Origin of the sequence: Serratia sp. CY29653 (assembly GCF_052169255.1) — a bacterium.
GTDB lineage: Bacteria > Pseudomonadota > Gammaproteobacteria > Enterobacterales > Enterobacteriaceae > Serratia > Serratia sarumanii.
This window is the reverse complement of record NZ_JBJNLC010000001.1, coordinates 673,249-1,577,029: the sequence shown is the minus strand read 5'-3', so window position 1 is coordinate 1,577,029 and position 903,781 is coordinate 673,249. Positions and strand designations below refer to the sequence as shown.

Here is a 903,781-nt window from a genome sequence, read left to right as displayed (position 1 = left end):
CACCAGCCCGCTGTATACTCTGCGCGAATGCCTGACGGCGGAGGAGGGCATCACCATGACGCCGGCCTCAATCTACGGCTTTTTGTCGCTGATTTTCTGGCTGCTGACGCTGGTGGTGTCCATTAAATACATTTGTTTCGTGATGCGCGCCGACAACGACGGTGAGGGAGGCATTCTGACGCTGATGTCGCTGGCGATCCGCAGGCTGGATGCGCGCTGGGTGCCGGCGGCGGTGCTGATCGGGCTGGTGGGCGGCAGCTTCTTTTACGGCGACGGGGTGATCACCCCGGCCATTTCGGTGCTTTCGGCCATCGAGGGGCTGCAGATTATCGCCCCCGAACTGGACAGCTTTATCGTGCCGCTGTCGCTGTTGGTGCTGACCGCGCTGTTTGCGATCCAAAAACGCGGCACCGGCAGCGTCGGCAAGCTGTTCGCCCCGGCGATGGTTATCTGGTTCCTGACGCTCGCGCTGCTGGGCATCGGCGGCATTCTGCAGCACCCTGGCGTGCTGCGGGCGCTGAACCCTTACTGGGCGGTGAATTTCTTCCTCGAATACAAGACGGTGTCGTTTTTTGCGCTGGGCATGGTGGTGCTGTCGGTCACCGGCGCCGAAGCGCTGTACGCCGATATGGGCCACTTCGGTAAAAAGCCGATCCGTCTGGCGTGGTTTACGCTGGTGGCGCCGGCGCTGGTGCTGAACTACTTCGGCCAGGGGGCGCTGCTGCTGACCAATCCGGCGGCGATCAACAACCCGTTCTTCCTGCTGGCGCCGACCTGGGCGCTGATCCCGCTGCTGGTGATCGCCACGCTGGCGACGGTGATCGCCTCGCAGGCGGTAATCTCCGGCGTGTTCTCGCTGACGCGTCAGGCGGTGCGGCTGGGCTACCTGCCGCCGATGCGCATCATCTATACCTCCGATCAGGAGTCCGGGCAGATCTACATTCCGGTGGTGAACTGGCTGCTGTTCGCAGCGGTGCTGATCGTGATTATCAGTTTCAAACACTCCAGCAACCTGGCCTCGGCTTACGGCATCGTGGTGACCGGCACCATGCTGCTGTCGTCGATTTTGCTGAGCATCGTGGCGGTGAAAAACTGGGGCTGGCCGCGCGCGCTGGGCGGGCTGATGCTGGTTGTCATGCTGTGCATCGACGTACCGCTGTTCGGCGCCAACCTGATCAAGCTGGCGACCGGCGGCTGGCTGCCGGTGGTGCTGGGGCTGATGATTCTGCTGATCATGCTGACCTGGAAGACCGAGCGCTCGCGCCTGATCCGCCGGCTGCGCGACAACCAGGAGGGGCTGAGCGCGCTGATCGAGTCGCTGGAGGAGGCGCCCCCGAAGCGGGTGCCGGGCACCGCGGTGTTTATGGAGCGCACGCCGCACGCGGTGCCGCTGGTGCTGTTGCATAACCTGAAGCACAACAAGGTGCTGCATGAGCGCGTGGTGCTGCTGACCATCGTCACCACCGACATGCCGTACGTGCATAACGTGCAGCGGGTGGCGATCGAACAGCTGTCGGCGAGTTTCTGGCGGGTGGTGGCGAGCTACGGCTGGCGCGAGACGCCCAACGTCACGGACATCCTTTACCGCTGTGGGTTGGAGGGGATGAGCTTCACCATGAACGAGACCTCGTTCTTTATGTCGCGCGATACGCTGGTGCTGGGCAAGCGGCCCTGGTATTTGCGCGTGCGCGGCAAGGTGTTCCAGCTGTTGCAGCGCAATGCGCTGCGCGCGCCGGATCTGTTCGAAATCCCGCCGAATCGGGTGATCGAACTGGGGGCGCAGGTGGAATTTTGAATAAAAAAACGCTGCGGTAAACGCAGCGTTTTTCTTTTGCCGGGCAGTTACGCCAGGCGCTGTTCGATGATGCCGCCGCCGAGGCAGATTTCGCCCTGGTAGAACACCGCCGACTGGCCGGGTGTGACGGCGGAGACCGGTTCGTCGAAACGCACTTCGATGCGTTCGCTGTCGAGCGGGGTCACGGTGCAAGGGATATCCTGCTGGCGATAGCGGGTCTTCACCGTGCAGCGGAACGGGCCGCTCAGCGGCAGGCGATCCACCCAGTGCAGCTGCTGCGCGATAAGGCCGGTAGACATCAGGCGCGGGTGATCGTGCCCCTGGGCGACCACCAGCACGTTGTTGGCCACGTCTTTATCCACCACGTACCACGGATCTTCGCTGCTGTCTTTCAGGCCGCCGATGCCCAGCCCTTTGCGCTGGCCCAGGGTGTGATACATCAGGCCCTGGTGTTCGCCGACGGTCTGGCCGTCAACGCTGACGATCGGGCCCGGCTGCGCCGGCAGGTAACGGCCGAGGAAGTCGCGGAACTTGCGCTCGCCGATAAAGCAGATGCCGGTAGAATCTTTCTTCTTGGCGGTGACCAGCTCCAACTGCTCGGCGATGCGGCGCACCTCCGGCTTCTCCAGCTCGCCGACCGGGAACAGGCTTTGCGCCACCTGCTCGTGGCTCAGGGTGTAGAGGAAGTAGCTCTGATCTTTGTTGCCGTCGACGCCGCGCAGCAGGCGGCTCTTGCCGTCCACGTCCTGGCGGCGCACGTAGTGGCCGGTGGCGATAAAATCGGCCCCCAGATCTTCGGCGGCGAACTCCAGGAAGGCTTTGAATTTGATCTCTTTATTGCACAGGATGTCCGGGTTCGGCGTGCGGCCGGCCTTGTACTCTTCCAGGAACAGCTCAAACACGTTGTCCCAGTATTCCGCCGCAAAGTTCACCGTGTGCAGTTCGATGCCCAGCTTGTCGCAGACCGCTTGCGCGTCGGCCAGATCGGTCGCGGCGGAGCAGTACTCTTCGTCGTCGTCTTCTTCCCAGTTCTTCATGAACAGCCCAGCGACCTGATAGCCCTGTTGCTGTAACAGATAGGCGGTAACGGAAGAGTCGACGCCGCCGGACATACCGACGATTACTTTTTTCTGGCTGTTGTCTGACATGGGGATCTCACGAACTTGAACACGAACCGTGCTGATAAAAACAAGCGCAGGATTTTACCACGTTGGCCGCGCCGGCGCACTGTTCATCTTGTGCTGCCCCGCGCCCTTAAAACGGCCAGGCGAAGCTGCCGACCAGCGACAGCGGGTAGCGCTCCGGCTGCTGGTAGCTGCGAATGCTCTCCGCCACCAGCGCGGAACGCAGGTTGGGCGCCTGCAAGATCTCGTCGGCGCTCAGCCACAGGCAGCGATCGATGTCGCTGTCGTGCGGCTCGGTCGGCAGCGGCTGTTCCAGCTCGATAACGAAGCAAAAACGCAGGAACGGCGTGCGATCCGGCGCGATCCACTGGTGCAGGCGCAGGAACGCCTGCGGCGCGGCGCGGATGCCGGTCTCTTCCCACAGCTCGCGCTCGGCGGCCTGCACCAGCGTCTCGTCGGCCTCCAGGTGGCCGGCCGGCTGGTTCCACAGCGCTTTGCCGTTGATGGTCTCTTCGACCACTAAAAATTTGCCGGCGGCGTGCACCACGCAGGCCACGGTGACGTGCGGTTTGAACATGCGCTCTCCTTACAGCGGTTTGTCGATGCGCCGGTAGATGTCGTCCAGCTCGGCGATGCGGGTGCGATAGCTTTTGAGCAGACAGGCGGTGTCGCCGCCGCACCGCTGGCGTTTTGCCAGCCAGTCCTGCTGGCTGTCCTGCATCGCGCCGCGCGCGCCCATGGCGAACAGGCCGCACAGGAATTGGTATTTTGTGGCCATTTGCACGTCCAGATCGTTCAGCGTGCGGTCGGCGCAGATGGCGCGTTCATCGCTGCCTGCCGCCTTGGCGCAGTCGAAGCTGGCGGCCTGGGCGGCGAGCGGGGCCGCCAGTGCGGTGAACAGCAGCGCGGTCAGTGTGTTCCTCATGGCGCCTCCATCAGTGATCGGTCTACAGGGAATCGATGCTTTTCCATTCACCAGGTTGCAGTGAACCCAGCGAAAGATTACCCATACTGTAGCGAATCAGGCGCAGGGTAGGGAACCCGATATGCGCCGTCATGCGACGCACCTGGCGGTTTCGCCCTTCATACAGGGTGATTTTCAGCCAGCAAGTGGGGATGGATTTACGTTCGCGGATCGGCGGGTTGCGTGGCCACAGCCACTGCGGCTCGGCCACCAACTCCACCCCGGCGGGCAGCGTGGGGCCGTCTTTCAGCGTGACGCCGCTGCGCAATGGCGCCAGATCGCTCTCCTGCGGCGCGCCCTCGACCTGCACATAATAGATTTTGCCGGTGCGCTTGCCCGGCTGGGTGAGCTGCGCCTGCAGCTGGCCGTCGTTGGTCAGCACCAGCAGCCCTTCGCTGTCGCGATCCAGACGCCCGGCGGCGTAAACGTCGGGGAAGGGGATGTACTCTTTCAGCGTGGCGCGGCCGGCTTCGTCGGTGAACTGCGGCAGCACGTCGAAGGGCTTGTTGAATAACACAATTCGGCGCGGCCCTTTCGGCGCGGCGGGTTTGGCGGTATTCGGCTTGCTGAATCGTTTAACTTTGTGATTTCTAACAGAGAATTTTTTCATAACGGTTGAGATTACGGATGATAAGCGCATTATAACCGAATCCGTTTCGGATTGGCGCGGACCGAATATTCAAGTAGTATCTACACGCATCTTACAAAGCATTAACAAAATTGCGCTTGAAGGAGAGGTTGATGGAAAGCAAAGTAGTTGTTCCGGCAGAAGGTAAAAAAATCACGGTTGACGCCCAGGGTAAACTGGTTGTTCCTCATAACCCGATCATCCCGTTCATCGAAGGCGACGGCATCGGCGTTGACGTGACTCCTGCCATGATCCACGTGGTTGATGCGGCCGTTAAAAAGGCTTACCACGGCGAACGTAAAATCTCCTGGATGGAAATCTACACCGGCGAAAAATCTACCCACGTTTACGGTAAAGACGTGTGGCTGCCGGACGAAACTCTGGACCTGATCCGCGACTACCGCGTCGCCATCAAAGGCCCCCTGACCACCCCGGTCGGTGGCGGCATCCGTTCTCTGAACGTGGCCCTGCGCCAGCAACTGGACCTGTACGTGTGCCTGCGCCCGGTGCGTTACTACCAGGGCACCCCAAGCCCGGTGAAACAGCCTGAGCTGACCGACATGGTGATCTTCCGTGAAAACGCCGAAGACATCTACGCCGGCATCGAGTGGAAAGCCGGCTCCGCCGAAGCGGACAAAGTGATCAAATTCCTGCGCGACGAAATGGGCGTGAAGAAAATCCGCTTCCCAGAGCAGTGCGGTATCGGCGTGAAGCCATGCTCCGAAGAAGGGACCAAGCGTCTGGTGCGTGCGGCGATCGAATACGCCATCACCAACGACCGTGACTCCGTGACCCTGGTTCACAAAGGCAACATCATGAAGTTCACCGAAGGTGCCTTCAAGGATTGGGGCTATGAGCTGGCGCGCGAAGAGTTCGGCGGTGAGCTGATCGACGGCGGCCCATGGCTGAAGATCAAGAACCCGAACACCGGCAAAGAGATCGTGGTTAAAGACGTGATCGCCGACGCCTTCCTGCAGCAGATCCTGCTGCGCCCGGCGGAATACGACGTGATCGCCTGTATGAACCTGAACGGTGACTACATCTCCGACGCCCTGGCTGCCCAGGTCGGCGGCATCGGCATCGCACCGGGCGCCAACATCGGCTCCGACTGCGCGCTGTTCGAAGCGACTCACGGCACCGCGCCGAAGTACGCCGGCCAGGACAAAGTGAACCCAGGCTCCATCATCCTGTCCGCAGAGATGATGCTGCGTCACATGGGCTGGTTCGAAGCGGCTGACCTGATCGTTAAAGGCATGGAAGGCGCCATCGCCGCCAAGACCGTGACCTATGACTTCGAACGCCTGATGGAAGGCGCTAAACTGCTGAAATGTTCAGAGTTTGGCGACGCTATCGTAGAGCACATGTAAGTGTGTTTGGCGTTTGAATAAGAGCGGGAGCCTTAGGGCTCCCGTTTTTTTATTGTTCGAATGGGCATGGGATATCAAGGATTGGCCGATTCACGCACCACCAGCACCGGGCAATTGGCGTGGCGCACGACGGCGGTGGCATTGGAGCCGAGGAGGTAAGTGATCGCAGAAGGGCGGTTGGAACCCATCACAATAATCTCCGCGTTAAGCGCATCAGCGAGTTCCAGGATCTGATCTTTAGGATCGCCGACGGCCACGTGCGTGGTCACTCTATCTTCAGGCACGCTGAATTCTTTGGCCGCTTTCGCCAACCCTTCGGTCGCTACCGCAATGATTTCGTCTTTGGTTTCTATCGCCGCGGTGGCGGCAAAGCCGAAAGCGGCGTAGGTGGCGCGTGACGGGATCACCGCCAGGAAATGGACGTGGGAGTCTTCGAGCTTGGCGAGCGCGTTGACATGTGGGATGACCTGCTGCGTTAATTCCGGCTCGGTAATATCGACTGGAACCAAGATAGTTTTATACATACTCCCTCCTTATCATTATCAAATAACTCCACTTCTTGGATTATAGCTGTTCGACGCAGGGAAAGGAGAGATCCGTATGGCAGAACTGAAGAAATTGGCCACCGAAAGGTTAGGTATGCGGAAATCGCAAGCATGGATAGAGTGTAGAAGCAGGGTGTACGGGGTATATCAGTTTGATACAGAAAACTAAGTTATCAACTTATTAAATTGGCTTTTTATTTAAATTGGTTATGCTTTTTATGGTTGCCAATGTCGATGGTTGAGCAATATTAATCATAGATTTTCTACTTGGCTACTACCTTAGTGTCGTGTCATATGAAGGACGTAGTGGCTGACTCGATAGCAAAAAGTATCTAGGCGACATTATTGCCACGACGGCGGCTTAGAGCTCCGAACACTTGAGGGATGTCATGATATCTTTGATATGGCATAGTAATGATAAGAAACTGAATGCTCATGGTTATCTATATAGTTAAAACAAGTGATTTTCTATAATTGATCAGTAAAGATAATAATTTAAAAAGACTGTCCTTTAAATAAAGTTAAGGTATATTAAGAAATATTTTTTCATTCCAGAAATGCCGAGGTACATTTCAGATGTTGACTCGGCTTTTGTATTTTTAAACTATTTTTCTGTAGGATCTGTCAGCTGCAATTCAAACGTTCCGCCTTTTCTTGGCATCACTTGGTCGACCATTTTAACAAATTTATTCCATCCGTATCCATTCGAAATGGCGAGCCTTTGCATCATGATAATTGAATGTAAGTGCTGAGCGAGCATAGGGTTACCTACATCATCAGTAAGCCATTGGTGTAATTTGTTTTTTCTGTTTCCTTTTTCATCCCTGGGTGATTTTTTCTCTAACTCCACCAAAATACTATCGCCCAAACGCTCGTATACTAAGTCTCTAGTATAATGAGCTACAACACTGAAACGGTTCTTACTCATTCCCGACCAGGGCCAGCCACGAAGTTTATAAATATTCTCATAGAACTCGTCCGGGAATTTTTTTGCCCAAGCAGCTAACTCTTTGCTAATAACCTTGTCTAAAAATGCCTGTAACGCATCTCGAGGCCTTAATTCTTGGTAACCTGTTGCTTCATCAACTAACGCGATTATCCCTACTTTAGCTAATGAGCGAACTAATATTTCTGCTTTTCTGGCGGTGTCCAACTGGTTACTGCGAGTAATGACACCTGCTTCACGGGCCTGTAAATATACATCACAAACTAAAGGCAATATTGAAGCATCATATCCTTCGAGGGGGACTCCCGAATGTGTTTGATATTTTACTCGGGTTATTGAATCCATTAACTCTTGATTTATAAAAGGTCTTAAGTTGATTGCGTCCATGAAAGCTGGCATAACAACCTCGCCATCTTGTGTTGACTTGACGCCTCGAGTCGGTCGCCCTAATGCTTTAAACACAGACGTTTGAGAAATAATTCTCTTTCCATCGTCAAGAACAGCTACATCTAACTCAGCATCTCCTATTCTGAGGATCCCTTCGTTTTTTGCTACAGGAAGCTTATTTTTTTCTTTTTCCCATCTAACTGAAGCTGCTTTTGAAGCAACGGCTTTACGTTCTTCTGAAGAGAGCTTCGTTGCCCTCGCTTTTCCACCTAGGGATTGTGGGGAACTTTCTTTCTTCATAGCACATCCTCCAGTAGTAGTGAACGTTGCTATTGTATACAAATGCCTACGTCTAGCAAGCATGTTTTCTTTTTTATGCTTGCTGGCGGAGGGCTGCTATAGTTATGAACTTGTGCAAGCCAGTTTTTCACTGACCTTGGCCCAAAATCAGTGCAGTGCTAAATCAGAGATCTTCACCGATACATCATTGCGCTCACGCGCTCGCTTTGATCTTTAAAACCGTTGCTGCGCATCGTGACCACGTAATAGCGGTAGTGGTGTTTCTGCGCGTACTCGCGCACCAGCTCTTCGGCAAACAGGCCGCTGAAGGTGACGGTGGTGACGAAGGTCAGCCCTTTCACTTCGTAGGTGCTAATCTCTTGCGGAGTGCCGATATACGGCGGCGGGAACACGGTTTTGTGGAACTGGCAGCCCGCCAGCAGCAGGGTAAACAGCAGGGCGGCGGAGATTTGCGGTATTTTCATCGGGAAATGTTTTCCTTCCTTGGCGTGTTTTTAGTAACTCTATAATAGGATTACAAAATTTGGCGGGGATGTAAAAATTATCCCGCTTCGGTTGCCGTTTCGTTGAAGTGGTTCCGCCGTCATCCATACGAATGAGGGGTTAAATATGCTTGTGCGCCTTGCTGCGGAAACCGATGCCGCAGCCCTGATCGCCCTGGACAGCGTTGCTCAGAATGCGCCGCAGCGCGCGGCGCAAATCCGCGCCTGGTGCGCGCAGGGCATCTGTTTTCTTGCCGAGGAACAGGGCATGGTGATGGGCTATGGGGTGCTGCACTATCACTTCTTCGGCTGCGGCTTTATCGAGATGTTGATGGTCGGCGAGCGCTATCGCCGCCGGGGCGTCGGGCAGGCGCTGATTGCGGCGTTGAAGTCCCATTGCCGGCACCCGAAGCTGTTCACCTCCACCAATCGCTCCAACCTGCCGATGCAGCGGCTGCTGCTGAACGCCGGATTTGTCGCCAGCGGCCAGATTGACAATCTCGATGACGGCGATCCGGAGCAGGTCTTTTTTATCCCGGCGCGCTGATACAAAACCACTGACAAAAAAGGGGCCCATTGGGCCCCTGCGTGATTCGCTGCGGGAGGTTTACTCCACCGCGTCGGGATGATTTTTGCCTTCCTCGATAAACGCTTCGTCGATCTCTTCGATGTTCTCCTCGCTGTCGCGGCCGGACAGAATGTTCCAGCAGGCGATGAAAAGCGCGGCGATCAAGGGGCCGATGACGAAGCCGTTGATGCCGTAGATCTCCATGCCGCCCAGGGTGGAAATCAGGATCAGGTAGTCCGGCATTTTGGTGTCTTTGCCCACCAGCAGCGGGCGCAGAATGTTGTCCACCAGGCCGATCACCACCACGAAGAACACTACCAGGAAAATGGCTTTCCATAGCATGCCGGTGGCGAAGAAGTAGATCACCGCCGGCACCCAGATGATGGCGGAGCCTACGGCCGGGATAATCGACAGGAACGCCATCAGCGCGCCCCACAGCAGGCTGCCGTCGATGCCGGTAAAGTAAAACGCCAGCCCGCCGAGCGCGCCTTGCACCACGGCGACCACCACCGTGCCCTTAACGGTGGCGCGGGAGACGGCGGCGAACTTCACGAACAGGTGGTGTTTTACGTGCTGGGAGAGCGGCAGCGCTTCGAGCGCCAGGTTCACCAGATAGGGGCCGTCTTTCAGCAGGAAGAACAGCAGGTAGAGCATCACGCCGAAGCCGACGACGAAGTTGAAGGTGCCCTTGCCGATCAGGAAGACGCTGCCCGCCAGATATTGCCCGCCCTTGAGCGCCACCTCGGAAAGCTGCTTTTGTATCTCGGCTGCGCTGTTGAGGTTATGTTCCGCCAGGAAGCGCTGCGCCCAACCGGGCAGGTGGCGCATAAAGTCCGCCAGCATGGTCGGCAACTGGCTGTTGTTGGTCTGCAGCTTGGTGTAGATCACGTTGAATTCCATCGCCAGCGACGAGGCGATGATCGCCAACGGCGTGAACACGATCAGGCAGATCAGCGCCACCGTCAGCAGCGACACCACGCCGTTGCGTTCGCCGACGTACTGCTTCAGTTTCTTTTTTACCGGATGGAAAATCACCGCCAGAATGACCGCCCACAGCACCGAGGAGTAGTAAGGCCCCAGCACGTCGAGAAAGGCGGCGGTAACGATGAACAGGATCAGAATAAAGAATCCCTTGGAAATGCCTTTAGACATCATAGTCGTCCCTCAAAAGATGAATTTTCAGCATAGATGAACTGAATGAAAACAACACTATCATCACCTTTACTTAACCGGTAGGGGATTTTTAGTGGCGTATTCCATAGGGTTATTAAGGGCAAGGCGGGCGCCCCAGGGTGAACAGGCGGCGGCGTGAGAAAAGAAAGAGGGCTAAATAATTAACAAAATTTATCGATTGTGTTTCATTTTGTGAGCCGCGCTTGCCGCCTGCGCCAGGCTTTCCTAGTGTTGATGAGGGCGGCCGTTCGCCCGATACCACGAAGGAGTATGCAAATGACTGAACACAAACGACTCGGCGTCATCGAGAAGGCGCTACTGATCGCCTTTGCTGGCCTGCTGGTGTATTTCGCGGCCACCGGCGCCTTGTCATTGTCAGGTCTCGATCATCATTGGCCTTATCCTTCGCGATAGGCAGGCACCTGCACCAGGGAAAATTCAGCACCGCTTATAACAAACAGAACCACCTTTCTGCTTATCACCCCGCCTTATGCCGCCGGCTGAGAAAAGCCAGCGCCAACAGCGCCCCTGACACGGCCGCCGCCAGCACCAGCCAGGCCGGGGCCGCCCAACCGGCCGCGGCCACGATGGCGCTCAGCGCAACCGGGCCGATCACCTGGCCGAGATAGTTCCCCTGCATCACCAGCCCCAGGCTCAGCGGCAGCAGCGTCGGTTCCGGCGTCGCCGCCGGCGTGGCGGCCAGAATGGTGGCGGGCAGCATGCCGGCGATGGCGCAGAACAGGAAACACAGCGGGATCAGCAGGGCGTTGGGCGTTATCGGCAAGAAAATGCCGATGCCGAAGACGCCGATGATCAGGCTGGTGGCCGCGAGCAGGCTACCGGCGCGCAGACCGCGCGACAGCAAGAGCCCGGCGGCGAGGTTGCCGATGATGTTCGCCGCCACCGCCGCCGCGCTGATACCGCCGGCGGCCGCCAGCGTCAGGCCTATGCGCTGCATCAGGAAAATCGGCAGGAAGGTCATCACCGAGAAAAATTGCAGGTTGTAGGTGGCGAACATCAGCGCCAGCAACAGCGGTCGGCGCGCCCGCAGCAGGGCGCCCAGCGCTCGCCGCAGCGGCAAGGACGGCGCGTGCGTCTCGGCGGTGCGGCGGGACGTGGTCAGCGGCAGCAGCAGGGCGGCCAGCAGCGTCAGCGCCGCACCGGCCTGCCAACTCTGCTGCCAGCCGGCGAGGTGGGGGCCGAAAAACAGCGAAATGGCGATGCCCGCCGGCATGAAGGTGCTCCAGATGCCGAACACCAGGCTGCGCTGCGCCGGGGCGACGATGCGGTTCAGCACCGCCGGCGAGGCGACCACCACGATCACGAAGCCGAGGCCTTCGACAAAGCGGCTGACGATCAACCCGCTGAAGTCGTGCAGCGCGGCGCCGGTAAAGCTGGCGGCGCTGATGATCAGCAGCCCGAGCGCCAGCAGCCGCCGGTCGCCCCAGCGGCGCACCAGCAGCCCGGCGGCGATGCCGCCGAACACCCCGACGAAGGGAAAGGCCGAAATAACCCAGCTCAGCGCTTCGAGCGAACGGCCGAACTCGGCCTCCAGCGCCGGCAGCGCGATGGTGGCCTTGCCCACGTGCAGCGCCGCGGCGATGCCGGCGAACAGCACGTTGATGACGGCTAGCCAGGGCGTGGCGGCGGGGAGAACGCGGTCGATGGCGTCCGGTTTAATCGCGGTCATAACACTCTCCAGTGGCGGTAACGCCATCACTATGTGCTCTTGCAACGGCTGAGGTCGTTCAAATGCTGCGCTATCACGTGGGGAAATTATTCATTTCGAGCTTTATTGAGCGCCTTCGTTGTTTGGTTCGCCAGCGTGCCGCCCGGCGTGGACGCTGATCCCCCTGCAGCGGTTTACTGTTCCGGCACGCAGCAGGCGTGTTGAATTCATTTTATAAGGAGCAGTGTATGTCAGAGATGATGAACGAGAGTGGGGCGCCGGCCATTGAATGGAGCTATGGCGGCCGGGGTGATGATATCAGCAGCAGCCTGAGCCTCGACACGGTTGAGGAGCAGCCGCTGGGTTTCTTGATGACGGTCGATCGGCCGGTGCAGATCTTTAAAGACGCGCTGTCGCCGATGATGGCCTTTGTCACGCTACTGCGCCCGCTGTACGCCAAAACGAGCGAGGGTTTCCAGTACGTGCCGGTTTCCAACCCCTGGACCGACGTGCAGCGCCTGCCGGCCAGCGCGGGCTATCTGGGCGTGCAGGTCAACGCCGGGCTGTTCTTCCACGGCGCCAAGCCGACGCACTATAAAGATCGCGACGGCCAGATGAAACCGATCGACGGCGGCACGCTTTTGCAGCACATCACCGTGCTGCATCAGGTGGCGCAGCCGCTCGGCCCGGGTGAAGGCGCCGTCTGAGCCGGCAGCGTTATTACGGGGGCCGGACGCGGCCCCTTATCGCGCCTTGAAACCGTGCGCAGGTTGGATAAAACTGACTGTCTATTCAAGGAGAAGAGTATGTACAGCGACAACGAGAAAAAGTTTTATATCATCCTCAACCGCAATCACGAACCGGCCACGCTGTTTAACGCCTCCTGCCATCTGACGGCGGGCATCACCGATCTGATCGAACAGCGCCAGTTTCACCACTATCCGAGCAGCCTCGACGGCGTCAGCGCCAATATGAGCCACTACCCGATGGTGATCCTGCAGGCTAAAAACAGCAGCCAACTCAGCAACCTGATCCTCAAATGCAAGGAGGAGGGCGTACTGTCCAACTTCTTCACCACCACCATGCTGTCGCACTCCGCCGAACAGCAGATCGCCGACACCGCCAACACCCCTTACGAACAGCTGGATTTCGTGGCGGTGGCGCTCTACGGCGACGCCGAACAGCTTAAGCCGTTGACCAAGAAGTTCTCCGTCTACCGCTGAAAACGCGGCATCTCAGACGCTGGCGCCGTCGTAGTTGTGGATCTGCAACGCATCCAGCGCGACGTCAGGCACGCAGCGCAGGTTGACGGCGCACATCGCGGCGCCGTCCGGCGCGGTGCCGTAGGCGAAGGGCTGAGCGCCGCACACTCGGCAGAACTGATGGCGGATCTTGTGCTGATTGAAGGTGTAGGCGCTGAGCTGGTCCTGGCCGCTGTTGAGCGTGAAAGCGCTGATGGGGAAGAACGACAGCAGCAGCCCTTTGCGGCGGCAGATCGAACAGTTGCAGCTGAGGGCCTCGGTGGGCAGTTCGGCGTCCACGGAGAAGGTGACGGCGCCGCAGTGGCAGCTTCCCTGGAATGGCATGGCGATGATCCTGTAGCAGGGGGCGTGTTTGCCCAGTATAGTGCAATTTATCGTCACTCGGCCGCGCAGGGCCTGGTTTCCTTAGTAAATGCGCGGTTTTCTGGTAGGTTAGAGGTTAACGTCATCAAAAGGAGATCGCGATGTTAGAACATTACTATCCGGCCAATATGGGCGCCAAACCGGTCACGGACGAACAGCATAAACGGCTGGTGGCGGTGCAGGCGGCGCTGGAACTGATCAAGGCCACGCTGTCGGATACCAACGACGGCAACGGCGTGGACTTCCAGCTGAAGGCGGCGGAGAAGCACATCGGCCCGATGGCCGACGCCATTCAGGAAGCCCTGAAGTAACGGTTCGCCGTCGCCTCAACCGCCCGCCCGGGCGGTTTTTTTTGCGCCGATTACTGCGATTTTTTTAGTAGCGCATTGCCTTTTTCCCGGCTGGTGCCGTGAGCGGCGCGATCCTACTCTAGCGATCCGAGTCCTCATCAGGATCATGCTTATGTTCCGCTTCTGCCTCTTTTCTTTCTTGTTGCCGCGGCGCCGACGCCTCACCCAGCTTGCCGGCGCCGCGCTGTTTCTCAGCGGCGTCATGCAGGCACAGGCCGCGCAGCGCATCGACTTCTCGCCGGATGCCGCCGGCGCCTACCCTGAAGGCATCGCCTGGAATGCGCGCGCCGGCGCGTTCCTGGTGTCGTCCCTGCGTGGCGGGCAGCTCGGCCTGGTCTACCCGGATGGCCGCTATCGGCGCTTTTCCACCGGCAGTGGGCTTATCACCACCTCCGGCATGCTGGTGGACGCCGAGCGCAACCGGGTGCTGGTGTGCAACGAAGACGTGGGCGTATCCCTCAACTCAGCCTCCGGCACGCGCAATCGCGTGGCGCAGGTGCTGGAGTTCAATCTCGATACCGGCGCGCTGCAGCAGACGTACGATCTTTCATCGTTAAGCCGTGGGCCGACGCTGGCCAACGATCTGGCGCTCGACGCACAGGGCAATATCTACGTGACCGACAGCTTCCAGCCGCAGATTTACAAGATTGACCGGGCAACGCGCCAGGTGTCGATTCTGGTGCGCTCGGCGCGTTTGATGCCCGCCGACGCCCCCGCCGCAGCGCAGGGCACGCAGCCTTATCTCAACGGCATCGTGTATCACCCGGATGGCTATCTGATTGCGGCGGACTACACCCGCGGGCTGCTGTGGAAGGTGACGCTGGATAACGCGCCTGCAATAAGTGAAATCAGGCTGCCGCAGCGGCTGAAAGGGCCGGACGGGCTGCGGCTCAAAAACGCCCATGAATTGGTGATCGTACAGTCTTTTCCGGGGAGAAAAGGGGGCATGTCCGGCGACGTAACGCTGCTCTCCTCGAACGACGGCTGGGCCAGCGCGCATATCACGGCGGTCGCCACGCCGCCGGAATTGGATGGGCCGACCGGCGCCGCGCTGCGCGATGGCGAAGTGTGGGTGGTCAACTCCCGTTACCCCCGTTTGTTTGCCGACGTCGCTCGGGCAGAGAGCGTCAGGACATTCAGCATCGTCAAGGTGGCGTTAGAGCGGAGGCCCGCCGATCGGCGACGGTTGCCAACCCTGCCGGAATAGGATTAAATGCCGCACTGGCTGTATAAATAAACAGGTGCGCTGCGATGAGTCTGATGTTGAAGGGTGAAAAGATTGACCGTAACCGCTTTACCGGCGAGAAGATTGAAAACGGCAGCTTTATGCTGTGTGATTTTTCGGGCGCCGATCTGACCGGCACCGAGTTTATCGGCTGCCAGTTTTACGATCGTGACAGCCGACAGGGCGGCAATTTCAGCCGCGCGATACTGAAAGACGCCAGCTTCAGAAGCTGCGATTTGTCGATGGCCGACTTCCGCTACGCCAGCGCCCTGGGGCTGGAGATCCGCGAATGCCGCGCGCAGGGCGCCGATTTTCGCGGCGCCAGTTTTATGAACATGATCACCAGCCGCATCGGGTTTTGCAGCGCCTATATCACCAAAAGCAACCTGAGCTACGCCAACTTCGCCAAGGTGGTGCTGGAGAAATGCGAGCTATGGGAAAACCGCTGGCACGGCGCACAGGTGCTCGGCGCCAGCTTCAGCGGCTCCGATCTGTCCGGCGGCGAGTTCTCCGGATTCGACTGGCGAGCCGCCGATGTCACCCAGTGCGATTTGAGCAACGCGGAACTGGGCGAGTTGGATTTGCGCACCACCGATCTGCAGGGCGTCAAAATGGACAGCCACCAGGCCGCGCAGCTGCTGGAGCGGCTGGGGATCGCGATCGTCGGCTGAGAGGGGTTAAGGCGATGATTGGGCAAATAAGCGATTGAAGGCTTTATCCGCGTCTACCGGAATGCGGCGTTGCATTACCGGGATAGTGAAGCGCGGATCCTGTGAGAGGTGGCGAGCTTGCTCGTTGAGCGGCACGACGGCGATGGCCAGATTGTCGTTGGCCTGCATAACGCCTTCCTGTTCGAACAAGGCGAACACCGGTGCGGTGTGCGCAGTACCCAACGAGCAAGCCGAAATCCAATAGTGCCCGTCTTGGGCAAATTTGCACTGTGCCGTTTGCAGGCTAATTGCGCTGATCTGTTTGGCGATCAAGGCATTCGCGTTTTCCACATAGCTTGGTGGTGCCGGCTGGCAGCCTGCCAAACTGAGTGTCAGCACAGCTAACGTCAGTGTTCTTTTGCCAATCATAGCCATCCTTGAGGTCATTTCCTGCGAATATAAATAATTATCGTAGCAACGATAATGTACCAGTGTCGAGAACAGATTGATTTATTAAGTTTTTATGGCTTTTTCATGACGATTAAGCGCTTATCCCTGTTTTTATAGCAGAGAGCGGTTTCGCGTGAAGGGAAGAACATAACGCGGAAGCGGCGGCTATTTGCGCTTTCATAGTCAGCCCCGGTGCTGTGAGCTTTGGCGATCAGCGCTGCGAGTCTAGCTGTTCGTTGTGTTTCACTCCGCCCGTAGCGACAGGCGTCAGCGGCCTTTTGCGATAATAAATTTATGAGCCATATGAATATAATTTAAAATATATCTTGCTTAAATAACTCAGCCGTGTGTAAATAGCGTCATCGGTTTGTAGTACAGACCTTATGAAAGCAGTTTTAGTAAAGCAGTTCTCAGTATTAGCGATATCCCTCAGATACCTCTTCTTCCGCGAATTTTCTTCTCTAGTGCCCCATAAGTTTCCAATAAAAACAGACCTCTATCGCCCTATGGCGTCGCAAAAATATAAAGGAAATATCTCTATGTCTACTAAAATGACTGGTTTGGTAAAATGGTTTGATGCAGGTAAAGGCTTCGGCTTTATCACCCCGGCAGACGGCAGCAAAGACGTGTTCGTACATTTCTCTGCTATCCAGAGCAACGATTTCAAAACGCTGGACGAAGGCCAACAGGTTGAGTTCACTATCGAAAATGGCATGAAGGGCCCTTCTGCCGGCAACGTGGTCGCGTTATAATTTTCGGCCGAGGTCCGATTTCTTACGACAGCGATGAGGGTTTAAGTCGGAGCAGTTAAGAAATAACGTCCTCAGCCTGAATAAACTCCGGGTTCGCCCGGAGTCTTTACCAATACGTCATTAGCTCAGCAGGAAGAGCGGCAACGAAATTATCCGTTGGCGGACTGGGGTTCGATTCCTCGATGACGTTCCAATAATTAATTATTATTGGCAACAGAAAAACAGATTGCCGCAGAATTAATAACGCCGCGTTTCAGTCTATTTTTCTGTTGTGAAAAAGTCGCGCTTAGGCTGCGTAATGTTGGAGTGTTGGATGGACGCTTACGCCATAACATGACAGCCGGGAAAGTCACCGGCACGCGATTAATAGCCCCGGCCTTGGCCGGGGTTTTTTATGCCCGCGATCTTAACGCTGGGAGTCCAGCAGTTCGTTGTTTTTCACCACGTCCTGCGCTTTGAGGTAGCTCTCGATCAGCAGTTGATAGGCCGGGAAGATTTTGGTGTAAACCTCGGCCCACTGCTGAGCGTCGGCGCGGTTCCAGCTGCCCTGCAGCTCCGAGGCCACGCCGGCGGTGTCGATCGGCACCACGCCGGCCTGCACCACGCGCGCCAGGGTGATTTCCTGCGCCATTTTCGAGTAGGTGCCGGAGGCGTCGATCACCGCGAACACTTTATAGCCTTCGGCCACCGCGCTGATGGACGGGAAGGCCATGCAGACGCTGGTGATGGTGCCGGCGATGATCAGCGTCTTGCGGCCGGTGGCTTTGACCGCTGCCACGAAGTCCGGGTTGTCCCAGGCGTTGATTTCCCCTTTGCGGGCGACGTATTGCGCGTGCGGCGCATTCTGATGGATTTCCGGGATCAGCGGGCCGTTCGGGCCCTGCGGCACTGAAGCGGTGGTGATCACCGGCAGTTTGCTGAGGGTGGCGATGCTGGCCAGGGCGGCGGCGCGGGCGCGCAGTTCGGTCATCGGCATGTCGGCGACGGTCTGGAACAGGCCGCTCTGATGGTCGATCAGGAGCATGACCGCGTCATTGGCATCAATAACAGGACGCTGGCCGTTGAAGTTGGCTGGAGTGTTCATGGTTTTTTCCTTCTCTTGTCGTGAGGTCAATGGGTATCTGCTTTGATTGATAAGGCTGAAACTCAGCGCTTGCCTACAGTGTAGGGAGGGGAGAAAAATCCGGTAGACCGCAAAGGCGGGATGCATCGTTCCACAGATGGAACGATTGCGAGACAGGCGAGCGAACCGGCGCTAGGCTAAACTTAAGGTGCATGAGAAACATGCGGCAAGGAGCGCCATCCTGTTTACGGAGTTGACGAGGAGGGCCGCCATCATGGCTTATCGGCATATCGTTGTCGCCACGGATCTCAGCGAAGACGCCGAGTTCCTGCTGGGCAAGGGCGCCAGGCTGGCCGCCGCGCTCAATGCCCAACTTTCCCTGATCTATATCGACATTCATCGCGCCGGTTATTACGTCGATCTGGGCGTGGGCGATTATAACTACACCGATCGCACCTTTTCAGAGCGGGTGAAGAATATGCTCAATGCGATCAAAGGGCAGTCGTCGTATCCGGTTGAAGAGGTGATCGTCAGCCGCGGCGCGTTGACGGAGGAACTGAACCGGGTGGCGAAGGAGAAAGGGTTCGATCTGGTGATCTTCGGCCACCATCACGATGTCTGGAGCCGACTGGTCTCTTCGGCGCGTCAGGCGATCAACGAGCTGAACGTCGATCTGCTGGTGATCCCCATCGAGAAAAAATAGTCGCGGCCGCCTGCGGGCGGCTGCCGTTTTTCATTCACATCGCTTATCTCTGAGCGGCCATAACCGCCTATCCGCAATAGTCCCGCTGGCTGACAATCCGCCTTGAAAATAGTGACAGGCCGGAATTTTATTCTATCCATCAATATGTTGGCCAAAATCCGATAAAGGTTAACCCAGCGCATTGAAATTACTGACATACCTCCTTTGGGTTAATAAACCGCACGTTTTGACTGGCGCTCAGGGGAGGGGCGTCTTATCCTCGGGGCAATGAGATTTGTATGACTTATATAAATACGTTCACATGGAGGAGGTCTCATGCGTTTTGACAATAAAGTCGTGGTTATCACCGGTGCGGGCAATGGCATGGGGGAAGCGGCGGCGCGGCGGTTCTCCGCCGAGGGCGCCATCGTGGTGCTGGCCGACTGGGCTAAAGAGGCGGTAGACAAGGTTGCCGCTTCGCTGCCGAAGGGCCGGGCGATGGCGGTGCATATCGACGTGTCCGATCACGTCGCGGTTGAAAAAATGATGAACGAGGTGGCGGAAAAACTGGGCCGCATCGACGTTCTGCTGAACAACGCCGGCGTACACGTGGCGGGCAGCGTGCTGGAAACCAGCGTCGATGACTGGCGGCGCATCGCCGGGGTCGATATCGACGGCGTGGTGTTCTGCTCCAAATTCGCCTTGCCGCATCTGCTGAAGACCAAGGGCTGCATCGTCAATACCGCGTCGGTGTCCGGCCTGGGCGGCGACTGGGGCGCGGCCTATTACTGCGCGGCGAAAGGCGCGGTGGTCAACCTGACGCGCGCCATGGCGCTGGATCACGGCGGTGACGGCGTGCGCATCAACTCGGTCTGCCCGAGCCTGGTGAAAACCAACATGACCAACGGTTGGCCGCAGGAAATCCGCGACAAGTTCAATGAGCGCATCGCGCTGGGGCGCGCGGCGGAGCCGGAAGAAGTGGCGGCGGTGATGGCGTTTCTGGCCAGCGACGACGCCAGCTTTATCAATGGCGCCAACATTCCGGTCGATGGCGGGGCGACCGCCTCGGACGGCCAACCGAAGATCGTTTAAGCGTTAACGCACAGGCCCGGCCAGGATGACCGGGCCTGCTGTTTTAGACGCCGATACGGTCGCGCAGCGTGTAGTAGGCCGCGCCGATGGCGGTGAACGGGATCTGCAGATTGCGCCCGCCGAAGAACGGCAGGTGCGGCAGCTTGGCGAAGGCGTCGAAGCGTTCGGCGTCGCCGCGCATCAGCTCGGCGATCAGCTTGCCCGCCAGATGGGTACAGGTCACGCCGTGGCCGCTGTAGCCCTGCATGTAGTACACGTTATTCTCCAGGCGGCCGAACTGCGGCATGCGCGACAGCGTCAGCAGGAAGTTGCCGGTCCAGCGATAGTCGATACGCACCCCTTTCAGCTGCGGGAAGGTCTTCAGCAATTTTGGCCGTATCAGGTTGTCGATGTCGTCCGGATCGCGCGCGCCGTACACCACGCCGCCGCCGTACAGCAGGCGATGATCGGCGGTGATGCGGTAGTAATCCAGCAGGTAGTTACAGTCTTCCACGCAGTAGTTCTGCGGGATTAGCGCCTGCGCGATCTCCGGCGCCAGCGGCTCGGTGGCCACCACCTGAGTGCCGCACGGCATGCTGCGCTTGGCCAGCCGCGGCTCCAGCTTGTCGCCCAGATAGGCGTTGCCGGCGACGATGACGAAACGCGCCTTCACCTGGCCGTTGGCGGTGCTGATCAGCGCCGGTTCGCCGTGGCGGATGTTCGTCACCGCCGATTGCTCGAAGATGCGCCCGCCCTGCAGGCGAATCGCCTCGGCCTCACCCAGTGCCAGGTTGAGCGGATGAATGTGGCCGCCGCTGTGATCGAGCAGCGCGCCGACGTAGCGATCGCTGGCAACCTCCTGGCGCACCCGGTCCGCATCGAGCAGCTCGAGCTGGGTATTGCCGTAACGTTCCCAGTTGCGTTTTTGCTCGATCAGCGCATGGAACTGCTTGTTGTTCAGCGCGGCGAAGATGCCGCCGGGGCGATAGTCGCAGTCGATGGCGTAGCGGCTGATGCGGCTGCGGATGATCTCCGCGCCTTCAAACATCATGCTGCCGAGCAGGCGGGCGCTTTCCGCGCCGTAGCGCTCTTCAATCACATCGATGTCGCGGCTGTAGGAGTTGACCAACTGGCCGCCGTTGCGGCCGCTGGCGCCGAAACCGATGCGCGCCGCTTCCAGTACGACCACGTTATAGCCGGCTTCCACCAGAAACAGCGCGGAGGAGAGGCCGGTATAGCCGCCGCCGATCACGCAGACGTCGCACTCGATCGATTCGTTCAGTTGCGGATAGGGCTGATGTGCGTTGGCCGTGGCCGCATAGTAGCTTTTTACGTGTTCAGTCATGAGATAAGCCCTTATTCCAGCGAGATCCAGGTGGTTTTCAATTCGGTGAACTTGTCCAGCGCGTGCAGCGATTTGTCGCGGCCGTTGCCGCTCTGCTTGTAGCCGCCGAACGGCACGGTCATGTCGCCGTCGTTGTAGTTGTTGACGAATACCGTGCCGGCTTTCAGCTGGCGCGCCATGCGGTGCGCACGGGCCAGATCGCGGGTCCAGACCGCGGCGCCGAGGCCGTAGTCGCTGTCGTTGGCCAGCTGCAGCGCCTGTTGCTCGTCGTCGAAGGTAGTCACCGCCAGCACCGGGCCGAAGATTTCATCGCGCGCCACGCTCATGGCGTTGTTCACCTGGGTGAGGATGGTCGGCCCCAGATAACCGGCGTGGTCGCCCTGCGGATGGTCGCGCCCGTCGAGGAACAGCGCGGCGCCCTGGCTCAGCCCTTGATCGATATAGCCGGCCACTTTCTCGCAGTGGCCGCTGTCGATCAGCGTGCCCATCACCGTGTCGGGATCGAGCGGATCGCCAGGAGCGAAGGCCGCCGCGTGTTTGCGCAGCGCCTGCAGGAATTCCTGCTGAATGCTCGCTTCGACCAGCAGGCGAGTGCCGGCGATGCACACCTGCCCCTGATTATAGAAGATGCCGGCGGCGGCGCTGCGGGCGGCCTGATCCAGATCCGGGCAGTCGGCGAAGACGATATTGGCGCTCTTGCCGCCGGCCTCCAGCCAGACGCGTTTCATGTTCGATTCGCCGGCGTAGATCATCAGCTGCTTCGCCACCGGCGTGGAGCCGGTAAAGGTGAGGGCGTTGACGTCGCGGTGCAGCGCCAGCGCCTTGCCGGCGTCGTGGCCATAGCCGGGCACCACGTTCAGCACGCCGTCCGGCAACCCGGCCTGCTGCGCCAGTTTGCCGAGTAGGATGGCGCTGAGCGGCGATTTTTCGGAGGGTTTGAGCACCACGCTGTTGCCGGCGGCCAGCGCCGGGCCGAGCTTCCAGCAGGCCAGCAGCAGCGGGAAGTTCCAGGGCACGATGGCGCCGACCACGCCGATCGGCTCGCGCTCGATCAGCGCCAGCGCATCGCGGCCGGTGGGGGCGATTTCGCCGTAGACCTTATCGATCGCTTCGGCGTACCAGCGGATGCAGCGAATGGCGCCCGGCACGTCGTCGCGCAGGCTGTGGCGAATCGGTTTGCCGGTGTCCAGCGTTTCCAGCAGCGCCAGCTCTTCGTGATGCTGCTCCATCAGATCGGCGAAGCGCAGCAGCGTGGCTTTGCGCTGCGCCGGGGCGGCCTGCGCCCAGTCGCCGCGTTCAAAGACGGCGCGCGCCGCGCTGACCGCCCGATCGATGTCGGCGGCTTCGCCGCGCGCAACCTGCGCCAGCTCACGGCGCCCGGCGGGATCTTCCACGGCGAAAAATTTCCCCGCGGCGGCCGGCTGGTAGCGGCCGTCGATAAACAACCGGTGCTCAATCTTCAGGGTCTGCGCCCGTTGTTGCCAATACTGCAAATGGTGAAAGTTCATGCCTGGCTCCGTTGATCAGAATGTCGTCGGCGTATGGGCGCTGATAATCCGGCAAATGCGCGCCGACGTGTTGCTGAAACTGTGGGGGATGCCGGTATTGATGGCGTAGCTCTGCCCGGCCAGCAGGTGATAGCTCTGGCCGTTGACCTGCAGCACCACTTCGCCCTCCAGCAGCGTGCCGATCTCTTCCCCCTGATGTTTGATGCGCTCGCCGGTGGTGGTGCCCGGTTCGTAGGTCTCGATCATCATCGCCAGCGTGCGGTTCGGGTCACCGTTGTGGATCAGCTTCATCGAAACGCCCTGGCTGCCGATTTCGATCAGATCGTCACTGCCGATCACGATCTGCGGCTCCGCCGGTTTTTCCGGCTCGGCGAAAAACGCCGACAGCGACAGACCGTATACCGTCAGCAGCTTTTGCAGCGTGCTGATGGCCGGGCTGACCTTATCTTGTTCGATAGTGCTGATGGCGCTGTGGGTTAACCCAGACAGTTCGGCGACCCGGCGCTGCGACAACCCTAATTGTTGACGGATCTGCGACAGACGTTTTCCCGGTGCCAAGCTGACGTCGCTCATGGGCGTTTTTCCTTTTGATAGTTCCGACAGGCGGTGATGAAACCATCAAACAACAGGCGCGACAGGGCGTACTCGTCGCTGTTCCACTCCGGGTGCCACTGCACGCCGAGCGCGAAGGGCTGATCGCGCACGCTGATCGCCTCCACCAGCCCGTCGGCGGCGTGCGCCTCGATGCGCACGCTTGCGCCCAGGGTTTTGGCGCCCTGGCCGTGCAGCGAGTTCACCCAGAATCTGTTGCAATCCGGTATCAGTTGCGAAAGCAGCCCCCCTTCCTGAACGATGACTTCGTGGGCGGGGGCGTATTGCTGTTCCAGCGGCAGGTCGTGGTCTTCACGATGCTCCAGCAGCTCGGGCAGTTCGTACAGGCGGCGATGCAGGGTGCCTTGGGTGGCGACCACCATCTCCTGCATGCCGCGGCAAATGGCGAAAAGGGGAATGCGCCTGTCGAACGCCTGGCGGATCAGCGCCAGGCTCAACGCGTCTCGGCCAGGATCGGCGTCAGGCTCATCGCCGTTTTCACCATAAAGGTGCGGCTGCACATTACTGGGGCTGCCCGGCAGCAAAATGCCGTCGAGGCGCGGCAGCAGTTCCGCCAGCATTTCCGGCTCCGCCAGCGCGTGCGGCAGGGCGATCGGCAGGCCGCCGGCGGCGATAACGGCATTCAGGTACTTTTCTTGCAAGGTCTGTGTGAGGTGCCCGTTTAACCTATACCTGCACATGACGACGCCGATGACTGGTCTGTTAAATATATTGTCCATGCTATCCCCTTGGTACGTTCGAAATTATGAACGATAAGCATCTCCACCGCCGATTTCGTTCAATATTCTATAAATCTAGCAGTCGATTGGGCAATATTCAAACCAAAAGTAACACTTGCAAAACAAATTTGTTTCATCTACGTTTCATTTGCGGGCATTATATTGAACAAGACGGTCAATAAACATCGACGACAGCAAAACACAAACGGCGGGTGAACCATGCAGACCAACATCGTAGAAGTGGAAAACTTTGTTCAGCACAGTGAAGAGAGACGAAGTAGCGCGTTCCAGCGCGAAGTGAAGAAGTATCTGGAACGTTATCCGTTAACCCAACATGTCGACGTACTGTTGACCGATCTGAACGGCAGCTTCCGCGGCAAACGCATCCCGGTCGGCGGCCTGAACAAACTTGAGAAGGGCTGTTACTTCCCGGCGTCGGTATTTGCGATGGATATTCTCGGCAACGTGGTGGAAGAGGCCGGGTTGGGGCAGGAGCTGGGCGAGCCGGATCACGTGTGCGTGCCGGTGCCGGGCACGCTGACGCCGTCGGCGGCGGACCCGCAATATATCGCGCAGGTGCTGCTCACCATGCTGGATGAAGATGGCACTCCCTTTGACGTTGAACCGCGCAATGTGCTGAACCGAGTATGGCAGCGTTTGCGTCAGCGCGGGCTTTCCCCCGTGGTAGCGGTAGAGTTGGAGTTCTATCTCATCGATCGTCAACGCGACGCGGAGGGCTATCTGCAGCCGCCGTGCGCGCCGGGCACGCAAGAGCGCAACACCCAAAGCCAGGTGTATTCCGTCGATAACCTCAACCATTTCGCCGACGTGCTGAGCGAGATCGACGAACTGGCGCGTTTGCAGGGCATTCCGGCGGACGGCGCGGTGGCGGAGGCGTCGCCGGGGCAGTTCGAGGTCAACCTGCACCATACCGACGACGTGCTGCAGGCCTGCGATCACGCGCTGGCGCTGAAGCGGCTGGTGCGCATGGTGGCCGAGAACCACAACATGCAGGCGACCTTTATGGCCAAGCCGTATGAGGAACACGCCGGCAGCGGCATGCACGTGCACATCAGCATGCTGAACGCGCAGGGCAACAACGTGTTCGCCGACGACGATGGCGAAGATTCGGCGCTGCTGAAACAGGCGCTGGCGGGCATGATCGCCCTGATGCCGTCTTCGATGGCGCTGCTGGCGCCGAACGTCAACGCCTACCGCCGCTTCCAGCCCGGCATGTATGTGCCGACCCAGGCTTCCTGGGGGCATAACAACCGCACCGTGGCGCTGCGCATTCCCTGCGGCGATCGCGACAACCACCGCGTGGAGTATCGCGTGGCGGGCGCCGACGCCAACCCTTATCTGGTGATGGCGGCCATTCTGGCCGGCATCGTCTACGGGCTGGAAACCGCGCTGCCGCTGCCTGAGCCGGTGACCGGCAACGGGCTGGAGCAGGACGGGCTGCCGTTCCCGATCCGCCAGAGCGACGCGCTGTACGAGTTCGAACATCAGCCGGTGCTCAATGCATTACTGGGCGAACGTTTCAGTCACGTCTATCTGGCCTGCAAAACCGATGAGCTGGTGCAGTTCGAGCGCCTGATCACCGAAACCGAAATCGAGTGGATGCTGAAAAACGCCTGATCCCGCTCACCCTGCGACTACCGCGCGCGTCCGGCGCATTTCATCGGCTCTCCTGTGGCCGGTGAGGCTGCGCGCTGCGGTACTGAATTTCTTCTATCACGGCGTACAGGACGCCGACGAGGAAATAACCATGACTCAGTCATTCCCATGCGCAGACGTTTGCCTGTGCCGCAGTGCCTACGGGCCGGTCGCCGGCTGCCCGACAGTGACCTCAACCCGTTTTTCCCGCCGCCTGAGCAGCAGTTTCCCCGCGGCCTCTCTGAATGACGTTGCACGGTTGACAGCAGAGGACCAAGAGGGGAAATGCCATGACGATTAAAGCCACCGACGGCGGCCCGGCGGGCAAACCGCAGCTGCGCAAATCCCTCAAGCTGTGGCAGGTGGTGATGATGGGCCTGGCCTATCTGACGCCGATGACGGTGTTCGATACCTTCGGCATCGTCTCCGGCCTCACCGACGGCCATGTGCCGACCTCCTATCTGCTGGCGCTGGCCGGCGTGCTGTTCACCGCCATCAGCTACGGCAAACTGGTGCGCCAGTTTCCTACCGCCGGCTCCGCCTACACCTATGCGCAGAAGGCGATCAACCCGCACGTCGGTTTTCTGGTGGGGTGGTCATCGCTGCTCGATTATCTGTTCCTGCCGATGATCAACACGCTGCTGGCGAAGATTTACCTGACCGCGCTGTTCCCGGAAGTGCCGCCCTGGGTGTGGGTGGTGGGCTTCGTTATCCTGATTACCGCCATCAATCTGAAAAGCGTCAATCTGGTGGCCAACTTCAATACCCTGTTCGTGCTGGCGCAGGTGGCGATCATTCTGGTGTTCATCTACCTGGTGGTGCGCGGCCTGCACAACGGCGAGGGGATGGGCACGGTGTGGAGCCTGCGGCCGTTCCTCAGTGAGAATGCGCACCTGCTGCCGATCATTACCGGCGCCACTATCCTGTGCTTCTCGTTCCTCGGCTTTGACGCGGTCACCACGCTGTGCGAAGAGACGCCCGACGCCGCCAAGGTGATCCCGCGCGCCATCTTCCTGACCGCGCTGTACGGCGGGGTGATCTTTATCAGCGTGTCGTTCTTCATCCAGCTGTTTTTCCCGACCATTCAGCGTTTCCACCAGCCCGATGCCGCGCTGCCGGAGATCGCGCTGTACGTCGGCGGCAAGCTGTTCCAGTCGATCTTCCTGTGCGTGACCTTTATCAACACGCTGGCCTCCGGTCTGGCGTCGCACGCCAGCGTGTCGCGCCTGCTGTACGTGATGGGGCGTGACAACGTGTTCCCGGAGAAATTCTTCGGCTACATTCACCCTAAATGGCGCACGCCAGCGCTGAACGTGCTGATGGTCGGGCTGGTGGCGCTGTCGGCGCTGTCGTTCGATCTGGTGACCGCCACGGCGCTGATCAACTTTGGCGCGCTGGTGGCCTTTACCTTCGTCAACCTGTCGGTGATCAGCCACTTCTTCATTCGCGAAGGGCGCAACAAAAGCTGGAAGGATCGCTTCAACTTCCTGTTCCTGCCGCTGGTGGGGGCGCTGACGGTGGGGGTGCTGTGGCTGAACCTGGAGAAGAGTTCGCTGACCATGGGGCTGATCTGGGCGACGCTGGGCTTCGGCTATTTGGCCTGGCTGACCCGGCGTTTTCGCCAGCCGCCGCCGCAGCTCGAGCGGCAGCCGCAGCAATAAAATCACAGGCGGGAATTTCCCGCCTTTCTTTTTGGCGCGTGCGGCAGTAGAGTGAAAAACCTGATAAAAAATAACCCATTGGACTCGCCTTATGCCCGCTTTGCCCTCGCGTACCCGCGCCACGCTGTTCGGTTTGTTGGCTATTGTGTTGTGGAGCAGCGTCGTCGGCCTGATCCGCAGCGTCAGCGAAGGGCTGGGGCCGATCGGCGGCGCGGCGATGATCTACAGCGTCAGCGCGGTGTTTTTGCTGGTGGCGCTCGGCGTGCCGAAATGGCGCAGCTTTCCGCGGCCTTATCTCATCGTCGGCAGCCTGCTGTTCGTCAGCTACGAGATCTGCCTGTCGCTGTCGCTCGGCTACGCCAATACCCGCCTGCAGGCGATAGAAGTGGGCATGATCAACTACCTGTGGCCCTGTTTCACCGTGCTGATGGCGCTGGCGCTCAACGGCCAAAAGGCGAAATGGTGGCTGCTGCCGGGGCTGCTGCTGTCGCTGTTCGGCATCGGCTGGATCATGAGCGGCGAGGGCGGCTGGTCACCGGCGCAGATGCTGGCCAACGTGCGCAGCAATCCGCTCAGCTACGGGCTGGCGTTCAGCGGCGCGGTGATCTGGGCGCTGTACTGCAACCTGACCAAGAAGATCGCCCAGGGCAGCAACGGCGTGGTGCTGTTCATTGTGCTGACCGCGCTGGCGCTGTGGCTTAAATATGCCTTCAGCGCGGAAAGCGGCATGCAGTTCAGCGCCGGCGTGATCGTGACGCTGCTGTGCGCCGGGGTGGCGATGGGGGCGGGGTATGCCGCCTGGAACGTCGGCATTCTGCACGGCAACATGACGCTGCTGGCGACCGTCTCTTATTTTACCCCGGTGTTGTCGGCGGTGTTCGCCGCGCTGGTGTTGCACACCTCGCTGACCGTCAATTTCTGGCAGGGCGTGGCGATGGTCACTCTCGGCTCGCTGATCTGTTGGCGGGCAACCCGTGGAAATTAACGGAAATTATCCGCCGTCGGCGCAATGTTGAACTAGAATTTAACTAGCCATGTTGCCTGAAGGAACGACGACGATGAGAAGCGACATTCAATTTATTCAACAACCCGAAATCGACGTGCATCACTACGAGCGCGGCGATACCGTGCGCCTGACCACGGCGAATTTGCGGCATGAATATCAGCTTGACGTTTATATTTTGCGCCGCGACGACAAGCTGATTTACGGCTCGGTCGTCGCGGCGGCGCCCAAGACCGATATCCCGGTCGCCAGCTGGGAGGTGAAAAACGGCGAAGAGGTGGCGTTCCGCCAGGAAAACATCGCCAAAGCGGTGCCGGCGGTGAACTGATTTCGCTTTGCGTATTTTTTACTGATTTTGATGAAGGCCGACGTTTATACGTCGGCTTTTTCTTTGCCGCGGCTCAATGGCGGGCAGGTGACGCCCTGATGACAGTTGGCTCAAAAACTGCGCTAAAAATCGATGTGCATGACAAAAATCACAGCGAATGTGAATTTGCATGAAACATAATTTGACAAATGTGAACGCAATCGATTACCTATTCGCGAAATGCGTAACTGGATCACAGATTCTTACAGTCAGTGGTTTCTATAATGCGCGCGTCATCCGAGTTTCTGTGTGAAGACAACGCCAGGTGTCGGCAGACTCATTGTCATCTTTTCTAAACGGGCAGGAAATGGCCCTTTAAGCATGTGGTAATAAAATGAAAAAAATAGCTCTCGCAGCAGGTGTACTGCTCGCAGCGTCTTACAGTGCATCATCAATGGCTGATAGCAAAGACAGTCAATATGTCTCCGACTGGTGGCACCAGAGCGTCAACGTGGTGGGCAGCTACCACACCCGCTTCGGGCCGCAGCTGAATAACGACGTGTATCTCGAATACGAAGCCTTCGCCAAGAAAGACTGGTTCGATTTCTACGGTTACGTTGACGTGCCGAAGTTCTTCGGCGTGGGCAATACCCCGGATCGCGGCATCTGGGACAAAGGTTCCCCGCTGTTTATGGAGATTGAACCGCGCTTCTCCATCGACAAGCTGACCGGCACCGATCTGAGCTTCGGTCCGTTCAAAGAGTGGTACTTCGCCAACAACTACATCTATGATCTGGGCCACAACGCCGACGGCCGTCAGAACACCTGGTACATGGGTCTGGGCACCGATATCGACACCGGCCTGCCGATGAGCCTGTCGATGAACATCTATGCCAAATACCAGTGGGAAAATTACCAGGCCGCCAACGAGAACAGCTGGGACGGTTACCGCTTCAAGGTGAAATACTTCGTGCCGCTGACCCAGGTGTGGGGCGGCAACCTGAGCTACATCGGCTTCACCAACTTCGACTTCGGTTCCGATCTGGGCAAGGACAGCCATTGGGTTGACGGCACCGGCAAACAGGTGCGCACCAGCAACTCGATCGCCTCCAGCCATATTTTGGCGCTGAACTACGATCACTGGCACTATTCTTTCGTGGCGCGTTACTTCCATAACGGCGGCCAGTGGCAGGATGGCGCGGATATCGGCACCCCGCAGGGCCCGATCAAGTCTACCGGCTGGGGTTATTACCTCGTGGTCGGCTATAACTTCTGATTTTCCGTGTTATCAGAAACAGAAAACCCCGCCTGGCGGGGTTTTTTTTGTCATCACTGGGCTTGTTCAACCGGGAGATGCTTCACCGGCATAAACAGCCTGCCTTTGATCACGTGACATTCATTATTTATCCAACTAATGATTTGTTCACGGCTGACGCCTTCAGACTGCGCGTAACGATGAAGATCGCCGTTAAAGTGGCGAGTGATGTATTCCATGAGGGTCATTTGCACGTCTTTTGCTCCTGAACGCCCACCCGTTGCCAGCCTGGCCACCGCGGGAGGTTGAGGTTTCTCAGACAGCGAATGTAAATTATTGGCAACCAAATCTCAACATAAAGCACCAGATTGGGGCGACAGCGGCGGGAAAAAGAATCCCGCACGGAGAGGCGGGAAGTGTTCGCTATTATCATTATGGATGATAAGAATAAGATTTGAGGTGCGACGAAAAAGAGCATGCTAACTCTTTTTTGTTACCCTCCCACGCTAGCGTAAGGCTTATTTTTCTTCAAGAAAAATCTGAGGTAAGCTTCGGAATTCTCGAGGCGTGTTGCGTTGAAACAAACTATTGGCGCGACTGCCGTCAAACCGCACCGTTATCTCGGAGTTTTCCTTATACTTCGTCCGGAAAAGACCCGCTATAGTCAACAGAGTCCCCCCAAGCAGGAATACACAACATGAACAAACGTCGTACGACCCTCACGGTGTTGGCGCTGATCGCGTCGCTGGGGTTGTCATCCGCCCCGGCCCTGGCTGACAAAGGCGGCAATGGTAACGGCAACGGTAATGGCCATGGCAACAGCGGCAATCACGGTAATAGCGGTAACCATGGCAACAACGGCAACAAAGGCAATAAAGATAAAGGCGGCTATAGAAACGACGATAATCTGGTTTCCGTCAGCCTCTCGCGCGACCGCGCCCGTTCGCTGGCGCGCAACTACGGCCTGACCGGCTACAGCTCGCTGCCACCGGGCATCGCCAAGAATCTGGCGCGCGGTAAACCGCTGCCGCCGGGCATCGCCAAAAAAGTGGTGCCTTACTCGATGCTGCGCGATCTGCCGCAGTACCCGGGTTATGAGTGGCGTATCGCCGGCGACGATCTGGTGCTGGTCGCACTCAGCACCGCGATTGTGGCTTCCGTCATCAACGGCGTGTTCGACTAAGGTTTGTCGAGCGTTATCGGGCCTCGCTGCGGCGGGGCCTTTTTATTTGCCAGCGCGGGGCGGACGTGGTGAACTTTGGGCCTTACGTTTTCACTGCATCATAAGGGAGGCGCCATGTTCAGGGCGTTATTGATAGCCTGCTGTTTGACCAGTTTTCCCGCGTTGGCAGAGGGCGCTGCCGCTATCGGCGAGCTGGTGAACCAACGGCTGTCGTTGATGAAGGACGTCGCCGGTTACAAGGCGCAGCGGCATTTGCCGATCGAAGACCTGGCGCAGGAGGCGAAGGTGTTGGCCAGCGCGCAGGCGGAGGCGGGGCGTTTGGGGTTGGAGCCGGCGTCGGTGCGGCCTTTTATCGCCGCGCAGATGGACGCCGCCAAGGCGATTCAGTACCGCTATCGCGCCGACTGGCTGGCGAGCCCGGAACCCGGCTGGCAGCCGCGGCCGTTGGCGCAGGTGCGCCCGCAGATCGCACAGCTGAGCAGCCAGATATTGCAACGGCTGGCGGAGCGGCTGCGCGCCGGCCCGCTCGGCGAGGCGGATCGGGCGGCGTTTATGGCGTCCGTGGATCAGGTGAATCTCAGCGCCGCCGACAAACGGCGGCTGGCGGATGCGCTGCTGGCGGTCAAAACCGGCAGCGCACGCTGAGCGTCAGTCGCGGCCGACGGTGCTGCGGCGGAAGGTCAGCATCCGGCTGCGGTTGGCGATGAGATCCACGTTGTAACCGCGGAAATAGAGGCAAAAGCGTTTTAACCACGGGCCGTCCTGGCACTCCACCAGCATGCGGCCCTGGCCGAGCGGGCTGAGCGTCCCGGTCTGCGCCGCCGGGCCGACGCCGATATGCACCCGATCGCCGCGAATTTCAAAGGCGGTGCGATAGTGCGGGTGATACCACAGCCCCTGCACATGCTTCAGGCAGTCGCCGTTGGCCGTGACCGGCAGAAAACGGCGTGCCACATGCCCGACTTCGCCCTCGACCGCTTCGCCGGTCCACTTCAATTTGATTGGCATATGGGCGGACAGCGACACCGCGTAGCCGTCCTCGCCCTGATACAGCGGTTCACCGCTGCCCAAATAGGCCAGGTTGCCATTTTTGACCTCCAGCCAGTGCGGCTCCGCCGGCGTGGCGTAAAGGCCGTCGGGGATCGCCATGCTGCGCTGCGGCAGCGGTTCGCCCAGCAGCGCCGCCATCACCTGCAAAGCCATACCGAAACTGTCGCAGTCTTCGCGGTTGGCCACCAGCGCGACGCCGGTCTGGCGATCGGGCGCCAGCAGGAAATAGGTTTTGTAACCGGCGTGGGAACCGCCGTGGCCGAGCAAGCGGCGGCGGCCCAGCGGGGTTTGCGCCAGCCCCAGGCCATAGGTGCTGAGCTGACCCTGATTGAGGCGGCGCGGGGCGCCGAGTTGCGCCAGCACGCCCCGGCCGGGGCCTTCGTCGGCCAGCAGCGTCTGCAGCCAGCGGGTGAGGGCGTTGAGGCTGCCGGTCAGGCTGCCGGAGGCGGAAAGGTGCAGGCCGGCGCTGGCGTGTTGCCAGCCCTGCGGCGCTCGCCAGTAACCCGGCACCAACCCCGGCACCACGTCGAACCAGCTTTCCGGCGCCCGCATCTGCACCTGCAGCGGCCGGGCGATGTGCTGTTGCACCAGTTGGTCGAAATCATACCCCTTGCTGCGCAGCGCGGCCTCCAGCAGCCGATAGCCGGTATTGCTGTAGGCGACCTCGCTGCCGGCTTCGTAGTTCAATCTTTCCAACCCCTCGACAAACTGCATCACCGGCTGCGCCTCGCTGACGACGTGCAGCGAGATGCCGAGCAGGCCGAGCGTCTCGCGCACGTCGGGCAGGCCGCCGGTCATGTCCAGCGCCTGGCCGACGGTGACGTCCGCCAGCGCGGGTTGCAGGGCGGGCAGCAGTTCGCCCAGGCGTTGCTCCAGCTGAATGGCGCGATCGGTGGCGTTCAGCGCCAGCGCGGCGAAGATATGTTTGGTCACGGAGGCGTAGCGCACCACGCTGTCGGCGGTGAAGGGGGTATTCTGCGCCAGATCGGCCAGGCCGGCGCAGGCGGTGGCGCGGAGTTGTTCGGCGTCAAACAGGGTGATAGCGCCGCCGGGTTCGCCATGCCGTTGCCAGCCGGCCAGCAATTGTTCGGCAACGGCGCCGGCAGCGCGCCAGTTTAACGGTGTTACAGACATAGGGCCTCCAGAGTGATGGTTCGAAACGGGCCAGCTCGGCCACACGCCGCCCGGCGCTGACGAGGAGCGCGGGCTTTTCGGCTGATTGTGGCGCAGTGCGTTTTTCGTCGGCCGCTGTTTTGTGCGCTGTTTAGACCAGTCGGTGGGGAATCACGCGAAACTTTGATATGGCGCGCAGAACGCGGCTGACGATGCGGTTAAAGGCAGGGGGAGAGACAGGCGCCCGGCGGCGCCTGCAAAGGGGATCAGTTCAGTCTGGCGGCGCCGTCCAACAGGCCTTCAATCATCTGCTTGAGCAGGCGCTGCAGCGAGGCGGCGCGCTGCGGTTCGAACGCGTAAGGATACTGTTCGGACATGTAGCTCACCTGCGCCAGCTCAAGCTGGATCGCATGCTGTTGCTGCTGCGGCTGGCCGTAGGCGCGGGTGATGTAACCGCCTTTGAAGCGGCCGTTCAGCACGTGGGTGTACTGCTGTTGCTGCTCGCAGCAGGCGACCAGCCGATCGCTCAGCGCCTGGGCGCAGCTTTCGCCGCCGTTGGTGCCGAGATTGAGATCCGGCAGCTTGCCCTCGAACAGCCGCGGGATCACCGAGGCGATGGAGTGCGCGTCGAACAGCAGCGCATAGCCGTGCCGCGCTTTGAGGCGCGCCAGTTCGTCTTGCAGTTGCTGATGATAAGGTTGCCAAATTTGCTGCAGATAGCCGGCGCGCTCTGCGTCCGTCGGCGCTTTGCCCGGCAGGAAGCTTGGGCGGCCGTCGAACAGCACGTCGGGATACAGACCGGTGGTGGCGGTGGTGTACAGCGGCTTGTCGTCCGCCGGGCGGTTCAGATCGATGACGAAGCGCGAATAGTTGCCGACCAGCACGCTGGCGCCCATCGCCCGGGCGAACTCGTACAGCTGTGGTATGTGCCAGTCGGTATCGGGCAGCGGGCGGGCGTCGTCGGTCAGCCCGGCCTCGACCGCCGGCGTCAGTTGCGTGCCGGCGTGCGGGATGCTGATCAGCAGCGGCAGGGTGCCGCTCTGGAAGCTAAAAGGATCGCGAATGGTCATTGACGTACTTCTCCTCGGAAAATCACCGTACAGGGCAGCTGACCGCCCAACCAATAAGCCAGTTCCGCCGGCCGCGACAGCGGCCAGTGAACGAAGTCCGCCACCTTGCCGGTTTCCAGCGTGCCGTGGCTGTGTTGCAGCCCCAGCGCTTTGGCGGCGTGGGTGGTGACGCCCGCCAACGCTTCTTCCGGCGTCAGGCGGAACAGCGTGCAGGCCATGTTGGTCATCAGGCGCAGCGACAGCGCCGGCGAGGTGCCGGGGTTGGCGTCGCTGGCGATCGCCATCGCCACCTGGTGCTTGCGGAACAGCTCTACCGGCGGGCACTGGGTTTCGCGCAGCAGGTAATAGGCGCCGGGCAGCAGCACCGCCACGGTGCCGGCGTCGCCCATGGCGCGGGCATCTTGTTCGGTGGCGTATTCGAGATGGTCGGCGGAAAGCGCGTGATGGCGCGCCGCCAGCGTGCTGCCGCCGAGGGCGGAGAGCTGCTCGGCGTGCAGCTTGACCGGCAAACCGGCGGCTTCGGCGGCGGCGAAGACCCGCTCCACCTGCGCCGGCGAGAACGCCAGATGTTCGCAGAAGGCGTCAACCGCATCCGCCAGGCCGGCTGCCGCCGCCTGCGGGATGATGGTGTCGCAGACCAGGTTGATGTAGTCGTCGGCGCGGTTGGCGTATTCCGGCGGCAGCGCATGGGCCGCCAGACAGGTGGTTTTCACCTCGACCGGCAACAGCTCGCCCAATTTGCGCGCCACCCGCAGCATCTTCAGTTCGCTTTCCGGGCTGAGGCCGTAACCGGATTTGATCTCCACGCAGGTGACGCCTTCCGCCAGCAGCGGCCGCAGGCGGAACAGCGCCTGCTCCAGCAGCAGCGCTTCGTCGGCCGCGCGGGTGGCTTTCACCGTGGAAATGATGCCGCCGCCCTGCGCGGCGATCTCGGCGTAGCTCACGCCGTTCAGCCGCTGTTCGAACTCGCCGCTGCGATTGCCGCCGAATACCAGGTGCGTGTGGCAGTCAACAAAGCCGGGGGTGATGATGCCGCCGTCGAATTTCACCGTTTCGTCCGCGATCAGGCCGGACGGCAGCGCCGCATGTTCGCCAATCCAGACGATCTTGCCGTCGCGCACGGCGATCGCGCCGTCGGTCAGGGTGTGATACTTGCCGTCGCGCATGGTGACGATATCGGCGCCGTGCCACAGGCTGTCACAGTGAATCTCAGACGTCATTGCTTTCCTCCGCCGGAGCCGCAGCTCCCACATGGTTGTATATACAATTAAAAACAACCTAACGCATTCATCGGGATGTCACAAGGGGCGGGCGAAATTTTGTTATCAGGATGTGATCGATAGCGGAGATGCGGGCGCAGGGCGCGCCCGCCGGGGATCAGACTTCGCTGGTGAAGCGGCCGAACAGTTGATAACGGCTGCCGGGGTACAGCAGCCGGGCCGAGGTCACCACGGTTTTGCCGGACCAGGTGCGGCGATGGATCAGCAGGCCGGGTTCGTGGTCCTCCAGCTGCAGCAGCTCGCGCTCGCGCCGGGTGGGGATCACCGCTTCGACGATGTGTTCGCCGGCGGTCAGCGGCGCGGCCTGCGTCAGGTAGGTGTAAGGCGTGACGCGATCGAAATCCTGCTTCAGGTAATCCGGCGCCACCAGCGGGTTGACGCAGCGGTCTTCCACCTGCACCGGCACATCGTTTTCGTAATGCACGATCTGCGAGTAGAACAGCCGTTGGCCGGGGTGAATGCCCAGTGCCGTCGCTTCTTCCTCGCTGGCCGCACGGGCCTTCAGCTCGAGGATTTTGCTGCTGTGGCGATGACCGCGCGCGGCGATCTCATCGGCGATGTTGTGCACTTCCAGCAGCGCGGTATGCGCCTTGGCTTCGGCGACGAAGGTGCCGACGCCCTGCATGCGGATCAAAAAGCCTTCGCTGGTCAGCTCGCGCAGCGCGCGGTTGATGGTCATGCGGCTGACGCCCAGTTCCGCCACCAGTTCACTTTCGGAGGGCACGCGCTGGTGCGGTTGCCAATGCCCCGCACGGATTTGATTCACGATCGCCTGTTTGACCCGTTGGTAGATCGGGGCGGGGGCATCGCTCATTGCAGCCGCCAGTTGTAACACGGTCTGTTGTTCAGCCACGACGTTAACCTCGTCAAATAAAAAAATAATAACACCAGTTTACTGTTGATGTCGGCGTATGTATATGTATATACAACTAGTGGCCGTCGCGCCAGAAACTTGCCGGCGGCCGCCAAAAATTCCCGAAGGCGCGCCATCGCCGCGCCTCATTCGCCGTTACACCAACAGTGGAATACTGCCATGCCTGCTTATTTTGCCCCACGCGCTTTGCTCCCTGAGGGCTGGGCGCATAACGTCCGGCTGGACGTCGATGCGCAAGGTTATCTGACTCAAGTTACCGCCGACGCTGAGCCGCAAGGCTGCACCCGGCTGCACGGCGACGCGGTGCCGGGCATGCCGAACCTGCACTCTCACGCTTTCCAGCGCGCGATGGCCGGGCTGGCGGAAGTGGCGGGCAACCCGCAGGACAGCTTCTGGACCTGGCGCGATCTGATGTACCGCCTGGTGCAGCGCCTGACGCCGGAGCAGGTGGAGGTAGTCGCCCGTCAACTGTATATCGAAATGCTCAAGGGCGGATACACCCAGGTGGCCGAATTCCACTACCTGCATCACGACGCCGACGGTAAGCCTTACGCCGATCGCGGTGAAATGACCGGCCGCCTCAGCGAGGCCGCGCATCAGGCCGGCATCGGCATGACGATGCTGCCGGTGCTGTACAGCTACGCCGGTTTCGGCGCGCAGCCGGCGCAGCCGGGGCAGAAGCGTTTTATTCAGGATACCGAAAGCTACCTGCACCAGCAGCAGGTGATTGCCCGTCAGCTGGCGGATCGTCCGTTGCAGAATCAGGGGCTGTGCTTCCACTCGCTGCGCGCGGTGGCGCTGGGCCAGATGCAGCAGATTTTGGCCGCGGCGGATCGCACCTTGCCGGTGCATATTCATATCGCCGAGCAGCAAAAAGAGGTGAACGACTGCCTGGCGTGGAGCGGGCAGCGCCCGGTGGCCTGGCTGTATGACCATCTGCCGGTCGATCAGCGCTGGTGCCTGGTGCACGCCACCCATCTGGATCGCGACGAGCTTGAAGCGCTGGCGCGCAGCCGCGCGGTGGCCGGGCTGTGCCTGACCACCGAAGCCAACCTCGGCGACGGCATCTTCCCCGGCTACGCTTACCTGCAGCAGCAGGGGCGCTGGGGCATCGGTTCCGACAGCCACGTTTCGCTCAACGTGGTGGAAGAGTTGCGCTGGTTCGAATACGGCCAGCGGCTGCGCGATCAGCGCCGCAACCGTCTGACGACGCCGGAACAGTCGGCGGTGGGCGATGTGCTGTACCTGCAGGCGCTGCAGGGTGGTGCGCAGGCGTGCGGCGCGCCGATCGGCCGGTTGCAGAGCGGCTATCGCGCCGACTGGCTGGTGCTGGACGGCGACGATCCGTATCTGGCGGCGGCGCCGGACGCCTCGATCCTCAACCGCTGGCTGTTCGCCGGCGGTAAAGAGCAAATTCGCGACGTGTTCGTCGGCGGCCGGCAGGTGATCGAGCAGGGGCGGCACGCGCTACAGCAGCAGAGCGGCGCCGAGTTCCTGCAGGTGCTGAAAACCTTTCAGCAGGAGGCGTAATGAGCCTGACCCGTTTTAGCTTCGCCGCGCTGCCGGTCAGCCCGTGGCGCAACGGCGGTGGGGAAACCCGTGAAATCGTCAGCTGGCCGCCGGGCGCGCAGGATTTTGACTGGCGCGCCAGCATCGCCACCATCGCACAGGACGGGCCGTTTTCCGCCTTTGCAGGCATCGACCGCTCGATCACTTTGCTGGAGGGCGACGGCGTGCGGCTGTTCAGCGCCGGGCATATCGACCATCAATTGGCGCGCGTCGGGGAGCCGTTCGCGTTCTCCGGCGACGTGGCGCTGGAAGCGACGCTGCTGGGCGGCGCCAGCCAGGATTTCAACATCATGACGCGCCGCGGCCGGCAGGCGGCCGAGGTGCGGCGCAGCACGGCGCCCGTCACCCTGCTGCCCAATCGGGCAGGCGTGCTGTATGTGCTGAGCGGGGTCTGGTCGCTGCCGGGGGGCGGCAAACTGCGGGCGCGCGAGGGCGTCTGGTGGGCGGCGCAGGCGGCGGGCGGTGAAGTGGCGCCGCTGACGGCCGACGGCGCTCTTCTGTGGGCGAACATCACAGCCTGCTAACACAGAGTAGAGTCCTGCGCCCGGTTATGGGATTATTCACTTTTCCCCATTAATCATAAAGAAGGGCGCATGGCTTCGCTGAAAGACGTCGCAAAACTTGCCGGAGTCTCGTTGATGACGGTGTCCCGCGCCATCAATGAACCCGGCAAGCTGCGGCCGGAAACCTACCGCCGCGTCAAACAGGCTATCGACCAGTTGGACTACGTGCCGGATCTGTCGGCGCGGCGTATTCGCGGTGACGGAAATCGCGTGCAGACGCTCGGCGTGCTGGCACTGGACACCGCCACGACGCCGTTCTCGGTGGAAATGATCCTGTCGATTGAGAAAACCGCGCGCGAGCGAGGCTGGAACAGCTTCGTCGTCAACCTGTTTGCCGACGACAACGCCGAACAGACCGTCGATCTGCTGCTGGCGCATCGTCCGGATGGGGTGATCTTCACCACGATGGGGCTGCGCGAGGTGACATTGCCGGCCAAACTGCTGGACAAAAAGCTGGTGCTGGCCAACTGCGTCAGCCCGGCGCATTCGATCGCCAGCTACATTCCTGATGACGAGCAAGGGCAGTATGACGCCATGCGCGCGCTGATCGCCAAAGGCTATCGCGCGCCACTGTGCATTCATTTACCGGCGGATACGCTGGCGGCGGGCCTGCGCCGTCGCGGTCTGGAACGCGCCTGGCGCGAAGCGGGGCGCGATGTTGAACAACTGCGGCAGTATCATCTCGATCTGAGCGGCGGCGACCAAAGCTATCGCGACTGCGTCGCGCTGCTGGAGCGGCATTTCTCTGCAGGCAGGCGCGATTGCGATGTCGTGGTGTGCGGGAACGATCGGATAGCCTTTCTGGTGTATCAGGTATTGCTGGCGCAAGGATGGCGGATACCGCAACAGGTAGCGGTGCTGGGTTACGACAATATGGTCGGCACCGGCGAGCTGTTCCTGCCGGCATTGACGACGGTGCAACTGCCGCATTACGAGCTGGGCCGCCTTGCGGCGCTGCATGTGATTGAGCAGCGGGAGCAGCGTGAGACGGTGAAAGTGCCTTGCCCGCTGTTGGAGCGTGGTTCGCTGTAAGCGCACCGGGTGCGTCGCTGCGCGCCCGGTGCTCATTCCCATTATCCCCAGAGGCTTGCCAACTGCCATCCCGTGATGGGCTCGAACTGTGCCCGGCCGCCTTCGGCGAACAGGCTGAGGTGGCGCTCGCCCGCCGTCGGATAGATGCGGCTGGTCAGGCAGGCCTGCCCCTGATTGACGAAGATCTCCAGCGATGAGCGGTCAATGAAGATCTGTAGTGACAGGGTGTCACCTTCTGGCAGCGGCACGCTGCGGCAGGTGCACAGGGCGGGGTTGTCATGAAAACGTTCCAGCACCAGTCGGTGCGCCTGATTGTCGACGAATAGGCGCGCCGCATTCCCGATGGCCAGCCCGTAACGCTCGGCGTCGCTGTCGGCCGGTCTCAACGTCAGGGTGAGTTCCTGCACGTCGTCCGCCAGCGGCAGATGCTGATTGGTCAGCGCCTGTGCCAAAAAGGTGTGCGATTCTCGCCGCAGCGCCGTCAGTTCACGCGCCGGGTTCATGAGGACGCTGCCGTCGGCGGCCAGCGTCAGCTCGCGCGGCAGGGTGAGGGCGCCGGCCCAACGGTGCGCTTTGCTGGGCATCGGGGATTCCCACATATCCATCCAGGCAAACAGCAGCCGACGGCCATCGGCGGCGGTGAAGGTTTGCGGCGCATAGAAATCGTGCCCGGCATCCAGCTCGCAGAAGGGCTGTGTCACCCTGAAGTCGCCGTCCGGCCGCCAGTGGCCGAGCAGATAACCGCTCTGGAAGCGATTGCGGTAGCGGTAGCCCTGTGCCGCCAGCCCCTGCGGCGAGAACAGCAACAGGTGCTGTTCACCCAGCGGGAAGAAATCCGGACATTCCCACATATACCCTTGATGCGCCGCCAGCGCGCCGGCCAGCACCCGATCGAAGCGCCAGGCGCGCAGGTCTGCAGAACGGTACAGGCGCACCTGGCCGAGACCGTTTTCTTTGGCGCCGACCACCAGCCACCATTCGCCGTTCTCGCGCCAGACTTTCGGATCGCGGAAATGCTGAATGCCGTCCGGCGGGGCCAGCACCGGCCCATGTTTAACGAAGCGTATGCCATCTTCGCTGGTGGCCAGACATTGCACTTCCCGCACCTGGCTGTCGTCGCCGGGCTCGCCCAGCCACACGTGGCCGGTGTAAATCAGCGTCAGCACGCCGTTGTCATCCACGGCGCAGCCGGAAAAACAACCGTCTTTGTCATAGGGCGCATCGGGCGCCAGGGCGATGGGCTGGTGCTGCCAGCGGATCAGATCGCGGCTGGTCGCGTGCCCCCAGTGCATGGGCCCCCAGTGTTCGCTGTAGGGGTGATGCTGGAAGAAGGCATGATAGACGCCGTCAATACAGATCAGGCCGTTGGGATCGTTGATCCAGCCGGCGGGCGGCGCGAGATGGAACTGCGGGTAGTATTCGTCTCGGCGCTCTGCGCGCAGGGCCTCGACCGCATGGTCGGCTTGAGCTAAGGCAGTGTTCATTGGATAGACTCGCTTGATTTAATGGCGGATTGAAAGGGGGTTGCGCCGGCGGAACGTTCGCCGCGCAGCAGGAAACAGGAGACAAGCGTCGTGGCGGCGACCGCGCACCCCATCAGCAGATAGGTGTCGGCAAAGCCGATGCGGTCATAACCGTAGCCCGCCAGCGGCGACAGGAAGCTGGCCATCACCTGGGTGATGAACTGAAAGCCCACCAGGTAAAGCGTTGAGGAGAGGCGACTGTCGAAGCGGCTGGCGATGTATTTGAAGATAGCGATCAGCAGGATCGGCAACTCTACGGCGTGCAGCAGTTTCATGGCGGAGATCATCAATGCGCCGCTGACCAAGCCGGAGCCGAACATGCGCAGCGCCATCACGCCACCGGCCAGCAACAACCCCTGTTTGGCGCCGATGCGGTTCACCAGCAGCGGCGCCAGGAACATACCGCCGGCTTCGAGGAAGACCTGCAGCGAGTTGAGGAAGCCGTACATCTCGTTGCCCTGTTCGCGTGAAGCGAACTGCGAAGCGAAGTAGACCGAAAATTGCTGATCGAAAACGTTGTACACGCTGATACCGAGCACAAACACCACCAGCGCCCAGAAGCCCGGCATACGCAGCAGCGCGAGCGCATCCTGCAGCCGCAGATTTTCCGGTTTGCCGAACGCCAGGCCGGCCATGGCGTTCGGCTTCAGCTCGCGCACCTGGCTGAGCAGCAACAGGAATACCACGGCGGCGGCGGAGGCCAGCCAGAAATTGATGTTCGGATCGATATTGAAGATAAAACCGGCCAAAAAGGTGGCGCTGGCCCAGCCGAGCGATCCCCACATGCGGGCGCGGCCGAATTCGAAACCGCTGATGCGGCTGACTCGCTCGGTATAAGATTCCAGCGCGCCGATGCCGGCGAAGAAGGTGGCGCCGATAAATACCCCGCCGACCAGCGCGCCGAGCGGCAGGCTGCTCGCCAGCAGCGGGGCGTAAACGTAGATAAAGAACGGGCCGGTCAGCAGCAGCATCACGCCGAGAAACTGCAGCAGGTGCTTGCGCAGCCCAAGTTTGTCCTGAATAAACCCGTACAGCGGCTGTGCGCACAGCGCCACCAACGAGATGGCGGAGAAGATCAGGCCGGTCTCGGCGCCTTTCAGGCCGATCTTCTGATTCAGCCACAGCGAGATCAGCGAAAAGCTGGCAGACCAGGTGAAGAAAAAGAAGAACAGCAGGCCGCTGAGCAGCACGTAATATTTTTTAGTTTCGCGGTTCATGGGTAAGGCCCCGGTGAGTGAAGTTAGCTCTATTGTTAACGTTAACTCGCAAGGGGATGAAGCTGGCAGATGTCACGCATGCGATGTTAATCACAAAAGTTAACGTTAACATTTGTGCCTTGTGATCGAGGTCACGGGTTGGCAAGGGGGCGATGCGCCCCCCGGAAGATTAACGTTCGTTCAGCGAGCGCAGATGGTCGTCGCGGCGCAGCGTCATCAGCGCAAACAGGCTGACCACCGAGGTGGCGACCACGTAGTAAGCGGGAATGTCGATATTACCGGTCTGTTTGATCAGGCCGGTGATAATCAGCCCGGCCGAACCGGAAAACACCGCATTGGACAGCGAGTAAGCCAGCCCCAAGCCGGTATAGCGCACCCGGGTCGGGAACATCTCAGCCAGCATCGCCGGGCCGGGACCGGCCAGCAGGCCAACCACGGCACCGGCGATCATGACCGCCAGCCCTTTGGCCCACAGTGAACTCTGCGCATCCTGCAACAGGTGCAGCAGTGGGAAAGTGAGCAGGATCACCGCCGCCACCGCCGTCAGCATCACCGTTTTACGCCCCAGTTTGTCGCTGATGATGCCCGCCGGCAGAATGGTCAGGGCGAAGCCGACGTTGGCCAGCACCGTCGCCACCAGCGCCTGCTGGAAGGTGGCGTACAATGAGGTTTGCAAATAGGAAGGCATCACCACCAGGAAGGTATAGCCGGCGGCCGACCAGCCCATCATGCGGCCGATGCCGATCAGTATGGTTTTCACCACGCCGCCCAGCTTCGCTTCCGGCGGCGCGGCGGCGTGTTCCGCATGTTGCTGCGCCTGGGTGAACGTGGGCGTCTCTTCGAGCTTGAGCCGCAGCCACAGCGCCACGGCGCCCATCGGCAGCGCCAGCAGGAAGGGAATACGCCAGCCCCAGTCATGCAGCTGTTGCACGCTGAGCAGCGCGGCCAGCAGCGCCACCAGTCCAGCCCCGGCCAACAGGCCGAGCGCGACGGTCAGCGACTGCCAGGCGCCGAACAGCCCACGCTTGCCCTTCGGGGCGAACTCGGTCATCAGCGACACGGCGCCGCCGAATTCGCCGCCGGCGAACAGCCCCTGAAACATGCGCAGCAGCGTCAGCAACAGCGGGGCGGCGACGCCGATCGAGGCATAGGTTGGCATGACGCCGATCAGCGCGGTGGCCAGCGTCATCAACAGCAGAACCGCAATCAGCGTTGGGCGACGGCCGATGCGATCGCCGATGCGGCCGAATATCACCGCGCCGATCGGCCGACAGAAAAACGCCAGCGCGAAGGCGGCGTAGGTGAGGATCAGGCTGGTGATTTCGTTTTCACCCTGCAGCGTGAAAAAATTGGCGGCGATAACGGTGGCCAGGAACCCGTACACCCCGAACTCATACCATTCGATAAAGTTGCCGACCGAGCCGGCCAGCAACGCCTGACGCGAGCGGCGCGCGTCGAGAGTCTGTTGATTCATCCCCGTTCCCATACTTTTGAATTATTGTTCGTCAGTTCTAAATTTATACGACAAAACAATCAATTGATTTCAGCGGGAACTGTGAGGCGCTCAGCGCATGCTGTCGATACGCCACCATTCGGGGCAAACATCGGCGAACGCAGTGGATGGCGGAAGAGTGAAAACAAAAAAGGGCCGACGAATCGGCCCTTGAGCGGGGGAATGCCGTTACCGTTTAGGCCCGGCGTTCACCAATTTTTCACCCGCCGGGGTGACGGTATATTTGGCGAAGTTATCGATAAAGCGCTGCGCCAAATCCTGCGCTTTCTCCTGCCACAGCGACTCGTCGGCGTAGGTTTTGCGCGGATCGAGGATCGACGGATCGACGCCCGGCAGCGCGGTCGGCACGTCCAGCCCGAAGATCGGCAGCGTGAACGTCTCGGCCTGCTCAATGTCGCCATTCAGAATGGCGTCGATAATGCCGCGCGTATCCTTGATCGAAATACGTTTGCCGCTGCCGTTCCAGCCGGTGTTAACGAGGTAAGCCTGGGCGCCGGCGGCCTCCATGCGTTTCACCAGCACTTCGGCGTACTGCGTCGGGTGCAGCGTCAGGAACGCGGCGCCGAAGCAGGCGGAGAAGGTCGGCGTCGGCGCGGTGATGCCGCGCTCGGTGCCGGCCAGCTTGGCGGTGAAGCCGGACAGGAAATGGTACTGGGTCTGCTCCGGCGTCAGGCGCGATACCGGCGGCAGTACGCCGAAGGCGTCGGCGGTCAGGAAGATGATCTTGCGCGCATGGCCGGCTTTGGACACCGGTTTGACGATGTTCTCGATGTGATAAATCGGATAGGAAACGCGGGTGTTCTCGGTCTTGCTGGCGTCGTCGAAGTCGATGCTGCCGTCGGCCAGCACGGTGACGTTTTCCAGCAGCGCATCGCGGCGGATCGCCTGATAGATTTCCGGCTCCGCCTGCGGCGACAGCTTGATGGTCTTGGCGTAGCAGCCGCCTTCGAAGTTGAACACGCCGTCGTCGTCCCAGCCGTGCTCGTCATCGCCGATCAGCTGGCGCTTCGGATCGGTGGAGAGGGTGGTTTTGCCTGTGCCGGATAGGCCGAAGAACACCGCCACGTCGCCTTGCTCGCCGACGTTGGCCGAGCAGTGCATCGAGGCGATGCCCTTCAGCGGCAGCAGGTAGTTCATGATCGAGAACAGGCCTTTCTTCATCTCGCCACCGTACCAGGTGCCGCCGATCAGCTGCATGCGTTCCGTCAGGTTGAAGGCGACGAAGTTCTCCGAATGCAGCCCTTGCTGCTGCCAGTCCGGGTTGGTGCATTTGGCGCCGTTCAGCACCACGAAGTCCGGCTCGAAGTCCGCCAGTTCGGCGTCGCTCGGGCGAATGAACATGTTTTTCACGAAGTGCGCCTGCCAGGCCACCTCGGTGATGAAGCGCACTTTCAGGCGCGTGTCGGCGTTGGCGCCGCAGAACGCGTCGACCACGAACAGACGCTTGCCGGAGAGCTGGTTGCCCACCAGCGTTTTCAGATGCTGCCAGACCTCCGGGGAGAGCGGCTGGTTGTCGTTCTTGCCGGTGCCGTTGTCCGACCACCAGACGGTATCGCGCGTGGTGTCGTCGCGCACGATGTATTTGTCCTTCGGCGAACGGCCGGTGAACTCACCGGTCGCGACGTTGACCGCGCCGAGTTGGGTGAGGGTGCCGCGTTCCAGCGGCGGCAGGTCGGCGCGGGTCTCTTCGGCGAACAGCAATTCATAGCTGGGGTTATAGACGATGTCGGCGGCCTGATGAATGCCGTAGCGAGCGAGGGTTTGTGGGGTAACAGTGCGTGAAGACATATTCTACTTCCTTATGAGTCATATTATGCCTCTTTCCCGTGCGGTGCCGCGCGCAGGATTAAGGTTCGGATCAAGCTGACCGGATTCAGCTAATGCGTTTCCGGTTCTTTATTAATAAAACAGGGGGCTTTTTCGCCCTCCTATAGCATAGCAGCGAATTTAAGCCTGCTTACTTTAATTACAAAATGCTGACGATAATTAATTAAAACCAACCTTGGCGGAGGGTCACAATATTGAATTTCGCCGGCGTAATTTAGTTTTGCATTTTTATTTTTTATCATATCGTCAGGGCTGTCCACTGTTTTATTTCTTATTAGAAAAAGCGAAATCCACAATAGGATTTTTCGTAATCATTTGTTTTTGCTTGGCTATGGTAGGACTGTTGCGCCAGGTGAATCTAACCGTACTGTACGCTTGTCAGCAGGGTGAATAATGAAACAGATAAATGCAGAACTGGCCTGTGATAAAAATGCGGCATCGTCCGAATCCTCAGGATTAATTAATCAACTTCGTCAAATAGATATCGGTGCGGTGCCGATCGCGTTGTTTATCACGATTTGCGCGATCGTGGCGATTTCCGCCTACGCCAACTTCCTGCCGAAGAATATGATCGGCGGCCTGGCGGTGATAATGACGCTGGGCTTTGCGCTGGCGCAGTTGGGAAAAAGCATTCCCGTGCTGCGCGATATCGGCGGGCCGGCCATTCTGTGTTTGATGGTGCCGTCGGTGTTGGTCTATTTCAATGTCTTCCAGCCTAACGTCATGGGCACCGTTCATCTGCTGATGAAAGACGCCAACCTGCTCTATTTCGTCATCGCCAGTCTGGTGGTCGGCAGCATTCTCGGCATGAACCGGGTGATCCTGATTCAGGGGATGATTCGCATGTTTGTGCCCTTGGTGGTTGGTACGGTGACGGCGGTGATCACCGGGCTGCTGGTGGGCAAGCTGTTCGGCTTTACCTTTTATCACACCTTCTTCTTCATCATCGTGCCGATCATCGGCGGCGGCATCGGCGAGGGGATTTTACCGCTGTCGCTGGCCTATTCGGCGATCCTGGGAGCGACGCCGGACGTCTACGTCGCGCAGCTGGCGCCGGCGGCGGTGCTGGGCAACATCTTCGCCATCGTGACCGCCGGGGTGCTGGCGCGCATCGGCATGCAGCGCAAGGCGCTGAGCGGCGACGGCATGCTGATCCGCTCGGCGCAGGAGAACGCGATGTTCGCCATCAAGGAGCAAAGCGGCAACGTCGATTTCCAACTGATGGGCGGCGGGTTGCTGGTGATCTGCGCCTTCTTTATCGTCGGCGGCCTGTTTGAACACATCGTGCATATTCCCGGCCCGGTGCTGATGATCCTGTTCGCGGTGCTGTGCAAATACTGCCGGGTGATCCCGGCCTCGATGGAGACCGGCGCGCACAGTTTCTACAAGTTCGTCTCCACCGCGCTGGTGTGGCCGCTGATGATCGGTCTGGGCATGCTGTACGTGCCGCTGGAAAGCGTGGTGGCGGTGTTCTCGGTCGGTTATGTGGTGGTCTGCGGTTCGGTGGTGCTGTCGATGGGGCTGGTCAGTTTCATGATTGCGCCTTACCTGAAGATGTTCCCGGTGGAAGCGGCGATCGTCACCTGTTGTCACAGCGGCCTGGGCGGCACCGGTGACGTGGCGATCCTGTCGGCATCGAACCGCATGGGGCTAATGCCGTTCGCCCAAATCGCCACGCGCATCGGCGGCGCTTCCACGGTCATTGGCGCGACGCTGCTGCTCGGTTGGTTAGTCTGAGTCCAGAATTTCTTATGGATAGCCGGGGTTGGATTGCCCCGGTTTTTTATTTCGAGGACAGCCGCACCCACAGCGTGATGAGCTATTTCAGCGAAAGCAACATCGGGCAGGACTTTAAAGGCGCGTACTCATCCGGGCCATTGCTCAACGACATCACGGCGATCCCGCATTTCTACGGCGCCAACATGCACACCCGCATCGGCGATACGATCTACGGTTTCAATTCCAATACCGATCGCGACTTCCTCACCGCCACCGGCGGATTGGATCCGCGACTTCGTGCGCGGTGAAGACAAGAACGATCTGACGCTGTTCAACACCGGCAGCGATTTCCTGGTGAAAGTGGTGGGGCAGCCGCTGGATGCGGGTGATTTCGTGTTGGCGTAATGCAGGCAACAAAAATAGGGCGTTTTGGGCAAAAACCCGACAATTCCTATTAATTCCGTCATATTAGCGTGACATAGTAGCGCGCAGAAGGCCGGGCTTGCATACCTCGGGCTTCTGTCGGATCGCCAACCTTTTCGGTTGGCGATTCATTTTCCGCCTTTCAGCATGTTGATGGCGGCGCCGAGCAGGATGCGCCGTTCGATATCGTTGCTGTCCGCCAACTGCCGCGCCAGATGTTTTTCCAGCGTTTCCACCGACAGCGCTTCGCCGCGATGGCGCAACTGCATCACGCCGTCGCCGATCAGGCGTGCGACCTCATCCCATACGGGTTTAATCTCCTGTTCCGAGAACGTCATGGCCTACCTCGGTTGGTTGATTTTTGCCCAATGTAGCAGCTGAACTGCGGCTTCGCTACCGGCTGCCTAAAACAGGAAGCATAAAAAGCAAGCCATCAGTATTTCTTCTGGTTTTTACGCTCAATACTTGCGGTGTCGAAAAGCAGGAGAAAACATCATGAACTGGGTCGAAACCTTTACGAAGTACTACCGCCTGAGCCGCACGGGTGAAACGCAGCATTGGCTGTGTCGCCGCTGGTTGCCGCAGGGAGAGGCGCGCTTGGCCTATTTGCGGGAGTTGCTGGAGCCGACCGCGCCGCGGCGGCGGTGAGCAGGGCGCCGGCGTTTGGCCGGCGTCGTTTCGCGGGATTAACCGAAGGCTATCGCCGCCCAACGCAACAGCAGCAACGCCAGGCAAATCAGCAGCAGCACCACCACCATTTTACTGAGCTTGGCGCCCATGCGTTTTGTTGCCACGCTGTTTCCCCTTTAGCTGAAATACCATCCACCGGCGAGGATGATGAGGAAAAGCGTCACTAACGCGACGCCGTTGAGTAAATCGCTGAAGGTATCGTCAGCATCGATGTCATTTTGCCGCATGTTGCCGCCTGGCGGTCGCCATTGGGTGAATAATGTTCACAGTATGCGCCCGACAGCGCGACAGGCACAGCGAAGAACGGTAAAAACGCGTAAAGGCGGCGGTGGCGGAACGCGCAGTCGCGCTTGCGACGGATGCAGACGGCCGGCAATACGTTGTACTATCCTGTCTGCATTGATGCATTTTTCCTAAAGGTATAATCATGGCGACGGCAATTCCACAGAAATACGAGCACCTTGAGCGCTGGGCGTTCGGCGATACCGAGCAGCAGGCCGATGAAGTGGTGCAATTGATCCTCAATGGCACCAAAACGGCCACCTGTTCCAACCTCGACGGCGAGGGGATCCCGCAGGCCGGCGATCGGTTCCTGGTGGTGGACGGCAAGGGTGAGCCGGTCTGCGCGGTCGAGCTGACCGCGGTGGAAATGAAAACTTACGATCAGGTTGATGAAGCGCACGCCTTTGCCGAAGGCGAGGGCGATCGCTCGCTGGCGCACTGGCGCAAAGAGCTGCAGCGCTTCTTTGAAGAGTACGATCTGTTCTCGCCGGACATGACGCTGGTGCTGATGAATTTCAAAGTCGTCGACAAATTCTAATCTTATGCGCGCCGTTCCCTACGAGTGCCAGTGGGCCAGCCCGGAACTGGCCGCCGATCTGATCGCCGGCCGCGCGACGCTGGCGCAAGACGAAAATTGGGCGCGCAGCGGCGCCCGCGATCGGGCGGAGTACGTCGAGTGGGCCAATCACGTGTGCGGCATGGCCTGTCTGAAAATGGTGCTGGGCCACCGCGACGGCGAAGCGCCGCCGCTGCTGGAGCTGGCGCGGCGCAGCCTGCCTTACGGCGCCTATGTGCGCGAAGGGGAGCGGATAAAGGGGCTGATTTACGCGCCGTTCGTCGAGTTCGTACGCGAGCAGTTCGCGCTGCAAGCGGAGGTGAAGGTGGGGCTGGAGGCCGCTGACGTGCCGGCGCTGCTTCAAGAATGCCGTTACTTTATCGCCTCGGTGCATCCCTCCATTCGCCGGCCGGAGAGCATACCGCCGCAGCGGGGCGGGCATCTGGTGCTGATCACCGCCGCCGATGCGCAAAGCGTGACCTTCCACAATCCTTCGGGCGACAGCCCGGCGACGCGCGAGCGGGTGCACCTGCCGCTCAGCCGCTTCACCCCTTTCTTTGCCGGCCGCGGCATCGCCATCGCGTAAAAAAACGCGCTGTTTCCGATGAAAACAGCGCGTCGTCAGCAGTTCTGATGCATTTTCATGCCAGCCGCATCACCCAGGCGTCCGCCTGCCGATCGTAGTGCTGCTTGTACAGCAGTGACTGTTTGCCGTCGAGGATCGCCGGAATGCTGGTGTGTTCATCCCAACCGTCCAGCTGCATGCACAGATCCGGATCGGACTTGCAGGGAATGCTCAGGGTGCCGGCGCGGTCGGCGCCGGCGTGAAGATGCGCGTCATCGACCTCGAAGCTGCCAATTTTTACGACGGTTTTGCTCATGGGAACTCCTTGCTCAATGGTGTGGTAGGAGGTTAGACCAGTGCGGCCATCGGTAAGAGCATAGCCAAATGAGCAAAAAATGCCACATAAAAATTACATTTTGGAAACAATTTCCACGGCGGCAAAGCACCGCGCCTAGTACTCCACCACAAAACTGAGATTGTCTTGATAGCTACCGACCGCCACTTCCGTCTGCGCCGCATTGACCGCCGCCTTATACGGGATGCTTTGCGCCAGCCCGGTGCCGGCGCCGCTCTGTTTGTTGGTGCTATCCCAAACGGTCGTCGTATTGGGCAAGTAAATCTGATACTGCATGAAATTGCTGGTGCCGCTTTTCATACGCCGCCAACCGGAGACCGGGTTATTGCCGTTGGTGAAATAGGTGTTGTATCCCTCGGTTTTGGTGCAGGTCAGGGTGATGCTCTGATTGACAGGATTGAACTGCCCGACCAACGCCATGCTGCCGAAGTTGACGTTGGGCGCGGTGCCGATCAGGCAGTCTTTGGTGATGGCGACGCTGACGCTGACCGTGCTGGCCTTGTTGACGCCGTCCCACCAGATGCACAGGCCGAGCACGCCGAGGCCGCAGATATGGTAGTTCCAGATCAGGTTGATGGTGTCGGTATAGGTGCCCGAACGCACGTTGGCGCCGGCGGTGGTTTTGATATACAGCGGAAAGTTGACGTTGGAAGAGATCAGGATCAGCGACAGCAGGTTCAGCGAGCTGTAGTCAATGGTCTGCCCGATGCTGTAGGGATATTGATAGTTGGCGTCGGGATAGATCAGGTAGGCGATTTTATCGCCGGAACCGTCGGTGTTGGCGACCGCCATGCCGTTGGTGGTTGACGCAACCTTGACCGTGACGGTGTTCTGCGACAGCAGCGATAGCCCGAGGCCGGTGCAGTTGAGGCCGGCGGTGCCCTGGGCGTTGATCTGCCCGTTGTAGACCACGAAAGAGCTGCTTCCCGGTAAGGTGACGGTGCCGTTGGTGGTGGCGCAGTCGGCGAATGCGCGCTGACAGAACAGCAGCGAGAGGGTTAACAATAAGAAGGCTTTCAATCCCCGAAACATAGTGACTCTCCGTCGTTGAATTAGCGGCAGACAACCGGGCCGACGCGCTGGATGCCCTGAGGCTTCGCCAGGCTGAATTCCGCCTGACACGGCGGGCCGCCGTCGGCCGGGATCACGCTCAGCCGATTGTGCTGTTGCACCGGGTCGATATAGGTCATGCCATCCCAACCGACATAGCTTTGCTGATTGCCGCCAACCACCGCCACCTGGCTGCCATTGGCCAACGGTTTGCCTTGCTCGTCAACCAGTTCGACGTCGGCGGCGGAGATGGGTTGGATGGGGAACTCAACCAGAAAACCGCTGTGATCGCGAATGGCGACGGTTTTCTCCACCGTCGGCAGCGCGACGTCGGCGGGCAGGTTGAGCGGATCAATCTGGAATTTCGCATGGTAGTAAGAGGTGACGGTCGGCACCAGTAAATAGCCCTGGGCGTCGGTCTTGCCGATCGGCTGGTTCTCATAGCTCACCGGAATGTCGGCGTATCCTTGCGTGGACACCAGCGCAAAGGCATCGTTGATGGTGTTGGTGGCGTACACGCCGCCGTTCATCGCCACCAGCGAACCGCTGATTTCTCCCCAGTGGTTGGTTTCATCGCGGGTGCCGTATACGCCCGCTCGGGCTTCGAGTCTGCGGGTGCGCCAGGTCAGATCGGCCTGGCGGTAATCGCCGCCGCTCGGGTTATTGGCGTAGGCCAGATTCCAGCCGAAACCGCCATCGGTCGGCGCGGCGCGGCTGTAGCTGACGCGTTCGCTCCAGCGGTTGTTGTTGTCGCGCGCGGCGCTGAAGCTGGCGGTACCCCAACTGTCGAACGGAATGGAGAGCTGCAGCTGGGCACTGTAACCGCTGCTGCCGATTTCCCGGTTCAGCGAGGCGTACAGGCTGCTGTTGCGCCAAAGCGATACGCTGTAGGACAGGTTCACCAGGCGGGTTCGCTGAGCGATGGCGTCGCGGACGTCAAAATAACCGGCGCCGAGGCTGCCGAGCCGGCCCAGGCTGACGCTGCCGGTCAACTGATCGGTGCGGCGGCTCAGGCGGTAGTCGTTTTTATACACGGAAATGTCGCCAAAATCGGCGCTGCGCAGGATGCGTTGGGCGTTGAGGCTGAAACGTTGGTTGCTGTAGGTGTAACCAAAGCTGCTCTGATCGCCGTGGTTGCCGGTGTAGCGATAGACGGGCTGGGGATCCGGCTGTTGCAACGGCCTGCCGGTCAGCGGATCGTAATAGGTGGGGGATTGTATCGCCCGTCCGCCGTTAAACGCTTCATCACCGGCCTGGCTGACGCTGTAGGACGCGTTGAGAACCCCCCATTGCCCGACGCGAAGGTCGGCGCCGGCGCCGCCAACCGCCAACTCGGCTGCGCCTTCGGCGCGTCCTTCCAGGGTTAACCAATCAGTGACGCCGTAACGTAAGCTGGCGCTGCCTACCCATTGCCCGTAATCGGCAGAATTCAACCCGTAGTTGCGCCGCAGCAAACCGGTGGAAATGCTGAAATCGCTCATGCCGGTCTGCAGCAGGTTGCTGGCCACGTAGAACGGCACCGTGGTGCTGACCTGGCGGCCGAGGGCGTCAGTGGTGACGACGGTGGCCTGACCCGCGCCGTTAATGTAGGGCACGCTGTTGAGGGTGAACGGCCCGGGATTGATGTTGGTGGTGCTGTTTTTATAGCTGTTGATGTATAAATCGACGCTGCTGGGCAATGCCGCCTGGCCGGAAAATTGCGGCAGCGGATAGGTGATAAGATCCGGGCGCACCGCGAAATTGCGCGCCAATTGCAAGCCGCCGATGCGCACGGCGCTGCTCCAGGGGAGCGAGCCGGTGGTAAGGTCACCGGCGATCACACTCAGCATCCGCTGGTCGTCGTTGAAACGCCAGTAGCTGTCGTATCGAATATAGCGCCCGCCATCGTCGTTCGGCCCGCCGTTAAACCCGCTGCGGTAGATGCCGGTGTTGGCGATGACGCCGAACCCGTCGAACAGCCGCTGTTCGCTCCACGCCGACAGGTAGCCCGGCCGGCCATTGCCGTTGCTTTGGCTGGCATAGATATCGTAGTTGAACAGCAAACCCAGGCTGCTTTGCGCCGGCAAGCGCTGCAACGGTGAATGGGCGCCGATGGTTTGCTGCGGCAACCAGTCGTTGGGCACGTTGATCAGCAACTGCTGGCTCTCGCCGCTGTAGCTGACATCCACCTTCTCCAGCCGATCGACGGCGATCTCTTTCGCCTGCTTATCCGCTACCGGCAGCCCGGCGTCGAGCAGTTGCTGGGGCGTCATGTAGTAATGGCCGCCGCGGTAGTTGACCGGCACGACGTTGCCGGTTTGGCGCCCGTTGACGACCGGCTCCAGATACAGCGTGGTGTCCGGCATGCTGACGGCGCTGGGCGGCGGCGGCAGATCGTCGCCGAGCGCAAACGGCAGCCAGCCGCCGGCCGCCATGCTCAGCATGGCAAACGCCAGCGGCTTAAGGCTGAAACGCCGCGTCGATAGCCTCCCTGTCGGCTGCACCTGGGCCTCAATAAGACGGAATGGCTACGGGCTGTTTGTTGTCATTGACCGTGGCCATCAGTTTGCCGCTGCTGAAACCGCCGGCGGGCGGCAAGGCGAAGCGCATTTGCGAACCGGGCAGCACGTATCCCATCAGGCCGGGATTCAGGCTGCGGCCTTGCAGCGTCACTTTCGACATGCGGGCATGCACTGCGCCTTGATTTCGCACCTCCAGCCAGCGTTCGCTGCTTTGCTGCTGTAGACGATAGCTGAGCTGAGGTTGGCTGGCGGTCGCGTAATCGCGCGGTTTTTCGCTGTCCTGTTTGGTCCAAATGCCCTTACCGCTGACGAACAGCGGCACCGAGTAGCGCATCTGGAATTTCAGCCCCATCTCCGCACCGCCGGGAGCGGCGCCCGACGACTGTTCTTTCACCGGCACTTCATCGACCAAAATGCGGTAGGCGCGCTCCTGTCCCGCCGCCGGGGCCGACTGTTTGATCAGGCGTATCAGCTGGCGTTTGCCTGGCGCGATCGACGCCACCGGCGGGCTGGCGATCACGTCGCTTTGGTTGCTGTAATCGTCTTTGCCGGCGGTTTGCCGCCAACCCAACACGCGAATTTGCATATAGACCGGTTTGCTGTCGCGATTTTCCAGCCACAGCGCGGTGGCCTGTTGTTGATCTTCAATCACCGGATCGATTGGCCAAATGAGAATGGAGGCCGCGGCCAGGGCGTGCTGCTGGCTTGCCAGGAGCAGGGCTGCCGTTAACGGCAGGCGGAAGGGTATGCGCATAACTCATCCTTATTGCAAAAAAACTTAATAAGTGACCGTCAACAAGACCGTATCGCTGTAAACGCCACTGGTGGGCAGGGTACTGGTCGAAAACAGACGGGCGTAAACCTTGATTTCTTGCGTGCTGCCGGTGGCGGCGACGGTCTGCGCCGCGCCGCCGTTGGCGCCATCCCCCCAAAGGGTGGCGTAGTTGCTGTCTTGATAAAGTTGATACAGCAGCGTTTCCGACGTGGCGGCGTTTTGTAATTTTCTGCCGCCGGCGATGGATCCGGTCACATGATTGCCGACGCCGAGGGCCAGCGTAACGCTCAGCCCCGGGTTGCAGCGAAACAGCACCGAACCGGCGCCGCTGCTGGAGACGACGCTGACCGCGTTGCTCAGTGAGGACAGTTGGCCGAAGTTCAGGGTGCCGAAGGTGGTCACGTCGCTGACGCCGCTGCCCAATACGCAGCCTTTTACCACGGTTGCATTGACGGTGAACGGCTGGCTTTTGGTCAAGTCGTTGACGCCGGTATCGCTTTGAGCCGGGGAAAGCGGCAGGCAGAACAGCAAACCGCAAATGGAAGCGCGCATCGTCATTACCAATTGATCGTGACCTGTACCGTGTCGGTGTAGCTGCCTGTCGGGGGCGTGGACTGCGCCGGAATCATGCCATAGACCGGCAGCCAGTTGTCCGAACCGTTGGCGGTTTGTGACACGCCCGTCAGATTGTCCCAAATGGTGCTGTGGGCGGCGTTGGTGTACAGGTTGTAATTCACCCGTTGGCCGGCCGCGCTTTGCAGGTAGCGGGCCGCGGTATTGCCGCTTTGCCCGCCGCCAAGCAGAACGCTGTAGCTGGTGCCGTTGGTGCATTTCACCCGAATGGCGCCGGCGTTTTGCTGCCCGGCGACGCTGGTGGCGGTGCTGAGAAAATACAGCGTGCCGAAATTCAGCGTGCCGAAGCTGACGTTGCCGCCTGAGCTGCTGCCGGCTTCACAGGCGCTGAGCAAGGTCGCGCTGACGCCGAGGGTCGCCGTTTTACTGTCGGCCTGCGCCAACAGGCTGCACGCCCATAATCCTCCGCAGCAAAGTGCGAGCCGCACCGTTACCAGGTAACCGTCATCGTGACGGTGTCGTTATAGGTGTCCGCCGCTGGGGTAGAACCGGCCGCCGGCACGCGGCCATACACGATCAGCGGAACGGCGGCGCCGGTGCCGGTGCCGGTCAGCGCGTTGGCGCCGCTGCCCCAGGCGGTGGTGCGCGCGGCATCCTGGTAAAGGTTATAGCTGATGAATGCGCCTGCCGTGCTGGCCATGCGGCGTTGGGTGCCTGACGTGACGTGGAGCCCGTTGTCCAGCGCCACCGTGTAGTCTGTGCCGGTGGTGCAGGTCAATGACAGCGTACCGGCCCCCCCTGCGCCGGTGGCGCTGGCGTCGATGATGTTGGCCAGTGAAGAGTAAGTGCCGAAGCTGATGGAGCCGAAGTCGTTGACGGAACCGCTGCTGTTGCCGCCACCCACGACGCAACCGGCGCCGATGGTCAGCGTCACGCCTAGCGTGCCTTGAATGGTGCCTGCTGCGTTAGCCGCGCCGTTGGCGCACAGCAGGGTTGCTACCGAGGTCAATGCCATCAGAGTTTTTTTCATCTTATATTCCTTGCCGTATGAGAGAAAGCCCGCAAAGACGCCACCCAGAGGTGGGTTGAACGTATTCATTTAGCTGCACTTTAATTAATAGAATAAGAATCGGGAATTGTCTTGATGAAAGCGAGAAACTTTTTTATTCCCATCCCCCGGCTGACGGGGCTTACAGGTGAGGTATACCGATAAATTGAAATGATTAGAATAATAACGAACGGTGATGGGAATATTATTAGCGTTATTTTATCGCCGGGGCGTTTAATTCCCCGGCGCGGTATCGTTTACAGGTGGAAATCCAGCGCGCCGTCGCGCACCAGCTCGCGCGGCAGGTTGTTCTTGATACGGCTGCCGATGCGCTTGGCGATGCCCAGCGGCTGCCCCTGGTAGGTGACGATGCATTCATCGCCCGCCGGCGGCAGTTCCGGGTAGAGATCGCGGCCGTGATACCACTCCTGCGCCAGCGCGGCGTCCAGCTCGAAATGCGCTTTGCCGCCGGTGCCGGCCAGCGCGATCGCCGCCTCGTGCTGCCAGCGGAAACCTTTAGGGAAACGCTCCGCCAGTTTGAGGCCGATGCGCGAGAAGCGAACCTTGCCGAACAGCGGTTCCAGCTCGGCCGGGAACAGCCAGATCTCTTTGTCGCGCTCCCACAGCCGGCCGTCATCGCCCCAGGTTAAGCCGGATGCGGCGGCGGCTTGGGCGACCTGCGCCGCTTCTTTGCCGGACAGCGGGCTGAACGGGAATTTACCGACTTTGTAGGTCGGCTTTGGCAACGGCGCCACGGCGCGCCGTTTGCGCAGGCGGGCGACGAAAAAGCCTTCGCTGTCGTAAATCTGCGGGAAGACGTGCAGGAAACCTTCGGCGGTCAGCGCCTTGTCGGCGCCGGGGAACAGCTCGCCCAGCGGCTCGATGCTGACCGCGTCGCCGTAGGTGTCCAGCAGCCAGCGCACCACCTGCTGATTTTCCTGCGCATTGAGGGTGCAGGTGGAGTAAACCATCACGCCGCCCGGCGCCAGCGCATGAAACGCGCTGTCGATCAGCTCGCGCTGGGTGGCGGCGATCTCGGCCACGCTCTGTGGCGACCAGTTGCTCATGGCGTCCGGATCCTTGCGCACCACGCCTTCGCCGGAGCAGGGGGCGTCGAGCAGAATGGCGTCGAAGCTCTCCGGCAGCGCGGCGCCGAACACCCGGCCGTCGAAGTGGGTCAGCGCGGTGTTCTTCACGCCGCAGCGGCTGATATTGGCGTGCAGCACTTTCACCCGGCTGGCGGAGTATTCGTTGGCGACGATCCCGCCCTGATTGCCCATCAGCGCGGCGATCTGGGTGGTTTTGGATCCCGGCGCCGCCGCCACGTCCAGCACCCGAGTCGGCGCCGCGCCGCCCGCGAACAGCGCGCTGACCGGCAGCATCGAACTGGCTTCCTGAATGTAGAACAGGCCGCTCAGGTGTTCGGCGGCGCTGCCCAGGCGCAGCTCTTCATCGTCGCGCTCGATCCAGAACCCTTCCGCGCACCAGGGAATGGGCTCCAGTCGCCAGTCGTAACCCTGCACCAGCGCCAGGAAGTCGGCGACGCTGATTTTCAGCGTATTGACGCGCAGGCTGCGGCGCAGCGGGCGCTGGCAGGCGGCGATAAAATCGTCCATCGCCAGCTCGGCGGGCATGATGGCGCGGGTGGCGTCAAGGAAAGCGGGGGGCAGAAAAACGGCGGTGGATTTGGCCACGGGGCGAACTCTCAGGGTGCAATAAAGATAAGGGCGAGAGTTTATCACAAAGCGGAAAAAAACAGGGCCTGGCGATGCCAGGCCCTGAGGAAAATGCGAAATTTAATCGCGCGGAATGGCGGTGCCCCAGGTTTTCCAGTCCTTAGGCTCTTCCGGATTCAGCAGGAAGTGTTTGTTCGGCGTGGCTTTCGGCGCCAGCGGAATGGTCGGCGGCGTGGCGAAGGCGATACCGCCGCGGATGAACTGCTGGAAGGTGCCGCTCTTGATCACGCCGCCGGTCAGGCCGAACTGCAGGTTGTAACCCGAAGCCAGCCAGAACACGCTGTTGTTGCGCACCAGATGCTGATATTTCTTGCTGATGCGCAGCGCGACGTGCACCCGATCGGACATGGCGCCAAGGTAGAAGCCGGTGATGGTGCCGACCTCTACGCCGCGGAACAGCACCGGCGTGCCGATCTGCAGCGAGCCGGTTTCGGCGGCGTCGAGCACTACGCTCAGGCCGTCGAGATAGCGCGAGTCGGTGATGCTGGCCTGCTGCAGCTCGAAGGTGCGCAGCTCGCGGCCGCGCCCCGGCTCCACGTTGATATAAGGCTGGAGCAGGGTATCGAGATTGCTGACGCCGGCGGCGGAGATCTCCGGCGAAACGATTGAGAAGCGGCTGCCCAGGCGCGCGAAAGTGTGCACATATTCCGGATACAGCACCGCTTTGGCCAACACTTCATTGCGCTCCGGCGCCAGCTGCAGCGACTCCACCTGGCCGACGTCGATACCGAGGTAGCGCAGCGGCATGCCCGCCGACAGCTTGCTGGCGTCGTAGGTTCGCAGCATGATTTGGCTGCCCACCGCGCGGGCGGCGGTTTCGCTGGCGTACAGCACGCGGTTGGCGCCCTTGTTGAGCGTCACGCCCTGCAGGTTGTCGAAGCTGATGGCGCCTTTCAGCGCGCGGTTAAGCGGCGAAGCCTGCACCGTCAGCCCGCTGCCGTTGAGCTGCACCTTGGCGCCGCCTTCGGCCCAAAAGATGCTTTCGCGGGTCAGCAGCTTGCGGTATTCCGGGCTGATGTAGACGTCAACCTCAAACTCGTTGGCCTTCGGCCGAACGTTGACGATCTCGCCCACCTGGAATTTGCGGTACAGCACCACCGAACCGGCCTGCACGTCCGGCAGGCTGGTGGCGCTGAGGGTCAGGGTGGTGGAAGGGGCGTTGCCGACGATGCCTTCCTCGGCTTTTTCGCTGTTGGCGTACAGCGGGTATTGGCCGCCCGGTTCCCCCTTGCTGCCGGGAATAATGCGCACGCCGCCGTCCACCCATTCCTGGGCGCTGGCGCCGAGCACTTCCATGCCGTCGATGCCCAGCCTGACGTCGAGCCGGCTGTTGACCACGAATTTGCTGTCTTTGTGCAGCAGGCCGCGATACTGCGCGTCGATGGCGGCGGTGAACACCACGCCGCCGGCGGTCAGGGTGCGGCTCAGGATCTGGCCGACTTTCACGCCGTGCACCACCAGCGGTTGCCCGACGTCGATGCCGTAGCTTTGCGGCGCATTCAGCGTGACGGTCAGCACGCCAGGCTGCTGCAACAGCGTTTCGCTGCTGTCCAGCACGTTGAAGCGCTGCTGCGGCTCACCTTCGCCCGGCACCAACTCCAGCGTGGTGCCGGTCAGCAGTTGGCTGAGCTTGGCGTCGTTGAGGCTGATGCGCGGGCTGCGCATCACGATGCGGGTGCCGCTGCGCATCAGATCGACCACCGAAGGATCGATGGTCAGTTCACCGACCACTTTGCTGTCCTGTTGCAACGTCAGCTTGGTCAGGGTGCCGACCTGCAGCCCCTGGTACATCAGCGGCGTGCGGTTTTCACTCAGGCTGTTGCCGTTCGGCAGATCCAGCAGGATATTGACGCCGCGCTGGCTGTGGGCCAGATCCGGATACAGGGTATAGCTCTGATCGCCCTTGGCCTGCTGGCCATCGGCCGGCGAATCGAAGGCGATGGCGCCGTTGACCAGCGCCGCCAGGCTCTCCATTTGCACCGTCGCGCCGGACAGGCTGAAATCGCCCTTGAAACCGGAGACATTCCAGAAGCGGCTGTTGCTCTTCACCAGGTTGGCGAAACGGCGGTCGATCAGTACGTCGATGGTCACGCCCTTGTTGCCTTCGCTGATGGTGTAGTCATACACCTTGCCGACCGGGATTTTACGGTAGTAGACCAGCGAGCCGCTGTTGAGCGAGCCGAGATCGTCGGCGTGCAGGTGGATCATCAGCTCGCCGGTGTTCAGGCGGTATTTCGGCTGGGTATCGAGCGCGGTGAAGTGAGTTTGCTCCTTGCCGCTGCCGGGCATCATGCCGATATAGTTGCCGCCGACCAGCGCATCGAGCCCGGAGACCCCGGCCAGCGAGGCTTTGGGCGTCACCAGCCAGAACTGAGTGCCTTCGCGCAGCGAGTCTTCCAGATCGCTTTTGATGCTGGCCTCCACCACGATGCTGCGCAAATCTTTGCTCAGGCTGATTTTCTGCACCGTGCCGACCTCTACGCCCTGATAGCGCACCGGCGTGCGGCCGGCGACGATGCCCGCCGCCGATTGGAAATCGATGGTGACGGTGGTGCCGCGCTCCTGGAAATTGTTATAGACCAGCCACCCGGCGATCAGCAGGGCGATGAACGGCAGTAACCAGAACGGTGAAATGCGGCGCTTGTTCTTGACCCGCGCTTCAGTCGGTGTAGTCGGCGTTTCCTGTTGCATGTGCATCCCAAATCAATCGGCTATCCAGCCACTCAACGGCAAGAATAGTCAAAATGACCGCCGAGCCAAAGTAAAACGCGGCCGGTCCCATAGTAAAAGATAACAGCTGGTCGCGGTTTACCAGCGACATCATCAAGGCGATAACGAACAGATCGAGCATCGACCAGCGGCCGATCCAGGCGACCAGACGCAGCAGACGAATGCGCGTCTTCAGGCTGTGCGAGGTTTTGAAGTGAATGCTGAACAACAGCGTGATCAGCACGATCACTTTGGTAAAGGGCACCAGCACGCTGGCGATGAACACAATGGCGGCGATCGGCACGTTGCCGGAGGTGGCCAGCGAGACCACGCCGGAGAATATGGTGTCTTCGAGGCGCACGCCGTTGGCGTAAATGATGGAAATCGGCAGCAGGTTGGCCGGTATCAACAGGATCATCGCCGCGATCAGCGCCGCCCAGGTTTTCTGCAGGCTGTAAGGCTGGCGGTGGCACATCGGCACGTGGCAGCGCGGGCAGCGGCCGCGCGCGTCGGGGTAGCCGGTATAGTGGCAGGACAGGCAAATGTGCAGCGCCGCCGGCGGGCCTTTCGGCTGTTCCTGCGGATAGTAACGCTCCCACAGCTGCTCCAGGTTGGCGTGGATCAGCGTCAGGATGCTGAGCAGGGTGAGCGACAGGTAGGCGATCAGCGCGCTGCCCGCCTGGATGTCGGCGTAATCCTGCACCTTGATCGCCGCCACCGCCATGCCGATCAGATAGATGTCCAGCATCACCCACTCTTTCAGCCGCTCCAGCATCAGCAGCACCGGCCGCAGGTTCATGCCGAGCGCGTGGCCGAAGCGCAGGTACAGCAACGACAGCGCCAGCGTCAGCGGGGCGCCGATGGTGCAGAACGCCACCATGCTGGCGGTAAGCGGGTCGCCCTGACGGCTCATCTGCCAGATGCCTTCCAGCAAACTGGCGTCGATGCGCGTGCCGAGCAGGCGGATGCTGATCAGCGGTTCGGTGAAGGCGAACGGCATCAGTAGCAGCATGGCGATCGCCATGGCGGTCAGGCGCGTCATCGACCAGTCGCGGCCGTTCACCACCTTGGCGTTGCAGCGCGGGCAATAGGCGGCCTGGTTGCCGCTGAGCGGCGGCAGCACGAACAGCAGATCGCACTCGCAGCAGCGCTGGTGGCGCCCTTTGGAAAGGGGGGCGGTGATCGCGTGTATTTTCATCTTTGACAAGTCGCTGCCCTTGAGCCCGCCGGAACTGTCAGCGTAGCTGAAAAATAAACCGGCCGCGTCACTGGCGATCGGGCGCCGGACGGTAAAACGAGGTAAACCGGGATTCTGAGCGGCAAACATACCCCGAGCGACAGGGTTTTGTGAAGCAGCAGATGATTAACCTTGTGGCTATACGCATTTAATGCTTATTTTATAGGGCCTAAGCTTTGGGCTTATGGCCATCTTCACTGTTTCAATGGTTATCACATGACAAAAGAACAATTCTACGCGGAATTAAAACGTGACCTGAGCGCGTTGCTCGGCGGGGAAACCAACTTTATCGCGGCGTTGTCCAACGCCAGCGCGTTGCTCAACGAGCGTCTGAATGACGTGAACTGGGTCGGTTTCTATCTGATGGATGGCGGCCAACTGGTGCTGGGGCCGTTCCAGGGCAAGATCGCCTGCGTGCGTATTCCGGTGGGCAAGGGCGTGTGCGGCACGGCGGTGGCGGAAAATCGCGTGCAGCGCGTCGGCGACGTGCATGCGTTCCCGGGCCATATCGCCTGCGATGCGGCCAGCAACGCGGAAATCGTGCTGCCGCTGGCGGTTGGCGGCCGAGCGATCGGCGTTTTGGATATCGACAGCACGGTTTATCAACGCTTCGACGAACAGGACGAAGCGGGCTTGAAAGCCGTGGTGGCGGGGCTTTGTGAGCAACTGGAACAGTGCGACAGTGCGAAATATGTGACTGTGGCGGCAAGTTGATCGACGGTTAACGTGGCAATTACCGATGGCGTCATTATAATGACGCCTGTTCATGCCTGTGGCTTGTTGGCAATACCGTTGTAATCAGGAAATTTCATGGAAAATCAACCTAAGTTGAACTCTAGTAAAGAAGTCATTGCTTTTCTTGCCGAGCGTTTTCCGCTCTGCTTTAGCGCCGAAGGCGAAGCTCGTCCGCTGAAAATCGGTATTTTTCAGGATTTGGTAGAGCGCGTGCAGGGGGAAGAGAATCTCAGCAAAACGCAATTGCGTTCTGCCCTGCGCCTGTACACCTCAAGCTGGCGTTACCTGTACGGCGTCAAAGTCGGCGCGCAGCGCGTCGATCTGGACGGCAATCCGTGCGGTGAACTGGAGCAGCAGCATGTCGATCATGCTCGCCAGCAGCTTGAAGAAGCCAAAGCGCGCGTTCAGGCACAGCGTGCCGAACAAAACGCCAAAAAACGTGAAGCCGCCGGTGAATCCGCCGATGCCGCGCCACGCCGTCCGCGCCCAGCCGGTAAAAAGCCCGCTGCACGTCGCGAAGGCGGAGCCGCGCCGGAGAACCGCAAGCCGCGCCCACAAACTCGCCCACAGCCAGCTCGTCAACCTCGTGCAGCAAAAGAGGAAAACCAGCCGCGTTATGCGCCAGTCACGGATATCTCTAAACTGCAAATTGGCCAGGAAATCAAAGTCAGAGCAGGCAAGAGCGCGATGGATGCTACCGTACTCGAAATCGCTAAAGATGGCGTACGTGTGCAGCTCTCTTCCGGTCTGGCGATGATTGTGCGCGCAGAACACTTGCAGTTCTGATACGGAGGCCAACCCAGGCATGAACAAATTCGTCAGATTAACAGCGATTGCAGGGCTGCTGTGGGCGGGTGTCAGTTACGGCGCGGAAACAGCCAACATCCGCATCGGCCAACTGCCTCAACTGCAACAGGAACCTCAGCACGCTACGGTGAGTGAGCGCGTCACCTCGCGCTTCACTCGCTCTCATTACCGCCAGTTCGCCCTCGACGCGGAGTTTTCAGGCAAGATCTTCGATCGCTACCTGAACATGCTGGACTACAGCCATAACGTGTTGCTGGCCTCCGACGTGGCGCAGTTCGCCGGCAAACGCAATCAGGTGGGCGAAGAGCTGAAAACCGGCAAGCTGGACACCTTCTACGCGCTGTTCAATCTGGCGCAGAAACGCCGCTTTGAGCGTTACACCTATGCGTTGTCGTTGCTGGACAAGCCGATGAACTTCACCGGCAACGGCACTATCGATCTCGACCGCAGCAAAGCGCCGTGGCCGAAAGACAAGGCCGAGCTGGATAGCCTGTGGGATGCGAAAGTCACCTATGACGAGCTGAACCTCAAGCTGACCGGCAAGACCGACAAAGAAATCCGCGACACGCTGACCAAGCGCTATCAGTTCGCCATCAAGCGCCTGACGCAAAGCAACAGCGAAGACGTCTTCCAGCTGGCGATGAATGCCTTTGCGCATGAAATCGACCCGCACACCAACTATCTGTCTCCGCGCAACACCGAGCAGTTCAACACCGAAATGAGCCTGTCGCTGGAAGGCATTGGCGCGGTGCTGCAGATGGATGACGACTACACCCTGATCAACTCGATGGTGCCGGGCGGCCCGGCGGCGAAGAGCAAGGCGATCACCGTGGGCGATCGCATCGTCGGCGTCGGCCAGGCCGGCAAACCGATGGTGGACGTGATCGGCTGGCGCCTGGACGACGTGGTGTCATTGATCAAAGGGCCGAAAGGCAGCAAGGTGCGCCTGGAGATCCTGCCGGCAGGCAAGGGCACCAAAACCCGCGTGGTCACCCTGACCCGCGAGCGCATCCGCCTGGAAGACCGCGCGGTGAAAATGACCATCAAGACCGTCGGCAAAGAGAAGGTGGCGGTGTTCGACATCCCCGGCTTCTACGTCGGCCTGACCGATGACGTGAAAGTGCAGCTGCAGAAGATGGCCAAGCAGAACGTCAAGAGCGTGATCATCGATCTGCGCACCAACGGCGGCGGCGCGCTGACCGAAGCGGTGTCGCTGTCCGGCCTGTTCATTCCGAGCGGCCCGGTGGTGCAGGTGCGCGACAACAACGGCAAAGTGCGTGAAGACGCCGACACCGACGGCGTGACCTACTACAAAGGCCCGCTGGTGGTGCTGGTCGATCGTTTCAGCGCCTCCGCCTCCGAGATCTTCGCGGCGGCGATGCAGGATTACGGCCGTGCGCTGATCGTCGGCGAGCCGACCTTCGGTAAAGGCACCGTGCAGCAGTACCGTTCGCTGAACCGCATCTACGATCAGATGCTGCGCCCTGAGTGGCCGGCGCTGGGGTCGGTGCAGTACACCATTCAGAAGTTCTACCGCGTCAACGGCGGCAGCACCCAGCGCAAAGGGGTGACCCCGGACATCCTGATGCCGACCGGCGTCGATCCGGCGGAAACCGGCGAAGCGTTTGAAGACAACGCCATGCCGTGGGACAGCATCAATGCGGCGACCTACAGCAAGACCGGCGATATGGCGCCGTTCGAGCCGGAGCTGCTGAAAGATCACCAGCAGCGCATCGCGCAGAATCCGGAGTTCCAGTACATCGCGCAGGATATCGCGCATTACAAGGCGCTGAAGGATAAACGCAACATCGTGTCCCTCAATCTGGCGGTGCGCGAGAAAGAGAACCACGACGACGATGCGACCCGTCTGAAACGCATCAACGAGCGCCTGGAACGTGCGGGCAAGAAGCCGCTGAAATCGCTCGACGATTTGCCGAAGGATTACCAGGAACCGGATCCGTACCTGGATGAAACCGTGCATATCGCGCTGGAGCTGGCTCATCTGGAAAAAGATCGGCCCGCTCAGCAGCCAACGCCGGCCAAATAAGGCCGCGTCCGGCAGGATGAAAAACGCACCCTCGGGTGCGTTTTTTTATAGTGACGCGAAGGCCTGCTTCCCTGCAGGGGAATGGGGGCGGGCTTATGCGTCGCCTGACAAATTTATGGTAAAAAACCCTCCGCCTTGCGCAACAATCGTTTACAATTTGCCAAATCCCGGTCGCGCGCCGTTTTTGTAAAGTTTCGTATTTTTAGTAGGTTAATGACGCGCGACTCTTGAAACTGTGACGAATGCCCATACGATCTAGGGTATCTTCGACAGCGTTTTGTTAACATTTATGAGGAAGTAAACATTTTATGATGCGTATAGCTCTGTTCCTGCTCACCAACCTGGCGGTGATGTTGGTTTTCGGGCTGGTGCTCAGCCTGACAGGAATCCAATCCAGTAGCGTTCAGGGCCTGATGATCATGGCCGGTCTGTTCGGCTTCGGCGGCGCTTTCGTGTCGTTGCTGATGTCCAAGTGGATGGCGCTGCGCTCCGTCGGCGGGGAAGTGATTGAACAACCGCGTAACGAAACCGAAAACTGGCTGCTGGAAACGGTGCGCCGTCAGTCGCAGCAGGCGGGCATCGCCATGCCGCAGGTTGCTATCTACCACGCGCCGGACATCAACGCCTTCGCCACCGGCGCGCGCCGCGACGCCTCGCTGGTCGCCGTCAGCACCGGCCTGCTGCAGAGCATGAGCCGCGACGAAGCGGAAGCGGTCATCGCGCACGAAATCAGCCACGTCGCCAACGGCGATATGGTGACCATGACCCTGATTCAGGGCATCGTGAACACCTTCGTCATCTTCATTTCGCGCCTGATCGCGCAGGTTGCCGCCGGCTTCCTGGGCAACCGCGACGGTGAAGGGGAAGGCAACGGCAGCCCGATGATTTACTTCGCGGTGTCGATGGTGCTGGAACTGGTGTTCGGCATCCTGGCAAGCATCATCACCATGTGGTTCTCGCGTCACCGCGAGTTCTACGCCGACGCCGGCTCCGCCAAGCTGGTGGGCCGCGAGAAGATGATCGCCGCCTTGCAGCGCCTGAAAACCAGCTACGAGCCGCAGGAAGCGGGCAGCATGATGGCGTTCTGCATCAACGGCAAATCCAAGTCGTTCAGCGAGCTGTTCATGTCGCACCCACCGCTCGACAAGCGCATCGAAGCGCTGCGTTCCGGCCAGTACCTGAAGTAATCGGCTGAATGAAAGGAAAAACCCCGGCTCGCCGGGGTTTTTTTATGTCCGCTATTTCACCTCGCGGCTTGGCTGCGCCGTTTGCGCCGTCGATTGGGTGATGCGCAGGCTGCTGACCGCCGCCGCCAGAGTGGCGAACACGCCGGCCAGGACCAGCGATGCGTGGGTGCCGGAGGTGGGGAACAGGTTGAACATCAGCGCCACCAGCGCGGCCCCCGAGGTTTGCCCCAGCAGGCGAGCGGTGCCCAGCATGCCGCTGGCGCCGCCGCTGCGGTTACGCGGCGCGGCGGAGATGATGGTGTGATTGTTGGGCGACTGGAACAGGCCGAAACCGGCGCCGCACAGCACCATGCGCCAGATGATGTCCCCATTCGACGGGTCCGCGGGCAGCAGCGCCAGCGAGAACAGCCCGAGCGCGAACACCGCCAGCCCAATGCAGCCCAGCAGGCCGGCGTGCACGCGCTCCACCAGCCGGCCGGCGATCGGCGCCATGACGACGATCGCCAGCGGCCACGGCGTCAGCAGCAGCCCGGTCGCCACCTCGTCGCGGCCCAACGCGCTTTGCAGGAAGAACGGCAGCGATACCATCGCCAGCATCTGCGCGGCGAACGAGCAGATTGAGGTGCCCATCGACAGGGCGAAGATCGGGATGCGCAGCAGGTCGACCGGCAGCAGCGGAAATTCCTGGCGCAGCTGGCGGCGCACGAACACCGCGCCAATCGCCAGCAGCGCGGCGATCTCGCTGAAGATCAGCGTCAGGCTCTGGCCCTGGGCGAAGCCGCTGATGGCGGTGATCAGCAGGCCGAAGGTCAGCGCGTTCAGCACGGCGCTGGTGGGATCGAAACGGCGGTTATCGCTTTTTTGGCCGTTGGCCGGCAGGAACTTCATGCCCAGCAGCAGCGCGACGAGGCCGATCGGCAGGTTGATGGCGAACAGCCACTGCCAGGAAGCGACCGACAGGATCGCCGCCGCCACCGTTGGCCCGGCCGCCGAGGAGCAGGCGACGATCAGCGAATTGATGCCCATGCCGCGGCCGAGAAAACGCTGCGGATAGATGATGCGGATCAGCGCGGTGTTGACGCTCATGATGGCGGCGGCGCCAAAGCCTTGCAGCACGCGGGCGATGGTCAGCGTGAGCAGCGAGTCGGACAGGGCGCAGAACAGCGAGGTGATGCTGAACACCAGCAGCCCGGCCTGATAGATGCGGCGATAACCGATCAGATCGCCGAGCGACGCCAGCGACAGCAGAGAGACGGTGATCGCCAGCTGATAGGCGTTAACCACCCAAATGGAGCTGGCCGGGCTGGCGTTGAGATCGCGCGCGATGGTGGGCAGCGCCACGTTGGCTATCGCGCCGTCGAGCACGGATACGGTAATGCCGAGGGCGATGGCGAGGATCGCCCCATAGCGTTGCGGGGCGGGGAGGCCGTCGGAACAAGGACGCATGTTGGTCTCAGCGGTATTTATTCAGGGGAGTATTATCATGCTAATCATATTCGCCCGTGATTGCATGCCCCTTGTCCGCTGAATTGTAAACGGCGGTGAGCGGGCCGGCGGTTATCCATTTGGCTTCAAGTGCTTAGCGTTCAACTGCGTTGCGCGTCGCGATCTGTTCCGATTATACTGAAACCCTTGTTTAAATTTCCTGAAACAGAACCGTTAAGTAGGGTATTTGCCATGGCTAACGCAGATTCAGACAAGCAACCGGATGCCGTCTCATCCGTAATGAAAGTGTTCGGTATTTTGCAGGCGCTCGGCGATGAACGCGAGATTGGCATTACCGAACTGTCCCAGCGGGTGATGATGTCCAAAAGCACCGTCTACCGTTTTCTGCAGACCATGAAAGCGCTGGGCTACGTTTCGCAGGAAGGCGAGACAGAAAAATATGCGCTGACGCTCAAGCTGTTCGAACTGGGCGCCAAATCGTTGCAGAACGTCGATCTGATCCGCAGCGCCGACGTGCAGATGCGCGAACTGTCGAACCGCACCCGCGAAACCATCCACCTTGGCGCCCTGGACGAGGACGGTATCGTCTATATCCACAAGATCGACGCGATGTACAACCTGCGCATGTATTCGCGCATCGGTCGCCGCAACCCGTTGCACAGCACCGCCATCGGTAAAGTGCTGCTGGCCTGGCGCGATCGGGATGAGGTGGCGCAGATCCTGTCGCAGATTGAATTTACCCGCAGCACCGAGCATACCCTGACCAGCGCCGCCGAACTGCTGCCGGTGCTGGAGCGGGTGCGTGAGCAGGGATACGGCGAAGATGCCGAAGAGCAGGAAGTGGGGATCCGTTGTATCGCGGTGCCGGTATTCGATCGGTTTGGGGTAGCGATCGCCGGGTTGAGTATCTCTTTCCCGACGCTGCGCTTTTCCGATGCGGCGCGGGAGGAGTATGTGGCGCTGTTGCACGTCGCCGCCCGGCGCATCAGTGAACAGCAGGGCTATCACGACTATCCGTTCTGACCCTTCGCTTCCATGAACAAGGCGCTGCCATGGCAGCGCCTTGTGGCTATTTCACGCCCGGCGTCAGCCGCTGCGAAATCCGTTCCAGCACTAACATCAGCAACAGCGTGGCCGCCACCAGGATCATGGTCAGCGTCGCGCCGTTGGCGATGCTGCCGCGATCGGTCAGGCTGAAGATAGTGACCGGCAGCGTCGCCCAGCTCGGCGGGTAGATCATCATGGTCGCGCCCAGCTCTCCCATCGACAGCGACAGGCTGAGGGCGAAGGCGGAGATCATATAGGGGGCGATCATCGGCAGGGTGACGTGGCGCAGGCGGAACAGCGGCGAAGCGCCCAGGCTGGCGGCGACGTTCTCGTAGTCGCCAGGCAGCCGGGCCAGCCCGGCCATCACGTTGCCGAAGGAGAAGGCGGAAATCAGCACGAAGTGCGCGACGGGCACGATCAGGAAGGTGCCGTTCATCTGCAGCGGCCCCTGGCTGAACGCCACCAGCATCCCGAGACCGATCGACACCGAAGGCACCGCGCTGGGAATGAAGAACAGCGTGCTCAGCAGGCGCTGGCCGCGCCCCTGATGGTGGCGCAGCGCCAACGCCGCCCAGGTGCCGCACAGCAGCGCGGACAGGCTGGCGCTGAAACCGATAGCCAGGCTGGCGACCAGCGCGTCCCAGGAGGTGCCGCCAAAGGCCTGGCGGAAGTGGCTGAAGGTGAAACCGCTCGGCAGCACGCCGTTCCACTGTTCGCTCAGGCTGGACATCAGGATCACCGCCAGCGGCAGGCAGAAGAACAGCGCGAACAGCGTGACCGCCAGCGTGCAGGTCAGGGTGCGGCCGGTGCGAGACCAAATCAACATCGTCAGTTCCTCAGCCCGGCGCGCGCCGCGGCGTAGCGGTAAAGGGAGAACAGCCCGAGCGACAGCGCGATATTCACGACGGCGATCGCGCAGGCGACGGCGTAATCCGACTCCAGAATCGCTTTGGAGTAGACCATCATCGGCAGCGTGGTGACGCCCTTGGCGCCAATAAACAGCACGATGCCGAACTCATTGGTGGTCAACAGCAAGCACAGGCTGCCGCCGGCCAGCAAGGCCGGCAGCGCGGCGGGCAAAATCACCTGGCGCACCACGCGCCCCGGCCGGGCGCCGAGGATGCTGGCGGCTTCGAGCTGGCTGCGATCGATCTGCGACAGCGCCGCCATCAGCGGACGCATTACCAGCGGCGTAAACACGGTGATTTCCGCCAGGATCACGCCCCAGATGGAGTAAAGAAAGTCTACCGGCGGCAGGGTAAAACCGAAGGTCGCCATCAGCGTACCGTTCAGCAGGCCGGCGGAGCCGTAGATAAAGGTGAAGGCCAAGGTGATCAGGAAGGTCGGCATGGCGATAAAGGTATCGATCACCCAGGCGATCAGCCGGCTGCCGGGGAACGGCGTGAACACCAGCAGCAGCGACAGCAGGGTGCCGAGCACCAGGCAGCCCAGCGTCGCCAGCAGCGCAATCTGCAGCGTGTTGAGCAGGGCGCTGACAAAGCGTCGGGATTCGAACACCTGCTGCAGCGCGCCGGCGCTGAACAGCCCCTGATCGTCGGTAAACGCCTGTTTGACGATCAGCGCCAGCGGATAGAAAAACAGCGTCGCCAGCACCAGCAGCGGCAGCAGGATCCATAAACGGCGCGGTGAACGCGGCCGCCGGGCCGGGCGAATAAGCGTAGAGTCGGTCATGTCAGTCCTCGATCAGTACCGCGTCGTCAGGGGCGAAATAGAGCGGCACGCGCTCGCCGATCTGCGGCATCCGGCTCTGATGGGTGGTGACCACGCGCAGCGGGTGGCCTTGTGCGTCGAACTGCAGGTGCGTCAACTCCCCCTGCCAGTGAATATCGCGCAGCGTGCCGACGATACAGTTGCTGCGCTGGGCATCGGCATCGAGCGCAATATGCTGCGGCCGAATGCACAGCAGTTTGTCGAAGCCGCGTTGTGCGCCGTAGGTGAAACAGCCGATCACTTTTCCGGCGCAGCTGACGGTGGTCATGCCTTGGCCGGCGGTGGTTTCCAGCGCGGTGGCCGGCAGCAGGTTGGCGCGGCCGAGGAACTCGGCGGCGAAGCGGTTTGTGGGATGACGGTACAGCGCGCGGGTCTCGCCGTGGGCGATCAGGTGTCCGTCGCGCATGATGCCAATCTTGTCCGCCAGCGTCAGCGCTTCGCCCTGATCGTGGGTGACGTACAGGATGGTCAGCTCCGGCAGCTCGCGGTGCAGGCGGGCGATCTCTTCCACCATGCTGTGGCGAATCTGCGCGTCCAGCGCCGACAGCGGTTCATCCAGCAGCAAGACTTTGGGGCGCACCGCGATGGCGCGGGCGATCGCCACGCGCTGCTGTTGGCCGCCGGAGAGCTGGCTGGGATAACGCCTGGCGTAGGCGGACATGCCGACGATGGCCAGCGCCTCCTCGACGCGCTCGGCGGTGAGGCCGCGCGGCTTGCCCTGGGCGCGCAGGCCGAACGCCACATTGTCCTCGACGCGCATATGCGGAAACAGCGCGTAGTTCTGTACCACCATGCCCAGACCGCGCTCATAGGGCGGCACGTCGGTGACATCGACGTCACCGATGGCAATACGCCCGGCGGAAGGCTGCACGAAACCGGCGATCGCCCGCAGCACGGTGGTTTTGCCCGAGCCGGAGGGGCCTATCAGCGCCAGCACTTCGCCGGGGGTGATGGTGAGCGTCAGGGGTTTCAGCACTTCGGTGCCGCGATACGACACGCTGACGCGGTCGAGTTGGATGCCCGACGGCCCGGCGATGTCGAGGCTGTTATCCCGCGCCTCGGCGCGGGAAGAGAGGGTAGAAGGCATTGTCAGCGTCATTCGGTCACCTTGTGCCAGCGTGAGATATCGGCGGACAGGCTGCTTACCACCTGATTCCAGTCCGGCGCCCAGATGTCCACGCCTTCCAGCGCCGCCTGCGACCGCTTGAAGTTATCGTCGGTCGGGATGACGTCCTTACGCACCGGCATGCCGTAGGACATGGCGCTAACGCTGCTCTGCGCTTCTTTGCTCAGCAGGAAGTCGATCAGCTTTTTGCCGTTGGCGCTTTGCGGCGCGCCTTGCACCAGGCCGACATAGTAAGGCAGCGCCAGCGTGCTGCGCTTGCCGTCCGGCCCGGCCGGCCAGAACACCTGCACGTTCGGGTTGCTGCGCATCTGCGCCAGGTTCATCTGCAGATCGCCGTTGGCCACCAACAGCTCACCTTTATTGACCAGCGCGGTCAGCTTGCCGGTGGAAGCGGAAGGGCCGACGTTGTTGCTTTGCAGCTTGCCGAGGTAGTCGAAACCGGCGTCTTTGCTACCGAAGCTGTGAAACGCCTGCAGCAATACTGCGGTGCCGTCACCGGCCTGGCCCGGCGTGGAGTACTGCAGCTTGTTGCGGAACTGCGCATCCAGCAGCTGTTGATAGCTGGCGGGCGCCTGCGGCAACAGTTTGGCGTTATAGATGAAGCTCAGGTAGTTGTTTACCAGCGGCACGAACTGCGGCTGAGCGTCGGCGATCTGCGCCGCATCCTGCGGGGTGAAATCCTGCAGCAGTTTTTCCGCGGCGGCGCGCTGGATGAACGGCGGCGGCGTCACCAGCACGTCGGCCTGCGGGTTGCTGCGCTCTTTCGACAGCCGCTCTACGATGGCGCCGGAACCGCCTTCGACGTACTGCACCTTGATGCCGGTTGCCTGAGTGAAGGCGTCGAACTGGGTTTGATACCAGCTGTGATCGCCGGCGTGCAGACCATCGGCGGAGTAGACGGTCACCACCGCGTCGGCGGCCCAGGCCGGCGCGGAGCCGAGTGCGATGGCGGTCATCACGACCAGACGAGAAAGTTTCATAGCTTCAGCCTCACTGTTGCGGATTTATGCGTAACTGGTATACACCAGATATGCGGCCACGCTAATCGGCGAATATGACAAACAAATGAAAGCGGCAAAATATATTTGCCGGCAACGGGGAATTGGGCGTGGGGGAGAAAGGCGGGGCGGCGGGCGCAGCCCCTGTCATGCGGGGTTAAAGCGTATCGACTTCGATGCGCAGGCTGTCGTGGCGCCAGTACTCGATATCGAAATCAAGAATGCGGCCGTGCTGGTCGTAATTCAACCGGCGCAGCAATAAGGCGGGCAGGCCGACCATGGCGCCGAGCGCGTTGGCGGCGCGGTAAGGCAGGGCCGTCGGGTAGAACGACAGGTGCATGTTGCTGTAAATCAACGCGTAATGCTGTTGATAGACTTCGGTCAGGCTGCCGTTGAGATCGTGGCTGAGCAGTTCCGGCACCCGCTGCGGCAGGCAGTGGTTTTCGCAATAACAGATGGCGCGGCCGTCGGCGTAGCGCACGCGGCGCAGCAGATACACCTGGTCGAAGGGTTCGAGCGCCAGCGGCTGCATCACGTCGAGCGGCACCGTGGTTTTTTCGCCGGACAGCAGCGCGGTGCGCGGCGCGCGCCCCTGCTCCTGGCACAGGCGGTGGAAGTTGGTGTTCTGCGTCGGATCCAGCCACAGCCGTTCCGGCGTGACGAACCAGCCGCGGCGATCGGCGCGATAGATGGCGCCGGTGGCCTCCAGCTGCGCCAGGCTCTCGCGAATGGTAACGCGGGTGGTGGAGAAGATGGCGCACAGCTCGCGCTCCGAAGGCAGCTTGTCGCCCGCCTGCAGCGCGCCGCGGGTGATGCGCGCCTGAAGCTGATCCTTGATCTGCAGGTAGTGGGGCATTTCGCCCTGATGTTCTTTCATTTCATCTCGCTATGGCATCGGCCCGTCATTCCGGCACGCGCTTATTATACATAGCCAGATGAATTTTTTGTTTCACCGCGCTTTGTCGTTTGACCAGGGAAGGAATTTGCCGCCACAATGCCTGCAATCTGGTGTAGACCAAATAGGTGAATGACATGTCCGATCGAAACTACCTGCTGTTAACCCCCGGCCCGTTGACCACGTCGAAAACGGTAAAAGAGGCGATGCTGTTTGACAGCTGCACCTGGGATGAAGATTACAACCTGGGCGTGGTGCAAAGCATCCGGCAGCAGTTGGTGGCGCTGGCGACGCCGTCCGCCGGTTACACCTCGGTGTTGCTGCAGGGCAGCGGCAGCTTTGCGGTGGAGGGCGTGCTGGGCACGGCCATCGGCCCGCAGGACAAGCTGCTGATCGTCAACAACGGCGCCTATGGGGCGCGGATGATCGAAATGGCGCGGCTGATGGATATCGACCACCACGCTTTCGACTGCGGCGAGGTCAATGAGCCGGACGTGACGGCGATGGAGGCGGTGCTGAAAAGCGATGCGCGCATCAGCCATATCGCCATGGTGCACTGCGAAACCACCACCGGCATGCTCAACCCGTTGCAGAAGGTCGCCGGCCTGGCGGCGCGCAACGGCAAGACCTTTATCGTCGACGCCATGAGCAGCTTCGGCGGCATCCCGCTGGATGTGGACGGGCTGGGCATCGATTTTCTGATCAGCTCCGCCAACAAATGCATTCAGGGCGTGCCGGGCTTCGCTTTCGTCATCGCCCGCCGCAGCGAACTGGAGAAATGCGCCGGCCGCTCGCGCTCGCTGTCGCTGGATCTGTATGCCCAGTGGCGCTGTATGGAAGACCAGGCCGGCAAATGGCGCTTTACGTCGCCGACCCACACCGTGCTGGCCTTCGCGCAGGCGCTGAAAGAGCTGGAACAAGAGGGCGGCATTGCCGCGCGCCACCGCCGCTATCAAACCAATCAGCGGCGGCTGGTGGCGGGCATGCGCGAGCTGGGCTTTGAGACTCTGCTCGATGATGCGTTGCATTCGCCGATCATCACCGCATTCTATTCGCCAAAGGCCGACACTTACCGCTTCGCCGAATTTTATCAGCGCCTGAAACAGCAAGGGTTTGTGATCTATCCCGGCAAAGTGTCGCAGAGCGACTGCTTCCGCATCGGCAACATCGGGGAAATTTATCCGCAAGATATCGAACGTTTGCTGGCGGCCGTCGGGCAGGCGATGTACTGGAATCAATAAGGATTGACCATGAAACAGATCAACGCAGTGATCCTCGACTGGGCCGGCACCACGGTGGACTTTGGCTCCTTTGCGCCAACGCAGATTTTCGTCGAGGCGTTCAAAAAAACCTTCGATATCGACATCAGCCTGGCGGAGGCGCGCATTCCGATGGGGCTGGGCAAATGGCAGCACATCGAGGCGCTGGGCAAGCTGCCGGCGGTCGACGCGCGCTGGCGGCAGAAGCTGGGCCGCTCGATGAGCCACCAGGACATCGACGCGCTGTATCAGGCGTTTATGCCGCTGCAAATCGCCAAAGTGATCGACTTCGCCGATCCCATCGAGGGTGTGCCACAGGTGATTGCCGGGCTGCGCGAACAGGGCATTAAAATCGGCTCCTGCTCCGGTTATCCGCGTGCGGTGATGGAGGTGCTGGTGCCTGCCGCCGCGCAGCGCGGCTACACGCCGGATTACTGGGTCGCCACTGACGATCTCGCGGCCGGTGGCCGGCCGGGGCCGTGGATGGCGCTGCAGAACGCCATCGCGCTGGGCATCGATGCGGTGGCGCACTGCGTGAAGGTGGACGACGCGGTGCCGGGCATTCATGAAGGGCTGAACGCCGGGATGTGGAGCGTCGGATTGGCGCTGTCCGGCAACGAGTTTGGCGCGACCTGGCAGGAGTACCGCCAAATGGCGGCGGCAGAGATCGAGCTGCGCCGTACGGCGGCCGCCGATAAGCTGTATGCGGCGGGCGCACATTATGTGATAGACACGCTGGCGCAATTGCCGGGCGTTATCGCCGACATCAACCGGCGGCTGGCGGACGGCGAGCGGCCGTAACGACCGGGCGCGGGGCATAAAAAAACCGGGGAGAATCCCCGGTTTTTTCGTTTTGAGACGGCGTTAACGGTGAGCCAATTCGACTTCGTCTTCGCTGTCCATCACGGTTTTGTCGGTTTGCTTCATCAGCTGGCTGGTGATGGTGCCCGCCGCCATGGAGCCGTTGACGTTCAGCGCGGTACGGCCCATGTCGATCAACGGTTCGACCGAGATCAGCAGCGCGACCAGCGTTACCGGCAGGCCCATCGCCGGCAGCACGATCAGCGCGGCGAAGGTGGCGCCGCCACCCACGCCCGCCACACCGGCGGAGCTGATGGTGACGATGCCGACCAGGGTGGCGATCCACACCGGATCCAGCGGGTTGATGCCGACGGTCGGCGCAACCATCACCGCCAGCATTGCCGGGTAGAGGCCTGCACAGCCGTTCTGGCCGATGGTGGCGCCGAACGACGCCGAGAAGCTGGCGATGGATTCCGGCACGCCCAGGCGACGGGTCTGCGCTTCCACGTTCAATGGAATGCTGGCGGCGCTGGAGCGGCTGGTGAAGGCGAAGGTGATCACCGGCCACACCTTGCGGAAGAATTTCAGCGGATTAACGCCGGTGAAGGCCAGCAGGGCGGCGTGAACCACGAACATGATGGCCAGGCCGATGTACGAGGCCACCACGAAGCTGCCGAGCTTGACGATGTCGTGAATGTTGGAACCGGCAACCACTTTGGTCATCAGCGCCAGCACGCCGTACGGCGTCAGTTTCATGACCAGACGCACCAGCTTCATCACCCAGGCTTGCAGGGTGTCGATAGCCACCAGCACGCGCTCGCCTTTCGGCTTGTCGTCTTTCAGCAGCTGCAGCGACGCCACGCCGAGGAAGGTGGCGAAAATCACCACGCTGATGATCGACGTCGGGCTGGCGCCGGTCAGATCGGCGAACGGGTTTTTCGGGATGAACGACAGCACCATCTGCGGCACGGTCAGATCGGCCAGTTTACCTACGTAGTTGGTCTGGATTGCCGTCAGGCGCGCGCTTTCCTGCGCGCCCTGCACCAGGCCTTCGGCGGTCAGGCCGAACAGGTTGGTGACCAGTACGCCCACCAGCGCCGAGATCAGCGTGGTGAATAGCAGCGTGCCGATAGTCAGGACGCTGATTTTGCCCAGAGAAGAGGCGTTATGCAGTTTGGCCACCGCGCTCAGGATCGAGGCGAACACCAGCGGCATGACGATCATTTGCAGCAGTTGCACATAGCCGTTGCCGACGATGTTGAACCAGCTGATGGATTCTTTCAGTACCGGGTTGTCGGAGCCGTACACCAGCTGCAGGCCCAGACCGAACACCACGCCGACCACCAGGCCGACCAGCACTTTTTTCGCCAGGCTCCATTGCTTGTGGCGGGTTTGCGCCAGCAGCAACAGGAGCGCGACAAACACCAGCACGTTAATCACGAGCGGAAAATTCATCCCCAATGTCTCCAATCATCTTTCTTATAAAAACGACTACGCATCACGTATGTCGCGATGTAAATATCGTAACAGTTTGCCGGGTGGCCTACTTATATCCAAATGGAATTTGATATAGCTTTTTGTGTGTTTTTGTTCGTTTTATATACATGAAGGTGATTGGTTGAGCGGATTTTTGTGATCAGGGTCTAATATTTATGATTTGCTCGACATAGGATTGCACCGGCAGGGTGAAATCACCTTGCCAGCAGATGGCAAACGCCACTAGGCATAGACACAACACACGCTCCAGCTGGTTGCCCTTTTGCGAGTTGAGCAGCGGCAGGCGAAAACGCCAGCGGCACGGCCACAGCAGCGGAACGCCGGCGGGGGTGAGCATATCGGCCAGCAGATGGCTGAAGTAACCGATGATCATGGCGTGCAGCGCGTCGGCCGGGATCGGCCAGCTGCGCGGCACGTCCAGCTGGAACAGCGCCATGCCGCCGGCGATCGCCAGCAGGCTGTGGGTGAAACCGCGGTGGCCGAATGCGCGGGCGATGGGAATGGCGAGCCAGCGCAGACGCTGGCCCAGCACCGACTTGGGGTGATCGATGTCCGGCAGCAGCGAGGTCAGCAGCGCGGCGGGTATGATGTGCCACCAGTCGCCGGTAGCCAGCTCTGGCGTCACTTCCGCCTTCTTGGCGAAGATCGCGCAAGCGACAGAGAATATAAGGTGTCCTTCCGCGGTCATGCTGTTGCGATTCCGGCTGGTAAACTGTTAATTTATCCAGTATATGGGAAAATTCCCAGTAGTGGAAGCAGTTACCCTGTAACCAATTGTTTATTTTCCCCTGTTTTACAACGGGTTGTTACGGCAATGCGTAACAAATCATCGATTTTGACCGGTGAGAATTAACGGCGGGCGATGGGCGGTGGGGAACGGAAAGAAACGAGGGCGGTTGTTTGGCGTGCGGCGGGAGGAAGCGGCGGCCTTGAACAGCGCTGCGTGGCAGTGACAACGCTCCGCGGGCCGTCGCTTTCCCTGCCGCCCAGCATAATAATAACAACATGCCAATTCAATAATAATGAAACACTGTTTCGTTTGTTTTGCGGCGCGGATCCCCTTTATGCGCAGAGCGGCAAAGCCAGGGCGCCGGTGGCCGGCGCCGCAGGTCAGGCAAAGTGGGCGGGGGTGAGCTGTTCCAGGGTCTCCAGCTGGTGGTCCGCCAGCGCCCAGCGCGGATCGTGGCGGTATTCGGCGGCGGGGATGACGATGGAACGCATGCGCGCGGCCTTGGTGGCGATCATGCCGTTAAAGGAGTCTTCCAGCGTGATGCAGCGCAGCGGATCGCTGCCCAGGCGCTCGGCGGCGATCAGGTAGACCTCCGGATGCGGTTTGCTGTACGGCAGGTATTCGGCGGAAACCAGCTGATCGAAGTAGCCCTCAAGATCGAACATCTTCAGCACCTGCCGTTGCATGTGCAGCGGCGAGGCGGAGGCGAGGCCGATGTTCAGCCCCTGCTCGCGGCACAGCTCCAGCGCCTGCCGGACGCCCGGCAGCAGCGGGCGCGTCTCGTGCACCAGCTCGATGGCGCGTTCGATAATCCGCGCCGACACCTCATCGAGCGATACGCCTTGCCACGGCATCGCCTGGTACCACATCTTCACCACCAGATCGATGCGCAGCCCCAGGGTGTCCGGCAGCTTGTGGCGATCGGACAGATCCAGACCCAGCGCGCCGAAGATATCCAGCTCGGCCTGCAGCCACAGCGGTTCCGAGTCGATCAACAAGCCGTCCATATCAAAAATTGCGGTTTCAATGCGTTGCGAATAAGCCATTAACGGTTAACTCCTGCCGGCGCGGGTGAATGTGCCGACACTCTATCATCGCCGGCGGCGAGACTAAAATCTTTGCCTGCGCGTTTGGCTTTTGCCAAAGCGAAGGATATTCCACACCTCGCGTAATTTTAACCACCAGCGTTGGTGTTGGCGCTCGGTGACCTGTTGCAACATGCGGGCATAGTCCAGCACCAGTCCCGGCGTCCAGGTCATGCTTTCGCCACGGCTGCGCAGCACCGCCAGCATCCACAGATTGGGATCCAGCACCAATAACAGAAAACGGCGCCACAGATGTTTATCGCCCAGCACGCCCTCCAGCGCGCTGTCGAGTGCGCCGATGACCGTGGTGGAGCAGTTGCGCCGAGTCAGGTTGTAAGTCGCGTCCTGCCGATACCGCCGCCAGAATGCGCGCAGCGCCGCCGGGTTATAGCGATAGAACTGAATTTTCTTGTCCGGCGGGCACCAGGCGGCGATCTCGCCCGGCAGGTCGGGCAGGAAACGCCCGTCGACGTTGTTCTGTTCGCCGGCATGCAGCAACTGGCGGAAATCCTGAACGGAATGGCTGATGTCGTTGAGCGGGTAGTGACTGATATACACATCCGGCGCGAGCGCCAGGGCGGCATGACCGGTGGAGATATTGCCGCCGCCGTCGACCGCCGCGATGTATCGGTCGACGATGTAACGCCGGCGTGGATCTTTAGCCGCACCAATCGGTGTCCAGACATACACCGTGAGCGGCGTAGCCTCGTCCGCCGGGGGCGGTGGCTGCCGCGCGGGGTGCTGATTCAGAGAGAAGCTTGCCAGCCTCCGGGCGATACGCAATAAAGCCCAGCCGGAAAGCACCATCATCACGCCGAGGCAAAAGGGCACCGTCATCCGGTGCGGCGCCGGCCAGCCGACAAAAATCATCAACGAAAGCAGGATCTCGCCGCCGCCCGCTAGCGCCACGGTTTTCCATCGACTGTGTTGAATCACCGTGGAGGAGGCGATGCGCACGGCGCCGTCAAGCAGCAGCGCGCTGCCAAACACCACGGTGGCGACGATGTTATCGTCTGCGGGCACGTCCAACATTAAAAAGGCCATAAACACGAAGCCCAGCCCCTTCAGCAGCACCGGTCTGCTGGCGGAAGAGCCAATCACCAGCGCGGCGGATATCGCCACCAGCCCCTCCAGCGCCAGGATGACCGCCAGCGCATCCAGCGCCAGCACGGATCGGCCATCCTGCAGTATGTCGAACAGCACCAGCGCCCCTGCGGCTATCCACAGCCAACCGAACAGCACCAGCAGGCGGCGCTGGCCGTGCAGCGCCTGCGCGCCCAGCAATAAGATAATCAGTCGAATCATGGCGGCCTCTGCCCGAATGGATAACTTTATCTCTTCAATGATAGTGCCCGGACGGCGTTAAGCAGTTGATTTCGGCGAATTCGGCTAAGCTTGTAGCACAGCGGGAATGAAGAAAACGGTGGGCGAGCTTTGCCAACTGCAGGTAGACTTAGCCGATTCGGTTACGTCGCTAACAAGGGGAACACATGACGTATCAACAGGCCGGGCGTATCGCCATTTTGAAACGCATTCTCGGATGGGTGGTTTTTATCCCGGCGTTGCTGTCTACGCTGATTTCCGTGCTGGGCTTTGTCTATCAGCACAGTGAAAAAACTAAGGGCATCAACGCGGTGATGCTGGATTTTGTCCACGTGATGGTGGACATGGTGCGTTTCAATACGCCGTTCCTGAACCTTTTCTGGTACAACTCCCCGGTGCCTGACGTGGATAAAAGCCTGTTCAGCGGCGCCAATCTGATGTTCATCATCATCTACATACTGATCTTCGTCGGGCTGGCGCTGCAGGCTTCCGGCGCGCGCATGTCGCGCCAGGTCAAGTTCATCCGCGAAGGGTTGGAAGACCAGATGATCCTGGAGCAGGCCAAGGGCAGCGAAGGGCACACGCGCCAGCAGCTGGAGGAGCGCATTACGCTGCCGCACCACACCATCTTCCTGCAATACTTCCCGCTGTACATCCTGCCGATCGTGATTGCGGTGATCGCCTGGTTCGTGATCCGCCTGTTGGGGCAGTTGGCCGGCGCGGCCTGAGGCATGAACGGGGCGCCGAGCGGCGCCCCGGAACGTTACGACGCCTCGGGCTGCAACAGCGCCTCCACCGCGCGTTGCGCAGCCACCAGATGCTGGCCGCCGAACAGGTTGCTGCGGTTGAGCAGGTAGTACAGCTGATACAGCGGCTGGCGCTCGATAAACCCGGCACCCAGCGGCCACACGCTCTGATAGCCGTCGTAGATCTGCGGCGGCAGCTCCGGATACAGCGGCAGCATCGCCAAATCGCACTCTCGGTCGCCCCAGTAGCTGGCCGGGTCGAACAGAATCGGCCCGTTGGCGGTCATCGCGCAGTTGCCCGGCCACAGGTTGCCGTGCAGCAGGGAAGGCTGCGGCTGGTGGTGCTGCAAGCGCAGATACACCCGATCGACGATGTCGTCGATATCGCCGAAGGTCATGCCTTTCTCCGCCGCCAGCTGTAGCTGCCAGCCGATGCGCTGCTCGGCGAAGAATTCCGACCAGCGGCGCTGCCAGGCGTTGGGTTGCGGGGTGGTGGTCAGATCGCTGTCGAAGTCGAGACCGAACTGCGGTTGCTCGCTCCACTGGTGCAGATGCGCCAGCTGCTGGCCCAGGCAATAGGCGCCGTGGGCGTCGAGGGGTTTCAACTGCTGATACTCCAGCAGCAGGAAGCTGTAGTCGCGATCGCTGCCGACGCCGTACACTTCCGGCACCCGCACGCTTTTGCTGCGTGCCAGCAACGCCAGCTGATCGGCCTCGGCGGTGAATATCGGCAGTTGTTCCCGGGCGTCGCATTTCACGAACACCTCGTTGTCACCGTAACTCACGCGCCACGCCGGGTGAATGTCGCCCCCGGGCAGTTCAATCCTTTCGCGTATCTCTGCGCTGCCAAGATGTTCACTTAACAGACGGCTAACGGCTTGCCACATGGTATCTCCCCCTCTGTGCTGCCTGATAATTCATTAGGTTAGCGTCTTTCCCGTGGTGAAAACACGACGCGGCGCACAGCCGGCGTCAAAGGTGGCGATTTTTTCAGCGTCTCGCCAGCTCAAAGTATATACCCTATTGATTAATTTAAGCGCAATACCGGTTGCAACTTGATGACAACAACGCAATGGGCGGGGGCAGGCGATGCGGCGAGCAGAGGGCATCGCCGCATCGGAGGGAATTAACCGCCGGTGAGGGCGTTTTGGTTACGCTGTAACGGACGCAGCTTGCTGTACAACAAGGCGATAACGAACAGCACGGCCTGTACGATGACGATGCATGGCCCGGTGGCGCCGTCGATGTGGAAGCTGATCAGGGTGCCAAGCACGCAGGAGAACACCGACACCACCGTCGCCACCACCAGCATGCGTTCGAAGCGGCGGCACAGCATAAAGGCGATGATGCCCGGGGCGATCAGCATGGCGATCACCAGGATCACCCCCACGGCCTGCAGCGAGGCGACGATGGTCATTGCCAGCAGGCACAGCAGCCCGTAGTGCAGCAGCTTGACCGGCAGGCCAATCACCCGCGCATGATGCGGATCGAAGCAGTACAGCATGAAGTCTTTGCGCTTGAGCAGCACCACCGCCAGAGTGATGCCGGCGATGAGCAGTGTTTGCTTCAGCTCGCCGTCGGTAATGCCCAGCATGTTGCCGAACAAAATGTGGCTCAGGTGCTGGTCGGTATCGATGCGCGAGAACAGCACCAGGCCGAAGGCGAACATGCCGGAGAAGACGATGCCCATCACCGTGTCTTCTTTCACCCGGCTGTTCTCTTTCAGGTAACCGGTGGCTACCGCACAGAAGATGCCGGAAAGGAAGGCGCCGATCGCCAGCGGAATGCCGACCACGAACGCCACCACGATGCCGGGCAGCACCGCGTGCGAGATGGCGTCGCCCATCAGCGACCAGCCTTTGAGCACCAGATAACAGGAGAGCACGGCGCACACTACGCCGGTGACGATGGCGGCGATGATCGCCCGCTGCATGAACGGGTAGGCGAAGGGTTCGCTGAGCAGTTGATACAGGGTGTCCATCAGCGGCCTCCGGTTTGCGAATGCGCCACGCGGCGCCGGGACGCCAGCAGGCCGTGTTTCGGCGCGAAGAAGAACGCCGCCAGGAACACCAGCGTTTGCAGGGTGACGATCACCCCCCCGGTGGCGCCGTCGAGGAAGAAGCTCAGGTAGGCGCCGATGCCGCTGGTCAATGCGCCGATGATGATGGCGATGATCACCAGCCGGCTGAAGCGATCGGTCAACAGATAGGCGGTAGCGCCCGGCGTGATCACCATGGCGATCACCAAAATGGCGCCGACGGTTTGCAGCGCGGCGACGGTACAGGCGCTGAGCAGGGTGAAGAACAGGATCTTCAGCCGCAGCGGCGACAGGCCGATCGACACCGCGTGGCTTTCGTCGAAGAACACCGCCAGCAGGTCTTTCCACACCAGGCACAGGATCAGCAGCGAAACGCCGATGATGATTTCCACCTGCAGCACGTCTTCGTCGGCGATGCCGAGGATGTTGCCGAAGATGATCGACTGCACGTTGACCGAGGTGGGGTTGAGCGACACGATCAGCAGGCCGACGGCGAAGAAGGTGGAGAAGATAAAGCCGATGATGGCGTCTTCGCGCAGCCGGGTGATGTGGCGCACCAGCGTCATCGCCAGCGCCGCCAGCATGCCGGTAAAGAAGGCGCCGGCGGCGTAGGGCAGGCCGAGGGCGTAGGCGCCGGCCACGCCGGGCACCACCGAGTGCGACAGCGCATCGCCCATCAGCGACCACCCTTTCAACATCAGGTAGGCGGAGAGGAACGCGCAGGCGGCGCCGACGATGGCGCTGACCCAGATGGCCTTCACCATGTAGTTGTAACTGAAAGGTTGCAGCAGAAGGTCCAGCATCAGGATTGTTTCTCCCTAGCCTGGCTGTTGGCCGGCGGATCGCTCTTGGTGTGGCCGTAGAACACCGCCGGGCGCTCATCGTCGGTCAATACCGTAACGGTGCGCGGATCGTTGTCGTCGTGCAGATCCGGGCCGGAGAGGTTGATATGGCGCAGCACGCCGCCGAACGCCTGCTCCAGATTGCTCTGGGTGAAGGTGGTTTCGGTCGGGCCGGCGGCCAGCACCGTGCGGTTGATGAGGATCACCCGATCGCAAAACTCCGGCACGCTGCCGAGGTTGTGGGTGGAGACCAGGATCAGGTGCCCCTCGTCGCGCAATGCGCGCAGCAGATCGATAATGGCATTCTCGGTTTTCACATCCACGCCGGTGAACGGTTCATCCAGCAGCAGCACGGTGCCCTGTTGCGCCAGCGCGCGCGCCAGAAACACGCGCTTCTTCTGGCCGCCCGACAGCTCGCCGATCTGCCGGCCGCGCAGCTCGCTCAGGCCGACGCGCTCCAGCGCCTTGTCGACCCGCAGCCGATCCTCGCGCGACGGAATGCGCAGGAAGTTCATCTTGCCGTAGCGGCCCATCATCACCACGTCTTCCACCAGCACCGGGAAATTCCAGTCGACGTCTTCGGTCTGCGGCACGTAGGCGATCAGATTCTTTTTCAGCGCCTCCGCCACCGGTTTGTCGCTCAGCGACACCCGGCCGGCGGTGGGCCTGACCAGGCCCATGATGCTTTTGAACAACGTCGACTTGCCGCTGCCGTTGACGCCGACCAGCGCGCAGATCGAACCGCCGCTCAGGGTAAAGCTGGCGTTGTGAATGGCGGTGTGTCCGTTGTTGTAGGTCACTGTGACGTCGTCCACGTTCAACTCAGGGCGGACAAACGGTTCATGGGTCATTGATCGAATCCTTTGGCGATGGTTTGCACGGTGGTGTTAAGCAGGTCGATGTAGGTCGGCACCGGACCGTCGCGGGTGGACAGCGAGTCTACGTACAGCACGCCGCCGTATTTGGCGCCGGTTTCTTTCGCCACCTGTTTGGCCGGTTTGTCGGAAATGGTGCTCTCGCTGAACACTACCGGAATATGGTGGGCGCGCACTGCGTCGATCACCCGGCGCACCTGCTGCGGCGAGCCTTGCTCATCGGCGTTGATCGGCCACAGATAGACTTCTTTCAGCTGATAGTCCTGCGCCAGGTAGCTGAAGGCGCCTTCGCTGGTCACCAGCCAGCGCTGTGCGGCCGGAATGCGCGCCAGGCGTTCGCGCAGCGGGGCGTCCAGCGCGCCGATTTTCTCTGCGTAGGCCTTGGCATTGCGGTTATAGGTTGCCGCGTTGGCCGGATCGTGCTCCACCAGCGCTTTGCGGATGTTCTCGATGTACACCAGCGCGTTGCTCGGCGACATCCAGGCGTGCGGATTAGGGTTGCCGTTATACGGCCCTTCGCGGATCGGCAGTGGGGTAATGCCTTCGGTGACTACCGCCGCCGGCACCTGCTTGATGTTTTCGAAGAAACGCTGGAACCAGCGTTCCAGGTTCATGCCGTTCCACAGGATCAGGTCGGCGTGCTGCGCTTTGACGATATCGCGCGGGGTCGGTTGATAGTCGTGGATCTCGGCGCCCGGCTTGGTGATGGATTCTACCACGGCGGCATCACCCGCCACGTTCTGGGCGATGTCCTGAATGATGGTAAAGGTCGTCACCACGCGCAGCTTTTTTTCCGCCAGCGCGTTTTGGCTGACCAAGGCGGCGCCGAGCAGCAGGCAGGCGAGCGTGAAAGGGCGTAACAGTGTGGCAGCGCGGAAAGGGCGACTGCGACGAAAAGCGCAACTTATCAATGGCATGATGACGTCTCCTGGTTCAAATGAAAATGATTATCAATATCAATTGAAGCGAAGTCAAGCGTCACTTGCCCACCGCCGGCGGGGTACATCTCCAACTGAAAAAATAATACCCTCCGGGAAGTTATAGCATTTTATGTATCAGTATGTAACCGCTGAAGGTAGTCCTTACAGGCGCATATCGCCACCTCCGGCTGTTTTCCCAATGCCAACTGCCCGAACCCCTGCGCCAGGCGCTGTACATCCTCTTGATCCAGCGCGGTTATGAACGCAAAACTGTTGCTGCCGAGCTCATGGTGCACGCCATTTTCGTCTGTCACCGACGTGACAAAACCTTCGCGCGTCAATTGCCCGGTCAGCTTCGCCAGGTCGGTTAATCCCTCTTCCTGATAGCGAAAAGTCACCACAAAGCAGTTTGTTGCAGATTGACTCATAAATCACCTCTTGGTATATGGATAGCTTGAGATTAGCCCAAAAAATTACTGCAGGTGTCCTTACAAGTTGTATATGCTACGCAACTCATTGAAAGGAGTGAGGGATTCTGTGAAAACAAAAATAGGTTGCCTTACGGCAATTTTGCTTTTGTCGGGGTGCGCCAAAGATCCGCAAACGGCAAGCAATATTTCAGGCAGTGGCACAACGCGCGGCGGTTGGTTAAAACCCCCTCCGCAGGCACCGGTAAACCGCACAGGCACGCCGGTTGCCTATAACGATTACATTCGTCAGGCCGCCAGCAACTACGGCGTTGACGAAACGCTGATTAAAGCGATTATTCAGGTGGAGTCCGGGTTTAACCCGAACGTGGTCAGCACCTCGAACGCAGTGGGATTGATGCAGCTTAAGGCTTCTACCGCCGGCCGCGACGCCTATCGCATGAAAGGACGAAGCGGGCAACCCAGCTCGCGTGAGCTGAAGGATCCGGCGGTCAATATTGATCTGGGAACGGCCTATATCAATATTCTTCAAAGCCAGCAGCTAGCCGGGATCAACAACCCACAGACTTTGCGTTATGCCACCATCGTTTCGTACGTGAATGGGGCGGGCGCCATGTTGCGCACCTTCTCATCGGACAAGCGTGTGGCGGTCAATCGCATCAATCAGATGAGCCCGGATGAGTTTTATCAGCACATCCAGAAAAAGCATCCGGCGCCACAGGCACCGCGCTATTTGTGGAAGGTGACCACCGCCTATCAGGCGATGTCGCAGTAACCCTCTCTCTTGTCGAATCGGCCGCTGAATGCGGCCGATTTTGTTTCCGGCACCGTTCCAGCGCGCGAGCTGCTTCTCATTTTTCGTTATTTCCTCACCGCTTATCGGAAAAACCGCACGAAAAGTTAAATTTACGTTAGCAGATAAATCTTTACGTTCATTCAATAAGTTACCGGTAACATTTTTGCGCTTGGATGTATTCTGACCTTCAATAAATATACAAATAAGTAACAAATTATTTTAAAAACCCGTATCGATCGCAAGGTTGCGGTTAAATAGTTGTGACTATCTTTGGATGGAATGTGACATGTCGAATCATAAAACCAACAATTCGCGGCGCGATTTCTTGTTGAAATCGATGACCTTAATTCCTGCGGCGGTAATTGGTGGCAGCGGCGTTGGCGCGCTGACGGCACCGACACCGGCGGTCGCGGCCTCGAACACCTCAACGCAGAACGATTACCAACCGACCTTTTTCACCCCGGAAGAGTGGGCCTTCATCAAGGCCGCCGTGGCGCGCCTGATCCCGGCCGACGAGCGCGGCCCCGGCGCACTGGAAGCCGGCGTGCCGGAGTTTATCGATCGCCAGATGAATACCCCGTACGCCACCGGCGCCATCTGGTACATGCAGGGGCCGTTCAACCCCGATGTGCCGAAGGAGATGGGCTATCAGCTGCCGCTGGTGCCCAAGCAAATCTACAACCTCGGCATCAGTGACGCCGACGCCTACAGCAAGAAAACCGCCGGCAAGCCCTTCGCCGAACTGGATGGCGCGCAGCAAGACGCCATGCTGCAAAAGTTCGAGTCCGGCGAGGCGGAGTTCCCGCAGCTGCCGTCGAAACTGTTCTTCTCCTATCTGCTGCAAAACACCCGCGAAGGTTTCTTCAGCGATCCCATCCATGGCGGCAACAAAGACATGGTGGGCTGGAAGCTGATTAATTTTCCGGGCGCGCGCGCCGATTTTATGGACTGGGTTGAGCGAGGGGAGCGTTATCCCTTCCCGCCGGTCTCGATTCGTGGGGAGAGGGGCTAAGCATGGCAACGGTAATGAAAAAAGTAGACGCGGTGATCGTCGGCTTCGGCTGGGTGGGCGCGATCATGGCCAAAGAGCTGACCGAGGCCGGCCTCAACGTGGTGGCGCTGGAGCGCGGCCCGATGCGCGATACCTATCCGGACGGGTCTTATCCGCAGGTGATCGACGAGCTGACCTATAACATCCGCCGCAAACTGTTCCAGGATCTGTCGAAAAGCACCGTCACCATTCGCCATAACAGCAGCCAGACCGCGGTGCCTTACCGCCAGCTGGCGGCGTTCCTGCCGGGCACCGGCGTCGGCGGCGCTGGTTTGCACTGGTCGGGCGTGCATTTCCGCGTCGATCCGATCGAACTGCGCATGCGCAGCCACTATGAAGAGCGCTACGGCAAAAACTTCATTCCGAAGGACATGACCATCCAGGACTTCGGCGTGACCTACGACGAGCTGGAACCGTTCTTCGACAAGGCGGAGAAAGTGTTCGGCACCTCCGGCACCGCCTGGACCATCAAAGGGCAGAAAGTGGCGCAGAAGGGCGGCAACCGCTTTGCGCCGGATCGCTCCGACGATTTCCCGCTGCCGGCGCAGAAAAATACCTACTCCGCCCAACTGTTCGAGAAGGCGGCGCTGGAGGTGGGTTACCACCCTTACAACCTGCCGTCCGCCAACACCTCGGACTCTTACACCAACCCGTACGGCGCGCAGATGGGCCCGTGCAACTTCTGCGGTTTCTGCAGCGGCTACGCCTGCTACATGTATTCCAAGGCCTCGCCGAACGTCAACATCTTGCCGGCGCTGCGCATGGAGAAACGCTTCGAGCTGCGCACCAACGCCAACGTGCTGAAGGTCAACCTGACCGACGACAAGTCCCGCGCCACCGGCGTGAACTACGTCGATGCGCAGGGGCGCGAGATTGAACAGCCGGCCGATCTGGTGATCCTGGGCGCGTTCCAGTTCCACAACGTGCACCTGATGCTGCTGTCCGGCATCGGCAAGCCTTACGATCCGGTGACCGGCGAGGGTGTGGTCGGGCGTAACTTCGCCTACCAGAACATGACCACCATCAAGGCGTTCTTCGATAAAGACGTGTTCACCAACCCGTTTATCGGCGCTGGCGGCAACGGCGTGGGCGTGGACGACTTCAACGCCGACAACTTCGACCACGCCAAAGAAGGCTTCGTCGGCGGTTCGCCGTTCTGGGTCAACCAGGCGGGCACCAAGCCGATCTCCGGTCTGCCGACGCCTCCGGGCACCCCGGCCTGGGGCAGCAAATGGAAAGCGGCGGTGGCGGATGCTTACACTCACCACGTTTCGATGGACGCCCACGGCGCGCACCAGTCGTACCGCAACAACTATCTGGATCTCGATCCCAACTACAAGAACGTCTTTGGCCAGCCGCTGCTGCGCATGACGTTCGACTGGCAGGAGAACGACATCAAGATGGCGCAGTTCATGTACGACAAGATGGCGCCGATCGCCAAGGCGATGAACCCGAAACTGATTGCCGGCAGCCCGAAAAACGCCAACAGCCACTTCGACACCACCAGCTACCAGACTACCCACATGAACGGCGGCGCGGTGATGGGGGAAGATCCGAAGACCAGCGCGGTCAACCGCTATCTGCAGAGCTGGGACGTGCACAACGTGTTCTCGATCGGCGCATCGGCCTTCCCGCAGGGGCTGGGCTACAACCCGACCGGCACCGTGGCGGCGCTGGCTTACTGGTCTGCCCGCGCCATTCGCGAGCAGTATCTGAAAAACCCAGGCCCATTGGTGCAGGCATAAGGACGGCGAACGATGAAAGCATTTGTACCGGCACTGGTTCTCAGTGCAGTGAGTTTTTCCGTTTGGGCGCAGGACGCCACCGTCAGCAGCGAGCTGATCAAGCGCGGTGAATACCTGGCGCGCGCCGGCGACTGCGTGGCCTGCCACACCGACGGCAAGAGCGGCAAAACCTTCGCCGGCGGCCTGGCGATGGAGACGCCGATTGGCACCATCTACTCCACCAACATCACGCCGGACAAAAAAACCGGCATCGGCGATTACAGCTTCGAGGATTTCGACAACGCGGTGCGTAAGGGCGTAGCCAAAAACGGCAGCACCCTGTATCCGGCGATGCCGTACCCGTCGTTCGCGCTGGTGAAAGAAGACGACATGCGCGCCATGTATGCCTATTTCATGCACGGCGTGCAGCCGGTGGAGCAGGCCAACAAGGATTCCGACATCCCGTGGCCGCTGTCGATGCGCTGGCCGCTGAGCATCTGGCGCGGCATGTTCGCGCCGTCGCCGGCGGACTTCGTCGCCGACGCCAAGGCCGATCCGATCATCGAGCGCGGCCGCTACCTGGTGGAAGGTCTGGGCCACTGCGGCGCCTGCCATACCCCGCGCAGCATCACCATGCAGGAAAAAGCGCTGAGCAACAGCGAAAGCGACGATTACCTGTCCGGCAGCAACGCGCCGATCGACGGCTGGGTGGCTTCCAGCCTGCGCGGTGATAACAAGGACGGCCTGGGCAGTTGGAGCGAAGCCGAGCTGACCGAGTTCCTGAAAACCGGCCGTAACGACAAGGCGATCGTATTCGGCGGCATGAGCGACGTGGTGGAGCACAGCCTGCAATATCTGAGCGATGACGATCTGACCGCTATCGCACGCTACCTGAAATCGCTGCCGCCGAAAGACGGCAAGCAGCAGGCGGCGCCGGTCGAAGACAGCGTGGCCAAGGATCTGTGGCGCGGCGACGACAGCAAGCCCGGCGCGGCGCTGTATGTCGATAACTGCGCGGCCTGCCACCGCACCGACGGGGTGGGCTACAAGCGCGCCTTCCCATCGCTGAAGGGCAATCCGGTGGTGCAGACCGAGGACGCGACCTCGCTGATCCACATCGTGCTGACCGGCAACACCACGCCGGCGGTGCAGGGGGCGGTGTCCAACATCACCATGCCGCCGTTCGGCTGGCGCCTGAACGATCAGCAGGTGGCGGACGTGGTGAACTTCATCCGCACCAGCTGGGGCAACAGCGCCAAACCGGTGAGCGCCTCCGACGTGGCCGACGTGCGTAAAGACCGCTCGATGATCCGCGACGAGAAGGAGATGGGCAGCGCCGAGGTGCCGGACCATCCGGACGCGAAGAAGTAAACCGTTTAAGGGCTCCGCAAGGGGCCCTTAGTTTTTACTGGGTGCGCCGGTTTTTTCAGCATTTCCTGTTCGTAAATCGTTCGTTCGGCCGATAAAACATAGACCCGCAACGGATTTTTCATTATCCTTTGCCGTCCTTTCATCAGGCGCAAGTATGAAATATCGCTTTAATTCACTGATTATTATTAAAAAATTCGCGGAGAAGGATATCCCGTTAGGCGCAATCGTTGGCGCCGCAGATTAAGGTAGACTGTCTCATGAGTACGATTTCTCCCGATTCAGGCACGCTGACGGCCGCTCAGCCCGCCAAATGGAACAAAACCGACACCGTCTGGATGTTCGGTCTCTATGCCACCGCGGTGGGCGCCGGCACGCTGTTCTTGCCGATCAACGCCGGCCTGAACGGCCCGCTGGTGCTGCTGTTGATGGCGCTGTTCGCTTTCCCGCTGACCTATTTGCCGCACCGCGCGCTCAGCCGCTTCGTGCTTTCCGGCTCCAGCCGCGACGGCAATATTCACGATGTGGTGGTCGAACACTTCGGCGTACTGGCCGGCAAAATCATCATGATGCTGTATCTGATGGCGTTTTTCCCGATCGTGCTGGTGTACAGCATTTCGATCACCAATGCGCTGGACAGCTTCCTGATCCACCAGTTCCACGTGGCGCCGCTGCCGCGCATCTGGCTGAGCCTGGCGGTGGTGGTGGTGCTCAATCTGGTGCTGCTGCGCGGCAAAGACAGCATCGTGGCGGCGATGGGCATGCTGGTGTTCCCACTGTTGGTGTTCCTGATGGGCATTTCGCTGTACCTGATGCCGAGCTGGAATACCGCCAATTTCGTTCACGGCCTGGCCGCCACCCGCTTCGACACGCCGGGGCTGTGGCATTCGCTGTGGTTGGCGGTGCCGGTGATGGTGTTTTCCTTCAGCCATGCGCCGATCATCTCTTCCTTCGCCTCGACCCAGAAGAGCCTGTATGGCGATAAGGCGGAACGCCGCTGCGCGCGCATCATGCGCTACAGCTATGTGCTGATCTGCGTCACCGTGCTGTTCTTCGTGTTCAGCTGCGTGCTGAGTTTGTCCCATGAAGACATGCAGCAGGCGAAAGATCAGAACATCACGGTGCTGACCACCCTGGCCAACAAGTTTTCCAACCCGCTGATCGCCTATCTCGGCCCGGTGATGGCGATGCTGGCAATGGCGAAATCCTATCTCGGCACCTCGCTGGGGGTCACGGAGGGGGCGACCAGCCTGATCGACGGCGTCACGCGCGCGGTCGGCAAACCGCTCAGCTCGCGCATGACGCACCGCATCTCGGCGGTTTCGCTGTTCCTGCTCACCTGGGCGGCGACGGTGTGGAACCCCAGCGCGCTGCACATCATCGAAACCATCAGCGGCCCGCTGATTGCGGCTATCCTGTTTATCCTGCCGATGTACGCGGTGCGCGCGGTGCCGGCGATGCGCAAATACCGCGCGGCGAGCAACGTCTTCGTGCTGGTGATGGGCCTGATCGCGCTGTCGGCGCTGATTTACGGCCTGGTGTGATCCCCTGGGCGCGCCGCCTTCGGCGCGCCTCTCAATCCTGCGTTACACATCCCTTTGCAATTAATCGTCGGGTTGCCGGGCGTTATCTTTGATAATGCAAGCCATTCTCATTAGTATTTCCTGATTGCGTTCATGACTAAGGAGTCTTTCGTGCACCGTCGAATCACTTTGCCGGCGCTGATTTGCGCCGCCTTACTCGCCTCTCCGGCGATGGCCACCACCTATCCGCTGACCCTGACCGACACCTCCGGCCAGACGCTCACCCTCCAGCAAGAACCGAAACGTATCGTGGTGCAGGACGGGCGCGACATTCTCACGCTGGCGCTGCTCGATCGCGCCAACCCGTTCGGCCGGCTGGTGGCCTGGAATAACCTGCTGAAGAAAAGCGACGCGGCGACCTGGGATATCTTGCAGAGCAAATGGCCGGCGGCGAAAAACATCATCGATATGGGATTCAGCGACAAAGGTGAAGTGAATCTGGAGAGCGTGATCGCCAAGCGGCCCGATCTGATGATCGCCCAGCTGCGTTCCAAACCTTCGCTGAGCCAAACCGGCGTGCTGGATAAGCTTAAGGCGCTGAATGTGCCGGTGCTGTTTATCGACACCATGCTCAAGCCGGTGGAAAACACGCCGAAAAGCGTGACGCTGCTGGGGGAAACCCTCAACCGGGAAAGTGAAGCCAAGCAATATACCGATTATTATCAGCAGCATTATCAGGCCATTCTGGCCAAGACGCAGGCGGTGGAACCCAAGCCGCTGGTGTTCTTTGAAGCCAAGGCCGGCCTGAATGGGCTGGAGTCCTGCTGCTTCACCCATGCGCACGTCGGCTGGGGCGCGTTGGTGGAAGCGGTCGGCGCGCGCAACATCGGCTCTGCGCTGTTGCCGGGCGCGACCGGCGACGTGGCGCTGGAAAAGGTGATCGCCATGAAACCGGATGCCTACATCGTTTCCGGCTCGCAGTGGGCCAGCAAGACCAACGCCGCGGTGCCGTTCGGCTATGGCGTCACGCAACAGCAGGTGGATGAGGCTTTCAATCGCATGAAACAGCGCCCGGGCTTCGCGCAGGTGTCGGCGGTGAAAGAAGGGCGGTTCTACGGCATCTACCATAACTTCTACAACCATCCGTACAACATTGTCGGGCTGGAGTATCTGGCGAAGTTTATCTATCCGGCGCAGTTCCCGGATCTGGATCCGGCCAAGACCTACAGTGAGATCCTCAGCCGCTTTACCGAAGTGCCGGAAGGCAAGGGCATTTTGGGCGCGCAGGCGCCGGCGGGGAAATAACGGCAACGGGCGCGATGACGCGCCCGTTTTTGATCTTTAAGCGGCGGCCGGCGTATAGGTGGAGATGATCTCCAGCACGCCGTTGATGATGAACTGCACGCCCATGCACACCAGCAGGAAGCCCATCAGGCGCGAGATCGCCTCGATGCCGCTTTTCCCCACCAAGCGCATGATGGCGCCGGAACTGAGCAGGCAGCCCCACAGGATCACCGCGACCGTCAGGAAGATGGCGACCGGCGCCACCGCCAGCACCCAGGGTTCAAAACCCAGCGTGTTATCTTTGACGCTCGACGCTGAGCTGATGATCATCGCGATGGTGCCCGGCCCGGCGGTGCTCGGCATGGCGAGCGGCACGAAGGCGATGTTGGCCGAGGTCTTATGGCGCAGCTCGTGCGACTTGCTCTCCACCTCCGGCGCCTCATCGGCGCTTTGTTGCGGGAACAACATGCGGAAACCGATGAAGGCGACGATCAGGCCGCCGGCGATGCGCAGGCCGGGGATCGAAATGCCGAAGGTGTTCATCACCACCTGGCCGGCGTAAAACGCCACCGTCATGATGCAGAACACATAAACCGAGGCCATCAGCGACTGCTGATTACGCTCTTCGCGCGTCATATTGCCGGACAACCCGAGCAGCAACGCCACCGTGGTCAGCGGGTTGGCCAGCGGCAACAGCAGCACCAAACCCAGTCCGATGGCCTGGAATAACTGCAAAATACCCGTCATAAAAGAGACTCCCTGTGCAACGTTCAAGCCGCCACGCGGCGGCCCATGAGCTGAACAGCCTAGCCTGCCGTGCGCCTGGCGGCAATGGGGATAGCTCGTAACGTTAATTAACCGTCGGCCGGCGTTTCATCACTGCCGTTGCACTCGCCGACGAGCTCCGGTTCATCCTCACACCCCAGCGGCGCTTTGTTGCCCGCAATCGCCCGCGGCGCTGAACGCGAGCCAAAATGCACCCGCCCATACAGCGTCGCTAATACTGGGCACATATTATTAATTATTTTTAACTGTTTTTACCGTTTAACCGCTTAAGAGATTAAACACTTCTATACTGGTAAGGCTTTGTGGCATTTCTTCATAATCGAAAAGCTTAAAAGGAGTTTTACTATGGAAGTGGCAAAAGAATGGGTAGCGGCGAAAAAAATCTCCTGGGGCAGCGTCATCGGTGGTGTGATCACCGTATTGGCTGTTTCACTGTTGCTGTCGACGTTGGGCACCAGTTTGGGATTTTCCATCGTGGATCCGACATCAGACGATCCGATCAACGGAGCCGGCACCACCGTAGTGATTTGGTCCGCTGTTTCAATCATCATTAGCTTGGCTGCCGGCGCTTTTATTGCCGGACGTTTGGCTGCTAATGACGGCCTTATTCATGGCTTCCTGGTATGGGCTACGTCACTGATTGTGGCGGCGGTGTTGGGTGGAATGCTGGTCGGGTCTGCAGTGAAGGCCACCGGTAATGCGCTGGGTGCTATCGCTTCGACCTCTGGCAGTTTGCTTTCCGGCGCCGGTTCCGCGATTGGCAAAGGGGCAACCGGGTTGGCAGACGTGGGCGGTAAGGTGTTTGACAAGTTGGGTATCGACACCACGTTGGAACCTGAACAGCTGCATGGTGATGTGGTTACGGCGCTCAAAAAAAGTGGTATTCCGTCATTGCAGCCTGAATTCATGCAGCAACAGTTGAATGCGGCCAAGACTGATTTGGCAGACGCAGTAAAAGCCCTGGCACTTCAGCCTGACAATAGCGATGCGATTATTAAGCAACTGGTCGACAAGCTTAAAAAACATGGTGAGGCCATCTCGCAAGATGTGGATCAAGACACACTGAAAAAAGCTCTGGTTGAAAATACCAATATGACGCCGCAGGAAGTGGACCAGACGGTGAAGAATTTGGTCGACGCCAAAAATAAAACTGCGCAGCTGGTTAATCAGCGCTTGGATGAAGCCGAAGCAAAAATCAATCAGGCAAAACAGGAGTATGCTGAGCTGAAACAGAAGGCGCGCGAACAGGCTGCCGCGGCTGCGGACGAATTGTCTCGGGCTGCCCTGTGGTCATTCTTTGCGTTGTTGATTGGCGCAGTGGTCAGTGCATTGGCAGGCTTGTGGGGCGTTAACACCAATGCCCGACGTGTAACCGTATCATCTCCGCAGGCGTAATCTCCAGGCTCGTTTGCGCGTCTCGATGATATAGGGATGAGAGCCTGAAATACCGACGACGATGAAATGACAGCCAGGAAAGACTGGCGCCTACCCCGGCCATGTGCCGGGGTTTTTATTGTTTGCGGCGTGATTAATGACCACCTTAATCGCTGTGTAGGGTATTAGGCATCAATTGCCACGATCCCTGGGGACAGGTGGATAACATAGATGCGCTGTAAATAATAATGAGTGTGATTATGAAACAAGAACTGCATATTTTGCTGGGGAAAGCCGTTACCTTTCTGCTCTACTGCGCTTTTTTGGCGGCCTTGGTCGGCCTGGTATTTATCGACGTACACTGGCTGCATAATTTCGTGCATGAAACCTCGCTGACCGAAGCGGCGCAGGAGCTGTTGCTGCTCGCCATCTCCGGCGGTTTCTTCGCCGCGGCTCGGCGGCAGTCTGAACGCCGCTCCGCCTGGATGCTGGTCGGCGGTTTCTTTCTCTGCATGCTGATCCGCGAGATGGATTTCGCCTTCGATGCGCTGTGGCACGGCGCCTGGGTGTGGTTCGCGCTGGCGGTAGCCTTGGCCTGCCTGGTGCATGCAGCGCGGCACATCGCGGCGGCGGTGCGCGGCCTGGCCTATTTCGTGACGCATCCCGCCTACGGCATGATGTGCGCCGGCCTGCTGTGCATTCTGGTGTTTTCACGCCTGTTCGGCATGAGCGCGCTGTGGCAAACGCTGATGCTGGACGGCTACAACCGGGTGGTGAAAAACATGGTGGAAGAGGGTTGCGAACTGCTGGGCTACGGCCTGTGCCTGCTGGCCACCCTCAGCTACATGAAAACCGTTTTTGCGCCGGCTGACGCGAAAGCGTGAGGGCGGCGCTTTATTTATCCGGAACAATTTTAGTGATACTATTCGCTTAGCCGAATGTGGCTGAGAAGGTATGCGTTCCATTCTGTATACCCAGTGAGGTTTCAATCTGGCAATTGTGGGCGAGATCTGAAACCTGGCTGACCAAACCCAAAATCCAATTTTCGTACTGCATGTGATCTGTCGTGTGGGTCACCACTGTAGATAAGGAATTATTAATGCCTGTTATTACCCTTCCTGACGGTAGTCAGCGTCATTTCGATCACCCCGTTTCCCCGATGGATGTCGCGCGCGATATCGGCCCTGGCCTGGCGAAAGCCTGTATCGCCGGCCGCGTCAACGGCGAGCTGGTCGACGCCGGCGATCTGATCGAATCGGATGCGCAGCTGGCCATCATCACCATCAAAGATGAGGACGGCCTGGAAATCATGCGCCACTCCTGTGCTCACCTGCTGGGTCATGCGATCAAGCAGCTGTGGCCGGATACCAAAATGGCGATCGGTCCGGTGATCGACAACGGTTTCTATTATGACGTGGATATCGACCGCACCCTGACGCAGGAAGACCTGGATCTGCTGGAAAAGCGGATGCACGAGTTGGCCGATAAGGATTACGACGTCATCAAGAAGAAGGTCAGCTGGCAAGAAGCCCGCGACACCTTCGCTGAGCGCGGCGAAATCTACAAAGTGGCGATCCTGGATGAGAACATCAGCCATGACGATCGTCCTGGCCTGTACCACCACGAAGAATACGTCGACATGTGCCGCGGCCCGCACGTGCCGAACATGCGTTTCTGCCACCATTTCAAGCTGCAGAAAACCTCCGGCGCTTACTGGCGCGGCGACAGCAAAAACAAAATGCTGCAGCGTATCTACGGCACCGCCTGGGCAGACAAGAAGCAGTTGAACGCCTACCTGCAACGCCTGGAAGAAGCGGCCAAGCGCGATCACCGCAAGATCGGCAAACAGCTCGACCTGTATCATATGCAGGAAGAAGCGCCGGGCATGGTGTTCTGGCACAACGACGGTTGGACCATCTTCCGCGAGCTGGAAGCCTTCGTGCGCATGAAGCTCAAAGAGTACCAGTACCAGGAAGTGAAAGGTCCGTTCATGATGGACCGCGTGCTGTGGGAAAAAACCGGCCACTGGGAAAACTACAAAGACGCCATGTTCACCACCGCGTCGGAAAACCGCGAATACTGCATCAAGCCGATGAACTGCCCGGGCCACGTACAGATCTTCAACCAGGGCCTGAAGTCGTACCGCGATTTGCCGCTGCGCATGGGCGAGTTCGGCAGCTGCCACCGCAACGAGCCATCGGGTTCCCTGCACGGCCTGATGCGCGTGCGCGGATTCACGCAGGATGACGCCCACATCTTCTGTACCGAAGAGCAGGTGCGCGCCGAAGTGAACGAATGCATCCGCATGGTGTATGACGTGTACGGCACTTTCGGCTTCGACAAGATCGCTGTCAAGCTGTCCACTCGCCCGGAAAAACGCATCGGCACCGACGACATGTGGACCCGTGCGGAAGAAGACCTGGCCGCCGCGCTGACCGAGAACGGCATTCCGTTTGAATATCAGCCGGGTGAGGGCGCCTTCTACGGACCGAAAATTGAATTTACCCTGCATGATTGTTTGGATCGCGCATGGCAATGTGGTACCGTGCAGCTCGATTTCTTCTTGCCGGGCCGTTTGGGCGCTTCGTATGTTGGCGAAAACAACGATCGCGTCGTGCCGGTAATGATTCACCGTGCCATTTTGGGCTCCATGGAACGTTTCATCGGTATCCTGACCGAAGAATACGCCGGGTTCTACCCGACCTGGATCGCTCCGGTGCAGGTGGTGGTGATGAATATCACCGACAGCCAGTCTGATTACGTCCAGCAATTGACCAAAAAACTGCAGGATGCAGGCATTCGCGTGAAAGCGGACTTGAGAAATGAGAAGATTGGCTTTAAAATTCGCGAACATACTTTACGTCGAGTCCCTTACATGTTGGTGTGCGGCGACAAAGAGGTCGAAGCAGGCAAAGTTGCCGTTCGTACCCGCCGTGGCAAAGACCTGGGAAGCCTGGACGTAAACGAAGTCGTAGACAAGCTGCTGAAAGAGATTCGCAGCCGTAGTCTTCATCAACTGGAGGAATAAAGTATTAAAGGCGGAAAACGAGTTCAACCGGCGCGTCCTAATCGCATTAACAGAGAAATTCGCGCGCAAGAAGTTCGCCTAACCGGCGTCGATGGCGAGCAGATTGGTATTGTCAGTCTGAATGAAGCTCTTGAAAAAGCTGAGGAAGCGGGCGTTGATTTAGTAGAAATCAGCCCAAATGCCGAACCGCCAGTTTGCCGAATCATGGATTACGGCAAATTCCTCTACGAGAAGAGCAAGTCGACGAAAGAACAGAAGAAGAAGCAAAAAGTTATTCAGGTCAAGGAAATCAAATTCCGTCCTGGCACCGATGATGGCGACTATCAGGTCAAACTACGCAACCTGATTCGCTTTCTGGAAGATGGCGATAAAGCCAAAATCACCCTGCGTTTCCGCGGGCGTGAGATGGCGCACCAGCAGATCGGTATGGAAGTGCTTAACCGCGTCCGTAAAGACCTGTGTGAAGATATGGATCTGGCAGTGGTCGAATCCTTCCCTACGAAGATCGAAGGCCGCCAGATGATTATGGTGCTCGCTCCTAAGAAGAAACAGTAAGGCTTACAAGTAATGGAACCCGCGCGGCGCTTGCGCTGTGTGGGTTTTATTCGCCCAACTGATTCGTTGTTTAACAATGCGAAGTGGATTTAATTAAAATGCCAAAGATTAAAACTGTACGTGGTGCAGCCAAGCGCTTCAAAAAAACCGGCAGCGGTGGTTTTAAGCGTAAACATGCCAACCTGCGTCATATTCTGACCAAAAAAGCAACCAAGCGTAAACGTCACCTGCGTCCGAAAGGCATGGTGTCTAAAAACGATCTGGTCCTGGTTACCGCGTGCCTGCCGTACGCATAAGCCATTTTTTTTGAATTTAGAATAAGACTTTAGGAGAGAGCATATGGCTCGCGTAAAACGTGGTGTAATTGCACGCGCACGTCACAAGAAAATTATGAAGCAGGCGAAAGGCTACTACGGTGCCCGTTCGCGCGTATATCGTGTTGCCTTCCAGGCAGTAATCAAAGCAGGCCAGTATGCTTACCGTGACCGTCGTCAACGTAAGCGTCAGTTCCGTCAGCTGTGGATTGCACGTATCAACGCAGCTGCTCGTCAGAACGGTCTGTCTTACAGCAAGTTCATCAACGGCTTGAAAAAAGCGTCGATCGAAATTGACCGTAAGATCCTGGCTGACATCGCAGTCTTCGACAAAGTGGCCTTCGGCGCACTGGTTGAGAAAGCGAAAGCAGCTCTGGCGTAAGTCAGTAGAAGAGGGAGCTTGCTCCCTCTTTTAATCTTTGTTTTCAGCGACAAATATTGACTTTCATTGTCCGCAGCTATATCACTGGTGGGCAATCATCGACAAGGTACCGCAATCATGCACGCAGCTATTTTTCGTTTCTTTTTTTACTTTAGCGCCTGATTTCAGGAGGCTTTGCGCGTAAGAAAAGAAACGAAAAGTAGCGCCTAAGCCTCCCTCGTGGAGGCTTTTTTGTTTTTGGCCATCGTCCCGCCTTGCAACGCGTTGCGGTGAGTACGGCTGGCGTTCAGCTCAGGTGAGCCGCCCGGCCGGCAACGCATTGAAAAGTCTTTGAAGATTGCTCAAAGGCGTGTTCGAATATAGATAACAATTACTTAGGGCCATCCCGGCCAGAGGAAGAGGAAAGCAATGCCACATCTCGCAGAGCTGGTTGCCAATGCCAAGGCAGCCGTAGAAGATGCCCAGGATGTTGCCGCGTTAGATTTGGTGCGCGTCGAATATTTTGGCAAGAAAGGTCATTTCACCTTGCAGATGCAGTCTCTGCGCGACGTCCCGGCGGAAGATCGTCCGGTGGCCGGCGCGGTGATCAACCAGGCCAAGCAGGAGGTGCAAGACGCCCTGAACGCGCGTAAGAACGCGCTGGAAAGCGCTGCGCTGAACGCGCGCCTGGCGGCTGAAACCATCGACGTCTCCCTGCCGGGCCGTCGCATGGAAAACGGCGGTCTGCATCCGGTAACCCGCACCATCGACCGTATCGAAACCTTTTTCGGCGAGCTGGGCTTCTCCGTTGCCACCGGCCCAGAGATTGAAGACGATTACCACAACTTCGACGCGCTGAACATTCCAGGGCATCACCCGGCGCGCGCCGACCACGATACTTTCTGGTTCGACGCCACGCGCCTGCTGCGCACCCAGACTTCCGGCGTGCAGATCCGCACCATGAAGAACCAGCAGCCGCCGATCCGCATCATTGCGCCGGGCCGCGTTTATCGTAACGACTACGATCAGACGCACACCCCGATGTTCCATCAGATGGAAGGGCTGATCGTCGATAAAGACATCAGTTTCACCAATCTGAAGGGCACGCTGCACGATTTCCTGAACAACTTCTTTGAAGAAGACCTGCAGGTTCGTTTCCGTCCGTCCTACTTCCCATTCACCGAGCCGTCCGCTGAAGTGGACGTGATGGGCAAGAACGGCAAATGGCTGGAAGTGCTGGGCTGCGGCATGGTGCATCCGAACGTGCTGCGCAACGTGGGCATCGATCCGGAAGTTTACTCCGGCTTCGCCTTCGGTATGGGCATGGAGCGCCTGACAATGCTGCGTTACGGCGTCACCGATCTGCGCGCATTCTTCGAAAACGATCTGCGTTTCCTCAAACAGTTTAAGTAAGGCGGGAATATCACATGAAATTCAGTGAACTCTGGTTGCGCGAGTGGGTAAACCCGGCCATCAGCAGCGAAGCATTATCCGATCAAATCACCATGGCCGGCCTGGAAGTGGACGGCGTGGATCCGGTTGCCGGCGCGTTTAACGGCGTCGTCGTGGGCGAGGTGGTCGAGTGCGGTCAGCATCCGAACGCCGACAAACTGCGCGTCACCAAGGTTAACGTAGGCGGCGATCGCCTGCTTGACATCGTCTGCGGCGCGCCGAACTGCCGTACCGGCCTGAAAGTGGCGGTCGCCACCGTGGGCGCGGTGCTGCCGGGCGACTTCAAAATCAAGGCCGCCAAGCTGCGCGGCGAACCTTCGGAAGGTATGCTGTGCTCGTTCTCCGAGCTGGGCATTTCCGACGATCATGACGGCATCATCGAGCTGCCGCTGGATGCGCCGATCGGCACCGACATCCGCGACTATCTGAAACTGAACGACAACACCATCGAGATCAGCGTCACGCCAAACCGCGCCGACTGCCTGGGCATCATCGGCGTCGCGCGCGACGTGGGCGTACTGAACCAGGTTGCGCTGACCGAGCCGGACATGAGCCCGGTGGCCGCCACCATCGACGCCACGCTGCCGATCCGCGTTGACGCGCCGCAGGCGTGCCCACGCTATCTGGGGCGCGTGGTGAAAGGTATCGACGTCAAGGCGCCAAGCCCGCTGTGGATGCGTGAAAAACTGCGTCGTTGCGGCATCCGTTCTATCGATGCCGTGGTAGACGTCACCAACTATGTGCTGCTGGAGCTTGGCCAGCCGATGCACGCTTTCGATCTGCGCCGCATCGACGGCGGCATCGTGGTGCGCATGGCGGAAGAAGGGGAAACCCTGACGCTGCTGGACGGCAACGAAGCCAAACTGAGCGCCGACACCTTAGTGATCGCCGATCATCAAAAAGCGTTGGCGATGGGCGGCATCTTCGGCGGCGAGCATTCCGGCGTCAACGGGGAAACTCAGGACGTGCTGCTGGAATGCGCCTTCTTCAGCCCGCTGTCGATCACCGGCCGTGCACGCCGTCACGGCCTGCACACCGATGCGTCTCACCGCTATGAGCGCGGCGTCGATCCGGCGCTGCAGTACAAAGCGATGGAGCGCGCCACGCGCCTGCTGCTCGACATCTGCGGCGGACAGGCCGGCCCGGTTATCGACGTGACCCACGAAAACGAACTGCCGAAGCGCGCTACCATCACGCTGCGCCGCGAGAAGCTGGATCGTCTGATCGGCCACGTGGTGCCGAGCGAGCAGGTCAGCGACATTCTGCGCCGCCTGGGCTGCCAGGTGACCGAGCAGGGCGACAGCTGGCAAGCGGTCGCGCCGAGCTGGCGTTTCGATATGGAAATCGAAGAGGATCTGGTGGAAGAAGTGGCGCGCGTTTACGGCTACGACAACATCCCGGATGTGCCGGTGCGCGCCGATCTGGTGATGACCCAGCATCGCGAAGCCGATCTGACGCTCAAGCGCGTGAAGACCATGCTGGTCGATCACGGCTACCAGGAAGCGATCACCTACAGCTTCGTCGATCCGAAAGTGCAGGCGCTGCTGCACCCGAATGAAGAAGCGCTGATCCTGCCGAGCCCGATTTCGGTCGAAATGTCGGCGATGCGCCTGTCGCTGTGGACCGGTTTGCTGTCTGCGGTGGTGTATAACCAGAACCGTCAGCAGACGCGTCTGCGCCTGTTCGAAAGCGGCCTGCGCTTTGTGCCTGATAGTGCGGCAGATCTGGGTATTCGTCAGGACGTCATGCTGGCAGGCGTGATCGCCGGCCATACGCACGATGAGCATTGGGATCTGGCGCGCAAGCCCGTCGACTTCTATGATTTAAAAGGGGATCTGGAGTCTGTCCTCGAACTGACCGGTAAATTATCCGAAATTCAGTTCCGGGCGGAAGCCAATCCGGCCCTGCATCCAGGGCAGAGTGCGGCGATTTATTTGCACGGCGAACGCGTAGGTTTCATCGGTGTGATTCACCCGGAACTTGAACGTAAACTGGATCTTAACGGCCGCACCGTGGTGTTTGAACTGGAGTGGAACAAGCTTGCGAGCCGCGCCGTGCCTCAGGCGCGGGAGATTTCGCGCTTCCCGGCAAACCGCCGTGATATCGCCGTTGTGGTGGCTGAAAACGTCCCCGCAGAAGATATTTTGGCCGAGTGTAAGAAAGTTGGCGCAAATCAGGTAGTTGGCGTAAACTTGTTTGACGTGTACCGTGGCAAGGGCGTGGCAGAAGGTGACAAGAGCCTGGCTATCAGTCTGGTATTGCAGGATACCGCTCGTACACTGGAAGAAGAGGAGATAGCCGCTACCGTTGCAAAATGCGTAGAGGCTCTAAAACAGCGATTCCAAGCATCCTTGAGGGATTGAACCTATGGCGCTTACTAAAGCTGAAATGTCAGAACACCTGTTTGAGAAGCTTGGGCTTAGCAAACGGGACGCCAAAGACCTGGTGGAACTGTTCTTTGAAGAGGTCCGTCGGGCCCTTGAGAATGGCGAACAGGTAAAACTGTCGGGTTTTGGCAACTTTGATCTGCGTGACAAGAACCAACGTCCGGGGCGTAACCCGAAGACCGGCGAAGACATTCCGATTACGGCGCGCCGCGTGGTGACCTTCCGTCCGGGGCAGAAGCTGAAAAGCCGGGTAGAAAACGCCAGCCCGAAAGGGTGAGTGACGTGTGATATCAAAAAAGGCCGCTTGCGCGGCCTTTTTCTTTTTTGGGATAAAATTCAGTTTATTCCTAATGGGCAATGTAAGAATTAAAATCCTGCGTTCAAACGCTACGGCGAAAGTTTATTTAAGCTCGATTTCGGAATATTCTTAACTCTTATTTGGTGAGTGGCATTGTTTTCGCTTCAATAACGGCCGTGATAATGGCCAGGGCCATCGCCACGGTGGCCGCCGCCCCAGTGCGGGCCCCAGCAGCAGGCGCTGAGGCTTGCTGTCAGGGCCACAACGGCCAGCAGGCTGCCTATACGTTTAATCATCTTATTCTCCTCCGATGGAAATTCGCTTAATTATAATTGCCACGCCGCTTGAGAGCCGTCAGTTATTCGTTAAGCCTTATCAGCGGTTATGATAATTAAAGGCGAGGGCAAACAGTGTAGGGATTGTGTAAGGCCGTCGAAAACAATCTGAAAATAGGCATCGGTGAGATAGTGGTTAAATAAACGCGCTGATATAACCACTGCAGCAAGAAAAATAGAGTGAGAAGGTAAAATGAAAAAGATCCTGTTGCTGATGTGTTTCCCGCTGTTGCTGCCGCTGGCGGCGCAGGCCGATGTCTCTGTCGATATCAATGTGCCGGGCGTTTCTCTGCATCTGGGGGATCAGGACCGTCGCGGCTACTACTGGGATGGTTACGACTGGCGTCCACCGCAGTGGTGGCATGCGCATCAGGGCCGCGGTCTGGGTGAGCGCAATGCGCGCGGCATGTACTGGGACGGCGGCCGCTGGCAGCCATCGCCGCCGCGTGGCAATGATCACCGTGAGCCGGCACGCAGCGGTAATCCGTTCCGCGGCGATCGCGATAATCGCGACCACGAGCGCAATCATGACGATCGCGGTGCCTCCGACCGCCGCGATGACGGCCGCGGCCAGCCTTATCCACCGGGCAACGCCGGCCCGCATCGTTAACCCTGAGTTTATCGGCGGCTGGTTTTGCCATCATCGTTGCGATGACGGGCAAGGCCAGCCGCTGCTTTCCTGCGCCATCATCCACGCAAGGCTTCCCCTTGCGGCGTTAACCCCCTAATATTCGACTCAAACGTCAATTATCCGGCCACGACAGCGGCCGGCAGGGAACCGCCGCGCCATGCCAACCAGTCGTACCTTCACCTTATTGTTGCAACATCAACGCTACCGCGATAAACGCCAGATCGGTCTGTTGGCGCTGGGCGTGGCGGTGGCGTTGCTGTTCAGCCTTTGCGCCGGCGACCAATGGATATGGCCGTCAGAGTGGTTCAGCGATCGGGCGCAACTGTTCGTCTGGCAACTGCGTTTGCCGCGCGCGCTGGCGGTGATGCTGGTCGGTGCCGCCCTGGCGGTGGCGGGCGCGGTAATGCAGGCGCTGTTTGAAAACCCGCTGGCGGAGCCTGGTCTGCTGGGCGTCGCTAACGGCGCCGGCGTAGCGCTGGTGCTGACGGTGTTGTTGGGGCAGGGGTTGTTGCCGGTGGCGCTGATGAGCGCCGCCGCGATAGCCGGTGCGCTGGCGATGACCTTCCTGTTGCTGGGCTTCGCTCGCCGCCGACGTCTGACCAATGCGCGGCTGTTGCTGGTCGGCGTAGCGCTGGGCATCGTGTGCAGCGCGCTGATGACCTGGGCGGTCTATTTCAGCACCAGCCTCGATCTGCGGCAGCTGATGTACTGGATGATGGGCGGTTTCGGCGGGGTCGACTGGCGCCAAAAGTGGCTGGTGCTGGCGCTGCTGCCGGTGCTGCTGTGGTTGTGTGGCCAGGGCAAAGCGCTCAACCTGATGGCGCTGGGCGAGGTACAGGCGCGGCAACTAGGGCTGTCGCTGCATCTGTGGCGTAACCTGCTGGTGCTGGCGATCGGCTGGCTGGTCGGCGTCAGCGTGGCGCTCGCCGGGGTGATTGGCTTCGTTGGGCTGGTGATCCCGCATATCTTGCGGCTTATCGGCCTGACCGACCAACGCTATCTGTTGCCGGCCTGCGCGCTGGCCGGGGCCGGGGTGTTGCTGGTGGCCGATGTGGTTGCCCGCATTGCGCTGCTGGCGGCCGAGCTGCCGATCGGCGTGGTGACCGCCACGCTGGGGGCGCCGCTATTTATCTGGTTACTGACCCGGGCAAAAGGCGTAAGGTAGTTCTCTTCATTCACCTGCCATTAAAAAACCAAAGGATGACAACCGATGAGCAAGCCAATCGACAACCTGCCGTTACAAACCATTGAAAATCAGCCGACCACGCTGGGCGCCTACCGGGGTAAGGTGTTGCTGGTGGTCAACGTGGCCTCGGAGTGCGGCCTGACCAAACAGTACGAAGGGCTGGAAGCGCTGTACGAAGCCTATCGCGATCAAGGGCTGGAAGTCCTCGGGTTCCCGTCCAATGAATTCCTGGGCCAGGAGCCGGGCAGCAACGAAGAGATCCTGGCGTTTTGCCGTGGCACCTTCGGCGTGCAATTCCCGATGTTCGCCAAGATTGAGGTGAACGGCGAACGCCGTCATCCGCTGTACCAGGCGCTGATTGCCGCACAGCCGGAGGCTGTCGCACCGCAGGGCAGCGAGTTTCTGGCGCGGATGACCAGCAAAGGGCGTGCGCCGAAGCACCCCGGCGATATTCTGTGGAACTTCGAGAAATTCCTGATCGCGCGCGACGGCACGGTGATCCAGCGCTTCTCGCCTGACACTACGCCGGAAGATCCGGCGCTGGTGGCGGCGGTGAAACAAGCGCTGGCAGGATAAGACAGATGCTGCAACTCGTTGAGGTTGGGGTGGCGGGGCGCCTGGCGCCTTTTTCGGCACAGATTGACGGCGGGTTGCAGGTTCACCTGATCGGCCCCAATGGCGCAGGGAAGAGCACCCTGTTGGCGCGGGTGGCGGGCATGCTGCCGGGGCTGGGCGAAGTCTGCCTGGACGGACGCGCGTTGGCCGATTATCCGGGGCACGCGCTGGCATGCCGGCGCGGCTATCTCAGCCAGCAACAGCCGCCGGTGTCGCTGATGCCGGTGTTTCAGTATTTGGCGTTGCACCGGCCTGCCGGCGCGGCGCAAACCGAGGTGGAGCACGCCATTCTCTATCTATGCCAGCGGTTGAAGCTGGTGGATAAGCTGTCACGCACGTTGACGCAGCTTTCCGGTGGCGAATGGCAGCGGGTGCGGCTGGCGGCGGTGTTGCTGCAGGTGTGGCCCAGCGTCAATCCGCACAGCCGATTGTTGTTGCTGGATGAACCGACCAATAGCCTGGATGTGGCGCAAAAGGTCGCGCTGGATCGCCTGCTGCGCGAATTCTGTCAAAGTGGGCGCAGCGCGCTGGTGTGCGCGCACGATCTGAATCATACCCTGCAGCAGGCCGATCGGGTTTGGTTGCTGCACGCTGGGCAGCTGGTGGCGCAGGGCATCACCCGTGAGGTGATGGCGCCCGACCTGTTGTCGCAGATCTATGAAGTGGATTTTCACCTGCAATGGGTGGGGAACCAGCGTTGGATCATGACGCGCACGGCTTAATTCGTCCCGGTAGCATAAATGTAAACGAAAACTAAACGTAGTGAATATAAATAGCCGGGTAATCATCGGCTATTATTGTTCCACCGCTCATTTTATCGTGGGTTTTATTGAAAAACGTCAATGACGTGCTAGGCTTGATTCGGCAAAAATAAAATAAGTAAATAATTATTAATATATATAATAAATTGATTTTCATAGTGAATTTAAATTAATGATGACGGCACCTATCCATCAGTTCTCCCACTGATGACACGTCTCGTCTTAAGGTTTAGTTAAGCTTGCGGCCTTACATTGTCAGTTAATCCACGGAAACGATTCTTCTCTGGCGTTTAATATTCGTTAAACGAAAGGGATTTACAGTGTCATCAAAAGCAGCTCGATACGTTTGGGGTTAACTATGGATCAATTTTTGCCTTTCTCTCGTCCGGCCATCGGCGATGAAGAAATCGCCGCGGTAGAGAAAGTGTTGCGTTCCGGTTGGATCACCACCGGGCCGCAAAACCAGCAACTGGAAAGCGACTTCTGCTCCACTTTCGGCTGTAAGCACGCCATCGCCGTCAGTTCCGCCACGGCGGGTATGCACATCACGCTGATGGCGCTGGGTATCGGCCCCGGCGACGAAGTCATCACCCCTTCGCAAACCTGGGTCTCCACCCTCAACATGATCGAGCTGCTGGGCGCCACGCCGGTGATGATCGACGTTGACCGTGATACGTTGATGGTCAGCGCCGCCGATGTCGAGGCTGCCATCACCCCGAACACCAAAGCGATTGTTCCGGTGCATTACGCCGGTGCTCCCCTGCAAATGGATGCGCTGCGCACCGTAGCCGCACGCCATCGCTTGCCGCTGATCGAAGACGCCGCCCACGCGGTCGGCACGCGCTACAACGGCGAATGGGTCGGCGCACGCGGCACGGCGATTTTCTCTTTCCACGCGATTAAAAACGTGACCTGCGCCGAAGGCGGCCTGATCGCCACCGACGACGATGCGCTGGCGGATCGCCTGCGTTGCCTGAAGTTCCACGGTCTGGCCGTCGATGCCTTCGATCGCCAGCAGCTTGGCCGCAAACCGCAGGCCGAAGTGGTGGAGCCGGGTTACAAATACAACCTGTCCGACATTCATGCGGCGATCGCCGTGGTGCAACTGTCGCGCTTTGCTGAGCTGAACGCGCGCCGTAAGGCGCTCGCACAGCGCTACCTGAGCGCGCTGGAAGGCTCGCCGTTCCAACCGTTGGGCGTGCCGGATTATCCGCATGATCACGCCTGGCACCTGTTTATGGTCCGCGTCGATCCCGCGCGTTGCGGCATCGATCGCGACCAACTGATGGAGCGCCTGAAAGAGGTTGGCGTCGGCACCGGGCTGCATTTCCGCGCCGCGCATACTCAGAAATTCTACCGTGAGCGTTATCCGCAGCTTTCTTTGCCGAATACCGAATGGAACTCGGCGCGGCTGTGCACCTTACCGCTATTCCCTGATATGACCGACGCCGACGTGGATCGCGTGGTCAATGCCTTGTCTTCTGTTGTGGAGTCTTTACGTGCCTCGCGTTGAACCGATTAAAAAAGTCTCGGTAGTCATCCCGGTATACAACGAGCAGGAAAGCCTGCCGGCGTTGCTGGAGCGGACTACTGCCGCCTGTAAGCAGTTATCTCAACCTTATGAAATCATCCTCGTCGACGATGGCAGCAGCGACAACTCCGCTGACATGCTGACTGCGGCGGCGGAAAAGCCGGATAGCCACGTGATCGCCGTCTTGCTGAACCGCAACTATGGCCAGCACTCGGCCATTATGGCCGGTTTCAATCAGGTGACCGGCGATCTGGTGATTACGCTGGACGCCGATCTGCAGAACCCGCCGGAGGAGATCCCACGGCTGGTCAGCGTGGCGGAAGAGGGCTATGACGTGGTGGGCACCGTGCGCGCCAACCGTCAGGACTCCTGGTTCCGCAAAAGCGCCTCGCGCGTGATCAACATGATGATTCAACGCGCCACCGGCAAGTCGATGGGGGACTACGGCTGCATGCTGCGCGCCTACCGTCGTCATATCGTTGAGGCGATGCTGCACTGCCATGAGCGCAGCACCTTTATCCCGATCCTGGCGAATACCTTCGCCCGCCGCACGACCGAGATCGACGTGCGTCACGCCGAACGCGAGTTTGGCGACTCCAAGTACAGCCTGATGAAGCTGATCAACCTGATGTATGACTTGATCACCTGCCTGACCACCACGCCGCTGCGTTTGCTCAGCGTGGTCGGCAGCATCGTGGCGCTGTCCGGGTTTGTGCTGGCGCTGGTGCTGATAGCGCTGCGTCTGCTGCTCGGCCCTGAATGGGCCGCCGGCGGCGTGTTCACCCTTTTCGCCGTCCTGTTCACCTTTATCGGCGCCCAGTTTGTCGGCATGGGGCTACTGGGTGAATACATCGGCCGCATCTATACCGACGTGCGCGCGCGTCCTCGCTATTTTGTTCAGAAAGTGGTCGGTGCACAGCAGGGCCACAATACTCAGGAAGAAGAATGATGAAAGCTATTGTATTTGCTTACCATGATATTGGCTGCGCCGGTCTGAAAGCGCTGACTGAGGCGGGTTATGACGTGCAGGCCGTGTTCACGCACACCGACGACCCTGGCGAGAACAACTTCTTCTCCTCCGTGGCCCGTTTGGGCGCCGAATTGGATCTGCCGGTCTATGCGCCAGAGGACGTAAACCACCCGCTGTGGGTTGACCGCATTCGCGCACTGCAGCCGGACGTGATCTTCTCGTTCTATTACCGCCACATGCTGAGCGACGAGATCCTGTCGCTGGCACCGCAGGGCGGTTTCAATCTGCACGGTTCGCTGCTGCCGCGTTACCGTGGCCGTGCGCCGGTGAACTGGGCGCTGGTGAACGGCGAAACCGAAACCGGCGCCACGCTGCACAAGATGGTGAAACGCCCGGACGCCGGCGACATCGTCGGGCAGCAAAAAGTGGCCATCGCCGACAGCGATACCGCGCTGACGCTGCACAAAAAAGTGCTGGAAGCCGCGCAGATCGTGTTGAAAGAGCAACTGCCGAAGCTGAAGAACGGCACCGCCACCTTCACCAGGCAGGATGAGTCCCAGGCCAGCTACTTCGGCCGCCGCAGCGCGGCGGACGGCGAGATCCTGTGGCACAAATCCGCCAAAGAGATCAACAACCTGGTGCGCGCCGTCACCGAGCCGTACCCGGGGGCGTTCAGCTACCTCGGCCAGCGCCAGCTGATCGTCTGGCGCTCTCGCGTGCTGGATACCCAACACGATAAGCAGCCGGGCACCGTGCTGAGCACCTCGCCGCTGGTCATCGCCTGTGGCGAAGGCGCGCTGGAGATCGTCGCCGGTCAAAACGACAGCGGTCTGTACGTGCAGGGCAGCCGCCTGGCGCAGGAAATGGGCATCGTCACCGACGTGCGTCTGGCCGCCAAGCCGAACGCCGCGATGAAACGCCGCACCCGCGTACTGATCCTCGGGGTCAACGGCTTCATCGGCAACCACCTGACCGAGCGCCTGCTGCGCGACGATCGCTACGACATCTACGGTCTGGATATCGGCTCTGACGCCATCAGCCGCTTCCTCGACAATCCGCGCTTCCACTTCGTGGAAGGCGACATCAGCATCCACTCCGAGTGGATCGAGTATCACATCAAGAAATGCGACGTGGTGCTGCCGCTGGTGGCGATCGCGACGCCGATCGAATACACCCGTAACCCGCTGCGCGTGTTCGAGCTGGACTTCGAAGAGAACCTGAAGATCGTTCGCGACTGCGTGAAATACAACAAGCGCATCATCTTCCCGTCCACCTCTGAAGTGTACGGCATGTGCGACGACAAAGAGTTCGACGAAGACCATTCGCGCCTGATCGTCGGGCCGATCAACAAGCAGCGCTGGATCTACTCGGTCTCCAAACAGCTGCTGGATCGGGTGATCTGGGCTTACGGCGCCAAAGAAGGTCTGAAGTTCACGCTGTTCCGTCCGTTCAACTGGATGGGGCCGCGCCTGGATAACCTGGACGCGGCGCGCATCGGTTCTTCCCGCGCCATCACCCAGCTGATCCTCAACCTGGTGGAAGGTTCGCCGATCAAACTGATGGACGGCGGCGCGCAGAAACGTTGCTTCACCGACATCAACGACGGCATCGAAGCGCTGTTCCGCATTATCGAGAACCGCGACGGCCTGTGTGACGGCCAGATCGTCAACATCGGCAACCCGACCAACGAGGCGAGCATTCGCGAGCTGGCGGAAATGCTGCTGGAAAGCTTCAACAACCACCCGTTGCGCGACCGCTTCCCGCCGTTTGCCGGCTTCAAGGACGTGGAGAGCAGCAGCTACTACGGTAAAGGGTATCAGGACGTCGAGCACCGCACGCCGAGCATCAAAAATGCTCACCGCCTGCTGGGCTGGCAGCCGACCATCGAGATGAAGCAAACCATCGCCGATACGCTGGACTACTTCCTGCGCACTACCGTTCAGGAAGGGAACGGTGCATGAAGAAAGTCGGTCTGCGGGTTGATGTAGATACCTTCAGCGGCACCCGTGAAGGGGTGCCGCAGTTGCTGGATCTGTTCGAAAAGTACGACATTCAGGCCAGCTTCTTCTTCAGCGTGGGACCGGACAACATGGGGCGCCATCTTTGGCGCCTTTTGCGTCCGAAATTTTTGTGGAAAATGCTGCGTTCGAACGCCGCCTCGCTGTACGGTCTGGACATTCTGCTGGCCGGCACCGCCTGGCCGGGGCGCAACATTTCACGCGCGCTGGGGCCGCTGATGAAGCGCACCGCCGAAGCCGGCCATGAGGTCGGGCTGCACGCCTGGGATCACCAGGGGTGGCAGGCCAGGGTCGGCAAGTGGAGCGAGGCGCAGCTGACCGAACAGGTACAGCTGGGCGTCGACGCCCTGAGCGCCAGCACCGGCCAGCCGGTGAAATGCTCCGCCGTGGCGGGCTGGCGCGCCGATACGCGCGTGCTGGAGGTCAAACAACGCTTCGGCTTCCATTACAACAGCGATTGCCGCGGCACCCATCCGTTCCGTCCGGTGCTGAGCGACGGGCGCCACGGTACGGTGCAGATCCCGGTGACGCTGCCGACCTTCGATGAAGTGATTGGCAGCGAAGTCAGCATGGCCGACTTCAACGACTATATTCTGCGCGCCATCGAGAACGATCGCGGCGTGCCGGTGTACACCATTCACACCGAAGTGGAAGGCATGTCGCAGGCGGCGATGTTCGAACAGTTATTGCAACGCGCACAGCGGCAGGGCATCGAATTCTGTCCGCTGAGCGCGCTGTTACCGCAAGATTTGGCGTCACTGCCGTTGGGCCGCATCAAGCGCGCTCCTTTCCCCGGCCGCGAAGGTTGGCTGGGCTGTCAAACCGATGTGAAGGACGTTACATGAAGGCGCTAAAAGGATCCTGGGCCATTGTGCTGGCCGTTTTTTTTGCTCTGGTTTACCTGATCCCGCTTAACGGCCGCCTGCTGTGGCAGCCGGATGAGACGCGTTATGCCGAGATCAGCCGTGAAATGCTGCAGCGCGGCGATTGGGTCGTGCCGCACCTGCTGGGGTTGCGCTATTTCGAAAAGCCGGTGGCGGGTTACTGGTTCAATAACATCAGCCAGTGGCTGTTTGGCGAAAACAACTTTGCGGTGCGTTTCGGCTCGGTGTTCAGCACCGGCATGACCGCGCTGCTGGTGTTCGCGCTGGCGATGCTGATGTGGCGCAATGCGCGCCGCGCCAGCCTGGCGGCGCTGATGTTCCTGTCGATGGTGCTGGTGTTCAGCATCGGCACCTACAGCGTGCTGGATCCGATGATCTCGCTGTGGCTGGCGGCGGCGATGGTCAGTTATTACCTGACGCTGAAAGCCACCTCGGTCAAAGGCAAGCTGGGCGCTTATGCGTTGCTGGGCCTGGCCTGCGGCATGGGCTTTATGACCAAGGGCTTCCTGGCGCTGGCGGTGCCGGTGATCGCGGTGATCCCGATCGTCATTCAGCAACGCCGCATCAAGGATCTGCTGTGCTATGGCCCGGTGGCGATCGTGACCGCTACGCTGTTCAGCCTGCCGTGGGCGCTGGCGATCGCGCAACGTGAACCCGATTTCTGGAATTACTTCTTCTGGGTCGAGCATATTCAGCGTTTCGCCGAAGATAACGCCCAGCACAAGGCGCCGTTCTGGTATTACCTGCCGGTCCTGCTGGCGGCGGTGCTGCCGTGGCTGGCGCTGCTGCCCGGTGCGCTGCTCAAGGGTTGGCGCGAGCGCGTACAGCGTCCGGAGCTGTTCTTCCTGCTGAGCTGGGCGCTGATGCCGCTGATCTTCTTCAGCATCGCCAAAGGCAAGCTGCCGACCTACATTCTGCCGTGCATGGCCCCGCTGGCGCTGCTGATGACCGCCTATGCGGAAGACTACGCCGCCACGCTGCGCGCCAGGCTGTTCAAGGCCAACGCCTGGCTGAACGGCCTGTTCGGCTTGATCGGCATCGTGGCGCTGGTGGTGTTGAGCTCCGGTCTGCTGCCGAAGGCACATCTGTTTACTCCGCAGGAGTGGCCGAAACTGGTGCTCGGCCTGATCGCTTTCGGCGGCTGGCTGCTGTTCGCGCTGGTTTCCGTACGCGACAACGGCCGCCAATGGCGCTGGGCGGCGGCTTGCCCGGTGCTGCTGTGCCTGGTGATCGGTTACGCCATCCCGCAACAGGTGACCGATTCCAAACTGCCGCAAAACTTTGCCCGCGCCACGATGGCCGAACTGAGCGACAGCCGCTATGTGTTGAGCGACAGCGTCGGGCTGGCAGCCGGCCTGGCCTGGGAGCTGAAGCGCAGCGACGTGCTGATGTACAGCCAGAAAGGCGAGGTGGCCTATGGTCTGGAGTACCCGGACGCCAAGGGGCATCTTATCAGCGATGCCGACTTCCCGCAGTGGCTGGCGCAGGCGCGCAAGCAGGGGAACGTGTCGCTGGTGCTGCAGCTGTCCCGTGGCGAAGCGCTGCCGCAGGAACTGCCCGCCGCAGACAAGGTGGATCGCATGAACCGCCTGGTGCTGATGTGGTATAAACAGCAACCATGATGGGTTTTCTGTTGGTGATTGTGGTCAGCCTGCTCACCTGTGGTGGGCAGCTGTGCCAGAAACAGGCGGCGCACTGTTGGGAACGGGCGGACGAGGCGCGGCTGAAGCTGACGCTGCGCTGGTTGGCGCTGGCGGTGCTGCTGCTGGGGCTGGGCATGGCGGTGTGGCTCAATGTGCTGCAACGCCTGCCGCTCAGCCTGGCTTACCCGATGCTCAGCCTGAACTTCGTGATGGTGACGCTGGCGGCGCGCTGGCTGTTTCATGAGCCGACGACCGCCCGCCACTGGTGCGGCGTAGCGTCGATTATGTTGGGGATCCTGCTGATGAGCGTGCATTCATGAGGGGCTATGCCTGGGGCGCCGCCAGCGTGTTGCTGGTGACGTTGGCGCAGTTGCTGATGAAGTGGGGCATGGTGCAAATCCCGCTGATGTCGTTCGCCGACGTCTCGTTGGCGCTGATCGGCGGCTACTGGCTGCCGCTGTTGGCGGTGGGCGGCGGCATCTGCGGTTATGCGCTGTCGATGCTGTGTTGGTTCTTTGCGCTGCGCCACCTGCCGTTAAACCGCGCTTATCCTCTGTTGAGCGTCAGTTATGCGCTGGTCTATCTGGCGGCGGTGATCCTGCCGTGGTTCAACGAGTCCGCTACGCTGCTGAAAACGCTGGGCACGCTGTTTATTCTGTTCGGCGTCTGGCTGATTAACAGCAAGTCCGAGACTCAATCGCCGGAATAGGGCCAAAACCGGCGATCCTGTCATTATCTCCCTTATGGCGCTTGCCTTTTTCCCCGTGCGGGAGATAAATTAACGCCAAATAGCGCTCTCCTTACGTGGTGCCGGCTTTGCCTCGCAGGCGGTGTGGTGGTGTACCGGATGGCATAATGCGGCAACGTGTTCAATGAAGGGATATTATGCGGATGCGTGTGTGGTTTTTATTAGCCAGTTTGATCCTCGCCGGGTGCAGCAGCCATGCGCCGCCGCCCAGCGGCCGCCTGGCGGACTCTATCGTGGTGGTGGCCCAGCTCAATGAGCAGTTGCGCCAGTGGTACGGCACGCCATACCGTTACGGCGGGCTGGATCGGGGCGGGGTAGATTGTTCCGGCTTTGTTTACCGCACGTTCCGCGATCGTTTTGACATGCAACTGCCGCGTTCGACCGAAGAACAGACCTCGCTGGGCACCAAGGTCTCACGCGATGAGCTGATGCCGGGCGATCTGGTGTTTTTCAAAACCGGCGGCGGTGAGAACGGCCTGCATGTCGGCATTTACGATACCAACGACCAATTTATCCACGCGTCGACCAGCCGCGGGGTGATCCGCTCCTCGCTCGATAACGTCTACTGGAAGCGGGTGTACTGGCAGGCGCGACGCATTTAGCCTTAACCCATTGATTTGGTGTATCATGGCGGCATCTCATGTTTTGGACGGTGCCTGCCATGAACAGCCTGCGTTTACTGATCTCCGACTCCTACGATCCCTGGTTCAACCTGGCGGTGGAAGAGTGCATCTTCCGCGAAATGACCACGCAAAAAGTTCTCTTCCTGTGGCGCAATGCCGAAACGGTGGTGATTGGCCAGTCGCAGAACCCCTGGAAAGAGTGCAACACCCGGCGCATGGAGCAGGACGGCATTCGGCTGGCGCGGCGCAGCAGCGGCGGCGGGGCGGTATTTCACGATCTGGGCAATACCTGCTTCACCTTTATGGCCGGCAAGCCGGGCTACGACAAGAGCGTCTCGACCGACATCATTCTGCAAGCGCTGCGGCAGCTGGGCGTCGCGGCTGGCGCGTCGGGGCGCAACGATCTGGTGATGGAAACCGCCGACGGGCCGCGTAAAATATCCGGCTCAGCCTATCGAGAAACCCAGGATCGCGGTTTCCACCACGGCACGCTGCTGCTGAACGCCGATCTGGAGCGGCTGGCGGACTACCTCAATCCCGATCCCAAAAAGCTGCAGGCCAAGGGCATCACCTCGGTGCGTTCACGCGTCGCCAATCTGGCGGAGTTTTTGCCGGGCATCAGCCATGAGCAGGTATGCGACGCCATCGTGCAGGCTTTCTTCGCCCACTATGGCGAAACGGCCGAGCCGGAGATCATTTCGCCGGACGTTTTCCCCGATCTGCCCGATTTTGCCGCGCAGTTCGCCAAACAAAGCAGCTGGGAATGGAATTTCGGCAAGGCGCCGGCGTTCAGCCACTTGCTTAACGAGCGCTTTGTCTGGGGCGGCGTAGACCTGTTCTTCGATGTGGAGAAGGGGGCTATCGTTCGCGCGCAGGTGTTCACCGACAGCCTTAATCCCGCCCCGCTGCAGCGGCTGGCGGATATGCTGGTGGGCTGCCCGTATCGAAGCGAGCCCGTTGCCGCCTGCTGTGATCGACTGATGGCGGACTATCCTCAGCAGGCGGCCGAATTAGCCGAACTGCGGCAATGGCTGAGTGAAACGATCCGTTAGCGGAGGCCAGGTGATGAAGGGATGAGCGTGCTCATCCCTTTTTTTATCGCTGAAATCGATGTTTTGCACGGCGGTAGCGCAGATTTTCTGAAAATCAAGGTGGGCATTTTTTTGCGTTTTCAATGCCGAGAATAACGGGCGGAATTGATGCGTTATTAAATTTAATCAGTCATCGTTAACGGCAGGAAAAATCGGCGTTAAGGCGGGAAGATTATTTTACTTTATTTAAGATTTTTCTTAAATAAAACAAAGGAGATAAGTCAAATTTGGCCGTCAATCCATTCTACTTAAGCCAAATACCTTTTCACATAACGCGTTTGGCGGGCGCCATGGCATAAGTTCGGCTGCTTTTCTTTGCGCCTTTCACGATTGTCGTATAGCTTTAATCTATCAATTAAATGATATTTCATGGGTATTTACATTGATATTTCCGATTAATCCCAGAGGGATTGATCGATAAAATATATTGATATACGATGATACGCTAGCCATTCATCCTGTGGCATTAAAATGAACATCCAACTCGAAGCTGACTTTATTAGTAGCTATGTTTTTCAACCTGTTTACTCAATGGAGGGCGGGCTGTTGGCGGTGGAAATGTTGAGCCGATTCAACAGTCTCGACGGTGATTTAGCCATGCCGGCCGAAATTGGGATTAATTTATTGGCGCCTGAACAAAGGATTGAGTTATTTAATGAGCAACTGAAACTTGCGGTGCAGCATGCGGCTTGGTTTACCGGTAACAACGTGCAGTTGACCATCAATATCGAAGAAACCATCGTTGAGCTTATTCTTTCCGATTCGGCGTTGTGCCAACGGATCGGGCAATATCCTTTTATTGCATTTGAAGTGAGTGAGAGTTTTCCGAATCTTTCGGCCGGGAAGAACAACCCGAGCGTGCGGCGATTAAGCGAAATGTTTACGCTGTGGCTCGATGATTTCGGTTCCGGTAAAGCCACGCTGACCGCGTTGTACGATGGTTTGTTTGACTACGTAAAGATAGACAAGCGTTTTTACTGGCAGCTGTTTACCCATCAGGGATATGACGTGGTCATCGACTCGTTGTTAAAGAATATCAACCTGTTATGTAAAGGCGTGATCGTCGGAGGAATAGAGAAAAAAGAGTATTTTAATAAACTCAGGTACGCCGGTGTTTTAGGTCTGCAAGGTTTTTTATGGCCCAGCGTTGGTGTGGATAATCTGCAAGCTTTGCTGGCGACGCCCAGCGAGTTCAATAATTAAGAAGTGATATAAAAAATTACACACAATGAGGTAAATCATGCGCGGAGTAAGGTTACCGTGATTCCGCTACCGTAATTGATCCTCGTTGTTGGGCTGATAACACCGTTTATCAGCCGGCATTAAACCGCGCTTCCTCAGCCAGGCGGAACGCCAAACTCCCCGCATCCGTCCTGACGACAGGCGGATGCGTTCTCCCTGCATTCCTTCGGTGTTAATCCGCTCGTTCAGGCTCTACACTACGCTGAAACGGAGGGCCTATGCCGCAGTTCGATAACGCTTACTACCAACAGTTACCCGGCTTCTACACCGCTCTGAACCCGACGCCGCTCAAGGATGCGCGCCTGCTGTACCACAGCGAGCCGCTGGCGCGCGAGCTGGGGCTGGATGAAAGCTGGTTTACTCAGGATAAAACCCCGATTTGGGCGGGAGAAACGCTGCTGCCGGGCATGCAGCCGCTGGCGCAGGTGTACAGTGGCCACCAGTTCGGCGTGTGGGCCGGGCAGTTGGGCGATGGCCGCGGCATTTTGCTTGGCGAACAGGTTCTGGCGGACGGCAGCCACCGCGACTGGCACCTGAAGGGCGCCGGGCTGACGCCGTATTCGCGCATGGGGGACGGCCGCGCGGTGCTGCGTTCGGTTATCCGCGAGTTTCTGGCCTCTGAGGCGCTGCACCATTTGGGGATCCCCACCACCCGAGCGTTGACCATCGTCACCAGCAGGCAGCCGGTATTCCGCGAGCAGCCGGAACGCGGTGCCATGCTGATGCGGGTGGCGGAAAGCCACGTGCGCTTCGGCCACTTCGAACACTTTTACTACCGTAAACAGCCGGAGCAGGTACGGCAGCTGGCGGATTTCGTCATTGCCCGTCACTGGCCGCAGCTGCAGGATCAGGCCGAGCGCTACCTGTTGTGGTTTACCGACGTGGTCGAACGCACGGCGCGCCTGATCGCCCATTGGCAAACCGTCGGTTTCGCGCACGGCGTGATGAACACCGACAACATGTCGATTCTCGGTATCACCATCGATTACGGCCCTTACGGTTTCCTTGACGACTACCAGCCCGGCTATATCTGCAACCATTCCGATCACCAGGGGCGTTACGCCTTCGACAATCAGCCGGCGGTGGCGTTGTGGAACCTGCATCGTCTGGCGCAGACCCTATCGGGGCTGATGACCACCGAACAGCTGCAGCAGGCGCTGGCGGCGTATGAGCCGGCGCTGATGCGCGCCTATGGCGAACAGATGCGCGCCAAACTCGGCTTCTTCACGCCGACGGCGCAGGACAACGACGTGCTCACCGGTCTGTTGAGCCTGATGGCGCAGGAAGGGCGGGACTATACCCGCACGTTCCGCCTGTTGAGCGAGACCGAACAGCAGCAGGCGCAGTCGCCGCTGCGCGACGAGTTTATCGATCGCGCGGCGTTCGACGCCTGGTATCAGCAGTATCGTCAGCGTTTGCAACAGGAGCAGGTGAGCGATGCGGAGCGGCAACGGGCGATGAAGGCGGTGAATCCGCGGCTGATCCTGCGCAACTACCTGGCGCAGCAGGCGATTGAGGACGCGGAGAACGACGACGTGGGCCGTTTGCAGCGATTGCATCAGGCCCTGCTGCGGCCGTTCGACGATGTGCCGGAGTATGACGATCTCGCCGCGCTGCCGCCGGACTGGGGCAAGCACCTGGAGATTTCCTGCTCCAGCTGAGATGAAGAAAGGGCGCTTGATAGCGCCCTTAAATTTTTTATTGGCGCAGGTAGACCTGCGGCAGCGACACTTCGGGATGATGCACCACGCCGAGATCGGCCTGATACCAGCGGGTGAGGATCTCCGTTTGCAACACTTCCTGCGGCGTGCCGCTCGCCACCAACCGCCCCTGATGCAACAGCAGGATCCGATCGGCGTACAGCGCGGCCAGATTGAGATCGTGCAGCACGCAGCAGACGCCCAGCGGCTGTTGGCGCGTCAGCGAGCGCAGCAGGCGCAGGGTGTGCTGCTGGTGATACAGATCCAGCGCCGAGGTCGGTTCGTCGAGGAACAGCCAGGCGGGGGACGGCTGTGGTTGCCACAGCTGCGCCAACACCCGCGCCAGCTGCACCCGCTGTTGTTCGCCGCCGGACAGCTGGCGGTAGTCGCGCTGCGCCAGCGCCAGGCAGTCGGTTTGCGCCATCACCTGTTGGATCGCCTGATGCTCGTCGCGTTTGCCGTGCGGCGAACGCCCCATGCTGACCACTTCTTCCACGCTGAACGGAAACGCCAAATCGCTGTACTGGCGCATCACGGCCCGGACTTTGGCCAACTGTTGCGGCGCCCAGTGTTCCAGCGGGCGGTCAAGCAGCCGACATTCGCCGCAGTCCGGCGTCAAATAGCCGGTCAGCAAGCGCAGCAGCGTCGACTTGCCGGCGCCGTTAGGGCCGATAATCGCCACCATTTCACCGCCGGCAAGGCTGAGCGAAACGTCGTTGATCAACCGGCGCGTACCGAGGCTGTAACGCAGCTCCCGGGCTGTCAGGCAGGCGGCGTTATCCACCGGCTCGCTCCCGCTGGCGCATCACCAGCCACAAGAAATAGGGACCGCCGATCAGGCTGGTCATCAGCCCCACCGGCATTTCGGCCGGCGCCACCAGCGTGCGCGCCAGCGTATCGCTGACCAGCAGCAGGCAGGCGCCGCCCAGCGCGGAGCAGGGCAGCAGCCAGCGGTGATCGCCGCCGAGGCGCATGCGCACCAGATGCGGCACCACCAGGCCGACAAAGCCGATCACGCCGCTCATCGCTACCGCCGCGCCGATCAGCAAGGCGCTCAACAACAGCAGCTGCAGCTTGGCGCGCTGGACGTTCACCCCGAGGTAGTGGGCCTCTTCGTCCCCCAACTGCAACAGGTTCAGTCGGCGCGCCTGCAGCAGCGTCAGCAGCGCCGCAGGCAGGATCAGCGAGGCGGAAACCGCCAGGGTCGGCCACTGCGACTGGCTGAGGCTGCCCATCATCCACAGCGAGAACTGGCGCAGCTGTTGATCGCTGCTGACGTAAGAGAGCACGCCGATGGCCGCCATGCACAGGGCGTTGATGGCGATGCCCGCCAGCAGCAGCCGCGACAGATTGCCGTGCCCGCTGCGGCTGATGCCGTAGATCAATAATGACACCAGCAGGCTGCCGAGGAACGCCGCCAGCATATGACCGTACAGCGCGATCGTCACCGGCAACGCCAGCGGCATCACGATGAACAGCGCGACAAACAGCGCGCCGCCGCTGCTGATGCCCAGCAGGCTCGGATCCGCCAGCGGGTTGCGGAACAGCCCTTGCATCACGGCGCCGGACACCGCCAGCGCGCAGCCGATCACCACCGCCAGCAGCACGCGCGGCAGGCGAATGTTCAACCAGATGTGCCAGGCTACGTCGCTGAAGGGCTCGCGCCATAGGGTGCGAAACGACAGCGTCAGCGCGCCCAGGTTGGCGGCGACCAGCGCAAGCAGCGTCAGCAGCACCAGCAGACCGATGATGGCCAGCTGAGGCGAGGTGCGACAGCGCATTACTTTTGCTCCGCCGCGTGGCGCAGCTTGGCCAGCGCCGCCGGCGTTTCCAGACCGAAGCCCAGCAGCGCCATGTCATCGACGATCAGCACGCGGCGCTGCTTGCCTGCCGGCGTCAACGCCAGGCCCGGCAGCGTCCACAGCTGCTGTTCGCCGCCGAGGGTGCGCACGCCGTCGGTGGTGACCAGCAACAGATCCGGCGCGCTGGCGATGACGCCTTCCTGCGACAGCGGCCGGTAGCGGTCAAAGCCCTGCATGGCGTTTTTCAGACCGGCGGCGGCAATCACCGCGTCGGCGGCGGTGTGTTGCCCGGCGGCCATCGGCGTAATGCCGCCGTGGCTCATCACGAACAGCACCTTGACCGGCAGCGGGGAGGTATCCACCGCCGCCAGCTGTTGTCGATAGCGCTCGCTCAGCTGTTTGCCTTGCTCAACGCGCTGCAGCGCGGCGGCGATCGTAGCGATTTTCTGCGGCACCGCCTGCAGGGTGGTGTCACCCGGCACGCTGACCACGTTGACACCGCTGTCCGCCAGCTGTTTGAGCACCAGCGCCGGCTGTGCCAGCTCGGTCGTCAGCACCAGAGTCGGCTTCAGCGCCAAAATGCCTTCGGCGTTCAGCTGGCGCATGTAGCCGACGTCCGGCAGCTTTTTCACCGCTTCCGGATGCAGACTGGTGCTGTCGCGGGCGATCACCTCGTCGCCGGCGCCGAGCGCGAAGGCGATTTCCGTCACGTCGCCGCCGATCGAGACGATGCGCTGCGCCGCTGCGGCGGTGAGCGGCAGCGCCAGCGACATCATCAACGCCAGGCGGCGGATCAAGGAAGATTTCATGCGGCGATGTCCTTGGCGGCGAGCGCGGCAACCTGCTCGCGCCACTGGGTTTGTTCCGGCTGGCCTTCGGTGCGCTGGCCATACAGCTGCGCAATCTGCGTGCCGTCGGCGGCGAACAGCTCCAGGCTGGTGACGATGCCGTCCTTGGTTGGTTTGCGGGTGATCCAGCTTTCGGCGATGGCGTCTTCAATCAGGTGCAGCGTGAAGCGGCGGTTGAACACGTTGATCCAGCCTTCCTGCGGCATCAAACGTTCGATCTGGCCGGTGAAGATCTGCACGCAGCCGCGGTTGCCGACGAAGATCATGATCTCGTTTTGCTGTTGCTGCGCCGCTTCGAGCAGCTGCGACAGCGCGCTGTTGTCCACCTGGTAGGCCAGATCGTCGCCGACGGCGCGGAAGGCCTGTTGGCGCGTCAGCTTGTTGCGGCTCAGCAGCTGGAAGAACTGGTGAACGTCGGTCATCGCGCGCCACTCACCGTCGATTTTGGCATGATCCTGCGTCGTTTCATCGGTGGTTGCCGCCTCGGCGGGCTGCAGCGCCAGCGCCGGGTTTTCTTCGCTCAGGTGGCGCTCCACCAGCGCCATCCAGGCCGGCAGATCGGTTTCCTCGGTGGTGTAGACCTTGTGCAGCGCATCGCCCTGTTGGTCGAAGAACTGAATGCTGTGGCGCACGCCGCGCTTGTTGGTTTCGCTCATGGCGAAGACGCTGGTCCAGTGGTTGAGGAACAGGCGCAGATCCAGCTCGCGTGGGTTGAGGATCAGCCCGGCGTGGCCGTTGAGGTGCTGGTTGCGGTAGCGGCCCATCTGCTCATGCACCGCATAGCTGTTGCGGGTGATGGACTTGGTGACGCCGACCTGCTCAAGCTCGGTCAGCAGGGTGCGCGCGTCGGCCTGCAGGCGGCGAGTGTCGTGGCCGACGCGGGCGTGCGTCAGCTCCGCTTCGCTGACGCCGAGGATCGCCGCCAGATCGCGGGCGTATTTGCCGGGGTGATCGATTTTAGCCTGTTGGTAGCGTTCGTATAGGGTGTTGCTCATGCGGGATTCTCCTGCGCTGTAATGCGAACGGCGGACAACCGGGTTGTCCGCCAGATAGTCAAATGATTACCACTGGTAGCTGACCAGCAGTTTGGCGTTGCGGCCATCCTGCGGGACGCCCTGCGGCGAGTAATATTCCTTGTCGAAGGCGTTGCCCAGCACCACGGTGGTGGTCATGCCCTGCAGACGATCGCGGCCCTTATAGCTCAGATAGAAGTCGTTGACGCCGTAGCCGGCTTGTTCGGCCGTGCCGGTCTCCACGCGCGTCGCGCGTTCGGCGAAGGTGGCGACCCAGCCGGCGGACAGGCCGGTTTCGCCCAGCGGCACGTCCAGCGAACTGGTGACGGTGTCTGGATTGATGCTGCTTAACCAGTCACCGGTTGCTTCATTTTTGCCACGGGTGCGGTTATAAGCCAAATCCCAGCCGAACCATGGTGTTTTATAGCTGAGCGTAGCGTCCCAACCCCATATTTTGGCGCGATCGATATTGGTCGAGAATGTGGTGCAACTGATGCAATAAGGACCTCGCGGACCGCGTCCCAGTTCCATCGTGACATCGGTGGTGATGTAGTCCTTGGCTTTGGTATCGAAATAGCTGACTTTGAACTGCAGACTGTCATCGGCCAGCATCAAATCATCGAAACGCAGACCAAACCCGTACTCTTGGGTTTCGTTGGTTTCCGGTTTCAAATTCGGGTTAGGCACCCAATAGTTGGTGATGGTGGTTGGTCCCATTGGAATTGAGAAGTGCTTGGAGTCGTTGTACATCTCACCCATCGTCGGCGCGCGGAACGCCTGAGAATAGGAGCCGAACAGCATCAGCCAGTCGGTAGGCGTAATACTGACAGCACCGCGAGAGGACCATTTGTCCGCATCCACATCGGCATAGCCGTCGCTTGAGCCCTTGTAATTGTCATAGCGGGTGCCGGCGAGCAGAGTGACAGGCAGATCGCGCAGCGTGATTTCATCCTGCAGCCAGCCTGAAGCGAAATTGATTTTTGCGTGTGGGAAACTTTCGGTAGCGCCGCCCGGTGTTTGTTCCTGTTTGTAGGCCTCGGTACCGTAGGTCAGCAGGTGCGAGGCGAAAGTATCCGCAAACAGGCGCGTTCGGTTTTCGAGTTTGGCGCCTTTCGTGGTTTGTTTGCGTGCTTCATCTTCGCTGCCATTGGCGTGAGCGTTAATTTTTACGTCTGAATAATACACTTTCGCTTCCGCATCCAGCCAATCCTGGCCGGCGGGTTTCAGTTTGTAACTCAGTGCCGCGTCGCGTTGAATCGTCGAACGATCGGTCATTAAGTTTCCACTGGAGCTGGCTGGCGTTTGCGGGTTTTTCGGCTCCTGCGCGCTGTTATTGTAGTAACGAAGATTGCCGCTCAGCGACTGATTGTCGTCGAGCTTCCAGGTGCCTTTGGCCAGCACGTTGCTGATGGTTTCGTCGTTAGGCGCATCGAAGCCGTTTCCCTGACGCAGATCGCCGACGTCGCGAGTGCCGAAAGACAGCAGGCCGTCGAGGTTATCGGTCTTGCCATAGGCGCTGGCGCCCATGCCCAGGCTGTGATCGCCGGTGCCGGCGGTGCCGTAGACGCGGAACCCGCTATCGTGGCCCGGCAGCAGCAGATCGGCGGCATCGACGGTCTCATAAGACACTACACCACCCAACGCGCCGCTACCGTACAGCAACGCGGAGGGGCCGCGCACGACTTCAATGCGTTTCACTAACGCAGGATCCAAAAATGTGCCGTTAATATGGCCGGTATCGGTCCCCTGGCGGATGCCGTCGACCAGCGTCAGCACGCCGCGTCGGTCGTAACCGCGCATCATGAGATCCTGCCCATTGCTGCGCCCGGAACCCGTGACGGTAATGCCCGGCACGCGGCGCAGCATATCGGCGGCGGTGCCTGCAGTTTGGCTTTCCGGCGAGTTGCCTTCGATGACCGTGACCATCATCGGCGCTTCAAAGCTGCTGCGCTGGTTGCCGGTGGCGACCACGGTCATGGTCTCGTCGGCGGCTTTGGCTTTTTTGGCCGGCGCCGCGTTGGAAGAGGATGTTGTGCTGGTGTTTTGTGCCAAGGCCACCGTAGGCAGAGCGCAGGCAATCGCCAGACTCAAAGCGGAAAAACGCAGCCGGGTGGAAAATGTCAGAGGCATGGTGCAACTCTCCGTATGTAATAAAACATATCAATAGATTTGCTGGCTGCCTGGATCAAAAGATCGGGGTGGCTGGCGTTTGAGGGTTCTGTGGTTATTTGGTCAGGATCAATTTCCCGGCTTTGGTCTGCCGCAGCTGATAGCGCTGGCCCTGATGGGTAATGAACGCGATGCCGTCGGCGCCGAGCAGCTGTGCGCTGTCGTAGCTGGGCGGCGCGTTTGCGCTGTGCTCGGTCGGGGCCGCGGCGGCGGGGGTAGGCGTGTTGGCAGTATCCATTATCATTGTGCTTATAAAACAGACCATTAAATGGTAATTAATATCAAACTGAGAATCATTATCATGTGAAGGAAAGGTTACATCAAGGAAAATTTTTTTACCGATGGAACCTTTTTGTCGAATGGACATCCGGCGGCGGGCCGGGCGTACCCGGCCCGTGTAAAAGGGGCGTTATTTCAGCAGGGTTTCGATGCGGTCAAACAGGCGTTCGGGCTTGGTGATCGGCGCAAAGCGCGTGACGCGCTGGCCGTCGGCGGTGAGCAGGAACTTGGTGAAATTCCATTTGATGCGGCGGCTGCCCAGAATGCCGGGCGCCAGGCGTTTCAGCTCATTGAACAGCGGGTGCGCGCTGGGGCCGTTAACGTCTATCTTGCTGAACAGCGGGAAACTGACGCCGTAGTTGAGGCTGCAAAAGTTGGCGATCTCCAGCGGGCTGCCCGGCTCCTGAGAACCAAACTGGTTGCAGGGGAAGCCGAGCACCACCAGGCCGCGTTCGCGATAGTATTGCCACAAATTTTCCAGCCCGCGGTACTGCGGGGTAAAGCCGCACTTGCTGGCGGTGTTGACCACCAGATAAGCGCGCGCCGGGTAATCGCCCAGCGTTTTTTGCTCGCCCTGCAGTGTGACGCAGGGGATGGATAACAGAGAGTGAATCATGCCGGGGCTCCAGGTGCGTTTCGGCGGGTGCAAATAGGTTGCAATCAGTATAGATGAGCGGTGCGGGAGGGATAAAGCCGGGGCGAAGCCCCGGCCTAGGTTGCGTCAGAAACGGCTATCGACCGCATCCGCCAGCATCGCCAGCAACTGTTCGCTGTCGGACCAGCTCAGGCAAGGATCGGTGATCGACTGGCCATAGGTCAGCGGCTGGCCGGCGACGATCTTCTGCGTGCCTTCCACCAGGAAGCTTTCCGCCATCACGCCGGTGATGGCGGCGGAGCCGGCGCGGATCTGTTGGCAGACGTTGTCGGCCACTTCCAGCTGGCGGCGGTGCATTTTCTGGCAGTTGCCGTGGCTGAAGTCGATCACCAGGTGTTCCGGCAGATCGAACTCGCGCAGGCTGTCGCAGGCGGCGGCGATGTCGCTGGCGTGATAGTTCGGCGTTTTGCCGCCGCGCATAATGATGTGGCCGTACGGGTTGCCGCTGGTCTGGTAGATGGTCATTTGGCCATGTTTGTCCGGCGACAGGAACATGTGCCCGGCGCGCGCCGCGCGAATGGCGTCGATGGCGATGCGGGTGTTGCCGTCGGTGCCGTTTTTGAAGCCGACCGGGCAGGAGAGCGCCGAGGCCATTTCACGGTGGATCTGGCTTTCGGTGGTGCGCGCGCCGATGGCGCCCCAGCTGATCAGATCGGCGATGTATTGGCCGACCACCATGTCCAGGAATTCGGTGGCGGTCGGCAGGCCGAGCTGGTTCACTTCCAGCAGCAGGCGGCGCGCCATTTCGATGCCACGGTTGACCTGGAAGGTGCCGTCCAGCGCCGGATCGGATATCAGGCCTTTCCAGCCGACGACGGTGCGCGGTTTTTCGAAATAGGTGCGCATCACGATCTCCAGGCGATCCTGGTAGCGTTCGCGCAGGGCGTTCAACCGGCCGGCGTAATCGACGGCGGCGTCGAGATCGTGGATGGAGCAGGGGCCGATCACCACCAGCAGGCGGCGGTCTTCACCGGTGAGGATTTTTTCAATGCGTTTTCGTGACGCGGTCACGTTGTCGGCGACGGCCGCCGAGATCGGCAGCTTGTCCGCCAACGCTTGCGGCGTGACGAGGCTGTCGATGCGCGCGGTCCGCAGTTCATCTGTTTTGTGCATGTTGTTCCCTGGAAACTGTTCTTCTCTGCGGCAGGAGTGCCGGGAAGTGATGGCGATCACAATAACGCAAAAAGCGCTGAATTCAACCGTAGAGATTGTGTTCTGTTGATCAAAGCCGCGAAAAAAAGCACAAAAAAATCAGCGGCTGCTGAAATAAACGGCAGGTGGCGGGGCGCGGCGGCCCCGCGAGGAAAAGGTCAGAACATGCGGCGGCTCATGCCGAGGATGTCGAGGATTTTGGTGGAGATCTCTTCGACCGAATAGTTGGTGGTATTGAGGTAGCGGATCTGATTTTTGCGGAACAGCGCCTCGACTTCGGCGATCTCCATACGGCACTGGCGCAATGAAGCGTAACGGCTGTTTTCACGCCGTTCCTCGCGGATCGCCGCCAGGCGTTCCGGATCGATGGTCAGGCCGAATAATTTATGCTGAAACGGTTTCAGCGAGGCCGGCAGGTGCAAATTGTCCATATCGTCGGCGATAAACGGGTAGTTGGCGGCGCGGATGCCGAACTGCATCGCCAGATAAAGGCTGGTGGGGGTTTTGCCGCAGCGCGACACGCCGAGCAGGATCACCTGCGCCTGATCGAGGTTGCGCAGCGAAATGCCGTCGTCGTGCGCCAGCGTATAGTCGATGGCGGCAATGCGCGCGTCGTACTTGCCGAGGTTGCTGGCGGTCAGACCGTGGGTGCGGTTCGGCACCGGCGTCGGCTCCACTTCCAGCTCGCCCTGCAGCGGGCCGACCAGCGCCTGCACGATATCCTGGCAGAAGCCCTGGCTCTGCACGATCACATCGCGCACTTCCGGCGAGATGATGGAGTAAAACACCAGTGGCCGCACGCCGGTTTCATTATAGATATCATCGATTTGTTGGCGAACTGCGCGAGCGCGCGCCTCGGTTTCGACAAACGGCAGGGTATAGGTGGTCGCCGTGACCGGGAACTGCGACAGCACCGCGTGTCCCAGCACTTCGGCGGTGATCGCCGTACCATCCGAAATATAAAAAACGCTTCTTTCCACCCGAGGCTCCTTACCTGAAAACGGTGTTACTGCTGTCATCACTGTCAATATCATGAGCCGCAGACGATCCGCCGGTAAAGGGGCGAGGGGAAAAATTGTGACGGCGGGGCGGTAAAGCGCCTTGCGGCGGCGCGTGAAGAAAAGCGCGCTTTGGCGGCGGTAAAAATCGCGGCGCAGCGACGCTTTTCGATCCGAAACGTAAATTTGCCGCTATTTTCACCAAAAACGGTAGCGTTTGCGTGGTCATTAAAACAGAAGTTTAAAAAGAGCGTAATTTGTTGAGAACTAAGCTTTTCGTGCGATTGGGAACGGTTCCCAGGCAAATCAGCCGGTTAGGACATTCTCTTAAAAACCACTTTCTTCAGTGGGTTGATCGATTCACCTTTCCATTTTCCCCGGATCAGTGTGCTAGTCTGATTCGGCTCCGTGTTAGCGGCGCCGTAAAGCAAGCGAATTAAATCCGTCTTTACCCTACTGATAGCAATAAGGATTGTCTCGATGTCCAACAATGGCCCAGACTTGCGTAATGTGCTTTGGTACAACCAGCTTGGCATGCACGACGTTGACCGTGTCGGCGGCAAAAACGCCTCCCTCGGTGAAATGATCACCAATCTTTCCGATTTGGGCGTGGCCGTGCCGAACGGTTTTGCCACCACCGCACAGGCGTTTAACGATTTCCTCGAACAAAGCGGTGTTAACCAGCGCATCTATCAGCTACTGGATCAGACCGACGTTGACGACGTTGCACAACTGGCCAAGGCCGGCGCCCAGATCCGCCAATGGGTGATCGACACGCCGTTCCACGCCGAGTTCGAACGCGAAATTCATCAGGCTTACCAACAGCTCGCCGACGGCGAACCGGAAGCTTCCTTCGCGGTGCGCTCCTCCGCCACGGCGGAAGACATGCCGGACGCGTCCTTCGCCGGCCAGCAGGAAACCTTCCTCAACGTGCAGGGCATCGACGCCGTAATGGTGGCGATCAAGCACGTGTTCGCGTCGCTGTTCAACGACCGTGCCATCTCTTATCGCGTGCATCAGGGCTATGACCACCGCGGCGTGGCGCTGTCGGCGGGCGTACAGCGCATGGTGCGCTCGGATTTGGCCTCTTCGGGCGTGATGTTCACCATCGATACCGAGTCCGGTTTTGATCAGGTGGTGTTTATCACCTCCGCCTTCGGCCTGGGTGAAATGGTGGTGCAGGGCGCAGTGAACCCGGATGAGTTCTATGTGCACAAACCGACGCTGCAAAACGGCAAGCCGGCGATCGTGCGCCGCAACCTGGGTTCGAAAAAGATCCGCATGGTGTACGCGCCGTCGCAGGATCACGGCAAGCAGGTGCGCATCGAAGACGTGCCGGAAGCGCAGCGCAGCCGTTTCTCGCTAACGGATGACGAAGTGCAGGCGCTGGCGCAGCAGGCGATCCTGATCGAAAAACATTACGGCCGCCCGATGGATATCGAGTGGGCGAAAGACGGCCATACCGGCAAGCTGTTGATCGTGCAGGCGCGCCCGGAAACCGTGCGCTCCAACGAACAGACCATGGAGCGCTACCAGCTGAACGGCTCCAGCCCGGTGCTGGTGGAAGGCCGCGCCATCGGCCACCGCATCGGCGCCGGTCCGGTGAAAGTGATCCACGACATCAGCGAAATGGATCGCATCCAGCCGGGCGACGTGCTGGTCACCGACATGACCGACCCGGACTGGGAACCGATCATGAAGAAGGCCGCCGCGATCGTCACCAACCGCGGCGGGCGTACCTGTCACGCGGCGATCATCGCCCGTGAGCTGGGGATCCCGGCGGTGGTGGGCTGCGGTCACGCCACCGACGTGCTGAAAGACGGCCAGAAAGTCACCGTGTCCTGCGCGGAAGGCGACACCGGCTTCGTTTACAGCGATATGCTGGATTTCAGCGTGCAGAGCTCCGAAGTGACCGAGCTGCCGGATCTGCCGCTGAAGATCATGATGAACGTCGGCAACCCGGATCGCGCCTTCGACTTTGCGCGTTTGCCGAACGAAGGCGTGGGCCTGGCGCGGCTGGAATTTATCATCAACCGCATGATCGGCGTGCACCCGCGTGCGCTGCTGGAGTTCGATCAGCAGACGCCGGCGCTGCAAAACGAGATTCGCGCGCTGATGCAGGGTTACGATCATCCGGTCGAATTCTACGTCGGCCGCCTGACCGAGGGCATCGCGACGCTGGGCGCCGCCTTCTGGCCGAAGCGCGTGATCGTGCGCCTGTCCGACTTCAAATCCAACGAGTACGCCAACCTGGTTGGTGGCGACAAGTATGAACCGCACGAAGAGAACCCGATGCTGGGCTTCCGCGGCGCCGGCCGCTACGTGGCCGACAGCTTCCGCGATTGCTTCGCGCTGGAGTGCGAGGCGGTGAAACGCGTGCGTAACGAAATGGGGCTGACCAACGTCGAAATCATGGTGCCGTTCGTGCGCACCGTGGCGCAGGCGGAAGCGGTGGTGGCCGAGCTGGCGCGTCAGGGGCTGAAGCGCGGCGAAAACGGGCTGAAAGTGATCATGATGTGCGAGATCCCGTCCAATGCGCTGTTGGCGGATCAGTTCCTCGAACACTTCGACGGCTTCTCCATCGGCTCCAACGATATGACCCAGTTGGCGCTGGGGCTGGATCGCGATTCCGGCGTGGTGTCGGAGCTGTTCGACGAACGCAACGACGCGGTGAAAGCGCTGCTGTCGATGGCGATTCAGGCGGCCAAGCGCCACGGCAAATACGTCGGCATCTGCGGCCAGGGCCCGTCCGACCACGAAGACTTCGCCGAGTGGCTGATGGAGCAGGGCATCGACAGCCTGTCGCTTAATCCGGACACCGTGGTGCAGACCTGGATCAATTTGTCGAAAAAGAAATAATGTCTCGGCATCGCTGAGGCATTAACGCCGGGCCGCAGTTAACGCTGCGGCCTTTTTATTTCTGAATGTAAATAACGGCGCGTAAAATAATCAATTCGACGAAAAAAGAATAAAAAAAGCCCACCGTAGGAGATGGGCAAAGACTACACACAGCAATTCACATGTATGGCATTACATTGTTCAGAAAGGTTGCTTTAAAATCAGTGATTTGAAGCAATAGATGGCCATAATACTAGATTTTTGAACGCGACTAGTCATTAAGAATCATCCTAATCGATAGCGGCATCACATTTTATTTGCGGGAGTTATCTCTTTTTGCCGTTTGCAACAAACAGGGATTTACATTGCACCTTTCATTCGCGGTGCCGTAATCAATATATGGCGGCATTATATTGGGTGGAGATATTACTCGAATGGGGTAGGAATAACGGCAGGAATGAAAAGTTCCGCCCGACGATGCGGGCGGAAGAGGGGAATCAGCGTTTTTCCAAATCTTCGATGACTTGCTCCGGCGCGGTGGTCGGCTCCGGCGCTTCATCCATCCAGGCGGTCAGCAGGCGATAAGATACCGCCAACACCACCGGGCCGATGAACAGGCCAATCATGCCGAAGGCCAGCAAGCCGCCGATAACGCCGGACAGGATCAGCAGCAGCGGCAGATCGGCGCCCATGCGGATCAGCACCGGGCGCAGCACGTTATCCAGCGTAGCCACCACGCAGCTCCAGACCAGCAGCACGGTGCCCCAGGTGGTATCGCCGTGCCAGTACAGCCAGATGATGGCCGGCACCAGCACCAGCAGCGGCCCCAATTGCGCCACGCAGCAGATGAAGATCAGCATCGTCAGCAGAGTGGCGGCCGGAATGCCGCTCACCGCCAGACCGATGCCGCCCAGCACCGACTGCACCAGCGCCGTCACCACCACACCCAGCGCGACGGCGCGGATCGCCTGGCCGCCCAGCAGCACCGCCGCATCGCCGCGCGCAGAGCCGAGGCGCACCGCAAAGTGGCGGATGCCCAACGCCACCTGCTCGCCGCGCGCATACAACAGGGCGCTGAACAGCAGCATCAGCGCGCAGTGCAGCAGCAGACGGCCGATATGCGCGGCCTGCGCCACGAACCAGGTGGCGGTTTGGCCGAAGTACGGCTGCACCTTCGCCAGCAGCGCGGCGCCGCCGGCGTTAACCAGCGTATGGTAGCTGGTATAGAGCCTGTCGCCGATCATCGGCACGGACTGCAGCCAGGCGAGATCGGGAATATGCAGCTTGCCCGGTGAGCTGGCCCAGGCGATCAGCGGCGCACTGTTATCCACCACGCTGCTGATCAGCAGAGAGATAGGCAAAATGAACAGCAGGATCAGCAGCAGGGTCATCACCAGCACCGCCAGCGAGCGGCGGCCCCACAGCAGCTTTTGCAGTTTGAGCAGCAGCGGCCAGGTGGCGATCACCACCATTCCCGCCCAAGCGAAGCCGAGAATGAACGGTTGGATCACCCAAAAACAGGCGACGATCATGATGGCGATAAACAGCACGCCGAAAATAATTCGCGGTAAGTCGTAACGCGATTGCGGGAGTGGCATCAGTGGCTTCTCATACTGGTCAATTAAATCCCTGGCACCGGCGAATCGGGTGCCTGTCGGTCGGTTTATTACCGCCGGGCGGCCGCCTGTGGCGGCGTTCGCAGGGCGGTAATAATGTGAATGCCTTCACTAAACGAGTATGTTAGTTTTTAGTGTCACTAAAAAATAGGGTGGGTCTGAATTAAAGGCCCGATTCAGCGTACATCAGCGCATAAAAAATAGACGGACAGGGTCAAAAAAGCGAATGATCCCACAGATTTCTCAGGCACCCGGCCTCGTTCAACGGGTGCTCGACTTTTTGGAAGCACTGAAGCAAAACGGATTCAACGGCGATACCGCCACCAGCTATGCCGACCGGCTGACGATGGCCACCGACAACAGCATCTATCAGCTGTTGCCCGATGCGGTGGTGTTCCCCCGTTCCACCGCCGACGTGGCGCTGATCGCCCGCCTGGCCGGGGAAGAGCGATTCAATGCGCTGACATTCAGCCCGCGCGGCGGCGGCACCGGCACCAACGGCCAGTCGCTCAATACCGGCATCGTGGTCGATATGTCGCGCCATATGAACCGCATACTGGAGATCAACGTTGAACAAGGCTGGGTAAAAGTCGAAGCCGGGGTGATCAAGGATCAACTGAATCAATATCTGCGGCCGTTCGGCTACTTCTTCTCGCCGGAACTGTCCACCAGCAACCGCGCCACCCTGGGTGGCATGATCAATACCGACGCCTCCGGCCAGGGTTCGCTGGTGTACGGCAAAACCTCCGATCACGTGTTGGGCCTGCGGGCGGTGCTGCTGGGCGGCGAGATGATCGATACCCGCGCCATGCCGACGGCGCTGGCGGAAACGATTGCTCTGGACGAGACCGCCGAAGGGCGTATCTACCGCACGGTGCTGAACCGCTGCCGCGAGCAGCGCGCGCTGATCCTGGAGAAATTCCCCAAGCTCAACCGCTTCCTCACCGGTTACGATCTGCGCCACGTGCTGAGCGACGATCTGCAAACCTTCGATCTGACGCGCATCCTGACCGGCGCCGAAGGCACGCTGGCGTTTATCACCGAGGCGCGGCTGGACATCACGCCGCTGCCGAAAGTGCGCCGTTTGGTTAACGTAAAATACGACTCCTTCGACTCGGCGCTGCGCAATGCGCCCTTTATGGTCGAAGCCAAGGCGCTGTCGGTGGAAACCATCGATTCCAAGGTGCTGAACCTGGCGCGTGAAGACATCGTTTGGCACTCGGTGAACGAACTGATCGCCGACGTGCCGGATAAAGAGATGCTCGGGCTGAACATCGTCGAGTTCGCCGGTGACGATCGCGCGCTGATCGACGGCCAGATGGAAACCCTGTGTCAACGGCTGGACGAATTGATCGCGCAGCGGCAGGGCGGCGTGATCGGTTACCAGATCTGTGGCGATCTGGCGGGCATCGAGCGCATTTACAACATGCGCAAGAAGGCGGTCGGGCTGCTGGGCAACGCCAAAGGGCGCGCCAAGCCGATTCCGTTCGCCGAGGACACCTGCGTGCCGCCGCAACACCTGGCGGACTATATCGTCGAATTCCGTCAACTGCTCGACGACCATAACCTGAGCTATGGCATGTTCGGCCACGTCGACGCTGGGGTGCTGCACGTGCGCCCGGCGCTTGATATGTGCGACCCGCAGCAGGAAGTGCTGATGAAGCAGATCTCCGATCGGGTGGTGGCGCTGACCGCCAAATACGGCGGCCTGCTGTGGGGTGAGCACGGCAAGGGCTTCCGCGCGGAATACAGCCCTGAATTCTTCGGGGAAACGCTGTATGAGGAGCTGCGCCGCATCAAAGCGGCGTTCGATCCGGATAACCGTCTGAACCCGGGCAAGATCTGTGCGCCGCTGGCGGTGGATGCGCCAATGATGCAGGTGGACGCGGTCAAACGCGGCACCTTCGATCGCCAGATCCCGGTCGAGGTGCGCACCTCGTTCCGCGGCGCGCTGGAGTGTAACGGCAACGGCCTGTGCTTCAACTTCGACGTGCGCAGCCCGATGTGCCCGTCGATGAAGATCAGCGGCAACCGCATTCATTCACCGAAAGGGCGGGCGACGCTGGTGCGCGAGTGGCTGCGTCTGCTGGCCGAGCAGGGCGTCGATCCGTTGGCGCTGGAGAAACAGCTGCCGCAGCAGCGCCTCAGCCTGTGCGGCCTGATCGAGAAGACCCGCAACAGCTGGCACGCCGGCAAGGGCGAGTACGACTTTTCGCACGAAGTGAAAGAGGCGATGTCCGGTTGCCTGGCCTGCAAGGCTTGCTCCACCCAGTGCCCAATCAAGATTGACGTGCCAGGATTCCGTTCGCGCTTCCTGCAGCTCTACCACACCCGCTATCTGCGCCCGGTAAGCGACTACATGGTCGCCGGCGTGGAGAGCTATACCCCATTGATGGCCCGCGTGCCGAAGGTGTTCAACTTCTTCTTCCGCCAGCCGTGGCTGCGGGAGATGAGCCGCAACGCCATCGGCATGGTCGATCTGCCGCTGCTGTCCAGCCCGACGCTGCGTCAGCAGCTGTCCGGCCACCGCGCGACCACGCTGACGCTGGAGCAGTTGGAAGGGCTGAGCGCCGAGCAGCGCGCAGATCACGTGCTGATCGTCCAGGATCCGTTCACCAGCTATTACGACGCCAAAGTGGTGGCGGACTTTGTCCGGCTGGTGGAGAAGCTCGGCTATAAACCGGTGCTGCTGCCGTTCTCGCCGAACGGCAAGGCGCAGCATGTGAAAGGTTTCCTGACGCGGTTCGCCCGCACCGCGCGCAAAACCGCCGATTTCCTCAACCGTGTGGCGCAGCTTGGCATGCCGCTGGTGGGTGTCGATCCGGCGCTGGTGCTGTGCTACCGCGACGAATACCGCGAGATCCTCGGCGCCGAGCGCGGCGATTTCCAGGTGCAGCTGGTGCACGAATGGCTGCAGCAGCGGATCGCGGATCGCGCCGAACAGCCAGCGACCGGCGAACCCTGGTATCTGTTCGGCCACTGTACCGAAACCACCGCGCTGCCGGCCAGCGGCCAACAGTGGGCGGCGATCTTCGCGCGCTTCGGCGCCAAACTGGAGAACGTCAGCGTCGGCTGCTGCGGCATGGCGGGCACTTACGGCCATGAAGCCAAGAACCTGCAAAACTCGCTCGGCATTTATGAGCTATCATGGCACCCGACACTGCAGCGTTTGCCGCGGCAGCGCTGTCTGGCGACCGGCTATTCCTGCCGCAGCCAGGTGAAACGCATCGAGGGCAATGGCGTGCGCCACCCCTTACAGGCACTTCTGGAGATGATTGAGTGAAATTGTGGAAACGTGAAACATCGCTGGAGCAGCTGAACCGCGCCGGCGACGGCTGCATGGTCAGCCATGTGGGCATCGAGTTTACCCAACTGGGCGAGGATTTCCTCGAGGCCACCATGCCGGTCGATGGCCGCACCCGGCAGCCGTTCGGGCTGTTGCACGGCGGGGCGTCGGTGGTGCTGGCGGAATCGATGGGATCGATGGCCGGTTACCTGTGCAGCGAGGGCGAGCAGAAAGTGGTGGGGCTGGAGATCAACGCCAACCACCTGCGCGCGGTGTTCGATGGCCAGGTGCGCGGGGTGTGCCGCGCACTGCACGTTGGCCGCCGTCATCAGGTGTGGCAAATCGAGATCTTCGACGCGCGCGATCGGCTGTGCTGCACTTCGCGTCTGACCACGGCGGTCATCGACTGATTCCCGCCGGTTTCCGCAGGCGATCGGCCTGCGGAGCCTTGCGCCTTACAGCTGAAACGGCACGCGTTTGACGAAGTCCTTCTGAAACGCGTTTGCCTTCTCCCAGGTGCCTTCCATTGCATATTTTTGGCAGATCAGCGTCAGCGTGTGGCGAGCGAAGTGGTAGCTTTGCACCCGAAAAAGCTGGCAGCGCTGTGGGTTGTTGATCTCGACGATCAGCCGGTTGTGCAGCTTGCTGAGCGCATGCAGGTAGCTGTCGTCGTCGCCGTTCTCCAGACACAGATTGGCCATGGTGAGGCTGACGCTGTTGTACCGCTTCAGGTGGTCGATATTGCATTCCGGGCGCCGCAGCGCCGCTTCGGCCATGTAAAAGTCCACCGTGGCGTCGCGCACGCTGAATTTGTAGTCATCAATCTTGCCCAGCAACCATGCGTTGATCGAAAGAGTCATTGGCTTCGCGCTCAAATTACAATTGAATGATAATCATTATCATATAAACTGCCGCGTTGGCGATCAATCCCCGGCGCGGCGTTTTTTCATCGCGCGGGGGTGTAAAAGGCCGTCGACGACCCAATTTAATCCTGAGCGACTAAACTTTAACCTGAGGGTGCGCGCTTGCGCCGCGCCACGAAATGCCGATAAACGCACATTTACGACAGACAGAATGCAGAAATAGGTATTTTCTATGAATGTTTAGATCGGCAACGCCCCGCGGCGCTGTAACGCTGACGGGCCACCGGGGAGTGCGGTACGGTGATGCAGGATAGAGAACAAATTCATAGGGATAGCATGCACGCCTTGCCGCCAGACGCCGCAAGCCGCCACGGGTGTCCCGTTGGCTTGCCGCGCGCCGCAGCGAAAAACCGCGCTCGCGGCGGATACCCCCGCAAAACAAACGGTTGAAGTGATAATCGTTATCACTAACATATAAGCAACCCAGATTGGCTGTGGCCAAACACGAGTGTGAGGTAGACCCTATGCAAACGGAAAATGTCGGCACTTTTTCTCTGGATGAAAATGTCTGGCAAGGCATTTCGCTCAGCGACAGCGCCGTACGACAAATAACCAAACTGATGCAGCAGGATCCGCAGGTGAAAGGGCTGCAGCTAGGGGTGAAACAATCCGGCTGCGCCGGCTTTGCCTATGTGCTGGATCTGACCCGCGAACCCGCCGATGACGATCTGCTGTTTGAGCGCGACGGCGCCAAACTCTATGTGCCGCTGAAGGCCATGCCGTTCATCGATGGCACCACGGTAGATTACGTCCGCGAAGGGCTGAATCAGATATTCAAATTTAACAACCCTAAAGCTCAGCATGCCTGCGGGTGCGGCGAGAGCTTTGGCGTTTGAGCGATGCAATCAACATGACACGAAGCAATGTAGAAATGCCTAATGAAGTGCAGGCTTGGGTCAGCGAAGGTCGCTACAAAGAAGGTTTCTTCACCCAGCTGGCAACCGATGAGTTGGCCAAAGGCATCAACGAAGAGGTGGTGCGCGCCATCTCGGCCAAGCGTAACGAACCCGAGTGGATGCTGGAATTCCGCCTCGAGGCCTACCGCGCCTGGCTGCAGATGGAAGAGCCGCACTGGTTGAAGGCCAATTACGATCGCCTGAACTACCAGGACTACAGTTACTATTCGGCGCCGTCCTGCGGTAGCTGCGACGACGCCTGCGGTTCGCAACCCGGCGCCGAGCAGCAACCGGGCGCGGCGACGGAAAAAGATTACCTGACCAGCGAAGTGGAGCTGGCGTTCAACCAGCTCGGCGTGCCGGTGCGCGAGGGCAGCGAGGTGGCGGTGGACGCCATCTTCGACTCGGTCTCTGTCGCCACCACCTACCGTGAAAAACTGGCGGAGAGCGGGGTGATCTTCTGCTCGTTCGGCGAAGCGATCCAGGAATACCCGGATCTGGTGCGTCAGTACCTGGGGCGCGTGGTGCCGTCCAACGATAACTTCTTCGCCGCGCTGAACGCCGCGGTGGCTTCCGACGGCACCTTCGTTTATGTGCCGAAGGGCGTACGCTGCCCGATGGAACTGTCGACCTACTTCCGCATCAACGCCGCCAAAACCGGCCAGTTCGAGCGCACCATCCTGATCGCCGACGAAGGCAGCTACGTCAGCTATATCGAGGGCTGTTCCGCCCCGGTGCGCGACAGCTATCAGCTGCACGCGGCGGTGGTGGAAGTGATCCTGCATAAAGACGCCGAAGTGAAATACTCGACGGTGCAGAACTGGTTCTCCGGCGGCGAGAGCAAGGGCGGTATCCTCAACTTCGTCACCAAGCGCGCGCTGTGCGAAGGCGCCGGCTCGAAAATGTCCTGGACCCAGTCGGAAACCGGCTCGGCCATCACCTGGAAATACCCGAGCGTGATTTTGCAGGGCGACAATTCGATCGGCGAATTCTTCTCGGTGGCGCTGACCAGCGGCCATCAGCAGGCCGATACCGGCACCAAGATGATCCACATCGGCAAAAACACCAAGTCGACCATCATCGCCAAAGGCATCTCCGCTGGCCACAGCGAGAACACCTATCGCGGCCTGGTGAAAATCCTGCCGGGGGCGGAAAACGCCCGTAACTTTACCCAGTGCGACTCGATGCTGATCGGGCCGGACAGCGGCGCCCACACGTTCCCTTACGTTGAAGCGCGCAACAACAGCGCTCAGCTGGAGCACGAAGCCACCACCTCGAAGATCGGCGACGACCAGCTGTTCTACTGCCTGCAGCGCGGCATCAGCGAGGATGACGCCATTTCGATGATCGTCAACGGCTTCTGCAAGGACGTTTTCTCCGAGCTGCCGCTGGAGTTCGCCGTCGAGGCGCAGAAACTTCTGGCCATCAGCCTGGAACACAGCGTGGGTTAATCGCCGCATTTTTAGCGCCGCCGGCGCTATCTGAGGACACAGCATGTTAAGCATCAAGAATTTGAAAGTCAGCGTGGAAGGCAACGAGATCCTCAAGGGATTGGATCTGGAGATCAAACCGGGCGAAGTGCACGCCATCATGGGGCCGAACGGCTCGGGCAAGAGCACGCTGTCCGCCACGCTGGCCGGGCGTGAAGAGTATGAAGTGACCGAAGGGGAAGTCACTTTCAAAGGCAAGGATTTGCTGGAGCTGGATCCGGAAGATCGCGCCGGCGAGGGCGTGTTCCTGGCCTTCCAGTACCCGGTGGAGATCCCCGGCGTCAGCAACCACTTCTTCCTGCAGACGTCGGTCAACGCGGTGCGCAAATACCGCGAGCAGGAGCCGCTGGATCGCTTTGACTTCGCCGATTTCATCGAAGAGAAAATCGCGCTGCTGGATATGCCGGCCGATCTGCTGACCCGTTCGGTCAACGTCGGCTTCTCCGGCGGCGAGAAAAAGCGCAACGACATTCTGCAGATGGCGGCGCTGGAGCCGGATCTGTGCATTCTCGATGAAACCGACTCCGGCCTGGACATCGACGCGCTGAAAATCGTCGCCAACGGCGTCAACTCGCTGCGGGACGGCAAGCGCGCGTTTATCATCGTGACCCACTATCAGCGCATTCTGGACTACATCCAGCCGGATTACGTACACGTGCTGTCCCAGGGGCGCATCGTCAAATCCGGCGATTTCTCGCTGGTGAAACAGTTGGAGGAGCAGGGCTATGGCTGGCTTACCGACCAACAGTAATTCAAACGCGCTGCAGCAGCTGTATCGCCTGTTCGAAGGCCGCGGCGGCGAGCGTTCGCCGCATGCGCTGGCGCACTGGCAGCAGGCGCTGCGCCTCGGCTGGCCAACGCGCAAGCATGAAAACTGGAAATACACGCCGCTGGAGAGCCTGCTGGAGCAGCAGTTCCTCGATCCGCAGCCCGCGCCGGTGAGCGCTGATCAGCTTGAGGCGCTGGCGCTCGGCATCGATGCCTGTCGGCTGGTGTTTATCGACGGCCGCTACAGCGCCGCGCTGAGCGATGGCGATTTGGGCGACTACCAGTTCGAATTGACCGCCTATGGCACGCCGCAGGCGCTGCCGGAGCCGATCCAACCGGAAATTTTTCTGCACCTGACCGAAAGCCTGGCGCAGGAAACCAGCCTGATTCGCTTGCCGGCCGGCAAGGCCCCGGCCCGCCCGCTGTACCTGCTGCATATCAGCAGCGGACGCGGCGCCACCGGGGAAGTGAACACCGTACATCATCGTCACCATCTGGAGATCGGGCGCGGGGCCGAGGCGGAAGTGATTGAACACTACGTCAGCCTGGGCGAGGCCGCGCACTTCACCGGCGCGCGCCTGACCGCCAACGTGGCGGACAACGCCGGGCTGTTGCACTGCAAGCTGGCGTTTGAAAGCCAGCCGAGCTACCACTTTGCCCACAACGATCTGGTTATCGGCCGCGACGCGCGGGTGAAAAGCGACAGTTTCCTGCTGGGCGCCGGCCTGACGCGCCACAACACCAGCGCGCAGCTGAACGGCGAAGGCGCAAATCTGGTGATCAACAGCCTGGTGCTGCCGGTGGGCAAAGAGATCTGCGATACCCGCACCTATCTGGAGCACAACAAGGGCTATTGCGAAAGCCGCCAGCTGCATAAAACCGTGGTCAGCGATCGCGGCAAGGCGGTGTTCAACGGCATGATCAAAGTGGCCAAGCACGCGATTAAAACCGACGGCCAGATGACCAACCATAACCTGCTGTTGGGCAAGGTGGCGGAGGTGGATACCAAGCCGCAGCTGGAGATCTACGCCGACGACGTCAAATGCAGCCACGGCGCCACCGTGGGGCGCATCGATGAAGAGCAGCTGTTCTATCTGCAGTCGCGCGGCATCGACAAACACGCGGCGCAGCAGATGATCATTTTCGCCTTCGCCGCCGAGCTCACCGAAGGCATCGCCAATGACACCATCCGGGAACGGGTGCTGGCGCGTATCGCCCAGCGCCTGCCGGGGGAGGCTGAATGAGTTATCCGATTGAACGCGTGCGCGGCGATTTCCCGCTGCTGGCGCGTGAGGTGAACGGCCAACCGTTGGCCTATCTCGACAGCGCCGCCAGCGCGCAGAAACCGCAGGCGGTGATCGACCGCGAGCTGGAGTTCTACCGCCACGGTTATGCGGCGGTGCATCGCGGCATCCACACCCTGAGCGCCGAGGCGACCCAGCAGATGGAAGCGGTGCGGGAACAGGCGGCACGCTTTATCAACGCCGCTTCAGCGGAAGAGATGGTGTTCGTCAAGGGCACCACCGAAGGCATCAATTTGGTGGCCAACAGCTTTGGCCGCCACCTGCTGCAACCGGGCGATGCGATTCTCATCACCGAGATGGAGCACCACGCCAATATCGTGCCGTGGCAGATGCTGGCGCAGGAGCGTGGGCTGCAGCTGCGGGTGTGGCCGCTGCAGCCGGACGGTACGTTGGATCTGGCGTTGCTGCCGGAGCTGGTCGACTCGTCCTGCAAACTGCTGGCGCTGACCGAGGTCTCCAACGTGCTGGGCACCGTCAACCCGGTACGCGACATCATCGCCCGCGCCAGAGCCCTGGCGCCGGAGCTGACGGTGCTGGTGGACGGCGCGCAGGCGGTAATGCACCAGCGCGTCGATGTGCAGGCGCTGGACTGCGATTTTTACGTATTTTCCGGCCATAAGCTGTACGGCCCTTCCGGCATCGGCATGCTGTACGGCCGCCAGGCGTTGTTGCAGCAGATGCCGCCGTGGGAAGGGGGCGGCTCGATGATCCGCCAGGTCAGCCTGACGGCGGGCACCACCTTCGCCGATCCGCCGTGGCGCTTCGAGGCCGGTTCGCCGAACACCGCCGGCATCATGGGGCTGGGGGCGGCGTTCGATTACGTCGAAGCCCTGGGCCTGAATGCGATCCACGATTATGAACAGTCGCTGATGCACTACGCGCTGGAGGCGCTCAGGCAGGTGCCGACGCTGAAAGTTTATGGTCCGGCCCATCGCGCCGGGGTGATCGCCTTCAACCTGGGGGAGCACCATGCCTATGATGTCGGCAGCTTCCTCGACCAGTACGGCATCGCCATTCGCACCGGCCATCACTGCGCAATGCCGCTGATGGCGTTTTATCAGGTGCCGAGCATGTGCCGCGCTTCGCTGGCGTTATATAATACCCGCGAAGAGGTGGACCGGCTGGTGGCCGGGCTGCAACGCATTCATCAGCTATTAGGCTAGGCCGGGGCGCGTCCCCGGCGGTACAAAAGGATCCCCATGGCGAATTTGCCGGACAAAGATAAATTGGTGCGTAATTTCTCCCGCTGTTTGAACTGGGAGGAGAAATACCTGTACGTGATTGAACTCGGCGCCAAATTGCCGCCGCTGGACGAGGCCGAGCGGCAGGCCGGCAACCTGATCTCCGGCTGTCAGAGCCAGGTATGGATCGTGATGCGCCGTGATGAGCAGGGGCAGGTCGAGTTTCACGGCGACAGCGAAGCGGCGATCGTCAAAGGGCTGCTGGCGGTGGTGTTTATTCTTTATCGTCAATTGACGCCACAGCAGATCGTCGATCTCGATGTGCGGCCGTTTTTCGGCGAGCTGGCGCTCAGCCAACATCTGACGCCTTCGCGTTCACAGGGGTTGGAAGCGATGATCCGCGCCATTCGCAGCAAAGCGGCGCAGCTGGCCTGACCCATAACGCCCGCATCCTCAAGGCTCATTGATACCTTCGCTTTGTCAATGAGTCTTTACAATCCGCAGTTTTCCTCCCGGCAATGCTCCCAATTCAGTGATATTTCAGCAGCTTACCTATTGACGTTTCGTTGACAATCAGTGGCGGCGATTACGTTATAACGTGTTGATTTTTAGAGGACTTATTGCCTTTGATACCAGCGTTGCTAGTATTAATCAGGTATTGTCTGATTTACCAACCGCCAGGCGCTCGTTAGCCTTGGGGGCGAACCGTCATAAAAAAATATAGGGATGATAATGAAACGTGCGTTGAGTTTAATGGGCATGGTCTTCGCCACCGTACTGGCCGGCACTCAGGCCGCCAGTGCGACCGAGTACCCGCTGCCGCCGCCGGACAGCCGTCTGATCGGTGAAAACACCACTTATACCGTGCCAAACGACGGCCGTCCGCTGGAGGCGATCGCCGCCGACTACAAGATCGGCCTGCTGGGCATGCTGGAAGCCAACCCCGGCACTGACCCGTTCCTGCCCAAGCCGGGTACGGTGCTGACCATTCCGACCCAAATGCTGCTGCCTGACACCAAGCGTGAAGGGATCATCGTCAACCTGGCCGAGCTGCGTCTTTACTACTACCCGAAAGGCGAGAACAAAGTGATCGTCTATCCGATCGGTATCGGCCAGACCGGGATGCACACGCCGCTGGAGGTGACCTCCGTCAGCCAGAAGATCCCTAACCCGACCTGGACGCCAACCGCCAATATCCGTAAACGCTATCAGTCCCAGGGCGTGACGCTGCCAGCGGTGGTGCCGGCCGGCCCTGAGAACCCGATGGGGTTGTTCGCCCTGCGTCTGGCGATGGGGCGCGGTGAATACCTGATCCACGGCACCAACGCCAACTTCGGTATCGGCATGCGCGTCAGCTCCGGCTGCATTCGTCTGCGTCCGACGGATATCGAAGCGCTGTTCAATCAGGTGCCGCGCGGTACGCGGGTGCAGGTGATCAACGATCCGGTGAAGATTTCGGTTGAGCCGGACGGCAAACGCTATGTGGAAGTGCATCAGCCGCTGTCGCGGGTAGAAAGCGACGATCCGCAGACCATGCCGATTGCGTTGTCTAAAGCGGAGAAAGCCTTCGCTGCGGATGCTCAGACCGATCGCGCCGTGTTCGATAGCGCGGTTGTACGCCGTTCTGGCATGCCGGTGCTGGTCAACGTAGGGGAGAGCCCGTCGGCGGTGAGTTTGACGCCTGCAGCGACGCCTGAGGCGAATAAGAGCCCATTCAAGGCAGCGCCAATCAGTTCCGTGAACTAAGTTTGCAGGATTGTGTGGTCGAAGAGGGGTTCAGCGTGCTGAGCCTCTTTTTTTGCCTGCGGTGCAGGAAAAACCAGTCCAAGGGACAGGCAAAAAAAAACGGCGCACAATGTGCGCCGTTTTCAATAACCAAAGCTATCTTACTTTTTGTAAGCGTGAGCTTGGTTGTCCAGACGCTGGTTAGCGCGTGCTGCGTCGTCTTTAGCAGCTTGAACGTCAGAACGCATTGCGTTCACGTCGTTGCTCAGCTGATCAACTTTAGCGTTCAGAGTCTGAACGTCAGAAGACAGTTGATCGATTTTAGCGTTGCTAGAGCAGCCAGCCAGCAGAGTGGAACCCAGGATTACCGCGCCCAGTACCAGTTTAGTACGATTCATTATAACACCCTCTAGATTGAGTTAATCTCCATGTAGCGTTACAAGTATTACACAAACTTTTTTCGAAAGAGAATAATTTTTTAGTGTTGAGGTGCTTTATTTTGATCGTTCGCTCAAACTTGCATCTGGTTTTACAAATTAGTTAAAAAAACGAGGGAAAACAGCCGGCTTCCATGGGACTACTCCGATTCTTTATTAGCTAAATAATGAGCGGATCGCGGTTGCGTTTTGAGAAAAATAGTTTACTGCCGATAAAAAAAACGCCGCAAAGCGGCGTTTTGATCAAGGCAATTATGTCACGTTTTATATTACAGCACGTGTACCGAGGCAGTGTTGGTGGTGCCGCTCGGCACCAGCGCGCCGGAAACCATCACCACGACGTCGCCTTTCTGTGCCAGGCCGCTGGCCAGGGCGGCTTCTTTACCGATGCGGTAGAAGTCGTCGGTAGAGGCGATTTCCTTGACCGTCTGCGGGATGACGCCCTTGCTCAGCACCAGCTGGTGCGCGGTGGTTTCATTGGTGGTCAGCGCCAGGATCACCGCGTTCGGGAAGTATTTACGCACGGATTTCGCTGACTTGCCGCCGCTGGTGGCGACCACGATCAGCGGCGCGTCCAGTTTCTCGGCGGTTTCAACCGCACCGCGGCACACCGCTTCGGTGATGCGCAGCTTGCGGCGATCGTTCAGGGCGTCGATGCGGCTTGGCATCACGCGATCGGTACGCTCGCAGATGGTCGCCATGATGTTGACCGCTTCCTGCGGGTATTTGCCCTTGGCGCTCTCGCCGGACAGCATGACGGCATCGGTGCCGTCCAGGATGGCGTTGGCAACGTCGCCGGCTTCCGCGCGGGTAGGGCGCGGGTTCTTGATCATGGAATCGAGCATCTGGGTGGCGGTGATCACCACTTTACGCGCGCGGTTGCATTTCTCGATCATCATCTTCTGGGCGAAGATCACTTCTTCGACCGGGATCTCCACGCCCAAGTCGCCACGGGCAACCATGATGCCGTCGGACGCTTCGAGGATCTCGTCGAAGTTGTTCAGGCCTTCCTGGTTTTCGATCTTGGAGATGATCTGGATTTGCTCGCCGCCGTGGGCTTTCAGGTGTTCGCGGATCTCCAGCACGTCTGAGCGTTTACGGATGAAGGACGCCGCCACGAAGTCGACGCCTTGCTCGCAGCCGAAGATCAGGTCGCGTTTGTCTTTTTCGGCCAGCGCAGGCAGCTGGATGGATACGCCCGGCAGGTTGACGCCCTTGTTCTCGCCCAGGTCGCCGTTGTTCAGCACTTTACAAACGACTTCGTTCTCGGTCACGTTGGTGACTTCCATGCCGATCAGGCCGTCGTCAACCAGCACGGTATTGCCGATCTTCAGGTCGGCGGCGAAGCCGGCGTAGGTGACCGCCACGCGTTCGCTGTTGCCGATCACGCTCTGGTCGGTGGTGAAAGTGAAGGTTTGGCCGGCGACCAGCGAGGCGTCTTTGCCGCCTTCCAGTTTCATGGTGCGAATTTCCGGGCCTTTGGTATCCAGCAGGATGCCGGCGTTGATGCCGGTTTTCGCCATCACGGCGCGCATGTTCTTGATGCGGTTGCCGTGCTCTTCATAGTCGCCGTGAGAGAAGTTGAGACGCATCACGTTCATGCCCGCATTGAGCAGGTTGGTCAGCATTTCTTCCGATTCGGTTTTTGGACCGATGGTACAAACAATTTTGGTCTTTTTCATGGCGGAGTTTTCTACAAGTTGTGATGGATAAAAAAACGAATTTGACCGGCGCGGTTTACGCCGGTAGGAAATTTGGGCCGTGCCTGGTGGTGAAAAACATAGTTAAGGATAGGTGACGACAGTTGAAGTGGGGCGGAAAAATTCAGCCCGCGCGGGGGCGCGGGGATGCTGCGCAACGGGGTAAGATCACATCGTGTTGTTATTGCGTTTTCGCAGATCAAGGGCTGAAACCATTCAACTGATAGACGTTGCGCATTATAAAGGCTAAGCGGCGGGAAACAAAATAAAAAACCGCGGCGGTGCGGTGGATATAGCAAAACGGGGCCAAATGTGGCGCAAATGCAACGCGTTGTGGGCCGCTTGTTGCGCAAATAATCTTTCTGTAAATATGGCTTACCGCGGTAGGGGGATTTCCAGCAGCACGCCGGCGCTCAGGCAGAAGCAGCCGCTGGCGACGTTGGCCGGCAATATCAGGCTCTCGCCGGCCCGCACCACTCGCGTATCGCCGCCGAGAGTGAACTCGAATTCACCGGATATCACTCGGGTTTGCAGCGCGTGCGGGGGCTTTTGCAACTGGCCGAAGGCGCCGGCTTCGAAACGCACTTCCGCCGCCGGCGAACCGTCGCTCATCACGCCTTCACGGCGGGCAAGGCCATTGTCGAGCGGCAAAAAGGCGGTTTTGGCGGTAAAAGTGGTCATGTGGCGTTCCTGATGACGGTAGCACGGCGCGATCGACATAACGAGCAGGCGGTCGGGCAGAGACGAAATAACGGGAAGTATAACGCGACAGGGGGAGGTGAATCAGCAATATGGTGCGTCCGAGTGGACTCGAACCACCGACCCCCACCATGTCAAGGTGGTGCTCTAACCAACTGAGCTACGGACGCACTGCGCTGCTTCTGAAATTTGGTGCGTCCGAGTGGACTCGAACCACCGACCCCCACCATGTCAAGGTGGTGCTCTAACCAACTGAGCTACGGACGCACTGTACTGCTTCAGGAATTTGGTGCGTCCGAGTGGACTCGAACCACCGACCCCCACCATGTCAAGGTGGTGCTCTAACCAACTGAGCTACGGACGCATCTTTTCCTGTCTGTCATGGCTGACAGCGGGGACGAATATTAACGAGCTACCCGCGTGCTGGCAAGGGGAAAAGCGCAATTTTATTTGGTATTTCACGCGATTGCTGAGGTTGTGCGCAGTCCGGCGTTTTTTTCCGCAAACCGCAGCCCGGCCGGGGATGAAACCGGCCGGGAGCGGATTCAGCGCGTGGATCGCTGCAGGATGACGGTGGTCGGCTGTTTCTGCAGCCAGCGCATGCGCAGCGCCATCATGATGGCGGCGAAGGTCAGGCCGATGATAAAGCCGATCCAGAAACCGCTCGGCCCCATCGCCGGCACCACCGCGTCGGTTAACGCCAGCAGATAGCCGCTCGGCAGGCCCAACACCCAATAAGCAATGAAGGTGATGAAGAAGATCGCGCGGGTATCTTTATAACCACGCAACACGCCGCTGCCGATCACCTGGACAGAATCCGAGATCTGGTACAGCGCGGCCAGCAGCATCAGCTGCGAGGCCATCGCCACCACCGCCGGGCTGTCGTTGTACAGTAGGGCGATCGGTTCGCGGAAGGCGGCGGTAAACAGCGCGGTGCAGACGGCCATGGTGATGCCGACGCCGATGGCGGAGTAGGCGGCAACGCGCGCGCCTTCGACCGAGCCTTCCCCCAGACGATAACCGACGCGGATGGTGGCGCCGACGCCCAGCGACAGCGGCAGTACGAACATCAGCGCGCTGAAGTTAAGCGCGATCTGGTGGCCGGCGACCGCGACGATCCCCAGTGGCGACACCAGCAGCGCCACCACGGCGAACAGCGTGACTTCGAAGAACAGCGCCAGCGCCACCGGCATGCCGATGCCGATCAGGCGTTTCAGCGCCGCCCAGTCCGGGCCGCCGAGATCGCCGGTTTGGCGTTTGATGTCGCGCTGCGACGGCGCGCGCTTCACGTAGCCGCGCATCATCAGGAACATGATCCAGTAGACGCTGCCGGTGGCGACGCCGCAGCCGACGCCGCCCAGCTCCGGCATGCCGAATTTGCCGTAGATGAAGATGTAGTTGATCGGGATATTCACCAGCAGGCCGAGGAAGCCGATCACCATGCCGGGCTTGGTTTTGGACAGCCCCTCGCACTGGTTGCGCATCACCTGGAAGAACAGGTAACCCGGCGCCCCCCACATGATGGCGTGCAGATAACCGACGGCTTTATCCGCCAGCTGCGGATCGATGTTGTGCATCATGTCGATGACGAACTTGCAGTTATACAGCACGACGATCAGCAGCACGGACACGCCGGAAGCCAGCCAAAAACCCTGGCGCACCTGGTGAGCGATGCGATCGCGACGCCCGGCGCCGTTGAGCTGGGCGATAACCGGGGTCAGTGCCAGCAGCAGGCCGTGGCCGAACAGGATGGCCGGCAGCCAGATTGAAGTGCCGACCGCAACCGCCGCCATGTCGGTGGCGCTGTAAGCGCCGGCCATGATGGTATCCACCACGCCCATGGCGGTTTGCGATATTTGCGCGATGATGACCGGGATAGCGAGAGCCAATAAACTACGCGCTTCAATTAAGTACTTCTGCACGCATACACCTTTTCTATTTATATATGTGGGAGGGAGGGCTGCCGCGAGAGGACAACAATTAAAATAGCGGAATTTTGTCAAAAAGATTGTACCTGCTCGGCGTCGTTAAGCAAACGCCGCAGATAAATAGTTATTAAATGCGCAGCCATTCGTTTTTTGCCGTCGCGGATTTGGTTTTCAGCGCCAACTGGGGCAAACTGCCGATAGCGTTTTAACCTATTTAGCAAGAAGAGGCACATATGTTCACCGGTATCGTACAAGGCACCGCGCCGCTGGTCGCCATTGATGAGAAACCCAATTTCCGCACCCACGTGATCGAAATGCCTGCCGAGCTGCTGCCGGGGCTGGAGCTGGGCGCGTCGGTGGCCCATAACGGCTGCTGCCTGACCGTCACCGCGGTGGAAGGCAACCGCGTCAGCTTCGATTTGATTAAGGAAACGCTGCGCCTGACCAACCTCGGCGATCTGGCGCTGGGCGACATCGTCAATATCGAGCGCGCGGCGAAGTTCAATGACGAAATTGGCGGCCATTTGATGTCCGGCCATATTATCTGCACGGCGGAAGTGGCCAAGATTTATACCTCGGAAAATAACCGGCAGGTATGGCTGCGCATGCCGAATGCCGAATTGATGAAATATGTGCTGCACAAAGGCTTCATCGGCATCGACGGCATTAGCCTGACCATCGGCGAAGTGGTGAATAACCGTTTCTGCGTGCACCTGATCCCGGAAACGCTGGATCGCACCACGCTGGGTAAGAAACGTCTGGGTGACAAGGTGAACATCGAGATCGATCCGCAAACGCAGGCGGTGGTGGACACCGTCGAGCGCGTGCTGGCCAATCGGGAAGCGGCGCTGGCGGCGGCGATGGCGCCGGCGCACAAAGACTGACAGCGATTCGGGCGTTGCCGCCGGAATCGAATCATAAGCAGAGAGGAGAAACGCGTGAAGTTTTATGGGAAAACGTTGTTGTTAACCGCGTTGCTGGCGCTGAGCGCCTGCAGCAGTTCGCCTGAGCAGGGCGCGGGCGCGCAAATGGCCGATGCGGATGATACCTGCGGCGCTTCGCAGTATCAAAACTTCGTCGGCAAACCGATGACCTCGCTGGAAGGCGTGCGGATCGACGCCAAGGTGCGCGCCATTCCGTACAACTCTGCCGTCACCATGGATTTCAACCTGCGCCGCCTGAACTTCCTTGGCGACAGCGACGATAAAATCATCCGCGTCTATTGCGGCTAAGCCGTACGCGTAGAACGAGCAAAAAAAGGCCCCGGCGATATTGCTGCCGGGGCCTTTTTTGTCGGGCAAACGCTTAGCGGGCGACGCGGATGCCGCCTTCAACGCCTTTCGGGCTGAACACCACCTGCCACAGCTGCAGATCGCGCGCCCGGAACGCGCCGGCGCAGGCGTTCAGGTAATAGCTGAACATCCGCTCGAAGCGTTCGGAATAGCGCGGGGCAAGCTGCGGCCACGCCTGTTTGAAGCGCTCGAACCAGGCCATCAGCGTGCGGTCGTAGTCGGCGCCGATGTTGTGCCAGTCTTCCATCACGAAATGGCCCTCGCTGGCTTCGGCGATATGGCTCACTGAAGGCAGGCAGCCGTTCGGGAAAATGTACTTGTTGATCCACGGATCGACGTTCATGTCGGTTTTGTTGGAGCCGATGGTGTGCAGCAGGAACAGACCGTGCGGCGCCAGATTGCGTTCTACCACATTGAAATAGGTGCGGTAGTTTTTCGGCCCGACGTGCTCGAACATGCCGACGGACACGATGCGATCGAACTGCTGATGCAGATCGCGGTAATCCTGCAGCAGGATCTGCACATCCAGCCCGGCGCAGCGCGCCTGAGCCAGCTTCTGCTGTTCTGCGGAGATGGTCACGCCGACCACCGATACGCCGTAATTTTTCGCCGCATAGGCGGAGAGGCCGCCCCAGCCGCAGCCGATGTCCAGCAAGCGCATGCCCGGTTGCAGCTGCAGTTTCTCGCAGATCATCCGCAGCTTGGCTTCCTGTGCCTCCTCCAGCGTGGTGGCGTCTTTCCAGTAGCCGCAGGAATATTGCATGTAAGGATCGAGCATCAGGGTAAACAGATCGTTGCCGAGATCGTAATGTTCTTTGCCGACGATCCAGGCGCGCTTTTTCGATTGCAGATTGGTCAGGCGCGCGGCGGCGATACGCAGGGTATCTTTCAGGTGGTGGGGGAGTTTCTTCTCCAGCCCGGCGCTGACCACGCGCTGGAAGAACATATCCAGCCGCTCGCATTCCCACCAGCCGTCCATATAGCTTTCGCCCAGGCCCAGCGAACCTTGCTGCAAGACGCGTTTAAAGAAATCGGGGTTTTTAACCTGAATATCGAAGGGGCGCGAACCGTTGATTTCAATGCCGGCCAGGCCGAGCATTTCGTGCGCGATACGGTACCACTGATTGTCCTGGATGCTCAGATCTTCTATACACGATGAACTCATAGCTTCTCCATCACCTTCTTCTGACTGATGACCCGTTAGGAAACAGCTTAGACAATTTCTGCGGGTGCATACGTTTACCGGCGGAAAATAGGCCCGCGGCGTCTGATATCCGACTATGAACAGAGGAAATTTAAAGAAGCGACCCGGCGCGAACGGCGCGGGATAAACGCATCCTTAAAAAAAAGAGTGTGACGCAAAGCGCGTACACAAGCGCTAATTGAGATATAGAGATTATAAGGTGTTACTTTACAAGGTTGTTTTTGAGTATAGGCGTGCCGAGGCGTTGACTCAACTGTAAATCGCACTCGGCACGCATATTCTTTAAGTGATTATTAAACTTGGCAATTATGACGCTGAGTTAGCATGTTCCCGCTGCGGCTTTTGCTGCGCATCGGCCGCTTTTCCCCGCTGCAGGAAATACCCCAGCGCGGCCAGGATTACCGTAGACACCATCACCGTCACCGTCGCCAACAGCGGCTGGGCAATAAATGCCGACACCAGCATGCTCGCCACAAAGCACAGCCCCAACTGCAGCGTATTTTGCAGCGCGGCGGCCTTGCCGCTGCTTTCCGGGAACGGCATCAGCGCATTCGCCACCATGATCGGGTAGCCGGCGCCGTTGACCAGCGCCATCACGCAGAATGGGATCAGCAGCGTGGTGAGCGTCGGATCGGTCAGGGTGGCCACCAGATACAGCGCCACCATGCTGACACCATAAGCTACCAGCAGCCAAGGCAGCAGGGTTTTGCCGTTGATGCGCTTAAGCGCGGCGCGGCAGCCGTAGCCACCCAGCAGGAAGGCCAGCGTTTGCGGCACATAGCTCAGGCCGATATCGCTCGGGCTGTAGCCCATGTCACCGAGGATGAACGGCGAGCCGGTCAGCCAGGCGAAGAAGCCGGCCGAGCAGGCGGCGTACATGGCGACGTTGCCGCTGAACACCGGGGATCTCAACAGTTGCCAAAAGCTGACGCCGTTTTTTGGCGCATCGGCGCTGGGTTGCGTTTTGGCGCGCTCTTTGAGCAGCAGCGTCGGCAGCAGCAGCAGCGCGGTGATGGCCAACAGTGCGGCGAAGATCGCGCGCCAGCTGGCGTGGTTCAGCAACCAGGCGCCGAGCAGCGGTGCCAGCGCCGGCGACAGCGCTACCAGCGGCATAATGGTGGCGAACACGCGGTTGGCCTGGCCTTCGCGGTAACGGTCAACCACCAGCGCTTGCCAGATGGCGGCGGCGGCGCAGACGCCGACGGCCTGAATAAAGCGCAGGATCCAGAGCTGCACGGCGTTTTCCACCCACAGCATGCCCAGGCAGCCGAGGGCGAACAGCGTCAGCCCGATCAATAATACCGGTTTGCGGCCCAGACGGTCGGAGAGCGGCCCCCACAACAGCTGCGCGAAGGCGAAGCCGGCCAGGAAGATGCTTAGGCTGGCGCTCACCGCGCCGGCGGAAATTTGCAGTTCCTCCCGCATGGCGCCGAAGGCGGGCAGGTACATATCGGTCGCCAGATAACCCAGCATGCTCAGGCCGGCGAGGTAGAACATAAAGCCAAAGGAATTTCGCATGGTATTTCTCGTTAATATTTTAATGTCGCAGGTTTTTAGCGCCGGCCAGTGTATCCGGCTGGATCTCTGCTTGTGAAACGGTAATATTTGCAAAGTGCTGTTAAAAAAATTGAAGGCAAGGCGATGTGGTCTGAATATTCTCTTGAAGTGGTCGATGCGGTGGCGCGCACCGGCAGTTTCAGCGCAGCGGCGCAGGAGCTGCACCGGGTGCCGTCGGCGGTCAGCTATACCGTACGGCAGCTGGAGCAATGGCTGGCGGTGCCGCTGTTTGAGCGGCGCCATCGCGATGTGGAGTTGACGCCCGCCGGCGCGCTGTTTATCAAAGATGCGCGAGTTGTTATCAAAAAAATGCTCGACACCCGCCGCCACTGTCAGCAGGTGGCCAACGGGTGGCGCGGCCAGCTGAATATTGCGGTCGACATCATCGTAAAACCGCAGCGCAGCCGCCAGCTGGTGCTGGATTTCTACCGTCATTTCCCCGACGTCGAATTGATGCTGCAACCCGAGGTGTTCAACGGCGTGTGGGATGCCTTGGTGGACGGCAGGGCGGACATGGCGATCGGCGCCACGCGCGCGGTGCCGGTCGGCGGCGGCTTCGCCTTCCGCGACATGGGTTATATGAACTGGCTGTGTGTGGCCAGCCCGCAACATCCTCTCGCGCAGTTGACGGGGCCGCTGAATGACGATCAGCTGCGGCCGTACCCTTCGCTTTGCCTGGAGGACACCTCGCGCAATCTGCCCAAGCGCGTCACCTGGACGCTGGATAACCAGCGGCGGCTGGTGGTGCCGGATTGGACTTCGGCGCTCGACTGTTTGTGCGCCGGGCTGTGCGTCGGCATGATGCCGGCGCATCGGGCGCTGCCGCGGGTGCAGCGCGGTGAGCTGACGGCGTTGCAGCTGCAGCAGCCGTTTCCCGCCAGCCCTTGCTGCCTGACCTGGCAGCAGGATAAACCGTCACCGGCGATGAGCTGGCTGCTGGCGTATCTGGGCGATGGGGAGACGCTGAATCAGGAGTGGCTGAGCGAGGTGGAACCGGAAGCCGCGCAGGCTTCCGGCGCGGGGGATTAGCGGCGGTAGTCGATGAATGGGCCGTCGGCGACCGAGCGGCGTTCGATCAGCTTCGGATGCACTTCGATCACCTGCGACTCTTCGCGTTTGCTGATAATGCGATCCAGCAGCATGGTGAAGGCCATTTCGCCCAGACGCTCTTTCGGCTGGTGAATGGTGGTCAGCGCCGGGGTGAAGTAGCGGGCGTTGCGCACGTTGTCGTAGCCGATCACGGAAATATCCTGCGGCACCCGCAGCCCCAGCTCGTCGGCCGCGCAGATGGCGCCCATCGCCATGATGTCGCCGCCGCAGAATACCGCGGTCGGCCGCTGTTTTTGCGACAGGATTTGGTGCATCGCCTTGTAGCCGGACTCCGGCTCGAAGTCACCCTGGACGATCCACTCTTCGCGAATGTCGATATGCGCTTCCTGCAGCGCCTTCATAAAGCCCTGGTGACGGCCGCCGCCGGTGTTGCGCGACAGCTGGCCCGGAATGGCGCCGATATCGCGGTGGCCGCGCTCGATCAGGTAACGGCCGGCCAGATAGCCGCCTTCGAACGCGTTATCGATGATGGTGTCGGTGAAGTCGCCGCGCGCGGCGCCCCAGTCCATTACCACCATCGGGATGTTGCGGTAATCTTCCAGCATGCCCAGCAGCTGATCCGGGTACTCGGAGCACATGACCAGCAGGCCGTCGACGCGCTTTTGCGCCAGCATCGCCAGGTAGGCGCGCTGCTTGTCCAGATTATTGTGCGAGTTGCACAGGATCAGGGTGTAGCCTTTGCTGTAGCAGCTGTTTTCCACCGCCTCGATCACTTCGGCAAAGTAGGGCGCTTCGCTCGAGGTGGCCAGCAGGCCGATCGACTTGGTGTGATTGACTTTCAGGCTGCGCGCCACGGCGCTCGGCGAGTAGTGCAGCTCTTTGATGGCGGCCCACACGGCCGCTTTGGTCTCTTCGGCGACGAAACGAGTCTTATTGATGACGTGCGAAACGGTGGTGGTGGAAACGCCCGCGCGTTTGGCCACATCTTTAATCGTTGCCATGTAAGGAATGACTCCTGAACTCACATGTTTACAGCATGTAAGTGTGATGTTAATCGTTTGCCTACGTAGATCCTTCTCCAGAGAAGCGAAAACTGAGTTTTTAGTGTGTTGAAGTCTTCAGCGCTTAATCAGGAGGGGCATGGATGCCGGTACGCAGTTGTGAACTGCGAATTTTGTCGCATATTGAACAAAAGTGGAAGAGGTAATCGAGATTATAAACCGGGAAATGATAACAAGATTTTATCGGCGAACTGTGGGAAAATGATTTGACGTACTAATTGTACGCCTTTTATCCTTAGGAAAGCCCATTTTAAAGGAGTTGTCATGGATACCGAATTGAAGATGTCGCTGTTCACCACCGTCTGCGCCTTGGCGGTCATTATCGCTTTCAGCTTCGTTGCCGCGTTGAACTGATTTACCCCCGGTTATAAAAAAGGCGCAGCCTGGCTGCGCCTCATCACCTCAGAACCTGCGCTTACGCCAGGTTTTCCGCTGCGAAGGTCCAGTTGACCAACGCCCAGAAGTTTTCCAGGTATTTTGGACGCGCATTGCGGTAATCGATGTAATACGCGTGTTCCCACACGTCAACGGTCAGCAGCGGTTTGTCTTCACCGGTCAGCGGGGTGGCCGCGTTGGAGGTGTTGACGATCGCCAGCGCGCCGTCCGGTTTTTTCACCAGCCAGGTCCAACCGGCACCGAAGTTTTTCACTGCGGCATCGGTAAACTGCTCTTTGAACGCAGCGAAAGAGCCGAAGGATTTGACGATCGCCGCCGCCAGTTCGCCCTGCGGTTCACCGCCGCCCTGTGGGGACAGGCAGTGCCAGTAGAAGGTGTGGTTCCACACCTGCGCGGCGTTGTTGAAGACGCCGCCGTTTGAGGTCTTGATGATCTCTTCGAGCGATTTGCCTTCGAACTCGCTGCCTTTCACCAGGTTGTTCAGGTTAACCACGTAGGTGTTGTGGTGTTTGCCGTAGTGGTATTCCAGGGTCTCGGCGGAGATGTGCGGCTCGAGCGCGTTTTTCTCATACGGTAATGCAGGTAATTCAAACGACATTGCTTCCTCCTTTACAGCGCCACTCTTTTTCCGCCGGAGCGGGAGCCGAATGGGCCGTTTTTTATTGTGGTCTTTTAATCTTAACAATTTTCATCATAAAAAACAGGAAGAAAAGCGAGAAATGCGCATGAGGCGGTGTGAGGGGTGATAGCTTGAGCAGGCGGTTGCGACCGGCGCCGCAACCGCGCAGAGCAGGGAATTAACGAATGGTTTTCGGCGTTACTACGCGGCGCGCGCCGATGTAGTGGTTTTGCCAATAGTCGTTGTCGAGCTGGCTGATGCGGATCTCTTCGCCGGTGCGCGGCGACTGGATGAATTTGCCGTTGCCGAGATAAACGCCGACATGATCCGCCACGCCGCGGTTGTTGATGCGGAAGAACACCAGATCGCCGCTTTCCAGTTCGCTTTTCTTGATCGGCGCCGCGTCGCGCAGGTGGTACATCTCGTTGGCGGTGCGCGGCATCTTGATTTTTACCACGTCTTTATAGGCGTAATAGATAAGGCCGCTGCAGTCGAAACCGGTGCGCGGCGAGCTGCCGCCCCAGCGGTAAGGTTTGCCCATCTGGCCCATCAGCTTGGCCATCGCGGTCTGCTTGGCATGCTGATAGCGTTTTTTGTGCGCCGGGCTGAGTTTCAACGGTTTTTCATCACGCGCCAGCTTGGCGGTGGCCATACCGGCTTCGCGGTGGCGGCCGTAGCCTTTTTTGTAGCCCTTTTTCGGCGGGGTGACTTTAATCTTGGCGGTTTTCTGCGCTTTGGCCTTGGGTTTGGCGCTGGCGATCTTTTTCGCGCTTTTCTCGCTTTTCGCCTTGGCGGTCTTGGTTTTTTTCGCGGGGGCCGTCACTTTGGCTTTTTTAGCGGTTTTGTCCGCTTTCTTTTTTCTGCGGTCATCGGGCCGCGCTTCATTAGCATGGCTTTTACGCTGCTCGGCGGCAACACGCGCCTGTGGCGCAGCGTGCGCCAAATTGAAGAAGAGCTGCGTAAACAGCAGCGCAAAGAGCGTAAGAATTAAACGCATGTCGACGTCACCAACCTTGGCCCCGAAACGGATATCGAAAGAGTTACAGTATTCCCGAATTTCGCCATATAAAACAGCGAAGAACTCATAAATAATAATCCATATTGTGAGAAAACGTTAATGACATTTTTTTTGGTTCAAAATCAGCCCGTTGGTGTATGAAAAAGCGCCGGCAGGGGGCTATGGATATAATTAATCCGCGCCGTCACCGCCGCGCAATATATTAGTGAAATGGTCGGATTAAAAATGTTATTCTCAACGTATGTTTTGACCGGAATGACGTGGCCGGTGAAACGCGATCGGCGGCGGGTGAATATCCTTGCAAAAGATGGCGTTTTCTTGCGACTGTTCCAGCCGCTACAATAGCCCGCGTGATGCATGTTGTAGCCATGAAATGTGGCTTGAGGAAGCAATAAATGACGACGACACTTGAAAAAATTCAGCACCAGATCGCTGAAAACCCGATTCTGCTGTACATGAAAGGTTCGCCAAAGCTGCCGAGCTGCGGCTTCTCCGCACAGGCTGTGCAAGCGCTGTCCGCCTGCGGCGAGCGTTTCGCTTACGTGGACATTCTGCAGAACCCGGACATCCGCGCCGAGCTGCCAAAATACGCCAACTGGCCGACGTTCCCGCAGCTGTGGGTAGACGGTGAGCTGGTCGGCGGTTGCGATATCATTATCGAAATGTATCAGCGCGGCGAACTGCAGCAGCTGATCAAAGAAACGGCAGAAAAGTATAAAGCGCAGGAAGACCAGCAGTCTTAATCGACGGGCTTGCGGTTATCGCGTAACGGGCGGCGCCAGTGCAAACTGGGCCGCCTTTTTCGTTGGGCTTATTCGGCGAGATCGCCGGCGGGCAGCGGCCAACCGCCGAGACGTTTCCAGCGGTTAACCAGCTCGCAAAACAGCAGGGCGGTTTGCTCGGTGTCGTACAGCGCAGAGTGCGCCTGGCTGCTGTCGAACGGCATTCCGGCCGCGATACAGGCCTTCGCCAACACCGTTTGGCCCAGCACCAGGCCGCTCAGCGCGGCGGTGTCGAAGGTAGCGAACGGATGGAACGGGTTGCGCTTCAGGCCGGCGCGTTCGGCCGCGGCCATCAGGAAGCTGTGATCGAAGTTGGCGTTGTGCGCCACGATAATGGCCCGGTTGCAACCGCGATCCTTGAGCCCTTTGCGCACCGCTTTGAAAATGGCGTGCAGCGCGTCATATTCGCTGACCGCGCCGCGCAGCGGGTTGTGCGGATCGATGCCGTTAAACGCCAGCGCTTCCGGCTGCAGGTTGGCGCCCTCGAAAGGCTCCACGTGGAAGTGCAGGGTCTCGTCCCGCTGCAGCCAGCCGTCCTCATCCATTTTCAGCGTGACGGCGGCGATCTCCAGCAACGCATCGGTATTGGCGTTAAAGCCGGCGGTTTCAACATCTATTACTACGGGATAAAACCCACGAAAACGACCACTCAGGGCGTTAAGATCACTTTTTTCGGCCATCAGTTTCTTATCTTCATCGAATGCAGCGCGCATTATGGCAAATTTTGCGCCCGGTTGCAGGCGCTATCGCGCGGAGAATCAGCAGGGCGCAGTGCGCCCTGAAGGGGAGGCTTAGTGGCCGAGGCCCTGGCCGGCGTGTTTGTTTTCGATCAGCTCGATTTTGTAGCCGTCCGGATCCTCGACGAAGGCGATGACCGTGGTGCCGCCTTTCACCGGGCCGGCTTCGCGGGTGACCTTGCCGCCTGCGCGGCGGATGCTGTCGCAGGTGGCGGCAACGTCGTCCACGCCCAGCGCCAGGTGGCCGAAGGCGGTGCCCATGTCGTAGCTGTCGGTGCCCCAGTTATAGGTCAGTTCGATAACTGCGCCTTCGCTCTCTTCCGTATAGCCGACGAAAGCCAGGGAGTACTTGTACTCGGGGTTTTCGCTGGTGCGCAGCAGGCGCATGCCTAATACCTTGGTGTAGAAGTCGATGGCGCGTTGCAGGTCACCGACGCGGATCATGGTATGGAGTAAGCGCATAATTCCTCTGAATTGGCTGTGCCGTGGCAGACGGCGGGTGGATTGAAGCACAAGCGAGTATAGCCTTGTCCCGCAAGGGAATTCAACGTGACGAGTGAGTGACGATGTCACGTATTAGTTTTCCGTCAACGGTGTCTAAATATTGATCGAGCGTACCGATCGATACAGAGTAATTGATCTGCACAATCAATTATCTATTCCAGCGGCAATCGTGTAAAAATTGAACGGCAATAGAGAACAACACCAGGGAACACCGGCCCGCCTCGTGCGGGCCTTTTTGCGCGCGGCGCACAAAAAAACGGCCATGCGATTGCGTGGCCGTTGGGGTCAGGAAGGGTTACTTCGCCAGAAACGGATAGTCGGTATAGCCTTCGGCGCCGCCGCCGTAGAAGGTTTCCGGCTTAGGTTCGTTCAGCGGAGCGTGCTGACGGAAACGCTCTACCAGATCCGGGTTGGCGATGTAGCTGCGGCCGAAGGCCACCGCGTCGATGAAGCCTTTTTCGATCAACGCTTCGGCTTTCTCGGCGGTGTAGGCACCGGCGCCGACGATCACCCCGTTAAAGTGGGCGCGCACCGAGTCGCGGAAGGCGTCGGAATACGGTTTGCCGCCGGCCCAGTCCGGTTCGGAGATGTGCAGGTAAGCGATGTTGCGCTTATTCAGCTCTTCCACCAGATACAGCGCCGCTTCTTCCTGATCTTCACCGTTGTCCAGCCCGTTGAACGGCCCCAGCGGCGAGATGCGGATGCCGATGTGTTCGGAACCCCATTCGGCGATGGTGGCGTCGACCACTTCCAGCGTCAGGCGAGTGCGATTCTCGATGCTGCCGCCGTATTGATCGGTACGTTGGTTGGAGGCCGGTGACATGAATTGATGCAGCAAATAGCCGTGCGCAGCATGCAATTCGATGAAGTCGAAGCCGGCTTCCCGCGCGTTGGCGGTCGCCTGGCGGAAATCGTTGACGATGCCCGGGATCTCGCTGGTTTCGAGCGCACGCGGCGTGGAGGTCGGCACGCGCACCCAGGCGCCGGTTTCATCACGCACGGTGGTGCGGGTTTCGGCGTTGATTGCCGAAGGGGCGACCGGTGCTTGCCCGCCCGGCTGCAGGCTGGCGTGGGAGATGCGGCCTACGTGCCACAGCTGCACGGCAATATGGCCGTTGTTGTCATGCACTGCCTGCGTGATGTTTTTCCATGCGGCGATCTGCTCCGGCGTATGCAACCCCGGCGCGCCGGCGTAGCCTTTCGCCTGGAAGGAAACCTGGGTCGCTTCGGTCACGATCAGGCCGGCGCTGGCGCGCTGTGCATAATATTCCGCCATCAGCGGCGTAGGAATGTCGCCCGGCTCGATGCTGCGCAAACGCGTCAGCGGAGCCATAAACACGCGGTTGGGCAGGGTGATGGCGCCAACCTTCAGCGGAGAGAGCAATTTTTCAGTCTTCATAGTGCATCCTGTATTTAATAGACCGGTCGTCTAGTAATGGGCGATAAAAAACCACGAACTGCATTTTCAATAAAAAGAAATTGTTACCGTTACGCTTGCGGCGGGCGCAGCAGCAACTCGATGCTTTCCAGCGCGCTGGTTAACGGCGCCAGCGAGTGGCGGATCTTGGCGCGCAGCGAGGCACCGAGCCACAGTGAATACAGCGTTTCTGCGGTCGCCGCGGGGCTCATGGCCACCGATAGCGAGCCCTCGGCGATACCGCGCTCGATGGCCTCCTGCAGGTGGCCGATCACGCGAGCGGTGCCCGTTTCCAGCGCATGACGCATCGGTTCCGACAGATCGCTCACCTCGGCGGAAAGCTTCACCGCCAGGCAGGCGTTGTGGCATTCGCTGCGGCAGTGGTAGCTGATGGCCTGAGCGTAATAGCCGAGCAGCTGGTGGCGGGCATCGCCGCGTCTGTCGGCAAACAGCGCCTGCATTTGTGCATCATAATGGGCGAAATAGCGTTGCAGCATCGCTTCGCCGAAGGCTTCCTTCGAGCGAAAATAGTGGTAGAACGAGCCTTTCGGCACGCCCGCAGTGGCCAGCAGTTCGCTCAGCCCCATGCCGGTAAAGCCCAGGCGCAGGCTGAGGGTTTCGCCGGTGGCGAGCAGATGTTCACGTGTGTCCACGTTGCAATGCGTTGATTTGGTCATCATGGTGCCGAGCATAATAGACCGATTGGTCTAGGTCAATGGGAATAAAAAAAACCGGCGCACAAAACGCCGGTTGTCTGCAAACTATTGTGCCCCAGCGGCACGCGGAAGTTAAGCCCTTACGCCGCGTTGCGGCAACGCTGCAGGATATCCAGCCGGGATTGATATTCGCGGGTCTGTACGTTCAGCATGCCCAGCAGGGTGTGGAACAGGTTGTCCTGCGACACGTCGCCCTTTTCCGCCAGCGCGTTCAGGCACTGGCGATCGATGCCGAAATTGCGCTGATAGTCGGCCGACATCCACATCAGGAAAGGCACGTGCGTCTGCTGGCTCGGCGCGAAGACATAGGGCGTGCCGTGCAGATACATGCCGTTTTCCCCCAGCGATTCGCCGTGATCGGACAAATAGACCAGCGCGGTATTGAACCGGTCGTCATACTGCCGCAGCAGCTTGATGGTGGCATCGAGCATCGCGTCGGTATACAGGATGGAGTTGTCGTAGGTGTTCACCAGCTGTTCATGGCTGCAGTCCTGGATCTGATTGCTGTTGCAGGTCGGCGAAAATGTCTGGAATTCTGGCGTGCTGCGGCGGTAGTAAGCCGGGCCGTGGCTGCCCATCTGGTGCAGCACGATCACGCCGTCGTCTTTCAGGCCATTGATATAGTCGTTCAGCTTGTACAGCAGCGCGTTGTCCATGCAAACCTCGCCGTCGCAGTCCTGCGGCAGTTTCAGCTTGGTCATGTCGATGTGCGGCACCCGGTCGCAGGCGCCTTTGCAGCCGCCGTCGTTATCGCGCCACAGCACGCTGACGCCGGCATGCGCCAGCACGTCGAGCATCCCCTCCTGGTGCGCCGCCTGAGTCGCGTCGTACTCCTTGCGCGGCATGTTGGAGAACATGCAGGGCACGGAGATCGCCGTTTCGGTGCCGCAGGAACTGGCGTTCTTGAAGTAGACCACGTTGTCCTGCTTCAGGCGCGGGTTGGTTTCGCGTTGATAGCCGCCGAGAGAGAAGTTTTCGGCGCGGGCGGTTTCGCCCACCACCAGGATCACCAGCGTTTTCTTGGCCTGCCCGGCGATCAGCGCCCCTTTGCGCGCGTCCTCGCCGATCTTGACCAGCGGCAGATTGCGGGTGAAGTAACGCTGTTCGGTAAACTTGATGGTGCCGGCGACGAAGTTGGAAGGGGTCAACATCTTCACCACGCTTTTATTGTTGCGGATCAGCGAAGCATAGTCTTTGTAGAACAGCGCGGCGACGATCAGGATCACCGCCAGCGACAGCATGACGTTGGCGGCGCGCAGTCCAACCATGTACCACCAGGGGCGAGTCTGGCGAATCTGGGTGAAGCAGACCGCTACCGCCGGCAGAATGCCGAGCAGCGCCAGCCACAATCCCATGCGCGGCGTCAGCAGCGCCGTCGCCTCCTGAGGGTTGGTTTCGAAGGCGTTTTGCATCATGTTGCCGTCGATCACCACACCATAGCTGAACATGAAATAGTTGGCTGCGGCGCTGCCGAGCAAGAAAAAGATGATCAGCGGCTTGCGCAGGTAGGGCACGGTCAACACGCTGAAGATGATATTCAGCGCACAGAAGATCACCACCGGCATGCTGGCAGCGAAAATCACGCTGTGGACGCTATCGAAGGTGATATACGACCAGGCGCGATGCAGGAATAACGCGTTCTGAAACAGAGTGAAGAACAGGGCGGTGGCGAGGGTAAAACCGAGGCTGTTGCACCGTAAGCGTTGACGTAACCACATTGCCGAATCGGGATCCTGAAAGTAGATAATGCTTTGAAATCTACCGGATGAAACTTAAGGAAACCTTAGAAACTCAGAATATTGGCGGCGGAGCCTGCGCGGAAAACGCCAGGCCGGGCGGCCTGGCGGTGGGGCGGTTTAGTAGGCGGCGGTGAATTGCGCGCGAATAAACTGAGGCTTTTCAATTTCATCAACGATAGCGACCGCCAGGTCTTCTACCGAAATGCTGGCCGGCGCTTCGCCGTTCATCAGCAGTTGCGTGGTGCCGAGGCGGAACTGGCCGGTGCGTTTGCCCGGCTCCAGCAGGGCGGCCGGCGAGAGATAGGTCCAGTCGAGCGCCGATTCATTGCGCAGTTTGTTGCGCAGATCGCGCACCGCCTGCGCGCCGGGGCGGATATTTTCCGGGAACTGCGGCGTATCCACCAGTTCAACGCCGGGCGCCACTTCCAGGCTGCCGGCGCCGCCGACCACCAGCAGGCGCTTGACGCCGGCCTGTTCGACCGCGGTGAGGATCTGTTGGGCGCCGCGGAGGGTTTTCTCATACAGGTTGTCTTCGCCCCAGCCGGGGTTGTAGGCGCTGATCGCCGCATCCTGACCGCGCAATTGCCCCGCCAGCCAGGCGGCATCGGCAACGTCGCCCAGCGCGACGGTCAGGTTGGCGTGCTCCGGCAAATCTTTTTTCTGGCGGGCGATTGCCGTCACCTGAATACCGCGAGCCAGCGCTTCATCCACCACGCGGCGGCCAACAAAACCGGTTGCTCCAATAATGGCTACTTTCATCTGCATGCTCCTTCGGGGATAGGTTCAGTATCGTGACGCAGGCCGATGTGCCTGCTGCGTGGTGTTTACTCTAGTCCTTAACAATAGCCGTGATTAGTGCCATATTCATGCTTTCTTGATTAAGTAAAACTTCATAATCGTGGATAAACTCAATCGAATGGCGGTATTCGCCACCGTGGTGGCGGAGGGATCGCTGGCCGGCGCGGCGCGGCGGCTGGGCATGACGCCGTCAGCGGTCAGCCAGCACATGCGCTCGCTGGAGAAGGCGCTTGGGGTGCCGTTGCTGCATCGCTCCACCCGTCGTCTGGCGCTGACCGAGGCCGGGGCGGCGTTCTACCCCGGCTGCGAGGCGATGCTGCAACAGGCGCAGCAGGCGGAGCAGCGGCTGGCGGAATTGCGGGATACGCTGGTGGGCGAGCTGCGCATCGCCACCCCGGTCGGCATCGGCGGCCGATCGCTTGCGGAGGCGCTGGCGCCGCTGTTGCAGGCGCACCCCAAGCTGACGCTGCGGGTGCTGGCGGACGATCGCATCGTCGATATGATAGAGCAGCGGGTCGACATCGCGCTGCGGGCCAACCGTCAACTGGCGGACGCCAATATGATCGCGCATCCGCTGACGGCGTGGCCGATGGTGCTGTGCGCCGCGCCGCGTTATCTCAGCCAGCATGGGGTGCCGGAAAAGCCGCAGGATTTGGTGCAGCACCGCTGGATCTCCAGCGGCTACAGCGGGGCCCATCTGGACTTGCTGCACCAGTCCGGCCAGCAGGTTAAGCTGCGGCTGGCGGAAGGGCAGATCGTCAGCGAGAGCATGAACGTGATGCGCGCCTTTACCCGCGCCGGGCTGGGCATTTCCGTTCAGCCGCTGTATGAAATTGGCGACGAGCTTCAGCGCGGCGAGCTGTTGCTGCTGTTGCCTGAGTGGCGGCCGGCGCCGCTGCGGCTGCATGCGCTGACGCTCGAGCGCAACGTGCCGGAGAAAAGCCGCCAGGCGCTGCGCTATTTGCGCGACTATTTTCGCCGCAATGGCGAAAAGGGACTTGCCAGCGGCGGCGATGGCGTCTTCAATTAGCAAGAGAACGCAGGAGGAGCCCCGTGGCGCAGCAGCTTGAGTTTTTCGACATTCCCAGCCCGTGTCGCGGCATTTGCCAGGCCGACGATCGCGGATTCTGCCGTGGCTGCCTGCGCAGCCGCGAGGAGCGTTTTGGCTGGATGAACATGAGCGACGCGCAAAAGCGCGAGGTGCTGCGCCTGTGTCGTCAACGCTTCCTGCGCCTGCAGCGCGCCAATAAAGCGCCCGACGAGCCGCTGCCGGAGCAGCCGTCGCTGTTTTAACCTTTCCTGATCTGCCGCACGTTCGTGTGGCTTACCGCTTCCCTGTGCCTCACCGGCTTGTGTATGCTGACTGACAACTAATGTCATGAGGTTTTCGCAATGGTAGAACGTATTCGTCTCGCGCCGCAGGGGCCTGAATTTTCCCGCATGATTTGCGGTTACTGGCGGTTGATGGAGTGGGGCATGTCGCCGCAGCAGCTGCTGACGTTCATCGAACAGCATGTCGAACTGGGCGTCACCACCGCCGATCACGCCGATATCTATGGCGGCTATGCCTGCGAACAGGCGTTCGGCGACGCGCTGCGCCTGAAGCCGGCGCTGCGCCAGTCGCTGGAGCTGGTGAGCAAATGCGGCATCGCCACCACCGCCAAGCCCGGTAACCCGATCGGCCACTACATCACCGACCGCGACCATATCGTACAGAGCGCGGAGCAGTCGCTCCGCCATCTGCATACCGACTACCTCGATCTGCTGCTGATCCACCGGCCGGATCCGTTGATGGACGCCGACGACGTGGCCGAAGCCTTTGTTGCGCTGCACAAAAGCGGCAAGGTGCGCCATTTCGGCGTCTCCAACTTTACGCCCGCGCAGTTCCAGCTGCTGCAGTCGCGCCTGCCGTTCTCGCTGGCGACCAATCAGGTGGAGATCTCGCCGATTCACCAACCGGCTATTCTCGACGGCACGCTCGACCAGTGCCAGCAACTGCGCATCAAGCCGATGGCCTGGTCCTGCCTGGGCGGCGGGCGCCTGTTCAACGACGCCGAGTTCCAGCCGTTGCGCGACGAGCTGCAGCGGGTGGCGCAAGAAATCGGCGCCGAGGCCATCGAGCAGGTGGTGTACGCCTGGGTGATGCGCTTGCCGTCGTCGCCGCTGCCGATTATCGGTTCCGGCAAGATTGAGCGGGTGCGTTCGGCGCTGAAGGCGCAGAAACTGGTGCTGAACCGCCAGCAGTGGTTCCGCATTCGCAAGGCGGCGCTGGGGTATGACGTGCCTTAAGGCGGAGTAAAAAAAGAGCAAAGCCGGGCGGCGAAAGCACCCGGCTTTTTTACGTCGATCTTTAGGCCAACACCACCTGATCGGTGTTGAAGTGATCGAGCGAGACGCCGATCAGCGTGACCTGGCTGTGGCCGAAGGCCAGCACCAGATCGTCGTTTTGCTGCGTGGCGTAGTCGCGGATATTCCCGCTGGCGCCTTCGGTGCCGACAAACACCAGCTTATCGGTGGCGTTGAAGCCATACAGCTGATCGCGGCCAAAGTCACCGCTGAACAGGAAGGTATTGCCGTTGCCGACGCCCTTCAGGATGTCATCGCCGCTGCCGCCGACGAAGGTCAGGTTGCCGCCGGCGTGGCCGTTAAGGGTGTCGTTGCCGGCGTTGCCGAACAGCCAGGCGTCGTGGCTGCGAGCCTGCAGGACGTCATCGCCGTCGCCGCCGGCGGTGGCGGCGGCATAGGCTTTGAGGCCAGAGTCCGATTTCAATCCGGCTGCGGTCACCTGATGGTCCACCTGTTTGTTGAAGATAAGCCACGAGGTTTCTTTGCTGCGCAGGGTGCTGATGTCGTCCGCCAGCGTAATGCCGCCTTTGGCGTCGCGCAGGTAAAGCGTGTTGCCGTCGTAGGCGACCTCGGTGTTTTTCAACGCCTGTTGGGTATCGAAGATATTGTGGCCTTTGCCGCCGGCGATCAGGTTATAGCCGCCTGCATCGCGGAAGACATCGTCGCCGTCGCGCCCCTCGAGATAGTCGTTGCCTTTGCCGCCCTTGATCAGATCATTGCCGTCGCTGCCGATGATAAACGTCGGCCCGCTGTGCGTTTCCGCGTTGCGGTTCAGGTCTTCCACCCAGGTATTGCCGCGCGTCACGTTCGACAGGTTGGAGACGATGATGGTCGAGTCTTTGTCGGTCAGCGAATAAAACTCGGAGTTCAGCACCCGCATCAGGCCGTCCTGATAGAAGAACGGCAGGTGCGACAGCCAGGTCGGAATGTTGAGAATGGAAAACGGCAGCAGGTTCCAGGCGTCCGACGCGTAGTGGTCGTTGAAGTTGACGATATTGTTGGTGGCGGAGGCATGGGGCGCATCGTGTACGCCTAACGACGCCCCGGTCAGCGTGGTGCCGTCGAGCGCGCGGAACACCGGATCGTTCTCGTAGCCGATGTTGATCACCTTGCCGCCGGCTTCGTACTGGGTCGGCGAGGCGAAGGCGACATAGTTGGACTGCGCGTAGAAGCCGCCCCAGTTGGCGTCGCTCTGCGCCGCCATGCTGTTGACCGCCAGCCCGCCGAGGCTGTGGCCGCTGACCACCACGTCTTCTCCGCTCAGCCCGTGCGCCTGCGCGAACTTCGCCACGTCGCCCAGCAACTGGCCGAAGGCCTTCAGCGTGTAGCCGTCGGCGTAGCCTTTCGGCCCGAAGCCGGCCAGCAGATCGTTAATCACATCGCCGATGGTATCGCCGATCAACGACTCGCGCGGGCCGCTGGTGCCGCGAAATGAGATGCCAATGGCGGTGAGATTGCCTTCGCTGTCATATTTGCCCAGCACCTCGGCCTGAGCGGTGGTGTAACCGGCGGTCTCGCCGTAGTAGGTGCCGCGCGCATCGGTTTTGCCGGCGTAACCCAGCTGCGCGGCGCTGATCACCGACCAGCCGGCGTTATTCACCGCCTGCTGCGCGGCCTGTTCGGAATCGGGATTCCAGGGAATGCCGGGCAGGCCGCCCTGCGATTGGGTGCTGCCGATGAGCGCAGTGACCAGCGTCAGCGGCAGGCCCAGCCCGAAACCGGTCTGGTGATAGCCTTCATCGAAGCCGTTATCGATATTGTGGTAAGCGTAGGTAGAGATGGCCAAGGCGTCGGAAAATAGCGCTTTCGACGCCTTTTCGTCCAGATCCTTATAGCTAAAGATGCCCATATCAGTTCCTTATGAAGTATGCCGCGGGCCTGTAAGTGGACTCACATGCGTCGGCGGTGGAAACAGGGAAACAACGTTAGCCGAACGACAGCTGGTCAGAGGACCAACATCGGTAGAATTATTATTAGTGTTAAATATTAGGCCCGCGAATCAAATTAGCGAGATTGTGCGTTGGTTAACAGTGCCGGCGCAGGCTCTCCTATACTGATAGCTCGATATAGTCATTAAGGAGACTGATTGATGAAACGTTATTGGTATGCAGCGCTCGGCCTGATGGCGTGTGGTGCGGCTCAGGCGGCGACAACCGACGTCGAGATGCACCTGGTGACCGGGCAGGGGATCGGTCAGGACATCGGCAAGGTGGCCATCAGCGAAACGCCGTACGGCCTGCTGTTCACGCCGAGCCTGAAAGCATTGCCGGCCGGGGTACACGGCTTCCACGTGCATGAGAAAGGCAGTTGCGAGCCGGGCATGAAGGACGGCAAAGCGGTGGCGGCGCTGGCGGCCGGCGGACATTTCGACCCGCAAAAGACCGGAAAACACCTCGGGCCGTATGCCGACGGGCACCTGGGTGACCTTCCGGCCATCTATGTGACCGCCGACGGCATGGCGAACTATCCGGTGTTGGCGCCGCGGCTGAAAAAAATCAGCGACATTGAGGGTAAAGCGCTGATGGTGCACGCCGGCGGCGACAACCATTCGGATCATCCACAACCGCTCGGCGGCGGCGGAGAACGCTTCGCCTGCGGTGTGATCAAGTGATTATCCGCCGCTAACGGCCGGTACGGCGGTGGGCTGGCCCATCGCCTGTTGCAACTGCTGCAGCGAGCAGTAGAGCCGCCAGATCAGGCCGGCCAGATCGCGTGCCGCCTGTTCCGGGTGGTGCGCCAGCGCGTTGCTCATGCGCAGCAACTCCTGCAGCGTGGCGTCCAGCGAACTGTGCTGCACGCCTTTCTCCGTCATGATGCCGCGCAGGCAGTGGATACAGACGTTGCGCACCGCCGAGAGCGGATCGGAACGGGTTTGCCAGTCGCGCAGTTGCCAGACGATATGGCTGCAGTTGAGCAGCACCACGCCCCAGCGCAGCAGCCAGGTGCGAGCGTCCTGATCCTGACTTTGATTGAGCTGGCTGATGCGATGGTAGATCAGCGATTCGAACTGGCTTTCGCTCTGCTGCGGCCGTTTGCTCAACTGATCGATAAAGTCGCGTCGCAGCGCGCGGATAATGCGGCGGCTTTTGCGTTTGTCCGAACTGGGGCGCAGGATCTGAAACGCCAGCCCGGCCAGCAGCACGCCGACGATTTTAGCGATGTTGTCATTGATAAAGGACTGGTAGTCATAGCTCGGCGGATTGCTGACGGTCAGGAACGAGCCCATAAAGACGATCAGCTGCCCCCAGAGCGCGGCATAAGGCGGATTCTGCAGCTTGAGCATCTGCATGGTCACCAGGATCGGGAACAGGAAGGCGCAGAACACCCAGAAGTCGTCAATCTGGATCATCAAACCGAATTTCACCACGAAGCAGGCGACCGAGAGCAGCAGCACCGCCTTGAGCAAGGTGCTGACGCTGTTGATCGGCGAAGGCGTGGAAGAGTAGAGCACGCAGCTGATGGCGGTGAGCGTCAGCGCCGCGCTGCCGGCGTCCCACTGCGTGTTGATCCAGTAGGCGCAGCCGATCACGATGCACAAAAAGGTGCGCAGGCCGTTGTAGGCGGCTTCGTAGCTGTCGGTATGGCGCGCCAGCGAAGTGACGCGCGGCGGTTGGAGATCGCTGACCGCCGTGGCGCTTTCCAACCGCCGCAGCCAGCGGTTGCAGCGCAGGTAAAGCCAACAGAAATCGCGCAGCCGCAGCCAGAAGGCGCGATGGCGGTAGTCCGTAGCCTCTTGCGGGGCGATCTGCTGAAGCAGGCGCGCCAAACGGTATTTGTCGGTGGCGGGATCGCGCAACTCGTCCAGCAGTTGTGTCAGCACCGGCATCAGATTGGCGGGGCGATCCGGCCAGTTCAGCAGCATGCGGCGCAGGCTGGAGATAACGCTGGTCATGCGCAGCTGTTGGTGCAGCAGATAGTTGAGCAGGTTATTTTGCCGCCGCAGCCGGTAGTGGCTCCAGAATGCCTGAATGCGCAGCAGGTTCATGGTCAGGATCTGGCCGATGACCCCTTCGTGCGAGGTGCGCATCTGCGCGGTGATCTCCGGCTGCCACAGCATGGCGGCATGCTCCAGCAGGCGCAGCTGCATGCGCCGCAGCGAGGTCAGCAGGGCTTCGCCGTCCGAGGTGCTGGGCAGGATCATCATCATCAACCCGCCGCATAGAATGCCGGTGATCACTTCGCAAACCCGCGCCTGTGCGATATCGAAGATTTGCTGGGTATCGGTGACGTTGACCGTGCCGAAGGCGATGATGGCGGCGGTATAGCCCGCCAGCGCGAAGGCGTAAGAGACGTTGTTTTGGTAATGGTTGGAGACGTAGGTGCACAGCCCGATCCAGGCGGCGATGAACAGCGTAAACAGCCAGGGATCGTTCAGGCAGTGGCCGGCGATCGCCACCGACGCGGCGGCGCCTACCAGGCTGCCGAAGATGCGGCCGATGCTTTTGCTGATCACGCCGCCGATGGTGGGGAAGCTCACCACCGCGGCGGAGGTAAGCGCCCAATAGGGTTCGTCGAGTTCGAGCACGAAGGCTACCCATAGCGCCAGACACATCGCCAGTGAGTTGCGCAGCGCATAGCGCCATTGGCCGCCGGTCGCCTTACCCCAGGGGGTGCGGTTCCACTCCAAAAAAGGCAGGTTCACACTTTAGTTCCGCTGATGAATCGAAATGGTGCAGGTGGTGCCGGCGACCAGCGTCAAATCGGCGGGCACGTTGAGCAATTTTATCCGTACCGGCACGCGCTGAGCCAAACGCACCCAAGGAACATTAGGCTTAACGTCCATTAATAGATCGTTGCTGCTGTCAACGCTCTGATCGTAAATGGCGCGGCCGATGCTCTCTACTTCCCCCTGTAGCGGCGTGTTGCCGTTATATAAAACGATGTCCGCTTTATTGCCTTCTTTTATATGCTTCAGCTTGGTTTCTTCGAAATAACCGAGCACATAAAACGAATGCACATCCACCAACGCCACCAGCGGCGTACCTGCGTTGGCGTAGTTCCCGACCCGCGCCTGCAGGTTGGTGATATAACCGTCGGTTGGCGCGTAAATTTTGGTTTTGCTCAAATTCCATTTGGCCTGTTCCAGATTGGCCAGGGCGGCTTTATAGGCGGCCTTCATTGCCTGCGCGGCTAAATTTGACTCGTCCAAATCTTCAGCGGAAATAACGTTACGCGCTAAACCGCGGCGGCGGGCAGCCTCGTGGTCCGCTTTGGCCAGATCGGATTGCGCTTTTGCCACCGCGGCCTCGGCATTGTCCAGCGCAATCTGGTAGGGCACCGGGTCGAGGGTAAAAATCAGACTTCCCGCAGGTACGAACTGATTGTCATTCGCGCTTATTTTCTCTAATCTTCCAGAGACTTCAGGGGTGATATTGACGAGTTCGGCGCGCACTTTTCCATCACGGGTCCATGGGGATTGCATATAATAATTCCAGAGCCACCAACCGGCGCAGACGGCAATGGCGCAGACGATCACCGTAGAGAAGTATTTTAATGTTTTATGCTGCATGGGTTACCAACTCGCTAAAATCCATAAGGAACCGCTGACGGTCAGAACGAAAATGGACAGGTCCATCAACATGGGATGCCAGATTTCACCGGAATACATCCAGTCTCTCAGCAGCTGATGAATCAGCAGCCATAAGAGCAGTCCTAGTAAAAAAGCTTTAAATATAGGTGGAAAATAAAGCGATGCTCCCAGGACCAAATCGGGCAAGGGAGATGAGGTGTGTAACCATGATGTATTCACATTAACAATCCCTAAGGGTGAATATGTTGAATATTTGCATAACGATTAAACAATAGCGGCTAAAAATAGTGGCTATTTCCACAATATACATTATATACATTTGTGTTTTTAATGTGAGTTACCCAAAATAGTCTAAGCTCTGGGAGGTAATGTTAGCATGCTAATTATAAGGAGGGGGAAGTGGAGTCAACATTAGGTTCAGATTTAGCACGATTAGTTCGTGTGTGGCGCGCGCTCATCGATCATCGGCTCAAGCCGTTGGAGCTGACCCAAACGCATTGGGTCACGTTGCACAATATCAATCGCTTGCCGCCGGAGCAGTCGCAAATCCAGCTGGCCAAGGCGATCGGTATCGAGCAACCGTCACTGGTCCGTACGCTGGACCAACTGGAGGAGAAAGGGCTGATCACGCGTCACACCTGTGCCAACGATCGCCGCGCGAAGCGCATCAAGCTGACCGAAGCGGCCGATCCGATCATCAGGGAAGTGGACAGTGTGATCACGTCTACGCGCAGTGAGATTTTAAGCGGCATTACCGCCGACGAAGTGCATCTGTTGGTAGGGCTGATTGGCAAGTTAGAACAAAATATCACCGAACTGCAGAACAAATAATAATATTCTTATTTTCTACGATTACAGTTTCACAGCATCAGAAATAAAACCGGAGGCGATTGCCTCCGGTTTGCCGCTTGTCGCCGGCTGGCTTACAGCGGGGAAACGGTGATGGTGTCGCCCATGCGCGCCATGCGCACGCGCTGGCCAGGGCTGAACTTGGTGTCGCCCGCTTTCTGCACCACCACGATGTTCTCTTTCTGGTCGGTTTTGATCTCCAGCTCGTAGCCGGAGGTACGGCCGGCCACTTCACCGATGCTGTTACCTGCCGCGCCGCCGGCGATAGCGCCCGCCGCGGTAGCCAGCGTACGACCGGTGCCGCCGCCAACGGTGTTGCCCAACAGCCCGCCAATCACCGCGCCGCCGATCATCCCCATGGCGTTGGAGCCTTCGCCGCCCTGAATTTTAACCGGACGCACGGAAACCAGCGTCCCGTAGGTGACGTTCTGCACCTGCTTGGCCTGCGAGGACGAGTAGACATCACCGGACATGGATTCATTGGCACAGCCGGCCAGCGTAACGGCGGCGACGGCAACGACGAGAAGACGCTTGATCATACAAAACTCCTGATGGTAGTAGTCCATAACCTGGTAATGCTCCCCAGGCAAGATTCAGTGAAAACGATAGACAAAGTATGGCTGAAAGTTGACACACCGCCATGCTTCATCGCTGCATGCAGCTTAACTTTTCTCTGTTCAACCAATAATAAACCGCGGTTTACCTTTATGACAGCCTTGGCGACATTCCGTCGCCTGTTATGGCACGGTTTAACACATAACCCGTGCCACAGCGGCGTCGGGGGTATCTGGCTCACGAACCGTAAAAAAAGCATCATAATTCATGGCGTTAATCCGGCAATTCTGGTTTATTTGTCAGGATGAATTTTGCTTACCGCGCGGGTTAGAGGATGTTGCTATGAAGTCAGGCCGCTATATAGGCGTCATGTCCGGCACCAGTCTGGACGGAATCGATGTGGTATTGGCCGCGATCGACGATCGCATGGTGGCGCAGCAGGCCAGCTATAGCCATCCGATGCCGATGGCGTTGAAAAAAGAGATCCTGGGCATGTGCCAAGGGCAGCAAACCACGTTGGCCGCCGTCGGCCGGCTGGACGCGCAGCTGGGCACGTTGTTCGGCGAGGCGGTGCTCGGCCTGCTGAAGCAAACCGGCATCGGCGCTGAGCAGATCACCGCCATCGGGTGCCACGGCCAGACGGTGTGGCACGAACCGGAGGGTGACGCGCGTTTCTCGATGCAGCTCGGTGATAACAACCGCATCGCCGCGCTGACCGATATCACTACCGTCGGCGATTTCCGCCGGCGCGACATGGCCTACGGCGGGCAGGGCGCGCCGCTGGTGCCGGCGTTTCATCAGGCGCTGCTGGGGCATCCCGTCGAGCGGCGCATGGTGCTGAACGTCGGCGGCATCGCCAACCTTTCTCTGCTGTTGCCCGGTACGCCGGTGCGCGGTTTCGATACCGGGCCGGGCAACATGCTGATGGACGCCTGGGTATGGCGCCACCGCGCGCAGCCTTACGATCAGGACGGCGGCTGGGCGATGCAGGGGCGAGTCTGCTTGCCGCTGTTGCAGCAGATGCTGGCGGATCCGTACTTCGCGCTGCCGGCGCCGAAAAGCACCGGCCGCGAGTATTTCAATATCGCCTGGCTGGAGCGGCAGCTGGCCGGATTGCCGGCGATTGCGCCGGTCGACGTGCAGGCCACGCTCACGGAGCTGACCGCGGTCAGCATCAGCGAGCAGGTATTGCTGGCCGGCGGGTGCGAGCGCCTGTTGGTCTGCGGCGGCGGGGCGCGCAACACGCTGCTGATGGCGCGCCTGTCGGCGCTGCTGCCGGGCACGGAGGTCGGGCTGACCGACGATTTTGGCGTCAGCGGCGACGACATGGAGGCGCTGGCCTTTGCCTGGCTGGCCTTCCGCACGCTGTCCGGCCAGGCCGGCAATCTGCCTTCGGTGACCGGCGCCAGCCGTGAAACGGTGTTGGGTGGGATTTATCCGGTTTTGCCATTGGGGGCCCGTTAGCTCTGTTAGGATAGCCTGTGAAGGATTTTTCTAAGGAGCAACAGCATGAAAAAAGTCATTTTCGTCGCCGGCGCGCTGGCGCTGTCCGGCTGCAGCTACATCCTGCCGCAAAGCAGCCAGACGATGCACTACCAGTGCGGCACCACGCCGCTGACGGTGGCGCTTGACGGCAAGGCGAGCGAAGTCAGCCTGCTGATGGACGGCGAACAGCTGCATCTCAAGCAGGTGCTGGCGTTGACCGGCGCCAAATACAGCGACGGCAAATACACTTTTTGGTCGAAAGACCGTAACGCCTATCTTGAGCGCAACGGCAAGGTAGTCATGAGCGACTGCGTGTTGACGGAGTGAAGGTCGACGGCGGCGTCGGAGCGATTGAGTTCCTGACGCCGCAGGCGCAGAATGTAACGACGGATTTTTTCAGTTGGTCGATAACCCAGATGATTGAAAAGAGTGAGTTTGATGTTGCGGACCTGCGCCGTGAATACACCCGAGGCGGCCTGCGCCGCAACGATCTTACCGCCAACCCGCTCGAACTGTTCGAGCGTTGGTTGAAACAGGCCTGCGACGCGCGCCTGGCCGATCCCACCGCCATGTGCGTCGCGACCGTCGACGAACACGGCCAGCCTTATCAACGCATCGTGCTGCTGAAGCACTTCGATGAGCAGGGGCTGGTGTTCTACACCAACCTCGGCAGCCGCAAGGCGCAGCAGCTGGCGCATAACCCGCATATCAGCCTGCTGTTCCCCTGGCACATGCTCGATCGCCAGGTGATTTTCCTCGGGCAGGCGGAGCGCCTGTCGACCCTAGAAGTGCTGAAGTATTTCAACAGCCGGCCGAAAGACAGCCAGATCGGCGCCTGGGTGTCGCAGCAGTCGTCACGCATTTCCGCGCGCGGCGTACTGGAAAGCAAATTCCTTGAGCTGAAGCAGAAGTTCCAGCAGGGCGAGGTGCCGTTGCCGAGTTTCTGGGGCGGATTCCGCGTGAAATTTGACTCCGTCGAGTTCTGGCAGGGCGGCGCCCATCGCCTGCATGACCGTTTCCTGTATCAGCGGGACGGGAATGACTGGAAAATTGACCGACTGGCACCCTGAAGACGGAAAATCCCCTCTAAGCGCTGGTGCTGACGCCGCCGGCGCTTTATTCTATGCGCTACCCTGAATTTTTATTTCGCCACTGGGCGAAAGGCCGTGTACCGGCAAAGGTGCATTCGTTTATACATGGAGTCATTGATGGCAAGCAGCAACTTGATTAAACAACTGCAAGAGCGGGGCCTCGTTGCCCAGGTTACGGATGAGGAAGCGTTAGCGGAGCGACTGGCGCAAGGGCCAATTGCACTGTATTGCGGTTTCGATCCGACCGCTGACAGCTTGCATTTGGGCCATCTGGTTCCTCTGTTGTGCCTGAAGCGCTTCCAGCTGGCCGGCCACAAGCCGGTAGCACTGGTGGGCGGCGCCACTGGCCTCATCGGCGATCCGAGCTTCAAAGCGGCGGAGCGCAAGCTGAACACCACCGATACGGTGAACGAGTGGGTCGAGAAGATCCGCAAGCAGGTTTCCCCGTTCCTCGATTTCGACTGCGGCAGCAACAGCGCTATCGCGGCCAACAACTACGACTGGTTCGGCGGCATGAACGTGCTGACCTTCCTGCGTGACATCGGCAAGCACTTTTCCGTCAACCAGATGATCAACAAGGAAGCGGTCAAGCAGCGCCTGAATCGCGACGACTCCGGCATCTCCTTCACCGAGTTCTCTTATAACCTGCTGCAGGGCTACGATTTCTCCGAGCTGTATAACCGCCACCAGGTGGAGCTGCAGATCGGCGGTTCCGATCAGTGGGGCAACATCACCTCAGGCATCGATCTGACGCGTCGTCAGCACCAGAAGCAGGTGTTCGGCCTGACCGTGCCGTTGATCACCAAAGCAGACGGCACCAAGTTCGGTAAAACCGAAGGCGGCGCGGTCTGGCTGGCGCCGGAAAAAACCAGCCCGTACAAGTTCTACCAGTTCTGGATCAACACCGCCGACGCCGACGTTTACCGTTTCCTGAAGTTCTTCACCTTCATGAGCCTGGAAGACATCAACGCGCTGGAGGAAGAAGACAAGAACAGCGGCAAGGCGCCGCGCGCCCAGTACGTGCTGGCGGAAGAAGTGACCGGCATGGTGCACGGTGCGGAAGGCCTGGCGGCCGCCAAGCGCATCACTCAGAGCCTGTTCTCCGGCGCGCTGCACGACATGACCGAAGCGGACTTCGCCCAACTGGCGCAGGACGGCATGCCGACCATTAAACTGGAGCGCGACGCCGATCTGCAGCAGGCGCTGGTGAATGCCGAACTGGTGCCGTCACGCGGCCAGGCGCGCACCATGATCGGCTCCAACGCGGTGACCATCAACGGCGAGAAACAATCGGATGCCGAATACCGCTTCAGCGATGCGGACCGTCTGTTCGGCCGCTACACGCTGCTGCGCCGCGGCAAGAAACACTACTGCCTGGTGGATTGGCAGTAACGAATAATGACGGTAAGGGGCCCTGGTGGCCCCTTTATTTTTGCGCAGCCGCCCGGCTGCGGTATTCCGAACGAGTTCTGTCGATGAAAAACATTCTTTCTATCCAGTCGCACGTGGTGTTTGGTCACGCCGGCAACAGTGCGGCTGAATTCCCGATGCGCCGCATGGGCGTCAATGTCTGGCCGCTGAACACGGTGCAGTTCTCCAACCATACGCAATACGGCCAGTGGACCGGCTGCGTCATGCCTGCCAGCCACCTGACCGAGATCGCGCAGGGTATTGCCAATATCGAGCAACTGCAACGCTGTGATGCGGTGCTGAGCGGTTATATCGGTTCGCCGGAGCAGGGCGACCATATTCTGGAGATCGTGCGTCAGGTTAAGCAGGCGAACCCGAACGCCTGGTATTTCTGCGATCCGGTGATGGGGCATCCGGAAAAGGGCTGCATCGTGGCGCCGGGCGTGGCCGAGTTTCACTGCCGCCAGGCGCTGCCGTGCAGCGACATGGTGGCGCCGAACCTGCTGGAGTTGGAGATGCTGAGCCAGATGGCCGTCGCCAACGTGGCCGATGCGGTGCAGGCCGCCCGCGTGCTGATCGCCAAGGGGCCGCGGCTGGTGCTGGTCAAGCACCTGGCCCGCGCCGGCTATCACGCCGACTGCTTCGAAATGCTGCTGGTGACGACGGACGAGGCCTGGCACATCAGCCGGCCGCTGGTGGACTTCGGCGCGCGTCAACCGGTCGGCGTCGGTGATTTGACCAGCGGTCTGCTGCTGGTGGATCTGCTGAAGGGCGAGGCGCTGGACAAAGCGCTGGAGCACGTGACCGCCGCCGTGTATGAGGTGATGCTGACCACGCAGGAGATGGGCGAATACGAACTGCAGGTGGTGGCGGCGCAGGATCGGATCGTGCAGCCGCTCAGCGAATTCAAAGCGGTAAAGCTGTAAGTGCATCGAGCCCCGGCGACAGCCGCCGGGGCTGAAACTTTACTTCAATCCTTCGGCGTTCAGCGCCGCATCTACCGCCGGGCGCGCCGCAACGCGATCGAACCAGGCCGCCAGATGGGCGTGCTTGCGCACGTCGAACTGCAGGGCGAACGCCCAACGCAACACGGTGAACAGGTAGGCGTCGGCTACGCTGAAACGGCTTCCCAACAGGAAGTGCTGCTTCGCCAGCACCGAATCCAGATAGCTGAACTGCTGCTCCAGCTTGGCGCGCGCGATGGTTTGGTATTCCTCGGGCGTTTTCGGGTTGAACAGCGGGCTGAACCCTTTGTGCAGTTCGGTGGCGATGTAGTTCAGCCATTCGATCGCGTGGTAGCGCGACAGGGTGCCCGCTGCCGGGATCAGGTTGCGATCGGGCACGCGGTCCGCCAGGTATTGCACGATCGCCACGCCTTCGGTCAGCAGGCTGCCGTCATCCAGCAGCAGCGCCGGTACCTGTCCCTTGGGGTTGATGGCGAGGTAATCGGCGCCGCTCTCGGTCTTCTTCTGCGCCAGATCGACCTTCTCCGCCGTAAAATCCAGCCCTGCCTCACGCAGCACGATATGCGGGGACAGCGAACAGGCGCCGGCTTTATAGAACAGTTTCATCGGAAGCTCCTTGTTGATGACGAATGACGGGCATGCTTAACCTCTCATCGTAGTCCCATAGCGCCAAAATTACAGCGGCTTAGCTAACAAATTTAACCGATGATCGCCTCGGCGGGCTGCAGCTGCGCCAGCGTTCCGGCGATCTGCTGTTGCAACGCCTGCGGCGCTACCTGCATCGGCGAGCGCAGCTCGTTGGCGATCAGCCCCTGCTGAGCCAGCACCGTCTTGACCGGCGCCGGATTCGGGAAGCTGAACATCTGGTGGATCATCGGCAGCAGCTCATAGAAGTTGCTGCGCGCCGCGGCCAAATCGCCGGCGGCGACCTGCTGCACCAGCTGCACGAAACGTTCCGGGTGAACATGCGCGGCGGCGGAGATGGCGCCGGTGCCGCCGAGGCACAGCGTGGTGAGGATCAGATTGTCTTCCCCGGTCATCACATCGATTTCGCCGTCGGCGATCAGCGCCATGGTGGCGTCAGGATTGCCGCCGCAGTCCTTGATGGCGGTGATGCGCGGATGGCGCGCGAGCCGGCGCAATGTGGCCAGCTCCATGGCGATGCCGGTGCGCTGCGGAATGTTGTACAGGATCACCGGCACGCTGGAGGCGTCGGCCAACTGGGTGAAATAATCGATCAGGCCGCATTGCGAAGGGCGAATGTAGTAAGGTGCCGGGATCAGCACGCCGGCGATGTCGCGCAGCTGAATGGCCTGCTGCATCTGCAGCGTGGCGGCCATGTTATTGCCGGAAAGGCCCATCACGACCTGGTGTGCGGGCGCCACTTCCAGCACGGCGTCGAGTACCGCCAGCTGTTCTTCTTTGCTCAGCGCGGCGGCTTCACCGGTGGAGCCGCAGACCACCAGGCCATTGATGCCGGCGTCGAGCAGGTGCCGCGCCAGGCGTTTCACCGCCGGCAAATCGACGGCATCGTGATTGAAAGGGGTAACCATCGCCACCCAAATACCCGAAAATGAGGCCATAAAATATTCCTTCTGTGTGACCGACAGAGAAGCCAGATGAGAAAATTGAAGGCGGGGCGTTGCGCGCCATCCAGTCAGCTCATCTGACGGGACAGCTCGCCCCGGTCAAATGAGCGTCTGTTTCTTCGATTTAACCGCCGCCAAACCGCCAACGGGCAACGCGGGCGTCATCAGCATGTCAGCGTTGCGTGGGTAGGCCATGGCGGTCTCGTGAAAAGGGAAAGTGGGGTGATAATGAATATTCTTCATCAGGCTGTCAATTTACAACAGATTGATAACATTGTTATTCATGATTCGGTAGCGAGGATGAGTTTGGCTAATAAATAAAAATCCCCGCAGCGGCGGGGAGAGTTTGGCCGGCTCAGCGCGGCGGGCGGGAGCCGATGGTGGCGGACCAACTGAAGGTGTCGCCGCTCGGCCGATAGCGGTTGGCCTTGCGTTCTGCACGCTCCGCCTTGGCGAGCTTCGCTCTGGCGGCCATGATGCGCGCCACCACTTCATCCTTGACCTTGTGCTGTTCGGCGTTGGTCAGCGGCCTGCCGTGGCTCTTGCGCGCCTTGTCCAGTTCGGTTTTCACTTCCCGCTGTTCGCTTTCCGTCATCTCTTTCAACGTCAACTTTTTCATCTTTGCCGCCCGTTCGGTGAAGTTGACCTACAGTTTAGCGGCGTTATGTGACCGAAAATGTTATGGGCATAACGAAAATGCCTGGTAAGCCGGCATTACACCTCTTCCAGCAGATCGTCGACAAAGCGCCGCATGCGTTCGGTGCGCTGCTCGGCCATGTGCCGCCCGGCAGCGGTCTGGAAGCCGTCTTGCAGTTTGAACAGCTTGGTTTCGAAGTGATCCAGGCTGAAACGCTTGTCGTCGTATTGGCGATGTTCGGCCCGCGGGTCGGCGGCGTCGTACAGCGCGCTGCGCATGCGGCCGCCGATATAGAAGCAGCGCGCCACGCCGATCAGGCCGATGGCGTCGAGGCGATCGGCATCCTGCAGGATCTTCGCCTCCAGCGTTTGCGGGGGGATGCCGGCGGAAAAACTGTGCGCTTCGATGGCGTGAGCAACCGCCGCGATATCCGCCGGCGCCCATTCCAGCCGGGTCAGCGTCAGCGTGGCTTGCTCCGCCGCCATGCGTGAGGCCAGATGGCGCTGCGGCGAATTCTTTTCCACCGCGACGGCGTCGTGCAGCAGCACCGCCGCACAGAGAATGCGCCGGTCGCCGCCTTCCAGCTTGCTGATCCGGCGGCAGTTCTTCCAGACCCGGTGCAGATGCGCCACGTCATGCGAACCGTCGTCCGACTCGAGGGTGAGCGGCAACAGCGTTTGCGCCAGCGCCTGGTAGGGGGAAAAAGGTTGTAACAGCTCTTGCGTCAGCGAGGGTAAAGACACGTTCAGCTCCTGTTGGGGGAAATCGGTCAATCAGCATAGCCGCGCCGGATGCCGGGAGAATGACAGCAAAACGGCTATTGTTTACTAAAGTGCAACCCACTATTGTCATAACTGCGGTTTTTGCAGCGAAACAAGCAACCTAGAATAGCCGCATTCCGCCGTCTCCGCTTGGTGAGAGCCTGTGTCCGCGGAGATGGCCGGAATATCCTCATCAGCCATGGGAGAAGAGATATGCCAACCCCTCTTGAAATAGTGCGCGCAACCTATGAAGGCAGCTCCGAAGAAAACGGCCGTAATCTGCTGGCGGCGCTGGCCCCCGATGCCGAGTGGACCGAAGCCGCCGGTTTCCCCTACGCCGGTACCTATATCGGCCCGGAAAATATCATCAAGAACGTGCATCAGCGCCTGGGCAGCGAATGGCAAGGTTACCGCGCCGACGTCGACCACTTTTACGACGCCGGCGACAATGTGATCGCGCAAGGTTTTTATCACGGTACCTATCGGGCCACCGGCAAATCTTTCAGCGCCTCCTTTGCGCATATTTATACGCTGCGCGGCGGCAAAATCGTGAAGTTCGTGCAGATCGTCGACAGCGCCAAAGTGCTGGAAGCGATGCAGCCTTAATCGCCGCTGCGCTTGCCGAATTTGCGGTCGAACTCGCGCCGGTAACCCCGGGCCTTGTTGCGATCGCGGATCCACAGATAGCCGCACACCAGCGCAACCGCTCCCGAGAAGGTGACGTTGCGCATATCCCGGTCATACCAAAACACCAACAGCGCATCCAGCGCCGCAATCAGCGCGATCCATTTATACATATGGGATTGACGCCGCGTGGCGGCGTTGAGTCGCTTTAACTGTCTGGCTTCGTCCAACACCGGTTTTTGCTGCATAGCGTTTCGTTATCATCAGGCTGTTCACGCTAAATTAGCAGAATTTCCCTAACCGCCGCAAAGATTAACGTGCGGTGCCATGCGGTTTTCCCCGCCGCTGGCGCGGGGCAGAAAATTTATGCCGGACGCTTGAATTGTCCATTGGGCGTGGTAGGTTATTTATTCGCTATTTTTGGGTTTTTATTCAACATTCGCCGTGTCATCAAGCTGCAGCACCGGGCGGTTAACGTGATGGGTTCGATACATGCGGCGGTTAACTTCGGCAGGAGGATGTGATGAACGATAAAACGGCACGCCCGCAGGATGTGGTTCAGCAACAGCTTGACGCCTATAACGCCCGCGACATCGACGCCTTCATGGCCTGCTGGGCGGACGACGCGCAGTATTACGAGCATCCCGACACGCTGCTGGCCAGCGGCAAGGCGGCGATCCGCGAACGGCATCTGGTGCGTTTCCAGGAGCCAAGTCTGTACGGTGAACGGATAAAACGCATGGCGGTGGGGAACATGGTGGTCGATCAGGAAGTGGTGACACGGAACTTCCCGCAGGGGCGTGGCAAAATGGATGTCATCGCCATTTACGAAGTGGAGCAGGGGCGGATCGCCAAAGCCTGGTTCAAGATCGGCCCCTGCGTGCCGGATGAGGGCGCGCTCTAGCCGCGCATTATTGCAACGCCATCACCGCTTCTATCTCTACGCACACCTGCGGTGAAAACAACGCGCTGACCGCCATCAGTGAACAGGCCGGCAGCGCGCCATCGAAATAGTCAAACAGCACCGGGCGCACGCCCGCCAGATCGGCGATGTCGGTCAGGAACACGCTGATTTTAATCAACGCTTTAAGATTAACGCCTTCGCTGGCGGCGATAGTGGCTAACTGCTCGAGGATCTCCTGCGTTTGCTCCGGCGCGCTCAAGCCTTGCGCGTCGGTGGCGAAGGCCGTCAATCCCGACACGTACAGGCGATCGCCGTGGCGCACCGCATGCACATAGGGGCCGCCCGGCGTAGGCAACTGCGGATAATTCGTGCGTTTTAATGATGTCATGATCAAACCCCGCGCAAGACCGGTTAATAAAATCGACAAACTTGGTTAGGATACTGAGGAAACGGCGGCCAGACGCCGCGCACCGATGATATTTGAGAGTATCATCCCTCTTTATTTTATACGCCCTCTCTCACCAGAATGTGACAGTGTGGCGCAGCTCGGCCACAAGGACGCATGAGACGATGAACCCGCTTTTTACTCCCTACCTGCAACGCTGGCAACTGGAACAGGACGGCAAAGCCTTCGAAACCCACAGCAGTCTGCTGATGCCGGTGCGTTACCGGGGCGAGGCGGCGATGCTGAAGATCGCCCGCGAGCAGGAGGAGCGCTTCGGTGGCCAACTGATGTGCTGGTGGCGTGGGAAAGGCGCCGCGCAGGTGCTGGCGTGGCATGACGACGGCATTCTGCTGGAGCGCGCGCAGGGTGAAGGCTCGTTGGCGCAGCTGGTGCGTGACGGCGACGATGAGCAGGCCACGCAAATCCTGTGCCGGGCGATCGCCGCCTTGCATGCGCCGCGAGCGGAACCGTTGCCCGAGCTGATCCCGCTGCAGGAGTGGTTCAGCTCACTGTGGCCGGCGGCGCAGGCGCACGGCGGCATGCTGCGTCTCTGTGCCACGGCGGCGGCAGAATTGCTGCACAGCCCGCGAGAAGAGAGCGTGCTGCACGGCGATATTCACCATGACAACGTGCTGGACTTCGGCGAACGCGGCTGGCTGGCGATCGATCCCAAGCGTTTGTATGGCGAACGGGGCTTCGACTACGCCAATATCTTCTGCAATCCCAACTATGGCATCGCCACCGATCCGGCCATTTTCCAGCGCCGCGTGGAACAGGTCTGTCGCTTGGCCGGGCTGGAGCGCCGGCGCTTGCTGCAATGGATCCTGGCCTGGTCGGGGCTGTCCGCCGCCTGGTTCATGGAAGACGGGCAGGCGGCGGACATCGACTTTCGCGTCGCCGAGCTGGCGGCGCGCGCGCTGGATCTCCCGCTGCCGGGCGGCGACTCAGGGTTCATCCTGCCAGTAATCGAGCGAGGTTGAAGGGCGCTGCAGGTAGCGCACCTGCTGGCCGTCTGCGCCGCGCGCCATCGCCTGGTATTTGCCGGAATCCGGGTACATCACCAGCTCCGGCTGCTCGCGCGTGCTGACGGACAGGTACTTCAGCGGCGCATCGGAGGTGTTGATGATCTGGTGCGGGTATTCCGGGCCCGGCGGAATGAAGATGACATCCCCGCTGACGATCGGCAGCATTTCTCCGGCCACCCGCAGCGTACCGCTGCCTTCCAGAATGATGAACATTTCCTCCTGAGCGTAGTGAAAATGGTAGGGGCAGGAGCGCATACCCGGCGCGACACAATCGAAAGAGGCGCCCAGCTTGTCGGCGGCGGTGCCGGTGCCGAGGCGAGCGCCGACGCTGTCATACAGCGGCGGCCGCCGATCGTGCCGCTTATCTACTCGTTCGACATTGCGTATCAGGCGCTGAGCCAACAGCGCAGCTTTCTCAGTCATAGGCTTCCTTGGTGACGGCGTCACTTATTTTGTGAATTGATCTCAAGACGACAGAGAAAGTGAAGGCGCCATGGCGGCACTTGTCAATGTAGACCGCCCGTTATGCTTGGCTTGTTCGCTGCGGCAGCGACAGCAGCAGATGGGCGATCGCGCCGCCGACGATGCCCCAGAAGGCCGAACCGATGCCCAGTAACGTGACGCCGGAGGCGGTGATGAGGAAGGCGATCAGCGCCGCGTCGCGCTGTTTCTCATCATGCAGCGCGCGCTGCAGGCTGCCGCCGATGGTGCCGAGCAGCGCCAGCCCGGCGATGGTGTGGATCAGGGCGACCGGCAGCGCGCTAAACAGCAGGCCGATGGCGCCGCCGAACAGCCCGGCCAACAGGTAGAAGCCGCCGGCGGCCACCGCGCCCATATAGCGGCGCTGCGGATCGGGATGCACGTCCGGGCCCATGCAGATGGCGGCGGTGATCGCGGCGATGCACACCGAGAATCCGCCGAACGGCGCCAGCAGCAGCGCGGTGAGCGCCGTCCAGGCGATCAGCGGTGAGGTGGGGACGCGGTAGCCCGCCGCCTGCAGCGTGGCGATGCCAGGCGCATTCTGCGAAGCCATGGTCACCACGAAGAACGGCACGCCGATGCCCAGCAGCGTCGGCCAGCTGAAGTGCGGCGCGATAAATTTCGGCATGGCAAACGCCGGCGCGTGTTGTGCCGGCTGGATATTGCCCTGCAGCGCGGCGATCGCCAGCCCGGCCGCCAGCGTCAGCACGATGGCGTAGCGCGGCAGATAACGGCGGCTGAGCAGATAGGCCAGCCCCATGCCGGCGCTCAGCGGGAAATTGAGCTGTAGCGAAGCGAAGGCGTCCAGCCCGAAACGCAGCAGGATCCCCGCCAGCATCGCGGCGGAAATCGCCTGCGGAATATAGTCCATCAGGCGGGCGAACAGCCCGGTGACGCCGCACAGCAGGATCAGGCCGGAAGCGAAGATAAACACCCCGATCGCCTCGTTGATCGGCGTGCCGGGCAGGCTGGTGACCAGCAGCGCCGCGCCGGGCGTCGACCAGGCGGTGAGGATCGGGGTACGGTAGTAAAGCGACAGTCCCAGCGAGGTGACGCCCATCGCGATCCCCAGCGCGCTCAGCCAGCCGCCGATCTGCGCCGGCGTGGCGCCCGCGGCGGCGGCGGCCTGGAAAATGATTGCGGCAGAGCTGGTGTAACCCACCAGAACGGCGACAAAGCCGGCCATGACGGCGGGCAGGGTCAGATAGCGCAGGGAGAGGGCTGGGCGCATGAGAAGCTCCAATCGGTGATTGTGCGTTATAACGCACGATGAGAAATCAGCATAGCACCGTGCGCTATAGCGCACAAGCGGGTATAATCGGGCTCGACACGCAGAGGAGAACTGGATGCAGGAACTTGCCGGCCATTTGGCACACACCCTTCGCACGCTGCGCGCACAGCGCGGTTGGAGCCTGACGCAGGCGGCGGAATACACCGGCGTCAGCAAGGCGATGCTCGGGCAGATCGAACGCGGCGAATCCAGCCCGACGGTGGCGACACTGTGGAAGATCGCCACCGGTTTCAACGTGGCGTTCTCCGCCTTTCTCGAGGCTTCTCCCGCGCAGCAGCAGGCGACGCTGCACCGCTACGGCGATCTGCCGGTCTACGATCAGGACAACGCCGACATGCGCGTGGTGCCGTTGTTTCCCTACGATCGCCAGCTGGGTTTCGATATGTTCGTCATCGATCTTGCGCCGGGCGCGCTCAGCGAGTCGTCGCCCCATGAGCCGGGCGTGATCGAGCATGTCATCGTGATCAGTGGCCGGTTGGAGTTGGCGATAGACGGCGAATGGCACAGCCTGGCCGCCGGCGAGGCGATGCGCTTTCAGGCCGATCGGCCGCACGCTTACCGCAACGCCAGTTCACAAACGGTGCGTATCCACGATCTGATCCACTATCCTCAATCCTGACTCAACGCGGCGGCCGTGGGCTTTGACTCCGCGCCGCCAAACGCCTACCTTGTTGAAAATGACTCTTATTTCACAGGCTGTCGCCCATGACGGGGCGGCGTTGCAGCCGACTCAAAAGGAGCTTGATTTTGCCGGTCACCAATCGACGTCAGTTTATTAAACTCAGTGCGCAAACCGCAGGAGCCGTATTCGCGATGACTTCATTACCCAACAGTATCCGCCTGGCGATGGCGGCGGAAGGCGGCGCGGCCGCCGGCGATGAATTCCTGTGGCTGGAGGAGCTGCAGGGTAAAAAAGCGCTGCAATGGGTGCAGCAGGAAAATCAGCGCACCGTGGCGCGTTTCGGCCAGGGCGAAGACTTTCAGCGCATTGAGCGCGAGGTGCTGGATATCCTCAATAAAGACACCCAGATCCCGTGGGTGAGCAAGCGCGGCGAGTACTATTACAACTTCTGGCAGGACCAGGCCAACCCGCGCGGCCTGCTGCGGCGCACCACGCTGGACGAGTACCGCAAGGCCAAACCGGCCTGGGAAACGGTGCTGGATATCGATGCGTTGGGCAAGGCGGAGGGCAAGGATTGGGTTTATCAGGGCTCGCAGCCGCTGGCGCCGGAATACCGCTATTGCCTGATGCAGCTGTCGCCGGACGGCGGCGACGCCACCGAAATCCGCGAATTCGATCTGGTGGCCAAACGCTTCGTCAAGGACGGCTTCAACGTGCCGGTGGCGAAAAGCCGGGTCTCCTGGGTCGATCGGGACACGCTGTTCATCGCCACCGATTTCGGCCCCGGATCGATGACCCAGTCCGGCTACGCGCGCATCGCCAAACGCTGGCGGCGCGGCACGCCGCTGAGCGCCGCCGAAACGCTGTACGAAGCGCAGCCCGAGGACATGGCGGTCTTCGCCTATCACGATCGCACGCCGGGCTTTGAGCGCGATTTCGTCGGCCGCAGCCTGGATTTCTATCGCCGCGACTACTTCTTGCTGGCTCAGGACGGCCGGCAGATCAAAATCGACATCCCGGCCGACGCCGAGCTGGATACGCACCGTGAATGGCTGCTGATTAAACCGAGCAGCGACTGGGAGGTGGGCGGCAAGCGCTATCCGTCCGGCGCGCTGCTGGCGGCCAACTTCGATGACTATCTGGCGGGCAAGCGTGAGCTGCAGCCGCTGTTTACCCCAACGGCGGAGCAGGCCCTGAGCGGCTACAGCGGCACCCGCGATCACCTGATCCTCAGCATCATGGATAACGTGGTCAACCGGCTGGAAGTGCTGACGCCGAAGGGCGGCAGTTGGCAACGTCGCCCGCTGGGCAACCCCGGCGCCATCAGCACCATTTCCGCCGGCGGCATCGACGAAGAGAGCAACGCCTATTTCCTGACCGTCAGCGGGTTCCTGCAGCCGACCTCGCTGTACATGGGCAATCTCGACGGCGGTGAGGCGACGCTGCTGAAACAGGCGCCGCAGGATTTTGACGCGTCAGGCTACCGGGTGAGCCAGCATTTTGCGCGCTCCAAGGATGGCACCCGCGTGCCGTACTTCCAGATTGCCGCCAAAGATCTCAAATCGGACGGCAGCACGCCGACGCTGCTGTATGGCTACGGCGGGTTTGAAGTGCCGCTGCTGCCGGGCTATCTCGGCGGCAAGGCGCCGGCCTGGCTGGAGCGCGGCGGGGTGTACGTGGTGGCCAACATCCGCGGCGGCGGCGAATACGGCCCGGCCTGGCACCAGGCGGCGCTCAAGCAGAATCGCCATCGCGCCTACGAGGATTTCGCCGCCGTGGCCGAAGATCTCATCGCACGCAAGGTGACCTCGGCGCCGCATCTGGGCGCGCGCGGCGGCAGCAACGGCGGCCTGTTGGTGGGCAATATGCTGACGCAGTATCCGCAGCTGTTCGGCTGCATCGTCTGCGAAGTGCCGCTGCTGGACATGCAGCGTTATACCCAGCTTTCCGCCGGCGCGTCGTGGATCGCCGAATACGGTGACCCGAGCAAGCCGGAGCAGTGGGCCTACATCAAGACCTTCTCGCCGTACCACAACATTCAGGCGCAGACGGCCTATCCGCCGGTGCTGTTCTATACCGCCACCAGCGACGATCGGGTCAACCCGGCTCACGCCCGTAAAATGGCGGCGCGCATGCAGGCGATGGGGTATCAGCAGGCTTATTTCTACGAGAATACCGAAGGCGGGCACAGCGCCGCCGCCGACAAGCAACAGGCGGCGTTCCACAGCGCATTGGTGAGCGAGTTCATGTGGGCCAACCTGAGCGGCAAACCCAAGTCAGCGTAAGCCTTTTTCTTGCAGGCATAAAAAAACACCGGGGCGTTAACTCCGGTGTTTTTATTTACGTCTCAATCTGCCGACGATCAGCGAGCCGCGGTGGCTTCCTGCGCTTTCTGATTGGCGTCTTCGGTGGTGTCCAGCGTCATGCGGTACAACTTCGGCGCGGTCAGCATCATCAGGATAGCGATGACGGCGGTGACGATACCGATCTGCATAAACACATGGCTGTAGATGGCCAGCGAAGCGTGCGCGTCGTTGATGTCGCTCGGGACGGCGGTCAGACCGGCAACCTTACCGGCGATCAGCGCGGCGGCGGCGGTAGTCAGGAACCAGGAGCCCATGATGAAGCCCATCAGACGCTGCGGCACCAGCTGCGCCACCATCGCCAGGCCCAGGCCGGAAATCATCAGCTCGCCGATGCTCTGCAGCGCGTAGCTCAGGATCAGCCAGTTGACCGACACGATGCCCTGTTCGTTGGCGAAGCTGGCGCCCCACGGCAGCACCAGGAAGGCGCAGGAGCAGAGGATCATGCCGAAAGCGAACTTGTGCGGCATCGGCAGGCGATCGCCCATTTTGTTATACAGCGCGGCCAGAATCGGGCTGGCGAGCATGATCCAGAACGGGTTCAACGCCTGATACTGCTCCGGCTCGAAGGCGACGCCGAAGATGCTGTGTTCCACGTTGTGGATGGCGAAGAAGTTCAGCGAGGTTGGCATCTGGCTGTACAGCACGAAGAACACCACCGCTTCCAGCATCAGCAGGAAGGCGACGATCATCTTGCGGCGAGCGGCGCCGTGCAGGGCGAAGGTTTCCTTGGCGAACACCAGAACGATGCCGGCGGAAACCAGGGCCAGCGCCCAGCGCGCGATCACCTGGTTGTGCAGCAGCCAGCTGGACACGGCGATCAACGCCACGATGCCGACCAGCACCATCAGCAGTTTCGGCAGATGCAGCGGCTTGAAGTCAGGCTTGGAACCGTTTTCCTTCACCCACTTGCGGCACATCATAAAGTTGACCAGGGTGATCAGCATGCCGACCACGCTCAGCGAGAACGCCACGCTCCAGCCGTATTTCGCCGCCAGCCACGGAGTGGCCAGCATAGAGAAGAAGGAACCGATGTTCACCGACATGTAATACATGGTGAAGGCACCGTCGAGACGCGGATCGTCTTTCTCATAGCAGGTGGACAACAGGGAGGACGGGTTGGCCTTGAACAGACCGCTGCCCACGGCGATGGTCGCCATGCCCATGTAGACCCAGAAGATGTCGTGGCCGGAGTAAGCCACCATGGCGTAACCGGCGGCCAGCACCAGCGCGCCGAGCACGATCACGCGTTTGGCGCCCAGCACTTTGTCGCCCAGCCAGCCGCCGATGGCGACGAAACCGTATACCAGGGCGCTGAAGGAAGAGAACAGGGTGATGGAGTCGGCTTCGCTCATGCCGAGCATCTTGACCAGATAAACCGCCATGATGCCCTGCAGGCCGTAGTAGCCGAAACGCTCCCACAGTTCGATCGAGAAGATCAGATAGAACGCTTTCGGTTGTTTGAACGCGTTAAGGCTAACGCTCTCCGGATGTTGGTTGTTTGCTGTTGACACTGGTACCTCTGTTTTTTCGCAGCCCGTCTTTGGAGGACGGGAAAGTACAAAAGTTGATGCGGAACGGCATCCTTTTGCGTTGTTATAGGATGGGGACGGCGGTTAATGTTCACTATCTTTGTCAACGAGGCAAGCAGTTTGTCATATTCGGTTACATTTAACGCCCACAGGATTATGCCGCGATGTTGCAAATGTTATGCAGTATTAACTTTCGGGTTTTAATGGTTTACCGATTTTTTGTTTTGATTAAAAGCTATACGAATTTTAAACAGGGATATATTCTGCTGAATTGCTATTTTTTAGCGCATCAGTGTAGGTGAGGTTATTAATCCGTTGGAATGTTGTGTACATGGCGCGTTTTGTAAAATTATAGAAATTTGGGAAAACGGTACTGGCATTTGTGAACGCCTTGTGATCCTGAAAGCGTGACGTTCACCGCAATTTTCGACTAATTTTTCGCTTGAAAATAACACGGCACTGAGTTTTTCACTGAAAACCTCGAAATTGCCGGGGTTACTGCTGCGCGATATCACATTTCCGATAAAAAAGAGGCGCTGGCGGGGGGAGAGGTGGCGACAGGTGCGGTTTGCCGCACCCAATAGACTCAGGATTCCGGATAAACCTTTTCTTTATACTCGCACAGGTCTTCGATAATGCAGGAGCCACAGCGCGGTTTGCGCGCGATGCAGGTATAGCGGCCGTGCAGGATCAGCCAGTGGTGGCAATCGACCTTGAATTCGGCGGGCACCACCTTCAACAGCTTCTCTTCCACCTGATCGACGTTCTTGCCTGGCGCGAAGTGAGTGCGGTTGCACACCCGGAAGATGTGGGTGTCCACGGCGATGGTCGCCCAGCCGAAGGCGGTATTGAGCACCACGTTGGCGGTCTTGCGGCCGACGCCCGGCAGCGCTTCCAGCGCGGCGCGATCTTCCGGCACTTCGCCGCCGTGCAGCTCCAGCAGCATGCGGCAGGTTTTGATCACGTTTTCGGCCTTGCTGTTGAACAGACCAATGGTCTTGATGTACTCCTTGACGCCATCAACCCCCAGCGCCAGCATGGCGGCGGGGGTGTTGGCGACCGGATAAAGCTTGGCGGTCGCCTTGTTGACGCTGACGTCGGTGGCCTGCGCGGACAGCAATACCGCGATCAGCAGTTCAAACGGCGTGGTGTACACCAGCTCGGTGGTCGGGTGCGGGTTGTTGTCGCGCAGCCGGGTCAGAATTTCCAGTCGCTTCTGCTTGTTCATCAGGCCTTCTCAGCACGTCCTTGTTCCAGCAGCGGTTCCACCGCCACGGCGCGGGCTTTGCGCGCCTTCATTTTTTCGTCGATCAGATACTTGACCGCCAGCAGCAACCCCAGGCCGATAAAGGCGCCCGGCGGCAACATGGCCAGCAGGAAGGGGCTGTCGAAATGCACCACTTCGATGCGCAGCGACTTGGCCCAGCCGCCCAGCAGCTGGTCGGCGCCATCGAACAGCGTGCCGTTGCCCAACAGTTCTCGCATCGAGCCCAGCGTCACCATCACGCCGGTGGCGCCGAGGCCGATCGCCAGACCGTCCAGCGCCGAGAGGCCGACCGGTTTTCGCGCCGCCACCGCTTCGGCACGGCCGACCACGATGCAGTTGGTCACGATCAACGGAATAAAGATCCCGAGCGACTGATACAAACCGAAGGCATAGGCGTTGATCAGCATCTGCACGATGCTCACCACCGCGGCGATGATCATCACGTAGATCGGAATACGCACTTCGCTCGGCACCCAGCGGCGCACCGCGGAAATCGAGGCGTTGGTCAAGACCAAAACCAGGGTGGTGGCCAACCCCAGGCCGAGCGCGTTGGTGACGGTGGAGGTCACCGCCAGCAGCGGGCACATGCCCAGCAGCTGCACCAGGGCGGAGTTGTTCTTCCACAACCCCTGGACGATCAATTCTTTGGCTTCACTCATTCGGCGGCTCCACACGCAGGTAAGCTTTCAAGTTTAGGCGGCAGCGTTTCCATATACAACGCCGTGCGGCGCACTGCATTGACCACCGCACGCGGGGTGATGGTAGCGCCGGTGAACTGATCGAACATACCGCCGTCTTTCTTCACCGCCCAGCGCTTATCGTCCGGGCCTTCGATTTTCTTGCCGCTGAAGAAGGAAATCCAGTCGGAAATGCGCAGTTCGATTTTGTCCCCCAGCCCCGGGGTTTCGTGGTGTTCAATCACGCGGGTGCCGAGCACCGTGCCGTTGAAATCGGCGCCGACCAGCAGCTTGATGGCGCCGGAGTAGCCGTCCGGCGCGGTGGTTTCCAGCGCGGCGGCGGTCGGTTGCCCGTTTTTGCGCGCCAGGTACAAGCGGTGCGGCGCGCCGTCGCCCAGCGCCGGATCGCTGACCAGGAGGCATTCGTTCTGCATAATGTTGTCGTAGTTTTCCGGCGGCACCACCTGATCGAGCAACGCTTTTTGCTGCAGCGCCGCCTGATGGGCGATGGTGCCTTTCGTCAAGGTATAGACCACGGCGGTCAGGCCGGTGGTGACCGCCGCGAACACCGCCAGCGTGGTGCCGTGCTTTCTCATGGAATTCAGCATGGCGGCTCCTCAGCGATGGCCGTACACGCGCGGCTGCGTGTAGTGGTCGATTAACGGGACGGTGATGTTGGCGAGCAGCACGGCGAAAGCCACGCCGTCGGGGTAGCCGCCATAGACGCGGATCAGCCAGACCAGCATGCCGATCAGCGCGCCGTAGATCAGGCGGCCCTTCGGCGTGGTGGAGGCGCTGACCGGATCGGTGGCGATAAAGAACGCGCCCAGCATGCTGGCGCCGGAGAACAGGTGGATCAGCGGCGAAGCCTGATGCGCCGGATCGATCCACCAGGCAAGGCCGGAGCAGAAGGCGATGGCGGCCAACATGCTGAAAGGGATTTGCCAATGGATTAGGCGGCGCGCCAGCATAAACAGGCCGCCGGCCAGGAAGCCGAGGTTGACCCATTGCCAGCCGATGCCGGCCAGCGCGCCGCCGAACAGCGGCTGCTGTAACACCTGTTCCACGCTGTGGCCGCTGCGCAGGCCGGTTTTGAAGCCGTCGAGCGGCGTGGCCTGGCTGATGCCGTCCACGCCCATCTGCAGTTCGTGCAGCGTCGCGCCTTGCGAGGTATGGCCGCTGAAAATGGCCAGCAGCGTGTCGTGGAGCGACAGCGCGGTGGCGCGCAGCTCATCCGGCGGCAGCCAGCTGGTCATCTGTACCGGGAAGGAGATCAGCAGCACCACGTAACCGACCATCGCCGGGTTGAACGGGTTCTGCCCGAGGCCGCCGTACAGCTGCTTGGCGATGACGATGGCGAAGAAGGTACCGATAACGATCATCCACCACGGGGCCAGCGGCGGCAGGCTGATGCCGAGCAGCAGCGCGGTCAGCAGGGCGGAGTTATCCGCCAGCCGGCTGCGCACCGGCAGCTTGCGCAGCCTGAGGATCGCGCCTTCTGCGGCCAGCGCGACGATCGCCGCCAGCGCCACCTGAATCAATACGCCGTAGCCGAAGAACCAAATCTGCGCCGCGATGCCGGGAATGCACGCCAACATCACCCACAGCATGATGCGGCTGGTGCTTTGCTGGTTGTGGGTGAAAGGCGAGCTGGCGATGTGTAAGCCTTTGGCGGCTGTGGGTGATACCGGCCTGAACTTCATAGAGTAACGATACCTTCTGCGCCGCGCCTGCGGCAGTTTCGATGCGCCGTTCTGAAGGCGCGGCAAAAATGATAGCCGAGCATTCTACCTGATTCGATGCGAGGGTAATACGCCTTAATAATAGGGGTATTCAGCTTTCCGCACATCTGGCGATCGGGACGGCGCGATTTGATTTTTTTTTCGCCGGAAAATGGGCTAACGTGAGGAATTGTCAGTGGAACTTGTGCCGCCATCGACCGCGAAAAATGGGGTAAGCGTCTGAATGAGATATCATTTTTCTCCAGATTTCCGCACAAAATAACAACTTTCACATAATCCGTGTAGGTTACTATCGCGAACATTATTGAGTCAGTGAACCCATAATAATGACAAATGAAGACATTTTTTTTATTGAAGAGCTAATTGAGTGGGTGGAGATACATCTGGAGAAACGGCCAAACCTGGATGAAGTCGCGCGTATTTCGGGCTATTCCAAGTGGCATCTGCAGCGTAAATTCAAGCGTATTACCGGCATTCAACTCGCCACCTACATCCGTTCGCGCATCCTGACGCGCGCCGCGGTGGCGCTGCGCATTACTCGTCGCTCCATCATCGACATTTCCGATGAGCTGGGCTTCGACTCTCAGCAGACCTTTACCCGCATGTTCAAGCAGCGCTTCGGCACCACGCCCAATCGCTACCGATCGATGACGCACTGGGACGTGAAAAACCTGATGCCGCGCTTTAACTTCGATGCCAGCTACGGCGCCGGTTATTACCCGGAAGTGAAGCGGCTGACGCTGCCCGAGATGCAGTTGGTCGGTTTCACGCGCCGGCTGGATTTCGCCTCCGAACAGGAGCTGGAGTACTCTTCCTGCATGGCGATGAAGGACGAGATTTTCAACGACTTCTTCAAGGGGCTGCACGTCGACTGTCGGCGGATTTACAGCATCTACTCCCCTCATGCCGGGGAGGGCGACGAGCTCTCATCCACGCTGGTGATGGCGGTCGATCCTGAACACAAAAAGGATATTCTTTCCAACTATCAAATCGACACTTTCCATCTGCCGAGCCGCGAGTTTATCTCCATCAACCATAAGGGTTCGGCGAAAGAGTGTTTGCAGTTTTTCGGCTACCTGATGTCGCATGTAATGCCGGGGCTGAAGGATGAAGTGCGCGGCAGTATGGAAATGGAGATCATTCAAACCAAAGAGTGGAATCCGGAATCCAAACTGCGCCAGATTGATGTGGATTACACCTACCTGATCTCTATCGATTAAACGGCGCCGGCGTCAGCCAGGCGCCGCTGTCATCATTTGTCTTCCGTTTCCGCCGCCAGCGATTCCCTGGCGGCTTTTTTGGCTTTGGCGCGGGCGATAGCCGCCGCGACCGCCGCCTTGCGCGGATCTTCCTCGGTGACTGCCGCCGCCGTTTCCGCCGCTGCAGGGGCATCCGCCTGCTGAGCCGCTTTCTTGGCTTTGACACGCGCCAGTGCCGCCGCGACCGCGGCCTTGCGCGGATCTTCCTCGGTGGCTGCCGCCGCCGTTTCCGCCGCTGCAGGGGCATCCGTCTGCTGCGCCGCTTTCTTGGCTTTGACACGCGCCAGAGCGGCAGCGACCGCGGCCTTGCGCGGATCTTCCTCGGCGGTTGCCGGCACCGTTTCCGCCGGTGCAGGGGCGTCCGCCTGCTGCTCTGCCTTTTTGGCTTTGGCGCGGGCGATGGCCGCCGCCACCGCTGCTTTACGCGGGTCTTCCTCGGCGGTTGTCGGCGTCGTTTCCGCCGGTGCAGGGGCGTCCGCCTGCTGCTCTGCCTTTTTGGCTTTGGCGCGGGCGATAGCCGCCGCCACCGCGGCCTTGCGCGGGTCTTCCTCGGCGGTTGTCGGCGTCGTTTCCGCCGGTGCAGGGGCATCCGCCTGCTGCTCTGCCTTTTTGGCTTTGACGCGCGCCAGGGCGGCAGCGACCGCCGCCTTACGTGGATCGTTCTCTGCTGCTGCCGGAGCAGTGCTGTCTGCGGCCGGCGCTTCCTTGCGCGCTTTCACGCGGGCCAGCGCCGCGGCCACGGCGGCTTTGCGCGCGTCGTCGCCGGAGGCCGCCGGTGGCGCCTCTTTTTCCGCCTCGGCCGCCAACTGGGCGCGGCGTTCACGCGCCTGCGCTTTACGCGCTTCGCGGGCGGCGATCATTTCGCTGTTATCCGGCTGCTGGCCGTCGACCGGCGTGACCGCCGCTTCGGCATTCTTGCTGCGCACGCGCGCCAGCGCGGCCTGCACCGCACCCTGATCGTCGTCGGTCAGTTTGACGGCGGCTTTTTTGTGCCGCTCTTCGCGCGCCAGCTTCTCGCGCTCCAGGCGGGCCAGCTTGGCTTCGTAACGCGCCTTGGCCTCGGCGGCGCGCGCCGCTTCCAGATCGATAGCCTTGATCTCGGCCTTTTCCTGACGGTAGTACTGCACCAGCGGGATGTTGCTGGGGCAGACGAACGCGCAGGCGCCGCATTCAATGCAGTCGAACAGGTTATGGTTGCGCGCCTTGTCGTGCTCCTGCCCACGGCTGAACCAGTACAGCTGCTGCGGCAGCAGCCCGGCAGGGCAAGCGTCTACGCACAGGCCGCAGCGGATGCAGGACTGCTCCGGCTCCTGCGGTGTCATTTCATCGACCGTCGGCGCCAGAATGCAGTTGCTGATCTTGACGATCGGCACGTTCAGCGCAGGCAGGGTGAAGCCCATCAGCGGGCCGCCCATGACCACCATCTGCTGCGCCTGCGGGCGGAAACCGGCGAAGTCAAGCAGGTGCTGCACCGGCGTGCCGATGCGCGCCCACAGGTTGCCCGGGCGCTCGATCGCGTCGCCGGTCAGGGTCACTACGCGCTCAATCAGCGGTTCACCGTCGACGATCGCTCGCTTGATGGCGAAGGCGGTGCCGACGTTTTGCATCAATACGCCGATGGCAGAGGAGTGCTTGCCGTGCGGCACTTCCTTGCCGGTCAGGATCTTGGTCAGCTGTTTGGCGCCGCCGGACGGGTATTTGGTGGGGATAACGCGCAGCGCAATGCCGGACTGGCCGCGCAACGCCTGCTTCAGCGCCGCGATCGCCTCCGGTTTGTTGTCTTCGATGCCGATCAGCGTGACCTTGGGTTGCAGAATATGTTGCAGGATCTGCGTGCCTTCAACGATCTGATCGGCATGTTCCTGCATCAGGCGATCGTCGGCGGTGATGTAAGGCTCGCACTCGGCGGCGTTGAGGATCAGCGTTTCCACGCCGCTCATGCCGCCCAGCAGCTTGCTGGCGGTTGGGAAACCGGCGCCGCCCAGACCGGCGATGCCGGCCTGATGAATACGTTGAATCAGATCCGCGGCGGGCGCCTGGCGGTAGTCAGCCACCGGAGCGCGCTCGCACCAGCGGTCTTCGCCGTCCGCCTCGATAATCACGCACAGCTCCGTCAGCCCGGAAGGGTGCGCGGTGATGTGCGGCGTGATGGCGCTGACGGTGCCCGACGTGGGGGCGTGAACCGGCACGGTGCGGCCGCGGCCGACGGTCAGCGGCTGGCCTTTCAACACCCGATCGCCGGCATTGACGCACAGCTCGCCTTCCGGCCCCAGATGCTGCTGCAGCGGAATGATAAAGGTCTTGGGCAGGGGAGCGACACGCAGCGGCGCACCGCTGGACTGCGTTTTCATTTCCGGCGGATGGATCCCGCCGTTGAAATCCCAGATCCGGTCTTTTTTAAAGGCGGCGAACAGATTAAGCATGTTGCTCCACGTGGATCACTTGCACCGGGATCGTCTTCATGTCCCACTTCCAGTTGGCGGTGGTGGTGGCGACCGGTCTCATTTCAATACAGTCGGTAGGGCAAGGGGCGACGCACAGGTCGCAGCCGGTGCAGAGGTCGGTGATGACGGTGTGCATGGCGCGGGTGGCGCCGACGATGGCGTCCACCGGGCAGGCCTGAATGCACTTGGTGCAGCCGATGCAGTTGGCCTCGTCGATATAGGCCACTTTACGCTCCGGTTCGGCGGCGGCTTCGCTGCCCAGCGGCTGCGGCTCGACGTTGAGCAGCTCCGCCAGTTTCAACATCACCTGTTCGCCACCCGGCGCGCATTTGTTGATCATCTCGCCGTTGGCCACCGCCTCGGCGTAGGGGCGGCAACCGGGGTAGCCGCACTGGCCGCACTGGCTCTGCGGCAGGATCGCGTCGACCTGCTCGGCGACCGGATCCTCCTCCACCTCAAAACGGCGCGCGGCGTAGCCCAGCACCAGTCCGAACAGCAGCCCGAGCGCGCTTAAAGCCGCGATAGCTATCCACAACGCAGTCATTAGAATTTCACCAGCCCGGTAAAGCCCATAAAGGCCAGCGACATCAGCCCGGCGGTGATCAGTGCGATCGAGGAGCCGCGGAACGGCGCCGGCACGTCGGCGACCGCCAGACGTTCGCGAATGGCGGCAAACAGCACCATGACCAGCGAGAAACCGGCGGCGGCGCTGAAGCCGTACACGGCGGACTGCAGGAAGTTATAGCCGAGGTTAACGTTAAGCAACGCTACGCCAAGCACCGCGCAGTTGGTGGTGATCAGCGGCAGGAAGATGCCCAGCAGGCGGTAGAGCGCCGGGCTGGTCTTGCGCACCACCATCTCGGTGAACTGCACGACGACGGCGATCACCAGAATGAAGGAGAGCGTGCGCAGATACACCAGATCCAGCGGAACCAGAATAAAGGTGTTGATCACCCAGGCGCTGACGGAGGCCAGCGTCATGACGAAGGTGGTGGCCATTCCCATGCCGATGGCGCTTTCCAGCTTCTTGGAAACGCCGAGGAACGGGCACAGGCCAAGAAACTTCACCAGAACGAAGTTGTTCACCAGTACGGTGCCGACAAACAGGAGCAGGTATTCGGTCATTGCGATGCCTAAAAAAATAAAAGCCGCCTATTATCGGGAATCGGCGGCCGGACGACAACATATGAATCGCAGGGGTATTGCCTTTTTTGGCGAAAATTTACACAAAACACCCGATAAAACGTGCTGCAACCGCCCTTAACGTTCGGTAAAGGTGCCTTTGACCCGCTGCGAGCGCTTGATGTAAGGCACCAGCAGCGCCGCCATCAGCAGCGGCCAGCCGAGGCTGCGCACTGCCACTTCATCCGGCACCGGCGCGAAGGCGAAGGCTTTCACCGCCAGGAGCACCGTGATCAGCAGCCACAGCAAGAACAGCTTGGGGAAGCGCTGCGAGCGCTGGCAAAACAGCCACAGCAGCCACAGGGTGAAGCACCACATCAAGAGCGTGGTCAGCACCGAAAAGTACCATTGCAGGGTAAACGCCTGGGCGTTGGTCAGCAGATAGTCGCGCGATTCGGGCATAAAGATCGCCATGGCGTACAGGAGCAGCATCAGGCTGGCGCTGAGCAGGGTGACGATCAGATAGGCCATCGGGGCCAGCAACCAACCGCCGATACGAGAGTATTCAGCTTGAGACATAAAGGCTTCCTGATTGAAACGGGGATCACAGGCGGCATAGCTTAGCGGGTAATACCGGCTTCGTCATCTCAATCAACCGGATAGCTCGGCATCGCGGCGGGTGGCAGCACGTTTGGCTACTCGACGCCGTATTAAGCCCGCTTCAAATTAACATCTCATTTACTTCTTGTTCCATCCGGCCGCATGGTGTCAAATCGAAAGGTCTGTCGTGAGCCTGCAAGAGGAAATCCCATGGCTGAGAAAATTCGTGTCGGGCTGGTCGGTTACGGCTACGCCGGCAAAACCTTTCATGCGCCGCTGATCGCCGGTACGCCGGGGCTGGAGCTGGCTGCCGTCTCCAGCAGCGATGCCGGCAAAGTGCACGCCGACTGGCCGTCGATGGCGGTGGTGGGCGATGCGCAGGCGCTGTTCGCCGATCCCACCCTCGATCTGATCGTGATTCCCACTCCCAACGACACCCACTTCCCGCTGGCGCAGCAGGCGCTGGCCGCCGGCAAGCACGTGGTGGTGGATAAACCGTTTACCGTGACATTGTCACAAGCGCAGGCACTGCAACAGCAGGCGCAGCAGAGCGGTTTGCTGCTGTCGGTATTTCACAACCGCCGCTGGGACAGCGACTTCCTTACCTTGAAAGCGCTGCTGAATGAGGGTGCGCTGGGCGAGGTGGTGTATTTCGAGTCGCATTTCGATCGTTACCGGCCGCAGGTGCGCCAGCGCTGGCGTGAACAGGGCGGCGTCGGCAGCGGCATCTGGTACGATTTAGCGCCGCATTTGCTCGATCAGGCGCTGCAACTCTTCGGCAAGCCCGAGCGGCTGTTCGTCGATCTGGGGGAATTGCGGCCGGGGGCGCAGGCGGTGGACTATTTCCACGCCTTGCTGAGCTATGGCAATCGCCGCGTGGTGCTGCACGCCAGCATGCTGGCGGCGGCGGAGAGCCCGCGTTACGTGGTGCACGGCACCCGCGGCAGCTATATCAAATACGGCCTGGACCCGCAGGAAGACCGGCTGAAGGCCGGCGAGCGCCTGCCGCAGGCCGATTGGGGCTATGACATGCGCGACGGCGTGGTGACGCTGTCACGTGGCGATCTGCTGGCGGAGCAGCCGCTGCTCAACATTCCCGGCAACTACCCGGCCTATTACGCCGCGGTGCGCGACGCGATCGCCGGCATCGGCGAAAACCCGGTGCCGGCCGCCGACGCCATCGCGGTGATGGCATTGATCGAACTGGGGCTGGAATCGGCCCGGCTGCAGCAGGCGCTGCCGGTGGTCTGAGCCCGTCCATTTCTCTGTGGCCCGGCGCAACGTCGGGCCTTTTTACGACTTTACGTGCAAGGAAATCCGTTTCATGTCCTGGTTGCAGCGTTTGCGCATTGATAAATTTTTGCTGGTTCTGATTTTGGTGGTGATCGTCGCCTCGCTGTTCCCTTGCGAAGGCATCTGGAAAACCTTCTTTGAACACCTGACCACCGCCGCCATCGCGCTGCTGTTCTTTATGCACGGCGCCAAGCTGTCGCGCGAGGCGATCGTCGCCGGCATGAGCCACTGGAAGCTGCATCTGCTGGTGTTCCTCAGCACCTTTGCGCTGTTCCCGCTGCTTGGGCTGGCGATGAATCTGCTGGTGCCGGGCATCATGACGCCGACGGTCTATCTCGGCTTCCTCTATCTGTGCGCGCTGCCGGCCACGGTGCAATCGGCCATCGCCTTTACCTCGGCGGCGGGCGGCAACGTGGCGGCGGCGATCTGCAGCGCCTCGGCGTCGAGCATTCTCGGCGTGTTCCTGTCGCCGCTGCTGGTGGGCGCGTTGATGCATACCCAGGGCGGCAATACCGATGTGCTGCATGCCATCGGTTCAATCATTCTGCAATTGATGGTGCCATTTGTGGTTGGCCATCTGGCGCGGCCGCTGATCGGCAAGTGGGTCGATCGCCATCGTAAGCTGATCAACCTGACCGACCGCTCGTCGATCCTGCTGGTGGTGTATACTGCGTTCAGCGCGGCGGTGGTGGAAGGGATTTGGCATCGCATCGACGGCTGGTCGCTGCTGACCATCCTGGTGATGTCGCTGGTGCTGCTGACGGTGGTGTTGGTGATCAACACCTATGCGGCGCGTTGGCTGGGCTTCAACACCGCCGATGAAATCACCATCGTCTTCTGCGGCTCGAAAAAGAGCCTGGCGAACGGCATCCCGATGGCCAACGTGCTGTTCCCGGCCGCGGCGGTGGGCGCCATGGTGCTGCCGCTGATGATTTTCCACCAGGTGCAGCTGATGGTGTGCGCGGTGCTGGCGCAGCGCTATGCGCGTAAAACCGCCAAACAACGGGCCGAGGCGGAGGCGCTGGCGGCCAAATAGACCGCAGGCCGCTAACGGCAGCCCAGCGCGTCGAGCAGAAAGTCGGCGCGCTCGTCGGGCGAGGCGCGCGGCAGTTCCTGCAGCCGATAGCCATGTTGGCGATAGGCGGCCAGCATCGCTCGATAGGTCTGCTCGGCTTCGGCGAAAGATTGTTTTCTCTCGCTGTCCTGCGCGTAGATCGCTCGCCACGGCGGGGCGATGAACACCGTATCGGCATAGCGAAAAGCGTCGATCGCCGCCGTTAAGGGGGCGGGGATCGGCAACCCGCACAGCGTCAGGTAACCGGCGATATCCGGCAGGCCGCGATCGAAGAACCAGCATGTTGCGCCCGTCGCTTCCCGCCATGAGCGCAGCTCCCAATCCAGCATCCGCTCGGCGAAAGCCTGGCGATCGCCCCACGGCAGCGCATTGCCGCCAATACTCACCTGATCCTGAATAATCGCCCGGCCCGCCTCCTGCGAATGCGGGTAGCCACGGCGATGAAGAACCTCGATGAGCGTGCTTTTGCCCGAACCCGGGCCGCCGGTCAGCACGATGCGGCGTAGTTTGTCAGACATAAGAAATTCCTCTAGTGCGGCAGAGTTATGGGTGAAAACAGCGATAAAGACGAGCAGGCAGAAGAAAACGGGGGATGAGAAGAAGGCGCCGTGTGGCGCCTTGGGGGAATTTAACCTTGCACTTTGGCGCGCAGCGCCTGTTTTTCCTGCTCGCTGAGGAAGGCCTGCTTCAGGCCGTTTTCCTGCGCGGTGCGGATTTCCTGCGGCGTCAGCCCGGCCTGCGGCGCAGCGACGCGGTATTCGTGCTCGATCTCGATGCCCTGAACCGCCGGATCGTCGGTGTTGATCGATGCCAGCACGCCGTGGCGCAGGAAGGTGGCCAGCGGATGCTGCGCCAGCGAAGGCACGGTGCTGGTCTGGATGTTGGAGGTCAGGCAGGACTCGATGCCGATGCCGTGTTCCGCCAGGAAATCCATCAGCGCCGGATCTTCAACCGCTTTCACCCCGTGGCCGATACGCTCGGCGCCCAGCTCGCGGATCGCCTGCCAGATGCTTTCCGGGCCGGCGGCTTCGCCCGCGTGCACGGTGATGCGCAGGCCGGCGTCGCGCGCGCGGTTGAAGTGGCTGAGGAACAGGCTGCCGGGGAAGCCCAGCTCATCGCCCGCCAAATCCAGCGCGGTAATGCCGTCGCGGTGCGCCAGCAACCCTTCCAATTCCTGCAGACAGGCGGCCTCGCCAAAGGTGCGGCTCATGATGCCGATCAGGCGAATGTCGATGTCGCGATCGCGGCAGCCCGAACGGATCCCGTCGATCACCGCTTCCACCACGCCGGCGACCGGCAGTTGGTGCTTCATCGCCATGTAGTAAGGGGAGAAACGCAGCTCGGCGTAGTGCAGGCCGGCGTTGGCGGCGTCTTCGACGTTTTCGTAGGCCACCCGGCGGCAGGCGTCCAGATCGCCCAGCACCGCCACGCCCCAGTCCAGTTTCTGCAGGAAGCTAACCAGATCCGGTTCGGCGTGGGTGATCTGCACGTGCGGGCGCAGGCTCTCCAAATCGTTGGCCGGCAGGGCGAGATTGAACTGGCGACCGAGGTCGAGAATGGTCTGCGCGCGGATATTGCCGTCGAGATGGCGGTGAATGTCGGTAAGCGGTAGGCGGGGATCGATCATGCTGGGCACTCGCTAATTTATCGTAGGTAAAGTGCAGAACAGTATAAAAACAAATGAATGAAACTTGCCATCTCGTTGCATAAAAAAGTGACTTGAATCACAAATAATGCGAGATCTATCGCATTATCGTGGTGAATCAGGCTTTCAACACGCTGACGCCCGCCTGCTGCAACGGCGCGATCAATGCGTCGTCGGTGGCGCGTTCAACGATGATGGTATGCGCCAGCGTAATATCGCCGATCGCATACTGCGAGGCGGCGTTAAGCTTGGCGGCGGAGGCCAGCACCACGGTTTCCGCCGCGCGGGCCGCCAGCGCCCGCTTGATGTAGGCCTCTTCCAGATCGCCGGTGCTCAGCCCCGCGGTGGGGTGCACCCCGGTCACGCCCATAAAATAGAGATCGGCGCGAATATGCGACATCGCCTCCACCGCGGCGGCGCCGACGCTGACGATCGAATGCTTGTACAGCCGGCCGCCGATCAGGATCACCTCCACCGTGGGGTGATCGACCAGGCCCACGGCGACGCTGGGGCTGTGGGTGACGATGGTGGCGTTCAGGTTGGGCGGCAGCTGCCGGACCAGTTCTGCAGAGGTGGTGCCACCATCGATAATCACTACCTGGCCGGGGGCGATCAGCGCCGCCGCCGCTTTGGCGATCGCGCGTTTGGCGCCGGATTCCAACTGATTGCGCTCGGCGAAGCTGGCAATGGCGGAAGAAACCGGCAGGGCGCCGCCATGCACCCGCTGCAGCAACCCCTCGGCGTCCAGTTCGCGCAGATCGCGCCGGACAGTGTCTTCCGACAACCCAAACATTTCGCTGAGCTGCTTGGCCAACACCTGGCCGTCCTGGGCCAGTTTTTCCAGGATGATTTTCTTGCGCTGGCTGGTCAACATGGCCATTTTCCTCTCAAATTTTCTTTGCACGAAATTACTTGATAATACACGAAATTGCACGATAGTATCAATTTCCTTCCTCTGGCGGAGTAAACCGATGATAGCCACCAAAGACAGGGTTCGCATTGTCGAAACCCGGGTGTTGTCCGATGACTGGTACCTGCTGAAAAAAACCACCTTTGATTTTCTGCGGCGCGACGGCGTTTGGCAGCGGCAAAGCCGTGAGACCTACGATCGCGGCGACGGCGCGGTGATTTTGCTGTTCAACCGGCGGGCGCAAACGGTGATCCTGACGCGCCAGTTCCGCTTTCCGGTGTTCGTCAACGGCCATGACGGCATGTTGATTGAGGCCGCCGCCGGGCTGCTGGATAACGCGTCGCCGGAGGCGCGCATCCGCGCCGAAGCGGAAGAGGAAACCGGCTATTTCGTGCAGAACGTGGAGAAGGTGTTCGAAGCCTACATGAGCCCTGGCTCGGTCACTGAGAAGCTGCACTTTTTCGTTGGCGAATATCAGGCGGGCGACCGCATCAACGAGGGCGGCGGGGTGGTGGCGGAGGGGGAAGATCTGGAGGTGCTCGAGCTGCCGCTGGCGCAAGCCTTGCAGGCGGTTCGCCAGGGCACGATCGTTGACGCCAAGACCATCATGCTGCTGCAGTTTGTCGCCTTGAACCGCACGTTGGAGGAAGAACGATGAAAGCGCAACAAATCCTGATCGCCGGCCCCTATCGCAGTGGCACCGATGGCGATCCGCAGCGTATCGCCGCCAATCTGGCGCGCCTGGAACAGGCGGCGCTGGCGGTTTACCAGCGGGGGCACGTGCCGGTGATCGGCGAGTGGTTGGCGCTGCCTTTGGCGGCCGCGGCGGGTTCCACGCAGGTTGGCGATGCGGTGAGCGAGGCGTTTCTCTACCCGGTGGCCCACCGGCTGATTGCGCAGTGTCAGGCGGTGTATCGCATCGAAGGGGCCTCTGCGGGGGCCGATAACGACGTGCGGCTGGCCAACGAGTGGGGCCTGACGGTCTATCGCCGCCTGGAGGAGATCCCGCCTGTTCAGGGGTAACGAAGGGGCGGGCAGAGGCTCGCCCCCTTGCGTTATTGGTCGCTCAGCACCAACCTCAATCCGGCGATCAGCTTGTCCATGCCGGCCTCCAGCTTGCTGCGCGGGCAGCCGACGTTGAGGCGCAGGAACCCGCGGCCTTCCTCGCCGTAGGTAAAGCCCGGCATGATCGCCACCTTTTCGCGCTCGATCAGCACCTGCTGCAGCGCCCGATCGTCTACGGCCAGCGGCCGCAGATCGATCCAGGCCAGGTAGGTGGCCTGCGGCGGGCGCCAGCCCAGCGCCGGAAACGCCTGCTCCAGCCGCTCGGCGACGTAGGTCAGATTATCCTGCAGGTAGTCGCGCAGGGCATCCAGCCAGGGTTCGCCCTGGCGATAGGCGGCCACGTGCGCGGCCACCGCCAGCACCGCCGGCGAAGAGAGGCCGTCGCGGGCTTTGAGCTGCTGGAAGTAGGCTTCGCGGCTGGCGGCGTCGCTGATGAAGCCGTAGGCGCCGGTCAGCGCCGGGATATTGAAACTCTTGGAACCGGAGGTCAGCAGGGCCCAGGCGCCGCTCGCCACCTGGCTCCACGGCGTATGGCGGTGTTCCCCCCACACCATGTCCATATGGATCTCGTCGCTGATGACGCGCACGTCGTGGCGCTCGCACAGTTCGGCCATCTGCTGCAGCTCGTCGCGGCGCCACACTTTACCGGTGGGGTTATGCGGGCTGCACAGCAGCAGGATCTTGGTCTGCGGCCGCGCCAGCAACGCTTCGAGGTGCGCCATATCGCAGCGCCAGTCGTCGCCGGCTTTTTGCAGCGGGCAGGCCAACAGCTGGCGCTGGTTGGCGAGGATCACCTTGTAGAAGGCGTCGTAAGCCGGGGTATGGGTCACCACGTAATCGCCGGGCACCGACCACTGGCGGATCAGCTGCGCCGCCATGTAGATAACGGAAGGGCCGTACACCGCCGTCGCGGTGTCGATGGCGACGTTGAAACGTTGCTGATACCAGTGGCGCAGCGCGCCGAGAAAATCCTCGTGCTGCCAGCGGCTGTAGCCCAGCACGCCGTGCTGCAGGCGCTGCTGCAATGCGTCGAGAATGCACGGCGCGGTGGCGAAATCCATATCGGAGATGGTGAACGGCAGCAGGTCGTCGCTGCCGAAACGATCGGCGATATAGTCCCACTGGGTGCACCAGGTGCCGTGGCGGTCGATCGGGGTGGAGAAATCAAACATGGGTGGCTCCCTGCAGCGCCGCGGCAGGGAGCGCCGTGGCTATCAGTGAGTCTAATTCATCCTTCACCGATTGCACCTGCGGGCCGATCACCACCTGCAGATTATGGTCGTTGAGATGCACCACGCCGATGGCGCGGTTGGCCTTCAGCGCCGCGTCGTCCACCCGGCTCATGTCGTTGACCGACAGGCGCAGGCGGGTGATGCAGTTGTCCAGCGTGATGATGTTGTCCGGGCCGCCGAGCGCCGCCAAAATCGCCGGCACGTTGTAGCCGGATTTGCCCACCGCGCCGCTCGGCGCGCTTTGGCTAACGGCGCCATCGCTCTCGCGGCCCGGCGTTTTGATGTTAAAGCGCTGGATGGCGAAGCGGAAAATGGCGTAATAGCCAACGAACCAGACGGCGGCCACCACCGGCACCAGATACCACTTGGTGGCGGTGCCGTGCAGAATGCCGAACACCACGAAGTCGATGATATTGCCGTCGGTGTTGCCGATGGTCACACCCAGCAGCGCCATCACGGTAAAGCCCAACCCGGTGAGCAGCGCGTGGATCAGGTAGAGGAACGGCGCGACGAACAGGAACAGGAACTCGATCGGCTCGGTGGTGCCGCCGACCACGCAGGCCACCACGCCGGAAATCAACAGCCCTTTGATTTTATGGCGGTTCTCCGGTTTGGCGCAGTGGTACATCGCCAGCGCCGCGCCCGGCAGGCCGCCGAGGAAGGCCGGCATTTTACCCTGCGACAGGAAGCGAGTGGCGCTCTCGGCAAAGCCGGTGGTGGTCGGGCAGGAGAGCTGCGCCTGGAAGATGGTCAGGGCGCCGCTGACGCTGTGGCCGCACACTTCCATCGTGCCGCCCGCCTCGGTAAAGCGGATCAGCGCCACCAGAATGTGCTGCAGGCCAAACGGCAGCAGCAAGCGTTCGCCGGTGCCGAACAGCATCGGGCCAAAGGCGCCGGCGCTGTTGATCACCCAGCCCAGCCCGGTGATGCCGGCGGCGAACCACGGCCAGATCAGCGGGATCACCAGGCCGCACAGGCCCAGCACCACGGTGGTGACGATCGGCACGAAGCGCGTGCCGCCGAAGAACGCCAGCGCGTCCGGCAGGCGGATGGTGTGGAAGCGTTCATGCAGGCGATAGACGATGATGCCGACGATCACTGCGCCGAGGATGCCGGTATCGATCGACTGAATGCCGAGAATGTTCTGGATATTGTTGGCTTTCAGCACCAGCGGATCGCCGGTGGGCAGCACGCCGGCGGCGGTCAGGTAGAAATTGGTGCCCAAATTCAGCACGGCGAAGCCGACGAAGCCGGAGAAGGCGGCGACGCCCTTGTTTTCGCGCGCCATGCCCAGCGGAATGGCGATGGCGAACATCACCGGCAGGAAGCTGAAGGCGAAGGAGCCTACCTTGCTCATCCAGGTAAAGATCAGCTGGAAGATCGGGTGGCCGATAAACGGCATCAGGGTGATCACGTCGCGGCTGCTCAGCGAGCTGCCGATCCCCAGCATGATGCCGCAGAAAGAGAGCAAGGCGACGGGCAACATGAAGGTTTTGCCCAGGCTCTGGAAGAACTCCCAGAGGGTGATTTTGGGTTTGTTGGCTGCTGACATAACCGACTTCTCCTGGCGAAAAGACGAGCAAAAAGGGGACTTCTGATTAGGTAAAAAGAAGATAAAACGTTTTACCTAGCAAAAATGCGCCGCCAATCACAAATCTGCCGCCCGATTTTTGGCGACAATGCGGCAGGCAGTAAAACGTTTTACTGAGCTAACGGATTCGGTATACCCTTGATCATTACGGCGGGTTGCCCAGGAACGGGTTCGCAGAGACTATGAGCATCAAAAAAATCACCATCACCGATGTGGCGCAGCAGGCGGGCGTGTCGGTCACCACGGTTTCCCTGGTGTTAAGCGGCAAGGGGCGCATTTCGCCGACCACCGTCGAGAAGGTCAATCAGGCGATAGAGCAGCTGGGCTATGTACGCAATCGCCAGGCGGCGACGCTGCGCGGCGGGGAGTCCGGGGTGATTGGCCTTATTCTGCGCGACATCTGCGAACCCTTCTATGCCGAAATGACCGCCGGGCTGAGCGAAGCGCTGGAGGCGCACGACAAGCTGCTGTTTTTGACGCAGAGCGGGCGCGACGGCCAGGGCCTGCAGCGGGCGTTTGACGCGCTGCTGGCGCAGGGCGTCGACGGCATCGTGCTGGCGGGCGGCATTCGCGCGGCGGCGGGCCTGAAGGAGAAGGCGGCCGAGCAGGGCGTACCGCTGGTCTGCGTGGCGCGCTCCAGCGGCCTCGATGGCGTGGACGTGGTGCGGCCGGACAACATGCAGGCCGCCAAGCTGGCCACCGAATTTTTGATCAGGCGCGGCCACAGCCAAATCGCTTACCTCGGCGGCCAGAGCGACTCATTGACGCGCGCCGAGCGGCTGGGCGGCTTTTGCGCCACGCTGGTGCAGTACGGCCTGCCGTTTCGCAGCGAATGGATCGTCGAGTGCGATTGCCGGCAGCGCCAGGCGGGGGAAGCGGCGGAACAACTGCTGCGCCATTACCCGAACATTACCGCCATCGTCTGCCACAAGGCGTCGGTGGCGCTCGGCGCCTATTTTGGCCTGGCGCGCAGCGGCCGCAGCATCGGTTCGGACGGGGTAGACGCCTACTACGGGCGGCAGGTGGCGCTGATCGGCTTCGGCGACGTGCCGGAAGCCGAACTGACCGAGCCGCCGCTGACCTTCGTCTCCAGCTCGGCGCGGGAAGTGGGGCGCAGCGCCGCCGCGCGCCTGCTGCAGCGCATCGGTGACGCCGACCTGCTGGCGCAGAACGTCATTCTGCCGCCGACGCTGATCCGGCGCGGTTCCGCCTAGCCCTGCCGCTGTTCCTCTTCCGCCTCCCGGCGGATCCAGCCGATAAAGCTTTTCATCGCCGGCGTCAGATCCCGCGATTTCAAATGGGTCAGCCAATAGGCGCCGAGCGCGGCCTCGGCGGCAAACGGCCGCTGCAGCGCACCGGTGGCCAGTTCGCGGCGGAACATGCTGACCGGCGCCAGCGCCACGCCGTCGCACTGGATCGCGCCTTCCACCATCAGCCTTGACGAGTCGAACACCGGGCCGTTGATCCGCCACGGCGTCACCTGCGCAGCAGTGAACCAGCGCTCCCATTCATCCTTGCGGTAGGTGCGCATCAGCTGCTCGTGCTGCAGATCCTGCGGCGTGCGCAGGCGCGCGGCGACCGCCGGCGGGCAGAGCACCGTCAGCGGCGCGTCGAACAGCTTGATATTGCAGGTGGCGGGCCAGAGGCCTTCGCCGAAGCGGATGGCGAAATCCATGCCGTCGGCCGACAGATTGACCAGGTTGTTGTGGGTCAGCACCCGCAGATCGATAAATGGGTGCGCCGTGCGGAACGCCGCCAGCCGCGGCATCAGCCAGCCGACGGCGAAGGTGCCGACCACCGCCACCGTCAGCACCTCGTGGAAATGCCCGCCTTCGAACTGTTGCAGCACCGCCTCGATGCGGTCGAAGGTGTCGCTCAACACCGGCAGCAGCGCCTGGCCCTCTTCGGTCAGATCCAGCCCGCGCGGCAGGCGGCGGAACAGCTGAATGCCCAGCTGTTCTTCCAGCATGCGCACCTGTTGGCTGACGGCGGCCTGGGTGACGCGCAGCTCAAGACCGGCGCGGGTGAAGTTCAGGTGGCGGGCGGAGGATTCGAACGCCCGCAGGGCGTTGAGGGGAAGTCGATTGCGCATTGTCGATAGCCATAAGTTTTTCTTTATGCTGGCTGAAATTATTATCGCTTGTCAACCCGGCGGCAAAATCCGATATTTGGCGCGGCTGCTGAGAGCGTCGCGGCAGCCGTAAAGGAATGACATCATCAATCAGGGAAAGCGCCGTGTATAACGCCAATAAAAACTTTTGGCCGCGGCCGATGCCCTGCAACCTGAGAGCTTCTATCATGACGAAAATGAACCGCCTGGCGGCCGCGCTGATCGCCGCACTGATCCTGCCGACCGCGCACGCCGCGCAGCAGCAGGATATCGATGCCGTTATTCAGCCGCTGATGAAAAAATACGGCGTGCCGGGCATGGCGATCGCCGTGTCGGTCGACGGCAAACAACAGATTTACCCGTATGGCGTCGCCTCGAAGCAGACCGGTAAACCGATCACCGAGCAGACGCTGTTCGAAGTGGGCTCGCTGAGCAAAACTTTCACCGCGACGCTGGCGGTCTATGCGCAGCAGCAGGGCAAGCTGTCGTTCAACGATCCGGCCAGCCGTTACCTGCCCGAGCTGCGCGGCAGCGCCTTCGATGGCGTCAGCCTGCTGAATCTGGCGACCCACACCTCCGGCCTGCCGCTGTTCGTGCCGGACGACGTGACCGACAACGCTCAACTGATGGCCTACTACCGGGCCTGGCAGCCGAAACATCCAGCGGGCAGCTACCGCGTCTATTCCAACCTCGGCATCGGCATGCTGGGCATGATCGCTGCCAAGAGCCTCGACCAGCCGTTTATCCAGGCGATGGAACAGGGGATGCTGCCGGCGCTGGGCATGAGCCACACCTACGTTCAGGTGCCGGCGGCGCAGATGGCTAACTATGCGCAGGGTTACAGCAAGGACGATAAGCCGGTGCGGGTCAATCCCGGCCCGCTGGACGCCGAATCTTACGGCATCAAGTCCAACGCTCGCGATCTGATTCGCTATCTGGACGCCAACCTGCAGCAGGTGAAGGTGGCGCAGCCATGGCGCGACGCGCTGGCCGCGACGCACGTCGGGTATTACAAGGCGGGCGCGTTCACGCAGGATCTGATGTGGGAGAACTACCCGTATCCGGTGAAACTGTCGCGTTTGATTGAAGGCAACAACGCCGGGATGATCATGAACGGCACGCCGGCCACCGCCATCACGCCACCGCAGCCGGAATTGCGCGCCGGCTGGTATAACAAAACCGGCTCCACCGGCGGCTTCTCCACCTACGCGGTATTTATCCCGGCGAAAAATATCGCCGTGGTGATGCTGGCCAACAAGTGGTTCCCGAACGACGATCGCGTCGAGGCGGCTTACCACATCGTCCAGGCGCTGGAGAAGCGCTGACGGCCAGGGGCGCCGACGAGGTGCCCCTACCAGCGATGCTGCCGTTCACGTTGCTCGCGCATGAAATCGATAAAGGCGCGCAGCTTGAGCGGCAGATGCCGGCCGGCGGGAAAGTAGATGAAAAACCCCGACGCTTCGCTGGCGTAATCCGGCAGCACTTCCACCAGTTGCCCCTGCGCCAGCTCCTGCAACACCGTGCCCTGAAAACGCTGTGCGATACCCAGGCCCGCCAACGCCGCATCCTTGAGCAGCCGATCTTCGTTAAAAATCAAACTGCCGCTGACGTCCAGCGCGCGTTCATCGTCGCCCAGGCTGAAATACCAGGGTTCCAGTTTGCCGCTGCCGGGGAAACGGTAGCGCAGGCAGTGGTGAACGGGCAGATCGTCCGGCGTGGCCGGTACGCCGCAGCGCGCCAGATAGTCGGGCGAGGCGACCAGCACCCGACGCTGACCGTTGTCGATCGGCACGGCGATCATGTCCTTTTGCAGCATGGCGTGCATGCGAATGCCGGCATCGAAACTGCCCAGCACCAGATCGGAAAAGCGGTCTTCGGTAAAAAGTTCCAGCTGCACGTCGGGATAGCGCCGTTGAAATTCCGCCAGATGCGGCATTACCAGCAGAGAAGCGGCCAGCTGCGGCAGCGTAATGCGCAGCAGGCCCGCCGGCTGCGCGCCCAGAGCGCGCACGTCGTCCGCCGCCACGTCGATCTGGCTCATCGCCGGCGATACCTTCTGATAGAACAACCGGCCCTCGTCACTGAGGCGCACCGAGCGGCTGGTGCGGTGAAATAACCGCACTCCCAGCTGATTCTCCAGCGCCTGAATGTTTTGCGACACCGCCGGCGGCGTGACGCCCAGTTGGCTGGCCGCGCGGGTAAAGTTGCCCAGGCGCGCGACGGCTTCGAAATAGGGCAACAGCTGCAGGAGTGAACTCATCTATCAATAACCTGTGCTTAATGATTCATTAAATTATGCCTTATTTTAATTTATGACGAAGGTTTTAGACTGATTTAACTTTCCATCAGAGAGATGAAAATCATGTCGGCAGAACAACGGGCGTTAACAGAACGGATCGCGGCGATCGATCAACAGGCGATGGCCGAAGGGCGCATCGTGGGTAGCGTAGTGCTGGTGGCGCGGCGGGGCGAGATTTGCTACGCCGGGGCGGCCGGCTATGCCGATCGCGAAGCGCGGCGGCCGATGCGGCGAGAAACGCAGTTTCGACTGTCGTCGGTCTCCAAACCCTATACCACGCTGGCGGCGCTGCGCCTGATTGAGCAGGGCAAGCTGAGCCTGGACGACACGCTCAGCGACTGGCTGCCGTGGTTCACTCCGGCGTTGGCGGACGGCCGGCGCCCGGCGATCAAGATTCGTCATTTGCTGAGCCACACTGCCGGGCTGGACTATCGGTTGAGCCAGCCGCCGGCGGGCGTTTATCATCAGCTGGGGATCCAGGACGGCGTGGAGCTGTCGACGCTGACGCTGGAGCAAAACCTGCGGCTGTTGGCACAGGCGCCGTTGCTGTCGGCGCCGGGGGAGCGCTTCAATTATTCGCTGGCGATCGACGTGCTTGGCGCGGTGCTGGAACGGGTGACGGGCATGCCGCTGCCGCAGCTGTTTGTCGAATGGGTGGCGCGGCCGCTGGGGCTCGGCAATACCGCGTTTTATGCGACGGACGCCGCGAATCTGGCGACACCGTATTACAACACGCCGCAAGGGCCGCAGCGCATGCATGAAGGCCTGCGGCTGGCGCTGCCGGAGGAAATGGCGGGGGGCGAGGTACTGTTTTCACCCGCGCGGGCGCTTAACGCCGGGGCCTATCCTTCCGGCGGCGCGGGCATGGTCGGCGATGCCGACGATGTGCTGCGGCTGGTGGAGGCGCTGCGCAGCGGCGGGCAGGGCATGTTGCAGCCGGACACGGTGGCGTTGCTGCGCAGCCCGCACGTGGGGGCGCAGGCGCAAACGCAAGGGCCGGGCTGGGGATTCGGTTTCGGCGGGGCGCTGCTGGTGGACGCAGATGCCGCGCAGACGCCGCAGCATGCCGGCACGCTGACCTGGGGCGGCGTTTACGGCCACAGCTGGTTCTTTGATCCACAGGCGCAGCTGAGCGTGGTGATACTGACCAACACCGCGTTTGAAGGCATGTGCGGCCGCTATCCGCAGCAAATCCGCGATGCGGTTTACGCCGCGGAAATGGGGTAAATAAAAAGGGCCCCGCAGGGGGCCCTTGATCAGGCTGTCAGGCGATTACTGCGCCGGTGCCGGAGCGGGTTCCGCTTCCTGCGCCGGTTCAGCGTCTTCCGCCGGGGCGCCCAGCATGGCGAACTGGCCGATGAACTCTTGCAGCGACATCTTGTTGCCGTTGAGGTCAACCTGGTTGTCGGCATAGTGGAACTTGCTCGCGATCACGCCGTCTTTCTGGGTGGTCAGCTTGAACATCTGGCCCATGGCCGCCAGGCCCTGCACCTGCTGCTGCGCCAGTTTCTGCGCGTCTTCCGCATTGTAACCCTGCAACAGCGCGGTTTTCGCGGTCACTTCGGTGGCCATCGCTTCCGGAATGGTCAGGCTGATATCCAGCTTTTTAACCGCCTGCGCGATCAGCTGATCCGGCGATTGCGCCGGGGAGGCGGCTTTGCTCGGATCGGTCAGCGCCAGATCCAGCGTGAAGGTGCTCTCGCCCTTGCTGTTTTTCCAGCTCAGCGGCGCGATGCTGAGGCTCGGGTTGCCTTTCAGCAGCAGCGGCAGGTTCTTTTGCAACAGCTCGGCGTTTTGCTGCTCATACACGGCCGGATCCAGGTTCTCGCCCTGTTGCAGCAGCGCCATGGTCTGGCGGTTGTAGCTGTCGGCGAAGTCTTTCAGCGCCTTGCCGTCGACGTTGTCGATTTTCAGCGCCAGCTTGCCGGCGCCGAAATCGTTGCCCTGCACCTTGAGCGCGTCCATGGTGTAGTCGATCTGGCCGCCGATGTTGCTGCTGCCTTGCTCGCCGAACTTGCTCACCAGGTTGAAACCGTCCAGCGCCACGGTATCTTTACCGTCGATCGTCAGTTTGAACTGCTTCAGCGTCATCGTCTGATCGCCGAGCTTCACGCCGAACTTGCTCTCGTTGCTGTTGCCCTTCAGGTTGAAGCCCTGGAAGGTGATCTGCTCGTTTTGACCGAATTCGTTCGGGCTGGCGAACACGATATTGTCGCTATTGGCGTCCAGCACGAATTTTTTCAGATCGCTGGACACATCGGCGTTAATGGTGGCGCCGCTGAATTTCAGCGAAGACTTATCCTTCTGGTAGTCCAGCGGGATGATGTCGATGGCGGACGAGGTGTCCCCGCTGTAAGAGATGCGCGAATCGGCGGTAAACAGCGATTTGCCTTTGGTGGTGTCAAACAGGCCCTTCACCGCCGGGGTATTTTCCAGCTCGGTATGCACCGACGCCATGCTCGGCAGCAGATTGAATTTTTTCAGCTGGGCGAAGGGGAACGGGCCGTGATCGATGGTTTCCAGGAACGCCACTTCTTCGCCGGCTTTCAGCGCCGCGTCTTCACTGGTATCCGTGCCGTCGGAGCGCAGCACATAACGCACTTTACTGCTGAACAGGCCGCGCTGGTAATTTTCATAGCTCAGCTTAACCCCGGCTTTCGGCAGGTAAGCTTTCAGCTGGCCGTTGGCGTTGTCGACGACTTCGCCCATGTGCTGCTCGATCAGTTTCCCGGTGTACCAGGATGCCCCGGTCCATGCTGCGCCAAGAACCACAATGACGCTGACAGCGACTAACGATTTTTTCATAGCTCTGTTTCATCCTTTTTTCTTATCACCCTCCGTTGCGCGGGAGGGGCAAATAGGGGCCGAAAATAAACGCCCGCAGGCGTTTAATTGTGGGGGTAGCTCTCGCTTTCAGCAAGCAATTTGCTGAAATTTATCAACGGTTAGGCCAGCTGGTTATAAACCCTGGCGATGCGGCCGCTGCCGCTGACGTTGACCGGGGATTCGAAAGCCCCGATAAAGCAGGATTCGCCCGGTTTGAGCGTCAGGCGTTGCCCGGATTTTTCCAGCGTCGCTTCGCCGGTGACGCAGAACACGATGGCGGCGCTTTGCTGCGCCAGCGCCTGCGGGGCGGTGGTCAAATCGTGCAGCGAGAAGGCGAAATCCTCCACCGGAATCGGGAAGAACAGCTCGTTGCCGCGTGGCTCCGGCTGGGTCAGCAGGCCGGAAGCCGGCTGCGGGCGGAACTGCAGATTGGCCAGCAGCTCGGGCACGTCGATGAATTTCGGCGTCAGGCCCGCGCGCAGCACGTTGTCCGAGTTGGCCATCACCTCCAGCGCCACGCCTTTCAGGTAGGCGTGCGGCGTTTCGGCATACAGGAACATTGCTTCGCCCGGCGCGAGCTGCACCACGTTCAGCAGCAGCGGTGAGAACAGGCCGCTGTCGTCCGGATAGAAGCCGGCGATAAAGCGTACGGTGTCCCAGGGTTCCCCCTGCTGGTTGTTGAGCGCGGCTTTCAATACGCCGAGCGCCAGCGACTTTTGCTCGCCGCTCATCGTCAGCAGGCTGGCGAACAGGGTTGCGAGATGCGCGGTGTCCGGCTGTTGCAGGAAGGCGGCGATGTCGTGGTGTGCGCCGGCGATCGGTTGCAGCAGGGAAACGATATCGGCCAGTTCGCGAAAGCCGTTCATCGCCAGGAACGGCGTGAGGGCGAACACCAGCTCGGGCTTGTGGTTGGGATCTTTATAGTTGCGTTCGGCGGCGCTCAGGGGGATGCCGGCGGCATTCTCTTTCGCGAAGCCGATTTCGGCCGCCGCTTTGCTCGGGTGGACCTGGATCGACAGTGGCTGATCGGCGCAGAGTACTTTAAACAGGAACGGCAACTCGCCAAAGCGGCTGGCGACGTTGGTGCCCAGCTGTTTTGGCTGGTCTTCATCGATAAGAAAGCGCAGCGAACGCAGCTCGCCGTCGGCGCCCGGCACGCGGGAAGGGCTCTTGGGATGGGCGCCCATCCACAGTTCGGCCATCGGCAGATTATCAGGGTTGGCGATGCCGTAAAGACGGGTCAGCGCATCGTGGCTGCCCCAGGCGTAATTCTGTACCGCGTTGGTCATTTTTTGCATGTCGATAAACGTCCTTAGCGTCATTGCCGTACCGAATGGCAATAACTTACTGATTTTATACGGTTAGTTAAATCTGTGCCGACAACCATCATACGCCCGCGTCGGCAGGAAAAATCATGGGCGCGATCAAAACAACGCCGAATAACGTCGCGCCCGGCAACGGGGCCAAAGTATAGCGTGATAACGATCGGCGCCTCAATTGGCGCGCAGGCCTCAAGGCGGCCCGGAAAACCCGCCGTTCGATTATTTTTTGAACCGGCGGGATTATTGCCGATAGTCCGCTCATCCTGCCGCATTATTTATTATTCAGCATGTCAAAATATGACTGCTGAATTTATTTTTTACCGTCTGAGCCATTCCCTTATTATTATTTTCGCGCTGCGCCGGGCGATCACACGCCGAGCTTAAACCTGCGCGTCAGACCTCTTTACCGTAACGGCTAACGAGTCGATTTAACAAAACCAGAGGTCTGTTGCATGAAAAAACTGTTGTTGCTGTTGGGGCTTTGCGCCGGCGCAGCCCAGGCGGCGGTGATTGTCACCTATCCCTACGCGGCGCCGCGCGCCGTGGCGATCGCGCCGGCGCCGATCGTCGTTGCACCCGCGCCGGTCGCGGTTCCCGCCGCGATCGTGCCCGTGGCGCACCCGTTGGCGCTCACCGCCGGCGCGGTGGCGACCGGGGCCTATCGGCATCATGAACGGCAGGACGCCTACGACGAGATCAATCATCTGCAGCAACAACGTATCGATGAGCTCAATCATTTACAGGCGCAGCGCATCAATAATTTTAATTCGCGTCATCCGCGTTAATGAGTAGCCACAGTTTTATTCTCCTGGCTCATTCCCGGCCGTTTATTTCGCCGCGGGTTAACCGATGGAAAATAACCGCGTCGTTAATGGGTAAAAAAGATGAAACGTGCTGTGAGATAACTCTCTTAATGCGAATAGTTATTATGTCACTATACTGGGAGTGCATGCCGACGGGGGGTAGCGCGTCGGCCTAACCCTACGATTTTAGGAATTATGCTAAGGAGATAATGATGGCAGGCGTTCGTATCGAAAAAGACTCTATGGGCCCCATCGAAGTACCGGCCGACAAGCTGTGGGGCGCGCAAACCCAGCGTTCGTTGGCGCATTTCCGCATTTCCTCCGAAAAGATGCCGACCGCGCTGATCCACGCGCTGGCGTTGACCAAGCGCGCCGCCGCGCAGGTGAACGTGGATCTGGGGCTGCTGCCGGCCGAACGGGGCGCCGCCATCATCAGCGCCGCCGACGAAGTGCTGGCGGACAGCCATGCCGACCAGTTTCCGCTGTCGATCTGGCAAACCGGTTCCGGCACCCAGACCAACATGAACATGAACGAAGTGTTGGCCAACCGCGCCAGCGAGCTGCTGGGCGGCGTGCGCGGTGAAGAGCGCAAGGTGCACCCGAACGACGACGTCAATAAAAGCCAAAGCTCCAACGACGTGTTTCCCACCGCGATGCACGTGGCGGCGGTGATTGCGCTGCGCGAACATCTGATCCCCGAGCTGAAAGTGCTGCACAAGACGCTGAGCGACAAGGCCGAAGCCTACCGCGACATCGTCAAAATCGGCCGCACCCATCTGCAGGACGCCACGCCGCTGACCCTGGGGCAGGAGATCTCCGGTTGGGCGGCGATGCTGGCGCACAATCTGAAACACATCGAGGACAGTATTCCGCACATCGCCGAGCTGGCGCTTGGCGGCACGGCGGTCGGCACCGGGCTGAACACCCATCCGGAGTACGCGGTGCGCGTGGCTAAAGCGCTGGCGGAGTTGACCCATCAGCCGTTCGTCACCGCCCCGAACAAGTTCGAAGCGCTGGCGACCTGCGACGCGCTGGTGCAAGGGCATGGCGCGCTGAAAGGGCTGGCGGCCTCGCTGATGAAGATCGCCAACGACGTGCGCTGGCTGGCTTCCGGCCCGCGCTGCGGCATCGGCGAAATTTCGATCCCGGAGAACGAACCGGGCAGTTCCATCATGCCGGGCAAGGTCAACCCGACCCAGTGTGAGGCGATGACCATGCTGTGCGCCCAGGTGCTGGGCAACGACGTGGCGGTGAACATTGGCGGCGCTTCCGGCAACTTCGAGCTGAACGTGTTCCGCCCGATGGTGATCCACAACTACCTGCAGTCGATTCGCCTGCTGGCCGACGGCATGCAGGGCTTCAACGAGCACTGCGCGGTGGGCATCGAACCGAACCGCGATCGCATCACCCAGTTGCTGAACGAATCGCTGATGCTGGTGACGGCGCTCAACACCCACATCGGCTACGACAAGGCGGCGGAAATCGCCAAGAAAGCGCACAAGGAAGGGCTGACGTTGAAAGCCGCGGCGCTGAAGCTGGGCTACCTGACCGAAGCGCAGTTCGACGAGTGGGTGCGGCCGGAAGCGATGGTCGGCAGCATGCAGAAATGATTGATCTGTGAGGCAACCGGGGGCTTACTGAGGTAAGCCCTTTTTTTGTGGAGAAATCAAGATGTCGCGCGCACAACGTTTACTCGATCTGATGCAGCTGCTGCGCAGCCGCCGTTATCCGGTGGCGGGCCATTCGCTGGCGCAGACGCTGGGCATCAGCATGCGCACGCTGTACCGCGATATCGCTACGCTGCAGCAGCAGGGGGCGGAGATCGCCGGCGAGGCGGGCGTCGGCTATGTGCTGCGCCCCGGCTTTATGCTGCCGCCGCTGATGTTCTCGCAGGCGGAGACAGAAGCGTTGGTGCTGGGGATGCGCTGGGTCAGCCGCCGCGGCGATAGCCAACTGGCGAGCGCCGCGGGCCAGGCGCTGGCCAAGATCGCCGCCGTGCTGCCGCCGGCGCTGCGGGAGGAGCTGGAGGCCAACACGCTATTGATCGCGCCGGTTCAGGCACCGCCGGTGGCAGATGAGCTGCGGGTGCTGATCCGTGACACCATTCGCCGCGAGCGCAAGCTGCATATCGACTATCTCGATCTGGCGGGGCAGCGCAGCGAACGCCTGCTGTGGCCCTTTGCGCTGGGCTTTTTCGACCAGCTCCAGGTGCTGGTCGCCTGGTGCGAGCTGCGCCAGGCGTTTCGCCATTTTCGCCTCGATCGCATTCAGGCCGCCATGCCGTTGGAACAGCGCTATCCGCGCGGCCGGCGGCGGCTGCTGAAAGAGTGGCGCCTCAGCGAGGGCATTGCGGAGCAATAGCGGCACGCTGCTGCCATAAACTGTCAGTAGCGCGCTTTAGTCTGTGCCTATCGGGAACCGGCCGGTTCCCATCACCCAGAGGACAGACCGATGACTCTTCCCAGCATGACCCTGCTTTACGTCGACAACCCGCTGAACAGCGCCGCCTTTTATCAACGCTTACTGGGACAGGCGCCGGTAGAGCTTTCTCCCGGCTTCGCCCTGTTCGTGCTCAACAACGGCTTTAAGCTGGGGATGTGGGCCAAACAGGGGTAAAACCTGCGGCGACCCTGACCGGCGGCGGCGGTGAACTGGGCTTTTTGTGCCAGGATCCGCAAGAGGTCGAGGCGCGCTATAACCAATGGTGCGAACTCGGGCTGCCGATTGAGCAAACGCCGACCGAGATGGCGTTCGGTTACACCTTCGTGGCGCGGGATCCGGACGGCCATCGCCTGCGGGTGTATGCCCTCAGCGAGTAGCGTCGTCGGTATACAGGTGCAGGCGTGGCACCAGCAGCCGCAGCGGCTGGGCGTCGGGTTTGTAACGGTGTTTCACCGCGTCGACGTCGTAGTTGAGCAGCTCGCCAATCTTCGGCACCGCGGCGCCGTTTTCAACCTGACACAGGGCGATCAGCGGCAGCGGGCAGGGGTGTTGCACCTGTTTTTGCTGCTGCTGATACCACACCCGGGCGATCGGCTGCACTTTGACCGGCCGCTTGATTTTCAGCGTCGCGTGCTGCGGCAGGCGGCTGACGTCGTCTATCTCGCGGCTGACCAGGGCAGCCCACTGTTCACGGCTGTGCGGCGGCACCGCGCGGCCGGCTTTCAGGCTTTTCTCCAGCTGCGCCAGGATGTCGTCTCGCTTGACGTTTTTGATGATGTGCTTGTTGGCCCAGCCAAAGCGCACGGAGTCGGGATTGGTCAGGGCGGTGAGGGTGCGATAGGCGCTGAGGGTAATCAGCCCGTGCAGATGGGTGTGCACGAACTCGAAACGCTGCTCCGGCGCCAGGCCGGAATCGACGGTGATAATCTGTTCCAGCTCGCCCTTCAGGCGATTGATCAGCGCCAGCTGCGTTTGCAGCACCTGATACTCCGGCTGCTCCACCGCCAGACAGATGACGCCGGGCAGGCGAACGGCGGCCTTGCTGCTGACATTCTCCCGGTTATGGTGGATAAACAGCCGCTGATAGTGCTCCAGCGCCAGATCGCGCGCCGCTTGCCCCACATGCTGTTCGACCGCGATATGTGAGATGGCCTGATGTTCCTGGCCTTTTTCAACCTCCGGCAGGCTGAACACCCGCGCCGCCAGCAACCGCAGCGGGGCGATCTGCTGCTGCAGCGCGCCGAGCGCCTGCTCCAGTTCGGTAAAGCAGGCGTTCATCCGGCCTATCACATCGTATCTGCTCATCGCACCTTCCTATTTTAGTTACAACATACTATAGGGGAGTAGCAGACTGGGGGCAACATAGGCCACCGGGGAAAAGGCGGCTTCATTGGCCACCCGGCTTATCAGCGGAAAATACGCCATAACGGTCTTTGGCGGCAGGGCACGCAATACACTCTGTATGCGTAGTGTTTTGATTCATTTATGGATTTTATCCTGTTCGTTTGTGTTTTGTTTAATCCATTTTCCGCTCGCCGTTGTCCAAACGCTGGAACAAACGGAATGGCAGGACGCGATGAGCCCTTGGGGTTATCTTTTCTTCTGTCATTAACGGGCGCTTTAAACGGAGGTTCACTGTGGATATTAAACAGAAAGTCAAAAACATGACGCTGGAAGAGAAAATCGGGCAAAAAATCATGCTGGATTTTCGCTACTGGGATCGGAGCGGTAGCAGCAATCAGGATATGACCGTTCCCGATGAAGCCATTGGCAAGCTGATCGCCGATAACCACGTGGGTGGGGTGATCCTGTTTGCCAATAATCTGAAAGACAAGCAGCAGATCAACACATTGACGGCCTGGTATGCCGCGATGAAAACCCACGCGGGCATTCGTTTGTTTATTGGCACCGATAACGAAGGTGGTAACGTTTTCCGGCTGCCGCGCGGCGACTATGCCTCATTTCCTGGCAATATGGCGCTCACAGCGGCGATTGAGGGCGGTGCGGATAAACATCTCGCCGTTGAACAAGGCAAACTGATGGCCCAGGATATGCGCGCGTTGCATATCAATACCAACTTTGCCCCGGTCGTGGACGTCAACACCAACCCGTTCAATCCGGTGATTAACGTTCGCGCCTTCAGCGATGATAAGAACACCGTTTCCCGTCTGGCAGAGAAAATGGTGGCGGGCATGAAACAGCAGGGGCTGATCACCGCTTACAAGCACTTCCCCGGCCATGGCAGCACCTCGACCGACTCGCATACCGGCTTGCCGCGCGTCGATCGCACGCGGGAAGAGGCTTTTGCCATCGATATCGCCCCTTACAAGCAGGCCATCGATCGCTGCGCGGCGCCGGACATGGTCATGACCGCCCATATTCAGTATCCGGCACTGGATAACCGCCAGATAGACACCCGCAGCGGTGAAAAAATCACGGTGCCGGCCACCATGTCGCATGAAATTCAGACCCAGATCCTGCGCAATGAATTGGGGTATGCCGGCGTAACGATTTCAGACGCGCTGGATATGGGCGCGATTGCCGAGCATTTCAGCCAGCAAGCGGCCGCTGAAAACGTCTTTGCCGCCGGGGTGGATATTGCCCTGATGCCTGTCAGCATCGCCTCGCCGGCCCAGGCGCGCTTGCTGCCGGATCTGATCCGTTACCTTGCGGACAGGGTGAAAACGGGGCATCTCAGCGAGGCTGATATCGATGCCTCGGTCGAGCGAATTTTGCGCCTCAAATTACGCCATAACCTGATGGGGCATCGCGATCATCCCTGTTCCAACGACGCTTCGTCCTCAGCGCACAAGCTGGAAAAACGCATCGCCGATCGCTCCATTACCGTGGTGATCAATCGCCACAGCCTGTTGCCGTTGAAGGACAAAACGCTGCGCTACTTTATTTTGACCCCGTGGGGCGAGCAGGCCAACGGCATTGCGCGCGTGATGGCGCAGGAGGGGTATCAGAACGTCGTTGCCGCGAAGGAAACGGAACTGAGCGATGCCCAGATCAGAGAGCATATTGCCGGCTGCGACGTGTTCCTGCTCGGAACGCTGTCAACCCGCTTTACGCCTGCCGAGCAGGATGGGGTGGTGACTTCCGCAACCGGAGCGGGCAATGACGGCAGCCCTTATCCGGGCTGGTTGAAATACGCTGCCGAGCAGGGGAAAAAACGCGTTCACCTCTCACTGCGCGCCCCTTACGATATCGTGAACTATGCCGCAGAGGTGGAGGCGGCCGTCGCCACCTACGCCTACTACGGTTATGACAGCGGCGTGTGGCGCGGCCCTTCGATGGTCTCTTTAGCGCAGGTGCTGACGGGTAAAATCAAACCGCAGGGCAAATTGCCGGTCAACACCTGGCATGACTACGATGCGGAAACCAATACGGGCAAGGTGGCGTTCCCTCGCGGGACTGGGCTGAGCTGGTGATGGGATAAGGGCACCGGCGTCGTCTGAAAAAGGCGACGCCGGCAGCTTGATAACGGGCAGTTTCTTGCTCTGCACGTAACGACATGGGATAACCGTCACTCACGGAAGGAGAATCAGGATGCCGACAGGCGCAACAAAATTAGGCGGATGGCTGTTGATGGCCGCCATGCTGGGCGTGAGCGGATGCGCCAAGCCACCCGAACCGGAGAAGCCCCCGCGGCCGACACCGCCGATAACACCGATGCGGGGCATCTGGCTGGCCACGGTCATTGGCCTGGACTGGCCGCCGGCGGCCTCCCTGAAGGCGGAAACCGCGCAAGAGCGGGTTTGTCAGCAGAAACAGGGGCTGACGGACGCGCTGGACGAGATGGTGAAAACCGGGATTAACACGGTTTATTTTCAGGTTAAACCGGACGGCACGGCCCTGTGGCGCTCAAACATCTTGCCCTGGTCTGAGGTGTTGACCGGCACCGTTGGCCAGGATCCCGGCTATGATCCGCTGGCCTTTATGCTGCAAGAAGCGCACCGGCGCGGCATCAAGGTGCATGCCTGGTTGAACCCTTATCGGGTTTCCATGAATACCCGCCCACAGACGATTGAGGCACTCAATCATACGCTGCAGTCGCCGCCGGCCAGCGTCTATGCGCTGCATCCCGACTGGATACGCACCGCCAACGAGCGCTTCGTGCTCGACCCCGGCCTGCCCGACGTGCGCAACTGGATCACCGGCGTGGTGGCTGAAATAGTCAAAAACTACGATGTCGACGGCATTCAGTTTGACGATTACTTCTATTACGAAACGCCGCAATCGCCGCTGGATGATGAACGAACATATCGCGCATACGGCAAAGGATTTGCAGACAAAGCCGCCTGGCGCAGAGACAACACGCTGCAATTGATAAAACAGGTGTCAGCCGCCGTCAAAGCATTGAAGCCCGAGGTTGCGTTTGGCGTCAGCCCGGCGGGCGTATGGCGAAACAAAGCGGACGATCCTGACGGTTCGGCGACGCGGGCAGGCGCGCCATCGTATGATACGGCCTATGCCGATACGCGCCAGTGGGTAAAACTGGGGCTGCTCGATTACATCGCACCGCAGCTGTATTGGCCTTTTGATCGTGAAATTGTCCGCTACGACGTGCTGGCCAACTGGTGGGCCGAGGTGGTGAAAGGCACGTCGGTTCGGCTCTATGCCGGGGTGGCGCTGTATAAAGTAGGCACGCCTGCCGCCGGCGAGCCGGCCTGGGCCGTCGAGGGCGGCGTTCCCGAACTGAAAAGGCAGCTCGATCTCAACGAAAGCCTGCCGGGAATGGGGGGAACCATCCTGTTCCGGCAGCGCTATCTGACTGAGCCGCAAACGGATAAGGCGGTGGAGTACCTGCGCACCCGCTGGAAAACCGGTCAATAATCACAGGCACTGGCATGACAAGCCGCGGCAAACCACCGCGGCTTTTTCTCTTCAAAGGCGCGCCGCTTCCGGCAGGCGTTTCAGGTAATGCACTACCAGCAGCGCCAGCAGCAGCATCAGGCTAATGAACGCCGCCACGCCATTCCAGCCGAAACTGTGCCAGAACACGCCGCCGAGGGTGCCGGCCACGCTCGAGCCGACGTAATAGCAGAACAGATACAGCGACGACGCCTGGCCTTTGGCGCGGCGCGCGCGGCGGCCGATCCAGCTGCTGGCCACCGAGTGGGCGGCGAAAAAGCCGGCGGTGAACAGCATCATGCCGATAAAGATCGCCGGCACCTGTGGCAGCGCGGTAATCAGAATCCCGATCAGCATAATTACGATCGAGGCCAGCAGCACCGGGCCGCGCCCGAAGCGCGAGGTGAGCGCGCCGGCCTTGGGCGAGCTGTAGGAGCCGGTGAGGTACACCACCGACAGCAGGCCGACGATCGCCTGGCTCAGGTGGTAAGGATCCGCCAGCAGGCGATAGCCGATGTAGTTGAACAGGGTGACGAAGCTGCCCATCAGCAGGAAACCTTCCGCGAACAGCAGCGGCAGGCCCTTATCGTGCCAATGCAGTTTGAAATTGATCAGCAGGGTGCGCGGGCGCAGCGAGCTGGCGCGAAAATGCCGCGAGGCGGGCAGGATGCGCCAGAACATGCAGGCGGCGGCGAGGGCGAACAGGCCGATAACTCCGAGCGACACGCGCCAGGAGAAGAAGTCGGTCAACACCCCGGTCACCAGGCGGCCGCTCATGCCGCCGATCGAGTTGCCGCTGATATACAGCCCCATCGAGAAGGCGACGAAGCTGGGATGGATCTCTTCGCTGAGATAGGTCATGCCGACCGCCGCCACGCCGCTCAGCGACAGGCCGATCAGCGCGCGCATCAGCAAGATGCCGTGCCAGCTGGTCATAAAGGCGCAGATCAGCGTGCAGACCGCCGCCAGCAGCAACGCCACCACCATCACCGATTTGCGGCCGATGGCGTCGGACAGCGGCCCGGTGAACATCAGGCCGATCGCCAGCAGGCCGGTGGAGACCGAGAGCGACAGGCTGCTTTCCGCCGGCGAGACGCCGAAATCTTGCGACAGCACCGGCAGGATCGGCTGCACGCAGTAAAGCAACGCGAAGGTCGCCAGCCCGGCGGAAAACAGCGCCAGCGTCACGCGCATAAACTGCGGCGTGCCGCGTTCGATGTAGGGGAGTTTGTTGTTGAGGGTGGAGCGTTTTACTTTTGGCGCAGCGGCCGCGTCATCGTTGGCGGCCAGCGTCGACGGCATCGCGGCCGCAGAACGCACAGGGGTTGTCACAGCGTTTCCTTACCGAACGTCGGGGAGATAAACAGACACTTTGCAGATAACAAAATGATAGGGAGCGGCGATTTTTTTGTCTAATATATTAATAATTAAAATTAAGATGTTTTAAATATGAATATCGAATTGAGGCACCTGCGTTACTTTATCGCCGTGGCGGAAGAGCTGCATTTTGGCCGCGCCGCCGAGCGGCTGCGCATCTCCCAGCCGCCGCTCAGCCAGCAAATCCAGGCGCTGGAGGAGATGGTCGGCGCGCGGCTGCTGGCGCGCAACAACCGCAACGTCAGTTTGACCCAGGCCGGGGAGATGTTCCTCAAAGAAGCCTATCAGGTGCTCGATCAGGTCGGGCGCGCGGCGGAAAAGGCGGCGCGTCTGGATCGCGGTGAACTGGGGGAAATGACCATCGGCTTTACCTCTTCCGCGCCCTTTATCGGCGTGGTGTCGCGCAGCCTGCGCGCCTTTCGTCAGCACTCGCCGCAGGTGCATATCAAAATGCGCGAAATCAACACCAAACAGCAGATCGAACCGTTGCTGAACGGTGAGCTGGATCTGGGGGTGATGCGCAACACGCGGCTGCCGGAGGCGCTTCACTATCAGCTGCTGCTGCGCGAACCGCTGGTGGCGGTGGTGCCGCAAGGGCATCCGCTGGCGGAAACGCCCGGCGGCGCGCTGCGGTTTCAACATCTGGCGCAGGAGCCGTTCGTGTTCTTCTCGCGTGAAGTCGGCACCGCGCTGTACGACGAAATTCTGCTGCTGCTCGGCAAGGCCGGCATAACTCCGTACATCACCCAGGAAGTGGGCGAAGCGATGACCATCATCGGGCTGGTTTCCGCCGGGTTGGGGGTGTCGATTCTGCCGGCCTCTTTCGCCCGGGTGCGGGTGGACGGCGTGCGCTATCTGCCGCTGGCGGAACCGGATGCCACCACCGAAGTGTGGCTGGTGCATCACCGCCGGCGGCCGCTGACCGCTGCGGCGCAGGCGCTGATGGCGTTGATGCTCAAATGACGCCGAAACCGGGTAAATAAAACTCGATTCACGCTGAAATTGCGAGGAATTTGTGCAGCAAATCACATAACGAATCAAATAGTTGACGCTGTATGACAAAAGCCCCACCATAATCCCTAGTCTTTATTTAGAAGCGCGAAAAATAGTAGGAGCAGGTTTGTGATTGCGGTTGGGCAGCCTGGGCATATCGATCAAATCAAGCAGACTAATGCGGGGGCGGTTTATCGGCTAATCGATCAACTGGGCCCGATTTCGCGCATCGAACTGTCAAAACGCGCGCAGCTGGCGCCCGCCAGCATCACCAAGATCGTGCGCGAACTGCTGGAAGCCCACCTGGTCAAGGAAACCGAGTACCAGGAAATCGGCAGCCGGGGCCGCCCGGCGGTGGGCCTGGTGCTGGACACCGAAGCCTGGCATTACCTGTCCGCCCGCATCAGCCGCGGCAGCATCACGCTGGCGCTGCGCGATCTCAGCAGCAAACTGGTGGTGGAGGAACAGCTGCCGCTGGCGGCCGAACACCCCGAACCGCTGTTGAAACGCATTCTGACCGAAGTCGATCAGTTCTTTATCCGCCACCAAAGCAAGCTGGAGCGGCTGACGGCGATCGCCATCACGCTGCCGGGCATGATCGACGTGCAGTCCGGCGTGGTGCACCGCATGCCGTTTTACGACGTGCTGGAGATGCCGCTCGGCCCGGCGCTGGAAACCCGCACCGGCCTGCCGGTTTACCTGCAGCACGACATCAGCGCCTGGACCATGGCCGAGGCGCTGTACGGCGCCTCACGCGGCAGCCAGAACGTCATTCAGGTGGTGATCGACCATAACGTCGGCGCCGGGGTGATCACCGGCGGCCATGTGCTGCACGCCGGCAGCCACAGCGTGGTGGAGATCGGCCACACCCAAGTCGATCCTTACGGCAAACGCTGCTACTGCGGCAACCACGGCTGTCTCGAGACCGTGGCCAGCATCGAGAACATGCTGGAGATCGCCCAGCAGCGGCTGAGCGGCTCGATGAGCTCCAGCCTGCACGGCGCGCCGCTGACCGTTGAATCGCTGTGCGACGCCGCGCTGGCGGGCGATCAGCTGGCGCGGGACATCATCCTCGGCGTCGGCCACAGCGTGGGGCGCATTCTGGCTATCATGGTCAACCTGTTCAATCCGGAGAAGATCCTGGTGGGCTCGCCGCTCAACCGCGCGGCGGAGATCTTGCATCCGGCCATCGCCTCCTGCATTCGTCAGCAGGCGCTGCCGGCCTATAGCGAGCAGGTCAAGGTCGAATCCACGCAGTTCTTCAATCAGGGCACCATGCCCGGCGCGGCGCTGGTGAAAGAGGCGCTGTACAACGGTTCATTGCTGGTGCAGCTGCTGCAGGGCTAACATCAGAACTTCTTATTAATCCCGCAAAAGATTGAGCTACCTCAAGCCCCTATGAGGGCGCATCCCCTAGAATTTTTCCGCAAGACTTCTTCGCCGCCGGTGCGGCGACACATTGTTAACGGGGCATTCTGGGGCATTTTATTCATGTTGAAGCGTTTATTTGTGACAGGCACGGATACCGACGTCGGTAAAACCGTGGTTTCCCGCGGGTTGATGCAGGCGCTGGCCGCCGATGGCCGTTCGGTGGCCGGCTACAAGCCGATCGCCGCGCGCTGCCAGGAAACCAGTGAGGGCATCCGCAATAAAGACGCTTTGGTGTTGCAGGCCACCTCAACCCTGCCGCTGTCCTACGAGGAGATCAATCCCATCACCTGCCTGGATGAGGTGTTTCACGCGCATGCAACCGAGGACATCAACTATGGCGTGATGAGCAGCGGTCTGCGCGATCTGTCCGCCAAAGCCGACACGGTGGTGGTGGAAGGCAGCGGCGGTTGGCGGGTGCTGATGAACGATCTGCGGCCTTACGCCGAGTGGGTGGTGCAGGAACAGCTGCCGGTGGTGCTGGTGGTGGGCATCAAACTGGGCTGCGTCAGCCACGCGCTGCTGACCGCGCAGTCGATCATCAACGACGGTCTGCCGCTGCTGGGCTGGGTCGCCAACCGCATCAACCCGGGGTTGGCGCACTATGCCGAAACCATCGCGGCGCTGCAGCAGCGCATTCCCGCGCCGCTGCTGGGTGAAATTCCGTATCTGCCGCGCGCGGAGCAGCGCGAACTGGCGCACTACCTCGATATTTCCACGCTGCTGTAAGTCCGTTCAGACGCAGAGCGTCGCCAACAGCCGGGCGGCGATCAGCAGGCCCAGCCCATACACCGTGTGGGTGAGCAGGCTGAGGAGCCGCGCTTTTCGTGGGTAGGCGGTTTTTGCCGCCGCCACGCCAAAGCCCAGCGCGGGCTGCATCACCAGAAATGGCGCCGCCAGGCTCAGCCAGCCGCTCAACAGCGCGATGAGCGGCTCCGGCGTCGCATACCACTCGCTGCCCGCCAACCCGAGCGGGATAAAGGCAAACGCGATGCCGATGGCGTAATGCAATATCCAGCCGATTTCTCTCTCTCCCCGGCGCGGCGGCGCCGTAACGATGGTGGCGTGAAACCAGCGGCCGTCGAACATGCCGAGAAACCAACGGCCCACCAGCGCATAATCGAGAGAAGGGATGTCGAAGCGCCGCTTCAGCAGCAGCGCCCACAGATCCATACAGAGGGTGGCGCCGGCGCCGGTTAACAGGATGCGCACTAACAGATCGGGGGTCATAGGGTGTCCTTGGCTCAGTGACGTGATAATGTGCGCACAGTGTGCAACTTAAAGTCGGCTTCAAGTCAATGGCAAAAGAACTGGATATCGGCGCGGTGGCGCGCCTGAGCGGAGTCGCGCCTTCCGCGCTGCGGCATTACGAGAAAAAGGGGCTGATCGCGTCGACGGGCCGCCACGGTTTGCGCCGCCAATACGCCGCCGGCGTGCTTGACCAACTGCGGCTGATCGCGCTGGCGCGCCTGGCCGGTTTTACGCTGGACGAGATGAGCGCCTTGTTTGACGAACGGGGCAAGATAGCGCTCGATCGCGGGCTGCTGGCGGCGCGGGCGGATGAACTGGATCGCCATATCCAACGCCTGATGCAGGTGCGCGACGGGCTGCGCCACATGGTCGATTGCCCTGAACCCGAGCACCTGCAGTGCCCGCAGTTCAGGAAAATCCTGCAGCAGGGCGAGTTCTAAGCCTCGCGTTTGGGCGGCGGCGCCGAGTGATACACCGACACCGGCCGCAGGCCGCGCGACACGGTGGTGGCGATCACGCACGAGAGCAGAATGCCGGGCAGCAGCGCGTATTCGCCGGTCATTTCAAACACCATCAGCGCCGCCATGATTGGCGCATGGGTGGTGGCGGCCAGCAGGGTGGCCATGCCGGTCAGCGCCAGCAGCAGCGGCACCGCCGCATCCATGCCCGGCCACAGGCCAAACAGCTGACCGATGATCGAACCGAGCGCGGCGCCGACGAACAGCGTCGGGGTGAAGACCCCGCCCGGCGCGCCCGACCCGCTGCTGGCGAGGATCGCCAACAGTTTGCACACCAGGATCGCCCCCAGCAGCAATACCCCCGGCGGCGCGATCAGCAGCGCCTGTACCACGCTGTAACCGTTGCCCCACACCTGCGGGAACAGCAGAGAAAGCAGCCCGACGATTAGGCCGCCCAGCGCCAGCTGCAACGGCGGCTTCAACCGCAGCGAGCGGAAGGCATGGCCGGTGGCGGTCATCAGCCATAAAAACAGCGGCCCACCGGCGCCGGCCACCACGCCGACCAGCGCCATCAGCAGGTATTGCGTCGGCAAGGGGGCGGCGAGCGGCGTCACCAGATAGAGCGGCGCCTGGCCGCCGTTGAGCAGGTTGGTCATCAGCAGGGCGCTGACCGCGGCGATCACCACCGGGCCGAGCGAGGCCAGCATCAGGGTGCCGAACAGGATCTCGGCGATAAACAGGCTGCCCGCCAGCGGCGCATGATAGGCGCTGGCCATCCCGGCGGCGGCGGCGCAGGCCACCCACAGTTTCCACTCTTTCTCGTGCGTAAAGCGCTGGGCGAACAGCGAGCCCACCAGCGCCGCCAGCAGGATCATCGCGCCTTCGCGGCCGATGGCGCTGCCGCTCGACACCACCAGCAGCGACGCCAGGCACTTCACCAGGCTGGCGCCGGTGTCCAGCTTGCCGTTGCCGGTCTCGATCGCTTCCATATAGTCGGTGGGCGCCGCCGGGCGCTGGTGGCGGTAGCGCTGATGCATATACAGCAGCAGGCCCGCCGCCAGCCCGCCCAGCGCCGGAGTGAGGGCGCGCCGCCAGCCGGGCAGCGCGGCGGCGGCGGCCACCAGGCTGCCGTCGGCATTGCCGAGCAGCAGCCACTCGAGGCCAATCATCGAACGGTGGAACAGCCACACCGCCAGAGCGGCGGCGACGCCGATGAACACGGCGATAAACAGGCTGCGCAACAGGGCGCGATAGTGGTGCAGGTGGACCAATCTTTTCATGCGTGGGCGGCGTCGTGAGAAAAATCAAAGGGTCATCAGCGCATTGTGCTTGGCGCTCCGGCCGATGACCAGTGAATCTTTAGCAAACTGCGGCGTGGGCGGGGCGGCGAGCGCCCCGGCGTGGGTTATTGCGGCGTCAGCACCCGGCGCGTGCGGCCGGAGCTGAGGTAGTCGGCGATGTAATCCTGCGAGATTTCGCCGCTGTAGCGGCCGTCTTCATCGACGATCGGCATCCAGGAGGTGTTGTGCTCGTACAGCTTCGACAGCACCACGCGCAGGTTCTCCTCCGCACGGGCGGTGACGCGGAAACGGTGCAGGCTGTCGGCGCAGACGCCCGGCGCGCCGCGCGCCTCGCGGCGCTTGACGTACCCCAGCGGCTTGCCGTCGGCGTCCACCACCGTCACCGAGCGGGCGTCGATATCGTCCATCAGCCCGAACGCTTCCACTAGCGGCGTCTCCCGCCGCACCGTCACCGTTTCCTGTTGATCGGCCACGTCGCCGGCCTGCACCAGCAGCAGGCGCTTCAGCGTGCGATCCTGGCCGACAAAGGAAGCGACGAAGTCGTTGGCCGGCCGCGCCAGCAGCTCATCGGCGCTGGCGTTCTGCACGATTTTGCCTTGGCGGAACACCGCGATGCGATCGCCGAGCTTCAGCGCCTCGTCGATGTCGTGGCTCACCAGCATCACGGTCTTTTTCAGCTGGCGCTGCATGTCGAGAAACTCGTTCTGGATGGTTTCGCGGTTGATCGGATCCACTGCGCCGAAGGGTTCATCCATCAGCAGCACCGGTGGATCGGCCGCCAGCGCGCGGATCACGCCGATGCGCTGCTGCTGCCCGCCGGACATCTCTTTCGGGTAGCGGTGCAAAAAACGCTTGGGATCCAGCGCCACCATGCTCATCAGCTCCTCGGCGCGATCGTGGCAGCGTTTTTTGTCCCAGCCCAGCATGCGCGGCACCACGGTGATGTTCTCCTCGATGGTCATGTTGGGAAACAGGCCGATCTGCTGGATGACGTAGCCGATTTTGCGGCGCAGGCTGACGGTATCCAGCGCGCTGGTGTCTTCGCCGTTGACCAGAATGGTGCCGCCGGTGGGTTCGATCAGGCGGTTGATCATCTTCAGCGTGGTGGTTTTGCCGCAGCCGGAAGGGCCGAGCAGCACGCAGATTTCGCCTTCCGGTACGTCCAGATTGATGTTGTCGACGGCGTTGAACGGCGTGCCGTTCTTCTGCATGAACTGTTTGGTCAGATTTTCCAATTTAATCATGAGCGGATCCCCTTGGGCGTAAGCGCAATTTGCAAGCGGTGCAATAACCAATCGAGGACGATCGCCAGCAGGCTGATCATCACGGCGCCGGTAATCAACTGGCGGATGTCGCTGCTGCTGATGCCGTTGAGCAGCAGCAGGCCGAGGCCGCCGGCGCCGATCACTGCGGCGATCGCCATCACGCCGATATTCATCACCACGGCGGTACGAATGCCGCCGAAAATCACCGGCAGCGCCACCGGGATCTCTACCCAGCGCAGGCGTTGCCAGAACGTCATGCCGATGCCGCGGCCGGCTTCGCGCAGCCCGCCGGGCAGATTGTCGAGCGCGGTGTGGGTGTTGCGCACGATCGGCAGCAGCGAATAAAGGAACACCGCGGTGATCGCCGGCACGTAGCCGATGCCGTGGCCGATTAAGGAAAACAGCGGGATCATCAGCCCGAACAGGGCGATGGAGGGCACGGTCAGCACCAGCGTGGCCAGGCTCAGCACCGGCGTCGCCAGCCATTTATGGCGGACGATCAGCACGCCGAGCGGCACGCCGATCAGGATCGCCAGGCCGACGGCGATGCCGACCAGCAGCAGGTGTTCCAGCGTCAATCCGGCGATATAGGCCCAGTTTTGCCAGGCGTAAAGTATGGTATTCATCATGCCTCCCTATATCAGGCCGCGCTGCTTGAGGAACGCATCGGCGACCTGTTGCGGCGTCTGGTAGTCGATATCCACCCTGGCGTTAAGCTCGGTGATCACCTGATTGTTGAACTGTTTCGACAGCGTGTTCAGCGCCTCTTCCAGCCCCGGCGTGTTTTGCAACACGTCGGCGCGCACCACCGGCGTGACCGCATAGCTCGGGAAGTAACCCTTGTCGTCTTCGAGCACCTGCAGATCGAAGCCTTTCACCCGGCCGTCGGTGGTGTACACCAGCCCGGCGTCGACGAAGCCGTCGCGGATGGCGTTGTAGACCAGGCCGGGGTCCATTTGGCGGATTTGCGGACGATCGAGCGGCATGTCGTACAGCGCCTGCATCGGCTTCAGGCCGTCCGAGCGGCCGGCAAACTCCAGATCCAGCCCCAGCAGCCAGTTGTGTTTCGGGTCGGTTTTACGCACCTGTTCCACTTTGGCCACCAGCTGCGACATGGTGCGAATCTGCTCTTTTTCCGCGCGCTGGCGCTGCATGGCGAAGGCGTAGGTGTTGTTCATGTCCGCCGGCTGCAGCCACACCAGGCCGAGTTTGGCGTCGAGCTTTTTCACCGTGTCGTAAGTTTCCTGCGGCGTCATGCGCTTATTGATGTGGTTAAAGATGATCAGCGAGGTGCCGGTGTATTCCCAGGTCATGTCGATCTGTTTGTTGATCATGGCGTTGCGGGTGATCACCGTGGCCAGATTGGTCTTGGGTTCGACCTGAAAACCCTTGGCCCGCAGGTATTGCACGGTGATCGCCGACAGAATGCGCTGTTCGGTGAAGTTCTTGCTCGCCAGCGTCAGCGGGGCGGCCCAGGCGGCCGCGCCGGCCATCAGCAAGGAGAACAGCAGCGCGTGGCGGAGGCGTTGTAACCATCGAGTCATCGCGTTTCTCCCATCAGGATGCGGTGTGCGGGCTGAGCCGGCGGCCGAGACCGGCCAGCGCCAGATCGAGCAGCAGGGCGATCAGTGCGGTGGCGGCGGCGCCGAGGATCAGCGTCGGGAAGTCGTTCAGGTAGATGCCGGGGAAGATCAGTTCGCCGTAGCTGCTGGCGCCGATCAAAAATGCCAGCGGCGCGGTGCCGACGTTGATCGCCATTGCGATGCGCACCCCGGCGAAGATCACCGGCAGGGCGTTGGGCAGTTCGACCTGGCGCAGTCGCTGCCCGGCGGTCATGCCAATACCGTTGGCGGCCTCGACCAGCGCCGGCGGCACCGAACGCAGGCCGGCATAGGTATTGCGCACGATGGGCAGCAGCGAGGCGAGGAACAGCGCCACTACCGCCGGTCGGTCGCCGATGCCGATGATCACCATCGCCAGCGCCAGCACCGCCAGCGGCGGCAGGGTGTTGCCGACGTTAAAGATCTGCATCACGTGCTCCGCCCAGCGGCGGGCGAAAGGGCGGCTCAGCAGGATGCCGCTGGGAATGCCGACCAGCAGCGACAGCAGCATGGAGCACGCCACCAGGAACATGTGCTGCTGGCCGAGGTAAATCAAATCTTCCCGGCGCGACTTGAGGGTTTCCCAGCCGATGCCGTAAACCAGCAGCGCGACGACGGCGATAAACAGCAGGCTCCCGAGGAGCAGGCGCCGGTATGGCGCTGACTTGTGCATGATGTTGCGTCCTCCGTTGCGCGGAGCGGCCGATAGGCGGCGCATTCCGCTCTGATTGTTACCCACTGCCCGGCGGGCGTGGCGGTACAAAACGGGCGTTTCGCATGAGGTTAGCGAGATTGAGCGAAGGGTGCGTTCGGCACAGCGTGCTGAACGTAGGCTCAATACGTGAGTTAATCAGCATAAGATACTGATATTTAAACCCGAGAAAGCACGAAGCCCAAAGGCGCCGGCTAGGGAAGGTATAGCACCCTGTCGTTGAGCGTGCCAAGTTTTATGAACAAAATCAGCTGATTGAGTTTGCCCAGATTGGCGCCGCAGACCGCGTCAGCGCTGGGATGCGTGGAAAGTAAAAAAATCCGCAGAAAAAAAGTTACGCCGTAACAATCAGTCCAAATGGTGCGATTCGCCGCCGGCAAAGGCAGGATGTGAGGGCGGATAGACTCGGCGCAGACGCTTGCTGATATACTCAGGGAAAATAAAAACGCCAGGAAGCCTGCATAACGCCATGACAAATAACGTTTCACCCGCACCCATCGCCCACCGCCCGCTGATCCTGATCGCCTGCATGCTGGCGATGTTCATGTCGGCGATCGAAGCCACCATCGTCGCCACCGCCATGCCGACCATCATCGGCGATCTCGGCGGCTTTTCGCTGCTGGGCTGGGTGTTCGCGGTCTATTTGCTGGCGCAGGCGATCACCATTCCCATCTACGGCCGGCTGGCGGATCTCTACGGCCGCAAGCGGGTGTTCTTCTTCGGCGCCACGCTGTTCCTGCTGGGATCGGTGCTGTGCGGCTTCGCCCCCGACATGTATTGGCTGATCGGCTTCCGTCTGCTGCAGGGGCTGGGCGCAGGCGCCATCATGCCGATCGCCTCCACCATCATCGGCGACATCTACAGCGCCACCGAGCGGCCGAAGGTGATGGGCTACCTGTCGAGCGTGTGGGGCGTGTCGGCGATCATCGGCCCGCTGCTGGGGGCGTTTATCGTGCAGCACCTGCCGTGGGCGCTGGTTTTCTGGGTCAACCTGCCGATCGGCCTGCTGGCGATGTTCTTCCTCTGGCGCTATCTGCCGGCGCATCAGCAACTGCGGCGGCACGCGCTGGATCTGGCGGGCACCGCCTGGCTGACGTTGTTCGTTTCGGCGCTGTTGCTGGCGCTGTTGCAGATGGAAAGCCTGGGATGGTGGGTGGCGCCGTTGCTCGCGCTGGCGGCGGCGTCGCTGGCGCTGCTTGTCCGCCAGGAGCGGCGCGCGGTCGAACCGCTGTTCCCGCTGGCGCTGTGGCAAAGCCGGGTGATCGTCGCCGGCAACATCGGCGGGCTGGTGATCGGCGCGGCGATGATGGGCATCAGCGCCTTCCTGCCTACTTTCATTCAGGGCGTGATGGGCGGCTCGCCGCTGGAGGCGGGCACCACGCTGGCGCTGATGTCGATCGGTTGGCCGCTGGCCAGCACGCTGAGCGGCCGTTTGATGCTGATGACCTCGTACCGCGCGACGGCGTTGCTGGGTGCGCTGCTGTTGGTGGCGGGCGGCCTGATCCTGCTGATGCTGCAGCCGACCGGCGGCCTGCTGTGGGGCCGGGTGGCGGCGTTTATGGTCGGCGCCGGCATGGGGTTGTGCAACACCACGTTTTTAGTGTCGGTGCAGAACGCGGCGCATTACAGCATTCGCGGCATCGCCACCGCCTGTACGGTGTTTACCCGCATGGTGGGTTCGGCCATCGGCACCGCGATTTTGGGCGCCACGCTGAACCTTAACCTGCAGTGGCGTTTGCCGGAGGTTGACGATCCGGTGCAGCGGCTGATGGAGCCGGCGGTGCGGCAGAGCATGGGGAGCGAAGCGCTGGCGCAGCTGATCCAGCAGGTGGCGGCTTCGCTGCATTGGGTGTTCCTGGCGTCGGCGTTGGTGTCGTTGCTGGCGTTGGCGGCGGCGATGCTGATCCCGGCGCGTTGTCGGCCGCAGGGCGAAGGGGAAGAGGCGGAGCAGGCGTAAGGGAAAAGTAAAGGGCGCGGCTGTGAATGAACTGCGCCCTGGATAGCCGATGCGGCTTACTGCGTGTTGGAGGTATCCTGGCTGCTGCCGGTCTGCGCCGCGTCACCGCGATCGTCGCCATTGTTCAGGCGGGTATAGACGATCTTCTGGGTGTCGTTTTCGCAGTGGCCGACCACTTGGCCGCCCGCTTGATCGGCCTGATCGTTAGGCACGATCTCCAGTTTGAAGCCGGACTCCGGAACGCCGTTATTGATGATTTTCTGCGAAATGTCCGCTTTCACGCTTTCGCAGGAGGCCAGAGCCGCCAACGGCGTGCCGGCCAGCAAGACAGCGGTTAATATCAGCGTTTTCTTCATCACGTCATCCTTTTAGACAATGGACTTCCTGTAACAGGATAGCAGTAATGGCGGCCGGGTTTCACGCTTGCCCGCCCGCCGCAGGCGGATTAAGGATTAATCCGACGCCCGGTCTGACGATCCAGACATTTACGGGTGTCCGGCTCCCAGTACGCGTTGACGTTGTTGCTGTCGTTGCAGCGATCTTCGTCATCCGCCGCGCGATCGGCCTTGTCGAACTCTTTCTCGACGCGAGTGTTAACCTTGTGGCGCAGGGATTTGGTATCATTCCACTGCTCTTTGCTCTGGCGTGCTTCTTCGGTGCTCATCGCGCCGCTGCCTTTGCCATCGACGGTGACGCAGGTGCTGCCCTGCGTGCAGGTGGCGGCCAGCGCCGGCGCCTGCCAGGCGCCCATAACGGCCAGCATGGCGACCGGCAGCATCCCGCGCAGCAGTCGTTGGGTCGAAAATGTTTTCATCGTTTCATCCTTATGAGTGAGTGCGCCTGATGATGGCGACACTGCCGTTACTTCGCCCGCAGGCGTGGTGACAAATATACCACCGCGCTTCTGAAATTCACCAGCCAAGCGCCGATTCGTTTACTTTATCGAGAGAAAACTGCGACCGATGTTAAAAACCACGCTGTTGTTTTTCGCCACCGCCCTGGCTGAAATTATCGGCTGTTTCCTGCCTTATCTCTGGCTCAAAAAGCAGGGCAGCGCCTGGCTATTGCTGCCTGCGGCATTGAGCCTGATGCTGTTTGTCTGGCTGTTGACGCTGCATCCGGCGGCCAGCGGGCGGGTCTATGCGGCCTACGGCGGCGTGTATGTGGCGACGGCGTTGCTGTGGCTGCGGGTGGTGGACGGGGTGAAGCTGTCTGCGCTGGACTGGGTGGGCGCGGGAGTGGCGCTGGCGGGCATGTTGATCATCGTTTCCGGCTGGCGCGCAGCCTGAGCAAACACGGCGGGAGTCGCCTCCCGCCGCCGGAGATCAGGCGCCGCGGTGGATGTTCAGCCCGGCGAAGGACTGGCTGACCGGCATCATTTCCAGCGTGTTGATGTTGACGCGCGCCGGCAACGTCGCGACCCAGAACACCGACTCGGCGATGTCTTCCGGCGTCAGCGCATCGGCGCCTTCGTAGGTTTTGTTGACCTTGCCGTCATCGCCCTTGAAGCGCACGTTGGAGAATTCGGTGCCGCCCACCAGGCCCGGCTCGATATCGGTCACGCGGATGCGCGTGCCGTGCAGATCGGCGCGCAGCCCCAGGCTGAACTGTTTGACGAACGCCTTGGTGGCGCCGTACACGTTGCCGCCGGCGTAAGGCCAGTTGGCGGCGGTGGAACCGATGTTGATCACATGGCCGACGTTACGCTCGACCATGGCCGGCAGCAGCGCGCGCGTCATGTTCACCAGCCCCTTGGCGTTGGTGTCGATCATGGTTTCCCAGTCATCGGCGTTGGCCTTGTGCGCCGGCTCCAGCCCCAGCGCCAGCCCGGCGTTGTTCACCAGCACGTCGATCTGGCGCAGCTCGGCCGGCAGTGCTTCGATCGCCTGTTGAATGGCGGCGCGGTTGCGCACGTCGAGCCGCACGATGTGCAGCGCTTGCCCTAATTCGTCCTGCAGCTCTTCGAGACGCTCAAGGCGGCGCCCGGCGGCGATCACCTGATGGCCTTCACGGATAAAACGGCGTGCGATTGCCTCGCCGAAACCGGAGGTGGCGCCGGTAACAAAAATAATCATGTTGCTGTTCCTCAACTGTTTTTACCCTACATGCCTCTATCATTAGCACAAACCCGCTGGCAGTGGCAGCGGTTATCGCGGCGCAGAGAAAAAAAGGCCGCACCGGGCCGGCGGCCCGATGCTGATTAGCGCTGAGGCGGCAGGTGGTAGACCACGGCGTCATACTTGATGTTTTCACGCTTGCCGGCCAGCACGCCGCCCAGCGACTCGGCGAGGCGGCGGCTGGCGGTATTTTGCTCGGCCACCGGGTAGATAAGGTGCTGAGGCTGAAAGCGCTCGCTGACCCAGCGCGCGATGCCCTGCACGATTTCGCGGCCGTAGCCCTGGCCGTGCAGGCTCTCTTTCACCCAGATGCCCAGCTCCGGGGTGCGGCTGCGCAGGTTGTGCGCGCCGCCGACGCCGACAAACTGCCGGTCTTCGCGCCGACGGGCGACGAAGATCACTTCTTCGCCTTCGCGCATCAGCGGCAGCCAGCCTTGCCAGACGTTGGCGAAATCTTCCGGCGACGCCTCCGGTTCAAAGGCCATAAAGCGCGTCAGAGTGGGGGTGATCGCCTGGTAAACATCGTCGGCGTCTGCTGCGGTAAAGGGGGCAATCAACAAACGGTCGGTGTCCACGCGGCACTGAGAAAGGTCATTATGATTCATCTTATTTTCCCTCGCTTTTCAGGCCAGAACGGCAAAAAATCCGCGCCCATAAATCAGGGCGGATCGTCGATATTACGCGCATTGACGGCAGAAGCGACTTATTTTTCGCCGCTTGGGCAAGATGGAAAGACCGGACTTGGTGACAATGTCACGTTATGAATGAAGCGGCGAGCGCGATGAGGTGCGCCCGCCGCCGGGGATCAGAACTTCACCGAGCCTTGCAGATAGATCGTGCGCGGCTGGCCGATGTACAGACCTTTGTTATTGTCGTCATAGGCGCGGGTGAAATATTCGTGGTTGAACAGGTTTTTCACGCCGACGCCCAGATTCAGGCCGGCCATTTCCGGGCCGAAATCATAGGCGGCGCGCACGCCCCACAGCATATAGCCGGGAATGCGACCGGTGCTGCCGTCGGCGCTTTCCGCCACGGTGTTGGCGTTATCGGCGAACTGGCTGGATTGGAACTCGCCGTTGAGGTTAAACGCCCAGTTGCCCGGCGTGTAGTCCAGCCCCAGCGTGCCTTTATGCTTCGGTGAGAACGGCACTTGGTTGCCCTTGTAGCCGCCGTCTTCGCGGATAGTGGCGTTGACGTAGGCGTAGCTGGCGTAGGCGGTCAGATCGTCCAGTTTCGGCGTCAGCTGCGACAGATCGTAACGCAGGCTGCCCTCCAGCCCGGCGTGGCGAGTTTTGCCGCGCGCGGTCACGCTGTCGGTCACCTGGTTGGAGTCGTACTGGTTGTTGAAGTTGATCAGGAACAGCCCGATTTCGCCGGTCAGCGCATCGCCGGCGTAGCGGGTGCCCAGCTCCCAGGTGCGCGCCTTCTCCGGTTCAATCTTGCCGCTGTCGACCGCTTTGCCCATCTGGCTGTACTGCACGGTGCCGAAGGAGCCTTCGGTGTTGGCGTACAGGTTCCAGTATTCGTTAAGGTGATACATCACGTTCAACGCCGGCAGCGGCGCGTTATAGCTGACGTCGAGGCGGTTGTTCTTGATGTAGTTGTTCTGATACGACTTGATGTACTCGTAGCGCATGCCTGGCGTGATGGTCCAGTCGCCGATGTCGATGCGATCGTCGATATAGAAGGCGTGCGCCTCGGTGCCGGACTGGGTATCGCGATCGTACGGGCTGGCGCTGGACGGCAGCCGGCCGGTGCTGGCCTTGCTGGTGTAGCGCAGCTCGTGGGTGGATTCGCTGACGTAGCGGTAGCCGACGCCGACCTCATGCGCCGAGTCTCCCCAGCGGAAGCTCTGGCTGTAGCGCGGTTCCACGCCGCGCACCCAGTATTCGCGCGGTGACAGCGTCAGATTTTTGCCCTGATCCAGATAGCCGCTGCGCAGGGTGTAGGTGTAGAAGCTCTGCACGTCGAACTTGTGCTGTTGATCCGGCTGATACTGATAGCCGAAGTTCGCCAGCTGGCGGCGGCCCCAGAACTTGTCGTACGGGCGCGTCGACTGGAACGGGTTGGCGTTGTAGTCCGCCCGGCTCAGGCCGCCCGGCATGTCCGCCTCGCCTTCGTAGTATTGCAGCAGGCTGTTGAAGGTGTGCACCTCGTTCGGGGCGTAACGGCTTTTCAGCATCACGTCGTCAATCTTGGTCGCGCTGTGTTCGCGCCAGTCGCTGCCGCGGGTGCCGGAATAGAGCAGCGCCGCGCCGAAGCCGTTGTCGGCGGTGCCGCCGATCATCAGGTTGCCGGTGCCTTTCGGGTGATCCTGGCGCGAAGTCGGGCTGAGCTGCCCCTGCATGCCGGCCTCCATGCCGAAGGTTTTCGGGATGGCGCGGGTGACGAAGTTGACGACGCCGCCGACGCTCTGCGGCCCATAACGCACCGCGCCGCCGCCGCGCACCACGTCGATCGCGTCCATATTGCCGAGCGAGACCGGCGCCAGCGACAGCTGCGGCTGGCCGTAAGGCGCGAAGGGCACCGGGATGCCGTCCATCAGTACGGTGGAGCGGCTGGCGAGGCGCGGGTTGAGGCCGCGAATGCCGAAGTTCAGCGCCATGTCATGGCTGCCGGTACCGTTGTTCTCCGGCGCCACCACGCCCGGCACCCGGTTCAACGCTTCGCGCACGGTGGTGGTGCCGGTTTTGGCGAATTCTTCGCGGCGCACCACGTCGCGCGCGCCGGGATGTTCGAACACGTCTACCTGGCGGCCTTCCGCCAGCCAGTCACCGACCACGGTGATGTCTTCTTCCTTCTGCGGCTGCGGCAGTTTGGCCAGCGTGTAACCGTTGTTGCCGAGCGCTTTAGCCTGCAGGCCGCTGCCGGCCAGCAGGGCGTTCAGGCCGTCATCGACGCCGTAGCTGCCGCTCAGGCCCGGCGAACGTTTACCGGCGGTCAGCGTGCCGTCCACCGAGAGCGCGATGCCGGCGCGAGCGGCGAAAGCGTTCAGCGCGCCGTCCAGCTCACCGGCCGGAATATGATAGGCTGCGGCGGCGCTGGCGGCGTTCGCCGTCAGCGGTGCGGCGAAGGCCAGGCCAATGGCCACGGCCAGCGGCGTGGCGCGTTTTCCCCAAAGCGAAGCCGGCGCTCCCTTTCCCCAAGCGTTGTTCATACCTTCTCCTGAATCATTTTTTATTTATTGCTGCAGTGTTTTCCTGGGAGTCGGATGAGCGAAGCAAAAGGGACAATCAAGAATGCGATTTTTTATCATTTTCATTTAAAAAATTCAGGCGGGAACGATTTGCAGCCAATAGCGGGTAAAGCTTTGCAGGCGCACCGGCAGCGTCTGGCTGAGCAGGGCGAGGGCGCGATCGGTATCGTTGAGCGGGAAACTGCCGCTGACGCGCAGGCCGGCGACGGCCGGATCGCAGCTCAGGTGGCCGCGTCGGTAGCGCGCCAGTTCGGCGATCACCTGGTCCAGCCGCCATTGGCTGACGCTCAGCACGCCGCGCAGCCAGCCGTCCTGCGCCGCAGCCGGTTGCTTGTCGCTGAAGGCCGAGGCGCTGAAGCCGATCTGTTCCCCGGCGTCCACCCGGCGCGTTTGCTGCGGATCCTGCGCCAGCTGCGCTTCGACCGCATGCTCCAGCACCGTCAGGCGCGTCTCGCCGCCGATCTCGCGCACCAAAAAGCGGGTGCCGAGCGCGCGCATCGCCCCCTGCGGGCTTTGCACCCACAGCGGCCGGGGGTCGCGCCCGGTAATCAGGCTGATTTCTCCGGCGTGCAAGCGGATCAACCGTTGACGATCGTCGTAATGCACGTCCACCGCACTGGCGGTGTTCAGCACCAGTTGGGTGCCGTCGCTTAACACAATGGGTTTGATTTCGCCGGTGGCGGTGCGGTAGTCGGCGCGCAGCTCCCGGCCGAACGGCGATTGGTAAAGGAAACCGCCGCCGCCCACGCCAAGCAACAGCAGCAGGCTCTTCAGCAGGGTGCGGCGATCGATCGCCGACTGGCGGCCGGCGCGATCGAGCGCGCGGTAGCTGAACTTGCCCGGCACGCCCTGCAGCTGGCTCTGCAGCGCTTCGACGCGCTGCCAGGCCCAGCGGTGATCGGCGTGCTGCTGGTGCCAGGCTTGCCACTGTAGGCGCTGGCGGTCGGTGACGTGCTCATCGCACAACAGGGCATACCAGTGTGCGGCCATCTTCAGCGCCTGGCGCTGCTCGGGGGTAATGGCGTTGCTCATGAGAAAACGTCGTTTTCCAGGCTGAACAGCAGGCAATGCTCGGTGGCCTTAGCCATGTATTTTTTAACCGAACTGACCGACACGCCGAGGCGCACGGCGATGTCCGCATAGCCCAGGCCTTCGAGCTGCGACAGCAGAAAGGCCTGTTTCGCTTTCGGCCCCAGGCCGTCGAGCATGGCATCGATCTGCTGCAGGCTTTCCAACAGGCTCTGGCGCTGTTCCGGCGACGGGGCGTAGCCTTCCGGGATCAGCGTCAGCATCTCCAGATAGGCGCGCTCCAGCGTTCTGCGGCGGAACAGATCGACCATCACCCGCTTGGCGACGGTGACCAGAAAGTCTTTCGGCTCGCGCAGGGTCGCCGCGGCGTCGCTTTTCAGCAGGCGCATAAAGGTGTCCTGCGCCACATCGTCTGCGTCGAAAGCACAGCCCAGCCGACGGCGCAACCATCCCTGCAACCAGGCGTGATGGGTGGCGTAAAGGCGCGACAGCGCGGCGTGCGGGGCGGAAGCGGTGGCGGACATGGTTTTCGCATTGCTGGTCAAAAAGATGCGCGGATGATAATTGAGAATGGTTATCGTTTCAAGTTTGTCGGGTGGGTTCCTGAATGGTTCCGGCCTCTTTTTATCGCCTGAAATAGGCTGACGGGCGCGAAAATATCCCTTTGCCCATTAAAGGTGCAGCAACGGTGTTATTCCGGTAAGCAAACGGTTGCTATTAATCTGCCGTCGAAGATCGCCGCGTGTTTTATTCTTTTTCTTCGGTTGGTTTTCTTTGTTTAATTAGTATCACTTTGTTTTAACGTGAAAATATATTTTATGTCGGTCTGTTGGCACACGGCTTGCTATGCTTAACCCGGTCTTTAAGTTTGGGCAACAGAAGGCATTGTTTCATCGACGCAGGTTATTATGCGGGTGAGATTGGCCGGTCGTCACAAGGAAGAAAATAATGGCACTGCAATTCACCACGGCTATTCGTGGCAATTTTTTTGATATCGCGGCCTGCGTGGAGGAACCGCAACAGCTTGACGAACGCCTGCGGCACATTCCCGACGGTTTGTTGCTGCTGAACGGGGGCGTCATCGTCTGGTTCGGCAGCTGGCAGCAGGGTGAGGCGCTGCTGCCGCCGGGTTTCGCGGTCACGGAGTATCGCGACAAACCGATCGTACCGGGCTTTATCGACACCCATATCCACTATCCGCAAACCGAAATGATTGGCGCCTATGGCGACCAACTGCTGGACTGGTTAAATAATTACACCTTCCCGACCGAAAGCCGCTATGGCTGCGAGCGGCACGCCGACGCGATGTCGGCCTTCTTTCTGCGGGAGTTGCTGAGCAACGGCACTACCACCGCGCTGGTGTTCGGCAGCGTGCATCCGCAGTCGGTCGATGCGCTGTTCAGCCAGGCGCAAACGCTGAACATGCGCCTGATCGCCGGTAAGGTGATGATGGATCGCCATGCGCCGCAGGCGCTGCTGGAAACGCCGGAGCAGAGTTACCACGACACGCGCGAGTTGATTGAACGCTGGCACGGCAAAGGCCGCCTCGGTTACGCCATTACGCCGCGCTTTGCGCCAACCAGCACCCCGGCGCTGCTGGCGCAGGTGCAGCGGCTGCGCGAAGAATTCCCCGACGTGTGGCTGCAGACGCACCTGAGCGAGAATCCGCAGGAAGTGGCCTGGGTAAAATCGCTGTTTCCGCAAAGCCAAAGCTATCTGGACGTTTACCATCGCTACGGCATGACCGGCGGCAAAAGCGTGTTCGCCCACTGCCTGCACCTGGAGGAGCAGGAGTGGGACTGCCTGTGCGAGACCCGTTCGGCGATTGCCTTTTGCCCCACCTCCAACCTGTTCCTCGGCAGCGGGCTGTTTGACCTGCAGCAGGCCTGGCGCAAGCGGGTGAAGCTCGGCATCGGCACCGACGTGGGGGCAGGCACCTCCTTCAATATGCTGCGCACGCTGGGCGAGGCGTACAAGGTCGGCCAGCTGCAGCATTACCGGCTCTCCGCCGTAGAAGCGTTTTATCACGCCACCCTGGGCGGCGCCCGCGCGCTGTCGCTGGACGATAAAATCGGCAACTTCGACGTCGGCAAAGAGGCGGATTTCGTGGTGCTCGATCCGGCGGTGACGCCGCTGCAGCAGTTACGCTACGCCAACAGCGCCACGCCGGCGGAACAAGGCTTCGTGCTGATGACGCTGGGGGACGATCGCAATATTTATCGCACCTATGTGGACGGCAAGGTGGTTTATCAGGCGGCGGTGTCAGACTGATTTCATTCGCGGTGTTGGCGCAAAGGCATATTGGAATACGCCGACACCGCGTGGCGACAATTTTAACATAAGGAAGTGAAAGCCTTGATAGCGTTATTGCTGCACACATTGTGGATGAAAAACAGACAATGGAAGGGCGGCGCATGATTATTTATTGGACATGCCGAGATGTAGTCTGAATACGATTATTTGGTTAGGAGACTCTTTATTGGTTTTTTATGAATATACCTAGTGATATACAGCCATGTTGCTGGATAAGTGCGTAAAAAGCATTGCATTTCTTCGGGGGGCTCTATATCATAATGAGAATAATTATCTTTACGATATCGCTGCTTAAAAAGCAACAGGCTTGTTTTAATCACTGTTGCTGTTTTTTCGGTGTACTTCTGCATTTTACGAGCCAGGATTGGCTTGAGCTTTATTTCTGGAAAGGGATTTCATGCGTGATTTGTTTCGACAGGAAGCCACGGATCATCAGCGGGCGAAATGGGCGGGTAAGGCCTTATTGATAAACGGCTTGCCCGCCTGGTGCTTTGGTCTTTTATCGTTTTTATTTATTCTTGTTTTCCTCTCTTTTCTTATATTCAGTCATTATACGCGCCGCATTAATGTTTATGGTGAAATCACCACCTTCCCCCGCTCAGTCAATGTGTTTGCACCCCAGCAGGGTTTTATCTCGGAACGCTTCGTCGAAGTGGGCGACGTGGTTAAAAAAGGCCAGCGTCTTTATCAGATTGATGTCAGCCGGGTGACGGATAACGGGAAAGTGAGCGCCAATACGCGCCTGGCGCTGGAAAACCAGTTAAAACACGTTGACAGCATCATCCTTAAGTTGCAAGACAACAAGCGCATGACGCTGGAAAATCTACGCGCGCAAAAAAAACAGTATGAATTGGCGCACATGCAGTCCAAACAGCTGTTGGATAACGCACGAGAAGGGGTGGCATTTGCTCAGGACAACATGCGTTCCTATAAGGAATATCAGCAGCGCGGTCTGATTACCAAAGATCAGCTTAGCGGACAAACCTATTCGTTTTATCAACAACAAAGTCTGTTCCAAAACCTGCATAGCCAACACATTCAGGAATCGTTGCAAATTACGAATTTGGAAAGCGACATCGTTACGCGCGCGGCAGATTTCGATAATCAAATTTCACAGTACCAGTTTCAGCGTAATGATTTGCAACGGCAGTTAGCGGAAGCCGATGCCAGCGGCGCATTGATCGTGAACGCCCCGAGCGATGGCCGCATTGAATCTCTCAGCGTTACCCCGGGTCAGATGGTCAATAGCGGTGACAGTCTGGTACAGATTATTCCACGTAATGGCGCGATTTATCAGCTAGTTTTATGGTTGCCGAACGCCAGTGTGCCTTATGTTTCAGCGGGGGACGCCATCAACATTCGTTATGATGCTTTCCCCTATGAGAAGTTTGGCCAGTTTCCCGGCAGGATAGAAAGCATCGCTTATGTGCCGGCCTCCATGCAAGAAATGTCAACTTACAGCAGTTCTCCCGTGCATCAGCCCAACGCGCAAACGGCATCTTATTACAAGGTCACCGTTTCCCTGGATGAAACGCATATCAGTTACCAGGGCAAGGCGTTGCAGCTCACTAACGGCATGCGGGCTCAATCCACGCTGTTTCTGGAAAAAAGGCCTTTATATCAATGGATGTTCTCGCCTTTCTACGATATGAAAAACAGCCTGATGGGGCCAATCAATGACTGAATCTTATTTCGACACGCTAAAGGGCAAACTCAATTTGTCGCTGCGCCGCAAAGTGCCGCAGATCCTGCAAACTGAAGCCTCGGAATGTGGGCTGGCCAGTCTGGCGATGGTATGCCATTACCATGGCTTGCAAATCGATCTGTTTAATCTGCGCAGCCGCTACGGCTTTTCTTCACGCGGGGCGACGCTGTCCGCGCTGATTGACATCGCGAGCGCACTGAAACTGCAATCCAGAGCGTTATCGCTGAATATCGATGAACTTAAGGCATTGAAAATGCCTTGTATTCTGCATTGGGACATGAAGCATTTCGTGGTGCTTGTCAGTGTCAGCCGAGGGCGGGCGGTGATCCATGATCCTGCCTTTGGCCGTAAAGTGCTGGGGTTGCATGAACTGTCGCGGCATTTTACCGGCGTAGCGCTTGAGCTGTGGCCAGACAGTGAATTTCAGCCGATCAAACAGCAAAGCAGATTGCGTTTTCGCAAGCTGATGAGCAATGTGCGCGGCCTCAAGGGGGCCTTGCTAAAGATCTTCTGTCTGTCGATCGTGATTGAAACGGTTAATCTGCTGTTACCCGTCGGTACGCAGTTGGTCATGGACCATGTGATTCTGGCCGGCGATCATGATCTTTTAGCGCTGATATGCATAGGATTGCTGTTTTTTATTTTATTCCGTACCGGCGTATCCATGTTGCGCTCGTGGATCTCTATCGTCATGGGCGCGTTGATAGACGTGCAGTGGAAGGCGGGAGTGTTCGATCATCTGATGAAATTGCCGCTTTCCTTCTTTGAGAAGCGCAAGTTGGGTGATATTCAATCCCGTTTCGGCTCATTGGATACGATAAGAGCGACTTTCACTACCAGCATCGTCAGCAGTATTATTGATGGCATCATGTCCGTAGGCGTATTTATCATGATGCTGCTCTATGGCGGCTGGTTGGTTTGGGTGGTGCTCGGCTTTACGGCGATATACGTTATTCTCAGGTTGTCGACCTATCAATATTATCGGCAGCTGTCGGAAGAGCAGTTGGTGAAAGGGGCACGAGCCGGGTCTCATTTCATGGAAACGTTGTATAGCGTCAGTACGTTAAAGGCGCTGGGGTTATCTGAAACCCGTTCGCAGTATTGGCTGAATCTAAACGTAGAAACGATCAATGCCGGTATCAAGCTGACCAAATTAAACATGATGTTTGGCGGCCTGGGGGCGTTTATCGCCACCTGCGATCAGGTGATCATCCTTTGGCTAGGCGCGGCATTGGTCATAGACAATCAAATGACGATCGGCATGTTTATCGCGTTTAACGCCTACCGCGGGCAGTTTTCGGAGCGTGCCAGCAGCCTGATCGACATGATGCTTCAGCTGCGAATGCTGAGTTTGCATAATGAAAGGGTGGCGGACATTGTGCTTTCGTCACCGGAATCGCAAATGCCCGCGCGCCAGCTCTTCACAAAAGGCAAAGCCGCGGAGCTTCAGGTGCGGAATCTGCGCTACCAGTATGATCGCTTGGCGAAACCCATTATCGCGGATTTGAATCTCAGCATTGCAGCGGGAGAAAGCGTGGCGATTGTCGGTCCCTCCGGCGCGGGTAAAACTACGTTGATGAAGTTAATGTGTGGGTTGCTGTCGCCGGATGAAGGGGCCGTGCTGGTCGACGGTATGGATATCAGCAACATTGGCGTTAATAATTATCGCCAATGTATCGCTTGCGTGTTGCAGGATGACAAGCTGCTGGCGGGATCTATCGCTGAAAATATTTCAGGATTTGATGCCGAAATGGATCTGAAGCGTATTGAGGCGTGCGCACGACGTTGCAATATGCATGATGATATTCAAAACATGCCGATGGGCTATGAAACATTGATCGGCGAACTGGGGGGGAGCCTTTCTGGCGGGCAGAAACAGCGCTTATTGATAGCCCGTGCGCTCTATCGTCGCCCCAGCATTCTGTTTATGGACGAAGCGACTAGCCACCTGGATCTAGATAATGAAACACATATTAACCGCGCTATTTCACAACTGAACATTACCCGCGTGATTATTGCGCACCGTCCGTCGACGATTGCCTCTGCGGATAGAGTCATTCGACTCGGGTAATGTCAGCTTCGCTTTACCTGGCCTCTTCACCCCGATATTTTCGCTACGTCAACCGCGCACTCATCCTGCGGTGAACCCATGAAAAAAGGGTTATCACAATGATAACCCTGGCATGATGTGACGCTTTAGGCGCTGAAGCCAATGTTAACCGCTGAGGTCAACCGCGAGGCTTGCAGGGCCCCGATCAGTTCGAATCGGTATTGTTGTTGTTCCCCCACATGGTACCGCCGCCGTTGCTCCCGCCCCAGGGAATGCCTGATGGGCCAACTGAGCCGGGGGCACGATCGCCGGTGACATAGTTACCGACAGCACCGCCGACAATAGTGCCGACAACGCCGCCCGCCACGCCACCGATAGAGCCGATGCCGCCGCCGATCGCTGCGCCGACAGTTTCTGCGGAAACCGTCAATGTACCGCTGCGATCTCCTGCACCGGAAATGATTGAACATTCTTCAGAGGTAAGATTGCGCATACTTGCTCCTTAGTAATTAAATTTTAAAATAAGCCACGTTGATCATGCTGAGCGTCGCCCGCGATCGCTATTGAGCAATTTATGCGTGGCGATAACGGCAAAGGCGATAAGGGCGTATTTCAAGAAACGATTGAGGCTGAAATAATCCGCAATCGCGCCAACAACAAGCCCGATTAAAATGGCGAACAATATAATGAATAATCTTTTCATATGATGGATACGAATCTTCCTGCATTAGTTACTGTCGGCAGGATTGTTCGTCGATGTTTGTTTATTGCCACCCAACATGGATTCCACCATTTTGCCAGCGGTATAGGCGGCACCACCGATAACGGCACCGGCAACAGCGCCTGGGCCGGCACCGACGCCGCCAGCCATGGCGCCGGTCATCGCTCCACCAACCGCGCCGGCAGCGACTGCACCGCCCAACTCTGCATAGCTGAAATCCCCAGCTGCCGCGATAAAGTTCACTTCATTAAGTGTAAGCTCTCTCATAATGACTTCCTTATATTATTGGTTTTTGGTTTTTGCAGTTTTCCGATACCAGAAAAATGCCACTAGCAAGGTTGAAAAGATAAAGGATTGAATGATTGTGCTGGTAAACCTCCTGTCTTCGGAAAAAAATAAAGAATAAAAAATATCCATAAATGTGTAGTAAAAGCAGAACAAAAAAATCCAACTGCTTGGTAATTTCATCAGTGCCTCGATAGGTTTGATTGATAGGGGGTATCTTCTCGCGTTATTCCAATGATGTTGACAACGCGTGCAGCAATTGCGTCAGCGCTCGAAGAAGTTGAGCGTTGTTTAAAATGCTGTAATGCGTTTCTGCACAATAACTGAGTTGAACGCTATGCGAGGATTGCATCTCCCAGCGTTGTGCAAGATGGGGGTGTTTACGCTGACGTTGCTGGCTGAGCCAAAGCGTTAGCGGTATCGCTATCTGCGGCAGGGGGCCGGCGTTATTCGTTAGTTCGAACGATTTTTTCAGCGCCCAACAGAAGGTTTCGGCATGTTCCAGCGTGATCTTCTCCGCAAGCACGCTCTGATTCAGCGCATAGTGCATTTTTATCTCGTTGGCGAAGCTGTCTATCGCACTCGTTTCTTGACGCCGACACAAATGGCGCGCAATACCGAGGGAGTCGAACAGACTGAGGTAACTTTGGGCCACGCTGAAACGTCGCTTTACTGCGGGCTGCTGGGCGGGAAAACCGCTGTCGACAACCACCGCATGCGCAAAGGGCGCGCCTTGTTCCGTGGCCAGCGCCGCCATATGGACAGCTAATTGGCCACCCAATGACCAGCCGGCGATAACGGCCGTGTCGCGTTTGGCACGCGGTATGGCCGCCAAGTGGGAGGCGGCCAATCGCTGCAGGGTGAGTGTGTCGTCTGCGCCTGGCGCGGCCAACCCCGGGCTGGCGATGGTAATGATGTTGGCGCAGGCGCAAAGCTGTTTTGTCCACTTTGCATATTGATGTACCTGGCCGCCGGCGCCATGCACCAAATACAAGGTGGGCAGAGAGGGGCGATCGGCTGAGCCGGACAGCATCGATAACGGCAGGGGCGCATTCGCGCGCAGACGCTCGGCAAGTTTATCGAGCTGTGAGTAGCCAAGGATTTCCGCCAGGGTTAATTCCACATTAAGGGCGCGCTTGATGTTGCCCAAAAACGTGATGCCGGAAAGCGAGCTGCCGCCATTGCTGAAGAAGCTGGCATGGGGGTCGATCTTGTCTGGGGTACAGCCTAACGTATTCGCCAACAGCTCTCGTAGCAGCATGAGTTCCGCGGACGCCGCGGGTGCAACATCGCTGGCCTGACTCCGTTCGGTGCCTGGCGATAGCAAGGTGCGATCCAATTTGCCGTTGCGTGAAAGCGGGAAACGTTCAATGAGATGATAGCGGGATGGCGCCATATACGTGGGCAATGCGGCCGTAACCAGCTCGCGTATTCTTTGCTCTGCTTGAATGCAGGTTTTCCCCGCCTCGGTCAATGTGATGTAGGCCTCCAGATGCGGTGTGCCGTTCCCGGTTTCATCGCGACAGACGACACACGCTTCAGCGACCAGCTCGCTGCTTTTGAGCGCGAATTCGACGTCACCCAATTCGACGCGAAAACCCTGCAGTTTCACCTGTTGGTCTTCGCGGCCGAGAAACTCGATGTAACCGCTGCGATGCCAACGGCCGCGATCGCCGGTGCGGTACACGCGTTCTCCGGTGGTTGGGAAAAGCACAAAGCTGCCGGCGGTGGTTTGGCTATCGCGCCAATACTCGCGGGCGACCCCAACGCCACCGATATAAATGTCGCCGGTAACGCCGAAACCGCACGGTTCGAGTTTTTCATCCAACACCCACATGCTCTGATTTGGCAATGCGGTTCCATAGGGGATGGCGTTTCTGTAGTGCGTATCTCGTGTAACCGGATGATAAATTGACCATATTGCCCCTTCGGTTGCACCGCCAAGGCTGGTGATGGTGGCGTTGGGGCAAAGCCGATGTGCCTCGGCGATCAGCCGCGAAGAGATGCGATCGCCGCTCAGCCAAATATGCCGCAGTTGAGGCAGCGACAGGATGTTTTCTTGTGCGCAATATTGCACCAGCATTTGCAAGATGGCGGGAACCGAGTTCCAGATGCTGATTTGCCGCTGGCGTATCGCATTTAGCCATGCTGACGGCTCTTTCGCTTCATGCGGCGATAGCACCGTTACCGATGCGCCGGCTAGCCAGCTGCCGAACAGGTCATAGACCGATAAATCGAAGGCCAGATCGGCGAGCGCCAATACGTTGTCACGATGAGAAACGTTAAACTGTCGGTTCATGGTCAGCAAGGTATTGGTGACGGCACCCTGTTCCATAGCCACACCTTTTGGTGTGCCGGTCGTCCCCGACGTATAAATGACATAGGCGAGCGCTTCCGCTTCGCCTGGCGGGAAGGTCGCTGTGTCTGTGACATGAGGGGAAAACAGCGCCTCCAGATCTTGAATGCGGGTAGTCTGCGGATAGCGGGCGCGATGGTGAGCCTGGTTGCTCAAAACCCAGGCGCAACCTGATATCCGCATAATGGCCGCTGCGCGGGCATCCGGCAATCCTTCGGCCAACGGCAAGTAGGCGCGTCCGGCGAGGATCACGCCGAGCGCCGCAATAGCTTGATGAGCGCCGCGTGGAAGATCGATGGCGATGAGCGCGCCTGGGGCGGTATGGGCGATCAGCCAATGCGCCACGAGGCCGGCGTGCCGCAACAGTCGATCGTAATGCCATACGCTATCGCCCTCGTACAACGCCGGGCGATCCGCATGCTGGTGGGCAGTGCGTAACAGCCGATCGGAAAGAGGTTGCCGCAAGAATGCCGGCATTGCCTGTCCGATGGAGAGCTGACGCAATTGCCGGTTATCGGCCATTGACGCCAGCGAATAGTGGCCGACGGCCCGCGAGGGATCGCAGGCAATTTGCTGCAGCAGCAATGCGTAAGCTTGCGCCAATCCATCAATGCGCTCCGGCGTAAACAGCTTGGCGTTGTATTGCCATTCCAACTGAATGCCCTCTGCGCTGGAAATCACTTCCAGAACCAGATCAAACTTGGGCGGCGCATAGCCTCTCGGCAGGGTGTTAACCTGCGCACCGCCAACATTTAGCTCATTGCTTTTGCGATGTTGGCAGACGAACATGATTTGAAAAATGGGGTGAAACTTGCCGCGCGTGGGCTTGAGTTGTTCAACCAGGTAAGAGAATGGCAAACCCTGATGTTTGAAAGCGCGCGCAAATTTATTCGCGTTCTTTTGCAGCAGCGCGGTGAAACTGTCGTCGCCAGTGATGATAAATTGGTGAGCGATCGTGTTGACGAAGCTGCCCACGGCATCGTTTAACGTTGGCTCGTTCCTGTTGGCGATCGGGCTACCGATGACCACGCGATCCGTCGCAGATTCTCTGGCAATCAGTAACGCGAAGGCGGAGTGCAACAGCGTAAACAGCGTCGTACCGTTATGTTTGGCTAACTGGGCCAGAGCCGACTGCAGTTCGTTCGTCAGCGATGTTCTGACGATATTCTGTGTTTTTCCTGCCGCGGTGATGGCGATATCGTATTCAAGCGCGTGTTTTTCCGGCGCACCATCCAGTTCATCGCGCCAAAACGCCATGCTGTCATCGACATTGGCGACGGCGAGGAAAGGGTCTTCAAGGTAGCGGAAAAACGCCTGGCCGTTGTCATAATGGCAATGCTCTTCGTGCGCGTGATAGCCACGGCTCAGTTCATCCACCAGCAAATTGGCCGTCCAGCCGTCGACCACGCAATGGTGAAAAGTCAAGAACAGATAGTGGTGCTGCGCGCTCTTTCTCAAGATCCGGCAGCGCAGGGGATACTCGGCACCGAGATCAAACGGAATCGTGCACTGGGCGTTAAGCGCCGCCAGCATACTTTTTTGCTGCTCCTCACTATTCTGCCCGCTGATGTCCTCGAGACTGTGTTCGAAAATGGTTTCATCAGGATGCACGATGTCAACGGTGATGGCTTCCCCGTCTAGCCGATAGCGGCCGCAAAGCGCACCGTGCCGCTTGAGTAGTTTTTTCAGCGCGGCGAGCAAACGCGTGGGTTCAAAGGGCCCCAGGATCTCTTTGGCGATCGGAATGTTATACAGCGGGCTGTTCTTGGTGAAGTTTTCATACAGCCACAGGTATTGCCCCGCGTAGTGATTGACGGTGTAACAAGGCTTCTCCCCGGTGTCTCGCACTGCATTATCTGGCGTACAGACAGATAAAAATGCGGTGATGTCTTCCTGCACCGCACTGAGGGCGGCGGCGTCGACATGCTCAATGGTTTGGCGTCGAGGCGACAGCTCGCCGAATGTTGCTCCCTGTTTCGCCATTTCCATCAGATTGATCAGGCCGATGACGCTCATCAGTGCACTCCTTCTATGTTGACGTCGATAGCTTTCCCTGTTCGACCGCTTTTATTCGGGCGTTTGTCGCTGTGGGCGGAAATCAAATTCAGCCAATGCGACAAGCTACACAACTGCACTCCCGGGTTTCTCCGCTGTGCCATTGTGAAGGCGGCGCGATGATCGATATTCTCGCCATCATCGAAGCCGAAGATCCTCAGTACGCAGCCGTTCAATCGCTCATTGGCCGTATCGAACCGGATGTGCGGGAAATAGCCAAGCCGCGCGGAAAAGGCTATCAACTCAGTAACGCCGGCGTCGACGGCTTGGCGGCGCGAATCGGTTTTATGCAGCAACAGCAGCCGCTCATGCCGAAAATCGCGCAGCAGGCTTTGCGTGAGTCTGGCGCCGCCGGCTGTATCATGCATAAAGATCATGTAGTTAACTCGGCCGGGCAGGACGAGCAGCAGGGCCGAAAGCGCATCAAGCCAACTGGCATATTGCGTGGCTTCGTTCGGTACGTTGAATATGGCCGCGTTCAGCGGCCATTCAGCATGCAACGGCAGCGCCTGCGGTGACAGAATGTCCACACCGTGTTTGTCGGCGAGGGCGGCCAACAAAAGTCGTTCATCTGCGCCTTCGGGAGATTGAATAAACAGCCGGCTGCTGGCCGGCGCCTCGGTTGATAGGCGGCGGCCGATAGCGCAGCGGATGTCCAGATGCTGCGGATCCAGGCCATAGCGTGCATGGGCCAGCTGCGTTAGGTGTCGGCAGAAATCGGCGAGTCTCGGATGTTCAAAAATATCGCTCAGGTTCAGATCCAACCGACAGTGGGCGTTAAGCGCGTTAATGATTTTTATGGCCTGCAGCGACTCGCCGCCGAGCGTGAAGAAGTCGCCATCGTCACTGCCCAGCGTCGCGAGCCAAACCTCATTCACCAGGGTGTTGAATGTCGTCGAACGCAATTCCCGTGTGGGTTCAGGCAGCCGGGATTGTCTTTCCAGGGTGCGATAATCAATCTTGCCGTTAGCCAGTTTGGCCAGCGGCGTTGGGTGATGCACGAAGCGCTGAGGAATATGTGCATTGGGCAGTTCGCCATACAGCGTGCGGCGCATTGCCTCGCTGAGCGGCTGCCGGCTGTGATAATGCGCGTACAGTTCCGTTCCCGCGTCGCCGCTTTTGGCCAGCACGGCAATTTCGACAATTGCAGGCAACCGGGCCAGACAGCTTTCTATCTCACCCATATTGACGCGCTGCCCGGCGATTTTCGCTTCACGAATTTTGCGGCCAAGGAACACCAGCTGCCCATCCTGGCGCTGGCAGGCGATATCGCCGGTACGAAAGGCGGGCATGGGATGGCCGTTAACCTCAAGGGTGACGAACTTTTCCGCGCTCAGCGTTGGCTGATGCAAATATCCCAGGCTGACGGTCGCTCCGGCTATCAGTAATTCGCCGCTGCAGCCGAGCGGCAACAGCCTGAGATCCTCGCCGACGATCGCCGTGTATACACCGTCCAACGGTGCGCCTATCGTCACGGCGGCGCCATCGTTTTTGATTTCGGCGACCGTCGCCACCACGGTTGTCTCGGTTGGGCCGTAGGAGTTGAATAACTTTCTGCCTTTGGGATAGTGCGCGAACCAGCTTTCTTTGGCTCGCGGTGAAAGGCTTTCGCCGCCGATGATAACGGTCGTGACGGCCGGCGGCAGCGTCTGTTCGCCGCCGGAGGCGAACAGCATCTCATTAAAGTAGGCAGTCGGCAGATCCAGCAGGCTGATTTGATGATCGGCGCAGAATGTGAAGAAAGCGGCAAAACTGTGCTTGACGGCCTCAGGGGCGATACACAGGTGGGCGCCGGCACCCAGCGTCATGAAAATTTCTTCAATGCACGCATCGAAATGCAAGGGCGCAAATTGCAACACGCGTTCATGCGGTTGAATGCCATAGCATTTTATCGCCGCATCGACAAAAACGTTGAGAGCATGTCGGGCGCCTATCACGCCTTTAGGCATTCCCGTCGAGCCGGAGGTAAACATGATATAGCCGGTTCCGGCCGGGAATGGCGGCGCCTCTGCCGCTGTTTGCTGGCGAAACACGGTGAAGTGCGCGAAATCCGCCGGCATATCGAGTGTCGATGCGCGCCAATGCGCCAATGCGTCAGGTTCGGAATGAAAGGAGGGAAGTGTGCGATCGGTAATCAGGATAGCGTCGCTAAACTGTTCAAGCAGTTGACGATGAGCCGCTCCATCCCCTTTGGCATTCAGGTTGACGAACGGCATTTTCAACTGCAGCGCAGCAAGCATGCAGATGATGGCTTCCGGCCCTTGCGGCAAGTCGAGCAACAGCACGGTGTATGCAGCACGGGCGGGGGCCAGGGTATCGGCCAGCGCACGCCACTGTTGCTGCAAAACGGCATAAGACAGCGCTCTTAGCGACAACGAAGCGTGTGCGGGCGTGAGGATCGCCGTGCGTTGCGGCGCTTGAACGACGGCACGATCGATACGTTGCATTATATCGACCACGTTCTCGTTGGCTGCTTTACCCTGCAGCGAGAGCGGGAAACGTTGTCGCAATGCCGCGACGGAAAGATTTTCCGGGTCGTGATACAGCAAGTCGCACAAGGTCTGTATCCCCTGGCTGTGCCGCACCAGGCTGGCCGCATCGTAAAGCCCTGAGTCGGCATCGATCTCCAGCCGAAGCGTTTGGTTATCGAGATCGGGACGCATGTTGAAGACCAGATCCTGCGCGCCTCCTGAGCGTAAATTACGGATTTCGCTGCGCTGCGCGGAAGAAAATGAGGCTGCCGCTTCAAAGGGAATGATATTGACCACGATGTTGAACAGCGGCGAGCGGCTGGTGACGCTCCTCAGACTTTTTATCTCTTCGTAACGGAACGCTTGATGTTTTTTGAGTTGCCTGAGCATGCGTTCAATGGTTTGCGCCAACTGTCGGCATGAGGCCGTGTCCTCAATATCGAGCGTCAAAGGAACAACGTTGGTTTTGCAAGTCAGCGCCTGCCTCGTCAGGGAGTCTGTTCGCGCCATCATTGGGACGCCGATCGTTTGCTGTTTCTCGCCGGTACACAAGTACAAATATGCCATCACTGCCACGAAAGTGCGCGCCAGCCAAGAAGGGTGCCCGGTTTGCAGCGCAAGGCGCTCGGCAGGATAGGGCAACGAAGTCACATGGCGGATCGTTTGTCCCGAGGGAATATTGGCGCAGGCTAATGTCATCGGGTCTGGCAGTGAGGCGCTGGCTGCTTGCCAAAAATGTCGGTCCGCTTGATAGGCGGCTGACTGTTTATACTCAGATTCAGCCCTGAGCAAGGCATCGATCGCAGGTACGTCTTGCGGTTGCTGCGTTTGGCCTCGGTAGGCCTGTGCCACTTGGTGGATCAGCAAATAAGTGCCGTAACCATCAAGCAGCAGATGGTGGCTGCAGAAATACCACAGAAAGCGTTGCTCACCCAGTCTAATGATTTTTTGTCTGAATAACGGCGCAGCGTTCAACGAGAACGGGCGCTTGGCATCCGCTTCCATTAATTCGATAGCGGTGGCCATATTGTTGGCGCGCTGCGAAAGATCTACCCATTCCACTGAGATGTTGGCGGTGACGGGATATTGATAAGGCGTACCGTTATCTTCATCAAACAGAACGTGCAGCGTCGGCGTTTGGCTGATGACGCGATGAATGACACGTTTCATTCTTGCGATATCGAGAGTGTGATTTATTTCGACATATTCCGCGATATTATAGCTCGATTTGTCATCGCCGATCTTGGTGCCGTAGTAAAATCCCGCCTGTGAATCCAATAGTTGATGCTTGCTCATCGGCTCATCCCTGATGTTTATTTTTCTTTATTTTTTTAACGTCATCAGTTTGCCCGTTCGGCGGGAACGCCATACAACCGTGCGACGTTCTGCGATTGGGTGAACTGTTTTAAGGTGTTCCAAACATAAATGCGCGCTGCCTGGCTTGCAGCAAAAATCTAAAATACACAGCGTGCCGCCCTCATCCCATTCTGAGGTATGGAGAAGAAACTGCGGATCGTTAATAAATCGACCCAGCGTCTCATCTCTCAGGTAGGCCCAGGTTATATATCCTAACGGATTGTCCAAATGGTCGAATAATATTTTGAATTGGTTTTGATTAATCGCTTCCTGAGTCCATAGCTGCAACGTTTTTATATGGTACAAACTGTAATTTTTATTCATCAGCATACAGTTAACGGCGAAGCCCAGGCTCTCGTATTGACTGAACTTACTTTTACCCTGCTGGTTTTTTTTGATAAAACTCACGAAATATCCTCAGCGTTATTATTGTAATACGTTGATCGCCTGGCGCTCGAAACGATCCAGATAGGTTTGCAACTGTTCGCTGATCTCGCTGACTTCACCGCGCCAGCCGGCAATGTCTTGAAAAATCACTTCACGGCGCATGAACGCGCGGGAGCCCAACCTTCGGGTGACGGTCTGCTTCATCGCCTGTTGTAATCCGGCGGCGGTTTGATCCGCTGATGTTTCCTGAAGGTACTTCGCGTATAACCGCTGGAATGCCAGAGAAAATTTCTCCTCCGCTGTCGTACCCTGTTGTTCGGCGGAAACCCTTACGGGCGAGTCGATGAGCCGATGCAACAGGGCAATCGCCGGATGAGCATTCCCCTGGCCCAGACCTTGTCGACGGCTAAAGACGCCGGGAGCCAAATCGAACATTTTTTGCAAGCGTTCGCCTAAGGCGAACCATTCGGCGGTGAGAGGCAGGCGTTGTAAAAATGCAGGGGCAAAACCCGCCATACCGAGATTATCCAGCAGGCAGGCTCGCTTGTAGGCCATACTAAAGGCCGCGCCGATGCCTTGGTGCGCTGCCGCGAGAAATGCCGGGCCAAATTGATGCTTGGCTAAATAAAAAGCGAGATCTTGCATGCCTCTCAGCAACAAAGGGGCGTCTTCGTTGAGTTTGTTGTGCTGAATGTAGCTGCGGCCGGGATCTCGACGTTCTGCGGGAAAAACGCTGCGAACACCATGAAAGTCCAGCAGCCTGCCGGCCATATCGCAATTGGAGGGTGAGGTCATCATCACCAAATGGCGGGTACGGCAGTAAGCTATCTGCGTCGCAAGGCGCCGGGCAAGCTCGCAGAGCCCGTAGAATGCTCGTTCTTCCTGCGGCAATGCCAACCAGCGCACAGCGTCAAACTCAGAGGGACGAGGCAGAAAGGACGGTGCGGCGACAATGAGCTTTTCGGTCCGCTCAATATCCGAAGGCTGCCTTTGCATCGCATCATGAGGATGATAGTAGGGCGCGCGGCAAAAATGTGCAGGGCGCACGACGGGTTCGCGCACCAGCAACGCCTTGCGGTTATGGACATCTCCCGCCGATGCAGGAGAGAGGGTGGCGATGGGGTTGTCGGTCAGCAAGATCGCCTTATTGGGCACGGCGCCGTAAGGCAGCAGTTTGGCCATGACGTTTCCCCACAATGCCTCCAATACTGCGCCGGTCATTGTCAACTCGCCATCGACATGCTTTGCCCCTTGACCGACTAACGCATTGGCTCCGATGCCTTTAACCTGCCATCGCCCATCAAAGCCACAGCGTGCGCCACCGCCGTTGCGCGAAATAGCCCCGCCGCCATAACGTTCGGCGAAAAAGACTTTTTCATCGTTTAAGAGCGGCGTGCCGTCATCAAAAATAGCATGACGATTATTTTCTTCGATGAGATAGCTGGCCTCATTTTTCAGTTCGTCCTGCTCGGCAGGGCTTAATTCGTTGTGCCAGAGTAATTGAGAACCTGTCTTTTTTGCGACAAAAGGAATCAAGCTTTCGTGAAGCATGGCGAGGTTTTTCATTTTTTTAATCGTTATTGTTATGGGCGCAGGGCAAGTTAAATATCGGCCTTGTTGTTCAAGGGATAATAAGGCCCACGTTTTTTAATTTGAAGAATCCGGTGTTGAAAGTGACGACGACGGTGAAGGGCGACCACCGCCACTGCCATTCCATGTTGGGCCCATGGGAACCTGTGGAATAGCAACGTTAACCGGCATGTGCGGTGCGGCCTGAATAGCGATTTCCGTGCCCACGCCCACGGCTAATGATACGGGGGTGGGCAATTTCGCTATTGTGCTCAGGCTGCCGACAATAAGTGAAGTCGGATTATAAGAATCATTGCCGTCAGAACCGTTAATACATGACAACTCAACTTCCGTTAAGGCTCTCATTTAAGCTCCTTCTTGCGAGAGGTAATAGATAACACAAGCGAAAAAATAACTGCCATCGACAAACCATACATTGCCGTGATTTTAAGGGCGGCCGTATCCAAAAGGATCGCTTGGCGCTGCAGGCAGTAGTCTAAAAATACGGCAAGGGGGAATATCAAGAACAGCATGACGATATGGTACGTGCGCAAGCCTTTTTTCTTCGCGTTTTTATAAGTTGCACTGATAATGAGGATGAAAATGACAATAAGAACTATTTCCGTTATAAGCTGCAATTTGATTAGCTCCGTTAATCAAAATTTACATCAAGTTACATTGAGTAACCTGATAAGTCAACAGGGTATTTTATGATTCTTCTTTCTTTATCAATGGCATTGAATTAATTTCCTATAAACTAATTACATTATGTGACTATATGTTGATGATAAAAAATAAAGATGTCACCGGAGCTTCTGGCAGCGGCCGGCGAGGCGGCTAACTTCTAATCACTTGTTTTTGCTCAAACTGCCAACTGCACCTAAGCTAGGAGGTGACTCAGAGGGAGCGATTCCCCGAGACCTTATTCCGTGAACATGGAGGAGTTTCGATTTGATGCGTTTATCCACATTGGTGCTGGCGATCGGCATGGCGCTGGGCTCGCAGGCACAGGCAGCAGAAACCCAACCTCACGCCGACCATAGCGCACTGCCCAGCGGCCAGGCGAAGGAGGCTAACGTGACCGGTGAAGCCAATCAGCACGACAAGCAAAAGACTCAAAATCCGTTCTTCTATCAAAGCCGTCTGCCGTTCCAGGCGCCGCCGTTCAACCTGATCAAGGAGAGCGACTACGCGCCGGCGATCGAAGCGGGCATCAAGCAAAAGCGGGAAGAGGTGGAGAAGATCGCCAACAACCCGGCCAAGCCTAATTTCAAGAATACCTTGGTGGCGCTGGAGCAGGCCGGTTCGCTGCTGACGCGGGTGATGAACGTGTTCGGCGCCATGACCTCGGCCAACACCAGCGACGCGCTGCAAAAGCTGGATGAAGAAACCTCTCCGAAGCTGGCGGCGCTGAACGACGACATTATGCTCAACGGCAAGCTGTTCGCGCGCATCAAGGCCATCTATCAGGATCGCGACGCGCTGAAGCTGGATCCGGAGTCGCGCCGGCTGGTGGAAGTGACCTACAAGAACTTCGAGCTGGCGGGCGCCAACCTGTCGGACGCCGACAAGGCCAAGCTAAAGGCGCTGAACCAGGAAGCGGCGACGCTGAGCACCCAGTTCACCAACAAGCTGCTGGCGGCGAGCAAAAACGGTGCGCTGGCGATAACCGACCAGGCGAAGCTGGACGGCCTGTCGGAAGGCGAGCTGGCTGCGGCGGCCCAGGCGGCCGCCGAACGCAAGCTGGAGAAACAGTGGCTGCTGGTGCTGCAAAACACCACGCAACAGCCGTTGCTGCAGAGCCTAAAAGATCGCGACACCCGCCAGGCGCTGTTCGACGCCTCCTGGACGCGTGCGGAGAAGGGCGACGGCAACGATACCCGCCAGACCATTTCCCGTCTGGCCAAGGTGCGCGCCGAGCAGGCCAGGCTGCTGGGCTACCCGAACTACGCCGCCTGGAAACTGCAAAACCAGATGGCCAAGACGCCGGATGCCGCGCTGAGCTTTATGCGCAACATCGTGCCGGCGGCCACCGCGCGCGCCGAGCGTGAAGCCAAAGACATTCAGGCGGTGATCGACCAGCAGAAAGGCGACTTCAAGGTGCAGGCCTGGGACTGGCAGTTCTATGCCGAACAGGTGCGCAAGGCCAAGTACGATCTGGACGAGTCGCAGATCAAGCCTTACTTCGAGCTGAACAACGTGCTGAACAACGGTGTGTTCTACGCCGCCAACCTGCTGTACGGCATCAGTTTCAAGGAGCGCAAGGACATCCCGGTCTATCAGCCGGACGTCAAGGTGTACGAAGTGTTCGACAAGGACGGCAAGTCGCTGGCGCTGTTCTACACCGACTACTTCAAGCGCGACAACAAGGGCGGCGGCGCCTGGATGAGCAACTTCGTCGATCAGTCGAAGCTCAACGGCACCAAGCCGGTGATTTACAACGTCGCCAACTTCACCAAACCGGCGCCGGGCCAGCCGGCGCTGCTGTCGTATGACGATGTAATCACCCTGTTCCACGAGTTCGGCCATGCGCTGCATGGCATGTTTGCCGATCAGGAATACCCGAGCCTGTCGGGCACCAACACCGCGCGCGACTTCGTCGAGTTCCCGTCGCAGTTCAACGAGCACTGGGTCAGCGATCCGAAAGTGTTCAGCCACTTCGCCAAGCACTACCAGACCGGCGAGGCGATGCCGCAGGAACTGGTCGACAAGATCAAGAAGGCCGACAAGTTCAACAAGGGCTACAGCATGACCGAGCTGCTGTCCGCCGCGCTGCTGGACATGCACTGGCACATGCTGACCGCCGATCAGCCGCAGCAGGACGTGGACAAGTTCGAGGCCGAGTCGCTGCAAAAAGACAAGGTCGATCTCAGCTACGTGCCGCCGCGCTACCGCTCCAGCTACTTCCAGCACATCTGGGGTAACGGCTATGCCGCGGGCTACTATGCCTATCTGTGGACGGAAATGCTGGCGGACGATGCCTTCCAGTGGTTCACCGAACACGGCGGCCTGACCGCCGAAAACGGCCAGCGCTTCCGCGACATGATCCTGTCGCGCGGCAACAGCCAGGATCTGGAGAAGCTGTACATCGACTGGCGCGGTAAAGAGCCGAGCATCGAACCGATGCTGATCAACCGCGGGCTGAAGGACGAGTAAGTTCGGCCACTCCCGGTAAGCAAACAAAAGGGCGCGTTATGCGCCCTTGGTCTTTTTGGCTTGGTCGACATTCAGCGGTTCACCACCTTGGCCGGCAGGGCCACCACCAGCAGCGAGCTGAGCAGCAGGCAGCCGGCGAAGGCCCAGAGCGCGCCGCCGCTCTTGCCGGTCAGATCCAACGCCAGCCCCATCAGCGAATTGCTCACCAGCCCGGCGATGTTGGCCAGCGAACAGGCCAGCGCGAAGCCGGTCGCCGCCGCCGTGCCGCGCAGGAAGGTGGCCGGCAGGCTGAAGAACACCGGCACCGCACCGATGATCGCCGCCTGGGCGATGGAGAACAGCAGCACCGTGGCCAGCGCATTGTGGGTGAAGAAGGTGCTGCCGGCCATCGCCAGTGCGCCGACGATAAACGGCACGATGATATGCCAGCGCCGTTCGCGCAGCCGGTCGGAACTGCTGCCGATCAGCAGCATGCCGAGCAGGGCGGCGACGCTGGGGATCGCCGTCAGGTAACCGATGGTGGTGATGTCGGTGACGCCGGCGGTTTTGATGAAGGTTGGCATCCAAAAGCCCATGGCGTAGGCGCTGAGCAGAATGGCGAAGTCGATGCCGCCGAGCATCCAGACTTTCAGGTTGAAGAAGCCGTCGCGGAAGCTGTGCTTGCCGTGATCGGCCTCGGCGTCGTCGCGCGCCAGATCGTCGGCGATGCGCTGTTTCTCCTCGGGCGTCAGCCACTTGGCCTGCTGGTAGGTGTTAGGCAACAGCCAAAAGGTCAGCACGCCCAACAGCACGCTGGGAATGCCCTCCAGCAAAAACAGCCATTGCCAGCCGTGCAGCCCGTGAAGCATGTCGAAATGGCCCATGATCCAGCCGGACAGCGGCCCGCCGATCACGCTGGACAGCGGCAGGCCGATCATGAACAGCGCGATGATGCGGCCGCGGCGATAGGTCGGGAACCACAGCGTCAGGTAAAAGAGCACGCCGGGCAAAAAACCGGCCTCCGCCACGCCGAGCAGGAAACGAATGACGTAGAACTGGGTCGGCGTGGTGACGAACATGGTGGCGGTGGACAACAGCCCCCAGGTGATCATGATGCGGGCGATCCACATCTTGGCGCCGACGCGCTGCAGGATCAGGTTGCTCGGCACTTCGAACAGAATATAGCCGACGAAGAACAGCCCGGCGCCGAGGCCGAAGGCCGCTTCGCTCAGCTGCAGCGCGTCGGCCATCTGCAGCTTGGCCAGCCCGACGTTGATGCGATCGAGGTAGGCCGCCAGGTAACACAGGCAAAGAAACGGGATCAGTTTCCAGGTGATTTTGCGGTACAGCAGCAGCGATTCTGCGTCCGCTTTCCCCGCCAGCGGGGTGTCGACAATGGCCATGATGTTGTCTCCAGGTGGTGCGTGTTGGCCTCCGCAGGAGGCGCCTGTTGTGTTTGCGTTGCAGGGGCACCGCCCTGTTTCGGGCGGTCGCGTGAGGCTCTGTTTGCGCCTTCGTTATTGTCGTTGCAGGTGAATCCTTGACTCATAACCGGTTCAGGTAGTCGAGCGCCTCCCGTTTGTGCACCACGTCGCCGTATTTGCTGTCGATATCGAACAGGTTGGCTTCGTGCGGGCCGGGGTGACGATCGCCGACGCACTCGCGCACCACCATGGCGCGAAAGCCGTGCTGCACCGCGTCCACCGCGCTGGCGCGGATGCAGCCGCTGGTGGAGCAGCCGATCATCAGCAGCGTGTCGATCCCTTGCGCCACCAGCAGCGGCGCCAGCGCGGTGCCGAAGAAGGCGCTGGCGTATTGCTTGCTCAGCACCACCTCATCGGCCAGCGGCGCTACCGCCGGGCAGAACGCCGCCAGCGGGTTGCCCGCCACCATGTCCTTCATCACCGGCGCTTTTTTGACCCACAGACCGCCATCGGCAAAATGGCCTGCATGATAACGGATATGGGTGTGGATGACAGGAATTCCCGTGCGGCGCGCGCAGGCCAGCAGCTCGCGGCTCTCCTCGACCGCGCTCACCACGCCCGGCGCGAACAGCGGCGCGCCTTCGGTGGTGTAGGCCTGCATAAAGTCGATCGCCAGCAGCGCCGGGCGCCGGCCGAAGCCGATGCGCTGGCCCCAGACGCCGCGGTAGTTGTCGCTGAGGGTGTCGTTCATCCTGCCTCCTCAATAGGCGCCGGACAGCAGGGCGCCGGCGCCGGGAACGATCGGTTCCAGCTCCAGCGCGGTCAGCATCGCGTAAGTGGTGGCGATGGCGGCGGTGATCACCGGCTTGCCGGTTTGGGCCTCCACCGTCGGAACCGCCGGCAGCGAAGGCATCTGCACGCAGGCGGACAGCACGATAGCATCGACCTCGCGTAAATCCATCTCGGCGACGATCCCCGGCAGCCTGGCCGGATCGTGCCGGCCGACTTCGAGGTTGTCCGGGATCTCCAGCGCGCGCCACACCTTGACCTCAATGCCTTCGTGCTGGATGTAGTCCACCACCAGCTGGGTCAGCGGTTTCATGTAGGGCGCCACCAGCGCGATGCGTTTGGCGCCGATCACCTTCAGGCCGTTGACCAGCGCGCCGGCGCTGCTGATAACCGGCGCGGCGGCCTGATTGTCTTTCGTCACCTGCGCCAGCCGGGCCTGCGATTCGCGGTGGTAGCCCAGCCCCATCGCCATGATGGCCACCAGGCAGGCGTAGCCGAGCACGTCGACCCGCGCGTCGGACAGCTCCAGCGCACAGCGATCGGACTCGGCGTCCATCGCCGCCAGCTCTTCTTTATTGACGTGTTTCATGCGCATGCGGCTGGAGTGAAAGGTGAAGCGCTCCGGGCGTATCAGCTGGCGCGCGCCCAGCATCGCCGGGATCTCGGTTTCCATCGTGGTGTTGGAGCTGGGCACGATCTGGCCGATGCGGTAGTGGTTGCTCATGTCGGTGTTCCTCAGTTAATCCAGAAAATCGCCCAGGGCGCGGAAGAAGCCGTCGAAGTCGTCCCACGGGATCATGTGCCCGGCGTTCTCGACCTCGACGATAGCGATCTCCGGCTGCAGCGCGCGGATCTCCGCCCGGTCTTCGGGCTGAATGACGCCGCCTTTGCCCGCGGCCATCAGCAGCGTCGGCATGGTCAGCAGCGGGTAGTCGCGGTGGCTGTCCACCTGATGAAAATCGTCGTAGGCGCGTTGGATCGCCGGCTCGTAGCAGGTGTGCAGCCACTCGGCGCGCAGCCGGCGCTGCTCTTCGCTCCAGGTCGGGCAGAAGGCGCGCATCTGCTCGGCGCTCATGCCCGGCAGCGACTGCCGGATCGAGTCGGCGTACCACGGCCATTGGCCGGGATAGGCGCGGCGGCCGGGGCCGGAAACCGGCGGATCGACCAGCACCAGCCGCCGCACGCCGGCGGGCTGCAAAACGGCGGCGCGCAGGGCGAAGCGGGCGCCCATCGAATGGCCGAGCAGGGCGTAACTGGCCAGGCTCAGCGCGGCGGCGAAGGCGTTGACGTCCTGCGCGCAGGTCTCCGCGTCATAAGCCAGTTCCGGGCCGCTGGACGACAAACCGCGGCCGCGCACGTCGAGAACGTAGACGTCGTATTTTTCCCCCAGCCGCTCGGCGACGAAACCCCAGGTGATCGCCGGGCTGGTGATGCCGGGGATCAGGATCAGCGCCGGGCCGTGGCCGCCATAGCGCAGGTAGTGTTGGCGAATGCCGTTGGCGTGAACGTGGGCGCCGTAGAGGAAAGTGCTCATGCGGCGTTCTCCGATTTCAGCGCTTGCGCGTACAGGTCATAGCCGTAGACCCAGGCCGGATCTTCCTGGGTGCGCAGGAAGGTGTTGGCGTTGGACACCGCCTGCACCCTGGATGCGCGCTCCTTGCGGTTGGCTTCATACAGCTGGAAGGCGGTGCGGTAGTCGCCGAGGCCGGTTTCCTGCAGGCAGCGGGTCAGCATGGCGGCGTCTTCGATCGCCATCGCCGCGCCCTGCGCCATGTGTGGCTTCATCGGGTGGCAGGCGTCACCGAGCAGCACCAGGCGGCCCTCGCTCCACAGTGGCAGCGGTTTGCGGTTCAGCAATGGCCATTTGGTGACCTGCTCGCTGGATTCGATCAGCGCCTGCACGATCGGGTGGTAGCCGGCGAAGGTCTCGAACATCTCTTCGCGGCTGCTGTCGATGAAGCTGCCCTGGAAATCCCAGGCCGGGTGCGGCACGCCGCTGACGTAGTAATACTCGTCGCGCCGTTGGGTGGTGTAGTAGACCATCAGATGGCGGTCCGCCGACCACCACTTCACGCAGTCTTCGAACGTCAGGTTGTATTTCGCCAGCTTCTCGCCGCGGATCAGCGCGCGGTGGGCCACCCAGCCGCTGTAGGTCGGCGCTTCGGCGCCCAGCAGATGTTCGCGGATGCGCGAATTGATGCCGTCGGCGCCGATCACGATGTCGGCATGGGCCGAGGTGCCGTCGATGAAGTTCAGCACCACCTCGTCACCGCGATCTTCAATCTTGCTCAGGCATTTGCCGAAGTGCAGGGTGCCGGGCTGCAGCGCGGAGAGCTGCAACGCCTGCAAATCGCCGCGGTGCACCGTCACATAGGCGGCGCCGTACTCCCGGCGGGCGAAGCCGCCCAGTTCGATGCGCGACAGGTAGTCGCCGCTTTCGGCGTCGCGGCTGAACCAAAAATCGGGATGAGACGCCATCTGCTCCAGCCGCTGCTCAATACCGAGCCGGCGGAAAATCTTCAGTACGTTCGGCCCCATGTGAATGCCGGCGCCGAGGCGCGAGAACGCCGGGCTCTGTTCATACAGATCGACGGTAAAGCCGGCTTTTTGCAGCAGCCCGGCGGCGGCGGCGCCCCCCAGCCCGGCGCCGACGACGGCGATGCGTGGTTGTTTGCTCATCATGTTTCCCCTGTCTGTTGGCTTTTTTCAGCGTAGGTCCAACGCATGGCTGGACGATCGATTTATAGTGTATGCGCTAGATAACGCAAAGTTGCAAAAGTGTTAAATCAGATCTTGCTCACGCTAATTGACAGCGCTTTACTGTTAAACTCATGTTAATCACAGGATTGACAAGGGATGAAATAGGACTTTCTTATGGTGGATATTCGCAGCTTGCTTTCCTTTGATTTTTTGACTTAGATAAAAATGAGTGTGTTCACTTTAAATTGTTTGAAAAATCACCGCCGCCTTGCGGGCGTCGGACACCCTTGACGAGACAGGAGACAGGCCATGGCGGTCAATGAAACCCAGTTGGTACAGCTGTTCGAGCAGGTGCTTACGCTGTCGAAGGTCGATGCTTCGCAGAGCGTGGCGATTTTGAAAAGCCATTATTCCGATGCGCGCACGGTGCGCGCCGCGACCGACGCGGCGCTGCGGCTGGGCGCCAGGGTGTATGCCGTCGAGCTGCCGGCGTTCAACCATCCGCGGGCGATGGGCAACGACATGACCGCCTATTGCGGCGATACCGCGCTGACCGGCAACCTGGCGGCGCAGCGTGCGCTGGAGGCCGCCGACCTGATCGTCGATACCATGATGCTGCTGCATTCGCCGGAGCAGGAGCAGATCCTGAAAACCGGCACCCGCATCCTGCTGGCGGTGGAGCCGCCGGAGGTGCTGGCGCGCATGTTGCCTAACGCGGAAGACAAGGCGCGGGTGCTGGCCGCCGCCGCCGTGCTGGAGCAGGCGAAGCTGATGCAGGTGACCTCCGCCGCCGGCAGCGATTTCCGCGCGCCGCTCGGGCAATACCCGACGGTGACCGAGTACGGCTATGCCGATGAACCGGGGCGCTGGGATCACTGGCCGAGCGGGTTCCTGTTCACCTGGCCGAATGAGGAGCAGGCGGAAGGGGTGTTGGTGCTGGAGGTCGGCGATATCTTGCTGCCGTTTAAAAGCTACGCGCGCGAACGCATCACGCTGGAGATCGAACAAGGCTTCGTCACCCGCATTCACGGCGGCTTCGAGGCGGAATACCTGCGCGAATACATGAAATACTTCGACGATCCGGAGGTGTACGGCATCTCGCATATCGGCTGGGGCCTGCAGCCGCGCGCCCAGTGGACGGCGATGGGCCTGCACGACAAGAACGACGGCATGTGCATGGACGCGCGCGCGTTCTACGGCAACTTCCTGTTCTCCACCGGGCCGAACACCGAAGTGGGCGGCACGCGCAAAACGCCTTGCCATATGGACATCGCGCTGCGCCGCTGCGACATCCGCCTCGACGGGCAAACGGTGGTGGCGGACGGGGAAGTGGTGGCACCGGAGGCCTCGCGCGTGCGTCGGGCTTAATCGTTGCTGCCAACGGCGGGGGTTTGTACTATTCTCGTGAATTCCATAGATGGTGAGAGTAACGCAATGACGCCCCCCGAATACCCGTCAGCCGTGAGCGGCCAACCCGAAAATTATCATTTTACCGAGCAAGTCGGGCACCTGCTGCGCAAGGTTTATCAGCGCCACCTGGCGATTTTTCAGCAAAACGTCGGCGATTCGCAGCTGACGGCGGTGCAGTTCATCACCCTGTGCGCGGTGCGCGATATGGGGCCGAGCTCGCTGACCGAGCTGGTGCAGGTGACGGCGGTGGATCAGGCCACCATACGCGGCATCGTCGAGCGGCTAAAGGCGCGCGATCTGATCACGGTGACGCCGGATCCGGTGGATCGGCGCAAGGTGGTGGTCGGCCTGACCGACGCCGGCGCCGTGCTGCTGACGGAAACGGTGCCGCAGGCGGCGAAAATCACAGAGCTGACGTTCGGCACGCTCAACCCGGCCGAACGGATAGCGCTGATATTCCTGCTGAATAAAATGCTGGAAGATCCGCCCACCGGCTGATTCGCCCGCGCAACGTCGGTTGCCTGGTGGTCGGTGGCGAGAGGCCAGCCCATAAGACCATCAAGTGCAGGCGGAGACGCGAACAATGGCGATATCTGAAGTGCAATCGCCCAGGGAAGGCGCGAAAACCACGCTGACGGAGCATCCGCTGATGCTGTCGGTGAACGGCGAACAGCTTCATGCGCAGGTGATGGCGGATACGCCGCTCTTGCTGGTACTGCGCAACGATCTGGCGCTCAACGGCCCGAAATACGGCTGCGGCCTGGGCGAATGCGGCGCCTGTACCGTGTTGATCGACGGCGTGGCGGCGCGCTCCTGCGTGATCCCGGCGCTCGGCGTGTCCGGCCGGGCGATCGTGACCCTGGAAGGCCTTGGCGAGCGCCAGCGCCTGCATCCGGTGCAGCGTGCCTTTATCGAAGAGCAGGCGGCGCAATGCGGCTACTGCCTCAATGGCATGATCATGACCACCAAAGCCCTGCTGGATCGCAATCCCGCCCCGAGCGAGGCGGAGATCCGTCAGGCGCTGTCCGGCAACCTGTGCCGCTGCGGCACCCATCTCGAAATCCTGCGTGCGGTTCAGCGCGCCATCATTCTCTGCCGCGATGAGGACGCCCACGCCCATGACTGATTCCCGTCCCTCATCGCCGAGCCAGGCCGAATTGCTGCAGCGCGACGGCGTGCTGCTGATCGTCGACAGCGCGCAACCGCCGTCGGGGCCGGTGCCCAAAGGGCAAGCGCCGGTGCTGAAGCCCAAGGAGCAAGGGCTGTTTATCGCCCTGTGCGGCAGCGGCGAAATCTATGCCTTTAACGGCCATGTCGATCTCGGCACCGGCGTGCGCACCGCGCTCGGCCAGATCGTCGCCGAAGAGCTGTACCTGCGCATGGATCAGGTGCGCATGGTGTTGGGCGATACCGAGCGCGCGCCGAATCAGGGCGCCACCATCGCCAGCGCCACGCTGCAGATCTCCGCCGTGCCGCTGCGCAACGCCGCCGCCGAAGCGCGCCGTTGGCTGTTGCGCCAGGCGGCGCAGCGCTTCGATGCGCCGGTGGAACAACTGACGCTGGAGGAGGGCGTGATCCGCAGCCCGCAGGGGCAGGCGCTGAGCTACGCCGAGCTGGTGGCCGGCGGTCATGTCGAGCTGTCGATTTCCGGCGACGCGCCGCTGAAACCGCAGGCGGAGTATCGCCTGGTGGGCACCAGCGCCGCGCGCGTCGATATTCGGGCCAAGGCGACCGGCGAAACCATCTACGTACACGATATGCGCCTGCCGAATATGCTGCACGGCCGGGTGGTGCGGCCGCCCTATGCCGGTTACGACAGCGGCGAATTTGTCGGCACCAGCCTGCTGGCGGTGGACGAAACCTCGATCGCGCATATTCCCGGCATCGTCAAACTGGTGGTGATCGGCGATTTCATCGGCATTATCGCCGAGCGCGAAGAGCAGGCGATCAAGGCGGCGCAGGCGCTGCAGGTCAGCTGGAAAGACTGGCGGCGCAATTTGCCGCAGATGACCGACGTGGCGCAGGCGCTGCGCGACAACCCGCACTCGACCCGGGTGGTGCACGATACCGGCGATGTGGACGCGGCGCTGGCGACGGCTGACAGGCGTTTCACCCGCAGCTACCTGTGGCCGTATCAGCTGCATGCCTCGATTGGCCCTTCCTGCGCGCTGGCGGACTACCGGCCGGAGCGCCTGCAGGTCTGGTCGGGCAGCCAGAACCCGCACCTGCTGCGCGCCGATCTGGCCTGGCTGCTGGAATACCCGGAAGCGCAGATCGAGATCGTTCGCATGGAGGCGGCCGGTTGCTATGGCCGCAATTGCGCCGATGACGTCTGCGCCGACGCGGCGCTGCTGTCGCGTGCGGTGGGCAGGCCGGTGCGGGTGCAGCTGACCCGCGAGCAAGAGCATGTGTGGGAACCGAAGGGCACCGCGCAGCTGATGGAGGTGGACGGCGGGCTGGACGCCGCCGGACATCCGGTCGCCTACGATTTTCGCACCTATTATCCTTCCAACGGCGCGCCGACGCTGGCGCTGCTGCTGACCGGCCGGGTTGAACCGCTGCCGGTGGCCTATGAAATGGGCGACCGTACCTCGGTGCCGCCTTATGAATATCCGGCGCTGCGCGTCAGCATCGAGGACATGGCGCCGATCGTGCGCGCCTCCTGGATGCGCGGTGTTTCCGCCTTGCCGAACACCTTCGCCCACGAATCTTATATCGATGAGCTGGCCCACGCCGCCGGTGTCGATCTGCTGGAATATCGGCTGCGCTATATCGATGACGAACGCGCCAGTGAGCTGATGCGCAGCACGGCAGAACGCGCCGGCTGGACGCCGCATACCGAACCGATGCAGACCCCGGCGGAAGACGGCGTGCTGCGCGGGCGCGGCTTTGCCTACGCCCGTTACATCCACAGCAAGTTTCCCGGCTTTGGCGCGGCCTGGGCCGCCTGGGTGGCCGACGTGGCGATCGACAAAGCCAGCGGCGAAGTGGCGGTGACGCGCATCGTGGTCGGCCACGACGCGGGCATGATGGTCAACCCGGACGGCGTGCGCCACCAAATTCATGGCAACGTATTGCAATCGACCAGCCGGGTATTGAAAGAGCGCGTGACCTTTGAGGAATCGACGGTCTCCGCCAAAGAATGGGGAGCTTACCCGATCCTGACCTTCCCGGAGGTGCCGGAAGTGGACGTGGTGATGATGCCGCGCCCTTACGATCCGCCGCTGGGCGCCGGGGAGTCGGCGTCGGTGCCCAGCGCGGCGGCCATCGCCAACGCGGTATTCGACGCTACCGGCATTCGTTTTCGCGAGCTGCCGATCACCTCGGACAAACTGCGCGAGGCGCTGAACGGGCCGGACACCGAGCGGCAGGCCGCCCCGCCCAAGAAAAAGAAGCGCGGCAAATGGTGGTTCGGCGGCGCGGCGGGGCTGTTCGGCGCGGTGCTGGGCATCGCCGGCAGCGCCTTGCCGTGGCGGGCGGAGATCGCGCCGGTGGCGACGCCCGGCGCCGGCACCTGGTCGGCGGCCACGCTGGAGCGCGGCCGCCAGTTGGCCGCTGCCGGAGACTGCGCGGTTTGCCATACCGCGTCGGAAGGGGCGACCAACGCCGGCGGGCTGGCGATGGCGACGCCGTTCGGCACGCTCTACAGCACCAACATTACCCCGGACGTGGCAACCGGCATCGGCAACTGGTCGTTTACCGCGTTCGATCGGGCGATGCGCCAGGGCATCGCCCGCGACGCCCGCCATCTGTATCCGGCATTTCCTTACACCGCCTTCAGCAAAATGACCGACGGCGACATGCAGGCGCTGTACGCTTATCTGATGTCGCAACCGGCGGTGCGCCAGAGCAATCCGGCCAATCAGATGCGCTTCCCGTTTAACCTGCGGCCGCTGATGGCCGGCTGGAACGCGCTGTTCCTGCGCCAGGGGGAATATCAACCCGATCCGCAACAAAGCGCGCAGTGGAACCGCGGCGCCTATCTGGTCAACGGGCTCGGCCACTGCGCCGCCTGCCATTCGCCGCGCAATCTGCTGGGGGCGGAAAAGGGCGGCGCGGCTTTCCTGGCGGGGGGAATGGTGGACGGGTGGGAAGCGCCGGCGCTGAATCAATTGGCCAATGCGGACAAGCCCTGGACCGAGGAACAGCTGTTTCAGTACTTCCGCAGCGGGCATTCCGCCGAGCACGGCGTGGCGGCCGGGCCGATGGGGCCGGTGGTCAGCGAACTGGCGACGTTGCCGCAGAGCGATCTGAGGGCGATGGCCAACTATGTGATGTCGCTGAGCACCAAGGCGACGCTGAATGTGGAACCGCAGGCGCAGTTGGCGGCCCGCGCCTTGCCGGCGGCGGGGCAACTGGCCGGCGAGCGGTTATTTCAGGGCGCTTGCCAGGCCTGCCACAGCGCCGCCGCCGGCGGGCCGCAGCTGTTCGGCGTCAGTCCCGATCTGGCCAATAACACCAATATCTTCAGCGATCGCCCCGATAACCTGATCAAGGTGATCCTGCAAGGGATCCCCAAACCGGCTACCGCCGAATTGGGTTTTATGCCGGGCTTTAAGGACAGCTTTTCCGATCGGCAGGTGACGGCGCTGGTGAATTACTTGCGCCAACGCTATGCCGGCGACAAACCGGCCTGGCGCGACGTGGAGGCGCAGGTGGCACGGCTGCGCGCGGAGCCGGGGAATCATTAACATTGTAAATTGTTACATTGGGTTATTGACTGGCGGCGCTCATTTGGTGATTAATGTTAGCCTGATTTTTACCTTACCTATAAAAAACAGGAAGTTAACATGGCATTAACCACGCATAAAATGGAAAGCGGCCTGGCCGTAACAGTTCGTTTACCTGAGAATCAGGCCAAGGTTCCGGCGATTATTCTGTGTCACGGCTTCTGCGGCATTCAGGAGCTGTTGCTGCCGGCCTTTGCCGAGGCCTTCGTCAACGCCGGTTTTGCGGCGGTGACGTTTGACTATCGCGGCTTCGGCGCCAGCGAGGGTGAACGCGGGCGGCTGGTGCCGGCGCTGCAGATTGAGGACATTCTGGCGGTGAGCCGTTGGGTGCAAACGCAGCCGCAGATCGACAGTGAGCGCATCGGCCTGTGGGGCACATCGTTTGGCGGTTGCCACGTGTTCGGCGCTGCCGCGGCCGATCCGGCCATCAAGTGCATCGTTAGCCAGCTGGCCTTCGCCGACGGGGAAACCATCGTGACGGGGAAAATGGCCGCCGACGAAAAACAGGCGTTCATCGCCACGCTGGACAAAATGGCGGAGAAGAAACAGGCCACCGGCAAAGAGATGTTTGTCGCCGTCACCCGGGTGTTGAGCGATGACGAGTCGAAAGCGTTCTTCGAGGAGAACAAGGCGCGCTACCCGGCGATGGACATCAAGATCCCGTTCCTGACCGTGCGCGAAACGCTGCGCTATCAGCCGCGCGACAATGCGGCGCGCGTCACATGCCCGGTGCTGGTGGTGGTGGCGGGCAACGATACCGTCAACCCGCCGGAGCAGGGCATCGCGCTGTATGAGGCGGTAGGCAGCGCGAAAAAGGCGCTGCACGTCGAGCAGAATGCGAAGCACTACGACATGTACGCCGGCCCGCATTTTGCCGGCATCATCGGCCGTCAGATCGCCTGGTTCAACGAGCACCTGTAATACCGTCCTCCTCCTGGCGCAGAAATGCCACCAGCCGCTGCGCCGGCAATGGCAGCTGCGCCCGTTCGCGCACCACGATCGACAGACGCCGGATCGCCCAGTCGTCCGTCAGCGGCAGGGCGTTGCGCAGGATCTCGGGCAGCCGCCGAGCGCTCTCTTCCGGCACCACCGCCAGACCGGCGCCGCGCAGCACCATGCGGCAGATGGCGTCGAAATTGGCGGCGCGCGCCCGCAGCCGCATCGGGCCGCCGCTGCGTATCGCCAGCTGCTCCAAATGCTGTTGCAGCGCGCTCTGTTCCGGCAGGCCGATAAAGTCGAAAGGCAGGGCGTCCGCAAAGCTGAGCTGGCGGCGGCCGCTGAGCGCATGCCCCGGCGGCAGCGCCAGCACCAGACGATCCTGCCGGAAGGGGTAGCTTGCCAGCCCGCGCAGATCGGCATGATCCGCCACGATGCCGATATCCGCCGCCCGTTCGGCGATCGCCTGCGCGATGGCCGGGCTGGGCAGCTCCTCCAGCGCGATGTCGGTGTACGGGTGCAGCACCAGAAAATCCGCCAGCAGTTCCGGCAGAAAAGCGTCGGCGGCGACGGTATTGGCGACGATGCGCAGCTGGCTGCGCTGGCCCGGCGCGAACTCGGCCATGTCGCCGCGCAGCCGGTCGCGCTGCTGCAGCAGCACGCGCGCGTGTTGCAACAGGCGTTCACCGGCGGGCGTCGCCTGGACGCCGCGCGGATTGCGCGTCAGCAGCGCCACGCCGGCCTGTTGCTCCAGCCCGCGCATGCGTGCGCTGGCGGCGGCCAGCGACAGCCCGACGCGCTCGGCGCCGGCGGTGATGCTGCCGATCTCGAGCACCGCCGCCAACAGCCGCAGATCGATAAAGTCAAAATGCATGCGTTCTTCCTCTGTCTTTGCCGCAGGCAGGCTCTGCCATTGCCGCATTGTGCCGTGGCGCGGCGCCGGCCACAATCGGGCCGTTGATTCGCCATAAGGATAGACGCATGTCGCTGACGTTACTCGAAATTGTCGCCCTGACGGGCATTTTTACGCTGGCCGGCACGGTCAAAGGGGCGATCGGTTTGGGATTACCGACGGTGTCGATGGGGCTGCTCAGCCTGATGATGCCGCCGGGGCAGGCCGCCGCGCTGCTGCTGTTGCCCTCATTGATCACCAACCTGTGGCAACTGCTGTGCGGGCCGCGGTTGGGGGCGCTGTGCCGTCGGCTCTGGCCGATGATGCTGTGCGTCACGCTGGGCACCTTGCTGAGCGCCGGCACGCTCACCGCCATCGACGGCCGCCTGGCGCCGCTGGCGCTGGGCATTTGCCTGACCGGCTATGCGCTGTTGGGTTTTACCCGTTTCGACTGGCGGGTTTCCGCTGCGGCGGAGCCGTGGCTGGGGCCGCTGTGCGGCCTGTTGACCGGCGTGCTGACCGGCGCCACCGGCGTGTTCGTCATACCGGCGGTGCCCTATCTGAACGGATTGGGTCTGGCGCGTGACGATCTGGTGCAGGCGCTGGGGCTGTCGTTCACCGTCTCGACGCTGGCGCTGGCCGCCGGATTAGCCTGGCATCAGGCGCTGCCCGGCGCGCTGCTCGGCGTTTCGCTGTTGGCGCTGCTGCCGGCGTTGGCCGGCATGTGGCTGGGCGGGATCGCGCGTCGTCACAGCAGCCCGCTGATTTTTCGTCGCCTTTTCTTTATTGGGTTATTCATCTTGGGCGTTGAGATTATTTGGCGTTCAATTAATTGAATCGATAGCATCTACGTGTAATCAGGTTCGGTATATTATTCTGGGTTTTATTCTAATATGATTGTTTTCGATATTTAAAATACACTTTGCTTATTGGTTTGTTTATGAAATACAGAGTGGTTATGGATTGTTATTAGTGTATTTTACTTTTGCAACTACAACCCGTTTTAAACAGGGTAACCCCAGTGAATCCATAGGAGAATATTGATGAAGGAAATTTTAAGCAGCCAACTCGATGCGGTGTCGGGTGGATGGCAGGATCGAGATGGGAGTGGAAAAAGATCGTCTGATAACGGAGGCTCCGGTTCTTCAAGTCGCGGCGGAAATAACGGCGGTGACCGCGGGCTTCAGTCATTCCTGTCAAAAAATAGCCCGTATGGCAGTGGTTCCGGCGCCAGTGGTTTCTGGGGGAATGGCAGTTCTGCAAGAAATGGGTATGGCGGCAATGGCACTGGGCCGAGAGAGGCCAGAGAATTCGGAACCAAACGCTAATTAACCGATGCAATCCCAGCACAGAAGTAAAATTCTGTGCTTTTATGGGGTATATGATGAATAGATATGTTGTTTTTATAAAGAGTGATGAATCAAAAGTGCTAAGAAAGGACGTGGTTACACGCGAAATTATTAAGGATATGAAGCGGAAGGGCTTCAGAAAGCATCATGTCGAAGTAGAGGCTGATAACGAAAGCGATGCCATTAACAAATTAAATAAGAACAGTAATGACTATTTGGATTCATTGAAAAATTTTTCCGGTGATTTATTGCTCTGTTCTATTTGTGTTATTGTGATGGCGATCGTCTATTTTTTTTAGCTAAGCCATAATCCAGCATTGAATCATTCAAGTTTTCCATACTATAGTTTTCGTGGTGATTTAAATGAGCCATCAGGCATTGGGTATTGATTTATCAAAGGTAGAAAGGTCATCCGTTCCAAATATCCTGCATTTTGTATGGATTGGTGACTTAAATGAAGTAAATACGCATTATATCGACATATGGAAAAAAACAAACAAAGATAAGCAGATATTCTTTTGGTATGACCAAGACTCTTCACTGTGCCATTTGCTAAACAATGCCATACGCGATTTCGTCAGCGTCAAAAAAATTAAAAATAAAGTTAAGGCTGAATTAAAAATAAAAAATCAAGCCTTCAAATATATATATCCAAAAATAAAGACAGATTTTTCTTTTGATGAGCTCGTTATTGAATTTTTAACCAAGCATGAAATCCCTTATCAGAGACCGCCAAAAGCGATTGAAGACGCATGGTTTGGCAACAGAGGTTTTATAAAAAAGTCTATAACGGAGCTTTTTTGCAATGATTTCGATGATTTTATGAGGTATTATTACTATGAGATTATACTAAGGCATAACATTGCCAGTGCAAGTGACATTGTCAGACTTTTAATTATCTATCAGTATGGCGGTACTTATATAGATGTTGATACGCTCCCATACATTGACAATATATATCATAAATTAAATGAATATATAAGAAAAGAGGGCGTTGTCGAGAGTGACTCGTTTCTATTGTTTAAAACCGTATGTTTTTTAAAAAAGATAAATTCAGAAGGGGGGCTGCCTGAAGCCGTGATCGGCTGCGATGAAAATGAGTTAGGGCTAGATGCTGTTGGATTTGAAGAAATAAAAAGGCTTATCGAACTGGACCTCACTGATTTTTCTCTGGATATGATATTGCCATTGGGTGAGACATACGTTCATAAAAATTTATTGGCGCTAGGATCACTCAGAAGATTTAAAGGTGTTTATTTTAATAACTTCATATCCTCTCACCAAAAATCCAAGGCGGTAAGGATCATTCTTAGAGTAATGAAAAAAAGATACCGCTTTTTAGAAAGAAATAATTGCATATTTGACTGTTATATTGATGATGGGTCAAGGTGTTATCTGACCAGGATTTTACCATGGAGGAGCGAGTTAACAACAAGGAACTATTGCGTTACCTCGGTCTTAACGGGGCCGGGTTTAATTGTTGAGGTTTTATTGGGGTTGGCTTATAAGGCCTTTAATATTGGGTGTCTGATAGAGCCCTCCAGCATTGCGGAATATATGCAAAATCCTGATTTTGGAATTGCATTGTTTCAACACACCATAGATACCCCTGATGGCGCCTATTCCACGTGGCGCAAATAAAAAGGGATGGTTTGTAATGCAGATTAACTGACGTTCCGCTTGTTTGATTACCAATGCAATAGCCTGTGAATTTGAATATTAGCTTTCAATAAGGGACGCTGATCATGTTTCGCCAGGAAGCGATCGATAATCAGAAAATGAAATGGCGTGGTCGGGCCATCCTGCTACCCGGTATTCCCTTTTGGCTTACGGCAGGGCTCTGCCTGTTTTTTCTCATTGCTTTTCTCACCTTCGCAATCGCCGGCACCTATACCCGGCGGGTCAACGTGACCGGCGAAATCAGCACCTATCCCCGAGCCGCCAACGTCTATTCCGCCGTCCAGGGGGTGGTGGTCAAACAATTCGTCACCGAAGGGCAGGTGATCGCCGCCGGCGCGCCCATTTACCAGATTGACGTCAGCAGAAGCACCCGCAGCGGTGTAGTCAGCGATAACCAGCAGCGGGATATCGACGGCCAGCTGGCGCGCATTGCGCAAATCATCAGCCGGCTGGAAAGCAGCAAGCAGGCCACGCTTACCATGCTGGAAAAACAAAAGGCGCAGTATACCGCCGCGTTCACCCGTTCAACCGACATCCTCAAACGCGCCCAGGAAGGGATACGCATCATGAAGGAAAATATGGAGAATTACCGGCACTATCAAACCAAGGGATTGATCACTAAGGATCAGCTCACCAACCAGGTGGCGCTGTATTACCAGCAGCAGAATAACCTGCTGGGCCTGTCCGGCCAGAACGAACAGAATGCGCTGCAGATCACCGCGCTGGAAAGCCAGATCCATATCCAGGCCGCCAACTTCGACAACCAGATTTACCAGATGGAGCTGCAGCGCCACGAGCTGCAGAAGGAGCGGCTCAACATTGATGCCGGCGGGGCGATCATCGTTCGCGCGCTGGCCGACGGCCGCATCGATTCGCTGAGCGTCACGGTTGGCCAGATGGTCAACGTCGGTGACAGTCTGCTGCAAGTGATCCCCCACAATATCGCTCACTACGCCCTGGTGCTATGGGTGCCCAACGACGCCATCCCCTACATCGCCGCCGGTGACAAAGTCAATGTGCGTTATGACGCCTTTCCGGCGGAGAAATTCGGCCAGTTTGCCGCTACGGTATCCGTCATCTCCAAAGCCCCGGCCTCACCGCAGGAAATGCTGACCTACCAGGGGGCGCCCAAAGCGGCGCTGACCGCCGCCGTGCCGTACTACAAGACGATCGTCATTCCGGAAAAACAGGTCATTGCCTATGACGGTAAACGTCTGAGCCTGGAAAACGGCATGAAAGCGCAAAGCACCCTGTTTTTGGAAAAAAGGCAGATTTATCAGTGGATGTTGTCACCGTTCTACGACATGAAACACAGCGCGACGGGGCCGATCAATGAGTAAGCCCACGTTCAAACAGCGGATCAGCCAGCTGGATCTGCGGCTGCGCCACCGGGTTCCGATGCTGCACCAGACCGAGTCGTCAGAATGCGGGCTGGCCTGCCTGGCGATGATCTGCGGTTACTATGGTAAAAACGTCGACCTGATCGCGCTGCGTCGGCAGTTCAGCCTGTCGACCCGCGGCGCCACGCTGACCGGGTTAACCGGTATAGCCGAACAGCTGGGCCTGGCCACTCGCCCTCTATCACTTGATATTGACGAGCTCAGCGCGCTGAAACTCCCCTGTATTTTGCACTGGGAGTTCAACCATTTCGTGGTGCTGGTCAGTATCAAGGGGCACCGCGCGGTGCTGCATGATCCGGCGCGCGGGCGCCGGGCCATCAGCCTGACGGAACTGTCGCACAGTTTTACCGGCGTGGCGCTTGAGGCCTGGCCCGGCAGCGCCTTCACCGCCGACAGCGTCCGCCACCGCATTCACCTGCGCACGCTGATTGGCAGCGTACACGGTCTTAAGGGGGCGCTCGGCAAAATCTTTTGCCTGTCTCTGGTGTTCGAAACCATCAACCTGGTGATGCCCATCGGCACGCAGCTGGTGATGGATCATGCTATTCCCGCCGACGATCGCGGGTTACTGACGCTCATTTGCGTTGGTCTGATGCTGTTCATCCTGCTGCGGGCAGCTGTCGGCATGGTGCGCGCCTGGTCCGGGCTGGTCATGTCGACGTTCATCAACGTGCAGTGGCAATCCGGGTTGTTTACCCACCTGTTGCGCCTGCCGCTGGGCTACTTTGAACGACGCAAGCTGGGTGACATTCAGTCGCGCTTCGGCTCGCTGGATACGCTGCGCAGCACCTTCACCACGAGCATTGTCGGCGCCATCATGGACGGCATCATGGTGATCGGTGTGCTGGTGATGATGGTGCTGTATGGCGGCTGGTTGACCTGGGTGGTGATTGCGTTCACCGCGCTCTACGTGCTGATGCGGCTGCTGACCTACGGCTATTATCGCCAACTGTCCGAAGAAGCGCTGGTCAGGGAGGCCCGCGCCGGCTCGTATTTTATGGAGACGTTGTACGGTATCGCCACCGTCAAGATGCAGGGCATGGCGGAACGTCGCATTGCCCATTGGCTCAACCTTGAAATCGACACCATCAATACCGGTATCCGGGTCACCCGTATGGACATGCTGTTTGGCGGGATCAACACCTTCATTGCCGCCTGCGATCAGGTCGTTATTCTTTGGCTGGGAGCCAGCCTGGTGATCGATAACCAGATGACCCTCGGCATGTTTGTGGCGTTCGGCGCCTTTCGCGGGCAGTTTTCCGACCGCATCGGGTCGCTGACGGAATTTTTGCTGCAGCTGCGTATGATGAGCCTGCATAACGAGCGCATCGCCGATATCGCCTTGCACCCACGAGAAAACCGTAAACCGGACCTTCCTTACGCGGCGGGCCTGCAACCTTTGGGATTGACGACCCATGCCCTGAGCTATCGTTATGACAGCCAGTCACCGGCGGTCTTTGATGCCTTGGACATCAGTGTTGCGCCGGGCGAGAGCGTGGCCATCGTGGGCCCGTCGGGCGCCGGCAAGACCACGCTGATGAAGGTGCTGTGCGGGTTGTTTCCCCCAGACTCAGGGCGGGTTGAGGTGAACGGCGTCGATATCCGGCAGCTTGGCATCAACAACTACCACAAGATGATCGCCTGTGTGATGCAGGACGACAAGCTGTTCTCCGGCTCGATCCGGGAAAATATCTGCGGGTTCGCAGACGAGGTGGACGACGCCTGGATGGAAGCCTGTGCCCGTGCCAGCTATCTGCACGACGTGCTCATGCGTATGCCGATGGGATATGAAACTCCGATCGGCGAGCTGGGGGAAGGATTGTCCGGCGGGCAGAAGCAACGCCTGTTCATTGCCCGGGCGATTTACAAGAAGCCGGCGATTTTGTTCCTGGATGAGGCCACCAGTGCGCTGGATAAGGAGAGCGAAGCTGTGGTGAATCAGGCCATCAAGAGACTCAATATCACGAAGGTGATCATTGCCCACCGTGAAACGACCATTGCGTCGGCAGATCGGGTCATCCATTTTGGATAAGGGGGGATATCACCAGCGGCACCGGCCGTTAACCCTGTTTTGCCCCCTAAAAACCCAATATGCTCAGGCCTGCGGGCCGCCCAAAATGGTCCTCCACATGCCGGCGAGTTGGTCTGAACGGCGATGGGGCAAGGCTATTTTTTCTGCCCGCTCCGGTTTTCAATTTACTGGGCGCTTACATTGCGCGATATTCTGGTTTTCTGATGGGCTAACGGCGGATGAGGGAACCATGACGGACAGCCAGGCGTTTGAACAACAAAGCCTCGACAATCTGCTGAGCTATTGGCGGCGCCATCGCCGCCTGCCGGGTGCGCGCTATCCGGCCGGCCCGACCGACACCCTGTGCGACGTGCCGGGCGTCAGCGTCGGGCATCACACCTTGGCCGACGGCGAATGCCAGACCGGCGTTACCGCCATCGTGCCGCCGGGCGATCTGTTCAACCAGCCGTTGCCGTGCGGCAGCGCGGTGCTTAACGGCTTCGCCAAACCGCTGGGGCTGGTGCAGCTGAACGAGCTGGGGGTGCTGCAAACGCCGATCCTGCTGAGCAACACTTTCGCCGTCGGCACGCTGTTCAATGCCATGGTGCGGCGCAGCTGTCTGCGCTACCCGCAGATCGGCCGCGGCAGCGCCACCATCAACCCGCTGGTGCTGGAGTGCAACGACGGCTACCTCAACGATATTCAGGCGATGGCGGTGCGCGAGGAGCACGTCTTCAGCGCGCTGGATAACCATTCAACCCGCTTTGCGCGCGGCAGCGTCGGCGCCGGGCGCGGCATGAGCAGCTTCGGCCTGAAAGGCGGCATCGGCACCGCCTCGCGCTATTGCCCGGGGCTTGGCACCACGCTCGGCGTGCTGGTGCTGGCCAACTTCGGCACCCTCGACTCGTTGACGCTGAGCGGCGTGCGCGTTGGCCAGGCGCTGGGCAGGCTGCTGGCGGATCCGCCGCCGCAGGTGGACGCCGGTTCGGTCATTATCATCATCGCCTGCGATCGGGCGCTGGACAGCCGCCAGCTTAACCGCATCGCCCGCCGCGCGGGCGCGGGCCTGGGGCGAGTGGGCAGCCATTGGGGGCACGGCTCCGGCGATATCGCGCTGGCGTTTTCCACCCGGTTGCTGGGGGCAACGCTGCCGGACGAACGGCTGGAGCCGCTGTTTGCGGCGGCGGCGGACGCCACCGAATACGCGGTGTTGGATGCGTTGCTGAGCGCCGAGGGCGTTAGCGGTTTTCAGCGGCACGATCGCATGGCGCTGGGCCCGCTGCTCGATCGGTTGGCGGAAAATTAAATAACGGGAGCGTGACGTGAAAGTCTTTATCTCTGCGGATATCGAAGGTATCGCCGGCGTAATGCGGCCGGAGCAATGCAACCCGGCCCATGCCGACTATGCGGCGGCGCGCGAGCTGATGGAGCAGGAGGTCAACGCAGCCATCGACGGCGCTTTCGCCGGCGGGGCCACCGCGGTGACGGTGGCCGACAGCCACGCCATGATGCAGAATCTGCGCGCCGATCGCCTCGATGGGCGCGCGCGCCTGGTGCAGGGTAAACCGCGTGGGCTGTCGATGGTGGAAGGGCTGCAACACCAACGTTACGACGGCCTGATGTTCATCGGCTACCACAGCGCCGCCGGCGAGCATGGCGTGCTGGCGCATACCATCAACGGCCGGGCCTTTTACCGCGTCAGCCTGAACGGCGAAGCGGTGGGCGAAAGCGATCTGTACGCGGCGGCGGCGGCCGAGTTGAACGTGCCGCTGTGGCTGGTGAGCGGCGACGACGAGCTGCAACGCTGGGTAGCGGAACGTTACCCGCACGTCGGCTATGCCTGCGTCAAGCGTGCGATCTCGCAAACCGCCGCCGAATCGCTCAGCCCGCAGCGGGCGCGCGCCGAGATCCGCGAACGGGCAATGCAGCAGGTGCGCCAGGGCGGGAAGCTGCCGGTGGAGCGCCGCTTCATGCCGCCTTACCGGCTGACGCTGATGGCGGCCAAACCGGTATTGGCGGATCTGTTCAGCCTGGTGCCCGGCGTGGAGCGCCAGGACGCGCTCACCGTGGCCTTCGACAGCGACAACATGGCGGCGCCAATCCGCCTGCTCAGCGTCTTTTCGTATCTGGCGACGACGCAGAATTGATGCACGATGTGCGGGCTACCCGCCCGCAGCGCACGATTCCTCAACGAAAAAATCCCTTATCAAGATTAGGCCTGCTGGATAATAGGCTACGCTAATTATTGCTCTGTTGCGCTATGTCACCCGACGGGCGCAACAACCCATTCCCATAACAAGATTTGTTTCGCCGAAGGCAGTGACGCCTTCGGCTTTTTTGGAGTCATGAGCAATGAGCATATCCCAAGTTCCGCTTTCGCGGCGGCGGTTTATCGTCGGTGCCGGGGCGTTGGTGATCGGCGCCTATCTGCCGTCCACCGGCGCGCTGGCGCGGTCGAATGCCCCGGCCGCCTCCGGCGCGGCAGCGTTTGACGCCAACGCCTTCGTTCAGATCGGCGCCGACGGCGTCGTCACCGTCATCAGTAAACACACCGAAGTGGGCCAGGGGGTCTATACCGGCATGGCGACGCTGGTTGCCGAAGAGCTCGATGCCGACTGGGCGCAGGTGCGGGTCGTCGCCGCGCCGGTGGACACCCATATCTACAAAAATCTGGCCTTCGGATTCCAGGGCACCGGCGGTTCGAGCTCGGTGGCCAATGCCTATGAGCAAATGCGCCGCATGGGCGCCATGGCGCGAGCGCTGCTGGTGCAGGCCGCCGCGCAGAGCTGGAAAACCTCGGCGCAGGAAATCACCGTGCAGGCGGGCAAGATTCGCCATGCCGCCAGCGGACGCGAAGCGGGCTTCGGCGAATTCGCCGCGCTGGCCGCCACGCTGCCGCCGCCCGATCCCGCCAGCCTGACGCTGAAGGATCCGGCTAATTTCACCCTGATCGGCAAAACGCGCGGCCTGCATCGCGTCGATTCGCTGGCGAAAACCAACGGCAGCGCGCAGTTCTCGCAGGATATCCATGAGCCGGAGATGTTGACCGTCACCATCAAGAAGCCGCCGCGCTTCGGCGGCAAGGTGGCGACCTTCGACGCCGAACGCGCGCTGGCGGTGCCGGGGGTGGTAGCGGTGAAGCAAATCGCCACCGGCGTGGCGGTTTACGCCAAAAATACCTGGGCGGCGATCCAGGGGCGGGAGCGGCTGAAGGTGACGTGGGACGATGCGCAGGCCGAACGGCGCAACACCGAGGAGATTTACGCCGAATTCCGCCAGGTGGCGCAGAAAACCGGCGTGGTGGCGAAGAGCCACGGCAAGCCGGACGAGGTGTTCGACAAGGCTGACAAGGTGATCGAGGCCGAATACACCTTCCCGTACGTCGCCCACGCGCCGATGGAGCCGCTGGACGGCTATCTGTTCTGGGACGGCGAGAGCGTCAAGGCGCGCTACGGCTGCCAAATTCAAACGCTCGATCACAAGCAGCTGTGCGATCTGTTCGAGTTGCCGCCGGACAAGGTGCAGATTGAAACCATTCTGGCGGGCGGCAGCTTCGGCCGGCGCATCGATTTAGGCAACCCGACGCTGGGGCCGGATCTGGCGGCCGACATGGCGGCGGCGGCCAAGGGTATCGGCCCCGGCCACGGCGTGAAGGTGGTATGGACGCGCGAGGACGACATCCGCAACGGCTGGTATCGCCCGATGATCCTGCACCGCCTGCGCGGCGCCATTCGCGGCGGCAAGGTGGTGGGCTGGACCGATACCGTGGTCGGCCACTCCTGGACGCGCCACAGCGCGATGGATGCGCTGGTGGTCAACGGACTCGATCAGATGATGGTCGAGGGCGCCAGCGAGGTGTCATACACCTTCGAAGCCTTCCGCTGCGATGCGCACATCGTGCCCGGCAAGGTGCCGACCACCTCGCTGCGGTCGGTCGCCAGCACCCACACCGGCCACGCGGTGGAGAGCTTTATCGATCAACTGCTGCAGGAAACCGGCCAGGATCCGGTCGAAGGGCGGCTGGCGCTGATGGGCGACGCGCCGCGCGCCGCGGGCGCGCTGCGGGCGGTAGCGAAAGCCGCTGACTGGCAGGGCGCGAAAGTGGTGGACGGACGCGCACGCGGCGTGGGCGTCGCCAAGGCGTTCGATACCTATGTGGCGCAGGTGGCCGAGGTGTCGATCGGCGAAGGCGGCATCCCGAAAGTGCACAAGGTGTGGTGCGCGGTGGACTGCGGCGTGGCGGTGAACCCCGACGTGATCCGCGCGCAGATCGAGGGCGGCATCGGCTACGGCCTGAGCATGGCGCTGTACGGCAACATCACGCTGAAAGACGGTGTGGTCGAACAGTCCAACTTCAATAACTTCCGCCCGCTGCGCATCGATGAGATGCCGGAGATCGAGGTGATCATCGTGCCCTCGAGCGAGAAACCGACCGGCGTGGGCGAGCTGGGGGTGCCGACCATCGCCCCGGCGGTCGGCAATGCGCTGGCGCTGCTCGGGCGGCCGCGCACCTCGCTGAGCCTGCCGCTGCATAATCCCACCGCGAACCCGGCGTCTGACAAGGAGAGAACCTGATGATTCAATTAACCGTAAACGAGCAGCCGCTGACCTTCGAGGGCGATCCGCACATGCCGCTGCTGTGGTTCTTGCGTGACGAAGCCGGCCTGACCGGCACCAAGTTCGGCTGCGGCATCGCCATGTGCGGCGCCTGCACCGTGCATCTGGACGGCGTGCCGGTGCGGTCGTGCATGACGCCGATTTCGGCCGCCGTCGGCAAAAAAATCACCACCATCGAAGCCGTGGGCGCCACGCCGGAAGGCAAGGCGGTGCAGGAGGCCTGGCTTGATCTGGACGTGGTGCAGTGCGGCTACTGCCAGTCCGGCCAGATCATGAGCGCCAGCGCGCTGCTGGCGCAAAGTAAAAATCCGAGCGATGCGGACATCGACGCGGCGATGGGCGGCAACGTCTGCCGCTGCGCCACCTATGTGCGCATTCGCGCCGCCATCCACCAGGCCGCCAAGGCGTTGGGTTAGGGAGAGATGCGATGAGCAACGCCTTGAAAGGGCTGTTATGGCTGATTATCGCCGTGGTGGTGTTGGCGGGAGGATATGCGCTGTACACGCTGCTGCGGCCCACCGGCGCGGAGCCTGCGGCGCCGATCGCCGGAGCGCCGGCCGGCATCACCGATAAACTGGCGCGCGGCGAGTACCTGGCGCGCGCCGCCGACTGCGTGGCGTGCCACACCGCGCCGGGCGGCACGCCTTATACGGGCGGCTTCGCCTTCAAACTGCCGTTCGGCACCATTTACGGCACCAACATCACCGCCGACAAGGAGACCGGCATCGGCAACTGGAGCGACGATCAGTTCGTACGCGCGGTGCGTGAGGGCATCGGCCCGCAGGGCAACCTGTATCCGGCGATGCCGTACACCTCCTACACCGGGCTGAGCCGCGACGACGTGCTGGCGATAAAAGCCTATCTGTTCAGCCTGCCGCCGGTGAAGCAGGCCAACCCGCAAAACGACCTGTCGTTCCCGTTCAACCAGCGTTGGGGCATGAAATTCTGGAACCTGGCGTTCTTCCAGGAGCAGCGCTTCGCGCCGGATCTCAACAAGGATGAACAGTGGAATCGCGGCGCCTATCTGGCGACGGCGCTCGGCCACTGCGGCGAGTGCCATACGCCGCGCAATCTGGGGTTCGGCCTTAACCAGAGCAAGCACCTGAGCGGTGAAGTGGTGCAGGGCTGGTTCGCCGCCAACATCACGCCGGACAAACAGACCGGCATCGGCGGCTGGAGCGACCAGCAGCTGTCGCAATATCTGGCCACCGGCCATGCGCCGGGGCGCAGCAGCGCCGCCGGCCCGATGGCGGAAGCGGTGGAAAACAGCCTGCAGTTCCTGACGCCGGAAGATAATCTGGCGCTGGTGAAATACCTGCGCGATATCGAACCGATCGCCGGCGACGCCGCCGCGGCGGTAAATCTGCAGCCGAAGGGCGCGGGGGCTTCCACGCCGATCCTGCCGGGCGGGCAAGAGCAGTCGCTCGGGCGGCGGGTGTTCGCCAACGACTGCAGCGGCTGCCACCAGTGGAACGGGCCGGGCCGCCAGAGCGAGTATGCGTCGCTGGTGGGCAGCACGGCGGTGAACGATCCGCAGGGGCGCAGCGTGGTGCAGGCCATCCTGAAGGGGACGAGCATCAGCATCGGCGAACGGCATGAAATGATGCCGGCGTTCGGCAGCGCCTATTCCGACGAAGAAGTGGCGGCGGTCGCCAACTTCGTGGTCGGCCATTTCGGCGATAAGCAGGGCAAAGTCACCGCCAAACAGGTGGCGGAGCAGCGCAAGCAGTAAAGAAAAGCGGCGAGGGAGCTTCTCCCTCGCCGTGGCGTCAGCGGCTGCGGCGCGACATCACCCGTTTGTCTTTCGGTCTATCCTGCCAGTCCTCAACCTGATTGTTGAAGTTATCCGCCAGCAGGTAGGCCGGGGTTTTCGCCAGCCAGTCGGACAACGAAATATCCTGATAAATGCCATTGTCCATCACGATCAGCACCTTCAAATCCTCATCGCCGATGTTCTCGATGTAATGGCCGAAGCCCTGCGGCACGTAGCCGACGTCTGAAGGGGCGTACTCTTCCGTCTGCGCGTGGCCGTGCGAGCTGAACACCGTCATGCGGCCTTTGCCGGCAATATAGTATTGCCATTCGTTGGCATTGGGGTGCCAGTGCAATTCCCGGATCGCGCCGGGTTTCACGATCTCGATGATGCCGGTCATGGTGGTGGAGATGGGAAATTCTTTCGACGACACCAAATGCACGCTGCCGGCGTCATTTTCAAAGAACGGCTTTTGCTTCATTAATTCATAGCGGTGGGTCAGCGGGGCGTTATTTAATCCGCCGTCGTTTTTCGGCAATGGCAAGGTGGGCGGAACGGCGCCGCCGACAATATAGGCCTCGCCCTGTTTGGCCTTGGAAAATACCGCCGCCGGCATGTTGACGCTTTTTTCCAATACCTCTTTCGGCATATGCGCCACCCAATCGGTAATGCTGAAGGTGCCGAACTCGGAGAAATGGCCGTTATCGAACGCCAGAATAAAATGCGCGCCGTCTGCCAGCGCCTGAATGGAATGGCCATAGCCTTTCGGGAAATACCACACGTCGCCGGGGCCGAAATCCGCCACTTCGCATTTGCCCTCGGGGTCGAGGATGGTGATGCGCGCATGGCCTTCCAGCATAAACGCCCATTCGGCAGCGATGGCGTGCCAGTGCAGCTCGCGCACGCCGCCCGGCTCCAGCGTCATGTCCACGCCCGCCACGCCTTCGGATATTGGAAACTGCTCGACGGTGGCTTCGCGCGCCCAGCCGCTGGGCAGGCTGCGTTTCTTGCTGTCGGTGAATTTGTATTTATAGAGATGCTGCGCATCGGCAGGCGGCTGATAGCTGCTGGGGGGGACGATATTGCGATGATCGTCGGCAGCGGCATTTTTTACGATGCCGCCGATCATGCCGGCGGCGGCCGCGCTGACGGCGGAGACTTTCAATATATCACGACGCGATAGCATAGTATTTTCTCCAATATAAAAACGCGCGTCTGAATAGGCAGGCGCAGGGAAGGCAAAATTGCTCTTGAAAGGTGTTTTGTCATCGGCGGGAATAGGCTGTGACCCTTAAATCCTAGCGGCTGGAATGTATTGTGTAGGCGCTTATTTGTTTGCGTTTGTTACTAAGTGAGAGCGGGTTTAATTAATTTATCTGAAGTTGAATAGTCATTAAGTGGAATTAATTTTAGTCGCCGAATAGTTTAAATCAATAATAAACGAACTTCATTTATTATTGGCCGTTCGGGCTTTTTATGACTGCGCCACGGTCTCCAACACCAGCTGACGAAACCGCTCGACGAGGCTGAACGGTGACAACAGCCTGAAAACCCGTTTCAAGTCATTACGTAAAGCATTAATTTGTGTAAAATCAGAGTTAACCCAATACCGTTGAGAACTTTGCTATGGCTGGCGTAAACAAAACACATCTGACCGAAACGGACATTATCACCAAATTTATTCTGCCTGCGGTCAAGGAAGCCGGTTGGGATGTGATGTCACAGATTCGGCAGGAAGTGAAACTCCGGGATGGTAAGATCGTGGTGCGCGGAAAACTGGCTTCCCGTATCAAAGTCAAATCCGCCGATATCGTTCTCTACCACAAGCCAAACTTGCCATTGGCGGTGATCGAGGCAAAAGCCAATCAGCACGCCATCGGCAAAGGGATGCAACAGGGGCTAGATTACGCCGGTCTGCTTGACGTTCCCTTCGTGTTTGCTTCCAACGGCGACGGTTTTATCTTCCATGACAAAACCAATCCACGGCAGCTGGAGTCCGAAATTGCACTTGGCGATTTTCCGACGCCTGAACAGCTATGGCAGAAGTACTTTGTCTGGAAAGGGTTCACGCAGGAGCAATTGCCTGTCATCAGCCAGGATTATTACGATGACGGCAGCGGCAAGTCCCCCCGTTACTATCAGATGCAGGCGGTCAACCGAACGGTCGATGCCGTATCGGCGGGGAAAAACCGCGTTTTGTTGGTGATGGCGACCGGTACGGGCAAAACCTACACCGCGTTTCAGATCATCTGGCGGCTGTGGAAAGCGAAAAACAAAAAACGCATTCTGTTCCTGGCGGATCGCAACATTCTGGTCGATCAGACCAAAAATAACGATTTCCAGCCGTTTGGCAACGCCATGACCAAAATCACCGGGCGCACCATCGATCCGGCCTATGAGGTTCATCTGGCATTGTACCAGGCGATAACCGGCCCCGAAGAGTATCAAAAAGCCTACAAACAGGTGGCACCCGACTTCTTCGACCTGATCGTGATCGACGAATGCCACCGTGGCAGCGCCTCCGAAGACTCCGCGTGGCGTGAAATTCTGGAGTATTTCGGCAGCGCCACCCAGATTGGCTTGACGGCGACGCCGAAAGAAACCGAAGACGTCTCCAACATCGACTACTTCGGTGATCCGGTGTACACCTACTCGTTGAAAGAGGGCATTGAAGACGGCTTCCTCGCACCGTACAAAGTGGTGCGTGTGGATATCGACGTTGACGTACAGGGATGGCGGCCGCTTAAAGGGCAGTTGGATAAATACGGCGCAGAAATTGAAGATCGCATTTATAACCTGAAAGATTTTGACCGCACGCTGGTGATTGATGAGCGCACCATGCTGGTGGCGCAGACCATCACTGATTACCTCAAGCGCACCAACCCGATGGATAAAACCATCGTCTTCTGCAACGATATCGATCATGCCGATCGCATGCGCCACGCGTTGGTGGTGCTGAATCCGGAACAGGTCCTGAAGAACGAAAAGTATGTGATGAAAATCACCGGCGATGATGACGCTGGCAAGGCGCAGCTGGATAACTTTATCAATCCTAAAAAAGCCTACCCGGTTATCGCGACGACCTCCGAGTTGATGACTACCGGTGTGGATGCCCAAACCTGTAAATTGGTCGTGCTGGATCAGAACATCCAGTCGATGACCAAGTTCAAACAGATTATCGGACGCGGCACGCGCATTAACGAAAAGTACGGCAAACTGTGGTTCACCATTCTCGATTTCAAAAAAGCGACTGAGCTGTTTGCGGATGAGCGCTTTGACGGCGTACCGGAAAAAGTGCTGGTTGTGAAACCTGATGATATTTCAGACGCGAAGTCTGATTTTAATGAACGGTTGGATGCCGAAGAGAACGCAGAAGAGACCTACGGCGCTGCGCATGAAGAATCGGCGGAATACCAGGCCAACCCGGATAAACCGGCGGGGAACGGTGAATTCCATCAGGATGACGACGGCAAAACCCGTAAATTCTATGTCAATGGCGTGACCGTCAGCGTGCTGGCCAAACGCGTTCAGTATTACGATGCCGATGGCAAGCTGGTCACTGAGTCCTTCCAAGATTACACCCGTAAAACCTTGCTCAAAGACGGTGAGTTCGCCTCGCTTGATAGCTTTGTGCGTAAATGGCAGGCGGCGCCGCGCAAACAGGCCATTATCGAAGAGCTGGAACAATTGGGTATCCTGTGGGATGTGCTGGCCGAAGAGGTGGGGAAAGATCTCGACCCGTTTGATTTGCTCTGCCATGTGGTGTACGGTCAGCCGCCGTTAACTCGCCAGGAGCGCGCCGCCAACGTGCGTAAGCGTGACTATTTCACCAAATACGCCGAACCGGCGCAGCAGGTGCTCAGCACGCTGCTGGATAAATATGCCGATGAAGGGGTTCAGGAAATCGAAGACGTTCAGGTTTTGAAACTGAAACCTTTCGATACGCTGGGGCGCCCGCTGGAAATCATCAAAACCCGCTTCGGTGACAAGCAGGCTTACGAACAGGCGGTTAACGAACTGGAAAACGAAATCTATCAGTTACCGCCGCGTTTCGCCTGATAGCGCATAAACATTTTGCCACGGGTTGCTCCCGCAGCCGGTGGCATCCTTTTTTAGTATGGAAAGAAAACATGTCGATTAGCTCAGTGATTAAATCCCTTCAGGACATTATGCGTAAAGACGCCGGCGTAGACGGCGACGCGCAGCGCCTTGGCCAGCTTTCGTGGCTGCTGTTTCTGAAAATTTTCGATACCCAGGAAGAAGAGCTGGAACTGGAGCAGGATGATTACCAGTTCCCGATCCCGCAGCGCTATTTATGGCGCAGCTGGGCGGCGAAAAGCGAAGGGATCACTGGGGATGCGCTGCTCGAGTTCGTCAACGACGATCTGTTCCCGACGCTGAAGAACCTCACCGCGCCGATCGACAAAAATCCGCGCGGTTTTGTGGTCAAACAGGCGTTCAGCGATGCCTATAACTACATGAAAAACGGCACGTTACTGCGCCAGGTGATCAATAAGCTCAACGAAATCGATTTCAGCAGCAGCCAGGAACGGCATCTGTTCGGCGATATCTACGAACAGATCCTGCGTGACTTGCAAAGTGCCGGTAATGCGGGCGAGTTCTACACCCCGCGCGCCGTGACGCGCTTTATGGTCAACCGTATTGACCCGAAACTGGGCGAGTCGATCATGGATCCGGCCTGCGGCACCGGCGGTTTTCTCGCCTGCGCGTTTGACCATGTGAAAGAGCATTACGTCAAAACGACCGAAGACCACAAAACGCTGCAAACGCAGATTCACGGCGTAGAGAAGAAACAGCTGCCGCACCTGCTGTGCACCACCAATATGTTGTTGCACGGCATTGAGGTGCCGGTACAAATTCGCCATGACAACACACTCAATAAACCGCTGTCCTCCTGGGATGAGCAGATTGACGTGATCGTCACCAACCCGCCGTTTGGCGGCACCGAAGAAGACGGCATCGAGAAGAACTTCCCGGCCGAGATGCAAACCCGTGAAACCGCCGATCTGTTCCTGCAGCTGATTATCGAAGTGCTGGCCGATAAAGGCCGTGCTGCGGTGGTGTTGCCGGACGGCACGTTGTTTGGTGAAGGGGTGAAAACCAAAATCAAAAAGCTGCTCACCGAAGAGTGCAACCTGCACACCATCGTGCGTTTGCCGAACGGCGTGTTTAACCCGTACACCGGCATCAGAACCAATATTCTGTTCTTCACCAAAGGTCAGCCGACTAAACAGGTGTGGTTCTACGAGCACCCGTACCCGGACGGCGTGAAGAACTACAGCAAAACCAAACCGATGAAGTTTGAAGAGTTCCAGGCCGAAATCGACTGGTGGGGCAACGAAGCGGACGGTTTTGCCGGCCGCGAGGAAAACAACCAGGCGTGGCAAGTCAGCATCGACGACATCATCGCCCATAACTTCAACCTCGATATCAAAAATCCGTACCAGGGTGAAACCGTCAGCCACGATCCGGATGAGCTGCTGGCGCAATACCAGGCGCAGCAGGCGGAAATCAGCGAGCTGCGTAACCAGCTGCGCGATATCCTTGGTGCGGCTCTGGCGGGTAACAAGGGGGCGAACTGATGACTGTTGAGAAGCTGATCACCGACCATATCAATATCTGGTCTTCTGCCCTGCAAACCCGCTCCACCGCCGGGCGAGGCAGCAACGGTAAAATCGACCTCTATGGCATTAAGAAACTGCGCGAGCTGATTCTTGAGCTGGCAGTGCGCGGCAAATTGGTACCGCAGGATCCGAATGATGAACCGGCATCTGAGCTGTTAAAGCGTATCGCGGCTGAGAAAGCAGAGTTGGTAAAGCAGGGGAAGATTAAAAAGCAGAAGCCGTTGCCTGAGATTAGCGAGGATGAAAAGCCGTTTGAGCTGCCGGTGGGGTGGGAGTGGGTGCGGTTAGGGGCTTTAGGATATACCCAAACCGGAGGTACACCTTCAAAATCTAATGCTGAATACTTTGGAAATGATATTCCCTTTATAAAGCCTGCTGATATTACTGCACAAGAAGTTGTATACAATAACGAGGGGCTTTCAGTTCAAGGGGCAGATAGCTTAGGTCGTGTTGCCCCAATTGGCTCTATTTTAATGGTTTGTATTGGTACCATTGGAAAATGCCAAATCATAAATCGAGCATGTTCATTTAATCAACAAATAAATTCTATTACTCCTTTTGTTGATATGTCTGATTTTATTTTTATTAGTCTTTCTTCCTATTATTTCCAATCACTAGCGTGGAATTACTCTTCAAGCACAACAATAGCTATTTTGAATAAAAGGAAATGGGAGTCTTTGTTAGTTCCTGTGGCTCCGTTTTCAGAACAAGTACGGATAGTGATCAATGTTGAAAAACTGATGGCCCTTTGTGACCAACTGGAACAGCAATCCCAGTCCAGTCTGGATACCCATAAACAACTGGTAGAAACCCTGCTGGCAACGCTGACCGGCAGCCAAAATGCCGATGAACTCACCGAAAACTGGGCGCGAATAAGCCAATATTTCGATACGCTGTTTACCACCGAAGCGAGTATCGACGCGCTTCAGCAAACCATTCTGCAACTGGCAGTGATGGGTAAACTGGTGCCGCAGGATCCTAACGACGAACCGGCTTCTGAACTGCTTAAACGTATTGAGCAGCAAAAAGCGCAGCTGGTAAAAGAAGGGAAAATTAAAAAACAAAAACCGTTGCCGCCAGTGAGTGATGAGGAAAAACCATTTGAATTACCGAAGGGATGGGAGTGGTGCCGCCTAGAAACGATTACAGAACTTATAACGAAAGGTTCGTCACCAAAATGGCAAGGGGTTTCATATACTGATAATCCTGATGATATTCTTTTTATTACAAGCGAAAATGTTGGTTCATTTAAGATCCTTCTTGATTCAGAGAAATATGTTGAAAAAAAATTCAATGAGATTGAACCAAGATCAATATTAACACGCAATGATATATTAATGAATATTGTTGGGGCATCTATTGGTAGAACCGCAATTTTTAATATGAATAAAAATGCAAACATCAACCAAGCGGTGTGTCTGATTAGGGTTGTAAATAATTCAATGCTTCTTTCATATTTACTGAATTTCTTCAATAGCGAAATTTGTCTTTCGTACATGTTTGATAAGCAGGTCGATAATGCTAGGGCTAATCTAAGTATGGGCAATATTGCTAAATTTGTACTACCAATCCCTCCCTTGAATGAACAGAAGCGTATTGTAGAACATATTGATAACCTCATGTCCATCTGTTACAAACTCAAATCCCGCCTGCAATCCGCCCAGAAAACCCAGCTTCACCTGGCGGATGCGCTTACCGACGCCGCGTTAAACTAAGGAACGGACGATGCCGCTTCATCATGCAATCTGGCGGGTGGGGGATGCCCCCCAGCCACTGGCTATCAGCAAGCTCCCCAGTGAACAACTGCTGGAGAAGATGATCTTAAGCGATCCTACCATCCTCTCCGACCAGTGGATGTTGATCGGCCATCAGGAAAATACCCTTGATAAGGGGCGTATCGATCTGCTGGCTATCGCGCCGGATGCCTCGTTGATTCTGATTGAGCTGAAGCGCGATCGCACGCCGCGCGAGGTGGTGGCGCAGGCTTTGGACTATGCCTCCTGGGTAGATGATCTCACCGCCGATCGCCTGTCGCAGATTTACGAAAAATTCTCCGGCGGCGGCAATCTGGGGGAGGCGTTTAAGCAGCGCTTCAACACCGAGCTTGAAGAGGACTCCCTGAATCAGTCGCATCAGATCATTATTGTTGCGGCAGAGCTGGATCCCTCGACCGAGCGCATCGTGGACTATCTCAGCAAGAATGGCATTTCGATTAACGTGCTGTTCTTTAAAGTGTTCCAGCACGGTGACGATCAGTTCTTAAGCCGCGCCTGGCTTATCGATCCGAGTGAGACGCAAACCAATGCTGCACAAGCCACCGCAGGAACCAGCGCCAAAACCAAAGATCCCTGGAACGGGGAGTTCTATGTTTCATTTGGCGATCCGTTAAGCCGGAGCTGGGAAGAGGCGCGTCGCTATGGGTTTATCAGCGCCGGTGGCGGCAGTTGGTACAGCCAGACCTTAAAGCAGCTCCAGCCTGGCGACCGCGTGTGGGTAAAGATCCCGGCAACGGGCTACGTGGGCGTCGGTTTGGTCCAGAGCGCTGTAGAGCCCGTCAGCAGTTTTACGGTCAACACCGAAGACGGTGAAAAACCGGCGATGGAAGTGCTTAAGTATCGCGAGCTGTATCGCCGCAATGCCGATGATCCGGACAAGTCAGAGTATTTTGTCCCGGTAAAATGGCTGGAAACCCGCAGTGAAGAAGATGCGGTCAATGAGGTCGGCTTTTTCGGTAATCAGAATACGGTATGTAAACCGACGGCGCCGAAGTGGCGCCATACCATTGAGAAGCTGAAACGCTATTTCCGTCATTGGGATGCGGACGCGTAATTGGGCTGGGCGATGGGATCGTCATCATCAACTCTTCCCCACGGTCTCCAGCACCAGTTGCCGAAACCGCTCGACGATCGGCGAAGCCGGGCTGCGGCGCAGCGCCAGGTAAAGCGGGGCGCTGAGCTGCGCTTCTTCGGCGAGGGTGCGGTAGACGATGCCGTCGCCGCCCAGCCGCCGCATTGAGCCGGGCACCACTGACAGCCCCAGCCCGGCGCCGACCAGGCTGAGGGTGGCCGGCAGGCGCGGTGCTTCCTGCACGATGCGCGGGCTGAAGCCGGCGCGGTGGCAGGCGGCCAGGATGGCGTCGTACAGCCCCTGGCCGGCCGGGCGGCGATAGAGAATAAACGCCTCGTGGGCCAGTTCGGCCAGCGGCAGCGGCTGCTGCGTGTCTTGCGCCAGCCGGTGGCCCAGTGGCAGGGCGACAATCATCGGTTCGCTGAGCACTGGCTCCACGCTCAGGCCGGGAATGCCGCTGGCCGGCGAGCGCACGAAGGCGGCGTCGAGGCGCTGTTCCAGCAACGCCTCCATCAGTTCGCCGCTGCCGGCTTCTTCCAACTGGGTAGTGATGCCCGGCTGGATGTCGCGGTAGCGGCGCAGCAGGTTGGGCACGAACGGGTGCAGCGCGGCGGAGCTGGTGAAGCCGATGGCGATGTGGCCCTGCTCGCCGCGGGCGGCGCGCTGCACCGCTTCGCGCAGGCGTTCGGCGCGCGCCAGCAGGGCGCGGGCCTCTTCGAACAGCACGCCCCCCGCTTCGGTAACGCGTACGCCGCGCGGCAGGCGCTGCAACAAAGTTACGCCCAGCTCATCTTCCAGCCCCTGCAGCAGGCGGGTCAGCGGTGGCTGCTGGATAAACAGCCGCTCGGCGGCGCGGGTGATGTTGCCTTCTTCCACCACGGTGACGAACGCCCGCAGGCGACGCAGTTCGATCATAGCCATACCCCAAAGGTATCTTTAGTTGTTTAGGAATGCATTAGACATCATGGCACGTCGTCGCGCATGATACCAGACATCAAAACAAGCGATGTGGAATGGCAATGTCATGTCAGATATCAATACGTTAAAACCGCACCCGGCGGCAGCGCCGGGCAACGCGGAGCTGTTTGTGGGCTTTCTGTGGCTGGGGCTGATCGGCTTCGGCGGCGTGCTGCCGCTGGCGCGCAGCATGTTGGTAGAGCGCCGGCGCTGGTTGAGCGGCGAACAGTTCACCGAGCTGCTCGGGCTATGCCAGTTCCTGCCCGGCGGCAACGTCATCAACCTGTCGGTGGCGGTGGGCATGGAATTTCGCGGGTTGCGCGGCGCGCTGTGCGCCTTGCTGGGCCTCATCAGCGCGCCGACGGCGATCGTGGTGGGGTTGGGCGTGGTCTACGCCCGCTTCCAAAACGATCCGCATGTGCAGCATGTGTTCGCCGGGCTGGCCGCCGCTGCCGCCGGGCTGCTGCTGTCGACCGGGATCAAGATGCTGCTGCCGCTGCGCGGTAAATGGCCGGCGCTGGCGATCGTCGCGCTGGCATTGATCGCCATCGCCTGGCTGCGCCTGCCACTGCTGCCGACCATGCTGGTGCTGGCGCCGCTGAGTATTCTGCTGATGTGGCGGTGGCCGTCATGAGCGGGGTTTTAATTGCGCTGGCGGTGATCTTTACCGAGCTTTCTCTGCTGGCGTTTGGCGGCGGCATGACCATTCTGCCGGAGATGCAGCGGCAGGTGGTGGAGGTGCATCGGTGGATGAGCGCCCAGGAGTTCAGCGCGCTGTTCGCCATGGCGCAGGCCGCGCCGGGGCCGAACATGATGATCGTGCCGCTGGTCGGCTGGCACGTGGCCGGTTGGGCGGGGCTGCTGGTTTCTTCGGTCGCCAAGTTCGGGCCGTCTTCCATCGTTACGTTGCTGGTGATGGGCGCCTGGCGGCGCTTTAAGGATCGCCCGTGGCGCCGCATCGTGCAGGCCGGTCTGGTGCCGCTGACTGTGGGGCTGGTGGCGGCCAGCGGCATCTTGATCGCCGAGGCTTCTGCGCCCAACTGGCGGCTGGCGGCGATCGTGGCGCTGGCGACGGGATTGAGCATGAGCAAGCGCCTCCATCCGCTGTGGGTGCTGGCGGGCGGCGCGCTGCTCGGGTTGCTGTTCGCCTGAGGGATTAGCGCGGGATCAGCATAAAGCGTGAAGGGCCGTTGCGGTCGATCAGCTCATAGCGCTTCGGCGCGGTCAGGGCCAGAAACGCCACCATGCCGCCTTCGGCGTCGGTCAGCGTCATGCCGTCCGGCGTCGGCCGCCAGGCGACCGGCAACGTTTGCAGCGCCAGCGGCTGCAGGCACTGGGCGGAGGCGCTGAAGCGGAAGGCGTTGGTGTTGGCCACCGCCTCGTCGCTCAGTTGCACCTCGCAGACGGTTTTACCGTCGCCGATGGCGGCAAGCTGCCAGTCGCCCTTCAGCGCGGCGGGTTCCAGCAACGGCAGTGAACTGCCCAGGGCACTGCTGCACAATACGCTCATAACGACTCCTGTCAGGCTGGCGCGGCGCAAGGCGCGCATAAAGAAATGGGTTGGCATCGGGTCACTCCTTCCGGCTGTCCGTTCACACCTTAGCATGTTCCCTGCGGGATGGTGAGGCAAGGATTAGGTTTTTTAATCCTCGATTATTCTGATCTAACCGGCGATAACATGCCCATAAAGACGAGTCATTAGCTCGCCTATACGCTTATCTTTCTCATTAATACTGCGCTAATACAGATCGTTATGATTATTTCCTTCTTAACGCCCGGCGCGATGATGCGCGGCGGCGTAGGCTCGCGCCGTCGGGGTTAATTACTATACTGGTCAATCCTAAGCCTTGGCTTAGATTAGAACGACTGATGAATAGTCTTACAAAGCGAGTGGATTCCTACTGTGTAAAAGGAGAATGCAATGAGCAGTCGCCACAACGATATTTTGCAAGATGACGATGAGTTCACCAGCCTGTCCGCCACATCCCCCAACGATCATAACTATCAGTTTTACTATCACCAGCCCGGCAGCCTCTATGATGGGTTAGGGTACGGCGCGCTGTTTACGCTGGACAACGCCAACCTGTACAGCAACCAGCGCGGCGGAGCCGCCATTAACAACTTGGGTAAAATCCGCGATAACTTCAGCTTCGATCGCGCCGCCGATCAACTGACGCGGCCGGGCCTGACGCACAACGGCGATCAGGTCTATCACCAGCCGGTGGCGCTGACCTATTCCTTCCTGACGCAGAGCGCGCTGAACCGCATCGGCCAGACCGGCGACGGCGACAAGGGGCTGCAGCCGCTGACCCAAGCGGCGCAGGCGCAGGCGCTGAAATCGATGCAGGCCTGGGCCGACGTGGCGAACGTGACCTTTACCGAAACGGCGTCCACCGATATCAATCATCGCGCGGACATCACCTTCGCCTACTTCACCCAGCGCGCCGACGGCAGCACCGCTGAGGGCAGCGGCCCGAATGCCATTAATGCTTACGCCTATTACCCGCCGAGCTCCAAACCGGGCAGCGATAACGCCTTTGCGGGCACGGTGTGGTTCAACAAGAGCTTCGCCACCCATCAGGCGCCGGTTAGCGGCGATTTCAGCAGCCAGACCTTCACCCACGAGCTGGGGCATGCCCTGGGGCTGGCGCACCCGGGATCTTATGACGCCTCGTTGGGCAACCCGAGCTACCAGAACGACGCGGCTTACTATCAGGATTCGCTGCAATACTCGATCATGAGCTATTTCAACGCCGGTTACACCGGCGCCGACACCAAAGGGGTGTATGGCTATGGCCCGATGGTGGATGACATCGCCGCGATCCAAAAATTGTACGGCGCCAACATGAACACCCGCACCGGCGACACGGTGTACGGCTTTAACTCCAACACCGGGCGCGATTTCCTGACCGCCACGGCGGACAACGGCAAACCGGTCAACTTCGCGGTGTGGGACGCCGGCGGCAACGACACGCTGGACTTCTCCGGCTACAGCCAGCAGCAGATGATCAACCTGAACGACGGCGCGTTCTCCAGCGTCGGCGGCGGCACGCAGAACGTCGCCATCGCGCGCGGGGCGATCATCGAGAACGCCATCGGCGGCAGCGGGCGCGATGTGATCATCGGCAACGATCAGGACAACCTGCTGGCGGGCAACGCCGGTTCCGACATCCTGTACGGCGGTCTGGGGGCGGATCATCTGTGGGGCGGCAAAGACGCCAACAACTTCACCGACTATTTCGTCTATCTCAATGCCAAAGAGTCCACGGTGGCGGCGTTCGACGTGATTGAAGACTTCGAGCACGGCATCGACAAGATCGATCTCTCCGGCCTACGCTTCAACAACAGCCTGAGCGAGCTGCGCTTTATCGATAGCGGCAGCGCCTTCAGCGGCCAGAAAGGCGAGATCCAGCTCAACTTCGACGCCTTCAACGGCACCACCGATCTGTTGATGAACACCCAAAGCAACAGCTATGCCGCTGACTTCAAGATCCATGTGGTCGGGCAGGTGGAGCAGAGCGATATTCTGTTTGCCTGAGGGCGATGCAGGGGAAAGAGAAAAGGGCCGAACGGCCCTTTTTTTACGGCTGGGCCACCGCGGCGCTTTCCGCTACGAAGGAGCCGGTTGCCACCGCGCCGGCGCGGCGGTAGTGGGCCACGATCACGCCGCCGGGCGAGACCACCGATTGGGCCAGCGTGAAGGCCGCCGGCGCCGCGTTGTCATCGAACAGCCGTTTGCCGCCGCCGAGCAGCACCGGGTAGGTGAGCAGGCGCAGTTCGTCCACCAGATCGTTGGCCAGCAGCTGTTGCATCAGCGTGCTGCTGCCCTGCACCAGCAGTATCGGCCCCTGCGCGCGTTTCAGCTCGCGCAGCCGGGCGAGGATGTCCCGCCCCAGCCACTGGCTGTTCTGCCACGCCAGCGTCTCGCCGTGGTGGGTGGCGACATACTTGGTGGCCTGATTGAACACGCGGGCGATATCGGCGGATAACGGGTCGGCCTCGTCGGTGATCTGCGGCCAGTAGCCGGCGAAAATGTCGTAGGTGCGCCGCCCCAGCAGCAGATCGAACGGCGCGGAGAAAAGATCGCCCATCGTTTCCGCAATGGCTTCATCCCAGTAGGGGGCTGTCCAGCCGCCGAAGCGAAAGCCGCCGCTGCGGTCTTCGTCCTGCCCGCCGGGCGCCTGCATCACGCCGTCGAGGCTGACGAAGGCGCTGGCAATAATCTGTCGCATGGCTGTCTCCTGCCGTTGAGTGCCAGCTGAAAGTTTAGCCGCCGCGCGGCGGCTGCGCCAACCGGCCGCTCAGGGCTGCAGCGCCTTGAGCAACGCCTGATGGAAACGCTCCGGCTCCTCCATTTGCGGCGCATGGCCCAGCCCGGCGAACTCGATCAGCGTGGCGTGCGGGATCAGCTTCGCCGCCTGTTTGCCCAGCTCCGCATAGTGGCCGATCCTGGCCTTGACCGCCGGCGGGGCGATATCGCTGCCGATGGCGGTGGTGTCGGCGGTGCCGATCATCAGCGTAGTGGGGGTTTGCAGATCCTTGAACTCGTAGTACACCGGCTGGGTGAAGATCATGTCGTAGATCAGCGCCGAGTTCCACGCCACCAGGCGATGGCCCGGCCCGTTGTTCAGCCCGGCCAGCATATCCACCCAACGATCGTACTCCGGCTTCCAGTTGCCGCCGTAGTAGGTGCGCTGCTCATAGTTGCGGATGCCCTCGGCGGAGGTGTTCAGTTCGCGCGCGAACCATTGATCGACGCTGCGCCACGGCACGCCTTTGGCCTTCCAGTCCTCGAGGCCGATCGGGTTGACCATGACCAATTGCTCCACTGCCTGCGGATACATCAGGCTGTAGCACGTGGCCAGCATGCCGCCGGTGGAGTGGCCGATGACGATGGCCCGGCTGATTTTCAGGTTCTGCAGCAGGCCGTGGGTATTTTGCGCCAGCTGTTGGAAGCTGTACTGGTAATGCGCCGGTTTGGTGGAGGAGCAAAAGCCGATTTGATCCGGCGCGATGACGCGGTAACCGGCCTTGCTCAGCGCCTTGATGGTGTCCTGCCAGGTGGCGGCGCAGAAGTTTTTACCGTGCAGCAGCAGCGCGGTGCGGCCGTTGGCGGCACCTTCCGGCGGCACGTCCATATAGCCCATTTTTAACGGCTGCCCCTGCGAGGTGAAGCTGAACTGCTGCAACGGGTAAGGGTAGTGAAAGCCCTGCAGCTCCGGGCCGAACTTAGGCGTTTCGGCGGCGGCGGGGAACGCGGCCAGCGTGGCGCACAGCAGCGCACGACGGGTGAATCTCAGCATCCTGATCTCCTGAAAAACGGACGATAGCCGAGTATAGCCACAATCAGGGCGTCGGCGCGCCAGCAGTTTCAGATAATTCTGTAATGTTACGGCCCGATCCCAGGCAAGGTTCCGGCCACGGCCTTGTACACAGTGAACGCGGTCACGCCGCGCAATATTGGCGGAGCCTGAAGGTTTTATTTCAAGGCTAAGTTATGCGATGCTTAAGCATTATTTATGCAAAAGGATCCTCGCATGTCCGCTTTATCCCGCTGCGCTTTCAGCGAAGGCAGCGTCGCTTTGCCGGAAGGCTATGCCGATCGCACCGTCAACGTGCTGTTGGCCGGCGATGATGTTTCCCCCTCAATCAATATTTCCCGCGATGCGCTGCAGCCGGCGGAAAACCTGGAAAGCTACGTCACCCGCCAGCTCGATGCGCTGGCGCAGGGGCTGAAAGGCTGGGCGTTCAAAAGCCGCGAGCCGGCGACGCTGGGCGATGGATTAACCGCCGGTGAATGGGTGCGCGCCAGCTACCTGCGCGACGGCAAGCGCATCTGGCAAAACCAGGTGGTGTTCGCGCTGGCGGAGGGCCGGGTGCTGGTGTTCACCCTGGCGATGGCGCGCAAGCTGACGCCGCAAGACGACGCGCTGCTGCAGCAGGTGCTGAGCAGCTACCGGGCGGTCTAACGATGAACTCTTTGCGTAAAAGGACCTTACGATGACCGAAGCGGCTCGCGTCGGCGATACCATCGGGCATTCCCATGCCCTGGCCGGCATGATTGCCGGCACGATTGTCGGCGGCCTGATCGCCGCCGCAGGCGCGGTGGCGGCGGGGGCGCTGTTCGTCGCCGGCCTGGCGGCTTCCTGTATCGGCGTCGGCGTGCTGCTCATCGGCGCCAGTCTGGCGGTGGGGTATCTCACCGGGGAGGCGGCCACCGCGGCGCGCGACGGCATTGCCGACGCCGGCGCCGGTAGCCTGACCCCCAAAGGCAATATCGTCACCGGCTCCCCCAACGTCTTCATCAACGGCAAACCCGCCGCGCTCGCCACCAACAGCCAGGTGGCCTGCAGCGACGACGGCCCGAGCATGCAGATGGCGCAGGGGTCCGACAAGGTCAGCATCAACGGCCAGCCCGCCTCGCGCGTAGGGGACAAAACCAACTGCGACGCGCAGGTGATGGAAGGTTCGCCCAACGTGTTTATCGGCGGCGGCACCGTCACCACCTTGCCGATCAAGCCCGAAGTGCCGGATTGGCTGTACAAGGTCTCTGACCTGACGCTGCTGTTCGCCGGCCTGGTGGGCGGCGTGGGCGGCGCCGCCGGCAAGCTGGGGGCGCTAGGCAAACTGCTGGGCAAGCTGCCCGGCATCAACAAGCTGGCGCGCATCGCCTGCCGCGCCGGCACCCTGATGACCGCCACCGCCGCCGTCGGCATTATCGCCCGGCCGGTGGATATCGTCAGCGGCCAGAAATTCCTCGACGGCGAAGACGATCTCGATTTCGTGCTGCCTTCGCGCCTGCCGGTCGCCTGGCAGCGCTATTGGCGCAGCGGCAACCCCGGCGACGGCGTACTGGGCCGCGGCTGGAACCTGTTCTGGGAGAGCAGCCTGCAGCCGTATCAGGACGGCCTGGTGTGGCGCGCGCCTTCCGGCGACTTCGTCGCTTTCCCCAGGGTGCCGCGCGGCCACAAAACCTACTGCGAAGCCGAAAAATGCTGGCTGATGCACAACGACGACGGCAGCTGGCAGCTGTTTGACGTCGGCGAACAGATTTTCCACTACCCGCCGCTGGCGGGCGATCAGCCGAGCCGGCTCAGCATGATCACCGACGCCATCGGCAACGCTACCTCGCTGTTTTACGACGACGAAGGGCTGCTGAGCGAACTGGTGGACAGCGCCGGGCAGCGCCTGATGTGCCGCTATGCGCAGGGCCGCCTGCGCGAAGTGGCACTGCAAACCGCCGAAGGCGAACGGACGCTGGCGCGCTACGGCTACGATGAGCAGGGCCAACTGACGACGGTGAGCAACCGCGCCGGTGAGGTAACGCGCCGCTTCGGCTGGCGCGACGGCCTGATGATCAGCCACCAGGACGCCGCCGGGCTGCTGAACGAATACCAATGGCAAGAGATTGACGGCGTGCCGCGCGTGACGGCCTACCGCAACAGCGCCGGAGAATCGCTGGAGTTCGGTTATGACTTCGCCGGTGGGCGCCGCAGCGCGGTGCGCGGCGACGGCAAGCGCGCGGAGTGGCGGCTGGATGACGACGACAACGTGGCGCAGTACACCGACTTCGACCAGCGCCGCTACGGTTTTATCTACCAACGCGGCGAACTGTGCAGCGTGCTGCTGCCCGGCGGCGCGCAGCGCCAGAGCGAATGGGATCCTTACGGCCGCCTGCTGTCGGAGACCGATCCGCTCGGCCGCGTGACGCGCTATCAATATTCGCGCAACAGCGGCCGACTGTTCGCCGTCGCGTACCCGGACGGCAGCAGCGAGGCGCAGCACTGGGATACGCTGGGGCGCCCGACGCGCTATGTCGATGCGCTGGGCAACGCCACGCTGTACCGCTATCCGGATGACGAAGAGAGCCTGCCGGCCGGCGTGATCGACGCGCTGGGCGGGGAAGTGAAGCTGGAGTGGGACGCCCGCGGCCAGCTGACGCGCTACACCGACTGTTCCGGCAGCGTGACAGCTTATACCTACGATGCGCTGGGGCAACTGACGGCGCAGACCGATGCCGAAGGCCACCAGACGCGCTACCTATGGGATAACGGCGGGCGCCTGCACACCCTGATCCACCCGGACGGCGGCGAAGAGCGCTTTAACTGGAATGCACACGGCCAGCTGGCCGAGCATCAGGACGCGCTGGGCAGCCTGACCCGCTGGCAGTACAACGCCCTGGGGCTGCCGGTCAGCATCACCGACCGCATCAACCGCACCCGGCGCTATCACTACAGCCCGCAGGGTTGGCTGACGCGGCTGGAGAACGGCAACGGCGGCGAATACCGCTTCAGCTACGATGCGGTGGGCCGCGTGCTGGCCGAAGAGCGCCCGGACGACACCCGCCACTATTATCGCTACGGCGCGGCCGGGCTGCTGGAGGAGCACCGCGAGGTCGGCCTGCCGGGCAGCGCGGGCGAGCTGACGCAGCGCGAACAGCGCTTCCGCTTCGACGAGGCCGGGCAACTGGTCTGGCGCGGCAACGCCAGCGCGGAATGGAATTACCGCTTCGACGCCATGGGGCGGCTGCGCGAGCTGAACCGCCTGCCGACGGTGAGCGGCGCGGCGCTGGGCATCGAGCCGGACAGCGTGCAGATGCGCTATGACGCCGCCGGGCGGCTGCTCGGCGAGCAGGGCGTGAACGGCGAGCTGCAATACCAGTGGGATGCGCTGGCCAACCTGCAGGCGCTGACGCTGCCGCAGGGCGATCGCCTGCAGTGGCTGTATTACGGCTCCGGCCACGCCAGCGCCATCAAATTCAACCAGCAGGTGGTGAGCGAGTTCACCCGCGATCGCCTGCACCGGGAAACCGGCCGCAGCCAGGGCGCGCTGCAGCAGCAGCGGCGTTACGACGCCATGGGCCGCCGCAGCTGGCAGAGCAGCGCCTTCGGCCACGACAAACTGACCCGGCCGGAAGACGGCGTGCTGTGGCGCGCCTATCGCTACACCGGCCGCGGCGAGCTGGCCGGGGTGAGCGACGCGCTGCGCGGCGAAGTGCACTACGGTTACGACGCCGAAGGCCGCCTGCTGCAACACCGCGAACCTAATCAGGGCAAACCGGGGGCGCGGCTGGTGTACGATCTGGCGGATAACCTGCTGGGCGAGCGCAGCCCGCAGAGCGACATTGACGCGCACCTGCCGCTGGCGCCGATCGCCGATAACCGGCTGACGCACTGGCAAAAACTGTTTTACCGTTACGACGCCTGGGGCAACCTGATCAGCCGGCGCAACGGCCTGTATGAACAGCACTACCGCTACGACGCTGACAATCGGCTGGTGCAGGCGCATGGCCGCGGCCCGCAGGGCGAGTTCGAAGCGCAGTACCATTACGATGCGCTGGGCCGCCGCAGCCGCAAGGCGGTGCGCTACAAGGGCAAAACCGAACAGACGACCCGTTTCCTGTGGCAAGGCTACCGGTTGCTGCAGGAGCAGCGCGACGACGGCAGCCGCCGCAGCTGGAGCTACGATCCGGCCAGCCCGTGGAGCCCACTGGCGGCGCTGGAGCAGGCGGGCGACAGCCGCTCGGCGGATATTTACTGGTATCACACCGATCTGAACAGCGCGCCGCTGGAGGTGACCGACGCGGCGGGCAACCTGTGCTGGTCCGGGCAATACGACACCTTCGGCAAGCTGCAGGGCCAGACGGTGGCCGGCGCGGCGAAGCGGCAGGGCGCGCAATACCAGCAGCCGCTGCGCTACGCCGGGCAATATCAGGACGACGAAAGCGGCCTGCACTACAACCTGTTCCGCTACTACGAACCCGAGGTGGGGCGTTTCACCACGCAGGATCCTATAGGGTTGCGCGGTGGGTTGAACCTGTATCAGTATGCGCCGAACCCGCTGATGTGGGTGGATCCGTTTGGGCTTGATGTTATACGTTTACGGCATTACACAAGTAATCAAGGTTTTGCAGCAATAAAAGAAAGTATGAAGATACTTGCAGGTGATCAAAATGCTGTATTTGCAGTTAGAGCAAAAGGAAAGCCATTAAGCATGGCTGATGCAGCAGATAAATTTAAAATAAAGCAAAACCACGCTAGAAATTACATCGATTTTGATATAGATAAAAAACGAGTAGAGTTTAGAAAAAATGATTTAGGCGTTGAAGAATATAAGATAAAAGGCGATATTGAATTAGATGCGAAAACAACTAAATTTAATAAGAGATGCTAGAATTATGAGAGAGAATAACTCAGGAAGTACTAATGATCTAAAAGAGATTTTAATATCTTTGGAAGAGATTGTTACTGTTATAGATAAAATAGGCTCTGGGTTCGATAAAAGCGGAAAAACGGCATCGGCATTGTTGCTTTTCTTTAATCAATGTGATGTGTTAGACAAATTATCCAGAACAAGAAAGTATTTATATCAGGAGTTAGAAAATCGATTGTCTCCTGAAGAGTATGATGAGTGGATAGAAAAAGATTTTCCCACATGGAAACCGCCATATGAGAAAACTGAAGAGGAAATATTGGGGATGTTAAATTCAATGAGGCCAAAATAAATTTTTATATAACATCAAAAAATTGATAAAATTCGGAAGGGTTGCTCGATCCTTCCGGTTGTTTTTATCCGTTATTAGATGGGATTTATAATCGTTACTTGTCGGTACGCAAGTATATTCCATTGCTGTAGCTGTTTTATCACCTTGCCGGACATCACATTGATCGCCAGCGATTGGTCGACCAAGTCGTTTTGCGTCAGCTAATCCTCAGCCAGATACAATTAGCCGTCATCTCGTTCTCTGATGGTTGGGCAGTCAGCGTGCCGTGAATTTAGCAAGAGTGCCGAGTTTTACAATAATTAAAACAATGAGTTAGTATGTTTTTGTGGTGCCGTTATACTCTAGCTGAAGGCAAAAGACGCACGTCAGAGCGGCTGTATTTTGAGTATGTTAAAAGAGTAACGGGTAATAGCCGGGAAGCCAGCAACGGTGCGGGCGGTAGCGTGCTATGAGAAAGGCCGACCAAGGAATAAAAGTGATAGGTGCTTCTAATGAGAATAAAGCTGATTACTGATGCAAAAGCTAGTTTAAAAAAATTGGTGTCTCAGTAAAAGACACGGATTTTTCTCTGGTTAATGTGTTCTCAAGCGACGAATATGAGCTATACATAAAAAAGTTATGGGAAACAATAAATAGCTTTAAGGTTAAAATGATTGTATTCCTTGATGATGACTATTATGTGGATAACGTAAGTGACAAAATAAAAAGTATAAAAAGAGCTGTGGGTAAAAACGGTTTGATGGAACTAAAGAAAAATGTAATTAAAAAAGAAGATATTATTTTTAATAATAGAAACTTTTTTATTGATATGGTTGAGGTTAGTGATGATGTGAGCCTTCTAACTGTGAGGGGGATTTATAAAGCAATATATAGTGGTGGTGGGGTTTATTTATTCTTGCAGGCGGATTTAGTTTGTGAGGATGATTCACTGTTAGGGTTGATAAATTCGTATGATGATGAGTGTAGTATTTCTTGTAAATTACACTTTGGCGAAACTCTGACATCAGAGAGATACTTCATTCTAACAGCAGTGAGTGAAGATAATAATTCTCACTTATTGAGTGGAGTTGCAAGGTTTACAGGTGAAGAGGTTGATAAACTCATTGAAAAAACATCCCACCATTACCCAATGGTATTTGAAAAGCAAATATTAAAGTTTGAAACTCGCTCGCTGAGATAGGAATAGGACGACGAAAGCGGCCTACACTACAACCTATTCCGTTACTACGAACCCGAGGTGGGGCGTTTCACCACGCAGGATCCGATAGGGCTGCGCGGCGGGTTGAACCTGTATCAGTATGCGCCGAACCCGCTGATGTGGGTGGATCCGTTTGGGTTATCTGGAACTCGAATTCCGAGGACAAATGGCCATTGGGATGGCGTTCCTGGTGAAAGTAATTGGTATTCTTATAAGCCAGCGGTAAATGCCGTTACAAATAATCAGCCAATACCATTCTCTAATGGGCGGCCAGATTTTTCTCCATGGTCAAAAGGAAGCATAACTTTTGAAAATGGTGTTCTGGATGGTACTGAAAAAGATTTTCCTAAAGTATACAAAGCAATAGCTAAAGAGAAGGGCATTACGCAAAGTGCTGCCCAAAAATTATTGCGTAAAAATAAACTAACTCCACACCATCTTAGTAATACAGAGATAATATTGGTACCTCGTGGGTTGCATGGAAATGTACCACATATAGGCTCTGCATCAGATATGAGGAATGGAAAAAAATGTTGAAAAAGCTAGAAAAACTTGGTGCTGCTCTGAGTAAACTATCGAATGGGGTAGATGACCCTTTATTCAAGAAACTTGAAAATTACTCTGGTGCTTTACCGAGTGAATATTGTGATTTTTTGGTTAACTTTAGCCAGGGAGCTGAGTTTGACTCTTTAATCGTTTATAAAGGAGTTGAAGCCTCTCCTTGGGCAAGTAAAGATGGATATGATTCACTGGAGTATTTCTATGGATTAAGTAATTCAGAAGGAGAGGGGGATGTCTTTGAGTTCATTGAAATGTATAAGGATGATCTTGGGAGCCAATGGTTACCCATAGCATCATCAGATGGTGGTAATCAAATATGTCTTTGCCTAACGGGGAAAATGGTTGGACAAATCTGGTTCTGGGATCATGAGGCAGACCCTTTATATGATGAAAATCAAGTAATATCAGGGTTGTCACTAGCTGCTTACGATTTGAAAGATTTCATTTTCCGCCTTGAAATTGATAAGGAAGAACCTGATATATCAGGGGTAAAGAAAGTCGTTTTAGATTTTTGAATATATTTATGCTCTTTAAAAATAAACTAAAAGAGCAATAACGAAACTGGTCCTCAGGGTGTTTTTACCTACGCCCACAGAACGACATCAACGCGTACCTGCCGTTGGTGCCGATCGCCGACAACCGGCAGGTGCAGGCGCACGGCCGCGGCCCGCAGGGCGAGTTTGACGCGCAGTACCATTACGATGCGCTGGGCCGCCGCAGCCGCAAGGCGGTGCGCTACAAGGGCAAAACCGAACAGACGACCCGTTTCCTGTGGCAAGGCTACCGGTTGCTGCAGGAGCAGCGCGACGACGGCAGCCGCCGCAGCTGGAGCTACGATCCGGCCAGCCCGTGGAGCCCACTGGCGGCGCTGGAGCAGGCGGGCGACAGCCGCTCGGCGGATATTTACTGGTATCACACCGATCTGAACAGCGCGCCGCTGGAAGTGACCGACGCAGCGGGCAACCTGTGCTGGTCCGGGCAATACGACACCTTCGGCAAGCTGCAGGGCCAGACGGTGGCCGGTGCGGCGAAGCGGCAGGGCGCGCAATACCAGCAGCCGCTGCGCTACGCCGGGCAATATCAGGACGACGAAAGCGGCCTGCACTACAACCTGTTCCGCTACTACGAGCCCGAGGTGGGGCGTTTCACCACGCAGGATCCGATAGGGTTGCGCGGTGGGTTGAACCTGTATCAGTATGCGCCGAACCCGCTGATGTGGGTGGATCCGTTTGGGTTGACAGTGCAAACATTGATACACTACACCACTGAAGAAGGATTAAAAGGAATTTTAGATAGCGGTGAACTTAGGGCATCATCTGGGCCTATTCACGCTCGTTTTGGTGATGGGGAATACCTAACAGATATAAAACCAGAACAAATTGGTGGCCGAACACTCAAAGAAGCAGCAGGGACAGGCAAGTTATCACTTGGGCAGGTAGCTCACAATTTATATGGTGACTCAAGGAAAATTAATAGTATTACACATTATGTAGAAATTGATGTCACTGGTTTGGATGTGTCTGAACCTAGACCAAATACATTCAGGGTTGCAAACACGGGGAACCTTGATATATCTAAACGTATAGTTAAAAGTGGGAAAAGTTGTGGAAATTGATAAAAACTACTATAAAGGTACATGTGAACTCATTTCTGGTGAAGGGAGGATCTATACTGAGTTTAATGGCGATGTTGCAACAAGACAAATAACTATAATAAATGATTTGTATTATTCATCCTCATCTTTGGAAGATTGGCACGAAGATATAGGTTTTTTACTTTATGATGGTAAGAAAAGTGAGCTTGATCTTTCTGAGTCAGAGTTGATAACTAGTCTTGAATTTGAAAGTGAATGGAATAAGACGATCACCTCTGATGTTTTGAATGATTATGTCAGTTTTAGCTATGGTGATGCATCTATTCCTTCGTCAAAATCTAAAATGATCATTCATATTGTGAATAACAAGGGTAAGTGGGGAAAAGGTTTTGTTGTTCCTCTATCAAAACGCTATCCAGCAGTAAAGGAAGAATATTTAAAGTGGTTCTCTGAAAAAAAGGATTTTTTTCTCGGGAATGTACAATTCATCTGTGTGAGCGAAAATGAGCGGATATATGTTGCAAATATGTTGGCTCAGGATGGACTAAAGAAAAGTAAAGATGATAATGCTCAGTATGTTTCATATGAAGCACTTAAAGAATGTCTAAGTCTGGTTTCTGATTATGCATTAAAAGAAAGGCTTAGTATACAATTGCCTATGATTGGTGCAGGATTGGGAGGTGGTGATTGGGATGCTATTTTTTCTCTAATCAAAGAGCGCTTAGCAAGAAAGAAAATAAAATGCAACATCGTTAAATTAAGTTGAATGAGAGTGACATGAACTTCTATACTTTCAATAGCTTTACATTTGGCGATAACTTGATTTGTTTTCCCGTTCCGAAATCAAGATTGTCCAGCTTTTTTATTTGGAATGAAGGTGATGGTAAGTTCCTATCCTACTCACTGCCAAAAGGGAAAATGCCAAGCGCTTCGAGTAGCGATATTTTTAATTTGCATGACTATTTTCCTGCCAGTCTCGGAATTCCAATCTTTTCAAAAAGAGCTAAGGCTGTATTTGAACGCAAGGTTTCGTCTGAGATGTTATTCTATGAATGTGCGGTAGAAAACGTAACTGAAACGATTTTTCTGTGTAAAGTGAATAATTATTTTCAAATTATTGATGAGGAAGCCTCGACGTTCAGAGAACTTGAAGATGGAAGCAAACTCATTGATGTGCCTGCTTACAAGTGTGACAGGGAGTTCTTTATTGCTAGGGATAGCATCTATTGTGAAAGAATAATTGTCTCTCAGCAGTTTGTTGACCTATGTAATGAAGAACAGCTAAACATAGGCTTTGAGCGTTGCTAATTGACGTTCCCAAAAGATACTCACTATCCTCTTACCCCCCAAACTAAATACCCAATGTGCCATCAATCAGGGTGCGGCAGTGCCCGCCGATCCAGGGTTCGCCGTCAATAAAGCGCACGCTCACGCGGCCATCTCGATTCAGTTGGGTGCCCTGGCGCACCTGGTAGCCCTGTGCGGTCTGGCCGCCGTCGGGAAAGCGGCTGGCCTTCAATAAGCGCGCCAGGCAGGCGTTGGCGCTGCCGGTCACCGGATCTTCAATCAAGGCGCCGCATTCCACCATAAACGCGCGCATTTCGTAATCGGCCGGTTCGGTTGCGGAGCAGGCGCCATAGATCACCACGCCATCCACATCGCAAGCCGTTTGCAGGCGTTTAATCGTGGCCTGATCCAGCGTCACCGCCAGGCAGGATTGTGCGTCCGGCAGGCGCACCATCAGCCAGCGAATGCCCATCTCGGCAATCACCGGCAGAGGGCTTGCTGCCATCACCGCGGGCCGTAAAGCGGCCATCAGCCGTTCTGTTTCCTCAGCGGCCATTGGGCGGAACTCAACTTCGGGCGCGGCGAACGCCAATGTGCCTTCCGGCTGGATATCGACCGCCACCAGGCCGACGCCGCATTCCTGCATCACCGTCCCAGGCCGTTTAGGCGTCAATCCGGCTTCCAGCAGGGCGTGGGCGGTGCCCAGCGTCGGGTGGCCGGCGAAGGGCAGCTCTTTTTCGGTGGTGAAAATGCGCACCTTATAATCCGCCGCCGGGTGCGTCGGTTTAAGCACAAAGGTGGTTTCCGAAAGGTTGGTCCAACGGGCCAATGCCAGCATTTGCGCGCTGCTCAGCCCCTCGGCCTCCAGCACCACCGCCACGGAGTTGCCCTGCAGCGGCGTACGGGTAAACACGTCCACCTGTTTGTAGGCGCGGGGTGTCACATCATCACTTCTGAGCATTTGCCATCATCCGTTATCAACAAAACCTGATGATAACGATATTCGCCAATGGCTTCAAAGGGTTGAGTTTTGTTTTGAGATACCTGGCCGTCGCCATTTCAGCCCCGGCTTGGCGAACATCACCAGGTTGCCCAGCAGGATCAGGCACAGGCCCAGCACGGCGTTGAAGTGCCACTGATAGCCCTCGTAGATCGTTGAGATGGTCAGCGCCACCAGCGGGAACAGCAGGGTGCTGTAGGCCGCCGCGCCGGCGCCGATGCGGCCGAGCAGGCTGAAGTAAGCGGCGAAGGCGATCACCGACCCGAAAATCGACAGATACAGCAGGGAGCCGATATAGCGGCTGCTGAATTCGATCTGGAACGATGCGCCCTGCGCCAGGGCGATCAGCGCCATCAGCAGCGTGCCGTAGGCCATGGCGTAGGTGTTGGTGGAAAAGATATCCAGCCCGCGGCGCTGATGGCGCGTGCTGATCATGTTGCCCAGCGAGAAGCCGTAGGTGCCGAGCGCGCTCAGGCCGATGCCTTTGAGCAGCTCCGGCGCCATGCGGGTGGCGGCCAGATCTTGCCAAAACAGCGCCACGATGCCGGTCAAACCCAGCAGCGCCGCCGGCAGCAGGTTGGGGCTGGGACGCTGGCGGAAAAACAGCAGGCTGTTGAGGGCGTTGAACAGCACCGCCATCGAGAAGATCACCGATTCCAGCCCGCTGCTGATGTAGGCCGCCGCGTGGTAGAAGCAGAAGAAGTTGAAGCCGAACACGCAGCAGCCTTGCAGCACGCAGAACAGATGATCGCGCGGGGCGAGGCGGCGCAGGCGGCGTGTTAGCAACAGCACGGCGAACATCACCGCGGCGGAAATGGCGAAGCGGTAAGCAATCGAGACGGGAATGGCCACCGGGCCTTCCTGTTGCAGGGTGATCGCAATCCAGGTGGTGCCCCAAATCAGCACTACGGCGAGGTACAACAGCGCATTCATTCTATTTGTTACTCCGAAAAAACCGATGGCGCAGTATCCGCTTTGGCGCGCGGCGGCGCTTGCAGCGCTTTGCGGCCAGTTGCATATTCTTGCGCTTTTTTTGCCAAAAGCGCGGGGCGGCGGCTGGTATGCGGCGGCGCCACTCTTTACACTGTCGGCATGTCGAACAACGGGGCCGGCGATGTCCAACTATCAGGCGTTTGAAACACTGCGTGAGCACAAGGCGCGGCTGCACGGCAGCGTGCTGCTGGGCACCGGCGTGGAGCTGGCCGCCTGGTCAAACTGCAACGATCGCGTCACGCAGGAAAGCGCCGACCACCATACCCTGAGCCTGTACGTCGCCGACGGCTATGAGTGCTACCAGCAGGTGCCGGGCGGCTGGCGCAACGGCGGCGGGCCGGATCGGTTCTGCATCATGCCGCGCCAATACGCCTCCACCTGGGACGTGCGCAGCGATCTGTCGTTCGTGCACCTGTATTGCACCGACGGGCATCTGCGGCAGCTGGCGGAGCAGACCTGGGATCGCAGCCCGGCGGCGATCAACGTAGAGCCGCGCAGCTTCGGCGAAGATCCGCAGATCACGCTGCTGTATCGCCAGTTTTTGCTCAACTGCGACTGGCGGGACAGCGCCAATCTGCTGGCGCTCAGCAGCGCGTCGAACCTGCTGATGTCGCATCTGATCCAGCGTTACAGCCAGCTGCAGTGGAAGCTGCCGCAGGCGCGCGGCGGCCTGGCGCCTGCGGTGGCCAGGCGGGTGCGGGAATATATCGAAAACCACCTCGATCGGCCTTTGCTGTTGGCGGATCTGGCGGCGCAGGCCGGGTTGAGCGAATACCATTTCGCCCGCATGTTCAAGCACGCCACCGGGCTGGCGCCGCACCAGTTTGTGATGCGCGCCCGGCTGCAGCGGGCGGAACGGCTGCTGCGGCACAGCCAACAGCCGATCACCGAGATCGCGCTGGCGTGCGGCTTCAGTTCCGCCAGCCACTTCAGCAACCGCTTCAAGGCGGCCTACGGATTTGCTCCGCTGCAGGTGCGGCAGGGGCGCTAACCGAAAGGGAGTGCAGCATGGATCAACCATTTGCCGGGCTGGGCGTGTTGTTTGTCGCCGGATTCGGGCCCATCACGCGTGAGAGCGACGAGAGCAAGGCGTTTTATGTCGAGGCGCTGGGGCTGCCGCTCAAGCCGATGCCGGGCAACGAAACCTATCTGCTGTCGGAGCAAGGCGCGCTGGACGGCGTGAAGCATTTCGCCCTGTGGCCGCTGGCGCAGGCGGCGCAGTCCTGCTTTGGCGACGATCGCTGGCCGGCGGATCGCGCGCTGCCGCAGGCGTGGATCGAGTTCGACGTGGCCGACATGGCGGCCGCCACCCAGGGGCTGGTCGATCGCGGTTATCGGCTGTTGGTCGCCAACCGCGAAGAGCGGTGGGGGCAGAGCGTTACCCGTTTGCTCAGCCCGGAAGGGTTGCTGGTCGGCGTCACCCATACGCCCTGGCTGCGTTAAACGCTACGCCGTTCGCCGCCGCCTTTCGGGGGTGGGCGGCTTAAGAACAAATACGCATTAGCTTAAAGCGATCTGCGCTATAGACCCATCAAATCTCCGAGCAGTCTCCCTTCCTGAAAGCAGAAATTCCGTTCATTGCGTAAAAACCAATGGCCAGAACGCGCTATTGCCATGCCATTCCGCGGCGATTTTTCGCCGTCTTTTTTCGCCGCCAGGTGCCTGATAGGAATAGAGATTATTCTTATATTTCTGCCCATTGCCAAGTGATGATAATGATTCTCGTTTTCAACCACGGAAAGGAGAAGGAACGATGAAAACAGTGAAGAGAACGGGCATCGCGCTGGCGATAGCCCTGACTTTCCCCCTCGCATTACCCGCCGCTACGGCGGCGCAACCCTCCCTGACTAACAGTAAGGCGGCAACGATGACGGAAAAACACGGGCAGTTCATTGCGGTCGGTAAAGTGGTGCAGGTGACCTTCGGCGATTTCGCCTTCAAGCTGGATTTTACCGATGACAAGACCATGACCTTCACCGGTATCGGCGAGGCGTCGCAGGGCATCACCGACACCGTGCAGTACACCGCGGTGGAGATCCGGCCAAAGGTCTATATGGTCTATTGGCATGAGCCGCAGTCCGGCGACAACGTGACGCATATCGAGGACTTTGAGCGCGGCGAGGTGTACACCAACATCGCCGCCAAGGATGGCAGCTTCACCCATCTGAAAGGGCAGCTGAAAATCGTAGGTCACTCAGGAAAATAAGGAGCAGTTATGAAAAAGGCATTGATCACCTGTGCGATCGTCGGCGGCTTGCTGGCGAGTTACCCGGCGCTGTCAACGGATCAGGCGGCGTCTGACAAATCGTCCGGCAAAGGCGGTTATCATCATGCTCAGCAGAAGCTGAAGGTGGTGGAAGACCTGTACGCGGGCTTTTTCAATCGCCACGACATCGGCGTGGCGCAGAAGCTGATTGTGGAAAACTACAAGCAGCATAACCCGTTCGTCGGCGACGGCATCAAGCCGTTCCTGGATTTCTTCAGCCAGACCTTTAAAGACAATCCGCAGTACAGCGCCAAAATATACCGCAGCGCGGTCAACGGCGATTTGGTCTACGTTCACGTCAAATACCAAAATAACCCGCAGGATCGCGGTACCGCCAGCGTGGATATTTACCGGGTGAACGATCAGGGGAAAATCACCGAGCATTGGGACGTCAATCAGGATGTGCCGGAAAAATCGGCCAACGACAATACCATGTTCTGATCCGCAAGGGCCGCTGCGGCGGCCCTCAACACGCCCGCAACACTTTATTTACTTACATAAATACCAAACGATCGCCGCGTCGAGTAGGCTACGGCCGCCTTTGGCAGTGGTGGCACGGTTGATGGGCGTCATTGTCCCGCCACTGCTTGAGGCGTTTCCCCGCATTCCCCGTTATCCCGCGCGTTGGCTCTCCACTTTTTTGAACTGATGGCGCAGCTGCAGCGCATTGCAAAGCACCAACACCGCCGTCACGGCGAACACCCAGCGGAACCCCATCATCGCCGAAATGCCCGATCCCAGCAGCGGGCCAACCACGTTGCCCAGATACATAAAGGATTGGTTATAGCCGAAGATGCGCCCGGTCACCTGATCTGAGGAATACTTCAGCAGCAGCGCCTGCACCGCCGGCATCAGCGCGCCGTCGGCGAAGCCGAGCAGGAAACGCAGAATGCCCAGCTGCAGCGGAGTATTGACCCAGGCCATCACGGCGAACAGGCCGGTGGTGAACAGCAGCGCGGCGATCAGGATGCGCGCGGTGCCGATGCGATCGCCGAGCCGCCCGAGGCGCGGCGCCGAGATCAGCGCTGCAATGCCGGGCACGGCGGCGATCATGCCGCTGACAAAGGCGATATTGCTGACGTCGCCGGACAGCTCGCGGATGAACAGCGTCAGGATCGGGCTGATGGACGAGTTGGCCAGCTGGATCATCAGGGTGCAAACGAACAGGGTGAGGATCAGCGTCGGATAGGGCAGCGAACGGAACACCGCCTTGCCGCTCAGCTGATCCGCTTTTTTCACCGTGATGCGCCGCTCTTTAATCAGGAACAGCGTCACCAGGAAACTGACGAACATCAGCCCGGCGGTGACGAAAAACACTACCCGCAGCCCCAGATGGTCGGCCATCAGCCCACCCAGCAGCGGCCCGGCGATCACGCCGGAGATCTGCCCGGTAGAAAGCGTGCCCAGCGCCCAGCCGCTTTTATCGCGCGGCACCTGCGAGGCGACCAGCGCCATGGCGTTGGGAATATAGCCGGACGTCAGCCCCATCAGGGCGCGCAGTGCGAACAGCTGCCAGACGTTGGTGGCCAGCCCCTGCAGCGCGATGACGATCGCCATGCCCAGCGAGGCGCGCAGCAGCATCAGCTTGCGGCCTTTGCGGTCGGCCAGGCTGCCCCACAGCGGCGACACCACCGCCGAGACCAAAAAGGTGCCGCTGAACACCAGCCCGGACCACAGGCTGAGGGATTGGTGATCGCTGACGCCGAGCTGTTCGACGTACAGCGGCAGAAAAGGGAGGATTTGGCTCATCGCCAGCCCGGTGAAGAAACACCCGAGCCAGACCGAGATCAGATTGACTTTCCACGCTTCCATCGGCTTACCGTACCACGTTGAATAAGGAGGGATTTATTTAGCAAATAATAATAACACTGCTAATTAATCGGCGAGAGGCAATGCGTGAGCAAACGTAACCCTGCCGATGCAGTGTCTTTTTTGCTATATATTAATAGCTATATTATCATAGGTAACTAGGTTAAGCCAGAGCGGCGCGGTAGCCAGGAAGGGCACCGCGCGATCCGGCGGTGTGAAAGCAGGGATAAACTGAACGCTAGATTGATGCCAATGAAAAAAGATCACCCTGAAGACGTGACGCTGCTGCGCACGCAGTTAATGTCGCTGGTGCGCCGTTTACGGCGCGAATCGCGCAGCGACGAAAAATCCTGGGCCCAGCTGATGCTGTTGGGGGCTATCGATCGCCACGGCGGCGAGGCGACGCCGTCGCTGCTGGCGGAATCGGAGCGCATGCGTTCCTCAAACCTGGCGGCCGCGTTGCGTGAGCTGGAGGCCGATGGGCTGCTGGTGCGCACGCCGGATGCCGAAGACAAACGCCGGGTGCGGGTGCGCCTGACGCCCGCCGGGCTTGGCCTGCTGCAGGAGAGCCGTACCCGGCGCGAGGCGTGGTTGCTGGCGGCGATGGAAAACTGTTTAACGGAGCGGGAGCAGGCGCTGTTGATTGAAGCGGGGGCCTTGATGGCGCGGCTGGCGGCGGCGCCGTCAGCGGAAACGGAATAATCGGCGGGGCGGCCGGTGAGCCGCCCCCGCGGCGAGGTTACGGCATCGGCCAATCGACCGGCATGGTGCTGACCACGTCCACATAGCGATCCCAGGCCGAAGACCAGAATTGGGTGAAGGCTTCCAGGGTAAGGTGGATGCCCATCAGGCCCATCACGAACCAGCAGGCGGTAAACAGGCCCAGGCTGCTGAACATGAACGCCATGCCGTTGCGGCTGGTTTTACGGCAAACGACGTTTAACTGGCTGGCGAAGAACATCATCACGGCGCTCAGCAACTCCCAGCGCATCATGACTAAACCGGTGGCAATGGTACTCATCGAACTCGATCCTATGTAACAAAAATCCGCATCCGGCAGGGCGCCGACAGGGAAATGCGGGGGAATATCGGTAATAGTGTGATTCAGATCACATTGTAGCATTGGGGCGAACGGCGGCTCAATGGGAAGCGCGGTGAAAAAAACGCCGCCGGTAACATTCCAATATGCTGAAACAGTTATGCCATTTCATTAGCAACCTTTTCATGGGGCGGTGCGCCCGATAACGCTATGCTTGCCGGCTTTTCAGTTCCCTGATTTTGCGGGGAAATGTGACGCAAAAGGTATCGGCACCGCATGGCCCTGTTAAAAGAAACAATTCGCGACCACTCTGCGGAAGAGAGGCTGTTTATCCGCCGGGCAGGCGTGGCGCTGGCGCTGGTGGTGGTCTGTTTCGGCGCGCTGATCGTCAACCTCTACCGGCTGCAAATCCGCCAGCACGGCTTTTACCAGACGCGCTCCAACCAGAACGACATCAAAATGCTGCCGATCGCCCCCAGCCGGGGGCTGATCTTCGATCGCAACGGCACGCCTTTAGTGCGAAACGTGACACTGTATCGTATCGAGATCACGCCCAGCAAAATCAGCGACATGGCGGCACTGCTGCAGGCCCTGACGCCGATCGTCGACCTGACGCCGGAAGACATCAGCGCGTTTCGCGACGACATGCACCACAACAGCCGTTACAAACCGGTGACGCTCAAAGCCGGGCTGAGCGACACCGAGGTGGCGCGCTTTGCCGTCAATCAATACCGTTTCGACGGAGTGACGATCGATACCTATCAACAGCGTGAATATCCTTACGGCGCCCAGCTGGCGCACGTGCTTGGCTATGTGTCGAAGATCAACGACAGCGATCTCAAACGTCTGGACAAGGCCGGGCTGAGCGAGAACTATGCCGCCGACCGCAACATCGGCAAACAGGGCATCGAGGCCTATTACGAGGCCGAACTGCACGGCACCACCGGCTATCAGGAGGTGGAGGTGGATAATCACGGGCGGGTGATCCGCCTGCTGAAGGAGCAGCCGCCGAAGGCCGGCAAGAACATCTACCTGACGCTGGATCTGCCGCTGCAGCAGTACATTGAATCGGTGCTGAAGGGGCAGCGCGCCGCGGTGGTGGTGGAAGATCCGCGCGACGGCGGCATCCTGGCGATGGTTTCCAGCCCCAGCTACGATCCCAATCCTTTCGTCAAAGGCATCGGCTATCAGGCCTATAAGGCGCTGCTGACCAACCCGGATTTGCCGCTGATCAACCGCGTCACCCAGGGCTTATACCCGCCGGCGTCGACGGTGAAGCCCTACATGGCCGTTTCGGCGCTGTTCGCCGGCGTGATAACGCCCACCACCACCTTTTTCGGCGCCCCGACCTGGACGCTGCCTGGTACCGAGCGCCGCTACCGCGACTGGCTGAAAACCGGCCACGGCATGCTCAACGTCACCAAAGCGATCGAGGAATCCGCCGACACCTTCTTTTATCAGGTGGCGTATGAAATGGGCATCGATCGTATCCACCACTGGCTGAGCCAGTTCGGCTACGGCCAGTCCACCGGCATCGATCTGAACGAAGAGTACCGCGGCGTGCTGCCGAGCCGCGACTGGAAGCTGAAGGTGCACAAAAAAGGCTGGTATCAGGGGGATACGGTTTCGGTGGGCATCGGCCAGGGGTATTGGGTGGCGACGCCGATCCAGATGGTGAAAGCGCTGACCACGCTGATCAACAACGGCCAGGTGAAAACGCCGCACCTGCTGTATTCGCTGCAGCAGGGCAACCGGGTGACGCGCTACCCGCCGCCGGCGAAAACGGCGCAGATCGGCGATCCCAATTCGCCTTACTGGGGCATCGTGCGCAACGGCATGTACGGCATGGCCAATCTGCCGAACGGCACCGGGTACAAGCTGTTCCACACCGCGCCGTATCAGATCGCCGCCAAATCCGGCACTTCGCAGGTATTCAGCCTGAAGCAAAACCAGACCTACAACGCCAAAATGATTCCGGTGCGGCTGCGCGATCACATCTTCTATACGCTGTTCGCGCCTTACAAAAACCCACGGGTGGCGATGGCGCTGATCCTGGAAAACGGCGGCGGCGACGGCGTGGTGGCGGGGCCGACCGCGCGCGCCATCCTCGACCATATTTTTGACCCGGCCAACGCACCGCAGCCCGGCGATGCGGGGCAAAGTAAACCGCAGTTAAACGACAGTGCCTATGTGCAACGGTGAGGCGGTTTGTTTTTACTTTCTTACAAACTGCAATCTCCTGACCATTTCCGGCAAGGTAGACTGAAATAACACCATAAACCGAATAAAAACGCAGGGTTAACACAACAGTGGCGCCATCGACCAAAAAAAGCGGTAAAACCTATTCCACAGTTCGTTTCGGCTGGATTTGCGCCGGCATGCTGGTCTGTTTTTTTCTGTTGGCGTTCAGGGTCGGTTACCTGCAGCTGCTGGAGCACCAGCAGCTGGCGGATCAGGCCGACCAGCGTTCGATCCGCACCCAGGTGGTGCCGACCAACCGCGCCATGATCACCGATCGCAACGATGAGGCGCTGGCGGTCAGCGTGTCGTCCAAAGACATCGTGCTGGATCCGAAGCATATTCTCGATTCCCAGACCGACACCGGCAACGAGCGCTGGCAGAGCATGGCCAACGTGCTGAAGATCCCGCTGGCGGACGTGCAGCATCTGATCCAGAGCAACGCGCACAAGCGTTTCGTCTATCTGGCGCGCAAGGTGGAGGACGACAACGCTGCCTACATCAGCAAACTGCACCTGACCGGCGTCAGCACCGAGCAGGATTTCAGCCGCTTTTATCCGATGGGCCAGGACGCCGCCGGGCTGATCGGCATCGTCGGCCAGGACAACCAGGGGCTGGAGGGCATCGAGCTGGGCTTCAACCCGCTGTTGCAGGGCAAAAACGGCCTGCGGGTCTATCAGAAGGACGGCAGCGGCGCGGTGATCGGCGTGCTTAAAAGCGTGGATCCGGTGCCGCCGCCGAACGTGACGCTCAGCATCGACAAATTTATCCAGTACGTGCTCTATGCGCAGATCCGCGACGGCGTGGTGGCCAACCAGGCCGACTCCGGCTGTGCGGTGCTGGTCAAGATCGACACCGGCGAGATCCTCGGCATGGCCAGTTACCCGTCGTTCAACCCCAACAACTATGCCGGCACCCCGGCGAAAGATATCCGCAACGTGTGCAGCAGCGACAGCTTCGAACCAGGCTCGACGGTGAAACCCGTGGTGGTGATGGTGGGGCTGGAACATAAGCTGATCCGGCCGGATACGGTGCTGGACACCACGCCGTATCGGGTGAACGGTCACCTGATTAAAGACGTCGGCCACTGGTCGAAGCTGACCATCACCGGCGTGCTGCAAAAATCGAGCGACATCGCGGTATCGCACATTGCGCTGGCGCTGCCGGCCACGGTGCTGCCGGCGGTCTACCGTAGCTTTGGCCTGGGGCGGCCGACCGAGCTCGGCATCGGCAACGAGAGCAGCGGCTATCTGCCGCAGCATCGCGAACGCTGGGCCGATATCGAACGCGCTACCTTCTCCTTCGGCTATGGGCTGCGCGTGACGCCGCTGCAGATGGCGCGCGAGTACGCCGCGATCGGTTCCTTCGGCATTTATCGGCCGCTGTCGATCACCAAGGTGACGCCGCCGGTGATGGGGCAACGCATTTTGCCGGCGGATACGGTACGCTCCGTGGTACATATGATGGAGAGCGACGCCTTGCCGGGCGGCAGCGGGGTGAGCGCCGCGGTGCCGGGCTACCGGCTGGCGATCAAAACCGGTACCGCCGAGAAAATGGGCCCGAGCGGCAAATACGACGGCGGCTACATCAACTACACCGCCGGCGTGGCGCCGGCCAGCGATCCGCAGGTGGCGCTGGTGGTGATGGTCAACAACCCGAAAGCCGGCAAGCACTTCGGCGGTTCGGTGGCCGGGCCGGTGTTCGGCAAGATCATGGCCCAGGTGCTGGAGCACATGAATATTCTGCCGGACGCCCAGCCGCTTAACGTGGTGTCGTCGGTCAAGGGGTAACCGATCTGCAGGCGCTTCAGCGCCTGCAGATCGGCGTTCACCAGCCCGGCGTCGCGGGCGAACAGCGCGTCGACCATGCCCGGCTGGCGGCGATGCTTCAGTGTAGATCCCGACGCGTTCAGAAGTAGTAACCGATGTTCACGTTGGTGCGAAAATACCATTTATTGCTGCCGGAGGATTGGGTGCCGGTCCAGCCGGTGGCGTTTTCCACGCCGCCCCACGGGTTGGCGTTCTGCGCCCAGGTCAGATCCACCCACAGCATCACCGGCATGGCGAACACCTGAACCCCCAGCGTGTTCATTTTGGAATCTGAGCCGCCGTGCCTGTCTTTCCATAGCACGCTGTAGTCGTTGTAGAACCGCAGCTTTTTCACCGGCCCCCAGGGCACGTCGACGTCGCGCGCCAGGTTGATGGCGGCGGTGGTGGCCTGCGACGGGATCAGATAGGCCGGCGTCAGGCCGTTGCCCCCCATCAGGATCACCGAATTGTTGGCCCCGGCCGGGCCTTTGGCATCGTAACCGTAGCGGATCACCTGGCCGGACAGATGCCAGGGATCGTAATTCACCAGCGTATGTAAACCCGCCGCCCAGAAGCTGCCGTTATCGCCGGTCGCCTGGTTATAGAGCCGCGAGGCCGCCAGCGAACCGCCGAGCTCATTGTCCCAGCCGCCCTGATGGAAAGCGCGCGTCAGCCGCAGGTTTACCTGATCGCGTTTTTCGTTGCGCTGCAGGTGCTGTGACGCATAGTTGGTGTTTTTCAGATCGTCGTAGCTGGCGACGTCGGGGGCGTAACGCACGCCGGTCGGCATCATGCGCGGGTAGTAGGCGGCGTCGAAGGCCCAATCGTCATGCTGATATTGGTATTTGGCGCCCAGCCCGGTGTTGACGCCAAAGCCGAGGTAAAACGGAATGCCGTACGACCAGCCGAACTGCGGGTAGGGCATCAGGCCGAACGGTTTGAACGGCGCGCCAAGCTGCACGGCGGAACGTTCAGACAGGTGGTAACCGACATAGGCGCGGTCGATGGCGTATTTGCGCCGATCCTGAAACCAGAATCCGCTATCGAAAAACGCGTCGTTTATCTGGCCGGCGGCATCGATGCGAAAGGCGTCAAAGCGTAAATGCGGCGGATTCCGATAATTGCTGCTGTGCCAGTCTTCATAGCGATAATTGGCACGCAGCGCGCCGCCGATATCAATATTCTTTTTATTATCCTCGCTTTGCCAATGAATATGCGGCAATGTCGGACGGCTTTTTTTTACCGGTGCCGCGGTGGCGGCAGCGTCGTTGGGCAATGCGGCGGTGGCCGCATAACTCACTGGTGAAACAAGAAAAAAACAAAGCGTGATCGTGCGCATGCCTGGCCCCTGATGAAAGTAGACTGTTTATTAAGGCGAGCGAGTTTCACCTGTGAACAGGGCATTTACGCTCATTGGTTTTATATTTGAGACGATTTTATTGTGCGTTTCATATATTAAATTCAGCGTCGGTTAATATATGAAACTTTGTTTCTTGTTTAATGGAAAACTATAAATCCGGTATTAAACAAGTCAAGAAATAAAAATGAGAGTTGACGGGCAATACCGATTATTGGGCGCCTTGGCCTGCGGGGGCGACGCAAAGCAGGCTGAAATATTAGTGTCATCAATGCCCGTTAGACTCGCGGCATCCTGGTATTACTGACTAAAAATCATGAACATAAAACTGACACTGGGCCGCAGGGTAAAATCTGCGGCAGCGCTGCCGCGCGCGTTTGGCTTCGGCAAGAGCATGGGCTTATTAAGCGGCGTAATTTGCGTTATCGCGCTATTTTCTCTGCTGCAATTGTTTTCCACCGTATTTATTTCCAATATTCTGCGCGACGCCAAGGTTAACCTGGTGACGGGCGACGCCTTGCATCGCCAGCAGGCGACGATGGATCGCGCCAGACTGTCGCTGCTGACGGCCAGCGACACCCTGAACCGTGCGGGCATCTATTATCTGCAGGACAAAGCCACCGGCTCCGACGGCAGCTGGCACAGCCTGCTGGATGAGTCGTTGGCGGCGCTGCAGGCTTCAGAGCAGGCCTTTGCCCGGTTCGAGCGCTTGAGCGCGGATGCGCCGGAAGCGCCGGGCGCCCTGCAAGACAGCTATCGCCTGTTCTATGACGGCCTGAAAGAGCAGGCGCAAGGATTGCAGGGCAACAGCATCGATGCGTTTTTCGCCGTGCCGATCCAGGCGTTTCAGGCGGATTTCAACGAGAAGTATCTCGCTTACCAGGCGCTGAATGAACGGCGTGGCGATGACGTCAACGTGCGGCAGTTGGCGGCGCTGGAGCAGGCCAGAACCTTTGCGCTCGGCGCGTTGGCCGCGCTGGCGCTGATCGCCGTGGGCGTTTGGTTCGGCGTCTCTCGCTGGGTGATCGCACCGCTGCGGCAGGCGATCGCGCACCTCAACGTACTGGCCGCCGGCGATCTTTCGCGGCCGCTGCCGCCTGGGCGCGCGTTCAACCGTGAGATGCGTCAGCTGCAGACCAGCATTGGCCATATGCAGGGCGGCCTGCAACGCCTGGTGAGCGAGGTGCGCGATGCGGCGGGCGGGATCCTGAACGGCGTCGGGCGGCTGGCGGACGGCAATCGACAGTTGACGGCGCAGTCGGCGAAGCAGGACGGCGAATTGCAGTTGGCGACCGAGCACGTGCGGCAACTGGCGGCGCGGGTGGAAGAAAACGGCCAATATGCGCAGCAGGCCAGCCAACGAACCGAACAGGCCCGGCAGTGCGCCGGCGCCGGTGAGCGGATGATGCAAACCGTCAATGTTTCGATGCAAGGGATCGTCAACCAATCGGCCGAAATGCGCGGCATCGTCGCGCTGATCGACAGCGTGGCGTTCCAGACCAATATTCTGGCGCTGAATGCGGCGATCGAGGCCGCGCACGCCGGGGGACACGGCCGCGGCTTTGCCATCGTGGCCAAAGAGGTGGGCCTGTTGGCGCAAAAGAGCAGCCATTCGACGCGCGATATTCAGCAGTTGATCAACCGTTCGCTGCTGCAAATCGATCAAGGCTCGCAGGCGGTGGATCTACTGACGGGCAACCTGCGCCAGATTATCGATCTGGTGAACAAATGCAGTGCGTTGATGGGAGAAATCTCCCTGGCGTCGCTCAATCAGGGGGAGAGCATTCAGGACGTGACGGCGCGCATCGCGGCGCTGAATCAGGTGGCGCGGCAAACCGGCACGGTGGTGAACGCGGTGACCGAGGCTTCGCAGCGGTTGCAGGGCGAATCGGAACGGTTAGAAAAAGCGATGGCGCGTTTCAGGCTGCCGACGCAATAAATAACCCCGCCGCAGATTAATGAATAATAAAGCTGCGCTTAACGTTATTTATTATTTTCGTGTCCTGAGAAAGTTCAGCGGTTAAATAAAAGAACAGGCCGGCGCTTATGGGTTAAAAAAGCGCCGGCCTGCAGAGATTATTTTAACCGGATGATTAACGGCTGGTCTGGTGGCCGATAATGCCGCCCAGCGCTGCGCCGCCAAGGGTGCCCAGCGTACTGCCGTCGGTCAGCACCGCGCCGCCGACGGCGCCCACGCCCGCGCCGATCGCCGTGTTGCGATCGCGATTGGACATATGCCCGCATGCGGTAACGGAAAGGGTTGCCATGACCACCACCAACACACCTGCGGCACGTTTAATATTCATAATGAGTTCCTGGTAAATTGGCTGATTAATGGATTAAAAATAATCCGATTAATCCGCCGGTAGAAGTTGAGATGAATGTATTCCTCCGTAAGAAAATCGAACAGGTAAAAATTCTTAATTTTGCGGCGCTGAAAAGCGATTGCTCGCCGAATGCGCGGCCGCCGGCAAAACCGCTGGTCTATACTGGGAAGACGCCTCGCGGAGGGGCGCACACTCTGGAGGCCGCCATGTCCGATCTCGTTTCCGCATCCGGCAAACCGGTGAAAATCCCCGGCCCGGACCACCCGATCGCCTTGACCCGTCATCCGGCGCGGGTCGTGGTGCGTGCCGGCGGTCAGACCCTGGCCGACAGCCACAACGCGCTCATTCTGCAGGAAGCCACCTATCCGCCGGTGTTTTACTTTCCGCGTGAGGACGTGATTATGGCGCTGTTGCAGAAAAACGAGCACGTCAGCTACTGTCCTTATAAGGGCGACTGCAGTTATTTCTCCCTGGCGCTTAACGGCGAGCAGGAGGCCAATGTGGCCTGGAGCTATGAAATGCCCTACAACGCCGTGGTGGCGATCAAGGATCATCTGGCATTTTATCCCGACAAAGTGGTGGAAATCCGTGCCGAAGCCTGAGCCCCGCCGCATCCGGGCGTGGGCAGGTTGACATTCTTCTTATCCCTACTCATTATGTGTATTACCGGAAATTGATACGTTTTCCTTATGTTTTAGTCCGACATAAACGAAACTCTGAGCAGGTGCCAAGGTGTCTACCTCTACGCGATTTGCCGTTGCCATCCATATTCTGACCAATATCACGCTGTGCCGTGGCCAGACGGTGCGTTCCGAAGATATCGCGCGCAGCGTCAACACCAACCCGACGGTGGTGCGGCGCATCCTCGGCGCGCTGGCGGAGGCGGGGCTGACCTATTCACAGATGGGGCAAGGCGGCGGGGCGCTGCTGGCGCGGCCGGCGGAAGCGATCTCGTTGCTGGACGTGTATCGCGCGGTGGAAGATCAACCGTATTTCATGCTGCACCGTACCCGGCCTAACGATGCGTGCTATATCGGCCACGCCATTACCCCGGTGCTGGAGCAAGAGTTTGCGCGCGTCGGTCTCGCGCTGGAAGCCAGCCTGGCGCAAACCAGCATCGCCGAAATGGCCGGGCAGGTCGAGCGGCGCGCAGGCTATCCTTTTGTCCCTTGTTCGCCGCAATATCAAGCGGATACGCAATAAAAACCCGCGCCAATTCCTTCTTCGCGCAGAGCATTTTTTGCATTGCGTTAATGTAATTGTGTAAGTTACATTAGCTCGCATCAAGTGTGATGTAGCTCACGTTTTAGACTGCCTCCCCACGATACTCAACCGATTGGCCGGAAACCTTTTCTTCCGGCACAGATTCGCTGTGCTTATAAACCAGGAGAGAACGATGTTAGAAATGATTGAAAGCTTGGCCACCGTGGTGGTCCTGGTGCCGGTAATGGTGGCCGTTTTGCTCGGCGCGATTTACGGCCTGGGTGAAGTGTTCAACGTCTTTTCCGCTATCGGCCGCAAAAAAGGCTGATCGGCACGCCCGGGGGCGGCTCTCGTCCTCCGGCCCCCCGCATTTTCCTTCCCATCATTACTCCATCGCGTATACCGTCTCTAGTCCCGAAAAAGCCGGGCGCTCAGCGTATCGATAAACACCCTGAGTTTTGGCGTCAGGTGTTTGCTGGAAGGCCACAGAACTTTAAAGCTGCCGGTGTGGTGGCAATGCTCAGACAAGATCGGTTGCAATCGCCCCTGTTCCCGTGCGCGCTTTACGGCAAAATCCGGCAAACAGGCGATGCCCTGACCGCTTTCCGCCAGGTAAATCAGGGTATCGACGGTATTGCAGACCAGCCGGGCGTTGGTCCCTTCGGCGAGCAGCTTTTCCCATCCGGCGATCGGCCAGGGCTCCACTTTGCCGGTAGAGGGAAATTTGTACAGCAGGCAGGCATGGCCTTGCAGTTCCGCCGGTTGATGCGGGATCCCCATCTGGCGCAAATAATCCGGCGAGGCCACCAGCTGCAGATGAAACGTGCCCAGCTGGCGGCTCATCAGCCGTGAGTCTTCGGTCTCGCCGACGCGAACCACGGCATCAAAACCTTCTTCGATGACATCGACCCGACGGTCGGAAAAATCGGTTTCCAGCTCAATTTCCGGGTAACGCCGAACAAATTCCGCCAGCACCGGATTCAACAGGCCGCCCACCAGCGGCAAACTGACACGCAGCTTGCCGCGCGGCGCGCTGTGCGTATCGCTGATTTCCCGTTCCGCCGCCGCCAATTCCCCGATAATGCGCTGACAGCGGTGCAGAAACAGCCGGCCTTCGGCGGTCAGCGTCATGCTGCGCGTGCTGCGGTGAAACAGGCGCGCGCCCAGCCGGTTTTCCAGGCGGGCGATGCTTTTCCCCACCGCGGAAGCGGAAATGCCGAGCACACGCCCGGCCTCAACGAAACTCAGCGTCTCCGCGGCCTGCACAAAGACGCTTACCCCAGACAGATTATCCATTGCTTACTCCATTGCGGACGTGAATGTCCGCTATGAAAGGAAATCTAGCCTGTTTTTCCGTTAATCACCACGCTCTATGCTCGGTGGCGACAGCATGGGCTGACTACCTGGAGCAATAAATATGAGTGAATACGGATCCTCCACCAACGCGATCGACGGCGCGCTAGAGAAAGCTTTGCGCGAAAAACGCTTGGTTGGCGCGGTCGTTTTGGTGGCGCAGGGCGGTGAGATCGTTTATCGACGCGCGGCGGGCATGGCGGATCGCGAAGCGGGCAAGCCGATGGCGTGCAATACGCTGTTTCGGCTGGCTTCGGTGTCCAAACCGATCGTGTCCACGGCGGCGTTGGCGCTGATGGCGCAAGGCGGCATGCGGTTAGACGATCCGATCACGCGTTGGCTGCCGAATTTTCGCCCGCGGCTGGCGGACGGCACCCAACCGTTGATGACGCTATGGCATTTGATGACCCACACCGCCGGATTAAGCTACCGTTTTTTCCAGCCGGAAGGGGGATTCTACGCCCAGTCGGCGGTCTCCGACGGCATGGATGAGGCGGCGGTAAGCCTGCAGGAAAATGTGCGGCGTATCGCTTCCGCGCCGTTGCTGGCTCCGCCCGGCGCGGCGTGGCGTTATTCCATCGCCACCGATGTGTTGGGCGCGGTTATTGAACAGGCGAGCGGCCTGCCGCTGGCGCAGGCGGTCAAAAAATGGGTGACCGGGCCGCTGGCGATGACGGATACCGATTTCCTGGCGGTGGACGCCGCGCGTTTGGCGGCCGCATACGCCGATCATGCCGGCGAGCCACGCCGCCTGCGCCAGCCGGATCGTTTACCGTTCATCGACGGCAGCGCCGGTTTTCATCTGTCGCCGGCGCGTGCGCTGGATCCGCAGGCGTACGCCTCCGGCGGCGCCGGCATGGTCGGTTCGGCGGAGGATTTCCTGCGCCTGCTGGAAACGTTGCGCCAGGGGGGCGGGCAGGTGCTGCCGGCTGATTGGGTGGCGGCGCTGACCACCAACCAAATCGGCGATCTGCCGATGCCGTTTTGGCCAGGGCGCGGGTTTGGCCTGGGCATCACCGTGCTGAAAGATCCCGTCGCCGCGCAAACGCCGGAGTCCGTTGGCAGCTGGCGGATGGGCGGCACCTATGGCCACTCGTGGTTTGTCGATCCTGCCCGGCAGCTCAGCGTGGTGGCGTTTACCAACACGGCGCTGGAGGGGATGTCCGGCGCCTTTGTCGGCGAGATTTGTCAGGCGGTTTATACCGCGACGGGAGCGATGTGATGGGCCTGTTGCCACCGATTTTCTTCATCGCGCTGGGGCTGTTCGGCGTTTACTGCATCGAGTTTGGCGTAGTGGGTATCTTGCCGCAGATCATCGCGCGCTATGGCATCTCCACGGCGCAGGCCGGCTGGCTGGTCGGGGTCTTCGCCCTGACCATTGCGCTGTTCGGGCCGCTGTTGGTGCTGCTGGCGTCGCGGTTTAATCGCAAACGCATGCTGTTGATCGCGTTGGCTGTGTTTGCGGCAGCCAGCGCGCTGGCCGCTCAGGCGGACAGCTTTGCCATGCTCATGCTGCTGCGCATTTTGCCGGCGTTGTTTCATCCGATCTACTTTTCACTGGCGATGGTGGCGGCCGCGGCGCTTTATCCGCCGCATCTGGCCACCAAAGCAACCGCTTATGCGTTTATCGGCACCAGCATGGGCATGGTGTTGGGGATACCGTTGACGCAATGGATCGCCGGGCAGTTCAGTTACGAGGCGTCGTTCCGATTTTGCGCGCTGGTCAATCTGCTGGCGGCGCTGGGATTGCTGTGGCGCTTGCCTGATGCGGCCGTGCAGCGCCTCAGCTATGGCAAGCAGTTGGCCATCCTGCGCAGCGGCACGCTGTGGCTGAATATCACCACCTGCGTGCTGATCTTTGCCGCCATGTTTGCCGTCTACGCTTACGCGGCCGAGTACCTCAGCCGTGAAATCGGCCTCAGCGGCGGCGCCATCGGCTTGCTTCTGGTGGCGTTCGGTGTGGGCGGTGTCGCGGGCAACCTGTTGGCCGGCAAGTGGTTGAGCCGTCATCGTGCGGTGACGGTGTTGCTGCACCCGATAGCCTTGATGGCGGCCTATGCGCTGCTGTATTGCTACGGCAGCGCGAATATCGGTTCAATGACGGCGCTTTGTCTGTACTGGGGGGCGGCGCACACCAGCGGTTTGATCGTGACGCAGATCTGGCTGACCTCTGAAGCGCCGCAGGCGCCGGCGTTCGCCACCGGGCTGTATATCGCCTTTATCAACTTGGGCGTGGCGGTGGGTTCGCTGGTGGGCGGCTGGTTTATCGCTGCCTGGGGGCTACAGGGCAGCCTGCTGTGCGGGGCCATGTTTGCCGCACTGGCGGCGATCGCGATCGCCGCCAGGCTGTGGCTGCAACGGCAGGCTACGGTTGCGTTGCGTCAATCATCGCCATCACCTGCCGAAACATCGCGCTTTCCGCATCGGCCAGCTCGTTGACCAGCGTAAAGTGATTGCAGTGGCGATCGGCCAGCAGCTGGACGTCGAGGCCGCGCGCCAGGCAGGCGTCATAATAGGCCTGCGTCTGGTTTTTGAAGCCTTGGGTTTCCCGCTGGCCGACGTCGAGCAGGATCTGCGGCGCATGTTCTTTCGCCGGCAGCAAAAACAGCGGGCTGAGGGCTTGCGCCTGTTCGGGCGTCAGGTGCAGCCAGTCGTTGATATAGATATCGCACAGCGGCCGCAGATCGTAGAGGCCGCTCAGCGCCAGCGCGCCTTTGATCGCGTCGGGCGGCAGGCGATAGCGTTGCTGCCAGCCGTCGGCGATCAGCATGCCGCACAGGTGGCCGCCGGCCGAACTGCCGCTGACGAAAATGCGCGCCGGATCGATGCCGAAGGGCGCCCCGTGATGATAGAGCCAGGCGACGGCGCTGCGCACCTCGTGCACGATCTCCGCCAGCGTCGCTTCCGGCGCCAGCGTATATTCCAGCGTGGCGACCGCCACGCCGCGGCGGGCAAACGCGGCGGCCATCGAGCAGGCTTCCTCTTTACGCTGTGAATGCCAGTAGCCGCCATGAATAAAGATCAGCAGCGGGGCGGGCTGTGCGCTGGCCGGGAACAGATCGAGGCGCTCGGCGGCGCTCATGCCGTAGCGCAGATCGTAAATGCCCGGCGTCTGCGCCCTGGCGCGCTGGGCCAGCGCGGCGTATTCCGCCATGCAGGCGTCAAAATCTTCCACCGAAGCGCGGGCGTTGTATTGCACGGCGCGCGCGCTCAGGTCTGCAAACGTCAGATCGATGCTCATCACTTCTCCTGATTGTTATGCGTTATGCCCTCATCGTCGTTCCGCAGGCGAAAAGATGTTTGATCTTCGGTGCGCATCATTGCGGCTTCTCTGTTGCTGTTTTCTGCTGTATATTGCTGTTTTATGCTTTTTACTGCGGAATAAACCCATGCACAAAGCGGCACGACAGCGCCATTTACTGGATTTGCTCAGCGAACGCGGGCAGGCGGCGGTGGCGGAATTGGCCGGCGCCATCGGCGTTTCGGTCGATACCGTGCGCCGCGATCTGGCCGATCTCGAGCGGCAAGGGTTGGCGCAGAAACATCACGGCGGGGCGATCGCGCTCGAACCGTCCGGCATGCCGCGCCAGGCGCGCGCGGCGCTGTTGCCGCAGGTCAAGCAGCGGCTCGGCCGTGCGGTGGCCGCGCAGATCCCGCCCGGCAGCACCCTGATGTTGGATGCGGGCAGCACGCTGCTGGCGGTGGCACAGGCGCTGCGCGGGCCGGCTACGGTGATCACCGCTTCGCTGGATATCGCGCAGTGCCTGAGCGACAGGCCGGAGATCAACCTGATTCTGCTCGGTGGCCAGTGGGATGCGCGCCAGCGGCTGTTCGCCGGCAGCGCCACCCTGGCGTTGCTGGAACGCTACCGCGCGGATATCGCCTTGCTGGGCGCCTGCGCGGTGCATGCGCAGCTGGGGCTGAGCGCCGGCGAGGAGGCCGATGCAGAGGTCAAACGCGCCATGCTGGCCAACAGCGGCGAGCGCTGGCTGGTGGCCGACCATATGAAGCTGGATCGCTGCGAACCGCATCACGTTGCGGATCTGGCGCAGATCCAACGCCTGTTTACCGATCGCCCGTGGGACAACCTGGACGAACAGTCACTGATTGAACTTTGTGTCGTCGCCGACGACTGCTAGAGGAGAACACTGATGAACGATACCGCTCGACCGTTGCAGGTGGCGCTGATTGGCTACGGCTTTGTCGGCAAGGCGTTTCACGCGCCGCTGATTAACGCGGTGCCGGGGCTGGAACTGAGCGTGGTGGCTTCGCGCGATGCCGCCAAGGTGCATGCCGATCTGCCGCACGCGCAGGTGATAGCCGATCCGCTGGAGGCCATCCGCCGGCCGGAGGTGGATTTGGTGGTGATCGCGTCGCCGAATGACACCCATGCGCCGCTGGCGCTGGCCGCGCTGGAGGCGGGCAAGCACGTGGTGGTGGATAAGCCCTTTACGCTGGACTTGGCGCAGGCGCGCACGCTGATTGCGGCGGCGGAAAAACACGATCGCCTGCTGTCGGTGTTCCAGAACCGCCGCTGGGACAGCGACTACCTGGGGGTGAAGCAGGTGATCGAACAGGGGCTGATCGGCAAGGTGACGCACTTTGAGTCGCACATCGATCGTTACCGCCCCGAAGTGCGGGTGCGCTGGCGCGAGCAGAACCTGCCGGGCAGCGGGCTGTGGTTTGATCTGGGGCCGCACATGGTCGATCAGGCGCTGCAGCTGTTCGGTTTGCCGCACAGCGTGCAGGCCAACATCGCCACGCTGCGCCCCAACGCGCAGGTTAACGACTGGGCCCACGTGGTGCTCAACTACCCGACGCACCGCGTGATCCTGCATGGCAGTATGCTGGTGGCGGGCGGCGTGTCGCGCTTTACCGTGCACGGCGAGAAAGGCAGCGTGGTCAAAACGCGCGCCGACGGGCAGGAGAGCCAACTGCTGGCCGGCGTGACGCCGGGCTCGGCGGAGTGGGGCAAAGACGACGACGCGATGAGCCTGTTTATCGGCACGGAGCCGGTGCGCACGCTGCCGACGCCGAATGGCGATCAGCGCCAGTATTACTTCCAGGTACGCGACGCCCTGCGCGGCGCCGGCAGCAATCCGGTTACCGCTGCGCAGGCGCTGGCGGTGATGGCGGTGCTGGAGGCGGCCACCCTGGCGGCGGAAACCGGCGTCACCCAAACCCTGCCGCTCACCGAGGCGGAGATCGCCGCCTGGTAACGGCTCGCGTCAGATAAGGCGTCAGACGCATGGATACAGTGCATGCCGTGCGTCTTCCGCCATTCCAACCCCTGACATAGGCTAATCCTCAGTCTATGTCAGGAGTGTTTACCATGTTATCCCATCCTTCGCCGCAGGGCGTCCGCGGCATATTGGCCGCACTGTCTCTGAGCATGCTGCTGTCATCGCTCGGCATCAGCATCGCCAACGTCGGGCTACCGGCGCTCGCCGCCGCGTTCCATGCTTCGTTCCAGGCGGTGCAGTGGGTATTGCTCTGTTATTTACTGGCCGTCACCACCTGCATCATCGGCATCGGCCGCCTCGGCGACAGCCTTAATCGCCGCCGCCTGCTGCTGGCGGGCATCGCGCTGTTTACCGCCGCTTCGCTCGCTTGTGCGCTGGCCCCGCAGCTTTGGCTGCTGCTGGCGGCGCGCATGGCGCAGGGGCTGGGGGGCGCGGCCATGATGTCGATCGCCATGGCGCTGGCGGGCGAGGCGCTGGGCACGGATAAAATCGGCCGCGCGATGGGGCTGCTCGGCACCCTGTCGGCGGTGGGCACCGCGCTGGGGCCGTCGTTGGGCGGCGCGCTGATCGCCGGTTTCGGCTGGCGGGCGATGTTTCTTATCAATCTGCCGCTGGGGCTGCTGGCGCTGTGGCTTGCCTGGCGATACCTGCCGAATGGGCCGCGCGCGGCAGCGCGCCAGGAACCGTTCGATCGCGCCGGTACGCTGCTGCTGGGCGGCGCATTGCTCTGCTATTCGCTGGCGATGACCCTTGGGCGCGGCAACTTCGGTGCGCTCAACCTGGCGTTGATGCTGGGGGCGCTGTTGGCGGGGGCGCTGTTCATCGGCGTGGAACGCCGCGCCGCATCGCCGCTGTTGGCGCCGGCGATGTTCCGCCATCCGGCCCTGACGGCGGGGCTGGCGGCCAGCGCGCTGGTGATGACGGTCATGACCGCCACGCTGGTGGTCGGGCCGTTCTACCTGTCGCGCGCGCTGGGGCTAAGCGCAGCGCAGGTCGGGCTGGTGATGTCGGCGGGGCCGGCGGTGGCGATCCTGACCGGCATTCCGGCCGGTTATCTGGTGGATCGTTTTGGATCGCAGCGCATTGGCCAGTTTGGGCTGGCGGCGGTGGCCGCCGGGGCCGCGTTGCTGTCGCTGCTTAACCGCTTGGGCGTGCTCGGCTATGTTGGCCCCATCGCGCTGCTGACCGCCGGCTATGCGCTGTTTCAGGTGGCAAACAACACCATGCTGATGAAGGATCTGTTTCCCGAACGGCGCGGGCTGATCGCCGGCATGGTGAACCTGGCGCGCAATCTTGGGGCGATCACTGGCGCTTCGGCGATGGGGGCGCTGTTTTATCTGGCTTCGCAGCGGGTGGCGGGCGCCGCCGCCGCCGCTTACGGCATGCAGGTGACCTACGGCGTGGCGGCGCTGTTGGCGTTAGCGGCGCTGCTCATCGCCTTCGGCGGCCGCCGCCCGCGTCGGCGATGAATCCGTCTACGCCGGTGGCGATATGAACCGAACATTTCATCAGGCGAGATCGCCCCGGTACACCACATGGACCTTGTTGCCGTCGGGGTCGCGCAGGTAAGCGCCGAAATAGCCCTTGCCGTAATGCGCGCGTTCGCCGGGCTCGCCTTCACCGCTGCCGCCCGCCAGCAGGCCGGCGGCGTAAGCGCGTTTGACCTCCAGCTCATCGGCGGCGAGAAACGCCAGCATGCTGCCGTTGCCAGCGCTGGCGGGTTGCCCGTCGAAGGGTTGGTAAGCATAGAAACGCGGCAGCGTTTGGCCCGGCATCACCCAGCAGCGGGCGGCGGGGCCGCCGTCCGGCGTCACTTCCCGCCGTTGTAATCCCAGCGGCAACAGGATGGCGTCGTAGAAGGCGGCGGCGGCGTCCAGATCGCTGACGCCGACGGTAATATGGCTGAACATGGCGCTTCCTTTCCGAAGAGAGAGTATGAACGCATAAAACAGTAGCAGCGATATTGCCGAATGGACAGACCGCAACGGAGGATTCGGATTAGAGACGCGCGCAGGGGCAAAGCGCGCTTCACGGTGTGCGGGGCAGGCCGCCGCTCAATTGCTTTCGACGCGCGGATTGGCGTGAGTCGGTTGGCTGGGATAGTCCACCTGATGCTTGTGCAGATAATCGCGGATCAGCTGGCGCACCACCTGGGAAGGGGTGACGTCCTGTTGCAGGCACAGTTCCTCCAGGGCTTTCTTCTTGTCCGGGTCAATCAGCACCGTTAGCCGCGCCGTTTTCTTTTCCATCAGGATCCTCCAGAGAATGATAACTGAATGATAATACCATGTGGGCGAAGCGGCCAGCCAGACCGCGCCGCCGCCCGTCTTTAGCGGAAATGCAACCGCTCTATTTTACGTGACAGGTAGCCGAGTTCGCAGTTGAACAGCTCGCCGCTGCTGGCGGCCAGGCTGCGCAGCGCGCTCAGCGGCAGCGTCACCTGGGCCGGCGTGGCGTAAATGATCACGTTGCCGCTGGGGGCGACGCAAAACAGTACGGTGCCGAATATTCGCTGCAGGCTGTGGTACAGCAGGCTGTTTTCGTCAGGCAGATCGTGGTAATTGAGCACCAGCCAGCCCCCGTCGTTCAGCCGCGCGGCGCAGTTTTCCAGGAAGGTCTGGGTGCCTTGCTGCGGATCCATGGCGAACGCCGAATAGAGATCGGAGAAGATCAGATCGTAGCGCGTCTCGACGGGCGGGCGCACGAAGTCTATGGCGTCGGCGGTGCGCAGGCTGATGGTGTCGGTGGCCGGCAGCGTAAAATAGCGGCGCGCGACGGCGATCACCGCAGCGCGCAGCTCAACCACGTCCAGACGCATGGCCGGATCGAGCGCGTGCAGCGCGCGCAGCAGACTGCCGCCGCCCAACCCCAAAATCAACGCCGAGCTCGGCGGTTGCCAGGCTACCGCCATCAGCATCGCTTTGATGTAGTTGTGGATCGGCTGCGCGGGGTTGCTGAGGCTCATCTTGCTCTGTTCGCAGATGCCGTCAAACCGCAGCGTGCGGTAGTCCTTGTGATCGGAAACGATGATTTCGCCCCAGGCGTCGGCTTCGCGAGCGATCACCTGGCCGCGCGGAGAGAAATCGAGGGTTCTGAGTAAGCTGTCAACCAGAGACATGGTATTCGCAGGGCTCCTTTGGCAAGCGGCCTATTTACGGGCGCACATGAAATCGGCGGTGCAAATGCGCCGGCCATCGATGCTGGCGCGGCCGGTAAAGCGGGCGATCGCCCCGCGCCGACGAACAAAAGCGACCTCCATCAGCACCTGGTCCCCGGGGCGGGCGGCGCGATAAAACCGCGCGCGCTGAATGGCGGCGAAATAGTAATGCTCCCCCTCATTCAGCGCCCCGAGATAGTAGTGGGCCAGCAGACCGGTGCTTTGTGCCAGCGCTTCCACCAACAGCACGCCGGGAAATCCGGCGAAGTGTGCGTGGCCGTTCAGTCCATGATGAGTGTAATAACATTATAATAAAATTATCATCATATGTGCCAGATGAAAAAAACGACGGCGCAGAAACAGGCGAAGAGAGGAGCGAGAGGGAGGCACCCGATCCTGGCGATCGGGTGTGGCAGCGCGTTTAGTGCTTGGAGCGGGTCACTTTATCCAGGTAGCCCATCACGAAGGCGGACAGCACAAAGGTAAGGTGGATGATCACATACCACATCAGCTTGTTGTCCGGCACGTTCTTGGCGTCCATAAACACCCGCAGCAGGTGAATGGAGGAGATGGCGACGATAGACGCAGCAACTTTGTTTTTCAGCGAGGTGGCATCCATTTTGCCCAGCCAGCTCAGCTTTTCTTTCCCTTCGGTGATATCCAACTGTGAGACGAAGTTTTCCCGGAGAACATCACCATCACCAACAGCCCGCCCACCAGCGCCATGTCGACCAGCGACAGCAGGGTCAGGATCAGATCGGCTTCGGCGACAGAAAAGATGTTGGGCAGGACGTGCAGGATTTCCTGAAAAAATTTGATCGACAGGGCGATCAGAGCCAGTGAAAGGCCGAAATAAACCGGCGCGAGCAACCAGCGGGAGGCGTACATCGCGTTTTCTAGCAAACGTTCCATCATAAAATTGTGTCAAATGCGTGGCCAAAAGAGCGCTCAGTATAACGCAGGTGGCCCGGGCGAAATCAACTGGTTGCCAATGGCTTGGAGAAATTTGCGAATGGACGCTCGCTGTAAACGGGTTCATGACAATGAGAACGCATGGGGATAAACTGCCGCGAAATCTTACCTTGCTACTGTTTCGTCAAGGGCTGCTCAAAACTAAGGATGGTTATATGGTCGACAATGCGTTTATCGCGAGAACGCGAGCCGTCAACGGCTGCTTTTCCATGTTTTTGCTGATGTTCCTGATTACGTTTATTCCGCTGCTCCTTGAGAACAGAGCCGTCTTGATGCGACAAGGGCTATTGCTGCCGCTGCTGTATGGAATGGAGTTCATCGCTATCTTTTCGTTATACCTGCTCTTTTTCCGCCGCAGAGAAGGATTGGGCAAAGGCGAGGTTAAACGCAACGATTTTGCACTGCTGCTGTTCGCGCTGTTGGTGATTCAGTTTATTTTCCCGCGTTTGATGGGCGTGGAGAAAACGGAAACCTGGGTGACGGAGCAGGTGGCATTGCCTGGCGAGATTTTGGCGCTCAATGCCGCTTTGTTGGTTTTCGTGGTCCCCATCTATGAAGAGATCGTATTTCGCGGCTGTCTGTTTAACGCGCTGATGTATTGGTTTAACGATAAGGTGCTTTGGGTCGCGTTAACGGTGTCTGTCATCTTTGCCGTTTTGCATACCCAGTACACCGATTGGCGCACATTGGCAGCCCTGTTGCTCATCTCGCTGGTGTTGACGGCCGCCCGAGTGAGATCCAAAGGGATCTATTTGCCCATCGGGCTGCATATGACCATGAACGGCGTCGTGATGGCGGCCAGCTATGCGTTAAGCTGAAGCCGTGCTTACCGCCCGATTTTCAGTGCCGGGCTTTTTTACCGTCGCTGTGGCCGAGAGAGCGATCGGGGAAGCTGTGATCGCGCAGCCGTTGCTTTAACTGCGCCGCATCGGGGAAACCGCCGTCAATCTTGCGATCCCAAATCATTACGCCATCGACGCTGATTTGATAGACCCCGCCGGTGCCCGGCATCAGGGTGACGGAGGCGAGATCGTCGCCGAAGGTGTTCAGCAGCTCTTGCGCCATCCAGCCGGCGCGCAGCAGCCAGTTGCATTGTGAACAGTAGTGGATCGTAACGGCGGGGGCATTTTTCATCGATGATCGACCGATAGTGGTAACGGCTTGCAATCAGCCTGAGGAACCTGCAAACGATGGTGGCCTCGTCTCGCCAAATAGTCAAGCGTCTGCAGCGGCAGGAACGAGAGGGGGACCGAGCGCGCGTCACGGCCGCTTGCTGCCGGCAAACCATTCAACCCCACGCAGCATGCCCGCCCAATAAAATCGGGGTAAAAACCAGGCTTTCAGCCACCAGGCCAGACGGCTGGGCTGGGTGGCGTCGAGCAGCGGAAACGTGGGCAGCAATTTACCGTCATAGCCAAACTCCGCCAGCACAACTTTACCTTTCTCAACCGTCAATGGACAGGAACCATAACCATCATAATGGGCAGTGAGAGGCGCGCCCTGAATCAGCGCCGCGACGTTTTCAGCCACCACCACCACCTGCTTGCGGGCTGCCGCCAGGGTTTTGGCATTTGGCGTCGAGCAACAGTCGCCTACCGCAAAAATATCCGGCCAATGCTTATGCTGCAGCGTCGATTTATCCACATCGCACCAGCCGGCACCATCAGCGAGGCCGCTTTGCGAAATAAACGCCGGGGCCGATTGGGGCGGCACCACGTGGAGCATATCGAAGGGCAGAGTTAACTCGCGTTTTCCTTCTTCATTTGTCTCTACGGCAAATGTCGCTTGCCGCTTCTCGCCATCAACGCGGATCAAATGATGATTGAAATTGACCTGTGCTCGGTATTTTTCCAAATACTCGGTCAGCGGGGGAACAAATTGCGGAATGCCGAAAACCGCCGCGCCCGCAAGGCAGAAATTGACGTTAATATTATTCAGGATGCCTTGGCGACGCCAGTAATCGCATGACAGATACAAGGCTTTTTGCGGTGCGCCGGCGCACTTGATGGGGAGCGGTGGCTGAGAAAATATCGCCTGGCCGCCTTTCATTTCGCGGACCAGTTGCCAGGTATATTCGGCAAGATCAAAGCGATAATTAGAGGTGACGCCGTTTAATCCCAGGGTTTCTTCAAGGCCCTCTATTTTATCCCAGCGTAAAATCAGTCCGCATGCAACAATAAGAAAGTCATAGTTTATTTTCCGCCCCTGGCGGGTCTTGATGTATTTTTGACTGGGCTCAACCCTGACCACGCTATCCTGTATCCATGCGGTGCCTGAGGGCAGAACGGCATGCATGGAGCGCCGTGTTTTCGTGATATCAAAGAGCCCGCCACCCACCAGAGTCCATGCCGGTTGATAATAATGACAATCGTTAGGCTCCACTATCGTTATATCGATGTCTTTAACTCGCTTCCTTATGCTTGCCGCGATACCTATTCCGGATGAGCCGCCGCCAATAATAACGACGCTTTTCTGGGGGTTTATTTTTTCTGGTTTCATGCAGGCCTCCTTTCATAAGAAAGTAGGGGGTTGTCGCCCAGATTAAAAGCGAATTCATAGAACTTGTGGTTATATAAAAAATCACATATTCCATTTAGCTATATGTAATAACAAATCGAAATAAGTTATTTGACATTGCCGGTGAACTGATCGTTAATAAATGGCATGAGCATCATTAAGGGATTAACGCAGTGGATTTTTTCCATTTCAGTTTTTATATCGTGATGCTGTTAGTGGTCACCGGGGGAATTGTGGGATTTCTCCTGGCCCTGACCGGCGGCGGCGGCTCAATCGTCTGCGTGCCATTATTGCTGTATATGGTGAAAGTGCCGGATACGCATTTGATTATAGGGACCAGCGCCATGTCTGTGGCCATTAACGCGCTGATCAACCTGGCCGCGCACGCCTCCAAAGGCAACGTCAGGTGGCAGACCGGGCTTGTCGTTTCGCTGCTCGCCGTCATGGGGGCTCTGGCCGGCTCTCAGATGGGAAAAATCACGGACGGACACTACATAACCCTGCCTTTCTCCCTGTTGATGCTGGTGGTCGCCGGATTGACGCTGAAAAGAAATCCCCTTGCCGGCAACCCCTTGCCGTCCTCCCATTCTGCCGTTCATCCCGCCATCGTATGGCCCAGCGTTCTCGCGCTGGGCGGGCTGGCGGGCTTTCTGGGCATTGGCGGCGGATTTTTGGTTGTGCCGGCGCTGGTCTGGTTTTTTCGCTTCTCGATGGTTGAGGCGGTGGCAACCTCACTGGTGGTCGTGGCGGCCATGGGGCTGTCGACCAGCGCCAGCTACGCCATGTCCGGAAAGGTGTCGCTCGCCATTACGTGCTGGCTCATCGTCGGCGGCGTTCTGGGGGGCGTGGTGGGGGTGGCGCTCGCCGAGCGCCTGAAAAAACGCGAGGGCATTATCAACGTGCTCTATGCCCTCATGCTCCTGGCGCTGGCCCTGTATATGTTATTTAAAAGCCTATGAAACGGAAGGAAACAAACATGCGCATCCGCACTTACCACCCTCAACTCTCCTTTTCGGCCGCGCCCGAAGCGAGTGATTTCAAGGCGCTGTCTCAACAGGGCTACCGCCTTATCGTCAACAATCGGCCGGATGAGGAGCCGGGGGAGTATCTTGACCATCAGCAAGAGAAAGCGTTGGCTGAACAAGGGGGAATGCGCTACGTCTATCTCCCTTATACGTTCGATACGCTGACCTGGGAGACCGTTTACACCTTCCAGTTTCTGTTGCGGCAAGGCAAGAAAACCCTGGCGCACTGCAGAAGCGGAGCTCGCTCTGCCTGCCTTTCCCTGCTGTATGCGCTGCGCGAAGGTCAGATAGATGAAGCGCAGTTTCGCCGCCAATGCGACGAATACGGCGCGGACGCCGATAAGGCGCTCAGCTGGTACGGCAAGCATCGATCCGTGCGGGCCACTGCGGAAGTTCACGCGTTTTATGAGCCGGAAAGCGGCAGTCTGCAGTATGTTGTCGCCGATCCCGAGGCGCGCCGCTGTGCGATTATCGACCCGGTACTGGATTTTGACCGCCGATCGGGCACGGTCTCGCATCAACAGGCCAATGATATTCTGAATTTTATCCACCAACGGGGGTGGGGAGTGGCCTGGGTGCTGGATACGCACCCGCACGCCGATCATTTTTCTGCCGCCACCTGGCTGGCGCAGAAAACCGGCGCCTTTACTGGCATCGGTGAAAAAATTACCGCCGTTCAGGGGCTGTGGGAAGAGATCTATAATTTAAAAGACCTGCCTGCGGCCAATACCGTCTGGGATGTGTTGTTCGCGGATGGGGACGTCTTTTTTATCGGCAACCTGCGCGCTGAAGTCTTGCTGTCTCCCGGGCACACGCTGGCGTCCGTCACTTACTACATTGCGGATGCGGCGTTTATCCACGATACGTTCTTCATGCCGGACAGCGGTACCGCAAGGGCCGATTTTCCTGGCGGCAATGCGGAGGCCTTGTGGGAGTCATTGCAACGCATCTTGAGCCTGCCGGCGGATACCCGCCTGTTTACCGGCCATGATTATCGCCCGGCGGGGCGTGAGGCCCGCTGGGAAAGCACCGTGAGAGAGCAGCGCGAGAACAATCCCTGGGTGGTCAACATGGATAAATCCCGCTTTATTGCGCAAAGAAAGCAGCGGGACGCCACGCTGCCGCATCCGGAACTCATGCTGATGGCGCTGCAGGTCAATATTCGCGGCGGCGTGTTGCCTGACTGCGAAGACGATGGGCAACGCTACCTGAAAATTCCCGTGAATCGATTTAAGCGCTGAATCAAGCCAGAGGTGCGCGATCGTTCGCCGCCGCTGCGGTCAATGCGAATGAGATCGCGCCGTCTGTTAATTGTTTTTTATGAAATAATCATGCTGGTTCATATTTAATTATTTGTTTTTACACAAAACATGCGGCGCTTGCCCTCACCGAATACAGTCACTACATTAACAACTGTACTTCCCACTCTGCTAAGGAAAACACCATGAAAGCTGCCGTAGTGACGAAAAACCATACCGTAGACATTCAGGATAAAGTGCTGCGCCCGCTGAAGCACGGCGAAGCGGCGTTGAAAATGGAGTGTTGCGGGGTGTGCCACACCGATTTGCACGTGAAAAACGGCGATTTCGGCGAGGTGCCGGGCATTACGTTGGGGCATGAGGGCATCGGCGTGGTCTCCGCCGTCGGTGAGGGCGTCACCTCGCTAAAAGTGGGTGACCGCGCCAGCGTCGCCTGGTTTTACCAGGGTTGCGGCCATTGCGAATACTGCGTCAGCGGCAACGAAACCCTGTGCCGTTCGGTGAAAAACGCCGGCTACAGCGTTGACGGCGGCATGGCGGAAGAGTGCATCGTGGTGGCGGACTACGCGGTGAAAGTGCCGGACGGGCTCGATTCTTTCGCCGCCAGCAGCATCACCTGCGCCGGCGTCACCACCTACAAGGCGGTGAAAATTTCCGATATCAAGCCGGGGCAGTGGATCGCCATCTATGGCCTGGGCGGGCTGGGCAACCTGGCGCTGCAGTACGCCAAGAACGTGTTTAACGCCAAAGTGATCGCCATCGACGTCAACGACGGCCAGCTGGAGTTCGCCAAACAGATCGGCGCCGATCTGGCCATCAATTCCAAAACGCAAAACGCCGAGGAGATCATTCAACAGCAAACCGGCGGCGCTCACGCGGCGGTGGTGACGGCGGTGGCGAAAGCGGCCTTCAACTCGGCGGTCAATGCAGTGCGCGCCGGCGGTAAAGTGGTGGCGGTGGGGCTGCCGCCGGAGAGCATGGATCTGAGCATTCCGCGCCTGGTGCTGGACGGCATTCAGGTGGTGGGTTCGCTGGTGGGCACGCGCGAAGATCTGAAAGAGGCGTTCCAGTTCGCCGCCGAAGGCAAAGTGACGCCGAAAGTGACCAAACGGCCATTGGGCGACATCAACGCCATCTTCGACGAGATGAAGGCGGGCACCATTCGCGGTCGCATGGTGATCGATCTCGGCATGGCGAAATAAATCACGCCACCAACCATGCCAATAAGAAGGCCACCTGCGGGTGGCCTTCTGGTTGTTACGTCCGGCTCAGAACAGGCCCAGCGGTTTAGCGTCGTAGCTGACCAGCAGGTTTTTCACCTGTTGATAGTGCGACAGCGCCGCCTTGTGGGTCTCGCGCCCGATGCCGGAGTTCTTGTAGCCGCCGAACGCGGCGTGCGCCGGATACAGGTGGTAACAGTTGGTCCACACGCGCCCGGCCTTGATCGCGCGGCCCATGCGATAGGCGCGGTTGATGTCACGGGTCCACAACCCGGCGCCCAGCCCGAACTCGGTGTCGTTGGCCAGCGCCAGCGCTTCGGCTTCATCTTTAAAGGTGGTGACGCCGATCACCGGCCCGAAGATCTCCTCGCGGAAGAAGCGCATGCTGTTGTTGCCGGTAATCAACGTCGGCTGCAGGTAGAAACCGTTTTGCAATTCATCCCCATGCTGCGTGCGTTTGCCGCCGGCGAGGATGTTGCCGCCCTCATTCTTGGCGATGTCGATGTAGGACAGGATCTTATCGTACTGTTCTTGCGACGCCTGCGCGCCGAGCATGGTGTCGGTGTCGAAGGGATCGCCCTGGCGGATGGTGGCGATGCGCGCCAGCACTTTCTCCATAAACTGCGGATAGATAGATTCTTCAATCAGCGCGCGTGAAGGGCAGGTGCAGACCTCCCCCTGGTTGAAGAAACCGAGCACCAGCCCCTCAACCGCCTTGTCGATGAACTCCGGCTCCGCCTGCATGATGTCGGCGAAATAGATGTTGGGCGATTTACCGCCCAGCTCGACGGTGCTGGGGATGATGTTTTCCGCCGCGCAGGCGAGGATGTGGCGGCCGATCGGCGTGGAGCCGGTGAACGCGATCTTCTCGATGCGTTTGCTGCGAGCCAGCGCTTCGCCGGCCTCGGCGCCGAAGCCTTGCACCACGTTGAGCACGCCCGGCGGCAGCAGATCGCCGATCTCTTCCATCAGCACGCTGATGCCGAGCGGGGTCTGTTCCGCCGGTTTCAGCACCACGCAGTTACCGCCCGCCAGCGCCGGCGCCAGTTTCCAGGCGGCCATCAGCAGCGGGAAATTCCACGGGATGATCTGGCCGACCACGCCCAGCGGTTCATAGATATGGTAGGCCACGGTGTTCTGGTCGATCTCCGCCGCGGAGCCTTCCTGCGCGCGCAGGCAGCCGGCGAAGTAACGGAAATGGTCGACCGCCAGCGGCAGATCGGCATTCAGGGTTTCGCGGATCGGTTTGCCGTTGTCCCAGGTTTCGGTCAGCGCCAGCATCTCCAGCCGCGATTCGATGCGATCGGCGATCGCCAATAGCACGTTGGAACGCGCCTGCACGCTGGTTTTGCCCCAGGCGTCCGCCGCCGCGTGCGCCGCGTCGAGCGCCAGCTCGATGTCCTTAGCGTCGGAACGCGGGAATTCGGCGATCGGCTGGCCGGTCACCGGCGAGGTGTTGGTGAAGTAGTTGCCGGATACCGGTTCGACGAATTTGCCGCCAATGTAGTTGCCATAGCGCTTGCGGAACGAAACCAGCGAGCCAGGCAAACCGGGGTGGACATATTTCATGTTAAGCACCTCTCTGCAGATGAAAATCAGCGCTATTGGGCTGCGCCTGTGAATGCGGCATGCCGCCGCAGCACAGAGAAGCACGGCGCGTGCCAGATTAACGAAAGGCGAGGGTGATGATAAAAATGGCTTATTTATTAGCGTGTTAAAAAATGATATGACTTAGCAAATCGGGCGATTCCGCCGCCGTCGGTGTTTTTTTGTGTCCCGTGTCGCAACGCTTGATACACATCTGTGATACATATTTGCAACACTCGCGAACGGGGGAGAAACGCATGTTGCCTGACGACCGCTTGCCCACCGAGGGCGCCAGTCCGCTGGCGGAATCCTGGCAGCGCAGCCGGGGCTACGGCCTGACGCGCGCCGATCGCCATATCCCGTTTATCAAAGCCGGACTGCTCGAAGAGCTGCGTAGCCGCAACGACTGGGTGCCGCAGCGGGTACAGCCGCTGATCGAGCAGCTGGGCGCGCAAATTACGCGCCAGCCCGCCATTGTGGTGATCGCCGACGCCGACGGGCTGGTGCTGGAAACCCGCGGCAATACCGACTTTTTGCACAAGGCGTCGCGCTTTGCGCTGGCGCCGGGCAACCAGTGGGGAGAAGCGGAGCGGGGCACCAACGCCATCGGCACCGCGCTGGCGCTGGGCGCGTTCTGCGAAGTGCGCGGCGGCCAGCATTTCCTCAACCAAAACGCCGGGTTGAACTGCACCGCCGCGCCGATCTATCGGCCGGATGGCCGCATTGCCGGCATACTGGATCTCTCCGCCCCCGCGCAGCGGCCGTATCGCGATGCGCAGCGCCTGATCATGCAGGCGGTGCGGCATATTGAACACCGCTGGGTCAGAAGCGCGATCGCCGATCGTCACTGGACGCTGCGCCTGCACGCCGATGCCGGTCGTCTGGGCAGCGCGCAGGAGCTGCTGCTGGTGTTTCACGACGAAGTGCTGGTCGCCGCCAATCGGCTGGCGATGATGGAGTTTCAGCTCTCGCCGGCCGCATTCGGCTCCGTCGAGTTCGCCCAGCTGTTCCCCGATCTGTTGCGACAGCCCTCCGGCGCGCCGCGTCAGACGCTGGCCGGCAATCAACGGCACTATTATTCTCTGCTCGAGGCGCCGCAGCGCCGCGTTAGCGCCCTGCGTTCCACGCCGCCGGCGGAACGGCATGACGAGCAGCATCAGAAAGCGCTGCGGATCCTCAACGCCGGCCTTTCGCTGTGCGTGACCGGCGAAACCGGCTGCGGTAAAGAGCACTTCAGCCGACGCCTGTTTCAAGAGAGCCGCTGGCGCAACGGCAACTTCGTGGCGATCAACTGTGCGGCGCTGCCCGAGCCGCTGATCGAATCCGAGCTGTTCGGCTATGCGCCGGGGGCGTTTACCGGCGCCAACCCGAAAGGCTATATCGGCAAGATCCGCGAGGCGGACGGCGGCGTGCTGTTCCTCGATGAAATCGGCGACATGCCGGCGGGCCTGCAGACGCGGCTGCTGCGGGTGTTACAGGAAAAAACGGTCACGCCGCTCGGCAGCCGCAGCGCCTTTGCGGTCGATTTTGCGCTGGTCTGCGCCACGCACCACGATCTGCATCGGCAGGTTGAGGCGGGGGCGTTTCGCGAGGATTTGCTGTACCGCATACAGGAATACAGCCTGCGCATTCCGCCGCTCCGAGAGCGGGCGCAGCTGGAGGCCTTTATTATGCAGCTGTGGCGAGAGTTGGGCGGTGAGCGGCGCGACATTCGCCTGCTGCCGGAAGCGCTGGCGATGCTGGCGCGCTACCCGTGGCCCGGCAACGTGCGGCAGCTGTTGAGTACGCTCAAGGTGCTGCTGGCGCTGGCGGACGATCATGCGGTGCTCACTCTGGACGATCTGCCGCAGTCCATCGCGGTGCTGGCGCCGCGCCAGGAGAGCGCCGATACCGGCCTGGAGGCGCTGCAGGCGGCGATCGACAGGGCGGGCGGCAACCTCAGTCGGGCGGCCAAGGCGCTCGGCGTTTCGCGTAGCACGCTGTACCGCAAGCTGGGAAGGCAGAAAGCGGCGGCGGAATGACACTTCTCGATTGAGCGGCGATAAGGCCCCGCTGCGCGGAGCCTGTTGCTCTCTCAATCCCCCAGCCCCGGCGGGTTAATCTCCGAATGGGCGATCTTCTCGTCGCTCTCCGCCCAGCGATCCAGCACCTGCAGATAGCTACCGTTGGCGATGGCGCTGTTGAGCGATGCCTGCACCGCATCCACCAGGCCATTGCCTTTCTTCAGCGTGACGGCGATGTTGGCGGTCTTCGGCCAGCCGCCGGGCACGATGCCTACCAGCCGGGTTTTGCCGGTCAGCCGCGCCTGATAAGCGCCGGAGACGTTGGGGCCGAAGGTGGCGTCGGCGCGGCCGGACTGAATGGCCAGCGTGGAGGCGGCCTTGTCGGTGACGTACACCGGCTGCAGCGGTGCCAGTCCCTTGGCGCGGTTCTCCTTGTCCCAGGCCAGCAGCACCGCTTCCTGATTGGTGCCGGAATCGACGATGATCTTCTTGCCGGCGATATCCGGCGCGGTGTTGATCTGGGTGATTTTACTGTCGGATTTGACGTAGAACCCCAGCGTATCCTGGCGATAGGTGGCGAAATCGAATTTGGTCTTGCGTTCGTTGGTTACGGTGATGTTGTAAACCGCGGCGTCATATTTGCCGGAGGCCACCCCCAGCGGCCAGTCTTCCCACGAGGTGGGCACCAGCTTGAGTTTCAATCCCAAGCCGTCGGCCACCAGGCGCACGATGTCCGCCTCGCTGCCGATCACCGTTTTATTGTCGCGGGCGTACAGGCCGAATGGCGGGCCGCTGCCCAGCAGGGAAATGGCCACCGTCAGCGTGCCGGGCTCCACGAACCGGAAGCCGGCGGGGATTTTGGCCACGGCTTCGGCGCTCTTCACCGTGTGGATCGGCGTTTCGTTGGCGACGAGATCCACCCCTGGCGCGGCCGCGGCGGAAAAGCTCAGCAGCGCCGCCATCACAATCATCTTTTTGCTATATATCATTATGTTAATTACCTTCATTATTATGGGTGTCACAAGGTCGTTGCACTATCTCTAAAGGCGGCAGATCTGTGAACGAACAAAATCAACTATCCAATCTTGGAAATGTCATGAAGCGCCGCCGGTGGCGCTGAATCTCTCGAGGATGAACCATGCTGTCGCGTTTCGCTACGTTGGGCCGCATACCGCGCGGCGTGTGGGTATTGGGTGGGGTGAGCCTGCTGATGGACGTCTCCTCGGAAATGATCCACAGCCTGCTGCCGCTGTTTATGGCGACGACGCTCGGCGCCAGCGTGATCGTCATCGGGCTGATCGAAGGGCTGGCGGAGGCGACGGCATTGATCGTCAAGGTGTTCTCCGGCGTGCTGAGCGATTACCTCGGCAAGCGCAAAGGGTTGGCGCTGCTGGGCTACGGGCTGGGCGCCATCAGCAAACCGTTTTTCGCCATCGCGTCGTCGTCCGGCATGGTGATGAGCGCGCGCCTGCTGGATCGCGTGGGCAAAGGCATCCGCGGGGCGCCGCGTGATGCTCTGGTGGCCGACGTGACGCCGCCGGAGATTCGCGGCGCGGCCTTCGGGCTGCGCCAGTCGCTGGATACCGTCGGTGCCTTTTTAGGGCCGCTGCTGGCCGTCGGCCTGATGCTGCTGTGGCACAACGATTTTCGCGCCATCTTTTGGGTGGCGGCGATCCCGGCGGCGCTGGCGATTGCGCTGCTGTTTTTTGGCCTGAAAGAGCCGGCCGCCGCGATAACCCACAAGCGCACCAACCCGATCACCCGCGCCAATCTGCGGCTGCTGGGGCGCGGCTATTGGTGGGTGGTGGGTATCGGCGCCGTCTTCACGCTGGCGCGCTTCAGCGAAGCGTTCCTGGTGCTGAAGGCGCAGCAGGGCGGCACGCCGCTGGCGTTGATCCCGCTGGGGATGGTCGCCATGAATCTGGTCTACGCCTGCTCGGCCTATCCGTTCGGTAAACTGTCCGATCGCATGAGCCATGAAGGATTGCTGAAAGCCGGGCTGCTGGTGCTGATCGCCGCCGATGTGGTGTTGGCGCTGAGCGATCATTGGGGCGGGGTGCTGTTTGGCGTGGCGCTGTGGGGCGTGCACATGGGCATGACGCAGGGACTGTTGGCGGCGATGGTGGCGCATACCGCGCCGGCGCACCTGCGCGGCACCGCGTTCGGCATGTTCAATCTGATCAGTGGCGTGGCGCTGCTGCTGGCGAGTCTCGGGGCCGGAACCCTGTGGGAGCTGTTCGGTTCCGCCTCCACCTTCTACGCCGGGGCGCTCATCTGCGTGGTGACGCTGGTCGGCATGCAGCTGGCGCCGCTCGGCGAACGGCGGGGCGCTTAACGGCCGTCGACAAGTTGCGGCATCGCCTGCAGCAGCTCGGGCACCCGCTGGGATTCCACAGCCCGGCTGAACAAATAACCCTGGCCGATATGGAAACCGGCTTCGCACAGCGTTTGCCGCTGCTGCTCGGTTTCCACACCCTCGGCGATGATATCGATCGACAGTTTTTGGCCGAGGATGCCGATGCTTTCCACGATCGCCAGGATCGCCGGTTCGGTATTCATCCGTTGAACGAAGTCGCAGTCCAGCTTAATGCAGTCCAGCGGGTAATCCATGATATGGCTGAAGGAGGAGTGGCCGGTGCCGAAATCGTCCAGCGCGATGCGGATGCCCATCTCCTTGAGCATTTGCAGCGCGCGCAGCACGTACTTCGAGCCGTGCTTGTTGAACGCGTGTTCGGTCACTTCCAGTTCGATCAGAGGGTGGGGAATGTGGAACTTCAGCAGGCGCTGCAGGAAGGTTTCGGCGTAGTTGTCGCGTAAAAACTCGATCGGCGACACGTTCAGCGAGATGGGCCGCACCGCCACGCCGGCCGCGCGCCAGCGGGCGATATCGGCGAAGACCTTCAGCTGCATGGCCTCGCTGATCTTGGTCGCCAGCTCGTAGTCGTTGAACGCCTCGCTTACCGTTGCCGGCAGCTGCACGCCGTTGATCGGGCAGTGCCAGCGCAGCAGCGCTTCAAAGCCGACGATGCTGCCGTCGGTCAGGCAGACCTTCGGCTGGTAGCTGGGACGGATGCAGTTGTCGCGCACGATCTGGCGTGCGTAGTTGAGCTGGCTGGCGCGGGCGCGCGCTTTGTCCATCATTTTGCGGTCGAACATATAGACACCGCCGCGGCCGCCGTCTTTCAGCTCATACAGCGCGGTATCGGCGCATTTCATCAGTTCCGAAGCGTCGCGCGCGTCTTTGGGATAGATGGCGCCGCCAAGGCTCATGCCGCAATGCAGCGTCTTGCCGCCGTGGGTGATCGGCGTCTCCAGCTGCAGCAGAAACTTGTTGGCGATGCGGAAAATATCCTGCTCGTTTTCGACGTCGCTGATCACCACGGCAAACTCGTCGCCGCCGAGGCGGGAGACGAACGAGTGCGCATTCATGCAGGCGCTGAGCCTTTTACCCAAGATCCGCAGCAGATGGTCGCCCGCCGCGTGGCCCAGCGTGTCGTTCACCAGCTTGAAGTGGTCAAGATCCAACAGCATCAGCCCGAGGGACTTGTTGCCGTGCAGGGCGCGCTTCATCTCTTGCTTCAGCTTTTTCTTGAAGAGGCGCCGGTTGGGCAGGCCGGTCAATTCGTCATATTCGCTGGCGAGCAACAGACGTTGTTCCATCACGCGCTGTGAAGTCACGTCGCGCGAGACGCACAAGATCTCGGCCACGGCGCCGTGTTCGTCGCTGACCGGCGTGAGAATGTTGTCCCAGTGCTGTTTTTTACCCTGCGGCGTCACGCTCAATCCGGTGAAGCGCGCATTCTTTCCGGCTCTGACGCTGCGCAGCGCCTTACTGCCGCGGCGCCGGATCTCGGGCGACAGCAGCCCCAGCCAGGGCATGCCAAACTCTTTTTGCGCCGGATCAAGGCCAAGGGCCAGGCTGCCGGAGCGGTTCATGTGGCGCAGCGTGCCGTCGTGATTGATCACTTTGATGCAGTCGACGCTGGCGTCCAGCATGTCTTGCTGGATAGAGAGCGCCTGAACGTTTTGCTGGCGCTGCAGCATTTGCGGATGGATGTCGGTCGCCGTGAGGTACCAGCTGAGCTCCAGCGCCATGCCGTCCTGCCGGGCGTTGAACGCCAGCATAAACCAACGGTAGGCGCCGCTGCGATCGCACAGGCGGGCTTCGCCGGCGAACGAGGAAAGGGCCACGATCGCCTGGCGCCATTGCGCGGCCAGCCGCTCGCGATCGTCGGGGTGCAGGGCATCGAGCCAGTCGGCGGCGCCGTGTTCACCGGCGATGGCGCCGGTATAGTCGCGCCACTGTTTATTGAAGTAACCGCCAAGGCGGTTGCCGAAGCAAATCAGGCCGGGCAAGTCGTCTACGATTTCGCCATAGAGATCAATCGGATTTTTGTTATTGCTCTGCTTGGGCAACAGGGTCATGCGGTATTTCCTCGGAAAATTACCCATATTCTCGCTCTAGGGCAGAGCTTCTTTCAATATAGTCTTGCCAATTAAAATGGGAATAGCCAGCGGGCGCGGCTAAAAATCGGCCCGCCAGCATGGAATACATCCCGCGTGAACGCATTAGGAATACTCCTGTTATTTATAAGCATCCCTTATATTGCAGCGAAAAATAAGTAATCGGACCACGCCGCGTTATTGCCGTGAAAATTAATCATTCCTGATGTTTCTCTGTGGCCAAATGTTCAGTCGCCATGATGTACTTCCGAACGGTATTCTGCCTGCTCTATGCGGTAATACTGACAAAAACCGCAGTCCAGACGGTGATAAACGCCATTTTATGCACTCTGCAACGCCCGTCGTCGCCCGTTCACTGGGGCTTAGCGAAAAAATCATGATGCAAATCAAGAAATGTTTTGTTTCATCTGTTGACACTTTGCTTACGTGTGAGATAGCCTCGCGAATGATAATCATTAGCAAAACTGGATGGTGGCGCAAATGCATTCACGTAATTTTCTTCGGGTAACGGTTCGGATAACCGGCAACGGTCACAACACGAGACCACGTCTGCTGTGGTCTCTGGCAACGAGACAAGGTATCGAACGGCCGTTGTCATCCGCCCCTTTGAGCGGCATCTCAACTTAGCCTCAACGCGCAAACTCTGGAATCAAACCCTTGCCGGATCAATGCGCCTATTATTTCCGTGCATTTTGCACGGACATATCGCGATCTCACGCAGTTGCATCAGTTCTCAATCATGGGTAAGGAGGCATCGGGTAGTTAAAAGTCAATTGTAAAGGGATAGGCAAAAAGAGTGGGGCGTATCGGGTGATCGCTATTCTCAGGATCTTGATTATCCCCAAGGGACATTTCGGATGTCATAGCAATACTAGCTACTTTGTGGAGAAAGTTATGGGTAATACCATGAATGGAAACGAAACGGGTTGGGACAGCGTTAACGATCTTATTCACTACCATGAGCGCGGAAATGGTCTGACGATAAATAACAAACCGTCTTATGACATAAATCAGGCGGGGTTGCAGATCGCGCGCGGCGATAAAACCTGGAATGGCGTACACGTCACGGGAAAAGAGGCGACGGTGACCTATTCCTTCCCGGATTGGGATTATAACGAACTGAACCTGGGCCACCGCTCCCCGGAACGTGATACGGGGCTGAGCGCGTTCACGCAACAGCAACAAGAACAGGCGAAGCTGTCTTTGCAATCCTGGGCCGATGTTGCCAACATCAAATTTGTCGAAGTTGCCACAGGCCAACCCTCCAATATTACCTTTGGCAATTATGAGGGGACAGGACAAGCGTATGCTTTGAAACCGTTCTCATATAATGGCAATGATTACAGGGGGTTCAATTCTGATGGGCAAAGTTGGTACAACATTAAGAATCACTCCGAAAATTTGCATCCTGAGCTAGGTAATTACGGCCGCTTAACCATTACCCATGAAGTTGGCCATACTCTCGGGTTAGATCACCCGGGCACTTATAATGCGGGGCAAGGCAGCCCAAATTATACCAAGGCAGTTTACGCCGAAGATACCCGGCAATTTAGCGTAATGAGTTACTGGAATGAATCCATTACCAATGCGGATCATGGCCATTACTATGCCGCTGCGCCGCTGGTTGATGATATCGCGGCCATCCAGCATCTTTACGGCGCCAATATGACCACCCGAACCGGCGACACCGTTTACGGGTTTAATTCAAATACAGGCCGAGACTTCTATACGCTCAATGACAGCCACGACAAACTGGTGATGTCTGTTTGGGATGCAGGCGGTAATGATACCCTTGATTTCTCGGGGTATAGCCAAAATCAACGTATCAACTTGAACGAAGGCGCTTTCTCCGACGTCGGGGGATTAAAAGGGAATGTTTCCATCGCCGCTGGCGTCACCATCGAAAACGCGATAGGGGGCTCAGGTAATGACGTCATTGTTGGGAATCACGCAGACAATACGCTAAAAGGCGGCGCCGGCAACGATGTCATTTACGGTGGAGCGGGCCAGGATCAATTATGGGGAGGGCAAGGCAACGACATTTTTGTCTTCTCTGATGTGAATGACTCGCCTATTCGGGCTCCTGATACCATTTGGGACTTTGAGTCAGGCAAGGACAAGATCGATCTGTCCTTCTTCAACCAGGGCGCTAAAGGCAGTGATTTCATTCAGTTTGTCGATCATTTCAGCGGGCAGGCCGGTGAGGCGCTGGTATCCTATGATACCCAGAGCAATCTGAGTGAATTGGCCTTCAATATCCATGGCGGTGCAAATCCAGACTTCCTGGTGCACATCGTCGGGCAGGCCGACGTCGCTGTTGACTTTATCGTGTAAAACGGCAACGGTGGGCGATGATGCCCACCGTTTCGCATGGGCCAGCTATGTGCAAATTTATTCTTGTCGGAATAATTTTCTTGTTTTCAGGAGCCTCTATGGCAAGCAGTCTGGTGTTACCTTCCGCCGAAACGCTATCCGGGCAGTGGACGGTCAGTGATAAATCAAAGTCTTGTGTTGTGCAGCTCAACGCGGAGAGTGTGGAATCGGCCGGCGGCTATAGCCTGAAATTTTTATCTGATTGCACGCCCGACGTCTTGCCGCAAGAGCCTGTGGCGTGGCGTCCTGCTCCCGATGGCATTGCGCTGTTGGACAAGGATGGGCTGACCGTACTTTTCTTCTCTCAGGAAGACGATCATTATCGCAGCCAGATCTGGGCTGAAACTGGGAAGATCCTGAAGAGAAATAACGAGCGGAAAACGCCGGCCTGACCCGGCGCTTCTGAACGCGGTTATCACGCCTCACATCACCCAGCCTCCGCCGTAACGGCGGGGGCTTTTTAATGGGCGGGCGGCAAGCCGTCGACGATGGTAATCATGGCTTCCGCCACGTGGCGCCGCTGTTGTTTCGCCAACTGATAGGCCGACGAATGGTAGCAGGCCAACGCGGTGGCGTAGTCGTCGAATTCGATCAGCACATGTTTCACAAACGATGGGCCTTCCAGCGTTTGCGCCTGTTCGCCGCGGGCGAGAAAACGGGCGTTGAACTGGCGAAACGCCTGGGGCGCCAAATCCATGTAATGCTGATATTGCTGCGGATCTTTCACGGTAACATGGGCGATCCAGTAAGCGGGCATCTCAGGACTCCTGTTGCAGAATGCGCTTGGCCAGCGCGGCGGCCTCGGTCAGGTGATCGATGACTTCTTGCCTGGCCTGCGTCGGATTGTTTTGTTCGATGGCGTGATAAATGCGCGTCATGCGCTCGAAGCCGGCCAGCTGGCGCTCCGGGGTCTTCAGGGTCAGGGCGCGCAGGCGGCTGATGCGGCTGTTCAGGCGTTGAACGATTTCCCAGGCAATGGCGTGATGGGCCACCTGGAAAATGGTTTCATAAAAGGCCTGCGAGGCTTCAACGCGCTGAATATCGTCTTGTCCGGCCGACGCCTGATTAATCGCAATTAATTTTTCATGCAGTTTCTTTTTATCTTCCGGCCCGGCTTTCAGGGCGCAGTCGTGAGCGGCATCCTGTTCAAGCAGCAGGCGAATAGTATAAATCTGCTCGGCAATTTCCCAGGTCAGAATAGCGACAATCGGCCCTTTCTTGCCGAGCGTTTCAATGAGCCCCTCCGCTTCGAGATAACGGATCACCTCGCGCACCACGCTGCGGCTGACGCCCAGCTCCTCGCACAGGCTGCGTTCCACCAAACGATCGCCGGCCTGAAAATACCCTGAGATAATCGCCTGCCTAATTTTCGCCAATGCCAATTCGCGCAAGGTGACCGGTGCATTCTCAATTTTCAATGACGCCTGAACCATAATTGTCTCTATTTTTTGTGGATCATCATTAATCCGGATAACGACGCGTATTTCCGTTTGCCCGGTACTATTAACATCTTTCCAACCCGCAAAGCAACGGCGGTCGATTTCGCGCCGCATCGCCAAAACGGCGAATGTTGCAGCAGCTCACAAAATCGAAAGATAGCCTAAAAAAACCGCTTTTCGTTGCCGATAGCCGCTGGCTCAACGGCTGCGGCACGGGCACAGGGTGCTGAGCGGACGCGGTCGTGGCCGGTGTTTCACTCCCTGCCAAAGCCCACGAAAATTTACTAATGCATTGATTAACAGCTGTTATTTTCAAATTTGCTCTACCGCCCAAGTGAAAATAAGAATACCGTATTATGGTATACCAAATTTTGACATGCCAATCTGCCCGATGCTATACCCTCGACTCGCGACATCTGATTAACATTTGATTTACTTTTCGAGGTCCCTTATGCATCAAGACATCCGCAAGACCCTGGTTTCCACAGAAACCCTCTACGCCGACGGCGGCAAATCGGCCGGCAAACCGCTGGTGATGATCGCGGCGGCGGCGGTGATCAAAAACCCCTGGGCCGGGCAAGGCTTTGTCGAGGATCTGGCGCCAAAGATTCGAGAAATGGCACCGGTGCTGGGCGAGCTGCTGACCGGTTTGATCCTCAAAGAAGCCGGCTCCGGCGAGCGGGTGGAAGCCTTCGGCAAAAGCGCGGTGGTGGGGCTGGGCGGCGAGTTGGAACATGCCTCGGCGCTGATCCACACGCTGCATTTCGGCAACCACTACCGTTCGGCGGTCAACGGCAAGAGCTATCTGGCGTTCAACAATACCCGCGGGCCGGCCAACGCGCCGATCCTGATCCCGATGATGGGGAAAAACGACGAAGGCAGCCGCGAGCACTACCTGACATTTCAGTTCAACATCAACGACGCGCCCTTCGACGATGAAATCGTCATCGCACTGGGCGCGGCGCTGGGGGGGCGGCCGCACCACCGCATCGGCAACCGTTATCTGGATCTGAAAGAGCTGGGCCATGATCAGAACAATCCGGCAGCTGTCTGAACCCGCTCTGCGGGTGGGGTATTTGGAGGCCGGGCGTGGCGAGCCGCTGGTATTGATCCACGGCGTAGGCATGAACGCGGAGGCCTGGTATCCCCAGCTCGATGCGCTCAGCGCGCACTTTCGGGTCATCGCCGTCGATATGCCGGGCCACGGAGAAAGCGAAGGTTTCGCCCACGCCGCGACGCTGGAGGATTACGTGCGCTGGATGGCGGCCTTCTTAAACACCCTGGGCGCGCCGAGCGCGGCGGTGGCGGGGCACTCGATGGGGGCGTTGATCACCGCCGGTCTGGCGATCGATTATCCGGAGCGGGTCAATCGCGCGGTGGTGATGAGCGGCGTGTTTCAGCGCTCAGCAAAGGCCAGCGCCGAGGTCGCGCAACGCGCCAGCGCGTTGGCCAGCGGCCAGACGCAGCTCGACTCGCCGCTGAGCCGGTGGTTTGGCGCCGATCCCGCCGAACAGGGTCTGCGCCGGCAGGTGGGCGGCTGGCTGCAACAGGTGGACGTAGCGGGTTATGCCCGCGCCTATCAGGCGTTTGCTACCGGCGATCGGGTGTATGCCCCGCGTTGGCACCTTATCCGCTGCCCGGTGTTGGTGCTGACCGGCGAGCACGACGCCAATTCCAGCCCGGAGATGGCGCGGCAAATGGCGCAGGCCGCACCGAACGGGCGCGCGGTAATCATTGAGAACGCCAAACACATGGTCAGTCTGACCGATGCGCAACGTGTCAACGCGCTGATGCTTGATTTTCTGACCTCAGAGCAACCTTTGACTTTAGGAGCAGCAAATGGACGCGGATAAACGCAGGCAGTTGCGCGACGCTTTCGGCGCCTTTATGACCGGCGTCACCATTGTGACCTCGGTAGACAAGCAGGGGCGGCCGATTGGCTTCACCGCCAATTCGTTTTCGTCGGTGTCGCTGGATCCGGCGCTGCTGTTGGTGAGCATCGATAAACGTTCGGCGAATCTGGCGCATTTTACCCAGTGCAGCCATTTCGCCATCAATATTCTGGCGGAACAGCAAAAAGAGGCTTCAACCATTTTTGCGCAAAAGAACGAAGACCGCTTTGCGCTGATCGATTGGCGCTGGAGCGCATCACGGGTGCCGCTGATCGATAACAGTTCGGCGTGGTTCGACTGCTCGCTGCATCAGGTGGTGGACGCCGGCGACCATGCCATTCTGATCGGCCAGGTCGAAGGGTTCGAGTCCAACGCCACCGCCGGTCTGGGGTATTACCGCGGCGCTTATTTCACGCCTTATCAAAACGCGCAGTCGCTGATTGGCGGGCCGCAGGTGGTGGTAAGCGCGTTGATCGAGTTTGAAGGGCACGCCGTGATGGTGCGGCAAAATGACGGCGGCTATCAACTGCCGTCCAGCGCGGTGGAGAAACGCAGCGTCAGCGAAACGTTGGGAGATTTACTGCAGCAGTTGGGCATCAACGCCCATCCGGGCTTCGTCTATTCCGTCTATGACGACCGCCAGAAGCACCAGCAACACATCGTTTTCCTGTGCGCGCTGCCGACCGACGCCGGCAGCCTGACGCCGCAGCTGGGCGCGGCGGAATGGTTCGACATGCCGACGCTGGCGCGGCTGCCGATCAAGGATCCGGCGCTGCGATCGATGCTGGGCCGGTTCGTCAAAGAAAACGCCGTGGGCAATTACGGTATCTATTATGGCGATGAGCACAGCGGTGCCATCAAGCAATTCGCCGGTTGAGGCTGAACGGGAGAGTGTGATGAAACTGTCTTTATTCGTGCATATGGAACGAACGTTACCCGACGAACCGCAGGAAAAACTCTACCAGGAGATGATCGAGCTGTGTGAAATCGCCGATCGCGGCGGCATGCACGCCATCTGGACCGGCGAGCACCACGGCATGAATTTCACCATTGCGCCGAATCCGTTCATCAATCTGGCGGACATTGCCCGGCGCACCTCGAGGGTGCGGCTCGGCACCGGCACCATCATTGCGCCGTTCAACCACCCGATTCGTCTGGCGGGCGAGGCGGCGATGACCGACATCATCACCGGCGGCAGGCTGGAGCTGGGCATCGCGCGCGGCGCCTATTCCTATGAATACGAACGGCTGATGCCCGGTTTGACCGCCTGGGATGCCGGGCAGCGCATGCGCGAGCTGATCCCGGCGGTGAAAAAACTGTGGCAGGGCGACTATGCCCATCAGGGGGAATACTGGTCGTTCCCGGCGACCACCTCGTCGCCGCTGCCGAAACAGCAGCCGCATCCGCCGATTTGGGTGGCGGCGCGCGATCCCAACAGCCACGAATTTGCGGTGCAAAACGGCTGCAACGTTCAGGTTACGCCGCTGCATCAAGGGGAAGAGGAGATCGTGCGGCTGGTGACCTGTTTCAACGAGGCGCGTGCACGCTTCGCCGCCGAGCAGCCGCTGAAGATCATGCTGTTGCAGCATGGCTACGTAGCGGAAGATGAGGCGGATGCCCGCCTGGCGGCGGAAGAGCTCAACCGTTTCTACCACTACTTCGGCGCCTGGTTCAAGAACCAGCGGCCGGTGCGGCAAGGGCTGATTCAGCCGCTGAGCGACGAAGAGATCGCCGCCAATACCTATTACTCCGCCGAGATGATGCGCACCAACCTGGCTATCGGCACCGCCAATGAGGTCATTACGCGGCTGAAAAAATATGAGGCGCTGGGGTATGACGAGTTTGCGTTGTGGATCGACAGCGGCATGAGCTTTGCGCGTAAAAAGGCCTCTCTGGAGCGGTTCATTCGCTGCGTGATGCCGGAATTTCACTGACGGAGGCGCTGATGGAATCGTTCAAACTCTACATCGATGGCCGGTTTGACGCCGGTTCGGCCACCTTCGACTCGATCAACCCGGCGAGCGGCGAACCCTGGGCGCAGGTGGCGGAAGCCCGCGCGCAGGATGTGGATCGCGCCGTTGCGGCGGCGCACCGGGCTTTCCAGGGGGCCGAGTGGCGCGATATGACCGCCGGCGCGCGCGGCAAGCTGTTGTTGCGGCTGGCCGACTTGCTGGAGCAGCACGCCCCCGAGCTGGCGCGGCTGGAAACGTTGGATACCGGCAAGATCATCCGGGAAACCCAGGCGCAGATCGCTTATGTGGCGGAATACTACCGGTACTACGCCGGCCTGGCCGACAAGATGGAAGGCAGCGTGCTGGCGATCGACAAAGCCGACATGGAAACCTGGGTACGTCGCGAACCGATCGGGGTGGTGGCGGCGATCGTGCCCTGGAACAGCCAGCTGTTTCTTGCGGCGGTGAAAATCGGCCCGGCGATCGCCGCCGGCTGCACGCTGGTGGTCAAAGCGGCGGAAACCGCGCCGGCGCCGCTGCTGGCGTTCGCCAGACTGATAGACGAGGCCGGTTTTCCACGCGGCGTATGCAATGTGATCACCGGTTTTGCCGCCGAATGCGGTGCGGTGCTGACGGCGCATCCGCAGGTAGACCACATCGCCTTTACCGGCGGCGCGGAAACCGCGAAGCACATCGTTCGCGGCAGTGCGGAAAACCTCGCCAGCACCTCGCTGGAGCTGGGCGGAAAATCGCCGTTTATCGTTTTCGATGATGCGGATCTGACCAGCGCGGCGAATGCGCAGGTGGCCGCCATTTTCGCCGCGTCGGGCCAGAGCTGCGTCGCCGGTTCGCGCCTGCTGGTGGCGGAAAGCATCAAGGATGCGTTTTTGGCCCGGCTGACGGAGAAGGTGCGCAGCATCCGCATCGGGCCGCCAGATCGCCCGGACACCCAGTTCGGGCCGCTTTGCACCAGGCAGCAGCAAGAGCGGATCGCCGCCATCGTCAGCCGTTCGCTGGAGCAGGGGGCAAAACTGGTGATTGGCCACGCGGCGATCGACTCACCGGGCTTTTACTACCCGCCGACGATTGTCGATTGCAGCGCGCAACCCGACGCCGAGTGCGTGAAGCAAGAGCTGTTCGGCCCGGTGCTGTCGGTGTTGACCTTCAGGGACGAAGCGGAGGCCATTCAGCTTGCCAATGATTCTGTCTATGGCCTGGCGGCCGGCATTTTCACGCAGAACCTGACGCGCGCGCATCGGGTGACCCGTCGCCTGCGGGTGGGGGTGGTGTGGCTGAATACCTATCGAGCGGTATCGCCGCTGGCGCCGTTTGGCGGCTACGGCCAGTCGGGGTTTGGCCGCGAGGGCGGGATTGACGCCGCGCTGGAATACACCACCAGCAAAACGGTGTGGCTGCGCACCAGCGACGATCCGATAGACGATCCCTTTGTCATGCGCTGAGTCAGCGCAATCAGGCGCGATTTCAGATCGCGCCGGCAGCCCCGTTTTCATCGCATTGATACAGGCGACCGCAATGTCGCCGGGGCAGACGCACGCTTTTTCGACCTATTCGCACCCTAACACGCTGTAAAAAATAATAATCCACGTTAACCGGGGGATATATGAACTCTCAGCCAGAGCAGACCGCGTTTATTGAAGACAAGTCGATCGATTTTGTTCCCGCCGGGGAGCGTCATGGCCATGCCCGCAGCCTGTTTACCCTGTGGTTTTGCACCAATATTGCGCCGCTGGCGGTGGTGACCGGGGCCATCTCCACACAAACGTTTCATCTCGATATTCTCTCGGCGCTGAGCGCGATTATCGCCGGCCACCTGTTCGGCGGTATTTTTCTGGCGCTGACCTCTGCCCAGGGGCCACAGGTCGGAATACCGCAAATGGTGCAGAGCCGGGCGCAGTTTGGCCGCTACGGCTCGCTGTTGGTGATCGTGTTCGCCACGGTGATCTATCTGGGGTTCTTTATTTCTAACATCACGCTTTCCGGCAAGGTCATCCATAACGTCATCCCGTCATTGAACATGGGCGTGGCGACGGTGATTGGCGCGGTGTTGGCAACGTTGATCGGGGTGGTGGGCTACCGTTTCATCCACAAGATCAACAAAATCGGCGCCTGGGTGATGGGCAGCGCGCTGATTCTCGGATTGGTATTGATGTTTTCTCAACCGCTGCCGGCGGATTTTTGGCAGCGGGGATCGTTCAGCATTGCCGGTTGGTTCGCCACGTTCTGCATTGGCGCAGTCTGGCAAATCAGCTTCTCGCCCTACACGTCAGACTATTCGCGTTACCTGCCGGCGGAAGTCGGCATTGCCAAACCCTTCCTGTATACCTACCTGGGCGCCTGCAGCGGCACCATTTTGGCCTTCGTGTTCGGCGTGGTGGCGGTCAATCTGGTCGCCGGCAGCGACGATGCCATGGAGGCGGTGCGCCAGGCGACGGGAGGGCTGGGGCCGGTGCTGATGGTGCTGTTTCTGATCAACATCATCTGCCATAACTCGATGAATTTGTACGGCGCGGTGCTTTCACTCATCACTGCGGTACAAACCTTCTTACCGCAGTGGATGCCGAATGCGCGTATACGCACGCTGTTCTCGGCGCTGATTTTGCTGGGGGCTGTGTGGGTGGCGCTGGTTGCCTCGGCCAACTTCGTTCATCTGTTCCTGAACCTGATTTTTGCCTTGATTTCGGTGCTGATCCCCTGGTGCATGATCAACCTGATTGATTTTTACCTGCTTAACCGCCAACGCTATGACATTTCGGCCATTTTCAGCGCCGACGGCGGGCGCTACGGCCTGCTAAACACCCGCGCGCTCGGCGTTTATTTCGGCGGTATTGCGGTGCAGGTGCCTTTCGTCGAGAACGCATTCTTCTCCGGCCCTTACGCCAATCTGATCCCGGGTGCAGACATTTCCTGGGTGATCAGCATGGTGCTGACCGGCATCGCCTACCCATTGTGTTGTTCGCGACGGGCTAACTGGGCGGTGCAATTATAATTCTCCTGCATCCCGGCCAGCATAAAAGGCCGGTTTGAGTAATATGATAAAGTAATTTTTAGAACAGGATGTTTCTAATTTTTTAATTTATTAAATTAGATAATAATCATATGAAATGGCTAAATGGATTTGGGCTAACTTATGATTGTTATATTAATGTTGCTGCTCATGGTGTTTTATATATCGCTAGCTTATGAGTTTAAAAGAATTAAAAGGCGAAGAATATATGCCTGCCATAAAAGGAAAAGGAGGGCGTCGGTTAGGCGATTAATCAACATGCTGTTATTCAAATGATTTTCCGATGTAATTCTTACAGGAGGGAATATGATTTTTGAGATATATTCCCCCTGGTTATTAGTTGTCTCGCTACGTTTATATTGCGTCGGGTTGGCTCCGACGCAACATCAGCCTGTGGCGAATAGCCGCTGCTGCCAATAGGCCAGTTGCGTCAATGTCATGGGCTCGGCGGCAATGATTGCGTGATTTTCCAGGGCGATTTTGCGTGCGCGTTGCAATAGCTCGGCGCTGAGGCGCTGCACGCTTTGCCGCAGCGCCTGTTGCGTTTGTGCCAGCTCGTTTGCGCCCACGTGCGCCAGCTCATGACGCATTTGCAGTAAGAATTCGTCGGTTAACTGCCGCAGCTGTTCAACGTTGAACGTTGGGGATTGCAGCGCGAACAGCAGGCCTTCGGCATCGGCGCAGCGGTGGAAGGCGCATTGCACCACGTAGCCCACGTTGCGATCCACGCGCAACCGCTGAAAATAGCGCGGCGCGTAAAGCTGGGCCAGCACGCGCAGCGCCCAACGGCCTTCGGCTTCGCCGTTCGGCAGCGGGTAAAACTGCAGCAAGGCGTGTTCGGCGCCGCTTTCCGTCAGCGTGACGGGGCGATGATGCTGATATATCGGCAGCGGCGGCTCGGCGGCCACGGGATAGGGGAAGTCGTACAGCAGGTGCGACAGCTGCCGTTTTAACTCGCCATCGCCGCCGACTAAGGTGGCATGCCACTGAACCGCTGTTGCTGTCGGCGCGCTGAGCGCCGCGGGCAATTGGGCCAGCAGGCGACGAATGGCGATGTCGTTTTGCTCTTGCAACTGCGTATGGCGCAGGTTTCTCGCCGCCTCGTTGAGAATGGCCGACGGCAACGCCGCCAGCGCCCGGTTCACCTCGCTCAGCCCGTGGCAAAGCAGCGCGGGGCTGCCCGCCAGCTGCAGCAGCCACGCACCCTGGTGGCGTTCGAAGCTTAAATGTCCTTCCCGATGCGCCAGTTCGGCCGCCCCGGCGCGCAGCGCTGCCTGTAAGCCGTAGGCCTGTGCATCACTGAAGGGGCTGGACGGCGTCGGCCGCAGCAGCAGCACCGGCTGCGCTTCGTCGGGGCGCAGATGCCGCAGCGGCGCCAGGCCGGCAGGCAATGTCGGGCTCGGTAGCGCCGCCGAGGAGGAGAAAAAGCGGAAGGGTTCCGCCGTAGCCGTCAGCGCGGCGCCGGCGAAGGGGCCAAGCGCCAGCGGCAGCCCTTGAATTTCACGGGTTTCACCGCCGCCTTCGGGCCGCACGGCCAGGCGACGGCGCGGCGCGCTAATCAACGCCGCAATATGCCGTGGCCAATCGTCGTTCGGCTCCGCCGGCGGCAGCCTAAACGCTCTGGCACGCAGCTGGTCGAGCGGCGCCAAACGGTGGAAATCGCGATTTGCCAGCCGCTCGTAATGCGCAAGCTGGGCCGGTGTCAGCACCTGCAGCGCCTGCAGCCACGCCAGCAGGGCGCTTTCGATGCAGGCAGCCTCAGCGGCTGAACCGTGATTGACGGTAAAGATAAAACTCAGCAGCGCGTTGTTCTCGCTGCAGCGCGAATAATCGAGCCGAACGGCATCGCACCACGCCTGAGCGCGCAGCCGGGCCAGCAGCCCGCCGGGGGCTTCGTCCAGCAGCAGGCGCTCCAGCCGCCGCAGCCAGCCGCGCGAATGGGAGCGCGGCAGGGCAAACACCAGTCTCAGCTGCGGCGTGCCGGGCAGCGTCAGGGTGTAATCTTCCGCAGCGGTCAGCGGCGGTGAGCTCTCGTGCGGTGAGCCGTTGCCCGCCGGCAGCCGGCTGCCGTAGCGCTGGGCCAGCGCATGCAGCTGCGCCAGCGATTGCGGGCCTTGCAGCCACAGCGTCAGGTTTGGCGCGCGAAAATAGCGCTGATAAAACTGCCGCAGCGCCAGCTGCAACGCGGAAATATCGCTGCCGAAGGCGGCGCGGCTGCCGATATGAAAGCGATGCATTGCGTCAAGGCCGCTGAACATCTGTCGCTGCGCGGCTTCGCAGCGGGTTTCCACATCGGCGCGCAGCAGGCGATATTCAGCGTCGATGACCTCAATCTCCTGAGCGATCGCCTCGGCCGCCAGCTGCGGGGCGGCGAGCATATCGCTCAGCCGCGCCAGCCCCGGCGCCAAATGGTCTGCGCTCACCTCGAAGAAGAAGGCGGTTTGCGAGGCCTGGGTGGTGGCGTTCAGCCGGCCTCCCACCGAGGCGACCCAGGCCATCAGACCATCTTGCACGCCGTAGTTCGCGCTGCCGCGAAACAACATATGCTCCAGCAGATGCGCCAGGCCCGGCCAGGCGACGGGCGCCTGAAAACTGCCCGCTTCAATGCGCACCAGCGCGGCGGCGCCCGCGGCGGCAGGATCGCTTATCGCCTTGACGGCCAAACCGTTGTCGAGCTGCCAGGAGGCGCCGGCGAGTGCCATCGTCAACCCTTGAAGATCAGACGGGAGTTGGCCTGATTGCGAAAACGCAGCTGATCGATACCGATCTGCGAGCGATTCGCCGCTTCCCGCGCTGCCAGAATGGTGCCGTGGTGGGGCGATTTGCCGCACACTGGGTCGGCGTTGTCGGCTTTGCCGGTCAACATGAACGCCTGGCAGCGGCAGCCGCCGTAGTCTTGCTCTTTCTCCGAGCAGGAACGGCACGGCTCCGGCATCCAGTCATAGCCGCGATAGCGGTTAAAGCCGAACGAGTGGTACCAGATATGCTGCAGATCGTGCTCCAGTACCGACGGGAAGGCGATCGGTAACTGGCGGGCACTGTGACAGGGTAACGCCATGCCTTCCGGCGTCACGCTCATGAAGATGGCACCCCAGCCGCCCATGCAGCCTTTGGGGCGCTCCTCGTAGTAGTCCGGCGTGACGAACAGCAGGTTGGCCAGCTTGCCGTCGGTGGCCATGCGTTCGCGGTAGCGTTTCACCACCGCTTCCGCGTCGGCGATCTGCTCGCGGGTCGGCAGCAGGCCCTCGCGGTTGAGGTGCGCCCAGCCGTAGAACTGGCAGGTCGCCAGCTCGACGTCGTCGGCGTCCAGCTGGATCGCCAGTTCGATAATGCGGTCGATCTGGCCGATATTATGGCGATGCAGCACGAAGTTGAGCACCATCGGATAGCCGAGCGCCTTGACCGCCTTAGCCATGGTCAGCTTCTGCTGAAACGCCTTGGCGGAGCCCGCCAGCGCGGCGTTCAGCGTTTCATCGCTGGCCTGAAAACTGATCTGGATATGGTCCAGCCCGGCATCGGCGAAGGTCTGCAGCTTCTTCTCGGTCAGGCCGATGCCGGAGGTGATCAGGTTGGTGTAAAAGCCGAGCTCGCGCGCGGCGGCGATCAGCTCGGGCAGATCTTTACGCACCAGCGGCTCGCCGCCGGAAAAACCGAGCTGCACGCTGCCCATCGCCCGCGCCTGGCGAAACACCTCGATCCACTGCGCGGTGGTCAGCTCTTTTTCCTGCGCGGCGAAATCGAGCGGGTTGGAGCAATACGGACACTGCAGCGGGCAGCGGTAGGTCAGCTCCGCCAGCAGCCAGAGCGGCGGGTTCACCGCCGGCGCGCGTGCTTCAGTCACGGAAGGTCACCCATTTTTGTTCGTAGGCGCGCTGGAAAAACTCCAGCACGTCTTCCGCCAGCCCTTCGGCGCCGGGGAAGCGGGCGTTCAACTGGGCGATGATGCCGTTCAGCGTGGTGTTGCCGTCGACCAGCTGCAAGATGGCGGCGGCGCTGTCGTTCAGCTTGGCCATGCCTTCCGGGTAGAGGATCACGTGGCTGTTTTGCACTTGCTCCCATTGCAGGCGGTAGCCGCGACGGAAGACGGGGGTGTGTTCAGGGTTCAGCGTCATTACACCAGCCTCTGGTTGTGCCATACCCGCGCGGTGGTCACGCTGTGGTAAGGCGGGCGGTTCAGGGTATAGGCCATGCTCATGGCATCCAGCATGCTCCACAGAATGTCCAGCTTGAACTGCAGGATCTCCAGCATGCGCTGCTGTTTTTCTACGGTGTCGCAATAGTCCAGCGCCAGCGCCAGGCCGTGTTCAACATCGCGGTTGGCCTGGCCGAGGCGGCTGCGGAAATAGTCGTAGCCGGCGGCGTCGATCCACGGGTAGTGCTGCGGCCAGCTGTCGAGGCGCGATTGGTGGATTTGCGGCGCGAACAGTTCGGTCAGCGAGCTGCAGGCCGCTTCCTGCCAGCAGGCGCGGCGCGCGAAATTGACGTAGGCGTCCACCGCGAAGCGCACGCCCGGCAGCACCAATTCTTCAGAGAGCAGGGCGTCGCGCTGCAGCCCGACGGCTTCGCCCAGGCGCAGCCAGGCTTCGATGCCGCCTTCGCTGCCGCCGTAGCCATCGTGATCCAGGATGCGCTGCACCCATTTGCGGCGGGTTTCCGGCTGTGGGCAGTTGGCCATGATCGCCGCGTCTTTGATCGGAATGCTGGTCTGGTAGTAGAACCGGTTGGCCACCCAGCCCTGGATCTGTTCGCGGGTCGCTTCGCCGTTGTGCATCGCGATGTGGTACGGGTGGTGAATATGGTAATAAGCGCCTTTGGCGCGCAGCGCCGCTTCAAATGCCGGCGGAGTCAGGGGCAGTGGTTGCGTCATGGCGGTTCCCTACAGTTCGATATTCATGCCGTCCCAGCTTACTTCAATGCCGGCGGCGGTCAGGCTTTGCCGCTCTACCGAGTCTTCATTGAGGATAGGGTTGGTATTGTTTATGTGGATCAGGATCTTACGCCTGGCGGGCAAGGTGGCGAGCAGGGCCGCCAGCCCGTGTTCTTCCGCCAGCGCCAGATGCCCCATGTCCTTGCCGGTATTGCGGCCCACGCCGGCGTTGGCCAGCTCGTTGTCGCGCCACAGCGTGCCGTCGATCAGCAGGCAGTCCGCGCGGCGCAGCCACGGCAGCAGCACCTCGTCCGGCTCACCCAGGCCCGGCGCGTACAGCAGCGCCACCCCGCGCGCGGTATCTTCGATAAACAGCGCCACGTTGTGGCCCGGCAGCGGGCGATCGCGGAACGGCGAATAGGGCGGCGCGTTGCTGAGCAGCGGAATGGCGGTAAAGCGCACGTTCGGGCAGACCATCGTGCGGAACGGCTCGCCGGGCGTCACCGGGTGGTGAATCAGGCCGCCGTTCCAGTGTGAGAGCATGGGAAACACCGGGAAACCGGTGCTGAGATCGTCATGCACTTCAGGGGTGCACCAGACGTGATGCGGGCAGCCCTCGCGCAAATTGAGCAAGCCCGCGCTGTGATCGATCTGGCTGTCGGTCAACACGATCGCGCCGATGCCGGTGCCGCGCAGCACCTCGGGATTATTCAATTCGGGCGAGGCCAGCAACTGATGGCAAATGTCCGGGGAAACGTTGCACAGCACCCAGTTTTTACCGTCGTCGCTGACGGCGATGGAGGACTGCGTGCGGCGCGTGGCGCTGATGCTGTGGTCGCGAACGCCCCGACAGTTGTCGCAGTTGCAATTCCACTGGGGAAAGCCGCCGCCCGCCGCCGAGCCGAGAACTTTTATCTGCATGTCTAAACCAGAAAAGAAGGAAAGAAATGCCCGCGCGAAAGGCGGGCAGACGGGCGATTAACGGTTGGAAATGTACAGCGTCACTTCCAGCCCCAGACGCAGATCAACAAACTCAGGTTTAGTCCAGGTAGTCATAGCGGTGCTCCTTTGCATGCATCGTAATAAGTCGAACCCAATGAGAAACGTTCGCATTCGGCCGGCCCAATGTTGGCGAAATGTGACGGAGATCGCAACCTTTAAAGCGTAACCGGGTTATTCACCCCAGGCGGCGGTGAGCGCGTTCAGCCAGTTGCGCCAGGTCAGCTTCTCCAGCAACCGGTTATCGAACCCGGCCTGCGCCAGCGCTTGCGTCAGGCGCGGCAGGCCAGCGGCGTCCTCCAGCGGTTGCGGTACGTTGACCCCGTCAAAATCAGAGCCAAATCCCACGCGATCTTCACCAAGTTTAGCGATCAAATACTCAACGTGTTTAACAATTTCTGTTAAGTCGGTTGTTGCACTGTCACGTTTACCGTCCGCACGCAGGAAGGCGGTGCCGAAATTGACGCCGACCATCCCGCCGCTCTGGGCGATGGCGCCCAGCTGTGCGTCGGTCAGGTTGCGCGGCTGGGGGCAGAGGGCGTGGGCGTTGGAGTGGGTGGCGACCAGCGGCGCGTTGCTCAGCGCGGCGGTTTGCCAGAAGGTTTTCTCGTTCATGTGCGAGACGTCGATCATGATGCGGCGGCGGTTGCAGGCGCGGATCAGCGCCTCGCCGGCCGGCGTCAGGCCGGGGCCGGTATCGGGTGAGCCCGGGAACGGCCCGCTGACGCCGGTGCCGAAGGCGTTCGGCAGATTCCAGAATGGCCCGATGCTGCGCACGCCCAGCCGGTAGAAGGCCTCCAGCTGCGTCAGCTCCGCGTCGATCATGCCGGCACCTTCGATATGCAGCACCGCGGCAATTTGCCGGTTGAGGCGGCACTGTTCTATCTCGGTGGCGGTGCGGCAGATGCGCAGTCGCCCCTGAGAAGCCTGCTCCAACTGCTGCAGGATGGCGATCTGCCGTTCGGCGATCGCCAGCGGATCGAAGGCGGCCTGCGCCTCGTCCTGCGTTTGGTTGCGCATCTGGGCGATATAGCTGACCGGGGGAATAAATACCGCGAACAGTCCGCCGAAAAATCCGCCGCGCCGCATGCGGGAGAAATCGAGGTGGCCCGGCGTGACGCGGGAATAGAAGGCGGCGGCCGGATCGTCGTCGTGCTGCAGCCACAGGTTGAGCAGCAGGTCGTTATGGCCGTCGAATACCGGCCAGAGAGGGGGAAGCGTCATGAGCGTTTCACTGAGTCAGGCATCGTGAACGCTATGTTCTCCCATCGCGCGAGGGGGAACAACCCTCAGGGTATGGGGGCTTTGCCGTTGGCTGGATCACTCGACGTCAGTAATGCAAAATATAGTGACATTGTCACTATTCGCGAAACGGTTCCTGCACGCGCTGGCGACAGACCGACAGCACCAATTGCCGCAGCCAGCGGTGATCCGCCTCGGCGTCCAGGCGCGGGTGCCACATTTGCGACACGGTGATAGGCGGCGTTTTCACCGGCAGCTCAAAGACGCGCAGCGGGCCGTCGGCCGGTTGAGCGTGCAGGAAGGAGGCGGGCAACAGCGCCAGCAGGTTCGAGGCTTGCGCCACCGCCAGCGCGGCCGGAAAACTCGGCACCACGGCGGCAATCTGGCGCGTCAGCCCCAGCTCCGCCAGCGCGGCGTCTACCGGCCCGAGAATGCGCCCGCTGCGCGAGGCCACCACGTGGCCGCAGGCGGCGTAGTCGGCGGCGCCGATCTCCGGCTGCTGCGCAAGCGGGTGCGAGGTTCTCATCACGCCGACGAAGCGATCGCGGAACAGCGCCTGCAGGCGGATTTCCGGGCCCATGTCACCCAGCACGCCTATCTCCAGATCGACCAGCCCTTCACGCAGCGGGCGGTCGCTTTTCTCCGGCTTGGGCGCAAAGCGCAGCCGCACCCGCGGCGCCTGTTCGGCAGCGGCGGCGATCAGCGCCGGGCCGAAGGCTTCGACGAAGCCGTCGTTGGCACGCAGCGTGAAGGTACGATCCAGCTCGGCGGGATCTAATGCTCCGTGCGCCGGGCGCAGCAGCGCACGGGCTTCGAATGCCGTATTTCGCGTCCGCTCGCGCAGCGTTTCGGCATAGGGCGTCAGCACCATATGACGGCCGGCGCGAACCAGCAGGGGATCGCCGGTGGCCGCGCGCAGCCGGTTGAGGGTACGGCTCATCGCCGAAGCGCTTAAACCGAGACGCCGTGCGGCGCCGACGACGCTGCCCGCCGTCAGCAGCGCATCGAGCGCGATCAACAGGTTGAAATCAGGCTCGGTCATGTGTGCATATCCTGTGGCGCTGGAATGAGAGAAGGCGTTTGATGCAGTATATCTGCGTAAACGCTGCGTCTCATGCGATCTGATGAGCAATAAAAAAGCCGATAACGGAGGTTATCGGCTTGGGTGGCACACTGCGCGGCGTTATGCCGGCAGCTGCTGCGCGGTTTTCTCGACCAGCGCCAGCAACAGCTTGATGTCTTCCAGCGTCACGATCGGGTTCAGCAGCGTCATCTTCAGGCAGGTTACGCCATCGAACTCGGTCACGCCGACGTTGGCGCGGCCCGATTCCAGCAGGGCGTCGCCGATGCGCTGGTTGAACAGGGCGACGGCCGCGTCGCCGTTCGCCGCCAGCTGCGCCGGACGGTAGCGGAACAGCACGCTGGCCAGCTGCGGCTGCATCACCAGTTCCAGCGATTCCTGATCGGCGATGTAACGCGCCACCTGTTGCGCCAGCGTCACGCCATGATCGATGATCTCGGCGTATTGCTTCTGCCCCAGCGCCTCCAGCCCCATCCACAGCTTCAACGCATCGAAGCGGCGGGTGGTCTGCAGCGACTTGGACACCAGGTTCGGCACGCCTTGCGCTTCGTCGAACTCGGAGTTCAGGTAGGCCGCCTGATAGCGCATCAGCTCATAGTGACGCTCGTCTTTCAGCAGGAAGGCGCCGCAGCTGATGGTCTGGAAGAACTGCTTGTGGAAGTCCAGGGTAATGGAGTCCACCAGTTCCAAGCCGTCCAGGTAGTCGCGGTACTGCTCGGAAAGCAGCAGCGCGCCGCCCCAGGCCGCATCCACGTGTACCCAAATCTGCTGCTGCGCCGCCAGCCGCGCGATGTCGCGCAGCGGGTCAATGGCACCGGCGTCGGTGGTGCCGGCGGTGGCGACAATCGCCATCACCTGCTCGCCGTTGGCCTTGGCCTGCGCCAGTTTTTCCGCCAGATCGTTCACGTCCATGCGGGCGAAGCGATCGGTTTTCACCAGGGTGACGGACTGATAGCCGAGGCCCATCAGCGCCATGTTCTTCTGCACCGAGAAGTGGGCATTTTCAGAACAGAACACCTTCAGCTTGCGCAGATCGCCCACCAGGCCGTCCTGCTGCACGGAGTGGCCCTGACGCGCGAAGAATGCATCGCGCGCCAGCATCAGCCCCATCAGGTTGCTCTGGGTGCCGCCGCTGGTGAACACCCCGGCGTCGCCGGGCTGGTAACCAATCTGGGCGCGCAGCCATTCGATCAGCTTCATTTCGATCAGCGTGGCCGACGGGCTCTGATCCCAGGAATCCATGCTCTGGTTGGTGGCGTTGATCAGCACTTCGGCGGCCTGGCTTATCACCAGGCTCGGGCAGTGCAGGTGCGCCACGCACTGCGGGTGGTGCACCGACAGGCTGTCTTTCAAAAAGTACTCGATGGCGCGATCGATCGCCGCCTGGTTGCCCAGGCCTTGCGGGGTGAAGTCGAGCTTGATGCGCTCGCGCAGTTCGGCAACGCTTTTGCCCTGATACATCTCGGGCTGTTGCAGCCATTGCACGACGGCTTCACTGCTCTGCGCGATCGCCTGGCGGTAAGCCTCGGCGCTGTGCGCCGAGGAAGCCAGAATCGGGTTTAACTTGGACATCGCGGTCATTCGCTCCAATCAGACTGGCTTGACGCCGGCGGCCAACAGCGCCTGCTCAAATTTATCCAGGAAAATACCCAGCTCATCGTTGGTGATCAGCAGGGAAGGCAGCAGACGCAGCACGCAGCCATTGCGCCCGCCGCGCTCCAGGATCAGACCGGATTCGAAGCACTTTTTCTGCAGCAACGCGGACAGCTCGCCATCGGCCGGGTAGCAGCCCATGTGATCCTGCGCTTCGTTCGGCTTGACGATCTCGATGCCGATCATCAGGCCCAGGCCGCGGACGTGACCGATCACCGGATACCGTTTCTGCAGCTCGGCCAGTTTGCCTTTCAGCCATTCGCCCTGCGCGGCCACTTTGTCGGCGACCTGGTGCTCTTTCAGGTATTGCAGGGTGGTCAGGCCGGTGGCCATCGCCAGCTGGTTGCCGCGGAAGGTGCCGGTGTGGTGACCCGGTTCCCAGGCGTCGAACTCTTTCTTGATGCCCAGCACCGCGAGCGGCAAGCCGCCGCCGACCGCTTTCGACATAACGATGATGTCCGGCTCGATGCCCGCGTGTTCGAAGGCGAACAGCTTGCCCGTACGGGCGAAACCGGCCTGAACTTCGTCGATGATCAGCAGAATGCCATGCTCCTGCGTCACTTTGCGGATGCGCTGCAGCCACTCGGCCGGCGCCGGGTTAACGCCGCCTTCGCCTTGAACGGCTTCCAGGATCACCGCCGCCGGTTTGCGCACGCCGCTTTCCACGTCGTTGATCAGGTTGTCGAAGTAGTAGGTCAGCGCCTTGACGCCGGCTTCGCCGCCGATGCCCAGCGGGCAGCGGTATTCATGCGGATAAGGCATGAACTGCACTTCCGGCATCATGCCGTTGATCGCCGCCTTCGGCGACAGGTTGCCGGTGACCGACAGCGCGCCGTGGGTCATACCGTGATAACCGCCGGAGAAGCTGATCACGCCGGAACGGCCGGTGTGCTTTTTCGCCAGCTTCAGCGCGGCTTCCACCGCATCGGCGCCGGACGGGCCGCAGAACTGCAGGCAATATTCTTTGCCTTCGCCCGGCAACAGAGAGAGCAGGTAATCGGAGAAACGATCTTTTAACGGGGTCGTGAGATCGAGAGTATGTAACGGCAAGCCGCTGGTAATGACATTTTGGATGCTTTGCAGGACGTCGGGGTGATTATGTCCAAGAGCCAACGTTCCCGCCCCGGCCAGGCAATCAAGATATTGATTATTCTCAACATCAGTGATCCAAACGCCCTGGGCTTTCGCAATTGCCAACGGCAATTTGCGCGGATAACTCCTAACATTCGACTCAAATTCGGCTTGGCGCGCCAAATAGGTTTCATTGTTTCCGTTTAATGAGTTTGCAACTAAAGTATCAATACGGACTTTATCCGTCATCATATCTCTCCTACAACCGAAGGTCTCAAGACGCAACGATTGAATTAATGAATTAGAAAAGTAACTGCCTTGTGAAAAGCGCGACCAATATATGGCTTTTTCGCCTGGGACTCAATAGCCGATTTTGTTTTGAATTGTTTAGTTTTTTCTTAGGCTCATCAATATGTTGTTGATTTGTTGACCGTTGGTTTTGCCGGCAAAAAAAAACATTTCTTTAACATTGCGTAAAAATGCTTTTCTGCTTTCCTTTGGCTGCTTCTTTAATGCATTTATTATTAAGGTGAATTTCCGATTAATAACATAAATAGAAAATAGCGGCTTATTTTCATCTATTCACCACCTTAAGTCCTAAAGCGGTTATATACACAAAATTTGTGATGAATATAAGCAGCCGAGCGTTAAAAGCGCAGTATCCAGAGCGGTGATTTCTTGCAGATTTTACGTAGCGCGATCAAAAAAGCGGGATTTTTGTGCGGCCGCCGGCGTGTTTGCCGGCGCCGCGGTCATTAACGTTGCCGTAACCAGGTGTGGTAACGCTGCAGGATACGGCGGGTACGCCACTGATCGACGACCAGCGTGAACAGCGGCGAGTAGCGCACATTGCGCGGCCGATCGTCACTCAACGCGCGCATCCGGCGCTTGACCAGCGCCATGCGGGCGAGCGACGCCATCACTTTGCTGCGCCAGGTGACCGGGGCAGGCAGCGCATGGGGGGCCGCGCCGGTTTGCCAGCGCCGCGGCAGATCGGGCACTTCCGCCATGGCGGTAGCGATGCCGACGACCGCGACGCCGCTGTCCAGCACCCGCTGCGCCACCGACGGGCGGGCGATGCCGCCGGTGGTCATCACCGGCATGCGCGCGACGGCGGCAAGATCGCGGGCGAAGGTCAGAAAATAGGCTTCGCGCGCCAGAGTGCGGCCGTCCGCCGTGTCGCCTTGCATCGCCGGGCTTTCGTAGCTGCCGCCGGACAGTTCGATCAGATCAACCGGCAACTCGTTCAACATCAGCACCACTTGGCGGGCATCGTCCGATGAAAAACCGCCGCGCTGGAAATCGGCGGAGTTCAGTTTGACCGCCACGCAAAATTCCGGCGAGACGCGCTCGCGCACCGCACGCACTACCTCCAGCAGCAACCGGGCGCGGTTCGCCAACTCGCCGCCCCAGCGATCGTTGCGCTGGTTGGTCAGCGGCGAGAGAAACTGGGAAATCAGATAGCCGTGCGCCGCGTGGATCTCCACGCCGGTAAAACCGGCCTGTTCGGCGGCGTGCGCGCTGGCGGCGAAGCGCGCGATCACCTCGGCGATCTGCGCTGCATCCATCGCCTGCGGCTGGGCGAACAGCTTGCTGTGCTTGCCCATCGCCAGCGGGATGGCGGAGGGCGCCCACGCGTTACCGCCCATGTTCGCCATCACCTGCCGGCCCGGGTGGTTAAGCTGCATCCACACCTGCGCGCCGCCCTGGCGCGCGGCCTTGGCCCAGGTTTCGAACGGGGCGAGCGGCGTGTCCTGTTCCAGCACCACGCCGCCGGGGCCGGTCATGGCGCGGCCGTCGATCATCACGTTGCCGGTGATGATCAAGCCGGCGCCGCCTTCGGCCCAGTAGCGGTATAAGCGCCACAGCGCCGGGCCGGGCAATTGGCCCGGGGCGGCCAGATTTTCTTCCATCGCCGCCTTGGCCAGACGGTTGGATAAACGGCTGCCGTTGGGCAGTGTCAGTGGGGTAAACATCGGTTTGCGCTCCTGTCGTACGGGGAATTGCGCTATACTAGGTTTAAAGTTAACTTTAAGGTCAATAGGGCATGAAGATCGGAGAATTGGCGCAGCGCGCCGGCATGGCCGCCTCGGCGATACGCTACTACGAGCAGTTGGGGTTGTTGCCGAAACCGGTGCGCGGCGTCAACGGCTATCGGGTGTACGGCGACAGCGCGCTGGAGCGTTTGCACCTGATCCAAATCGGCCAGAATCTGGGTTTTTCGCTGCAGGCGATCCAACGGGTGCTGGCGCTGCAGGGCAGCGCTTATCAGGATGGGTTGATACGCGGCGTCGATGAACGGCTGGCGGAGATCGAGCTGATGATGGCCACGCTGAATGAACAACGAGAAACCTTGTTGACGACCCGGCTGACCTTATTGGCGTCCGGTGTGGCAGGGCTGTGCCAAACCAAGGGCGAAAAACAGGCCGACGCATCGCCGGCCCGGCCGGCAAAGCTTAGCGGCGTTTAAAGGCGGAACGCCCGGCATACACCGCCGCGGCGCCCAACTGGTCTTCGATGCGCATCAGCTGATTGTATTTTTCGATGCGCTCGCCGCGGCTCGGCGCGCCGGTTTTCAGATGGCCGGCTCGCATCGCGATCGTCATGTCGGCGATAAAGCTGTCGACGGTTTCACCGCTGCGGTGCGAGATAAAGGTGCCCCAGCCGTTCGCCTGGCAGAGCTGTACGGCGGCGAAGGTTTCGCTCAGCGTGCCGATCTGGTTCAGCTTGATCAGCGCCGCATTGGCCAACCGTTCATCAATCCCGCGCTGGATGTATTTCACGTTGGTGACGAACAGATCGTCGCCGACCAGCTCCACCTGGTCGCCCAGGGCATCGCTCAGAATACGCCAGCCGGCCCAATCGTCTTCGGCCAAGCCGTCTTCAATCAGCACGATGGGGAAGTCCTGCACCAGCCGTTGGTAATAGGCCGTCATCTGGGCTGCGTCCAACTCGAGGTTCTCGCTGCGCAGACGGTACTTGCCGTCTGCGTAGAATTCGCTCGAGGCCGGATCCATGCAGATCGCGATATCTTCTCCCGGCCGGTAGCCGGCTTTTTCTATCGCCTGCACGATCAGCTCGAGCGGCTGGCGATTTGAGGCGACCGCCGGCGCGAAACCGCCTTCGTCACCGACGCCGACCGACAGGCCTTTTTCCAACAGGATTTGGCGTAGCGCCTGATAAACTTCACTACCCCAGCGCACGGCCTCGCGCAGCGACGGCGCGCCCAGGGGAGCTATCATAAACTCCTGAAAGTCCGCCCCTTGCCACCGGGCGTGCACGCCGCCGTTGATGATATTCATGCAGGGCACCGGCAGCAGGTTGGCGCCGATGCCGCCCAGATAACGATACAGCGGCAGCTGCGACAATTGCGCCGCGAGGCGGGCGGCGGCCAGAGAAACGCCGAGCAGGGCGTTGGCCCCCAATCGGCTCTTGTTCTCGCTGCCGTCCAGCGCGATCAGCCGGCGGTCAATCTCCGCCTGTTGGCGCACATCCACCCCGAGTAGCGCCTCATTGATCGCCGTTTTGACGCTGTGCACCGCCTCCAGTACGCCTTTGCCGCCGAAACGGTGCGGATCGCCGTCGCGGTGCTCCACCGCCTCGCGCGACCCGGTGCTGGCTCCCGAAGGCACCGAAGCCCGGGCCACGACGCCCGCCGCGCTCATGTCGACTTCGACGGTCGGGTTGCCGCGCGAATCCAGGATCTCTCTGGCGGTTACGCTTTCAATCTCATAGCTCATGGGTAGTCACCTCGTTCTAGGGAGTGGGAACGTGTTTTATCAGCACGTCGATGGATAAATGGTTGATGAATTCGAAACCGAAGGAGGCAAAGACGCCAAACGGACGGTTCTGATGGCCGAGCAACAAAAGATCGACGCCTTCACGGGCAATCAGGGCTTCGACGTCTTTGAAGCGATGGATGCTGACGATTGCGCGCACCTCCAGGGGGATTGAGCAGTTTTCCACCAGGCGGCTGAGCATGGCTTTGGCGGCGATCACCTCGCTGGACTGGCGATCTTTGGTTTGCGCATCGCTGAGGTAGTCCAGCTCGGCATAGTCGGCGCTGATGTGCGCCACGGTAATGCGCGTATTCATCTGCTGATTGAGGCGTTCGGCATGGCGCAACAGCAGCCGGCCGTCGCGTTCATCCTGTACCAGCAGTAAAGCGTGTTGATAGAGCGGCATGACTTATCTCCCTGCGTTAGCGATCTGGAGGGTTAACCACGGTAAAACCTCTTTTTTTCGGCTCGTCATATCGGGCAGCGATACCTGACGAATGCCGAGCACCCGGTTCGACGAGAAATACAGGGTGGAGCGGCGGCGGGTGATATCGGTGACCAATAGTGCAGCCATCTCCAGCCCGGCTTCCTGCTTCGCTTGTTCAAGCGCCTGTTGCAGTGCGGGCAACAGCGGATCGATGTCGCTCATGGCCCGCACTTCTATCTGCGACAGCAGCAGCGAAACGGTATGGATGCGGTAATTCTTGGCGTCGCGCTGCAGCAACTGCGGGGCGGATTGCCCGGAGAGATCGGTTTTGGCGGCCAGCAGCCCGGCGATGAAAGCGTCATAGTCGACGTGAGAGATTGCGCGCAACCGGGTGACCGCCAGCCGATCCTGTTCCGTGGTGGTCGGCGCACTGAGCGCGACGGTGTCGCTCAGGATAGCTCCCAGCAGCAGAGTGGCCTGCGCGGCGCTAAGTGGCATCGGCCTTTCTGCCGTCAGGATCTGCAGGATCACGGTGGCGCAACAGCCGACGGCGCGCACCCAGACATCGGGCGGGTTGCGGGTGACTAACGTGCCCAGCCGGTGATGGTCGATAACGCCGACCACGTCGCTGTCGGGCAATGAGGCCGGGCCTTGTTCGATATCGGTAAAGTCGACCAGCCAGACTTTGCGGTCACGGAGATCGTCTGTCAGCAGCGCAGGTGCTTGTACGCCGGCGGCAGCCAGTATGTAGCGGGTTTCCGGCGTGAGGTCGCCTAGGCGGAAAGCCACGGCCGGTTTGCCTAGGTGATTGAGCCAGTCCGCGACCACCAGCGCGCTGCAGATGCTGTCGCTGTCGGGATTTTTATGGCCGAAAACGTACAGGGGCATTTCCCGCGCGACGGCATCGGGCTGGAACGGAAAAGGGGTAAGACGTGAGATTTCATTCATAGCGACTCCTGACATACCTGCCTAAAAAATAAAGCGAAGTTGTATATCAGGCGTCATCATCCGGTTCGAGTGAACGCGGCGGTTGGGAAAGGTGGAACACCATCACCTTGTGAACGACTGTAGCGCAGCGCGGGGGTAAACGCAACGTCCGGCAAAGCTGGCGAGAATGCGCAATCGGATTGATACTGAGTGAGTCTATGATGGACAAGGATATTTGTCGCTACCGACGGATAGGGCGAACGGACTCACGCCGGCTGGCTGCGCCGGAACCGTGGGTGACACAATGGGAGACAACATGCTCGAACCCTGCTTCCCCGAAAACGAAGCCGAACGCCTGTCGGTATTGAATTCGCTGAACGTGCTGGATTCAAACTCGGTGGAAAAACTGGATCGCATCACGCGGCTGGCGGCGAAATACTTCGGCGTGACCATTGCGCTGGTGTCGCTGATCGACCGGGATCGCCAATGGTTTTTATCGCGCTACGGTCTGGATGCCCGGGAAACGCCGCGCAATATTTCGTTTTGCGGCCATGCGATCTTGCAACGCGAAGCGCTGGTGGTGCCCGATACCGCCAACGACCCGCGCTTTTTCGATAATCCGCTGGTGATCGGCGGGCCGAGGATCGGTTTCTACGTCGGGCAGCCGCTGCTGTCGCTCGACGGGCTGCCGCTCGGCACCCTGTGCATTATCGACAGCCACCCGCAGCCGTTTTCCCCGGAACAACTGGCCGATCTGCATGATTTCGCCGCCGTGGTGGAGGAGTATCTGCAAAGTATTGAGCGCCACGTCTATACCGAAAACCTGAAGTCCGACCTGCAGCGCACGGAGGCCCTGTTCGAACAGACCTTCGCCCAGGCGGCGGTAGGGATGGCGCTGGTTTCGCTGCAGGGGTATTGGCTGCGGGTGAACCCGCGCATCTGCGAAATGCTGCACTATTCCGAGCGCGAACTGATGGATCGCACCTTCCAGGACATTACCTATCCGCTCGATCTCAATACCGACCTGGAAAAGCTGCAGCAGCTGTTGAAAAATGAAATCAGCACCTACTCGATGGAAAAACGCTATTTCCGCGCCGACGGCTCGATCGTTTGGGTGCAGCTGACGGTGGCGCTCAATCGCTTGCCGAACGGCAAACCGGACCATTTCATCTCGGTTATCGTCGATATCAGCGAGCGCAAGGCGGCCGAGGCCGATCTGTTCGCGTTGCAGCATGAGCTGGAGGAACGCGTCGAAACCCGCACGCGGGAGCTGAACGTGGTGGTCAAAAAACTCAACGAAGAGATTGAAACCCGCGTGCTCGCCGAATATCAGCTCAGTGCGGAGAAGGAGCGTCTGCGCGCCATTACCGACAACATGCCGGCCTTAATCAGCCAGATCGACGGCAATGAACGCTACCTGTTCGCCAACAGCGCCTACAAAACCTGGTTCGGTCTGGAGGAGTCCAGCCTCAGGGGGATGACGGTGCGCGATTTCATGGGGGAAAGCGTCTATCGGATAGCAAAACCGATGATCGAACGGGCCCTCGCGGGCGAAATGGTGAGTTTTGAGAATGAGCTGCAGACCCGGCAGGGGCTGCTGATGATCCACACCACGCTGGTGCCGTGCGAAGCGCAGGGCTTTTACATTCTCGCCATGGACATCACCGAACTGAAGCGGCTGCAGCAGCGGCTGGAATATGACGCGACCCACGACATGCTGACCGGATTGACCAACCGCCGTGCGTTTCTGCGCCGGTTGTCGGGCACGCTGCAGGCCTGTTGCCATCAGCGGCAGATGGCGCTGCTGTTTATCGATCTCGACGGCTTCAAAACCCTTAACGACAGCTATGGCCATGACTTCGGCGACGCGATCCTGAAAACCTTCGCCACGTTGCTCAGCGCCTGCGCCGGCGAGCGCCACAGCGTCTCGCGTCTGGCCGGTGACGAGTTCACGGTGATCCTGTGGCCGTTGACGGATCCGCGGCGCGAGGTCAGCGAGTTTTGCGAAAACGTGTTGGCGCAACTGGCCACAATTACGCAGATCGGGTCGCAGAAGGTACGGCTTTCCGCCAGCATCGGCGCGGCCATTTCCCCACGCGGCGATGTGACGGAGGAGATGCTGCTGACCCGCGCCGATGGCGCGATGTATCAGGCGAAATCGGCCCGAAAGGGCACTTACGCCATCTGCGAGCTGTGAGCGTGCAACCGCGGCGGTGTCAGGGTAAGCTGTTTTTTCTTTTCCTGTGAGCAGAACTCCGGACTGATTGCATGGCGTCAAATCATCAACATAAAGACTGGCTCGAATTGCGACGCGATGACGAAACCGGTATTGAGAGCGTCAACGCTCACTTTCAGGGGCATGCCTACGATCCTCACGATCATGATGAAATGCTGGTGGGCGTCACGCAGCAGGGCTTGCAGCGTTTCCATTGCCACCGCTCGCTGCATACCAGCCGGCCGGGGCGCGCCATGCTGATCGAGCCGGGCGCGGTGCACGATGGCCATGCGCCGCAGGCCGAGGGGTTTACCTATGCGATGCTTTATCTGCCGCAGCGCTGGGTCTCCGACGCGATGAGCCGCCGCGGATTGGGGGACGCTTCGGTGCTGGAAGGCGCCTTCCACAGCACGTTGACCGACGATCCGATGCTGGCGACCGCGATCCACCAGGCGTTTTTTGCGTTGCATCAGGGGGAAGGCCGGCTGGCGCGCGATCAAAGCCTGGATCAACTGCTGACGCTTTTGGCACGCCATATTCGCGTTCGGCCAACTTCCCAAAGCGATGACGCTTTAATTGAGATGAATCGCTTGCGGGACTACTTGCATGCACATATGGCGGATAATCCCAGCCTGGATGAACTTGCTCTTCAGTGCGGCCTGGATCGTTTCCGCCTGACTCGCCAGTTCACCCGGGCTTTCGGCCAGTCGCCGCACGCTTATTTGGTTCGGTTGAGGCTGCGGGCTGCACGCTTGCTGTTGGCGCAGGGGGAAGAACCGGCGCAGGTCGCCATGCAGGTGGGTTTTGCCGATCAGAGCCATTTGGGCCGCTGGTTCCAGCGCGCCTACCGATTATCGCCGGCGGCCTATCAACGCCAGTGCACAAACGTTCTATACCGCTAACTCGCTCATCGCCGATGATGCGCGTTTAACAGCACAACGGAGTAGAGCGAAATATGTTTGATACCAAGATAGCGTTTATCGTGCGTGACGATCTGCCAACCTGGCAGCGGCTGAACGTGGTGGCCTTTCTGGCGACGGGCATCGCCGCCGCGGCCCCGGAAATCATCGGCGAGCGTTACGTGGATGCGCAGGGCAGACGCTACGGCGCCATTTCCGGGCAGCCGATGCTGATTTTCGCCGCGGATCTGCCGGGCCTGCAAAATGTGCATCGCAAAGGATTGGAGCGGGAATTAACGCTGATCCCCTATGTGCACGCCATGTTCGCGACCGGGCACGATGAAGCCAACCGCCAGGTTTTTCGCGCTGAAGACGCGGACAATCTGGATTTGGTCGGCCTGGCGCTGCGCGGGCCGAAGAAAGCGGTGGATAAGGCGATAAAAGGCCTGGCGCTCCACGGCTAGGGCTGGAAAGTGCGCCGCCCGGCGGCGAAAGCAGGGGGCCAGTCCCATGCCGTCTGAATGGCGGTATGGGGGCTTTGGCGGCAACACTTGAAATGAGGTTCGGGCATCATTAAATGATAAGAACCGCGGTTTTTTGCGCCGTCGGCGAGGCTCTTATATATTTAGTAGCATGCCTGAGGCAGGTTAGGCATGAAACGGCGGTCGGTCGGGCCGCTGCAAGTACGACAGTTAATCCGTTCGCCAAGAGGCTGCGAGCCTGTGCTTTCGGTAGGGACAGCCGCCAATCGTTTTTACGGCGACCGAAGGCGGAGCAGCTACTCACAGGTCACGAGGACACTTACCATGCATAAGAGAACACTGGCGTCACTGCATTACGAAAACATGCCTTACGATGGGGTACACTTTCATATTTTGAAACGGGAAACGCCTGGCCATACGGCGTTGCTGAAGCTGGATGCGGGCAGCCGGCAACCGGCGCGTTTTCATCCGGGCTGGGTGAAACTGATGGTGCTGAGCGGTGAACTGAAGGTTGACGATCAGACGTTGCAACCCCATGAGATGTTAATCATTCCTGCCAATACCGCCTATACGGTACAGGCCATTACGGAAGTGATTTGTCTGGCGATTTCCGAGCTGGACGGCGCCGAGCTGGCCCGTTGATGAAATAACAACTCTGGATGGAGGAGAGCCTAGGCGCTCTCCCTATCCCTTCAGCATTAAGCCGCCCCCCCGGGCTGAGCTGTCTGCTGATTGATGCGTATACCTCCTGATTATGCCACCGCGCTTTCCCTATCCATCACTTTCGGCCGCGTCGCCCCCGCAACGAGCCGCCATTGCGCAGCGCATGCGCAACGCCTGCGTTTTACGCAGAACGATGAAATTTTGGTGTAAATAGTGAGTTTCTTCGCATAAGGCCCCTGGTGTGGCTTGCGACAGCGTCACTATATGGAGGATCATGCGGCCTCTCTATCAAATAAAAGACATTCGCGTTATCAAAAGGGACAAACGACCATGGGATTCGAAGTCGACAACGCCGAAACGAAACGCATCGACCTCAGCAGCCACGAAAACTCCTCGTTCGAGGTGACGGGGCTGGTGAAACACTATCCGGCGGGCTTCGTCATTCCTTACCACTCGCATAGGCGCTGCCACTTGCTCTATTCACAGCAGGGCGTTATGGCGGTCGAGGCGAGCAGCGGGCGCTGGATCGTGCCGCCCACCACCGCAGTTTGGTTGCGGCCGGGGGTAGAGCATCAGATCGTCATGCAGAGCAACATCTGCGTTTACGGGATTTTGGTCGATGAAATCACCGCCGCGCGTTTGCCGCTGCGCGACGGCGTCTTGCAGGTCTCACCGCTGTTGCGAGAACTGATCGCTCAGCTGGCGACGCTGGCGCCCGAAGGGGCGGAGACCCAACGCAATGCGCTGCTCAGAGCGCTGTTTTTAGAAGAGCTGAGCCTGCAGCCGCAGCTGGCGCTGCACCTGCCTTGGCCGGCAGAAGCGAGAATGGCCGAGATTTGCCGGCAGTTGGTCATCACGCCGGCCGACGATCGCGGCATTGAAGCCTGGGCCGATTCACTGTCGATCAGCGCAAAGACCTTTCAACGCCATTTCAGCCAACAAACCGGCATCACCTTCGGCCAGTGGAAACAGCGCCTGCGGCTGCTGTCGTCCATTCCGCTGCTGTTGGCCGGCAACTCGATCATCCACGCCGCCTTCGAAAGCGGTTACGAGAGCCACAGCGCCTATTCGGTGGCGTTCAAAAAACTGTTTGGCGTTTCGCCTTCGCGCTTTACGCTATAGCCTTATGGCATAGCGCGCTTCTCCTATAGATTGAAGCAACCTAATGACGTATAAAGCAAAGCAGTCAACCTCCGAGGCCGCTTCCCGTGATAAAAATTGTCGTGTATCTGATTCTCGCCGTGACGATCGCCATTATTGCGGCCAGAGTCATCTTTCGTTTGCCGAATATCTCCCAGCGTCTGCCGCAGGCGGCATTGCCGGCGGATCCTGCCGCCCAGCTGCCGGCGCGCGCCGCCGAACTGATGGCGGCGCATCCGGGCCTGAGCGGCGTGGTGCCGCTGGCCAGCGGGCACGATGCCTTCGCCAGCCGCCTGGCGCTGGCGCGGATGGCGGAAAGGTCGATCGACGCCCAGTACTACATCTGGCATAACGACACCTCCGGGCAGATCCTGCTGAAAACCCTGTATGACGCGGCTCAACGCGGCGTGCGCGTGCGGCTGTTGCTGGACGATAACGGCGTCGCCATGGACGAGACCCTGGCGGCGCTGAACGCCCAGGAAAACGTCGAGATCCGCCTGTTTAACCCGTCAACCGTGCGCACGCCGAAGCTGGCCGGCTACGCCTTTGACTTTATGCGCATGAACCGGCGCATGCATAACAAGTCTTACATCGTCGACGGCGCCGTGGCGATCATCGGCGGCCGCAATATCGGCGACGAGTATTTCCAGGTCGGCGACGAAAACTATTTCCTCGATCTCGACGTGCTGAGCGTCGGCAACGTGGTGGCGGAGACCGCCGAGGTCTTCGATCGCTACTGGAACAGCGCGTCGGTGTTTGGCGTTGAGCAGATTATCCGGGGCAAAGGCGACCTTTCCGCCTTCCTGGCGCAGGCCACCGCGACCGAAAGCAGCGAACGGGCCCGCAAACTGGCGGTGCAGCTGGAAACCAGCGCGGTGCGCTTTCGCGATGGCGTCGTCCAGCCGGAATTCACCCAGGTAGAGCTGGTGGCCGACGATCCGGCGAAAGGGCTGGGCAAGGCTTCGCGCGATCGTTTGATGGTGACGCAGCTGAGCAAGATTATCGGCGGCGTCGGCCGGCAACTGGATCTGGTCTCCGCCTATTTCGTGCCGGGCCGGGAAGGGGCGAGCTTTTTTGAATCGCTCGCCAAACAGGGAAAATCCATTCGCGTGCTGACCAACGCGATGAACACCACCGACGTGCTGGTGGTGCATGCCGGCTACGCCAAATACCGGCGTGAACTGCTGCAGGCGGGCGTGGAGCTGTTTGAGCTGAAGCTGCGCGCCGGCCAGCCGACGGGGCGGCAGGAACTCAAACCGCTGGGGCTGTCCGGCGCGGCGCTGCACGCGAAAACCTTCGCCATCGACGATAAACGGGTGTTTATCGGCTCGTTCAATTTCGATCCGCGATCGGCGCACCTGAACTGCGAAATGGGCTTCTTGATCGACAGCCCGACGCTGGCGGCCGACACCCGCCAACTGTTTGATGGCCCGCTCGAATACGCCGCCTACCGCCCGGCGCTGACGCCCGCGGGCAAAATGGTCTGGAACGAAGCCTTCGAAGACGGCCACACCGAGATCCATCAGCAAGAGCCCGGCGCCGGGTGGGTAAAACGCATCGTTCTCATCGTGGCCGGCTGGCTGCCGATCGAATGGATGCTGTAACGGCGCTGCGGTAGGGAAAAGCGCCCCTGTCTCAGGCACGTTTCTTGCTTTATCCAGGAGTCTCCTCTTATCAGCAGGTTACTCCATGGCCCTTTCTGCTCTGAGCTTTGTACAGGCGTCGAAAAAAAGCGAAATCGCGGGTTTGCAGCAGCTGTTGCAGCTGGGTGAACTGGTTGGTGCGGTCAGCCTGATGATCCACGCACTGCAACGGGAACGAGGCACCTCGAACATCTTCTTATGTTCTCATGGGAACACCTGGGGAAAGCAACTGAGTGAGCGGGCACTGGAGGTCCGGAAGGCAGAGGAGGCCGTCAGTCAGTGGCTTGCGTCTCAGGATCTTACCGGCCCCAACCTGGCGAATGCACCGCGATTACTCAGCCGCATTGCCTCGGTGTTGCATAGCCTCAGTACGTTACCGCAACTGCGTCAGCAGGTTCTTGGACTGTCTATCAGTCAGCCTGATGCCATGAATGCCTACAACGAGGTGATTCGCTCGCATTTGTCACTGGTCTTCGAAACGGCGGATATCTCCGGCGATCCGTCAATTTCACGGGCATTGCTGGCGATGTTCAGTTTTATGCAGGGAAAAGAGCTGGCCGCACAGGAGCGGGCCACGGCCGCCGCCGGTTTTGCGGCAGGGCATTTTGATGTCATCGCGCAACAGCAATTCACAGGCTTAATCGAGAGCCAGGAGCGCTGCTTTCAGACCTTCATGGAATTCGCGGCTCCCCGCTGTCTGGCAATGTGGCGGCAGCAGATGAACCAGGACAGCAGTGAATTTGAACGTTTCAGACGAATTGCCTGCACGCGCGTCAGGCCTGGCGGTGAGACGACGGATACCGCATTACGCTGGTTTGACGTTGCGACGGCGCGAATCGATGGAATGAAAGTGGTGGAGGATGAGCTGCAAGCTGCTCTGATGGCCTCCTGCCGCCAGCGTATCCGTGAAGCACAGGCCGCCCTTGCGCTTCAGCAGCAGAATATTGACCAAATCCCACAGTCTGAAAGCCATTACTCCGCGCTACTCTCGCCGCAGCTTAGTCGTTCGGTTCTTGAGCTTGTTGAACAGCAGTCCCGCCAGCTGCAGGCGCTCGATGCCGAACTTTCTCAACTTCGCGTCACGCTGACCGAGCGTAAGCTGGTTGAGCGGGCAAAGGGCCTGCTGATGCAGCATCAGGGCTTAACGGAACCCCAGGCGCATAAGGCACTGCTTGAGATGGCAATGAATCAGAATAAGAAACTTTCGGAAATTGCTGACGCGATGCTTGCCGTGTCTGCGCTGTTAGGCAAAAACGGGCACAAACCGGGCCAATAACTGCACCTTCTGTGTGCAATTACGCTGTGCAGGATGTGCAGTTCCGGTGCACCAGAAAGGGCGTCAAAGCGACAGAATAAGGCTAACCCTCTGATTTTTTTTGATACCGCAGGTTGGCACACAAGCTGCATTCTTTTTAATAGCAACAGCACTAAACCAATGGCGGTTTAGTCAGCATTACGGATAAAGGCGTCCGTTAGCGTTCAGGAAACTGAGCGCTAACTGGACGCTTTTTTTTTTCCATTTTTCAACCTAACGGGAAGCCCTGATGACACAAGACGACAAAAAGACTCCGGGACAACTCTCCCGCCGCTGCTTTCTTGCGGGGAGTGCGGTGCTCGGCGGCAGCATGTTGATGTCAGGACTCATGAACCGGGTCTGGGCTGCCGGTTCCGACACGCCAGAGAAGAAAGAGATTCGCGTCGGGTTCATTCCCCTGACCGACTGCTCCTCAGTGGTGATGGCAGCGGTAAAGAAATTTGATGAGAAGTACGGCATTAAAATCATCCCGAGCAAGGAGTCGAGCTGGGCGTCAGTACGCGACAAACTGGTGTCTGGCGAGCTGGATGCGGCGCATGTTCTGTATGGGATGCTCTATGGCCTGCAGCTTGGCGTGTCCGGCCCGCAGCATGAGATGGCGATGCTGATGTCTCTCAACCAGAACGGGCAGGCCATTACGCTCTCTGAGCAGTTAAAGCAGGCGGGCGTGACGGATGCTGCATCGCTACAAAAAGTGGTCCAGGCCAGTGCGAAGGGGACCTATACCTTTGCGCAGACGTTCCCGACCGGCACGCACGCGATGTGGCTTTACTACTGGCTGGCAAACGCCGGTATCCATCCCTTTAACGACGTGCGCAATGTCGTGGTGCCTCCGCCGCAAATGGTCATGAACATGAAAATCGGCAATATGAGCGGTTTTTGCGTGGGGGAACCCTGGAACCAGCGCGCGATTCAGGACGGCATTGGTTTCACTGCTGTCACCTCACAGGAAATCTGGCCGGATCATCCGGAAAAAGTGCTCGGCACAACCTCTGCCTGGGTGACTGAAAACCCGAATGCGGCTCGCGCGCTGACCGCCGCGGTGCTGGATGCCTCCCGCTGGATAGACACCTCTGATGCCAATCGTAGTGAAACCGCTCAGGTCGTTGCGGCGCGGGCGTACATCAACACGCCACTCAAGACGATTCAGGGGCGGATGCTCGGCGACTACGAAAATGGGCTGGGGAAAACGTGGAAAGATGCCCACCGCATGCGCTTCTTCAACGATGGCGCGGTCAATTATCCGTATCTCTCCGATGGCATGTGGTTCCTGACTCAGCAGAAGCGCTGGGGATTGCTGGACAGCGATCCTGACTACCTCGGTATCGCCCAAAAAATTAACCGTATTGACGTCTACAAACAAGCTGCCGCCGCGGTTGGAGGGATCAATTTGCCATCCAGCGACATGCGAAGCAGCACGTTGATTGACGGCAGAGTCTGGGACGGCAGCAACCCTGCTGACTACGCCAACAGTTTTGCAATGAAACGCTAAGTGAGGCCACAGATGTCCGTAAATTTGAAAACCAATGTCGTCACGTTGACGGAGCCTGCCGCGGTCAGCGTTGAATCGCCCGCCAGCGCAGAAGTGATCACGATCGAGAGAGCCGCCCCGGTAGCCAGAACGGATACCTTTATTGTCCGGCTTCGCGCGAGCGTTCGCCGCTTCATGCAGAAAATGATCCCCGCCATTCTCGGGGCCTTCGTGCTGCTGCTCCTGTGGCAAATCGCCGCCAGTAGCAGTAAAGGCTTCCCGACGCCCGCTCAGACCTGGGAGGCGGCGAAGGTGATTTTTGCCGATCCGTTCTATATCAACGGGCCAAACGACATGGGCATTGGCTGGAATGTCCTGGCCTCGCTACAGCGAGTTGCGATTGGTTTCGGGCTTGCCGCGCTGGTCGGCATCCCGGCCGGGTTCCTGATTGGCCGCTTCAGCTTCATCGCCAGCATGTTCAACGCCATTATCTCGCTGCTGCGCCCGGTCAGCCCGCTGGCGTGGTTGCCGATTGGATTGCTGTTGTTCCAGCGCGCGGAGCCCGCCTCGTCCTGGACCATTTTCATCTGTTCTATCTGGCCGATGATCCTCAATACCGCAGAAGGGGTGATGCGCATTCCGCAGGACTATCTCAACGTTGCGCGGGTGCTGAAACTCAGCGAATTCACCGTAATGCGCAAGATCCTGTTTCCTGCCGTGCTGCCGTACATTCTGACCGGGGTACGGTTGTCCATCGGTATCGCCTGGCTGGTGATTGTTGCGGCTGAAATGCTGACCGGCGGCGTGGGCATCGGTTTTTGGATCTGGAACGAATGGAACAACCTCAACGTGGAAAACATTATCGTCGCCATTCTGCTGATTGGTGCCGTGGGGATGTTACTGGAGCAGGGGCTGATGGCCGTTGCCCGTCGCTTAAGTTACGACAATCACTAGGAGCCCGCGATGAAAAAAGAAAAATCGATTATCAGCGTCCAGAGCGTCACTCAACGTTTTCCTTCAGCGAAAACCACCTTTCTGGCGCTCGATAACGTCAGCTTTGATATCGCAGAAGGCGAAACGGTCAGCCTGATTGGCCACTCAGGCTGCGGAAAATCGACCCTGCTGAATTTGATTGCCGGGCTGAGTCGCCCGACGGAAGGCGTGCTGTTGTGCGACAACAAAGAGATTTCCGGGCCGGGGCCAGAGCGCGGGGTCGTCTTCCAGAACCATTCGCTGCTGCCATGGTTAACCGCTTTTGAGAATGTCGAACTGGCGGTGCGGCAGGTCTTTAAAGACCAGATGAACAAAAGCGAAATGCACGACTGGATTTTGCACAACCTCGAACTGGTGCACATGGAGCATGCGGCCGATAAGCGCCCGGGCGCCATTTCAGGCGGCATGAAGCAGCGTGTCGGTATCGCCCGTGCCTTGGCGATGAAACCGAAAGTTTTGCTGATGGATGAACCTTTCGGGGCGCTGGATGCGCTGACGCGGGCGCATCTTCAGGACGCCGTTATGGACATTCAGGCGCGTCTGAAAACCACCATTTTGCTGATCACCCACGACGTTGATGAAGCGGTGCTGCTGTCTGACCGCGTGATGATGATGACTAATGGTCCGGCGGCGAAAGTCGGTGAAGTGTTACAGGTTGAGCTGTCACGCCCCCGCAGTCGACTGGCTTTGTCGAACGATCCTCTGTTCCACCAGTATCGCCAGCAGGTGCTGCATTTTCTCTATGCAAAACACCGGGCAGTGGCCTGATTCCATGAGGGGAGTTGTGCAATGGCTAAACCGACTCTAATCGTTATCGGCAATGGTATGGCAGGCGTGCGACTGGTGGAATATCTCTGTGAGCTCGCACCAGATCGTTACCGTATCATGATCATCGGCGATGAAAAGCACAGTGCGTACAACCGTATCCAGCTGACGCCGGTGCTTTCCGGTGAGAAAGATTTTGGCCAGATAGTCACGCATGACGCGCAGTGGTATGAGCATCACAACATCACATTGATCGCAGGCACGGCGGCGACGGCAATCGACCGTCACGCTTGCGCCGTCACGGCCGCCGGGCAGATCTATTCATACGATCATTTGGTTCTGGCCACTGGCTCACGGCCATTTCTGCCCCCCCTGCCTGGGGTCGAATTGCCGGGTATCCACGGGTTCCGCACTCAGCAGGATGTCGAAAATATTCTGCAGGGAGCCTACGCAGGCCAACCGGTTGCGGTGATCGGCGGCGGCGTGCTGGGCGTGGAGGCGGCGGCGGCACTGGCGCGGCGTGGAATGCGGGTGAGCCTGCTACATCGCGGCACACATCTGATGGATCAGCAGCTGGATGAACACGCCGGAAAACTGTTGCACGAGGGGCTCTCATTACGCGGCATCAACGTCATTTTGCAGGCTGAAACGGTGTCATTCAGCGCTGATGCCGCTGGCAACGTCAGCAGGGTGAATCTTAATGATGGGCGCGGAATAACGGCGGAGCGGGTCGTGCTCTCCGTGGGCGTGCGGCCGAACATCGCGCTGGCACAACGGTCAGGCTTGCCGTGCGATCGCGGTATTCTGGTGAACCCGCAGCTGCAAACCGCTGACCCGCACATCTCGGCAATTGGAGAATGTTGCCAGTGGGGCGAACTCATTTTTGGCCTGGTGGCCCCGTGCTGGCAGCAGGCTGAAACGCTGGCCTATCGGCTGGCCGGGGGCGATAAAGCCACTTCATTCGAGGTGCAGAATGTCCCGCTGCGCCTCAAGGTCACAGGCCTGAATTTGTTCTGCGCCGGTGAATTACACAGCCGCGATGGCGCTCAGACCCATACCACCTTTGACCCGTTTGACGGGCACTATCGAAGGCTGGTGCTCTGCGACAACCAACTGAAAGGGGTGTTGCTGTGGGGCGATATCAGCGACGGCCCGCAATACCTCCAGCGGATCGGCACGCCCGCTGGTCAACCGTTGCCCTTCAGCGTCTTCAGTCCCGGTAATGAGCCGGATGCCTCTGGCTTACAGCCTGTTAAATCAGAACCGTTACCCGTCGAGGTGGCGAGGAGTCATTCAATGTCGAAACCCGTATTGGTTATGGCCGGACACGGCATGGTGGGCCATCATTTTTTAGAGCAGTTGGTTGCGCGTGAGCTGCATCTGCAATACCAGGTGATTGTGTTTGCCGAAGAGGCCTCGCCCGCCTACGACCGTGTGCATTTGTCCGAATACTTCTCTGGCCGCACGGCGGAATCCCTCTCAATGGTTGAAAAGGGATTTTTCGAATCGACCGGGATTGAGCTGCGTCTGGGGCACAGCATCGGGCTCGTTGATACAAAACACCGTTTTGTGGTCGATCACCAGGGACGGCAGACGGCTTACGATGTACTGGTGCTGGCAACAGGATCCTATCCGTTTGTGCCGCCGATCCCTGGCAATGATGCGCCGGGCTGCCTGGTTTACCGCACGCTTGACGATCTTGCGGCCATTCAGGCCTGCGCGGCAAACGGCAAAACGGGCGTGGTTGTCGGCGGGGGATTACTGGGGCTGGAGGCGGCCAACGCGCTGAAACAGCTCGGGCTGGATACGCACGTGGTGGAGTTTGCACCGCGGCTGATGGGGGTTCAGCTCGACGACGGCGGTGCCGCGATGCTGCGCCGTAAAATTGAAGCGCTGGACGTGAAGGTGCATACCGGGAAAGAAACCCAGGCCATTACTGCTGGCGAGGAGAGCCACTACCGGATGGTGTTTGCCGATGGCAGCTATCTGGAAACCGATCTGGTGCTATTTTCCGCAGGGATCCGCCCACGCGATCAGCTTGCGAGAGCGTGCGGGCTTGAAGTGGGGCCGCGCGGCGGCATTGTGATTGACGATCGCTGCCAGACGTCCGACCCGGCTATTTATGCGATCGGCGAATGTGCGCTGTGGAACGGGCAGATCTTCGGCCTGGTGGCGCCGGGTTATCAGATGGCCCGCGCGCTGGCGGATACCCTGACGGGCGGCGACGCCGTCTTTAAGGGCGCGGACATGAGCACCAAACTTAAGCTTCTTGGTGTTGAGGTGGCATCGATTGGTGACGCGCATGGGCGTACCCCAGGTAGCCAGAACTACAGCTGGGTAGACGGTCCGGCGGAAGTGTATAAGAAAATCGTGGTATCGCAGGATCGCAAACGGCTGCTGGGGGCGGTGCTGGTGGGCGACAGCGCGGAATACAGCACGTTGCTGCAAATGATGCTCAACGATATGTCGCTGCCAGCCAAACCTGAATCCCTCATTTTGCCTGCCGGGTCGGGCGCAGACAAACCTGTGCTGGGCATCGCAGCCCTGCCTGATAGCGCGCAAATTTGTTCCTGCCACAACGTCAGTAAAGGCGATGTCCGTAACGCCGTGAAGAACGGCTGCCACGATATGGCGGCGATAAAAGCCTGCACCAAAGCGGCGACGGGCTGTGGGGGCTGCGCCGCACTGACCAAGCAGGTGATGGAATATGCGCTGTCCGACATGGGCGTCGAGGTGAAAAAAGACATCTGTGAGCATTTCGCGTATTCGCGCCAGGAGATTTATCACCTGGTTCGGGTGGGCAATATCCGCACGTTCGGGGAACTGATTGAAAAGCACGGCCACGGCAGCGGGTGTGAAATCTGCAAGCCGCTGGTCGGATCGATACTGGCATCATGCTGGAACGACTACCTGTTGAAACCGCAGCATTTGCCACTGCAGGACACCAACGATCGTTATTTCGCCAATATCCAGAAGGACGGGACCTATTCCGTCGTGCCGCGCGTTCCGGCGGGAGAGATAACCCCCGAAGGGCTTATCGCCATCGGCGAAGTCGCCAGGCGTTACAAGCTCTATACCAAAATTACCGGAGGGCAGCGAATCGACCTGTTCGGCGCGCGTCTGGAGCAACTGCCGGAGATCTGGCAGCAGCTGGTTGATGCCGGTTTTGAAACCGGTCATGCCTACGGCAAATCTCTGCGCACGGTGAAATCCTGCGTCGGGTCGAGCTGGTGTCGCTACGGCGTACAGGACTCCACCTCGCTCGCGCTGCAATTAGAGCACCGCTACAAAGGGCTGCGTTCGCCTCACAAAATCAAAATGGCCGTCTCGGGTTGTACCCGCGAGTGTGCCGAAGCCCAAAGTAAAGATGTGGGGGTAATTGCCACGGATAAGGGCTGGAACCTGTATGTCTGCGGCAACGGGGGAATGAAGCCCCGCCATGCTGATTTGCTGGCGCAGGACATGAGCACAGAGCAGCTCATTCGTACCGTTGACCGCTTACTGATGTTCTACATCCGCACCGCTGACCGGCTGCAGCGCACCAGCACCTGGATGGATAACCTCGAAGGGGGCATCGACTACCTGCGCCAGGTGATTCTGGACGACAGCCTGCAAATTGCGGATGAACTGGATCGTGAAATGTCTGCGGTGGTGGCGACGTACCAGTGTGAATGGCTGACCACTCTGGCCTCGCCGGATCGCCTGGCGCTGTTCAGACCGTTTGTAAACAGCGAGGTCCCTGACGAAGGGGTCGTGATGGTGAGCGAACGTCAACAACTGCGGCCTGCAACGCATGAGGAGCGCAGCATGCTCGCCGTGCCTGCCGCAGAAAATACGCAGGAGCCTGCACCGGGCTGGGTGGAAGTGTGCAGCCTGAGCGCCATCCCGGCGAATGCGGGAATGGCGGCGCGCCTGGCAAGCCAGCAGATTGCGCTGTTCTATCTGCCCGGTCATCCACAGCAGGTTTTTGCGCTGAGCAATCATGAACCAGACAGCGACGCCAATGTGCTGGCGCGCGGGCTCGTGGGGGATGTCAAAGGCGAACCGGTGGTGATTTCCCCGCTCTATAAACAGCGCTTCAGCTTACGGGACGGCCGCAGCCTGGACAATTCGCCGCATGCGCTGCGAAGCTGGGCGGTGAAAGTGGAAGATGGCCGCGTCTGGGTTCAGCCACAAATGCAGGGCGTTGCGTCCGCCAAAATCATTGAAACGGTCAACCTATGAAAACAGCGTCTCCGGTCGTGAAAACCACCTGCGCCTATTGCGGCGTGGGGTGCGGCGTTAGTATGCAGCCACAGGCTGATGGCTTCGCCGCCAGCGGCGACCCGGCACATCCGGCGAATCGCGGAAGGCTGTGCGTGAAGGGCAGCGCGCTGGGTGAAACGCTGGGCTTACAGGGGCGTCTGCTCCAGCCTGAAATCCATCATCAACCCGTGAGCTGGTCGCAGGCGTTAGACGCTGTCGCACAAGGGCTACAGGCGACGATTGACGAGCATGGACCGCAGTCGGTCGCGTTTTATGGCTCGGGCCAGCTGCTAACGGAGGATTACTACGTCGCCAACAAGCTGATGAAAGGGTTTATCGGGGCGGGCAACATGGATACCAACTCCAGGTTGTGCATGGCCTCCGCCGTGGTGGGTTACAAGCGGGCGTTCGGCGCCGATGCCGTCCCCTGCAATTATGATGATCTGGAGCAGGCAGACTGCGTTATTCTGGTAGGTTCAAACACCGCCTGGGCGCATCCGGTGGTGTATCAGCGGCTGGCGAAAGCCAAAGCGGAGAGGCCGGAGATGCAGATTATCGTCGTTGATCCGCGTAAGACCGCCACCTGTGATATTGCCGATCTGCATCTGGCACTGCGTCCGAGCAGCGATGCGGCGCTGTTCTGCGGCGCACTGAACGAGATGGCAGCGCGCGGAAAACTGGATACCGCTTTTCTGCAGCACCACACGAACGGGGCAGAAGAAACCTTACAGACAGCAAAAGCGTGGAGCCTGGAGAAGACGGCGGACTATTGCGGGATCGCCTCCTCGCAATTACAGGCGTTTTATCAACGGATAGCCCGGAGCCAGCGGCTGGTCACGCTGTATTCGATGGGGATCAACCAGTCCAGTTCGGGCGTCGACAAATGCAACGCGATAATTAACCTGCATCTGGCAACCGGCCAGATTGGACACGCTGGCAGCGGGCCATTTTCGATAACGGGCCAGCCGAATGCGATGGGCGGACGTGAAGTCGGCGGGCTGGCAAACCAACTGGCCTGCCATATGGGATTTACCGCCGAAGAGATTACACGGGTCGGGCGTTTCTGGCACAGCGATAACGTCGCGCAGAGCCCTGGACTCAATGCCATCGATCTCTTCCGCGCTATCGAGAAGGGAGAGATAAAAGCCGTCTGGATCATGGGCACCAATCCGCTGGTGTCACTTCCGGATGCCGATCGCGTGCGGGCCGGTCTGGCGCGTTGTCCTCTGGTTATTGTGTCCGACATTCTGCGTGACACGGACACCACCCGCGCCGCGCATATCCTGCTGCCCGCCCTGGGCTGGGGGGAGAAAAATGGCACGGTGACCAATTCGGAACGCTGTATCTCCCGGCAACGCGCGTTTCTGGCTGCACCTGGGGAGGCCAAACCTGACTGGTGGATCCTCAGCCAGGTTGCGCAGCGGCTGGGGTTTGCGGAGGCCTTTGCCTGGCAGCATCCGGCAGATATTTTCCGCGAACATGCGGCCTTGTCCGGCTTTGAAAATGCAGGCACTCGGGCGTTTGACATCAGCGGGCTGGCGCAGTTGTCCAATGAAGAATGGGATACCCTGCAGCCGATCCAGTGGCCGGTTAATGCCGCACGGCCGCAGGGTACGCCGCGACTATTTACAGATAAAACCTTTTTTCACCCTGACGGTAAAGCGCGGTTGATCGCCGTCACCCCGGCGCTGCCCGCCAGCCAGCCCACTGCGGCTTATCCGCTGATCATGAACACCGGAAGGGTGCGCGACCAGTGGCACACCATGACGCGAACCGGCAAGTCTGCTCGCCTGATGCAGCATATCAGCGAGCCGTACTGTCAGTTTCATCCGGATGATGCGCCGGGCATTCAGGCGGGTGAGTTGCTGCGTGTAACCTCATCCCATGGCTGGCTGCTGTTACGCGCGCAACCCGATCATCTTCAGCCTCGCGGCAGTATTTTCGTGCCGATCCATTGGAACAGCCATTTTAGCCGGCAGGCCCGGGTCGATGCGCTGATAGCTCCCGTTACCGATCCTCTTTCCGGGCAACCGGAAAGTAAGCATATGCCGGTCAATCTGACGAAATGGAAAGCGGCTTGGTATGCAGAGCTGTTTATTCGGGGAGAGGGGATCGCCGCGCCTGCCACCGCCTACTGGAGCCGCATCACCCAACCGGGCGTCACGCATTTTACGTTAGCGGATTCTTCGCTCCAGGAGGAGTGGATGGCGTGGCTGAATGAACATTATCCGCTGGAGGGGAAAACCTGCCAGAGCGCCCGGATGGGGGATGAGGGCTTCAACCTGCTGGTGTGGGCGCAGGGCGAACTGCAGCTGGCATTTTACGGGCGCCGAAGCCCACTGCTGCCGGACAGGCAAGCGATACTGTCTGCCTTTATCACCCCGCCGGACACGGCACCGCAGCGGCTGGCGTTACTGGCGGGCCAGGCCGGCAGCCATAAGGTCGCCACCGGCAAAATGATTTGCAGCTGTTTTTCTGTTGGCGAAGCGCAGATTGTCGACGCCGTGCGGCAGGGATGCCACAGCGTGCAACAGCTCGGCTCAAAGCTGAAATGTGGCACTAACTGCGGCTCCTGCGTGCCGGAGCTGAAAACGTTTATTGCCGGCCAGCTGGCCGCCCTGACGATGGAAGAACGCCCATGAAAACTCGCGACATGTTACCGATAGCGCAAATTATGGCCCTGGCAGATCAACGCAGCCCGGTGCGCCGGGGTGACGTCTGGCTGGTGGGCGCAGGGCCGGGTGATACTGAACTGCTGACCCTGAAAGCGCTGCGCGTTATCCGGCAGGCCGATGTCGTGGTCTTTGACCGGCTGGTGTCCGATGCGGTGCTGGCGCTGACGCCGGACACTGCACTGCGGATCGATGTCGGCAAATCCCCGCGCAATCATCGCCTTGAACAGCATGAAATCAATATGTTGCTGGTTGATCTGGCGCTGGCGGGGCACCGTGTAGTGCGCCTGAAGGGCGGCGACCCGTTCATCTTTGGCCGGGGTGGGGAAGAAATGGCCTGCTGCCAGCAGAAGGGGATAGTGTGCAATGTTGTGCCCGGTATCACGGCGGCAATGGGCTGTGCCGCAGCCAGCGGGATCCCGCTGACGCACCGAAACCTGGCACAGTCCGTCAGGTTTGTCACCGGACATGGCCCGGAAGGGGAACCGGACGTTGACTGGTCCGTACTGGCCGCCGCGCGCCAGACGCTGGTCTTCTATATGGGGATTGCCAACAGCCCTGTTATCAGCCAGCGCTTGATTGCCCATGGCTTACCCGGCTCAACGCCCGTGGCGGTGATTGAACGCGGCACTCAGCCTCAGCAGCGCGTGCTGGTGGGCACTCTGGATGCATTAGGAAAGATCGTTGCAGAGGAGCAGGTCGAATCACCAGCCCTGGTAATTATTGGTGAGGTGGTGGGAATGTACCGGCCGATTGCCGAACTGCCTGAGAATATATTTCCGCAGATGGGCCGTTCTGAACCGGCTTTGCCAGCCAGTCTGAAGTGGCCGGCGAAAATGGACAGCATAAGCGTTATTCTGGAATCATCCTATGACCATATCTGGCACGCAAGAGACGGTCACAATAGCTAAAACATCTAATCGAACCAAGGACACGGGGAGGTTCAATCCCCGTGTTTGTGGTGAGAAAGAGGCGCAGCGGCCATGGCCGCCGCGCAGGGTGTTATTGGCTAATCGATTGCTGCAGCGCCTGAACGGAAGAAACGATGCCGGCATCAACCGACATGGTCAGGTCTTCCATTTCCAGCGACACCCAGTCGTTGTAGCCCATCATGCGCACCACCGAGAAGAATTCCTTCCACCACTGCAGATCCCGCCCGCAGCCGACGGCGACATAGTTCCAGGCGCGGCCGGCCACGTCATCGATCGGTTTGGTCTCCAGCAGCCCGTTAACCTCGACGACGCCGCGCTCAAGGCGCACGTCTTTGCCATGCACATGATGAATGGCGGGGCCAAGGGCGCGGGCCACCGCGATGGGATCTGCCCCCATCCAGAGCAAGTGACTGGGATCGAGGTTCAGGCCCACCATCGGGCCAATGGCCTCGCGCAGCCGGAACAGCGTTTCCGGGTTCCACACCAGCATGGCGCTGAAGTTTTCCAGCGCAAAGCGCTCGACGCCGCACGCTTTGGCTCGGGCGACCAACGCCTGCCAATAGGGGATCGCCACGTCATTCCATTGATAGTCCAGGCAGTTTTTCACCGTGGGCGGCCAGCTGACGGTATAAGTGATCCAGTTGGGGATGGTGTCATGCGGGCTGGCCGGCGGCAGGCCGCTCATCATAACGATCTTTTTCACTCCCAGCAGCCCGGCCAGCTCCAGCGTATTGTCGGTTTGGCGCTGATGGCGTTGCCCCAGTTCGCCGGGATCGAGCGGATTGCCGGAGACGTTGAGCGCGGCGATCTCCATGCCGCGGCTGGCCAGCGCCTGCAGCAGCTGCCGGCGTTTGGCGGGGTTGGCCAGCAGATCGTCGGCATCCAGATGGGGCGCCGGAGACCAGCCGCCGGTGGTCATTTCCACGCCGCGCACCCCCAACTCCAGCAGCCGGTCCAGCATCTGCTCGAAGGGTAAATGGCCCAGGCTATCGGTACAGAATGAAAGTTTCATGGTGCTTTCCTTATTGGTAATTAACCCAGGTGGCGCCGTTGTCGGCGGAACGAACGCAGTTTTCAATCCAGCGCACGCCTTCCAGCCCGGCGTCGATATCCGGGTAGATCAGCGTGGCCAGCGTCTGCCGATCGCCGCGCTGGCTGGCGCTGATGGCGATGGCGAACTTGAGGTAGATATTGGCCCAGGATTCGGCCAGGCCTTCGGTGTGCAGCGCGCCGAGCCGCTCTTCGGCTAGGGCGCTGTCGTCCAGATAGGGCATGCCATGGTGCAGGATCTGGTTGGGCCGCCCCTGGATCTCATAGCGCAATTCGCCGGGGGCAGCGTCGCTCCACTGCAGGCTGGCGAGCGAACCCACCACGCGGATGCTTTGGCTGTCCATCGCGCCGGCGTTGACGGCGGAGGCCCACATGCGGCCGACGGCGCCGTTTTCGTAGTGCATCAGCACCATGGCGTTGTCTTCCAGCGGGGCGCGGGAAGGAATAAAGCTCTGGCGATCGCACAGCAGGGAGGCAATCTTCATATCGGGCATCACCAGCTGCGAGATGTAGAAGGTGTGGGTGGAGATGTCGCCCAGCACAAAAGAGGGGCCGGCGATTTTCGGATCGACGCGCCACTTTTGCGCCTCGAACGTGTCCGCGCTTTCGTTGGCATTGAAACCGTGGGTGTACTGCAATTCGACCATGCGTATTTCGCCGATGTCGCCGTTCGCGATCATGGCGCGCATCTGCATCAGCAGCGGATGGCCGGAGAAGCCGTAGGTTACGCCGACGATCAGGCCTTTCTCCGCCGCCAACGCCTTGATTTCTCTCGCCTCCGCCGTGGTGAAGAACAGCGGCTTTTCGCAGATGACATGCAGGCCGGCATTCAGCGCGGCGCGCGTAATTTCATAGTGGGTGCCGTTAGGGGTGGCGATGGTCACCACCTCAGCGCCATCTTCGCGGTCGGCTTCTTGATCCAGCAGCTGTTGATAGTCGTCATAACAGCGTTCGGCGGGCACGCCGAGGTTGACGCCAAACTCGCGTCCGCGCGCCGCGTCGATATCAAAGGCGCCGGCAACCAGCCGATAGGCGGTGTTGTCGCGCAGTGCGCCGGAACGGTGCTTGTAGCCCACCTGGCTGAGGCGGCCGCCGCCGATCATCGCCCAACGCAGTGGGCGAGGGATGCTTCTTTCACCATTTAACATGCTGACTCCTGATATTGTGGCTTTGCACTCGGGTGCAAAATAGGTTGAAAAAGAGAGTGGCAACGGTTTATTTCTGATTCATCTGCGCAAATTCCGGGTAGTTTTCTCGCGTCACGGTGGCGTAAGGCACCCAGTTGTAAGGCTCGGTTTTGGCGTGATCCAACAGGGCGCGAGTCACTTGCACCGCGCCGATCGCCTGGGCTTTGGCATCCTGGAAAATGGTCACCGCCAGGTCGCCGTTTTTGATAAATTGCAGGCCGTCGGGCGTGCCGTCGATACCGGCAACCAGCACACCGCTCTTTTTGGCCTGCTTCAGCGCCATGATCGCACCGATAGCCATCTCATCGTTGTTGGCGGCGATCGCATCGATCGCTACGCCGTTCAGCAACCAGCCGGAAACCACATCGACCGCTTCATTGCGCTGCCATTTTGCGGTCTGTTTCTCTACCACTTTCAGGTCCTTGTGTTTGGCGATCACCGCTTCAACCGCGCGGGTGCGTTCGCGGGTTTCTTCGTTGGAGAGGGCGCCCATCAGGATCGCCACGTTGCCGCGGTAATTCATTTTTTTCGCCAGAGCCTCCATCTGCAGGCGGCCGCTGAGCGCCGAATCGGAGCCGACGTAGGCCGTCGCGCCGCTCAGCGGCACTTCGGGTTTGCGGTTGACGAAGATCAGGGGGATCGCGGCGCGTTTGGCGGCCGCTATCATCGGCTGGACGCCTTGCGTATCAACCGGGTTGAGGATAATGGCGTCCACGCCCTGATTAATCAGATCGTCCACCTGTTGCACCTGCAGGGCGACATCGCCTTTGGCATCGACGAACTGGCCTTGCAGCTGCTGCGCAGCCAGTTCCCGCGCCATTTGGCTGCGCAGGATAGAGACGAAGTTGAGATCGAAGTTGGCCAGCGCCACGCCGACCTGGTAGGTCTTGGCCTGGGCGGTCACCACAAACAGCGAGCAGGCTAACATCAACAACAGTCTGGTTTTTTTCATTACGGTATCCTGTTGAGAAGAGAGGCGTTGTGTAAAAACAGTGTATTTGCAACCGGGTGCAAAGCAGGAGGCAAAACGGCAATGCGTCTCTGAATGCCACCGTGAATGTCGGCCATGAATAAAATTTGGTCAACAGGGGAAAGGTGAAAACAGCGCTGGCGATCACAAACTGTTTACGTTTTGCACCCGGTTGCATAACGATTTGCAATCGGGTGCAAAAACGGGACATAATTGCAGCAGAAATGCCGGCGGGCGCTTAGGGGATCTGAGCGGGCAGGGTATAGTTTGACTTCACCGAAGCAGGGATCGACGCAACCATGATGAAACACCACAAAGCCACCGCCAGCGACGTCGCCGAAAAGGCCGGCGTCTCTAAATGGACGGTATCGCGCGCCTTTACGCCCGGCGCCTCGATCTCGGACAGCGCGCGTGAAAGCGTGCTGGCGGCGGCGGCCGAGCTGGGCTATCGGCCAAATCTGCTGGCGCGCAGCCTGTCGCAAAAACGCACGCACATCATTGGCGTGGCCATCGACGAGATGAAAAACCCGCATTCAATGATGATGCTCGATATGGTGACCAAACAGCTGCAAACCCGCGGTTATATGGCGCTGCTGCTGAACATCACCGCCGGGGAAAACTACCGGGCGGTGATGGCGATGGCCGATCAGCTGCAGGTCGACGGCATTTTGTTCCTGGCGACGGTGTTAACCCAAGAGTGGGCAGCGATCGCGCAAGATCTGCATCAGATACCGCTGGTGCAGGTATGCCGCAATACGGAAAGCGAACACATTGATGTGGTCAATATCGACGGCTACCGCGCCGGCGAAGAGATCGCCGCGCTGCTGATAGAGCAAGGCCATCGGCGCTTTGGTTACATGAAGGGGCCGGACACGCAAAGCAGCCATTTGCTGCGCATGGAAGGCTACCGCGACAAACTGATGGCCGCCGGCTTTCAGTTGGATCGGGTGCTCACCGCCGGCCACTACGATCGCCAACGCGGTTTCCAGCTGATGAGCGAATACCTGCAGGCAACGCCGGAAAACGAACGGGTTGAGGCGCTGTTCTGCGAGAACGACGTGTTGGCGCTGGGGGCGCTCGAAGCGCTCAGGCAAACGGCGCCGTCGTCTGCAATGGCTGTGGTAGGTTTCGATGATATCGACGAGGCCGGCTCAGCCAACTGGGCGCTGACCAGCTACAGCCAACGCATCGACCGGCTGGTCGAAGAGGCCTTGAATCGCCTGATCGACAATCGCGCCACGGCAGACGGCGCCTGGCGGCACGGAGAGTTGCGGGTTCGGCGGTCGCATGTGAAGCAAGACGAAATTCAGATCGCTGATTGAGTGCATGGCGGATAACATTTCCGCCATGTCCGCCATGTCCGCCATGCTAAAATTATGGCGTTTTATCTGGCACAGAGATAAGCCAGGGTGTAGCAGAGCTATTTTTTATGGCTTCAATATAATTTTCCACCATAATCTGATTTTTTTCAGATATCTCACAAAATATTACCAGTTGGCCGAATAGTTCAGTGTCATCATTGATTTTATCAGGAATTATTTCCGGAACGAATGTAATAGCGCGTCTAGACAACGTTCGTACGGTGAATTTTTTGCCAAACTCAGGTTGACTATCAAACGCATTAACGCCTATTTCAAGTAAATTCAAAGAGGGTGAATAGATGGCATACCATGTTTTTTTATAGCAAAAAATGCCGCTTTTAAATTCTGGCATTCCTTTGAAATCAATTGAATTTTCCGTTTTTATTCGCTTTATGGCAGTTAAAGTATACTTTTTCGTTGAGTATACATCCTTGAGGAAAATGGCAACGCATAAAAAAATAAAACCTGCTGCAAGAAAAGAAAACATGGCAATCAGGATGCCAGTAACAGAAAGATCTGAATTGAGCAAGAGTATTATTGCAATGGCGATAACTAGATATGAAGCTATATGTATCAACCCATCTTTTTTTGTTATGTCCTTCCTGAATTTAACAATAAAATAAATTACTGCAGCAAAGGCTAAACTATAAAAAAAGAGTAATGACCGATCGGGCATGATTCCATTCGCCAAAAAATTGATATTGCGTTTAATTTATAGTAATGGTTTAAAATAAGCAATATCAGGTTTGATTTTCAACCGTTACGGCAGGAATCACATCAGCTTAAATCTGAACACTGTGGAGTTTCTTGCCTCCAGATTTCACGTAGCGCGATCAAAAAGGAGGGCATTTTGACCCATTTTGCAGAGTGGCTTAGCCACATCCAGGCGCTTGAGGTTGAACTGCACCAGCCAACAACGCGCTGCGATCCGAAGCGTGTCGCGGCATTGCTGCATGAAGACTTTGAAGAGATTGGCCGCTCAGGCCTACGTTATGACAAACGCCAGACCGTTGCGGCGCTGGAGATGGAAACGGATTATCCGCAGATTTTCGCCGAAGGTTTTAAGCTGGCGCAAATCAGTGATAGCGCCGTATTGCTGACGTATAAAAGTTTTCAGCGTGACGCGCAGGGCCACGCCGTGCGTTGCACAGAGCGTTCGTCGATTTGGCTTCTGACAGCCAAGGCGGGTTGGCAGATGCGGTTTCATCAAGGCACGCCGACTGATGATTGAGCCAGATTTAAAAGCCGATCTAATGGAATGACAACAAGCCAGGCAGAAGACAGATGTCAGAGGGATAAAGCTGCAGGTGAGGAGAGAAGATGCTCTGGGATGGCCCGGTGCGTATCCAGTAATTCGATTTAACATAATATACATTATGCGCACCAATATAATGATATGTGGATTCTGCCGTCCAGGCCTGATTTATGGGCTTTCTCCTGCAGCCAATCATGCCAGCGCCGGCTTGCTCATGCCGCTGAATTAATTAACCGGCCATAAGCCCGGCGGTCTTCTACTGCCTGGTGTTTGGGTTGCTCAGCAATACCATGATGCTGCGCAGATAATCTCTGAACGCCAACTGTCTGATCGCCTGTTCACTTGCTGCAGCAACGCCTGCCGGTAATGCCGTTCTTGCCACGCGGCGTAGGTCTCATGTCATGCATCTTGTCATTCACACCATCCAACGCCGCCAGGCTTTCAATCATCAATCGTTGGTTTGGCACTGCTGTACTGCCGATATGATGAATTGCCGTTAATACGCCAGCCAATATCTCGCGTAGTTTCAGCGCTGCATCTTTATAACGCGGATCATAAGGCTCGACCGTGATGATGCGCTCTGTCATTTTCCGCTCCAATAATGATGACCGGACATGATTTCAATGGCGCATCTCCGCCGATAAGGAGTAAAAATCCCCTGCTTTTTTGATCGCGCTACGTAAAATCTGGCAAACCGTGGCTGCTACGATACTGCAGATTTCTCCAAAACACGTCATTTCAACGGGCACTATTTGTACGCTAAATGCGCATTGGCGTCCGTTTTCATCGTTTTCGGCGCCCACCACGGCGTTGGCTATACTGAATGGGGACACATTCCAGGAGCCTCCCCATGTTTGACCATGTGAAATTTGGCGTCAGCGACTTTGCCCTTAGTAAAGCGTTTTTCCTCAATGCACTCGCGCCGCTGGGCGTAAAGATCGTTGCCGAAGGCGAACCCGGCTATGGCGTCGAACTTTGTCACGATCGGGCTAACGTGTCATTGTGCCTGTTTCAAACCGATGAAAAACCGGCGCATCTGCACCTGGCATTTGCCGCAAGCAGCCGTGAACAGGTCGATGCGTTCTACCACGCCGCGCTAAATGCCGGCGGCATAGACAATGGCGCGCCCGGTTTACGGTCCAATTACCATGCCCACTACTATGCGGCATTTGTGATCGGCCCGGATGGCCACAATATCGAAGCGGTGTGCCATAACCCGATGAGCTAGTAATTTTTCCAGCTAAAACAGCATATTAATCACGAGATGATGCACGCTATTTAACATAACGCAATTGTGACGTGGTCATTTAACGTTACCCCGTCACGTCAATCCACTCTGCTCCGGTGATGCTGGCCAGGCGTTGTGGCGCAATTCTCACGCCTGAGTTATCGCTGCCGCCTGCCGGAAGCACTTCACCGTAGCGGCACAGGCTGCGATCGCAGTAAATTCTTACCGCTGCCGGTGCGGCAAAGGGGCAAACGCCGCCCGGTGGATAGCCGGTCAGCGACTCCACCTCCTCCGCCGGCAGCATGCGCGCCTTTACGCCGAAGAATTGTTTGTACTTCTTGTTATCGATTCTGGCGGTTCCCGCCATCACCAACAGCACTACGCCGTCGTTCACGCGAAACGACAGCGTCTTGGCGATCTGCCCGCTCTCCACGCCAAAGGCTTCCGCCGCCAGCGCCACCGTAGCGGTATTCTTTGCCAGCACCGTCACCGCCGTTTCCGGCGCGTGCTCGGCCAGAAATCGCTGAACGCGCTCTATACTCATGCCCATCCTCCCGATGTTGTAAGCCATTGATAATGCCGCAGTGAGGGTTTCGGTTTTAACATCGCATGCTAAAAATGAGAATCAAAATTGTTCAAATCGGTGAATCTGAACAAAGCTTTAAGGGGCCAACGCCCTTTTTTACCTATCATTTTTCATGGAGATACCTGCATGACCACGCAAACGACAGCAAGGCCTTCAGCGGTCGCGGTGGCCGTCTATGAATGGCTCAATCCGATACCCTACGGATTTTTCACCGCTGCGCTGATTTTCGACATTATCTATGCCTGCACGGCGAATATTCAATGGGTCAACGGTGCCAGCTGGCTGATCGCCATCGGCCTGATTTTTGCCATTATTCCCCGTCTGATTAACCTGGTGCAGGTGTGGTTCGGCAGCGGCCGGCTGCAGGGGCCATCGGTCAAGCTCCATTTCTGGCTGAACTTGCTGGCCATCGTTCTCGCCATCATCAACGCTTTCGTGCATAGCCGGGATGCGTATGCCGTGGTGCCGCAAGGTCTGGTGCTGTCTGCGATCGTGGTCGCGCTGCTGAGCCTCGCCAACATTCTGCTGGCCGTGGGCGCCCGCGCAAAATAATAAGGAGGTTTTCATGAAGCTATCATCGATCGCGATTGCGCTTTCGGCCGTGTTGGCGCTGGCCGGCTGCGATAACAGCGCCGTCATTTCACCGGAACAACAAATGGGGCCGGATCCGACGTTGCCGGCGGCGCAAGACTTCCTGATGCCGCCGATGCAGGTGCCAAAGGGCGTCGGCTGGCAGCAAAATCAGATGCCGAAAGTGGCCGAAGGCTTGAAAATCGATAAGGTGGCGGACGGTTTGCTGCACCCGCGCCAGCTGCTTACCCTGCCCAACGGCGATGTTTTGGTGGTGGAAGCCAACGGGCCGGGCACCGAAGCGGTGAGCACGCCCAAGCAGCTGATCGCCGGTTTGGTGAAGGGCCAGTCCGGTAAAGGCGGCAAAGGGGGCAACCGGATTACCCTGCTGCGCCCAACCGCCGATGGCAGCTGGGAAAAGCATATCTTCCTCGAAGGGCTCGATTCGCCGTTCGGCGTCCAGCTGATTGGCAACACCCTGTATGTGGCCAACACCGGCAACATCATGCAGTACGCCTATCAGCCGGGCGAAACGCGCATCAGCGATGCGGGTAAAGAGCTGGCCGATCTGCCGGACACCATCAACCATCATTGGACCAAGGCCCTGCTGGCCAGCCCGGACGGTAAAAAGCTGTATGTTGGCGTCGGTTCAAACAGCAACATCACCGAAAACGGCCTGGCCGTAGAGTACCGCCGCGCCGCCGTGCTGGAAGTGGACACCGCCTCCGGTGCCAGCCGCATCTTCGCCAGCGGCCTGCGCAACCCGACCGGGCTGCAGTGGGAACCGCACAGCGGCAAGCTATGGGCCATCGTCAACGAGCGTGACGAGATCGGCGCCGATCTGGTGCCGGACTACCTGACCTCGGTGCAGGACGGCGGCTTCTACGGCTGGCCTTACAGCTATTTCGGCCAGCACGTCGATCGGCGGGTGCAGCCGGCGCGGCCGGATCTGGTGGCGAAAGCCATCAAGCCGGACTACGCCCTCAGCTCCCACGTCGCGCCGCTGGGGCTGCTGTTCTACACGGCGAACGCTCTGCCGGCCGAGTATCGCGGCGGCGCCTTCGTCAGCGAACACGGCAGCTGGGATCGCTCGCCGCTGAACGGCTACCGGGTCAGCTACGTGGCGTTTGAGCAAGGCAAGCCGGTCGGCAAACTCAAAGCGGTGGTCACCGGCTTTGTCTCCGACGACGAGAAGGAACTCTATGGCGCACCGGTAGGATTGGCGGTCGACAAGACCGGCGCCCTGCTGATTGCTGATGACGTCGGCAACACCGTTTGGCGCGTTAAATCGAAATAAGCTCAAGGCGTTGTCGGCAGGCAACGCCGCGTGAAAGCCAGCTTGTCATTCTCGCATGCAAGCGTGGCGGGTATGGCTCAGTGTACTGTGTAACTTATCGTACTCTTCACGGGTAATTTTTTGCGTGGCCAGTAAGGTGCGCAAGGTTCCGTACAGAAAACCGAGCTCATACCCCCGCGCGTAGCCCTCTGCACTGTAACGGTTGATCTCACCGGTTTTGAGCGTTTCAATACCGTCATTAAGCCAGTCCAGTGCGTCCTGAGTGGTCAAATCCATCGTTGCTTCCCCTTATCAAGCGAAAAATAAAAGCCTAGCACGCCCTTGTTATTGAGTATATTTTTGCGGGTTCCATTTTCGACATATCTTTGGAATTTATAACTGGCTGCGTATCCCTTGGCCGCTTTGCATATAATTCCGCTTAAATTTGAATCACTGTTTTGATCTCATTTTCATCAACAGATCGTTGGCCGGAAATAAAAGGTTTTAACATTTCGACATAAACCAGTACAATTCCCTACCCTGTGTTAACCCTTTTTTTAGGTTGATTGTGTCGTTAATTCAGCGTTCTACATCGCGAAATCGGGCCGCCGCCTGGTTAGGGGTGTTTGCCATTCTGATGTTGTTCATTGCGCCGGTGGTCTCGCGATCCCTGGAGCATGTGCGCGCCGGAAGTGCTGGAGCGACCGTCATGGCGGATTGCGGCATGGATATGCCGATGCATCACGGGATGCACTCGCCGCCGCCTGAGCCTGAGAAAGCCTCACAGCCGCTGATGCAGCACGGCGGCGGCCACCACAACATGGCGATGATGATGGACGACAGCGCCTGCGGCTACTGCGTGCTGTTGCTGCACGCGCCGCTGCTGGACGTGAGCCACGGCCCGCTGTTCTGGTCCCAGTCGCTGGCTTCGCGCCCGCCGCCGATCCACTATCTCGTCCCTCTGTTTGCCCACGTTGTTCACACCGAATTACAGCCGCGCGCGCCCCCCATCTCTTTCCTCTGATTTAACAATAAGCCCATTGCCGTTCTCTGTATTGCCGTTGATCGTTTCAACCCGGCGGAATTAATTCGCCCAACGGTTAATCATCGAGACGACATTATTAATCCGGTTATTTCCAGGTTGATGGAATTAACCCCCGTATTTTCCGATGGTGATTTTCGCCAGGCCGCCCCACGCCTGAATAATCCCTCGGCCAAGTACGGAAAAAGTTAGCTTAAGGAAAGATGATGTTTAAACCGACTTATAAAAAGAACGCCGTCACCCGCGCCATTACCACCGCCATGCCGCTGTTTCTGCTGGCCGGCCACGCGGCGCAGGCGCATCAACACCCTGCCGGCGCACAGGTTAATGATGGCGACGTGATCACCGTCACCGCGCCGCTCTACTCCCCGCTGACCATCGTCACCTCGCCGAAAACCCCACGCCAGCCGGTGCCGGCCAGCGACGGTTCGGACTACCTGAAAACCATCCCCGGCTTTTCGCAGATCCGCAACGGCGGCACCAACGGCGACCCGGTGTTCCGCGGCATGTTCGGCTCTCGGTTGAAGATCCTCACCGACGGTTCGGAAATGCTGGGCGCCTGCCCAGCGCGGATGGATGCACCGACCTCTTACATCTCGCCGGAAAGCTTCGATCTGTTGACCATTACCAAGGGGCCGCAGACGGTGCTGTGGGGGCCGGGATCGTCGGCGGGCACGGTGCGCTTCGAGCGTGAACGCCCGCGCTTCGACAAGCCGGGTATCAAGGGCAACGCCAGCGTGCTGACCGGCTCCAACGGCCGCTGGGACGAGAACATCGACGCCAGCCTCGGCGCCGAACAAGGCTACCTGCGGGTGATGGCCAACAAATCCCGTTCCAACGACTATCAGGACGGCACGAATACGCGCGTGCCATCGCGCTGGGACAAGTGGAACGGCGATCTGGCGCTCGGCTGGACGCCGGACGCCGACACGCTGCTGGAAGTAACTATGGGCCGCGGCAACGGCGAAGCGCGCTATGCCGGCCGCAGCATGGATGGTTCGCAGTTCAAACGCGAAAGCCTGGGCATGCGGGTGGAGAAATCCAACATCGGCGACGTGCTGGATAAGCTGGAAGCGCAGGTCTACTACAACTACGCCAACCACGTGATGGACAACGTCACCCTGCGCTCGCCGGGCAGCGGTGGCATGGCTGGGCACGGGGGGCATGGCGGCATGAGCATGGGGATGGGCGGCCACGGCGGGCACATGATGTCCTCCGGCATGACGATGCAGCTCGATCGCCGCACCGTCGGCGGCCGCGTGATGGGCACCTGGCAGTGGCAGGACGTGAAGCTTGAAAGCGGCCTGGACACCCAAACCAACACCCACCGCAGCATGAACCGCGGCAGCTGGGAAAAAGACGCCCAGTTCAACAGCTACGGCGCCTTCAGTGAACTGACCTGGTCCACCAGCGAACAGGATAAACTGATCGGCGGCGCGCGCCTCGACCGCACCCTGGTGGAGAATTTCCGCAGCGCCAGCGCTGGGAAACGTTCGGACACCCTGCCGAGCGGCTTTATGCGCCTGGAGCATACGCTGGCCGACCTGCCGCTGATGCTGTATGCCGGCGTCGGTTATACCGAGCGCTTCCCGGATTACTGGGAGCTGTTCTCGCCGAAGCTTGGCCCGAACGGCAGCAAGGATCCGTTCTCCAGCGTCAAGAGCGAGAAAACCACGCAGCTCGACATCGGCGCTCAGTACAACGGCAAACGCTTCAACGGCTGGGTTTCCGCTTATGTGGGCCGCGTCGATGATTTCATCCTGTTCAAATACGATCCGCACAACGCGCGCCTCAGCCAGGCCGATAACGTCAACGCCAACATCATGGGCGGCGAAATGGGCATGGGTTATCAGCTGAGCGAGCACTGGAAAACCGACGCCAGCCTGGCCTACTCCTGGGGCAAAAATAGCAGCGACGGCCGGCCGCTGCCGCAGATCCCGCCGCTGGAGGCACGCTTGGGGCTGACCTATGAGTACGGCGACTGGAGCGGCACCGGCCTGTGGCGTCTGGTCAGCAGCCAACACCGCGTGGCGATCAACGAAGGCAACGTGGTGGGCAAAGACTTTGCCGAAAGCGCCGGCTTCGGCGTGCTCTCCGCCAACGCCGCCTACAAGGTGAATAAAAACGTCAAGCTGAGCGCCGGTCTGGATAACATCCTGAACAAGACCTACAGCGAGCACCTCAACCTGGCGGGCAACAGCGCCTTCGGGTACTCGGCCAACAGCGCGGTGAATGAACCGGGCCGCACCCTGTGGGCCAAGGTTAACGTCACCTTCTAAGCGGTTCACCGGGCGATGGGCCACCGTCGCCCGGTCAGGCGATATGCGATCCGGTTCTTAGGATATGAGTTTTAAGTTTTTCCCATTCGGTTAGGCGGCGATTACTATCATCTTCAGGTTAATTATTGCCCTGGAGGGAATATGCAAAAGATCACTCGTTTTCTGGCCCTGCTCGGCGAGCTGATGATCGAAAAAGCCGAAGACGCCGCGCCGCAGGCTGCTCAGCCTGACGATCGCGACGACGCGCTGCCACCGCGTCTCGAACGTGGGGTTCCGCTGGCCGACCGCTTCCTGTTCATGTAATTCCCCCACTCTGTTTTCATCCTGCACGCTCGTTCACACAGCACGCACGATAGATGCTGACAATCACCGCCAGCAAGTAGCCGGATGCGCACGCCCTGGCGCATCCGGGGCGTGCCGTTAATTCAGGGCGGCGAGAAATGCCTGATAGCCTTGCGCGCTGCGATCCAATTCGTGGGATTGCAGCGGTTCCACCGTGCCGTCCGAAGCGGCCTCCCTGCCGTAAAAGGCGAAGAACGAGGCATAGTCGGCCCGCACGTAACCGGCGGTGACTTCAAACGGCCGGAAGATTTCCTCCAGCGAGTAGCGATAGCGCCCGTCGCGCGCATAATCCTCTGCACGCACCCCAGCCGTGACTGCCAACGCCAGCTTCTTGTTTTGCATCTTGTAGCCGCTGCGAGAACCGTAGGCCCAGCCGTAGGTCAGCACGTCGTCCAGCCATTTTTTCAGCAGCGGCGGGCTGCTGAACCAGAAAATCGGGAATTGCAGCACGATGTTGTCATGGGCTTCGATCAGCCGCTGCTCTTGGGCGACGTCGATCTGCCAGTCCGGGTAGGCCTGATGCAGTTCGTGCACGGTATACCGCTCCGGATAGCGCCGCAGCTCCTCCAGCCAGCGTTTATTGACCACCGAGTTCGCCATATCGGGATGGGTCACCACCACCAGGGTTTTCATATCGATTTCTCCAGTCAAGTGTCTACCGGCGCATCATAGGTTATGCTGGAACAATGTAAAATACGCACACTCACGACACATACTTACCCTGGAGAAAGCGCTCAATGACCGCCGAATCCCACTGCAGCCCAACGGGCATCAGCCTCGAAGACACCGGCTATGGCTATACGCTGTCGGTGATCAACGGCAAATATAAAATGATTATTCTCTACTGGCTGGCGTTGTATAAGCCGGTATTGCGGTTCAACGAGCTGCAGCGCTGCATCGGCACCATTTCCTACAAAACGCTGAGTTCGACGCTGAAAGAGCTGGAAAAAGATCGCCTGGTGGTGAGAAAGGAGTATCCGCAGATCCCGCCCAAGGTGGAGTACAGCCTGTCCGAACGCGGGCGTTCGCTGATCCCGGTGATCGACATGATGTGCAACTGGGGGGAACAGCACCGGCCGGAACAGCCGGTGCCGTGAGGGGTTAGTTGTCCGCTGCCGCCGAGGTTGCCGGCGCGGGCTCATCGTGCTCGACCAACGCGTCCGCCGGCCGGCACTGGCGCAGCGTGCGCACGCTGAAGGCCACCAGCACGCCGAGCACAGCGGCGAATGCGCCAAACGACAGCACACTCATCAACGGGGTAAAGATCCTGCCCAGTACGCCGAGCCCCAGCGCGCCGATCGAATCGCCGGTTACGTCCTGCGCGGTGCCGAGGCTGTTCACCCGCCCCAGCAGATGATCCGGCGTATTGCTCTGGATCAGCATGAACTGCAGGAGCGAAGCGATGGCGTTGGCGTAGCCGTAGCACACCAGCGCCAGCAGCGCCGGCGCCAGGTGGCTGAATAGCCCCAGCGAAGCGATAGCGGTAAACGCGACGATGGCGGCGACCAGGATCAGCACGCCGGGCCGAGAGAAACGCCCCACCCAGCCGCTGGTCAGCGCGCCCAGCATCGCGCCGAGCGGCACCGCGGAATACATCAGGCCAATTGAGGACGCGCCGACGTGGTAAGCGTCCTGCGCCAGCGCCGGGAACAGCACCCGGACGGCGCCGACGATGCTCATCAGCATTCCCAGCAGCACCACCGACCCCACCACCTTATTGCGCCAGACAAACTGGAAGCCGCTGGCGAGCGCGCGCAGCGGGTGTTCCGGCTCCTGCTGCTGCGGCAACAGCGTCGGCAGGCGCACCAGTGGGACAAGGGTGCCCAGCGTCCCGGCGGCGGCCACGGCGAACGCCAGCCCCACGCCGCCGAACACGATGATAATCCCGCCCAGCGCCGGCGCCAGGATCGCGCCGATGCGCACCGTCACCATGCTCAAGGCCCCCGCCACCGCCAGGTTTTCGCGCCCGACCAGCAGCGGGATCACCGCCATCAGCGCCGTCATGCCCAGCGCCCCGAAGAAGCCGTCCCAGGCCGCCAGCAGGTAGAGTGCCCACAGCGAAGGCGCCGGGGCGAAGGCGTTCAGACTCAGGGCGACAAAGCCCAACCCGCAGGTGCCGCGCGCAAACAGGATCAGCTTACGGCGATCGTAGCGATCGGCGAGCACGCCGCCCAGCATCAGGCCGATAAACATGCCCACCCCGTCCAGCGCCACCGCCACGCCCACCTGCAACGTGGAGCCGGTCATCGCCTGGATCTGAATCGGCACCCCCACCGCCAACATGCCGAGGGAAAACACCGACAGCATGCGGGCGCAGAAAATCGCGCGGAAATGCGCATTGCTTCTCAGCAAACTGAAATCAAGAAAAAAAGAAGGTCTGGCCATAGTGTCCTGCATATCATGTTTTAGTACGGGCCGGGACGCACGCCCCCCGGCCCGGTTGCGTTATACCAACCCGTATTGCTGCGTCAGCAACGAATGCAACAGCGGCCCGAGCGTCTCCAGCGAAGCCGGCGACAGAATGTCCGCGTGTTCGCAGCGCTGGTGATGGCAGATCAGCCCATCCAGATACGGTGCCCACACGGCGTCGATGTCCATCTCCGGCGGCAGCGTCTGGTCGGCGACAAACAGCGTCGCCGTGCCGTGGAAACGCCGGCTGCGCGCCTGAGACAGAATGCGCACCGCGTCGCGGTAGTTGGCGACGATGCTGTCGAACATTGCCGCCTTCTCCGCCATCAGCGCCGGATCGCCATGATCTTCCGCCATAAACTCGGCCTGCTCCTGCGCCACCTCTTTCTGCGCGTCCTCCTCGCTGGGGCCGGTCCAATCCTGGCCTTCCGGCGGATAGGTATCCAGCATGCCGAGGAACGCCACCTCTTCGCCCTGCTGCTGCAGGCGCGCGGCCATCGAGTGCGCCAGCGTGCCGCCGAGCGAATAGCCCAGCAGGTAGTAAGGCCCCTGCGGCTGCAGGCGGCGCAGATTGGCGAGATGACGATCGACCATCTGCTCGATATCCTCACAGGTGGCGATGGCGCCGTCCGGTCTTGGCGACTGCAGGCCGATGATGGGGTAGCTGCCCGGCAGATAACGGCTCAGCCCCGAGTACTGCCAGGCGAAACCGGAAGCCGGGTGCAGGCAGAACAGCGCCGGGCCTTGGCCGGCCCGCAGCTGCAGGCATTCGCCGACGCCGCGGCTCTCGGCCGAGTTGGCCGCCTGCGCGTCATCGAGCAGGTGCGCCATCTTCTCTAGGCTGCGGGCGAACATGATCTGCCCGACGCTCAATGGCCGAGGCACGCGGCGACGCAGCTCCGCCGCCAGACGCATCGCCAGCAGCGAATGGCCGCCCAGCGCGAAGAAGTCGTCGTCGGCATACACCGTCTCGCGCCCCAACAGTTCCCCGAACAGCGCCGCCAGCAGGCGTTCGCTGTCGCTATGTGGCATGCGGCCACTTTGGTGGCTCAGCTGCGGCCGTGGCAACGCCTTGCGATCCAGCTTGCCGCTGGCGCTGAGCGGGAAGCTGTCGGTCATGACATAGCTGACCGGCATCATGTGCGCCGGCAAACGCTGCTCCAGCGCCTGATGCAGCACGGCGGTATCCAGCGTCACTCCCGGTTGGGCGATCAGCCAGGCGACCAGTTGGCGCATATCGGCACCGCCAAGCCCCGTCGCGCCCTCGCCCAGCTCGATGGCGTGCACTGCCGCTTGCGCTATCCCCGGCTGCGCCAGCAGCGCCTGCTCGATTTCCCCCAGCTCGATGCGCTGGCCGCGGATCTTCAACTGATCGTCGCTGCGCCCCAAATACTCGACGCTGCCGTCTTCCAGCCAGCAGGCGATATCGCCGGTGCGATACATGCGCGCGCCGTTGCCGGCGGGATCGGCGACAAACCGCTGCGCCGTCAGCCCCGGCCGATGCAGATAGCCATCGGCCAGCTGAATGCCGCGCAGGTAAAGATCGCCGGCGCAGCCGACGGGCACCGGCCGCAGCATCGCGTCGAGAATGCTCAACTGGGTGTTCCAGACCGGTTTGCCGATCGGCACGCCGGCGCCGCTCACCGCCGCCAATGCCGCGCCGGACGCCGGTTGGTAGGTGACATCGACCGCCGCCTCCGTCGGGCCATACAGGTTGTGCAGCGGCGCGGTAACCAACGCCTGATAGCGGGAAGCCAGTTCACACGACAGCGCCTCACCGCTGCAGAACACGCGTTTCAGGCTGGCGGCGGCGCGCTGTGGCGCCCGCTCGTTCAGCGCCTCCACCCAGATAGCCAACATGGACGGAACGAAATGCAGCGTGGTCACGCCATAGTCGTCGATCAACGTCGTCAGCGCCTGCGGATCGCGGTGCGCCTCCGGCGGCGCCATCACCAGGCGCGCGCCGACCATCAGCGGCCAGAAGAATTCCCAGACGGAAACGTCGAAGCTGCACGGGGTTTTCTGCAATACCACGTCCTGCGCATCGAGCGCATACTCGTGCTGCATCCAGAACAGGCGGTTGACGATCGCCCGGTGGTTCACCACCACGCCTTTCGGCCGCCCGGTAGAGCCGGAGGTATACAGTACGTAGGCGGGATAATCGCCGTTCCCCGCCGGCAGGCGAGCAGGCGGTTCGCGCCCGCTGTCGTCCAGCGCATCGAACAGCAGCGTCGGCGCCAGCGCGGCAAAGCGGGCATCCAACGCGCTCTCGGTGATAATCAGCCGCGGCTTGGCGTCCTCCACCATGTAGGCCAGCCGCTCGTCCGGGTAGCCGGTGTCCAGCGGCAGCCAGGCGGCGCCGGTCTGCACAATCGCCGTCAGCGCCAGGCTGAGGCGCACGGAGCGCGGCAACGCAACCGCGACGATATCCCCCGGCTGAATGCCGGCCGCCGTCAGCCGCTCGGCCAGCAGCGCGGCCTGGCGCTGCATGTCACGGTAGCTGAGGCTGTGCCCGGCATCCTGCAGCGCGATGCGTTCCGGCGTGCGCCGCGCTTGATCGGCGATCGCCTGATGCAAGGTGGTGTCCGCCACCGCCTGCCCGGTGCGGTTGACCGCCGCGATCAGCGCCTGCTCCTGCGGCGTTTGCAACTGCCAGCGCGGCAGCGGCAGATCCGGCTGGGCGATCCACTGCTGCAACAGCGCCATCAGCCGCGCGGCGAAGCGCTCAGGCTGCGGCACCGCGGCGCGGTACTCCATCAGCAGGCGCAGACGCTCGCCCGGCAGCACCAGCAGCGTCAGCGGATAGTGGGTATAGCCTTTGTTGCGGATGGCGTCGCAGCGCAGCGACCCTGCGCCGCCCAGCAGAGCGTCGTTGTCCGGGTAGTTCTCCACCACCAACAGCGTATCGAACAGCGTGCCCGCCCCGGCCAGGTGCTGAATTTCCCCCAACCCCAAATCGTCGTGCTCCAGCAGTTCAATCTGCCGGTGCTGCAGCTCGGTCAGCTGTTCCGTCAGCGAACGATCGTGCTGCAGACGCACCCGCACCGGCAGCGTGTTGCTGAACAGGCCAACGTGTTCCTCGATCCCTTCTATCTGGCCAAAGCGGCCGGAAACCGGCGAGCCGAACACCACGTCCTGCTGGCCGCAACAGCTGGCCAACTGCAATGCCCAAATGCCCTGCATCACGGTATTGAGCGTCAACCCGCGTTCGCGACACAGGGTCAGCAAGCGCCTTTCCTCGGCCGGCGGCAGCGTCATCTCCAGCTCGTGTACGCGATCGTCCTGTGCCTCACCGAACAGCAACGTCGGCCGCACGTCCTGCAGCGTCTGGCACCAGAGGCGGCGCGAAGCTTCGGCATCCCGCGCGGTCAGGCGGCGCACGATATCGGCATAGTTCGAACGCAGCGGCGGCAACGCCTGCTCGCCTTCACGCAGGGCCAGCATCAGATCGTTGAGCACCACCGGCGTCGACCAGCCGTCGACGATCAGGTGATGCGCGTTAAGGAACAGCGTGTAGCGTTCGCTATCCCCGTGTTTGACCAACAATGCATGCAGCATCGCGCCCGGCTGGTTGAACAGATCGCGCTGCAGTTCCTGCTGCTCCAGCCGGTGCAGTTCCTGCACCTCCTGTTCTTCGGCCAGCGGCGGCAGCGCGTGGCTGTCCAGCGGCCAATGGCTTTCCTGCGGGATCAGCTGCAACGGCTCACCCTCGCGGTTGAATCGGGCGGCCAGCTGCGGATGGCGGCGGATCACTGCATTCAGCGCCTGCTGAAGTTGATGCGCGTCCAGTTCGCCGCAGAGGCTCAGGCGCGTCAGCGAGTTGTAGCTGCCGCCCTGCTGCGCCGTCTGCGCATGGAACAGCAGGCCGTGTTGCAGCGGCAACAGCGGCAGCGCCGCGGCTAACGGCCCGCACTCCCGCTCCCAGGCGCGCACCGCTTCATCATCGACGCCCGGCTGGGCGATTTCGGCCGCCACCAACGTCGCCGCCGCGCGTTCGGGATGCCGTTCGGCAAACTCGCACAGTGAACGCACGGCGTGCTCGATGCCGCTGTGCAGCTGCGCAATGTCGCTCTCGCTGAACATTGCCTCCAGCCAGCTCCAGTTAATCGCCAGGCAGGCGCCGTCGCGCCGCTCCTCGACAAAGATATTCACTTCCAGCCCGTAAGACGGCGCCTGCTGCGCATCCTGCGCCACGGCGAAGGCGTCGCGGAAGCGGGTCTGGCTGCGCTGCGGCGTCCAGTGCGCCTCATCCTGGCTGAAACGCCCAAGGTAGTTGAATAAAATCTCCGGGGCGTTGCGCTGCGCCAGCGCCGCCAGATCGTCACGCTGCGGATGCAGATAACGCAGCTGGCCATAGCCGACGCCGCGATCGGCCACCGCGCGCGTCGCCCGTTTCACCGCGCGCACCGCCTCATTATGCTCGGCGTCATGCAGTTCGATGCGCAGCGGGTACTCCGCCGTCAGCCAGCCGACGGTGCGGGCCAGATCGAGGCCGTCATCCAGTTCGGCGCGGCCGTGCGACTCCAGAGAGAAACGCAGCGAAGCGGCCTGGAAACGGCGGCGGCAGGCCTGAGCCAGCGCGCACAGCATGATCTCTTCAACCTGGGCGCGATAGCTCTGCGGCAATGTGCCGAGCAGCGCGGCGGTCAGCCGGCTGTCGAGCAGCGTGCGCCGTTCGCTCACCGAGGCGATGCGATCGGTCTGCGGTTCCAGCGCGCGCCGCCCCAAACTCGGCACGCCGTCCGCCAGCATCTGCCGCCAGAACGGCAGCTCGGCTTCGCGGCGTTCGACGTCGGCCCGTAAACGCGCGGACCATTCATAGAGCGAGGTTTCCTCCGGCGGCAGCGTGATCGGCTGCCCCTGCATGGCGCTGTCGGCCACTTGCCGCAGCTCGTCGAGCAGGATGCGCCAGGAAACGCCGTCAACCACCAGGTGGTGGATCGCCAGCACCAGCCCCAGGCTCTGCCCGTCACGCTGCAACAGGATCGCCTGCATCATGGCGCCGGCCGCCGGATCGAGCTGCTCGAGTGCGGCATCAAACGCCTGTTCCGCCGCTAGCTCCAGTTCGCCGGATACGGCCTGTACCTGCATGAACTCAGCGGTAGCGGCTTCCTCGACCACCAACTGGCCGTCGCGGATCCTGGCGCTCAGCGCCGGGTGCGCCGCGCGCAGCTGTGCCAACGCATAACGCAGCTGTTCCGGTTGCAGCTCGGCGGGTACGCGCAGGAAAACGCCGTGCGCGAAGCGGCGATGCATATCGCCCGTCTCGGCGAACCAGTGCAGGATCGGCAGCCCGTCGATCGGGCCTTGTCGCACGCTGCGTGCGGTCTGAGAGCCAACGGCCAGCGGCTGCATCGCCTGCGCCATGCGCGCGGGGGTGTGCAGCGCGAAGATCTCGCGCGGCCGCAGCAGATAGCCTTTGCGCCGCAGGGCGGTGCCCAGCCCCATCGCCGAGATGCTGTCGCCGCCGAGCGCGAAGAAATCGTCGTCTGCGCCGACGCGCTCCATTCCCAACAGTTGGGCCATCGCGCGGCAAATCAGCCTCTCCTGCTCGGTGGCCGGTTCGCGAATGCTTTGCGCCAGCGTTTCCTGCGGTTTGGGCAGCGCCTGGCGGTCAATCTTGCCGTTGACGTTCAGCGGCAGCTCCGGCATTACCACCAGGATCGCCGGCACCATATAATCCGGCAGACGCTGCGCCAACTGCCCCAGCAGCTCGCTTTGCAGCGCCGGCGAGGCGCGACGCGCGTCATCCTGCACCGAGCAGTAGCCAATCAGGCGATAGGTGGCGCCGATCGGTTCGGCGATCACCACCGCCCGCCCCACGTCCGGCAAGGCGGCCAAGGCGCTTTCCACCTCACCCAGCTCGACGCGGAAGCCGCGCACCTTGATTTGGTGATCGGTCCGGCCAATGAATACCAGCTGGCCCTCCGCGCTCCAGCGCATCAGGTCGCCGCTGCGGTACATCACCTCGCCTTCGGCGAACGGGTTGGCGACAAAGCGCGCCGCCGTCAGATCCGGGCGCCGCAGGTAACCGCGCGCGATGCCCTTGCCGGAAATGTACAGCTCGCCCGCCGCGCCGATCGGCACCGGCTGCAGGCGGCTGTCGAGCAGCCAGACTGAGGTATTGGCGAGGGGACGGCCGATCACCGGTTGGTCTGCGGCCGTGACCGGCGCGCCGAGGGTATCGACGGTGTATTCGGACGGGCCGTAATAGTTGTGGATCTCCACCTCCGGATGCTGCTGCATCAGGTTCCACAGCGTCGGCGTCGCCGCCTCGCCGCCGATCATCACGAACGACGGCAGCGGGAACTGCCCTTTCAGCAGACCGCAGTCCACCAGTTGCGAGAAGAACGACGGCGTGATGTCCAGCAGATCGATCGGCGTCTGCTGGGTCTGTTCCAACAGCGCCCAGGGGTCGCGGCGCAGCTCCTCATCGAAGATAACCAGTTCGCTGCCCATCATCATGCAGAACAGCGGTTCCCAGGAGGAATCGAAAGAGAACGAGGCGGTATGGCCGGCGCGCAAGCGGCGCGCGTGGCGGGCCTCGAATTTTTCGATCGCCGGGCCGAACAGAGAAGCCTGGTGCGACAGGAACAGGTTCAGCAGCCCGCGGTGCGTGGACATCACGCCCTTGGGTTTGCCGGTCGAACCGGAGGTGTAAATCATGTAGGCGAGATGCGCCTCGTTCAGCGGCACACGCCGTTCGTCGTCCGTTATCGGCGTGGCCGCGGCGGCCGCGCAGCGCGCCAGGCACGGGGCGTCGTCCAGGCACAATACCTGCGGCAGATCCGGCATGTTGGCCCGCGTGTCACTGTGGGTCAGCAACATCACCGGCCGCGCGTCGTCGCACATCAGCGCCAGGCGCTCACGCGGATAGTCCAGATCGAGCGGCATATAGGCCGCGCCGCTGGCCAGCACGCCGAACAGCGCGACCAGCGTGTCCACCGAGCGTGGAATGCCGATGGCGACCACGTCTTCGGCGCCGATGCCGCTTTCGATCAGCACTCGCCCCAGCTGCATCACCCGTTCGGAGAGCTGCCGGTAGCTGAGGCGCACGTCGCCGCAGGACACCGCCAACGCCTCGGGCTGACGCTCAACCTGGCGCTGGAACGCATCCATGATCGAAACCATGCCCGCCGGCGGCGTCAGCTCAGCGCCGCGCCCCCAGGCCGCGAGTTGTCTGAGTTCCCCCTCGCCGATCAACGCCAGTTGACCGTTCGGCTGGTGCGGCTGCCGCGCCAACTGCTGCAGCCAATGGCCGATGCGCTCCGCGTGGTGCTGCAAGGTGCGCGGTGAGTATTTGGCCGGGTTGGCGACCAAAGACAGCGTCAATACGCCGCTTCGAAAACCGATCTCGAACTCCAGGTCGTCGACCGGCCCCATCGCCAGCGTATGGGTGGTGGCCGCCTGACCGTCGAACGACAAGGCGCTGTGGTAGACCTTGACGTTGACCACCGGCCCGTACAGTTCCTGATGGCCGCCGACCAGGCCGAGATCGCGCTTGATCTGCTCCGCCTCATAGCGTTGATGGCGGCGCGCCTGCTTGATCTGCGCCACGGTGGCCAGGCAGACATCCGCCAGCGACATCTCCGGCGTCACGTTCAGCAGCAGCGGCAGCACGTTGACCACCGGGCCGACCGCCGCCAGCGCCTGCGATCCCATCCGGCGCATGAAAGGAAAACCGATTGAGAAGCGGGTTTCGCCGCTCATGCGCGCCAGGTACAGCGCCAGCGCCGCCGTGACGATATCGGCCGGCTGCAGCGACTGCAGCGCGCCATCGCGCAGCGCTTCGTCAAACAGCGATTCAGGCAGCACCAGCGCCTGTTTGAGCGGCCGGGCGCCCGCCTCAACCTCCCGACTCTCCGTCGATAATGACAGCGGCGACGGCAAATCGCGCAGATGCTGGCGCCAGAATTCGGCCGCCCGCTCACGTGCGGGCGAGGTTTGCCATTGCTGAAACTCTTCCACCACCTTGCCGAACGGGGTAAACGGCGAGGCCGCCTGCGCCAGCCCGTGGCGCAGCGCGCGATAAATATCGGCGATCCGACGGGTGATGGCTTCGAAGCTGAAGCCGTCCAGGGTCAAATGATGAAAGCGCTGATACCAGAACCAGCGATCGACGCTGACGCGGATCACCGCATGGCGATAGAGCGGCCGCTCGCCGTCCGCCGGCAGATCCTGCGCCAGATCGTCGTTCATCAGCGCCAGCGCCGCCTGTTCGGCGTCCGGCCGCGCGCTGAAATCGAACCACTCCGGCGCCTGCACGCGCGCAGGATCGGCGTTCAGCGGCAAACGCTGCACCGGCTGGCCGTCCTGCGCCTCAAAGAACTGCGCCTGAACCGTATCCGCTTCGGCCAGCCCCTGACGGATCGCGCGCTCCAGCGCCGAGCGGTCGATAGCGCCGTGCAGTTCGGTGTAGTGCGCCACCGCGAAGCCGTTGCGCCGCAGCGCGATTTGGTCGGCGATCCAGATCCCCGGTTGCGCCGCAACCAGCGGATAATCCCGATACTCGACCTGAGTATCCGGCAAAGAAAGCGTTTCTGACATGGTGTCTGTCCTTTTCCTCAAACGGAATGTATCGATGTGGCTGTCTGGCGCTTAACGCGCCGCATCCGCCGCTTTCAAGGCCGCCGGCCGCATGTCCTGCCAGTGCGTTTCGATGTAGTCGATGCATTCGCCGCGCGACGCCGGCCCCATCAGCACGCGCCACCCCTGCGGCGCGTCGGCAAACTGCGGCCACAGCGAATACTGCTGCTGCGCGTTGACCAAAACGGAGAAACGGAGGCTTTCGTCATCGAACGGGTTTTGTTGTTCCTGAGTCATTTTCATTACCTGTCTGTCAAAATGTGTGGGTTATTCCATCCCGGAAAGCAGCTGGCGTACGCCGTCCACCAGGCCGCCGCGCCAGCAGAGCGCGTCATGTCCGCCGGAAAACACGCGGTAGTCGGCGCGGTGCCCCGCCGCCGTCAGCGCCTCGTGCATCTGGCGATTGACGAATTCGATATCCGCCTCCCGATCGCCGGCCTGTTGGATCACGTTGAGCGCTGGCGCCGCCGCGTCGCGTTGCCGAACCTGGCGTATCAGCCAGCCTTCCTCCAGTTCGTGGCGTTTTTCGAACTGGGTAACGAATTGCACCGTAGGCCACCAGAAGGAACCGGACTGGCTCAGCACGTGGCCGAAACGTTCCGGCCAATGCAGGCCGGCATATAACGCTGCCAGCCCGCCGTAGCTTTGGCCGGCGACGACGGTGCGCGCCCCTTCCTCGCTGAACGCTTCGCGCTTCTGCGCCTGCGGCAGCAGCTCATCGATGATTGCCTGCCAGAAGGCGGCGTTGCAGGGCAGCTCGTTTTCCCGGTGTTCGCCGTCGATCGCATCGATCAGCAGCCAGCATGCGGGCGGCAGCCGCCCTGTTGCGGTTTCGTTCTCGATCACCGGCAGCAGCGCGTGCCTTTCGATCCAGTTTTGGCCGTCGAGCAATAACACCAGCGGGCGATTCGCTTTCACCGCCGCGTCGCCGCTGGCATACAGCCAGACGCGCCGCTGCGTGCCGAGCCGTTCGCTGTGCCACTGAAAACGCTGTAGCCGCGCCTCGTCCAGCGGCCGATCGGCGGCCTGCCAGGCGCTTTGGTCGTCAGCATCCGGCCCCTGGGCCAGGGAAACCGGGCGCGGACGATGCGAAGGCCCCAGCGAGAGGCGATTCAACGGATCGGCGATCGCCAGTGGAAACAGCGAAATCCACCAGGCGCGCTGCTGGCGATCGCGCAGCGTTTCGTCGTCGCTGAAGACGGGAGGAAGATCCCGGTCTGTGACGGGGATCAGGCTGTAGCTGCCGCGCCAGCGGCGATCGATAACGGCCGCGCCGTACCAAACGTCGGTGCCGGGCAGCCTGGTCAGGCTGCTGGGGGACGTGCTGTGGTGATCGGTTATGCCGTTGATATCGGCATAAACGCGGCGAATCGGCGAGCGCCGCTCATCGCCGGCAGGATCGCGCCATAGCCAGGTCATTTTGACGTGGCGGTCATCGTGCGGCTCGACGATGGGCGTGCCGTGAGAGGCCACCTTCTGCCACCACTCGGGCTGCCCTGCCGCCTCTTCACGCAGCCACTGCGCCGCCAATCCCTCATGACTGTTGTCTGGCCTCTTTTCCGGCAAAAACTCCATAGCGCCCCTTACATAACATGAGTGATTTTTACAAAACCTGACAATCGTATTGATACTCATTATCGTTTTCAATACTATTTGTCGGATTTTTACCGTCGTGCGCACACGGCGTTTCCGCATCGACGGGTAAAGACCGCTCGCCGATATTTCGGGGTTTATCAGGGTTGCATGACACACAACGCAGGTATGCAGGAGAGAGAATGAAGATTAAAAACAAAGGGATAAACAATTCTAATGCGGAGGTGACGGCCGCCAAGCGGTTGTTGCTGGGCTCGGCGCTGGCCTTACTGCCCTTCGCGCCACACGCGTCCGCCGCGGCGGATGAGACGATTTTGGTGACCGCCGACGCGCAAAACAGCGTGACCGCGCCGGTCAAAGGGATCGTCGCCAAAGAGAGCGCCGCCGGCACCAAGACCGCCGCCGCTCTGCGCAAAACGCCGCAGTCCATCTCGGTGGTCACGCGCGAGCAAATGAACGACCAGGAACCGGCGTCGGTCGCCGACGCGCTGAACTACACCAGCGGAGTGATCACCACCTACCGCGGTAACTCCAACCGCAATGACGAAGTGATCAGCCGCGGCTTCCGCTATGCGCCCAAGCTGCTCGACGGCCTGCACTTTGGCCTCTCGAGCCAAAACGGCGGCGCCGGGCAGATCGATCCCTGGCTGCTGGAGCGCGTGGAGATGGTGCACGGCCCGGCCGGCGTGCTGTACGGCCAGGTCAGCCCCGGCGGCGTGGTGGTGATGACCAGCAAGCGCCCTACCGCCCAGAGCATTCACGAAGTCAAATTCAGCACCGGCAACCGCCATCTGGCGGAAACGGCGTTCGATTTCGGCGGCAAACTCAACGACGACAACACCCTGTTTTATCGCCTGAACGGTATCGCCAGAACCGAGCATGAGTTTGTCAAAGACAGCAAGCAGCAACGGGTGGCCATCGCGCCGGCCTTCACCTGGCTGCCGAACGAAGACACCAGCTTTACGTTGCTGACCAGCTACCAGAACGATCCGAAAGCCGGGTCGCGCAACTTCCTGCCGCGCGCCGGCACGCTGTTCTCGACCAGCGCGGGCTATGTGCCCTATGACTTCAACATCAGCGAACCCAGCTTCAACAGATCGCGGCGCGAGCAGGCGTCGATCGGCTACAGCCTCGAGCATAACTTCAGCGATGCGCTGTCGTTTACCCAGAACCTGCGCTTCACCCACCGCGATGAAGACTATAAATATCTGGTTTATAACGTAAACTCGAAGGTCAACGACCACACCGTCACCCGCATGGCGCAGCATGAAACGCAGATGACCAACGAGTTTGGCGTGGATAACCAGCTGAAGGGGCTGTTCGACACCGGCGAGGTGAAGCACACGGTGCTGGGCGGGTTGGATTACCGCTACAGCCATATCGATTCGAAGATGTATCGCGATCGCGGCAACGACTACCCGATCGACTGGGCAAACCCGGTTCGCCCCAGCATCGATGGCAGCACGCTGGCGCTGGCTTCCAGCGATTTGAAGACGCTGAATCAGGTCGGGGTGTATCTGCAGGACCAGCTGGAGTGGAATAACTGGAACCTGCTGCTGTCCGGCCGTCAGGACTGGTCGCAGGTCAACACCCGCGATCGCACCAGCGGCGGTAAGGAGCAGACCTACAACGACGCCCAGTTCACCGGCCGTGCGGGCCTGCTTTACGCCTTCGACAACGGCATTTCGCCGTATGTCAGCTACAGCACTTCGTTCGATCCTAACCTGTATCCGAGCGCGCCGGGCGCCGATCCGCTCAAGCCGACCACCGGCAAACAAACCGAGGTGGGCGTGAAGTACCAGATCCCGGGCGGCAACACCCTGCTGACCCTCTCCTGGTTCGACATTACCCAGCGTAATGTGGCGTCTTACAACCGTCTCACCTCCGCCTACGAGCAGATCGGCGAGGTGAAATCCAAAGGGATTGAGGCGGAAGTACATGCCCAGCCGACGCCGGAGATCAAGCTGACCGCCGCCTATACCTACACCGACGTGGTGACCAAAGACTCCAACTCGGCGGACGAAATCGGCCACAGCCCGGCGGGCATCCCGCGCCACGCCGCTTCCGCCTGGGGCAGCTACAGCTTCCTGAGCGGCGCGCTGAACGGCCTGACCGTCGGCAGCGGCGTGCGTTACATCGGCGATGCGCCGGCCGACGCCATCGGCCAGTACGATGTGCCGCACTACACGCTGTACGACGCCATGGTGAAATATGACCTTGGCCAGGCCTCGTCGGCGCTGCGCGGTGCGGCTCTCCAGCTCAACGTGCAGAACCTGACGGACAAGAAATACGTTTCATCCTGCAGCGGCGAGTACGCCTGTTTCTACGGCAGCGGCCGCAGCATCATCGCTTCGGTCAACTACCGCTGGTAACGAAAATGGGCGGCCAGCACCGCCCATTTTTCCACCTTTCCCGCCGCCTTTACTCCTGCTTCAATTCTCGCAAGTGCTTGTACACCGTGGCGCGCCCCATCGACAGCACGTTGGCGATGTAGTCTGCGGCGCTTTTGGCCTTGAACGCCCCCTGATGATAGAGATCGCTGACCAGCCGCCGTTTCTGTTCGCGGCTCAGCGCGCCGAGCGCGGCGTTTTCGCGCCGCAGCCAATCGTGCAGGAAGGTGTTGATCTTCTCCTGCCAGTCATCTTTGAACAGCTGTTGCGGCTGTGGCTGCAGCCGCGTGACCGACAGGAACATGTCCAGCGCGTTGCGGGCGTCCTCGAACATCGCGGTGCTCAGGTTGATGCACAGCAGATAGCTGGGCTTGCCCTGCTCGTCGCGCGCGGCGATGCTCACCGAACGCATCTTTTTGCCGTCCCAGTTCAGCTTCTCATAGGGGCCGGTCACGCCGGCGCCGCCATCGAGCTCGAAGTCCTCCAGCCCGGCGTCATCGCCCGGTTTGCGCTTCGACAGGTTGTTGGCCAGATAGGCAATCTTGTTGGTGGCCAGATCGTGGATCACCACTTCCGCATTCGGAAAAAACAGCGCCGCGATACCGTCGGCGACCGAGCGCAAAAGTTCGAGTTGAGAAGAAGAGTTCGGCACGCTGGGGGGTCTCCGTATAGCCCGGTTTGGTTTGCGGTTCAGCCGCTTAGCATACCGCAGTTGCCGCCGCTTGCCGAGTGGATGGCGTTGGCGTCTCCTTCACCGACGGCTGCGTCGCAAGCGCCTTTATTGTCCTTGCCGGGGATCGGTCACCCGTTCGTTTCAGGTGAACACGCTTTTCAGCCCGCTCTTCTGCCGCAACACATTAAACTAGCCTCGAATCATGCTCCTCTTTGCCCAGGTAAAACTCGGCGGCAGACGGCGTTTTAACAGGATTTTAACGCTGCCGAGGGGAAACGCCATTGTCAACATGGCTGTTAAATAAAATGAAACTTTTTGATCACATTCAAGCTTCTGAAAAATAGATAAAAAGGGTTTTTATGCGCTTTACATGCATAAATTATGCATGTGCTCGCTCACTGCCGACAAAAAGTAATTAACTATTCATTTACCGCCCTGCAGGCGGCGAAAAACCGCCCGCTGGCCCGATGAGCGGGGGGCTAACAACCGGCATAATTAGTGGTAAATTTAGCGTCGCAAAGTGTTATGCGCTTGCTAATCCACGGTTAAACGAAATAAATACCTCTAATATATAAAGGTTGGTTATGGAAAAGCTATCCTACGCTTCAGACAGCAGCACCACCGCTTGGGCTACATATCTGCAACAAATCGATCGCGTCGCCCCTTACCTCGGCGAGCTGTCACGCTGGGTTGATACGCTGCGTCACCCTAAGCGCGCTTTGATTGTCGATATCCCGCTGCAGATGGACGATGGCACCATCCGTCACTTCGAAGGTTTCCGCGTACAGCACAACCTGTCGCGTGGGCCGGGCAAAGGCGGTATCCGCTTCCACCCTGACGTCGATCTGAACGAAGTGATGGCCCTGTCCGCCTGGATGACCATCAAGTGTGCCGCGGTCAACCTGCCGTACGGCGGCGCCAAGGGCGGTATCCGCGTCGACCCGTTCAAACTGTCTGAAGGCGAACTGGAGCGACTGACCCGCCGCTACACCAGCGAAATCGGCTTCATCATCGGGCCACAGAAAGACATCCCTGCGCCGGACGTCGGCACCAACGCCAAAGTGATGGCCTGGATGATGGACACCTACTCCATGAACCACGGCACCACCATCACCGGCGTGGTCACCGGCAAGCCAATCCACCTCGGCGGCTCCCTGGGCCGTGAGAAAGCGACCGGCCGCGGCGTGTTCGTCACCGGCAGTGAAGTGGCCAAGCGTCTGGGCGTGCAGATCGAAGGCGCCAAAGTGGCGGTGCAAGGCTTCGGTAACGTGGGCAGCGAAGCGGCTCGCCTGTTCGTTGGCGTCGGCGCGCGCGTCGTCACCATCCAGGACCACTCCGCCACCCTGTTTAACGCCGACGGCATCGACCTGGCCGCGCTGACCGAATACCAGGCCAAGCACAAGCAGATCGCCGGCTTCCCTGGCGCCAGCGAGATCGAAAGCGAAGCGTTCTGGTCGGTCGACATGGACATCCTGATCCCTGCGGCGCTGGAAGGCCAAATCACCCGTGAGCGTGCCGAGATCCTCAGCGCCAAACTGGTGCTGGAAGGCGCTAACGGCCCGACCTTCCCAGAGGCGGACGACATTCTGCGCTCCCGTAACATCACCGTGGTTCCGGACGTTATCTGTAACGCCGGCGGCGTAACGGTCAGTTACTTCGAGTGGGTGCAGGACATGGCGAGCTACTTCTGGAGCGAGTCCGAGATCAACGAGCGTATGGACAAGATCATGACCGACGCCATGGTCCACGTCTGGAACAAGGCCGCAGAGAAAGAGTGCAGCCTGCGCACCGCCGCTTATATCGTGGCCTGTGAGCGCATCCTGACCGCACGTAAAGAGCGCGGCATCTACCCAGGTTGATGCCCGTATCCCGGCCTGCCCGCCCCGGCAGGCCGGGTTTTCCTCAGCGCAAACAGCGCTTCAACACCTTACCGGTGCTGGTCATCGGCAAACGCTCGACGAACTCGACGATGCGCGGATACTTGTACGCCGCCAGCCGTTCCCGGCTCCAGGCGATCAGCGTTTCTTCCTCGATCGGCTCCTCCGTCTCTTTCAACACCACCACCGCTTTGATCTCTTCGCCCAGCGACGGATGTTCGACGCCGATCACCGCCACCAACGACACCGCCGGGTGGCGAATCAGCGCCTCTTCAATCTCGCGCGGGTAGACGTTGAACCCGCCGCGAATGATCATGTCCTTGGCCCGATCGACGATGAAATAGAAGCCGTCGGCGTCGCGGCGCGCCAGATCGCCGGTGCGGAACCAGCCGTTTTCCAGCACCTCCGCCGTCGCCTCGGGGCGATTCAGATAGCCTTTCATGATGTTGTAGCCGCGCACCGCGATCTCCCCCACCTGATCGACAGCGTCGACCGGCTGCCCGGTGGCGTCGAGCAGGCGCACCTCCACGCCCCAGATCGGCTGGCCGATGGAGCCGGGCTTGGTCAGGCGGTGAGGATGGTTAAAGGTGGCGACCGGGCTGGTCTCAGACAGCCCGTACCCTTCGAGAATGTTGACGCCGAAGCGGCGCGAAAAATCCTCCAGGATCTGCACCGGCAGGCTGGCGCCGCCGGACACCGCCATACGCAACGTGCTGCGCAAGCGTTCGATGTCCGTGTGTTCATCCAGCGCATTCAACAGCGCCCAATACATGGTCGGCACCCCGGCGAAAAAGGTGATGCCGTGCCGCTGCATCAGCGCGATGGCCTGCGCCGCGTCGAAGCGTTCGACCAGCACCAGAGTGGCGGCGGAAGCGAACCCGGCGTTCATCTGCACCGTCGAACCAAAAGTGTGGAATAGCGGCAAGGTCACCAGGTGACGATCGGGGGCCGTCTCCGAACCGTCGAACAGCCGCACCGATCCCAAGGCGTTAAGCACCAGATTGGCGTGGGTCAACTCCGCCCCTTTGGCGCGGCCGGTGGTGCCGCTGGTATACAGCACCACCGCGGTGTCGCTTTCGAGCGTCGTTGCCGAAGCGAATTCGGTAGCCTGTGCGGCTATCGCCGCGCTGAAACGTTCCCCCTCGAGCGGCAACCGATCGCCGATGATAAACACCTCACGGCACTGCTCCGCCTTCGCCGCCGCCCGCAGCGCTTCCTCCCCCAGCGGCAGGCCGCTGCTGCCTTCGAAACAAAACAGCGCCACCGCCGCCGAATCCGCCAGGTAATAGTCGAACTCCGCGCTCTTAAGCAGAATATTGAGCGGCACCACCACCGCGCCGCTTTTGAGAATGCCGTAATAGACAGCCGGAAACTCCGGCCGGTTCGGGCAGGCCAGCGCCACCCGTTCACCGCGCCGCACGCCGCGCGCGACCAACAGATTTGCCACCCGGTTGGCCATGTCGTTCAGCGCCCGATAGCTGAGCGGTACATCGTCCTGTATCACCGCCGGCCGTTCCGGCCAGGTGCGCGCACTCTCTTCAAGCAAGGTAGCCAGATTCAGCATCGGGGATCCTCCCTGGGGTTGAGCGGCGAGAAAAGCGCCGCAGTATCACGAGTATAGATAGGCGCTTCGCGGTTCGCATTCCCAGGGCCGCTGGGCTATACCTTAGGCAATCCCCATCCCGCAGGAGTTGTGATCATGAGCAAGAAAAAGATCCTGATGCTGGTCGGTGACTATGCCGAAGATTACGAAACCATGGTGCCGTTTCAGGCGTTACAGATGATCGGCCATTGGGTGGACGCCGTGTGCCCCGGCAAAGCCGTCGGCGACTACATCATGACTGCGATCCACGATTTTGACGGCGCGCAAACCTACAGCGAGAAACCCGGCCACCGTTTCACCCTGAACGCCGACTTCGCCACCGCCAAAGAAGAGCACTACGATGCGCTCTTGATCCCCGGCGGCCGGGCGCCGGAATACCTGCGCCTGAATCCCGACGTGATCGCGCTGGTGCAGGCGTTTGACGCTGCGAAAAAGCCGATCGCCGCCGTTTGCCACGGCCCGCAGCTGCTGGCGGCGGCCGGGGTGTTGCAAGGCCGCACCTGCAGCGCCTACCCGGCCTGTGCGCCGGAGGTGCGGCTGGGCGGCGGCCATTATGCGGAGATCGGCATCGATCAGGCGCACGTCGACGGCAATCTGGTCACCGCCCCGGCCTGGCCGGCGCATCCGCAGTGGCTGGCGAAGTTCGTCGAGGTGCTGCAGAAATAGCCGTTCAGGGGATCGCACCAGATAGCGACGACGCGGCATCCCCTTTGCAATAAACCAAAAATCGCTTGACCTTCCCAACGTTGGAAGTCGGATAACGCGGGATGAACTGCTTCCACGCAGTGAATTCCACTGTCGACTTCGGTAGGAAAGGTCAAATGATGAAAGCCAAAACCATAATCCTGATCGCAGCGGCGATAAACGGCGCTTTCGCCGTTGCCGGCTGCAAAGAAAACCCGTCTTCGGCGACACCTGCGCCGCCTCCCCGAGTTCCTGTGGCTGATGTTTTAGTCCGCCCGATAACGCCCTTTGCCGAATTCACCGGTTCGCTGGCCGCGGTCAAGCACGTTGAGTTGCGGCCTCGGGTCGCCGGTTATGTGCTGGCGGTAAATGTGCCGGAAGGTCGCCTGATAGAAAAAGGCCACCCGCTCTTTCTCATCGATCCGCGGCCATTTCAAGCCGCGCTGAACGAGGCGACGGCGCGTTTGCAAGAAGCGGAAGCCGCCTCAACGCTAGCCCAGGCCGACTATGTGCGCGCTAAGACGTTGTTCAATAAAAACGTTATCGCCCGCGATCGGTTTGATTCGGCCACCGCCATGATGAAAGCGAGCAATGCGCAGGTCAACGCAGCGAAAGCGGCGCGGGAGGCGGCAAAGTTGGATCTGGAGTTCACCCGCGTCACCGCGCCGATTGCCGGACGCGTAGGCCAGACGCTCGTCACCGAAGGCAACTATGTCACCGGCGGCGTCACGCCGCTCACCACGCTGGTCTCGGTCGATCCACTCCACGTCTATTTCGATGTGGATGAACGCACCTATTTGCAATCGTTGACCGCGTGGCGCAATAAAACGGCGCCACCTGACATTCGGGTATCGGTGGCGTTACTTGCAGACAAAACCTATTCCCGGCGCGGGCGCGTCGATTTCCAGTCCAATACCGCCGACCGCACGACGGGAACGGTGCGCCTGCGCGCGGTGATCGATAACCCGGATGGGCGACTGTCACCTGGGTTGTTCGCCAGAGTCAAGCTGGAAACCGGCGCGCCGCAGGCCAAGATCCTGATCGCCGACCAATCGATTGGCACCGATCAAAACCGGCGCTATGTCCTGGTCGTCGATGAGAATGACAAAACCGAATACCGCCCCGTTGAACTTGGCCCGGTCGTTGAAGGACTGCGCGTGATAGAGCACGGCCTGCGGCCGGGAGAACGCATCGTCGTGAAAGGGCTGGTGCGCCCCGGCATGTCAATCACGCCGCAGCCCGCCGAGATTGACGGCGCGCCTATCGAGCAATTGAACGCTGCGGGAGACGCGACATGACTTTCCCTCGTTTCTTCATTAAACGCCCGATCTTCGCCATCGTGCTCTCGATCTTGACGCTGATCGCCGGCACCGTGGCGTTATTCCAGTTGCCGCTCAGCGAATACCCTGCGGTTACGCCGCCTACCGTACAAGTGACGGCGTCTTATCCCGGCGCCAACCCGAAAGTGATCGCGGAAACGGTGGCCGCACCGCTTGAGCAAGCCATCACCGGCGTCGAAGGCATGCTTTACATGTCTTCACAGGCGGCGACCGACGGCCGAATGACGTTGACCGTCACCTTTGCCCAGGGAACGAATGCCGACATGGCGCAGATCCAGGTGCAAAATCGGGTCGCGCGCGCGTTACCCCGCTTGCCTGCAGAGGTACAGCACCAGGGCGTGGTGACGCAGAAAACCTCGCCGGACATCCTGATGGTGGTGCATCTCCTGTCGCCTGACCAACGCTACGATCCGCTTTATATCTCGAATTACGCTTATCTGCAGGTTCGTGATGAACTGTCCCGCATTCCGGGCGTCAGCGATGTCCAGGTCTGGGGAGCCGGCGAATACAGCATGCGGCTCTGGCTGGATCCGGATCTGATCGCCGCGCGCGGGCTAACCGCCGGCGATGTGATCGCTGCGGTGCGCGAGCAAAACGTTCAGGTGGCGGCCGGTTCCGTCGGTCAGGCGCCCGATTCCAATGCCGCATTTCAGGTTACGGTCAATACCCTCGGCCGTCTGGCCGATGAGAAACAGTTTGGCGATATCATCATCCGCACCGGCAGCGACGGCCGGGTGACCCGCCTGCGCGACGTCGCCCGTATAGAAATGGGCGCCGATGCGTATGCGCTGCGCAGCCTGCTCGACGGCGAGCCGGCCGTCGCGCTGCAAATCATTCAGAGCCCGGGCGCCAACGCGCTGGACGTCGCTCAGGCGGTCAGAGCGACCGTCAAGCGCCTGGAGGGCAACTTTCCTGCCGGACTCAGTTCACGGATCGCCTACGATCCCACGGTTTTCGTGCGGGCATCGCTCGAGTCGGTTGTGACGACCCTGCTGGAAGCGATCCTGCTGGTGGTGATCGTGGTAGTGGTGTTCCTGCTCAGCTGGCGAGCCTCGCTGATTCCGCTGCTCGCGGTGCCGGTTTCGCTGGTCGGCACGTTCGCCATCATGTACTTGATGGGCTTCTCTCTCAATACGCTGTCCCTGTTCGGTTTGGTATTGTCTATCGGCATCGTCGTCGATGACGCGATCGTGGTGGTGGAAAACGTCGAACGACACATCGAAAACGGCAAAACGCCGCAGCAAGCCGCGCGACTCGCCATGGATGAAGTCACCGGGCCGATCGTCGCCATCACCTCGGTGCTGGCCGCGGTTTTCGTTCCAACAGCGTTCCTGAGCGGTTTACAGGGCGAGTTTTACCGGCAGTTCGCGCTGACCATCGCCATTTCAACCCTGCTGTCGGCGCTCAATTCGCTTACGCTCAGCCCGGCGCTGGCGGGCATGTTGCTGCGGCCTCATCCGGCGAAACCTCGCGCTCCCGGCCGCATTGGGCGCGTCTTGCAAGCCGCTGTCCGGCCTTTCCAACGCGCGCCGGACGCGTATGCCAATGCCGTGCGTAAAACGGTGCGCGTCCGCGGGATGGCGCTGGCTATTTACGGCGGGCTGCTCGTTCTGACGTTTTTCAGCTTCCAGGCCGTTCCGCCGGGCTTCGTGCCCATGCAGGATAAGTACTATCTGGTGGGCATCGCCCAACTGCCCAATTCGGCCTCGCTGGATCGCACCGATGCGGTCGTTAAACAGATGTCGAAGATCGCGCTGGCGGAACCTGGGGTGGAAAGCGTCGTGGCCTTTCCGGGGCTGTCGATTAACGGCTTCGTCAATGTGCCGAACGCCGCCGTGATGTTCGTCATGCTCGATCCGTTTAAAGATCGCGCCACGCCCGATCTGGCCGCCTCCGCCATAGCCGGTCGGCTGCAGGCGAAATTCGCCGACATTCCCGATGGTTTCCTCGGCGTATTTCCGCCACCGCCCGTTCCCGGTCTCGGCGCTACCGGCGGATTCAAGATGCAGGTGGAGGATCGCAGCGGCGCGGGGCTTGAGTCCCTGGTTGAGCACACGCGGATCCTGATGATGAAAGCCACCGAATCGGGCCAGGTCGCCGGTCTGATGACCAGTCTGGATATCAACGCGCCGCAGCTCGATGTGGTTATCGACCGCACTCAGGCGCAAAGTCAGGGTGTCAGCCTGGCGGATGTGTTCGAGTCGCTGCAAATCTACCTCGGCTCGCTTTACATCAACGATTTCAACCGATTCGGCCGCACCTACAAAGTCACCGCTCAGGCCGATGCCGCCCATCGCATGCAGGCCGAAGCTATCGGCCGGCTGCAGGTGCGCAACGCGGCCGGCGACATGCTGCCGCTGTCTTCCTTTGTCACCGTTACGCCCGGCTCCGGCCCGGATCGCATCATTCGTTACAACGGCTATCCATCGGCTGATATCTCGGGCGGTGCGGCGATGGGCGTCAGTTCCGGTCAGGCGGCTGCATTGATGGAGCGCCTGGCGAAAGAGACGCTGCCGGAAGGCATGACCGTCGAATGGACCGATCTCACCTATCAGCAAAAGCTCGCGGGCGACGCGGCGCTGTTCATTTTTCCGCTGTGCGTGCTGCTCGCCTATCTCATTCTGGCCACGCAATACAACAGCTGGCTACTGCCTTTGGCCGTGCTGCTGATCGTGCCGATGTGTCTGTTGAGCGCCATGATTGGCGTCTGGCTGCTGGGCGGCGACAACAACGTTTTCGTGCAAATAGGCCTCATTGTGCTGGTCGGCCTGGCCGCCAAAAACGCCATTCTGATCGTCGAGTTCGCCCGCAGCCTGGAGGATGAAGGCGCCAACGCGCTCGAGGCGGTGATTAAGGCCTGCCGGCTGCGATTAAGACCGATAGTGATGACTTCAATCGCGTTTATCGCCGGCGTCATTCCATTGATCTTCGCCAGCGGTGCGGGGGCGGAAATGCGCCATGCCATGGGGGTGGCGGTCTTCGCCGGCATGCTGGGCGTGACCTTGTTCGGCCTGTTCCTGACGCCGGTCTTTTATGTCGTGATTCGCGGCCTGGCGACCCGATTCGAGCAATATCGTGCCAAAGCCAAAGCCAGCCGTAAGGAGCGAGTCTGATGAAAAATCTTCGTAGAACCTTGTTATTGCCGCTGAGCGCGCTCGCCTTGCTAACCGGATGTGCGGCGGTGGGCCCCGATTACTCGCCGCCCGTCGCCCGTCACCCTGCCGGCTTCGGCCAACCACCGGCGGGGCTGAGTGCCGGAAATGTCGAACTCGCCTGGTGGCGCCTCTTTGACGATCCTGCTCTCACGGATTTGGTTCAGCGCGCGTTGGCGGCGAACCATGATGTCGGTATCGCCGTCGCCCGAGTAGACGAAGCCAGAGCCCTGTTGCGTGAACAGCGGCAGGATTTCCTGCCGCGCGCCGGTGCCGCGCTGAGTTATGAGACGCGTCGACTGGGTGAAGCGGAGAAGCTGGCCGCCCAGCCACGCCATACGCAAACCTATCGCGGTGCGATTGATTCGACATGGGAAATCGATCTCTTTGGACACGTTCGGCGCTCGATTGAGGCCGCCCAGGCGCTGGCGGGAAGCCGCGAAGCGTTGCTGCGTGGCGTTCAGGCGGGCGTCGCTGCGGAAGTGGCCGCCACTTGGCTAGAACTGCGAGGTTTAGACGCCGAACTTAAGATGGTCGCCGAAATTAGCCACAGCCAGCGTGAAAGTTTGGTGCTGGTAAAAAAACAAATGAGCGCCGGCGCCGCCAGCGAATTCGACCGATTGCGCGCCGAGGCGCTATTGCGCAACGTCGAAGCGGCGACGCCAGAGCTGGAACGCCGCCGAGCCGCCGCCGTCAACGCATTGGCGACGCTGCTTGGCGAAATGCCCCAGACATTCCGCCCCCCTTCCGCCGAATGGGGAAGCCAGCCGCCAGTGCTGCGGACGATCGCCGTGGGCACGCCCGGCGCCCTGCTCGCCCGGCGCGCCGACATTGTGGCGGCTGAACGGGAACTTGCGGCAGCCACCGCCATGATTGGCGTGGAAACGGCGGCGCTCTACCCGCGCATCGAAGCGCGAGGTTCGATCGGGCTGGTCGCCGGCAACCTCGATGCGCTGACTGGCGCCGGTGCGTTCTCCGGTGTGATCAGCCCAGTGATTCGCTGGGCATTTCTCGATATCGGGCGCGTACGCGCCCGGATCGCCGCCAGCGAGGCGCGAACACAACAGGCGCTGTTGATTTACGAGCGGACGGTGCTGAGCGCGCTGCGCGAAACGGACGATGCTTTCAAAACCTATGCTGAGGCGGTCAGCACGTTGGATCTGCGGTTACTTGAGGCGGCGGCGAATCGCGAAGCGGCCCGGCTCGCCCAGACGCGTTTTGCCGCGGGCGAAGGCATTTATCTGGAGGTGCTCGAGGCAGAACGGGCCGACTTCGCCAGCCGGCGCGCATTGACGCAGGCCGGCACGCGTCAGCGGCTTGCCGTGGTGGGCATCTACAAAGCGCTCGGCGGCGGCTGGGAGACGTGCGCGGCGGCAAAAAACGATTGTCGCGGCGCGACCGGTTCGTTCATGACGGCAAAAATCGGCGATGAACCTTGACCTTCCCCCGATGGGAAGCTCTAGCCTTGCTGATACCAGCCACTCCTTTAAGGGCACATAACATGAATTCATCCAATGCCAACTTCCCCCAGCCTTCGTCCGTGCGTCTGAGTCTGCCGGTTGAAGGCATGACCTGCGCCTCCTGCGTCGGTCGCGTCGAGCGGGCCTTGACGGCGGTTCCCGGCGTGCAGGCGGCAACGGTCAATCTCGCCACCGAACGCGCCGACATCACGTTTACCGGCCAGGCGAATCCGCAGGCGGCAGCCCGCGCCATCGAAGGCGCCGGCTATACCGTGCGAGAAGAAACCACTGAGCTGGCGATCGAAAATATGACCTGCGCCTCCTGTGTCGGGCGGGTGGAGAAAGCGTTGAGCCAGGTCGCCGGCGTTACCGAAGCCAATGTCAATCTGGCGACCGAACGCGCGCGGGTGCGCTATCTGGCCGGCACCGTATCCCTGGAAGACCTCGCCGCTGCCGTCACCCGCGCCGGTTATACGCCTCGCCGCCTGACGGCGGATAGCCCCAGCGCGGACGACCAGGCCGCCGAACGGCGCGAAAATGAGTCACGCGCGTTGCGGCGCGCCCTGTTCGGCGCCGCCCTGTTCACCCTGCCGGTATTCCTGTTGGAAATGGGGTCGCACCTCATTCCCGCCATACATGAGTGGGTCATGGAGGGGTTGGGCGTGCAGACAAGCTGGTATATCCAGTTTGTCCTCACCACCTTGGTCTTATTTGGCCCCGGCCTGCGCTTCTTCCGCAAAGGCGTTCCTGCGTTGCTGCGCGGCGCCCCCGACATGAACTCGCTGGTTGCGGTCGGCACGGCGGCGGCCTACGGTTATTCGCTGGTCGCCACCTTCGCCCCCGGGGTGTTACCGCAGGGCACCGCCAACGTCTATTTCGAAGCCGCCGCCGTGATCGTCACGCTGATCCTGCTCGGACGCGTGCTGGAGGCGCGCGCCAAGGGGCGCACCTCACAGGCCATCAAACGGCTCGTCGGCCTTCAACCCAAGGTCGCACGCGTTGAACGGCATGGCGAAACGGTTGAAATCCCTCTCGAACAGGTGGTTGCCGGTGATGTGGTCTTCGTCCGGCCGGGGGAGAAAATCGCGGTGGATGGCGAAGTTCTGGAAGGCGCGTCTTATGTCGATGAAAGCATGATCACCGGTGAACCGGTGCCGGTCGAGAAAACCGTGGGGGCCGATGTGGTCGGCGGAACCATCAACAAAACCGGCGCGTTCAGTTTCCGGGCGACAAAAGTCGGCGCGAATACCGTCCTGGCGCAAATCATTCGATTGGTGGAGGAAGCGCAGGGTTCCAAACTGCCGATTCAGGCGTTGGTCGATAAGGTGACGATGTGGTTTGTTCCGGCCGTCATGGCGGCGGCGGTACTGACCTTTCTGGTTTGGCTGTTCTTCGGGCCGTCGCCCGCACTGACCTTCGCGCTGGTGAATGCGGTCGCCGTGTTGATTATTGCCTGCCCTTGCGCCATGGGCCTGGCGACGCCAACCTCTATCATGGTCGGCACCGGGCGCGCCGCCGAGCTGGGCGTGCTGTTTCGCAAGGGCGAAGCGTTGCAGGCTCTGCGCGATGTAGGCGTTATCGCCCTCGACAAAACCGGCACGCTGACCAAAGGCCGCCCCGAGTTGACCGATCTGGTGCCCGCTGACGGTTTCGAATACCACGAAGTACTGGCCTTGGTCGCTGCGGTCGAGACACGGTCCGAACACCCCATCGCCGAAGCTATCGTCGCGGCGGCAAGAGAGCAGAATCTTACGCTCGCCGCTGTCGACAGTTTCGACGCCACACCCGGTTTCGGCGTAACGGCGCGCATCGGCCAACGCCGGATCTCCGTTGGCGCAGATCGCTTCATGATCAGGCTCGGGCTTGATGTGACACGTTTTCAGCCCGTCGCCGAGCGCCTCGGCGCTCAGGGGAAAAGCCCGCTTTATGCCGCCATTGATGGCCGTTTGGCTGCGGTGATCGCCGTTGCCGATCCGATTAAGGAAACAACGCCGGAAGCTATCGTTGCGCTGCATGCGCTTGGGCTCAAGGTTGCGATGATCACCGGCGACAATGCCGCGACGGCGGCGGCGATCGCCCGGCAATTGGGGATTGACGAAGTCGCGGCCGAAGTGCTTCCCGAAGGCAAGGTGGCGGCGTTGAAATCCTTCCGCAACAGCAGCGCGAAAGTCGCCTTCGTCGGCGACGGCATCAACGATGCGCCGGCACTGGCGGAGGCGGACGTTGGGCTGGCTATCGGTACAGGCACCGATGTGGCAATAGAAGCGGCCGATGTGGTGCTGATGTCGGGCGACCTGCGCGGCGTAGCCAACGCCATTGCGCTCAGCCAGGCGACGATCCGCAACATCAAGCAGAACCTGTTTTGGGCCTTCGCCTATAACGCCGTCCTGATCCCAGTGGCAGCCGGCGCGCTTTATCCCCTGAACGGCACGCTGCTTTCGCCTATTTTCGCCGCGGCCGCGATGGCGCTTTCCAGCGTTTTCGTCCTTGGCAATGCGCTGCGGCTCAAACGTTTCCAGGCGCCGATGGCCGTCGAGAGCCGCGCTGAAGCGGCGGCGGCAACCGCGCAACCCGGCGGAATATCGGCATCATCGTAACAGGAGGACAGGATGAACATCGGACAAGCAGCCCGGTTATCCGGCGTTTCGGCGAAGATGATTCGCTATTACGAGCAAATAGGCCTGATCCCGAGAGCGGCTCGCTCCGATGCGGGATACCGCCACTACGGCATGTCGGACGTGCATGGCCTGCGTTTTATCCGGCGCTCACGCGACCTGGGTTTTTCCGTTGAGCAGATATCTGCGTTGCTGATGCTGTGGCACGACCGCGAACGCGCCAGCGCCGATGTTAAAGCCGTAGCGCTATCCCATATCGCCGTGCTGAAAGCCAAGATTGCGGAACTGCAGACGATGGCGCAAACGCTGGAACGCCTTGCCGGCCATTGCCACGGCAATACGCGCCCCGACTGCCCTATTCTGGCAGGTTTAGCGCAACCGGTGGCGCTCATCGCGCCGCGCCAAACGCCGCATTTCGGGGTGATGCGCGAGCCGAAACCACGACGACCGCGTGAATCGTCATAAAAAGAGTTTGACCCTGTCACGCTGGCAAGCTTTACCGTTATCAAACACCGTAATCGACGAGGAGAGTAAAAATGATTCGTTTTCATATTCCAGCCATGACCTGCGGCGGCTGCGCCAGTTCCGTCACCCGGGCGTTGTTGAACGTTGACCCGCAGGCGCGTATTCAAACCGATCCGGCCAGGCGGGAAGTGCTCATCGAGAGTGCGTTGCACGGCGCTGCCTTCGGCGCCGCGCTGGACGAAGCCGGTTTTCCTCCGGCCGAGCCGGATTAAGCGGCGCATCAGGCCTGGCGCAACTGTTCGATAAGAAAGTGGATATCGTACAGCCAGCGTTTGGCGCGCGCGGAACGCACCAGCATCGACACGCACAGCGGCCGGGGGTGTTCTTTGCAGGCGGAGGGGGAAAACCAGCGGCCGGTGTTGGTCGGCGGCTGGAAATACAGCTCGTGGTTATAGTTGCCGCTGTCGACGCCGAAGGTATCGAAGTAGCGGCGCATCAGCGTATTGGAATCGCTGAACGACAGGTTGAGCGCGGTGTTGATCTCGGTTTCCGGGGTGATGACCACGCCCTTCTTCAGCCGCCCTGATGCGTTGAAGGCGGCGATAAGCGCGATGACCTGTTGCTGAATGTCTTCTGCCATGACGACCTCGAGCCGGTATGAATAAAAGAGGAATGCGGTTCTCTGTCTGACTCTGCCTGCCCCGGCGAGTTCTGGCCGCAGGCCGGGTTTTCCGTTTCTTTACACTTTCCATAAAAAAACCGCGCGCAGCCACACTCCCGGCGCGCGCGGTTGACGGTTAGCGGCTGAGCGTCGTCTTGTCGGCGATGACGCCGTCCCCCTGCCGCTCGGCGGCAACGCCGCCGCCCAACACTTTATACAGGGTGGCCTGATTGTCATACGCGGTCTGCTGCGCGGCGATCAGCGCCTGCTGCGCCGTGTACAGCGTGCGCTGCGCGTCCAGCAGCGTCAGGTAGCTGTCAACGCCCTGGCGGTAACGCAGCTCGGCCAGACGATAATATTGCTGCGCCGCCGCCACATAGCCGGTCTGCGCCGCCAGTTGCTCCTGCAGCGTGGCCTTGCGCGCCAGCGCGTCGGCGGTTTCCTGAAATGCCGTCTGTACCGCTTTCTCATAGGTGGCGACATACAGGTCTTTCTGCGCCTGGGTGTAGTTGAGCTGAGCCGTGTTATAGCCGCCGCTGAAGATCGGCAGGCTGATGCTCGGTGCGAACGACCAGACGCCGGCTCCGTGGCTGAACAACGAGGAGAGTTCACCGCTGCCCACCCCGCCGCTGGCGGTCAGGCTGATCGACGGGAAGAACGCCGCCCGCGCCGAGCCGATATTGGCGTTGGCGGATTTCAGGTTATGCTCGGCCTGCAGCACGTCCGGCCGCTTCAGCAACACTTGCGAAGAGACGCCGGCCGGCAGATCGCGCATGATCCCGCCGAGCGCCTCGATGCCGCTCGGCAGCAGGCTTTCCGGCACGCTTTGCCCCACCGCCAAATCCAGCGCGTTTTTCGCCTGCGCGGCGCTGGTAGCGTAGCTGGCGGCGTCCGATCGCGCCTGCTGATAGACGGTTTCCGCCGACGCCACGTCAACCAGCGACGCAATCCCGTGCTGTTGATTGTTGCGCGTGACGTCCAGCGACCGTTTGGCGCTCGCCATCGTCTGCTGCGCCACCGCCAGATTGCTGCGCTCGGCCGCCACCGCCACCCAGTCGGTGACGATATCGGCGATCAGCGTCAGGCGAGTGCTTTTCGCCGCCTCCGAGTTCGCCAGATAGGTTTCGAACGCCGCGCGCGACAGGCTGGCGTTTTTGCCGAACAGATCCAACTCGAATGCGCTGACGCCGGCCGCGGCTTCGTAGCTTTGGCTCAGCGCGGTGGCGTTGCCGCTGCCGGTCAGCGCCCGCCCGCGGCTGCCGTCGGCGGTGGCATTGATTGTCGGGAACAGCGCCGAGCGCTGCTCGCCGTACAGGGCGCGCGCCGACGCGATATTGGCGATCGCCTCGCGCAGATCGCGGCTGCCGTTCAGCCCCAGCGCCACCACCTGGCGCAGCCGGGCGTCCTGGACATAGTCGCGCCAGGCGACGTCCGGGTAGCTCAGCGCCTGGTTGCCGCCGGCCTCGCCCTGCGGCAGGTTGGCGGGCACCGGCGCCGCCGGGCGCTGGTAGTGCGGATCCAGCGACAGGCAGCCGGTCAGCAGCAGCGGTAAAGTTAACATCATGACTCGTTGCAACACGTTATTCTCCTGCCTGTGACGGCGGGTTGGCGGGCCGACGGGCAAACATGCGGCGCACCAACACATAAAACAGCGGGACGAAAAAGATCGCCAAGGCGGTGGCGGTGATGGTGCCGCCGATGATGCCGGTGCCGATGGCGATGCGGCTGTTGGCGCCGGCGCCGCTGGATACCGCCAGCGGCAGCACCCCGGCGGTGAATGCCAGCGAGGTCATCAGGATCGGTCGCAGGCGCATGCGCGCCGCGTGGACCGCCGCGCCAATCAGCGTTTCACCCCGCTGGTGCATCTCCTCGGCGAACTCGACGATCAAAATGGCGTTCTTCGCCGACAGGCCGATGATGGTGAGCAGCGCCACCTGGAAGTAGATGTCGTTTTCCAGCCCGCGTAGCGTGATCGCCAGCAGCGATCCCACCACGCCCATCGGCACCACCAACATCACCGCGAACGGAATCGACCAGCTCTCATACAGCGCCGCCAGGCACAGGAACACCACGATGAGCGAAATGGCGTACAGCGACGACGCCTGGCCGCTGGTCAGCCGCTCCTGATAGGACAGCCCGCTCCAGGAATAGCTGCTGCCGGCGGAGAATGTTGCCGCCAGTTTCTCCATCTCGCTCATCGCCGTACCGGAGCTGACGCCGGTGGCGCCCTGCCCGGTGATCTCGAACGACGACAGCCCGTTATAGCGCGACAGGTTTTCCGGCCCGTAGATCCAGTGCGAAGACGCGAAGGCGGAGAACGGCGTCATGCTGCTGGCACCCGACGCGTTGGTGCCGCGCACAAACCAGCGGTCAAGATCTTCCGGCTTGGCGCGGTACTGCACATCGCCCTGCATATAGACTTTTTTCACCCGGTTGCGATCGATAAAGTCGTTGATGTAGGTGCTGCCGAACGCGCTGCTGAGGGTGCTGTTGACGTCGGCGGCGCTCAGGCCGAGCGCCTGCAGTTTGCCGTTGTCGATCTCCACCTGCAGCTGCGGGGTATCCGGCAAGGTGTTGGCGCGCACCGCCAGCAGCGATGGATTGCCGGCGGCCGCGGCAACGATCTGGTCGCGCATCGCCTGCAGCTCGGCGCGGGTGGTCGCCCCTTTGGCCTGCAGCTCGAAGGTGAAGCCGTCGGACTGGCCGAAACCGTCGATCGCCGGCGGGCTCATGGAGAAGACCTGGGCGTCGCGCAGCGTGGCGAAGTGCGCCATGGCGCGTTTGGCGATGGCGTCGGCGGTGTTCTCGCTGCCGCTGCGCTGGCTCCAGTCTTTGAGGCTGACGAACGCCATGCCGGCGTTTTGCCCGCTGCCGCTGAAGCCGAAACCGTTAATGGTGAAAATGGTGCTGACGTTGGCCTTTTCCTGGTCGAGGAAATAGGCGGTCACCGCCTCGCTCACCGCCGAGGTGCGCGCGTTGGTGGCGCCGGCCGGCAAGGTGTACTGCACCATCACCGTGCCCTGATCCTCGTTGGGCAGAAAGCCGGTCGGCAAGCGCAGGTACATCACGGCGGCGGCGATCAATAGCAGGCCGTACAGCAGCAGATAGCGCGTCGGCCGGTGGATCACCCCGCCGACCTTGTCGGCGTACTTCTCCTGCATCCGCTCATAGCCGCGGTTGAATTTGCCCAGCCAGCCCTTGTCGGTCTGCGCGTCGTGCGCCGGCTTCAGCAGCGTGGCGCACAATGCCGGCGCCAGCGTCAACGCCAGCACCACCGACAGCACCATCGAGGAGACGACGGTGATCGAAAACTGGCGGTAGATCACCCCGGTGGAGCCGCCGAAGAACGCCATCGGCAGAAACACCGCCGACAGCACCAGCGCGATGCCGACCAATGCGCCGGTGATTTCGCGCATCGATTTCTCCGTCGCCTCGCGCGGCGGCAGCTTATCCTCCCGCATCACGCGCTCGACGTTTTCCACCACCACGATGGCGTCGTCCACCAACAGCCCGATCGCCAACACCATGCCGAACAGCGTCAGGGTATTGATTGAATAGCCGAACGCCGCCAGCACGCCGAAGGTGCCCAGCAACACTACCGGCACGGTGATGGTCGGGATCAGCGTGGTACGCAGGTTTTGCAGGAACACGAACATCACCACCACCACTAACGCCACCGCTTCGAACAGCGTTTTCACCACCTCCTCGATCGAGATATTGATAAAGTCGGTGCTGTCTTTCGGGTAGGCCACCTTGTAGCCCTGCGGCATCGCGCTTTGGTATTCCGCCACCTTGGCCTTCACCAGCTTGGCGGTGTTGAGGGCGTTGGCGCCCGCCGCCAGCTTGACCGCGATCCCCGCCGCTGGGTGGCCGTTGAGGCGCGCGCTGGCGGAGTAGTCCTCGTTGCCCAGCTCAATCCGCGCCACGTCGCCCAGCCGCACCAGCGCGCCGCTGCTGTCGCTTTTCAGGATGATATTGCGAAACTGTTCCGGCGTTTGCAGCCGCGACTGCGCCTTTACCGTGGCGGTCAGCTGCTGATCGGCGGCGGCCGGCAGATCGCCGATCTTGCCGGCGGACACCTGGGTGTTTTGCGCTTCGATCGCCGTCTGCACGTCGGAAGGCATCAGCGCATAGCTCGCCAGCTTGGTCGGATCCAGCCAGATGCGCATCGCGTATTCTGAGCCGAACACCTGCACGTCCCCCACGCCCTCGATGCGCGACAGCGGATCCTGCAGGTTGCTGACCAGATAGTCGGAGATATCGGCCATCGTCGCCTTGTCGCTTTCGTCATACAGCCCGACGATCAGCAAGAAGCTGCTCTGGGATTTCTTGACCGTCACGCCCTGCGCGGTAACCGCGCTCGGCAAACGGCTTTCCGCCTGCTGCACCTTGTTTTGCACCTGCACCTGAGCGATATCCGGATCGGTGCCCTGATCAAAGGTGACGTTGATGCTGACCGAGCCGCTGGAGCTGCTGGTCGAAGAAAAATACAGCAGGCCGTCCAGGCCGGTGAGCTGCTGCTCAATCACCTGGGTGACGCTGTTTTCCAGCGTTTCCGCGTCCGCGCCCGGGTAGGTGGCGGAGATGGAGATCTGCGGCGGCGAGACGTCCGGGTACTGCGAAACGGGCAACGAATTGATCGACATCAGGCCGCACAGCATGATGATGATGGCGATCACCCAGGCGAATACCGGCCGCCGGATAAAGAACTGCGCCATATCACTGCTCCCCGCTGTGGGTTTTGTCGACCGAAACCTCAACCGGCTTCACCGCGGCACCGATCGTAACCTTGCTGGTGCCTTCGACGATCAGGCGATCGCCTTCGTTCAGCCCGCTGCCGATCAGCCAATTGCTGCCCACCACCCGTTCGGCGCTGACGGTGCGCTGCGCCACTTTGTTTTGCTCGTCCACCACCAACGCGGTGGCTTCCCCTTTGGCATTGCGGGTTATGCCCTGCTGCGGCGCCAGAATGGCTTTGGGATCGACGCCGTTAGCCACCGTGGCATGGACATACATGCCGGGTAGCAGCTCATGTTCGGGGTTGGGGAACACCGCGCGCAGCGTGACCGAACCGGTGGCTTCGTCCACCGCCACCTCGGTCAGCTCGAGCTTGCCGGCGTGAGCATAAGGCGTGCCGTCCTCCAGCTTGATGGCGACCGGCGTGACCGCGCCGCGCTGTAACGCCGCCTGCTGGCGCCGCAGTTTAAGCAGTTGGGCGCTGGACTGGGTCAGATCAACATAGATCGGGTCGAGCGCGCGGATGGTGGCTAACGCATCGCTCTGGCTGGCGGTGACCAGCGCGCCCGGCGTCACCGACGAGATGCCGATACGGCCGGCGATCGGCGCCCGCACCTGGGTATAAGCGAGGTTGATGCGCGCCGTCTCCAGCGCCGCCTGATATTGGGCCACCGACGCCACGGCCGCCAGATAGGCGGCTTTGGCATCGTCCGCATCCTGCTGAGAAACGCCGTTCTCTTTCACCAGCGCCGCATAGCGCTGCGATTTGAGCCGGGTGGATTGCACCGTGGCCTGGGCGTTTTTCAGCTGGGCCGCGGCCTGATCGTAGCTGGCCTGATAGCTGGCAGGGTCAATTTGATACAATACCTGCCCGGCCTTGACCTCGGCCCCTTCGGTAAACAGCCGCTGCTTGATGATGCCGTCGACCTGCGGCCGCACGTCGGATGTCATGGTGGCGTTGACCCGGCCGGTCAACTCGCTGCTCAGGGTCACTGACTGGCCGCGCAGCGTGACCACGCCGACCTCCTGTTCTGCGCCCGCGCCGGCTGGCGCACCGGCGTTTTGCCCATCGCAGGCGGCCAACAACAGCGACAGCCCGAGCACCAAAAGCGTTTTCCTCTGCATTGCAATACGATCCTGTTGAGAATGACTATTCTCAATATATCGAATGCCGACATTCGCTTCTGAAAGGGTTGCGTAAGGATTCGGTAAAATCTTGTCGAAGTGGGAAACGGTGGAGCAATATCCCTTCAGCGTGGTTTCAGCAAACTGGCGCAGCGGTTTTTAGCCAATGCAATAAAGCGTTCCACTTCAGCCGAGGGCTGCGCCACGTAGGATTTTTAGGGTTTAACCAGCCTGAACACCGTTTTGGTGTGCCAATAGTAGTCGATTGCCGCCGCGATATCCGGCATCCACCCGTCCGGCTCATAGGGCACGAAGCCGGAAAAGCCCAGCCTGCGGGCAGAGACCTGGAACCCCGCGGCGGAGAAAATGCGCGCATAGTCGGCCAGCGACCGATCCTGCACCACGGTATGGGTTTCTGCAGCCACCCGTTCACGCCACTGCGGCCACAGCGGGTTGCCGGTGTGGCAACCGGTCACCGCATAGTAAACGCCGCCCGGCTTCAGCACCCGCAGTATATCGGCAGCATGCTGGGCAATATCGTCGATCAGATAGATGACTTCATGACTGAAGGCGATATCGAAATGGTCGTCCCAGCCGTTCAGCCGCGTATCGGTTTGATAAACCACCGGCAGATGCCCTTTCAGCCGGTTGGCTTCATCGACGGACCGGCGAGCGATATCAACGCCAAGCCCCTGCTGAAATGGGCGGAGCTGGTACAGCAGGCGCAGAAAACCGCCCTGATTGCAGCCGAAATCCAGCACCTTCACGCCGGACAGTTCGTTTTCCGGCACCAGGCCGATAAGATGGCGCCAGATGGGCGCATGGCCATCGGCCATGGCCTCTTCCGCGCGCGGATCGCGATACCAGGTGGGAATGGTCGAGGGTGAATCGGTCATGATTTTCTCCTTGTGTCAGCGCTAAGCCAACCACAGCCGATCGTGACAAACAACCCGGTGCGCATTTTTTGAACATTGCGCGGTATTACCGGCCGTGCCTTGGCAGTTGGCTGGTCACGCAGTGAATGCCGCCGCCGCCGGCGGCGATGGCGTCGATCTCCAACTGCACCACCTTGCGCTGCGGATAGAGCGCCGTCAGCAGCGCTAGCGCCGCCCGATCCGCCTGCGGATCGCCAAACTCCGGGGCGATCACCGCGCCGTTGATGACGAAATAGTTGATGTAGCCCGCCGCAAAATCCGGGTTGTTGCGGCTGAATCGGCTGTCGCGCGGCGCCAGCGGCGGCGAAAGCGTATGCACCTGCAGCCGGCGGCCGTCGGCGTCGGTCGCCGCCTTGAGGATCGCCAGATGTTGCTGGGTAACCGCATGGTCATAAGAGGCCGGATCGGTGTCCAGATTGGCCACCACCACGCCCGGCCGCACGAAGCGGGCGTAAAAATCGACGTGGGCGTCGGTGATGTCCCGGCCTTTGATGCCCGGCAGCCAGATTATTTTGCGCAGGCCGAGCATCGCTTTCAGCTCCTGCTCCACCCGCTTCCGGCTCCAGCCCGGATTGCGGTTCGCATTCACCCAGCTGCTCTCGGTCATGATGCCGGTGCCGTGTCCGTCCACTTCGATACCACCGCCTTCGCCTGTCAGTGCGCTGCGGCGCAGTTGGGCGGCACCGTAGCGGTTGGCGGCAAACGCCGCCAGGCGCGCATCCCTGGCATGCCGCTGTTTATTGCCCCAGCCGTTGAAGTTGAAATCCACCGCCCCGAGTTCACCGGCGCCGTTGACGACGAAATTGGCGCCGAAATCGCGCACCCAGATGTCATCCAGCTCGGTGACGACATAGCTGACGTTGTGACTGCCGCAGGTGGCCTCGGCCAATTGCCGTTCATTGCCGCGGCAAAATACCGTCACCGGCTGAAACTCGGCGATGGCGCGGGCGATACGCCCCTGCGCCACCTGCACATCCGCCGTGAATTCGCCCCAGATGGCCCGCTGCGCGCCGAAGGCGAGAAACGCCCGCTGCTGCGGTTCCCCTTCGTCGGGCATCCGCCAGGCCGGATTAAGCGCAGCTTCTGCGTGACTGCGTAACGGAATGCCTAACGAGACCGTCAAACCGACCCCGGCAACGGCGGAAAGCTGTTTAATAAACACGCGACGAGTTGACATTGAAGACCTCTTTTAATTATTTATAATTCAAAAAGTTAAACGAATAATTCACGTTTATGCGGTTGAATCTTATGCTAGTCTTCCCCTGGCACCGCGACAAACGATATATTTAGCGGATATCTGATTAGACAGGCTTATCGATAATGTTAAAACACTGGCCCCCTTTGAGCGCGCTGCGTGGTTTCGAAGCGGCAGCGCGCCTGGGCAGTTTTCATCAGGCTGCCGAAGAGCTGCACCTTACCCAGTCGGCCATCAGCCAGCAGATCCGCAGCCTCGAAGCGTTTCTGGAGCAGCCGCTGTTCTTTCGCACCGGCCGCAGCGTGGCGCTGACCGACGCCGGCCACGATCTGTTCAGCACCGCGCAGGTGATGCTGCAACAGCTGGCCGTCGGCATTCGCCGTTTGGATCAGTACCGCAAACCCAACCAGCTGATCGTCAACACCACCCCGGCTTTTGCCCGCCACTGGCTGACGCCGCGGCTGGGCGACTTCAATCGGCAGCATCCGCAGGTCGACCTGTGGCTGTTCACCAGCTTTGAACCGCCGAATATGGCGACGGACAGTATCGATCTGGCGATCCGCGACGATCTCAGCGCGCAGGCGGACTGCACCTTTAACCTGCTCTGCAGCGACCGGCTTTATCCCGCCTGCCACCCCAGCCTGCTGGCGTTGGCGGCGGAGCAGCGCGTGACTCTGCACGGCGAACGGGAGATGGACTGGAGCCACTGGACGGTGGCGGGCGGCGCGCACGTCGGCCAGCGCGACAGCGGGCTGAACTTCTCCGATCCCGGTCTGCTGCTGGACGCCGCCTGCAATGGCCTCGGCATCGCGTTGGTCAGCCAACTGCTGGCGCAGCACGCGCACGACGCCGGGCTGCTGCAACCGTTAACCGAGCAACGCGTGCGCGGCGCCAACTGGGCGTGGCTGCTGCACCGCGACAGCGAACACAACCCGCTCGCCCGCCACTTCTGCCAATGGCTGCAGTCGGCGCTGCCCGCCGGCGCATAACGCGCCACGTCACGATTCGCCACTCTGGTCAGGCGGCCCCGCCTGACCGCTGCTACCTTCAATAAAGCGCCGCAATAGCCCGAAGAAAACGCGCTAACCTGCTGTTTCAAAATAATTAGTTGAATTCACCTGATAACTGAACATCGCTAAAAGGATCGTCTATGTCTGCCGGTTTATTGAAAACGATAGCTCTGAGCGTGGCCCTGGCCTGCCCCCTTCCCGCCGCCTTTGCCGCCGATCTCACCGCCGGTGCGGTCGCCGCCCCGGATCGGTATGGCGCTAACGTCGCCGCACACATTCTGCAGGCCGGCGGCAATGCGGTCGACGCAGCGGTCGCCACCGCCTTTACCCTGGCGGTCACCTACCCTGAAGCGGGCAATATCGGCGGCGGCGGCTTTATGACGCTGTACGTCGACGGCAAACCCTATTTCCTCGACTACCGCGAAGTGGCGCCCAAGGCCGCCGGTAAAACTATGTATCTGAACGAGAAAGGCGAAGTGATCGAAAATCTTAGCCTGGTGGGCAGCCGCGCCGCCGGCGTGCCGGGCACCGTGCTGGGATTGTGGGAAGCGCATAAACGCTTCGGCAAGCTGCCGTGGGCCGAACTGCTGACGCCGGCGATCGGCTACGCCCGGCAAGGTTTCACCGTGGCGGATCAGCAGTATCAGTACCGTGAAGACGCCAACAAGCTGTTCGCCGGGAAAACCAACTTCGGCGACTATTTCGGCGCCATGAAGCCCGGCGCGGTGTTCAAACAGCCGGAGCTGGCGGCCACGCTCGAGCGCATCGCCAAGTCGGGCGCCGACGATTTTTATCACGGCGAAACCGCGCGCCTGCTGGTGGCGCAAATGCAGCGCGACAATGGGCTGATCGGCGCGGCGGATTTGGCCGACTATCGGGTGAAATGGCGTGAACCGATGCGCATCAGCTGGCGCGGCAATACCGTATATACCGCCCCGCTGCCCAGCTCCGGCGGCATTGCACTGGCGCAGCTGCTGGGGATAAAAGAGGATCGCGCCGCCGATTTCAAGGGGGTGCCGCTGAACTCGGCGCGCTATATCCACCTGCTGGCGGAAATCGAAAAACGCGTGTTCGCCGATCGCGCCGACTACCTCGGCGACCCGGATTTCACTCACGTGCCGGAAGCGCAGCTGATCGCCCCCGACTACCTGAAGAAACGCGCCGCCGAGATCAACCCGACGGCGATCTCGCCGACCGAACAGGTGCGGCCGGGGTTGGAAACCCACCAAACCACCCACTTCTCGATCGTCGATGCCGCCGGCAACGCGGTCAGCAACACCTATACGCTCAACTGGGACTTCGGCAGCGGCGTGGTGGTCAAAGGCGCCGGCTTCCTGCTCAACGACGAGATGGACGACTTCAGCGCCAAACCCGGCGTCGCCAATGCCTTCGGCGTGGTGGGCAGCGACGCCAACGCCATCGAGCCGGGCAAACGCATGCTCTCCTCGATGAGCCCGACCATCATCACCCGCGACGGCGAGGTCAGCCTGGTGATCGGCACGCCGGGCGGATCGCGCATCTTCACCTCGATCTTCCAGGTGATCAACAACCTCTACGATTATCACCTGCCGCTGGCGCAGGCAGTGGCCGCCCAGCGCGTGCACCATCAGCTGTTGCCGAAGGACACCCTGTACTATGACAGCTTTGCCCCGCTGGCCGGCAAACCGGCGGACGAGCTGAAAGCCATGGGCTACACCCTCGAAGACCAGGGCTGGAACATGGGGGATATACAGGCTATCCGCATCGATGGCCGCACGCCGGAAACCGCGTCCGATCCGCGCGGCCGCGGCGTCGGCCTGGTGGTGAACAAGTAACGCCCCGGCGGCCCGCCTCCGGTTAGACGGGCCGCCGCTCTCCCCGCTCAGACTGCCGCTGCCCCCTTTTTCACTCATCTATACTGAATCGACAGGCCCGCGCTTAACGGCGACGGCGCCTGGGTTCCGTTTTGGACGATAAAGATAATATTCATGATAAATCAATCATCTGTAATTATCGTAAGCGATGTCGGAGGCAAGCAACCATGGCGAAAAGACGAGCAGTACCTGGAATTCATCCTTACGATGGGCCCGCCGGCGGTTGGGGCGCGCTGAAAGCGACGGCCATCGCCGTGCGCACGCAGATGGATACCTTGGAAGCGCCGGTGACGCTGATGCGCACCAATCAACCCGACGGGTTTGATTGCCCGGGATGCGCATGGCCGGATAAAGAACATCGCTCCACCTTCCAGTTTTGCGAAAACGGCGCCAAAGCCGTGACCTGGGAAGCGACCAGCAAACGCGTGACGCCCGAATTCCTGGCGCAAAACACCGTGACGTCGCTGCTGCAGAAAACCGATTATGAGCTGGAGGATTATGGCCGCCTGACCACGCCCCTGATCTATGACGCCGGAACGGACACCCTGCGCCCGCTGGCCTGGGACGAGGCGTTTCAACGCATCGCCGACGTGTTGCAGACGCTGCCGCCGGAGCAGGTGGAGTTTTATACCTCCGGCCGGGCGTCCAATGAGGCGGCCTACCTGTTCCAGCTGTTTGCGCGGGAATTCGGCAGCAATAACTTCCCCGATTGTTCCAATATGTGTCATGAGCCGACCAGCGTTGGCCTGCCGCAGTCCATTGGCATCGGCAAAGGCACCGTCTCGCTGGACGACTTTGACAGCGCGGAGCTGATTATCTCCATCGGGCACAATCCGGGCACCAATCACCCGCGCATGATGGGCACGCTGCATGAGCTGGCGCGCAAAAAGGTGCCGATCATCGTGTTCAACCCGCTGCGCGAACGGGCGCTCGAGCGTTTCACCGATCCGCAAAACGTCATTGAAATGGCGACCTACAGTTCGACCCCTATCGCTTCAACCTACTATCAGGTCAAAGCCGGCGGCGACGCCGCGGCGCTGAAAGGCATCGCCAAAGCGCTGCTGCAGCTGGATGAGACACAAGGCAATGCCGTGGATCACGCCTTTATTGCCGAGCACACGGAAGGATTTGCGGCTTTCGCCGCCGATCTGGCGGCCACCCGTTGGGAGGCCATCGAGGCGGAGAGCGGCCTGACGCGTCAGGATCTGGAACAGGTCGCCGCCGCCTACGCAAAATCCAACGCCACCATCGTGACTTACGGCATGGGCATTACGCAGCACAATAAAGGCACCGCCAACGTGCGCCTGATCGCCGATCTGCTGCTGCTGCGCGGCAATATCGGCAAACCGGGCGCCGGCATCTGCCCGCTGCGCGGCCACTCCAACGTGCAGGGCAACCGCACCGTCGGCATCACCGAAAAGCCCTCGGCCGATTTTTTGGCGAAGCTGGAAGCGGTGTTTGGCTTCACGCCACCCAAAGCCCACGGGCATGATGCCGTGAAGTGCATGCAGGCGATGATCGACGGCGCCTCGAAAGCGTTGATCTGCCTGGGCGGTAACTTCGCCGTGGCGCTGCCGGATCCCGAGCAGAGCTTCCCGGCGATGAAAGCGCTGGAATTAAGCGTGCATATCGGCACCAAACTCAACCGCAGCCATCTGTTGGTGGCGAAACAAACCCTCATTCTGCCCTGCCTGGGGCGCACTGAGCTGGACATGCAGGCCGGCGGGCGGCAATCGGTGACGGTGGAGGATTCGATGTCGATGGTGCATGCCTCGTCCGGCAAACTCAAACCGACGTCGGAACTGCTGCGTTCGGAACCCGCCATCGTGGCCGGCATGGCCAAAGCGGTGATGCCCGCCAGCAAGGTGCCCTGGGATGAGCTGATCGAAGATTACGATGTGATCCGCGATCTGATCGAAAAAACCATTCCGGGCTTCGACGATTACAACGCGCGCATTCGTCAACCCGGCGGTTTCCGCATGCCGTTGCCGCCGACCGAACGCCAGTGGCCGACGGCGACGGGCAAAGCGATGTTTTCCGTGTTCAGCGGGCTGCATGAAGACGCGGCCATCGCAGAGAAAGACACGCTGCGGCTGATTACGCTGCGCAGCCACGATCAGTACAACACCACCATCTATGCCCTGGATGATCGCTACCGCGGGGTTTTCGGCCGGCGCGACGTTTTGTTCATGAATGACAGCGATCTGCAACGTTTGGGGCTGGAGCATGGCGACGTGGTCGACCTGGAAACGGCGCTGCCCGGCTGCACTCAGCGCCTGGAGGGCATCACGGTGATCGCCTACAACATCTCGGCCGGCTCGGTCGGCGCCTACTATCCGGAGGCCAACGTGCTGGTGCCGTTGCATTACATCGATGAGGAGAGCGGCACGCCTTCGTACAAATCGGTGCCAGTTCGCGTGACGCTGAGATCCAAAGAGGTGCGTGAGGTCAAGATCGCCTAGAGGAAAGCGGTTTGAAGGCCTTCTCCGGGTTGCTCGGCCCGGAGAAAGGCTGCTCATAACCCTTTATACCTGTGCGACCAACACATTGACGTTGGCCGGGAAAACCAGCCCCTCCAGCGCGTTGCCGCTGTCGGAGGTCACCAGATAATCGATCTCGGGCCATTTGGCCACCAGGGTCATCGCATGCCCGCGCAGCTTGTTTTCATCCGCCAGCACGATGCATTTGCGGCTCTGCGCAATCATTTTGCGCGCGATGGCCGCCTCATTGACGTTTTGATCCATCACCCCAGTCTGCACATTGACCGCGCCGGCGCCGATGATGGCGTAATCGGCGAAAAACGCCTCAATGTTATTCAACGCGATCGCCCCCAGGCACTCCATTTTGGAGCCGATGAACTGCCCGCCGATCAGCACCACGTCGATGGAGTCATTTTCCAGACAGACGTTGGCGATCAGCGGCGAATTGGTGATGACCGTCAGCTGATCGACGGTCGCCAGCTGCCGGGCGAACTCCAGCGTGGTGGAGCCGAAATCCACGAACACCGTATCGCCCGGCTGGATCAGCGTCACCGCTTTCTCCGCGATGGCGCGCTTCTCGGCCTCGGCGATTTTGGCCCGTTCATTGAATTCATGCTCGAATTTGAACTGGCTGCTGACCGCGCCGCCGTGGATCTTCTTGATCAGGCGATAATCTTCCAGCTTGTTCAGATCGCGCCGAATGGTTTCCTGCGAAACCTGGAATTTATCCGCCAGCTCATTCACGTAAACCCGGCCGTTGGCCTGGATCAGCGCCAGTATTTCATTGCGCCTATCCACGGAATTAGAGATATCCATTCACATTACACTCGCTGCCTTAAGTAAGAGTGACTGCCTCCGCCGGACTCGCGGCGTCAACTGACCGAATACTACGGGTTTCAGGGCGTTAGACGCAAGCCGTAGCCGTCGTTCACCCGGCGGATTCGATGCTGATGTGCAGCGCGTCACGCTCGCCGTCGGCCGGCAAAGCGATATTGCGCAGCAGGATCCGCCGTTCCGGCAGGCAGCGATGCGTTTTGCGATACAGCACTTCCTCGCCCAGCCGCACCACCACCGAACCGGACACCGCCCGCTCCACCCGCATATTGATCGTGACCGTGCTGGGTTTGCCGATCAGCGCCACGTTGGCAGGCGCGGTCAGGCGGATCCGCTCGTCGTGCCGCACCGGAAGCATTTGCCGCGCCGGCGGCAGCGTGCGCCGCAGCGAACGGGCAACGGCTTCGCCAACGCGCAGCCCTTCCTGATAACACTGGTCGCCCATGTCCGCCGGATGCAGCATGTTGCCGACGGCGAAATAGGCGGCGTCGGAACAGCGGCCGAACTGATCGGTCAGCGGGCAGCCGCTGTCCGGCCGCTGCGCCAGGTGGCTCTGGCGGATCAGCGTATACTCCCCGGTGAAGCGGCCGGTGAAGATCAGGCTGTCGCAGGCGATGCGCCGTTTCTCCCCGCGGCGGTTCTCCACCTCGATGGATTCGACCCGATCGCGGCCGGCAATATCGGTCACCCGCGAATAATAATGAATCGGCACCCCCATCAGGCGCGCATAGAGCGCGCTCAGCCGCCAGGCGACGGGTCTGCCGCCGCTTTCAATCATGGCGACGGCGCGCACGCCGGCGTTGCGCAGCGTCCACAGCGCGGAGAAACTGACCAGCTCGGTGCCGACCACCACCGGCGCCTTGCCCGGCTGCAGCCCGCGCAGATAGACGAACTGCTGCAGCGCGCCGGCGGTCAGCACGCCCTGCGGCCGCAGGCCGCTCACCAGGCGCGGATGGCGCGGCGTCTCGCGCACGCCGGTCGCCAGGATCACCCGCTGCGCTTTCAAGGTGCTGACGCCGTGGCGATCCGTGATGGTCAGCTCGCCGTCCGGCTTGATGGCGAGCACCGTCACGCCGGTGCGGATCTCCACCTGCCCGGCGCGCGCCAGTATCTTATCGACATAGGTGGAGCCGAGCATCGGCCGGTAAAACGTTTGCAGCCCGAAGGTGGGGTGCCGGCAGTGTCTCGGCACGCCGCCCGCTTGCTGCTCCCGTTCCAGGAGCACCACATCCTCGATCCCCGCCTGCCGCAGCGCGGTCGCCGCGGCGATCCCGGCCGGCCCGGCGCCGACAATCGCCACCTGATACTCAGTTTTCATCAATGCTCCCTACGGCCAGCGTCTGGCCAAAACGATCGCCCACCATTTCCGCCACCCGGCTGCTGCAATAAAAACCGTTGCAGCGCCCCATCATCACGCGCGTGCGCCGCCGCAGCCCACCGATGCACTCCGGCGGCACGGCGGAATCGAACGCCGCCTCGATTTCCCGCTGGGTCACCAGCTCGCAATGGCAAACGATGCCGCCGTTGTCCGGGCGCGCGTAATCGCGCAGCGCGTAGTCGGCAAGCATCGGCATCTGCGGCCAATGCACGGTCTGCGGCGCCGTCGGCGTGAAGCACGGCGTAAAATGGTCGCGGTAAAGCTGCTCCACATATTGCGCGATGCCGAGCGCCGCCGTCAGGCCGGTGGAACGAATGCCCGCCACGCAGATCCACTGCCGCTCGGGATAGTGCTGAATGCGATAGTGTTTCTGCTCTGTCGCCGGGCGCAATCCGGCATAGCTGGCGGTCACGCTGTAATTTGCCAGCGTGGGCAGCAGCCGCGTCCCCTGTTCGATCAGCTCGCGCATTTTGGTTTCGTCCACCGTCGCCGTCTCGCGATCCTGCTGTTCTTCGGCGGTCGGCCCCAGCAACAGATTGCCAAAGATGGTTTTCGACAGCAGCACCCCTTTGGTGATCGCCGTCGGTACCGGCAAGATGATGGCGTTGACCTGCCCGGCGGCGGCCTTGTCGAACACCAGGAACTGCCCTTTGCGCGGGCGGATTTCAAACTCGGGCTGATGGCAGAAACTTTCTACCCGGTCGCCCTGATTGCCGGCGCAGTTGACGACGATTTTGCCGTGAAACTCGCCCCGGTTGCTGGTTAGCCGCCAGCCGGTCGGCAAGCGTTCGGCGCCGGTCACCTCGGTATTGAAGCGATAGTCGCCGCCGTGTTTGACGCCCTGCGTCAGGTAAGCCAGCGGCGTGCTCCAGGGATCGATCACGCTCTCGCCCGGCACCTCTACCGCCGCCAATGCGCCGGGCGCCAGCTGCGGCTCACGGCGATACAGCTCGGCGGCGTCGATCTGCGCCACGTCCGGCACGCCGTTGTCATGCGCCTGCTGCACGATCGCGGGCAGCGCCGCCAACTGCTGCTCGTCCCAGGCCACGACCAGCGCGCCGGTGGGCAGCAGCGGCAGATTCATGCGCTCGCGGATGGCGATAAATTCCCGGTAGCCGGCCTGCATGCAGCGCAGCTCCAGGCTGCCGCTGGGCGCATCGAAGCCGGTATGCAGCAGCGCGCTGTTGGCTTTGCTGGCGCCGGACAGGATATCGCCCCCCTTTTCCAACAGCAGCGTACGGGCGCCCATCAGGCAGAATTTGCGGAATACCGCACACCCGACCACACCGCCGCCAATCACGACAATGTCCCAACCCGTTTGTTCTTCCATCATGCTGATGTCCCGTTTTGATGTGATAACCACAATAAAACCACACAATAACCGCATTTGGAATGACAAAAACAACACAACTCCCAAAAAAAAGCCGCAGAACGCGGCTATAAGCAAAAAGTATGAGGTCGATCACGCGGGGTTATTTTATCTTGTGATTTATGTTGCTTTAATGTGTGAAATTGAAGATAGATTATTAAAACGGTCACACAACCAACACCAGGCGCAATAAAAAACAAAACCTATAAGAGAGCGAAGCAATGATGAATCAACGTTATGCCGCGATTGATCAGGGAACCACCGGCACCCGGGTCGTGGTGTTCGGCGAAGACGGCAGGCACCATTCGCCGGCCAGCATGCCGCACAAGCAAATCACCCCCAATCCGGGCTGGGTGGAACACGACGCCCTGGAGATTTTGGCGAATATCCGCCGCTGTCTCAGCCAGTGCGACATGGTGGACGCCATCGGTTTAGGGCATCAGGGCGAAAGCCTGCTGGCCTGGGACGCCGACAGCGGCCTGCCGCTGTACAACGCCATCGTTTGGCAAGATCAGCGCACCGAGCCGGAGATCCAGCGCCTGAAACGCGAAGGCGTCGAACCGCTGGTGATGGCGAAAACCGGCCTGCCGCTCGATACCTACTTCTCCGCCAGCAAGATGGGCTGGCTGATGAACAACGCCCCGGGGGCCAGGCAGCTGGCGCAACGCGGCCGCCTGCGGCTCGGCACCATGGACGCCTTCTTCCTGTTCCACCTGTGCGGCCGGCATCTCACCGACTATAACTCGGCCTCGCGCACCTCGTTGTTCAACATCCATACCCTGCAGTGGGACGAGGAGCTGTGCCGTTTGTTCGGCGTGCCGATCGACAGCCTGCCCGAGGTCAGAGACAACATCGGCCACTTCGGCGACGTGGCGCTCAACGGCAAGCCGGTGCCGCTGACGGCCTGCATCGTCGACCAGTTTGCCGGCACATACGGCCACGGCTGCCATCAACCGGGGCAGATGAAGATCACCTTCGGTACCGGCGCCTTTTTACAGGCGATCACCGGGCAGCGCCCGATCGACGCCGGCGAGTCCGGCCTGTTGCCCACGCTGTGCTGGAAGCTGCCCGGCAGCGAGCCGGTGTATGGCCTGGACGGCGGCGTTTATAACGCGGCCTCCGCCATTAACTGGGCGAGAAAGATAGGCCTGTTCAACGACTTCGATGAATTCGGCGATTTTCCGGCCCAGCCGGCCATCGCGCGTGGCCTGGCCTTTGTGCCCGCGCTTTCCGGGCTGGCCTGCCCGTATTGGGATCGCTCCGCCGCCGGGGTGTGGGCCGGCCTGTCGCTGGAAACCGAACGCAAGGATCTGCTGCAGTCGATCCTCGAAGGCATCGCCATGCGTTCCGCCGAGGTGATCAACGCCATGGATAAGTTGAAACCGATCGGCGACAGCATTTCGGTGGACGGCGGTCTGTCCGCCAACCGCTATTTCACGCAGTTCCTCGCCAACCTGATCCAAAAGCGCATCGTCACGCCCGCCAACAAAGAGATCACCGCTCAGGGCGTGGCGCAGTTGGCGCGTAAAGGGCTGGGTATGGAACAGCCGCTCAAGGTGCTCAACCGCTATGAAGTGACGGAGCCCGCCGAGGTCGATATGGCGGTCTGGTTCGCCCGCTATCAGGAAATCATCGCGCGCTCGCGCGGCTTACGTTCATCGCAGGAGGAGCACCATGGCTGAGTTCGGTAATTTCATCATCTATATCATCATGGCCGGCACCCTGATCGGCGCGCTGGCGTCGATCGTCAAACCGGAAGGTGAACTGGGGCGCGAGTTCGTCAACGGCATTCACGCCATCGGCCCGGTGTTTCTCGCCCAGGCGGGTATCATGGCGGCGATCCCGATCATCTCTTACCTGATCATGCACAGCATCGGCCCCTTCTTCTCGGCGCTGGGCTCCGACGCCTCAATCGCGGCGCTGGCGGTGATCGCCGTGGACATGGGCGGCTATCAGTTGGCCGACGCCATCGCCGCCAACCGCGACGTGACGATCAACGACGAGTTCGACGACTACGCCTGGGTGCCGCGCGAGCGTCTCGCGGACTACGATTTGAACGAGGCCACCCGCTTCACGCTGCAACAAAAGGGATTGTTGTAACAGTTTGAGCGATTATCGCCCTATTTTCTTCACATTTGCCGGGCAGACTCTTTTGATATTTTTTAATCACTTAGGGTCACTATTGCCGCCGTTATGCTTTTATCTCACGCTTTTCTCCGTCTGCCCGCCCGGCGCTTCGGCGCCGCCCTCCTGTTCAGCCTGCTGTTCGTTTTGGCGCCCGTGCATGCCGCTGCGCCGCCGCTGGTGCTGAACGCCAAATCGGTGCTGGTCGTCAATCAACGCACCGGAAAGACGCTCTATCAGAAGCAGCCGAACCGCGTGCTGCCGATCGCCTCGCTCACCAAGCTGATGACCGCCATGGTCGCCCTGGACAGCAAACGCCCGATGGGCAGCAGGCTGAAAGTCACCGCCGCCGATCGCGATCTGCTGAAGAAAACCCACTCGCGCCTGACCATCGGCTCGGTGCTCAGCCGCCGCGACATGCTGCACATCGCCCTGATGTCTTCGGAGAACCGCGCCGCTGCGGCGCTGAGCCGCAGCTATCCCGGCGGACGCAAGGCCTTCGTGGCGAAAATGAATCAGAAAGCGCGCGCCATCGGCATGAAACGCGCACGCTTCTACGATCCGACCGGGCTGACGCCGCGCAATGTGGCGACCGCCAACGATCTGCTGAAGATGGTCAATCACGCCTATCGCTATCAATCGATTCGCCGCTTCAGCACCGACAAGCAGCAGATCGTGCGTCCTGGCCGCGGCCAGCTGGTCTACCGCAGTTCCAACGGCCTGATCAACAACCCAGCCTGGAAGATCCAGCTGCAGAAAACCGGCTTTACCGACGAGGCCGGCCACTGCCTGGTGATGCGCACCACCATCAAAGGGCAGCCGGTGGTGATGATCCTGCTCGGCGCGCAGTCGCGCTACGGCCACTACCGTGACGCCATTCGTCTGAAGGCCTGGCTCGAAGGATAATAGCGCGGCGCTTTACCGATCTGCGCATATCCAAATTCGTTTTGGATCAATGGAATATCCTATCGCCAATCAGTATTAAGGCGCGCGCCGCCCGCATGGTATTTGTCAGGCATATCTGATGAGGAAAGGAGCGGGAAAATGGCTTATGCCTTGAGCATATTGGAAAAGAGTCCGATCGCCGACGGGGAAAGCGCCGCCCAGGCGCTGGCGCGCACGCTGCATCTGGCGCAACAGGCGGAACGCTGGGGCTATCGGCGTTTCTGGCTGGCGGAGCACCACAACACGCCGCAGCTCGCCTGCCCGTCGCCGGAAGTGCTGATCGGTTACCTGCTCGGCCAGACGTCGCGCATTCGCATCGGCTCCGGCGGCGTGATGCTGCAACACTACAGCGCCTACAAGGTGGCCGAAAACTTTAACCTGCTGGCGGCGTTGGCGCCGGGGCGCGTCGATCTCGGGGTGGGCAAAGCGCCCGGCGGCCTGCCGCTCGCCACCCAGGCGCTGCAGGCTGCCCATGACCGGCAACACAAGCCGGCTTTCCCGCAGCAGCTGTCGCAGCTGACCGCCTATCTGAACGACGACGCCGAGCCCGGCCTGAGCGCCACGCCGCTGCCGCCGCACGGCGCTCAGCGCTTCCTGCTCGGCGCCAGCAAAGAGAGCGCGACGCTGGCGGCCGAATCCGGCTGGATTTTCGTGTTCGCCGCGCATCTGAACGGCAATCCGCAAGATATCAGCGCAGCGCTGGCGCACTACGCCGCACACAGCGGCGGCCGCAAGGCGCTGCTGGCGGTAGCGGCGATCGCGGCGCCAAGCGCGGAACAGGCCGCGGCGCTGGCGGCGGATATACAGCAATACCGCGTCCACGTCGCCGGTGAGCAGAGCGTGACCGTCGGCAGCCTGGCGCAGGCCGAGAGTTTCGTGCAGCAGGCCGGCGCCACCGACTACCGCATCGAACCGCGGGAAAGCCATGTTCTGCTCGGCACCGCGCCGCAGGTGCATCAGCAACTGGCGCAGCTGCAGCAGCGGTACGGCGTGGACGAGTTCATCATCGACACGCCGATCGCCGAACCGAGCGCCCGGCTCACCTCACTGCAGCTGCTGGCGGAGGAGAGCCTGACGCCGGCCTAGTTGATCGCCGTACTGGCCCGCATGGCGTCGGCCAGATCCTGCGCCAGAGCCGCCAGTTGCGCCGGCGCCACGTTGGCCAGGCTGACGCGGATCGCAGGATCGCTCTTCAGACGAAAAGGCTCGCCGCCCTGCACCAGCCACCCCCGCTGCGCCATCAGCTGCGCGGCGGCGGTTTCCGACCGCACCGGCAACCACAGGTGCAGCCCTTCACCTACCGCCAGCGCCGTGTGATTCAGCGCGTTGAGCCGTTGCACCAGTTCATCCCTTCTGGCCTGATACGCCTGCTGCGCCCGCTGCAGCTGCCCTTCCTGCAAGGCCTGCCCCCACAGCCTGGCGGCGATCTGCTGCAAGATATGGCTGACCCAGCGCTCGCTGATGTACTGATCGGCGCGCATTGCCTGCAGCAACGTCGGGTTGCCGCAGGCCAGCGCGATGCGCAGATCCGGGCTGAGAAACTTGCTCAGCGACAGCACGTACAGCCCGCGATCGCCGTCGAACGGCAGATGCAGCGGCTGCTGCGACAGCGGCCCCCAGAAGTCGTCGACGATCGCCAGACACTGCGGATTCGCGCTGAGAAAACGCCGCCACTGCTGCGCGCGTTGCGCAGAGAGCGAGGCGCCGGTCGGATTGTGGGCGCGCGGCGTCAGGATCACCGCGCCCGCCGCTCCGCTTTCCGGCAACCGACACCCCTGTTCATCCATCGCCAGCGGCAGCGGCCGCAGACGCAGGTGGCGCAGCAGCGTCAATAGCGGCGGCCAGCAGGGATCTTCCACCCACACCGCCGCGCCCGGCTGCATATGGCAGCGCAGCGCCTTTTCCATCGCGTCCAGCGCGCCGGAGAACACCGCCGGTTCCCCCAGCGTGACGCCCTGGCGGCCGAGCCACTCGCGCCCCAGGCCGGTCAATACCGGCAGATCGCCGCTGATGTCATAGCCGTTTTGCTGCGGGAACGCCTCCGCCGCGCCCAGCGCCAACGCCGGCAACAATGCGGCATCGAGGTTGCCGCTGGCCAGATCGCACATCCCCGCCGGCACCTGGCGCGGCGCATAGGCCGCACTCACCGCCGCCAGCGGCGGCTCCAGCACCACCGTTCCCGCCCGCCCGCGCGTCACCACCAGACCGGCATCGCGCAATCGGGCGTATGCGCTGGCGACGGTATTCGGATTGACCTCCAGCTCCGCCGCTAGCTGGCGTACCGGCGGCAACAGCTCGCCCGGCCGCAGCGCGCCGTCTTTGATGCGTGCGGCGATCTGCTCGGCAATCTGGACAGCGCCGCCGCCTTTTGCATACAATGAAGTCATACATAAATCCTTTTGTATTAGTTCAAAATAGATTAACAGCTTCCGCGGCCAAAAGTAAGGGGTTCCATGGATAAACATTACGTGCTCGACATTCAGTATGCAGGAAAGGCCTTTGCCCGCCTGCAGATGTTCACGCCCTGGGCGGCCGATCAGCTGGAGCAGGCTTGCGCGCTGTTCCCGGCCGCGCAGGGTTATCAGGTGCAGCTCAGCCAGGTCAGCGAACGCCGCATCGTCTACCAGAGCGGCGCGCAAGGCATCGCGGTGCTGGGCGAGTCGCTGGCGCTGACGCCGTTCACCCACGCTCACGAGGTTAAACAATGAAAAAAGCCGTCGCCATTCGACACGTCAATTTTGAAAACCTGGGCATCCTCGGTTCCCTGCTCTCGCTGCGCGGCTATCAGATCGACTATTACGATGCCGGCCGCGATGATATTCGTGCTATCAATAATGAAGAGACCGATCTGTTGGTGGTGCTCGGCGGGCCGATCAGCGCCGCCCAACACTTTTCCGGCGCGCAGCGCTATGATTTTCTCGACCATGAATTGGCGCTGGTCAAACAGCGGCTGGCGCAGCGGCGGCCGACCCTTGGGGTGTGTCTCGGCGCGCAGGTGATCGCCCAGGCGTTGGGCGCCGACGTGATCTCGCTCGGCGTCAAAGAGATTGGTTTCGCCCCGCTGACCACGCTCACGGCGCAAGACGACTCGGTGCTGGCACCGCTGGCCGATACGCCGGTGCTGCATTGGCACGGTGATATGTTCAAGATCCCGGAGGGTGCCCGCTGCCTGGCCGGTACGGCGGTTTGCCCGCATCAGGCCTTCGACTATCAGGGGTTCGCGCTCGGCCTGCAGTTCCATCTGGAGGCGGATCATCGCGATATCGAACGCTGGCTGATTGGCCATGCCTGCGAACTGGAACTGGCCGGCATCGCGCCCCAGAGCCTGCGCGAACAGGCGGCGCGCCACGGCGCACAGCTGGAACAGCGCGCGCGGCAGGTGTTCGCCCGCTGGCTGGATAATAACGAACCAAGGATGTAACTCATGCAACAGACTTCACCCTTGCGATCACCGTCCATCGACGTGATCAGCATTCAATCTCAGGTGGTCTACGGCAGCGTCGGCAACGGCATCGCCTACCGCGCCCTGCTGAAAAAAGGGCTGGAAGCGCTGCAGGTGCCCAGCGTGCTGTTCGGCTGCCCGCCCTATTACGGCAAGCCGCACGGCGGCGTCATCTCCGGCGAGTGGTTCGGCGGCTTTCTCGACGATCTGATCGCCCGCGGCGTGATGAAGCGCGCCCGGGCGGTGATCGTCGGCTACCTGGGTGACGTGATGCAGTGCCATATTCTGGCCAACTGGCTGCAGCGGGTGCGCGCCCTCAATCCGCAGATAAAGATCTATATCGATCCGGTGATGGGCGATTACGGGGAAGGGATCTACGTGGATGAGCGCATCGTCAACTGCTATCGCTCACCGTTCCTGCGGCTGGCCAACGGCCTGACGCCGAACGGTTTCGAACTGGAGCAGCTGTGCGGCCGGCAACTGAGCAGCCAAGAGCAGACGCAGCACGCCGCGCAGGCGCTGTTGAACGACACCACCGAATGGGTGCTGGTCACCAGCGCGCCGGGCGTGGCGCAGCACGAAGACGAAGTGGGATTGATGCTGGTCACCCGGCAGGAAACGCAGTGCTTTACCCATCCGAAGGTCAAATCGGCGGTCAAAGGCACCGGCGATCTGTTCGCCGCACTGCTGGTGAGCCATCTGCTGCACGGCGCCGCGCTTGACGCGGCCGTGGTCGCCGCCGGCGGCGAAGTGTGCGACGTGCTGGCCGAAGCGGCGCATTTCGGTTGGGAAGAGATCGGCAGCCTGCGGGCGTTACAGCCGTAAGGCCAGTGGAGAGTCAGGGGCAGCGTGCCGCCCCTGATAAATATCAGCGTTTTTTCTTTTTGTTGAAATCCAGCTCGAAGGCGAACACCGCGCTTTGAATTTTGCGCTCCATCGCCAGCCCCAGCTTGAGGAAACGGCACGATAGGCGCGAGAAGTGCACCACCTGATCGTTATCGTCGGTTTCCTGATCGTCGTTGACTACCACCAGCTCCATGTTGACCTTGAAGCTGCCGTAGCTGCCCAAATCCAACTCCGCTTTCTTGAACTGCAGGCCCGGCTGGAAGAAATCCGGCAGCGGGCCGTCGAAACGCAAACCGACGCCGCCGGCGGACAGATCGTGGATCCGCAGCTCATAAGGCGTGCCGTTCGGGTATTCGCCGGTACAGAAGAATTGGCGCCAGTGCGGCGTGGTGATGCGGAACTGGCGACGGCGCTGGATGTAGACCAACTCCTGCGGCAGCCGGGTCGAGCAGGCCTGGACGCCCTGATGTTCGGTCAGCTCCGCCTGGCCGACGGAAAACTCGATTTTGGCGTCGTTGCTTTCAATCACGATGGTGCAGGCGCCGTCGATGGCGTTTTCCGCTTCCTCACCGCTAAACACGATATTGTCCGGCCCGACGCTCAATAACAGACTTTGAAACCGGTGCTGCTGATTTTCTACGCGCAGCGGCGTGCGTTGTTTGCAAATTTCACGCAGAATCGCCAGAACTTCAAAACGCTCCCGTTTGATAAACAGTCCGTTATCGCTGTGCTCCACACGTCTCTCCTGACTTTTTTTCTAATGACGTATTACGTATTCCTTACGGTTATCATCTCTGGGAATATTCCTAAAGTCAAATTTGCCAGCGCTGCCAGGCCTGCGGCAGCAGGCGTGCGAAACGTTTCGACCACGCCTGTTGCCCACGTTCGTCGGCGATCAGATCCTGGCGGATTTCGATGCCGACATAAGGCAAACCGCGGCGTTCCGCATGGACCGGCAACGTGTAGTCGGTGGCATCGGTCATCGCATAGGGTTCGTTGATCCCCACCTGCAAATCTCCCTCTTCGCGCAGCAGCTCGGCCAGCAGATGGGCAAATTCCGGGTAACGGTTAAACAGCAGCCCCACCTGCCAGGGGCGCGATGCCCCTTTGAACACCGGCGTGAAACTGTGCATGGCGATCACCGCCGTCGGCAGTTCGCGCAGTTGGCGTTGCCCCAGATGATCGTCGATGGCGTGGTGATACGGCAAAAACACCTCGCGCTCGCGCGCCAGCGCGTGCTCGGCATCGATACCGATATTGCCGGGGATCGGCGTCAACTCGGACAAATGCGGGATCGAGCTGGCGATGCCGGGCGCCCGGTTGCAGTCGATCACCAGCCGTGAGTAACGCTGGTGGATCAGCGTGGCGTCCAATTGGCGGCTCAGATGGCGCGACACGCTCAGCGCGCCGATGTCCCAGCCGATGTGGCGTTCGATCTCCCCCGGCGGCAAACCGAGATCGCCGAGGGATTGCGGGATCGCCTTGCCGGCGTGATCGCACAGCAGCAAAAAGGGCGCTTTGCCGCGCGGGATTTCAACGGCGGCGGCAGAGGGTTCGTCGGCGGACAATAACGGCGGGATAAACGAGTGAGGCATGACGGGCTCCGGCGGTGGAAAGCAAAACGTTTATCGTAGCGCTATCCCGTCGCCGGCCCCAAGGTCGTGCTTAGATCAAAAAGGCATGAGTCAGACTGTAGTCATGCCGTCTCGGCTGGCTGCGGCTGGTGCACCGCGATATAACGCTGATACCGCGACGGCTTGAGCCGCGTGGTATCCACCAGCACCAGCCCGTCGATGCAGTTGTTGAAAGCCGGATCGGTGCCGAAGTCGATAAACTGTACCCCGCCCGGCTCGCACAGTTCGGTGTACTGCTTGTACAGCGTCGGGATCGAGCAGCCGATATTGCTGAGCAGGCTCTTCAGCCGCACCAGATCTTCCTGGTAGTTATCCCCGGCAAACTGCGCCAGCACCTGCGGCAGCGACGCCGGATAAGGCCGGCGCGATTGCGCGAAGGCGTGGTCCGGCGAGAAATAGAGCCGATAGAAGGCGATCAGCAAATCGCGCGCCGCCAGCGGCATGCCGCCGGAGATCGACACCGGGCCGAACAGATAGCGATACTGCGGGTATTTCGCCAGGTAGGCGCCGATGCCCAGCCACAAATAGTCCAGCCCGCGCTTGCCCCAATAGGCCGGCTGAATGAAGCTGCGCCCCAGCTCGATGCCCTGCACCAGGATCGGCTCCATATCACGATCGTAGTGGAACAGGCTGTTGCTGTAGATGCTTTCCAGCCCTTTGCGTTCGATTTGTTCGGCGGTGGGGATAAAGCGATAGGCGCCGACGATCTCCAGCTCCTCCTCATCCCACAGCACCAGGTGGTAGTAATCGTCGTCATAGCTGTCCAGATCGCGGCGGCGGCCGGAGCCTTCTCCTACCGCGCGGAAGGCGATCTCGCGCAGACGCCCCAGTTCGCGCAGGATCGGCGTGCGCGCTTCGTCGTGGCGGCGATAGAGGTAGATGGTTTTACCGTCCGGCGTCACCCCCAAGCGTTCGCAGTTCGCCAACGCCTTTTTCAGCTCCAGACGCTCTTCCGGCAGCGCGATCGGCGATTCGCTGGCGAACAGCCCCGGCTTGCCCTGGCCCAGGCGATACACGTGGCGGCGAAAACGCTCCGCCAGATCCTTGGCGCTGGTGTGGCCGTCGTGCCAGCTGGCGAACGGCACGCGGCCGCCGACGCGGATCTTGATGCGCCCGCCCCGCTGCTGGAACATTTCGCGCACCAGCAGCAGCGTCGACAGCGGCCGGTAGACCAGCGAGGTAAAGTAGAACAGGTTGCTGTTGCGCGCGCTGATGTGGATCGGCACGATCGGCGCCCGCGCCTTGGCGGCCAGGCGCAGAAAACCGGTATGCCAGTGGCCGTCGCGGATGCCTTTCGGGCTCATGCGCGACACTTCGCCGGCCGGGAACAGGATCAGTGCGCCCTGATTGTCCAGCTGCCGCTGCATGCCTTCAATCTGTTTGCGGCTGGTTTTATAAGCGACGTTATCCACCGGCACGAACAGGTTGCGCAGCGGTTCGATGTAGGTCAGCAGCTGGCTGGCCACCACTTTCACATCCGGGCGCACCGCCGCGACGGCGCGCAGCAGCACCAGGCCGTCGAGCGAGCCGATCGGGTGATTGGCCACCAGCACCACCGGCCCCTGGCTCGGGATGTTTTCCAGATCGCCGTCCACCAGCTCGCAGCTGAGGTTGAAGTAGTCCACCACCTGCTCGATCAGATCGAGACCTTTCAGGTGGGGATAGTCGGCGGCGAACTGTTTGAATTCTTTTTCGAAGAGAAGGGTTCTTAGCAGGCTGCGCTGCCAGGCAGGGGTATTGCGGTGTGGAAATGCATCTTGCAACAGAGAATCCAGGCTGAACATCGCGTTATCTCCTGACGTAGTCGCTGCAAACTTAAGCCAGAGCCGTGACTCTGACGTGTCAGTTACATGACAATAAAATGAATCCATCGACTATCAGGTATAGCAAAGTAATGGCGATTTGGGAGCGAAAGACGCATTTTCGCCCCCACTTGCCCTCACATCGGCGCCGCTAGCGGCGTACGCGGAACAGCACGGTTACGCGCGCCGGCATAAAAAAACAGTGAAAGCCCGGCGATTGTCGAATTACCGCTGCGGCTTTCGTCATCGGCAGACTGAATAAATAGACGCCGAGAATTGTCGACTGATAAATAACTAATTTGCCGTTTTCACTTTGCGTTGACACCGCTTTCGCTTGCCGCTCAATCGAAAGCAAAAATAAATATAACCAACTGATAGATATAGGTATTTTTAAAATAACCGATTGCATTTCAGCGTTTCGTTTGCTGTAATTCGCCATAACTAACTGAAAGCGTTCCGGTCGGTATCGCCGCGGCTTATTAAGCCGTGGTCGGGCACGGCTACCGGTAAATCCGGAGTTTGCGTTAATGCCCAATACCGCAACACGCCGGGAATTAATTATCGACCCGCAGCAGTGCAGGATCGGTGCTTGCCTACAGGCGCTGCACCATTAGAGGGAGCGACGTGATTATCGCCGACCGTTAACCAAGGCTTTTAAGGAGTTGTCATCATGAACGCGTATTTCTCTTACGAGGCGGATTGGCTGAAGCAGCGCAACGCCTGGCACACCGCCGCAGAGATTTGGCAGCAGCCGGATCTGTGGGCCGCGCTGCACCGGCAATTGCAGGATCAACAGGCGCAGTGGCAGCCGTTCCTGGCGCCGCTGCTGGCCAATCCGCACCTGCAAATCGTACTGTGCGGCGCCGGCAGCTCGGCGTTCGCCGGCCGCGCCCTGGCGCCCTGGCTGCGCGAACGAACCGGCCGCGACGTGGCGGCCTACGGCACCACCGATATCGTCGCCAATCCGCTGCAGTATCTCGACCCTGAGCGGCCGACGCTGCTGGTCTCCTTCGCACGCTCGGGCAACAGCCCGGAGAGCGTGGCGACGGTGGAGCTGGCCGACCAGTTGCTGCCGGAAAGCTATCACCTGATGCTGGTGTGCAACCCGGACAGCCGGCTGGCGCAGTATGCGCATCAGCGTGGTAACGTCTGTTCGCTGGTGATGCCGCAAGGCTCCAACGATCAGAGCTTCGCTATGACCTCCAGCTTCAGCTGCATGATGCTGAGCGCCGCGCTGTTGCTCGGCCCGGCTTCGCTCGAGGCCGCCCAGGCGCCGCTCAACGCCATGGTGCAGCGCTGCCGTACACTGCGCGAAACGCTGCAGCCGCAGGTGAAGGCGTTGGCCGCCAGCGGTTTCCGCCGTTATATCACCCTCGGCGGCAGCTGCTTTACCGGCCTCGCCGAAGAGGCCTCGCTCAAGATGCTGGAGCTGACCGCCGGCCGCATCGTTACGCGCTACGACTCGCCGCTCGGCCTGCGCCACGGCCCGAAATTCATGGTCGACGGCCAGACGTTGGTGGTGCTGATGTTCTCCCACGGCGACTATGCCCGCCAGTATGACCGCGATCTGTGGAACGAACTGCAGCGCGACGGGCTGGCGATGCAGTTGGTCGGATTGACCGGCGAGCGCCAACCCCTGTCCGATGCCCTGCTGCCTATGCACGACGCGGCCGACGATATCTGGCTGCTGTTCCCGTATCTGCTGTTCACCCAGATGCTTGCCTTCGAGAGTTCGCTGGCGCTGGGGCTGACCCCGGACAATCCTTGCCCGACCGGCGAGGTCAACCGGGTGGTGAAAGGCGTGACGATTTACCGTTTTCCTTCCCCGGTGCTGTAAGGAGATCCCATGTATCTGATAGCCAACCGAGAAATGCTGCTCAAGGCGCAGCGTCAGGGTTACGCCGTCCCGGCGTTTAACGTCCACAATCTGGAAACCGTGCAGGTGGTGGCGGAAACCGCCGCCGAACTGCGCTCCCCGGTGATCATGGCCGGCACGCCCGGCACCTTCAGCTATGCCGGCACCGACTACCTGATCGGCATTTGCCAATCTGCCGCGCACCGCTACGATCTGCCGTTGGCGCTGCATCTGGATCATCACGAAGCGCTGGACGACATCGAGCACAAGGTGAAAAGCGGCATCCGCTCGGTGATGATCGACGGTTCGCATTTGCCGTTCGAGCAGAACATCGCCAAGGTGGCCGCCGCAGTGGCCCTGTGCCATCGCTACGGCGCCAGCGTGGAAGCGGAGCTGGGGCGCCTGGGCGGGCAGGAAGACGATCTGATCGTCGATACGGCGGACAGCTTCTATACCAACCCGGCGGCGGCACGCGAGTTCGTCGCCGCCACCGGCATCGATTCGCTGGCGGTGGCGATCGGTTCCGCCCACGGCCTGTATCACGGCGAGCCGAAGCTGGACTTCGAGCGCCTGGCGCTGATCCGCGAACAGGTGGACGTGCCCCTGGTGCTGCACGGTGCCTCCGGTATTCCGGAAGCGATGGTTAAGCGCGCGATCTCGCTCGGCGTCTGCAAGGTCAACGTCGCCACCGAATTGAAAATCGCCTTTGCCGATGCTGTGAAAAGCTACTTTTCACAGCACCCGGATGCCAATGACCCGCGCAAATACATCGTCCCCGGCAAGCTGGCGATGAAAGAAGTGGTGGCGGAAAAGATCCGCATCTGCGGCAGCAGCGGTATGCTGTAATCCCCCGCTCGCCCCCGGTTCCTGCGGTTGCGCCACGGGGGCGAAAACATCCCGCCCTTTCCCACTTTCCTGAGAGAACGATCACAGCCTTTTTACCCTGTCCGCGCCGGAAATCATTAACCGGCCTTCACTATGATCCAAATCATGGTTTTACCCACCCTACCTCCTTACTATCAAATTCATTGAATGCAGGCAGTAGGATTTTTGCCCATTCGTTTTTATTTCGCCAGGCGAAATTGATTATTTGATGAAAACAAGCGTGCTTGTTTTTAATTGGCAGTATTTTTTACTCTGAGAGGAACAGCGTATGAACCATTACTTAGCCGTATTAAGCGCATTGGTCATTCTGCCCTTCGCTCTGCAAGCAAAACCGCTTTCCGGCAGCCAGGTCGCCTCCGGCGTCGTGCGCTTCACCGGCGCCATTACCACCCCGGCCTGCACCATCACACATCAGGATGAACAGCTTGTCTCCAACTGCTTCGGTAAAGTGACGGAATATCAGAACGGATATATTTCCTCTTCGTTAAAAGAGATGCCAAAAGAATTAGTCTCTGCCGTCACCAGCGAAATAGTGAATAACGATCCCCATTTAAAGCGCGTGACCATCAGCTATAAGTAACGCCAACGCGTTAATGCCTGATGAAATAATAAACAGAACACAACTTGCCTTGATTACTTATAAATTTATTTTATAAATTCATCGAACAATGACTCCACGGCTTACCCTGAGCCGGCTATTTGGGCAACCCTGCGGTTGCCCATCAGCATGTCCGAAATCCGCCATCGCTTCCCCCGCTTTCATGCGATAATCGCCATACCAAACCGAGGAGTGATCCAGATGCAGACTTTTTTGATTGATCGTACCGCCACGCCGGTGGGAGAACTGGTGCTGATTGCCGATGAACAGGGGCGCCTGCGGGCGATTGACTGGACCGATCACGAAGCGCGCCTGATGAAGCTGCTGAATACCCACTACCGCGCCGATCGCTTCATCCTGCGCGAGCAGCGCGATCCCGGCGGCCTGACCGATGCGATGCAACGCTATTTCGCCGGTGAGCTGAGCATTATCGATCGGCTGCCGGTGATGACCGCCGGCACCGAGTTCCAACGCACCGTATGGCAACAGCTGCGCCAAATCCCGTGCGGCGAGATCCTGACCTACGGCCAGCTGGCGCAACGCATCGGCCGTCCGACCGCCTCGCGCGCGGTCGGCATGGCCAACGGTTCGAATCCGATCAGCATCGTGGTGCCCTGCCACCGGGTGATCGGTTCGCAGGGCGCGCTGACCGGCTATGCCGGCGGCGTACAGCGCAAGCAGTGGCTGTTGCAGCATGAAGGCTACCTGCCGAAAAGTTTGCTGTAGCCGCGGCGATGAGCTCATCCAGCGCCATTGTTTGGCGCTGCTTAATAAAGCACGTTGCTCAACGCCGCGCTCGTCCCCGCTTTGGCACTATCAATAACTTGTGTGAATAAAACGCATAAGTCACAAATAATGCTCATAACTTCAGTCCCATACAGAATAATCGGCGGCATGTGTGCGCAAAATTCGCACACAATACCCCTATTCATGCTAATGCCACCCTTATCAGCTGCTGCAAAAGATGTTAAAATTGACTCATATCAATTATTGAATGAGCGTAATCTATGATCCCGGAAAAACGCGTGATTCGTCGTATCCAGTCTGGTGGTTGTGCGATCCATTGCCAGGACTGCAGCATCAGCCAGCTGTGCATTCCTTTCACCCTTAATGCCCACGAGCTGGATCAGCTCGACAACATTATCGAGAGGAAAAAGCCCATCCAGAAAGGCCAGACCCTGTTCAAGGCCGGCGACGAGTTGAAGTCGCTGTACGCGATCCGTTCCGGGACCATCAAAAGCTATACCATCACCGAGCAAGGCGACGAGCAGATCACCGGCTTCCACCTCGCGGGCGATCTGGTGGGCTTCGACGCCATCGGCGGTCTGAAGCACCCGAGTTTTGCCCAGGCGCTGGAAACCTCGATGGTGTGTGAGATCCCGTTCGAAACCCTCGACGATCTGTCCGGCAAAATGCCTAACCTGCGTCAGCAGATCATGCGGCTGATGAGCGGCGAGATCAAAGGCGACCAGGACATGATCCTGCTGCTGTCGAAGAAAAATGCCGAAGAGCGCCTGGCGGCGTTCGTTTACAACCTGTCACGCCGCTTCGCGGAGCGCGGCTTCTCACCGCGCGAGTTCCGTTTGACCATGACCCGCGGCGACATCGGCAACTACCTCGGCCTGACGGTGGAAACCATCAGCCGCCTGCTGGGCCGCTTCCAGAAAAGCGAAATCCTCAGCGTGAAAGGCAAATACATCACCATCGAAAACGCCGACGCCCTGTCGGTGCTGGCCGGTACGCCGCGCATCAACGTGTCCGTTAACGCCTGATTCTCCTGCCGGATCAACATTTCACTGAAATTGTTGATCCGGCGCCGCTTCTGTTGTTGTTCTGTTTTTCAATGTTGGGTTACTCTGTAAATTAACAGACTGTTGATTTCAGCTGTAAGGAGGCCCTATGGCGAAGTATCAGAATCTTCTGGTGGCTATTGACCCCAATCAGGACGACCAGCCGGCATTGCGCCGCGCCGTGTACCTGGTGAAACGGAACGGCGGGCGCATCAAAGCCTTCCTGCCCATTTATGACTTCTCTTACGAAATGACGACCCTGCTCTCCCCGGACGAAAGAACGGCGATGCGGCAAGGTGTGATCAGCCAACGCGCCGCCTGGATCAACGAGCAGTGCCGCTTTTACCTCAACGACGGCGTGCCGATCGAAATCAAAGTGGTCTGGCACAACCGCCCCTTCGAAGCCATCATTCAGGAAGTGCTTTCCGGCCAGCATGATCTGCTGCTGAAAATGGCGCACCAGCACGACCGGCTGGAGTCGGTGATCTTCACCCCCACCGACTGGCACCTGCTGCGCAAATGCCCTTGCCCGGTGTGGATGGTGAAAGACCAGCCCTGGCCGGAAGGCGGTAAAGCGCTGGTGGCGGTCAACCTGGCCAGCGAAGAACCCTATCACGATCCGCTCAATATCAAACTGGTGCAAGAAACCGTCGAACTGGCGCAGAACGTCAACCAGACCGAGGTTCACCTGGTCGGCGCCTATCCCGTTACTCCGATCAACATCGCCATCGAGCTGCCCGATTTCGATCCGAGCGTCTACAACGACGCCATCCGCGGCCAGCATCTGATCGCCATGAAGGCGCTGCGGCAGAAATTCTGCATTAAGGAAGAGTTCACCCACGTGGAAAAAGGCCTGCCGGAAGAGGTGATCCCCGATCTGGCCGAACACCTGCAGGCCGGCGTGGTGGTTCTGGGCACGCTGGGCCGCACCGGCATTTCGGCGGCCTTTATCGGCAACACCGCGGAACATGTGATCGACCATCTGAAATGCGATCTGCTGGTGATTAAGCCGGAGAACTTCAACTGCCCGATTGAGACGGATGAAGACGATGAGCACGACGACGAAGATTAACCCTCGCGCATAAAAAACGGGCCGCTTAGCGGCCCGTTTTTTTGGTTGCTCACTTACTTCTGCAATGCCCGCAGAATCGCTTCCACGCTGTCTTTGGCGTCGCCGAACAGCATCTGGGTGTTCTCTTTGAAGAACAGCGGGTTCTGCACGCCGGCGTAGCCGGTGTTCATCGAGCGTTTGAACGCGATCACGTTCTGCGCTTTCCACACTTCCAATACCGGCATGCCGGCGATCGGGCTGCGCGGATCCTCCAGCGCCGCCGGGTTCACCGTGTCGTTGGCGCCGATCACCAGCACGGTGTCGGTATCCGGGAAATCTTCGTTGATTTCATCCATCTCCAGCACCACGTCGTACGGCACCTTCGCCTCCGCCAGCAGCACGTTCATGTGGCCCGGCAAACGCCCCGCGACCGGGTGAATGCCGAAACGCACCTTCACGCCGCGCGCCCGCAGTTTCTCGGTGATTTCCGCCACCGGATATTGCGCCTGCGCCACCGCCATGCCGTAACCCGGGGTGATGATCACCGAGGTGGAGTTCTTCAGCTGCTCGGCCACCTCTTCCGCCGTGGTTTCACGGTATTCGCCCATCTCTTCGGCGTCGCCGGTGGACGAACCGTCACTGCCGAAGCCGCCGGCGATCACGCTGATAAACGAGCGGTTCATCGCCTTGCACATAATGTAAGACAGGATCGCACCCGAAGAACCCACCAGCGCGCCGGTGACGATCAGCAGATCGTTGCTCAGCATGAAGCCCGCCGCGGCGGCCGCCCACCCCGAGTAGGAGTTAAGCATCGATACCACCACCGGCATGTCGGCGCCGCCGATCGAGGCCACCAGATGCCAGCCGAACGCCAACGCGATCGCCGTCATCAGCAGCAGCGTAACCACCTGCCAGCCCACGCTGTCGGTACGCACGAACGCCACCAGCAGCAGGAACGAGATCACCAGCGCCGCCAGATTCAGCTTGTGGCGGTTCGGCAGCATCAGCGGCTTGGAAGAGATGATGCCACGCAGCTTGCCGAAGGCGACGATCGAACCGGTGAAGGTGACCGCGCCGATAAAGATGCCGAGGAACACTTCGGTCAGATGGATGTTCGCCATCACCGGCTCCATCGGCGCGCCGTGATCCAGGTAGCTGTTGAAGCCGACCAGCACCGCCGCCAGGCCAACGAAGCTGTGCAGCACCGCCACCAGTTCCGGCATTTCGGTCATCTCGACCTTCCTGGCCAGATAGACGCCGATCGAGCCGCCGATGATCATGGCGATGATGATCCAGCCGACGTTGCCGGAATCCGGCCCCAGAATGGTGGCGATCAGCGCGATCGCCATGCCGGCGACGCCGAACAGGTTGCCCTGCTTCGACGTTTCATGGCGCGACAGGCCCGCCAGGCTGAAAATAAACAAAATAGCGGCAACAATGTATGCAGCTGTAACCAATCCTCCAGACATTTGCTACCCCTTAGTTCTTGCGGAACATCTTCAGCATGCGCTGAGTGACGGTGAACCCACCGAAAATATTGATGCTGGCGATCAGCACGGCGATAAAGGAGAGGAAACTCACCCAGCCGCCATGGCCGATCTGCAACAGCGCGCCGACCACGATAATCCCTGAGATCGCGTTGGTGACCGACATCAACGGGGTATGCAGCGCATGGCTGACGTTCCAGACCACGTAGTAACCGACCACGCAGGCCAGCGCGAACACGGTAAAGTGCGACAGGAACTCTTTCGGCGCCGCGTCCGCCAACCAGCCGAACAGCAGGATCGCCAGAGCCATCAGGCCGTACTTCAGCCACGGCGAGGTCGGTTTGGCTTCGGGTTTGGCGGCCGGTGCGGCGGCGGGGGCCGCTTTCGGCTGGGCGGAGACCTGGATCGGCGGCGCCGGCCAGGTGATTTCACCGCTGCGCACCACGGTAACGCCGCGGATCACCGTATCGTCGAAATCGATGTCGATCTCGCCGTTTTTCTCTTTCGACAGCAGCTTCAGCAGGTTGACCAGGTTGGTGCCGTACAGCTGCGAAGATTGGGTCGGCAGGCGGCTCGGCAGATCGGTATAGCCGATGATTTTCACGCCGTTGTCGGTCACGGTAATGGTGTCGGCCACGGTCAGCTCGCAGTTGCCGCCGGTTTGCGCCGCCAGATCGACGATCACGCTGCCCGGCTTCATCGACGCCACCATCTCTTTGGTGATCAGTTTCGGCGCCGGTTTACCCGGGATCAGCGCGGTGGTGACGATGATATCGACCTCCGCCGCCTGCGCGGCGAACAGCGCCATCTCGGCCTTGATAAAGGCTTCGGACATTACTTTGGCGTAACCGTCGCCGCTGCCCGCTTCCTCTTCAAAATCCAGCTCGAGGAATTCCGCGCCCATGCTCTGCACCTGCTCTTTCACTTCCGGGCGGGTATCGAAGGCGCGCACGATGGCACCGAGGCTGCCCGCGGCGCCGATCGCCGCCAGGCCGGCCACGCCGGCGCCGATGATCATCACCTTGGCCGGCGGCACTTTGCCCGCGGCGGTGATCTGGCCGGTGAAGAAACGGCCGAACTCATGCGCCGCTTCGACGATCGCGCGGTAGCCGGCGATGTTGGCCATCGAGCTCAGCGCGTCCATCGACTGGGCGCGCGAGATGCGCGGCACCGAGTCCATCGCCAGCGCGGTGACATTGCGCGCCGCCAGCTTGGCCATCAATTCGGGGTTTTGCGCCGGCCAGATAAAGCTGACCAGCGTGCTGCCTTCGCGCATCAAGGCGATCTCGTCGTCTTGCGGCGCGTTGACTTTCAGAATCAGATCCGACTGCCACACTTCGCTTTCGTCGACCAGCGCCGCGCCGGCGGCCTCGTAGGCGACGTCCTCAAAACTGGCCAGTTTGCCCGCCCCGCGTTCAATCGCGACGGTAAAACCCAGCTTCAGCAGTTGTTCCACCGTTTTCGGCGTGGCTGCGACCCGGGCTTCATTGGCCAACCGCTCTCTTGGTACACCAATACGCATAATGTTCCCTTCTCACCTGTCTTGGATGATGTTTATTATTTTCCTGCCCATAGCACGGCGTCACCGACGGGCGTGGCATTAACTTGCCCGCACTGATTTCAGACGCCAACTATAACCTACTGAAAATAAGGTCGATGATCCATAATTGCTTACGCATTCAGCTCTGTTTTTACATAAAAACGCCGCGCGTGATATGACAAATCGCAATTTACTGTGAAAAAATCCATACAGAACAGCGCATTCTGCGTGACAAGAGATTTACGCCCGGCGTAACGATTTATGGCCATGCGCGGTGTAAAAGCATAAAAGTTATCATTTTGTGAATAATTAACATTAATGACACCAAAGCCGTTATTATGGAAACTTATGGCTATGGCGCCATCCGTGCGCCCGGCGTCACCGTCGGCGATTTGTCGCACGGGATAACATAAAATGCTGAGACAGTTTTCAGAATTACATGTAATAATCGACGGCTGAATTACACTTAAACAGTTCAGTACGTTATAAACGTTAATGCGCTAGGCGAAAGGATTTTTTATGAAGCTGAAGACCACGATCATCGCGTCAGCCTTGTTATCACTCACCGCGCTGTCTGCTCATGCGGCGCAAGAGTTAACTCCTGAGAAAGCAGCGGCGCTGAAGCCGTTTGATCGCATCACGATTACCGGCCGCTTCAATGCCATCAATGAAGCCGTCGACGCCGTATCCCGCCGTGCAGACAAACTGGGTGCCGATTCCTTCTATATCCAGGACAGCAACAACAGCAACAACGGCGGCAACTGGCGCGTCACCGCAGACCTTTATCATAAAGATGCGCCAGAAGTGAGCAAAACACCAAAATACCGCGTATTTAACGGCGTGAACGAACTGCCTAAAGAGGAAGCCTATCTGCTGGAGCCTTACGATACCGTGAGCGTCAGCGGTTTCTACCGCAGCCAGCCGGACATCAACGACGCTATCTCCAAAGAAGCGAAGAAAAAAGGCGCCGCCTCGTTCTTCATCGTGCGCCAGGTTGACGCCAACTCCGGCGGCAACCAGTTCGTTACCGCCTACATCTATAAGGCCGATGCGCCAAAACGCCGCGTGCAGAGCCCGGACGCCATTCCGGCCGATTCTGACGCCGGCCGCGCCGCACTGGCCGCAGGCGGCGCCGCTGCCGCGAAAGTCGAAATTCCTGGCGTCGCGTCTTCCGGTTCGCCAAGCCGCGAAGTGGGTCGTTTCTTTGAAACCCAGTCTTCTACCGGCCAACGCTATACCGTCACGCTGCCTAACGGCACCAAGATCCAGGAAGTGAACAACGTGACCGCCGCGCAGATGGTGCCGTTCGATTCCGTCACCTTCACCGGCCACTTCAACAGCATGACCGATGTCTCCACCGAAGTGGCGAAACGCGCGGCCGAGAAAGGCGCCAAGTACTACCACGTCACCCGCCAGTGGCAGAACAAGAGCGGCGGCAACCTGACCGTCAGCGCCGATCTGTTCAAATAAAAACCGCTTTTCGGTTTACCATCGGGCAGCCCTTGAGCTGCCCGTTTTTATTGCCGCTTTTTTCATCGCGCGTTGAATAGTTTTTTGTAAATTCCGCATATTCAATCATTGCATCTCTAATCATCCCTCCGTAAAATTTGCGCCAATTTTTAGGGCTATTGTCTATTCGCGCAGTGGTAGTTAATACATTGTTGCCACCAAGCAGTTCCCTTCCAGTTGTTTATTCTGCGTTCAGGATCCGTCATTGGAAAAAAAACTCGGTCTTACCGCGCTAACCGCTTTGGTGCTCAGCTCAATGCTGGGTGCCGGCGTGTTCAGTCTGCCGCAAAACATGGCGCAGGTCGCCAGCCCCGCCGCGCTGCTGCTGGGTTGGGGGATCACCGGCGTCGGCATTCTGTTTTTGGCCTTCGCCATGCTGTTGCTTACGCGTTTGCGTCCGGATCTGGACGGCGGCATTTTCACCTACGCCAAGGAAGGGTTCGGCGAGCTGGTGGGCTTCTGCTCCGCCTGGGGTTACTGGCTGTGCGCCGTGATCGCCAACGTCTCGTATCTGGTGATCGTGTTCGCGGCGCTGAGTATCTTCACCGATCGCGGCGGCAGCGTGATTCTCGGTGACGGCAATACCTGGCAGGCGCTGATCGCCGAATCCGCCCTGCTGTGGATCGTGCACGCGCTGGTGCTGCGCGGCGTGCAAACCGCCGCCAGCATCAATCTGGCGGCCACCCTCGCCAAGCTGTTGCCGCTGGGAATATTCGCCGTTCTGGCGGCGATCGCCTTTAAAATGGACGTGTTCACGCTGGATTTCAAAGGCATCGCCCTCGGCAAGCCGGTGTGGGAACAGGTCAAGGACACCATGTTGATCACCCTGTGGGTGTTTATCGGCGTGGAAGGCGCGGTGGTGGTTTCCGCCCGCGCCCGCAATAAGAAAGACGTGGGCCGCGCCACTATGCTGGCGGTGCTGTCGGCGCTGGCGGTGTATCTGATGGTGACGCTGCTGTCGCTGGGCGTGGTGCCGCGCAGCGAACTGGCCGAAATGCGCAATCCGTCGATGGCGGTGCTGATGGTGGAACTGATCGGCCCGTGGGGTGACGTGCTCATCGCCGCCGGCCTGATCATTTCCGTGTGCGGCGCCTACCTGAGCTGGACCATCATGGCGGCGGAAGTGCCGCTGCTGGCCGCGCAGCACGGCGCGTTTCCGCGCGTGTTCGGCAAGCAGAACCGCCATCATGCCCCGTCCTCTTCGCTGTGGCTGACCAACATCGCGGTGCAGCTGGCGCTGGTGCTGATCTGGCTGACCGGCAGCAACTATAACTCGCTGCTGACCATCGCTTCGGAAATGATCCTGGTGCCTTACTTCCTGGTTGGCGCGTTTCTGTTCAAGGTGGCTTACCGCCGCCGCGACAAACGCCTGATCTTCGCCGCCACCGGCGCCTGCGTCTATGGCCTGTGGCTGCTGTACGCTTCCGGGCTGATGCACCTGCTGATGTCGGTGCTGCTGTATGCGCCTGGGCTGTTGGTGTTCATGTATGCCCGCCGCGGCCATCGGGACATCAATCTGCTCAACCGGCTGGAAAAGAGCAGCATCTTCTTGCTGCTGGCGGCCACGCTGCCTGCCGGTTGGCTTATGCTGCACTAAAATCGCCTGTCAATGCGGCTGCCCGTCAGCCGCATTTCGTTTCCCCCTTCTTTCCTCGTTACCCCGCTACCCGTTGTTGATCCGTCAGTTGCTTCTCTTGCGATCTTAAATGCAATTAATTATCATTATCATTTGAGTATTAACGGCAAGACGCGAGTGCCCCCTGCCGAGAGGCGTCAGGAGGCGGGTTTAGACCGGCTGAAAATGGAAGGCATTTCATGGCTGAAAAACTGCTGCATGCATTACCCTTGTTTACCGCCTGGGAAGCGCTGATCGCCGAGGGCAACACGGCATTCAATCAGCGGCGCGATCGCCTGGCGATGGCGCACTACCAGCAGGCGCTGGAGGCCGCTCAGGCGCTCGTCGCCGAGCGGCCCTGGCAAAACGCGGAATATACCGAACGGTTTGACGCACTGCATCTTTTCGAATCCGCCCTGGCCGCGCTGATCGTCACGTTCAACAACATCACCCATCTGCGCCTGCGGCAAAAGCCGCTTCGCGGCGTAGAACCCCACGTGCATCAGGCCCGGCTCGCCATCGAGCAACTGATGGACGACACCTCGCTGTGCGAACAGATGCAGCAGATCGCCGAACGGCACCTGCTGCGGTTCCGAATTGAAACGCTGCAGGCGCTGCGCGAGCACCGGCTGCCGGAAACCAGCGTCTGCGCGCCCGCGGCGAACCATTCCGCCACCGTGCATTAACAACGCCACCACGACCTGAGGGGTAATCTGCCAATGAATGAATTGAATGATGAGATGAAAAAGATGCTGGCCAAACAGCTGCCTGTGCAGGCGACCAGCAGCCCAAGCGGCATGCCCGATATCGGCCCCAAGCGCTCTTTGCGCCTGTATGACGACCGTACGCTGATTTACAACGAAAATACCGGCGGCCAGACGCTGCAAAATATCAGGGAAGGATCGAAAATGGCCGTCGTGGTTATCGATCGCGAGGCGCTGGACGGTTACCGCTTCGTCGGCACCCCGGAACTGTTCCTGGCGGGCAAGCCGTTTGACGATGCGCTGGCGTTTGCAGAAAAAAATGGAATGAAGCCGCCGAAATACGCAGTGCTGATTCATATAGACGGCATTTATACCCTACGCTCCGGCCCCAATGCCGGGACCCGGCTTTAAAGGCAGGCCGCTACGCGGCGCGGAATATCACGTTCATGGTTAGGCTATCGCGACAAGTCAATTGCCTAACCATCAACGAGTGGCCGGGTTGATTCCCGGTCAGCTTTTAGGGGGAATGGTGACGGTCATGCGCTCACCCACCAGGGCGATCGCGATGCCTTCCGCGCACTCTTTCTGAATGGCCGCCAGCTGCTGCGCCTCCAGCTCATAGGGCAGCTGAATATCAAATACCGTCAGACCCTGCTGCTGCGCCAGGTCAATCAGGCGCACAATGTTGGTTTCATCGCTGACCTGGGTTGACACCACCTGCAGCGCCAGCTCTTTCAACTGCTCTTTGCGCGTTTGTGACGTGGTCACGCGCGATTTCAACACCATGCCGAAGATCGGCATCACACCATAAATAGCATCAACAAAGCGCCAGTGCTTCCTGCACGATGCGGACAGAAAATCCATATAGTCGAAACAGATTTTCTCACTGCGCGCGATGGATGCAAGGTGATTGCTGTTCATCCCCTCATTCCTCTCATGGCCAGTGTTAACCCGTGGTCTTTCAAGCCGCCGCCGGGCGACAACCTGAAATGCATTGGGGATCTTACATCCAGAAATGGATAATCATGCGAAGCTTTAACGACTTTCCGCCGTATGATGGCATAATTCCCCTATTGTTTGCCAGTCTGTCCAGGAGCTTTAATCAATGGAACACCCCAACTCTGCCCCGGTGCTGATTACCGGCGGCGCGCGGCGCATCGGGCTGGCGCTCGCCAGAGCGTTTCTCCAGCGCGGCGTTCCCGTCATCATCGCCTATCGCAGCGAATATCCGGCGATGGCCGAGTTGAAAGCCTTGGGCGCCTGCTGCATTCAGGGCGACTTTTCCACGCACGAAGGCATTTACCGTTTCGCCGACCAGGTGCGGCAGGTGGCGCCCAAATTGCGCGCGGTGATCCACAACGCCAGCGCCTGGCAGGCAGAGTCGCCGCAGGTGCCGCCGGAACAGGTGATGGCGGCGATGCTGCAAATTCACGTCTATACGCCCTATTTGCTCAACCAACTGCTTGAAACCTGCCTGACCGGCCAGGGCCAGGCCGGCGCGGACATTATCCATCTGACCGACTACGTGGTGGAAAAAGGCAGCGACAAACACATCGCCTACGCCGCCAGCAAGGCCGCGCTGGACAATATGACCCGTTCGTTCGCCCGCAAGCTGGCGCCGGAGGTCAAGGTCAACGCCATTGCGCCGGCGCTGATCATCTTCAATCCTGGCGACGACGAGGCTTATCGCCAGCAGGCGCTGGCGAAATCGCTGATGAAGGTCGCGCCGGGCGAGAGCGAAGTGGTCAACCTGGTTAACTACCTGCTGGAGAGCCGCTACGTCACCGGCCGCACCCACGGCGTCGACGGCGGCCGGCCGCTGCGCTGAGGCCAAGATCCGCATGGCGCATCCCTGCGGGCCGCGCTATGCTGAAATCCGCTTTTCTTATTAAAACACGGGCATATGCATAAAATTGTTTTTGTGGAAGACGATCCTGAAGTCGGCAAGCTGATCGCCGCCTATCTGGGCAAACACGACATCGAGGTGCTGATCGAACCGCGCGGCGACAGCGCGCAGGCGCGCATCGCGCACGAGCAACCCGATTTGGTGCTGCTGGACATCATGCTGCCCGGCAAAGACGGCATGACGCTGTGCCGCGATCTGCGCCCCACCTTCCCCGGCCCGATCGTGCTGCTCACCTCGCTCGACAGCGACATGAACCATATCCTGTCGCTGGAGATGGGCGCCAACGACTATATCCTGAAAACCACGCCGCCGGCGGTGCTGCTGGCTCGCCTGCGTTTGCACCTGCGCCAACACAGCCAGCAGCCGAAAGAAGAGTCGGTTCAGCCGCTCACCCAGCACAACGCGCTGCATTTCGGGCTATTGTGCATCGACCCGGTCAACCGGCAGGTCACGCTGGGCGAAGAAACCGTCACGCTGTCCACCTCGGATTTCGATCTGCTGTGGGAGCTGGCGACCCACGCCGGGCAGATCATGGATCGCGAGGCGCTGCTGCAAAACCTGCGCGGCGTGAGCTATGACGGTATGGACCGCAGCATCGATGTGGCGATCTCCCGCCTGCGCCGCAAGCTGTACGACAACGCGCTGGAGCCGTTCCGTATCAAGACCGTGCGCAATAAAGGTTATCTGTTCGCCCCTAACGCCTGGGCATCGGTGCAACAATGAGAAAACTTTTCGTCCAGTTCTTCCTGTTGCTATTCGTCTGTTTTCTGGTGATGGCGATGCTGGTCGGCCTGGTGTACAAAGTGACCGCCGAGCGCGCCGGCCGCCAGTCGATGGACGATCTGATGAAAAGTTCGCTGTACCTGATGCGCAGCGAGCTGCGCGAAATCCCGCTGAAGGACTGGAACAAGACCATCGCCACGCTGGATCTCAACCTGTCGTTCAAGCTGCATATCGAGCCGCTCGGCAAACAGGAGCTGAGCGAGGATCTGAAAAAGCGGCTGCGGCTGGGGGAAATCATCGCCCTCGACGATCAGTACACCTTTATGCAGCGCATTCCGCGCAGCCACTATGTGTTGGTGGTCGGCCCCATTCCTTATCTGTTCTACCTGCATCAGATGCGCCTGCTGGATCTGGTGTTGCTGGTGTTTATCGGCATGTCGCTGGCGCTGCCGGTGTTTCTGTGGATGCGGCCGCACTGGCAAGACCTGCTCAAACTGGAAAACGCCGCCCAGCGGCTCGGCGCCGGGCATCTGGATGAACGCACCCACTTCGATCCTACCTCCAGCCTGAGCCGGCTCGGCGTGGCGTTCAACCAGATGGCCGACAACGTCAATACCCTGATCGCCAGCAAGAAACAGCTGATCGACGGCATCGCGCACGAGCTGCGCACGCCGCTGGTGCGCCTGCGCTACCGGCTTGAAATGAGCGATAACCTGTCCGACAGCGAGCAGCAGGCGCTGAACCGCGATATCGGCCAGTTGGAGTCGCTGATCGACGAGCTGCTGACCTATGCCCGTCTGGACCGTCCGCAGGTTGCGTTAAACATTGAACCCATCGATCTGCCAAAGTGGCTCGAGGACAAGGTCGATGATATCCGCCTGATCCATCAGGATCGCGACATCCAGCTCGATATCCCGCACGTCGGCGACTTCGGCGGCGTCGATCTGCGCCTGATGGAGCGCGTGCTCGACAACCTGGTCAACAACGCGCTGCGCTATTCCGAACAGCGGCTGCGCGTTGGCCTGTGGTTTGACGGCGACCTCGCCTGCTTGCAGGTCGAGGATGACGGGCCGGGTATCCCGCCGGAAGAGCGCGAACGGGTGTTTGAACCTTTCGTCCGTCTCGATCCCAGCCGCGATCGCGCTACCGGCGGCTGCGGGCTGGGGCTGGCCATCGTCCATTCCATCGCCGTCGCCCACCAGGGACAGGTGTTCGTCGAAGGCAGTTCGCTCGGCGGCGCCAGCTTCCGTTTCTGCTGGCCGGTGAAGCCGACATTCAGTTTAAAAGCCGATCTGGCGTAAAGCCGCCAGACCTTCTCATTGGAGCCGAATAATAATGACATCTGCACATTCCAACACGTCTGCTTACGATCACCTGCGCGCCCTGTTCAGCCGGCTGTCGCGTTTCGGCCACCTGTCCGCCATCGCCGGTTGGGACATGCAAACCATGATGCCGCCGGGCGGCAGCAAGGCGCGCTCCGAAGCACTGGCCGAGCTGAGCGTACTGCAGCACCAGATTTTAACGGCACAAAGCACCGGCGCGCTGTTGGATCGCGCGCAGCAAGAGACGCTGGACGAAATCGACCGCGCCAACCTGCGCGAAATGCGCCGCCAATATGAAGACGCCGTGCTGCTGCCGGCCGCGCTGGTCGAAGCCAAATCGCTGGCCGGCGCGCGCTGCGAACACGCCTGGCGCGCCCAGCGCCCGGCCAATGACTGGGACGGCTTCGCCGACAACCTGCGCGAAGTGGTCAAGCTCAGCCGGGAAGAAGCGCAGATCCGCGCGCAGGCGGCCGGCACCAGCCGTTATGACGCCCTGCTAAACCTGTATGAACCGGGCATGCGCAGCAGCGATCTCGACCGCATCTTCGGCGATCTGAAAACCTGGCTACCGGATCTGCTGCAGCGCGTGGTGGCCAAACAGGCTAACGAGCCCTGCCAGGCGCCGCAGGGTCCGTTCAATGTAGACACCCAGCGCCAGCTTAGCCTCAGCGTGATGAAGCTGCTCGGTTTCAACTTCGACAACGGCCGCGTCGACGTCAGCGCCCACCCGTTCTGCGGCGGCGTGCCGGAAGATGTGCGCATCACCACGCGTTACAACGAGAAAGAGTTTTTGACCGCGCTGCTCGGCATCGTGCACGAAACCGGCCACGCCCGCTACGAGCAGAACCTGCCGCGCGATCTGCTCGGCCAGCCGGTCGCCCTGGCTCGTTCCACCGCTATCCATGAATCGCAAAGCCTGCTGTTCGAAATGCAGCTGGCGCGCGGCAATGAATTCCTGAAGATCTTGCGTCCGTTGGTCACCGCGCAGTTTGGCGAACAGCCGGCGCTGGAAGAGGCCAACTTTATTCGCCTCAACCAGCGCGTTAAACCGGGCCTGATCCGCGTCGACGCCGACGAGGTGAGCTATCCTGCCCACGTCATCCTGCGCTACGAAATTGAAAAAGCGCTGATCGAAGGCGATATTGAGGTGGAAGACATTCCGGCGCTGTGGAATGAGAAGATGCAGGCTTACCTCGGCCTCGACACCATCGGCAACTACCGCAACGGCTGCATGCAGGATATTCACTGGACCGACGGCGCCTTCGGCTACTTCCCGACGTACACCCTCGGCGCGATGTACGCCGCGCAGCTGTTCCACAGCGTGCGTCAGGCCCTGCCTTCGCTGAGCGAAGATATCGCCGCCGGCAACCTGCAGCCGCTGTTCCACTGGTTGCAGCACAATATTTGGCGCCACGGCAGCCGTTTCCCGACCGAAACGCTGATCGCCAACGCGACCGGCGAAGCGCTCAACCCGCGCTACTTCCGTCAGCATTTGGAAACCCGCTACCTGTAATCTCTCCTGGCGCGGCCCCGGCCGCGCCCTTTTCCCGCCTGCATGACCGGATAATGTTTCATAGCGCGCATTCCTTGCCGACAACGCCTTGGCCACAGAGTGGCGGCTGGCTACTCACCATAAGTATGTTGTAACTAAAATAGCAAAAAACGCCGGGCTTTCCGGCCTCTCATCCCAGCGCATGACGGGCGATCATCGCCGCCAGCTGCGGCCTCAATGGCGCGGGCAGGTCATGCCCCATACCCGGCATGATATGCAATTTGGCGTTGGCGACCGCACGGGCGATCGCAACCCCACCCGCCTTGCGCACCAGCCGATCGCGATCGCCGTGAATAACCAGCGTCGGCGCGGCTATGCGCCGGCTATAACGACGCAGATCGCCGCTGCCGAGCAACGCGGAAAGTTGCCGCTGCATGCCTTCCGGATCCACGCCCCGCTTCAGCAACCGCGTCACCAGCGTATCCAGCTCCGCCTCCTCCGGCGGATAAAATCGGGTGCCGAGCGCGCGCAGGAAGGTTTTCATCCCCTCGTGGCGCTGCTGCAGCGTCAAATCGGCCGCAGGCCGGCGCACCAACAGCCATAGCAGCGAAGGGGCCGGCGGCGGTAACAGCGGTTGATTGGTGCTGGAGAACAAGATGCATAACGAGGCGACGCGCTGCGGGTATTCGGCGGCCAGCACCTGGGCGATCATCCCCCCCATCGAAGCGCCCAGTACGTGAGCCTGCGGAATGCGTAAATGATCGAGCAGATGCGCCGCGTCCGCCGCCATGTCCGCCAGTGTATAAGGCACCGGCGTTTGCCAACCGAGCTGGGCGCGCAACATCAGCAGCCACAACGGCTGCGTACGTTGTGCCTGCGTTTTGCCGGAAAGGCCGACGTCTCGGTTGTCATAGCGGATCACCCGAAATCCCTTGGCCACCAGGGCGCGGCAGAAGTCGTCAGGCCACAGCAAAAGCTGTGCGCCGATACCCATGATGAGCAGCAGCGGCGGGTGCGCCTCATCACCCCAGTCCTCATAGGCCAGCGGCACCTCGCCCTGTTCGGTCACGCCACAACGAATTGATATCTCGTTCATGTTAAATCCTTTTTACCGTGCCTGGCGGTCATTATAACAGCAATCCCACTCCCCACCGCCGCCCTGTACATTAGGTTACATGCCGAAACCAATCACTCACGGAAAGGCGGACGCCGTTTGCCTACTATCATTTCAACGGCCCCGCAGTGGGGTTGATACCCAAAAGCCATATTGAGGATTCTGCGATGAAAAAAGTATTAGCTCTGGTTGTTGCCGCTGCAATGGGTCTGTCTTCCGTAGCTTTCGCTGCCGAGGCTGCCACCACCGCACCTGCGGCTAGCGCAACCACCGCCACCGCTGCGCCGGCTAAAGCCCAGGTGAAACACCACGGCAAGAAAGCCCCGGTTCAGAAAGCTCAGGCGGCCAAAAAGCATCACAAAAAAGCCGGTGCGAAAGCCCCGGCCCAAAAAGCCCAGGCGGCTAAAAAACACCACAAGAAAGCTAGCCACAAAAAGGCGTAACAACGTGAGGCTCCCCTCACCGTTTCAGGCTTGACGTGTACAACACCCGGTTCGCCGGGTGTTTTTTCATCGGGGGTTCGCATTGATGCTGCGCCGCTACCTGTTCGAGATCGTTCTGACCGCCCTGATCCTTTGCGGCCTGATCGCCGTCTTTTTTTACCTGTAGCCTGCCGCATCGCCGGCGGGAAATTATTGAAAAATCAATTATTGCCCATCCACACGGATGCTAAATCAGTCTATAGTTAGCATTCAGTGTGTTTATGGATGATCCGTATTTGTCAGGCAAGAGATCTATGCGCAAATCCGTTTTACTGTTGCTGTGCTCACTCCCGCTCATCGCTGCTCAGGCGGCACGCGCCGACGACCCGTCCAAGGCCGAGCAAACGCGTCTGTTTTTCGGCAAAGATGAACGCATCAAGGTCACGGATACCACCGCCCAGCCCTGGCAGGCCATCGGCCAGGTCGAAACTGCCAGCGGCAATCTGTGTACCGCCACGCTGATCTCCCCACACCTGGCGTTGACCGCCGGCCACTGCGTGCTGGCGCCGCCGGGGCAACTGGATAAAGCCATCGCCCTGCGCTTCGTGGCGGGCGATAAATCCTGGCGGTATCAAACCGACAATATCGAAACTCTGGTCGACAGCAAGCTGGGCAAAAAGCTGAAGCCGGACGGCGATGGCTGGATCGTGCCACCCGCCGCCGCCGCTTATGACTTTGCGCTGATCCGTCTGAAAGACAAAAAGCCGCTGCCGATCGCACCGTTGCCGCTGTGGCAAGGCGACAGCAAGGCGCTGACCCAGGCCCTGAAACAGGCCAAGCGGTTGATTACTCAGGCGGGTTACCCGGAGGATCATCTGGATGACCTCTACAGCCACCAAAACTGCAAGGTCACCGGCTGGGCCCAGCAAGGCGTACTGTCGCACCAGTGTGATACCCTGCCCGGCGACAGCGGCTCACCGCTGCTGTTGAAAACCGCCGACGGCTGGCAGTTGATCGCCATCCAAAGCTCGGCGCCGGCGGCGAAAGATCGCTACCGCGCCGACAACCGCGCCCTGGCGGTGCCCGGCATCCGCGAAGCGCTAGACGCCCTGGCGGCAGGCAAGTAGCTCTCATAACGGCGCATCAAGCGCCGTTGCTGTTTCTCTGTTCTCTGAATTTCAACTTGCGCTGCGCCGGCCGTTTGCCGGCCGGCGCGCCCGAACTTAGCCCGAAAGCTGTTCGATAGTTTGCAGAATGCGCTTGTCGGAGATCGGGTACGGCGTGCCCAGCTGCTGCGCGAACAGGCTGACGCGCAGCTCTTCGATCATCCAGCGCACCGCTTTCACCTCTTCCTCCTGCTGCCGCTTGGGCGGCAGCTTGTTCAGCCACTGCTGCCAGGCCTGCTGCACCTGCTCCACCCGCAGCATCTGCGCGCGATCGCGATGCGGATCGATGGCCAGTTTTTCCAATCGGCGTTCGATCGCCTGCAGGTAGCGCAGCGTGTCCGGCAGGCGTTTCCAGCCGTTGCCGGTGACGAAACCGCGGTAGACCAGGCCGCCAAGCTGGGTTTTGATGTCCGACAACGCCAGCGCCAACGACATATCCACCCGGCCTTTCAGCCGTTTGTTGATGTTGAAGACCGCCGTCAGGATCTGCTCAACCTGCCTGGCCACCTCGACGACCGTGTCGTTCAGCTCGGCGCGGATCTGCTCCTGCAGGCGCGCAAAGCCTTCTTCTTGCCAGACCGGGCCGCCGTGTTCGGCGATCAGCTTGTCGATACCGCACGAAATGCAGTCGTCGATCAGCTCCAGCACCTTGCCGTACGGGTTGAAGTAGAGCCCCAGCTTGGCCTTGTTCGGCAGCTTTTCATGCAGGTATTTGATCGGCGAAGGAATATTCAGCAACAGCAGGCGGCGCGTGCCCTGCCACATCGCCTGTTGCTGCTCGCTTTCGCTGTCGAACAGGCGGATCGCCACGCTGTCCTTTTCATCCACCAACGCCGGGTAAGCCTTCATCGAATAGCCGCCGCGCTTCTGCTCGTAAAACGCCGGCAGTTGGCCAAAGCTCCAGACATGCAGATTGCTCTGCTCCAGCCCATCGTCGGCCACCGCCGACAGCGTCTCCTGCACCTTCTCTTTCAGCTGCAGGCGCAACGCGGCCAGGTCTTTGCCTTCGCGCAGCGTCTGATTTTTCTCGCCCACCACGCGGAAGGTCATCTTCAGGTGATCGGGTACCTGATCCCACTGCCAGTCATCACGTGACACGGTCACGCCAGTCATGCGCCGCAGCTCGCGCTCCAGCGCGTCCAGCAGCGGCAATTCCAGCGCCGTGACGCGGCCAAGGAACGCCTCGGCGTAGTTCGGCGCCGGCACGAAGTTGCGGCGCACCGGTTTCGGCAACGATTTGATCAGCGCAATCACCAGCTCGCGGCGGATGCCGGGGATCTGCCATTCGAAGCCCTGCTCCTCCACCTGGTTGAGGATCGGCAGCGGAATGTGCACCGTCACGCCGTCGGCGTCGGTGCCCGGTTCAAACTGGTAGCTCAGCCGCAGCTTGAGGTTGCCCTGATGCCAAAAGTTCGGGTAATCGAGCGCGCTGATCTTGTTGGCGCCGTCCTTGATCAGCATCTCTTTTTCGAAGTTCAACAGATCCGGCTGCTGTTTGACCGCGCTCTTCCACCAGCTGTCGAAATGACGGCCGGAAACCACGTCGTTGGGGATACGGCGATCGTAGAAGCCGAACAGCGTTTCGTCATCCACCAGAATGTCGCGGCGGCGTGATTTATGCTCCAGCTCCTCCACTTCGGCGCGCAGCTTTTGGTTTTCGCGGAAGAAGGCGTGGCGCGTCTGCCAGTCGCCCTCCACCAGCGCATGGCGAATAAACAGCTCGCGGCACAGCAGCGGATCGATGGAGCCGTAGTTGACCTGGCGCGCCGCGACGATCGGCAGGCCGAACAGCGTGACCTTTTCGCTGGCCATCACCGCCCCCTGCGACTTCGACCAGTGCGGTTCGCTGTAGCTGTGTTTCACCAGGTGCTGAGCCAGCGGCTCGATCCATTCCGGTTCGATGCGCGCAGCGATGCGCCCCCACAGGCGGCTGGTTTCCACCAGTTCGGCCACCATGGTCCACTTCGGCGGCTTCTTGAACAGGCCGGAGCCGGGGAAGATGGAGAAGCGGGCGTTGCGCGCGCCGGTGTATTCCTGCTTGTCCGCATCCTTCTGGCCAATGTGCGACAGCAGGCCGGTCAGCAGCGCGGTGTGCACGCTGCGGTAGTCGGAAGGCGTGCTGTTGATCGGCAGCCCCAGCTCTTTCACCACCTGGCGCAGCTGGGTGTAGATATCCTGCCACTCGCGCACCCGCAGGTAGTTGAGGAAATCGTTGCGGCATAGCCGGCGGAACTGGCTGGAGGAGTTCGCCTTTTGCTGCTCCTGCAGATAATCCCACAGGTTGACGAACGCCAGGAAGTCCGAGTCCTTGTCGGCGAAGCGGCGGTGTTTTTCATCCGAGGCCTGCTGCTTGTCCATCGGGCGCTCACGCGGATCCTGAATCGACAGCGCGGCGGTGATGATCATCACCTCGCGCACGCTGCCGCTCTTCTGCGCTTCCAGCACCATGCGCGCCAGACGCGGGTCGATCGGCAACTGCGCCAGCTGGCGGCCCTGCGGCGTCAGCTGATAGTGGCCGTTGTCGGCGGTGGCGATCGCCCCCAGCTCTTCCAGCAGGCGCACGCCATCCTGAATGTTGCGCTTGTCCGGCGCCTCGACGAACGGAAACGCGGCGATGTCGCCCAGCCCCAGCGAGGTCATCTGCAGAATGACCGACGCCAGGTTGGTGCGCAGAATTTCCGGATCGGTAAACGCCGGCCGTGACAGGAAATCCTGCTCGGAGTACAGGCGGATGCACACCCCCTCCGATACGCGGCCGCAGCGCCCTTTACGCTGGTTGGCGGAAGCCTGCGACACCGGTTCGATCGGCAGGCGCTGCACCTTGGTGCGGAAGCTGTAGCGGCTGATGCGCGCGGTGCCCGGATCGATGACGTACTTGATGCCCGGAACCGTCAGCGAGGTTTCCGCCACGTTGGTGGCCAGCACGATGCGGCGGCCGTGGTGCGACTGGAACACCCGGTTCTGCTCGCTGTTCGACAGGCGCGCATACAGCGGCAGCACCTCGGTGTGCGGCAGATTGAGGCGGTTGAGGGCGTCGGCGGTATCGCGGATCTCGCGCTCGCCGCTCATGAAGATCAGAATGTCGCCCGGCCCTTCGCGGCCAAGCTCGTCCACCGCATCGAAAATCGCCTGCAGCTGGTCGCGATCGGTATCGTCGCCGTCGTCGACCACCGGGCGGTAGCGCACCTCCACCGGGTAGGTGCGGCCGGAAACCTCGATGATTGGCGCATTGTTGAAATGGCGCGAGAAGCGCTGCGGATCGATGGTCGCCGAGGTGATGATCACCTTGAGATCCGGGCGCTTCGGCAGCAGTTCGCGCAGGTAGCCGAGAATAAAGTCGATGTTGAGGCTGCGCTCGTGCGCTTCATCGATGATCAGCGTGTCGTACTGCATCAGCAGGCGGTCCTGCTGAATTTCCGCCAGCAAGATACCGTCGGTCATCAGCTTGACCAGGGTATTTTCTCCCACCTGATCGTTGAAGCGCACCTTGTAGCCGACGCTGCCGCCGAGCGGGGTTTCCAGCTCGTCGGCGATGCGGTTGGCGACGGTGCGGGCCGCCAGGCGGCGCGGCTGGGTATGGCCGATCAGCCCTTTCACCCCGCGCCCCAGTTCCAGGCAAATCTTCGGCAGCTGGGTGGTTTTCCCCGAGCCGGTCTCCCCGGCGACAATCACCACCTGGTGATCGCGGACGGCGTTTAATATGTCCTGTTTTTTTTGGCTGACCGGCAGGCTTTCCGGATAGGTAATGCGCGGGCAAGACGCGGCGCGCGCCTGCACTTTTTGCCGCGCCGCCGCGATGTCGCTTTCTACTTCGGCGGCCACAGCCAGCTGGGCATCGGGATTTTTGATTTTTCGTGCGCCCTGCAGGCGACGACGCAGACGTTGTTGATCGCGGAGCATCAGCTCACCCAGTTGGGTCGGCAGTGCCTCGAGCGGAGATTTCACGTTCGGTGTTCCTTGTTTCTTCGCCGCCAAGGCCAGGCTTGGCAACGGTTTGATGTTTTTTTAGCGATTTTTTTGCTTTAGCCGCACAGCCTATCACAAACGGCTTTCTCCCCCTACTTCCGCGAGTAAAGCCTCGCCATGTCATTCAATAAAATCGAACGAAGATCTCGAAATATTGCGCTATCACTGTTGGAGGAATGTGAATAGCATGTACTCCATGCAAGGGACGCTGAGTCCTGATGTCACTGTCACAACGTAAGGAATTATCGATGAGCAACGTATTGGTTCTGAAATCAAGCATCCTGGCGACCTACTCTCAGTCTAACCAACTGGCCGATTTCTTCGTAGAGCAATGGAGCAACGCCCACAGCGGCGACACCATCACCGTGCGCGATCTGGCCGCACAGCCCATCCCGGTGCTGGACGGTGAACTGGTCGGCGCGCTGCGTCCTTCCGATGCTCCGTTGACCCCGCGTCAACAAGAAGCGCTGGCCCTGTCGGACGAGCTGATCGCCGAGCTGCAGGCCAATGACGTCATCGTGATTGCCGCGCCGATGTACAACTTCAACATCCCGACCCAGCTGAAAAACTATTTCGACCTGGTTGCCCGCGCCGGCGTGACCTTCCGTTACACCGAAAACGGTCCGGAAGGCCTGGTGAAAAACAAACGCGCGGTGATCCTGACCAGCCGCGGCGGCATTCATAAAGGCACCCCGACCGACCTGGTGGAACCTTACCTGCGTCTGTTCCTGGGCTTCATCGGCATTACCGACGTGGAGTTCGTCTTCGCGGAAGGCATCGCCTACGGCCCGGAAGTGGCGACCAAAGCACAGGAAGACGCCAAGGCGGCCCTGTCTCAGGTGGTTGCTGCCTAAGACCCTGCGCAGGGGCGCCGCGCCCCTGCCGGACAAGACGCACGTCCTGTCAAACCTGCACTACCCTCATAATAATCATCTATCCGTATCTCTTGGCGCGCCAGACGGCGCGCTTTTTTTATTTCTTCAGCCACTGGCCGTTGATGCCGCGCACATACTCGCCGCTCTGCGCCCGCGTCACCAGCTTCTGCCCGGCCATGCGCGCCACTTCGTCGACGGCGATATGGTTGCCGTCCGCCACTTCCTGATACTTCTCGGCGCGGCCGGCGTTGATGCGCTTCACCAGCGCCAGCGTTTCCGCGTCCTGCTTCACCGGGGCGATATAGCCGCTCAGGGTTTCGCCCACCCGCCCTTGCTGCTTCGCCTCATCCAGCGTCAACGCCATCGCCACGCCGCTGAACAACCAGGCGGCGCCGGCCAGCCACAAATAACGTTTTTTCATGTCGGCTCCTAGAACAGACCGCTTTGGGTTTTCAGCAGGTTTTCGACGTCCTTATCCACCTTGATATGAATTTCATGCTCGATCTTGACGTTCATATTGATGGTGATCGGATCCTTCGGCGTCGCCACCTCGATGCGCGGCACGCAGCCGCTCAGCAGCGAAACGCACAGCACCGCTGCCAGCGTCGACACACTCATGATTTTCATTGTTGCTCCCCAGGTTGTGAGAGGGCCTGCTCCAGCCACTCCTGTAAATTGTCGCCGAAGCGCAAACTGCGCCACAGCTGAAACACGTTTTCCTGATGCCGATAGTTCAGGATCACCTCGCGCTTGGCGTTCTTCTGCGGGTTGATGCCGTCGATACGCGCGCTCAGCGTCAGTTCGCCCAGGTTGTCGAGATCGACCCGGGCGTGCGAACGGTTGATTTCCATGTAGCGCAGCCAGTCGATCGCCGCGCCGGTCGCCAGGTTGTTGCTGCCGATGGCGTCGGCCATGTCTTTGTCCAGCCGCAGCGTCAGGGTGCCGGCGTTGGCGATCCAGCCGTTTTGCACCAGCCATTTCGGGTGGTTCAGGAACAGCGGCAGCTCGCCGTCGACCCGGCCGGACATGGCGAACTGCTTCGGCTTCAGGGCGGTGAACAGCGCGCTGAGATCGACCTTGTCCAGCTTCAGCACCGCGGCGTCATGCTGCGGCAACCGCAGCGCCGACAGGCTGATATGCCCGTTGAGCATGTCCACGCCGACGTTGCTCAACGTCAGCGGCTGCCCTTCGCTATAAGGATAGGTGCCCTGCAGATCGGCGGAAATGTTCTGCATCTCGAACAGGTTGCTGAAAGACTTGATGCGCAGCGACACCGGCTGTTTGGCCCCCAGCAGCCACTGATGCTGCTTGAACCGGTACGACAGGATAAAGTCCAGGCCGCTCATTTCGCCGTCTTTCAGCCACATGCCGCCGTTTTTCACCACCCAGTGGCCGCCGGCCTCGAAGCCCTGCTCGCGGGCGGCGGAAAACGCCGACTGCGCATAAAACTCGCCGTCGCGCAGCGTGAGATTGAGATCCGGGGCGAGCAGCGGCTGGAAGACCTTCAGCGACTGTTTCGGCCACCAGGCTTCACCGCGCAGGCGTTCGCCGTCCCAACGGCCGCGCAGCGCGATCGGCCCGATCTGCTGCGCCTGCAGTTTGCCCTGCAGTTGGAAACTGTCCGGCGAAAGGCCGTTCACCTGCAGCGCCAGCACCGGCGCCGGCAGATGGCCGCCGTCGCTGAAGCTGACCTTATCCGCCGCCAGTTGCAGCTCGCCGTTGAACTGCGGGCTTTGTTCATCACGCCGCCAGCGCAGCGGCCGGTTGAGGCTCAGGCGCGGCGCGGCGACCGTCACCAAACCATACTTCAATTTATCGAAACTGGTGGAGAGCTTGTCGAGCACCAGCTCGCTGTCCTGCCAGCGCCCGCTGCCGGCGACGTCCCAGGCGGCCTGCAGCGGCGGCAACCGGCCGTTGCCCCAGTAACGCCACTGCCAGTCGCCCTTGTCCGGCCAGAAATCCTGCGCCTGGCCGTCCAGGTGCAGCTTGAAGCGCCCCCAATAGCTGTCGCTGGCGTTCAGAATCGCCTGCAGGCGGCCGGTGATACCGGCGGCAGTCACCTTCACGCCCGCCAGCGGCAAACGCGCCTCTTCCAGCGTCATTTCCGGCGTCACCTTGCCCCACAGGCGCAACAGCGACCCCGGCTGCAGCACCAGCGTCGGGTTGAGAATGCTGCCGCCGATCACGCCCGGAATCGACGCGGTGGCGGAGAAGTCGGCCAGATTGGCCTGACCGGTCAATTGGAAGCGCAGATCGCTGTCGGTCAACCCTACCTTGCCCGGCCCGAGGGTGAGCACCGCATTGCCCTTGCCGTTGTGGCCGGCGGTGATCACGTTCAGCCGCGCGCTGATCTCCGTTTCATCCCACCCTTTGCTCCAGTCGTGCAGCGCAACGCTCAGGCCGCCGTTCAACGGCTGCCCGCTGTACGGCCAACGCCACTCGCCCTGCCTGATACTGACCCGCTGCGGCGCGACTTCCCACGGCAGCACCGCCAGCGGCCGATCGTCACCTTTTTCGCTTACCGTCAACACGCCCTGCCGCTGTTGCCAGCGCATGTCCAGCAATACCGGTTTTTCCAGATAGGCGGTCTGCATTTCCCCCTGCAGCGCGCCCTGCGTCGGCAGGCTGGCCAGATCCAGCGGAATGGTTATCTTGCCGGCGAGACGCAGCGGTTGCGCGCTGTTGGGCGGGACGACGGTCAGGCTCTGCAACGTCAGCTGCTGTTTTTCATCCAGCTGCGCCTCGGCGCTGAGATTCGGCCCCTGATAATGCAGGCGTTGCCCGTCAGGGCCGGAGGAAAGCTGCAGCTTGCCGGCATAACGCTGCCAGGGAACCAGCGTCAGGTCATTAATGGTGAGGTCCAGCGGCGGCAGCTGTTGCTGCAGCTGATCGAGCGCCAGCGGCGCGCTGTTGGCATCGCCGCCCGGCAGTTTTGACAAACAGGCGCTATCGACGCTGACCTTATCGCTCGACAGCTGCCAGCGGCCCTGGCGGTAAGCCAACCGCGTCGGCCCGACGTTGGCCAGCAGGCAATCTTGCGCGGTGAAACGCGCCCCCGCCAGCGCCAGGCCGCCCTGGCGCCAGTGCAATTTGCCCTGCAACTCCAGGCGGCTTCCCGCCGGCAACCAATGCGATAACACGCCCGGCAGCCAGCGCGGCAAAGTTTGCCACAACGCCAGCACCAGAATTGCGCAGCCCGCCACCGTCCCTATGAATACTTTTAATCGCCTGGTCATTAAATGGTTGCTTCGTTCCTGAGTTAGGCATTGGTTAAGTCTATGCCTGAATTGACAATAATGATGGCATGAATTTGACATAGGGTGAAGCTGAGCGGGGTCGCAGCGGCGATTTGCACCTTTTTGGCGCAAACGTGTGCGGAGTTGTAGATTTTCGTTACATATGCATCACATAAACAGGACAGTTTTCAGACTTTTGTTATTGTCGTTGCCATTGATGATTAATAGTCTTGCAACCATTCTAATAAAAGTTCAGCTGCTAGCTAACTGTGTACTAGAGAAGCCATTCCCCACACCCCCGTGGGGATTTTTTTGCCTTAATGCCGAATCACGGCGTCAATAAAATCGTGCAATATGCGGCTGTCGCTCGCTTTACGCCAGATAGCATAAATATCGCTGCGCATTTCATTCCCGCATTCTATGTATGCAACCTTTCGCTGCCGCGCCAGGCTTTCGGGCACAAACGCATAGCCTAATCCCGCTGTTACGCAGGCAAATATCACGTCGTAGCATTCCACCTCCAGCAGCGCGGCGGGGATGACTTGCTGCTTCTGCAGCCAGGCGTCCACCAGATGGCGATAGTGGCATTGCCGCGAATAAACATAGAGATCGCTTTTTGCCAACAGCGCCGGCCGATATGCCCCGCCAATGAAGACCAAACGCTCCTGGAAAGCACGCCGGCTCTGCATCTGCGGATGTTCGATCGGCCCATCTGAAAACACCACGTCCAGCGCCCCTTTTTGCAGCTGAAACTCCAGATCCAGCGAATATCCCTGCACCACACTCAGCTGAACGCGGCGATTTTGCGCACGGTAATGGGCCAACTTTTGCGGCAAATGATGACTCAACGCGATATCCAGCGCGCCAAGCCTCAGTTCGCCCTGCACCGGATCCTGTTCAAGCTGCGCTCGCGCCCGCTCCTCGACCGCCAAAAAACGCTTGGCTTTATGGTAAAGCGCCCGGCCTTCCGGCGTGAGCGACAGCCGATTGCGCTCACGCTCGAACAGCGTGACGCCGCACGCCATTTCCAGCTCTTTTAATTTCTTGGTCACGTTAGAGGGCACGCAAAACAGCCGCTCCGCCGCGGCCGTGAGACTCTCCGACTCCACCACCATGCAAAAGGTGGCTAACTGGGCACGTTTAAACATCTTAAGCCTTCACCAAAAGTGAACGATTCACGAACTTTATTTCACTTTTAGTCAGCCATCAAGTCCGTAAAATCCTCGCTGTCAGCACAATGCTGCCCCTGGAGATATCCAGTTTCATTACCGACCGAGGAAATCAATCATGATTACGCTCAACGTCTTTTTTCAGGTCAATCCGGCCAAGCGGCAAGCGTTTCTGAGCCTGCTCAACACCATGGTGCAGGAATCCAATAAAGAAGCCGGCTGCTCTTTTTACCAGCTTTGGCAATGCCAGAGCGATGAGAACAGCTACGCGCTGATCGAAAACTGGGACGATAAGGCGGCGCTTTCAGCACACCAGAAAACGCCTCATTGGATCGCCTTTAACGATGTCGTTAACAGTTATTTGACCCATGATTACGATGAGCATCATTACACGGAAATCGCTCGTTAAAACCGCGTGAACCGGCCCAATGCGGGCCGGTTTCACTCCCCTGTCTGATAGAACAAGCCCCGCGCGGGACAAACTGCTAACCAATTGTCGAATTTACTAAAATCTGTTAAATTGATCACAAAATCACGGTGGAGAAACCACGATGAAATTGGCGATATACAGTACCAAACAGTATGACCGTAAATATCTCGAACTGGTGAATCAGCAGTTTGGCTATGAGCTGGAATTCTTCGACTTTTTACTCAGCAAAAAAACCGCCAAAACGGCCGCCGGTTGCAAGGCGGTGTGTATCTTCGTCAACGACGACGGCAGCCGTGAAGTGCTCGAAGAACTGGCGGCGCTGGGCGTCGAAATTCTCGCCCTGCGCTGCGCCGGTTTCAATAATGTCGATCTGGACGCCGCCAAAGAACTGGGCATCAAGGTAGTGCGCGTGCCGGCCTACTCACCGGAAGCCGTGGCGGAGCACGCGGTAGGCATGATGATGTGCCTGAACCGCCGTATTCACCGCGCCTATCAACGCACCCGCGACGCCAATTTCTCGCTGGAAGGGCTGATCGGCTTTAACATGCACAACCGCACCGCCGGCGTGATCGGCACCGGTAAAATCGGCGTGGCGACGATGCGCATTCTGAAAGGCTTCGGTATGAAGCTGCTGGCTTACGATCCGTTCCCGAGCGAACAGGCGCTGGAACTGGGCGCGGAGTATGTCGACCTGAAAACGCTGTACGCGCAGTCCGACGTGATCACCCTGCACTGCCCGCTGACGCCGGAAAACCACCATCTGCTGAATGCCGACGCCTTCGCGATGATGAAAAACGGCGTGATGGTGATCAACACCAGCCGCGGCGCGCTGATCGACTCCACCGCCGCCATCGACGCGCTGAAGCAGCAGAAAATCGGCGCGCTGGGAATGGACGTTTACGAGAACGAACGCGATCTGTTCTTCGAAGACAAGTCTAACGACGTGATTCAGGACGACGTGTTCCGCCGCCTCTCGGCCTGCCACAACGTGCTGTTTACCGGCCATCAGGCCTTCCTGACCGAAGAGGCGCTGACCAGCATTTCGCAAACCACGCTGCAGAACATTAGCCAGTTGGATCGCGGCGAAGCCTGCCCGAACCAGTTGAACGCCTGAGCGTCACCTCGGGGCGCCCTTGCGGCGCCCTGTTTATTTGAGAGAACGCGATGAGAAAAACCACGGTAGCCGCCCTTGCGGCGCTGGCTTTAGCGGGGTGCAGCATGAAACCACATACGGCCGTCACGCCAGGCGATCTGCTGCATCACCACTTCGTGTTGCAGAGCGTGGATGGCGAAACGGCGAAGCCACCGGCGGGCGGCGGCCTGCTCAATCTGGAGTTCGGCGAGAACCTGCATGTCTCCGGTGCGATGTGCAACCGCTTCTTCGGCCAGGGGCAATTACGCGACGGCGTGCTGACGGTGAAACCGCTGGCGACGACGCGCAGGCTGTGCCCTGATGAACAGCGCAACCGCTGGGATCGGGCGATCGGCACCGTGCTGGAAAACGGCGCCGAAGTGACGCTAAGCGCCCAGCAGCTGACGCTCAACGGCAGCGGCCACACGCTTATCTATACCCTGCGCGATTGGGTGTATTGATCCTGCGCGCCAGGCCTGGCGCCGCGGGCTTACCCGGCGCAGCTGCCCAGGCCCAGCGTGCGTTCTTCGCACTGCTTGCCGTTCGGCATCTGGCACATGCGCAGCGCTTCACCGTTCAGGTTGTGCGCGATGGTGGTGACGCCGCCGACCGCCGCGCAACCGGCGCTGGTCTGCAACGTATTGATTCTGGCACTGTTGCCCTGCTGTACTGGCTCTTCGTTATTGCTGCTGCAGGCGGCTAAAAGCAGCACGGCGCTGGCAAGCAGCCATTTTGATGTCGTCATTATCCCACTCCTGAACCCGGAACTGCGCTGTGTAAAATCGCCATTGCTGATAACGCGCGTCACTTGGCGGACACGTTTCGCTATCTTTGATGCAAACTTGTTTAATCTAGCTCGATATATAAATAATGAAAATATATTCCAGCCATTATTTGTCGTTTTTTTGCGTCAGCCGGACATTTATTTTGTTTGCAGAATATTTCCGCACCGGCGCGCGGTGCCAAACGTGACGGCGCCACCCGCTGCCAGGCTTCGGCCGCACGCAGAAAGTGATAACGTCACCGCTGCCGACCAGGAAGTTTTTCCGGGGATATCGCTATTCATTATCTTCGCGTGCTTTCAGTGAAACGGCGCATTTTTTGCTACCGGAGAGGACGATATTTGCGTCTATGCTGGCGGCGCTAAGTAATTAGCATTCCACTATTTTCAGTGAATGATGGCTGAATTCTTCAACCGGCGCGACTTGCTGTCGCGCCGGCCTTTTTTCACATTAAAATAACACTCAGTGCACCGTGGCTTTGGACAGTAAATTAATCACCAGCACGCCGGCAATAATTAATCCCATGCCGACGATCGCCGGCCAATCCAATTTTTGCTGATAAACAAATACCGCGGCGACCGACACCAGCACGATCCCCATGCCTGACCAAATCGCATACACGATGCCCAGCGGCATACTCTTGACCACCATCGACAGCCCCCAAAATGCCACGCCGTAGCCCAGCACCACCAGCAGCGACGGCCACAGGCGGGTAAAGCCCTCGGAGGCTTTCAACATGGTGGTGGCGATCACTTCCGCGACTATCGCCATCGTCAAATACATAAATGCGCTCATGATTTTCTTCTGTCAGTTTGCCGATGCGCAATTATGACGCGCCGGAAATAAATTGTCTTTAAACGGTGAAAACAATTTATTGCCGCTGGCCCCCAATCGACGAGGAAATAGGCCTTTGACGATTTGTCACCCGCCACACAAACACGATAAAGCCGCGTTCAAACCCTCTGTTAGACTTTTTTCCATTACTGCGAAAGTGCGCTTTCGCGGCTTTGAGAGCAATGAAAAGGTAACGCCGATGATAACTACAGATGGTAATAATGCAGTCGCTTCCGTGGCCTATCGCACCAACGAAGTGATTGCCATCTACCCTATCACGCCGAGTTCCACCATGGCGGAGCAGGCGGATGCCTGGTCCGGCGATGGCCGGCAAAACATCTGGGGCGATATCCCCCGGGTAGTGGAAATGCAGTCGGAAGGCGGCGCTATCGCCACCGTGCACGGCGCGTTGCAAACCGGCGCGCTGTCGACCTCGTTCACCTCATCGCAGGGCCTGCTGTTGATGATCCCGACGCTGTACAAACTGGCCGGCGAGCTGACGCCGTTTGTGCTGCACGTCGCCGCGCGCACCGTAGCCACGCACGCGCTGTCCATCTTCGGTGACCACTCGGACGTGATGGCGGTGCGCCAGACCGGCTGCGCCATGCTGTGCGCCGGCAGCGTGCAGGAGGCGCAGGACTTCGCGTTGATCTCGCAGACCGCCACCCTCAACGCGCGCGTGCCGTTTATCCATTTCTTCGACGGCTTCCGCACCTCGCACGAAATCAACAAGATCGTACCGCTCAGCGACGATACGCTGCGGCAAATGCTGCCGCAGGCGGCGATCGACGCTCACCGCAGCCGGGCGCTGTCGCCGGATCATCCGGTGGTGCGCGGCACTTCCGCCAACCCGGACACCTATTTCCAGTCGCGCGAAGCCACCAACCCGTGGTATGACGCCACCGGCCAGCACGTGATCGACGCCATGGAAGCCTTCGCCGCCCTCACCGGCCGCCACTATCGGCCGTTCGACTATTACGGCCACCCGCAGGCCGAGCGCGTGGTGGTGGTGATGGGCTCCGCCGCCGGCACCTGCGAAGAGGTGATCGACACCCTGCTGACCCGCGGCGAGAAAGTCGGCGTGCTGAAGGTGCGGCTGTTCCGGCCGTTCTCCGCCAAATACCTGCTCGGCGCGCTGCCGGACAGCGTGCGCAGCGTCGCGGTGCTCGATCGCACCAAAGAACCGGGCGCGCTGGCCGAGCCGCTGTATCTGGACGTGATGACCGCGCTGGCGGAAGCCTACAGCCGGGGTGAGCGCGCCACGCTGCCGCGGGTGATCGGCGGCCGTTACGGCCTGTCATCGAAAGAGTTCGGCCCTGACTGCGCGCTGGCGGTGTTCCGCGAGCTGGCCCAGCCGCAGCCGCGCCCGCGCTTTACCGTCGGCATCTTCGATGATGTCACCTGGCTTTCGCTGCCGTTGAGCGACGAAATCCTGCCGCAGCGCGCCTCGCTGGAAGCGCTGTTCTACGGTTTGGGCAGCGACGGCTCGGTCTCGGCCACCAAGAACAACATCAAGATCATCGGCAACGCCACGCCGCTGTATGCCCAGGGCTATTTCGTCTACGACTCCAAAAAGGCCGGCGGCCTGACGGTGTCGCACCTGCGCGTCAGCGAGCAGCCGATCAACTCGGCTTACCTGGTCAGCCGCGCGGACTTCGTCGGCTGCCACCAGCTGCAGTTTATCGATAAGTACCAAATGGTCGAACGCCTGAAGCCCGGCGGCACCTTCCTGCTCAATACCCCTTACGGCGCCGACGAGGTCTGGTCGCGCCTGCCGCAGGAGGTTCAGGCGCTGTTGCACCAACGCCAGGCGCGTTTCTATATCATCAACGCCGCCAAGCTGGCGCGCGAATGCCGGCTTGGCGCGCGCATCAACACCGTGATGCAGATGGCGTTCTTCCACCTGACGCAGATCCTGCCGAGCGACGTGGCGCTGCAACAGCTGCAGGACGCCATCGCCCGCAGTTACAGCAGCAAGGGCCAGGAGATCGTCGAGCGCAACTGGCAGGCGCTGGGCGCCACCCGGGCCGCGCTGACCGAGATCCCGCTGCAGCCGGTCGACGCCAGCAGCCCGATGCGCCCGCCGGTGGTCTCGGACGCCGCACCGGACTTCGTCAAAACCGTCACCGCCGCGATGCTGGCTGGGCTGGGCGATGCGCTGCCGGTTTCCGCCTTCCCACCGGACGGCACCTGGCCGGTGGGCACCACCCAATGGGAAAAGCGCAACATCGCCGAAGCGATCCCGATCTGGCAGCCCGACCTGTGTACCCAGTGCAACCACTGCGTCGCCGCCTGCCCGCACTCCGCCATTCGCGCCAAGGTGGTTCAGCCGGCGGAGATGGAGCACGCCCCCGCCTCCCTGCAGTCGCTGGATGTCAAAGCGCGCGATATGCGCGGCCAGAAATACGTGCTGCAGGTAGCGCCGGAGGATTGCACCGGCTGTAACCTGTGCGTCGAGGTCTGCCCGGCGAAAGATCGCCAGAACCCGGAGATCAAGGCCATCAACATGGCTTCGCGCCTCGATAATCTGACGGCGGAAAAAGACAACTACGACTTCTTCCTGCAGCTGCCGGAAATCGATCCGACGCAGCTGGAGCGCATCGACATTCGCACTTCGCAACTGATCACGCCGCTGTTCGAGTACTCCGGCGCCTGCTCCGGCTGCGGCGAAACGCCGTACATCAAGCTGTTGACCCAGCTCTATGGCGACCGCTTGCTGATCGCCAACGCCACCGGCTGTTCGTCGATCTACGGCGGCAACCTGCCGACCACGCCGTACACCACCAACGCCGAAGGGCGCGGGCCGGCGTGGGCCAACTCGCTGTTCGAAGACAACGCCGAATTCGGCCTGGGCTTCCGTTTAACGGTCGATCAACATCGCGCGCGAGTGCTGCGCCTGCTGAATGCTCTGGCGCCGCAGCTGCCGGAGCGGTTGGTCAATGCCCTGCAGATGGGCGACGTGGCGCCGGAGCCGCGCCGTCAGCAGATCGCTGAACTGCGCACGCTGTTGGCCAATCTCGAAGGCGAAGACGCGTGCCAGCTGGCGGCCGGCGCCGACTACCTGGTGGATAAATCCATCTGGCTGATCGGCGGTGACGGTTGGGCCTACGACATCGGCTTCGGCGGTTTGGATCACGTCCTCAGCCTGACGGAGAACGTCAACGTGCTGGTGCTCGACACCCAGTGCTACTCGAACACCGGCGGCCAGCAGTCGAAGGCCACGCCGCTCGGCGCGGTGACCAAGTTCGGCGAACACGGCAAGCGCAAGGCGCGCAAGGATTTGGGCGTCAGCATGATGATGTACGGCCATGTCTACGTGGCGCAGATCTCGCTGGGGGCGCAGCTCAACCAAACGGTGAAAGCGATTCAGGAGGCCGAGGCCTATCCGGGGCCGTCGCTGATCATCGCCTACAGCCCGTGCGAAGAGCACGGCTACGATCTGGCGCTCAGCCACGATCAGATGAAACAGCTGACCGCCACCGGCTTCTGGCCGCTGTACCGCTTCGATCCGCGCCGCAGCGCCGAGGGCAAGGCCGCATTGGCGCTGGATTCGCGGCCGCCGAACAGCAGCCTGTCGGAAACGCTGCTGAAAGAACAGCGTTTCCGCCGCCTGAACGCGCAGCAACCGGAAGTGGCCAGCGCGCTGTATCAGGCCGCCGAGAAAGAGCTGCAGGAGAAATACGATTTCCTCAGCCTGCTGGCCGGCAAGGCGGAAAAATCCGCCGCAGAGTAACGCCATCAGGGCGCGAGCGATTCGCGCCCTGTTGCTTTTCCTTCTATTCTCATTGCAATTGCGCCAGAAGCCAAAGAACGCATGGAAATCATCATCTCAGATCGCAGCCATTCGGAAGCATTGGTCGATATCATCATCGAAATGGAAGAATATTATTTCGGCCCCGACGTGATAAAACGCCAAGAGGTGCTCCCTTACCTCAATAACGCGCTGTTTGGCCCCTACTCAGGTATTACTGTCGCCAGTGCTTGGTCACAAGGTAAGGTCTGCGGATTTTGTACCTTTTGCATCATGCACCCCGCCCCTAAGCTCAGCGGTCAAATGTTTATGAAAGAGCTGTTCGTCAGCCGCACTGCCAGAGGGTTGGGCGTAGGCAAGGCAATGATGCGTTTTATCGCAACTATTGCGCTCGAACATGGCTGTAGCCGTCTGGACTGGACAGCTGAAAAGTCCAACCCCAACGCCGGACTTTTCTATCGCTAGCTTGGCGCCGACGAAATCACGGCCAAACAGTACTTCCGTCTGGAAAACGACGTGTTGCGTGCTTTCGCTCGCCCCAATACTGAGTAATTCCCATCGCCCCTTCTGCCGCGAAGAAGATCGTTGGGATACTCAATAAAACCCGCTGGCATTCCTGCTCGCAATCCGTACCATACAGGCCTCGCGTCGGGCGCGTGGAAGCTGGATGATGAATAATGATCAAAATTGGCCGGTTGAATGGTAAACTCGCGGTCTACAACGCCATGTCCCTAGTGCCCCCCATTGAGAATGAGCACGATTTAAATGTCAGAAAAGCAATCCGTTAGCCAAAAAGAGCAGTACAACCTGAAGGTATAACCCTTTTTTCCGCAAACTATTAAACTTTCTATATTTCACCTATTTTTCATAATGTTACACTACCAACTTAAGTACGCCAATCACCGCCAATTTACTCAAAAAATGCCCTTTTTTGCCCCTTTTGATGGTGGAATGCCCCTTTATTGCCCCTAAAAATTTTTATTGTCCGTTAGCACCACAGATGGAGAAATTCCTTATGTTCTTCATAGGCCGGAGCGAAATGTAGGAAGCTTTTACTCCGTCGAGACTGACCGCTTGAATGTAGTCAGTACCCATTTCAACGCCCTCTATTTGGGTTAAACAGCATAAAGGTACGCGCTTCCCCTTCCTCAGCAGAGATATCTTTGAAGGTTGTTACGTAGCACTCGATCCAGTTGTTAGCCTGCTTCAGTGACCAGTTCCAGTTGACCGCCTCAAGCTGCTTAACAAAATCCTGCGTTGTCACAGTACGCCGTCCCGTTTGCTCAATTTTTACAGCGGCGCGGAAAGCGCCCTCTATTTCGTACTGCCTCGGTGACCTGCTCCCCGTTGATTAATACACCGCGACATTAGTAATGTCTTCATAAGCCACATGAGGACATCCCCATGAAGAAGCGTTTTTCCGACGAACAGAACATCAGTATCCTCCGCGAGGCTGAAGCCGGGGTTTCTACCCGTGAGCTCTGCCGTAAGCACGCCATTTCCGACGCTACCTTTCACACCTGGCGTAAGAAGTATGGCGGTATGGAGGTATGGAGGTGCCCGAGGTTAAGCGCCTGAAGTCGCTTGAGGAAGAGAACGCCAGGCTCAAGAAGCTGCTTGCCGAAGCCATGCTGGATAAGGAGGCTCTGGGGCGAAAGTACTGACGACAGGCCAGAAGCGGGAAGCCGTGGTGTTGATGTGTGATGCGACCGGTCTGTCGCAACGTCGTGCCTGCAGGCTTACAGGTTTGTCCCTGTCGACCTGCCGTTATGATGCTCAGCGTCCGGCTGCTGATGCACATTTATCAGGGCGTATTACTGAGCTGGCGCTTGAACGCAGACGTTTTGGTTATCGGCGCATCTGGCAGTTGCTGCGTAGGGAGGGCCTTCATGTCAATCACAAGCGGGTATACCGTATTTACCACCTTAATGGACTGAGCGTAAAACGCAGACGACGCCGTAAAGGGCTGGCGACCAAACGGTTTCCGCTTCTGTGCCCGGATGCACCGAATCTTACATGGCCGATGGATTTCGTTATGGACACTCTGGCCAACGGTCGCAGGATCAAGTGCCTGACCTGTGTAGATGATTTCACGAAGGAGTGTCTGACGATCACCGCTGCTTTCGGTATTTCAGGCGTTCAGGTCACGCGTATTCTGGACAGCATCGCGCTGTTTCGGGGCTATCCTACGACAATAAGAACCGATCAGGGCCCGGAATTTACCTGCCGCGCACTCGATCAATGGGCCTTTGAGCATGGTGTGGAACTACGGCTTATCCAGCCAGGTAAGCCAACGCAGAACGGATTTATTGAGAGTTTTAACGGACGCTTTCGCGATGAGTGTCTGAATGAACACTGGTTCAGCGATATTCTTCATGCCCGGAAAACGATTAATGACTGGAGGCAGGATTATAACGAGTGCCGTCCCCATTCATCACTGGATTACCAGACACCAGCTGAATTCGCAACGGACTGGCGAAACAGAAAATATGAACAAAAACCAACCGACATTACTAACTGAAGGTTGTATCTAATCCTGGGGGCAGGTCACCACCAGCAGCAAGCCCTGCTGAAGTGGTTAATGGGTCATACATTGTTTACTCCGAATTTAGGCATGAAAAACCACGCGTAGGCGTGGCTTATAAAAATTTGGTATAAAATTAAATGGATGCTTTTATTATCTCCCACTCACCTTTAAGATATTTCTGTGCACAGATAATAAAATAATCTATATCAACTCTTAGCTGCCTACTGACATCACGATAATCCTTCAAGTCAGCTTCACTCAAGTTACTAGATTTTTTTTCAATGGATGACATCAATTCTATCAAAGCGGCACATTCAGCTTCATCATGGTTGAGCATCAATAAAATACGGTTTTTCACATAATTTATTTTATTTAAAATTTCATCCCTGGCCCGTATCGCATCTTCAAGCATACGCTGAGCTGTCCGGCGTTCTTCAAGAAATACTTCTATGTTAATATTTTGCTCAGTTAAAGCATATTGTTGAAATAGATTGTCAGCGTTGAAGTAATCCCACTGACGCTTGAGACATGCGCGGTTGTCCGCGGCAAATTGAGAGAGCAAATCTCTAATCTCATTGATCCAAACCTGCCTACTTGAGGCGACTACCTGCGCCTTGATCGTTTTATCTGCTATTTTACCCTGCTGCAGTTGCTGCTGAGTTACCAACTGGGTATTGGATTTCATTGCGCGGTAAGCTACATACGCAGGAATCCCACCCGCAATCAATGCGGTTAAAAACGATTCCCAACTACTTTTATCAGGGATTTCTAAAACAATCTTAGGGATTTTACTTAAGAGAACTTCTGCGTGATAGAAAACCTCATCGCCTTTCATCAGAAAAGGTATGCCTTGCCAGCCCATAGTTCCTCCTGTGTGATGGAGGAATTTTAACAGATTCACAGGAGAACACACTACCCAACAAACCACCCTAGGTTAGTTGGACGGCGTAATGTGCTTACCTGTTTTTATTACTACGGCATCATATCAAAAATCACTAAAATGATGGCCTAAATAGTAAAGTTTTTCAAACCTTTTTCTTGCTTTAAACTGTAATCGGAACACGCACTGGAAGCGGCGAACTAGCCCAGTTATTTGCATTCAACGCCCTAACCCCGCCAGCATACACTTCGGTATCACCATCTAAAGACCTCAATGTTACGATTATGGTGACGGGCAGGGGTTCTCGAAGGGCAGGTTCATTAGCTCTCAAAGTAGCTTTTGCCTGAAGCCCCCAATTTCCAGTAGCTATACCGCGAGTGAATGCCTTGCGATGAATCTTCACCGGAGACCATTTTCCTCCATGTTCAATCTGGGCGGTTTCATAACCTGATTGGCCTGTTTCACCTTCCATTGGTACTTTGCCTTTCATGCTATTATTTTCTATCAAACCAAAACTAAGTTCGACATTAGCTCTAACGTACTCACTTCCAGCATTAGGATCTAACGGCGGAGCATAAGCAGCTGTGATGATAATCTCCCCTTTGAATTTATCATCTTGGCTAAGACACTCAGGAATAGGATAATTATCCTTCCGCCACCTCATACCAGGAACAAGGAATGTTTGGAAAATTAATGTAAAGCGATCATCTGAATCATGCAAGGTTTCGAAAACTTCTTCAGGAAGACCTGCGCCATAATAACGTCGTTCATGTGTAGTGTAATCTGGAGAAGAAAGCTGGGCTGAGTGAATCAAAAGAGCTTTAACTAAAGAAGGTGAAACAGAAAAATCAGGGCTGGTTGCGATTTCCTGCCAAGTATGAGCAGCTAAACTCGCCACAATAGGTGATGCAAAGCTAGTGCCGAAATTAGAGTAGATTCTATTATCAGGACCTATAACCTTTAAACTACTAGAACCAACACTCCATGGAGCGTGAACCCCACCACCGGCATGAATTATATCAGGCTTAGGAGTAAAAATTGGTCCAGGGCCACGACGCGTATAAGGTGTAGGTGTGCCTAATGCGCTCAATGCATCTGCAGCATCTATGTGAGAAATTGAACCGACAGTTAATGCACGGACAGATTCACCAGGTGAAGACACTAGATCATTGCCATTTAAAGAGTCAGGGTCTGGCCACGTTCTGATTGGCTGATCAAGATAATTCCCTGCAGCCACAACAAATAAAACGCCATATTGATCACTTAATTTATCCAGAGCCATAGAAAAATCGCTGAATAAATGTTCACTGCATGGTCCGCCGCCTAAGGATAGATTCCAGATATTGATATCAGGACGTTTACTTACGGCATCAGTCAATCTAATAATAAGGTCTGAAATGTAAGATCCATCCTCGTCCAAAGCACATACATTATGCACTTTTGAGTGTGTTTCAGGCAACCAAGAATGTCTATCGTTCAGGATGCTAGCCCCCGAAACCAATGAAGAGACCATTGTACCATGCTCATAACGAGTCTCAGGGGGAATAACATACGTTTCACTACTTGCTATCCAAGGACTAATGGATATAGCAGTCGGGCTGACGCCAGTATCGAATACTGCTACTAATGGCAAATCTCCCTGAGGCAATGGGAAGTCATCTACACCATTGCTTTCAGCACTGCTGGCACTGACAGGGAACGCTGAGTATTTAGGTTCAGGAATTAAAGTGCGTACTCCAGGATGCTCAATCAATGCTTCCAATACAGATTCATCATGCTCAGAAATGCCAACAACACGTATCAAAGGAGGGCCGCGTCTTTGTCTGATGGTGATATATTCGACTTCATTGTCATCTAAAATATCTAACACACTTTCATGGTTAGAATCTGTGGCGTCCTCTGCGGAATACTGAAACAGACGAAGAAGAATATTAGATGCGGCAAAAAGAGGTTCACGACCGCCAGGGATTTTTCGTTCTTCATCCCATGGTTCAATACTTTCAATAGCGCTCAAGTTAGCAACAATCGCTTTGATGTTACGATGCAGTATAATTGACTCCAATGCCGCAAAACTACCTGAATGGGCAGCAACCAACATCTCGTCAATTTTACCGTGGCCAGCATTTTGCAACCCTGCTTCTTGGGTGAGCTTGTTTGGCCTGTGTGATTTAGCAATGCCTTGTTCTCTAAGCTTGAAAACGATCGTTCCGAGACTCCTCGGATGATCATCGAGTTTAGACTGCAAATATGCCTTGGTGCTATTGAGAGCGCGGACTAATCCGCGCCTGTACTCGGGAGTGACTTCAACCAGTTCTTTTGCTCCGCCACCTCCCCCTTCAATCGCCCCCAAATCCCTTCGGGAAAATGGAATTTTTAAAATGGGATTGGTGATACTAGCCTGTGTGCCCCTTCTGCTCATTTGATCCTGACTCCTTCAGAACATTTGAAATAACTCTTGCCGAAAGACCATATAGCTCTGCAAGAACTCGAATTGAGAAGATTTTCTTATCTTTAGATCGAAGCCAACAAATTTCATCTTCGTAAGTGTGTAAATTTACACCGTCAATTAGAGATTGCGCAAGATATAAACGCCTGTAAAGTTTGTGGTTAATGATTTTTTTATCGCCAGCAATGACTGCATCTCGGCGCGCATCCAAGCTAACCTGCTCAATTATCGCACCAGATAAACCTTCTGATTTTTTAGCCAGATCACATAAATCAACTTCATTGCTTAGCATATTTTTCAACCGGCTCTTCCAGATTAGTTCTCTCTGGTGCTGGTCAGGTAACGGCATAGGGATTCTAAAGCTAAACCGTCTCCAGACCGCTGGATCTAATAGTTGTTCATGATTGGTGGAGGCTATAATTATTGTGTTATCAGAAGCGGCATCAATATTTTGCAACAAGGAAATTACTACCCGCTGTAACTCACCAATATCCCTTTCATTTCCTCTAGCACCTGCTAATGCGTCAAATTCATCTAAAAATAAAACGCAAGGTCGCTGGTTTACATAGTCAAATACTTGTCGCAGATTCTTACTTGTTTGACCTAAGAGACTACTTATCAAGGTATCACACCTTACAGTCAACAAAGGATACTCGAGTCGAGATGCGATATATCTTGAGAGCATCGTTTTCCCAGTACCAGGTTTACCGTACATAAGTAATCTGCTTGGTAAAGCAGCATCTACCTTTACAAATTCATCAAAGCGCTGAACATTAGTTATGAATTCATCGACTCTTGTGTTAATTCCTGCAGGAAGATAGAGTTCCGATTTGTCTAGTTTTGGATAGCTTACATCAACAGTGCTTAACCTACTGTCAATGTCAACGGGTAAAGACCCTATCGAAACACCTCCTCCTGCCTTTTGCGCCCCAGCTAAGGCTTGAGGTGCACGCAAAAGCCGCTCTCTAATAAGTTTAGCTTGTTTAATCTCACCGGATTGCTCAAGTTTGTCAGCTAGCAAACCTGCATAATTATTAGCCATCGATGCATTAGCTTTAGTAGCGCCTTCAATTATTTTCAAAATTTCTGAAAGATAGTCCATCAACTCACCCACGCCTAAAAATGCAACATTGATACGGAAATCATACCACTTTTATCGAAAATAGCGATAATCGTAACGCATTTTAGGATTATTGATACGTTTTTTTTACCTTTTGCTCACCAAACCCCATGTTTACTGCACAAAACAACAAACTTGGACTGACCCCATGCTCGTAGACAAATTCTGTCCTCACGCCGAGGCCTGTTCAAAGGCCTCCGGACTGACGCCGCCGAGGTGACTGTGGCGCCGGGGCCGGATGTAGAACACTCCAATGTAATCAAAGATATCCGCTCGGGCCAGCTCCCGGGTTTTGTATATTCTCTTCCTGATGCGTTCTTTTTTCAGTGAACTGACGAACGATTCGGCCACCGCATTATCCCAACAGTTGCCACGCCGGCTCATACTGGGTGCCAGGTTATTGGCCCGACAGAACCGTTGCCAGTCGTCGCTGCCGTACTGGCTGCCCTGGTCTGAGTGCACGATGACCTCGCTGTCCGGTTTACGTCGCCAGACCGCCATCATCAGCGCATCCAGTGCCAGTTCGCGTGAGAGGGTCGGCTTCATCGACCAACCCACCACGTTACGGGCAAAGAGGTCGATAACCACCGCCAAATACAACCATCCCTGCCAGGTCCGGATATAAGTGATGTCGGTGACCCAGACCTGATTGGCCCGGACAACGGTAAACTGCCGCTGTACACGATTAGGGGCAACCACTGAAGGTCGGCCGACGATACGCCGTGGTGCTTTATAGCCACGCACAGCTTTAATCCGGTTCAGTTGCATAGTACGGCCCACCCGGTTTTTGCTGCAGGTTTCCCCGATTTCGTTCAGATCGCCATGAACCCGCCGGTAACCGTATACGCCTCCGCTCAGTGAATATGAATCACGGATAGGCGTCAGCAGACGATGGTTATCTTTATCACCCACCGAGACCGGGTTGTGCAGCCACGCGTAGAACCCGACCCGGGCGACATGCAGTACCCGACACATCGTCATCCCCCCATACAGTGCGGTGCTCATTGATAAAGCGGTACTTCAGTCGGGCTCCCTTGCAAAGTACCGCGTGGCCTTTTTCAGGATATCCCGTTCTTCTTCGGTACGTTTTAGCTGTGCCCGTAGTTTCAGGATCTCGCTTTTGGCTTCCAGTAAATCCCGGGCATGCTGTTCGCTGTTATCAGGTTTGATAGCCCGTAGCCACTCGTAGAGGCTGTGTGCAGAAACACTCAGACGGTCAGATAGTTCGGCAACGGAATAACCGCGTTCCGTTATCTTATGGACGGCTTCTTCCTTAAATTCAGGTGTAAATCGTGGTGTGCCCATACGCTCCTCCTGTGCACAAACTATAGGGCAGGATCGTCTACCGGGGCGGGTTCAGTCCAGGACAGAAACCCAGCGCGTACACTTTGTTTTCATGCCACGGATGCGTAAAGGAGAGCAAAAACCGTATTACAGCGTATCGAGCATCGGGCACCGTTGGAACGCCGCCGTAAAACGTGCTGGCATTCGTCGCCGGAATCCGTACCATACGCGGCATACTTTCGCCTGCTGGCTGTTATCAGCTGGTGCAAACCCGTCGTTTATCGCGAGTCAGATGGGGCATGAAAATGCGCAAATGGTGTATGAAGTCTATGCGGCGTGGATTGAAGAGCTGAACGGCGATCAGGTGCTCATGCTTAACAGTAAGCTGGCACTTTAAAAATTTTTGCCCCTTGTATGCCCCTTTTGGTTCCAGAGATGGTTAATAATGCAAGAAAATCAAGAAATTACAAAGAAAGAACAGTACAATCTGAACAAGTTGCAAAAGCGCCTGCGCCGCAACGTGGGCGAAGCGATCGCCGATTTCAATATGATTGAAGAAGGCGACCGCATCATGGTCTGCCTGTCCGGCGGTAAAGACAGCTACACCATGCTGGAGATCCTGCGCAATCTGCAGCAGAGCGCGCCGGTCAACTTCTCCCTGGTGGCGGTGAACCTCGATCAGAAGCAGCCCGGCTTCCCGGAGCATATTCTGCCCGCCTACCTGGAAAGCCTGGGGGTGGAGTACAAGATCGTCGAAGAGAACACCTACAGCATCGTTAAAGACAAGATCCCGGAAGGCAAAACCACCTGTTCACTGTGCTCGCGCCTGCGCCGCGGCATTTTGTACCGCACCGCCACCGAACTGGGTGCCACCAAGATCGCGCTGGGCCACCACCGCGACGACATTCTGCAGACGCTGTTCCTCAACATGTTCTACGGCGGCAAGATGAAAGGCATGCCGCCCAAGCTGATGAGCGACGACGGCAAACACGTGGTCATTCGCCCGCTGGCCTACTGCCGCGAGAAAGACATCGAACGCTTCTCGATCGCCAAGGAATTCCCAATCATCCCATGCAACCTGTGCGGCTCGCAGCCTAACCTGCAGCGCCAGGTGATCGGCGATATGCTGCGCGACTGGGACAAGCGTTACCCTGGCCGGTTGGAAACCATGTTCAGCGCCATGCAAAACGTGGTGCCTTCGCACCTGAGCGACATCAATCTGTTCGATTTCAAAGGCATTCACCACGGTAGCGCCGTGGTGGACGGCGGCGATTTGGCCTTCGATCGCGAAGACATCCCGATGCAGCCCGTCGGTTGGCAGCCGGAAGACTCGGACGACGCGGTGCCTGCGCCAGAGCGTTTGAACGTGCTGGAAATCAAATAAGCCCCTCTCGCCGCTTGCCCTCTGCAAGCGGCGACATTCCCCTCTCTCGACGATCTCGATCCTGTTCACAGTTTGCGCAAAATTTACTGGGCGGTGCCGTTTTTACCCTATACTGTTTATTTATACAGCCATATGGAGATCGCGCAATGAATATCACCCCCTGCCTGTCCCACGTCTCGCTGGGCTCCAACGATTTCGAGGCCGCCGCCGCCTTTTACGATCGCACGCTGGCCGCCTTGGGTTGTCGACGCGTGCTGGAGCATCCCGGTGCCATCGGTTACGGCCGCGACTACCCGGAATTTTGGCTGCAGGTGCCGATCGACGGCCGGCCGGCCTCGCCTGGCAACGGCACGCACGTCGGTTTTTTCGCCACCAGCAAGCAACAGGTGGATGAATTCCATCGCCAGGCGCTGCTGGCCGGCGCCGCCGATGAAGGCGCGCCCGGCTCGCGGCCGCACTACGGCGAGGCTTACTACGGCTGCTTTGTCCGTGATTTGGATGGGCACAAGATTGAAGCCAGCTTCTGGGATGAAAGCGCGGCCTGAAGAAAAGAGGAAAGCCGAATAAAAAAATGCCGGTGATTAAACCGGCATTGTACGAATCAAATGTGCTATGCAGTAATTCAAAAATAAGAAAGTAAGACAATTATGGAGCGCAACGCCCATCGCTTGACGTTGCATTCACCTGCGAGAGAGATCATGCCCCATTTCCCCCGGCTAAATGTTGATATTGCTCAATGTTAACCGGGTTTTCGTCATTTTTGCCTACAGCCAGCGGCTGCGCTTCAGCCACCAGGCGACGCCAAGCACCAACCCGCCCAGCATCAGGCAAAACGCCGCAAAACCGAGAGGATTGCCGCCGCCCGGAATGCCGCCAAGGTTGACCCCGAACAACCCGGTCAGGAAGGTGGTAGGCAGAAATACCATCGCCAACAATGACATGGTGTAAGTGCGGCGGTTCATCGCATCGGCCATCACCGTGGTGATTTCGTCGGACAAGATGGCGGTGCGCGCGATGCTGCCGTCCAGATCGTCCAATCCCCGCCCCAGGCGATCGGCGATGTCCTGCATGCGGCGGCGATCGTCGTCGCTCATCCACGGCAGGCGGTCGCTGGCCAGCCGCGCGAAGACGTCGCGCTGCGGCGCCATATAGCGGCGCAGCACGATCAGCTGTTTACGGATCAGCGCCAGCTGGCCGCGCTCCGGCACCTGCTGCTCCAGCAAAGCGTCCTCCAGATCGATGATCTTGTCGTGCAGATCTTCGATAAATTCGCTGGTGTGATCGGTCAACGCATCGGAAATTTCCACCAGCCAGCTGCCGCTGTTGGTCGGCCCGGCGCCGCTTTGCAGATCGTTCACCACCTGATCGATGGAATACACCTTGCGGTGTCGGGTAGAGACAATCAGTTTATCGGTGATGTACACGCGAATGGTGACCAGCTGGTCCGGCCGGGAATTGGCGTTGAAGTTGATGCTGCGCAGGGTGATCATGGTGCCTTCGCCCTGGCGGCTGACGCGCGGCCGTGAGCTTTCGCCGGAGAGCGCTTCGCGCACCGAGTCCGGCAGCAGCCGCGTGGTGCTCAGCCATTCGGCGCTGGCCGGGTGCGCGTAATCAAGATGCAGCCAGCACGGCGCGTCGCAGGTGATAGTGTCATCCTGCTCGATCGGCGTGACGCCGCCCTTGCCGTCCAGCTGGTAGGCGTAAACCGCATCGGCGATCTGCAGCTCGCTCCCCTCAATCACATCCATTCATTTATCCCCTCAGTCTTGCTTATGTTGCTGAGTCTAGCGTTAACGCCTTGGAGATCAAAGGCCAAGCTGTAACGCCAGTTTTCACGTTGTCCTATAAGCGTGGTCTATACTTCTGCCGCAAGGAACGCAAGACAGCCCGAGAGGAGACTCGCATGTTACAAATCAGCGCCGCGGATATTTTGAAAATCGTCTTACCAACCGTCATTACGCTGTTTATCGCCGTCGTCAAAACCCCTTTTCGCATTCGGCGGGAAAACCGCGATAAGCTGCTGAACCTGCTCGAATCCGTCGAGAAGCGCCAGAGCGCCCCCATACGCCTGTTGCGATTTCGCGACTATCTCGGCAATAGCAGCGCCGGCCTTACTGCGCTGCAACTGCTGCTGGCATTGCCGGACAGCGTAGCGGCGCTGGAGCGTTATCGCTTCACCGGTGGCCGCCAGCAAATCTTGCGCGCCACGTCCGCGGGCTTCGTTTTGCGGCCAAGCGCCAATAACTCTTTCAAACGTTTCCTGCTTTCGTGTCGCTATTTTTTGCTGTATTTGCTGTTCGTCACGCTGCTGGTACTACTCCCCGCGTTGACTCAATGGGGACTGCAGCAGTCAGGGGTATTGATTACGCCCCATTCACTCAGCTATCTGCCTAATGCGCGCATCACCGACGGCTGGCAGCTGCTGTTCCCCGGCTTATTATTTATTATCATTATGTTCAGCCTGGCATACCTGACCTTCAGACAGCTGGCACGCGCGGGTAACCTCAGCTCGGAACGCGCCTTTTATCGCTACTACCAACGAGCGCGTGAGGAACAACGATGCCGGGAAGTCCTGAGACAAATGCGCACTGCGCTGCGCCGAGCCTGACGAGAATGCGCCGCCTGCGGTGCATCGCAATGGCCGCCCTGCTGCTGTTCGGCCAATCGGTTCGTGCAGAGCCGGTGTTGGAGCGCCTCGCCACGCCCTATCGCGCGCCGACGGCGGCCGGTTCCCTGCCTTATTTTGTCGCTCACGCTCAATCCCCCCAGCCGCGTAACGCACTGGTGGTGATGCACGGCCATCCACGCGACGCCGCCAGGACGTTGCAAGCGGCGATCGACGCCGCGCAGGACGCGGGAGACAGCAGCTTGCTGGTCGCCCCGCTGTTTCAGGTACCGGTAAAACTCGCCGCCCACTGCCATTCCGCCGGTCTGCCCCAGCCGCAAGACGGCGACGCCCTGTGGCGCTGCGGCTCCTGGATCGAGGGCGGCTTGGATAATGGCGGGAAGACCGGTTCGTTCAACGCCATGGATAACCTGCTGGCCGAGCTGAAACGGCGCTGGCCGTCGCTGCAGTCGATAACCGTGGCCGGTTTTTCCGCCGGCGCCCAGTTCGTGCAGCATTATGTCGGCTTTGCCCAGCCGCCACGCGGAGTGCGTCTGCGCTATGTGGTGGCCGATCCCGGCAGCTGGCTCTATTTTGATCGCCTGCGCCCTCTGCCCACCAGTTGGGGAAACTGCAGCAGTGAAGAAACCTGCCGTTTTCGCTGGCAAACGCTGGACGCCGGCCATTGTCCGCAGGCCAACCGATGGAAATACGGTCTGGAAGCGTTTCCCGCTCACCTGCAGCGCACCGCCGACGCGGCCCGCCGGCGTTACGCCGCCGCCGATATCACCTATCTAGCCGCCGCCGAGGATACCGGCGCCGCGCCGGGCGCCTACTATCGGATACTCGACAAATCCTGCGCCGCCCAGTTGCAGGGCCCCTATCGATTGCAGCGCGCCCTGGCCTACGCCGACTACGATCGGCATTACCTGGCGCCGGAGAAGCCGCATCGGTTAACGATCGTTCCCGGCTGCGGGCACAACGTCGCCTGCGTATTTTCCGCCCTGGCGGCCAGGCAGGCGCTTTTCCCCATTAATGCAGACTAATAATAACGGCAATGAAATAAACCTTTGCCGACAAATCAGGCAATATCGCCGATAAAGCGCTGGCAATGCCGTTATTATTATGACTTAACATATTGCTATCATTTTTAATTCAAAATGATAATAATAAATCAACACAAAGCTGTTTCAGCGCAAATTTTAGGGGCATATACTTTTCTCACTACGAGGAGGTAGTTATGTTACGCGACCATTTAAAAATAAACGCCAGCGATACGCTGGAAAAAATCAGCAATATCCATTTGCAAAACCAGGGCCAGGAAGAGATCAGTGAGTTTGTGGTGAAAAACGCCGCTGGCCTGCAGATTGGCAAGGTCTCCGTCCACGATCGTTTCAGCACCCGACGCTCGTACCCCACCAGTTACCGCATCACTCAAACCGACATGAACGGCCGGGTGGTGGTGGATGCCATGCGGGACTGTCTATAAGCGTAACCACTCTCTGAAATAGCGAAAATACTGTGATGATGGTAACCCTGTTTATTATTAAACGGGGTTTATCGCGTGGAATAATTAATTATCTTCTTAGTTTCATCGTCGAAAAAAATAAAGCCCCCGCATCAAGCGAGGGCGATAATTAAAGCGACTCAGTGTTTGATGATATACATCGTCTGGCTGTAGGCCACGTCTTCCGGATTGGTGATCGGGTAGCCTTTTACCCACGGCTTGATCAGGCGGCCGTTGGTGTACTGGTAAATCGGCGCGATCGGCGCCTGATCGGCAATGATCTGCTCCATCTTGTTGTAATCGGCGGTCACCGCCGCCGGATTGGTTTCCCGCCCCGCCTGCGCCAGCAGCTTGTCATAGTCCGCGTTCTTGAACTTGGCGATGTTGCCGCTGTGGGTCGAGGTCAGCAGCGACAGGAAGGTCGACGCTTCGTTATAGTCACCTACCCAGGAGGCGCGGATCACGTCGAAATTGCCGGTGTTGCGGCTGTCGATGTAAGTTTTCCATTCCTGGTTCTGCAGCTTGACGTCAATCCCCAGCTTCTTCTTCCACATCGAGGCCACGGCGATGGCGATCTTCTGGTGGCTTTCCGAGGTGTTATACAGCAGCGTCAGCTTCAGCGGGTTGTTCGAGCCGTAACCGGCCGCCTGCAGCAACGCCTTGGCCTGCGCGTCCAACTCCGCCTGCGATTGCTGTTGCAGCAAGCTCACTTCCGGTTTGAACCCGGCCGTCACGTCCGGCGTGAAGTGATAGGCCGGTTTTTCGCCGGTGCCCAGCACTTTTTCGGCGATAATCTTGCGATCGATGGCATAGGACAAGGCCTGGCGCACCCGCACGTCATTGGTCGGCGCGCGCTGGGTGTTGAACGCGTAGTAATAGGTGCCGAGCTGATCCGGCGTATACACCTGCCCCGGAATGTCTTTCAGCAGCTTCTGATACATGTTTTTCGGGAAGGATTCGGTGATGTCGATGTCACCCGCCAGGTAACGCTTGGTAGCGTTGGATTCCTGGTTGATGGGTACGAAGGTCACTTTGGTCAGCACGGTATGCGCATGATCCCAGTAATGATCGTTAGGCGTCAGTACCAGCTTCTCGTTCACCACCCGCTCCTGCAGTTTGAACGCGCCGTTGCCCACCAGATTGCCGACCTTGGTCCAGTCGTTGCCGTATTTTTCCACCACTGCCTGATTCACCGGGAACAGGCTGAAGTTGGCCGTCAGGCTGACGAAATAAGGCACCGGTTTGTCCAGCTGCACTTTTAGCGTGTAGTCGTCCGGCGCCGACACGCCCAAGCGATCGGCCGGCAATTTGCCGCTGATGATCTGTTCGGCGTTCTGGATCCCCGCCAGCTGCGCGAACCAGGCGAACGGCGACAGGTTTTTCGGCTCTACCAGCCGCTGCCAGCTGTAGACGAAATCCTTCGCCGTGACAGGGTCACCGTTTGACCACCGCGCGTCTTTACGCAGATGGAAAATGTAAGTCTGGTTGTCGCTGGTCTGCCAGCGCGTGGCCACGCCGGGGATCACTTTCCCGTTGGCGTCCTGATTGACCAGCCCTTCGAACAGATCGCGCGCCAGCTGGGCCTCCGGCAGGCCAACCGCTTTGATCGGATCGAGCGAGGCCGGTTCGTCTTTAATATGGCGCACGATTTCCTGTTTGGCCGCCAGCGCGGTGCCCGGGGGAACCTGCGCCGCCATGGCGCTGCTCATACAGGCGCCGATCGCCGCCGCGCAAAGCGCCAAACGAAAACCTCGTTGCATTTTTCTTCCCGTCATTATGATGTTCCCCCGTTAACCATCTGAATTTTTTATCATATAGCACAAGATCCGTCCGGCCTAGCGCTCACGGCCGAGAAGTTGCAAAAAGTGCGATTCAGGCGATAAAAAACCCGTGCGGCGCAGGGCGGCACGGGCGATGTTTGCAGCAGCGACCGTCAGTCGTAAAGGTGGATGCTGTTGATGCGGTAGCTGAACTCTTCGCCTTCTTCTTCATCGAACACGGTGAAAAAACCTTTCTCGGCCAGCGGACGGGCCGAAATATCGGTTTTTTGCAGCTGGCGCGCGTCGGCGTCGTCGTAGCCGTAATCGAGGTAGAAGGCATCTTTCTGGTAATCGATATGCAGGGTGAACGGATAGTTCGATTCATCCCCGCGCCCGTCGTCGTTTTTCACCACGCCGAACCACTCCCCCTGGCGGATCTGGTTTTCAGCGTCCACGCCGCACAGCAGCGTGATGGTGTCATTTTCATTTTCGCTATAGCTGGCGATGATTCTGGCTACTGGCATGTTAAATCCTCTTGCGGGTGATTGGCTTAGCACTGCCGTTAGTATAACAACAGCGTCAGGCCAGGTGCGGTTTAATTGGCGTTTTCGCCGCCGCCGCGTCACAGATCGCGCAAACGCCGCACAATTGCGATGGGAAAGATGTCTCAAAGCGTAATACACTGAATAAAATGACAATGACTCTCGACCTTTAATCCAGGGACAACACCATGACCGAACATCGACCACGCAGTGAACGTGGCCAGTTGGCCATCGCAGGAGAGAACTACGGCAGCTCGCTGCTGGGCGCGCCGCTGCTCTATTTCCCGGCGGCGAGCAGCGGCCCGCAGACCGGGCTGATCATCGCCGGCACCCACGGCGATGAGAGCGCCGCCATCGTGACCCTGTCCTGCGCGCTGCGCAGCATCGCCCCCGAGCGGCTGCGGCACCACGTGGTGCTGGCGGTCAACCCCGACGGCTGCCAACTTGGGCTGCGCGCCAATGCCAACGGCGTCGATCTGAACCGCAACTTCCCGGCCGCCAACTGGCGTTCCGGCGACACCGTCTACCGCTGGAACAGCGCGGCGCCGGTGCGCGACGTCAAGCTCTCCACCGGCGGGCGCCCCGGTTCCGAACCGGAAACCCAGGCGCTGTGTCACCTGATCCATCGCCTGAAGCCCCACTGGGTGGTGTCGTTCCATGAGCCGCTGGCCTGCATCGAAGATCCCGCCAGCTCGCGGCTCGGCGTTTGGCTGGCGCACAAGTTCGAACTGCCACTGGTGACCAGCGTCGGTTATGAAACGCCCGGTTCGTTCGGCAGCTGGTGCGCGGATCTGTCGCTGCCGTGCATCACCGCCGAATTCCCGCCGATCTCCGCCGATGCCGCCAGCGAGCGCTACATCGACGCGATGACCGAGCTGCTGACCTACCCGAATTAATCCTTACGGGGCGATATCGACGATCGCCCCGCATTCGAACGCCAGGCCCGGTTCGACGTCACGCGCCAGCCAGGTCGGACCGTCCAGATCGACGAAGCGCGCCGCCGGCGCCAGCGGCAAGGCGGCGGATATCGCCCGCGACGTGCACAACATGCAGCCGAGCATGATGTCGAACCCTTGTTCGCGCGCGGCCTGCGCCAGCGCCAACGCTTCGGTCAAGCCGCCGGTTTTGTCCAGTTTGATATTGATCATCTGATAGCGCTGCCCCAACCGCGGCAGATCGGCGCGGGTGTGGCAGCTTTCATCGGCGCAGATCGGCAGCGGATGAATAAAGTGCTCCAGCGCGGCGTCGTCACCGGCCGGCAGCGGCTGCTCCAGCATCGCCACGCCGAGATCGGCCAGCAGCTGGCAGCGCGCCGCCAGCCCTTCCGCCTGCCAAGACTCATTGGCGTCGACGATCAGCGTCGCCTGGGGTACCGCAGCGCGGATCGCCACCAGTCGTTCGCTGATATAGTGATCGTCGAGTTTGATCTTCAGCAGCGTGGCGCCCTGCCGCTCCAGTTCGCGCGCGGCGAAGGCCATCGCTTCCGGCGTGCCGATGCTGACGGTCTGCGCCATGTGGATATGCGCCGGTGCCGCCACGCCGCAGCGCTGCCACAGGCTCTGCCCGTGCAGGCGGCACTCCAGATCCCACAGTGCCGAATCCAGCGCGTTGCGGGCGGCGCCCGCCGGCATCTGCGCCAGCAGCTGCTCGCGGGTTATGCCTTGTGCGATCGCCGGCGCCATCTCTGCCAGCTGCGCCATCACCGATTCCTCGCTCTCGCCGTAACGCGGGTACGGCGTGCATTCACCGGTGCCGCGCACGCCCTGCTGTTCGATTTCGACCACCACCACCCGGGCTTCGGTGCGGCTGCCGCGCGCAATCACGAAGGCGGTATGCAGCGGCCAGGCTTCCGGGTAAAAACGCATGTCTCTCATAACGGCTCCTGAGCGAAAACTGCGCATTCAGCCAGGCTGATGCGCCGGTGATGTTTTATAGAACAGCCTAATATATACAACTATTTAGCAAACTTTGATATCCAATCCGCCCCGGTTGTCATAAACTGGCGCCAGGGTGTGAACCTGATGTTAAATGCCGTTGCCGGTGCGCCGTTTCATCAGGTTCATACCCTTTGTATAAACACCTGTAAAAGGAATCTAGCAATGACTCAGACAGTACATTTTCAAGGCAATCCGGTCAGCGTAGCGGGCAAACTGCCACAGCAGGGCGAACAGGCCAAGGCCTTCTCACTGGTTGCCAAAGACCTGTCAGACGTAGCGCTGAGCAGCTTCGCGGGTAAACGCAAAGTCCTGAACATCTTCCCAAGCATCGATACCGGCGTCTGCGCGACGTCGGTGCGTAAATTCAACCAGCTGGCCAGCGGCCTGGATAACACCGTGGTGCTGTGCATCTCCGCCGATCTGCCGTTCGCTCAGTCTCGCTTCTGCGGCGCAGAAGGCCTGAGCAACGTGGTCACCCTGTCCACCCTGCGCGGCGCCGAGTTCAAGCAGGCGTACGGCGTCGAAATCGCCGAAGGCCCGTTGGCGGGCCTGACCGCGCGTGCGGTCGTGGTGCTGGATGGCCAGGACAACGTGCTGTACAGCGAGCTGGTGAACGAAATCACCACCGAGCCGGACTACGACGCGGCGCTGGCTGCGCTGAAATAATAAAGCCGGCGTTCGCCGGCTCTGGAAACACGTTAAAGGCGCCGCAAGGCGCCTTTCTTATTCTTCGCCCTCGGTGCCGCCTTTGCGGCTGCTCAGGCCATACTCGCGCAGCTTGTTGGCGATGGCGGTATGGGAAACGCCCAGCCGCTTCGCCAGCTTGCGGGTGCTGGGATAGGTGCGATACAGGCGCGTCAGCACCGAGCGCTCGAAACGCTTGCTGATGTCGTCCAGCGAGCCGTCCAGCACCTCGTCGCCCAGCGACATCTCCACCTCGAACTCCGGCAACACGATATCCTGCGGCCGCAGTTCGTAGCCTTCGGTTTGCGTCAGCGCGCGGTAGATGGCGTTTTTCAACTGGCGCACGTTGCCCGGCCAGCCGTACTTGCTGAGGAAGCCGCCCAAATCGCTCGCCAGCTTGGGCCGCGCCACGCCCTGCTCATCGGCGAAGCGCGCCACGAACAGCTCGGTCAGCGGCATGATGTCCTGCGGACGTTCGCGCAGCGGCGGGATGGTGATGGTCAGCACGTTGAGGCGATAATAGAGATCTTCGCGGAATTCGCCGCGCTGCACCAGCTCGGTGAGGTTTTTCTGGGTGGCGCAGATCACGCGCACGTCGACGTGCACCTCATGCTCTTCGCCGACCCGGCGGAAGGTGCCGTCGTTGAGGAAACGCAGCAATTTAGTCTGCATGCGCGGCGACATTTCGCCGATCTCATCCAGCAGCACCGAGCCGCCGTTGGCCTGCTCGAAGAAGCCCTTCTTGCCTTCCAGCGCGTTGGGATAAGCGCCCGGCGCATGGCCGAACAGCTCGCTCTCCACCACGTCATCCGGCAGTGCAGCGCAGTTCAGCGCCAGGAACGGCTGTTTGCCGCGCGGGCTGCGCAAATGGCAGGCGCGGGCCAGAATATCTTTGCCGGTACCTGTATCGCCGACGATCAGCAGCGGCGCATCAAGCATCGCCAACTTGCGCGCCTGCTCCAGCACGTGACGCATCTTGGCGCTTACCGCGACGATGTGGTCGAATTCGGTATCGTCGTTCACCGACAGATTTTGCAGCTGGCGGCCCATGCGCGCGGTGGACTTCAGCATCACCACCGCACCGACCGCGGCCGGCTGCTGCTGTTCGTCTTCCAGATAGATGGGCGTGATGTCCATCAGGAAGTCCTGGCTGCGGATCACCACCCGCTCGGAGTGCGGCGCCGTATGCTCGCTCTCCAGCCAGCGGCTGAAGTTATAGCCGCCGATCAGCGCCCCGGCGGTCTGGTTGCGGATCTTGTCTTCGTTCAGGCTGAACAGCGCCTGCGCCGCCGGGTTGGCCAGCTCGACCTTGCCCTTCATGTCGATCGAGAACACCGGTTCCGGCATCGATTCCAGCAGCGCGCGCAGCGCGCGGTGCTCGCGTTCGGAAGGCATAAAGCTGACGGTGCGCACGTCGGTCACGCCGGCGATGCGGCGGATCTCCGCCATCAGCGCGCGGAAAGTATCGAACTCCAGCTGGGAGAAATTGAGGTAAATGCGGCCGATGGGATCGATCTCGATGCCACGTAAGTCAATGCTGCGCGATACCAAAAGATCGAGTAATTCTCGAGTGAGACCGAGGCGGTCTTCGCAAAATACTTCCAAACGCATCAGTGTTGGCCTTATCTCTGCAGGTGCGGGGATCGTTGACGATGATGATACTCCCTCGCACCGGGCGGTAGAAGCGATCTGTCAGCAAAAGTTGACAGAACTCTGATTTATTGCCGTGGTTGCTGATTTTAAACGCAAGCTAATAACAGCATCGGCGTCATTTTAGACTACAAACAGAGAGTTATCACAACCAGAATTAATTTTGCAGAGATTTATCACGCACTCGCAGGGGGATCGACTGTCGTCAAGTCTCGATTACGTCCGGCGTCGGCGCCGTTGAGAAAGCGGCGCTCCTCAGAGCGCCGTGCGGGATTATTTGGCCTTGCCGTCGCTCTTTTTCAGCGTGTCTTTCAACTGGCCGATCAGCTGGCTGCGGAAATCGCCAAGCTTCGGCTTTTCCCCTTCCAGCCACGGCAGCGGGCGGCACAGTTCCATCGCCTTGATGCCCAGCCGCGCGGTCAGCAAGCCGGCGCCGATGCCCTGCGCCGCGCGCGCCGACAGCCGCGCTGCCAGATCCTGCGACATCCAGTCCATGCCCACTTCGCGCACCAGCTCGGAAGCGCCGGCGAAGGCGATGTTCAACAGCACCAGCCGGAACAGACGAATGCGGCTGAAGTAGCCCAGCTCGATGCCGTACAGCGCGGCGATGCGGTTGATCAAACGGATGTTGCGCCAGGCGATAAACGCCATATCCACCAGCGCCAACGGGCTGACGGCGATCATCAGCGTCGATTCGGCGGCGGAGCGGCTGATTTCGCGCCGCGCCTGGTTGTCGAGCACCGGCTGCACCAGTTTGGCGTACAGCTCCACCACTTCACGATCGTTTTGCGTTTCATGCAGCGAGGCCTGCCAGCGCTGCAGCGCCGGATGCCCCTGATCCAGCCCGGCCTGACGCGCCAGCTTCTCGCAGAATTCGCGCCCCTGGCCCAGCCCGTGACTGTGCAACAGCTCGCGCGCCACATCGCGCTCTTCCGCGCGCTGGCGCAGCCGATACAAACGCCGCCACTCGGTGACCACCGAACCGACGCCGGCGAACACGATCAGGCCGCCGGCCACGCCGCCGCCCATGGCGATCCAGTCCTGCTGCACCCAGGCGGTATGCACCCACTGCACGCCCTGCGCCACCACGCTGACGCCGAACAGCGCCAGGCCGGCGGTGACCATTTTGCGCCACAGGCTGCGTTTCGGTTTCAGCGCGGCGTTAATGATGCCTTCGGCGCGCCCTTCTTCCTCTTCCTGCTGCAGCTCCGGCGCAGCCGGGAAAAAGCTTTCCGCCTGTTCGGCATCGAACGCGACGCCGGCGCGCAACGCCGGCTCCTGCGGCGGCTGCAGCGGCTCGTCAAAATCGATACGCGGTTTGATCGGCTCGCTCATCGCAATTTGTCTCCCAATAAAAACTCCATCACCGCATCCAGACGGATGTGCGGCAACGGACTGTCCACGCTCATGGCGCGTGGACGAAATTCATCGAAGTGGAACCCCTGGCTCTGCCAGAACGCCGGCCCCGGCAGGCGCGCGGGCACTTCGCCGGGGAACACCGTCAGCGGCGCGCCGTCACCGAGGCGGTTGCCCTTCAGCGCCGGAATGCGTTGCCCCTGATGATCGACGATGCCGCTCTCGGTCGCCTGCACCGAGGCCAGGCCGACGCAATCCATGCTGATGCCCTCGAACGCCGCATTCTGCCACGCCTCCTGCACCAGCTGTTGCAGCAACGACACCAGATTGGCGTGCTGATCGGCGGTGATATGGTCCGCCTTGGTGGCGGCAAACATCAGTTTGTCGATGGTCGGCGAGAACAAGCGGCGAAACAGCGTGCGCTTGCCGTAATGGAAGCTCTGCATCAGTTGGGTCAGCGCCAGACGCATGTCGTTGAACGCCTGCGGGCCGCTGTTGAGCGGCTGTAGACAGTCGACCAGCACGATTTGCCGATCGAAACGGACGAAATGTTCTTTGTAGAAGTTTTTGACGATCGACTGGCAATAGTAGTTGAAGCGAGCGCGCAACATGCCGATGTTGGTGTGTTTGTCGGCCTGCGCCAGCTTAGATTCGCCGATCGCGGCCACGTCGGGCCACGGGAAAAACTGCAGCGCCGGCGCGCCGGCCATGTCGCCCGGCAGCACGAAACGCCCCGGCTGAATGAAGTGCAGCCCTTCGCTTTTGCAGCGCAGCAGATAATCGGTGTAGGCCTGGGCGATCGCCGCCAGGCGGTTTTCGTCGGCCGGGGCCAGCGGATCGCAGGCCTTGCACAACTCAAGCCAGGGTTTGGCCCATTCGGCGCGTTCGCCCTGCAGCAGCCCGGCCATCTGGCGCGACCAGGCCAGGTAATCCTGCTCGAGCATCGGCAGATCCAGCAGCCATTCACCGGGATAATCGACGATCTCCAGGTACAGCGTGGAGGTGTCTTTGAAGTGGCGCAGCAGCGAGTCGTTGGAGCGATAGCGCAGCGCCAGACGGATTTCGCTGACGCCGCGCGTCGGCGTCGGCCAGGCCGGCGGCGTGCCGTACAGCTGCGCCAGCCCTTCGTCATAGGTGAAACGCTGGATGCCGAGATCGCGCTGCGGGATGCGTTTGACGCCCAGCAGGCGCTCTTCGCGCGCCGGTGAAAACAGCGGCATGCGCGCGCCGCTGTGCACATGCAGCAGTTGGTTGACGAAGGCGGTGATAAAGGCGGTTTTGCCGCTGCGGCTCAGGCCGGTCACCGCCAGGCGCAGATGGCGATCCATTCCGCGGTTGACCAGCGAGGTTAACTCATTTTGCAGTCGTTTCATTGCTCTCCTTGACGTAACGCCCGAATGCCTTGTTCAGGCCTTTACGGAACAGCGGTTCCAGCACCAGCGCCAGCACGAAGCGCACCGGTTTGCGGCCGACGGTCTTCAACAGCCAGCCGGCGGCGCCCGCCGGGCCATAGTTCAATAACGCTATGATGATGACTTTAGCCAATGTCTTCAACATTGCCGCCGCTCCTCGTTTAAATCCACCCGTTCTGGCGGTGTTCGCAACATCGATTTTATTCATGACAATGCCCTCCGGCACAAGACGATTAATTGTACATTCAACGGGATAACGGCGGCGAAGATGCCCGGCCTGCGCAGGCCGGGTATCGCAAGAAGGGTTACAGCTTGCGGAAACGGCTCTGCACGCCGAAGGTATCGGACGTTACGTAGCGCTCGACCTGACGCAGCTGCTGCTCGCCGCTGCCCAACTCATATTCCAGTTGATCGAGCAGCTGGCGCGGCGTCTTCTGATGCTCGCCTTCGAAACGGCTGGCCGGCGCTTCGTCCAACACGAACACCAGCGCGATATAGGCCACCAGCGTGAAGAAAAACAGCCCGAAGAACAGCGACAGCACCACCATCACGCGGATCAGGCGCACCGGCACGTCGAAATAGTGGGCCAACCCGGCGCAGACGCCTTTCACCATGCCTTCTTCGGGAACGCGATAAAGCTTTTTACTGCCCAGCGTCATGCTCATCAGGACTGTCTCCAGTTCGGGTGTTCCGCATCAAGGATCTCTTCCAGCGCCTGAATGCGTTCACGCATGCGTTTGGCGTCTTCCGCCAGCTGCGCCAGGCGCTGCATTTCTTGCTGACTCAGCTGGATGCCGGTCTGTTGCCGATTGCTGTAATGCAGCCAAAGCCAAATCGGCGCGACAAACAGCACAAAAATTGTCAGCGGAATGGCAAGTAATAGAGCACTCATTGTTATTCCTTCTTATCGGGTCCTGGATAGGCGGCCACCTCCGACGTGTGGCCGCGGTTCGCCTTACTCTGAGCGGTTCATCTTGGCTTTCAGCGCCGCCAGCTGCTCACTGATGGCGTCGTCGGCTTTCAGCTCGGCAAACTCTTGGTCCAGCGACTTCTTTTTACCGATGCTGATGCTTTCCGCTTCGGCTTCCATATGGTCGATGCGGCGCTCGAACTGTTCGAAACGCGCCATCGCTTCATCCAGCTTGCCGCTGTCGAGCTGGCGGCGCACTTCACGGGAAGAAGACGCGGCCTGATGACGCAGCGCCAACGCCTGCTGCCGCGCACGGGTTTCGGTCAGCTTGTTTTCCAGCTCGCCGATTTCGCTCTTCATGCGCGCCAGCGTTTCTTCTACGGTCGCCACTTCTTGCGTCAGCGTGGCGATCAGATCGGCCACCTTTTGTTTTTCGATCAGCGCCGCACGGGCCAAATCTTCTTTATCTTTGCGCAGCGCCAGTTCAGCTTTTTCCTGCCAGTCGCCTACCTGGCTTTCGCCCTGCTCAATGCGACGCAGCAGCTGCTTTTTCTCCGCCAGCGCACGCGCCGACGTAGAGCGAACTTCAACCAGCGTGTCTTCCATCTCTTGGATCATCAACCGCACCAGCTTCTGCGGATCTTCCGCCTTGTCCAGCAGGGTGTTGATGTTGGCGTTCACGATGTCGGCAAAACGAGAAAAAATACCCATAATTCACTTCCTCTTGGTTCTGATGGCGTCTGAAGCGCCGCGTTAAGTCGTACAGCTTGCCTGAAGATATAATCAAAACCCGTGCCAACTTTTATATCATTGATAAATAATGGATATTATTTTTTGACTCTCTGCGTGCTTGCTGTAGAGTGATTATTTTCACCAAACATTGGCGAATTTCATCATGAACGAGCAGCCAGAGAATTTGTTGGGCGAGGCAAACGCCTTTGTCGACGTATTGGAGCAAGTCTCCCAGGTGGCAAAGCTGAACAAACCGGTGCTGGTGATCGGCGAGCGCGGTACCGGCAAGGAGCTGATCGCCCACCGCCTGCACTACCTTTCCAACCGCTGGCAAGGGCCGTTCATCTCGCTCAACTGCGCGGCGCTGAATGAAAACCTGCTGGATTCCGAACTGTTCGGCCACGAGGCCGGCGCCTTTACCGGCGCGCAGAAACGCCATCTGGGGCGCTTCGAGCGCGCCGATGGCGGCACGCTGTTTCTCGATGAGCTGGCGACCGCGCCGATGCTGGTGCAGGAGAAGCTGCTGCGGGTGATCGAATACGGCCAGTTGGAGCGCGTGGGCGGCAGCCAGCCGCTACGGGTGGATGTGCGCCTGGTGTGCGCCACCAACGACGATCTGCCGGCGCTGGCGGCGGCGGGCAAGTTCCGCGCCGATCTGCTGGATCGGCTGGCGTTCGACGTGGTGCAGCTGCCGCCGCTGCGCCAACGGCGGCCCGATATCATGCTGCTGGCCGAGCATTTCGCCATTCAAATGTGCCGCGAACTGGCGCTGCCGCTGTTTCCCGGCTTTACCGAACGCGCCAGGCAAACGTTGCTCGAATATGGCTGGCCGGGCAACGTGCGTGAACTGAAAAACGTGGTCGAACGTTCGGTCTATCGTCACGGCGACAGCGACAGCCCGCTTGACGAAATCATCATCAACCCGTTTGCGCCGCGTGAGGCGGCGCCGGTCGCGCCCGCCCCTGAAGGCGTCTGCGCGTTACCGGCGCTGCCGCTGGATTTGAAAAACTGGCAGCTGGAGCAGGAGAAGGTATTGATCGAAGCGGCGCTGCAGCAGGGGCGTTTCAACCAGCGCAAGGCGGCGCAGCTGCTGGGGCTCACCTATCATCAGCTGCGCGGCATGCTGAAAAAACATGCGCTGCTGCAAAACGGCGAAGCGGACGAGGAATAACAGGCAAAAAAAAAGCCAGCACCCGAGCTGGCTTAAAAAACACTGGAAGCAATGTGAGCAATGTCGTGCCTTCCACATCAGAGCCGCAAACTGTGGCCTTCCGTGAACTGCCAGGCGATGATAATAGTTATCAGTATCGTCTGTAAAGCACTTTGTTGAGAATTTTTCTCATTTCCACACGAAGATTGCGCAATTACCACTCAGGGAACGGGTCAGCCATGTCCAGCCAGTAGTCCACGCCGGCGGCCATTTCATCGTCGCTCAGCAGGCATTCGTCCAGCAAACGCACGATCGTCGCCTGCTGCAAATGCTGGCCGATAAACACCAGCTCCTGGCGCATGTCGCCGAACGGCTCCACCCATTTTTCCTGAATGTGCGCCCGCGCTTCGGGATCCTGCGGCCAGTTCTTTTGCGGGATGGCGCGCCAAAAGGTGCCCGCGAGGCCGTAGTGGGCGATGCCGCCGGCCTGGCTCCACTGCCCGGCCTGCCGCGGCCGCGTCGCCAGCCAGAAAAAGCCTTTCGAGCGCAGCAGCTTGCCGCCGCCCCAGTCGCCGTTGATCACGCGGTAAAACTTGTCCGGCGCAAACGGCCGCCGCGCCTGATAGACGAAGCTGCTGATGCCGTAGTTTTCCGTTTCCGGCACGTGTTCGCCGCGCAGCTCTTTCAGCCAGCCGGGCGCCTGCTGCGCCTTTTCAAAGCTGAAGCTGCCGGTATTCAGCACCGCCTCCAGCGGCAGCTTACCCGGCGCGATCGGCACAATGCGGGCATCGGGGTTCAGGCTGGCCAACAGCGCCATCACTTCGCCCTGCTGGGCTGGCGTCAACAGATCGGTCTTGCTGACCAGCATCACGTCGCAGAACTCAATTTGCTCAATCAACAGATCCGCCACGCTGCGCAGATCGTCCTCGCCCAGGCTTTGGCCGGCCTCCTGCAGGCTTTGCGCCCGCTGGTACTGCTGGATGAAATTCACCCCGTCGACCACCGTCACCAGAGTATCCAGCCGGGCGAACTGCGACAGGCTTTCGCCCTTTTCGTCCTCGAAGGTAAAGGTTTCCGCCACCGGCAGCGGCTCGGATATGCCGCTCGATTCGATCAACAGATAATCAAAGCGCCCGTCCTGCGCCAGCTCGCGCACCGATACCAGCAGGTCTTCGCGCAGCGTGCAGCAAATGCAGCCGTTGCTCATCTCTACCAGCTTCTCTTCCTGGCGATCGAGATGCACCGCATTTTCCACCAGCGCGGCGTCGATGTTCACTTCGCTCATGTCGTTGACGATCACCGCCACGCGCATGCCCTGCCGGTTGTTCAGGATGTGGTTCAGCACCGTGGTCTTGCCGGCGCCGAGAAAGCCGGAAAGCACGGTCACGGGAAGTTGTTTCATGGGAGCCTCATTAAAATTCATTGCGTAATGCCTGATAGCCGCGCACCAGTTCGACGTTGGTGGCGGCCACTTCTTCCGAAAACTGCAGCGCGCCGCGATCGACCTGGCGATAGCGCGACAGGTCGCTGTCCGGCCCTACGCGCTCGGTCGAGGGGATATAGCGGTTTTCCGGCAGCGTCACGCCGTCCACCACCGCGTTGTAACGCACCACGCAGCCGGACTGGATGTGGCAGTTGAACAGCACGCTGTTGAAACCGATAAACACCCGATCGTCGATGCGACACGGGCCGTGGACGATGGCGCGGTGGGCGATCGAACTGTAACGGCCAATGATGACCGCCGCCCCGCTCTTGGAGTGGATCACCACGCCGTCCTGAATATTGGAGTGCGAGCCGATGACGATCGGCTCCATGTCGCCTGCGGCGTTCAACTCGTCGGCGCGGATCACCGCATACGGGCCGACGTAGACGAAATCTTCGACGATCACCCGGCCGCAGATAATGGCGGTGGGATCGATGTAGGCCAGCGGCGAGACCTGCGGCAGGTGGCCGCTGGGATTTTTACGCAGCATGATTTTCTCCCCGCCAGCTCAGCTCCGCCACCGCATTGTGGGCATGCAGGCTCTCCTGATGCTCGACGCGCAGCGAGAACGCGCGGTAATCACACTGGCTGCGCAGCATGCGATACAGACGGCGCGCCGCATCTTCGCAAAACATCAGGTTCTGCCCGTTGGCCAGCGCGAATGCCTGCTCGTCGCGGCGTTTCACCAGCGTTTGTACCGGCGTGCCCAGCGCGTGTTCGATGCGGTCGATCAATTTCACCGGTTCGAACGCCCGTTCATTCTCGGGCGTCACGGTGACCCAGGCCCAGCTGCGCTGGCTGTGAGGGGTGGCCGGCATTCCCTGCTCCAACAGCCACTCGCTCACCTGGCGTTGGCTGATCCGCTCCGCCGCCTGTTCAAAATCAAACTGAAACTGTTGCTGCGCCAGCTGACGGCTGAGCGCCGCCGAACTCGGGCAGGTCGAGGAGTAAGGCACGCCGACGGTCAGCGCCAGCGTCAGCCTGTTCGTCAGAGTGGCCTCGATGCGCAGCGGGTAAGCCTTCCAGCCTCGCTGCGGCGACAGCAACGCCGGGCGCGACAGCAGCAGCTCGCCGCTGATCGCCAGTTTGGCGCGATCGCTGTGTTCCGGCTGCGAATCCAGAAAGGCCTGCAGCGTTCGGCCGAGGCGCTGCGGCGTCAGCTCGCCCTGCGTCAATTCGTCCAGCGCCAGATACAGCCGCGACATGTGAATGCCGCGTTCGCCCGCCGCTTCGGCGCGCAGGTTGATGCCGGCGTCGACCTTGGCCATCAGTGGCTTGCCGGCCAGCTCCAGCGGCAGCGCGATCCCTTGCATCCCGACCCAATCGAGCCCGACATCACTCATTTCGCCGCGCCATGCCTGAGCGTCCGGCAGCGAACGGCGTGGTGGAAGTGCAACTTCGTTCATACATCCCCTTGCGTTATTGTGACTTTGCCGGGGAACGGTATCATGATTTTGTTATGTTATAACATATCAAATAAGATTTTTTTCACGAACGCGAACGACATGATTAATCAAGTCGCAGAAAACTCAGCGATTTTGCTCAATGGATTGGGCTGCCGGTCAGAGTGCGATACACTAACGCTATTGCTGATTAACCCATGAGCCTCTATGCGTGGTTTACCCCTTTGGATAGTGTCGTTGTGCTTTACCGGCTCCGCCCTGGCCACAACAACACCGCCCGCGCCCGCCGCGGCGCCGCTGCCGGACATTCGCCAGAGCGGCTTTGTCTATTGCGTCAGCGGCATACTGAATACCTTCAACCCGCAAATGGCCAGCAGCGGCCTGACGGTGGATACCCTGGCCGCCCAGCTGTACGATCGCCTGCTGGATGTCGATCCCTACACCTACCGGCTGATCCCCGAGTTGGCGCAAAGCTGGGAAGTGTTGGACAACGGCGCCACCTACCGCTTCCATCTGCGCAAGGACGTGCCGTTCCAGACCACCGCCTGGTTCACGCCCACCCGCAAGATGAACGCCGACGACGTGGTGTTCAGCTTCGCGCGCGTATTTGACCAAAAACACCCGTATCACGACGTCAACGGCGGCGAATACCCCTATTTCGACAGCCTGCAGTTCGGCGATTCGGTGCAGAGCGTGAGAAAGCTCGACGACTACACGGTGGAGATCCGCCTGCAGTCGCCGGACGCCTCGTTCCTGTGGCACCTGGCGACCCACTACGCGCCGGTGCTGTCCGCCGAATACGCCGACACGCTGACGCGCGAAGGCCATCAGGAGCTGATCGACCGCGAACCGGTCGGCAGTGGCCCGTTCCTGCTCAACGAATACCGCTCGGGGCAATATATTCGCCTGGCGCGCAACGCCGCCTACTGGAAAGGCCTGCCGCGCATGCCGCAGGTGGTGATCGATCTGGGCGCCGGCGGCACCGGCCGCCTCTCCAAACTGCTGACCGGCGAGTGCGACGTGCTGGCCTATCCGGCGGCCAGCCAGCTGTCTATCCTGCGCGACGATCCGCGCCTGCGCCTGACGCTGCGCCCGGGGATGAACATCGCCTATCTGGCGTTCAACACCCGCAAGCCGCCGCTCGACAACCTCAACGTGCGCCAGGCGATCTCGCTGGCGATCAACAACCAGCGGTTGATGCAATCGATCTATTACGGCACGGCGGAAACCGCCGCCTCGATCCTGCCGCGCGCCTCCTGGGCCTACGACAACGACGCGCACGTCACCGAGTACGATCCGGCCAAATCGCGCGAAATGCTGCGGCAGGCCGGCGTCGGCCAGCTGAACCTGAAGCTGTGGGTGCCGACCGCCTCGCAGTCTTACAACCCGAGCCCGCTGAAGACCGCCGAGCTGATCCAGGCCGATCTCGGCCAGGTGGGCATCAACGTCACCATCGTGCCGGTGGAAGGCCGCTTCCAGGAAGCGCGCCTGATGGAGATGAACCACGATCTGACCCTGACCGGCTGGGCCACCGACAGCAACGACCCGGACAGCTTCTTCCGGCCGCTGCTGAGCTGCGCGGCAATCCGTTCGCAAACCAACTATGCTCACTGGTGTGACCCGGGCTTCGACGAAGTGCTGCAGAACGCGCTGCTGTCGCAGCAGCTGTCTCAGCGCATCGACAACTACCGCAAGGCGCAGAAGATCCTCGAGCAGCAACTGCCGGTGCTGCCGCTGGCCTCTTCCCTGCGGCTGCAGGCCTACCGCTACGACATCAAGGGATTGGTGCTGAGCCCGTTCGGCAACGCCTCGTTCGCCGGGGTGTACCGTGAATCCGCGCCGGAGGTGAAAAAGTGATTATCTTTACCCTGCGCCGCATTCTGCTGCTGCTGATCACGCTGTTCTTCCTGACGCTGGTCAGCTTCAGCCTGAGCTATTTCACGCCGCGCGCGCCGCTGAACGGCGCCGCCCTGCTGGACGCCTATCAGTTCTACTTCGTCAGCCTGCTGCACTGGGACTTCGGCGTTTCCAGCATCAACGGCCAGGCGATCAGCGAACAGCTGCGCGAAGTGTTCCCGGCCACCATGGAACTGTGCCTGCTGGCCTTCGCCCTGGCGCTGTTTATCGGCATTCCGCTGGGCATCATCGCCGGCGTGCTGCGCGGCAAGTGGCAGGACACCGCCATCAGCACCTTCGCGCTGCTAGGCTTTTCGATGCCGGTGTTCTGGCTGGCGCTGCTGCTGATGCTGTTCTTCTCGCTGCATCTGGGCTGGCTGCCGGTATCCGGCCGTTTCGACCTGCTGTATCAGGTGAAGCCGATCACCGGTTTCGCGCTGATTGACGCCTGGCTGTCGGACTCGCCGTACCGCGCCGAGATGATCGGCAGCGCCCTGCGCCACATGATCCTGCCGATCGCCGCGCTGGCGGTGGCGCCCACCACCGAAGTGGTGCGCCTGATGCGCATCAGCACCGACGACGTGCTGAGCCAAAACTACATCAAGGCCGCCGCCACCCGCGGTCTGTCGCGCTTCACCATCATTCGCCGCCACGTGTTGCACAACGCGCTGCCGCCGATCGTGCCCAAACTGGGGCTGCAGTTCTCCACCATGCTCACGCTGGCGATGATCACCGAAGTGGTGTTCAGCTGGCCGGGCCTCGGCCGCTGGCTGATCAACGCCATTCGCCAGCAGGACTATGCGGCGATCTCCGCCGGCGTCATGGTGGTCGGCACGCTGGTGATCACCATTAACGTCCTGGCCGACATTCTGGGTGCGGCAACCAACCCGCTGAAACATAAGGAATGGTATGCCCTTCGATAACGTATACCGCGAGAAAAAAATGCCGAGCCCGCTGCGCTACACCTGGCGGATTTTCTACGGCGACGCGCTGGCGATGATCGGTTTTTACGGCGTGATCGCCCTGCTGCTGCTGTCGCTGTTCGGCAGCCTGCTGGCGCCCTACGCGCTGGATCAGCAGTTCCTCGGCTATCAGCTGCTGCCGCCGTCCTGGTCACGCTACGGCAACGTGTCGTTCTTTCTCGGCACCGACGATCTCGGGCGCGACATCCTCAGCCGCCTGTTGACCGGCACTGCCGCCACCTTCGGCTCGGCGCTGGCGGTGACGCTGGCCGCGGCGTTCTGCGGAGTGATCCTCGGCGTGTTCGCCGGCGTCACCCACGGGCTGCGCTCGGCGGTGCTCAACCACATCCTCGATACCCTGCTGTCCATTCCCTCGCTGCTGCTGGCGATCGTGGTGGTGGCGTTTATCGGCCCCAAACTTGAACACGCCATGCTGGCGGTGTGGCTCGCCTTGCTGCCGCGCATGGTGCGCACCATCTACAGCGCGGTGCACGACGAGCTGGAGAAAGAGTACGTGGTGGCGGCGCGGCTCGACGGCGCTTCCACGCTGCAGATCCTGTGGTACGCCGTCATGCCGAACATCGCCGCGGTGCTGGTGACCGAGTTCACCCGCGCGTTGTCGATGGCCATTTTGGACATCGCCGCACTCGGCTTCCTCGATCTCGGCGCGCAGCTGCCTTCGCCGGAATGGGGAGCGATGCTTGGCGATTCGCTCGAGCTGGTGTACGTCGCCCCCTGGACGGTGATGCTGCCCGGCGCGGCCATCCTCGTCAGCGTGCTGCTGGTTAACCTGTTAGGCGACGGTATGCGCCGCGCAATCAATGCCGGGGTGGAATAATGCCGTTACTCGATATCCGCAATCTGACGATTGAATTTATGACCGCCGAAGGGCCGGTCAAGGCGGTCGATCGCGTCAGCATGACGCTGACCGAGGGCGAGGTGCGCGGCCTAGTGGGTGAATCGGGCTCCGGCAAGAGCCTGATCGCCAAGGCCATCTGCGGCGTAACCAAAGACAACTGGCGCGTCACCGCCGACCGTTTCCGCTTCGACGACATCGATCTGCTGCAGCTGAGCCCGCGCGAGCGGCGCAGGCTGGTGGGCCACAACGTCTCGATGATTTTCCAGGAGCCGCAGTCCTGTCTCGATCCTTCCGAGAGCATCGGCCGCCAGCTGGCGCAGGCGATCCCGGGCTGGACTTATAAAGGCCACTGGTGGCAGCGCTTCAACTGGCGCAAACGCCGCGCCATCGAATTGCTACACCGCGTCGGCATCAAGGATCACGACGACATCATGGGCAGCTTCCCGTACGAGCTGACCGAAGGCGAGTGTCAGAAAGTGATGATCGCCATCGCGCTGGCCAACCAGCCGCGCCTGCTGATCGCCGATGAGCCAACCAACGCCATGGAGCCGACCACCCAGGCGCAGATTTTCCGCCTGTTGGCGCGCCTCAATCAGAACAACAACACCACCATCCTGCTGATCAGCCATGATTTGCAGATGATGAGCAAATGGGCCGACCGGGTGAACGTGCTGTACTGCGGGCAAACGGTGGAAAGCGCCCAGTGCGAAGAGCTGCTGGCGGCACCGCACCACCCTTACACCCAGGCGCTGATCCGCGCCATGCCGGATTTTGGCCGCTCGCTGCCGCACAAGAGCCGGTTGAACACGCTGCCGGGCGCCATTCCTTCGCTGGAACACCTGCCGATCGGCTGCCGTCTGGGGCCGCGCTGCCCTTACGCGCAGAAGAAGTGTATCGAAACGCCGCGCCTGCGCCCGGTCAAAAACCACTTCTTCGCCTGCCACTTCCCGCTGAACATGGAGGAGCAATAACATGGAAACGCTGTTGGAAGTGCGCAACCTGAGCAAAACCTACCGCTACCGCACCGGGCTGTTCCGCCGTCAGCACGTCGAGGCGGTGAAATCCGTCAGCTTTACCCTGCGCGAAGGCCAGACGCTGGCGGTGATCGGCGAGAACGGCTCCGGCAAATCCACGCTGGCGAAGATGCTCTCCGGCATGGTGGAACCGACCGCCGGCGAACTGCTAATCGACGATCATCCGCTGGAATTCGGCGATTATCGCTATCGCAGCCAGCGCATTCGCATGATTTTTCAGGATCCGAGCACCTCGCTCAACCCGCGCCAGCGCATCGGCCAGCTGCTGGACGCGCCGCTGCGGCTGAACACCAGTCTGGAACCCGCCGAACGCGAGCAGCGCATCAACCAGACGCTGCGCCAGGTCGGCATGCTGCCGGATCACGCCTACTACTATCCGCACATGCTGGCTTCCGGGCAGAAACAGCGCGTCGCATTGGCGCGTGCGCTGATCCTGCAGCCGAAGGTAATCGTCGCCGATGAGGCGCTGGCCTCGCTGGACATGTCGATGCGCTCGCAAATCATCAACCTGATGCTGGAACTGCAGGAAAAACACGGTATTTCCTATATCTACGTCACTCAGCACCTCGGCATGATGAAGCATATCAGCGACCAGGTGTTGGTGATGCACGAAGGAGAAATCGTCGAACGCGGCAGCACCGCCGAGGTGTTGGCGGCGCCGCTGCACGAATTGACCAAGCGCCTTATCGCCAGCCATTTCGGCGAGGCGCTGACCGCCGACGCCTGGCGGCGCGACGGCGGCCGTTTTTGAGCCCCGTCCTGGCCTGCAATAAACCCGCTGCGGCGGGTTTTTTATTGCCGCACGCGCCTGCCGCTACGCCAGAAAACGCAAATACAAATTACATTCTTGTTATATATCCTTATATTTTATTCCTTTCAGTTATTGATTAGTCCGTAACATTATTTTATCTCGCCAGGGCGATCGGTGAGGATATCCCCTACGTTGAGCCTCTCATACGACAGGATATCGCACTGATGAACAGCCTTCGCCATCGCCGCCTCTCGCAGTTTCTGCTTACGCTGGCCGCCGGTTTCTCTGTTTACGGCCACGCGCTGTGCTGCGATGAGCTGCGCTGAATCCGCCTTCGCCCCGCCTGCGGGCATGTTGCCTCTTTGTCCAGCCGCCGCTGCCGCACGCACCGGTGGCTGTTGCTCATGATTAAGGATTGACCCTATGGAACGACTCCGTCGACAACATAATGCCCAGTGGTATCACGAAACCCAAAGCAGCGTACGGGGCGATGCGCCGCTGGAGCCGCAGGCGGCCACCCTGCGCGATCGTTTTCTGCTGGGGCTGGGCGCCTTCGCCGACGAAGCGCTAAATGCTGCGCTCAGCGCCCGCGCCGGGGTATTCAACGCCTCGCTGGCCGGTTACCACGCGCTGTTTCCCGACCAGGTGTCGCTGTCTCGATACGTGACATTGTCACCCTACGATCGCCTCAGCACCGCGCTGACCGTCGCTCAGGTGACGGGCGTGCAATCGCTTTGTAGCCACTACGCCGCCCGCCTCGCCCCGCTGCACAGCCCGGACGCCTCCCGGGAAAGCAATATCCGCCTTGCTCAGATCACCCAATATGCCCGCCAGCTCGCCAGCCAGCCCACGCTGATTTGCCGCAGGGCGCTGCAACAGCTCGGCGACGTCGGGCTGAGCCCGGCGGATATCGTAACCTTCTCTCAGACGATCGGTTTTGTCAGCTATCAGGCGCGCGTAGTGGCGGGTGTGGCGGCGTTGGCCGGCCGCCCGGCGGTGGTGGTGCCCGGCTTCCCGAACGTCGAAGACGCCGATGGCGTCGCTTTCAGCGCCGACGAGTTGAGCTGGACTGCGCGTCTGCCGACAATCGACACGGAAGCCGCCGCCGCCGAACAGCTTGACGTGCTGGATCAGAGCCACCCGCAGGCGCGCGCCGAATCTTATTATTTGCTGTTGGCGCACGATGCCGCCGCGCTGCGCGAGCGTAACGGCGTGTTTAACGGCATCAATGCCGAAGGATATGGGTTATCGAGCCGATTGAAAGCGCTGGCGACTCTGGTGGTCTCGCGCATCAACGGCAGCCGCTACTGCGCGGCTACGGTGGCGCAAGAGCTACAGGACGACGGGCTGGCCCAGGCGCTGTTCGCCGGGCTGCCTCAGGGGCTGGCTTTTACCGAGGATGCCGTCAAACGCGCGGTGATCCACACCGCCGCCGAGCTGACGCGCGCTCCGGAGAAATTCACCCCGCAGAGCGTGCAGCCGTTGTTCAACAGCGGCCTGAATCAGGCGCAGGCGCTGGAAGTGATCCTCACCGCCGCGCTCTACGCCTGGGAAAACCGCCTGCGCCAAACGCTGGGCGATGCGGAGCCGGCACAGCCGGCGCAATGACCTATCACTGAGTTGACGGCTAATTTCGCCGTTAACTCTCTTTGGTCTATTTTGGCTAAAAACTTCAGCAAAAGATGAACTGATAAAGTATAAATCCGAAAAAATAATATTTGTCAGAATTATGATTCGTTTTTTCCTGCCGTTCGCGAAAATAACGACTCGTCAAAATTATGTCTGCAAACAAAGCAATAGAAAGATTGCGCCCTCGCTCAATTATGTAACCGTTCTCATCGCAGAAGCAGTAAAACAAGGTTTTAACCCTGCTAATTAATAGAGGAACACATTAACGCCTCTAACTTTTCAGCAGTGGTGGCCTTGCTGTTTAGTTTCTATGATTAAGCCGATAGCGACGTTGTGATTTCCATTTCAAATATTCACTAAAAATAAACGCTCGCCGTCAACCCCATTATTTTTTGATTTTCCATCACAGCAAAAAAATATTGTGAGGTAACCCCATGTCTGAGCAAGAACTTAAATCCAGCAACAGTATCGTTAACGTGATTGTCGTCATCGATACCGATGCTCTAATAGAAGCATTCGAGAATAACAACCCCAGTCAGGACTCCGGCAACCCAACAGGTATCGGCCATCAATACGCTTATATGGTCGTCACCTCCGAGCAGGTGATCGGCGGTTCCGGCACGGCGGACCTGAACTTTAAAGCCAATGTCGGCGACGTCATTCGCTGGACCGGCACCTCAGAATCCGCCAATTTCGACGCCGGCGTGTTGATCTACGGGCTGCCGCAGTTTGGCAGCGGCACCCAGGTCTTTTCCAACCCGACCTTCAAAATGTACACCCGCAGCTCGATGATGCCGGCGCAAAATACCGTGTTCCCCGTCACCTTCACCAACCAAACCTATTGGTTCATCCAGGCGGACATCAGCAATACCGGCACGGAAAATTATTGCATCCAATTTGGCCTTTATTATCGGCCAAACGGCGGCGATCAGAAATTACTGGGTTATTTCTATTGGGATCCGACCATTACCATCAGCAATTAACCTTATTCCGTCGACCGTTAGGCACCACATGATTATGGCCCCACGGGGCCATAATCGTTGCGGAAACATCGGGTAAACTTAAACGTCTCTATTCATTTTGCCGACGCAGCCACTCGCTGGCGGCGTCGAAGAATTTTTGCGCCAACGGCGTGGCGCGCTCCGCCATATCGACCACCACCGCCGCATGACGCGGCATGGCGCCGATGGCCACCGGGCGCCGCTGCAACACCGGCATCAGCGGCGATTGCAGCTGGCCGCGCGGGAACAGCCCGCAGCCCAGGCCGACGAAAATTCCCTCCAGCAGTTGGAAGATCGAGGCAGTTTCCAGCCGCGTGTGCAGCGTCAACCCGGCGTCGCGGAAGTGTTGATCGAGATAGCGGCGGAAATAACGCGTCGGCTCGGCCAGGCACAGCGGCAAGGCGGCCACCGCCTCCAGCGGCAACGGCGTGTCGCCCACCAGCTTAGGGAAGTGTTGCGGATGAAATACCAGCTCGACGCCGGTTTCCACCAGCGGTTGCGATTGGAAATGCAGCTCCTTTAAGGTCGACAGCTCGAAAAAGCCGATGCCGATGTCAACGGTATGCGCCGTCAGCGCCTCCAGCAGCTGATCGGCGCTCAGCACCGCCAGCCGGTAATCGAGATGCGGGTAACGCGCGCTGACCGCCTTGAGCATTTCCGATACCGAGATACTGCACTGCGGCACCACGCCAAGGCGCAGCGTGCCGTGCAAGCCGTGCTTGAGCGACTCCACCTCCAGCTTCAGCCCCTGGTAGACCGAGACGATCTCACGCGCCCACGCCAGCACCCGCTCGCCTTCGGCGGTAAAACCGCCGAAATGGTTGCCGCGGTTAATCAGCGAAACGCCCAGCTCTTTTTCCAGATTTTTCAATCGCATGGATAGCGTTGGCTGGCTGACGAAGCTGGCTTCCGCCGCCCGGCCGAAGTGGCGTTCCCGTTCTAAATTACACAAATAAATCAGTTGTTTAATATCCATAGCGCGGCTCAATGATCGGCAGTCGCATCAGTATACCACCGGGCGCCTTCGCCCGCCCGGTGAGTCAGAGCTTCAGCTTCACGTAATCCGCCAGGCGAGAGAACACGCCGCCCTGCGGCACCGCCTGCAGCGCCACCAGCGGCAGGGTTTTCACCACCTGGCCATTGTCGCTGATGCGGATCTCGCCGACGGTCTGCCCTTTGCCTATCGGCGCTTCCAGCCGCGCGGCAGTGATCACGTACTGCGCCTTCAGCTTGTCCGCTTCGTTTTTTGGCAGGCTGAGCGACTGGTTCTGCGCGCTGCCGACCGGCAAGCGGTGATCCTCGCCGTACCAGACCGGCTCTTCCCCCAGGCTCTGCCCGGCGCTGAACAGATGTACGGTGGTAAAGTCGCGCAGCCCCCAGGTCAACAGCTTACGCGCCTGCTCCTCACGCCCCTTAGCGCTTTTGCCGCCCATCACCACGGCGATCAGGCGGCGATCCCCTTCGGTGGCGGAGGCGATGATGTTGAAGCCGGCCGAGGCGGTGTGCCCGGTTTTCAGCCCATCGACGTGCAGCGTCTTATCCCACAGCAGTCCATTGCGGTTCTGCTGCGTGATACCGTTCCAGGTCAGCGACTTCTCGCTGTACATATGATATTCCGCCGGTTCACTCATGATAATGGCACGCGCAATCACCGCCAGATCGCCGGCGGTGGTGAACTGCCCCGGCGCATCCAGCCCGTGTACCGTTTCGAAATGGGTGTTCTGCAGGCCCAGCTGCGCGCTCTTCTCGTTCATCAGCTTGACGAAGTTGGCCTGGCTGCCCGCCACATAGTCCGCCATCGCCACGCAGGCGTCGTTGCCGGAATCGATGATAATGCCGCGGCTGAGATCGCGTACCGTGACCCTGTCACCGGGTTTCAGGAACATCAACGAAGACCCCTTGAACACCGGGTTGCCCTGCGCCCAGGCGTCTTTCCCCACGGTGACGACATCGTCAAGACCAATCTTGTGCTGGTCAAGCGCGTGGTCGATCACCAACCCGGTCATGAGTTTGGTCAGGCTGGCCGGGTTGCGCCGTTCATCGGCATTGCCGGCAGCCAACACCTGGCCGGTGGTGTAATCCATCAAAACGTAAGAGGCGGCGTCTATCGCCGGCGGGGTCATGTTGGGAAAATGGGGCGTCGTTCCCGCCGCCTGCGCCGCTAAAGGCAGTAATATACCGCCGATCACCACTGATACTGAACGCTTCACGCTGTGTTCCTCAGGCCCGCAGGCTGAATAAAATACCAATATAATCCGCGAGATAGACTGCATTAATTCACTTTCAGACGAAACCATTACTCTTTTGCAGCGGGTGTCTTTATGCAACCATTTGTTTACGTCATCGCCCGCCTGCGATAGATAAGCTCTATGCCGCCATTGCCCCATTCGATTAGACGCCACCCGGCAGCCCCCCTAAACTTGTGACATAAATACGCAAGACGCATAAAAAAGCGTTTACTTTTTAGCTACAACCACCTGCGAAGTGTCATCATGAAATTTAAACCGTCAATCAAGCCTTACACCGGCCCGGCGGGCGGCTGGGGTTCGCTTGAAGCCACCACCCGCTTTGTCCTCGACAGTAAACAAACGCTCAAAAACATGCGCAACCTGATGCGCGTCAACAAGGCTCGCGGCTTCGACTGCCCAGGCTGCGCCTGGGGCGACGACAACCACAGCACCTTCAGCTTCTGCGAAAACGGCGCCAAAGCGGTCAGTTGGGAAGCGACGCGCAGCGCCGTCGAGCCAGAGTTCTTCGCCGCCCACAGCGTCAGCACCCTGCAGCAGCAAAGCGACTATTTCCTCGAGTATCAGGGGCGCCTCACCCATCCGATGCGCTACAACGCCGAAACCGACCACTATGAGCCTATCCATTGGCCGGACGCGCTGGCGCTGATCGCCAAGCACATCAACGGCATGGACAACCCGAACCAGATCGAGCTGTATACTTCGGGCCGCGCCAGCAACGAAGCGTCGTACCTTTATCAGCTGTTCGGCCGCATGCTCGGCACCAGCAATTTCCCCGACTGTTCCAATATGTGCCACGAGGCGAGCGGCGTTGGGCTGAAGCAGAGCATCGGCGTCGGCAAAGGCACCATCCGCATCGATGACTTCGAAAAGGCCGATGCCATCTTCGTGTTCGGTCAAAACCCCGGCACCAACCACCCGCGCATGCTGCACAGCCTGAAAAACGCCGCCCGACGCGGCGCGCGCATCGTCAGCTTCAATACCCTGCGCGAACGTGGGCTGGAAAGGTTCGCCGATCCGCAGGATCCGGTACAGATGCTGACGCCAAAATCCTCGCCGATCAGCTCTTCCTATTACCAACCGAATCTGGGCGGTGATATGGCGGCGGTGCGCGGCATGGTGAAAGCCCTGCTGGAAACCCACCGCCAGCGTCTGGCCGCCGGCGAGCCCGCCCTGTTCGACCTGGCGTTTATCGAACGGCACAGCGTCGGCGTGGAGGCTTATCTGGCGCAGGTGGACGCCACCGAGTGGCAGACCATTACCGCGCAGTCGGGCCTGAGCGAGGCGCAGCTGCGCCAGGCGGCGGCCACCTATCAGGGCGCCGAACGGGTGATCTGCACCTGGGCGATGGGCGTGACGCAGCATAAACACTCCATTGCGACAGTGCGCGAAATCACCAACCTGCAGCTGCTGTTCGGGCAACTGGGCAAACCGGGCGCCGGCCTGTGCCCGGTGCGCGGCCACAGCAACGTCCAGGGTAACCGCACCATGGGGATCGACGAGAAGTCGCCCAAAGCGCTGCTCGACAGCCTGGAGCGCCACTTTAACTTTACCGCCAACCGCGCGCTGGGCCACAACACGGTGGAAGCGATCGAAGCGATGCTGCGCGGCGAAGTGAAAGTGCTGATCGCGCTGGGCGGCAACCTGGCCGCCGCGGCGCCGGACACCGAGCGCACCGCCCGCGCCCTGCGCAACTGCGATTTGACGGTGCATATCAGCACCAAGCTTAACCGCAGCCATCTGGTGACCGGCAAAGACGCGCTGATCCTGCCGACGCTCGGCCGCACCGAACTGGACATGCAGGCCAGCGGCTCGCAGTACATTACGGTCGAGGATTCGTTCAGCATGGTGCACGCCTCGGAAGGCATCGGCAAACCGCTGGCGGAGACCCAACGTTCGGAGACGGCGATCGTCTGCGGCATCGCCGACGCGGTGCTGGGCACCCAGCAGTTGGACTGGCTGGAACTGGCCGACGACTACTCGCTGATCCGCGATCATATCGCCGCCACCATTCCCGGCTTTGAGGATTTCAACCGGCGCTGCGACCAGCCCGGCGGTTTCTACCTGGGCAATGCCGCCGCCGAACTGCGCTTCGCCACGCCAAGCGGCAAGGCAGAATTCAGCGCCGCCGCGCTGCCGACCACCCTGTTCCCGCAGCTGGGCGGCGAGCAAGCGCCGTTTACCCTGCAGACGCTGCGCTCGCACGATCAGTACAACACCACCATCTATGGTCTGGATGACCGTTATCGCGGCGTTTACGGCCAACGCGAAGTGTTGTTCATCCATCCGGAGGATCTGGCGGCGCTGGGCCTGCAGGATGGCGAACGGGTAGAGATTGAAACCCTGTGGAACGATGGCGTGGTGCGTAAAGTGGACGGGTTCAAGCTGGTGAGTTACGACATTCCGCGTGGCAACCTGGCGGCCTACTACCCGGAAACCAACCCGCTGGTGCCGCTGGCCAGCTTCGGCGACGGTACCGGCACGCCGACTTCGAAGTCGATTCCGGTGGTGATCCGCCGCAGCGAACAGCAACCTTCGCTGCGCATCGCCTGAAAACGCGCGCCCGGTTCACCCCGGGCGCGCCAATATCGCCAGGATGGTCTGCAACTCGTCGGACAGCTGATGCCGTCGCCAGACGAAATACAGGTCGCTCACCCCCTCCTCACCCATTTCCACCACCTTCAGCCCCGGCGCCGGCAAGATCAGCGGCAGCAACGAACCGGGTACGCAGGCGACGCCACAACCGGCCTGCACGCAGGCCGCCATCGCGGCATAAGACTCCATTTCCAGCGTCATGCGCGGTTTCAGCCCGCGCGAGGCCAGCCAGTGATCGACCTTCAGGCGAAACGAACATTCGCGGCTGAAGGTGTAAAACTCCAGCGGCGCCAGCGTGGCGGCGTCGGGTTCCCCGGCATCGGCCGGCATCAGCAATACCAGCCGTTCGTCGAATGCCTTTTGGCTGGCCAGCAGCGGATGTTCTATCGGGCCGTCGGTGATCGCCAGATCGAGATCGCTGTCGATCAACATGCGTTCCAGCACCAGCGAGTCGCGGCTCAGCACGTTGATGTGCAGATGAGGCTGTAAACGGCGCAGCCGGGCAATGCGCGCCGGCAAATGGCTGACCAGCGAGAAATCCAGCGCCCCGAGGTTCAGCAGCCCATGTTGGTGCTCGCCGGCGAACAGCTGCTTGCTGCGCTCCGCCTGCGCCACAATGTCGCGCGCCTGCTGGTAGAACAGCCGCCCTTTGGGATTGACGTACAGCCGGTTCTTGTCGCGGAAAAACAGCTCGCCGCCCAGCGACTCCTCCAGCTCGCGCAGCCGCAGCGTGACGTTGGAAGGCACGCAGTGCAGCTCACGCGCGGCGGCGGCGATGGTTTTATGTTCCACCACGGTGCAGAAAAACTTCAGCTGGCTCAGCTTCATCTATCATTCACTTTTAGTTAGCGTTTTAGTTAAAAACAATCACTTTAGATTAGCATCGATTTCACCTACAGTCTGCCGACACCCTGAGGAGGATCTCTGATGCCACTGAATGACCTACTGACGCTGCCCGGCGTGGCGGCCCAACCGGATGCGGTAACCGACGGTTACGTGTTCAACCACACCATGATCCGCGTGAAGGATCTGACCAAGGCGCTGGATTTCTACACCCGCGTGCTGGGCTTTACCCCGGTTTATCTGGAAACGTTCGAAGAAGCCGCCTTCACCATCTGCTACCTGACGCGCAGCCCGCGTGAACAGATCCCGCAGGACGACGACGAACGCAAGCGCTGGGCGCTGAGCCAGCCGGGCATTCTCGAGCTGACCCATAACCACGGCACCGAAAATCAGGCGGATTTCCACTATCACAACGGCAACGGCGAGCCGCGCGGCTTTGGCCACCTGTGCGTCACGGTGCCGGACGTGCGCGCCGCCTGCGAGCGGTTTGAGCGCCTCGGCGTCACCTTCCAGAAACGCCTGCATGAAGGCCGCATGAACTACGTGGCGTTCATTCGCGATCCGGACGATTACTGGATTGAAATCCTGCAGCCGACGCCGCTGCAAGACTGACGGTCACCCGCCCTCCACCCCGGCCCTCGCGCCGGGGTTTTTCATCGATAGCGTTTCGATTGACCAATCTTGCGCAAAATCGCGCGGCAACGCGGGGTTCAGTGACGTTAGGCTTGCTCGCAGCGGGTGATTCGCGTAAAACTGTCAGCCGCAAATCTTGCCACTCACAACCCATTCACTGGACGATATGTTTCAAGATAACCCGCTGCTGGCGCAGCTTAAACAGCAACTTCACTCTCAAACCCCGCGCGTTGAAGGCGTCGTGAAAGGGACTGAGAAAGGCTTTGGCTTTCTTGAAGTAGACGGTCAAAAAAGTTACTTCATTCCGCCGCCGTACATGAAGAAAGTCATGCACGGGGATCGCATTATCGCCACCCTGCACACCGAGAAAGAGCGCGAAATCGCCGAGCCGGAAACCCTGGTCGAGCCGTTCCTGTCGCGCTTTGTCGGCCGCGTGCAAAAGCGCGACGACCGTCTGTCCATCGTGCCCGACCATCCGTTGCTGAAAGAGGCGATTCCGTGCCGCCCGGTGCGTGAATTGACCCACAACTTCCAGGCCGGCGACTGGGCGGTGGCGGAAATGCGCCGTCATCCGCTGAAAGGCGATCGCGGCTTCAACGCCGATCTGACCCAGTTTATCACCAACGGTGAAGACCATTTCGCCCCGTGGTGGGTGACGCTGGCGCGTCACAACCTGGAAAAAGAGGCGCCGGAGATGCTGGCTCTCAGCGAACCGGCCGCCGCGTCGGCGCGTGAAGATCTGACCGCGCTCGAATTCGTCACCATCGACAGCGCCAGCACCGAAGACATGGACGATGCGCTGTACGTGACCGACAACGGCGACGGTTCGTTGCAGTTGACCATCGCCATCGCCGATCCGACCGCCTACGTCGAACAAGGCAGCAAGCTGGACGATATCGCCCGCGTGCGCGCATTCACCAACTACCTGCCTGGCTTCAACATCCCGATGTTGCCGCGCGATCTGTCGGACAACCTGTGCTCGCTGCGCCCTAACGAGCGCCGCCAGGTGCTGGCTTGCCGCGTGACCATCGCCGCCGACGGCGCGCTGGGCGAAGATATTCAGTTCTTCGCCGCCGAGATCGAATCCAAAGCCAAGCTGGTATACGACGAAGTGTCCGACTGGCTGGAAGGCATTGCCGGCTGGCAGCCGCCGAGCGACGCCATCGCACAGCAGGTAGCCCTGCTGAAACGCGTTTGCGACGCGCGCAACGCCTGGCGCCACCAGCATGCGCTGGTGTTTAAAGATCGCCCGGACTACCGCTTCGTGCTGGGTGAAAAAGGCGACGTGCTGGAGATCGTTACCGAGCAGCGCCGCAGCGCTAACCGCATCGTTGAAGAGTGCATGATCGCCGCCAACGTCTGCGCCGCCATCGTGCTGCGCGATCGCCTGGGCTTCGGCGTGTACAACGTGCACACCGGTTTCGATCCTGCGCTGGTCGAGCAAGCGGTCACCGTATTGCAGGCCAACGGCGTGGAAGCCGAAGCCGACAAGCTGCTGACCCTCGACGGTTTCTGCGAACTGCGCCGCCACCTGGACGCGCAGCCGACCCAGTTCCTCGACAGCCGCATCCGCCGCTTCCAGACCTTCGCGGAGATCAGCACCACGCCGGGGCCACACTTCGGTCTGGGGCTGGAGGCTTACGCCACCTGGACATCGCCGATCCGTAAGTACGGCGATATGGTCAACCATCGCCTGCTGAAGGCGATCATCAACCAGCAGCCGGCGGAAAAACCGCAGGATGACGTGACGGTACAGCTGGCGGAGCGCCGCCGCCTCAACCGCATGGCGGAGCGCGACGTCGGCGACTGGTTGTACGCTCGCTTCCTGCAGGACAAGGCCGGTACCGATACCCGCTTCAACGCCGAGATCATCGACGTGCCCCGCGGCGGCCTGCGCGTGCGCCTGCTGGACAACGGCGCGGTTGCCTTCATTCCGGCACCGTTTATTCACGCGGTGCGCGACGAGATGCAGTGCAGCCAGGAAACCGGCACCGTGCAGATCAAGGGTGAAGTGGTTTACCGCCAGAGCGACACCTTGCAGGTCACCATCGCCGAAGTGCGCATGGAAACCCGCAGCGTGATCGCCCGCCCTGCGGCCTGAACGCCAACCTGAAACGGTAGCAGCGCCAAACGCCGACGGTGAAAACCGCCGGCGTTTTTTTTCGCCTCATTCCGGCTAGCGCAGCGGCTCGCCGCCGGTTTCGCGCAGCAGCGGCAGTACCGCCAGCGAAGCCAGCGTCGCCAGCATCAAATAGACGGCGGGCGCCAGCAGCGAGCCGCTCAGCGCGATCGACTGCGAGGCGATGTACTGGGCAAAACCGCCGAAGATCGCCACCCCGAGGCTGTAGACCAACGCAAACCCCAAAGCGCGAATGCGCTGCGGGAACAGCTCCGAAATCATCAGCATGGTCGGCACCGAACCGAGCGTGGTCAACCCGACCAGCAGCGCGACAATCAGCAACAGCACCGCCGGATGCGGCACCGCGCTCAGCCACCAAAACGCCGGCAGGGCCACGATCAGAATCGCGATCCGCGACCAACGGATCAGCGGCAGGCGGCCGTAACGATCGCACCAGTGCCCGACCAGCAGGCTGCCACCGAAGGTGACAAGCCCCGCCAGCAGCATCGCGGCATAGCCGTAGGCCTGCGCCATCCCCAAGTATTTCACCGCGTAGGTGCCGAGATAATACATCGAGATGTAAGTGGCGACGGTGGCGCCGATGGTCAGCATCACGCCGAGCACCACCGCCCGCGAGTGCTTGCGCAACTGCGCGGGTGGCTCGTGCGCCCGCGGCACCGACGGCCGATCGCTCTCCAGCCCGAGACGCAGCCAGCAACCGAGCGGCGCCAGCGCCACGCCGATAAAGAAAGGAATACGCCATCCCCACTCGGCCATGGCGTTCGGCTCGCCGGAAAGCACCGGCAAGGCCGCGCTGAGCGCCAGCGCGGTGACGCCGCCAACCACGGTGGCGATGCCCTGCGTCGCCAACGACCAGCTGGAATAGAAGCCGCGCCGGTTGGGCGGCGCCGACTCCACCAGCAACGACATCGACGCCCCTACTTCGCCGCCCGCCGCCACGCCCTGGATCAGGCGCGCCGCTACCAAGGTGACGGTTCCCCAGTAGCCGGCGCTGGCGTAGGTCGGCGCAAAGCCGATCATCGCCGTGCCCAGGCTCATCAAGGAAATCGTCAGGATCATCGCCGGTTTGCGGCCGCAGCGATCGGCATAGGCGCCAATCAGAATGCCGCCCAGCGGCCGCATGAAGAAGCTGACGCCAAACGTCGCGAACGCCAACAGCAATGCCAAATGCGGATCGCTGGACGGTGGAAAGAACAATACGCTGATGTAAATAACGAAGAAGTTATAAATACCGAAGTCGAAAAACTCCAGCGCATTACCGAAAGAGGCGGCGAATATGACCTTTTTGCCGCTGGCGTTCGGAGCCGATATTATTGCCGTTTGAGTTTCAGCCGTATTTTCACTCATCATTATCTTCCCTGTTATTATTTTTCGCGTTTATTTTAAATACGCTTCCGCCAACGCTGCCCAATAATGGCTGCCGGCCGCCAGACAGCCGTCGTTAAAGTCATATCCCGGGTTATGCACCATGCAGCTGCCTTCGCCATCGCCGTTGCCGATGATCAGGTAACAGCCCTGCGGGTGCGCATCGAGCATGAAGGCGAAATCTTCGCTGCCCATCAGCGGCCGGGCGCCATAGTGCACGCGGGCGGCGCCGAACTGCTGCTGTGCCACGCGGTGGGCGAAACGGGTCATCCCTTCGTCGTTGATCAGCACCGGCGTGCCGTTAACATGTTCCACCACCGCGTGAGCGCCGAAGCTTGCCGCCTGCGCCTCGATCAGCGCCGGAATGCGCGCCAGCAAGGTTGCGCGCGCCTGGCGATCCAGCGAGCGCACGCTGAGCTTCATCTCCGCGCTGTCCGGGATCACGTTGGCCGCCTCACCGGCCTTGATGCTGCCGACGGTGATCACCGCCGCTTCCAGCGGATCGATATTGCGCGAGACGATGCTCTGCAGGGAAACGGTGATATGCGAGGCCACCAGCACCGGATCGATCGTCAGCTGCGGGATGGCTCCGTGGCCGCCACGCCCCTGCACCCGCACGTTGAACTGATCCATCGAGGCCATAAACGGGCCGTGCTGGAAGAAGAACTCACCGAGCGGCATGCCCGGCATGTTGTGCATGGCGAAGATGGCGTCGCAGGGGAAGCGCTCGAACAGCCCCTGTTCCACCATGCGCGCGCCGCCGTTCAGCATCTCTTCCGCCGGTTGGAAAATCAGGTGCAGCGTGCCGTTGAAGTTGCGCGTATGCGCCAGGTAACGGGCGGCGCCGAGCAGCATGGTGGTATGGCCGTCATGGCCGCAGGCGTGCATGCGGTTGGCCACGCTGCTGCTCCAGGGTTTGCCGGTGTTCTCCTCGATCGGCAAGGCATCCATATCGGCGCGCAGCCCGAGGCTTTTCACGCCGTCGCCCGCCCGCAGCGTGCCCACCACGCCGGTGCCCGCCAATCCGCGGTGCACCTCATAACCCCACGAACTCAGATAATCCGCGACCAGATCGCTGGTACGAAACTCTTCGAAACCCAATTCGGGGTGCTGATGAATATCGTGCCGAATAGCCGTGAGCTGCGGTAAATACCCTTCGATGATTTTATTTATCATAATTACATTCCTTTCGTGATTTTATTATTTATTTGGTGAATGAATAAACCTGGGGGTGAAAATAAAGGTATAACACGGCATGAATAATTTTATTTCGGCTCGCCTCGACAGATAAAATAATAATCCGCCAGACGCCGTATCCAGATAAAAAACGACAATGATTCGCTGTACGCGCCGCGAAAATGCAGAATGAATAACTGCCCGGGATTCTGTGGGCGGCAGCCTGCGCCAACGCTGTTTCATCACTTTGTTTTTACACTAAAACCCCACCTGCTTCACATTTCTCATCCGACCTGCCGCGGTTCAGCGGCAAAACTTCTACTGTTAAAACGTCATTCCAAATAACAACGTCGATTTTTACCTCTGTACGCCAAGGAGTTGTTTCATGAAAAACATCAGGTCCGGACTTATCTGGCTGCTGGTGGCGTTGGTCGGCGCCTTCGCCTTCGCCATGCTGGCGCTCAGCCGCGGCGAACACGTCAACGCCGTCTGGCTGGTGGTCGCCGCCGTCGCCTGCTACAGCATCGCCTACCGCTTCTACAGCCGGTTTATTGCCGACAAGGTCTTTGAACTGGACGACCGCCGTCTGACCCCGGCCGAACGCCGCAACGACGGCCTGGACTATGTGCCCACCAACAAATGGGTGCTGTTCGGCCACCACTTCGCCGCCATCGCCGGCGCCGGGCCGCTGGTGGGGCCGATTCTGGCCGCGCAGATGGGCTTCCTGCCGGGGACCATCTGGATCCTGGTCGGCGTCATGCTGGCCGGCGCGGTGCAGGATTTCCTGGTGCTGTTCATTTCCACGCGCCGCGACGGGCGTTCGCTGGGGGAAATGGCCAAGCAAGAGTTGGGCGCCTTCGCCGGGGTGATCACCATGCTCGGCGCGCTGGGGGTGATGATCATCATCCTGTCGGCGCTGGCGCTGGTGGTGGTAAAAGCGCTGGCCGACAGCCCCTGGGGGCTGTTCACCATCGCCGCCACCATCCCGATCGCGCTGTTCATGGGCATCTACATGCGTTTTATCCGGCCGGGCAAAATCGCTGAAATTTCGGTGATCGGCTTCGTGCTGATGCTGCTGGCGATCATTTACGGCGGCAACGTGGCGCAAGATCCCTACTGGGGGCCGTTCTTCACGCTGCACGGCACCACCCTGACCTGGGTGCTGGTGATCTACGGCTTCGTCGCTTCGGTGCTGCCGGTGTGGCTGCTGCTGGCGCCGCGCGACTACCTTTCCACCTTTATGAAAATCGGCGTCATCATCGGCCTGGCCATCGGCATCGTCTTCGCCATGCCGGAGATGAAAATGCCGGCGGTCTCGCGCTTCATCGACGGCAGCGGCCCGGTGTTCGCCGGCGCCCTGTTCCCGTTCCTGTTCATCACCATCGCCTGCGGCGCCATTTCCGGCTTCCACGCGCTGGTCTCCAGCGGCACTACGCCCAAGTTGGTGGAGCGCGAAAGCCACATCCGCTTTATCGGTTACGGCGCCATGTTGATGGAGTCTTTCGTCGCCATCATGGCGCTGATCTGCGCCTCGGTGCTGGATCCGGGGGTTTACTTCGCCATGAACTCACCGGCGGCGCTAATCGGCACCACGGTGGAAAATGCTTCGCAGGTCATCAACAGCTGGGGCTTTATCGTCACGCCGGAAACGCTGGCGCTGATCGCCAAAGAGGTGGGTGAGAACTCCATCCTGTCGCGCGCCGGCGGCGCCCCGACCTTCGCCGTGGGCATGGCACACATCATCAGCGAGGTGTTCAACAGCCGGGCGATGATGGCCTTCTGGTACCACTTCGCCATTCTGTTCGAAGCGCTGTTCATTCTGACCGCCGTCGACGCCGGCACCCGCGCCTGCCGCTTTATGGTGCAGGATCTGGTGGGCGTGGCGGTACCGCAGCTGGCCAACAACCGTTCGTGGTTCGGCAACCTGGCGGGCACCACGGTGGCGGTGGCCGGCTGGGGCTTCTTCGTGTATCAGGGCGTGGTCGATCCGCTGGGCGGCATCAATACCCTGTGGCCGCTGTTCGGCATCGGCAACCAGATGCTGGCGTCAATGGCGCTGATCCTCGGCACCGTGGTGCTGTTCAAGATGAAAAAACAGCGTTACGCCTGGGTCACCATTCTGCCGACCGCCTGGCTGTTCGTCACCTCCATGACCGCCGGCTGGCAGAAGATCTTCCATGAGAAACCGAGCATCGGCTTCCTGGCGCAGGCGAAGAAATTTTCCACCGGCATCGAGCAAGGCACGATCATTGCGCCGGCCAAATCGCTGAAAGACATGGAAACCATCGTATTCAGCAACCAAATCAACGCCGCGCTGTGCGGGTTCTTTATGCTGGTGGCGGTGACCATGCTGATCGCCGCCTTCTTCGCGATCCGCCGGGCGTTGCGCTCCGAACAGCCGACGACGCATGAGGTCAGCGCCGCGCTGCGGGAGGAGACCGGCCGCGGCTGAGTCTCGCCGTTAGGAGAAACGGCCGGCCTCTTGAGCAGTGCGCTGCTTAAGGGGTTGGGCCGTTAACGGACGACAGTTTGTCTGAAGATGTCGCCCCTAGGAATATTGTCTTCACCGACCCGCTTCTTGATTTCCGTCGCCAGGTACGGCGAGGCGCCGCTTGCCAGGTTATTGCCCGCCAGCGCCGTCAGCGCCCCCGTCACCGCCTGCGCCGCCTTCTGCAGGTCGCTGCCGGTGCCGTATTGCCGCATCGTGTTGTCGTATGCCCGCTGCATCACCGCCGCATCGTTCGTCGGTTTACCGCTCTTCTCAAGCTGCTCCCTGGCCTGCGCCTTCAGCCCGGCGATATCGCCCTGCGTGCGAATCACGTCCATCGCCTGGCCGCCAATCTCGCCGATAAGCTGCGCCTGCTTGAGCCGGTTTTGCTCCTTCTCCTTGTTGAATATCGGGCTGATGCTGCCGTCGTTGGCATGCTCGGTATCCCGGTTCAGCTGCTGTTTGCCGGTGTCGCGGACTATCAGCGCTCCCTCACTAACATCGGATTTTGCTTATGGTTGGTAATCCTCATATTCCCAAGCAAAAACACGAGAGAGTTTCTGAGCAATCTCCATCCAGTCACTACCTTCACACTGGTCAATATAATCCGTGATGGTTTTGGTGATCTCATCAAGATCGTACTTTCGAACCAACAGAGTATGACGTATCAGCTCAGGCACCCAGCGATTCTTACAAAGCCATTCAGGAGTGCAAATTAACACTTGATAATCATGCCCTCCGACCTCATTTTCAGGACCGATACATAAGTTGACCCATAATCCAAAACAATCAATCTCATCAGGTTGATAAGTTTCTGGAGTGAATTCTGCTGAGTAAACACCTAAAGATTTAAGCTCACCTTTCATTGAGTTATCACCATGTGCGCACTGCCTGTTTTTTGACCATCTTTTAATGTTTCAAATGTTGGTGGCGCCTTGTGCTGCACCTCTGTCTCCCAGCAGCAAGCCGGCGGCGGCGTTTTTCGCCTCAGCAGACGCGATCACTACACTCGAGTTTACCCCGGTCCTCATGACAACTGACGTTTCAGCATCACATACTCTGGATCACCACCGTCACCGATAAGACCACCTGGCGCGAACTCTGCCAGGCCAGCCAACAGCGGCAAGATTTGGGGGCCGACCAGGCGCGAGAGAACGGCGAGCAGGTTATCGCTGGCGACTGGCTAAGTCAGCCCGGGATCACCGAGGCGGAACACCTGGAGGTCTCTGCTGCGCCCGGTGTGATCCGGTCGCGGCGGCGAGAAGTGGGAGGATTTAGAGATTAGAAGCACAACCCCGGTCAAAACCGGGGTTACTGTTTTAATTCAGAAGATCCATTGAAACATTGCCTGTATCAAAGAACTCTTTAAAGATCCTGACAACAAGATCAAAGTCCTTAGTAAGCTGCCGCTTCGGCCAGTAATTACCAAGAATCATGACATTTTCCCCAGAAGAAGAGGTTTGATCCCATATAGACCTTACATCGCTCCCAGACTCATCATATTCAAGCAAAGTCACCAGATAAAAGCCATTCTCTGCCTCAACACTGAGTCTGTCAGGCCCAACTTCTGGAGCATTAATGATCCTAATATTTACACTACCACTACTATTCTTCAAAATATTTAAAAAATCGAGCACATCGGGCCATAAAGGGGACTCATTCCTGGCATATTGCTCACCAGTCCATAGACAAGAAAGTTCATAATTCATCATTTTTCCGGCCCTCGGTTCTCTATTTTTTTCATCCCTTGCAGCCAAAAAAGAACGTTACCAGTTGCTTCTTCGTATATCGTCAGTGACTTTAATCCGGCCTTTTCTGCCATAGTTCTTACATCACTCAGACAGTAGTTACATACTTCCTTACCAGTTACACTCATCGCCATTTCACGCCCTTGAGTCATTCCTTTATCAAAGGCTTGCTGAATCACACCTATTTCTGCATGAGCGGTGCCCATATTTCCATTAGGGTAATTTTTATCAGGCCGCTTCAGGTACTGACGAGTAAAAAGAGCCCTGCACCAAGGCCGGGCTATAATATACTGCTAATCCTTTATACCTAGACGGATTATCTCCGTTGGAAATAGAGGCTGCAATATCAATTCGTTATTAAAAATGAACATTTTAGGAGACAAAGCTGTAACATCATAAATATTTTCAGCAACCAACATTAGGTTAGCTCTAAAAATAGGAATGTTAATATCATCCACAAAAACGAACACATCATAACTTTTATTATAATTATCAGATACAAGATCATTTATATCTTCATAATCGGAATACTTAAATTCAGACCATAGTAAGTTCCCATTAGCAAAGGGATATTTATACAAAACATCAAGAGCATCCTTCTCTCTCTGACCTTCAAGCACTTCGAAATCAGCACTGAGAGCTTCTTTACATTCATCAAATAGAGTCATTTCTCTACCACTGTAACTGACTGACATTGCTGGTGACCTCCACGAAGCGCTCGCTGCTTTGCTAGACGAAGTCGATGCCGGTCTATCTACCAGCACTGTTAGTCAACTAAAAGCGGAGTCGCGGGCTCAACTACCGCCGACTTTAGTCGGCGGAATTGGCCGGGATTTTGTTACTTTAATTTAAAGTATCTATATACGGATTTTTAGTGAGGATATCATCAATTTCATGCTGAGCCTTTAATCTCCACTCATCACTAATAATCCCCATAAGATCAAGTACTTTATTGAACGCAATTCGCCGCCCATCTCTGTTCTCAACACGATTTTCCAGTTCATATTGAAAGGCTACTTTATAAATGAAGTCAGACATAATCCAATAAAACAGCTCATCTTTTGAACTCGTTGTTTTTCTAAAAAACTCTACCCCTCTCTCTGCATATACATAATTGTACAAACCACCATCATAGGAAATATGTGGCCTACCATCACCAGGTGATGATGAAAAAATGTGCAAATCACTTGCAGGAATCCCGACACTCGCCCCTAGGTCATTAATTTTTCTTTGTATTTCAGAAAAAGAGAGCAGCATATTACTTTATCTCCCGTAGATATCCATTTTTCACCAGCCAGTCAACATTTACTCGTTCTTGCATGTTGGGTAATATTTGGACACCTCCACCTGGCTGACCAAAAGCAGGAGCAATTTCTCCTTGTATTGCAGGCAAAGGTTTTATTACCTCATACTCATAATATTTTTCAGCTTTAGCACCAGGCGCAAGGGCCCGTTGTTCGTAAGGTGTCCCTTTCGGTGCAAGGAAAGAACCATTGGGCTCTCCATATCTATCCAAACGAGTACCTACTGGGATTGTAGTTTTGACAGGATCACCTTCAAATCCCAAATTCTTAGGCCAATCCCATCCCCCATTAGCATTCTTGAATTGGTCATAGTAAGAATACCCGCCTGCCTCAACATCAGTAATAGCACTTGAACTATTAGGGTTACCAGATGGTGTTTTAAGATTTGGTGAGTCAATTTTGCCAACCACTTTTGCTGCAATTTTCTCTGTGAGAGCTGTCCCCACTTTTGCAACACCAACGCCACCTGCAACAGCACCAATCAGATCAGACACTAGTTTACCGGCTTCAACACCCGCGTTATACGCACCACTTGCGCCAGCTTTCTGGTACTCCGACTCCATCAAGTTGATGCGATCAATGTAGTTTTGCTTAACGGCATCCGACATTGTGCTAAAGATGTCATCGCTCGATATCAGTTGCTTGATTGCATCATAAGCCGCAGCAGGATCACTGATGGATTTCGATAAACTCTCGACAGAGTCGTAGAGCCCTTGAGGAACACCAACTAACATGCCTGCACTGTAAGCGGTATCTTGCCCCAGACTGATAGCATCCCATTTGGCACCCACTTGCAATTGACAGGACACATTGCCTTTACAAGCATCAAACTCTTTATCTCTATCTGAGCGCTGTTGATTGCTCAGATAGTTATTCTCCACCGCATTCTTCCCAGCCTGCCCGCCGGTCACCGCTCCCGCAGTATCTCCCGTCGCCAGCCCGCCTGCAAGCCCTGCGGCCAACTGGCTCAGCGCGCTCACCTGCTGCTTCTCGCTTTCGCTCAGCTGCTCTTTCGTTTTGCCCGGGAACAGCTGCCCGGCAATGTAGCGCGCCGCCAGTTCACCGCCCCCCGCGCCCAGTCCCCCTGCCGTGGCCGACTGGTTGTTCAACTGCGCCGTCACCGCCCCCAGTACAGCGTGCGCCATTGTGTTGGCAGCAACGTCGACTTCACCGGTCAGCGGATTGGTGGTCAGTTTCTTGATTTCCGTCGCCAGATACGGCGAGGCGCCGCTCGCCAGCGCGCCCGCCAGGTTATTGCCCGCCAGTGCCGTCAGCGCCCCCGTTACCGCCTGCGCCGCCTTCTGCAGGTCGCTGCCGGTGCCGTATTGCCGCATCGCGTTGTCGTATGCCCGCTGCATCACCGCCGCATCGTTCGTCGGTTTGCCGCTCTTCTCAAGTTGTTCCCTGGCCTGCGCCAGCGCCGCCGGGTCTTTCTGCGCCTTCAGCCCGGCGATATCTCCCTGCGTGCGGGAATGACATCCATCGCCTGGCCGCCAATCTCCCCAATCAACTGCGCCTGTTTGAGCCGGTTCTGCTCCTTCTCCTTGTTGAATATCGTGCTGATGCTGCCGTCGTTGGCATGCTCGGTATCCCAGTTCAGCTGCGCCACATCCTGCTGCTGTTTGCCGGTGTCGCGGACTATCAGCGTACCTTCGCTAACCCCGGCCTTCGTCGTGCCCTCGGCGTGCCCGCTGTGGTTGGCGCCCGACAGCATGCCGCCGGCCATGTTGGTCAGCAGATCCTTGACCACCGGCCCGCCGGTGCTAAAGCTGCCGCCGCTGTGCGTTGCGCTGTAGTCCGCCTGGTTGTGGATGTCCGTCCAGCCCAGCGTGCCGGTATCGAGTCGGCTCTGTCCTTTGCCTACCATGCTTGAAACAAAGATCCCGGCCAAATTGCTGGAAACTTTGCTACTTGATAGGGCAATTATAATGCGCAGGTATTTGATAATGCTCTGGTATATCAGGCCAATCTGAAGATCTCAATAAAGAATCCGCATCCTCTTTAAATGCATCAAAAAAACTTGATAAATTCATTGAGTACACTCTGATATATACTAGTGCCGCTTGTATTGCGACCTTATCATCATCCAAGCTCGCCTTTACCAAAAACTCTTTTGCATTTCCAAGCAATTCAAGTTGACGATGGAATGAAGCACATTGTTGAGCTTTATAATCAACCAAAAGATCACTCTCATTTATTGGTTTTTTTGGCATTATCTTCGATAACTGAAGATAAATGTCTTTTAACTCATCAAAATTAATTTCTTTAATCATTTAGGTAATTTCCGTCCTTCAGTAGCAGCACTTTTTGTTTTATCTACATTAACTGAGCCATCCAGATTTAAAACAACTCTAAAGTTACCTTTGCTATCAAAAACTTCAAGATGATTTTTATGGCTAGCATCCAGATAAAATTGATCTCCCTTACGGATCTCATCACTGATGTTACTAGAAGCTTTATAAACTGTTTGTCCTTGATAAATTTTGCTAGTTTTCTGTGAACTATCTTTTGCCAAGACACCAAAACCAGCCTGCTTAAAGAACTCCCCCATATTTCCGACAGAGCCAGCATTAGGAACATATGGAACTTTCTTACCTGGAAGGATGATTCCAGCAATCAACCCTCCTGTTGCTTCCAGCGCTGCCTGATTCCCTTCAGATGCCTGAACTAACGTGTCTTTCACCGCTGACCAGGTTTCACTTTGCATCAGGGCAGTAACGGTATCCGCCACTGCCTGATTCTTCCCGGCCAGGTCGCTCATCGCCTTGCTGCAGTAGCTGTCGCCCGCAGCACATGAAGCCAGTGCCATTGCAGCATCAGCGGCGTAGTCCGCCGAGCCTAGTGCAGCATCACCTGTATCAGCAAGGCCATTGATAATGGCGTTCGCGATAGCAGAAGTGGTGCCTTTACCCAGCTTTTCCCTAACCTGATTTTTCAGAGACTCGGCGGCCTGTTTAACAGACTCCCGCGCCTTATCTCCTGACAACGAGTTATTCTCTACCGCATTCTTCCCTGCCTGCCCGCCGGTCACCGCTCCCGCAGTATCCCCCGTCGCCAGCCCGCCTGCAAGCCCTGCGGCCAGCTGGCTCAGCGCGCTCACCTGCTGTTTCTCGCTTTCGCTCAGCTGCTGCGCCGTCTTGCCCGGGAACAGCTGCCCGGCAATGTAGCGCGCCGCCAGTTCACCGCCCCCCGCGCCCAGTCCCCCTGCCGCGGCCGACTGGTTGTTCAACTGCGCCGTCACCGCGCCCAGCACTGCATGCGCCATTGTGTTGGCAGCAACGTCGACTTCACCGGTCAGCGGATTGGTGGTCAGTTTCTTGATTTCCGTCGCCAGATACGGCGAGGCACCGCTCGCCAGTGCGCCCGCCAGGTTATTGCCCGCCAGTGCCGTCAGCGCCCCCGTTACCGCCTGCGCCGCCTTCTGCAGGTCGCTGCCGGTGCCGTATTGCCGCATCGCGTTGTCGTATGCCCGCTGCATCACCTCCGCATCGTTCGTCGGTTTACCGCTCTTCTCAAGCTGCTCCCTGGCCTGCGCCAGCGCCGCCGGGTCTTTCTGCGCCTTCAGCCCGGCGATATCCCCCTGCGTGCGGATGACGTCCATCGCCTGGCCGCCAATCTCGACGATAAGCTGCGCCTGTTTGAGCCGGTTTTGCTCCTTCTCCTTGTTGAATATCGGGCTGATGCTGCCGGCGTTGGCATGCTCGGTATCCCGGTTCAGCTGCGCCACATCCTGCTGCTGTTTGCCGGTGTCGCGAACTATCAGCGTACCTTCGCTAACCCCGGCCTTTGTCGTGCCCTCGGCGTGCCCGCTGTGGTTGGCGCCCGACAGCATGCCGCCGGCCATGTTGGTCAGCAGATCCTTGCCCACCGGCCCGCCGGTGCTGAATGACCCGCCGCTGTGCGTCGCGCTGTAGTCCGCCTGGTTGTGGATGTCCGTCCAGCCCAGCGTGCCGGTATCGAGGCGGTTTTTCTCCTTGTCAGCTTGGCTTGCAATCACAGCGCCGTCGAGCTGGGTATGTTCTTTGACCTTGACGTCATACCCGCCTTTGCCGGCAAACAGCCCGGTCTGCTCTTTTACCGAGTCGAAGTTGCTGTGCAGTTTGTCCTTACTGGCGCTAAAATTCGCCGAGCCGCTGCCGGCGCCGATCGGCACGCTGATCCCGCCGCTCATCTGGGTCTGCCTGGCGTCATAGCGGTCGCTGTCCTGCTGGCTTTCCAGCGCCAGGTTACGGCCCACGTCGACGGTGACCTTTTCTCCGCTGGCCTGCGCGCCGGTAAGCCGGGTGTCGCGGCCGCTGGTCACCTTGAGATTACTGCCGGCATCCAGGGTGGTTTCGGCATGCGTCAGGCCGTTGCCGTTCTCATGCCCCTTGCCGGCATTGACGCCGGCCGAGACGCTGATGCCATAACCGCCAGAGCCTGCGCCGATGCCGACACCGACGTTGCCGCCTTTGCTGCTGTTTTTGCCGACGGTGCTTTCGCGGTTCTGCGCCGACTGCAGGGTAATGTCCCGCGCCGCATCGAGCGACAGATCTTTGCCCGCTTTCAGCTGGCTGCCGGTGACGACGATATCGCCACTTTGCGCGTTGTGGTTCTTGCCGCTCGCCGTTATCGACAGGTTTTGCCCGGCGGTGAGCGTGCTGCCCTGCGACTGGTGGCTGTCGGTGCGGGTTTCGCTTTTCGACGACTGACTGCCGTAGGAGGCGCTGATGCCCACTGTGTTGGTGGCACCTTGCGCCGCACCTTCGTCCCCCGGCTGTAAACCGGCGGCGGCGTTTTTTGCCTCCGCCGAGGCGGTCAGCGCATTATCCCGCTCCCAGGCCTGTGCAGCCTGCACGCCGGACAGCGCCGCCTTGGTGTTTTGCAGCGCGTTCAGGCGCCCATCGCCTTCTTTTCGCGCCTGCTGCGCCGAGCTGACGGCGGTGTTGAGCGCGCCGCCCACGGTGCCCGACAATGCCACGCTTAGGCCGCTCTGCTTCTGCTCGTAGGTCTCTTTACGCGTGCGCGCATCAACGCCGGGATCGATAGTCACGCTGTCGCCGGTAAGAGCCAGATCCTTGGCCGCTACCAGATCGGCGCCGCCGATGTGCAGTTGGTTGCCCGCCGTGACGTTGACGCTGCCCTGGCTGCTGCCGACGGTGCTGACGCTTTGGCTTTGGGTCCGGCCTTTCTCGTCGATTTCGTGTTTGCTCGACTGTTTGCCAATGGTGAAGCCGATGCCGCCGCTGCTCAGCAGGCCGCTTTTTTTCTTCTCTTCCAGCCGGTAATGCGTGTCGGTCTCGGTGGCCGCGCCGATGTCGACGTTACGGCCTGCCTGCAGGTTCACGTCCTGGTCGGCGGCAATGGCCGAGCCGGTGACCGTCAGATCGTTGCCGGCGCTGACGCTGACGCTGTTGCCGCTGAGCAGGCTGCCTTTCTCGCGTGTGGTGGCGTCATGCGCCACGCTGTGGCTGCTGCTTTTTTTCAGGAAACCTTTTTTCTGTGACCGCTCTTCACTGAGGGCCGACTCGCGTTCGGTGGCGGTATTGAGGGTCACATCCTGCTTCGCCTGCAGGGCGATGGCGCCCTGGTCGCTGTGCAGGGTGCTTGCCGTGGCGATGATGCTGCCGTCCTGCGCTACCACCGTGACGCCGCCCTGCCCGCTGAGGGTGCTGCCCACCACGTTTTCCCGTAGGACTTCTTCGGCGCGCTCACCTCTGGTTTTCCGGCCGCGACTTTCCTCGTTGGAGACGCGATGCTCGCTGTCGGTGGTGTGGTTAAGGATCACATCGTTTTTCGCCTGCAGGGCGATGGCGCCCTGGTCGCTGTGCAGGGTGCTGCCGGTGACCGTGACGTCGCCTTCACGCCCGATCACGGTCACGCCCTCGCGCCCGTTGAAGGTGCTGCCGGTGCTGATTTCGCGCCCGGTTTGTTCGATGCGATGGCTTTTGGTTTTGCCCTCGCGTTTGTTTTCGCTGTCCTGGTCCTGCGTGCGGGTGCGCGCGTCTTTAATGGTCACGTCCCGCGCGCTGACGCCAATACGCCCCTCTTTACTGTCAATCTGCGCGCCTTCGGCCAACAGGCGGTTGCCCGCCACCAGGGTGACGCCCTGGTCTCCGCCGAGTGCGCTTACTGTCAGGCGCTCTTCCTGGCGGTCGTTACTGACTGATGAAGTACGGCTGTTGGCGTCCAGGTGCGTGGTATTGGTGGTGCTTTCGGCCCTGATGTTGATATCGCCGCCGGCCTGCACGCGGGTGCTGCCGGCGACGCTGGCCTGGCTGCCCGTGAACGTGACGTCTCGCCCGGCATTGAGCGAGAGGTTGCCGCCAGCGTTAAGCTGACTCCCCAGAGCCTGCTGCCATTCGCCGCTGACGTGCGCCATCCGGGAGCCTGCCGCTTCCGTGCCGCCGCGGGTGCGGTTACCCATTGAACCGGAGATAACCTCAAGATCGGCGGTATGGCTGCTTTTCGCGGCGGTGATGGTCAGATCGTTACGCGCGCTCAGGCTGAGCGTATCGGTCGCATCCAGTTTCGCTCCGGTGAGCGTGATATCGGTGCCGCGCAGGCGAATGTCGCCGGCGCTCATGGTCGCCTGGCGCAGCGCGTCCTGCAGGTTAGTGCTCATGGCCAGACTGTCTGCCTGCACGTCAATGCTGCCTGCCCTGACGTCGCCGCCCTGATGCAGGAACTGCCCGGCGTCAACCGTCAGGGCTTTTTCGGCAAACAGGTTGCCGGCATTGGTGATGCTGTTTGCCGAGAGTTGCAGGTCACCGCCGCCAATTAGCGCGCCATCGCCGGTCAGGCGCAGCGTAGTCTGTGCCAGATACACCTTCGGCACCCACACCGTTTGCGGGCCGCCTTCCGTTTGCACCGTCTCGCTCACCAGCCAGACGATATCCTGTTGCAACGCCGCAATCTGCTCCGGCGTCAACGCCACGCCCGGCACCAGATGGAAGTCCTGGGCGACTTTGCTGCCATTGTTCATCAGTTGCTGGTACTGCTCCATCGCATCCCAGCCCTTGACGGACGGTTTGCCGGTCAGCGCCAGCACCTGCTCGCGCACCAGACGCTGCTCGTAAAAACCGTCCCCCAGGCGCTTATGGGCCTGCGCGGGGTCATACCCTACGCGCTCGAGCATGTAGTCGCTGCTGATAAAGTTGTCGCGGCGGGTAAAGCGTTCATCGGTTACCACCAGGAACGGGCTGCCGATCGCCGTATGTTGACTAAACAAGCCGTTATTGGGGATGGCGGTGGCCACATTGCCCAGATGCTGTAACTGCGTCAGCGCCAGCTCAGACGGCAGCAGTGGGCGCCCCAGCGGCGAGGACGGCGTGGCGCCCGGTCTTGTCATTTGCTCGCCCGGCGCCAGCGTCGTATCGCCGTCAGGTCGGGCAGCGCCCTCTACCGTGAAGGCCAGCGGATTGCGCTCAAGCTCGGCGCGTTCGGCATCTACCGCCTTTAACGCCGCATCAAGTTGACTGATTTGCGCCTGATTGACCGTGGTGTTGGTGATGCGGGCTCCGTTGATGGTGACCGTGCCATTGCCGGTGATCACCCCGTCAACGGTCGCCAGCGCCGTGGTTTCGTCCCGGTTGAACGTGGGGTACCAGTGATGCGTGTCCTTGTCATAATGGTCAACGATAGCCGCCTGACGCCGCTCGTTAACCGAGTAACCGCGGTTGTCCACGCTGCCGCCGCCGTCCTGCTTCAGGTTGCCGTTGGCCGTAATGACGCTGGCGTCATTGAGCAACGTTCCCGTGATGCGCAGCACCATGTTGCCGCCGGCCAGAATACGCGCGCCGATCCCCTCACTCACCAGCTTATCGCGCGTCACCGTGCCGCTCTCGGTACGTTCGCGGAAGTTGTTGTAATCGGTGATGAACGGCGCGCTGTCGATATCGACATGCTTTTCGGGATCCCAGGTCATCACCTGCGTCCAGTCGTGCTCCCAATGGAAGCCGTTTTGATAAGGCGTCGGGATGGTCGCCAGCTGATTGCCCCCACGCGTTTCATAGAACGTCATCGCATAGCTGCCATCGGCATTCGGCTTGAGCGCCAGGTAGTTGACCCACAGGTCGGTCAATTGGCCCTTATTGTCCTTGACCCGTACCTGTGCGCGCTTGCCCGCCGCATCAATGGCCAGCAGTGTGCCGTAGCGGTTGGTTTGCGCCGCCGCGTCATCCTGATAGGTCAGCTGCTGGGTGGTCGGTGCCATGGTGCTTTTATCGGGATTGACCTTTGAACCGTAGGAGCGCCAGTAGTAGTTGTAGCGGTGCCATTTGTAGTCGCTCTTCTCGGCGTTACGCTCAATCACCAGCCCTTCGCGCAGGTTGTTCAGGCGACGCGCTTCCACGGTGGCGTCACCGTCCGCTTCGATAAAGCTGGCCCGGTTTTCAATCAGGTCATCGCTGTGCAGGTGCAGACGGTCGGCGCTGTAAATCAGCGCGCCCTCCCGGTTGGTCAGCCGCTCACCGGCCTGCACCGTCAGGCTGTGGGTCGCCGCCATCACCGCAGGCGCACCGTGGTTGTCGATAATGCGCCCGTTCACGGTGATGTCGTCGCCCATCAGCGCCGCGGCGTTGTCCAGGGTATCGACGTTCAGCGTCATGCTGTCCGCCTCAAGACGCCCGGTGTTTTGCAAGGCTCCGGTCGTCAGCTGCAGCGTTTTGCCCACCAGCGCCGCCGGATTGGTGATGCTGGCAGCATGGAGCGCCAGCTTGCCGGGCAGCAACCAATCCGCCAGGTTGGTAAAGGCGCCGCTCAGAGAGAACGTCACCGTACCGTTACTGCTGATCGTTTCGCCGGCCTGATGGATGTAGTCCTGCTGCGCGGACAGCGTCAACGCCTGCAGCCCCAGCAGGGTACCGTTCTGATTATCCAAGGTACGCGCATGCAAGGTAAGTTGCCCGGCGCTCTCCACTCGCCCGCCCTGGTTGAGCAGCGCCAGCGGCGAGTCGGTCCGTGACCGGTCAGTATTGATATTGAGGTTGCCGTTGGCCAGGATCCGCCCCTGGCGGTTGTCCAGCTGCGTTACCCCCGAGAGGGTCATCTGGCCGCTACTCTGCAGGCGGCCTGCGGTATTGTCGATATCACGAGAGGTGATATCGGTGCGCGTGGTGCCCAGTATCAACCCGCCATCGCGATTGTTCAGGCGCTCGGCCTGCACATCCAGTTCCGCCTGGCTGCTGAGCGTGCCCTGACCGCTGTTATCGAGCGTCCCGGCCTTGAGCGCCAGCCCCTGGGTTGACACTAATTGCCCACCCCGGTTGTTGACCTGCGCCCCCTCAAGCGTGAGCGCGTCGCCGCTGTGCACCTTGCCATGCTGATTGTTAAGCCGGTCGAGTCGGTAGGTGCCCGCCCCCTGACTGATGAGCGTACCACCGGTATTATCCAGTTGCTTTGATGCCACCGTGATGCCGCCGCGGCTGCTGAGTACGCCGCGTGTATTATTGATACCGGCGGCCGACACCTCTTGCCCGCCATTGCTGCGCACTGCACCGCCGGTATTTTCCAGCAAACCAAGAATGCGCAGCGCCACGCGTTGCTGGCCGTCTATCGTCCCGCCGGCATTATTCAGCGCCTGCGCATCAAACGTCAGCGCATCGCCGCCCTGTATTTTCCCGCCGCGGTTGTCCAGCCCGCCGTTCAAATTGAGCCGCAGCTGCTTCTGGCTGTAGAGTTGCCCCGCCTGGACGTTATCAAGGCTGCGGGCGGCGATAGTCAGCGCCTGGCCCGCCAGCCATTCGCCGCCGGTGTTATTGATGGCGCCGGCGTGCTCGCCGTCAGCGGCCCCTTGTACGGTCAGTTGCCCCTGCGCCGAGACCTTACCGCTGCGGTTATCGATATCCTGTTTGATGCGCAGCGCCAGGTTTTGCGCCGATTGCATCACGCCCCGGGCGTTATCCAACCAGTCAGCCGTAAGCTGTGTTTCCTGCCGGCTCTGTACGCTGCCCTGCGTATTGTCAAAACCGCCGCTGATGGCCCGCCAGCTCCCCAGGCTGCCCATCCAGCCCTGCGTGTTGACGATATCCTGTGCCTGCAACACCTGAGACGATTGACTGAAAACTCGCCCCTGGCGGTTATCCAGTTTGCCGGTGAACTGCATGTCCAGGCTATCCAGCGCGTTGATGGCGCCCTGAGCATTGAGCAGACTGGCGGCGCGCACCTGCGTGCGGCCATTGCCGGTCAAGGTGCCGTTTTGGTTATCCCAGCCCCCCGCCAGATTCAGAGAAAGCGCCTGGCCGCCCAGCACCACCCCTGCGGCGCGGTTGGTCAACTGGCCTCCCTGCAGAGACAGATCGCCGCCGCTCTGCAGGGAGCCGCCGTCATTATCGAACAGGCTGGCTGCTCCGCCGTTAACGGCAAGGGCCTGCTGCGCGGTCAGTTTGCCGGAACGGTTGAGGATATTGCCTGTCGCATCCAGCGTCAGGCCTCCGCCGGACTGCAGCCGCCCGCCGGTATTGTCGAGCGACTGCGCGTTGGCGGTGACCTGCCGGCCACCTTGTGCGGTGCCGCCCTGATTGTCCCAATCGCCATCGGTGTTGACGGCGAGTGCGCTGCCGCCTTCAAGCCAGCCGGCGGCGTTGCTCAACCCTTGCTTCGCCGTCAGGTTCGCATCCTGCCTGGCGACCACCTTGCCCTGAGCGTTATCGAGGCGCTGCGCCGTTAGCGTGAGCGACTCGCCGCTGATTTCCCCCTCGCGGTTGCCAAGCACGCCCGACGCAGTGAGAGAGAGTCTCTGCCCGCCCAGCAGCTTGCCGGCCTCGTTGTGGATGTCTCGCGCTGACACCGTGGTTTGCCCATTCCCCTGCACCCTACCGTGATGATTGCTCAGCTCGCCCTCACTGCTCACCGTCAGCATCTCATCGGCGCCCAGCAGCCCCTGCGTGTTGTCCAGCCCCTGACGGGCATGCAGGTTAAGCCGTTGTCGGCCAATCACCTTGCCCTGCGTGTTGTCGAGACGGTCAGACTGCACCGTCAGCACCGTGGCACTGATTTCGCCGCCGCGGTTGGTGGCGTTGCCCGAGGTCTGCAGGGTTGATGCATGGCCTGAAAGCAGCTTACCGCCGTCGTTGTTGAGATTGCTCGCCGTTGCCGTCACGGCCGTTTCGCCTTGCGCCGTGCCGCCACGGTTGTCCCAGTCGCCGGCGTGCACATTCAGCGCCTTGCCGGCGCCAATCAGGCCGTGTTGGTTATCCAGGCGGCCGGCCGTCATTTCGAGATTTCCCTGGCCGATGACCTGCCCCTGCGCGTTATCCAGCCGTTGTACCGCCAGACGCACGTCATCGCCGCTCAGGGTGCCGGACTGGTTATTCAGATCGCTACCTGCCTCAAGCGTCAGGCCGTTCCCCGCCAGCAGATTGCCCCCGGCATTATTCACCGCGCCATCAACATGGAGCGTGAGCCCCGCCTGGGTTTTTATCGTGCCGCGCTGGTTATCGAGGCGGCCGGCGTCGAGGCGAAGCGCTCCGTTGCTGCCCATCGTGCCACCGCCATTGTCGAGCAGGCCACCCACTCGCCAGTGCTGCGCCGTTTCCCCCAACGCCACCAGGCGACCGCGCTGATTGACTAACTGACCGGCCGAAAGCCGGAGGCTCTGCGTCTCGATGGTGCCGTCACTGTTATCCAGCGCGCCTGCCAGGGTGAAACGGCTCTCACCGTCACCGGTCTGAGACCAGGTAGCCTGTTGGTTGAACAGGTTGTCAGCATCGACCGCCCAGCGCCCGGCCTTGACCTTGGCCTGCTGCGCATCCACATTTCCCTTCGTGCTCACGGCCAGCTCACCGCTGTCTACGGTGGACTGGCGCAAGGCCACGCCGCCCTCGCGGGCCGCCAGCGCGGTGCGGCCGGCCGCAACCTGCGCGCCGCTGATATCCACCCGGCGCCCGGACGCGTTGACGTTCTTTTTACCGAGCAGACTGCCACTGGCGCGGATATCGCCCTGGCTATCAAGCTGCAGATTGGCATCATGGACCAGCGCGCTTTCGACATTACTGCCCGCCAGCAGGTGGCCGCTGCTTTGGATGCCGCGCGCGGCGTTCAGGTGCACATTCCCGGCCGCCGCCAGCGTACCGGACTGCGTCAACATTCCCTCGCGACTCTCTATGGCCAGTTGCCCACCGCTGTACACTTTGCCGTGCGTCTCGATGTCGCCTTTTGCCGCCAATTGAATATCGCCGCCGGCCTGGGTGGCCGCATCCGGCGCATCAGAGCGCCAACTGAGCTTGCCTTCGCTGCTCACGGTGAGCGTTTTGCCCGCCCGGACCTGTCCGCCCTGGTTACGCACGCCGACGCCGGCTTCGGTGCCGATCATGCGGATACTGCCGCTGTACATGCCACCCATCTGCCCCATGTCGATGGCAAGCTCAGGCCTGGCACTGCCGTCGTCCGAAAGCGGCGCGGCGGTTTTGCCGTCCGCGCTCACGCGGTTACGACCGGCCACCACCGACACGCCTTCTTTAGCCCAGACGCCGGCGTTGACCTCCACCGCGCGCGCCAGAATGTCGACGTACTCGGTATCATGACGGGTATCGCCGTTGAGCCCACCGCCCTCGATGCGCACCACGCCGCGCTCGACCTGGTAGCCCGCCACGCTGCCATCGGCGTTCAGTTGCGGTTTGCCGGTGGTCAGCGTCATGCGCCCAGCGTTGATGGTGCCGCAGCCGTTGCAGACAATGCCGGCGGGGTTGGCCACAATCACCTGCGCCTTGCCGCCGGCCACTTCCATAAAACCGCGCAGCTGGCTGGGATTGTTGCTGTTGACTTCGTTGAGGATGACGCGAGCCGGCGCGGAATTGGGATTGAGATTAGGGTTACCCTGGATCATCCCGGCCATCTGGGTCGCGGTCATCACCGCCGAGTTGTTGAGGATGGCGCCTTTGGCGTCAACGTCAAACTGCTGATACTGATTATGTGAGACCCCAGCCTGGTTGGGGGCGGTGATGTTGACCTGCGGCAAGCCGTTCTGGGTAGTGATGACCTCCGGCCGCTGGGAAGGATTGGCACCGCCGTCCGCGACAATGCCGTCTGCCATGACGGGGCCGGCGAACATCAACAGCCCAAGCAGCCACACTGACCGACGCACGGTGACCCACAGACGACTTCCACCTGTTATTCCTGAACCGATGCGCTGCCCCGGCTCGCTGCTGCAGCTGCGGGCCAGTTCGGACACCACCCGCAACTCCCCGTGGGTGCGGCTGAAGATAAGGCGATAGCAATGTTTGTTCATAGGTCACATCCGTGAGAAAAGTCAGTCCGTTCAGATCAGCGCAGCAACGCTGCCGGTATCGCGATGTTCAGATTTCCAGATTTACGCTAAAACCCGCGGTCGCGCCGGAGGTATGGAACCCCGCAGGCTTGTAGAGCGGAACGCCGGCAAACAGGTCATAGCTGAATCGCGCCCACAGCGCGCCGCGCACGCCGAGCGCGCTGCCCGCCAATTGATGGCCAACCAAGTGGCGAGTGTTTGGGCCGTCCACCCGGCCGTAGTCGGCGGCCAGATACAATTCATGCCCGCGAGAAAACACGTTCCAGGCGATTTCATTGCGCCATAGCAGGCCCTTTTCGCCGGACAGCATCTGTTCGCCGTCAAAGCCACGCACCGTGTAACGCCCGGCAATGGCCATCCGCTCCTGCGGCGTCAGCGCGTTCGGGCTCCACTGCCCCCTTACGCTGGTATACACCCGCCAGGGCTGATCGCCCCAGGAGAACGGCTGATTGATGCCCAGGTCGCCGAGCAAAATGCCGGTACGTGCGCTGCCTTCATGACGCGACTCTTCCGGGGCAGGCAGGGCATTGAATGCGCCGGTGCCGCGGCGCCAGTTGATATTGGCGTCCAGCGTAGTGGTACCGTAGTAGCTGCGCTGATTCAGCCCCAGCTCCCAGCCGGCGGTCCGACGTTTTTGCGACACAATATCAACGTTGTCCACGGCGTTAGTCGAGTGCTTGCGGTAGCCGCGCAGGTTGAGCGTTAACTTGTGCGACTGGTCGCGGTACAGCAACCGGGAGACGGTCAACTGAATGTTGTCGCTCTTGCCGCTGTAGCGCAGCACCTCATTGGCGTTGGGGATGTTCTGGTGATAGGTGTAGTCGTTGTAATTGGCCGAGAAAGCCCAATATCCCACCGGGAAAAAGTAGTTCAGCGTATGTGAACGGTTGCCGAACGGCCCGTGCTGAAACACATCCTTGCCGATGTTGGCGTAAAACAGGTCATTCTGTGCAAACGGCGCATCGATAGCCAGAGTGGCCGAACCGAGATAACGCCCGGTACTTTTGGAGCCGCTGTCGTCCAGCCCCAGGCTGAGCCGCACCGGGCGCCCTTCGTGCCAGTTGACCTGCAGGTCACTGGTTCCGTCCTCGGCGCCGGGTACGATTTTAATATCGGCATTGGCGCTGGGCACCCGCCTGAAGTTCTCCAGCCCCTGTTCGATATCGCGCAGGCTGAGAATATCGCCGCGTGAGGCCGGAATAGCGTTCCACAGCCGCCCACGCCAGGAGACCGGCTCCTCAAAGCGGATCTCACCGATACGCCCCGGCTGCAGCGTCAGCGCCAACACGCCCGTGGTCAAGTCCTGCTCCTGCGCCATCACGCGTGTGGTGACATAGCCCTTGGCCAGTATGGCGTTTTGCACCTTGTTGATGGCAAGCACAATGCCCTGGCTACCCAGACAGCGGCCCCTGGTATCCGCCGCGGCGTTCAACGCCCATTGAAAGCGATCGGCAGACTCGCCGACCAACGTTAGCCGATTGATGATGAAGCAAGGGCGTTCATCGGTTGGGTAATCGGGCAGCACAACGTCGGGACGGGAAAGGCGCGCATCGGCCTGTGGGGCATTTTGCTGTTGCAGGGCGCGTTCGCGCTCCTGCTGGCGCTGCTGTTCGCGGGCATCAATGGACGCCATTCCATCGCTGGTAGACGCCGAAGCGGAAAACAGGGGTACAACGCCGATCAATAATCCCGACAGCCCGCAGCGGATAGAATAAAGTAAAGCACGAGCAGTATCTGAATCTGAGCGCATCCTTGGCTCCTCACCGTTACTTATAGTTATTTATTTGGTCAAAATCATAAGTTAAGTAAATTAATGTAAATAAACTTACTCTGGGGCGAATTATGAGCTTCGAGGGGGAAAAATCAACAGCTTTATGGCACTGCGATTCACAAAACCATAAGGGAGGCGGCGGGCATGCGAAGAATGGCGAAACGGCGGGAGGATGACGCCATGATGCGCCATCCTTTAAAATTAATTGTCGATCGGGAGGAGAATCAGTAAACGAGACGGACAGCTATCAGCCCAGCAAATTGCTGCCGAACGCCCCCTGCCAATCCTGTTCGAATTTCTCGACCGCGGCCTGCACCGCCGGCGCGCTCAGGAACTGCTCCGCCACATCCACCGGCAGCGTGATCGCCTGGCAACCCGCCAACAAGCATTCCAGCGCCTGGCGCGGCGTCTTGAAGCTGGCGGCCAGCACCTGCGCCGACGGCGCGTGCAGGCTCAGCAGCTGCTGCAGCTCGTGCACCATTTCGATGCCGTCGCCGCCCTGCGCGTCCACCCGATTGACGTAAGGCGCCACGTATTCCGCCCCGGCCAAGGCCGCCAGCAGCCCCTGCCCGGCGCCGTATACCGCCGTGCCCAGCGTCGGGATGGACATCGTTTTAAGCTTCTTGATCGCCGCCAGCCCCTCGGCGGTTGCGGGGATCTTGACCACCAACCCCGGTACGCGCTGGCTGAGCAGCGCGGCCTCCGCCACCATGCGCTCCGCATCGGCCGCCATCACCTGCGCGAACAGCTTGCCGGTGCCGCCGAGGGCGTCGCGCAGCGCGGGCAGCACTTCCCAGATCGGCTTGCCTTCCTTCGCCACGATGCTTGGGTTGGTGGTGACGCCGTGCAGCGGCAGAATGCGCGCCAGGCGTTTTACCGCCGTCACATCGGCGGTATCGAGATAAAGCTCCATCACGGACTCCTGTGTCATGTTCTGTGGGCGGATTCAAACTCTGATCATCATAGGGCAAAAACCCCGCCAACCTTTGACCAAAATCAATCCAACTTTCATTCGAAACATTTTTAATGGCGAAAGATTCAGCAACGCCAAACGGGTGACTCATGTTCTTCAATCTGCAGCGCTACTCGACCCATGACGGCCCCGGTATCCGCAGCGTGGTCTTTTTAAAAGGGTGCCCGCTGAGCTGCCGCTGGTGCCAGAACCCCGAAAGCCGCTCGCGCCACGCGGATCTGCTGTTTGACGAACGCCTGTGCCTGAGCGGCTGTACGCTGTGCGCCGAGCGCTGCCCGCAAGGCCTGCAGCGTGACGAGGGCGCGCTGACGCTGCGGCGCGAAGCCATCAGCGCAGACGACTATGCGGCGCTGGCCGCCGCCTGCCCGACCGGCGCGCTCAGCCTGTGCGGCAGCGCGGTCAACCCCGACGATATCATGGCCGAGGTGATGCGGGATAAGCCTTTCTACCTGCGCAGCGGCGGTGGTGTAACGCTGTCCGGCGGCGAACCCTTTATGCAGCCGGAGGTCGCGGCGGAGCTGCTGCGGCGCGGCCGCGAAGCCGGCATCCACACCGCCGTCGAATCCTGTCTGCACGTTCCGTGGCGTTACATCGCCCCTTCGTTGCCCTGGCTGGATCTGCTGTTGGCCGATCTCAAACACACCGATGAAGCGCGTTTCAACACCTGGACCGGCGGCTCCGCCCGTCGGGTGATGAACAATTTCCGCCGGCTGGCGGCGCACGGCGTGCCAATGACCGTGCGCGTGCCGCTGATCCCCGATTTCAACGCCGATCGCCATTCTGTCCGCGCGATTGTCGACTTCGCCGCCGACGAGATCGGCGTGTCGGAAATCCATTTTTTGCCGTACCACACGCTGGGCATCAACAAGTATCACCTGCTCGGCGAACCTTACCGCGCCTCCCGCACGCCGCTGGACGCGCCCGATCTGCTGGCCTTCGCCGAAGCGTATGCCGGCGCCAAAGGCCTGAGCGCCATTTTGCGAGGATAACGCCATGACTACGTTGGATTTGACCACCCTCAGCGCCCGCATCCAGGCGCATAAGAACGCGCTGATTCACATCGTCAAACCGCCGGTGTGCACCGAACGCGCTCAGCACTATACCGAGGCCTATCAACAGCATCAGGATCGGCCGCTGCCGGTGCGCCGCGCGCTGGCGCTGGCCAACCATCTGGCGAAGCGCAGCATCTGGATCGCCAACGACGAGCTGATCGTCGGCAACCAGGCCAGCGAGCTGCGCGCCGCGCCGATCTTCCCCGAATACACCGTCGGCTGGATAGAAAACGAGATCGACCAGTTGGCCGACCGGCCGGGCGCCGGCTTCTCGGTCAGCGAAGAGAACAAGGCGATTTTGCACCGTCTTTGCCCCTGGTGGCGCGGCCAAACGGTGCAGGATCGCTGCTATGGCATGTTTACCGACGAACAGAAGGCGCTGCTCGCCACCGGCATCATCAAAGCCGAGGGCAACATGACCTCCGGCGACGCCCACCTGGCGGTCAACTTCCCGCTGCTGCTGGAACTAGGCCTCGACGGCCTGCGTGAAAAGGTGAACGCGCGCCGCAGCCGCCTGCGCCTGACCGAGTGGGAAGATCTGCATAAAGCGCAGTTTCTCAACGCCATCGACATCGTGCTGGCGGCGCTGAGCGAACACATACTGCGCTTCGCTCACCTGGCGCGCGACATGGCGCAGCGCGAAACCCGCGACTGGCGGCGCACCGAGCTGCTGGCTATCGCAGACAACTGCGATCTGATCGCCCATCGCCCGCCGCACACCTTCTGGCAGGCGCTGCAGCTGTGCTATTTCATCCAGCTGACGTTGCAGATCGAATCCAACGGCCATTCGGTTTCCTTCGGCCGTCTCGACCAATATCTCTATCCCTGGTATCGGCGCGACGTCGAGCTGGAGCAGAACCTGGCGCGGGAAGACGCCATCGAGCTGCTGCACAGTTGCTGGCTGAAGCTGCTGGAGGTCAACAAGATCCGCTCCGGCTCGCACTCCAAGGCCTCCGCCGGCAGCCCGCTGTACCAGAACGTCACCATCGGCGGCCAAAAACTGCTCGACGGCCGGCCGTGCGACGCGGTCAACCCGCTGTCCTACGCCATCCTCGAATCCTGCGGCCGCCTGCGCTCCACCCAACCCAACCTCAGCGTACGTTACCACGCAGGAATGAGCGCCGATTTCCTCGACGCCTGCGTACAGGTGATCCGCTGCGGCTTCGGCATGCCGGCGTTCAACAACGACGAAATCGTCATTCCCGAGTTCATCAAGCTGGGGGTTGAACCGCAGGACGCCTACGACTATGCCGCCATCGGCTGCATCGAGACCGCCGTCGGCGGCAAATGGGGCTATCGCTGCACCGGCATGAGCTTCATCAACTTTGCCCGCGTGCTGCTGGCGGCGCTGGAACAGGGCCGCGACGCCACCTCCGGGCAGATTTTCCTGCCGCAGGAACAGGCGCTGTCCAAAGGAAACTTCGCCGATTTCGAGCAGGTGATGGCCGCCTGGGACCGACAAATCCGCTACTACACGCGCAAGTCAATTGAGATCGAATGCGTGGTGGACAGCGTGCTGGAGGAGAACGCCCACGATATTCTCTGCTCCGCGCTGGTGGATGACTGCATCGAACGCGGCAAAAGCATCAAGCAGGGCGGCGCCAAGTACGACTGGGTTTCCGGCCTGCAGGTCGGCATCGCCAACCTCGGCAACAGCCTGGCGGCGGTGCGCAAACTGGTGTTCGAGCAAGGGGCGATCGGCCAGCAGCGGCTGGCGGCGGCGCTGGCCGACGACTTCGCCGGGCTGGATGGCGAACAGCTGCGCCAGCGGCTGCTCAACGCCGCGCCCAAATACGGCAACGACGTGGACGAGGTCGATCGGCTGCTGGTGCGCGCCTACCAAACCTACATCGACGAACTGAAGCAGTATCGCAACACCCGCTTCGGCCGCGGGCCGATAGGCGGCGGCTACTACGCCGGCACCTCGTCAATCTCGGCCAACGTGCCCTTCGGCGCTGCCACCCTCGCCACCCCGGATGGACGCAAGGCGCACCAGCCGCTGGCGGAAGGCGCCAGCCCGGCGTCCGGCACCGACCACCTGGGGCCGACCGCGGTGTTCAATTCGCTCGCCAAGTTGCCTACCGAGGCAATCCTCGGCGGCGTGCTGCTCAACCAAAAGCTGAACCCGGCGACGCTGGACAACCCGCGCGATCGGGAAAAGCTGATGCTGATGTTGCGCACCTTCTTCGAGAGCTATCGCGGCTGGCATGTGCAGTACAACATCGTGTCGCGCGAAACGCTGCTGGCGGCGAAGCAACACCCTGACCAATATCGTGATTTAGTGGTTCGCGTAGCTGGCTATTCCGCCTTCTTTACCGCATTATCCCCTGAGGCGCAGGATGATATTATTGCGCGCACAGAACATACTCTTTAAACCTTTGACTCTTAGCGGCCGCGCCTTGGCGGCCGCATCATCAGGCCGATATGAATTTACGACAACAGACCATATTGCAGTTGGTTAACGATCGCCGGCGGATCAGCGTCAATGAGCTGGCGCGCGCCTCGGGCGTCTCGGAAGTCACCATCCGGCAGGATCTCAACCTGCTGGAAAAGCGCAGTTATCTGAAGCGGGTACACGGTTCCGCCGTGGCGCTGGAGAGCGACGACGTCGACGCCCGCATGATGTCCAATTTCACCCTCAAACAACGGTTGGCGCAATATGCCGCCGCGCAGGTCAACGACGGCGAAACGATCTTCATCGAGAGCGGTAGCGCCAATGCCCTGCTGGCACGCTACATCGCCGAGCGCAAGCGCATTACGCTGATCACCGTCAGCCACTACATCGCCAACCTGCTGAAAGAAACCGACTGCGACGTGATTGTGCTGGGCGGCATGTACCAGAAGAAAAGCGAGACCGTGGTCGGCCCGCTTACGCGGCTGTGCATTCAGCAGGTGCATTTCAACAAGGCGTTTATCGGCATTGACGGCTTTCAGGCCGAAACCGGCTTTACCGGCCGCGACATGATGCGCGCCGACGTGGTCAGCGCGGTGCTGGCCAAGGGCGTGGAGAATATCGTGCTGACGGACTCGAGCAAGTTCGGCCAGATCCAGCCCAACCCGCTGGCGCAGACCGGCCAGATCAGCCGGGTGATCACCGATTCGCGCTTGGCGCTGGAGTATCAGCATCAGCTGAAACGCCAGGGCGTACAGGTGGAGCTGGTTAACGAATAACGCAGGTCACCGCCGCACCGCGCGGGCTACACCGCGCGCCTTCCCCTTGCGCAGCGGGATTTTAAGACTATTTACCTGTTTATCCTTCCCGAGAAACCTATACTCAGTTTCGGCGCCTTTTGGGCCGTAACTTGCTAATTATTCGGCCGTTAACAAAAAATGCCATTTTTTATATCGATACTGTACGGGAATCAACGGCAGGCCTGATTTATGGTTAACGCCTATACTTATAGGGCACTTCCATATAGCCAATGCTAAGGAGAAGTCATTATGATGATTATCAATAAACGTTTCGCCACCGCCGCGCTGGCACTGACTCTGGCGTTTTCACTCAGCGCCTGTTCCAACATGTCCAAACGCGATCGCAACACCGCTATCGGCGCCGGCGCCGGTGCAGTCGGCGGCGCAGTGCTGACAGACGGCAGCGCGCTGGGCACGCTGGGTGGGGCTGCGGTAGGGGGCATCATCGGTCACCAGGTTGGCAAATAACCTGACCGAGAGACCTCGGCCGACAGGCTGGCAAAAGCGCCTCGGCGCTTTGACGTATTAACCAGAATAACGATGATTTCAGGTCTGTTTTACTTTAAGTCTATGGTTCTTTTGCCGTTAACGGGCTAACCCCCGGCAGCAACAACCTCAAGCCATGCCGCAGTATTGCACCGCGGCATGGCGATTCACCTCAACCGCCCGCCAGTTTGACCTTCATGCCTTTGGCTTCCAGCAGCTGTTTGAGCAGATCGCGTTTATCGCCCTGGATCTCGATAATCCCGTCTTTCACAGAACCGCCGCAACCGCATTTCTTTTTCAGCTCGGCCGCCAGTTTGTCGAGCGCGGCATCATCCAGATCGACGCCGGCGATCAGGCATACCCCCTTCCCCTTGCGGCCGCTGGTCTGACGCTGGATGCGCACGATGCCGTCGCCCTTGGCGCGTTGCGGTTTAACGTCTTCCTGCTTGATGCGGCCGGTGTCCGTGGAATACACCAGGCGGCTGTTATCGTCATTCATCATTGCCTCCTCAGGCCAAAGAGGCGCGGATCGCGCGCAGCGTCGCGGCCGGATCCGCAGATTGGGTGATCGGACGTCCAATCACCATGTAGTCCACGCCGGCGGCCTGGGCCTGCACCGGGGTCATGATACGGCGCTGATCGCCCGCCGCGCTGCCTTCAGGGCGGATCCCCGGCGTAACCAGCTGGAAAGCCTGCCCGCAGGCGGCCTTCAGGCGCTGCGCTTCGTGTGCCGAACAGACCACGCCGTCCAGCCCGCAGTCGCGGGCCAGGCGCGCCAGGCGCTCGGCGTGTTCCGCCGGGCTGGCCTCGATGCCAATGCCGCGCAGGTCTTCCGCTTCCATGCTGGTGAGCACCGTCACGGCGATCAGCAGCGGCGCATCCGCTCCGTAAGGCAGCAGCGCTTCTTTAGCGGCGGTCATCATGCGCGCGCCGCCGCTGGCATGGACGTTGACCATCCAAACGCCCAGCTCGGCCGCTGCCGCAACCGCATGCGCGGTGGTATTGGGAATATCGTGGAATTTCAGGTCGAGAAACACGTCGAAACCGCGCCCGTGCAGATCGCGCACCAGCTGCGGCCCAAACAGCGTGAACATTTCTTTGCCCACTTTCAGCCGGCAGTCTTGCGGATCGATACGGTCGGCGAACGCCAGCGCAGCGTTCTTATCGGCGTAATCTAACGCCACAACGATTGGAGATGATTTTAAGTCATTGTTATTAGTGTTATTTTCAGACTTCATTTCTTCTACCTTCTGTAAAATGGACATAATCAGGTACTCACCCGCGAAACTGACCGCCGCATTCTACATGCCGGGGGCCAGAAATCCCAGCCGCAGCGCGTACCGCCGCTCTGTCATGTTACCTCTCACCTTTGTCATGGCGCGTCAACAAAAGCGCGTCAGCGATAAACCACGCAGCGTAAAACGTCGTAAAGATGCGTAAATTCTCAATCAAACATTTTGAACAACTTGCTCAGCATTATCAGATTTTCAAACGGCGCAGATGCTTTATTATTCACCACATCGGAAGCGAATGGCTTCCTTCCTAAATAAACAGACTGGAGTCACCTATGAAAACCATCAAATATTTTGCAGCCGCTACCGCTATCGCACTGACCTCTTTCGCTACCTTCGCCGCTGAGCCGGTCAACAGCCAACAGGCTGACAGCCTGACCGCCAGCGGCATCGTTTCCGCGGGCCATGCGACCACCCTCAGCAGCCTGGAGAAAAAACTGGCCGCTAAAGCCGATGCCCAAGGCGCCGGCAGCTACCGCATCATCTCCGCCGGCGGTAACAACATGCTGAGCGGCACCGCGATCATCTATAAATAATGTTTCCGGTACAGGGCCCGCACGCTCGGGCCCTGCCTCTGTTTCTCGCCTAAAAAACCCGCGTTTGCCTCACCCTTCTTTGTTACAGAAATATTAAATTTTTATTACACACTAGACACCCGATCGTCAGTGGCTTAGCTTGAAGGCATCTTCCTGCAGAAAGGCTTTCAAAATGAGCGAGATATCGACACTTACCATCAAAATTCCTCTGGAACTGAAGGAAAAAATCCGCGCCGCCGCCGCTGAAAACGAATTTTCGTTGAGCGTGGAAGTATGCCAGCGCCTGGAAAACAGCTTCAACGCGCCCGCCGCCAAGGCAGAAAAGCCGGCCAAAAAGGCGGATGAGCTGCACCACGGCGAGATCGACAATCAAAGCACCGAAGAAGAGGTTGAACAGCCGCTGAGCCAGAAAGAACTGAAGAAACTGCGCCAGCTGTTGAAAACCGGCGCCAAAGGCGGCAAGAAAAAGTAAGCGGCAAACGAAAAAACGGGGCGATAAATCGCCCCGTTTTGTTTTGCCCCGCCGCCGCGTTATTGCCCGTCCAGACCGCGGATCGGTTTGACCGATGACCAGGCTCGGCACGACGGGCAATGCCAATAGAGCGAGTGCGCGGTGAAGCCGCATTTGTGGCAGCGGTAACGCGGCTTGGTGCGAATTTGCTCGCCGACCATATCGCGCAACAGCAGCAGGCTCTCTTTCGCCCGGCCGTCTTCGGCGTCCGCCAGGTGATAATCCATCAGCCGGTAAAACACGCGCATGGTCGGATGGCGCTGCAGCTGGCGGTTGATATAGACCTGCACCACGTCGCGCCCTTCGTGCTGTTCGATGATCTCGGCCAGCATCAAATCGGCGGTGGCGCCGGTGTTCTCTTCCACGCAGCGTTTCAGGAATTCAACCCAGCTGTGCTGTTGTTCCGGCAGATGCGTGTAGCATTCCTGCAGCATCGGCAGCGTTTCGCTGACCAACTCTTTATCCTGGCTCAGCACGCGTTGCAGCGACTCTGCCGCTTTGGCGTAGTCGTTTTGCGCCATATAGATGCGCCCGAACATGATGGATACGCGCGCACACTGTTTATCGGCTGCGTCCGCACGTTTGAGCAGGCTCATCGCCCGATCGAGATCGTCGCTGCCCATCGCCTGCAGCGCCAGTTCGCAATAGAAGTGCGCGATCTCGACGCGCTGTTTCTCTTTACCCAGCTTGACCAGCTTTTCCGCCACGTCGATCGCTTTTTGCCAATCGCTGGTGGCCTGATGGATCACCAGCAGTTGCTGCAGCGCCGATACGCGAAAATCCGCTTCGTCAGTCAACTGGCTGAACATGTCTTCCGCGCGATCGTACAGCCCGGCCGCCATATAGTCGCGGCCCAGCTGCTGTACCGCCAGCAGGCGCTGTTCAAAGGTCAGGGAGGCGCTTTCCATCAAGGCCTGGTGGATGCGGATGGCGCGGTCGACTTCGCCGCGCGAACGGAACAGGTTACCCAGCGTCAGGTGGGCTTCAACGGTGTTGCTGTCCTCTTTCAACATGTCGAGGAACAGATCGACCGCCTTGTCCTGCTGGTTGGAAAGCAGAAAGTTCACCCCTGCCACGTATTCACGCGACAGGCGGTTGGCTTCTTGCTGTTTATCCTGCTGAGCGCTTCTGCGCCCCATGTACCAACCGTACGCGGCAGCCACGGGCAGCAACAGAAACAGCAGTTCTAACATAGAGGATTATTCCTTGCTGACAACGGGCTGAGCCGCCGGTTCAGCGGGCTGCTCAAGCTGCAGCTCCAGCCTTTTGATCTTGCGCTCGGCGCGGCCCAACGCAATGCGCGTGCGCAGGTAAAACAGGCCGCAAATGATCCAGCCGAGAACAAAACCGGCGCCAAACAGCGTGGCCAACAGGGTCGATACGCGATAGTCACCCTGCGCAACCAGATAGTTGAAATTGACCACCTGATCGTTATGCGCACCCAAGGTGACGGAAATCACGAAGATCACCAGAACCAACAAAAAAATCAGCAAATATTTCACATTCTTTCCCGCGATGCCGAGTGAATCGGATGAACGATGCCAAAACGTGGCGTCCCTAACCCTTAAGTTAGCATTTCCCACTGCGGCAGGGAAACCCTGCGGCACGATAAAACCACATATCTGCTGGCATATTCGGCAGTAAACGGCCTTAGCGAACAAATTGATGAGAAAGCTTCTCAAAACGTCGAATTTATAAGGATATGGGGGCGACGGCGCGGATTGCAATGGCGGGAAAATGTAAGCGGTTAATGCGGCGCCGTTCCGACGCCGCGTTTTTGTGACACAGTCACGTCATGACATGATTAACCCGCCGTCCACATTGATGGTTTGGCCGGTGATGTAGTCGGCATCGTCCGAGGCAAGAAAGGCCACGAGACCCGCCACGTCCTCGGGCTGACCGGCGCGCTTGAGCGGAATACCCGCCACCCACTCGGCCATCAACTCCCCTTTGCCGTAGGTTTTTTCCGGCCCGCTGAGAATTTCGCCCCAAACGCGGTCGTTATATTCCCACATCTCGCTTTCAATGATGCCGGGGCAGAATGCATTGACGGTAATGCCATACGGTGCCAGCTCGAGCGCTAAACTTTGCGTAATGCCGATCACGCCCATTTTGCTGGCGGCGTAATGCGGTGTGTAAATGAATCCGTTACGCCCCTGACCGGAAGAGGTGTTGATCAGTCGCCCCTGGCGCTGGCCGACCATATATTTAGCCGCTTCCCGGCAGCAGAGCCACACCGCAGTGGTATTTACCGCCAACACTTTCTCAAAATCGCTTTTGGGCATCTGGTCAAAACGATCGATAGTGATCACCCCGGCGTTTTGAATGGAAACGTCGATCGCGCCGAATTGCTCCCAAGCCTGACGATAAAAATCAACCACCTGCGCCTCATCGGTGACGTCGAGGATCACCGGCAGAATCTCCACACCATAACGCTGGCGCAGCGTTTCCGCCGTGGTCAGAATGCGTTCCGCATTCGATGCAATCACCAGATTGGCGCCCAAACGGGCGAAGCGCTCGGCGATGCCGGCCCCAATGCCGCGGCATGCGCCGGTAATCACCACGGTTTTCCCCGTGAAATCACGATTCATGGTTGTTCTCCTGTCATCAATGAGCTCGCCTGCGGCCGCCACAAGGTGCGTTGCACCGCCTGCCGCCAGGCGCTGTAGTTTTCCTGCAGCTGCCGGTGGCGCTGCATATCGGGTTTAAATTCATCATGTTGGGGCAACAATGCCGCCAGTTGCCGATCGGTAGTCCCCCACAGGCTGCGCATCGCCATCAGCGCCGCCCCCAGCGCCGAGAGTTCCGCCGTGTTGCTGCGCCACACCGGGCAACCCAGCAGATCGGCCTGAAACTGCATCAGCCAGTCATTGCGGCTGGGGCCGCCATCGGCCATTAACCCCTGCAATGCAAAACCCGGCTGTTGCCGCAATACGCCGATCACATCGGCGATTTGATAAGCCACCGACTCAAATGCGGCCCGCACCAAATGTTCCCGCCGCGTGCCGCGGCTGAGGCCGCAGATCACGCCGCGCGCCTGCTCATCCCACCAGGGTGCGCCGACCCCGGTCAGTGCCGGCACAAAATAGACGCCACCGCTGTCGGCCACGCAAACAGGCAGTTCACTTAACGGCGTCTCGCCCCCCGCCGGCATGGCGGTGATATCCAGCATCCAGGCAATGGCGTCGCCGGTGTGGGGAATATTGCCCTCCAGCGCATACTGCATACGCTCGCCATCGTGCCAGGCGACGGTCGTTGCCAGAGCGCTCGTGTCGCATTGCGCTTCGGCGATCGGCGCCATCACCGATGAACCGGTGCCATAGGTGGCCTTAACCTGCCCCGCCTGGCCGAGCGCATGGCCGTACAGCGCCGCATGCGAATCACCGACCATTGCGCCAATCGGAATGCCGTCGGCAATGCCTTCCAATCCCAACGTCGCGCCGAACACATGGCTGGAGGGGGAGATCGTCGGCAGCGCCTGGCGGGGAATGTTGAACAGCGCCAGCATCCGCTCGTCCCAATCGCCGGAGGCAAGGTTCAACAGTTGGGTGCGAGCGGCATTGGAGGTATCGCAGCCGAATGCCTGTCCTCCGCTCAACTGCCACAGCAGCCAGGCATCGATGGTGCCAAGGCAGATTTCCCCGTTCTCCGCCATCCGTTGCCCCCCTTCGCAGCGATCGAGCAACCAGCGCATTTTCGCCGCCGAGAACAGCGGTGAAAGCGGCAGGCCGGTGGCGCGACGCACCACTTCGGCCTGCCGATCGTGCCGCAGCCGTTCACAGAAATCGGCGGCGCGCGTGCATTGCCAGGTTAGGGCCGGCCCGATCGGCTGGCCGTCGGAACGCCGCCAACCGATGGCGGTTTCACGCTGGTTGCTGATGGCGATACCGGCAATACGGGATGCGCCGGCCAACGCAATCGCTTCCCGCAGCACCGCCAGAGAGGCTGCCAGTAAGGCCTCGCCCCGCTGTTCCACCCAACCGGGCTGCGGCGTCTGCAGCGTCAACGGCCTGCTGGCTCTGGCGACGATCGCCCCCTGCGCATCCACCACCACGGCCTTGGCGTTGCTGGTGCCTTCGTCCAACGCGACAATGCAATCCGCTTTAGCCATGGCTCACCTCAGCCAGCGGCTGCACCGCTTTTTTCTCCTGCCTCTGCATCAAAATGACCTTGCTCTGCAAACGCTGCTGGAACTGGTCAATCACCACGGCGGTAACGATCACCAGCCCTTTAATCACCATTTGCCAGAACTCGCTGACGCCCATCATCACCAGACCGTCCGCCAGAAAAACGATCACAAAGGCGCCGATGATCGAACCGAATACCCTGCCGCGGCCACCGCTGAGCGCCGTACCGCCCAGCACCGTCGCGCCGATGGCGTCCATCTCGAACATATTGCCGGTCATCGGGTGCGCGGTTTGCAACTGAGAAGCGATGACCAGCCCCACCAGCGCCGCACACAGCCCGGAGAAGGCATAGACGAACATTTTCACTTTGACGATCGGCACCCCCGACAGCCGCGCCGCCGGCTCATTGCCGCCAATCGCATAGATATAACGGCCCAGCGGCGTTTTCTTGGTGAGATAGATCCCCAACAACACGATGGCCAACATCAGCCAAATCGGGTTGTAAATCCCGAGAAAGGTGCCGGATCCCAGGGCCGCGAAACCGGTGTTACCCAGCGCTTCCATGCCCACCAGATTGGGATAGGTTTTGCCGTCCGCCGTCAACAACGCCGCACCACGCGCCACGTACATTGCGCCCAGGGTGCAGATGAACGGCGCAACGCCGAGCCGCGTAATCAGCGTGCCGTTGACCAACCCCAACAATACGCCCAACAGCGCCACCGCGCCGATCACTTCGAAAACGTTGAGAAACAGCCGGTTGCCATCCCACAGCGGGATACCGACGGTCAACAGCGCACCGGCGATCATCCCGCACAAGCCCGCCACCGCGCCGACCGACAAGTCGATGCCGCCGGTGAGGATCACCAGAGTCATGCCAACCGCCAGCAGCCCGGTAATCGCCACGTGCTGCGTCATGATCAGCAGATTGGAGACGGTCAGAAAATTCGGCACCATGCCGCTGAAGAACAGCACCACCAGCAACAGGGCGATGAAGGTGCGCGCCTGCAGCAAATACATATACAACCGATACTTGGTTTGCATTGCCTTATCCTTATGCGTGTGGGGTTGAGGCGCGGATCAGCGTTTCGCGATCGGCCCGTTCGCGCGGCAGATCGGCCGTCAGTTTCCCGTCCGCCATCACCATCACCCGGTCGGCCAGTGAGACCACCTCATCCAGCTCCGACGAAGAGAACATCACCGCCAGCCCCTGGCGTGCCATCGCGCCAATCAGGTGATAAACGTCCGTTTTGGCGCCGACGTCGATTCCGCGCGTCGGCTCATCGAGAAACACTACCTGCGGCCCGGTCAGCAGCGCCTTGCCCAACACCACTTTCTGCTGATTGCCGCCGCTCAGGCTGGTGATTGGCAGCTCCCGGTCACTCACCTTGATCGCCAGTTTTTCGATCATGCCGTCGACCAGCGCGCACTCCCCGGCCGCCGCCAACGGCCGCAGCGCGTTGCGCCCCAGGCTGGCCAGGGTCATGTTGGCCTTGATCGACATCATCTGCACCAAGCCCTCCGCCTGCCTGTCTTCCGGCACCAGCGCCATGCCCAACGCCATGCGCTGACGAAACCCCAACCGCTCCACGCTTTTGCCGTTGAGCAGAATGCGGCCTGCCGTCTGGCGCATCACGCCGTTGACCACCTTGAACAGTTCGGTGCGGCCGGCGCCCAACAGGCCATAAATGCCGATCACTTCCCCTTTGCGCAGTGAAAAACTGACGTCGTTAAGGCAATAGCCGCCGTTTTCACGCGGCAGCGTCAACTGCTCAACCTTCAGCACTTCATCCCCTTGCTCTGCCGCGCAATAATCAAAGTGCTTGCTCTTTTCCCCGACCATCTTTTCGATGATCCACGGGATGCTGACGTTGCAGACCGGCTCGGCGGCAACAAAACGCCCATCGCGAAACACCGTGATGCGATCGCCAATCTCCATCAGCTCTTCCAGACGGTGAGAAATGTAGATGATGGTGACGCCGCGTTTTTTCAGATCGGCGATCACCCGAAACAGCGTGCGCACTTCAGCCTGGCTCAGCGCCGACGTCGGCTCATCCATGATCAGCACCCGGGTGTCCTTCGCCAAGGCGCGAGCAATTTCCACCAGTTGCTGATGTCCGATGCCGAGACTGCCCAACGGCGTATGCGGATCGATGTCCAACTCCAGCCGCTGCAGCAAGGATTTGGCCAGCTGATATTGATAGTCCACATTGATGCGGCCACGCTGGAAGAACTCGTTGGCCATAAAAATGTTGTCCATCACCGACAGGTTGGGGAACAGGTTCAGCTCCTGGAAAATAATGCTGATCCCGAGCCGCTCCGCCTGCTGCGTGGAAGTTAGCGTCACCGCTTTACCCTCCAGCTCGATGGTGCCGGAGGTCGGGGTTTCCACCCCCGCCAGCAGCTTCATCATGGTCGACTTGCCGGCGCCGTTTTCGCCGATCAGCACGTTGACCTGATTGCGAAACACTTGATAACTCACGCTATCCAATGCCGTGACGCCAGGATAGAGACGCGAAACGTTGCGCGTTTGAATAATGACCGGATCGCTCATCACGCCCCCTTAAGGTTGAATGCGTACCGGCGTGATCAACAGCGGCTCGGCAGGCGCCTGCCAGCTGCTGAATACGCCGTACACGGTAATGTGGTCACCCACCTTGGGCGGGGATCCGGCCAGTTCGTCGATCGAAGCCTGATTAATCGCCCTGGCAAAATCGCCGAACAGCGCTTGGTCATTGAAATCGCCGTAGCTCAGCCCGCGATAGCTGTCGCGCAATGCCGTACCGCGATAAACCGGCCCGATCTGCACCTCCACGCTGCTGAGCGGTGCATCGGTCAGCTTGAGCGTTAATTTTCCGCTGCGCGACCGGGTGTTGACCGCCACGACTTCACCGCTGACCTTAACGTTGAAATAACAAGGGAACTCCGGTTGAGCGCGGTACCCCAGCAGACCGCAGGCGCTGTCAAAATCCTTGGCCTGGGCGATCCGGGCGAGCAGCTCGCCCAGCGGCTGCGCCGTTTTGACCGCTTGCGGAGCGATTTGGCTGCGGTAAATTTCCGCCGCCTGCGCCACATGCGGATTCACCGGGGAGCGAAGCTCCGCCAGCTTTTTCTCCGAAACGATACGGCAACCGCTCAACGCCAGGACGACGGTGACGGCCAGCGCAATGCGCATCGACATAACAACACCTCCGATCGCACCCCGCCGCCGGGACGGGGTGGTGAAAGACGCCGCTCAGCGCGGATTACGGTTTGAAGTTGAAGTCACTGACTCGTTGCGCATTGTCTTTGCCGATCAGGATGCCGCGGAACATCACGCGCTCCTTGCCGGTATAGCTGCCGGATTGGAAATAGCCGTCGAGGATTTCAACGCCCTGCGCGGCGATCACCTGCGCCTGCAACATCACGCTGGCGTAGAGGCTGCCGTTGAGAATGGCGTCGCGTTCATCGTTGCTGCCGTCGATGCCCACCACGGTGACATCCTGCCGGCCGGCGGCCTTCAGCGCCGCCACTGCGCCCAGCGCCACCGGGCCGTTGCCGCAGATCACGCCTTTGATGTCCGGATGCGCCTGCAGAATGCTGTCCATGATGCGTTTTCCCTCCAGCAGATTGCCCTTGGCATCCTGACGCGCCACGCTGACCATCTCAGGGTATTGGTCGATCACGTTGTGGAACGACTGCGAGCGCGTGACGCAGTTATTGTCCGCCAGGTTGCAGGTCAGCTCGGCGTATTTGCCGGTTTCCCCCATTTTTTCTACAAACTGGTTGGCGACGTCCGAGCCGGCCTGGAAGTTGTTATGGGTGATCTGCGCCAACGCCACGCCATCGACCGGGATCTCGCGGTTGATCAGTACCACCGGAATAGCGGCGTTTTTCGCCTGCTGCACGGCGGCGACGCTGGCCTGAGAATCGGCGTTATCCAAAATGATGCCCTGAACCTTGCGGCCGATAACCAGGCTGATCAGCTCCCCCTGGCGCTTAACGTCTTCACCGTGCGACAGCACCAGCGTCTGGTAGCCGAGCGACTTGGCTTTGGCCTCGGCCCCCTTGGCTTCCGCGGCGTAATAAGGGTTGTCCAGCGAGTTGACGAGAATGGCGATCGTGCCTTTTTCCGCCGCCATGGCAGAGGTGCAGGCAAAACCGGTGAGCAGGGTAAGGTAAGTGGCTATTTTTCTCATGATGGTGTTCTCTTATCGTTGTGTTGAACATCGTCTGGTGTTGGCGATCGCTGCGGTTGCCGCTTACCAAATGGTAAAACCGCCGTCGATCATCAGGTCCGCGCCGGTAATCATGTCGCTGCCGTTGCTGGCAAAAAACAGGATCGCCGCCGCAATTTCGTCGGTATAAGCAAAACGCCCCAGCGGGATCAGCTTTTTCATCGCCTCGCCCTTCTCGCCGCGCCAGGCTTTCTCTCCCATAGGCGTCAGCACCACGGTGGGCGATAACGTGTTGACGGTGATGCCGTGCGGCGCCCATTCTTTGGCCATCACCTTGGTCATGCCCAGCAGCCCCGCCTTGGCGGCGGTGTAAGCGCAGTGATCGTCAATGGCGATGGAGGCCGCCTGCGACGCGATGTTGATGATTTTCCCGCCGTGGCCGGCGGCTATCGCACGGCGCGCCAGTTCCTGCGAACACAAGAAGGGCCCGGTGAGGTTGACCGCCAAGTGGCGCTGCCACTCCTCGAGCGTCACTTCCGTCGCCGGTTGCAGATTGACGTAGCCGGCGCAGTTGACCAGGATATCGAGCCGGCCAAAGCGCCGCTGAGCCGCGTTGAAGGCGGCAGCCACCGAGCCGGGTTCGGTCACGTCGCACACCTGGCAGAACACCTGTTCTTCACCCAACTCCCGCAGCGCCGCCGCGGCCTTGTCCTGTTCAAAGGCCGGATACATCAATACCAGGCGCGCGCCCTTCTCCAGCAGCAGGCGATTGGCGGCCATCGCGATGCCGCCCAGACCGCCGGTGATCACCGCTACCTTCCCTGCCAGCGACATCCGGCTATCGACACCGTAGCGTAAATTAACGTCGTATTCGTTCTGCTCCATCGCATTCCCCCTATGGCGTTAACTGAGCATGCAACCCTGCGGCGTCGATGGCGTATTGCCGCCGCAGCGCCGCCCGGCTGCTGCTGTGGGTAAATTCATAAGCCGGCACGCCCAGCGCGGTAAACGGCCGCGGCAGCTGATGCCGCAGCAACAGCTCACCGATGATGGTGCCCAGGCCACCGCTGAGGGCGTGCTCCTCCATGGTCAGCACCCGGCGGTGCGAACGCATCAACGCCACTACCGCCGCCTCATTGAGTGGCCAGAGCGAAGGCAGCGAGACGATGGTCGGGTTATCGCCCAATTCCAGCACCTTCATCGCCTCGTGCGCCACCGTCCCCAGGCAAAACACCAGGCTGTCAGATCCTTGATGCAGCACCTCCGGCTCTCCGGGGCGGAAGTGATAGCTCGCGTTCAGCACCGGCAGCTTGTCGCTGTCCATACGGATATAGGCCGGGCCGGGTTGCGCGATGACATAACGGACAATCTCTGCCGCTTGTCGCGCATCCGCCGGCGCATAGACGCTGAGATTACCCAGCGTGCGGGCGATGGCGATATCGTTCATGCAATGGTGCGTCGCCCCCAGCGGCCCATAGCCGAATCCGGCATTCAGGCCGAGCATTTTCACGTTGGTTTCCGTGTAGCAAACATCGTTTTTCATCTGCTCGTTAGAACGGGCGAACAGGAAAGGCGCGGCGTTGGCGGTAAAGACCGTGCGGCCGCTGAGCGCCATGCCGGCGGCCATGCCCACCATATTTTGTTCGGCGATGCCGACGTTCACCACACGCTCCGGATAAGCCTGCTCAAAGGGCGCGATTTTCGACGTGGACGTGGAGTCCGCCACCATCACGCTCAGATCTGCCCCCGCCAGCTGCTCTTCGATCAACGCCGTCACCACGGCATCGCGTAAGTCCTGCATGTTCACCCCTCCAGTTCCGCCAGCGCCTGCGCCAGCTGTTGTTCGTCCGGTACCGCGTGATGCCAGGCGGCAACGTTAGCCATAAACGACACGCCGTGTCCCTTTTCGGTATTGGCCAAAATCACCCGCGGCTTGTCCTGGCTCGGGCGTTGGATCGCCGCCACCAGCGCCGCCGGATCGTGCCCGTCGCATTCCAGGGTTTCGAAACCGAAAGCGCGCCATTTTTCCGCCAGCGGCTCCAGCGGCATGATGGCCTCTGTCTTGCCCGCCAGCTGCAGCCGGTTGCGATCGACGATGGCAATCAGGTTATCCAGCTTGAATTTGCTTGCCGCCATCGCCGCCTCCCAGTTGGATCCCTCCGCCAGCTCGCCGTCGCCCAGCAGCACGAAAGCGCGGCGATGTGCGCGCCCGGCCAGTTTGTTGCCCAGCGCCAGCCCCACGGCGATCGGCAGGCCATGCCCCAAACCGCCGGAGTTGATCTCCACCAGCTCCGGCAGCTTCTGCCGCACCGGATGCCCGGCCAGCAAGGTGTCGTCGCCCATGAACTGATCGAGCACCGCCGGATCGAGCAGGCCCATCGCCGCGCAGCTGCAGTAAAAACCGCCGGCGCCGTGCCCTTTAGACAAAATGAACCGATCCTGATCGGGCCGGGCATTGCCGCGATCCATCACCGCCATATACAAGGTGCAGATGATGTCGATTTCCGACAGATCGGCGCCGGTATGGCCCTTGCCTGCCTTATGGTTCATGGTCACCACATATCGGCGCGCCTGGCGCGCCGTGTTTTTAATCGCCTGGAAGTCCATCGTCACCTCTGCTTGAGCACATTGATTATCGTTATCGCCTCTAAAACGATCCGCTAACCCGCCATTGACTTTCGAATGGAAATCATATGCAGCAAAAACGATAATTAATGTGGGCAAGATCAAATTTCAAGCAAAAGCACGCAACAGGCGGAATCACAATTCACAAAAAGCAATAAATAACAATGAAATGCAAACATTCAAATAACTTAAAATTCGTTTTACCCGGTGACTTTCGCTGATACCATAGACTTTCGAATAAAAATCAATAGGGGTTGACCGGGTTTATCCATAGCTTTATCAATAATCGCGAGCTAAAATTCAGCGCATCAATAAGGAGTTGCCGTGGCAAACCGCCCGGCGGGAACTGACAGGTGCAGGAGTCTTTCGATTGAAAAGCAAAAGCGAACAGCTGGCGGAAATGCAGCAACGGCGCGAAAAGATCCTCGACATGATCCGCGAAGACGGCTCGGCAACGGTCAAAATGCTGACCGATACCTTCAAGCTGACCGAAGCGACCATTCGCACCGACCTGCGGGTCCTGCAGCAACAAGGCTATGTGCAGCGTTTCCACGGCGGCGCAACCCTGGTCGATGGCAAGCAAAACACCCATGCCATGCTGTTGGAACGCCAGGTCAACCTGACCGCCAAGGATCGCATCGGCAAGCTCGCCGCCGGTTTTATCGAACCGGGCGACACCATCATTCTTGATTCGGGCACCACCACCACGGCTATCGCCAATCACCTGAGCCACATCAAGAAACTGTCCGTTATCACCACCGGCGTCAATATCGCGCTGCAGCTGGGCGGCGAACCGGGCGTGAACATTTTGCTGACCGGCGGCTCGTTCAAATTTCCGACGCTTTCCACTTCGGGGGACAAAGCCGCCGGCTTCTTCGAGAACGTTCTGGCCCAGAAACTGTTCCTCGCAACGGCCTGCATCTCACCCCGCCACGGCCTCAGTTTCCCAAGCGAAACCGACATCAAACTGAAAACGGCGATGATCAACGCAGCCAACACGGTGTATGTGGTTGCCGACTCCAGCAAAATCGATAAGGTGTCGATGTTCGCATTGCCCTGTGACTGGCAGCATATCGACTATTTGATCACCGACGACGGTATCAGCAATACCGCCATACAGGCCTTTGAGAAGGTGGGAGTAAAGGTGTTGGTGGCAGGCGCCTGACGGGCGCCTGCGAGAAGAATGCTTATTCCGGCTTGCGCGCCGCGATTTCCTGCTGCTCTTGCGGCGGCGGCGTCAGCGGGCCAAACCAGCGCTGCGCCAGCCAGCAGGTGACCACCACCAACAGCCAACTGATCAGCGTGGCCATCACCAGATCGCGTGGCCAGTGCATGCCCAGCAGCAAACGGCTGCCCATCACCCCCGTTGCCCACACCATCAGCAGCGCGACGGTTTTATAATGGCGGCGCGGCCACAGCAGCCCTACGCCCAACAGCGCCCAGGTGGCAGCGAACATCGTATGCCCCGACGGGAAAGCGAAACCGGTTTCAAACTGCCAGTGCTTGCGCAGCCAGTTCGGCACCAGGGTCTGATCCTGCAATTGCTCGCGCACCAGCGCGCTGCGCTCTTTGCGATGCAGCGAATAGAAGTATTTGCCGTCCACGCCGTGGTTTTGCTCCAGCCATACCACAAACGGCCGCGGTTCTTGCACCCGATCCTTGATCAGCGACTTGATCCCCTGCCCAATCACCAACGCGGCGGAAAGCAGGATCGCCAGACCGATGGCCGCCTTGAGCCGAAAGCGCAGACACCACAAAAACCAACCGCAAAGGATAGCGCTGGTCAAAATGCCCCACGGCGAGGTCACGGTTTCGGTCACCCAGTACAGCGCTTTCAGCAGCCGATCATTGCCGCCGGGCTGCCAGTGCCAGCCGGATACCCAGACCGCCAGCGGCATCAACAGCAGCAGCAGCGCGCCGCCCGCCGTGCGTTTTGCTATCTCATACATTCCCGTTTTCCTCTGCGTGAATCAGACTGCAGTGTAACAAGAGTGTAATCTTGATAACACGCGAAAAATTAAACAGATAGGCAACCTATCGCAATAATAGGTAGCCGGAAAACGCCATCTGCTGGTTTGCTGAGCACCGCCCGGCAAGAAGTTGTGGCAAAATAGCCGATAATTAACGAAATAGAGATCGGCGCAGCACGTTTTAGTCTTGGTCAATTTACCGAACCGGACTTAGGATGCGCGACAATGATTGAATCGTAGGTTTTTGTGGAGAGTGACATGCAGCTTAAACGGGTGGCAGAGGCTAAACTGCCGACACCTTGGGGCGATTTCCTGATGGTAGGATTCGAAGAACTGGCGACCGGGCATGACCATCTGGCGCTGGTATTCGGTGATATTTCCGGCGAAGCGCCGGTGCTCGCGCGCGTGCATTCCGAATGTCTTACCGGCGATGCCCTGTTCAGCCTGCGCTGCGACTGCGGTTTTCAGCTGGAAGCCGCGCTGGAGCAAATCGCCGAAGAAGGCCGCGGCATTCTGCTTTATCATCGCCAGGAGGGCCGCAATATCGGCCTGTTGAACAAGATCCGCGCCTATGCCCTGCAGGATAAGGGCGCAGACACCGTGGAAGCCAACCACCAGCTCGGCTTCGCCGCCGACGAGCGCGACTTCACCCTGTGCGCCGACATGTTCAAACTGCTGGGCGTCGACGCGGTACGCTTGCTGACCAACAACCCGAAAAAGGTCGAGATCCTGACCGAAGCCGGCATCAACATCAGCGAGCGCGTGCCGCTGATCGTCGGCCGCAACCCGAAGAACGAACACTATCTGGCGACCAAGGCCGCCAAAATGGGCCATTTGCTCGACCAGAAGTGATCGCCGCCGCGGCGGAAACAATCAGGGCGCCTTGCGGCGCCCTTTTTATTGCTTAATTACAGCATTTTCCTGATCACATAATGCAGGATGCCGTCGTTTTCGTAATAGGTCAGCTCATTGCCGGTATCGATGCGGCAACGGGTGTCGATCACTTCCTTGCGCCCGTCGGCATAGGTGATGTGCACCGGCACCGTCTGGCCCGGCTGCAGCTGCTGCAGGCCGCCGACGCTGATCTGCTCATCCCCGGTCAGCCCCAGGGTTTTGCGCGTCACCCCTTGCGGGAACTCCAGCGGCAAAATCCCCATGCCGATCAGGTTGGAGCGGTGAATGCGCTCGAAGGATTCGGCGATCACCACCCGCACGCCCAGCAGGCGCGGCCCCTTCGCCGCCCAGTCGCGGCTGGAGCCAGAGCCGTACTCTTTACCGGCGATCACCGCCAGCGGCACCTTTTCCTGCTGATACTGCATGGCGGCGTCGTAGATAGACAACTGCTGCTGCGACGGGATATGGCGGGTATAGCCCCCTTCCACGCCCGGCACCATTTCGTTGCGAATGCGGATATTGGCGAAGGTGCCGCGCATCATCACTTCGTGGTTGCCGCGGCGCGAGCCGTAAGAGTTGAAATCCTGCGGCGCCACGCCGTGCTCGCTCAGGTAACGCCCCGCCGGGCTGTCGCGCTTGATGTTGCCCGCCGGCGAGATGTGGTCGGTGGTCACCGAGTCGGCCAGAATCGCCAGAATGCGCGCGTCTTTGATGTCCTGCACCGGATCCGGCGTCACTTTCATGGTGCTGAAGAACGGCGGATGACGAATATAGGTAGAATCCTCCTGCCACTGATAGGTCGCCGAGCCGGTCACCTGGATCGCCTGCCAGTTAGCGTCGCCGTCGAACACTTCGCCATATTCCTTGTGGAACATCTCGGTGCGCACTTCTTCCACCGCCTGAGCGATGTCCTGGCTGCTCGGCCAGATGTCCTTCAAATAGACCGGTTGACCGTCGTTGCCCTCGCCCAGCGGCTCTTTAGTCAGGTCAATCTTCATGCTGCCCGCCAGCGCATAAGCCACCACCAGCGGCGGCGAGGCCAGCCAGTTGGTTTTCACCAGCGGGTGGATGCGCCCTTCGAAGTTGCGGTTGCCCGACAGCACCGCGCCCACGGTCAGATCGCCCTCTTTGATCGCCTGCTCGATCGGATCCGGCAGCGGGCCGGAGTTACCGATGCAGGTGGTACAGCCATAGCCCACCAGATTAAACCCCAGCTCTTCCAGATAGGCGGTGAGTTTGGCGCTGTCGAAGTAGTCGGTCACCACTTTGGATCCCGGCGCCAGCGAGGTTTTTACCCAGGGCTTGCTGCGCAGCCCTTTCTTGACGGCATTTTTCGCCAGCAGGCCGGCCGCCATCATCACGCTCGGGTTGGAGGTGTTGGTGCAGGAGGTGATCGCCGCGATCACCACCGCGCCGTCGCGCAGTTCGTGCTGTTGCCCGTCCAGCGTAAAGGTTTTGCTGTCGGCTTTGGCCTTTTGACCGCCGATATCCAGCTCGGTGGCGGCCTTGAACGCCTGCGGCACATTTGGCAGCGCAACGCGATCCTGCGGGCGTTTCGGCCCGGCGAGGCTGGCTTCCACCGTCGACATGTCCAGCGCCAGCGAGCTGGTGAAGACCGGTTCATCACCGGGGTTGCGCCACATGCCCTGCGCCTTGGCGTAAGCTTCCACCAGCGCGATTTGTTCTGCGCTGCGGCCGCTGAGCTTCATATAGCCGAGCGTAACGTCATCCACCGGGAAGAAGCCGCAGGTGGCGCCAAATTCCGGCGACATGTTGGCGATGGTTGCCCGGTCCGCCAGCGGCAGATCGGCCAGGCCATCGCCGTAAAACTCGACGAACTTGCCGACAACGCCGTGCTTGCGCAGCATTTGGGTGACGGTCAGCACCAGGTCAGTGGCGGTAATGCCCTCGCGGAGCTTGCCGGTCAGCTTGAAGCCGACCACGTCGGGGATCAACATCGACACCGGCTGGCCCAGCATAGCCGCTTCCGCTTCGATGCCGCCGACGCCCCAGCCGAGGATGCCGAGGCCGTTGATCATGGTGGTGTGGGAGTCGGTGCCCACCAGCGTATCGGGATAAGCCACGCGGCGGCCGCTTTCGTCGCTGTGCCAGACCGTTTGGCCGAGGTATTCGAGGTTGACCTGGTGACAGATGCCGGTGCCCGGCGGCACCACGCGGAAGCGGTTGAAGGCTTTCTGCCCCCAGCGCAGGAAGGTGTAGCGCTCGTGGTTGCGCTGCATTTCGATACGCACGTTGTCTTCAAAGGCGTTGTCATCGCCAAATTCATCGACGGTGACCGAGTGGTCAATCACCAGATCCACCGGCGACAGCGGGTTCACCTGATCGACGTTGCCCCCCAACCGCCGCACCGCTTCGCGCATCGCGGCCAGATCCACCACCGCCGGAACGCCGGTAAAATCCTGCATCAGCACGCGCGCCGGGCGGTAGGCTATCTCACGGTCGGCATGGCCGGTTTGCAGCCAGGCGACGATGGCCTTGAGGTCGTCAACCTGCACGGTATCGCCATCCACATGGCGCAGCAGGTTCTCCAACAGCACTTTCATTGATTTCGGCAACCGGTCGATATCACCCAGCTGCTTCGCCGCCAGCGGCAGACTGTAATAGTAATATTCGCTATTCAGCGCAACCAGCTTATCCATACTTGTTTCACGAAGATCGGACGACATAGCTCCTCCATTTCTTATTGTGATAAAACAGGGTAATCACTGAGGTCTTGTTTAAAGATACCACAAAGATAAGTTAACGTTTTGATAACAACACGATTTGATCACAACGATAGGTGGGAACAATCAGCGGGAAGGAAGTGCGTGCGCCGCCAAGGGGTTAGGCAATGCGCCAACAAAGACGCCGCAGCGAGGCGGCACTTTGGCGAGGAAGATCTCGCGGTTTTAGCTGGGATTACGCACCAGGCGGCGACAGACTATTAGGACAACCGCCGCAATGATGGCAGAGACACCCAATTTAATGGCAATGACAACCGAGTCGAAATTATTCATCCCTATTTCACCATCACCGCTAATTTCTATGTTGTTGGAAACGAAGCTGTCGAAAATTCCGTCTGGTAGGTAGCGCAGCAACAAAAGGGTGAGCAACAAGAACAGAACAATCCAGAGACTTTTTTTCATCGTGATACCACGCATTTACTGTAATCAGGCACGCCTTGAACATCTATACGGCCGTACGCCATCAGCCCTCGACCTCCAGGCACTCTCACTTTTCTACGCCTTAGCAGCGCATCCCGAAGGATCTGAAAGTCAGATGCCTGATAGAGAGTAATACATCCCCAAGAAACACCGGTGCCATCTGTGTTGAGTGGATGCAGTCTAAAACTGTTTCGAATGGCGCCATTTACGACGGTGTAGTCACTCATTGTTTCATTGCTGAAGAGACCAAACCATTCAGAATGGCGATTCTTGTAGAGATGATACAGGTCAACCAATTCAGAGCGAATTTGATTTGCAATACTGCCCTTTGGTCTGTCGACGATCCAGTATGTTCCTGGAGGAATGGCGGCTTTCTCACGATCCGAACAGTTTGGGTTGTTAATGTAATACTCAATACCCGATAACACGTCGAATGTCCCCACTCCATAGCACCGTAATTTCACTATCTTGCCATCACTTGATAAATCAGCGTAGTTAAGCCTGCATATCTGCATAACGTTGAATTTCCTTATTCAATGATCCGAACGTTTGCACTCTACTCAGACGCTAACGGGTTGAAAAGAGGGCAGCGACTTTTCAGGATGATCCTGAGAAGCAAGAAGGCACGGATTTCCGGGCTAAAAAAACCCGGTTTGGCAGGCGCCTCTCCGGGTTTGATTTGATATCGTCAACGATTACTTAATCGGCAGCTTGATGTCCTTGAACATCGCCTCGATCTCTTCGTTGGAGCGCAGCGCCACTGCGCTGTCGACCACGTCACGCGTCAGGTGCGGCGCGAAGCGCTGAATGAAGTCGTACATGTAGCTGCGCAGGAAAGTGCTGCGGCGGAAGCCGATTTTAGTGGTGCTGTAGGTGAAGATATCGCTTGCATCCACCGTCACCAGATCCGGATCCTGCACCGGATCCACCGCCATGCTGGCGATCACCCCCACCCCCAATCCCAGACGCACATAGGTTTTGATCACGTCAGCGTCGGTGGCGGTAAAGACGATGCGCGGCGTCAGGCCGGCGCGGTTGAAAGCGGTATCCAGCTCCGAGCGGCCGGTAAAGCCGAAGGTGTAAGTGACGATCGGGTAAGCCGCCAGCTCTTCAATGCTGATGCTGCTTTTGCCCGCCAAAGGATGATCGGGCTTCACCACCACCGCGCGGTTCCAGTGGTAGCACGGCAGCATGATGAGATCGTCGTACAGGTGCAGCGCTTCGGTGGCGATGGCGAAATCGGCGGTGCCTTTGGAGACCGCTTCGGCGATCTGCGTCGGCGAGCCCTGGTGCATGTGCAGCGAGACGCGCGGGTAACGCTCGATAAAGCCCTTGATGACGTTGGGCAAGGCGTAGCGAGCCTGGGTATGCGTGGTGGCGACGTACAGCGAGCCTTTGTCCGGGTAAGTATGTTCACCGGCAACGGCTTTGATGGCATCCACCTTGGACAGCACTTCACGCGCGATGCGAATGATTTCCTGGCCGGCCGGGGTGACCTGGGTCAGGTGTTTGCCGCTGCGGGCGAAGATCTGGATGCCCAGCTCATCTTCGAGCATGCGCACCTGCTTACTGATGCCGGGTTGCGAGGTATAGAGCCCTTCTGCCGTCGAGGAGACATTCAGGTTGTGGTTAACCACTTCCACAATGTAACGAAGCTGCTGCAATTTCATATCTTATACCATCCTAGGTTAAACACTGCGGCTTACCCGCAGCCAGGTATATCGGTGTCGCCCCGGTATGCTGAAACTCACAAGCCATAAACACCGTGTTTTACCCTGATGGTGAAGAAAACGCCGTTGTTAATAAGCTTTAATAATAAAAAAACTTTTTATATAACCACTATACCACGTTGCAGCTTCAAGTATAGATCCGCGTCACACTATGATAACGATTATTTTGCATTGGTATCAACGTGAAACGGCGGTGACGGAGGGGTAAAAACAGCAAAGGATAGATCCGTTTCCCCCTTTTCACCAATAAAAAACCAGCCGCCAGGGCTGGTTTTTCATCTTGCGGGCGGGACATTGGCCTTACTTCTTGCCTTCGACCCACTTGCCGTCCACGTAGAACGCGGACCAACCGGTCGCCTTGCCGTCTTTTTCAGAAGAGACGTACTGCTGTTTGGTTTTGCGGCTGAAACGCACCAGCGTTTTATTGCCTTCGGCGTCCGCCACCGGCGCATCGGCCAGATAGCGCAGCTTCTCCGGCAGGCGATCCTTGAAGCGAGCCAGCTCTTCCACCAGCGGCGCACGGGTCTCGCGCGATTTAGGGAAGGTGTTGGCCGCCAGGAACACGCCGGCAGCGCCGTCACGCAGCACGAAATAGGCGTCCGACTTCTCGCACGGCAGCTCCGGCAACGGCACCGGATCTTCCTTCGGCGGCGCGACGTCGCCGTTACGTAGGATCTTGCGGGTGTTTTTGCAGTTCTCGTTGGTGCAGCCCATGTACTTGCCGAAACGCCCCATTTTCAGGTGCATTTCCGAGCCGCACTTGTCGCACTCCACCACCGGGCCGTCGTAGCCTTTCAGACGGAACTCGCCCTCTTCGATCTCGTAACCGTCGCACGCCGGGTTGTTACCGCAGACGTGCAGCTTGCGCTGGTTGTCGATCAGATAGCTGTCCATCGCCGTACCGCATTTCTTGCAGCGGCGGCGGGCGCGCAGCGCGTTGGTTTCCGCCTCGTCGCCTTCGAGGATGTTGAGCACTTCCGCTTCCGGCACCAGGTTGATGGTGGTTTTGCAGCGCTCCTTCGGCGGCAGCGCGTAGCCGGAACAGCCGAGGAACACGCCGGTGCTGGCAGTACGGATGCCCATCTTGCGGCCGCAGGTCGGGCAGTCGATGCTGGTCATCACCATCTGGTTAGGCCGCATGCCGCCTTCTTCCGGATCCTTCTCCGCCGTTTCCAGCTGTTCGCTGAAGTCGACGAAGAACTCATCCAGCACCGCTTTCCACTCGGCCTGGTTGTTGGCGACCTCATCGAGACCATCTTCCATGCGTGCGGTGAAGTCATAGTTCATCAGCTCGCGGAAGTTTTCTTCCAGGCGATCGGTGACGATCTCGCCCATTTTCTCGGCATAGAAGCGGCGGCTTTCTACCCGCACATAACCGCGATCCTGAATGGTCGAGATGATGGAGGCGTAGGTGGACGGGCGGCCGATGCCGCGTTTTTCCAGCTCTTTCACCAGCGAGGCTTCGCTGTAGCGCGCCGGCGGCTTGGTGAAGTGCTGGCTTGGGATCAGTTTCTGCAGATCCAGTTCGCTGCCGATTTCGACGTATGGCAGGGTGCGATCTTCATCGCCCTTGCGCAGCGCCGGCATGACCTTGGTCCAGCCGTCAAAGCGCAGCGTACGGCCCTTGGCGCGCAGCTGATAATCGCCGGCTTTCACCGTCAGCGTGGTGGAATCGTATTGCGCCGGCGTCATCTGGCAGGCAACGAACTGGCGCCAGATCAGCTGATACAGCTTCTGCGCGTCCGCTTCCATGTCTTTCAACTGCTCGGCGAGCACGTTCACGTCCGAAGGACGGATCGCTTCGTGCGCTTCCTGCGAATTCTCTTTGCTGCTGTACTGATTCGGCGCCTTCGGCAGGTATTTGTCGCCGAAGTTGTCGCCGATGTAGCCACGCACCATGTTGAGCGCATCCTGGCTCAGGTTGGTGGAATCGGTACGCATATAGGTGATGTGGCCGGCTTCATACAGCCGTTGCGCCATCATCATGGTTTTTTTCACGCCGAAGCTCAGGCGGGTACTGGCGGCCTGCTGCAGCGTGGAGGTAATGAAAGGCGCGCCCGGTTTGCTGCTGGTCGGTTTGTCTTCGCGATCCAGCACCGTGTAGCGGGCTTTTTCTAGCAGCTTGACCGCGGCGTGAGTCTGCTCGCGGTTGACCGGTTTGAATGGCTTGTCGTGCGCGTGGGTCACTTCCATCTGCAGCGCGGTTTCACCCTTCGCCAGCAGATCGGCATGCAGCTCCCAGTACTCTTCCGGCACGAAGGCCTTGATGTCGCGCTCGCGCTCAACCACCAGGCGCACCGCCACCGACTGCACGCGGCCGGCGGACAGGCCGCGGGCGATTTTCTTCCACAGCAGCGGCGAGACCATATAGCCCACCACGCGGTCCATGAACCGGCGCGCCTGCTGCGCGTTGACGCGGTCAATGTTCAGCTCGCCCGGCTGTTTGAACGCCTGCTGGATCGCGTTTTTGGTGATTTCGTTAAACACCACGCGGCTAAAGCGTTTGTCATCCCCACCGATCACTTCCCGCAGGTGCCAGGCGATGGCTTCCCCTTCGCGGTCAAGGTCGGTTGCGAGATAAATGTGGTCGGCGTTTTCCGCCAACGATTTTAACTCGGCGACCACTTTTTCTTTACCCGGCAGGATTTCATAATGCGCTTTCCAGCCGTGGTAAGGGTCGACGCCCATGCGATTTACCAGCGCCGCCTTCTCATCTTTTTTAACTTTTTTCTTGGCTTTGTCTTCGGTTGAGTCAGCGCTCTTTTTGCTGGCTGAGCCACTGGTCGGCAAATCACGGATATGACCGACGCTGGACTTCACCACGTAGTCACTTCCTAAATATTTATTAATAGTTTTGGCTTTTGCCGGGGACTCAACTATTACGAGAGCTTTACCCATATTTACCTTTACCTAATTTATTTCTTCTAAAAAGAAGTCTTTTATCTCGCCGTGCCGCGGCAATTCGTGTCTCTTTTTTTATATTGCGGCAGTCTGGCAAGAGATCAACAGATTTTTTCCTTTTGGTTGCCCAACCGCTCAACCTGAACGCAAGTTGTTGATCCTGCCTGCTATTCACCCATGCCCCAGAAGTATGGCTGTGTGAGTTTTATTCATGGCGTAAACAAAACCTTCCACCCGACGCCGCAAAATCCCACACTGTACCTGATAAAAAGCGTCACGCAACCTAATTAGCACGGAAAGACTGATTTCGCCAACCGGCGGCCGCGCATGGCCATCCAGACGGCAAATAAACCTTAGTCGGTTTGCGGATAAAAGCGAACCGGCGTTAGAATATGCGCAGAGTTTTTAGTTTGGAGTCTAATAAATGCGCACAAATACTGCCCCTATCGGCCGCGAGGCCCTGCTGGCGGAAGCAAATAACATCATCCGCCAACACGAAGATTATCTGCACGGCATGATCGCCACCGACGTTGAACAAAAAAACGGCGTTTTAGTTTTCCGCGGCGAATACTTTTTGGATGCCGACGGATTGCCCACCGCCAAAACCACCGCGGTATTTAATATGTTTAAACATTTGGCCCATCTGCTTTCGGAAAAATACCACCTGGTCGATTGATAAAAGAAAACGGGGGCGCCCGGCCCCCGCTGATTCACGCTATCGCCGCCGTTACAGCAGCGGCTTTTCCCCACGCTGCCACCAGCGCAACAGCAAGCGATCGACGCTTTCCGCCGCGCTGCCGGTAAAGCGATCCATCAGGCGTTTGCGGCGCGAATAGCGCACGGCGATCACTTCGTGGTTATCCAGCTCGGCGATCAGCAAGTCATCGCTGGTGCCGATAGCGTCAATCAGGCCCTTCTCTTTCGCCTGTGAACCGAACCAGTGCTCACCGGTGGCGACGCTGTCGATGTCGAGCGACGGGCGCTGCTCATGCACGAAGCGTTTGAACAGCTCGTGGGTTTCGTTCAGATCTTCGCGGAACTTCTCGCGCCCCTGTTCGGTGTTTTCACCGAACAGCGTCAGCGTGCGCTTGAATTGCCCGGCGGTGTGCAACTCCACGTCGATGTCGTTCTTCTTCAGCAGGCGGTGGAAGTTCGGGATCTGCGCCACCACGCCGATCGAGCCGATGATGGCGAACGGCGCCGCCACGATGCGATCCGCGACGCAGGCCATCATGTAGCCGCCGCTGGCCGCCACTTTATCCACCGCCACCGTCAGGCGAATGCCGCCTTTACGCAGGCGCTCCAGCTGCGAGGCCGCCAAGCCGTAGCCGTGCACCACTCCGCCAGGGCTTTCCAGCCGCAGCAGGACTTCATCCTGCGCCGACGCCACCGCCAACACCGCCGAGATCTCTTCGCGCAGCGAGGTCACCTCGTGCGCGTCCATGCTGCCCTTGAAATCCAGCACATACAGGCACGGCTTGGCCACCTCGACCGCGCCGGACTTGGCGCGCTGCTTTTTCAGCTTATCGTCGGCCTTGGTCTGTTTCTTGAACTGTTTCAGCCAAACCTTTTGCTCGGCGGCATCCATGCGCGCCAGGCGCATGTCACGCTGCATCTCGCGATACTGTTCACCGAGATCGGTCAGCTGCAGCTCCCCTTTCTGGCGGCTCTTGCGTTGCCCCAAACTGACAGCCAGGATGGCCAACGCGGCGATGGCGAGCACCACCGTGGCAACCTTGGCCAGAAACAGGCCATAAACAGATATAAACTCCACAGATTCCGCCTTTATTTACAGGTTGTTAGTATGATTCTTCCCATTTTAGCCAACCGCAGCGGCTGCTGTCGCGGCTAAATGAAAATTCATTGCGCACGGAGTATCACTATGGGGACGATTTGCGGCCGAACCAAGCCGTCGCCGCCGCGCTTTTGTTACAAAAGAATGCCATTTCAGCCTGCTACGCATTGAAAATGCCGGCGGATTAAGGCATATAACACCCATTATTCATCAATATGATGAGACGCATTCGCTGCGCGGCCCGCAGACGGTCGAGCCTTCGCTCCCGCCCCGGCCGCGCGTTTCACTCTTGCTCCCCGATATCTGCGGGAGAACGGCCACCCAGGCGAGGATTTATCGTGCATTACCAACCCAAACAAGATCTGCTCGAACAACGTATCATTCTGGTCACCGGCGCCGGCGACGGCATCGGCCGCGAAGCGGCGCTGACCTACGCGCGCTTCGGTGCCCGGCTGGTGCTGCTGGGGCGCACCGAGAGCAAGCTGCTGGCGGTACAACAAGAGATCGCGGCCCAGGGCGGCGCCCCGGCGTTGGTGGTGACGCTGGACTTGCTGCACGCCACGCCGGAGCAATGCCGGCAGATAGCCGACGATCTGGCGCGCCAGATCCCCCGCCTTGACGGCGTGCTGCACAACGCCGGCCTGCTCGGCGACATCGCGCCGATGGCCGACCTGTCGATGACCATGTGGCAAGAGGTGATGCAGGTTAACGTCAACGCCACCTTTATGCTGACTCAGGCGCTGCTGCCGCTGCTGCTGAAATCCCACGCGGGTTCGCTGGTGTTCACCAGTTCCAGCGTCGGGCGCACCGGCCGCGCAAACTGGGGCGCCTATGCGGTGTCGAAGTTCGCCACCGAGGGCATGATGCAGGTGTTGGCCGACGAGTATAAAAACCGCAATCTGCGGGTGAACTGCATCAATCCGGGCGGCACCCGCACCAAAATGCGCGCATCTGCCTTCCCACACGAAGACAAGAACAAGCTGAAAACCCCGGCCGATATCATGCCGCTGTATCTGTATCTGATGGGCGAAGACAGCCGCCGCAAAACCGGTATGAGCTTCGACGCCCAGCCGAACCGTAAACCCGGCGCGGCCGAATAAGGAGCGTTTTCATGGCGGAAGATCGTCATCAACAGCGCCAGCAGCGCCTGAAAGAACAGGTCGATGCGCGTATCGCCGCGGCGCAGGACACGCGCGGCCTGCTGCTGGTGTTTACCGGCAACGGCAAGGGTAAGACCACCGCCGCCTTCGGCACCGTCACCCGGGCGGTCGGCCACGGCATGCGCGCCGGGGTGATCCAGTTCATCAAGGGCGAATGGCCCAATGGCGAAAAGAATCTGCTGCAGCAACACGGCGTTGAATTTCAGGTGATGGCCACCGGCTTCACCTGGGAGACGCAGAACAAAGCCGGCGATACCGCCGCCTGCCAGGCGGTGTGGCAACACGGCAAACGCATGCTGGCCGACAGCAGCCTGGATCTGGTGCTGCTGGACGAAGTGACCTACATGCTGACCTACGGCTATCTGGAACTGGAAGAGCTGAAGGCCGCGTTGCTGGAGCGCCCTGCGCACCAAACGGTGATCCTGACCGGGCGCGGTTGCCATCGCGATCTGCTGGAACTGGCGGATACGGTCACGGAGATGCGGCCGGTGAAGCACGCGTTTGATGCGGGCGTGAAGGCGCAACAGGGGATCGATTGGTAACAAAAGTTCTGGCCCCGAACGGGGCCAGAATGAGAGATTAGCTGCGTTTGCTCGGCTTGCCCGGTTTACCCGGCTTGCTGCCTGGCGCACTGCGGCGGCCGCTGCCGGCCACCTGCGAATGGCGCTTGACCGCGCGGCGGATCTGGTTGGCCTTCACGCGGCGGCGCTCACGCTCCACCGGCATCTTGCTGACCGTTTCCGGCTTCAATTCCACCAGCTCGCGCAGGTAGTTGATCGCCGGCAGATCCAGCTCGGCCCAGCCGCCGCGCGGCAGGCCTTTCGGCAGATCGATGTCGCCATAGCGCACACGGATCAGGCGGCTCACCTGCACGCCCACCGCTTCCCACAGGCGACGCACTTCACGGTTGCGGCCTTCGGTCAGGGTCACGTTGTACCACTGGTTGAGGCCTTCACCGCCCTGGAAGCTGATGGTGCGGAAGGCGGCCGGGCCGTCTTCCAGCTGCACGCCCTTGCTCAGCTGCTTCACTTTCGCATCGTCGACCTGGCCGAACACGCGTACCGCGTACTCGCGCTCCACTTCACGGCTCGGGTGCATCAGACGGTTGGCCAGTTCGCCATCGGTGGTGAACAGCAGCAGACCGGAGGTGTTGACGTCCAGGCGCCCTACCGCCACCCAGCGCGAACCGCGCAGCTTAGGCAGACGATCGAACACCGTCGGGCGGCCTTCAGGATCGCTGCGGGTACACAGCTCACCTTCCGGTTTGTAGTAGGCCAGCACTCGGCAGACCACGTCTTCAGACTCTTTGATCGACAGGACATGACCGTCCAGGCGAATTTTCATCGCCGGCGTCACTTCAACGCGATCGCCCAGCTTGGCGACCTTGCCGTCGACGCTGACGCGCCCGGCTTCAATCATGGTTTCGATTTCACGACGCGAGCCATGCCCGGCGCGCGCTAAAACTTTCTGTAACTTTTCGCTCATTGAGCAACCTCTAATGTCGCCTTCACAGGCGTCGGGGGGATAACCGCCGCGGCCAACCGCCACAACGGTAACAATACATTTATCAGGATCGAACCGCGCATTATACAGGCTTTCTAAGGTGTTGAAACCCACTTTATCGGCGGCGACCTCCCTCGGGCAGCGTTTACGGCGCCAAAAAATCCTCCACCGCCCACAGCACCGCGTCGGGCCGTTCCAGAATGCCGAGGTGAGTGCGAGCCTCCCCCAAACGCACCACGGAGAAAAACGGCTGCTCGGCGGCAAATGCCTGCTGGCGCCGCAGATAGTCGTCGCGGCGATCCAGCGAGTAGATGTGGCGGCACGGCGGCGGCGCGCTCATTCCCGCCAGACGTTGCAGCGGCGAGCCGAATTGCCGGTAGGCCTGTTCGATGGCCACGCCGGCGGCACGCCAGAGCCGGTAATCTTCTTGTGCCATCTCGACCTCCAGATGGCGTTTGACCCGTTCGTGGCGGATGCCGCCCTGCCAGAAGGCGAACAAGGCGTCGCGCGCCGCCAGCCACTGCTGCGGCTGCTGCATGCGGCTCACCGCCGTAAAGAACGCCGGTTCCGGCTGCGTCATGATCCAATCGAGAAACACCATGCCCCGCACCCGCTGCGGCAACGCTTCGGCCAACGCCACCGCCAGCCAGCTGGCGTGCGCCACCGACAGAGTCACCACGTTGTCCAAACGCAGCGCCGTCAGTAGCTGACGCACATCTTCCAGCAAATCGTCCGCCGCGAGCGACATCTCCGCCGTTTTTGACGACAGGCCGTGGCCGCGCCAGTCGATGCTGATCACCCGATAACGTTCTGCCGCCAGGGCGATGAAGGGATCGAACACGGTTTTCGGCTCGCACCAGCCGGGCAGCAGCACCAGCGTGAGCGGCCCTGAGCCGATATCCTGATAATCGAGAGCGATGTTGGCGCTGTGAAATGTGGTCATATAACCTCCTGCGCGTCTCTCCCCGACCCGTTCGGGGGATGCCGACGATGCTAAGGTGACAGCGCCGCGGAGATTGATCTATTGAAGTTCGTGCGGAAAGTATGAGAGCGCACCTTATGAAAAAATGCGCACTAAATGGAATGCAAATTTAATGGCGCACGCAGGGATAGGCGGCGCTTAACGCCAGCATGATCACCGAAGGCGCAGAGTAATGCAACTGCTCGGGATGCTCGTTCAAATAGCGCATCACCGCATCGGCGGCCGTGCCGATACTCATCCCGGCTTCCGGGCAAATATTGCGGTTGCCCTGCATCGAATAAGTATCGAATACGCCGGCGACGTATCCCATAAACATGCCGCCGTTAAGCGCTTCGGCCACGGTGGCCTCACCGTTTTTATTTTTTACGTAACCGCCGGATTCCACCAGCAAGGAACTGCCCGAATAAAAACCCGCATTTGCCATCGAGGAAAATAATAAGGCCGCTAAAAAAGAAACCCGTTTAATCATTGGTGCGCATCCTGCCCATTATCAATTCTGAAGTAGCAAGAATAGCTGCTTTCACCCGAAATAGCGTCGCTTCAGCCGATTTTCAGACAATGGGCAAGTCGGCGACGGTTTACATCAGCGGAAAGGCGCCGCGTCGCCCGCCCCTTCACGCACCACTTCCGGCGAGGATTCGGTCAGATCGATAACCGTAGTCGGCTGTTGACCGAGGAAACCGCCGTGGATCACCAGATCGACCACCTTGCCCAGGTGATCGCTGATCTCTTCCGGATCCGATTCGGCAAAATCATTGCCCGGCAGCATCAGGGTGGTGGACATCATCGGTTCGTTTAGCGCCTCCAGCAGCGCCAGCGCGATCGGGTTCGACGGCACGCGCAGGCCGATGGTTTTACGCTTTTCATTCATCAGGCGGCGCGGCACTTCCTTGGTCGCTTTCAGAATGAAGGTGTAGTTACCCGGCGTATTGTTTTTGATCAGGCGAAACGCCGTATTATCGACGTGCGCATAGGTCGACAACTCGGACAAATCGCGGCACATCAGGGTAAAGTTGTGGTTGCCGTCCAACTGACGGATGCGGCAAATGCGCTCCATCGCCGCCTTCTCTTCCAGCATGCAACCCAGCGCATAGCCGGAATCGGTGGGATAAACGATCACCCCGCCCTTGCGCAACACCTCGACCGCCTGGTTAATCAAACGCGGCTGCGGGTTGTCCGGGTGAATATAAAAAAGCTGACTCATGACTTGCTCCTAAAATGATGCCCGCGCGCGTTGCCACGCGCGTAAAATCAGACCGCCTCGCCAGGCTGCGGCCAATCGCGCCACACCGGCTCGACGCCGCCCGGCAGCCACAGTTTGCGGCCCAGTTCGATCCACGAACAAGGCTGATGAAAATCAGAGCCTTGCGAGGCCAACAGCCGGTAGTCCTGGGCGTATTTCGCCAATTGCGAGCGCTCATGCGGCGCCTGCTGACACTGCGCCACTTCCATGGCGTCGCCGCCGTGTTCGGCGAAATGCGCCAGCAAACGTTTCAACCACTTCGCGGTCAGATCGTAACGGCCGGGATGCGCCATCACCGCCTGGCCGCCCGATTGATGAATCGCATCAATAGCTTGTTCTATTGTACACCACTGCGGCGGCACGTAGCCGGTTTTGCCCTTGGCCAGGTATTTCTTGAACACCTGCGCCATGTTGCCCGCCACGCCAATCTCCACCAGATAACGGGCGAAATGGCCGCGGGTCACCGCGCCGTCGCCCGCCAGCCGCTGGGCGCCGGCATAGGCGTCGGGAATGCGCGCCTTACCCAGACGCACGCCGATCTCCTGCGCACGCCGATTGCGCCGTTCGGTTTGTTCCGCCAACAGCGCCACCAGTGCCGGGTGCGCAACGTCCATGCCCAATCCAACGATATGGATCTCATGATTTTCCCACAGCGTCGAGATTTCCACCCCGTTGACCAGCCGCAGTGGTAACGCCTGCTCCGCAATGGCGGCGGCGGCCTCGGCCAGGCCTGCGGTGGTGTCGTGATCGGTGATCGCCAGCACGCCCACGCGCATCTCGACCGCCCGCTGCACCAGCTGCGTCGGCGTCAGGTAGCCATCGGAGGCGGTTGTGTGGCTGTGGAGGTCGTACAGAGTAAAGGCGGTGGATGGGGGGTTACTGTCTGTCAAAACGGCTATCCGGCAATGGCTTGGTTTTCTATCATACCCGCGATCGGCGGCCGGACGGAAATCTATTCTGCCCCGGCCGCGGACACCAGGCTGAATGATGAATATAATTCACGCTGACCGCTAAAACATTGTGCAAAAAGAGGGTTGACTTTGCCCTCTCGAACCAGTTAACTAGTACACAAGTTCACGGCAACGGCCGTGTCGGATGAGCGTTAACAGAGAGAGTCTACAAATGAACAACTACATTTCTCTTCACGGTTGGTGGCGTACCTCCCTCTTGCGGGCGGTGTAATCGCGCATAGCTGTCATCTGACAATGCAGATTTCCTGAGCCCGCACCTGATGCGGGCTTTTTTATGGACAGAATTCACTGGAACCACCGATGATGAACATCAAACCACAAATGACATTGCTGAAGGCGCAAGCCAGCTACCGGGGCGATCCCACCACCATTTTCCACCAGCTGTGCGGTGCCCGTCCGGCCACCCTGCTGCTGGAATCGGCGGAAATCAACAGCAAACAGAATCTGCAGAGCCTGCTGGTGATCGACAGCGCGCTGCGCATTACCGCACTGGGCCACACCGTCAGCGTGCAGGCGCTGAGCGCCAACGGCGCGGCGCTGCTGCCGCTGCTGGACGAAGCGCTGCCGCCCGAGGTGCGCAATCAGGCGCGCCCCAACGGCCGCGAGCTGAGCTTCCCGGCGATCGACGCGGTGCAGGACGAAGACGCCCGCCTGCGTTCACTGTCGGTGTTCGACGCGCTGCGCACGCTGCTGACCCTGGTGGACTCCCCGGCGGACGAGCGCGAAGCCGTGATGCTGGGCGGCCTGTTCGCCTACGATTTGGTCGCCGGTTTCGAAGACCTGCCGGCGCTGCGCCAGGATCAGCGCTGCCCGGACTTCTGCTTCTATCTGGCGGAAACCCTGCTGGTGCTGGATCACCAACGCGGTACGGCCCGTCTGCAGGCCAGCGTCTTCAGTGAGCAGGCGAGTGAAGCGCAGCGTTTGCAGCAACGCCTGGAACAGCTGCAGGCCGAATTACAACAAACCCCGCAGCCGATCCCGCACCAAACGCTGGAAAACATGCAGCTGAGCTGCAACCAGAGCGACGAAGAGTACGGCGCGGTGGTCAGCGGGCTGCAGGAAGCGATCCGCCAGGGCGAGATTTTCCAGGTGGTGCCGTCGCGCCGCTTCTCCCTGCCGTGCCCGGCGCCGCTGGCAGCCTACCAGACCTTGAAAGACAACAACCCCAGCCCGTACATGTTCTTCATGCAGGATGATGACTTCACCCTGTTCGGCGCTTCGCCGGAGAGCGCGCTGAAATACGACGCGAGCAATCGGCAAATCGAAATCTACCCGATCGCCGGCACCCGCCCGCGCGGCCGGAGTAAGGACGGTTCGTTGGATCTGGATCTCGACAGCCGCATCGAGCTGGAAATGCGCACCGACCACAAAGAGCTGGCCGAGCACCTGATGCTGGTCGATCTGGCGCGCAACGATCTGGCGCGCATCTGCCAGGCCGGCAGCCGCTACGTCGCCGATCTGACCAAGGTGGACCGCTATTCGTTCGTCATGCACCTGGTTTCCCGGGTGGTGGGCACCCTGCGCGCCGATCTCGACGTGCTGCACGCCTACCAGGCCTGCATGAACATGGGCACCCTGAGCGGCGCGCCGAAGGTGCGGGCAATGCAGCTGATCGCCGCCTCCGAAGGCACGCGCCGCGGCAGCTACGGCGGCGCGGTAGGCTACTTCACCGCCACCGGCGATCTGGATACCTGCATCGTCATTCGTTCCGCCTACGTTGAAGACGGCATCGCCACCGTGCAGGCCGGCGCCGGCGTGGTGCTGGATTCCGTCCCTCAGGCAGAAGCCGACGAGACCCGCAACAAAGCCCGTGCCGTGCTGCGTGCCATCGCCACTGCGCACCATGCCAAGGAGGTGTTCTGATGGCCGATATTCTGCTGCTCGACAACGTCGATTCCTTTACCTACAACCTGGTCGATCAGCTGCGCGCCAGCGGCCACCAAGTGGTGATTTACCGTAACCAGATCGCCGCCGAGGTGATCATCGAACGCCTGGAGCACATGACCCAGCCGGTGCTGATGCTGTCGCCCGGCCCCGGCACCCCGTCCGAAGCGGGCTGCATGCCGGAACTGCTGCAGCGCCTGCGCGGCCGGCTGCCGATCATCGGCATCTGCCTCGGCCACCAGGCGATCGTCGAAGCCTACGGCGGCCAGGTCGGCCAGGCGGGCGAGATCCTGCACGGCAAGGCCTCGGCGATCGTTCACGATGGCGAAGGTATGTTCGCCGGCATGGCCAACCCGCTGCCGGTAGCGCGCTACCACTCGCTGGTCGGCAGCAATATCCCGGCCGATCTCACCGTCAACGCCCGGTTCGGCGAGATGGTGATGGCGGTGCGCGACGATCATCGCCGCGTGTGCGGCTTCCAGTTCCACCCGGAATCGATTCTGACCACCCACGGCGCACGCCTGCTTGAGCAGACCCTGGCCTGGGCGCTGGCGAAGTAATATAAGGAACACGACGATGCAACCTATTCTTGAGAAACTGTACCGCGCCGAGTCGATGAGCCAGCAGGAAAGCCAACAGCTGTTCAGCGCCATCGTGCGCGGCGAATTGGAGCCGAGCCAACTGGCGGCGGCGTTGATCAGCATGAAAGTCCGCGGCGAGCGCCCGGAAGAGATCGCCGGCGCCGCCAAAGCGCTGCTGGACGACGCTCAGCCGTTCCCCCGCCCTGACTACCCGTTCGCCGATATCGTCGGCACCGGCGGCGACGGCACCAACAGCATCAATATTTCCACCGCCAGCGCCTTCGTGGCGGCGGCGTGCGGCGCGAAGATCGCCAAACACGGCAACCGCAGCGTCTCCAGCCGCTCCGGCTCTTCGGATCTGCTGGCGGCGTTCGGCATCCGCCTGGATCTGCCGGCGGAAGAAGCGCGCAAGGCACTGGACGATCTCGGCGTGTGTTTCCTGTTCGCGCCGCAGTACCACACCGGTTTTCGTCACGCCATGCCGGTACGCCAGCAGCTGAAAACCCGCACGCTGTTCAACGTGCTGGGTCCGCTGATCAACCCGGCGCGTCCGCCGCTGGCGCTGATCGGCGTTTACAGCCCGGAACTGGTGCTGCCGATCGCCGAAACCCTGCGCGTGCTGGGCTATCAGCGTGCGGCGGTGGTGCACGGCGGCGGCATGGACGAGGTGGCGATCCACGCCCCGACGCACGTGGCGGAATTGAACAACGGCGAAATCAGCAGCTACCAGCTCACGCCGCAGTCCTTCGGATTGGAAACCTATCCGCTGGAAGCCTTGCTGGGCGGCACGCCGGAAGAAAACCGTGACATTTTGGCGCGGCTGTTACAAGGTAAAGGCGAGCCGGCGCACGCCGCGGCCGTCGCGGCCAACGTCGCGTTGCTTCTGAAGTTATTCGGACATGAAGACCTGCGCCAAAATGCGCGGCAGGCACTGGATATGATCAACAGCGGGCAGGCCTATGAGCGTGTCATCGCACTGGCGGCAAGAGGATAAATGATGCAGGAAACCGTGCTACACAAGATTGTCCGCGACAAAGCGCAATGGATCGCGGCGCGACAACAGCAACAGCCCCTGGCCGGCTTTCAGAACGACATCGTACCGAGCGAACGCAGCTTCTATCACGCGCTGCAGGGCACCCGTACGGCTTTCATTCTCGAATGCAAGAAGGCCTCGCCTTCCAAGGGACTGATTCGCGAGAACTTTGATCCGGTAGAGATCGCCACGGTGTATAAAGATTTCGCCTCGGCGATCTCGGTGCTGACCGACGAGAAATACTTCCAGGGCAGCTTCGATTTCCTGCCGCTGGTCAGTAAAACCGTCAGCCAGCCGGTGTTGTGCAAAGACTTTATCATCGATCCGTATCAGATTTACCTGGCGCGCTACTATCAGGCCGACGCCATCCTGCTGATGCTGTCGGTGTTGACCGACGAGCAGTATCGCCAGCTGGCGGCGGTGGCCCACAGCCTGAACATGGGCGTGCTGACCGAAGTGATCAGCGAAGAAGAGCTGCAGCGCGCGATCGCGCTGGAAGCGCGCGTGGTCGGCATCAACAACCGCGATCTGCGCGATCTGAGCATCGATCTGAACCGCACCCGTCAGCTGGCGCCGCGCGTGCCGCACGGCGTGACGGTGATCAGCGAATCGGGCATCAACAACTACGGGCAGATCCGCGAGCTGAGCCATTACGCCAACGGCTTCCTGATCGGCAGCGCGCTGATGTCGGAACCCGATCTGCTCGCCGCCGTGCGCCGCGTGATCCTGGGCGACAACAAAGTGTGCGGCCTGACCCGTCCGCAGGACGCCGCCGCCGCCTATCAGGCCGGCGCCATCTACGGCGGGCTGATTTTCGTCGGCCGCTCGCCGCGCTATGTGGACATCACCCGCGCTCGCGAAGTGATCTCCGGCGCGCCGCTGAAGTACGTCGGCGTGTTCTGCGACGCCCAGGTCGATACCGTGGCGTTGACCGTTGAGCGCCTCGGTCTGCACGCGGTGCAATTGCACGGCGCAGAAGACCAGGCCTATATCAACGCCCTGCGCGCCCGCTTGCCGGCCGATTGCCGCATCTGGAAAGCGCTGAGCGTGAAAGATCGGGTGCCGGCGCGCGATCTGCAGCATGTGGATCGCTATCTGCTCGACAACGGCGCCGGCGGCACCGGCCAACGCTTCGACTGGTCGGTGTTGCAAGGCGAAGATCTGACTAACGTGATGCTGGCGGGCGGCCTGCGCGCCGACAACTGCGTCGAGGCGGCCAAGCTCGGCTGCGCCGGGCTGGACTTCAACTCCGGCGTGGAAAGCGAACCGGGCATCAAAGATCCCGCGCGCCTGGCCTCGGTCTTCCAGACCCTGCGCGCCTACTGAATACGGCTCAACATTAATAACGGATAATAACGGGAACTCTCATGACGCTGCTTAACCCCTACTTCGGCGAATTTGGTGGCCAATACGTGCCGCAAATTCTGATGCCGGCCCTGAAACAACTGGAAGAAGCCTTTGTCAGCGCCCAGCGCGATCCGGCATTCCAGGCGGAATTTATCGATCTGCTGAAGAACTACGCGGGCCGCCCGACGGCGCTGACGCTGTGTAAAAACCTCACCGCCGGCAGCAACACCAAGCTGTACCTGAAGCGTGAAGACCTGCTGCACGGCGGCGCGCACAAGACCAACCAGGTGCTGGGCCAGGCGTTGCTGGCCAAGCGCATGGGCAAAACCGAGATCATCGCGGAAACCGGCGCCGGCCAACACGGCGTCGCGTCGGCGCTGGCCTGCGCGCTGCTCGGCCTGAAATGCCGCATCTATATGGGCGCCAAAGACGTCGAGCGCCAGTCGCCTAACGTGTTCCGCATGCGGCTGATGGGCGCGGAAGTGATCCCGGTGCACAGCGGCTCCGCCACCCTGAAAGACGCCTGCAACGAAGCGCTGCGCGACTGGTCCGGCAGCTATGAAACCGCGCACTATATGCTCGGCACCGCCGCCGGCCCGCATCCGTACCCTACCATCGTGCGTGAATTCCAGCGCATGATCGGCGAAGAAACCAAAGCGCAGGTGCTAGAGCGCGAAGGCCGCCTGCCGGATGCGGTCATCGCCTGCGTCGGCGGCGGCTCCAACGCCATCGGCATGTTCGCCGATTTTATCGATGACGCCGACGTTGGGCTGATCGGCGTGGAACCTGCCGGCCTGGGCATCGAAACCGGCCAGCACGGCGCGCCGCTGAAGCACGGCCACGTCGGCATCTACTTCGGCATGAAAGCGCCGATGATGCAGACCGCCGAAGGCCAGATTGAAGAGTCCTATTCGATTTCCGCCGGGCTGGACTTCCCGTCCGTCGGGCCGCAGCACGCCTACCTGAACAGCACCGGCCGCGCCGAATACGTGTCGATCACCGACGACGAAGCGCTGGAAGCGTTCAAGGCGCTGTCGCGCCATGAAGGCATCATCCCGGCGCTCGAATCCTCGCACGCCCTGGCGCACGCGCTGAAAATGATCCGTGAAACGCCGCAGAAAGAGCAGATCCTGGTGGTCAACCTGTCCGGCCGCGGCGACAAAGACATATTTACCGTTCACGACATTTTGAAAGCACGGGGAGAAATCTGATGGAACGTTATCAGCAACTGTTCACGCGTCTGGAAAGCAGCAAGGAAGGCGCCTTCGTCCCGTTCGTGACGCTGGGCGATCCTAATCCGGCGCTGTCGCTGCAGATTATCGACACTCTAATCGAAGCCGGCGCGGACGCGCTGGAGCTGGGCATCCCCTTCTCCGATCCGCTGGCGGATGGCCCAACCATCCAGAGCGCGACGCTGCGCGCCTTCGCCGCCGGCGTCACGCCGACCCAGTGCTTCGAGATGCTGGCGGCCATCCGCCAGAAGCACCCGACCATTCCCATCGGCCTGCTGATGTACGCCAACCTGGTGTTCCATAAAGGCATCGATGCGTTTTATCAACGCTGCGCCGAAGTGGGCGTGGACTCGGTACTGGTCGCCGACGTGCCGTTTGAAGAGTCTGCGCCGTTCCGCGCCGCCGCCGCGCGCCACGGCATCGCGCCGATCTTCATCTGCCCGCCGAACGCCGATGACGATCTGCTGCGTGAAATCGCGTCGCACGGCCGCGGCTACACCTATCTGCTGTCGCGTGCCGGCGTCACCGGCACCGAAAGCCGGGCGCAGCTGCCGTTGCATCACCTGGTGAACAAGCTGCGCGAGTACCACGCCGCGCCGCCGCTGCAGGGCTTCGGCATCTCCGAACCCGAGCAGGTGAAGGCCGCGCTGCAGGCCGGGGCCGCCGGCGCGATCTCCGGCTCGGCAATCGTCAAAATCATCGAACAGCACCATGCCAACCCGGCGGAGATGCTGACCAAGCTGGCGGCCTTCGTCAGCAATATGAAGCGCGCCACCCGGGCGTGATCCTCTTCAGCGAGCGCCCTGCCGGCGCTCGCTTTAACAGCTTGTTTCCCCTCAAAGTTTGTTCCATTTATTTACAGCAAAAATTTGAACAAACCCAGGTCTTGTCTCACAATGAACTTTGTTCGCTATGCATTTCTTCGTTTGATTTGGGGAATGCGCCCGCTGCGGCGAAAAACCGTAGCGAATTTCAACCATAACATTGCATGGAGAGTAATTTATGAAGCTTTTTAAAACCCTTTCGGCCTTGTGCATGGCAGCCGTTGTGGCGGTCGCGGTGAGCGCTTGCGCGCCGACGGCAAAATCTGAGGGAACGGGCGGTTATATCGATGACACGGTGGTCACCACCAAAGTGAAATCGGCACTGCTGGCGGATAAAAACATCAAGTCACGCGAAATCAGCGTGGAAACCTTTAAAGGGCGCGTACAGCTGAGCGGCTTCGTGACGTCCAGCGATGACGCCAACCGTGCGGTGCAGGTCACACGCGGCGTGGCCGGCGTGAAATCGGTTGAAAACGTAATGCAGATTAAATAATACCGACACAGGGAGGCGCAACGCCTCCCTGCTTGGAGCCTTCATCAGAAGCGGTACCCCGCCCCGAACATGAACACCCACGGATCCAAACGCGTGTCGAAGCTGTGGTGCCCGCCATTCGCATCGTTGAAGCGAGTTTTGGTTTCGATATTCATCCACCACACCGACATGTTCAGCATCCAGTGCTCATCCAGGTTGTAATCCAGGCCGGCCTGCGCCGCCACACCCCAGGAATCTTTCAGATCGAGATTGCTCAACCCGGCGCTTTTGCCGTAGTCGTTGAACTTCTCATCGAAGAAAGTGGTGTAGTTAACGCCGACGCCCAGGTAAGGACGCAGTTTGTCCTGCTTATCGCCGAAGTAGTATTGCGCCATCAGCGTAGGCGGCAACTGGTGAACGGTCGCCAGATCGGTGCCGCCCAGCGTCACCTTGTGGCGGAATGGCGTTGCGGCCAACAACTCAACGCCGATGTTGTCCGTCACCATATAACCGAAGGTCAGACCGAGCTGGGTGTTGTTTTTCGCATCCAGCGAACCCAACCCCAGCACGTTGTCCGAACCCGCATTTGGACGCACCGTCGCGGTGCCCGCGCGGAACAGGAAATCACCGGCCTGATGCGCACTTGCCAACATAGGCGCCATCATCGTCGCCAATACCATCAGAGTTGTCTTTTTCATTATCCATTCCATTTGTGTGGTTAATCGCTCGAGGGGGAATATACCTACTTTCGGGTATTTGTGATCCCATCGAGATCACATCTTATGTGTAAAAATTTAAAATCCTACTAAAAACAAGGTTACCTAACCGCCTAATAAATCAAGGATTGATCTGCATCAAAAAATCGATTTTGTTGCAAATCATCTACATGTTCAAATTTCAGTTGCGGAAAAAAATGCGGCTGAGGTAATTTCATCTTCCGTGTTGGTTTTGGTTGGTGCCGTGAGGAGTCGGCGGGCAATCAAGATGAGCGAAATCCTTAATCCCTGTGTCAGCTGCGGCGCATGCTGTGGCTATTTTCGAGTGTCATTCTATTGGGCCGAAGCCGAAGACGGCGGCGGCACCGTCCCTCTTTCCCTGACGGAGCCTTTGACCCCGTTCCTGCGCTGTATGCAGGGGACCAACAGCAAGTCCCCCCGCTGCAACGCGCTGGACGGCGAGATCGGCAAAGCCGTGTCCTGCTCGATCTACCTCAATCGGCCCAGCCCGTGCAGAGAGTTCGATCAGTCCGGTGAAAACGGCCTGCGCAACGAAGCCTGCGATCGCGCCCGGGAACGCTACGGCCTGCCGCCCTTGCCGGTGCCCCTGCCGCTGTCGCTGCCTGAGACGACGATCGTTGAAGAAATAGGCGTAGTGCAATTCGCGGGGTGCCACAGCGGCGTGGAACAGGGTACAATCACCCACTGATTTATCTCTGTTTTCCCGACGCCAAGGAGTCTGCATGTCTATCACGGCCAACGCTTTGTACCGTGACAGTTTTAACTTTTTACGTAACCAACTGGCCAGCATCCTGATGCTGGCTTTGTTGACGGCGTTTATCTCCGTGCTGCTGAATCAGGCCTTCAGCCCCGATGCCGAACAGTTGGCGACGCTCGCTGCCACCACCAGCGATTTCGCTTCGTCTACCGGTATGGGCATTCAGGAAGTGATCCAGCAGATGACGCCGGAACAGCAGATGGTGTTGCTGAAAGTGTCGGCGGCCGCCACCTTCTCCGCGCTGGTCGGCAACGTGCTGCTGGTCGGCGGGATGTTGACACTGATTCGTCTGGTGTCGCAAGGGCAACGCACCAGCGCCCTGCGCGCGCTCGGCGCCTCGGCGCCCGACTTGCCGCGCCTGCTGCTGCTGCTGTTTATCTGCACCCTGCTGATCCAGCTTGGCCTGACGCTGTTTGTGGTGCCGGGCGTGCTGATGGCGATCGCCTTCGCGCTGGCGCCGGTGATCGCCTCGGTCGACAAGAAAGGCGTGTTCGCTTCGCTCAAGCTGAGCAGCAAACTGGCCTTCGCCAATGCGCGCGTGATCGTGCCGGCGATGATGCTGTGGCTGGCGGCCAAACTGCTGGTGCTGTTTTTGGTGAGCCATCTGTCGGTGCTGACGCCGAACGTCGCCAGCGTGGTGTTGACCGCGTTGAGCAACCTGGTGTCTGCCCTGCTGCTGATCTACCTGTTCCGCCTGTATATGCTGCTGCGCGGCTAACGCCGGCGTCAGCGAAAATCAAGGGGCACGCTTCGGCGCGCCCCTTTTTTGTTTACCCCATCACGGCGGCTTCCGCCTGCTCCTTACTCTGAATCAGCTTCAGCGCCAGATACAGATCCGGCACCAAAATCAGCTCTTTGTCGCGCCCTAAGCGGTTGATGCGGAACCAACGCGTCAGTTCGGTGCGACGCCCCGCCAGCACCAGCCTAACGTTACGCTGTAACAGATCGCGTTTCAGTTCGTCGATGGCCGCCAACACGCTGATGTCGGCATGGGTAAAACTGGCCACCGCGTCCACCACCACCCAACGCGGCTGGAACGGCGTGCCGTCGACCAAATTGAGAATGCGGCGTTTGAAGTACGCCACGTTGAAATAGGTCAGGGGCGAATTGAAACGATACATCATGACGCCGGGCACCGCCTTCACCCCATTGTTGTTGCCCATGGAATGGATCATGCCTTCGTCGTTGACGCCCAGCAGCTGTTCCGTCGGCCGGAAGACGGTGCGCAGAAACTGCATCAATCCCAGTAACACCGCCAGCCCGATGCCGCTGATCACCCCCACCAGCAGCACGCTGAGGAAGGTAAACAGCGCCAGGCGGAACGCCTGCGCGTTGCGACGGCGCAAGATCCAGATGCCGCGGATGTCCAGCAGTGACCAGGCCGCATACATCAGCACCACCCCCAATCCCGCCACCGGAATAAACTGCAGCGGCGACATCAGGAACAGCAAGACGAAGGCGATTACCGCGGCGGCGATGATCGACACCAGCTGGCTCTTGCCGCCGTTGGCGTCATTCACCGCGGTGCGCGAGTCTGCGCCGCTGATGGCGAAACCTTGCGACAGCGCAGAGACGATATTCACCAGCCCCAGCGCGCGAAACTCGGCGTCGGCGTTCACCTCATAACCGTTTTTGGCGGCAAAGCTGCGGGCGGTGAGCATCATGCTGACAAAACTCACCACCGCCAGGTTGAGCGCCGGGATCACCATGTCGCGCAGTAAACCGGGCTGGAAATCCGGCCACTGGACGATCGGCAACACACCGCTGAAACCGCCCACCGTCACCACGCCATGCTGTTGCAGGCCGCCCGCCCAGGTCACGAACGCCGCCAGCACGATGGCGAACAGCGGTGCCGGCCAGTTAGGCCGCCATTTTTTAAATCCGAGCAGCGTCACCAGCGTCAATAACGACACCGCCATCGTCAGCCAGTCGCTGTGCAGCAGGTTGCCGGGCAGCGCGTAGATGCGCTCGATCAGCTGCGCCGGGCGCACCGTGAACCCCAACACCTTGCCGATCTGATCGACCATAATGGTGATCGCCACCCCGTTCAGCAACCCGCTGAGGATCGGCCGCGACAGCAGATCCGCCAGCGCCCCCAGCTTGAACCGGCTGGCCAGCAGGCACCAGCCGCCCATCATGGCGGTCATCATGATGGTCAGTTGCCAATGGCGCTCCATATTGCCCGCCGCCAGCGGCGTCACCACCGCGGCGATCACCGCACAGGTGGCGGCGTCGGGCCCGACGATCAGCTGGCGTGACGATCCGAACAGCGCATAGGCCACCATCGGCAAAATACAGGAATAGAGCCCCACCACCGGGCTGACCCCGGCCAGCTCGGCATAGGCGATGGCCACCGGCAAGGCGACGGCGGCGACGGAAAGGCCGGCGCGAATATCCGGCTTGAGCCAACTGCGTTGATAGCCCAATAAATGCGTCAAACCCGGCGTCAGGGCCTGGAGAGATTTCCACTGCATGCTGTTTTCCGCGGTAAATTATCTGGTTATTATGCTACTTACTATGCGGCCTGCGGCACGCGCTGGCAATGCGCCCGCGCTTTCTCGCGTAAGTTTATGCAAATTCCTGCTTTCGCGGCAGAAATCCGCCGGCCAAACACCGATAATCAGCAGCGCCCGGCGGTACACAGAGCTCGCCGAATCCGGTATAGTCGGCCGATGAACAGATGATGGATTGATTTATGAAGCAGTTTCTTGATTTCCTCCCGTTAATTGTCTTTTTCGCTTTTTACAAGCTGTACGATATTTACGTCGCTTCCGGCGCGTTGATCGTCGCTACCGCACTGGCGCTGGTGTTCACCTGGGTTAAATACCGCAAGGTCGAGAAGATGACGTTGATCACCTTCCTGATGGTGCTGGTGTTCGGCACCCTGACGCTGGTGTTCCACAACGATTTGTTCATCAAATGGAAGGTCACGGTGATTTACGCGCTGTTCGCGCTGGCGCTGCTGATCAGCCAATGGGTGCTCAAAAAACCGCTGGTTCAGCGCATGCTGGGCAAAGAGCTGACGCTGCCGGACAAAGTGTGGAGCAACCTCAACCTGGCCTGGGCGGTCTTTTTCCTGGCCTGCGGCCTGGCGAACATCTATGTCGCCTTCTGGCTGCCGCAAAGCGTCTGGGTCAATTTCAAAGTCTTTGGCCTGACGGTGCTGACGCTGGTCTTCACCCTCCTCAGCGGTATCTATATTTACCGGCACATGCCGGAAGAACAGAAAAAATAGTTACAAAATTGTTAATGCCTGCGGCGCTTGCCGCGGGCAGTATGATGTTATTCCCTCCCTTTAAAAGCAGACTGCTATGACACAACAACGACCTTTACCCAGCGGCGAGCTGGTGCTGCGCACGCTGGCGATGCCGGCCGATACCAATGCCAACGGTGATATCTTCGGCGGCTGGCTGATGTCGCAAATGGATATCGGCGGCGCCATCCAGGCAAAAGAGATCGCCGAAGGGCGCGTGGTGACCGTGCGCGTGGACGGCATGACCTTCCTGAAACCGGTGGCGGTAGGTGACGTGGTTTGCTGCTATGCGCACTGCATCCGTACCGGGCGCAGCTCGATCACCATCAATATCGAAGTGTGGGTCAAGAAAGTCTCCTCCGCCCCGATCGGCCAGCGCTACCGGGCGACCGAAGCGGTGTTCACATATGTGGCGGTCGATGCGGAAGGCAACTCGCGCGCGCTGCCTGAGGGCAAAATGAATTTCCGCGTCGGCTTCGAAGAATAAACTGACGCTACGCCGCAAATGCAAAAAGGGTCGCCGAGGCGACCCTTTCTTTTTGTGTTGACCGAACTCAGTTCAATTCAGTCGTGCCGTTCAGCTTGAAGCGGATAGTGACGGTGCGATCTTTCGCTTCTTTGGCTTCATAGCGCCACTTGCGCATCGCCTGCTTCACTTCACGCTCAAACATGTTGCGCGGCTCGGCCGACAAGATGCGCACGTTGCTCACGCGCCCGTCGCTGTCGATATCGAACTGTACCCGCACGTTGCCTTCGATCTGCAAAGCCTGGGCCCGCGGCGGATAGAGCGGATTGGCGCGGCTGATCGGCCTTGGCCCGACCTCGCGCGAGTTGCCCTGCACCGGCGCGGCAGGCGCCTGTTTCACCGGCGCTTTATCGATCGGCTTGGCCGGCGAATCGTTGTTGAACGGCGACGGCTCGCGCGGCTCGACCTTCTTCGGCTCCGGTTTGACCTGTTTTTCGACCTTCGGCTTCGGCTTAGGCTTCGGTTTCGGCTTGACCGGCTCCGGCTTCACGATCGCCTTCGGCGGCGGCTCCACGATAGGCTCCGGTTCTGGCTCCGGCTCAGGTTCGACCTGCGGCGGCTCCGGCTCGGCCGGCGCCGGCGGTGGCGGTTCGGCCATCGCGGCGGTGTTGACCATCATGACGCTGATCGGCGCGTCCTCTGGCTTCGGCAGCTCCACCACTTCTTTTACCGAAGCGTAAAGCAATCCCGCCACCAGGGCGCTGTGCAGGCCTACGGACAAGACGAAAGGCACGGATATACGGCGATTAAGGAACATCTTTTTTAGCGGCATAATGATTCTGTTTCCTCTGGTTCGCCAAGTTTAAATGCAAATAGCAATCATATTCAATAACGAAAGGCAAACTATCGCTTTAATCGTCAGTATGCGCGGCTAAAACCAGCAAACTCATAAGGATATTAACCTGGCCGTTGCTTTTTTATCGCCGGAACACCACGCTTCATTAACGTTTCGCCTGGCGTCAAAAAGTAAAAAACCCGCCGTAGCGGGTTGATTGCGGTGATTAAGCGTTATTCTTCATCGCCATAGTAAAGCACGCCCAGCTTGATCAGCGGCCGCCCTTGCGCCTTGCGGTGCAGGTTGGTGTCGCGCAGCGAATAGACGCAGCCGCAGTATTCCTGCTGATAGAAGCGTTCGCGCTTGCTGATCTCTATCATGCGCGACGAACCGCCCTTCTTGCGCCAGTTGTAATCCCAGTACACCAGGTCAGGATACTTTTCCGCCGCGCGAATGCCGCAGTCGGTGATCTGCTGCATGTTCTTCCAGCGCGAAATGCCGAGCGAGCTGGAGATGGTGTCATAACCGTGCTCATGCGCATACAGCGCCGTGCGCTCGAAACGCATGTCGAAACACATGGTGCAGCGGATACCGCGCTCCGGCTCATTCTCCATCCCCTTGGCGCGGGCGAACCAGTTGTCGGTATCGTAATCGGCATCGATGATCGGCACCCCGTGCTTTTCGGCGAAGCGGATGTTCTCTTCCTTGCGCAGCAAATACTCTTTTTGCGGATGAATATTGGGGTTATAGAAGAAAATGGCGTACTCGATCCCGGAGGCTTGGATCGCTTCCATTACCTCGCCGGAACAGGGCGCGCAGCACGAATGCAGCAGCAGTTTGCTTTTGCCCGCCGGCAAATCGAGTTTTTCCCTTACCAGTTCCGTCATGTCCTCACCTCAATGGCATATCAGTTTAAGCGCGCCGCACTATACGAATAAAAAGTAGCGGCTTCAAGGCATAAGCGCCAATCCGCCGGGAAATTCGCCCTACGCCGTTCCCCTGCCGCGCCTTTTGCGCTACCTTGGTAGCACCGTTTTATAGCCATGATTTTAAAGGTGAAACATGCTTTATCTGATCTACGCGCAAGACGTCCCCAACTCGCTGGAAAATCGTCTGGCGGTGCGTCCGGCACACCTGGCGCGCCTGCAGGCGCTGCGCGACGCCGGTCGCCTGGTGGTCGCCGGCCCTAACCCGGCCATCGACAGCAACGATCCCGGCGCCGCCGGCTTTACCGGTTCGACGGTGATCGCCGAATTCGAGTCGCTGGCGCAAGCCCAGGCCTGGGCGCAACAAGATCCCTATATCGCCGCCGGTGTCTATGCCGACGTGACGGTGAAACCGTTCAAGCAGGTGTTCTGATCTCCAGCCCCCCAATACCGGGAACGCCCGTTCGCGCGCCGTTCCCGGATCAATGCGTGCTCTCACCCTAACCCGTCGGTAGAAAAAATGCTCTCCCTTCAGGAGGCGTCGCGTCGCCCGCCTATACTCTCCTGAACCCGCGGCATCGCCGCGAAGCCGGGAGATAGACCGATGCGACTCGACGTACACGCTCACCTGTGGAGCACAGAGTATCTGGATCTTTTGCAAGCGCATGGCGTGCACGACGTCGCCGCCTATCGGCAACTGGGCGCTGGCCGCACCGAGCGCGAACTCGACGCCCGCTTCGCCCTGCTGGACAGCGCCGGCATCGACATGCAAATCCTGTCGGCGACGCCGCTGTCGCCGCATCTGGAAGACGAACAGGCGGCCGTTGATGCCGCGCGCCGGATCAATGATGAATATGCGGAACTGGTAGCGCGTTATCCCACCCGCTTTCGGGCTATCGCTTCTTTGCCGCTGCCGCATATCGACGCGGCGTTGCTCGAGCTTGAAAGGGCCTTTACCCAGCTCAATATGCTGGGCGCCTGCATCACCACCTCGGTGCTCGGGCTGTCTATTGCCAACCCGCTGTTCGAGCCGCTCTATCAGGAACTCAATCGCCGCCACAGCGTGCTGGCCATTCATCCCGCCGGCCGCGGCGCACACTCGCCGCTGATCGCCGATTACGCTTTGACCTGGTCGATTGGCGCGCCGATCGAAGATACGGTCGCCGCCATGCACTTTATTCTCCACGGCATCCCCCAACGCTTTCCGGAGATGAAAATCATTGTGCCGCACCTGGGCGGCCTGCTGCCGATGACGCTGGAGCGTCTCGACCAAACCGTCGCGTGGGAAGCGCCGCATACGCCGGAACCGCCGAGCCGCGCCGCCCTGCGCATGTGGTACGACACGGTAGGCCACGATCAGGTGCCCGCATTGCAAGCGGCGGCGGCGACCTTCGGCGCAGAGCGGCTGCTGTTCGGCACCGATTTCCCGTTCCAGCCGGGCGACCTGTTTCAAACCACGGTGGACTACATCCGCCGTGCGGGATTGCCGGAGGCAGACGTGAATGCCATTTTGGATCGCAATGCGGCGGCGGTGTTTGGGCTGAGCACGGACTGAAGAGCCGTCGTCATTCAGTAACGGGCAGGAGACTCCATTCCAGCCCCGGATTCCGGTTAGCTCAAGTGGGCTTTATGCGGCTCTTTAAAAAGTCGCGCTTCACGTAGCGCCAGCGACAGCCGCGTAAAACGCTGCGTCGTCAATGTCGCACACCCCTCTCGTAATAACGGGGTGTGCGACATGCCGTGACAGGTTAATGTTGGGAAACTGCGTCAGACCTGTCGCAGATAAACATCCGTAATGCGCAGGTCAAAGTTGCTTTTCATTTCGGTGACGTCAATAAGCAAGAAAGCGTGCGTAGCCCAGTCCGGCGCTCGCTCGAAGGCGGGAGGCTGCGTAGGATAGCCCTGCATTTGGCCTGGGATGATAACGCTCTTCAGATCAGATTCATTGCCGCTAAATTGATAGGTGTAAACGTGACCGGTTTGTTGCTTGAGAATTTGGGGTTCAACGTCCTGGTGCGGACCATATTCGCGCAGTTTCGCCCATAAGATTTTGACCTGGCAGCGTTGCCCATCACCCGCGTAAGTGTTGGCGCGAACATGGTGAATAACGCTGCCGTAACCTTTCAGGCTGAGGGTTCCCAGCACCGCCTGGAACACACCATCACCAGCGGCCGCGTTGCGCCCCAATGAAACGAAATCGGCCTGGCGAATAAGGCTAAAATTGGTGCTGTTAGCCGTACCCCACCCGTAGCGAGATTTGCGTACCGTATTAACACCTCCCGGCGGCAGAACCCAAACTTCCTCAGTCCATTTGTCGCTACCGTTGCTATACGTCGTGCCATCCAGCCAATTGTCCTCTACGGCGGTATCGGTTCGCACCTGAGTTAACAGATAAGGCCAGGCGATAGGCAATTGCGTATTACGCAAAGAGACAGAACCCGTGCCATCAATCCAACCACTGACGTTGGTGTCACCACCTTGTTGCATCTGACCGATATTGACTTTATCAAATACCACTCGCGCCAAATCACCCACATAGAATGGGTTAGAGGTTGTCGGATAGGCCGTTGGGCTACCGCCGGCTTTGAAGGTAAACAGACCGCCGATAATATTGACCTTGCAACGTTTAGCATCCGGGATGTTCAGGATGTAATTTTGTGGGCCATAGCCTTCAACGTGACAATCGCGGAAAATATGTTGCCCACCCTCGATATGCATATACTTTCCGACATGACTGGTGGAGGTTTGCGGTCCGTTTTTACCGTAAATGTAATCGAAGGAACAGTTTAAGAAATAGCTGTACCCTCCCTGTAATTTCACCCCGCAATTACTCTGAGCGAAAATGCAGCTATGGAAATTCATCTCTTCACCGGAATTGGAAGTATTGTCGGGGAAGTAATAGCAAATGTCGCAGTGATTGAAACTAAAGCCGTACATGCGCAGGAAGTAAAAATCGGTAGTACCTGTTATGCCATAGGCAAAACCTTCGATCCCGCCGCCGATAAAGGTCAGCGAATTTCGGCCATAGCTTGCCGAGAGCGAAGTAGAAAACGTCATGCCATCGACAAATGAATTGGCCCCAGGACCAATCATACGCAAATTTTTCACGCTGAGATTGCCCTGGGTATAACCGGCGTTGTTTTGCCATTGAATCGCGACTTTGCGGTCGATGCTGTTGCCTTGTGTCATGGCGCTAAAATCCAGCAAGGCGCCGGAAAAATCGTAATCAACGGTTTTCAAATCCAGCTTCAGCGTTTTCGTACATTTAAATTGTCCGCTCCCGAACTGCAGATTGCCGTTTTTCAATATACGAGAACCGCTGGAGACAGCCTGTGAACTGGCATAATCGTGAGCAGCCTGAATGGCAGTGGCATCCTCTGAAATACCGTCACCTTTCGCGCCGAACATATAAGGCGACACCGTGCCGGCCACGTCCAGAACGCGCACCCACAACCAAGCGGCGTTAGGGCGGATGAACATCCCGCCGTCATCCATCGGTGTAGATTGTGCTTTGGCGACGAAGATACCGCCGCCGATGGGCTGACGATTGCTGACATTCCAATCGCCGTAGTATGCGGTCACGGTGATCAATTCGCCGACCGCGCCAGGAAGAGTGTTTCGCAACGTAGCGATATCAGGGCAGGTATTCATCATATTATCCTCATGTAATTACTGTATTTATATACAGCCATGTGACTCTATAAGCGAATGAACCGTGCATCAATAGCGGGGATGTTGTTCTATTACCCACCGAACATACCGGTCAATTGGATATAACGCTTCCTTTCGCTCCCGTTATCCCCATACAAAGGCAGAGAAAGGCCGCTACGCGATGAGTTTTCCCCGCACCACCACCTTGCCCGGTTTGATATCGGGGTCGGCAATGCGCCGGATCGCCAGATTCAACGCTTGCCAGGCGATCTCTTGCAAATCATGCGACACGCAGGGGAAATGAAAACCGTAGATCTCAGCATGTGAAACCTCATCGATGCTGAACAGCGACACGTCCTGCATCAACGGCAGCCGGTGTTCAATGCAGGCCTTGATAATGCCCAGGGAGATCTGGTTATTGCAGCCGACGAAAAAGTCCGGTGCGCGGTTATTGGCCAACCAACGGCTCGTCTCTTGCCAGGCGACATCCATAAAGAAATCGGCATACAGCACTTCAAGCGACGCCACCTTGCCTTGTAATGCCGCTTGCAAGCCAGTGACCCTGTCACGCGCCACGTTGGAGTTTTCCGGCCCGGAGACCACCACCACCCGCTGCGCCTTCTGTTCCAGCAGCCAGCGCCCCGCCTGGAGGCCGCAGTCCAGGTTATCGATATACACCCCGCTGCAGTGGCGATTGTCCAGCTCCCGGTCGATCAGCACCACCGGAATATTCAAGGTTTCCAACCGTTTTAGGTAGGAAGGCTGGTACAGATGATCGTTGGAAATGACCGAGAGAATGATCGCATCGACGTTGTAGCCAATCAGTTTGTCGATGATTCTGTCTTCGCTTTCCTGAGACTCATAGGAGTCGAACACCAGGGTGTCGTATCCCATTTTTTGCGCTTCAAGCGTCATCAGCCGCGTCAGGCCGCCAAAGAACGGGTTGGCCATATCAGGGTTGACGATACCGATGGTTCTGCTGCTTTTCGCCCGCAGGTTGCGCGCCGCGGCATTGACCACATAGCCGAGCTCGGCAGCGGTCTCCCGAATGCGGCGCAGCGTTTCCGGATGAACTTTGTCCGGCTGTGAAAATGCCCGCGACGCGGTGATTTTACTGACGTTTGCCTGTGCGGCCACGCTAGCCAGCGTCGCTTTCCGTCCTCGACCCACTGCCAAATGCAGCTCCTTAGCTTTGAGTATCATTTTGTACCATTAACAACATCATGACAGAACTTTCATCGTGGCGCTAATGGTTTACGCCCGCCAGGCGGTTAATCCGGGGATCGGTAAAGATATCCAGCTCGTCACGGCTCTCGGAAGAGAACTCAGACACCACCGCCCCCCGCTTTCCAGCCTGAAACCAGTGCCGGGTATTGGGCGCGATGGTGTATTGCTCGCCCGGCCGCAAGAGGATATAGCGATTGCAGGTATACCAAGGCTCCGCGCCCTCTGGCACCCGGCATACCGGTTCACCGCCGGCGTCATTAAGCGTCAGGTTTTCATCATCGACAAACAGAAACACCTCGCCCCAACGGCAGCGAAACGTCTCTTGCTTGCCCAGCGTGCCGGCGAAAGGAGGATGCAAATGTTCCGGGCAAGTCTGCTCTGGAAACAGCACCAACTCTTTCGCACAATAGCGAGGCGAGTTGACATAGGTCAGCAGTTGCAGCCCTGACACGGGATAGTCGGCCAGGCCAAATGTCGCAATTTCAATATGTTGCTGTTCTTCTTCAGTCAGAATAATGTCCGCCTTGCGCAAATATTCCAGCGTAGCGGCTATGGCGGTTTGTCGTTTGTTCATCATTTCCCCTGCAAAGTAACGGTATCGATATCAGCACGCTGATATTAAAACCGTCATTGCATCGCCGATTTTGTGATCGCTATCCCCATATTGAATAACAACCCACCAGCAAAATTAACTCTCGTCGAGTAATTCCAACATCGATCACAGTTTACCCCCTCGCTTTGGCCCAATATCGCCGCATTGAAATGATACCGTTACCATAAAAATGATTCACCAGGAGGCAATATGAAAGCATTAGTGTTGGCCAAAGCGGGGGAAATCGCTATCGAGGACGTCCAGCTTGCCGAAACGCTGGGCCCCGATGATGTGCAGATAAAAATTCATTCCGTGGGCATCTGCGGCAGTGATGTGCACTATTACCAACATGGCCGCATTGGCCCGTTCGTGGTTAACGCCCCGATGGTGCTCGGCCATGAAGCCTCCGGCGTGGTGCTCGCGACAGGTAAAAACGTCACTCACCTCAGCATCGGCGATCGCGTTTGCATGGAGCCCGGCATTCCCGATCTCAACTCGGCGCAGACGCGCGCCGGTATTTACAACCTTGACCCGGCCGTTCGCTTCTGGGCGACGCCGCCGGTACACGGTTGCCTGCGCGAAACCGTCATCCACCCTGCCGCCTTCACGTTCAAATTGCCGGACAACGTCAGTTTCGCTGAAGGCGCCATGGTGGAACCCTTAGCCATCGGCATGCAAGCGGCCACCAAAGCCGGGATCAAACCCGGCGATATCGCGCTGGTGATCGGCGCCGGGCCGATCGGCGTGGTCACCGCCCTCGCGGCGCTGGCGGGCGGCTGCTCGGACGTCATTATTTGCGATCTGTTCGACGAAAAACTCGCCGTTGCGGCCAGTTACGAGGGACTGCACGCCGTCAATATCAAAACCGGCGACCTGGCGGGGAAAGTGGCCGCCCTCACCAGCGGCAATGGCGCCGATGTCGTGTTTGAATGCAGCGGCGCAAAACCGGCTATCGCAACGCTGGCCGAACATGCGGCGCCCGGGGCGACCGCCGTGCTGGTCGGCATGCCGATCGATGCCGCGCCGCTGGATATCGTCGCCGCGCAAGCCAAGGAAATTACCTTCAAGACCATTTTCCGCTACGCCAACATGTACCCGCGCACGCTGCGCCTGTTGAGCAGCGGCAAGCTGCGCGTCCAGCCGTTGATAAGCCAAACCTACAAGTTCTCCGACAGCGTGGCGGCCTTCGAGCGCGCGGCGGCGGGACATGCCTCAGACATCAAAATCATGCTGGAGATGGAGTGATCCTATGGCGCTCTATGCTGGCATAGACTGCGGTACGCAAGGCACGAAAGTCGTGATTGTCGACAGCACACAGGGCGTGATCCTCGGTGAGGGCAATGCCCCTCACCGCCTCATCAGCCAAGCCAATGGCCGGCGCGAACAGGAGGCCGACTGGTGGATTGAGGCGCTAGTCATCGCTTTTCGCCAAGCCGTGACTCACGCCGGCGTTGATGCACGGGAGATTCACGCTCTGGGGGTTTCGGGCCAACAACATGGGTTTGTGCCGCTGGACGCAGACGGCAACGTGCTGCACAGCGTCAAGCTGTGGTGCGATACCGAAACCGCAGAAGAAAACGAACGGCTCCTGCAACAGCTCGGCGGAGCCAACGGCTCGCTGGAAACGCTTGGCCTGCGGATCGCCACCGGCTATACCGCGTCAAAAATCCTTTGGTTCAAGACGCACCATCCGGCGTTGTGGGCACAACTGCATACCGTGTTGTTGCCCCATGACTACTTGAACTTCTGGCTGACCGGGGAGCGCGTAGCGGAATATGGCGACGCTTCCGGCACCGGGTTGTTCGATGTGCGCACCCGTCGCTGGAGCAAAACCGCCGTCGATCTCATCGACGACAGCGGCCGCCTGTGGCAAGCCCTGCCGCCGCTCAAAAGCGCGGAGTGCTGCATCGGCACGGTGCGCCCCGCCGCGGCGGAAAAACTCGGCCTCGGCCCGGCAGTGCGGGTCTCGACCGGCGGCGGCGACAACATGATGGCGGCCATCGGTTCCGGCAACATCGAGGCCGGCACCCTCACCCTGAGCCTGGGCACCTCCGGCACGCTGTTCGCCTGGTCCGCCGCCCCCGTCACGGCGGAATCGGACATGATTGCCGGCTTCTGCTCCAGCACCAACGGGTGGCTGCCATTGATTTGCACCATGAATGTCACCTCGGCCACCACCGCGGTACAAACGCTGCTGGACCAAGATCTTGCCGGCTTTAACGCTTTGCTGGCGCAGGCTTCGCCCGGCGCAGGCGGTGTCGAGATGCTGCCATTCTTCAATGGCGAACGCGTTCCGCCATTGCCCCACGCGCGCGCCAGCCTGCATAACCTCGATAGCGACAACTTTACCCGCGCCAATCTCTGCCTGGCGGTGGTCGAAAGCGCCACGTATGGGTTGCGCTATGGCATCGAGCTGTTTCGCCGTCAGGGCATCGAAGCGCGCGAAATCCGCCTCACCGGCGGCGGCGCCCGCAGCGCCGCCTGGCGACAAATCGTCGCGGACGTAATGGGATGCCCGGTGGTCTGTCTGAAAGCCAAAGAGACCGCGGCGCTGGGCGGCGCCATTCAGGCGATGTGGGCGACGATGTTGGCCGACGATCCGCGCCGGAACGCCGCCGCATTGCTGGCCGAACTGTGCCAACGCTTCGTTGCGCTGGATGAGGCCACGCGCACGCCGCCAAACGCCGGCAGGCAGGCGCAATACGAGACGCTTTATCAACGCTACCTGCAACGCTTGCAGCAGACCTATCCGGAGGTGCAACTGTGACGCGAGATCCCCATACGCCAGCGCCCGCCTACCTGCTGGAGGTCAGCGGCGTCAGGAAAGCCTTCGGCCCGGTCGTGGCGCTCAAGAATGCGGAGTTTTGCCTGCGGCGCGGATCCATCCATGCCCTGTGCGGCGGCAACGGCGCGGGTAAATCCACCTTTCTCAGCATTCTGATGGGCTTTATTCAACCCGACGGCGGCGACATTTTTATCAATGGCCAACGCTGCGAATTTCATCATCCTCGGGAAGCCCTCAATGCCGGCATCGCCATCGTGCAGCAGGAGCTGAGCGCGATCCCGGATCTGACGGTGGCCGAAAACATTTGGCTGGGCCGCGAGCCGAGACGCCTGGGGTTCGTCGATTTCGCAACGCTCAACCAGCGCACGACCAGCCTGCTCAAAGAACTCGATTTCAAGATCGACGCCCGAGAAAAAATGCGCAACCTGAGCGTCGCCGAACAGCAGTTGGTCGAGATCGCCAAGGCGCTGTCGCATGCCAATGCCGACATCATCATCATGGATGAACCCACCTCGGCGATTGGCGAAGAGGATGCGCAGAAAATCTTTCAGACGCTTCAGCAACTGGCGGCAAAAGGTAAAGGCATTATTTACGTCTCTCACCGTTTGTCAGAGATATTCCAAATCGCGGACAGCTACACCATTTTCCGCGACGGCGCCTATATCCATGAAGGCTATATCGCCGACATTACCCGTGAACAGCTGATCGAACACATTATTGGCGGCGAGTACGACAGCGAGTTCGCCAAATTCAACCAGCCCGGCGAACAGGTCTTGCTGGCGGTCAATAACCTGTGTTGGCGCAGCAAGATAAAAGATATCAGCCTGCAGCTGAAGCACGGTGAGATCCTGGGCATCTATGGGCTGGTGGGATCGGGCCGCAGTGAATTTCTCGATCTTATCTTCGGCATTCAGCATGCCGACAGCGGCACGATTCGCCTGGGCGACAAGACGCTGAACCGCCACTCTCCGCGCGAGGCCATCGACAGCGGTATTGCCTACGTGACGGAAGATCGCAAGGAAACCGGCCTGGTGCTGTGCCGTTCCGTCAGTGAAAACATCAATATCGCCTCTTTTGCCGCCATCAGCCGGATGGGGTTTGTCAGCGAGAAACGGGAGCAGGCGCGAACCCGCGACATGATCCAGCGCTTCAACGTTAAAACCCACGACGGCGAACAGCCGGTGGGCAACCTGAGCGGCGGCAACCAGCAAAAAGTCGTGCTGGGCCGTTGGGCGCTGCTGGATCCGGAGGTTTTGCTGCTCGACGAGCCGACGCGCGGTATCGACGTCGGGGCCAAGAAAGAGATCTATCGATTTATGTCGGAGTTCGCCTTGCAAAACAAAGGGATCATTATGGTTTCCTCCGAGCTTTCGGAAATTATCGGCATGAGCGATCGCATATTGGTGTTTCGTGACGGGCAGTTGGCCGGCGAGCTTTCGGCAGCCGATGCGACCCAGGCAGCACTGATGAAACTTGCGGTTTAACAGAGAGAGAAAAAAAATGAGCAGCGCCCACTCCTTATCACCAGGAATTTCATTTTTCACCCGCAATAAGCGACGTATGCACAAATACGGCATTATCATCGCCTTTTTCGCCCTGTGCCTGATCGTGGCGCTGATTGGCGAATATCAGGTCGCTCAGGGGGCCTGGAGCAGCAACTATTTTCTCAGCAATGAAAACACCCTGATCGTCCTGCGCCAGGTCTCGATCAACGGCATTCTGGCGATCGGCATGACCTTCGTCATTATCACGGCAGGCGTCGATCTCTCCGTGGGCTCGGTGCTGGCGTTAAGCGGGATCGTCGCCGCTCGCTTCGCCACCAACAACAGCGGATTGGCTATCGGCGACACCGCGACCGCCGTCATGGCGCCGCTGATTGTGGCGCTGGGCATCGGCATCGTCTGCGGCCTGGTAAACGGCACCGTGTTAGCCCGTTATCGGCTGCAGCCGTTTATCGTCACCATGGGCATGCTCTCCGCGGCGCGCGGTTTAACCATGCTGACCACCAACGGCAATCCGGTATCGCAATTGAACAGCGATTTCCGCTGGTTAGGCAATGGCTATGTCGGCGGCGTTCCGGTGCCCGTCATCATCTTCATCGTGCTGTTCGCCCTCGCCTGGCTCGTGCTGAATAAAACCCTCTTCGGGCGCTACATCTACGCCGTCGGCGGCAACCCGAAGAGCGCGCGCACCTCGGGGATTAACGTGACCCGCATCAAAATACTGGTGTATACGCTGTGCGGCGCGCTGGCCGGCATCGCCGGCCTGATCCTCACGGCGCGCACCGGTTCGGCGCAGACCAATGCCGGCGCAGGGTATGAGCTGGACGCCATCGCGGCGGTGGTGATCGGTGGCACCAGCATGGCCGGCGGCGTCGGTACGCTGGTCGGCACCTTCTTCGGCGTGCTGATTATCGGGGTGATGAATAACGGCCTCGATCTGCTCGGCGTGCAGTCGTATTACCAACAAATTATCAAAGGCGCATTGATCGTCCTTGCCGTATTGCTCGACCCCTCGCGTAAGCAACAGCGCGATTAATAACATCAGACCCAACTCTACCAGGAGAAAACCATGAATAAGACCAAGATAGCGTTGTTTGCCTCTGCCCTGATGCTGGGCAGCCTGTCGGCAGCCCAGGCCGCCCCGGTTAAAATCGCGGTATTGATGTACGGCAACAAAGCCGAATTCGTGCAATTGATGGAAAGGTTCGGGAAGGAACACCCGGCGGTGAAAAGCGGCGAAGCCGTGCTGACCTTCTACGATGGGCGTTATGATGCATCGGTGCAAAACGATCAGGCCGCCACCACTATCCAGACGCGCGCCGATGCCATTATCGTCAACCCTATGGATTTTGAAGCCAATATCGATATCGTCACCAATGCCAACGAGGCCAAAATCCCGGTGGTGGTCACCAATGCGCGCCTGAACACAGACGCGATGACGTCTGAAGTGGTGTCTAACGACGAGTTGGGGGGATATCTGGAAGCCAAAGCCGTACTGGACAAACTCGACTGCAAGAACCATAAGGTGAACGTGGTGATTATCGAAGGCCCGAAAGGCGGCAGCGGCGAGATCCAGCGCGGCAAGGGCAATGATAAAGCGATAGCCGAGTGCGGTGCCGGCCAGGTCACCGTGCTTGAACGCAAAACGGCCAACTGGTCACGCGCGGAAGCGCAGCCGCTGATGGAAAACTGGCTGCAGAAACATCGGGGCAAAATCAACGGCGTGATTGGCCAAAACGACGAGATGGCGCTGGGCGCTATCGAGGCGATTAAAGGCGCCGGCCTGAATGTGAAGGACTTCGCGATTGCCGGCGTTGACGGCGTTTCCGACGCGATTCATGCGGTGCAGGCCGGTGAAATGGTCTCTATCCTGCAAGATGCCAAAGGCCAGATGCAGGGGTCCATCGACGTCGCGCTGCGCGCCGTGAAAGGTGAAAGCTATCAGCCGCAGTCGGATATCTGGAAACAGTACGCCAAGGATCTGAAATGGGAAGGCGGCACGCAGAAGCATTATTACATTCCGTGGACCGTCGTCACCGCAGAGAACGCCCAATCGCTGTTGGACGCCCGTAAATAATCCCCCCGCCCCCTGCCTCCAGGGGGGCACCGCTTGGGCGCTTGCCTGCAAACAAAAAAAAGCCAGCACGGAGTGGCTGGCTTAAAAGTTCTTCGAGGGAATATCTTGTTCGATAACCATACGCCCTTCACTGCGGGCTTTACTAGCTATCAGTGCGATAGGCATCCTCAGTTAAAATCAACGCCTGCATATCGGCGAACATCGTTTCCCATTCCGCCTGGTCGATATCCATCAAACCAAAGTAACGCAGCATAAAGGCGCCTTCGGTGGCGAGAAACGCCAGGCGCGCGCGCTTGCCCTCTTCGGTGGCCAAATCGAGTCCGGCGATGCGGCTGCGATACCATTCGCGCGTGCTCGCCAGATGCTCCGGCGTTTGAATCAGCGTCGCCATCAGCCCGGCGGCCTTGGCGCTGGCGGTCTGATCCGAACTGTGGGTGGCCAGCATATGCGCCCGCACAGCGGTCTGCGGTGAAGGATCGTCGCCGGCGATAGCCGTGAACAGCGTTTCATAGGCACTGCCCCAGCGATCGAACATGGCATCAATCAGGGCGTCTTTGCTGCCAAAGCAATACTGCACCCCGCCCTTGGAGATCCCCATCGCTTTGGCGACGGCGTCGATGGTCAAGCCGGCGGCGCCCTGGGTGGCGACGATTTCTTCTGCGATGTCCAAAACCTTGTCGCGATCGATGCTGCGTTGACGTCCCATTAAGAAACCCTTCTTTTCAATACGAACGTATGGATATATATTATCACCAGTATACCACCCGGCATCGCCGGTGGGTTACCCGAATGGCGGCGCCTCCGCGCGGCCCACTTTAACTGGATTATGACTTATGTACGCCAAGAACCGCTGGTTGATCCTGACGATGGTCGCCAGCGCCCTGTTCCTGATCGTCATCGATATGACGGTGTTATATACCGCCCTGCCGCGCTTAACCCAGGCGCTGGACGCCAGCGCTTCGCAAAAACTCTGGATCGTCAACGCCTACCCGCTGGTGGTGGCCGGCCTGTTGCCCGGCGCCGGCATGCTGAGCGATCGCATCGGCCATAAACGGCTGTTTCTCGCCGGACTGCCGGTGTTTGCCGTCGCGTCGCTGTGCGCCGCGTTCTCGCCCACCGCCGAGTGGCTGATCGCCGCCCGGGTGTTCCTCGCCGTTGGCGCGGCGATGATGATGCCCGCCACGCTGTCCATCGTGCGCCACGTCTTTACCGACGAACGCGAACGCGCGCTGGCGATCGGCATCTGGGCCTCGGTGGCCTCCGGCGGCGCGGCCATCGGCCCGGTGGTCGGCGGCCTGCTGCTGGAGTATTTCTGGTGGGGTTCGGTGTTCCTGATCAATGTGCCGGTCGTGCTGCTGGTCTGGCCGCTGGCGTGGAAACTGATCCCGCGCTGCGGTGGCGATAACCCGCGCCCTTCGGACATCGTCGGCTCGGTGCAGATCATGATTGGCCTGGTCGGCGCTATCTATGCGCTGAAGGAGCTGAGCAAGCCGACGCCTGATGTGAGTGCCTTGCTTGTGGCAGCCCTGATCGGCGTGTTGTTCCTGGCCCTGTTCGTGCGACGCCAGCAGCGCAGCGCCCACCCGATGATCGATTTCTCTCTGTTCCGCAACCGGCTGTTCGCCGGCGGCATCGGCGTGGCGCTGTTGTCGATGGTGGCGCTGATCGGCATCGAACTGGTGCTCAGCCAACGCCTACAGCTGGTGCTCGGCCTCAGCCCGCTGCAGGCGGCGCTGTTTATTTTGCCGATCCCGCTGGCCTCGGCGCTGGCGGGGCCCGTAGCCGGCCTGCTGTTGCCGCGCTACGGCGAACGCAGCATCATCCTCGGCGGTTTTGTCCTGACCACTCTCGGCATCGCCGGTCTTGCCGCGTTATACCAGAGCGGCATGGCATTGCAATTGGTCAGCCTGGCGCTGGTGGGCTTTGGCCTCGGCGGCGTGATCACCGCCGCTTCCACCGCCATCATGCTGAACGCGCCGGAGGAAAAATCCGGCATGGCGGCGTCGATCGAGGACGTCTCCTACGAGCTGGGCGGCGTGCTGGGCGTGACGCTGCTCGGCGGGTTGATGACGGCGGTTTACAGCCATAGCCTGGCGCTGCCGGCGGAGCTGCCGGTCAACCCGCTGGCATACGACAGCATCGACGAAGCCCTGCGCCTGGCGGCCGGGATGGCGGCCGATCGCGCGCAGCAGCTGACGCAGCTGGCGCGTCTGGCCTTTGATCGCGCGTTTATTACGGTACTGATCGCCGCCGCGCTGTTAATGGCGCTGGGCGCCGGGGCGGTAAAACTGGCGCTGCGCAAGTAACCGATAAAAGCGGCTTTTTTCGCCGGCGGAACCTGCGTAAACTGATTCGGCAATTTGCTCGACGGATTTGTCGTCATCGGTTTGAACGATGGCAATAATGCCTGTTATCGTGTTTAACCCTGCGATAAATCCGGTTACTGTATCCCCTATGGAAATTGATTCTGTCTACTATCGGAACAGATAATCAGGAGAAGATTATTATGGCAACGGCAAAGAAAGCAGCGAAAACCCATATCGGCCTCGACAGTAAACAATCGGCAAAACTCGCCGAAGCGCTGAACGCGCTGTTGGCGAACTATCAGGTGCTGTATATGAACGTGCGCGGCTATCATTGGAACATTACCGGCCCGCAGTTCTTTGAACTGCACGCGAAGTTCGAAGAGACATATAACGATCTGCTGACCAAGGTGGACGAGCTGGCGGAACGTATTCTGACGCTGGGCTCGCAGCCGCGTCACGCTTTCAGCGACTATCTGAAAACCGCCGACATCAAGGAACACACCAACGTGACCGATGATAAGGGCACGCTGCGCGGCCTGTTGGAAGGGTATTCAATCTTGCTGCAACAGCAGCGTGAACTGCTGACGGTGGCGGCGGACGCCGGCGACGAAGGCACCGCGTCGCTGATGAGCGATTACATCAAAGAGCAGGAAAAACAGGTCTGGATGCTCAACGCCTATCTGGGTAAATAACCCTGGCGCCATAACAAAACAGTCCCTTACGGGACTGTTTTCGTTTTACCACTCGCAGGATACCGCAAACAGCAGCGCGCGCCGATGCTGATCGTCCAGGCGGCGCCGCACCCGGATGATATGGCGATTGCTGCACGACTGGCGCTCCAGCCAGCGATGCCGGCGGCGTTGGCTCTGCCGCAACATGCGCCAGCGGCCCACTTCATTTCTACTGCGTCTCATAATTCCGTCACTCGTTCGTCTAATGCCAACCGCGGGCATTATAGCCCTTTCCGCCCGTGATCCAAGCCGCCGTTATCGGCGGCACAGCGGACGCCGCGCGGGCAAAAGCCGCCCTTTCATTTTCAGCAAGTGCCTTAACTTCATCATATTTATGTAACATAAGCGCCGATAAAAGGTTTCGCCTTGCCCGATCTGTGCGTACACTCATCATTGGTGGTTTGCGAACGGGATTTTTCGCCTTTATGACAACATTTTATACCGTAATCAGTTGGCTCATGGTGTTCGGCTACTGGCTGCTGATCGCCGGCGTGACGATGCGCATTTTAATGAAACGCCGTGCGGTTCCCTCTGCCATGGCCTGGCTGCTGGTTATCTACATTCTGCCGCTGTTCGGCATCGTGGCCTATTTATCGTTCGGCGAGCTGCATCTGGGCAAGCGCCGGGCCGAGCGCGCCAAGGCCATGTGGCCGTCGACCGCCCGTTGGCTGAAGGAGCTGAAAGAGAGCCGCCGCATCTTCGCCACCGAATACAGCGAAGTCGCCGAACCGCTGTTCCAGCTGTGCAACCGCCGCCAGGGCATCGACGGCGTCAAGGGCAACCAGCTGCAGCTGCTCACCACCACCGACGACACGCTGAAAGCGCTGATCCGCGACATCGAGCTGGCGCGCCACAACATCGAAATGGTGTTCTATATCTGGCAGCCCGGCGGCCTGGTCGATCAGGTGGCCGAATCGCTGATGGCCGCCGCGCGGCGCGGCGTACACTGCCGCCTGATGCTCGACTCCGCCGGCAGCCTGCAATTTTTCCGCAGCCCCTACCCGGCGATGATGCGCAATGCCGGCATCGAAGTGGTGGAAGCGCTGAAGGTCAACCTGCTGCGCGTGTTCCTGCGCCGCATGGATCTGCGTCAGCATCGCAAAGTGGTGCTGATCGACAACTACATCGCCTATACCGGCAGCATGAACATGGTCGATCCGCGCTACTTCAAGCAAGATGCGGGCGTCGGCCAGTGGATCGACCTGATGGCGCGCATGGAGGGCCCGGTGGCCACCACCATGGGCATCGTCTATGCCTGTGACTGGGAGATTGAAACCGGCAAGCGCATTCTGCCGCCGCCGCCGGACGTCAACATCATGCCGTTCGAGCAGGAGAGCGGCCACACCATTCAGGTGATCGCCTCCGGCCCCGGCTTCCCCGAGGAGATGATCCACCAGGCGCTGCTGACCGCGGTCTATTCCGCCCGCGAGCAGCTGATCATGACCACGCCGTACTTCGTGCCGAGCGACGATCTGCTGCACGCCATCTGTACCGCCGCCCTGCGCGGCGTCGAGGTCAGCATCATCGTGCCGCGCGACAACGATTCGATGATGGTGCGCTGGGCCAGCCGCGCGTTCTTCTCCGAGCTGCTGGAGGCCGGCGTCAGGATTTATCAGTTCGAAGGCGGCCTGCTGCATACCAAGAGCGTGCTGGTGGACGGGCAACTCAGCCTGGTCGGCACCGTCAATCTGGATATGCGCAGCCTGTGGCTGAATTTCGAGATCACGCTGGTGATCGATGATGACGGCTTCGGCAGCGATTTGGCCTGCGTGCAGGAAGATTACATCGCCCGTTCCAAGCTGCTGAACGCCAAAGAGTGGCTGAAGCGGCCGTTCTGGCATCGCCTGGTCGAGCGCCTGTTCTACTTTTTCAGCCCGCTGCTGTAAAAGCCGCGACGAGCGTGCTTTAATAGCGCCAAATCATTTGTTATCAGGATTTTTTTATGGATTTGAATAACCGCCTTACCGAAGACGAGACGCTGGAACAGGCCTACGACATCTTCCTCGAATTGGCCGGCGACAATCTGGATCCGGCGGATATTCTGCTGTTCAACCTGCAGTTTGAAGAGCGCGGCGGCGCCGAACTGTACGACCCCTCCGAAGACTGGAGCGAGCACGTGGATTACGATCTGAACCCGGACTTCTTCGCCGAGGTAGTGATCGGTCTCGCGGACAGCGACGGCGAGCCGATCAACGACGTGTTCGCCCGCGTGCTGATCTGCCGCGAGAAAGACCACAAGCTGTGCCACATTCTGTGGAAAGAGTGATTCGCCGATAGCATATCGGATAAAAAAAGCCCCGCTCATTCAGCGGGGCTTTTTGTTGCCGGCTAGCGGCGCATTACAGCGGATCGACCTTCAGGCAGGACACCGCGTGGCGGAAACTGCCCTCCAGCAGCGGACGCGTCTTGGCGCACTCCGGCCCGGCGATCGGGCAGCGGGTGCGGAACACGCAGCCGGTCGGCGGGTTGATCGGCGAAGGCAGCTCCCCTTCCAGCAGCTGGATCTGCTTTTCCTTCTCCTTGTCCGGATCCGGGATCGGCACCGCCGACATCAGCGCTTTGGTGTAAGGGTGCTGCGGATTGTGGTACACCTCGTCATAGGTGCCCAGCTCCACCGCATGGCCCAGATACATCACCAGCACGCGATCCGAAATGTGCTTCACCACCGCCAAGTCGTGGGCGATAAAGATCAGTGACAGCCCCATCTCGCGCTGCAGCTGCTGCAGCAGGTTCACCACCTGCGCCTGAATCGACACGTCCAGCGCGGAGACCGGTTCGTCGCAGATCACCAGCTTCGGCTCGAGGATCAGCGCGCGCGCGATGCCGATACGCTGGCACTGGCCGCCGGAAAACTCGTGCGGGTAGCGGTTGATCAGGTTAGGCAGCAGGCCGACCTTCAGCATCATCGCCTTGACCTTGTCCTTCACTTCCTGACGCGGCATTTTCGGGTAGTAGGTGCGCAGCGGCTCGGCGATGATCTCGCCGATGGTCATGCGCGGGTTGAGCGACGCCAGTGGATCCTGGAAGATCATCTGGATATCGCTGCGGGTTTTCCGCCAGTCGGCGTCGCTCATGCCCAGCAGATCTTTCCCCAGCCAGGCGACGCGCCCGCTGGTGGCCTTCACCAGGCCGATGATGGCGCGCGCGAAGGTGGATTTGCCACAGCCGGACTCGCCGACCACGCCCAGGGTTTCCCCCTCGAACAGCCGCAGCGTGACGCCATCGACCGCTTTCAGGGTTTTCGGCGGCTGCCAGAACCACTGTTTGTCGTCATGAATGTCGAAGTGCACTTTCAAATCGGCCACTTCGAGCAGCACTTTCTTGTCGGTTACCGCTGTCATACCAACGCCTCCACCGGTTTAAAGCAGGCGCGCAGGCGCCCTTCCCCAAATTGCTCCAACGGCGGAGCGCTCGCACACTGCTCCATGGCGTACGGGCAGCGCGGCTGGAACGGGCAGCCTTTCGGCAACCGCAGCAGGTTCGGCGGGTTGCCGGGAATGGTCAGCAGCGCTTCGCCTTCGGCGTCGAGGCGCGGCACCGCGTTCAACAGGCCGATGGAGTACGGATGGCTCGGCTGGTAGAACACCTCGCGCGCGCTGCCGTATTCCATGGTGCGGCCGGCGTACATCACCAGCACCTTGTTGCAGATGCCGGCCACCACGCCCAGGTCGTGGGTGATCATGATGATGGCGGTGTTGAATTCGCGCTTCAGTTCGTTGAGCAGCGTCATGATCTGCGCCTGGACGGTCACGTCCAGCGCGGTGGTCGGTTCGTCGGCGATCAGCAGCTTCGGCCGGCACAGCAGCGCCATGGCGATCATCACGCGCTGGCGCATGCCGCCGGAAAACTCGTGCGGATACATGCGCATGCGCTTGCGCGCTTCCGGCATTTTCACCGCGTCGAGCATGCGTACCGACTCTTCGAAGGCTTCGCTTTTGCTCATTTTCTTATGCAGCATCAGCACTTCCATCAGCTGTTCGCCAACGCGCATATAAGGGTTGAGCGAGGTCATCGGGTCCTGGAAGATCATCGAGATCTCTTCCGCCCGCAGCTTGTTGAGCTGATTTTCCGGCAGGTTGAGAATTTCACGGCCGTTGAATTTGGCCGAGCCGCCGATGCGGCCATTGCTGGCCAGCAGCCCCATCAGGGCGAACGCGGTCTGCGATTTGCCGGAACCGGATTCACCGACGATGCCCAGCGTTTCGCCGGCGCGCAGGTCGAAGTTCAGATCGTTCACCGCCGTCACGTCGCCGTCCGGGGTGGAGAACGTGACGCGAAGGTCTTTCACGTCCAGCAGCGGCGACGTTTTGACCCCGGCGCCGGTTTGCAGTTGAGGATGTTCAATGGTGCTCATGATTGCACTCCTTAACGATCTTTCGGGTCGAGGGCGTCACGCAGGCCATCGCCGATAAAGTTGAAACAGAACAGAGTGACAACCAGGAAACCCGCCGGGAACAGCAGCAACCACGGTGAAACTTCCATTGAGTTGGCGCCGTCGCTGAGCAATGCGCCCCAGCTGCTGAGCGGCTCCTGCGTGCCCAGCCCCAGGAAGCTGAGGAAGGATTCGAACAGGATCATGCTCGGCACCAGCAGCGAGGCATACACCACCACCACGCCGAGCACGTTCGGCACGATATGCCGCAGCACGATATTGCGCGTGGAGACGCCGCACACCAGCGCCGCTTCGATGAACTCCTTGCGCTTGAGACCGAGGGTTTGGCCGCGCACGATACGCGCCATATCCAGCCACGACACCATGCCGATCGCCACGAAGATAAGCAGGATGTTCTGGCCGAAAAAGGTCACCAGCAGGATCACGAAGAACATGAACGGGAAGGAGTTGAGGATCTCCAGCAGGCGCATCATCACCGAGTCGACCTTGCCGCCCAGATAGCCGGACATCGCGCCGTACAGGGTGCCGACGATCACCGCCACCAGCGCCGCCGCCACGCCGACCATCAGCGAGATGCGCCCGCCGATCGCCACGCGCACCAGCAGATCGCGCCCGGAGGAGTCGGTGCCGAAATAGTGCCCCGATTCCACGCTTGGCGCGGCGGACATCATCGCCCAATCGGTATCGTCGTAGGCAAATTGCGACAGCATCGGCGCCAGCACCACAAACAGCGTGATCAACACCAGAATGAACAGGCTGCTGACCGCCGCGCGGTTGTGCATAAAGCGCCGGCGCGCGTCTTGCCACAGGCTGCGTCCTTCCACTTCCAGCTTCTCGCTGAAGTGTTCCAGAGCTTCGCTGTTCTTTTTAGTCAACATCATTCGCGTGCTCCAGATTAATAACGGATTTTCGGATCGATGACCGCATACAGCACATCGACGATCGCGTTGAACAGAATGGTCAGTGCGCCCACCAGAATGGTCAGGCTCAATACCAGGGAGTAGTCGCGGTTCAGCGCGCCGTTAACGAACAGCTGGCCGATCCCCGGCAGACCGTAGATGGTTTCGATCACCATCGAACCGGTGATGATACCGACGAACGCCGGCCCCATGTAGGACAGCACCGGCAGCAGCGCCGGCTTCAGCGCGTGGCGGAAAATGATGCGACGCATCGGCAAGCCTTTGGCGCGCGCGGTGCGGATGAAGTTGGAGTGCAGCACTTCAATCATCGAGCCGCGCGTGATACGGGCGATGCTGGCAATATAGGCCAGCGACAGCGCCACCATCGGAAGGATGATGAATTTAGGCGCGCCGCCGTTCCAGCCACCGCCCGGCAGCCATTTCAGCGTGATGGCGAAGATCAGCACCAACAGCGGCGCCACCACGAAACTGGGTATCACCACCCCGGTCATGGCGAACCCCATCACCGTGTAGTCCCATTTGGTGTTCTGATTCAGCGCGGCAATCACGCCTGCGCTCACCCCCAGCACCACCGCCAGCAGAAACGCGGCCAGGCCGAGTTTGGCGGACACCGGGAAAGAGCCGGCGACCAGATCGTTGACCGAATAGTCCTTGTATTTAAAGGACGGGCCGAAGTCTCCCTGCGCAAGCTGCGCCAGATAATGACCGTACTGTTTCCAGATCGGGTCGTTCAAATGATATTTGGCTTCGATGTTCGCCATAACTTCCGGCGGCAATGCGCGTTCCCCGGTAAATGGACTGCCGGGCGCCAGGCGCATCATGAAGAATGAGATGGTGATAAGGATAAATAGTGTCGGGATCGCTTCCAGCAAGCGACGAAGTATAAATTTAAGCATTGCCCTAACCCTGTGCGACAGCCTGATGACGGCTTATTATTCTCAACATGGGCCGGCGGCCTGCGCCGCCGGCTCTTACCGTATCAATGCTTGATGATGTACAGGTTTTTGTCGTACACGTTATCAAGCGGGTCTTTGCCGGTGTAGCCACCGACGTAAGGTTTCACCAAACGGGCGTTCACGTAGTAATACAGCGGAACGATGGCGGAATCCTTATCCAGCTGAACTTCCGCTTTCTGATACAGATCGGCGCGCTCGTCTTTGGTCTTCGCGGTCAGCACGTTGGCCATCAGCTTGTCGAACTCGGCGCTCTTGTAGTGCGGGGTGTTACTGCTGCTGTCGGACAACATCATGTTCAGGAACGAGCTCGGCTCGTTGTAGTCGGCGCACCAGCCGGCGCGTGCCACGTCATAGGTGCCCTGATGGCGGGTATCCAGGAAGGTTTTCCACTCCTGGTTCACCAGCTTCACGTCCACGCCCAGGTTTTTCTTCCAGATGGAGGCGGCGGCGATCGCCAGCTTCTTGTGCAGGTCTGAAGTGTTGTACAACAGGGAGAAGGTCAGCGGTTTACCCGGGCCATAGCCGGCTTCCGCCAGCAGTTTCTTCGCCGCTTCGTTGCGTTTTTCCTGCGTCCAGCCGAACCACTCCGGCGGGGTCAGCTTGGCGCCGTCGGTGTATGGCGGCGTAAAGCTGTAGGCCGGCAGATCGCCCTGGTTTTTCACCTTGTTGACGATGATGTCGCGATCCATGCCCAACTTCAGCGCTTCACGCACGCGCGCATCGGTGAACGGCGCCTTCTGGTTGTTGATTTCGTAGTAATAGGTGCACAGGTAAGGATCGACATGCACCTCTTTCGGGATCTCTTTTTTCAGCTTCTGGAACAGTTCGATCGGCATGTTGTTGTAGGTCATGTCGATTTCGCCGGTGCGGTAGCGGTTAACGTCGGTCACTTCCGACGAAATAGGCAGGAACGTCACTTTATTGATGATGGTTTTGGCGTTATCCCAATATTCCGGGTTGCGTTCCAGTACGATGCGTTCGTTGACAATCCAGTCTTTCAGTTTGTAGGCGCCGTTGCTGACGTAGTTGGCCGGCAGCGTCCACTTCTCGCCAAACTTCTCCACCGCGTCTTTGTAAACCGGCTTCATGGCGTAGTGCGGGGTCATTTCAACCAGATAAGGCACCGACTCGCTCAGGGTCACCTGGAAGGTGTGGTCGTCGATGGCCTTCACGCCCAGCGTCGACTTGTCTTTTTTACCGGCGATGATGTCATCGACGTTTTCCACATGGGCGTACTGCAGGTAGCTGGCGTAAGGCGACGCGGTTTTCGGATCCACCACGCGCTGCCAGCTGTAGACGAAATCTTGCGCCGTTACCTGCTTGCCGTTGGACCATTTGGCGTCTTTACGCAGGTGGAAGGTCCAGACTTTGAAATCCTTGTTATCCCAGCTTTCCGCGACGCCCGGCACGATGGAACCGTCCGGGCTGTTGTTCGCCAGGCCTTCCATCAGATCGCGGGTGACGTTGTTTTCCGGCACGCCCTCGATTTTGTGCGGATCCAGCGACTGCACTTCGGAACCGTTGTTTTTGACGATTTCTTGCTTGTCGGCCAGTTGCACGCCTGCAGGAACGTCGGCGGCAAAGGCGGAAGTGGTTGCTGTGATGCCCAGCGCGGCGATGACGCCGGCGGCAATGAGCGTTTTCTTCGTGATGTTGGTCATACTTATCGACTCCAGTTTTTTATTATCACAGGCTCTTCGTGGAACCTGCGTTGCCCGTAAGCGGACTCTGTTTTCCCGCCGCCGCGGAACGAATGCGGCGGCCGGCCTTCCCTATATTCCTCCGCGAACTAGCGCCAGGAATACCCCTTTTACTGCTTGATAATGTACAGATTTTTAACGTCGGTATAGTCCAGCGGATCTTTGCCGGTGAACCCGCCCACCGTCGGCTTGATCAACCGCGCGCTGACGCGGTAATAAACCGGGACCAACGCGGAGTCTTTGTCCAGCTGCGCTTCCGCCTGCTGATAGAGCGCGGCGCGCGCAGCCTCATCCGGCGCCTTCAGCGTGGCGGCCATGATGGCGTCGAACGCCGGGCTCTTATAGAACACGGTGTTGATGCTGCTGTTGGACAGCACCAGGTTCAGGAACGCGCTGGGCTCGTTGTAATCCCCGCACCAGGTGGCGCGCGCCACGTCGTATTGCCCCTGATGGCGGCTCTCCAGCGACGTTTTCCATTCCTGGTTGCGCAGCGTGACCTCAGCGCCCAGGTTCTTCTTCCACATCGACGCAGCGGCGATCGCCTGCTGTTTGTTTTGATCGGAGGTGTTGTACAGCAGCGAGAATTTCAGCGGCTTGGCGTCGCTGTAGCCCGCTTCCGCCAGCAGTTTCCTGGCTTCGGCGTTGCGCTGTTCCTGGCTCCAGCCGGCCCACGCGGGCGGCGTGAAGTTAGCGCCTTCCGTGAAGGTCGGCGTGAAGCTGTAGGCTGGGATCTGCCCCTGGCCCATGATCTTGTTGGCGATGATGTCGCGATCCAGCGTCATCTTCACCGCCGTACGCACGCGCGCATCGGTGAACGGCGCCTGCTTGTTATTGAGCTCGTAATAGAAGGTGCACAGATAAGGGTTAACGTGCAGCTGTTCAGGCATTTCGCGTTTCATCTTGACGTACAGGTATGGCGGAATGGCGCTGTTGGTGATATCGATCTCGCCGCTGCGGAAGCGGTTAACGTCGCTGACTTCCGAGGTAATCGGCAGGAAGGTCGCCTGATTGATCACCGTCTGCTTGTTGTTCCAGTAGCTCGGGCTGCGCTCCAGCACGATGCGCTCGTTCACCACCCACTCTTTCAGGCGGTAAGCGCCGTTGCCGACGTAGTTGGCAGGCAGCGTCCATTTATCGCCGAATTTCTCCACCACCGCCCGCTTGACCGGTTTGAGCGACGTGTGGCTCAGCATGCTGATGAAATACGGCACCGGCTCGCTCAGCGTCACCTGCAGCGTTTGATCGTCCAGCGCCTTGACGCCGAGGGTCTGCGGGCTCTTCTTACCGGTCAGGATGTCGTCGATATTCTCGACTTTGGTGTATTGCAGGTAGCTGGCATAGGGCGAGGCGATTTTCGGATCGGCCAGACGCTGCCAGCTGTAGACGAAATCTTGCGCGGTCACCGGGCTGCCGTCGCTCCACACCGCGCCGGGGCGCAGGTGGAAGGTCCATTGCTGATAATTCTGGTTTTCCCAGCTCGCCGCCGCCGCCGGCACCACATGCCCGTTGGCGTCGGTGCTCACCAGCCCTTCCAGCAGGTTAAGAATGATATTGCTTTCCGGTACGCCCTCGACCTTATGCGGATCCAATGAAGCCACTTCGCTACCGTTGTTGATCACAATATTCTGCTGCTGCGCCAACTGAACGCCGGCCGGCACCTGCGCCGCCCAACCGCTATTTACGGCGCCGGCGCCCAGCGCGCCGCTAATCAACAAGGTCAAAGAAGTACGCTTCAGGGTTTGCTGCATAATCGAGGCTCCTTTTCACCGACAAGCATCGCTTATCGAAGTTTGTGAAGTGTTTATAAGAATTCTAAATAAACGGATACCAGCAAAAATCATTCCCGTTTTTATGGCGCATTTCAGTTAATTGACCACGGGAAAGTTGCTCGGAAATTAGCAGAAGCCAAATTCCATAGCCAATAAATTTTACGAAAATGTTAAGCAATTCTCTTTTATCGCACGAAGCCCGATCCGTCCCCTGCGTTAGAGGCCAAGAAAAACCAATGTCATTGATATGATTTTAAAGGCAAAAAAACCTAATTCATTTCAATTGAAACCGTCAGCACGATCTCACCGCCGCGAAAAGAAACATTCAGTTAACAATCCAATCATTCAAAGAACAAACACCTGTCTACGGGCGGTTAATCACTAATAACACCTGGATGAAAGTGAGACAAGCCCCACAGAATGATGTGACTAATTTAACAACAGCTTTACCGTTGAACGGGGGCAAAATGCGCGAAAAGGGGGGAGGAAAAGTGTTTGAAATAACGCTCAGCGTTTTTTTTGAGCAGCAACATGAGATTTATGCAACATAAGAGTGCAACGGCATAATTTTTATTCACTCTGTGCACTATAATAATGCGAACCAATAAATAATTTAAACTTTAAAATTAATTTTAGCCGCGCCGACGCGAAAGGTACGCGGCTAAACAAAGGGTATTACAACAGGCCGGGGAATATCGCCTTAATGCCGGTAACGATAAACTCGATGCCGAGCGCCATCAGCAGCAGACCCATGATACGGGTGATCACGTTGATGCCGGTCTGCCCCAGCAAACGCACCAACAGCGGCGCGGCGCGGAACAACAGCCAGCAACAAAAGGCGAACAAGGCGATCGCCACCGTAAAGCCGAGCAGGCTTTGCCAGTTGTGATAACGGGAACTCCACACGATGGTGGAACTGATCGCCCCCGGCCCCGCCATCAGCGGCAGCGCTAGCGGCACCACGCCGATGCTTTCGCGGATCGCGCTCTCCGATTTCTCCTGTTTGTTTTGCTTGTCTTCCCCCAGCTTGCCGCTGATCATCGACATGGCGATGGTCACCACCAGAATACCGCCGGCGATGCGGAACGAATCGATAGAGATGCCGAACATCCGCAGGATCCCTTCACCCAGGAACAGCGACGTCCACAAAATGATGGCGACCGACAGGTTGGCGGTCAGGTTGGTTTTATTGCGCCCCGCTTCCGCCTGGTAGCTGGTCATGCTGATAAACACCGGCAAAATGCCCACCGGGTTGACCAGCGCAAACAGACCGACAAAGAACTTGATAAAGCCGGAAAGATCCAACAGAGATTGGCCCACAGATGCTCCGCATTAATCGCTATAAAAAAGGTGTGCTGCCTATGCGCGCTAATGTAATGGAATTGGCGCGGGTAATCCATCCGGCCCAAGCAGCATTTTTGACTGTCAGCAAGTTATGCAACGAAACAAATGCCCTTTGTTAAAGTGATGTATGGCCTTTTGATTTTTTATGTTGAAAAAAGAGTCATCGCTCACAGTTATCAAGAATGATTCCCAACACCGGCAAGCTGAAAGGTGTCAGCTTGCACTTTTCATGATTTAGATCACAAATCGACTACCCAACAGTAGGTAAGCTCTTAGTCGTAGTCAGGGAGTAGAACAAAGTCGGCGGCAGCCCAGCCGGTTCCCTTCTCCTCACTGCCTGCCCCTCCGGTTGGCGTAGGGTGAAGCTCTTTAAGCAAATCAGCAGCATGCGAAGAAATAACGCGGGAAAGCCCCGGTATTCAAATCACCGTTTATTCCCGTTATGACTATACTAGTGGCTCGCACGGCTTATTTACTGAAAGAGTTTAACATTATCAGGAGAGCATTATGGCTGTAACGAATGTCGCTGAACTGAACGAGCTTGTCGCACGTGTCAAAAAAGCCCAGCGCGAATATGCCAACTTCACTCAAGAGCAAGTGGATAAAATTTTCCGCGCTGCCGCCCTCGCCGCTGCTGATGCCCGTATCCCGTTGGCCAAAATGGCCGTGGAAGAATCCGGAATGGGTATCGTCGAAGACAAAGTGATCAAAAACCACTTCGCTTCCGAGTACATCTACAATGCCTATAAAGATGAAAAAACCTGTGGCATCCTGTCTGAAGATGACACCTTCGGTACCATCACCATCGCCGAGCCTATCGGCCTGATTTGCGGTATCGTCCCTACCACCAACCCAACTTCTACCGCGATCTTCAAAGCGCTGATCAGCCTGAAAACCCGTAACGGCATCATCTTCTCGCCGCACCCGCGTGCGAAAAATGCCACCAACAAAGCCGCCGATATCGTGCTGCAAGCCGCTATCGCCGCCGGCGCGCCGAAAGACATCATCGGTTGGATCGACCAACCGACCGTCGAACTGTCCAACCAGCTGATGCACCACCCGGACATCAACCTGATCCTAGCCACCGGTGGCCCGGGCATGGTGAAAGCCGCCTACAGCTCCGGCAAACCGGCCATCGGCGTCGGCGCCGGTAATACGCCGGTGGTGGTAGACGAAACCGCAGACATCAAGCGCGTGGTCGCCTCTATCCTGATGTCCAAAACCTTCGACAGCGGCGTTATCTGCGCTTCCGAACAGTCGGTCATCGTCGTCGACTCTATTTATGATGCGGTACGCGAACGCTTCGCTTCCCACGGCGGCTATCTGCTGCAGGGTAAAGAACTGAAAGCGGTGCAGGACATCATCCTGAAAAACGGCGGTCTGAACGCGGCCATCGTCGGGCAATCCGCACCGAAAATCGCCGAGATGGCAGGCATCAAAGTGCCGGCCAACACCAAAGTGCTGATCGGCGAAGTGAAGCTGGTCGACGAGTCCGAACCTTTCGCCCATGAAAAACTGTCGCCGACGCTGGCGATGTACCGGGCCAAAGACTTCGAAGACGCCGTCGCCAAAGCCGAAAAACTGGTCGCCATGGGCGGTATCGGCCACACTTCCTGCCTGTACACCGACCAGGATAACCAAACGGCTCGCATCGCCTACTTCGGCGATAAAATGAAAACGGCTCGCATCCTGATCAACACCCCGGCTTCTCAGGGCGGTATCGGCGACCTGTATAACTTCAAACTCGCGCCTTCGCTGACGCTGGGTTGCGGCTCCTGGGGTGGTAACTCCATCTCTGAAAACGTCGGACCTAAACACCTGATCAACAAGAAAACTGTAGCGAAGCGAGCAGAAAACATGTTGTGGCATAAACTTCCGAAATCGATCTACTTCCGCCGTGGCTCGCTGCCTATCGCGCTGGAAGAAGTGGCGACCGACGGGGCAAAACGCGCCTTCATCGTGACCGACCGTTTCCTGTTCAACAACGGCTATGCCGACCAGATCACCAAGGTTCTGAAGTCTCACGGCATCGAAACCGAAGTGTTCTTCGAAGTGGAAGCCGACCCGACACTGAGCATCGTGCGTAAAGGCGCCGAGCAGATGAACTCCTTCAAACCGGACGTCATCATCGCGCTGGGCGGCGGTTCGCCGATGGACGCTGCGAAAATCATGTGGGTGCTGTACGAACATCCTGAAACCCACTTCGAGGATCTGGCGCTGCGCTTCATGGACATCCGCAAGCGTATCTACAAGTTCCCGAAAATGGGCGTGAAAGCGAAGATGATCGCTATCACCACCACCTCAGGCACCGGTTCGGAAGTCACGCCATTCGCCGTCGTGACCGACGACACCACCGGGCAGAAATACCCGCTGGCCGACTATGCGCTGACCCCGGACATGGCGATTGTCGACGCCAACCTGGTGATGAACATGCCGAAATCCCTGTGTGCCTTCGGCGGTCTGGATGCGGTCACCCACGCGCTGGAAGCCTACGTCTCGGTGCTGGCGAACGAATACTCCGACGGCCAGGCGCTGCAGGCGCTGAAACTGTTGAAAGAGTATCTGCCGGCCAGCTATAAAGAAGGCGCGAAAAACCCGGTTGCTCGTGAACGCGTGCACAACGCCGCCACCATCGCCGGTATCGCTTTCGCCAACGCCTTCCTTGGGGTTTGTCACTCCATGGCGCACAAGCTGGGTTCGGAGTTCCACATTCCGCACGGCCTGGCCAACGCGATGCTGATTTCCAACGTTATTCGCTACAATGCGAACGACAACCCGACCAAGCAGACGGCCTTCAGCCAGTACGACCGCCCTCAGGCGCGCCGCCGCTACGCTGAAATCGCCGACCACCTCGGCCTGAGCGCCCCGGGCGACCGCACCGCGCAGAAGATTGAGAAACTGCTGGCCTGGCTGGACGAGCTGAAAACCGAGTTGGGCATCCCAACCTCCATCCGCGAAGCGGGTGTGCAGGAGGCGGACTTCCTGGCGAAAGTCGACAAGCTGTCGGAAGACGCGTTCGACGACCAATGCACCGGCGCCAACCCGCGCTATCCGCTGATTGCCGAACTGAAGCAAATCATGCTGGATACCTTCTACGGCCGCGAATTCAGCGAAGCGGTAGAAGAGGAAGCTGCCGCTCCTGCTGCCGCCAAAACCGCGGTAAAGAAGCCCAAGAAATAACGGTTCCGTGAACCGATAAAAAAACCCGCCACACGGCGGGTTTTTTATTGCGCCCGAGGCGCTGCATTTCGACTCAGGTCACCAAAACGCTTCAGCGGGCTTTGGCGGCGTTTTCTCCCCTACTCCAGGGAGTGAATCGCCTCTTTATAATGCTTGCGGCAGACGGAGACATAGCTCTCGTTACCGCCAATCACCACCTGCTCACCGGCGTGCATCGCCTGGCCGTTTTCATCCAACCGCAACACCATATTGGCTTTGCGCCCGCAGTGGCAGATGGTTTTCAATTCCACCAGCTTATCAGCCCAGGCCAGCAAATATTGGCTGCCGATAAACAGCTCACCGAGAAAATCGGTACGCAGGCCGTAGCACAATACGGGAATGTCCAGTTGGTCCACCACATCGCACAATTGCTCAACCTGGGCCTTGGTCAGGAACTGGCTTTCATCCAGCAGCACACAATGCACCGGCTGCTGTTGATGCTCCTGCTGAATCATGGCGTACAGCATCGAGTCGTTGTTATAGAGCTGGGCCTGCGAGGATAAACCGATGCGCGAGCTGACTTTGCCCACCCCAAAGCGGTGATCGATCTCCGCGGTGAACACCAGCGTGCGCATACCACGTTCTTGATAGTTATATGAAGACTGTAGCAGCGCGGTGGACTTGCCGGCATTCATCGCAGAGTAATAAAAATAAAGTTGAGCCATGGCCCCGCAACTCCGATGGTATAAGAAATATTCAAATGTTGATTAGGACGGTGAGTGTACCATAACCCGCCCCCCGGCTCAGCCCAAAGCGAGCGAATATTGCGTTCGCCGTAATAATGCGCTTTCAAGCGAAACATATCCTTCTGTCGGCCCGTTCTTTTTACCGCTATTTACAGGATAATGTATGCCTGTCATCACTATTAATTCTTGCTAATGGTTAAGCCGGTCATTTGCCGATTAATGCATACCCCCCTTTCACCTCGGCAGGCGCCGCGACCGCGGCGGAGTGCTTGCCTATTATACGTGAGGCCAATACAGGGCATTTAATCACCTTCGTTCTCCCCCGACGTTTCCTGACGCAATCTTTACCCAGATACCCCTATTGTTTACAATGTCTGCCTCGCCATGACGTGATTAAGCCCACAGAACCCATTGTAATATTGATATAAATTACAGCGATAACTTATCGATGAAAGCCTTGTGCCACGCGCATTTTAAAGCATGCCTGCTGAATTTTTGACTTAAGTGCGGTGAGGGTAATAGTTAACAGCCCTTCCTATATTAGTCGGACAGATCCGATTAACGGTTTTTTAAAAGGTAAATTTGAGTATTCAAGTCAATTTGGCTATTGCAGAAAGGAAAATAGCACTCTATTATTATCGAGACGCCCCCCACCAATATAATTTGAGACTAGGACAATGAGCGAAGCATTAAAGATTTTGAACAACATCCGCACTCTGCGCGCCCAGGCAAGAGAATGCACACTGGAAACGCTGGAAGAAATGCTCGAGAAACTGGAAGTTGTTGTGAACGAACGTCGCGAAGAAGACAGCCAGGCTCAAGCAGAAATCGAAGAACGCACCCGTAAACTGCAGCAATACCGCGAAATGCTGATTGCTGACGGTATCGATCCGAATGAACTGCTGCAAACCATGGCTGCCAACAAGGCTGCCGGCAAAGCAAAACGTGCAGCACGTCCTGCTAAATACCAATATAAAGACGAAAACGGCGAACTGAAAACCTGGACCGGCCAAGGCCGTACCCCTGCGGTGATTAAGAAAGCTATCGAAGAGCAAGGTAAATCTCTGGATGATTTCCTGCTGTAATAGCGATTCAGTCCGTATCTGAAAGGCTCCCTGCGGGGGGCCTTTTCATTTTAAAGCTTATAGACGTGATCCCGCCTCATCCCTTTTCTTTTAGTAAATATCCTAATTCGCATTTTCCTCCTTGCACGAAATCCCAGTGAAAAAAAGGGCCCTAAGGCCCCTTTATCGCATTTACCCTCGTTCAATTATTGAACCTGGTAGAATGCCTTATACCAATCAACAAAGCGCTTCACACCCTCTTCAACGCTGGTTTCCGGCTTAAAACCAATGTCACGATAAAGCTCTGCGGTATCCGCGCTGGTATCCATCACGTCGCCAGGTTGCATCGGTAGCATATTCTTGCGGGCCGTTACCCCCAAAGCCTGCTCCAATGCCGTGATATATTCCATCAGTTTAACGGGGGAGTTATTGCCGATATTATAAACATGATACGGCGCGGAACTGGTCGCCGGCGATCCCTGTTCAACGGTCCATGACGGATCTGCCTGCGGAATAACCGCCTGCAGCCGCACAATCGCCTCGGTGATATCATCAATGTAAGTAAAGTCACGGTGCATTTCACCGTGGTTATATACATCGATGCTCTCCCCCGCCAATATGGCCTTGGTAAACTTGAACAGCGCCATATCCGGACGCCCCCAGGGACCATATACGGTAAAGAAGCGCAGCCCCGTCGTCGGAAGACCGTATAAATGAGAGTAGCTGTGTGACATCAGCTCATTGGCTTTTTTGGTTGCCGCATACAGTGACACAGGGTGGTCGACAGAATCTTCGGTAGCAAACGGCAGCTTGCGATTGAGGCCATAAACAGAGCTGGAGGACGCGTAAAGTAAATGCTCGACCTTATTATGCCGGCAGCCTTCCAGCACGTTCAAATGGCCGATCAGGTTGGCGTCCGCATAAGCCAACGGGTTGACCAGCGAATAACGCACGCCGGCTTGCGCGCCCAAATGAATGACGCGCTGAAACTGATGCTCGGCGAACAATGCCGCCATGCCTTCGCGATCGGCCAAATCCAGCTTGATAAAGCGGAATCCCGGCTTATCCGCCAGTCTGTCCAGACGGGCCGTTTTCAGGCCCACGTCATAATAGTCATTCAGGTTATCGATGCCGACAACCTGATGCCCGGCGGTCAACAAACGCTCTGCAACGTGATAACCAATAAACCCTGCGGCGCCTGTAACCAGGAATTTCATGGTCACTCCTTAAATAACCGGTTTAATCGATGCGCCGCGGCCAATCGCATAGTAGGTAAAGCCACGATTCGCCAAACGCTCCGGATCGTACAGGTTACGTCCATCGAAGATCACCGGCTGTTTCAACGCACCCTTGATCACGTCGAAGTCCGGCGCGCGGAAATTCTGCCATTCGGTGCAAATCACCAGCGCATCGGCGCCGTGCAACGCAGCCTCTTTGGTGCCCATCAGTTTCAGATCGTCACGCTGGCCATAGATGCGCTGAACTTCGTTCATCGCTTCCGGATCGTAGGCTTGAACGGTGGCGCCGGCAGCCCACAGTTGCTCCATCAGCACGCGGCTGGAGGCTTCACGCATGTCATCGGTATTCGGCTTGAACGCCAGGCCCCACAGTGCGAAGGTTTTGCCCTTCAAATCGCTGCCGAAATAGTCTTTGATAAAGCTGCTCAGCTTGTCTTTCTGTTGGTAGTTGACCTGCTCTACCGCCTGCAACAGCTTCGGTTGGTAACCGATCTGCTCCGCCGTGCGGATCAAGGCCTGTACATCTTTCGGGAAGCAAGAACCACCGTAGCCACAGCCAGGGTAAATGAAGTGATAGCCGATGCGTGAATCGGAACCGATGCCCTGGCGCACTTTCTCGATGTCCGCGCCCAGCATTTCCGCCAGGTTGGACATTTCGTTCATAAAGCTGATTTTGGTCGCCAGCATGCAGTTGGCGGCGTATTTGGTCAACTCCGCGCTGCGGATATCCATCATGATCATACGATCGTGATTGCGGTTAAACGGCTCGTACAGCTCGCGAATAGGTTCGATCACCTCTTTATTATCGGTACCGATCACGATGCGTTCAGGGCGCATGCAGTCAGCCACCGCAGCGCCTTCCTTCAGGAATTCAGGGTTGGACACCACGTCGAACGGCACGTTGCTGCCGCGCTTAGCCAGCGTTTCCGCCATCACCTGACGCACCTTGTCCGCCGTGCCGACCGGCACGGTGGATTTGTCGATCACCACTTTGCGATCGGTCATGTGCTCGGCGATGGTGCGCGCCACCGCGGTGACATATTTCAGATCGGCTGAGCCGTCCTCATCCGGCGGCGTGCCGACGGCGATAAACTGGATATTCCCGTGCGCCACGCCCGCCTTGGCATCGGTGGTGAAATGCAGGCGCCCGGCCTCATAGTTTTGCTGCACCAGCGGCGCCAGGCCCGGCTCAAAAATCGGGATATTCCCTTTTTTCAGGTTTTCGACTTTTCGCTCATCAACATCGATGCACATAACGTCATGGCCAACTTCAGCCAGCACCGCGGCCTGTACCAGCCCCACATAACCAATACCAAAAACTGTTACTTTCATGTGAAAATCCTAGTTTTTCAAATTAAGACGAAAGATCAAATCACTTCTTGTCAGCGGCAACAACCTGTTGCAGCCACTGAGAAAATTCTTTGCCCAAGCTGGCATGACGCATGCCGTACTCTACAAAAGCCTGCATGTAACCCAGTTTGTTACCGCAGTCATGGCTCACGCCTTTCAGGTGATACGCTTCCACCGTTTCCTGCTGCATCAGCATTTCGATGCTGTCAGTCAGCTGAATTTCATCGCCGGCGCCTGGAGGCGTTTTCGCCAACAGCGGCCAAATATCGGCGGACAACACGTAACGCCCGACAATCGCCAGGTTGGAAGGCGCTTTATCCGGCGACGGCTTCTCGACCACGCTGACCATCGGCGCGCTTTCGCCCGGTTGCAGATCGACGCCCTTGCAGTCGGCTACGCCGTAGTTTCCGACATCCTTATGCGGCACGGGTTCAACCATGATTTGGCTGACGCCGGTGGTTTCGAAGCGCTGCAGCATTTCGTGCAGGTTGTCTTTTTTCGGATCGGCGCTGTATTCATCGAGGATCACGTCAGGAAGCACCACCGCGACCGGCTCATCGCCCACCATCGGGTAGGCACACATAATTGCGTGCCCCAGGCCTTTGGCATTGCCCTGACGAACCTGCATCACGGTAACGCCTTTCGGGCAGATCGACTGCACTTCATCCAGCAATTGGCGCTTGACGCGTTTTTCCAGCATCGCTTCGAGTTCGAAACTGGTATCAAAATGGTTTTCGATCGAGTTCTTGGAGGAGTGGGTGACCAGCACAATCTCGTTAATCCCCGCCGCAATGCACTCATTGACGACGTATTGGATCAGCGGTTTATCAACCAGCGGCAGCATTTCTTTCGGAATGGCTTTGGTGGCCGGCAACATCCGCGTACCCAAGCCTGCAACCGGGATCACGGCTTTTCTGACTTTGCGATTTACAGCAGGCATTATTTCCTCTCTTAAAGCTAAGACGCTCATTTTATGAGCTTGGCTCGATATAAAAAAACCTTCGGAGTATACCAGCTTATACGCGCCGAGCATTAGCCGGAACACAAATAGAAAACATTTAGGACTATTACCCGTTCGGATAATCGGGAGAATAAATAAACGGTTTAATTACCGATAAGTGAATAGCTTAAGATCTCGCCGATCGCTGCCTGTTATTCAGCGCTGAGCATCAGCCGCAATCGGCCACCGCTGCCCCATACCTGACACTGCCAGGCGGCACAGCGCTGACTGATCTGATTCATGTAGGTAGCTCCCAGCGTCCCCAGCGGCACGCCGTTGTTCAGCTGGATTTGATTGTCACCGGTATTGACGTTGGCATGCAGCCCGGCGGAAACCAGGATCAGGTTTTTATTTTCGGCGTGATAATATCCCAACAACAGAGGGAATTGACCGTCTAATTTCCCCTGCCGCAATAATTGATTAACCTGCTTTAACAATGCCGACATTTGCGGCAGACGATGCTGTTGATTAGCCAGATGATCTTGCAGCAGCCCATTAAATAACGCGCGCAACAGCAAAGCCGCCAATACGCCATTATCGCCGGCGCGCGTGACGTCCAGGCAATAGAATGCCAGATCCTTTTCTGACAAGGCGGCGATATCCAGCACCAGGCCGGGATTTTCGCCGGTGGTTAACTGCCGATAGTTGATCCGGCAATGCGCAATGGTCTGCTGTACCGGCGGCTGCAATTGTTTAAGCAGTTTGACGGCTTCGGAAGGATTTTTGCTCAGCGCATCCCAATCCTGAAACAGTTCAACCTCTTCAATCGCCTGGGAGGTGAACATATTGGGGTATAAGCACGCCAGCACCGCTTCACGCAGGCGGTTGAGATCGGTCAGCGGCTTGAGCAGCACATCCTGCACGCCCAACCGCAGCACCTTGGCGATGTCCGCCATCTTGTCGGTGGCCGAGATCACCAGCACCGGGATCTGTACCCCCTGCAAACGCAGGTGTTCAACGAATTCGATACCGCCCATTTCCGGCATCGCGAGATCGCACAGGATCAGATCCGGCTTGAAGTCATCGACGGCACTCAACGCCTGTAAACCGTTGGTCGCCTCGCCGGTTTCAGCGCCCAGCGAGGCCAAATAACCGACCAGCACCGAACGAAAAACCTGTTCGTCCTCAACGATCAAGATGCGCTTGTGAGTAAGTGGTAATGCCATCAGCCGAGCCTCGTCCCTTTCCATAGTGTAATAGTGGCTCAAAAAGGTCACTTATGCTCGTCTGAAACAGACTGACCGCGCAATGCCAACCGAGAACCGAGAATTATCTATTTTTTATCAACGGCAACAACCGATCCAGTTGTTTTTCCACCGCCAGCAATCCCGCTTCGATCGCTTCATTGGCGCGGTGGAAATCCAGCGTCGAGATTTGCGGGCAAAAAGGTTGAATCAGCACATCCGGCGGATCGCTCGCCATCCGGTTGCGCTTCAGGCGATTTTCCAGCATTTGAATCGAGGTGCCCATGACCTCCATCGCCGTGGGCGCCGTCGCCGGTTTGCGCTGCCGCATTCTGCCGATGCGCTCCCGCAGACGCCCGCGCCAGGTGGCCGCAGGCGCATCTTCCGGGCTTTCTTCCTCGATACGTATCGAGAACAGATCCTGCTGCATCAGGTGCGCGTCATGCTGCAGATCGACCGCGATGACGATATCGGCGCCCATGGCGCGGCAAAGCGACACCGGCACCGGATTGACCACCGCGCCATCCACCAGCCAATAGCCGTCGGCCCACACCGGTGCCAACAGGCCAGGCATGCTGCAGGAGGCGCGTATCGCCTGATGAATATCGCCTTCGGTCAGCCACAGCTCACGCCCGGTGCTGAGATTGGTCGTCACGGCGCCGAACTTCAGCGCACATTCAGCGATATCATTGATCTTCAACAACTGTCCGACGGCGTTAAACACCCGCTCGCCGCGCAACAGGCCGCCACGGTGCCAGGAAAAATCCATCAGGCGAATCACGTCCCAATAGCTGAACGATCGCACCCACTGCTCCATCGCCGGCAGACGATGGCTGGCGAACGCCGCCCCCACCAACGCGCCGACGGAGCAACCGGCCACGATATCAACCTCAATCCCCAGTTTCTTTATCGCATTAATCACGCCGATGTGCGCCCAGCCTTTGGCCGAGCCCGCCCCCAGCGCCAGTCCGATCTTGATTTGCCGCATAGCGCCATCCTCGCGGTGAAAGGTGTTCTCTGCTTTCAGGGTAGATTGTCACTGACGAATATTGTTAGGTAACATATGCGCTAAATTCATTTTCTGCCTCGTGTTCTCAGGAGTTATTTTGCCCGAATCATGCCCATGCGGCAGCGGACAGGCGTATAACGCGTGCTGCGCCCCTTTTATCAGCGGCAATCAGCCGGCGCCCACGCCCGGTCAGCTGATGCGTTCACGCTTCACCGCCTACGTGAGTCATAACGTCGACTATCTGATCGCCACCTGGCACCCCGACTGCGGCGCCGAAGCGTGGCGCAATGCAATCGTCGACAGCTTTAAAAATACCGAATGGTTAGGCCTGACGATCGTGGAAGAGAAAGCCGGTCATGAGCCGGAAGAAGGCTTCGTCGAATTCATCGCCCGCTTTATCGATGGCGAAAGCGGCGAACCGCAGGCGATGCATGAGCGCTCGCGCTTCCTTCGTCGCGATCAACGTTGGTATTATATCGACGGCACCAAACCCCAGCCCGGCAGAAATGCGATGTGTCCCTGTGGCTCAGGGAAAAAATACAAGAAGTGCTGCGGGCGCTAGCCGGCCGGCGCTTCACGTTTACGCCTGCGCAGACAGGCCGTTCAGTATCAGACAGGATCCTCAAACCCATGCCACACCAAAATGTACAACGGAAAGTGTTACGCACCATCTGCCCGGACGCCAAAGGGCTGATCGCCAAGATCACCAACATCTGTTACAAGCACGAACTCAATATCGTGCAGAATAATGAGTTCGTCGATCACCGCACCGGGCGTTTCTTCATGCGCACCGAGCTGGAAGGCATTTTCAACGACAACACGCTGCTGGCCGATCTGGACAGCGCGCTGCCGGAAGGTTCGCTGCGTGAGCTGCACAGCACCGGGCGCCGGCGCATCGTGGTGCTGGTCACCAAAGAGGCCCACTGCCTGGGCGATCTGTTGATGAAAAGCGCCTATGGCGGCCTCGACGTTGAAATCGCCGCCGTGATCGGCAACCACGACACGCTGCAATCGCTGGTGGAGCGTTTCGATATTCCTTTCCATCTGGTGAGCCACGAAGGCTTGACGCGTGAACAGCATGACCGCGAAATGACGGCCAAGATCGATCAATATCAGCCGGATTACGTGGTGCTGGCCAAATATATGCGCGTGCTGACTCCGGCCTTCGTGCAACATTACCCGAATCAGGTGATCAACATTCACCATTCGTTCCTGCCGGCGTTTATCGGCGCGCGCCCTTATCACCAGGCCTATGAGCGCGGGGTAAAAATCATCGGCGCCACCGCCCACTACGTTAACGACAATCTCGACGAAGGCCCAATCATCATGCAGGACGTGATCCACGTCGATCACACCTATTCCGCCGAGGATATGATGCGCGCCGGCCGCGACGTGGAGAAAAACGTGCTTAGCCGCGCGCTGTATCAGGTGCTGGCGCAGCGCGTCTTCGTTTACGGCAACCGCACCGTTATTCTTTAATCGCTCAATAAATCGGTGCATTTCGTTCAGGGATGCACCGCCAAGAATAAAAAAACGGCAAACGATTCATTTTCTGCATTTCAATGCTTTACACATCCGCTTCATTTGATATGATGCGCCCCGCTTACCGAGACAGCGCTCTCGCAAGCAAGGCCAGTTAAATAGCCATGTATATGGTGGGGTTCCCGAGCGGCCAAAGGGAGCAGACTGTAAATCTGCCGTCACTGACTTCGAAGGTTCGAATCCTTCCCCCACCACCATCTTCTCTCCGCCAGGAGCGAGGACGCAGTAAAGAAACCGGCCAGGTTTCTTCCGGATAAAACTGGAACGACAATTTGTAAATCCATGAATACCATGGTGGGGTTCCCGAGCGGCCAAAGGGAGCAGACTGTAAATCTGCCGTCACAGACTTCGAAGGTTCGAATCCTTCCCCCACCACCATCTCTTTATAGAAAATCCCAAATAAACTTAAAGCACATCGCACCCATAATGCTCCGCACTGGGGAAGGATGAGAAGCTTCGACAAGGTTCGAGTCTCACGCAGTGAGACAACGCGCTTCAGCGCGGCCAGCAGGGTGAGTCGCGCAGCGACGAATCATCCTTCCCCCACCACCATCTTTTATAAAATCCCCCAAACCTCATCAAAGCACATCGCATCTATCACTCCGCTTCGGGAAAACTCACACCGTCGAACGGCGCTCTCATCCGGCGTTTTATTTCCGCCTCCCAGCCGTAACTTGAACTCCGGCCGACAATTCGCTATACCACTGGCTTCTTTTGCGCAGTAAGGAACAGGTGGATGCGAAACAATATTTGCGTTTTTTGTGGCGCCAGCGAAGGCGTCAATCCCGCTTATGCCGAGCAGGCTCGTCAACTGGGGCAGCTGCTGGCCGCACAGGGGCGCCGTTTAATCTACGGCGGCGGCAAAAAAGGATTGATGGGGATCGTGGCGGACGCGGTGTTGGCGGCGGGCGGTGAAGCTGTCGGCATTATCCCCGAGCGCCTGGTTGAAGCGGAAACCGCGCATCGCGGCCTGTCTGAATTGGAAGTGGTGCCGGATATGCACACGCGCAAAGCCCGTATGGCGGCGCTGGCGGACAGTTTTATCGCCCTGCCCGGCGGCATCGGCACGTTGGAAGAGCTGTTTGAAATCTGGACCTGGGGGCAAATCGGCTATCACAACAAACCGGTCGGCCTGCTCAACGTCAACGGGTTCTACCGCCCGCTGAGCCAGTTCCTCGAGCACGTCGCCGATCAGGGCTTTATGCGCCACGACTACCTCGGCACCCTGCACATCAGTGAATCGGCGCAAACGCTGCTGCAACAGTTTGACGACTATCAACCCAAAAATTACGACCGCTGGGCGAAATAAAGCCGCTGCGCAGCCAGCGGTCCCGCCGCTGTCTGCGTTACATTTCCCGCCAAACTCTGCTACTATCACAGCACATTTTTATCGTGAAAACGGCACCGCTCATGAAGTTTGTCTCTTTTAATATCAATGGACTGCGCGCGCGTCCGCATCAGCTGGCGGCAATTATCGAACAGCACCAGCCCGACGTGATCGGCCTGCAAGAAACGAAAGTTCACGACGACATGTTCCCGCTGGAAGAAGTCAGCCAGCACGGCTATCACGTGTTCTATCACGGGCAAAAAGGCCATTACGGCGTAGCGCTGCTGACCAAAGCGGAGCCTCTGGCCGTGCGCCGCGGTTTCCCGACCGATGAAGAAGATGCGCAGCGTCGCATCATCATGGCCGATCTGGCTACGCCGCAGGGCACGCTGACGGTGATCAACGGCTACTTCCCGCAAGGTGAAAGCCGCGACCACCCGATCAAATTCCCGGCTAAAACACGCTTTTATCAGGATTTGCAAAACTACCTGGAGCAGCAGCTGTCGGCGGAATCCCCGGTGTTGATCATGGGTGACATGAACATCAGCCCAAGCGATTATGACATTGGCATCGGCGAAGACAGCCGCAAACGCTGGCTGCGCACCGGCAAGTGTTCCTTCCTGCCGGAAGAGCGCGAATGGATGGAGCGCCTGCTAAACTGGGGGCTGGTGGACACCTACCGCCACGCCAACCCGGGGCGCAGCGACGAATTCTCGTGGTTCGACTACCGCTCCAAAGGGTTCGACGACAACCGCGGCCTGCGTATCGATCTGCTGCTGGCCAGCACCCCGCTGGCTTCGCGCTGCATCGCCACCGGCATCGATTACCAAACCCGTGGGATGGAGAAACCTTCCGACCATGCGCCGGTGTGGGCGGAATTTACGCTGTAAACCCATCACCCCGGCGCTCGCCGGGGTTTTACTCTGTGAAGCCAATGAAAATTATCGACGTGGTAGCCGCCATTCTGGAACAGAACGGCCGCATTTTGCTGGCCCAGCGCGGCGCAGGCAGCGATCAGGCCGGTCTGTGGGAGTTTCCCGGCGGCAAGGTTGAAGCCGGCGAAAGCCAGCCAGAGGCGCTGGCGCGCGAGCTGGATGAAGAGTTGGGGATTTGCGCCCGTATCGGCGACCATGTGGGCAGCAATCAGTGGCAGCAAGGCGAACGCCTCATCCGGCTACATGCCTGGCGAGTCGCGGCGTTCTCCGGTGAATTGCAACTGCATTGCCACTCGGCGCTGGTCTGGGTCACGCCGCAACAGGCGCAGGAATACGCCCTGGCGCCCGCCGACGTTCCACTGCTGGCGGACTATATCGCCGCGCAAGGCGATGCGCGCTGAGCGCGGCGATAGGTTACATCGTCACTTCTTCAATCGCACCCAAATCAAGGGGTTGGTGCCGATGGTGTTAGGCTCACGCACGCACTGCAGCACTTCCCCTTCGACTTTGAGCACCGCCCCTTCGGAATAATTCTGGTTCTGGTAGACACAACAGCGGTTGCAGGGCTGCGCCGGCGGCGGATTGACGCCGCTTTTGGCCGTGCCCCAAATCTCCGGCGAAACCGGCAACACCACGTCCACATCGCCGCGATTGGCGGCGGCCAGGCCGGAAAACACCAAGACAGCGACGGCTAAAACCCCACTGAGTCCATGCTTCATTCACTCTTCTCCTGCGCCTTGCCGGCGCTTTTCCTGCGTTTTTTGCCCCCGCTGGAAGGCGGCGGCGGCAACCCACGAAACGCCATGCTCGCCCGGCTCTGCTTGGCCTGATAAATCAGCTCTTGCAGCGTGCCGACCAACGGCTGCATAAAGTCCTGATAGCGGCAGGATTTCTCGCTGATTTGCGTCAGCGTGGCTTCCCAGTTGGCCGTCATATCAGGACGCGCAGCAAGATCCGGCAGCGAGTGAATCAACGCGCGCCCGGTTTCGCTGGAGTGAATATAGCGCCCCTTCTTGTACAGAAACGCCCGTTTGAACAGCAATTCGATGATCCCCGCTCGCGTCGCTTCCGTACCTAAACCATCGGTCGCCCGCAGGATTTTCTTTAACGCTTTATCTTGTACGAACCGCGCGATGCCGGTCATGGCCGACAACAGGCTGGCGTCGGTAAACGGCCGCGGCGGCTGCGTCTGGCGTTCCACCACTTCACCGCGCTCGCACAGCAGCTCATCGTCCTTGGCCACCACCGGCAGCGGCGCGCCTTCGTTTTCCTCGTCGCGCTCCTTGCTGCCCAGCAGCGTACGCCAACCGGCCTCCGCCAGGAAACGCGCCTTGGCGATGAATTTGCCGCCGGCGATATCAAGCTCGATCACGCATTTGCGGAACACCGCATCCGGACAGAACTGCATCAAGTACTGGCGCGCCACCAGCCCATACACATTCCGTTCATCCTGCGTCAGATTCACCTTGCCGGCGCGGGCGGTGGGAATAATGGCGTGGTGCGCATCGACCTTTTTATCGTCCCAGCAGCGGTTGCGGCGATCGCTGTCGATCACCGGCTGCGGATACAGCTCAGGCTGGTGCACGCTAATGGCGTTCAGCACCGCGTGGCGGCCAGCGAAATGTTCTTCCGGCAGATAGCGGCAGTCGGAACGCGGATAGGTGATCAATTTGTGGGTTTCGTACAGCCGCTGGCAAACGTCCAGCACCTGTTGCGCGCTGAGGTTATAGCGCCGGGCCGCCTCGATTTGCAGCGTAGAGAGCGAGAACGGCAGCGGCGCGGTATCTGATTCCCGTTTATCATTATAGGACGTGACCAGGGCAGGCTGCCCCTCGATGCGCTTGACCACGTGCTCCGCCAACGGCCGGTGCAGCAAACGCCCCTCTTCATCCTGATAAGGTTCGCAGGACTCGCTGGGTTGCCACAGCGCCACGAAGCGCTCTTCTTTCGGCGTGACGATGTGCGCCTTGACCTCAAAGAAGTCTTTTGGCACAAAGTTTTCGATCTCTTCATCGCGGCGCACCACCAATCCGAGCACCGGGGTCTGCACCCTGCCCACCGACAGCACGCCGTCGTAACCGGCGTTGCGGCCCAGCAGCGTGTAGGCGCGGGTCATATTGATGCCGTACAGCCAGTCGGCGCGCGAACGCGCCAGCGCAGACACGCACAACGGAATGAAATCACGGTTATCGCGCAGACGCTCGACAGCACGCTCCACCGCCTGCGGATTGAGATCGTTGATCAGACAGCGGCGCACGTTCTGGCGCTTCTCCGCCGTCAAATCCAGGTAGTCCAGCACCTCATCCACCAGCAGTTGCCCCTCGCGATCCGGGTCACCGGCGTGAACCACTTCATCGGCTTCGAGCAGCAGCTTTTTAATGGCGTTGAGCTGTTTGCTGACCGAAGGGCGTGGCTGTAAGCGCCATTTTTCGGGGATGATTGGCAGATCCGCCAACGACCAGCGCGCATAGCGGCTGTCATAGGCGTCAGGCTGGGCCTGCTCCAACAGATGGCCGACGCACCAGGTCACCACGTCGTTGTTGCCACAGGCGATATAGCCGTCGCCGCGGCGATGCGGCTTGGGCAAGACGTCGGCAATGGCGCGCGCCAAACTCGGTTTCTCGGCTATGAACAGTCGCATTAATCACCGTTTTTCTGGCTGAACGTCATCAAGAATTCTCTTACTTCTGCATAGTTCCCGCGGAAGACGATCCGCTGGGCTTTCTTTTCCAGCTGATAGCAATACATCGGATCGTAGTACTGCTGCAACAGAGGCGCCAACCACTCGCGGTGCGCGTCGCCCTGGCCGCTGAGGCGCTGCGCCCGCAGCGCCGCCTCCAGCCGCTGCGTCAACTGCTGGAAGCGCTCCAGGCCCAAACGGCGGCGAATGGCGAACAGGCCATGATGCAAATAGTCGTCGTACTGTCGCCAGCCCTCTTCCATGCCATAGGCCTGTTCGAACTGTTCGCGCATACCGTCGATATATTCGGCCTGCAAGCGCGCCAGACGAATATCGAACGGATCGTCGATCACCGCCACCGGCGCCTGCTGCATGCCGTTGAACAACGGCAACGGCAGATTGTTGCTGCCGATGATCCGCCCTTCGTCTTCCAGCACCCAACGGCGGCTGCCACCATGCTGTTTTTTCAGCAATAACACAGCCAGACGATTCTCAAAATCTATCTGCGAGCTCTGCCCCGCCAGCGTTCGGCCAAAAGATGAACCGCGATGGCGCGCCGCGCCTTCCAGATCGACGCCGTCGGCCAGTTCGTTGACCAGCAGCGTCTTGCCGCTGCCGGTATTGCCGCCCACCAGGGCCATCGGCAATTGCGCGCTTTGCGTCAGCACACCGAGCAGATAATTGCGCAGCGCCTTATAACCGCCAGTGATACGCGGATAATCCACGCCGGCCTCGTGCAGCCATTGCTGCACCAGCTGCGAGCGCAGCCCGCCGCGGAAGCAGTAAATATAGCCTTCGGGCCGCGCTGCGCAGGCCGCCAGCCAGGCGGCGGTGCGCTGTTCGCGCAGTTTGCCGTTCACCAGGCTGTGGCCGAGCGCGATCGCCGCCTGCTGCCCATGCTGCTTATAGCAGGTGCCGACCGCCTGGCGTTCGCTGTCGATCATCAGCGGTAAATTCACCGCCTGTGCGAAGGCACCCTGCTGAAATTCGATCGGTGCGCGCACGTCAATCAGCGGCACGTCCTGCAGGAAAATGCGTGGGTAATCGTCGCTGTCCGGCCTTCCTTGCATGTGGGACACTACACGACCTCGATCAGCGGCTTATCGGCCGATGCCACATGCAGCTCACCGATGGCGTTGAGGGTGATACCGTGCTGCCCGGCAATCGCCAGCACCTGCGCTTCCGCCTCTGGCAATACCGCCAACAGCAAACCGCCAGAGGTTTGTGGATCGCACAGCAGCTGGCGCTGCAAATCGCTCATCTCGCCCACCAGATGGCCATAGCTGTCGAAGTTGCGCCCGGTGCCGCCCGGCACGCAACCTTCGGCGATATACGCCTCGACGTCCGGCAGCTTCGGCACCCGATCGAACCAGACCGTCGCCTGCAGACCGGAGCCCTGGCACACCTCGCTCAGGTGGCCCAGCAGGCCAAAGCCGGTGATATCGGTCATCGCCGTGACGCCCGCCACCTCGGCAAAGTCGGCGCCCGGCTTGTTCAGGCGGCACATCACTTCGGTCGCCAGGCCCTGATGCTCAGTGCGCAGTTTGCTTTGTTTCTCGGCGGTCGTGAGCACGCCGATGCCCAGCGGCTTGGTCAGATAGAGTTTCGCCCCGGCCTGTGCCGCGCTGTTTTTCTTCACCCGCTCGGTATTGACCACGCCGGTGACCGCCAGGCCGAAAATAGGTTCCGGCGCATCGATGGAATGGCCGCCGGCCAGCGCGATCCCCGCCTGCTGGCAGGCGAAACGCCCGCCGTCGATCACCTGCTGCGCCACCTCCGGCGGCAGCTTGGCGATCGGCCAGCCGAGAATGGCGATCGCCATGATCGGTTTGCCGCCCATCGCATACACGTCGCTGATGGCGTTGGCTGCCGCAATGCGGCCGAAATCGAACGGATCGTCGACGATCGGCATGAAAAAGTCAGTGGTGCTGATGATGCCGACGCCGTTGCCGATGTCGTACACCGCCGCGTCGTCGCGGGTTTCATTGCCGACCAACAGGCGCGGATCGACAAACTTTTCTCGCTCGCTGTGCAAGATGGTTTCGAGAACTTTCGGTGAGATTTTGCAGCCGCAGCCAGCGCCATGGCTGTACTGGGTTAAACGGATCGCTGGCGATGTCATAGTCCACTCCCTTCGGTAACGGCACTCAAGATAACATAGGGTAGCGCTTGCCGAAGGGATTGATAAGAGCAGGTCGCCGATAAGCGAACGGCCTGCTCAGAAACCATGCGATTTTGCGGGGTTTGGCGCATTTTCGCCGCGCCCCGCGGGAGAAAACTCAGAAATAGCTGACGAAAGGCGTGCTGTCCGGCGGCGTCACCTTGGTGGCGGCCTTCAGCTGCGGCGTGCCCAGATAGAGGAAACCGACGATCTCGTCCTGCTCGCGGCAGCCGAAGGCTTCGCGCACCAGCGCATGCTCGGTCCAGGCGCCGGTGCGCCAGATACCGTTAAAGCCCTGCGCCAGCGCCGCCATCTGCATCGCCTGCACCGCGCAACCGGCGGAAACCACCTGCTCCCAGCGCGGCACCTTGGTCTCTTCAGTGCAGTGCGCGATGACGGTGATGATCAGCGGCGCGCGGAATGGCGCCTTGGTGGCCTTTTCGATCGCCGCTTCGTCCAGCTGATCCTGTTTCGCCGCCGCCTGCAGCAGCTGGCTGAAGCGCTCCAGACCCTGATTTTCGATCATCACGAAACGCCACGGCTGCAGCGCGCCGTGATCGGGCGCACGCAGGCCCGCGTTGATGATATTTTGGCGCACTTCCCCCGCCGGCGCCGGTTCCGCCAGGCGCGAAGCCGAGCGGCGATTCAATAAAAGATCCAGAGCATCCATCGTAAACTCCTGATAACAATTTTCATTCCGGCCACGTTAACATAGCTAAACGACGAGTTACAGCCTCGGCGATAGCGTCTGTGTGCCACGATTTAAAGCTGACATTTCCCCGGCCGCTCATTAGGATAGCGGAACATTCTCGACTCTTGTTGGAGAGCACATGCGCACATTGTGGCAAATTATTGCCGGCATTTTCCGGTGGACATGGCGTCTGCTGAATTTTATCAGGGAACTGATCCTTAACCTGTTCCTGGTCTTGCTGATCCTGGTTGGGGTTGGCATCTATCTGTCCTTCCAAAGTTCCTCCACCACGACGGCCCCGGCGCGCGGCGCGCTGCTGGTCGATTTAAGCGGCGTGGTGGTCGATCAGCCCTCGGTAAACAACCGGGTGCGGCAATGGGGCCGCGAGCTGTTGGGCGCCTCCAGCAGCCGTCTGCAGGAAAACTCGCTGTTCGACGTGGTCGATAGCATCCGCAAGGCCAAAGACGATAAAAACATTACCGGCATGGTGTTGCAGCTGAATGACTTCGTCGGCGCCGATCAGCCGTCGCTGCGCTATATCGGCAAGGCGCTGCGCGAGTTCCGCGACAGCGGCAAGCCGATCTTCGCCATCGGCGACAGCTACAACCAGACGCAATACTTCCTGGCCAGCTACGCCAACAAGGTCTATCTGTCGCCGCAGGGCGCGGTCGATCTGCACGGTTTTGCCACCAACAACCTGTATTACAAGTCGTTGCTGGACATGCTCAAGGTCACCACCAATATCTTCCGCGTCGGCACCTATAAATCGGCGGTCGAGCCGCTGATCCGCGACGATATGTCTCCGGCGGCGCGCGAAGCGGACAGCCGCTGGATTGGCGGCCTGTGGCAGAACTATCTGGAAACCGTCGCGGCCAACCGCCAGCTGACGCCACAGCAGCTGTTCCCGGGCGCCGCCGGCGTGCTGAGCGGCCTGCAGGCAGCCGGTGGCGACACCGCTCGCTATGCGCTGGACAATAAGCTGGTGGACGAGCTGGCCTCGCGCACCGCGATCGAAAATCAGCTGGTCAAGACCTTCGGCTGGGATAAACAGGCGAACGATTTCAACGCCATCAGCATCTACGACTACCAGCCGAAGCCGGACGCCAATCAGGGCGGCAAGATCGCCGTGGTCTTCGCCAACGGCGCCATCATGGACGGCCCGCAGACGCCGGGTAACGTCGGGGGTGATACCACCGCCGCCGAACTGCGTCAGGCCCGTCTGGATCCGGCCATCAAGGCCGTGGTGTTCCGCGTCAACAGCCCGGGCGGCAGCGTCAGCGCATCCGAAGTGATCCGTTCCGAACTGGCCGCCGTGCGCGCCGCCGGCAAACCGGTGGTGGTTTCGATGGGCGGCATGGCCGCATCGGGCGGCTACTGGGTTTCGACGCCGGCCGACTACATCATCGCCAGCCCGAGCACCCTGACCGGTTCCATCGGCATTTTCGGCATCATCAACACCTACGAGAAAACCCTGGATACGCTGGGCGTGCACACTGATGGCGTGGCGACCTCGCCGCTGGCCGACATTGCGGTCACCAAGGCGCTGCCGCAGGAGTTCTCGCAGATGATGCAGCTGAACATCGAAAACGGGTATAAGAACTTCCTCGATTTGGTCGCCAAATCGCGCAAGATGACCCCGCAGCAGGTTGACCAAATCGCCCAGGGCCACGTCTGGCTCGGCAGCGACGCCAAGGCCAACGGCCTGGTCGATCAATTGGGCGATTTCGACGACGCGGTGAAAAAAGCCGCCGAGCTGGCGAAGCTGCAGCAGTGGCAACTCAACTGGTTCGTCGATACCCCAAGCCTGAGCGATATGGTGCTCAGCCAGTTCGGCGTTTCCGTTCACGCCATGCTGCCGGCGGCGATTCAAGCCATGCTGCCCGCTCCGCTGGCCTCGGTCGCCAACGCGGTGAAAGAACAGCCGGGCTTGTTCAATAACCTGAACGATCCGCAAAACCGTTATGCGATCTGTCTCACCTGCGGAGAAGTCCGCTAACAAATAATTCTGCAGCCCGGCCATCGCCGGGCTTTTTTTCTGCCGCCATGCCCCTATAATTCAACCCATCTTATCTTTGTTAAAATCATGACCATGCAAAAGAAATCCATTTACGTCGCCTACACCGGCGGCACCATCGGCATGCAGCGTTCCGATCACGGCTATATCCCGGTTTCCGGCCACCTGCAGCGCCAGCTGGCGCTGATGCCCGAATTCCATCGCCCGGAAATGCCGGATTTCACCATTCATGAATATGCGCCATTGATTGACTCTTCGGATATGACGCCGGAAGACTGGCAGCACATCGCCGATGACATCAAGCAGAACTACGATCGCTACGACGGCTTCGTGATCCTGCACGGCACCGACACCATGGCGTTCACCGCGTCGGCACTCTCCTTCATGCTGGAAAACCTGGCTAAACCGGTGATCGTCACCGGCTCGCAGATTCCGCTGGCGGAGCTGCGTTCCGATGGCCAGACCAACCTGCTCAACGCGCTGTATCTGGCGGCCAACCATCCGGTGAATGAAGTCAGCCTGTTCTTCAACAACAAGCTGTTCCGCGGCAACCGCACCACCAAAGCGCACGCCGACGGCTTCGACGCCTTTGCCTCCCCGAATCTGCCGCCGCTGCTGGAAGCCGGTATTCACATTCGCCGCCAGCAAGGCATCGACAGCCCGCCATGCAACGGCGCGCTGCGGGTGCACGACATTACGCCGCAGCCGATCGGCGTGGTCACTATCTATCCGGGCATTTCCGGCGCGGTGGTGCGCAACTTCCTGCTGCAGCCGGTCAAAGCGCTGATCCTGCGTTCCTACGGCGTCGGCAACGCGCCGCAGAAGGCAGAGCTGATCGACGAGTTGCGCGCGGCTTCAGAACGCGGCATCGTGGTGGTGAACCTGACGCAGTGCATCTCCGGGCGCGTCAATATGGAAGGCTACGCCACCGGCAACGCGCTGGCGCACGCCGGGGTGATCAGCGGTTTCGACATGACGGTGGAAGCCGCCCTGACCAAGCTGCACTACCTGCTGAGCCAGCCGCTGACGCCGGAACAAATCCGCGCCCTGATGCAGCAAGACCTGCGCGGCGAACTGAGCATCAACGGTTAACCTACTGAACTCTGGAGCGGCGATGAAAACGGCCCTGTTGTTGATCGATCTGCAAAACGATTTCTGCCCCGGCGGCGCGCTGGCGGTCACGGCGGGCGACGCCGTCATCCCGGTGGCCAATCAGGCGATCGCCGCCTGTCTGGCGCGTGGCGAGCCGGTGGTGGCCAGCCAGGACTGGCATCCCGCCAATCACCGCAGTTTTGCGGTGAACTCCCATGCGCAGGTCGGCACCCTCGGCGAGCTGGAAGGCCTGCCGCAGGTGTGGTGGCCGGTGCACTGCGTGCAAGGGAGCCACGGCGCCGATTTTCACCCCCAGTTACAGCGGCAACATATCAATGCCGTTTTTCGCAAAGGGCAGGATACGGATATCGACAGCTACAGCGCGTTCTTCGATAACGGCCACCGAGCGCAGACCGAACTGCACGGCTGGCTGCAATCACAGGGCGTCCGGCGGCTGGCAATCATGGGCCTGGCGACCGACTACTGCGTGAAGTTCAGCGTGCTGGATGCGCTGGCCGCCGGCTATCCGACGCAGGTGATCGTCGACGGCTGCCGCGGCGTGAATCTGCAGCCAGACGACAGCGAGCGGGCGCTGCAGGACATGGCGTGCGCCGGTGCGCAACTGGTTACCCTGTCACAATTCCTCGCCAACTAAATCCTCCAGGGCGCCATCAGCGCCCTCTCTGCGCGGTGGCGAAAATTTCGACGCCGCTCACAATATCGCCCTTCTTCTTCCCCAACGGCTTGTGAGCAGCAGGCGCTTTTGCTGTTATGGCTGCGACGCTTTTGGCGTCAATCGGTTATACGCATCCGGGGCCCACTGAGCCCGGCTTTATTGTGACCGCCCCTGGCGGTACGGTCGGCCTTGCCGACCCAAGGAGACAGACATGAAAATAACCCGAAAACTGCTGCCTTTGCTGGCGGCGGTGCAGTTGGCTATGGCCGGCGTAGGCACGGCCCAGGCGGCTTATCTCTCCGTTGGCTACTTCAACGGCGGCGGCGACGTCACCGCCGGCCCCGGTGGCGACATCGACAAGCTGGACGTCACGCAAATCACCCACCTCAACTATTCGTTCGGCCTGATCTACAACGGTGAGAAAGACGAAGCCAATGCAGCGCTGAAAGACCCCACTCGCCGCCACCAGATCTACCTGTCGCCGAAGGTCACGGCCGATCTGCAACGGCTGCCGATACTGCGTAAACAGAACCCCGAGCTGAAAGTGCTGCTGTCGGTCGGCGGCTGGGGCGCACGGGGTTTCTCCGGTGCCGCGGCAACTGCGGAAAACCGGGCGATATTCATCCGCTCCGCGCTGCAGGTGATCGCCCAGTATCAGCTGGATGGCATCGATCTGGACTGGGAATATCCGGTGAACGGCGCATGGGGGCTGGTGGAAAGCCAACCGGCGGATCGCGACAACTTCACCCTGCTGTTGAAAGAGCTTCACCAGGCGCTGGGTAAAGGCAAGTTGTTAACCATCGCCGTCGGGGCCAACGTCAAAAGCCCGCAGGAATGGGTCGATGTGAAAAGCATTGCCCCTTACCTCAACTACATCAATCTGATGACCTACGACATGGCTTACGGCACGCAGTACTTCAATGCCAACCTGTACGATTCAAAGCGTTGGCCAACCGTGGCAGCCGCCGATCGCTACAGCGCCGATTTCGTGGTCAAGAATTATCTGGCTGCCGGCCTGAAACCGGCGCAGATGAACCTGGGCATCGGTTTCTACGGCCGGGTTCCGAAACGGGCGACCGAGGCGGGTATCGACTGGGACAAGCCGGACGCCGCCAAACATCCGGTGACGCAACCTTACTTCAGCGCGCGAGAAACCGCCCTGTTCAACGCGCTGGGGCTGGATCTCAGCAAAGACACTTACTTTAAATACCACGATATCGTCAGCAAATTGCTCAACGATCCCCAGCATCGTTTTCGCGAGCACTGGGATGACGACGCCAAAGTGCCTTACCTGACGCTGCAATCCGCCGAAGGCAAGCCGCTGTTCGCAATCTCCTACGAGAATCCGCGTTCGGTGGCCATCAAGGCCGAATACATCAAAAGTCAGGGATTGGGCGGTGCGATGTTCTGGGAATACAGCGCGGACGATAACAACCAGCTGGCGCAGCAGCTGGCGGAATCGCTGGGGATTAAGGGCGAAAAACGGTGAATCGACGGGGCGATGGCGACATCGCCCCGCTTTCATTAGGGAAGCCTTACTGCGGTTTGAGTTTGGCCAACGGCTCGGCAACGAACTGCTGTTTCAGCTCTTGCTTGCTCTTCATCACGATCTGCCCGTCGGTGCCGATGCTCATGTGCTGCGGATCGACGTTGTTCATCGACTGCCACAGCATCACCGCCTGCAGGCTGTTTTCTTTTTGCTCCGGCGTCAGCGCCACGCCGTCCGGCCATTTGCCTAGCTCAACCGCCTGTACCAGGCGCTGGTATATCTCGGGCGTCATCGCCGCAATCAGATCTTTCACGTCCATCAGAGCCCTTCTCGCTTACGGATGAATAATTAGCTGAATCGATTTTGTTAGTTAAATTACCACTTAACCGGCCGTTTGGTCGCCATTTTCGCCATCGGTAAAGCTCAGTGAAGCGGAATTGACGCAGTAGCGATCGCCGGTCGGCTGCGGGCCATCGGGGAAAACGTGCCCCAGGTGTGCGTCGCAATGGCCACAGCGGATTTCAACACGATGCATATTATGTGAATTATCATCAAGATAACGGATAGCATCGGCGGAAACCGGCTCATAAAAGCTCGGCCAGCCGCAGCCGGAATCGTATTTGGTCTCGGAATAGAACAGCGGCTGGTTACAGCACAGGCAATGGTACACGCCCTCGCGCTTGTTGTGCAGCAATTTGCCGCTGAACGGCGCTTCGGTGCCGCGCTGTTGCGTCACATAACGTTGGATTTCATTCAGTTCCGTGACCGGATGACCGGGGGTTGTCTCTTTAGCCATTTGTGCTTATCTCTGAATGTGGATAATGTCAACGAAAACAATGATTAATAATAACAAAAAATTAACACCGCTGCAGGGGTTTTTGGCCTAAACTGTAGCCCATAAAGGCCACGTCACGATGATATGTGATAGCGATCACACATCTTGCGTATGCTGACTTTATACTTGGCGGCTTGTCCCCATATAACGGATGAGGCCGAGCGCAAATGGACTGTGCAATAAGCGTGCAAAACCACCCTTCCGGTTTGACTTGCCGCAAGAATTGACACGATTCCGCTTGACGCTGGGTAAGGTTTTTGTAATTTTACAACCAACCTTTTATTCACTAACAAATAGCTGGTGGAATATATGACTATCAAAGTAGGTATCAACGGTTTTGGCCGTATCGGTCGCATTGTTTTCCGTGCTGCTCAAGAGCGTTCTGACATCGAGATCGTTGCAATCAACGACCTGTTGGACGCAGAGTACATGGCTTACATGCTGAAGTATGACTCTACTCACGGCCGTTTCAACGGTACGGTAGAAGTTAAAGACGGCCACCTGGTTGTTAACGGCAAAACCATCCGTGTTACCGCAGAGAAAGACCCGGCTAACCTGAAGTGGAACGAAGTGGGTGTTGACGTGGTTGCTGAAGCGACCGGTATCTTCCTGACCGACGAAACCGCACGTAGGCACATCACCGCCGGCGCCAAAAAAGTGGTTCTGACTGGCCCATCCAAAGATGCGACCCCGATGTTCGTGCGCGGCGCCAACTTTGATAAATATGCCGGCCAGGACATCGTGTCCAACGCCTCTTGCACCACCAACTGCCTGGCGCCACTGGCTAAAGTCATCAACGACAACTTCGGTATCGTTGAAGGCCTGATGACCACCGTTCACGCGACCACCGCAACTCAGAAAACCGTTGATGGCCCGTCCCACAAAGACTGGCGCGGCGGCCGCGGCGCATCCCAGAACATCATCCCTTCTTCTACCGGCGCAGCGAAAGCGGTTGGCGTTGTTCTGCCAGAGCTGAAAGGCAAACTGACCGGTATGGCGTTCCGCGTACCGACGCCAAACGTATCCGTTGTTGACCTGACCGTGCGTCTGGAAAAAGCGACTACCTACGAAGAAATCAAGAAAGCCATCAAAGACGCCGCTGAAGGTTCTATGAAAGGCGTTCTGGGCTACGTTGAAGACGACGTGGTTTCCACCGATTTCAACGGCGAAGTGCTGACTTCCGTGTTCGATGCCAAAGCCGGTATCGCACTGAACGACAACTTCGTGAAACTGGTTTCCTGGTACGACAACGAAACCGGTTATTCCAACAAGGTTCTGGATCTGATCGCTCACATCTCCAAGTAATGGCATGATGTTAAGCTGATAATGAGGGCGACATTTTTGTCGCCCTTTTTTATTTGTATCTCCGGCAAACAATAGGTCATGAAATGAACGAGAAAATTTTCACCCTGCCCGTTTCCGAACAGATTTCGCCTTACATCAGCCAGCGGCAACTCGATGAGCTGGGCGTGGTTGTGGTGTCGCATCCGAAAGTGCGCGCGGCCGTCGCGCTGCAAGGCGCCCATTTGCTGGCCTGGCAGCCCAGCGGTGAGCAGCCGGTGATTTGGCTCAGCAACAATACCCCCTTCGCCAAAGGCAAGGCCATCCGCGGCGGCGTGCCGATCTGCTGGCCGTGGTTCGGCCCGGTGGCGCAACCCTCCCACGGTTTTGCCCGCAACCAGCCCTGGAGCCTGACGGCGCACGATGAAGATGACAACGGCGTCATCCTGACCTTTACGCTGAAGGACAATGAGCAGACCCGCAAACTGTGGCCGCACGCTTTCACGCTGATTGCCCGCTTCAAGCTGGGTGCGGAGTGCGAAATCGAACTGGAATCGCACGGCGATTATCAGGCCACGGCGGCGCTGCACAGTTACTTCCAGGTCGGCGACATCGATCGGGTCAGCGTGGCGGGTCTGGGCGAGCCTTATATCGACAAGGTGGCGGGCGGCGCAGAGGCGCTTCAGGAAGGCGAAGTGACCTTCGTCGGCCAAACCGACCGCGTCTATACCCGCCCGGAGGCCTTCAGCCAGATCCGCGATCCGGCGCTCGCGCGCACCATAGAGGTTCACCACCATCATATGAGCGACGTCATCGCCTGGAACCCCGGCGTGGAGCTCTCCTGCAGCATGGGAGATATGCCGAACGACGGTTACAAGACCATGGTCTGCATCGAGACCGGGCGCGTCAGCAAACCGCTGGTCGCCGCCGACGAGCAGCCCGCCCGTTTGGGCGTGACCTTCCGCAGCCGTAAGAAGGCCTGAGGCGCCGCGCGCGACAGCGCACTGCAGATGTGCAAAAGGGGCGCCTGCGCCCCTTTTTGATGCACGCCATGCACGATAATCGTGCAATGCGTGATTAGAAGGTGTAGCTCACACCCGTCATCAACAAACCGGTGTAGGATTTATCCACCATCGGGCTGTCTTTCACTTCATCCGACAACTTCACATAGCGGCCGAGGAAGAAGGCGTTCCAGCTTTTGTTGATCTGGTAATTGGCGCTCAGTTCGAGATACGGCGCCCAGCTATCGCCTGGGGTGTAGCTGTCCAGGCCGCTGCGGCGCGATTCATTGGCGCTGACGCCGTAGTAATATTTGTTCTGGTTTTTGCTGTTCCACATCACGCCTACGCCCGGGACCAGCGTCAGCGCGTCCAGATCAAACTTGTACAGATAAGCCACATCGCCCACCAGCCCGTTGCTGTAGTTCAACGTGTCGCCGGTGAAGGTGGTGCGGAGGGTGCCCCACTCCGCGTGGTGCGAATAAGCCAGGCCGGCCATCAGCGTGCCGCGGCGTTTGTCGAGACGCTTCATGCGATCGTCATCGCTGTCGCCAGGGCGGTAGCCCCATGGCGTGTAGTAACCCATGATGCTCAGCTGGTTTTCTTGATCTTTCCACAGGTAGTAACCGGCGGTCAGAGTACGGAAGTAGAAGTCGTCACCTTCATAGTCGATGACGGGCACCGGATATACGCGATCCTGATAACCGCGATACGCGTCCGGGCTAACCAGCGCGCCGGCGCCGAGTGACCAGGTTCCCGCCTGAGCACTTTGCGCACAAACCATTGCGGAAGCGATAATTGCTAGCGTTTTGAGTTTTGAAATCTTCACTGGTTCTTTTTCCATAAATTACAGGGTTAATAGCCGCAATAGTTTATGTGAAAATTTAGTTGCGCGCCTAATCTTTACAATAGAAAACGACCAAGATCGAATAACTTATAGCGGAATTATGAATTAATCATGGCGGAACGATGACGTTTCATCCTGCAGGCCGCGCCAGACAAGGCATTTGGCTTCCACTGTAATAACTGAGTCATTGATATGACTTAAAAAAAGCTTTTTCTGCGGCAGGAAATTTTCCGGCAAGCAAACTAAGCTTAAATCAGAAGGTGAATTTATCCTGAGCCCAGTGGCAAACAGCGCAACTCGCGATAATAAGCGCACCAAGTTGGCATACGGGTTGCTGTACTCAGGCGTATTCTCATCTTCCGGGGGCCAGAACACTATCACACGCTCTCTTTAACCTGTGCTAATAACGAAAGGACGGGCATCATGAACATATTTGACCACTATCGCCAGCGCTACGAAGCTGCCAAGGACGAAGAGTTCACACTGCAGGAATTTCTTACCATTTGCCGGCAAGATCGCAGTGCCTATGCCAACGCGGCCGAACGTCTGCTGATGGCTATCGGTGAACCTGTGATGGTCGACACTGCGCTAGAATCACGCCTGTCGCGCCTGTTCTCCAACCGCGTGATCGCACGCTATCCGGCCTTTGAAGAATTCTACGGCATGGAAGAGGCCATCGAACAGATCGTCTCTTACCTGAAACACGCCGCGCAGGGCCTGGAAGAGAAGAAACAGATCCTTTACCTGCTCGGCCCGGTGGGCGGCGGTAAATCCTCGCTGGCGGAGCGTCTTAAGGCGTTGATGCAGCGCGTGCCCATCTACACCCTCAGCGCCAACGGCGAACGCAGCCCGGTCAACGATCATCCGCTGTGCCTGTTCAACCCGCAGGAAGATGCCTCGATCCTGGAAAAAGAGTTCAACATCCCGAGTCGCTATCTCGGCACCATCATGTCGCCGTGGGCGGCGAAGCGCCTGCATGAGTTCGGCGGCGACATCACCAAGTTTAAAGTCGTCAAAGTGCGCCCTTCCATCCTGGAGCAGATCGCCATCGCCAAAACCGAACCGGGCGATGAGAACAACCAGGACATCTCGGCGCTGGTCGGTAAAGTGGACATCCGTAAGCTGGAGAATCATGCGCAGAACGATCCGGACGCCTACGGCTACTCCGGCGCCCTGTGCCGCGCCAACCAGGGGATAATGGAATTCGTCGAGATGTTCAAAGCGCCGATCAAGGTGCTGCACCCGCTGCTGACGGCGACCCAGGAAGGCAACTACAACGGCACCGAGGGCATCTCCGCCCTGCCGTTCAACGGCATCATTCTGGCGCACTCCAACGAATCCGAGTGGGTGACCTTCCGTAACAACAAGAACAACGAAGCGTTCCTCGACCGCGTGTACATCGTCAAGGTGCCTTACTGCCTGCGCGTGTCGGAAGAGATCAAGATTTACGACAAGCTGCTGGATCACAGCGAGCTGACCCACGCGCCCTGCGCGCCGGGCACCCTCGAAACGCTGGCGCGCTTTAGCGTGCTGTCGCGGCTGAAAGAGCCGGAAAACTCAAGCATTTACTCGAAAATGCGCGTGTATGACGGTGAAAGCCTCAAGGATACCGATCCGAAAGCCAAGTCCTATCAGGAGTACCGCGACTACGCCGGGGTTGACGAAGGCATGAACGGCCTCTCCACCCGTTTCGCCTTTAAAATCCTCTCGCGGGTATTCAACTTCGATCACGCCGAGGTGGCGGCCAACCCGGTACACCTGTTCTATGTGCTGGAGCAGCAGATCGAACGCGAACAGTTCCCGCAGGATTTGGCCGAGAAATACCTGGAGCACCTGAAAGGCTATCTGATCCCGAAATACGCCGAATTTATCGGCAAAGAGATCCAGACCGCCTATCTGGAATCCTACTCGGAATACGGGCAGAACATTTTTGACCGTTACGTGACCTACGCGGACTTCTGGATCCAGGATCAGGAGTATCGCGATCCCGACACCGGTCAGTTGTTCGACCGCGAGTCGTTGAACGCCGAACTGGAGAAAATCGAGAAACCGGCCGGCATCAGCAACCCGAAAGATTTCCGTAACGAAATCGTGAACTTCGTGCTGCGCGCCCGCGCCAACAACAATGGCCGTAATCCGAACTGGACCAGCTACGAGAAGCTGCGCACAGTGATTGAGAAGAAAATGTTCTCCAATACCGAAGAGCTGTTGCCGGTCATTTCGTTTAACGCCAAAACATCGACGGACGAGCAGAAGAAACACGACGACTTCGTCGACCGCATGATGGAGAAAGGCTATACCCGCAAGCAGGTGCGCCTGCTGTGTGAATGGTATCTGCGGGTCAGAAAATCCTCATAACGCCTCAGGTAAGCGGCATTATCAGGGCCATGTCCACAGTCATGGACGTTGCAGCGCAGCCCAGGGAGGGGCTGGCACATTGCGCTGTCGCGGCCGGGACATGAAGAGTTGGCAACGTCGTTTGGGGGAAGTATGGCCTATTTCATTGACCGGCGGCTGAACGGCAAAAACAAGAGCATGGTGAACCGCCAGCGCTTCTTGCGCCGTTATAAGTCGCAAATCAAACAGTCGATTGCCGAAGCCATCAACAAGCGTTCGGTCACCGACGTAGACAGCGGGGAGTCGGTCTCCATCCCCACTGACGATATCAACGAACCGATGTTTCATCAGGGGCGCGGCGGCACTCGCCATCGCGTTCACCCGGGCAATGACCACTTCGTGCAGAACGATCGCGTTGAGCGGCCTCAGGGCGGCGCAGGCGGTGGCGGCGGCCAGGGCAACGCCAGCCAGGACGGTGAAGGCCAGGATGAATTCGTCTTCCAGATCTCCAAAGACGAGTACCTCGATCTGCTGTTCGAGGATCTCGCCCTGCCCAACCTGAAAAAGAATCAGTACAAGCAGTTGACCGAGTTCAAAACCCATCGCGCCGGCTATACCGCCAACGGCGTGCCGGCCAACATCAGCGTCGTGCGTTCGCTGCAGAACTCGTTGGCGCGACGTACCGCCATGACCGCCGGTAAAAGACGCGCGTTGCACGAGCTGGAAGACGCGCTGACCCAGCTGGAAAACACCGAACCGGTGCAATTGCTGGAAGAGGAGCGGCTGCGCAAGGAAATTGCCGAACTGCGCAAGAAAATCGAAAGCGTACCGTTTATCGATACCTTCGACCTGCGCTACAAAAACTATGAGCGCCGGCCGGAGCCTTCCAGCCAGGCGGTGATGTTCTGCCTGATGGACGTGTCCGGTTCAATGGATCAGGCGACCAAAGACATGGCCAAGCGCTTTTACATTCTGCTTTATCTGTTCCTGAGCCGAACCTACAAGAACGTCGAGGTGGTCTATATTCGCCATCACACCCAGGCGAAAGAGGTGGACGAACAGGAGTTCTTCTATTCGCAGGAAACCGGCGGCACCATCGTCTCCAGCGCGCTGAAGTTGATGAACGACGTGGTCGAAGAGCGTTATGACCCGGCGCAATGGAATATCTACGCCGCGCAAGCGTCGGACGGCGACAACTGGGCCGACGATTCACCGCTGTGCCATGAGCTGTTGGCGAAGAAGATCCTGCCGATGGTGCGTTATTACAGCTACATAGAAATCACTCGCCGCGCTCACCAAACGCTGTGGCGCGAATATGAGGATCTGCAGGCGAGATTCGATAACTTCGCCATGCAGCATATCCGCGAACCGGACGATATCTATCCGGTATTCCGCGAACTGTTTCGCAAACAGACCGTGTGAATAACGTCGCGTGAATGTCACCACAGCCGGAAAACGCCGTTTTCCGGCTGTTTCTTTTTCGCATTATATATTTACATCACCTATGTTTGATTTTTAGGCAATGGCAATATCAATAATAAGTCAGATTCCCCAGAACGGCCGTCTCTATTATTTGTTCTTCTGAGGTTATTCCTAAACATTCGCCTCTGTGCCCACACGGCTTGATAGGAATATTCCCATTCAGTTATCGTTACCCCGTCGCTTAAGTCTCTTCCTAAGCGAAATTTGCCTCATTTTATTTTTCTATGGCTTCTCAGCCCGCTGCGGCGGGCATTTACCTGTCAGCAGGTTAGACATCATGATCGATTACACCCTCTATGGCCTCAACAAGCACGATGTTGATGAATACCATAAGCAAATATGCTGCCTGCTTGGCAAAAACGTGCTGCTGGTGCTGACCGCCAACAAGCCGATAACCAAACAGAACCTGCTCGCCAGCCTTATCCAGGAGATAGAAAAACAGCCCGATGATTATTTTCAGCGGTTGCATCGTGCAGCCATAGAAATGATCGGCGTTAACGGACGCTAAGGCGATATACGTAAGGCAGGCATCTACGCCATTATTGCCGCCGCCGCGTGTCGATGATGCTGTTGATTATTAATATCGATAGCGATATCAGCGAAGGGATAGCCTGCCGCAGAATGTCATCTTTTAGTCCGAAAACCCTTTCTGCCCTTGCTGTATTTCGCGCCGGCCGCCTCATCAATCAAACCCGCCACCTCATCGGCATGGAAACCAGCGAGGTCAACGCATTTCCACCGTATGAATCGCCGAATATCCCCTGCGCGACGCCGCCCCAGAATCAGCGTACCAGCACGATAATGGGTTGTGTGCTCATTGCCGACTCCTGCATCTCATAGACTGCGCCGTAGACAGATGAATGGCTCCCCTTAAGGGAGGCGCGTGGCTGCCTTCGACGCCACGCAGTCCCCATTTTTTATAGTCAGCCTCACGGCGTTCAGCAATGGCGACGACGAGTTAGCGTTCCCGGTTTTCCGGCGTCGCCACGGCCTTATCGAAGCGGCTTACGCCGCAAGGGTGGAGAAAAAAACGATTAAAACTAGGATTTTTACCCATGTCGATCTAAAATTTCGCGCAAAAACAAAGAGAAGTAAATTTAGCCCAACGGGAAAAGGAATGAAGTTGTGAAGGAAATGATCTCCATCGTTTTTATGGCATGCCTGCTGGCGCTGCTGTTTTCGTGGCTGTTCGTCTACGGTCTTAACATTCATTAAACCCGCAACGTCCACAATCCCCCTCCCTGGCCGGCTGGCGGCGCATCGTGACAGATGCGCTAAAACCGGCACTTGAAGGGTTCACGTACCGCCAAACCCGACGCCACCTCACCTTAGCCGTCCGTCCGCCAATACATCATTAATTTTTATGAGTCATAACCCCCATCGCGTTCCCCCCTTCACCGGCTCTTTTACTGCTTAGGGGAGTCACCTCCAGAAAGAGGGTTTGCCTGACGTGAAATGTTACCGGTAACTATGCTGTTGATTTCTTTTGGTAATAAACGTAAGACCGTTAATAACCCTACGTTCTTTATAGAAATAAATTATGCATTCTTATGGATAAAGGTTTGAATAAACGGCCTTTGGTCATTGATTATCACCCGCCAAGCTCCTAGAATTCGCGCGTAAAAATACAACTGGGATCGGGTTTCATGTCGTCGCTGTGGGTTGCAACGCAATACTGTTATTTTATCGGCCTGTTAGTTTCTATGATTTTCACCTACCTGGTTAGCCGGGACACCGTCAAAATTCGCTGTATCAGCGCACTGACCATCGGGTTAACCTGGCCGTTAAGCCTGCCGGTGGTGTTGCTGTTTTCGCTGTTCTGACGCCCCCAATACCTCGCGTGGGTTTTTAAACAGGCGTGCTAATGAAAAGAGGCCGACCACCGGCGCAGTGGATTTTTGGCGCGGGATAAAAAAACGCCAGCGCAAGGCTGGCATGAAAACTGGAAGCAATGTGAGCAATGTCGTGCCGGAGCGGGGGGCACAGAAGGAGACAACCCTTTTCCCCTCACCGGCGATTAAAATGATAATACGTCTCATTATTGAATGTAAAGTCATTTCCCTGCGTAACTCTTCCCTCCTGGAAAAATGTCAGCCGCGCGGCGCACGCCAGCGTTGATACAGCCGCCCTGCGCCCCACACCAGCAGCCAGAGAAAAATATTCACCCCCAACCATAACATCAGCAAGTAGAAGAACGTCTGATAACCGGGTATGCCCCGATCGGCTGAAAACGGGTTAAAGTGGAAAAATTTAACGATCGCAAACGGGTTAAGATTGAAACGGTCAAACACGGCCGCCGTCAACAACGGCGGCAACAACGTATAAAACGCCAGGCTGAACAGCAGCAGGATTTTTGTGCCCGAAGTGTTTTTATAATCTTTCATATCAATGCATTACGTCTTCCATTGTGGTGCGAACACCGCCAAGCGTTCACACGCCAATCGACCCCGCAAGCGCAAAAGAGTTCCAGGAAAACGCGGAAATAAAGCCGATCCGGCGTTTAATTGTCATTTAGCGCTCGGGTGATATATACCCTGTGGATTTTAAATTACGATGTCGCCGCGCCGCCTTCAACCGCAGCGTTCGCATGGCATCATCAGGAGGCATTAATGAAACCGGACGCACTCTCTCTGCCGCCGAACCCGAAAAAGCTCAAGGTCATCTACGGCTGGTATATTTACGTGATCTATAGCCTGCTGGTTTTCAACATTTACATGGCGGTCTACAACGTCTGCGTTCGGCATCCGATCGAGGCCCCGCTGCTGTCGCTGTTTCACAGCCTGTTCCTCGCGCTGATGCTGCAGCAGGTGCTCAAGAAGAACGTCGTTTTCGCCTGGGTCTTGCTCAGCTATTTTATTCTGATGCGCCTGTATTACGCCAATGTGCTGCATGTTGAGTTCACGCTGGTGAGCCGTGGCCTGGTGCTGCTGATTCTGACGCTGCTTCTTACCGGCGCCGTGGCCGTCGGGCAACTGGCCACGCCGCCGCAGCGGCATGACTGGCTGGCGCGGCTGGGCTGGCGGCAATGGGGAGCGCTCACGGCGCTGGCGGCCATCCTGACGCCGCTGATTACCACCGACTATCTGGGATAAACAGGGGGCTATTAGGGGATGTGCGGTTCGGAAATGTCTACGATACGGCAGATTTTAGTGTAGTTACCCGCCTTCTCACAGATCTTGTCCGTGACGAACATGCCAAGGTAGCCCAGCAGCAGCAAGTAGCCGACCATGCACAGAATAAAGATAAGCGTTCTCACCGATAGCGACCAACCTGACAAGAGTATCCCGAATATCATAACCTGAACGCGGCGCTTTAAAAGGATTTCATGCGCACACAGCCCTCATCGGCGCACGTTCTGTAGTAACATTAAGCCACCACGCAACCGCCGGATACGCCGATGCACCATCTGATGTTAGACATTGAAACCCTGGATATAAAACCCAGCGCCGTCATTCTGGTGGTGGCGGCGGTGTTTTTCGATCCCCGAACCGGGGAGCTGGGCGCCGAATTCGAAGCCGCCGTCAGCAGCCAGAAAGACCAGCCGGGCCGTACCATTAGCCTGGATACGGTCGCCTGGTGGGCGAAACAGTCCGATGAGGCCCGCAAACAGGCCTTCAGCGGCACCGAGAGCCTGAAACGCGTGCTGAGCAGCCTCAGCCGCTTTATCCATATGAACAGCACCGACACGGTGAAAGTCTGGGGCAACGGCAAAGAGTTCGACTGCGCGATCCTCGAACACGCCTTCCAGCAATTGGAAATGCCCTGCCCGTGGAAATTCTGGGATACCCAGGACGTGCGCACGGTGATCACGCTGGCGGAACTGCACGGCTTTAACCCGAAAAAAGCCCGCCCGTTCGAAGGTATGCCGCATCGCGCGCTGGATGATGCTCGCCACCAGGCCCGTTATGTGGCCGATACCGTCTCGGCGCTCTATTACCGCCAAGGGGCGCAGCGCTGACCCGCTTTGCCCCTTTTCATTTGCCGCCAGAGTCTCTACTCTAGCCCTCTTTGTCACTTGGACGTGCCTTTCCTGTTATGCAAAAGTTTCTGTTTATGCTTCTCAGCCTGGTGCTGCTCGGCCCATTAGGCATCGATCTTTACCTGCCGACCATTCCCGCCATTGCCGTCGGCCTGGGCAGCAGCGAAGCGCTGATCCAATCCACCATTTCACTGTTTATTCTGGTGCTTGGCCTCGGCCAGGTCATCGCCGGGCCGCTGGTGGATAACTATGGCCGCAAGCCGGTGGCGCTGGCCGGCATTATCCTCTACATGATCGGCGCCGCGATGGCGGCGCTGGCCACCAGTCCAACGGTTTTCATCGCTTCGCGTCTGCTGCAAGGGGTGGCGGTTTGCTGTACCGCCGTCGTCGCCTTCAGCGGCGTGCGCGATCGCCTGAATGGCGACGATGCCGCCCGCGCTTTCGGCTTTCTCAACGGCACGCTGAACATCATCCCGGCGCTGGCGCCGCTGCTCGGCGGCCTGCTCGCCGAAGCCTTCGGCTGGCGCGCCCCCTTCTGGTTCCTGGTCGGCTACGCGCTGCTGGTGTTGGTGCTGATCGCGCTGCGCCTGCCGGAAACTCGCCCTGCCGACACCGTGCCGGTCAAAGGGCTGCCGGTGCGCCAATACGCGCGCATCCTCAGCGATCGCCGTTTCCTCTCCTTTGCGGTGGTGAACTCCGGGGCGATGGGCATGGCGCTGACCTACGTTTCTCTGGCGCCGAACGTGCTGATGGGCACCGCCGGCCTGACCCCGCTGCAATTCTCGCTGGTGTTCGGCGCCAACGGTTTCTGGATCATGCTGGTCAGCTTCTTCGCCAACCGCATCATCCACAAGGTCGGCCGCCCGGTTTGTCTGGCGACCGGCGGCATGTTGATGGGGCTGGGCTGTCTGGGCCTGCTGCTGGGCGTTATGCTGCTGCCCGCGACGGCGCAAGCGCACTGGCTGGCATATATGTTGCCGGTCGCCAGCGCCTGCGCCGGGTTGGCGTTCGTGATGGGCCCGGCCACCAGCTACGCGCTGGAGCCGTATTCCAATGAGGCCGGCGTCGCGTCCGCGCTGGTCGGTTTCGTGCAGATGGCGGGAGGTGCCGCGCTGGGTCTGGTGGCGATGGCGTTGCCGCTGCAACCGAAGCTGTCGCTGGCGCTGGTGATGCTGGCGGGCTGCCTGCTGGCGCTGCACGCGCGGCGGCTCAGCAAGCAGATTAAAGGGCAGATCAGAAAAGTCGCCTGAGCCGCGGCTCAGGCTTCAATGGCGACCGGCACCCGCGCCGCTAACGCCGACAGCAGCTCATAGCCCAACGTCCCTGCCGCCGTGGCCACCTCGTCCACCGGCAGGCGTTTCCCCCACAGCTCCACTTCGGCGCCCAGCTCGACTTGCGGACAGGGCGTCAGATCCACCGCCAGCATATCCATCGATACCGTTCCCAGGGTGCGCGTCAGCACGCCGTCAACCCATACCGGCGTGCCGGTCGGCGCATGACGCGGATAGCCGTCGGCGTAACCGCAGGCCACCACGCCAATACGCTGCGCGCCGGCGGCGCTGTAACGGCCGCCGTAACCCACGCGATCGCCAGACTTCAGCTGCTGAATGCCGATGATCTCGCTGCTCAGCGTCATCGCCGGCTGTAACCCCGTCGCCGCAACGTCATTCCAGCACCCACTCGGCGAAGCGCCATACAGAATGATCCCAGGGCGTACCCAACTGCCGTGGGTCGAAGGATGCCACAGCGTGGCGGCCGAGTTGGCCAGGCAGCGCGGCAGCGGGATATCGGCAGCGGCCGCCTCGATGGTAGCCATCTGCTGGGTCACGCCTTCCGGGCCGTCGGCGGTGGCGAAATGGCTCATCAGCGTAAGCTCGCCGATGTTGGCAATCGCCTGCGCCCTGCGCCACACCTCGTGCAGCCGCTCGGGTGCGAACCCCAGCCGATTCATGCCGCTGTTCACTTTCAGATAGACATTGAGCGGCGCGCTCAGCGTGGCATCGGCGATCGCCGCCAGCTGCCAGTCGCTGTGCACCGCCGTCGTCAGGCGATAACGATCGAGCAACGCCAAATCCTGCGGCTGGAAGAAACCTTCCAGCAGAAGAATCGGCCCTTGCCAACCCGACTCACGCAGCAGCACCGCTTCGGCCAGATCCAGCATGGCGAAGCCGTCGGTTTGCGCCATGCTGCGCCAAACGTGTTTGATGCCGTGGCCATAGGCGTTGGCCTTGACCACCGCCCAGACTTTGGCGCCGGGGGCGAAACGGCGCACCACCTGCAGGTTATTTTCAATTGCGCCAAGATGCATCGTGGCGGTTATCGGACGGGGCATCGCTTCTCCTTGGGGCAGCGTACAGCGGCCACGCGCGCCTGCGCGTGGCCGGGAAAGTCTATGACAGCGTCGACGATTAACGCGCGGGATGCACGTCGTTCAGCGGAACCGCGTGTTGCTGGCGAAACCCGGCGCTGTAACGCGCCACCGCCAGATCATCGGAAGGGATCGCCGGCGTAATGCCGGACATCAGATCGGACAACAACTGCCCGGAACCGCAGGCCATCGTCCAGCCCAACGTGCCATGCCCGGTATTGAGATACAGGTTCTTCAGCGAAGTGCGGCCGACAATGGGCGTACCGTCCGGCGTCATCGGCCGCAGGCCGGTCCAGAACGTCGCGTCTTCCACTCTGCCGCCGTTCGGGTAGAGATCGCGCACCACCATCTCCAGCGTTTCGCGCCGTTTTTGCTCCAACTGCGTATTGAAACCGACGATCTCCGCCATGCCGCCGACGCGGATGCGCTGATCGAAACGGGTGATGGCGATTTTGTACGTCTCGTCCAACACCGTGGAGAACGGCGCCGCCGCTTCATCGGTGATCGGAATGGTCAGCGAATAGCCCTTCAGCGGATAAACCGGGATAGAAACCAGGCCGCGCAGCAGCGCCGTGGAATACGAACCGAACGCCACCACGTAGCTGTCGGCTTTAAACACGTCCTCGCCGCACTGCACGCCGGCGATCTTGTCGCCCTCCACCAGCAGGCGGTCAACGCTGCGGTTGAACAGGAAGGTTACGCCCGCCTGCTGCGCCATTTTCGCCAGCTGCTGCGTAAACAGCTGGCAATCGCCGGTTTCGTCGTTCGGCAGCTGCAGGCCGCCGGTCAGCTTGTGCGCCACCTGCGCCAGCGCTGGCTCGACGCTGCCGAGCTGGCCGGCTTCCAGCAATCTGTAAGGCACACCGGCATCTTCCAATACCGCAATGTCTTTCGCTGCGTTTTCGAACTGTTGTTGGGTGCGGAACAGCTGCAGCGTGCCGCCCTGGCGACCTTCGTACTGGATGCCGGTCTCCTGACGCAGCGCCTTGATACAGTCGCGGCTGTATTCCGCCAGGCGCACCATGCGGCCTTTGTTGGTCATGTAGTGTTCGGTGTTGCAGTTTTTCAGCATCTGCCACATCCAGTTCAACTGGAAGCTGCTGCCGTCGAGGCGGATCGCCAACGGCGCATGGCGCTGGAACATCCACTTGATGGCCTTCAACGGCACGCCCGGTGCCGCCCAGGGTGCGGCATAACCCGGTGAAATCTGCCCGGCGTTCGCCGCGCTGGTTTCCAGTGCCGGGCCAGGCTGACGATCGATCACCGTCACCTCATGCCCTGCCTTCGCCAAATACCAGGCACTGGCTACGCCCACCACTCCACTACCTAAAATTACCACTCGCATCGCTGACTCCAGCCCAAGGCCTCACAAAGCATAATCTTCTGCTCACAGGAAATTAACTCAGTGAAAAAATCCGTCCAACAACTTCGTCATCAAACGTGACAATATTCACAATTAATTTATCGTCGATGAGCCGAGCATTTGCAATAGCCGCTCGTAAATAGCGATAAGATGCGGTTTAGAAGGGATTATAGCGTCAGACCGCCGCTGAATCGATAGCAATGCTATCAATGACAGCAGTCAAAAAAGGCGTAATAAGCAACATTGATTTAACAGAATATAAAAACATCAGCCAACATATAAACAGAATAAAAAACCGATAAAATAAAAAATACCAACATAACAGACAAAATGAATCCCCTCTCCCCGCAGCAGAAAAAACGCGTAAAATTTCGGCAAAAAATTAACCTTGTTTTTACCACTGGAATAAAACAGGCGAATGCCTTATCCCCGCCCGTTTAGGTTGAACGCGGCAGCACGATATGAACGTTGAAGCCAGAAGCAGATCCTAAAGTTCACATTGTCGCTTTTCTGGAGAACCCCTTATGTTCATCGCCATCTACCGGTTCTCAGTCAAAACCGGACACGAACACGCCTTTCGCCTGGCCTGGCTTGAGTTGACCCAAGGGATCTATCTGCAGCGCGGCAGCCTCGGCTCGCGCCTGCATCGAGATATGAGCGGGAAGTTTATCGGCTATGCGCAATGGCCAAGCCGAGCCGCATGGGAAAACGCCGGTGATATTCAGTTGGATGAACGCTACCGGCAAGCCCGGGAGCGAATGCGGGCGACCCTGTTGGCGGATGAAACATTATTTGAAATGGCAGTGACGGACGATTACCTGCAAATCAGACCGTTTGACTGAGCACAAGCCCACATAAGCGGGCTTGTGGTGACGGGAGCGAGTGGCATCAATGATGCAGCATCTCGTCCACGACTTCTTTGGTCTGCAGTTGGAATGGGTAATACGTCGGCCAGTTGTCCATTTCTTTCAGCAACGCTTCCTGCGACGTGTTGCCCATAAAGATATGGAAATGTGCCGATTTGCGCGGGCCGATAATATGATCGCTGAACTGCACGAATTTCGGCGCCAGGCTGCCGGCATCCTGGCATTCGAACAGATAACGCACGCCCTTTTTACCGGAAACATAGGTCAAGATCTTGTGCCCGGCGTACTTATACTGACAGGCGCTGGATTGGTCGCCACGATGAAACTCCATGACGCCGTTTTCAATGCCGATGGTATCCACATCGGTAGCATACCCTTTTCGGTAATACGCTTTTACTTCCTCGAAGGTCTTGCTCTTATCCTTTGCCGCTTTCTTCTTGAACACCGGGTCAAGATCCCCATTGAGCAGATAAGGATACACGGATTGCCAGACGCCCTCCCAATCCGCCAGATTGCGATCTTTGACGTCCTTATCGTCGAACACGCCCGCCTCCGCTTTTTTTTCCACCTCCGTCAGCGGCTTGCCATGTGAATGATGCCCGTGGGCAAACGCCTGCCCGCTGATAAACAGTGCGGCCAGCGCCACCGCCAGTTTGCCAAAATGCCTCGCCAAAATGCGCTCCTTGTCCGTTATGAGAAAAATTAAAAGTTACAATATAACATAACATTTTTCAATCCCTGTCGCGCAGCAGGCAGTGTGTTGCGCGCCCTTGCCGCAGGGCTATACTCGGAGAGGGAGCCAAGTGCTGAGGCGCTTTCTGCCGGGACGGGCGCCGGATTGACCGCCGCTCGCTCCCTTGCGTACCGGCATTTTTATTTCACTGATTTGCAATGGTTAATTATGACTTGAACTATGCTTGATACAGGGTTTGCCGTTTGAGCAAGACCCGTGAATAATGAGGGTGCGCTGATGACTACTTCAACACATGAAAAGGTCAAGGATGACAAACGTCTGAGCGATGGACCGGACTGGACGTTCGAACTGCTGCAGGTGTATTTGGAGCAGATTGACCGCGTCGCCAAGCATTACCGGCTCGACACCTACCCCCATCAGATCGAGGTGATCACCTCCGAGCAGATGATGGACGCCTATTCGAGCGTCGGCATGCCGATCAACTATACCCATTGGTCCTTCGGCAAGAAATTCATCGAAACCGAACAGCGCTACAAACAGGGCCAGCAAGGGCTGGCGTATGAAATCGTCATCAACTCCAATCCCTGCATCGCCTACCTGATGGAGGAGAACACCATCACCATGCAGGCGCTGGTGATGGCGCACGCCTGCTATGGCCACAACTCGTTCTTCAAGAATAACTATCTGTTCCGCAGTTGGACCGACGCCAGCTCCATCGTCGATTATCTGCTGTTCGCCCGCCACTACATCAGCCAGTGCGAAGAACGCTACGGCGTCGATGAAGTGGAGCGGCTGCTGGACTCCTGCCACGCGCTGATGAACTACGGGGTCGACAGGTACAAACGCCCGCAGAAAATCTCACTGGTGGAAGAGAAAGCGCGCCAGAAAAGCCGCGAAGAGTATCTGCAAAGCCAGGTGAACACGCTGTGGAAGACCCTGCCACGCGTCGAACGTGAAGAGTCGCCGGAGCAGGCGCGCCGCTATCCGAGCGAGCCGCAGGAAAACATCCTCTATTTTATCGAGAAAAATGCGCCGCTGCTGGAACCCTGGCAGCGTGAGGTGCTGCGCATCGTGCGCAAAGTCAGCCAGTATTTTTATCCGCAAAAACAGACTCAGGTGATGAACGAGGGCTGGGCCACTCTCTGGCACTACACCATCCTCAACCATTTGTACGACGAGGGCCGTGTGACCGAGCGGTTTATGCTGGAGTTTTTGCACAGCCACACCAACGTGGTGTATCAGCCGCCGTACAACAGCCCGTACTATAATGGCATCAACCCTTATGCGCTGGGCTTCGCCATGTTCCAGGACATCAAGCGAATCTGCCAGTCGCCAACCGAAGAAGACCGCTACTGGTTCCCGGACATCGCCGGCAAAGACTGGCTGGACACCTTGCACTTCGCCATGCGCGACTTCAAGGACGAGAGCTTTATCAGCCAGTTCCTGTCGCCCAAAGTGATGCGCGATTTCCGGTTGTTCACCGTACTGGACGACGATCGCAACAACTATCTGGAAATTGCCGCGATCCACAACGAGGCCGGTTACCGGGCGATCCGCCAGGAGCTGTCGGCGCAATACAACCTGAGCAATCACGAGCCGAACATTCAGATCTGGAACGTGGATCTGCGCGGCGATCGCTCGCTGACGCTGCGCTACATCCCGCAGGAACGCGCACCGCTGGATAAGAGCCGCCGCGACGTGTTGAAGCACCTGCATCGCCTGTGGGGCTTCGACGTGATCCTCGAACAGCAAAACGAAGACGGCAGCGTGGAGTTGCTCGATCGCTGCCCGCCGCGGCCGACGCCGCTGTAACCGCCACAACGACAAAGGGCGCCGCATGGCGCCCTTCGTTATTTCATCGACACGCGATTAGCGACGCGCTTCGGTCAGATCGCTTGGCATGGTGCCCTGCATGCTCTGCCAAATCGCCCCGCTGTCTTTACCGTAGTTGCGCACGGTATCCATCACCTGGTCGTACAGCTTCTCATGGCACAGCGTGGACAGCTTGCTGTAGAAGGCCAGCGCCAGCTTGCGCGCTTCCGGGTTGGAGAAGTAGTAACGGCCCACGCGGGTATACAGCCCTTTCAGGCCGTTGAAAATCAGGCCGTAGATCGGGTTGCCGGAAGCGAACGCCAAGCCGCGGAAGATCTCGTAATCGAGCAGATTGAAAGCGTCCGCCTGATCTTCCACCTCGGCGGCTTTCGCCAGCACTTCCTGCGCCTGCTCAGGATGATTGCGCACCGCGGCGCGAATAAAGATCGACGCGATATTGGTGCGCACGGACAGCAGGTTATCGATCAGCTGCGGGACGCTTTTGTGATCGAGACGGGCTACGGTCTCAAGGATATTGAGGCCGGACGTTTCCCAGAAATTGTTCACTTTGGTCGGTTTGCCATGCTGAATGGTCAACCAGCCATCGCGGGCCAGACGTTGCAACACTTCACGTAACGTGGTGCGCGTGACGCCAATCAACTCCGAAAGCTCACGCTCCGCGGGCAAAATAGAGCCAGGGGGGAAGCGATTATTCCAAATACTCTCAATAATGTACTCTTCCGCGAAACCGGCAGGACTCTGCGCCTTTATGACCATGTGTTTGACGTTCCGTTGCGACGATAAAATCAGTAAAAGTAATCAGCTCATCATACCAGATCGCGCTGACATGACATAGCGTGAGCGAAAAACAATAAACGAAAGTGTGCATAACGTGGCAAAAAACGAGCAAAAACACCGGCCGGCAGAAATTTGCCGCCGTAAAACAAGCTCCGGTTGCGCCCGCCCCCGCCGCATTGTTAGGGTACGTGCTACGACTGATTTAAGGATGCATAAAGGACAATGGAAACAACCTTGCGCAGCGCCCTGCTCAAAAATTTTCTGGGGCAATCTCCCGACTGGTACAAACTGACCATTCTCATTTTTCTGGCGATCAACCCCCTGGTGTTCTTTTTCGCCAGCCCGTTTATCGCGGGCTGGCTGCTGGTGGTCGAGTTCATCTTTACCCTGGCGATGGCGCTGAAATGCTATCCGCTGCTGCCGGGCGGCCTGCTGGCGCTGGAGGCGGTGGCCATCGGCATGACCAGCCCAGCGCAGGTTTCGCAGGAAATCGAACATAACCTGGAAGTGCTGCTGCTGCTGATCTTTATGGTGGCCGGCATCTACTTTATGAAGCAGCTGCTGCTGTTCGTGTTCACCAAGCTGCTGCTCAACATCCGTTCGAAAACGCTGCTGTCGCTGGCGTTCTGCCTGGCCGCCGCCTTACTTTCCGCCTTCCTCGACGCGCTGACGGTGGTGGCGGTAGTGATCAGCGTGGCCACCGGCTTTTATTCCATCTATCACAACGTGACCTCGAATCGCCCCGATGGCGACATCGGCGATGACAGCGATTTCGCCGGTGAAGAGCGTAAACAGACGCTGGAGCAATTCCGCGCCTTTCTGCGCAGCCTGCTGATGCACGCCGGCGTCGGCACCGCGCTCGGCGGGGTCATGACCATGGTGGGCGAGCCGCAGAACCTGATCATCGCCAAAAACGCGGGCTGGGGCTTTATCGATTTCTTCCTGCGTATGGCGCCGGTCACGCTGCCGGTGTTGGTGTGCGGCCTGCTGGTTTGTTGGCTGGTAGAACGTTTTCGCCTGTTTGGCTACGGCGCGCAGTTGCCGGAGGCGGTGCGCGACGTGCTGAAAGAGTATGACCGCAAGGCCACCGCGGGCCGCAGCAAGCAAGAACGGCTCAAACTGGTGATGCAGGCGCTGATCGGCGTTTGGCTGGTGCTGGCGCTGGCCTTCCACCTGGCGGAAGTGGGGCTGATCGGCCTGTCGGTGATCGTGCTCGCCACCTCCCTGTGCGGCGTGAACGATGAGCACGCCATCGGCAAAGCGTTCCAGGAAGCGCTGCCGTTCACCGCTCTGCTGACGGTGTTTTTCACCGTGGTCGCGGTGATCATCGAACAGCACCTGTTCAGCCCGGTGATCCAGTTCGTGCTGCGCGCCGAGCCCGCCTCTCAGCTTTCGCTGTTCTATCTGTTCAACGGCCTGCTGTCGTCGGTTTCCGACAACGTGTTCGTCGGCACGGTTTACATCAACGAGGCGCGCACCGCGCTGGAAACCGGCGCTATCGGGCTGAAGCAGTTCGAGCTGCTGGCGGTCGCCATCAATACCGGCACCAACCTGCCATCGGTTGCCACCCCTAACGGGCAAGCGGCGTTTCTGTTCCTGCTGACGTCGGCATTGGCGCCGCTGGTGCGTCTGTCGTATGGCCGTATGGTGTGGATGGCCCTGCCTTATACGGTGGTGCTGACGGTGGTTGGCTTGCTGTGCGTCCAGTTCACGCTGGAACCGGCGACCGAGCTGTTGACCCAGTGGCATTGGCTGACGCTGCCGCCCGTCGACGCCGTCGGCCACTGAAACGGTGCCGGCAGGGTGAACCGACTATTTTTACGCTGAATCCAGCCCAGGTGGCTGGCAGCGAGGAGGAATTGGTTTACACTGCCGGTTCAATTGCTTACTGCATGGAAGAATCTAGATATGTTGCAATTCTTTAACCGCTGTTCACAAGGACGCGGCGCCTGGCTGCTAATGGCCCTGACAGCGTTGGTGTTGGAACTGGTCGCGCTCTATTTTCAGCACGTTATGCTGCTGCAGCCGTGCGTGATGTGCATTTATGAGCGTTGTGCGCTGTTCGGCATTCTCGGTGCCTCTCTGGTGGGCGCCATCGCGCCGAAAACCCCGCTGCGCTACGCGGCGATCTTGCTGTGGATCTACAGCGCCTGGGAAGGCCTCCAGCTGGCGTGGAAGCACACCATGATCCAGTTGCACCCTTCGCCGTTCAATACCTGCGACTTCTTCGTGAGCTTCCCTTCGTGGCTGCCGCTGGACAAATGGCTGCCGGCGGTGTTCCACGCTTCCGGCGACTGCTCCGTGCGCCAATGGCAATTCCTGACGCTGGAAATGCCGCAGTGGCTGGTCGGCATCTTCGGCGCCTATCTGCTGGTGGCGCTGATTGTGCTGATCGCACAATTTGTTCGCCCACGTCGCCGCGATCTGTTCGGCCACTGATCGGCTGACAAACAACAACGGCGCCGAAAGGCGCCGTTTTTTTAGGTATTGCTGTCACATTCCGAGATAAAACCCTCTCAGGTATGTGTAAGGAAGTAAACGAGCACGATCAGCGCTCCAGCCACGGCAAACAGACGGACCATTTTCATTGTTATACTCTCGAACTTGCGGGAGAGCGGCCAAATTACCCAACTTATCGTTTGAAAAGAAGCATCCTGGCGCGGTTAAGCGCGTAATTTACATAACATTAAACTTCTGCGACGCCGGCGGGTAAAAACAGGCTGCGCCAGCGCGGCCCTCCCTACCTACAGGCATCAATAAATTACCGTTACTAATGAACGACTGCACCTTTGTCACATTCAGAGCACAATATTTTGGTGAAGTTTACCCATAAAATCCTTATAGTATCGGCAAAGTGAGTACTACCGATTTCCCTGGTGTTGTTGTGTGTCTTGCCCCTCATCTTTGCAGGGGCTTTTTTCCCCCTACCTCCTATTACGCAAGCCCCTATCATCCTTGAATCAAATGTTGAAATTTCCCTCTGTCCGGCCTCGAGCGTCAACGCCATTCGCACGCCAATGATTAAATAATGCAAGAGGGCGGCATGTCTGAACACGCCGCCCTCTTGCATGAAGCCCCATTTTGCCCTGCAGGCGCCCGCCTTTATCTGGCCCAGTCCGGCTTGTTGAGGATATGGTCCTGCCAGTCCACCACTTCGCTCTCGCGCACCGCGATATGCCGCACCGTGATGCGCTCGCCGTGCATCGCCGCCTTGGAGCCGCTCAGCAGCGGATGCCAGGGGAACAGCGGCTTGCCTTCGCCGATCAGGCGATAGGCGCAGGTCGGCGGCAACCAATCGAAGGTGGTGAGGTTCTCGCGCGTCAGTTTGATGCAGTCTTCTTCCAGCTCGAAGCGCCGCTCGTAGTTGCGGCATTGGCAGGATTTGATGTTGAGCTGGTTGCAGGCTACGTTGGTAAAATAAATCTCGTCGGTATCTTCGTCGATCAGCTTATTCAAACAGCATTGCCCGCACCCGTCGCACAGCGATTCCCACTCTTGTTCTGACATTTCCGCCAGCGTTTTCTGTTGCCAAAAAGCGAGTTGTGACATGTTAGCGTCCGGTTTCGGTAAATGGATAAGTCACCTGCGCACAGGTTCGAGGGGGGACTATATAGACATTTTAGCCGCAAGATGCAAGCTTTGCCGCCGACGGCGCCGGCGGCGAGAGATCAGATCACGCGGGTGCTGAGCATTTTGCCGTTCAGACTGATTTTCAGCATGTCGCCGGAGGCCATCGGGCCTACGCCCTGCGGCGTGCCGGTCAGGATGATGTCGCCGGCGCGCAGCGTGAAGAAACGGCTCATGTAACTGATAAGCGGCAGGATCGGCGTGATCATGTCACGCGTATTGCCCTGCTGGCGCAGCTGATCGTTAACGGTCAATGACAGCTCGGCGTTTTGCGGATCGCCAAATTCCGCCACCGGGATAAACCCCGACATCGGGCAGGAACCGTCGAAAGCCTTGGCCTTTTCCCACGGCTGACCGGCCTTTTTAAAACCCGCCTGCAGATCGCGCAGCGTCAGATCGAGCGCCACGCCGTAGCCAGCGATCGCCCGCGCAACGCGGTCTTCGTTGGCCTGTTTCAACGGCGTGCCGATCAATACCGCCAGCTCCACCTCATGGTGCACCGCACCGAACTCTTTGGGGATAGCCACCGGCTGACGAATATCGCACAGCGCCGTTTCCGGTTTGATGAACACCACCGGCTCGACGGAAACCGCACTGCCCATTTCCTTGATGTGATCGGCGTAGTTGCTGCCGACACAAACCACCTTGTTCACCGGGAAATCGAGCAGCGAACCCTGCCAGTCTCTATGTTGATACATACCGCTTCTCCCAAACTGTGGAGGCTTGGCGCGCCAAGCCGATTATTGGTGTGCCGGATCAATGCCCGATCGCGTCCGCCATCATACCCACGGCGATGGCGAAATAGTAAGAGCGATTCCAGTGCATGAGGGTGCGGAAATTATCATAGACCAGGAACGTCCGCCCCTGGAGATCATCCGGCGCGATGATCCAACCGCGCTGGACGGCATGCGGCAATGCACTGCCATCCGCACGACGCACCCCGCGCTGTTGCCAGGCGTTGACGCTGCGCGCCTGCGCGTCTTTCAACCCCAGCTCGGATCGCTTGAAACCGGCGGGCAGTTTAACCTCGCGCCCCCAGCCGATACCGGGCTGCCAGCCCTCTTTGGACAAATAACTGGCCGTAGACGCAAAGACGTCATCAATGTTATTCCAGATATCGATGCGCCCGTCACCGTCGCCGTCCGCCGCGTAGCGCAAGAAAGAGCTCGGCATAAACTGGCATTGCCCCATCGCGCCGGCCCAGGAGCCTTTCAGCGGCGTATCGCCGACGTGCCCCTGCTCGACTATCTGCAACGCCGCCATCAGCTCCTGGCTGAAAAAGGCCTCGCGGCGCCCTTCAAACGCCAGCGTCGCCAGCGCGGACACCACGTCTTCCCGCCCCTGAATCTTGCCGTAGGCGCTCTCCATGCCCCACAGCGCAATGATATAGCGCCCCGGCACCCGGTAGCGTTCGCTGGCGCGCGCCCATTGCGCCTGGCGCTGCCGATACAGTTCGCGCCCTTGACGCATCTTAACGGGCGACATCACCCGCCGCAGGTAGTCGTCCAGGGTGACCTTTTGCTCCGGCTGGTTGCGATCGGCCTTGATCACCCGATCGACGAAATGGATTTGCGCAAAAGCGCGGTCAAGGGTGCCCTGGCTGATGCCCTGCTCCCGCGCCCGGCGCTTGAGCTGCTCGACATACGCCGGGAACTGCGCCGGATCGCGGCCGCTCGCCGCCAGCGTCGTCTCCTGAGCCGCCTGCGGCGCGCCGGGCATCAGCACACCGCCCAGCGCCAGCCAGGCGGCCAATACGGTTCTTCTCGCCGAACGTGTCATCGCGCCTCCCTTGGCCGTGGCGACTGTTTCAGGCCTTGTCGCCCGCCAGATGCTGATTGAGCAGGTTTTCAACCGGCGGCGGGAACTGCAGGTAATAGCCTTCGTCTTTCAACGCCTGCTTCACCTTTTCGATATCCGCCGAGGCCAATTTCTTGCGCTCATCGAGCGAAAGCATCATGGCGAATTGCGGCACGCCGAAACTTTTCATCAGATCCTCTGGCACACGAGAGAAATCGTCTTTTTTTTCGACATAAAGATAAGTTTGATCGCGTTTCGAGCTTCTATAGATCACACAAAGCATTTTTTTAACTCTATTTAATTGAGGGAGCGTCTTGCCTGGATATAACTCTGACTATAACATGCTTATAGTACATCGGAATATCGCACCCCGAGTGGTATTCCGGGGATTTAAAGTTGCTGAGACTGAGTCAGGATAGATGTCACAATCGCCAATTGAGCTAAAAGGCAGCAGTTTTACCCTATCGGTTGTTCATTTGCATAATTCGCAGCCCGAGGTAATACGTCAGGCGTTACAGGAAAAAGTTGAGCAAGCGCCCGCTTTTCTGAAAAACGCCCCTGTTGTTATCAACGTCGCAACGCTGGAAGGCGATGCGAACTGGAAAGAACTTCAACAGGCTGTCGCGGCAGCAGGTCTGCGCGTTGTGGGTATCAGCGGTTGCAGAGATGAGCGTCAAAAGCGCGCGATAGCCCGCGCCGGGCTGCCGCTGCTGAGCGAAGGCAAAGGCCAGAAAATGGCGGCGCCGGAGCCTGCACCTGCGCCCGTGGTGGCGGATAACGCCCCCGCCAAAACGCGCATCATCAGCACGCCTGTCCGTTCCGGCCAACAGATTTACGCCCGCAACTGCGATCTTATCGTGACCAGCAGCGTCAGCGCCGGCGCCGAACTGATTGCCGACGGCAACATTCATGTCTACGGCATGATGCGCGGTCGCGCACTGGCAGGCGCGTCAGGCGACACGCAATGTCAGATTTTTTGCACCCACCTGGCGGCTGAGCTAGTCTCTATCGCAGGGCAGTACTGGTTGAGCGACCAAATCCCGTCCGATTACGTCGGGCAGGCCGTACGACTCAGCCTGTTGGATAACGCTTTAACCATACAACCTTTAAATTAAGCCCTTTTGACAAGGAATCCATTTCATGGCACGCATTATTGTTGTTACATCGGGTAAAGGGGGCGTTGGCAAGACCACTTCGAGCGCGGCCATCGCTACCGGCCTGGCCCAGAAAGGCAAGAAAACCGTCGTGATCGATTTTGATATCGGCCTGCGTAATCTTGACCTGATCATGGGCTGCGAACGTCGGGTAGTGTATGATTTCGTGAACGTGATTCAGGGCGATGCCACGCTGAATCAGGCGTTGATCAAAGACAAACGCACTGAAAACCTCTATATCCTGCCTGCTTCGCAGACGCGCGACAAAGACGCGTTGACCCGCGAAGGCGTTGAAAAAATTCTCAACGATCTCGGCGAGATGGATTTTGACTTCGTGGTGTGCGATTCACCGGCCGGTATCGAAACCGGTGCGCTGATGGCGCTGTATTTCGCCGACGAAGCTATCATCACCACCAACCCGGAAGTGTCTTCGGTACGCGACTCCGACCGTATCCTGGGCATTCTCTCCTCCAAGTCACGCCGCGCCGAGAAAGGCGAGTCGCCCATCAAGGAACACCTGCTGCTGACCCGTTACAACCCGGGCCGCGTCAGCCGTGGCGACATGCTGAGCATGGAAGACGTGCTGGAAATCCTGCGCATTCCACTGGTGGGTGTGATCCCGGAAGACCAGTCCGTGCTGCGCGCTTCCAACCAGGGTGAGCCTGTCATTCTGGATGCCGAGTCAGACGCCGGTAAGGCGTACGACGATACCGTTTGCCGCTTGTTGGGGGAAGAACGCCCATTCCGCTTCATTGAAGAAGAGAAGAAGGGTTTCCTGAAACGCCTTTTTGGGGGATAAACCATGGCCTTATTAGACTTCTTTCTGTCCCGCAAAAAACAGACAGCCAATATAGCCAAGGAACGGCTGCAGATTATCGTCGCAGAGCGTCGTCGCGGGGACAGTGAGCCCCCGTATCTGCCTGATCTGAAACGCGATATTCTGGCGGTTATTTGCAAATACATTCAGATCGATCCTGAAATGCTGCACGTACAGTTCGAGCAGAAAGGGGACGATATTTCGGTACTTGAACTTAACGTGACATTACCGGAATCGGAAGAAGCAGCTAAATGATTGCGACGCATTAATTACCCCCTGTATATTTTATGCAGGGGGTAACTGTATGTGCATCCAGTTATTAAGCTTTATCGGTAGCAAAAAAGCGATTTTTCCCTTTGGGACTATTCCCAATTAACTTTGCCGCCGCCTCGTTTAAAGTAAATTCTGGCCAGATTTACCTTCAACGCATTATTTCCTGCCTATATTCACCCGAGCAGAGTTTCCCTACCCTGCCCTGGTGATAATCAGCGATTAATAATCTTTCAGGATGTCCTGCAGCGGTGCCATTAATAGATCGCCGCGCCAGCCGCTGATTAATTCAGGACGACTTTCGCCGTCTTTCAGTTGCCAATGCCAGTTCAGCAATTGGTTAATTTGGCGACGGGATGCCAGCAGCTCGCTGCTCAACCCGCTTTGCTCGCTGACGGTAGCGATCGCCGCCTTGATGTCTTTGAACACCTTCTTGTAGCCCGGCTGATCGATCAGGTTTGCCAACGGCGCCGGCAGCTCGGATTCGTCCAGCGCTTCGGCCTCCGCCACCAGCGCCAGCAGCGTTTTACCGTGATAACGGATCTCCGGCCCGCTCAGGCCCAGCGAATCCAGTTCTCCCAGCGAAGACGGCATATAGCGCGCCACCTGCCACAGGTTTTCCTCACGCACTACGAAGTTCACCGCCAGATCGCGCTCGCGCGCCTGGCGCAGCCGCCATTGCGCCAACTTCTGCAAACAACCGAGCTGACGCGGGCGCAGCTGCCAGGCATTGCTGATTTCGCGATAGGCCAATTCCGGCGCCAGCGCCTCGCTGCGGCGCTGGCACAGCAGCAGGCACTCGTTGTTGGCCGCCGCGGTCCAACCGGCCTCTTCGGTCTCCTGCACCAGCTGTTTGGCCATCGGCAGCAGATAGAACACGTCGGCGGCTGCGTACACGCACTGCCTTTCGGTCAGCGGGCGCGCCAGCCAGTCGGTGCGCGACTCGCTCTTGTCCAGCTCAACTTTCATATACTCCGCCACCAGCGTCGCGAAACCGCAGGAGAGCGGCCGGCCGGTAAACGCCGCCAGGATCTGGGTATCGACCATTGGCGTCGGCAGCGTTTTAAAGGCGTTGAGAAACACTTCAAGATCTTCACTGCCGGCATGCAGGAACTTCACCACGGCGGTATCGGCCAGCAGGTCGACAAACGGCTGCCATTGCTTGATCGGCAGAGGATCGATAAGGGAGAGTTGTTCACCGTCGTAGAGCTGGATCAGACCCAGCTGCGGATAGTAGGTGCGCGTTCTGACAAACTCGGTGTCCAGCGCAATCTGGGCATGCTTTCTCGCCTGCTCGCAGACCTGCTGCAATCCGGCATCGGTAGTGATCAACTGATAATTCAAAACATCATTCTCTTGTAGGATTCAAACACAACAACGCCGGCATTCACCGGCGTTGTCGATAGTCAGGCGCAAGAGCGAAACCTAGGCGGCATCGGCCGGTTTCGGCGTTTTTAGCTCATCGCGCAGTTCTCGCCGCAAAATCTTGCCGACGTTCGACTTCGGCAATTCATCGCGGAACTCAACAATTTTAGGCACTTTATACCCGGTCAGGTGCCGACGGCAATGGGTCAACAGCTCTTCCTTGGTCAGCGAGGCGTCTTTCTTCACCACGCAGATCTTCACCGTCTCGCCGGAGACCTCGCTGGGTACCCCGATCGCCGCACATTCCAGCACCTTCGGATGCTGGCTGACCACGTCCTCGATCTCGTTCGGGTAAACGTTGAAACCAGAGACCAGGATCATGTCTTTCTTACGGTCGACGATGCGCACAAACCCCTGCTCGTCCACGGTCACCACATCACCGGTCGCCAACCAGCCATCTTTCAGCACTTCGTCGGTAGCTTCCGGGCGTTGCCAATAGCCTAACATAACTTGCGGGCCTTTGACCCACAGTTCGCCCGGTTCTCCCGGCGGCACATCCTGGCCATTGTCGTCCAACAGCCGAATATCCGTCGACGGCACCGGCAAACCGATGCTGCCGCTGTAGTGTTTCAGATCGTAAGGGTTGCCGGCCACCAGCGGCGCGCACTCCGTCAGGCCATAGCCTTCCAGCAGGTGTTTGCCGGTGGTTTTCTCCCACTTCTCGGCCACCGCTTTTTGCACCGACATGCCGCCGCCGACCGAGAAACGCAGCGTGGAGAAGTCGAGTTTGTGGAACTCTTCGTTGTTCAGCAACGCGTTGAACAAGGTATTCACCCCGCTCATGGCGGTGAACGGGTATTTGCCCAGCTCCTTCACCAGCCCCGGAATATCGCGCGGGTTAGTGATCAGCAAATTGCGCCCGCCCAGATCGATAAACAGCAGGCAGTTCACCGTCAGCGCGAAAATGTGGTACAGCGGCAACGCCGTCACCACCAGTTCCTGCCCTTCACGGAACAGCGGCGAGTAGGCGGCTTTGGCCTGTTCGAGGTTGGCCTGCATGTTGCGGTGCGTCAGCATCGCGCCTTTCGCTACGCCGGTGGTGCCGCCGGTGTATTGCAGGAAGGCCAAATCGGTATTAATGATGTCCGGCTTTACATATTGCAGACGGCGTCCACGCTGCAGCGCGCTGCGGAATGAAATGGCGTCCGGCAGATTATATTTAGGCACCAGGCGCTTGATGTACTTGACCACAAAGTTGACCAGCGTGCCTTTGGCGGCCGATAGCTGATCGCCCATGCGCGTGAGGATCACGTGCTTGACCTGGGTGTTGAACACCACTTTTTCCAACGTATGGGCAAAGTTGGAGACGATAACGATGGCGCTGGCGCCGCTGTCGTTCAACTGGTGTTCCAGCTCGCGCGGGGTATACAGCGGGTTGACGTTAACCACCACCATACCGGCGCGCAGAATACCGAACAGAGCGATGGGGTATTGCAACAGGTTAGGCATCATCAGCGCGACGCGGTCGCCCTTCTTCAGGCCCAGTTCATTTTGCAGGTAAGCCGCGAAAGCCCGGCTGCGCTCTTCCAGTTTGCGGAAGGTCATCACCTCGCCCATGTTGATAAAGGCGGGCTGATCGGCATAGCGCTGCACGGCATGCTCAAACATTTCGATCAACGACGAATAGCGATCGGCATCAATCTCTGCGGGCACATCTGCCGGATACCGTTTTAACCAGACCTTATCCAAGGTATTACTCCTGAAATCATTACTAATTATCATCGCAGCCTCAAACTCGCAGCCTAACCATAACAATATTTTAACTCAGCAGACCAGTGCAGGTTTTAAACATTATTCAGGTTGCGATGTACGTCACTAATTGTCGGATATTCCTTATCCCAAAAAGCAAAAGGGCGGCCTGAGCCGCCCTGTCAAATGTGATCATATCAAGCGTATGCTACTCGGTTACGATGGTTTGCACCTGTGCCGGGCCGGGATTGTACCAACCATAGCCTGCGCCCCAACCGGGTCCCCACGGGCCACCGCGCCAGCCCCAGGGGCCCATTGGCGCAGGCGGCATCACCACCTGCTGCACCAGGTGCCAGCGTTTGAAACCGGTCACGTTCATCGTCACGAAGCGATACGGCGTCATGCCGATACGCCCCTCTTTCAGGCCGGTAATGGGGCCGACGACGGTCACCAACTGGCCTTTGAAATCAACCGGTTCGAGGAAGCCGTTTACCGTGGCCAGCAAGCGGCCGCGCGACGGTTCGCCCAGAATCGGCCGCGCACCGCTGTCGAGCGGCACCGCCGCGATCTCCAGCACCGTGCGCCCTTGCTCGTTGGCGACGTTTACTACGGTGCCGCCGAAGCGGGCTTCCGCGCCGGTAAACAGATTAGGTGCATTTTGTACCGAGGAAAGCTGAGTCACCGGCGAAGGGGTGGAACCTTTGATCGCATCCGGTACGGTGACGCACCCGGACAGAACCAGCGCGCCGCAGGCGACGGCCAGCAGCGACAGCTTTTTACTTGCAGTGCGGATTAACATGGTCGCAATCTCCTGAAATGGCTGTAACTTTGACCGCGTTTCATCGTTCAAGTTGCAGGCTTTCATCGCCCGGCCTCAACAACAGCATAATAGGCCGCGCTTACTCGCGGCCCGGCAGTTTTTTCCAGGTGACTTCATTGCGCAGATAGGTCGGCTCGGCGTTTTCCACCGCCACCGCCAGCCCCTGTTGCCAGGCGTGCAGCGCCAGCGGCAGCATGTCTTGCGCCTGCGGCAACAGCATCTGCCCGTCACGCACGCTCAGCGTAGACCCCTTGACCAGATCGGGATAGGTTTGCCAGCCGGTGCCGACGTGGGCCCACTCGCCCTGCAGGCGCCGCGCACGCTCCAGCGCCTGCGCCGGCGACAACACCGCCTCGCCTTCGCTTTCCAACCAGCTACCGTCCGCCTGGCGTTCGAACTGCCCCCAGTAGACTTCGCCCATGCGCGCATCTATCGCCGCCAGCACCCGCTCCGCGCCGCAGACGCGCCAGGCGCCCTGCGCCATGGTTTGCAGCGTGGAAATACCGAGCATCGGCAGATCGGCGCCCAGCGCCAGGCCCTGAGCGATGCCAATGCCGATGCGCACCCCGGTAAAGCTGCCGGGGCCGCGGCCAAAGGCCAGCGCATCGAGCTGGTTGAGCGCCAGGCCGGATTCCGCCAGCACCTGCTGCACCATAGGTAAAATACGTTGCGTATGCTCGCGTGGGCACAGCTCAAACAGGGCGTGGATTTCGCCTTGATTCCAGACGGCGACGGAACAGGCTTCCGTCGCGGTATCGATCGCTAAAATTCGCGTGGACATGCCAACCTCTGGCGGGAATAAAACTGGGTTTTTCATACAGGGCGCGCATTGTAGCACAGCCCCGTAAGCCCTTCATCTTTCACGTGGCCGACGTGTCGGCGGCCTGCAGGAAGGCGATCGCCTGCTTCAAATCGCGGGTGCGCGGCGTAGGCGGCAGGCTATTGAGGAAAACCTCGCCGTAGGGCCGCATGACCAGACGGTTATCGCAAATCACCAGCACGCCGCGATCGTCGGTGTCGCGGATCAAACGGCCCACCCCCTGTTTCAGGGTGATGACCGCATCCGGCAGCTGCACGTCATTGAACGGATCGCCGCCGCGCAGGCGGCAATCTTCAATGCGCGCCTTCAGCAGCGGATCGTCCGGTGAAGTGAACGGCAGTTTATCGATGATCACGCAGGACAGCGCATCGCCGCGCACGTCCACCCCTTCCCAGAAGCTGCTGGTCGCCACCAGCAGCGCGTTACCGGCGGCGACGAACTGCGCCAGCAGCTGCCCTTTGCTGGTTTCCCCTTGCAACAGCACCGGCAGCGTCATCGTGGCGCGGAACTCTTCCGCCAGCTCGCGCATCATCTGGTGCGAGGTGCATAAAAAGAAGCAGCGGCCGTTGTTGGCTTCAATTAATGGCCGCAGCATGCGCGCCAGCTGGCGCGCTCCGCCGCGCTGATTCGGCGAAGGCAAAAAGCGCGGCACGCACAGCAGCGCCTGCTTGGCATAGTCGAACGGGCTCGGCAACAGCAGCGTTTTGGCCTTGGTCAGCCCCAGCCGTTCGGTAAAGTGGCCCAACCGATCGTTGACCGACAGCGTGGCCGAGGTAAAGATCCAACTGCCCGGCTTCTCGTCCAGCATTTCGCGGAACCGATCGGCTACCGTCAGCGGCGTCAGCGCCAGCACGAAATGACGCGAGTTGCATTCATACCAATAGCTGTAGCCAGGCTCCGTCACCGCCTTCAGCCGCTTGAGGCGTGCGCGGTACAGCGTGGCGCGCTCAAAGGCGGCGTCCAGCAGCGCCGAACGCCCCAGCGACAGTTTCATCACGTCATAACACAGCTCCAACGCGTCATCGAGCAGCAACAGAGCGCGCTGCACGTTCGGTTCGCCGAGCACGTCACGCAGATTGCCGCGAAAACCCGGCTCGCCCAGATTCAGACGGAAATCTTGCGTGCTCAGGCTGAGACGGTCGGCGCTTTTTTGCAGTTGAGCGGCGTCGCGCACCTCGGTGCGGTAGGCGATGGTGATGTCCTTCGCCAGATCCAACAGTTGGCGGCTGGTGAGCTGTTGGCCGAAATACTGGCTGGCGATGTCGGGGATTTGGTGCGCTTCGTCGAAAATCATCACCTCGGCTTCCGGGATCAGCTCGGCGAAACCGCCCTCTTTCACCACCATATCTGCCAGGAACAGGTGATGGTTCACCACCACCACATCCGCATCCATCGCACGGCGGCGCGCCTTGACTACGAAGCAATCCTGATACAGCGGGCAGTCGCTGCCCAGACAGTTGTCATTGGTGCTGGTCACCAATGGCCAGACGAAGCTGTCCTCCGCCACTTCGCTGCAGGTACTGATGTCGCCCTCTTTGGTCTGCGACGACCACTTGCGCAACTGCACCAGATCGATCAGCGTCTGCCCCGCCAGCTCACCGCCGGCCATCGACTGCTGCTCCAGCCGCTCGAGACACAAATAGTTGGAGCGCCCCTTCAGCAGCGCCAGCTTACCTTTGTACTTCAACGCCTTGGCGACGGTGGGCAGATCGCGCGCATACAGCTGATCCTGCAACGCTTTCGAACCGGTCGAGATGATCACTTTGCGATCGGCGCGCAGCGCCGGCGCCAGATAAGCGAAGGTTTTGCCGGTGCCGGTGCCGGCTTCGACCACCAGCTCCTGCTTGAAATTGATCGCCTCGGTGACGGCTTGCGCCATCTGCCGCTGCGGCTCACGCGGTTTGAATCCCTTGATAGCCTGCGCCAAGGCGCCGTCTGTTGCAAAATCGTCTGTCACGCTGTCTCTCTGCCGGTGTCATTCAGCGGTGATTATGCCAAGCCTGCCGCCCGGCTACCACCCACTTTATCGCCGCGCTTTTTCATCACCGGCTGTGCTACCCTTAGCGGGACTATGATATGGAGATAAGCAAATGAATATCGAAAGAATTGATCCCGATCAGCGCTGGTCCGAAGCCGTGGTGCACAACGAGACCGTTTACTACACCAGCGTGCCGGAGAACCTGGACGACGACGCGACCGCGCAGACCGCCAACGCCCTCGCCGCCATCGACGTGCTGCTGGCGCGTGTAGGTTCGGACAAAAGCCGCATTCTGGACGCCACCATCTTCCTGGCCAACAGCGCCGACTTCGCCGCGATGAACGCCGCCTGGGACGCCTGGGTGGTCGCCGGCAGCGCGCCGGTGCGCTGCACCGTGCAGGCGCAGCTGATGAATCCGAAGTACAAGGTGGAAATCAAAATCATCGCCGCGCTGTAAGCCTGAGCGCAGACGAAAAAAAACCGCAGACGGCAACGCCTGCGGTTTTTTATTGCCCGTTATCAGGACAGTTTAAGGATCACCATCCCCATCAGCAGCAGCGCCAGGCCAATCCAGCCTTTGGCGTTCAACCGCTGGCCGAACATGATCCAGCCTGCGGCGATGGTGGCGGCGATACCGAAACCGCCCCACAGCGCATAAGCGATCGACAGATCGATGCCCTTCACCGCCTGCGCCAGGGCGCTGAACGCGCCGAGCACCGACAGCAGCGACAACAGCCCCAGCCAAATTTTACGGAAGCCGTCCGACATCTTCAGGAAGATGTTGGCGATGATTTCCAGCACGATCGCCAGCCCCAGGAACCCAATGTGGTACAACTCAAACTGTTGCATGGTTGTTACCTCGCGGGCTGACCTGTTTTCGCTCTTTGCGGGTACCGGATTTCACCAGCATGATGCCGGCGATCAGCGTAGCCAGGCCCAGCACCTTCAGCGCCGAGATTGGCTCGTCGAACCACAGCACGCTGAACAGGGTAATGAACAGAATACCGATGCCTTCCCACAGCGCATAGGCCACGCCCAGCGCCACGCGTTTTACCGCTACGGACAGCAACACATAAGACGCGGTGATCATCACGTACATCACGATGTGCCCAATCATGCCGCCATTGACGCTGGCGTATTTCATCGACAAGGTGCCGATGATTTCGGTCATGATGGCCAAACCTAAAAAGATCCAATAAATCATAATTTTTCTCCCAAACGGCGAATAACGCGCGCCAAGGCATATTTATCCCGATTTATCTCGTCAAACGGCGCATTGCGGCGCGCAAGACGCAGAGATCCCTGGGGATAAACTGACCCAAACGCAAAAAGAATGTTTGCCCGGCTGAACGGTAGAGCGAAGGCGAAAGCCCGCTACCGGCACCGGTTAAGGGAGAAAGACGCTATAGCTCGCTGCACCAGTGATGCTCACTGGCAAGGATCGCAGACAGGAAGAGTTGGCACGTAGAGGTTCTGAGGGTAATTCCGTTAATAGTCATCATAATCGTTCTCTATTATCAGCCGCACACCGTGCGATTTGCCCAATATCCTCATGAAAGTAAAATTTTCGACTGAGATATTTTTACCACAGCCAAAATAAGAAAGCAAACTGCCGTTTTCATAAAAATCGAAAAAAAACGGGTTAAAAATAAGAACGTTAATCACGATAAAAATTAAAAAAGGCTCAACGGAGCGTTGAGCCTTGCGATATTCGCGGGCGCGCAAATAAGCGCCAACCCCAGGCGCGGCGCGGGTTACAACGCGGCCCCGCTGACGGCGCTGCGCGCCAGTTCAGTGATGCGCGCGTAGTCGCCGCTTTCGAGCGCGTCCGCCGGCACCAGCCAGGAACCGCCGATGCAAAGTACGCTGTTCAGCGCCAGATAATCGCGGTAGTTGTTCGGCGTAATGCCGCCGGTCGGGCAAAAACGCACCTGCGGGAACGGGCCGCCGATCGCCTGCAGCGCCTTCACGCCGCCGTTGGCTTCCGCCGGGAAGAATTTGAACTCGCGCAGGCCGTGATCCATACCCTGCATCAGCTCGGAAACGGTGCTGATGCCCGGGATCAGCGGGATTGGCCCCGCCGTCGCCGCCTGCAGCAAGGCTTCGGTCAGCCCCGGGCTGATGGCGAACTGCGCTCCCGCCTCGGTCACCTCCCGCAGCTGCTGCGGGTTGATCACCGTACCGGCGCCGATAATGGCCTCCGGCACCTCTTTGGCGATAGCGCGGATCGCCTCCAGCCCGCAGACGGTCCGCAGCGTCACCTCCAATACCCGCACGCCGCCGGCAACCAGCGCTTTCGCCAGCGGCACCGCCTGCTCCAGCTTGTTGATCACGATAACAGGCACCACCGGCCCTGCCGTCAGGATCTGCTCGGCGCTGGTTTTCCAGTTTTTCATCGTTATTTCTCCATTACTCGCGGTTAACAATGGCACGCCCCTGCCACAGGGCTCCGCGCAAATGCGCGGACGTCCGGCCGTACCGTAAGTGATGTGGCCCACGCGCAGATCGCAGGCAAAAAAAAGCCGGCAGACAGGCTGCCGGCATTGCGCATTACTCGAACTCGTTCCAGGAACGGCCGTCGCGGGTGATCATCGCCACTGAGGCCACCGGCCCCCAGGTGCCCGCCTGATAAGGCTTCGGCGCCTCGTTGTCGGCTTTCCATGCGTCCATGATGGAGTCGACCCACTTCCAGGCCTCTTCCACTTCATCACGGCGCACAAACAGCGCCTGAATGCCGCGCATGGTCTCCAGCAGCAGGCGCTCGTAGGCGTCCGCCACGTGCTCCTGGTTAAAGGTTTCCGAGAAGCTCAGATCCAGCTTGGTGGTCTGCAGACGGTGCTTGTGATCCAGCCCCGGCACCTTGTTCAGCACCTGAATTTCGATGCCTTCGTCCGGCTGCAGGCGGATGGTCAGCTTGTTCTGCGGCAGCTGCTGGTAAGAATCGCTGAACAGGTTAAGCGGTGGGTTTTTGAAGTACACCACCACTTCCGAGCATTTGGTCGGCAGGCGTTTACCGGTACGCAGGTAGAACGGCACCCCGGCCCACTGCCAGTTGTCGATATCCACGCGGATGGAGACGAAAGTTTCGGTGCTGCTGCTCTTGTTCGCCCCTTCCTCTTCCAGATAACCCGGCACTTTCTTGCCCTGGACGAAACCGGCGGTGTACTGACCGCGCACGGTGGTTTCCCGTACATTGGTCTGATCGATACGGCGCAGCGAACGCAGTACCTTCACCTTCTCGTCGCGGATACGGTCAGTGGTCAGATCCGCCGGCGGCGACATGGCGATCATGGTCAGGATCTGCAGCAGGTGGTTCTGGATCATGTCGCGCATCTGGCCGGCCTGGTCGAAGTAACCCCAGCGCCCTTCGATGCCCACCTCTTCCGCCACGGTGATCTGCACCGAATCGATGGTGCGGTTATCCCAGTTGGATGCGAACAGCGAGTTGGCGAAACGCAGCGCCAACAGGTTCAGCACCGTCTCTTTGCCGAGATAGTGGTCGATACGGTAAACCTGGGATTCGTTGAAGTACTCCGCCACCTGGTCGTTGATCACGCGGGAAGACGCCAGATCGGTGCCCAGCGGCTTCTCCATCACCACGCGCGCCGGCTCATGGTTCAGTTTGGCTTCGCCCAACCCTTTGCAGATGGCGCCGAAGGTGCTTGGCGGCATGGCGAAGTAGTTGATGGTGGTGCGGTGTTTCTGATCCAGCATTTTACCCAATTTGGTAAAGTTCTTGCTGTCGTTGACGTCCAGGTTGCAGAAGTCCAGGCGTGCGCTCAGCGTGGCCCAGAGTTCATCATCCAGTTTTTCCTTCATGAAGGTGCCAAGCGCTTCCTTGACCACTTCGGTATAGGCTTTTTTATCCCACTCCGCGCGGCCGACGCCGATGATCCGCGTTTCCGGGTGGATGTGTCCGGCTTTCTCTAACTGGTACAGGGAAGGCAGCAGCTTACGGCGCGCCAAATCACCTTTCGCGCCGAAAATAACCAGGTCACACGCCTGGGCTGTAGAGGTTACCGCCATGTTCATCTCCTCGTTGCAGGATATTTGTAATTTTCTTACATTACTAATGTACTCTGTTTGACTACGGCCAGCAAACCCAGCGCAGAAGCAGAAAAAAAGACCTCAATATTCCAGTGGAAAGCGCCAATGTGCGCCAGCGCCCTCGTCCCGGGCAAAACTGTAATTTTTCGTCTTTTTTGACGCTCTGTTACCATTATGAAAGTTAGACACAGGTCATATTCTGGTGAAAAAAGCCTGCATACGCCCTGTCGAGACTGCCAACGGTTACCAGCACGTAGTATATTTTCACTAAACCGGCATTGATTTCTCCTTTGTTTGAAATCGTCATACCCTATCGATTCCAGGTTACAGCCGCTCGTTTGGCGTCTGCTTGCACGGCAAACACGGGCGAGATTCGACGCTGTTGCTTGAAAGCCACAGGGATAAAACCATGAGTGACTCTCGTTATATGAATACGCTGGACAAAATCCAGAGCCATCTGGAACTCCTGAGCAAATCTGAAAGGAAAGTCGCCGAGGTGATCCTGGCCTCCCCGCAGACCGCCATTCACTCCAGCATCGCCACGCTGGCGCGCATGGCCGACGTCAGCGAACCCACCGTCAACCGTTTTTGCCGCCGCCTTGATACCAAAGGCTTTCCCGACTTCAAACTGCATCTAGCCCAAAGCCTGGCTAACGGCACGCCCTACGTAAACCGTAATGTCGAGGAAGACGACAGCGTCGATGCTTATACCAGCAAGATCTTCGAATCGGTCATGGCCAGCCTGGATACAGTAAAGGCAAATTTGGATATTGCCGCAATCAATCGTGCGGTTGACCTGCTCACCCAGGCAAAAAAGATCTCTTTCTTCGGCCTGGGCGCCTCCGCGGCGGTGGCGCACGATGCGATGAACAAATTTTTCCGCTTCAACATTCCGGTGGTCTACTTCGATGACATCGTTATGCAGCGCATGAGCTGCATGAACTCCGGCGAAGGCGACGTGGTGGTGCTGATCTCACACACCGGCCGCACCAAGAATCTGGTGGAGATGGCCCACCTGGCGCGAGAAAACGACGCCACGGTATTGGCTATCACCTCGCGCGACACCCCGCTCGCCCAGGCGGCGACCCTCGCTCTGCTGCTCGACGTGCCCGAAGACACCGACGTTTACATGCCGATGGTGTCGCGGATCGCGCAATTAACGCTCATTGACGTGCTCGCCACCGGATTTACCTTGCGCCGAGGGGCTAAATTCAGAGATAACTTGAAGCGGGTCAAAGAAGCGCTCAAAGAATCGCGCTTTGATAAAGGCGTGGTCATTCCCAACAGTTTTGATTCGTGACCCGACGAAGAAAAAATCGCCGTTCAACAGACATTTGAATGACGGCATCAGAGGCGGTACCCTGTTAACATGCTCATGCGGGTAACCCGGGTGAAATATCAGTGTTGTAAAATTACATTTCACGCCTGGTTTCGTTATCCGACGTTATCGCAACACCAATATTTGCTTCACCAGTCAACGGAGTAATACATGTCCAGACGGCTCAGAAGAACCAAAATCGTTACCACCCTGGGTCCGGCTACTGACCGCGACAATAATCTGGAAAAGATCATTGCCGCCGGCGCCAACGTAGTTCGGCTTAACTTCTCCCACGGCAGCCCGGAAGATCACCAGGCTCGCGCTGACAAAGTGCGCGAAATCGCCGCAAAACTGGGACGTCACGTCGCTATACTCGGCGATCTGCAAGGGCCGAAAATCCGCGTCTCCACCTTCAAGGAAGGCAAAATCTTCCTCAACGTGGGCGATAAATTCCTGCTGGACGCCAACCTGTCAAAAGGCGAAGGCGATAAAGAAAAAGTCGGTATCGACTATAAAGGCCTGCCTGCCGACGTGGTGCCGGGCGATGTCCTGCTGCTCGACGACGGCCGCGTTCAGTTGAAAGTGCTCGAAGTTCAGGGCATGAAAGTGTTTACCGAAGTGACGGTCGGCGGCCCGCTGTCCAACAACAAGGGCATCAATAAGCTCGGCGGTGGCCTGTCGGCCGAAGCGCTGACCGAAAAAGACAAGGCGGACATCGTGACCGCCGCCAAGATTGGCGTCGACTATCTGGCGGTTTCCTTCCCGCGCACCGGTGAAGACCTGAACTATGCCCGCCGCCTGGCGCGCGACGCCGGCTGCAACGCCAAGATCGTGTCCAAGGTGGAGCGCGCCGAAGCGGTCTGCAGCGACGAAGCGATGGACGACATTATTCTGGCCTCCGACGTGGTGATGGTTGCCCGTGGCGATCTCGGCGTCGAAATCGGCGATCCGGAACTGGTCGGCATTCAGAAGAAACTGATCCGCCGCGCCCGTACCCTGAACCGCGCGGTGATCACCGCAACCCAGATGATGGAGTCGATGATCACCAACCCGATGCCGACCCGCGCCGAAGTCATGGACGTGGCCAACGCCGTGCTGGACGGCACCGACGCCGTTATGCTGTCGGCGGAAACCGCCGCCGGCCAATACCCGGCGGAAACCGTGGCGGCGATGGCGCGCGTTTGTCTGGGCGCCGAGAAGATCCCGAGCATCAATGTTTCCAAACACCGCCTGGACGTGCAGTTCGACAACATCGAAGAAGCGATTGCCATGTCTTCGATGTATGCCGCCAACCACCTGAAAGGCGTTACCGCGCTGATCGCCATGACCGAGTCCGGCCGCACCGCGCTGATGATGTCGCGCATCAGCTCGGGCCTGCCGATCTTCGCCATGTCGCGTCATGAGCATACGCTGAATCTGACCGCGCTGTATCGCGGCGTGACGCCGGTGTATTTCGACAGCCACAAAGACGGCGTGATCGCCGCCAATGAAGCCGTCAATCGCCTGCGCGACAAAGGCTTCCTGGTCTCCGGCGATCTGGTGATCGTCACCCAGGGCGACGTAATGGAAACCGTCGGCACCACCAATACCAGCCGTATCCTGCGCGTCGAGTAATCCACGCCGCAGACGAATGCCGGCCGGCTCACGTTGGCCGGCATTTTTTTTGCCCTGCACCGCCATGAACGACGGAGAACGCCATGCTCCACCAACACACTCCCGCAGCGAGCAGTGATGAGCTCGATCTCGACGGCCACGGCCTGACGCAGCTCGACGAGTCGCCGTTAGCCGGCCACGCGCTGCGCAAGATTAGCCTGTACGACAATCAGCTGACGGCCCTCCCTGTCGCCCTCTTCAGGCACCGAAATCTGCGGGTGCTGAATATCTCCTGCAATCAGCTCGACCGCCTGCCGCCGGAGATTGGCCAGTTGCAACAGCTCGAGATGTTCGACTTTGGCCACAATCGCGCAAACGAACTCCCCGAAGAAATGGGGCAGCTGCATCGGTTGAAATACCTCTATCTGAGCGATAACGGCTTTAGCGATCTGCCGCGCTCGCTGGCGCAGCTGCAGCAGTTGGTTTACCTCAACGCGACCGACAACCATTTAACCGTTTTGCCACAGGCGATACCGAGGCTGGCGGCATTGCAGGAGCTGCGTTTATACAACAACCGCATCGGCAACCTGCCCGCCGAAATCGGGCAACTGCACGCGCTGCGCGAACTGCATATCATGAAAAATGCCCTGACCTCGCTGCCGGCGGAAATGGCTCAGCTCGGTGAGCTGGAGATACTCGACGCGGCTAACAATGCCATCGCCGAGCTGCCGCAGGCCTTCTGTCGGCTGCCGCGGCTGAGCGAGCTGAACCTGCGTTTCAATCATCTGACGCGTCTGCCGGAAAATATCGGCGAGCTGACGGCGCTGAGAAGTCTGGATCTGCGCGCCAACCGCCTGAGCGACCTGCCGGAAAGCCTCGGCGAACTGAGCCGACTGCGCAAACTGGACCTGCGCTGGAATGATTTCACCCGCACGCCTAAAGTCGTCGACATCCTGCGGGCTCGCGGCTGTAGGGTGCATATATGAAGAGACGCCGGCCGGATTGCGGCCCGGCCGGCGTTAGCGGCAGAAAGGATTAACGATACAGATCGTCGCGCGAGTAAGGTTCAATCTCCCCTTCCTTGCGCGTCTTCAGCAGTTTGAGGATCCAGGTATACTGCTCCGGATTCGGGCCCACCAGATTTTCCACTTCTTCATTCATGCGGCGGGCAATGCGCGGATCGTCGGCTTCAGCCAGATCGTCCATCGGCTCGCGAATATAAATATCCAGCATGCTGGTTTTGCCGTCGTACACCGGGAACAAAGGCACGATCGCCGCGCGACACACCTTCATCAGCCGCCCCACCGCCGGCAGCGTCGCCTTATAGGTGGCGAAGAAATCGACGAACTCGCTGTGCTCGGCGCCGTGATCCTGATCGGGCAGATAGTAGCCCCAATACCCCTGCCGTACCGAACTGATAAACGGTTTGATGCCGTCGTTGCGCGCGTGCATGCGGCCGCCGAATTTACGCCGCACGGCGTTCCACAGGTAGTCGATCAGCTGATTGCGCTGGTTGTGGAACATCGCCGCCATCGGTTGGCCGCGCGCGGCCATCAGCATCGCCGGCACATCCACCGCCCAGCCGTGAGGCACAAGGAAAATCACGTTGCGCCCTTCCGCCCGGATCTTGTCCAACACCTCTTCACCGTGCCAACGCACGCGCTTGAGCACTTTCTCTGGCTTGGTGCAAGCCAGCTCAGCCATCAGCACCATCGACTGCGGCGCACAGGCGAACATCTGGTCGATAATGTGCTCGCGGTCGCTTTCCGGCAGCCCCGGCAAGCAATACAGCAGGTTGATGCGGGCACGACGGCGCGCGCCCTTCGCCAGCTTGCCGGCCAGTTTGCCGACCGCACCCAGCACCGGATCGCGCAGGCGCGCGGGCACCAGCGAAATGCCGGCCATCAGGCCGGTTCCCAACCACACGCCCCAGTAGCGCGGATATAAAAAGGCTTTTTGAAACTGCGGGATGAACTCTACGTTCGATTTCTTCTCGTTTTGCATGCACATGCTCTTAGCTTAGCGATTCGGCTAATCATAATTGCCATCACCGATTTTGCAATTAACAACCGCGAACCGCCCAGATAAAACAGCATCGGCCCGCAATCAGGCCGATGAAATTAGCGGCGCCGAAGCGCCGGAAAAAGGGGGACGTTAATCCAACTGCAGTTGAGGAAGCACTTCCTTCACCTGTGCCAGATAATCGCTGCGGTCTTTGCCGCCCAGCCCTTCGGAACGCGGCAGCTTGGCCGTCAGCGGGTTCACCGCCTGTTGGCCGGTCCACAGTTCAAAGTGCAGGTGCGGCCCGGTGGAGCGGCCGGTGTTACCGGAGAGCGCAATGCGATCGCCGCGTTTCACCTTCTGGCCCGGTTTCACCAGCAGCTTTTTCAGGTGCATATAGCGCGTGGTGTACTGGCGACCGTGACGGATCGCCACATAGTTGCCCGCTGCGCCGCTGCGCTTGGCGATCACCACTTCACCGTCGCCGACCGCCAGCACCGGCGTGCCGACCGGCATGGCGAAATCGACGCCTTTGTGCGGCGCCACGCGGCCGGTCACCGGGTTCACGCGGCGCGGGTTGAAGTTGGAGGAGATGCGGAACTGTTTCATGGTCGGGAAACGCATGAAGCCGCGCGCCAGGCCTGAACCCTGGCGATCGTAGAATTTGCCGTCTTCGGCGCGGATCGCGTAGTAATCCTTGCCGCCGGTGCGCAGACGCACGCCCAGCAGCTGGCTTTGCGATTTCTTGCCGTCGAAATGCTCGCGCGACATCAGCACGGAGAACTGGTCGCCTTTGCGCAGCTTGCGGAAATCGAGCTGCCACTGCAGCGCCTTAATCACCGAGTTGATTTCGTTACGGCTCAGCCCGGCGTCGCCGGCGCTGCTGACAAAGCTGCCGTTGACCCGGCCGCTGATCACGTTGTTGCGCCATTCGCCCTGCTGCGCCTCTTTCGACTCTTTGAAGCTGTTGCCGACGCGGTCATAGGTGCGGGTTTCGCGGCGGGAAACTTCCCAGGTCAACTGCTGCAGATCGCCCGCATCGTTCACGGTCCACGACAGCTGTTGGCCGATCTTCAGATTACGCAGATCGCGGTTTTGCGAGGCCAGCAGCGTGACATCTGACATATCGATGCCATATTGCGTCAGAATGCTGCCGAGGGTGTCGCCGGTGGAAACCACATATTCATGCACGCCATCGTCGCCGGCGTCTTTCTGATCCAGCTCATCCTGCGGGATTTCGTCATCGGGGGTGGGTTGGTCGGCATCAATCGGCTCACTGGCTTCGGGGAGCAATGACCGCATCTGGCTGGATTCTAATTCGACGCTCTTGGCGATGGGATTGTGTTCTGGGTGGTAAACAAAAGGCCGCCAAACAGCGACGGCCAATGTGACGACTGTCAGCGACCCCAGCATGACGCGGTGGGGCCGTGGCAGGTTGTTATACGCCAGAGCGATAGTTCGGACTATCTGCTGCACTCGATATTATCCTCATAAGCTTTACTTCAGGCAGCTCACGTACTGGTTTGACAGCTGAGTCAGGAATTTCCCGTAGCTGTCCTTCCCCAGCGCGATGCCGACGCCCAGCGGGTCCAGCGTTCCGGAACGCACTTTGGTACCCTTGGCGACGGCATTGATTACGGCCGGCCTGAATTGTGGCTCAGCAAAAACGCATACCGCTTTCTGCTCAACCAACTGTGTTCGAATTTGGTGTAGGCGCTGTGCTCCAGGCTGAATTTCGGGATTGACGGTGAAATGGCCCAGCGGACTCAAACCGTAGTGTTTCTCAAAGTAGCCGTAAGCATCATGAAAAACAAAATAACCCTTACCTTGCACAGGCGTAAGCATGTTACCAACATTTTTGTCAGTTTGCGTCAGCAGATTCTCGAACTGGCGCAGGTTTGCGTCTAATTTGTCCTTATTTTGCGGCATAAGTTCCAACAATCTGTCGTGAATCGCGATCGCGGTCACTTTTGCTATCTCCGGCGACAGCCAAACGTGCATATTGTACTCGCCGTGATGATGTCCATGATCGTCATCGGCATGGTTATGCGCTTCGCCTGCATGATCATGACCGTCGTCCTCTTCGCCTTTCATCAGCAGCGGCTTCACCGCCGGCAGTTCGCTGATGGCCAGCTTTCGGGTCGCCGAGATCGGCACCAGCGCCTTGTTCAGGAACGCTTCCATGTCCGGCCCAACCCACAGCACCAGGTCCGCGGAACGCAAGCGTTGGATATCGGAAGGACGCAACGCAAAATCGTGCGGTGAAGCGCCATCCGGCAGCAACACTTCGGTCGGCGTCACGCCATCGGCGATGGCCGAAGCGATAAAGCCCAACGGACGAATCGAGGTCACCACCGCCGCGGAAGCGCTGCTCAGCGGGCCGGCCATCAACAGTGCGCTGGCCAGCAGCGTGCGCTGCAGCCATTTATTTTTCTTTGCCATCATCAGTAATCCCATCGTTTTCATCAACAAGGCGTGATATTATAACATTCGCTTCGTTCTGCAACCTGTAATCTCGAGATGTCTACACTGATAACGCTAAAAAATATCTCCGTCGCCTTCGGCAGCCGCAAGGTGCTGTCGAACATTTCCCTCAGCCTGCAACCCGGCCGTATTCTCACGCTGCTGGGTCCGAACGGCGCAGGCAAGTCTACGTTGGTGCGCGTGGTGCTGGGATTGGTCAAACCGACCGCCGGCACGCTGGAGCGTGAGCCCGATCTGCGCATCGGCTACGTGCCGCAAAAGCTGCACCTCGACGCCACCCTGCCGCTGACCGTCAGCCGCTTTATGCGCCTCAAGCCCGGCGTCAAGAAAGCCGACATTCTGCCGGCGCTCAAGCGCGTGCACGCCGCCCACCTGCTCGACCAGCCGATGCAAAAGCTCTCCGGCGGTGAAAACCAACGCGTGCTGCTGGCGCGAGCGCTGTTGAACAAACCGCAGCTGCTGGTGCTGGACGAACCCACGCAGGGAGTGGACGTCAACGGTCAGCTGGCGCTGTACGATCTGATCGATCAACTGCGTAAAGAGCTGGGCTGCGCCGTGCTGATGGTGTCGCACGATCTGCATCTGGTGATGGCGAAAACCGACGAGGTCTTGTGCCTCAATCAGCACATCTGCTGCTCAGGGGCGCCGGAAGTGGTGTCGATGCATCCCGAATTCATCGCCATGTTCGGCAATCGCGGCGCAGAGCAGCTGGCGGTGTATCGCCACCATCACAATCACCGCCACGACCTGCAGGGAAGAATTGTCTTGAAGAAAACCGGGAGCCGCGAAGCATGATCGAACTGTTACTTCCCGGCTGGCTGGCCGGCGTGTTGTTGGCCGGCGCCGCCGGGCCGCTGGGCTCCTTCGTGGTCTGGCGCCGCATGTCCTACTTTGGCGATACCTTGGCGCACGCCTCGCTGCTCGGCGTCGCCTTTGGTCTGCTGCTCGACATCAATCCTTTCTATGCGGTGATCGCCATTACGCTGCTGCTGGCTCTGGCCCTGGTGTGGCTGGAACGCCGCCCGCAGCTTTCGGTGGATACCCTGCTCGGCATTCTGGCCCACAGCGCCCTGTCGCTGGGCCTGGTGGTGGTGGCGCTGATGTCCAACGTGCGGGTCGATCTGATGGCCTACCTGTTCGGCGATCTGCTGTCGGTTACGCTGAGCGATATCATGATGATCGCCGGCGGCGTCGCCGTGGTGCTGTTGGTGCTGTGGTGGCAGTGGCGCGATCTGCTGTCGATGACCATCAGCCCGGAGCTGGCGCACGTCGATGGCGTCAATCTGGCGCGGGCGCGCACCGTGCTGATGCTGGTGACCGCGTTGACCATCGGCCTGGCGATGAAATTCGTCGGCGCGCTGATCATCACTTCGCTGCTGATCATTCCTGCAGCGACCGCTCGCCGCTTCGCGCGCACGCCGGAACAGATGGCCGGCGTCGCGGTGCTGCTCGGCATGGTGGCCGTCACCGGCGGCCTGACTTTCTCGGCGTGTTACGATACGCCGGCCGGCCCTTCGGTAGTGCTCTGCGCCGCCGTGCTGTTCACGCTGAGCCTGTTCAAAAAACAGCAGGCTTGATTGAAGCCAGAACCAGAATATGACGAGGGCCGCAGATGCGGCCCTTTTGTATGGAGGATGGCAAACTTATGCTTCGCGTTCCAGCCCGAAATGCCGGTAGGCATGCTGCGTCGCCAGGCGGCCGCGCGGCGTGCGCTGGATAAAGCCCTGCTGGATCAGGAACGGCTCGATCACGTCCTCGATGGTTTCGCGCTCTTCGCCGATCGCCGCCGCCAGGTTGTCCAGCCCGACCGGGCCGCCGGTAAACTTGTCGATAATCGCCAGCAGCAGCTTGCGATCCATATAGTCGAAGCCTTCGGCATCGACGTTGAGCATATCGAGCGCCTGCGCCGCCACCGAACCGCTGATCACCCCGTTGGCGCGCACCTCGGCAAAGTCGCGCACCCGGCGCAACAGGCGGTTGGCGATACGCGGCGTACCGCGCGCACGGCGGGCCACTTCATGGGCGCCCTCATCGGACAGCTCCAGCCCCAGACAGCCGGCACTGCGCGAGACGATGTGCTGCAGATCCGCCACCTGATAAAACTCCAGCCGCTGGACAATGCCGAAGCGATCGCGCAGCGGCGAGGTCAGCGAGCCGGCGCGGGTGGTAGCGCCCACCAAGGTAAACGGCGGCAGATCGAGCTTAATCGAACGCGCCGCCGGCCCTTCGCCGATCATGATATCCAGCTGGTAGTCTTCCATCGCCGGATACAGCACTTCTTCCACCACCGGTGACAAACGGTGGATTTCGTCGATGAACAACACGTCGTGCGGTTCGAGGTTGGTCAGCATCGCCGCCAAATCACCCGCCTTCTCCAGCACCGGGCCGGACGTGGTGCGCAGATTCACGCCCATTTCGTTGGCCACGATGTTGGCCAGGGTGGTCTTCCCTAAGCCCGGCGGGCCGAAGATCAGCAGATGGTCGAGCGCGTCGCCACGCTGCTTGGCCGCCTGGATGAAGATCTCCATCTGCTCGCGCACGTGCGGCTGGCCAACGTATTCGCTCAACAGCTTGGGACGAATGGCGCGATCGAGGACTTCTTCCTCGTTGATCGGTTCGGCGGAGATCAGGCGATCGGCTTCAATCATTATCTACCTCTTAGCGGCCTTACAAAGCCGCGCGCAGCGCGTCGCGGATCAGGGTCTCGCAGTCGGCGCCCGGTTTGGCAATTTTGCTGATCATGCGGCTGGCTTCCTGCGGCTTATAGCCCAGCGCCACCAACGCCGAGACAGCTTCGGCTTCTGCGTCCGCTTCCGGCGCGTTGGCGGCGGCGGACGGCAGGCTGATCTCGCTGCTGCTGTTGAACAGATCGCCGTTCAGCCCTTTGAAGCGGTCTTTCATCTCTACCACCAGGCGCTCGGCGGTTTTCTTGCCTACGCCCGGCAGCTTGACCAGCGCGGTGATCTCTTCGCGCTCCACCGCGCTGACGAACTGCTGCGCGGACATGCCTGACAGGATCGCTAGAGCCAGCTTCGGCCCGACGCCGTTGACCTTGATCAGCTCGCGGAACAGCGCGCGCTCCTGCTTGTCGTTGAAACCGTACAGCAGTTGTGCGTCTTCACGCACCACGAAGTGGGTAAACACGATGGCCTCTTGCCCCAGTTCCGGCAGCTCGTAAAAACAGGTCATCGGCATGTGTACCTCATAGCCCACGCCGTTCGCCTCCAGTAACACCAGCGGCGGCTGCTTTTCCAGAATATTTCCTCTGAGACGACCTATCATTTACCCTCCTGCAGAATGACCGGGCATGGCGCCCTGCCATGCCGTTGCTGGTAAAGCTTATAACATAAAAAAGGCTGGATGAATATCCAGCCTGAGCAATCATCGCTTTGCGTCAGCGCAAACGCCCGCGCGCCAGGTTCAACCGCCCTTCGCTCATCCGCAGCACGTTCTGGCTGAGGTGGCAGTGGGTAATGGCGATGGCCAGGGCATCGGCGGCGTCCGCCTGCGGGTTGGCCGAGAGTTTGAGCAGCGAGCGCACCATGTGCTGTACCTGCGCCTTTTCGGCCGCGCCGGTGCCGACCACGGTCTGTTTGACCTGCCGCGCCGCATACTCGAACACTTCCAGATTCTGATTCACCGCCGCGACGATCGCGACGCCGCGCGCCTGGCCGAGCTTGAGCGCCGAGTCCGGGTTCTTGGCCATAAACACCTGTTCGATGGCGAAGAAATCGGGCTGAAACTGGGTGATGATCTCACTGACGCCGGCGTAAATCAGCTTCAGCCGCGTCGGCATGTCGTCCACCACCGTGCGGATGCAGCCGCTGGCGATATAGCTCAACTGACGCCCCTGCTGGCGGATAAGGCCATAGCCGGTGACGCGTGAGCCGGGATCGATACCGAGTATGATCGCCATATCTACATCCACCTTGCATGCACGGCGCCGCCGAACGGCGGCGCCCGTTTTACCGGATTACAGCGTCGCCGCCACTTCGTCGGAGATTTCACCGTTATGGTAAACTTCCTGCACGTCGTCGCAGTCTTCCAGCATATCGATCAGGCGCAGCAGCTTAGGCGCGGTTTCCGCGTCCATGTCGGCCTTGGTCGATGGGATCATCGACACTTCCGCCGCTTCGGCTTCGAAGCCCGCCGCGGTCAGCGCGTCTTTCACCGCGCCCAGGCTTTCCCAGGCGGTGAACACGTCGATGGCGCCATCGTCATAGGTCACGATGTCTTCCGCACCGGCTTCCAGCGCCGCTTCCATCACGGTGTCTTCATCCAGGCCCGGTGCGTAGGTGATCACGCCCTTCTTGGTGAACAGGTAAGCCACGGAACCGTCGGTGCCGAGGTTACCGCCGCATTTGGTGAAGGCGTGGCGCACTTCCGCCACGGTGCGGTTGCGGTTGTCGCTCAGGCATTCGATCATCACGGCGGTGCCGCCAGGGCCGTAACCTTCATAGATGATGGTTTCCATATTGGTATCATCATCGCCGCCCACGCCGCGCGCAATCGCACGGTTCATGGTGTCGCGCGTCATGTTGTTCGACAGCGCCTTGTCCATCGCCGCGCGCAGACGCGGGTTGGAATCCGGATCGCCGCCGCCCAGCTTGGCGGCCGTGACCAGCTCACGAATAATCTTGGTGAAAATTTTACCGCGCTTGGCGTCCTGCGCCGCTTTACGGTGCTTTGTGTTGGCCCACTTACTATGACCTGCCATAAAAAATCTCCGAAAAAAACTACTGGACTGAATTGATCACGAACTCTTCAATCGCCTGCTGATTGCTCCACGACTTGGTCAACTTCACGGCCTCGGCCGCCTCAAGCCATTGGTAAGCGTGATGCTCGGTAATCACCGGATCGCGCTCCTCGGGCAACGCCAGACAGAACCAGTGCTCTTTATTGCGCGTGGTTCCCGGCGCATAGCGATGTCGCAAATGGACAAAGAGTTCAAACTCCACGCAGCGCTGGCAATCGAACAACGGCAGATGCTCTGCTTCGATATCGATGCCGACCTCTTCCATGACTTCACGCCGCGCGGCATGCGGCGGCGACTCATCCTGTTCCAGGCTGCCGGTGACCGACTGCCAGAACTCGGTATCGTCGCGCCGCTGTAACATCAGCACCCGACCACTGGATTTCGCGTAAATCACTACCAGGATAGATTCAGGGCGCTTGTAACTCATCACTCGCTCTCTTGTTCCGCACCGGCTTTCTTTACCACGCTGATCGCCAGCTCCTGCAGCGACGCCGGGTTGGCGAAGCTCGGTGCGTCGGTCATCAGACAGGCCGCCGCGGTGGTTTTCGGGAAGGCGATGACGTCGCGGATGTTGTCGGTGCCGGTCAACAGCATCACCAGACGATCCAGGCCGAAGGCCAGGCCGGCGTGCGGCGGCGTACCGTACTTCAGCGCGTCCAGCAGGAAGCCGAACTTCTCGCGCTGTTCGTGTTCGTTAATGCCCAGAATGCTGAACACCGTCTGCTGCATTTCGCTACGGTGGATACGCACCGAACCGCCGCCCACTTCGTAACCGTTGATCACCATGTCATAGGCGTTGGCGATGGCGTTGACCGGCGCTGCCGCCAGCTCTTCCGGGCTCATGTCGCGTGGCGAGGTGAACGGGTGGTGCATGGCCGCCAGGCCGCCCTCGTCGTCTTCTTCGAACATCGGGAAGTCAACCACCCACAGCGGTGCCCAGCTGTCGAGTTGGGTCAGCGCCAGATCGCGCCCCAGCTTCAGGCGCAGCGCGCCCATCGCATCGGTGACAATCTTGACGCTGTCGGCGCCGAAGAACAGGATATCGCCGGTCTGCGCGTCGGTGCGCGCCAGGATGCCTTCCAGCACGTCCGCGCTGAGGAATTTGGCGATCGGGCTCTGCACGCCTTCCATGCCGGCGGCGCGGTCGTTGACCTTCAGCCACGCCAGGCCTTTGGCGCCGTAGATATTGACGAAAGCGCCGTACTCGTCGATCTGCTTGCGGGTCAGCTGCGCGCCGCCCGGTACGCGGATCGCCGCCACGCGGCCTTTGGCGTCGTTGGCCGGGCCGGAGAACACTTTAAACTCGACGTCTTTGACCAGGTCGGCCACGTCCACCAGCTCGAGCGGGTTACGCAGGTCCGGCTTGTCGGAGCCAAAGCGACGCATCGCTTCGGCGAAGGTCATGACCGGGAAATCGCCCAGATCCACGCCCTTCACGTCCAGCCACAGCTCGCGCGCCAGCTTCTCCATCACTTCACGCACCTGATCGGCGGTCATGAAGGAGGTTTCGACGTCGATCTGGGTGAATTCAGGCTGACGGTCCGCACGCAGGTCTTCGTCGCGGAAGCATTTGACGATCTGGTAGTAACGATCGAAGCCGGACATCATCAGCAGCTGTTTGAACAGCTGCGGGGACTGCGGCAGCGCGTAGAATTTGCCCTTGTGCACGCGGCTCGGCACCAGGTAATCGCGGGCGCCTTCCGGCGTCGCCTTGGTCAGCATCGGCGTTTCGATATCGAGGAAGCCGTGGCTGTCCATGAAGCGGCGCACGAAGCTGGTGATTTTGGCGCGGGTCTTCAGACGCTCGGCCATTTCCGGGCGGCGCAGATCCAGGTAGCGGTATTTCAGGCGCGCTTCTTCGCTGTTGACCTGATTGGAGTCCAGCGGCAGCGGCTCGGAGCGGTTGATGATCTCCAGCGCGTGGGCGAACACTTCCACTTCGCCGGTGGCCATATCTTTATTGATCTGGCTGTCCGGACGCGCACGCACGGTGCCGACGATCTGGATGCAGAACTCATTGCGCAGGTCGTAGGCCTTGTCGAACGCCACTTTCTGGTCCGGATCGAAGAACACCTGCACGATGCCTTCGCGGTCGCGCATATCAATAAAGATCAGGCCGCCGAGATCGCGACGACGATTGACCCAACCACACAGAGTGACTTCCTGGCCCACGTGGGACAGATTCAACTGCCCGCAATATTCAGTACGCATACGCTATCCTTTTACACAGCCGATGCCGCGCCGGGCTACTGCGCCCCTGTCGCGCGGCTGTTATCTGATAAATTCTACTTGTTACCCGGTTTAAAATCCGTCGCATACCAGCCGGTGCCCTTAAGCTGGAAACCGGAGGATGAAATCAACTTGGTCAACGCGGGCTGCCCACACGCCGGGCAGTCTGCCAGCGGCGCATCGGAAAATTTTTGCAATTTCTCTAACCGATGGTTGCAAGCACCACATGCATATTCATAAATCGGCATAGGTCGTTGGATTAAAGAGTGTTGAAAAAAGGGAGTCATTATAAAGGAAATTCATCCGCCCGATAAGTGCGAACACAGCATTGTTACTGCACTAAATGGCGCGTTTTTGCTCGAATCAACACATCGGTTAACAAATTTCCCATTAACCTGCGACAGTTTTTTCACGTAGCCTGATTCTCCCCCGGTTTTGCGCCGAACGCAGCTCGCCCGGCGCGCCGAACAGTTTTTATCCACTTCGCAACGAGATGAAATCCATGCTGAAACTTGACGCCCAAACCACCGCTCTGGTGCTGATCGATTTGCAAAACGGCATTCTGCCCTACGCCGGCGGCCCGCACAGCGCCGACCAGGTGGTAGCGAACGCCGCCCTGCTGGCCGCCCGTTTTCGTCTGCTGGGCGCGCCGGTGCTGCTGGTGCGCGTCGGCTGGTCAGACTCCTTCGCCGAAGCGCTGAAACAGCCGGTGGACAAGCCGGCTCCCGCGCCCGCCGGCGGCTTGCCGGCCAGTTGGTGGGAGTTTCCCGCGCCGCTGGCGGTCTGCGACAGCGATATTCTGGTCATCAAGCGCCAATGGGGCGCCTTCTATGGCACCGATCTGGATTTGCAGCTGCGCCGCCGCGGCATCAAATCCGTGGTATTGGGCGGCATATCCACCAATATCGGCGTGGAATCCACCGCCCGCGCCGCCTGGGAGCATGGCTATGAGCTGGTGATCGCCGAAGATGTCTGCAGCGCGCAGAACGCGGAAATGCACCGTTTCGCGTTCGAACACATCTTCCCGCGTTTGGCGCGGGTGCGCGACACCGGCGAAATTCTTGCCGCGCTCGAGCGGTAACGTTAAGTTGTAGCCTGATAAGCCAAGGACAAGTAAAGGAAGACGACGCCGTGATCTACATCGGACTGCCGCAATGGCAACATGCAGCCTGGAATCGCATCGGGCTGCGTGATTTGGCGGATTACAGCCGCTATTTCAACTGCGTGGAAGGCAATACCACCTTCTACGCGCTGCCGAAGCTGGAAATCGTGCAGCGCTGGCGCGACATGACCGGTGACGATTTTCGCTTCTGCTTCAAATTCCCGTCGGACATCAGCCACAAGGCCGCCCTGCGCAACTGCGCCGCCGAGCTGCAGGCGTTTTACCACTGCCTGAGCCCGGTGCATCAACGCATCGGCCAACTGTGGCTGCAGTTGCCCGCCGCCTTCGGCCCCGATGAGCTGCCGCGCATGTGGCAGTTCTTCGCAAGCCTGCCGAAGGAATTCACCTACGGCGTAGAAGTGCGTCATCCGGCGTTTTTCGCCAAGGGCGAGGAAGAGCGTGCGCTGAATCAGGGATTGCACCAGCGCGGCATCAATCGAGTGATCCTCGACAGCCGCCCGGTGCATCACGCCGCCCCCAACACCGCCGCCGTGCGCGATGCCCAGCAGAAAAAGCCGAAGCTGCCGGTGCACGCTCTGGTCACCGCCGACCAACCGCTGGTGCGCTTTATCGGCGGTGACCAATTGGCCGACAACCTGCGCTGGTTCGAGGCCTGGCAGCAAAAACTGCCGCTGTGGCAGCAACAGCATCAGCCCTATCTGTTTATTCATACGCCGGACAACGGCGATTCGCCCCAGCAGGCGCAAAAAATTTGGCAGCAGCTACGGCTGGCGATCCCCGATTTGCCTGCGCCGCCGGACTGGCCAGAACAAGATGCACTGTTTTGACCTATTAATCTGACCAATAACATCAAATATTTCCCCGCGACAGTGAATACAATGACGGCTATGATGCTGGCTGCCAGTTTTGGTTAGGGAACGGAGTTAAAAATGGTAAGCGCGCTTTATGTGGTGCTCGGCGCATTGTTGTTGATCAAACTCTCTTATGACGTAGTCAGATTAAGGATGCAGTACCGCGTAGCCTATGGCGACGGCGGTTTCTACGAATTGCAGACCGCCATCCGCGTGCATGGCAACGCCGTTGAATACATTCCGATTGCTGCCGTCTTGCTGGTGATTATGGAAATGAACGGCGCGGAAATCTGGATGATTCACCTTTGCGGCCTGATGCTGATGGCCGGGCGACTGGTGCATTACTACGGTTTGCGCAACCGCGAGGTTCGCTGGCGCCGTTCGGGCATGGCCGCGACCTATATCTCTTTGTTGTTGATGGTTCTGGCAAATATCTTCTATCTGCCCTGGGATCTGATTTTCAGCCTGCACTGATCTCGTTTTATCATCAGGCGGCCGCGCCGCCTGCTTCCGCTCCGCTTTTTTGCGCTTTTCTGTTAGACTACGCAGCTTCGAATTCTGAACTGATTTGCCGCTATGCCAAACCGCGATACCCTTTTTTCCGCCCCCATCGCCAAACTGGGCGACTGGACCTTTGACGAACGCGTCGCCGAAGTGTTCCCCGACATGATCCAACGCTCCGTTCCCGGCTATTCCAACATCATCTCGATGATCGGCATGCTGGCCGAGCGCTTTGTGCAACCCGACAGCCGGGTGTATGACCTGGGCTGCTCGCTGGGTGCGGCGACGCTGTCGATGCGGCGGAATATCAAGGTGCCCGGCTGCAATATCGTCGCCGTCGACAATTCGCCGGCGATGGTGGAACGTTGCCGCCGCCATATCGACGCCTTCCGCGCCGACACGCCGGTCGATGTCATCGAAGCCGACATTCGCGACATCGAGATCGAGAACGCCTCGATGGTGGTACTGAACTTTACGCTGCAGTTCCTCGAACCGGCCGATCGCCTGCGTCTGCTGGAGAAAATCTATCGTGGCCTGCGCCCGGGCGGCGCACTGGTGCTGTCGGAGAAGTTCAGCTTTGAGGACGCTGAAGTCGGCGAGCTGCTGTTCAACATGCACCACGATTTCAAACGCGCCAACGGGTACAGCGAGCTGGAGATCAGCCAAAAACGCAGCATGCTGGAAAACGTGATGCTCACCGACTCGGTGGAAGCGCACAAGGCGCGCCTGCAACAGGCCGGGTTCGAGCATGCCGAAGTGTGGTTCCAATGCTTCAACTTCGGTTCGCTGATCGCCCTGAAAGCGGGGGATGCGCAATGATCGAGTTCGGTGATTTCTATCAACGCATCGCCAAAAGCCCCCTCAGCCATTGGCTGGACACGCTGCCTGCGCAGCTGAGCGCCTGGCAACGCGAATCGCTGCACGGCAAATTCAAACAGTGGTTCAACTCGGTCGAGCATTTGCCGACGCTGACCCCAACCCGCCTCGATCTGCTGCACGGCGTGCGCGCCGAGATGGAGCCGGGCCTGTCGCCGGGCCAGCTTGAAGGCATCGAGAAAATGCTGCGCACCCTGATGCCATGGCGTAAAGGGCCCTTCTCGCTGTATGGCATCGATATCGATACCGAATGGCATTCCGACTGGAAGTGGGATCGCGTGCTGCCGCACATTTCTCCACTGGCCGGCCGCACCATTCTCGACGTCGGCTGCGGCAGCGGTTATCACCTGTGGCGCATGATTGGCGCCGGCGCACACCTCGCCGTCGGCATCGATCCGATGCAGCTGTTCCTGTGTCAGTTCGAAGCGGTGCGCAAGCTATTAGGCGGCGATCAGCGCGCCCACCTGCTGCCGCTCGGCATCGAGCAATTGCCGGAATTGGCGGCATTCGACACCGTGTTCTCGATGGGGGTGCTGTATCACCGCCGCTCGCCGCTCGATCATCTGTATCAGCTGAAAAACCAGCTGGTGGCTGAAGGTGAACTGGTGCTGGAAACGCTGGTGGTGGAAGGCGATCGCCACCAGGTGCTGGTGCCGGGCGATCGTTATGCTCAGATGCGTAACGTGTATTTCATCCCTTCCGCCGAGGCGCTGAAATGCTGGTTGGAGAAGTGCGGCTTCGTCGACGTGAAGATCGCCGATATGTGTGTCACCAGCCTCGAAGAGCAGCGCCGCACCGACTGGATGACCAGCGAATCACTGGCCGAATTCCTCGATCCGAACGATCGCAGCAAAACGATCGAAGGCTATCCGGCGCCCCTGCGCGCCGTGCTGACCGCCAAAAAGCCCTAGCGCTCGCTAATCGGGCCGGCCAGGGCCGGCCCGACGTTACCCGTTGTTGACATCGACAATCCGCAGCTCATACACCATGGTCGCGTTCGGCGGGATCTGCGGCGCATAGCCCGTTTCACCGTACGCCAACGCCGGCGGCACCACCATCGTCAGCGAACCATGATTTTTCAGATGGCCGATCGCCTCGCGGAACAACGGCGGATAGGCAGAGAGCGGCTGTGACATCACCTTCCCACTGCGATCCATATCCTGAATCACGCTGCCGTCGGTTAAACTTTCCTTCACCACGATGTCCACCCGCGCGTTTTCCTTAATGGCTTCATCACCCGCATACTCGATGCGATACCAGAAACCGGAAGGCGACTTCTGCGTGCCCTTTTTCTTTTTAAACTCGGTGACGAACGCCTCGCCCTTGCTGGTTTGCACCTTCGCTGCCTGGTTCCGGGCGTCGTTCACCGCTTTTTCCGACTCCGCCAGCGCGCGGGTCAACTGCGCATCGCTTAACTGGTAATGGCCGTTGAAGGTATCGATCACGCCCGCCAGCAGCACGGTTTTATCGGGATTGATGCCCCAATTTTTACGCTCCGCCAGCATCGTTTGAATATCGCGCCCCAAAGCGACACCGGCAGCATAGCTCTGTTGCGCCGGCTTTTTCTCGAGCGCCTGCGCATCCGGCAGCCATTTGGCGCGAGAGCGCAGCCCATCCAGCTCCTCACGCAATGCCTGCTGCGTTTGGTTGGCGTCCGCTAGCGCCAATGCGTTTTTTTTCGCCTGCTCCGTCGTTTTCGCCAGTTGCAGCGTTGATTTTTCGCTTTCCGCCACCGCCGTTGCCAGCCGCTGCGCCAATGCCTTCGCCTGCTCGGTTTGCGTCTTGTTTTTTTCCTGTAGCTGCGCCAGCTGTTGCTGAAGTTCACCCGTCGCCTTGGCGGCTTCGGCCTTTTGCTGTTCCAGTGCCGTTTTCAGGCTTTTCTCTTGCCGCTCGGCCTGTTGGCGTTGTTCATCCAGCTCTTTCTGCCGCAGTGCCAGCTGCTGCTGAAGTTCGCCCGTCGCCTTGGCGGCTTCCGCCTTCTGTTGCGCCAGCGCGGTCTTCAGGCTTTTCTCTTGCTGCCCATCCTGTTGCCGTTGATCCTCCTGCTCTTTTTGCAGTTGCGTCAGTTGCTGTTGCAATGCGCCCAGTGCCTTGGCGGCTTCCGCCTTCTGTTGCGCCAGCTCAGCGGCGGCCGCTTGTTTGTCCTGCTCATAACGCTGGCGCGCTTTATCGTTGGCGGTCTGCGCCGCCGTCAGTTTCTCCTGCCAGGCGCTATCCGCCTGTTCAGGCAACGCCGCCAGCCGTTGTTCAAGCAAGGCGATACGCCGATCGCGCTCCTCGGTTTGTTGTTTTTCCTGCGCTAACGCTGCCTGCGCCTCGGCGATCTGCGCCTGAGCCTTGCGCTCCTGCGGCGTCAGGTTCAGCGCCCGTCGCACGCCGCTGGCGAAGTCGCTCAACGCGCTCAGATCGGGAGCAGCTGTCGGTTTATCGGCAGCCGTCAGGGACGACGCAACCCGCAACGCGGTCAGCTCCTGCTGCAGTGATTGAATAGCGGTTTGCTGCTGCTCCAATCGAGCCTCTTTCTCGCGCAGCGTCTTTTGCAACTGCGCCAGTTGCTTTCGCTGCGAGCTCGTTTCACGCGGTTGAACCGGCCGGGGCGCCGGCTTTTGGGTTTCCCGGGAGGGAGTAACCGCGGCGTCAGCTGCCGATGCGTCCTGCCGCTGGTAGCGCTCGGCGAACTGCAGTAATGCCGGCACATCGTCATCCGCTGCGGCCATCGCTGGCGCAAACGCCAGCGGTATCATCAGGCTCAGTAATGCCTTTCTCGCACGAGGGGTCATTGGGCGCGCTCTCCGCGCTCAGCCAGGCCGGTCATCATGGCAGAACTGATGTCTGCGCACAGACGGCTGGTGCGATAACGATACAGGGCGTCGACGGTTTCCTGCGTGCCCGTGTTGACCCGCTGGCGTACCCCGGCATACTGCGCGGCGCCGCCCATCAAGGTATCGAATTCACGTTTGAATTTTTGGTATTTTTCGTTATCCATGCCGCGCATGGCATCCAACTCGCGCTGGCACTGCTGTATACGCTCGGCTTCACGCTGCCGCTTGTCTTGTTCCGCAATGTCTTCTGCGCTGGGCGGCTTACTTAATGTAGAAACAGGCCGCTTGGCGGTCTGGCAGCCGCTCAGGGTCAAGGTCAGCAAAAGCGCAGCGGTCAAACAGTGTGCCGTTCGGGTCATTATCGTTATCTCCTTGTTAAGTCCGCCGCCAACGCGCTTCGCGGCTGCATCGACGGCTCTCCTCATTAATGCTGTGATGTTCCGGCCATAGGCCGGCGATGAACGGGTATGAAAATGCAGACGTGGCGATGAGCGGCAGAGCGCAAATCATTCACCACGAAAATGCATACCAAAAAATCATTTAATATTATGATATTTAAAGGATTTTAACTCACAAACTTATCAGCAGGGCATGATGAGCGCAAGAAGAGATGGGGGGCAGTGCGACAGAGAAACAGCGTGAAACGGGCACCGCGTCTTCGCAAGACATAAAAAAAGCCCCGGCAAAACGCCGGGGCCTGGTACTTGCGTGATCGCCGAGGGCTCAGTGACACGCAAAGGGGTCTTACGGCCCGGAAACCGGTTGTCAAACGCGGTTAGCTGCGTGTTTATGCGCTTTGCGCCAGGGGATCAACCAAGGCCAGCGCGTTTTTCATCGCCTCCACCATTTCGCCATCCACGCAATAATGGCTAAATTCGTCAAACTCGTTATCAGAACACATGGTGACGCCCGCCTTGCGGTAACGCATGGTCGACGGCACCAGGTGACCGGAAGAGCTGTGCAGTTCATGCAGACCAATATCGACAAACTTGTGCAGATTGCTGAGGCGCACGCCGGCACCCGCCATGATTACCGGGCCCTGACTGGCCTGGCGCAAATCGCGCAGCAACGGCAGGCCCAGCTCGGCGCTCTGCTGCTGGCCGGAGGTCAGAATGCGCGCCACGCCCAGCTCGCTCAGTTGCTCCAACGCCACCATCGGGTTCTGGCACATATCGAACGCGCGATGGAACGTCACCGCCATGCCCTCGCACAGCCTCATCACTTCGCGCATGCGCGGCAGATCGATGTGCCCTTCTTCGTCCAGCATGCCGACCACTACGCCGGGGAACCCCATCTCGCGGATCTGGCGAAGATCCTGTTTGATCACCTCGAAATCCACCGCGCCGTAGCAGAAATCGCCACCGCGAGGGCGAACGATCGGATGCACCGGGATCGAAACCCGCTCGCGCGCCAGACGCAGCGTGCCATAGCTCGGCGTCAATCCCCCCTCGCTCTGGCTGGCGCACAACTCGATACGATCGGCGCCCGCCCGTTCGGCCGTCAGCGCGCAGTCGACGCTAAAGCAACAAACTTCCAATTTTATCATTGTCACCCCCAGATAACGGCCAACATACGGCGGCAATTGTTCATTTCTTCATTTCTCACGTAGGCTCATGCATAGGCATAAACCGGCTCAGGGTTGTAACTATGGCATTCAATTTTGATCAATGGGTAGACCGCAGTCACAGTGACAGCGTTAAGTGGGATAAATATCGCGACCGCGACATCATCCCGCTTTGGGTCGCCGACAGCGATTTCACCTCACCGCCGGCGGTGATCGAAGCCTTGCAGCGGCGCGTGGCGCACGGCGTATTCGGCTACACTCACCCATCCCCTGATCTTATTGAGGTTTTTACCCGCCGCATGGTAGAGCGCTACGGCTGGCACATCAAGCCTGAATGGATCATTTTCCTGCCTGGGCTGGTGTGCGGCCTGAATTTGTGCGTGCGCGCCTGCACCGAAGGACATCAGAGCACGCTGGCCCCCTCTCCCATTTATCCGCCGTTTCGCAAAGCGGCCAAATTCGCCGGGCGCGAGCATCTCGCGGTGCCGCTGAAGGCGACCGGCCAACGCTGGGTGCTGGATTTTTCCTCGCTGCATGATCGGCTGAGTGGCAACGAGAAACTCCTGTTGCTGTGCAACCCGCAGAATCCCGGTGGCACCGTTTATCGCCGGGATGAGCTGTTGCAGCACCATCAGTTCGCTCGTGAGCACGATTTAATCGTCTGTTCCGATGAAATCCACTGCGAGCTGCTGCTTGAACCCGGCGTGCGGCATACCCCTTTCGCCACCCTGAATGACGATGCGGCCCAACGCAGCGTGACGCTGATGTCGCCGTCAAAAACGTTTAATCTCGCCGGACTGGGCGCTTCACTGGCGATCGTTCCCAACGAAGCGCTGCGACAAAAGCTGAAACGCGCGCGCAGCGGTATCGTGCCGGAGGTCAATCTGTTGGCGCTGGTGGCGGCGCAGGCGGCTTATCAATACGGGCAACCCTGGCTGGATGAGCAGTTGATTTATCTGCGCGCCAATCGCGATCGGCTGATAAAGCGTATCAACGCCATGCCGGGTTTGACGTTGCTGCCTGTCGAGGCCACTTACCTGGCCTGGATAGACTGCAGCGCGTTGCCGGTGGATAACCCGCATCAGTTCTTCGAACGTGCGGGCGTTGGGCTAAGCGCCGGTTTGGACTTTGGCGATCGGCGCTTTGTGCGGCTTAACTTTGGTTGCCGATGGGCCCTGCTCGATGAAGCGCTCGATCGCATGGCGCGAGCCTGTGCGGCACTGCCTGGCTAACCTTGTTCGCTGGCGACGATGTCTCGAATGGAATAAGGATGAAACTTGATCGTGACCGTTCCGTCGGTGATGGCCAGCGTCGGGTTCGGCAGCCGTTCGCCCTCGCCTTTTGGCGAGCTTTGCTTCAGCTTGATCCCCGGCGCCAGCAACGCTTCATCGGCCAGGTGGCTCAACGCCCGGGCGTACAGCGTCTGCGGATCGCCACTGAGCACTAATTCGACGTGTTCCCAGCCTTCGTGCGGATAGCGTTTCTCCCCCGGATACGGCAGTTCGATGCAGTCTATCCGCCACGGCCCAACGGCCAGTGGCTGAGACAAATCGAACAGACAGATAGGTCGCCCGTTGATCATCGATTCGGACAGCAGTGTCCCGCACTGCATCAGCCCCTGGCGCCAGCGCTCGGCGGTGGCGTTCTGGTGACAGCGCAGAGAGATGTGATCGGCGGTAAACGCGGACAGATCAAGCCGCAATTTGGCGGCAAATTGGTGCAACGCCTGTTCGAAACGCGGCAGGTCGAGCTTCAGATCGTCAAGCTCGGCAATGGCCTGCAAGGGAGTGGTCATAGGAACCTCAAAACAACGGGGCGCAAAGTTAAACGCCGTAATTTACACGCTGGCGACAGCGCTCGCCAGCGTTGCGAGGTTTTTCGGCGGCAGTTCAGCATGATTTTTGGTTGCGAGCACGGAGAATAAAAGCCGGATTTTTATTAAGGTGACAGCTTATTAAATCAACGGAAAAATAAAAAATAAGATTTTTCGCAAGACATTATACCTTTTCTTTATGACGCTATGATTTAAGTTATTTTGCACAAAATCCTCTGCAGGCCATTGGTCAAGCCGATTGAATCGCTGGGTTTAATCAAAACGACTCACTTATCAATGTCGCACAAATCCGCAATCACAAACCATTGTAAAAAAAGAAAATAAAACGCATTAATTGATTAAAAGCTAAGGATTATCTTAATTTAACCCCAGACAATTGATTCACCAAGACAACTCGGCTACTTTGGAGGAAATTTAAATTCGAGATGATCATTATGTTATTGCTGACGATATCCTTGGTGTTGATAATTATCGCCGTATACGCCATCTACCGTCATTTCAAATCACGCAGCGTCAACACGCTGGATGCCGGTCGCCGCAATAAGAAGCGCTAGCTTCGCAACTCTCCCCTCCGTACATTCTGTTCAGCTCATTCTGCTTTTCACCTTCCGGCAATCAACGCGCCGCACCCGACAACTGTTTCATCGCAGCGGCCGCGCCAACTGCTGACGGACTCCGTCAGATCGGTTACAATTGCAGGCTGTTTTGTGGCGGTCGCCCATCGCGCCCGCCACCGTTGAATCCCACAGGGGCTGGCTTCAGCCCCTCGTTCGTCATTAAGGTAACCCGGTGAATATTCAGGTTCTTCTTTCAGATAAAGTCAGCCAGGCGCTGATCGCCGCTGGCGCGCCAGCCGATTGCGAAGCGCAGGTCCGCCCTTCCGCCAAGGCGCAGTTTGGTGATTACCAGGCCAACGGCGTGATGTCCGTCGCCAAAAAGCTGGGCATGCCGCCCCGGCAGCTGGCGGAAAAAGTGGTGCAACTGCTGGATCTCGGCGACGTCGCCGGTAAAGTGGAAATCGCCGGTCCCGGCTTTATCAACATTTTCCTGAACAGCGACTGGGTCGCCCGCCAGGCCGACCAGGTGCTGAAAGCACCGAAACTGGGCATTGCGCCGGTTGAGCCGCAAACCATCGTTATCGACTACTCCGCGCCGAACGTGGCGAAAGAGATGCACGTCGGCCATCTGCGCTCCACCATCATCGGCGACGCCGCGGCGCGTACCCAGGAGTTTCTGGGCCATAAAGTGATCCGTGCCAACCACGTCGGCGACTGGGGCACCCAGTTCGGCATGCTGATTGCCTACCTGGAAAAAATGCAGAACGAAAACGCCAGCGACATGGGCCTGTCCGATTTGGAACAGTTCTATCGCGAAGCCAAGAAGCATTACGACGAAGACGCCGAGTTCGCCGAGCGCGCGCGCGCTTACGTCGTCAAGCTGCAGGGCGGCGATCAGTACTGCCTGAAAATGTGGCGCAAGCTGGTCGACATCACCATGGCGCAAAACCAGCTGACCTATAACCGCCTGAACGTCACGCTGACCGAAGACGACGTGATGGGCGAAAGCCTGTATAACGCGATGCTGCCGGGCATCGTCGCCGATCTGAAAGCCAAAGGGCTGGCGGTGGAAAGCGAAGGCGCCACCGTGGTGTTCCTCGACGAATACCAGAACAAGGACGGCGATCCGATGGGCGTCATCATCCAGAAAAAGGATGGCGGCTATCTCTACACCACCACCGATATCGCCTGCGCCAAGTACCGCTACGAAACCCTGGGCGCCAATCGCGTGCTGTATTACATCGACTCCCGTCAGCATCAGCACCTGATGCAGGCCTGGACCATCGTGCGCAAGGCCGGTTACGTGCCGGACTCCGTCTCGCTGGAACACCACATGTTCGGCATGATGCTGGGCAAAGACGGCAAGCCGTTCAAAACCCGCTCGGGCGGTACGGTGAAGCTCTCCGATCTGCTGGATGAGGCTATCGAACGCGCCGAACAGCTGATCGCCGGCAAAAACCCGGACATGCCGCAAGACGAAATGAAGACCGTGGCCCGCGTGGTCGGCATCGGCGCGGTGAAATACGCCGATCTGTCGAAAAGCCGCACCACCGACTATGTCTTCGACTGGGATAACATGCTGGCCTTCGAAGGCAATACCGCGCCTTATATGCAATACGCCTATACCCGCGTGGCATCGGTATTCAAGCGCGCCGGGATCGACGAAAGCAGCCTGACGCTGCCGCTGACGCTGACCGAAGAGCGTGAAATTGCGCTGGCTACCCGCCTGCTGCAGTTCGAAGAGGTACTCACCACCGTCGCGCGTGAAGGCACGCCTCACGTCATGTGCAGTTACCTGTACGATCTGGCCGGCTTGTTCTCCGGTTTCTACGAGCACTGCCAAATCCTGAACGCCGACAGCGAAGAAGCGCGTCAGAGCCGCCTGAAGCTGGCGCTGCTGACCTCGAAAACGCTGAAAACCGGTCTGGATACGCTGGGCATCGAAACCGTTGAACGCATGTAAACCGCACCGCGCGGAAAGCAAAAAGGTCGCCTCGGCGACCTTTTTTGTTCTTGCTTTCGGCTCAGGCGGCGCGGCGCGCAAAGTCGCGCGGGCGGAAGCCCAACCCTACCAGCACGCCAAAGTAGGCCACCACACCGGCCACCACCACCGCAGCCAAACGCAGCAAACGTTCCAGCATATTGCCCTGATCCCAGGCCGGCATCAGCCACATCACGCCAATCAGCACCGCCGACATCACCAGCACGGCGATCACCAGCTTGGTAAGGAACAGCGCCCAACCCGGCTGCGGCTGGAAGATCTTCTGCTTGCGCAGCTGCCAATACAACAGCGAGGCGTTCAGGCAGGCCGCCAAACCGATCGACAGCGCCAGGCCGGCATGCTTCAGCGGGCCAATAAACGCCAGGTTCATCACCTGCGTCATAATCAGCGTGATGATGGCGATCTTGACCGGCGTTTTAATGTCCTGCCGCGAATAGAAGCCCGGCGCCAGCACTTTAACCACGATCAACCCCATCAGCCCAACCGAGTAAGCCACCAGCGCGCGTTGCGTCATCGCCGCGTCAAAGGCGCTGAACTTGCCGTACTGGAACAGCGAAACGGTCAATGGCTTGGCCAAAATGCCGAGCGCGATGGCGCTCGGCAACGCCAGCAGGAAGCACAGACGCAGCCCCCAATCCATCAGGCGCGAGTACTCGTCATGGTTGCCGCTCGAGAAGCTTTTGGCCAGCGACGGCAGCAGGATGGTGCCCAGCGCCACGCCCAGCACGCCGGAGGGAAACTCCATCAGGCGGTCGGCGTAGTACATCCAGGACACCGAGCCGGACACCAGGAACGAAGCGAAAATGGTGTTGATGATCAGCGAGATTTGGCTGACCGACACCCCGAGGATCGCCGGCCCCATCTGGCGCATCACTCGCCAGACCCCGGCATCGCCCAGCTTGAGGCGCGGCAGCACCAGCATGCCTATCTTGCGCAGATGCGGCAGCTGATAACCCAGCTGCAGCACGCCGCCCACCACCACCGCCCAGGCCAGCGCCAGCACCGGCGGGTTGAAATACGGGGCGGCGAACAGCGCGAAACCGATCATGCTGACGTTAAGCAGCGTTGGCGCAAAAGCCGGGATCGAGAAGCGGTTCCAGGTATTGAGGATCGCCCCCACCAGCGACGCCAGTGAGATCAACAAAATATAGGGGAAGGTGATGCGCAGCAGCGCCGACGTCAGGGCAAACTTGTCGGGCGTATCGGTAAAGCCCGGCGCAGTAATGTAAATAACCCAAGGGGCGGCCAGCATCCCCAGCACCGTCACCACCGCCAGCACCAGCGTCAGCAGCCCGGAGACATAGGCAATAAAAGTGCGCGTCGCCTCTTCACCCTGCTGGCTCTTGTATTCGGCCAGGATCGGCACGAAGGCCTGCGAAAACGCCCCTTCGGCAAAGATACGGCGTAACAGATTCGGGAGTTTGAACGCCACGAAAAAGGCGTCCGTTGCCATGCCGGCCCCGAACACGCGCGCGACGATCGCATCGCGGGCAAAGCCCAACACCCGCGAAAACATCGTCATCGAGCTGACGGCAGCCAAGGATTTGAGTAGGTTCATGTGGTTGTCTGATAGGTACCGTAAATATCAACGCCTGCAACAGCAGGCGTCAGTGAAACAATCGGCTCAGTTTACGCATCCGGAAAAGAATAGCTACCGCCATATGTTACATAGAGTTATCCCGCAGCAAACGCTCGACCACCCGCTGGGCGGCCAGCGCCTGTTCGCCGCCGGTTTCCGGCGCGCTCTGATTGGCGACGGCATCAAGGAAATGCCGCACCGCCCCGTCGAAGCCGCGTTGCACCAGCGTGCTTTGCCAGCCCGGCACCGGCTGCTCCAACTCGCCCTGCGCATCTTCACGCAGCCAGTGGCGCATATCGGTCAACTGATACCGCGCGCCGTCGGTCACCGCCTGCACGCTTTCGCGCTGGCTGCCGCCGCGGCGATGCATACTGGTCGTCACCTGCGTGTCGCCGCAGGCGAAGTGATGCTCGGCGTACAGCATTTCACCGGCGGCGTTGGCGCGCAGGCTGCCGCTCAGCAGTTGCTCCCGCCCGCCCGCCAGCCACAGCGCAGTGTCCACCACGTGCAGGTAATCATCCAACAGGGTAAAACGCAGATCGTGCGGGCCGACGCTGTCCGCCCGATGTTTATCCATGCGAATGGAGGCCGGCTGGTTCATTTGCTGTTTGAGCTGCCGGTAAAGCGGCGCGAAACGGCGGTTGAACCCCACCATCAGCGTTTTGCCTCGCCGCTCGGCCAACTCGAGCAACTGCTCACCCTGCTCCAGCGTCTCCGCCAGCGGTTTATCGACGTAAACGTGCACGCCGCGGTTCAGCAGCTCGCCTATCACCGAAAAATGGCTCGCGGTGCTGCTGTGAACAAAGACCGCATCGCACTGTTCGGCCAGGCTGTCCAGGCGGGAGAAACAGGCCATACGGTAGCTGTCGCACAGCGGCTGGGCTTTTTGCTGATTGGGCGAAAAACCGCCCACCAGCGTCCAATCCGCCGCCTGGCCGAGGATTGGCAGATACGCCTTCTGCGCGATACTGCCCAACCCCACCACGCCTACACGCAATTTAGTCATTCGCATCCCTCGCCAACAGCTGTTGCAACTGCCGTTTCAGCTCCGCCACTTCGCTTTCCAATGCGCTGACTCTGGCGCTCAGTTCGCCGTCGTCCTCAGCGTCGAACGCCGCCGGCGGCGCTTCATCAATCTGGCCGCTGAACAGATGCATGAACCGGCTTTCGCGCTTGCCCGGCTCACGCGCCAGGCGCACCACGAACGGGCCATCTTCGCGCGTGGCCAGTTGCTGCAGCACCTGTTCGACCTCGCTGACATCGCTGAACTCGTGCATCCGATTGGTGCGGGTGCGCAACTCGCCCGGCGTTTGCGCGCCGCGCAACAGCAAGGTGGCGATCACCGCCAGTTCGGCAGGCGAGAGTTTCAGCTGGCCGAACTCGGAGTTGCAAAACCGCTGTTCGTACTTCACCACCCGGTTGCCGAACCCGCTGAGGGTGCGCAGGAAATGTTTGCGCAGCAACAGATCGAGCAGTTGCTGCACTTCGCTTTCGCTGAGGTCCATTACCGGTTCGCGGTTGGTTTTTTGATTGCATGCCAGCGTAATGGCATTCAGCGAAAGCGGGTATTGATCCGGTGTCGTGACCTGTTTTTCCAACAGGCAGCCGATAACCCGAGCCTCTCTGGCGTTCAATTCATATTTCATCGTTTGGCCTCAACGTGGGGGTAGCCACTCTTTATTGGTGTATGCCGTCAAAACGTGGTCTTGCCACTGGCCGTCGATCAGCAGGTAATCCTTGGCGTAACCTTCGCGTTCGAATCCCAGACGCGTCAGCAATGCGCCGCTGCGCTGGTTGTGTGGCATATAGTTGGCCATGATGCGGTGCATGCGCTGTTGGCGCAGCATATAGCGGATGGCGGACTGCAAGGCTTCGAACATCAGCCCTTGCCCCTGCCATTTTTCCCCCAGCGAATAGCCGAGGAAACAGGCATGAAACGAACCGCGCAGCACGTTGCTGAAGTTCGCCACGCCGCGCACTTCCTGCTCTTCTGGATCGAGCAGGATAAAATAGTAGGCGCTGCCCTGCTTTTGCATTTCGGTGATCATGCCCAGACGCGCCTGCCAGCCGGAAGGATAACAGTGGCTTTCGTCGCGCACCGGCTCCCAGGGTTTGAGAAAGGCTCGGTTCTCGGCATAATAATCCGCCAGACGGTAGGCATCCCGTTCATTCACTAAACGGACCACCATCCGGTCGGTTGTAAGACGTACTTTTGGCGATGCAGAGCGATAGCCGAACATCATTTCCCCCGCAGTCAAAACGGTTCGATAAGAAGTATTTATTGGGAAGCCGCGTGGATAATTCTCCGGCGCCGATCTGATGCCATGACTTTATTTTGCCAATAGCGCCTCAGAACCGCACTTCCCCGCATTCAATATAACCGTAGCCCGCCCCCGAGGTAAAATCCCGGTCGCTCAGTAAATCGCCGAATACGCGTTTTACGGCGTTTTTCCGCCCATTTTGCAGCACAGGTAACACCTTGACGATAAAAAAATATTATCTACACGCCCCCTGTCGCCGTAGGGGAATTGGGTAGAGAATGGAAGCGTTGTTCCCCCCTCTTTCTTTAATTGCTCATGGTGAAGCATGTCTCTGGTGTCGCAAGCACGCAGCTTGGGTAAATATTTTCTGTTGCTCGATAATCTGCTGGTGGTTTTAGGCTTCTTTGTCGTTTTTCCGCTTATTTCGATCCGCTTTGTCGATCAATTAGGATGGGCGGCACTGATCGTCGGCATCGCGCTGGGTTTGCGGCAGCTGTTGCAACAAGGGCTCGGCATCTTTGGCGGTGCCATCGCCGATCGCTTCGGCGCCAAGCCGATGATCGTCACCGGCATGTTGCTGCGCGCCGCCGGTTTCGCCACCATGGCGATGGCCGATGCCCCCTGGATCCTGTGGTTCTCTTGCGCGCTGTCCGCCCTCGGCGGCACGTTATTCGATCCGCCGCGCACCGCTTTGGTGATCAAGCTGACCCGCCCACACGAACGCGGCCGTTTTTTCTCGCTGCTGATGATGCAGGACAGCGCCGGAGCGGTGGTCGGCGCGCTGATCGGCAGTTGGCTGCTGCAGTACGACTTTCACTTTGTCTGCTGGGTTGGGGCGGCGATCTTCGTGCTGGCCGCCGGCTGGAACGCCTGGCTACTGCCGGCTTATCGCATCTCTACCGTGCGCATACCGATGAAGGAAGGCATGTTGCGGGTCCTGCGCGATCGCCGCTTCCTCACCTATGTCCTGACGCTGACCGGTTACTACATGCTGGCGGTGCAGGTGATGCTGATGATGCCGATCGTGGTCAACGAAATCGCCGGTTCACCGGCGGCAGTGAAATGGATGTATGCGATTGAAGCGGCGCTGTCGCTATCGCTGCTCTATCCGCTGGCGCGTTGGGGAGAAAAACACTTCCGGCTAGAACAGCGCCTGATGGCGGGCCTGTTGCTGATGACGCTCAGCCTGCTGCCGATCGGTCTCGCCACCAGCTTGCAGGGTGTATTCACGCTGATCTGCTGCTTCTATCTGGGATCGATCATCGCCGAACCGGCGCGCGAAACGCTGAGCGCTTCGCTGGCCGATCCGCGTGCGCGCGGCAGCTATATGGGCTTCAGCCGCCTCGGCCTGGCGCTGGGCGGCGCGTTGGGTTATACCGGCGGCGGCTGGATGTACGATACCGGCCGGACGATGAACATGCCGGAGCTGCCCTGGTTGCTGCTTGGTGCAGTAGGCTTCGCTACGCTGCTGGCGCTGTACTGGCAGTTCAGCCCGCGGCGCAGCGCGTCGATGATGCTGCGCGGCGGTTGACGCCATAGAAATCCGGCCGAATCGGCAACAGCTGCTATCCTGTTAGTAAAAACACCCACAGGAGCCCGTCGGCATGAGTGAAGAAGCAAAATTACCGCAACTACTCGAACATATGATACTGAACTTGCGCATGATTTATGCGCGCGCCACCCTGGTGGAGAAGGCGCTGGCCCATATCCTCGCCAGCGACGCCGGCCTGAAAAACGATATTATCAAACAGCTGCAGGTCGTCACCGCCGCCAACGAACGTGACCGAATCGATCTGGATGAAGCTCGCATTCACCTGATCGATGTGCTCAACTCAGTACCGGCCAAGAAATAACGCCCCCTGGCCCGCGCCGATGCGCGGGCAATTTCGCAATAACGCACCATCCAACACACGCACGTCAAGACAGCCTCGATAAGCTGTGGTAACTATTGCTGTTAAAACCTGACAACCCGGAGCAAGCATGAAACTGTTTATTTACGATCATTGCCCATTCTGCGTGAAAGCCCGCATGATTTTCGGCCTGAAACGTCTGCCGATTCGCCTGGTCACGTTGCTCAACGACGATGAAACGACTCCGTTTAACCTGATCGGCCAAAAAATGGTGCCTATCCTGGTCAAAGACAACGGTGAAGCGATGCCGGAAAGCCTGGATATCGTGCGCTATGTCGATGCTCTGGACGGCAAGCCGGTACTGACCGGCCGCACCAACCCGGCCATCGCCGAGTGGCTGCAGCGGGTCGGCGGTTACAGCGCGAAATTGTTGTTGCCGCGAATTGCGCATGCCGATTTCGAAGAGTTTGCCACCGACAGCGCCCGCCGTTACTTTATCGATAAAAAACAGGCGTCAATAGGGGATTTCGCCGAGCATCTCGCCAATAGCGCCGATCTGATCGCCCAGTTGGAAGCCGATCTGCAAGCGCTGTCGCCGCTGATCGTCTCCGCCGACGCGGTGAACGGCGAACTGTCCGAGGACGATATTCACCTGTTCCCGCTGCTGCGCTCATTGTCGATCGTCGCCGGGGTTGCGCTGCCGGATAACGTGGAAGCCTACCGCAACCGCATGGCGCAGCGCAGCGAAGTGCCGTTGCTGCTGGATATGGAACAATAACGTTTGAGCAACCAAAAGGATATGGCGTACTGATGCTGAAAATGGTGCTCGCCACCGCTCGCGATCGGGCGCGGCTGAAGGAAATAACCTCCGTTCTGATCCGTTACGGCCTGCAAGACGTTCTGCGTCTGCTGGGCCTGGGGGCTTTGCTGCGCGGCGCCCGCGCTGGATCCGCCCAACAGGACGCCCAAACCCTGCCTGAGCGGCTGCGCGAAGCGCTCGAGGCGCTGGGGCCTACCTTCGTCAAATTCGGCCAGATCCTGGCCACGCGTTCCGACCTGCTGGATCCGGCCTGGACCGACGAACTGGATCGCCTGCACAACCGGGCGGCAGTGTTGCCATGGGAAACGCTGGCGCCACAGATCGTTGCCGACCTGGGCGGCGAACCCGAGCGGCTGTTCGCCGAATTCGATCGCACGCCGCTGGCGGCGGCGTCGATGGCGCAAATCTACCGCGCACGCCTGCACAGCGGCGAACAGGTGGTGGTGAAAGTGCTGCGGCCCGGTCTGGCGAAAACCATCCACGCCGATTTGCGGCTGCTGGCCTCGCTGGCGGAAACCGTAGAGCAGCAGAGCCCCGCGCTGGCGCGCTATCGGCCGCGGCAGATGGTCAGAGCGCTGGCGACGGCGCTCAATCATGAACTGGATTTGACCCACGAAGGGCATAACTGCGACCGCGTCGCCGGGATGTTCGCCCATCAACCTGACGTCGTCGTGCCCAAAATCTATTGGCAATGGTCTTCTCCGCGCCTGTTAGTGCAGGAATACCTGCCCGGCACCGCGCCGGAAAACCCTCAGCAGCTGGCGGCGGCGGGCTTTGACGGCCCGCTGCTGGCGCAACGCGGCGCCCGCGCCTTTATGAGCATGGTACTGGAGCATCGGCTGTATCACGCCGACCCTCACCCCGGCAACGTCATGGCGCTGAGCGGTGACCGCGTCGGCTTTATCGACTTCGGCATGGTGGGCCAGCTGTCCGAGCGGCGGCGCAACCAGTTGCTCCTGCTGCTGCAGGCCATCGCCGATCGTCAGTCCGAAGGCATCGTCAACACGCTGATCGCCTGGTCGGACAGCGAACCGCTGGATTTGATGGATCTGGAGCTGGCGGCGCAAAACTTTCTCGACAAACAGGCCGCCGCCACTCTGACCTTGGGCAAGGCCCTGACCGACCTGCTGGTGATGGCGCGTGAGCACCAACTGGCGCTGCCGCCCGATCTGGTGCTGCTGTTCAAGGCGTTAATCACCGCCGACGGCGTGCTGCACCGATTGGATCCGGCCTTCGACATCGTCGCCACGCTCAAACCGATGCTGCAACAAACGGTGCTGCAACGCTATGCCCCGGACGCCGTGCGCCAGCGGCTGTTGGCTCTGGGCGGGGAAGCGCTCGACGCCGGAGAAGAACTGCCGCAAACCCTGCGGCTATTGGTTCGCCGTCTGAAACGCGGGCAGCTCAATGCCGATATCAACGTCAGGAACCTCGGTCAGTTGAGCAAAGCGCTGGAGCGCGCCGCCGTCACCCTGGCCATCGCTATCGTCACCGCCGCTTTTGCCCTGGGCCTGGCACCTTATCTGATGCATTCTTCGCTGCGGCTGTGGGGCATTCCGCTGTTCCCGCTGTTGGGGGGCGCGGCCTGCCTGGCCGGCGTGGCGCTCTTGGCGCTGCGATTGCGGCGTTGACGCTTTCGGCGTTATCCGATAGGTGTCGCCCGCTTTTGCGCGCACTATCCCCTGCACATCGCCGCCTGCCGTTTTCAGGGGCAGGCGGAACGTTTATAATGATTAATCAATTATCTGCAGCACTTTTCGCCAGCAGTCGCAATGAGGCATTAATGAAGAAGATCCTGATGGGCGCAGCCGCCCTGCTGTTCGCCGGCGTATTGGCCGGTTGCAATCAACTGACCCAGTACACCCTGAGCGAGCAGGAAGTGAATGATTACCTGCAGAAACACAACGACTATCAGAAGCAGATCGGCGTGCCCGGCCTGGTGGACGCCAACATCGTACTGACGCAGTTGCAAAGCCAGATTGGCCGCAGCGAGCCGGGCAAGGTCACCCTTTCCGGCGATGCCAAGGTCAATATCACGTCGATTCTCGGCCCGCAGGCGGCGGATCTGAAGCTGACGCTGAAAGCGCAGCCGGTTTACGACCGTGCACAGGGCGCCATTTACCTGAAAGACATGGAACTGACCGATTACAGCGTGCAGCCGGAAAAAATGCAGACGGTGATGAAAGCGCTGACGCCATATCTGAATCAGTCGCTGAAGTCTTACTTCGACCAAAAGCCGGCTTATGTGCTGAATCCTGACAACAGCAAAACCGAAGCGCTGGCGAAAAAACTGGCGAAGGGATTGGAAGTGAAACCGGGTGAGTTGGTGATCCCGTTTAGCGACTGACTGCCTCTTGATGCATCAAGCCCGCCGCCAGGCGGGCTTTTTATTGCGGAAAACGATTACTGCAGCGCGCTGTAGGCGATCTCGCCGGTGTTGCAGTTGAGCGTCACGTTGTAGGTTTTATCCGCCTTGGTGCCGCGCACCGTCAGCGGCACCTGCCACACCTGATCCTTGCCGGTGATGGCATCCGGGCTGACCCAGGCGATCGGGGTAGCGGTGCCCAGCAGTTTTTTGTCCGCCTCCCAGCGCGTGATGCGGTTCTGCAAGAAGTCGCGCTTGACCTGGGCGGCGATATCCGCCGGCTGCAGCCCCGCACACTGCCCCACCTTGGCGCTGCGTTGCTCTTGAACCTGCGCCCACACCGCAGTCGATGCTCCCATCATGGCCAACAAGGCGATAGCCAAAGCCGTTTTTTTCATGTGTCCTCCCGTTGTGATTAGCGCTATCCGGGCGCCCATCCCTGGCTCACAACAGGGTTTCGGCAAAGGGTTACCGTTTGACGAACTCGATGACAAACAGCGCATCCAGGCCCGGATAGATTTCCTTGATTACCTGCTTCAGTTCGCCGAGCGACATGTTCTCCTGCTGTGCATGGCGTTCGGTCAGCGCATCCAGGCGCACCGGCGTTACCGACAGCACTTCGATAAAGCAGAAAAATACGCCGTCTTCATTGCGGCTTACGCGCAATACCTCGCCCGGTTCGAAGTGCGACTCACTGGCATCCCGAATGGTGATGGTTTTGCGCCCCGCCAGAATGTCTTGCTCAAAGCGGCTGAAGAAAGTTATTTCACGGCTCATTTTAGATCCTTTTTCATCACAACACCGCAACATAAGCCATTATGCCGCTTGCTTTTCTGACGCAGATCCCTCTTTTGAGTTAGAGACTGCTTTTTTCGCTTTCGCTTCCGTCGGTTTCTTGCCGGTTTCCGCCGGTGATGCGCCGCGCAGGATCAGCCCCAGCGCATCCTTATTCTCCGCCAGGAAGAAGCTCAGCCCTTCGCGCTGTTCGTCATCCAGCTTCAGCGGCGCCTGTTGCAACCACTCTCCGAGGTTATCCGCCAAATCCAGCATTTTGTCGTAGGCGTCGGCTTCTTTCTTGCTCGCGAAAGTCATTTTTTCCTCACCGTTTCTCACCACCACATATTTAACTTCAACCGCCATGCGTGCGTCCTCAAATACTCAAATAACTGTAAATACATACAGTATAAATGGATGGCGGCGGGAAGGCAAACCGCCGCCCGCCTTCGGCTTATTTCAGCAGCCGCACCTTGCAGCTCTTGCCTTTGATTTTGCCCTGTTGCAGCTGTTGCAGCGCCTTGCGCGCGCTGGCTTTACGGATCGCGACATAGGCATGCACCGGGAACATGTCGATTTTGCCCACTTCCGCCGCCGTCAGCCCGGCATCGCCGGTCAGCGCGCCAAGGATATCGCCGGGGCGGATCTTCGCCTTACGGCCGCCGTCGATACACAGCGTCACCATCTCCGCCTCCAGCGAGCCGTTGGCCGCCCCGCTCAGCTCGGACACCGGCGCCCAATCGACGGTCATCTGCAGGTAGTCTTCAATTGCATGCGCCCGCGCCATTTCCTGCGGCGTGCACAGGCTGATCGCCAGCCCGCTCATGCCGGCACGGCCGGTACGACCGATACGGTGCACATGCACTTCAGGATCGAACGCCAGTTCGTAGTTAACCACCAGCTCCAGCTCTTTGATGTCCAGCCCGCGAGCGGCAACGTCGGTCGCCACCAGCACCCGGCAACTGCGGTTGGCGAAGCGCACCAACACCTGGTCGCGATCGCGCTGCTCCAGATCGCCATGCAGCGCCAATGCGCTGATGCCGCGGGCCTCCAGAGCCTCAAGCACCGTCTGACAATCGCGTTTGGTATTGCAGAACACCACGCAGGACGCGGGTTGATGATAACGAATGGCCGACACCAGCAGCGCCGGGCGCTGATCGCGCGTGGTCTCATAGAAACGTTGTTCGATGGCGGTCTGCGCTTCGTCATCGTCCACTTCGACGCTCAGCGGCTGGCGCTGAACGCGTTCGCTGATGCGTTCGATACCCGCCGGATAGGTGGCAGAAAACAGCAGCGTCTGACGCTGCGGCGGCGTGTAGCTGATCACATCGTCGATATCGTCGGCGAAGCCCATGTCCAGCATGCGGTCAGCCTCATCCAGCACCAGCACCTTCAGTTCGTCCAGCAGCAGCGTTTTCTTGCGCAGGTGCTCCTGAATGCGCCCCGGCGTCCCCACCACGATGTGCGGCGCGTGCACCAGCGAATCGAGCTGCGGCCCCATCGGTTGGCCACCGCACAGCGTCAGGATTTTGATGTTTTGCGTGAAACGCGCCAGGCGACGCAGCTCTTTGCTCACCTGATCGGCCAATTCGCGGGTGGGACAGAGCACCAGCGCCTGCGTGGCGACCTGAGCGACGACGATATTATTCAGCAGACCAATGCCGAACGCCGCCGTTTTGCCGCTGCCGGTTTTCGCCTTGGCGCGCACGTCCCGCCCTTGCAGAATGGCGGGCAACGCGGCGGCCTGCACCGGCGTCATTTTGGCGTACCCCAGTTCGTTGAGGTTGGCCAACTGTTCGGCTGGCAGCGGCAGGGAAGAAAAAGAAACTGTGCTCACGGCGATAACTCTATATGACGAATGGAATGGCGGCGCGCCCGCAGGTTGGCGCCGAATCAGCGGCAAATGATAACAGAGATGGGCGGCGTTACGGGCAGAGCGGGCATAAAAAAACCCGCCGGCGGCGGGTTTCTTGGCGGCCCCGTCGTTAAATGGCGACGACGTTGGCTGCGGCTGGGCCACGTTGGCTGTCCTGGATGGAGAACTCAACCTGCTGGCCTTCAGCCAGGGTCTTGAAACCATCGCTAACGATAGCGGAAAAATGAACGAAAACGTCTTTAGAACCGTCGGCAGGCGTGATGAAGCCGAAACCTTTGCTTTCGTTGAACCATTTAACGTGACCAGTGATCTTGCTCATTTGTGTTTCCTTTACTTGATAAACCTGCCTTGACGGCACGAGACGCGAAAACCATGCGATATGTAGGCCTTCTTTCGTCGTCGGTTATTAACGCATAATCGCCCATGCAGGGCAAATATTTCTGCTTGTTATAAAAACAGCAAGTTAGCAACAAACTTGGCGCAGCGGCTGCGCACGCAATCGTTTTCGTATATACTGCCCGCCGATCATCAATCCGCTTACTTTCACCGATCCAGGTACGAAACTATGTTAACGATTGGAACCGCCCTGCGCCCTTCCGCCACCCGCGTTATGTTGCTCGGCTCCGGGGAGCTGGGTAAAGAAGTCGCCATTGAATGCCAGCGCCTCGGCCTGGAAGTGATCGCCGTCGATCGCTATCCCGACGCCCCCGCCATGCACGTGGCGCACCGCAGCCACGTCATTAATATGCTGGACGGTGACGCGCTGAAAGCCGTTATCGAACAAGAGCGGCCGGACTATATCGTCCCCGAAATCGAAGCGATCGCCACCGCCATGCTGGTCGAGCTTGAACGCCAGGGCCACCGCGTGGTGCCCTGCGCCGAAGCCACGCGCCTGACCATGAACCGTGAAGGCATCCGCCGTCTGGCGGCGGAAGAGCTTGGCCTGCCCACCTCCAGCTACCGCTTTGCCGACAGCGAGGCGACTTTCCGGCAGGCGGTCGAGCACATCGGCTACCCGTGCATCGTCAAACCGGTGATGAGTTCTTCCGGCAAAGGACAAAGCCTGATCCGCACGCCTGAGCAGCTGCAAAGCGCCTGGGACTACGCCCAACAGGGCGGCCGCGCCGGCGGCGGCCGGGTGATCGTCGAAGGGCTGGTAAGATTTGATTTTGAAATTACGTTGTTGACCATCAGCGCCGTGGACGGCGTACATTTCTGCGCGCCGATCGGCCATCGTCAGGAGGATGGGGACTATCGCGAATCCTGGCAGCCGCAGCGCATGTCAGCCGCGGCGTTAAGCCGTGCTCAGGCTATCGCGGAGAAGGTGGTGAAGGCCCTGGGCGGTTTCGGCCTGTTCGGCGTGGAGCTGTTCGTCTGTGGTGACGACGTGATCTTCAGCGAGGTGTCTCCGCGGCCGCACGATACCGGCATGGTCACGTTGATCTCACAGGATCTGTCCGAGTTCGCCCTGCACGTTCGCGCATTTCTCGGGTTGCCGATTGGCGCCATCCGCCAGTTCGGCCCTTCCGCTTCGGCGGTGATCCTGCCACAGCTGACCAGCAGCGATGTGCGCTTCGGCGGCCTGGAACACGCGCTGCGCGGGCACAGCCAGCTGCGCCTGTTCGGCAAACCGGAGATCGCCGGGCAGCGTCGCCTGGGCGTAGCGCTGGCGACAGCGGAAACGACGGAACAGGCGGTGGAGCAAGCGAAACAAGCCGCCGCCGCCGTGGCGGTCAACGGCTGATACTCACGGGGCCGCTTACTCGGCCCCGATAACGTCAATAGTCTTCGTCTTCTTCAGCATCGTCATTCCGCGACGCCTCCGGGGCGGCCTCATGCTGCTCGTCTTCATCATCGTCATCGAACAGTACCGCAACCTGAGCGCCCTGATGCTTCTCGCGAATTTCCTGCGCAACGCGAGCAATGGCTTCACCGCTGCTCATGCCCTGCTCCATCAGTTGATGGATGCGATCCGCCGCTTCCTGCTGCTCCGCGTGACTCAGTAATGGCATACCTGCATGCATGTGTCGTTTTCTCCGGCAAAAGGGAGAAGGAGTATACGCGCTAACGCGGCGGATCCCAACGTCTTGTGGCTCAGGCCGGTTGCGAGCAGCCGTTATCGCTGCGCCACTGCTTCAGCCGATGCCGCCACAGCATGACATGCCACCCCTGTTTCAGGCCGCGCGCATTGGAGAACATCGCTCTGTCGATGCCGCGCTGATAGAACTCTTCGGTGATCTGACTCTGGGCAGCCGGATCCGGCTCACGACGAATGCTGTGGCAAATGCCCAGCGCTTCGCGGGTGATTTGCCAATGGAAAGCCGGACGAATGGCGACAGTGCCGGCATAGCGCCGGTTGAGCCGCTCCAGCATCTCGACGATTTTCATATAGTGGCGTTGATAATCCACGTTCGCCTGACCGGTGCGACGACGGTTGCTGATCGATTTGTCGTGCACCCGTTGACGGTACAGCGGCGTGCTTAAATATTTGACCCGTTTGGCATTAAACATGACTTCCGTTGTCCAGGGAATATCCTGGTGATGCAATCCCGGCTCGAAATAAAGCCGATGCTGGCGAATAAAGTCGAGGCGATATATTGCCAGCCATACAACGTGAATAAACTTTCGCGATTTCAACGCACGTTCAAACCACTGTACGCCGGTGATAACGTCGGTGGTGCGCAAACGCGCCTCGGGAAAAATCGGCTGCAATTCATCCTGGCTGGTGAAATAGCGTTCGCCATTGCATTGCATCACGTCTAATTGGTGTTGTTCCGCCTGTTCCAGCAGCGTGGAATACATGTCCGGCGCCAGCACATCGTCGGCATCGGGAAACGCCACATATTTGCCTCGGGCAACGGCGAGCCCGGCATTGCGCGCGTTAGAAACACCGGCATTGGCCTGATCGATCACACGAATATGCGGATGCGCTGCCGCGTAACGGTGTGCGATCTCCCCCGAACCGTCGGTGGAACCATCGTTGACGATGATCACCTCCAACCGCTGCTCACGCTGGGCCAGCAGCGAGGCCAGGAAAGGCTCCAATAATTCCCCCGCATTGTGCATCGGGACGATCACGCTCAGCATTAACGACATAGGCAGCTCTTTAATGATAATGTAACAAAATAATAATTTTACTTTTCTAAAAGACGCATAGGGTTCAGCGCACGCTGAAATAGCGTGACGCCTGCAAATTCCCGCAGCGGCTAATGGAACCGAACCTGTTTTTCTTTATTCAAACCAGCGCTAGAAAGCGCTGAGTAATTAACCCATTAATTCCAAAGGGCGGCGACGCTGGCTAAAATCAGGCAAAACCACGCCGCTCCGCATCTAATAACAAGCAGAAATAATAAATTTATGAAATTAACGAATCTTTTTTTATATTTTTCGGGCCTTGCGCCCGCGGCAAATAGGCTTCCAGTGCATTTGACGTTAAATTTTTAACATATCGAAGTATAATCAATGGCGCAAAAAATGCCTTATTTCAGGTTTATTGAACTGCCGTTTATGTGAACTGTGCTGCATGCCGCGCATGGCAAAACATGCATGACGTGACCGTCTATGGCACACTAGCCGCCAGATATCGCCGCCCTCACAGCCAGGTTTATTGACGTTCATGAGCGTAACCGCCCCAAACATAAAATCGTTGCCCTACAGCCGCAGTGCCCTGATGACGCTTTTCGCCCCGCTTTCAGCACAGCCCTGGGCGATGCTGCTGCATTCTGGCTTCGCCGACCATTCGCATAACCGCTTCGATATCCTGGTCGCACAGCCGCGCGTTACGCTCACCACCCAGGGCGCCTGCACGACAATCGAAAGTGACGGCGTCACCATTGAGTCTCAGGAGGATCCGTTCTCCCTGCTGCAGCAGCAGCTGGCGGCGCAAGGCTGGCAGCCGGCGTTTAACCCGGATCTGCCGTTTCAGGGCGGCGCCCTGGGGCTGTTCGGCTACGATCTCGGGCGCCGGGTGGAAACCTTGCCGCAGTTGGCTGAAGCCGACCTCGCTCTGCCGGACATGGCGGTGGGCATTTATGACTGGGCATTGATCGCCGACCACCAATTGCAAACCCTGACGCTGCTCAGCTATGGCGATGTGGAGCAGCGCTGGCGCTGGCTTACTAGCCAAACCGCGCCGACGGAGCGCCCCTTCACGCTGCTAAGCGGCTGGCGTGCCAATATGAGCCGCCGGCAATACGGCGAGAAGTTCCAACGTATTCAGCACTACCTGCGCAGCGGCGACTGTTACCAGATTAATCTGGCGCAGCGGTTCTCCGCCGACTATCAGGGGGATGAATGGCAGGCGTTTTGCCGACTGAGCGCCTGCAACCGCGCGCCGTTCTCCGCTTTCCTGCGGCTGCCGCACAACAGCGTGCTGAGCGTCTCTCCCGAGCGCTTCCTGTGGCTGGCGCAGCAGCGCATCCAAACCCGCCCGATCAAGGGCACGCTGCCGCGGCTGGCGGACGCGGAACAGGACGCCGCACAGGCGCGCCGCTTGGCCGATTCGCCCAAGGATCGCGCTGAAAATCTGATGATCGTCGATCTGCTGCGCAACGATATCGGCCGCGTCGCCCAGCCCGGCAGCGTACGGGTGCCGGAACTGTTCGTCGTGGAGCCGTTCCCCGCCGTGCACCACCTGGTGAGCACCATTACCGCCACCCTGCCGGAGCAGGCCTCGGCCACCGAGCTGCTGCGCGCCTGCTTCCCCGGCGGTTCGATCACCGGCGCGCCCAAGGTGCGCGCGATGGAAATCATCGAAGAGCTGGAGCCGCAGCGGCGCAACGCCTATTGCGGCAGCATCGGTTACCTGAGCGCCTGCGGCACCATGGATACCAACATCACCATCCGCACGCTCGTCACCGAAAACGGCCGCATCCACTGCTCCGCCGGCGGCGGCATCGTGGCGGACAGCCAGGAGCAGGCGGAATACCAGGAGACCTTCGACAAGGTTGGCCGTATTCTGCCGCAGCTTGGGGAGTATGCCCCGTCGTGATCCCATCGAACTCACCGGCCTCGCTGCACGCCTTTATCAGCCGTTTTCAATTGCAGCTGCCGCAGGCGGCGCAGATCTCGCACAATGTGCGCCCGGCGGCGGTGCTTATCCCGATCGTCTGCCGCGCCGAGCCGACGCTGCTGTTGACCCGCCGCGCTGACTCGCTGCGCAAACATGCCGGCCAGGTGGCCTTCCCCGGAGGCAAGACCGACGCCGAAGATGGATCGGCGATCGTCACGGCGCTGCGGGAAGCGCAGGAAGAAGTGGCGATACCGCCGCACGCGGTGACCGTCCTCGGCCAAATGGCGCCGCTCGACAGCAGCACCGGATTTCAGGTCACGCCTATCGTCGGCCTGATCCCGCCGGACGTGCAGTTCCGCGCCAACGAGGGCGAAGTGGCGGACGTGTTCGAGATGCCCCTGCGGGAAGCATTGACCCTGTCGCGTTACTACCCGCTGGATATTCACCGCGCCGGCCGCACGCACCGCATTTATCTCTCCTGGTATCACAGCCAGTTTATCTGGGGGCTGACCGCCGCCATCATTCGCCGCCTGGCGCAACAGGTCAGTATTTAGCCCGCATTGCGTGATCTGACTCGCAATCTGGCATGGCCGTCGGCGTCAGCTGCAGGTAAAGCGATCGAAATCACTTCATTTGATCGCTTTTTCAACTACCGTTCCGGTTGAATGGTTTTAAAAAAACTGTAAACCCTCTCTTAAACCTTACGAAATACCTGTAAAATACCACCGTCCGAGATAAACCACTGTAGAAACAGGGATTAAGCCGGCGGCGTTCAGCACGGAAGGCTGGCGCGATTACCGCTAATGGAGCTTGGGCGAAAGCGGATACCCCGCTTAAGGGTTCGCCCCGGGTAATCAGGAAAAAAAGCGACACCACGGATTATTTAATTTCATGCGAAAAAGGCAGCCGAACCCGCACGGCCCTTTTACAATATCGCTGTTCCCTGCGCGGTTTTTAACCGCCGCAGCCATAACAATACGTCTCTTTAAGGAGTTTTAGCGTGATTAGCGTTTTCGACATGTTTAAGATCGGCATCGGCCCGTCCAGCTCTCATACGGTTGGACCGATGAAAGCCGGCAAACAGTTTGTCGACGATCTGGTAAATAAAGGCCTGATGCCTTCTATCACGCGTGTTGCCGTAGACGTTTACGGCTCACTCTCATTGACCGGCAAAGGTCACCATACCGATATCGCCATCATTCTCGGCCTGGCCGGCAACATGCCGGACACCGTCGATATCGATAGCATTCCGGGTTTTATTCGCGATGTAGAACAACGTCAACGCCTGATGCTGGCCAACGGCCTGCATGAAGTCGATTTCCCGCGCGACGGCGGCATGGTCTTCCGCAGCGACAACCTGCCGCTGCATGAAAACGGCATGCAGATCCACGCCTTCGCCGACGATAAAGAAGTGTACAGCAAGACCTATTACTCTATCGGCGGCGGTTTCATCGTCGACGAGGAGAACTTCGGTAAGGACGCCGAGCAAGAGCTGCAAATGCCCTATCCGTTCAACTCCGCGCGCGAAATGCTCGATCACTGCCGCGAGACCGGCCTGTCGCTGTCCGGCATGGTGATGCAAAACGAACTGGCGCTGCACAGCAAGCAAGAGATCGAAACCTACTTCGGCAACGTCTGGCAAACCATGCGCGCCTGTATCGATCGCGGTCTGAACACCGAAGGCGTGCTGCCGGGGCCGCTGCGCGTGCCGCGCCGTGCCTCCGCGCTGCGCCGCATGCTGGTGGCGTCGGACAAACTGTCCAGCGATCCGATGAACGTGATCGACTGGGTCAACATGTTCGCGCTGGCGGTTAACGAAGAAAACGCCGCCGGCGGCCGCGTGGTTACCGCGCCGACCAACGGCGCCTGCGGCATCGTGCCTGCGGTACTGGCTTACTACGATCACTTCATCGAGTCCGTCAGCCCGGACATCTATATCCGCTACTTTATGGCGGCGGGCGCCATCGGCGCGTTGTACAAGATGAACGCCTCCATTTCCGGCGCCGAAGTCGGCTGCCAGGGTGAAGTCGGCGTAGCCTGCTCCATGGCGGCGGCCGGCCTGGCCGAACTGCTGGGCGGCAGCCCTGAACAGGTGTGCGTGGCGGCGGAGATCGGCATGGAACACAACCTGGGGTTGACCTGTGACCCGGTCGCCGGCCAGGTGCAAGTGCCGTGCATCGAGCGCAACGCCATCGCCTCGGTCAAGGCGATCAACGCCGCCCGCATGGCCCTGCGCCGCACCAGCGAGCCGCGCGTTTCGCTGGATAAGGTGATCGAGACCATGTACGAAACCGGCAAAGACATGAACGCCAAGTACCGCGAAACGTCACGCGGCGGCCTGGCAATCAAGGTGCAATGCGACTGACAGATAACCCCGCCGCCCGGCGGGGTTTTTTATGGGTAATCAATTCATTGAACGTTTTAGTGACAATGTCACAAAAAAATATCCTGCATTTTTCTCATCGATCCGGCGGTTAGCCTGCAAATTGGCCTTCTGTTTTACCAAACTGAAATAATTTACTGAGTTACCATCAATCTTGTATAACCTCAGGCTAGAATTAGCCGAGCGCAACTTAAGGATCAATGGCCTGACTGTGACTCGGAGCTGGATTACCGAACAAGGATTTACCGGATGTTGATGACCCACCTCGCCGCGTCCCGATATCGTTACTACCGTTGGCTGCTGGCCGGAGCGGTGGGCGCGGCTATTCTGTTGGTATCGCTGTATACCCGTTACTATCAAGAGGTCAAAAGCATCGAGTTGAGCCAACACACGTTGGCCACCCGCACCGTCGGCAAACTCAACCAGTTGCTGACGCCGGCGCAGCTGCAGGCGGAACGCAGCATGGACATGCTGAACCAGCCCTGCGAGAACGTGTCATCTACCCTGCGCTTTCGCGCCGCGCAAAATCAGGCGCTGCGCGCCATGTTGCTGGTGAAGAACGGCATTATTTATTGCTCCAGCCTATTTGGCGCCCGTCATTATCAGCTGGCCGCGGTGATGCCTACTTTCGTCAACAGCGACGCCAGGCTGGCGCTGCGCCCCTCGCTCGCGGTGAGCAAAGGTCTGCCTACGCTGGTGCTGTGGACGCCATCTCCCCGCGATAAAACCAGCGGCGTGCTGCACGTGTTTAATATCGAACTGCTGTCCAACTTTTTACTCGAGCCGCAGGAGCCTTACGTTCAGCGCGTGGTGCTGAACGTGGCCGACAGCAGCCTGGAATACGGCCGCCGCGAAATCCTGAGCCGCGATACCCTGACCAACGATCTGCGCTACACCGCCGGCTCCGCGCTGTATCCGTTCTCGATTTCGCTGTTCGGCCCGCAGATCGGCATGCTGGCGCTTTCCGCCCTGCCGCGCCATATTCCGCTGGCGCTGCTGATCAGCCTGTTGGCCGCCTATGTGGTCTATCTGCTCACCGCCAACCGCATGAGCCTGTCTTATCACATCGGCCATGCCATCACCCATCGCGAGTTCCGCGTCTACTGCCAGCCGATCATCCACAGCGATACCGGGCGCTGCGCCGGCGTCGAGATGCTGCTGCGTTGGAAAAAGAAACGGCAAGGGTGGATCTCGCCCGACGTGTTTATTCCGCTGGCCGAGCAGCATGAGCTGATCATTCCGCTCACCCGCTACCTGATGAGCACCGTGACGGAAAATCTGCAGCTGTTCCCGCCCCGGCCGTCGTTCTACATCAGCATCAACGTCGCCGCCGAGCATTTTAAAACACTCAATATCATCGACGATATTCGCCAGATTTGGCTGCCGGCGCACCCGATGCCCTCATTGATGCTGGAGCTGACCGAACGCACCGCGCTGTCGGCAATTCAGTATGACCAGATCCGCACGCTGAAAGACATGGGGATCATGCTGGCCATCGACGATTTCGGCACCGGCCACAGCTCGCTGAGCTACCTGAAGAACCTCAGCCCGGACGTCTTGAAGATCGATCGCGGGTTTACCGCCGCCATCGGCACCGACGCGGTCAACGCCACGGTGACCGACACCATCATTACGCTGGCGCAGCGCCTGAAGCTGAAACTGGTGGCAGAGGGGGTGGAAACGGAGGAACAGGCCGACTATCTGCGCTCACGCGAGGTCAATGCCCTGCAGGGATATTATTTCGCCAAGCCGATGCCGATCCACGTTTTCCCACTGTGGTTGCAACAGTACGAATCGCGCGTCAGGAAAGCGGAAGAGGATCCGCCGGAGGCCTGAGCCCCCGGCGGGAGGGTTACGCGTGCGCCGTCTCGTCCAGGACGACGCGGGTAACGCGCACCAGTTCGATACGGTATTCGGACACCTCAACGATATCGAACCGCAGGTGGTTCAGCTCAATGCTATCTCCCGCCACCGGCATCTGCCCGTAGTGAGCCAACAGCAGCCCCGCCAGGGTGGCGTAGTCGGCGGTGGGGCTGACCAGGTCATCGCAGGCCAGCGCCTGTTCCAGCGAGTGCAGATCGGTTCCGCCCTTCACCAGCCAGCCGTCGCCTTCCGCCACGATGTCCGGCGTTTCGTCCTCGTCCGGGAATTCACCGGCAATCGCTTCCAGCACGTCCAGCGGCGTCACCAGCCCCTGCACCACGCCGAACTCGTTGGTGACCACCACCAGCCGCCCTTTGGCGCGGCGCAGCACCGCCAGCAGCTTGATGACGTCCATGGTTTCCGGCACCACGATCGGCGGCGTGCGGGCGGCGAACTCGGCGATATCTTCCCCTTGCTCCAGCGCCACCAGCAGATCCTTGGCGCGTACCACGCCGACGATCTCATCCACCGAATCGCGGCACACCGGGAACAGGCTGTGTGGCGTATCCAGCAGCTGTGCGCGCACCTCCTCGCGGGAGCGCTCGCAGTCGACCCAGGAAATGTCAGTGCGCGGCGTCATCACGCTGCGCAATGAACGCGAGGCCAGCGTCAACACGCCGCTGATCATATAGCGCTCTTCCGCCGCAAAGGTTTCATCCCTCGGCAAGGTGACCGCATCGTCCGTCTGCTGCGCACGCTGCTGCCCCATCAGGCGCATGATCGCTTCCGCGGTGCGCTCGCGCATCGGGCGACGCGCTTGATGCTTGATAAAGTTGCGGCGCGCGATCTGGTTGAACAATTCAATCAGGATCGAGAAGCCGATAGCGGCATACAGGTAGCCTTTAGGAATGTGCAAACCGAAGCCTTCGGCGATCAGGCTCAGGCCGATCATCAACAGGAAGCTCAGGCACAGCACCACAATGGTCGGGTGCGCGTTGACGAAGTTGGTCAACGGCTTCGACGCCAACAGCATCACCGCCATCGCGATCACCACCGCCGCCATCATCACCGGCAGATCGTTCACCATGCCCACGGCGGTAATCACCGCATCGAGCGAAAATACCGCGTCGAGGATCACGATTTGCACCACCACCGCCCAGAACTTGGCGTAACCGCGGTTAGCGCCGTCTTGATGCGTCTGTCCTTCCAGCCGTTCATGCAGCTCCATGGTGGCCTTGAACAGCAGGAATACCCCGCCGAACAGCAGGATCAAATCGCGGCCGGAGAAGCTGAAATCGCCGACGCTGAACAGCGGCGTGGTCAGGGTTACCATCCAGGAGATCACCGACAGCAGGCCCAAACGCATCAGCAATGCCAGCGACAGGCCGATAATGCGCGCCTTGTCGCGCTGCTTCGGCGGCAGCTTGTCGGCCAAAATGGCGATGAACACCAGGTTGTCGATGCCCAGCACGATTTCCAGCACCACCAGCGTCAGCAACCCCGCCCAAATAGAGGGGTCCATTAAAAATTCCATATCAGACTCCAGAGAAAAGTGGGAATGAGCGCACGCCGCTCAGACGTGACGATGCCGCCGCTGCATGGGTGCAGTCGACAATAGCAAGGTGACGGGATGGGATTGCCGGGAGATGGCCGAAGGGCCGAACAGCATATGCAACGCCAGCGGGTGGCGGGTGAAACCTGGAAAAACAGTAACTTCGGTGACAGTCCATAGGGAGGGCTGAGGCCCTTCACTCCTTAGTGATGAAAGAAGGAATTACTGTATCAGGATTTTTCTGGGGGACAAAGCGGCTTTTTCAACGGCGGTTTAGGGTGACGTCCCCGCCATGTCATCTGCGACAGCTAAGATTTCTCCGAGCATTCAATAGCGGAGCAGCGTCACAAAAAATATTTTTTCACTCACTAAAATAAATGTCGCGTTCGTGAAGTATTGCGCACAGGCATTTGAAACTGCGTGAGAAATGTTAGGCGTGCGTTTCTTTTTTTCTACCATAATGTATCTGAACCGCGGAAGTGACTGCCAAGACGGCGCGGAGAAACGACACAAACCGCGCCTGGAGTTCAACGAGGAGGTAGCGAGTGGCAATAGCTATTATCATCGGCACACACGGGGCTGCAGCGGAACAACTGCTGAAAACGGCGGAGATGCTATTGGGCGAGCAGGACAACGTCGCCTTTATAGACTTCGTTCCCGGTGAGAATGCCGAGACGTTAATCGTCAAGTACAACGAGAAAATCAGTGGGTTGGATACCAGCGGCGGCGTGCTGTTCCTGGTGGATACCTGGGGCGGCAGCCCGTTCAACGCCGCCAGCCGCATTGCGGTCGACAAGGAAAACTATGAGGTCGTCACCGGGGTCAACATTCCGATGCTGGTGGAAACCTTCATGGCGCGGGACGACAACCCCGCCTTCGATGAACTGGTGGCGCTGGCGTTGGAAACCGGCCGCGAAGGCGTGAAAGCGCTGAAAAAACCGCAGGAAGAACCCGCAAAACCCGCAGCACCCGTCGCCAAAGCCGCTGCCCCTCAGGCGCCGCTGGGGCCGAATGACCACATGAAAATCGGCCTGGCGCGCATCGATGACCGCTTGATTCACGGCCAGGTCGCTACCCGCTGGACCAAAGAGACCAACGTCAGCCGCATTATCGTCGTCAGCGATGAAGTCGCCGCCGACCATGTGCGCAAAACCCTGCTGACCCAGGTCGCCCCGCCGGGCGTCACCGCTCACGTGGTGGACGTGGCGAAGGCCATCCGCGTCTGGAACAACCCGAAATACGCCAACGACCGCGTGATGCTGTTGTTTACCAACCCGACCGACGTCTTGCGTCTGGTGGAGGGCGGCGTGGATATTCAATCCGTCAATATCGGCGGCATGGCGTTCCGTCAGGGGAAAACCCAGGTGAACAACGCCGTTTCCGTCGATGAAAAAGATATCGAAGCGTTTAAGAAACTGAACGATCGCGGTATCGAGCTGGAGGTACGCAAGGTCTCGTCCGACAGCCGGCTAAAAATGATGGACCTGATTAACAAACTCAATTAGTGGCGCCAGCCGCTGATTATTTTACTCAGAGCTTTTTTGGTCATAGGAGAAGTGCAATGGAGATCACCACTCTTCAGATTGTGCTGATATTTATCGTTGCCTGTATCGCCGGGATGGGTTCCGTCCTCGACGAGTTTCAGTTCCACCGTCCGCTGGTCGCCTGTACTCTGATCGGCTTCATTCTCGGCGATATGAAAACCGGCATCATTATCGGCGGTACGCTGGAAATGATCGCCCTGGGCTGGATGAACATCGGTGCGGCGGTCGCGCCGGATGCCGCCCTGGCGTCCATCATCTCGACCATTCTGGTCATCGCCGGCGGGCAAAGCGTCGGCGCCGGTATCGCCCTGGCCATTCCGCTGGCGGCGGCCGGCCAGGTGTTGACCATCATCGTGCGCACCCTCACCGTGGCCTTCCAGCACGCGGCGGACAGCGCGGCGGAGCGCGGCAGCCTGCGGGCCATCACCTGGATCCACATCGGCGCCCTGCTGCTGCAGGCGATGCGTATCGCCATCCCGGCGGTCATCGTCGCCATCTCGGTCGGCACCGCCGGGGTACACGCCCTGCTCAACTCGATCCCGGAAGTGGTCACCAGCGGCCTGAACATCGCCGGCGGCATGATCGTGGTGGTCGGTTACGCGATGGTGATTAACATGATGCGCGCCGGCTACCTGATGCCGTTCTTCTACCTGGGTTTCGTGACCGCCGCCTTCACCAACTTCAACCTGGTGGCGCTCGGCGTCATCGGCGTGGTGATGGCCGTGCTGTATATCCAGCTCAGCCCGAAATACAACAAGTCTCAGGTTGTCCAGGCCGGCCCGGCTAACGCGAACGATCTCGATAACGAACTCGACTAGGAATAGGTGAGAGAAATGGTTGATACAACTGCTCAAAAGAAACTCACGCCGGCCGATATTCGCGGCGTATTCCTGCGCTCGAACCTGTTCCAGGGTTCGTGGAACTTCGAACGCATGCAGGCGCTGGGTTTTTGCTTCTCGATGGTACCGGTGATCCGTCGCCTGTATCCGGAAAACAATGACGATCGCAAACAGGCGATCAAGCGCCACCTCGAGTTCTTCAACACCCACCCTTACGTGGCGGCGCCGGTGCTCGGCGTAACCATGGCGATGGAAGAGCAACGCGCGAACGGCGCGCCGATCGACGACGGCGCGATCAACGGCATCAAGGTCGGCCTGATGGGGCCGTTGGCCGGCGTCGGTGACCCGATTTTCTGGGGCACCGTGCGGCCGGTATTCGCCGCGCTCGGCGCCGGCATCGCCATGAGCGGCAGCTTGCTCGGGCCAATCCTGTTCTTCGTGCTGTTCAACCTGGTGCGCCTGCTGACCCGCTACTACGGCGTGGCCTACGGTTATCGTAAAGGGGTGGATATCGTCAACGACATGGGCGGCGGCTTCCTGCAGAAACTGACGGAAGGGGCGTCCATTCTCGGCCTGTTTGTCATGGGGGCGCTGGTCAACAAGTGGACGCACGTGAATATCCCGCTGGTGGTGTCCAAGATCACCGACCAGACCGGGCATACCAACGTGACCACGGTGCAGACCATCCTCGACCAATTGATGCCGGGCCTGGTGCCGTTGCTGCTGACCTTCGCCTGTATGTGGCTGCTGCGCAAGAAAGTCAACGCGCTGTGGATCATCATCGGCTTCTTCGTCATCGGTATCTTTGGCTATTGGATTGGCCTGCTGGGCCTGTAATCGTTCGAAACGGCCGGGGGGCAACCCCCGGCTTTTTTATGTGTGGAGCAAGAGATGTCACTGACCGACGCCGTACTGATGCTGTTTATCACCCTGCTGTTGCTGTACTCGCTGTATGACGAATTCGGCATGGATCTGCTGAAAGGCAAAACGCGCCTCAAGGTGCTGCTCAAACGCCGCCACCGCCTCGACAGCCTGATTTTCGTCGGCCTGATCGCCATTCTGATTTACCGCAATGTCACCGACAATGGTGCGGTATTAACCACCTACCTGCTTATTTCCTTGGCGCTGCTCGCTATCTATGTTTCTTATATTCGCGCTCCAAAGATGGTGTTTAAAGCGCAGGGTTTTTTCTTCGCCAATGTGTTTGTTGAATATAACCGCATTAAAGCCATGAATTTATCGGAGGACGGTATTCTGGCCATCGACCTGGAACAGCGCCGGCTGTTGGTTCAGGTGACACACCTGGACGACCTGGAGAAAATTTATCAATTTTTCGTTGATAATCAATAGATAAATAAATAACCGCTTTGTTACCGCTCAAACCTTGCGCGGCCTGTGGGTAATTAATGGGCTGCGTCACTTTCACTCTGACTATTATTTCCGCAACATTGTTACCCACGTCTACATTATATTCCCACATGAAATTAGATTAATGAAAACGAGTCTCAATTAAGCGCGAACATCACGCCAGAATAAAGTTGTCGGTGGCGGAAATAATATGGTATGGTTGCGCCGTCATTGGGGAGTAGCCGGTTTCTGGAGAATAAAACGCCAGAAACGCCCGTATCAACATACTCGTTTCGCCGTATGAAACGTGGTGCGGGCAGCCAGGTAAGGTTGGCGAGACCATAGACACGTAACTCCGTCGTTTGGTTGGGGGTGGGTTACGTGTATATGGAGCCACCCGGCCGAGGCTATTTCACATGAACCTTTCAGCAACACTCATTCTCGCTTTCGGCATGTCCATGGATGCTTTCGCCGCTTCGATCGGCAAAGGCGCCAGCCTGCATCAACCCCGTTTCCGCGAAGCGATCCGCACCGGCCTGATCTTCGGCGTGGTCGAAGCGATCACCCCGCTCATCGGTTGGGCCATCGGCCTGTTCGCCAGCCAATACATCATGGAATGGGACCACTGGGTCGCCTTCTCGCTGCTGTTCATTCTCGGCATGCGCATGATTGTCGAAGGGGTGCGCAACAAACCCGATGAAGAAGAGAAGGTCAAACGCCACGGCTTCTGGATCTTGGTGGCTACCGCTATCGCCACCAGCCTCGACGCCATGGCTATCGGCGTCGGCCTGGCCTTCCTGCAGGTCAATATCGTGCACACCGCCATGGCCATCGGTTGCGCCACCATGATCATGGCGACGCTGGGCATGATGATCGGCCGCTTTATCGGCCCGCTGCTGGGCAAACGCGCCGAGATCCTCGGCGGCGTGGTGCTGATCGGTATCGGCGTCAACATTCTGCTGGAGCATCTTGGCTACCTGGCCTGAGGCGCTCGCGCTACAAAAAAACCTGCCGCGGCAGGTTTTTTTGTTTCTGGGCTCACTGCGCCTGTTAAGCACGGCGCCGGTACAACGCCAGCACGAAATCCGTTTCGCACTCAAACTCGCCGCCGTGCGCCAGCCGCTGCTGCACCTCCGGCGTAGCGCGCCAGGCGAACGGTGTCATCTGCAGCAGGTTGGCGGCCTGTGCGCCCGGCAGGGCCATCGTATAGGCCAGCGCCTCTTTACGCTCGCACTCGAAACCGTCGAACTGTTCGTCCTGCTCGGCATGCAGCTGCACCTGCTGGTAGACCTGCTCTTTCAGCTGGTACAGATGACGCGGGCCCGGCGAAACCGTCACCACCACGCCGCCCGGCTTCACCACTCGCGCCAGCTCCGCCGCCTTGCAGGGCGCATAGATGCGCAACACCGCATCCAGCGCCCCGTCGGCGAACGGCAGGCGATGGCTGGAGGCGACGCAGAACGAGACCGCGGGATAACGCTTGGCAGCGTAGCGGATCGCCACCTTGGCGACGTCCAGCCCATAGACCGCCATATTGCGCGCCTGCGCCAGCCGTGCGGCCACGGCGGCGGTGTAATACCCTTCCCCACAGCCTATATCCAATAACGCGCCTGCATCGGCCGCCAGCGCCAAATCCAGCCACTCTGCCACCTGCTGTTGCAGCGGCTGATAAAAACCGCCGTCGAGAAACGCGCGCCGCGCCTGCATCATTTCCGCGCTGTCTCCCGGCTGCTTCGATCGCTTGTGCTGTACCGGCAGCAGATTGACGTAGCCTTCTTTGGCTTGATCGAACTGATGATTGCCGTCGCAACGCCAGCGTTGCGATGAGAAATGCAGCGGTTGATGACACAGAGGGCATTGATAAGACATGAATGGGCTTCCAGAAAGACAGGGCGCGGCTAGTCTAAAGAAGGCGTCGGCTCGATGCAAGGCGCATCCCCGCTCGCTTTCGCCGCCAACAACGCCTGGTCAAGCGGGGAAAAAGCTGGCTACACTGTGAGTCTGTTTTCTCACGCAGGTGAAAATAACTTATGAGCGATCGTTCCGCGCTGCTCGATGCGGTGCCCCACATTCAGCACGGCTTCGGCAGCAAACTCGCGCTGCTGCCGGGGCATCTGCTGCCCTACAGCGCCACGCTGCCGGAAAAGAAGCAGGTGCACGGCACCCGTATCGTCGAGGTGCTGCAACCGGCGCAGGTGTGCGGTGAAGCCGACGGCTTCTACACCCGCCAGCCCGGCATTCTGCTCGGCGTGCTGACGGCGGACTGTCTGCCGGTGCTGTTCAGCCGCCGCGACGGCGGCGCCATCGCCGCGGTTCATGCCGGCTGGCGCGGGTTGCTGGACGGCATTCTGGAACAGATGGCAGCGCGCATTCGCCAGGACGGCGACACCGCCGACTGGGTGGTCTCTATCGGCCCCGCCGCCGGCGCGTGCTGCTACGAAGTCGACGAAGCGCTGGTGGAGAATTTTAAACAGCGCCTGCCGCTGCCCGCCACGCTGATCAGCCCGCATTACCGGCATCTGGATCTGGCTGCGATTGCCGAACACAAGCTGGCGGCGCTGGGCTTCGCCGCCGTTGACCGCGCCGGCAGTTGCACCATCTGCACGCCCGACGTCGACCCGCAGCGGCCGCAGCGCTTCAAGTACACCAGCTATCGCCGCAACAGCCACCGGCGCGCGCAGGATCCGACGCATCCGGGGATCAAAGGCCGCAACCAGTATGCCGGCATCATCATCGCCGCCGGATGACGGAAACGAAAAAGCCCGCGCGGAGGCGGGCTTTTTGTACAGCTGACGCTGATTAGATAGCAGTAACGTTTACTGCAGATGGGCCTTTCTGGCCATCTTGGATTTCGAACTCAACGTTCTGGCCTTCAGCCAGGGTTTTGAAGCCGTTACCCTGGATTGCAGAGAAGTGTACGAACACGTCTTTGCTGCCGTCAGCCGGGGTGATGAAACCGAAACCTTTAGACTCGTTGAACCACTTAACTTGACCTTTGATCTTTGCCATCTTGAGTATTTCCTTTGGATTGTTTAAACCGCCCGAGGGCGTTACATAGACAAACTAGAGTCGTTACTGCTTGAGGCACTAAGATAAGGATCGGCAGAGAAGCGGTATTCAACGCTAACGTCTTTACTCAGAACTTCTTTACTGAAAATGCCACACATATACAGAACTGTACCTCGTTTTACCCAGATGCGTTATCACATACTCTGTATGCGATGGCAAGCCATTTTTAATCACTGAACGACATGTCGCACATATTTGAAACGGTCGAGCGCCGCATTTGCTTAAATAGCCCAAAAGATGTTGAAGCATCGGCTATTTTCTGCTTGCCAAAATCACTGCGCCAGACCCCGCATTCTGATAGCGTTTTAACAAAACTTTCATCGTTTTGACGCCTCTCCTTCTCGGCACTTTCGCTTTTTTGCCGCTTATAGCGTTAAAAAATTTGAATCTTTATGGAATGTCATATGCAACATTTGAATATCGATGAACGGGGGCCAATTTATTCAATGCTCCTCCGACCCTTTAGCGCCGGAAAGCGCATTCATCGTCGGTCTTCAACCCTGCCGCCACAGGGTGAGAACCCCATCGCGTCGGAAGGCGCAAGTGAAGCGGGTACCGCGGGCAACGGTTGCATAAGCATGCAACCTCCAGACGCCTCTCCCGCTGGCCGGTTGTTTCATCCTAAATAATCCGAAAGCCACGAGTCTGAATAACCGGAATAATCTTATGAATAGCGAAAGTGTGGCATGGAATTAAATCTTGAAGATCGGGTGGTTATTTGAATCACCACCCGTGCTTATCGATTCTGCTAATTACCGCCACGCTTTCAAACCGTTGATCTTATTCTTTCCCCGGTACCGCAGGGCGAAGAGAGAACGCTTGCTGCGAGTCCTGCAACGCGATGCGCTCGCCAATCTTCAACGGGTGGAATTGATGCTGATCCAGCCCCGCCTCGCTCAGCGCCAGGTTCAACTGCTGCGGCGGCTCGTCGAGCGATTCGTCCGCCAATTCGAATACCCCCCAATGGATGGGAATGGCGCGCGGCTGATTCAGCTCGCGATACAACGTCACCGACTGCTGCGGATCCATATGCTGCTCCTGCATGAACCAGCGCGGCGCATAGGCGCCAATCGGCAGCGCCGCCACGTCGAACGGCCCCAGCCGTTGACCGATCTCCGCCAGCCGTTCCGAATAGCCGCTGTCGCCGGAAAAATAAAACCGCAGCGCCGGATGGTGGATCACCCAGCCGCACCACAACGAGCGATTGCGATCCCACAGCGTGCGCATGCTCCAATGCCGCGCCGGCGTGGCGTAGACCGTCAGTTCGCCCAGCGACAGGCTCTGCCACCAGTCCAGTTCATGCACCTTCAGCCGATAGCGGCGAAACCAGCGCTTCAATCCGAGCGGCACGATAAACTCGGCCTGTGGAAAGCGCCGCGCCAGCTGCCGCACCGTGCGCCTGTCGAGATGATCATAATGATTATGGGAGATCAGCACCGCATCCACCGCCGGCAGTTGCCCCACCGTCAGCGGCGTCGGCGTTCTGCGCTTCGGGCCGTAGAAGCTCAGCGGCGATGCGCGTTCAGACAACACCGGGTCGATCAGGATATAGCGCCCGCCCAGCCGCAGCAGCATTGACGCATGCCCAAGCCACCAAATGCTGTCATCGCCGCCGCTGAGATCGGCGGGTTGCCACCAACGCTCGGTAAATTGCGCGTAGCCCTGCTGCGGCGGCCTGGGCAGCCCCTGCCGCTTGCGTTCATCCTGCCAACGCTGCAGGTCGCCCTCCTGGCGCTGCGAGGGTTCCGGGTTGCGAAATCCCTCCGGCGTGTGATGCGCCTTGGCCGCGTCGTAATAACGGTTGATTCTCTTCATCCTGCCTTTTCTCCCGACCACTGCGCCCTGCACGGGCATGACTTTCAGTGTAACAAACCCGATGAAGCTCGCACTTTGTCAGCCGTGCGCTGCATCTCGGGACCTTTTGCCGTATGCTGTTGTCTCACTCCGGTGAGACAGCCAGGGCCGCCAAGAGCCCGTTAAGACTCTCTTAAGATCTTTGTGATTGACTTGTAGGGCATACAGAAAAGGAGAAGTTATGAGTCGTTCTACATCCCGCAAATCAGGCATCGGCCTGGGGCGCCGTATTCGCAGCGCGCTGCTGGCGCAGAAGCAATACTGGAAAATGTATTTCGCCATGAAGCTGCGCCGTCTGCGCGTACCTGCCCCGCTGGTGGTGCTGGGCGGTTCGCTGCTCGGATTCTTCATGCTGACCCTGCTGATGCTCAGCGTGGTCGCCATCGACGTGATCAGCACCCTGCTGCTGCTGTGTCGGAAACTGCTGGGGCGGGGGCATAGTGAGGGGCGCGCCTTTATGCCGCGCGGCTAACGAGAAAAGAAGCGGAGGCGCGCAATACGCCTCCGCAGCATACCGATTAACGCTTGGTGCCTTTACGGCGCGTCAGCATAAACCCGCACCACAGCACCGCAATCCACACCGGCATCAGCAACACCGAAATGCGGATCCCTTCGCTGAAATACATAATCACCAGAATCAGGCTGAGGAACGCCAGGCACAGGTAGTTGCCGAACGGGTACCACAGCGCCTTAAAGCTGGGAATGACGCCCTGGCGGTTCTTGGCGGCGCGGAATTTCAGGTGCGCCAGGCAGATCATCACCCAGTTGATCACCAACGTTGAAACCACCAGCGCCATCAGCAGCTCAAACGCCTTGCCGGGCATCAGGTAGTTAATCAGCACGCCAATCGAGGTAATCAACGCCGATAGCGCAATGGACAGCACCGGCACGCCGCGCTTGTTAACCCGCGTCAGCGCCTGCGGCGCATTGCCCTGGCTGGCCAGCCCGAACAACATGCGGCTGTTGGCATAAACGCCGCTGTTGTAGACCGACAGCGCGGCGGTCAGCACCACCACGTTGAGCACGGTCGCCACCAGATTGCTGTTCAACGCATGGAAAATCAGCACGAACGGGCTGCCGCCTTCCACCACTTGCCCCCACGGATAGAGCGACAGCAGCACGGTCAGCGAGCCGATATAGAAGATCAGAATGCGGTACACCACCTGATTGGTGGCTTTGGGAATGCTGCGGCGCGGATCGGCGGCTTCCGCCGCGGTGATGCCGACCATTTCCAGGCCGCCGAACGAGAACATGATCACCGCCATCGCCATCACCAGCCCAGAGAAGCCGTGCGGCATAAAGCCGCCCTGCTGCCACAGGTTGGTGATGCTGGCCTGCGGGCCGCCGTTGCCGCTGACCAACAGCCAGGCGCCGAACACGATCATGCCGACAATCGCCACCACTTTGATGATGGCGAACCAAAACTCGGTTTCGCCGTACAGGCGCACGTTCACCAGGTTAATCAGGTTGATCAGCACGAAAAACAGCGCGGCGGAGGCCCAGGTGGGGATCTCCGGCCACCAGTACTGAATGTAGATGCCGACAGCGGTCAGTTCCGCCATGCCGACCAGAATGAACATCGCCCAATAGTTCCAGCCGGAAAGAAAGCCGGCGAAGTCGCCCCAATATTTATAGGCAAAGTGGCTGAACGATCCGGCGACCGGCTCCTCCACCACCATTTCGCCCAGCTGGCGCATGATTAAAAACGCGATAAAACCACCGATGGCGTAACCCAACAGCACGGCGGGGCCGGCCATTTTAATGGTTTGCGCAATGCCGAGAAATAAACCGGTACCGATGGCGCCCCCGAGGGCAATAAGCTGTATATGTCTGTTTTTTAAGCCGCGTTTTAGCGGAGTATCCTGATGCTGACCGCCCATCTTATCCTCATATGGCGTACACCCTTGCCGCTATCGGCCAAGATTTCACCAATCAATAAATGTATCTGCGGGCGGCTTTTTAACACTTAACCCCGTGAGCATCAAGGAGAAGCGCCCCGAGACGGCAGGCCGGAGCGCGATTTTTTAACCGTGAGAAAGCATGCAACGGTGGCGTTCAGCCAGGCATACCGCACAGTTTGGTCAGGTTGCGCGCGCCGATCATCAGCGTGGCGACATAGGATTGGCGACGCGTGACCACTTCCACCGCCACGCGATCGTTTTGATATTTTATCAGGTAGGTCGAGGGCCAGCCCTGACGGCGCTGGCCGAAGCTTTCGGCATGACGATCGATCGCCGCATGGGCAATCACCAGATGAGACAAGTTTTTATCACCTTTGATAATGCGCTTCATAAACAGCCTCCGCCAACGACAGCTCTGTTATTAGAAAAAGGAGAAACTCTTACCAATCACCGGTATTGTTCGACTCAGTTAGCCTGTCGGCTCATCAGGAAGCAGATCATCGCCGCGCGCAGCGGGCTGGCGCTGTCCGCCTGCCATTCACCGCCCTGGGTGCTCATGCGCGCCTGCCATTGCGGGCTGTCGCTTTGGTTATCGGGGTTCAGACTGATTTTGTTGGCGCAAATGATCGGCCAGGCATCGGAGGGATTCTTGCAGTAATCTTTACCTTTCACACCACCGTAGGGATACCACTTGTCCGGGTTCTCTCCGGTCAGCAGCGCGATGCTGCGGTTCACTTCGGCATCGCTTTCTTCGTACCATTTAATCATCGGCTTCATCCATCTTTCGTAAGGTTCGCGCTACATTACGATGTCTGTACGACAGTTTTATGACAGCGCCGCCGGTTTTCACATTATCTCTACTAATGCTTTGCCCCCTTTATCTTTCCTGAGCGCCTGCGTACACTTTTCTCTCTGTTCTGCGCCCAGGAAACGCATGCATGTTGACCGGCCTCAACCATCTGACGCTTGCCGTCAGCGATCTCGATCGCAGCTTCGATTTTTATCGTCATCTGTTGGGGTTTACCCCGCACGCCCGCTGGCAAGGCGGCGCCTATCTTTCGTTGGGGCCGTTGTGGCTATGCCTGTCGCTGGATGAAAAGCGCACGCAACAACACGAGCGCGATTACACCCATTACGCCTTCAGCGTAGCGCCGGAACACATTGAACAGGCCAGCCAGCGGTTGCGCCAGGCCGGCGTCAAAGAGTGGAAAAGCAATCGCAGCGAAGGCGAATCGCTTTATTTTCTCGATCCTGATGGGCATCAATTGGAGATCCATGCCGGCGATTTGGCCAGCCGCCTGGCGGCATGCCGGGAAAAACCTTATCAGGGCATGGTGTTTTACTGAGGCGCCCCGGCGGCAGCGCCAGCCGGAGCATCATGCTCAACGTTCGGGGATAAAACCTTTGAAATCCAGCGCGGGGCTGAGATCGTCGTCGTCAGCAGCAGCGCCGTCAGTGCCAGCGCGGTGCGCCATACGCTTCAACAGCGCCGTTTGCTGACGCTGTTGCTCTGCAATCTCTTGCAGCAGGCGAATCTGCTCGTTGGCGCGCACGCTGGCGCGGTTCACCAGGAACCAAACCCACAGCCCGGCCAGCAACGCCACGGCGGCGAGGGCCAGCGACAACAGGCCGTTCTGGCCAAAACCTAAATCGTACATGAAAAAACCTATCTACTGCGACATTCAGGCCGCCATCTTAACACTCGCGGCGGCCGTGCGAACATCCCTGCCGAAAATTGCTTACCAGGGCACGAAGCGGGTCACCGAACAGATGCCCAACGCAAAATTTCCACCATCGTCGCAATAGCTGTCCAGCGCCAGCAGGTAGAAAAACAGGCAGGCAGCGACGGCCGTCATTATCACGAGGATTTTTTTTCGCAACAAATTTAGCAGCCTCATTGTTATCTGGGTAATCTATCGCGCATGTTATCACAGCGAAGTTAAACGAAGTTTAACTTTTCGTTTAGATTTCTGGCTATCGCCCGGTTTTCAGACTGTTACCCTTGCCCTCGCATGCGCGCCGTGGCTAGATGCTCTCTCAGGGACAACGAGGAAATGCGATGAGTAAATTGATTAAGTGGGTACTGGTGTTGGCGGTCATTTACGGCGGCTTTTTGATCTCGGGTTACGGCGTGCTGATCGGCAGCAACAAAAACGTTGGCGGGTTGGGATTGCAGTGCAAATACCTGACGGCGCGTAACGTGGCGATCGCCCAGTACGTGAATGGCGACAACGGTTTCATCGGCGTAGCCGACTGCCCGCTGTTCAAGAAAATCGAAACGGTGGTGGATTAACCGCCACCGCCCGACGCCGTCGCTCTGCGGCGGCCCCGCCTCAGTTGCGGGTAAACTTCATCTCGATCAGCGCAATCGCCTTGTCAATCGCTCGGCGGGTCACCGGATCGGCGCCAGCAGGGTGCGTGGAGAAATCGATGCTTTTGAGCTGACCCGCCATCTTGTCGCGCACTTCGGTCGGCGCAATCACGTCGATAACGTCCAGAATCTGTTTGATGACCAGTTGGCAAGCGACCAGATCGGAAGCCAATTCCTGCTCGTTGCTCAGCATGTCAGACATAATAACTTTCCTTCTTGATTCAAACGCCGCACAGAATAGCATGGCGTCCGCGCCATTGCCCGCTCTCCCCGTCTTTTTCCCCCTTCTGCGCACCGCCGGGCAAAAGCCCGCGGCGGATTAGCCTATACTTGCAGCATGACGGTGGCAAAAACCACCCCCAAGCCACAACCAACAGGAGAAAGTTATGGCGAATCACAATGTGAAATCCTGGGCGACAGTGCGTGAAACTTCGGTGGAGATCGCCGAAGCCATTTTTGAACTGGCAGGGAACGACGAAGTGTTGGCGCAGAAAATCTGGGAAGAAGGCAGCGACGAAGCGCTGGAGAAAGCCTTTGCCAAAACCACCGCCGACCAGCTTTATTGGGGAGAGGAAACCGTCGAGCGGAAAAACGTTTGAGCGCCTGCGCAACAAAAAGCCCGGGTTTCTGACCCAGGCTTTCCCGATTGGCGTTCGCCCCGCTCAGCGGCGTGCAATATCTCTTGCTCTCACGGTTCTTCACCTCCCACACCTTCCGCGTTTTTCATGCTCATCACCGGCATCGCCATAAAAGCGCCGACGCCCACGATTACAACCAGAGTAATAATCACTGTCATTAACATGCGATCACCCCATCAACGTTGAGTTGTTACGGCTGACTCTGTTTTGGCGGTTACTTGCTGCGGCCTTCTTTGCGTCCCCCACCGAGGCGGTGACCGTCTCAGATTAGCCGTTTTTCCTTTCGGCTGACAAGCGGCGGTTACGCGGTTTTTCCGAATAATTGCCGCCCGACACCGGCGGCGTTTTTGTCCACGGCGGCAAGTTGTGTATACTTCACCGCTATGTAGGTCTCACACTGACGCACTGATGATACAAGAACACCACCTCTCATTGGTCTGCGCCCTCAGCAAATGGGTCGAAACTCACCTCGGACGAGTGATCCATCTCGAAGAGCTGGCCGAGTACTCCGGCTACTCGCTGTGGCACATGCAGAAGCTGTTCAAAGAAGCGACGGGAATTTCGCTCGGCAAATACATTCGCGAACGCCGTCTGGCCGGCGCGGTCTACCAACTGCGCAGCAGTGAAGCGTCGATCTTCGATATTGCCCTGGACTTTGGCTTCGGTTCACAGTCTCACTTCACGTACATGTTCAGAAAGCGTTTTAATATCACGCCCTATGATTTCCGCCAGGATTTGAGCGTCGATCTGCATATCGATCCGCCGCTGCACGTCATTCACCAAAAATCCGCCTGAAGCCCGCCGCAAACCGGCGGGTTAACGCGCCGCCCATGCAGCCAGTATCGCGATCGCGGCCGGCAGCGCCTGCACCCACAGAATTTTGCGGCTGGCGGTCAGCCCGCCGAACACGCCGGCCGCCAACACGCACCCGAGAAAGAACAGCTGCAGCGCCATATCCCCACGCCAGTAGCTCCATGCCAACCCCACCGCCAGAAAGCCGTTGTACAACCCCTGATTGGCGGCCAGCACCCGGGTGGCGGCGGCGAACTCCGCCGTCGTGCCGAATGCGCGCCTGCCGAGTGGCGTACGCCACAGGAACATTTCCAGCACCAGGATATAAAGATGGAGCGCTGCGATGAGCAGCAGCAAAATATCGGCAAAGAGCTTCATGAGGATCCCGGTCGTTTATTGAAGATGTCATCAATTATAAACTCCGCCTCTCATCTTCCCATCGGCGGAGATAAAAAAACCCGCCGAGGCGGGTTTATGCAGGAGTCATTTTTTGAGGTTAGTTTAATACGGCGACCAACAATGCCGCGACAGAGGCCCAAAACAGCGCCGTGGCAACCACGACATGGGACAGTCTTGCACGATAGAGTACCTGGCTCATAATGACCTCACTGACATCTGACTAACGGGAGACAACCTTACTTCCTGAGGATTATCCTAAACTTCTTCTCGTTGTCATTATATGCGCCAGATCACTTTTCCGCCGATAAACCTTATATTGTCGTAAAGCTGGAGCCGCGATCACATTAATTGCGCCTTATTAGAGCGAAATAAGCCGAATAATCGCGGCGATTATATCCTAACGCTATCAAACATCGCTCCAGGGCAGGCGTGGCGCGGTCATGCGCTCACCAGAATAACCGCTAACCGCCGGGAAGCGCGGCGCCCCTTGTTCCCAATCATGCTGAGCCCGAGTAATTTCAGCCTTGCTATGGCCAACGAAATTCCACCAGATAAGGATCTCTTCGTTTAATGGCGCCCCACCGATTAATAATCCCCGGCTGCCCTTTTGCGCATTTAACCCAATAGAGTTATTCTTCATGCCCAAATAGGCGAACTCATCAGGTGAAAAAGTTTCACCATTAAGTTCAAATGCACCAATAAGGGGCAAAAAGCCGATTTCATAATCATCGCGCAGCGGCAATTCGATCCTCGCCGCTTCCTGCCATTCCAGGTCAATGGCGATTAATGGCGAAAGCGTAAACACCGGTGAACGATAAGCGCCAAATTCCCCCACCAGCAAACGGTGATTCACGCCGTTATTCTGCCATTGCGGCAAGTCAGGATAATGATCGAAGCGTGGCGCCATGTCGGCATGTTCGGCCGGCAGCGCGATCCATAATTGTGCGGCATGCAATCGCCGTTGCTCACCCACCGACTGTTCGGTATGCGCAATGCCGCGCCCTGCGGTCATCAGATTAACCTGGCCCGGGCGAATCACCTGCTCACTGCCGAGGCTGTCTCGGTGCAGCACCTCCCCCTCTATCATCCAGGTGAACGTTTGCAGCCCGATGTGCGGATGCGGCCCCACATCCATGCCGGGCGAGGTGCCGTTGAAGACCGTCGGCCCGGCGTGATCGAGAAAACACCAGGCGCCGACGGTGCGCCGCTCCCGGGTTGGTAACGCACGGTTGATCGGGATGCCCCCCACTTCTGCGTTACGCACGGCAATACGTTGTATCTGGCGCACGCCGTCAACGACAGGGCATTCGCGTGCAGGTGAAGAGAGCGTAGGACGTGACTGACTCATCGCAAAGACCTCCTGAATGGCGCCGATTCGCCAAGGGTAACCGCCCAAGCTTAACACAGGACAGCTTCCCCACAGAGCGGCGAGGCTCCGGCGCAGTTGCGCGGATCAGGACGCTTTGATATAGCAGCTCATGATGTCTATATCGTCCTGCGCGTGCCTGAGATCGGAGAAATAGGTCACGCCAAAGAGAATTGATACCACCAGCAGCACGGACACCAACAGGCCGATAATCGCCAGCAGTTTGGTCTCATCATGGAGATTAGGCTCCATTTTATCTCCCCTAGTTAATCGCGTCAGGTCACCCACAGCGTGACCGCCAGCGTAAAGATAATCAGTGAGCAGGACGCCACCGCCAACACGACGATCGCAAATTGCGCATCACCCAAGGTTTCTCGATAGTTTTTATCCGTTGAGGCGTTACGCTGTTGTTTCACTAAATCGGTTTCACTCGTTCAACTGCTGCATTGCTGTTTGACGGGGCAAAACATCCCCTCAGAATAAGGCGCCAACGTTGCCGCCTTGGTCGTTCCGGCTCAACCGGGGGATGACGCTATCAATTTTCCCCATCAGGGTCAACACCGCGCCTGCCGGCAAGCGAGCGGGTACACAGGGGAAATGTAACCGGCATCAAGATCGCAGGGAAATAAGAGACACCTATTGCAGAGGACAAAAAAAAAGCCCGGTACGCAACCGGGCTATGGCAGACCGACGCGTTATTGCGGGATACGCAACACCTGCCCAGGATAAATCTTGTCCGGGCTCGACAACATCGGCTTGTTGGCTTCGAAAATCTTGTTGTACTGATTGGCATTGCCGTACATCTCTTTAGAGATGGCGCTCAGCGTATCGCCCTTCTTCACGGTATAGAAGCGGCTCTCGGCGTCAGGTTGCGTCACCGCCACCTTATCCTCCACGCCGCTGATGCCCGCCACGTTGCCGATAGCCACCAGGATCTTCTCTTTTAACTCCTGGCTGACGGCGTCACCGGTCACTACGGCTTTACCATCGATCACCTGCACATTGACTTTGTCGGTGTCCGGCAAGCCGCTCTTATTGAGATGCTCCTTGAGTTTGGCGCCTTGATCTTCGGCGGAGGCATTACCGGTGACTGTGTCCCACAGTTTTTCACCCGCTTCTTTGACGAAGTTAAACAAGCCCATATTCACTCCTTTTGATGGTTTCACTAATGCGTTTAAGTAAGGCTAGTTAAGCTTAGCATCGACAAAAGGATATGCCATCCGCTCACGGCGTCAGAAACGGTTAGAGTATTCCGAAAGTGTCGTCAACGGCGTTTCGGTGGCGATTAATCGCGCAATGATGCTGAAAAATCGCGCTTTTTTACCTACACTGTTGCAGACAGAGCAACTCGACGAAGGAGGCGTGCAACGATGTACGCATTGGTGATGTTTGTCTGTTATCTGGATGGTGGCTGCAGTGAAATGGTGGTCGATATATTGCGCGACGAGCCGCAATGCCTGGTCGCGATGAAGGAACAGAACTTGCGACACGCCGGCTGTTATCCCATGGAAGAGTTTATCGACGGCTTCTGGTTGCCAGCCAGCGAATATTCGGATTTTTAACGCCCTCCCCGCGCGACGCTGAGGAATTTCTGATTTCATCGGAAACTGCGTCTTCCTCCGAGGCATAAGGCCGCTGTTTTGCTAAATTGCGGCTCCCGAAGAAGAAAGAGACAGAGAAAGGTCATGCCAGCATCGGCTCACTCCAACGAGCAATATGAAACTCTGCTGCACGACGTCAGCCTGGCGTTAGGCGACGCAGTGTTGCAGTTAATCCAAAACCATAAAAAGGTCTCCGGCGGCAACATTCTTTCACAGCTGGTGAACGAAATAGAGCGTGAGCAGGATCAGCAACGTTTCGCCGCGCTGCGTTCCGCCATTGAGCTGGTCGGGCTGGCGCCCAAAGGCTGAGATCCCGATAAAACGAAGGCCGGGCTTGCGCCCCGCCTGAGGTTAATGACAAGCCTGGTGACATTGCCAGGTTTACCGAAAACAGCATTTAAAATAAGGGAAATCAATTCATTGATTTTCGGTTGCTCACCACAAAGAAGGAAAAACCACGCTTTTTCCGCCTTTGTCAACGAGCTAAGGCGGGGCTTGCGCCCCGCCTGATTACCAATCCCGACACAGGATGAAGGTAAGGGAATTGCAGATTAGAAGCGATACGTCAGGCTGACGGCAACGATATCATCGTTGGCCAGTTTCAGTTTGTTATCGTCGCTCAGCTGGTTGATTTGGTAATCAACGTAGGTGTACATATTTTTGTTGAAGTAGTAAGTCGCCCCCACTTCCACGTACTTCACCAGGTCGGCATCACCGATCCCTTCGATATCCTTGCCTTTGGACTGCACGTAAGCCACGGAAGGACGCAGACCGTTCTCGAATTGATACTGGGCCACAACTTCGAAGTTTTGCGTTTTATTGGCGAAACCGGAAGTGCCGTTGACGCTGATCGGCGTCATGTTGCGGGTTTCGGCATACATCGCAGCCAGGTAAACCTGGTTGGCATCGTATTTCACCGCGGTGGTCCATGCGGTGGCGCTGTCGCCTTTACCGTACTGCAGCGCTTTCTGAGCGCTGGTGCGGTTGGAGTCGGAGAACGCCGCCGCTACGCCGATGCCGGAACCGCCGATGTCCTGATAGTCCAGAGACAGGCCGTAACCGTCGCCGTTTTGCTTGGTCACGCTGCGTCCGTCGCCATCGTTTTTACCCTGGTACTGCACCGCCAGATTCAGGCCGTCCACCAAACCGAAGAAATCACGGTTGCGGTAGGTGGCCAAACCGTTGGAACGGGCGGTCATAAAGTTATCGGTATAGCTGTAGGAGTCGCCGCCGAACTCCGGCAGCATGTCGGTGTAAGCCTCGGCGTCATAGACCACACCGTAGTTGCGACCGTAGTCGAAAGAACCGTAGTTGCCGAATTTCAGCCCCGCGAAGCCCAGACGCGTTTTGGTGCCGGTAGTGCCCTGCGCTTCGTCATGATTGGCCTGGACGTTGTATTCCCACTGGCCGTACCCGGTCAACTGATCATTGATTTGCGTTTCGCCTTTGAAGCCCAGGCGAACATAGGTCATATCACCGTCGTTGGATTTACTGTCGCTGAAATAATGCTTGGCGTTAACGCGGCCGTACAGGTCGAGTTTATTGCCATCCTTATTGTAGATTTCAGCCGCGTTGGCGAAGGAGGTGATCGCCCCGAGGGCGACAGCTAAGGCTAATACACTGCGTTTCATCATTTATTTTCCTAGATATTATAATTAGAACCCTGCCCGTCACGCCCATTTATAATTTGGGCTGTGATTTTATCTTTTGGTATTTTATGAGCACCCCTAATACGGGGGTGATGTGACATTAGCATCATGAATCAAAACTTAAAATCAAAAAGTTCATGAAACAACGAGGAGAAAGCATGTTTATTTGTAACCAAACATTACAAAGCAAACATCACGCAACCAATTGAATATATGAATATTTTGCCACATAAGTTATAACCAAAATGGTGCAACGCACCAATATGGTGCATTTAGGTTTCGTTTTGCGTGCTTTCTGCGCGATTCAAAAGTATCAATAAAATTAGCATGGTTATTAAAAACGTTACTTATTTCACATTTTTGTCTTAACATATTCACCAGGCAATTAAGACTTTCAGCTAATCATCTGACACCGCCTTTTATTCATTCACATAAGGGAATCTCTTCAGAACGAATAAAATTCGCCTTACGGCAATTAAAATAGCGAGAAATAGCAGACTAAAATAATGAAGGGAATAACGGCGGCGCGCTGAGGGCGCCGCCGTGGATAAATCAATACAGCGTAGAACGGGAAACTTCGCTCAACAACATACCGGCACGCAGGCCCAACGCCACACCGGGGTTAGGGAACAGTATCCACGCCCCCTCCTGGCCCACGCGATACTCCTCCTGCGGCTGCTCGCACAGCAACATCCCCGGTTTCAGCTCGGTGAAGTTGGCCGTGTCATCCTCCAGGTGCAGCTTGAAATCTTCGCTGTGCTTGATCAACGAGTGCATCACACGGAAAACCCGAATCTCGGCGCCCGCACGCACCGGCGGCGGCCCTTCGCTGACCGCCGCCCGCAGCGCGCGATCGATGGCGGCGAATTGCTGCAGATCGTTACTGCCGAACGGCCGCGCCTTGCCCAACTCGAGCGTACAGCTCGCCGCATTGAGATGTTCGCTGGAGTAGTGGCTAAAGGTACCGCCCGGCGCGCTGTGCACCACCAGCGCATCCAGATCGGCGGCATCCAGCAGCTGCAACATCGGCTCGCTGTACGGGCGTTTCTGGAAGGGCAGAATGCCGAAGCGCGGCAAACGCGATTCACGGATGGCGGTGTGCAAATCGTAGTGGAAACGCGCCGCCTGCTCGCCATCGAAAAAGGCGGCGAGCGCACGCTCCAACTGCTGCGCGCGCACGGTTTCGCCGCTGGCGGCGAAGTTGCGGTAGCGGCCGCCGAACATGCGGTTCATATCGCTGTGCAGATAACGCTTGCCGGCCCGCATCGCCGCCGGGTTACCCAGCACCACCAACAGCCGCACCTTCAGCGGCAACCGGCCAGCCAGCAGATCGCCGACCAGCTGATTGAGCAGTTCAATCGGCGCGGTTTCGTTGCCGTGCACGCCCGCCGACATCACCATCGCCTGGCGGTGAGGCTGCCGCGGCGTGAGCTCCAGCACCCCTTCCCCCTGCCAGCGCCAGCGCAGCTGCGGTGTTTCACCCTGCCATTCGACGGGTTCGTTCCCTTCCAGCGTCAGGGGCAGTAGATCGATCATGCCGCCTCCCTTAGCGTTGGAATGGATAGATGGAACCGAGGCCGAGGATCGACGTCAGCGCATCCAGCGCCTCGCGCCCTTCGCGCAGCAGCAGCGGATCGGCCAGGTCATCCTGCGTCAGGCGATCGCGGTAATGACGATCCACCCATTCGTTCAGCGTCACAAACAGCCGCTCGTTCATCATCACGCGCGGATTGACCGCTCTCAACTCTTGTTCGTTGAGCGCCACCCGTAGCCGCAGGCAGGCCGGGCCGCCGCCGTTGCGCATGCTTTCGCGCAGGTCGAACACGCGGATTTCATCGATCGGGCCGCCGCTGCCGACCATGTCGTTCAGATAACGCCACACGCCGGCGTGCTGACGCGACTCTTCCGGCACCACGATCATCATCCTGCCGTTCGGTTTGGTAAGAATTTGGCTATTGAACAGGTAGGTCGCCACCGCGTCCGCCACCGAAACGCGCTCGGTCGGCACCTCGATCGCCACCAGCTCGCTGTCCAGCGACGCCATCTTGCGGCGCACTTCATCCAGCGCCTGCTGCTGGCGGTGAAACGCCTGCTGGTGGTGGAACAGTACATTTTGGTTGCTGACCGCAATCACGTCGTTATGGAACACGCCCTGATCGATCACCGCCGGGTTTTGCTGCACGAAGACCGTATGCTGCTCGTCCAGCTGATGCAGGCGAGCGATCGCCTCACTGGCTTCGCGCGTCTGGCGCGCCGGATAACGCGCCGGCGCCGTGTCGCCGCCGAACTCCTGCCGACCGTAGACGAACACCTGCACGCTGCGCCTGGCGTAGTCGCCGCCCAAACGGTTGTGGTTGGCGGCCCCTTCGTCGCCGAACAACGCCACCTGCGGCAACGCCTCATGATGGGCGAAATGCCGATCGTCGCTGAACATCGCCCGCAATACGGCGGTGGTGGTTTCCGCTTCGATGGCGCGGTGGAATTTGTTGTTCAGGTTGGCGGCGGTGAAATGCACCTTGCCGTCGGCGCTGTCCGCCGAAGGCGACACGGTGGCCGCATTGGCGGTCCACATGCAAGATGCCGAGCTGAGCGCCGACAGCAGGCGCGGCGACTGACGCATCGCCTGCGCCAGCACCGCCTCATCGCTGCCGCTGAAACCCAGGCGCCGCAGCATCGGCAAGTGCGGCCGCTCCTGCGGCGGCAATACCCCTTGCTGGAAACCGAGATCGGCCAGCGCCTTCATTTTCAGCAAACCTTGTTTCGCCGCCAGCATCGGGTTCGATACGCTGTTTTGGTGCTGCGTCGAGGCCTCATTGCCGAACGACAGCCCGGCATAGTGGTGCGTCGGCCCCACCAAACCGTCGAAATTGACTTCATATCCTGACATGGCTATCCCCTGGGGATGGCCTGCGGCGGCGCCATCGCGCCGCCGCAGACGATTAACGGAACGACAAGCCCGGCGAGAGCGTCGCCGGCAGCGACAGGCTTTCGCTTTCCAGCGAAGCCATCGGCCAGGCGCAATAGTCCGCCGCATAGAAGGCGCTTGGGCGATGGTTGCCGGAGGCCCCCACGCCACCGAACGGCGCCGCGCTGGACGCCCCGGTCAGCGGCTTGTTCCAGTTGACGATGCCGGCGCGCGCTTCCAGCAGCAAGCGCTCGAACAACTCGCGCTGCGGCGATACCAGCCCCACCGACAGGCCGTAGCGCGTCCGGTTGGCGAGCTGTAGCGCTTCGTCGAAATCGCGGTAACGCACGATGGTGGTCAAGGGGCCGAAATACTCTTCGTCCGGTACGCCGGCCACGCCGGTCAGATCGACGATGCCCGGGCTGAGCAGCGAACTGCCCGGCTCCAGCAGGCGCATGCTCAGCAGCGATTTGCCGCCCAGCGCCAGCAAGCGCTGCTGCGCGTTCAGCATGTTTTCCGCCGCGGCTGCCGACACCACCCCGCCCATGAACGGCTGCGGTTCGGCATCCCAGCGGCCGACGCGCAGTTCGCCCGCCACCTGGACCAAACGTTCGATAAAGGCGTCGCCTTCCGCCCCCTGCTTCACCAGAATACGGCGTGAACAGGTGCAGCGTTGGCCGGCGGAGATAAACGCCGATTGGATAGCCAGGTTGACCGCCGCATCGCGATCGTCAAAACCGTCGACGATCAGCGCGTTGTTGCCGCCCATCTCCAGCGCCAGGATCTTCTCCGGCTGCCCCGCCAATTGGCGATGCAGGTGATAGCCGGTGCCGGCGCTGCCGGTGAACAGCAGGCCGTCGATATCCGCACTGGCCGCCAGCGCTTCGCCGGTCTCGCGGCCGCCTTGCACCAGATTGATCACCCCGTCCGGCAGGCCGGCCTGCAGCCACAGCTTCAGGGTCTCCTCGGCGGTCAGCGGCGTCAGCTCGCTCGGTTTGAATACTACGCAGTTGCCGGCCAACAGCGCCGGCACGATATGGCCGTTCGGCAGATGGCCGGGGAAGTTGTAAGGCCCGAACACCGCCAGCACGCCGTGCGGACGATGGCGCAGCACCGAAGTGCCGTCGGCCATCGCCGTCTGGCTAAAGCCGGTGCGCGTCTGATAGGCCTGCAGCGAAATGCCCACCTTGCCGATCATCGCCTGAATTTCGGTCAGCGTTTCCCAGCGCGGTTTGCCGGTCTCGCGGCTGATGGTTTCCGCCATCGACTGCTTGTGTTCTTCCAGCAAGGCGGCGAAGCGTTTTACCAGCTGTTCGCGCTGTTCGAACGGCGTGCGCGCCCAGGCCGGGAACGCGGCGCGCGCGGCTTCGCAGGCGGCGGCGACGTCGTCGGTATCGGCGGCGTTGGCGCGCCACAGCGGCTGGTTGCCGACCGGATCGGCCTTGCCGAACTCGGCACCGCGGCCCTGCCGCCAGACGCCGTTAATCAACAGTGCAGGATGAGACATCATGCTTTCTCCTGTGCAATAAGGGGGAGCACCCGCACCGGGCTGCCCTGTTCGACGCCCAGCGCCGCGGCGGTGGCGGCGTTGATATGCAGGCGGTCGTCATACAGATCGGCATTGACCAACAGTGCGCGGTAGTGCTGATAGTTGTCGTTGGCCACCAGATGCACCGGCGCATCGGCGCGCATCGGCGTGTCATCCAGCACCACTTTCACCAGGCGGCTCTGCTTCACCGCGCGGATGTGGTCGATCTCGGCTTCCAGCGTCGGGCCGCCGTCGAAGATATCGACGTAGCCCTGATAGCTCAGGCCTTCCGCCTCCAGCAATCGGCGCGCCGGCAGGGTTTGCGGATGCACTTCGCCGATCACTTTCTGCGCGTCTTCGGCCAGGAAATCGACATACAACGGGTGTTTCGGCATCAGTTCGGCGATAAACGCCTTTTGCCCGGTGCCGCTCAGGTAGTCCGCCTTGGCGAACTCGATGGAGAAGAAATGGCGCCCGACGCTCTCCCAGAACGGCGATCGGCCGTTTTCATCGGAGAAACCGCGCATCTCGGCGATCAGGCGCCGGGAGAAACGTTCGCGGAACGCGGCAATAAACAGGAAACGCACCTTCGACAGCAGCTTGCCGTTCTCGCCGTGACGATAATCCGGATCGAGGAACAGCGTGCACAGCTCCGAATGGCCGGTATGATCGTTGCTGAGGAACAGCGTCGGCACCGATTTATAGACGTTCAGCTGTTTGGAAGCGTGCACCTGCGTGCCGACGCGGAAGCTGTACCAGGGTTCCGCCAGGCCGACGGCCACTTCGATCGCGCAGACCCCGACCACCTGACGGCGCTCGCTGTCTTCCAACACGAACAGATAACACTGGTCACTTTGCGGAAGTTCGCCTTGCCAGGTTTTTAACGCCCGCTCAATGCGTGCCGACAGGGTATCTTCATTTTGCGGCAGTGAAGTGAGACCGATGCCGGATTTACCGGCCAGCGTCAATAAATCCGCCAGATCGCGACGCTCTATAGGGCGAATAATCATCATAATGCGAACCTCTTCTGAATCAGGCTGCGCCGGTGAAGGCGCAGCCCGCTGATTAGCTGCAAATGCGCGCCACGGCGCGCGCGAATCGCGCCAGCCCCTCTTTCACATCCTGCTCAGGGATGATCAGCGACGGCGTGAAACGCACCACGTCCGGGCCGGCGATCAGCGCGATAACGCCTTCTTCGTTGGCCAGTTGGGTGATCTGCTTCGCTTTGCCGGCATAGTCTTTCGTCAATTGGCAGCCGATCAGCAAACCGCCGCCGCGAATGTCGGCGAAGATCGGGTACTGGCGGTTGATGTCGTTCAACCCGTCGATAAACCACTGGTGACGCTGTTTGACGCCCTCCAGCACTTCCGGGGTGTTGATGATGGAGAACACCGTCCCCGCCACCGCCGTCGCCAGCGGGTTGCCGCCGTAGGTGGTGCCGTGGGTGCCGACGCCCAGCGTTTTCGCCAGCGCATCGGTGGTCAGCATGGCGCCGATCGGGAAACCGCCGCCCAGCGCTTTGGCGGTGGTCAGCACGTCCGGCACCACGCCGTACTGCATGTAGGCATACAGGTGGCCGGTGCGGCCGACGCCGGTCTGCACTTCGTCGAAGATCAGCAGCGCATTATGGCGATCGCACAGCTCACGCAGCCCCTGCAGGAAACTGGCTTCCGCCGGCAGCACGCCGCCCTCGCCCTGGATCGGCTCGACGATCACCGCGCAGGTGCGATCGTTGATAAGCTCGGCCGCCGCGGCCAGATCGTTATACGGCGTATGGGTGATGCCGCCCGGCAGCGGCGCAAAGTCCTGCGAGTATTTTGGCTGGCCGCCGGCGGACACGGTAAACAGCGTGCGGCCGTGGAACGCGTTGTTGAACGCCACAATCTGATCTTTACCGGCGCCGTGCTGGTCGTGCGCATGCTTGCGCGCCAGTTTCAGCGCCGCTTCGTTGGCTTCAGCGCCCGAGTTGCAGAAGAACACCTTGTCGGCGAAGGTGGCGTCGATCAATTTTTTGGCCAGGCGCAGCACCGGTTCGTTGGTATAGCCATTGCCCAGATGCCACAGTTTGCCCGCCTGTTCCACCAGCGCCGCCTTGACCGCCGGGTGCGCATGCCCCAACGCGTTAACCGCGATGCCGCCGGCGAAGTCGATGTAAGACTTACCCTGCTGATCCCACACCTGCGAGCCTTCTCCCCGCACCAGAATAAAATCGGCAGGGGCATAAACCGGGACCATCCAGTCATCGAAAGACTGGCGGGTAACTGCGATTGGCTGTTCCATAGTGACCTCATAATCTCAGCAAAGGCTGAATTTTGACTGTAAGGGCCGCTCAGGCCCGGCTAGGCCGCCACATTGCAAAAAAACCGTTGTTCAAAACCGACTTTCACGGCGGAGAAAATGCTGCCCCTTACCGCTGATTTAGAAACAAATCTGTTACATAAAATCGGTTTTTCACTATTTATGGCGTATATCCGGTCCCTGAGCGGGGAGTAAATGTTAACGAGCAGTTAAAATACATGTCGTTTGATAAAGAGTGTAGAGCAGCTATCGTGCCAAAACGGGATTTTTACCGGATTTTGCTATTTTTGACGTTAAAACAACGGCTTATATTGCATAGTTATTCATTTTCTATGCATTGGTAATGCATAAATTAAAAAATAAGGCCTAAAATCATCATTGCGCGCGAAATCCTATTCAATTGCGAAAAACTTCAGGATTTCTGATCGGGCTCGCAAAAATAATTTCGCCCGATTTGCTCGCTATCACACTTTTTGCCCCCAGCGGGTGCAGCGGTGCGCCAGAATGGTGCATCGCGGCAGCGACGCGAGACCCCACCGGCCAAAAGGGGCCACGCTGGCCGCGGCTCCTGCTTTGTGCGCCAGCGACTACACTGTGATCCTGACCGCCCCTTCTCTTCTGCGCACAAGGAGTCCCCATGCCCAAGAAAACCGCCGATCTCAGCCAGCCGCACGCCCAACACGACATCCGCGCGTTTCTCGACGCGCTGAATGCCGGCGGCGGTAAACCTATGGAACAGATGAAGCCCAAAGAGGCGCGCAGGGTGTTGGAGGACGCGCAACGCAGCGTCGAGGTGCCGCTGCGCGAGGTCGAGATCAGCGAGAAAACCATTCACGTAGAAGGTCAGGATATTCTGCTGCAGCTGGTGCGGCCGGCCAGGGTCAAAGAGGCGCTGCCGGCATTCATGTTCTTCCACGGCGGTGGCTGGGTGCTGGGCGATTTTCCCACCCATGAACGGCTGGTGCGCGATCTGGTGCACAGCTCAGGTGCGGCGGCGGTGTTCGTCAATTATCCCCGCTCACCGGAGGTGCGCTACCCTGAGGCGATCAACCTGGCTTACGCCGCCACCGAATGGGTGGCCGAGTACGGCGAGAAGATCAACGTCGACGGCTCGCGGCTGGCGGTGGTCGGCAACAGCGCCGGCGGCAATATGGCGGCGGTGGTCAGCCTGATGGCCAAACAGAAAGGCATACCGGCGCTGCGTTGCCAGATCCTGCTGTGGCCCGTCACCCGCGCCCAGTTTGATACCGATTCTTATCATCAGTTTGCCGAAGGCCATTTCCTGACCCGCAACATGATGAAGTGGTTTTGGGACAGCTACGCGCCCGATAAGGCGCAGCGCAAACATATCTACGCCTCGCCGCTCAACGCCACGCCGGACCAGCTGCGGGGGTTGCCGCCGGCGCTGGTGCAAACCGCCGAGCTGGACGTGCTGCGCGATGAGGGCGAAGCCTACGCGCGTCTGCTCGATGCCGCCGGCGTCGAGGTCACCTCCACCCGCTATAACGGGCTGATCCACGACTACGGCCTGTTGAATCCGCTCGCCCACGTCCCGGCGGTGCATTCGGCGATCCACCAGGCCGGGCGCGCGTTGAAGCACTATCTGTCCTGACGCCAGGTGTGCCGTTCAGCCTGCCGCCGCCAGCCCCCGGATAAGTTTGGCTAAGGTTTTGATTGCCTCTTCAAACCGATCGTTCCACTCAAAAGAGGCGTTGAGGCGGAAGCAGTGGTTGAAATGGTCGCCGGTCGTGAACATTCGCCCCGGAGCGATGCTGATGCCCCGGGAAAGGGCCCGCCGGTAAAGCTCCATCGACGACAGCGCCGGATCCAGCTCCAGCCACAGGAAGTAGCCGCCGTCGGGCTGGCTGACCTTCACCGTCGGCGGGAAATGGTGGGCGATCGCCTGACGCATCGCGCTTTGACGCTGGGCCAGCAGGCGCCGCAGCCGCCGCAGATGGGTATCGTAGCCGCCGTGCAGCAGATAATCCGCCAGCGCCATCTGGGTCGGCACGCTGGTGGAAACGGTGCTCATCAGCTGCAAACGCTGGATCTGCTGCGCATAACGCCCCGCCGCCACCCAGCCGACGCGAAAACCCGGCGCCAGGCATTTGGAAAACGACGAGCAGTGCAGGATCTGGCCGCCGCTGTCGAGCGCCTTGGCCGGCAGCGGCCGTTCCGCGCTGAAGTACAGCTCACCGTAAACGTCATCTTCAATCAGCGAAATCTGTCGGTCGCGCAACAGCGTCACCAGACGCTGCTTGTTGGCCTCCGGCAGGGTGGCGCCCTGCGGGTTTTGGAAGTGAGTCATCAGCCAGCAGGCTTTGATCGGATACTGGTCCGCCGCCTGCTGCAGCGCGTCCAGATCGATACCGTCCTGCGGATGCGTGGCGATCGCCACCGCCTTTAACCGCAACCGTTCCAGCGCCTGCAGCGCGCCGTAAAACGCCGGCGATTCGATCGCCACATAGTCGCCCGGCTGGGTCACCGCCTGCAGGCTGAGGCTGAGCGACTCCATCGCCCCGGCGGTGATGACGATTTCGTCCGGCGCGACCTGCATGCCGCTCAGCGCATAGCGTTGGGCGATGTGCCGCCGCAGCGCGTCGTTGCCCGGCGGCAGGTTGGCCAGCGAACTGTGCGGCGTGAACTTGCGCGCTACGCTGCTCAGCGCCCGCGCCAGCTTCGGCTGGGCGAACAGCGTGGCGTCGGGAAAGGCCGAACCGAAAGGCACGATATCCGGATCCTTGCAGGCCTGCAGCACGTCGAAAATAAAGGCGTTGATGTCCACCTGCTCGCTCAGCAACAGCTTCTCGCCGCGCGAAGGCTGGGGCAGCGGCTGCGGGCGCGCCGCCACGTAGTAGCCCGACTGCGGCCGGGCGACGATCCACCCCTGGCTCTCCAGCAGTTGGTAAGACTGCACTACCGTCATCAGGCTCAATCCGGCGCGTTTGCCGCTCTCGCGCAGCGAAGGCAGTTTGTCGCCCGCCCGCCACACCCGGTTCTGGATCTGTTCTCTAATCTGCTGCGCAAGCTGCTCGTATCGGGTCATAACCATTAACTGTTATATGAAAAAGTAAAATAACTGTCACTATTATAGTCACTCTACTCCGTGCTTAACTTAACGCCAAGTATTTCACATAAAAATGACAGCTATACTCAAGAGGTTAATTTATGTTCAACCCTAGGAGGCGCCATGCTGGGTCTTGATGCACTGGAACTCGCCAGAATACAGTTCGCCTTCACCGTGTCTTTCCATATCATCTTCCCCGCCATCACCATCGGTTTAGCCAGCTATCTGGCGGTGCTGGAAGGGTTATGGTTGAAAACGCACAATGAAGCCTACCGCGAGCTTTACCACTTCTGGTCAAAGATTTTCGCCGTCAACTTCGGCATGGGCGTGGTGTCCGGGCTGGTGATGGCCTATCAGTTCGGCACCAACTGGAGCTTCTTCTCCGAGTTCGCCGGCAGCATTACCGGGCCGCTGCTGACCTATGAAGTGCTGACCGCCTTCTTCCTCGAAGCCGGTTTCCTCGGCGTAATGCTGTTCGGCTGGAACCGCGTCGGCCCCGCCCTGCACTTCTTCGCCACCTGCATGGTGGCGCTTGGCACGCTGATCTCCACCTTCTGGATCCTGGCCTCCAACAGCTGGATGCAGACGCCGCAGGGGCATGAAATCATCAACGGCCAGGTGGTGCCGGTCGACTGGCTGAAGGTGATCTTCAACCCGTCCTTCCCGTACCGCCTGCTGCACATGTCCACCGCCGCCTTCCTCTCCTCGGCGTTCTTCGTCGGCGCCTCCGCCGCCTGGCACCTGCTGCGCGGCCGCGATACCCCGGCGATGCGCAAAATGCTGTCGATGGCGATGTGGATGGCGCTGATCGTCGCGCCGTTGCAGGCGCTGATCGGCGATGCGCATGGCCTGAATACGCTGAAACACCAGCCGGCGAAGATCGCCGCCATCGAAGGCCATTGGGAAAACCCGCCGGGCGAAGCCACGCCGCTGATCCTGGTCGGCTGGCCGGACATGGAGCGCGAAGAGACCCGCTTCAAGCTGGAAGTACCGTACCTCGGCAGCCTGATCCTGACCCACAGCCTGACCGAACAGGTACCGGCGCTCAAATCCTTCCCGCCGGAAGATCGCCCCAACTCCACCGTGGTGTTCTGGTCGTTCCGCATCATGGTCGGGCTGGGCATGCTGATGATCCTGGCCGGGGTGTGGAGCCTGTGGCTGCGCTGGCGCGGCGGGCTGTATCAGTCGCGTCCGTTCCTGTACTTCATCCTGTGGATGGGCCCTTCCGGGCTGCTGGCGCTGCTGGCGGGCTGGTTCACCACCGAGATCGGCCGCCAGCCGTGGGTGGTGTACGGCCTGCTGCGCACCAAGGACGCGGTCTCCGCGCACGGCGATCTGCACATGAGCATCAGCCTGCTGGCGTTCATCATCGTCTACTGCTCGGTGTTCGGCGTGGGCTATTCCTACATGATGCGCCTGATCCGCAAAGGGCCGCAGCCGCATGAACACCAAGAAGACAATACCGAGGGCCGGCCGGCGCGTCCGCTGTCCGCGGTCAACGACACTCTGGACGACAGGAGCTGAACATGGGCATCGATCTTCCGCTGATTTGGTTTGTGATCATCGTGTTCAGCACCATGATGTACGTGGTGATGGACGGTTTCGACCTGGGCATCGGCATCCTGTTTCCGTGGGTGAAAGAGAGCGGCGACCGCGATCTGATGATGAACACCGTCGCCCCGGTGTGGGACGGCAATGAGACCTGGCTGGTGCTGGGCGGCGCCGCGCTGTTCGGCGCCTTCCCGCTGGCCTACTCGGTGATCCTCGACGCGCTGGCGATCCCGCTGACGCTGATGCTGATCGGGCTGATTTTCCGCGGCGTGGCCTTCGAGTTTCGCTTCAAGGCGACGCCGGAGAAACGCCATATCTGGGACAAGGCGTTCATCTGGGGCTCAATCTTCGCCACCTTCAGCCAGGGGGTGGTGGTGGGCGCCGTGATCAACGGCTTCCCGGTCGAAGGCCGCACCTACGCCGGCGGCGCACTGGACTGGCTGACGCCGTTCGCGTTGTTCTGCGGGCTGGGGCTGGTGGTGACCTACGCCCTGCTAGGCTGCACCTGGCTGGTGATGAAAACCGCCGGTGACCTGCAGGCGCGCATGTATCATCTGGCGACGCCGCTGCTGGCGATCCTGTTGCTGGTGCTGGCCGCGGTCAGTATCTGGACGCCGATCGCGCATCCTGAAATCGCCGCCCGCTGGTTTACGCTGCCGAATCTGTTCTGGCTGCTGCCGGTGCCGGTGCTGGTGCTGCTCAGCGCCTGGGGAATTCAGCGCGGGGTGAAACGCGGCGCGCACTACTCGCCGTTCATGCTGACGCTGCTGCTGGTGTTCCTCGGCCTGAGCGGGCTTGGCATCAGCATCTGGCCGCACCTGATCCCGCCGGCCATCAGCCTTTGGGACGCCGCCGCCCCGCCGCAGAGCCTCGGCTTTATGCTGGTGGGCGCGCTGTTCATCATCCCGATCATTCTGGTCTACACCTTCTGGAGCTACTACGTGTTCCGCGGCAAGATCAGCCATGAACACGGCTATCACTGAGAAGGGAGGACGCTATGCAAGATAAAACGGCAACCGCCGCGCCGGCGCCCTGGTGGAAACGCATCGGCTGGCTGGTGATCATCTGGAGCGCCAGCGTGCTGGGGCTGTTCGTGGTCGCCTCGCTGTTCCGCCTGCTGATGACCGCGGCGGGCATGAAGTCGCATTGACGCGGCGCCTTATCTGGCCGCGCTGGTGGGAAAGTAGAAGGAAACCACCAGCGTGACCAGCGGCAAGGCGCCGATCTTCACCAGTTCGAACACTTGTCTCAGCGCTTCGTTTTTCTCCCAATATCCTCGTCATACTTGAAGTTGCTTCTGTGTTGGCTGCAAGCGTTCACCCCGGTCACTTACCTGAGTAAGCTCCCGGGGATGAACGCTCTTGCCGTCGGGAAGCAACTCCAATTATTTAGAGGAGCGGCGTGGGCGGCGAATACGCCCACGCTGACCGCGAATATCCCGCACAGTACCTGGCGCGCCAAGCGCAGACGCTCCATTTCGTCGAAGACCAACACCTGCTCCAGATAAACCTGGCTGGCCTCATCGCGCAGATTACGGCTTTCGATGTTCATGGGAAGATCTCCACGACCCGCCCCACCGCTTCAAGCTGTTCACCCTTCTCCCGTACAATGCCAAGAGAAGTACCATCCTGTTTCATCCAGTACTTATCGGCAAGGGTAATCAGTGCAAACGCCATTTTGATTACCTCGGTTTTTTCCATCCCATGACGCCGGGCAATATCGTTCAGATCATCATCAATTTTGTTCGATAACCGAATCGGCAAGCTGCGCATAGTCCACCTCCTGTGGCCGTTGATTCACAGGAGGAAAGTCTACTGGAAGGGCAACTATCGTTCAATTAGTGAACTGCGTAACGCCTCGCACAATCCGCATGCAACGCTAATGCGGTTTGCGCCCCATCGCGCTGAGGAAGCGCTGCTGCAGGCGCAACAGCTCCTCCAACTCCAGCAGGCGGTAGTCGATGCCGAAACGCGGCGCTACCTCGCCGATGATGCGGCTCAGCGCCGGGTAATGGCGGTGGCTCCAGTGCGGGAACAGATGATGCGTCAAATGCAGGTTCGCCCCGCCGAGCCAGTATCCCAGCCAACGCGGCCGGGTCAGCCAGTCGAAGGTGGTGGCGAACACATGGTGATACCAGCCGTGCGGCATCGCGCCCTGCGCCGGCGCCTGGTAAAAATTGGCCTTGGCCCAGTGGGTGCCGATGATCAACATCACGAACAGCAATGAAGAAAGCATCTGGCTCAGCAAATAGACCAGCAGAATTTGCCCGATGCCGATGGCCGGCGGCAGCAGCCAGCACGGAATCGCCAGCGCCAGCAGCAGGTGCGCCGCCTTGCCCGCCAGAAACTCGCACCAGCCGCGCACGCCCTGCTGTGCCATGCGCGCCGCCACCCGGGTGCGTCCCGCCCGATCCAGCCAGTCGAACAGCCAGATGTAGTACGGGAACGTCAGCGCCGCCACCAGCGGCCAATAGTAACGCTGGGCGCGCATAAAGGGCCGCCAGCGCTGGAACGGCGTTTGCCGCAGCACGCCATTGGCGTCGATGTCGGGGTCGTAATGTTCGATATTGTTATGGGCATGGTGGAACAGCACGTGCCGCACGCGCCAGCAGTCGGGATCCAGCCCCAACGGGACGCTCACCAGGGCGTTCAGCCAGCGGTTGGCCCAGGGCCGACGGAAAAACGCGTTATGCGAGGCATCGTGCACCACGTTCACCGTCAGGAACATGCCGATAAAGATAAAGCCGAAATAACAGGCGAAAAATGCCCAGCCGTTTTGCTGCTGCAGGCTCAGCCCGTAACACAGGCCGCACAGCGCCAGCAGCAGCGCCACCTTCGCCAGCATGCCGCCGTCGGCGAAGCGGTGATCGCCGTTGGCCGCCAGATAATGCTGGGCGGCCTGCATCAGCGCGCGATGCAACCCGCCGTCGTCGCGCCGATAGGCTAACGGGCGCAGCGCTTTCATGGCTGCCCCATAAGGCGTAAGAAGCGCTGTTGCTGCGCCAGCAGTTCGCGATAGCCGATGCAGCGATACGCCAAGCCGTGCCGCTGCGCCACTTCCGCCAGCGCGGCGGCCAGCGCCGGATAGTGGCGGTGATTCCAGCCGGGAAACAGGTGGTGGGTCAGGTGATAGTTCAGCCCGCCGGTCAGGTGCTCCAGCCAGCGCGGCTCAGGTTGCCAATCGCAGGCGGTGGCGAAATTGTGCCGGTACCAACCGTGCGGCATGCTGTCGCCCGCCGGCGCCGGATAGAACTCGGCCTGCGCCCAGTGGGTGCCCAGCAGCAGGAACACCACCAGCAGCGAGGCAAACATCTGGCTGAGCGCGTAAGCCAACAGCACCCAGCCCCAACCGATGCCGTGCAGGTGGCACAGGATCAGCGGCACCACCAGCACCAGCGCCACATGAAGCAATTTGCACAGCACGAACAGCGTCCAACCGCCGCGCCCCGCCAGCACGCGTTTTTCCCGCAGCGGCGTTTTATCGAGCCGATCGGACCAATCGAAAATCCACGCGATGTAGGGCAGCGAGAGCGCGGCGATCAGCGGCCAGTACAGATGCTGATAGCGCATATGCGGCCGCCAGCGCTGGAACGGCGTCTGGCGGAAAAAGCCGTTCTCTTCGGTGTCCAGATCGTAGTGTTCGACGTTGGCGTAAACGTGGTGGTAATCCACGTGGCGCGTGCGCCAGTAGTCCGGATCGACGCCCAGCGGCAGCGTCACCAGCCGCCCCACCAGGCGATTGGCCCAGGGCGCGCGCAAGAAGGCGTTATGCGAAGCATCGTGGTTGACGTTGACGTTGAGCAGCATGCCCATGGCCACGAACAGGAAATAGCAGAGGAAAAACGCCCAGGGCTGATGCTGCATCAGGCTCAGGGCATAAAACCCGACGCACAGCGCCAGCAACAGCGCGGCCTTGGCCAATCGCGCGGCATCGGCATAGCGATGATCGCCCGCCAGGCAGGCGTGCGCCGCGCGCTTGAGATCGCGGTGAAACGCCTGCTCGCCATCGGCGGGGAAACGCAGCGGCGGCAATAAGTCAGCCATGCGGTTCCTCCACGGCGGCCGGCGCGGCCACTCGCCCCCAGCCCAGCGCCACGCACAGGGCATGCAGCGCGACGGCGGCCATGGCGATATGCCAATAGCGCTGCGGCCAGCCAAGATAACCGATAAACAGCAGCGGCATGCCCAGCGCGATCAGCAGCCAGACGGCGCTCGCCCACCGCCGCCCTTCCGTCATGCCACCCAGCGCTACCGAGCCCAACGCCAGCAGCACCAGCAGCGCCATTTGCGGCCAGCTGATGTCGCCGTAGCCGTAACCGTATTGGTAGACGTAACCGACCACCAACGAGAACAGCAGCATGGCGCCGCTGAAGACGCTGAGCGCCGAACGGCGGTCGCGCGGCCGGCCCGGCGCCGGGCGCCATGCCAGACGGAAATAGCGCAGAAACGGCAGATTGCTCGCCCAGAACGGGTTGGCGGACGGCCGGTCGCCGCCGACGCCGTAGCTGAACGGCGTGGTCGGCAACGCCGGGCAGAACGTGCCGAACAGCTTGTCCCAGAAGATAAAGCTGCCGCCGAAGTTCTTATTGGAATACGCCATGTCCTTGACGTGGTGCACCCGGTGGTGCGCCGGCGTGACCAGGATTTTTTCCAGCACGCCCAGCTTCGGCGTCAGCGCATTGTGGTTAAACAGCTGAATGCTGTAGTGAAAAATCGACACCGTGACGAACACCGACAGCGGCACACCCGCCAGCGCCAGCAGCAAAAAGAACGGGATCGACGTCAACGACGAATACCAGGAGTTGCGCACCCCCAGCGACAGGTTGAAGTGCTCCCCCTGGTGGTGCACCACGTGTACCGCCCACAGCACGCGGAAGCGATGGTGCAGGCGATGCAGCCAGTAGAAACCGAAGTCCCACGCCAGCAGGGCGAACAGCCACATCAGCAGCGGCGGCCAGGCGTCCAGCAGCCCCAGACTGAAATGCGCGGCCACGTAGCCGTAGCAGGTGATCTCCAGCCCGCGGAACAGCCACAGCATGATATGGCCGGAGTTCAGGTTAAACACCAGATCGTGCCAGTTGACCGGCTCACGGCGCCCCCACTGCAGCGCCACCGCCTCGGCCACCACGATGAACAGCATGAACACTATCGGCAACGCCAGATCGCTCATCCCATTTCTCCTTTAACCACCCGCCGGCGCAGGGTCTTGATGCGCAGGGCCAACCACCCGGCGCACAGCGCCAGCAGCGCGCCGCCGGCCAGATCGACAAACAAATGGCGGCGCAGCTGCAGAATGGAGAACGCGATCGCCACGCCCCACAGCATCCACAGCGCCGTTCGCACTTTGCGCTCGCCGTCGCTCAACGCCCACACCGCCAGCACCGTCAGCGCCATATGCAACGAAGGCAGGCAGTTCTGCGGCGAATCCACCTGGGTTAACGCCGCCAGCAGCTGCGCGCTGATCCCAACGCCATCGTTCCGCGGATAGGCCATGGTGGTCGGCCACAGCAGGTAAACTGCCCCGGCGCCCAGCGCCGTCAGCTGCATCGCCAGCGTCAGCCATTTGATTCGCTGCAGCGGCGCCAGCAAATAGCCCGCCGGGACGATGAGGAAGAACGACAGGTAAAGCCAAATGGCCGCCGGGCTGAACGGGATCGCCCGATCAAGCGCCGACGGCGGCAACAAAGTTCCCGCCCCCTGCAGGCGATCGGCCAGGCTATACACCACCCCGACCGTCCCCCAGCCGAGCAACATGTGCCCTAGCCTGAACAGCGTATTTTTCATGCTTCCTCCGCCTGGCGCACGATGCGCCGCCGCTTGCGATCGAACTGCGGCAACACCGCCTGCGCCGTCAACCGCCATTCGAGCCGATCGGTGGCGATGCCTTGGCGAGCGAACAGCGCGATCAGCTGCGCCTGGCAGTGCGCCAACGCCGCCGGGCTGCAATCGGCGATCAACTCCAGCCGCTGCTCGCCGCGCTGGATCAGGCGGTAATCGCTGGTCAGCGGCAGCGCATTAGCGATCGTCCGGCTGCAGGCATCGGCGAACACCGCCTGCGGTTGCCGCTGCGCATCGGGCAGCATCAGCTGATCGTCGCGCCGCCCTTCGATACGCGCAATCGCGCGCGTCGGCTGCCCGCACGGGCAGGGTTCCTTGCGCAGTACCAGCACATCGTCCAGCCGATAACGCACGATCGGCTGCGTGCCGCGGGTGAAATCAGTGATCAGCGGCGTGAAACGCAGTTCGTCGATCCACTGCGGTTCGATATGCAAAAACTCTTCGTTCAGATGCAGGGTGCCGTGCGCGCAGGTCGCGGCCAGAAACCCCTCGGTAGCCTGATACACTTCGCCAACCGCCGGAAACACCTGCATCAGCAGGCGGCGATCCTGTTCTTCCAATACCTCGGCGACCGAAATCACTTTTTTGACCGGCAGCTTCACCTGCCCGGCCAACACCGCCAGCGCCAGGGCGCGCAGCACCTGCGCCGGCGCCACGATGATGCTGGGCGCCTGCCGTTCCAGCGCGGGCAGATGCTCGCTGAACGGCGCCAGCAAATCGTAAAACGCCAGGCTCAGCCAACGGTTGTTTACGCTGTGATAGAGATTATTGTCCGCCCGCAGAAACAGCGCGACACGCTCACCGGCCAGCAGCCCGTCCGGCAGCATCTTCGCCAGCATGCCGCCGGCCCACACCTGCTGTTCGCGCGGGCTGACGACAAACACGCCGCGCTGCCCAGAGGTGCCGGACGACAACCCGACGCTGTAGCGGCCGATCTTTGGCGTGAAATCGCGATCCGCCTCGCTGCGCTGCGCGCAGGCCAGCACCGCCTCCCGGCTCAGCCCGGCGGTATTCATCCGGTCGAACTGCGCCATCATCAGCGCCTTGTCCATCTGCGGCCATTCGGCGAACGGCCGGCGGCTGAAACACTGAAAATAGGGGCTCTTGCTCAGCACCCGGCGGGCAAAGCCCGCGAGCTGCCGGGCCTGATGCGCCTCCAGCGCCGCACGATCGCCAAAGCGCAGGCGCCGGGCGCGGAAGTAGTGCCAAAGGGTCATGAAGGGGATCACAGGTCCCCCTCGTGGCACAGCAAAATGTTGACCTGGCCGCCCGCCCACAGTTGGTTAAGCCGCTCCAGCGTGCGGGTGTACGCCGCCGCATCGTCCATCACCAGATTGGCCAGGCGCGAAGGCCCGCGCAGCGTCTGGTAACTCTGCGGCGACCAGGCGGCGTCGCTGGCCAACAGCGTCCAGCCGGCGTCGGTGAGGATAAAGGCGCCGATATGGCCGGCCGCATGCCCCGGCAGCGGCACCAGCACGATCTGCCCTTCACTGCCCGGCAGCGCGTAACCGCGATCGAACGGCGCCAGCAGCGCGGGCAACGTCACCGAGGGAAAAGCTTCCATAAACTGCAGGCGGCTCTCGAAATCCGCCGGGATCAGGCCGGGAATAAAGGCGCGTTTCAGCGCCGCGAAACCGCGCAGCCCGCGGGTTTGCTGCCAGCCTTCGCCGCAGCAAATAAAGTCGAGGTGGCTGAAATCCTGCAGCCCGGCGATGTGATCCGCGTGAAAGTGCGAGACGATCAGCGCCTGGATGTCGCCTTCGGCGTAACCGGCTTCGCGCAGCTGATGCGCCAACGACTCGGCGGGATCGAAATAGACCGGCGTCATGCGGCGATAAAGGCTGAACAGCCCCGACTGCGTGTGCTGCTGAAAATAATGCGCATAGCCGGTATCCCACAGCCAGCGGCGCTCTCCCACCTCCAGCAGATAGGCGCGCGCCGGGAATTTACACACCCGGAACCCGGCGCCGCGCAGCGCCATGCAGCCGATATGCGTGCAATAGCCCACTTCAAATACGGTGACCTTAGCCATGCTGTATGCCTCCTTGCTGCCGCAGCCACTCGCCGGTCAGGCGGATCCCCTCCTCCATCGAGTAACGCGGCCGATAGCCCAGCTCTTCGATCGCGCGCGTCTGGCTCAGGGTCATGTCGAAATGCACCGCCGCCACGCTGTAGCGCGTCAGCGGTGGTTCTTTGCCGCTCAGCGTTGCCCACAGCTCCATGCCGCCGGCCAGCGTATGCAGCAGCGGATAAGGCACGGCCTGCAGCCGGTAACGCAGCCCCAGCTCCTGGCGCAGCAGCGCATCCAGCATCTCCGCCAGCCGCTGCGGTTGGTGGTTGGTGATGTTATACACGGCGCCGGACGGCAATCCGCGCTGCCGGCTGGCCAGCTCCATGGCGTGCACCACGTTGGGAGCAAAGGTCAGATCCAGCAGCGCTTGCCCGCCGCCGGGCAGCCGCAGCACGCCGCGATCGCGTTCGAGCTGCTGCAACAGCCGCGGCACGATCACCCGATCGTGCGGGCCAAACAGGCCGCGCGGCCGCAGCATAACATAGGTGGTTTGCGGGTAGATCTTCGCCTGCGCCAACAGCCGCTGCTCGGCGGCGTGCTTGCTGGCGGCATAGTGATTGGCGAAGCGCCGGGCGCGATAACCCTCATCAAGATCGTAATGCGGCTGAAAATCGAAGTAGATTGCCGGCGTGGAGATATGCACTAAGCGCCGCACGCCGCAGCGCCCGGCCGCCTCCGCCAGTTTCTCCGTCGCCGCGGCGTTGATGCGGTGAAATTCCGCTTTGCTGCCCCAGGGCGAAGACTTGGCCGCACAGTGCCACACCCACTCGCAGTCGGTCACCAGCTCCCGGCACTGCTGCGGCGTGGCCTGCGCCAGATCGAGCGAGTAAAATTCGGCGCCCAGTTGACGCAACGCTTCGCCGGCCCGCTCATCGCGGCCGGTGGCGCGCACCTGATGCCCGGCCTCCAGCAACCACTGCGCCGCGTTGCGCCCCAGCCCGCTGGTCGCCCCGGTCACCAGCACCCTCATGGCAGCAACACCATGCCGGCCAGCGCCAGCCCGGCGGCGGTGCCGATCAGCATCACCGGCTGGCCGGGGTTGAAGCGCCCGCTGGTCACGGCGGCATGCAGCGCGGTCGGGATAGAGGCCGCCACCTGGTTGCCATGATGGCGGTAGATGTCCACCAGCGCCTCGCTGGAGACGTGCAGCCGTTTGCGCATATGTTCGAGCGACAAATGGCTGGCCTGGTGCGGCACCACGGTGGCGATCTGCCCCAGGGTCAAGCCGCTGGCGCTCAGCAGCCGGTCGAGGTAGTCCTCAATCAGCGCCGACGCCTGACGGAACAGCGGTTTGCCCTGCATATGAAACAGGAAGTCTTGCTCGCACATGCCGGCACGCGGGTTGCGGCGCGTGCCGCCGGCGCGGATCTCGCACAGTTCGCTGCCGGCGGGATGAGTTTCCACCAGGCTGGCGAGGATGCCGCCTGTGCCGTCGCCGCGCTCCACGATGGCGCAGGCGGCGCCGTCGCCGAAGATCAGCGACGACTCTTCGTGCTGCCAGTCGATGCCGCGCGAAGCGAGATCCGCCGAGACGATGGCGATACGCCGATACGTCCCGGCGTTCAACAGCCCCGCCGCCACCTGCAGCGCGGAGATAAAGCTGACGCAGCTGCTGTTGATGTCGAAGCCCGGCGTACCCGGCGCCAATCCGGCGATCTTGAGAATATGCGCGGCAGAGCACGGCAGCGCCTGTACCGCTATCGCCGAGGCGGAGATCAAAAGGTCAATGGAGGCTGCCGGGATGGCACTGCGGGCCAGCGCGTCATGCAGCGCGGCGGCGGCGAGCTCGGCCTGGCTGGCGTCATCGGCGGCGTGATAGCGGTAAACGATGCCCGAGCGTTTTTCAACGTAGCCGGCCGGTTTCCCCAGGCGGGCATCGAGCGTAGAGGAGGCCACGCGGTTGGGCGGCAACGCGGCCCCGGTGGCGATGATTTTCAGAGGCAACAGCTCGGGTGAGCGACATTGTGTGGTCATTATTGTTATTGATTAACCTGACTATCCATAAAGCGATTCTCCCGCGCGGCGCAAAGGCCATGCGGATCATCCCCGGTTTTTATGTCCCAAAAGGCCTTTCATCAAGGCGGCATCTCTTGTTATCAGCTGGCGCGGGCCGACGTCCGTCGGCGGAAGCATAAGCGTAACATGACTGAGATAGTTAGTTTACGACAAGGCGGCGAGAATGGGCAGACGACAGGGGAATTATCGGAATAGCGCCGCCGCTGGCAAGCGGCGGCGGGGTCAGGCTCAGCGGCGGTTGCGCACCAGCTGGTAGCGGCGGGTCAGATACTCTACCGGCGCACTCCAGATATGCACCAGGCGGCAGAACGGGAACAGCACGAACAGCGTCATGCCCAGCACCATGTGCAGCTTGAAGATAATCGCCACCCCTTCCAGGTGCGCGGAGGCACCGGCGTGGAACGTCACCACCGCCTGCGCCCAGGCCACCAGCTTCATCATTTCGCTGCCGTCCATATGCTGGGCGGAGAACGGAATGGTCAGCAGGCCGAGGCACACCTGCACCACCAGCAACGTCAGGATCATGATGTCGGCGAAGCTGCTGGTGGCGCGCACCCGCGGATTGGTCAACCGGCGCTTCAGCAACAGCGCACCGCCGATTAGCGTCATCAGGCCGCAGGCGCCGCCGGCGATCATCGCCAGCTTCTGCTTCACGTCGATCGGCAGGAAGGCCTCATACATCCAGTGCGGCGTCAGCATGCCGAGGAAGTGACCTACGAAGATGCCGATAATGCCGATGTGAAACAGGTTGGACGCCAGCCGCATGCCCTTTTTATCCAGCATCTGGCTGGAGCCGGCGCGCCAGCTGTATTGCCCGTAGTCGTAACGCAACCAGCTGCCGATCAGGAATACCGCGCCGGCCAGATAAGGGTAAATATCGAAGAAGAACTGATTCAAAAATTGCATGATTAGCGTCCTTTGGTTCCGGTTAACGCATCCGTCAGGTCCAGATACTGTGGCGCCACCGCGCCGGCGAAGCGCCGCTGGTGCGCCGTCTGCTGGGCGGAGGCGCAGCCCTGTTCGCCGAGAAACTTGACCTGCTCCTCTTCCCACACCGCATCCAGCGCCTGCGGCGTATCGTCGCGCGCCTCTTGCGCCACCTGGGTTTCCAGCGTCTGGGCCTGCACCTCGCTGCCGGACAGCAATAGCAGCAGATCGAACAGCACCGCATACGGGCTTTCGCGCTGTTGCAGGCGCGCGCCCAGCAGCGCCAGGATCGGCGCGATGTCCTGCAGCCCTTCCCGCGCCTGCGCCGCGCTGCGGCTGGCCAGATACTCCAGGTACAGCGGCAGGAAATCCGGCAGCTCGCGGCTGTCGATCTCCAGCCCGGCGGCGCGGTACTGCGCCATCAGATCGACCATCGCCTGGCCGCGATCGCGCGACTCGCCGTGCACGTGCTCAAACAGCAGCAGCGAGGTGGCGCGGCCGCGATCGAACAGCTCGCAATAGTCGGCCTGCGCGTCCAGCAGCGGGCGGGCGCACAGGCGGCGGATAAACAGAATCAGCTGCGCGCTGTGGTGCAGATCCAGCTCGCTGGCCGGCTCCAGCGCCTCAATCAGCGCCTGCTGATGGTCAAACAGGACCTGCTCCGGGTAATCCAGCAGGCGGGCGATCACTTTCAGGCTGATCATGAGGCATCCTCCGGCCGCGCGGTTTTCGCGGTCACGTCGATGGCGTCGATGCGGCGGCTGTTGAACAGGTTGAACTTGCCGTCGCTGCCGTGGCAGCCGTCGCCGAAGCTGAAACCGCAGCCTTTGCTTTCCGGGAAGGCTTCGCGCGCCAGCTCGCGGTGGCTCGACGGCACCACGAAGCGATCTTCATAGTTGGCGATCGCCAGGTAGCGATACATCTCCTGCGCCTGCGCTTCGCTCAACCCGACCTGCTCCAGCGCGCTGGTGTCCACCACGCCGTCGACGGTTTCCGCCCGCTTGTAGTGGCGCATCGCCAGCATGCGCTTCAGCGCCAGCAGCACCGGTTCGGTATCGCCGGCGGTCAGCAGGTTCGCCAGATACTGCACCGGAATGCGCAGGCTCTCGACGTCCGGCAGCACGCCGCTGTGCGCCAGCTCGCCGGCGTCGGCGGCGGACTGAATCGGCGACAACGGCGGCACGTACCAGACCATCGGCAGCGTGCGGTATTCCGGGTGCAGCGGCAGCGCCAGTTTCCAGTCCATCGCCATTTTGTACACCGGCGACTGCTGGGCGGCTTCAATGACGCCCTGCGGCACGCCGTCCGCCAGCGCCTGAGCAATCACCTTCGGGTCATGCGGATCGAGGAAGATGTCGAGCTGGCTCTGATACAGATCCTTGTCGTTCTCCACCGCCGCCGCCTGCTCGATGCGGTCGGCGTCGTACAGCAGCACGCCGAGGTAGCGAATGCGGCCCACGCAGGTCTCCGAACACACCGTCGGCTGCCCGGCTTCGATGCGCGGGTAGCAGAAGATGCACTTCTCGGACTTGCCGCTCTTCCAGTTGAAGTAGATTTTCTTGTACGGACAGCCGGTCAGGCACATGCGCCAGCCGCGGCACTTGTCCTGGTCGATCAGCACAATACCGTCTTCGCCGCGCTTGTAGATCGCCCCGCTCGGGCAGGTGGCGACGCAGGCCGGGTTGAGGCAGTGCTCGCACAGGCGCGGCAGGTACATCATGAAGGTGTTTTCGAACTGGCCGTACATCGCCTTCTGCAGGTTGTCGAAATTCTTGTCCTGCGAGCGTTTTTCGAATTCCCCGCCGAGGATCTCCTCCCAGTTCGGGCCGCTTTCGATCTTGTTCATGCGCTGGCCGGTGATCAGCGAGCGCGGGCGGGCCACCGGCTGGTGCTTGCCCTGTTTGGCGGTGTGCAGATGCTGGTAGTCGTAATCGAACGGCTCGTAGTAGTCGTCCAGCGCCGGCACGTCCGGGTTGGCGAAGATTTTCGCCAGCACGCCGACGCGGTTGCCCATGCGCGGCTCCAGCTTGCCGTTGATTTTACGGATCCAGCCGCCCTTCCATTTTTCCTGATCTTCCCAGGCGTGCGGATACCCGACGCCGGGCTTGCTTTCCACGTTATTGAACCAGGCGTATTCCATACCTTCACGGCTGGTCCAGACGTTCTTGCAGGTGACCGAACAGGTGTGGCAACCGATGCACTTGTCCAGATTCAGCACCATGCCGACTTGCGAACGAATTTTCATTTGCTGTTCTCCTGCTGACTGCCCTGCGCGTAGTCGTTGCCTTCGTCATCCAACCAATCAATGCGGTTCATCTTGCGCACCACCACGAACTCGTCGCGGTTGGAGCCGACGGTGCCGTAGTAGTTGAAGCCGTAGGCCAGCTGCGCATAGCCGCCGATCATGTGGGTCGGCTTCGGACAGGCGCGGGTCACCGAGTTGTGGATGCCGCCACGCTGGCTGGTGATCTCCGAGCCCGGCAGGTTCACGATGCGCTCCTGCGCGTGGTACATCATGGTCATGCCGGCCGGGATACGCTGGCTGACCACCGCGCGCGCCGTCAGCGCGCCGTTGGCGTTGAAGGCCTCGATCCAGTCGTTGTCCGCGATGCCCAGATCTTTGGCGTCGTCTTCGCTCAGCCAGACGATCGGGCCGCCGCGCGACAGCGTCAGCATCAACAGGTTGTCGCTGTAGGTGGAGTGAATACCCCACTTCTGGTGCGGCGTCAGGAAGTTCAGCGCCTTCTCCTTGTTGCCGTTCGGTTTGCTGTTGAGCAACGGCTGCGCGGCGCGGGTGTCGATCGGCGGCCGATATACCAGCAGGCTTTCACCGAAGGCGCGCATCCACTCGTGATCCTGATACAGCTGTTGACGGCCGCTGAGGGTGCGCCACGGGATCAGCTCGTGCACGTTGGTGTAGCAGGCGTTGTAGGAAACGTGTTCGTCTTCCAGACCGGACCAGGTCGGGCTGGAGATGATTTTGCGCGGCTGCGCCTGAATGTCGCGGAAGCGAATTTTCTCGTCTTCCTTGTTCAGCGCCAGATGGCGGTGATCGCGGCCGGTGACGTTGCTCAGAGCCTCCCAGGCTTTTACCGCCACCTGGCCGTTGGTTTCCGGCGCCAGCGACAGGATCACTTCCGCCGCGTCTATCGCGCTCTCGATCTTCGGCCGCCCCGCCGCCGGGCCGTCGGCCTTGACGTAGTTAAGCTGCTTGAGGAAGTCGACCTCGGTTTGGGTGTTCCAGCTGATGCCCTTGCCGCCGTTGCCCAGTTTGTCCAGCAGCGGCCCCAGCGAGGTGAAGCGCTCGTAGGTGGCCGGGTAATCGCGCTCCACCGCGATGATGTGCGGCGCAGTTTTGCCCGGGATCAGATCGCATTCGCCTTTCTTCCAGTCCTGCACGCCGTAAGGCTGCGCCAGTTCGGCGGCGGAATCGTGCTGGATAGGCAGGGTCACCACGTCGGTTTCCTGGCCCAGATGGCCAACGCACACCTCGGAGAAGGCCTTGGCGATGCCCTTGTAGATCTCCCAGTCGCTCTTCGAATCCCAGGCCGGATCGACCGCCGCCGACAGCGGATGGATGAACGGGTGCATGTCGGAGGTGTTCATGTCGTCTTTTTCGTACCAGGTGGCGGTCGGCAACACCACGTCGGAGTACAGGCAGGTGCTCGACATGCGGAAATCGAGCGTCACCACCAGATCCAGCTTGCCTTCGCCGCCCTGCTCGCGCCATTCCACTTCCTGCGGCATCACGCCGCCCTGCTGGCCGAGATCTTTCCCCTGAATGCCGTTTTCGGTGCCCAACAGGTATTTGAGCATGTACTCATGGCCCTTGCCGGAGGAGCCCAGCAGGTTGGAGCGCCAGACGAAAAGGTTGCGCGGGAAGTTCTGCGGATTGTCCGGCTGCTCGGCGGCGAAGCCCAGCGAGCCGTTTTTCAGGCTGTCGACGGTGAACTCGACCGGCGACTGACCGGCCGCGCGGGCCTGCTCCGCCAGGCGCAGCGGGTTGGTGCCCAGCTGCGGCGCCGACGGCAGCCAGCCCATGCGCTCAGCGCGCACGTTGAAGTCGATCAGGCTGCCGCCGAAGCGCGATTTGTCCGCCAGCGGCGACAGCAGCTCGTCGGTGCCGACGGTTTCATAGCGCCATTGGCTGGAATGGTTGTAGAAGAACGAGGTGCTGTTCATGTGGCGCGGCGGGCGCTGCCAATCGAGGCCGAACGCCAGCGGCAGCCAGCCGGTTTGCGGCCGCAGTTTTTCCTGGCCGACGTAGTGCGCCCAGCCGCCGCCGCTCTGGCCGACGCAACCGCAGAAGATCAGCATATTGATCAGGCCGCGGTAGGTCATGTCCATGTGGTACCAGTGGTTGACGCCGGCGCCGACGATGATCATCGAACGGCCGTGGGTCTTCTCGGCGTTTTCCGCGAACTCGCGGGCAATGCGAATAATGTTGTGGCGCGACACGCCGGTGATCTGTTCGGCCCAGGCCGGGCTGTAGGCCTTGACCTCGTCATAGTCGGCGGCGCAGTTGGCATCGCCCAACCCGCGCTCGAGGCCGTAGTTGGCAAGCGTCAGGTCGTACACGCTGGTCACCAGCGCTTCGCTGCCGTCCGCCAGCTGCAGGCGTTTCACCGGCAGCTTGTGCAGCAGGATCTCGTCCAGCGCCACGCTGTTGAAATGCTCACTGTCGGCGCCGCCGAAGTACGGGAAGCCCACCTCGGCAACGTCGTCATGCATGCCCAACAGGCTGAGCTGCAGCTCGACTTCCTGTTGCGACTTGCCCTCGCGCTGTTCCAGGTTCCACTTGCCCTTCTCGCCCCAGCGGAAGCCGATGGAGCCCTGCGGCGCCACCAGATCGCCGCTGCGGCTGTCGATAGCGACGGTTTTCCACTCGGGGTTGTTTTCCTGGCCCAGTCCGTCCACCAAATCGGCGGCGCGCAGCAGGCGGCCGGCGGCGTAATGGCCGCCTTCACGCGCTTCCAGCAGCACCAGCATCGGCATGTCGGTATAGCGGCGCACGTAGTCGCGGAAGTAGCCGACTTCGCGATCGAGATGGAACTCTTTCAGCATTACGTGGCCCATCGCCAGCGCCATCGCGCTGTCGGTGCCCTGCTTCGGATTCAGCCAGTGGTCGCACAGCTTGGCGACTTCGGCATAGTCCGGCGTCACCGCCACGGTTTTGGTGCCCTTGTAACGTACTTCGGTAAAGAAGTGGGCGTCCGGGGTGCGCGTCTGCGGCACGTTGGAGCCCCAGGCGATAATGTAGGAGGAGTTGTACCAGTCGGCGGATTCCGGCACGTCGGTCTGCTCGCCCCAGGTCATCGGCGAGGCCGGCGGCAGATCGCAATACCAGTCGTAGAAGCTCAGGCAGGCGCCGCCGATCAGCGACAGGTAGCGGGCGCCGGCGGCGTAGGACACCATCGACATCGCCGGGATCGGCGAGAAGCCGATGATACGGTCCGGGCCGAAGGTTTTGGCGGTATAGACGTTGGCGGCGGCGATCAGTTCATTGACCTCCTGCCAGCTGGAGCGGACGAAACCGCCGCGGCCGCGCGCCACCTTGTAGCTTTTGGCTTTTTCCGCATCGCCGACGATAGAGCCCCAGGCCGCGACCGGATCGCTGTGCTGCGCTTTCGCCTCGCGCCACAGCTTGAGCAGACGCTTGCGCATCAGCGGGTATTTCAGCCGGTTGGCGCTGTACAGGTACCAGGAGTAGCTGGCGCCGCGCGGGCAGCCGCGCGGTTCATGGTTGGGCAGATCGGGACGGGTGCGCGGGTAGTCGGTTTGCTGGGTTTCCCAGGTCACCAGGCCATTCTTCACGTAGATCTTCCAACTGCAGGAACCGGTGCAGTTCACGCCGTGGGTGGAACGCACCACTTTGTCGTGCTGCCAACGGCTGCGGTAGCCGTCTTCCCAGTCGCGGTTGGTGTTCAAGGTCTGGCCGTGATCGCCAGAAAAAGGCTCCGCCAACTGCTTGAAATAGCGGAAACGGTCTAAAAATTTGCTCATCCGGAATGCTCCTGAAGGCTCTTGTCGTTATAAGAAGACATGCTCAATCTGCCGCCAGCCTACTGACGGCCAATCGGCGGCAAATTGATTGCGATCAAGAGAAAGCGGGAGGCGATACACGCGCCGGGTGAGAAATACCACCAAAGTATAGGTGCGATGAACGAGATTAATATGTTGAATTTAAATGAATAAATCAGGAGTTGAGGACAGAGACTGACGGGCGAGAGGCCAGATGGGGTATTTGGGGGTAGGACGCGGGAGAAACCTCCCGCGTAACGCTAACTCGACGCTTTCAGCGTTGGAGCCACAGCGTCGCGGTGCCCACGGCGGGCAACGCCAGCGTGATCTCCGCACCCGCTCCCTGCTGCCGCCAACCCGCCGGAAGGCGCAATCGGGTGCTTCCCTCTCGATAGTAAGGGTTGGCTACCAGCAGCAAGGCGCGATCGCCCAGAACAAACATCCGCGCCGGCATTTGAGGGTTGCTTCCCGCCAGCGGCGTCGATTTTCCCGTCAGCAGATAAGGGGTGAAGGCGGCGATTTGCTGCGACACGGCGGCCACACCACGCCAGGTGGCGTCAAACTCCCGTTGGTCGAAGCGGCCGGTTTTGCGCTTGTAAAACAGATCGGTATAAGAATAAAACAACAGCCCCTTGGCGCCGCCGATCAGCGCCTGCCAGGCCTGATTGCGGATTTCCGCCTCTGACGGCGGATGTGGCTTGCGGCGGGCGTCATAAGCGGCATGATCCATGATTTGCATCACCACCCAGGCCCCGCGCGCCTGGCGGGCGGCCTGCACCGTCAGTTCGGTATAACGCGTGGTGCGCGTCAGATCGCGATCGTTCCCCACCGGATAAGGGTCGGTTGCCAAAATGTCGCTGCTGTTAAAGTAGGCGTCCAACTCCCCGGTTTTGTTCAACACCTGGAAGGTGGGATGATCGCCGTCAAGCCGCTTTATTTGCAGGTTTTTTTCCTCGATCTTATCGAGATATTCCGGCCCCAGCTCATCGTTGATGTACCAGGCGAGCAGGTTGGGCTGAGCGCGCAAGCGCTGCACGTACCAGGCCGTCATCGCCGCGTAGTCGCCACCGCGGACGGTCGGCGCGAAACGGCTGCCGCGGTACTGATCTTTGACGGAGTAAATGACCAGCAGCCCGCGCTTGCGTGCGTTGCGGAAAAAGGCGTAAGGATCTTTCTTTTCCCCATAATCATAATTCAGCACCGTGTTGAATCCCGCCGATGCGATGCGCGCCAAATGCTCATCGGTCGCCACGTTGGCGTAAATGCCCAACGGGAAAAGCCGTTGGCCGTCGCGCAGGGTAAAGCCTTCGCTGTCGATCGCCACTTTGGCCGCAGGCTGCCCGACGCGAAAAGACAGCTCGCTGCCCGGTGCCGGCCGGGATTGCTGCCCGGTGACCTGCTGACGCAGGCGGTATTCGCCCTGGGCCAGGCCGGTCGGCGGTTGGTATTCGATACGGCGCTGCCCTTCAACCTGATAACGGTCGCGGCTACGGTGAACAACCTGCCCCTCGGCATTGAGCAATTCGCTGTCGACCTGCAAATGCTGCGGCTGCGGAGTGACCAGCAGCGTGTCGACCTTCCCCTGCGCCGACGCGCCGAGCTGATACAACGCCGGCGTAGGCGCTCGAGCACACGCATAGGCGTCGTCAAACCAGGCGGTACCGGTGCTCCCCTTGCGCAGATAAACGCCAAACGTGATTCGCGCCGCCTGCGGCGGCACGGTATAGCTGGCGTTCACCTGCCGCCAGCCGCTGTCGCCGGTCACCCCAGCCGGATAGCTGCCCTCCAGAAAGCGCCCCTGCGCATCAAAGCTCTGCAGATAAACCCCGGCGCCGCCGTCGCGGCTTTGCCCGCGTACGCCGCGGGTCTTGAGCCAGACGCCGAAATCGATCGTCTGTCCGGGCGCAACCTGCAGCGCCTGGTTGAAGGTGCGGTACTGCGCGGCATCTGCATTGTCATAGCGCAGACTGCCACTGCCGCTGTGCGCATCGCCGTCGGCCTGCGCGCCCTGCGCTCGCCAGCCACCGAGCCCCTGCTCAAAGCCGGGGTTGGCCAACAGATTGGGTTGGCAGCTCTGCGCCAGAGCCGAAGCGCCCCACAAGGCGCAACAGCCCAGAGCCACCCCCAGATACATCCCCCTCATGGTCATTTCCTTTTCACCACGGCATTGAACAGATAGGTGGCAAACAGGTAGCAGGATTTCTGGTAAGACAGCCCCAAATGCTGACGGTAAATCCGCCATTGCCAGTCCGCGGCGCGGATTTTGTTGCCCGACAGCGAATGGGTAGACAATCGGTAACAGGCCAGCGGTTCGGGAATGCAGTAGGCCAGGCCGTTACGCGCCTTCTGCAGCACCGCCAGCCACATCAAATAGTCCTCATGGCCCACTTTTTGCTGATACACCTTGCCGATGCGCTTTTGGTTGTAGATGCCGGTGAGATTGCCGATCCAGTTGCTTTTCAACATGTCCTGATAGCCGATAAGCTCTTCCGCGCCACGGGTGTTTTTGATCAATTTCAGGTCGTCTTCGAAGGTGTAATAATGGGAACACACCACGTCGTAGCGGCGGGTTTGCAAAATGCTCGCCTGGCGCGACAGCTTGTTGGGGAGCCATACGTCATCGCTGTCGCAAAAGGCGATATAGTCGCCGTTCGCCGCCTCGATGCCGATGTTGCGCGTTTCCGCCACGCCCTGATTATGCTCATTGCGTATATAGGTGAGGCGATCGTGGATAAACGGCCGCACCACCTCGGCAGTATCGTCGGTGGACGCATCATCGATCACATACAGGTGATAATCGGTAAATCGCTGGTTCAGCACGCCTAGAATCGACTCTTTGATAGAGCTCGCAGCATTGTAGGCCGGCATGATGACGGATATCTTTTCCATTTTGTCCTCACTCGGTGAGCTGTTGCCACTGGGGATAAATACGTTCGGGAGAAAAACGGCTAGACTTCTCTAACGCGGCGACAGAAAAGTGCTCGCGCAAACCCGGATCGAGCATCAGTTTGATCACCCCTTCGCTGAAGGCGGCGGCGTCGTCATCGGGCACCAGATAGCCGTTGACGCCGTCGTCTATCAACTCGGCCGGGCCGGTCTTGCAGTCGTAGGCCACCAGCGGCAGGCCGAAACTCATGGCTTCGATCAACACCATCGGCAATCCCTCATAGCGAGAGGTCATCACATACAGGCTGGCCTGGCGATAATAGTCCGCCACGTCGGCGGTGGCCGGCAGCAGACTCACCTGCCGCGCCAGCCCGGCGTCTTCAATCTGCCGCCGCAGCGCATCGCGCTCCGGGCCGTCGCCAATAATCAGCAGCCGCCAATCCGGCACCTGCGCCGCCACCCCTCGCCACAGCGCGATCAGACGATCGAAGCCCTTCTGATTGCTCAAGCGCCCCACCGCCAGCGCCACCTTTTGCTGCAGCGCCGGCGTTGGCGCCTGTGCGCGGAACGGCGAAACGTTCTCGATCACCCGACATTTCCCGGCCCCCACCCAGCGAGCGATGGCGTCGCTATCTTGCCGCGTCAGGAAAATCACGCGATCGCTCAGCCGGTAAACCAGCAACTTTAGCCACTTAAATACGCGCGGATACTGGTGAAAGCTGACGTGCTCACTCAACAGCAGCCGGCTGCGGGCACAGAACAAACGCAGGAAAGGCGTCATCACCACCGACAGTTTCCCCATGGAAACGGTAATGATCACGTCCGCGCGTTCACGCCGCAGCGCGAACGCCAGCCGCCACGGCCAGAACAGTGAATCGCCACCGCCGCAGCGCAACCGGACGTCGCTCGCCAGCGGAAAGAAGCTCCGCTCGCCAAACAGCGAAAACACCGCGACCTCGTAACCCGGCAAACGCGCCAGCGCATTGGCCAAACCGCTGGCGACCCGTTCAGTACCGCCCTTGCCCGCCATATTTTCGATAACGATGATTATCTTGCGTGGTTGCATGTCATCTCCTGAATCCCTGGCGCACGTTGCGCAGCAGCCGGCCGCCAACCGAGAACAACCCCAACCGCGCCAGACAATCGCCATACCATTTGATCATCTTGAACTTGCCGCTCAGGCTGTGCCGCACGATGCGCGACGAGTAATAATTGAACGCCTGGGCGTTTTCCGAATACAGCGAGGCCAGCAGATGCTTACAGGCGAATCCGCTGATATGGCGATCGCTGGGGCTGAGGAAGGTATTGATAAAGCGGTCGCTGGCCTCCAGATTAAGCTTCGCCGTCATGCGCCCATAGCGCCCCACGTCGAGAAACACCCCGCCGCCGGCGTCATGCGCCACTTGCGCGCCCAAATTGGTGGCGTTGACCAGAAAACCCCAATCCTGATGCTTGTTGAGAAACTCGGGAAATAAAAAGCGGCGATCGCTTTTTTTACGCATGCTGATGGTGGATGACCGAATATCGCCCATTTCCAGAAAAAGAAAATCTTCGCCGGAAGAACCGGATTTGTAGTGGAAGTTGAAGTCGCGTACCGAATCGCCGCTCACCTCCGCATAGTTGCCGAAGATAATATCAATCTGGCGATCTTCATGCTTCTTCATGCGGCGAATAATATAGTTGGTCGTGAAGTAATCATCGGAGTCGAGGAAAAACACGATCTCCGATTGCGCTAACTTGGTGCCTAAGTTGCGTGATACCGCCGCATTGCTCTTCTGTTTTTTCTCATGCAGCATCACATTGCTATTGGTCGCCGCTATCTGGCGGATAGATTTGATGTCATCCTCGTCAGAGCAATCATCAACCAAAATCACCTGATAGTCGAACCCTTGGCAAGCGTTGAAAATTCGCTTCAGCGTTTTAGGCAGGTAGCGCGAACTATTATAAATAGGGATCACGATAGAGAAATCCATTTCTTAACCCTCCAGCTTAGAATTTATTATTTCTTTTCCACGGCACAGCAACAATAACGACACGTTAAATACCGGGACCAAAAAATAGGTTTCCGTCAAGGTTGTTAACAGGAAAACCACCACCACCCAGCGCATGAATCGACTCAGCCTGCGCATATTGCCCAACAAGTGAAAATAACAAAAAAGCATGACGACAGAGGCGATGCCACCGGCCGAATAAAACATGGCGATGAAGAAGAAATCGACTGGCTTATACGGCTCTATATTCATGCCGAACAGCGGATTGGGTAGCCCCACCGCCTGAAACATCTGCCAGGAGAACCAGATCCGGCCGGTCAGCGCCTGGTTCAAGAGCACGTCCAATGCCGGATTGTTCCCCCAGCGTATAACGCTGGCGAATTGAAAGCCGACAATGACCAACGTCAGCGCGATGCAGACTTTTCTGTTGGGGGCGACACGCAGCAGCGGCGCCAGCCAAAACAGCAGCAGCATCAACAACGCCAGCATAAAACAGGTGCGAGAATAGGAATACATCAGCACCGGGAGAATTAACGCCGATACCGCCAACGAAGCGATATTTTTCATTCCACGCGTTAATTTCGCATGGTCGATCAGGCACAGCAGTGTGGCGAACAAGGCAAAAGAATAATACGCCAGGGTATTCGGGTTATCGAACCCCAGCGTTAATCTGTTGCCATAACGTTCATCAAGGTAAACAAACCCATCAGTGTAAAAGGTATAGGGAATAACCACCAGCAACCCTGCCACCACAAAGGTGATGGCAAACATTTCAGCGCCACGCCCCATTTCGATACGACGAAATAAAATTATCACCGCCGTGCTGAATACCGCACCAAACAGATAATCACCATGCCCGGTGGCAATATTCATAAGAAACAGCAGAACCAAAAAACCCGCAACCGCCTTTTCCGCCAGCGTAGCGATAAAAAATGCATAGCCGACATAGAGCAACATCAGGCCATTCAGCCCCAGCACGGCTTTATTAATCAGCTCGCTGTTGAACGATCCCGAGGTCAGGAAGGTTTTCACGAAAAACATCAGCAGGAAGGTCAATACGATGGATTGATTGATCAAATCCCGCGACTGATTATAACCGGCATTGGCATGCATTTGAAAATTGGAGGCGACTCTTTGCATAAGCGTTTACTCAGTAAAATAACTGCCCCATTCCTGCTCAATGTTTTTCGGCATCAGCTTGCTTAGCCCCGCACCAGGCGTAAACGTCAACTCACCGAAATACACCTTCTCGCCGACCTGGTAGAAATCCACGCGCACATAAGAGAACTGCTGCGCCGTCTGGCGAGCCAAACGTATCATTTCATCCAGCCGCGTAGGGCGCGGCATCGGTTCGTCGGCATTGGGCAAGCTGATACGGATTTCGGTGCGGTTCCAGTCGACATCAAAAATATCGCGCCGATGGGTGCCGAAACGCTGATAATCCACCTGGATAAACATGCGAATTTCATGATTGTCGTTGAAACAATGAAACTTGATATCGTTCGGCACCTGTTCGCCATCCAGCAACATGCGCTCCACCATGATGCAGGGTTCGATATCCAGATAATGCTTTTCGCGACTCTGCTCATAAAAGTTGCTGCGCATCCACGCGTTGCTGAGATCGTACAACTCTGCGTAGCTAACCTGCCGCTTGTCGAACACCAACCGGTTATAACCGCTGCCGTGGTTGGCCTTCAGCACAAAGGCGTTGGGCAATTGCCTGAACATGTCGTAGCTGAGTTCAGTGCCATGCGCATACAGCTCCACCAGGTACTCCTCGCCCCACAGACCGGCGATAAATTCACGTACCTTGAACTTGTCCGACAAAGTGGTGTAGATGCTGCGCGGGTAAATTTTGCGGCGCATGATCTTTTCGCTGAAGCCGGTCGGTTTTGACAGGTGCGGCAGCTTCTTGAAATAGAGCGCGTATTTAACCTGATGGTGCCAGGCATCGGGCAGGCGCTTGGAAATGTTTTTAACCAGGATGTTTAACATGCTCTCTCCTTAATTTGCTGACAAGACGCGGCAGGCAGTAAAAACAGGTCAGCTGCAGTCGGGTAATTTTTCCGCCACGGAATAAACTGTTCAGCACAAAGAACGAAATGAATTCCGCCAGCAGCGTAGACACCGCCGCGCCGATCAGGCCATAGCGCGGGATCAGCAGCAGATTCATCACCACGTTCGCCACAGCCACCAACGGCATCTTGATGGCGATAAAGCGATAGCCGGCGAACAGCACGATGCTGCGGTACGAAACCGTCCCCATGACCGAAAACAGCGAGGTCAACGTACAGATAGCCAGGATGCTGGCGGCCGGTTGGAAAGCGGCGCCGTACAGCAGCGCAATGGCCGGGTGGGCGAACCACCACAGGCCCAGCAACACCGGCAACGACAGGCCCAGGACCACCAGATAAAGCACCCGGATACGGTACTCCTGCTCCAACGGATCGCGGCAGCTGGCAATGCCCGGCATCAACGAGGTGATCAGCGCCATCGGCACGAAAACCCAGCCTTGGCTAAGGGTGGTGGCGGCGCTGAACCAGCCTACCGCCTGCTCGCCGACCAGATTGCCCAGCATGATTTGATCGATGCGGGTATAGATCACTATCGACAGGCTGGAGATGGCCAACGGCAGCCCCACCTTTAGCAAGTAACGGCCGTAGCGCCTGGCCTGGCGCGGCGTAACCCGCGGCGAGGCCGCAGCTTCCCCACGGAATAACCAGAGGCGCACCAGGTAAGGCACGGCGCTGCTGATGATGTAGGGTACCGCGAACCACACCAGCGGCAGCGCGGCGCTCACCAGCGCCAGCCGCAGCCCGATCGACAGCAGCAGCGCCAGGTTGTTGATCAGCGTATTGCGTTTCGACTGCAGGCGGGCATCGTAATAAATCTTGTACACGTCCTGAATCGAGAAATAGGCGCTGACAAGCAGCAACAGCGTCATCAGTTGGCTGGCGGGCGTTTGGCTGAAATAGCTCCATATCAGTATCGGCAGCGCCACCACCAGGAACAGCCGGCGGCGCAGGCGTATTGACGCCAGCATCAGGCGAATGCCGCTCGGCTGTCGGCGGGCGACGCGGTTGAAAATGATGCTGTCGGCGCCCAACTGCACCAGTGGCACCACGATGGCGATCGTCGCCAACAGATAGTTGAGCGCGCCAAACTGCGCGGGCCCCAGATAGCGCGCAACGTAAATGGAGACGAAGATGCCGGACAGGCTGAGCGAAACGCGTTCGAGCATCAGCCACAGGGCATTGGTGATAATGGCCTTCACCCGCTTACTCCCCTGCCTGCGGGCGTTCTTCCCGATGGCTTGGGTAGGCGAAGTTGTAATAGCTCATGTCGGTTGCCGCCTTCTTCACCATGCCGTTGAGGATCACGCCCTTGATCGTCACCCCATTCTGTTCGAAGCGGCGCATGCTGGTTTCGATCTGCTTGACGGTATTCACCTCAAAGCGCACCACCAGCAGCGAGGTGCCCGCGTGATTGCCGACGATCGCCGCGTCCGTCACCGCCAGAATCGGCGGCGTGTCGATCAGCACCAGATCGTAGTTTTGCCCGGCCCAGCGCAGAAAATCGGCGAAACGGCGGTGCATCAGCAGTTCGGACGGGTTCGGCGGCACCTGGCCGCGCGGCACGAAGTCCAGGTTGGCGATGGCGGTTTTCCGCACCGCCTGTTCCGCCGTCACGTTGCCCACCAGCATGTCGGACAGGCCCTGATGCCCATCATCCGCCAACCAGCGGTGCAGGAAGCCTTTGCGCATATCGGCGTCGATCAACAGCACCCGCTGCCCGGCCTGCGCCACCACCACCGCCAGGTTGGTGCTGGTAAAGCTCTTGCCGCTTTCCGGGCTGGCGCCGGAGACCATCAGAATGTTGTTTTTGGCCTCCATCATGGCGAAATGCAGGCTGGTGCGCAGGCTGCGGATCGCTTCCACCGACAGATCCGTCGGTTCGGCCACCGCCAGGATCGGCAAGCGCCGGCCGCCGGATTTGGGCAGCAAATGACGCTGCTCGCGGTTGCGCTTGACCTGCCACGGCGACAGCGGCACCGTGGCGTAGACGTTGATGCCCCGCTTCTCCAGGGTATCGATATCATTGATGCCGCGATGGAAAGCCGCGCGCAGCAGCACCACCGAGGCGGCGCCTCCCGCCCCCAGCAGCAGCGCCAACAAGACGATCAGCATCTTCTGCGGCTTAATCGGCCGGATAGTGGTTTCCGCTTCGTCGATGATGCGAACGTTGCCCACCGTGCCGGCCTTGCTGATGCTCAGCTCCTGCTGCTTGTTCATCAGCTGCATGTAAACCTGCTGATCCACCTGCACGTCGCGGGTGAGGCGCAGGATCTCCTGCTGCATTTTCGGCAGCGTCTGCACCTGTTTACCCAGCCGCGCCTTTTCCGCCTCCAGCGTGGCGCGCTTTTCCAGCAGCGCCCGGTAAGCCGGGTGCGCGCGGGTATAGAGCTTGGAGATCTCCGCTTCCTTGAAGGTCAGCTCATTGAGCTGGGCTTCGAGCTGCACCTGAGTATCCAGCACCGATTTGGCTTCCAGCGACAGATCCACCGAGTCGTTTTGCTGGCGGAACTGATTGAGCTGGGTTTCGGCATTGTTCAGCGAGGTTTGCGTTTGCGGCAATTGCTCTTGCAGGAACGCCAGCATGCGCTGCGCCTCTTCCGTTTTGCGATCCACGTTCTGTTGCAGGTAGTTGTCGGTGATGTTCTTCAGCATCGCCTCGGCGCTCTGCGGATCTTCGCTCGGCAGCGTAAAGGCCATGATGCCGCTGTCCTTGCCGCCCGGTACCACGTCCAGGTATTTGCGCAGATCGTCCACCGCTTCTTGACGCGCGACTTTGACCACGGTAAAGCTGGCGCCCGGCGCCGCGTCCAGCGCCGAGACGGTCATGTTCCAACCGCCCTGCGCCACCGGCTGCCCGACCACGCCGCTGAACAGTTTGTCGCCGTCATGGCTCAATTCGTAATGCTGCCCGTCGCGCACCGTCAGCGTCAGCGCTTCGCCCTGCATGTCCGCCGGCGTCGTCAGCGTGGTGATGTTCAGCACCGGCGGCTTTTCACCGCTCAACCGGGCAAGGCCTTTGCCGAACACCGGGAAATAGTCCGGGCTGACGCGCACCGTCAGGCCGAGGGCGTCCACCGTTTTGCCGAGCACGTAGCGTGACTTGGCCAGCGTCACCTCATCCTGCGTCGCCGAGCTTTGCCCCATCGTGCTGTCCAGCGTTTCACGCAGCAGCGAATCGCCGGACAGCTGCTTCTCCACCTGCACCACCGCCGTGGCCTGATATACCGGGGTGGCCAACAGGGCGTAGGCGACGCCCAGCACGCCGGCCAAACCGGTCACGACGGCGATCCGCCAACGGTTATCCCACAGCGGCCCGATCAGCCGCTCCCACTCCAGCTTTTCATCTTGTTCGGCCACCATCACGGACAGCGCATTGTTTTTCATCTTCTGTTCCTTATTCACCCTGCGGAGTTACCAGTTGCGCACGCGCAAGGTAGCCTCGCTGAGATCGTTAAAGCTGCTGATGGTCGGCACCAGCTGGCTGATCAAACGGTTCCAGCGCGCGATCGGCGCCGCAGTGACGTACACGACGTCGTAAGGTTGCAGCTGAAATTCAGCGCCCATCGCCAGCGCGCTGGCGTCGGAGAGATCGAACTGATACAGCGTCGCCAGCCGCTGCGGCGTTTTACCGCCGCTCGGCCGGATCACGAACACCCCGGTCGCATCCGCCACCGTCTGGCTGATCCCTTCGGAAGATCCGAGGGCTTCGGTCAGGGTCATGCCGCTGCGATCCATCTTCAGCGTCGCTTGCTTGCCCACCTCGCCCATCACGAACACTTTCAATTCGTCATTGCGCGGGATGTAGAGGATGTCGCCCGGCTGCAGCAGCGCGTTCTGGCTGATGTCGCCACGCTGCATCAGCGCCTGCAGCGAAATAGCCCGCTCTTTGCCCTGATGGGTCAGCACCACGTTGCGCCAGTCGGCGTTGTCCGTCAGGCCGCCGGCGGCGTTGATTGCGTCCAGAATGGTCAACGGCACGTTGGTGATCGCCTGTTGGCCGGAGGTTTTCACTTCGCCGGTCACGTAGGCCTTCTGCGAACGAAAAGCGGCGATGCTGACGTCCACCTGCGGGCTTTCCACGTACTGCGCCAGACGGCCGGCGATCAGGCTGCGCACTTCGGTGACGGTCTTGCCCACCACCGCCACTCGCCCGATATAGGGATAAAAGATCGTGCCATCTGCATGCACCCAGTTGCCGGTATCGCTGGCGCTGCGGTACTGCCCGGCCGGCGTGGTCAACTCGGGGTGATCCCAGACGGTGACGTTCAACACGTCGCCGACGCCGATGCGGTATTGATAGTTCTGCAACCGCTGATCCAGCGCCGGATTCGGCCGGGCGACCGGTTCTACGCGCCGCATTTTCTGCAGCAGCATCGGCGACATGCGGTAAACCTGCACCTGGTCATTCAAATCGAAGTCGTCGTCCTGCTGCACGACGATGGCTTTTCCGCTGGTCGGTAAATGTGAGCCGGGGACCACCGTACACCCGCTCAACAACGCGGAGGTGAAGGCCAACGGCATCAAAAGAGGCAAATGAAAATTCATGGAAGTACCGTGATAAGCGGGCTGCTGCCGCAGCCCGTGAGGGGATTAACGGCCGACGGTCGGATTATCGCTGAACACCGTCGCCTGACGCGGTTCGCGCAACATGGCGAAATAACCGCAGAAACAAAACAGAAACGCCACCAGCATCAGGCTTTCCTGCAGCTGCAGCACTTCGCTGCAAATGCCGACGCAGGCCAGCGTCACCGCCAGCATGGTGCTCATCGCCAGCGCCTGGCGCGCATTGAGCCCGCGACGCATCAGAATGTGGTGCAAATGATCGCGGCCCGCTTTGAAGGGGCTTTGGCGGCGCAACAGGCGGCGCACCATCACGGTCACCATGTCCATCAGCGGAATAGCGATCAGCCACAGCGCGGTGACCGGGCGCATTACCGCCTGCGGCCCCTGAGTCGCCAGCAACACCAGCCACAGCACGCTGAAGCCGATCACCATGCTGCCGGCGTCCCCCATAAAGATCTTGTTGCGCGCGCCGAACAGGCTCAGGTTGAACAGCAGATAAGCCGCCAGCGCAGCGATCAGGCCCAGGCACCACAGCGCCAGATCTTCCCGGCCGCCCAATCCGAACACGATGGCCAATGCAACGAAGGTAACGCAGGACAAAGCGCCCAGTTGCCCGTCGATGCCATCCACCATGTTGTAGGCGTTGATCGCTCCCCATACCGCCAGCGGCGTAAGCAGCAACGCGCCATAGCCGAGCATCACTTCCTGATGCCCCCAGACATAGCCCAATGAGGAAAGCTGCATCCCTGCCGCCAGCATCATCGCCAGCGCGATCCCTCCCTGCACCATGACGCGCGGCGCCACGGGCAGATCAAAGCGGTCATCCAGCACGCCCAACACCACCAGCGCCGTAATGCACAGCAGATAGACGGTGCTGTCGGGCAGCCAGGCGGGTTGCCACAGCGTCATCAGCATCAGCGTCAGGTATACGGCGATGCCGCCGACCAGCGGAATATGTCCCAGATGTTGCTTGCGCGCATTGGGCTTATCCACCAATCCCACCGTCAAGGCGGCCCGGCGGGCAATAAGCACCCAGGCGACCGCCAGCACAAATATCACGCTCAGTTGATATAACATCGTTCCTCCAGCGAATAAGCACGCTACCGCCCTTGAGTTACAGCTCCCAATGCGCTATTAACAAAAACAAAATTGATCCGGCCAGGATATAAGTCAGCATGAGTTAATCCTGAAAAATACAGATTTATCCGCTTGTCGGCGGAAATAAGTAAATAACGTCAGCGTGCGGTTAAGTTATCTATCAGAAAACTCATGTTTAATGGTTCTTTCGATTGCCGAATCAAGTTCAACCGGCGCCACGAAATTATTTTGCACATTACTTTTAAATTGCGTTCTGGCGCAGAATTTCTGCACTCTGACGCGGCTGATTGGGAATTTTTTACGACTTATTTTACTCACGACATCCAATGCGGTCGCCCCGCATATGCCCACCACATAAGGAATGCGAATCGTCTTATTTTCTCTGCCCAGCGAGGAGGAAATAACGTCGACCAATTGATTCATCGTAAAATCCGGTTTATCGACGTAGTTGCTGACCTGATAACTTGACTGCTGATCCAAAGCATGTTCCAGCCGCGCGGCAATATTTTCAACGTAAGCCATCGACTTCATATTATTGCCGCTGCCAATCATCACGAATCGGCCGCTGGCGATCTGGCGGAACAGGTTATACACATTGCCGCGGTTGCCTTCACCGAATACCACCGTCGGGCGGATGATGGTCAGTTTGTTTGCGCTATCCGCCTTGCGCCACGCTTCATAAACGTATTCCGCTTCGAGCTTGGACTTGCCGTAATGGTTGAAGGGATCGAAACGTCCCCCTTCATCGGTTTCCTGCTCGACGAACCCGTAAACGGCCACCGAGGAAGTGAAAATGATTTGGCGGATATTCAAGGCGGAGGCGGTCATGCAGACATGGCGTGCGCCTTCGACATTGACCTGATAATAGAGCGAAATAGGATCGACGTTGTCCTGATGCTCCGCCGCCAGATTAATGATGGCGTCACAGCCCGCCAGCGGTTCTTGCAGGGTCTGGGGCTGTGTCACGTCGCCATATTGATAGAGCGCCGGAAAATGTGCGCTGGGTTGCTTGTCAACGATGACCAACGTCAGATCATCGCGCGCACTGAGACGTTTTGCCAGGCGTGTTCCGATAAAACCGGAACCCCCGATAATAGCTACTTTACGCTTATCCATAATTTGTCACTCAGCAGGTTCTCATTATTCCTGTCACCTCGATGGAAACAGGACGCTAATATGCGTTAGGTAATGAGTTCCAGACTGGACAAATCGAACCTGGCTTTCAAATAACAAATAATGAAATAAAAGATTTCATCAAATGTAAAATTATCGCTAAAGATAAAACCTCATTCAGCGCTAATTTTTAACATCGTAAGCAACTTGATATTGCAAGGTTTTGTTAGGCAATATGAGATTAATCCGACCTTTACCCGGCGTAGAAGAAGTCTCATATTTTACCGGCAACTTAAGCTGCCCTTGCTTGGGGTCGACACATTCGATGGTCGCCTGCTCCATGCTCTCGCCCTGGTACAGGCAGAGCAGGGTTTGCGGGCTGTTGGTATGGGGATTATTCAGCGTCAGCGTCAACACCACGCGCGTGTTGTTCTGAATATCATTGATCACCGGTGGACGAGTTTGGTTGCCGAGCACATATGAAAAATGTGAAATAACCAGCAACGAAGCGAATACCGTCAGGTATTTCACTACGCGGCTGGCGGGCATGCTGAAAAAGCGCCGCACCGTCGTCGACTTTTTTTCACGCGTGGGTTCATGGGCTGACTCTACCGTTGCAACAGGCGCAGCCACCAGCGTCGATTTACGCGGCTTATCTATTTTTTCATCGTTTGTTTCAGACGACTCACTTTCATTTTCAGAAAGTTCCGCTTGAATATCAACGCCAATATTTTCATCGCCATTTAATATATCATCATCAGCGTAGCCCTCATCCTCGGATATAAAGTGAAAAGCCGCTTGATTTTCCACCTTGTAACCCAAACGGGGAATGGTTCTGATAAGCGTATGTTCCGTGTCGCTAATTTTTTGGCGAATAGATTTAATTGTTTGATTTATCGTTGAATCTGAGCAGTAAGTTCCTTTCCAGATATTTTCTATAATTTCCGTTCGGGTAACCAGCTCTGGCGATCTGGCGACAAGCAGCGAAAGAATTTGATACTCCTTCCAACGCAGACGAAATTTCTCCCCGGCAGGAGTCAGAACATCGAGATTCCTAATCTTTATTCTTTTATCAAGATTCACTTTTAATTTCCTTAGCGTGCCTGTCCTGCACACTTTGTATAGAAATATCAAAAAATGTTCAAGAAATTAAATGTAAACTCAACAGGTTGCATTCATCGGATATTGGCCTTTATAAAAATTTTCTGATTTCATTTTTTACATTAGGCCTTATTAAGGATGTTCCGTTTACCCAAATGACTCTTTTCCCCTGCTGGCAACATGGATTTCTTTCATGGCTACCGTAAAATTCAAATGGTCACCTCATTGATTTAAAAAGGAAAAACTAGCGGCGTTGTCAGATTGTTAATCGAATAAAATTGTGAAATTTCATTCTTATCCGTGAATTCATTGTGTTTTTCCACCTAATCTGATTGTCAGATAGACTACAAAAAGCCGGAAAAAACAGAATGAGAGTTATCTGATTTAACCCCGTTACACATTCCACTCAGTGCGTGCAGCATCTATGACAAAACCCTATTACTGATTTTATAACAATCGCACTAATTATGCCTTACCCTCCCGAAAATTTCATTTAATCTGCGGAAAGATATTAACGCCTTAATGTAAGAATATTCTCAATAAAACGGAAAAAACGTACAAATAATATAATCCGCTTTGGCGAAAATATTCCCACATTGAGAGATAGTGCTATAAAAAAAGAAAAAAACGGCAAGCGGAGATGAGAATTTTACCTAAAGACAGAAAATTTCACTGAGGAGGTGAGGAGAGATGACTCGGAATGAGCGAAATATCCCTCCCCTGCCGGGAGGGATTGAGAAAGACGTTTGATACTCAGGCTTTTTTCTTGCGGCCATACACCGCCCAGGTGATCACCACGCACAAGATATAGAACACCAGGAATACTTTCATAGCCCCCGCCGGCGAACCGGTCAACGCCAGCGAGGTGCCGAATGCCTGGGGAATGAAGAAGCCGCCGGCGGCGCCGATCGCCGAGATAAAGCCCAATGCGGCGGCGGAGTCCGTCACCGCTTCACGCTGCGCGCTCTCGTCGCTGCCGCCGGCCGCTTTCACGCGATCGACAGTGATTTTACGGAAAATGACGGCGATCATTTGGAAAGTCGACCCGCTGCCCAGCCCCGCAGTGAGGAACAGCACCATAAAGATGCCGTAGAAGGCGATGAACGAACCGCCCTCACCCGCCGTCGGCAAGGTCAGGAACAGCAGCGCGGCGAACACGGCCATCACCACAAAGTTGATCAGCGTCACCCGCACGCCGCCGAAACGGTCAGACAGCGCGCCGCCGACCGGCCGCGCCAGCGCACCGAGGAACGGCCCGAAGAATGCATAATGCAGGATCACGATGTCCGGGAATTGCGTCTTCGACAGCATGGCAAAACCGGCGGAGAAACCGATGAAAGAACCAAAGGTCGCGAGATACAGCAAACTCAGCATCCACAAATGCCCACGCTTGAGCACCGGCAGTTGCTGGCGCAGCGAGGCCTTGGCCGCCGCCAGATCGTTCATGCCGAACCAAGCCGCCAGGGTGGCAACCAGCAGGAAAGGCACCCAGACCCAGGCGGCGTTTTCCAGCCACAGCTGCCCCCCCTCCGCCTGATTTTGCGCCGTGCCGCCAAACAGGCCGAACAGGCTGAAAGAAATCGCCAGCGGCGCGACCAGCTGCATGACGCTGACGCCCAGATTTCCCAACCCGCCGTTGAGCCCCAACGCGCCGCCCTGACGCGCTTTTGGGAAGAAGAAGCTGATGTTGGCCATGCTGGAGGCAAAGTTGGCGCCGGCGAAGCCGCACAGCAGGGAAATGATGACGAACACGCTGTACGGCGTGCTGCTGTCTTGCACCGCGAACCCCAGCCACAGGCACGGTACCAGCAGGAAGCAGGTGCTGATGGCGGTCCAGCGACGGCCGCCAAACAGCGGGATCACGAATGAATACGGCACGCGTAAAATAGCGCCCGACACCGACGGCAGCGCCGTCAGGAGGAACAGCTGGTCGGTGGTGAAGTTGAAGCCCACCTTGTTCAGGTTGACCGCGACGGCGCTGAACAGCATCCAGACGCAGAAGGCCAGCAGCAGGCAGGGAATGGAAATCCACAGGTTGCGGGTGGCGATGCGATGGCCACGCTGCTGCCAAAAGGCGCTGTCTTCAGGACGCCAGTCCTGAATCAGCGCACCGGTTTTCTTTGATGAAGGCGTTGCAAGTTGCGACATAAAAACCTCAGACACGGGGGATCATTCTGCACACCCTAGGGGGCGGCCCCGGCGGCAAAGTTGATGTATATCAACCCGAATGCAAGTAGTTGGCGGCATAAATAGCGCCTTCATCCCCTTAGGGGTACGCCCCGAATAAAAATTAAATCAATTTAAATCAACGCATTAGAAAACATCACGCCGCTACTCTCACCGCTTCACCGTCCCGCCGGAAACTAATGGGTACTTCATTCGAGGTATGGGGTTATGCTCAGGGATAATCAAAAATACGGCTGAATCGTTACTTGTTTACCCCGTCGCCGCCTCTCCCCCTGAGTTTCAGCGGCGCCAAATGCCAGGAACCCGCGCTTATGAAACGCCTGTTGGCCCCGCTTTCGATCGTGAATCAGGTCGCCCTGCTGATGTTGCTGTCGGGCATTCTGGGCGTGGCCGGCATGGGGATTTCCGCCTGGATGTCGCAAAGCATTCAGGGCAATGCGCACGCCATCAACAAGGCCGGCTCACTGCGTATGCAAAGCTACCGTCTGCTGGCGCAGGTGCCGCTGGATGAACGGCATGAAGCGTTGATTCGCGAACTGGAGCGCGACGAAAACAGCCCCGACCTGCAGCGCTCAGTGGAGCAGGAAGGGTTGACGCAACCTTTCGACGCCTTGCGCGACTACTGGCAACAGATCCTGCAACCGCGCCTGCGCAGCGCGCAGCGCCCGGCCGACGCCGCGCCGCAGGTGGCGCACTTCGTGCAGCTGCTGGATAAGCTGGTGTCGGATATCGACAGGCAAACCGAGCGCCGCCTGCTGATGGTGACGCTGGTGCAAGCCGGCTTCATCGCGCTGACCCTGCTGCTGCTGATCGGCACCACCTGCTACCTGCGCCGCCGGTTGCTGCATCCGTGGCGACAGCTGGTGGAAATGGCGTTGGCGGTGGGCCGCGGCGATTTTAGCCGCCGCTTCGCGCAGCGCGGGCACCAGGATGAAATGGCGTCGCTCGGCGGTGCGTTGAACACCATGTCCGACGAACTGTCGGCCACCTACAGCGGGCTGGAGCAGCGCGTGGCCGAGAAGACCGCGGACCTGCAGCAAAAGAATCAGGTGCTGAGCTTCCTTTATCGCGCCAGCCGCCTGCTGCACGCCAGCGAGCCGCTGTGCAGCCGCCTGACGCCGCTGCTCAACCAGCTGCAAACCCTGACGCCGCTGCGCGCCATTCAGGTGCGACTGTATGAGAACGACAGCCGGGAACCGCTGCTGCAGCTGAGCGGCAACCAGCCGCTGCGGCCGGAGCATTGCCATAACCCGGTGTGCAGCGCCTGCCTGAACGACAGCGACCGCCAGCATCCCGACAATCCGTCGCTGAGCTGGAGCCTGAGCGACAAGCTCGGCGACTACGGCGTGATCGTGGCACAGCATGCGCCGCAACAGCCGCTGAACGATGAGCACCGCCAGCTGATCAACACCCTGGTGGAGCAGCTGACCAGCGTGCTGGCCATCGAGCGTCAGGTCGACCATCAGCAGCAGCTGATGCTGATGGAAGAGCGGGCGGCGATCGCCCGCGAGCTGCACGACTCCATCGCCCAATCGCTTTCCTGTCTGAAAATGCAAATCGCCTGCCTGCAGATGCAGGGCGAAACGCTCTCGTCGGCCAGCCAGGCGCTGGTGCAGCAGATGCGCGAAGAGCTGAACGGCGCCTATCGCCAGCTGCGCGAGCTGCTGACCACCTTCCGCCTGCAACTGACCGAACCGGGCCTGCTGGCGGCGCTGCAATCGACGGTAGCGGAGTTCAATCCCAAACTGGGCCTGACCATCAGCCTCGATTACCAACTGGGGCCACGCACGGTGCCGGCTTACCAGGCCATTCACCTGCTGCAGATCGCCCGCGAGGCGCTCAGCAACATCCTTAAGCATGCCGCCGCCAGCGAGGTGAGCATTCAGGTCATCAACAAGCGGGGCGAAGTGACCCTGAGCGTATGCGACAACGGACGCGGCCTGCCGGCCGAGACGTCTCGCCCCGACCATTACGGCTTGATCATCATGCGCGATCGCGCCAAGAGCCTGCATGGCCGCTGCGATATTTTACCGCGCAGCGGCGGCGGCACCGAGGTGCGGGTCAGCTTCACGCCGGATAACCACGCCATCGACTAACGGAGACACCATGACGACAGAAACCGCCGCCACAATCTTACTGATAGACGACCACCCGATGCTGCGCAACGGCGTAAAACAGCTGATTGGCATGGACGCCCGCCTGCAGGTCATCGCCGAAGCCAGCAACGGTGAACAAGGGGTCACGCTGGCGGAGCAGCACGATCCGGATCTGATCCTGCTCGACCTGAACATGCCCGGCATCAACGGACTTGAAACGCTGGATCGCCTGCGCCAGACCGACCTGTCGGGGCGCGTCGTGGTGTTCAGCGTGTCCAACCATGAAGACGACGTCGTCAGCGCGCTCAAACGCGGCGCCGACGGCTATCTGTTGAAAGACATGGAGCCGGAGGATCTGCTGAAGGCGCTGCATCAGGCGGCGGCCGGGCAGATGGTGCTGAGCGAAACGCTGACGCCGATCCTCGCCGCCAGCCTGCGGGAAAACCGCCCCAGCGCCGATCGCGATATTCAGCAATTGACGCCGCGCGAGCGGGATATCCTGAAGCTGATCGCCCAGGGGCTGCCGAACAAGCTGATCGCCCGCCGCCTGACCATCACCGAGAGCACCGTCAAGGTGCACGTCAAACACCTGCTGAAAAAGATGAAGCTAAAATCCCGCGTCGAGGCCGCGGTGTGGGTGCTGCAGGGTAAAAACGGTTAATCGCCGCCGTACAGCGGCCCGGTTTGCGCCGGGATCGGCGGCGGCGTCAGGGTTTTGATCGGCAGCAGGCTCGCATCATCACCGGCGGTCGCCGTCAGCGGCGGCGCCACTTTCAGCTCTATCCAGTTGGAGGTCACGCGCTGCTGCTTTTCGTCCTCCAGCGTGACCGACAGCCGGTAGCTGTTGGCGGCGCCCGGCGCGTCGTCCCACGGCGGCACGATCGCCGTCCAGCCCTGCGGATCGTTGGCGTTGTGCGGCGGCGTCAGGCTCAGCGCCTGCGTATCCCCCTGCCAACTGACGTGAGCGATGCCGTTCAACGCCTTGATTTCCAGTACCAGCGGCACGGTTTCCCCTGCCTGCAGGCTCCACGGCGGCGTGGCCAGGAACACCTGCAGCGTTTTGCGCTGGCGGAATTCCAGCACCGGCACGTTCTTGCGTTCGATTGGATCGTAGCGGCTGCCGCGCAGCGACTTGGCCTGCGCCACATACTCCGGCGAAATCTGCTTCGCCAGCGGCACCCCGAGCCGATAGCTCAGCGCCAGTTCGACCTGATCCTGGCTCTGCCCGCCCGCGCCAATCTTATGCAGCGCCTTCATCGTCACCAGCGGCACCGGCGTGTAATTGAGCCCCAGCTGCATCGCGCGCGGATCGTTTTGTTTTTTGCCGCTGCCAAACAGATCGACATTATCGCCCAGATACTGCTCATAGCTGAGCGAACCGCCGATCTGGCGATAAAACGGCAGATAGCCTTGCGTCGTGATGTCGTAACCGCGCGCCGGACGGCTGAAAAACACGCCATCACCGGGCTGTTGCGCCAGCGCCGACAGCGGGTAGTAATAGTTGGTGGAGAAACGCAGGTAGTCTCCCCAGGCTTCCGCGCCGACGCTGCCGCGATTGCGCTGCCGGGCGAAATCGCTGTCGAGCGCCGTGTTGTAACCCAGCAGCCAGTCGCCGACGATCCAGCGCTGCCCCAGCGCAAAATTGCCGAGCGCCCCGGCGCTTTGCTGCAGCCAGCCGATCTGGCTGTAGGTCAGCAATCCGTCGACGTCGTACAGCGGGCTGAATAACTGCCCGTTGCTGCCGGTAAAGTCACCCTCCCTGGTCATCTTCAGCGATAGCCGGGCGGTGCCCAGCGGCGACAACAGTTCCTGCGCCTGTTGCTGCAACGTGTCGGCCGCCTGGCCGAGCATGTAATCCTCGGCGCGGCTGCGCATCTGCTGACGGGAAACGTTATTCAGATCTTTTTCGCCAAACTGCTTGGCCATCTCGGCCCACTGCTTCTCGCGCGCGGCATCGTCGGGCGCACCGCCCAGCTCCGGCAAACTCTCGGCCGGATCCGCGGCTTGCCGTTCGGAAGAAATAACGGCGTCCGGCGCCGGCGGGGATTCGGCGCACACGGGCGCCGCGCCGGCCAGCCACACCAGCGGCCCGGCCAGCCAGGCCGCCCGGCGGCGGCGCCAGAGTCGTTTTTTGATTTTGATGAGTCCAGCCTGAATTTCGTCTTTCATGACACCGTTGGCCTCCCTCCCTCCTGGAGCATGCCAACCCACTGCTTTGCTGCCGCCTTTCCCGCGGCAGATCTGAAAAACCTTACGTCCCGGCCTGTCGGGGCGCCTCTCCCTTAAAGCCTAACGGCTTGACGAGCAGAAACAATAGGATAAACCCCAATCACCTCTCAGTGACGCCGTCACTTACGCCATTGGCCGCTCCATTCCGGCCGCCAGGTGAATTCACACCCTTTTAGCGCCGATTTTGCCGATAAAAAGCGCAGCAACCCACTGCTGCGCGCCACCGCGCATGGCATTGTATCACTCTGCAATACCTAAAGTGGCAATGCGCACGACTGCGCATTTCTCACAATCCACCGCATTTCACTCCGATGAAATACGCATTTTGCCGTTATTTTAAACATCTGTTTCACGACTGACGGAGCCTTGATGTTTCTTTTCTCACTGTGGCACGCACTGTTTTTTACCGCGCTGCTGTCGGCAGGAATGGTCGCCTTCGCGCTCATCACCCGGCTGGAGCGAACGGCGGCCGTGCGCGCCAGCCCGCCGAGATTGCGCCGCCGCAGCCTGCTGCTGACGGCCTTGGGTGTGGCGTTGGCGACGCTGCCTTTCGTCCCGCCGGCAGCACACCGGCTGTGGTTACCGCCGGCCGCGGCGCTGCTGATCGCCCTGGCCTGGCTGGACTGGCGCCACCGCTGGCTGCCGGACCGGCTGACCCAGCCGCTGCTGTGGGGCGGGCTGTTGTGCAATCTCGACGCTCGCTGGGCGCCGCTGGACGATGCGGTTATCGGCGCCGCCGCCGGCTACGGGGCGTTGTGGCTGCTCAACGCGCTTTATCGACAGCTGCGGCGGCGTAACGGCATCGGCCAAGGCGACTTCAAACTGCTGGCGGCGCTGGGCGCCTGGCTCGGTTGGACGATGCTGCCGCTGCTGGTCTGCCTGGCGGCAATGTTCGGATTAGGCATGGCCTTGGCGCGCGGCCTGCGCAACCGTCGCGCCTGGCGAACGCCGCAACCTTTCGGCATCGCCTTGGCGGCCGCCGGCTGGCTGTTGCTCTTGCTGGACACAGGCCAGAACGCGCCGGCGTTGTTCGGTGAGTTCCTCAGCGTCTCGATCAGCCGATTGAGCAATCCGGCCACTTCTGCCGTGCTGGCCGTTGCCGGATTGGCCAGTGGCTGGAAACCATAAAAACTGTTCCGGCGTCACAACCTCACCGGCGGCGAGCCAGGTTGCCGCGCGCTCCACTGAAGCGTTTCCGTTATTGTCCATAATATCTCCTGAGGTGATGTGTCCGCCTCATTGCGGACAACCGCGGTGAAAGACGTAAACAACGCCGCCTTTCAGCGCCAATTTATCAGTGCCATGTGAGCACGTTATGAAATTTCATTTTATTTCACCCTGACAAAACCTCTCACGATTCCAGGTTGCAGCAACAAGCGATTTCACGCACGGGCGGCCTTTGGCGTGATAGAAAGCTCGGCCAGGCGCGCGGCGTTGGCGCTACTTGCTGACCCGATCCAGATACAGCATGCTGTTGGCGATATCCAACCGGGCACCTTTGACGTTGTCGCGCAATGCCACCAGCGTTTGCCCCTGCAGCGCCACTACATAGGGCGAGCTGGCCTGCAGTTCCCGTTGCAGCGCGGCATAACGTGCGCGGCGCGCGGCGCTGTTGCCCTCTGCGGCCGCGGCACGCGTTTCCGCGCTAATGGCGGGAATGCCCCACTGGGTGCGCCAGGCCAGGGTTTTCGGCCCACCGGGCACGTTGTAGGCAAAGGCGCTGGCGTTGGTGTTCGGATCCAGGTAGTCGGCGCCCCAGTAGGTGAAGATCGCCTGAAAATCGCGGCCGCGCATTTTGCCCCACAGGTCGCTCTCCACCACCGGATGGATATCCAGCCGCAGCCCGGCCTGCGCAAAGCTGGCCTGCAGCGCCTGCGCGATGTCAGTGTACGGCGGCTGATTGATGACGATAAGATCGATGCGCGTACCTTCGGCAATACCGGCATCGCGCAGGATCTGTTTGGCTTTGCCCACGTCGAGCGTAAACGGCCGATCGTCGAGCGCCCCGTCCAATCCCTGAGGCAAGAAGGCCTGATGCACGCGATATTGCCCTTTCAGCAGTTGCTCGGCGATGCTTTGATAATCCACCAGCCAGCGCGCCGCCCGCCACAGCGCCGGATTGCCCAGCGCCGGATTGCCCAGCGCCGGGTTGTCTTTGCTGCCGGTGTTGAAACCGAGGTAATAGACCCGGGGCGCATCGGCCTGCTCGATGCGCACGCCAGACGCGTTGCGCAGCGAGTCGAACTGGTCGGCGCCCAGATCGTAGGCCACGTCGGCATCCCCTTTCAGCAACAGCAAACGGCGGGTGCCGGCGTCGCTGACGTTCTTGAACAACACCGTTTTCAGCCGGGCCGGCGACGGCGCATAGTCGTTGCGGCCAAACAGCAGCGCTTCGTGCGGCACATAGTTGCTCACCCGATACGGGCCGCCGCCGGCGGAATGGCCGCGCAGCCAGGCATTGCCGTAATCCCCCTGCTGCGCGTGCTCGTTCAGCAGCTTTTCATCCACGATCGAGGCCACATTCGCCGTCAGCAGCCGCAACGCCAACTCGCTGCCGATGTTGGCGGGCCAACTGAGTTGCACCTGGTTATCCCCCACCTTCTTCAGCTGCTGCTCAACGTTATCCGGCGTCCAGCCAAACTCACCGAGAATAAACGACGGCGCCTTGTTCAGCTTCACCGCGCGAACCAGCGAGAAAATCACGTCTTCGGGCCGCAGGGGATTGCCGGAAGCGAAGCGCTGCTGCGGTTTCAGGGTAAAGATCAGGCTGTGGCCATCGGCGCCCGCTTGCCAACTGGCGGCGGCGTCCGGCGCCAGCGTTTGCGGCGCACCGCGATCCGGCGCCACCAGGCGCTGATAGAGGTTGACCAGATTGGCCGAGCTGACGGTTTCAAAACTCTCCGCCGGATCGAGGCTGATAATGCCCTCCAGCGAACTGACCACCACCAAGGTGTCCTGCGGGGTGGCGGCCTGCGCACCTAACGCGGCCGCCAGCGCGCCATACAATAAGGTTGGGATTAACCGTTTCATCGATACACTCTCCACTATCACGCGGTTGCGCTGTTTTTCGAGTGTAGGGGGTAAGAATTAACGGAAGAACGACGATAAATTGCTTTATTTATTACCAGGATGGATATGCCCGCCGCGTTGGCGGGCATAGGGTCAAACGATGATGCGGCCGTGCGCCATCGCCACCGAACGATCGCACATGTGGTCAATCACGTCCGCATCGTGGCTGACCAGCACCATCGTCAGATCGCCCGCCTGTTTCAGCTCGTTGAGCAGGTTGAGGATCTCCGCCTGCACCGACATGTCCAACGCCGAGGTCGGCTCATCCAGCAACAGCAGCTTCGGCCGCAGCAACAATGCGCGCACGATCGCCACACGCTGACGCTGGCCGCCCGACAGCTGATGCGGGTAGCGCTCCAGCAGGCGCGGATCCAACCCCACCTGGCGAAAGCCCGCGCTGATTTTACGTTCAATGTCGCTTTCCTGCAGCAGTTTGAGTGGCTCCGACAGCGTACGCAAAAGCCGGTGCTTGGGGTGTAGCGAAGCATAGGGATCCTGAAACACCATCTGCACCTCGCGCCGCAGTTCGCCGGTAAACGCCTGGCCCGGCTGCAGGCGCCGCCCCAGCAACTCAAAGCCGCCCTGCCAGCTGCCATTCAGCCCGGCCAGCACCCACAGCAACGAGGACTTGCCGCAGCCGGAAGGCCCCACCAGCCCGAAACACTCGCCCGGCTCGATGCACAGGTTAACCTCATGCACCACGGTGCGCAGTTCGTAGCCTTGGCGGTGACTGACGCTCAGGTTCTCCAGTGCGATCACGCTCATTTCAACGTCTCCAACAGCGCGCGATCCAGCACCGGCAGCGGTTTGCCGCGCGTCTCGCGGCTCGGCCGACACGCCCACAGCGTGCGAGTATAAGGATGCGTGGCCTCCGCCAGCTCTGCTGCCGGCAGCTGATCCAACAGCTCGCCTTTGTACATCACCAGCACCCGCTCGCAGTGGTGCGCCACCTGCTGCAAATCGTGGCTGATCAGGATCAGCCCCATATTGCGTTGCGCCACCAGGTTTTCTATTAGCTGCAGCACCTGATCGCGCATCTGGTGATCCAGCGCCGAAGTCGGTTCGTCGGCAATCAACAGCTGTGGATCGTTGATCAACGCAATGGCCAGCATCACCCGCTGCCCCATGCCGCCAGAGAGCTGATGCGGATAGCGGCGGCACAGCGCAGCCGGATCGGGCAAGCCCACCGCCGCCAGCATTTCCAGCACTTTTTCACGCCGCTCGGCGCGGCTCAGCTTCGCATGCAGCACCAGCGGCTCCTCCACCTGACGGCCGATCGGCTGATTGGGATTCAGCGCATGCTTGGGATCTTGCATCACCATCGCCACCCGGTCGCCGCGCAGCCTGCTCCACTGGCGCTCGCTCAGGCGCGTCAAGTCTTCATCGCCCAGCGTCAGGCGCTGCGCCTGCAGCTGCAACGGCGGCGGCAATAGCCCCATCAGCGCACGCGCGGTCAACGATTTGCCGGAGCCGGACTCACCGACCAGCGCCAGCCGCTCCCGCCCCATGTTGAACGAAATATGCTTCACCAGCGCCACCGGCTGTGGCCCCGGCACGCCGATCGCCAACCGTTCGACGGTCAATAAGGTGTTATCAGTGTCCATGACGAGGATCCATTTTGTCGCGCAGGCCATCGCCCAGCAGGTTAAACGCCAGGCTGGCGAACAGGATCGCCCCGCCCGGCGCGGCGGCGACCCACCATTGGTCGAAAATCACTTTACTGCCTTCGGCCACCATCGAGCCCCATTCGGCGGTCGGCGGCGCGACGCCCATGCCGAGGAACCCTAGACCGGCGGCGGACAGGATGATGCCGCCCAGGCTGAGCGCTGCGCGCACCACCGCGCTCGGCAGGCATAAAGGCAAAATATGGCCGACCATCAGCCGCAGCCCGTTGATGCCTTGCATGCGCGCCGCCGCCAGGTAATCGCTGCGGCGCAGCGCCAGGGTTTCGGCCCGCGCCTGGCGGGCAAAGGCCGGCCAGCTGGTCAATGCCAGCGCCAGCGCGCCGTTCATCAGCCCCGGCCCCATGACCGCCACGAACGCCAGCGCGATCACCAGGCTCGGCAGCGACAGAAAAATGTCGGTCAGGCGCATCAAAATGCGCTCTACCCAGCCGCCGAGATAACCGGCGCCAATGCCGACCAGCAGGCCGATGGGAATGGTCAACACCAGAATCAGCGACACCAGAATCAGCGTCGGCCGCGCGCCGTAAATCACGCGGGAGAGCAAGTCGCGGCCAAAGCCGTCGGTGCCCAGCCAATGTGCGGCGGAAGGCGGCAGTAACCGCAGCTCGATATGCTGCAGATTGGGATCGAAAGGCGCCAGCCACGGGGCCAGCAGCGCGGTGACGATCAGAATCGCCACCAGCGCCGTGCCCAGCGTCAGCGTGGTCAGGCGCCGGCCACGGCGGTAACCGACGGCCGGCTCGCTTTGCGGTTCGTGTTCAGAGAGATATTGGCTCATCGGGTTCGCGGATCCACTAAATAGGTCAAGGCGTCGGCCAGCGCATTCAACAGCACGAAACAGGTGCCGATCAGCAGCGTGGCACCGAGGATCGCCGGCGTATCGGCGGCAAACAGCGCCGAGGTCAGGTAACGCCCGACGCCGGGCCAGGCGAACACCGTTTCGGTCAATACCGCCCCCTCCAGCAGGCTGGCGTAAGAGAGAGACAGTACGGTGATCAGCGTGCCCAGCACGTTGGGAAACACATGGCGCAGCAGAATGCGCAGGCGCCCGGCCCCCTTGGAACGCGCCAGCGTCACGTATTCCTTGTTGCACTCTTCCAGCATCGCCGCCCGCAGCAACCGAGTAATGCCCGCCATCGACAACAGCGCCAACGCCACTACCGGCAACCACAGGTGGCCGATGGCGTTGTAGAACATGTCGCGATCGCCGGACAGCCAGCTGTCGATCAACACGAAACCGCTGCGCGGCTCCATGCTGTACAGGTAGATGTCGTCCAGCCGCCCCGGCCCCGCCGACCAGTGCAGCGTGGCGTAGAACAGCAGCAGCCCGAGCAGGCTCAGCCAGAAAATCGGCACCGAATAACCGATCAGCGACAGCAGACGCGCCGCGTTATCCAGCCAGCTGCCCGGTTTGAGCACCGCCAGAAACGCCAGCGTAATGCCGCCGAGGGCGCCGAGGATAATGGCGCAGGTGGCCAGCTCCACCGTCGCCGGGAAGGTACGCAGCAAATCGCTCAACACCGGCTGGGCGGTTATGCGCGAAATACCCAAATCGCCGTGCGCCAGGTGCACCAGATAACGCCAAAACTGCACCGGCAACGGCTGATCCAACCCCAACTCATGCCGCACCTGTGCGTAGGTGGCTTCGCTGGCATGATCGCCCGCCACCTGCAGCGCCGGATCGATCGGCGCCAGATGCGACAGCATGAAGGTGAACAGCAGCAGGCCAAGCAACGTCAACGCCAGCGACAGCGCGCCGCCGAGCAGCCGCCCGCCCCAGCGCCAATACCGCCGGGCCGCCCCGGCGGAGGCGGACAGTTCAGCGGCCATTACTTGCTGACCTTGCTGTAGAACACCATGTCAGGGTTGATGCCCTGCACATAGCCCTTGAGGTTGTCGCGCACCGCAATCAGGCTGCGCGCCTGCAGGCCGATGACGAACGGCGAGCTTTGCTGCACCTGTTTTTGCAGTTGCTGGTAGTCGGCCACCCGTTTGGCGGTGTCGTTTTCCGCGGTGGCGGCCAGCGTCAGCTTGCTCAGCGCCGGGATCTGCCAGTTGGCGCGCCAGGCCAGCGTCTTGCTGCCGTCTTCCGGGTTGTAGGCGAAGGCTGCGGCGTTGGTGTTAGGGTCGAAATAATCCGGCCCCCAGGAAGTCAGCGTCGCATCGTAGTTAAGCGTTTTCACCTTGGTGGAGACCTGCGAGCTGATGCCCGGCACCAGTTCCACCTTCACGCCGCCCTGGGCAAAACTGGCCTGCAACGCCTGGGCGATATCCAGGTACGGCGGCTGGTTGTTGACGTCCAGACGGAAACTGACGTTGCTGAGCCCCGCTTTGGCCAGTATTTCTTTGGCTTTCTGTGGATTGAAGCTGTACGGCTGATCCTTGAGCGCACCCAGATAACCGTCCGGCAGGAATGCCTGATGGCTCTGGAACTGCCCTTTCAGCAGATCGTCGGCGATGCCTTGGTAATCGAACAGCCAGCGCGCCGCCTCCCAGAACGCCGGATTGCCGAGCGCGGGCGACGCCTTGGCGTTGAACTGCAGGAAATAAAGCGAGGCGTAAGGAATGGCCAACGATTTGACGCCCGGCTTGCCCTTCAGGGCCGCCATCTGGTCTGCCCCCAGGTTGCGCGCGATATCGGCATCGCCCTGCTCGATCAGCAAACGGCGCGCGGCCGGATCGGGCACGTTTTTGATCAGGATGGTTTTCAGCGTCGGCGCCCCTTCCGGCGAGCCTGGGTTGGCGTCCAGCACCACCACCTCGTGTGGCACATAGGTGCGGATTTTGTAAGGGCCGCTGCCGGCGGAGTGGCTGTTCAACCATTGGTGCCCCAGATCGTCGCCCTGCTGGTGCGCCAGCGCCTCTTTGGCGTCGACGATCGACGATACCGGCGCCGACAGCAGGCTGAGCACGAAGGCTGGGCTGACGTTTTCACTCCAGCTGATTTTTACCTGGTGGTCATCCACCTTGCTCAGGTGTTGCTCCACGTTCTTCGCGTTCCAACCCAGCTGCGTCAGGATAAACGACGGCTCCAGATTGAGTTTTACCACCCGTGAAAGCGAGAAGATCACGTCTTCCGGCCGCAGCGGATTGCCGCTGGCGAACCTGGCGTCCGGGCGCAGGCTGAAAGTCAGGCTGCGATTGTCGGCGCCGGCCTGCCAGCTGCTGGCCAGGGTTGGCTTGAGATCGATAGGGTTGTGCGGATCGGACTGGATCAGACGTTGATACAGGCTGTTGAACGACTGCACCGTGGTTAACTCAAATCCCTGGGCCGGGTCAAAGCTGACCACGTCATCGATAGACTGCGCGATCACCAGCGTGTTGGCCGGCGTCGCCGCCTGCGCGTTAACGCTGGCCGCCACGGCTAAAAACAGCAAAGAAGGAACGAGCGCTTTCATCTGAAACTCTCCAAGCGGATGGAATTTATAATAATTTCGCGAGTGTATGCGAGCACGATCGGCAGTTGAAGGTACTTAAATCACTATAGATATTCTTTTTATGTATATAGATGGGATTTTGATTATTAGAGAGAGTATTGCACGCCAGATCGCACGCTCACGGCAGCTGGCCGCAATGGATAACTGTCTTTGCGGCGCAGTTCGCAGCGGTGAAACGCGGGGTTTGAGTCTGTTTCATTGGGTGATTAACGTCAGTTCGGTCACCCAAGGGACGGGAAAATGGAAAACCATCCATCGGAAAATGGCGTCTCACACCGGCATGAGAGAGCGATAGAGCAAACGCTGGCAGACATGAACAGCGTCCTGCTTGAGTCGGATCTGTTTATGACTCGTCTGACGGTACAAGACCGGCGCTGGCAAAAAGGCAGGAAAAACGGGCATACGTTAAATTGGCGCTCTCTTTTTAAATATCATGCCCAAACGCCGATGAGTTTCGCTTTCGTCTATCGGCAAATGGCCAGCCCGCTGAGCCGCGCCGGATTTTGCCTGTGCCGTTATCTCCAGGCAGAGAACGTTATCGAACTTGTCGCGTTGGAGAATTTCTCCCTGCGTGAAGCGCAACATCCACTGAAAGGCAATATGCTGCGCAACTGCTTGCAGGTACTGTATCTGTATGGCCTGAACCTGCAAGAGCAGAGGCTGACGCCGGTGCCTCCGCCGGACATACTTATCAGCCACGCAATCAATCACCGCGTGTTGGCGCTGTATACTCGTCAGGCCGCCTTTGAGGTGATACCCGGAACCATGACATGTAAAACCAGCTTCAACGCACTGAAAAAGTACATACAATCGCTGGAAAAGTACGGGGCCAAATGTGATAAGGTGCGTATAAATAACGTGCAGAAAGGAAGCCAAAATGGAAAATAAGGATCTGACCGACCCTACGCTCTCCATTCAAGAGCAAAAACGCATCGCCATCGAGATTTTGCGCCAACACCATCGCTGGGAGATGGCCAACCCGCGTCCACCTGAAGAACTCCCGGAATGGGAAGCCATCGGCCCGTTCAGAAAAAGTAAACGTCACCTGATCGAACGTACCGACGACTAATCCCCCTTCCCCGTGGCAATCCGGCGGGGCCCAGCTGTCCGACTAAATCTGGTAGTCAATCACCGCATCCAGCTGCGACGAGAAGACCTTGTCCTTGATTTCGGTCAGCGACAGCGTCGGGTTGCACAGTTGGATAAAGCGCCAGGCATAGTTGCGCTGCAGCTGGCTGCGCTTGAGGCCCAGCCATACCGTATTGGGTTCAAACAGGTGCTCTGCGTTGAGGCTCACCAACCCGCGATCGCGCTCTTTTTCATACGACATGTCCGCCAGCACGCCCACGCCCAATCCCAATTCGACGTAGGTTTTAATTACGTCGGAATCCTGCGCGCTGAGCGCGATGTCCGGCGTCAGGCCCGCCGCTTTGAACGCCGCATCCAGCTTCGCGCGCCCGGTAATGCCCTGGCGGTAAGTGATCAGCGGCAAGGTGCTGAGCATCTCCAGCGTCACCTGCGGCTGGCGCGTCAACTCGTGCCCTTCCGGCACCAAAATGGTGTGATGCCAGCGGTAGTACGGGAATGCCGCCAGCGACTCGTCGCTCATCAGCCGCTCGCTGGCGATGCCGATATCGGCTTCGCCGGCGGCCAGCATCGAGACGATCTCTTCGGGGCTGCCCTGATTGAGCACCACCCGCACCCGTGGATAAAGCGCGCGAAACTCTTTGATCACCCCCGGCAGGCTGTAGCGCGCCTGGGTGTGCGTCGTCGCGATATGCAGCTGCCCCGAATCGTTGCTGCTGAAGACGTCCGCCAGGCGACGGATGTTGTTGGCGTCGTTGAGAATGCGTTCCGCCACCACCAGCAGCTCTTTGCCGGGCTCGGTCATGCCCAGCAGCCGTTTGCCGCGGCGAATGAATATTTCGATGCCCAGCTCTTCTTCCAGCTCGCGAATATGCCGGCTGACGCCGGACTGCGAAGTAAATAAGGTATTGGCGACCTCGGTCAGGTTGTAGTTGCAGCGCGCCGATTCGCGAATAATTTTTAATTGTTGAAAGTTCATCCCCGTCTCCCTGTTTCTTGCGGTAGCGTCTGCCATATTGATACGGAGTCCTGCGGGGCTGAACAAATAAGAAATAGCCTTTAGTTATGCAATTTAATACTAAGTGAATTATTTATCGTGACTCTCGGGGTGTGAAAACGGAGGAAAATGATGAATGGCTTTAAAAATAATGAGATAAATAACCACACAAAGTGACTGGCTTAAATAATCATGCAGAATAAAGTTATTAAATAGAGGCATTAGATATATGAAAAAGGGCTCCGCACGCTGAGCCCTTTACTGTCTGCCGCCCCGCCAACGCCTCAGGCCGTGGCCTCGGCCCCGAAAGTGCCGGGGCGGTTCTGCTGCAACCATTGCTGCACGTAACGCACCAGATCGCCGATGCAATCATCCTGCATGCCGTGGTGCTTCAGCTCGTTATCCAGCGCAAACAGGTATTGCGCGTTGGTGCCCAGCGGGCCGCTGGCGCTGGCGATCAATGGCGCGATCACCTGGTGGCTGGTGTCTGCTTCAAACAGCGGATGCTGCGGGTTCATCACGAACACCAGCGCCGTGACGGCCTCACCGCCCTCCAGCTGCAGCTCACACCAGGTCGGCACGTAGCAATCGGTGATCATCTCGCGCTTCCACAGCAACTCCAGCTCTTCGCGCAGCGTGCTTTCCGGCAGACGGAAGGCCAATCCGGTGGTCTGGCCGCCCTCTTTCAGCGCCAGCATGCGCCCCGGCTGATGCAGCGTGCCGCGCCCGGCGGTCAAACGCATGCAGAACGCCCGATGCCAGCCCTGCAGTATGGCTGGCCGCACTTCTTCCGATTCGAAAACCGGATTCCACATCAGCGAACCGTAACCGAATACCCATACCGGGCTGTGATCCGGCCGGCGCGATAATGTGCACGCCAACGAGGCTGCGCGCTGTTCAGGCGTCAGCAACAGCGACTCCTCAATAGCGCCAAAGGCGGTTTTGCAATCCGCTTTTTGCAGAAAATCTCGCGTTAACACTGTTACAACCTCCCGGGAATACGATTTCTCGTCCTCCCTCGCCACTACTGAACCTTTGCAATTTTATTTTTTGGTGCGGAATTTTATTAATTCAATAACCGCGCCTATTAATAATGACCATATTCTTTTCCCGCCGCGCAATCAAGTTGCAAAGCGGCGTTAACGTGGAAAAGTATTTGTACTGAGCAGCAATAATATTAATTGCCGAGGTCAGCATAACGTCTGCGCGATTTTTACCGGGCATAAAAGGCGTTACTTTTTGTGCCAGCGCTCATCGTCACCCTTGCGATAGCTTTGTTTGACCGCTGCCCAGGCCACCTTGTGCGCCGTCTCTTCCCGGCCGGCGTCACCGCGTCGATCTTCAGGATCCCGATATTGTTGCCAGGCGCTGTTGAACGCTTCTTTATAAATCGCCTGCGCATGGGCCGGCAGCACATGCTTCACATTGTCCGGCAAGTCGTTCGTGTCTTGGTATGGCATCACGTCCTCCCGTGCGTATTGCGTGAACCTTAAGCCTAGCTCACAGGCGATTGCGCCTCAATGAGCAAACAATTCTCATTATCAAACGGCATGGTATACTCACCGCCAAACGAACTATAAGGAGATCCCCGTGACTACCGAAGCCCCTCGCTCACGCGCCCCCTACCTGATCGCCGTCAGCGCCGTACAGGACATTACGCCGCACCTGCGCCGCATCACCTTTACCGCGCCCGATCTGCGCTACTACCCGGCCAACGCCGCCGCTGCGCACATCAAAGTCTTTTTGCCGCTCGCCGACCAAACTCAGCCGGATCTGCCGACGCTGACCGAAAACGGCCCGCGCTGGGCCGCGGACGCCGTGCGCCCGATCGTGCGCACCTATTCCATTCGCGCCGTGCGCCCGGAACAGGCGGAAGTGGACATCGAATTTGCGATTCACGATCACCGAGGCCCAGCGGTCGACTTTGCGCGCCAAGCGAAAATCGGCGATAAAATCGGCATCAGCAACCCGGGCGGCCCCAAACCGATGCTGCCGGCGGCCGATTTCTACTGCTTGGCGGGCGATCCTTCCTCGCTGCCTGCGCTGGCCGCGCTGCTGGAAAACCTGCCGCCGCACAGCGCCGGGCGCGCTTTCGTCCGCGTCGACAGCACCGCTGACATGATTGACCTGAAAAAACCCGCTGATGTTGAAGTCAATTGGATCGTCGGCGGCACGGAGAAAACCGACGAACTGATCGCTCAGTTCCGCGCACAGTCCCTGCCGCAGGGCGAAGCGCACTTCTGGCTCGCCGGTGAAGATCGCCTGGTGGTGGGGTTGCGCCGCTACCTGCGCCGTGAACGCCAATGCGATCGCAATCGTCTTTATGCCGTACCTTACTGGCGTGAGGGGCTAAATGAAGAGGGTTACCACAATAAACGGCATGAAATCATGGATAATATTGATGACTGACGGTCTCGTTTTCCTTGATTAACCAAGCGGTAAATGAGTAAACACGACTTTTCTCAAATCTAACGTTAAAAATTGGCGTTACTGCGTAAAAGTAAGTAAATAAAACCGCACCCCGTGCGGTTTTTTTGCTACCCTGATCACATAAAGCAAGCAATTGCTTTCTCAGATAAAAACAACATCACACCGGCGCCGCGGGTGTATCCTAATATAAAATACCTACTGGAAACGCAGAGTTGCCGTGCCACGGCGACCGGCGCCGACGGGCTACGCTGTTTGAGAAGGAGTGCCACCCTCATGAAGTCGCAACACGATCCTGGCCGATCCACCAAATCTCGCCACACCGAATACTCGCTGATCTTTCCCATCGCCGCGCTGGTGGTGTTGAACCTGTGGAGCAGCACCGCTAACTTTCCGCTGATCGTCGGCATCAATATTCTCGCGCTGGTGGGGATCCTCAGCAGCGCCTTCAGCGTGGTGCGCCACGCCGACGTGCTGGCTCACCGGTTGGGCGAACCCTACGGCTCGCTGATCCTCAGCCTGTCGGTGGTGATCCTCGAGGTCAGCCTGATCTCGGCGCTGATGGCCACCGGCGACGCCGCGCCGGCGCTGATGCGCGATACGCTGTACTCCATCATCATGATCGTTTCCGCTGGCCTGGTCGGCTTCGCGCTGCTGCTCGGCGGGCGCAAATTCGCCACCCAGTACGTCAATCTGGGCGGCATCAAACAGTACCTGATGGCGATTTTCCCGCTGGCGGTGATTGTGCTGGTATTCCCGAGCGCGCTGCCGGGCGGCAACTTCAGCACCGGGCAAGCGCTGTTGGTAGCGCTGATCTCCGCCGCCATGTATGGCGTGTTCCTGGTGATCCAGACCAAAACCCACCAGAGCCTGTTCGTGTACGAGCATGAAGACGACGACGGCGACCCGCATCACGGCAAGCCTTCTTCCCACAGCAGCGCCTGGCATGCCGCCTGGCTCATCGTGCACCTGATCGCGGTTATCGCCGTCACCAAGTTCAACGCCAATCCGCTGGAAGGTCTGTTGACCAAAATGAACGCGCCGGCGCAGTTCACCGGTTTCCTGGTGGCGCTGCTGATCCTGTCGCCTGAAGGGCTGGGCGCGCTGCGCGCCGTGTTGAACAATCAGGTGCAACGCGCCATGAACCTGTTCTTCGGCTCGGTGCTGGCGACCATCTCCCTGACCGTGCCGGCGGTCACCATCATCGCCACCCTGACCGGGCAGACGCTGATCTTCGGCCTGCAAACGCCGCATATCGTGGTGATGCTGACGGTGTTGCTGCTGTGCCAGCTGTCGTTCTCGACCGGCCGCACCAACGTGCTGAACGGCACCGCCCACCTGGCGCTGTTCGCCGCCTACATGATGACTATCTTCGCCTGATCAAAAAGGGGCGCACACCGTGCGCCCCCACCTTCGTTTATACCGAGAAGAATATCGCCGCGGCGATCCCCCCGAACAAAATCCACTTGATGATGTAGTAACCGGTGCGATTCCAGGCCTTTAGGCGTTTCCCCACCCGGCGTATCGCATAGATGTATTTGAACATCTTGTTGACGCCGCCGGTGCGATCGCCCTCTTCATTCGGCGCGGTGGCGGCGCTCATCAGATTGCGCCCCAGCCAGTGGTTCACCGCCTGCGCCCAGCGGTAGCGCATCGGCCGTTCGATGTCGCAGAACAGGATCAGACGGTTCTGCCCGCTCTGGTTTTCCGCGTAGTGCAGATAGGTTTCATCGAACATCACGCCTTCCCCGTCGCGCCAGCTGTAGCGCTCGCCGTCCACCTCAATGAAGCAGCGGTCATCGTTGGGGGTAATCAGCCCCAGGTGATAACGCAGCGAACCGGCGTAAGGGTCGCGGTGGCGCGGCAAACGGCTGCCGTCCGGCAGTTCGGCGAACATCGCCGCCTTGACCGAAGGCAGGCTGCGCAGCAGTTCCGTGGTCTGCGGGCACAGGGTCATGGCGGAGGGATGGCTGTCTTCATACCATTTCAGATAAAAGCGCTTCCAACCGGTCTTGAAAAACGAGTTGAAACCGGCGTCGTTGAATTGATCGGACGCCTTGATCTGCTGGATCTCCATCAGCTTCTGTCCTTCGTCGCGGATGGTTTCCCAGTTATCTCTCAACACCGCCAGCTCAGGAAACTGCTCCGGCTTCAGGTACGGCGTGGTCGGCACGCGGGAAAACAGATACATGAAGACGTTCAATGGTGCGGTAAAGGTGGAATGGTCAGACAGCTGCCGCCACACGTTGTAGCGCACCCGTCCGCGGTAATGCACATAGACGACGCATAAAATAAGCAAAATCAGAACGATGTATTTCATGTTTGAATCGCATCAAGGAACCTACACGCTATGCGCCGCGCGGCGCACACCCCAGATAATGTCCTTTTGGCGGCACAGGCAAATTGCGCGCCAATCTGGCACTCACTAATCATTGACGCTAACTCAACGAAAATCTATACAAAAAACCACAATAATTTACACAAAGGTTAAACGAAATGATAAATGAGGGGCGATAAAAAAGGCCGCCGAAGCGGCCTTTCCAGTAGCGGATAGGTTAACTGTAAGCGTTGAGCGTGCGCTGGCACAAAGCGGAACGCACGCAGTCCTGTTTTTCAAAGCGGATAACGCCGATCATCTCGTCCTCTTCGAAGCGCTCCAGGGCATCGCTGAGGCCGGATTTCACGCCGCGCGGCAAGTCGCACTGGGTCACGTCGCCGTTAACGATAACCGTCACGTTTTCTCCCAGGCGGGTCAGGAACATTTTCATTTGGCTGGCGGTCACGTTCTGGGCTTCATCCAGGATAACGACCGCATTTTCGAAGGTGCGCCCGCGCATATAAGCGAACGGCGCAATCTCTACCTTGCCGATTTCCGGGCGCAGGCAGTACTGCATAAAGGAAGATCCTAAACGACGTACCAGAATGTCATACACCGGGCGGAAATAAGGCGCGAACTTCTCGGAGATATCCCCCGGCAAGAAACCGAGGTCTTCATCCGCCTGCAAAACAGGACGGGTAACGATAATCCGATCCACCTCTTTATGAATCAGCGCCTCCGCCGCCTTGGCGGCGCTGATGAATGTTTTGCCACAGCCGGCTTCGCCGGTGGCGAAGATCAGCTGCTTATTCTCTATGGCTGATAAGTAATGACCCTGAGCTTCGGTTCTAGCCTCGATGGGTGAGCTATCGCGCTTGTCTCGCGCCATGCCGATAGACTCGACTCCCCCCATTTGCACCAGCGAGGTCACAGACTCTTCTTCCAGCTGGCGATGACTACGAGCGTCACGACGAATAACGCGTTTCGCTTCACGACGTGCTTTGATCACTGCTTTCTGTCTACCCATAGTGGCACCTTACAGTTTGTTTCACCTACCGCAACGGCCTGGCCGCGCGATTATGTTTCACACACGTATTAGGTTTTGGCCTCCTCCGAGCCAATAAGAGCCAAGGGACAAGGTGAATTGACGGCAACGCTTAAGCGCCGTGTCTTCACGGGACAACGCGGACTGCATCAATAAACGTGGAGTAAAAAGTGATGAGATTCGGTAGCGATAAGAGTGCGGAGTTGCCGGTAAAAGAGAGTCGGAGAGATAACCCTCGTTACAACGAGAAATCAGGGGAGATGTGTTATTTTTTCTTTCCAGCCCAACCAAGGACTTTACCATTAGCGATCCCCGCAGTGATATTTACAGCTTCAAGCTGTGCACCGTGTGAAAACTACCGCCAGATGATTACAGTATAATGACATTCAATCTCGTCGCGTTACTAAAATGTAAAAAAATTTAATATCTTTTGTTTTCAGTCAGCGCTAAAACACTATATCACGCTCTACACGTCATTCCAGAAAAATTTTTACCTCAAAAATATCAATGAATTGCAATTAAAAACCACAAATGACACTTTGGTTTCTCGATTAAATTTTGCGCAATCCAAAGCCGGTGAGCCGTGCAGATTTTTTTAATCCGCAGGCAAAGCATCGAATTGAACTTCGTCGCGCAATGTCCCGCGCAATAGGCAATACAAAGTAAAACGAGGCGGAAGATCGCGCCTCGTCATTGCGCACTCAGGCCTTGAGCAAGCCGCTGGCCAGATAGTCGCCGCCCTCTTTCACGCCCGGCAATACGAAGAAATACCCGCCGCCGATCGGCTTGATGTATTCCTCCAGCGCTTCGCCGTTGAGCCTTTTTTGCACCGTCAGGAATCCTTTTTCCAGATCGGCCTGATAGCAGACGAACAGCAGCCCCATTTCCAGTTGCCCGGCATTCGAGACGCCAAGAGAATAGCTGTAGCCGCGCCGCAGCATCAGGTTGCTTTGGCTTTCCGGCGTGCGGGGGTTCGCCAACCGAATGTGCGCGTCCATCGGTATCACCTTGCCGTCGGGATCGTTCGCGTAGTTCGGCTCGTCATGTTCATGCTTCATACCGAGCGGCGCGCCGCTGTGCTTTTCGCGGCCAAAGATGGTTTCCTGCTCCTGCAGCGGCGTGCGATCCCAAAACTCGACGCGGAAGCGAATAATGCGCGCCGCCTGGTAGCTGCCGCCCGCCGTCCACGCCGGCTCGCCGGCGCCGTCGCCAACCCACACCACCTTATCCATCAGCGGTTTGTCGTCGGTTTTCGGGTTGGCGGTGCCGTCTTTGAAGCCCAGCAGGTTAATCGGCGTTTCTTTGCCTTTGCTGCGCGCCGCATGCGCCGAGATGAACCCTTCCCGCTTCCAGCGCACGCTGAGCAGATCCGGCGAATGCTTGATGATATCGCGCAGCGCGTGGAGAGCGGTTTCATTGGTGTTGGCGCAGATCTGCAGCAGCAGGTCGCCGTGGCACAGCGCGGCGTCCAGCGCATCGTTGGGGAAACGCGTCATCTTCTGCAACCGCAGCGGTTTTTGCGCCTGCAGGCCAAAGCGTTCGTCGAACAGCGATGCGCCGACCGAAACGGTGATGGTCAGGTTGTCCGGGTAAATCTCCGGCCCCATGATGCCCGAATCGAGCGGCGGCAGCTTGGCATCCACTTCCGGCGCCTTGCCGCCGTGGGTCAGGAACGCGATGCGATCGGTCAGCAGCCGGAACAGACGCTCCAGATCCGCTTTGCTGGTCGCCAGCACGTCGAACGCCACCAGCATCATCGCCGCCTGTTGCGGCGTCAGCACCCCAGCCTGATGGCGACCATAAAACGGCTGTTTCTGCCAACGCTCATCCTGCGGCGTCGCCAACGGCTCCGCCGCGTTGCCCGCCGCCTGCGCCAGGCGGCTGCCGCCCAGCGCCAGTGCGCCCAGCCCCAGCCCTTGCAGCAAACGGCGCCGCGAAGGCGAGGCCGCCCCCTGCGATTGCGGATGCGGCCCGCTGTTCGGGCCTGCCTTGTTGCTCATAATCCTATGCCTCAGTCCAGGCCCAACACGCCGCGCAGTTGGGAAAGGTCTTCCGCCAGCGTGGTGATCGGCCCTTTCAACGCGTTGCGATCGGCTTCGCTCAGCTTCTCGTAGGACTCATAACCCTCTTTGGTTTTGTACTTCGCCAAAATGGTGTCCACGGTTTTGAAGTTGGCGTCAATCTTGTCCAGCAGCGGCTTATTGGCCTTGACCAGCAGCGGGCGCAGCAGGTTGACGATCTTCTGCGCGCCGTCGACGTTGGCCTGGAAATCCCACAGGTCGGTGCGGCTATAGCGGTCTTCTTCACCGCTGATCTTGCTGGCCGCCACTTCTTCGATCAGCCCGGCTGCGCCGCCCACCACCTTGCTCGGCGGGAAGGTCAGTTCACCCACGCGTTTTTGCAGCTCAACGGTGTCCTGATACAGCCGATCGGCGTATTTATCCATGTCTTTGGTCGAGTTGTCGGCAAACAGCGCCTTCTCCAGACGGTGGAAACCGGTGAAGTTAGGGTCCGCCGATTTCTTCTCGTAGTCGTCTTCACGGGCGTCGATGCTGCCGTCCAGATCGGAGAACAGCTCGGCGATCGGCTCGATGCGCTCATAGTGCTGACGGGTCGGCGCATACAGCTTGCGCGCTTGCTCCACGTTGCCGGCCTTCACCGCGTCGGTGAACAGCTTGGTCTGTTTCACCAGCCCATCGACTTCTTTGGTGACGTAGACTTTGTATTCGGCGATCGGGCCAACCAGATCCAGCGCGCTCGGCTTGCCGTCAGTGGCGCCGTTGGCCGCCGCAGTGACGGTCAGTTTGCCTTTTGGATTGCTCAGCAGCCCGCAGGTCATATCATATTCGCCCGCTTCCAGCGTGGCGGTCATTTTCTGGGTGAAGCCCGGCGCGATGTTCTCGCGCTCTTCCACCACCATCACCCCTTTCAGGATTTCCCATTCGACGTTTTTCTGGCTGGTGTTATGCACCACAAACTGCGTCTTGCCGGCCGGCACCGTCAGTTGCATCGGTTCGCACTGCTTGTCGTTGACCGTGACCTTGACCTGCGGCACGTCCGCCGCCAGCGCATCGATGCTCAGCGCAAACGCCGGGATAGCCAGTAATGCTGCGTGCAACGCCTTGCGGCGAAATAACGGAGTAGACATACGAGATTCCCTATTAAACATTAATGATTGATTTTACGTTGCGCCGGGGCCGCTGCCGGCTCCGCGCGCTGCGGCAGGAAAAAGAAAATCAGCGCCGGGATCAGATACAGGAAGTAGACCGCCACTTCGCTGACCGTCGGCGCTTCCTGATAACCGAGAATGCCTTCCAGCAGGGTGCCGAACAGCGAATGGGTCGACAGGGTGCTGCTGAAATCGAAGGCGATGTCTTGGAAGTGGTTCCACAGACCGGCCTCATGGAAGGCGCGGATCGCCCCCGCGGCCAGCCCGGCGGCGACGAACAGAATGAACAGGCTGGTCCATTTGAAGAATTTGGCTAGGTGCAGCTTCACCCCGCCCCAGTAAATCATCATGCCCAGCACGATGGCGGCCGCCAGGCCGAGCACCGCGCCGATCGGCGCCGCGGCGCCCACGTCTTGCTGGAAAGCCGCCAGCAGGAAGAACACCGACTCCAGCCCTTCGCGCGCCACGGCGAAGAACACCATCGCCACCAGCGCCCAACCCTGCCCTTTGCCGGCGCTGAGCGCCTGATCGATCGCCCCTTCCAGATGCGCCTTGACCGACTTGGACACTTTGCGCATCCAGAACACCATATAGGTGAGGATCAGTACCGCCACCACCGCGACGATGCCTTCGAACAGCTCCTGCTGCTTCTGCGGGAACTCGCCGGTGGTTTCATTGATGAAGATGCCGAGCGCCAGACACAGCGCCGCGGCGACAATCACGCCGACCCACACCGCGCCCAGCCATTGGCTGCGCTGCGTGCGTTTCAGGTAGCTGGCGATCAGGCTGACGATCAGCGCGGCCTCCAGCCCTTCACGGAACATGATAAGAAAGGGAACGAACATAAATAATCACCCCTGAAAAGACCGCGGCGGCAGAGAAAGCTGGCTCGACATGCGCTGCGCAACTCTGTAAAGAAACGTAAAATGCAACGAGAGTGATTATCATTCTGCCAAGAAGAAATACAAGAGGCGCCAGCGTGATTTTTTCTAATCAAATGTCACCAGGTGTTGGATGACGGCGATCGGCAGGCGAAAAAAAGGGCGCGTTACGCGCCCCTTGCTGACTGACATCGAACGGCGTTATACCGTTTTATACTCGGCTTCCGCCTGATCGAAACGCTCGGTCATGGTGGCGGATGGCCGGCGGCCCATCAGGCTCACTACCACGATAGCGAGGCAGCCCAGAATAAAGCCCGGGATGATTTCATACAGGCCCAGCCATTCGTACTGTTTCCAGACGATAACCGTCACCGCGCCGACCAGCATGCCGGCCAGCGCGCCGTTGCGGGTCATGCGCGACCACATCACCGAAATCAGCACGACCGGGCCGAAGGCGGCGCCGAAACCTGCCCAGGCGTAGCTCACCAGGCCCAGCACGCGGTTCTCCGGGTTGGCCGCCAGCGCGATGGCGATCAACGCCACCACCAGCACCATCACGCGGCCGACCCACACCAGCTCACGCTGGCTGGCGCCTTTGCGCAGGAACGCCTTATACAGGTCTTCGGTGATCGCGCTGGAGCACACCAGCAGCTGGCAGCTCAGCGTACTCATGACCGCCGCCAGGATCGCCGACAGCAGCACGCCCGCCACCCATGGGTTGAACAGCAGCATCGCCAGCTCGATGAACACGCGTTCGCCGTTCTGCGACACGTTGCCGGCTTGATCCGGGTTATTGGCGAAGTAAGCGATGCCGAAGAAACCGACGGCGATGGTGCCGGCGAGGCACAGGATCATCCAGGTCATGCTGATGCGGCGCGCGCTGCGGATGGTGCGGTGAGAATCCGCCGCCATGAAACGCGCCAGGATGTGCGGCTGGCCGAAGTAGCCCAGGCCCCAACCCAGCAGCGACAGGATGGCGACGAAGTTCAGCCCCTTCAGCATGTCGAGGTTGGCCGGGTTCTGCGCCTGGATCACCAGCATCGAGGTATCGATGCCGCCGACGGCGAAAATCACGATCACCGGCGTCAGGATCAGCGCGAAAATCATCAGGCTGGCCTGCACGGTGTCGGTCCAGCTCACCGCCAGGAAACCGCCGATAAAGGTATACAGGATGGTCGCTGCGGCGCCGGCCCACAGGGCGGTTTCGTAGCTCATGCCGAAGGTGCTTTCGAACAGGCGCGCGCCGGCCACGATGCCGGAGGCGCAGTAAATGGTGAAGAACACCAGGATGACGATGGCCGAGATCACCCGCAGCAGCTTGCTGTTGTCTTCAAAGCGGCTGGTGAAATAGTCCGGCAGCGTCAGGGCGTTGTTGTTGGCTTCAGTATGCACGCGCAGCCTTCCTGCCACCAGCTTCCAGTTCAGGTAAGCGCCGATGGTCAGGCCGATGGCGATCCAGCTTTCGGAGATGCCGGAGAGGAAGATGGCGCCCGGCAGGCCCATCAGCAGCCAGCCGCTCATGTCGGAAGCGCCGGCGGACAGCGCGGTCACCACGCTGCCCAAACTGCGGCCGCCAAGAATATAGTCATCAAAGTTATTGGTTGCCCGGTAGGCAAGCAGGCCGATCAGCACCATCCCGAAAATGTACACCAGGAAGGTCACCAGCATAGGTGTGCTCATTGTCATTTAATTCTCCACTTTCATTATTATTCGCGTTTCGCTCCGGCCACGCCGGCGCCGGTAAACCCACGCGCAATGCATTTCACTGGCCGCCGCGCCGGAACGTGGCGCAGCCTGCGAGCGAGTGCAGGTAAAATAGTTTCTGCCCGTAATTGTTGACCGTCGGCTATCCTAGATGAGCCTTTCATCAACCAACAAGATATTTAACAACAAAGTTACACAAAGTTTACCCTGCGTCACATTTACCGGGCTCAAAGGTTGCACTCACGACAAGTAAAATGAGTTGCACCCGGTCATTACCCTTATATACCGCAAGGTAAAACGCCTGCGGCCGCATAAACCCCGCCGCGTTCGCTCAATAACGCAACATTCATGCCAACTGCCGATGTTAAAAAATCGATGAAACTCACACTTCGCTCATCAGCCTGATTTAACAAGGTTGCACAAAGTTGCAACATGCAGGATATTGTCTGCATTCTTAACCCCACACATCTCACGAACCTATCCCAACAGGCTTTCCGGCCTGCTGTTTGTCTAGCCTGATGGGATAGGTTCTAAACACAGGAGTTGGATTGGCATGGGCACTACCACAATGGGCGTGAAACTCGACGAGGCAACACGCGACCGGATCAAGAGCGCCGCGCAGCGCATCGATCGCACGCCGCACTGGCTCATCAAGCAGGCCATCTTTAATTACCTCGAGCGTCTCGAGAGCGGTACCGATATTCCTGAAATTCCAGCGCTGGCCGCTGCGGGCCAGCCTGAAGCGGACGACATTATGCCGCAAGCGCAGGAAGAGTCACACCAGCCATTCCTCGATTTCGCCGAACAAATTCTGCCGCAGTCGGTCACCCGCGCCGCCATCACCGCCGCCTATCGTCGCCCGGAGACCGAAGCGGTGCCGATGTTGCTCGAACAGGCGCGATTACCCGCCGATCTTGCACAGGCAACTCACAAAATGGCCTATGGCATCGCCGAGAAGTTGCGTAACCAAAAAAGTGCAAACGGCCGCGCCGGCATGGTGCAAGGCCTGCTGCAAGAGTTCTCCCTCTCCTCGCAGGAAGGCGTGGCGCTGATGTGCCTGGCGGAAGCGCTGCTGCGCATTCCGGACAAACCGACCCGCGATGCCCTGATCCGCGACAAGATCAGCAACGGCAACTGGCACTCGCACCTCGGGCGCAGCCCGTCGCTGTTCGTCAACGCCGCTACCTGGGGCCTGCTGTTCACCGGCAAACTGGTGTCCACGCATAACGAAGCCAATCTGTCCCGTTCGCTGAACCGCATTATCGGCAAGAGCGGCGAACCGCTGATCCGCAAAGGCGTGGACATGGCGATGCGCCTGATGGGCGAACAGTTCGTGACCGGCGAAACCATCGCCGAAGCGCTGGCCAACGCGCGCAAGCTCGAAGATAAAGGCTTCCGCTACTCCTACGACATGCTGGGCGAAGCCGCCCTGACCGAGGCCGACGCCCAGGCCTACCTGGTTTCCTACCAGCAGGCGATCCACGCCATCGGCAAAGCCTCCAACGGCCGCGGCATCTATGAAGGCCCCGGCATCTCCATCAAGCTGTCCGCCCTGCACCCGCGCTACAGCCGCGCGCAGTACGAACGCGTCATGGAAGAGCTCTACCCGCGCCTGCTGTCGCTGACCCTGCAGGCACGCCAGTACGATATCGGCATCAACATCGACGCCGAAGAGGCCGACCGCCTGGAGATCTCGCTCGATCTGCTGGAGAAGCTGTGCTTCGAACCGCAGCTGGCCGGCTGGAACGGCATCGGCTTCGTGATTCAGGCCTACCAAAAACGTTGTCCGTTCGCCATCGACGCGGTGATCGACATGGCGCAACGCAGCCGCCGTCGCCTGATGATCCGTCTGGTGAAGGGCGCCTACTGGGACAGCGAAATCAAACGCGCCCAGATGGACGGCCTGGAAGGCTACCCGGTCTACACCCGCAAGGTCTATACCGACATTTCCTACCTGGCCTGCGCCCGCAAGCTGCTGTCGGTGCCGAACCTCATCTATCCGCAGTTCGCCACCCACAACGCCCATACCCTGAGCGCCATCTATCACCTGGCCGGCAACAACTACTACCCTGGCCAGTATGAGTTCCAGTGCCTGCACGGCATGGGTGAACCGCTGTACGAACAGGTGGTGGGTAAAGTGGCCGACGGCAAACTGAACCGCCCTTGCCGCATCTATGCGCCGGTCGGCACCCATGAAACGCTGCTGGCTTACCTGGTGCGCCGCCTGTTGGAAAACGGCGCCAACACCTCGTTCGTCAACCGCATCGCCGACGCCACCCTGCCGCTCGACGAACTGGTGGCCGATCCGGTCAGCGCCGTGGAAGCGCTGGCGGCCAGCGAAGGCCAGATTGGCCTGCCGCACCCGCGCATTCCGCTGCCGCGCGAGCTGTACGGCGAGAAGCGCACCAACTCCAGCGGCCTGGATCTGTCCAACGAACAGCGTCTGGCTTCGCTCTCCAGCGCCCTACTCACCAGCGCCAGCCATCCGTGGCGCGCGGAGCCTATCATCGATGCCGAATTGGATCAGGGCGTGGAACAGCCGGTGATCAACCCGGCCGAGCCGGGCGATGTGGTCGGCTACGTGCGTGAAGCCACCGAAAGCGAAGTCAGCCGTGCGCTCGACGCCGCCGCGGCCGCCGGCCCAATCTGGTTCGCTACGCCGCCGACGGAGCGCGCCGCGATCCTCGAACGCGCCGCCGAGCTGATGGAAAGCCAGCTGCAAAGCCTGCTGGGCATTCTGGTGCGCGAAGCCGGTAAAACCTTCAACAACGCCATCGCCGAAGTGCGCGAAGCGGTCGACTTCCTGCACTACTACGCCGGCCAGGTGCGCGACGATTTCGCCAACGACAGCCACCGCCCGCTGGGCCCGGTGGTCTGCATCAGCCCGTGGAACTTCCCGCTGGCGATCTTCACCGGCCAAATCGCCGCCGCGCTGGCGGCCGGCAACAGCGTGCTGGCCAAACCGGCCGAGCAAACGCCGCTGGTGGCCGCGCAGGCGGTGCGTATTCTGCTGGAAGCCGGCATTCCGCAAGGCGTGCTGCAGCTGCTGCCGGGTCAGGGTGAAACCGTCGGCTCAACGCTGGTCAACGACGCCCGCGTACGCGGCGTGATGTTTACCGGCTCCACCGACGTCGCCGGCATTCTGCAGCGCAGCATCGCCGGTCGTCTGGATCCGCAGGGCCGCCCGACGCCACTGATCGCCGAAACCGGCGGCCTGAATGCCATGATCGTCGACTCTTCCGCCCTGACCGAGCAGGTGGTGACCGACGTGGTGGCCTCCGCCTTCGACAGCGCCGGCCAGCGCTGTTCCGCGCTGCGTATCCTGTGCATTCAGGAAGACGTGGCCGAGCACACGCTGCAAATGCTGCGCGGCGCGATGGCCGAATGCCGCATGGGCAACCCGGAGCGCCTGTCCACCGACGTGGGCCCAGTGATCGACGCCGACGCCAAAACCGGCATCGAACGCCACATCCAGGCGATGCGCGCCAAAGGCCGCAAGGTGTACCAGGCCGCCAAAGGCAGCGCGCAGGATGAGAAAGAGTGGGCGCGCGGCACCTTCATCAAGCCGACGCTGATCGAACTCGACAGCTTCGACGAACTGCAAAAAGAGATCTTCGGCCCGGTGCTGCACGTGGTGCGCTTCCAGCGCAACAATCTGGACGCGCTGGTCGATCAGATCAACGCCGCCGGTTATGGCCTGACGCTGGGCATTCACACCCGCATCGATGAAACCATCGCCCGGGTGACCGAACGCGCCAAGGTCGGCAACCTGTACGTCAACCGTAACATGGTTGGCGCGGTGGTCGGCGTGCAGCCGTTCGGCGGCGAAGGCCTGTCGGGCACCGGCCCGAAAGCCGGCGGCCCGCTGTACCTGTACCGTCTGCTGGCCAACCGCCCGGACGACGCGCTGCAACGTACGCTGCACCGTCAGGACGAAGAGCGCCCGATGGAAGCCACCGCGCGGCCGCAGCTGCTGGGCGCGCTGCAATCGCTGGAGAAATGGGCGGTCACCAGCCAACAAGGCGAACTGGCGGCACTGGCGCAGCGCTATGCGGAACTGGGCCAGGGCGGCACCGTACGTCCGCTGCCGGGCCCGACCGGCGAGCGCAATACCTATGCCCTGCTGCCGCGTGAACGCGTGCTGTGCCTGGCGGATAACGAAGCCGACGCACTGATCCAGTTGGCCGCCGTGCTGGCGGTCGGCAGCAGCGCGCTGTGGCCGGAAGCGGAACTGCAGCGCAATCTGTTCCGCCGCCTGCCGAACGATGTGCAGGCGCGCATCGCCTTCAGCAAAGACTGGCAGCAGGACAAGGTCGAGTTCGACGCCGCCATCTACCACGGCGATGCCGACCAGCTGCGCACCCTGTGCGAGCAGATCGCGCAGCGCGGCGGCGCCATCGTCTCGGTGCAAGGCTTCGCCCACGGTGAAACCAACATCCTGTTGGAGCGCCTGCTGATCGAACGTTCGTTGAGCGTCAACACCGCCGCCGCCGGCGGTAACGCCAGCCTGATGACCATCGGTTAACGCATCGTCAAGGCGGCCATACATTGCCGCCTGATTGGCTCACCGCTACGCAAACCCTGCACTCGTGCAGGGTTTTTTATTGCCCGCAGCCCGGCCAGCCGTTAGCGTCTTGTTATCCTTGCATGAGGATGTGTCGCCTCATGGGCGATAACAATAGGGTGAGCTTAGAACGGATTAGTTTGCTTGAAAGCCGCAGCAGACCGCTACGATTCGCATTGACTCTCGGGTTCGGCAACATCCGGGATACGACAGCCGCAGCGCGAAACGAATTGTTGAAAGCGGAGTAAATGCGGGCGGGGGAAGCTCCCCCGCCGCCTTATTGATTCCGGAACTTGTCGAGGAATTGCTGAGTGCGCTGGTGCTGCGGGTTGGCGAACAGCGCTTTGGCCGGGCCTTGTTCGACGATGCGGCCGTGATCCATAAAGATAACCCGGTCGGCCACGTCGCGGGCGAAACTCATCTCATGGGTAACGATCACCATGGTGCGTTTCTCTTCCGCCAGTGAGCGCATGGTATTGAGCACTTCCCCTACCAGCTCGGGATCGAGCGCCGATGTCGGCTCATCGAACAAAATCACCTCCGGCTGCATCGCCAGCGCGCGCGCAATAGCCACCCGCTGCTGTTGGCCGCCGGACAGCCGCCGCGGATAAGCCTGCTCCTTGCCGCTCAGCCCCACCTTGGCCAGCAACGCGCGGGCGCGCTGTTCCGCGCTGGCTTTCGCCTCGCCCTTGACGACCACCGGCCCTTCGATGATGTTTTCCAGCACCGAACGATGCGGGAACAGGTTGAAGCTCTGGAACACGAAACCGACCTGCTGACGCAGCGCGCGCACCTGATTTTTCTGTTTGCTCAACGGCTTGCTGCCGTCGATCAGGATGTCGCCGACGCGAATGGTGCCGGAATCCGGCTCCTCCAGCAGGTTGATGCAGCGCAACAAGGTGGTTTTCCCTGAGCCGCTAGGGCCGATGATCGCCACCACTTCACCGGCGTCCACCGCCAGATCGATCCCATGCAGCACCGTCTGACCCTTGAACTGCTTGGTCAATTGCTTAACTTCAATGGCACTCATGCGCTACTCCTGATCCTGGCGATTAACGTGGGCTTCCAGACGGTTTTGCAGTGCGGAAAGCAGGGTCGCCATCACCCAGTAAATCAGCGATGCCGCCAGGTACATGGTGAACACTTCCAGCGTGCGCGAGGTGATCAGCTGCGCCTGACGGAACAGCTCCGGCACCTGAATGGTGGCGGCCAGCGAGGTGTCTTTCACCAGGCCGATGAAGCTGTTGCCCAGCGGCGGCAGAGCGGTGCGCGCCGCCTGCGGCAGGATCACCCGGCGCAGGGTTTGCCAACGGGTCATGCCGATGCTGGCGGCGGCTTCCCACTGCCCTTTGTCGATCGACGAAATCGCCGCGCGCAGCGTTTCCGAGGTGTAGGCGGCGGTATTGAGCGACAGGCCAATCAGCGCCGCCGGGAAAGGATCGAACTCGATGCCGAACTGCGGCAGACCGTAATAGATCATAAACAGCTGGGCGATCAATGGCGTGCCGCGGAACAGCGACACGTAAATGCGCGACAGCCACGCCAGCGGCCAAAGCGGCGAAAGGCGCATCAGCGCCAGCAGAAAACCAAGCAACAGGCCGAACGCCATACCGCCCAGGCTAAGCTGAAGCGTCAGTATTGCGCCCTTCAATAAAAATGGCGCTGAATCCAGCGCCAGTTGAATACTTTCGTGCATTATTTAGTTACGTCCGCGCCAAACCATTTCTCGGAGATCTTCGCCAGCGTGCCATCTTTTTGCATCTCGGCGATCGCCTGGTCAATCGCGGCCAACAGCTCCGGGTTGTTCTTGCGCAGCGCCACGCCGGACTCCTGGCGGGAGAACGCCGGGCCGGCTACCGCCAGCGTATCGCCGGTTTTCTTCACCAGATCCAGCGCCGCCAGGCGATCCACCAGAATGGCGTTGATGCGGCCGACGCGCAAATCCTGATACTTGGTCGGGTCGTCGTCGTAGGTACGCACGTCCACGCCCTGCACATTCTCGCGCAGCCATTGCTCATAGTTGGTGCCCAGGCCAACGCCGACCTTCTTGCCCTTCAGGTCTTCCGGCTTGGTGATGGTGCCTTCGTTGCCTTTTTTCACCAGCGCCTGAATACCGGAAACGGTGTAAGGGGTGGAGAAATCATATTTCTTCTTGCGCTCATCAGAGATGGTCACCTGGTTGATCACCACATCGATGCGTTTTGATTCCAGCGAAGCCAGCATGCCGTCCCACTTGGTCGGGTTCAGCTTGGCCTTCACGCCCAAATGTTCCGCCAGCGCGTTGGCGAAATCCACTTCGAAACCGGTCAATTTGCCGTCTTCACCCTGGAAGCTGAACGGCGGATAGGTGCCTTCCAGACCGACGATCAGCGTGCCGCGCTGTTTCACCTGCTGCAGCAGATTGTCGGCGGCGTAGGCTTGAGTCGCCAAACCGGCGGCCAACGCGACGCCCACCACGCCCAACAGCCATTGACGACGAACTTTCGCAAACATCATAAACACCCCTGTGTGTTATTTATCTTTTTTGATATCAGCACTTTAACAGTGCGACCGCCCGCATAAAGGAATATAACCTTATAAATATAGTTCAAAATGGAATAACAAGCGGTATTTACACCTGCGGATGGTAGGCGAACAGCGCCGGCGCACCGCCGGTGTGAACGAACAGGATAGGCCCTTCGTCGCGGAAACGCCGCTGGGCGATGCCGTCGATCAAACCGGCCATCGCTTTGCCGGTGTATACCGGATCCAGCAACACGCCTTCTTGCTGCGCCAGCAGCTGCACCGCCGCCATGCCCTCTTCGTTCGGCATGCCGTACTGCGGCGCGAAGTAATCGTCCCACAGCGCGATCGGCGCCAGTTCGTCGATATTCAGCGAACAGGCCAGGGCTTTCTGGATCTGCTCCACCTTCGGCAGCTGATCGATCACGGTGCGCGAGACCGTCACGCCGATCAACTCGGTTTCGGGCAGCAGCTGTTGCAGCCCCACCGCCAGCCCGGCATGGGTGCCGGCGCTGCCGGACGCCACCACCACCGAACTGAACGCCACGTTGCTGCGTTGGCTCTGTTCGGCGATTTCCAATGCGCACTGCACGTATCCCAACGCGCCCAGGGCATTGGAGCCGCCCACCGGCACCACGTAAGGCCGGAAGCCCTGCGCCTCGAGGCGCGTCGCCAGTTCCGCCAACTGCTGCTGCGGATCGTGCAGCGCTTCGCACATCACCACCTCGGCGTTGAACAGGCCGAGCAACAGGCGGTTGCCGTTGGTCAGGTAGTTTTCCGCACGGGTATCGATGGGATTTTCCAGCAGCGCGACGCAGTGCAGGCCCAGTTTCGCCGCCACCGCCGCCGTCTGGCGCACGTGGTTGGATTGAATGGCGCCGGCGGTGACCAGCGTATCGGCGCCTTGACGCAGCGCATCTGCGGCCAAAAACTCCAGCTTTCTCAGCTTGTTGCCGCCCATCGCCATAGGGGTGACATCGTCACGTTTGAGGTAAATTTCACGGCCGAGGTAATCGGAGAGACGGGACAGTTTTTCGAGCGGTGTGGCGGTGCCAACCAGATCCAGACGCGGAAATTGCGCCAGTTGTTGTTGCAGGTTCACTACTTCCCCCCAGGGAATCGAATATCGACATCTGATAACCGATAGATTTAGCAGATGTGAACTGAATAATCATCCTTTATCACGGGGGGAGCCGCAGATCCCGGCCAGCGGCCGGGGAAAGTCTCAGTAGCTGCGCTGCCAGGCGAGATACTGATCGTATTTGCGCAGCGCAATGCGGTAGTTGTTGTGCGCCGCGCTAGGCAGATCGTCAATGATGCGCTGATGGCTGGCACAGTTGGCGAATTTGTCCGCCGGGTAATTGCGCGCCACCAGCATTTCATCCAGCCGGCGCAGCCGCACCACGTACTCGCGAATGGTGCTGTGGCTCATCTCGGTCTGTTCGAACAGATATTGCTTGAACGCCATGATGTCGAAATAGCTCGGGTGGCTGTTGCAGGAAATCTCGCTGCAAAAGCGGCACAGTGCGGTCAGCTCATGCTGCACGTTTTGCCAGACCGCATCGTCGATCGGCTGATCCATGCGCGCGATGGCTTCTTTATTGATGATTTTGCCGCGAAACACCAGCGCCATGCGGTCCAACAGCTTACCGCACTGGGAGCAATGCGTCTGGCTGTGCTTGTAATCTTTCAGGTAACGGCTAAGCGGCCGTTTCTTCAACAGTATTCCTGGCATAAGGGGCAGTCCGATTGTCGCATGAGTCATCGAGTTGAGGGGCGGCGGGCCGCCGTCAGGTATCGTTCGCCAGCCGCGCGCGCAGGCGCTTGATCGCCTGACTGTGCAGTTGGCTGACGCGGGATTCCCCGACGTCCAGCACGGCGCCGATCTCCTTGAGATTCAACTCTTCCTGGTAATACAGCGTCAGCACCATTTTTTCGCGCTCCGGCAACGCCTCGATGGCGTCGATCACTCGCTGGCGCAGGCTGCCTTCCAACAGGTGATGCAGCGGGTTGGCCTCTTCATGCCCTTCCAGCATCGGTTCCGCGTTCTCGCCATGCTCCTCGCGCCATTCGTCGTAGGAGAAAAGCTGGCTGTTATTGGTGTCCAACAGAATTTGACGGTACTCATCCAGCGAGATATTCAGCGTCTGCGCCACTTCCGTCTCGCTCGCCGGGCGGCCGTAACGCTGTTCCAGCTGCCGCATCACCTGCGCGACCTCGCGCGCATGGCGCCGCACGCTGCGCGGCACCCAGTCGCGGCTGCGCAGCTCGTCGAGCATCGCGCCGCGAATGCGCTGCACCGCATAGGTGGTAAAGGCGGTTCCCTGTAGGGCGTCATAACGCTCAACGGCGTTCAGTAGCCCGATTCCCCCGGCCTGCAGCAGGTCGTCAAGCTCCACGCTGGCGGGCAACCTGACCTGCAGGCGCAACGCCTCGTGGCGCACTAACGGGACGTAGCGCAGCCAGAGAGAATTTTTGTCCATCACGCCTTCGGCGGTATACAGATCGCTCACTATGTCTTAAACCTGCGGATAAGAGAGTCAGCGCTATTATGCGTAGGGGGCAGAATGCCAATCGGCTGAACAGCCGCACAAAACGGGCTTTATTTGCGCCATGTAATAACCGTGCGGTGCGCGAGCATAAAAAAACCCCGCCGAGGCGGGGTTTCTTTGCGACAGTTAATCGGGAGAGACGATTAACGCAGCAGGGACAGAACGTTCTGAGTAGACTGGTTAGCCTGTGCCAGAACAGAGGTGCCAGCCTGTTGCAGGATGTTGGCGCGGCTCATGTTGGACACTTCGGTCGCGTAGTCGGCATCCTGGATACGGGACTGAGAAGCGGACAGGTTGTTAACGGTGCTGTTCAGGTTGTTGATAACAGAATCGAAACGGTTCTGTACCGCACCCAGGGAAGAACGCAGGGAGTCAACCTGAGACAGCGCTTTGTCCAGGGTCGCCAGCGGGTCGGCAGTTTTTGGCTCGGTGGACTGCTCAGCGCCCTTGGTCACTTTACCGGAAGCGTCTACGGTCGCCTTGAAATATTTGGCATCGGCACCGGTACCTTCCTGGATCACGTAAGATTTACCGCTGTCGTAAGAGCGCAGGTTAGCCGCATCAGGGCCAGTAGGAGCCACTTCTTTCTCAATGCTGGTTACCGCAGTGCCGCCAGTTGGTTTAGTGGCTTCTTTGGTGCCAACAGATTTCAGATCGCCGGTCGCTTTATCGAAAGTTGCTTTGTAGTAGTCACCATCCGTGTTGATAGCGAATACATCGTCACCCACTTTTTCGTAGCCGGTGATGTCTTTAGTATCAGCCTTAACGGTGCCGGTGTTGATAGCCACGCTGGTGCCGGTTTTCACGGTAGCAGGTGCGGTTGCAGCTACTTTGGATTTATCAATGCCATCAGCCACGCTGAACTTTTCCAGACCCAGCGTTTTAGCGTTGATGTCTTTCAGTTCGATATCGATGGTTTCGCCGTCGTTCGCGCCAACCTGGATGGTCAGTTTCTGATCTGAGCTCAGCACTTTCACGCCGTTGAAATCGGTCTGCTCGGAGATGCGGTTGATTTCAGACAGACGCTGAGAGATCTCGTCCTGGATGGACTGCAGGTCGCTGGCAGAGTTGGAACCGTTCTGAGACTGTACGGTCAGACGACGGATGTTCTGCAGGTTGTCGTTAACTTCGTTCAGTGCGCCTTCAGTGGTCTGCGCCAGGGAGATACCGTCGTTGGCGTTGCGAGAAGCCTGAGTCAGGCCTTTGATGTTTGCAGTGAAACGGTTGGAGATAGCCTGACCCGCAGCATCGTCTTTCGCGCTGTTGATACGCAGACCGGAAGACAGACGCTCAATCGCAGTGCCCAGAGAAGACTGAGATTTGTTCAGGTTGTTCTGCGCCATCAGCGACAGGCTGTTAGTGTTGATTACTTGTGCCATTGTTTGCTTTCCTTACGAGTCAGTTGCGTTCTTCGCAACACAGTTAAAAGGTTCGGGCTTGTTTGCCCACGGCGTCAACCACCGTCCCCTCAGGTATCGGCCCTCCCCTAACAACCTTTAGCAATTTTTTAAAATTTTTTGCGCCGCCGGCAATGGCAGAAATAACGCGGTTTTTCCCTCTTCTATTGCGCCATCGTTTTTTTGTTTTTTTCAGTAAACTTTTTCACCGCTGGGCCGATAACGCGTAAAGCGAATAAAGTCATTATCAAGGAGAAGCACGAATGGCATCGATCAGTTCATTAGGCATCGGCTCAGGACTCGACCTTAACGGTTTGCTGGACAAGCTGACCAAAGCGGAACAACAGCGTCTGACGCCGTACACCACCCAGCAGACCAGCTATAACGCCCAGTTGACCGCTTACGGTACGCTGAAAAGCTCGCTGGAGAAGTTTGACAATCTGAGCAAAGACCTGGCCAAGCCAGAGTTCTTCAACAACACTACCGCCACCAAGCACGATCAGTTTACCGTGACCACCACCGACAAATCGGTGCCGGGCAACTACTCGATCGAGGTGTTGAAGCTCGCGCAGCCGCAAACGCTGACCACTCAGACGCCGATTGCCGACCAGCAGGCCAAACTGGGCACGCCGGGCAGCAGCGATCGTTCCATCTCTATTACGGCAGGCAACCCGCCGAAAGAGACCAAGATCCCGCTCGGCGACGATCAGACCTCACTGGTCGAGATGCGCGACGCCATCAATAAATCGAAATCCGGCGTCACCGCCAGCATCATGCGCGTCGGCGACAATGACTATCAACTGGCATTAAGCTCCACCACGCCAGGCGAAAAAAACACCATTTCGGTGCAGGTCAATAACGACGACAAGCTCGGCGCCATCCTCAACTACGATCCTAAAAATCCGCCTAAAGATGGCAACACCGCGATGAAGCAAACCGTGCCCGGCCAGGATGCGGAAATCGTCGTCAACGGCACGAAAATCAAGCGCAGCACCAACTCGATCGCCGATGCTCTGCAGGGCGTAACGCTCGATCTGAAAACCACCACCAAGCCCGGCGAACCGCAAAACCTGGTGATCGGCATCGACAAGAGCGGCAGCGCCGACAAGATTAAAGAGTGGGTAGATAACTACAACTCGCTGCTGGACACCTTCAATTCGCTGACCAAATACACGCCGGTTAAAAGCGGTGAAGCGCAGAATGCCAAAAACGGCGCGCTGCTGGGCGACAACACCCTGCGCGGCATCCAGTCTTCGATCAAGAGCGCCCTCAGTTCGGCACAGGACAACCCGGAGTTGAAAGGCCTGGGCAACCTCGGCATCACCACCAACGTCAAAACCGGTAAGCTGGAAATCGACAGCACCAAGCTGAACAAAGCCATCGACGAAAAACCGGATCAGGTTGCCAACTTCTTCGCCGGCAACGGTAAAGACACCGGCATGGCCACCGAAATCCACAACGAGATCCAGAACTACGTCAAATCCGGCGGCATCATCGAGAACTCGACCAAGAGCATCAACACCAACCTCGATCGCCTGAACATTCAGATCACCACGGTCACGGCCAGCATTCAGAACACCATCGACCGCTATAAGCAGCAGTTCGTTCAGTTGGATACCATGATGTCCAAATTGAGCAGCACGGGTAACTATTTACAACAGCAATTCTCGACAAAGTGATCCCTTAACCAGGTAACAGGTAAAAGAAACAACATGTATAACAGAAGCGGCACTCAGGCCTATGCACAGGTCAGTCTGGAAAGCGGCGCCATGAGCGCCAGCCCGCACCAGTTAATCGTGATGTTGTTCGACGGGGCGCTCAGCGCCCTGCTTCGCGCACGCATCCTGATGAACCAGGGCGATATCGCCGGCAAAGGTATGGCGCTGTCCAAAGCCATCAACATCATCGACAACGGCCTGAAAGGCGGCCTGGACCCTCAACAGGGCGGCGAAATCGCCGAAAACCTGGCGGCGTTGTACGACTATATGAAGCGGCGCCTGATGCAGGCCAACCTGAACAACGACGAAGCGGCGATCGCCGAAGTGGTCAAACTGCTGGAAAACATCGCCGATGCCTGGCGCCAGATCGGCCCCAACTACCAACCTTCGCAGGACGCCGTGTAATGGAACGTCAACAGCAGCTGTTAGCCGCTTATCAACAAATTTACAGCCTGAGCAGCCAGATGATCGCGCTGGCGCAAACCGGGCGCTGGGAGGAGCTCGTCGAGCTCGAATTCGCTTACGTGACGGCGGTGGAAAAAACCGCCGCCTTTACCGGGCAAGCCGGCCCTTCCATGGCGTTGCAGGAGATGCTGCGCAATAAGCTGCAACAGATCCTCGACAACGAAACCGAGCTCAAACGTCTGTTACAGCAGCGCATGGATGAGCTGAAAATGCTGATCGAACAGTCCACGCGCCAGAACGTGGTCAACAATACCTACGGCCAGTTTCATGACCGTGCGCTGTTGCTGGGGGAGCCACAGGTCCGATAAGATCGACAATACTGACGAAAATGGATTAAATAGCACTATGCGCTATTACTCTCGGGTTACGTTAGGATATTAATCTATGGCATTTGAATTATTCAGTTTATGGGTAATTGGTAAAATGCGCGCTTCGAGCCTGGCTCTCACTTTAATGGATAAACATTATCCCGACACGGACGTTTTCTGTTCAGCAGGAAATTGATTTTTGATAGATAAAACACGCCGCTGTGTTTCACGGCCCATGGAAAAATGTTGCTCCAACGCGGATCAAAGCGTAAAGATATTCTCAGATAATGGCTGCGAAATGAATATCGATGGAACGTACAATTAATCTCTGTCCAGGAATTGGCGCCTCAGCGCACATCATTCAGCATACTGAATTATTATTCCCTTCAGTCTATTTTGAGCAACCACATCTGTATCTGATACAACAGGGCCATAAGCGCGTACGCTGGCAACAACGCGAGGTGGTGGCCCATGCCGGCGAGCTGTTGATAATCGACGGGGGGCAAACGGTGGATATTATTAACGGCCCATCCGAAGAAGGCGTTTTCAGTTGCCAGTTGCTGACCTGCGACCCACTGCTGCTCACCGTTCAGCCTCCGGCCGAGGACGCGCCGGCGCCGATGCCGTTTGATGCCGTCCTGGCGCTGCGCAGCCTGCCCTGCGCCCTGAAGCACAGTTTCGAGACCACCAGCCTGGCGCTGGCGCTCCGGCAGCGCTTTCCCACCATCATCGTGCGGCACAAGATGCTGGAAATTCTGCTGTGGCTGGCCCAATTCGGCATTCGCTTCATCCACAACGAAGCCAAAGACCTGACGCAGCGCGTGCGCCGCTGCCTGGCGACCGACCCGCACAGCATTTGGACGGCGGCGAAAGTGGCGGAAAGCCTGTCGATGAGCGAAGTGATGTTGCGCCGCAAACTGTCGATGGAAAATACCGCGTTGCGCAACCTGATGATCGACGTGCGCATGAGTAGCGCACTGGCCCTGCTGCAGTCGACCGACTGGCCGATTTCCGCCATCGCGCAACATGTCGGCTATGAAAGCGCGTCACGTTTCGCCGAACGTTTTCGCAAACGCTTCGGTTTCGCCCCGACCGCCATTCGCGGTCACCAAAGGATTATGGAGCCAACCTCCCAGGGAGTCGAAACGATGGCCACCGGAGAAACCTAAATAGACGCGTAACAAAATGGTTTTATTTGGCACAGGTCCCTAACGATTGTCACAGTGCTGACACATGCAACGCAACGTCGATCCGCCGAAGAGCGAATTAAATGATGCGTAATGAAAAGCGATTATTTTTTCTCTGCCAATCACGTTTGTTGGTGCTGTGGCTGTTGGTATTGCCGTATGAAGAAGAGAGGGTGCGTTTGCTTACCGCACAATAAAACGGCCAGGCTTTTTATCGCCTGGCCAGACTTCAGTCCAGTTTTACCAGAACGCCAATTAACACGACGAGTACCGTCAGCATTAAAATACTGATCAGACGCCATCTGGATTCGCTTTTAGTGCTCATTGACCTGCCTCGAATAATAACCCTACTAATCGGGCCATAATAAACGGCTGGCTGCGCACCCAATAAGCCTGACAGCGCCGTTTTCGTCCCTCTATTCGGTACATTAACGCCCATTTCCTGTCGGCTGTCGCGCCGGCCATTACCGGAGCGGCGCAGCAAGCGCCAATTTTCCCGGCAGCTCCGCCACCAGTTTGTCCACCGCCAGCCGCACTTTGAGCGGTTGGTAAGGCATATAGGGCCACACTGCATTCACCGGAAAACTGAGGCTGGGCTCACCGCGCATGATCTCCACCAGCGTCCCGGCCATCAGCCGATCGCGTACCAGCCACTCCGGCAGCCAGGCAATACCGGCGCCGGCGGAAACGGCATCGACGATCCCCTGCATGTCATCCATCATCATCTTGGCCGGTGGCCTGAACGGCCGCAGCTCGCCGTTTTCACCGCGAAGTTGCCAGGGCAACACGGCGCCGGCGTGCAGATACCCCACAGCCTGATGCCGGCTTAACGCCTCCACCGAATTCGGTGCGCCGCAGCGCTGCACGTAGTCGGGCGAAGCGCACAGCAGCATGCCGTGTTCGCCCAGGCGTCGGGCAACCAGACTGCCGCTGTCCGCCAGTTCGCCGATGCGAACCGCCAGATCGAACCCCTCGTCGATCAGATCGATCCTGCGGTCGCTGAACGAAATTTCCAACGACAGTAACGGATGCTCATTCGCCAGCGCCGTCATCAAGGGCGCAATACACAGATGGCCGAACAACACCGGCATCGAGATCCTGAGCCGGCCGCTGACCTGCATCTTGCCGCTGTCCAGCTGGTTTTCCGCCGCCTGAACGTTCGCCAACGCCTGCCGACAGTGCTCATAGTACAGCGCCCCTTCATCCGTCAGGCTCAGGCTGCGGGTGGTGCGCATAAACAACATCACGCCAAGCCGCGCCTCGAGCCGCGACACGATTTTGCTGACCGCGGAGCGTGTCAGATGCAGTTTTTCTGCGGCGGCGGCAAAGCTGCCGCCTTCCGCCACGGCGACAAAGGCCGGCAGCGCGCTGAGATCGCTTTTCATCTGAATGCTTCCAAATTGGAATCAATGAAGTGAAATCCTATCACCACTGGTGAAGATCGAGCAATGATAACCTGCAATCATTCCGGAATGCCCGGTGAAACCGCCAATTACCGTCTGAGGACAACAGCATGAAAAAAATACTGGTGCTCAAATCCAGCATTATGGGAAACGACTCGCAGACCAACAACCTGATTGACCGCTATCTGGCGGAGCGTCGGGCCAAAGGATATGAAGATCAGATCGTCGAACACGATCTGACGGCGTTGGATCTGCCGGTATTGGACGGCGAGCTGTTCAATGCGCTGCGCGGCGCAGATAACATCAGCCCACGCGCCAAAGCGGCGGTGGCGCTTTCCGATCGGTTGATCGCCGAACTGAAAGGGAGCGATCTGCTGCTGATCGGCGCGCCGATGTACAACCTCAACGTCCCGACCCAGCTGAAAAACTGGTTCGATCTGGTGGCCCGCGCCCGGCTGACGTTCAACTATACCGCCACCTACCCGGTCGGGCTGGTGGAAGGCGTCAATGCAGTGGTGTTCAGTTCACGCGGCGGCGTACACGCCGGCCAGCCGACCGACGCCGTGACGCCCTACCTGCGCTCGGTACTGGGGCTGATGGGGATCGGCGAGGTGCAGTTTATCTATGCCGAAGGGCTGGATATGAAACCGCACGGCCTCACTCAGGGGCTGGCGAATGCCCACCAGCGGATCGTGGCCTTGGTGGGCTGAAGCAAACGCACGGTAGCATTGATTTGTTATAACATAACAAATATGATAACCAAGTCGATGCCACCTCGATGAGGTGTCGACGCTCCTACATCACATAAAGTTTTATCGCACTTTGAGCCAGCTATTCCGATAGCTGGTTTTTTTTGCCTGCGATAATGAAATGCTACCGGAGCCGCGGGTTCAATCGTGGCGGGCAGCGCGTTTCATTTCTCGCTCGCCGGGCGACTGCGTTTTGACGGACAGCGGCGCAACAAACGCTTTCCATTCCTTGCCGGCTTCCTGATGAACCGCGTTTTTTTGGGCCGATGAATAGTCATCGTTTTGCCCGGCGCATCCGGACAGCGCCATAATGCCCACAGCAAGATACAGCGATTTGCACATCATCCTATCCTGATAATTAACCGTCGCTATAGGGTAACAGCGCCGACCCCAATGTCACTGCAAAATGACCGGCACGTTCATCACACCGGCATATTCATGATATGAGGACATAAAAGCATACAGTTAGTTGATGTAAGTAGTATCTAGGTGTTTAGCAATGCATTACCGCAAACTGATTCTCAGCATTAGGGTGCTCTGAGTTGCTTTGCGGTAATTTTTTGCCCCATGCATGCCCCATAAATCCCCCCCCCACTCCATAGGCTACTATTACTGCACAACCACCAGCGGAGTAGTCAAATTGGCAGCATCATCCTCGCCGGCCGGCAGATCTTCATACTCAACGAAAACGACAGATACCCAGAACCTCAGCAAAACAGCCCTCCTATGTTCGCAATTCGCGAGGACGAAGAGCAGCAGCACTGGCTTTATGTGTGGCATAAAGGGCGCTGGCCGCTCGTCTCAGAAACGCCATTTGAAACAGAGGGCAAAGCCGTTGATGTCGCGCTTTCATTCAACTTTGCCACGCTGTACAAATAGCTGGGTTCCATCCCGGCAATGCTTTAATCTAACAGATATGGCGCGTCTGCCAGCACTTGTGCAAAAAGCTTTGCCTCGCCGTCGACTGTCAAATGCGTTAGATCAGATTGATAATATGCTGGGTCATACGCCACGCCAGCATTGTTTACAGATACCGCTAATGCCAAATCAATATAGTCGTAATTACCAAAATAATGAGCGCGAATGTCGGCGTTTTGTGCCGTTATCTGAGATTGCTTTGATGGCCTTGGTACTTGAGTACACAAAATCGGAATCGCACCGCGTGCAACAATCGCATTGATCACTGTCTGGGTATTTGCCCGCCACACCGCTGGATCAGTATCGTTCGTGCCGACTTCATAAATTACGTATTTTGGCGAGAACTGATTCAGATCCATGTCAAGCCGAGGCAGTAAATTCGGTGTTTCATCGCCGCCACGTGCCGCAATCAATGTATCCCCTTTCCCTCTTGCATTCTCAAGCAAATATCCCCACATTTTAGTCCAATCAGCAGCGTTATTGCTTCCCTCTACAATGCTGTCGCCAAGGATTATCCATGCTGGGTTTTGCTGAACACAAGAAACCAACTCAAATCGAGACACGGCAATGCTCCCAGAAATGAACATAATTCCTGGCTTGCCGTGTTGCGCACCCGCATCTGTACCACCATCTCCCTGAGATTGATTAATAGATACCGAAGATCCTGTTACTGTATCTCTAAATGTGGCTATCGTGCTGATGCCGATTTTTTTTACCTCTATTAGATATTCTCGGTTTGCAACTATCGATGACGGTAGGGGTGTGGTTCTTGATAATGTTAATGTGGAGCCAGTATATGAATTCAACTCAAGAACACCTGCCCCTCCATTTATCAAAACAGCAGTTCCTCTGCTTGCCTCTTGCGGAGTGAAGCTTATACCAACTCTAGATGACGCATCTATCATCTTAATTCTTGCGCGGGTTATTTTTCTGGCCATTGATGAGTATTTATCAAAATTAGCAACGGTAGTAGCACTGCCAGTTCCAGTTGCTAACAATGAGTTATTTACCGACCAGACAGATCCAGATGTAACCCAGCCTGCCGGGAGAGATGTTCCGTTAAATCTCTGCAACTCAGTGATTATTGATTTGCGCAGTGAGTCTGAAAGAGATGCTGGCAGTGATGCAATTTGGCGCTCTAAGTCCTTACCAGTTGCATACGCTTCAGTCGCGATATCTACAAGCTGATCATACGGGACTCCAATGCTAATATCTGCCTTTAACTGCATATAGTTGGTAGTGGAAACAACTGTTATGTTACTTCCAGTCAAGTCACCCGCATATATTAATGTAACGCCAACAGGACCGCTTCCTGTTGGCGACGCTTCTACTCTTGCTGTGCCACTATAAAATGCAATGCTATCTCCAGTGGTTACAGATAGGTTTTCAAAATGAGTACCATTGACGAATTCATTTATACCAGAAACGCAAGTTACGCTAAACTCGCTAACAAAACTGTAAACCGTCGCACTAACTTTTTTGACGATTTTAATTTTCGCAGTTCCTGCGGTATGCACATATACGGTTATTTTATTTAAATACCCAGATGATGTTATAACATCTCCCAGTATTCTTGTTCTGGTTGTTGATTCACCAGTCCCAGTTGCAGACGGAGAGTTAACACCTATAGATAGTGTTTGACCATTTATTTTATTGCTAATCTCTATAACTTGCTGAGAAATATCCTCATAGGTTTCTCCCGTTCCAGTAACAACAACCGCCTTTAGCTGCATTTCATTTGTTGTAGTTGTCACGGCCACATTGTTACCTGTTAAATTTCCGTTGAAAATATAACTAGCACCTTCTTGTCCAACACCATTTGCAGATGATGACATGCGCCCTACGTTACTATAAATAGCTATTGTTTGAGATGTATCTACTGATATCGGTAAGAAATCAACTCCTGAAGTGAATTTATTCTCACCAACTGAAAGTGTTATCGGGAATTCTGTAACGAGAGAATAAGTGCCGCTGGTAGAGCCATTGGTTACAATTTTAACTATTGCAGCACCAGAAACTTCGGCAAAAACAGTGACGGACTCTAGCAAACCGCTTACTGAGAAGTTTGATCCTTCGACTCGAGTTCTCGCTACTGATTCGCCAATTCCGGTTTTTGTTGCAGATTGCAAAAACTGATCTACATTCCCCCCTGCCAGCCTGTTGTTAATTTCTGAAACTGCATTACCATTGTACATGCTCTCGCCGGTAGGAATCGCATTACTTACAACGCGTTGATATTCATAAGCCAGAGATGCATCACCACTAGATCTTACAAAGAAATAGGCCCCATCTTGGATTTCAGAGTCAAATGCATCAATTGCTTGCTGAAGTGAATCATATCGCTTACCTAAAGGAGCAATATTTTTCCTAATACCTTCAATAGTAAATCTTTCGACGCCAAATCTATCCGTATAACTTTCATTATTGGAATTTACAACCTCATCAACTTTTTCTGCGTTAAACTTGAAGTCATTGAGGTCATTACTAGGAATTGGCTTGTTAGTTGGTGTCGTCATTTACTCTGTAACCTCATAGTTATACATTTCATCGTTGTATTCAGACATGGTTAACGAAGTTGTCCCGTCGCCATTCGGTTTCTTTTCTGTGACCGTCCATTTCGTTGCATCCATCTCCACCTGAGAGGCGATGACGTAACGAGACGGCGATTGGACGTTGTAGCCGTCAAATATGTTGAGGTTTATTGCTGGCACTGCAGCGGTAAAACCGAATGTAGTATCGCTGCGTGGGAATGCCTGAACGCGCGCCGTTGGAGTGCCACTTGCATCAGTGATAACGACAAACATATCCCCAGCCCATTCGATACGTTCGCTTGTGTCGAAGTTGTTTCCGTTTCGCGCAACGATATAGCCATCCCGCTGATTCACGTCGTAGATATCGGCTACCTGCACCATCTGCCCGACGTTCACCCATTCACCATCGGCCAGCGCGCGAATAGTCATCGTTTGGCGTGAATACAGCAGCCGGCGAACTTCTTTCAACGCTCGATCCCGTGCCTGGAAAGAATTGCGGATAAACAGCATGTCAAACTTCTTCGCCTTTACCGGTTCGCCCTCTTCTATCGAATTGCCGACGATCCTGTAGCGGATGAATGCCTGTTTATTCGTGACCGGGTTTCGATACTTGACCTCTACCCCATCAAAACCGCCGGGGAGAGTCATGTCGTAGGAAAGGCTATAATCCTCCGCTTTCATGTTGGCGCGGTTGAATACCGTCGTTGCGTTTGGCTTCCGCTCATCGCGCGTGAAAGACAGCACCCCGCCATCCCAAAATGCTGTTACCGTCGCCGCATCACAGATCGTCTGAATCCGAGAGCCCAGCGAGATATCTTCGTCATCGAAGGTGTAATCGAGATAGCCCAGCCGCTGATCTGGCAACGATGCGGCGATAGAGTAAAGCTCGTAGACGTCGATGCTCGACTCTGGCTGACCGCCCATCTTTAGCCAGGTGTGTAATACAGCATCTGCAAATGAGCGTGACGGCCTTTCTGTGTAATCGACTGTCTGCGTGGTCAGGTTGTAGCTGATGACGTGCCGGGTGATTAGAGCGTTATATTTTCGCTCCCTTGCACTGGTCGCTCGTTCTGTCGCAGTGACAGTGACGGTTACGAGCGTGTCATTCGGGTAAACAACGTTGGTGCGCGTCCTGACGATGTGAACAGCTTCTACTTTCAGGATCGAGTGATCGTTACTGTTGTTGGTTCTAACAAACTGAAGCGCATAACGACCATAACCGGCTGACGGCGTGATTTTGGTTGTCCCGTACTTGGTATCTGCATTCTCGTCATCGTTGTTAAGACCGATGTTTAGAAACTCTGTAGTTCCTGGGATCTGGTTGTTGTCATCGTCAATCTTCCACCAGGTAACCGTTGTGCGCGCATAGTCACCATGCCCCAGTTGAGCCTGCAGATGAATCCATAGCTGAGCCCCCTCAACCGGAGAAAATGACGGGCCAATTACCAACGGTTCATTGTCGTTCAGCGTGAATATCGACGTGTTGATCACCGCATCATCGGGGATCTGCCCAATATCATTACCCCCCAGGTTTATGAAGGTGAATTCGTAGAAATACTGCGGATTAACTGGGGCGCCATCGTCGGTTGTCGTAGCACTGAAGAGATCGGCAAATACCGTGATATCGCGTGTTACTGGGCCAGATACTGTGTTGTATGTGACATTGACCACGAAAGACACGGAATGAGGCTTAGACAGGTCATAGAAGTAATCGAAATCGCTGTTCTGCTTGATTTTCACCTTTGCCTGTCCAGCGATGAACTCCCCAGACACCATATCGGTAGTTGTCGTCGCCGTTTCTGCTGGGAAGTCTCCGCTCTCGTTCGGCCCCGGCAACTCCTGGCCGTCTATGTCGTCAAAAGCGAACCCCTCGTTGATCAGCGGGATGTTCTCACCTGGCTGGTAGATGCGGTATGAGGCGCCAGCCAGCGCGCCGAGGTTCGATTCTGAGTACCTTACTGACGTGACGTCATACCGGCCCAGCCCGAAGTTCATCCACTCTGTGACTTTCTTGATGTTGTTGTCGTACTCGAACAGCGACTCCTGAATCAGGTCAGGGTACGCGCGCACCTGGCCGTAGTTGTCAGGCTTTGCCTCGCCGTTTCGCGCAATGTTGGTTTGCCCCTTCAGGCTGTTGTTCGGGGATGTCTTTGCGTTGCTGCTTGTCGCCACGCCCGCGCTTGGCTGGCCGAGCAATGACGTCAGGATTTTTTGAACGAACTTTATCGGGGCCAAAATCGGACTTAGAACTTTACCGATGGTGCCGCTTTTCGGTTGGTCGAACACGCTGATCACGTCGCCATCGTTGAGCGGGAAATTCAGCTCATCATCGGGCTGTAGCTTTACGCCGTTACGCAGAATTTCAACATCGCAGTGAAGGTTGGCCGATTTTAGCCAGGGATAGAACATGCTGCCGGCGGGAAGGTTATGACGTTCTTTTGGCAACCCCGGCACGCGCTGAACTTCGATCAACGGCATAGTCGTAAAACTCCAATTTGGTGAAAACTCGCTCCAGCGTGCGTAGCTTGTCAAAGCGCACATGCCCCGCTTCGCCACGGCTATGGAATGCTTGTCCATCAATGACCAAACCGACGTGAGCTGGCTGACCGCCGTAATAGGCGATAAAAATGCTACCGTCGGCCGCTTTCTCGGCCTGATGCCAGAACACAACATCACCGGAAAAACACGTCAGGAAGTCGCTACCGGCTTCGTAGTCCGGCGTTTGGTGTATCTCTATGCCGAGCACATGCCGGTAATACAGCACCACCAGCCCCCAGCAATCAGCCGTGTCGAACGAGCACGCCCGATCGCGCCACGGCTTACCCTCCATGGCGTGAATGAAGTCAGGTTTATGCATTGGCGAGTCCTGGGAATTCAGTGGTGTTGTAGAGAAAGCCGATGTTGTTGTTTAGCGGGTTCTGCAGCGTGAGCGAGCACGTTACGTCAGCCTCATCAAGAGAGGCGTCTTTCACATACAGCGTCCAAGACTTCAGCGGCGTGTTCATGTCCGCCGCATCGAAACGCTGATACGTGGCGGAGATAGGAGTTATGCGTGAGTGCGCGCGCCACAGCTTCAGCTGCTGCTTAAAGTCCTGTGCCAGGCGCCCAAATTTCACCGTTGAGTTGATCACCGGCGTGCTGCTCTGCTGGCTCTCTGCGACCTCCATCCGACACGGTGAAAACACTTGGCCGGCGAGCGTCTTTGGGTATATCTGGTTTGCCACCAGCCGGAGAACACCAAATGACGGATGGCTAAACGTCATCGTGTCGTAAATGATCCTGTTAGGCCGCTGTGACTGAAATTCTCGTAATGTAGGCATTCAATACTCCGGCATGTCGCGGTTAACCACTTCATCAATGATCCCCCACTGATATGGCGGCAGCTCAACAATGACGTCTGAGAACTCGTCATCCGGGTTGTAGAGCTTCCGGGTGATTACGCTCGCCGTCCACGTCGTCGTGTTGCCGTTGATGCTCGTTTGCACCGGCGGTGCCACAAAATGCAGTTCCTGCAGTTGCAGGCCAGAGCCCCCCAGATTGCAAAGCATCGTGAACCACTGATTGCCGTTATCCAGGTAACGAGGGCTGCGATACCACTGTTCGAATGCCCGATCCTCTTGCAGCGTGAAAATCCACGTCAGCGACCAGGTAGTTTTGAGATCATCTGTCAGGCGCTGGAAGATAGGCGCGCCCACTGCCGGCTGATCGGTGCGAAATCCGGCATCAATCGTGCGGCTCTTGTTGGCCTTCTGGGGAAGTGATAGCCAGTCGGGATAAGGTATTGCCACGGTTTTCTCCCGGTAATAAAAAACCCGCCGTAGCGGGTTATTGGGTTGCCCTACGAGGGGCCTGATGATTTCGACTTATGGCTTGGCTCATCGGGCCGCCGTTGTCCATGTCAGCGATAAATATCTCCATCGATACACCGCCATTGCCATCACTGCTTACCTGGTGATCTACATATGAACCGTTGGTGTTGTTGATATTGACATTCACGTTGATACCACCACCGCCTTGCATGTCCTTGTTGCTGATCACCTTACCGTTGTCACCGGGGATCATGTACTGCTTACCTGTGCTGGCTTGGTAAATTTCAGGTAGACCGCCCTCGCCAACTTGGTACATGCTGCCCGACCTTACAGGGCCGCCATTCTTACGCTTCCCTGCCAGGCTGCTAGACAGCGCCATAGCCGCGACAACAGCACCGATACCAATCGCTGCAGCACCACCGAATGAACCGATAGAGGCAACGATAGCCGCCGGCGTCCAGGCTGTTGTGGTTGCAGCAGCAGCAGCGGTGCTCGCTGCTGTCGTCGTAGCCGTTCCCGCAACTTGCGCGGCCGTGGTGGCGGCAATAGCTGATGTTTGCGCTGCTGAGCCCATAACTGCCGATTTAACCCAATCAACCCCCATCTGCACGAAGGTATTCACCAGACTATTAAGGACGGTTGAGCCAAGCGAACGCGCTGCCTCTTCCGCACTCATACTGCCGGTGATAATGCCAGTGAAGGCATTGGACGCGTTGCCGGCGAATGCATCAAATGACGCAGCCAGCGCCTCATTGCCTGCGTTTTGATTGCGGAATATCTCCCACTGTGCCGCGATCCGCTGTTGTTCGTACTGAGTATTCGCCGCCCTCATCAACTCAAGGCCGCGCTGGGTAATCACACCCTTCTCAGTCTCGAACTGCTGGATAAGCGCCAACTTCTGCGCATTCTCGTTGGCAAGCTGCTGCACTGGGTCAACCATTCCAGCGGCTTGCTGCTTAGGACTTACCACAGCTTCAGCCCTGATTTTTGCCAGATTTATCTGATGCTGTTGCTCCAGTTGCTCAGCCGTGGTGTTGTACTGCTCCTGGCTGATTTTCTTAGCCGCCAATGCCGTGTTTAAATCTTTCACGTCTTGCGCGTAGCTGGCGTTCTCTTTGGCTTCCGGGAGTAGCTTCTCTGCGGCCGCTTGCGCCTTGATAGCGTTGGCCGTATCCCACTTTTTAGCAGCGTAAGCTCCAGCCTCAGCGATCTGGGCCTGCGTAGCTCCTTTCCCCAGTGATTGCTGTGCGGTAAGAATCGCCTGCTCTCGGCTAAGCTCACTTGTTGAGTCCGCGGCAAGTTCGGACTGCTGCTTCAGGTTTGCCAACTTCTGAGCAACGCTTTCCGCTTGGCTGGCTGATTTCTTGCCTTCCGCTATCCCTTCCTTGGTTACCTTCTTCTGCTCCTGCTGCGCCTGAAGAGAGTCATATTCAGCAGCAGCTCGCTCTCTTGCCAAAACAACATCAGCCTCTGTTCCTCCCAGCCGTCTTATTTGTTGCTCCGCTTTAAGCTGAGCTCGCTTCTTATCGTTTAATTCCGCCTGAAGTTCAACCTGATCCTGAAGGCCGTCAAGGTAGTCTTGGACGTTCTTGGGTCTGGTTATTTTCAGGTTAGATGCATTGAATTTTTCCTGAGCACCGGCTGCAAAATTCAATTGCTTACCGAGTTGATTCATCATTCCGGCAGCAAACCCAGCTTGCTCGCCATGTTTGGAAAGCAATCCAATCCCTTGCTCAAAAGTGCCATTCAACTGCGCAGAAGCAATTCCTACAGCACTTTGTGTTTGGCTGAGATTTCTTTGGGCTCTGTCAAGCTCTGCAAAAGCTATGTTTTGGTTATCAATAGCTCCGGTTAATGCCTCGGCCGCCTGGCGCCCACGTGTAGTGCCAGTTCCCCAGTTATCAACCTCTCGCTGAAGGTTTGCAACGCGCTTCGACGCCTTATCATACTCGTCGCTTGCATCTTTGACGGCGCCAGTTAATTCAGGGATTGCACCACGTAGTTTTGCGATACTGGCTGCGATCTCCGTAGCGGACATATCTTTCATCTTGCCTAACAGAGTGTTTACGCCGTCGGCTAACTCAATGGCCGCCTGCCGCGCCTCTTTTGCTCGTTGGTAAAAATAAAAGATTGCAGAGGCTGCGAGCACAGCAGCACCAGCTGGGCCACCGATTAGCGCAAGCGCTCCCCTAGCCAGAGCAGCTGCAGCGCCGAATGCAGATAGAGAGGTTGAGGCGGCAAACGCGGTTGCGCCCAGCTTAACCTGTCCTGCGACAGCAAGCGTAAGCGCTGCTGCGTAACGAGTACCGACGATTGCAGCAACTGAACCGATTACTTTCGCAACGACATCCAAATTTTCGCTCAGCGTAATAATTGAGCTATTAAATAGTGAAACAGTAGATTTTACTGTCGTCGAGCTGCCAATGAATTTAGTTATATTGTTATTGGCAATCTCGAGCGCTTGTCCAATAGTAGTCGTAGTATTCGCAAACTCTTTCCCTATCGCATCTCCCTGAGAGAGAAGGCCCTTAACAACCACGTCCGTTGTCAGCTTTCCTTCAGCAGCCATTGCTCTAAGCTGGCCGATATTAACCCCCAAGGAATCAGCCAGCGCCGTAGCCAGCCGACCACCTTGTTCAGTTACAGAATTGAACTCCTCACCACGAAGCGCGCCAGAAGCTAAGCCCTGAGACAGCTGAATAACAGCGTTACTTGCTTCCTGAGCTGTAGCACCTGATACGACAAAACCTTGGTTAATGATCGTTGTTAATCTCGCAACATCATCAACACTAGTTCCATAGCTTCGTGTTGCCCTTTCAAGACGCTGATACAAAGACGCTGTGGCATCAAGAGCCGCTCTCGTATCTTGAGCAATGGAAAAAACTCGTTGCGTGACTGTCGCAAGGTCTTCATTTGCCTTAACCGAGTTTGCGAGCTTGTTATTTACTGTCGTCCAAGCATCAGCATACTTAGCCACTTGTTGCACTGAGATTGCCGCCGAAACAGCACCAGCCAGGCGTGTTACGGAGGTAGATAGTGTGTCGGAGGATTTTGCTGAACGTTTAAAACGCTCATCCATTGTGTCCAGCCGTTCGTTAACTTTGCGTTGCGCCTCGAGCAGATTGGCAACATTCATTTCTACTTCATAAACGATATTGCCAACTTGTTCTTCGCTCGCCATAACCATTCTCCGGGCATAAAAAAACCCCGCCTGAGCGAGGTTTTATCATTACATTATTACTTTACTTTACTTGACTGGATGAACCATACCAAATTGGCTCATGGCCGTAACGTCATACATCTCGCCACCAGAGAAGATAAACACATACTTCTGATCTCCGGTATAGCCACCATAGCTATTCTTGGCATTAACCAGAACGGGTTATACCCACCCAAAAGTTACCTTCCCGCCAGATGGTGACCATTGGCCATCCTGAGAGTACCCCTTGAAGGTTGGCATGAACTTATATTGAGCCGAATAGGGATCTTTTAATGTGGAGTTAAAATGATTTTTAATTTTCTCTTGATAATCTTTCGGAAGTTCACCGTAACTAGCAGAGGATATTTGAGCCTGGCTAGGAGGTTGCTGTGATGAACAACCAGACATAGCAAGTGACGCCAGAATGACCCCAACAATTGCAATCTTCTTCATTTAGTCCTATTCCCATAGACAAGTAACAAGTTGTTGCATGGTAGCAGAGGGAAAGAGCAACTCAATGCAAATCACGCGGTTTTTGCCAGCCTGCGAGCCTTCTTCTTCATGTACTCATCCGCGACAGCATCGTACTCTTCAGCGGTGAACCCTTTCTGATCTGGGTATTTATCGTTAATCAGCAGCTGAAATTCCGTCATGGTCAGTTGCTCGGCCTCAGCACGCGGCATGCTGAAGTGATTACGAGCAGCGCTGATGTACTCGAATGCGCTGAACTCACTGACGAAGCTGTTTGTATCATGCCGCTGGAGACGGCGAACCTTGGCTTTTCCGATGATGCCGTGAGTGATCAGCGACTGCCCGAGGATGATAATGTCGCTTGCCGGCAAACTGCCACGACGGAACACGAACGCCCTTATCCCTCGTTTACTTGGCCGCAGCTCACCCACCAGCGCGCTGATATCGTCATCACAGCAGGCCTGCATTACGATCATGCCGGCAAAGATAGCTGAGCTGCTAAACGATGGTGAGTTGATATAGGCAAGCAGCCACCCAGGAATCTCGCCATACGCTGCCACAGCAGCAGAAAGCAATCTCGGCGCCTCACTGGTATGGAGTTCAGCAAAGCGCTCTACAATCTCCGCTGGAGAGCCTATACGCGACATGTTTCCGAATGATGGTCTGAAGAAGTAGTCGCGGCTGACGTCTGATATGAGCATCTCGCCGATTTCAGTTAATGGAGTCATGTAAACCTCAAAACGATGGCATCCCTGCCAATCTTCAGTCAAAAGCCAGGAAGGTACATCTGCACTTCATCAGCAACACGTTCTCGGGCAGTGTGAAGAAGGCGTTTTCGACCGCCAACACCCCACTTCGCCATTTGGCTGGCGCACTGGCTGATCGCTTTGGTTTCGGTATTGATAATATGGTCGATTTTATTTAGGCGTGACATGGCATCAAAGCCACGACGCACCAGCATCTGGAACGTTTCATACACCTTGATCTCAAACAATGGATTTAGCCATGCAGCATAGCGAATAGCGATTAACTCCAGCCCCCACGACCCCTGCTGCGATCCGCCCTTGATAGTTAGTACCGATGCGATTTTCTTCGCATCGCTTAAAGCTTGAACAAATCGCTGCACTTGCTTGGTTTTAAGAAACTCACCTGGACGCTGGGATTCTGTAGCCTTACCCTCCGCTACGGCAGCTGCGTGAAGATCATTGAGGCTATAGCGCCCTTCCTCATCGACTCGTACCGATACACCATTTACAGATACCGTTGGATAGTTCATTCGGATTACCTTTTAGTGATGAACCTTGTCGCACAGGAAGCGGCCCCAAGAAGGCTCCGACAGCCAGCCGGTTCCTCAAGGGTCATCCTGAAAGGTTCTTGGTTTGATTACTGCGCGTGCGGTGCGCGATGAATTTCAGGTACAAAAAAGCCCCGCATGAGCAGGGCTAGTCTTGGTCAGATCTGCGGTCGGTTTCCCGACCATTTGGTTACGCGGTGACGTTGGCTGCGAATACAGCTGTAAAATTCCCGTCGTTGGTTTTTACAGTGATGTTTGCTGTGCCTGCTGTGGCGCCAGAAGGTGCTGATACGGTGACAACCAAACCGTTAGCCGTTGCAGTTGCCCGCGCCGGTACAGATGAAACCAGAGTGAATGTTTTATCTGTCGCGTTAGCTGGAGCAAACACCACGTTAAATGTGGTTGTCGCGCCGGCTGCTACCGTGCCACTGGTTGGGGTCAGGGTGATCCCAGTGACTGGAATATCAACCGGGGTGTCGATCACCTGGATGGTATCGGAGTCAGCCACTTTGAACTCGGTCGACAGCGTAACGATGTCGTTAGTGCCGCCGTCAGAATTCAGCGCGGTGATAACCATGTAACCGATGAAGGTGATCGGGCCATACTCTTCACGCACCCACAAAGTGGGCTGGCGACCAGCCTGAGTTTCGTCGTTGTAATACTTAACGAACTTCGCTACGCCGAACTGATCCAGCTTATCGCGCTTACGCACTTCGCCTTCAAAGCTCAGAGTAAAGTCTGAGTTAGTGACCAGGTTTTCAACATAGCCCTTGGTGTCATCCGCATCCGAAGTTACGGTATTCGGGCTGAAGTCGAAACCTTTGGAAGTACCGGCGATCAGCGACTGCCATTCGCTTTCTGCTGGCACTGTATCAGGGCAGCCCAAAGCCACCTCAAGCACAATGCCACGACCGAACAACTTGCTGTTGTCAGTTGAGCAACCTTGCATATTGCTTACCTCTTTGATTATTGATTACTCGCCGTACAGGCAAGCGAATTGCAGGCGATAGACTAATCGCCCTTCAGTTGTGGAAACTGGGGATGGGATGCCGCCGACGTTCTCAATATGACCGATGCAGTCATTTGGCATGGGGTTGTTCTGGATGTGGCTGATAATCGCCTGAACTGCGTTGTCGACCGCCTCATCCTCTCCTATAGCGCCAATGACGTCGACCAGCACCAGATATTCGCTGGCTAGATCGTTGCGAACTGGGCTACCACCGTTTGGCCGGAAGACGATGAATTTAACTTCGCCCTTTCCGGTATCCCTCCAGCGCAGCATCTGTGTAGTGAAGCCGGCGGTCAGTCCAGCATCAACAAAGTAATCGCGAACGCGGCGATGCATGGCTGGCGTCATAGCTGCATCTCCTTCTTGATCGCTCTGTCAATCTGCGCCTTGGTATCCTCAAACCCTTTGGTAAGAAACTCTTTTTGAGCGGTGGCGCGCCGGAATTTCTGGGGGATATTCGGGTCATGCACGTAGACAGCGTAATTGACCGAATAGCCAACGCGCCCCGTAATCCGGGAGCCATTCACCGAAATATCGCGGTACTGGCTATTGAGCAGCGTCGATGTGTCGATAGGGGTGTATAAAGCAGCCTGGGAACCACCTATAAGCAGCGCCGACTGCATAGCCCTGACAACCCTCCTTCCCTTGATATCCCCGATTAACTTATCAAGATTGGCCTGCGCCTCCCGGACACCTTTAACCTTCACCCCCATATCAAACCCCTGTGATAATCGCGTAGTCATCGGCGATGCGGTCGAATGTATCGGCGTACCGGATGATATGGCGAACCTCATCAGCACCATCAACCTTTTTCGGGTCTGGTTCAGATGAAGCACCGATCAGGATGTAGTCACCCTGGCGTGCATCCGCATACTCTGTCCAGTGCGTGTTTTTTACGACAAACTCAAGCCCGATATCGCCAAGCCGTGCAGTCGCATCACCACCGTAATCACACATGATCTGGATAGGCTCAGCGAAGGAAGATTTTCCGTAATCGTCCATGCCCAGCTTTTTCCAGACCGTAGCGACCGCCGTATAGCTCCAGTTAGCCGCAGCGCTCATGAGAGATAATCCTCATACTGGTCAGGACAGCCGGGGCAGTTGGGGCATTTTTCGCAATCAGGTTTCTCGTCTTCGTCTTTTGTCTCCGACATTAACAACCTCCAGCAACCATGAAAAAACCTACACTTGCACCAGCGCTAATCGGCAAGCTAGCGGTACATCCCGCGATGTCCAGATCAGAAAGTGACTGCCGCAGCCAAACAATACTGTCCTCGCCATAATCGAACGAGCGCGACGCACCTGACGGCGCTCCCTGCGATTTTATTCTTCTGGCTCCAGAGGATGTTGCCATGAGCGCGGCAGCGTACATCAGGATGAGCTTTGCAGTGCATTCGTCATACCCCGCGACATCGAGGCACGGGATTATCTTGTTCACCACGCAGAGAATCGGATCGAGCAGCGCGCCGGGAATGGCATAACCCAACTCACCGAGGAACGCCTGCACGTCTGCCGCTGTGATTGGGTCAGCCATGATTATTTTGCCTTCTTCTGCAAATCAGCCAGTTGCTTCTGAGCCTCATCGAGGTCAGCCTGCAGCTTGGTATTGGCTTCAGCCAGTGACGTTACCTTGCTGTTGGCCTCATCGAGGTCAGCCTGCAGCTTTTGCAGGTCGGCAGGGGTCGCCACCTCCAGAACCTGCTCACCAACCAGAATGGCTTTACCTGCAAGCCAGAGCGGAAGAATTTCGCCTTTGTAGGTGTCACCCTTTTTCAGTTCGTGACTGTCATGGGTAAGCAGCCATTGTTGTTCTTTACCAGCCATTTGGCCTCCGTAAAAAATATGGGGCCGAAGCCCCATTGATTATGCTTTGGTAAGCTGGACGTAGCCTGCCTGGCCGTTTGCATCATGTTTGAACTGCGGTGCCGCGGCAGCCAGCACCGTGAAAACGTAATCGTCTTCTGGGTTCTGGCGCGCTTTAGGTCGCATGGTCATTGGCATGCCATTGAGGATCTGGACAACATCAGTACGTTTAACGATACCGAGCATTTCGTTAGCCGGAACTTTAGAAGCAGGAACCAACTTCGCTACGCCCGGAATCTCCATGATGCGGGTGAAGATAGTTTTGGGATAATTGGCGGCATAGTCAGTGACTGTCGTGTAGAACCAGTCTTTGTAGTTCAGGTAAATAGTGACTGGCGCATAGAAATTATTGCCCTGCAGCAGGCCAATAAGCTCTTTAATTGCTTCCACCCACTGAGCACCTGACGCGCCATTCAAATCTAATGCAGTTGTGCCAGTGGCACGGTTTGGAGCAGTACGCAGGCCGTAAATGCGCGCGCCACCAACGTTGATGTTGGCATCACCGTTCAACGCCATATCTTCCAGTTTCTCAGCGACTTTGCGCTGATGGTTTGGAATGGCGTCACTGTCCAGCGAATAGCCCTCAGTCTGCGCCGCCAGCATCTGGCGCCAGCCGAATGACAGTTCACTGTCGATGATCGGCAATGGCGTACCTTCGTAATCCATGACCGGCTGATCAGTCTTGGCTTTGCCGCGACCATCAAGGCTGATGTTCACGTCACCGGAGTCGGACAGTGTCATGAAGTAATGGACGATTTTACCCAGCGCCATCGGGCGGGAGACGCTAGAAGCCAGGTCGTTAAACACCGCCAGCACATCACGTTGTACGGTGATAGCCGAACGGTCCCATTCGCCCCAGACGTCTTTCGGCAGCACCGATGCGTTACCAATAAGTTCATCGAAGGCGATGAACTGTCCATTTGCGTCGTTGACCGCAAAGCCATGCTGTGTAGCCATGTTGCGCTGCATCATGTCCCAGCGGCGGCGAGCGTTAAGGATCAACGCCTGCTGTTGTTTGGTGAACTTTAACATTCGTATTTTTCCTTATGCCTTGGCGTACGGAGTGGAGAGGATCACCACGTCGGCAAAACCTTCCGCCGCCAGAGTGCGCCCTGCTTTTTCGTCGAACGTTGCGACGACCTGATTACCAGTTGCGGCCGCTTTGAACACGCCGCTGGCACCAACAGTAAGTTCCTGACCTACGGTGTATGCAGCTGCAGCCAGGCGAACGTTATATTCCTGTTCGCCTTCTACGCGGTAAGCCACGCCAGTTTCGTTCGCTGCGTATGCAGTGGTGATTGCCTGACCGATGAAGCGACGATTGCCGAGGATCAGCCAACGGCCAGTAGTGTCGGTTGCCACTGCCAATTTTCCGGAAGAGATTTTTACGGCAACCCCCGGATTAAGCGCGGCTGCAACAGGAAGGTTGATGGTTTCCGGTTCGCGTTCGACCGGCCCGCGATAGATGACGTTAGCCATTATTTTTCCTCCTGATCGATGCCAGCGTTGAGGTCGTAGTCTTTCCACTGGTCATTTTCAGTATTGACCTGCTGGAAGGATGGATTCAGACCTGCGCTGGTCTGGCACTGCGCATACATGTCGTTCAGTGCTTCGCCGGCCAGCGAGTTGAGCGCAGCTTCTGTCATGAACGGGAATTTTGCTTTAACCGCATCACGCTTGGTTTTGAGGTCTTTCTCAGCGTTGGCCTGCAGTTGAGTTTTCAGCGTTCCGATATCATCAGTGAGCGGCTTGATAGCCAGGTTAACGGCAGCAGTAATTGCCTCAGAGTTGATCTGAGCACCCGGCAGGTCACCTCCCCCGGCTTTCTTCTGCACTTGCTGGTTGTAGGCATCCCAGACCTGATCGTCGGTCAGCCCCTCGGTTTTTACGCCAGCAGCATTGAGCGCGGCGATCATCTTTTCTTTCATCGGGTTTGTTTCTCCGTTGGTTTTGACTTCGTACTCAGTGGGTTTGCGCACGACTTCGACAGGGTCTCCGACGAGCGTCACGACCTTGTCAGTGATGAGATACTTCTGATCGAAGAGTTTCGGCTTAGTGTTATCGCCATCTTCTTCGTAAACGAAATGGTCAGGCCAGACGCTGACGACATAGCGCCACTTTTTGTCGTCCTGCTTGATAGACATCCGCAGCGCTTGGTAGATATCGTCGAATGACATTTCGGAAGCGTTGCTGAAGAAGAATTTGGCTTTATTCCAGAGGCCATCTTTCATGCTGTTCGCGGCTTCGACAAGACTGGCGGTTTCTACCTCTCCCTCCTGCCCGTCGGCGTTCACGAACATTCCTATTCCCTCTGCTGGAGTACCGGCACCCGGTTCATCCAGCAGGATGGCGATGTGGTCGAACTTCATATTGCGGGCGATCCACGAATGTTTCTTGCCCTTCGACTCACCAGACTTCTTCTCTTTGTTGGTGAGCAATCCGGTAGAGAGGTGGATGGGGTCGACGTTAGTCCCGGAGATCATCTCGTCGAGACGGTTAATCAGGCGCTTACCGTCCGGCTTTGTCTCGGCGACTTCCTTATTGATGTAAACGTCCATGACGACCTGATCGCCTGACTTGCTGACGTTCTGCGCCCATGCTCCTACGTGATACGTATTAATGGCTTGTGGGTCATTGGCGCTGACATACTTACCGCCAACCATCGGATGAGGAAGCGGCATCAGCTTGCCTTCCATCGTCTGGTAGCTGTTGTTAATCTCCTCCGCCGGATACAGGCCTCCATTCATTACGATGTCGTCGACGATCGGAACCGCACCACGAATGACGTAGTGTTCCTGGTCGTTGATAGTTGTCGTGGAGATATTGGAGGCGTTGATGGCGAGGGATTTAACGTGGATGCTGGATAGCTTCACGCTGTGTCCTCAGTTGTTCAGGCCGCTTTCGGCCACTGTTCACGTTCTTTCGCCAGCTTCTCAGCCAGCCCTTTGTTGAATATGCTGCCGTCGTCGTTGATCAGAACTGGAATCTGGCCGCAGTAGCAGTGGTATTTGTTGCCGTCGCGAGAGTAGAAACTCCTAACCCATTCAGTCGTTTTGACCTTTCCATGCTCGGCGGCATGCCACCACCTGGTCGTCGGTTTGAGCGCTGACAGCCACAGCAGACCTGTTTTCAGCCCCAGCCTTTCAGCAGCCCAGTCCGTTTCGTTCCATTGCGCCTGCCGCAGCGCGCCGACCTGCTCTGTCTGAGCGATGTTCTTTGCGCGGCTCATTGAGACATTGAGACGCTTGCTTATCACCTGAGCCGTTTCGCGCGGATTCACACCGCGTCCAACGGCATCCGCGATGATGTTCGCCAGGTCACCGCGCGCCCGATCACTCTCCAGCTTCCAGTCGCTGTAGGTACTGATATACGCGGCAGCTATTTGGTTCTGGTATGCCGGACTGCTCAGTAACTGCGAGAGAGTCGTTTGGCTAGCGTACACCTGCGACTGCTGAGACAGGTTATTGAACGCTTCCAGCGTGCCGCGCTGCGCCTCTTTGGTGACATAGTCCATAGCCCAGAGGCTTTGCTCGCCGCCTTCCAGCAGGTGATCGTCCAGAATGGTTTGAACGATGTTCAGCAGGTCCGCCAACTCCTGCGGCGTCATGTCGTAGATAAACCGGCCAGCATTCACCTGGTAAAGCGTCGGATCTTCGCCGTTAACGTGGCACAGGAAGTGCCAATTGTGGCTGTTAACCTCACGCTCTCGACCGGTAAGTCGCTGGTCGAACACGACCTTCAGTGCAACCTTTATCGCGTAGTACCGGTCATCAATGTCGCGCTCCATCCTACTGACGGCCTTGCGCGACATCGTGGGGTCAACTTTCGACCTCGGTATCACCGGGCTTTTTGGTTTCTGGTTCTGGGTCGGCCAGAGGATCAGGTTTTGGCTTGTTGCCATCTGGAGGCACCTCGTCATCAAGCTCAGGCAATGGCTGGAACTCGCCCGCCGAGCGGATTTCGTTCTCAGTGATAGCAGAACGGCCAAAGGCATTGGTCGACTTCACAGCAACATCCGCGAGCTTGTCCATATTGGCAATCTTCTCTGCCTGGCTCGGCGCTAGCAGATCTGACCATCCAACGGAGATTTCCTCGCCTTTTGCAGGAGGTACAATGCCGAGTTTCCAGAAGCGCGAAACCACATCGGTGATCACATCGGTAAGAAACCCCTTGCGGCGACTCATCCTCGTTCGCCCCCAGCCTTTCGCATCCTCGGTACTGGCGCGCTCCCCAGTCTGCATACCAACCAACTCTTTTACCGGGATAGGGACAGTAGCGCAGAACTCACTCAGTGCGGTACGCCATGTCGGCTCAGGGTCGGATGCAGTAACGCTCAGCACCTCAGCGGTACCAGCCTGCATGAAACTGGCGCTGTCAGTGCTATCGTTCAGGCGGCGAACCTGCTGATCCAATGCTTCGGCAAGTTGACCTTCAGGAACGCCGAGCGCTTTCGCCAGAGCTGAGAAGTTTGTTTTCTCGCTGAACGAATAGTTGAGTTGTCGGCTGGCGTTCTTCAGGAATCCCTCCGATGCCCCGCCGCTCACCTTCTCGATGTCCAGAAGCTTATTGAATCCGGCCTCAAGCAGTGACTTCCCAGACGTCATTACGCCATCATCAGAGCCTTCAGCCAGGATGATTACCCGATCCGGGTGCACATTGATGATTCGACCAGGTCGAGCGTCGAAGTTTCCATCGACAGGCAATTCGGTGAACGAGTACATCGTCACTTCCCCGAACGACTCGCTATTCGGGTCGTCGTCCCATGCGGTCGGGTCGATCTGGGCTTCCCATACAGGAATAAGCTTAACGAGCGCCTTTTCCTCCAGGAGGCCAACCGCTTTCGCGTCCACAGCCTCATTCCATGCCTTGTTGTCCTTAATCTGAATCAGGATTGCAGAGTACCGACCAACAAGGTTGCGGCGATCGGCTCCTTTAATCTGTTCCCAGCAGCGCTTAAGCAGCTTGTTAACGCGCTTATCCCACGGAGTCTGCTTCGATGCATCCTTCGTCTGATCGCCCTCGTAAACCTCCGGGAAGTCCTCCCAGCATCCGTCGACCATTCTGGTTACGGCAGCGCCAGCCACCGCGTTACGCCGATATGCCCGATAGAAGTCATCGAACGTCAGGTGCTGCGGATAGCCGAACTCCTGGTAGAGTCGCTGCCGCTTCGTGTTGCTTGTTCCGTTGAAGAGCATCGACAGGTTTTTATTGCGCTCCCGTTCGATGCCGGAGTTACTGGCGCGCTGTTGTTTCATTTCGCTTTCGGTCACGATGTCCTCCGTCAGCGCGAACGCACCAACATGCCGGTTATTTTTTGTGGTGAATGGAGTACGCGGTAACGCGTGCCATCCCAGTCATGGTCTTCCTGCTGGGTGTCTACGTCGTCAGGGTTTTTATCGTCGCGAACAAGTACCGGGATGCGGCTTATCCAGCCTCTGCAGTAGTCGAAAACGTAGAAGGCCGGCTTCTCAGGCATTCCTGATTCCAGCCTCTTACCTTCGATTACCGCTTCCAGCATGTCAGCGAAGATCGATGCGCCATTGATACGAGAACCTGGTTTTTTGTCGGCTGCCAGCCATTTCACGCCCTGATTCTCCATCTTCTGGGCGATTGATAGCTCGTTATCCCCAGTGTTGAAAATCGCACTGTCAGCCGGGCCAGGGATAACCTCGCTGCATATACCTGGCATGATGTGCAACTGACCCTGCGTGATGCCGTCGAGCTGAATTTCTTCTGGCTCGTCGACCTCTTCACCAACCATGCGCTTATCAATCCACGCCACGCCTTTTGCGACGTTCGTCGAAGACATATTCAGGCCTTTGTTTAGCTCGTCAGGCGGACAGCCATACCATTCACCAATCAGGATTAGTGAACCGGCAGGCGGGCAGAACTGACTACCATCAGGCAAATCAGCCGCGGTGCCGTCAGCCTGAGCCCACCAGAGATTAGAGAACGGTTTCGACTCGCCCCAGTCGTGGGAACGGTCAACGGTCCAGCTATCTGGTATGTGGAACGGCTTAATAACGTGCAGCGATTCATTCCACAGATGATCGAAGCGTCCGCCACTTGTGACGTCCCATGAGCCTTCAACCCACGCTTTACGCCGGTTAGGGTCTTTGATAGCCATCAGCGTTGCGATGTACTGCGGATCAAGATATGGGTTCTCTTTGAATGAGCCGTGGATTGCGACGCGGGTTAGCGTCACATCTTCTTCTTTCTCCGTCTGTGGGTTAAATACCCGCTGAGTTTCGCGAATGATGGTCCCGCGCGGAGCTGGCTCTATGAAGCGCTTCTTCACCCATGTGTGGCCGATACCAAAGGGGTTAGTCGTGCTGAACGTTTCAAGAGGTATTGGCCTAAGCAGTGATCCGTTAGCGAGCGGGTAGTTCTCAGGCCTGAACGATGAGCGCCGGCAGGAGAACATCATTTCGTAGAACTCGGCGGATTGCTGCTTTGTCAGCTCGTTGAAGCCGATAAAGGGGAATTCCTGCCCGTGGTAGTCCCAGTAGTCGCTCTCTTCTTTACCGAACCGGAAGAGAAGCTCTTCTCCAGTAGGCCATACCCAGCGCAATTCCGAGGCTGAAGCGAGATATCGTGCTCCGTCATTGAACAAGCGATACATACGCTTCGACTGCGTGATGATATCGGTGAGGTTCTTATACTCGGTATCGAAAATCACGCCCCGCCAGAACGATCCATAGCCGAGTCCAACCAAGCGGCGAAATCTGGCCAGCTGCGCCGCTGTTTTTCCGGGGCCGCGAGTTCCCTCGTAGAGAATCTCGTTACATGGGCAGCTTAAGGACAGAGATTGCGATCCGGGGAGAGGCTTCCATACAGCCTTGTAATTCATCCACCAAGAACCTCATTTTGTTGTTTCTGCGCAGCGGCTTCCCATTCTTCAACGTTGTCACAGGAAGGTACAGGCATAACGTTGTGAGTGGCTATAACGTTTTGTTCAACCTTCTGTTTGTTGGTATAAACGTCACCAACCTCTTTTGCAGCCTGTTCGAGAAGCTGGGCTGTCATGCCGAGGTTTTTCATGTTTTCAGCAGTGACTGACATTCGCTGCAGTACACGTAGCCGATAAGCTTTATTGGCGATAGGAATTTCTGCAATTTCTGTCTGAAAACGCTCGCGGGTTTCGTTGAACATCTCGACCCATTTTTTCGCCAGACCTTTGCCGTTCGCTTTGGTTGGGTCATGGGATTCAACCTGCTGACGAGGAATGGTGATACCGAATTCTTTTTTGACAGCCTCAGCCACCTGAGAAGGAGTATCAAAGCACGCAAGCGAATGAACAATGAAGGCTTTAACTTCACCTTTTAAAGTCGCCATAGCTTACCTGCCCGTCATAATCAGTCATAAAATCAAGCCAGCCTCAACATGCAGTTACCGCACGCCCTGGCAATGTTTAGTTGTGCCACCTCCGCAGGCCTGTTAGCCGCATCAACCAGTTCCTGAACTTCCACGCTGGCGCCATACCGGCGAACCACACCAACAAACTCCTCAACGTCGTGGCCGCGCAGCTTCAGCACTGGCTGACCTTCCTTGTTGAATTTTGGTGCGCCGAAATCGTCTGTCGCCTGCGCGATGTGGTACAGCTCATGCTCCACCAGGGCGCAGAACTCAGCATCAGAGCACTGTGAGCAGTAGTCGGCAGCAAGCGTGATGATGAATTTCGGCACCTCGCCAAACCACTCACACATCTGCTGTTCCATTCTGGCCTTCTGCCAGCCGCCAGCACGCATCGCTACCTCTTCAGCCTGGCCGAGCACATGGCGCCCTTTCTTCTCAAACGCGGACGATGCCCACATAAAGCGCAGATCCGCGTCTGCAAGGTGTCCATGGTCTGGGTTAAACAGATTGCCTGTATCGTCGATGATTTGGCGCTGCATCCACTCCTGCACCTCGTTCGCAGGAACTAGGCCGATGTAAGGCGTCAGCTGATGGTCTTCGATAAACCTTAACGGTGGGTAGGGCCGCAACTCTTGGCTCCCGTCCCGTGCTGTTTTATCCATTACTCACCCACCTAAAAACCAACTAGTTGCCATCTAAATTCTCAAGATGTAACTATTCATGATAATATTGTAATGCTTCTATCCGACATACAACCGCCAAACGCAATAATTAATTAGCATTGGAAATAATTGGCAATGAATAATGATTTTGAAGATGACCACGAGAGCTATCAGCACACAAAAGGCTTCACACGCCTTGGCATAGCTTTCAGTGTGATATTCATCTTGGGGCTGCTGTTTTTACTTTCATCATGCATGATCGATGAAAAACCAATCCCATGGCTGATAGCGTCTGCTCTAGCGCTAATGGCAGCACTTTCATATCTATCGGGAAAAATTATTGATGGCGTTTTTTGTTCTCAAGACTGAATTTTAAAACTCGCAGCATTAGCCACACCTCTCGGAGTTGCCTCGCCACTTCCGTCTTTCCGGCTGTCAAGACGTGATCACCTCCTGCTAGGTAACACAGTCTTATTCCTTGTCGGGGGAATTCATTTCGCCAAGCAGACCCGATTGATGTAATCCTGCAATCCGGAAATCTGCTTGTTGGCTATTTCGATTCGCTCTCTGAGGGTGAAATAATCCCGTTGAGCGGAGTCAGTAAGTCTGGGGCTGGCAGCATCATCCACGCCGGAGGGTTTGGCGGGTTGGCATGAGGCGGAGACGCGCAGCTTGCGAGCGCCACTGGAAACATCACGCTGCAAATCAGCAATCTTGCTTTTCGCATCTTCAAGCTCCTGCGTTCTCTGCAGATCGATATCAGCTACTGCTTTCTGTGTTTTGTTCTGCCACTCGAGCTGGCCAGATAGCTGCTGCTTTTCTTTCTGCAGTGCTTCTTTGCCATGGCGCAGGGATTGATTGCTGTAGAGCAGAAAAATTAACAGCACGACTAGTAGCGCAGAAATAACAGCGATTACTCGGTTCATTTCTGACTCCAGCTGCAAACCTCATACTCAACATCGCGTCGATTAATCAGTCCCTTCCACTTTTTACCGCCTGCATATACCCATCGAAGCATTTCTGAACATGCTCCATCCGCATCGCCTGCGTTTAGCTTTTTAAGCATGGTGGAATTGATGAAGGCATTCGCGCCAACGTTGTATGAAAAGGAGTAGATTGCTGCTTTCTGAGCCTCTGTGGTTCTAACTTTGATATGTGGGTCTACCAGACTAGCAATGCGCTGAAGATCAGCCATTGTTAGAGCGTCGCATTCTTTGTCTGTATACCGCTTTCCGGGAATGATATCCGCGCCTGTGTGTCCGTCACAAACAGTTAGCACACCAACAACGTCGCGATAGGCAATGTGCTCACGCCCCTCCAGTCCGCCCTTTCCAGAAAGCATTGCCGTGGCGATGGCGATTGCACCTCCGCCCATGGCGGCTATGATTTTATTCCTTAACGCCGGAGACATTGCCATTTAGCCTATCCTCCCGCTCTTTACGCTTGTAATACCAATTAATGCCGAACGTTCCCACGGTACACGCGATACCGACGATGATTGCCCAGTCATTCAGGGATAGGACGCCGCCCATTGTCGTGATCCCTCCAAACCAGTAGCTGAGCCATTCTCTAATCTTTTCCATACGCTTCATGCCCCACCTCCAACGTTTACGTTGGCTGTGATGTAGTCGAATAGGTTCAGCCCGCAGCCGTAGACGATCAGCTACTAAGAGGATGCCATGGAGTGTGTCGCTATTGGCTGGGGCTGAAATGCAAAAAGCCCCGCACCAAGGCGAGGCTAAAATGTTGTGTGGCTTAGGTTATCACTTAGCCTGGACGCGCTACTGACTCAGATTTGCCGGCTCTCATCATTTGGTCAGTCCCACTGTGATATTTCTATCTTCCGAATCTGGCCTACATCCAGTGTTCACCACAACGGAAAGAGCACTCGGATGCGTGACCATCACTCCAAATATTCTGGGGCTATTTGGCACTGAATGCTCTTACCTGTTGTGATCAAAAAAAGGCCGCCTTAGCGACCCATCATTTAGATATTATCCAGCATGTATTCCTTTGCCTCTCTTATGGCACTTTCCATTCTCTGCAATGATGCCTTAGGCTCTGGAATATCTCTCTCAGTGCAAATCTCTTTAATCAGCCCCCTGGAGATAACTAGCTCTTCATAAAGACTTGCAATGAGATCTCTTTGATTTTTTCCTTCCATTACAACCTCGTCTTGTTGTTCGTCAATGTTAGCTATGGCAGGCGGTGACGATACCGCTTTTCGATTGGCCAATCTAGCCATAGCAAAACTGCCGCAGCAACTTAAGAGTCACTAACGGCAGCTTATGTCACTATTATGGGTAAATAGGTAAAACAAAGTCAAGCATTATCTATGCGACATGCTTAATTTTCTCTACACGTTTGCGACTGTTGAACGCATTTACCATCGGAGCATAGAGCATGAACAAGCTCGCCTTGAGGATTTCAGCCACTTCTTTTCGGCATGTTTCCTCTGACGGCTTGCGCCACCCTTCCCCTAATCGACCACGGTTAATCTTGCGGGGCTTTGCAGTCGCGTGATAGTAAGATGCAATGGCTCGCTTGGATGAACCATGAGCGTAGTAGCTGAGCAGGATGCCAAAGGCCTTCTTGTCGATAAACATGACGGAATCTACGACCTGAGAAATCAACATTCCATCATCGTCATTGCACATCGGCCTGCTTGGATTCTTGCTTGGCTCTACGCTTTCCATAAACTTGGCGATCATGTTGCTCATGCGCCGCTCAAGTCGGCCTGAGTAAACCCATGCGCCCCACAGCTCAAGCCATCCGTTTACCCACTGGTGCTGATCATCATCCAACTCAAATTTACTGATGTTCACGATATGCCCTCCGTCTTAACCGTTCCATGCCGGTCTTGTTTTGTGGTGAACAACGTATGCATGCCGCGCCGGTCGATTATCCTAACGACCATGTTTCCGCCCGGGCGTTGAACCACTCCATGACATCTGCCGGTGAGCGCGCGGAGAAATCTCGCCTCTTCGATTGCTGCAGGTATGCTTGTGAACATCAGGCTGCCTCCTGAAGTTTTTTCAGTTCCCGCAATTTCGCTCTGTAACGCGCTCTAATCGCGTTAAGCTCTTCGCGGGTGTATCGGTGTGGGTTGTTGTCGTTTTCAAGTGCCATGACTCGCTCAGCGCCGATTTTCGTGATGAGATTGATGCGGTATTTGGTGATTGCGCCGGAGTGATGGACGTTGCAGGATGCGCACTGCAGATGGCAGTTATCTTCGTTGAACCGGAGCTGACCGGCCGCCGCTGTCGCTCTGAAGTGACCCGCGTGATATTCCGTTGCCGTTGTAATGCCGCAGCTGATGCAGCCACTTCCCTCATCCCTGGATCGTATGTAGTCGTTGAAGGCTCGCTGAGTCATGGCTATCCAGTGACTCAATGGCTTCGCTTCAGCCTTGCGCTTATTCCACTCTCGGCGTGCAGATGCCTCAGATTGCTTTTGCTTGCGCTCTGATTGCTGCTTTGCGTGTTGGATTGCACAGGATGGACTACAGACGATTTGAAGGGTGTTGCGAGGGGTAAACTTGGCTTTGCATTGTCGGCAGGCTTTAGGTTTCGGCGGGTTAATGCCTTTAGCCATCATCATCCTCCCCCATCACTGACTCGATGAAATTGCGTTGTTCTTGGTCACAGGACTCGCACACATACACCTCTTCGGCTTGCAGCTCCTTACCGCAATCAGCGCATAGCATTTTCAGCATCCTTCTTCATGAGGAAGCAAATCATGGCAGCGCGGAGTGGATTTTCATCAGAAAAAAACTGGAATCCATTACATGCAGGGTGCCCAATATTTGCCTCTGCCCATACCTGGCGAGCACCTTCAACTTCATCACTTTCAAACTCGATGCAAATTTCGTTTTCAACAATAATCGGCCATGCGTCTGCCGGGTTGTTGCAGTAGTCAAACAAACCTTTTCCTTGCCTATCCCAGTCGCGACCAGTCATCATTAATTTGAATACGCGCTTGTTAATCTCAAAATCTGACATCTTTCTGTAATCAGTCATCACTATCACTCCCAAAACTTGCTTAAGAATTTAATCCATCCCCAGAAAGCCACGCCGCCACCTACGAATCCGAACCCGGCGACCGCGCTGCTTATGAAAATTACCATTAGCGTCTCAATAAACTTCTTCATGGCTTTCTCCGTGCGCGACGACGAAGCCACATGCTGTCGGCTAAGGTCGCGGTGTAATTTAGGGTTTTAAC

841 protein-coding genes, 5 tRNA genes, 1 other RNA gene, 9 pseudogenes, 2 riboswitches and 2 other annotated features (2 of these 860 running past the window's edge) are annotated in these 903,781 nt (G+C 59.4%); of the genes and pseudogenes, 387 read left to right on the top strand and 469 right to left on the bottom strand.

Annotation, left to right across the window (positions count from 1 at the left end; genetic code table 11):
* Positions 1 to 1,795: the 3' portion of a low affinity potassium transporter Kup gene (gene kup, locus ACJ8HN_RS07580; protein WP_033646371.1), read on the top strand. The gene continues 74 nt to the left of window position 1, outside the view; the window shows 1,795 of its 1,869 coding nt (coding positions 75-1,869); its start codon lies beyond the left edge, outside the window; it ends in the stop codon at positions 1,793 to 1,795.
* Positions 1,796 to 1,842: 47 nt separating this feature from the next.
* Here the strand turns inward: kup and mnmA are convergent, their stop codons facing one another.
* The 4 genes from mnmA to rluE all read right to left on the bottom strand — a co-directional run bounded on the left by mnmA (position 1,843) and on the right by rluE (position 4,493).
* Positions 1,843 to 2,943, bottom strand: coding sequence for a tRNA 2-thiouridine(34) synthase MnmA (mnmA, locus tag ACJ8HN_RS07575; RefSeq protein WP_033638220.1), 1,101 nt, complete (start codon positions 2,941 to 2,943; stop codon positions 1,843 to 1,845).
* A gap of 106 nt (positions 2,944 to 3,049) precedes the next feature.
* The gene (locus tag ACJ8HN_RS07570) at positions 3,050 to 3,496 is read right to left on the bottom strand and encodes an NUDIX hydrolase (RefSeq protein ID WP_041034763.1); all 447 of its coding nucleotides are present in this window, start codon (positions 3,494 to 3,496) and stop codon (positions 3,050 to 3,052) included.
* A 9-nt stretch (positions 3,497 to 3,505) separates the two neighbouring features.
* Positions 3,506 to 3,844 carry a lysozyme inhibitor LprI family protein gene (locus ACJ8HN_RS07565; RefSeq protein WP_442523227.1) on the bottom strand — a complete coding sequence of 113 codons (339 nt, stop codon included), beginning with the start codon at positions 3,842 to 3,844 and terminating at the stop codon, positions 3,506 to 3,508.
* Positions 3,845 to 3,866: 22 nt separating this feature from the next.
* The gene (gene rluE / locus ACJ8HN_RS07560; protein WP_033646369.1) at positions 3,867 to 4,493 is read right to left on the bottom strand and encodes a 23S rRNA pseudouridine(2457) synthase RluE; all 627 of its coding nucleotides are present in this window, start codon (positions 4,491 to 4,493) and stop codon (positions 3,867 to 3,869) included.
* 131 nt (positions 4,494 to 4,624) lie between these two features.
* On the opposite strand from rluE, the gene icd reads away from it, so the two are divergent.
* A complete protein-coding gene (icd, locus tag ACJ8HN_RS07555; RefSeq protein ID WP_033638224.1) occupies positions 4,625 to 5,878 on the top strand; it encodes an NADP-dependent isocitrate dehydrogenase in 1,254 nt (417 codons plus the stop codon).
* A 74-nt stretch (positions 5,879 to 5,952) separates the two neighbouring features.
* On the opposite strand, the gene uspF is transcribed toward icd, so the two are convergent.
* The 3 genes from uspF to ACJ8HN_RS07540 all read right to left on the bottom strand — a co-directional run bounded on the left by uspF (position 5,953) and on the right by ACJ8HN_RS07540 (position 8,520).
* Entirely contained in the window at positions 5,953 to 6,402 is a 450-nt protein-coding gene (uspF, locus tag ACJ8HN_RS07550; RefSeq protein ID WP_049234402.1) for a universal stress protein UspF, read from the bottom strand.
* A gap of 625 nt (positions 6,403 to 7,027) precedes the next feature.
* Positions 7,028 to 8,056, bottom strand: coding sequence for a P63C domain-containing protein (locus ACJ8HN_RS07545; protein ID WP_197765847.1), 1,029 nt, complete (start codon positions 8,054 to 8,056; stop codon positions 7,028 to 7,030).
* A 173-nt stretch (positions 8,057 to 8,229) separates the two neighbouring features.
* Positions 8,230 to 8,520, bottom strand: a complete 291-nt coding sequence (locus ACJ8HN_RS07540; protein ID WP_060420723.1) for a hypothetical protein — start codon at positions 8,518 to 8,520, stop codon at positions 8,230 to 8,232.
* Between the two features lie 145 nt (positions 8,521 to 8,665).
* Between ACJ8HN_RS07540 and ACJ8HN_RS07535 the strand changes: the two genes are divergently transcribed.
* Positions 8,666 to 9,085: a GNAT family N-acetyltransferase gene (locus tag ACJ8HN_RS07535; RefSeq protein ID WP_047567925.1), complete on the top strand. Its 420-nt coding sequence runs from the start codon at positions 8,666 to 8,668 to the stop codon at positions 9,083 to 9,085.
* Between the two features lie 60 nt (positions 9,086 to 9,145).
* Here ACJ8HN_RS07535 and ACJ8HN_RS07530 read toward each other — a convergent pair whose 3' ends face one another.
* Positions 9,146 to 10,261: an AI-2E family transporter gene (locus tag ACJ8HN_RS07530; protein ID WP_033646364.1), complete on the bottom strand. Its 1,116-nt coding sequence runs from the start codon at positions 10,259 to 10,261 to the stop codon at positions 9,146 to 9,148.
* Positions 10,262 to 10,555: 294 nt separating this feature from the next.
* Here ACJ8HN_RS07530 and ACJ8HN_RS07525 point away from each other — a divergent pair, with 294 nt between their 5' ends.
* The gene (locus ACJ8HN_RS07525) at positions 10,556 to 10,693 is read left to right on the top strand and encodes a hypothetical protein (protein WP_172904836.1); all 138 of its coding nucleotides are present in this window, start codon (positions 10,556 to 10,558) and stop codon (positions 10,691 to 10,693) included.
* 64 nt (positions 10,694 to 10,757) lie between these two features.
* Here the strand turns inward: ACJ8HN_RS07525 and ACJ8HN_RS07520 are convergent, their stop codons facing one another.
* Complete coding sequence (locus ACJ8HN_RS07520; protein ID WP_442523226.1) at positions 10,758 to 11,969, bottom strand: MFS transporter; 1,212 nt, start codon at positions 11,967 to 11,969, stop codon at positions 10,758 to 10,760.
* Between the two features lie 227 nt (positions 11,970 to 12,196).
* Here ACJ8HN_RS07520 and ACJ8HN_RS07515 point away from each other — a divergent pair, with 227 nt between their 5' ends.
* The gene (locus ACJ8HN_RS07515; protein ID WP_041034774.1) at positions 12,197 to 12,655 is read left to right on the top strand and encodes a hypothetical protein; all 459 of its coding nucleotides are present in this window, start codon (positions 12,197 to 12,199) and stop codon (positions 12,653 to 12,655) included.
* 99 nt (positions 12,656 to 12,754) lie between these two features.
* On the top strand, positions 12,755 to 13,171 hold the full coding sequence (locus ACJ8HN_RS07510; RefSeq protein WP_033646362.1) for a DUF2000 domain-containing protein: 417 nt from the start codon (positions 12,755 to 12,757) through the stop codon (positions 13,169 to 13,171).
* Positions 13,172 to 13,183: 12 nt separating this feature from the next.
* Here ACJ8HN_RS07510 and ACJ8HN_RS07505 read toward each other — a convergent pair whose 3' ends face one another.
* Positions 13,184 to 13,534, bottom strand: a complete 351-nt coding sequence (locus tag ACJ8HN_RS07505) for a GFA family protein (RefSeq protein WP_442523225.1) — start codon at positions 13,532 to 13,534, stop codon at positions 13,184 to 13,186.
* A gap of 140 nt (positions 13,535 to 13,674) precedes the next feature.
* Between ACJ8HN_RS07505 and ACJ8HN_RS07500 the strand changes: the two genes are divergently transcribed.
* The 3 genes from ACJ8HN_RS07500 to ACJ8HN_RS07490 all read left to right on the top strand — a co-directional run bounded on the left by ACJ8HN_RS07500 (position 13,675) and on the right by ACJ8HN_RS07490 (position 15,819).
* Positions 13,675 to 13,884 (top strand): hypothetical protein, encoded by a 210-nt coding sequence (locus tag ACJ8HN_RS07500; protein WP_025160266.1) that lies wholly within the window; start codon positions 13,675 to 13,677, stop codon positions 13,882 to 13,884.
* Positions 13,885 to 14,035: 151 nt separating this feature from the next.
* Positions 14,036 to 15,130, top strand: a complete 1,095-nt coding sequence (locus tag ACJ8HN_RS07495) for an SMP-30/gluconolactonase/LRE family protein (RefSeq protein ID WP_442523224.1) — start codon at positions 14,036 to 14,038, stop codon at positions 15,128 to 15,130.
* Positions 15,131 to 15,174: 44 nt separating this feature from the next.
* Positions 15,175 to 15,819: a Qnr family pentapeptide repeat protein gene (locus ACJ8HN_RS07490; RefSeq protein WP_033646359.1), complete on the top strand. Its 645-nt coding sequence runs from the start codon at positions 15,175 to 15,177 to the stop codon at positions 15,817 to 15,819.
* Between the two features lie 6 nt (positions 15,820 to 15,825).
* Here the strand turns inward: ACJ8HN_RS07490 and ACJ8HN_RS07485 are convergent, their stop codons facing one another.
* Positions 15,826 to 16,227, bottom strand: coding sequence for a hypothetical protein (locus ACJ8HN_RS07485; protein WP_039567110.1), 402 nt, complete (start codon positions 16,225 to 16,227; stop codon positions 15,826 to 15,828).
* Positions 16,228 to 16,787: 560 nt separating this feature from the next.
* On the opposite strand from ACJ8HN_RS07485, the gene cspE (ACJ8HN_RS07480) reads away from it, so the two are divergent.
* Positions 16,788 to 17,000 carry a transcription antiterminator/RNA stability regulator CspE gene (gene cspE, locus ACJ8HN_RS07480; protein ID WP_033638238.1) on the top strand — a complete coding sequence of 71 codons (213 nt, stop codon included), beginning with the start codon at positions 16,788 to 16,790 and terminating at the stop codon, positions 16,998 to 17,000.
* Between the two features lie 114 nt (positions 17,001 to 17,114).
* Positions 17,115 to 17,193: pseudogene (locus tag ACJ8HN_RS07475) on the top strand.
* Positions 17,194 to 17,406: 213 nt separating this feature from the next.
* On the opposite strand, the gene ACJ8HN_RS07470 reads toward ACJ8HN_RS07475, so the two are convergent.
* Positions 17,407 to 18,084: an isochorismatase family protein gene (locus tag ACJ8HN_RS07470; RefSeq protein WP_060420736.1), complete on the bottom strand. Its 678-nt coding sequence runs from the start codon at positions 18,082 to 18,084 to the stop codon at positions 17,407 to 17,409.
* 253 nt (positions 18,085 to 18,337) lie between these two features.
* Here ACJ8HN_RS07470 and ACJ8HN_RS07465 point away from each other — a divergent pair, with 253 nt between their 5' ends.
* Both ACJ8HN_RS07465 and ACJ8HN_RS07460 read left to right on the top strand, forming a co-directional pair.
* A complete protein-coding gene (locus ACJ8HN_RS07465) occupies positions 18,338 to 18,766 on the top strand; it encodes a universal stress protein (protein WP_033638240.1) in 429 nt (142 codons plus the stop codon).
* A 315-nt stretch (positions 18,767 to 19,081) separates the two neighbouring features.
* The gene (locus ACJ8HN_RS07460; RefSeq protein ID WP_025302549.1) at positions 19,082 to 19,837 is read left to right on the top strand and encodes an SDR family NAD(P)-dependent oxidoreductase; all 756 of its coding nucleotides are present in this window, start codon (positions 19,082 to 19,084) and stop codon (positions 19,835 to 19,837) included.
* Between the two features lie 43 nt (positions 19,838 to 19,880).
* Here the strand turns inward: ACJ8HN_RS07460 and ACJ8HN_RS07455 are convergent, their stop codons facing one another.
* From ACJ8HN_RS07455 to puuD, 4 genes are read right to left on the bottom strand one after another with little or no spacing between them, the layout of a single operon-like run.
* Positions 19,881 to 21,161, bottom strand: coding sequence for an NAD(P)/FAD-dependent oxidoreductase (locus ACJ8HN_RS07455; protein WP_033653879.1), 1,281 nt, complete (start codon positions 21,159 to 21,161; stop codon positions 19,881 to 19,883).
* Positions 21,162 to 21,172: 11 nt separating this feature from the next.
* On the bottom strand, positions 21,173 to 22,669 hold the full coding sequence (puuC, locus tag ACJ8HN_RS07450) for an aldehyde dehydrogenase PuuC (RefSeq protein ID WP_079656457.1): 1,497 nt from the start codon (positions 22,667 to 22,669) through the stop codon (positions 21,173 to 21,175).
* 15 nt (positions 22,670 to 22,684) lie between these two features.
* Positions 22,685 to 23,242 (bottom strand): HTH-type transcriptional regulator PuuR, encoded by a 558-nt coding sequence (puuR, locus tag ACJ8HN_RS07445; protein ID WP_033638246.1) that lies wholly within the window; start codon positions 23,240 to 23,242, stop codon positions 22,685 to 22,687.
* Positions 23,239 to 24,000, bottom strand: a complete 762-nt coding sequence (puuD, locus tag ACJ8HN_RS07440) for a gamma-glutamyl-gamma-aminobutyrate hydrolase (protein WP_043147308.1) — start codon at positions 23,998 to 24,000, stop codon at positions 23,239 to 23,241. The genes puuR and puuD overlap by 4 nt, the downstream gene beginning before the upstream one ends.
* 219 nt (positions 24,001 to 24,219) lie before the next feature.
* On the opposite strand from puuD, the gene ACJ8HN_RS07435 reads away from it, so the two are divergent.
* From ACJ8HN_RS07435 to ACJ8HN_RS07415, 5 genes are all read left to right on the top strand, one after another.
* A complete protein-coding gene (locus tag ACJ8HN_RS07435; protein ID WP_033646355.1) occupies positions 24,220 to 25,638 on the top strand; it encodes a glutamine synthetase family protein in 1,419 nt (472 codons plus the stop codon).
* A gap of 308 nt (positions 25,639 to 25,946) precedes the next feature.
* On the top strand, positions 25,947 to 27,317 hold the full coding sequence (locus tag ACJ8HN_RS07430) for an APC family permease (RefSeq protein WP_033646354.1): 1,371 nt from the start codon (positions 25,947 to 25,949) through the stop codon (positions 27,315 to 27,317).
* 91 nt (positions 27,318 to 27,408) lie between these two features.
* Positions 27,409 to 28,302, top strand: a complete 894-nt coding sequence (gene yddG / locus ACJ8HN_RS07425; protein ID WP_033653883.1) for an aromatic amino acid DMT transporter YddG — start codon at positions 27,409 to 27,411, stop codon at positions 28,300 to 28,302.
* Between the two features lie 73 nt (positions 28,303 to 28,375).
* Complete coding sequence (locus tag ACJ8HN_RS07420; RefSeq protein ID WP_004941292.1) at positions 28,376 to 28,648, top strand: hypothetical protein; 273 nt, start codon at positions 28,376 to 28,378, stop codon at positions 28,646 to 28,648.
* A gap of 373 nt (positions 28,649 to 29,021) precedes the next feature.
* On the top strand, positions 29,022 to 29,903 hold the full coding sequence (locus tag ACJ8HN_RS07415) for a nucleoside-specific channel-forming protein Tsx (RefSeq protein WP_004941293.1): 882 nt from the start codon (positions 29,022 to 29,024) through the stop codon (positions 29,901 to 29,903).
* Between the two features lie 53 nt (positions 29,904 to 29,956).
* Here ACJ8HN_RS07415 and ACJ8HN_RS07410 read toward each other — a convergent pair whose 3' ends face one another.
* The gene (locus ACJ8HN_RS07410) at positions 29,957 to 30,136 is read right to left on the bottom strand and encodes a hypothetical protein (RefSeq protein ID WP_025160261.1); all 180 of its coding nucleotides are present in this window, start codon (positions 30,134 to 30,136) and stop codon (positions 29,957 to 29,959) included.
* A 443-nt stretch (positions 30,137 to 30,579) separates the two neighbouring features.
* On the opposite strand from ACJ8HN_RS07410, the gene ACJ8HN_RS07405 reads away from it, so the two are divergent.
* Together ACJ8HN_RS07405 and ACJ8HN_RS07400 are read left to right on the top strand one after the other, a co-directional pair.
* A complete protein-coding gene (locus ACJ8HN_RS07405) occupies positions 30,580 to 31,065 on the top strand; it encodes an anti-virulence regulator CigR family protein (protein ID WP_033646351.1) in 486 nt (161 codons plus the stop codon).
* Between the two features lie 114 nt (positions 31,066 to 31,179).
* Entirely contained in the window at positions 31,180 to 31,710 is a 531-nt protein-coding gene (locus ACJ8HN_RS07400; RefSeq protein WP_033653884.1) for a chorismate mutase, read from the top strand.
* A gap of 3 nt (positions 31,711 to 31,713) precedes the next feature.
* On the opposite strand, the gene ACJ8HN_RS07395 is transcribed toward ACJ8HN_RS07400, so the two are convergent.
* The 4 genes from ACJ8HN_RS07395 to hutC all read right to left on the bottom strand — a co-directional run bounded on the left by ACJ8HN_RS07395 (position 31,714) and on the right by hutC (position 36,431).
* Positions 31,714 to 33,249 carry a serine hydrolase domain-containing protein gene (locus ACJ8HN_RS07395; protein ID WP_442523223.1) on the bottom strand — a complete coding sequence of 512 codons (1,536 nt, stop codon included), beginning with the start codon at positions 33,247 to 33,249 and terminating at the stop codon, positions 31,714 to 31,716.
* 245 nt (positions 33,250 to 33,494) lie between these two features.
* On the bottom strand, positions 33,495 to 34,298 hold the full coding sequence (hutG, locus tag ACJ8HN_RS07390) for an N-formylglutamate deformylase (protein ID WP_442523222.1): 804 nt from the start codon (positions 34,296 to 34,298) through the stop codon (positions 33,495 to 33,497).
* Positions 34,295 to 35,518, bottom strand: coding sequence for an imidazolonepropionase (gene hutI, locus ACJ8HN_RS07385; protein WP_442523221.1), 1,224 nt, complete (start codon positions 35,516 to 35,518; stop codon positions 34,295 to 34,297). Before hutI ends, hutG begins: the two co-directional genes overlap by 4 nt.
* A 157-nt stretch (positions 35,519 to 35,675) precedes the next feature.
* Entirely contained in the window at positions 35,676 to 36,431 is a 756-nt protein-coding gene (gene hutC, locus ACJ8HN_RS07380; protein WP_033638258.1) for a histidine utilization repressor, read from the bottom strand.
* Positions 36,432 to 36,611: 180 nt separating this feature from the next.
* Here hutC and ACJ8HN_RS07375 point away from each other — a divergent pair, with 180 nt between their 5' ends.
* From ACJ8HN_RS07375 to ACJ8HN_RS07365, 3 genes are all read left to right on the top strand, one after another.
* Positions 36,612 to 37,982, top strand: a complete 1,371-nt coding sequence (locus tag ACJ8HN_RS07375) for a formimidoylglutamate deiminase (RefSeq protein WP_442523220.1) — start codon at positions 36,612 to 36,614, stop codon at positions 37,980 to 37,982.
* Positions 37,982 to 38,545 (top strand): HutD/Ves family protein, encoded by a 564-nt coding sequence (locus ACJ8HN_RS07370; RefSeq protein ID WP_442523219.1) that lies wholly within the window; start codon positions 37,982 to 37,984, stop codon positions 38,543 to 38,545. The genes ACJ8HN_RS07375 and ACJ8HN_RS07370 overlap by 1 nt, the downstream gene beginning before the upstream one ends.
* Positions 38,546 to 38,614: 69 nt before the next feature.
* Entirely contained in the window at positions 38,615 to 39,616 is a 1,002-nt protein-coding gene (locus tag ACJ8HN_RS07365; protein ID WP_060387629.1) for a LacI family DNA-binding transcriptional regulator, read from the top strand.
* 41 nt (positions 39,617 to 39,657) lie between these two features.
* Here the strand turns inward: ACJ8HN_RS07365 and ACJ8HN_RS07360 are convergent, their stop codons facing one another.
* From ACJ8HN_RS07360 to pckA, 4 genes are all read right to left on the bottom strand, one after another.
* A complete protein-coding gene (locus ACJ8HN_RS07360) occupies positions 39,658 to 41,100 on the bottom strand; it encodes a glycoside hydrolase family 32 protein (RefSeq protein ID WP_442523218.1) in 1,443 nt (480 codons plus the stop codon).
* Positions 41,097 to 42,356: an MFS transporter gene (locus ACJ8HN_RS07355; RefSeq protein WP_049211479.1), complete on the bottom strand. Its 1,260-nt coding sequence runs from the start codon at positions 42,354 to 42,356 to the stop codon at positions 41,097 to 41,099. Before ACJ8HN_RS07355 ends, ACJ8HN_RS07360 begins: the two co-directional genes overlap by 4 nt.
* Positions 42,357 to 42,525: 169 nt before the next feature.
* Positions 42,526 to 43,830 carry an MFS transporter gene (locus tag ACJ8HN_RS07350; protein ID WP_442523217.1) on the bottom strand — a complete coding sequence of 435 codons (1,305 nt, stop codon included), beginning with the start codon at positions 43,828 to 43,830 and terminating at the stop codon, positions 42,526 to 42,528.
* A gap of 207 nt (positions 43,831 to 44,037) precedes the next feature.
* The gene (pckA, locus tag ACJ8HN_RS07345) at positions 44,038 to 45,657 is read right to left on the bottom strand and encodes a phosphoenolpyruvate carboxykinase (ATP) (protein WP_442523216.1); all 1,620 of its coding nucleotides are present in this window, start codon (positions 45,655 to 45,657) and stop codon (positions 44,038 to 44,040) included.
* Positions 45,658 to 46,089: 432 nt separating this feature from the next.
* Here pckA and ACJ8HN_RS07340 point away from each other — a divergent pair, with 432 nt between their 5' ends.
* The gene (locus ACJ8HN_RS07340; RefSeq protein WP_049212633.1) at positions 46,090 to 47,433 is read left to right on the top strand and encodes a 2-hydroxycarboxylate transporter family protein; all 1,344 of its coding nucleotides are present in this window, start codon (positions 46,090 to 46,092) and stop codon (positions 47,431 to 47,433) included.
* A 47-nt stretch (positions 47,434 to 47,480) separates the two neighbouring features.
* Positions 47,481 to 47,693: pseudogene (locus ACJ8HN_RS07335) on the top strand (M10 family metallopeptidase C-terminal domain-containing protein); the annotation flags it as partial.
* Between the two features lie 273 nt (positions 47,694 to 47,966).
* On the opposite strand, the gene ACJ8HN_RS07330 reads toward ACJ8HN_RS07335, so the two are convergent.
* On the bottom strand, positions 47,967 to 48,176 hold the full coding sequence (locus ACJ8HN_RS07330; RefSeq protein ID WP_004931526.1) for a hypothetical protein: 210 nt from the start codon (positions 48,174 to 48,176) through the stop codon (positions 47,967 to 47,969).
* Positions 48,177 to 48,333: 157 nt separating this feature from the next.
* On the opposite strand from ACJ8HN_RS07330, the gene ACJ8HN_RS07325 reads away from it, so the two are divergent.
* Positions 48,334 to 48,486 (top strand): hypothetical protein, encoded by a 153-nt coding sequence (locus tag ACJ8HN_RS07325; RefSeq protein ID WP_192832967.1) that lies wholly within the window; start codon positions 48,334 to 48,336, stop codon positions 48,484 to 48,486.
* A gap of 38 nt (positions 48,487 to 48,524) precedes the next feature.
* Here the strand turns inward: ACJ8HN_RS07325 and yniD are convergent, their stop codons facing one another.
* On the bottom strand, positions 48,525 to 48,617 hold the full coding sequence (yniD, locus tag ACJ8HN_RS07320) for a small membrane protein YniD (protein ID WP_223307179.1): 93 nt from the start codon (positions 48,615 to 48,617) through the stop codon (positions 48,525 to 48,527).
* 338 nt (positions 48,618 to 48,955) lie between these two features.
* Between yniD and ACJ8HN_RS07315 the strand changes: the two genes are divergently transcribed.
* Positions 48,956 to 49,348 (top strand): ASCH domain-containing protein, encoded by a 393-nt coding sequence (locus ACJ8HN_RS07315; RefSeq protein WP_033638276.1) that lies wholly within the window; start codon positions 48,956 to 48,958, stop codon positions 49,346 to 49,348.
* Between the two features lie 4 nt (positions 49,349 to 49,352).
* Positions 49,353 to 49,952, top strand: coding sequence for a hypothetical protein (locus ACJ8HN_RS07310; protein WP_033646337.1), 600 nt, complete (start codon positions 49,353 to 49,355; stop codon positions 49,950 to 49,952).
* Between the two features lie 55 nt (positions 49,953 to 50,007).
* Here ACJ8HN_RS07310 and ACJ8HN_RS07305 read toward each other — a convergent pair whose 3' ends face one another.
* The 10 genes from ACJ8HN_RS07305 to yebS form a co-directional block, all read right to left on the bottom strand.
* Positions 50,008 to 50,247, bottom strand: coding sequence for a DUF1480 family protein (locus ACJ8HN_RS07305; RefSeq protein WP_004931517.1), 240 nt, complete (start codon positions 50,245 to 50,247; stop codon positions 50,008 to 50,010).
* Positions 50,248 to 50,382: 135 nt separating this feature from the next.
* The gene (locus tag ACJ8HN_RS07300; protein WP_033638278.1) at positions 50,383 to 51,318 is read right to left on the bottom strand and encodes a Csu type fimbrial protein; all 936 of its coding nucleotides are present in this window, start codon (positions 51,316 to 51,318) and stop codon (positions 50,383 to 50,385) included.
* Between the two features lie 20 nt (positions 51,319 to 51,338).
* Positions 51,339 to 53,759 carry a fimbria/pilus outer membrane usher protein gene (locus ACJ8HN_RS07295; protein WP_172904830.1) on the bottom strand — a complete coding sequence of 807 codons (2,421 nt, stop codon included), beginning with the start codon at positions 53,757 to 53,759 and terminating at the stop codon, positions 51,339 to 51,341.
* Positions 53,760 to 53,826: 67 nt separating this feature from the next.
* The gene (locus ACJ8HN_RS07290; RefSeq protein ID WP_033653896.1) at positions 53,827 to 54,591 is read right to left on the bottom strand and encodes a fimbrial biogenesis chaperone; all 765 of its coding nucleotides are present in this window, start codon (positions 54,589 to 54,591) and stop codon (positions 53,827 to 53,829) included.
* Positions 54,592 to 54,615: 24 nt separating this feature from the next.
* Positions 54,616 to 55,164, bottom strand: coding sequence for a Csu type fimbrial protein (locus ACJ8HN_RS07285; protein WP_086557004.1), 549 nt, complete (start codon positions 55,162 to 55,164; stop codon positions 54,616 to 54,618).
* Between the two features lie 5 nt (positions 55,165 to 55,169).
* A complete protein-coding gene (locus ACJ8HN_RS07280; protein ID WP_071998115.1) occupies positions 55,170 to 55,673 on the bottom strand; it encodes a Csu type fimbrial protein in 504 nt (167 codons plus the stop codon).
* Positions 55,674 to 55,675: 2 nt separating this feature from the next.
* Positions 55,676 to 56,215, bottom strand: a complete 540-nt coding sequence (locus tag ACJ8HN_RS07275; protein ID WP_033638282.1) for a Csu type fimbrial protein — start codon at positions 56,213 to 56,215, stop codon at positions 55,676 to 55,678.
* A gap of 275 nt (positions 56,216 to 56,490) precedes the next feature.
* On the bottom strand, positions 56,491 to 57,927 hold the full coding sequence (gene rsmF, locus ACJ8HN_RS07270) for a 16S rRNA (cytosine(1407)-C(5))-methyltransferase RsmF (RefSeq protein ID WP_442523215.1): 1,437 nt from the start codon (positions 57,925 to 57,927) through the stop codon (positions 56,491 to 56,493).
* Between the two features lie 102 nt (positions 57,928 to 58,029).
* Positions 58,030 to 60,660, bottom strand: a complete 2,631-nt coding sequence (locus ACJ8HN_RS07265; protein ID WP_442523214.1) for an MlaD family protein — start codon at positions 60,658 to 60,660, stop codon at positions 58,030 to 58,032.
* Positions 60,629 to 61,876, bottom strand: coding sequence for a membrane integrity lipid transport subunit YebS (gene yebS, locus ACJ8HN_RS07260; protein WP_041037977.1), 1,248 nt, complete (start codon positions 61,874 to 61,876; stop codon positions 60,629 to 60,631). The genes ACJ8HN_RS07265 and yebS overlap by 32 nt, the downstream gene beginning before the upstream one ends.
* 255 nt (positions 61,877 to 62,131) lie before the next feature.
* Here yebS and ACJ8HN_RS07255 point away from each other — a divergent pair, with 255 nt between their 5' ends.
* The 4 genes from ACJ8HN_RS07255 (at position 62,132) to htpX (ending at position 66,691) form a co-directional block, all read left to right on the top strand.
* Positions 62,132 to 62,629, top strand: a complete 498-nt coding sequence (locus ACJ8HN_RS07255) for a GAF domain-containing protein (RefSeq protein ID WP_079656466.1) — start codon at positions 62,132 to 62,134, stop codon at positions 62,627 to 62,629.
* A 96-nt stretch (positions 62,630 to 62,725) separates the two neighbouring features.
* Positions 62,726 to 63,436 (top strand): RNA chaperone ProQ, encoded by a 711-nt coding sequence (proQ, locus tag ACJ8HN_RS07250; protein WP_033638287.1) that lies wholly within the window; start codon positions 62,726 to 62,728, stop codon positions 63,434 to 63,436.
* Positions 63,437 to 63,455: 19 nt separating this feature from the next.
* Entirely contained in the window at positions 63,456 to 65,504 is a 2,049-nt protein-coding gene (prc, locus tag ACJ8HN_RS07245) for a carboxy terminal-processing peptidase (protein ID WP_033638289.1), read from the top strand.
* A 308-nt stretch (positions 65,505 to 65,812) separates the two neighbouring features.
* Entirely contained in the window at positions 65,813 to 66,691 is an 879-nt protein-coding gene (gene htpX / locus ACJ8HN_RS07240) for a protease HtpX (protein WP_049234238.1), read from the top strand.
* 51 nt (positions 66,692 to 66,742) lie between these two features.
* On the opposite strand, the gene ACJ8HN_RS07235 is transcribed toward htpX, so the two are convergent.
* On the bottom strand, positions 66,743 to 68,137 hold the full coding sequence (locus tag ACJ8HN_RS07235) for an MFS transporter (protein WP_197771895.1): 1,395 nt from the start codon (positions 68,135 to 68,137) through the stop codon (positions 66,743 to 66,745).
* A 231-nt stretch (positions 68,138 to 68,368) separates the two neighbouring features.
* Here ACJ8HN_RS07235 and kdgR point away from each other — a divergent pair, with 231 nt between their 5' ends.
* A complete protein-coding gene (kdgR, locus tag ACJ8HN_RS07230; protein ID WP_164134160.1) occupies positions 68,369 to 69,160 on the top strand; it encodes a DNA-binding transcriptional regulator KdgR in 792 nt (263 codons plus the stop codon).
* Between the two features lie 46 nt (positions 69,161 to 69,206).
* Here the strand turns inward: kdgR and ACJ8HN_RS07225 are convergent, their stop codons facing one another.
* The 5 genes from ACJ8HN_RS07225 to phnR form a co-directional block, all read right to left on the bottom strand.
* Complete coding sequence (locus ACJ8HN_RS07225) at positions 69,207 to 70,010, bottom strand: ABC transporter permease (protein WP_442523213.1); 804 nt, start codon at positions 70,008 to 70,010, stop codon at positions 69,207 to 69,209.
* A 2-nt stretch (positions 70,011 to 70,012) separates the two neighbouring features.
* Positions 70,013 to 70,876 (bottom strand): 2-aminoethylphosphonate ABC transporter permease subunit, encoded by an 864-nt coding sequence (gene phnU, locus ACJ8HN_RS07220; RefSeq protein WP_033653904.1) that lies wholly within the window; start codon positions 70,874 to 70,876, stop codon positions 70,013 to 70,015.
* A 1-nt stretch (position 70,877) separates the two neighbouring features.
* Complete coding sequence (phnT, locus tag ACJ8HN_RS07215) at positions 70,878 to 72,008, bottom strand: 2-aminoethylphosphonate ABC transport system ATP-binding subunit PhnT (RefSeq protein ID WP_442523556.1); 1,131 nt, start codon at positions 72,006 to 72,008, stop codon at positions 70,878 to 70,880.
* A gap of 2 nt (positions 72,009 to 72,010) precedes the next feature.
* Complete coding sequence (locus ACJ8HN_RS07210; protein ID WP_041034835.1) at positions 72,011 to 73,021, bottom strand: 2-aminoethylphosphonate ABC transporter substrate-binding protein; 1,011 nt, start codon at positions 73,019 to 73,021, stop codon at positions 72,011 to 72,013.
* 175 nt (positions 73,022 to 73,196) lie between these two features.
* Entirely contained in the window at positions 73,197 to 73,916 is a 720-nt protein-coding gene (gene phnR, locus ACJ8HN_RS07205; RefSeq protein WP_033653907.1) for a phosphonate utilization transcriptional regulator PhnR, read from the bottom strand.
* Positions 73,917 to 74,071: 155 nt separating this feature from the next.
* Between phnR and phnW the strand changes: the two genes are divergently transcribed.
* Both phnW and phnX read left to right on the top strand, forming a co-directional pair.
* On the top strand, positions 74,072 to 75,175 hold the full coding sequence (gene phnW / locus ACJ8HN_RS07200; protein WP_342124171.1) for a 2-aminoethylphosphonate--pyruvate transaminase: 1,104 nt from the start codon (positions 74,072 to 74,074) through the stop codon (positions 75,173 to 75,175).
* Positions 75,176 to 75,184: 9 nt separating this feature from the next.
* On the top strand, positions 75,185 to 75,994 hold the full coding sequence (gene phnX, locus ACJ8HN_RS07195; protein WP_442523212.1) for a phosphonoacetaldehyde hydrolase: 810 nt from the start codon (positions 75,185 to 75,187) through the stop codon (positions 75,992 to 75,994).
* A gap of 63 nt (positions 75,995 to 76,057) precedes the next feature.
* Here the strand turns inward: phnX and ACJ8HN_RS07190 are convergent, their stop codons facing one another.
* The 4 genes from ACJ8HN_RS07190 to ACJ8HN_RS07175 all read right to left on the bottom strand — a co-directional run bounded on the left by ACJ8HN_RS07190 (position 76,058) and on the right by ACJ8HN_RS07175 (position 80,611).
* Entirely contained in the window at positions 76,058 to 77,449 is a 1,392-nt protein-coding gene (locus tag ACJ8HN_RS07190; RefSeq protein ID WP_033638304.1) for an L-cystine transporter, read from the bottom strand.
* A 181-nt stretch (positions 77,450 to 77,630) separates the two neighbouring features.
* Positions 77,631 to 78,179 carry a metal-dependent hydrolase gene (locus tag ACJ8HN_RS07185; RefSeq protein ID WP_308354517.1) on the bottom strand — a complete coding sequence of 183 codons (549 nt, stop codon included), beginning with the start codon at positions 78,177 to 78,179 and terminating at the stop codon, positions 77,631 to 77,633.
* 422 nt (positions 78,180 to 78,601) lie between these two features.
* The gene (gene hxpB, locus ACJ8HN_RS07180; RefSeq protein ID WP_033638306.1) at positions 78,602 to 79,267 is read right to left on the bottom strand and encodes a hexitol phosphatase HxpB; all 666 of its coding nucleotides are present in this window, start codon (positions 79,265 to 79,267) and stop codon (positions 78,602 to 78,604) included.
* 63 nt (positions 79,268 to 79,330) lie between these two features.
* Entirely contained in the window at positions 79,331 to 80,611 is a 1,281-nt protein-coding gene (locus tag ACJ8HN_RS07175) for an HdeD family acid-resistance protein (RefSeq protein WP_033653912.1), read from the bottom strand.
* A gap of 185 nt (positions 80,612 to 80,796) precedes the next feature.
* Between ACJ8HN_RS07175 and ACJ8HN_RS07170 the strand changes: the two genes are divergently transcribed.
* On the top strand, positions 80,797 to 81,357 hold the full coding sequence (locus ACJ8HN_RS07170) for a YniB family protein (protein WP_033638308.1): 561 nt from the start codon (positions 80,797 to 80,799) through the stop codon (positions 81,355 to 81,357).
* A 35-nt stretch (positions 81,358 to 81,392) separates the two neighbouring features.
* On the opposite strand, the gene ACJ8HN_RS07165 is transcribed toward ACJ8HN_RS07170, so the two are convergent.
* The 6 genes from ACJ8HN_RS07165 to ghoS all read right to left on the bottom strand — a co-directional run bounded on the left by ACJ8HN_RS07165 (position 81,393) and on the right by ghoS (position 86,478).
* On the bottom strand, positions 81,393 to 82,262 hold the full coding sequence (locus ACJ8HN_RS07165; protein WP_033642864.1) for a fructosamine kinase family protein: 870 nt from the start codon (positions 82,260 to 82,262) through the stop codon (positions 81,393 to 81,395).
* Positions 82,263 to 82,501: 239 nt separating this feature from the next.
* Positions 82,502 to 83,356, bottom strand: coding sequence for a metal ABC transporter permease (locus ACJ8HN_RS07160; protein ID WP_048321510.1), 855 nt, complete (start codon positions 83,354 to 83,356; stop codon positions 82,502 to 82,504).
* Positions 83,356 to 84,216: an iron/manganese ABC transporter permease subunit YfeC gene (yfeC, locus tag ACJ8HN_RS07155; protein ID WP_033638311.1), complete on the bottom strand. Its 861-nt coding sequence runs from the start codon at positions 84,214 to 84,216 to the stop codon at positions 83,356 to 83,358. The genes ACJ8HN_RS07160 and yfeC overlap by 1 nt, the downstream gene beginning before the upstream one ends.
* On the bottom strand, positions 84,216 to 85,106 hold the full coding sequence (locus tag ACJ8HN_RS07150) for a manganese/iron ABC transporter ATP-binding protein (protein WP_033638312.1): 891 nt from the start codon (positions 85,104 to 85,106) through the stop codon (positions 84,216 to 84,218). Before ACJ8HN_RS07150 ends, yfeC begins: the two co-directional genes overlap by 1 nt.
* On the bottom strand, positions 85,103 to 86,047 hold the full coding sequence (locus ACJ8HN_RS07145) for a metal ABC transporter substrate-binding protein (RefSeq protein WP_033638313.1): 945 nt from the start codon (positions 86,045 to 86,047) through the stop codon (positions 85,103 to 85,105). The genes ACJ8HN_RS07150 and ACJ8HN_RS07145 overlap by 4 nt, the downstream gene beginning before the upstream one ends.
* A 131-nt stretch (positions 86,048 to 86,178) precedes the next feature.
* Complete coding sequence (gene ghoS, locus ACJ8HN_RS07140; protein ID WP_033638315.1) at positions 86,179 to 86,478, bottom strand: type V toxin-antitoxin system endoribonuclease antitoxin GhoS; 300 nt, start codon at positions 86,476 to 86,478, stop codon at positions 86,179 to 86,181.
* A 109-nt stretch (positions 86,479 to 86,587) separates the two neighbouring features.
* Here ghoS and ACJ8HN_RS07135 point away from each other — a divergent pair, with 109 nt between their 5' ends.
* The 6 genes from ACJ8HN_RS07135 to ACJ8HN_RS07110 all read left to right on the top strand — a co-directional run bounded on the left by ACJ8HN_RS07135 (position 86,588) and on the right by ACJ8HN_RS07110 (position 94,245).
* The gene (locus ACJ8HN_RS07135; RefSeq protein WP_004931439.1) at positions 86,588 to 87,253 is read left to right on the top strand and encodes a transglycosylase SLT domain-containing protein; all 666 of its coding nucleotides are present in this window, start codon (positions 86,588 to 86,590) and stop codon (positions 87,251 to 87,253) included.
* A 307-nt stretch (positions 87,254 to 87,560) separates the two neighbouring features.
* Entirely contained in the window at positions 87,561 to 88,286 is a 726-nt protein-coding gene (locus ACJ8HN_RS07130; RefSeq protein ID WP_033638317.1) for a gluconate 2-dehydrogenase subunit 3 family protein, read from the top strand.
* A gap of 2 nt (positions 88,287 to 88,288) precedes the next feature.
* Positions 88,289 to 90,070 (top strand): GMC family oxidoreductase, encoded by a 1,782-nt coding sequence (locus tag ACJ8HN_RS07125; protein WP_004931432.1) that lies wholly within the window; start codon positions 88,289 to 88,291, stop codon positions 90,068 to 90,070.
* A 12-nt stretch (positions 90,071 to 90,082) separates the two neighbouring features.
* Positions 90,083 to 91,420 carry a c-type cytochrome gene (locus tag ACJ8HN_RS07120; RefSeq protein ID WP_033638319.1) on the top strand — a complete coding sequence of 446 codons (1,338 nt, stop codon included), beginning with the start codon at positions 90,083 to 90,085 and terminating at the stop codon, positions 91,418 to 91,420.
* A 257-nt stretch (positions 91,421 to 91,677) separates the two neighbouring features.
* Positions 91,678 to 92,961, top strand: coding sequence for a serine/threonine protein kinase (locus ACJ8HN_RS07115; RefSeq protein ID WP_033638320.1), 1,284 nt, complete (start codon positions 91,678 to 91,680; stop codon positions 92,959 to 92,961).
* A 150-nt stretch (positions 92,962 to 93,111) separates the two neighbouring features.
* Positions 93,112 to 94,245: an ABC transporter substrate-binding protein gene (locus tag ACJ8HN_RS07110; protein ID WP_047567837.1), complete on the top strand. Its 1,134-nt coding sequence runs from the start codon at positions 93,112 to 93,114 to the stop codon at positions 94,243 to 94,245.
* Between the two features lie 36 nt (positions 94,246 to 94,281).
* On the opposite strand, the gene ACJ8HN_RS07105 is transcribed toward ACJ8HN_RS07110, so the two are convergent.
* Positions 94,282 to 94,971, bottom strand: a complete 690-nt coding sequence (locus tag ACJ8HN_RS07105; RefSeq protein WP_033653915.1) for a MarC family NAAT transporter — start codon at positions 94,969 to 94,971, stop codon at positions 94,282 to 94,284.
* Between the two features lie 384 nt (positions 94,972 to 95,355).
* Here ACJ8HN_RS07105 and ACJ8HN_RS07100 point away from each other — a divergent pair, with 384 nt between their 5' ends.
* From ACJ8HN_RS07100 to ihfA, 10 genes are all read left to right on the top strand, one after another.
* Positions 95,356 to 96,405, top strand: a complete 1,050-nt coding sequence (locus tag ACJ8HN_RS07100) for a hypothetical protein (protein WP_039566428.1) — start codon at positions 95,356 to 95,358, stop codon at positions 96,403 to 96,405.
* Positions 96,406 to 96,644: 239 nt separating this feature from the next.
* Positions 96,645 to 97,268 (top strand): hypothetical protein, encoded by a 624-nt coding sequence (locus ACJ8HN_RS07095; RefSeq protein ID WP_033653917.1) that lies wholly within the window; start codon positions 96,645 to 96,647, stop codon positions 97,266 to 97,268.
* Between the two features lie 215 nt (positions 97,269 to 97,483).
* The gene (gene thrS, locus ACJ8HN_RS07090; RefSeq protein WP_025159696.1) at positions 97,484 to 99,412 is read left to right on the top strand and encodes a threonine--tRNA ligase; all 1,929 of its coding nucleotides are present in this window, start codon (positions 97,484 to 97,486) and stop codon (positions 99,410 to 99,412) included.
* Between the two features lie 3 nt (positions 99,413 to 99,415).
* Positions 99,416 to 99,967 (top strand): translation initiation factor IF-3, encoded by a 552-nt coding sequence (gene infC / locus ACJ8HN_RS07085; protein ID WP_048233542.1) that lies wholly within the window; start codon positions 99,416 to 99,418, stop codon positions 99,965 to 99,967.
* Between the two features lie 98 nt (positions 99,968 to 100,065).
* Positions 100,066 to 100,263 (top strand): 50S ribosomal protein L35, encoded by a 198-nt coding sequence (rpmI, locus tag ACJ8HN_RS07080; protein WP_004931418.1) that lies wholly within the window; start codon positions 100,066 to 100,068, stop codon positions 100,261 to 100,263.
* A gap of 43 nt (positions 100,264 to 100,306) precedes the next feature.
* On the top strand, positions 100,307 to 100,663 hold the full coding sequence (gene rplT, locus ACJ8HN_RS07075; protein WP_004931417.1) for a 50S ribosomal protein L20: 357 nt from the start codon (positions 100,307 to 100,309) through the stop codon (positions 100,661 to 100,663).
* Between the two features lie 113 nt (positions 100,664 to 100,776).
* Positions 100,777 to 100,899 (top strand) — a sequence feature (Phe leader region).
* Positions 100,781 to 100,825 (top strand): pheST operon leader peptide PheM, encoded by a 45-nt coding sequence (pheM, locus tag ACJ8HN_RS07070; RefSeq protein ID WP_121626058.1) that lies wholly within the window; start codon positions 100,781 to 100,783, stop codon positions 100,823 to 100,825. (Overlaps the previous feature by 45 nt.)
* A 172-nt stretch (positions 100,900 to 101,071) precedes the next feature.
* On the top strand, positions 101,072 to 102,055 hold the full coding sequence (gene pheS / locus ACJ8HN_RS07065) for a phenylalanine--tRNA ligase subunit alpha (protein ID WP_442523211.1): 984 nt from the start codon (positions 101,072 to 101,074) through the stop codon (positions 102,053 to 102,055).
* A 14-nt stretch (positions 102,056 to 102,069) separates the two neighbouring features.
* The gene (pheT, locus tag ACJ8HN_RS07060; protein WP_442523210.1) at positions 102,070 to 104,457 is read left to right on the top strand and encodes a phenylalanine--tRNA ligase subunit beta; all 2,388 of its coding nucleotides are present in this window, start codon (positions 102,070 to 102,072) and stop codon (positions 104,455 to 104,457) included.
* Between the two features lie 4 nt (positions 104,458 to 104,461).
* Entirely contained in the window at positions 104,462 to 104,758 is a 297-nt protein-coding gene (gene ihfA / locus ACJ8HN_RS07055; protein ID WP_004931414.1) for an integration host factor subunit alpha, read from the top strand.
* 185 nt (positions 104,759 to 104,943) lie between these two features.
* Here ihfA and ACJ8HN_RS07050 read toward each other — a convergent pair whose 3' ends face one another.
* Entirely contained in the window at positions 104,944 to 105,075 is a 132-nt protein-coding gene (locus ACJ8HN_RS07050; protein WP_033653919.1) for a hypothetical protein, read from the bottom strand.
* Positions 105,076 to 105,307: 232 nt separating this feature from the next.
* On the opposite strand from ACJ8HN_RS07050, the gene ACJ8HN_RS07045 reads away from it, so the two are divergent.
* The 15 genes from ACJ8HN_RS07045 to ACJ8HN_RS06975 all read left to right on the top strand — a co-directional run bounded on the left by ACJ8HN_RS07045 (position 105,308) and on the right by ACJ8HN_RS06975 (position 120,718).
* Positions 105,308 to 105,724, top strand: coding sequence for a DUF2502 domain-containing protein (locus tag ACJ8HN_RS07045; RefSeq protein WP_103798607.1), 417 nt, complete (start codon positions 105,308 to 105,310; stop codon positions 105,722 to 105,724).
* Between the two features lie 178 nt (positions 105,725 to 105,902).
* Complete coding sequence (gene btuC, locus ACJ8HN_RS07040; protein WP_033638330.1) at positions 105,903 to 106,910, top strand: vitamin B12 ABC transporter permease BtuC; 1,008 nt, start codon at positions 105,903 to 105,905, stop codon at positions 106,908 to 106,910.
* Positions 106,911 to 106,955: 45 nt separating this feature from the next.
* Positions 106,956 to 107,507 (top strand): glutathione peroxidase, encoded by a 552-nt coding sequence (locus tag ACJ8HN_RS07035; RefSeq protein WP_033638331.1) that lies wholly within the window; start codon positions 106,956 to 106,958, stop codon positions 107,505 to 107,507.
* A gap of 5 nt (positions 107,508 to 107,512) precedes the next feature.
* Positions 107,513 to 108,268, top strand: a complete 756-nt coding sequence (btuD, locus tag ACJ8HN_RS07030; protein ID WP_047567824.1) for a vitamin B12 ABC transporter ATP-binding protein BtuD — start codon at positions 107,513 to 107,515, stop codon at positions 108,266 to 108,268.
* A gap of 397 nt (positions 108,269 to 108,665) precedes the next feature.
* Positions 108,666 to 109,820 carry a UDP-4-amino-4-deoxy-L-arabinose aminotransferase gene (arnB, locus tag ACJ8HN_RS07025; RefSeq protein ID WP_172904825.1) on the top strand — a complete coding sequence of 385 codons (1,155 nt, stop codon included), beginning with the start codon at positions 108,666 to 108,668 and terminating at the stop codon, positions 109,818 to 109,820.
* Positions 109,777 to 110,787: an undecaprenyl-phosphate 4-deoxy-4-formamido-L-arabinose transferase gene (gene arnC, locus ACJ8HN_RS07020; RefSeq protein WP_194243198.1), complete on the top strand. Its 1,011-nt coding sequence runs from the start codon at positions 109,777 to 109,779 to the stop codon at positions 110,785 to 110,787. Before arnB ends, arnC begins: the two co-directional genes overlap by 44 nt.
* Entirely contained in the window at positions 110,787 to 112,769 is a 1,983-nt protein-coding gene (gene arnA / locus ACJ8HN_RS07015; RefSeq protein WP_049196158.1) for a bifunctional UDP-4-amino-4-deoxy-L-arabinose formyltransferase/UDP-glucuronic acid oxidase ArnA, read from the top strand. The genes arnC and arnA overlap by 1 nt, the downstream gene beginning before the upstream one ends.
* A complete protein-coding gene (arnD, locus tag ACJ8HN_RS07010) occupies positions 112,766 to 113,671 on the top strand; it encodes a 4-deoxy-4-formamido-L-arabinose-phosphoundecaprenol deformylase (protein ID WP_033646311.1) in 906 nt (301 codons plus the stop codon). Before arnA ends, arnD begins: the two co-directional genes overlap by 4 nt.
* Positions 113,668 to 115,332, top strand: coding sequence for a lipid IV(A) 4-amino-4-deoxy-L-arabinosyltransferase (gene arnT, locus ACJ8HN_RS07005; RefSeq protein ID WP_442523209.1), 1,665 nt, complete (start codon positions 113,668 to 113,670; stop codon positions 115,330 to 115,332). Before arnD ends, arnT begins: the two co-directional genes overlap by 4 nt.
* Complete coding sequence (gene arnE / locus ACJ8HN_RS07000) at positions 115,329 to 115,673, top strand: 4-amino-4-deoxy-L-arabinose-phosphoundecaprenol flippase subunit ArnE (protein WP_033653923.1); 345 nt, start codon at positions 115,329 to 115,331, stop codon at positions 115,671 to 115,673. Before arnT ends, arnE begins: the two co-directional genes overlap by 4 nt.
* Positions 115,670 to 116,062, top strand: coding sequence for a 4-amino-4-deoxy-L-arabinose-phosphoundecaprenol flippase subunit ArnF (gene arnF / locus ACJ8HN_RS06995; protein WP_049234262.1), 393 nt, complete (start codon positions 115,670 to 115,672; stop codon positions 116,060 to 116,062). The genes arnE and arnF overlap by 4 nt, the downstream gene beginning before the upstream one ends.
* Positions 116,063 to 116,238: 176 nt before the next feature.
* A complete protein-coding gene (locus tag ACJ8HN_RS06990) occupies positions 116,239 to 116,703 on the top strand; it encodes an NlpC/P60 family protein (protein WP_016927954.1) in 465 nt (154 codons plus the stop codon).
* A 59-nt stretch (positions 116,704 to 116,762) separates the two neighbouring features.
* Positions 116,763 to 117,776 (top strand): lipoate--protein ligase A, encoded by a 1,014-nt coding sequence (locus ACJ8HN_RS06985; protein WP_442523208.1) that lies wholly within the window; start codon positions 116,763 to 116,765, stop codon positions 117,774 to 117,776.
* Positions 117,777 to 118,286: 510 nt separating this feature from the next.
* Positions 118,287 to 119,018, top strand: coding sequence for an EAL domain-containing protein (locus tag ACJ8HN_RS06980; RefSeq protein ID WP_041034870.1), 732 nt, complete (start codon positions 118,287 to 118,289; stop codon positions 119,016 to 119,018).
* A 257-nt stretch (positions 119,019 to 119,275) separates the two neighbouring features.
* A complete protein-coding gene (locus ACJ8HN_RS06975; protein WP_033653924.1) occupies positions 119,276 to 120,718 on the top strand; it encodes a protein adenylyltransferase SelO in 1,443 nt (480 codons plus the stop codon).
* 37 nt (positions 120,719 to 120,755) lie between these two features.
* Here ACJ8HN_RS06975 and ACJ8HN_RS06970 read toward each other — a convergent pair whose 3' ends face one another.
* From ACJ8HN_RS06970 to ppsR, 9 genes are all read right to left on the bottom strand, one after another.
* Positions 120,756 to 121,541: a heme ABC transporter ATP-binding protein gene (locus tag ACJ8HN_RS06970; protein ID WP_033646306.1), complete on the bottom strand. Its 786-nt coding sequence runs from the start codon at positions 121,539 to 121,541 to the stop codon at positions 120,756 to 120,758.
* Entirely contained in the window at positions 121,534 to 122,538 is a 1,005-nt protein-coding gene (locus ACJ8HN_RS06965) for a FecCD family ABC transporter permease (RefSeq protein WP_442523207.1), read from the bottom strand. The genes ACJ8HN_RS06970 and ACJ8HN_RS06965 overlap by 8 nt, the downstream gene beginning before the upstream one ends.
* Positions 122,538 to 123,368 carry a heme/hemin ABC transporter substrate-binding protein gene (locus ACJ8HN_RS06960; RefSeq protein ID WP_033638352.1) on the bottom strand — a complete coding sequence of 277 codons (831 nt, stop codon included), beginning with the start codon at positions 123,366 to 123,368 and terminating at the stop codon, positions 122,538 to 122,540. Before ACJ8HN_RS06960 ends, ACJ8HN_RS06965 begins: the two co-directional genes overlap by 1 nt.
* The gene (locus tag ACJ8HN_RS06955) at positions 123,365 to 124,402 is read right to left on the bottom strand and encodes a hemin-degrading factor (protein ID WP_033638353.1); all 1,038 of its coding nucleotides are present in this window, start codon (positions 124,400 to 124,402) and stop codon (positions 123,365 to 123,367) included. Before ACJ8HN_RS06955 ends, ACJ8HN_RS06960 begins: the two co-directional genes overlap by 4 nt.
* Before the next feature lie 66 nt (positions 124,403 to 124,468).
* Positions 124,469 to 126,550, bottom strand: coding sequence for a TonB-dependent hemoglobin/transferrin/lactoferrin family receptor (locus ACJ8HN_RS06950; RefSeq protein WP_442523206.1), 2,082 nt, complete (start codon positions 126,548 to 126,550; stop codon positions 124,469 to 124,471).
* A gap of 94 nt (positions 126,551 to 126,644) precedes the next feature.
* On the bottom strand, positions 126,645 to 126,827 hold the full coding sequence (gene hemP, locus ACJ8HN_RS06945) for a hemin uptake protein HemP (protein ID WP_016927944.1): 183 nt from the start codon (positions 126,825 to 126,827) through the stop codon (positions 126,645 to 126,647).
* Between the two features lie 171 nt (positions 126,828 to 126,998).
* The gene (locus ACJ8HN_RS06940; protein ID WP_174158905.1) at positions 126,999 to 127,484 is read right to left on the bottom strand and encodes a glutathione peroxidase; all 486 of its coding nucleotides are present in this window, start codon (positions 127,482 to 127,484) and stop codon (positions 126,999 to 127,001) included.
* Between the two features lie 105 nt (positions 127,485 to 127,589).
* Positions 127,590 to 128,636, bottom strand: coding sequence for a 3-deoxy-7-phosphoheptulonate synthase (locus ACJ8HN_RS06935; RefSeq protein ID WP_004931381.1), 1,047 nt, complete (start codon positions 128,634 to 128,636; stop codon positions 127,590 to 127,592).
* Positions 128,637 to 128,833: 197 nt separating this feature from the next.
* Entirely contained in the window at positions 128,834 to 129,694 is an 861-nt protein-coding gene (ppsR, locus tag ACJ8HN_RS06930; RefSeq protein ID WP_049234269.1) for a posphoenolpyruvate synthetase regulatory kinase/phosphorylase PpsR, read from the bottom strand.
* A 459-nt stretch (positions 129,695 to 130,153) separates the two neighbouring features.
* On the opposite strand from ppsR, the gene ppsA reads away from it, so the two are divergent.
* On the top strand, positions 130,154 to 132,532 hold the full coding sequence (gene ppsA, locus ACJ8HN_RS06925; RefSeq protein WP_041034881.1) for a phosphoenolpyruvate synthase: 2,379 nt from the start codon (positions 130,154 to 130,156) through the stop codon (positions 132,530 to 132,532).
* A 476-nt stretch (positions 132,533 to 133,008) separates the two neighbouring features.
* Here the strand turns inward: ppsA and ydiK are convergent, their stop codons facing one another.
* Positions 133,009 to 134,109: an AI-2E family transporter YdiK gene (gene ydiK, locus ACJ8HN_RS06920; RefSeq protein ID WP_033646299.1), complete on the bottom strand. Its 1,101-nt coding sequence runs from the start codon at positions 134,107 to 134,109 to the stop codon at positions 133,009 to 133,011.
* Positions 134,110 to 134,353: 244 nt separating this feature from the next.
* Between ydiK and ydiJ the strand changes: the two genes are divergently transcribed.
* A complete protein-coding gene (gene ydiJ, locus ACJ8HN_RS06915; protein ID WP_442523205.1) occupies positions 134,354 to 137,410 on the top strand; it encodes a D-2-hydroxyglutarate dehydrogenase YdiJ in 3,057 nt (1,018 codons plus the stop codon).
* The gene (gene menI, locus ACJ8HN_RS06910) at positions 137,407 to 137,823 is read left to right on the top strand and encodes a 1,4-dihydroxy-2-naphthoyl-CoA hydrolase (RefSeq protein WP_016927938.1); all 417 of its coding nucleotides are present in this window, start codon (positions 137,407 to 137,409) and stop codon (positions 137,821 to 137,823) included. The genes ydiJ and menI overlap by 4 nt, the downstream gene beginning before the upstream one ends.
* Positions 137,824 to 137,868: 45 nt before the next feature.
* Here the strand turns inward: menI and ACJ8HN_RS06905 are convergent, their stop codons facing one another.
* Positions 137,869 to 138,273 (bottom strand): hypothetical protein, encoded by a 405-nt coding sequence (locus ACJ8HN_RS06905; protein ID WP_004931369.1) that lies wholly within the window; start codon positions 138,271 to 138,273, stop codon positions 137,869 to 137,871.
* A 527-nt stretch (positions 138,274 to 138,800) separates the two neighbouring features.
* Between ACJ8HN_RS06905 and sufA the strand changes: the two genes are divergently transcribed.
* From sufA to ACJ8HN_RS06870, 7 genes are all read left to right on the top strand, one after another.
* A complete protein-coding gene (gene sufA / locus ACJ8HN_RS06900) occupies positions 138,801 to 139,172 on the top strand; it encodes a Fe-S cluster assembly scaffold SufA (protein ID WP_004931368.1) in 372 nt (123 codons plus the stop codon).
* A 14-nt stretch (positions 139,173 to 139,186) separates the two neighbouring features.
* Entirely contained in the window at positions 139,187 to 140,683 is a 1,497-nt protein-coding gene (sufB, locus tag ACJ8HN_RS06895; RefSeq protein WP_033638360.1) for a Fe-S cluster assembly protein SufB, read from the top strand.
* 43 nt (positions 140,684 to 140,726) lie between these two features.
* Positions 140,727 to 141,473 carry a Fe-S cluster assembly ATPase SufC gene (sufC, locus tag ACJ8HN_RS06890; RefSeq protein WP_016927936.1) on the top strand — a complete coding sequence of 249 codons (747 nt, stop codon included), beginning with the start codon at positions 140,727 to 140,729 and terminating at the stop codon, positions 141,471 to 141,473.
* Positions 141,448 to 142,734: a Fe-S cluster assembly protein SufD gene (sufD, locus tag ACJ8HN_RS06885; protein WP_103829455.1), complete on the top strand. Its 1,287-nt coding sequence runs from the start codon at positions 141,448 to 141,450 to the stop codon at positions 142,732 to 142,734. Before sufC ends, sufD begins: the two co-directional genes overlap by 26 nt.
* On the top strand, positions 142,731 to 143,957 hold the full coding sequence (sufS, locus tag ACJ8HN_RS06880; protein WP_039566382.1) for a cysteine desulfurase SufS: 1,227 nt from the start codon (positions 142,731 to 142,733) through the stop codon (positions 143,955 to 143,957). Before sufD ends, sufS begins: the two co-directional genes overlap by 4 nt.
* Positions 143,958 to 143,993: 36 nt before the next feature.
* Complete coding sequence (sufE, locus tag ACJ8HN_RS06875) at positions 143,994 to 144,410, top strand: cysteine desulfuration protein SufE (protein WP_442523204.1); 417 nt, start codon at positions 143,994 to 143,996, stop codon at positions 144,408 to 144,410.
* A 297-nt stretch (positions 144,411 to 144,707) separates the two neighbouring features.
* Positions 144,708 to 145,721, top strand: coding sequence for a L,D-transpeptidase family protein (locus ACJ8HN_RS06870; protein ID WP_033653930.1), 1,014 nt, complete (start codon positions 144,708 to 144,710; stop codon positions 145,719 to 145,721).
* Positions 145,722 to 145,861: 140 nt separating this feature from the next.
* Here ACJ8HN_RS06870 and ACJ8HN_RS06865 read toward each other — a convergent pair whose 3' ends face one another.
* The 7 genes from ACJ8HN_RS06865 to ACJ8HN_RS06835 form a co-directional block, all read right to left on the bottom strand.
* A complete protein-coding gene (locus ACJ8HN_RS06865; RefSeq protein ID WP_004931354.1) occupies positions 145,862 to 146,098 on the bottom strand; it encodes a major outer membrane lipoprotein in 237 nt (78 codons plus the stop codon).
* A 308-nt stretch (positions 146,099 to 146,406) separates the two neighbouring features.
* A complete protein-coding gene (gene pykF / locus ACJ8HN_RS06860) occupies positions 146,407 to 147,819 on the bottom strand; it encodes a pyruvate kinase PykF (RefSeq protein WP_442523203.1) in 1,413 nt (470 codons plus the stop codon).
* A 393-nt stretch (positions 147,820 to 148,212) separates the two neighbouring features.
* Complete coding sequence (locus ACJ8HN_RS06855) at positions 148,213 to 148,518, bottom strand: cupin (protein WP_033646294.1); 306 nt, start codon at positions 148,516 to 148,518, stop codon at positions 148,213 to 148,215.
* Between the two features lie 111 nt (positions 148,519 to 148,629).
* Positions 148,630 to 148,706: transfer RNA gene (locus ACJ8HN_RS06850), tRNA-Val, on the bottom strand.
* Between the two features lie 20 nt (positions 148,707 to 148,726).
* A tRNA-Val gene (locus ACJ8HN_RS06845) sits at positions 148,727 to 148,803 on the bottom strand.
* Between the two features lie 20 nt (positions 148,804 to 148,823).
* Positions 148,824 to 148,900 (bottom strand) — tRNA-Val (locus tag ACJ8HN_RS06840).
* A gap of 181 nt (positions 148,901 to 149,081) precedes the next feature.
* Positions 149,082 to 150,458, bottom strand: coding sequence for an MATE family efflux transporter (locus ACJ8HN_RS06835; RefSeq protein ID WP_033638369.1), 1,377 nt, complete (start codon positions 150,456 to 150,458; stop codon positions 149,082 to 149,084).
* A gap of 239 nt (positions 150,459 to 150,697) precedes the next feature.
* Here ACJ8HN_RS06835 and ACJ8HN_RS06830 point away from each other — a divergent pair, with 239 nt between their 5' ends.
* Together ACJ8HN_RS06830 and ACJ8HN_RS06825 are read left to right on the top strand one after the other, a co-directional pair.
* On the top strand, positions 150,698 to 151,348 hold the full coding sequence (locus ACJ8HN_RS06830) for a riboflavin synthase (RefSeq protein WP_033638371.1): 651 nt from the start codon (positions 150,698 to 150,700) through the stop codon (positions 151,346 to 151,348).
* Between the two features lie 54 nt (positions 151,349 to 151,402).
* The gene (locus ACJ8HN_RS06825; protein ID WP_016927929.1) at positions 151,403 to 151,696 is read left to right on the top strand and encodes an I78 family peptidase inhibitor; all 294 of its coding nucleotides are present in this window, start codon (positions 151,403 to 151,405) and stop codon (positions 151,694 to 151,696) included.
* Between the two features lie 73 nt (positions 151,697 to 151,769).
* On the opposite strand, the gene cfa is transcribed toward ACJ8HN_RS06825, so the two are convergent.
* Together cfa and punC are read right to left on the bottom strand one after the other, a co-directional pair.
* Positions 151,770 to 152,921 carry a cyclopropane fatty acyl phospholipid synthase gene (gene cfa / locus ACJ8HN_RS06820; protein WP_033638372.1) on the bottom strand — a complete coding sequence of 384 codons (1,152 nt, stop codon included), beginning with the start codon at positions 152,919 to 152,921 and terminating at the stop codon, positions 151,770 to 151,772.
* 345 nt (positions 152,922 to 153,266) lie between these two features.
* A complete protein-coding gene (gene punC, locus ACJ8HN_RS06815) occupies positions 153,267 to 154,478 on the bottom strand; it encodes a purine nucleoside transporter PunC (protein WP_033638373.1) in 1,212 nt (403 codons plus the stop codon).
* A 123-nt stretch (positions 154,479 to 154,601) separates the two neighbouring features.
* Between punC and punR the strand changes: the two genes are divergently transcribed.
* A complete protein-coding gene (gene punR, locus ACJ8HN_RS06810) occupies positions 154,602 to 155,546 on the top strand; it encodes a DNA-binding transcriptional activator PunR (protein ID WP_033648176.1) in 945 nt (314 codons plus the stop codon).
* On the opposite strand, the gene purR is transcribed toward punR, so the two are convergent.
* Positions 155,543 to 156,568, bottom strand: a complete 1,026-nt coding sequence (gene purR, locus ACJ8HN_RS06805) for an HTH-type transcriptional repressor PurR (protein WP_033638375.1) — start codon at positions 156,566 to 156,568, stop codon at positions 155,543 to 155,545. The genes punR and purR overlap by 4 nt on opposite strands.
* A 324-nt stretch (positions 156,569 to 156,892) precedes the next feature.
* Here purR and cydH point away from each other — a divergent pair, with 324 nt between their 5' ends.
* Entirely contained in the window at positions 156,893 to 156,982 is a 90-nt protein-coding gene (gene cydH, locus ACJ8HN_RS06800) for a cytochrome bd-I oxidase subunit CydH (protein WP_019455989.1), read from the top strand.
* 61 nt (positions 156,983 to 157,043) lie between these two features.
* Here cydH and sodB read toward each other — a convergent pair whose 3' ends face one another.
* Both sodB and ACJ8HN_RS06790 read right to left on the bottom strand, forming a co-directional pair.
* A complete protein-coding gene (sodB, locus tag ACJ8HN_RS06795) occupies positions 157,044 to 157,622 on the bottom strand; it encodes a superoxide dismutase [Fe] (RefSeq protein ID WP_004931333.1) in 579 nt (192 codons plus the stop codon).
* A gap of 199 nt (positions 157,623 to 157,821) precedes the next feature.
* Positions 157,822 to 158,640 (bottom strand): C40 family peptidase, encoded by an 819-nt coding sequence (locus tag ACJ8HN_RS06790; RefSeq protein ID WP_033638376.1) that lies wholly within the window; start codon positions 158,638 to 158,640, stop codon positions 157,822 to 157,824.
* Between the two features lie 416 nt (positions 158,641 to 159,056).
* Here ACJ8HN_RS06790 and ACJ8HN_RS06785 point away from each other — a divergent pair, with 416 nt between their 5' ends.
* The gene (locus ACJ8HN_RS06785; protein ID WP_004931329.1) at positions 159,057 to 159,404 is read left to right on the top strand and encodes a Grx4 family monothiol glutaredoxin; all 348 of its coding nucleotides are present in this window, start codon (positions 159,057 to 159,059) and stop codon (positions 159,402 to 159,404) included.
* Positions 159,405 to 159,472: 68 nt separating this feature from the next.
* Here the strand turns inward: ACJ8HN_RS06785 and rnt are convergent, their stop codons facing one another.
* From rnt to ACJ8HN_RS06755, 6 genes are all read right to left on the bottom strand, one after another.
* Positions 159,473 to 160,156: a ribonuclease T gene (gene rnt / locus ACJ8HN_RS06780; RefSeq protein ID WP_016927925.1), complete on the bottom strand. Its 684-nt coding sequence runs from the start codon at positions 160,154 to 160,156 to the stop codon at positions 159,473 to 159,475.
* A gap of 78 nt (positions 160,157 to 160,234) precedes the next feature.
* Positions 160,235 to 160,642: a lactoylglutathione lyase gene (gene gloA / locus ACJ8HN_RS06775; RefSeq protein ID WP_004931325.1), complete on the bottom strand. Its 408-nt coding sequence runs from the start codon at positions 160,640 to 160,642 to the stop codon at positions 160,235 to 160,237.
* A gap of 337 nt (positions 160,643 to 160,979) precedes the next feature.
* Complete coding sequence (locus ACJ8HN_RS06770) at positions 160,980 to 162,083, bottom strand: alkene reductase (protein ID WP_033638377.1); 1,104 nt, start codon at positions 162,081 to 162,083, stop codon at positions 160,980 to 160,982.
* Between the two features lie 89 nt (positions 162,084 to 162,172).
* Positions 162,173 to 162,793, bottom strand: a complete 621-nt coding sequence (locus tag ACJ8HN_RS06765) for a TetR/AcrR family transcriptional regulator (RefSeq protein WP_033648177.1) — start codon at positions 162,791 to 162,793, stop codon at positions 162,173 to 162,175.
* Positions 162,794 to 162,897: 104 nt separating this feature from the next.
* A complete protein-coding gene (gene eptA, locus ACJ8HN_RS06760) occupies positions 162,898 to 164,535 on the bottom strand; it encodes a phosphoethanolamine transferase EptA (RefSeq protein ID WP_421085131.1) in 1,638 nt (545 codons plus the stop codon).
* 138 nt (positions 164,536 to 164,673) lie between these two features.
* Entirely contained in the window at positions 164,674 to 165,315 is a 642-nt protein-coding gene (locus tag ACJ8HN_RS06755; protein WP_161726883.1) for an NAD(P)-dependent oxidoreductase, read from the bottom strand.
* Positions 165,316 to 165,454: 139 nt separating this feature from the next.
* On the opposite strand from ACJ8HN_RS06755, the gene ACJ8HN_RS06750 reads away from it, so the two are divergent.
* The 3 genes from ACJ8HN_RS06750 to ACJ8HN_RS06740 all read left to right on the top strand — a co-directional run bounded on the left by ACJ8HN_RS06750 (position 165,455) and on the right by ACJ8HN_RS06740 (position 167,643).
* On the top strand, positions 165,455 to 166,384 hold the full coding sequence (locus ACJ8HN_RS06750; RefSeq protein WP_187325707.1) for a LysR substrate-binding domain-containing protein: 930 nt from the start codon (positions 165,455 to 165,457) through the stop codon (positions 166,382 to 166,384).
* A 23-nt stretch (positions 166,385 to 166,407) separates the two neighbouring features.
* Positions 166,408 to 166,647 (top strand): DUF1289 domain-containing protein, encoded by a 240-nt coding sequence (locus tag ACJ8HN_RS06745; RefSeq protein ID WP_015377731.1) that lies wholly within the window; start codon positions 166,408 to 166,410, stop codon positions 166,645 to 166,647.
* A 99-nt stretch (positions 166,648 to 166,746) separates the two neighbouring features.
* Positions 166,747 to 167,643: an aldo/keto reductase gene (locus ACJ8HN_RS06740; RefSeq protein ID WP_442523202.1), complete on the top strand. Its 897-nt coding sequence runs from the start codon at positions 166,747 to 166,749 to the stop codon at positions 167,641 to 167,643.
* A gap of 61 nt (positions 167,644 to 167,704) precedes the next feature.
* Here the strand turns inward: ACJ8HN_RS06740 and ACJ8HN_RS06735 are convergent, their stop codons facing one another.
* A complete protein-coding gene (locus ACJ8HN_RS06735; RefSeq protein WP_033654772.1) occupies positions 167,705 to 169,549 on the bottom strand; it encodes a polyurethane esterase in 1,845 nt (614 codons plus the stop codon).
* A gap of 240 nt (positions 169,550 to 169,789) precedes the next feature.
* Between ACJ8HN_RS06735 and sodC the strand changes: the two genes are divergently transcribed.
* A complete protein-coding gene (sodC, locus tag ACJ8HN_RS06730) occupies positions 169,790 to 170,311 on the top strand; it encodes a superoxide dismutase family protein (RefSeq protein ID WP_033648185.1) in 522 nt (173 codons plus the stop codon).
* Here sodC and ACJ8HN_RS06725 read toward each other — a convergent pair whose 3' ends face one another.
* From ACJ8HN_RS06725 to ACJ8HN_RS06715, 3 genes are read right to left on the bottom strand one after another with little or no spacing between them, the layout of a single operon-like run.
* Entirely contained in the window at positions 170,312 to 172,342 is a 2,031-nt protein-coding gene (locus ACJ8HN_RS06725) for an FUSC family protein (protein WP_060426215.1), read from the bottom strand. It lies immediately after the preceding gene.
* 3 nt (positions 172,343 to 172,345) lie between these two features.
* The gene (locus ACJ8HN_RS06720; RefSeq protein ID WP_033648187.1) at positions 172,346 to 173,209 is read right to left on the bottom strand and encodes an efflux RND transporter periplasmic adaptor subunit; all 864 of its coding nucleotides are present in this window, start codon (positions 173,207 to 173,209) and stop codon (positions 172,346 to 172,348) included.
* A gap of 3 nt (positions 173,210 to 173,212) precedes the next feature.
* Positions 173,213 to 173,449 (bottom strand): DUF1656 domain-containing protein, encoded by a 237-nt coding sequence (locus ACJ8HN_RS06715; RefSeq protein ID WP_049234481.1) that lies wholly within the window; start codon positions 173,447 to 173,449, stop codon positions 173,213 to 173,215.
* A gap of 180 nt (positions 173,450 to 173,629) precedes the next feature.
* Between ACJ8HN_RS06715 and slyA the strand changes: the two genes are divergently transcribed.
* Positions 173,630 to 174,061: a transcriptional regulator SlyA gene (slyA, locus tag ACJ8HN_RS06710; RefSeq protein WP_004931301.1), complete on the top strand. Its 432-nt coding sequence runs from the start codon at positions 173,630 to 173,632 to the stop codon at positions 174,059 to 174,061.
* Between the two features lie 92 nt (positions 174,062 to 174,153).
* On the opposite strand, the gene ACJ8HN_RS06705 is transcribed toward slyA, so the two are convergent.
* On the bottom strand, positions 174,154 to 174,618 hold the full coding sequence (locus ACJ8HN_RS06705; protein ID WP_033638390.1) for a glycine zipper 2TM domain-containing protein: 465 nt from the start codon (positions 174,616 to 174,618) through the stop codon (positions 174,154 to 174,156).
* A 358-nt stretch (positions 174,619 to 174,976) separates the two neighbouring features.
* Here ACJ8HN_RS06705 and anmK point away from each other — a divergent pair, with 358 nt between their 5' ends.
* The 5 genes from anmK (at position 174,977) to pdxY (ACJ8HN_RS06680) (ending at position 179,546) form a co-directional block, all read left to right on the top strand.
* Complete coding sequence (anmK, locus tag ACJ8HN_RS06700; RefSeq protein ID WP_033638392.1) at positions 174,977 to 176,098, top strand: anhydro-N-acetylmuramic acid kinase; 1,122 nt, start codon at positions 174,977 to 174,979, stop codon at positions 176,096 to 176,098.
* Between the two features lie 45 nt (positions 176,099 to 176,143).
* Positions 176,144 to 176,446, top strand: coding sequence for an MliC family protein (locus ACJ8HN_RS06695; RefSeq protein ID WP_004931294.1), 303 nt, complete (start codon positions 176,144 to 176,146; stop codon positions 176,444 to 176,446).
* 89 nt (positions 176,447 to 176,535) lie between these two features.
* On the top strand, positions 176,536 to 177,189 hold the full coding sequence (pdxH, locus tag ACJ8HN_RS06690) for a pyridoxamine 5'-phosphate oxidase (protein ID WP_033648477.1): 654 nt from the start codon (positions 176,536 to 176,538) through the stop codon (positions 177,187 to 177,189).
* A 138-nt stretch (positions 177,190 to 177,327) separates the two neighbouring features.
* Positions 177,328 to 178,602, top strand: coding sequence for a tyrosine--tRNA ligase (gene tyrS, locus ACJ8HN_RS06685; RefSeq protein ID WP_033648189.1), 1,275 nt, complete (start codon positions 177,328 to 177,330; stop codon positions 178,600 to 178,602).
* An 83-nt stretch (positions 178,603 to 178,685) separates the two neighbouring features.
* Positions 178,686 to 179,546, top strand: a complete 861-nt coding sequence (gene pdxY, locus ACJ8HN_RS06680) for a pyridoxal kinase PdxY (RefSeq protein WP_442523201.1) — start codon at positions 178,686 to 178,688, stop codon at positions 179,544 to 179,546.
* Between the two features lie 39 nt (positions 179,547 to 179,585).
* On the opposite strand, the gene gstA is transcribed toward pdxY (ACJ8HN_RS06680), so the two are convergent.
* The 5 genes from gstA to ACJ8HN_RS06655 form a co-directional block, all read right to left on the bottom strand.
* Positions 179,586 to 180,191, bottom strand: a complete 606-nt coding sequence (gene gstA, locus ACJ8HN_RS06675) for a glutathione transferase GstA (RefSeq protein ID WP_033638396.1) — start codon at positions 180,189 to 180,191, stop codon at positions 179,586 to 179,588.
* Positions 180,192 to 180,283: 92 nt separating this feature from the next.
* Positions 180,284 to 181,168, bottom strand: a complete 885-nt coding sequence (dapA, locus tag ACJ8HN_RS06670) for a 4-hydroxy-tetrahydrodipicolinate synthase (protein WP_060425717.1) — start codon at positions 181,166 to 181,168, stop codon at positions 180,284 to 180,286.
* A 105-nt stretch (positions 181,169 to 181,273) separates the two neighbouring features.
* Complete coding sequence (locus ACJ8HN_RS06665) at positions 181,274 to 181,417, bottom strand: hypothetical protein (RefSeq protein WP_154610398.1); 144 nt, start codon at positions 181,415 to 181,417, stop codon at positions 181,274 to 181,276.
* A 112-nt stretch (positions 181,418 to 181,529) separates the two neighbouring features.
* A complete protein-coding gene (locus ACJ8HN_RS06660) occupies positions 181,530 to 181,793 on the bottom strand; it encodes a DUF3811 domain-containing protein (protein WP_004938373.1) in 264 nt (87 codons plus the stop codon).
* Positions 181,794 to 181,888: 95 nt separating this feature from the next.
* The gene (locus ACJ8HN_RS06655; protein ID WP_079656471.1) at positions 181,889 to 182,584 is read right to left on the bottom strand and encodes an HD domain-containing protein; all 696 of its coding nucleotides are present in this window, start codon (positions 182,582 to 182,584) and stop codon (positions 181,889 to 181,891) included.
* Between the two features lie 201 nt (positions 182,585 to 182,785).
* Between ACJ8HN_RS06655 and ACJ8HN_RS06650 the strand changes: the two genes are divergently transcribed.
* Positions 182,786 to 183,178 carry a nuclear transport factor 2 family protein gene (locus ACJ8HN_RS06650; protein WP_033638399.1) on the top strand — a complete coding sequence of 131 codons (393 nt, stop codon included), beginning with the start codon at positions 182,786 to 182,788 and terminating at the stop codon, positions 183,176 to 183,178.
* Here the strand turns inward: ACJ8HN_RS06650 and ACJ8HN_RS06645 are convergent.
* The gene (locus ACJ8HN_RS06645) at positions 183,175 to 183,444 is read right to left on the bottom strand and encodes a hypothetical protein (protein WP_004938382.1); all 270 of its coding nucleotides are present in this window, start codon (positions 183,442 to 183,444) and stop codon (positions 183,175 to 183,177) included. The genes ACJ8HN_RS06650 and ACJ8HN_RS06645 overlap by 4 nt on opposite strands.
* Before the next feature lie 275 nt (positions 183,445 to 183,719).
* Between ACJ8HN_RS06645 and ACJ8HN_RS06640 the strand changes: the two genes are divergently transcribed.
* Entirely contained in the window at positions 183,720 to 184,100 is a 381-nt protein-coding gene (locus ACJ8HN_RS06640; RefSeq protein ID WP_033638401.1) for a nuclear transport factor 2 family protein, read from the top strand.
* Positions 184,101 to 184,107: 7 nt separating this feature from the next.
* On the opposite strand, the gene ACJ8HN_RS06635 is transcribed toward ACJ8HN_RS06640, so the two are convergent.
* Positions 184,108 to 184,488: a RidA family protein gene (locus tag ACJ8HN_RS06635; protein ID WP_041037983.1), complete on the bottom strand. Its 381-nt coding sequence runs from the start codon at positions 184,486 to 184,488 to the stop codon at positions 184,108 to 184,110.
* Positions 184,489 to 184,670: 182 nt separating this feature from the next.
* Between ACJ8HN_RS06635 and ACJ8HN_RS06630 the strand changes: the two genes are divergently transcribed.
* Positions 184,671 to 185,525 (top strand): aminoglycoside phosphotransferase family protein, encoded by an 855-nt coding sequence (locus ACJ8HN_RS06630; RefSeq protein ID WP_060420865.1) that lies wholly within the window; start codon positions 184,671 to 184,673, stop codon positions 185,523 to 185,525.
* Here ACJ8HN_RS06630 and ACJ8HN_RS06625 read toward each other — a convergent pair.
* Positions 185,490 to 185,993: a cupin domain-containing protein gene (locus ACJ8HN_RS06625; protein WP_033638403.1), complete on the bottom strand. Its 504-nt coding sequence runs from the start codon at positions 185,991 to 185,993 to the stop codon at positions 185,490 to 185,492. The genes ACJ8HN_RS06630 and ACJ8HN_RS06625 overlap by 36 nt on opposite strands.
* A 100-nt stretch (positions 185,994 to 186,093) precedes the next feature.
* Positions 186,094 to 187,281 carry a benzoate/H(+) symporter BenE family transporter gene (locus ACJ8HN_RS06620; protein ID WP_442523200.1) on the bottom strand — a complete coding sequence of 396 codons (1,188 nt, stop codon included), beginning with the start codon at positions 187,279 to 187,281 and terminating at the stop codon, positions 186,094 to 186,096.
* A 115-nt stretch (positions 187,282 to 187,396) separates the two neighbouring features.
* On the opposite strand from ACJ8HN_RS06620, the gene ACJ8HN_RS06615 reads away from it, so the two are divergent.
* A complete protein-coding gene (locus ACJ8HN_RS06615; protein ID WP_033638405.1) occupies positions 187,397 to 187,960 on the top strand; it encodes a helix-turn-helix domain-containing protein in 564 nt (187 codons plus the stop codon).
* Positions 187,961 to 188,154: 194 nt separating this feature from the next.
* Positions 188,155 to 190,248, top strand: coding sequence for a prolyl oligopeptidase family serine peptidase (locus ACJ8HN_RS06610; RefSeq protein WP_442523199.1), 2,094 nt, complete (start codon positions 188,155 to 188,157; stop codon positions 190,246 to 190,248).
* Positions 190,249 to 190,325: 77 nt separating this feature from the next.
* Here the strand turns inward: ACJ8HN_RS06610 and dtpA are convergent, their stop codons facing one another.
* From dtpA to rsxD, 5 genes are all read right to left on the bottom strand, one after another.
* The gene (gene dtpA / locus ACJ8HN_RS06605; protein ID WP_033638407.1) at positions 190,326 to 191,840 is read right to left on the bottom strand and encodes a dipeptide/tripeptide permease DtpA; all 1,515 of its coding nucleotides are present in this window, start codon (positions 191,838 to 191,840) and stop codon (positions 190,326 to 190,328) included.
* Between the two features lie 604 nt (positions 191,841 to 192,444).
* The gene (gene nth / locus ACJ8HN_RS06600; protein ID WP_019455952.1) at positions 192,445 to 193,086 is read right to left on the bottom strand and encodes an endonuclease III; all 642 of its coding nucleotides are present in this window, start codon (positions 193,084 to 193,086) and stop codon (positions 192,445 to 192,447) included.
* Positions 193,086 to 193,784, bottom strand: a complete 699-nt coding sequence (locus tag ACJ8HN_RS06595) for an electron transport complex subunit E (protein ID WP_033638408.1) — start codon at positions 193,782 to 193,784, stop codon at positions 193,086 to 193,088. The genes nth and ACJ8HN_RS06595 overlap by 1 nt, the downstream gene beginning before the upstream one ends.
* A complete protein-coding gene (gene rsxG, locus ACJ8HN_RS06590) occupies positions 193,781 to 194,410 on the bottom strand; it encodes an electron transport complex subunit RsxG (protein ID WP_033654762.1) in 630 nt (209 codons plus the stop codon). Before rsxG ends, ACJ8HN_RS06595 begins: the two co-directional genes overlap by 4 nt.
* A 9-nt stretch (positions 194,411 to 194,419) precedes the next feature.
* Positions 194,420 to 195,505 carry an electron transport complex subunit RsxD gene (gene rsxD / locus ACJ8HN_RS06585; RefSeq protein ID WP_049197119.1) on the bottom strand — a complete coding sequence of 362 codons (1,086 nt, stop codon included), beginning with the start codon at positions 195,503 to 195,505 and terminating at the stop codon, positions 194,420 to 194,422.
* A 365-nt stretch (positions 195,506 to 195,870) separates the two neighbouring features.
* Between rsxD and ACJ8HN_RS06580 the strand changes: the two genes are divergently transcribed.
* Positions 195,871 to 196,764 (top strand): helix-turn-helix domain-containing protein, encoded by an 894-nt coding sequence (locus ACJ8HN_RS06580; protein ID WP_039566349.1) that lies wholly within the window; start codon positions 195,871 to 195,873, stop codon positions 196,762 to 196,764.
* 32 nt (positions 196,765 to 196,796) lie between these two features.
* Here the strand turns inward: ACJ8HN_RS06580 and rsxC are convergent, their stop codons facing one another.
* The 4 genes from rsxC to ACJ8HN_RS06560 all read right to left on the bottom strand — a co-directional run bounded on the left by rsxC (position 196,797) and on the right by ACJ8HN_RS06560 (position 200,948).
* Positions 196,797 to 199,226, bottom strand: a complete 2,430-nt coding sequence (gene rsxC, locus ACJ8HN_RS06575; RefSeq protein ID WP_442523198.1) for an electron transport complex subunit RsxC — start codon at positions 199,224 to 199,226, stop codon at positions 196,797 to 196,799.
* The gene (gene rsxB, locus ACJ8HN_RS06570; RefSeq protein ID WP_004938428.1) at positions 199,219 to 199,791 is read right to left on the bottom strand and encodes an electron transport complex subunit RsxB; all 573 of its coding nucleotides are present in this window, start codon (positions 199,789 to 199,791) and stop codon (positions 199,219 to 199,221) included. Before rsxB ends, rsxC begins: the two co-directional genes overlap by 8 nt.
* On the bottom strand, positions 199,791 to 200,372 hold the full coding sequence (gene rsxA / locus ACJ8HN_RS06565) for an electron transport complex subunit RsxA (RefSeq protein ID WP_004938443.1): 582 nt from the start codon (positions 200,370 to 200,372) through the stop codon (positions 199,791 to 199,793). The genes rsxB and rsxA overlap by 1 nt, the downstream gene beginning before the upstream one ends.
* A gap of 135 nt (positions 200,373 to 200,507) precedes the next feature.
* Entirely contained in the window at positions 200,508 to 200,948 is a 441-nt protein-coding gene (locus tag ACJ8HN_RS06560) for a DUF2569 domain-containing protein (protein ID WP_019455945.1), read from the bottom strand.
* A 231-nt stretch (positions 200,949 to 201,179) separates the two neighbouring features.
* Here ACJ8HN_RS06560 and ACJ8HN_RS06555 point away from each other — a divergent pair, with 231 nt between their 5' ends.
* Positions 201,180 to 202,220, top strand: coding sequence for an oxidoreductase (locus ACJ8HN_RS06555; protein ID WP_060438717.1), 1,041 nt, complete (start codon positions 201,180 to 201,182; stop codon positions 202,218 to 202,220).
* Positions 202,221 to 202,293: 73 nt separating this feature from the next.
* Positions 202,294 to 203,298, top strand: a complete 1,005-nt coding sequence (locus tag ACJ8HN_RS06550) for a bile acid:sodium symporter family protein (protein WP_033648207.1) — start codon at positions 202,294 to 202,296, stop codon at positions 203,296 to 203,298.
* 11 nt (positions 203,299 to 203,309) lie between these two features.
* Here the strand turns inward: ACJ8HN_RS06550 and ACJ8HN_RS06545 are convergent, their stop codons facing one another.
* The 3 genes from ACJ8HN_RS06545 to ACJ8HN_RS06535 all read right to left on the bottom strand — a co-directional run bounded on the left by ACJ8HN_RS06545 (position 203,310) and on the right by ACJ8HN_RS06535 (position 205,856).
* Positions 203,310 to 203,855 (bottom strand): AAA family ATPase, encoded by a 546-nt coding sequence (locus ACJ8HN_RS06545; protein ID WP_442523197.1) that lies wholly within the window; start codon positions 203,853 to 203,855, stop codon positions 203,310 to 203,312.
* A gap of 110 nt (positions 203,856 to 203,965) precedes the next feature.
* A complete protein-coding gene (gene add / locus ACJ8HN_RS06540; RefSeq protein WP_442523196.1) occupies positions 203,966 to 204,964 on the bottom strand; it encodes an adenosine deaminase in 999 nt (332 codons plus the stop codon).
* A 136-nt stretch (positions 204,965 to 205,100) separates the two neighbouring features.
* The gene (locus tag ACJ8HN_RS06535) at positions 205,101 to 205,856 is read right to left on the bottom strand and encodes a DeoR family transcriptional regulator (protein ID WP_197658322.1); all 756 of its coding nucleotides are present in this window, start codon (positions 205,854 to 205,856) and stop codon (positions 205,101 to 205,103) included.
* A 97-nt stretch (positions 205,857 to 205,953) separates the two neighbouring features.
* Between ACJ8HN_RS06535 and ACJ8HN_RS06530 the strand changes: the two genes are divergently transcribed.
* Positions 205,954 to 206,550, top strand: coding sequence for an NUDIX domain-containing protein (locus ACJ8HN_RS06530; protein ID WP_033638419.1), 597 nt, complete (start codon positions 205,954 to 205,956; stop codon positions 206,548 to 206,550).
* Positions 206,547 to 206,915 carry a hypothetical protein gene (locus ACJ8HN_RS06525; RefSeq protein ID WP_033638420.1) on the top strand — a complete coding sequence of 123 codons (369 nt, stop codon included), beginning with the start codon at positions 206,547 to 206,549 and terminating at the stop codon, positions 206,913 to 206,915. The genes ACJ8HN_RS06530 and ACJ8HN_RS06525 overlap by 4 nt, the downstream gene beginning before the upstream one ends.
* 32 nt (positions 206,916 to 206,947) lie before the next feature.
* Here the strand turns inward: ACJ8HN_RS06525 and ACJ8HN_RS06520 are convergent, their stop codons facing one another.
* Together ACJ8HN_RS06520 and malX are read right to left on the bottom strand one after the other, a co-directional pair.
* On the bottom strand, positions 206,948 to 208,129 hold the full coding sequence (locus ACJ8HN_RS06520; protein WP_442523195.1) for a MalY/PatB family protein: 1,182 nt from the start codon (positions 208,127 to 208,129) through the stop codon (positions 206,948 to 206,950).
* Positions 208,122 to 209,741, bottom strand: a complete 1,620-nt coding sequence (malX, locus tag ACJ8HN_RS06515; RefSeq protein WP_193169232.1) for a maltose/glucose-specific PTS transporter subunit IIBC — start codon at positions 209,739 to 209,741, stop codon at positions 208,122 to 208,124. The genes ACJ8HN_RS06520 and malX overlap by 8 nt, the downstream gene beginning before the upstream one ends.
* Positions 209,742 to 209,962: 221 nt before the next feature.
* Here malX and ACJ8HN_RS06510 point away from each other — a divergent pair, with 221 nt between their 5' ends.
* Entirely contained in the window at positions 209,963 to 210,994 is a 1,032-nt protein-coding gene (locus ACJ8HN_RS06510) for a Mal regulon transcriptional regulator MalI (protein ID WP_442523194.1), read from the top strand.
* Here ACJ8HN_RS06510 and ACJ8HN_RS06505 read toward each other — a convergent pair.
* Entirely contained in the window at positions 210,991 to 211,872 is an 882-nt protein-coding gene (locus ACJ8HN_RS06505; RefSeq protein WP_442523193.1) for a LysR substrate-binding domain-containing protein, read from the bottom strand. The two genes, ACJ8HN_RS06510 and ACJ8HN_RS06505, sit on opposite strands and share 4 nt — an antisense overlap.
* Positions 211,873 to 212,078: 206 nt before the next feature.
* On the opposite strand from ACJ8HN_RS06505, the gene blaSRT reads away from it, so the two are divergent.
* Positions 212,079 to 213,215 (top strand): SRT/SST family class C beta-lactamase, encoded by a 1,137-nt coding sequence (gene blaSRT, locus ACJ8HN_RS06500; RefSeq protein WP_442523192.1) that lies wholly within the window; start codon positions 212,079 to 212,081, stop codon positions 213,213 to 213,215.
* Positions 213,216 to 213,241: 26 nt separating this feature from the next.
* Here the strand turns inward: blaSRT and ACJ8HN_RS06495 are convergent, their stop codons facing one another.
* Positions 213,242 to 214,150, bottom strand: a complete 909-nt coding sequence (locus tag ACJ8HN_RS06495) for a LysR family transcriptional regulator (RefSeq protein WP_049234463.1) — start codon at positions 214,148 to 214,150, stop codon at positions 213,242 to 213,244.
* Between the two features lie 102 nt (positions 214,151 to 214,252).
* Between ACJ8HN_RS06495 and ACJ8HN_RS06490 the strand changes: the two genes are divergently transcribed.
* A complete protein-coding gene (locus tag ACJ8HN_RS06490; RefSeq protein ID WP_171884780.1) occupies positions 214,253 to 215,416 on the top strand; it encodes a serine hydrolase domain-containing protein in 1,164 nt (387 codons plus the stop codon).
* 45 nt (positions 215,417 to 215,461) lie between these two features.
* Here the strand turns inward: ACJ8HN_RS06490 and ACJ8HN_RS06485 are convergent, their stop codons facing one another.
* Together ACJ8HN_RS06485 and manA are read right to left on the bottom strand one after the other, a co-directional pair.
* Complete coding sequence (locus ACJ8HN_RS06485) at positions 215,462 to 216,994, bottom strand: YdgA family protein (RefSeq protein WP_342155346.1); 1,533 nt, start codon at positions 216,992 to 216,994, stop codon at positions 215,462 to 215,464.
* Positions 216,995 to 217,134: 140 nt separating this feature from the next.
* Complete coding sequence (gene manA, locus ACJ8HN_RS06480; RefSeq protein ID WP_048321522.1) at positions 217,135 to 218,313, bottom strand: mannose-6-phosphate isomerase; 1,179 nt, start codon at positions 218,311 to 218,313, stop codon at positions 217,135 to 217,137.
* 476 nt (positions 218,314 to 218,789) lie between these two features.
* On the opposite strand from manA, the gene ACJ8HN_RS06475 reads away from it, so the two are divergent.
* The 4 genes and pseudogenes from ACJ8HN_RS06475 to ACJ8HN_RS06460 all read left to right on the top strand — a co-directional run bounded on the left by ACJ8HN_RS06475 (position 218,790) and on the right by ACJ8HN_RS06460 (position 221,959).
* Complete coding sequence (locus tag ACJ8HN_RS06475) at positions 218,790 to 219,122, top strand: hypothetical protein (protein ID WP_033654745.1); 333 nt, start codon at positions 218,790 to 218,792, stop codon at positions 219,120 to 219,122.
* Positions 219,123 to 219,352: 230 nt separating this feature from the next.
* Complete coding sequence (gene fumC / locus ACJ8HN_RS06470) at positions 219,353 to 220,750, top strand: class II fumarate hydratase (RefSeq protein ID WP_033638434.1); 1,398 nt, start codon at positions 219,353 to 219,355, stop codon at positions 220,748 to 220,750.
* 61 nt (positions 220,751 to 220,811) lie between these two features.
* Entirely contained in the window at positions 220,812 to 221,501 is a 690-nt protein-coding gene (locus ACJ8HN_RS06465; RefSeq protein WP_442523191.1) for a helix-turn-helix transcriptional regulator, read from the top strand.
* A gap of 90 nt (positions 221,502 to 221,591) precedes the next feature.
* Positions 221,592 to 221,959: pseudogene (locus ACJ8HN_RS06460) on the top strand (VOC family protein).
* Here ACJ8HN_RS06460 and tus read toward each other — a convergent pair.
* On the bottom strand, positions 221,949 to 222,887 hold the full coding sequence (gene tus, locus ACJ8HN_RS06455) for a DNA replication terminus site-binding protein (RefSeq protein ID WP_126192332.1): 939 nt from the start codon (positions 222,885 to 222,887) through the stop codon (positions 221,949 to 221,951). The pseudogene ACJ8HN_RS06460 and the gene tus sit on opposite strands and share 11 nt — an antisense overlap.
* Before the next feature lie 332 nt (positions 222,888 to 223,219).
* Here tus and ACJ8HN_RS06450 point away from each other — a divergent pair, with 332 nt between their 5' ends.
* On the top strand, positions 223,220 to 225,016 hold the full coding sequence (locus ACJ8HN_RS06450; protein ID WP_442523190.1) for a glycoside hydrolase family 3 protein: 1,797 nt from the start codon (positions 223,220 to 223,222) through the stop codon (positions 225,014 to 225,016).
* A 118-nt stretch (positions 225,017 to 225,134) separates the two neighbouring features.
* A complete protein-coding gene (locus ACJ8HN_RS06445; RefSeq protein WP_033648221.1) occupies positions 225,135 to 226,421 on the top strand; it encodes a glycoside hydrolase family 10 protein in 1,287 nt (428 codons plus the stop codon).
* Positions 226,422 to 226,472: 51 nt separating this feature from the next.
* Here the strand turns inward: ACJ8HN_RS06445 and ACJ8HN_RS06440 are convergent, their stop codons facing one another.
* Positions 226,473 to 227,741, bottom strand: coding sequence for an MFS transporter (locus tag ACJ8HN_RS06440; RefSeq protein ID WP_031300458.1), 1,269 nt, complete (start codon positions 227,739 to 227,741; stop codon positions 226,473 to 226,475).
* A 147-nt stretch (positions 227,742 to 227,888) separates the two neighbouring features.
* Here ACJ8HN_RS06440 and ACJ8HN_RS06435 point away from each other — a divergent pair, with 147 nt between their 5' ends.
* The 3 genes from ACJ8HN_RS06435 (at position 227,889) to bioD (ending at position 230,966) form a co-directional block, all read left to right on the top strand.
* Positions 227,889 to 228,779, top strand: a complete 891-nt coding sequence (locus ACJ8HN_RS06435) for a LysR substrate-binding domain-containing protein (RefSeq protein WP_033638441.1) — start codon at positions 227,889 to 227,891, stop codon at positions 228,777 to 228,779.
* A gap of 159 nt (positions 228,780 to 228,938) precedes the next feature.
* Positions 228,939 to 230,156, top strand: a complete 1,218-nt coding sequence (mlc, locus tag ACJ8HN_RS06430) for a sugar metabolism global transcriptional regulator Mlc (RefSeq protein ID WP_004938526.1) — start codon at positions 228,939 to 228,941, stop codon at positions 230,154 to 230,156.
* Between the two features lie 144 nt (positions 230,157 to 230,300).
* The gene (gene bioD, locus ACJ8HN_RS06425; protein ID WP_033638445.1) at positions 230,301 to 230,966 is read left to right on the top strand and encodes a dethiobiotin synthase; all 666 of its coding nucleotides are present in this window, start codon (positions 230,301 to 230,303) and stop codon (positions 230,964 to 230,966) included.
* A 6-nt stretch (positions 230,967 to 230,972) separates the two neighbouring features.
* On the opposite strand, the gene ACJ8HN_RS06420 is transcribed toward bioD, so the two are convergent.
* A complete protein-coding gene (locus ACJ8HN_RS06420; RefSeq protein ID WP_126171199.1) occupies positions 230,973 to 231,467 on the bottom strand; it encodes a DUF2938 family protein in 495 nt (164 codons plus the stop codon).
* A 68-nt stretch (positions 231,468 to 231,535) separates the two neighbouring features.
* Here ACJ8HN_RS06420 and ACJ8HN_RS06415 point away from each other — a divergent pair, with 68 nt between their 5' ends.
* On the top strand, positions 231,536 to 231,928 hold the full coding sequence (locus ACJ8HN_RS06415; RefSeq protein ID WP_033648225.1) for a helix-turn-helix domain-containing protein: 393 nt from the start codon (positions 231,536 to 231,538) through the stop codon (positions 231,926 to 231,928).
* On the opposite strand, the gene clcB is transcribed toward ACJ8HN_RS06415, so the two are convergent.
* From clcB to ACJ8HN_RS06390, 5 genes are all read right to left on the bottom strand, one after another.
* A complete protein-coding gene (gene clcB / locus ACJ8HN_RS06410; protein ID WP_033648226.1) occupies positions 231,925 to 233,226 on the bottom strand; it encodes a voltage-gated ClC-type chloride channel ClcB in 1,302 nt (433 codons plus the stop codon). The two genes, ACJ8HN_RS06415 and clcB, sit on opposite strands and share 4 nt — an antisense overlap.
* 125 nt (positions 233,227 to 233,351) lie before the next feature.
* Positions 233,352 to 234,491, bottom strand: a complete 1,140-nt coding sequence (osmV, locus tag ACJ8HN_RS06405) for an osmoprotectant ABC transporter ATP-binding protein OsmV (protein WP_041034977.1) — start codon at positions 234,489 to 234,491, stop codon at positions 233,352 to 233,354.
* The gene (gene osmW, locus ACJ8HN_RS06400; RefSeq protein WP_039566299.1) at positions 234,488 to 235,138 is read right to left on the bottom strand and encodes an osmoprotectant ABC transporter permease OsmW; all 651 of its coding nucleotides are present in this window, start codon (positions 235,136 to 235,138) and stop codon (positions 234,488 to 234,490) included. Before osmW ends, osmV begins: the two co-directional genes overlap by 4 nt.
* Positions 235,139 to 235,147: 9 nt before the next feature.
* Positions 235,148 to 236,005, bottom strand: a complete 858-nt coding sequence (locus tag ACJ8HN_RS06395) for a glycine betaine ABC transporter substrate-binding protein (protein ID WP_442523555.1) — start codon at positions 236,003 to 236,005, stop codon at positions 235,148 to 235,150.
* Positions 236,006 to 236,069: 64 nt separating this feature from the next.
* On the bottom strand, positions 236,070 to 236,786 hold the full coding sequence (locus ACJ8HN_RS06390) for an ABC transporter permease (RefSeq protein WP_033638459.1): 717 nt from the start codon (positions 236,784 to 236,786) through the stop codon (positions 236,070 to 236,072).
* Positions 236,787 to 237,294: 508 nt separating this feature from the next.
* On the opposite strand from ACJ8HN_RS06390, the gene ACJ8HN_RS06385 reads away from it, so the two are divergent.
* Positions 237,295 to 238,782, top strand: coding sequence for an MDR family MFS transporter (locus ACJ8HN_RS06385; RefSeq protein WP_047567634.1), 1,488 nt, complete (start codon positions 237,295 to 237,297; stop codon positions 238,780 to 238,782).
* Positions 238,783 to 238,838: 56 nt separating this feature from the next.
* Here the strand turns inward: ACJ8HN_RS06385 and ACJ8HN_RS06380 are convergent, their stop codons facing one another.
* Together ACJ8HN_RS06380 and ACJ8HN_RS06375 are read right to left on the bottom strand one after the other, a co-directional pair.
* Positions 238,839 to 239,138 carry a DUF1161 domain-containing protein gene (locus ACJ8HN_RS06380; protein ID WP_442523189.1) on the bottom strand — a complete coding sequence of 100 codons (300 nt, stop codon included), beginning with the start codon at positions 239,136 to 239,138 and terminating at the stop codon, positions 238,839 to 238,841.
* A gap of 89 nt (positions 239,139 to 239,227) precedes the next feature.
* A complete protein-coding gene (locus ACJ8HN_RS06375; RefSeq protein ID WP_004938560.1) occupies positions 239,228 to 239,596 on the bottom strand; it encodes a DUF1283 family protein in 369 nt (122 codons plus the stop codon).
* Positions 239,597 to 239,744: 148 nt separating this feature from the next.
* Here ACJ8HN_RS06375 and ACJ8HN_RS06370 point away from each other — a divergent pair, with 148 nt between their 5' ends.
* Positions 239,745 to 240,071, top strand: coding sequence for a YnfA family protein (locus tag ACJ8HN_RS06370; RefSeq protein ID WP_004938563.1), 327 nt, complete (start codon positions 239,745 to 239,747; stop codon positions 240,069 to 240,071).
* 36 nt (positions 240,072 to 240,107) lie between these two features.
* Here the strand turns inward: ACJ8HN_RS06370 and ydfG are convergent, their stop codons facing one another.
* From ydfG to fecI, 5 genes are all read right to left on the bottom strand, one after another.
* Positions 240,108 to 240,857 (bottom strand): bifunctional NADP-dependent 3-hydroxy acid dehydrogenase/3-hydroxypropionate dehydrogenase YdfG, encoded by a 750-nt coding sequence (gene ydfG / locus ACJ8HN_RS06365; RefSeq protein WP_025302722.1) that lies wholly within the window; start codon positions 240,855 to 240,857, stop codon positions 240,108 to 240,110.
* A gap of 125 nt (positions 240,858 to 240,982) precedes the next feature.
* Positions 240,983 to 241,504: a GNAT family N-acetyltransferase gene (locus tag ACJ8HN_RS06360; RefSeq protein ID WP_033655179.1), complete on the bottom strand. Its 522-nt coding sequence runs from the start codon at positions 241,502 to 241,504 to the stop codon at positions 240,983 to 240,985.
* Between the two features lie 200 nt (positions 241,505 to 241,704).
* Positions 241,705 to 244,056, bottom strand: a complete 2,352-nt coding sequence (gene fecA / locus ACJ8HN_RS06355; protein WP_049234452.1) for a TonB-dependent Fe(3+) dicitrate receptor FecA — start codon at positions 244,054 to 244,056, stop codon at positions 241,705 to 241,707.
* A gap of 114 nt (positions 244,057 to 244,170) precedes the next feature.
* A complete protein-coding gene (gene fecR, locus ACJ8HN_RS06350; RefSeq protein ID WP_442523188.1) occupies positions 244,171 to 245,127 on the bottom strand; it encodes a ferric citrate uptake sigma factor regulator FecR in 957 nt (318 codons plus the stop codon).
* The gene (fecI, locus tag ACJ8HN_RS06345; protein WP_033638471.1) at positions 245,124 to 245,648 is read right to left on the bottom strand and encodes a ferric citrate uptake sigma factor FecI; all 525 of its coding nucleotides are present in this window, start codon (positions 245,646 to 245,648) and stop codon (positions 245,124 to 245,126) included. The genes fecR and fecI overlap by 4 nt, the downstream gene beginning before the upstream one ends.
* A 424-nt stretch (positions 245,649 to 246,072) precedes the next feature.
* Between fecI and guaD the strand changes: the two genes are divergently transcribed.
* From guaD to ACJ8HN_RS06330, 3 genes are all read left to right on the top strand, one after another.
* Positions 246,073 to 247,395: a guanine deaminase gene (gene guaD / locus ACJ8HN_RS06340; protein ID WP_079656485.1), complete on the top strand. Its 1,323-nt coding sequence runs from the start codon at positions 246,073 to 246,075 to the stop codon at positions 247,393 to 247,395.
* 439 nt (positions 247,396 to 247,834) lie between these two features.
* The gene (locus tag ACJ8HN_RS06335) at positions 247,835 to 249,121 is read left to right on the top strand and encodes an HlyD family secretion protein (protein WP_033648236.1); all 1,287 of its coding nucleotides are present in this window, start codon (positions 247,835 to 247,837) and stop codon (positions 249,119 to 249,121) included.
* Positions 249,114 to 251,213 carry a peptidase domain-containing ABC transporter gene (locus tag ACJ8HN_RS06330; protein ID WP_033638474.1) on the top strand — a complete coding sequence of 700 codons (2,100 nt, stop codon included), beginning with the start codon at positions 249,114 to 249,116 and terminating at the stop codon, positions 251,211 to 251,213. The genes ACJ8HN_RS06335 and ACJ8HN_RS06330 overlap by 8 nt, the downstream gene beginning before the upstream one ends.
* A gap of 184 nt (positions 251,214 to 251,397) precedes the next feature.
* On the opposite strand, the gene ACJ8HN_RS06325 is transcribed toward ACJ8HN_RS06330, so the two are convergent.
* From ACJ8HN_RS06325 to ACJ8HN_RS06285, 9 genes are all read right to left on the bottom strand, one after another.
* Complete coding sequence (locus ACJ8HN_RS06325) at positions 251,398 to 251,685, bottom strand: hypothetical protein (RefSeq protein WP_025302730.1); 288 nt, start codon at positions 251,683 to 251,685, stop codon at positions 251,398 to 251,400.
* A gap of 42 nt (positions 251,686 to 251,727) precedes the next feature.
* Positions 251,728 to 251,895: a hypothetical protein gene (locus ACJ8HN_RS06320; RefSeq protein WP_154067229.1), complete on the bottom strand. Its 168-nt coding sequence runs from the start codon at positions 251,893 to 251,895 to the stop codon at positions 251,728 to 251,730.
* 24 nt (positions 251,896 to 251,919) lie between these two features.
* Positions 251,920 to 252,180: a hypothetical protein gene (locus ACJ8HN_RS06315; RefSeq protein WP_049196799.1), complete on the bottom strand. Its 261-nt coding sequence runs from the start codon at positions 252,178 to 252,180 to the stop codon at positions 251,920 to 251,922.
* Between the two features lie 244 nt (positions 252,181 to 252,424).
* Entirely contained in the window at positions 252,425 to 256,570 is a 4,146-nt protein-coding gene (locus ACJ8HN_RS06310) for a non-ribosomal peptide synthetase (protein ID WP_442523187.1), read from the bottom strand.
* Positions 256,570 to 260,376, bottom strand: coding sequence for an AMP-binding protein (locus tag ACJ8HN_RS06305; RefSeq protein ID WP_442523186.1), 3,807 nt, complete (start codon positions 260,374 to 260,376; stop codon positions 256,570 to 256,572). Before ACJ8HN_RS06305 ends, ACJ8HN_RS06310 begins: the two co-directional genes overlap by 1 nt.
* A 27-nt stretch (positions 260,377 to 260,403) precedes the next feature.
* Complete coding sequence (locus ACJ8HN_RS06300; protein ID WP_442523185.1) at positions 260,404 to 260,844, bottom strand: toxin-activating lysine-acyltransferase; 441 nt, start codon at positions 260,842 to 260,844, stop codon at positions 260,404 to 260,406.
* 18 nt (positions 260,845 to 260,862) lie between these two features.
* The gene (locus tag ACJ8HN_RS06295; protein WP_126171514.1) at positions 260,863 to 262,389 is read right to left on the bottom strand and encodes a hypothetical protein; all 1,527 of its coding nucleotides are present in this window, start codon (positions 262,387 to 262,389) and stop codon (positions 260,863 to 260,865) included.
* Between the two features lie 81 nt (positions 262,390 to 262,470).
* On the bottom strand, positions 262,471 to 262,758 hold the full coding sequence (locus ACJ8HN_RS06290) for an E492 group microcin (RefSeq protein ID WP_125460888.1): 288 nt from the start codon (positions 262,756 to 262,758) through the stop codon (positions 262,471 to 262,473).
* On the bottom strand, positions 262,755 to 263,030 hold the full coding sequence (locus ACJ8HN_RS06285; RefSeq protein WP_060420559.1) for a hypothetical protein: 276 nt from the start codon (positions 263,028 to 263,030) through the stop codon (positions 262,755 to 262,757). Before ACJ8HN_RS06285 ends, ACJ8HN_RS06290 begins: the two co-directional genes overlap by 4 nt.
* Before the next feature lie 316 nt (positions 263,031 to 263,346).
* On the opposite strand from ACJ8HN_RS06285, the gene dcp reads away from it, so the two are divergent.
* Positions 263,347 to 265,548: a peptidyl-dipeptidase Dcp gene (gene dcp, locus ACJ8HN_RS06280; RefSeq protein WP_342097891.1), complete on the top strand. Its 2,202-nt coding sequence runs from the start codon at positions 263,347 to 263,349 to the stop codon at positions 265,546 to 265,548.
* Between the two features lie 71 nt (positions 265,549 to 265,619).
* Here the strand turns inward: dcp and ACJ8HN_RS06275 are convergent, their stop codons facing one another.
* The 5 genes from ACJ8HN_RS06275 to ACJ8HN_RS06255 form a co-directional block, all read right to left on the bottom strand.
* On the bottom strand, positions 265,620 to 266,930 hold the full coding sequence (locus ACJ8HN_RS06275; protein ID WP_033655189.1) for an MFS transporter: 1,311 nt from the start codon (positions 266,928 to 266,930) through the stop codon (positions 265,620 to 265,622).
* Positions 266,931 to 267,072: 142 nt separating this feature from the next.
* Positions 267,073 to 267,702, bottom strand: coding sequence for an N-carbamoylsarcosine amidohydrolase (locus ACJ8HN_RS06270; RefSeq protein ID WP_033655190.1), 630 nt, complete (start codon positions 267,700 to 267,702; stop codon positions 267,073 to 267,075).
* Between the two features lie 9 nt (positions 267,703 to 267,711).
* Positions 267,712 to 268,464 (bottom strand): maleate cis-trans isomerase family protein, encoded by a 753-nt coding sequence (locus ACJ8HN_RS06265; RefSeq protein WP_015377793.1) that lies wholly within the window; start codon positions 268,462 to 268,464, stop codon positions 267,712 to 267,714.
* A gap of 15 nt (positions 268,465 to 268,479) precedes the next feature.
* Positions 268,480 to 269,274, bottom strand: a complete 795-nt coding sequence (locus ACJ8HN_RS06260) for an alpha/beta fold hydrolase (RefSeq protein WP_033634449.1) — start codon at positions 269,272 to 269,274, stop codon at positions 268,480 to 268,482.
* Complete coding sequence (locus ACJ8HN_RS06255) at positions 269,271 to 270,422, bottom strand: FAD-dependent monooxygenase (protein WP_033655192.1); 1,152 nt, start codon at positions 270,420 to 270,422, stop codon at positions 269,271 to 269,273. Before ACJ8HN_RS06255 ends, ACJ8HN_RS06260 begins: the two co-directional genes overlap by 4 nt.
* Positions 270,423 to 270,749: 327 nt before the next feature.
* Between ACJ8HN_RS06255 and ACJ8HN_RS06250 the strand changes: the two genes are divergently transcribed.
* The 5 genes from ACJ8HN_RS06250 (at position 270,750) to uilS (ending at position 277,501) form a co-directional block, all read left to right on the top strand.
* Complete coding sequence (locus ACJ8HN_RS06250) at positions 270,750 to 271,808, top strand: 2,5-dihydroxypyridine 5,6-dioxygenase (RefSeq protein ID WP_015377796.1); 1,059 nt, start codon at positions 270,750 to 270,752, stop codon at positions 271,806 to 271,808.
* Between the two features lie 66 nt (positions 271,809 to 271,874).
* Positions 271,875 to 272,348, top strand: coding sequence for a MarR family winged helix-turn-helix transcriptional regulator (locus ACJ8HN_RS06245; RefSeq protein ID WP_033634451.1), 474 nt, complete (start codon positions 271,875 to 271,877; stop codon positions 272,346 to 272,348).
* Between the two features lie 85 nt (positions 272,349 to 272,433).
* On the top strand, positions 272,434 to 272,976 hold the full coding sequence (locus tag ACJ8HN_RS06240) for a (2Fe-2S)-binding protein (RefSeq protein ID WP_442523184.1): 543 nt from the start codon (positions 272,434 to 272,436) through the stop codon (positions 272,974 to 272,976).
* On the top strand, positions 272,969 to 276,541 hold the full coding sequence (locus ACJ8HN_RS06235) for a molybdopterin cofactor-binding domain-containing protein (protein ID WP_442523183.1): 3,573 nt from the start codon (positions 272,969 to 272,971) through the stop codon (positions 276,539 to 276,541). The genes ACJ8HN_RS06240 and ACJ8HN_RS06235 overlap by 8 nt, the downstream gene beginning before the upstream one ends.
* Before the next feature lie 99 nt (positions 276,542 to 276,640).
* A complete protein-coding gene (gene uilS / locus ACJ8HN_RS06230) occupies positions 276,641 to 277,501 on the top strand; it encodes a UilS family quorum-quenching N-acyl-homoserine lactonase (RefSeq protein ID WP_033655284.1) in 861 nt (286 codons plus the stop codon).
* On the opposite strand, the gene ACJ8HN_RS06225 is transcribed toward uilS, so the two are convergent.
* Positions 277,485 to 278,390, bottom strand: a complete 906-nt coding sequence (locus ACJ8HN_RS06225) for a LysR family transcriptional regulator (RefSeq protein ID WP_161764683.1) — start codon at positions 278,388 to 278,390, stop codon at positions 277,485 to 277,487. The two genes, uilS and ACJ8HN_RS06225, sit on opposite strands and share 17 nt — an antisense overlap.
* 107 nt (positions 278,391 to 278,497) lie before the next feature.
* On the opposite strand from ACJ8HN_RS06225, the gene ACJ8HN_RS06220 reads away from it, so the two are divergent.
* The 11 genes from ACJ8HN_RS06220 to ACJ8HN_RS06170 all read left to right on the top strand — a co-directional run bounded on the left by ACJ8HN_RS06220 (position 278,498) and on the right by ACJ8HN_RS06170 (position 291,197).
* The gene (locus ACJ8HN_RS06220; protein ID WP_039566272.1) at positions 278,498 to 279,244 is read left to right on the top strand and encodes a sulfite exporter TauE/SafE family protein; all 747 of its coding nucleotides are present in this window, start codon (positions 278,498 to 278,500) and stop codon (positions 279,242 to 279,244) included.
* Positions 279,245 to 279,451: 207 nt separating this feature from the next.
* The gene (locus ACJ8HN_RS06215; RefSeq protein WP_154231898.1) at positions 279,452 to 279,736 is read left to right on the top strand and encodes a hypothetical protein; all 285 of its coding nucleotides are present in this window, start codon (positions 279,452 to 279,454) and stop codon (positions 279,734 to 279,736) included.
* A gap of 56 nt (positions 279,737 to 279,792) precedes the next feature.
* Positions 279,793 to 280,056 carry a hypothetical protein gene (locus ACJ8HN_RS06210; RefSeq protein WP_060430821.1) on the top strand — a complete coding sequence of 88 codons (264 nt, stop codon included), beginning with the start codon at positions 279,793 to 279,795 and terminating at the stop codon, positions 280,054 to 280,056.
* Between the two features lie 64 nt (positions 280,057 to 280,120).
* Complete coding sequence (locus ACJ8HN_RS06205) at positions 280,121 to 281,398, top strand: TcdA/TcdB catalytic glycosyltransferase domain-containing protein (RefSeq protein WP_442523182.1); 1,278 nt, start codon at positions 280,121 to 280,123, stop codon at positions 281,396 to 281,398.
* A gap of 104 nt (positions 281,399 to 281,502) precedes the next feature.
* Complete coding sequence (locus tag ACJ8HN_RS06200; RefSeq protein ID WP_060427803.1) at positions 281,503 to 282,777, top strand: HlyD family secretion protein; 1,275 nt, start codon at positions 281,503 to 281,505, stop codon at positions 282,775 to 282,777.
* Entirely contained in the window at positions 282,770 to 284,869 is a 2,100-nt protein-coding gene (locus ACJ8HN_RS06195) for a peptidase domain-containing ABC transporter (protein WP_442523181.1), read from the top strand. Before ACJ8HN_RS06200 ends, ACJ8HN_RS06195 begins: the two co-directional genes overlap by 8 nt.
* Before the next feature lie 229 nt (positions 284,870 to 285,098).
* Positions 285,099 to 286,154, top strand: coding sequence for a P1 family peptidase (locus ACJ8HN_RS06190; RefSeq protein ID WP_033648254.1), 1,056 nt, complete (start codon positions 285,099 to 285,101; stop codon positions 286,152 to 286,154).
* Positions 286,155 to 286,170: 16 nt separating this feature from the next.
* Positions 286,171 to 286,995 (top strand): M55 family metallopeptidase, encoded by an 825-nt coding sequence (locus ACJ8HN_RS06185; RefSeq protein WP_033648255.1) that lies wholly within the window; start codon positions 286,171 to 286,173, stop codon positions 286,993 to 286,995.
* A 205-nt stretch (positions 286,996 to 287,200) separates the two neighbouring features.
* Positions 287,201 to 289,423, top strand: coding sequence for a xanthine dehydrogenase family protein molybdopterin-binding subunit (locus ACJ8HN_RS06180; protein WP_342175729.1), 2,223 nt, complete (start codon positions 287,201 to 287,203; stop codon positions 289,421 to 289,423).
* Positions 289,423 to 289,881 carry a (2Fe-2S)-binding protein gene (locus ACJ8HN_RS06175; protein ID WP_033648257.1) on the top strand — a complete coding sequence of 153 codons (459 nt, stop codon included), beginning with the start codon at positions 289,423 to 289,425 and terminating at the stop codon, positions 289,879 to 289,881. Before ACJ8HN_RS06180 ends, ACJ8HN_RS06175 begins: the two co-directional genes overlap by 1 nt.
* Positions 289,882 to 289,892: 11 nt before the next feature.
* A complete protein-coding gene (locus ACJ8HN_RS06170) occupies positions 289,893 to 291,197 on the top strand; it encodes a c-type cytochrome (protein ID WP_442523180.1) in 1,305 nt (434 codons plus the stop codon).
* Positions 291,198 to 291,234: 37 nt separating this feature from the next.
* Here ACJ8HN_RS06170 and ACJ8HN_RS06165 read toward each other — a convergent pair whose 3' ends face one another.
* Complete coding sequence (locus ACJ8HN_RS06165; protein ID WP_193146255.1) at positions 291,235 to 292,404, bottom strand: cupin domain-containing protein; 1,170 nt, start codon at positions 292,402 to 292,404, stop codon at positions 291,235 to 291,237.
* A gap of 440 nt (positions 292,405 to 292,844) precedes the next feature.
* Here ACJ8HN_RS06165 and hsdR point away from each other — a divergent pair, with 440 nt between their 5' ends.
* The 4 genes from hsdR to ACJ8HN_RS06145 all read left to right on the top strand — a co-directional run bounded on the left by hsdR (position 292,845) and on the right by ACJ8HN_RS06145 (position 299,692).
* Positions 292,845 to 295,277 (top strand): EcoAI/FtnUII family type I restriction enzme subunit R, encoded by a 2,433-nt coding sequence (gene hsdR, locus ACJ8HN_RS06160; protein WP_442523179.1) that lies wholly within the window; start codon positions 292,845 to 292,847, stop codon positions 295,275 to 295,277.
* A 71-nt stretch (positions 295,278 to 295,348) separates the two neighbouring features.
* Complete coding sequence (locus ACJ8HN_RS06155; protein ID WP_442523178.1) at positions 295,349 to 296,821, top strand: N-6 DNA methylase; 1,473 nt, start codon at positions 295,349 to 295,351, stop codon at positions 296,819 to 296,821.
* Positions 296,821 to 298,578, top strand: a complete 1,758-nt coding sequence (locus ACJ8HN_RS06150) for a restriction endonuclease subunit S (RefSeq protein ID WP_442523177.1) — start codon at positions 296,821 to 296,823, stop codon at positions 298,576 to 298,578. The genes ACJ8HN_RS06155 and ACJ8HN_RS06150 overlap by 1 nt, the downstream gene beginning before the upstream one ends.
* 10 nt (positions 298,579 to 298,588) lie before the next feature.
* Complete coding sequence (locus ACJ8HN_RS06145; protein WP_193169254.1) at positions 298,589 to 299,692, top strand: nuclease; 1,104 nt, start codon at positions 298,589 to 298,591, stop codon at positions 299,690 to 299,692.
* Positions 299,693 to 299,719: 27 nt separating this feature from the next.
* On the opposite strand, the gene ACJ8HN_RS06140 is transcribed toward ACJ8HN_RS06145, so the two are convergent.
* Positions 299,720 to 300,631: a LysR substrate-binding domain-containing protein gene (locus tag ACJ8HN_RS06140; protein ID WP_442523176.1), complete on the bottom strand. Its 912-nt coding sequence runs from the start codon at positions 300,629 to 300,631 to the stop codon at positions 299,720 to 299,722.
* A 103-nt stretch (positions 300,632 to 300,734) separates the two neighbouring features.
* Here ACJ8HN_RS06140 and ACJ8HN_RS06135 point away from each other — a divergent pair, with 103 nt between their 5' ends.
* The gene (locus tag ACJ8HN_RS06135; RefSeq protein ID WP_033634481.1) at positions 300,735 to 301,301 is read left to right on the top strand and encodes a chromate transporter; all 567 of its coding nucleotides are present in this window, start codon (positions 300,735 to 300,737) and stop codon (positions 301,299 to 301,301) included.
* Entirely contained in the window at positions 301,298 to 301,819 is a 522-nt protein-coding gene (locus ACJ8HN_RS06130; protein WP_442523175.1) for a chromate transporter, read from the top strand. Before ACJ8HN_RS06135 ends, ACJ8HN_RS06130 begins: the two co-directional genes overlap by 4 nt.
* Before the next feature lie 4 nt (positions 301,820 to 301,823).
* On the opposite strand, the gene ACJ8HN_RS06125 is transcribed toward ACJ8HN_RS06130, so the two are convergent.
* Positions 301,824 to 302,177, bottom strand: coding sequence for an AprI/Inh family metalloprotease inhibitor (locus ACJ8HN_RS06125; protein ID WP_442523174.1), 354 nt, complete (start codon positions 302,175 to 302,177; stop codon positions 301,824 to 301,826).
* 411 nt (positions 302,178 to 302,588) lie between these two features.
* Between ACJ8HN_RS06125 and ACJ8HN_RS06120 the strand changes: the two genes are divergently transcribed.
* Positions 302,589 to 304,205, top strand: coding sequence for a serralysin family metalloprotease (locus ACJ8HN_RS06120; protein WP_442523173.1), 1,617 nt, complete (start codon positions 302,589 to 302,591; stop codon positions 304,203 to 304,205).
* Between the two features lie 43 nt (positions 304,206 to 304,248).
* Here ACJ8HN_RS06120 and ACJ8HN_RS06115 read toward each other — a convergent pair whose 3' ends face one another.
* Together ACJ8HN_RS06115 and ACJ8HN_RS06110 are read right to left on the bottom strand one after the other, a co-directional pair.
* On the bottom strand, positions 304,249 to 304,899 hold the full coding sequence (locus ACJ8HN_RS06115) for a dihydrofolate reductase family protein (RefSeq protein ID WP_442523172.1): 651 nt from the start codon (positions 304,897 to 304,899) through the stop codon (positions 304,249 to 304,251).
* Between the two features lie 69 nt (positions 304,900 to 304,968).
* Positions 304,969 to 305,970, bottom strand: coding sequence for an alpha/beta fold hydrolase (locus ACJ8HN_RS06110; protein ID WP_442523171.1), 1,002 nt, complete (start codon positions 305,968 to 305,970; stop codon positions 304,969 to 304,971).
* Between the two features lie 234 nt (positions 305,971 to 306,204).
* On the opposite strand from ACJ8HN_RS06110, the gene ACJ8HN_RS06105 reads away from it, so the two are divergent.
* The 9 genes and pseudogenes from ACJ8HN_RS06105 (at position 306,205) to ACJ8HN_RS06065 (ending at position 315,832) form a co-directional block, all read left to right on the top strand.
* Positions 306,205 to 306,636: a DcrB-related protein gene (locus ACJ8HN_RS06105; RefSeq protein ID WP_442523170.1), complete on the top strand. Its 432-nt coding sequence runs from the start codon at positions 306,205 to 306,207 to the stop codon at positions 306,634 to 306,636.
* 31 nt (positions 306,637 to 306,667) lie between these two features.
* The gene (locus ACJ8HN_RS06100) at positions 306,668 to 310,840 is read left to right on the top strand and encodes an RHS repeat-associated core domain-containing protein (protein ID WP_442523169.1); all 4,173 of its coding nucleotides are present in this window, start codon (positions 306,668 to 306,670) and stop codon (positions 310,838 to 310,840) included.
* A 4-nt stretch (positions 310,841 to 310,844) separates the two neighbouring features.
* Positions 310,845 to 311,171, top strand: a complete 327-nt coding sequence (locus tag ACJ8HN_RS06095; RefSeq protein WP_072269922.1) for a hypothetical protein — start codon at positions 310,845 to 310,847, stop codon at positions 311,169 to 311,171.
* Between the two features lie 649 nt (positions 311,172 to 311,820).
* Complete coding sequence (locus tag ACJ8HN_RS06090) at positions 311,821 to 312,351, top strand: hypothetical protein (protein WP_442523168.1); 531 nt, start codon at positions 311,821 to 311,823, stop codon at positions 312,349 to 312,351.
* A gap of 6 nt (positions 312,352 to 312,357) precedes the next feature.
* A pseudogene (locus tag ACJ8HN_RS06085) lies at positions 312,358 to 312,906 on the top strand (RHS repeat-associated core domain-containing protein); the annotation flags it as partial.
* Positions 312,900 to 313,445, top strand: coding sequence for an SMI1/KNR4 family protein (locus ACJ8HN_RS06080; RefSeq protein WP_086579803.1), 546 nt, complete (start codon positions 312,900 to 312,902; stop codon positions 313,443 to 313,445). The pseudogene ACJ8HN_RS06085 and the gene ACJ8HN_RS06080, both read left to right, overlap by 7 nt.
* A gap of 89 nt (positions 313,446 to 313,534) precedes the next feature.
* Positions 313,535 to 314,545: pseudogene (locus ACJ8HN_RS06075) on the top strand (RHS repeat-associated core domain-containing protein); the annotation flags it as partial.
* Positions 314,535 to 315,290 (top strand): macro domain-containing protein, encoded by a 756-nt coding sequence (locus tag ACJ8HN_RS06070; protein WP_240660521.1) that lies wholly within the window; start codon positions 314,535 to 314,537, stop codon positions 315,288 to 315,290. The pseudogene ACJ8HN_RS06075 and the gene ACJ8HN_RS06070, both read left to right, overlap by 11 nt.
* Positions 315,291 to 315,301: 11 nt before the next feature.
* On the top strand, positions 315,302 to 315,832 hold the full coding sequence (locus ACJ8HN_RS06065; RefSeq protein ID WP_442523167.1) for a hypothetical protein: 531 nt from the start codon (positions 315,302 to 315,304) through the stop codon (positions 315,830 to 315,832).
* A gap of 43 nt (positions 315,833 to 315,875) precedes the next feature.
* On the opposite strand, the gene ACJ8HN_RS06060 is transcribed toward ACJ8HN_RS06065, so the two are convergent.
* A complete protein-coding gene (locus ACJ8HN_RS06060; protein ID WP_442523166.1) occupies positions 315,876 to 316,772 on the bottom strand; it encodes a PhzF family phenazine biosynthesis protein in 897 nt (298 codons plus the stop codon).
* Positions 316,773 to 316,826: 54 nt separating this feature from the next.
* A complete protein-coding gene (locus tag ACJ8HN_RS06055; protein WP_442523165.1) occupies positions 316,827 to 317,744 on the bottom strand; it encodes a DMT family transporter in 918 nt (305 codons plus the stop codon).
* 181 nt (positions 317,745 to 317,925) lie between these two features.
* On the opposite strand from ACJ8HN_RS06055, the gene ACJ8HN_RS06050 reads away from it, so the two are divergent.
* The 4 genes from ACJ8HN_RS06050 (at position 317,926) to ACJ8HN_RS06035 (ending at position 320,511) form a co-directional block, all read left to right on the top strand.
* Positions 317,926 to 318,795, top strand: coding sequence for a helix-turn-helix domain-containing protein (locus ACJ8HN_RS06050; RefSeq protein WP_033634491.1), 870 nt, complete (start codon positions 317,926 to 317,928; stop codon positions 318,793 to 318,795).
* 17 nt (positions 318,796 to 318,812) lie between these two features.
* A complete protein-coding gene (locus tag ACJ8HN_RS06045; RefSeq protein ID WP_442523164.1) occupies positions 318,813 to 319,247 on the top strand; it encodes a VOC family protein in 435 nt (144 codons plus the stop codon).
* A gap of 310 nt (positions 319,248 to 319,557) precedes the next feature.
* The gene (locus tag ACJ8HN_RS06040; protein ID WP_204275775.1) at positions 319,558 to 320,010 is read left to right on the top strand and encodes a MoaF-related domain-containing protein; all 453 of its coding nucleotides are present in this window, start codon (positions 319,558 to 319,560) and stop codon (positions 320,008 to 320,010) included.
* 9 nt (positions 320,011 to 320,019) lie between these two features.
* A complete protein-coding gene (locus ACJ8HN_RS06035; protein WP_308885746.1) occupies positions 320,020 to 320,511 on the top strand; it encodes a nuclear transport factor 2 family protein in 492 nt (163 codons plus the stop codon).
* Between the two features lie 171 nt (positions 320,512 to 320,682).
* On the opposite strand, the gene ACJ8HN_RS06030 is transcribed toward ACJ8HN_RS06035, so the two are convergent.
* Complete coding sequence (locus ACJ8HN_RS06030) at positions 320,683 to 321,882, bottom strand: multidrug efflux MFS transporter (RefSeq protein WP_039566203.1); 1,200 nt, start codon at positions 321,880 to 321,882, stop codon at positions 320,683 to 320,685.
* A 249-nt stretch (positions 321,883 to 322,131) separates the two neighbouring features.
* Between ACJ8HN_RS06030 and ACJ8HN_RS06025 the strand changes: the two genes are divergently transcribed.
* Positions 322,132 to 322,581: a MarR family winged helix-turn-helix transcriptional regulator gene (locus ACJ8HN_RS06025; protein ID WP_442523163.1), complete on the top strand. Its 450-nt coding sequence runs from the start codon at positions 322,132 to 322,134 to the stop codon at positions 322,579 to 322,581.
* A 37-nt stretch (positions 322,582 to 322,618) separates the two neighbouring features.
* Here the strand turns inward: ACJ8HN_RS06025 and ACJ8HN_RS06020 are convergent, their stop codons facing one another.
* Complete coding sequence (locus tag ACJ8HN_RS06020; protein ID WP_033634498.1) at positions 322,619 to 322,900, bottom strand: YjcB family protein; 282 nt, start codon at positions 322,898 to 322,900, stop codon at positions 322,619 to 322,621.
* 294 nt (positions 322,901 to 323,194) lie between these two features.
* Here ACJ8HN_RS06020 and mrdA point away from each other — a divergent pair, with 294 nt between their 5' ends.
* Together mrdA and ACJ8HN_RS06010 are read left to right on the top strand one after the other, a co-directional pair.
* On the top strand, positions 323,195 to 325,120 hold the full coding sequence (gene mrdA / locus ACJ8HN_RS06015) for a penicillin-binding protein 2 (RefSeq protein ID WP_442523162.1): 1,926 nt from the start codon (positions 323,195 to 323,197) through the stop codon (positions 325,118 to 325,120).
* A 107-nt stretch (positions 325,121 to 325,227) separates the two neighbouring features.
* Positions 325,228 to 326,946, top strand: a complete 1,719-nt coding sequence (locus ACJ8HN_RS06010) for a penicillin-binding transpeptidase domain-containing protein (RefSeq protein ID WP_033634500.1) — start codon at positions 325,228 to 325,230, stop codon at positions 326,944 to 326,946.
* Between the two features lie 118 nt (positions 326,947 to 327,064).
* Here ACJ8HN_RS06010 and ACJ8HN_RS06005 read toward each other — a convergent pair whose 3' ends face one another.
* A complete protein-coding gene (locus ACJ8HN_RS06005; protein WP_442523161.1) occupies positions 327,065 to 328,303 on the bottom strand; it encodes a hypothetical protein in 1,239 nt (412 codons plus the stop codon).
* A gap of 412 nt (positions 328,304 to 328,715) precedes the next feature.
* On the opposite strand from ACJ8HN_RS06005, the gene ACJ8HN_RS06000 reads away from it, so the two are divergent.
* On the top strand, positions 328,716 to 330,260 hold the full coding sequence (locus ACJ8HN_RS06000) for a methyl-accepting chemotaxis protein (RefSeq protein ID WP_442523554.1): 1,545 nt from the start codon (positions 328,716 to 328,718) through the stop codon (positions 330,258 to 330,260).
* Positions 330,261 to 330,414: 154 nt separating this feature from the next.
* On the opposite strand, the gene osmB (ACJ8HN_RS05995) is transcribed toward ACJ8HN_RS06000, so the two are convergent.
* Complete coding sequence (osmB, locus tag ACJ8HN_RS05995; RefSeq protein WP_004940700.1) at positions 330,415 to 330,627, bottom strand: osmotically-inducible lipoprotein OsmB; 213 nt, start codon at positions 330,625 to 330,627, stop codon at positions 330,415 to 330,417.
* Positions 330,628 to 330,854: 227 nt separating this feature from the next.
* Here osmB (ACJ8HN_RS05995) and ACJ8HN_RS05990 point away from each other — a divergent pair, with 227 nt between their 5' ends.
* From ACJ8HN_RS05990 to ACJ8HN_RS05980, 3 genes are all read left to right on the top strand, one after another.
* Complete coding sequence (locus ACJ8HN_RS05990; protein ID WP_442523160.1) at positions 330,855 to 331,250, top strand: DUF427 domain-containing protein; 396 nt, start codon at positions 330,855 to 330,857, stop codon at positions 331,248 to 331,250.
* Between the two features lie 130 nt (positions 331,251 to 331,380).
* Positions 331,381 to 331,851, top strand: coding sequence for an Rrf2 family transcriptional regulator (locus tag ACJ8HN_RS05985; protein WP_033648278.1), 471 nt, complete (start codon positions 331,381 to 331,383; stop codon positions 331,849 to 331,851).
* Between the two features lie 193 nt (positions 331,852 to 332,044).
* A complete protein-coding gene (locus ACJ8HN_RS05980) occupies positions 332,045 to 332,179 on the top strand; it encodes an AcrZ family multidrug efflux pump-associated protein (protein ID WP_033634505.1) in 135 nt (44 codons plus the stop codon).
* Positions 332,180 to 332,259: 80 nt separating this feature from the next.
* Here ACJ8HN_RS05980 and ACJ8HN_RS05975 read toward each other — a convergent pair whose 3' ends face one another.
* Positions 332,260 to 333,147, bottom strand: a complete 888-nt coding sequence (locus ACJ8HN_RS05975; protein WP_442523159.1) for a LysR family transcriptional regulator — start codon at positions 333,145 to 333,147, stop codon at positions 332,260 to 332,262.
* A gap of 121 nt (positions 333,148 to 333,268) precedes the next feature.
* On the opposite strand from ACJ8HN_RS05975, the gene ACJ8HN_RS05970 reads away from it, so the two are divergent.
* The gene (locus ACJ8HN_RS05970; protein ID WP_049235059.1) at positions 333,269 to 334,426 is read left to right on the top strand and encodes a serine hydrolase domain-containing protein; all 1,158 of its coding nucleotides are present in this window, start codon (positions 333,269 to 333,271) and stop codon (positions 334,424 to 334,426) included.
* The gene (locus ACJ8HN_RS05965) at positions 334,426 to 335,643 is read left to right on the top strand and encodes an MFS transporter (RefSeq protein ID WP_197807598.1); all 1,218 of its coding nucleotides are present in this window, start codon (positions 334,426 to 334,428) and stop codon (positions 335,641 to 335,643) included. Before ACJ8HN_RS05970 ends, ACJ8HN_RS05965 begins: the two co-directional genes overlap by 1 nt.
* On the opposite strand, the gene ACJ8HN_RS05960 is transcribed toward ACJ8HN_RS05965, so the two are convergent.
* Complete coding sequence (locus ACJ8HN_RS05960; protein WP_049212348.1) at positions 335,570 to 336,445, bottom strand: alpha/beta hydrolase; 876 nt, start codon at positions 336,443 to 336,445, stop codon at positions 335,570 to 335,572. The genes ACJ8HN_RS05965 and ACJ8HN_RS05960 overlap by 74 nt on opposite strands.
* 148 nt (positions 336,446 to 336,593) lie before the next feature.
* On the opposite strand from ACJ8HN_RS05960, the gene ACJ8HN_RS05955 reads away from it, so the two are divergent.
* The 3 genes from ACJ8HN_RS05955 to ACJ8HN_RS05945 all read left to right on the top strand — a co-directional run bounded on the left by ACJ8HN_RS05955 (position 336,594) and on the right by ACJ8HN_RS05945 (position 339,916).
* Positions 336,594 to 337,343: a DeoR/GlpR family DNA-binding transcription regulator gene (locus ACJ8HN_RS05955; RefSeq protein WP_442523158.1), complete on the top strand. Its 750-nt coding sequence runs from the start codon at positions 336,594 to 336,596 to the stop codon at positions 337,341 to 337,343.
* A 12-nt stretch (positions 337,344 to 337,355) separates the two neighbouring features.
* On the top strand, positions 337,356 to 338,423 hold the full coding sequence (locus ACJ8HN_RS05950) for an oxidoreductase (RefSeq protein ID WP_060425749.1): 1,068 nt from the start codon (positions 337,356 to 337,358) through the stop codon (positions 338,421 to 338,423).
* A gap of 113 nt (positions 338,424 to 338,536) precedes the next feature.
* Positions 338,537 to 339,916, top strand: a complete 1,380-nt coding sequence (locus ACJ8HN_RS05945; protein WP_442523157.1) for an MFS transporter — start codon at positions 338,537 to 338,539, stop codon at positions 339,914 to 339,916.
* 39 nt (positions 339,917 to 339,955) lie between these two features.
* Here ACJ8HN_RS05945 and ACJ8HN_RS05940 read toward each other — a convergent pair whose 3' ends face one another.
* The 5 genes and pseudogenes from ACJ8HN_RS05940 to ACJ8HN_RS05920 all read right to left on the bottom strand — a co-directional run bounded on the left by ACJ8HN_RS05940 (position 339,956) and on the right by ACJ8HN_RS05920 (position 342,516).
* A complete protein-coding gene (locus ACJ8HN_RS05940; RefSeq protein WP_033634513.1) occupies positions 339,956 to 340,357 on the bottom strand; it encodes a VOC family protein in 402 nt (133 codons plus the stop codon).
* A gap of 144 nt (positions 340,358 to 340,501) precedes the next feature.
* Complete coding sequence (locus tag ACJ8HN_RS05935) at positions 340,502 to 340,696, bottom strand: ribbon-helix-helix protein, CopG family (RefSeq protein ID WP_004928567.1); 195 nt, start codon at positions 340,694 to 340,696, stop codon at positions 340,502 to 340,504.
* 80 nt (positions 340,697 to 340,776) lie between these two features.
* Entirely contained in the window at positions 340,777 to 341,565 is a 789-nt protein-coding gene (locus ACJ8HN_RS05930; protein WP_033648283.1) for a spermidine synthase, read from the bottom strand.
* Between the two features lie 30 nt (positions 341,566 to 341,595).
* Positions 341,596 to 341,853, bottom strand: coding sequence for a hypothetical protein (locus ACJ8HN_RS05925; RefSeq protein WP_442523156.1), 258 nt, complete (start codon positions 341,851 to 341,853; stop codon positions 341,596 to 341,598).
* A 172-nt stretch (positions 341,854 to 342,025) separates the two neighbouring features.
* Positions 342,026 to 342,516 (bottom strand): annotated as a pseudogene (locus ACJ8HN_RS05920) (TIGR00645 family protein).
* Positions 342,517 to 342,731: 215 nt separating this feature from the next.
* Here ACJ8HN_RS05920 and ACJ8HN_RS05915 point away from each other — a divergent pair.
* The gene (locus ACJ8HN_RS05915; protein ID WP_130042745.1) at positions 342,732 to 343,394 is read left to right on the top strand and encodes a CPBP family intramembrane glutamic endopeptidase; all 663 of its coding nucleotides are present in this window, start codon (positions 342,732 to 342,734) and stop codon (positions 343,392 to 343,394) included.
* A gap of 22 nt (positions 343,395 to 343,416) precedes the next feature.
* Here ACJ8HN_RS05915 and ACJ8HN_RS05910 read toward each other — a convergent pair whose 3' ends face one another.
* Both ACJ8HN_RS05910 and ACJ8HN_RS05905 read right to left on the bottom strand, forming a co-directional pair.
* Positions 343,417 to 343,710: a SelT/SelW/SelH family protein gene (locus ACJ8HN_RS05910; RefSeq protein ID WP_004928553.1), complete on the bottom strand. Its 294-nt coding sequence runs from the start codon at positions 343,708 to 343,710 to the stop codon at positions 343,417 to 343,419.
* Between the two features lie 126 nt (positions 343,711 to 343,836).
* Entirely contained in the window at positions 343,837 to 345,075 is a 1,239-nt protein-coding gene (locus ACJ8HN_RS05905) for an NAD(P)/FAD-dependent oxidoreductase (protein WP_043147456.1), read from the bottom strand.
* A gap of 191 nt (positions 345,076 to 345,266) precedes the next feature.
* Here ACJ8HN_RS05905 and ACJ8HN_RS05900 point away from each other — a divergent pair, with 191 nt between their 5' ends.
* The 3 genes from ACJ8HN_RS05900 to adhP all read left to right on the top strand — a co-directional run bounded on the left by ACJ8HN_RS05900 (position 345,267) and on the right by adhP (position 348,579).
* Positions 345,267 to 346,052, top strand: coding sequence for a sulfite exporter TauE/SafE family protein (locus ACJ8HN_RS05900; protein ID WP_077791463.1), 786 nt, complete (start codon positions 345,267 to 345,269; stop codon positions 346,050 to 346,052).
* The gene (gene blh, locus ACJ8HN_RS05895) at positions 346,049 to 347,359 is read left to right on the top strand and encodes a bifunctional sulfur transferase/dioxygenase Blh (RefSeq protein WP_442523155.1); all 1,311 of its coding nucleotides are present in this window, start codon (positions 346,049 to 346,051) and stop codon (positions 347,357 to 347,359) included. Before ACJ8HN_RS05900 ends, blh begins: the two co-directional genes overlap by 4 nt.
* Before the next feature lie 203 nt (positions 347,360 to 347,562).
* Positions 347,563 to 348,579 carry an alcohol dehydrogenase AdhP gene (adhP, locus tag ACJ8HN_RS05890; RefSeq protein WP_033634519.1) on the top strand — a complete coding sequence of 339 codons (1,017 nt, stop codon included), beginning with the start codon at positions 347,563 to 347,565 and terminating at the stop codon, positions 348,577 to 348,579.
* A gap of 66 nt (positions 348,580 to 348,645) precedes the next feature.
* Here adhP and exaC read toward each other — a convergent pair whose 3' ends face one another.
* Entirely contained in the window at positions 348,646 to 350,166 is a 1,521-nt protein-coding gene (exaC, locus tag ACJ8HN_RS05885; protein ID WP_060421016.1) for an acetaldehyde dehydrogenase ExaC, read from the bottom strand.
* A gap of 275 nt (positions 350,167 to 350,441) precedes the next feature.
* Between exaC and ACJ8HN_RS05880 the strand changes: the two genes are divergently transcribed.
* Positions 350,442 to 352,205 carry a sigma-54-dependent Fis family transcriptional regulator gene (locus ACJ8HN_RS05880; RefSeq protein WP_060421019.1) on the top strand — a complete coding sequence of 588 codons (1,764 nt, stop codon included), beginning with the start codon at positions 350,442 to 350,444 and terminating at the stop codon, positions 352,203 to 352,205.
* Between the two features lie 53 nt (positions 352,206 to 352,258).
* Here the strand turns inward: ACJ8HN_RS05880 and ACJ8HN_RS05875 are convergent, their stop codons facing one another.
* Positions 352,259 to 353,176 (bottom strand): ABC transporter substrate-binding protein, encoded by a 918-nt coding sequence (locus ACJ8HN_RS05875; protein WP_442523154.1) that lies wholly within the window; start codon positions 353,174 to 353,176, stop codon positions 352,259 to 352,261.
* Positions 353,177 to 353,325: 149 nt separating this feature from the next.
* On the opposite strand from ACJ8HN_RS05875, the gene ACJ8HN_RS05870 reads away from it, so the two are divergent.
* Positions 353,326 to 354,522 carry an MFS transporter gene (locus tag ACJ8HN_RS05870; RefSeq protein WP_442523153.1) on the top strand — a complete coding sequence of 399 codons (1,197 nt, stop codon included), beginning with the start codon at positions 353,326 to 353,328 and terminating at the stop codon, positions 354,520 to 354,522.
* Here the strand turns inward: ACJ8HN_RS05870 and ACJ8HN_RS05865 are convergent.
* Entirely contained in the window at positions 354,519 to 356,612 is a 2,094-nt protein-coding gene (locus ACJ8HN_RS05865) for a putative bifunctional diguanylate cyclase/phosphodiesterase (RefSeq protein ID WP_060452654.1), read from the bottom strand. The two genes, ACJ8HN_RS05870 and ACJ8HN_RS05865, sit on opposite strands and share 4 nt — an antisense overlap.
* A gap of 933 nt (positions 356,613 to 357,545) precedes the next feature.
* Here ACJ8HN_RS05865 and ACJ8HN_RS05860 point away from each other — a divergent pair.
* Together ACJ8HN_RS05860 and ACJ8HN_RS05855 are read left to right on the top strand one after the other, a co-directional pair.
* Positions 357,546 to 358,985 carry a serralysin family metalloprotease gene (locus tag ACJ8HN_RS05860; protein ID WP_442523152.1) on the top strand — a complete coding sequence of 480 codons (1,440 nt, stop codon included), beginning with the start codon at positions 357,546 to 357,548 and terminating at the stop codon, positions 358,983 to 358,985.
* A 98-nt stretch (positions 358,986 to 359,083) separates the two neighbouring features.
* On the top strand, positions 359,084 to 359,416 hold the full coding sequence (locus ACJ8HN_RS05855) for an AprI/Inh family metalloprotease inhibitor (RefSeq protein WP_039566164.1): 333 nt from the start codon (positions 359,084 to 359,086) through the stop codon (positions 359,414 to 359,416).
* 68 nt (positions 359,417 to 359,484) lie between these two features.
* Here the strand turns inward: ACJ8HN_RS05855 and ACJ8HN_RS05850 are convergent, their stop codons facing one another.
* The gene (locus tag ACJ8HN_RS05850; RefSeq protein WP_039566163.1) at positions 359,485 to 359,781 is read right to left on the bottom strand and encodes a DUF1330 domain-containing protein; all 297 of its coding nucleotides are present in this window, start codon (positions 359,779 to 359,781) and stop codon (positions 359,485 to 359,487) included.
* Position 359,782: 1 nt separating this feature from the next.
* Positions 359,783 to 360,577 carry a GntR family transcriptional regulator gene (locus ACJ8HN_RS05845; protein WP_230200406.1) on the bottom strand — a complete coding sequence of 265 codons (795 nt, stop codon included), beginning with the start codon at positions 360,575 to 360,577 and terminating at the stop codon, positions 359,783 to 359,785.
* Positions 360,578 to 360,914: 337 nt separating this feature from the next.
* Between ACJ8HN_RS05845 and ACJ8HN_RS05840 the strand changes: the two genes are divergently transcribed.
* The 6 genes from ACJ8HN_RS05840 (at position 360,915) to ACJ8HN_RS05815 (ending at position 367,314) form a co-directional block, all read left to right on the top strand.
* Positions 360,915 to 361,517, top strand: a complete 603-nt coding sequence (locus tag ACJ8HN_RS05840) for an amino acid synthesis family protein (protein ID WP_033648297.1) — start codon at positions 360,915 to 360,917, stop codon at positions 361,515 to 361,517.
* Positions 361,489 to 362,316 (top strand): alpha/beta fold hydrolase, encoded by an 828-nt coding sequence (locus ACJ8HN_RS05835; RefSeq protein ID WP_033648298.1) that lies wholly within the window; start codon positions 361,489 to 361,491, stop codon positions 362,314 to 362,316. Before ACJ8HN_RS05840 ends, ACJ8HN_RS05835 begins: the two co-directional genes overlap by 29 nt.
* Positions 362,303 to 363,232, top strand: coding sequence for a flavin reductase family protein (locus tag ACJ8HN_RS05830; protein ID WP_039566161.1), 930 nt, complete (start codon positions 362,303 to 362,305; stop codon positions 363,230 to 363,232). The genes ACJ8HN_RS05835 and ACJ8HN_RS05830 overlap by 14 nt, the downstream gene beginning before the upstream one ends.
* Positions 363,233 to 363,251: 19 nt before the next feature.
* Positions 363,252 to 364,289: an LLM class flavin-dependent oxidoreductase gene (locus tag ACJ8HN_RS05825; protein ID WP_033648300.1), complete on the top strand. Its 1,038-nt coding sequence runs from the start codon at positions 363,252 to 363,254 to the stop codon at positions 364,287 to 364,289.
* Positions 364,290 to 364,300: 11 nt separating this feature from the next.
* Entirely contained in the window at positions 364,301 to 365,767 is a 1,467-nt protein-coding gene (locus tag ACJ8HN_RS05820) for an aldehyde dehydrogenase (RefSeq protein WP_442523151.1), read from the top strand.
* A gap of 161 nt (positions 365,768 to 365,928) precedes the next feature.
* Positions 365,929 to 367,314, top strand: a complete 1,386-nt coding sequence (locus tag ACJ8HN_RS05815; protein ID WP_047567500.1) for a purine-cytosine permease family protein — start codon at positions 365,929 to 365,931, stop codon at positions 367,312 to 367,314.
* Positions 367,315 to 367,718: 404 nt separating this feature from the next.
* On the opposite strand, the gene pqqF is transcribed toward ACJ8HN_RS05815, so the two are convergent.
* The 11 genes from pqqF to ACJ8HN_RS05760 form a co-directional block, all read right to left on the bottom strand.
* Positions 367,719 to 370,034: a pyrroloquinoline quinone biosynthesis protein PqqF gene (gene pqqF, locus ACJ8HN_RS05810; RefSeq protein ID WP_442523150.1), complete on the bottom strand. Its 2,316-nt coding sequence runs from the start codon at positions 370,032 to 370,034 to the stop codon at positions 367,719 to 367,721.
* Positions 370,035 to 370,036: 2 nt separating this feature from the next.
* Positions 370,037 to 371,173 carry a pyrroloquinoline quinone biosynthesis protein PqqE gene (gene pqqE / locus ACJ8HN_RS05805; RefSeq protein WP_442523149.1) on the bottom strand — a complete coding sequence of 379 codons (1,137 nt, stop codon included), beginning with the start codon at positions 371,171 to 371,173 and terminating at the stop codon, positions 370,037 to 370,039.
* On the bottom strand, positions 371,166 to 371,444 hold the full coding sequence (gene pqqD, locus ACJ8HN_RS05800; protein WP_033634534.1) for a pyrroloquinoline quinone biosynthesis peptide chaperone PqqD: 279 nt from the start codon (positions 371,442 to 371,444) through the stop codon (positions 371,166 to 371,168). Before pqqD ends, pqqE begins: the two co-directional genes overlap by 8 nt.
* On the bottom strand, positions 371,444 to 372,199 hold the full coding sequence (pqqC, locus tag ACJ8HN_RS05795; protein WP_039566149.1) for a pyrroloquinoline-quinone synthase PqqC: 756 nt from the start codon (positions 372,197 to 372,199) through the stop codon (positions 371,444 to 371,446). Before pqqC ends, pqqD begins: the two co-directional genes overlap by 1 nt.
* Positions 372,200 to 372,208: 9 nt before the next feature.
* Positions 372,209 to 373,120 (bottom strand): pyrroloquinoline quinone biosynthesis protein PqqB, encoded by a 912-nt coding sequence (gene pqqB / locus ACJ8HN_RS05790; RefSeq protein WP_060428303.1) that lies wholly within the window; start codon positions 373,118 to 373,120, stop codon positions 372,209 to 372,211.
* Positions 373,121 to 373,177: 57 nt separating this feature from the next.
* The gene (gene pqqA, locus ACJ8HN_RS05785) at positions 373,178 to 373,255 is read right to left on the bottom strand and encodes a pyrroloquinoline quinone precursor peptide PqqA (protein ID WP_004937827.1); all 78 of its coding nucleotides are present in this window, start codon (positions 373,253 to 373,255) and stop codon (positions 373,178 to 373,180) included.
* A 117-nt stretch (positions 373,256 to 373,372) separates the two neighbouring features.
* Positions 373,373 to 374,422 carry a dipeptidase gene (locus ACJ8HN_RS05780; RefSeq protein WP_060428301.1) on the bottom strand — a complete coding sequence of 350 codons (1,050 nt, stop codon included), beginning with the start codon at positions 374,420 to 374,422 and terminating at the stop codon, positions 373,373 to 373,375.
* A gap of 136 nt (positions 374,423 to 374,558) precedes the next feature.
* The gene (locus ACJ8HN_RS05775; RefSeq protein ID WP_164097692.1) at positions 374,559 to 375,482 is read right to left on the bottom strand and encodes a LysR family transcriptional regulator; all 924 of its coding nucleotides are present in this window, start codon (positions 375,480 to 375,482) and stop codon (positions 374,559 to 374,561) included.
* Positions 375,483 to 375,623: 141 nt separating this feature from the next.
* The gene (locus tag ACJ8HN_RS05770; protein ID WP_442523148.1) at positions 375,624 to 377,093 is read right to left on the bottom strand and encodes a pyridoxal phosphate-dependent decarboxylase family protein; all 1,470 of its coding nucleotides are present in this window, start codon (positions 377,091 to 377,093) and stop codon (positions 375,624 to 375,626) included.
* Between the two features lie 18 nt (positions 377,094 to 377,111).
* Positions 377,112 to 378,494 carry a diaminobutyrate--2-oxoglutarate transaminase gene (locus ACJ8HN_RS05765; protein WP_072010260.1) on the bottom strand — a complete coding sequence of 461 codons (1,383 nt, stop codon included), beginning with the start codon at positions 378,492 to 378,494 and terminating at the stop codon, positions 377,112 to 377,114.
* Between the two features lie 506 nt (positions 378,495 to 379,000).
* A complete protein-coding gene (locus tag ACJ8HN_RS05760; RefSeq protein WP_442523147.1) occupies positions 379,001 to 380,221 on the bottom strand; it encodes an NADH:flavin oxidoreductase/NADH oxidase family protein in 1,221 nt (406 codons plus the stop codon).
* Positions 380,222 to 380,292: 71 nt separating this feature from the next.
* Between ACJ8HN_RS05760 and ACJ8HN_RS05755 the strand changes: the two genes are divergently transcribed.
* Complete coding sequence (locus ACJ8HN_RS05755) at positions 380,293 to 380,715, top strand: MerR family transcriptional regulator (protein WP_049196976.1); 423 nt, start codon at positions 380,293 to 380,295, stop codon at positions 380,713 to 380,715.
* Here the strand turns inward: ACJ8HN_RS05755 and eno are convergent.
* Genes eno through ACJ8HN_RS05740 form a run of 3 tightly spaced genes read right to left on the bottom strand, consistent with a single transcriptional unit; the run spans position 380,702 to position 383,399 of the window.
* Positions 380,702 to 381,985, bottom strand: a complete 1,284-nt coding sequence (gene eno / locus ACJ8HN_RS05750) for a phosphopyruvate hydratase (protein ID WP_060436315.1) — start codon at positions 381,983 to 381,985, stop codon at positions 380,702 to 380,704. The genes ACJ8HN_RS05755 and eno overlap by 14 nt on opposite strands.
* A 16-nt stretch (positions 381,986 to 382,001) precedes the next feature.
* Positions 382,002 to 382,430: a universal stress protein gene (locus tag ACJ8HN_RS05745; protein WP_442523146.1), complete on the bottom strand. Its 429-nt coding sequence runs from the start codon at positions 382,428 to 382,430 to the stop codon at positions 382,002 to 382,004.
* Positions 382,431 to 382,433: 3 nt separating this feature from the next.
* A complete protein-coding gene (locus ACJ8HN_RS05740; protein ID WP_080335424.1) occupies positions 382,434 to 383,399 on the bottom strand; it encodes a DHHA2 domain-containing protein in 966 nt (321 codons plus the stop codon).
* Positions 383,400 to 383,439: 40 nt separating this feature from the next.
* Positions 383,440 to 383,515: riboswitch (Fluoride riboswitch) on the bottom strand.
* A gap of 179 nt (positions 383,516 to 383,694) precedes the next feature.
* Here ACJ8HN_RS05740 and ACJ8HN_RS05735 point away from each other — a divergent pair.
* The 13 genes from ACJ8HN_RS05735 to cobA all read left to right on the top strand — a co-directional run bounded on the left by ACJ8HN_RS05735 (position 383,695) and on the right by cobA (position 402,792).
* Positions 383,695 to 385,575, top strand: coding sequence for a diguanylate cyclase domain-containing protein (locus ACJ8HN_RS05735; RefSeq protein WP_442523145.1), 1,881 nt, complete (start codon positions 383,695 to 383,697; stop codon positions 385,573 to 385,575).
* Between the two features lie 71 nt (positions 385,576 to 385,646).
* The gene (locus tag ACJ8HN_RS05730; RefSeq protein WP_047567479.1) at positions 385,647 to 386,495 is read left to right on the top strand and encodes an AraC family transcriptional regulator; all 849 of its coding nucleotides are present in this window, start codon (positions 385,647 to 385,649) and stop codon (positions 386,493 to 386,495) included.
* 53 nt (positions 386,496 to 386,548) lie between these two features.
* Complete coding sequence (locus tag ACJ8HN_RS05725) at positions 386,549 to 386,956, top strand: DUF2000 domain-containing protein (RefSeq protein WP_033653160.1); 408 nt, start codon at positions 386,549 to 386,551, stop codon at positions 386,954 to 386,956.
* A 342-nt stretch (positions 386,957 to 387,298) separates the two neighbouring features.
* Positions 387,299 to 387,616, top strand: a complete 318-nt coding sequence (locus ACJ8HN_RS05720; protein WP_015377878.1) for a cupin domain-containing protein — start codon at positions 387,299 to 387,301, stop codon at positions 387,614 to 387,616.
* Positions 387,617 to 387,967: 351 nt separating this feature from the next.
* Entirely contained in the window at positions 387,968 to 388,759 is a 792-nt protein-coding gene (locus ACJ8HN_RS05715) for an AraC family transcriptional regulator (RefSeq protein ID WP_060420732.1), read from the top strand.
* Positions 388,760 to 388,845: 86 nt separating this feature from the next.
* Positions 388,846 to 390,381 carry a phospholipase D family protein gene (locus ACJ8HN_RS05710; protein ID WP_033653157.1) on the top strand — a complete coding sequence of 512 codons (1,536 nt, stop codon included), beginning with the start codon at positions 388,846 to 388,848 and terminating at the stop codon, positions 390,379 to 390,381.
* An 85-nt stretch (positions 390,382 to 390,466) separates the two neighbouring features.
* The gene (locus tag ACJ8HN_RS05705) at positions 390,467 to 391,696 is read left to right on the top strand and encodes a nitrate regulatory protein (RefSeq protein ID WP_033653155.1); all 1,230 of its coding nucleotides are present in this window, start codon (positions 390,467 to 390,469) and stop codon (positions 391,694 to 391,696) included.
* Between the two features lie 268 nt (positions 391,697 to 391,964).
* A complete protein-coding gene (locus tag ACJ8HN_RS05700) occupies positions 391,965 to 393,227 on the top strand; it encodes a CmpA/NrtA family ABC transporter substrate-binding protein (RefSeq protein WP_193146282.1) in 1,263 nt (420 codons plus the stop codon).
* 12 nt (positions 393,228 to 393,239) lie between these two features.
* A complete protein-coding gene (gene ntrB, locus ACJ8HN_RS05695; protein WP_060438656.1) occupies positions 393,240 to 394,160 on the top strand; it encodes a nitrate ABC transporter permease in 921 nt (306 codons plus the stop codon).
* A 9-nt stretch (positions 394,161 to 394,169) separates the two neighbouring features.
* Entirely contained in the window at positions 394,170 to 394,967 is a 798-nt protein-coding gene (locus tag ACJ8HN_RS05690) for an ABC transporter ATP-binding protein (RefSeq protein WP_060437860.1), read from the top strand.
* Between the two features lie 21 nt (positions 394,968 to 394,988).
* On the top strand, positions 394,989 to 399,188 hold the full coding sequence (nirB, locus tag ACJ8HN_RS05685; RefSeq protein WP_442523144.1) for a nitrite reductase large subunit NirB: 4,200 nt from the start codon (positions 394,989 to 394,991) through the stop codon (positions 399,186 to 399,188).
* Positions 399,185 to 401,851 (top strand): nitrate reductase, encoded by a 2,667-nt coding sequence (locus ACJ8HN_RS05680; RefSeq protein WP_442523143.1) that lies wholly within the window; start codon positions 399,185 to 399,187, stop codon positions 401,849 to 401,851. The genes nirB and ACJ8HN_RS05680 overlap by 4 nt, the downstream gene beginning before the upstream one ends.
* A gap of 11 nt (positions 401,852 to 401,862) precedes the next feature.
* Positions 401,863 to 402,792, top strand: coding sequence for a uroporphyrinogen-III C-methyltransferase (gene cobA, locus ACJ8HN_RS05675; RefSeq protein WP_126191698.1), 930 nt, complete (start codon positions 401,863 to 401,865; stop codon positions 402,790 to 402,792).
* 91 nt (positions 402,793 to 402,883) lie between these two features.
* Here the strand turns inward: cobA and ACJ8HN_RS05670 are convergent, their stop codons facing one another.
* The 3 genes from ACJ8HN_RS05670 to ACJ8HN_RS05660 all read right to left on the bottom strand — a co-directional run bounded on the left by ACJ8HN_RS05670 (position 402,884) and on the right by ACJ8HN_RS05660 (position 406,002).
* Positions 402,884 to 403,825 (bottom strand): sugar phosphate isomerase/epimerase family protein, encoded by a 942-nt coding sequence (locus ACJ8HN_RS05670; RefSeq protein ID WP_049235082.1) that lies wholly within the window; start codon positions 403,823 to 403,825, stop codon positions 402,884 to 402,886.
* A 10-nt stretch (positions 403,826 to 403,835) separates the two neighbouring features.
* Positions 403,836 to 405,011: a Gfo/Idh/MocA family protein gene (locus ACJ8HN_RS05665; RefSeq protein ID WP_442523142.1), complete on the bottom strand. Its 1,176-nt coding sequence runs from the start codon at positions 405,009 to 405,011 to the stop codon at positions 403,836 to 403,838.
* Between the two features lie 67 nt (positions 405,012 to 405,078).
* A complete protein-coding gene (locus ACJ8HN_RS05660) occupies positions 405,079 to 406,002 on the bottom strand; it encodes a substrate-binding domain-containing protein (RefSeq protein WP_049235084.1) in 924 nt (307 codons plus the stop codon).
* Positions 406,003 to 406,319: 317 nt separating this feature from the next.
* On the opposite strand from ACJ8HN_RS05660, the gene ACJ8HN_RS05655 reads away from it, so the two are divergent.
* Positions 406,320 to 407,342 (top strand): LacI family DNA-binding transcriptional regulator, encoded by a 1,023-nt coding sequence (locus tag ACJ8HN_RS05655; protein ID WP_442523141.1) that lies wholly within the window; start codon positions 406,320 to 406,322, stop codon positions 407,340 to 407,342.
* Positions 407,343 to 407,394: 52 nt separating this feature from the next.
* On the opposite strand, the gene ACJ8HN_RS05650 is transcribed toward ACJ8HN_RS05655, so the two are convergent.
* Complete coding sequence (locus ACJ8HN_RS05650; RefSeq protein ID WP_346422086.1) at positions 407,395 to 408,057, bottom strand: hypothetical protein; 663 nt, start codon at positions 408,055 to 408,057, stop codon at positions 407,395 to 407,397.
* Positions 408,058 to 408,231: 174 nt separating this feature from the next.
* Here ACJ8HN_RS05650 and ACJ8HN_RS05645 point away from each other — a divergent pair, with 174 nt between their 5' ends.
* Positions 408,232 to 408,612: a nuclear transport factor 2 family protein gene (locus tag ACJ8HN_RS05645; RefSeq protein WP_033634557.1), complete on the top strand. Its 381-nt coding sequence runs from the start codon at positions 408,232 to 408,234 to the stop codon at positions 408,610 to 408,612.
* 362 nt (positions 408,613 to 408,974) lie between these two features.
* Here the strand turns inward: ACJ8HN_RS05645 and ACJ8HN_RS05640 are convergent, their stop codons facing one another.
* The gene (locus ACJ8HN_RS05640; RefSeq protein ID WP_442523140.1) at positions 408,975 to 409,223 is read right to left on the bottom strand and encodes a GrpB family protein; all 249 of its coding nucleotides are present in this window, start codon (positions 409,221 to 409,223) and stop codon (positions 408,975 to 408,977) included.
* A gap of 263 nt (positions 409,224 to 409,486) precedes the next feature.
* Between ACJ8HN_RS05640 and ACJ8HN_RS05635 the strand changes: the two genes are divergently transcribed.
* Positions 409,487 to 409,864, top strand: coding sequence for a VOC family protein (locus ACJ8HN_RS05635; RefSeq protein ID WP_442523139.1), 378 nt, complete (start codon positions 409,487 to 409,489; stop codon positions 409,862 to 409,864).
* A gap of 85 nt (positions 409,865 to 409,949) precedes the next feature.
* Here the strand turns inward: ACJ8HN_RS05635 and ACJ8HN_RS05630 are convergent, their stop codons facing one another.
* Complete coding sequence (locus ACJ8HN_RS05630; RefSeq protein ID WP_033648336.1) at positions 409,950 to 410,408, bottom strand: YbaK/EbsC family protein; 459 nt, start codon at positions 410,406 to 410,408, stop codon at positions 409,950 to 409,952.
* A gap of 168 nt (positions 410,409 to 410,576) precedes the next feature.
* On the opposite strand from ACJ8HN_RS05630, the gene ACJ8HN_RS05625 reads away from it, so the two are divergent.
* Together ACJ8HN_RS05625 and ACJ8HN_RS05620 are read left to right on the top strand one after the other, a co-directional pair.
* Positions 410,577 to 411,002 (top strand): DUF2231 domain-containing protein, encoded by a 426-nt coding sequence (locus ACJ8HN_RS05625; RefSeq protein WP_033648337.1) that lies wholly within the window; start codon positions 410,577 to 410,579, stop codon positions 411,000 to 411,002.
* A 13-nt stretch (positions 411,003 to 411,015) separates the two neighbouring features.
* Positions 411,016 to 412,317: a PQQ-dependent sugar dehydrogenase gene (locus tag ACJ8HN_RS05620; RefSeq protein WP_033648338.1), complete on the top strand. Its 1,302-nt coding sequence runs from the start codon at positions 411,016 to 411,018 to the stop codon at positions 412,315 to 412,317.
* Between the two features lie 45 nt (positions 412,318 to 412,362).
* On the opposite strand, the gene ACJ8HN_RS05615 is transcribed toward ACJ8HN_RS05620, so the two are convergent.
* Positions 412,363 to 412,593 (bottom strand): hypothetical protein, encoded by a 231-nt coding sequence (locus tag ACJ8HN_RS05615; RefSeq protein ID WP_033653148.1) that lies wholly within the window; start codon positions 412,591 to 412,593, stop codon positions 412,363 to 412,365.
* Between the two features lie 340 nt (positions 412,594 to 412,933).
* On the opposite strand from ACJ8HN_RS05615, the gene ACJ8HN_RS05610 reads away from it, so the two are divergent.
* From ACJ8HN_RS05610 to ACJ8HN_RS05600, 3 genes are all read left to right on the top strand, one after another.
* The gene (locus ACJ8HN_RS05610; protein ID WP_230122172.1) at positions 412,934 to 413,320 is read left to right on the top strand and encodes a DUF2946 domain-containing protein; all 387 of its coding nucleotides are present in this window, start codon (positions 412,934 to 412,936) and stop codon (positions 413,318 to 413,320) included.
* A 278-nt stretch (positions 413,321 to 413,598) separates the two neighbouring features.
* Positions 413,599 to 415,617, top strand: a complete 2,019-nt coding sequence (locus ACJ8HN_RS05605; RefSeq protein ID WP_325997070.1) for a TonB-dependent copper receptor — start codon at positions 413,599 to 413,601, stop codon at positions 415,615 to 415,617.
* 141 nt (positions 415,618 to 415,758) lie between these two features.
* Positions 415,759 to 415,920, top strand: coding sequence for a hypothetical protein (locus ACJ8HN_RS05600; protein WP_016927696.1), 162 nt, complete (start codon positions 415,759 to 415,761; stop codon positions 415,918 to 415,920).
* Between the two features lie 117 nt (positions 415,921 to 416,037).
* Here the strand turns inward: ACJ8HN_RS05600 and ACJ8HN_RS05595 are convergent, their stop codons facing one another.
* Positions 416,038 to 416,592 carry an NAD(P)H-dependent oxidoreductase gene (locus ACJ8HN_RS05595; RefSeq protein WP_033634565.1) on the bottom strand — a complete coding sequence of 185 codons (555 nt, stop codon included), beginning with the start codon at positions 416,590 to 416,592 and terminating at the stop codon, positions 416,038 to 416,040.
* Between the two features lie 104 nt (positions 416,593 to 416,696).
* Between ACJ8HN_RS05595 and ACJ8HN_RS05590 the strand changes: the two genes are divergently transcribed.
* Positions 416,697 to 417,056, top strand: coding sequence for a winged helix-turn-helix transcriptional regulator (locus ACJ8HN_RS05590; RefSeq protein ID WP_025302868.1), 360 nt, complete (start codon positions 416,697 to 416,699; stop codon positions 417,054 to 417,056).
* Positions 417,057 to 417,060: 4 nt separating this feature from the next.
* On the opposite strand, the gene entS is transcribed toward ACJ8HN_RS05590, so the two are convergent.
* The 4 genes from entS to fes are packed head-to-tail and all read right to left on the bottom strand — an operon-like array spanning position 417,061 to position 428,529.
* Positions 417,061 to 418,344, bottom strand: coding sequence for an enterobactin transporter EntS (gene entS / locus ACJ8HN_RS05585; RefSeq protein WP_442523138.1), 1,284 nt, complete (start codon positions 418,342 to 418,344; stop codon positions 417,061 to 417,063).
* A 60-nt stretch (positions 418,345 to 418,404) separates the two neighbouring features.
* Positions 418,405 to 426,915 carry an amino acid adenylation domain-containing protein gene (locus ACJ8HN_RS05580; protein ID WP_442523137.1) on the bottom strand — a complete coding sequence of 2,837 codons (8,511 nt, stop codon included), beginning with the start codon at positions 426,913 to 426,915 and terminating at the stop codon, positions 418,405 to 418,407.
* A 51-nt stretch (positions 426,916 to 426,966) separates the two neighbouring features.
* Positions 426,967 to 427,191, bottom strand: coding sequence for an MbtH family protein (locus ACJ8HN_RS05575; protein WP_033648496.1), 225 nt, complete (start codon positions 427,189 to 427,191; stop codon positions 426,967 to 426,969).
* A 30-nt stretch (positions 427,192 to 427,221) separates the two neighbouring features.
* A complete protein-coding gene (fes, locus tag ACJ8HN_RS05570; protein WP_442523136.1) occupies positions 427,222 to 428,529 on the bottom strand; it encodes an enterochelin esterase in 1,308 nt (435 codons plus the stop codon).
* Between the two features lie 200 nt (positions 428,530 to 428,729).
* On the opposite strand from fes, the gene ACJ8HN_RS05565 reads away from it, so the two are divergent.
* Positions 428,730 to 430,919 carry a TonB-dependent siderophore receptor gene (locus ACJ8HN_RS05565; RefSeq protein WP_442523135.1) on the top strand — a complete coding sequence of 730 codons (2,190 nt, stop codon included), beginning with the start codon at positions 428,730 to 428,732 and terminating at the stop codon, positions 430,917 to 430,919.
* Between the two features lie 49 nt (positions 430,920 to 430,968).
* Here the strand turns inward: ACJ8HN_RS05565 and ACJ8HN_RS05560 are convergent, their stop codons facing one another.
* Positions 430,969 to 431,589 carry a helix-turn-helix transcriptional regulator gene (locus ACJ8HN_RS05560; protein WP_033648347.1) on the bottom strand — a complete coding sequence of 207 codons (621 nt, stop codon included), beginning with the start codon at positions 431,587 to 431,589 and terminating at the stop codon, positions 430,969 to 430,971.
* Positions 431,590 to 432,194: 605 nt separating this feature from the next.
* On the opposite strand from ACJ8HN_RS05560, the gene ACJ8HN_RS05555 reads away from it, so the two are divergent.
* Entirely contained in the window at positions 432,195 to 433,469 is a 1,275-nt protein-coding gene (locus ACJ8HN_RS05555; protein ID WP_033653137.1) for a Glu/Leu/Phe/Val family dehydrogenase, read from the top strand.
* A 43-nt stretch (positions 433,470 to 433,512) separates the two neighbouring features.
* Here ACJ8HN_RS05555 and ACJ8HN_RS05550 read toward each other — a convergent pair whose 3' ends face one another.
* A complete protein-coding gene (locus ACJ8HN_RS05550; protein WP_442523134.1) occupies positions 433,513 to 435,051 on the bottom strand; it encodes a long-chain-fatty-acid--CoA ligase in 1,539 nt (512 codons plus the stop codon).
* A gap of 135 nt (positions 435,052 to 435,186) precedes the next feature.
* Between ACJ8HN_RS05550 and ACJ8HN_RS05545 the strand changes: the two genes are divergently transcribed.
* From ACJ8HN_RS05545 to ACJ8HN_RS05515, 7 genes are all read left to right on the top strand, one after another.
* Positions 435,187 to 435,756 (top strand): DJ-1/PfpI family protein, encoded by a 570-nt coding sequence (locus tag ACJ8HN_RS05545; RefSeq protein WP_033634573.1) that lies wholly within the window; start codon positions 435,187 to 435,189, stop codon positions 435,754 to 435,756.
* A 155-nt stretch (positions 435,757 to 435,911) separates the two neighbouring features.
* Positions 435,912 to 437,072 (top strand): efflux RND transporter periplasmic adaptor subunit, encoded by a 1,161-nt coding sequence (locus ACJ8HN_RS05540; protein ID WP_269454185.1) that lies wholly within the window; start codon positions 435,912 to 435,914, stop codon positions 437,070 to 437,072.
* A complete protein-coding gene (locus ACJ8HN_RS05535) occupies positions 437,069 to 440,227 on the top strand; it encodes an efflux RND transporter permease subunit (protein ID WP_234721011.1) in 3,159 nt (1,052 codons plus the stop codon). The genes ACJ8HN_RS05540 and ACJ8HN_RS05535 overlap by 4 nt, the downstream gene beginning before the upstream one ends.
* A complete protein-coding gene (locus tag ACJ8HN_RS05530; protein ID WP_049196938.1) occupies positions 440,227 to 441,705 on the top strand; it encodes an efflux transporter outer membrane subunit in 1,479 nt (492 codons plus the stop codon). Before ACJ8HN_RS05535 ends, ACJ8HN_RS05530 begins: the two co-directional genes overlap by 1 nt.
* A gap of 62 nt (positions 441,706 to 441,767) precedes the next feature.
* Complete coding sequence (locus ACJ8HN_RS05525; RefSeq protein WP_442523133.1) at positions 441,768 to 444,323, top strand: heavy metal translocating P-type ATPase; 2,556 nt, start codon at positions 441,768 to 441,770, stop codon at positions 444,321 to 444,323.
* A 12-nt stretch (positions 444,324 to 444,335) separates the two neighbouring features.
* Positions 444,336 to 444,806, top strand: a complete 471-nt coding sequence (cueR, locus tag ACJ8HN_RS05520) for a Cu(I)-responsive transcriptional regulator (RefSeq protein ID WP_049212188.1) — start codon at positions 444,336 to 444,338, stop codon at positions 444,804 to 444,806.
* 74 nt (positions 444,807 to 444,880) lie between these two features.
* Positions 444,881 to 445,078 (top strand): heavy-metal-associated domain-containing protein, encoded by a 198-nt coding sequence (locus tag ACJ8HN_RS05515; RefSeq protein ID WP_442523553.1) that lies wholly within the window; start codon positions 444,881 to 444,883, stop codon positions 445,076 to 445,078.
* 8 nt (positions 445,079 to 445,086) lie between these two features.
* On the opposite strand, the gene ACJ8HN_RS05510 is transcribed toward ACJ8HN_RS05515, so the two are convergent.
* The 6 genes from ACJ8HN_RS05510 to ACJ8HN_RS05485 all read right to left on the bottom strand — a co-directional run bounded on the left by ACJ8HN_RS05510 (position 445,087) and on the right by ACJ8HN_RS05485 (position 453,441).
* Positions 445,087 to 445,446: a DUF1493 family protein gene (locus tag ACJ8HN_RS05510; protein ID WP_047567415.1), complete on the bottom strand. Its 360-nt coding sequence runs from the start codon at positions 445,444 to 445,446 to the stop codon at positions 445,087 to 445,089.
* A gap of 157 nt (positions 445,447 to 445,603) precedes the next feature.
* Positions 445,604 to 447,046 (bottom strand): efflux transporter outer membrane subunit, encoded by a 1,443-nt coding sequence (locus ACJ8HN_RS05505; RefSeq protein ID WP_033653129.1) that lies wholly within the window; start codon positions 447,044 to 447,046, stop codon positions 445,604 to 445,606.
* Between the two features lies 1 nt (position 447,047).
* Complete coding sequence (locus tag ACJ8HN_RS05500) at positions 447,048 to 450,185, bottom strand: efflux RND transporter permease subunit (protein WP_442523132.1); 3,138 nt, start codon at positions 450,183 to 450,185, stop codon at positions 447,048 to 447,050.
* A gap of 1 nt (position 450,186) precedes the next feature.
* A complete protein-coding gene (locus tag ACJ8HN_RS05495; RefSeq protein WP_041035162.1) occupies positions 450,187 to 451,329 on the bottom strand; it encodes an efflux RND transporter periplasmic adaptor subunit in 1,143 nt (380 codons plus the stop codon).
* Positions 451,330 to 451,544: 215 nt separating this feature from the next.
* Positions 451,545 to 452,225 (bottom strand): class I SAM-dependent methyltransferase, encoded by a 681-nt coding sequence (locus ACJ8HN_RS05490; RefSeq protein ID WP_033653125.1) that lies wholly within the window; start codon positions 452,223 to 452,225, stop codon positions 451,545 to 451,547.
* Positions 452,226 to 452,310: 85 nt separating this feature from the next.
* Complete coding sequence (locus ACJ8HN_RS05485; protein WP_442523131.1) at positions 452,311 to 453,441, bottom strand: agmatine deiminase family protein; 1,131 nt, start codon at positions 453,439 to 453,441, stop codon at positions 452,311 to 452,313.
* Positions 453,442 to 453,584: 143 nt separating this feature from the next.
* Here ACJ8HN_RS05485 and ACJ8HN_RS05480 point away from each other — a divergent pair, with 143 nt between their 5' ends.
* From ACJ8HN_RS05480 to ACJ8HN_RS05470, 3 genes are all read left to right on the top strand, one after another.
* Positions 453,585 to 454,448, top strand: coding sequence for a LysR substrate-binding domain-containing protein (locus tag ACJ8HN_RS05480; protein WP_033634584.1), 864 nt, complete (start codon positions 453,585 to 453,587; stop codon positions 454,446 to 454,448).
* Between the two features lie 161 nt (positions 454,449 to 454,609).
* Positions 454,610 to 456,283 carry a gamma-glutamyltransferase gene (gene ggt / locus ACJ8HN_RS05475; RefSeq protein WP_161726549.1) on the top strand — a complete coding sequence of 558 codons (1,674 nt, stop codon included), beginning with the start codon at positions 454,610 to 454,612 and terminating at the stop codon, positions 456,281 to 456,283.
* Between the two features lie 206 nt (positions 456,284 to 456,489).
* Positions 456,490 to 458,784 (top strand): FdhF/YdeP family oxidoreductase, encoded by a 2,295-nt coding sequence (locus tag ACJ8HN_RS05470; RefSeq protein ID WP_442523130.1) that lies wholly within the window; start codon positions 456,490 to 456,492, stop codon positions 458,782 to 458,784.
* A 63-nt stretch (positions 458,785 to 458,847) separates the two neighbouring features.
* Here ACJ8HN_RS05470 and ACJ8HN_RS05465 read toward each other — a convergent pair whose 3' ends face one another.
* The 3 genes from ACJ8HN_RS05465 to ACJ8HN_RS05455 form a co-directional block, all read right to left on the bottom strand.
* Positions 458,848 to 459,618 (bottom strand): DeoR/GlpR family DNA-binding transcription regulator, encoded by a 771-nt coding sequence (locus ACJ8HN_RS05465; protein ID WP_039566063.1) that lies wholly within the window; start codon positions 459,616 to 459,618, stop codon positions 458,848 to 458,850.
* A gap of 112 nt (positions 459,619 to 459,730) precedes the next feature.
* A complete protein-coding gene (locus ACJ8HN_RS05460; protein ID WP_039566062.1) occupies positions 459,731 to 460,954 on the bottom strand; it encodes an FAD-dependent oxidoreductase in 1,224 nt (407 codons plus the stop codon).
* Positions 460,944 to 462,347, bottom strand: coding sequence for an NAD(P)/FAD-dependent oxidoreductase (locus ACJ8HN_RS05455; RefSeq protein ID WP_442523129.1), 1,404 nt, complete (start codon positions 462,345 to 462,347; stop codon positions 460,944 to 460,946). Before ACJ8HN_RS05455 ends, ACJ8HN_RS05460 begins: the two co-directional genes overlap by 11 nt.
* Positions 462,348 to 462,604: 257 nt before the next feature.
* Here ACJ8HN_RS05455 and ACJ8HN_RS05450 point away from each other — a divergent pair, with 257 nt between their 5' ends.
* The 4 genes from ACJ8HN_RS05450 to ACJ8HN_RS05435 all read left to right on the top strand — a co-directional run bounded on the left by ACJ8HN_RS05450 (position 462,605) and on the right by ACJ8HN_RS05435 (position 466,538).
* Entirely contained in the window at positions 462,605 to 464,065 is a 1,461-nt protein-coding gene (locus ACJ8HN_RS05450) for an FGGY-family carbohydrate kinase (RefSeq protein WP_164134209.1), read from the top strand.
* Complete coding sequence (gene eutH, locus ACJ8HN_RS05445; RefSeq protein WP_442523128.1) at positions 464,058 to 464,483, top strand: ethanolamine utilization protein EutH; 426 nt, start codon at positions 464,058 to 464,060, stop codon at positions 464,481 to 464,483. The genes ACJ8HN_RS05450 and eutH overlap by 8 nt, the downstream gene beginning before the upstream one ends.
* A 93-nt stretch (positions 464,484 to 464,576) precedes the next feature.
* Positions 464,577 to 465,413 carry a D-alanyl-D-alanine endopeptidase gene (pbpG, locus tag ACJ8HN_RS05440; RefSeq protein ID WP_033634633.1) on the top strand — a complete coding sequence of 279 codons (837 nt, stop codon included), beginning with the start codon at positions 464,577 to 464,579 and terminating at the stop codon, positions 465,411 to 465,413.
* Positions 465,414 to 465,551: 138 nt separating this feature from the next.
* On the top strand, positions 465,552 to 466,538 hold the full coding sequence (locus ACJ8HN_RS05435) for an MsnO8 family LLM class oxidoreductase (protein WP_164097604.1): 987 nt from the start codon (positions 465,552 to 465,554) through the stop codon (positions 466,536 to 466,538).
* Here ACJ8HN_RS05435 and ACJ8HN_RS05430 read toward each other — a convergent pair.
* A complete protein-coding gene (locus ACJ8HN_RS05430) occupies positions 466,535 to 467,839 on the bottom strand; it encodes an aminotransferase class I/II-fold pyridoxal phosphate-dependent enzyme (RefSeq protein WP_130042870.1) in 1,305 nt (434 codons plus the stop codon). The two genes, ACJ8HN_RS05435 and ACJ8HN_RS05430, sit on opposite strands and share 4 nt — an antisense overlap.
* 66 nt (positions 467,840 to 467,905) lie before the next feature.
* Between ACJ8HN_RS05430 and ACJ8HN_RS05425 the strand changes: the two genes are divergently transcribed.
* From ACJ8HN_RS05425 to pdxY (ACJ8HN_RS05415), 3 genes are read left to right on the top strand one after another with little or no spacing between them, the layout of a single operon-like run.
* Entirely contained in the window at positions 467,906 to 468,160 is a 255-nt protein-coding gene (locus tag ACJ8HN_RS05425; RefSeq protein ID WP_033634636.1) for a hypothetical protein, read from the top strand.
* Entirely contained in the window at positions 468,157 to 468,873 is a 717-nt protein-coding gene (locus ACJ8HN_RS05420) for a glutamine amidotransferase (RefSeq protein ID WP_060430307.1), read from the top strand. Before ACJ8HN_RS05425 ends, ACJ8HN_RS05420 begins: the two co-directional genes overlap by 4 nt.
* A gap of 3 nt (positions 468,874 to 468,876) precedes the next feature.
* Positions 468,877 to 469,719, top strand: coding sequence for a pyridoxal kinase (pdxY, locus tag ACJ8HN_RS05415; protein WP_033653079.1), 843 nt, complete (start codon positions 468,877 to 468,879; stop codon positions 469,717 to 469,719).
* 43 nt (positions 469,720 to 469,762) lie between these two features.
* Here pdxY (ACJ8HN_RS05415) and ACJ8HN_RS05410 read toward each other — a convergent pair whose 3' ends face one another.
* From ACJ8HN_RS05410 to ACJ8HN_RS05395, 4 genes are all read right to left on the bottom strand, one after another.
* Positions 469,763 to 470,476, bottom strand: coding sequence for a flagellar brake protein (locus tag ACJ8HN_RS05410; protein ID WP_033634639.1), 714 nt, complete (start codon positions 470,474 to 470,476; stop codon positions 469,763 to 469,765).
* A gap of 76 nt (positions 470,477 to 470,552) precedes the next feature.
* Entirely contained in the window at positions 470,553 to 471,335 is a 783-nt protein-coding gene (locus tag ACJ8HN_RS05405; protein ID WP_354620338.1) for an N-formylglutamate amidohydrolase, read from the bottom strand.
* A gap of 101 nt (positions 471,336 to 471,436) precedes the next feature.
* Complete coding sequence (olsF, locus tag ACJ8HN_RS05400) at positions 471,437 to 473,158, bottom strand: ornithine lipid synthase OlsF (protein ID WP_407325833.1); 1,722 nt, start codon at positions 473,156 to 473,158, stop codon at positions 471,437 to 471,439.
* Positions 473,159 to 473,327: 169 nt separating this feature from the next.
* Entirely contained in the window at positions 473,328 to 473,585 is a 258-nt protein-coding gene (locus tag ACJ8HN_RS05395) for a hypothetical protein (RefSeq protein WP_442523127.1), read from the bottom strand.
* Between the two features lie 261 nt (positions 473,586 to 473,846).
* On the opposite strand from ACJ8HN_RS05395, the gene ACJ8HN_RS05390 reads away from it, so the two are divergent.
* The 6 genes from ACJ8HN_RS05390 (at position 473,847) to uspE (ending at position 479,376) form a co-directional block, all read left to right on the top strand.
* Positions 473,847 to 475,013, top strand: coding sequence for an SIS domain-containing protein (locus ACJ8HN_RS05390; RefSeq protein ID WP_060438619.1), 1,167 nt, complete (start codon positions 473,847 to 473,849; stop codon positions 475,011 to 475,013).
* Positions 475,014 to 475,022: 9 nt separating this feature from the next.
* Entirely contained in the window at positions 475,023 to 475,877 is an 855-nt protein-coding gene (locus tag ACJ8HN_RS05385) for a tagatose bisphosphate family class II aldolase (protein WP_334282647.1), read from the top strand.
* A 307-nt stretch (positions 475,878 to 476,184) separates the two neighbouring features.
* Positions 476,185 to 476,496 carry a hypothetical protein gene (locus tag ACJ8HN_RS05380; RefSeq protein WP_033648420.1) on the top strand — a complete coding sequence of 104 codons (312 nt, stop codon included), beginning with the start codon at positions 476,185 to 476,187 and terminating at the stop codon, positions 476,494 to 476,496.
* A gap of 219 nt (positions 476,497 to 476,715) precedes the next feature.
* Positions 476,716 to 477,240: a methylated-DNA--[protein]-cysteine S-methyltransferase gene (gene ogt, locus ACJ8HN_RS05375; protein ID WP_048321621.1), complete on the top strand. Its 525-nt coding sequence runs from the start codon at positions 476,716 to 476,718 to the stop codon at positions 477,238 to 477,240.
* A 281-nt stretch (positions 477,241 to 477,521) separates the two neighbouring features.
* Entirely contained in the window at positions 477,522 to 478,286 is a 765-nt protein-coding gene (locus ACJ8HN_RS05370) for an FNR family transcription factor (protein ID WP_033634646.1), read from the top strand.
* A 127-nt stretch (positions 478,287 to 478,413) separates the two neighbouring features.
* Positions 478,414 to 479,376, top strand: coding sequence for a universal stress protein UspE (uspE, locus tag ACJ8HN_RS05365; RefSeq protein WP_033648422.1), 963 nt, complete (start codon positions 478,414 to 478,416; stop codon positions 479,374 to 479,376).
* Positions 479,377 to 479,429: 53 nt separating this feature from the next.
* On the opposite strand, the gene pntB is transcribed toward uspE, so the two are convergent.
* Both pntB and pntA read right to left on the bottom strand, forming a co-directional pair.
* Entirely contained in the window at positions 479,430 to 480,824 is a 1,395-nt protein-coding gene (gene pntB / locus ACJ8HN_RS05360; RefSeq protein WP_033634648.1) for a Re/Si-specific NAD(P)(+) transhydrogenase subunit beta, read from the bottom strand.
* A 10-nt stretch (positions 480,825 to 480,834) separates the two neighbouring features.
* A complete protein-coding gene (gene pntA, locus ACJ8HN_RS05355; protein ID WP_004938288.1) occupies positions 480,835 to 482,364 on the bottom strand; it encodes a Re/Si-specific NAD(P)(+) transhydrogenase subunit alpha in 1,530 nt (509 codons plus the stop codon).
* A 537-nt stretch (positions 482,365 to 482,901) separates the two neighbouring features.
* On the opposite strand from pntA, the gene ydgH reads away from it, so the two are divergent.
* The 4 genes from ydgH (at position 482,902) to ACJ8HN_RS05335 (ending at position 486,621) form a co-directional block, all read left to right on the top strand.
* A complete protein-coding gene (gene ydgH / locus ACJ8HN_RS05350) occupies positions 482,902 to 483,852 on the top strand; it encodes a DUF1471 family protein YdgH (RefSeq protein ID WP_004938291.1) in 951 nt (316 codons plus the stop codon).
* Positions 483,853 to 484,096: 244 nt separating this feature from the next.
* Positions 484,097 to 485,488 (top strand): amino acid permease, encoded by a 1,392-nt coding sequence (locus ACJ8HN_RS05345; protein WP_442523126.1) that lies wholly within the window; start codon positions 484,097 to 484,099, stop codon positions 485,486 to 485,488.
* A 218-nt stretch (positions 485,489 to 485,706) separates the two neighbouring features.
* Positions 485,707 to 486,192 carry a hypothetical protein gene (locus ACJ8HN_RS05340; RefSeq protein WP_033634651.1) on the top strand — a complete coding sequence of 162 codons (486 nt, stop codon included), beginning with the start codon at positions 485,707 to 485,709 and terminating at the stop codon, positions 486,190 to 486,192.
* 33 nt (positions 486,193 to 486,225) lie between these two features.
* Positions 486,226 to 486,621, top strand: a complete 396-nt coding sequence (locus ACJ8HN_RS05335; protein ID WP_043147521.1) for a pyridoxamine 5'-phosphate oxidase family protein — start codon at positions 486,226 to 486,228, stop codon at positions 486,619 to 486,621.
* Positions 486,622 to 486,720: 99 nt separating this feature from the next.
* On the opposite strand, the gene ACJ8HN_RS05330 is transcribed toward ACJ8HN_RS05335, so the two are convergent.
* Entirely contained in the window at positions 486,721 to 487,131 is a 411-nt protein-coding gene (locus ACJ8HN_RS05330) for a hypothetical protein (RefSeq protein ID WP_033648426.1), read from the bottom strand.
* A 184-nt stretch (positions 487,132 to 487,315) separates the two neighbouring features.
* On the opposite strand from ACJ8HN_RS05330, the gene folM reads away from it, so the two are divergent.
* From folM to ACJ8HN_RS05310, 4 genes are all read left to right on the top strand, one after another.
* Positions 487,316 to 488,038: a dihydromonapterin reductase gene (gene folM / locus ACJ8HN_RS05325; RefSeq protein WP_033634654.1), complete on the top strand. Its 723-nt coding sequence runs from the start codon at positions 487,316 to 487,318 to the stop codon at positions 488,036 to 488,038.
* 75 nt (positions 488,039 to 488,113) lie between these two features.
* Positions 488,114 to 488,839, top strand: coding sequence for a two-component system response regulator RstA (gene rstA, locus ACJ8HN_RS05320; RefSeq protein WP_103798503.1), 726 nt, complete (start codon positions 488,114 to 488,116; stop codon positions 488,837 to 488,839).
* Positions 488,836 to 490,140, top strand: a complete 1,305-nt coding sequence (rstB, locus tag ACJ8HN_RS05315) for a two-component system sensor histidine kinase RstB (RefSeq protein ID WP_033648428.1) — start codon at positions 488,836 to 488,838, stop codon at positions 490,138 to 490,140. The genes rstA and rstB overlap by 4 nt, the downstream gene beginning before the upstream one ends.
* A gap of 34 nt (positions 490,141 to 490,174) precedes the next feature.
* Complete coding sequence (locus ACJ8HN_RS05310; protein WP_043147523.1) at positions 490,175 to 491,674, top strand: carboxypeptidase M32; 1,500 nt, start codon at positions 490,175 to 490,177, stop codon at positions 491,672 to 491,674.
* Positions 491,675 to 491,843: 169 nt separating this feature from the next.
* On the opposite strand, the gene ACJ8HN_RS05305 is transcribed toward ACJ8HN_RS05310, so the two are convergent.
* Positions 491,844 to 492,749 carry an alpha/beta fold hydrolase gene (locus tag ACJ8HN_RS05305; protein WP_033648430.1) on the bottom strand — a complete coding sequence of 302 codons (906 nt, stop codon included), beginning with the start codon at positions 492,747 to 492,749 and terminating at the stop codon, positions 491,844 to 491,846.
* 185 nt (positions 492,750 to 492,934) lie between these two features.
* Here ACJ8HN_RS05305 and asr point away from each other — a divergent pair, with 185 nt between their 5' ends.
* The gene (asr, locus tag ACJ8HN_RS05300) at positions 492,935 to 493,210 is read left to right on the top strand and encodes an acid resistance repetitive basic protein Asr (protein ID WP_033648431.1); all 276 of its coding nucleotides are present in this window, start codon (positions 492,935 to 492,937) and stop codon (positions 493,208 to 493,210) included.
* A 293-nt stretch (positions 493,211 to 493,503) separates the two neighbouring features.
* Positions 493,504 to 494,316 carry a trypsin-like serine peptidase gene (locus tag ACJ8HN_RS05295; protein ID WP_048321623.1) on the top strand — a complete coding sequence of 271 codons (813 nt, stop codon included), beginning with the start codon at positions 493,504 to 493,506 and terminating at the stop codon, positions 494,314 to 494,316.
* A gap of 96 nt (positions 494,317 to 494,412) precedes the next feature.
* On the opposite strand, the gene hrpA is transcribed toward ACJ8HN_RS05295, so the two are convergent.
* Positions 494,413 to 498,300: an ATP-dependent RNA helicase HrpA gene (hrpA, locus tag ACJ8HN_RS05290; RefSeq protein ID WP_121535782.1), complete on the bottom strand. Its 3,888-nt coding sequence runs from the start codon at positions 498,298 to 498,300 to the stop codon at positions 494,413 to 494,415.
* A 269-nt stretch (positions 498,301 to 498,569) separates the two neighbouring features.
* Between hrpA and azoR the strand changes: the two genes are divergently transcribed.
* On the top strand, positions 498,570 to 499,175 hold the full coding sequence (gene azoR, locus ACJ8HN_RS05285) for an FMN-dependent NADH-azoreductase (protein WP_015377994.1): 606 nt from the start codon (positions 498,570 to 498,572) through the stop codon (positions 499,173 to 499,175).
* Here the strand turns inward: azoR and ACJ8HN_RS05280 are convergent.
* The 5 genes from ACJ8HN_RS05280 to ACJ8HN_RS05260 all read right to left on the bottom strand — a co-directional run bounded on the left by ACJ8HN_RS05280 (position 499,172) and on the right by ACJ8HN_RS05260 (position 503,580).
* Positions 499,172 to 499,309, bottom strand: coding sequence for a hypothetical protein (locus tag ACJ8HN_RS05280; RefSeq protein ID WP_107685435.1), 138 nt, complete (start codon positions 499,307 to 499,309; stop codon positions 499,172 to 499,174). The genes azoR and ACJ8HN_RS05280 overlap by 4 nt on opposite strands.
* Positions 499,294 to 499,617, bottom strand: coding sequence for a YdbL family protein (locus tag ACJ8HN_RS05275; protein ID WP_033634662.1), 324 nt, complete (start codon positions 499,615 to 499,617; stop codon positions 499,294 to 499,296). Before ACJ8HN_RS05275 ends, ACJ8HN_RS05280 begins: the two co-directional genes overlap by 16 nt.
* Positions 499,618 to 499,625: 8 nt before the next feature.
* Positions 499,626 to 499,823 carry a YnbE family lipoprotein gene (locus tag ACJ8HN_RS05270; RefSeq protein ID WP_025302979.1) on the bottom strand — a complete coding sequence of 66 codons (198 nt, stop codon included), beginning with the start codon at positions 499,821 to 499,823 and terminating at the stop codon, positions 499,626 to 499,628.
* On the bottom strand, positions 499,820 to 502,432 hold the full coding sequence (locus ACJ8HN_RS05265) for a YdbH family protein (RefSeq protein ID WP_442523125.1): 2,613 nt from the start codon (positions 502,430 to 502,432) through the stop codon (positions 499,820 to 499,822). Before ACJ8HN_RS05265 ends, ACJ8HN_RS05270 begins: the two co-directional genes overlap by 4 nt.
* 317 nt (positions 502,433 to 502,749) lie before the next feature.
* A complete protein-coding gene (locus ACJ8HN_RS05260; RefSeq protein ID WP_060430320.1) occupies positions 502,750 to 503,580 on the bottom strand; it encodes a LysR family transcriptional regulator in 831 nt (276 codons plus the stop codon).
* Positions 503,581 to 503,719: 139 nt separating this feature from the next.
* Here ACJ8HN_RS05260 and ACJ8HN_RS05255 point away from each other — a divergent pair, with 139 nt between their 5' ends.
* The 3 genes from ACJ8HN_RS05255 to hslJ all read left to right on the top strand — a co-directional run bounded on the left by ACJ8HN_RS05255 (position 503,720) and on the right by hslJ (position 505,624).
* Complete coding sequence (locus ACJ8HN_RS05255; protein ID WP_047567278.1) at positions 503,720 to 504,010, top strand: putative quinol monooxygenase; 291 nt, start codon at positions 503,720 to 503,722, stop codon at positions 504,008 to 504,010.
* 142 nt (positions 504,011 to 504,152) lie between these two features.
* Positions 504,153 to 505,145, top strand: coding sequence for a 2-hydroxyacid dehydrogenase (locus ACJ8HN_RS05250; protein ID WP_016927571.1), 993 nt, complete (start codon positions 504,153 to 504,155; stop codon positions 505,143 to 505,145).
* 50 nt (positions 505,146 to 505,195) lie between these two features.
* Positions 505,196 to 505,624, top strand: a complete 429-nt coding sequence (hslJ, locus tag ACJ8HN_RS05245; protein ID WP_442523124.1) for a heat shock protein HslJ — start codon at positions 505,196 to 505,198, stop codon at positions 505,622 to 505,624.
* A 29-nt stretch (positions 505,625 to 505,653) separates the two neighbouring features.
* Here the strand turns inward: hslJ and ACJ8HN_RS05240 are convergent, their stop codons facing one another.
* Together ACJ8HN_RS05240 and ssmE are read right to left on the bottom strand one after the other, a co-directional pair.
* Positions 505,654 to 505,908: a DUF333 domain-containing protein gene (locus tag ACJ8HN_RS05240; RefSeq protein WP_015377999.1), complete on the bottom strand. Its 255-nt coding sequence runs from the start codon at positions 505,906 to 505,908 to the stop codon at positions 505,654 to 505,656.
* 499 nt (positions 505,909 to 506,407) lie between these two features.
* Positions 506,408 to 506,740: a multidrug efflux SMR transporter SsmE gene (gene ssmE / locus ACJ8HN_RS05235; RefSeq protein WP_033634669.1), complete on the bottom strand. Its 333-nt coding sequence runs from the start codon at positions 506,738 to 506,740 to the stop codon at positions 506,408 to 506,410.
* A gap of 238 nt (positions 506,741 to 506,978) precedes the next feature.
* Here ssmE and nifJ point away from each other — a divergent pair, with 238 nt between their 5' ends.
* A complete protein-coding gene (gene nifJ, locus ACJ8HN_RS05230) occupies positions 506,979 to 510,512 on the top strand; it encodes a pyruvate:ferredoxin (flavodoxin) oxidoreductase (RefSeq protein ID WP_442523123.1) in 3,534 nt (1,177 codons plus the stop codon).
* A gap of 81 nt (positions 510,513 to 510,593) precedes the next feature.
* On the top strand, positions 510,594 to 510,995 hold the full coding sequence (locus ACJ8HN_RS05225) for a GNAT family N-acetyltransferase (RefSeq protein ID WP_442523122.1): 402 nt from the start codon (positions 510,594 to 510,596) through the stop codon (positions 510,993 to 510,995).
* 631 nt (positions 510,996 to 511,626) lie between these two features.
* Here the strand turns inward: ACJ8HN_RS05225 and ACJ8HN_RS05220 are convergent.
* Positions 511,627 to 511,848, bottom strand: coding sequence for a DNA polymerase V (locus ACJ8HN_RS05220; protein ID WP_442523552.1), 222 nt, complete (start codon positions 511,846 to 511,848; stop codon positions 511,627 to 511,629).
* Positions 511,849 to 511,934: 86 nt separating this feature from the next.
* Between ACJ8HN_RS05220 and ACJ8HN_RS05215 the strand changes: the two are divergent.
* Positions 511,935 to 513,051: pseudogene (locus ACJ8HN_RS05215) on the top strand (IS3 family transposase).
* Between the two features lie 139 nt (positions 513,052 to 513,190).
* Here ACJ8HN_RS05215 and ACJ8HN_RS05210 read toward each other — a convergent pair.
* The 4 genes and pseudogenes from ACJ8HN_RS05210 to ACJ8HN_RS05195 all read right to left on the bottom strand — a co-directional run bounded on the left by ACJ8HN_RS05210 (position 513,191) and on the right by ACJ8HN_RS05195 (position 518,808).
* Positions 513,191 to 513,919, bottom strand: a complete 729-nt coding sequence (locus ACJ8HN_RS05210) for a hypothetical protein (RefSeq protein WP_442523121.1) — start codon at positions 513,917 to 513,919, stop codon at positions 513,191 to 513,193.
* A 181-nt stretch (positions 513,920 to 514,100) separates the two neighbouring features.
* Positions 514,101 to 516,356 carry a S8 family anti-phage peptidase IteS gene (iteS, locus tag ACJ8HN_RS05205; RefSeq protein ID WP_442523120.1) on the bottom strand — a complete coding sequence of 752 codons (2,256 nt, stop codon included), beginning with the start codon at positions 516,354 to 516,356 and terminating at the stop codon, positions 514,101 to 514,103.
* The gene (gene iteA / locus ACJ8HN_RS05200) at positions 516,331 to 517,485 is read right to left on the bottom strand and encodes an anti-phage ATPase IteA (RefSeq protein ID WP_442523119.1); all 1,155 of its coding nucleotides are present in this window, start codon (positions 517,483 to 517,485) and stop codon (positions 516,331 to 516,333) included. Before iteA ends, iteS begins: the two co-directional genes overlap by 26 nt.
* A gap of 189 nt (positions 517,486 to 517,674) precedes the next feature.
* Positions 517,675 to 518,808: pseudogene (locus ACJ8HN_RS05195) on the bottom strand (IS3 family transposase).
* Here ACJ8HN_RS05195 and ACJ8HN_RS05190 point away from each other — a divergent pair.
* The 3 genes from ACJ8HN_RS05190 (at position 518,756) to ACJ8HN_RS05180 (ending at position 520,716) form a co-directional block, all read left to right on the top strand.
* The gene (locus tag ACJ8HN_RS05190; RefSeq protein WP_442523551.1) at positions 518,756 to 519,184 is read left to right on the top strand and encodes a tyrosine-type recombinase/integrase; all 429 of its coding nucleotides are present in this window, start codon (positions 518,756 to 518,758) and stop codon (positions 519,182 to 519,184) included. The pseudogene ACJ8HN_RS05195 and the gene ACJ8HN_RS05190 sit on opposite strands and share 53 nt — an antisense overlap.
* A 48-nt stretch (positions 519,185 to 519,232) precedes the next feature.
* Positions 519,233 to 520,171, top strand: coding sequence for a tRNA 2-thiocytidine(32) synthetase TtcA (gene ttcA / locus ACJ8HN_RS05185; protein WP_442523118.1), 939 nt, complete (start codon positions 519,233 to 519,235; stop codon positions 520,169 to 520,171).
* A 146-nt stretch (positions 520,172 to 520,317) separates the two neighbouring features.
* Positions 520,318 to 520,716, top strand: a complete 399-nt coding sequence (locus ACJ8HN_RS05180; protein ID WP_033634674.1) for a VOC family protein — start codon at positions 520,318 to 520,320, stop codon at positions 520,714 to 520,716.
* A gap of 219 nt (positions 520,717 to 520,935) precedes the next feature.
* Here the strand turns inward: ACJ8HN_RS05180 and zntB are convergent, their stop codons facing one another.
* Positions 520,936 to 521,919 (bottom strand): zinc transporter ZntB, encoded by a 984-nt coding sequence (gene zntB / locus ACJ8HN_RS05175; protein WP_060438609.1) that lies wholly within the window; start codon positions 521,917 to 521,919, stop codon positions 520,936 to 520,938.
* Between the two features lie 155 nt (positions 521,920 to 522,074).
* Between zntB and ACJ8HN_RS05170 the strand changes: the two genes are divergently transcribed.
* From ACJ8HN_RS05170 to ACJ8HN_RS05160, 3 genes are all read left to right on the top strand, one after another.
* Entirely contained in the window at positions 522,075 to 522,779 is a 705-nt protein-coding gene (locus tag ACJ8HN_RS05170) for a hypothetical protein (protein ID WP_060438608.1), read from the top strand.
* Between the two features lie 5 nt (positions 522,780 to 522,784).
* The gene (locus ACJ8HN_RS05165) at positions 522,785 to 523,822 is read left to right on the top strand and encodes a hypothetical protein (RefSeq protein ID WP_060438607.1); all 1,038 of its coding nucleotides are present in this window, start codon (positions 522,785 to 522,787) and stop codon (positions 523,820 to 523,822) included.
* Between the two features lie 194 nt (positions 523,823 to 524,016).
* Entirely contained in the window at positions 524,017 to 524,265 is a 249-nt protein-coding gene (locus tag ACJ8HN_RS05160; RefSeq protein ID WP_033648443.1) for a hypothetical protein, read from the top strand.
* A 158-nt stretch (positions 524,266 to 524,423) separates the two neighbouring features.
* Here ACJ8HN_RS05160 and ACJ8HN_RS05155 read toward each other — a convergent pair whose 3' ends face one another.
* Positions 524,424 to 526,058 (bottom strand): peptide ABC transporter substrate-binding protein, encoded by a 1,635-nt coding sequence (locus tag ACJ8HN_RS05155; RefSeq protein ID WP_060438606.1) that lies wholly within the window; start codon positions 526,056 to 526,058, stop codon positions 524,424 to 524,426.
* Between the two features lie 158 nt (positions 526,059 to 526,216).
* Positions 526,217 to 526,567: a hypothetical protein gene (locus tag ACJ8HN_RS05150; RefSeq protein WP_015378006.1), complete on the bottom strand. Its 351-nt coding sequence runs from the start codon at positions 526,565 to 526,567 to the stop codon at positions 526,217 to 526,219.
* Positions 526,568 to 526,773: 206 nt separating this feature from the next.
* Between ACJ8HN_RS05150 and mpaA the strand changes: the two genes are divergently transcribed.
* Entirely contained in the window at positions 526,774 to 527,481 is a 708-nt protein-coding gene (gene mpaA, locus ACJ8HN_RS05145) for a murein tripeptide amidase MpaA (RefSeq protein WP_033648445.1), read from the top strand.
* A 3-nt stretch (positions 527,482 to 527,484) separates the two neighbouring features.
* On the opposite strand, the gene ycjG is transcribed toward mpaA, so the two are convergent.
* Positions 527,485 to 528,459, bottom strand: a complete 975-nt coding sequence (gene ycjG, locus ACJ8HN_RS05140) for an L-Ala-D/L-Glu epimerase (RefSeq protein ID WP_060438605.1) — start codon at positions 528,457 to 528,459, stop codon at positions 527,485 to 527,487.
* Positions 528,460 to 528,684: 225 nt separating this feature from the next.
* On the opposite strand from ycjG, the gene tpx reads away from it, so the two are divergent.
* Positions 528,685 to 529,188: a thiol peroxidase gene (tpx, locus tag ACJ8HN_RS05135; protein ID WP_004930536.1), complete on the top strand. Its 504-nt coding sequence runs from the start codon at positions 528,685 to 528,687 to the stop codon at positions 529,186 to 529,188.
* Between the two features lie 57 nt (positions 529,189 to 529,245).
* Here the strand turns inward: tpx and tyrR are convergent, their stop codons facing one another.
* The 7 genes from tyrR to pspA all read right to left on the bottom strand — a co-directional run bounded on the left by tyrR (position 529,246) and on the right by pspA (position 535,245).
* Complete coding sequence (tyrR, locus tag ACJ8HN_RS05130) at positions 529,246 to 530,817, bottom strand: transcriptional regulator TyrR (RefSeq protein WP_049212551.1); 1,572 nt, start codon at positions 530,815 to 530,817, stop codon at positions 529,246 to 529,248.
* Between the two features lie 312 nt (positions 530,818 to 531,129).
* Positions 531,130 to 532,191 (bottom strand): YcjF family protein, encoded by a 1,062-nt coding sequence (locus ACJ8HN_RS05125; protein ID WP_004930545.1) that lies wholly within the window; start codon positions 532,189 to 532,191, stop codon positions 531,130 to 531,132.
* Positions 532,188 to 533,585 (bottom strand): YcjX family protein, encoded by a 1,398-nt coding sequence (locus ACJ8HN_RS05120; protein WP_033653054.1) that lies wholly within the window; start codon positions 533,583 to 533,585, stop codon positions 532,188 to 532,190. The genes ACJ8HN_RS05125 and ACJ8HN_RS05120 overlap by 4 nt, the downstream gene beginning before the upstream one ends.
* Positions 533,566 to 533,832, bottom strand: a complete 267-nt coding sequence (pspD, locus tag ACJ8HN_RS05115) for a phage shock protein PspD (protein WP_031299672.1) — start codon at positions 533,830 to 533,832, stop codon at positions 533,566 to 533,568. Before pspD ends, ACJ8HN_RS05120 begins: the two co-directional genes overlap by 20 nt.
* Before the next feature lie 97 nt (positions 533,833 to 533,929).
* Entirely contained in the window at positions 533,930 to 534,289 is a 360-nt protein-coding gene (pspC, locus tag ACJ8HN_RS05110) for an envelope stress response membrane protein PspC (protein WP_033643233.1), read from the bottom strand.
* Positions 534,289 to 534,516 (bottom strand): envelope stress response membrane protein PspB, encoded by a 228-nt coding sequence (pspB, locus tag ACJ8HN_RS05105; protein ID WP_004930553.1) that lies wholly within the window; start codon positions 534,514 to 534,516, stop codon positions 534,289 to 534,291. Before pspB ends, pspC begins: the two co-directional genes overlap by 1 nt.
* 63 nt (positions 534,517 to 534,579) lie before the next feature.
* Positions 534,580 to 535,245 carry a phage shock protein PspA gene (gene pspA / locus ACJ8HN_RS05100; protein ID WP_033634686.1) on the bottom strand — a complete coding sequence of 222 codons (666 nt, stop codon included), beginning with the start codon at positions 535,243 to 535,245 and terminating at the stop codon, positions 534,580 to 534,582.
* 184 nt (positions 535,246 to 535,429) lie between these two features.
* Here pspA and pspF point away from each other — a divergent pair, with 184 nt between their 5' ends.
* Positions 535,430 to 536,437, top strand: coding sequence for a phage shock protein operon transcriptional activator (pspF, locus tag ACJ8HN_RS05095; protein WP_060438604.1), 1,008 nt, complete (start codon positions 535,430 to 535,432; stop codon positions 536,435 to 536,437).
* 193 nt (positions 536,438 to 536,630) lie between these two features.
* On the opposite strand, the gene zigA is transcribed toward pspF, so the two are convergent.
* The 3 genes from zigA to folE2 are packed head-to-tail and all read right to left on the bottom strand — an operon-like array spanning position 536,631 to position 539,305.
* Positions 536,631 to 537,818: a zinc metallochaperone GTPase ZigA gene (zigA, locus tag ACJ8HN_RS05090; protein WP_041035289.1), complete on the bottom strand. Its 1,188-nt coding sequence runs from the start codon at positions 537,816 to 537,818 to the stop codon at positions 536,631 to 536,633.
* Between the two features lie 10 nt (positions 537,819 to 537,828).
* Positions 537,829 to 538,389: a carbonate dehydratase gene (locus tag ACJ8HN_RS05085; RefSeq protein ID WP_033634689.1), complete on the bottom strand. Its 561-nt coding sequence runs from the start codon at positions 538,387 to 538,389 to the stop codon at positions 537,829 to 537,831.
* Positions 538,379 to 539,305 carry a GTP cyclohydrolase FolE2 gene (gene folE2 / locus ACJ8HN_RS05080; protein ID WP_060438603.1) on the bottom strand — a complete coding sequence of 309 codons (927 nt, stop codon included), beginning with the start codon at positions 539,303 to 539,305 and terminating at the stop codon, positions 538,379 to 538,381. Before folE2 ends, ACJ8HN_RS05085 begins: the two co-directional genes overlap by 11 nt.
* A 204-nt stretch (positions 539,306 to 539,509) precedes the next feature.
* Here folE2 and sapA point away from each other — a divergent pair, with 204 nt between their 5' ends.
* The 7 genes from sapA to ACJ8HN_RS05045 all read left to right on the top strand — a co-directional run bounded on the left by sapA (position 539,510) and on the right by ACJ8HN_RS05045 (position 547,416).
* The gene (gene sapA, locus ACJ8HN_RS05075; RefSeq protein WP_033648454.1) at positions 539,510 to 541,159 is read left to right on the top strand and encodes an ABC transporter substrate-binding protein SapA; all 1,650 of its coding nucleotides are present in this window, start codon (positions 539,510 to 539,512) and stop codon (positions 541,157 to 541,159) included.
* Positions 541,156 to 542,121: a putrescine export ABC transporter permease SapB gene (sapB, locus tag ACJ8HN_RS05070; protein ID WP_004930575.1), complete on the top strand. Its 966-nt coding sequence runs from the start codon at positions 541,156 to 541,158 to the stop codon at positions 542,119 to 542,121. Before sapA ends, sapB begins: the two co-directional genes overlap by 4 nt.
* Positions 542,108 to 542,998: a putrescine export ABC transporter permease SapC gene (gene sapC, locus ACJ8HN_RS05065; protein WP_004930580.1), complete on the top strand. Its 891-nt coding sequence runs from the start codon at positions 542,108 to 542,110 to the stop codon at positions 542,996 to 542,998. Before sapB ends, sapC begins: the two co-directional genes overlap by 14 nt.
* Positions 542,998 to 543,990, top strand: coding sequence for a putrescine export ABC transporter ATP-binding protein SapD (sapD, locus tag ACJ8HN_RS05060; RefSeq protein ID WP_004930587.1), 993 nt, complete (start codon positions 542,998 to 543,000; stop codon positions 543,988 to 543,990). The genes sapC and sapD overlap by 1 nt, the downstream gene beginning before the upstream one ends.
* 1 nt (position 543,991) lies before the next feature.
* Entirely contained in the window at positions 543,992 to 544,804 is an 813-nt protein-coding gene (sapF, locus tag ACJ8HN_RS05055) for a putrescine export ABC transporter ATP-binding protein SapF (protein WP_033648455.1), read from the top strand.
* Between the two features lie 423 nt (positions 544,805 to 545,227).
* The gene (locus tag ACJ8HN_RS05050) at positions 545,228 to 546,412 is read left to right on the top strand and encodes a CMD domain-containing protein (protein WP_041035297.1); all 1,185 of its coding nucleotides are present in this window, start codon (positions 545,228 to 545,230) and stop codon (positions 546,410 to 546,412) included.
* A 455-nt stretch (positions 546,413 to 546,867) separates the two neighbouring features.
* A complete protein-coding gene (locus tag ACJ8HN_RS05045) occupies positions 546,868 to 547,416 on the top strand; it encodes an inclusion body family protein (RefSeq protein ID WP_033634697.1) in 549 nt (182 codons plus the stop codon).
* A gap of 88 nt (positions 547,417 to 547,504) precedes the next feature.
* Here ACJ8HN_RS05045 and ACJ8HN_RS05040 read toward each other — a convergent pair whose 3' ends face one another.
* Together ACJ8HN_RS05040 and dacD are read right to left on the bottom strand one after the other, a co-directional pair.
* Entirely contained in the window at positions 547,505 to 548,410 is a 906-nt protein-coding gene (locus ACJ8HN_RS05040) for a LysR family transcriptional regulator (RefSeq protein ID WP_060420960.1), read from the bottom strand.
* A gap of 64 nt (positions 548,411 to 548,474) precedes the next feature.
* Positions 548,475 to 549,644, bottom strand: a complete 1,170-nt coding sequence (gene dacD, locus ACJ8HN_RS05035) for a serine-type D-Ala-D-Ala carboxypeptidase DacD (RefSeq protein ID WP_164134181.1) — start codon at positions 549,642 to 549,644, stop codon at positions 548,475 to 548,477.
* 282 nt (positions 549,645 to 549,926) lie between these two features.
* Here dacD and ACJ8HN_RS05030 point away from each other — a divergent pair, with 282 nt between their 5' ends.
* Positions 549,927 to 552,233: an FdhF/YdeP family oxidoreductase gene (locus tag ACJ8HN_RS05030; RefSeq protein WP_033634701.1), complete on the top strand. Its 2,307-nt coding sequence runs from the start codon at positions 549,927 to 549,929 to the stop codon at positions 552,231 to 552,233.
* 15 nt (positions 552,234 to 552,248) lie between these two features.
* Here ACJ8HN_RS05030 and ACJ8HN_RS05025 read toward each other — a convergent pair whose 3' ends face one another.
* Complete coding sequence (locus ACJ8HN_RS05025) at positions 552,249 to 553,103, bottom strand: LysR family transcriptional regulator (RefSeq protein WP_033648464.1); 855 nt, start codon at positions 553,101 to 553,103, stop codon at positions 552,249 to 552,251.
* A 99-nt stretch (positions 553,104 to 553,202) separates the two neighbouring features.
* On the opposite strand from ACJ8HN_RS05025, the gene gloA (ACJ8HN_RS05020) reads away from it, so the two are divergent.
* Positions 553,203 to 553,730, top strand: coding sequence for a lactoylglutathione lyase (gene gloA / locus ACJ8HN_RS05020; RefSeq protein ID WP_004930603.1), 528 nt, complete (start codon positions 553,203 to 553,205; stop codon positions 553,728 to 553,730).
* A 187-nt stretch (positions 553,731 to 553,917) separates the two neighbouring features.
* Positions 553,918 to 555,852 carry an exoribonuclease II gene (locus ACJ8HN_RS05015; protein ID WP_197838957.1) on the top strand — a complete coding sequence of 645 codons (1,935 nt, stop codon included), beginning with the start codon at positions 553,918 to 553,920 and terminating at the stop codon, positions 555,850 to 555,852.
* Between the two features lie 75 nt (positions 555,853 to 555,927).
* Here ACJ8HN_RS05015 and ACJ8HN_RS05010 read toward each other — a convergent pair whose 3' ends face one another.
* Together ACJ8HN_RS05010 and ACJ8HN_RS05005 are read right to left on the bottom strand one after the other, a co-directional pair.
* Positions 555,928 to 557,238, bottom strand: coding sequence for an MFS transporter (locus ACJ8HN_RS05010; protein ID WP_039565906.1), 1,311 nt, complete (start codon positions 557,236 to 557,238; stop codon positions 555,928 to 555,930).
* A gap of 30 nt (positions 557,239 to 557,268) precedes the next feature.
* Positions 557,269 to 558,432, bottom strand: a complete 1,164-nt coding sequence (locus ACJ8HN_RS05005; protein ID WP_442523117.1) for a M20 aminoacylase family protein — start codon at positions 558,430 to 558,432, stop codon at positions 557,269 to 557,271.
* Positions 558,433 to 558,817: 385 nt separating this feature from the next.
* Here ACJ8HN_RS05005 and ACJ8HN_RS05000 point away from each other — a divergent pair, with 385 nt between their 5' ends.
* Positions 558,818 to 560,884 (top strand): carbon starvation CstA family protein, encoded by a 2,067-nt coding sequence (locus ACJ8HN_RS05000; RefSeq protein WP_033653036.1) that lies wholly within the window; start codon positions 558,818 to 558,820, stop codon positions 560,882 to 560,884.
* Positions 560,885 to 560,946: 62 nt separating this feature from the next.
* Here the strand turns inward: ACJ8HN_RS05000 and ACJ8HN_RS04995 are convergent, their stop codons facing one another.
* The 12 genes from ACJ8HN_RS04995 to fsa form a co-directional block, all read right to left on the bottom strand.
* Positions 560,947 to 561,258, bottom strand: a complete 312-nt coding sequence (locus tag ACJ8HN_RS04995) for a hypothetical protein (protein WP_060438598.1) — start codon at positions 561,256 to 561,258, stop codon at positions 560,947 to 560,949.
* A gap of 174 nt (positions 561,259 to 561,432) precedes the next feature.
* Positions 561,433 to 561,786 carry an immunity 8 family protein gene (locus tag ACJ8HN_RS04990; protein WP_072008382.1) on the bottom strand — a complete coding sequence of 118 codons (354 nt, stop codon included), beginning with the start codon at positions 561,784 to 561,786 and terminating at the stop codon, positions 561,433 to 561,435.
* A gap of 453 nt (positions 561,787 to 562,239) precedes the next feature.
* The gene (locus ACJ8HN_RS04985) at positions 562,240 to 562,629 is read right to left on the bottom strand and encodes a DUF6911 family protein (RefSeq protein ID WP_072265011.1); all 390 of its coding nucleotides are present in this window, start codon (positions 562,627 to 562,629) and stop codon (positions 562,240 to 562,242) included.
* Positions 562,629 to 562,910: a cytidine deaminase-like fold-containing protein gene (locus ACJ8HN_RS04980; protein ID WP_420287103.1), complete on the bottom strand. Its 282-nt coding sequence runs from the start codon at positions 562,908 to 562,910 to the stop codon at positions 562,629 to 562,631. Before ACJ8HN_RS04980 ends, ACJ8HN_RS04985 begins: the two co-directional genes overlap by 1 nt.
* Before the next feature lie 51 nt (positions 562,911 to 562,961).
* The gene (locus ACJ8HN_RS04975; RefSeq protein ID WP_060438597.1) at positions 562,962 to 563,336 is read right to left on the bottom strand and encodes a CDI toxin immunity protein; all 375 of its coding nucleotides are present in this window, start codon (positions 563,334 to 563,336) and stop codon (positions 562,962 to 562,964) included.
* A gap of 175 nt (positions 563,337 to 563,511) precedes the next feature.
* The gene (locus tag ACJ8HN_RS04970; RefSeq protein WP_060421284.1) at positions 563,512 to 563,925 is read right to left on the bottom strand and encodes an Imm63 family immunity protein; all 414 of its coding nucleotides are present in this window, start codon (positions 563,923 to 563,925) and stop codon (positions 563,512 to 563,514) included.
* A gap of 1 nt (position 563,926) precedes the next feature.
* The gene (locus ACJ8HN_RS04965) at positions 563,927 to 565,330 is read right to left on the bottom strand and encodes a glycohydrolase toxin TNT-related protein (protein WP_060438596.1); all 1,404 of its coding nucleotides are present in this window, start codon (positions 565,328 to 565,330) and stop codon (positions 563,927 to 563,929) included.
* A gap of 83 nt (positions 565,331 to 565,413) precedes the next feature.
* Positions 565,414 to 565,839 carry a hypothetical protein gene (locus ACJ8HN_RS04960; RefSeq protein WP_060438595.1) on the bottom strand — a complete coding sequence of 142 codons (426 nt, stop codon included), beginning with the start codon at positions 565,837 to 565,839 and terminating at the stop codon, positions 565,414 to 565,416.
* A gap of 40 nt (positions 565,840 to 565,879) precedes the next feature.
* Positions 565,880 to 566,245, bottom strand: coding sequence for a hypothetical protein (locus ACJ8HN_RS04955; protein ID WP_125460730.1), 366 nt, complete (start codon positions 566,243 to 566,245; stop codon positions 565,880 to 565,882).
* Positions 566,242 to 577,179 carry a hemagglutinin repeat-containing protein gene (locus ACJ8HN_RS04950; protein ID WP_120150968.1) on the bottom strand — a complete coding sequence of 3,646 codons (10,938 nt, stop codon included), beginning with the start codon at positions 577,177 to 577,179 and terminating at the stop codon, positions 566,242 to 566,244. Before ACJ8HN_RS04950 ends, ACJ8HN_RS04955 begins: the two co-directional genes overlap by 4 nt.
* A 67-nt stretch (positions 577,180 to 577,246) precedes the next feature.
* A complete protein-coding gene (locus ACJ8HN_RS04945; RefSeq protein ID WP_225369030.1) occupies positions 577,247 to 578,851 on the bottom strand; it encodes a ShlB/FhaC/HecB family hemolysin secretion/activation protein in 1,605 nt (534 codons plus the stop codon).
* 385 nt (positions 578,852 to 579,236) lie between these two features.
* Positions 579,237 to 579,902: a fructose-6-phosphate aldolase gene (gene fsa / locus ACJ8HN_RS04940; RefSeq protein ID WP_033647546.1), complete on the bottom strand. Its 666-nt coding sequence runs from the start codon at positions 579,900 to 579,902 to the stop codon at positions 579,237 to 579,239.
* A 149-nt stretch (positions 579,903 to 580,051) separates the two neighbouring features.
* Here fsa and ACJ8HN_RS04935 point away from each other — a divergent pair, with 149 nt between their 5' ends.
* The 4 genes from ACJ8HN_RS04935 to osmB (ACJ8HN_RS04920) all read left to right on the top strand — a co-directional run bounded on the left by ACJ8HN_RS04935 (position 580,052) and on the right by osmB (ACJ8HN_RS04920) (position 584,674).
* Positions 580,052 to 580,951: a glycyl-radical enzyme activating protein gene (locus ACJ8HN_RS04935; RefSeq protein WP_060452607.1), complete on the top strand. Its 900-nt coding sequence runs from the start codon at positions 580,052 to 580,054 to the stop codon at positions 580,949 to 580,951.
* Positions 580,952 to 580,955: 4 nt separating this feature from the next.
* On the top strand, positions 580,956 to 583,388 hold the full coding sequence (locus ACJ8HN_RS04930) for a formate C-acetyltransferase/glycerol dehydratase family glycyl radical enzyme (protein WP_060420996.1): 2,433 nt from the start codon (positions 580,956 to 580,958) through the stop codon (positions 583,386 to 583,388).
* A gap of 50 nt (positions 583,389 to 583,438) precedes the next feature.
* On the top strand, positions 583,439 to 584,185 hold the full coding sequence (locus ACJ8HN_RS04925; RefSeq protein WP_033647550.1) for a DeoR/GlpR family DNA-binding transcription regulator: 747 nt from the start codon (positions 583,439 to 583,441) through the stop codon (positions 584,183 to 584,185).
* Between the two features lie 270 nt (positions 584,186 to 584,455).
* Entirely contained in the window at positions 584,456 to 584,674 is a 219-nt protein-coding gene (gene osmB, locus ACJ8HN_RS04920) for an osmotically-inducible lipoprotein OsmB (RefSeq protein ID WP_004945176.1), read from the top strand.
* 190 nt (positions 584,675 to 584,864) lie between these two features.
* Here the strand turns inward: osmB (ACJ8HN_RS04920) and yciH are convergent, their stop codons facing one another.
* Both yciH and pyrF read right to left on the bottom strand, forming a co-directional pair.
* Positions 584,865 to 585,191: a stress response translation initiation inhibitor YciH gene (yciH, locus tag ACJ8HN_RS04915; protein ID WP_033647552.1), complete on the bottom strand. Its 327-nt coding sequence runs from the start codon at positions 585,189 to 585,191 to the stop codon at positions 584,865 to 584,867.
* Positions 585,192 to 585,201: 10 nt separating this feature from the next.
* A complete protein-coding gene (gene pyrF, locus ACJ8HN_RS04910; protein ID WP_049232982.1) occupies positions 585,202 to 585,930 on the bottom strand; it encodes an orotidine-5'-phosphate decarboxylase in 729 nt (242 codons plus the stop codon).
* Positions 585,931 to 586,259: 329 nt separating this feature from the next.
* Between pyrF and bhsA the strand changes: the two genes are divergently transcribed.
* Positions 586,260 to 586,520 carry a multiple stress resistance protein BhsA gene (gene bhsA, locus ACJ8HN_RS04905; RefSeq protein WP_041035330.1) on the top strand — a complete coding sequence of 87 codons (261 nt, stop codon included), beginning with the start codon at positions 586,260 to 586,262 and terminating at the stop codon, positions 586,518 to 586,520.
* Between the two features lie 172 nt (positions 586,521 to 586,692).
* Entirely contained in the window at positions 586,693 to 586,992 is a 300-nt protein-coding gene (locus ACJ8HN_RS04900; protein WP_033653022.1) for an Arc family DNA-binding protein, read from the top strand.
* 59 nt (positions 586,993 to 587,051) lie between these two features.
* Here the strand turns inward: ACJ8HN_RS04900 and lapB are convergent, their stop codons facing one another.
* The 11 genes from lapB to ACJ8HN_RS04845 form a co-directional block, all read right to left on the bottom strand.
* The gene (gene lapB / locus ACJ8HN_RS04895) at positions 587,052 to 588,224 is read right to left on the bottom strand and encodes a lipopolysaccharide assembly protein LapB (RefSeq protein ID WP_033634721.1); all 1,173 of its coding nucleotides are present in this window, start codon (positions 588,222 to 588,224) and stop codon (positions 587,052 to 587,054) included.
* A 6-nt stretch (positions 588,225 to 588,230) separates the two neighbouring features.
* Positions 588,231 to 588,533: a LapA family protein gene (locus tag ACJ8HN_RS04890; protein WP_004930650.1), complete on the bottom strand. Its 303-nt coding sequence runs from the start codon at positions 588,531 to 588,533 to the stop codon at positions 588,231 to 588,233.
* Positions 588,534 to 588,824: 291 nt separating this feature from the next.
* Positions 588,825 to 589,622: an SDR family oxidoreductase gene (locus ACJ8HN_RS04885; RefSeq protein WP_049195433.1), complete on the bottom strand. Its 798-nt coding sequence runs from the start codon at positions 589,620 to 589,622 to the stop codon at positions 588,825 to 588,827.
* Complete coding sequence (locus tag ACJ8HN_RS04880; protein ID WP_442523116.1) at positions 589,619 to 591,142, bottom strand: FGGY family carbohydrate kinase; 1,524 nt, start codon at positions 591,140 to 591,142, stop codon at positions 589,619 to 589,621. The genes ACJ8HN_RS04885 and ACJ8HN_RS04880 overlap by 4 nt, the downstream gene beginning before the upstream one ends.
* Positions 591,135 to 592,199, bottom strand: a complete 1,065-nt coding sequence (locus ACJ8HN_RS04875; protein ID WP_103772341.1) for an ABC transporter permease — start codon at positions 592,197 to 592,199, stop codon at positions 591,135 to 591,137. The genes ACJ8HN_RS04880 and ACJ8HN_RS04875 overlap by 8 nt, the downstream gene beginning before the upstream one ends.
* Positions 592,200 to 592,209: 10 nt before the next feature.
* Positions 592,210 to 593,709 carry a sugar ABC transporter ATP-binding protein gene (locus tag ACJ8HN_RS04870; protein ID WP_369783689.1) on the bottom strand — a complete coding sequence of 500 codons (1,500 nt, stop codon included), beginning with the start codon at positions 593,707 to 593,709 and terminating at the stop codon, positions 592,210 to 592,212.
* A 9-nt stretch (positions 593,710 to 593,718) separates the two neighbouring features.
* Complete coding sequence (locus tag ACJ8HN_RS04865; RefSeq protein ID WP_060421013.1) at positions 593,719 to 594,336, bottom strand: DUF2291 family protein; 618 nt, start codon at positions 594,334 to 594,336, stop codon at positions 593,719 to 593,721.
* Between the two features lie 64 nt (positions 594,337 to 594,400).
* Positions 594,401 to 595,333: a D-ribose ABC transporter substrate-binding protein gene (locus tag ACJ8HN_RS04860; protein WP_442523115.1), complete on the bottom strand. Its 933-nt coding sequence runs from the start codon at positions 595,331 to 595,333 to the stop codon at positions 594,401 to 594,403.
* 63 nt (positions 595,334 to 595,396) lie between these two features.
* Positions 595,397 to 596,197 (bottom strand): GolD/DthD family dehydrogenase, encoded by an 801-nt coding sequence (locus ACJ8HN_RS04855; RefSeq protein WP_033647564.1) that lies wholly within the window; start codon positions 596,195 to 596,197, stop codon positions 595,397 to 595,399.
* A gap of 10 nt (positions 596,198 to 596,207) precedes the next feature.
* Positions 596,208 to 597,113, bottom strand: a complete 906-nt coding sequence (locus ACJ8HN_RS04850; protein WP_033647566.1) for a transketolase family protein — start codon at positions 597,111 to 597,113, stop codon at positions 596,208 to 596,210.
* A gap of 2 nt (positions 597,114 to 597,115) precedes the next feature.
* The gene (locus ACJ8HN_RS04845) at positions 597,116 to 597,919 is read right to left on the bottom strand and encodes a transketolase (RefSeq protein ID WP_033634732.1); all 804 of its coding nucleotides are present in this window, start codon (positions 597,917 to 597,919) and stop codon (positions 597,116 to 597,118) included.
* Between the two features lie 388 nt (positions 597,920 to 598,307).
* Between ACJ8HN_RS04845 and ACJ8HN_RS04840 the strand changes: the two genes are divergently transcribed.
* On the top strand, positions 598,308 to 599,102 hold the full coding sequence (locus ACJ8HN_RS04840; protein ID WP_033647568.1) for a DeoR/GlpR family DNA-binding transcription regulator: 795 nt from the start codon (positions 598,308 to 598,310) through the stop codon (positions 599,100 to 599,102).
* 22 nt (positions 599,103 to 599,124) lie between these two features.
* On the opposite strand, the gene pgpB is transcribed toward ACJ8HN_RS04840, so the two are convergent.
* The gene (gene pgpB / locus ACJ8HN_RS04835) at positions 599,125 to 599,886 is read right to left on the bottom strand and encodes a phosphatidylglycerophosphatase B (RefSeq protein ID WP_033634735.1); all 762 of its coding nucleotides are present in this window, start codon (positions 599,884 to 599,886) and stop codon (positions 599,125 to 599,127) included.
* A 279-nt stretch (positions 599,887 to 600,165) separates the two neighbouring features.
* Between pgpB and ribA the strand changes: the two genes are divergently transcribed.
* Complete coding sequence (gene ribA / locus ACJ8HN_RS04830) at positions 600,166 to 600,759, top strand: GTP cyclohydrolase II (protein ID WP_019452695.1); 594 nt, start codon at positions 600,166 to 600,168, stop codon at positions 600,757 to 600,759.
* Between the two features lie 56 nt (positions 600,760 to 600,815).
* On the opposite strand, the gene acnA is transcribed toward ribA, so the two are convergent.
* From acnA to topA, 5 genes are all read right to left on the bottom strand, one after another.
* On the bottom strand, positions 600,816 to 603,488 hold the full coding sequence (acnA, locus tag ACJ8HN_RS04825; protein ID WP_033634746.1) for an aconitate hydratase AcnA: 2,673 nt from the start codon (positions 603,486 to 603,488) through the stop codon (positions 600,816 to 600,818).
* Between the two features lie 222 nt (positions 603,489 to 603,710).
* The gene (locus ACJ8HN_RS04820; RefSeq protein WP_080494909.1) at positions 603,711 to 603,947 is read right to left on the bottom strand and encodes a hypothetical protein; all 237 of its coding nucleotides are present in this window, start codon (positions 603,945 to 603,947) and stop codon (positions 603,711 to 603,713) included.
* The gene (locus tag ACJ8HN_RS04815) at positions 603,944 to 604,408 is read right to left on the bottom strand and encodes a DUF2778 domain-containing protein (RefSeq protein WP_306460887.1); all 465 of its coding nucleotides are present in this window, start codon (positions 604,406 to 604,408) and stop codon (positions 603,944 to 603,946) included. Before ACJ8HN_RS04815 ends, ACJ8HN_RS04820 begins: the two co-directional genes overlap by 4 nt.
* Before the next feature lie 252 nt (positions 604,409 to 604,660).
* The gene (gene cysB / locus ACJ8HN_RS04810) at positions 604,661 to 605,635 is read right to left on the bottom strand and encodes an HTH-type transcriptional regulator CysB (RefSeq protein ID WP_033634747.1); all 975 of its coding nucleotides are present in this window, start codon (positions 605,633 to 605,635) and stop codon (positions 604,661 to 604,663) included.
* A 360-nt stretch (positions 605,636 to 605,995) separates the two neighbouring features.
* Positions 605,996 to 608,593: a type I DNA topoisomerase gene (gene topA / locus ACJ8HN_RS04805; RefSeq protein WP_033647571.1), complete on the bottom strand. Its 2,598-nt coding sequence runs from the start codon at positions 608,591 to 608,593 to the stop codon at positions 605,996 to 605,998.
* A 427-nt stretch (positions 608,594 to 609,020) separates the two neighbouring features.
* Between topA and ACJ8HN_RS04800 the strand changes: the two genes are divergently transcribed.
* Positions 609,021 to 609,272 carry a YciN family protein gene (locus ACJ8HN_RS04800; protein ID WP_033634749.1) on the top strand — a complete coding sequence of 84 codons (252 nt, stop codon included), beginning with the start codon at positions 609,021 to 609,023 and terminating at the stop codon, positions 609,270 to 609,272.
* 51 nt (positions 609,273 to 609,323) lie between these two features.
* Here the strand turns inward: ACJ8HN_RS04800 and sohB are convergent, their stop codons facing one another.
* Positions 609,324 to 610,370: a protease SohB gene (gene sohB / locus ACJ8HN_RS04795; RefSeq protein WP_033634750.1), complete on the bottom strand. Its 1,047-nt coding sequence runs from the start codon at positions 610,368 to 610,370 to the stop codon at positions 609,324 to 609,326.
* Between the two features lie 359 nt (positions 610,371 to 610,729).
* On the opposite strand from sohB, the gene ACJ8HN_RS04790 reads away from it, so the two are divergent.
* Together ACJ8HN_RS04790 and cobO are read left to right on the top strand one after the other, a co-directional pair.
* Entirely contained in the window at positions 610,730 to 611,491 is a 762-nt protein-coding gene (locus tag ACJ8HN_RS04790) for a YciK family oxidoreductase (protein ID WP_442523114.1), read from the top strand.
* A gap of 11 nt (positions 611,492 to 611,502) precedes the next feature.
* The gene (gene cobO / locus ACJ8HN_RS04785) at positions 611,503 to 612,093 is read left to right on the top strand and encodes a cob(I)yrinic acid a,c-diamide adenosyltransferase (RefSeq protein ID WP_033647573.1); all 591 of its coding nucleotides are present in this window, start codon (positions 611,503 to 611,505) and stop codon (positions 612,091 to 612,093) included.
* A gap of 37 nt (positions 612,094 to 612,130) precedes the next feature.
* Here cobO and rluB read toward each other — a convergent pair whose 3' ends face one another.
* The 5 genes from rluB to rnm form a co-directional block, all read right to left on the bottom strand.
* Positions 612,131 to 613,036 (bottom strand): 23S rRNA pseudouridine(2605) synthase RluB, encoded by a 906-nt coding sequence (gene rluB, locus ACJ8HN_RS04780; RefSeq protein WP_033634753.1) that lies wholly within the window; start codon positions 613,034 to 613,036, stop codon positions 612,131 to 612,133.
* Between the two features lie 163 nt (positions 613,037 to 613,199).
* Complete coding sequence (locus ACJ8HN_RS04775; protein ID WP_033634754.1) at positions 613,200 to 613,997, bottom strand: alpha/beta fold hydrolase; 798 nt, start codon at positions 613,995 to 613,997, stop codon at positions 613,200 to 613,202.
* A 148-nt stretch (positions 613,998 to 614,145) separates the two neighbouring features.
* Positions 614,146 to 614,505 (bottom strand): Rap1a/Tai family immunity protein, encoded by a 360-nt coding sequence (locus ACJ8HN_RS04770; RefSeq protein WP_440497599.1) that lies wholly within the window; start codon positions 614,503 to 614,505, stop codon positions 614,146 to 614,148.
* 114 nt (positions 614,506 to 614,619) lie between these two features.
* Positions 614,620 to 615,240, bottom strand: a complete 621-nt coding sequence (locus ACJ8HN_RS04765; protein ID WP_033643268.1) for an L-threonylcarbamoyladenylate synthase — start codon at positions 615,238 to 615,240, stop codon at positions 614,620 to 614,622.
* A gap of 47 nt (positions 615,241 to 615,287) precedes the next feature.
* Complete coding sequence (gene rnm / locus ACJ8HN_RS04760) at positions 615,288 to 616,169, bottom strand: RNase RNM (protein ID WP_049195441.1); 882 nt, start codon at positions 616,167 to 616,169, stop codon at positions 615,288 to 615,290.
* A 253-nt stretch (positions 616,170 to 616,422) separates the two neighbouring features.
* Positions 616,423 to 616,526, top strand: a sequence feature (Trp leader region).
* A 24-nt stretch (positions 616,527 to 616,550) separates the two neighbouring features.
* On the opposite strand from rnm, the gene ACJ8HN_RS04755 reads away from it, so the two are divergent.
* The 6 genes and pseudogenes from ACJ8HN_RS04755 (at position 616,551) to ACJ8HN_RS04730 (ending at position 623,644) form a co-directional block, all read left to right on the top strand.
* Complete coding sequence (locus ACJ8HN_RS04755) at positions 616,551 to 618,113, top strand: anthranilate synthase component 1 (protein ID WP_060421026.1); 1,563 nt, start codon at positions 616,551 to 616,553, stop codon at positions 618,111 to 618,113.
* Positions 618,113 to 619,709: pseudogene (gene trpD / locus ACJ8HN_RS04750) on the top strand (bifunctional anthranilate synthase glutamate amidotransferase component TrpG/anthranilate phosphoribosyltransferase TrpD). The gene ACJ8HN_RS04755 and the pseudogene trpD overlap by 1 nt, the downstream one beginning before the upstream one ends.
* 3 nt (positions 619,710 to 619,712) lie before the next feature.
* Positions 619,713 to 621,074 (top strand): bifunctional indole-3-glycerol-phosphate synthase TrpC/phosphoribosylanthranilate isomerase TrpF, encoded by a 1,362-nt coding sequence (gene trpCF / locus ACJ8HN_RS04745; RefSeq protein WP_197807023.1) that lies wholly within the window; start codon positions 619,713 to 619,715, stop codon positions 621,072 to 621,074.
* Between the two features lie 41 nt (positions 621,075 to 621,115).
* On the top strand, positions 621,116 to 622,306 hold the full coding sequence (gene trpB / locus ACJ8HN_RS04740; RefSeq protein WP_033634762.1) for a tryptophan synthase subunit beta: 1,191 nt from the start codon (positions 621,116 to 621,118) through the stop codon (positions 622,304 to 622,306).
* Positions 622,306 to 623,112: a tryptophan synthase subunit alpha gene (trpA, locus tag ACJ8HN_RS04735; protein WP_033634763.1), complete on the top strand. Its 807-nt coding sequence runs from the start codon at positions 622,306 to 622,308 to the stop codon at positions 623,110 to 623,112. The genes trpB and trpA overlap by 1 nt, the downstream gene beginning before the upstream one ends.
* 217 nt (positions 623,113 to 623,329) lie before the next feature.
* Positions 623,330 to 623,644 carry a BON domain-containing protein gene (locus ACJ8HN_RS04730; protein WP_025303053.1) on the top strand — a complete coding sequence of 105 codons (315 nt, stop codon included), beginning with the start codon at positions 623,330 to 623,332 and terminating at the stop codon, positions 623,642 to 623,644.
* Between the two features lie 44 nt (positions 623,645 to 623,688).
* Here ACJ8HN_RS04730 and ompW read toward each other — a convergent pair whose 3' ends face one another.
* Positions 623,689 to 624,321 (bottom strand): outer membrane protein OmpW, encoded by a 633-nt coding sequence (gene ompW / locus ACJ8HN_RS04725; protein WP_004932076.1) that lies wholly within the window; start codon positions 624,319 to 624,321, stop codon positions 623,689 to 623,691.
* A 286-nt stretch (positions 624,322 to 624,607) separates the two neighbouring features.
* Here ompW and ACJ8HN_RS04720 point away from each other — a divergent pair, with 286 nt between their 5' ends.
* Both ACJ8HN_RS04720 and ACJ8HN_RS04715 read left to right on the top strand, forming a co-directional pair.
* Complete coding sequence (locus tag ACJ8HN_RS04720) at positions 624,608 to 625,048, top strand: YkgJ family cysteine cluster protein (protein ID WP_033634766.1); 441 nt, start codon at positions 624,608 to 624,610, stop codon at positions 625,046 to 625,048.
* Between the two features lie 34 nt (positions 625,049 to 625,082).
* Complete coding sequence (locus ACJ8HN_RS04715; protein WP_033647584.1) at positions 625,083 to 625,835, top strand: YciC family protein; 753 nt, start codon at positions 625,083 to 625,085, stop codon at positions 625,833 to 625,835.
* 52 nt (positions 625,836 to 625,887) lie between these two features.
* Here the strand turns inward: ACJ8HN_RS04715 and ACJ8HN_RS04710 are convergent, their stop codons facing one another.
* Positions 625,888 to 627,591 carry a SulP family inorganic anion transporter gene (locus ACJ8HN_RS04710; protein ID WP_033634768.1) on the bottom strand — a complete coding sequence of 568 codons (1,704 nt, stop codon included), beginning with the start codon at positions 627,589 to 627,591 and terminating at the stop codon, positions 625,888 to 625,890.
* A gap of 221 nt (positions 627,592 to 627,812) precedes the next feature.
* Here ACJ8HN_RS04710 and ACJ8HN_RS04705 point away from each other — a divergent pair, with 221 nt between their 5' ends.
* Both ACJ8HN_RS04705 and yciA read left to right on the top strand, forming a co-directional pair.
* Entirely contained in the window at positions 627,813 to 628,352 is a 540-nt protein-coding gene (locus ACJ8HN_RS04705; protein ID WP_004932082.1) for a septation protein A, read from the top strand.
* Between the two features lie 76 nt (positions 628,353 to 628,428).
* Entirely contained in the window at positions 628,429 to 628,857 is a 429-nt protein-coding gene (gene yciA, locus ACJ8HN_RS04700; RefSeq protein ID WP_004932085.1) for an acyl-CoA thioester hydrolase YciA, read from the top strand.
* Between the two features lie 67 nt (positions 628,858 to 628,924).
* Here the strand turns inward: yciA and tonB are convergent, their stop codons facing one another.
* Both tonB and ACJ8HN_RS04690 read right to left on the bottom strand, forming a co-directional pair.
* Positions 628,925 to 629,668 carry a TonB system transport protein TonB gene (gene tonB / locus ACJ8HN_RS04695; RefSeq protein ID WP_016927510.1) on the bottom strand — a complete coding sequence of 248 codons (744 nt, stop codon included), beginning with the start codon at positions 629,666 to 629,668 and terminating at the stop codon, positions 628,925 to 628,927.
* Between the two features lie 236 nt (positions 629,669 to 629,904).
* Positions 629,905 to 630,558, bottom strand: a complete 654-nt coding sequence (locus ACJ8HN_RS04690; RefSeq protein WP_033634769.1) for an epoxyqueuosine reductase QueH — start codon at positions 630,556 to 630,558, stop codon at positions 629,905 to 629,907.
* A gap of 175 nt (positions 630,559 to 630,733) precedes the next feature.
* On the opposite strand from ACJ8HN_RS04690, the gene ACJ8HN_RS04685 reads away from it, so the two are divergent.
* Together ACJ8HN_RS04685 and ACJ8HN_RS04680 are read left to right on the top strand one after the other, a co-directional pair.
* Positions 630,734 to 631,030, top strand: a complete 297-nt coding sequence (locus ACJ8HN_RS04685) for a YciI family protein (protein ID WP_033634770.1) — start codon at positions 630,734 to 630,736, stop codon at positions 631,028 to 631,030.
* Positions 631,031 to 631,201: 171 nt separating this feature from the next.
* Positions 631,202 to 632,152, top strand: a complete 951-nt coding sequence (locus ACJ8HN_RS04680; protein ID WP_033653002.1) for an amidohydrolase family protein — start codon at positions 631,202 to 631,204, stop codon at positions 632,150 to 632,152.
* A gap of 212 nt (positions 632,153 to 632,364) precedes the next feature.
* Here ACJ8HN_RS04680 and ACJ8HN_RS04675 read toward each other — a convergent pair whose 3' ends face one another.
* The 3 genes from ACJ8HN_RS04675 to ACJ8HN_RS04665 form a co-directional block, all read right to left on the bottom strand.
* Positions 632,365 to 634,251 carry a hypothetical protein gene (locus tag ACJ8HN_RS04675; RefSeq protein ID WP_080289887.1) on the bottom strand — a complete coding sequence of 629 codons (1,887 nt, stop codon included), beginning with the start codon at positions 634,249 to 634,251 and terminating at the stop codon, positions 632,365 to 632,367.
* A 171-nt stretch (positions 634,252 to 634,422) separates the two neighbouring features.
* Positions 634,423 to 635,424 (bottom strand): LacI family DNA-binding transcriptional regulator, encoded by a 1,002-nt coding sequence (locus ACJ8HN_RS04670; RefSeq protein WP_039565832.1) that lies wholly within the window; start codon positions 635,422 to 635,424, stop codon positions 634,423 to 634,425.
* A gap of 70 nt (positions 635,425 to 635,494) precedes the next feature.
* Positions 635,495 to 636,049 (bottom strand): D-lyxose/D-mannose family sugar isomerase, encoded by a 555-nt coding sequence (locus tag ACJ8HN_RS04665; RefSeq protein ID WP_126192659.1) that lies wholly within the window; start codon positions 636,047 to 636,049, stop codon positions 635,495 to 635,497.
* Between the two features lie 228 nt (positions 636,050 to 636,277).
* Here ACJ8HN_RS04665 and ACJ8HN_RS04660 point away from each other — a divergent pair, with 228 nt between their 5' ends.
* The 5 genes from ACJ8HN_RS04660 to ACJ8HN_RS04640 all read left to right on the top strand — a co-directional run bounded on the left by ACJ8HN_RS04660 (position 636,278) and on the right by ACJ8HN_RS04640 (position 642,431).
* Positions 636,278 to 637,312: an NAD(P)-dependent alcohol dehydrogenase gene (locus tag ACJ8HN_RS04660; protein ID WP_033634775.1), complete on the top strand. Its 1,035-nt coding sequence runs from the start codon at positions 636,278 to 636,280 to the stop codon at positions 637,310 to 637,312.
* Between the two features lie 4 nt (positions 637,313 to 637,316).
* Complete coding sequence (xylB, locus tag ACJ8HN_RS04655; RefSeq protein ID WP_188240264.1) at positions 637,317 to 638,834, top strand: xylulokinase; 1,518 nt, start codon at positions 637,317 to 637,319, stop codon at positions 638,832 to 638,834.
* On the top strand, positions 638,831 to 640,336 hold the full coding sequence (locus ACJ8HN_RS04650; protein ID WP_049195458.1) for a sugar ABC transporter ATP-binding protein: 1,506 nt from the start codon (positions 638,831 to 638,833) through the stop codon (positions 640,334 to 640,336). The genes xylB and ACJ8HN_RS04650 overlap by 4 nt, the downstream gene beginning before the upstream one ends.
* Positions 640,337 to 640,412: 76 nt before the next feature.
* A complete protein-coding gene (locus tag ACJ8HN_RS04645; protein ID WP_016927501.1) occupies positions 640,413 to 641,390 on the top strand; it encodes an ABC transporter permease in 978 nt (325 codons plus the stop codon).
* 33 nt (positions 641,391 to 641,423) lie between these two features.
* Entirely contained in the window at positions 641,424 to 642,431 is a 1,008-nt protein-coding gene (locus ACJ8HN_RS04640; RefSeq protein ID WP_442523113.1) for a substrate-binding domain-containing protein, read from the top strand.
* A gap of 142 nt (positions 642,432 to 642,573) precedes the next feature.
* Here ACJ8HN_RS04640 and ACJ8HN_RS04635 read toward each other — a convergent pair whose 3' ends face one another.
* Complete coding sequence (locus ACJ8HN_RS04635; RefSeq protein ID WP_103798473.1) at positions 642,574 to 643,137, bottom strand: TetR/AcrR family transcriptional regulator; 564 nt, start codon at positions 643,135 to 643,137, stop codon at positions 642,574 to 642,576.
* A gap of 127 nt (positions 643,138 to 643,264) precedes the next feature.
* Between ACJ8HN_RS04635 and smfY the strand changes: the two genes are divergently transcribed.
* Complete coding sequence (gene smfY, locus ACJ8HN_RS04630; protein WP_033634780.1) at positions 643,265 to 644,737, top strand: multidrug efflux MFS transporter SmfY; 1,473 nt, start codon at positions 643,265 to 643,267, stop codon at positions 644,735 to 644,737.
* A 200-nt stretch (positions 644,738 to 644,937) separates the two neighbouring features.
* Entirely contained in the window at positions 644,938 to 645,429 is a 492-nt protein-coding gene (locus ACJ8HN_RS04625; RefSeq protein ID WP_004932132.1) for a Dps family protein, read from the top strand.
* A gap of 45 nt (positions 645,430 to 645,474) precedes the next feature.
* Here ACJ8HN_RS04625 and ACJ8HN_RS04620 read toward each other — a convergent pair whose 3' ends face one another.
* Entirely contained in the window at positions 645,475 to 645,651 is a 177-nt protein-coding gene (locus ACJ8HN_RS04620; RefSeq protein ID WP_025159792.1) for a YciY family protein, read from the bottom strand.
* Positions 645,652 to 645,893: 242 nt separating this feature from the next.
* On the opposite strand from ACJ8HN_RS04620, the gene cls reads away from it, so the two are divergent.
* Together cls and ACJ8HN_RS04610 are read left to right on the top strand one after the other, a co-directional pair.
* Positions 645,894 to 647,354: a cardiolipin synthase gene (gene cls / locus ACJ8HN_RS04615; protein ID WP_033634781.1), complete on the top strand. Its 1,461-nt coding sequence runs from the start codon at positions 645,894 to 645,896 to the stop codon at positions 647,352 to 647,354.
* A gap of 56 nt (positions 647,355 to 647,410) precedes the next feature.
* Positions 647,411 to 647,734: an HI1450 family dsDNA-mimic protein gene (locus tag ACJ8HN_RS04610; RefSeq protein ID WP_004932139.1), complete on the top strand. Its 324-nt coding sequence runs from the start codon at positions 647,411 to 647,413 to the stop codon at positions 647,732 to 647,734.
* A gap of 73 nt (positions 647,735 to 647,807) precedes the next feature.
* Here ACJ8HN_RS04610 and oppF read toward each other — a convergent pair whose 3' ends face one another.
* The 7 genes from oppF to ACJ8HN_RS04575 all read right to left on the bottom strand — a co-directional run bounded on the left by oppF (position 647,808) and on the right by ACJ8HN_RS04575 (position 656,526).
* Positions 647,808 to 648,809 (bottom strand): murein tripeptide/oligopeptide ABC transporter ATP binding protein OppF, encoded by a 1,002-nt coding sequence (gene oppF, locus ACJ8HN_RS04605; RefSeq protein WP_025303071.1) that lies wholly within the window; start codon positions 648,807 to 648,809, stop codon positions 647,808 to 647,810.
* Entirely contained in the window at positions 648,806 to 649,822 is a 1,017-nt protein-coding gene (locus tag ACJ8HN_RS04600; RefSeq protein ID WP_033634782.1) for an ABC transporter ATP-binding protein, read from the bottom strand. Before ACJ8HN_RS04600 ends, oppF begins: the two co-directional genes overlap by 4 nt.
* Positions 649,823 to 649,833: 11 nt before the next feature.
* Positions 649,834 to 650,742 (bottom strand): oligopeptide ABC transporter permease OppC, encoded by a 909-nt coding sequence (gene oppC, locus ACJ8HN_RS04595; RefSeq protein ID WP_033634783.1) that lies wholly within the window; start codon positions 650,740 to 650,742, stop codon positions 649,834 to 649,836.
* 14 nt (positions 650,743 to 650,756) lie between these two features.
* Positions 650,757 to 651,677 (bottom strand): oligopeptide ABC transporter permease OppB, encoded by a 921-nt coding sequence (gene oppB, locus ACJ8HN_RS04590; RefSeq protein ID WP_033654356.1) that lies wholly within the window; start codon positions 651,675 to 651,677, stop codon positions 650,757 to 650,759.
* Between the two features lie 83 nt (positions 651,678 to 651,760).
* The gene (gene oppA, locus ACJ8HN_RS04585) at positions 651,761 to 653,398 is read right to left on the bottom strand and encodes an oligopeptide ABC transporter substrate-binding protein OppA (RefSeq protein WP_442523112.1); all 1,638 of its coding nucleotides are present in this window, start codon (positions 653,396 to 653,398) and stop codon (positions 651,761 to 651,763) included.
* Between the two features lie 149 nt (positions 653,399 to 653,547).
* A complete protein-coding gene (locus ACJ8HN_RS04580; RefSeq protein ID WP_039565814.1) occupies positions 653,548 to 655,185 on the bottom strand; it encodes an ABC transporter substrate-binding protein in 1,638 nt (545 codons plus the stop codon).
* 696 nt (positions 655,186 to 655,881) lie between these two features.
* Entirely contained in the window at positions 655,882 to 656,526 is a 645-nt protein-coding gene (locus ACJ8HN_RS04575; protein WP_015378089.1) for a YchE family NAAT transporter, read from the bottom strand.
* A gap of 531 nt (positions 656,527 to 657,057) precedes the next feature.
* On the opposite strand from ACJ8HN_RS04575, the gene adhE reads away from it, so the two are divergent.
* On the top strand, positions 657,058 to 659,730 hold the full coding sequence (gene adhE, locus ACJ8HN_RS04570) for a bifunctional acetaldehyde-CoA/alcohol dehydrogenase (protein ID WP_038877249.1): 2,673 nt from the start codon (positions 657,058 to 657,060) through the stop codon (positions 659,728 to 659,730).
* Positions 659,731 to 659,849: 119 nt separating this feature from the next.
* On the opposite strand, the gene ACJ8HN_RS04565 is transcribed toward adhE, so the two are convergent.
* Entirely contained in the window at positions 659,850 to 660,434 is a 585-nt protein-coding gene (locus ACJ8HN_RS04565) for a thymidine kinase (RefSeq protein ID WP_033634789.1), read from the bottom strand.
* Between the two features lie 698 nt (positions 660,435 to 661,132).
* Here ACJ8HN_RS04565 and hns point away from each other — a divergent pair.
* Positions 661,133 to 661,540: a histone-like nucleoid-structuring protein H-NS gene (gene hns / locus ACJ8HN_RS04560; protein ID WP_004932170.1), complete on the top strand. Its 408-nt coding sequence runs from the start codon at positions 661,133 to 661,135 to the stop codon at positions 661,538 to 661,540.
* Between the two features lie 185 nt (positions 661,541 to 661,725).
* Here the strand turns inward: hns and ACJ8HN_RS04555 are convergent, their stop codons facing one another.
* From ACJ8HN_RS04555 to rssA, 5 genes are all read right to left on the bottom strand, one after another.
* Complete coding sequence (locus tag ACJ8HN_RS04555; protein WP_033634790.1) at positions 661,726 to 662,736, bottom strand: NAD-dependent epimerase; 1,011 nt, start codon at positions 662,734 to 662,736, stop codon at positions 661,726 to 661,728.
* A gap of 9 nt (positions 662,737 to 662,745) precedes the next feature.
* Positions 662,746 to 664,089 carry a UDP-glucose dehydrogenase family protein gene (locus tag ACJ8HN_RS04550; protein ID WP_033634791.1) on the bottom strand — a complete coding sequence of 448 codons (1,344 nt, stop codon included), beginning with the start codon at positions 664,087 to 664,089 and terminating at the stop codon, positions 662,746 to 662,748.
* Between the two features lie 40 nt (positions 664,090 to 664,129).
* Positions 664,130 to 665,047 carry a UTP--glucose-1-phosphate uridylyltransferase GalU gene (galU, locus tag ACJ8HN_RS04545; protein ID WP_033634792.1) on the bottom strand — a complete coding sequence of 306 codons (918 nt, stop codon included), beginning with the start codon at positions 665,045 to 665,047 and terminating at the stop codon, positions 664,130 to 664,132.
* A gap of 212 nt (positions 665,048 to 665,259) precedes the next feature.
* Positions 665,260 to 666,273, bottom strand: a complete 1,014-nt coding sequence (gene rssB, locus ACJ8HN_RS04540; protein WP_033634794.1) for a two-component system response regulator RssB — start codon at positions 666,271 to 666,273, stop codon at positions 665,260 to 665,262.
* A gap of 103 nt (positions 666,274 to 666,376) precedes the next feature.
* Entirely contained in the window at positions 666,377 to 667,279 is a 903-nt protein-coding gene (gene rssA, locus ACJ8HN_RS04535) for a patatin-like phospholipase RssA (RefSeq protein WP_041035415.1), read from the bottom strand.
* Positions 667,280 to 667,397: 118 nt separating this feature from the next.
* On the opposite strand from rssA, the gene ACJ8HN_RS04530 reads away from it, so the two are divergent.
* From ACJ8HN_RS04530 to ACJ8HN_RS04495, 8 genes are all read left to right on the top strand, one after another.
* Positions 667,398 to 667,862 (top strand): YchJ family protein, encoded by a 465-nt coding sequence (locus tag ACJ8HN_RS04530; RefSeq protein ID WP_039565804.1) that lies wholly within the window; start codon positions 667,398 to 667,400, stop codon positions 667,860 to 667,862.
* Between the two features lie 68 nt (positions 667,863 to 667,930).
* Positions 667,931 to 668,779 carry a formyltetrahydrofolate deformylase gene (gene purU / locus ACJ8HN_RS04525; RefSeq protein ID WP_016927485.1) on the top strand — a complete coding sequence of 283 codons (849 nt, stop codon included), beginning with the start codon at positions 667,931 to 667,933 and terminating at the stop codon, positions 668,777 to 668,779.
* 175 nt (positions 668,780 to 668,954) lie between these two features.
* A tRNA-Tyr gene (locus tag ACJ8HN_RS04520) sits at positions 668,955 to 669,039 on the top strand.
* A gap of 96 nt (positions 669,040 to 669,135) precedes the next feature.
* Positions 669,136 to 669,220, top strand: a tRNA-Tyr gene (locus tag ACJ8HN_RS04515).
* 47 nt (positions 669,221 to 669,267) lie between these two features.
* Positions 669,268 to 669,394: non-coding RNA, RtT sRNA (locus ACJ8HN_RS04510), on the top strand.
* A gap of 184 nt (positions 669,395 to 669,578) precedes the next feature.
* Positions 669,579 to 670,151, top strand: coding sequence for a TIGR00730 family Rossman fold protein (locus ACJ8HN_RS04505; protein ID WP_049212922.1), 573 nt, complete (start codon positions 669,579 to 669,581; stop codon positions 670,149 to 670,151).
* 101 nt (positions 670,152 to 670,252) lie between these two features.
* A complete protein-coding gene (gene xthA, locus ACJ8HN_RS04500) occupies positions 670,253 to 671,059 on the top strand; it encodes an exodeoxyribonuclease III (RefSeq protein WP_033647602.1) in 807 nt (268 codons plus the stop codon).
* A 44-nt stretch (positions 671,060 to 671,103) separates the two neighbouring features.
* Positions 671,104 to 671,505: a pyrimidine (deoxy)nucleoside triphosphate diphosphatase gene (locus ACJ8HN_RS04495; protein WP_193146701.1), complete on the top strand. Its 402-nt coding sequence runs from the start codon at positions 671,104 to 671,106 to the stop codon at positions 671,503 to 671,505.
* Between the two features lie 21 nt (positions 671,506 to 671,526).
* On the opposite strand, the gene ACJ8HN_RS04490 is transcribed toward ACJ8HN_RS04495, so the two are convergent.
* The 5 genes from ACJ8HN_RS04490 to ACJ8HN_RS04470 form a co-directional block, all read right to left on the bottom strand.
* Positions 671,527 to 671,823 (bottom strand): YnjH family protein, encoded by a 297-nt coding sequence (locus ACJ8HN_RS04490; protein WP_193169319.1) that lies wholly within the window; start codon positions 671,821 to 671,823, stop codon positions 671,527 to 671,529.
* A complete protein-coding gene (locus tag ACJ8HN_RS04485; RefSeq protein WP_049196101.1) occupies positions 671,820 to 673,745 on the bottom strand; it encodes a DNA topoisomerase III in 1,926 nt (641 codons plus the stop codon). Before ACJ8HN_RS04485 ends, ACJ8HN_RS04490 begins: the two co-directional genes overlap by 4 nt.
* Positions 673,745 to 674,854 carry a tRNA 2-selenouridine(34) synthase MnmH gene (gene mnmH / locus ACJ8HN_RS04480; RefSeq protein ID WP_060438582.1) on the bottom strand — a complete coding sequence of 370 codons (1,110 nt, stop codon included), beginning with the start codon at positions 674,852 to 674,854 and terminating at the stop codon, positions 673,745 to 673,747. Before mnmH ends, ACJ8HN_RS04485 begins: the two co-directional genes overlap by 1 nt.
* 8 nt (positions 674,855 to 674,862) lie before the next feature.
* Complete coding sequence (gene selD, locus ACJ8HN_RS04475) at positions 674,863 to 675,906, bottom strand: selenide, water dikinase SelD (protein WP_101427009.1); 1,044 nt, start codon at positions 675,904 to 675,906, stop codon at positions 674,863 to 674,865.
* A gap of 157 nt (positions 675,907 to 676,063) precedes the next feature.
* Entirely contained in the window at positions 676,064 to 676,615 is a 552-nt protein-coding gene (locus tag ACJ8HN_RS04470; RefSeq protein ID WP_004932204.1) for an NAD(P)H nitroreductase, read from the bottom strand.
* A gap of 160 nt (positions 676,616 to 676,775) precedes the next feature.
* On the opposite strand from ACJ8HN_RS04470, the gene sppA reads away from it, so the two are divergent.
* From sppA to ACJ8HN_RS04450, 4 genes are all read left to right on the top strand, one after another.
* Positions 676,776 to 678,632: a signal peptide peptidase SppA gene (gene sppA, locus ACJ8HN_RS04465; protein ID WP_033634806.1), complete on the top strand. Its 1,857-nt coding sequence runs from the start codon at positions 676,776 to 676,778 to the stop codon at positions 678,630 to 678,632.
* Positions 678,633 to 678,725: 93 nt separating this feature from the next.
* Complete coding sequence (gene ansA / locus ACJ8HN_RS04460; RefSeq protein WP_033638505.1) at positions 678,726 to 679,742, top strand: asparaginase; 1,017 nt, start codon at positions 678,726 to 678,728, stop codon at positions 679,740 to 679,742.
* A gap of 22 nt (positions 679,743 to 679,764) precedes the next feature.
* Entirely contained in the window at positions 679,765 to 680,397 is a 633-nt protein-coding gene (pncA, locus tag ACJ8HN_RS04455) for a bifunctional nicotinamidase/pyrazinamidase (protein ID WP_033654376.1), read from the top strand.
* A gap of 232 nt (positions 680,398 to 680,629) precedes the next feature.
* Entirely contained in the window at positions 680,630 to 681,907 is a 1,278-nt protein-coding gene (locus ACJ8HN_RS04450; RefSeq protein ID WP_442523111.1) for a glycoside hydrolase family 18 protein, read from the top strand.
* A 46-nt stretch (positions 681,908 to 681,953) separates the two neighbouring features.
* Here ACJ8HN_RS04450 and ACJ8HN_RS04445 read toward each other — a convergent pair whose 3' ends face one another.
* Together ACJ8HN_RS04445 and msrB are read right to left on the bottom strand one after the other, a co-directional pair.
* On the bottom strand, positions 681,954 to 682,226 hold the full coding sequence (locus ACJ8HN_RS04445) for a YeaC family protein (protein ID WP_033634809.1): 273 nt from the start codon (positions 682,224 to 682,226) through the stop codon (positions 681,954 to 681,956).
* 63 nt (positions 682,227 to 682,289) lie between these two features.
* A complete protein-coding gene (gene msrB / locus ACJ8HN_RS04440) occupies positions 682,290 to 682,703 on the bottom strand; it encodes a peptide-methionine (R)-S-oxide reductase MsrB (RefSeq protein ID WP_004932219.1) in 414 nt (137 codons plus the stop codon).
* A gap of 348 nt (positions 682,704 to 683,051) precedes the next feature.
* Here msrB and gapA point away from each other — a divergent pair, with 348 nt between their 5' ends.
* Positions 683,052 to 684,047, top strand: coding sequence for a glyceraldehyde-3-phosphate dehydrogenase (gapA, locus tag ACJ8HN_RS04435; protein WP_442523110.1), 996 nt, complete (start codon positions 683,052 to 683,054; stop codon positions 684,045 to 684,047).
* Between the two features lie 83 nt (positions 684,048 to 684,130).
* Entirely contained in the window at positions 684,131 to 685,006 is an 876-nt protein-coding gene (locus ACJ8HN_RS04430) for a D-hexose-6-phosphate mutarotase (protein ID WP_442523109.1), read from the top strand.
* A 94-nt stretch (positions 685,007 to 685,100) separates the two neighbouring features.
* Here ACJ8HN_RS04430 and ACJ8HN_RS04425 read toward each other — a convergent pair whose 3' ends face one another.
* Positions 685,101 to 685,865: a MipA/OmpV family protein gene (locus ACJ8HN_RS04425; protein WP_033647613.1), complete on the bottom strand. Its 765-nt coding sequence runs from the start codon at positions 685,863 to 685,865 to the stop codon at positions 685,101 to 685,103.
* A gap of 108 nt (positions 685,866 to 685,973) precedes the next feature.
* Positions 685,974 to 686,249, bottom strand: a complete 276-nt coding sequence (locus ACJ8HN_RS04420) for a hypothetical protein (protein WP_154067234.1) — start codon at positions 686,247 to 686,249, stop codon at positions 685,974 to 685,976.
* Positions 686,250 to 686,291: 42 nt separating this feature from the next.
* Here ACJ8HN_RS04420 and yeaG point away from each other — a divergent pair, with 42 nt between their 5' ends.
* From yeaG to ACJ8HN_RS04390, 6 genes are all read left to right on the top strand, one after another.
* Complete coding sequence (gene yeaG / locus ACJ8HN_RS04415; protein ID WP_004932230.1) at positions 686,292 to 688,226, top strand: protein kinase YeaG; 1,935 nt, start codon at positions 686,292 to 686,294, stop codon at positions 688,224 to 688,226.
* A gap of 132 nt (positions 688,227 to 688,358) precedes the next feature.
* Positions 688,359 to 689,627 (top strand): YeaH/YhbH family protein, encoded by a 1,269-nt coding sequence (locus tag ACJ8HN_RS04410; protein ID WP_033634813.1) that lies wholly within the window; start codon positions 688,359 to 688,361, stop codon positions 689,625 to 689,627.
* Between the two features lie 337 nt (positions 689,628 to 689,964).
* On the top strand, positions 689,965 to 690,195 hold the full coding sequence (locus ACJ8HN_RS04405) for a hypothetical protein (RefSeq protein WP_004932237.1): 231 nt from the start codon (positions 689,965 to 689,967) through the stop codon (positions 690,193 to 690,195).
* Positions 690,196 to 690,248: 53 nt separating this feature from the next.
* The gene (locus tag ACJ8HN_RS04400; protein ID WP_085286280.1) at positions 690,249 to 690,527 is read left to right on the top strand and encodes a hypothetical protein; all 279 of its coding nucleotides are present in this window, start codon (positions 690,249 to 690,251) and stop codon (positions 690,525 to 690,527) included.
* Positions 690,528 to 690,570: 43 nt separating this feature from the next.
* Entirely contained in the window at positions 690,571 to 690,816 is a 246-nt protein-coding gene (locus ACJ8HN_RS04395; protein ID WP_060427429.1) for a hypothetical protein, read from the top strand.
* 517 nt (positions 690,817 to 691,333) lie between these two features.
* A complete protein-coding gene (locus ACJ8HN_RS04390; protein WP_033634815.1) occupies positions 691,334 to 691,510 on the top strand; it encodes a GhoT/OrtT family toxin in 177 nt (58 codons plus the stop codon).
* 267 nt (positions 691,511 to 691,777) lie between these two features.
* Here ACJ8HN_RS04390 and ACJ8HN_RS04385 read toward each other — a convergent pair whose 3' ends face one another.
* Positions 691,778 to 692,071 (bottom strand): hypothetical protein, encoded by a 294-nt coding sequence (locus ACJ8HN_RS04385; protein WP_033634816.1) that lies wholly within the window; start codon positions 692,069 to 692,071, stop codon positions 691,778 to 691,780.
* Between the two features lie 225 nt (positions 692,072 to 692,296).
* Here ACJ8HN_RS04385 and ACJ8HN_RS04380 point away from each other — a divergent pair, with 225 nt between their 5' ends.
* Positions 692,297 to 692,779 carry a hypothetical protein gene (locus ACJ8HN_RS04380; RefSeq protein ID WP_033654383.1) on the top strand — a complete coding sequence of 161 codons (483 nt, stop codon included), beginning with the start codon at positions 692,297 to 692,299 and terminating at the stop codon, positions 692,777 to 692,779.
* An 11-nt stretch (positions 692,780 to 692,790) separates the two neighbouring features.
* Here the strand turns inward: ACJ8HN_RS04380 and ACJ8HN_RS04375 are convergent, their stop codons facing one another.
* Entirely contained in the window at positions 692,791 to 692,943 is a 153-nt protein-coding gene (locus ACJ8HN_RS04375) for a hypothetical protein (RefSeq protein WP_223479875.1), read from the bottom strand.
* Between the two features lie 141 nt (positions 692,944 to 693,084).
* Here ACJ8HN_RS04375 and ACJ8HN_RS04370 point away from each other — a divergent pair, with 141 nt between their 5' ends.
* A complete protein-coding gene (locus ACJ8HN_RS04370; RefSeq protein ID WP_033634819.1) occupies positions 693,085 to 693,645 on the top strand; it encodes a 3'-5' exonuclease in 561 nt (186 codons plus the stop codon).
* A gap of 77 nt (positions 693,646 to 693,722) precedes the next feature.
* Positions 693,723 to 694,916, top strand: a complete 1,194-nt coding sequence (locus ACJ8HN_RS04365; protein WP_033634821.1) for a multidrug effflux MFS transporter — start codon at positions 693,723 to 693,725, stop codon at positions 694,914 to 694,916.
* 8 nt (positions 694,917 to 694,924) lie between these two features.
* Here ACJ8HN_RS04365 and dadX read toward each other — a convergent pair whose 3' ends face one another.
* Together dadX and ACJ8HN_RS04355 are read right to left on the bottom strand one after the other, a co-directional pair.
* Positions 694,925 to 695,998 carry a catabolic alanine racemase DadX gene (gene dadX, locus ACJ8HN_RS04360; protein ID WP_103829582.1) on the bottom strand — a complete coding sequence of 358 codons (1,074 nt, stop codon included), beginning with the start codon at positions 695,996 to 695,998 and terminating at the stop codon, positions 694,925 to 694,927.
* A gap of 76 nt (positions 695,999 to 696,074) precedes the next feature.
* Positions 696,075 to 697,379 carry a D-amino acid dehydrogenase gene (locus ACJ8HN_RS04355; protein ID WP_074026446.1) on the bottom strand — a complete coding sequence of 435 codons (1,305 nt, stop codon included), beginning with the start codon at positions 697,377 to 697,379 and terminating at the stop codon, positions 696,075 to 696,077.
* A 542-nt stretch (positions 697,380 to 697,921) separates the two neighbouring features.
* On the opposite strand from ACJ8HN_RS04355, the gene ACJ8HN_RS04350 reads away from it, so the two are divergent.
* Positions 697,922 to 698,239 carry an antibiotic biosynthesis monooxygenase family protein gene (locus ACJ8HN_RS04350; protein ID WP_060418882.1) on the top strand — a complete coding sequence of 106 codons (318 nt, stop codon included), beginning with the start codon at positions 697,922 to 697,924 and terminating at the stop codon, positions 698,237 to 698,239.
* Positions 698,240 to 698,285: 46 nt separating this feature from the next.
* Here ACJ8HN_RS04350 and zinT read toward each other — a convergent pair whose 3' ends face one another.
* Positions 698,286 to 698,915 (bottom strand): metal-binding protein ZinT, encoded by a 630-nt coding sequence (gene zinT, locus ACJ8HN_RS04345; protein WP_181423049.1) that lies wholly within the window; start codon positions 698,913 to 698,915, stop codon positions 698,286 to 698,288.
* A 318-nt stretch (positions 698,916 to 699,233) separates the two neighbouring features.
* On the opposite strand from zinT, the gene ACJ8HN_RS04340 reads away from it, so the two are divergent.
* Complete coding sequence (locus ACJ8HN_RS04340; RefSeq protein ID WP_442523108.1) at positions 699,234 to 700,769, top strand: SpoVR family protein; 1,536 nt, start codon at positions 699,234 to 699,236, stop codon at positions 700,767 to 700,769.
* A gap of 57 nt (positions 700,770 to 700,826) precedes the next feature.
* On the opposite strand, the gene fadR is transcribed toward ACJ8HN_RS04340, so the two are convergent.
* Positions 700,827 to 701,546 carry a fatty acid metabolism transcriptional regulator FadR gene (fadR, locus tag ACJ8HN_RS04335; protein ID WP_033634827.1) on the bottom strand — a complete coding sequence of 240 codons (720 nt, stop codon included), beginning with the start codon at positions 701,544 to 701,546 and terminating at the stop codon, positions 700,827 to 700,829.
* Between the two features lie 243 nt (positions 701,547 to 701,789).
* On the opposite strand from fadR, the gene nhaB reads away from it, so the two are divergent.
* Positions 701,790 to 703,355 carry a sodium/proton antiporter NhaB gene (gene nhaB / locus ACJ8HN_RS04330; protein WP_049212905.1) on the top strand — a complete coding sequence of 522 codons (1,566 nt, stop codon included), beginning with the start codon at positions 701,790 to 701,792 and terminating at the stop codon, positions 703,353 to 703,355.
* Between the two features lie 120 nt (positions 703,356 to 703,475).
* Entirely contained in the window at positions 703,476 to 704,006 is a 531-nt protein-coding gene (dsbB, locus tag ACJ8HN_RS04325) for a disulfide bond formation protein DsbB (RefSeq protein ID WP_060438577.1), read from the top strand.
* Positions 704,007 to 704,669: 663 nt separating this feature from the next.
* On the opposite strand, the gene ACJ8HN_RS04320 is transcribed toward dsbB, so the two are convergent.
* The 4 genes from ACJ8HN_RS04320 to ACJ8HN_RS04305 form a co-directional block, all read right to left on the bottom strand.
* The gene (locus tag ACJ8HN_RS04320; protein WP_025159803.1) at positions 704,670 to 705,116 is read right to left on the bottom strand and encodes a YcgN family cysteine cluster protein; all 447 of its coding nucleotides are present in this window, start codon (positions 705,114 to 705,116) and stop codon (positions 704,670 to 704,672) included.
* 119 nt (positions 705,117 to 705,235) lie between these two features.
* Positions 705,236 to 705,892: a fumarylacetoacetate hydrolase family protein gene (locus ACJ8HN_RS04315; protein WP_033634830.1), complete on the bottom strand. Its 657-nt coding sequence runs from the start codon at positions 705,890 to 705,892 to the stop codon at positions 705,236 to 705,238.
* Positions 705,893 to 705,950: 58 nt separating this feature from the next.
* Complete coding sequence (locus ACJ8HN_RS04310; RefSeq protein WP_442523107.1) at positions 705,951 to 706,973, bottom strand: lytic murein transglycosylase; 1,023 nt, start codon at positions 706,971 to 706,973, stop codon at positions 705,951 to 705,953.
* 28 nt (positions 706,974 to 707,001) lie between these two features.
* Positions 707,002 to 707,274, bottom strand: coding sequence for a YcgL domain-containing protein (locus tag ACJ8HN_RS04305; protein ID WP_041035458.1), 273 nt, complete (start codon positions 707,272 to 707,274; stop codon positions 707,002 to 707,004).
* 136 nt (positions 707,275 to 707,410) lie between these two features.
* Here ACJ8HN_RS04305 and minC point away from each other — a divergent pair, with 136 nt between their 5' ends.
* The 3 genes from minC to minE are packed head-to-tail and all read left to right on the top strand — an operon-like array spanning position 707,411 to position 709,217.
* Positions 707,411 to 708,106 (top strand): septum site-determining protein MinC, encoded by a 696-nt coding sequence (gene minC, locus ACJ8HN_RS04300; protein WP_025303113.1) that lies wholly within the window; start codon positions 707,411 to 707,413, stop codon positions 708,104 to 708,106.
* Positions 708,107 to 708,131: 25 nt separating this feature from the next.
* Positions 708,132 to 708,944, top strand: coding sequence for a septum site-determining protein MinD (gene minD, locus ACJ8HN_RS04295; RefSeq protein WP_016927452.1), 813 nt, complete (start codon positions 708,132 to 708,134; stop codon positions 708,942 to 708,944).
* Positions 708,945 to 708,947: 3 nt separating this feature from the next.
* The gene (minE, locus tag ACJ8HN_RS04290) at positions 708,948 to 709,217 is read left to right on the top strand and encodes a cell division topological specificity factor MinE (protein ID WP_004932303.1); all 270 of its coding nucleotides are present in this window, start codon (positions 708,948 to 708,950) and stop codon (positions 709,215 to 709,217) included.
* Positions 709,218 to 709,454: 237 nt separating this feature from the next.
* Here the strand turns inward: minE and rnd are convergent, their stop codons facing one another.
* The 5 genes from rnd to ACJ8HN_RS04265 all read right to left on the bottom strand — a co-directional run bounded on the left by rnd (position 709,455) and on the right by ACJ8HN_RS04265 (position 715,943).
* Complete coding sequence (rnd, locus tag ACJ8HN_RS04285; protein ID WP_041035461.1) at positions 709,455 to 710,576, bottom strand: ribonuclease D; 1,122 nt, start codon at positions 710,574 to 710,576, stop codon at positions 709,455 to 709,457.
* A gap of 81 nt (positions 710,577 to 710,657) precedes the next feature.
* Positions 710,658 to 712,346, bottom strand: a complete 1,689-nt coding sequence (gene fadD, locus ACJ8HN_RS04280; protein ID WP_033654397.1) for a long-chain-fatty-acid--CoA ligase FadD — start codon at positions 712,344 to 712,346, stop codon at positions 710,658 to 710,660.
* Positions 712,347 to 712,554: 208 nt separating this feature from the next.
* On the bottom strand, positions 712,555 to 713,145 hold the full coding sequence (locus ACJ8HN_RS04275) for a Slp family lipoprotein (protein WP_033638506.1): 591 nt from the start codon (positions 713,143 to 713,145) through the stop codon (positions 712,555 to 712,557).
* A 100-nt stretch (positions 713,146 to 713,245) separates the two neighbouring features.
* Entirely contained in the window at positions 713,246 to 713,947 is a 702-nt protein-coding gene (tsaB, locus tag ACJ8HN_RS04270) for a tRNA (adenosine(37)-N6)-threonylcarbamoyltransferase complex dimerization subunit type 1 TsaB (protein ID WP_074026450.1), read from the bottom strand.
* Between the two features lie 79 nt (positions 713,948 to 714,026).
* Entirely contained in the window at positions 714,027 to 715,943 is a 1,917-nt protein-coding gene (locus ACJ8HN_RS04265; protein WP_033647629.1) for an ATP-dependent DNA helicase, read from the bottom strand.
* Positions 715,944 to 716,076: 133 nt separating this feature from the next.
* Between ACJ8HN_RS04265 and ACJ8HN_RS04260 the strand changes: the two genes are divergently transcribed.
* Complete coding sequence (locus tag ACJ8HN_RS04260) at positions 716,077 to 716,421, top strand: RidA family protein (RefSeq protein WP_033634838.1); 345 nt, start codon at positions 716,077 to 716,079, stop codon at positions 716,419 to 716,421.
* Between the two features lie 62 nt (positions 716,422 to 716,483).
* Here the strand turns inward: ACJ8HN_RS04260 and mdtI are convergent, their stop codons facing one another.
* The 4 genes from mdtI to zwf all read right to left on the bottom strand — a co-directional run bounded on the left by mdtI (position 716,484) and on the right by zwf (position 719,990).
* The gene (gene mdtI / locus ACJ8HN_RS04255; RefSeq protein WP_033634839.1) at positions 716,484 to 716,813 is read right to left on the bottom strand and encodes a multidrug/spermidine efflux SMR transporter subunit MdtI; all 330 of its coding nucleotides are present in this window, start codon (positions 716,811 to 716,813) and stop codon (positions 716,484 to 716,486) included.
* Positions 716,800 to 717,168: a multidrug/spermidine efflux SMR transporter subunit MdtJ gene (gene mdtJ / locus ACJ8HN_RS04250; protein ID WP_033634840.1), complete on the bottom strand. Its 369-nt coding sequence runs from the start codon at positions 717,166 to 717,168 to the stop codon at positions 716,800 to 716,802. Before mdtJ ends, mdtI begins: the two co-directional genes overlap by 14 nt.
* A gap of 550 nt (positions 717,169 to 717,718) precedes the next feature.
* Positions 717,719 to 718,360 (bottom strand): bifunctional 4-hydroxy-2-oxoglutarate aldolase/2-dehydro-3-deoxy-phosphogluconate aldolase, encoded by a 642-nt coding sequence (locus ACJ8HN_RS04245; protein WP_442523106.1) that lies wholly within the window; start codon positions 718,358 to 718,360, stop codon positions 717,719 to 717,721.
* A 154-nt stretch (positions 718,361 to 718,514) separates the two neighbouring features.
* Positions 718,515 to 719,990: a glucose-6-phosphate dehydrogenase gene (zwf, locus tag ACJ8HN_RS04240; RefSeq protein WP_033634844.1), complete on the bottom strand. Its 1,476-nt coding sequence runs from the start codon at positions 719,988 to 719,990 to the stop codon at positions 718,515 to 718,517.
* Positions 719,991 to 720,438: 448 nt separating this feature from the next.
* On the opposite strand from zwf, the gene ACJ8HN_RS04235 reads away from it, so the two are divergent.
* From ACJ8HN_RS04235 to ACJ8HN_RS04225, 3 genes are all read left to right on the top strand, one after another.
* Entirely contained in the window at positions 720,439 to 721,311 is an 873-nt protein-coding gene (locus ACJ8HN_RS04235) for a MurR/RpiR family transcriptional regulator (RefSeq protein WP_033634845.1), read from the top strand.
* 189 nt (positions 721,312 to 721,500) lie between these two features.
* Positions 721,501 to 722,943, top strand: coding sequence for a pyruvate kinase (gene pyk / locus ACJ8HN_RS04230; RefSeq protein ID WP_019452801.1), 1,443 nt, complete (start codon positions 721,501 to 721,503; stop codon positions 722,941 to 722,943).
* Between the two features lie 83 nt (positions 722,944 to 723,026).
* Positions 723,027 to 723,908: a leucine-rich repeat domain-containing protein gene (locus ACJ8HN_RS04225; protein ID WP_442523105.1), complete on the top strand. Its 882-nt coding sequence runs from the start codon at positions 723,027 to 723,029 to the stop codon at positions 723,906 to 723,908.
* 49 nt (positions 723,909 to 723,957) lie between these two features.
* Here the strand turns inward: ACJ8HN_RS04225 and lpxM are convergent, their stop codons facing one another.
* The 3 genes from lpxM to znuA all read right to left on the bottom strand — a co-directional run bounded on the left by lpxM (position 723,958) and on the right by znuA (position 727,365).
* A complete protein-coding gene (gene lpxM, locus ACJ8HN_RS04220; RefSeq protein WP_033638507.1) occupies positions 723,958 to 724,926 on the bottom strand; it encodes a lauroyl-Kdo(2)-lipid IV(A) myristoyltransferase in 969 nt (322 codons plus the stop codon).
* A 150-nt stretch (positions 724,927 to 725,076) separates the two neighbouring features.
* Complete coding sequence (gene mepM, locus ACJ8HN_RS04215) at positions 725,077 to 726,399, bottom strand: murein DD-endopeptidase MepM (RefSeq protein WP_442523104.1); 1,323 nt, start codon at positions 726,397 to 726,399, stop codon at positions 725,077 to 725,079.
* A 21-nt stretch (positions 726,400 to 726,420) separates the two neighbouring features.
* On the bottom strand, positions 726,421 to 727,365 hold the full coding sequence (gene znuA / locus ACJ8HN_RS04210; RefSeq protein ID WP_442523550.1) for a zinc ABC transporter substrate-binding protein ZnuA: 945 nt from the start codon (positions 727,363 to 727,365) through the stop codon (positions 726,421 to 726,423).
* Between the two features lie 78 nt (positions 727,366 to 727,443).
* Here znuA and znuC point away from each other — a divergent pair, with 78 nt between their 5' ends.
* Both znuC and znuB read left to right on the top strand, forming a co-directional pair.
* The gene (gene znuC, locus ACJ8HN_RS04205; protein WP_004932357.1) at positions 727,444 to 728,202 is read left to right on the top strand and encodes a zinc ABC transporter ATP-binding protein ZnuC; all 759 of its coding nucleotides are present in this window, start codon (positions 727,444 to 727,446) and stop codon (positions 728,200 to 728,202) included.
* Positions 728,199 to 728,984, top strand: a complete 786-nt coding sequence (gene znuB, locus ACJ8HN_RS04200; protein ID WP_033647637.1) for a zinc ABC transporter permease subunit ZnuB — start codon at positions 728,199 to 728,201, stop codon at positions 728,982 to 728,984. Before znuC ends, znuB begins: the two co-directional genes overlap by 4 nt.
* Before the next feature lie 66 nt (positions 728,985 to 729,050).
* On the opposite strand, the gene ruvB is transcribed toward znuB, so the two are convergent.
* The 7 genes from ruvB to ACJ8HN_RS04165 all read right to left on the bottom strand — a co-directional run bounded on the left by ruvB (position 729,051) and on the right by ACJ8HN_RS04165 (position 734,640).
* Positions 729,051 to 730,055, bottom strand: a complete 1,005-nt coding sequence (gene ruvB, locus ACJ8HN_RS04195; RefSeq protein ID WP_442517626.1) for a Holliday junction branch migration DNA helicase RuvB — start codon at positions 730,053 to 730,055, stop codon at positions 729,051 to 729,053.
* Between the two features lie 19 nt (positions 730,056 to 730,074).
* A complete protein-coding gene (gene ruvA / locus ACJ8HN_RS04190) occupies positions 730,075 to 730,689 on the bottom strand; it encodes a Holliday junction branch migration protein RuvA (RefSeq protein WP_033634852.1) in 615 nt (204 codons plus the stop codon).
* A 112-nt stretch (positions 730,690 to 730,801) separates the two neighbouring features.
* Positions 730,802 to 731,323: a crossover junction endodeoxyribonuclease RuvC gene (gene ruvC / locus ACJ8HN_RS04185; RefSeq protein WP_004932367.1), complete on the bottom strand. Its 522-nt coding sequence runs from the start codon at positions 731,321 to 731,323 to the stop codon at positions 730,802 to 730,804.
* A gap of 57 nt (positions 731,324 to 731,380) precedes the next feature.
* On the bottom strand, positions 731,381 to 732,124 hold the full coding sequence (locus ACJ8HN_RS04180; RefSeq protein ID WP_033647638.1) for a YebC/PmpR family DNA-binding transcriptional regulator: 744 nt from the start codon (positions 732,122 to 732,124) through the stop codon (positions 731,381 to 731,383).
* 19 nt (positions 732,125 to 732,143) lie between these two features.
* Positions 732,144 to 732,590, bottom strand: a complete 447-nt coding sequence (nudB, locus tag ACJ8HN_RS04175; protein ID WP_004932373.1) for a dihydroneopterin triphosphate diphosphatase — start codon at positions 732,588 to 732,590, stop codon at positions 732,144 to 732,146.
* Positions 732,590 to 734,374 (bottom strand): aspartate--tRNA ligase, encoded by a 1,785-nt coding sequence (gene aspS / locus ACJ8HN_RS04170; protein ID WP_103798460.1) that lies wholly within the window; start codon positions 734,372 to 734,374, stop codon positions 732,590 to 732,592. The genes nudB and aspS overlap by 1 nt, the downstream gene beginning before the upstream one ends.
* Positions 734,375 to 734,448: 74 nt before the next feature.
* Positions 734,449 to 734,640 carry an FmdB family zinc ribbon protein gene (locus ACJ8HN_RS04165; protein WP_033632845.1) on the bottom strand — a complete coding sequence of 64 codons (192 nt, stop codon included), beginning with the start codon at positions 734,638 to 734,640 and terminating at the stop codon, positions 734,449 to 734,451.
* A gap of 254 nt (positions 734,641 to 734,894) precedes the next feature.
* Here ACJ8HN_RS04165 and ACJ8HN_RS04160 point away from each other — a divergent pair, with 254 nt between their 5' ends.
* The 5 genes from ACJ8HN_RS04160 (at position 734,895) to cmoB (ending at position 738,654) form a co-directional block, all read left to right on the top strand.
* Positions 734,895 to 735,473, top strand: coding sequence for a hydrolase (locus ACJ8HN_RS04160; protein WP_033638510.1), 579 nt, complete (start codon positions 734,895 to 734,897; stop codon positions 735,471 to 735,473).
* 53 nt (positions 735,474 to 735,526) lie between these two features.
* Positions 735,527 to 736,342 (top strand): DUF72 domain-containing protein, encoded by an 816-nt coding sequence (locus tag ACJ8HN_RS04155; protein ID WP_086581081.1) that lies wholly within the window; start codon positions 735,527 to 735,529, stop codon positions 736,340 to 736,342.
* A gap of 102 nt (positions 736,343 to 736,444) precedes the next feature.
* A complete protein-coding gene (locus ACJ8HN_RS04150; RefSeq protein WP_004932387.1) occupies positions 736,445 to 736,840 on the top strand; it encodes an MAPEG family protein in 396 nt (131 codons plus the stop codon).
* 102 nt (positions 736,841 to 736,942) lie between these two features.
* The gene (gene cmoA, locus ACJ8HN_RS04145; protein ID WP_033634856.1) at positions 736,943 to 737,686 is read left to right on the top strand and encodes a carboxy-S-adenosyl-L-methionine synthase CmoA; all 744 of its coding nucleotides are present in this window, start codon (positions 736,943 to 736,945) and stop codon (positions 737,684 to 737,686) included.
* On the top strand, positions 737,683 to 738,654 hold the full coding sequence (cmoB, locus tag ACJ8HN_RS04140) for a tRNA 5-methoxyuridine(34)/uridine 5-oxyacetic acid(34) synthase CmoB (RefSeq protein ID WP_041035475.1): 972 nt from the start codon (positions 737,683 to 737,685) through the stop codon (positions 738,652 to 738,654). Before cmoA ends, cmoB begins: the two co-directional genes overlap by 4 nt.
* 36 nt (positions 738,655 to 738,690) lie before the next feature.
* On the opposite strand, the gene ACJ8HN_RS04135 is transcribed toward cmoB, so the two are convergent.
* The 3 genes from ACJ8HN_RS04135 to cutC all read right to left on the bottom strand — a co-directional run bounded on the left by ACJ8HN_RS04135 (position 738,691) and on the right by cutC (position 742,111).
* Positions 738,691 to 740,523: an FKBP-type peptidyl-prolyl cis-trans isomerase N-terminal domain-containing protein gene (locus ACJ8HN_RS04135; RefSeq protein ID WP_432500708.1), complete on the bottom strand. Its 1,833-nt coding sequence runs from the start codon at positions 740,521 to 740,523 to the stop codon at positions 738,691 to 738,693.
* Positions 740,520 to 740,924 (bottom strand): hypothetical protein, encoded by a 405-nt coding sequence (locus ACJ8HN_RS04130; protein WP_033654407.1) that lies wholly within the window; start codon positions 740,922 to 740,924, stop codon positions 740,520 to 740,522. Before ACJ8HN_RS04130 ends, ACJ8HN_RS04135 begins: the two co-directional genes overlap by 4 nt.
* Positions 740,925 to 741,352: 428 nt before the next feature.
* Positions 741,353 to 742,111, bottom strand: a complete 759-nt coding sequence (gene cutC, locus ACJ8HN_RS04125; protein WP_033634860.1) for a copper homeostasis protein CutC — start codon at positions 742,109 to 742,111, stop codon at positions 741,353 to 741,355.
* 101 nt (positions 742,112 to 742,212) lie between these two features.
* On the opposite strand from cutC, the gene ACJ8HN_RS04120 reads away from it, so the two are divergent.
* Positions 742,213 to 743,361, top strand: coding sequence for a MalY/PatB family protein (locus ACJ8HN_RS04120; RefSeq protein ID WP_103829590.1), 1,149 nt, complete (start codon positions 742,213 to 742,215; stop codon positions 743,359 to 743,361).
* Here the strand turns inward: ACJ8HN_RS04120 and ACJ8HN_RS04115 are convergent.
* The gene (locus ACJ8HN_RS04115) at positions 743,358 to 743,924 is read right to left on the bottom strand and encodes a VOC family protein (RefSeq protein ID WP_033647652.1); all 567 of its coding nucleotides are present in this window, start codon (positions 743,922 to 743,924) and stop codon (positions 743,358 to 743,360) included. The genes ACJ8HN_RS04120 and ACJ8HN_RS04115 overlap by 4 nt on opposite strands.
* 828 nt (positions 743,925 to 744,752) lie before the next feature.
* Between ACJ8HN_RS04115 and argS the strand changes: the two genes are divergently transcribed.
* On the top strand, positions 744,753 to 746,483 hold the full coding sequence (gene argS, locus ACJ8HN_RS04110; RefSeq protein WP_060706631.1) for an arginine--tRNA ligase: 1,731 nt from the start codon (positions 744,753 to 744,755) through the stop codon (positions 746,481 to 746,483).
* A gap of 61 nt (positions 746,484 to 746,544) precedes the next feature.
* On the opposite strand, the gene murJ is transcribed toward argS, so the two are convergent.
* From murJ to rimJ, 4 genes are all read right to left on the bottom strand, one after another.
* Complete coding sequence (gene murJ / locus ACJ8HN_RS04105; protein ID WP_033654412.1) at positions 746,545 to 748,080, bottom strand: murein biosynthesis integral membrane protein MurJ; 1,536 nt, start codon at positions 748,078 to 748,080, stop codon at positions 746,545 to 746,547.
* A gap of 106 nt (positions 748,081 to 748,186) precedes the next feature.
* A complete protein-coding gene (locus tag ACJ8HN_RS04100; RefSeq protein ID WP_308885827.1) occupies positions 748,187 to 749,107 on the bottom strand; it encodes a Gfo/Idh/MocA family protein in 921 nt (306 codons plus the stop codon).
* Positions 749,100 to 749,747 carry a YceH family protein gene (locus tag ACJ8HN_RS04095; RefSeq protein WP_033647660.1) on the bottom strand — a complete coding sequence of 216 codons (648 nt, stop codon included), beginning with the start codon at positions 749,745 to 749,747 and terminating at the stop codon, positions 749,100 to 749,102. Before ACJ8HN_RS04095 ends, ACJ8HN_RS04100 begins: the two co-directional genes overlap by 8 nt.
* 9 nt (positions 749,748 to 749,756) lie before the next feature.
* Complete coding sequence (rimJ, locus tag ACJ8HN_RS04090) at positions 749,757 to 750,341, bottom strand: ribosomal protein S5-alanine N-acetyltransferase (RefSeq protein WP_033638511.1); 585 nt, start codon at positions 750,339 to 750,341, stop codon at positions 749,757 to 749,759.
* A 346-nt stretch (positions 750,342 to 750,687) separates the two neighbouring features.
* Here rimJ and mdtH point away from each other — a divergent pair, with 346 nt between their 5' ends.
* From mdtH to ACJ8HN_RS04065, 5 genes are all read left to right on the top strand, one after another.
* Positions 750,688 to 751,893, top strand: a complete 1,206-nt coding sequence (mdtH, locus tag ACJ8HN_RS04085; RefSeq protein ID WP_033654414.1) for a multidrug efflux MFS transporter MdtH — start codon at positions 750,688 to 750,690, stop codon at positions 751,891 to 751,893.
* Positions 751,894 to 751,966: 73 nt separating this feature from the next.
* Positions 751,967 to 752,215 carry a hypothetical protein gene (locus ACJ8HN_RS04080; RefSeq protein WP_033634870.1) on the top strand — a complete coding sequence of 83 codons (249 nt, stop codon included), beginning with the start codon at positions 751,967 to 751,969 and terminating at the stop codon, positions 752,213 to 752,215.
* A gap of 127 nt (positions 752,216 to 752,342) precedes the next feature.
* Entirely contained in the window at positions 752,343 to 752,990 is a 648-nt protein-coding gene (grxB, locus tag ACJ8HN_RS04075) for a glutaredoxin 2 (protein ID WP_047571591.1), read from the top strand.
* 32 nt (positions 752,991 to 753,022) lie between these two features.
* A complete protein-coding gene (locus ACJ8HN_RS04070; protein WP_442523103.1) occupies positions 753,023 to 754,663 on the top strand; it encodes an ABC1 kinase family protein in 1,641 nt (546 codons plus the stop codon).
* A 152-nt stretch (positions 754,664 to 754,815) separates the two neighbouring features.
* Positions 754,816 to 755,379, top strand: a complete 564-nt coding sequence (locus ACJ8HN_RS04065) for a lipoprotein (protein ID WP_004927555.1) — start codon at positions 754,816 to 754,818, stop codon at positions 755,377 to 755,379.
* Between the two features lie 56 nt (positions 755,380 to 755,435).
* Here the strand turns inward: ACJ8HN_RS04065 and yebF are convergent, their stop codons facing one another.
* From yebF to cspE (ACJ8HN_RS04040), 5 genes are all read right to left on the bottom strand, one after another.
* A complete protein-coding gene (gene yebF, locus ACJ8HN_RS04060) occupies positions 755,436 to 755,795 on the bottom strand; it encodes a protein YebF (protein WP_308414536.1) in 360 nt (119 codons plus the stop codon).
* A 70-nt stretch (positions 755,796 to 755,865) separates the two neighbouring features.
* Positions 755,866 to 756,174, bottom strand: a complete 309-nt coding sequence (gene yqfB, locus ACJ8HN_RS04055) for a N(4)-acetylcytidine aminohydrolase (RefSeq protein WP_004927562.1) — start codon at positions 756,172 to 756,174, stop codon at positions 755,866 to 755,868.
* Positions 756,175 to 756,213: 39 nt separating this feature from the next.
* On the bottom strand, positions 756,214 to 756,537 hold the full coding sequence (locus tag ACJ8HN_RS04050; protein ID WP_039565715.1) for a YebG family protein: 324 nt from the start codon (positions 756,535 to 756,537) through the stop codon (positions 756,214 to 756,216).
* 88 nt (positions 756,538 to 756,625) lie between these two features.
* Entirely contained in the window at positions 756,626 to 758,008 is a 1,383-nt protein-coding gene (dbpA, locus tag ACJ8HN_RS04045) for an ATP-dependent RNA helicase DbpA (RefSeq protein ID WP_041035494.1), read from the bottom strand.
* Between the two features lie 148 nt (positions 758,009 to 758,156).
* A complete protein-coding gene (gene cspE, locus ACJ8HN_RS04040) occupies positions 758,157 to 758,366 on the bottom strand; it encodes a transcription antiterminator/RNA stability regulator CspE (protein WP_004927572.1) in 210 nt (69 codons plus the stop codon).
* A 246-nt stretch (positions 758,367 to 758,612) separates the two neighbouring features.
* On the opposite strand from cspE (ACJ8HN_RS04040), the gene purT reads away from it, so the two are divergent.
* Entirely contained in the window at positions 758,613 to 759,791 is a 1,179-nt protein-coding gene (gene purT, locus ACJ8HN_RS04035) for a formate-dependent phosphoribosylglycinamide formyltransferase (protein WP_060427416.1), read from the top strand.
* Between the two features lie 34 nt (positions 759,792 to 759,825).
* On the opposite strand, the gene ACJ8HN_RS04030 is transcribed toward purT, so the two are convergent.
* Positions 759,826 to 760,071: a YoaH family protein gene (locus ACJ8HN_RS04030; RefSeq protein ID WP_033634881.1), complete on the bottom strand. Its 246-nt coding sequence runs from the start codon at positions 760,069 to 760,071 to the stop codon at positions 759,826 to 759,828.
* Positions 760,072 to 760,141: 70 nt separating this feature from the next.
* On the bottom strand, positions 760,142 to 761,143 hold the full coding sequence (locus tag ACJ8HN_RS04025; RefSeq protein WP_158692494.1) for a glycosyltransferase: 1,002 nt from the start codon (positions 761,141 to 761,143) through the stop codon (positions 760,142 to 760,144).
* A 520-nt stretch (positions 761,144 to 761,663) separates the two neighbouring features.
* Here ACJ8HN_RS04025 and pabB point away from each other — a divergent pair.
* From pabB to ACJ8HN_RS04005, 4 genes are all read left to right on the top strand, one after another.
* Complete coding sequence (gene pabB / locus ACJ8HN_RS04020) at positions 761,664 to 763,037, top strand: aminodeoxychorismate synthase component 1 (RefSeq protein WP_333505191.1); 1,374 nt, start codon at positions 761,664 to 761,666, stop codon at positions 763,035 to 763,037.
* The gene (locus tag ACJ8HN_RS04015; RefSeq protein ID WP_033654422.1) at positions 763,034 to 763,612 is read left to right on the top strand and encodes a CoA pyrophosphatase; all 579 of its coding nucleotides are present in this window, start codon (positions 763,034 to 763,036) and stop codon (positions 763,610 to 763,612) included. Before pabB ends, ACJ8HN_RS04015 begins: the two co-directional genes overlap by 4 nt.
* A 446-nt stretch (positions 763,613 to 764,058) precedes the next feature.
* Positions 764,059 to 765,423, top strand: a complete 1,365-nt coding sequence (gene sdaA / locus ACJ8HN_RS04010) for an L-serine ammonia-lyase (protein ID WP_047571586.1) — start codon at positions 764,059 to 764,061, stop codon at positions 765,421 to 765,423.
* 267 nt (positions 765,424 to 765,690) lie between these two features.
* Positions 765,691 to 767,277, top strand: a complete 1,587-nt coding sequence (locus ACJ8HN_RS04005) for an EAL domain-containing protein (protein WP_033634885.1) — start codon at positions 765,691 to 765,693, stop codon at positions 767,275 to 767,277.
* Between the two features lie 16 nt (positions 767,278 to 767,293).
* Here ACJ8HN_RS04005 and ACJ8HN_RS04000 read toward each other — a convergent pair whose 3' ends face one another.
* The gene (locus ACJ8HN_RS04000) at positions 767,294 to 768,838 is read right to left on the bottom strand and encodes a TerC family protein (RefSeq protein ID WP_033654423.1); all 1,545 of its coding nucleotides are present in this window, start codon (positions 768,836 to 768,838) and stop codon (positions 767,294 to 767,296) included.
* Positions 768,839 to 769,401: 563 nt separating this feature from the next.
* Between ACJ8HN_RS04000 and manX the strand changes: the two genes are divergently transcribed.
* The 5 genes from manX to mntP all read left to right on the top strand — a co-directional run bounded on the left by manX (position 769,402) and on the right by mntP (position 773,572).
* Positions 769,402 to 770,361 carry a PTS mannose transporter subunit IIAB gene (gene manX / locus ACJ8HN_RS03995; RefSeq protein WP_033654424.1) on the top strand — a complete coding sequence of 320 codons (960 nt, stop codon included), beginning with the start codon at positions 769,402 to 769,404 and terminating at the stop codon, positions 770,359 to 770,361.
* A gap of 56 nt (positions 770,362 to 770,417) precedes the next feature.
* A complete protein-coding gene (locus ACJ8HN_RS03990) occupies positions 770,418 to 771,218 on the top strand; it encodes a PTS mannose/fructose/sorbose transporter subunit IIC (RefSeq protein WP_033634888.1) in 801 nt (266 codons plus the stop codon).
* A 15-nt stretch (positions 771,219 to 771,233) separates the two neighbouring features.
* Positions 771,234 to 772,076, top strand: coding sequence for a PTS mannose transporter subunit IID (locus tag ACJ8HN_RS03985; RefSeq protein ID WP_033634889.1), 843 nt, complete (start codon positions 771,234 to 771,236; stop codon positions 772,074 to 772,076).
* Between the two features lie 54 nt (positions 772,077 to 772,130).
* Positions 772,131 to 772,589: a DUF986 family protein gene (locus tag ACJ8HN_RS03980; protein WP_033647681.1), complete on the top strand. Its 459-nt coding sequence runs from the start codon at positions 772,131 to 772,133 to the stop codon at positions 772,587 to 772,589.
* A 218-nt stretch (positions 772,590 to 772,807) separates the two neighbouring features.
* A riboswitch (yybP-ykoY riboswitch) is annotated at positions 772,808 to 772,991 on the top strand.
* 11 nt (positions 772,992 to 773,002) lie between these two features.
* Positions 773,003 to 773,572, top strand: a complete 570-nt coding sequence (gene mntP / locus ACJ8HN_RS03975) for a manganese efflux pump MntP (RefSeq protein ID WP_033647683.1) — start codon at positions 773,003 to 773,005, stop codon at positions 773,570 to 773,572.
* A gap of 64 nt (positions 773,573 to 773,636) precedes the next feature.
* Here the strand turns inward: mntP and rlmA are convergent, their stop codons facing one another.
* Positions 773,637 to 774,455: a 23S rRNA (guanine(745)-N(1))-methyltransferase gene (rlmA, locus tag ACJ8HN_RS03970; RefSeq protein ID WP_033654426.1), complete on the bottom strand. Its 819-nt coding sequence runs from the start codon at positions 774,453 to 774,455 to the stop codon at positions 773,637 to 773,639.
* 161 nt (positions 774,456 to 774,616) lie between these two features.
* Here rlmA and ACJ8HN_RS03965 point away from each other — a divergent pair, with 161 nt between their 5' ends.
* Complete coding sequence (locus ACJ8HN_RS03965; protein WP_172904719.1) at positions 774,617 to 775,333, top strand: polyphenol oxidase family protein; 717 nt, start codon at positions 774,617 to 774,619, stop codon at positions 775,331 to 775,333.
* A 52-nt stretch (positions 775,334 to 775,385) separates the two neighbouring features.
* On the opposite strand, the gene cspE (ACJ8HN_RS03960) is transcribed toward ACJ8HN_RS03965, so the two are convergent.
* The 3 genes from cspE (ACJ8HN_RS03960) to ACJ8HN_RS03950 all read right to left on the bottom strand — a co-directional run bounded on the left by cspE (ACJ8HN_RS03960) (position 775,386) and on the right by ACJ8HN_RS03950 (position 777,470).
* Positions 775,386 to 775,595 (bottom strand): transcription antiterminator/RNA stability regulator CspE, encoded by a 210-nt coding sequence (gene cspE / locus ACJ8HN_RS03960; RefSeq protein WP_002221949.1) that lies wholly within the window; start codon positions 775,593 to 775,595, stop codon positions 775,386 to 775,388.
* A 41-nt stretch (positions 775,596 to 775,636) separates the two neighbouring features.
* A complete protein-coding gene (locus ACJ8HN_RS03955; RefSeq protein WP_002211058.1) occupies positions 775,637 to 775,753 on the bottom strand; it encodes a DUF2627 domain-containing protein in 117 nt (38 codons plus the stop codon).
* A 682-nt stretch (positions 775,754 to 776,435) separates the two neighbouring features.
* The gene (locus tag ACJ8HN_RS03950; RefSeq protein WP_033634894.1) at positions 776,436 to 777,470 is read right to left on the bottom strand and encodes an MBL fold metallo-hydrolase; all 1,035 of its coding nucleotides are present in this window, start codon (positions 777,468 to 777,470) and stop codon (positions 776,436 to 776,438) included.
* Positions 777,471 to 777,690: 220 nt separating this feature from the next.
* Between ACJ8HN_RS03950 and ACJ8HN_RS03945 the strand changes: the two genes are divergently transcribed.
* A complete protein-coding gene (locus ACJ8HN_RS03945; protein ID WP_033647690.1) occupies positions 777,691 to 777,981 on the top strand; it encodes a hypothetical protein in 291 nt (96 codons plus the stop codon).
* Between the two features lie 46 nt (positions 777,982 to 778,027).
* On the opposite strand, the gene ACJ8HN_RS03940 is transcribed toward ACJ8HN_RS03945, so the two are convergent.
* The 3 genes from ACJ8HN_RS03940 to ACJ8HN_RS03930 all read right to left on the bottom strand — a co-directional run bounded on the left by ACJ8HN_RS03940 (position 778,028) and on the right by ACJ8HN_RS03930 (position 780,178).
* Positions 778,028 to 779,389, bottom strand: a complete 1,362-nt coding sequence (locus ACJ8HN_RS03940; RefSeq protein WP_060421412.1) for an amino acid permease — start codon at positions 779,387 to 779,389, stop codon at positions 778,028 to 778,030.
* 175 nt (positions 779,390 to 779,564) lie between these two features.
* On the bottom strand, positions 779,565 to 779,801 hold the full coding sequence (locus tag ACJ8HN_RS03935; protein WP_025303167.1) for a DUF4060 family protein: 237 nt from the start codon (positions 779,799 to 779,801) through the stop codon (positions 779,565 to 779,567).
* Between the two features lie 74 nt (positions 779,802 to 779,875).
* On the bottom strand, positions 779,876 to 780,178 hold the full coding sequence (locus ACJ8HN_RS03930) for a phage protein NinX family protein (RefSeq protein ID WP_004927682.1): 303 nt from the start codon (positions 780,176 to 780,178) through the stop codon (positions 779,876 to 779,878).
* A gap of 170 nt (positions 780,179 to 780,348) precedes the next feature.
* On the opposite strand from ACJ8HN_RS03930, the gene fos reads away from it, so the two are divergent.
* A complete protein-coding gene (gene fos, locus ACJ8HN_RS03925; RefSeq protein WP_060430415.1) occupies positions 780,349 to 780,756 on the top strand; it encodes a fosfomycin resistance glutathione transferase in 408 nt (135 codons plus the stop codon).
* A 36-nt stretch (positions 780,757 to 780,792) separates the two neighbouring features.
* Here the strand turns inward: fos and ACJ8HN_RS03920 are convergent, their stop codons facing one another.
* Positions 780,793 to 781,068 carry a YebO family protein gene (locus ACJ8HN_RS03920; RefSeq protein WP_033647694.1) on the bottom strand — a complete coding sequence of 92 codons (276 nt, stop codon included), beginning with the start codon at positions 781,066 to 781,068 and terminating at the stop codon, positions 780,793 to 780,795.
* Positions 781,069 to 781,149: 81 nt separating this feature from the next.
* A complete protein-coding gene (locus ACJ8HN_RS03915; RefSeq protein ID WP_004927688.1) occupies positions 781,150 to 781,308 on the bottom strand; it encodes a PhoP/PhoQ regulator MgrB in 159 nt (52 codons plus the stop codon).
* A gap of 161 nt (positions 781,309 to 781,469) precedes the next feature.
* On the opposite strand from ACJ8HN_RS03915, the gene ACJ8HN_RS03910 reads away from it, so the two are divergent.
* Positions 781,470 to 781,703: a YobH family protein gene (locus ACJ8HN_RS03910; protein ID WP_004927690.1), complete on the top strand. Its 234-nt coding sequence runs from the start codon at positions 781,470 to 781,472 to the stop codon at positions 781,701 to 781,703.
* 40 nt (positions 781,704 to 781,743) lie between these two features.
* Here the strand turns inward: ACJ8HN_RS03910 and ACJ8HN_RS03905 are convergent, their stop codons facing one another.
* The gene (locus ACJ8HN_RS03905) at positions 781,744 to 781,983 is read right to left on the bottom strand and encodes a DUF2766 family protein (protein WP_004927692.1); all 240 of its coding nucleotides are present in this window, start codon (positions 781,981 to 781,983) and stop codon (positions 781,744 to 781,746) included.
* 184 nt (positions 781,984 to 782,167) lie between these two features.
* On the opposite strand from ACJ8HN_RS03905, the gene ACJ8HN_RS03900 reads away from it, so the two are divergent.
* On the top strand, positions 782,168 to 782,380 hold the full coding sequence (locus ACJ8HN_RS03900) for a YccJ family protein (protein WP_004927694.1): 213 nt from the start codon (positions 782,168 to 782,170) through the stop codon (positions 782,378 to 782,380).
* A gap of 447 nt (positions 782,381 to 782,827) precedes the next feature.
* Entirely contained in the window at positions 782,828 to 783,214 is a 387-nt protein-coding gene (locus ACJ8HN_RS03895) for a helix-turn-helix domain-containing protein (protein WP_004927697.1), read from the top strand.
* Positions 783,215 to 783,235: 21 nt separating this feature from the next.
* On the opposite strand, the gene ACJ8HN_RS03890 is transcribed toward ACJ8HN_RS03895, so the two are convergent.
* From ACJ8HN_RS03890 to lysM, 5 genes are all read right to left on the bottom strand, one after another.
* On the bottom strand, positions 783,236 to 783,589 hold the full coding sequence (locus tag ACJ8HN_RS03890; protein WP_033654431.1) for a DUF1304 domain-containing protein: 354 nt from the start codon (positions 783,587 to 783,589) through the stop codon (positions 783,236 to 783,238).
* 427 nt (positions 783,590 to 784,016) lie between these two features.
* A complete protein-coding gene (locus ACJ8HN_RS03885) occupies positions 784,017 to 784,958 on the bottom strand; it encodes a pirin family protein (protein ID WP_033634901.1) in 942 nt (313 codons plus the stop codon).
* Positions 784,959 to 785,063: 105 nt separating this feature from the next.
* A complete protein-coding gene (locus ACJ8HN_RS03880; protein WP_162846224.1) occupies positions 785,064 to 785,228 on the bottom strand; it encodes a hypothetical protein in 165 nt (54 codons plus the stop codon).
* Positions 785,229 to 785,251: 23 nt separating this feature from the next.
* Entirely contained in the window at positions 785,252 to 785,392 is a 141-nt protein-coding gene (locus ACJ8HN_RS03875; protein ID WP_162846225.1) for a hypothetical protein, read from the bottom strand.
* Between the two features lie 279 nt (positions 785,393 to 785,671).
* A complete protein-coding gene (lysM, locus tag ACJ8HN_RS03870) occupies positions 785,672 to 786,118 on the bottom strand; it encodes a peptidoglycan-binding protein LysM (RefSeq protein ID WP_197766224.1) in 447 nt (148 codons plus the stop codon).
* Positions 786,119 to 786,346: 228 nt separating this feature from the next.
* Here lysM and ACJ8HN_RS03865 point away from each other — a divergent pair, with 228 nt between their 5' ends.
* Entirely contained in the window at positions 786,347 to 786,538 is a 192-nt protein-coding gene (locus ACJ8HN_RS03865; protein ID WP_004934567.1) for a YebW family protein, read from the top strand.
* Positions 786,539 to 786,661: 123 nt separating this feature from the next.
* Positions 786,662 to 786,886, top strand: coding sequence for a biofilm development regulator YmgB/AriR family protein (locus ACJ8HN_RS03860; RefSeq protein ID WP_033634903.1), 225 nt, complete (start codon positions 786,662 to 786,664; stop codon positions 786,884 to 786,886).
* Between the two features lie 242 nt (positions 786,887 to 787,128).
* On the opposite strand, the gene ompC is transcribed toward ACJ8HN_RS03860, so the two are convergent.
* The 6 genes from ompC to ACJ8HN_RS03830 all read right to left on the bottom strand — a co-directional run bounded on the left by ompC (position 787,129) and on the right by ACJ8HN_RS03830 (position 794,939).
* Positions 787,129 to 788,211, bottom strand: coding sequence for a porin OmpC (gene ompC, locus ACJ8HN_RS03855; RefSeq protein WP_033634904.1), 1,083 nt, complete (start codon positions 788,209 to 788,211; stop codon positions 787,129 to 787,131).
* Between the two features lie 567 nt (positions 788,212 to 788,778).
* On the bottom strand, positions 788,779 to 789,762 hold the full coding sequence (gene astE / locus ACJ8HN_RS03850) for a succinylglutamate desuccinylase (protein ID WP_442523102.1): 984 nt from the start codon (positions 789,760 to 789,762) through the stop codon (positions 788,779 to 788,781).
* A gap of 10 nt (positions 789,763 to 789,772) precedes the next feature.
* Entirely contained in the window at positions 789,773 to 791,113 is a 1,341-nt protein-coding gene (gene astB, locus ACJ8HN_RS03845) for an N-succinylarginine dihydrolase (RefSeq protein ID WP_442523101.1), read from the bottom strand.
* 52 nt (positions 791,114 to 791,165) lie between these two features.
* On the bottom strand, positions 791,166 to 792,638 hold the full coding sequence (gene astD / locus ACJ8HN_RS03840; protein WP_442523549.1) for a succinylglutamate-semialdehyde dehydrogenase: 1,473 nt from the start codon (positions 792,636 to 792,638) through the stop codon (positions 791,166 to 791,168).
* Positions 792,638 to 793,672: an arginine N-succinyltransferase gene (astA, locus tag ACJ8HN_RS03835; RefSeq protein ID WP_033647701.1), complete on the bottom strand. Its 1,035-nt coding sequence runs from the start codon at positions 793,670 to 793,672 to the stop codon at positions 792,638 to 792,640. The genes astD and astA overlap by 1 nt, the downstream gene beginning before the upstream one ends.
* 52 nt (positions 793,673 to 793,724) lie before the next feature.
* Positions 793,725 to 794,939, bottom strand: a complete 1,215-nt coding sequence (locus ACJ8HN_RS03830) for an aspartate aminotransferase family protein (RefSeq protein ID WP_033647702.1) — start codon at positions 794,937 to 794,939, stop codon at positions 793,725 to 793,727.
* Between the two features lie 655 nt (positions 794,940 to 795,594).
* Between ACJ8HN_RS03830 and ACJ8HN_RS03825 the strand changes: the two genes are divergently transcribed.
* Entirely contained in the window at positions 795,595 to 796,569 is a 975-nt protein-coding gene (locus ACJ8HN_RS03825) for an alpha/beta hydrolase (RefSeq protein WP_442523100.1), read from the top strand.
* 15 nt (positions 796,570 to 796,584) lie between these two features.
* On the opposite strand, the gene ACJ8HN_RS03820 is transcribed toward ACJ8HN_RS03825, so the two are convergent.
* Complete coding sequence (locus ACJ8HN_RS03820) at positions 796,585 to 798,003, bottom strand: aminotransferase-like domain-containing protein (RefSeq protein WP_442523099.1); 1,419 nt, start codon at positions 798,001 to 798,003, stop codon at positions 796,585 to 796,587.
* A 144-nt stretch (positions 798,004 to 798,147) separates the two neighbouring features.
* Here ACJ8HN_RS03820 and ACJ8HN_RS03815 point away from each other — a divergent pair, with 144 nt between their 5' ends.
* The 3 genes from ACJ8HN_RS03815 to ACJ8HN_RS03805 are packed head-to-tail and all read left to right on the top strand — an operon-like array spanning position 798,148 to position 800,725.
* Positions 798,148 to 799,548, top strand: coding sequence for a cytochrome ubiquinol oxidase subunit I (locus ACJ8HN_RS03815; RefSeq protein WP_442523098.1), 1,401 nt, complete (start codon positions 798,148 to 798,150; stop codon positions 799,546 to 799,548).
* A 2-nt stretch (positions 799,549 to 799,550) separates the two neighbouring features.
* Positions 799,551 to 800,558 carry a cytochrome d ubiquinol oxidase subunit II gene (gene cydB, locus ACJ8HN_RS03810; RefSeq protein WP_033634913.1) on the top strand — a complete coding sequence of 336 codons (1,008 nt, stop codon included), beginning with the start codon at positions 799,551 to 799,553 and terminating at the stop codon, positions 800,556 to 800,558.
* 14 nt (positions 800,559 to 800,572) lie between these two features.
* A complete protein-coding gene (locus ACJ8HN_RS03805; RefSeq protein WP_071605360.1) occupies positions 800,573 to 800,725 on the top strand; it encodes a DUF2474 domain-containing protein in 153 nt (50 codons plus the stop codon).
* A 179-nt stretch (positions 800,726 to 800,904) separates the two neighbouring features.
* Here ACJ8HN_RS03805 and ACJ8HN_RS03800 read toward each other — a convergent pair whose 3' ends face one another.
* From ACJ8HN_RS03800 to ACJ8HN_RS03670, 27 genes are all read right to left on the bottom strand, one after another.
* On the bottom strand, positions 800,905 to 801,126 hold the full coding sequence (locus ACJ8HN_RS03800) for a hypothetical protein (protein WP_039565614.1): 222 nt from the start codon (positions 801,124 to 801,126) through the stop codon (positions 800,905 to 800,907).
* Entirely contained in the window at positions 801,123 to 801,347 is a 225-nt protein-coding gene (locus ACJ8HN_RS03795; protein WP_025303190.1) for a hypothetical protein, read from the bottom strand. Before ACJ8HN_RS03795 ends, ACJ8HN_RS03800 begins: the two co-directional genes overlap by 4 nt.
* Positions 801,348 to 801,453: 106 nt before the next feature.
* Positions 801,454 to 802,539 carry an acyl-CoA desaturase gene (locus ACJ8HN_RS03790; RefSeq protein WP_033634915.1) on the bottom strand — a complete coding sequence of 362 codons (1,086 nt, stop codon included), beginning with the start codon at positions 802,537 to 802,539 and terminating at the stop codon, positions 801,454 to 801,456.
* Positions 802,536 to 803,618, bottom strand: coding sequence for a fatty acid desaturase family protein (locus ACJ8HN_RS03785; protein ID WP_060443119.1), 1,083 nt, complete (start codon positions 803,616 to 803,618; stop codon positions 802,536 to 802,538). The genes ACJ8HN_RS03790 and ACJ8HN_RS03785 overlap by 4 nt, the downstream gene beginning before the upstream one ends.
* Complete coding sequence (locus ACJ8HN_RS03780) at positions 803,611 to 804,744, bottom strand: sterol desaturase family protein (RefSeq protein ID WP_033653680.1); 1,134 nt, start codon at positions 804,742 to 804,744, stop codon at positions 803,611 to 803,613. The genes ACJ8HN_RS03785 and ACJ8HN_RS03780 overlap by 8 nt, the downstream gene beginning before the upstream one ends.
* Positions 804,741 to 805,358, bottom strand: a complete 618-nt coding sequence (locus tag ACJ8HN_RS03775; RefSeq protein WP_442523097.1) for a phosphatase PAP2 family protein — start codon at positions 805,356 to 805,358, stop codon at positions 804,741 to 804,743. The genes ACJ8HN_RS03780 and ACJ8HN_RS03775 overlap by 4 nt, the downstream gene beginning before the upstream one ends.
* On the bottom strand, positions 805,355 to 806,641 hold the full coding sequence (locus ACJ8HN_RS03770; RefSeq protein WP_049212721.1) for a F390 synthetase-related protein: 1,287 nt from the start codon (positions 806,639 to 806,641) through the stop codon (positions 805,355 to 805,357). The genes ACJ8HN_RS03775 and ACJ8HN_RS03770 overlap by 4 nt, the downstream gene beginning before the upstream one ends.
* Positions 806,638 to 807,444, bottom strand: a complete 807-nt coding sequence (locus ACJ8HN_RS03765) for an MBL fold metallo-hydrolase (protein WP_089187356.1) — start codon at positions 807,442 to 807,444, stop codon at positions 806,638 to 806,640. The genes ACJ8HN_RS03770 and ACJ8HN_RS03765 overlap by 4 nt, the downstream gene beginning before the upstream one ends.
* Positions 807,437 to 808,453, bottom strand: a complete 1,017-nt coding sequence (locus ACJ8HN_RS03760) for an NAD-dependent epimerase/dehydratase family protein (RefSeq protein WP_442523096.1) — start codon at positions 808,451 to 808,453, stop codon at positions 807,437 to 807,439. The genes ACJ8HN_RS03765 and ACJ8HN_RS03760 overlap by 8 nt, the downstream gene beginning before the upstream one ends.
* The gene (locus tag ACJ8HN_RS03755; protein WP_442523095.1) at positions 808,450 to 809,457 is read right to left on the bottom strand and encodes a 3-oxoacyl-[acyl-carrier-protein] synthase III C-terminal domain-containing protein; all 1,008 of its coding nucleotides are present in this window, start codon (positions 809,455 to 809,457) and stop codon (positions 808,450 to 808,452) included. The genes ACJ8HN_RS03760 and ACJ8HN_RS03755 overlap by 4 nt, the downstream gene beginning before the upstream one ends.
* A gap of 270 nt (positions 809,458 to 809,727) precedes the next feature.
* Entirely contained in the window at positions 809,728 to 810,405 is a 678-nt protein-coding gene (gene narI, locus ACJ8HN_RS03750; RefSeq protein WP_049194698.1) for a respiratory nitrate reductase subunit gamma, read from the bottom strand.
* 2 nt (positions 810,406 to 810,407) lie between these two features.
* The gene (narJ, locus tag ACJ8HN_RS03745) at positions 810,408 to 811,130 is read right to left on the bottom strand and encodes a nitrate reductase molybdenum cofactor assembly chaperone (RefSeq protein ID WP_033647718.1); all 723 of its coding nucleotides are present in this window, start codon (positions 811,128 to 811,130) and stop codon (positions 810,408 to 810,410) included.
* Positions 811,127 to 812,671 (bottom strand): nitrate reductase subunit beta, encoded by a 1,545-nt coding sequence (gene narH / locus ACJ8HN_RS03740; RefSeq protein ID WP_033634924.1) that lies wholly within the window; start codon positions 812,669 to 812,671, stop codon positions 811,127 to 811,129. The genes narJ and narH overlap by 4 nt, the downstream gene beginning before the upstream one ends.
* Positions 812,668 to 816,429, bottom strand: a complete 3,762-nt coding sequence (locus tag ACJ8HN_RS03735; protein ID WP_047571568.1) for a nitrate reductase subunit alpha — start codon at positions 816,427 to 816,429, stop codon at positions 812,668 to 812,670. The genes narH and ACJ8HN_RS03735 overlap by 4 nt, the downstream gene beginning before the upstream one ends.
* Before the next feature lie 292 nt (positions 816,430 to 816,721).
* Complete coding sequence (locus ACJ8HN_RS03730) at positions 816,722 to 818,581, bottom strand: carbohydrate-binding protein CenC (RefSeq protein ID WP_442523548.1); 1,860 nt, start codon at positions 818,579 to 818,581, stop codon at positions 816,722 to 816,724.
* A gap of 11 nt (positions 818,582 to 818,592) precedes the next feature.
* Positions 818,593 to 819,336, bottom strand: a complete 744-nt coding sequence (locus tag ACJ8HN_RS03725; RefSeq protein WP_039565587.1) for a glycosyltransferase family 2 protein — start codon at positions 819,334 to 819,336, stop codon at positions 818,593 to 818,595.
* Between the two features lie 7 nt (positions 819,337 to 819,343).
* Complete coding sequence (locus ACJ8HN_RS03720) at positions 819,344 to 820,399, bottom strand: glycosyltransferase (protein WP_197778515.1); 1,056 nt, start codon at positions 820,397 to 820,399, stop codon at positions 819,344 to 819,346.
* Between the two features lies 1 nt (position 820,400).
* Positions 820,401 to 821,306 (bottom strand): glycosyltransferase family 2 protein, encoded by a 906-nt coding sequence (locus tag ACJ8HN_RS03715; protein WP_033647723.1) that lies wholly within the window; start codon positions 821,304 to 821,306, stop codon positions 820,401 to 820,403.
* 3 nt (positions 821,307 to 821,309) lie between these two features.
* Positions 821,310 to 822,464 carry a hypothetical protein gene (locus ACJ8HN_RS03710; RefSeq protein ID WP_033647724.1) on the bottom strand — a complete coding sequence of 385 codons (1,155 nt, stop codon included), beginning with the start codon at positions 822,462 to 822,464 and terminating at the stop codon, positions 821,310 to 821,312.
* Positions 822,465 to 822,470: 6 nt separating this feature from the next.
* Entirely contained in the window at positions 822,471 to 823,319 is an 849-nt protein-coding gene (locus tag ACJ8HN_RS03705) for an ATP-grasp fold amidoligase family protein (protein WP_033647726.1), read from the bottom strand.
* Entirely contained in the window at positions 823,300 to 824,598 is a 1,299-nt protein-coding gene (locus tag ACJ8HN_RS03700) for a flippase (RefSeq protein ID WP_041035563.1), read from the bottom strand. The genes ACJ8HN_RS03705 and ACJ8HN_RS03700 overlap by 20 nt, the downstream gene beginning before the upstream one ends.
* Positions 824,599 to 824,602: 4 nt before the next feature.
* The gene (locus ACJ8HN_RS03695; RefSeq protein ID WP_442523094.1) at positions 824,603 to 826,783 is read right to left on the bottom strand and encodes a polysaccharide biosynthesis tyrosine autokinase; all 2,181 of its coding nucleotides are present in this window, start codon (positions 826,781 to 826,783) and stop codon (positions 824,603 to 824,605) included.
* Positions 826,784 to 826,810: 27 nt separating this feature from the next.
* The gene (locus ACJ8HN_RS03690) at positions 826,811 to 827,944 is read right to left on the bottom strand and encodes a polysaccharide export protein (protein WP_033647730.1); all 1,134 of its coding nucleotides are present in this window, start codon (positions 827,942 to 827,944) and stop codon (positions 826,811 to 826,813) included.
* Between the two features lie 45 nt (positions 827,945 to 827,989).
* Positions 827,990 to 829,039, bottom strand: a complete 1,050-nt coding sequence (gene wecA / locus ACJ8HN_RS03685) for a UDP-N-acetylglucosamine--undecaprenyl-phosphate N-acetylglucosaminephosphotransferase (RefSeq protein WP_033647732.1) — start codon at positions 829,037 to 829,039, stop codon at positions 827,990 to 827,992.
* Between the two features lie 174 nt (positions 829,040 to 829,213).
* Positions 829,214 to 830,176 carry an NAD-dependent epimerase/dehydratase family protein gene (locus ACJ8HN_RS03680; RefSeq protein ID WP_033634936.1) on the bottom strand — a complete coding sequence of 321 codons (963 nt, stop codon included), beginning with the start codon at positions 830,174 to 830,176 and terminating at the stop codon, positions 829,214 to 829,216.
* 180 nt (positions 830,177 to 830,356) lie between these two features.
* Positions 830,357 to 831,256, bottom strand: a complete 900-nt coding sequence (locus ACJ8HN_RS03675) for a winged helix-turn-helix domain-containing protein (RefSeq protein WP_033653666.1) — start codon at positions 831,254 to 831,256, stop codon at positions 830,357 to 830,359.
* Between the two features lie 771 nt (positions 831,257 to 832,027).
* Positions 832,028 to 833,422, bottom strand: coding sequence for a NarK family nitrate/nitrite MFS transporter (locus tag ACJ8HN_RS03670; RefSeq protein WP_033647734.1), 1,395 nt, complete (start codon positions 833,420 to 833,422; stop codon positions 832,028 to 832,030).
* A gap of 350 nt (positions 833,423 to 833,772) precedes the next feature.
* Between ACJ8HN_RS03670 and narX the strand changes: the two genes are divergently transcribed.
* Positions 833,773 to 835,557: a nitrate/nitrite two-component system sensor histidine kinase NarX gene (gene narX, locus ACJ8HN_RS03665; protein WP_039565570.1), complete on the top strand. Its 1,785-nt coding sequence runs from the start codon at positions 833,773 to 833,775 to the stop codon at positions 835,555 to 835,557.
* A gap of 10 nt (positions 835,558 to 835,567) precedes the next feature.
* Entirely contained in the window at positions 835,568 to 836,218 is a 651-nt protein-coding gene (gene narL, locus ACJ8HN_RS03660; RefSeq protein ID WP_016927346.1) for a two-component system response regulator NarL, read from the top strand.
* On the opposite strand, the gene ACJ8HN_RS03655 is transcribed toward narL, so the two are convergent.
* Positions 836,215 to 837,726 carry a YchO/YchP family invasin gene (locus tag ACJ8HN_RS03655; RefSeq protein WP_442523093.1) on the bottom strand — a complete coding sequence of 504 codons (1,512 nt, stop codon included), beginning with the start codon at positions 837,724 to 837,726 and terminating at the stop codon, positions 836,215 to 836,217. The two genes, narL and ACJ8HN_RS03655, sit on opposite strands and share 4 nt — an antisense overlap.
* 429 nt (positions 837,727 to 838,155) lie before the next feature.
* Here ACJ8HN_RS03655 and ACJ8HN_RS03650 point away from each other — a divergent pair, with 429 nt between their 5' ends.
* Positions 838,156 to 838,914: a prepilin peptidase gene (locus ACJ8HN_RS03650; RefSeq protein WP_080434111.1), complete on the top strand. Its 759-nt coding sequence runs from the start codon at positions 838,156 to 838,158 to the stop codon at positions 838,912 to 838,914.
* A 312-nt stretch (positions 838,915 to 839,226) separates the two neighbouring features.
* Here the strand turns inward: ACJ8HN_RS03650 and ACJ8HN_RS03645 are convergent, their stop codons facing one another.
* The 6 genes from ACJ8HN_RS03645 to ACJ8HN_RS03620 all read right to left on the bottom strand — a co-directional run bounded on the left by ACJ8HN_RS03645 (position 839,227) and on the right by ACJ8HN_RS03620 (position 845,938).
* On the bottom strand, positions 839,227 to 840,816 hold the full coding sequence (locus tag ACJ8HN_RS03645; RefSeq protein ID WP_442523092.1) for an ABC transporter substrate-binding protein: 1,590 nt from the start codon (positions 840,814 to 840,816) through the stop codon (positions 839,227 to 839,229).
* Positions 840,817 to 840,948: 132 nt separating this feature from the next.
* Positions 840,949 to 841,620 carry an ABC transporter ATP-binding protein gene (locus ACJ8HN_RS03640; protein WP_060421473.1) on the bottom strand — a complete coding sequence of 224 codons (672 nt, stop codon included), beginning with the start codon at positions 841,618 to 841,620 and terminating at the stop codon, positions 840,949 to 840,951.
* Positions 841,617 to 842,459 (bottom strand): ABC transporter ATP-binding protein, encoded by an 843-nt coding sequence (locus ACJ8HN_RS03635; RefSeq protein WP_060423644.1) that lies wholly within the window; start codon positions 842,457 to 842,459, stop codon positions 841,617 to 841,619. Before ACJ8HN_RS03635 ends, ACJ8HN_RS03640 begins: the two co-directional genes overlap by 4 nt.
* On the bottom strand, positions 842,449 to 843,318 hold the full coding sequence (locus ACJ8HN_RS03630; RefSeq protein WP_043147604.1) for an ABC transporter permease: 870 nt from the start codon (positions 843,316 to 843,318) through the stop codon (positions 842,449 to 842,451). The genes ACJ8HN_RS03635 and ACJ8HN_RS03630 overlap by 11 nt, the downstream gene beginning before the upstream one ends.
* The gene (locus tag ACJ8HN_RS03625; RefSeq protein WP_033647742.1) at positions 843,315 to 844,370 is read right to left on the bottom strand and encodes an ABC transporter permease; all 1,056 of its coding nucleotides are present in this window, start codon (positions 844,368 to 844,370) and stop codon (positions 843,315 to 843,317) included. Before ACJ8HN_RS03625 ends, ACJ8HN_RS03630 begins: the two co-directional genes overlap by 4 nt.
* Positions 844,370 to 845,938: an ABC transporter substrate-binding protein gene (locus ACJ8HN_RS03620; RefSeq protein ID WP_442523091.1), complete on the bottom strand. Its 1,569-nt coding sequence runs from the start codon at positions 845,936 to 845,938 to the stop codon at positions 844,370 to 844,372. Before ACJ8HN_RS03620 ends, ACJ8HN_RS03625 begins: the two co-directional genes overlap by 1 nt.
* A gap of 279 nt (positions 845,939 to 846,217) precedes the next feature.
* On the opposite strand from ACJ8HN_RS03620, the gene ACJ8HN_RS03615 reads away from it, so the two are divergent.
* Both ACJ8HN_RS03615 and ACJ8HN_RS03610 read left to right on the top strand, forming a co-directional pair.
* Entirely contained in the window at positions 846,218 to 846,865 is a 648-nt protein-coding gene (locus ACJ8HN_RS03615) for a hypothetical protein (protein ID WP_074026780.1), read from the top strand.
* A complete protein-coding gene (locus tag ACJ8HN_RS03610; RefSeq protein WP_033634949.1) occupies positions 846,855 to 847,046 on the top strand; it encodes a hypothetical protein in 192 nt (63 codons plus the stop codon). The genes ACJ8HN_RS03615 and ACJ8HN_RS03610 overlap by 11 nt, the downstream gene beginning before the upstream one ends.
* Positions 847,047 to 847,088: 42 nt before the next feature.
* Here the strand turns inward: ACJ8HN_RS03610 and cbl are convergent, their stop codons facing one another.
* The 3 genes from cbl to chaB form a co-directional block, all read right to left on the bottom strand.
* On the bottom strand, positions 847,089 to 848,042 hold the full coding sequence (cbl, locus tag ACJ8HN_RS03605; protein ID WP_033634950.1) for an HTH-type transcriptional regulator Cbl: 954 nt from the start codon (positions 848,040 to 848,042) through the stop codon (positions 847,089 to 847,091).
* Between the two features lie 302 nt (positions 848,043 to 848,344).
* Positions 848,345 to 849,040 carry a gamma-glutamylcyclotransferase gene (locus ACJ8HN_RS03600; protein ID WP_060418941.1) on the bottom strand — a complete coding sequence of 232 codons (696 nt, stop codon included), beginning with the start codon at positions 849,038 to 849,040 and terminating at the stop codon, positions 848,345 to 848,347.
* A gap of 252 nt (positions 849,041 to 849,292) precedes the next feature.
* On the bottom strand, positions 849,293 to 849,520 hold the full coding sequence (chaB, locus tag ACJ8HN_RS03595; protein ID WP_033647745.1) for a putative cation transport regulator ChaB: 228 nt from the start codon (positions 849,518 to 849,520) through the stop codon (positions 849,293 to 849,295).
* Between the two features lie 130 nt (positions 849,521 to 849,650).
* Between chaB and ACJ8HN_RS03590 the strand changes: the two genes are divergently transcribed.
* Both ACJ8HN_RS03590 and chaA read left to right on the top strand, forming a co-directional pair.
* Complete coding sequence (locus ACJ8HN_RS03590) at positions 849,651 to 850,469, top strand: siderophore-interacting protein (RefSeq protein ID WP_033634954.1); 819 nt, start codon at positions 849,651 to 849,653, stop codon at positions 850,467 to 850,469.
* 294 nt (positions 850,470 to 850,763) lie between these two features.
* Positions 850,764 to 851,867, top strand: coding sequence for a sodium-potassium/proton antiporter ChaA (gene chaA, locus ACJ8HN_RS03585; RefSeq protein ID WP_033647747.1), 1,104 nt, complete (start codon positions 850,764 to 850,766; stop codon positions 851,865 to 851,867).
* A gap of 37 nt (positions 851,868 to 851,904) precedes the next feature.
* Here chaA and lpxO read toward each other — a convergent pair whose 3' ends face one another.
* The 6 genes from lpxO to putP all read right to left on the bottom strand — a co-directional run bounded on the left by lpxO (position 851,905) and on the right by putP (position 859,585).
* Entirely contained in the window at positions 851,905 to 852,807 is a 903-nt protein-coding gene (lpxO, locus tag ACJ8HN_RS03580) for a lipid A hydroxylase LpxO (protein ID WP_033634956.1), read from the bottom strand.
* 235 nt (positions 852,808 to 853,042) lie between these two features.
* Positions 853,043 to 853,831 (bottom strand): phosphate starvation-inducible protein PhoH, encoded by a 789-nt coding sequence (gene phoH / locus ACJ8HN_RS03575; protein WP_015378226.1) that lies wholly within the window; start codon positions 853,829 to 853,831, stop codon positions 853,043 to 853,045.
* Between the two features lie 719 nt (positions 853,832 to 854,550).
* Positions 854,551 to 855,849 carry an iron uptake transporter deferrochelatase/peroxidase subunit gene (efeB, locus tag ACJ8HN_RS03570; RefSeq protein WP_074026782.1) on the bottom strand — a complete coding sequence of 433 codons (1,299 nt, stop codon included), beginning with the start codon at positions 855,847 to 855,849 and terminating at the stop codon, positions 854,551 to 854,553.
* A gap of 11 nt (positions 855,850 to 855,860) precedes the next feature.
* Positions 855,861 to 856,997 (bottom strand): iron uptake system protein EfeO, encoded by a 1,137-nt coding sequence (efeO, locus tag ACJ8HN_RS03565; RefSeq protein ID WP_033647749.1) that lies wholly within the window; start codon positions 856,995 to 856,997, stop codon positions 855,861 to 855,863.
* Positions 856,998 to 857,017: 20 nt separating this feature from the next.
* Positions 857,018 to 857,863 (bottom strand): iron uptake transporter permease EfeU, encoded by an 846-nt coding sequence (efeU, locus tag ACJ8HN_RS03560; RefSeq protein ID WP_060425870.1) that lies wholly within the window; start codon positions 857,861 to 857,863, stop codon positions 857,018 to 857,020.
* Positions 857,864 to 858,100: 237 nt separating this feature from the next.
* A complete protein-coding gene (gene putP / locus ACJ8HN_RS03555; protein ID WP_060425873.1) occupies positions 858,101 to 859,585 on the bottom strand; it encodes a sodium/proline symporter PutP in 1,485 nt (494 codons plus the stop codon).
* Between the two features lie 571 nt (positions 859,586 to 860,156).
* Here putP and putA point away from each other — a divergent pair.
* The gene (putA, locus tag ACJ8HN_RS03550) at positions 860,157 to 864,128 is read left to right on the top strand and encodes a trifunctional transcriptional regulator/proline dehydrogenase/L-glutamate gamma-semialdehyde dehydrogenase (protein ID WP_442523090.1); all 3,972 of its coding nucleotides are present in this window, start codon (positions 860,157 to 860,159) and stop codon (positions 864,126 to 864,128) included.
* Between the two features lie 316 nt (positions 864,129 to 864,444).
* On the opposite strand, the gene tcyN is transcribed toward putA, so the two are convergent.
* The 7 genes from tcyN to ACJ8HN_RS03515 all read right to left on the bottom strand — a co-directional run bounded on the left by tcyN (position 864,445) and on the right by ACJ8HN_RS03515 (position 870,600).
* Entirely contained in the window at positions 864,445 to 865,197 is a 753-nt protein-coding gene (gene tcyN, locus ACJ8HN_RS03545) for an L-cystine ABC transporter ATP-binding protein TcyN (protein WP_033647754.1), read from the bottom strand.
* Between the two features lie 3 nt (positions 865,198 to 865,200).
* On the bottom strand, positions 865,201 to 865,863 hold the full coding sequence (gene tcyL / locus ACJ8HN_RS03540; protein ID WP_033634963.1) for a cystine ABC transporter permease: 663 nt from the start codon (positions 865,861 to 865,863) through the stop codon (positions 865,201 to 865,203).
* Positions 865,863 to 866,663, bottom strand: a complete 801-nt coding sequence (gene tcyJ, locus ACJ8HN_RS03535; protein ID WP_103772290.1) for a cystine ABC transporter substrate-binding protein — start codon at positions 866,661 to 866,663, stop codon at positions 865,863 to 865,865. Before tcyJ ends, tcyL begins: the two co-directional genes overlap by 1 nt.
* A 115-nt stretch (positions 866,664 to 866,778) precedes the next feature.
* Complete coding sequence (locus tag ACJ8HN_RS03530) at positions 866,779 to 867,771, bottom strand: D-cysteine desulfhydrase (RefSeq protein WP_025303239.1); 993 nt, start codon at positions 867,769 to 867,771, stop codon at positions 866,779 to 866,781.
* A gap of 123 nt (positions 867,772 to 867,894) precedes the next feature.
* Complete coding sequence (gene fliZ, locus ACJ8HN_RS03525; RefSeq protein ID WP_033647756.1) at positions 867,895 to 868,404, bottom strand: flagella biosynthesis regulatory protein FliZ; 510 nt, start codon at positions 868,402 to 868,404, stop codon at positions 867,895 to 867,897.
* Positions 868,405 to 868,459: 55 nt separating this feature from the next.
* Positions 868,460 to 869,182, bottom strand: coding sequence for an RNA polymerase sigma factor FliA (locus ACJ8HN_RS03520; RefSeq protein WP_004934752.1), 723 nt, complete (start codon positions 869,180 to 869,182; stop codon positions 868,460 to 868,462).
* 182 nt (positions 869,183 to 869,364) lie between these two features.
* Entirely contained in the window at positions 869,365 to 870,600 is a 1,236-nt protein-coding gene (locus ACJ8HN_RS03515) for a flagellin FliC (protein WP_033653649.1), read from the bottom strand.
* Between the two features lie 281 nt (positions 870,601 to 870,881).
* Between ACJ8HN_RS03515 and fliD the strand changes: the two genes are divergently transcribed.
* From fliD to ACJ8HN_RS03495, 4 genes are all read left to right on the top strand, one after another.
* Complete coding sequence (fliD, locus tag ACJ8HN_RS03510) at positions 870,882 to 872,297, top strand: flagellar filament capping protein FliD (protein ID WP_442523089.1); 1,416 nt, start codon at positions 870,882 to 870,884, stop codon at positions 872,295 to 872,297.
* A gap of 33 nt (positions 872,298 to 872,330) precedes the next feature.
* Positions 872,331 to 872,741 carry a flagellar export chaperone FliS gene (gene fliS, locus ACJ8HN_RS03505; RefSeq protein ID WP_033634970.1) on the top strand — a complete coding sequence of 137 codons (411 nt, stop codon included), beginning with the start codon at positions 872,331 to 872,333 and terminating at the stop codon, positions 872,739 to 872,741.
* Positions 872,741 to 873,109 (top strand): flagella biosynthesis regulatory protein FliT, encoded by a 369-nt coding sequence (fliT, locus tag ACJ8HN_RS03500; RefSeq protein WP_004934765.1) that lies wholly within the window; start codon positions 872,741 to 872,743, stop codon positions 873,107 to 873,109. The genes fliS and fliT overlap by 1 nt, the downstream gene beginning before the upstream one ends.
* 308 nt (positions 873,110 to 873,417) lie before the next feature.
* On the top strand, positions 873,418 to 874,278 hold the full coding sequence (locus ACJ8HN_RS03495) for a helix-turn-helix transcriptional regulator (RefSeq protein WP_033653647.1): 861 nt from the start codon (positions 873,418 to 873,420) through the stop codon (positions 874,276 to 874,278).
* Positions 874,279 to 874,760: 482 nt separating this feature from the next.
* Here ACJ8HN_RS03495 and ACJ8HN_RS03490 read toward each other — a convergent pair whose 3' ends face one another.
* Positions 874,761 to 875,681, bottom strand: coding sequence for a LysR substrate-binding domain-containing protein (locus ACJ8HN_RS03490; RefSeq protein ID WP_442523088.1), 921 nt, complete (start codon positions 875,679 to 875,681; stop codon positions 874,761 to 874,763).
* Between the two features lie 128 nt (positions 875,682 to 875,809).
* Here ACJ8HN_RS03490 and ACJ8HN_RS03485 point away from each other — a divergent pair, with 128 nt between their 5' ends.
* A complete protein-coding gene (locus ACJ8HN_RS03485) occupies positions 875,810 to 876,409 on the top strand; it encodes an FMN-dependent NADH-azoreductase (protein ID WP_060438550.1) in 600 nt (199 codons plus the stop codon).
* Positions 876,410 to 876,589: 180 nt separating this feature from the next.
* Here ACJ8HN_RS03485 and ACJ8HN_RS03480 read toward each other — a convergent pair whose 3' ends face one another.
* On the bottom strand, positions 876,590 to 876,790 hold the full coding sequence (locus ACJ8HN_RS03480) for a hypothetical protein (RefSeq protein ID WP_033653644.1): 201 nt from the start codon (positions 876,788 to 876,790) through the stop codon (positions 876,590 to 876,592).
* Between the two features lie 384 nt (positions 876,791 to 877,174).
* Between ACJ8HN_RS03480 and ACJ8HN_RS03475 the strand changes: the two genes are divergently transcribed.
* Positions 877,175 to 877,327 carry a hypothetical protein gene (locus ACJ8HN_RS03475; protein ID WP_442523087.1) on the top strand — a complete coding sequence of 51 codons (153 nt, stop codon included), beginning with the start codon at positions 877,175 to 877,177 and terminating at the stop codon, positions 877,325 to 877,327.
* Between the two features lie 23 nt (positions 877,328 to 877,350).
* Here ACJ8HN_RS03475 and ACJ8HN_RS03470 read toward each other — a convergent pair whose 3' ends face one another.
* The 23 genes from ACJ8HN_RS03470 to ACJ8HN_RS03360 all read right to left on the bottom strand — a co-directional run bounded on the left by ACJ8HN_RS03470 (position 877,351) and on the right by ACJ8HN_RS03360 (position 899,560).
* Positions 877,351 to 879,882 carry a GDSL-type esterase/lipase family protein gene (locus ACJ8HN_RS03470; RefSeq protein ID WP_442523086.1) on the bottom strand — a complete coding sequence of 844 codons (2,532 nt, stop codon included), beginning with the start codon at positions 879,880 to 879,882 and terminating at the stop codon, positions 877,351 to 877,353.
* Positions 879,883 to 882,375 carry a host specificity factor TipJ family phage tail protein gene (locus ACJ8HN_RS03465; RefSeq protein WP_442523085.1) on the bottom strand — a complete coding sequence of 831 codons (2,493 nt, stop codon included), beginning with the start codon at positions 882,373 to 882,375 and terminating at the stop codon, positions 879,883 to 879,885.
* Complete coding sequence (locus ACJ8HN_RS03460; protein ID WP_442523084.1) at positions 882,323 to 882,754, bottom strand: NlpC/P60 family protein; 432 nt, start codon at positions 882,752 to 882,754, stop codon at positions 882,323 to 882,325. The genes ACJ8HN_RS03465 and ACJ8HN_RS03460 overlap by 53 nt, the downstream gene beginning before the upstream one ends.
* Positions 882,747 to 883,217 (bottom strand): DUF1833 family protein, encoded by a 471-nt coding sequence (locus ACJ8HN_RS03455; protein ID WP_442523083.1) that lies wholly within the window; start codon positions 883,215 to 883,217, stop codon positions 882,747 to 882,749. Before ACJ8HN_RS03455 ends, ACJ8HN_RS03460 begins: the two co-directional genes overlap by 8 nt.
* Positions 883,218 to 883,685, bottom strand: coding sequence for a hypothetical protein (locus tag ACJ8HN_RS03450; RefSeq protein WP_060428211.1), 468 nt, complete (start codon positions 883,683 to 883,685; stop codon positions 883,218 to 883,220).
* 37 nt (positions 883,686 to 883,722) lie between these two features.
* Complete coding sequence (locus tag ACJ8HN_RS03445) at positions 883,723 to 886,887, bottom strand: tape measure protein (protein ID WP_442523082.1); 3,165 nt, start codon at positions 886,885 to 886,887, stop codon at positions 883,723 to 883,725.
* Between the two features lie 201 nt (positions 886,888 to 887,088).
* Entirely contained in the window at positions 887,089 to 887,358 is a 270-nt protein-coding gene (locus tag ACJ8HN_RS03440) for a hypothetical protein (protein ID WP_442523081.1), read from the bottom strand.
* Positions 887,359 to 887,429: 71 nt separating this feature from the next.
* Positions 887,430 to 888,104 (bottom strand): DUF6246 family protein, encoded by a 675-nt coding sequence (locus ACJ8HN_RS03435; protein WP_442523080.1) that lies wholly within the window; start codon positions 888,102 to 888,104, stop codon positions 887,430 to 887,432.
* A 38-nt stretch (positions 888,105 to 888,142) separates the two neighbouring features.
* Positions 888,143 to 888,652, bottom strand: coding sequence for a KilA-N domain-containing protein (locus tag ACJ8HN_RS03430; protein WP_107227252.1), 510 nt, complete (start codon positions 888,650 to 888,652; stop codon positions 888,143 to 888,145).
* Between the two features lie 208 nt (positions 888,653 to 888,860).
* Positions 888,861 to 889,619: an Ig-like domain-containing protein gene (locus tag ACJ8HN_RS03425; RefSeq protein ID WP_442523079.1), complete on the bottom strand. Its 759-nt coding sequence runs from the start codon at positions 889,617 to 889,619 to the stop codon at positions 888,861 to 888,863.
* A 24-nt stretch (positions 889,620 to 889,643) separates the two neighbouring features.
* On the bottom strand, positions 889,644 to 890,027 hold the full coding sequence (locus tag ACJ8HN_RS03420) for a phage tail termination protein (RefSeq protein ID WP_060421828.1): 384 nt from the start codon (positions 890,025 to 890,027) through the stop codon (positions 889,644 to 889,646).
* Positions 890,024 to 890,392 carry an HK97 gp10 family phage protein gene (locus ACJ8HN_RS03415; protein WP_442523078.1) on the bottom strand — a complete coding sequence of 123 codons (369 nt, stop codon included), beginning with the start codon at positions 890,390 to 890,392 and terminating at the stop codon, positions 890,024 to 890,026. The genes ACJ8HN_RS03420 and ACJ8HN_RS03415 overlap by 4 nt, the downstream gene beginning before the upstream one ends.
* Position 890,393: 1 nt before the next feature.
* Entirely contained in the window at positions 890,394 to 890,741 is a 348-nt protein-coding gene (locus ACJ8HN_RS03410) for a hypothetical protein (RefSeq protein ID WP_043147357.1), read from the bottom strand.
* 91 nt (positions 890,742 to 890,832) lie between these two features.
* Entirely contained in the window at positions 890,833 to 891,213 is a 381-nt protein-coding gene (locus tag ACJ8HN_RS03405) for a DUF7370 family protein (RefSeq protein WP_442523077.1), read from the bottom strand.
* Between the two features lie 2 nt (positions 891,214 to 891,215).
* Positions 891,216 to 891,503, bottom strand: coding sequence for a hypothetical protein (locus ACJ8HN_RS03400; RefSeq protein WP_442523076.1), 288 nt, complete (start codon positions 891,501 to 891,503; stop codon positions 891,216 to 891,218).
* A 39-nt stretch (positions 891,504 to 891,542) separates the two neighbouring features.
* Positions 891,543 to 892,574 (bottom strand): major capsid protein, encoded by a 1,032-nt coding sequence (locus ACJ8HN_RS03395; RefSeq protein WP_442523075.1) that lies wholly within the window; start codon positions 892,572 to 892,574, stop codon positions 891,543 to 891,545.
* A gap of 12 nt (positions 892,575 to 892,586) precedes the next feature.
* On the bottom strand, positions 892,587 to 893,021 hold the full coding sequence (locus ACJ8HN_RS03390; protein WP_442523074.1) for a hypothetical protein: 435 nt from the start codon (positions 893,019 to 893,021) through the stop codon (positions 892,587 to 892,589).
* The gene (locus tag ACJ8HN_RS03385) at positions 893,021 to 894,415 is read right to left on the bottom strand and encodes a DUF2213 domain-containing protein (protein ID WP_442523073.1); all 1,395 of its coding nucleotides are present in this window, start codon (positions 894,413 to 894,415) and stop codon (positions 893,021 to 893,023) included. The genes ACJ8HN_RS03390 and ACJ8HN_RS03385 overlap by 1 nt, the downstream gene beginning before the upstream one ends.
* A gap of 17 nt (positions 894,416 to 894,432) precedes the next feature.
* Positions 894,433 to 895,329, bottom strand: coding sequence for a phage minor head protein (locus tag ACJ8HN_RS03380; RefSeq protein WP_442523072.1), 897 nt, complete (start codon positions 895,327 to 895,329; stop codon positions 894,433 to 894,435).
* A gap of 31 nt (positions 895,330 to 895,360) precedes the next feature.
* Complete coding sequence (locus ACJ8HN_RS03375; protein WP_442523071.1) at positions 895,361 to 896,812, bottom strand: anti-CBASS protein Acb1 family protein; 1,452 nt, start codon at positions 896,810 to 896,812, stop codon at positions 895,361 to 895,363.
* Between the two features lie 11 nt (positions 896,813 to 896,823).
* The gene (locus ACJ8HN_RS03370) at positions 896,824 to 898,392 is read right to left on the bottom strand and encodes a terminase (RefSeq protein ID WP_442523070.1); all 1,569 of its coding nucleotides are present in this window, start codon (positions 898,390 to 898,392) and stop codon (positions 896,824 to 896,826) included.
* Positions 898,389 to 898,877: a DUF2280 domain-containing protein gene (locus ACJ8HN_RS03365; RefSeq protein WP_442523069.1), complete on the bottom strand. Its 489-nt coding sequence runs from the start codon at positions 898,875 to 898,877 to the stop codon at positions 898,389 to 898,391. The genes ACJ8HN_RS03370 and ACJ8HN_RS03365 overlap by 4 nt, the downstream gene beginning before the upstream one ends.
* A 32-nt stretch (positions 898,878 to 898,909) precedes the next feature.
* A complete protein-coding gene (locus ACJ8HN_RS03360) occupies positions 898,910 to 899,560 on the bottom strand; it encodes a putative metallopeptidase (protein WP_442523068.1) in 651 nt (216 codons plus the stop codon).
* Positions 899,561 to 899,695: 135 nt separating this feature from the next.
* On the opposite strand from ACJ8HN_RS03360, the gene ACJ8HN_RS03355 reads away from it, so the two are divergent.
* Positions 899,696 to 899,929 carry a hypothetical protein gene (locus tag ACJ8HN_RS03355; protein WP_154640409.1) on the top strand — a complete coding sequence of 78 codons (234 nt, stop codon included), beginning with the start codon at positions 899,696 to 899,698 and terminating at the stop codon, positions 899,927 to 899,929.
* A 122-nt stretch (positions 899,930 to 900,051) separates the two neighbouring features.
* On the opposite strand, the gene ACJ8HN_RS03350 is transcribed toward ACJ8HN_RS03355, so the two are convergent.
* The 10 genes from ACJ8HN_RS03350 to ACJ8HN_RS03305 all read right to left on the bottom strand — a co-directional run.
* Positions 900,052 to 900,486 carry a lysis protein gene (locus ACJ8HN_RS03350; protein WP_442523067.1) on the bottom strand — a complete coding sequence of 145 codons (435 nt, stop codon included), beginning with the start codon at positions 900,484 to 900,486 and terminating at the stop codon, positions 900,052 to 900,054.
* The gene (locus tag ACJ8HN_RS03345) at positions 900,483 to 900,971 is read right to left on the bottom strand and encodes a lysozyme (RefSeq protein WP_442523547.1); all 489 of its coding nucleotides are present in this window, start codon (positions 900,969 to 900,971) and stop codon (positions 900,483 to 900,485) included. The genes ACJ8HN_RS03350 and ACJ8HN_RS03345 overlap by 4 nt, the downstream gene beginning before the upstream one ends.
* The gene (locus ACJ8HN_RS03340; RefSeq protein ID WP_442523066.1) at positions 900,949 to 901,152 is read right to left on the bottom strand and encodes a phage holin family protein; all 204 of its coding nucleotides are present in this window, start codon (positions 901,150 to 901,152) and stop codon (positions 900,949 to 900,951) included. Before ACJ8HN_RS03340 ends, ACJ8HN_RS03345 begins: the two co-directional genes overlap by 23 nt.
* Before the next feature lie 395 nt (positions 901,153 to 901,547).
* Complete coding sequence (locus ACJ8HN_RS03335) at positions 901,548 to 901,805, bottom strand: hypothetical protein (RefSeq protein ID WP_442523065.1); 258 nt, start codon at positions 901,803 to 901,805, stop codon at positions 901,548 to 901,550.
* 88 nt (positions 901,806 to 901,893) lie between these two features.
* A complete protein-coding gene (locus ACJ8HN_RS03330; protein WP_442523064.1) occupies positions 901,894 to 902,385 on the bottom strand; it encodes an antiterminator Q family protein in 492 nt (163 codons plus the stop codon).
* Positions 902,386 to 902,572: 187 nt separating this feature from the next.
* The gene (locus tag ACJ8HN_RS03325; protein ID WP_442523063.1) at positions 902,573 to 903,154 is read right to left on the bottom strand and encodes a recombination protein NinG; all 582 of its coding nucleotides are present in this window, start codon (positions 903,152 to 903,154) and stop codon (positions 902,573 to 902,575) included.
* Entirely contained in the window at positions 903,147 to 903,266 is a 120-nt protein-coding gene (locus ACJ8HN_RS03320; protein WP_442523546.1) for a protein NinF, read from the bottom strand. The genes ACJ8HN_RS03325 and ACJ8HN_RS03320 overlap by 8 nt, the downstream gene beginning before the upstream one ends.
* Positions 903,253 to 903,579: a phage protein NinX family protein gene (locus tag ACJ8HN_RS03315; protein ID WP_442523545.1), complete on the bottom strand. Its 327-nt coding sequence runs from the start codon at positions 903,577 to 903,579 to the stop codon at positions 903,253 to 903,255. The genes ACJ8HN_RS03320 and ACJ8HN_RS03315 overlap by 14 nt, the downstream gene beginning before the upstream one ends.
* Before the next feature lie 5 nt (positions 903,580 to 903,584).
* On the bottom strand, positions 903,585 to 903,710 hold the full coding sequence (locus tag ACJ8HN_RS03310; protein WP_442523062.1) for a hypothetical protein: 126 nt from the start codon (positions 903,708 to 903,710) through the stop codon (positions 903,585 to 903,587).
* Positions 903,707 to 903,781, bottom strand: the final stretch of a protein-coding gene (locus ACJ8HN_RS03305; RefSeq protein WP_442523061.1) for a NinE family protein. Its footprint extends 102 nt past the window's final position; the window shows 75 of its 177 coding nt (coding positions 103-177); the start codon falls outside the window, past its right edge; the stop codon is at positions 903,707 to 903,709. Before ACJ8HN_RS03305 ends, ACJ8HN_RS03310 begins: the two co-directional genes overlap by 4 nt.

Bases quoted from the DNA above. Each gene is read 5' to 3' on its own strand.
- ruvB (WP_442517626.1), bottom strand. From the start codon at position 730,055: ATGATTGAAGCCGATCGCCTGATCTCCGCCGAACCGATCAACGAGGAA.
- adhP (WP_033634519.1), top strand. From the start codon at position 347,563: ATGAAAGCTGCCGTAGTGACGAAAAACCATACCGTAGACATTCAGGAT.
- ACJ8HN_RS05040 (WP_060420960.1), bottom strand. From the start codon at position 548,410: ATGGATATTAAACAACTGATTTATTTGTGTAATTTAGAACGGGAACGC.
- ACJ8HN_RS07510 (WP_033646362.1), top strand. From the start codon at position 12,755: ATGTACAGCGACAACGAGAAAAAGTTTTATATCATCCTCAACCGCAAT.
- ACJ8HN_RS03900 (WP_004927694.1), top strand. From the start codon at position 782,168: ATGGCGAATCACAATGTGAAATCCTGGGCGACAGTGCGTGAAACTTCG.
- rimJ (WP_033638511.1), bottom strand. From the start codon at position 750,341: ATGTTCGGCTATCGCTCTGCATCGCCAAAAGTACGTCTTACAACCGAC.
- ACJ8HN_RS04405 (WP_004932237.1), top strand. From the start codon at position 689,965: ATGATCGATTACACCCTCTATGGCCTCAACAAGCACGATGTTGATGAA.
- ACJ8HN_RS06020 (WP_033634498.1), bottom strand. From the start codon at position 322,900: ATGAGTACCATTGCCACCGGTTTAGTCATGATGCGCTGGGAGTTGCTG.
- ssmE (WP_033634669.1), bottom strand. From the start codon at position 506,740: ATGAGCGCATTTATGTATTTGACGATGGCGATAGTCGCGGAAGTGATC.
- ACJ8HN_RS04765 (WP_033643268.1), bottom strand. From the start codon at position 615,240: ATGAGTCAGCTTTTTTATATTCACCCGGACAACCCGCAGCCGCGTTTG.
- ACJ8HN_RS06095 (WP_072269922.1), top strand. From the start codon at position 310,845: ATGAGAGAGAATAACTCAGGAAGTACTAATGATCTAAAAGAGATTTTA.
- znuB (WP_033647637.1), top strand. From the start codon at position 728,199: ATGATCGAACTGTTACTTCCCGGCTGGCTGGCCGGCGTGTTGTTGGCC.
- cysB (WP_033634747.1), bottom strand. From the start codon at position 605,635: ATGAAATTGCAGCAGCTTCGTTACATTGTGGAAGTGGTTAACCACAAC.
- ACJ8HN_RS06090 (WP_442523168.1), top strand. From the start codon at position 311,821: ATGATTGTATTCCTTGATGATGACTATTATGTGGATAACGTAAGTGAC.
- ACJ8HN_RS04000 (WP_033654423.1), bottom strand. From the start codon at position 768,838: ATGGAATTTTTAATGGACCCCTCTATTTGGGCGGGGTTGCTGACGCTG.
- ACJ8HN_RS03360 (WP_442523068.1), bottom strand. From the start codon at position 899,560: ATGGATAAAACAGCACGGGACGGGAGCCAAGAGTTGCGGCCCTACCCA.
- ACJ8HN_RS03315 (WP_442523545.1), bottom strand. From the start codon at position 903,579: ATGACTGATTACAGAAAGATGTCAGATTTTGAGATTAACAAGCGCGTA.
- ACJ8HN_RS04555 (WP_033634790.1), bottom strand. From the start codon at position 662,736: ATGAAATTCCTGGTTACAGGCGCCGCAGGGTTTATTGGTTATCACGTT.
- yddG (WP_033653883.1), top strand. From the start codon at position 27,409: ATGCCCGCTTTGCCCTCGCGTACCCGCGCCACGCTGTTCGGTTTGTTG.
- ACJ8HN_RS03825 (WP_442523100.1), top strand. From the start codon at position 795,595: ATGCCCAAGAAAACCGCCGATCTCAGCCAGCCGCACGCCCAACACGAC.
- ACJ8HN_RS07535 (WP_047567925.1), top strand. From the start codon at position 8,666: ATGCTTGTGCGCCTTGCTGCGGAAACCGATGCCGCAGCCCTGATCGCC.
- ACJ8HN_RS05390 (WP_060438619.1), top strand. From the start codon at position 473,847: ATGAACGCGTATTTCTCTTACGAGGCGGATTGGCTGAAGCAGCGCAAC.
- ACJ8HN_RS03425 (WP_442523079.1), bottom strand. From the start codon at position 889,619: ATGCAAGGTTGCTCAACTGACAACAGCAAGTTGTTCGGTCGTGGCATT.
- ACJ8HN_RS07165 (WP_033642864.1), bottom strand. From the start codon at position 82,262: ATGTGGCAAGCCGTTAGCCGTCTGTTAAGTGAACATCTTGGCAGCGCA.
- ACJ8HN_RS03405 (WP_442523077.1), bottom strand. From the start codon at position 891,213: ATGGCTGACCCAATCACAGCGGCAGACGTGCAGGCGTTCCTCGGTGAG.
- nifJ (WP_442523123.1), top strand. From the start codon at position 506,979: ATGATAACTACAGATGGTAATAATGCAGTCGCTTCCGTGGCCTATCGC.
- ACJ8HN_RS05310 (WP_043147523.1), top strand. From the start codon at position 490,175: ATGACATCTGCACATTCCAACACGTCTGCTTACGATCACCTGCGCGCC.
- rluB (WP_033634753.1), bottom strand. From the start codon at position 613,036: ATGAGCGAAAAGTTACAGAAAGTTTTAGCGCGCGCCGGGCATGGCTCG.
- ACJ8HN_RS06790 (WP_033638376.1), bottom strand. From the start codon at position 158,640: ATGCGTTTAATTCTTACGCTCTTTGCGCTGCTGTTTACGCAGCTCTTC.
- astE (WP_442523102.1), bottom strand. From the start codon at position 789,762: ATGATCGATCTACTGCCCCTGACGCTGGAAGGGAACGAACCCGTCGAA.
- ACJ8HN_RS05260 (WP_060430320.1), bottom strand. From the start codon at position 503,580: ATGTTTAAACGTGCCCAGTTAGCCACCTTTTGCATGGTGGTGGAGTCG.
- ACJ8HN_RS06260 (WP_033634449.1), bottom strand. From the start codon at position 269,274: ATGAGCACTTTCCTCTACGGCGCCCACGTTCACGCCAACGGCATTCGC.
- folE2 (WP_060438603.1), bottom strand. From the start codon at position 539,305: ATGAACGAAGTTGCACTTCCACCACGCCGTTCGCTGCCGGACGCTCAG.
- ACJ8HN_RS06245 (WP_033634451.1), top strand. From the start codon at position 271,875: ATGACGCCCCCCGAATACCCGTCAGCCGTGAGCGGCCAACCCGAAAAT.
- ACJ8HN_RS06440 (WP_031300458.1), bottom strand. From the start codon at position 227,741: ATGCCGTCGACGCTGGCCGCCAACGATGACGCGGCCGCTGCGCCAAAA.
- ACJ8HN_RS07045 (WP_103798607.1), top strand. From the start codon at position 105,308: ATGAAAAAGATCCTGTTGCTGATGTGTTTCCCGCTGTTGCTGCCGCTG.
- pncA (WP_033654376.1), top strand. From the start codon at position 679,765: ATGAAAACGGCCCTGTTGTTGATCGATCTGCAAAACGATTTCTGCCCC.
- ACJ8HN_RS07520 (WP_442523226.1), bottom strand. From the start codon at position 11,969: ATGACCGCGATTAAACCGGACGCCATCGACCGCGTTCTCCCCGCCGCC.
- sapC (WP_004930580.1), top strand. From the start codon at position 542,108: ATGCCCTTCGATAACGTATACCGCGAGAAAAAAATGCCGAGCCCGCTG.
- ACJ8HN_RS03620 (WP_442523091.1), bottom strand. From the start codon at position 845,938: ATGAAAGCGCTCGTTCCTTCTTTGCTGTTTTTAGCCGTGGCGGCCAGC.
- ACJ8HN_RS04355 (WP_074026446.1), bottom strand. From the start codon at position 697,379: ATGCGAGTGGTAATTTTAGGTAGTGGAGTGGTGGGCGTAGCCAGTGCC.
- ACJ8HN_RS06960 (WP_033638352.1), bottom strand. From the start codon at position 123,368: ATGAAATCTTCCTTGATCCGCCGCCTGGCGTTGATGATGTCGCTGGCG.
- ACJ8HN_RS05845 (WP_230200406.1), bottom strand. From the start codon at position 360,577: ATGCGGCGCGAAATCGACCGCCGTTGCTTTGCGGGTTGGAAAGATGTT.
- ACJ8HN_RS03935 (WP_025303167.1), bottom strand. From the start codon at position 779,801: ATGAAGCGCATTATCAAAGGTGATAAAAACTTGTCTCATCTGGTGATT.
- arnT (WP_442523209.1), top strand. From the start codon at position 113,668: ATGAAGGCGCTAAAAGGATCCTGGGCCATTGTGCTGGCCGTTTTTTTT.
- ACJ8HN_RS03980 (WP_033647681.1), top strand. From the start codon at position 772,131: ATGTCACTGACCGACGCCGTACTGATGCTGTTTATCACCCTGCTGTTG.
- ACJ8HN_RS06550 (WP_033648207.1), top strand. From the start codon at position 202,294: ATGTCCTGGTTGCAGCGTTTGCGCATTGATAAATTTTTGCTGGTTCTG.
- ACJ8HN_RS07300 (WP_033638278.1), bottom strand. From the start codon at position 51,318: ATGTTTCGGGGATTGAAAGCCTTCTTATTGTTAACCCTCTCGCTGCTG.
- fadR (WP_033634827.1), bottom strand. From the start codon at position 701,546: ATGGTCATAAAGGCGCAGAGTCCTGCCGGTTTCGCGGAAGAGTACATT.
- ACJ8HN_RS05960 (WP_049212348.1), bottom strand. From the start codon at position 336,445: ATGAGCATCGATCTGACGTTTGCAGACCTGAGCGCGCGCGCCGTGCAA.
- ACJ8HN_RS06325 (WP_025302730.1), bottom strand. From the start codon at position 251,685: ATGCGCAATCTTACCTCTGAAGAATGTTCAATCATTTCCGGTGCAGGA.
- lpxM (WP_033638507.1), bottom strand. From the start codon at position 724,926: ATGCAAAACGAGAAGAAATCGAACGTAGAGTTCATCCCGCAGTTTCAA.
- pspD (WP_031299672.1), bottom strand. From the start codon at position 533,832: ATGAATAAAATCGATGTTGCGAACACCGCCAGAACGGGTGGATTTAAA.
- ACJ8HN_RS03380 (WP_442523072.1), bottom strand. From the start codon at position 895,329: ATGGAGCGCGACATTGATGACCGGTACTACGCGATAAAGGTTGCACTG.
- ACJ8HN_RS03820 (WP_442523099.1), bottom strand. From the start codon at position 798,003: ATGACCCGATACGAGCAGCTTGCGCAGCAGATTAGAGAACAGATCCAG.
- ACJ8HN_RS05405 (WP_354620338.1), bottom strand. From the start codon at position 471,335: ATGCCTCACTCGTTTATCCCGCCGTTATTGTCCGCCGACGAACCCTCT.
- ACJ8HN_RS05395 (WP_442523127.1), bottom strand. From the start codon at position 473,585: ATGCAATCGGTTATTTTAAAAATACCTATATCTATCAGTTGGTTATAT.
- ompC (WP_033634904.1), bottom strand. From the start codon at position 788,211: ATGATGAAACGCAGTGTATTAGCCTTAGCTGTCGCCCTCGGGGCGATC.
- manA (WP_048321522.1), bottom strand. From the start codon at position 218,313: ATGCAAAAAATGACCAACGCGGTACAGAATTACGCCTGGGGCAGCCAC.
- fecI (WP_033638471.1), bottom strand. From the start codon at position 245,648: ATGTCCGCCACCGCTTCCGCCCCGCACGCCGCGCTGTCGCGCCTTTAC.
- ACJ8HN_RS03650 (WP_080434111.1), top strand. From the start codon at position 838,156: ATGTTTCTTTTCTCACTGTGGCACGCACTGTTTTTTACCGCGCTGCTG.
- ACJ8HN_RS05935 (WP_004928567.1), bottom strand. From the start codon at position 340,696: ATGGAAAAGAAAACGGCGCGGCTAACGGTGCTGATTGACCCGGACAAG.
- ACJ8HN_RS04400 (WP_085286280.1), top strand. From the start codon at position 690,249: ATGATGCTGTTGATTATTAATATCGATAGCGATATCAGCGAAGGGATA.
- ACJ8HN_RS04775 (WP_033634754.1), bottom strand. From the start codon at position 613,997: ATGACCACATTTCACAGCGCCAACATCGCTCTCGATTATCAGGATATC.
- ACJ8HN_RS05340 (WP_033634651.1), top strand. From the start codon at position 485,707: ATGGCTGAAAAACTGCTGCATGCATTACCCTTGTTTACCGCCTGGGAA.
- ACJ8HN_RS05660 (WP_049235084.1), bottom strand. From the start codon at position 406,002: ATGAAAAAAACCAGACTGTTGTTGATGTTAGCCTGCTCGCTGTTTGTG.
- astD (WP_442523549.1), bottom strand. From the start codon at position 792,638: ATGTCTCATCCTGCACTGTTGATTAACGGCGTCTGGCGGCAGGGCCGC.
- ACJ8HN_RS07495 (WP_442523224.1), top strand. From the start codon at position 14,036: ATGTTCCGCTTCTGCCTCTTTTCTTTCTTGTTGCCGCGGCGCCGACGC.
- oppC (WP_033634783.1), bottom strand. From the start codon at position 650,742: ATGATGTTGACTAAAAAGAACAGCGAAGCTCTGGAACACTTCAGCGAG.
- ACJ8HN_RS04135 (WP_432500708.1), bottom strand. From the start codon at position 740,523: ATGACCCCTCGTGCGAGAAAGGCATTACTGAGCCTGATGATACCGCTG.
- ACJ8HN_RS06140 (WP_442523176.1), bottom strand. From the start codon at position 300,631: ATGGCTATGATCGAACTGCGTCGCCTGCGGGCGTTCGTCACCGTGGTG.
- rsxG (WP_033654762.1), bottom strand. From the start codon at position 194,410: ATGCTGAATTCCATGAGAAAGCACGGCACCACGCTGGCGGTGTTCGCG.
- ACJ8HN_RS05465 (WP_039566063.1), bottom strand. From the start codon at position 459,618: ATGGATATCTCTAATTCCGTGGATAGGCGCAATGAAATACTGGCGCTG.
- ACJ8HN_RS06615 (WP_033638405.1), top strand. From the start codon at position 187,397: ATGCAGGAACTTGCCGGCCATTTGGCACACACCCTTCGCACGCTGCGC.
- ACJ8HN_RS04855 (WP_033647564.1), bottom strand. From the start codon at position 596,197: ATGGAGCAGAACGAATACGACGTTAATTTACGCTACGGTGTCGATAGC.
- ACJ8HN_RS05015 (WP_197838957.1), top strand. From the start codon at position 553,918: ATGTTTCAAGATAACCCGCTGCTGGCGCAGCTTAAACAGCAACTTCAC.
- yniD (WP_223307179.1), bottom strand. From the start codon at position 48,617: ATGGGCGCCAAGCTCAGTAAAATGGTGGTGGTGCTGCTGCTGATTTGC.
- ACJ8HN_RS04340 (WP_442523108.1), top strand. From the start codon at position 699,234: ATGACTACTTCAACACATGAAAAGGTCAAGGATGACAAACGTCTGAGC.
- ACJ8HN_RS06290 (WP_125460888.1), bottom strand. From the start codon at position 262,758: ATGAGAGCCTTAACGGAAGTTGAGTTGTCATGTATTAACGGTTCTGAC.
- ACJ8HN_RS05510 (WP_047567415.1), bottom strand. From the start codon at position 445,446: ATGGCAGAAGACATTCAGCAACAGGTCATCGCGCTTATCGCCGCCTTC.
- cobA (WP_126191698.1), top strand. From the start codon at position 401,863: ATGTTACCGATAGCGCAAATTATGGCCCTGGCAGATCAACGCAGCCCG.
- mnmH (WP_060438582.1), bottom strand. From the start codon at position 674,854: ATGCAAGGAAGGCCGGACAGCGACGATTACCCACGCATTTTCCTGCAG.
- ACJ8HN_RS04490 (WP_193169319.1), bottom strand. From the start codon at position 671,823: ATGAAGCATGGACTCAGTGGGGTTTTAGCCGTCGCTGTCTTGGTGTTT.
- ACJ8HN_RS05170 (WP_060438608.1), top strand. From the start codon at position 522,075: ATGTTACAAATCAGCGCCGCGGATATTTTGAAAATCGTCTTACCAACC.
- ACJ8HN_RS06785 (WP_004931329.1), top strand. From the start codon at position 159,057: ATGACGACGACACTTGAAAAAATTCAGCACCAGATCGCTGAAAACCCG.
- ACJ8HN_RS06060 (WP_442523166.1), bottom strand. From the start codon at position 316,772: ATGCTCAGAAGTGATGATGTGACACCCCGCGCCTACAAACAGGTGGAC.
- ycjG (WP_060438605.1), bottom strand. From the start codon at position 528,459: ATGAGAGACATGCGTTTTTACCCGGAAGCCTGGCCGCTGCATACCGCC.
- ACJ8HN_RS06475 (WP_033654745.1), top strand. From the start codon at position 218,790: ATGAAAAAACTGTTGTTGCTGTTGGGGCTTTGCGCCGGCGCAGCCCAG.
- dsbB (WP_060438577.1), top strand. From the start codon at position 703,476: ATGTTGCAATTCTTTAACCGCTGTTCACAAGGACGCGGCGCCTGGCTG.
- ACJ8HN_RS03490 (WP_442523088.1), bottom strand. From the start codon at position 875,681: ATGAAAAGCGATCTCAGCGCGCTGCCGGCCTTTGTCGCCGTGGCGGAA.
- ACJ8HN_RS07500 (WP_025160266.1), top strand. From the start codon at position 13,675: ATGTTAGAACATTACTATCCGGCCAATATGGGCGCCAAACCGGTCACG.
- sufB (WP_033638360.1), top strand. From the start codon at position 139,187: ATGACACGAAGCAATGTAGAAATGCCTAATGAAGTGCAGGCTTGGGTC.
- ACJ8HN_RS05610 (WP_230122172.1), top strand. From the start codon at position 412,934: ATGTTGTTCATTGCGCCGGTGGTCTCGCGATCCCTGGAGCATGTGCGC.
- trpCF (WP_197807023.1), top strand. From the start codon at position 619,713: ATGCAGGAAACCGTGCTACACAAGATTGTCCGCGACAAAGCGCAATGG.
- xylB (WP_188240264.1), top strand. From the start codon at position 637,317: ATGGCGCTCTATGCTGGCATAGACTGCGGTACGCAAGGCACGAAAGTC.
- ACJ8HN_RS04580 (WP_039565814.1), bottom strand. From the start codon at position 655,185: ATGCAGCAAACCCTGAAGCGTACTTCTTTGACCTTGTTGATTAGCGGC.
- ACJ8HN_RS04865 (WP_060421013.1), bottom strand. From the start codon at position 594,336: ATGTCGATGCGCATTGCGCTGGCCGTCACCGTCGTCCTGGCGTTGAGC.
- ACJ8HN_RS03460 (WP_442523084.1), bottom strand. From the start codon at position 882,754: ATGCATAAACCTGACTTCATTCACGCCATGGAGGGTAAGCCGTGGCGC.
- pspC (WP_033643233.1), bottom strand. From the start codon at position 534,289: ATGAGCATGACGCTGGGCAGTAAAAAGCTTTATCGCGTTCCCGAAGAA.
- tcyN (WP_033647754.1), bottom strand. From the start codon at position 865,197: ATGAGTGCCATTGAAGTTAAGCAATTGACCAAGCAGTTCAAGGGTCAG.
- rnt (WP_016927925.1), bottom strand. From the start codon at position 160,156: ATGCGCGCTGCATTCGATGAAGATAAGAAACTGATGGCCGAAAAAAGT.
- ACJ8HN_RS04720 (WP_033634766.1), top strand. From the start codon at position 624,608: ATGAGCGAAATCCTTAATCCCTGTGTCAGCTGCGGCGCATGCTGTGGC.
- ACJ8HN_RS06855 (WP_033646294.1), bottom strand. From the start codon at position 148,518: ATGACCACTTTTACCGCCAAAACCGCCTTTTTGCCGCTCGACAATGGC.
- ACJ8HN_RS07570 (WP_041034763.1), bottom strand. From the start codon at position 3,496: ATGTTCAAACCGCACGTCACCGTGGCCTGCGTGGTGCACGCCGCCGGC.
- sapA (WP_033648454.1), top strand. From the start codon at position 539,510: ATGCGTGGTTTACCCCTTTGGATAGTGTCGTTGTGCTTTACCGGCTCC.
- oppF (WP_025303071.1), bottom strand. From the start codon at position 648,809: ATGACAGCGGTAACCGACAAGAAAGTGCTGCTCGAAGTGGCCGATTTG.
- ACJ8HN_RS07340 (WP_049212633.1), top strand. From the start codon at position 46,090: ATGAAACAGATAAATGCAGAACTGGCCTGTGATAAAAATGCGGCATCG.
- ACJ8HN_RS06420 (WP_126171199.1), bottom strand. From the start codon at position 231,467: ATGACCCCCGATCTGTTAGTGCGCATCCTGTTAACCGGCGCCGGCGCC.
- ACJ8HN_RS06135 (WP_033634481.1), top strand. From the start codon at position 300,735: ATGTCAGATATCAATACGTTAAAACCGCACCCGGCGGCAGCGCCGGGC.
- ACJ8HN_RS07210 (WP_041034835.1), bottom strand. From the start codon at position 73,021: ATGAAACTTTCTCGTCTGGTCGTGATGACCGCCATCGCACTCGGCTCC.
- ACJ8HN_RS06640 (WP_033638401.1), top strand. From the start codon at position 183,720: ATGAACGATAAAACGGCACGCCCGCAGGATGTGGTTCAGCAACAGCTT.
- purU (WP_016927485.1), top strand. From the start codon at position 667,931: ATGCCACACCAAAATGTACAACGGAAAGTGTTACGCACCATCTGCCCG.
- ACJ8HN_RS04315 (WP_033634830.1), bottom strand. From the start codon at position 705,892: ATGTATCAACATAGAGACTGGCAGGGTTCGCTGCTCGATTTCCCGGTG.
- cmoA (WP_033634856.1), top strand. From the start codon at position 736,943: ATGCCAAACCGCGATACCCTTTTTTCCGCCCCCATCGCCAAACTGGGC.
- ACJ8HN_RS04990 (WP_072008382.1), bottom strand. From the start codon at position 561,786: ATGAAAGGTGAGCTTAAATCTTTAGGTGTTTACTCAGCAGAATTCACT.
- ACJ8HN_RS04385 (WP_033634816.1), bottom strand. From the start codon at position 692,071: ATGAAAGATTATAAAAACACTTCGGGCACAAAAATCCTGCTGCTGTTC.
- ACJ8HN_RS03670 (WP_033647734.1), bottom strand. From the start codon at position 833,422: ATGTCGCAACTTGCAACGCCTTCATCAAAGAAAACCGGTGCGCTGATT.
- lapB (WP_033634721.1), bottom strand. From the start codon at position 588,224: ATGTTAGAACTGCTGTTTCTGTTGCTGCCCGTGGCTGCCGCGTACGGT.
- hsdR (WP_442523179.1), top strand. From the start codon at position 292,845: ATGGCTGGCGTAAACAAAACACATCTGACCGAAACGGACATTATCACC.
- ACJ8HN_RS06535 (WP_197658322.1), bottom strand. From the start codon at position 205,856: ATGTTGACCAGCCAGCGCAAGAAAATCATCCTGGAAAAACTGGCCCAG.
- ACJ8HN_RS05690 (WP_060437860.1), top strand. From the start codon at position 394,170: ATGAAAAAAGAAAAATCGATTATCAGCGTCCAGAGCGTCACTCAACGT.
- ACJ8HN_RS05425 (WP_033634636.1), top strand. From the start codon at position 467,906: ATGGATAAACATTACGTGCTCGACATTCAGTATGCAGGAAAGGCCTTT.
- ACJ8HN_RS04390 (WP_033634815.1), top strand. From the start codon at position 691,334: ATGTCGTCGCTGTGGGTTGCAACGCAATACTGTTATTTTATCGGCCTG.
- uspE (WP_033648422.1), top strand. From the start codon at position 478,414: ATGGCGAAGTATCAGAATCTTCTGGTGGCTATTGACCCCAATCAGGAC.
- sodB (WP_004931333.1), bottom strand. From the start codon at position 157,622: ATGTCGTTTGAATTACCTGCATTACCGTATGAGAAAAACGCGCTCGAG.
- ACJ8HN_RS04165 (WP_033632845.1), bottom strand. From the start codon at position 734,640: ATGCCGATTTATGAATATGCATGTGGTGCTTGCAACCATCGGTTAGAG.
- ACJ8HN_RS05555 (WP_033653137.1), top strand. From the start codon at position 432,195: ATGGAAAAGCTATCCTACGCTTCAGACAGCAGCACCACCGCTTGGGCT.
- ACJ8HN_RS04445 (WP_033634809.1), bottom strand. From the start codon at position 682,226: ATGGACGTGAAAGATCTGATTGCGGCGATGACGCCCGAGATATACCAG.
- ppsR (WP_049234269.1), bottom strand. From the start codon at position 129,694: ATGACAGCAGTAACACCGTTTTCAGGTAAGGAGCCTCGGGTGGAAAGA.
- ACJ8HN_RS06100 (WP_442523169.1), top strand. From the start codon at position 306,668: ATGACCGAAGCGGCTCGCGTCGGCGATACCATCGGGCATTCCCATGCC.
- gloA (WP_004930603.1), top strand. From the start codon at position 553,203: ATGCCACTGAATGACCTACTGACGCTGCCCGGCGTGGCGGCCCAACCG.
- ACJ8HN_RS03945 (WP_033647690.1), top strand. From the start codon at position 777,691: ATGAGTCGTTCTACATCCCGCAAATCAGGCATCGGCCTGGGGCGCCGT.
- ACJ8HN_RS05155 (WP_060438606.1), bottom strand. From the start codon at position 526,058: ATGACGGGAAGAAAAATGCAACGAGGTTTTCGTTTGGCGCTTTGCGCG.
- gstA (WP_033638396.1), bottom strand. From the start codon at position 180,191: ATGAAACTGTTCTATAAAGCCGGCGCCTGTTCGCTGTCCCCGCATATC.
- ACJ8HN_RS06955 (WP_033638353.1), bottom strand. From the start codon at position 124,402: ATGAGCAACACCCTATACGAACGCTACCAACAGGCTAAAATCGATCAC.
- ACJ8HN_RS06990 (WP_016927954.1), top strand. From the start codon at position 116,239: ATGCGGATGCGTGTGTGGTTTTTATTAGCCAGTTTGATCCTCGCCGGG.
- ACJ8HN_RS05820 (WP_442523151.1), top strand. From the start codon at position 364,301: ATGGAATCGTTCAAACTCTACATCGATGGCCGGTTTGACGCCGGTTCG.
- ACJ8HN_RS03930 (WP_004927682.1), bottom strand. From the start codon at position 780,178: ATGATTAAATGGTACGAAGAAAGCGATGCCGAAGTGAACCGCAGCATC.
- ACJ8HN_RS06165 (WP_193146255.1), bottom strand. From the start codon at position 292,404: ATGCTATCGCGTCGTGATATATTGAAAGTCTCCGCCGTCAGCGCGGCC.
- ACJ8HN_RS04945 (WP_225369030.1), bottom strand. From the start codon at position 578,851: ATGGCGTCCATTGATGCCCGCGAACAGCAGCGCCAGCAGGAGCGCGAA.
- ACJ8HN_RS07545 (WP_197765847.1), bottom strand. From the start codon at position 8,056: ATGAAGAAAGAAAGTTCCCCACAATCCCTAGGTGGAAAAGCGAGGGCA.
- tyrS (WP_033648189.1), top strand. From the start codon at position 177,328: ATGGCAAGCAGCAACTTGATTAAACAACTGCAAGAGCGGGGCCTCGTT.
- blaSRT (WP_442523192.1), top strand. From the start codon at position 212,079: ATGACGAAAATGAACCGCCTGGCGGCCGCGCTGATCGCCGCACTGATC.
- ggt (WP_161726549.1), top strand. From the start codon at position 454,610: ATGTCTGCCGGTTTATTGAAAACGATAGCTCTGAGCGTGGCCCTGGCC.
- ACJ8HN_RS05980 (WP_033634505.1), top strand. From the start codon at position 332,045: ATGTTAGAAATGATTGAAAGCTTGGCCACCGTGGTGGTCCTGGTGCCG.
- ACJ8HN_RS06155 (WP_442523178.1), top strand. From the start codon at position 295,349: ATGTCGATTAGCTCAGTGATTAAATCCCTTCAGGACATTATGCGTAAA.
- tonB (WP_016927510.1), bottom strand. From the start codon at position 629,668: ATGCCGCTAAAAAAGATGTTCCTTAATCGCCGTATATCCGTGCCTTTC.
- ACJ8HN_RS05625 (WP_033648337.1), top strand. From the start codon at position 410,577: ATGACCACGCAAACGACAGCAAGGCCTTCAGCGGTCGCGGTGGCCGTC.
- ACJ8HN_RS06175 (WP_033648257.1), top strand. From the start codon at position 289,423: ATGATTCAATTAACCGTAAACGAGCAGCCGCTGACCTTCGAGGGCGAT.
- ACJ8HN_RS07175 (WP_033653912.1), bottom strand. From the start codon at position 80,611: ATGATTCGACTGATTATCTTATTGCTGGGCGCGCAGGCGCTGCACGGC.
- ACJ8HN_RS06235 (WP_442523183.1), top strand. From the start codon at position 272,969: ATGACTGATTCCCGTCCCTCATCGCCGAGCCAGGCCGAATTGCTGCAG.
- ACJ8HN_RS05490 (WP_033653125.1), bottom strand. From the start codon at position 452,225: ATGACCGATTCACCCTCGACCATTCCCACCTGGTATCGCGATCCGCGC.
- tyrR (WP_049212551.1), bottom strand. From the start codon at position 530,817: ATGCGTTTGGAAGTATTTTGCGAAGACCGCCTCGGTCTCACTCGAGAA.
- ACJ8HN_RS05880 (WP_060421019.1), top strand. From the start codon at position 350,442: ATGTTGCCTGACGACCGCTTGCCCACCGAGGGCGCCAGTCCGCTGGCG.
- ACJ8HN_RS06040 (WP_204275775.1), top strand. From the start codon at position 319,558: ATGAAAACAGTGAAGAGAACGGGCATCGCGCTGGCGATAGCCCTGACT.
- ACJ8HN_RS03965 (WP_172904719.1), top strand. From the start codon at position 774,617: ATGAGCGATCGTTCCGCGCTGCTCGATGCGGTGCCCCACATTCAGCAC.
- ACJ8HN_RS05085 (WP_033634689.1), bottom strand. From the start codon at position 538,389: ATGCTGCGTAAAAATCCCAGCGGCCACCTGCCGCAGGTCTCGCCGCTG.
- murJ (WP_033654412.1), bottom strand. From the start codon at position 748,080: ATGAACCTACTCAAATCCTTGGCTGCCGTCAGCTCGATGACGATGTTT.
- ACJ8HN_RS06415 (WP_033648225.1), top strand. From the start codon at position 231,536: ATGGCAAAAGAACTGGATATCGGCGCGGTGGCGCGCCTGAGCGGAGTC.
- exaC (WP_060421016.1), bottom strand. From the start codon at position 350,166: ATGAAATATGTCCACCCCGGTTTGCCTGGCTCGCTGGTTTCGTTCCGC.
- ydgH (WP_004938291.1), top strand. From the start codon at position 482,902: ATGAAGCTGAAGACCACGATCATCGCGTCAGCCTTGTTATCACTCACC.
- ACJ8HN_RS06335 (WP_033648236.1), top strand. From the start codon at position 247,835: ATGCGTGATTTGTTTCGACAGGAAGCCACGGATCATCAGCGGGCGAAA.
- nudB (WP_004932373.1), bottom strand. From the start codon at position 732,590: ATGAGTTACAAGCGCCCTGAATCTATCCTGGTAGTGATTTACGCGAAA.
- ACJ8HN_RS03495 (WP_033653647.1), top strand. From the start codon at position 873,418: ATGGAACGTACAATTAATCTCTGTCCAGGAATTGGCGCCTCAGCGCAC.
- ACJ8HN_RS06050 (WP_033634491.1), top strand. From the start codon at position 317,926: ATGTCCAACTATCAGGCGTTTGAAACACTGCGTGAGCACAAGGCGCGG.
- ACJ8HN_RS04710 (WP_033634768.1), bottom strand. From the start codon at position 627,591: ATGCAGTGGAAATCTCTCCAGGCCCTGACGCCGGGTTTGACGCATTTA.
- ACJ8HN_RS03465 (WP_442523085.1), bottom strand. From the start codon at position 882,375: ATGCCGTTGATCGAAGTTCAGCGCGTGCCGGGGTTGCCAAAAGAACGT.
- ACJ8HN_RS05450 (WP_164134209.1), top strand. From the start codon at position 462,605: ATGATGAATCAACGTTATGCCGCGATTGATCAGGGAACCACCGGCACC.
- rlmA (WP_033654426.1), bottom strand. From the start codon at position 774,455: ATGTCTTATCAATGCCCTCTGTGTCATCAACCGCTGCATTTCTCATCG.
- ACJ8HN_RS04115 (WP_033647652.1), bottom strand. From the start codon at position 743,924: ATGACCACTCCCTTGCAGGCCATTGCCGAGCTTGACGATCTGAAGCTC.
- ACJ8HN_RS04690 (WP_033634769.1), bottom strand. From the start codon at position 630,558: ATGACGGAACTGGTAAGGGAAAAACTCGATTTGCCGGCGGGCAAAAGC.
- ACJ8HN_RS03350 (WP_442523067.1), bottom strand. From the start codon at position 900,486: ATGAACCGAGTAATCGCTGTTATTTCTGCGCTACTAGTCGTGCTGTTA.
- ACJ8HN_RS07295 (WP_172904830.1), bottom strand. From the start codon at position 53,759: ATGCTGAGCATGGCGGCCGGCGGCTGGCTGCCGTTTGCGCTCGGCGAC.
- ACJ8HN_RS07125 (WP_004931432.1), top strand. From the start codon at position 88,289: ATGGCAACGGTAATGAAAAAAGTAGACGCGGTGATCGTCGGCTTCGGC.
- ACJ8HN_RS03800 (WP_039565614.1), bottom strand. From the start codon at position 801,126: ATGAACATCGAAAGCCGTAATCTGCGCGATGAGGCCAGCCAGGTTTAT.
- fliS (WP_033634970.1), top strand. From the start codon at position 872,331: ATGTATAACAGAAGCGGCACTCAGGCCTATGCACAGGTCAGTCTGGAA.
- ACJ8HN_RS06385 (WP_047567634.1), top strand. From the start codon at position 237,295: ATGACAAATAACGTTTCACCCGCACCCATCGCCCACCGCCCGCTGATC.
- ACJ8HN_RS04100 (WP_308885827.1), bottom strand. From the start codon at position 749,107: ATGACTAAATTGCGTGTAGGCGTGGTGGGGTTGGGCAGTATCGCGCAG.
- ydfG (WP_025302722.1), bottom strand. From the start codon at position 240,857: ATGATTATTTTTGTTACCGGCGCCACCTCCGGTTTCGGCGAGGCAATC.
- rsxA (WP_004938443.1), bottom strand. From the start codon at position 200,372: ATGACCGAATACCTGCTCCTGTTTGTCGGCACCGTACTGGTGAACAAC.
- ACJ8HN_RS07275 (WP_033638282.1), bottom strand. From the start codon at position 56,215: ATGAAAAAAACTCTGATGGCATTGACCTCGGTAGCAACCCTGCTGTGC.
- ACJ8HN_RS03310 (WP_442523062.1), bottom strand. From the start codon at position 903,710: ATGAAGAAGTTTATTGAGACGCTAATGGTAATTTTCATAAGCAGCGCG.
- ACJ8HN_RS04870 (WP_369783689.1), bottom strand. From the start codon at position 593,709: ATGAGCGATCCGGTCATTATTCAAACGCGCAACGTTTCGCGTCTCTAT.
- putP (WP_060425873.1), bottom strand. From the start codon at position 859,585: ATGACAATGAGCACACCTATGCTGGTGACCTTCCTGGTGTACATTTTC.
- ACJ8HN_RS07095 (WP_033653917.1), top strand. From the start codon at position 96,645: ATGAAACAAGAACTGCATATTTTGCTGGGGAAAGCCGTTACCTTTCTG.
- ACJ8HN_RS03790 (WP_033634915.1), bottom strand. From the start codon at position 802,539: ATGAAAGCGCTGCGCCCGTTAGCCTATCGGCGCGACGACGGCGGGTTG.
- astA (WP_033647701.1), bottom strand. From the start codon at position 793,672: ATGATGATTATTCGCCCTATAGAGCGTCGCGATCTGGCGGATTTATTG.
- hutI (WP_442523221.1), bottom strand. From the start codon at position 35,518: ATGACGTCTGAGATTCACTGTGACAGCCTGTGGCACGGCGCCGATATC.
- ACJ8HN_RS06530 (WP_033638419.1), top strand. From the start codon at position 205,954: ATGATAGCCACCAAAGACAGGGTTCGCATTGTCGAAACCCGGGTGTTG.
- ACJ8HN_RS05270 (WP_025302979.1), bottom strand. From the start codon at position 499,823: ATGAAAATCATGAGTGTGTCGACGCTGGCAGCGGTGCTGTGCGTTTCG.
- sufS (WP_039566382.1), top strand. From the start codon at position 142,731: ATGAGTTATCCGATTGAACGCGTGCGCGGCGATTTCCCGCTGCTGGCG.
- znuC (WP_004932357.1), top strand. From the start codon at position 727,444: ATGTCTACACTGATAACGCTAAAAAATATCTCCGTCGCCTTCGGCAGC.
- mnmA (WP_033638220.1), bottom strand. From the start codon at position 2,943: ATGTCAGACAACAGCCAGAAAAAAGTAATCGTCGGTATGTCCGGCGGC.
- cspE (WP_004927572.1), bottom strand. From the start codon at position 758,366: ATGAGCAAGATCACTGGTCACGTTAAATGGTTCAACGAAAGCAAAGGT.
- hemP (WP_016927944.1), bottom strand. From the start codon at position 126,827: ATGGATACTGCCAACACGCCTACCCCCGCCGCCGCGGCCCCGACCGAG.
- hxpB (WP_033638306.1), bottom strand. From the start codon at position 79,267: ATGGCTTATTCGCAACGCATTGAAACCGCAATTTTTGATATGGACGGC.
- yfeC (WP_033638311.1), bottom strand. From the start codon at position 84,216: ATGCTGGACCTTCTGCTGCAACCTTTCAGTTACAACTACATGGTGAAG.
- ACJ8HN_RS03370 (WP_442523070.1), bottom strand. From the start codon at position 898,392: ATGAATTACAAGGCTGTATGGAAGCCTCTCCCCGGATCGCAATCTCTG.
- ACJ8HN_RS05640 (WP_442523140.1), bottom strand. From the start codon at position 409,223: ATGACAGAGCGCATCATCACGGTCGAGCCTTATGATCCGCGTTATAAA.
- tus (WP_126192332.1), bottom strand. From the start codon at position 222,887: ATGAGCAGATACGATGTGATAGGCCGGATGAACGCCTGCTTTACCGAA.
- ACJ8HN_RS04820 (WP_080494909.1), bottom strand. From the start codon at position 603,947: ATGAAAAAAAGTCTCTGGATTGTTCTGTTCTTGTTGCTCACCCTTTTG.
- ACJ8HN_RS06735 (WP_033654772.1), bottom strand. From the start codon at position 169,549: ATGGGCATCTTTAGCTATAAGGATCTGGACGAAAAGGCGTCGAAAGCG.
- ACJ8HN_RS05850 (WP_039566163.1), bottom strand. From the start codon at position 359,781: ATGCCCGCTTACTGGATCGCCCATGTTACCGTGAAAGATCCGCAGCAA.
- ACJ8HN_RS04930 (WP_060420996.1), top strand. From the start codon at position 580,956: ATGACTACGTTGGATTTGACCACCCTCAGCGCCCGCATCCAGGCGCAT.
- ACJ8HN_RS06580 (WP_039566349.1), top strand. From the start codon at position 195,871: ATGACAAATGAAGACATTTTTTTTATTGAAGAGCTAATTGAGTGGGTG.
- ACJ8HN_RS04550 (WP_033634791.1), bottom strand. From the start codon at position 664,089: ATGAAAGTAACAGTTTTTGGTATTGGTTATGTGGGGCTGGTACAGGCC.
- entS (WP_442523138.1), bottom strand. From the start codon at position 418,344: ATGGCCAGACCTTCTTTTTTTCTTGATTTCAGTTTGCTGAGAAGCAAT.
- ACJ8HN_RS05370 (WP_033634646.1), top strand. From the start codon at position 477,522: ATGATCCCGGAAAAACGCGTGATTCGTCGTATCCAGTCTGGTGGTTGT.
- ACJ8HN_RS04150 (WP_004932387.1), top strand. From the start codon at position 736,445: ATGGTAAGCGCGCTTTATGTGGTGCTCGGCGCATTGTTGTTGATCAAA.
- aspS (WP_103798460.1), bottom strand. From the start codon at position 734,374: ATGCGTACTGAATATTGCGGGCAGTTGAATCTGTCCCACGTGGGCCAG.
- ACJ8HN_RS05725 (WP_033653160.1), top strand. From the start codon at position 386,549: ATGTTTGATACCAAGATAGCGTTTATCGTGCGTGACGATCTGCCAACC.
- ACJ8HN_RS04800 (WP_033634749.1), top strand. From the start codon at position 609,021: ATGCGCACAAATACTGCCCCTATCGGCCGCGAGGCCCTGCTGGCGGAA.
- ACJ8HN_RS04645 (WP_016927501.1), top strand. From the start codon at position 640,413: ATGCACAAATACGGCATTATCATCGCCTTTTTCGCCCTGTGCCTGATC.
- ACJ8HN_RS05735 (WP_442523145.1), top strand. From the start codon at position 383,695: ATGCTCGAACCCTGCTTCCCCGAAAACGAAGCCGAACGCCTGTCGGTA.
- phnR (WP_033653907.1), bottom strand. From the start codon at position 73,916: ATGAAAGAACATCAGGGCGAAATGCCCCACTACCTGCAGATCAAGGAT.
- cobO (WP_033647573.1), top strand. From the start codon at position 611,503: ATGGCGGAAGATCGTCATCAACAGCGCCAGCAGCGCCTGAAAGAACAG.
- ACJ8HN_RS06295 (WP_126171514.1), bottom strand. From the start codon at position 262,389: ATGAAAAACCTCGCCATGCTTCACGAAAGCTTGATTCCTTTTGTCGCA.
- ACJ8HN_RS04880 (WP_442523116.1), bottom strand. From the start codon at position 591,142: ATGGCTAAAGCGGATTGCATTGTCGCGTTGGACGAAGGCACCAGCAAC.
- malX (WP_193169232.1), bottom strand. From the start codon at position 209,741: ATGTCAGCAGCCAACAAACCCAAAATCACCCTCTGGGAGTTCTTCCAG.
- fsa (WP_033647546.1), bottom strand. From the start codon at position 579,902: ATGGAGCTTTATCTCGATACCGCCGATGTGACGGCGGTAAAACGCCTG.
- smfY (WP_033634780.1), top strand. From the start codon at position 643,265: ATGTACGCCAAGAACCGCTGGTTGATCCTGACGATGGTCGCCAGCGCC.
- arnD (WP_033646311.1), top strand. From the start codon at position 112,766: ATGAAGAAAGTCGGTCTGCGGGTTGATGTAGATACCTTCAGCGGCACC.
- ACJ8HN_RS03785 (WP_060443119.1), bottom strand. From the start codon at position 803,618: ATGGCTGACTTATTGCCGCCGCTGCGTTTCCCCGCCGATGGCGAGCAG.
- ACJ8HN_RS05700 (WP_193146282.1), top strand. From the start codon at position 391,965: ATGACACAAGACGACAAAAAGACTCCGGGACAACTCTCCCGCCGCTGC.
- ACJ8HN_RS07565 (WP_442523227.1), bottom strand. From the start codon at position 3,844: ATGAGGAACACACTGACCGCGCTGCTGTTCACCGCACTGGCGGCCCCG.
- ACJ8HN_RS03645 (WP_442523092.1), bottom strand. From the start codon at position 840,816: ATGAAACGGTTAATCCCAACCTTATTGTATGGCGCGCTGGCGGCCGCG.
- ACJ8HN_RS07355 (WP_049211479.1), bottom strand. From the start codon at position 42,356: ATGAACCGCGAAACTAAAAAATATTACGTGCTGCTCAGCGGCCTGCTG.
- ACJ8HN_RS03730 (WP_442523548.1), bottom strand. From the start codon at position 818,581: ATGTATCTGGGGGTGGCTCTGGGCTGTTGCGCCTTGTGGGGCGCTTCG.
- zwf (WP_033634844.1), bottom strand. From the start codon at position 719,990: ATGGCGGTAACCTCTACAGCCCAGGCGTGTGACCTGGTTATTTTCGGC.
- ACJ8HN_RS03615 (WP_074026780.1), top strand. From the start codon at position 846,218: ATGGAAAACCATCCATCGGAAAATGGCGTCTCACACCGGCATGAGAGA.
- ACJ8HN_RS03475 (WP_442523087.1), top strand. From the start codon at position 877,175: ATGTTCGCAATTCGCGAGGACGAAGAGCAGCAGCACTGGCTTTATGTG.
- ACJ8HN_RS03400 (WP_442523076.1), bottom strand. From the start codon at position 891,503: ATGGCTGGTAAAGAACAACAATGGCTGCTTACCCATGACAGTCACGAA.
- ACJ8HN_RS06870 (WP_033653930.1), top strand. From the start codon at position 144,708: ATGAAACGTGCGTTGAGTTTAATGGGCATGGTCTTCGCCACCGTACTG.
- ACJ8HN_RS03485 (WP_060438550.1), top strand. From the start codon at position 875,810: ATGAAAAAAATACTGGTGCTCAAATCCAGCATTATGGGAAACGACTCG.
- ACJ8HN_RS05430 (WP_130042870.1), bottom strand. From the start codon at position 467,839: ATGACTTCATTGTATGCAAAAGGCGGCGGCGCTGTCCAGATTGCCGAG.
- ACJ8HN_RS04505 (WP_049212922.1), top strand. From the start codon at position 669,579: ATGCGAAACAATATTTGCGTTTTTTGTGGCGCCAGCGAAGGCGTCAAT.
- ACJ8HN_RS04235 (WP_033634845.1), top strand. From the start codon at position 720,439: ATGAATACGCTGGACAAAATCCAGAGCCATCTGGAACTCCTGAGCAAA.
- ACJ8HN_RS06985 (WP_442523208.1), top strand. From the start codon at position 116,763: ATGAACAGCCTGCGTTTACTGATCTCCGACTCCTACGATCCCTGGTTC.
- sapF (WP_033648455.1), top strand. From the start codon at position 543,992: ATGGAAACGCTGTTGGAAGTGCGCAACCTGAGCAAAACCTACCGCTAC.
- cmoB (WP_041035475.1), top strand. From the start codon at position 737,683: ATGATCGAGTTCGGTGATTTCTATCAACGCATCGCCAAAAGCCCCCTC.
- ACJ8HN_RS05635 (WP_442523139.1), top strand. From the start codon at position 409,487: ATGTTTGACCATGTGAAATTTGGCGTCAGCGACTTTGCCCTTAGTAAA.
- ACJ8HN_RS03880 (WP_162846224.1), bottom strand. From the start codon at position 785,228: ATGGAGCCTAATCTCCATGATGAGACCAAACTGCTGGCGATTATCGGC.
- ACJ8HN_RS04885 (WP_049195433.1), bottom strand. From the start codon at position 589,622: ATGAATCGTGATTTCACGGGGAAAACCGTGGTGATTACCGGCGCATGC.
- ACJ8HN_RS07145 (WP_033638313.1), bottom strand. From the start codon at position 86,047: ATGCCATTGATAAGTTGCGCTTTTCGTCGCAGTCGCCCTTTCCGCGCT.
- osmV (WP_041034977.1), bottom strand. From the start codon at position 234,491: ATGATTAAATTGGAAAATCTGACCAAACAGTTCATGCAGAAGAACGGC.
- ACJ8HN_RS06625 (WP_033638403.1), bottom strand. From the start codon at position 185,993: ATGACTGAGAAAGCTGCGCTGTTGGCTCAGCGCCTGATACGCAATGTC.
- ACJ8HN_RS04970 (WP_060421284.1), bottom strand. From the start codon at position 563,925: ATGCTGCTCTCTTTTTCTGAAATACAAAGAAAAATTAATGACCTAGGG.
- ACJ8HN_RS04305 (WP_041035458.1), bottom strand. From the start codon at position 707,274: ATGCTTTGTGTGATCTATAGAAGCTCGAAACGCGATCAAACTTATCTT.
- ACJ8HN_RS06980 (WP_041034870.1), top strand. From the start codon at position 118,287: ATGAACATCCAACTCGAAGCTGACTTTATTAGTAGCTATGTTTTTCAA.
- tcyL (WP_033634963.1), bottom strand. From the start codon at position 865,863: ATGCACGAAAGTATTCAACTGGCGCTGGATTCAGCGCCATTTTTATTG.
- ACJ8HN_RS06105 (WP_442523170.1), top strand. From the start codon at position 306,205: ATGTCCGCTTTATCCCGCTGCGCTTTCAGCGAAGGCAGCGTCGCTTTG.
- zntB (WP_060438609.1), bottom strand. From the start codon at position 521,919: ATGGATGTGATTGAGGGGAGCGAGCTGCAGATCGCCGATGCGGTTTAC.
- ACJ8HN_RS05865 (WP_060452654.1), bottom strand. From the start codon at position 356,612: ATGACCCTGTTGCCCAAGCAGAGCAATAACAAAAATCCGATTGATCTC.
- cueR (WP_049212188.1), top strand. From the start codon at position 444,336: ATGAACATCGGACAAGCAGCCCGGTTATCCGGCGTTTCGGCGAAGATG.
- ACJ8HN_RS04625 (WP_004932132.1), top strand. From the start codon at position 644,938: ATGGCAACGGCAAAGAAAGCAGCGAAAACCCATATCGGCCTCGACAGT.
- ACJ8HN_RS03395 (WP_442523075.1), bottom strand. From the start codon at position 892,574: ATGTTAAAGTTCACCAAACAACAGCAGGCGTTGATCCTTAACGCTCGC.
- ACJ8HN_RS07400 (WP_033653884.1), top strand. From the start codon at position 31,180: ATGTTCAGGGCGTTATTGATAGCCTGCTGTTTGACCAGTTTTCCCGCG.
- sodC (WP_033648185.1), top strand. From the start codon at position 169,790: ATGAAACGTTATTGGTATGCAGCGCTCGGCCTGATGGCGTGTGGTGCG.
- ACJ8HN_RS07370 (WP_442523219.1), top strand. From the start codon at position 37,982: ATGAGCCTGACCCGTTTTAGCTTCGCCGCGCTGCCGGTCAGCCCGTGG.
- ACJ8HN_RS04900 (WP_033653022.1), top strand. From the start codon at position 586,693: ATGAGCGAGATATCGACACTTACCATCAAAATTCCTCTGGAACTGAAG.
- phnX (WP_442523212.1), top strand. From the start codon at position 75,185: ATGAAACAGATCAACGCAGTGATCCTCGACTGGGCCGGCACCACGGTG.
- ACJ8HN_RS06555 (WP_060438717.1), top strand. From the start codon at position 201,180: ATGGCTGAGAAAATTCGTGTCGGGCTGGTCGGTTACGGCTACGCCGGC.
- ACJ8HN_RS06435 (WP_033638441.1), top strand. From the start codon at position 227,889: ATGAATATCGAATTGAGGCACCTGCGTTACTTTATCGCCGTGGCGGAA.
- ACJ8HN_RS06560 (WP_019455945.1), bottom strand. From the start codon at position 200,948: ATGTCTCAAGCTGAATACTCTCGTATCGGCGGTTGGTTGCTGGCCCCG.
- zigA (WP_041035289.1), bottom strand. From the start codon at position 537,818: ATGAAACAACTTCCCGTGACCGTGCTTTCCGGCTTTCTCGGCGCCGGC.
- ACJ8HN_RS06830 (WP_033638371.1), top strand. From the start codon at position 150,698: ATGTTCACCGGTATCGTACAAGGCACCGCGCCGCTGGTCGCCATTGAT.
- ACJ8HN_RS03725 (WP_039565587.1), bottom strand. From the start codon at position 819,336: ATGGAAAAGATATCCGTCATCATGCCGGCCTACAATGCTGCGAGCTCT.
- ACJ8HN_RS06380 (WP_442523189.1), bottom strand. From the start codon at position 239,138: ATGAAGAAAACGCTGATATTAACCGCTGTCTTGCTGGCCGGCACGCCG.
- rsxB (WP_004938428.1), bottom strand. From the start codon at position 199,791: ATGACTGCGTTGTGGATAGCTATCGCGGCTTTAAGCGCGCTCGGGCTG.
- pqqC (WP_039566149.1), bottom strand. From the start codon at position 372,199: ATGACGCAACCACTGCCCCTGACTCCGCCGGCATTTGAAGCGGCGCTG.
- tcyJ (WP_103772290.1), bottom strand. From the start codon at position 866,663: ATGATGTTTGCGAAAGTTCGTCGTCAATGGCTGTTGGGCGTGGTGGGC.
- ACJ8HN_RS07530 (WP_033646364.1), bottom strand. From the start codon at position 10,261: ATGATGTCTAAAGGCATTTCCAAGGGATTCTTTATTCTGATCCTGTTC.
- kdgR (WP_164134160.1), top strand. From the start codon at position 68,369: ATGGCTAACGCAGATTCAGACAAGCAACCGGATGCCGTCTCATCCGTA.
- ACJ8HN_RS07290 (WP_033653896.1), bottom strand. From the start codon at position 54,591: ATGCGCATACCCTTCCGCCTGCCGTTAACGGCAGCCCTGCTCCTGGCA.
- fes (WP_442523136.1), bottom strand. From the start codon at position 428,529: ATGGAGTTTTTGCCGGAAAAGAGGCCAGACAACAGTCATGAGGGATTG.
- pykF (WP_442523203.1), bottom strand. From the start codon at position 147,819: ATGAAAAAGACCAAAATTGTTTGTACCATCGGTCCAAAAACCGAATCG.
- ACJ8HN_RS04310 (WP_442523107.1), bottom strand. From the start codon at position 706,973: ATGACACGTTCGGCGAGAAGAACCGTATTGGCCGCCTGGCTGGCGCTG.
- ACJ8HN_RS05990 (WP_442523160.1), top strand. From the start codon at position 330,855: ATGTCCGATCTCGTTTCCGCATCCGGCAAACCGGTGAAAATCCCCGGC.
- ACJ8HN_RS07430 (WP_033646354.1), top strand. From the start codon at position 25,947: ATGACGATTAAAGCCACCGACGGCGGCCCGGCGGGCAAACCGCAGCTG.
- ACJ8HN_RS06275 (WP_033655189.1), bottom strand. From the start codon at position 266,930: ATGGCCATTGTCGACACCCCGCTGGCGGGGAAAGCGGACGCAGAATCG.
- ACJ8HN_RS03440 (WP_442523081.1), bottom strand. From the start codon at position 887,358: ATGAAGAAGATTGCAATTGTTGGGGTCATTCTGGCGTCACTTGCTATG.
- ACJ8HN_RS03345 (WP_442523547.1), bottom strand. From the start codon at position 900,971: ATGTCTCCGGCGTTAAGGAATAAAATCATAGCCGCCATGGGCGGAGGT.
- ACJ8HN_RS04565 (WP_033634789.1), bottom strand. From the start codon at position 660,434: ATGGCTCAACTTTATTTTTATTACTCTGCGATGAATGCCGGCAAGTCC.
- ACJ8HN_RS06205 (WP_442523182.1), top strand. From the start codon at position 280,121: ATGAGCCATCAGGCATTGGGTATTGATTTATCAAAGGTAGAAAGGTCA.
- ACJ8HN_RS05335 (WP_043147521.1), top strand. From the start codon at position 486,226: ATGAATGAATTGAATGATGAGATGAAAAAGATGCTGGCCAAACAGCTG.
- ACJ8HN_RS03335 (WP_442523065.1), bottom strand. From the start codon at position 901,805: ATGGCTAGATTGGCCAATCGAAAAGCGGTATCGTCACCGCCTGCCATA.
- arnB (WP_172904825.1), top strand. From the start codon at position 108,666: ATGGATCAATTTTTGCCTTTCTCTCGTCCGGCCATCGGCGATGAAGAA.
- ACJ8HN_RS06360 (WP_033655179.1), bottom strand. From the start codon at position 241,504: ATGAATCATAATGACCTTTCTCAGTGCCGCGTGGACACCGACCGTTTG.
- ACJ8HN_RS03775 (WP_442523097.1), bottom strand. From the start codon at position 805,358: ATGAAAAATACGCTGTTCAGGCTAGGGCACATGTTGCTCGGCTGGGGG.
- ACJ8HN_RS04275 (WP_033638506.1), bottom strand. From the start codon at position 713,145: ATGTTAATCCGCACTGCAAGTAAAAAGCTGTCGCTGCTGGCCGTCGCC.
- ACJ8HN_RS05680 (WP_442523143.1), top strand. From the start codon at position 399,185: ATGAAAACAGCGTCTCCGGTCGTGAAAACCACCTGCGCCTATTGCGGC.
- purR (WP_033638375.1), bottom strand. From the start codon at position 156,568: ATGGCAACGATTAAAGATGTGGCCAAACGCGCGGGCGTTTCCACCACC.
- ACJ8HN_RS04380 (WP_033654383.1), top strand. From the start codon at position 692,297: ATGAAACCGGACGCACTCTCTCTGCCGCCGAACCCGAAAAAGCTCAAG.
- ACJ8HN_RS06150 (WP_442523177.1), top strand. From the start codon at position 296,821: ATGACTGTTGAGAAGCTGATCACCGACCATATCAATATCTGGTCTTCT.
- pdxH (WP_033648477.1), top strand. From the start codon at position 176,536: ATGATTGAAAAGAGTGAGTTTGATGTTGCGGACCTGCGCCGTGAATAC.
- ACJ8HN_RS05010 (WP_039565906.1), bottom strand. From the start codon at position 557,238: ATGAGTGAAAATACGGCTGAAACTCAAACGGCAATAATATCGGCTCCG.
- phnW (WP_342124171.1), top strand. From the start codon at position 74,072: ATGTCCGATCGAAACTACCTGCTGTTAACCCCCGGCCCGTTGACCACG.
- tsaB (WP_074026450.1), bottom strand. From the start codon at position 713,947: ATGTCCACGCGAATTTTAGCGATCGATACCGCGACGGAAGCCTGTTCC.
- ACJ8HN_RS05545 (WP_033634573.1), top strand. From the start codon at position 435,187: ATGAGCAAGAAAAAGATCCTGATGCTGGTCGGTGACTATGCCGAAGAT.
- ACJ8HN_RS04005 (WP_033634885.1), top strand. From the start codon at position 765,691: ATGTTGATGACCCACCTCGCCGCGTCCCGATATCGTTACTACCGTTGG.
- ACJ8HN_RS07395 (WP_442523223.1), bottom strand. From the start codon at position 33,249: ATGTCTGTAACACCGTTAAACTGGCGCGCTGCCGGCGCCGTTGCCGAA.
- ACJ8HN_RS05870 (WP_442523153.1), top strand. From the start codon at position 353,326: ATGCTGTCGCGTTTCGCTACGTTGGGCCGCATACCGCGCGGCGTGTGG.
- ACJ8HN_RS06505 (WP_442523193.1), bottom strand. From the start codon at position 211,872: ATGCGCAATCGACTTCCCCTCAACGCCCTGCGGGCGTTCGAATCCTCC.
- ACJ8HN_RS07525 (WP_172904836.1), top strand. From the start codon at position 10,556: ATGACTGAACACAAACGACTCGGCGTCATCGAGAAGGCGCTACTGATC.
- ACJ8HN_RS04925 (WP_033647550.1), top strand. From the start codon at position 583,439: ATGAATTTACGACAACAGACCATATTGCAGTTGGTTAACGATCGCCGG.
- ACJ8HN_RS06375 (WP_004938560.1), bottom strand. From the start codon at position 239,596: ATGAAAACATTTTCGACCCAACGACTGCTGCGCGGGATGCTGCCGGTC.
- ACJ8HN_RS04370 (WP_033634819.1), top strand. From the start codon at position 693,085: ATGCACCATCTGATGTTAGACATTGAAACCCTGGATATAAAACCCAGC.
- ACJ8HN_RS03410 (WP_043147357.1), bottom strand. From the start codon at position 890,741: ATGAGCGCTGCGGCTAACTGGAGCTATACGGCGGTCGCTACGGTCTGG.
- cfa (WP_033638372.1), bottom strand. From the start codon at position 152,921: ATGAGTTCATCGTGTATAGAAGATCTGAGCATCCAGGACAATCAGTGG.
- ACJ8HN_RS06395 (WP_442523555.1), bottom strand. From the start codon at position 236,005: ATGGCCGGCGCGGCCGCCTGGGCCGCCCCGCTGACGCTGGCGAGCAAG.
- ACJ8HN_RS06190 (WP_033648254.1), top strand. From the start codon at position 285,099: ATGACGGACAGCCAGGCGTTTGAACAACAAAGCCTCGACAATCTGCTG.
- ACJ8HN_RS05045 (WP_033634697.1), top strand. From the start codon at position 546,868: ATGTCTGAGCAAGAACTTAAATCCAGCAACAGTATCGTTAACGTGATT.
- htpX (WP_049234238.1), top strand. From the start codon at position 65,813: ATGATGCGTATAGCTCTGTTCCTGCTCACCAACCTGGCGGTGATGTTG.
- ACJ8HN_RS07465 (WP_033638240.1), top strand. From the start codon at position 18,338: ATGGCTTATCGGCATATCGTTGTCGCCACGGATCTCAGCGAAGACGCC.
- ACJ8HN_RS05670 (WP_049235082.1), bottom strand. From the start codon at position 403,825: ATGAAACTTTCATTCTGTACCGATAGCCTGGGCCATTTACCCTTCGAG.
- ACJ8HN_RS07225 (WP_442523213.1), bottom strand. From the start codon at position 70,010: ATGTTGATTTGGTCTCGCACCGGCCGCACCCTGACCTGCACGCTGGCG.
- ACJ8HN_RS04320 (WP_025159803.1), bottom strand. From the start codon at position 705,116: ATGTCACAACTCGCTTTTTGGCAACAGAAAACGCTGGCGGAAATGTCA.
- osmW (WP_039566299.1), bottom strand. From the start codon at position 235,138: ATGAATACCATACTTTACGCCTGGCAAAACTGGGCCTATATCGCCGGA.
- msrB (WP_004932219.1), bottom strand. From the start codon at position 682,703: ATGGCTAAAGAGACAACCCCCGGTCATCCGGTCACGGAACTGAATGAA.
- ACJ8HN_RS04665 (WP_126192659.1), bottom strand. From the start codon at position 636,049: ATGAACAAACGACAAACCGCCATAGCCGCTACGCTGGAATATTTGCGC.
- btuC (WP_033638330.1), top strand. From the start codon at position 105,903: ATGCCAACCAGTCGTACCTTCACCTTATTGTTGCAACATCAACGCTAC.
- pspB (WP_004930553.1), bottom strand. From the start codon at position 534,516: ATGAGTGCTCTATTACTTGCCATTCCGCTGACAATTTTTGTGCTGTTT.
- ACJ8HN_RS06645 (WP_004938382.1), bottom strand. From the start codon at position 183,444: ATGCAGCAAAAACCGGTGTTGGACGAAGCCAGACAGTTAAAGCGACTC.
- iteA (WP_442523119.1), bottom strand. From the start codon at position 517,485: ATGGACTATCTTTCAGAAATTTTGAAAATAATTGAAGGCGCTACTAAA.
- narJ (WP_033647718.1), bottom strand. From the start codon at position 811,130: ATGATCAGCCTGAAAGTGATCGCCCGCCTGCTGGATTACCCGGAGCAG.
- ACJ8HN_RS06000 (WP_442523554.1), top strand. From the start codon at position 328,716: ATGGGCTTATTAAGCGGCGTAATTTGCGTTATCGCGCTATTTTCTCTG.
- narI (WP_049194698.1), bottom strand. From the start codon at position 810,405: ATGCAATTTTTGAATCAGTTCTTCTTCGATATTTACCCTTATCTGGCC.
- ACJ8HN_RS04365 (WP_033634821.1), top strand. From the start codon at position 693,723: ATGCAAAAGTTTCTGTTTATGCTTCTCAGCCTGGTGCTGCTCGGCCCA.
- ACJ8HN_RS05775 (WP_164097692.1), bottom strand. From the start codon at position 375,482: ATGACCGAGCCTGATTTCAACCTGTTGATCGCGCTCGATGCGCTGCTG.
- ACJ8HN_RS05855 (WP_039566164.1), top strand. From the start codon at position 359,084: ATGGCAAGCAGTCTGGTGTTACCTTCCGCCGAAACGCTATCCGGGCAG.
- yebF (WP_308414536.1), bottom strand. From the start codon at position 755,795: ATGAAAAAAACGGCTTTGGCTATCGCCTTGTTGGCCATGATGGGAGCA.
- cbl (WP_033634950.1), bottom strand. From the start codon at position 848,042: ATGAACTTTCAACAATTAAAAATTATTCGCGAATCGGCGCGCTGCAAC.
- eno (WP_060436315.1), bottom strand. From the start codon at position 381,985: ATGAGCTATGAGATTGAAAGCGTAACCGCCAGAGAGATCCTGGATTCG.
- ansA (WP_033638505.1), top strand. From the start codon at position 678,726: ATGCAAAAGAAATCCATTTACGTCGCCTACACCGGCGGCACCATCGGC.
- ACJ8HN_RS06200 (WP_060427803.1), top strand. From the start codon at position 281,503: ATGTTTCGCCAGGAAGCGATCGATAATCAGAAAATGAAATGGCGTGGT.
- ACJ8HN_RS05275 (WP_033634662.1), bottom strand. From the start codon at position 499,617: ATGAAAAAACGTTATTTGTGGCTGGCCGGCGCCGCCTGGTTGTTCAGC.
- ACJ8HN_RS03990 (WP_033634888.1), top strand. From the start codon at position 770,418: ATGGAGATCACCACTCTTCAGATTGTGCTGATATTTATCGTTGCCTGT.
- phnU (WP_033653904.1), bottom strand. From the start codon at position 70,876: ATGACCGACTCTACGCTTATTCGCCCGGCCCGGCGGCCGCGTTCACCG.
- ACJ8HN_RS06250 (WP_015377796.1), top strand. From the start codon at position 270,750: ATGGCGGTCAATGAAACCCAGTTGGTACAGCTGTTCGAGCAGGTGCTT.
- ACJ8HN_RS03435 (WP_442523080.1), bottom strand. From the start codon at position 888,104: ATGACTCCATTAACTGAAATCGGCGAGATGCTCATATCAGACGTCAGC.
- ACJ8HN_RS03630 (WP_043147604.1), bottom strand. From the start codon at position 843,318: ATGAGCCAATATCTCTCTGAACACGAACCGCAAAGCGAGCCGGCCGTC.
- ACJ8HN_RS04600 (WP_033634782.1), bottom strand. From the start codon at position 649,822: ATGAGCACCATTGAACATCCTCAACTGCAAACCGGCGCCGGGGTCAAA.
- ACJ8HN_RS05050 (WP_041035297.1), top strand. From the start codon at position 545,228: ATGGAACGACTCCGTCGACAACATAATGCCCAGTGGTATCACGAAACC.
- cls (WP_033634781.1), top strand. From the start codon at position 645,894: ATGACAACATTTTATACCGTAATCAGTTGGCTCATGGTGTTCGGCTAC.
- azoR (WP_015377994.1), top strand. From the start codon at position 498,570: ATGAGCAACGTATTGGTTCTGAAATCAAGCATCCTGGCGACCTACTCT.
- ACJ8HN_RS05295 (WP_048321623.1), top strand. From the start codon at position 493,504: ATGCGCAAATCCGTTTTACTGTTGCTGTGCTCACTCCCGCTCATCGCT.
- ACJ8HN_RS06465 (WP_442523191.1), top strand. From the start codon at position 220,812: ATGTCGCGCGCACAACGTTTACTCGATCTGATGCAGCTGCTGCGCAGC.
- btuD (WP_047567824.1), top strand. From the start codon at position 107,513: ATGCTGCAACTCGTTGAGGTTGGGGTGGCGGGGCGCCTGGCGCCTTTT.
- ACJ8HN_RS06975 (WP_033653924.1), top strand. From the start codon at position 119,276: ATGCCGCAGTTCGATAACGCTTACTACCAACAGTTACCCGGCTTCTAC.
- efeU (WP_060425870.1), bottom strand. From the start codon at position 857,863: ATGTTCGTTCCCTTTCTTATCATGTTCCGTGAAGGGCTGGAGGCCGCG.
- ACJ8HN_RS03865 (WP_004934567.1), top strand. From the start codon at position 786,347: ATGTACGCATTGGTGATGTTTGTCTGTTATCTGGATGGTGGCTGCAGT.
- pdxY (WP_442523201.1), top strand. From the start codon at position 178,686: ATGAAAAACATTCTTTCTATCCAGTCGCACGTGGTGTTTGGTCACGCC.
- wecA (WP_033647732.1), bottom strand. From the start codon at position 829,039: ATGTTATATCAACTGAGCGTGATATTTGTGCTGGCGGTCGCCTGGGTG.
- ACJ8HN_RS03795 (WP_025303190.1), bottom strand. From the start codon at position 801,347: ATGCGCAGCTTGCCGATTCGGTTATCGAACAAAATTGATGATGATCTG.
- ACJ8HN_RS06630 (WP_060420865.1), top strand. From the start codon at position 184,671: ATGAACCCGCTTTTTACTCCCTACCTGCAACGCTGGCAACTGGAACAG.
- ACJ8HN_RS04875 (WP_103772341.1), bottom strand. From the start codon at position 592,199: ATGCAAACCAAGTATCGGTTGTATATGTATTTGCTGCAGGCGCGCACC.
- topA (WP_033647571.1), bottom strand. From the start codon at position 608,593: ATGGGTAAAGCTCTCGTAATAGTTGAGTCCCCGGCAAAAGCCAAAACT.
- pbpG (WP_033634633.1), top strand. From the start codon at position 464,577: ATGCTTTTATCTCACGCTTTTCTCCGTCTGCCCGCCCGGCGCTTCGGC.
- ACJ8HN_RS03815 (WP_442523098.1), top strand. From the start codon at position 798,148: ATGCTGGGTCTTGATGCACTGGAACTCGCCAGAATACAGTTCGCCTTC.
- ACJ8HN_RS05160 (WP_033648443.1), top strand. From the start codon at position 524,017: ATGTTACGCGACCATTTAAAAATAAACGCCAGCGATACGCTGGAAAAA.
- rstA (WP_103798503.1), top strand. From the start codon at position 488,114: ATGCATAAAATTGTTTTTGTGGAAGACGATCCTGAAGTCGGCAAGCTG.
- puuD (WP_043147308.1), bottom strand. From the start codon at position 24,000: ATGGACAATATATTTAACAGACCAGTCATCGGCGTCGTCATGTGCAGG.
- guaD (WP_079656485.1), top strand. From the start codon at position 246,073: ATGGCACTGCAATTCACCACGGCTATTCGTGGCAATTTTTTTGATATC.
- ACJ8HN_RS06390 (WP_033638459.1), bottom strand. From the start codon at position 236,786: ATGCACAAGTCAGCGCCATACCGGCGCCTGCTCCTCGGGAGCCTGCTG.
- ACJ8HN_RS04025 (WP_158692494.1), bottom strand. From the start codon at position 761,143: ATGTCGTTAATGCTGAGCGTGATCGTCCCGATGCACAATGCGGGGGAA.
- ACJ8HN_RS03365 (WP_442523069.1), bottom strand. From the start codon at position 898,877: ATGGCGACTTTAAAAGGTGAAGTTAAAGCCTTCATTGTTCATTCGCTT.
- ACJ8HN_RS05480 (WP_033634584.1), top strand. From the start codon at position 453,585: ATGTTAAAACACTGGCCCCCTTTGAGCGCGCTGCGTGGTTTCGAAGCG.
- ACJ8HN_RS06270 (WP_033655190.1), bottom strand. From the start codon at position 267,702: ATGAACGACACCCTCAGCGACAACTACCGCGGCGTCTGGGGCCAGCGC.
- ACJ8HN_RS06120 (WP_442523173.1), top strand. From the start codon at position 302,589: ATGAGCAGTCGCCACAACGATATTTTGCAAGATGACGATGAGTTCACC.
- puuR (WP_033638246.1), bottom strand. From the start codon at position 23,242: ATGAGCGACGTCAGCTTGGCACCGGGAAAACGTCTGTCGCAGATCCGT.
- ACJ8HN_RS05250 (WP_016927571.1), top strand. From the start codon at position 504,153: ATGAAATTGGCGATATACAGTACCAAACAGTATGACCGTAAATATCTC.
- ACJ8HN_RS06610 (WP_442523199.1), top strand. From the start codon at position 188,155: ATGACTTCATTACCCAACAGTATCCGCCTGGCGATGGCGGCGGAAGGC.
- ACJ8HN_RS04730 (WP_025303053.1), top strand. From the start codon at position 623,330: ATGAAGCTTTTTAAAACCCTTTCGGCCTTGTGCATGGCAGCCGTTGTG.
- ACJ8HN_RS05910 (WP_004928553.1), bottom strand. From the start codon at position 343,710: ATGAAAAATGCCCCCGCCGTTACGATCCACTACTGTTCACAATGCAAC.
- ACJ8HN_RS07120 (WP_033638319.1), top strand. From the start codon at position 90,083: ATGAAAGCATTTGTACCGGCACTGGTTCTCAGTGCAGTGAGTTTTTCC.
- mpaA (WP_033648445.1), top strand. From the start codon at position 526,774: ATGACCGAACATCGACCACGCAGTGAACGTGGCCAGTTGGCCATCGCA.
- ACJ8HN_RS04225 (WP_442523105.1), top strand. From the start codon at position 723,027: ATGCTCCACCAACACACTCCCGCAGCGAGCAGTGATGAGCTCGATCTC.
- cspE (WP_002221949.1), bottom strand. From the start codon at position 775,595: ATGGCAAAGATCAAAGGTCAAGTTAAGTGGTTCAACGAGTCTAAAGGT.
- ACJ8HN_RS07265 (WP_442523214.1), bottom strand. From the start codon at position 60,660: ATGCAACAGGAAACGCCGACTACACCGACTGAAGCGCGGGTCAAGAAC.
- ACJ8HN_RS06305 (WP_442523186.1), bottom strand. From the start codon at position 260,376: ATGAGCAAGCATCAACTATTGGATTCACAGGCGGGATTTTACTACGGC.
- ACJ8HN_RS06705 (WP_033638390.1), bottom strand. From the start codon at position 174,618: ATGATCAAGCGTCTTCTCGTCGTTGCCGTCGCCGCCGTTACGCTGGCC.
- ogt (WP_048321621.1), top strand. From the start codon at position 476,716: ATGCAGACTTTTTTGATTGATCGTACCGCCACGCCGGTGGGAGAACTG.
- rpmI (WP_004931418.1), top strand. From the start codon at position 100,066: ATGCCAAAGATTAAAACTGTACGTGGTGCAGCCAAGCGCTTCAAAAAA.
- ACJ8HN_RS07050 (WP_033653919.1), bottom strand. From the start codon at position 105,075: ATGATTAAACGTATAGGCAGCCTGCTGGCCGTTGTGGCCCTGACAGCA.
- ACJ8HN_RS05720 (WP_015377878.1), top strand. From the start codon at position 387,299: ATGCATAAGAGAACACTGGCGTCACTGCATTACGAAAACATGCCTTAC.
- ntrB (WP_060438656.1), top strand. From the start codon at position 393,240: ATGTCCGTAAATTTGAAAACCAATGTCGTCACGTTGACGGAGCCTGCC.
- ACJ8HN_RS03950 (WP_033634894.1), bottom strand. From the start codon at position 777,470: ATGAAGAGAATCAACCGTTATTACGACGCGGCCAAGGCGCATCACACG.
- asr (WP_033648431.1), top strand. From the start codon at position 492,935: ATGAAAAAAGTATTAGCTCTGGTTGTTGCCGCTGCAATGGGTCTGTCT.
- ACJ8HN_RS03905 (WP_004927692.1), bottom strand. From the start codon at position 781,983: ATGTCTGACATGCTGAGCAACGAGCAGGAATTGGCTTCCGATCTGGTC.
- uilS (WP_033655284.1), top strand. From the start codon at position 276,641: ATGGCATTAACCACGCATAAAATGGAAAGCGGCCTGGCCGTAACAGTT.
- ACJ8HN_RS05500 (WP_442523132.1), bottom strand. From the start codon at position 450,185: ATGGCGCAGTTCTTTATCCGGCGGCCGGTATTCGCCTGGGTGATCGCC.
- ACJ8HN_RS06485 (WP_342155346.1), bottom strand. From the start codon at position 216,994: ATGAAAAAATCGTTAGTCGCTGTCAGCGTCATTGTGGTTCTTGGCGCA.
- narL (WP_016927346.1), top strand. From the start codon at position 835,568: ATGACGACAGAAACCGCCGCCACAATCTTACTGATAGACGACCACCCG.
- ACJ8HN_RS07285 (WP_086557004.1), bottom strand. From the start codon at position 55,164: ATGCGCGCTTCCATTTGCGGTTTGCTGTTCTGCCTGCCGCTTTCCCCG.
- ACJ8HN_RS07470 (WP_060420736.1), bottom strand. From the start codon at position 18,084: ATGAACACTCCAGCCAACTTCAACGGCCAGCGTCCTGTTATTGATGCC.
- ACJ8HN_RS07540 (WP_060420723.1), bottom strand. From the start codon at position 8,520: ATGAAAATACCGCAAATCTCCGCCGCCCTGCTGTTTACCCTGCTGCTG.
- pheS (WP_442523211.1), top strand. From the start codon at position 101,072: ATGCCACATCTCGCAGAGCTGGTTGCCAATGCCAAGGCAGCCGTAGAA.
- ACJ8HN_RS05780 (WP_060428301.1), bottom strand. From the start codon at position 374,422: ATGACGCTTCCCCCTCTCTGGCCGGTATTCGACGGCCATAACGACCTG.
- gloA (WP_004931325.1), bottom strand. From the start codon at position 160,642: ATGCGCTTACTCCATACCATGATCCGCGTCGGTGACCTGCAACGCGCC.
- narH (WP_033634924.1), bottom strand. From the start codon at position 812,671: ATGAAAATTCGTTCGCAAGTCGGCATGGTGCTGAATCTGGACAAGTGC.
- ACJ8HN_RS05225 (WP_442523122.1), top strand. From the start codon at position 510,594: ATGGAAATCATCATCTCAGATCGCAGCCATTCGGAAGCATTGGTCGAT.
- pntA (WP_004938288.1), bottom strand. From the start codon at position 482,364: ATGCGTATTGGTGTACCAAGAGAGCGGTTGGCCAATGAAGCCCGGGTC.
- dadX (WP_103829582.1), bottom strand. From the start codon at position 695,998: ATGCCCCGTCCGATAACCGCCACGATGCATCTTGGCGCAATTGAAAAT.
- ACJ8HN_RS05760 (WP_442523147.1), bottom strand. From the start codon at position 380,221: ATGTTTACCCCACTGACACTGCCCAACGGCAGCCGTTTATCCAACCGT.
- ACJ8HN_RS03635 (WP_060423644.1), bottom strand. From the start codon at position 842,459: ATGGACACTGATAACACCTTATTGACCGTCGAACGGTTGGCGATCGGC.
- lysM (WP_197766224.1), bottom strand. From the start codon at position 786,118: ATGGGCTTGTTTAACTTCGTCAAAGAAGCGGGTGAAAAACTGTGGGAC.
- minD (WP_016927452.1), top strand. From the start codon at position 708,132: ATGGCACGCATTATTGTTGTTACATCGGGTAAAGGGGGCGTTGGCAAG.
- prc (WP_033638289.1), top strand. From the start codon at position 63,456: ATGAACAAATTCGTCAGATTAACAGCGATTGCAGGGCTGCTGTGGGCG.
- ACJ8HN_RS04950 (WP_120150968.1), bottom strand. From the start codon at position 577,179: ATGAACAAACATTGCTATCGCCTTATCTTCAGCCGCACCCACGGGGAG.
- pqqB (WP_060428303.1), bottom strand. From the start codon at position 373,120: ATGCAGATAAAAGTTCTCGGCTCGGCGGCGGGCGGCGGCTTTCCCCAG.
- ACJ8HN_RS05530 (WP_049196938.1), top strand. From the start codon at position 440,227: ATGAAAAATCTTCGTAGAACCTTGTTATTGCCGCTGAGCGCGCTCGCC.
- ACJ8HN_RS07235 (WP_197771895.1), bottom strand. From the start codon at position 68,137: ATGCGTCCTTGTTCCGACGGCCTCCCCGCCCCGCAACGCTATGGGGCG.
- ACJ8HN_RS06080 (WP_086579803.1), top strand. From the start codon at position 312,900: ATGTTGAAAAAGCTAGAAAAACTTGGTGCTGCTCTGAGTAAACTATCG.
- ACJ8HN_RS05830 (WP_039566161.1), top strand. From the start codon at position 362,303: ATGGACGCGGATAAACGCAGGCAGTTGCGCGACGCTTTCGGCGCCTTT.
- ACJ8HN_RS07130 (WP_033638317.1), top strand. From the start codon at position 87,561: ATGTCGAATCATAAAACCAACAATTCGCGGCGCGATTTCTTGTTGAAA.
- ACJ8HN_RS06755 (WP_161726883.1), bottom strand. From the start codon at position 165,315: ATGAAAGTAGCCATTATTGGAGCAACCGGTTTTGTTGGCCGCCGCGTG.
- rsxC (WP_442523198.1), bottom strand. From the start codon at position 199,226: ATGCTTAATCTGTTCGCCGCCTTTAAAAAAGACCGGATCTGGGATTTC.
- ACJ8HN_RS05210 (WP_442523121.1), bottom strand. From the start codon at position 513,919: ATGGGCTGGCAAGGCATACCTTTTCTGATGAAAGGCGATGAGGTTTTC.
- ACJ8HN_RS03955 (WP_002211058.1), bottom strand. From the start codon at position 775,753: ATGTGTGGCATTTTCAGTAAAGAAGTTCTGAGTAAAGACGTTAGCGTT.
- ACJ8HN_RS06315 (WP_049196799.1), bottom strand. From the start codon at position 252,180: ATGAGAGAGCTTACACTTAATGAAGTGAACTTTATCGCGGCAGCTGGG.
- bhsA (WP_041035330.1), top strand. From the start codon at position 586,260: ATGAAAACCATCAAATATTTTGCAGCCGCTACCGCTATCGCACTGACC.
- cydH (WP_019455989.1), top strand. From the start codon at position 156,893: ATGGATACCGAATTGAAGATGTCGCTGTTCACCACCGTCTGCGCCTTG.
- ACJ8HN_RS03325 (WP_442523063.1), bottom strand. From the start codon at position 903,154: ATGGCTAAAGGCATTAACCCGCCGAAACCTAAAGCCTGCCGACAATGC.
- ACJ8HN_RS07515 (WP_041034774.1), top strand. From the start codon at position 12,197: ATGTCAGAGATGATGAACGAGAGTGGGGCGCCGGCCATTGAATGGAGC.
- ACJ8HN_RS03715 (WP_033647723.1), bottom strand. From the start codon at position 821,306: ATGGATTTCTCTATCGTGATCCCTATTTATAATAGTTCGCGCTACCTG.
- ACJ8HN_RS04495 (WP_193146701.1), top strand. From the start codon at position 671,104: ATGAAAATTATCGACGTGGTAGCCGCCATTCTGGAACAGAACGGCCGC.
- pckA (WP_442523216.1), bottom strand. From the start codon at position 45,657: ATGTCTTCACGCACTGTTACCCCACAAACCCTCGCTCGCTACGGCATT.
- ACJ8HN_RS07035 (WP_033638331.1), top strand. From the start codon at position 106,956: ATGAGCAAGCCAATCGACAACCTGCCGTTACAAACCATTGAAAATCAG.
- acnA (WP_033634746.1), bottom strand. From the start codon at position 603,488: ATGTCGTCCGATCTTCGTGAAACAAGTATGGATAAGCTGGTTGCGCTG.
- ACJ8HN_RS04485 (WP_049196101.1), bottom strand. From the start codon at position 673,745: ATGCGACTGTTCATAGCCGAGAAACCGAGTTTGGCGCGCGCCATTGCC.
- ydiK (WP_033646299.1), bottom strand. From the start codon at position 134,109: ATGCCACTCCCGCAATCGCGTTACGACTTACCGCGAATTATTTTCGGC.
- mdtJ (WP_033634840.1), bottom strand. From the start codon at position 717,168: ATGATTTATTGGATCTTTTTAGGTTTGGCCATCATGACCGAAATCATC.
- ACJ8HN_RS05305 (WP_033648430.1), bottom strand. From the start codon at position 492,749: ATGAACGAGATATCAATTCGTTGTGGCGTGACCGAACAGGGCGAGGTG.
- chaA (WP_033647747.1), top strand. From the start codon at position 850,764: ATGAAGTCGCAACACGATCCTGGCCGATCCACCAAATCTCGCCACACC.
- yeaG (WP_004932230.1), top strand. From the start codon at position 686,292: ATGAACATATTTGACCACTATCGCCAGCGCTACGAAGCTGCCAAGGAC.
- ACJ8HN_RS04975 (WP_060438597.1), bottom strand. From the start codon at position 563,336: ATGACTCTATTTGATGAATGTAAAGAAGCTCTCAGTGCTGATTTCGAA.
- ACJ8HN_RS06170 (WP_442523180.1), top strand. From the start codon at position 289,893: ATGAGCAACGCCTTGAAAGGGCTGTTATGGCTGATTATCGCCGTGGTG.
- blh (WP_442523155.1), top strand. From the start codon at position 346,049: ATGAAACGGAAGGAAACAAACATGCGCATCCGCACTTACCACCCTCAA.
- ACJ8HN_RS05770 (WP_442523148.1), bottom strand. From the start codon at position 377,093: ATGTCCAAGTTAAACCCGATTCTGGCTTCCTCGGCGCACAGCGCCGAG.
- trpA (WP_033634763.1), top strand. From the start codon at position 622,306: ATGGAACGTTATCAGCAACTGTTCACGCGTCTGGAAAGCAGCAAGGAA.
- ACJ8HN_RS04770 (WP_440497599.1), bottom strand. From the start codon at position 614,505: ATGATTAAACGGGTTTCTTTTTTAGCGGCCTTATTATTTTCCTCGATG.
- ACJ8HN_RS04620 (WP_025159792.1), bottom strand. From the start codon at position 645,651: ATGAGACGCAGTAGAAATGAAGTGGGCCGCTGGCGCATGTTGCGGCAG.
- ACJ8HN_RS07420 (WP_004941292.1), top strand. From the start codon at position 28,376: ATGAGAAGCGACATTCAATTTATTCAACAACCCGAAATCGACGTGCAT.
- ACJ8HN_RS05955 (WP_442523158.1), top strand. From the start codon at position 336,594: ATGCACAAAGCGGCACGACAGCGCCATTTACTGGATTTGCTCAGCGAA.
- ACJ8HN_RS03760 (WP_442523096.1), bottom strand. From the start codon at position 808,453: ATGAGGGTGCTGGTGACCGGGGCGACCAGCGGGCTGGGGCGCAACGCG.
- ACJ8HN_RS03355 (WP_154640409.1), top strand. From the start codon at position 899,696: ATGAATAATGATTTTGAAGATGACCACGAGAGCTATCAGCACACAAAA.
- uspF (WP_049234402.1), bottom strand. From the start codon at position 6,402: ATGTATAAAACTATCTTGGTTCCAGTCGATATTACCGAGCCGGAATTA.
- ACJ8HN_RS04610 (WP_004932139.1), top strand. From the start codon at position 647,411: ATGGATTTGAATAACCGCCTTACCGAAGACGAGACGCTGGAACAGGCC.
- ACJ8HN_RS05835 (WP_033648298.1), top strand. From the start codon at position 361,489: ATGATCAGAACAATCCGGCAGCTGTCTGAACCCGCTCTGCGGGTGGGG.
- ACJ8HN_RS05915 (WP_130042745.1), top strand. From the start codon at position 342,732: ATGGTCGACAATGCGTTTATCGCGAGAACGCGAGCCGTCAACGGCTGC.
- osmB (WP_004945176.1), top strand. From the start codon at position 584,456: ATGATGATTATCAATAAACGTTTCGCCACCGCCGCGCTGGCACTGACT.
- ACJ8HN_RS05255 (WP_047567278.1), top strand. From the start codon at position 503,720: ATGATTACGCTCAACGTCTTTTTTCAGGTCAATCCGGCCAAGCGGCAA.
- ACJ8HN_RS07150 (WP_033638312.1), bottom strand. From the start codon at position 85,106: ATGACCCATGAACCGTTTGTCCGCCCTGAGTTGAACGTGGACGACGTC.
- ACJ8HN_RS07315 (WP_033638276.1), top strand. From the start codon at position 48,956: ATGGCGACGGCAATTCCACAGAAATACGAGCACCTTGAGCGCTGGGCG.
- phoH (WP_015378226.1), bottom strand. From the start codon at position 853,831: ATGGGTAGACAGAAAGCAGTGATCAAAGCACGTCGTGAAGCGAAACGC.
- ACJ8HN_RS06180 (WP_342175729.1), top strand. From the start codon at position 287,201: ATGAGCATATCCCAAGTTCCGCTTTCGCGGCGGCGGTTTATCGTCGGT.
- ACJ8HN_RS05495 (WP_041035162.1), bottom strand. From the start codon at position 451,329: ATGCAGAGGAAAACGCTTTTGGTGCTCGGGCTGTCGCTGTTGTTGGCC.
- ACJ8HN_RS04935 (WP_060452607.1), top strand. From the start codon at position 580,052: ATGTTCTTCAATCTGCAGCGCTACTCGACCCATGACGGCCCCGGTATC.
- ACJ8HN_RS07100 (WP_039566428.1), top strand. From the start codon at position 95,356: ATGGAAGTGGCAAAAGAATGGGTAGCGGCGAAAAAAATCTCCTGGGGC.
- ACJ8HN_RS03735 (WP_047571568.1), bottom strand. From the start codon at position 816,429: ATGAGCAAATTTTTAGACCGTTTCCGCTATTTCAAGCAGTTGGCGGAG.
- ACJ8HN_RS06525 (WP_033638420.1), top strand. From the start codon at position 206,547: ATGAAAGCGCAACAAATCCTGATCGCCGGCCCCTATCGCAGTGGCACC.
- ACJ8HN_RS05470 (WP_442523130.1), top strand. From the start codon at position 456,490: ATGGCGAAAAGACGAGCAGTACCTGGAATTCATCCTTACGATGGGCCC.
- minC (WP_025303113.1), top strand. From the start codon at position 707,411: ATGTCACAATCGCCAATTGAGCTAAAAGGCAGCAGTTTTACCCTATCG.
- ACJ8HN_RS04955 (WP_125460730.1), bottom strand. From the start codon at position 566,245: ATGATTAAAGAAATTAATTTTGATGAGTTAAAAGACATTTATCTTCAG.
- ACJ8HN_RS03455 (WP_442523083.1), bottom strand. From the start codon at position 883,217: ATGCCTACATTACGAGAATTTCAGTCACAGCGGCCTAACAGGATCATT.
- ACJ8HN_RS06145 (WP_193169254.1), top strand. From the start codon at position 298,589: ATGCCGCTTCATCATGCAATCTGGCGGGTGGGGGATGCCCCCCAGCCA.
- ACJ8HN_RS03445 (WP_442523082.1), bottom strand. From the start codon at position 886,887: ATGGCGAGCGAAGAACAAGTTGGCAATATCGTTTATGAAGTAGAAATG.
- ACJ8HN_RS06130 (WP_442523175.1), top strand. From the start codon at position 301,298: ATGAGCGGGGTTTTAATTGCGCTGGCGGTGATCTTTACCGAGCTTTCT.
- rssB (WP_033634794.1), bottom strand. From the start codon at position 666,273: ATGGCATTACCACTTACTCACAAGCGCATCTTGATCGTTGAGGACGAA.
- ACJ8HN_RS04715 (WP_033647584.1), top strand. From the start codon at position 625,083: ATGTCTATCACGGCCAACGCTTTGTACCGTGACAGTTTTAACTTTTTA.
- ACJ8HN_RS05150 (WP_015378006.1), bottom strand. From the start codon at position 526,567: ATGCCAGTAGCCAGAATCATCGCCAGCTATAGCGAAAATGAAAATGAC.
- ACJ8HN_RS05615 (WP_033653148.1), bottom strand. From the start codon at position 412,593: ATGGATTTGACCACTCAGGACGCACTGGACTGGCTTAATGACGGTATT.
- purT (WP_060427416.1), top strand. From the start codon at position 758,613: ATGTTAACGATTGGAACCGCCCTGCGCCCTTCCGCCACCCGCGTTATG.
- ACJ8HN_RS06110 (WP_442523171.1), bottom strand. From the start codon at position 305,970: ATGCTGAGATTCACCCGTCGTGCGCTGCTGTGCGCCACGCTGGCCGCG.
- ACJ8HN_RS04095 (WP_033647660.1), bottom strand. From the start codon at position 749,747: ATGAAATATGAATTGAACGCCAGAGAGGCTCGGGTTATCGGCTGCCTG.
- ACJ8HN_RS04985 (WP_072265011.1), bottom strand. From the start codon at position 562,629: ATGAATTATGAACTTTCTTGTCTATGGACTGGTGAGCAATATGCCAGG.
- ACJ8HN_RS05945 (WP_442523157.1), top strand. From the start codon at position 338,537: ATGTTATCCCATCCTTCGCCGCAGGGCGTCCGCGGCATATTGGCCGCA.
- fliZ (WP_033647756.1), bottom strand. From the start codon at position 868,404: ATGCCAGGAATACTGTTGAAGAAACGGCCGCTTAGCCGTTACCTGAAA.
- minE (WP_004932303.1), top strand. From the start codon at position 708,948: ATGGCCTTATTAGACTTCTTTCTGTCCCGCAAAAAACAGACAGCCAAT.
- ACJ8HN_RS03830 (WP_033647702.1), bottom strand. From the start codon at position 794,939: ATGGAACAGCCAATCGCAGTTACCCGCCAGTCTTTCGATGACTGGATG.
- ACJ8HN_RS05730 (WP_047567479.1), top strand. From the start codon at position 385,647: ATGGCGTCAAATCATCAACATAAAGACTGGCTCGAATTGCGACGCGAT.
- pdxY (WP_033653079.1), top strand. From the start codon at position 468,877: ATGCAACAGACTTCACCCTTGCGATCACCGTCCATCGACGTGATCAGC.
- ACJ8HN_RS03920 (WP_033647694.1), bottom strand. From the start codon at position 781,068: ATGTACGATTTAGGTTTTGGCCAGAACGGCCTGTTGTCGCTGGCCCTC.
- ACJ8HN_RS07115 (WP_033638320.1), top strand. From the start codon at position 91,678: ATGAGTACGATTTCTCCCGATTCAGGCACGCTGACGGCCGCTCAGCCC.
- ACJ8HN_RS07365 (WP_060387629.1), top strand. From the start codon at position 38,615: ATGGCTTCGCTGAAAGACGTCGCAAAACTTGCCGGAGTCTCGTTGATG.
- ACJ8HN_RS06660 (WP_004938373.1), bottom strand. From the start codon at position 181,793: ATGAAAAAGTTGACGTTGAAAGAGATGACGGAAAGCGAACAGCGGGAA.
- ACJ8HN_RS05950 (WP_060425749.1), top strand. From the start codon at position 337,356: ATGAACGATACCGCTCGACCGTTGCAGGTGGCGCTGATTGGCTACGGC.
- ACJ8HN_RS05000 (WP_033653036.1), top strand. From the start codon at position 558,818: ATGAAAAACATCAGGTCCGGACTTATCTGGCTGCTGGTGGCGTTGGTC.
- ACJ8HN_RS05565 (WP_442523135.1), top strand. From the start codon at position 428,730: ATGAAGATTAAAAACAAAGGGATAAACAATTCTAATGCGGAGGTGACG.
- ACJ8HN_RS07360 (WP_442523218.1), bottom strand. From the start codon at position 41,100: ATGAACACTGCCTTAGCTCAAGCCGACCATGCGGTCGAGGCCCTGCGC.
- ACJ8HN_RS04425 (WP_033647613.1), bottom strand. From the start codon at position 685,865: ATGGAAAAAGAACCAGTGAAGATTTCAAAACTCAAAACGCTAGCAATT.
- ACJ8HN_RS04640 (WP_442523113.1), top strand. From the start codon at position 641,424: ATGAATAAGACCAAGATAGCGTTGTTTGCCTCTGCCCTGATGCTGGGC.
- ribA (WP_019452695.1), top strand. From the start codon at position 600,166: ATGCAGCTTAAACGGGTGGCAGAGGCTAAACTGCCGACACCTTGGGGC.
- sapD (WP_004930587.1), top strand. From the start codon at position 542,998: ATGCCGTTACTCGATATCCGCAATCTGACGATTGAATTTATGACCGCC.
- ACJ8HN_RS07455 (WP_033653879.1), bottom strand. From the start codon at position 21,161: ATGACTGAACACGTAAAAAGCTACTATGCGGCCACGGCCAACGCACAT.
- ACJ8HN_RS07460 (WP_025302549.1), top strand. From the start codon at position 19,082: ATGCGTTTTGACAATAAAGTCGTGGTTATCACCGGTGCGGGCAATGGC.
- ACJ8HN_RS06595 (WP_033638408.1), bottom strand. From the start codon at position 193,784: ATGAGTGAAGCCAAAGAATTGATCGTCCAGGGGTTGTGGAAGAACAAC.
- ACJ8HN_RS05540 (WP_269454185.1), top strand. From the start codon at position 435,912: ATGATGAAAGCCAAAACCATAATCCTGATCGCAGCGGCGATAAACGGC.
- mrdA (WP_442523162.1), top strand. From the start codon at position 323,195: ATGGCCCTGTTAAAAGAAACAATTCGCGACCACTCTGCGGAAGAGAGG.
- ACJ8HN_RS03690 (WP_033647730.1), bottom strand. From the start codon at position 827,944: ATGAATTTTCATTTGCCTCTTTTGATGCCGTTGGCCTTCACCTCCGCG.
- ACJ8HN_RS05550 (WP_442523134.1), bottom strand. From the start codon at position 435,051: ATGCTGAATCTGGCTACCTTGCTTGAAGAGAGTGCGCGCACCTGGCCG.
- ACJ8HN_RS03695 (WP_442523094.1), bottom strand. From the start codon at position 826,783: ATGAAAAACAATGCGCTGTCCGTGATGGTGGCCGAACAAGATGAAAAG.
- ACJ8HN_RS06665 (WP_154610398.1), bottom strand. From the start codon at position 181,417: ATGAAGAATATTCATTATCACCCCACTTTCCCTTTTCACGAGACCGCC.
- ACJ8HN_RS05595 (WP_033634565.1), bottom strand. From the start codon at position 416,592: ATGAAAACCCTGGTGGTGGTGACCCATCCCGATATGGCGAACTCGGTG.
- thrS (WP_025159696.1), top strand. From the start codon at position 97,484: ATGCCTGTTATTACCCTTCCTGACGGTAGTCAGCGTCATTTCGATCAC.
- ACJ8HN_RS05460 (WP_039566062.1), bottom strand. From the start codon at position 460,954: ATGAAAACTGAGTATCAGGTGGCGATTGTCGGCGCCGGGCCGGCCGGG.
- oppA (WP_442523112.1), bottom strand. From the start codon at position 653,398: ATGACCAACATCACGAAGAAAACGCTCATTGCCGCCGGCGTCATCGCC.
- rsxD (WP_049197119.1), bottom strand. From the start codon at position 195,505: ATGAAGTTCAGGCCGGTATCACCCACAGCCGCCAAAGGCTTACACATC.
- arnF (WP_049234262.1), top strand. From the start codon at position 115,670: ATGAGGGGCTATGCCTGGGGCGCCGCCAGCGTGTTGCTGGTGACGTTG.
- ACJ8HN_RS05435 (WP_164097604.1), top strand. From the start codon at position 465,552: ATGGCTTATGCCTTGAGCATATTGGAAAAGAGTCCGATCGCCGACGGG.
- ACJ8HN_RS07305 (WP_004931517.1), bottom strand. From the start codon at position 50,247: ATGAGCAAAACCGTCGTAAAAATTGGCAGCTTCGAGGTCGATGACGCG.
- pyrF (WP_049232982.1), bottom strand. From the start codon at position 585,930: ATGAAGTCTGAAAATAACACTAATAACAATGACTTAAAATCATCTCCA.
- ACJ8HN_RS05965 (WP_197807598.1), top strand. From the start codon at position 334,426: ATGGGCCTGTTGCCACCGATTTTCTTCATCGCGCTGGGGCTGTTCGGC.
- pntB (WP_033634648.1), bottom strand. From the start codon at position 480,824: ATGTCTGGAGGATTGGTTACAGCTGCATACATTGTTGCCGCTATTTTG.
- ACJ8HN_RS05125 (WP_004930545.1), bottom strand. From the start codon at position 532,191: ATGAGCGAGCCGATCAAACCGCGTATCGATTTTGACGAGCCGCTGCAG.
- rplT (WP_004931417.1), top strand. From the start codon at position 100,307: ATGGCTCGCGTAAAACGTGGTGTAATTGCACGCGCACGTCACAAGAAA.
- ACJ8HN_RS07415 (WP_004941293.1), top strand. From the start codon at position 29,022: ATGAAAAAAATAGCTCTCGCAGCAGGTGTACTGCTCGCAGCGTCTTAC.
- ACJ8HN_RS07190 (WP_033638304.1), bottom strand. From the start codon at position 77,449: ATGAATTTTCCGCTCGTGATTAACGTGCTGGTGTTTGTCGCGCTCCTG.
- ACJ8HN_RS05420 (WP_060430307.1), top strand. From the start codon at position 468,157: ATGAAAAAAGCCGTCGCCATTCGACACGTCAATTTTGAAAACCTGGGC.
- ACJ8HN_RS05975 (WP_442523159.1), bottom strand. From the start codon at position 333,147: ATGGATAATCTGTCTGGGGTAAGCGTCTTTGTGCAGGCCGCGGAGACG.
- ACJ8HN_RS03895 (WP_004927697.1), top strand. From the start codon at position 782,828: ATGATACAAGAACACCACCTCTCATTGGTCTGCGCCCTCAGCAAATGG.
- arnA (WP_049196158.1), top strand. From the start codon at position 110,787: ATGAAAGCTATTGTATTTGCTTACCATGATATTGGCTGCGCCGGTCTG.
- xthA (WP_033647602.1), top strand. From the start codon at position 670,253: ATGAAGTTTGTCTCTTTTAATATCAATGGACTGCGCGCGCGTCCGCAT.
- rluE (WP_033646369.1), bottom strand. From the start codon at position 4,493: ATGAAAAAATTCTCTGTTAGAAATCACAAAGTTAAACGATTCAGCAAG.
- ACJ8HN_RS03720 (WP_197778515.1), bottom strand. From the start codon at position 820,399: ATGCAACCACGCAAGATAATCATCGTTATCGAAAATATGGCGGGCAAG.
- ACJ8HN_RS07185 (WP_308354517.1), bottom strand. From the start codon at position 78,179: ATGACCGCGGAAGGACACCTTATATTCTCTGTCGCTTGCGCGATCTTC.
- punR (WP_033648176.1), top strand. From the start codon at position 154,602: ATGTGGTCTGAATATTCTCTTGAAGTGGTCGATGCGGTGGCGCGCACC.
- ACJ8HN_RS03680 (WP_033634936.1), bottom strand. From the start codon at position 830,176: ATGGATAAGCGTAAAGTAGCTATTATCGGGGGTTCCGGTTTTATCGGA.
- ACJ8HN_RS03860 (WP_033634903.1), top strand. From the start codon at position 786,662: ATGCCAGCATCGGCTCACTCCAACGAGCAATATGAAACTCTGCTGCAC.
- ACJ8HN_RS06195 (WP_442523181.1), top strand. From the start codon at position 282,770: ATGAGTAAGCCCACGTTCAAACAGCGGATCAGCCAGCTGGATCTGCGG.
- ACJ8HN_RS03625 (WP_033647742.1), bottom strand. From the start codon at position 844,370: ATGGCCGCTGAACTGTCCGCCTCCGCCGGGGCGGCCCGGCGGTATTGG.
- ACJ8HN_RS06510 (WP_442523194.1), top strand. From the start codon at position 209,963: ATGAGCATCAAAAAAATCACCATCACCGATGTGGCGCAGCAGGCGGGC.
- fliT (WP_004934765.1), top strand. From the start codon at position 872,741: ATGGAACGTCAACAGCAGCTGTTAGCCGCTTATCAACAAATTTACAGC.
- ACJ8HN_RS06765 (WP_033648177.1), bottom strand. From the start codon at position 162,793: ATGCTCGGCACCATGATGACCAAATCAACGCATTGCAACGTGGACACA.
- rssA (WP_041035415.1), bottom strand. From the start codon at position 667,279: ATGCGGCAAATCAAGATCGGACTGGCGCTGGGGGCGGGCTCGGCCAAA.
- ACJ8HN_RS05905 (WP_043147456.1), bottom strand. From the start codon at position 345,075: ATGAAACCAGAAAAAATAAACCCCCAGAAAAGCGTCGTTATTATTGGC.
- ACJ8HN_RS05930 (WP_033648283.1), bottom strand. From the start codon at position 341,565: ATGTCTCTGGTTGACAGCTTACTCAGAACCCTCGATTTCTCTCCGCGC.
- ACJ8HN_RS07255 (WP_079656466.1), top strand. From the start codon at position 62,132: ATGACAAAAGAACAATTCTACGCGGAATTAAAACGTGACCTGAGCGCG.
- ACJ8HN_RS06495 (WP_049234463.1), bottom strand. From the start codon at position 214,150: ATGAGTTCACTCCTGCAGCTGTTGCCCTATTTCGAAGCCGTCGCGCGC.
- narX (WP_039565570.1), top strand. From the start codon at position 833,773: ATGAAACGCCTGTTGGCCCCGCTTTCGATCGTGAATCAGGTCGCCCTG.
- fliD (WP_442523089.1), top strand. From the start codon at position 870,882: ATGGCATCGATCAGTTCATTAGGCATCGGCTCAGGACTCGACCTTAAC.
- ACJ8HN_RS05030 (WP_033634701.1), top strand. From the start codon at position 549,927: ATGAAATTTAAACCGTCAATCAAGCCTTACACCGGCCCGGCGGGCGGC.
- cutC (WP_033634860.1), bottom strand. From the start codon at position 742,111: ATGATAAAATTGGAAGTTTGTTGCTTTAGCGTCGACTGCGCGCTGACG.
- ACJ8HN_RS07325 (WP_192832967.1), top strand. From the start codon at position 48,334: ATGAACTGGGTCGAAACCTTTACGAAGTACTACCGCCTGAGCCGCACG.
- ACJ8HN_RS06740 (WP_442523202.1), top strand. From the start codon at position 166,747: ATGGTAGAACGTATTCGTCTCGCGCCGCAGGGGCCTGAATTTTCCCGC.
- pqqD (WP_033634534.1), bottom strand. From the start codon at position 371,444: ATGACGCTGAACCCTGAACACACCCCCGTCTTCCGTCGCGGCTACCGC.
- ruvC (WP_004932367.1), bottom strand. From the start codon at position 731,323: ATGGCGATCATACTCGGTATCGATCCCGGCTCACGCGTCACCGGCTAT.
- ACJ8HN_RS05665 (WP_442523142.1), bottom strand. From the start codon at position 405,011: ATGTTAAATGGTGAAAGAAGCATCCCTCGCCCACTGCGTTGGGCGATG.
- fos (WP_060430415.1), top strand. From the start codon at position 780,349: ATGTTGACCGGCCTCAACCATCTGACGCTTGCCGTCAGCGATCTCGAT.
- ACJ8HN_RS04470 (WP_004932204.1), bottom strand. From the start codon at position 676,615: ATGGATGCTCTGGATCTTTTATTGAATCGCCGCTCGGCTTCGCGCCTG.
- yciA (WP_004932085.1), top strand. From the start codon at position 628,429: ATGACACAACAACGACCTTTACCCAGCGGCGAGCTGGTGCTGCGCACG.
- ACJ8HN_RS03640 (WP_060421473.1), bottom strand. From the start codon at position 841,620: ATGAGCGTGATCGCACTGGAGAACCTGAGCGTCAGTCACCGCCAAGGC.
- ACJ8HN_RS06950 (WP_442523206.1), bottom strand. From the start codon at position 126,550: ATGCCTCTGACATTTTCCACCCGGCTGCGTTTTTCCGCTTTGAGTCTG.
- ACJ8HN_RS03430 (WP_107227252.1), bottom strand. From the start codon at position 888,652: ATGAACTATCCAACGGTATCTGTAAATGGTGTATCGGTACGAGTCGAT.
- dapA (WP_060425717.1), bottom strand. From the start codon at position 181,168: ATGGCCTCATTTTCGGGTATTTGGGTGGCGATGGTTACCCCTTTCAAT.
- ACJ8HN_RS05655 (WP_442523141.1), top strand. From the start codon at position 406,320: ATGATGAAACACCACAAAGCCACCGCCAGCGACGTCGCCGAAAAGGCC.
- efeO (WP_033647749.1), bottom strand. From the start codon at position 856,997: ATGTCTACTCCGTTATTTCGCCGCAAGGCGTTGCACGCAGCATTACTG.
- ACJ8HN_RS05765 (WP_072010260.1), bottom strand. From the start codon at position 378,494: ATGACGGATAAAGTCCGTATTGATACTTTAGTTGCAAACTCATTAAAC.
- ACJ8HN_RS04030 (WP_033634881.1), bottom strand. From the start codon at position 760,071: ATGCATGCAGGTATGCCATTACTGAGTCACGCGGAGCAGCAGGAAGCG.
- add (WP_442523196.1), bottom strand. From the start codon at position 204,964: ATGATCGATCCCCGCCTACCGCTTACCGACATTCACCGCCATCTCGAC.
- ACJ8HN_RS07435 (WP_033646355.1), top strand. From the start codon at position 24,220: ATGCAGACCAACATCGTAGAAGTGGAAAACTTTGTTCAGCACAGTGAA.
- ACJ8HN_RS07375 (WP_442523220.1), top strand. From the start codon at position 36,612: ATGCCTGCTTATTTTGCCCCACGCGCTTTGCTCCCTGAGGGCTGGGCG.
- pspA (WP_033634686.1), bottom strand. From the start codon at position 535,245: ATGGGTATTTTTTCTCGTTTTGCCGACATCGTGAACGCCAACATCAAC.
- ACJ8HN_RS06940 (WP_174158905.1), bottom strand. From the start codon at position 127,484: ATGATTCACTCTCTGTTATCCATCCCCTGCGTCACACTGCAGGGCGAG.
- ACJ8HN_RS04130 (WP_033654407.1), bottom strand. From the start codon at position 740,924: ATGACCCGAACGGCACACTGTTTGACCGCTGCGCTTTTGCTGACCTTG.
- ACJ8HN_RS07405 (WP_033646351.1), top strand. From the start codon at position 30,580: ATGAACAAACGTCGTACGACCCTCACGGTGTTGGCGCTGATCGCGTCG.
- trpB (WP_033634762.1), top strand. From the start codon at position 621,116: ATGACGCTGCTTAACCCCTACTTCGGCGAATTTGGTGGCCAATACGTG.
- arnC (WP_194243198.1), top strand. From the start codon at position 109,777: ATGCCTTGTCTTCTGTTGTGGAGTCTTTACGTGCCTCGCGTTGAACCG.
- sufC (WP_016927936.1), top strand. From the start codon at position 140,727: ATGTTAAGCATCAAGAATTTGAAAGTCAGCGTGGAAGGCAACGAGATC.
- bioD (WP_033638445.1), top strand. From the start codon at position 230,301: ATGTTGAAGCGTTTATTTGTGACAGGCACGGATACCGACGTCGGTAAA.
- ACJ8HN_RS06545 (WP_442523197.1), bottom strand. From the start codon at position 203,855: ATGTCTGACAAACTACGCCGCATCGTGCTGACCGGCGGCCCGGGTTCG.
- ihfA (WP_004931414.1), top strand. From the start codon at position 104,462: ATGGCGCTTACTAAAGCTGAAATGTCAGAACACCTGTTTGAGAAGCTT.
- cspE (WP_033638238.1), top strand. From the start codon at position 16,788: ATGTCTACTAAAATGACTGGTTTGGTAAAATGGTTTGATGCAGGTAAA.
- ACJ8HN_RS04070 (WP_442523103.1), top strand. From the start codon at position 753,023: ATGCTGAAAATGGTGCTCGCCACCGCTCGCGATCGGGCGCGGCTGAAG.
- ACJ8HN_RS05240 (WP_015377999.1), bottom strand. From the start codon at position 505,908: ATGACGACATCAAAATGGCTGCTTGCCAGCGCCGTGCTGCTTTTAGCC.
- ACJ8HN_RS04065 (WP_004927555.1), top strand. From the start codon at position 754,816: ATGAAGAAGATCCTGATGGGCGCAGCCGCCCTGCTGTTCGCCGGCGTA.
- ruvA (WP_033634852.1), bottom strand. From the start codon at position 730,689: ATGATAGGTCGTCTCAGAGGAAATATTCTGGAAAAGCAGCCGCCGCTG.
- sufE (WP_442523204.1), top strand. From the start codon at position 143,994: ATGGCGAATTTGCCGGACAAAGATAAATTGGTGCGTAATTTCTCCCGC.
- ACJ8HN_RS05755 (WP_049196976.1), top strand. From the start codon at position 380,293: ATGAAGATCGGAGAATTGGCGCAGCGCGCCGGCATGGCCGCCTCGGCG.
- ACJ8HN_RS06620 (WP_442523200.1), bottom strand. From the start codon at position 187,281: ATGCGCCCAGCCCTCTCCCTGCGCTATCTGACCCTGCCCGCCGTCATG.
- ACJ8HN_RS06115 (WP_442523172.1), bottom strand. From the start codon at position 304,899: ATGCGACAGATTATTGCCAGCGCCTTCGTCAGCCTCGACGGCGTGATG.
- rstB (WP_033648428.1), top strand. From the start codon at position 488,836: ATGAGAAAACTTTTCGTCCAGTTCTTCCTGTTGCTATTCGTCTGTTTT.
- ACJ8HN_RS05860 (WP_442523152.1), top strand. From the start codon at position 357,546: ATGGGTAATACCATGAATGGAAACGAAACGGGTTGGGACAGCGTTAAC.
- ACJ8HN_RS04080 (WP_033634870.1), top strand. From the start codon at position 751,967: ATGAGTGAAGAAGCAAAATTACCGCAACTACTCGAACATATGATACTG.
- ACJ8HN_RS06065 (WP_442523167.1), top strand. From the start codon at position 315,302: ATGAACTTCTATACTTTCAATAGCTTTACATTTGGCGATAACTTGATT.
- ACJ8HN_RS04450 (WP_442523111.1), top strand. From the start codon at position 680,630: ATGAAAATAACCCGAAAACTGCTGCCTTTGCTGGCGGCGGTGCAGTTG.
- ACJ8HN_RS05970 (WP_049235059.1), top strand. From the start codon at position 333,269: ATGAGTGAATACGGATCCTCCACCAACGCGATCGACGGCGCGCTAGAG.
- ACJ8HN_RS06490 (WP_171884780.1), top strand. From the start codon at position 214,253: ATGTCGGCAGAACAACGGGCGTTAACAGAACGGATCGCGGCGATCGAT.
- astB (WP_442523101.1), bottom strand. From the start codon at position 791,113: ATGTCAGGATATGAAGTCAATTTCGACGGTTTGGTGGGGCCGACGCAC.
- ACJ8HN_RS06255 (WP_033655192.1), bottom strand. From the start codon at position 270,422: ATGATGAGCAAACAACCACGCATCGCCGTCGTCGGCGCCGGGCTGGGG.
- ACJ8HN_RS06055 (WP_442523165.1), bottom strand. From the start codon at position 317,744: ATGAATGCGCTGTTGTACCTCGCCGTAGTGCTGATTTGGGGCACCACC.
- ACJ8HN_RS06695 (WP_004931294.1), top strand. From the start codon at position 176,144: ATGAAAAAAGTCATTTTCGTCGCCGGCGCGCTGGCGCTGTCCGGCTGC.
- ACJ8HN_RS06520 (WP_442523195.1), bottom strand. From the start codon at position 208,129: ATGTTTGATTTCTCCACCCCGATCGACCGCCACGGCACCTGGTGCACC.
- ACJ8HN_RS04430 (WP_442523109.1), top strand. From the start codon at position 684,131: ATGAACGAGAAAATTTTCACCCTGCCCGTTTCCGAACAGATTTCGCCT.
- ACJ8HN_RS05840 (WP_033648297.1), top strand. From the start codon at position 360,915: ATGCATCAAGACATCCGCAAGACCCTGGTTTCCACAGAAACCCTCTAC.
- selD (WP_101427009.1), bottom strand. From the start codon at position 675,906: ATGACATCGCCAGCGATCCGTTTAACCCAGTACAGCCATGGCGCTGGC.
- ACJ8HN_RS05455 (WP_442523129.1), bottom strand. From the start codon at position 462,347: ATGATGGAAGAACAAACGGGTTGGGACATTGTCGTGATTGGCGGCGGT.
- ACJ8HN_RS06370 (WP_004938563.1), top strand. From the start codon at position 239,745: ATGTTAAAAACCACGCTGTTGTTTTTCGCCACCGCCCTGGCTGAAATT.
- sufA (WP_004931368.1), top strand. From the start codon at position 138,801: ATGCAAACGGAAAATGTCGGCACTTTTTCTCTGGATGAAAATGTCTGG.
- ACJ8HN_RS05580 (WP_442523137.1), bottom strand. From the start codon at position 426,915: ATGTCAGAAACGCTTTCTTTGCCGGATACTCAGGTCGAGTATCGGGAT.
- eptA (WP_421085131.1), bottom strand. From the start codon at position 164,535: ATGTGGTTACGTCAACGCTTACGGTGCAACAGCCTCGGTTTTACCCTC.
- ACJ8HN_RS05265 (WP_442523125.1), bottom strand. From the start codon at position 502,432: ATGACCAGGCGATTAAAAGTATTCATAGGGACGGTGGCGGGCTGCGCA.
- folM (WP_033634654.1), top strand. From the start codon at position 487,316: ATGGAACACCCCAACTCTGCCCCGGTGCTGATTACCGGCGGCGCGCGG.
- nhaB (WP_049212905.1), top strand. From the start codon at position 701,790: ATGGAAACAACCTTGCGCAGCGCCCTGCTCAAAAATTTTCTGGGGCAA.
- ACJ8HN_RS05535 (WP_234721011.1), top strand. From the start codon at position 437,069: ATGACTTTCCCTCGTTTCTTCATTAAACGCCCGATCTTCGCCATCGTG.
- ACJ8HN_RS04845 (WP_033634732.1), bottom strand. From the start codon at position 597,919: ATGGACTTCCAGGCGATTAAAAACACGGCGCGCCAGGCGCGCCGATAT.
- ACJ8HN_RS03610 (WP_033634949.1), top strand. From the start codon at position 846,855: ATGGAAAATAAGGATCTGACCGACCCTACGCTCTCCATTCAAGAGCAA.
- dcp (WP_342097891.1), top strand. From the start codon at position 263,347: ATGCGTTTATCCACATTGGTGCTGGCGATCGGCATGGCGCTGGGCTCG.
- ACJ8HN_RS06005 (WP_442523161.1), bottom strand. From the start codon at position 328,303: ATGCGCACGATCACGCTTTGTTTTTTTCTTGTTTCACCAGTGAGTTAT.
- mntP (WP_033647683.1), top strand. From the start codon at position 773,003: ATGAACCTTTCAGCAACACTCATTCTCGCTTTCGGCATGTCCATGGAT.
- ACJ8HN_RS06965 (WP_442523207.1), bottom strand. From the start codon at position 122,538: ATGCGCTGTCGCACCTCGCCTCAGCTGGCCATCATCGGTCTGCTGGTG.
- ACJ8HN_RS05875 (WP_442523154.1), bottom strand. From the start codon at position 353,176: ATGATATATAGCAAAAAGATGATTGTGATGGCGGCGCTGCTGAGCTTT.
- ACJ8HN_RS03480 (WP_033653644.1), bottom strand. From the start codon at position 876,790: ATGTGCAAATCGCTGTATCTTGCTGTGGGCATTATGGCGCTGTCCGGA.
- sppA (WP_033634806.1), top strand. From the start codon at position 676,776: ATGCGCACATTGTGGCAAATTATTGCCGGCATTTTCCGGTGGACATGG.
- puuC (WP_079656457.1), bottom strand. From the start codon at position 22,669: ATGAACTTTCACCATTTGCAGTATTGGCAACAACGGGCGCAGACCCTG.
- ACJ8HN_RS06720 (WP_033648187.1), bottom strand. From the start codon at position 173,209: ATGCAGCATAAAACATTAAAATACTTCTCTACGGTGATCGTCTGCGCC.
- cydB (WP_033634913.1), top strand. From the start codon at position 799,551: ATGGGCATCGATCTTCCGCTGATTTGGTTTGTGATCATCGTGTTCAGC.
- ACJ8HN_RS05120 (WP_033653054.1), bottom strand. From the start codon at position 533,585: ATGAAACGACTGCAAAATGAGTTAACCTCGCTGGTCAACCGCGGAATG.
- ACJ8HN_RS03515 (WP_033653649.1), bottom strand. From the start codon at position 870,600: ATGGCACAAGTAATCAACACTAACAGCCTGTCGCTGATGGCGCAGAAC.
- ACJ8HN_RS07490 (WP_033646359.1), top strand. From the start codon at position 15,175: ATGAGTCTGATGTTGAAGGGTGAAAAGATTGACCGTAACCGCTTTACC.
- ACJ8HN_RS06220 (WP_039566272.1), top strand. From the start codon at position 278,498: ATGTCGCTGACGTTACTCGAAATTGTCGCCCTGACGGGCATTTTTACG.
- iteS (WP_442523120.1), bottom strand. From the start codon at position 516,356: ATGAGCAGAAGGGGCACACAGGCTAGTATCACCAATCCCATTTTAAAA.
- ompW (WP_004932076.1), bottom strand. From the start codon at position 624,321: ATGAAAAAGACAACTCTGATGGTATTGGCGACGATGATGGCGCCTATG.
- ACJ8HN_RS05485 (WP_442523131.1), bottom strand. From the start codon at position 453,441: ATGTCAACTCGTCGCGTGTTTATTAAACAGCTTTCCGCCGTTGCCGGG.
- ACJ8HN_RS03910 (WP_004927690.1), top strand. From the start codon at position 781,470: ATGAGTAAATTGATTAAGTGGGTACTGGTGTTGGCGGTCATTTACGGC.
- ACJ8HN_RS07505 (WP_442523225.1), bottom strand. From the start codon at position 13,534: ATGCCATTCCAGGGAAGCTGCCACTGCGGCGCCGTCACCTTCTCCGTG.
- ACJ8HN_RS04635 (WP_103798473.1), bottom strand. From the start codon at position 643,137: ATGGGACGTCAACGCAGCATCGATCGCGACAAGGTTTTGGACATCGCA.
- ppsA (WP_041034881.1), top strand. From the start codon at position 130,154: ATGTCCAACAATGGCCCAGACTTGCGTAATGTGCTTTGGTACAACCAG.
- yebS (WP_041037977.1), bottom strand. From the start codon at position 61,876: ATGAAAATACACGCGATCACCGCCCCCCTTTCCAAAGGGCGCCACCAG.
- fumC (WP_033638434.1), top strand. From the start codon at position 219,353: ATGGCAGGCGTTCGTATCGAAAAAGACTCTATGGGCCCCATCGAAGTA.
- ACJ8HN_RS03915 (WP_004927688.1), bottom strand. From the start codon at position 781,308: ATGAGGCTGCTAAATTTGTTGCGAAAAAAAATCCTCGTGATAATGACG.
- ACJ8HN_RS04755 (WP_060421026.1), top strand. From the start codon at position 616,551: ATGATGAACATCAAACCACAAATGACATTGCTGAAGGCGCAAGCCAGC.
- ACJ8HN_RS06125 (WP_442523174.1), bottom strand. From the start codon at position 302,177: ATGAGCGTATTGTGCAGCAGTGCCCTGGGCAGTTCACTGCCGTTGCTG.
- ACJ8HN_RS04410 (WP_033634813.1), top strand. From the start codon at position 688,359: ATGGCCTATTTCATTGACCGGCGGCTGAACGGCAAAAACAAGAGCATG.
- eutH (WP_442523128.1), top strand. From the start codon at position 464,058: ATGGCTGAGTTCGGTAATTTCATCATCTATATCATCATGGCCGGCACC.
- nirB (WP_442523144.1), top strand. From the start codon at position 394,989: ATGGCTAAACCGACTCTAATCGTTATCGGCAATGGTATGGCAGGCGTG.
- ACJ8HN_RS03985 (WP_033634889.1), top strand. From the start codon at position 771,234: ATGGTTGATACAACTGCTCAAAAGAAACTCACGCCGGCCGATATTCGC.
- ACJ8HN_RS05940 (WP_033634513.1), bottom strand. From the start codon at position 340,357: ATGTTCAGCCATATTACCGTCGGCGTCAGCGATCTGGACGCCGCCGCC.
- ACJ8HN_RS04860 (WP_442523115.1), bottom strand. From the start codon at position 595,333: ATGAGAAAAATAGCCACTTACCTTACCCTGCTCACCGGTTTTGCCTGC.
- ACJ8HN_RS03470 (WP_442523086.1), bottom strand. From the start codon at position 879,882: ATGACGACACCAACTAACAAGCCAATTCCTAGTAATGACCTCAATGAC.
- znuA (WP_442523550.1), bottom strand. From the start codon at position 727,365: ATGGCAAAGAAAAATAAATGGCTGCAGCGCACGCTGCTGGCCAGCGCA.
- ACJ8HN_RS05180 (WP_033634674.1), top strand. From the start codon at position 520,318: ATGAATATCACCCCCTGCCTGTCCCACGTCTCGCTGGGCTCCAACGAT.
- ACJ8HN_RS06445 (WP_033648221.1), top strand. From the start codon at position 225,135: ATGCCGACAGGCGCAACAAAATTAGGCGGATGGCTGTTGATGGCCGCC.
- ACJ8HN_RS05745 (WP_442523146.1), bottom strand. From the start codon at position 382,430: ATGCCGCTCTATCAACACGCTTTACTGCTGGTACAGGATGAACGCGAC.
- clcB (WP_033648226.1), bottom strand. From the start codon at position 233,226: ATGAAAAGATTGGTCCACCTGCACCACTATCGCGCCCTGTTGCGCAGC.
- sufD (WP_103829455.1), top strand. From the start codon at position 141,448: ATGGCTGGCTTACCGACCAACAGTAATTCAAACGCGCTGCAGCAGCTG.
- ACJ8HN_RS04120 (WP_103829590.1), top strand. From the start codon at position 742,213: ATGGCATTCAATTTTGATCAATGGGTAGACCGCAGTCACAGTGACAGC.
- arnE (WP_033653923.1), top strand. From the start codon at position 115,329: ATGATGGGTTTTCTGTTGGTGATTGTGGTCAGCCTGCTCACCTGTGGT.
- ACJ8HN_RS03805 (WP_071605360.1), top strand. From the start codon at position 800,573: ATGCAAGATAAAACGGCAACCGCCGCGCCGGCGCCCTGGTGGAAACGC.
- hslJ (WP_442523124.1), top strand. From the start codon at position 505,196: ATGAGAAAAACCACGGTAGCCGCCCTTGCGGCGCTGGCTTTAGCGGGG.
- ACJ8HN_RS05005 (WP_442523117.1), bottom strand. From the start codon at position 558,432: ATGATAAATAAAATCATCGAAGGGTATTTACCGCAGCTCACGGCTATT.
- ACJ8HN_RS03780 (WP_033653680.1), bottom strand. From the start codon at position 804,744: ATGAGCGATCTGGCGTTGCCGATAGTGTTCATGCTGTTCATCGTGGTG.
- ACJ8HN_RS03890 (WP_033654431.1), bottom strand. From the start codon at position 783,589: ATGAAGCTCTTTGCCGATATTTTGCTGCTGCTCATCGCAGCGCTCCAT.
- ACJ8HN_RS04180 (WP_033647638.1), bottom strand. From the start codon at position 732,124: ATGGCAGGTCATAGTAAGTGGGCCAACACAAAGCACCGTAAAGCGGCG.
- ACJ8HN_RS06030 (WP_039566203.1), bottom strand. From the start codon at position 321,882: ATGGAAGCGTGGAAAGTCAATCTGATCTCGGTCTGGCTCGGGTGTTTC.
- ACJ8HN_RS04680 (WP_033653002.1), top strand. From the start codon at position 631,202: ATGCGACTCGACGTACACGCTCACCTGTGGAGCACAGAGTATCTGGAT.
- ACJ8HN_RS05380 (WP_033648420.1), top strand. From the start codon at position 476,185: ATGAACCATTACTTAGCCGTATTAAGCGCATTGGTCATTCTGCCCTTC.
- yqfB (WP_004927562.1), bottom strand. From the start codon at position 756,174: ATGAGCCGTGAAATAACTTTCTTCAGCCGCTTTGAGCAAGACATTCTG.
- ACJ8HN_RS03390 (WP_442523074.1), bottom strand. From the start codon at position 893,021: ATGGCTAACGTCATCTATCGCGGGCCGGTCGAACGCGAACCGGAAACC.
- ACJ8HN_RS06045 (WP_442523164.1), top strand. From the start codon at position 318,813: ATGGATCAACCATTTGCCGGGCTGGGCGTGTTGTTTGTCGCCGGATTC.
- pgpB (WP_033634735.1), bottom strand. From the start codon at position 599,886: ATGTATGAGATAGCAAAACGCACGGCGGGCGGCGCGCTGCTGCTGCTG.
- ACJ8HN_RS04260 (WP_033634838.1), top strand. From the start codon at position 716,077: ATGAATATCGAAAGAATTGATCCCGATCAGCGCTGGTCCGAAGCCGTG.
- hutG (WP_442523222.1), bottom strand. From the start codon at position 34,298: ATGACCATTCGCGATCCTTTTAGCTTCCAGAGCGGCACCCTGCCGCTG.
- pqqF (WP_442523150.1), bottom strand. From the start codon at position 370,034: ATGGCACTCGCCGGCGCCTCCTGGCAGCTCGACAACGGTTTGGCCGTC.
- pyk (WP_019452801.1), top strand. From the start codon at position 721,501: ATGTCCAGACGGCTCAGAAGAACCAAAATCGTTACCACCCTGGGTCCG.
- tpx (WP_004930536.1), top strand. From the start codon at position 528,685: ATGACTCAGACAGTACATTTTCAAGGCAATCCGGTCAGCGTAGCGGGC.
- ACJ8HN_RS05385 (WP_334282647.1), top strand. From the start codon at position 475,023: ATGTATCTGATAGCCAACCGAGAAATGCTGCTCAAGGCGCAGCGTCAG.
- ACJ8HN_RS06330 (WP_033638474.1), top strand. From the start codon at position 249,114: ATGACTGAATCTTATTTCGACACGCTAAAGGGCAAACTCAATTTGTCG.
- pabB (WP_333505191.1), top strand. From the start codon at position 761,664: ATGAGCGTAACCGCCCCAAACATAAAATCGTTGCCCTACAGCCGCAGT.
- ACJ8HN_RS05815 (WP_047567500.1), top strand. From the start codon at position 365,929: ATGAACTCTCAGCCAGAGCAGACCGCGTTTATTGAAGACAAGTCGATC.
- ACJ8HN_RS06650 (WP_033638399.1), top strand. From the start codon at position 182,786: ATGCCAACCCCTCTTGAAATAGTGCGCGCAACCTATGAAGGCAGCTCC.
- ACJ8HN_RS05630 (WP_033648336.1), bottom strand. From the start codon at position 410,408: ATGAGTATAGAGCGCGTTCAGCGATTTCTGGCCGAGCACGCGCCGGAA.
- ACJ8HN_RS05600 (WP_016927696.1), top strand. From the start codon at position 415,759: ATGCAAAAGATCACTCGTTTTCTGGCCCTGCTCGGCGAGCTGATGATC.
- ACJ8HN_RS04350 (WP_060418882.1), top strand. From the start codon at position 697,922: ATGTTCATCGCCATCTACCGGTTCTCAGTCAAAACCGGACACGAACAC.
- gapA (WP_442523110.1), top strand. From the start codon at position 683,052: ATGACTATCAAAGTAGGTATCAACGGTTTTGGCCGTATCGGTCGCATT.
- ACJ8HN_RS05590 (WP_025302868.1), top strand. From the start codon at position 416,697: ATGACCGCCGAATCCCACTGCAGCCCAACGGGCATCAGCCTCGAAGAC.
- ACJ8HN_RS06035 (WP_308885746.1), top strand. From the start codon at position 320,020: ATGAAAAAGGCATTGATCACCTGTGCGATCGTCGGCGGCTTGCTGGCG.
- ACJ8HN_RS04245 (WP_442523106.1), bottom strand. From the start codon at position 718,360: ATGAAAAACTGGAAAACCAGCGCCGAGCAGATCCTGACGGCAGGGCCG.
- ACJ8HN_RS04660 (WP_033634775.1), top strand. From the start codon at position 636,278: ATGAAAGCATTAGTGTTGGCCAAAGCGGGGGAAATCGCTATCGAGGAC.
- ACJ8HN_RS05650 (WP_346422086.1), bottom strand. From the start codon at position 408,057: ATGCCCGATCGGTCATTACTCTTTTTTTATAGTTTAGCCTTTGCTGCA.
- fecR (WP_442523188.1), bottom strand. From the start codon at position 245,127: ATGAGCAACGCCATTACCCCCGAGCAGCGCCAGGCGCTGAAGATGGCC.
- ACJ8HN_RS03420 (WP_060421828.1), bottom strand. From the start codon at position 890,027: ATGACGCCAGCCATGCATCGCCGCGTTCGCGATTACTTTGTTGATGCT.
- ACJ8HN_RS06905 (WP_004931369.1), bottom strand. From the start codon at position 138,273: ATGACTCTTTCGATCAACGCATGGTTGCTGGGCAAGATTGATGACTAC.
- ACJ8HN_RS07485 (WP_039567110.1), bottom strand. From the start codon at position 16,227: ATGATTGGCAAAAGAACACTGACGTTAGCTGTGCTGACACTCAGTTTG.
- ACJ8HN_RS07105 (WP_033653915.1), bottom strand. From the start codon at position 94,971: ATGACGGGTATTTTGCAGTTATTCCAGGCCATCGGACTGGGTTTGGTG.
- efeB (WP_074026782.1), bottom strand. From the start codon at position 855,849: ATGAGCAACAAGGCAGGCCCGAACAGCGGGCCGCATCCGCAATCGCAG.
- adhE (WP_038877249.1), top strand. From the start codon at position 657,058: ATGGCTGTAACGAATGTCGCTGAACTGAACGAGCTTGTCGCACGTGTC.
- ACJ8HN_RS05620 (WP_033648338.1), top strand. From the start codon at position 411,016: ATGAAGCTATCATCGATCGCGATTGCGCTTTCGGCCGTGTTGGCGCTG.
- galU (WP_033634792.1), bottom strand. From the start codon at position 665,047: ATGCCTGCTGTAAATCGCAAAGTCAGAAAAGCCGTGATCCCGGTTGCA.
- yciH (WP_033647552.1), bottom strand. From the start codon at position 585,191: ATGAATGACGATAACAGCCGCCTGGTGTATTCCACGGACACCGGCCGC.
- ACJ8HN_RS06935 (WP_004931381.1), bottom strand. From the start codon at position 128,636: ATGCACAAAACAGATGAACTGCGGACCGCGCGCATCGACAGCCTCGTC.
- ACJ8HN_RS05165 (WP_060438607.1), top strand. From the start codon at position 522,785: ATGCGCCGCCTGCGGTGCATCGCAATGGCCGCCCTGCTGCTGTTCGGC.
- ACJ8HN_RS03710 (WP_033647724.1), bottom strand. From the start codon at position 822,464: ATGCAAAGAGTCGCCTCCAATTTTCAAATGCATGCCAATGCCGGTTAT.
- ACJ8HN_RS06310 (WP_442523187.1), bottom strand. From the start codon at position 256,570: ATGAGCGTCATCGGCCTGATCAATCTGATGGAAATGGCGAAACAGGGA.
- ACJ8HN_RS07330 (WP_004931526.1), bottom strand. From the start codon at position 48,176: ATGACGTTCTCGGAACAGGAGATTAAACCCGTATGGGATGAGGTCGCA.
- ACJ8HN_RS03885 (WP_033634901.1), bottom strand. From the start codon at position 784,958: ATGAGTCAGTCACGTCCTACGCTCTCTTCACCTGCACGCGAATGCCCT.
- ACJ8HN_RS06215 (WP_154231898.1), top strand. From the start codon at position 279,452: ATGAAGGAAATTTTAAGCAGCCAACTCGATGCGGTGTCGGGTGGATGG.
- ACJ8HN_RS06320 (WP_154067229.1), bottom strand. From the start codon at position 251,895: ATGAAAAGATTATTCATTATATTGTTCGCCATTTTAATCGGGCTTGTT.
- ACJ8HN_RS05715 (WP_060420732.1), top strand. From the start codon at position 387,968: ATGGGATTCGAAGTCGACAACGCCGAAACGAAACGCATCGACCTCAGC.
- ACJ8HN_RS06770 (WP_033638377.1), bottom strand. From the start codon at position 162,083: ATGAAGACTGAAAAATTGCTCTCTCCGCTGAAGGTTGGCGCCATCACC.
- proQ (WP_033638287.1), top strand. From the start codon at position 62,726: ATGGAAAATCAACCTAAGTTGAACTCTAGTAAAGAAGTCATTGCTTTT.
- ACJ8HN_RS04050 (WP_039565715.1), bottom strand. From the start codon at position 756,537: ATGGCGGTTGAAGTTAAATATGTGGTGGTGAGAAACGGTGAGGAAAAA.
- ACJ8HN_RS03655 (WP_442523093.1), bottom strand. From the start codon at position 837,726: ATGAAAGACGAAATTCAGGCTGGACTCATCAAAATCAAAAAACGACTC.
- ACJ8HN_RS05525 (WP_442523133.1), top strand. From the start codon at position 441,768: ATGAATTCATCCAATGCCAACTTCCCCCAGCCTTCGTCCGTGCGTCTG.
- ACJ8HN_RS03755 (WP_442523095.1), bottom strand. From the start codon at position 809,457: ATGACCACACAATGTCGCTCACCCGAGCTGTTGCCTCTGAAAATCATC.
- ACJ8HN_RS06240 (WP_442523184.1), top strand. From the start codon at position 272,434: ATGGCGATATCTGAAGTGCAATCGCCCAGGGAAGGCGCGAAAACCACG.
- ttcA (WP_442523118.1), top strand. From the start codon at position 519,233: ATGCAAGAAAATCAAGAAATTACAAAGAAAGAACAGTACAATCTGAAC.
- ACJ8HN_RS04675 (WP_080289887.1), bottom strand. From the start codon at position 634,251: ATGATGAATACCTGCCCTGATATCGCTACGTTGCGAAACACTCTTCCT.
- ghoS (WP_033638315.1), bottom strand. From the start codon at position 86,478: ATGAGTCAATCTGCAACAAACTGCTTTGTGGTGACTTTTCGCTATCAG.
- ACJ8HN_RS03320 (WP_442523546.1), bottom strand. From the start codon at position 903,266: ATGCTATGCGCTGATTGCGGTAAGGAGCTGCAAGCCGAAGAGGTGTAT.
- ACJ8HN_RS05740 (WP_080335424.1), bottom strand. From the start codon at position 383,399: ATGAATGAAATCTCACGTCTTACCCCTTTTCCGTTCCAGCCCGATGCC.
- ACJ8HN_RS03415 (WP_442523078.1), bottom strand. From the start codon at position 890,392: ATGGGGGTGAAGGTTAAAGGTGTCCGGGAGGCGCAGGCCAATCTTGAT.
- mdtH (WP_033654414.1), top strand. From the start codon at position 750,688: ATGTCTCTGGTGTCGCAAGCACGCAGCTTGGGTAAATATTTTCTGTTG.
- ydiJ (WP_442523205.1), top strand. From the start codon at position 134,354: ATGATCCCACAGATTTCTCAGGCACCCGGCCTCGTTCAACGGGTGCTC.
- pspF (WP_060438604.1), top strand. From the start codon at position 535,430: ATGAACGAGCAGCCAGAGAATTTGTTGGGCGAGGCAAACGCCTTTGTC.
- hns (WP_004932170.1), top strand. From the start codon at position 661,133: ATGAGCGAAGCATTAAAGATTTTGAACAACATCCGCACTCTGCGCGCC.
- ACJ8HN_RS05825 (WP_033648300.1), top strand. From the start codon at position 363,252: ATGAAACTGTCTTTATTCGTGCATATGGAACGAACGTTACCCGACGAA.
- ACJ8HN_RS05575 (WP_033648496.1), bottom strand. From the start codon at position 427,191: ATGACTCAGGAACAACAAAACCCGTTCGATGACGAAAGCCTCCGTTTC.
- ACJ8HN_RS06025 (WP_442523163.1), top strand. From the start codon at position 322,132: ATGAAAAAAGATCACCCTGAAGACGTGACGCTGCTGCGCACGCAGTTA.
- ACJ8HN_RS03940 (WP_060421412.1), bottom strand. From the start codon at position 779,389: ATGGGCGGTCAGCATCAGGATACTCCGCTAAAACGCGGCTTAAAAAAC.
- putA (WP_442523090.1), top strand. From the start codon at position 860,157: ATGGGCACTACCACAATGGGCGTGAAACTCGACGAGGCAACACGCGAC.
- ACJ8HN_RS04960 (WP_060438595.1), bottom strand. From the start codon at position 565,839: ATGGTAGGCAAAGGACAGAGCCGACTCGATACCGGCACGCTGGGCTGG.
- ACJ8HN_RS06265 (WP_015377793.1), bottom strand. From the start codon at position 268,464: ATGAGCAACCACTACCGCATCGGCCAGATCGTGCCCAGCTCCAACACC.
- ACJ8HN_RS07310 (WP_033646337.1), top strand. From the start codon at position 49,353: ATGCGCGCCGTTCCCTACGAGTGCCAGTGGGCCAGCCCGGAACTGGCC.
- oppB (WP_033654356.1), bottom strand. From the start codon at position 651,677: ATGCTTAAATTTATACTTCGTCGCTTGCTGGAAGCGATCCCGACACTA.
- ACJ8HN_RS03765 (WP_089187356.1), bottom strand. From the start codon at position 807,444: ATGGCTAAGGTCACCGTATTTGAAGTGGGCTATTGCACGCATATCGGC.
- ACJ8HN_RS05330 (WP_033648426.1), bottom strand. From the start codon at position 487,131: ATGAACAGCAATCACCTTGCATCCATCGCGCGCAGTGAGAAAATCTGT.
- ACJ8HN_RS05705 (WP_033653155.1), top strand. From the start codon at position 390,467: ATGGCCCTTTCTGCTCTGAGCTTTGTACAGGCGTCGAAAAAAAGCGAA.
- chaB (WP_033647745.1), bottom strand. From the start codon at position 849,520: ATGCCATACCAAGACACGAACGACTTGCCGGACAATGTGAAGCATGTG.
- grxB (WP_047571591.1), top strand. From the start codon at position 752,343: ATGAAACTGTTTATTTACGATCATTGCCCATTCTGCGTGAAAGCCCGC.
- fecA (WP_049234452.1), bottom strand. From the start codon at position 244,056: ATGAACAACGCTTGGGGAAAGGGAGCGCCGGCTTCGCTTTGGGGAAAA.
- lpxO (WP_033634956.1), bottom strand. From the start codon at position 852,807: ATGAAATACATCGTTCTGATTTTGCTTATTTTATGCGTCGTCTATGTG.
- ACJ8HN_RS05025 (WP_033648464.1), bottom strand. From the start codon at position 553,103: ATGAAGCTGAGCCAGCTGAAGTTTTTCTGCACCGTGGTGGAACATAAA.
- ACJ8HN_RS07160 (WP_048321510.1), bottom strand. From the start codon at position 83,356: ATGGACACCCTGTATCAACTGCTCAGCGAACCCTTCGCCTACCCGTTC.
- mdtI (WP_033634839.1), bottom strand. From the start codon at position 716,813: ATGCAACAGTTTGAGTTGTACCACATTGGGTTCCTGGGGCTGGCGATC.
- pheT (WP_442523210.1), top strand. From the start codon at position 102,070: ATGAAATTCAGTGAACTCTGGTTGCGCGAGTGGGTAAACCCGGCCATC.
- ACJ8HN_RS06225 (WP_161764683.1), bottom strand. From the start codon at position 278,390: ATGCATTTTGACTTTATCGATCTGCGGCTGTTGGCGGCGGTGCTCGAG.
- ACJ8HN_RS05605 (WP_325997070.1), top strand. From the start codon at position 413,599: ATGCCGCTGTTTCTGCTGGCCGGCCACGCGGCGCAGGCGCATCAACAC.
- ACJ8HN_RS06635 (WP_041037983.1), bottom strand. From the start codon at position 184,488: ATGACATCATTAAAACGCACGAATTATCCGCAGTTGCCTACGCCGGGC.
- ACJ8HN_RS03340 (WP_442523066.1), bottom strand. From the start codon at position 901,152: ATGAAGCGTATGGAAAAGATTAGAGAATGGCTCAGCTACTGGTTTGGA.
- ACJ8HN_RS03705 (WP_033647726.1), bottom strand. From the start codon at position 823,319: ATGTTAAACATCCTGGTTAAAAACATTTCCAAGCGCCTGCCCGATGCC.
- ACJ8HN_RS07170 (WP_033638308.1), top strand. From the start codon at position 80,797: ATGACGTATCAACAGGCCGGGCGTATCGCCATTTTGAAACGCATTCTC.
- ACJ8HN_RS04685 (WP_033634770.1), top strand. From the start codon at position 630,734: ATGCTTTATCTGATCTACGCGCAAGACGTCCCCAACTCGCTGGAAAAT.
- ACJ8HN_RS04965 (WP_060438596.1), bottom strand. From the start codon at position 565,330: ATGCAGCGGGCATACGACAACGCGATGCGGCAATACGGCACCGGCAGC.
- ACJ8HN_RS04160 (WP_033638510.1), top strand. From the start codon at position 734,895: ATGCTGAAACTTGACGCCCAAACCACCGCTCTGGTGCTGATCGATTTG.
- ACJ8HN_RS04850 (WP_033647566.1), bottom strand. From the start codon at position 597,113: ATGCAGGACTTACGCGATGCCGTGGTGACGGCGTTGATCGAAGAGCAG.
- ACJ8HN_RS07350 (WP_442523217.1), bottom strand. From the start codon at position 43,830: ATGAATCAACAGACTCTCGACGCGCGCCGCTCGCGTCAGGCGTTGCTG.
- ACJ8HN_RS06210 (WP_060430821.1), top strand. From the start codon at position 279,793: ATGAATAGATATGTTGTTTTTATAAAGAGTGATGAATCAAAAGTGCTA.
- ACJ8HN_RS06865 (WP_004931354.1), bottom strand. From the start codon at position 146,098: ATGAATCGTACTAAACTGGTACTGGGCGCGGTAATCCTGGGTTCCACT.
- ACJ8HN_RS04995 (WP_060438598.1), bottom strand. From the start codon at position 561,258: ATGGACGTGATTCGCACGCAGGGCGATATCGCCGGGCTGAAGGCGCAG.
- ACJ8HN_RS04705 (WP_004932082.1), top strand. From the start codon at position 627,813: ATGAAGCAGTTTCTTGATTTCCTCCCGTTAATTGTCTTTTTCGCTTTT.
- olsF (WP_407325833.1), bottom strand. From the start codon at position 473,158: ATGTTCAGCCTGGATTCTCTGTTGCAAGATGCATTTCCACACCGCAAT.
- pqqA (WP_004937827.1), bottom strand. From the start codon at position 373,255: ATGACTACCTGGACTAAACCTGAGTTTGTTGATCTGCGTCTGGGGCTG.
- nth (WP_019455952.1), bottom strand. From the start codon at position 193,086: ATGAACAAGCAGAAGCGACTGGAAATTCTGACCCGGCTGCGCGACAAC.
- osmB (WP_004940700.1), bottom strand. From the start codon at position 330,627: ATGAATATTAAACGTGCCGCAGGTGTGTTGGTGGTGGTCATGGCAACC.
- icd (WP_033638224.1), top strand. From the start codon at position 4,625: ATGGAAAGCAAAGTAGTTGTTCCGGCAGAAGGTAAAAAAATCACGGTT.
- anmK (WP_033638392.1), top strand. From the start codon at position 174,977: ATGAAGTCAGGCCGCTATATAGGCGTCATGTCCGGCACCAGTCTGGAC.
- punC (WP_033638373.1), bottom strand. From the start codon at position 154,478: ATGCGAAATTCCTTTGGCTTTATGTTCTACCTCGCCGGCCTGAGCATG.